Origin of the sequence: Gimesia alba (assembly GCF_007744675.1) — a bacterium.
GTDB classification, from domain to species: domain Bacteria; phylum Planctomycetota; class Planctomycetia; order Planctomycetales; family Planctomycetaceae; genus Gimesia; species Gimesia alba.
Genome location: NZ_CP036269.1, coordinates 3,780,735 through 4,703,480, shown reverse-complemented (window position 1 = coordinate 4,703,480; position 922,746 = coordinate 3,780,735). Strand labels below are relative to the sequence as shown.

Here is a 922,746-nt window from a genome sequence, read left to right as displayed (position 1 = left end):
ATTCATCACAACCTGCGTCGAAGCATTTCTGGCGGTCGCTGTCCATCGCATGGATCGTGAGTGCGATAATTGGTTTCGTATATCCTAAGGCACGAATCTTGCGTGTTGTAGAATATCCATCCAGTACGGGCATTTGAATGTCCATCAGAATCAGGTCATAGGGCTCCCCGATTGGATCTCCAATCTCCTGGCTTTTCTGTAATTCGTCAATCGCCTGCTGACCATTTTCGACAATCGTGATTTCTGCGCCTGCTTTCGTGAGCAGGAAGTTGATCAAACGCTGATTGTAGATACCATCTTCCACGAGCAGAATGTGACAATCCTGTTTGAGAAAATCGTGAGAAGCTTTGTAGGTCTTAATTTCCTCAAGTCGTTTCGATGCGGAAACTTTTTCCATTTTGACTTCACTGATATCTCCCGCCGCGATCGTGAATTCAACAGTTGTGTTGAAGGCATCCTGCCCTTTGACCTGGATCTGGCCTCCAAGCATTTCGGTTAGATGTTTACTGACAGCCAGTCCCAGTCCCAGACCACTTACCGGATGTGTCATCAACTTATCCGTAAGACGATAGGGAGTGAACAGATCGCTGAATTGTTCGATAGAAAGTTCGGTTCCGGTATTTCTGACTGAGAATGTCAGTTGGTGGGTGCCATTCTCCAGAGAGGTTGTCTGGACGCCGAGTTTCACACTGCCCCTTTGGGTGAGTTTAATTGCGGTGCCAATCACGGTTGTGAGAATTTGCTTCAGCCGAATAGGATCAGATTTGATGGTTTCCGGGATTTCCGTTTCATATTGCACCTCAAATTTCAGATCCTTCATTTCTGCTTTTTTCGCCATTTGCACTTGGACGTTTTCGATTACGGTTACCGGACAGCAATCGAGCAATTGAATATCCAGCAGGCCTTCCTCAATCTGGGAAAGCGCCAGGAAGTCATTAATTGTATCTAACAAGCTTTGGCCATTGGTGTGAATCGTCTCCGCTGCCGTTTGAGTGTCCGGGTCATCGCTGGATTCGCATAGGATTTCGGAAAATCCCAGAATGGCTGAAAGAGGTGTGCGGACTTCCTGGCTCATCAACGCCAGAAAGGTATCTTTTTCCAGTTGTGCCTGTTCGGCTAATCTACGCGTTTCTTTCAATTCTTCTTCTGCGAGGACCTGGCGATGGATATCTGAAATTGAGCCGGTCATTCGGACTGCATTGCCACTTGGATCGCGGATGATTTTAGCAGTGCTGCGAAACCAGTGATACTCGCCTCCTTTGACTCGGAAACGAAATTTGATGTCAAATGGGATCTCGTTTTCCAGGGCTTGATTGAGTGAGTGTAATGTGCCCTCCAGGTCATCAGAATGGAGTAAACGTTTGAAGGTGCTGAAGCTGGCTTCAATTTCCTGATCACAGTAACCCAGAAGCTCATAAAAGTGTGGTGACCACCATTGTTCGTCCGAGTTGACGTCAATCCAGTCCCAGATGCCTTCCGTGATGCAGTTCAAAAACAGCTCGTAGTTTTCTTCGTACGTGATTTGCTCTGTTTTTTCGACCAGTTGATCGTGGATGTCGGTATTTGTGGCGATGTGTCCGGAAAATTCTCCACTGAGATCAGGACGCGGAACAGCACTACATTGCATCCAGCGGTAGGTGCCATCGTGCTTTTTCAGACGGAATTCGATTTGAAACGATTGTTGTGCTGTCTGTGCTCTCTCATACGTCAACTGAAACAGAGGCAAATCATCGGGATGGATAAACTGGAACCAGCCGGTATTGATATTTTGCTGCACGTCACTGCCGGTAAAATCGAGCCAGGCCTGATTAAAAAAATCGTGACTCTGGTCGAATCCTGATGCCCAGATTAAGACCGGATATTTACTATTCTCAGTTTGTATTTCATGTGATTGGTTAAATGGCATAAAGAGGCTTCCAAAATAAACAGTGTTGTCTCACCAAGAAGTATCGCCTTACAATACAAGGAGCGTTTGGTTTTAATTTCTGTTTTTGACTGGGGCAGAAGTAGACCAAAATGAAATCATCTTAAAAAAAGGCAAATACTGCAGATGACATTGGTTTTGAAAGGAAGTGTGAGGGTCTGTATATCAGGAGAACTCTGATGTTTGAGGGGTATCATTGACGAAAAAAAAGTAAAATCAGTCTGATCTAACAATTGGAATGATTACTGGAATTACTCATGACATAACGTTGGTTGGAAGAGGATTCCCCTCCTCATCTTTTGACAAACAATGACCCTAAGGGATACTACTTAGAGTGATGCGCATCGTATCAGGGTATGGCAGTAGAGCGGATGATTGTTGTAGAGTGAAATCCCTGCAATCGACTGTCAGATTAGTGCAAGCGACTGCCGTATGCCTGAGGAGAAAGAGCAACAACAATGTCAGAACTGAAGAACTATTTTGCGTATGGTTCAAATCTCCATCCTGCCCGACTGGAGTCACGCATTGGGGGGTGTGTAATTGCAGAGGTCGCGTTCCTGGAGAGTGCTGCGCTTTGCTTTCATAAAAAGGGATTAGATTGTTCCGGCAAATGTGACATTGTCTTTGGGAAAACAAGCGCGACCGGAGTCTGGGGTGTAGTTTATCAAATCTCAAGCGAGCAAAAAATAATTCTCGATCAGCATGAATCACTGGGAGCGGGCTACCAGATTCTGGAGACCAGAGTCATAACCAGACAGAAACAGGTACTCCCGGTTTATACTTACCAGGCCATGTCGGATTTTATCGATCCGAGTCTGAAACCCTTTGACTGGTATCATGAGCTCGTGTTCCAGGGGGCACTTTTTCACGGCTTTCCGCCCGATTACCTCGCGCATTTGCAGGGCGTCTCCCAAATACCAGATCACAAACCAGCAAGAGCAGACAAACACGAGCGTTTATTGAAAACGATTCGGGATGCTCAATAAGCAAAACAAGCCGGTTGCGTAGAAGGTAAGCTTAGATCCAGGTAGAGACAATCTCGTTGATCATCTCTTCTTCGAGCGTTTCATGCGCCAGCAACTGATCAACCAGTTCTCCAATCGCACACCAGTATGCGTCGGTTCGGAACAGATGATACAGCTCGATTGTTTTTTGTTCCAGGTATTGTAATCGGGGCTGTCGCTGAGAAACGAGGATCGACGCGGCGCGGAGTGCCTGCTGCCAGTCGCCCGACCATTCGCCCACCAGAGCCGGGTGAAATGGATCGCCCGTATGAATCATTTCCGCCACCGGGCCGGCCAGAGAAACGAGGATCGTTTTTTCCAAAAATGTTTTTTCATCGAACACGCCCTCCGGCCAGGAAATTTGTGCATCCCCAAACCGTTCCGGTCCATCATCCCAGTCCGGATCGATGGTGACCGAATGCACGCGGGCGCCCACCCGGACTGCCATTAATACATGCCCCGCTTCATGATAGGCGGTGAGTTCTTCTGTCACTTGAAATCCGTCTGGTTATGCTTTTTTCTGGTACCTGATGAATCAATGCCGAGTCAGAGGCGGTTATTAAACCATCTCCCATCCGTTTGAGCAACATACCGCCCCAAGAGCGGAAATCAGTATCAGTGGTCTATTCCATAAATAAACATTATTAAGCAGCGTTCATAAAATGTCACTTCAATCTGAACCGGTTCTTACTTTGTATTAGACTGGTTCTGCTGTAGAATGAATGCTCAAAAATTTGGAGTCAGAAGACGTGAAGACGTCATGTTAAGAAATACATCCTGGAGAAATACGACTTATGAGTTTGCTACGTCAATTATTTACTTTTTGTCTGGCCGTGACTGTGACAGTACAGGCAGTTCATGCTGAAGACAATTCTCATTCAGAAGCCTATGATTTAGTGATTTATGGAGGCACCTCAGCAGCAGTGACGGCAGCCGTGCAGGCGAAACGACTGGGGAAGTCCGTTGTGATTGTCTGTCCCGATCAACATCTGGGTGGTTTATCGAGTGGGGGCTTGGGCTGGACGGATACGGGAAATAAAGCCGTCATTGGTGGTCTGGCACGCGAGTTTTATCATCGAGTCTGGAAGCATTACCAGAAACCCGATGCCTGGAAGTGGCAGAAGCGCTCTGCTTACGGCGATAAAGGACAGGGAACAGCTGCGATTGACGGCAAGCAGCGTACAATGTGGATCTTTGAGCCGCATGTCGCCGAGCAGGTCTTTGATGATTTCGTTAGTGAATACAAGATCCCCGTACATCGCAATGAATGGCTGGATCGCAAGCAGGGCGTGATAAAGTCGGGTAAGAACATCGCTTCAATTACCACGCTCAGCGGCAAAACATATGCCGGGCGGATGTTTATCGACGCGACCTATGAAGGCGATCTGCTGGCGGCTGCCGACGTGAGTTATCATGTCGGTCGCGAAGCGAACAGTGTTTATGGTGAAGAATGGAATGGCGTGCAGGTTGGTGTGTTGCATCACCGACATCATTTTGGACCGAATGCAGTCAAAGAGAAAATCAGCCCCTATCGCGTGCCCGGCGATCCTACCAGTGGTTTGCTGCCTCGCATCAGTGGAGCCAATCCCGGAAAATATGGGGCAGGCGATGATAAAATTCAGGCTTATTGTTTCCGGATGTGTTTGACGAACCACCCTGAAAACCGCGTGCCGTTTCCCAAACCGGATGGCTACGATGCCGATCAGTACGAATTGTTGCTGCGTGTCTACCAGGCCGGCTGGCGTCAGACCTTTGCGAAGTTTGATCCGATTCCCAATTTCAAAACGGATACGAACAATCACGGCCCGATGAGCACCGATAACATCGGCTATAACTATGATTATCCCGAAGCCTCCTACGAGCGACGCAAGGAAATCATCAAAGAGCACGAAACCTATCAGCAGGGTTGGTTGTACTTTATTGCCAACGATCCGCGCGTTCCCAAAGAAGTGCAGAAGAAAATGCGTGAGTGGGGACTGGCCGGCGATGAATTCAAGGACAACGGAAACTGGCCGCATCAGCTGTATATTCGCGAAGCCCGGCGGATGGTGGGACAGTATGTGATGACCGAGAACGAACTACTCAAAAAACGGCCGACTCCCGATTCCGTTGGCATGGGCTCCTATACGATGGACTCGCACAATGTGCAGCGCTACGTCACGCCGGAAGGATATGTACAGAATGAAGGCGACATCGGCGTTTCCACTCATGGACCTTACGAAATTGCCTATGGCAGTCTGGTTCCCAAGAAAGGGGAATGCGGCAATCTGCTTGTTCCGGTCTGTGTTTCCAGTTCGCATATCGCCTTCGGTTCGATCCGGATGGAGCCGGTATTCATGATTCTGGGACACTCCGCAGCGACAGCTGCCGGCATTGCCTTGGATCAAAAGCTGGATGTGCAGGACGTTCCTTATGAAGTCCTCAAAAAACAGCTTTTAAAAGAAGGGCAGATCCTGGAAGCACCTCCCGAAGCAAAATATGGAAAGAATGGTGTGAACCCGAAAACACTGAAAGGTATCGTGGTTGACGATTCACAGGCCAAACTGAAAGGCGACTGGGTGAGCAGCCGGTCCTCCAAAAAATATATTGGTGCCAGTTACAGCCACGAATCGAATACGCACGATGGTAAAGCAGTTGCCCGGTTCGAAACAAAAGTGCCCCAGGCGGGACGCTACGAAGTTCGCTATGCGTATACGCCGAATTCCAATCGCAGTTCGAAGGTCAAACTGGAACTGCAGCATGCGAACGGCAAAGCCGCTCACACGATCAACCAGAAAAAGTTACCTCCGTTAGACGGCGTTTTCATTTCTCTGGGGGAATATGAGTTCACCCCGGATCAGCCAGCAGTCTTGGAAGTAACAAATTCGGATGCCGATGGTTATGTGATTATCGATGCCGTCCAGTGGCTGCCTGTTTCGAAGTAAAACGATTCTGATTTAATTATTTCCATCTGGTAAAAGGAGTCAGTAGTGCGACAAAAAAATGGTCTTTGCCGATTCTGGTTTGTGTTCTACTGATTTCTGTTGCCGGCTTTGTTGCCGAGCGTTCCCTCTTCGCTGCAGACGCGGCTTTGAAATCGAACGTGATTCGGAGTATGCGAAAGGCCAGTCAGTTCTATCGTGACAAGCTGGCTCTCAACGGAGGCTACGTTTATTACGATAGTCTCGATTTACAGCAACGGTGGGGAGAAGGCAAAGCGAGTCCCGATCAGATCTGGGTTCAACCGCCGGGTACTCCCACTGTCGGTATGGCGTATTTAAAAGCCTATCAGGCGACGGGGGATCAGTTTTATCTCGACGCTGCCACTGATGCCGCGCTGGCGCTGATCTATGGTCAGTTGAAATCGGGCGGCTGAACGAACTCGGTCGATTTCAATCCCCGGAGCAAACTCACCGCCGAATATCGCAACGGAAAAGGGAGAGGGAAAAATAATTCGACTCTCGACGATGGAATCACCCAGTCAGCAATTCTGTTACTCATTCGCGTCGATCAGGCGCACCAGTTTCGCAATCAACCGATTCATGAGGCGGCGATGATTGCACTGGATGCCTTGCTGGCAGCGCAATATCCGGTGGGCGCTTTTACACAGGTCTGGACCGGACCGGCCCCTCAGATTCCGGCTAAGAAAGCGAACTTCCCGGAATACGACTGGCGAACGGAAGGGCGTATCAAGAATTACTGGGACTATTATGCCTTAAATGATGGTCTGGCAGGTTATGTCTCTACGGCTTTGATGGAAGCCTACCAGATCTATGAAGATGATCGTTATCGGCAGGCAGTGCTCAAACTGGGGGATTTTTTAATCCTGGCGCAGCTGCCTGCACCGCAAACTGCCTGGGCACAGCAATACAATTTCGAGATGCAGCCTATCTGGGCTCGGAAATTTGAACCGCCGGCAGTCACCGGCGGTGAGACTCAGGATGTGATTCAGACCTTGATGAACATTTACCAGTTCAGCGGCGATCGAAAATATCTGAAGCCGATCCCGAGCGCACTGGCCTATCTCAAGAAGTCACAGCTCCCTGACGGTCAACTCGCGCGGTATTATGAACTCAAAACGAATCGCCCGCTGTATATGACCAGACGCGGCAAAAAATACAGTCTGACCTATGACGACTCGGATCTCCCCCGGCATTATGGCTGGAAAATTGAGTCGCACCTCACTTCATTGCAGCGTGAGTTTAATACATTGAAATCGGCTAGAAAACGAAAGCCATATTAAAAAGAAAAACCGGTCACAGTATCAGAAGTCAAAACAATTCTGAAAGATCTGGGCAGCGGGGCACGTTGGGTCAGTACCAGCACCGGAGAACGACTGGTGGGACAACCGAAATTTCCCGTCAACAGCCAGTATATTTCGAGTGAGGTCTTCAGCCGAAACCTGGAATTGCTCAGTAGTTATTTAGAATCGTTAAAGACGGATTGACGACACCCGAAAACTAGAGCACGCTTTTAATGTGCGACGCCACTCAAATGAAAGATGGCATTCATCGTGACGACCTTTGTTTCGCCTGGTTTGTGTCGAATCAGGTTGATGCCGGTATTGGTTTGTGTGATCTCTTTCGCCCGACTGATTTCGAGGCCGAGCAGTTTCGCCAGATAAACCCGGTTCACCACATTATGCGCGACGACCGCGATCGTTTCCCCCGAATGTCGTTCGAGTAACGTCTGGATAGCAGGTTCTGTCCGATTCAGCACATCGCTGTAAGATTCCCCGCCGGCATAGCGGTTCTGGCTCGGATCATTCATAAATGCGTGATACTCATCGGGGTATTCCTGCATGATGATATCCCAGGACATCCCTTCCCACAGACCGACATCGCATTCATGGATTTCCGCGACTGCCTGTGGGATGAGGTTGAATCGTTCAGAGACGGCTTGCGCCGTTTCCCGGGCACGAATCATGGGGCTGCAGTAAATATGATGAATTGAGCTCATACTCGCCAGAAATTCCGCCAGTGCGCCCGCTTGCTTTTGTCCCGATTCGCTCAGGCTCGGATTGATGCCGCATCCTTGGAGAATGTAAGGACGCTGTTCATTGGGAGGCGTAGCGCCATGTCGAATCAATAACAGATTCGTGGTATCGGGCTCCGGTCGCGGGATAAATTGCAGGCGTTCCATAGATCAAAGTCCTGTCGGAAAATAACGAAGGTCTGTTACTGGTGTTGTCGGTGTGTGGCCAATTTTACTGCCGCTTTGATGGCTTCGGTAATCCCTTTGGTATCGGGGATCGTATTACTCCAGGCAATGTCGAACGCGGTGCCATGACTGGGGCTGGTTCTGACAATCGGCAGGCCCAGGGTGATATTCACTGCCTGATCAAATCCCAGCAGTTTAAACGGGATGTGTCCCTGATCGTGATACATGGCGACGACGGCATCGAATTCACCGTTCACGGCGCGGCGGATCAGAGTGTCTGCAGGCAAGGGGCCTGTCGTCTCGATTCCCGCTTGTTGTGCTTGTTCAACAGCCGGGGCGATGATTCGTGCTTCTTCGTCGCCAAACAGTCCATGTTCGCCGGCATGGGGGTTCAACGCACAGACGGCAACGCGCGGTGTGCTCGCGCCCATGACGCGAGACAAGTCGGAGATCAGCCGGATTTTTTCAGCAATATCCGCAGTCTTGAGCAGACCCGGAACGCTGGCAATCGATGTATGCAGCGTGGCGTGTACAATTCCCAGGCCGGAAGACGGCTTGATCACATCGCTGTGAGGCAGGTAGAGCATCATTCCAAAATCATGAACCTGACAGCGATCTGCCAGAATTTCGGTATGGCCGGGGTAATCGATGCCAGCCAGATGCAGAGATTCTTTATTTAACGGGGCAGTGGTGATCGCATCGATCTTTCCCGCAAGACAGTCATCAATGGCGCTGACCAGATAATCATATGCACCGCGACCGGAACGGGCATCAATCTGACAGGGAGCCGCGTCGACCACATCGGGGTTTCCACGATCGATGCAGAAAGCAGTTCCTGGTTGAAAATCGATTTCATCAGAGACGCTGGCGATGGAGGTCACTTTCAGAGAACTTCTCGAACGTTGTGCGGCGCGGCTCAGAACTCTCGCGTTTCCATAAACCACAGGGCGACAGAGTTCAAATATTTCAGAGCGACAGCAGAGTGCGTCCAGTAATTGAGGTCCAATACCAGAAACATCACCCATCGTTAAGGCAATCAGAGGCAGCTTCATAACGTTTCGAAAATTTCGCTCTCGTTGAGGGGACGTCCCATTTGATCTTTTTCTGAAAGAATCGGTTCCCCGTTCAAAGGCCAGTCGATCTCCAGCGCGGGATCGTTCCAGAGCAGAGTCCTTTCATATTCCGGAAAATAATAGTCACTGCATTTGTACATAAAGTCGGCCTGCGGACTGAGGACATAAAACCCATGAGCAAATCCAGCTGGGACAAACAACTGCTGATGATTTTCTGCCGTCAATTTAATCTGGAACGACTTCCCGAATGTCGGAGAATTTTTTCGCAGATCCACACAGACATCCAATATTTCTCCTTGAATGACAAACACCAGTTTTGCCTGGGGGCGTTTGATCTGGTAGTGCAGTCCTCGCAGAATTCCCCCCGATGAATGGGAAAAGTTGTCCTGGACGAATGTTTCGTTGATGCCCGCTTCCTGGTAGCGCTGTTGCTGATACGTTTCCTTGAAAAAACCCCGTTTATCCGAGAAGACCTGAGAAGTAATGACGCATAAGCCGGGAAAGTCTGTCTGCTGTATATCCATATTGCGGTAGACACTTCGATTTAAGAGCAGGTTCTAGTTCATAAACGCATATTTGGTTAGGAAACTCTAAGGGTAATCATAGCGGATTTGATGTTGGATGAAAGCAACGTGAGTGTCTGATCCTGCAGGTCTGAAATCTTTTTTGAGAGAAAAAATATGCCACAAGTCGTATTTTAGAGGACATTTAGAAAAATGAACAACTGTGTGGTTTTTTCTGTTTTTTCTTGAAAGTTGGTACCTGCTTCGCGTATCCTATAGTCAACATTTTTTACCTAAGCAGAAGATCTTTGTTTTTCGGTGCGTGAAGCATTATGAGATTAAACCGTTTAATGATTCCGGGTGAAACGGCCAAAGCCAGCACTGCTCTCAGCAGTTTGCTGGGTTTGATGGTTCTGCTGTTCGTTTCCCGCATCCACGCTGAAGAAGTGAAAGTTCTAAAGCCGGTTGTTCCTGCTTCTCCTGAAACGCTCTCGCAAGTCTTCTTCAAAACGGTTCCCGATTCGCTCGAAGATCTGCAGGAGATTGAGCGGAAAGTGACCTCGCTCACCAACGCTGCGATCGAAAGTACTGTTTCCATTCGCGTGGGAGATGCACAAGGCAGCGGCGTCATTATTGATAACAAAGCCGGATATATCCTGACGGCGGCACACGTGATTGGACTGGCACAAAAAAATGCCACGATCATTCTTCATGATGGCCGAACGTTAAAAGGCAGAACGATGGGTTTAAACCGGGGGCTGGATGCCGGCCTGGTAAAACTGATTGAAGACGACGAAATTGAAATTAGTAAACTTCCAGCCGTAAAAATGGGTGATATTACAAAACTTGAGCCGGGAGAATGGGTTCTGGCGACAGGGCACCCCAATGGATATCAAGCAGGCCGCGCTCCGGTGGTACGTTTGGGAAGAGTTGTCACTCGCAAGAAACATCTGCTGCAAACTGACTGTACTTTGATCGGCGGCGATTCCGGTGGACCACTCTTTAACATGAAGGGGGAGGTCGTCGGAATTCACAGTCGCATCGGTCCCTCGACAAGCTGGAATTTTCATATCCCGGTTTCTGCGTTTCAGAATGACTGGGAGAAACTCGTCTCTGGCGATATGTGGGGCGCAAAGCCTTTAGGACAAAACGCGGTTCTGGGAGTGAATGGAGTTGATTCCGAACAAGGTTGTAAAGTCACCGGAGTCACACGTGGATTTCCCGCAGAAATTGCCGGGTTAAAAGCAGACGATATCATCATTCAGTTGAACAATCAGAAAATCACAGGAATTGAACAACTGGCTGAGGTTGTCCAGCAATATAAGCCAGGACAAACAGTACAGATCAAGTTGATTCGCGATAAGAAAACCATGTCGTTTGAAGTCCAGCTTGCCGCCAGAGACTAAATTGGGAAATTCAGAAAATGGGCCGATCTTTCTTTCTGCTCTGAAGTAAAGATCAAGTTGATAAAAGTATGTGCGAGGAGAAGCTCTTGAACCAGGATCAGAAGAATAGAAAGAAAGAGTCAATCGGGTTTCGATTGCTGATGGCATTTCTGGTGTTTTCGGTCTTCACAGGATGGCTGGGTTCTGCTGGCTACGCCTGGGAGCAATTACGGCCCAGCCAGTTAACCAGCGGCTCACAGATGCGTAAGGCATTTCGGTCTGTCGTATCGACCCCTCGCTCATGGACCGTGCGGATTCGATCCAATGGCAAAGAAGCCTGCTTGGGAGCGATTGTGGGATCCGACGGTTGGATCTTGACGAAAGCCAGTCAGCTGGATGGCGCGGTGACTTGTGAGTTATCGACGTCCGAACGCTACGAGGCCGAGATCGTTGGCGTTGATGGAAAATTGGATCTGGCCCTACTCAAAATTAAGGCCAAAAATCTATCCACAGTGAAATGGCAGTCTGCGACTGACCCGAAAGTCGGTCAATGGCTTGTGACACCAGGCTTAAGCATGTCTCCTGTCAGTGTGGGAGTTTTGAGTGTCCCCCGGCGAGCGATCAAGCCGGCTCCCGGAGTGCTTGGCGTTCGGATTGATGATGCCGAGGGAGGCGCACGCGTTAAGCAGGTCATGCGTGAAAGTGGTGCGGAAGAAGCAGGATTGCAACCCGGGGATGTCATCTTAAACGTCGCCGGTGAAAACATTAAAAGCGCTAGTGCCCTTTCAAGTTTTGTCCAGAAATATCTTCCGGGTGACCGGTTGCTGGTCAAGATTTTACGTGAAAATGAAGAACTGACCGCAGTGGTTGTGCTGACTGATCCGCAGATGTTGATCTACGATCGTCTGCGTGAGATGCAGAAAAAAATGGGAGGCGCATTAAGCCGTCGGAAAACTGGTTTTACCGAAGTGCTGCAACATGACACTGTTCTGCGTCCCGAGGACTGTGGCGGCGTGATTGTGGACCTCAAAGGCCGAGCCATTGGATTGAATATCGCCCGAGCAGGGCGAACCAAATCTTTCGCGATTCCCGCCAACCATGTGATTCCCATGATCAAGAAGCTGAAACAGAAAAAATACGCTCCCTATAATCCGTTGAAGGATGCGAAGGAGCAAACCGTTTCAACCGATATGTCTTCCTGATTCACTCAACACAGTTTGTCGTTCCAGTTGTTGCCGAAAAGCCCGGACCGCCTGTTCTTGAACACTGTCTGTTCTCAGACTCCCGCGACAGGCGGCACTTCGAATGCCGATGATGTCAGGCGAAATGCTTGATAATGCCGCAAGGTCTTTTTGTCGCAGAGAACCGGCCAGAGCAATCTTCAGTTGATGTGCATGGGCCTGTTCAATCAGTGTATTCAGCTCGTCAAGTGATAAATGATCCAATAGAGTCTGGCCCTGCTTCAAGTAAGTATCAATCAGCAGGCCCGCACACTCGCTTTCAATGGCTGCCGCCAGAACGTCTTGTGGTGAGATCGAATTCGCCTGTTCCCAGTCAGCATATGCGACGGCAATCCATTGGAAAGTCGTCTGGCCAGTCGCTTCAATTCGCTTCTTTAAATCCTGCCAGTCGGAATACCAGTGATCCATACCTTGAGTGTTTGCCAGTCCCATTTTCAGATAGGTAATGGCAGACGGAATCAGCGGGGTTTTACTGTCGGCTAGCCGGTCTGTCAGTTCCCCCAGTGCCAGGCTGACCGGGATGTCAATGGGGTGAGTCTGAAAGTAATCGGAGATCGAGTAGAGTGTTTCCGCATCGATCATTCCCAAGGCCCCCTGAGTGGGATCTTTGAAATCCAGAATATCACAGCCACCTGCCAGGGCAGGCGCGATTTCGTCCCGATGCATGGCACTGACCAGGAGTTGTACTCGCTGTGGATTCAAGACTGATGATTCCGGTCGCATATTAAGGAGACTTCTTTTCTGATGGCTGAGCCGCGTCTTGATGTCGCAATGCCTTGCCCGCGAGACTGCCTGTCGGAAACCCGGCGCTGATGGCGGGTCTTCCATTCACAAACAGGTAACGGATTCCGTTCGAGTATTGATGCGGTGCATCGAAGGTGGCCTGATCGATCAGTTGGTTGGGATCAAAGACAACAATGTCGGCATACGCTCCTTCGCGCAGGTATCCTCGGTCGTTTAAACCCAGAATATCCGCGGGAAGCCCCGTCGCGCTTCGCACGGCGTGTTCCAGTGGAATGACTTTCTCCTTGATCGCATAGTATCCCAGCTTTCGTGGAAACGTACCATAGTTACGAGGATGCGGTCGGTCCGAACCGGGCAGATAAGCTCGACCATCCGAGGCGGTTGCCACCCAGTCGATTTGCATGATCTGGCGGACGTCCCCCTCATTCATACTGAAATTCACGACCGAAGCACCTCCCTGGCGTGTGATCTCCAGCACTATGTCCAATACACTTTTCTGCTCGGCTTCCGCAATTTGTTGTAAATTTTTTCCAACCCATTCTGGCTTTTTCCCATAGCGGGCAATTCGAATCGCTGTGCCTCCTTCGCGTTTTTCGATATTGCTTTTGATCTTGCGAATAATTTTTTCCGAAGTTTCTGGAGCTTCCAAACGCTGGATCAGCTCTTTGTTCCCTCCGGCTCTAGCCCAGGCGGGAATCAACGTGGCACCCAGAGAGGTGCTGGAAGCGATATAGGGATATTGATCGGCGGTGACAATTTTCCCCTGTTTCCGCGCGTCGTCAATCATCTTTGCTGCCCGGATCACCAGTCCCCAGGCATCCTGACCACTTGATTTGAAGTGAGAAATATGCACGGGCAGGTTTGCCTGTTGGCCAATCTTCAGGGCTTCATTGACGGCTGCAAGTAACTCGGTGCTCTCATTGCGGATATGGCTGGCATAGATCCCCTGATGCCGCGAGACGATGTTGGCCAGCTCGATCAGCTCATCGGTCTCGGCATAGGAACTGGGTACGTAAATCAGCCCGGTGGACATGCCCCAGGCACCATCCTGCATTGCTTTCTCGGCGAGCGCTTTCATTTTGGTTAGTTCGTCCGGGGTTGGCTTGCGTTGTCCCGACCCCATCACATGGTCCCGGAGTGAACCCTGTGGGATCAAATGCATCACATTCGTTCCGCTTCCCGAAGCATCGATTTTACGATAATATTCACCCGTATCGACCGGGCCACTGCCACAGTTCCCTGTGACAATGGTCGTGCAACCCTGGGTGACATAGTTCATATTGGCACGGGTCAGTGGAGAAACGATCTGACGGTCACTATGGTTGTGTAAATCGATAAATCCCGGTGCAATTGTCAATCCACGGCACTGGATCGTCTGGTCAGCCTGCCCATTGATGTTCGGGCTGATTTGGACAATTCGATCATTTTTGATGGCAATATCGCCGGTAAAACCGGGCTTGCCTGTGCCATCAATGATCGTTCCCCCCTTGAGAATGAGGTCGAAGGGCTCTGATTTCTGGGCAGAAATAGAGTCTATCGGCAGAAAAGTCACGAAAAATAGACAAAAGCAGATCAGCAGGCGACGCTGTCCCATACGGTCGGACCCCTTTGTAAGCATTGGATTTACGTTGAAATCTCGTGATTTATGAAGATTGAGCGTAGTAATGGTCAAAGTATCGCTAAAACCGGACAGAACTGCCAGTAAGAATGTCTATTTCTGGGCTTTGCGTTACTAATCTATTGTTGATATATTTTGCCCCTTATATAGTTGCCTGATGCGCTGAAAGGCGGTTTTTTGCTGAGACCCTCTGTTCCCTGTAAGGAACGTTTGAATGTTAAGACGGTCGCGCGAAAAATTCATTGTGGGAAGAATTGAGAGTCATGAAACGAGAAGATGTGCGGAACATTGCAATCATTGCGCACGTGGATCATGGGAAGACGACACTGGTAGATGCCTTATTACATCAAAGTGGTCATTTTCGTGATGCTCAATTGAAGGGCGACTGTATTCTGGATTCCAACGATCTGGAGCGGGAACGCGGCATTACCATTTTGGCCAAAAACATCGCATTGATGTATAAAGGCGTGAAAATTAACATCATCGATACGCCGGGTCACGCCGACTTTGGTGGTGAAGTCGAACGCGTCTTACGTATGGCGGACGGCGTTTTGATTCTGGTCGATGCCTTTGAAGGCCCCCGACCTCAAACCCGCTTTGTTCTGAAAAAAGCACTCGAATGCCATCTGAAGCCACTGGTGGTCATTAACAAAATCGACCGTCCTGATTGCCGTCCCGATCACGTCTTGAGTGAGATGTTCGATTTGTTTGTCGATCTGGAAGCGGACGATGAAACACTCGATTTCCCCTATATCTATGCCAGTGCCCGCGAAGGGTTTGCCACGCATGATCTCGATAATTTTGGAGACAGCATTCATCCGCTGTTGGATATGGTTTTGGAAAATGTGCCCGCGCCTGATGTGAATCAGGACGCACCGCTGACCATGATGGTGACAACGCTGGAGTGGTCCGAATATGTAGGTCGTGTTGCGACAGGGCGTATCAACAGCGGAAAGGTTCACACTGGAGAACGTGTGACGGTCATCAAAAGTAACGGTGATCATATTAAGTGCACCGTCGATTCGGTCGAACTCTACAACAATTTAGGAAGAGCCCCCGTCGACGAAGCCTCTGCCGGTGATATCGTTGCACTGGTCGGCCTGGAAAATCCTGAAATTGGCGATACCGTTGCCTGTGCAGAGAAGCCGCAGGCACTTGTGAGAATTGATGTCGATGAACCGACTCTCTCGATGTTATTCACGATCAACAGTTCGCCGCTGGCCGGACAGGATGGGAAGTACGTCACCAGCCGTAATCTGCGTGAAAGGTTGATGCGCGAACTGGAATCGAATGTCGCTTTACGCGTTGTTGAACGAGAAGACAAGGATTCCTTTTCCGTTTCCGGTCGAGGTATCTTGCACTTGTCCGTATTGATTGAACAGATGCGCCGTGAAGGTTACGAGCTTTCTGTCGGGAAACCTGAAGTGATCCGTAAGAAGATCGACGGGAAATGGCATGAGCCGTTTGAATCATTAGAAGTGGACGCTCCTTCGGAAGTCGTCGGATCTGTAATGGAACTGGTTTGTGCCCGCCGTGGTCAGATGATTGATATGACTTCGGGTGAGACTGGCATGTCGCATCTGAAATTCTCAATTCCTGCCCGTGGCTTGATTGGCTTGCGAACACGATTGCTGAACGCCACCAAGGGGGAAGCGATCATCAATCACCGTTTTGAAGCGTATAAAGTCAGTGAAGGGGAGGTTCCACGTCGTGCGAACGGCGTGATGATATCTCAGGATAAAGGGCAGGCCGTCGGTTACGCGTTATGGAAACTGCGCGATCGTGCCGAATTCTTTGTCGGACCCGGAGCCGATGTTTACGAAGGCATGATCGTCGGCGAGCACGTCCGCAATAATGACCTGGTGGTGAACCCAATCCGTGGCAAAAAATTGACCAACGTGCGGGCTTCCGGCTCAGATGAAAATATGGTTCTCAAGCCGCCGCGAGATATGAGTCTCGAAGCAGCTCTGGAATACATTGAGCATGACGAATATGTGGAAATCACTCCCAAGATCATTCGTCTGCGAAAAATCCATCTGACAGAAAACGAGCGGAAACGGAATCAGCGAACGACGACCAGTGACTAAAGTGGGTTTTGCTGTTTAGCGATCCCAGGTTTTCAGTTTGTCAACCAGTTCCTGCATTTCGTTTTTACGTTTCTCAAACAGTCCGAACAGGGTCAGAATACAGATTCCCAGTCCAATCCCGAAGGCCCACCAGGGCCAGATATGACCAAGGGACTGGGAAGCGTGCCAGATCATGCTGACGATGGAGAGAACCAGAAACGAAGCGCCGACATACAGGAAGGCACGGACCCGGAACATCATTCCGGCGAACATGCCCAGCACGGAGAGTCCGCACAGGATGACCGGCAGCCACAAGTTTTCAGCAACGCCGGCGATAAACATGTCGCCGGTAGAGCTGACATAAATCGAGATCGTCGAAAAATAGCGGATCGCCGTCAGCTGCGTGGCGCTGAGTTTCTCACGATTCAAATGCGTGGCAATCAGCACAGACAAGGCAGGGGGGATCAGCCAGAGTTGAGGGTGTTGCGTGAAGAACTGCCCCTGTTCTGCCCAGAAAGCCCACAACGCACCATTGCCAGCCAGCGCTGCCAGCGTGGTATAGACAAACGACTTTCTCCATAAACTCATCACTACATACACCAGGCTGATCAATAGCAGGATCATGGAATAGTCGCCGACAACGGGGGACGCCTGCCTCGAAGCTGCATGAATCCAGAAACTGAGTGCCGGCAGTAATGGTAAAAACGTGCCGGTTCGCTGTAGTGGTTCAGACAGCACGTTCAGTCCGATGCGTTCGAAGAATTCGCCCACGCCGGCCCCGGTAAATGCGATCGCGATCACAATGTAAGGCCAGTATGGTAAGAGATACCCCCGGAACAGTTCCGGCATGGTGAGGTAGATGTGCAGGAACAGCAGAGCCAGCACAATTTCAGAGGCATAGACATATAACATTCGCCGTTTGAGTGTGAGTTGAAACGGATCGTATTTCGGGACAGCCGCCATCAGGATCAACGCGGCAGAGAGTAAAACCAGAGCTGCTGAAACGACGGCAATCCGGGCTTTGGAGATCACCAGCGGAATTCCAGCGATTTGGAACCCGGTTTCCGAAATCAGAATCCCCAGCAATGAAACACCGGCTGCGATCAGAAAAGTACGCGAACTTTTTCTCAATGCTTCTGACCAGTCCTGTTTCAGTGCCGGCCATTTGACCAAAACCAGCGTGGTCAGAAGACTCAGGATTGAGACAGCTTCCAGAAAGCGAATTAAATGGTCGAGAAAGTAAAAGTTTCCCTTAGCGGGGAGCAGTGCCCAACCGTAATAGATGCCAGCCAGACCGCCCGCCAGAATCGCACGTTTTTTAAACTTCTCTGAGAGATCGGAGTGCGTGCTCATACCATAAAAAGTCAGGCAGGTGAGCGCAGTTCCTAAGACGGACCACCACCGCTGAGCCTGCACTTCAAATCGCAGTACGCTATGTAATAACGCCAGCATGGTATAAACGGCAAGCAGAGTCACCGCAGGGGGGAGCCAGCTTCGCGTTTGATTTCGGAATGCTTCAAAATTAGGAATCGCGAGCCGTGAAAATTTCTGGCTGATCAGATTTCGCAGGCTCCACAAGATGCTGAGCAGAAATGCATAACCGGAGAGTGCCAGTCCCGAATGCTGTGCAAGTCGGCGTAATTGGGTTTCGTCGCTAAGGTATGTGGAAATCAGACAGATGCCCATGGTAAACAGTGCTGGCAGGCAGTATCGACTTTTCCGATCCCAGATCAGTCCGATTAACAGGAGAGACACCGCGAATAAAGCGGTCCAGCCTGCGGGGTCTCGAATCAGGGGAACGTCCGTCGAAATTAGTACCGTGCGAGAGACGGTAATCAGCAGAGTATAAAATAAGACAAGGCAAGTCAGTATCCGGGCCAGAATCTGCTGAAATGCGGGCGATTCAGTTGTGGTGTTGTCATCAGAAAGAAAACGTTGTCGATACAGATCAACGATTAACCAGCACCCTGAGACACCGGCAGCTGTTGTGATCGACCACTTCAAGAGATCCATCCAGCCTTGCGATGTGACATCAACTCCCGCATCAAGCCAGTGTGACGTGAACACAAACAAGGTTCCCAGTAACGCGGTGATCAGTGAGGCATACGCGAGGATTTGTTTTCTCAAGCAGATCCCCAGTGTGAAATAGAGCAGTGTCCCCGCAGATGCGATCATCAGAGCGGGGTAGGGGCGATATGCATCAGACCAGGCACCCCGAAAGGCAAACGCAAACAGAGTCAGGCAGATCAATTGAGTCCAGTTAAGATGCCGGAACGCAGTTGGTTGCTCATCCAGGTTGGCACCGGGAGGGCGGTAGGTCATGACAAATCGGGTTGTATGGAACAGACCTACTAGAAGTACGCCAATTTCCATGATCAGGTTGATCTGCCAGGCGGTCCTTTCCGAATCGTGCCAGAGCGAAACTGTAGTGAAGCCGATCAACGCCAGACTGAGACAACTGAGTCCGTTTGTTGTAAGACTACTGAAATAATGCCGTGCAAAAACATGGATGCAGGTTGCTGCCATGAAAAGGGAGATCAACGAGATGAACGGAATTTGCGGGAAGTGTGTCCCCCAGTTGTGTGTGGGGTGATTCAGATTCATGATAAACGGAAGGAAATACGGAGCGGCTACCAGACTGAGCAGTGTTACCAGGTGGACGCGGATTAAAGGCCATTCAACTGGGGACAGGCTTTGATGTTCCTGATAATTCCGATTGATTCTGGATTCGATTGCCAGCCAGAACAGTCCATAGCCAGCCAAAGCGAGTCCGGTGTAGATGGAAATTTGCAGAAAATCATCGATCCGGAACTCAGTCGGAGGTTCTGAAAATGTCAAGATCGTGCCAGTGATCGCAACTGCTGCCAGTAAGTGTGATCCGATCAGCATCCAACCGGCTGACCGAAAGTGAATCGCATACAATACAGATGCGAGAACCAGCATCAGAATGGGGACGCTGAATGTCAGTAAGGGCATCCCCAAGCCAGAAATTGCTCCTGCTTCCAGCGGGACAGAGATTTCCAGCCAGGAACCGAAGACCTGATAGAGGGTAAGTACCAGTAGCGGCAGACTGGCACCCAGTATGCTCAGGTTGCGCCACGTCGGTTTATCTTCGAAGAGTTTCGGCAAATACCTCAGGCGAATTTGTTGTGAACGTAAATAGTCGATTAGCGATTCTGATTTCAGAATCAATAGCGTCATGGACAGAGCATATACACCCAGTCCCCAGCGCAAGGCATCGGCGGTGTGATGTTGTTCTATAAAATAACCGGCAATCAAAAACGGAATCAGATAGGTCACAAACAGCAAGCCCTGCGTCGTCAACTTCTGGAATTTGCTATTGAGATAAGGGAGGCAGGCAACGCTCAATAAACCGAGGCAAAGCCAACTCCAGATCCCAAAGGCATCTTTGGCATGCGTGACCGGAAATCCAATGGTTGCTAAAGAAATATGCAAATTCTGTAAACTGAATGCCGCGACGAGCAGGACCAGGCTCAGGATCAACCCCACCTGTGTTCCGACGCCCGACTCGCGCGGTTTCGTCAATGCGATGATCGTAGTACAGAGAGTGTAGAGAAATAACCCCAGCATGAGTGGCGCTGCGTATTGGTGGATTTTTTGGATCTTGAACGCCAGCTCAAAATCGGTCGCAATGGCGGGGATGATCGACAAAAAGAGAACCATTCCTGTTGCAATCATCGAACCAGCCAAGAGCACCGGCTGTAGATTCCAGCGGGAAGTCCGGGATAATGCACCGAGCATATTTCGGGAGTATTTTTTGGAGTGAATTGCTGATCCCAATAAAACCCAGATCGCGATCGCCACGATGTGGAACAGCCAGTAACGCGGTGTCGCGCGTCCGGCGTCTGACCACAGTCCATAATGTTCTCCTACAGCGGTCGCGGTATACAGTGTGCCGACGGTTCCCGCGCATTGTGCAAACAGAAACCAGATGTCTGAACGTTGAATCAAAGCGACTGTGATCCAGATCAGCATGATCCAGAAAGCATAGAATGCATGCATTTCCGCGGACATGGTTTGCAGAAGCACATAGGGGACAAGCAGGGATGAGGTAATAATCGAACCGAATCCAATCGGCGTGGTAAACGAATTCCCTTTTAATGGACGCAGTGACCAGGGCTGTGTCAGCTGAGTTCGGGAGCGAGACCAGAAATCCAGACCGATCAAGAACAGCAGCCCGCTGGTCGCATGAATCAGGCAGCCCCAGACAAAGGGAGCGTCCGGCAAGAGTTCCCGGTCGGAAAGCCAGTTTCGAAGCGGTGTGTCAATACAGAGTGCATGTTGTAACGCCAGAAACAACAGTGCTGATGCCACTCCCGAGAGAACCTGCTTGCGGATTTGCCAGTTGGCGAACAGAAACGTGATGGCATTGATCAGCAGAGCCAGCGTGCACCAGATGTCATCGGTGCGGGTGAAATAGCCCGCATAAACGGCAATCAGACTTGAACCGATGGAAAAACAGCCTGCTGCAGAAAGGTAATATCGGGCCGTTTCTATTTTGCTGGTTCGTTTCAACCAGACGGCTGCGAGGGAGGTCAGAATCGCAAATGAAATCAACACGATGGCACTTCGCCCGAGCAGCAGGGCTTCGATCAGCATTCGCTGTGAGGTTCCCTGTAATGCAATCGTATCTGTCAGGACATGGAAGCCAAGTAAACCGGCGATCGCGGCAGAAATCAGAGCCGGTATATGACAAACGGCGAAGCGACCGTAGATGGCCAGTAATGTCAGGCTGATAGCATTTACGATGCCAAGCACAAGCATGATATCCACGCGTGGCCAGGAGATGGCGAAATTCATCAGCATCATCAAGGCAGAAAAGACGGCGATCGAAGAGCCGGCCAGTGACCAGTGCGGTGCGTCGTCATTCTCTTTTCTGTGGTGTAATACCAGTCCCATGCCCAGCAACAGGATTTCCATGATACTGACCAAGGGGGTCAGGCAGGCAAATGTTTCCAGTCGGCTGGACGAATTCCAGACTAAGAGCCAGCAGGGTGCCAGAACAGCGAAGAGAGAGAGCCCGCCGAGAGTGACCAGTTCGCGGGCCAGCGCATCGGAGATTTCTTTCCAGCGAAAAGTGTGTTTCAGGATACTTGCCAACGCGACAATGAAGCAGCCGACGGGTAACGCAGCAAGCAGATTTGTTCGTAGTAGGATTGGTTCGGAAATCGACATGCGTGAGATGATGATTTGACCTGCCGACGAACCGAGTACAGCGATCAGTAGCTGCCAGCGCCCAAAGCTGACTAGAATCCGACTGGCAGATAGGACCATCCAGCTAAATGCAGCAAAACCAATACTCAGGGCGAGTATAAATAGGGGATCAGTGACCGGTCGATGATCGGAGAGTCGGATGGCTGCCAGAAAGTTGAGTGGAACCAGCAGTACGGTGATGAGCAGGAGTCCGCGGCTCGTTGATTCCAGCTTCCAGCGTTTGAAGGTATAAAGTCCCGCACCATGAATGGCAGCGGTTGCTAACAGGAACAGCAGAGCCGGCAGATAAGGGATTTGATTTTTCAGTGTCGACCACAGGCTGACCACCAGGCCGATCGCACTGCCGACAATCAAAAGTCCACTGATCAATTCTCCCCAGCGAATATTTTTCTCTTCCATGAAAGCATTCAGGATGGAACCGAAGGCGCGTTTCTCGACGGGCTCTGTTTGAGGGAGAGCATGTTTTTTGGGGCGGATCGCTTTCGGTGTTGCAGTGGGTTTCTTATCCGTAGGTTCATCGAGAAAGTCATCCTCGTCCAGAAAGTCTTCGACTTCTAAAATAGCGCTCTCTTCCAAGTTCGCTGTGGGGAGGGGAACCGGTTTCGGAGGAGTTGTGGACTCGAGTTGACTTGTTGGCTGAGTTGTTTTTGGAGCGGGTTGGGGTGATGGTTGCTTGGTTTCCTTCTCAGTGTATTTGAGAATCGTTTGGAACTCCTGCTCAGGAATTTTCCCTTTGTAGTAGAGACGTCTGAGATAACGCTGAGCGGTCAAACGGTCTTGATCGGATTCGTTTTCTGAAGCGACGAGGGGCTTTTGGGGAATCGGGTTCCCACTGGAAAATATTCGTTTGAACAGAGATCCAATGACCCACAAACCATGGCAGATAGAGGCAAATATCGTCATGGCGATAAAAAAAACGAGGATCTCCATGCTGCAGGTTCCTGTAGTAATGGATCAAGAATGCATCAAATCTAAGACTCTTTTATTAAGGCGTCGCCTTTACCAATATATCACTCACTAACCAGCATTTAGCATGAAATATAGAAAAGGAGATGGTGTAAACTTAAAAGTAGTAAGGGATTAGTACAAATATCGTTTAATACATCAAAATTCGGGTACCATCAGGCAGAATTTGCGTTGGTTGTGCTGCGTGTTGTAATTTACCCCACTGTCGCTTCAAGGCAGGCTTGAGGTGGAATACGGAGTAAAACGTATCGTACCAGCGTTGTTTTGCTGGACTCTGTTCCAGGATGGGGATGTCCCAGTTCGCCAGAATCGATTTCCAGAGTGCGGCTCTTTGCGAGTAACGGTAGTGAATCGGGTCAAATCCATACCAGTCTCGTGAGGCTTCGACAATCTGTAACTGATTGGAATCAGCGAACTCTAACAGTTGTTGATTCAGATGTTGCACTTTCTGGATCAGGTCAGTCAGAGAGGCCGGGTTTTTGGGAAAAAACATCCGACGTGTTAATTCAAAGCGGATGTTTGAAAGGCGTGCAAGACTCTCCTCTGGAAGCAGGGTGATAATGATTCGGGCATCGATAATCTGGAGTTGTCTGACGCAGTCCTGGACCCAGCGAAAGATGGTCTCCGTTGATTGACCGTATATCAGATCATTGCCAATATCAGTTAAGAGCGCCAAAGGCTGATGGCTTTCAGCATTCTGTTTCGGGAGCGCGTCCCAGAGTTCACATTTGGTTATTCCAGGCAGTGCTCGATGGATGAGGCGGCTCCATGTGCCATATGAGCGGCCGTGACCCATCGCGGTGAAGATGTCCGCCGGGGAGTCCATTGAAGTTTGCAACAGCCGCAGAATCAGTGGGAAGTCGCGCGTTAGATTGCTGGCGCCCAGCATAATCACGGGACGATGCGAACACGAATTGTCAACGACCTCTAAATCATTCATAAACTGAGTTTAGCAGGTTGAAGCATCGTGCAGAATGTCAGTTGAGAGATTCGAGAGCATTAAAAAAGCGGCACTGTATCAACAGCGCCGCTTTCGCGATTGAGTCTACATGGACAAAGAATGTGTGAGACTTATTCTTCGTCTGCTCCGGCTTCTTCCTCTTCGCTGGCTGCTGCAGCGAATGTAGAACAGACAGACCGGGCCACTGCGGAAACCTGATTTTCTTTTGGTTTCTCCATTTCCGTTTCGGTGTATTCTGCTTTTTCCAGAATGACATCGACGGCTTTCCGTTCACGCAGCTGTGCTTCCAGATTTTCGATCATACCGGACTTAACCATACGGGCACGAACGCGGCGTGGGCTTTCCCCTTGCTGCATTGCCATATAGTAAATTTCCATGTCGATTTCCTGGGGCTGAACTTCCAGGTTTTCTGTTGTCGCAATTTTATCCAGCACGAAATGCTCTTTCAATGCTTTGCGTGTTGAGGAAATGGCCTGCTGACGCAGTTCGTTTTCACGAGCCTGGATATCCTGGCGGGAAAAACCAGCTTGCTGCATTTCGAGGATTTCACGACGCAACGCGTTTTCAACCTGCTTAGTCACTAAGGACTCAGGCAGATCCCAGTCTGCAGATTCGGTGATTTTGTCCAGAACCTGTGATCGAGTCGTCTGGCGTTGCTCGTAGGTCACCTGACGTTCGAGAATGTTTTTGACTTCTTCTCGCAGCTCTTCTTCAGATTCAGCACCGATTCTTTCAAGAAGCTCTTCGTTGATCTCAGGGACCTTGATGAATTTTACACTTTTCACAGTGAATGTGGCTTTGACTTTTTCGCCCCGCATTTCGATCTGCTCTGCCTCTTCAGAGACTTCGATCTCCGTATCGCGGGTATCGCCTGTTTTGACTCCGGCCATCAACTTGCCGAAATCTTTGATTTCCGCATCCTGCAGACGCAAGACAGGTCGCAGTGGGACAACCAACTCATTGACTTCGCTGAGCGGTTTGCCATCGTGTTCGAATTTAATCGAGACTTCCAGGTAGTCTTCTGTTTCCGCTGCCTCTTTGCGTTCTTCCATTTCACCATATTGGTTCAGGAAGCGGTTCAGGTATTCATCAACGTCCTTATCTCCAATTTCGCGAACAGGACGTTCTAATTTCAGGCCTTTATATTCCGGCAATTTGAAATCGGGGCGAACTTCAACTTCAAATTCGAACTGGAATTCGCCCTCTTCGGGGATTTCCAGGCTTTCCACATCGATTGTTGGCTCATTGATCGGGTCGAGATCGTTGTCTTCTGCAATCAGCTCCAGGCTTTCCATTAAAACCCGTTGTTTGACCTGATCGGTCAGTTCCTGACGAAAGCGTTTTTCGATCAACTTCTTGGGCACATGGCCCACGCGAAAACCAGGAACCGTTGCCTGGCCTCCTAATTCTGAAACGGATTCAGAATAGAAATGGTCAATGTCTGCGCGAGGAACAGTGACAGTGACATGTTTTTTACAGGGACCAACCTCATCAATTTTGGCGGTCACGGACATTTTGTACTCGCTATCCGCAGAGACAGTTTCTTCAGCGGTGGCATCAGTTGTGGCGAGTTCGTCAGACACGGTCCAATCCTTTTCTTTACTTATGTGTAGAAAACAGCTGTGGGGGCATTACCAAAGTTCGGCACTCAATCTGAGGGCGGCAGTATTATACTGCGACGCTGCTTTTATGTGATACTACTTAAAGTATAAAAAGCCCCTCATGAATAATGATGGGGGCTGGAGTAGATCCCTGAGATTCTATGTGCGAAAAAAAAGAGCGGGTGAAGGGATTTGAACCCTCGACAGCCACGTTGGCAACGTGGTGCTCTACCACTGAGCTACACCCGCAAGTCAACACGTACCTATTCATTAGTGAATTGATCACCGTAGGTCACGGTACGTGGTTCCTGTGCTTGAGATTATGTCTTCTTATTCGCAGAGGTCAAGAGTACGAGGTGAAGTAAATCGTGGATATCAGTGACTTTTTTGATTTTTTACCTCGAAGCAGGGCCCGCTTCGTCTGTTTTTAACAGACTCTGACAATTGATGGGATTATTCAGGCAAATACGGGCGGAGATCAGACCTCTGAATTTCGTGTTGCGTTTTCTCACCATGTTGTGAAGCGACATCATTTCGATAACTCATTATTTCAAAGTATGTTATGAGGAAGACATCAGTCTGGGCTGATATCGTGTTGTGATTTCGCCTCATCACCGTTTTGAGCCCTTCCGATCCCGGTCAGAAAAAAACACCGATAAGGAAGATTTCTATCTCCTTACAAAATAATGATTTGCATCGATAGTTTTATACAGATTGTAAAAACTTTTTAACGGTTTGGCCCGTTTGGTATTCAGCTTGCTTTACACCCCAGTATCAACTTTGAAACGTTTAACTCGATGCAAAACAATATTTCACCACTTGGAGACACCAACTATGAAAAACATCCTCAACCAACTCATCAATGACGAAGCCGGTTTCATTGTTTCTGCAGAACTCGTGCTGATATCCAGCATCGCCGTTCTGGCTATGATTGTCGGACTTTCTGAAGTTGCCAACAACGTGAACCAGGAACTTGAGGATGTGGGCAGTGCTTTCTCTTGTATCGATCAGTCTTACATGCTGAGCAACGCACACGGCCACAAAGCCTGTACTGAATCCAGCAGCTTCTACGATCAATCTGACTTCTGCTCTGGTCAGTGGGACGTGCAATAATCGACGCGTCACATTCTGACAACCCTCTACCCGAAACGTGCTTTCTTTCCGATGCTGAGAGCCTGCAGGGCTTCACCACCCCTGTAGGCTTTATTTAACCCGAAACAAAAAATGAACCAAAACTCTTTCTGGAGACCATCAACATGAAACTCATGCTGATCCAATTGATGAATGAAGAGGCGGGATTTATCGTCTCGTCTGAACTGGTCCTTGTCTCAACGATTGCCGTGCTGGCGATGATAGTAGGACTCAGCGAAGTTGCTCACGGCGTGAACCAGGAACTCGAAGATGTGGGCAGTGCCTTCGGACGGATTAACCAGAGTTTCTATGTCGCTGGTGCCTCAGGCCATAAAGGCTACACCTATGGCAGTGATTTCCATGATCAGTTTGACTTCTGTGACGGAGAGAACGACATCGTCTGCGATCGTCCTCCTGTGAGAGAAGGACGAGGCGGCTACAACTATTAAAAGTCAAAAATCACACAACGTTTCCGAATAGGAAGCAGGCTTGCATCGAGGCGGGAGTCTCCACCTCAGGCACCCTCATCATCGTAAATGGTGAGGGTGCTTTTTTTGTATTCTATTATGTGGGAAAGAAGTCAGCTAAATTCACCACGGTTTCTGTACGGGCAGAATAGTCCAGGGCATTCAGGACCCGTTGTGTGTTGATTCCCAAATCAGGCCATTGTTGCTCTAACCGACCAGAACGAATAATGTCGCAAAAATGGTTGATCATACAGGTTTCCTGTAAAGGGGCTTCCGTCTCGTGTTTGGTAGCGTTGCCGAAGCCGTCGTTAACATAAAAGGCAGGCTTCTTATTTTCCCAGGGACGTGTGAAGTCATCACAGACCAGCGAGCCTTTCGTGCCAGCGAGTTCAAACCATTTCCGCATACTCACATCAAATCCGCAATCAAATGAAGCAATGCGATTTTTAGTGAACCACATAATGCCGGAAAAATTATAGTCAACATCATTATAAGGTCGCGCGGTGCCGAACACTTTTTGGGGAAGTTCATTGAATGCCCAAAGTGCGGCACCGATACAATACCAGCCAAGGTCACCCAGCGAGCCACCGCCCAGATCGCGCTGTAATCGCAAATCATTTTCTGGGACTTCGTCCCAGCAGAATGTAAATGAAGAAGTGAAACGGCGATGTTCTCCGAGTGCATCACTGCGAATCAGTTTCAGTATCTCATGAGCACGGGGATGGTGGTACCACATCACACCGTCCATCAGTTGAACCTGATTTTCCAGACAAACGCGTCGCATTTCTCTGGCTTGATTCACATTTAAAGCTAACGGTTTTTCACAGAGAACATGTTTGCCGGCCTTGGCTGCGCGAACCGTCCATTCGCCGTGCATCGAGGGAGGTAAAGGGATGTAAACTGCATCAATGTCCGGATCGTGCAAGAGTGCTTCATAGCTGCCTACACTTCGTTTTACATGGTGCCGTTGCGACCAGTCAGCTGCTTTCACCGGATCACGGCTGGCGATGCAGGTCAGTTCTGCATTATCAGCCTGATGAATGGCAATGCTGATTTTTTCTGCGATACGTGCTGTGCCGAGGATACCCCAGCGGACAGTTCGGTTTGAGTCTTTCATAAGATGTGTTCCAGAGAGTAATGAAATAATATTTATGAAAAAAAATTTGAAATCTTCAAACCAGATTGTTATTGTTAAAAATAGAGCAACATATCTTTAATAGAATCCATTCTTTTGTCTTTCAATAATTTTGCTCAATATCACAGACTTTCAAAGTTCTGTAAAGTGATCGTCGTTCAGTTGACCTGTCAGATTTGAAGCCGCGCTCAAAGAAGCAATCATATTTTAATGCGCTGATGTACCTGCACATTTTTATTGCGTGTAGGACTTGTACATATGCCTGCTGGATTGGTGCTGGCAGTGAAAGCAGTATTTTCAAATCACTACGAGTATGACCTGGTAAATCTGGTAGACAGGAGTGGAAAATGACCAAACGAATACAGTTGCTGTCAATTCTGGGAATCGTGTTACTCATCGGAGGAACTTCGATTGAACCAGTAAATGGGACTCCTAAAAAGAGTGTGATCACAACCTTAACTTTGAAGCCGGATGTACCTCAGGTAAGTCTGTTTGAGGGGATCCAGCAGAAAACACTTTCTGCCAGAGTCTTTCCCAAGAGTGCTTATAGCTCGTCGGTCTTCATCACCAATCAGACAACAGAACCGCTGACTGTGAAAGTTCCGTCGGCCGTTTCATCAGTGCATATTCTGGCTCAGGTCGATCAGGGGAATGGGCTCTTGCAGGGGCTGCAAGGGAATCAGCAAGCACAGACCGGCGATAGTCAGGCGGTGGGAGGCAATTTGTCACCAGTGGGGAATAATCAGAATTTTGACTTCCAGGGGCTGTTTACTATTCCTCCAGAAAAAACAGTTCGCCTGCAATTACGGTCGGTCTGTCTGGAGCATGGAAAGCCTTGTCCTTCCAGTCTGAAGACTTATGAGTTAAGGCCCATTGAAACCAAGGTCAAAGATAAGGCGCTGGTATTGTTGCTGAAGAAATTTAATCCCCGCAGAGATGATTTGGAAATGATGCAGGCTATCGCCTGGCATCTGGGCAGCCATATGGATTGGCAGGAGTTGGCCAATAAAAAGAAGAACCGCCACATCGGTGGAGGTGTGCCTTATTTCTCAAAAGCCCAATTAATATCTGCCCAAAAAGTTGTTGAGTTGGCTCGGATTGAATCGAATAGAAAGCCGGAGGTTCAGCAGATCTCGAAATCAAAAACCGAATTCGATGCGAGTTCCACTTTAAGTCGAGTCAGAGGAAATCGTCGCTAAATAAAAACAGGAGTATTCTTTGTGGGGAATACTCCTGGGTGGCTTGAATAAAGCTTTTTAGCAGTTAGCGCGAAAGTGGCTTGAACTGAATTCGATGAGGCGAGTCGGCATCTTTACCGAGTTCCTCATGGCGTTTGGCTTCGTACATTTTGTAGTTGCCTTCGAACCAGCGGACCTTACTGTCGCCTTCGAAAGCGATGATATGTGTCGCCAGGCGATCGAGGAACCAGCGGTCGTGGCTGACGACCAGAGCACAACCACTGTAATGCTCCAGTCCTTCTTCCAGTGAACGCAGGGTTTCGACATCCAGGTCGTTTGTCGGTTCGTCCAGCAATAACAGGTTACCGCCGGAACGCAGGAGCTTTGCCATGTGCACGCGATTTCGCTCACCGCCGGAAAGTTCTCCTACCAGCTTCTGCTGATCAGGGCCTTTAAAATTAAACCGACCGACATACGTTCGTGCGTGGATACTGGACTTACCAACGACCAGGTGTTCGTGTCCTTGTGAAATCTCTTCGTAAACGGTTTTCTTCGGATTCAAGGCATCCCGGCTCTGGTCAACATAGGAAAGTTCAACCGTATCGCCCAGTTCCAATGTTCCACTATCCGGTTTCTCCAGCCCCATGATCATTTTGAAGAGCGTGGTCTTTCCGGCACCATTCGGGCCGATGACTCCCACAATTCCACCACGGGGCAATTCGAAAGTGAAGTTTTCGAACAACAGTTTGTCGCCGAAACCTTTGGTGACATTTTCGGCCACGAGAACCCGGCTACCAAGCGGTCGGGAAATCGGAATTTGAATGTCGGATGCGTCAGATTGCTTTTCGTATTCTTCGGCAGCCAATTCTTCATAACGCTGGATACGGGCTTTGTTTTTGGAAGCCTGAGCTTTGGGTGACATGCGAACCCATTCCAGTTCCCGCTTGAGGAATTTCTGACGCTTGGATTCCTGTTTTTCTTCCACTGCCAGACGCGACTGTTTCTGTTCGAGCCACGAGGAATAATTTCCTTCGAAGGGAAGGCCTCTGCCTCGTTCCAGTTCCAGAATCCAGCCAGCGACGTTATCCAGGAAGTAGCGATCGTGGGTGATCGCGACAACCGTGCCAGTGAAGCTATGCAGATACCGCTCCAGCCAGGCAACCGATTCTGCATCGAGATGGTTGGTCGGTTCGTCGAGTAGCAGCAGGTCGGGGTTTTGCAGCAGGATTTTACAGAGTGCCACGCGACGTTGCTCGCCACCGGACAGGCTGCCGATAATTGAATCGCCAGGCGGAACTCGCATCGCATCCATGGCAATCTCTAATGTCCGGTCGAGCTCCCAGAGATTGGCGGCGTCAATCTGGTCCTGCAGGGTTGCCTGTTCTTCGATTAACTTTTCCATTTCTTCCGGAGAAGGATCGTCGGCGAACAGCATGTTGACTTCGTTGTAGCGATCGAGAATCGCCTGGGATTCTGCAACCGCTTCCGAGATACATTCATCAACCGTCTGATTGGGGTCCAAATCCGGTTCCTGCTTGAAGTAACCGATTTTAATATTTTTGGCGGGGCGGGCTTCACCGGAAAAGTTGGTATCTTCCCCTGACATGATTTTCAGGAGTGTACTTTTACCAGCACCATTAGCCCCCAAAACCCCGATTTTGGCACCGGGGAAAAACGAAAGCCAAATGTCTTTCAGAATCTCCTTCTGTTCATAGACTTTAGTGACGCCTTCCAGTTGCATGATATATTGTTGTGCCATGTTTCAATCTCGTGTCCGACCGGACTTTAACTTTCTGTGACTAAACAAGTTTCTGTATGTGCTTCCTCAAACTGCAGGCCGAAGAGCTCTGTCTGTCTCTGGAAAAAACCGACATTCCACTTGCCGCATACCTTAGCTGGACATTCTTCACAAGTCACTGGAAACGGGGGGGCTAGTCGGTGAATTCTTCAAAAAACTCTGGGAAATGAGGCTGATTTTCACAATTTCGCAGAGGGTTTGGCGGGGGTAACTTGCTCAGATTGGCGAACGCACAATTGCGTCTCCTTTGCCAGAATGGAATACCGGCGGTTGGGCGTACCTTTTATTATTACCATTGCCTGCGGAAAGAGAAGCCCCGTGTTGGAGAAAAATCAGGCTGACTTTACTGTTCTCTCAATCCTTCGAGTCGGATCCTGGTGCCGATTTACGTTTCAGGATAATGAAATAACCGTTTGTCTGATCTGGAATCAACTCCCACTGATCGGGGTGATCATGATATTCGGGAATCTGATCCGGGGTTTTGATTTCGCTGTAAGGGTGCTGTGTGTCAATCACGATATAGTCGGTATCAGCGGGGACTCCCGACTGGTACTCGTTGACTTTGCGTTTGTAGTTACTGTAATCGTAAGAGCGTGCATGGTGCGTGAAGCGAGGATGGACGAAATCGGTTGATGCGACCTTGCTGTCAGGTGGTATCTGTGACGCCACTTTCTCAAATTGTCTGGCTCGTTCGCCGGGGACATACAGCCGCTGCCAATACCAGGATGAACCGGAGTCCCAGAAAACCAGGCCCAATGGTCCCAAGCTGAAAAAGATGCCTGTGGCGATGGCTGAGGACCAGAGAAAATGTGTGGCAAACGTTTGTGCTGTTGTTGATTTGATTTTCCATTTCCAGCGGTCAATAAAAGCGGGGATATTCCCAGCGCCGAATGCTGCCGCCCAGCAGAGAATGGGGACAATCGGTGCATGGAAGTGATGGCGGGGATCGTGGGCCAGTTCATTAAGACAAAGCAAACCGAAAATCGGTGTCGCCACCAATAAACGGCTTGGCGAAAACAGAGGCAGGAAGCCTAAGGGGACAAGCAGCGCTAGAGCATAAATAAAGGTATCGGGGCGGAACAGTTCCCCCAACAGCAGTGCCGGGTTGAATAAAATATTCTGGACGACTTCACCAAGTGAGTTTCCGAATTTTTGAAAGTAGCCAACGTAATGCACCTGTTCGCCGCTACGAAACCAGGGAATGGCGACTTTCACGACGAATGCCAGATAGACCACCGCAAACAGGGAAAGGCCGACACCCGGAGCGACTGTTTTCAGTAAATTCGGTTTGGCTGTGGCACTTTCCTGTTTTCGCGTGCGCCATTGCTGCCAGGCAATCCAAAGCCCCAGCGGGCCGAGCATGATGGCGTAGTCTTCTTTGGCGGTCAATGTAAGTAATAGGAGAACGACTGTTGTCTTCCAGCGTTTCATTTCGATCGCTTCCAGTGCAAACAGCAGCAGGGGGACCCCGAACGAAATCGGGCGAAACGTTTTCAGGTCAATGGCGATGTCAAGAAACTGCAGCGGAAAATAGCATAAATAAGCGGCTACGATAGTTTTGCCGACGAGCGCCGAACGGCTATGACGTACGGCCATGCGATACAGGGGAATCGCACCAACGGCCAGTGCCAGTGTTTCACATAATTCCAGCATTAAGTGAGAAGGCCTGATCAGATATAGCGGCAGTAAGAACAGGTGGATGAACTGAATGTGTTCTCCCCAGAAGAGACCTTGATCCAGATAGCTGCGAAAACCTTTTCCGTGCGACACATTCCAGAGGTGTTCTTCATACATGGCAGAATCGCCGTGGGGTAGCAGCAAGCCTTCATACAATCGCCAGTTCATGAACGTGAATATGGTCACAAACAGCCCCATCATCAACCAGGCAGAGAAAGGAATCACGATTTTACGAGTTTCATTTACGGCTTCCGTTTTCAGTTCGGAATCCAACGGGGAAACGGGGAAGAGTAATGCGGCAAAGGCGGCGATCCAGACTGCGATGGCTACGGAAAACCAGAATTGAGATGTTGCCAGCAGCAGACTTTCGATACTGGTCCAACCAAGAATGAAGGCAGCCACGCGAAAAATTTCCCAGGCACCGGGCAGCAGCCACCAGCGGTATCCGTTCCAGCCCCACTCCGTTAACGCGGAGCTATAGGAACGGCGTTGTGTTTTAGAAATCAAAAAAGCACCGCCGGCCCAAGTACCCAGGGCAGCGATCATCAGATAACCCATCAGGGGGAAAAAGGGAATGATGGCGGATCGCGTTGCCGGTTCGATCTGGCCGGACCAGTCCTGGATGAGACTTTGCCATAAATCGGAACTGACGTATAAGGTGGCGATGTCCAGATTGCTGAAAATGGATTGTACTGCCAGAGTGACCGTACCACTTCCCAGTAGAATGCAGAGTAGTCCGTAGGTGAAACGGCGGCTGTCAAATTGGGATGAGGCTGTCGTATTTTGATTCATAAATATTGGTCTGGATTCAGGTACACATGCGATAATCTTGTGACAAGATAGGCGATTCAGATTACGAATTTTAGAGAAGAAAGCTGAAAAGAATCTGGTTTGGGTGAAAAATATTGGCGTATTGCTACAATATCTCGCAGGATCCCATCTCAATTAATATTCTAAATGGTTTTCTTTCAGCAAGGAAGCATTACAGGTTTGACCATGAAACATTCTGATGAGCAGATACGCGTTTACTGTGCGGGCCCATTATTTAATCGATCTGAACGCGAAGAAATGACGGCGATTGCCGATCAGTTAACCCAAACCGGATATCAAGTCTATTTACCTCATCGGGATGGCATGGAGTTTCGCCTGGTGCTGGATGTTCTGGTAGAACGGAACTGGGATACACCGACGGCGGCTCAGTTTTTGCATGAAGCCATTTTTGCGCTGGATGTGTATCAGCTTGTTGAAGAATGCGAAGCGATGGTCTGGAATCTGAACGGCCGGACGCCCGATGAAGGTGCGGTTTCAGAAGCAGCCATGGCCTGGATTCTGGGAAAACCGTTGATCGCGTATCAGGATGATGTCCGTTCTCTGATTCAGGGACGCGTGAATCCGCTTCTGGTGGGAATGGTAGAATTTGAATCCGTTGATCAAATCGACTTGATTCCCAATGTATTGTCAGAGGCAATTCAGAATCAAGGTCTGCGGCCTTCGGTTCAAAGCACACTGTTACCAGCGAAGGTGCAACGGGCTGTCCAAGCGGGGCGCGTATTGTGGGATGCGATGTGTTCCGAGGGCGCACAGGAAGATAACGAGATGATTGCAACGGTCGTAGAGGAGCTGTTTTCTCCCAATGATCGCTCGACACTGCTGGCCTGATCCGTGAATATGTAAATCAAAAACTGATTGATGCTTTATGAACCATCCCTATGTCGAGATACCTGAGCTTTCCAATTTACAGTCTGGTAGCGGTTTGGTTCGCATTCCTTATCAACAGGATGTTCCCTTTACGAAGCGTGTGCGTGCGCTGGTGGATACGGCTGAGTTTCGCAGGTTGTCGCAGATTACTCAGCTGGGGTTTACGGCGCTGGTGTATCCTGGGGCAACTCATACCCGGTTCGAGCACGCGTTAGGCGTTTACCATAATGCGTTGCAGTATCTGTGGCAGTTGGGAAAAGATGCCCGATTTGCTGCGATTATCGATGTGCATACTGCGGAGGTGCTGATTGCCGCGGCGTTATTACACGATATTGGTCACTGGGCGTTCTGTCATTTGATTGAAGATATGTCTCTGGAAGGCATCCCCCGGCACGAGCTGTTCGCACGGGAATTTCTGTCAGAAGGGCATGAGCTGGCAGGCATCTTGAAGTCGGAATGGGGCATTGAGCCGGAAGAGGTTCTGGATATCTTAGTTCCGAAATCGGATACGACAGAGATGCGACTGGTGCGATCGATTTTATCCGGGCCCATTGACATTGATAAAATGGACTACCTGGATCGAGACAGCCTGCACGCCGGTGTGCCTTACGGCCGCAATTTTGATAAGAATCGACTGATCCATTCACTGATGGTCAACGAAGCCGGCGATGGACTGGCGATTGGTTCGAAAGGAAAAACCGCGGCTGAATTGATGGTGTTTGCCCGGTATGTCATGTTCAGCGAAGTCTATTGGCATCATGCGGTGCGTTCTGCCAGTACGATGTTTGCCCGCGCCTTTTTTCATCTGTATCCCAAGCTGGATCTGACGGAATATTTTCAGTTGACAGAAGCAGACTCCATTGCTGTCTTACGTAAACAGGCAAAAGGGACGGCGTGCGAACGATTGGTTGAAGGTATCTTCAGTACAAAACGATTATTGTATAAGCGTGTCGCTGAATTCAGTTTTTATGAATCGGCTGATGTGTTTGAGTTGATCGCCCATCAGCCGGTCTCTTCGCTCGTTAAGTGGAGCGAGAATCTGGCGCAACGAATTGCACAGCGTTTGAATCAAAAGGTAGAGTCGACCGATATTCTGATCGATGCACCGCCTACACATCGCGAGGTGGAATTTGATGTCGAAATTTATTCGGCGCGCGAAGCTAGATATCAACCGTTGCATATCGTCTCGCCCGTCGTGGATACACTGGCGCGGAAGCAGTTTGACGATTTTGTGAAGCGGGTGCGCGTGTTTGCGCATCCCGAGATTGCCCGTCAGTGTGCTGAAATGCAGGAGTTCGAGAAACTGCTGGTCGAATCCGTTCAGGAATCATTCTGATCAGAATTACCTGAAAAGGCTGTTATTCAGTTGCAGGAATGTTAAAATCGATTGTAGCTCAGGTCTGTTTTCAAATGCTTCGATAAATTTTGGTGCTGAAGATGATGCGAAATCGAAAACAAAATGCAGGATCAATTCCCTGTCTGATAGGAGCAGTTATGCTGCTGGCTGTCGGTTGTGGTGGGGGTGGGGCTGTTATGGAGCAGCCAAAGCAGTCACAGAAAAACAGATCGGCTCCCAAAATGCAGGCGCCAAAATTGAAGCCCTCAAAATCTGTAGCTAAGAAAAAGCCGAAAGCAAAACCGCAAGAAGTGGTGGGCGATTCAGAAGACATGTTTGAAATTGTAGATTACATTCACAATTTCGAAATCAAAAAGACAGCTGCCGCAGGGCAGGGGACCGAGCAGGTCGCAGTGGTGTTGCCTGAAAAACCGGGGATCAATTCAACAACATTTACGGTTGTCAAAGACGATACACAGACGGAACAGGCAAAACCAGATCCCTCCTTCAAATTGCCCGAAGGATTTTCCGCAGTCAAGGAGGCTGGCTATTCTTCACAAGGGTTTCCGAATCGGATTCGCTGTGAACGCGATTATAGCGAGATGGTATTAGTCCCTGCGGGGATCTCAGTGCAGGGAACGAAGAACGGCGAAAAGAATACCCGCCCGGATTTCACGATCTATCAGAATGCGTTTTATATCGATGTGCACGAAGTCACGCTCGAACAATATCGTCGTTGGCGTTCTGAAATGATTGCGGCAAAAGGCAAGATTCCTGAACCCGCCGGTAATGACAGTCAGCCTGCCAATTTTCCCGCAATGGGGGTTTCTTATACTGACGCTTTGAATTATGCACGTACAATGGGGAAGCAATTGCCACACGAAGCGCAATGGGAAAAAGCGGCGCGAGGCGAAAGCGGTTTTCAGTATCCCTGGGGCAATGGGCGAGCGTTGTGGCAGAAAACGCGCCACCCGGGACAAATCGATCCGGTTGGGACATTTCCCGGCGATCAAAGCCCCTACGGTGCGCTGGATATGGCGGGGAACGCGCGTGAATGGTGTGATGACTGGTACTCCGACAACGCCTATCAGGCTGCACTGTCTCTCTCAGATGCAGGAGTAGTGCGCGACTGGACGGGACCCAAACGACCCGTCGTTCCCAGTATGCGGGTGGTGCGTGGGAATCAAAAATCCTGGGAAGTCTGGAAACGGTCTGCGGAAAATATGCGGACGCCCCCTGCGGATGTTGGATTCCGAGGTGTGTTGAATCTTGCCAGTCCCCCCTCCGACGATGCGGAAAAATCGAAACCGGCCGGCACGTTTTGAGTCATATTTCTCAAGTGTCTACTTCGTTTTCCACTTATTTCGCCTGAGCACAGCATTTCTCTGGTCCTTTCTGATCCCGAAAACTCGGCGTATTAAGCCTGATTCTCCTTCGCCATTAAGGTAAAGCTGTTGCTGCAGACAAATTAGGTCTTGCGATTGGTCTTGCCCGGATAGTATAACGGGGCTAATAATTAGCCTGGCTAATGAATCAGGGGCGTTTCACTCCGGAGGAGGAACTGATGTTGCAGTATGACTTTGAAGAAAGTGTGGGGTATTGGATCACCATTACGTCGCACTTCTATCAGGATGCGTTGAATCAGGAATTGATGCCGTATGGGATTACGTTTCGTCAGTTTCAGGTCATAGGCTGGCTGGTTTATGAAGGACCGCTTTCCCAGGTGGATTTAGCAGAACGAATGATGATCGAACCGCCGACGTTAGTACGTATTCTGGATCGAATGGAACGAGATCAGTGGATCAAACGTGAAAGTGATCCGGAAGATCGTCGCCGCAAGGTTGTGAAAGTGCTACCGGAAGCCAGGCCTGTCTGGTCACAAATGGTGGCTTGTCTGAAGCGACTCCGTAAAAAAGCGACTCAAGGCATGACGGCAGATCAAGTCGAGACATTAAAGTCGTTGTTAATGCAAGTGCAGGAAAACCTGGGAGTGAAAGTTTCAGAAGTAGAGATCGTGTAGCAGCAAAAATATCAGAACTACTGCAGGGCTCACTGTGTCACTGTGGTTAAACACTTAATATGACGTTGAGGAAACTTATGAGATTAGCAACCAGTTTTGTTGCATCCGTTTGTGTGTGTGCTCTGAGTTCAGGGCAACTCATGGCGCAGCGCGGCCCGGCGGCTGTGGCTGTGGCAGAAATAATTAAGCGCGAGACCGCATCAGGTCAGATGTTTGTGGGAACCGTTTTGCCGATCAAACGCAGTGTGATCGGAAGTGCTGTCGGCGGTCGGGTGGCTGAATTTCCGGTTAATGAAGGGGACTTCGTGCGTGCAAAACAACCGCTGGCACAGTTACTGACGAATACGATTAATCTTGAGCTTGATGCAGAGAAAGCCGAACTGGCTTTGAGAAAACATGAGCTAGCGGAACTTGAGAACGGTTCCCGCCCCGATGAAATAAAACGGGCGAAAGCACTGATGCAGGCCGCGAAGGCAGACAGCGAATATCAACAGAAACGCCGTAAGCGATTGGAGTCATTGTATGCCCGCAAGGCGGTGAATGAAGATGATATTCAGCAGGTCGTTTCAGAATCGATCCGCTCAGAAGAATTATATCAGGAAGCGTTGGCCGCTTATGCACTGACTGTAGAAGGACCCCGCAAGGAGAAAATTGCTCAGGCAAAGTCCCAGGTTGCCATTCAACAGGCCATCGTTGATAAGCTCGAAAGTCAGATCGTTAAACACACGATTAAATCTCCCTTCGATGGATACGTTGTCGCCGAGCACACGGAAGTCGGACAATGGGTCAATTCGGGTGAACTGGTCGCGGAGGTGATCGCGCTCGACGAAGTGGATGTCGAGGTTCAGGTTCTGGAAAATCATGTGCCGCATGTCAAATTGGGGATGGAAGTCCGCGTGGAAGTTCCTGCAATCCCAGATCAGGTCTTTACGGGTACGGTTGCGTTAATCGTTCCCCAGGCCGATGTCAGAGCCCGCACGTTTCCAGTCAAAGTTAGAATTAAAAATACGATTACCAAAGATGGTCCACTGTTAAAGTCTGGGATGTTGGCACGGGCGGTCTTGCCCACCGGTCCCAAACAGAACGCGCTTCTGGTTTCAAAAGATGCATTGGTTTTGGGTGGACCGACTCCCATGATCTATGTGGTGGATCCAAGTCCTGATAAAAAAAATCAGGGAAAAGCGCGTGCAGTTCCGGTTCAGGTGGGCGTAGCCAATGGGCGATTGATCCAGGTTAAAGGGAACCTGAAGCCGGGTGAGCATGTGGTCATTCGAGGAAATGAGCGCTTACGGCCGGGACAGGATGTGGCGATTACTGAAATCTTGTCACCCGATGCGCTTCCCAAAGCCAAAGCTATAAACATCGATGGTTAAAGAGGACTTTTAATGAATTTAATTAAAGCCATTGTGCATAATCCGGTAAAGGTGACCGTCGGTGTATTAATGACCGTTCTGTTCGGACTGGTGGCGCTGATTCGCATGCCGATGCAATTGACGCCTGAAGTTCAAAGACCGACGATTACTGTGGAAACGCGCTGGCCGGGAGCCAGTCCGCAGGAAGTCGAACGCGAAATCGTTCTGGAGCAGGAAGAGCAGCTGAAAAGCGTTGAGGGCATCACCAAACTGAGTTCAGAAAGTGCCGATTCCAAAGGCTCGATCACGCTGGAATTTCTGGTCGGCACGAATATGGATGAAGCGTTACTCAAGGTGAACTCGCGTCTGCAGCAGGTCCCCGAATATCCGGAAGATGCAGACCAGCCTATTATCAGTACGGCCAATGCCGCCGATCGACCGATTGCCTGGTTCATCCTCAGCAGTCGTTTGCCGTCAGATGAAAAAATTCTTGCATATCAAGAAAAACATCCTGAGCTCAAAGAAGAGCTGGAAATTATTCGGAACACTCCGAACCCAGGGCTGGCGATGTTGCGGCTACGGCTACTGGCTGAAGAGCACCCTGGTGTCAGGGGAGGCATCTTACCCGAAGCAGATCTCGAAGTGACAAAGTTACGGCGCTTTGCAGAAGATGAAATCGAAGCACGCTTCGAACGTGTTTCTGGAGTATCCCAGTCGAATGTATTAGGGGGGCTGGAAGATGAACTGCAGGTTGTGGTCGATTCAGAACAACTGGCCGCGCGGCAATTAACGATTGCTGATGTGCGTCGAGTGTTACGTGGTCAGAATGCAGATACATCCGCCGGTGATTTCTGGGAAGGTAAACGACGTTGGGTTGTGCGTACGCTGGGCCAGTTTCGCAATGTAGAAGAAGTGGAAAATCAGTTACTGGCAGTTCGCGACGGCGCCCCGGTTTATGTTCGGGATGTTGCGGAAGTCCGTCTGGGATATAAGAAACCTGATGGCCTGGTACGACGGTTTGGTGAATCAAGTATTGCGATTAACTGTGTTCGCGAGACCGGTGCCAATGTGCTGGATATTATGGATGGTTTGCGAGAAGCGGTTAAAGATATTGATGAAAATATTCTGAAGCCGCGCGGCTTACAGTTAGTTCAGGTTTATGACGAGACCGACTACATCTACTCCTCGGTCGATTTGGTGAAGAACAACATTTTCATCGGCGGGGCACTCACGATGATTGTGTTGATGTCATTCCTGCATCTGGGAGTGCGTACCCTGCTGGTCGTGCCGTTGATCATTATTACCGCGGTCGCAGCGACGTTTATCTCTCCCTGGTTTTTCGCAGTCAGTCTGGCTTTGATTATTGGAGCCGGGTTCTGGTTTGCCCGCGGTGCTCTGGTGGTCGGGTTGGCGATTCCCACCAGTATTATCGGGACATTCCTGATTTTGGGGGCGCTCGGGCGCTCATTAAACGTGATCAGTCTGGCTGGTCTGGCGTTTGCTGTCGGGATGCTTGTTGATAACGCTGTGGTGGTGCTGGAGAATATTTTCCGCCGCTATTCTCTGGGAGAATCACCGTTTCAGGCAGCGATAAAAGGAACACAAGAAGTCTGGGGCGCCGTATTGGCGTCAACACTGACGACGATCGCCGTATTCTTACCGGTGGTCTTTATCCAGGAAGAAGCAGGTCAGCTGTTTCAGGATATTGCTTTAGCCATTAGTGCTGCGGTCGGACTCTCACTGATTGTGTCCATGACCTTGATCTCGACTGCGTCAGCACGTTTGCTGCATAAACGAGAAGGTCAGGATATCGAAGATGTTCATGCCGTGCATCAGGATAAAACACAATCAGAAACGGCAGAAAAAAAGAATTGGTTAAATCGAACACTTGTCGGACCGATCGAAGCAGCAGGCGCTACCTTTGTGCGTACGGTTGTCGGCCTGAATAACTGGATTCAGGGTGGTTTGATTCGACGGCTACTCGTTGTGGGACTATTGGTTGGAGCTGCTGTCGGCATCAGTTGGCAGTTATGGCCTAAGGTGGAATATCTGCCAACAGGGAACCGCAATTTGATTTTTGCAATTCTTCTGCCACCTCCCGGCTACAACCTCAACCAGTTAATGGAACTGGGGGAGAGCGTCGAAAGTGATTTACGGCCTTACTGGGATGTTGATCCCAATAGTGAAGAAGCGAAAAAACTGGACTATCCGGTGATTGGCGATTTCTTTTTCGTCGCTCGGGGACGCCAGGTCTTTATGGGGATTCGTGCCTTTGATTCACAACGCGTTGGCGAACTGATACCTCTCGTACAAAAAGCGGGTATGAAATTACCCGGTACGTTTGCGGTGGCGAAACAATCGAGTCTGTTCGAACGGGGGCTTACCGGCGGCCGTACAATTGAAGTCGAAATCATCGGTCCTGATTTACAAAAACTGGTTGGCATGGGAGGACAGGTACTGGGGCAAGTCAAACAGATGATCCCCGCTGCACAGGTTCGTCCGATTCCCAGCCTGGACCTTTCCAGTCCGGAAGTTCATATTAAGCCCAAACTGGTTCAGGCGGCAGAAATGGGAGTGAGTAGTGCCGATTTGGGATATACCGCGAATGCACTGATTGATGGTGCATTTTCCGGCGACTATTATTTGGGCGGCGATAAAATCGACCTGACCATTATCGGACAGTCCCGGCACATTCAAAATACGCAGGATGTCAAAGCGATTTCCGTAGCAACCCCGATGGGCTCGCTGGTACCGTTGGAAGCGTTGGCGGATGTGGAAATTACCAGTGGCCCAGAACAGGTGAATCACCGCGAGCGTCAGCGTGCCATTACGATTGAAGTCTCTCCCCCTGAAGAAATGGCGCTGGAAGACGCCATGAGTCAGATTCAATCGTCAATTGTGCAACCGATGCGCGAAAGTGGCCAACTGGCGGGCGGCTATCGAATTGTGCTATCAGGTACTGCTGACAAATTACGTGATACATGGGCAGCACTTGAGTTCAATGTGATTCTGGCGCTGATGATTACTTATCTGCTGATGGCAGCTTTGTTTGAATCTTGGTTGTATCCATTCGTAATTATTTTCAGTGTTCCGTTAGGAGCCGTCGGTGGAATTCTGGGACTGAGTATTTTGAATTTGTTTATGCTGCAGACATTGGATGTACTCACCATGCTGGGGTTTGTCATTCTTATCGGGACCGTAGTGAATAACCCGATTCTGATTATTCACCAGTCCCTGAATCATATCAATGAAGATCATATGACGCCGCGGGAAGCGATTCTGGAAAGTATTCGAACTCGCATTCGACCGATTTTCATGACGACGACAACCACTGTACTCGGCTTGTTACCGCTAGTCCTGTTTCCAGGTTCAGGGAGTGAATTATACCGGGGGCTGGGAAGTGTGGTGCTCGGTGGATTGATCGTTTCGACGCTGTTTACGTTAGTGCTGGTGCCAACCTTATTCAGTTTGACGATGGATGCCAAGCAATGGGGCTTAAATCTGTTAAGACCTGGTGTGGTGAAACAGTCGAAACCAAGTACGCCTCCAGTCGAAGTCGAGAAACAGGAGAATATCACTGTATAATACAACACAATAGTGAATGATTATCGCGTGTGTGTTCGTTCTTAAAAGGCCTTCCCTGTTCTGCAGAATGAAAGTGTAAGTAACTTGATTCGTGTTTTCAGTATCCTTTCAATACTTCTGGTCCTGGGGCTGGCAGTTTATTTTTCAGGCTTGTTCGAGCCGGATCCGGATGCCATCTATCAGAGGGCTTCGCACGCCTTTCGTAATCAGAACGATCAGGAAGCAAAACGACAAGTAGAGAGACTTCTGGAGTTTCCCTCGCATCAGGTGTCCGCTGCCATGCTGGGAGCTGAAATTGCTCTCAAATCAGGCGATTTCAAGGAAGTGATTCGCTATTATGATTATGTTCCCGATGATGCCAGTCGTGAATCGCTGAAAGCCCGGAGGCGTTCAGGAGACTTGTATCTATTCGAGCTAAAACAACTCTCTCCTGCAGAGAACGAGTTTCAACGGGCAATTAAATCGTTCCCTGATGATCTCAAAGTACTGCAACGGTTGTCGTTCATCTACGGGCTTACCTCGCGCGGCTGGCAAGCCGTTCCCTTCCGATTAAAGCTGCTGCAGCAGGAAAAAATTGATGCCATCCTCGTGTATCTGCTGGCCATGGGGGATCGTTCACTGGAGAATCCGCAGTTACTCATAGAGTATGGGCAGAAAAATCCGGAAGATCTACTGGTGCAACTTGGTAAGGCACGTCTGGAATGGGATCAGCAAAAATATTCAGAGGCAAAAACGAGATTGCAGAAACTGTTATCCACTCAGCCAGATTTAAGCCAGGCTCGGGCTCTGTTAGGAAAAATCTTGCTGAATCAGGGAGATTCAGGCGAATTTGTGAGCTGGCAACAATCGCTTACTGATCAAGACCGCCTGCTTCCTGAGATCTGGGGGATTGAAGGGCAGTGGTATCAAAAACAGGGGGATCGGCAGTCTGCTCTTCGCTGTTATGGAGAGGCGATCAGGCAGGACGCTACGAACTCGACAGCCTGTTACCAACTGGGGCAATTGTTGTTACAGGAAGGAAAAAAAGAAGCAGCCGAACGACTGCTGGATTATTCGAAAAAACTACAGGCGTACGAAGGAATGGTGAAAGTTGCCTATGGTGATAAGGATTTAAAGGCGACTCAAGAAGTGGTTTCTCTGGCCCAGGAATTAGGTCTGGTCTGGGAGGCCTATGGGTGGAGTCGTGCGGTTTTATTGCTCGACCCACAATTAGACTGGGCCCAAAAAGTCCAACAGGAATTAGAACCTCAGTTAGCGGAATTGAAGTTGACCAGAGTGGTCGACGAAAAGAATCCTGTCAGGGGATTGAATCTGCCCGGTTCGCAATCCATGTCAGAACAGCCCGAAGTATCAGTGGCTTCAAGTAAAGGGAATGCGCAGACCAGTTCCAATATCTCATTTGAAGATGTAACCGCTCATGCCGGGATTTCGTTCCAATATTTTAACGGCCAGCCCTGGCCTGAGAACAATCATAAGATGTATGAATTTACTGGCGGGGGAGTCGGGGTTGTTGATTTCAACTCTGATGGCTGGCCCGATCTGTATTTGACGCAGGGGACCAACTGGCCTGTGAATGAACTGCAGAGTCGCTATCGGGATCGTTTGTTTCTGAATGTGGGGGATGGAACCTTTCAGGATGTAACTGAAATGGCCGGTTTAAACGAAAATCGGTTCAGTCAGGGAGTATCGATCGGCGATGTGAACAACGATGGCTTCGCAGACATTTACGTTGGTAATATCGGTCTGAATCGACTCTATCTTAATAACGGAGATGGAACCTATTCCGAGTCAGATCAGGCCTCGGGAACCGCCGATCAGTGGACCACCAGTTGTTTGATTGCGGATCTGAATGCTGATAGTGCGCCGGAAATTTATGCCGTCAATTATTTGACGGGTGCCGATGTATTCGATCGTGTTTGCAAAAATGCAGATGGCTCTGCGCGTTCCTGTATGCCTTTGAATTTTCCGGGTGCACAGGATCAACTGTTCTCTAATTCAAAAAATGGTCAGTTTCAAAACGTTACGGCGACTTCAGGGATTCAGGTTCCCGATGGAAGAGGATTGGGAATTATCGCCGCTGACCTGCATGGCACCGGGTATCCTGATCTGTTTGTCGCCAACGACGCGGTTGCCAATTTTTACTTCGTCAATCAAGGCTCCGAAAAACTGAGGTTTACAGAGCAGGCACTCTTATCCGGACTGGCGCTCAATGGAGAGGGTAGGACGGAAGCCTGTATGGGAATTGCCGCAGGGGATGCTGACGCTGATGGTTTGCTGGATCTATATGTGACAAACTATTATCGCGAAACAAACACGCTTTATCATCAGGTAGGTCCCGATTCATTCGTTGATAAAACTCAGGCATCACAAATGTCTGATCCGACCATTTACAAGTTAGGCTTTGGAACGCAATTCCTCGATGTTGACCTCGATGGCCTGCTGGATTTATTGATTGTCAATGGTCATGTGGAAGATTTAACTGCACAGGATGTTCCCTATCAAATGCAACCGCAATTCATGAAGAACCAAGGGCAGGGCAAATTTCAGGAATTGAAATCAACCGAACTCGGCACGTTTTTTCAGACCCCCAGACTGGGCAGGGGAATGGCTCGGTTGGATTGGAACCGTGATGGCCTGGAAGAGGCTGCAATTTCGAGTCTTGATCAGCCCTTTGTGTTGTTAGAAAACTCAACACAAAATCACGGGCATCGTCTGGTGGTGCATTTGACCGGAACAAAGTCCAGCCGGGATGCGATTGGAACGACGGTTCGCGTTAAAACGAACGGCCAGACACTGGTTCGTCAGTTGACGGCCGGCGATGGGTACTTCGCAAGTAACCAGCGAATTCTGGTTTTTGGCCTGGGGGACGCAGAGCAGATTGAATCACTTGAAGTGACCTGGCCTTCCGGATTGCAACAACAGTTTGGGGGGGGCGATGTTGATCAGGAAGTCCATCTGATTGAAGGTCAACCGCAGCAGTTCCGCATTCAGTCTCTCAATTGATTTCGTCGCTTTTATTCGAAATCAATTCCAAGACGATATTTCAACTGATCCAATTCTTCAATGGATTCGTCGCTGGATGAATGAACGTGTTCGGCTTCCGTGATAAATTTCAGGTCAGAAATATGGGGAATGCCATATTCTTCCAGCGTGTATTCGAATTGCTCGATTCCCTGCCCATACATGATCAGCAATTTGTGCTCATCGAACTGGACTTCCAGCGGAATCAGAGGATTCAGTACAGCGATGCCGGCACAACCATCATTCAAAAGCAGGTCTTCATAGTCATAGAGCGTACTTTTCAGAACAGGCAGGTCCATATGCTCGCGGTAGAGATCCTGGTGCTGATTGTTCGAACCTTCATGACTGGTTTCCAAGACGACATCAACTTCAGTTCCCAGCGGATCAAGCAAGTCAATGAATAAGTCGAACAAGATTTCTTTAGAAGCAGACGCCATTAGAACCGGGATCTTAATGCCTGATTCTTTGTCGGTGTAAACATCATGCCGGTAACCCGCCTGAGGAATGACTTCCAGGTCATAAGAGGGACGGATTGCGTCTGTCAGCATGAAGTTACCGTATTTAGCAATGTTCAAATGCGTTTCCAGTTGATCTTCCGAGAGACTTTCGAAACTACTGCGCGTTTTCCCCGCGGAGCTATCCCGATAGGTCGTCTTCAAGAATCTTTTTAAGAATCCCATAGTAAAATCTTCCCCCCTCACGACAGACAACAATCATGTTGCCGAACAGGCTTGTACCGCCATTTTTGCTGAGTGTTGTAGTTAGAATTGATTTGTTGACTTGTCAGCTTGTTCTTAGTTGTTGACCAGGAACAAACTGGAATCAAAAAAACTCTAGCACGCAAATTGAAGGGAGGCCTGAAGTACTCGAAATCTTGCTCTGTTTTTCGATGAGTCTGAGCCGGAAGAGCCGGCAGGAGGAGATAAGGTGAGAGTGACAGACAGTGAAAAGGTCCGGTTGTGCGGGTCAGGTAAGATACTGGCCAGAATCTGAAGGGATAGAACTGGGATAACTGTTGTGTTCGTTCTCACCGTTAAACATAACGGAGATCAATGAAAAAAAGTAGAGGTGAAAAGCCGCACTGGTTTTGTAAGGTTAATATGGGTAATGGGTTAAGTGTTTCGTTTCAGAAATGATTAGTCTATGATTTTATCTTAAATCGGTGGTCATTACAGACAAATAAACACATTGCAGTAAATCGAATCCAGAATTAGAATTATCGCCCCTCCTAACATCTGGTTCTTATCATTTCAAAGATTCTGTCTATTTCTTAATACTGTGATTGATCTCTCACCATGAATGATTTCATGGGTCGTTCCCGACTCCTTTTCCAAATTAACTATCTCCTCTGTCTGCTGCTGGTTTCTCTGATCACAACTTTAAGTGGTTCTGGAGTTGCCTGTGCGGGCGATAATATGGCTGCAGAAACGCTCTACCTGAAAGACGGTCAAGATTTTTCAGGAGAGAGCATCGGTTTTGAAGACGGAAAGATTCTGTTCCGTCTTTCAGATGGACAGGTACGTTCGATTTTATTAGGTCTCGTTGATCGGTTGGAATACAATTCGGTTGATGCAGAACCTGCCTCTGAGTCTTCAGAAGAAGCACTGCTGATCAATAATGAAAACACCAGCTTGCCGCCGCTTCCCTCACTCATCGACCAGGTACCGGTGCCGGACCCTTTAAGTGTTTCTCCAGAATCTGTACCTGAATTAGAAGATGACTCCCACTTTGATCAGATTGAAGGTGTCTGTGATCAATGCTGGGATTATGTCGAAATCTGGACCAAGCGAATGGAGATCGGGGGGACATTCCTGGCGGGGAATACGGATCGGGATTATATCACTACCGGATTGTTTCTGGAAAAATCGGACAATGACAATTTGTTCGAATTTGAAATTGGTGGTCGCTGGGGACAATCTAATGGCGTCAGAGATGCCAATCGCTGGTATGGAAATGCGACTTTTGACTTAGCTCGTACTTCAGACTGGATTGTCTTCGTAACCAATAAGAATGTATATGATGAATTCGAAAATCTAGACTGGCGTGGAACCATTTCATCTGGTTTAGGATACCGGTTTATCAATGAAAAAGACAAACGTTTGATTGTGCGTGTTGGTCCTGGTGGAACGCGCGAAATTTATAACAGTCCTCGTTTACGCCGTACTACTTTAGACGTGTTCGTGGAAATCGAATTCCGTTGGCCCCTTTCTGATCATGCGCAACTGGAGCATAAACAGACTTGGACTCCCAGTGTAGATGTGGCACAGATTTTACGTGTGACTACGGAAACCGGATTACTGTTCAAACTGGATAACAAAGACCGCTGGAACCTGAAATTTGGGTTTCTTCAGGTTTATAACTCGTTTCCGAATGCAGGCCGTAAGAAAAGCGATTACACCGGCAGTGTGTCACTGGTTTACACGCGGAAATAAGTTTAGAGGGCAGTTGATTATTTAGGTTTTCCCAGCTTGACTGTCAGTTTCACGCGTTTTCCGTCACGCATCACCGTGACGTCGACTTCTTCTCCGGGCGAAAACATTCGTAATGCGAGATCGAAATCATCCAGACCGCCGATCTTGGTCTTACCCATTTTGATGATGGCATCACCGGCTTTGAGGCCTGCTTTATCTGCCGGACTTCCGGGGGACGCACCAGAAATGTGATAACCGGGGCCTTCGCCGCCAAAGTCAGGGATACTGCCAAAGTAGGGGCGATTGCCAGACCGCATGGTCGCGGCGGGACGTTCAATTTTAACGTATTCAGGCCGTTTGGGGTTTTCGGCTGTCGCGATTGCGATTTCTTCCAGGAACCCGATGATCCGCTCCATGCCGGGAATATTGATTTTGTCCCAGTCATCAGAGGGGCGGTGATAGTCACTGTGGGTGCCTGTAAACAGGTGTAATACGGGAATCTGTTTTCCGTAAAAGGAGCTGTGGTCACTGGGGCCGAAACCTTCCGGCTTGAGCGAGAGTTTCAGGTCGTAGGCTTTGGCGGTTTCTTTTACCAGTTTGTCCCAGCGGGGCGCGGTGCCGGTTCCGAAGACCGTCAATTTATCGTCCGTCAGGCGGCCTACCATATCCATGTTAAGCATGGCGACTGTGTTCTTGATATCGAACAGGGGGTTTTTGACATAATGCGCCGATCCGATCAATCCTCGTTCTTCACCGGTAAATGCAATGAAGACCAGTCGCCGCGGGAGTGGTGTTTTACGGGCCGCCAGCTTGCGTGCCAGTTCTATCAGTGCCACCGTACCGGAAGCATTGTCATCGGCCCCGTTATGGACGTCGGTCGAACCAGGGGCGAGAGAACCTTCGCCACCATAGCCGACATGATCATAATGCGCACCAATCACAATCGTTTCGTCTGCATGAGGTCCTTTGCCTTCCAGCACCCCGATGACGTTTTTGATTTCAGTGCGAATTTGTTTCACCGAGATTTCCCCTTTGGCTTTCCACTTTGGGAGAGCAAAGCTTTCCGGTTTCAAGTCAGCGTCAATCTGGCTTTCGAGTTTCTGCAATGTTGGCTTGCCGGCATCTTTAAATAGCTCGTTGCATTTCTCGATCGAAATGTGTGCGATGGGAATCGAACGTCCGTCGCCGCTGCCGGCGTAACCGAATTTCATGAGCTCATCAAAATTGCCTTCTTTCAAACGCTTGCGAGTCTGCTGTACGCTGTGCAAAGCTTTTTTCAGTTCCCGGTCAGCTTCGTCCCGTTTACCGTCTTTCGCTTTTTCCCAGTTCTCAGTGGCCGTAATTAGCTCTTCTACGGCGTCTTCCTCAAGCTCTTTGGCTTCTTTTTTGTTTTCTTCGGTCGAATAGTGATCGTTAACGAATAGAATGGCTTTGGCGCCTTTGCCAAACGCCGTGCTGACTTTATATCGCAGTGCGGCGTATCGCGAGATCCCATGTGCACCGGCAAAAGGGCTGGTTTTATCCCCCTGTTGCGGTGTGCGGCGCATGATGATCACCACCTTGTCTTTGACATCGACGCCGGCGTAATCGCTGTATTTCACATCTTTCGCGTCAATTCCATATCCACAGAAGACCAGTTCCGCATCGAACTTACCAGAACCTCCAAACGAGCAGGAGCGAAAGTCTTTGTCATATTCCAGCGGGATCGTTTTCCCATCGGGGCCAACTAGCTGAAGTTCATTCGTGGGGCCCAGTTTGCTGCCGGTATTGATTGTAAACTTCTGGAAGGCACTCTCATTGACTGCTTGTACATTCAGGCCGGCTGCTTTGAACTCTTTCTCAATATACTCTGCGGCCAGATTGATGCCGCGTGTATCAACGCCGCGTCCTTCCAGTTCATCTGAGGCCAGATATTTGATGGCATCCAGCATTCGCTGTCCGCTGGCCGAATTTGTTGCTGCTTTTGCTGTCTTGGCGCTTGTCTCGCCCCAGACCTGGGGAGTGAGAAACGACATGCTGAAGGCTAATCCGAGTAAGCCCAGAAAACAGAATCCAGTAATAAAACGATTCGGAGTTCGATTGGTATTCAAAACAGACATTTAACCTCTTTCCCTGAATGATTTAGCGCAAAAATTCGGTCTACTGCTACTACGTGGACGTATCAATGTGTGTTGGATGATTCACTATTGGGGGCACGCAGGCAGGTTTCCTACACCCATTTTCGCATTTCATGTGCTGAATGGAAGTCCGTTACTTCAGAATAATCAAAAATCCTCACGGTTCCGAACTCATTTTTGTTGTTGATGTTACGAGGATCAACCCTGAACTGGCGAATTGAAACGGGAACGGTTAGAGTTTTAAGTGTTACATGCAAATTCGAACTCCGCTTGAAAATGGAACAAGCAATGGACCTTCCTGCAGACGCGCTCAGGGGATGTGGGCTGTCTTCCGATGAAGCACAGCAACTGGCCGAGAGACTCAAACCGATTTCCGTTCAAAACGACACTGAAGCCTGGCAGGCTCTGACGGCGCAGGTGTTGACGTCCGATGTTCCGTTTGCCGTGCATCAGCTCCTGTATCAACGGGTTTTTCAACAACGACTCGAACAGAACATTCCTGCGCCGGCCTGGTTTCCGGGAGAACAAGAACAGACTCACTCACATCTGGCAGAGTGGCTCCGCGATTTGAATCTGAGCAGCATGGACGAATTGCAAACATGGTCTGTTCAGAACCGGGACGCATTTACACAGAAATTGATCGACTCGCTTGATATTTCATTTCAACAGCAGCCACAACAGATCATGGATGTGAGTAATGACGTCGAACAGGTAGAATGGTTGTCAGGAGCGGAGCTGAATATTGTAGAGAGCTGTTTCCGTGAAAAGTCGAAAGAGACTGCGATTCTGTTTCAGAATGGATCGGACAAGTTACAGCGACTTAGTTATCAGGAATTGAAGTCGCTCACCGCGCAGGTTGCGAATGGCTTGACCGAAGCTGGCATTCAGCTTGGGGATCGAGTCGCTGTCATGTCGCCGATGACCGTGGAATCAGTGGCGATCTTTCTGGGAATCATCGCTGCCGGTTGTGTGGTGGTGACGATTGCTGACAGCTTTTCGGCAGACGAAATGCGTGTTCGGCTTGAAATCACCAAGCCCCGTCTCATTTTCATGCAGGATGTGATTTCCCGGAATGGAAAACAACTGCCACTTTATACGAAGCTGGAAGCGGACAATTCTTTGCCGGCGATTGTACTTCCGGAAGGTGAGAGCTGTCAGACGCCATTACGTTCGGGGGATCGACTCTGGTCTGAGTTTCTTTCCGAAAATCGGGAATTAACGTATGTTGCCCGTCGGCCCCATGATGAGTCAACGATTCTCTTTTCCTCAGGTACGACGGGCAGTCCCAAAGGGATTCCCTGGGATCAGACGACGCCAATCAAATCGGCTGGTGACGGGTATCTGCATCATGATATTCACGCCGGTGATGTGGTCTGCTGGCCGACCAATCTGGGCTGGATGATGGGCCCCTGGCTCGTGTATGCCTCTTTGATCAATGACGCCACGATTGCACTGACGGACGCCGTTCCCACCAGTCGCGCCTTTTGCGAATTTGTTCAAAATGCCCAAGTCACGATGCTGGGGCTGGTACCTTCTATCGTCTCCGCCTGGCGGGCACAGGATTGTGTCGCCGGGTTGGACTGGTCACAGATCAAGGTTTTCAGTTCAACGGGCGAGTGTTCGAATCCTGATGACATGTTGTGGCTGATGTCGCGGGCCGGGTATCGACCGGTCATCGAATATTGCGGCGGCACTGAAACCGGGGGAGGCTATATTACGGGAACGGTTTTGAAACCGGGGGTGCCCGGTCTGTTTGCCTGTCCGGCGGTTGGCTTTGACTGGTTGCTGCTGGATGAATCGGGACAGGAAACCACGAACGGGGAAGTCTTTTTTGTACCTCCGGTGATCGGTCTGTCCACGCGGCTAATCAATCGCGATCACCACGAAGTCTATTTTGCGGAGATCCCTCCGGGACCTCGGGGGCAGGTGCTCCGGCGGCACGGCGATCAGATTGAATCGCTCGCCGACGGATATTTTCGGGCACACGGGCGAATTGATGATGCGATGAATTTAGGAGGCATCAAAGTCAGTTCTGTGCAGATTGAGGAGTTACTCACGCAGGCAAGGGGTGTCCGAGAGGTTGCTGCGATTGCCGTACCTCCCGCGGGAGGGGGGCCAAGTCAGCTGGTGATTTTTGTGGTGCTGCAGGCCGACGCCGAATTTGATTCGGATCAGATACAAACAGAGATGCAGCAGATTATTCGCAGCCAACTCAATCCGTTATTTAAAATTCATGCAGTCAGCGAGATTGAGCAACTCCCCCGTACCGCATCCAATAAAGTAATGCGTCGCAAGTTACGAGATTTATTTCAAGGTTAAAAACATGAGTCATCAGGAACAAAAACGGGTTGCCGTCTTGAGTGCCGCCAGAACACCCATTGGTGCTTTTAATGGCGTTTTCAAAGATGTTTCAGCCGTGCAGCTGGGCACAATTGTTGCCCAGGAAACACTCAAACGGTGTGGGGTGAACGCCGATCAGGTTGATGAGGTGTTTTTGGGACAGGTCTTTACGGCCGGTTGTGGGATGAATCCGGCGCGTCAGGTAGCCGTTCACGCCGGGATGCCGTATCACGTGCCGGCGACCACGGTCAATATGGTATGTGGCTCTGGCTTAAAATCGGTTGCACTCGGTATGCAGTCGATTCTATGTGGCAAGGCGCGAGTAGTGCTGGCAGGAGGCATGGAAAGCATGAGCAATGCACCCTATCTGCTGCAGGGGGCGCGGACCGGTTTCAAAATGGGAGACCGGAAGCTTGTCGATTCGATGATTCACGATGCGTTATGGGATGCCTTTTATGACTGTCATATGGGAATCACTGCAGAGAACCTGGCTGAGAAATATGAAGTCGTGCGTGAAGAACAGGATCGTTATGCGGTGCAAAGCCAGCAGCGCTGCCAGGCGGCGCTGCAAGCCGGGAAATTTGAAGATGAGGTCGTTGGCGTGAGTGTCCCCAAACGAAAAGGCGATCCGGAACTGGTTACCGTTGATGAATACCCGCGTAAAGAGACCAGCCTGGAAACGATTTGCTGTTTGCGTCCTTCTTTTAAACCGGATGGAACGGTGACTGCTGCGAATTCGTCGGGCATCAACGATGGGGCGGCGGCATTTTTGATTGCTGAGGAAAGTTTTGTTGAGGAAAACAAGCTCAAGCCGCTGGCCTGGATTCGATCTTTTTCGAACGTGGGTCTGGATCCACAGTACATGGGCATGGGCCCTGCACACGCGATTGACGACTTATTGAAATCCGAACAATTGACGTTAGCAGATATCGATTTGCTGGAAGTGAATGAAGCCTTCGCTGCCCAGTCACTGGCGGTCGGCAAGGCTCTGGACTGGGACGAAGCACGCGTGAATGTGAACGGAGGTGCGATTGCACTGGGGCATCCGTTAGGGGCCAGTGGTGCGCGGGTCGCTGTGACGTTACTGCACGAAATGCAGAAGCGGAAGTCCAAACGGGGGATTGCTTCACTCTGTATCGGCGGGGGTATGGGGATCGCGATGTTGTTTGAAGCAGCTGAAGGATAGTATTCTACAAAACAGAGAGACAGCAATATGCAGGAAGTAGGAATATTAGGTGCCGGGTTGATTGGTGCGAGCTGGGCCACTTTTTTTGCGGCGCAGGGACTCAACGTTCGCATTTTTGATGTGAATGAAACAGTGAAACAAACGGCGCTGGATGTTGCGCAGACAAATTTACAACGACTGGTTGATCTGAAGTTGCTCGCGCCGGAAGAGGCACACCGTGCGGTCTCAAATCTGTGTCTGGTCGATTCGATGCAGGAATTACTGGCTGATATCGATTTCGTCCAGGAATCGGTAATCGAAGATTATGCGATCAAGGCAGACGTCTATCGCGAGTTCGAACAGTATGCCCCCGACACAGCAATTCTCGCCAGTAGTTCATCGGGGTTGTTAATGACGCGGATGCAGTCGGTGCTCGAACATCCCGCTCGTGCCTTGATTGCACATCCTTTCAACCCGCCGCATCTGATTCCGCTGGTCGAACTGGTCCCCGGCGAGCAGACGGCTGCGGAAACGGTCGAAACCGTCAGAGACTTTTTTCTGAAGCTCGGCAAGCATCCGGTGATTTTGAATAAAGAAGTGCCCGGTCACATTGCCAATCGACTGGCGGCGGCAGTCTGGCGGGAATCACTGGCACTCTTGGATGAGGGGGTGGCCAGTGTGGAAGACATTGACGCGGCACTCTGTCAGGGCCCCGGTCTACGCTGGGCGATGATGGGCCAGCATCTGATTTATGAACTGGGGGGCGGTGAAGGAGGGTATCAGAAATTTATCGATACAATCGGCGCGTCGTTTGAAGAATACTGGAACGATATGCAAACGTGGACGACCATTCCTGAAGCAGCAAAACAGAAAGCGGTTGCCGGTACGCAGGCGTATCTGAAACAGAAAAGCCGCAGCGAATGGGCGACCTGGCGAGACGAAAAGCTGGCCCGGATTCAACAAGTATTGCGCGAGGAGTAACGAGATGTCTGACCCCAAAACGGCCTTGATTACCGGCGCTGCAAGTGGCATTGGCGCAGAAATCGCGAAGACACTGTTCAATGAGGGATACCACATTGTGGTTGCCGATCTGAATGCCCCCGCTTATCTGTCCGGTCTGATACAGGAATCTCAACGTGCTTTGTATGTTCCCACCGATCTGTCAAAGCAGGAAAGTTGTGAGGCACTCATCGCGCGCGTGATTCAGGAATTTGGTTCTGTTGATATATTGGTTAATAATGCCGGCTTTCAACATATTTCTCCTCTGGATGATTTTCCCGAAAGCGTGTGGGAAACCATGCTGCAGGTGATGTTAACGGCACCGTTTCTGCTGACCAAATATGTATTTCCCGGCATGAAGCAGAAGCAGTGGGGCCGCATCATTAGTATGGGGTCGATCCATTCACAAATCGCATCGCTCAACAAAGTCGGCTACATTGCTGCCAAACATGGTCTGGTCGGTTTAACGAAATCGACCGCACTGGAAGGCGGGCCGTTCGGGATTACGGCCAATGTCATCTGTCCGGCTTATGTGCGCACGCCTCTGGTCGAGCAGCAAATTGCCGCACAGGCAGAAACATTGGGGCTCAGTGTGGAAGAGGTCGAAAGTCAGGTCTTCCTGAAAGCCTCGGCGACCGGCAAGTTGATCGAACCCGCGGAAGTGGCTGCGATGGTGTTATACCTCTGCTCTGATCAGGCCAAATCGATCACCGGGGCCTGCTGGACTATTGATGGTGGTTGGACGGCACAATAGGCAGTGCATGTGTCATCAGTCTCGTGCTTAAAATACGAGAAATCTCGATTCTCAGTATTTATTAAACATTGCTTACAAGAAACTGACACATTAAAGTGTCTTTATGTAAGCAGCTCAGAGATAGAACCATTGCCAATCGAATTCGATGAGGTGATCGATGCATTCAGAGCGAACGAAGATTTTCGCATTGCTGATTCTGCTGGTGTTCTCATTCCCTTCAGCCCAGGCAGCTGAGAATGAACCGCCGGTGGTTGCGAAAACTCCCGAGCAGATCGCCGTCGAAAAGCTCCGCGGTTTTTACACCAATCTGCAGAAAAACAAAGATGGCTCCGTGCGGCTGGTCCGCTTCAGTAAGCCGCATGTCACGCTGGAAGTTCTGGAGTATCTTGAGTCGTTTCATAAGCTCGATTATCTGGCGCTGGTCTGTCCGCAGATTGGTGATGCAGCGCTGGAACATATCGCACATCTGACGAATCTGGATACGCTGATGCTTTCGGAGTCGGCTATCGGGGATGCGGGGCTTTCCCATCTGCAGCGGCTCAACAAGCTGGAGCGGCTGTATCTCGATCAAACCAAGGTGACCGATCTGGGTTTGGTACAACTATCACATCTGTCACAGCTCAAAGTATTGTCTTTAAATAATACACGTGTGACGGACAAAGGCCTTGCGCAACTGGCGGGATTGAAGAATCTGGAAGTCCTGTTCTTGTCCGGCACAAAAGTCAGCGATGCGGGTATTCAAACACTGGCGAAACTCAAGAATTTGAAAGTCTTGTATCTCTCCGGCACCCGGGTTCGGGGTAACGGATTGAAGGAACTGGCTGCCTTAAAGTCGCTCGAATATCTGGCGCTGAATCACTGTGCTTTGGATCAGAGTGCCGCTGCATCGCTGGCAACACTGTCTCGGTTAAAGGGGCTGGAAGTTTATCATACCGGCTTATCGACAGAATCTGTCAATGATCTCAGAACAAAAATGGCGAAAACGCAACTGTTTACAGAACGCGATACGGAAACGAATCCAGAAACCGATGTATTACGTTTCGCCAATTCAGAGGGACTCGATGTCAAACCGATCCTGGCTCCGATTGAATCGCGAATTGCTGCGGGGGAGAAATTCACACCTGACTTTCAGAAACATGTGATTCCACTCTTAGGTAGGCTGGGGTGTAACAGCCGCAATTGCCATGGTTCGTTTCAGGGACGAGGTGGATTCCAGCTGTCGATGTTCGGTTACGATTTCAAACTCGATCATGATAATCTGCTGGAACGGATCGACAAACAGAAACCGGATGAGAGTCTGGTTCTGAATAAGCCGACGTCAGAAGACGAGCATGAAGGGGGCCTGAAACTGCCTCCCGGGGGTTGGGAGCAGAAGTTGTTGCGGGAATGGATTGCTGCAGGCGCGGCATCGGTGGGTAAAGAGTCACCCCGTTTTGTGCGGCTGGATGTCACGCCGAAGCAGGTAGTCTTTACCGAAAAAGGGGAAGCGGTCTCGCTCAAGGCGATCGCTGTCTGGTCGGACGGAACACGGGAAGATGTGACCTGTTTGACCCGTTTTGAGTCGAAGGATGATAGTGTTGCCGAAGTGACGCCGGAAGGAGTCATGCGTTCCAAAGGGACCGGCGATACGTATGTGATCTCCTATTACGATAACGGTATCTTTTCGACACAGGTGATTCTTCCCGTTCAGAAGTATAAGCCAGGTACCTATCCCCAGGTTGCGACGCCTACAGAAGTGGATCGGCGCGTTGTTAACAAGCTGCGAAAACTGGGAATTCAGCCGTCCGGATTATGTACGGATGATGAATTTCTGCGGCGCGTCAGTCTTGATATGACGGGCACATTGCCGACACCAGAGGAGATACGAGCTTTTCTGAAAGATACATCCACGGAAAAACGAAGTCAGAAAATCGAAGAGCTGTTGAACCGCCCCGGTTACGTGGCCTGGTGGAGTATGAAGCTTTCCGATCTGACCGGCAGTAACGCCGGTTATCTGGGGAGCACGGAAATGGCACGGCCGGTTGCCAGCCAGTGGAACGCCTGGATCCGCCGCCGCGTGGAAGATAATGTTGGTTGGGATAAAATTGTTTCCGGTATCATTCTGGGAACCAGTCGTCTGCCGGGCCAGACGTTTGATGAATATATGTCGCAACAGAGCCAGTTTACCAGTACGAAAGACAGAGCCGACTTCACGGCCCTCGACAATTCAATGCCCCATTATTGGGCGCGTTCGAATATGTCAGTTCCATCTGATAAAGCGTTGGCGTTTGGGTATACATTTCTGGGAATGCGGCTGGATTGTGCCCAGTGCCATAAGCATCCGTTTGACGAATGGTCTAAACAGGATTTTGAGCTCTTTACCGAATTTTTCACACGCATCAAATTTGGCGTGCCCCCGGATGCGGCGGTATTGCATGAGCAATCACGGAATATGCTGGGAGTGCCGGTGAAGTTGAATACGGCGGCGCTGCGCCGACAGAGTTATCTACGGATCGCTGCCGAAGGGCGGCCGATTCCCTGGCGCGAAGTTTATATCGAACCTGCCAAATCAGATCAACAGCGGGCCAAGCTGCTCGGCGGGCAGGAGATCAACATCAGTCAGACGAAAGATCCGCGAGAGTTATTGATGCGCTGGATGTTGAATGAGCCGAACCATTATTTTGCCAAAGCATTCGTGAATCGAATCTGGGCACACTATTTCAATGTAGGCATTATTAATCCGCCCGACGATCTGAATCAGGCGAATCCACCCAGTAACAAAGCGCTACTCGATTATCTGGTGCAGGGGTTCATCGACAGCGGTTATGATATGAAGTGGTTGCACCGGACGATTACGAACAGTCGCACTTATCAATTGAGTTGGCGATCGAATCCGACGAATCGGAAAGACACACGCAATTTCAGTCATGCGGTTTTGAGACGTCTGCCGGCAGAGGTAGCCATCGATGCGATTCTACAGGCGACGGCGAGCCAGAAAAAGATGAACCAGCTGGTGAGTCAGACGGACCGCCGCAAAATCTCACAGCATCCGCTCTCATTTCAGGCGCGGGCCATCGATTTTTCGTTACTCGTATTCGGAAAGCCATTGCGAACGACGAACTGTGACTGTGAACGTCAGGATGAGCCGACGTTGTTACAGTCGCTCTATGTGCGGAACGATGAAGAAATGCTTAAAAACCTAACCCGGGCAGATGGCTGGCTGGCAGAAATGAAAACGGCAAAACTCAAGACATTAGAGCAGAAAGCGTTGGTAACCGAAGCCTATTTACGTACGCTGTCCCGTTTTCCTGAAGCAACGGAAATGAAAGAGAGCCTGAAGCATCTGCAGAAAACCGAATCCGTGCAGGAAGGTTTGCATGACTTATTATGGGCTCTGTTAAATACGCAGGAATTTATTACGAATCACTAAATCAGAAGCGACTTGGATTTGATCAGAATAGTATGCTGAGGGCGAATTGATGAATCAATGTCAGAACATGACAAGACGCAGTGCGTTGCAGGTTGGACTCCTCGGCGGTCTGGGTTTGACGCTTCACGACTTTCTCAAGCTGTCTGCTGCCCGGGCTGAGTCGAACGAAAAGTCGAAAGCCAAGGCCGATGCAGTACTGTTTCTGAATCTGGCGGGAGGCGTATCGCATCTGGATACGCTGGATCGTAAACCCGATGCCCCTGCAGACACGCAAGGCGAATTCAAATCGATCCAGACTTGTCTCCCCGGTCATCAGGTTTGTGAATATTTACCGAAGTATGCTGCGGCCGCGGATCAATTTACTCTGATTCGCGGTATTTCGCATTCTGCCGGTGCGCATCCTCAGGGACAATCCTGGATTTCAACGGGAAATCGGCCAGTGCCGGCGTTGATTTATCCTTCGCTGGGTTCGGTCGTCACGAAGGAGATCTCCAGTAAGCCGGACCTGCCTGGTTATGTGGCGATTCCCAAAACCGAATGGAACGCGGGCTATATGGGAGACGCGTATGCCCCATTCAAAACCAACACGGTTCCCCGACCGGGTCAGCCGTTTCAGGTACGCGGCATTTCCTTGCCCGATGGTCTGACGATTGAAAAAGTCAATCAGCGTCAGGAACTGCTTACAAAACTGGATCGGCGATTTAAAACGGAAACTACCGAAAGCCAACTCTTAGAAGCGTTAGATAAGTTTGGTTCGCAGGCTTATAATATGATTACATCGAAGCGGGCACGGGCTGCCTTTGATGTGGAACAGGAATCGTCCCAGTTGCGGAACATGTTTACTCCCGATGAATTCAGCCAGTCTGTGTTTCTGGGTTGTCGGCTGATCGAATTCGGCGTCCCCTTTGTGACGGTGACTTATCAGGGCTGGGATACGCACACCGAAAACTTTGCCGGTCATCGTCGTTTATTGCCGGCTCTGGATAATGGAATCACCGCAGGGCTGGAAATGCTGAAGCAGAAGGGATTGCTGGAGCGAACGTTGATCGTGATTATGGGCGAATTCGGGCGGACCCCCAAGATCAATGTGAACGCGGGGCGTGACCATTATCCGCGTGTGAACTGGTGCCTGATGGCGGGGGGCGGCGTTAAACCAGCACAGTTCATTGGCGGAACGACGAAAGCCGGTGATGCTCCCGATGACAAAACCAACATCAAGCCCGATGATATTGCCGCGACAATTTATCATACCTTGGGCATTGATCCTCTAACCGAGTACTATACCAATACGGGGCGTCCGACGATGCTGGTTCCGCATGGCCGCATCATGGGTGAGCTTTTTGCTTAAGACCGTGGTACGAGATTGATTTGTGCCATTGACTGCGGTCTAATAAAGGGACGGTGATGTCAGGCCGGTTCGTTTTTCTGATTCTGGAAAAAGACGAGTCGTTTGTCTGAGATTCTACAGAACTTCCCGGCAATGAGGCGCTCCTTATGAAATCTCTGTTCTTCACAGTCATGTGCTGTCTGTTTTTACCTCTTGCGGTCGAGGCGAGGGATGCCACTGACCGCCCTAACATTGTGCTGATCATGGCCGATGATCTGGGGTATGGCGATCTGAGTTGTTATGGCAGTACCAACTGTGAGACTCCTCAGCTGGATCGTCTAGCGTCGCGAGGAATGAAGTTTACCGATTTTCATTCCAGTGGAACGGTGTGTAGTCCGACTCGAGCCGGCTTGTTAACGGGCCGCTATCAGCAGCGGGCGGGCATTGACGGCGTGGTCTATGCGGACCCCAAAAGGAATCGGCATCATGGGCTGCAGAAGAATGAAATTACGCTGGCACAATGTCTGCAGTCAGCCGGTTATCAAACCGGTATGTTTGGAAAATGGCATCTGGGATATCAGCGACAATACAACCCCACGTTTCGCGGCTTTCAGCAGTTCGTGGGTTATGTCAGCGGGAACGTCGATTATTTCGCGCATCTGGACGGCACCGGGGTGTTCGACTGGTGGCATAACGCAGAATTAAACCGTGCAGAACAAGGTTACGTGACGCATCTGATTACGGATCACGCAGTTGATTTTATTCGACAGCAAAAAGAGAAACCGTTCTTTGTGTATATCGCGCATGAAGCCGTGCATTATCCCTATCAGGGTCCGAATGACAAACCGATTCGAAAAGAGGGAGTCGGTGATATTAAATCTGCCAAGCGCAAAGACATTGCCAACGCATACCGCGAAATGAATACCGAAATGGATCGGGGCATCGGCAAAGTGGTCACGGTTTTAAAAGAACTTGGACTGACGGAAAACACATTGATCTTTTTTCTGTCAGACAATGGTGCGAATAATAAAGGCTCTAATGGTGCCTTACGTGGCTTTAAAGGAAATGTCTGGGAAGGGGGGCATCGTGTGCCCGCTATCGCCTGCTGGCCCGGCCAGATTCCTGCGGGCAGTCTGTGTGAGGAGACTGTAATCAGCATCGACCTGATGCCGACCATTTTGGAACTGGCGAATGCGAGCGTGCCTGCGAGGCATCAGCTGGATGGTATGAGCCTGGCTAAGTTGATGACTGAGCAGCAGAAATTAAAGCCGCGCACGATATTCTGGGACTACAATGGGCGCTCGGCGGTTCGCCAGGGACCATGGAAACTGGTGTTGAATCAGAATCGTAAAACACCAGTGGAATTATTCAACCTGAAGGACGATATAGCGGAATCAACGAACCTCGCTACAAAGAAACCGGAGCGCGTGCAGCAGATGCAGGCGGCGTTTGCTGCGTGGAAAAAAGAAGTGACTCAAACGGCGACACCCCAACCCGAAAAATAATCCAACACGATTTCGACCAGGAGACGTCTTAATGTTTCGACTTACCGTATTGTTGATTGTTTTGTTTCCCTTGACTCTGTTTGCTGCAGAAGAGGAGAAAACCAGACTACAGGCAGGGGCCGCTAAGGTGAATATCAACCCGCGGAATTACCCGGTGTCGATGACCGGCAGTTTTCAGGATCGACAGGCAACGTCGGCCCATGATCCGTTGCATGCCCGGGCACTGGTCTTGAAGAGCGGAAAGACCGAGATTGCTTTTGTAGTTTGCGATATCTGTTTAATTTCTCGAGACATCTTTGATGCTGCCAAGCAGCAGGCATCAGTCAAAACTGGTATTCCTACCAGCCAGATGCTGACATCAGCCACCCACACACATACCGCACCGACTTCAGTTCCACTGGCACAATGTAATCCCAGTCCGGAATATGTGCAGTTTCTGACCGAGAGTATTGCCCAATCCATCATCAAGGCGCATGGTCGGCTGGAACCTGCCAAGGTAGCCTGGACAGTGGCCCGTGAGCCCGCGGAAGTCAATAACCGTCGTTGGTATGTGAAAGAGGGAGGCATTCGTCCCAATCCTTTTGGAAAGACCACCGACAAGGTTCGCATGAATCCTCCTCGTGGAAGCGATCTGTTGGTCAAACCGGCCGGTCCGACGGACCCGGATATTTCGATTCTCTCGGTGCAATACGCGGATGGTCGGCCGCTGGCGCTGTTGGCGAATTATTCTCTGCATTACGTGGGGGGATTGCCGCCTAATCAACTCTCGGCTGATTATTTTGGAGAATTCGCCCGACAGATTAAAAAACAACTTGGTGCCGATGATACGTTTATCGGCATCATGTCGAACGGGGCCAGTGGTGACATTAATAACTATAATTTTAGAGAACCCCGGCCGCGTGCGGCTGTGTTTGAACGCATTACTACTGTGGCAAAAGTTATAGCCGACCGGACGTATCAAGCCGTTAAGTCACTCAAGTATCGAAGTGATGTCTCGTTGGAAATGCAGGAACGAACAATCGATCTGGGAATCCGAAAACCCAATGCAGATGAAGTAAAGTATGCTCAGAAGCTGCTGGCGGATGCCAAAGATCCGAAACGCTTGACGATCAACGAAGTCTACGCACGGGAAACCGTTCGGATTAACAAAGGTCCGGACAGTGTGAATCTGAAACTGCAGGCATTGCGGATTGGTGAGCTGGGGATTGTGGCGATACCGTGTGAAGTGTTCGCGGAAATTGGCCTGGAGATCAAACAGAAAAGTCCGCTGAAACCGACGTTTGTGATTGCACTCGCCAATGGCTATAACGGTTATTTACCTACTCCGGAACAGCATATCTTGCAGGGATATGAAACCTGGCGTTCGGGGTGGAGTTATCTGGAAGTGGACGCGTCGAATAAAATCAATGAACAGGTCTTTCAAATGTTGAACCAGCTTGCAGACTGAAAATACAGTTCTATCGGATGTCTTTTGGATTAGTGTGATGGAAACAGAAACTGATTTATCAGAGGAAATCAAATGAGAATGCCGCTCGGACAATTATTGTTGATGATGTTGTGTATGTGTCAGGCTATTCAGACTGGTTGTGCCGCTGAGCCGAATCAATTGACAGCAGAAGAAAAACAACAGGAATTCAAGGCGCTGTTCAATGGTTCTGATCTCAAGGGTTGGCAGCACAGCGGTAACTGGAAGGTAGACTCTGGCGTGATCACTCGTTCTGGAAAAGGGGGAAGTCTGGTTTACGATCCGCAGCCGCTACCGGATGATTTCGAATTGAAATTCGAATGGAAGGTGGCACCGGGGAGTAATAGCGGTGTGTATTATCGTCCCGGTCAATACGAGTACCAGATTCTCGATAATGAAAAGCATGCCGACGGGAAAAATCCACGGACGAGTGCCGCTTCGATTTATTTCTGCCTGCCTCCTTCCCATGACGTAACACGGCCCGTCGGGGAGTGGAATGAAGGTCGCATTGTCTGTCAGGGAACTGTCATTCAACATTGGTTAAATGGTAAAAAAGTCATTGACCTGGATTACACCGATCCGCGCTATGCCTGGCATGTGGAACTGTTGGCGAATCGGGGTGGTAATCTGGCAGATCGGGGTGCGAAGTTGTCTTTGCAGGACCATGGCGATCCGGTCTGGTATCGGGGGATCAAGTTGAGAACAATTCCCGCTGATGAGAAACTGGATCGCAGCCCTGTCAAGCCGGCTGAAGTTTCCGATGCTGCCATGGCAGCCGAGCAGCGCAAGTTGCAACGGATTATGGAAAGCCGGGCACGTCAGCAACAGAAACAAAAAAAGTAGTGACGATTTTGTCAGCGTGAATTTGTCTGCTGTTATATATATCTTACCGAATTATTGTAATTGATTCACAGAATAGAATTGGTCGTAAAAATGTGGTGTCAGCGTTTCTGCATCGGTTTATTGAGTTTGTTGTTGATGGCCAGTCTGTCTGTAGCGGCAGAACCAGTGAAAGTCATTTTTGATACGGATCTTTCGGGTGACGTTGATGATGTGCTTGCGTTGGCCATGCTGCACACGCTGGCTGATCGGGGAGAGTGTGAATTGCTGGCGGTGACGATCTCTAAAATCAATCCATTGACGGGGCCTTTTACTGACGCGACGAATACGTTCTACGGCCGGGGAGACATTCCGATTGGTGTGACCCGTGATGCACAGCGCCGCGATAGTAAATACCTGAAATTAATCAACGAAAAGAACGATGGTCAATGGCGTTATCCGCACGATATTCTTTCCAATGAACAACTCCCGGATGCAGTGAAAGTACTGAGGAAAACACTGGCATCTGAGCCGGATCGATCAGTGTCGATTATTCAGGTCGGTTTGGCGGCGAATCTGGCGGATCTGGTGGAATCTAAGCCAGATAAATTGAGCCCGTTGAGTGGTTTGGAACTAGTTCGTCGCAAAGTCAAACTGGTGTCCGTGATGGCGGGGGCATTCGAACCGATTAATGGAAACCAGCACTTCTTGGAAGCGAATGTAAGGAATGGCATTCAGTCGATGCAGTGGTTTGCGCAGCTGTGGCCCGCTGATGTGCCTGTCGTATGGAGCGGTTTTGAAATTGGAATCGCGGTCACTTATCCCCGCGAAAGTATTGCCCGGGATTTTGGCTACCGCAAACATCATATTGTCCGGGAAGCATATCTGCTGCATAGTGGACCGAATCATGATCGGCCCAGTTGGGATTTGACTAGCGTGCTCTACGCGGTCCGCCCCGGGGACAAATACTTTGATCTTTCGCAACCGGGAAGAGTGAGTGTGGCCGATGATGGCTTTGTCAGTTTTACGCCGGCAAAGCAGGGACGTGATCGTTATCTGATCATGAATTCGCTGCAGGCGGTTCAAGTCCGGGAAGCCTTACGGAGTTTAGTAAGCCAACCGCCTTTGAATCGGGAATCACGCTAATTTGTATCAGCCCGGGCTCATTAGTGCGAAGCATCGCAGTTGCTGTGGTCTCCCGCCATCTGAGTTTTATTTACTGGATGTACGACTGACTTCTTCCAGCAGGATGTCGATTGATTCACACATTTCTTTTTTAAGCGCATGCAGACTATTCTGCACGACGACCAGTCCATCGATCCGTTTCGTGACTTTTTTCGGATCAGTGGCAGGTTCTTCATCGATCTGGTTGGTAGCTGCGATGGAAACAGGTTCAGGCTCTTCAACAGGTTCCTCAGTAATCGAATTTTGTAATTTACTGACTAATAATTCGATGTCGATGGGTTTGACGAGCAGGTCCTTGAAACCAACGGCGAGTGCTTCCCTGGTCAGTTCTTTCATTTTGGGCGATGAGGTGCCATGTTCCCGGGTTACCATGAGGTAAAAGTGAAGGGGAGGGATGACGCCTTCATCATTAAATCGTTCAATTTTTGATGCTGCTTTGTAGAGATCGATTGCATTCATCGAAGGCAGGAAGAGACTGGTAAGTACAGCATCTACTGAGAAGTCAGAATTTAAAATGGCGAGAGCCTCTTCCCCACTTTCAGCAGCCACAGTCGTAAAATGATAGCGGCTGAGTTTCTGGGTCAGGCTCTGACGTATGAACCCAATTTCGTCGACAATCAGTATTTTCATTATCTCACCCTGCTGTGAATTTAAAATCATTCGCATGTTGCTTTTGATTTGGGGGTCTTTCACTTAATCTTCTATCGCCCTTAGGGAAACGAAATAAAAATGGGGGAAATTACCCAATTTGATGTGGAGTGTTTACCTCATTGTTGAATATGAGGTAGGCTTTAGGTAAAAGAGGGTACATGGGTGTGCATTATGTGGTAGAGTTATCTTAAATAGATAGATTTATCCATTAAGTAAGTATTGATAGCTCTATCTATTCAGTATTAGTGTGTCATCTCTTGCCTGTTGAAAACTCACTTCAAGCAGGAAGCCATATAGTATTCAGAATGACAATAAGATGATAAGAAGTTCAACTGTGACTTGTTTTTTAAACTGACAGCTGAGCGGAAATGTTTTCTTCTTCCTTCAAGCTGGTGAAAATGATTGACGGTACTGATTTGAGAATTCGTTTCCAAAAAAAGATTAGTAATTCACAAGCTTCTGAAAAAATGAAGCCACTGTCTATTGATTCAGTTTGTATCTGCCCCCCTCATTGGTACAGCGTAATAGTGAAAACGAGATAGTCTTGTTTTGTTATATTGCAAGACGAGTCTTTTTTTAACAGAGAGGCTCCAGTCAATTATTGCGGTGCCTCTTTATGATATACAAGCATTTTAAAATCTGTCTGATACAAAAGTAGATCACTGAAAAAAAGTGATTGATTTTATTGAAGATTGAAAACAGAAAAAAATATCATACACTTTTGCGTTTGTTTGCTTCCCTCCTTCAAACGAACATATTCACGATTGTCACAAGCTGCACGAATTCATGAGCCATATCAGGAGTGGTGGTTTTTATGAATAGACAAAGTAGCAAATGTTCTTAAAAACAAGCATATCGAGTATTGGTTTTGCAGAAAATACTTTACCGGAGAGTATTTTTTGTTCCAGTCTGCACTTTAATTGAGGGGCCGAATGAACGCTTTTGTTGTTTACATTATTGATGATGATCCAGATGTCCTGGACTCGATTGCATTTTTATTGAGCACCTCAGGATATACGGTCAAAACATTTGATAGTGTGCATTCGTTTTTAGAATCCAAAGAAGTAGTAGATCCAGGCTGTATTCTGATTGACTTGATTATGCCTGAAATATCAGGGATTGAAGCGATGCAGCTATTTAAAAAACAGCAACTGCATTTACCCGTGATTATGATGAGTGCTTACGGGGATATTGAAAAAGCTGTTTCTGCCGTCAAGCAGGGGGCTTGTGACTATCTTGAAAAGCCATTCGAAAGAGAAAAATGTCTCAAAGCCATTGAGTACGCTATCTCGCTGTTGGAGCTCAATCAAGACGATTCCGATGAAGAGGGAAGAGACTATCTTCGATTGTACGATGGCCTGACGCGAAGAGAAAAACAGGTCTTTCATCTGATTGCAGAGGGCCATTCTGGTAAACAAATAGCAAATTCCATGTCGATCAGTTATCGAACCATGGAAAAACATAAAGCGAATCTGTTAAGTAAATTAGGGATTTCGAGTGCTACTGATATCGTGCATCTTTTGTATAAAATCAAAGATATGCCGGGATATAAGAAAAACGGCGACGATTCTTAAGATAAGGAACTTTTGTTCCTTCTGACTGGTTTTATAGAAGCAGCCAGTCAGTCTTCTTCTCTTCGAACAGCCACTCTTGGTGAGCTTTGAATCGCGATCTATCGCATCTTGATTGCCTGATTTCTGTTTGAGTCGAAATAAGGCTCCGTTATCAGTTCGATGCAGTTCTGGTTTCCAATTTCATTCTTAATGTGAAATTCGGGAGTCCAACACAGAATTCAATATATGGTGATGTGTCTATGGGTAGAATTCCCCATCTATTTGAGATCGATCTAAAGTCGATATGAACTAGACCGGTTAGATGAACAACTGGTGAGATTTTAGAGTGAACATGACGGGGTTTTTCACAATTGAGTTTAATCATAAGGAGTGGTGCGTAGGGGAAGAAGCTTAGATCTCAGTAGACCAAAGGGCCTGTAATGACATCCAACCAAGTCAGTTACAATCACAATCAGATAGCAAGACAGTTATTAATTTTCAGTAGGGATGTTTCGGTTGCGATTGATGCCAGGGGCTTGATTCTCCTGTCCAGCGAATCAATCAAGCATGCTTTTGGATGGTCTGCAAAGGAAGTGGTCGGTAAAGAATTTTGTCTTCTGCTCTCTGATCCTTATCTGAACTCTTACGAGCAATTTTTGGTAGATTGTCCTGATTCGGCAAAATTAAAAGGGCAGACGCAGCAAATTATTGCGAAGCGAAAAGATGGCTCCTGTTTTCCCTGCGAGTTGACTATGAGCCGTGTGGATGGTTCTCAAAATCAAATCCATTATATCGCAATCATCAGGGACATCAGCGAACAGCTGAGGACGCAGAATAAACTGGATGATTATCTGGAGCGGTTGAAGCAGTCCCGCCGTGAACTCAAACGTAAAGATTACGAATTGAAAGCGGCGCAAAAAAACGTCGTTCGCGCCAATCAGGCGAAAAGTGAGTTTCTGGCAAACATGAGCCACGAGATTCGGACGCCCATGACGGCGATTCTGGGGTATGCAGAGATTTTAAAAGAAAATCCTGTTGCTCCTGATAATGTCGAACTGATTGAAATTATTCAAAATAATGGCACACACCTGCTGCAGGTGATTAACGACATTCTGGACATTTCAAAGATCGAGATGGGAGACTTTGAGATTCTGAAGGTCAATTGTTCGCCTAAGGTGGTCTTGCAGGATGTGATCGACGCCTTCCGGATGAAAGCAGCTGAAAAAGGGCTTTCGATTCATACGAAATGTCAGGATTCTATACCTGAACTAATTCAGACAGACCCATTGAGGTTGAAGCAGGTTCTCTGGAATTTAGTCAGTAATGCAGTCAAATTCACGGAAACGGGACGGATTGATATTGAAGTTCGGGTTTTCTCTCAGTCACAAAATGACAGAGTATTACAGTATATCGTCTCTGACACGGGGATTGGAATTCCTGCTGAGAAAGTAAAACATATCTTCGAGCCTTTTGCCCAGGCCGATAGTTCAACTTCGCGCAATTATGGTGGAACCGGTTTGGGGCTGACGCTCAGCCATAAGCTCGTTCGCTTGCTGGGGGGCAATTTATCTGTGCAATCAATTGTGGATCAAGGGAGTGTTTTTTGTGTCGCGTTGAATGTAGGTGAATCAGTTCAGACCACACTCAAAAAAACGCAGAACCATCGTTTCAACCTGGGGGATTCTGTCAGGCAAGACTCTCATGATCGGCAAATAAACAAGACGAGAAGGGAGCATAAAGGGAGGGTACTCCTGGTTGATGACACAAAAGAAATTCGAAAGTTATTCAGTTTTATGCTGAATAAAATGGGGATAGCTGTCATGACTGCTTCGAACGGCAAAGAGGCGGTTGAACTGGTGAACGATGAATCCAATCAGGATGAACCTTACGATATGATTCTGATGGATATGCAAATGCCGGTTATGAATGGTTATGAAGCAACACAGTTGTTAAGAGATCAGGGAAACCAGATTCCCATTATCGCGATCACTGCTCATGCCCTGGTATCAGACAGAGAGAAATGTCTGGCAGCAGGATGTACGGAATATTTGAGTAAGCCAATCAAGTATGAAGTGTTGCACGAAATGGTACATTGCTATTTGCCTGAAACTACGGCAATGCTTTCGAACTAACTGAGCGAGAAGTCTGTTTCGTCTTAGTCAGCCAACTTTCTTAGTCTGTTTGGGGACTGGTAGAGAAATATAAAACGTGGCACCACCCTGTGGATTTGGGCGATACCATAATTTTCCATCCGAGGCATCGATCAGTGATCGGCTCAAAGACAAACCGATGCCGAGTCCTTCTTCCTTATTTGTGGTAAAAGGCGTGAAAAGTCGGTCTGTGAGTTCCTTTGGAATTCCCATCCCGGTATCGGCCACAGAAATCAATGTTGAAGAATCGTACCCGGTTTCAAGAGTGATCGTTAATCTCCTGGGGAGCGGTGTGTCTTCCATTGCTTCCACAGCGTTCTTGATTAGATTCACAAGCACCTGTTCAATCTGGACTCGATCTGCATAGACGGTGATGAATTTGCTCTCACTCTTCACTTCCACCTGAATCTGGTTCAAACGGATCTGGTAATTCATCAACTGCAATGCATTGTGAATACTTTCAAGAATGTTGAACAGCAGACGTTGTTGTTTTCGCTTTTTCGCCAGTTTTTTAAGTCTGCGGACAATGTCGCCGGAGCGGAGACACTGTGTTTCAATTTTTGATACCAGTTCTGAAATATCACTGCCTTGCTCGAGTAGATACTTCATGCTCGAGCTGTAGTTGGCGATGGCCGTGAGTGGTTGATTCAACTCGTGCGAGAGCCCTGCGGCTAATTCTCCCATGACAGCCAGGCGGGAAACGTGAGCCAGTTCGTCCCGGTACTCCTGGACCATTTTACTGGTCTCAAATTTTTCTGTCATATCCTGAATCGTACCGTACATCATCAGTGTTTCGCCATCAGGGCTCTTTTTCAAAGCTGCCTGATTATGCACATGGCGAATTTCTCCGTTGGGGCGTTGAATTCGATGTTCAATGCTGAATGGTAAATCATTTTGCAGGGTGTTGGAGATCACTCGTTGTACCAGTTCCCGGTCTTCTGCGTGAATCATTTCCAAAAAGGAATCAAAATCGGGTTCAATTGGTGATTCTATTATCCCGAGAATGCAATAGACTTCTTCCGACCACCACAGAGAATGATTCTGAATACTCCATTCCCAACTGCCAATATGTGCCAGACGCTGTGCTTCGAACAGGCGGTTGTGCATATTCTGCATTTCAATTTCAGCCGTTTTTCGCTCATTTATGTCCTGAATAATGACCAGGATTTCCTCTGATAAATAAGGCAGCAGACGGGCATGGAACCAGTGGGGCTGCTGCTTGATTCTAAGAGTATATTCAAAAGATACAGGCGTGCCGGTTTGACTGAGTTTATGAATCGCTCTCACAAATTGAAATGCGACAGACGGAGGTAGTAATTCATAGATTTTTCGGTGGAGAGACTCATCCACTGTCGGAAAGAAATGGTTCTGTTTACCGCTCTCATAGACGAGTATGGTTCCATCTGTTTTAATATGAAAGAAGAAATCCGGATTCACTTCCAGCATCGCTTGCAGCTGGGCCGTTTTTTTCGCTGCGTTTTTTTCGGCAAGTAGCCGGTCTGTGATATCAACGGCCGATGCAATGATCTGGATCACATTCCCTTCCGGGTCATACAGGGGGCCAAATGTGATATCCAGATCGACGAAATTTTGGTCTGATAAACGAACTTTTGTGTCATAGCGAACGGTTTTACCCTGAGCGGCTTGTGCGAGTGACTGTTTCAGTTCTGTTTGTGAATGAGTGGAGTAGGTCCACCAGTACGTTTCCCAGAACGATTTTCCGATCACATCAGTCAGTTTGAGATTTGCCGCTTCAAGCGGCGCGCGATTCGCTTCCAACAGCTTACCGTTCGTGGACAAAACACCCACAAACACAAATAAACTGTCCAGGATATCCTGGGTTCGTTTGGATGCTGTCAGAAGTTCTTTTTCAACCCGTTTTCTTTCTGCGATTTCCTGTTTCAGGTTTTCATTGATTTGAGAGAGTTCCGCCGTGCGTTTTTCGACGCTGGTTTTTAATGATTCTTCGTACCGTTTTCGGTCGGTCAGATCCATACCCAGGCAGAGTGTGCCGACTGTTTGATTCAAGTCATCAATCAGCGGGTTCTGATCCCATTTAATTTCCCGGTTGTCGGCAAAATTAGGGCCACTCAACTCCCCTGTAAAGGGTTGTTTAGAGTTCACAATCGTGAATCCCGGTACTTGATCTGCCGGGCCGATCAGTTTGCGAAATTGTTGATTGATCCAGACGGAATGGTTTCGGAAGTCTTTAATGGAAACAGCCAGGGAACTGTTTTCAAAGAAAGGGGCCAGTTGTTTCTGGATATTTCGTTTCAACTCCGTTTGTCGCAGATAAATCAGATCGCCTACCGCCGCGATCCAGATCATACTCAGTGCGATGAAGCGGTTTTCCCAGACGAACTGTGGTACCTTTGTTTGACTGACCGAGAGGAGAGGTGCGAACGTCAGAATGGAGCAAATGCAGGCTGCGAGTAAGACGGGCCAGATCCGCCGCTGCCCTGCGATCAGGACAATTCCCACGGCATAAAAAGCGGGGATTCCGAGATTCAATGAGACATGTAGATCGATCAGAAAAATGAGCAGAGTCAGCAGGCCGCTAATCTCCAGCAGACGCAAATGGTATCGCTTTGTGCCCATAGACGGTCCCTGTTTCTTGATGGAACAGAAAGGAGATCTATTCCAAAAAATGTAAACACTCGTCTGATTTTCGCTCCAGTATCAAATCCTTCAGCCAGAACAATATGTGTTTCGGGACAGAGATGGTTGATTATGCCTTTTTCAAGAGAATTGATAAACCCCTCTTTTGAATTTTGTGTGAATGCGAAAAGTGGGATTCCATGATCAGGAAATAATCAATTTTGTACTCTATTGAAGCTGATAGTGGATAATGGATACTCTAGTTTATGTGTGAATCACTTCACAGGCCCCGGAACATCTGCCTAGGGAAAGCGGATTGAGAGCCCAGTCCCAAGAAAATAGTTGTCGGCTGCACGATTCAATCCGACACCAGCACGAATGTCGAATTGCATGTTTTTGTTGAGCAGCCAGGTAAACCCGCCGTTGAAGTAGTGCTGTGTATGTACGTTATCAGCGCCGCTTGGGATGAGAGCAAACCATTCCGTGTATGCACCCAGCGCTTCACTCAAGCTATAAGCAACAGTCCAGGATTGTGCCATTTCTAAATAGGCGTTTCCCGTTGTGACGTCAATACGTCGATTTCCTTGAGTTGAGCCGGCCGTTGAGATGAAGTCGTTCACCTCCCATGCATAGATCCAGTTGAGACCTGGCTCGACCCTGTCAGCCGTAAATGATCTGCTGCCTGTCGGAAGATTCATTTGCGGTATCAAAGCCATTTCTGGCAAGAACCCAGCTTGTGGAGTCAAAGCAATTTTGAAACCGGTATATAAGTCTTCGTGACCCGCGGTCGAGTTGGAACTGCCTTCAAAAATAGTCAGTTCCTGAACGGGAAACACAGCGATGCGAAATTCTAACCAGTCGTCAAGAATACCATATCGTAATAAGGCTTCTCCAAAGGAGTGTGACTCGACGCTTTCAGAACCGTCCGTATTCGACGTATACGTATATCCGAATTCGAGTTGTGACACTCCTTTTCCTACGGTCACGGCCGCTTCGGTAAAATCAGGCCGGTCTGTCACTAATGGCTCGTCGAGATCAGGACCTCCTGAGACTGTAGGAGCCGAGCTCCATAAAAAAAGTGTGCCATGAGACTGGTAGAATTCTGGATCTTCCGCGTTCAAACGATCTGCGCTCACAGACAAGATTATCGTTGCCAGGCTAATCTGAATGATGCGCGAACTGAACATCATGATTGAATTGTTTTACCTCATTCCGGTGCTTTGTCAGGGGGGGGCATTTTGGAATGTATCGACTTTTCCAGTTTTGAATAATTTATTTTGTTGGCATTTTAAGCATTTCACCCCTGTTTGAGACTTATACCTCACCCGGAAATCAGTGTGTGATCTATGGTTTTGTGAAAGTGTAAAACTATTAGCCTAATTGTAATGGGAAAAAATCCAAAGGAGTGCGGGGTGGGTGATCACGTATATCAATACAAGTCTTCCAATTTCAGGTGGTACTATCTGTACTATTTTCTGGCGGGACTCGATATTTTGACCCTGGCGGTGTCTCTTTTCCTGGGCCACTCCTTGCTGGGAATTTACACTGACTCCGTTCGTGAAAACAATGTTTGGATGGATCGTGTCAGTGAGTATTCCAGGTTGAATCAACTTGCAGCAGCCGTGAATGCACCGGGAAATAATGTATTCGAATCGGGTGATATCGAAGCAGAGTCGCGTCGTCTGGATGCGGCGTATCAGGAGTTCAAGTTCTCTTTGAAGAAAAACCTGGAAGACCTGACACGAAATAAAAGCGACAAAACCAGCGAGAAGACATTTCTGGAACTCTCTCAACAACTCAAGCAAATAGACCGTCAGGTTTCCAATATCTACAACCAGGCTAATTTCGTTTTCCAGGAACTGAAGCAGAACAAGAAAGAGTCTGCTGGAATCGGAATGGCACAGATGGATCAATCTTTTTCTGTTGCCTTAACATCGATTGGGAAACTATGTGATTCGGTGCGACAGATTCAGTCAGCGCGATTTGGAAGTGAGGAATCGCGGGCCAAGCAGATAGGTACGATCGAACTCGTGCTTGCCTGCGTTGTTTTTCTGATCTTGTTGAGCGCGATCTGGTATGCCCACAAGCTGGGCTCCTATATGCGTCGTCAGCATCTGCAAAACGAAGATTTCAAGTATCAGATTGCGGCAATCGGTAGATCGCAGATGGTGGTCGAATTCAAGATTGATGGCACGATTATTGACGCCAATGATAAGTTTATGGAGTCGATGTGTTACAGCCGGGATGAAGTGATTGGTAAAAAACATGTGATGTTAGTGCCTCCGGAAGATGTTCGTTCAAGAGAGTATCGTGAATTCTGGGAACGACTTGCTCAAGGAGAACATATCACGGGCGAGTTTAAACGCGTCGGTAAGTATGGTAATACCGTCTGGATTTATGCCTCTTACACACCGATCATAGATCTGAATGGAAAACCGTACAAGGTTGTGAAGTTCTCCGCAGACATTACCGAACGGATTTTGATCTATAAGTCCCTGAAGAATACAAAAAGTGAACTGGCCAAAGCGAAAGAAAGTGCCGAGGCAGCCAATCGAGCCAAGAGTGAATTTCTGGCGAATATGAGTCATGAAATCCGTACACCGATGACGGCGATTCTGGGGTTTTCGGAAATTCTGCTGACTAAGATTGTTGATAAGGATGATATTGAGTCAGCCAGCATTATCAAGCAGAACGGGGAGTATCTGCTGACACTGATCAACCAGATTCTGGATTTGTCAAAAATCGAATCCGCCAAGCTGGAACTGGAATGTATTGATTGTTCTCCCTCACGAATTCTCGCAGACGTTTACTCAATAATGCGAGTTCAAGCGGAACGTAAAAATCTGGAAATCGAAATTCAGTTCGATAGCCCTATTCCGGAAACCATCCAGACAGACCCGACGCGGCTACAACAGGTCCTGATCAATCTTGTGAGTAATGCGATTAAGTTTACTTCTGCAGGGAAAGTCAAAATCGTGGTTCAGCTCTTGCAGGTATCAAACGTGGAACCAAAACTGCAATTCGATATTATAGACAGCGGTATTGGTATAGATGCAGGTAAGCTGGAGACCATATTTCAACCGTTTGCACAGTCGGATACGTCAACAACTCGCAAGTACGGTGGAACGGGACTGGGGCTCACAATCAGCAAAAAGCTGATTGAAGCGCTGGGGGGCTCAATTTCCGTGTCGAGTACAATTGGTAAGGGAAGTACATTTTCTTTCACCATCGGGATCGGTTCATTGAATCAGACGCGGATGGTGGAAGTCACTCAACAGACCATTTCTTCGAACGAGAATGTAATGGTGAGTAATGAGGTGGAGATCTCGCTTCACAACTATGATATTCTACTGGCAGAGGATGGGCTGCATAATCAACGGTTGATTCAATTTATGCTGGAAAAAGCCGGAGCTAATGTCACGATTGCCAATAACGGAAAGATCGCCTTTGAACTGGCAACGATGGCGCTAAATGAAAACCGCCCATTTGATGTGATTCTTATGGATATGCAGATGCCGGTGATGGATGGGTATTTATCAACTCAGAAATTGCGCGAGATTGGTTATATGGGACCGATCATCGCCTTAACGGCGCATGCCATGTCAACCGATCGCAAGAAATGTCTGGACGCCGGCTGTAGTGATTTCACAACGAAGCCCATCGATCGGAAGCAGTTGCTCGAAGTGATCAAAGAGCAGGCAAATCAGGAGCAACTGAGTACGGTCTAAACAGCTCGGGGCACTCTCTGCTGCCGGATGTTGCCAGACGACAAACTGGACAAGGCCATTGTGTCCAAGCTATTTGCAAGCCAGAAAGTTTCGAACTGGTACAAGGCATTTTCTCTCAAGCGTCCTTATGCAGACGATGATCGCAGGAGACTGCTGATTTCTATCAATTCACAAAGTGTATTGCGGGTGTGAGCTAGAGCCAGTCAAATAATATGAGACGGTTAGGATGCGATCAAAAAGCAATAGCCGAGGCGGGACTCGAACCCGCACGCCCTTTACGGACCCGGGATTTTAAGTCCCGAAAATTCATATTGGATATGAAGGGCGTTTGTGTGTTGGATAAGTGTTAACATTATAAATAGTAATATATTACGAGACTTTTGTCTGTAGTCTCTATATACTTTAGATGGCGGTTGTGTGTGCAAATCTGCCCCCATATTGCCCCCAAAAAAGGAGAGAGACATGGCGTGGATTGAATACCGTGAGGGAAAGAATAAAGGTTCGTGGCGGATTGCATTTCGTATTGGGGAGCAGCGGTTCAACCGTTCATTGAAGACAGAAAATAAGGACGAAGCCGAGGCTCGACAGGCTCGGCTCGAAGAAAGCATCCGTTTGGTAGAGAGTGGTAGGATCGAAATACCACCAGGAGCAGATATTCCCACATTTCTCCTATCGGACGGTAAATTAAAACAGTCTAGTTCCATTGCAGTAAGGGCACTCACGCTATCGCAACTTTTTGAGGAGTTCTTTTTTAAGCTGCCAGAAGGCAATCTTGAAGATTCTACAATTTACGGTATGCAGCGGCATAGACGGCACCTTGAACGAATTATCGGAGTTCGGTTTCCGGTGCAGCAATTAACGACTGAAGTTTTACAGAATTACGTTTCTAAACGATCTAGAGGTTGTCTCATAACGTCAAAAAAAGTGAACGGTTTGGCGCGTCTTTTGCATGAAGTGTTCTCCTGAAAGGAGAATTTCTTATGTATATGACGCTGGTCTGGTGGCCCAAACGAAAACGGGTTTCCACAAAAACAGCGTCCAGGACGGAACGCCCGGTCGTTTTGACCGATAAACAATGGTCTTTAGTCGCAAAACTGTTTCCCTGGACTCCCCCTTCCAAAAAGGGAGGACGTCCAAAAGCCCATCCACGAGATTGCCTGGAAGGCATTCTCTGGATTTTGGTGACAGGAGCACGATGGAAAGATTTACCAAGAGAGTATCCCTCAAAAGCGACGTGCCATCGACGTTTCCAGCAATGGACGATCGAAGGGCGGCTCTTATCTGCCTGGCAAATCATCTTGGAACGAATGGATGATGCTGGCCAGATTGATTTCTCGGAAACCTTTGCTGATGGCACTTTTGCCTCGGCAAAAAAAGGGGTAGAAGAGTTGGCCCGACTCGTCGTGGCAAAGGCACAAAGGTCATGATTTTTGTCGATCGTCACGGGACACCTGTGGCGATCGACACAGAATCGGCCCGTCGTAGCGAAGTCAAGCTGATCGAACCGCTGCTTGAAAAAATCACATTGCAAAATCGACAACCCGAGCGACTTGTTTATGACAAAGCCGCCGATTCGGACTCGTTGCGCAAACGGCTGATGGAAAAGAATATCGATCTGATCTGCCCGCATCGAAAATCGAGAGTCAAACCGCCGACGCAAGATGGTCGAAAGCTTCCACGCTTCAAACGACGTTGGATTGTGGAACGCAGTATTGCCTGGCTCCACAACTATCGTCGCATTGTCACGCGCTGGGAATATCACGATTACCTCTACGAAAGCTTTGTAATTCTTGGGTGTTTATTTACACTATTAAAAAGGTTTTGAGATGCCCTCTAGGGAGAAGGGAAGACGCGATCGTAAAATTGGAGCCAATACGATTCATAAAGAGCTTGTAACATTTCGTACGGTCTGGGGGTGGGGATGTGATAACGGCAAGATTACTGGTGTATTTCCACGTAAAGGAGTTCGGCTTCCAAAGGCGACCGAAATGCATCCTTTTCAAACATGGGAAGAGATTGAACGACAGATACAAAATGGTGTCAGCGAGCTAGAGCATGAAGATCTTTGGGAATGCTTATACTTGAGCATGGAGCAGATTGAAAAACTTCTGAAAGATGTCGAACGACTTGCGTCATTTCCGTTTGTTTATCCAATGTTTTGTTTTGCAGCTTATACTGGGGCCAGGCGTTCAGAGATGATTCGGTCGCAAGTGAGAGATATCGACTTTGAAAACAAAGTCATCACAATTCGGGAAAAAAAGCGTGTACGGGGAAAGTTATCAACGAGGAGAATACCGCTGTCACAACCCTTGGAGCGGGTGCTCCGATTGTGGTTTAAAAACCACCCCGGTGGTCCACATACCTTCTGCCATCATCTGAAGGTCGCACGATCAATTACGAAACGGACAGAACCTATTGCTCTCACGCCTGATGAGGCAGCACATCATTTCAAACACACGCTGTCGGAAAGTGAGTGGAAGGTTGTTCGGGGCTGGCACTGTCTCCGACACAGTTTTATCTCCAACTGTGCCAGCAAGGGGATCGATCAGCGGATGATCGATGAATGGGTAGGACACACTACAGAAGCCATGCGGAGACGATACCGCCATCTGTTTCCATCTAGTCAAAAAGATGCCATGCAGATGCTCTTCAAGTAAGATATTCATAGTCGCCTCACATTCAGTGGCAACAGACCTTCTGCCTTAATCCGTTCCAGTTCCGAATGTGAGATCATCCATTCCTTTGAGGTGCCTCGACCACACCGCCGTTTTTCGGCACGAACTCTTCCTAAACGACACCACTCCCGAACACTGTACGCAGACCGCTCCAGAATCTCGGCAACAGTTTTCGTGTCGTACCACTCCTGAATCTGCTGTTGGCCCACCAACAGTTTCAAGCTGGCTTCGATTTTTTCCAGGCGATGCAAAATAAGCTGCTCGTTCATAGCTCTCTTCCTTTTCTTAATCCACTTTCTGAATCTGTTGAATTCCTTGTCGGAATACCCGTTGAAAATCCTGTTGAAAAAACAGGGTACAATTCAACAGACGTTCGCCCTGCATTGGTCGCATAAGCGACCCCTCCCCTCCCACCCCTGACATATGAATCATCCATTTTTCATACACAGAAGCAGGAGACCCCAAAGCTGCTACACTCGCCTGAAACTCATCATCTCTGATCATAAACTCCATTCCGTCACAAGGACGCCACATTCCCAAAACAGTCCCGGAACACTGTTCCATGCGGATCGTCCATTACCTCATCCAACACGGCGAACAACGCGATCTCCTTCACACTTTCTGCCCGATCCATCAAATGCCGCATTCGCCTCTCAGAAAGCGTCACTACCAGCAGAAAATCCCTTGTACGCCGGTACGCATCAAATTTTCTTTCCACGGTGCCGAGGTCTTCGCTGCCTGTGTCGAATTCTATGTTGAAAAAACGCCCCGTCTGTTGAAATGTCATTTCCGCATCCTGGTTTAACTTTGGGTGCATCCGGCGTGGTTCTCTTACGATGTCTGCCTCTCCCTCGTAGCAGAGCAAAAAGTCTGTCAGATACACCTCGTGAGCCAGACACCGGGGGTGCGGGTTCCAGCCGTTGGCATAGACATCCTGGGGACGGCCACCGTTGCGAAGCTGGACCGTTCCCCGGTGCTTCAATCTGCGTCTTTCTCTGAGTTTACTGAGTCTTCGGTAGCAAGGCGAAGGGCCGGAGAAGAAACCGAGAACATGCCGGGGGACGATGACGTGCTTCTCCGCAAGGCTGAGAATTTCCTCGTCCCTCTCTTTGCACTTGTTGAAATGCTCCCTGCAGGGTTGTTGGCCTGGGGTTCCTGGGGTGTCGTTTTTTCGTAACCACTCTGCGAATCGTTCTCGGAACATGATGGACTCCAATACTCAGGACGTTGATAAATCTCTTTCAGGGCGTTGCGTGCCTTCGATTTAGCAATCCCAGAAACACCCCACGGATCATTCAGCATATGCACTCGTTCCCGGTACACCTTGTCCCGGCATTTCACGAAGCGTTCTCCGATACCGAGCGTGCGAATCCTATCCCGGTAATCCGGACTACCAAGGTCAGCTGCGGCCGCGTTGCAAACCGAAGCGTTTGCCTGGTAGAACCAGTCGTGACGGACACAGTTGCTCAACACGCCGTCGGTGATGTAGGAATTCGGGAAATTCAGCGACTGCACCAGGATGTGTATATCCAGGCCCATTTTTTGGCACTCTGCCAAAGCACGGACCTCTGTCCCTCCCACGAGCCCTGCGTTGACAGCTTCGTCTAATACAAGCAGCACACGGGGGGATGGTCGTCGCCGTGTCCGTACGTAGTTGATTGTCTGCATGGCAATACTGCCGAGCACCGTACTCAGCGCATCTTCGGAGACACCGTTTGCACCTCCCTCCACAATCAAAATGCCTGCACTGTCGAGAAAACGATACAGGTCAAATGAAGTACCGCACCGAGCGATGAATGGGGGTGAACCACAAACCCCTTCGATCAGTCTAGCCGCAGCTGCATACTGTCCCGGTTTGATAATTCCATCCGCCACCTGCTCAAACCGGTAACGTGTGTCGTCGTGCGTGCAGTGCTGAATAAGTTCCTGCAATTCGGGATGGTTGGCCTGGTACGCAAAACGTAAATCAGTCGCCGGTCGTTCCTGTTCCTGATGAATGACAAGCATTGCGGCGTGCATTGTCCATTCTTCAGTCTGCGGAGCGTGGGCAAGAGAACCTCCGCCCCGGCGTCGGGTGAGCACCTCTGTAAATTGGCGGGCAGTCTGTTCATTCTCCGCCATCCTCTTGAGAGGATGCTTCGCCGTACTGGGCCGGAGAAACCGCATTGCTGGAACGCGGTCAAAATGAGAAAGATTATCAAAAATAATACGGGATTGATGTCCGCGTGCAATCAAATGTTCCAGACAGCTCCATCCCAGGCTTCTTGTGTGTGGGTCGAGCAGGACAATTGCAATGTCCCGCCGTTCAGCGGCAGCAACTACGTCAGGAACTTCAGATACGGATTTGCCGCTCCGTGTTGATCCTATCACCACTTTATTACTGGGTATGTATTTCGGTAATTTCATTGCAGTATCTCATTCACTTTCTGGATGTATCGCTGCTTGGCCGCAAGCATCAGTGCATCTCGTTCACCCTGATCGAGGTCGGCTGTTTCCGTAATCAGCTTCGCTTCCAGGCTAAACTCGGTCTCTGCTTCTTCGAGGAGCGTACGCAGAACCTGGGAGCGTGGTGGATCAGGTTCCGGTTCGGGTTGGTTTTGCTGCTCTTGTTGCGTGCGAAGGCGTTCCCGCCGTTCCCGATTATTTTCAGCGATTTTCTGGCTTCTTCGCCGGAGTTCCTGGTAGACAGGACTCAAAAAGGCGAGAGTGCTTTTCATAATGCCGTAAATCACGAGCGTCGCACCATAGCTCACAGTAGAGGCCAGCACAGCACGTAAAAACGCTTCCAGGGTGGAAAAGGGCGATCCATCACCATGCCGCATGTAACAGTGATAAAATGTTGCCAACAACATGAGTGCGGCAATCACCGATGCCAGGCGCGGAGCTGTTCGCTCTTTACTAAGCATGATCCCGGTGTTTTGGAAAATAACCGCCAATACGATCAGAAGCACAATACTTCCCGTCGAAAAAAAATCGAGTATCGCCAGGGAAGCACCGTAGGTTGTGCTGGCAGAACTGATCAGACTTATTACTTTGATTGTAATAAACATTGGCAGTCTCACAGATTTCACCGAGGTTGCTCCCACACACTGTTTTGAGGTGTGGGAGTCGTTCTAATAGTTCAGAGACAAAAATACCGTTGGCTCACTCAAAATTGGGTAATCGGGGAGTGCCAACAATCTCCGACTCCACACAGATCTCACGAATACCGGCATCCTGGAGATTCTTTCTCCACTGCGGTACGAGCAGCTGATCGACGTAATACAGACCGACAGCCCCATTCTGCTGTGCGTATTCTGTGAGTGCGCCGATGACCCGCTGCTCCGACTCCTGATTCACTCCGTTATCCAGCATATCGGAGAGAACGAAGACAGCCGATTTCGCTCTACCGCTCGCTACGGCCGGATCAGATGCAACGTACTCCACCGTATGGGCAATGGAATCATGCACGAGCGATCCACGAGGGTCAGACTTCGATCGGAGAAACTCCCCAAAAGCTTTCGCGGACGGAAATTCTCTGCGTAATTGCAACGGTGTTCCTTCCCATAGGAGAGACCGCTCTGTTCCCGAGATCTGAGCAATGATCAGCTTATCATTGTTTCCAAGTCGTTCACGGAAATAGTGATCCAACACCCGCATCGCAAATTGGTGTGCCTTTCCGTCGTCGCACATCATGTGCTCAAATGAACCAGACAGATCGAGCAGGATCGCCACTTTGTACTCACTGTCATCGGACACAAAAGTCTGGGGGCTTTCATGCCTCTTCTCACACCCACAGACACCAACTACAATCAAAAGACTCATTAAATAACGCATCTCTAGCTCCTTTCAGTCATTCACTTGTTGGTAAAGGTTCAGGGAAACGAACGAAACGAAAATCAGTACTCCCACATACGCAGCTGTTGCGATCACAGCAGAGAAGGAAAACGAAGATCCACTCCATCCCATCTGTGTCACGGCAGAGTAGAACAAAATCATGTCCGCACCGAGAATTGTGAATGCGAGGATATACACCAGCATTGCATAGGACTCACTATTCCAGCCTGGACCGGCGAAATCACTGACAAGCCACATCTGAAGCACCTTGCCCCAGAGAAACCACACTGCGATCATCAGGAACAAAGCAAAGATTGGTGCAATGTCCAATCGGTACGTAGCTTCGTAGTCCTGGAGAAACGTGAGTCCGGGAAGTTTGTAAAGTTTCTGGCCCAAGGTGGGGACAAGCTGTCGCAGACCTTCAGCAATGATGGCGATATAAACAATGCCTAATCCTCCCTTAGCGAATATTTGCCAGACGCAGTACTTCAAAAGTGCAAATGCCATGATCTTTTCCTTTCAAAAATATTCTGTTTCTTCTACATGAATTGATGACAATGAGACGTGCGAGTATCACTCACGCGTTATGCAACATTCCCTTTCGTCTTTGTGTTTCGATGAGCACGTTCAATCAAATCAGGAGTGAGTGGTCGGAATGAGTGCATCAGATGTTGCATGGTTTCCGACACTTTGCCTGGCCAGCCCCAACCTTCCACCCGTACGCCGAGGGATTTCAACATCGGAATGACTGGTTCAAAGTCTCTGTCGAGCCCTACAAAACACAGCACGTCTACCTTCTGAGCCAATGCGATGGCATCAGCTATGATCCAGGCGTCAGAGTTCTTGAACGTGGCGTAGGCCTCAAAGCCTTTTCGTTCCACATGTTGGCGGGCAGCTTCGGAGAAGCGACTCTCTGGCTTGTAGTAAATTGCTCTTACTAATTGACGGTGATTGATCTTGTCAGCCAGAGCCACAAGATCGAGCTGTACTCGTTGCCCCTTGCCGAGTATTTCCGCATTGTCTGCGTCAACAAGAATTGACAGGCGTTGACTCTCTTGTTTTACTAACATTTGTCTACCTTTCTGGTTTGGGGGTTTATAGGTGTCCTATAGCTCCTGAAAATGGACTAGTTTCATCCCTGTCCAACCAGTACTGCGAATTTCCGGGCGAGAGAGCTCAGGAAATCTAAAAAATTTTCGAAAGGGGACGCGGGCCATGTCAGACGATTCAATTGACATCACAAAGTACCTTGAACTTGCTAAGACCGAAGAACAGGCCATGGAAGAGTTATTCCGGTCTGTTCAGAACCAATTCAAGCAGATTGCATGGAGACATCTGAGTAAAGAGGGGTACAACACATTACAGGCAACCTGCCTCAGCGATGATGCTTTTTTCCAGCTAATGCAAGCTCACGACATTGAGTGGGAGAGTCGGGAACAGTTCTTTGCTGCCGCGTCCAAGGTTATGCGGCGTATTTTGATCGATCATTACCGCCGACGTACCGCCAAGAAGAGGGGAGGCATTGAAGAAGGGGGAAGACGAGTTGCTCCTCCAAGGATTCCACTCAATGATCCGTTGAATGTGAAAATCAATGATCCTCAAGAGGCCGTGGCTTTGCACGAAATTGTAGATCGCTTAGCGTCAGAGCACCAGGACGCCTTCATAGTATTTAATCTGCACTTCTACATGGGATGTCAGCAAAACGAAATCACAGAAATGCTGGAGATCTCAAACTCAACAGTTAAGCGTCGCTGGTCGATGGCTACTGCATATATTCGTAAAGAATGGACTGGTGAAGGAGCAGACAATGAATGACAGAGCTCACCGTTTAGAAGAATTATTTGAAGCTGTGTTGGATCGACCTAACGATGAGCGTGATAAGTTTCTTGCAGAGGCTTGCGGCGATGACACATCGCTCCGTGATGAAGTTTTGACGCTTGTGCGACATCATGAGGCTTCAAATCAAGAAGGTTTCTTTGAGCCACTTCAGGATGGAGTGGGGGACGACGTGGCCGAGGGAAGTGATCGATATAAACTTTTGAAAGAGCACGCCTCGGGATCGCTAGGCAAAGTTTTTTTAGCTCGTGACCGGGAATTTGATCGTGATGTTGCTTGGAAGCAAATCCAGGAATCCCGGGCAGACGATCCATTATGCCAAAGACGGTTTACGATGGAAGCCAAGATTACAGGTAAGCTGGAACATCCAGGAATCGTCCCTGTATACAGCAAAGGCGTCTATGGTGAAAACATGCATCCTTTCTATACAATGAAATTCATCGATGGCGAAACGATGAAAAGTGCTATCGACAGACTGTATGGTGCATCAGTTGACAATATGGAATGGAAAGATGGTCTGCGGTCTCTTCTGCGCCGATTTATCGATGTCTGCCATGCAATCGACTATGCCCATAGTCGTGGCGTTGTGCACCGGGACATTAAGCCTGCCAATGTCGTGCTCGGTAAGTTCGGTGAGACGATGGTTGTTGATTGGGGGATTGCAAAGCTCATTGATTCCCATGAAGAGAGTGCGTTGGGGCCAGAAGAGACGCTCCACTTGCGTGACGAGCCGGACGCATCAGCAACAAGAACAGGTTCCTATTTGGGCACGCCGGGCTATATGAGTCCGGAGCAAGCAACCGGTCGAACGCGAGAGATCGGGCCGTGGAGTGATATATTTGGGCTGGGAGCGATGCTGTATCACATTTTGACCGGCAAATTACCATATGAAGGTCGGGACAGTCGCGAAACGTTATTGCTGGCAAGCAAGGGAAAATTCAAAGTTCCCCGAAAGGTGAATAAAAAAGTACCATTCAGACTGCAATTGATCTGTGAGAAGGCAATGGCCATCGAACCGACGGAGAGATACAATTCAGCCGGAGAATTGGCAAAGGACGTAGAATACTTCTTGGAAGACCGGGCGTTGATCGCAAAACCTGATACCTGGGCAGAGAAATTCGGAAGGTACTACCGACGGAAACCAATCATCGCAACAACGCTGTTGATTATGCTGACGACGAATATTCCGGTTATTCTTTACTTGATTTTGGGTGATAAAGAGAACCTCCCAATAGGAAAGACATGGACAGAGATATGGATGCTTTGTTTATTGGGAGGTGCTATTGGTATAGGCATGGGACAAGCAACCGGAATATCATTGGGTATATTCTCTGGTCTAGCAGAGCTCTTTAGAATTAGAACAGGAGGTACTATTGGGTCTCGACTTGCAAATGGGGCCATTTGGGGATTTGAACGAGGTGTGATTCTGGGAAGTGTGACTGGTGCATATCTATTTTTTTTCATAATGGCGTTTATGATTATCGGGGCGGATATAGCTCAAGGCTTGCCTTGGACATCTTATTCACTCTTTTTTGCTTTTAGTCTGATTGGATCATTAGGTGTGTTCATTTTGATTGGATCGCCAGTGATGGCATATCTGTGGTTTACCAATCAGGCTGACCGAATCTGGCCAATGCTTGGTTATTTATGCAGAGTATCTGCACTGTTTCTCTGTCTCTTGTTATCGTTTATGGTAGTGCGTTCTCCATCGTTCAGCACATCAGACGCATCACTTATTGAAACTGCAGGGTTAACTGGCAGTAAATTGCAGCAATATTTGCAAACTGGAATTGGATTGATGTCTGTGGGAGTGATACTGGGATATCTCGCTGGCGGGTTTTCTGGAGGAATGTGGGGGTTACGACAAGGGAAAGCAACAGAGAAAATGATCGTGGGTAGTCGTGCCGGTATGTGTATTTTAGGAACATTGATTCCCTTAGTGTATTGGGCTCTAATGTTTTTAGGTTGGGTTCCCGCCATCTAAAGTTGGCTTCCAAGGTATTTGTAACTTTGCACATTCTACTGTATAGTACATAGATAAATTTAAATTTTTCCTCTCTATATATACCATGGCTAAGAACAAGATTCGCGGCACCGAATATGAAGATCTCATTTACCAGGTGGTAGATGCAAATCTCGAAGCATATGACCGAGATGTTCGTGCCGAAGCACTTCTTGAAGTTGCTGCTGAAAACGCTGAGCCGACTGATGAAGCAATACGCAAAGCGATCCACGATGAGATGGCAAACATCTGCAACGAACACCCTGCTCCACATGAACAGCCAATTCTAGATAAGGACGATGTAGAGCAATAGACTCGTAGTTATGTCATCGTAAAGCGTTGGACAAGGACAGTATGTGGGCGAGCGAAAGCTAGCTGTAGACTACGTTACATTATTGGGGTAGAATAATGATATGAAACCAGAAGTTCTCAAACAATTAGAAGAAGCTCTTAAAAAGAGTGATGGTATCGTTCAGGAGTCATCAGTCATTATCATGTCTATCGATATTTACCGTAACATGATGGGAGTCGGGAGTGATGAAGAGCTAGCTGCTTCAGTTGCAGCTATACAGTCCAGTATGAATGAAGTCAGGCAGGGGAAGACCAGACCACTCACAGAAGCTCTCGACGATCTCGGCCAGAAGTATGAAGTACAAGGTTGAGATTACACCGTCTGCAGAGAATGATGTTGAACAAGCCTACTGCTACATCCGCAATGACTCGCCCGTAAATGCTGTCCGTTGGCGAAAGCAATTTTATAAAATTGCTGGCACGCTTTCTCGTTTTCCCGAGGGATGTGGATTTGCCTTAGAGAATGAGCTTGTCGATTTTGAGGTTCGACAAAAGCTTCATGGTTCATATCGAATTCTCTTTACCGTCGATGGCAACCGCGTGATTGTACTACATGTGCGTCACTGTGCTCGACGCACTATGCGTCCTGATGACATCGATCACCCAAATCGATATCCATAGAGGGAATCCCAATAAGATTTCTGAGGGGATGATTTCCTCGTTTCCAGCACAATTTGAATCCAGTGCATCCCACATTGTTGTATTTCTCAGGTCTGCTCCCATCAAAAGGTTGAAGGATGTTAATGCTTACAGAGAGGCCGGACTAGCCCCTTTTTCTTTGGGATACCAAGAACTCGCCCAAATCAGTCTGAGTTTTTTGGAAGATATGCAGCAGAAAAGTTCGTCGAGACTCTACATCGTTTTAGATGGAATTCTCATTACAAAAAAAACGGCGAATGTTGGGCGAATAGAATTCGCCGATTTTGTGACTGTCACCATATCGTTCCAAGCCCTCGACTCCGAAACCGAGTTCAGGTTTTTCATTCACGTGGTCCGGGGCCAGTTTGAACGTTTAGTACTCCTGAAAATCACCTGTCACTGGATGTTTTATATACGATAAGATAAATTATTTGTGCCGAAGTATAATTCGCTTGAACCAGTTGGTTCTAACAGCTATGGAGCAAGGATATGGATCCGACTCGTGCCGAAAGAATGAAAGAAGAATTGACGGGCACGTCTGTTGGAGGATGGTCAATTATATCGTATGTTGGTGCCGGAAAGTCCGCTCTGGTTTTTTTGGCCGAGAACGAGGCTCGCAGAGCCGCACTAAAGATTTTCGACCCAGAATTGGTTCAGAGGTTTGGAAAGCAGACACAGCTAACTCGTATTAGCCGTGAAGTTTCGTTGATAGGGGAGTCGCATCCAAATCTCGTCGAAATCTATGATGGCGGTGAATGTAGTGAGTCTGGCTATCTGTACGTCGCTATGCAGTATTTTCAGGCACGTAATCTTGAAGATGCTATTTTGGACATTCCACGAGAAAAGATCGCTAGTCTGATCGTACAAGTTGCATCGGCAACGATCTTCCTAGAAGAACGGGGGCTGGCCCATCGTGACATTAAGCCATCGAACATCGTCGTAACCAAAGATTTCGAGACTGCAATCTTACTCGATCTCGGAGTGCTTCGTCCGTTTGGCGACCCAGGACTAACAGACGATGAAGGACGCGTATTCATTGGGACCCTGCAATACAGTTCCCCCGAATTTTTGATGCGGACCGAACAGGATAAATTAGATGGCTGGAGAGCTATTTCGTTCTACCAACTTGGTGGGGTTTTGCATGATCTGATCATGCGACAGCCATTGTTCAGTCAATTTGTTGATCCTTACGCGGTTCTTGTCGAGGCTGTCAAAAGCGAACAGCCTCAGATTTATGCGGAAGACGTGTCTCCAGACTTGGTTTTGCTGGCCCAAAACTGTCTTGTAAAATCTCCAGAATCGCGTCTTGCTCTCGTTAGTTGGGACGATTTTCGCAATCTTACTTTACCTAAAGAGTCTGCTCAGAATGCACGTGATCGAGTGAGGAAGAGAAGTTTGTCGGCACGTGTTGCATCTGATGGAGCTGAAGTAAGTCCTCAAGAGATCCCACCTCTCCAGTTAGCACGTCAGATCACTGAAAAAATGAGTGGTATAGTGCGGCTGGAATGTGCTGGAAACTCATCATTTCCACGTATGCGTATAATCGAGCACATTGAACAACCATTATATGTCCAAGTTATTTTCGATTCCAGCTCTGCTCTTATGGTTCCTCGTCAGTTCTCAGTAAGACTCAGCATTCAGGTAATTGATGAGCCAACTATGGCAGTGCAGATTAATGTATCTGCATGTTTGCTAGACGACCCAGTTGATCACTCAACACCAGCAACCGAAAGAAGTCTTTTTCGGGGACCTTTGGATTTCGCAAGTCTAGTCATGAGTGTGCAGGACATTTTGTATGAATTCTTGGACGTCGTTCAATCAACTAACCCAGAAAACCTAATCGCTGGTGTTCCGTATTGGTTGGAGATCATTGACACTAAAGGGAAATAGTCATGAGCGAAACATGGTGGGTAGGCCAAGAAGAACTCGACGATGACCAGCAGAAGGTCATCGCATTGCCAGAATCAGGGAATTATCTTGTTACGGGGCCGCCCGGTTCAGGTAAGACCAACTTACTCTTACTCAGGGCCAACTACCTCTATTTGGCGGGCCTCAGGAACATTCAAATAGTTACATTCACTCGTTCACTACGGGAGTTTATAGCCAGTGGTGCTGATCAATATGACTTTCCAGCTTCAAAAATTGTGACCTGCCGCGAGTGGCAAATAGATTTTCTACACCAATACGGGAAACACATCGATCCAAGTGGTGAGTTCGAAGAGGTTCGAGACGCCTATGTTGAGGAGATGGCAAATGTTGCCAACGAGAATCACCTTGAAAACATTTACCACGGATTATTACTAGATGAAGCACAGGATTACACACCAAAAGAAATCGAACTATTCGATCGGCTTTCCGAAAGATTGTTCTGTGTTGCCGATGAGCGACAAAAGATTTATGCAGGAGATGATTCGCTAAATACAATCTCGGATCGAGTAAATGAAACAATCAAGTTGCAATTTCACTATCGTAACGGTGTGAATATTTGTCGTGTCGCTGATGAGATTGCAAAACGCTGGAATGGGTATCGCCCGCTCACCGAGTCATCCAACTATAGCGAGTCTCTAAACCCTTCGACGGTTGATTGTACTCGCTGTTCATCTCTTGAAACCCAGGCGCACACAATAGTCTCGCGTTTGAAACATCAAATAACTGCATTTCCAGATGAGTGCATTGGAATACTATGCCCAAAAAGGGAGCACATGAGTACCGTCTGGGATGTAGTTAGTAACTCAGAGCACGCTGATGATGCTTTTCTTCTTCATGGAAGTGCAGGTGATACTTTTCCCGCAGACAAGAAGGTTATTGTATCCACTTTTCACGCAGCCAAGGGATTGGAGTTCCGGGCTCTTCATTTAGCAGGCTGCGAACACCTTAGGAGATTTGGCAACAATCGTAGAATGGCGTTTACTGCCGTGACTCGTGCGAAGACGGTGCTTTCAGTTTATCACACCGATGACCTTCACGGTTACTTCGAAGCGGCTTTGGCAGCAGTTGAGCCAGCCACAAGTCCTCCTAGCATTGATGCAGTATTTGGAGGAAAGAAATGATTTACCTCTGGAAATGTGATCGAGAGCAATTCGTTGAGTTCATTTCGCGAAGAACGCCAGTTTTAACCAAAGGTGTTGTAAAGAGTGAGATTCTGGAAGACTTTTCGGTGCAGGGAGATGATATACTTCTTGCGTGGAATTCTTCACCTACCGAGGTGTTTTCACTTCCGCGAGCTGCAATAGTGGCGGAAGGCAAAACTCAGGATTTTCTGGCTTGGTGTTCAACTTACTTTCGGAACATACGGCCATTCACGGCGCATTGTCGTGTAGAAAGCCCATCGAATGCTAGGCTTGCTGCCAGTGCGTCTGCGACTAATTGGACAACGGGAAACCGATCAGTAGACCTTGGTCTAATTATCACCGAGGCAATCGCTTATTCAATTGGCCGGGTTGACATCAATCGACTGCCCTTTAGTGCTTTCACTCGTACTATGTCTTATGCGATAGCGAAGGCAGTTCGGAATTATGAGGTTACTACTGTATCCAGTCAGGAATATCAAGACCATATAGAACAGGGATGGGAAGCAACTAGAAAACTCGTAGGTAATGCTCCATTAGAGTTGAGCCCATCTGACATAAGGTCTGTTTGGGAAACAGTATTATTTTGTGAAAGCCAAAACAACAAAAGTAATGACCTGTTGGCTAATGCCCTCCGAGAAATAAAGCTTGAAGGACAGCTCTCAAAAAATAGCTGGATCAATCTTATGCCTGATGCTGAGATAGCTTCGAAACTCTGGATTGCCATGGAAGGTCCCCGAGAAGGCCGGGTGGTCGCTGTGGAACACGGTATTCAAGTACTAGGAAAGGGGACGAAATCGACACGAAAGATACGGGCATTTGCGATGGGTTATTTGGCCAGTCGGGTTCGGCCAGGCTCATTGGATCACCTTTCGTTGGTCTTTCCACTCATTGACGACTTACGCGAGAGTCTTCTCTGGTACGGTGTATGTGCAGGTATTGTTCCAGAAACTACCGTTGACAATTATAGCAAAGGGTTAGGCTGGTTGATGCGAAGAGAACTCGGACGGCCTTCACATTGGCTTGAGAGACCCGTATGTGATATTGCTCTTCCTGAGTTGAAGACGCTTCTCGAAAACCGAGAGGATGGGAAACCTGAGTTCCGAACAATCTCACGAGGAGTGCTCGATGTCGAAATTCTGCCACTAATTTCGACGAATGTTCGTTGGGTAGATCAAACGGATTCTGAAGTGGTCTATAAACGGGAAATTCAAAAGTCACTTTTTAGAGAAGAATCGAGATTGGACATGGAAGTACACGAAATCCTCCGTAGGATCGAGGAAAGTGCAATGTCTCTTGACGCTATTCGCGAGCATGTTGAACGAGCGTTGGGAAAATCGAAACCGAAACGACGCTCGCGCCGAAAATGATGTTTGTTTTGGAGCGACTTCTTGTTCATTTGATGTACGGTTCTCAATCTGAAACTGTTTCTGCTTCCCTGCTTGAGTATGTCCAATCTAGACACGATTTCGATCACGTGCGTGGTATCTCTTTTTCCTCTCTCATTGAGCGTGATTTCTTTTTGTCTTGGGCCTATCTCTCTGGCATTCTGTATGTCCCTCTATGACAAAGGAGTTTTTCTCATATTCTGAAACCAGGCAACTGTTTCAAACACTCGAAGAGATCACTCGACGCTCAAACGTCAGCCGTGCACAAGCATTTGAAGATACAATTCGTGCCTCTGTTGCTGCCCTTGCTGCAGAAACAATGGAGCCTGAGTATTTCGAAGCTATCAAGGCACACACAAAAGGAGAGATAGGGAAGAGGGGAGTCGATCTGATGCCGGTGTTCTTGGCACAGACCGTCGATGCCATGAGTCGCACTGACAACGACGTGCTGGGAGATCTTTTTCAGGGCTGTATCAGTTATGGCGAACACAGCCTCTATCTCACACCCCCATCCGTGGCTCAATTGATGGCAAAGATGACAATTGATGAAACCGAGGACGGTGACAACCGTGACACCTCAATATCCGATCCATGTTGTGGATCAGGAATCCCTCTCATCGAGGCGGGTAAACTCCGTCCAAAAGCGGAACTTGTCGGTCAAGATATTGATGCCAGATGTGCTCGGCTCGCAGCTATAAATCTTGGTTTGCGTCAAAAGTATGGTTGGATTATTTGCGGCAACACCTTAACCAGTGAAGTGCAGTTCGTGTATCGTATTGGGAGTTTCTTTCACAAAGGCCCGCAGGGACGTCGGCGAGGCGTGATCCGTGAAGTCCCGCCGGAGCAGTGCCCCGTGCTTCCCGAATTGCAACACCACACTAAACAAAGTTTGCTCGACACACTGGATGAGGAATCTTTTCCCAACTCTGTACCAGAGCAAAACGTCCCACAGATTATTGAGATTCCTGATTGGGTATTACGCTTGGAACAATGCCATGCACTTCAGGAACAGTCTGAGGAACAACAGAATTCACCGATACATAGATCTGAAGAAAATCGCGCAGAAGGGGACTTGAAAACAGATACAGCAAAGCCACAGAAACCATCTCCTGAAAACGATGATGAGCCTCCCAAAACACAGCAGGCGCTCTTTTAAAGTGTTACCCTCACAGAAATCGTACGAAGCCGCTTTTCTTCAGCATCAGCTAAGGAGCACAGAATGCAAAACAAATCACTTGCGCGATAAGTCAAGATGTGGTTTACTGATGCTCAATGCGAGATCCCAACTCCAGCAACTATGGTATCCTTATTTCCTACATCTTGCCGGGGTTCATTGCGATGATCGGTGTCAGTTTTCTTTCAGAAACAGTACGAGTCTGGATCTGGTCTTCTTCTGATCAAAGTGCAACAGTTGGGGGATTTTTGTATGTGACGGTATTTTCCTTGGCAGTAGGGCTTACAATTTCAACCCTGCGGTGGTTGATCCTGGATCGAATTCAACATCGTACTGGTATTCCGGAACCACAACAGAATTTCGGTCGACTGCAGGAAAAACTGACTGCTTATCAGTATCTGGTACTGACTCATTACAACTACCACAAATTTCACAGCAATATGATGATCTCGTTTGCCATTCTCATGGCAGCTCGTCTGTTATCCCATAATACAGTTCCTCTCTGGGTAGTCGTCGGGTTTCTCTTTCTAGAATGGTTATTTTGGCTCGGAGCACGGGATAACTTACGAAAATACTATTCTCAGGGCGAAATATTACTGAAAGAAAACCCCTCTTCGGTATCTCCGCCCGAGTCTGGAGATTGGCGTGTAAAGCGGACCCACTTTGGGGAAGCAATTGGCGCGTAAAATGGACCCATCGTAGCAAGTTCCTGATACTGGAGGCTTTTGAGCTTCAGTTTCGGGGTGAAGGATGCTTACGGTGGACGATTACGGACGTATACGGCGTGCTCATCGCGACGGGTTGAGCATCCGGGAAATCGCTCGGACATTTCATCATTCACGGCGAAAGATCCGCGAAGTATTACACGGTGAAGGGCAACCGCAACAATATTCGCAGCGCCAGACTCAGGCAGCCCCCCGACTGGGCCCCTTTCATGAGACCATCCGACAGATTCTCGCCGATGATGAATCGCAACCACCCAAGCAGCGGCACACGGCACAACGGATCTTTGAGCGACTGCGGGACGAGCACGGCTACCTCGGCGGTTACGATGCAGTTTGTCGATTCGTGCGGAAGCACCGAACCAATAAACGGGAAACATTCATTCCGCTTGATCACCAACCGGGCCAGCGGCTGGAAGCCGACTTCGGCAAGATTTATGTCGATTTTCCTGACGGGCGACGACAGGTTTCAGTGTTGATTCTGGTCTGGTCGTATTCCAACGCCCCCTTTGTGATCGCTCTGCCGACAGAACGCACCGAAGCGATTCTGGAAGGCATGGTGCAGGCGTTCGAGTATTTTGATCGTGTTCCCAAAGAAGTCTGGTGGGACAACCCGAAAACGGTGGCCGACGCGGTGCTCAGCGGGCGGAGTCGCAAGATCAACCAGTGTTATGCGGCCCTGGCAAGTCATTATGCCTTTGAACCACTGTTCTGCCTGCCGGCCAGCGGGAACGAAAAACCGGTCGTTGAGAATCGCGTGAAGACATTGCAGCGGAAGTGGTCGACTCCGGTTCCCAAGATGGAAGATTTCGAGGAACTCAACATCTATCTTCGGCAATGCTGCCTCCAGGAACAGCAGCGCCTCAGCAGTGGTAAGACAGAAACCATCGGCACACGATTCGAACAGGACAAACAAAACGCCGCCGGGTTGCCCAGACACCGCTTTGATCCGTGCATCCGCCGGGAAGTAAAGGTCAACAAGTATCAGTTCGCCCGGTTTGAGAACGTGGATTATAGCGTGCCGCGACAGTGTGCGTTTCAGACGGTGAGCGTCAAAGGTTACGTTGACCGTGTGGAAATTGTCTTTAAGGGAACTGTGGTGGCGACCCATCAGAGAGGCTATGAGAAAGGGTGTCAGATTCTTAACCCGTTGCATTACCTCGCAGCTTTGGGGCGGCGACCGGCTGCGTTAGATCACTCCAACGTCTACCGTCAGTGGAAGCTACCGCCGGTGTTCGACGAACTTCGTGAACGGCTGGAGAACCGGCATGGCTTACGGGCGGGAGCAAAACAATATGTACGAGTGCTACAACTGTTGTCGGCACATCCGGTCCAGCGCGTCCAGAAAACCATCGAACAGTTGCGTGGACCCGAGGGGGCGGATGCCGACCGGATCATTCGCCGGGTCGAACGCTGTACCGCGTATGCCCGTAATCAGTCTGAGTTCTCTCCGGCGACTCTGAGCAAAGAAGAATTGAGTCGTCCGGAGGTCTTGTCGGTACAGGTTCCCTGTCCGAGCCTGAACCATTTTGATTTGTTTCTTTCTACGTCAACACAAGGAGATCATCGTGCCCCCACAAACAATACAGAAGAAAAGCGATCCGAATCTACTGCTGCAGAGCAATCTCAAGCAGTTAAGGTTACCGGCCATGAATGCGGAGTTTGAGAAGTTGGCCCAGGAAGCGGCCAGCTCAAATCAGACATTCGAACAATATCTGCTGCAGTTGACTGAACTGGAAGTGGCGGCCCGCTCCACGAATGCGCTGACCAGCCGAATCAAACAGGCACAGTTCCCGGTTGAAAAAGGACTGGAAGATTACGACTTCGCGGCCATAAAATCAGTCAACAAACAGAAGGTGTTGGAGTTGGCCCGGGGTGAATGGGTCCGGCAGCATACCAATCTCTGCCTGCTTGGTCAGCCGGGAACGGGCAAAACCCACCTGGCGATTGCACTCGGCCTGGCCGCCTGCCGTGAGGGAATCCGAACGAAATTCTTCACCGCTGCAGCACTCGTCAATCAACTGGAAACCGCGCAACAGCAATACAATCTGGAGCGTCTGCTGAACAGGCTCGACAAGCTTGACCTGCTGATCGTCGATGAGTTGGGTTATCTGTCTTTCAGCCGTGCTGGTGCGGAACTATTGTTCCAGGTGTTTGCTGATCGTTATGAAAGACGAAGTCTGCTGATTACCAGCAATCTCGCCTTCAGCGACTGGGGCCAAATCTTCCAGGGCGAACGGATGACGGCAGCACTTTTGGATCGATTAACGCACCATTGTGAAATATTTGAGATGAATGGTGAAAGCTACCGGTTCAAAGAGTCGATGAAACAAAAGAAGCCACCTCGCAAAAAAGCCTGAGTCGCTTCCACATTTTGGCATACTAACCACCACGTTACCCCACGTGGTTAACCCAACCCCAGATGGGTCCCATTTCCGCGCCAAAGTGGGTCCGCTTTACACGCCAATCTCCACGAGTCCATTCCAGATGAATCTTCACCAAGCAGAGATTGAATCTTGAGCTCGTCCCGAATAAACTGATGTGATAGTTAGAAAAACAGTTTTTTGTCCTAAGGAGACCAATAAATTACTTTGTGGTAAGTAACGCCACAATCACAATTTGAATTGACGCGCGAGCGTCAAGAACTGCTTCACGACAAATCGCCAACCTGGGCTTTTGCCCTTGAACACGAAAGCAGTCACTTGAAGCCGCGCCCCGTATGGGGCGTCGGCCGTGTGCTGTTTCGTGTACCCTTTGGCGAGGGTGTCGTGAGCGGCCGTGGTGCGACGCTCCTTTTGTGCGCTTTCCCAGGTGAAAACCACAATATGTTCTTGATCGCGTGTCTGGCTGAGTCATCGAAAGTGATGGTCACTTTCGAAAGTTCGAGCAGATATTCTGCTCATCATGTCAGAAGGAGTAGAGTCATGACCAATGGCAAATCACACGATCACAAAACGTCAGAAGAAACAAAGTTGAATGAGCAGGGAGAACAGCAAAGGCCTCCCGCTTCTATTTCTCAAGAAAAAGGGGGAAGCCAACCCCAAAAGTAAGTGAAAGCTAAAGAGATCAGGGCGGTGAATCAGCATTGGTTTGCCGCCCGTTTGGTTGAGTATGTATATTGAAGGGGAGAGGTAGTAGTACGTTTTAGACCTTTCTTTACAGCGATGTTCGCCGGGGTGTTTACATGTGTGTACACTTGTGGTACTGTGTGGACATGAGTGAAAAGTTTGATCCCACGTGCAATCAACTATTTGAGGACCTAATAAAAGGAAAAGATGTCATTGAACAACCTGAGGCTGAAACTTGGGTAGAAACCTTAAAACGACTTTCCACAGAAAATCAAATAGCTCAAATAAGCAGAAGTGTTTGGTTTTATTTTCGGGAATCAGTCGACCCGAAATATCAAGGAAATGATTGGTTTGTTTCTTCAGGAGAAGGCATGACTTTTCTTTTTTGGCGAAACAAAAATAGTTTTTTAGGACGACAAATTTCATCCGAAGAAATTAAAAAAATTGAGGACACGGTTGACCTACCTTAATAACATGTACCAAGTCCTATGAAGTTTGGTGGTGGCAAGGTCGTTTGGGCGAGAGGCAGTACTAGGCTAGTTAAGCTTTTTGACTTGAATTGTAGTTTTCTATAAACAAAACAGTCACTTCGTGAGTACATAAGTGAAAAAGTCTGCTTCAGGATTGAACTTTTTTTCAAGATCGCTCAACCTGATTGAATCCACAAATCCCGCATTCAGAAACATGCGCTCTAACTCTCCATCCTGAAATGGGTACATATCAAGTGTGCCTATTTGTTTTTTGGTAGCAGTATCGTAATATCCAAACGTAACACAGTCTTCTTCGATTTGAATCGGTCGACCTTCTATACTCTTGCCACAATAACCAACTCTGCCACTATATCTAAAATTACCACCGAGAATTTCTTCGCGACTATCTCTTATGTAAGAAAAATTACGTTCATCAACTACTATTACACCTCTTTTTTTACATATCCTGTATAGACTTTTAGCTGCAACAATACGATCTACTTCGTCTTTTAGAAGTGAAAAGGAATTCCCAGTGAGAAAAATTAAATCAAAATTGTTTTCTGGAAAATAATCGTCTAAGTGTCTCCAATCTACTGCGCACATTTCAAACTCTACTTTATGCCGTCTTCCATTTTCATATGCAATTTTCTGTAATATCGAGCTTATCTCATTTCCAATAACTTTATAACCATGCAACACAAACCATATGACCTCACAGCCAACTCCCATCGCAGCGTCTAGAATTTCTGGTGATTCATGCTTGTTAAGGAGCGATCTTAAAAAATCTTCTTCTACTCTCATTCGAGCATCACAACCAACAAACTCACTCCAACGAAGAGCTAAATTTTGGTCGATACTGCCAGTCCACGGCATAGTTGTATTCTCGTCAGTAGAAAAAGTATTGTCATGTTTGTAACTATTTGTCATATGATTATCGCCTCAAAGTAATCGTCTAGAACTTGTTGTTCACGCTTTGACAAGGGGGGAAAAGTAAGCGATTTGTCATCTACACTTATATTATGTGAAGATTTCACTAGCCCTTTTAAAAAAGTAAAAAGTGTTTCTCTATTTTTTTTGTCCATAGTGATTAGTTGGATCCGGTAACTTTCTTCTGGTCTATTGGGTGTGTGAAAAAAAATTACAAAACTTCCATCAAATATCCCAAAATCCGTTGAAGACAGCTTTAATTGTTTTGCTGCATCGTTTGCTAAGTATGGATCAGTCTGAATTAGCTTTATATTAGCCACTGAATGTTCATCGTAAAATGCCATGAATTGGGATCTATTAGACTCGTAATCTCCTTTCAAGGATGCTTGCTCTATTAATAAGAATCTGTAATCAATACTATTTCCTTTGTGACGTCTTTTGTTCTGTGTCACGACATACCTTGGATACAACTTCATAAAAACAGAAGGCAAATTACTATCGCTACCTATATAAGATTTCGTACTTCGTTCAAAACAAATATCAACGAACTCTTCCATCTCATCTTGGGTGACTTCAAGACCACCATTTTTTGAGGGATTAAATAGACTCCGAGATTGTGCAAGAAATATTTCCATTTTAGGTCGCAGAAATCCAAGAGATAGTTCCCGCAAATTTTTGGGGATTTGCTTATGGTGTGACAAAAAAATAGACACTTCCTTACGAAGTGAATATAAGCGATATAAAAGCATTAATGAGTAAGACACAAAAAACACGACGAGATGCCCAAGAACCTCTTGAGGTAAATGGCCCAGTTCTCCTTTGGCTTTGAAGAGATAGACAATAAACAAGGCTGCTAGTATCCAGAGAATTTCATAGAAGAGCTGGACCATTGTGTTTATTTGCTCCTGAAAATGCTTCGTTGAAATCTTCCACTATCGTGGCTTGTAATTAATGCAATAATTGCAAGACCAACAAAATAGGATGTAAGTAGAATCGTAGCAATTACAGCAGGAACAGGGTCCATACTTCTGTGTATGCCATCCCAAAGCCGTTTAGGGACAGTTACTAATGGTGAATCAATCACAAAAGTGGCTATCACAATTTCATCGAAAGAGAAAAAGAATCCAACAAAAAATGAGGAAATAAATGTTCGTCGAATTTGGGGGAAATAAACGTAATAAATGTTTGAAAGATGAGATGCGCCTAATGTACTACCAGCAAATAGCGTTGTAGAAGAAATATCGTCTTGGGCCGCTTCAAAAACAAAATATTGAATTGGGATGACAAACACCATGTGCCCCATGAAGAGAAGTAATAATTCACCAAGTCCAAAAGCACCACCAAATAAACGCAAGGCAAGTGCATAAATAACGCTTGGTATGATTACCGGTAGCACTACAAGAAAATAAGTTAGTTGTTCAACTATCAGAGCAACGTATCGAAGTAGGTAAAAATGAACACATAGCAAGCAAGCGGTTAAAAATGACACTCCAGCTGCAAGCAATGACGAAAGGCCTAAGGAATATATCCAATCTCGGGAGGTGATAACGTTTAAAATCCACTTCATTGTTGGAGAATCTGATAAAACTCCCACTATTTCGGTTCCACCAAAAGTCCAGACAATTAAATACAGTGAAGGAATCACAGTAAATATTCCTACTAGCCCAGCTAATGACCAGAGTATAAGGCGGACTTTGATAAAATGGAGTTTTAGATCATTATTCTTTTGAAACAACTTTCACCTCTAAGAGTTTCTACCTACCAGAAGTTAACTGTCGATATCGAAACAGATACCATGTAACAAAGGTACCTGGCACAAGAAATACCAATAAAAATAATAATCCAATCCCAGAAGCTTTATTAAACTTTCCAATTTCTACGTACAACAAAATTATGTTACCGATAAAATCTACATTGCCACCTCCGATCATCTTTGGCGTTACGAAAAAACCAATTGCTAACGCAAACGTAAAGGAACATGCGAGCATCGCTGCGCGGTAAGTTTGCGGTAACACAACAGTGAGCAAAATTCTTGAATCAGAGACCCCAAGTGTTCTTGCAGCATCAATTTGTTCTTGACGTATTGATGCAACCCCCTGCAATAAAATAAAAAAGGATAATGGAACAAAGATACTGGTCATCACGACAACAACTGCAGCAGGAGTGTATAGGAAGTTTTTCCCAAAGAGTAATAAATTCGTAACTGAATTGACCGTCTCATTTGAAAAAAGGCCTATCCAAGAATAATTTCGAGATAAAAGTCCCATTAACAATGGGAGCACGGTCAGCACTATTAAAACTTTTTGACTCAACCCACTCGAAAACCTCCAAAGAAGCACTGCAGGGTATGCTGCAACAACAGACATAAGTGAACACAAAAGCGACAACATAAACGTTCGGAAAAATAAGACACCTAGAGATAAATTCCAAGGAATTGATAATCCTTCTAAAACCAATAAATCTAAAATCCACCACGTCATCGGAATCCAATAAAAGATGCCAACAACGCTAGCTAGTAGATAGCCATTTCGATGAACGGCAATCGAACGAATGAAATAATTCATTGATTTTTCCATGCAACCCACCTCGTCTTCACGGCTTCTTCATTTTCAGACCACCACTCAGCATTTACCACAAAGGCTTTGTTCCAGTTGCTTTCATAAGTGGGGAGTTGCTTGGCAACGGCTTTCGGAATTAATGAGATTGATTTCTTGTTGACAGGACCATATCCAATCATTTGGACTTGTTGAGCAAGAGGGTATGCGCTAGATGCGAAGTTAATGAATCGTGATGATGCGGAAACATTTGCTGCTCCGCGAGGTATCACCCAATAATCGAGTTCAAGCCCTGCCCCATCCCAAGAAAAACCGATTTGATCCTTGTTAGTTTCCAAAGCGAATATTCGTCCGTTCCACGCTGAAGTTAGTTGAACTGTATTTGTTAAAAGTAACTGCACTGGCTGGGTACCGTCACTCCACCATACACGAACTTCTTTTTTGATGGTATCAAGTTTTTTAAAAGCTCGATCTACATCGATAGGATAAAGATCTTCAATTGCTACACCATCGGCTAAAAGAGCAAATTCAAGGTTTCCGCGTGGGTCATCATAAAGCGCTCTATCACCAGGAAATGACTTCACATCAAAGAAATCTCTCCAAGTCTGTGGTTTTTTATTAGGGAACGCATCGGAGTTATATGCCATCACTGTCCCCCAATAAACGTTTGCAATCCCATAATCATCAATTGATTTAAATAAAAAATCTCCTTCTGCTGGTTTTAAAGTTAATTTTTCAAATAACCCTTCTGATTTACCTCGTGCAAATTGTGCGGCAGTAACCTCTACAACGTTCCACTTGACATTTCCAGAAGCAACCATCGATTTAAGTTTTCCATATTCCGCGTTCCATGAAACGCTATTGATAGGCCTTCCTGTATACTTGGTGAACGGTTCGCAAAAAGCAATCTGATGAGACTTCTGATATGCACCTCCACCATATGAAACTACAGTGAGAGACTGATTTTCTGGATTCATCTGCTCGTCAGGACATTCATTACATCCATTCATTAGCCCCACAAATATGGATGTCATCCATATGATTAAACTGAATTTTGTGTAAGCTTTATCAAATTTAAATGCTGAATACATTGATATCCCCTTCGGAAAAAGAAATGAATCCAGATTGCTCAAGATCTGGCATGTCCTTTAGATTGGTGTGACATCTGAAACAAAGCGATGATTCAGTCTCGCAAAAAATCGTCGAGGTGTTATACCACGACGTATTATGGATCACTGTTGCTGGGAATATGACCTTATTTGAAGTCTGTGTAGAATTGTGATTTGAGAAAATTGTCTTCGTGATAGGAATGCCTACATGTGAACCCGGTTGAACTTTCAAGAAATTTTGATCATAAACAATTCCCTTTTTTTCAAGGAAGATTTTAAAATGATCTGCTCTAATGATGTTCCAGCCCCCTATTAATTTTGCAACGGTAGTTGTGTGAGGCTGTGAAATAACTTTATGTACTGTATCAAATTGGTGAAGGTGGGCATTGTCCAGTATGGCAACATGAGTTGCGACACGGATTACTTCGCGATCATCATGAGTAACGTATAAAAAAGTTATACCAAGGTTTCGGTGAAGGTCATGCATTAATTCAAGAAGAGAATCTTTGCGAAAATTATCTAAAGAGCTCAATGGTTCATCCAATAAAAGGAGCGAAGGCCGATAAACAAGAGCTCGCGCTATAGCAACCCGCTGTAATTCTCCACCACTAAGCGTATTAACGCTATTGTTTGCAAAATTTGATAAACCAGTTAGATCTAATATTTCATTTACTGATTTACTCCAATCCTTACCATATGGTGATTGACGGTTACCTCGCCGAAATGCGAATGCAACATTGTCATAAACATTCAAATGCTGGAATATGGCGCGTGGAGTCTGGAAAACGAAACCAATGTTCCGTTTGTTTGGGGGAACTTTAGTTTGATCAATCCCCTCGATAATTATGTGTCCTGATTGTGGTTTAGTTAAACCAGCTATGATGCGAAGCAGTGTAGTCTTTCCACATCCACTTGGTCCTAACAGGGCGATAAACTGTCCCCGTTCTACTTGGATAGAAATGTTTCGTAGAATTGGGCGATGATCAAAATTGTGATGAATTCCCTTTAGCTGTAGAATGCACAAGTCTCTGACTCCACATTTGTTCTGGATAAGAGAATAAATGAAATTAAATACAATCAATTATCACTATACAAAAAATATTGTGGCTAATTGTATATATGTCTGAGGCTAAGTAGATTTTTCCAGAATGTCAATAAAATACTTGGAAAGTTCCCTCACAGTATGAAAAGTAATCACACCATCTCCACTTGAATTATTCTCGCTCTACCAATGGTAGTTTTCTTCCGCTAAAGTAACGGCATGGAAAATCACCATCGCGACAAATATGACGTGTCGGGTAACATCGAAGCCGAGTACGTTGATGAGCAGGAAAAAGTTCTCGTCAACAAGCAAGGCATTCGGGACCTTGAGACACTTCAAATCGCGGAGGAAGAAGGACTTACCAAAGCGTATGAGTCCTTACTGGCTGAAGTCAGAACTGACACTCCGATGACATCGGAACTGCTCTGCCATATCCATTCCCGCATCTTTGGCGACATTTACGAGTGGGCTGGTCGTTGGCGCACAGTACAGATCAGCAAGCCGGGTGCCATTTGGCCTCCCCCACACTATCTCGACGAATCCATGAAGACATTTGAAAAGGGAGTGCTGCAGAAATATCCGGCAACCCAATTGACCAACGATGAAGTCTTTTGTGAAGCCTTGGGAGAAATTCAAGGAGAATTTCTGGCCATTCATCCGTTCCGGGAAGGGAATGCCAGAACAATCAAGCTGATGACTAATTTGCTTTCTATACAATCAGAAAGACCACTGCTGATTTATGATACGACAGAAGTAGGGGCACAGCAATATATTGATGCCGCCAAAGCTGCCCTTGCCCGCAAAGATTATCAACCGATGATCCAAATCATTCGACAGGCTTTGAAAGAGGCTCAGAGTTAGACATTGCTTCCAACTGCTCTCTGAGTCTGGAACGAATCTCATCCGTAAATGGGGGGAGGCCTTCGATGATACTGTCGCGCTCTGCAACTTCCAGAATCCGCGTATGTCGCTCTGCTGCGTCACGCAAATAGGGTGACGCCTCTCGTAATGTCTTTCCTGTTCCGAAGTTATTCATATCACAATTTTACTCCATTACAGGGCCTATGGCTATGAGAATTCGTCAAAAATACACCTGGTATTCTGCTTCATAACCCCTAAATATGATGTAAAACGGACTTTTTATCAGAATCATCCCCGTTCGATCTCCTCCTCGACCTCCCGAACAGATCTGGCATAACGGTGGCGTGATGTTCTGAGAACTATAGGCAGTCGCCTTTGATCCTGATTCTGCTGTGGTGGAAGCGTTTTCATGGAAAAGGGACGACTGGGCATGCCGTCGATCAGCTGACGTGTATAGGCTGTGAACTGGGGTAATGTCATCAAATCAGCCGGCGTCATGTCGCCACCGAATTCTTCCGCCAGGACTGCCGCATCACGGGCTCCGACCTGGAAGGCAATCATACTGCCCACATTACCAAAGATTGCTGCCAATGTTTGCGGAGACTGTTTCTCGATCTGATAGAGATATTGATTGGCCAGGGTTAACGACAGACGGTACTTGCGGGCTTCACTGAGAATGGTGGCAAAGCTCTCCGTCGCAAAGTTCTGGAATTCGTCGATGTAAGCAAAAAAGTCCCGACGCTGGTGCTCCGGGGTGTCCGCTCGGCACATCGCGTCCATCTGAATCCGGGTTACGATCAGGGAACCAAGTAGATTGGAATTGTCTTCACCGACCCTTCCCTTACTCAAATTGACGATCAGAATGCGGCCGTCGTCCATGATCTTCCGGAGATCCAAACGGTTCTGCGACTGACCAAGAATCGGCCGGAGTAGCGGGTCAATCACAAACGGACGTATCTTATTCTGCACACTGGCCACGGCAAACGCCTGCTCCTTCGCAGGCCATTTGCCAAACTCATTCACCCAGTAGTCACGGACAAACGTGTCCTGCACGCGATTCACCATGTTGTTGCGGTAGAGCGGATTTCCCAGAAACCGCGTCAGCGACAACAATGTTGTTCCAGGGACTTCCAGCAGAGCCAAAGTCGCATTGCGCAGAATATCCAGCAGCCGGGGAGTGTGAGACGGATCAACACCATAAACCTTCTGTATCACGCTACTGACGGCTGACGCAGTCAGATGACGCAGCTGCAGATTGGGACAGTCGAGCAGATTCAGTCCAATCGGATAGGAGCGATCAGAAGGATCGAAGTACACGACATCATTAGTACGATGTGATGGAATGGCTGCTATAACCTCTTCCGCCAGATCCCCATGCGGGTCAATGAGTGCGACACCATGTCCCGCCGCAATGTCGGAGCCAATGAGATTTTTGATGAGTGTCGATTTCCCCATTCCGGTTTTACCCATGATAGCCAAGTGCCGCCGCCGGTCAGCCAGACGCATCCCAAACACTTCACTACGTCCATGAAAATCAACCGCTCCCAGGACAGTAGTCCCCTTCTCCCTTTCTCTTGTGGCGAGTCCGGCAGGCGGTTCCAACCGCCGATATCCCTGCGTTTCTAATCGGTCTGTTTGAACGGTGGCCGTCGTGGGATGCCAGAGCGTTGCCAGTTCTGGTGTGGAGAGGATGAATGTGCGAGGCCAGAAACGGGTTCGCACAAATCGTGTGAAGGGTGGATTCTCAAAACTGCCGAAGGCAGCGATAAGTTCCCGCAGCTTACGTCGCATTCGTTTCGGCTTCCTTGATGCTGTTGCCCCCACGATCAGATGGATTGAGACGGAAAATAAATGCCCTGAGGGTTTAGCAAATTCCGGATCACGCTGTATCTGAAATCGGCGTCGGAAGAAAAAGACAGCACGACGCCAAACAGAGGCTGGGCGGGTCGTAATCGCGATGTGAGAATAGAAGAGATCGCTGGACAATGTCGTCAGAATGCCGCTGATAGGATCTGCCAGGATTCGATTTTGGTTATCCGTAAATCGCTGCCACCACTTGATCCCATTGATATCAGACCAGAGCCAAAGGCGGGCCGATATGGTGCGACAGTGACGTGGAGGCGCGAGGACATCCTCCTCATGAATGGTCAGGCGCGAGTTGGGATAGGCTGCCCGGAGCTGTCCTTCAATCGTTCCCTGCAGATGATCCGGAAAACGACAATAGAGCGCAACCGTGTCGCGGTGCTGTCCGAATTCAAAAGAGACGGTGGAACGTTCGCGATGGAGTGTATTCAGCATCTGTTCCACATACTGTGGGCCGCGTTTGTTGTCTGCTGAGACGCTGATTGAGATGAGCATGCCGGGCAGTGTAGCAGAGACAAAAAAGGATTTTCCCACCCCATCAAATGTGGGTCACTCTCCGGGGTGGGCCTGCCGTGGCCGATCCCTCTTGGATGTTTTTCCCAATCCGGGGAGTCGGAAACGCTTACCACAAACGTCGCCGAGTGATTCCCAAACTGTGGTGATCGGAGAGGGTGAGGACAGACTGGCCCGCCTTCACACCGGTTGGGGGCCTGCCGGCAAGACGACGCAGCCTATCACATGACGGAAGCTGAAGACAATGTACGAACATCGTGAGTCGTGGCCTGGCTTACCTTCTCAGGCCAGAGGGCTACCGGCTCTTCCCGATGATTGAGAAAACAGGCGGTAGTGAGGGAATCGGCTGTAGCGAGGTAGTCAGGAAGATAGATCCCATAGATCAGCGAGCGGTTGGGGTTCCGTACCAGGTTTCGGGCAGTTTCGAGTATGTGTCGCACTCGTTCAGGACTACGATTGCAGACGAATAAGGTGATAGCTCGTTGCGGATCGCGGGCATCCTCAAACTGAGCATCATAGGCATCGAGAATGCGAATCTTGCGGGCAATGCTGTCTGTGGATTGAGCAGACAGATTTGATTCGGTACTACAGTCGAGCTCTACCTGATAAGCCCTGCGCACATCGGATTTCAGAAGAGTGAACCGGCCATCGAATTTGAGCGACTCTTCATCAACGGAAATGCAATATTCATTCTCCGAATAGGCGTCCGTTAACGAGGCCCCAACTCGGTGAGCAGCCACCTTCGTATGTACAATGAAATCCGCAAGTGCTTTGGTGTGCGTGTGCAATGAGAGCCCGATTGCTGAGAAAGACCGAGATCGTTTGGGTTTCGCCCCTTTACCGTACAGGGTGCGATGCCCTTCCAGGCTGAGCTTATAGTAATAGGGAGCGACTCCCTGACTCTCGATGGCCAGACGCCACCGTCGCACCAAGCCTGCGGCATGGAGTTTTTTCAGACGGGTTCGCAGATCACCAATATCGGAAAACGGTGTGATCGGCTTCTCAAAGGTTTGACTCCACTGGAAGATCTGTTCCGCCGTTGGTGATAGCAGTTCAATGACTCGAAGCAGTTCGGTATCACGCGGTGTGGGTTGGTAAGAGGGATTGCTTGTCATAAAGTGCGGGGCAGAGTAGCATTCCTATTCATTTTTTGCTTCCACTCTGACTTGATGTCTTCAGAAAAAGCCCGCTTCGTAGAAATAGACCAGTTGCAGCAGCAGGCCGACCTCGAAGACGTGTGCCGTTTCTATGGCGTTGATCCGGGGCCGCTGCAACAGATCGGAAAAGACATCCGGACGCGTTGTTTCCTCAATTGCGGGAAATGCGAAGAGACGGGCAACCGGGCCATTGCCATTGATTCCAACAGTCCCGTGAAACGCTGGCGGTGCCATCAATATGGCTGCGGCAAGGGTGGCAATCTGGTCACGATGTGCGACCTGATGAAGCCCGGAACCAACTATGGAGGAAAGTCCCCCAAACGGGAACGGTTCATTGAAATACGGGAAGACCTGAGAAGAATCATTGGAGGTTCATCAACAGAAACCACCGAAAAAGAAACGCCATCGGAAGTTCAACCTGCTGAAGAACCGTTAGTCAATGTGCCCCTCGTAAATCATCCCAATGAACGAGCACGCGGACTGATTCACCTCGATGAACGTTTCATCGTCATTCCCGATGAAAATATGAATCGTCACGCAGCTGCTTATGTGCGGAAACATCCTTTTTTAACGCCGGAAGTCTGCCGGGAACATCGATGCGGGTATCTGCCACGTCCGGGGAGTGGAGACGATTTCCGTGGTGGTATCTTACAGGGAGATTGGGTCTACTGTTACCCAAATGAACAGGGAGAGCCTCTGGCCTGGTTCGGCCGCAACCTTCAGTATGAAAAACAACACGCCGCTTGGGTGGTAGGCGGCAGAACAGAGAAAGAGCCTGCAAAATTTCGGTTTCCCAAAGGATTTCATCGGGGTTTGGAAGTCTATGGTCAACACGACTGGGGCAAAGAAGACGTTCAACGACGGATTCGCGATGAGATCGGCGTTTTAATAGTCGTGGAAGGACCGAATGACCGAATTGCCCTCAGCACTCTTGGGATTGATGCGTTTGCTATATGCAGTAATGTCATCACACGGGAACAAGCCAGGCGAATTAGTGATCAAGCACGGGAAATTGGTGTTCCAGTTGGGGTGATGTTTGATAATGACATGGAAGGGGAAAATGGAGCACGGGTTTCGATTCCCCTGCTCGCAGAATTTGGGCCGGTGCAATATATCTGGACGTCAGCTATTTGTGATGGAAATTATAAAAATCGACAGCCGGAGTCAGTATTGCTAGACGAATGGCCGTTAATCATTAACAACTTAGATGTCCGTACCAGACAAAAGTAATGATTCGTTGTTGGCAAATGGAGCTTTAAAAAGCCATAATGGTAAGAAAAGTATGCTAATTCATCTGATTGACAATTTTCCTGTCGTATACACAAAATGCACTTTACAGTTGCACGTTTCGGTAGGTAATGGACTTCCCTAGGAATAGTGGGTGCCATGAATAAAATGTAAATCTAAGGTAGATACTAAAATAGAATCCCATCGTTATTTTAACTACACCCAGTTACTGGAGGATCGATGAAGCCTTATGTTATCACGCCAAAGGTGGATGAAACTCAGGAATTTATAGAAATCGCCAATGACTTCTCAAATCCTTTAGACCTTGTTAGAGAAGCTATTAGCAATTCATATGATGCCAAATGTACCGAGATAAAAATAACCTTTGAAGTTATCAAGCAATATGGAGAATCAGTTCTAAAAATCACACTCAAAGACAATGGCTCTGGAATGACAGCTGATCAACTCCAAAGTTTCTTTGATTTAGGTAACTCAACACGCAGAAATGACGAAACAACAATTGGAGAAAAGGGCCATGGGACAAAGGTCTACTTTAATAGTAGAAAAATTGAAGTTCTAACTTCAACCGGCAGCGAAGGGTTCGGCGCAATAATGGAAGAGCCTTTCAGAAAGTTGTTCGATAGAGAAATTCCTACAGTTGATGTAACGCCCATGGGTGAAATTGATAAAGGCACAGAAATCATAATATACAGCTATAATAACAATCGCCGTGATAAATTTACGCACCTTATTCTGAAAGATTACATAATCTGGTTTACAAAACATGGGTCCGTAGAAAAACAATTTCACGAACCTGAATACGAGGTTAAATTATTTTTAAAAGGTCTTGGTGAAACTGCTTTCGAAGAAGTTACACAGGGGCATTATTTTCCGGAAAATAGCAAAGATATACACAAACTTCTCGATGATTACATGGTCAAGGCCCCTGATCACTATTCAAAAAAAATTGTAAAAGAAGGTGTATTAAAAAATTTCCCTGAGATTAAATTTGAAGCTATTTTTTGCATAGAAGGGAAATATGTAAAATATGACTACAACCAAATGATAAGACGGCCTGGTTATTCTGCTCCTGAAGGTGCATACACAATTCAAGAAAGATACGGCCTATGGGTATGCAAGGATTACATACCCATCCAGAAAAAAAATGAGTGGATTACATATAAAGGCTCAGAATACACAAAATTTCATGCGTTTGTTAATTGCCAAGACATAAAACTCACAGCAAATAGGGGATCAATAGACAATACCCCTTCAGAAATTCTTCATGATCTAAAAGATGAGATCAGAAAGATATACGATAGTATTGTAAAAAGCGACGAATGGACGTCTATGGAATGGCTAGAAGAAGAAGCCCATGCTTACCAAACAACTGAAAAAGAAAAGAAAAATTTCGAGTGGAGATTAAAAAAAGTAAACAGAGCTAATATTGCTGTATACGAGGGGGTCACGTTGGTGGAACCAGAAAGAGAAAGCGGAGTTTTTTCAATATTCCTAATTCTGTCTCAACTAAACGATGGTCTTTTTCCTTTTCATGTCATTGACTATGACACCCATGACGGTATCGACGTAATAGCCAAAGGTGACAAAAATACCCCAATAGCCAGCGCTAAACTTTTCTATGTCGAGTTTAAAAGAACCTTATCCAGAGAATTCAATCATTCATTTGAAAATCTTCATAGTGTTGTTTGTTGGGATACTGACATCAAGCACGATGATATTCTGAAAGACATCAATAATGAAGAAAGGAAAATGCAAATCATATCGTCTGATTCCGATAATGATCACACACACTATTTCTTAGACAACCCTAAAAAAGCCCATAAGATTGAGGTCTTTTGCCTGAAGTCATATCTCAAAGAAAAGCTTGGCCTATCTTTCGAACCAAGGGCTTCTGATGCAGTAATTTAAATGTGATGTAGTAAAGATGAATGATTCAATTTGCGAACAACATGGCTCCCCGCCTCAGGCTAACAATCTAAAAAACCGAATATATCAGCGTTATGTTCCCATCGAGGTTAACTGAGGAGTTAGGTGCCAGGCCTATGACGCGAAGACGGACAAATGGAAATGAAACTTGGTCTCGACTACTAGATTGGGATCGTGGACAACCCGCTTCTGAGCGATTGTCTGCGCATATTCTCCGCGCCGAAGGCTATGAATCCATCGACCCTAGTCATCCTCTCGGTGGACCGGATGGCCTAAAGGATGTGGTTTGCCAACGTGATTCGCTCAAATGGATCGGTGCTGCATATTTTCCTCGTGGTCCTCAGTCATTTCATCGGATCAAAGACAAGTTGCATGGCGACTTGGATGGAGTAGCGGCTAACGCCGCAGACGGAATTGTATTTGTAACAAACCAAGAGTTGCGATTGGCAGAAAGAGAGACACTTCAGACAGTTGCAGGCGATAAACGTGTTGAATTATACCATTTAGAACGAATAGCTTCCCTGCTCGATTCCCCTCAGTGCTATGGGTTACGTTTGGATTTTCTCGACATTGAAATGAACCGAGAAGAACAATTGTCATTCATTGCGACCCGAGATCGGATGATTGATGAACTAAAGTCGGAAATGTCTCATCTTCGATCAGACGTTATAGATGCTTTTGGACGTCTACAGAATCGGCTTTCCTTTGGAGATCTCACGGAAGGATTTGATATTGGATCAATGTCTTCGATTCCAGCTGGTTCATTTCTGATGGGATCAAAAGAACCAGGCATCAATCACTTTCCACTCAATGAAGTTTACACTGATGCTTTTAAAATTGATCGCTTCCCAATAACAAATGGCCAATTCAAAGATTTCATTAATGACTGTCCCGAATGGGGAAAGGATGCAAGCGTAAGCTTCCACATGAATACATACTACCTGTTTACTTGGCAGGGAGATATGTATCCGCGAGGTAAAAAAGATCATCCAGTAACATGGGTAAACTGGTTGGCAGCAGCTGCATTTTGCAACTGGAGGAGTCAGAAGGAAGGGAGAACACCATGCTACGACTGTGAAAACCTGTTTTCCTTCGATTTTGAGAAAGATGGTTATAGATTGCCGACAGAAATTGAATATGAAAAAGCAGCCCGTGGAGATAAAAAACAATCGGTTTATCCATGGGGCAATCATATCAACGAAGCAATCGCTAATTATGGCATGGTCGTTGGAGATACAACGGAGGTCGGTAAATATCCACCAAACACATTCGGCATTTTTGACATTGCGGGAAATATCAAAGAGTGGTGCCAAGATGATTGGGATCATAAACCAGAGACGACTGCAGCGGACCTGATAGTGAATCGAGGCGATCCGCATGACGACAAGTTCAAAGTCTTTAAAGGTGGTTCATGGGGTAGTAATGAGAACGAACTAGCGTGTTCCTTTCGTGCATGGCTTCTACCAGAAAACACAAACCCAGATATGGGATTTCGAACGGTTAAGAAAGCCTGAGTAATCTGAAATAATGCGGCTATTTCTATGCGTCGCGATCTTGGTCATGGTGAAGTGGGAAATGAAATAGATAGGCTTGAATTATATCTGAACAAGCCCATATAGGTGAATAACAAGTTTTGTGGCAAAAGTAGATCCAGTAATGACACGAATAGAAATATCCTTCGACGAATACGATGCCGAATGTCTTACATTCCTGTCCGAACACTTTGACACTCAAGGCGAATACGTTGCTATCAGCGATTTCCCGCAGTACAAAGAACTCGGTCGTGAACATGTAGTGAAAGTGGTTGACCGTTTTCGACGATTTCAGATGGTCGAATTCCTTGATCGGGATACCATTACGATTCTCCCGCAACTTCTTTCCGTAGCTGAGCAGCTACGTGTGCCTGAAAAATCTGCTGATGAGCCTATGTCGTTTGCAGATGTTGAAATTACGTGTCTAAACCGACTCGCTGATATGTTCAAGAGCGGAACAATGGGAACTTCCGTCGACATACTCTTCGATGGCATTGATATTGATAACAGCCAAAAGAACTCCGTCTGTGAGTTCTTGAAAACACGAAACGTTATTAAACCCACCTATCAACTGGGCCAGAGACTGCCCTATTTTTTTTGAGATTTTGCCATCAGTTGTCGACCAGAGCAACCAACAAAATAAATCAAATATTTTCGCCACACCAGCATCTGTCCCGCATACGATGTCGGAGACGATTCATGCAATAGCGCTACTTTGGTTTGGTGACCCAAACGCAAGATTCGCAAAATTCTTCGCAATAGCTGGTGTGGCACTGATCGCAGCACCTTGGTGGCAACCAGTGCTGCAGCAACTTGCAGTACGATATCTTGGAATACCAGACCCTCTTCTAGCAAACGCTGACAGCGCGATGTTCTGGAGCGGATGGGTATTTGTCGTGATTGCGTTGGTGCTTTACATCTGGATTAAGCGACTGCAAACCCAAGAGAAAAAAGTCACAACATAACAAAAAAAATCACCGGGATTGCGGATCGGACGAAATCTAAGTTCAATACTATCACCACAAGCGCGATAATGCACAGCTAAGCGGCCGTTCCATTTTAGCTATACTATTTATAAATATTCCGGAATTCGACCGTTTTTACCCACTGTCCACGAGTGAAGATGGTGCGCGTTCTAGGGGCGGTGAAACGCAATTGTGGGAAGTGTCTCCCGTGCGAATAGCACGGGCAGAAGTACCTGCTCTGCGGCCGATCCCCGTCGGGGGCGATGTGTGGCACCCGCGAGAGAGCTGACGCAGGAAGCCGCGAGGCAGCAGATGGAGCCGTCCCCTTCCACGGGGCGTGTCGGAGGCTGCTGCCTCGCGGGTGACAGCCCGTGAGCGGTGTGCCACTCCTAGTGGCGACTTTTCGGCTTTCCCAAGCCGATGCCGTGTCGATCTCCGATCGCCGGCACTCCCCTGTTGGCTTCCCTGTTAGCAGGGAGGGTTACAGGGGAACCTACATGGTACCTTAATTTGATGTGGTGATTTTCGTATTCACCGCTCTGAGGTGGCCAAGATTTGTTGAAGAATTGTGAATGAGCATCTGAATTTGATCGAACTGATGTTAATAAAAGAGCCGGTCAGGAAGAAAACGAAGTGATGTGTACCACAATATTCTCTCACCATTCCGATCAATCCATAAGTCATCTGCGTGCTTACGAAGAAATCGCACCGTCGCTCTTGGCGAACGGTGAATGTGCGCGGCGATCTCATTGATATGTACTGGCTGATCATCGGCATCAATTAGAAGTTTTAAAATAGTCTGTTGTAGTTCTCGTCGCTTCTGATTCTGCTTTTTCTCTTTAACCACTTTTACTAAATGTTTTTTGTTCTGTTTTTGAAATTCATTCGGAACAAAATCATCATTCCATGTGGTAAAAACTCCTGAGTTGTATCGCTGGAAATGAATTGTGTTATCAATCACTTGAGTGGCAGGCATGAAGTGTTGGAGAATAAGATAAAAGTCAGTTAGAAACGGAAGTCATGGCAGGAACTATTCCCTCTTGGAGACACAGCTCATCCAGGCATTTCTCCAGGCAAAATTTGTCATTTGTGCGAAAGCGTTTTCGATGAAAGTCACTATCCAGCCGCTCGTATGCTTCTTGTTTGATTGCAGCCTGCTTCTCTCTTGAAAGTCCATTCCACCAAGGCATGGCTTGTTGTCTGTTAAAACGACGTTCCTGTTTGGCACGGTCAATTTCATCCATCCGAGTGGCCTTTGCCAGTTCTCTCTTTTTTTCCTTGTGAGCGTTGGCCCGATTTCGCTCTCGTTCTTGAACTTCCGTTGGTGCAGACCAGTTCTGCTCAATTGCAATTCGGAGCATTCCCAATGGATTGCGATCAGCTTTCCTCTTGGGTAACCAAGCGATCTGTTGTTGAATTTCTGACAGTCCCCTACTCTGAGCCAGCTGCAAGGCTGTCTCCTGGCTGAATCGCTCTCCATTGAAATCGACCTGCATCAGTAACTGAAAGGATTCCTGGAATTCAGGAGCAACAACAAATTCAGCCTGTTGTTTAGAAGAGTCTTTGAAACCTGTCTTTCTATCGCTGGGGTTATTGCCGTCTTTTTCCGATAGGCTTTCTGCCGTCTTCTCGCTAGGGATTTTGCCGTCTTCAGCACAGGCCGCTAGGGTTTTTGCTGTCTTATCGACTTTTGCGGCTTCAGGCTGCCAGATCACGGCATAACTGGCGGCACGGCTTTGTTTACCTGCATTTGTGTCAAAACAACCTGCAGTCACTCGCTTTATATAGCCTTTTTGCTGGGCCTTTTTGAGGGTATCTGACAGCGTCTTGGGATCGTTAAGATTTGCAAACTGGTGAATGTAACTGTACGGCAATGGAGCGTGAGAACGTCGCCCGGTGCCAAACTGATTGGCGTAGCCTACCGTGTGACGTAAAACCGTTCCTACCACTTTTGCCATCGCTAGAGTCTCTCGCGGGACAACAACATCAAAGTATCCATTCGGGATGGGAGAACGATAGCCTTCGCCCGTGTAGAATCCGGTGAACCGTTGTGGGGCGTTGGTGTATTTGTCACCATCACTCCCCCACTGGAGCCGGTACTCAGCTGCCTGACCGCGTTGGCCAGGGGCTTTGGCGATGCCTGGCGTCACACAGCAAATGAATTTTCCGGATTCCGCCTCGGCCAGTGCCTTGGGAATCGACCTGGTACTAACACCGGCATAATGGGAAATGTCTTTGTACGAAACCCGGATGTCCTGTTTCACAGGATCTCCATGCCTGTCAAGATATCCCAGGGTCTGTCGAAGAATGTAAGCCACAAGCCTCACACAACTCCGCGACTGATGGCGCAGGCAGACTTCAAAAAACTGATTGGGGCAATAAATATAGTTGGCCGTCAGATGTTCGAAGCCTTTGAAGATGTTCGTCTCAGTGGATTTATCTTCAGAGGCCGATGTCTGATTAGCTGGAGTCCTCATACAACGACGACGAATGTTATTAGAAGAAATACGACAGAATAATTTTGACGATGATGAGGATGATCAGCACGGCGAAGGCCACTGTGAACGTGATGAGAAAACCGGTTCTAACCTTCCTGCCTGAGATCGGTCGATTGGGAACAGAATCAGGCATCCCCTCTTCTTGATTTTTACGACTGGTCAACATCAATAGAGACTTAATAAATGGCCTCGCTTTTTCCTGTGCTCTTAAATGGAGTATCTGTTCGTTCTTTAAATTCTCCTGAAGGCTTTCAATTTGTTTATCTTTTGTTACCAGTTGCTGGTCCTTTGTTGCCAATTGTTGGTCCTTGACTTGGAGTTGGTTGGTAAGCTCATGAATGGCCTCTCTGACGACATCAGAATTGTCCGCTGTGGATGACTTGCCAGTACTCCCCTGTTTGAATTCAGTCTGTAGGGCGATGCTTTTTCGAATGAAAAACTTGGCTCCTTTGGCATCGGGCCTGTGTTCAAAAGCATCAGCATACTCAGGATTGTCTTTTTCTCTCTTGTAGAAACGTTCAATCGTTTTCTTGCTGACGTCGCCAAGGAGATCTGCCGCCTCTTTGAAAGTGATGAAGGGATCGTTTGTCATGCCCGGAGTATGCCGGAGGTGTTATCAAAGATGCAATCGAAAATTGCGACACGACGCACGCCAGTCCCCCACTCTGACTCGGATCAGGACGTGAGACATTGACGTGAACCTGCCGTGCGACTTGACTCACTACACAACGTCTATAGTCCGCGTCCTGTCCTACCTGAAGGCATACTCTCTGTCTCAGATGAAACTGTCTCCTTTGTCTGTTCAAAGTCCGATGTATGAAACCATTCTGCAAAGACAAGCGACATGACGCGAGTCATCCCATCGCAATGACTCGGGCCATGACGTAGGACATCAAACAGGTCCTGTCCTGCGACCTGTCCTGATTCAGACTTTTCATGGCTTGCGTCTGTCGCACACCGCCGTCGCGACACGTGTCGCGAAGTTAAAACTGAGTTGTCGTCTGTTCCCAGTTGGGAAATTCGGTAGACAGAATTGTGAGAATGGTGAATAGCCATTTTCCATGTGACACAAGAAATTGAGGGGACGTCACAGATATTGGTAACTGAATCGACAACTTTCTTTAGAGTAGGGGACTGCTGGAAAAGAAAATCGCCTCTGAAATCAGACAGGACTTTTTTGCACGAAAAGTGATGTCGTGGCACATTGGCTCAACGACATTGTGTCGTAAAGCGAATCTTGATCTTTTGAAAGAAAGTGAGGTGCCATGTGGCCAAAAAGAGTAGTACAAGAAACACTGGCAAAAAACCTGTAAAAGTTTTCCGCATCGGTTTTGTTTCCGCGAGTGTGTTTGTCAACGAAGTGGAGACCAATCTGGGAGGTCGTGAATTTCACAGCGTCAACATTCAACGTTCCTACCGCGATGAGGATGAAACAAAATTCACTTCTTCATTTGGTCTTGCTGAACTGCCGCAGGCAGTGCGGGTACTTCAGCTCGCTCAGGGCTACATCGAACGCATTGAAGCGGAAGTATCGGAGTAGGGGACTGAAGGATTCGCAATACGCGGCGAGCCGACATATGTGGGTTCGCTGCGAATCTTGAATAGATAGCAACTCCTACATCAGACTGCCCTGTGTATAGAAGCCCGTGTCACACGGAAGGTTTGACGGGACACCTTTCCGCCAGCGGATGGTTTCACCGATTCGAATCTTTCAACTTAATTCCTTTGTTCATTGCAATTTCCTCATATTTTCTTGACAATCCATCCTTGGTTAAACAGAATTTTAATAAGTCTACCCTAAATGAGTTTTACCGAAATAATTCAGTCTAATTCAAGTTAGGCATTGAGAGTAAACGATATGTCATGGACGCACTGACCCATCCATTCATTATTCGTGACTCGGTGATCCCAGCGATGTTCCTGTTCGATAATATCCATGTTCTCGAACTGAACCACTGGATGGAACGTTACCGCGAAGATGACGTGTTTGCAAAAGCGGTTATCGCCCCCTCTGTCTTTAATGAAAAGGTATTCGCGAATGTTTTTTAAACCACCCAATACGCGGACTCCATACGTGTGCGTGGAAGCCATGCATTTTCGCGGTAATATCTTTCGGTTGGTTCACCAAAGCGAGTTCACATAACCCCTTAAACTGTCAAAGTAAGTATGAAAGACAGAGAATAGTATTCGCTGCTATAAGCAGTACTCGTAACTTATTTCGCATCTGGTCAAGGAGCTTGGGGGAACGGTTGCGATAGCAGTCATGCTGCGTGATACTGATTGAGAGGAGAGGATCAACATCCGCTGCCAGGGGGGGTATTCCCTGAAGGACTTAGGTAGTGGACTTTGGGCCATGTGTTGTCATTTGGTAATAGGCAGAAATCCTGATAGATTTAGACAGAAACATATTCTGTGTATCAATAGTTATGTGCCTCCCGAACCAATCTATCGCTGGTGTGTCTTAGCGGAAAATCAATACGAACGGAGTCCTCATGGCGCACACACCATTTCAATGCATCTTTTGCAAATCGATGACGGCAAGTTTTGTTTCCTCCGAACACATTGTTCCTGAATCTCTCGGAAACACTGAACACGTATTGCCGCCGGGCATCGTTTGCGATGGTTGCAATAACTACTTCGCACGAAAGATCGAAGGCCCTCTTCTTAGCTCCGATTTCTTGATGCAGGCTCGTCACCGCAACGGGATCCCCAGCAAGCGAAAACGGGTGCCTGTTCAAAACATGCTCTCATTTCCAGATGCACTATCGTTGGAAATGGGGTTCGCGCGCGACGGTTCACGGTATTTGTCGGCAGCGGACGAATCCGACAACGACCGATTTGTAAATCGTTTACTCACATCTCATCGGTTAACAGCAATGTTTCCCGTTCCAGAGAAACCGCCGCAACGATTGTTCTCGCGATTTCTCTTGGTCATGGGGATCGAGTCTCTCGCTTATCGAATGCTCCCGGTGGACGATGGAATCTTATCGGACCACATAAACAACTCTGCACTTGACGAATCAAGACGTTACGCCCGATTTACTGAAGGGAGTGCCGACTGGCCATATCACGAGTGTCAAATCTACCCGGAAAGAAAACCGCTTCTCGATTCGGACACCGGGCTACCATATGACATCCCGCATGAATTCACGCTTCTATACACTCCCAAGAAGGAAATGTATTTTGTGATTGCTATATTTGGTACGCAGTACACTATCAACATAGGTGGTCCTGAGCTTGAAGGGTTCTGCGATTGGCTCGCAAACAACAACAATGCAAGCCCACTCTATCCAACCGGCACATAACAATGGGTTGCACACGGAGCCGCGGGCCGCGCGGTTCTTGAAATCAAAACGGTTTGCCGCGGCCCGGTGCCCCCAGACGTTATCTGATCTGAATCCCCTGCAATGAGCCACCGCCCTTTCCGCTTCACTGAACTCGCCGAACAGCTTACAGGGCACGTGTTATCTAACATCGATTCGCATCTTCGCGGCGACGACGCCCGGTATGGAATTACCTCGACGCCGACATCACCATTCAATTCCGACGAGTTAATTGTCAGTCTCTCCCCACCAAACGATCTCTCATACGCCGCAAATGTTCTGCAACTGGTCGACAAAGCTGAAAACGGATCGTTTCGTGCATTCGTGTTTTTCAACCCTTCGCTGGCCGACGCCCCGCCAGAGGTTGTGGAATCTGTTGTGCGACTCCAAGTCGCTAAAGTTGTTGAACGAATATGGACCACTGAGCGAGTCTGGCGCCCACGCAAGATTGATTCACTCGAAGACTTGGTCAACGTCGTCAGTGGGTTGTGGCTTCCAGACGGCACAAAGGCCTCCATTGACACATCGGCCACTTCTATCACCGATGAGTTGTTTTCCTACTTGGCTGAGAACCCTGCAGCAATCTACCACCTGTCGCCGCGTGAATTTGAAGAACTCGTGGCTGAATTGTTCTCGTGCGAAGGATATGTAGTGGAATTGACCCAACAGTCAAGGGATGGAGGGCGGGACATCATCGCAAGGAAGACGACGATCGCCGGAAATGAAACGCTGGCAGTTGAATGCAAGCGGTATGCTAAAGACAACAAAGTCGGGATCGACGTGGTTCAACGAATTAATGGCGTCCGCGATGAGATGCAGGCAACGAAAGGTGTGGTTGCAACCACGTCCTTTTTTACACAACCGGCGTTGGACAGCGCCGATTTGAAGGCCAATCACATTGGCCTATTAGACTACTACGCCATTTGCGAGTTCCTTACAAAACACCAGACCTCAAAATGATCAGATAACAAGGCCTTGCACCGGAGCGGCGAATCCGGCGAAATTTGAAATCAATGCGTAACATCGCCAGCTGGTTACGCTGGACGTTATGTTCTAACCACAAATCTTAGGTCCAGTTGAATCCATGACCATCGATTCCTTCACGAAGTTGTACGAGCGAGCGGTCGACCTTCAACGTCTGATGTCGCCCTTCATCACCGGTCATCTAGTGGTTGAATTTCTGCTCCGAAAACTCATTCAGATTTACGATGTCTCGCTCACCCAGCATGCCGACGATCTGAAGCATGCCCGTCTAATTTCGCTAAATCATAACATCAGCACGATTACAGACGCACAAAAGGATGCTCTCGTAGGCATTAATAAGATACGCAACAAGTTTGCACATCGGATTACGCACGAGCCAACGCTGGCAGACTTAAAGACATTGTTCATCAAGTGCAAAGATGCGTTCTCAGACTTTACAGACGGAATCGAACAAGGTCTCAGCGAAATCGACGGCGCCGCATCCGTAGATCAATTGGAAGAATGGGAAATACATGAGTTGTTCATCCAAATCGCATATGATCTGCATCATGTGTACCACAATCGTGGGGGGGACATTGAGGAGTTTTAGCCTCTATACGATCCATGGCGCACATAACAAACAAATGCACTAAGTTACCGGCCGGGTCGAATTTGAGATCAGCGTTGCTGGTGAAAACCCATTGATTTTAGACGTTTTGCACTTATCACACAATCACTCATCGGTCGCATGAAACCCACGACATATGAAATCACATTCGTTGACAGTCACCCGATTAACCTAAGATTTACATTTGCACTCGTTTGATAAAATCAAACGTTTTCTCAATTGCGTTTTTAAACGCCCATTTCGAGGACTATGTATGGGTAAGTTAAACTCGTACCTTTGCACGGAATCAGATTCGATTGAACAATTTTCATCTGAATGGGCTTTGGCATAGTCGTTTAAACCAACGTTTGACGGTTCACCTTTCCTACAGCGGTCGGTTTCAGCCATTCAAGTCATTCAAGCTAATTACTTACATCCTCAATTTTCCCTTGACAATTTCTTTTTGGTTAAACAAAATTCCACTGATTCTACAGTTAATACGTTATACTGAAATAATTCAGGATAATTCTTAAACAGCAATCCACTATATTCAAATACACAAAGTCCTCCACACCTCAAAAGGAATGCTCCAAATGTCAGACTGGGAAGAGCGGTTCCAGAAGCTAAAGCAAGACAACGATGCTGTACTCGCGGCAGTTAAATCCGAAGAACAGGCCTTGTCAGATGCCGTTGCCCTATTGCCTCAGCAGAAAGTCTATGCGGAGCGGATTGCGAACGAGGTTGTATGCGACACACTTTGGCGAATTGACGCAATCTTGTTTGACGGTGGATTAAATCCTGTTGTCACTGAGCACGATAGTCGCATGATTGGTGTCGTTGCGGAGATCAACAATGTTCGATTCGCCGTAAATATTTGCTCAAGGCTTGATGGCCAGACTCGCATCACTGTGTTTGGCGGTTTAAAAGACACACTTGGCGAACGGATAGTCGATCTTGATCACGACATTTCTGATATTCAAGAATGGTTCGCCGACACAATCGAATCGTACTACAAACCCTAAGCTCGCTTTCTATAGCAGAGCTTTGTTGTATCTCTTTGCCGGTTGAAAGCCTGTTTATCCGCGAAACATTTGCCAGTAATGAGCCGTCATATGACTGAACTGCCACCAAAAGTATCATTTGAAGAATTCAAGCTGTTCTATGAAACGACCGAACGTGTCACTGACCGTCGACTCGATACGAACCGCTGGAACTACTCAGTATGCTTGGCTATGTTTCTCGGCATCGCTCTCACCGCACGCTGGGCGCTGGTCAGCACAACCTCATTCATCCCCGGGATCGTGTCGGTCGTCATTCTCGCCACCATGGCGATTGTCTTTTGCCGCCATTGGCTTGCTCAAATCGGCGATTTCAAATCGTTGAACAACGCGAAATTTGATGTCTTAGCCAAGATGGCACCTTTAGTTGTCTTTGAATCCGAACAACATCAAGACCTGAAGTCGTTCCTTCCCTTTGACAAAGAATGGGAACGTCTTCAAGAAATCAAGGCACTCCAGCAGCCAAAAGCTTTGGGTTTTTTGGCTCTTAAGTCATCAGGTATCGAATACTTCATTCCGAAGGCGTTCATTTTCATCTACATCCTCACGATTATTTCTGGAGCAATCACAGTGATTTGTGTTGGCGTCTATGGCATACTCTATGCTTGAGGCGTTCAACCAGACAGTTCAAGAAGTGACAAAATGATACGACGAATATATGTCATTATGCCGGTCGCATCCGATCCTACATATCTCGCAAAGCGATCCACAATTGAAACGACGGCTGCCGATTCTGGATTCGACACTTTATTCCCGCTAGATGCTGGTTTCCAGTTCAATCTCGATCAAACGCTTGATGACTTGCGAGACTGCGATCTGGTAGTTGCCGATGTCTCTAACGAACGTCCAAGCTGCTACTATGAACTCGGTCTAGTCGAGGCATCACGCAAGCCCGTATTCGTATTCGCGGTTGTAGGCACGCCAGTTCACCAATTGGCGAATCCCGAATCCGTGATATATTATGATGATCTTAACACACTTCGAGATCACCTGGTAAAAGTGCTGGCTAATAAATACATGAATCGGAGCACCAAACCCAACGGAATCTAAAATAAACATGTATCCTCGCCGCCCGGTTACGCTGGTCGTTAAGCTGTAGCAACAGTCGTGAATTTCAATCTGTAATCCTGTCAACTCATACGTATTCCGATACATACCCTAATTCCACCGTTAAACGGTTTCGCGCCACTTCGATCTGATCTGAAATTGATCCATATCAGCTCGACCGCTCATTTTTGTCCGCGAAACTCATCAAATGCAGGACAGTAATTCAAAACGAAGGTTTTCGCAGAAGTCGAAAAATCGAATGCGGTATGCGCACAATCGCTGTCCGTGGCAAATTAGACTTGACTAGAGAATGTTACACGATAAACTGAGATCCGCAGGAATATATATTGGAATAAAAAACACATATTTGGACATTTTGTGCGAGGTACGGATACTATGGGATTGTTCAGTTTTGCCACGGAAGGACAGCTTTCCAAGGATGAAGTTTGTGAGTTAATGCTCCCATTATATGATGATTTTTGTTATGTATTTCACAGTGCCTGGGATGAGTGGCAAGGTCAGATCCCTGCAGCTACACGCGACAAAGTTACTCCAATGCAGCGAGGTGGTTTTGTTAATGATTTAGCTGTCGACTACGCGAAAAATATGTTCAGAAATCGAGAGAAGCAGCAGATTCATATTTGTGAAAAGCTCAATTTTTTTAAGCTTTATATCGGTGGAACAAAAATTGTGGCCCGCCTTAAAAAGCTGCAGCCGGATTACACTGTCCCAGCCAGTGCTTACTCTAGTCATCGTCAAGCTCGACTGTGGTATAAAAACTCACACATTCCTGGTCTCGTAAATAGTGCAACACGATTGACGATTGGTTATATACTTAATCCAATAGAAACTGAAATTTCTGAGATCGCTGTATCGAGTCAGATAGGACCTCAGCTTCTTTGGGGGGTTCGGATTCATGATGAAGCCCACAGTATTGATGGTGTAAACAGCGTCGATACCACCAAGAAGATATACGAAAATGAAGGACTCCCTGAAATTCAGATCTCTCCAACTGGAGAAAGAAGGAGTCAATCAAATTAAGCATAATGAAATATCGACATAGGAAGATTACTGATGCCAAGAAGGCCTAGCAACTCAAATCAAAATTTCAATAATGCAATGCTTCGGCTTGCACGAGGTTCTAAAGGTGAAACACAAACTGGTCTGGCAAAACTGCTGGGCATATCTCAAGGTAAACTTTCAAAATGGGAAGATGGACTCTTAACTCCTTCTGACGATGAAGTCGAGGGAATAGCGAGGTACTTGAACTATCCCGTCGATTTTTTCTTTACTGACCAGGATGCACAAGGCTTTGGCAGTTGCTGTATGTATCACCGAAAACGTCAATCATTACCAATCAAAACTTTGAGCATGATTCATGATCGGATTAATGTACTTGGGATCGGGGTTTCTCGGCTTCTTAACAATGTACAATTCGAAAGTTCAGCAACGATTGAACAACTTGATATTGATGAGTATGGAGATCCGGAAAATATCGCCAATATTGTTCGCAGTATGTGGAGGAAGCCTTTTGGCCCGATTGAAAGCTTAGTAGCACTGATTGAAAACGCTGGAGGAATAGTTGTTCCTTTAAATTTTGAAACAGATAAACTATCCGCCGTAAGTCTTTGGCCTAGAAAGTCTCCCCCTCTTTTTTTTATAAACACACTTCAACCCGCAGACCGATGGAGATTTACTTTAGCACATGAACTTGGGCATATCATCATGCATCGAGTACCAACACCTGATGTGGAAAAGGAAGCAGACCGTTTCGCAAGTGAATTTTTGATGCCGTCAGACCAGATAGTTGAATCTCTGTCAGGGCTTACCCTTGCTAAAGCCGCCAGGATGAAACAAACTTGGCGAGTCTCGATGCAAGCTTTAGTTATGAAGGCCAGAGACGTAGGAGCAATAACGCCTAGGAAACACAAGACCCTTTTCACTCAGATGAGCCGATTGGGTTACCGAAAAAATGAACCAGAACTGATTAGCCAAGAGTACCCAAGTACCATTAAAAAAATATGTAATACCTATCTGAATGAGTTAGGGTATTCAAAAGCTGATTTAGCTAAGTTGACATTTTGTGTCGATGAACGACAGTTTAATGAAAGGTATCTGCCTGGAGAGGTCGAGGATGATACTCCTCGCTTCAGGATTGTTACTTGATGCCGAAGTAATTCCAAAAAAAGATGCGCTAACGCTATGCAAGTGACTTCGTGCCCCCATATTGCCCCCAAGAGAAATGGCGAGAGAGAAGGGGCTTCTGGCAGATTGCCGTAAGTTCTTTGATGTCAAGTAGCCGAGGCGGGACTCGAACCCGCACGCCCTTTACGGACCCGGGATTTTAAGTCCCGTGCGTCTGCCAATTCCGCCACTCGGCCATGACTTCTAAGAGTATATATTGTATTGAGTTAAGTATTGCAAGCAAGTGACAGGAATTATCTCAAACTGGATTACAACGAAATCGTCACCAGTTTCGTCGCAAATTGGTAATGAGAGCCCTGTTTGTGTGAGATTTAATAGGTGTCTTCGGCTAGTTCGCGTGAACGACGGCGTCGGCGACGGCGGTGCAACCAACGTTCGCCATCTTCTGCTTCGGCAAAAAAGGAGCCGGACAGCAGGCGATAAAAGAAAAGCAGGATGAACGCCCCTCCGGTTGCAGCTAAAAAACCGAGGGTACTGATCGGCGTGACGCGGGCTCCATCCCAGAAAAACGTGAGAACGCCACAACCGACAACACTACCACCAATGCCCATTAGCAGTGTGGCGACCGCGCCACCCGGATCTTTTCCCGGCATGATGGCTTTGGCTGCCAGACCGACTAAAGTACCAAAACCGACCCAGACTAACATTTCGTTGACTGCTTCCTGCAGAATGCGGGTGGTATTATCATCAAACATTTTGACGGTCCTTCGTCGGTAAATGCTTACCTGGATATGATTTACAAAATAGGATCGGTTGAGGGAGGCCTCTGAGGAGAGAAGACCCATTAATTAACCGGTAATCTCATTATCGTCAACCCCGGCTCAAAACTTGGGTTATGAACTATCTAATTGATTTTTGATTAAAGTTTTGTCGAAGGGAAACGAACACCAGTCGTCTGCTTCCACTCTCAATCTTTGCTCATCTGAGGATGCAAACCGATCAGCCGCTCAACCACTCATCAAGATGCGCTTTCACAAACGCGTCATCATTCAGATGCGGATAGGATTCATAAATCCGGTCGATCTCGGCTAGCTGCCCGGGGCCGAGCGTTTCATCGGGATTCAGACACCAGATGCCTTCCAGCAGTCCTTGACGCCTGAGGACTTCATGGATGCCGGGAATACAACCCGCAAAACGATTGGCAACGTCAAACAGGACGGCATTGCAGTCGGTGACTTCGGTGTTGTGGTGTAATAGGGAGAGCGGAATCGCAGTTCCCGACTTGGCGACCTGTTGACATTTTTTGAGGATCTCGACTGCTTTGCTGGTCCAGACTGCCCAGTGCCCGAGCAGTCCGCCGACGATCCGGCGTTCGAGTTGTTGTCCCGCTGATTGAAATCGAAATGGAGTGATGAGATCAAGCACGATGTTGTCATCATTTCCCGTATAGAGGGCGATGTCTTCACGACCTGATTCCGCGACAGCGCGAATCACATCGAGAGTGTGATAGCGGTTAAAGGGAGCCATCTTGATCGCAGCGATGTTTTCAATTTCGCAGAAGCGACGCCAGAACGAGTAGGGCAACAGGTGACCGCCGACATCGGGCTGTAGATAGAAGCCGAATACGGGAATGATGTCCGAGACTGTTTTGCAATGTGCGATCAATGTTGCTTCATCGGCCTGTTTCAGTGCCGACAGACTGAGTAAGCCGAAGTGATATCCAGTGTCGCGGGCGAGTGTCGCTTCCTTCGTGGCTTGTGCAGTATCGCCACAGATGCCGGCAACGCGCAACAGGGGGACGCTGCGTTGTTCGTCAGCACGGTTCATTTCTTCTGACGCGAGTTCCAGGACCGGTTGATAGAGATCAATGCCCGGATCGCGGATTTCAAATTGCGTCGTATGTACGCCGACCGCCAGACCGCCGACACCGCTGGCGATGTAATAGCGTGAGAGCGCTCGCTGTCGGCGTTCATCCAGTTTACGGGCCGACGTGAGTGCCAGAGGATGTGCGGGTATCGCAGTTCCCTGTTGTAATGTTTGTGTAATCAGAGAGGAGTTCACAATCCTGCTTTCCTGTGTGAATACATTTTTTTGCCGGAGTTGAGGCCATGTTAAAACTTGCCGCTGCGCGATTCAAAATGGGTTGGTTTGCCGAGCAACGGACGCTCGTTCTGAATCCAGTCGGCAATCCAGCCAATGATTTGTTCGACTTCGACCAAGGGGGCGCCGTAACGCTGATGTCCATATCGACCATTATTGAGTAACGCGTCTTCGGCTTCGGTTCCAGTGAATTTGGGGTGTTTGCCGAACAGAGTGCCAAATTGTTCGCAGATCTCACGGACTTTCAAGATCTGGGGACCGGCCACATTCAGATTGAATGGGGGCGATGTTCCGTCGGGCAGGGCGCAGAGCGTCATCGCGTTCGCGTCGCCTTGCCAGATCACGTTAACGTAGCCCATGGAAATATCAATCGTCTGTTCCTGATATACCTGCAGTGCGAGATCAACGAGCACGCCGTAACGGCATTCGGTCGCATAGTTCAGGCGAATGATGGTCATCGGGATCTTCAAAGTGCGGCTGAAGTGTTCGAACATCCGTTCGCGTCCCAGGCAGCTCATCGCGTACTCACCCACTGGGTCCGGTTTATCCGTTTCGACGGAACCCTGGCCGGAAGCGGGGACCAGACCGTAAATGTTTCCCGTCGAAAACGCGGTGATGCGGCTGTTACGATATTTATTGCAGACCAGGGACGGCAGATAGGTGTTCATCGCCCAGGTCAGCGACTCATTTCCCGTCGCACCGAATTTCATACCCGCCATATAGATGACGTTGGGGACATCGGGCAGGCTGTTAATAAATTCCGTGTCGAGCAAGTCGCCCTTGATGGTTTCAATGCCCAGGTCTTCGAGTGGCTGTCGGCTCGATTCATCGGAGAATCGGCTTACACCGAGAATACGACGTTGAATGCCGGCTGCTTCGTCGGCGCGAATGATCATGCGGGCTAGCGTCGGTCCCATTTTGCCGGCGATGCCGAGCAGAATCAAATCTCCTTCCGTTTGCTTTAGTGCCTGGATCACCCGTGGAGTTGGGCGGCTGAGGAGTTCGTCTAGCTGTTCGAGATTGTCAATCGTTTTGGGGAATTCGGACATCTTTTTCTGTCTAATGCGGGAGTGTAAATTCACGGTGAGCTTTGAGTGAAATAATTATGCTCTTTGGGCTATTATGGCAGGTTCGGTTTTGAAAGGGAAATCAAGGTGGAATTATTCGCGGGGAATCTCGCAGGCCAGAAGTTGAGCCCAGTCTGGCAGATCCGCCGAGTTTTGCGAGAAGTGGCTGGCGACGACATGACTCTTGTCGAGAATGACCGCGGCCCCCAGTTGTTGAATATCTTTTCCGGGAATGCCGGGCAGATAGCCGGAGAGAATGGTCGTTTTGAAACCGGACCACCAGATGGCAGGCCCGATGGTTTCCGAGAGGTTCCCCCGTTTGACCTGGAAGAGCTCATAGAGTTTGCGTTCCGGGTCACTGAAATGTTGCACGTTGTGCAGGGCATAGCGGGATAATAATTTCTCAGCCTGCTCGTTGTTCATCATATGCACAATGGCCAATTGCAGATTCTGCTGTTCAAGTTGAGCGGACAACGCCTGCAGTTGATCCAGAACCTGGCGGCAGAAAGGACAGCCACCATGCCGGAGAAAGACGACGAGGACCGGCCGCTCTTGCGAGAGTTTGTCTAATGTCTTTCCCTGCGCTGACGGGAAGGCGGCCAATGCTTCTTTGAATTGATTTTGATCCATGCGTCAGGCTCAGTTAATGGCGCTCGCTATTCGTTCTCTGTGAAGAGGGGGCATTTACCGATCTACTTTACCATAATGCGTTTGGATTTTCCCGATGAAAATCGTGGATGTTTTGCACGGTATCCTCAATCGTCTCGAGATCAGAATAGAACATGGCGGTCGGGTCAATCTGTTTCTCTTCCAGAAAATCAATTTCCGAACGCAGCTGTGGCACGCGCGCCAGTTGCGGAAAAACGACCAGCCAGAGCAGTCCCAGTGAGACCGTCAGGAATGTGAACCAGCCCCACTGGCGTTTTGATGCTCCGGCTGCAGGGGGCTGTGGTTCTGTTGGCATTTGTGACACGATGAAAGACAATCTGTTCGCTGGTAGCTTAAAAGAGTTCGTGGATGACTTCACCATGATCAATGGCAACCGTTGGTCTGCCGGAATGATCGGGGAAGTGGATCTGGGGGTCCATACCCAGCACGCGGTAAATCGTGTGATGAATATGTCCGGGTCGCACCGGTCGATCGGCGGGAGCTTCTCCCAGTCGATTGGTGGCTCCGATGATGTGGCCCCCTTTGACGCCGCCACCGCCCATCAGGCAGAACATGGAATTGCCCCAGTGATCACGGCCGGGCGTTCCTTTACTCAGGGGAGGGCCGCCATTACCACCATCGTTCATGCGGGGCGTACGACTGAATTCACCACAGAGCACGACCAGCACTTTTTCGCTCATGCCGCGTTGGGAGAGATCTTCAAACAGGGCACTGACTGCCTGATCGACGCGGGGGAGATAACTCTCGTAACCGCTTTTCAGATTCCAGTGATGATCCCAGCCACCAAAGTGAACGGTGACGAACGTAGTTCCTGCTTCGACGAGACGACGTGCAAGCAACACGCTTTGTCCCCAGGTATGACGGCCGTATTGATCCCGGATTTTGTCATCTTCGGAATTGATATCAAATGCCTTGCGTGCTCGATCGCCGGTGACCAGTTCGTAGGCTTTCTGATCCAGCCGGTCCATGGAATTGAGCATGCCCGACTGATCCACGTCTTTACGAAGCGTATCGAATGTTTTGAGCAGTTCTTTGCGATCTTTCAAGCGTTGGATGGATAATCCATTCGCCAGATTCAGATTCTGGACCTGAAAGTTTTTATTGTTGGGATCGGAGCCGGTGATAAAGGGATCGTGTTGCACTCCCAGGAAGTTTCCGCCGAAGTAACCGGGACGCAAACCAATGCTCGATGCATAAGGGACGGAAACATAGGAGGGCATGCTGGGATCGCGCGGTCCGAGGACTTTGGTCGCCATGGAACCGATGGAAGGATTGCGGCCAGGAGTACTGCCGCCACTCACGCCGCCACGACCGGTGAGCATCCAGTGACCGCCGGTGAAGTGGTCACCGGTATTGTGATGTAGCGAACGAACGATGGAAAACTTATCCGCACACTTGGCTTGCAGTGGAAACATTTCGGTGATGTCCATGCCCGGCACGTTGGTGTGGATTGGGTTCCAGATTCCCCGGGTCTCGCTGGGAGCATCGGGCTTCATATCATACAGGTCCAAATGACTGGGGCCGCCGTCGAGCCAGAGCAGAATGACAGACGTATCTTTTTTTGCGGCCCCGCTTTGCTCGGCTTGTGCTTTTGCATGGAGAATTTGAGAGAGACTGGCTGCCCCCATTCCGGCGACACCCGCCTGTAGAAAATGACGCCGATTGACGCCATCGCAGTACTTACCCGTTTTTCCAAATTCAACACGGAACATCATGCGGATCCTTTGTGCGAATAAACAATAAAAGATCTTTTATGTGTTTATTTTATGATTTTGCATCCGGTTTCGTCAATAATGAAGTGCTTTGATTTCGCATCTTTGGCACGTCTGTTTGCGGATGATGCATGGACAGCCGATCCCAGTTCCGCTCTCAGATCATTTCAAAACGCCGTCTGCTTTCATTTTGGCAGCGCGGTAGATGACGCCGTTGATCTCGCCCCCCATCATCAGGATGGCACCGGTCAGGTAGAGCCAGACCAGGAGCACGATAAATCCCCCCAGAGTACCGTAGGTTTCGTTGTAGTGGGCGATGTTCTCGACGTAAATTCGGAAACCCTGCAGCATGATGACCCAGCTGATGACCACAAACAGACTGCCAGGGGTAATGATTTTCCAAGGGAGTTTCACACTCGGGACAGCCCAGTAGATGACTGATGTGGAAATGAGCATGAAACCGCAGGCAACCGACCAGCGTGTGCCGGCTGACAGCAGCAGGTGTAGCCAGGGCGCGTAAAAGTTCGCCAGTAATAATCGTGCCAGTTCCGGGCCGATGACGAGCAGGATCATCGCAAGCAGTAACAGGATTAACACGCCAAACGTGAGTAATAACGCCAGACCACTTGATTTCCAGAAGGTGCGACGGCGGTCGACTTCGAATACGGCATCCAGGCCGGTTCCCATCGTGAGAAACAGACGGGTGCCTCCCAGAGAGAGCAGGAACACGCCGCCGGTGATCAGGCTGATGGTCGTTTTATGTTGGATGTCTGCGATCTGATCGAACAACATCTTTGATACGTTTGACGGCAGACCCTGGTTGATGGCATTTTCCATGCTGAGAATCAAGCCTTTGATCGGCAGTTGTGCCACACAGGCGATGATGACCATTAACAGGGGGAAGAGCGTGAAAATTGCATAATAGGCAAATTGCGCGCTGTGGGCACTGAGTCTGTGGTGGTTGTATCCTCGGACAGATTGATAGATCAAATCCCAGGGAGTCAGTCCCCCAAATCGCCACATGGCCCGAAAGCCAATTTTTCCCAGTTGTATCTGTTCCTGCTCCGTCATATCAGACCGTTCTTATAGTATTGCAGTGAAATAAGTTAGTGATAGAAATCGACAGTAGGCTCTTTTATGAGAAATATCGTCATTATTTACATAATCGTTAAAGGTTAACATTTTGAAAGACCGATCAATGAGATGTTGGGAACTCCTTTTCAAAAAGGCCCCGATTTCAAACTGCGAGTTAATTACTATTTCAACGTTCTGAGATTGACCGGATTTCAAAATGAATTCGTTGCTGAAACTAAGTGCGGGAATTTTACTGTGTCTGCCCTTAACCGGCTGTGCTGGCCCTGGCTATTATGACCCTGCGACCGGCATGGTCTGTAGCGGCGATATGTATGGCCCCACGAATTTCATGGATGATATCAAATGCTCTCTTTCCAAGCACCGCGCAAAGAGAATGCAAAAGCATTGTTGTAATATGTGTGATCCGTGTAATACATGCAATACCTGTGATCCTTGTCGCAGCGGTGGTTTTGGATCGTCTCTACCGGGGATGTTGTCTTCCGGTACTTTCAGTTACGGTTCGGATGAGGGGGCGATGGAAACGTATCCCATGAATTCGTATCCCACCCCTACTTATGCACCCCAGTCGAGTTGTCCGACCTGTGGACCTCAAGGGGGAACATTCATGAACGAGCAAGGTGGGACAATCATGAACGAATCGATGATGCCCGAAATGAGTTCGCCTGCTTCGCCCGCACCAACGACCGTTGTGCCACAGAAAATTACACCTGTTCCCGAACACGGGCACAATGGAGTCATCAACAAACCGGCTCCCGCACCTGCCGCGGAAGAGCCGATGTCGTATGTACCACCGGCATTATTACACACTCCGACGACAATCCCCAGTAGTGCCAGTCCCAATCCGGGAGCACGTCCAGTACAATGGGTGCCAGCACAGATTCATTAATGGAACGCGACTGATGGTTTAAAACACCTTGTGAATCCGTCAGTCAAGAGCGTTACGCTCTCAAGGAGATGTTGGGTGTTTCAGCGTGATTTCACAAATCAGAGGGAGCCTCAACAGAGTTGGTTTGGCACGCTTCCCTGTCTGATCCTGCTGATGTTCTGCTTCCTCAGCACGTTTGCGAAACAGGTTGAAGCAACGATTTACGACGTCGGCCCCGAACAGAAAATTCTTACCGTCGAAAAAGTTCCCTGGGAAAGTCTGAACGCCGGTGATGAAGTGCGTATCCACTGGCGGCCTCGGCCTTATCATGCCAAGTGGGTTCTTTGTCGTCGGGGAACCAAAGACAAACCGATTGTGGTTAAGGGAATTCCTTCCGACAAGGGAGAGTTACCCGTGATCGATGGGCGACGAGCAGTCACACGGCCGCAGTTACGCTTCTGGGGCGAACAGCGGGGCATCATCAAAATTGGTGGCGCTCGCGATCCGGCCGATACCATGCCCGCGTATATTGTGATTGAAAATCTGGATATCCGCAGCGCGCGGCCCTCTTTTTTCTATTTCAGCTCGGATGGTTTACAAAAGTATTTCCAGAATGCGGCTGCGATCTTTATTGAAAAAGGGGAGCACATCACGATTCGCAACTGCTATCTGCACGATTGTGGAAACGGTCTGTTTGTAGCCTACGAATCGAAAGATCTGCTGATCGAAAACTGTTCGATCTACCATAACGGCATCGCAGACAGCTATTATGAACACAATGTCTACACGGAAGCCGCCGGGATTACCTTTCAGGGAAATTACCTGGGGCCCCTGCGCAAAGACTGTCTGGGTAATAATCTCAAAGATCGCTCGGCTGGTCTGGTTGTGCGTTACAATTGGATTGAGAGCGGCAATCGTCAACTCGACCTCGTTGATTCCGAAGGCGGCGATACGATTCGTTATGATCCCCGCTATCGATCGACTTATGTGTATGGCAATGTGCTGATCAAACGGAAAGAGGATTCCAACAGTCAGATCGTCCACTACGGTGGCGACAGCGGTGATGAGAGTGCGTATCGCAAAGGAACGCTCTTCTTTTATAACAACACGGTTGTCACCCGCCGTCCTTCTTCGACTTTGGTTTTACTATCGACGAACAGCGAACATCTGGACTGCCGCAATAACATTCTCTATACCACACAGGCAGGCAACAGCTTTTCGATTCTAGATGAAAAAGGGACCGCCAGTCTCAGCTACAACTGGATCAAAGCCGGCTGGAAAGCCGCTCATTCCAGCCGATTCGGGAATGTGAGCTCGGAGCACGAAATTCATTCCGGCGACGATCCCGGATTTCAGGATGAAGAAAAGAATCTGTTCTTTCTGACGGCAAAATCGGCGTGTCTGAATAAAAACGGCCTATTGCCGGAAGCGGTTCAGAAAAATTTCCCGATTCAAAAACAGTTCAAAGGCCCCCGGGGAACGAAAGAACGCCCCGCAAAATCCTTGAAAGATCTGGGGGCGCTCGAAAGAGAGTCGGAAGAGTAAGCGGGCTACGTTTACTTACTCGACGGGTAATGGCCGGCGACTTCGACCAGCGTTTTGACCATGCAGCCGGTACCGCCCCCTTCACGATGAGGCAGATTCGCGGCGGCGAACGCCGGACCGGCGATATCGAGGTGCACCCAGGGCGTCTCGTTGATAAAGTTTTCCAGGAACTTGGCGGCAGTAATCGCACCGCCCCAGCGGGTTCCGATATTCTTCAGGTCGGCGACATCGCTTTTGAGTTGTTCGCCGAACTGCGGAAACATTGGCATTTCCCAAACATCTTCACCGCTGTTTTTCGCGGCATCTTGAACGGCTTGGGACCAGTCGGCATTGTTGGAAAAGACGCCGGTGACTTCTTCGCCCAATGCAACAACGCAGGCACCTGTCAGTGTCGCGAGGTCGATGATGTTAGATGCACCACGGTCAACGGCGAATGTGAGCACATCGGCTAAGACCAGGCGGCCTTCGGCGTCGGTATTCAACACTTCAATCGTTTTACCGTTACGTGCCGTCAGGACATCGCCCAATTTATAAGATGAGCCATTTACCATATTCTCAACCAGTCCCATGTAGCCGACCACGTTGACGGGCAATTTGAGTCGGGCGATGGCGGTCATGGCGCCTAGTACCGCAGCAGCGCCGCCCATATCGCATTTCATGGTTTTCATGCCGTCACTGGGTTTGATCGAGAGTCCCCCACTATCAAAGGTGACCCCTTTTCCGACGAGGGCCAGCGTTGGTGCAGAGGGATCGGCGCCTGCATGTTTGAGAATAGCCAGACGCGGTGGTTGATCGCTGCCTTGTGCGACGGCCAGCATGGATCCCATCTTTTCCTGTTCGAGCTGGTTCTCATCCAGGATTTCGGAATCCAGTCCAAATTCTTTGGCGACTTCAACAACGCGGTCGGCGAAGCTGATTGGGTAAATATCCGCGGCCGGTCGATTGACCATTTCCCGTGCCAGATTGACCGAGTCCCCTAAAATCGTGCCGCGTTCTACGGCCTGCTGGCAGGCACTTTGATCAGCTGTTTCGGTGCCGACAATCAGCAAATCTTGAAAAGGAAACCGGGATGCTTCCTGGCGGTAGAGATCTTGACCGACGGAGCCGACCAGCATGGCCGACGTCACCACGCACGCTAGTTGTTCTGTCGAAAGCGACTTGTTTTCCAGCTCGGGAATCAAAACGGCTGCCGTTGTATTTTGTTTGGTCGAAATCGTACGGGCTGCAGTCATCATCGCTTTTTCCAGCGATGCCAGAGAGACCTCAGCATCAGGGCCTAAGCCAACCAGCAGGACTCGCGGTGTTTTGATTTCCGTTAAGCCGAGCAGAGAGGCTGTGCTTGCCAGTTTGCCGGTGAAATCTTCGCTTTCGATCAGGCGTGAGATCAACCCGTTTAATGTTTCATCCAGTTGAGCAACCGTAGTCCTTAGCGGAGCCGACTCGGCCAGGCCGATGACCAGCCAGTTTGCTGAGAGAGAGGAAATGGATTCATTCGTAAATTGCGTTCCCATTAGTTCTTCAAATCCCTTTATCGATGGAATAGTGCAGAGTAAGATAAGTTGTCTGACAGTTTATCAAATCAGGAGCAAAAACCCAATGAGAGATATCCGGATCGCCGCCGTCCAGTTTGAACACCGCAATGGCGACAAAGCCTATAACCTCCAACGGATTCGTGAGCTCGCCCACCAGGCGGTCGAGCAGGGGGCGGAAATTGTCAGCTTCCACGAGTGTTGTATCCCGGCTTACACGTTTGTGCAATCATTTTCCAAAGAGCAACTGATAGACCTGGCCGAGCCTGTTCCAAACGGGCCGAGTACGCAGGAATTGATGCAGATTTCAGAGGAAGTCGGCGTTCCCATTCTGGCCGGTCTGTTCGAAGTCGATCAGGGGGAAGTTTATAATACGTATATTTGCGTGGATGGAACTGAACTGCTGGCCCGCTTTCGCAAGCTGCACGCGTTCGTGAATTCGCATCTCTCTTCCGGTGATGAGTACGTTGTGTTTGATGTACGGGGTTGTCGTTGCGGGATTCTGATCTGTTATGATAATAATCTGGTCGAAAACGTGCGGATGACGGCGATGCTGGGAGCAGACATCATCTTCATGCCTCATGTGACCTGTTGTCTGCCGTCAGTGATGCCGGGCCGCGGTCTGGTTGATCCGGCACGGGCCTATGATAACGGGGTCTATGCTATCTTCACAAATCCGGTTGGCATAGATGATCAGGAAGTCAAACCGGGTCTGTCAATGATTTTAGATCCGTTCGGCGAGATCATTGGAGAATGTACCAAACTGGGCGACGACATCACCATTGCCCTCTGCACTGAGGAAAAACTGGGACAAGCCGGCGGACGACGTTATATCCGCGCACGACGTCCGGATCTATACGGCAAACTGGTTGAGCCCTCAGAGACACCACCGGTGACCGAACCGGGGTGGGAACTGAAACCGTCCAGTTGAAATGGCCAAGTCGTGTTTCTGAATTAGAATGCGTCTTAGCAAATGAGAGAAACCGGGGCTAACGCCCTTCGGCTAATTGCTGCAGACAAGATCAGCCGCACGGCGTTAGACGCGGTTAATACCGATCGCGGTGAGTGCGCTTTCCTGAGAATTACACTCAAAATCATTAAATAAACACGACCTAACTGGATTTCAAAGCCGGATCGTCGAAGCCTGCTTCAGCGAAGCCTTTGGCGCGGAGCTGGCACGAATCGCAGTGGCCGCAGGGGGTGCCATCGGGAAGGGGATCGTAGCAGCTGTGCGTCAGGCCATAGTCGACGCCGAGTGCCATACCCTGTTTGATGATCTCGGCTTTGGTCAGTGAAATCAGCGGGGTATGAATCTGCCAGTTCCCGGAATGTTCCACGCCGGTTTTTGTCGCCAGCGAAGCGACTTTCTGAAACGCTTCAATGAATTCCGGGCGGCAGTCCGGGTAGCCGCTGTAATCGACGGCGTTGACGCCGATGAAGAGATCGAAGGCATTCAGCGTTTCCGCCCACGCAAGAGCGAGCGAAAGAAACACGGTGTTGCGTGCGGGAACGTAGGTGATGGGGATACCGGTCTCCAGATCGTGTTCGCTCCGGTCTTTGGGGACTTCGATGTCTGCCGTGAGGGCTGAGCCGCCGAAGACGCGCAGGTCGAGCGGAAAGATGACAAACTGTTTGACGTTGAACGACTCGCAGACTTTTTTGGCTGCTTCCAATTCGTGGCGGTGCCTTTGACCGTAGTCAAACGAGAGGGCGTACAATTCAAAACCGGCGTCCGCCGCGATTGCTAAAGTCGTCGCCGAATCCAGACCGCCACTCACCAGGACGACGGCTTTCGGGGGCTCATTTGTTAATAATTTAAACAATTTTATCACTCCGCAATAGATCTCGCGCTAAACAAGAAACCTATCAGGAGCGATCAGCGGATGCAATCCCTTCGAAAAGGGGGATTTGAGATTTCTGAAACTCAGTCCGTTTTGGCTTGTCGATGAACGTTTAGAACAGACCTTCAATGATCCGACCCGATGCGATGGGCGTTGGGCGTGGCAGGCGGGGGAAGTAGGTTTGATGGGCGTCAATGCCCATGGCATGGTAGATCGAAGCAGCGATATCTTCCGGCCGACAGGGGCGTGTGCTGGGCAGGCTTCCTTTACGGTCGGTGGCACCAATGACAGTGCCGCGTTGAACCGGGCCGCCGGCCATTAGTACGCTGCCCGCATTCGGATAATGGTCGCGGCCAGCGGTGGCATTGACTTTTGGAGTCCGACCAAATTCGCCCATCGCGACGACCAATGTCGTGTCTAACAGACCTCGTTCCTCCAGGTCATCCAGCAGGGCAGAAAGTGACATATCCAATTGAGGAACATTGCCAGGGCCTGAATAGCTGTGCCAGCGTTTGTTGCCGGGCATGCCCGCGGGGCGACTGGCAAACGACATCATCGAATCGAAGAGCCAGCCGTGATTGTCCCAGGTGCCGTTGGTTTTGGCATTTCCGAATAAGCCACCTTGAACTGCCTGATTGATGGTGACGAACCGCGCGCCGGCTTCAATCAATCTACGGGCAAGCAAAACCCGGCGGCCATAAATGTTGTCGCCATATCGTTCGCGCGTCTGGATAGACTCCTCTTCCAGGTTGACCGCTTTCTGCATCGCGCCACTGGTGAGCATCGCTATCGCTTCTTCGGTGAATTTATCGACCGATTCCAGCTGTGCGTTTTTGACTGTCTGCAAGCGGCTGAGATTCTCCAACTGTGATAACATCGAGAGTCGATCTTCAAACCGGACACGCGACAGGTTCAGTCCGCCCAGTTCCATCTCCGGTTTCTGTGGATCGCCTTTGAGGTCGAAGGCTGAATAGGCGGTGCCCAGATAGCCGGGGGGATCGGTATAGCGGGCGGCGACAGGCAGACCAAGGTGCGGCGGTACGCCCGGGACACGACTGCCATACAGGGAAGAGACGAGACAGCCGAAGTTAGGGAAGTACTGTTTGCCCACGGGATAAAAACCGCTGGCCACATGTTGTGAGCCGGTGCTGTGTGAGCCGCTTTTGCCCTGCCAGGAGCGAATCAACGCGACTTTATCCATGCGGCGGGCGAGCAGAGGAAGTTTTTCACAGATGAAGGTGCCGGGAACACTGGTACTGGTCGGTTTCCAGGGGCCACGAATTTCTGAGGGGGCATCCGGTTTGGGGTCGAACGTTTCAAAATGGCTTGCGCCGCCGGCTAAGAAGATGAAGATACAGGAAACATCTGGTTTGCCTGAAGTGGCTGCGGCTTTGAGAAATTCCGGCAAGCTCAGACCAAACAGTCCGACGCCGATTTGCATTGCCTGCCGTCGATTTAATAAGTGAGGCGCGCACATCCCGCTTTGAAATAGTTCAGCCATCTGCTCGACCCATCAAAAACTGTGGAAGATGATTGGAGTGCTTCAGGCTCTCATTCTATCAATTCAGGCGTAAGGGGACCAGACAAAACCGGATTTCGTCGTGATTTACGGAATCAGGGAAGCGAGGGAAACATCGAAGTCAGTGCGAGTGCGGCATAGTAAGTGGGTGATCCTGCGTATTGATAACCGAAGGGAATAATCCGCGGGTTATACATACGGTCATAATTGCCGAAGCCTCGGAACTGAAGCGAACCAAAACGAAACGACGGGCGGTAACCACTATAGTAGAAAGAGTGTCCTGGATAGGGAGAACCAAACCAGTTGGATCGGATGAAATCACTATACATATACTGGGCGGGACTTAATTGCAGATTGGCAAAATAGGAGCGACGCGACCAGGGCCAGGAATGGCAATACGCACTGCGGTTCATTGCTCTCCGCCTTGGACGATTACAGTTTGCACATTCCGGTTTCGCTGCGACTTCGGGAATGGCACGGGGGACAATCACGATTGTATCGTCTGATTTTTTGGTGGATGAGGTGAGTACCTGATTTGATGCGAGAGAAAACTGGATTTCGCGAGTGGCGTAAGAATTCAGGCCGGGCGCTGGTGAAATCCCAATGGTCCAGGTCGGCGCTGTGTCCTGTTTTGCAGAGTACAGCTCTGGTTTCGACGCTTCGATGGCGGCAGTAGAAGTCTGGTGCGCACTGTTGATCAGAATGACGGAGACGGTCAGGGTGAATGTCAGGATGTTTTTCATGGTCTGTACTTTTTGAACTCGGAACGCGAGACGCATGGTGGCGTCTCACTTTTCAACTCGAAAAACGCTGAAATCCATCGTAGGGGGACAAATAGACCATTTACCAACAAAAATCCCGATTCTGCGGCGAAAATGCATAAATTATGGTGTCATTCTGACTCCGGGCTAGTGGTCGGCTTGATGGATGGCGGCCCGCAGATTAATCTGCCTATGCGTCGTTTGAACAATACTGCAAGCGACGCTGGGACTTACAATCACTTTTGAATTGCAGTGGAGAAACACCGTGGCCGCAAAAGCCTGGGGAGGACGATTTCAACAGCAGACCGATGCACGTGTTGAAGCGTTTACAGAATCGATCAGTTTTGACAGCCGACTGGCGGCGGTGGACATTCAAGGCTCACAGGCGCATGCCCGCATGCTGGCCAAGGTGGGGTTGATTACTGATGACGAATGTCAGCAGATTGTTGAAACACTGACACAGATCGGCGGAGAAATTAAACGGGGCGAGTTCGAGTTTCGCTTTGATCTCGAAGACATCCACATGCACATTGAAAGTGCGTTGACCGAACGCGTGGGCGATGTGGGGCGTAAACTGCATACCGCGCGAAGTCGTAACGATCAGGTTTCGACCGATTTGAAACTTTACACCCGCGAAGCGATTCAGCGGATTGACGGTTTGCTCAAAGATCTGCAGGTGGCATTTGTCGAACGTTGTGAAAAGGACCAGGCTCTCGTTCTGCCTGGCTTCACGCATCTGCAGCGGGCGCAGCCAGTGAAGGCCGCCCATTACTGGCTCGCGTATTGCGAGAAGTTTGACCGGGATCGTCAGCGTCTGGCGGATTGTTTGAAGCGGGTGAATGTTTCTCCATTGGGTGGTGCGGCACTGGCGGGAACGTCACTGCCGATCGACCGACACTATTCTGCAGAGTTGCTTGAGTTCACCGATGTCGCGCGAAACAGTCTGGATATTTCGAGTGACCGGGATTACCTGGCGGAGTTCTGTTTCTGTATGGCGCTGGTAGCGACGCATTTGAGCAACTGGGCCGAGGAATGGATCGCCTGGTTTTCAACCGAGTTCGGTTTCATCAAACTGCCCGATGCGTTTACCACCGGCTCGTCGATCATGCCGCAAAAACGGAATCCGGATGTGCTGGAGTTGATTCGTGGCAAGTCGGCCCGACCGATTGCCGATGTGCAGCAGATTCTGGTGCTGCTCAAAGGACTGCCGATGGCGTATAACCGCGATATGCAGGAGGACAAGCTGGCCCTGTTTGATGCCTACGATACGGTGGCCGCCTGCCTGGAACTGGCGGCAGCGATGGTCGAAGGGGCCGAGCTGCAGCAGGATACGATTGCCGCGAAACTGGAAGACGGCTTCCTTGATGCGACCGCGTTGATGGAGTACCTGATCAAGAAAGGGACTCCCATGCGGACAGGTCACGGTATCGTCGGCAAGCTGGTGGCGCTCTGCGAATCACGTTCGTGCCGACTGGTTGATCTTTCGTTGGAAGAGTTACAGGAAGCCTGCCCGCAAATTGAAGACGATATTTATCAGGTACTGGGGGCACGAAACGCGATGGCGGCGTTGTGCAGTTTCGGTTCGGGGGGCGAGGCACCGGTGCAGGAACAGTGGGGTTACTGGAAAGAAAAGCTCGGTCTCTAAGGCGAGTTCAAGCTGTCCTGTTCTGCCATTTCGGATCTGCTGAAAGCTGACGATAGAACGTTCATGAGAAACATCAAACTAACGCTGGCCTATGATGGATCGGAGTATGCCGGTTGGCAGGTGCAGCCGAACGGTCACTCAGTGCAGGCGTGCGTGGAATCGGCCATCGAACAGTTGACGCAACAGAAAAGCGGCGTGCTGGTGGCGGGACGCACGGATGCCGGCGTACATGCGCTGGGGCAGGTGGCGAATTTTCAAACGACGTCTGCGATTCCCTGTAAGAACATTCAATCGGGATTGCAGCGATTTTTGCCGGACAGCATTTGCGTGAGAGAGGTGGAAGAGGTCGATGCGACATTTCACGCGACGTATTCGGCGGTCCGCAAACGATATCGTTATGTAATTCATAATACGGGCGTTGGTTATCCTTTTCTGAAACGGTATGTTTGTGAATTCGGCCGACCATTAGATGCAGAGCAGATGCACGCGGCTGCTCAGTTTTTGCTGGGCAAGCACGATTTCCGTTGTTTCGAATCTCACTTTCCGAATAAAGCGACCAGTGTACGGACTATTCAGGAGTTGACGGTGCAACGCACGTCGGTCTGGCCCGTCTGGGGGGCAGAAATGCTAAAGCAAACGAACGAAAGCGAATCTTTGCCTGCGGAATTTATCACCGTTGATATTGTGGCGGATGGTTTTTTATACAATATGGTACGTGCGATTGCCGGGACGTTGCTTGAAGTCGGCGTAGGCCGCTGGATGCCAGAAAATGTACAGAAGATTCTTGTTTCCATGGACCGTTCACAGGCGGGAGCGACGGCGCCTGCTTGCGGGCTGTATCTGGTTCGAGTTGACTATGAGAGCTGATTTTCTCACATTAGATTAATCTGTTTGATGCCGTTTTACGTTACCAGAATATCAGGTTGCCGTCAGAGTTATTGATCGACACTCCATCCGGAAAGGGAACGATGAGTCAACAGCCCCCTCCTTTGCCTCCTCATGATGCAGATGAGCCTATTTTCCTCGAAGAAACTTCGTTTGAGGAAGGGGGAGAACGGATTGATGATGACAAAGGACGAATTTTTCCCTGTGAAGGCTGTGGCGCGGATCTGGTTTTTCACATTCAGACGCAAAGTTTGAAATGCTCTCATTGTGGTTTTGAGAAAGCAATCGGTTTTTCGGAAGACGAATCGGTCGATGAGCAGGATTTTTACGGCATGCTGGCGCACCTGCAGGAACTACGGGAGCAGCAGTCTGATGAGGAAGGACAAAATCAGCAGGAGGTTCAGTGTGAAAGCTGTGGTGCCACGCTGATGTTTGTGGATTCGGTGACGAGTTCTGAGTGCCCTTATTGTGCTTCGCCGATTCAATTGGAAAAGGCGCATACGTCTGACAAACGCGTTCCCGTGGATGCGGTGTTGCCGTTTCAGATTGAGCAGGAAGTGGCGCGGCAGAATCTGCGCAGTTGGGTAAAATCGTTGTGGTTTGCTCCTAATGAGTTTGTGGAAAAAGGGGCCGAGGGAACCTTTCATGGCGTCTATCTGCCTTATTTTACATTTGACAGTATGACCAGCACTCACTATCGCGGTCAGCGTGGTGAATATTATTATGTAACCCGCGGCACGGGAAAAAATCGTCGACGGGAGCGACGGACGCGCTGGTATCCCGCTTCAGGACAATTTCAGCGTTTTTTTGATGACGTCGTGATCCTGGCTTCGCGTGGGCTAAAGCGACAATTGATCCGGGAACTGGAACCCTTTCCGATGCATCTGCTTGTGCCGTTTCGTCATTCCTTATTGGCAGGGTTTACTGCCCGGACCTATGATGTGGAACTGGAAGACGGTTTCATCTTAGGGAAAGAACGGATTGACGCGGCCCTGTACTCTGATGTCTGCAGACGGATTGGCGGCGACACTCAGCGCGTTGATTCGATTCAGAGCCAGTACGATGCGATCACGTATAAGCATTTACTGCTGCCTTTGTGGCTGATGACTTACAAATATAAGGATAAGCTGTACCAGGTGGCGGTCAACGCGGCGACGGGAGAAGTCCACGGGGAGCGTCCTTACAGTTGGGTGAAAATCCTGTTTGCCTCGCTGGCGGCGGCTGTTGTGGTGATCGGGGGCATTGCTCTCTCACAAAGCTGATTCAGGTCTGTCTGGCTTCTAATCGACGCAAAAATGCAGCAGGGCTGGCTATCTTAACACCTTTTTTCTCCTCAATCTGGATGAGTCTGTAGAAATTGGAAACTGATGCCTCTGAACGGTTGCTGATCCGCGAGCCGGGAGGTAAAAAAACAGTCATAACTTCAATATTCAACCTTGAGATAGGTTCACTGAGCAAAATTCATTGTTAAGGAGTGATTAAGAGATGAATCATCCGATTCGAGTTGCAGTTACCGGGGCAGCAGGCCAGATTGGTTATGCCATGTTGTTCCGTCTGGCATCCGGGGAAATTTTTGGTCCTGATCAGCCTGTCATTCTCCATCTCGTCGAAGTTCCTCCCGTGCTGTCAGCACTGGACGGAGTGGAAATGGAACTGGAAGACTGTGCCTTCCCAACTCTGGCAGGGGTTGTGAAAGCGGACAGCGATCATCTGGAAGATGCCTTTGCGGATTGTAACTTCGTGATTTGTGTCGGAAGTATTCCTCGTAAAGCAGGTATGGAACGGGGCGACTTGATTCGCATCAACGGTCCGATTTTCACCAGCACCGGTAAAGCCATTGAAGCAGCGGCCGCTGATGATGTGCGAGTTCTGGTCGTCGGGAATCCCTGTAATACCAACTGCCTGATTGCCATGGCCAATGCTCCCAAAGTACCCCGCGATCGCTGGTACGCGATGACACGTCTGGACGAAAACCGGGCTGTATCACAGATTGCGAAAAAAGCCGGTCAGCCTGTTTCCGCTGTGAAAAACATGAACATCTGGGGTAACCACTCGGCGACTCAGTTCCCTGATTTCTATAACGCGACGATTCATGGAACTCCCGTTCCGGAAATCATTGAAGACCACGACTGGTTGCGCGGGGAATTCATCGAAACCGTTCAGAAACGTGGTGCGGCTGTGATTGCGGCACGCGGTGCTTCCAGTGCTGCCTCTGCTGCGAATGCAGCACTGGGAACGATCAAAAGCATCATCACTCCAACTCCGCTAGGCGAAAGCTTCAGTGCTGCTGTCTGCAGTGATGGAAGCTATGGCGTGGATGAAGGACTGATCTGCGGATTTCCTCTGACCAGCGATGGCACCACCTGGAAACTCGTGGAAGGCATTGAGCACGATGATTTTGCTCAGGCAAAATTCAATGCCACATTGCAGGAATTGCGTGACGAACGCGATGTCGTTCGCGATCTGCTGCCCGGTTAATTCCGCATCAGATACAAGATTCAGTGAAAGAGTCACGCTCCCTCGACGTGGCTCTTTCTGTTTATACAATACTCTTATTAAATAGTTCCGAGTCGCTCATGCAGTCTGAAGAATTACGATCTCTCGATAACGAACATGTCTGGCATCCCTTTACTCAGATGCGAGCCCACCGGGAGGAAGGTGTGCCGATCATTGAGTCGGGCGAGGGATTTTTTCTGACCGACGTGGACGGCAAGACGTATCTGGATGGAGTCTCTTCGCTGTGGTGCAATGTGCACGGTCATCGTGTGCCGGCGATCGATCAGGCGATTCGAGATCAGTTAGACAAAGTCGCACATTCGACTTTGTTGGGACTGGCGAGTGTACCGTCGATCGAGTTGGCGGAAGATCTCGTCAAACGGGCGCCTGAGGGACTGACAAAGGTCTTCTATTCCGACAGTGGCTCAACGGCGGTTGAGATCGCGCTGAAGATGGCATTTCAATATCATGCGCAGAAAGCGACACCCGATACGCAGCCGCGTACTCTGTTTGCCTGTATGCAGCATGCCTATCATGGAGATACGATTGGATCGGTGAGTGTGGGGGGGATTTCGATCTTTCACCAGATCTTCGGCCAACTGCTGTTTGAATCGGTGCAGATTCCCTGTCCGAGCGCGTATCACCGTCCGACCGAGTATACGAAAGCCGGTTACCTCGAGTTCTGTGAACAGGAACTCGAACGACTGATTGTTGAGAATCACGAGCGTCTGGCAGCGTTTGTAATTGAACCGCTGGTGCAGGGGGCAGCCGGGATGCTGATGCATCCTCCGGGCTATCTGAAGCGCGTGCGTGAATTGACGGCTCGTTACGGGATCCCGTTGATTGCCGATGAAGTGGCAGTCGGGTTGGGGCGGACGGGAACGATGTTTGCCTGTGAGCAGGAAGACGTGACGCCTGATTTTCTCTGCCTGGCGAAAGGTATTACCGGCGGCTATCTGCCTCTGGCGGCGACGATGACCACCGACGAAATCTTCTCGGCGTTTGATGCGGAACCCGATGAATACAAAGCATTTTACCACGGTCATACTTATACCGGGAATTCGCTGGCGTGTGCTGCCGCGCTGGCGACGCTCGAACTGTTTGATTCAGAGCAGACATTAGACAATGTCAAGCAGATCGCAGAGGTATTAACTCAGCGATTAGCCGAGCTCAAAGATCATCCGCATGTGGGTGAAGTGCGTCACAAGGGATCGATGGTCGGCATCGAACTGGTCGCTGATCGGGAGACCAAAGCGGCTTTTCCGGCGAGTAAACGAATGGGGCATCAGGTTACGCTGGTGGCGCGCAAGCAGGGCGTGATTGTTCGTCCGCTGGGGGATGTGGTGGTGTTAATGCCGGCTCCCGGGATGCCTGCTGAATTGATTCACCAACTGTGTGATGTGGTGTTTGCCGCCATTGATGAAGCCGTGCGGCTGCAGGTTGCTTAACCGCAATCAGGGTTTCTGCTGATCGGTTTTATCAGAAGCGGGCTGATCCTGTTGTCCCAGTTGTTTGAGGACATCTTTGATATCAACCGTTTCGATATCTTTCAGGCTGTCCATGGACACGTCGGGCCGTTCCATCAAGCGGGCCGTTTTGCTGCGGGAAAACTGCTGATCGTTAACGGTAAATCGCCAGATCATAAAGGCCAGCGCGATACCAATCGCGAGGAACAGGCTGACGACATATTTGACAGCGCCCGATGACGACGCGGTTTCGGCTGCTGCGGGGGGAAACCAGCGAATTTGTCCGGCGATCAATAGCGGGGCTGTCTGGAGTTTTCCGGCGGCGGAAGGATAGCCGTACTTTTTGAAGTAATAACCGGTAATCTGAACGGCTGGCATATTTTCCAGATTCGTGCCTTGCGGGATGTCTTTGGGTAGTTTGGTACAAAGCACGCGCCAGGGATGCGTTCCGGAGTCTCTTGAGAAAAACCAACCTTCATACAGATGCTCAATGCCGTACGAATTCTCATTCACTTTGAGTGGGGTCAGTCGTTTGAGACGTCCTTTGACTGTAATGAGTTGTCCGCGATATTTCGGCGATTCGGTCATGATGACCACAAAGGGCGGCGCTGGGTCAGCCGACTGTTCCAGAATATTCTGGGGGATGGCGGCTGCTTTCGCCAGCAGATAATAGAGTGCGTTCGCTTCATGGTCGCGGATGCCCAGTGTGCTGTCAGTGACCGGGTTCAACAGCCGGGGATCGACCCGTACATCGTATTCCCCAGTTTCCAGTTGTGCCTTCACGGTCTCAGGAGGCTTGATGTCCGGGGTGGGTTCGGACCGGAACTCATCCGGTTCCAGGGCCGAGTCCTGTTTGACGCTGAAGTCAATTTCTTTCTGGGAAACGTCGGTCTGCTGTGCAGCAGGTTTATCCTTGGGACGGCCCGTGAGCCAGTACCAGTTGCTGGGCTTGGATGCATAATGCATGGCAATGAAAATGACGCCGATCGCTGCAACTAGACGGAACAGTCGAATCTGGTCGCGACGGCTGAAATAAGAAGGCGTTGTCGATTGTTTATGAAATCGCATTCACCAACGCCCCTTTGTTCTTGAACCTGCAATCAAACTGTGATGGAATTCAGACGACTGCGATCGTTCGAACGCGGTGCCTGTAATCTATCGTATTATTTTCGCTTTGGCTTGTACATATGAGTGGCTTGCCCGTGGAAGCTTTCGGCTGCTTCCATGATGGTTTCCGAAAGGGTGGGGTGAGCATGAATACTTTCCGCCACATCTCCGGCAACTGCCGCCATTTCGACAGCGATGACTCCCTCGGCGATGAGTTCGCCTGCACCAGGACCAACGATGCCGACTCCCAGGACACGTCCTGTTTTCTTGTCGAAGATCATTTTGGTGAGCCCTTCCGTCCGCGCCAAGGTTTGTGCCCGACCGGAAGCCGCCCAGGGGAAACGCGTGATTTCGACTTCGAGTCCCTGATCTTTGGCTTCTTTTTCTGTCACGCCGCACCAGGCTAATTCCGGGTCGGTAAAGACGACGGCGGGAATTGCGATATTATCAAACTCAGCAGGCTCACCGGCGATGGTATCGACGGCGACTTTGGCTTCCCGGGTCGCTTTGTGGGCCAGCATCGGTTCCCCGGCAATATCGCCGATGGCGTAAATGTGCGGCTCGGCGGTGCGCTGGTTGGAGTCGTTTTTGATGAAGCCGCGTTCGTCGAGTTCCAGTTTCGTGTTTTCCAGGCCGAGCCCTTTGTTGTTGGGGCGGCGTCCAATGGAAATCAGCACGCGATCGAATGTCTGTTTGGGTTCCACTCCTTCACCGCTCAGGTCGGCGATGATGCCACTGGGGTCGGGGGTCAGCTTCTCCACTTTTGTATTCAGGTGGATGGCAGCAAAACTCTCAGTCAGCCGTTTTTGTAAGGGGCGTACCAGATCGCGGTCGGCACCGGGCAGCAGGCCGTCGGTCATTTCGACAACGGTGACTTCGGAACCGAGTGCCGCGTAGACACTGCCCATTTCCAGGCCGATGTAGCCGCCACCGACGACGAGCAGTTTCTTCGGAATGTCTGCCAGTTCGAGCGCACCGGTCGAATCCATGATGCGCGGGTCGTCCAGATCGAATACCGGAGGAATGGCGGGTGAAGAACCGGTTGCGACGATGGCATATTTGAAACCGATGGTTTCGGTCGTACCATCCTGTTTGCTGACTTCGACGGTATGGGAGTCTTTGAAGCGACCGAAGCCTTTGACGATTTCGACGTTGCGGGCGCCCGCCAGTTGTCCGATGCCTCCGGTCAACTGGGTGACGACTTTGTTTTTGAACTCGCGTAACTGGTCGATATCGATTTTGGGTGGTTCAAAGGTCACACCCCAGGCGGCCGATTCTCTGGTTTCGTTGATCAGTTTGGCAACGTGCAGTAGAGCCTTTGAGGGGATACAGCCCCGATTCAGGCAGACACCGCCGGGAGCGACGTCATCGTTGACCATGATTACTTTGAAGCCTTTGTCGGCGGCATCAAAGGCGGCGGGGTATCCGCCGGGACCGCCACCGATGACAACAATATCCGTTTCTCTGGTTGCTGATCCAGACATAATATGCATTCACCTTCTGTTTGTGTTTTAAGCTTTAATACGATTCGAGTTTTAGTCTTTAGCAGTCAACCAGAAGATTGAATGGATCAGAGAGCAAACTGGAAAGGCGTACGATAAAGCGGGCTGCGTCAGCACCGTTAATCACCCGATGGTCGTAAGAGAGCGACAGTGGCAGCATCAGGCGCGGCACGGGATTATCGTTTATCAGCTGGAATTCATTCCGGGAACGGGACATACCCAGAATGGCGACTTCCGGATAGTTCACGATAGGCGTGAATGAGGTACCGCCCAGTCCACCGAGGTTGGTGATGGTAAAGGTGCCGCCTTGCATGTCGCTCATTTCCAGTTTACGGTCACGGGCTTTGATGGCCAGCGTGTTCATTTCCTGGGCAATGGTGATGATGTTTTTCTTGTCGACATCTTTAACGACGGGGACGACCAGACCATTTTCCGTATCCACGGCGACACCGATGTTGATGAATTTCTTGAATACGATTTCATCGGTTTGTGTGTCGAGGCTGGAGTTAAACACAGGGAACTCATGCAGGGCGATGGCAATGGCTTTCATTGCGAGTGCCGTCATGGTCACTTTGGGGCCAGAGTAGTTCGGTTTGGAAATGAACAGTTTGCGTGCGGTTTCCAGGTCCGTGATGTCGGCCAGATCGTGTTGTGTGACGTGAGGGACAACCTGCCAGGAGAGGCTGAGGTTGTTAGCAGAGACACGCGCGAGTTTTTTCATCTTCGTGCGTTCGACTTCGCCAAACTGGCTGAAGTCGGGCAGAGGGGGAACAGCAATTCCACCGCCACCGCCGCCAGCAGGGCCACCGCCGGCGATCAGGTTTTTGACATAGGTTTCCACATCTTCCTGCGTGACACGGCCTCCGGGGCCCGAGCCGCTGACTTGATGCAGGTCGACACCCAGTTTGCGGGCCAGACGCCGCGTGGCAGGTCCGGCGGGCACGGGAGTTTTATCGGATGAACCAGATGCCTGTGCGGGAGTCGCCGCTGGTTGTGGTGCAGCAGGAGCTGCTTGCGCTGCTGGTTCTGGTTTGGCTTCAGGCTCTGGCTTCGTTTCGGGAGCCGGAGCTTCTTGCTTGGCTGGTTCTTCCGTTTTCGCTTCAGGAGCAGATGCTGCGGGGGCACCATTTGATTGTTCAATTGAAAGCAAAACCGCACCAATGGGAACGGAGTCGCCTTCTGCCACATTCAGGGCGGCGATGGTTCCACTGTAGGGGGATTCGAGTTGGACAACGGCTTTGTCCGTTTCGATGTCCATCAGGACCTGCCCCTCTTCCACGGCATCACCTACCGCGACAGAGATTTGCCCGACATCCGCCGTTTCGACACCTTCACTTACTTCGGGAAGTTTAAATTCAGTAGCCATAGTTTTGTCGTTCTATCCGTTAATGATTGCTTTTAATATTTTATTACTGCTGCCGGTTATGCGAGCCGAGGATTGACTTTCTCCGGATCAATTCCGAGTTCTTTAATGATGGCGGGCAGTTTTGATTTATCGAACTGACCTTCTTCGGCCAGTGAGACCAGGGTTGCGACGACGATGTTTTCTGCGTCAATTTCGAAGTGACGTCGCAGTGATTCACGCGTCTCACTGCGGCCGAACCCATCGGTTCCGAGAACACAGTAGTTCCCGGGAATTCCTTCACGGATCTGATCGGCGACCAGTTTGATATTATCGCTGGACGCGATGAATGGTCCCTGGACACCTTCGAAGGTCGTTTCGACATACGATTTCTTCGGTTCGGCATCGGGATGCAGACGGTTTTCGCGTTCGACATCTTTGATGTTTCGAGCCAACTGGTTGTAACTGGTGACACTCCAGACGTCGGTGGCGATGCTGAATTTCTCTGCCAGCATCTCCTGAGCGCGGAGCACTTCTCGCAGGATGGGACCACTACCAAACAGTTGCGGACGCATAGAAACAGCCGGTGTTTCCACTTCTTGTGAGCGGAATTTGTAGATCCCGTTGATGATGCCGTCAACGATGTGATCGCCTTCCGGCATGGGAGCCATTTCGTAGTTTTCGTTGTAGACGGAAAGATAATAGAAGATCTCTTCGCCTTCCTGATACATGCGACGCATCCCTTCCTGAATGATCACTGCCAATTCATAGGCGTAAGCAGGATCGTATGCCAGGAGTGTGGGGACGGTAGATGCCATTAGATGGCTGTGTCCGTCCTGATGCTGGAGTCCTTCTCCGTTAAGTGTGGTTCGGCCCGAAGTTCCGCCGACCAGGAAGCCTTTGGTGCGTGAATCCGCGGCAGCCCAGACGAGATCACCGACGCGCTGGAAACCGAACATCGAGTAGTAGACGTAGAACGGAATCATGTTCACGCCCTGGTTCGAGTAAGCCGTTCCGGCTGCGATGAAAGAGGAAATGGCACCTGCTTCGTTGATGCCTTCTTCCAGAATCTGGCCGTCTTTGGCTTCGCGATAGTACATCAGCTGATCACGGTCGACTGGTTCATAGAGCTGACCCTGGCTGGCGTAAATTCCGCATTGTTTAAACAGGCCTTCCATCCCGAAGGTGCGGGCTTCGTCGGGGATGATGGGAACGATGCGTTTACCGATGACTTTGTCACGCAGCAGGTTACCCAACAGAATACCGAAGGCACCGGTGGTTGAACCATTTTTGCCGGCCATGCTGTTCATGAATTTCTCAAGCGATTCCAGCGTGGGGGTTTCGAGGCGTTCTTCGGTCGGTGTTCGTTTGGGGAGGTAGCCACCCAATTCTTCCCGTTTTTTCTGCAGGTACTGCATTTCGGGACTGTTTGCTTCCGGCTTGTAGAAGGGAGTATTTTTCACATCTTCGTCCCGGATGGGAATTCCGAAGCGAGAGCGGAAATCTCTCAGTTCTTCCTCGTTGGCTTTTTTCACGTTGTGGGCGACGTTGCGACCTTCTCCGGCTTCACCGAGACCGTAGCCTTTGATGGTTTTAGCCAGAATGACCGTTGGCGATCCGGTATGATTCACGGCGGCATTAAAGGCGGCGTAGACTTTTTCCGGATCATGACCGCCACGCCCCATGCGTTTAATCTGATCGTCGGAAAGATGTTCTGCCATTTTCGCCAGTTCCGGATTTTCGCCGAAGAAGTGCTCGCGAATGTAAGAGCCGGGTTCGACGACGTATTTCTGATACTGACCGTCGACGACTTCACCCATGCGTTTCACAAGGACGCCGTTGTCGTCTTCGGCGAGCAGGTGATCCCAGTCACTGCCCCAGATGACTTTCAGGCAGTTCCAGCCTGCACCACGGAAGGCAGCTTCGAGTTCCTGAATGATCTTGCCGTTTCCACGTACCGGTCCGTCCAGACGCTGCAGGTTACAGTTAATCACGAAAATCAGGTTGTCCAGATGCTCGCGTGAGGCGAGTGTGATGGCGCCCAATGTTTCCGGTTCGTCTGTTTCACCATCGCCGACAAAACACCAGACTTTGGATTTGGAAGTATCCATGATGCCGCGGTTATGCAGGTAACGCAGGAACCGCGCGTGATAGATCGACATAATGGGACCAAGTCCCATTGAGACCGTCGGAAACTGCCAGAAGTCAGGCATCAACCAGGGGTGCGGGTACGAAGAAAGTCCGCCGCCCCGTGGCAGTTCCTGTCGGAAGCGTTCCAGGTTTTCTTCTGTTAAGCGGCCTTCGACAAACGCACGAGCGTAAACGCCGGGAGAAGCATGTCCCTGAAAGTAAACGACATCACCTGAGTGATCTTCTGTGCGAGAATGGAAGAAGTGATTAAAGCCGACTTCCCAAAGCGTGGCCGCAGAAGCATAGGTTGAAATGTGTCCGCCGATTCCATCGTGATCTTTGTTGGCACGCACCACCATCGCCATCGCATTCCAGCGGATGATACTTTTAATTCGCCGCTCAATTTCCCGATTGCCGGGGAATGGAGTCTGCTCATCGAGGGGGATTGTATTGATGTAAGGCGTATTTGCAGTGAAAGGCATCGTCACTCCCTGACGGTATGCACGTTCCTGCAAAATGGCTAAGACATTTTTGACTCTTTCCTTACCATACCGGATGATGAGATCGTCCAGTGATTCAAACCATTCTTCAAGTTCTGCTGGATCGACTCCAGGCACAGCACCTGTAACTGTTTGTTCTGCCATGAGATAAGGTTCTTTCAACCTGCTTAAGTATGTTCATTGAGCGTAACTTCTCTTAGACAACTCTCCAGAGTCGGCCCGGAAGAAATCACACAGATGAGTGAGATAACTATTCTAGGAATACATTGTTGTTAAGGGAACTGATTCGGATCTTTTTGAGACGATCCCTTGTCTGATTCAGAATGCAGCATGCTGACACAGACTCAACATAGGGAATGCTAACTAATTTCTGTCTGATTTGCGAGTCATAGCATCAGGTCTAAACTCTTTAATAGACTTAGCAAACGTCAGAGAGAACTGATCAGAGTCCGGGGATGGGAAATTTGATATAAATGTGTACTTTTTCGGGTGGAATTGAGGTGAAAGGGAAGAACATCCCTATCTCACTAGATCGGCTCTTATCGCATGATTCCGTGAGTCGATTCTAATCTTCCCCAAAACTCTGTTTTGTCCCATGTTGACTTTTGCTTTGCTCCATTTCTGTTTTCATTTGTTCTTCAGGGTAAGGCATCAACCATTTAAAGCCTTTAAGGAGTGTCTATTATATAATTATGGCTGAATTTAAACAATAAAGCCTGTTAAAATTGTTTTATGCGGTTATATCGCATACGATACGCGGGAGAGTATCTGTCTTTCAGATTTCCTTTTCCTGTAAGAACAATCTCTGTGAGCTTATGTTTATGTATAGTGCCGTCGCGGACAATTCATCAGAGTCAGAGTCTTTTTCAGAGCTGGGGGCGCGTGCGCTGGTTGCCGATCAGGCGAAGCCCTGCCAGTGCGAGTTGCTGTCGGTCAAAAAAGCAGCCCGGATAAAAAAGTACTGTGTCACGCGAGAATTGCAGAAGCGCGCAGAGAAAATTTGCTCCACGGAAATTGAATATGTCTTCAGCGATCATTTCGTTCAGGCGGACGCCGGTGAGCAGATTCTGCAGCCGTTACACAAACTTTGTCTGGAATTAAATCCTGGAATTGATGAGGAATCTGAGGGAGTGGCGATTCACTATGCCCCCCTTTATTCAGTGCCTTTGCTGGAAAAAGAGCAGGAAGTGATTTTATTCAAGGGCATGAACTATCTGAAGTACAGAGCTGCCGTATTGCGAGACACAATCGATTTAAAGTCTCCCTGTGTGGGTGTCTTGGATCGAATTGAGCAGAAGCTGAAGGACGCGCATCGATTGCGTGATTATATCATTCAGGCGAATTTGCGGTTGGTAGTTTCGATTGCCAAGAGCCTGACGGATCGCGCGAATTCTTTTGAAGAGATCGTGAGCGATGGTCAAATGCCGTTGATTCGAGCAGTCGAGATCTTTGACATCGATCGCGGCAACCGTTTCAGCACCTATGGCACGTGGGCGATTCGCAACTTCCTGTTTCGCTCGACGAAAAAGGGTCGGAAATACCGGAAAACCTTTGTGAGCGGTGTCGAGTCGGCAGCGATGGGGTTAAGTGATTTTCGTTCGACTCCTCGTTCGCATGAATCGTATCACCGTTCGATTCAGAAAGTCTTAAAGCAGGTGTTGCACACCCTGGATGAACGTGAGCAGCTGATTCTGAAGCGGCGTTTTGGATTGTATCAATCAGATACTCCAGAAAAGTTTCGTGAAATCGCGGATGATCTGGGCATCAGTACCGAGCGCGTCAGGCAGCTCACGATTCGCTCGCTGCAGCGGATGCGGGATGTGATTGAAGAGCAAAATCTGGAAATACCGGAAATTCCCGAAATCATTTGAGATCCCTGAAAAGAATCCGTTCTTCCTAATTGGTATCGTCTTCTGGCTGTGGTATAACAAAATCTGGCTCTGAAGCCGTTTTTATTTGTCGTTGCGTTTTACCATAGTTGAAAAATCATGAGTCCCCGTACACCTGCTCAATCCGATTCCGATGCGGATCAACCTACCAACGATGCGGAATTAATCCGTCTGCAGAAATTTCTTGCTGCGACTGGCCTGGGTTCCCGCCGCCACTGTGAAGAGTACATTGAAACAGGTCGGGTGACCGTCGATGGCGAGGCAGTCACCGAATTAGGAGCGAAGGTCGATCCGGAATCGCAAGTGATCTGTGTGGATGGCGAACGAGTGCGTCTACAGCCACGCCGCTATTATCTGTTGAATAAACCGACGGGATTTCTCTGCACCAACAATGATCCGGCTGGGCGCAGAAGAGTCGTCGATCTGTTTCCCAATGATGGCCAGCGTCTGTTTACCGTTGGGCGACTGGATGAAAACAGCGAAGGCTTGATCCTGGTCACGAACGACGGTGCACTGGCTGAGAGACTGGCGCATCCCCGTTATAAGGTGGCGCGGACCTATCAGGTGCAGGTCGCAGGGAATCCAGCACGCGAAAAACTGGACGAGTTACGCAAAGGGGTACGCTTCAAAGAAGGCGTCTTTCGTGTCTCCGGGTTGAAATATTTGAAAAAGCAGGGGAAGAGTACATTTCTGGAACTGACGCTGCACGAAGGTCAGAACCGGGAAATTCGCCGTATGATGGCACGCATTGGTCATAAAGTGATTCAACTGATGCGCGTGCGATTTGGGCCACTGAATATTGGCAAACTCAAAACGGGTGAATATCGGCGATTGACCGACTGGGAACTGAAAAAATTGCGGGAGATGTTAAACGAAAAACATTCTCCCACGATTCGTCACCGTAAGGGGCGAAAAAATGTGTCGCACGGAAAATCCCGATCTACCCGTGGTGCTGCCGGGAAAAAAACGTCAGACAAAAAGCCTTATGATAAAAAGCCGGCGGGAGCTGGTAAAAAACGGGGAACAACCTCATCAGGCCCGAAAATATCGAGTCCGAAAACATCCTCGGGACGTCGAATCATCGGCGATGTTCAAGAGAAGCGAACGCGTCAAGGAAAGCGGAAATGACAACTGTCTCGGAATTCAGTGATTGTGCCTCGCCGCAATATCTCTCTGCAACCGTGGTAGAACAGGAACAGATGGCACGCGACACGTATCGCTTGCGGCTGGAATGCCCTCCGATTGCAGATGTAATTTTGCCAGGACAATTCTTTATGGTGCGGGAGCCGGGAGTAAATGACCCGTTGCTCGGACGTCCGTTTGCACTCTACGATACATACCTCGATGATTCGGGAACCCCTGTTGGTTTTGACTTTGGTTATGTAGTCGTTGGCAAATTAACCGCACGCATGACGCACTGGCAACCAGGCGACCAGGTGGAAATCTGGGGCCCGCTTGGAAACGGGTTTCCGCAGCCGGGAAGTGGCTCACTGGTGATGGTGGCAGGCGGCATCGGTCAAACTCCGTTTCTGGCGACAGCCCGCGAAGCATTGAAGCAGCGAGAGTATGGACAGCCGCGGCGGACTCTGAACACATTCCCGGATCAAGTCAGTTTACTCTACGGGGCGCGTTCGAAAGAATATCTGGCGGGGCTGGATGATTTTCGTCTGGACGGACTGGATGTCGAAGTGGCGACAGATGACGGTTCTTTTGGACATCATGGTTATGTGACCGAATTGTTACAGAAACGCATTGATAGTTCCGCGCCGCCAGCAACCATATTCTGTTGTGGGCCGGAACCGATGATGGAAGCAGTCAGCCAGATGGCACTGAAAGCCAAGATCTCGTGCTGGTTGTCGCTGGAAACGCCAATGGCATGCGGGTTTGGTGCCTGCTTCAGTTGTGTGGCCAAAGTACGGATCAATGAAGAAGAATGGGATTACCGCCGCACTTGTGTGGAAGGTCCCGTGTTCAACGCGGAAACGCTGGTATTTTAGAACGGCTGATCTGCTTTGATTGCCTGGAATACAGGTCGTGAGATCGACCTCGTATTGACAGTCCTGATTGAGACCCTTTATAGTCCTCTGATTATACAGGTCCGGATATGAGCGTGAAGCATGACAAGATCAATCAGGCAGCGACCCCTGCATTCGCAGAAGATGCAGAAAGTCAGATGAGGTCCCGAGACACGGCAGATTTAGATCTCTCTGACAACGATGCACACGAATCACACCTGCTCTTATCTCAGCGTCAGTTAATTCCCCCGCGTCTGAAAGTACTGTTTGTCAGTACGCAGAGACCTGTCTGGGTCAGCCTGGCTTTACGACTGGATGCCATTGGCTGTTCGGAGCCTCGATTAGAGTGGGTTTCGACTTCGGAAGAAGCCCTGACCCTGCTGCGAAATGACAGCTTTGATTGTATTCTGCTGCAACTGAACGCTGAGACCAAAGCGACTCGACTGGAATTGTTAAATGCGATTCGGATGAGTGGCTGTCATGAACCTGTCGTGCTGATGCTAGCTTCACCCGATGACCAGGTTGTACTGGCGGCTTGTGAAAATCAGGCTGAAGTTTTAATCTCACCGGCGTTGTGGGAGTCTCCGGCGCTGCTGGGGGTGATGAAGCGGGCGATGCTGGTTCATGAGTTGCACGAAGAGAATCACCGGTTACAGGTCGACAATCATCGACGCCTGGTTCGGGAGCGGGATGAAGCAGAACGGTTGTTGAATCAGCAACGTTCGATGGTGGAAGAATTGCAGACGCTCACCTATCCGAATGAATTCGAGGAGTCTGAACGCGATTTGCTGTTGGGAGACAGTCAGAAACAAACGAATTCAGAGGCGACCTCTGTTGAGTTTCCGATTCCGCAAGAAGTTCAGGATTACTATCACGAACTGTTGCGAACGTATGTGATTATGGGATCGGGGAGTCTCAAAGAAGAAATCCTGCAAATCGCAGAGTTACTGTCTGCTGCCAATCTGCCCCCCCGCCACGTTCTGGAATTTCATCTCCAATGCGTGGAAGTGATTGTGCGGGGGTTGGGAAATCGCAGTTCGCGGCATGTGATGTCACGCGCTGACTTACTGGCGCTGGAGATGATGGTTCATCTGGGTGAGTGTTATCAGAAAATTTCTGATTGAGACTAAGTACCCACACTGTAACAGTTTACAGAGGAGAGGACTTATTTACCTGGCACTGAGAAAAGGTACTATAAATCATCGCTCTCGTGTCCTATAATAGGGCCTAAATGCTGTGCTTTACGATCAGTTGTTTTGAGGGTTTTAAACAACGGCTGTGATTCTACTTGTGCGTTATCTTTGACGACCGCAAGCGGATCAAAAATGGTCGATGTTGAGTGAGCAAATATCTCGCAGAATCTGATCAGAGAGTTGCCAAACTAAAAATCGATCATGGCTGGGAACTTTGAGGATGAGTTCAAAACAAGAGGCCCCTTCATCAGCGGACCAGAAAACGAGGTCCGTTTTGCATCCACGGGAAATTATCAAGGAAGCCGGCAAGTTTTGTCCGCATGCAGGCGTGGTCTCGCGTGGTTCCGGCATGTTCCAAGAACAGGGCCGTGTGCTCTTACACAGCCGTCTGCGAATGGCGTCTCTATTTCTGGCTCTGGCATCGACGGCATTTTTGCTTCGCGGCGTCTGGCTGGGAGAATTTGACCAGCCGCACGATAAGCATATCATGATTCAACTTTCGGTTTTGGCAGGCATTCTGTTTGCTGTTACCGGTTGGCTATGGTTCCGCTCCTGCCTTTGTATTGTTCGTTTACGGATCTGTGAAGCGATTACCTTTGGAGCGCCGGCTGGTTTTTTCATCTGGTGGCATTTCTGTGAACTATGCGCCTGCGACCCCGTGTTGCTCGGGAAAGTTGCGTTTGCCTTTCCACTAAGAACGGTCTTTCCCTGGGTGATTTTGATTTACACGTATGGATTCTTTATCCCCAATTCCTTGCGGGGCGTGATTTCTGTGGTGAGTCTGATGGTCATCAGCCCGATTGCAGGGGCCGTGATGACGGGGATGCAGGTACCGCAGGTTTCTGAGGTGCTTTATACCGGTGGCTTATCGGAAATGATCATTTTATTGCTGATTGCCGGCAGTACGGCCATATATGGATCGTATCGTGTGGGGAGTCTGCGGCGCGAAGCCTTCGACGCCAAAAGTATCGGCATGTATACGCTGCGCAAGCAGGTGGGCAGTGGAGGCATGGGAGAAGTCTATCTGGCAGAGCACCGTCTGCTAAAGCGACCATGTGCGATTAAACTGATTCGACGTGATAAGGTCGACGACAGCAACGTTCTGCTGCGGTTTGAAAGTGAAGTACAGGCCACCGCTGGTTTAACGCACCCCAATACGATTGAGATCTACGACTACGGTCATACGGAAGAGGGAACCTTTTATTACGTGATGGAGTTCCTGCCGGGACTCAATCTGCAGGAGATCGTCGAGCGTTTTGGGGCGTTGCCTCCGGAGCGAGTTGTTTATCTATTGAAGCAAGTCTGCTCGGCACTGGCAGAAGCACACCACAAGGGATTGATTCATCGAGACATCAAGCCGGGCAATATCTTCTCTGCAGAGCGGGGCGGTCTGTATGATGTTGCCAAGCTACTCGATTTTGGCCTGGTGAAAGACAGCAGTCGTTCGGAGAACCATTCTCTGAATCTGACGATGGAAGGGGCCGTGGTCGGTTCGCCCCTTTATACCAGCCCGGAAGTGGTGACGGGCGATGAAAAGCCGGATATGCGATCTGATATCTATTCGTTAGGGGCGAGCGTCTATTATCTGTTGACGGGCAAACCGGTATTTGAAGGCGAAAATGCGATCAAGGTCATGTTCGCACATGCCAGTCAGCCCGTGGTTCCGCCGTCATCAATCAATCCTCGGATTTCACCCGAACTGGAAGCCATTATTCTGAAGTGTCTGGAAAAGAAACCGGAAGATCGTTTTCAGACGGCTGAAGAATTGAGTCGTGCTCTGAATCAGTTAGAGATTAAAGCGTGGACTCAGGAACAGGCGTCAGTATGGTGGTCGGAGGCGGAACATCTTGTGCAACATGAATCCGATGAGGAAGGAGTCTCGGAGGACCATCTGAAAGCCACGACAATCCTGCCAGTGAATGCTTGACGGGCAGAGACGATCTCCCATTGTTTATCGCTGTTGGTGTTGCCAGTTCAGGCGGTCTCTGGTGAGGAACCCATGCCGGATGGCGCACTCTACACAATACATGTCATGCCCATTCGTGACATAGATCTCGCCGTGCATTAACAGATGAAAATGGTCCTGCCCCGGAAATTTGGAAAAGCAGTACTCTTTGGATGACGATGTTTTGACGGCGACGTTGATATTTTCCGCATCATTGATGGGAACATAGAGGCGCGCATCCTGATCGCCGGCAGAGTCATTCTGATTGCGATCAGGATCATGCGTCATGGAAGACCAATACTATTCTGCCACTTCGGGTACTGGGACCCCGAGTTCCTCAGCGAGTTTCGTTAATGCATCCCAGTTTCCACCATCCAGTGAAATTCCCGTTTCTTTGCGGGAAGCTGCGGTTTTCTTTTCGGGATCGCCGGGAAGATAGACTTCCGTCACGCCGTCTTTTAACGGAACGTTTCTGACATATTTTTCCAGGTTGGTAATTTCATTCAAAAGATGGTTTTGGCCACCCAAATGCTTCGGATCAATCACGATCACGAATACACAGTTGCCTTGTGGCGGTGGGGGATCAGGAAAGGCACATTGTCCGCCCGAGAGGGCACCGCAGAGCATTTCTACCATGAAGGAGAGGCCGAACCCTTTATAGGCCTGATCCCCGCCCATCGGAAGAATGGTGCCTGGAGGATCACCGTACAATTGATTGGGGTCGGTGGTAGGGTTTCCATCCGGGTCGAGAATCAAGCCGGGGGGAACCTGTTCGCCGGCAATTTTTTTGATGCGAACTTTTCCTTCCGCGGTCGCAGACGTTCCGAAGTCGAGTACAAACGGTCCTTGTTCACCGCCGGGCATGCCGATGCAGATTGGGTTGGTGCCGAGGCGGGGGCGTTTTCCGCCGACGGGGGCGACGCGAGGCGCTGATCCATGTGTGTTGGCACAAATGATGGAAGCCATTCCCTGGGCGGCTGCCATTTCAGCGTATTCACCGAGTCGGCCGATGTGGGAAGCGCGTTTCAATGTTCCGCAGGCAACGCCCACGTTACCTGCTTTCTCGATTAGACGATTCATCAGATCGTGCATCACAGTCTGTCCAAACCCCCAGCAACCGTCACCGGCAATCGCAGCCGGGGTTTCATTCAGGATTTGGAGTTTTTCACCCGCTTTGAGAATCCCCTCTTTCACGCGACCCAGATAGAAGGGGAGACGCATGACGCCGTGAGAATCGTGACCCAGTAGATTGGCATCGACCAGACTATGGGAAACGATGCGGGCTTCCTCTTCGTTGGCGCCTCCGTTTAGCAGGAGCGATTCAGTAAAATTTTGCAGCGATTCAGCGGTAATGACAGGCACTTCAGAAAGTCCTCTATTCAAATGTTTTTGTTGAGCCAATTGTGAACAAAAGTAAATTTTACAGCTTTGTTAATGACTCATCATACAAACTATTTTATCTTCGGTAAATTTAGGGGATATCACGATTTTCCGTGTTGAACAGAAAAAATGCCTCCCCTGGCTGAACGCTTGAGGCACTCGCGGATCTCAAAGTGAAGAAGTTGTTCGGATTAGTTAAAAGATTCGCAGTGAGACTGGTTGTCTCGAGTCGATTCACCACCTGTCAGCATGCTTCCGCGCTGTGGTTTCATCAGTCCGATTTTGGGGTTACGTCAGAATTTCTGGAAATAACGCCGGCGGGTAACGAATAAATCGGATCCATAATCTTCTCAAATTTTAACAAAGAGAAGGGCGCCTCAACTCTTGTGAGAGATGCTCGAAAAGTTGGACGATACTCGTGAGGTCAACCTGATGATTCATGAAAGCCGGATGTGCTCCACAGACGGTATTACTGAAAAAACAGGTGAACGAAGATTTTTGCGAGAGGGATAGTGAATGAGCATCAGTGTAGAGAAAATCCAGTCACTCGACGAACTGCGTTTGTATATTCATAAAACACTTTGTGAAAAAGAAAATCTGCTCGAAGAACAGTTTTCGATGTCAGAAATGGCACTGCAAAGGCGCGGAAGAAGCTGTGGGCTGCAGTTTTCGATCAATGGTCCGCGTAGTGTTCGTCTGGGGGCGATCTGGGCCTCTGATTCCAACATGGTCTATTTTTATGATGCACGGGGCGAACGTTATGCCAAGGAGCATCTCCCAAATCGAGTGTTCGTTCCGGAAGACGAATCGGAAGAGGCGGCTTAGTCTTTTCGGTTAACCCCTTCACTCGTTTTTGAGCTTCGTCAATTGCTGCAGTCTTACTTTGGCTGGTGCACTTCCATATTTCTCTGCCACTCTGTAATGCAGAATGGCGATATTGGGAGTCGCATGCTTTCGTTCTGCTTTCTGACCTAACTCATAAAACCGTTCCGCCTTGGTTTGCGCGATCTGCTCTGCCGAGCGCGTAGAGGTTCCCACTGAAGTGCGTGAAGCGGGAAAACGATTGGGAGTGGACGCATCCGCCTGTCGAGAGAGCAACTGCTGTTTCCAATGCTGGTTGCGATTCTGAATTCCACCACTGTGACGCAGCGCGGCTGGAGCCGAGTTCAACAGCATGCGGTCCATGGCTTCAAAATCGTGGATATAAACGCTGACACTACTGCTGGAACTTTGAAAGGCGTGACCATAGTTTGATCCCCGCCGAAAGGGACCCGTCTGTCTGGAACGGATGGCGCCGGAACTGAAGCCGCCTATGAGTGCGCTACCCCGATCGGGAACAGTCAGCGTTGTACCTGCTGAAAATTGTTGTACGATAGGTTGTTGGATTCTGAGTGCCTGGGCATGGGCCTGCTGACTCTGAACGGCAATTCCGATCAACAGCATGCTGAACCAGAAACGGCAAAGATTCATAATCTGTCCTCCGGCCTCTGATAATCGTCGTACAGTCGTGTCACTTTATCGTATGGCATGCGGCGCAATCCAGCAACTGGTTTTTCAGAAATCATCCGTTTTACCTGCATGGGATCAATGATTTCTGATTTGTTGATTGAAGAAATTCAGTCTTGCTTTGAAGAAAGGCACTGTTGATGTTTTTGTTCCAATCGAAATGTCGTTTTCTCTGGCTGACGCTGGGAATGCTTCTCTCATTGACGAACGTACTTTCTGTCTGGGGAGCAAACGCGGAGTCAGAGCGGCCGAATGTGGTTCTGATTCTGACCGACGATCAGGGGTATGGCGATGTCGGCTTTCATGGAAATGAGAAAATCAAGACACCACACCTGGATCGCATGGCAAAAAACGGGATCGAACTCACGCGGTTTTATTGTAGTCCGGTGTGTGCCCCGACCCGGGCCAGTTTGATGACGGGCCGCTATTTCTATCGTACGGGCGTCATTCATACTTCGCGTGGCGGAGCGAAGATGCAGGGCGAGGAAACCACGCTGGCAGAACTCTTAAAACAGGCAGGATATAAAACCGGCATTTTTGGGAAATGGCATCTGGGAGACAATTATCCGATGCGTCCCGAAGATCAGGGATTTGAAGAAACGCTGGTGCATAAGAGTGGCGGTATCGGCCAGACTCCCGATCAGCCAAACAGTTATTTTGATTCCCGGCTCTGGAAGAATGGCAAATCGTTTCAAGCAGACGGTTATTGCACGGATGTGTTTTTCGACGCAGCGATCACGTTTATAGACCAGCAAAAACAGTCGCCGCAGCCGTTCTTTGTTTATCTGCCGACCAATGCGCCGCACACTCCTCTGGAAGTTGCTCGTTCGTACTGGGAGCCGTATCAAAAAATGGGGCTGAATGAAACGACGGCGCGCGTTTATGGGATGGTGCAGAACCTGGATGAGAACGTGGGGAAGCTGATGGCCTATTTGGAAAAGGTGAAGCTGTTAAACAAGACGATCGTGATCTTTTTGGGTGATAACGGGCCTCAACAAAAGCGGTTTACCGGCGGCTTGCGAGGCAAAAAGTCATGGACCTATGAAGGCGGAATCCGCGTGCCTTTTGTCGCGCAGTGGCCCGGACATTTTGAAGGTGGTACGAAAAGTGATCAGATCGCTGCGCACATCGACTTGCTGCCAACACTGCTCTCACTGACGAAGACGCCTCGGCCTGCGACGTTAGCGCTGGATGGAATTGATATTTCTGAACTGCTGTCGGGTAAGAAAGCCGAATTGCCCGAGCGGAGTCTGTTTTTTCAGGTCCATCGAGGGTTGACTCCCCAGCAATATCAAAATTCTGCTGTTGTGACACAGCGGTTCAAACTGGTGGGTTATCCGGGGACGTTTGGAAATGAAAACCTGATGCAACAGGCAGAGCCGATTTTGGAATTATACGATTTGTCTGATGATCCGGGAGAAACAAAAAACTTGATTCAGAGCAAACCCAAACAGACGGCAGCACTTCGCAAACAATACAATGACTGGTTTACCGGAGTACAGAAAACCAGAAATTTTACACCCGGAACCATTGTGATTGATAAAACAAAAGAAAATCCCAGTGTGCTGTGCCGCTATCAGGATGGCAGCTTTTATCAAGGAGTCTCTCAAGGCTGGATGGTGAAGATCAAGCAGTCTGGTTTGTATCAGGTGCAGATTAACAGGAACGCGATGCCGAAGTCGGGAAAGCTGTTTGTGAACTGGCAGGGTCAGCAGGCTCATGAATATTTAAATGCGAAAGAAGACTCCGCTCCCTTTGAATTGCAGGCCGGAACGGGGGGCCTTGATATCTGGTTTCAGGAAGAAGGGGAAGATCGTGTTTATCCTGCTGATAACAGCACTCTGGGAGACGTGGTACTAAAGCAGATCAAATAAGAGGTAAACCGGGATCAAAAAAACGACCTGGAAGAGATTCCAGGCCGTTGAATTCATGAGCGTAATTTGATTTCAGGTTTAATAGAGCCAGTCGATACCAAGACTCCAGGTTCCGACACTCCAGGATTCGCGTTTGACATTGATGGAAGGGAATAAACCTCTGGTGGGCATCCCTTGCCAGCGAATACTGTCAAATGGTCTGGCGATTTCCCCGGCGACAATGTAAGTGTAACCGAACTTGAACTTAGCTTCTTCGAGGAGTTTCATCCGCTTCAGTACCGGGATTTTGTCGAAGAGGGACATTTCCATGAAGATCGATTGTTCAAACAATGGTGAAACATGTGTGTGTGTCTGGCGATCGGTAAAGGCATTGGGATTCGGATCATCAACCGTTGGATCGATCAACGCTTTAGGGCGATCGATATCATCCGGATCGGCTCGGATAATCATCCCAACATTATCACCTTCCAGTTCAATGGTTTCCTGATTGGCCATGATACCAACTTTGGTCTGACCCCAGATCTTGAATTTGTCACCACCGATATCAAACTGGATACCGAGTTCAGGACCGGCCAGATTGGTATCGACTTTGCTGTTGACGTATGTAGTAGTCGGGGTCACAGCGAGCCCGGTAACGGGATCGACAGGAGCGACAAAGAACGCGGTGGATGTACCGGTTCCTGCATCGTCGTCTTCTACAACACCCGCGTTATCAATAATGCCGTCTTCGTTTTCATCTGTGCCGGTGGGGAGTGAAAACAGCTTCAGGTCCGGACGAATACCGGCGATGTTGTTCGCATCACTATAGAGTAAGCCACTGTCGACACCGACGAATCCGAAACCTTCGCGGACTTGCATGTATCTGGCACCTGCCAGCGTGCGAATCTTCAGAGCTTTCTTATCAACAAACGGCGTCGACATCCAGGTGGCGTTGGTACCCCAGGCCTGACTGACAACTTTCACTCTGAAATCCAGGTCATAAGGAACCGTGACACCATTGACTGTGCCATCATCAAGAGGCAAGCCGGCCAGGTTCATCAATTCGTTTTGCAGGATCGTATTGATTTCTGCTGTCGTTACGCCGGGGATCGATGAAACAACGCCTGTTCCCGTCGGATCAATAAAGTTAGGCGGAGAGAGCAGAATATCCATGATCGCTTGATTTGCAGGATTGGGTTTATGAGTCGAGTCTTCAATCGCAGACCATGAGGAATCGGCACGGGCAATCCACCAACCTGTGAACTCAAAACCGCTCTGGTCATCGTTCGTCCATCCCCATCGCAGACGGCTACCAGGAGCATTCAGCTTAGGGACCTTGTTATAATGGGCCGCATTAAAATAGTTTAAACCCTCGTTTTCACTGAACTGATCAAAGAATTCATCATCAGTCGCATCAATCAATTCGTCTTCCACCAGGTCCAGGTAGGAAATGGAACCCACATTTCCAATCAAGGCGCCACCAGGATTCTGATAGCGGGCAAAGAGGGCTTCCATACTGAAGAAGTATTTTTTGCCAGCGTTAGTGGACTTGTACGACCACAGGCCGTTCTTATCGACTCGATGTTGCTGGAACATCTTTTCGAAAGGGGACATTTGAGGGAACGCATTCAACGGAGCCTGAGTCCCAGCGTTCATTGGGATTCCGGGCATTCCAGGTGCGCCGTAACCACCCGTTGCCGCCTGAAAGAAATTTGGCGGAGGTGGGGGGGCTCCCATGGATGATTGTACGTTCTGAAAAAATCCCGGCACATTTGCAGAATTAAATGATACAGGTTGTATCATTCCGTTCTGCGGCATTGAAGGGGGGTATCCCTGCCCATGCACTGTGGAATATGCGTGTGAGATCAGAACGATGCTCAATACCGGTGCTAGCCAATTAAGAAGCCGCATCTATACGTCCTTACAAACAGCGGAAACTTTGATAACAATCCGCGCGATCTAATACGGAATTGCGCGGAGTCTGTTGCTGGTTATATCGGACAACGCATCTGGTAAACTGTAGCGATTATTCGGAAGATACCGAATTTTCCTGTTTCAATAGTTCTAACGGTTGTATTGAGCGTATGAAACAGTGTTCTTGTGTATATTTTCTGGTGGGGTAGAAGTAGAAAACTCACGAACGGAAACGGGTGATCTAGTATGGTCAATAAATGCTAAGTCCCATAATTGAAATCGGTTAGGTTTATGAGACTAAGTTAAATTCGCATTTTTCGATACGGATTTAGAAATACCAGGGGACAAATCGGTCTTAGAACGAAGAAATCAAACGATTTATAGAACCGGGCCGATGCTCCAGGGGCAGAATTCTTCGTCGCCGATGCCCTGGGCCTCGCTTTTCGTTTTTTTACCACTGGCGACTTCAATGACCAGTTCAAAGATTTCCCGACCGACCTCTTCCACAGAGGTTCCGTTCAAAATGCGACCGGCGTCCAGATCCATGTCGTCTTCCATCCGCTCATACATGGGAGTGTTGGTCGAAATTTTGATGCTGGGAACGGGTTTACAACCGAAGCAACTGCCACGGCCCGTGGTAAACGCGACCACATTCGCACCACCAGCAACCATTCCGGTAACCGAAGCGGGGTCATAACCGGGGGTATCCATAATCACAAAGCCCTTTTCTGTCACTGGTTCCGCAAAGCGATAGACTTCGCGTAGAGCAGTACTGCCCCCTTTGGCAATCGCACCCAACGATTTTTCATAAATCGTGGTCAGGCCACCTCTTTTATTGCCCGGCGAAGGATTGTTATCAATGACCACTCCAAACTTGCCGGTATATTCTTCCCACCATTTGATGCGCTCGATCAGTTTCTGACCGACTTCCGGGGTGATGGCACGCCGGGTGAGAAGATGTTCGCCTCCATAGATTTCCGAGGTTTCGCCCAGGATTGAGGTGGCTCCGTGTGCCACAAGGAGATCGCTGGCGATACCCAGTGCCGGGTTGGCGGTCACACCACTGTTGCCGTCGCTGCCGCCACATTCGGTTCCCAGAATCAGTTCGGAAACGGGAATGGGCTCGCGTTTGACGTCATTCACAATGGGTAAATAGTCTTTCAAAAGTGCAGTGACTTTTTTGACTGTTTTCGCTATTCCCCCTATGTCTTGGATGTTGAGCACCAATGGTTCCAGAGGTTTGGGGGCCTTGAGATTCTGTAACTGAACGAGCCCTTCAGAATCAGAGAGGAAGGAACCTTGCCCCGTTTCGCATCCCAGCCCTAGAACAACATAGGCGCCGATATTAGGATGTTTGGCAAAGCCGCCCAGAGTTCGCATTAGTTGATGATGGTCTTCTCCATCATACTGCATGGCACAACCACCCTTGTGAACGAGGGGAATGATGCCGTCAATATTGGGATAATCTTCCAGCGAGGTTTTCGCCAGTTCCCGGGCAATGTATTTGGACGCGGTTGCCGAGCAGTTGACCGTGCTGATGATCGCCAGATAGTTTCGCGTGCCCGCTTTCCCGTTCGGACGGCGATAACCCATGAAAGTCCGGCCTTCCACTGGTTCCGGGGGAGCAGGCACATCGCTGGAATAAGCGTAATCCAGGCTCAATTCCCCGGCTTCCAGGTTGTGACTGTGAATCCAGTCGCCCGGCTGCATGTCCGACGTCGCAAAACCGATCACCTGACCGAACTTACGGATTGGCTCTCCCTTGGCAATCTGCTGAATGGCAACTTTATGCCCCAGATCGATGTCTTCCCGGGCCGTTACGCTTTCACTTTCCGATATCGGACACTCCTGGTTTTCCGCCACCGAATTACGGGCGATGGCGATATTATCTTGTGGGTGCAGTTTAATCAGCGGCGAAGAGGCAACAGATGACATGGGGAAGGAACGTTCTATTAATAAAGGAAGAGAAAAGACATCGCGGGAAGCAGCGGTGAACTAAAAAAACCTGTCTATATAAGGACCAGCAGGTCACTATTATTTTAATATCTCGATTTCCTGTACCAGAATCAAGGGATCGGATGCTCTGCGCTGGTATTATCTGCGCCTGTTTACTTCTTACGGTAGAACCCCGGCCCTTTTTTTGTATAGCCGGGCGGCGGGAGTCGATCCCAGGGGACAACGCCGACGTGCTCAGACCAGGCATCCCAGAGTTCCTGCAGCGAAGCGACGCGTTTGGGTTGTTGCTGGGCCAAATTGTTCAATTCGCTGCGATCCTGACTCAGATCGTAGAGTTCCCAGTCCTGTTTGTGCTGTTTGACCAGCTTCCAATTCCCCTGACGGACCGCTTTGTTGCCTTCATGTTCCCAGAAGAGCGTGCGGTCTTCGGTTTTCTCCGGGTTGAGGAAGGTTGAACGGAGACTTTTGCCTTCGAAGGGAATGATCAAGCGGCTTTGTTTTACAGCCGGATAAGTGCCTCGAGAAACATCGACGCAGGTTGCCATTAGATCAATCACATGTCCCATTTGACTCGTCCAGCCGCCGGTCTGTTGAATTTGCGCAGGCCAGCGAACAATCAGCGGCGTGGAAATGCCCCCTTCATGCATCCACATTTTATGGAAGCGGAATGGCGTATTGCAGGCATTGGCCCAGCCGACTTCGGCACAGCGGAATGATTCCCGGGTGCCTGTGACAGCGCCCGGTTGATGGCCGCGATCGATGTACTCGGCACTGGCGCCGTTATCGGAGAGGAAGAAGACGAGTGTGTTTTCGGTTTTTCCCATTTGTTCGATCTGATCGAGGACCTGACCAATGCCACGATCCATGCTGGTGACCATGGCGGCGTAAACGGCCATGCGCAGTTCCCATTCTTCCTGTTCTGCTTTAGAAAGAGAGTCCCAGGCTTTGGCATCCGGATCGCGGGGAGAGAGCGGGCTGTTGATCAGTCCCAGTTCGGTCATCTTCTGGTGGCGTTGTTTTCGGAGTTCATCCCAACCAGCTCGATAGCGGCCTCGATAAGCGGCGATATCAGAGGGCAGCGCATGCAGCGGGAAGTGAGGCGCGGTATAAGCGAGGTACATGAAAAACGGCGTGTCTTTATTTTGTTGTGCATGATCTTTCAGATAATCGACGGCTCTCCGGCTGAAGGCGTTGGTGATATAGTAGCCCTTATGCGGTGGTTTGATGAGTTGATTGTCTTCATACAGCGGGCGTGGGGAGAAATAGTTGCCGCCTCCGCCGGTCCCATACGCGCGATCAAAGCCGCGACCGAGGGGCCAGTTTTCGTTGGCTTCGCGCATGCGATAGGTCAGATGCCATTTGCCGACGTGGTAACAGCGGTAGTCGGCTGCAGAGAGAACTTCCGCAATGCTGACACAGTGCTGATTGAGTTCGCCCAGATAGCCGGGGAGATTGTCGTTGCGGTTCATCCAGCCCATACCAGCCTGATGCGGGTAGAGCCCCGTCATGAGAGAGGCCCGGGTGGGACAGCAGCGGCCCGCATTATAAAACCGGGAAAACCGCAGGCCCTCTTTCGCTAACTGGTTCAGATGCGGCGTCTTGATTTCTGAGCCGTAACAACCCAGGTCAGAAAAGCCCAGATCGTCGGCCATGATCAGCACGATATTCGGACGCTCGTTCGGAGCGGCATGGACTGTATTCAAAAAAGAGAGACCGAGTATCACACAGACAAAGCGCAGAGTGATTCGTTTGGGGAACAGGCGGCGGTGGTATGTTGAGTGAATCATGTGCTGGTTTGTTCTCCTGAATTGCGGCGCGAGGTATCGGGAACAGTTTCTCTATTGTCGTCGAGAATGGGAGCGGCGTCAACTTTCTGTGATGATGGTCGAGTCTGCTTCGGCATCGGTGAACGCTTTGCGGATTAGATTATTTTTACGTTCGATGCGTCGGGTACTGCATTTGAGTTCTTCTGCGATTTCCGCGTTGGTCATGCCGGCCAGCTTCATGGAAATGATCGTCTGGCATTCGACATCCAGCAGTTCAGACGCTGCTTCCAGTTCGAGCTTGAGCTGGAGATTGACTTCTTCAAACACGATCTCTTCAAACGAGGACTTGGCGTCGGAGTTGGTATAGTCGGTTGCGGAAACCACGTTCCCGCCTCCCCGTTTTTGTGTATTGATCTGTCGCCAGCGGCGTGAGAGTTTGCGGCGGGCGATGGTCATCAGAAAGCCCCAGAGATCATCCTGGTCGGTGAGGGGCGGTTTTGAGGGATCTTCCAGTCGTCGCCATAAGCTGAGAAATGCGCTTTGCAGAATGTCGCTGGCCCCCGCATGCGGCTGCAGTTGGGGCGAAAGCCGTTGTTCCACGTAGTTTTTCAATAATTGATGAAATCGATCCCAGATCTGTTCGAAGCGGGGCGAAATGGTGGATTGCATTTCTTCCAGCACGCTTTCCGCGAATTCCGGCAATTCTTCAAGGGAGTCATCGGGGCTGATGTTGTCTGATGGTTGCTGCATTTTAAAAAATTGAAAAAAAATCTGGCGGCTGGTGAATTGTTTTGGGCAGTAACTGATTGAGGGGGAGAAAAAGGGCTCTCTTTCACTGCTTCCGTTCATTCAATTATCACTTTCGGGTTTGGAGTAAGTCAATGAGTCATAACCGTTTTCGTGGCATTCTATGTTCTTTAATTAACTTGCGTATCTCATGGGGCGTTGTCACGACCCTGCTTCTGCTGGGGAGTGTAGGGTGTTCAGGGGAACCGGGCGCTGATGACTTATCTGAGATCATGAAACAGAATCCGCCCCATCATCTTGCGGCGACCAATCGGGAAATTGAGATTCTGAAGGTTGAGCCGGACGGTGACCAACAGTGGAAGATTCAATTTGAGTGTCAGGAAACCCCGGAGGAAGACTGGTTGTTGAAACTGGATCTGGCGCAGAAATTGAAACAGGACAAGGACGAGGAAGTAAAATACCAGGCCGCACTCCAGGCACAGCGGCAACTGCGTTCGCCAGAAAATCAGGATTTGGAAAAACTCAAACAGGAAATCGAACGTTTTCCGTTTCCCCCGCTGTTTCAGCAAGTCTATCGAAAAGGAACGCCCGTCAAATGGAGTGCTACGGCGGTTGTGGATCAATCCGGCGAGAAACCGAAACTGACGGTCTCAGAACTCAAATTGTCCGATGGGCAATCATTAAAGAATCTGATTGCGAAATCGGCAATGCCAAAAGAAGCGGCGTTGGCGGATGGCGGTCCGTTGGATCCTCTGCGTCAGTTTATGGAGTTGCGACAGAAGTTGATCACCAGCGTCGCGCAGGCAACACAGACGATGACGCAGAGATTGAAGACAGAACAACAGGCACTGGTCAGTTTAGTCCAACAGCCGATGGCGGTGACGGGAAAACTGTTTCCCGCGCAAGCTGAGTCCGAAGAGGTGGCATTTCTGTTTGAACCGGGAGCGGCAGCGAATACCTTCAACGCGGTGGCCATTGATGCCAACGATACGCTGTCGCGCGTTGTCTTCAGTGGGGCGCTGTACCTGCCGCCAGTGGAAGCAGCCGATTCGCGCCTGTTCCGCCGTGTGCATGATGGCTGGATGCTGGTGTTAAAGAATGAAGATTCCAGTCTGTCGAAAATGGCACGAAAAACACGCGAGAACCGGATTGTGTATTATGACAAAGCGAAGAATCGGTTTCATCTGTCCGATTCACGCAGCACGACGTCACTCCAGCCTGCAGCGTCCTCGAGTACTTCGCAAACCGTTTCTCAAAAGGAACTGGAGCAGGCTGTGATTGAGGGAGCTCAATTCAAAGGCAGTGAATCGATTACCGGTCAGGCTGACCGGGCGGTGGTGATGTCGATTACAAAATATGAACCGGAAACGGGAAATGTGCGTGTGGTTCTAGAAGATGCCCAGACGCCGTTCACGTTTGCCGTTTTTGAAGGCAAGCTACAGCGCGAGGCACCGCATCATCTGGGGATTCCGGTGCGTCTAGAGCAGGTGACGTCTCATTCGCATCCCGGTCAGCAGCGACCGAAAACGGGGCTGTTTTCCCGCAAATCGGGCAGTGACCTGTTGTTGATTCCGACCGAGAAGGGATTTGTGGGCCGTTTTGCCCAGACTGATGTGAATGTTGAAAAGATCTCCGGTGAAACGGAAATCGTCTCCGCCGATCAACGCTGGCAGAATACGCTGGTTCCCGGATATGCCTGGCGAGGTGTGACGAAATGGGGTGACGAAGCAGTGAAACGAGCAACATTGCGAGTCGCAGAAATTCGTGATCAGGGGAAGTATGTGCGTTTGACGCTGGAGCGGGATAATGACCCGGTTCAGCAGGTCGTTTATGAGGGTTCGCTCGTCACGGAAGACGGGCGGATCGACGGATATGGTCTGGTGACTCAACAGTTTGGTACGGCTTCGATTTATGAACACGATTACTTTGGCGTCTTTTTCAGTCGCTGGCAGTCGGAAGATAGAAAAGTATTTCGAATCTCTCCTGATGGCAAGAAAATCTATGGATTGACCACGGAAGGGGAAGTTTTAACGTTGGAGCGGGATCCCGCTGTGGAAAAAACGGACCAATTGACAACGGATGAACGGAAACAGGTCTGGAAAAACGTCCTTACAGTGGGGAAGATATGGGAAGGAACGATCAAGAGTGTCAAACAAAAACAGACAGCGGAAGTGAAAATGATCGTACGCGGTTATGAATTAGGCGGGAAACAGGTTACTTTAGAGTTCGTCCCGAAAGTCAATCGTAAAGCCAAAACGGTATTTGAAGGGAGCCTGGATACCTCTGACAAAGGGATCAATGGATTTGGGTTGATCGCAAAAAAGAAACTGAAATACAGTGGCCCTGGTAATGTGTTTGGCAACTGGGATACGCAACTGGAGTTTCGTCTGGATGCGTCAGGCAAACGATTACTTGGTCGGACCAATGATCATGGTGATGTGGAATATCTCGACCTGCGTCTGGTGGAAAAAAAGTAGTTTGGAAACGATGACTCGGCAACAAGGCTCTTATTCCATTCAGGTTCCTTTATGATCGATCAACTGAGATTTGATGACTATCATTTAATTGATTCGGTCTGCGATGAATATGAATCAGGATGGACGCCCGACAGTGCACTGGAGTTAAACTCGGCGCTGGAGCAATGTCCCGCGCCGCTACGTCGATATGCGTTCGTGGAACTGTTGAAGGTTGATGTCGAATTGCGCCAGCGGCGGGGCGTGCCCGCCGGTCGGATTGATTACCTGACGCTCTATCCCGAGTATCGTGATGTAATCGATGCCGTAATCGAGACAGCGGGCACGGAACCCAATGCGACGCTGATTTCATCTAAAGCCGACTCGGCTGAGGCCAATTTGCGTTCGTCTGGCAAATCCGATGCTGATTCAGCAGACACTGAATCACGGTTCGGTCGGTTTATTCTGAAAGCAGAACTGGGGCAGGGGGCCTTCGGCACGGTTTCACTGGCCTATGATCCCACGCTGGATCGTGAAGTTGCTTTAAAGCTGCCTCGTTTTGATCAGAACGATTGCGAGCGGATTGATCGCTTTCTAGCCGAAGCACAGATCGCCGCGCAGTTACAGCACCCGAATATTGTTGCCGTCTGGGAGCGGGGGCAGGTTGGCGAGCAGTTTTATATCTCTGCGGCGTATGTGCAGGGAGAAACGCTCAAGGATTATCTGGAGCTAACGCAACCCAATGTGCGGCAGATTGCGGTCTGGATGCGTGATCTGGCAGAAGCCCTGGCGTATGCCCATGAGCAGAATATTGTGCATCGGGATATCAAGCCGGCGAATGTGATCATCAATGAGCGACAGCGTCCGATGATTATGGATTTCGGTTTGGCGAAGCGGATTGACCACGGTGTCGATCTGACGTCGGACGGTTTGATCCTGGGAACACCTGCGTATATGTCACCCGAACAGGCACGGGGCGCGACTCAGGAGATGGGCACGCAGAGCGATCAATATTCGCTGGGGGTGATTTTTTATGAACTGTTGACCGGCGAGCCGCGCTGGTCCGGGAAAACGCATGAGGTGTTGTTGAAGCTGCAGTCTGATCCGCCGCCGCCTGAAATTCAAAATAAAGAGACACCGGTTCCCGTGGATCTGATTGCCGTCTGTCAGAAAATGCTGCAGCCCATTGTGGAGAATCGTTATGCCGACTGTCAGGCGATCGCCGATGATCTGACGCGCTGGCTGGACGGTCATCCCGTTTCGGTCCGTCGCGTGACGCAGACGGAACGGTTTATTAAATGGTGCCGTCGTAACAGAGTGATCAGCAGTCTGGTGATGTCGACCGCTGTCATCCTGCTGTTCAGTCTGACCGCGGTTTCTTTTTCGCTGTTCGAAGCGTCTGAAGCACGGAATGAGGCACAGCAAAATCTGGAATATGCACAGGCCCAGGAACAGGAGGCCGTGGACGAGCGGGATAAAGCGATCTCCGCAGCTGAGGCGCAGCGCAAAGAATCGGCGCGGAACAGTCTGCTCCTGGCGGGGTACAATATCCGGGCGGGCCGCTTTTATGAAGCCGAATTATTGCTGAATGCTATCGATGAAAAAGATCGCGGCTGGGTCTGGAACCTGCAATCCGCGCGGATTCCGCGGGAAATGATTTCGATCACACATCCGGAAGGGAAAGCATTTCAGGATGCCAACATTTTTTTTGATGATTCCGGAAAAAAACTTGCGCTGCGGCACTCTGTAGAAAACCGGCTCGTTACCTGGCTCTTTGACGCGAAGACCGGCACATTCTTGAGTAAGGTGGCGGATGATTTCGAGCTGGTGTCTCCGTCGGGATCAGGTTTTACACCGGGGGGGCGTTATCTGACGGTCAGTATGTGGAATCGCCTGCCTCAAGGGGGGCACACTCCTTACAAGCTGGGGGTGTATGACACCAGCAAGCAACAGATCATCGCTACTCAGGATGATATCAGGAATTATTCTCCCAGCCCGACTCAACCAGAGGAAGTGGTGATTCAGCGCCAACACTCAAAAGCGATCTCAAAGTATACACTCTGGAACTTTGTTACCGGGAAAACAGTTGATTTCGGTTCCGGACCAACTTGTCTCCCGTTCAATTTCAGTGTCAATCAGGAAGGAACCGAGCTGGCATTGCGTTACAAAAATTTGATGACGTTTCAACCGAGTGCGGGCAACACAGCAATTTCAAAGCCGATCATGGATCGACTGGGAGCGACACACTGGAATGTGTCCCGCGATCAAAAATATGTTGTGGGTCAGTTACAAGATCCCTGGCCTTGGAATCGCCGGTATAAAATGGTACCGGCGGGGCAGGCAGCGGTTGTGCAGTTTCCGGCTCGGATGATTTCCGTGCTGGAAACAGATGATTCGGTGGCACACGCACTATTCCAATATGCCGAGTTACAGAGTATGACGATGAATATATTTAACCAGGGCAGTGGATTCTTCCTGACGACCAATGATCGCTTTGTTGTGCTCAATTCCAGTAACACGGCAGTAATGCAACCCCAGAAGAAAGAACTTTGCTGGTGGAACCGTGATACGGGAGAGTATCTGGGGAAAGCGATGGGGATTGCTGTCAGTTCCGATGGAGAACGGTTTGCAACGATCGAATCTAAAACGGTCAAAATACGCGAGGCGCCCGTGCGGATTCGCCGTTTTCGATCTCAAGTGACGGAAAAGGAACTGGAGAAGTGGGAGCCGGTTCAACCCCGCAAACAGAATCGCGTCTATCCTGTCATCCTGTATTCTCAGGAAGAACCCTGGGTGGTGCTGATCCACGACCAGGGGACTGACACCGTTGATCTGGAAACACGAGTGATCAGCATCAAGCATGCCTCAAAGGTTTTTTATCACCAGGCGCGGCGGGTTGCCTTTCATGAACCGACGGGAACCATGGCCTTAATTAATGGCAACGAGTTTCTGGATCTGTTTTCGCTCAAAACCGGCAATCAACTGGCCCACCTGCGCTGTGATCCCTGGCCTGTGAATACGGATCTGGCATTTCATCCGAACGGAGAACTCCTGGCAGTCGGGCATGCCGACGCGCTGGTGATTTGGTCGATTTCAGAGCAGAAGGTGATTCACCGAAACAAGGAGTTCCGCTTCATGGAAGAGGGGAACGGCAAGCTGAAATTCACCCCGGACGGAAAGTATCTGTTTATTTATGGCAAACGAATCGACACCGAGACCTGGAAGCCGACAGCAGCACAACCTTTTGAGTCAGACCACCCGGTCAAGTTTTCGCCGGACAGCCAGCTACTGACAATTGATACCGCGGACGGACTGGTGCAGATTCACGAGGTGGAAACAGGCAAGCTGGTGCATCAGATTCAAACCGATGCGCAGTCGGTCTATTCGCACTTTCATCCCCGGGAACCGTTATTGGCAGTGGCACGCAGTGATGGGCATCTCGAGATCTATGATACGGCCACCTGGGACCTCGTTCTGGATGAACCGCTGCCGCGAGGGGAACTGGTGGATCTGGTCTTTAGTACTTCGGGTGATTCTCTAGCTGTGGGGATACAGACCAAAGGGACACGGCGGTGGTTTGAGTTTTCCAGTCTTAAAGAATAGCTTGAGGGAGTTAGACTGTGTCCAGTTTTACTGTAGCGTCTCCAGGGCCGTTTGACTCGAGTCTATTAGAGTGAGGCACGTTACGGTTAAATGTGACGCGCTCTAGTCTTTTGCCGGTTTGGGATAGATCCGTTTCCAGTCACGCTGCATATCGATGATGGTCCAGCCTTTTTCTTTTCCTTCCTGAAGTGCTTTGTTGAGCCGCCCCATATGGGAATTGCGATCGTAAGCATATTCCCGTTTGGCATCGGTGTGGTGGACCAGGACTTTCAGTGTGTTCTCTCTGCGGTCGGTCCACTGAAGCATTTGCAGATCGCCGTCCGAGTTGCCGAACGCGATCACCGGCACGCGCCCAATAAAACGGTGAATGCCGACCGGCTTTCCCTCTTTGTCATCAATAAAGTTGATCTCGGCCTGTCGGACCAGGACCGGTTTGCCATCACGCTGTTCCAGCTTGACCTTAATGCTGCTACCGATGACCTGTTCGGGGGGAATGCCATACACGTCTTCAGCCCAGACTCGCAGAAAGTCGATGCCTCCGCCAGAAACAATATAGGTCTTGAACCCGTTTGCACGCAAGAAGTCTAACAGTTCCAGCATCGGCTGAAAGACGAGACTCGTGTAAGGCACCTGTTTCTCCGGATGCCGGGCCGTTTTCATCCAATTGCGAACGGTGTTCTCAAATTCATCGGTCGTCATCCCTGAGTGCGTCACCGCCATGATCTTGAGCAGGCCAGCTTTCCCGGAGGCGGCGATCGATTTGTAATCATTTTCCAGAACGGCTTTGAAGGGTTGCTCGGTTTTCCATTCCGGGTGTTGATCGGCGAGTGCTCTCACACGATCCAGAGCAAACAGCAACTGAAAGTACGCCGGCTGCTCAGACCAGAGGGTGCCGTCATTGTCAAACACGGCAATCCGTTCCTTGGGGGGCACATAGAGCGGGCAGCCATCGTTGGTGGCACATTTGACATAATTGATAATCGCGTCTTTCGCAGGACCTGCATTCCAGGAGGGAAGGGGATCGGCGGCGAACGACACATTGAGCGAAAATAGAAAGAAGAAAATGAGTGCGTGTCTCATAGAAGTATCTCGAAAATGAATGTGCTGGATGATCAAAGAGTATAAACGAACGACTGGCTTACCTGAAGCAAGCCAGTCGTTGATTATGTGATACAAGTTCATTGACTAACGGCCGCTGGCGGCGTCTTCAATGGTCTTCTTGATTTTTTCCAGGTTAAAGGAACCGGGGGTTTGACTGGGGGGATATTCCTGCATCGTCTTCAGGAAATTCGCTGCGATTTGCTGCATCGGCACGATGACATACACCCGAGACAGGAACCAGTCATTGTAGGTGGTCGCGTTGTGTTGTGCCTTTTCGAAGGGGTCGCGGCGGAGATGGAACAGCAATGGTACTCGCAACTCGACAAAAGGCTCCCGCCAGACTTCAAACGCTTTGCCCCGGTTTTCCAGGAAAACGGCTTTCCAGTCTCCTGCGCGGATCGCGACGATTTGACCGTCGTCATTGACATACATGAATTCTTTGCGTGGTGACTCTTTTGTTTTTCCAGTGAGATAATCGAGTTGATTATAGCCATCGATATAATTGCGATATTGGCGACCGTTGAGCTCGACTCCTTGTTTCAGTTTCTCTTTGATTGTGGTATCGCCGGCTGCTGCGGCAAATGTGGGCAGCCAGTCTTCGTGAGACACGACCCCATTCAGCGTTTTGCCGGCGGGGAAATGCTTGGGCCAGCGGACAAACGCCGGGACACGATAGGCGCCTTCCCAGTTGGAATTCTTTTCGTTACGGAATGGTGTGGTTCCGGCATCGGGCCAGGTATTGTAATGCGGACCGTTATCCGTGGAATACATTACGATGGTATTGTCGGCGATGCCCAGTTCATCCAGCAGCTTTAAAAGTTCGCCGACGTGCATGTCGTGTTCGACCATTCCGTCATGGTATTCGTCACCACTTTTGCCACTCAGGCCACGGTGTTCTTTTTTGACGTGCGTGCGGAAGTGCATGCGGGTCCCATTCCACCAGCAGAAGAAGGGCTGGCCGGCTGCGTTCTGTTCTTTAATGAACTTTTTCGCAGCAGCCACCGTTTCATCGTCAATCGTTTCCATGCGTTTTTTGGTGAGCGGACCGGTGTCTTCGACCTTTTGGGTTCCATTTCCATTCGCCCAGGAATGGATGACTCCACGAGGGCCGTACTGTTCTTTGAATGTTTTCCCGTTGGGTAATACGAAATCAGTCGGATAATCTTCGTGTTCAGGTTCTTCTTCTGCATTCAGATGGTAAAGATTTCCCAGAAATTCATCGAAGCCATGTGCAGTTGGGAGATGTTCGTCGCGGTCTCCCTGATGGTTTTTACCAAACTGGCCCGTAGCATAACCATTACTTTTCAAAACCGTCGCCATGGTGACGTCGGTTTTCTGCCAGCCTTCTTTGGCGCCGGGCAAACCAACTTTGGTCATGCCGGTGCGAACCGGAACGTTGCCTCCAATAAACGCAGCGCGGCCTGCGGTGCAGCTTTGCTGAGCGTAGTAGTCGGTGAAGGCAACTCCTTCGCGGGCGATCCGGTCAATATTGGGAGTTTGATAACCCATCATGCCACGGTTATTATGGCTGATATTCCAGGTCCCAATATCGTCGCCCCAGATGACGAGAATATTAGGCTTCTGTGCCGAGCACAAAGTGGGGAAACTGAATAGGGCGAGCAGCACGATCCAGACAGAGCGTTTTAGCGTGGGGGACTTCATAAGTGGTTCCTCTACGATTAATGGCATCGGGCAGACAGACTGTCTGCAACTTAAGAATGGAAAATCGCTCCGCAGCTTTATAGTATGCTGAGCGTAATAGGAAAGAGATGGAATTCAAATTAGGAGAATGCCAAAAAGCTTAACCATGATGCTAATCAGTCAACAATTCAAAGTCCAAAGAATAAATCGTTAAGAAATCGATTCTCTTGATACTAATGAACCTTAAAAAACAGTATCTTGTCAGCAGTGTAAACCCTCCCTGCTTTTAAGGCGAACTACAGATGATATTTGACGCGCAACCCACGCTGATCGGCGATCTGCTTCAGCTCCGTCCACTGGAAGCAGACGATTATGAAAACTTATATGCGGTTGCCTCGGACCCATTGATCTGGGAACAGCACCCGGCGTCCGATCGATATCAGCAAGAGGTTTTTCAGAAATTCTTTCAGGACGCGATGGAGTCGGGCGGGGCGTTGCTTGCCATTGATCACAAAACGAACGCCGTGATTGGCTCTTCACGTTATCATGGATTTAATGCAACCACCTCCGAAGTCGAGATCGGCTGGACATTCCTGGCACGCTCGCACTGGGGCGGACGCTATAACGGCGAAATGAAACGATTGATGCTGCAACACGCATTTCAATATGTGGACTCAGTGATCTTTCTAATTGGTCCTGAAAATATCCGTTCCCAGCGGGCGGTTGAGAGGATCGGCGGCGTGCGTGACGGCAGTCGAACAGATGCATCGGGGATGGAGAGTTGGCTGTATCGGATTCGTGCCGCGGAATATCGCTTGTGACTCTCGTATCAGGGATCTTTGAGTCGCATGCTGAAACAAACAGTACTGCCTGTCTCAATTCATCTCAGGAGAACTCGGTAAGAGATGATTGTCACTCATGAAATCGTACAGGTAGACATGAACAGAATCTCTGATGGAATCGGGTTTCACACATGAAAAATGGTCGGTATTCGGAATCAGTTTAGGGGCTCCAAAATATTTTCCCGCAGATGCTTTCGTGACAATCACATGTTTGGTGCGAAATGGAATCCATTTCCATTTAAAGATACTGAATGGACCTGCTGCAATGAAATGATTCTCATAGAACTCGATACCGCGTAGTTTGGGGATTCGATTCTTATCGATCAGTTCTTTAAACTGGTCGTCATATTCTTGAAGCAAGTCGCTACCCCACATTAAAGTGTTCGCTTGACTGTGATTATAAAATCGGATGATTGGTGAAAGCCGATTTGCGAGCTTTGCACCATAGGAGGGAGAGGCGATTAATACCAGTCCTATTTCTTTTTCCTTAAAAACCTCGTAATTCGCTTGGAGGAAATACCGTGCTACAATACCTCCCATGCTATGGCAAACAAAGATGATTCTTGGTTTTTCCAGCACAGGTGCATGTCCCTTTTCATCTGTTCTACCGAGTGCAGAGAACACTTCGTCTGCGCAGTTTCGGATCCCTGAAAAACCGCTGTCAATGTCCGTGTAGTACCCGGCAAGGAAAATGGCAGGGTTGTTAAATCTTAAGTCTGAAGTAATTAATTCTGGCCAGAAAACAGGCTTTTCGCCCTCCATGTTCAGCCAACAACTTCGGCTGTTTGATAGAATACCATGAATAAAAACGATAACCGTATCGCTGGAATTGTATGAATACCAAGTGTTGTTATCTTCCTGCTTGTCGCTAATGATAAACGGTGAGGGAGCAGTAGGTTTATACCATCGTTTTCCAATCATACCACTTAGCCACGGAAGCACTGCCAGCGCGCCTGCTATCGGGCCGACTACTTCCCAGCGTACCCCAAGTTGATATTCTCCGTTAAAACGTCTGTCCCAGATTGTAAGCCCGGTGGGAATGAGAATTAAGCAAATGGAAGCCAGGATTTTCAAAAGAGTTCTGCGATTCATCTGGGTTGATTAAATCCTCTTCTGCGTTATTTATTTTCTTACGGCAATGATTGACACAAATTCTATGGTTTTGATTTAAGTTCGATTCGTTCAACTACAATCTCAGGGGTTGCTATGGTCTCTTCACGAACCCAAAATGTTTTTTGTGTTCTGCCAACGATTGATTGTGATACATTGATTGACTTCAGAGCTTCTGGTACAAGCATCACGCACGTAAAGTTATAGAATCCGTGTTCCAAGGCGTGATCACTCATGGTCCAGATTAATTGATTTTCCCCGAGACCGCCGGGAATAATTTTGGGTTTCAGTTTTTGGTATTGGTCGCCCGGATTACGCAGATCGGGCTTGAGTTGCAGCGAGACGACCGTTGAAGGAGTGATTTCGGCACAGAAGGTAAGATGTTTGATTTTTTTGAGTTCTAAATCACGGATTGTAAAAGAAAAGTCAATCGAAAACAGCTTACTGGGTTTTCCCGCTGGTTTGGGGACATCGATCACTCTCTGCGCGGGAGTATAGATTTGCGGTTGACCAAAGGAAATGGCCCCCTCATTCAAAATAATCGCCCGATAGGTTGCAGGTCGACTGCTTAGCCCCCCAGCAACAAGTGCAACACCTTTAGCCCAGTTGTGAACTTCTTCACTCGTCCATTTTGAGGAGTCTCCTTTTGGTCCTGAAGGGATTTTTAAATAAGAGTCTCTGAGCAGTTGAGTCGTTTGTGCATCCGAACGGAGGATGTCGAATGAAGTTCCTTTATACTCCATCGTCGCGATGGGGAGTTTTTGGTTTTTGGGCATTTTAAATAATTCAGAACCAGCCAGTCCCACAAAGATGCTTCCATCCAATTTATTATTTTCACCGGTGATCGGTGAGAATACATCGACTTGCATCTTTTCGGGACTTCCTTTAGACGCCGTATTCCAGGCTGAAGTGGATGCAGCCTGCTGCGCTGCCAGAAACCAATCTTCCGTCCCTGCTGTGTCTTCATTGACGCCCGCATCGCGGAGTGCTTTGCGTACATCCGCAGAAGTTTTGACACCTGATAAAAATGCTTCCAGAGGGATGCCTGAGACTTTCGTATTACCTGTTTTGTGGTCTTGGTCATCAGCATTAATAATCAAATCCGGATTGAGTTGTCGAAAGCCGATCAGGGGGACTGTTACCGTGCCATCTGCATTTGGTTCAGCACTTTGAGAAATGTTTCCCCAGGAAATGAGAAGAAACAGGATGATCGACAACACGAAATGATATCTACAAAAGTGGGACATTTTTCCTCCTATTTAGAAGTCTATGCCTTAAGTACTTTGTTTGATGGGCGAAGCTGATCCAGGTCAAAATAAGAGGTACAACAAACCACTCAGGGAATGAAACAATCCAAATAAGTGCAGAGACTTGATCAGGGAATTATTACAGGTCTTTGCTCTTGATCGGTACCAGTTTACACCAAGACGATTGTATAAGGCAATGGTGTGTGTCCGCAAATACAGTATTATACTTCGTATTAAACGCAGTTCATGGTTGTGAGGTTGATCTTAATATTTTTACAGACAACTAGCAGTTTCTTGCTGCGGGGGGGATTTACAGTGTGAGGGTCTTTCTCGGAGGAATGGTGGAACCGAAGAAAAGAAAATTTGCGGACCTGATCGGTGGTCAGGTCTTTTCACCAGATCTCTGATTTTTTAAGGAATTACTTCCGCTTAAACCGCAGGAAGTAGTTTTCCTGGAAGGCGGGAATCTTTACTTCTTCGACAAATTCGAAGCCGGCGTCTTCCACTTCTTTGCGAAAGACTTCTTTGCCGGCGCGGACATGGCCCAGCGTCCATTCGCGGGACTTGCCTGGAATGCGTTCGAAATCGATCAGGATCAACTGGCCGCCTAGAACCATTGCTTTGTGAATCGAGGCAAGCGAGTCAGCAGGGTATTCGAAGTGGTGATAGACATCACAGATGAAGGCAGCATCAATAGAGCCGGCCGGCAGGCGAATGTCGTTCTGCCCGCAAAGAACCGGCGTGACATTGTCCAGATTGAGAATGTCGGCCATTTTTTCATAGCGTTCCACAAACTTGGGAACAATATCCAGCGAATAGACCCAGCCTTTTTTGCCGACCGCCATTGAAAATGGCTCCAGAAACAATCCCGTACCAGCGCCGACGTCAGCGATCCGGTCTCCCGGAGAGAGTTTCAATTGTTTCACGACCTGGTGCCGACCACGAAAGACTTCCCGGCTTTCGACTTCGAACCGCTTAATCCATTCATCCACATCCAGATTGGGATCGAGGAATTTCTTGTTGATGCCCGGCTTCACGCTTTGAGTCGGAGTAGAAGGAGCCACTTCCTGTGCCAGCACAGGGGAAATGTTCAAAGAAATGACAGTCATCAGGGCGATCAACAGGATTCGCATCGGAGTTTCCTCAAGTCAGGACTGTAGAGAAAGAAGTTAATGTGCTTAAAAGTAAATGAACAGAGAAGGGCTGTCAATTCATTAGAAGGAATAGCGATTAATGAAGTTTTAACCACTTAAGTAAATCAAGTTATTAAGGGATCGCCTTAGTGTGTGAAGTGTCAAAGTAACGGGGTAAAAGCAAATGTAGAAAAACGCGAACCATGACTGAGATACAGTTTGTGACATCTTGTTCCTGGAGATGGGGTGATTTCACTCAAATCTGACCAATACCAAAATATTTACTTGATGTTGTGAACGAATTATGTCTATATATGCACGTGCAAAGGAACTCATGTATCGTACTGGTCTGTATTCAGGTTTGGTCGAGATAGATAGGGGTTCTATTTATTTGATTAGATAATTTTGATCTGTTTACTTAGAGACTAAATGGGATTTTGTATCTATGTAAGTGGTTATTGTTATGTTTTTTTGTGTAGTTGAGTTGCTTTATGTGTAGGTGAAGAGGACTTAGGAAACACTCAGGATTATGCCCGGGAACACTTTCATTTTTTCATCTCAGAGTACGAATCTCTTTCTCATATTCTGTTTTATTCTAGAAGTTGGGATCGCTTGTCCTGCGACCTATGCAGACGAGTTTCAACCAGCCAAAGGCGACAATCATCAACCCGCTCAGGGTTCACACTTGAGGAACGAACAGCAGACAGAGGATCAGTTGCCGGCGTTGAACGACAATCGTATTCGAGGTCCTTATTGCGGTGTCAACAGTCTTTACGCGTGTCTGACTGCTTTGGGAATTGAGACTACTCCAGCAGACTATATCAAGACCCGATATATCGGTTCATTTGAAGGCAGTAGTGCGAAAGAACTCATTGATGCAACCAGAGATTTTGGTGCGCACGCAGAAAGTTTATCCCATTTGACACACCGAGATCTGAGGCGGATTCAAACTCCAATGATTCTGCATGTACAGGGAAATCGAACAGACAAGAATTTTAATCACTGGATCGCTTTCCTTGGTTTTGAAGGAGATCGTGTTCGCATTGTTGATGCGCCCCTCCCCTTGCAAACGCTGACAATGGCTGAACTCCTTTCAAAGTGGGATGGGACTGCGATTGCCGTTTCAAAAGAAGAACTGACACATGGGTTTTTATATGAATCTCGAGTCGAAATTATTTTGGGGTTAGGCTTACTCGCCTTTGCTGTCTATTTCTTAGCGAGATGCTTCAGTAATTCATTTTCGATTGTCAAATTCAAAATCAATTCGAAAAAAGTAAGTCTCCTTTGGCAAATGTGCATTATCTTTGGATTTTCCTTACTTCTGAGCCTGGGGTACCACGCCGCATCTGATGTTGGCTTTTTAAACAATTCGACTGCTTTGGCGGAAGTGACAATTCGCTATCATTCTTCGAAGATCCCCAAACTCACCCTTGCCGAGACCGAGCAGGAAATTTCGGAAGGGGAACCATTGTTGTTGGACGCACGTTATGCGATCGATTTTCAACGGGGCACTTTACCAAACGCCAAGAGTATTCCGATCAATTCTGCATTACATGATCGTCAGCAGATTTTAGCAGGCGTTCCCAGAACAAAACGCATCATCGTGTATTGTCAAAGTTCCGGATGCGGTTTTGCCGATGAGATTGCTCAATTTCTAGAATTCAATGATTTCAAAAATGTTGCTGTGTTTCGCGGCGGATATCGCGAGTGGAGTCAAAACCACATTCCTGAAGGTAGCAGAATAGCACAAGAATGAGGAAAGTTCGCAACGATGACTGATGCAACGATGAATATGACAGACGAGATACACCTTATCGAACCAGATGAGCGGTTTCTGTTATTTGACAGCGTGGTTTCATGGGTTCTGGGTGGGTTCTTGATTCTCAGTGGCTTGCCACATCTGGGAAATCCTTATTATTTTCTTGGTTCCGTCTATCGATACGAATTGATTCCCCCGGTGATGGCACAATTTATTGCGATGGTACTTCCCTTTCTGCAGTTGGTTTTAGCGGCTTGTCTTATCTTCCGTTTTTTTCATTTCGCTGCGCACGTCATTACTCTGATGATGCTCATGGTTTTTACCATCGTTCAAATTTCGGTGAAGTTCAGAGGGTTAGATATTTCGTGTGGATGCTTTGGACCGCGCCAGAGTACGACAATCGATCTTTCCACAATTTCTCTGGTCGGTGGGCTACTTTTGTTATCGATGTCTTGGATGCTCGTGTTTTGGTGGATGGGAAGAACAGCTCAGTTCCAGGCTAATCACTGACTGGTTGAAACAGAGGAACGCGTAAACTCATTTTGAATAGAAAGATCACATAAAAGTTTCAAGGAAGATTTTCTTAAGTTTTCACTTTGAAAGGACTGTATTCACATGAAAAGAATTCTTGTAAGCATGGGTGCGATGATCGTGATGACGATTGGCCTGTTCCAGGGGCCGCAGGTCGATTCGGCAGAAAAGGTGTTGGCAATATCTGTCAAAGGGGCGGCTGGTTGTGATCAAGAGGGCTATGAGAATCAATCTTGTACCATCCTCCCCGCTTGCACTGGTGGAGTGTCTGAAGCAGCAGTAACTGTAGCGAAGGGATCGGTGGGGAGCTACAAAATAGTGGATGGGGTTCATGCAGATGGAAACTGCACCGGGAACGCCCAATGTCCCGCTGCCATCAATACGGTCAGATTGTCATCTGATGGATGTGGCGGCGGTGGTTAAGTATTGTTGAATTATATCCAGAGTGAATCAACAACAATTGTATTTTTGCGTGTGTGATTATTTTGAAGGTGTTCTGACATCCGTGATTGTCAAATCAGAGCGACAGAGGGTGTGGGAGATCTAAAGTGTGATCAATCAGTGACCCACTGTTCTTATAATAAAATACCATGTTGGTGTTTTATGAACGGTTTTCATTTTCAGTTTAAAAGGACTGGATTCTCATGAAAAGAAAATTATTTAGTGTTGGTGCTGTTATTGCACTGACAATTGCCCTGTTCCAGGGGCCACAGGTTGACTCGGCAGAGCAGGTGGCGGCCAGGTCTGTCAAAGGTGCCAAATGTAGCTTTAGTGGTTATACCACCATTTCTTGTACTATCAACTCAGACTGCACAGGAGGAACCACGAAAGCTTCTGTCTATGTAGGAGGTAGTAACGCAAGCCATCAGAAGGCAGCAGGAGGCTATCGGAATGGAAATTGCACAGGCAATGCACAGTGTCCGGCTAATGGTCTCCTTACCGATAAGTTAACTACAAATGGTTGTGGTGGAGGCGGTTAATGTTTTATTTCACTAGGAGAGAATCAGTAAAAACGGGTTCTTTTGAAGGTGCTCTGTCCTCTGTCTTTTTGATTGTCAAATCAGAGCGACAGAGGTTGTGGAAAATCTGTAGAGTGATCAATTAGTGACTCTTCGTTTTAGAATAAAATATCATGTTGGTATTTTGCGGATGATTCTCAGTTTTGATTGAAAAGGACTGAATTCCTATGAAAAGAAATTTATTTGGTGTTGGTGCTGTTGTTGCACTGACAATTGCCCTGTTCCAGGGGCCGCGAGTAGACTCGGCAGAGCAGGTGGCGGCCATGTCAGTCAAAGGAGGAGCAGATTGCAAATTTAAGGGCTTCAGTGCCGATAAGCCCTGCACAGCAATCACTGGTTGCACTCATGGTAACTACAAACTTGCTGTAGAGGGGGGAACTGATTACAGGCAGAAGGGAATCATCAGTAAACCAAATGGCAATTGTGAAGGGAATTCTCAATGTGAAACCCCAAGGACGTATCAGTTGACAATTAAGGATTGTGCTGGTGGCTAACGTTTCTCAAGTTGAAAACATACATTAGTTGTAGCGAGTAAACAACAATGAAAAACACGACTCAATTTATCAACCAAGATGTTGAGTCGTGTTTTATTTGAATTTTTCATGAGAAGTCTCAGTACTGAGAAAGTAGCATTGCGAATGCTCTTGCCAATAGTAAATCTTAGCTTTACATAAGAAAAGTCTCAGCCTTAAAGGAACACCGATGAGATCTAAAGGAACGCTATTGATCATTATCGGGTATTTTGTGATGCATTTTGTATTCACAGATACCACTGCAGCGCAGGATGGAGACACTGCTTTAAGTGGCCGGAATCTCTATCTGAACTATTTAGATCAAATTCATCAGATTTCTTTTACCAACCAGAACAGGGATCGGATTGCTGAAGACGGCGATGTGTTTACGAATGTGATTTCGCAGAAATGGAAAATTGATTTTGATAAAAAACAGGTCTGGAATGTCGTCACAAAAATGATTGGCGACCCACAAAAACCGAATCAGATGAAACCGGCTCCTGTTAGTTCAGAAACCTTGCTGGGATCAGCTCTCTATTACTCAATTGGGGTGAAACGTGATACCAACACTGCCCAATCATTCGTTAGTTATCTTGAACCCACTAAACCATTATGGAAAGAATCTGTTGGCTGGGGGTATCTGGCACCTGTGTTTGGCTATCTGCAGGATGGAAATCAATATCTGTCAATTTCGGATTTACTCCTCGATCAGACTGAAGTAAAGCAATCTGGAGGCGTTACTGAGTTGACATGCGAGACGGAAGCGTACCGCTTAAATATTCGTCTTGCCACTTCCTCGAAAGGAGGCATGCCGGAACAGATCTCTTTTACGCGAACGAAACCCGGGGAAAACGAAACTTTGAAATCAATGTTGTACACCGTGGAGCAGTCTACTGAGCAATCCGGAATCTGGTTGCCTGTAAAATATCAATGTAAAGTTGAAACTTTTAATCAGCAGCATCAACTTCCCAAAGGTGTTCGAGTGATTAATGGTGCGTTTGTTGTGGTGAGTGAGGAGAATTCCGAAGGTGAGGATAGTATAGATGTTCCTGCGGCTACATTGGTCGCTGAGGTGACTCTGACTGACATTCATCTTGATGAATTTTCTGACAACGAATTTCAGATCCAGGCAAAAGTGCCGAATGGGTTGGGAGTTACAATGCAGGATGCACAACACTTACAATATGCCTGGCTGGATGGAAAAATTGTTCCTAAAGTTGATGCACTGAAAAATACAGGTGGGTTTTACTTCAAGAATGGGTCGGGAATGCGATGGCTCTTGATCATAAATGGACTAATCATTGTGCTGATCGTTGGCTATTTCGTTCTGAGTAAACGAAGGGCATAAAGTTCCGGATGGCTAAAGAGTCAGAAGATGAATCAGCAGCAAAGCGTGGATGATCTGGATGACCTTGCCCTTTTCTGATCTCTTTCTGGGGAGAAACTTCATCGATATATATCCAGTCACATCAATCCTGTGGACTTGGTTCAATGGTGCTTGCAACTCAAAATACTGAAAACGGTTTTGATTTTTTGAGAGTAGCAGGCGTGAAGAAACCGAACGTGTTCTCTGCTTTCTTTGTGCTCACCAAAAACGCTTTTTTGCGGAAAATCGTTTCAAACTGAAGTTTTAATCTTTATCATGAACTCGATTGTTGAGTCAGGTTTAAGTCAAGCCGCTTTGAATTAGGAATGAATCAAAGCTCGTTTCGAAGTCTTGTTGAACTGGCAAGATCAGAATGTCATTCATCCCATGGGGTCTTTTAGATCGAGAGAGACAACAAAATGGATCGGAAACGTGCAGCACAATTTGATCAGGAAGTTCTGGATCTGTATGACGACTACGCCCACGGCCGATTGAGTCGGCGGGACTACATCAAACAGCTCGGTGCGTTCGCGGTGGGGGGCATCACTGTCGAATCGCTGCTGGCGAGTCTGGCTCCCAATTATGCCTGGGCGGAACAGGTCAAAGCCGACGATTCCCGGATCAAGACCGAGCGAGTGACCTACAATTCCCCCAAAGGGGCCGGCAAGATGCAGGGGCTGCTGGCGTATCCTTCGAAAGGGAAAAAATTTCCCGCAGTCCTGGTGATTCATGAGAACCGGGGGCTGAATCCCTACATTGAAGATGTCGCCCGCCGCTTGGCGACCGAAGGTTTTTTAGCACTGGCTCCCGATGCGTTAACGCCTTTGGGAGGCTATCCCGGCAATGATGACGAAGGGCGCGTGCTGCAGCGAAAGCGGGATAAAGAGAAAATGGCAGAAGACTTCGTTGCCGCCGCAAAATGGCTCGAAACGAACAAACGATCGACGGGCAAAGTGGGCGTCGTCGGATTCTGTTTCGGGGGCGGCATGGTGTATGAACTCGCACTGCGGATTCCCGATGTGATCGATGCCGGCGTTCCCTATTACGGTCGCCAGCCGGACGTAGCTGAGGTACCGAAGATCAAAGCACCGCTGCAGATTCACAACGCATCGCTCGACAAACGCATCATGGCGGGCGCTCCTGCGCTGGAGCAGGCGTTAAAGAAGAACAACATTCCCTTCGAAGCGTTTGTGTATAAAAACGCCAATCACGGTTTCCACAACGACACCACTCCCCGTTACGACGAAGACTCAGCCAAACTGGCCTGGAAACGGACGATCGCGTTCTTCAAAAAGCAACTCGCGAATCAGAGTTAATGAGAATCGGTGGATTGATTGCACTGTAAGTATTATTCCAGTTCTCGATTCTCCAGTGGTTTTTAGTTTGCCGCTGGCATTGATTGCAGGAATGTCTCAAGCCGGTTCAGCCCTTTGCTGAAATCGTCTCTGCCGAGGCCGATTCGCAGTAATCGATTTGAGATTCCCATGACTTCCCCAGGGACCAGCATCACACGCTGCTCATCGAGCAGACGCTGGCAGAACTCTGTGCTTGTGAATGATGTCGTTTGCTCAACAACGGCCATCGGACCTGCCTGGGGCGGATGCAGGTCGAGATACTGCTTGTGTCGTAAGCAGAACGCCTGCAGCTGTTTCAGATTATGAATGATTCGTTTGCGGTTACGCGTGAGGATTTCGTCGTGATGTTTCATCGCTTGCGCTGCCAGCATTTGACAAGGCGTATTGGTCATCTCGGTGGTGTAGTAGCGATATTCTCTGGCACGCTTCAGCAGATCCCGGTTTCGTGTTGCCAGCCAGCCGATCCGTAATCCTCCCAGTCCCAGAGTTTTCGATACCCCGGCGACCGAAACTGCTTTATCGTAGACGTCGCATGCAGGAGGCAGCCGGGGAGATTCCGGCAACTCCAGTAGTCGGAATTGCTCGTCGCTGAAAATCATAGCATCGTATTTCTGAGCCGTTTCCACGATGGATATGAGTTCGTCTTCGGAGATCATCTGCCCAGAGGGATTGTGTGGAAAATTAAAAACGATAAGTTTTGTCTGTTCGTTACAGAGATCGATGAGAGTCGAAACATCGAATTCGCAGGTCAGCTCATTGGTGGGACGCCACTCGATGATCTGGCAACCGATGGCTTGTGCGGTCGCTTTGAGCGAATTGAAGATCGGCGCTTGAATTACAACTTCATCGCCCGGATTCAGATTTGTCCGCATGAACGTATAGATGACTTCACTCGCGCCGCCGAAAATCAGCACGTCATCTTGTTTAAGAGTCGCATATTGACGGGCGACACTCTGCCGCAGCTCTTCCAGTCCGGCGAACGTACCATAACCAAGAGGGAGATTGGCAAGCGTTTTTTGCTCTGCATCCCCCAGAATGTCGGAGACTGATAAAGGTTCACAGTCGGAGTGACTGAGCGAGAATTCAAAACGGCCTTCCGCGGCCGCAAACCATTGAACGAGAGGGAAAGCGGGGAGTTCCATAGTTTTATCGAGGCTCGCTATCAGGTTTGCTTACTGGAATTGATTCACAATCAACAGAGTCGTTGGAAGCGATCGTTTGCTTACCGATATTGACAGATCATTCGAACAAAAGGTTCGTCCAGGCTGATTCACTTCAAGTTCCATTCTGGCTATACTGGGTGCTGCCAGCCTCGTAATATGAAAGACAGTACCTTGGGAAACTGCTGGCACAGTGTTCGTGTTTTTAGAAAGAACAACCAAAGATGAACTATACGCGATGTCAAATACACTCATGGGATAGATTGACCCTGATGGGATTGATTTTTATCTGCGTCTGTGTTTTGGGAAACCCCGGCTCAATGGCACGGGCGGACGAACCCCAGGCCGCGGACAAATTTCAGAAAATCTTATTTCTGGGCAACAGCATTACTTTGCATGGGCCGTCACCAAAAATTGGCTGGAAAGGGAACTGGGGGATGGCGGCCAGCGCCCCGGAAAAGGACTTTGTCCACATTGTGACGCGTTCGCTTGCCAAGTCGTCAGAAAAGAAGCCGAAAACGCTGGTCAAGAATATCGCCGCGTTTGAACGGCAATACGTGACGTACGACCTGAAACAAAACTTGAAAGAGGCGTTTGCGTTCCAGCCCGATCTGGTAGTGGTGGCGATTGGAGAAAATGTACCCAAGCTGGAGACAGAGGAAACGAAAATGCAGTTCAAGGCCAGCGTTGATCAACTGCTCAAGGAGTTGCGGACGGACAACCAGCCGACGATCATCGTGCGGAGTTGCTTCTGGCCCAACACGGCGAAAGACGCAGCACTGCGTCAAGCCTGTCAACAGGCGGGTGGGATTTTTGTGGACATCAGCAGTCTTGGCAAAGATGAATCAAACTACGCGCGATCGGAACGAGACTTTCAGCACGCCGGCGTCGCCGCCCACCCTGGAGACAAGGGAATGCAGGCGATTGCCGATGCGATTTTGAAAGCGGTTCAGCACTGATATTTTTGTGTGGTCGATCAAATAGAGGTGTAAGGCAACCTCTATTTCTTCGACGATTCAGCCCAATGCTTCCATATCGCACATAATTCAGTTATTTTATTTCTCCAGAAACTCTATTCTTTCAAAACGATTTACACCAGGAGAAACCACTCATGAAAGCGTTCTTTGTGATTACCATCGGAGCGATGTCGCTGCTGGGCAGCGCCGCACTGGCCCAGGATGCAACGAAAGCATTTGAGGCGGGAAAGCCGCTGGGGGCCGTCAACGAAGCCGGGAAATTTGTACCAATTTCGGATAATGTCAAAGTGTATGGCAGTTTTCGTTTTGCCGAAAGTTGCGTTTATGATCCGGTACGAAACCTGATTGTGGTCATGAACGCCGGCGTCCCGCAAAACATGCAGAAGAACGATGGTTACGTTTCATTGCTGAACCCCGACGGTTCTGTCCACACGACAAAATGGATCGGGGCAACCCGGAAAGGGCTGACCCTGAATCATCCACTGGGTAGCGCGATTCATAACGGAACCCTCTATACGGCTGATATCGACGTCGTCCGCACGTTTGATCTCGCTTCAGGCAAACCGGGGCGTGCTTATCCCGTGAAAGGCGCCACTTTTCTCAACGGGATTGCCGTCAATAAAGAAGGAACGATCTTTGTTTCCAACTCGAAGCCGGAGAACCGCGTTTATAAAATCACAGCGGACGGCGACGTCTCCCTGTTCGTTGACGGCAAGCCACTGGATATCCCGAACGGCGTGGCCATCGATCAGGACGGGAACGTGGTGGTCGTCAATGTCGGCAACAATGATGTGATGACCTTTGATCCCGCTAGTGGCAAACTGCTGCGTACCGAACACGCTGCAGAAGGGGGCAACGACGGTCTGGTGATTCTCCCCGATGGAACCAAGTATGTAAGCAGTGTCCGGTTTGGAAGCGTTTCTGAGATCCGCCCCGGTAAGCCGGCCAAGGTCATTGCCTCAGGAATCCCCAGCGCCGCATCGATGGGCTACGATTCCAAACAGAATCAGTTGATCATTCCTATGAACAACAACAATGCCGTGGCATTTATCAAGTTGAAGGACTGAGAGCATTTCCGCTGCAGCGCGTGACGCACTCGGCAGAACTGTTTTCTGAACGAAAGAAATCAGCGGGGGCAGGACTCAATGATGGAAGAGTTCTGCCCCTGTTCTTTTTTAATGAAAAGTTCCTGATATATGTTTGCGGGCACGATTGGAGTGAAATCTTCAGCATGCCAGCGTCGCCGTCCATCCCTGTAACGAGGAAGTGCAGGCGATTGCCGCGGTCATTCTAAAAGCGATTCAACCCTGATTATTATCAGGTGGGAAGGATGCATTACACAAAGGTTTCTTAACAATCATGGTACTTTTTCAAGCCTGAACCTAATCATGTTGTGGTGGTTTTATGTATAATGGGTTGGGGAATGTTAAATCGTATTGATGAAGAACTCTATCAGGTTAAGAAATGTCATCACCATCGCCTCAAATTGGATTTGTCTCGACTCGATTTGGTGTAAATACCGACATTTCGGTGGAAAGCGTAAAGTGGGCACAAGTGCTATGGGACCATTACTTCACAAGCTACTGGTATGCAGGTGAATTAGAGCGTGATCCCAATATATCAATGATCGTTCCAGAAGCAGACTTTCTACATCCAGATGTTCTCTCAATTAACGAACGTGCATTTGGGAAGCAGCACCGTGATGCCCAATTAAACAAAATGATTCTTGAGCTGGCGGAGTATCTGAAAAGGACTCTATATGAGTTTGTAAATAAGTTTTCTCTCGATTTATTAATCATTGAAAATGCCTTGAGCATTCCTGTTCACATTCCATTAGGGCTGGCGATCAGAGAGTTCATTTCTGAAACTGACTTTCCCGCAGTGGCCCATCACTATGATTTTATCTGGGAACATGAGCGTTTCGCAATTAATGCCATAGATGATCTATTGGCAGACACGTTTCCTCCATCATTACCGTCTCTTCAGCACGTGACAATTAACAGTATTGCTCAGGAAGAATTGGCACTGCGTCGAAGCGAACCCTCGGTTCTTGTTCCTTCTGTTCTTGATTTTGAGCAACCAATTGTGGATCAAAACGGCGTTAATATAAATTCAGAGCTATACAAAAACTTTAGAAGTGACATCGGTCTTGAACCTGATGATATTCTTTTTTTACAACCGACACAAATTGTACCTCGAAAGGGAATCGAAGATTCCATCAACATGATTGCCAAATTGAATAATCAAAAATGTAAGCTTGTGGTAACAGGTTCTGCAATAGATGGGGATGTAGAAGCAGATGGTGAATATTTCCCAGCGTTACAGGACTTGGCATTAAACGCTGGTGTTGATTTACGGTTCGTTTCCAGTCTGATTAGTGACTATGATCGAGAGAATGAAAAAGGGGAGAGGATTTATTCTAAATGGGCAGCATATGAGAATGCAGATCTGATCATGTTTCCGAGTTCTCACGAAAATTTAGGGAATACAATTTTAGAGGCGGTGTTTTTTAGAAAGCCCATCGTTGTGAAACGATTCCAAGTGTTTCAACGCGATTTTGAGCCAAAAGGATTTAGGATGATTCAAATAGATTCATTTCTCTCTGAATCTGCAGTTAATGGGATTCGTCAAGTACTTAATGATCCTGCGTATTGTAAATCTATGGTAGACCACAATTATAATCTGGCCAATCACTATTTCAGTTATTCGACTCTCAGACGTAAGTTGCACTCTCTGGTGACCGGGTTAGTTGATCCTGAGTTGAGTACAGCGTTTCAGTCGAAGTGGAATTAGAGCAGTGGATAGGGAAAAAGCACTTTCACTTTTGCTGGGGGGCGCGGAAGGAATACAGACCTGGAATCAAATACGGTCAAGCTCCTCAAGTGGTTTAGTTTCTGGAAACGACACTCTAGAATCAATAAACTTGAGAGGTGTCGACTGGCAGGGGGCTCTTCTTCTGGAGGCTGATCTGAGGAGAGTCGATCTGACGGATTCAGACTTACGACAGGCGATTCTATATCATGCCAACCTGGAAGGAGCGTGCCTTGAAGGCTCTAATTTATCGCAGTGTGATTTAATTGGAGCAAACTTGAGCAATGCCAATCTGAGAAATGCGCGGCTCGATAAAGCTGATCTGGGAATCTCTGTATTGTCTGGAGCCGACCTTCGTAATGCAAATTTTAAAGCAGCAAATCTTGCAGCCGTCGATTTACGTAACGGTAATTGTGATGGAACTGAGTTTTGTCTCGCCAATCTTCGCCGGGCTCGCCTGGATGGATCATCATTCATTGCAACAGATCTGAGAGATGCGATCATGGAAGATGTGACGATCACAGACGCAAAATTTATGGATTTGACCGGATATCCAAGACCTCCAAAGAGATTACGCTTAAATCAAGATGGGACTGAAGTATTAGTTGGAGAAGCTGCTCACAGATATTTCCAACCTCCAGCTGTGGTGGAGGTATTTTTGACAGAACTTCTCAGTGATGAAGAGATAGCCTGCTACCACATTCACATGGCAGAATTACATCTTCGGAAAGTTGCGATTTCGGTTGCTGTCGTTGGGGTCAGGTCAGTACAAAACGGATCGATCTTGCGGTTTCAGGCACCAGATACAGAAATGATCTATCAAGCATTACCAGATTTATTAGCCCCTTTTCGTATGGCGAAGGCAATTGATTGGTTGAATTCTTTTTCGAATCAATCGAAAGAATCACAATCACATATGATTGGCTCACTGATAAAGGCAGAGACAAAGAAAGCATCTTCCCGATGGCGATTTGCTGAGCGGATGGCGGAAGTATTCAGAGGTTACCGGAAAGCGAGGGTGTACCAAATACAGGAAGGAAGTAGTCGAGGGATTCGAATTGACATTTACACTAACTATAAGATCGCCGATAAACTGGCACGCGAAGGCTTGCCAGATGTCTGGGATGGCCGTGGAAAATTATTAATCAGTACGGGAGATCATACAGATATTCATGTGGGAGATGAAAATATGCGAGATAAATATGAGGTCGTTCAGGCTGGCGCAGTAGGTCCGCGTGCTACTGTAAATAATTCAGAATTTCATCAAATATGGGCTCAACAGTCAAAAGAAGTGGAAGTATCACGCCTCGCTGAAGATCTTGCAGTCTTGCGGGAAGCAATGAAACGTGAATCGAATTCAGCATCACATGACGTTTCAATTGGTGAGATTGCAGCGGCTGAAAAAGCTACGCATGCAGGTGATGGTCCTAGAGCAATTGAGCATCTGAAAAAAGCTGGGATTTGGGCATTTGAGATTTCGAAAAAAATCGGAGTGGAAGTTGCAATCGCTATGATAAAGGCGGCCCAGGGGATCTAGTACTTCATATTTTTAACGACTGGATCAGCAATAATGGTTACAGAGCAGTTAAGGCTTCAATTCGTATAAGGTACCGTCCCTGTTTTCGGGTTGACCTTGTAACCAAACTGGTCAATGTACTTGCTGCCATGCAAAAACTGGTCTCCCTGGGCGGCCAGTTTTTTATTTAGTGCTGCATCGAGTCGGGTCTGCAACGGGGCCGACTCGGGATCGTTGCACAGGTTGTTCTGCTGATACGGGTCTGTCTCGTTGTCGTACAATAACCAGGGGCCGTTGAGATCGCGCACATAAGTGTAACGGGCGGTTCTCAAGCCTCGATACTCTTTTCCGCCCCGGCTCCGTTGCCATTCACCGAAGGGGGAAGGGCAGGTGATGACCGTCGCCCCATCGGACGGATTTTTGCCGCCGCGCAGATAGCCGCTGTAATCAAGCCCTTCCACCGTTTGGGGAATTGTGAGTTCGCATAAGCCTAACAGCGTCGGCATCAGGTCTTCCGAATTGATGGGCGAATCGACGGTGCGGCCTTTCCCATGCTCTGCTCCGTTTAAGCGGAACAGCATCGGTACCCGCAGTGATTCGTCCCACGGTTTCTGTTTGCGGATCTCTCCGTGGGAATGCAGCATGTCGCCGTGATCGGAGGTGAAGACCACGATGGTGTTTTGGTCGATGCCTGCTTCTTTGAGTGTCGCCATCAAGTCGCCGACACAGTCGTCCAGCGCGGTACAGTGGGCATAGTAACCGGCGAGTTCTTTTTTCGCGGCTGCCTGCTGGTCTTTCGGCACATTGGGGCGCAACTTAATTTTCTCCGGCTGATACAGACGCTGGTACTCCGGGGGAGCCGTATGATATGGGTTGTGCGGCGAGCCGTACGACATGAACAACACAAACGGCTGGCCCGCTTTTGACTGGTCACGGATGTACTGCCGGGCTACCCGCGTCTGGGCGAACGCGTCGTAACCTTCCCAGGTCTGTCGTTCGGGCGAGTCGCCGTAGTAGAACGATTTGTTGTAATTATGCGTGCATTCCAGCGCCCGCCAGAATTGAAATCCCTGTCGACGCTCCGGCGGTGTGAAAGCCGAGCGGCCCCGGCCATCCAGGTGCCATTTCCCAATGAACCCGGTCGCATATCCCGAACCGGCCATCACCTCAGCAATCGTGACCGATTTCTCCGGCAGCTGCACATCGTTCAGAAAGACCCCGTGGGTCAACGGCCGCTGACCGGTCAGCAAGGACGCCCGAAAGGGACAGCAGACGGGACACCCGGAAACGGCATTTTGAAAGTTAACACTCTGTCTGGCGAGTTCATCGATGTGGGGCGTCTGGACCTGCTCATTGCCCGCATAACCGAGCGAGGGAGCCCGCCATTGATCGGTGAGAATGAAGAGAATATTGGGGCCTGTTTTTTCCGCCTGGACCCAGCCGGGAGAAAACAGACAGCCGATCAGAATGAAAACAAAAAAACGAACCTGCATGCGCGGAGTCCTTATCAAAGTTGCTGTGTCTGCGGTGCTGACACAACGGGGCTAATGATTGTTTATAGCGAATATGAATTATCAATGAATTTCCATCCCGATTGCAACGCCAACCGCGCGAACGAAGCGGAAAAAGATCATAGGAAATCTGTTTATTGACACCGTTTCTCCTTCAATCACAAATCCGTTCATCGATTTGAAGTGCTTTCAGGTGACCTTGTTTTCTGGTAATCTTCGATACTGCGCTTTTCCAGATGTTTCCTGCAGGTTCACCAGATAAAAAAAGACGTTGTCTTCAACTTTCACAGTATAATGGGCCCATGAGCAAGAATACCCCATCGATCGATATCAAATCAAAAGCTGATTCGTGCTTGAGATATGTGACTTTAGCAACGTTACTGACGTTTTTTTCGTTGTTCATCACAGATCAAACCCCCTTGTTTGTGATTTCACTATGGGTGTTTGCTGATGCAGTGCTGCTTCTGAAAGGATTGGCAGCTGGGATTCCAGCAATTTATCTTGGTATTAAAAATGAGGAAGGTCTCGTTGTTTTTGATGCCACCATAGGTTCATTGCTGGGGATCGTAATTTTGTTTCACTTATTGTGGTTTACTGTCCGGGGGGAGAGTTTTTAATTCCTGATTCAAATCGGAATTCGGGGCTGTCCCATTTTAATGATGCACGGACTTAAGGTGTTCCAGCATTTCTCTTTCATTGTTTTCGTGATGATGTATCTATGAATAAGAATCCAAAAATAAACGAAAATATCGTTATTTTGACCATACTGACTGGTATATCAATCCTGTGGTATATGGGGACTACTTCAGAACATCCTCTCACGCCTGGTTTTGTTCGAGTTGTTTTACTGGCGATTATCTTTCTCTGCTTTGTTCTGCTGCTAAGAAATGTTTTTTTAAGTAAGTACAAAACTCATTTCGGATTCCTATTAATCTTAACTGGAATCGTGCTTGTATATGTTCTGAACTTCTAAGATCGTTTCAGTCGTTGTGTCTTAAAAGAGATAGCGACAATCTAAGCTTTCTTCACGAATTCTGATTTGAGACCCATGGCGCCGATGCCGGGGATTTTGCAGTCGATGTCGTGGTCGCCTTCGACCAGGCGGATGTTTTTGACTTTCGTGCCGACCTTGACGACGGTGGACGAGCCTTTCACTTTCAGGTCTTTGATGACGGTGATCGTGTCGCCGTTTTGCAGTACGTTGCCGTTGGCGTCTTTGACGACGGGACCGGTGGGGGCGTTCTCTGCGGCTGCCTGGCTCCATTCGTGTCCGCATTCGGGACAGACCAGCATGCCCCGGTCTTCGTACGTGTATTCAAAATTGCATTCCGGGCAGTTTGGTAAATCGCTCATTTTATCTCCAGCAGTTTCAATGATCTCTCTTTCCTCGCCGATTACACGCCCGGCACCGCGTCTCGCTAAGATAACGTTTCAGGGCGCTGAAGCATAGGCAGCATGAACGGGGCAGGTTTTCCTGTTGCCATGTTGGCTACCACGAAAAGCACGAAAACAGACGAAAAAATCTGTCTATGATTGATTGAATAAGGTAACATCAAGAAGAGCGTACAAATTGAGGCAGTCAGGAACAGGGAAATGAAAGCAGAATCACATCATGTTTCATCAGGTCTCCTCCGGCTTCTCGCCGCGGCGGTGATGTTGTGTTTTCTGTATGCCTTATCCTACTGGCTGGTGGGAAGAGGTTCTGAATCGATTTACAATATGGGCAGAAATATGTTCAACACCGTGTTTACTCCTGTTGCCCTGGGGCCTGTTTTACTGCTCTGGCAAGGCTTCCGCTATCGCCGTCTCGAACCGGCGGTGATTCTGTTAAACGGGTATGGGGGAGGCTGGCTGTTCCTGTGGATCGTTGCAGATTGTACGGGGTTTACGCTGCTGGGACTTGTCTTTTTCCTGTTATACTTGCCTGCTTCGTTGATCGTGTTTTTGTATGCGACGGTTCTGCTAAGTCAGGAAATCCGCAGCCGCGAATTCAAAACGACCACAATCGTGGCGACGGTCATCACACTCTTCGCCAGCGGACAGGTACTCGTGGGCGCGGCATTAATCCCGATTGTGATTTAAGGGCGGGGAAAAACAGTTTCGGACTCGTTCTATCCGATCCCTGGCAATTTCTGTTGTTCCTCCAGGATGATACCTCGCGGTATATCTTTTGGGGTCAATTAGGAAAGCCGGAAACCGGTTCTTCTTCTTCCTCTTGGACAATGATGCGCGGGCGGAGTAATAGAAATTGGCGGGCTTGAGGAACATTGGTATTTTTAAATATCCTCGAGGCTGCATTCGATGACTTTTGAGTGATCGGAATTCCTGTTTTGTTTGTCTCCCTTTGGACAAGCTCAATTAGTATCGTCTTGCCATCAGGGACCGTGTTAACGTAGGTCCGTGTTTCCATCTCAGGCGAATTCAGGTCGCTAACCCGTAGGTTGAGGCGGACTTCACGGCGATCTGCGGAAATGACCGGTTGGACATAGATTGAATGCTTTAGCGGATTCTGCTTTCCTACCACCCGATAGTCTGTCACGCCAGCTGTCTGGCCGTTCCACAACGTGACTTTCTTCGTGACTTTGGGAGCCTGGATTAGATTCGAACGTTCATTGTTTTGTGCCGCTTCCAGTAACAGTGCGACCTGCTGGTCTGTGAGAATTATTCCCCCCAGGGGACCATTGTCTCGCTGCTGATCTTTGGTGTTCTTTTTCACAACGTTCTTTCTGGAGTCGAAATCGATGCCAAGCTGTTTCCAGATATCCTCCGGCAAGTTGAAGAGAAATCGAGATTCCACCGAAACCTGAGTGTCCTGCAGCCGGCGGAGTTGATTGAGCAAATCCTCAATTTCCCGGTGTGCCTGTGATGACTGACGGATGACAAGACTCAACGTGGATTCATGAGCGCGAATCGAGCCTGAGCCTCCGACCGTCTCCCAGCTCAGAGGCTGAACCGATGCTTGAATGATATCGATCAACGAGTCGAAGTCGATGGCGGGTGAAATTGCAGATGGTATCTTTTCGTCATTGGGAACCGGACCGGCCAGGGGAATGGGAATCGCTAAATCGGCGACTGGATAGCTGACGACGACCCGCTTTCCCTGAGCCCGTGTCCTGCTGGTGATGACGATCGCTTCCTCTCGGACGGTAAACCCGAGATCCAATGGTTCCAGCATTAAGACAAGAACACTCTTTAGCCTGATTCCTTCGACTTCGAAGTCGGTGATGGGAGTCTGGCTGTTCAAGCCGACCTCTTCCAGACCACGTGAATCGAGGACAATGTTAATACCGATCTGCTTCGAGAGCGTACGCATCACGTCGGACAACGGCAACTTCTCAATCTTCAGCGCAATTCCCTTTTTGAGCGCCTTCCATATCTTCTGTTCGGCGGGGGAGGCATTCAATGGTTGCCATTCGTCAGAGGAGCCTTCCTTGAACTCAAGAAAGCACCGCCACCCCTTGATGTCCCGCTGTAAGGACTCAACTTCTTTGCGAAGTTCATTCACGGACTTTTGTAGATCCTGTGGCTGTGGTTGTGAAATATAAGCCGCCGGTTGAATCGGCGGTTGCGCGGGGCTGGTCGATTGCTGTGTTCTGTCCTGTGTTCTGTTTTGGCGAACGGCGTTAGTAGGGCTCTGTTTTGGGGGATCTGCGGCTAAGGATAATGCACCGGCCAGCGTCAGCGTTAACAGCGCGATGGGTAAATACTGTTTCATCGTTCGATTCCTTTCACAACGGTGAAGCTGAAGGTTCGAGTTGTGATCGACTGTTCGTCATCATCTCGACTTAGTGGATTACCACTAGGACAACACATATCTCTGCCTGAGATATTGCCTTGTGTCTAGCCTGTAGAAAAAATGCATCCTCTTATTCTCACAGGACTTGCATGGTCATCAAATATCGATTGTTGCCTTGAAAATTCAGGTCGTAACAATTGTCTACTGCCTGAGTCGCGGCACTCTACCTCCGGGGCAGGAAAATTGTCAAGAGGAACACGTCGAACTTACCTGGTACGCCGCCAGGTAGCGTTTCTTAACTCGAATTGTCCTGCTAATGTGGAGGAACCGGGGCGAATGCCCTTTGGCTAATCAATCATTCCGGCTGGAAAGTTGGCAATACCAGGATCAGCGGCTGACTGCTTTCTACTGTCGACGTCTGCTGTAGATGATGAATACTGTGACAAACGCCAAAACGCAGCAGGCTTTCAGAATGAAGAGTGAAATCGGTTTATACCATGCTCGGGTATAGACCTCGATGAAATCGGAGACTCCGAAGAGAGCAAATGCGATGATACAAGTGATCGATAAATCTCTGTTTTTCTTAGTGTGACGAAGTCGAAAGAGAAAAACACACGAAATGGAAATCCAGAGAATCGCTTCGGCTAAATTGAGTATCTGATCAAGTTCAAGTGACTGAAAAAATTTCATCAAAACCTCAGAACGAGTTGTCTTTGAATCAGTCTATAAGCCGACAATCGGGACATGATACTCTATTTTATTTTGGACTTCTATCAAAATTCCGCAGAGTAGTCAGTCGACAGGGTTGCCACATCCTGCCGCGGAGGCGCACCAAACATCCGTCGGTACTCCCGGCTGAACTGGGACGGACTTTCATAACCGACGCGGAACGCAGCTTCAGCCGCTTCCAGCTTTTCACTGAGCATTAAGTTCCGCGCTTCCTGTAAACGCATCCGTTTCTGGTATTGCAGCGGCGTCATTGCTGTCACATTTTTAAAGTGCTGGTGAAACGCGGAATTGCTCATTCCCACGTGGTCAGCCAGTGATTCAATTCGCAACGGATCCGCGAAGTGGTCTTTCAGCCAACGAATGGCTCGGGCGATCCGGTAAGCCGGAGCTCCTGCCAGTGCAATCTGACGCAGACGCAAACCTTGCGGGCCGGTTAATACACGATAGGTGATCTCACGGAGTATTAACGGGGCTAAGGGACGAATGTCTCGAGGGGTGTCGAGCAGGTCGACCAGACGCGTCAACGAAGTAAGAAGATGTGATTCGACTGTTGTCACAGCCAGGCCGCGTTCCGATGGTCCGGGAGTCGTCACTTCTGATCCATCCGCCAGGAGCTCGCCGACGACTCTCGGGTCGAGTGAGATTTGCAGTCCTAAATAAGGCGTATCAGGTGTAGCCTGGACCACGCGGGCATCGACCGGCAAGTCCACCGACACAAGGAGAAACTGCGCGGGATCCATCTGATAAGACTCTCCGGCCAGCAGTACTTCCTTGGCGCCTTGTGCGATGATGCACAGGCAGGGTTCGTAGACCAGGGATGTCAGTTCTGTGGGAGCCGAGAAGCAGGAGAGTTTCAATTCGGGAATGGGAGTACTGCTCACCTTGTTCGTGGCTGAATGTCGCTCAACGGCCTGCGCCAGTGCTTTCAATACTTCATTGCTCATCATGATCCCCGGTGGTTTCTGCATGCTGCTCTATTTTCATTCCCGTGAAAGAAACCTGTCTCACGATTATAGCGGAGGCTGGCTGTGGCGACTACTGGGTAAAAGTCAATTCGAAGAGAATCAGGCAATCGCCTTGCAGGAATATGTGATCGGGGCAGGGGGATGAAGTTACGGGCCAATGCTTGTGGTAGTGGTATCTCTAGTGGTTGTGGTGGTATAGGAGAAATGCTTTCGTGTGGTGGTGGGGCGTGATACTCATTAATGTTTTGGGTTGTGGAGTATCAGGCAATAGGTGGGGAGGATCGTTCTACCGCGGGGCCGGTTCGAATTCTATCATGGGAGTGTAGCAACTGACAATCTTCTGTCGCATGAGGATAAAATCAACGATGTCTCGCACAAATTGAAAACGAAGCAGGGAGAAACTATGGAAATCACCAGAAACGGATCACAAGCATCGAAAACAGGACCAGCGGACTGGTTCACAGGAAAAACACGCATCGATCCGCTGTTTCATTCCCCCGAACCGGCACGGGCGGCGGGAGCAAGTGTGACGTTCGAACCGGGAGCCCGCACTGCCTGGCATACGCACCCGCTCGGGCAAACCTTGATCGTAACCTCGGGAGTGGGCCGGGTGCAGGTCTGGGGAGGAGAGATCAATGAGATTCGGCCCGGTGATGTTGTGTGGTTCCCACCAGGAGTGAAGCACTGGCACGGAGCTTCGCCGAGTAACGCGATGAGTCACATCGCGATTCAGGAAGCCAAAGAGGGAGAAGTCGTCGAGTGGATGGAACATGTCACAGACGAGCAATACGAATCGTAAATCAGAACGCGTCAACTAATTCAAACGTATCTCACATTTCAAAAAAGGAAACTGATTATGAATAATCAAAATATTGCAGGGAAAGTCGTCGTGATCACAGGTGCCAGTAGTGGCCTGGGTGAAGCGACTGCGCGTCTATTGTCTTCCGAAGGCGCGACCGTTGTGCTGGCTGCCCGCCGCACTGATCGCATTGAAACGCTGGCGAAAGAACTGAAAGAGAAAGGCGGCAAAACTCTGGCGGTTCCCACAGATGTGACAGATCGTCAGCAGATGAAGCAACTCGTTGATCAGGCTGTTAGTGAATTCGGTCGGATCGATGTGATATTGAACAATGCCGGCCTGATGCCGCTTGCGCCACTTGAAAGTCTCAAAACCGATGAGTGGGACCAGATGATTGATGTGAACTTCAAAGGTGTACTCAATGGGATTGCTGCCGCGCTGCCACATATGAAAGAACAGAAGAGCGGTCACTTCATCAATGTCTCTTCCGTGTACGGTCACAAACTCGGACCGGATGCCACGGTTTACTGTGCCACGAAGTTCGCAGTGAGAGCACTCTCAGAGGGACTGCGGCAGGAAGTCAAACCATACAATATTCGTACTACCGTTATCTCTCCGGGCGCTGTCGCGACCGAACTGCTGGAACACATCAGTGATGAGAAGATCCAGGCCGAAACGAAGGGGTTTGTCGACCAGATTGCGGTTCCCGCTGAGACTTTCGCCCGCATGGTTGCCTTCGCGATCAACGAACCGGCCAATGTGGACGTGAACGAGATTCTGTTCCGACCGACAGCCCAGCCGATTTAACCGGCACTTCACCGTCTACATGTAAGCAGGACACTCACAACAGGTGACTAATATAAAGGATGCAGCATGCCCCATATCATCGTCAAACTCTGGCCCGGTAAATCAGAAGAGCAAAAGCAACAGCTGGCTGAATCTATCACCGAGGATGTGATGCGGGTCTTCCACTATGGTGAGGAGTCGATATCGGTTGCCTTCGAAGAAGTGGCTGCTTCTGAGTGGCGCGAGAAAGTCTACCAGCCCGACATTCTCGATAAACCGAAACAGCTCTATAAACAACCGGGATATGACATCAATGATCTGTGAATATTCAACAGGAACGATGAGGAAAAGTGAACTCTAACTGAGAAAATTAAGGGGGCAGACCCCGATAAGAGATTTTGGATCACACTTCTTGTGTCGTCTCACTGAAATACACAGTGATGTCGTCGTTATGTTTTTTAAATTTGGTCGTTTGAGGAGAACGTAGACTCGATTTGGGCGGGAGTGTTTATTCGCGCTCAGTGCGGTATGTTCATCTTCGTTGCCGGCGGTGGTATCTGGTAGGATTGGTTTGCCGTTGATTTGTCTTAGCACTCTGGTTTGAGATCAGAGATCAAGGATTGAACTTCTCTAGGTAGCGTTTATTAATTCAAATTGGTCTTTGCAAAATGGGAGAAACCGGGGCTAACGCCCTTCGGCTAATAAGTCATTCCGGCTGGCAAGTACCCTAAAAACTAGATCAGCCGCACGGCGTTAGCCGCGGTTAAAATCGACCTGGGTTAGATTGCAGTCTTGGGATTCACATTCCAAACTAATAAATAAACGCTACCCAGGTGGGCGGCCACATAGGGCACGCCCCTATGTTGATGTGGATGAATTCATGTTCTGTTTTGTGAATCGATCTGTCTGTTTCCTGCTCGCTGTGCTCGGCGCGGGTGTTTATCCGGGCTTACCCGTTGGTGGCTCTGTGATTCTCATCTGTTTCATCCTCAGGCCCAGGGTGAGAATTCTCGACAGTGGCGTGGGGGCGTCAAGGGGGAGTCGCTTGTTTTGCTTGCAAACGACATGTGATCGGTTGGGATGCCTGTTGGAAATTCTATAAATGCAGCGTGAAGCGTTTCGATGTCGTTTGATCTATGAGGTGCAGGGGAGCAGTGATTTGGAAAAACGGTCTGAAACAAGCGGGTTTGTCAGTGCTGAATTTCTCAGTGGTACAGGAATCTCAACTGAACCAGTAGTGCTTGCTCACGCGCGCGACTTTATCTCCGCATGATCATGCCGATGCGCGCGTTATCGTCAAGACTGGTTTTTTCAGTGTATTGGAGACTGTACAGTTTTGTGTTCGCTGAACGGGTATCTCTATCTGTCTGCTGCATTCTGTGGGAATTCTGTCGATATTCGCATGTAAATTTTATATGATGGGCGGGTTAATATTTAGTGAATTCGACTTAATGGGGCCAACGATGCGAATTCTGATTGGGTGGGATAATCCCGAAGAGTGTGATCTCATTTCTCTGTATCTGGGAGTGAGTGAAAATGACCTGGTTATTTGTCCAACGACTGAGGAGTTTCTGGAACAGGCATTAGACAATAACTCATGGGACATCATTTTGATGACGATCATGAGTCCCGATCCGCAGACGGCGTTTGATCATTTTGAACAGATCCGCCAGAAGCATCTTGATACGCCGGTTGTGGGAGCCTGTCCGACCCAGGGGACCTTCCATGTGGCCCGCTTTTTAACCGCAGGCATGCGGGCTTATATCATTCGCGATGAAGGCGGCGACTTTATGTTCCTGCTGGAAACCACGCTGCAGAGTGTGGTTGATTCCGTCAAAGCGGAACGTGAGCGATTTGTGGCGGAACGTCTGCGTGAAGAAATCGAATCGGTGCGGAAATTACAGGAATCGATTATTCCCAGCGATCTGGAATCTCCCGATCGGTTTGATGTGACGGCGCGTTATGAATCTTCACAGATTCGCGTGTTCGGCGGCCAGCCTGTGACACTGGCCGGGGGGGACTATTACGATGTGTTCATGCTGGACGATGAAAATCTGGTACTGCTAGTCGGCGATGCATCGGGGCACGGGATGAAAGCCTGCATGTCGATTATGACGATGCATACGCTGGTGGGCATGATCCGTTCCAATAAATATCTGGACACAGCGGCGTTTGTGTCGGATGTGAATAATCGTTTGTGTAATCAGGCGATTGTGAATGACGATGGTGGCTTCATTACGCTGTTGTATGGCATTTTGAATGCAAAGACGAACGAGTTTCAATGGACGTCAGCCGGCGCGCCGATTCCGATCGTGCATGAACTGGAAACGAATAAGGTTTATGAACTCGGGTCAATTGATGACGGCGGGCTGCCTCTGGGGATCGTGCCTGAAGTGGAATATGATATTCACACCTCGGTGGTGCCTCCCGACAGCCGCCTGCTGATTTTTACTGACGGACTGGCAGAAGCATTTCCAGGCGAGAAAGAGACGTTCGGCGAGTTTGGAATTCCCGGTATTATGAAGTCTTTGCAGGAGTCCCGTTCGAATGATTTGGAGACGGCGTTGTCCAATTTATTCCGCGATTCGAATGCTTTTACAGACGGATCTGGCAGACACGATGATACGTCTGTTGTGTTATTAGGCCGAAAAAATTAGAGTTCCTGTATTATCTGGTAGCGCGACTTGATTGGCGACGTTTGTCTGATTGATATAGGAACATTCGATTTATGGCTGCTGATGCAGAACTGAACCTGACGTTCATTGAGAAAAAGCTGGGGACACTGGGACGTATTTCTCTCTACGCGGGCTTATTTGGCGTTTATAGTCTGATTCCCGTGCTGAAAGATAATGTCGATTTTCTGACTCATTTCGGAATGACTTCAGAATCCGTAGAGAGAATAAAGAGTATGGGTGATGTGTCATCTGACATTCACACCACGCTTGGTCTCGTGCTGGGTTTATTGTTAGTCTTTCGGACAAACAGTTCCTATGCCCGCTGGTGGGAAGCACGCAAGTTATGGGGGAAGCTGGTTAATATCAGCCGCAACATGGCGATCAAATTTCGTGAGTTTTCGAACTTTGGTTCCGATGAACTCCGCGAACTGGGGGATCTGATTGTTGCCTTCCCGGAAGCGTTGCGAGATCACCTGCGTGAAGACGACGACTTTGACATGTTTCCGGAAATCGAGCAGATCGATCCGCCGCCCCGGCATATTCCGGCTTATATTTCGGATTTGATCTACCGCCGTGTGATCGGCTGGAAGCGGTCTGGGTTAATTGACGGGGACGAACTCCGCATTCTGGATTCCGAGACCCGTGAATTGATGGAGATTTGTGGCGGCTGCGAACGCATTCGCCGCACCCGGCTTTCGCCATCGTATCGACTATTCGTGCGGCACTGTATCGGACTGTATTTGTGCACGCTGCCCTGGGGACTGGTTGAGGATTTTGAGTTCTGGACGATTCCGATCACGATCATTCTGGCTTACTTCATGATCGGGATTGAAGTGATTGCGCACTCTGTGGAAGAGCCGTTCGGTCTGGATGAAGACGACCTGGATCTGGATGGTTTATGCATCACGATTCGATCCACTGTGAATGAAATTCTGGACCGCTTCGGGAAAAATGCAGGTGAAATCGCACGCCCGGGGACCTCTTCGATTACCTTTGAGCAGCCCCTTCCTGAGGGGGGGAGTGCTTCTGGTTGAGTCGAGTGGCTTATTCTGTCACCTGTCGCATGAAATTGGAATAGGCGTACCATTCGGGATCGGTTTCGGTGTGAATATCAATCGGCAGCGGAGGCAATTCCGCAGCCGCTTCATTCAGAGCCTGTAGTGCCTGATCCGCGTCTTTGAGATACCACTGCCATTCGCACATCTGGTTTCCCGTAATCAGCATTGTCATGAAGCCCAGCGCTGCCTCCTGCCAGGCAGCGACTAGTTTCTCTTCAAACTGATTCATCAATTCCAGGTCTTCCGGACCGGGCATACCGGTTTCGTTGGGAGACACGTAGTTCCAGATAATCTCAATTCTCGCAGGAAAATCAGCAGGAGAAATCTCGGTTGGAATTTCCGGCAGAAGTCGAAACAGAACGGTCATGTCCTCTTCGGTGGCGGTTGCGGTTAACCATTCTTGTTCTGGTTGTGGCTCTGTCAACTTTGGGTTTCCTGTGGTTTAGGTTGTGTCATCAGGGAGACGATGATCAAGATAATAAAGCCGAGTGGAATCGTCACCAGACCAGGTTGGCTGAAGGGGACGATGGCAGTTTCCGGATCGAGACCATAAATACCTTTATAGGAATCGGCACTGAGCAGAATCCAGCCGAGTGAAGAAATCATACCGGCGAAGATCGCGGCTGTGATTCCCTGTTTGGTGGTCTTGGGCCAGAACAGCAGCATGACGAGGGCCGGCAGGTTCGCCGAGGCGGCGACACTGAAGGCCCAGCCGACGAGATAATTCACGTTAAATTTCTCAAACAGAATTCCGAGGATGATGGCAATGACGCCGACTACTACGGACGCGATTTTTGCGATCCGTACTTTGGCGAAATCGTTCATTTCGATTTTTAGAAAGCTCGACATCAGGTCGTGCACGACCGCACCGCTGGAAGCGATGATCAGACCGCTGACGGTTCCGAGTACTGTGGTAAAAGCGATGGCGGAAATGATCGCGAATAACCAGTCGCCGATGCTCTTGGCGAGTAGAGGGGCCGCCATGTTGCTGTTGGTCACATCAAGTGCGCCACTGGTCATGGCACCCAGACCCATGAATAATGTCAGGATGTAGAAGTAACCAATACTGCCGATCCCGACGATGGTACTTTTACGGGCACTGGCCTGATCTTTCACCGTGTAATAGCGGATCAAGATATGAGGCAGGGAAGCGGTTCCACAAAACAATGCCAACATCAAAGACAGGAAGTTGAGTTTGCCTTTCAGATCGGTCCCGCGAATGCCCGCGAATTTCGGATGGTTACCGGGGCTGAGTACTTTTTTACCTGTTGTGGGTTTGGGGTAATAAATGGTGATGACGGAGCCATCTTTTTCTTTGATAGTTTCTGAGCCCCAGAGGATGATTTCGCTTTCCCGGATTGTACTCAGGAATTCGGCTGGACCGAGCGAACCGGTTTCCGTTTTATCGCCGGGCAGCTTGCTGATGCGACCGACGGGATAGAGATCGGTTTCTCCTTCGCCGGTTCCCTGTGGGAGCCCGTTGATCACAATTGAGCCGTTCTCGTTTTTTTGTCGATACTGAGTTTCCGAGAGGAAGAACTGTTTGTCTGAATCTTCCGTGAGTTTCCAGTAGGAGACTTTGTCGGCTCTGGTCAGTTGCAGGATGCCTTTTTTATCCCAGGGACCCTGAGTGAGGGGGATGAGCGAGTCCTGTTCGTTGAGATCGAGTTCTGATCTCCAGTGTTCGATATCATCGGCGGCGGCAGGTCCCAGAATTTTGAATTGATGTGTTGGTTTACCGTTGTTTTCGGGATCTGTGGTTAATCCTCGCTGCAGAATCAGGACCGTCAATACGGTACTGAAGATGACGAGCAGCGAGCCTTTGAGGAATTGCACATAAGTGGTACTGACCATGCCGGCGGTGACGACAATCAGAATCACGATGGTTCCCACCATGAGTACGCCGACATAATGCGGGAAGCCCAGGAGGGGCGTGATCAACGCACCGGCGCCGACCATCTGTGGAATCAGATAAAAAATACTGACGACGAGCGTACTGATGGCGGCGGCGAGTTTGATGCCTCGCGATTGAAATTTGCTGTCCAGCGCATCGGCGAAGGTGAAACGTCCCATGCGTTTGAGTGGTTCGGCAATCACGAACAGGGCGACAATCCAGCCGGCCAGATAACCGATGGAGTAGAGAAACCCGTCGTATCCATAGAAGGCAATCATACCGCAGATGCCGAGGAACGAAGCGGCGGATAGATAATCGCCGGCAAAGGCGACGCCGTTGACAAACCAGTGGATGCCACCGCCGGCAGCGAAGTAGCCTTTGGCAGATTTTGCTTTTGCTCCCAGCCAGAAGCTGAGACCAAGGGTGACGGCAACGATGGCGCCGAAGATCAGCACCGCCATGAGGGAAGGTTCGTAAATCATTCTGATGCCTCCTTACTTTCTGAAGTAGGAGAGGAGACATCATTGCGGCAGAGCCAGCCGTAGATCATGGCGAGTGCAAATGCAGCGATGATCAGAGTGAAGCCGTAAACAATCGCCAGATTCAGCCCCGCGAAGACGACCAGTTCCATCTGGGCGGGAGAGAAGGTATTCAGAAAAACGAATCCGCCATACAGAGCCAGATAGACAATGAATAATTTCAGCCCCAAGCGGGTATTTCGCGAGATCGTCTCGAGATTTTCCTGCTCACCAGGCTCGTTGGGGCCGTGGTCAAAACCTGCCATAAGAAGTAAACCCTTTAGTTGAAACGCTTGTTCGGGCTCGGTCAGCCAGAATTGCCAGATTAGAATTATGTTTGGGAATGCCTATTCAACCCGGAATTGAGCGAGGAATCAACTAAGATCAGAAGGGGACCATAAAAGAATTGGGAATCGGAAGGCATTTTTGAGGAAAAGCAAAGAGATCGATCAGCAGATGTGACTGAATCGGGTCTTGCATTGTTAATCAGAGTCGGGAGTAACGGGTTTGAGGTGGATCCGGTTTTCGTTCAGTATTTTGGGGCCGATGCCTTTCACCTCTAATAAATCGTCTATCGAACGAAAGGGGCCGTGCGTTTCCCGATGCGCTACGATTTTCTTTCCCAGGATCGGCCCGATGCGATTCAGCTGGGCGAATTCGACCCAGGTGGCTTGATTGATGTCAATCTGATACTCGTAGGGAAGTTGTTTTTGCCGTTCGATTTCGACGGGTTCGGTACCCCAGCGGGAGAGTCGGGCCAGATGAACAACAGCAAGCACGAGGATGGCTATGAACAGCAGGCCGAGAAAGAATTGATCGTCGCGTTGCAGTCCCAGAAATGATTTGGATGGCGTTTCTTCCGAAGGATCATTCTGCATACGTTGGCTGCCAATCAGGTGATAACGTGAAAATTCGTTACGCTGATTAATACAGTATACAGATAGAGAGGAGAATGAAACTGGGGCAAGTGAAAAATGTTTTGGGGTTTTTCTAAACCAGTACTGCTAAAAAGCTAAAAGGCCAGGCAACTATTTGACCTCGTCGTGTATTCTTCATAGAATGGAAGCATAAACCAGTAAACATATCGCAAATTCGAGGCTGACTCAGACAGCAGGCTTTCAGCCATAAAGAATTGATTTCAACGTTGAGGGGGGTTCTGTGAAACACTTTTTACTCTGTACAAAAAATCGTCGGCTCAAGCATTCTGTGTTCACATTCGTGTCTATGACGCTCTTGGCGACAAGTGTTTTATATGCACAGAGTAAAGATACAAAGGGGCCTCCAAAGCCTCAGGAAATTACTTTATCTTCACTCGATGGCTGGCCAATTTCGATTACGTATTACGAATCGAGTAACGCCTCTGATTCTCCTGTCGTGGTGCTGCTGCATGGAAAAGCGGGTAGCAAAAGAGTCTGGGATAGAAAGTTTGCCTCAGTTCTACAGCAAAACGGTTTTGCGGTCGTTTCGGTTGATCTGCGAAAGCATGGAAAGAGCCAGGCGCCGGCAGCAAGTGCCAGCGGCAGCAAAAATCAAAAACCAAGCTCAAAGCGACGTCTTTCCGCTTTAGACTATAAAGCGATGGTTGTTGACATGGAAACAGTCTGGAAGTTTCTATTTAAAGAGCATCAGGAAAAGCATTTGAATATGCAAAAGACGGCGATTGTTGCTTCGGACATCAGCGTACCTCTGGCGTTGAATTATGCACTGATCGACTGGAGTAAGTTACCTTACGATGATGCTCCGGTGCTAGCAGCAAAAACGCCGAAAGGTCAGACGGTTCGTGCGATGGTCTTGATCTCGCCGGAATCCAGTGTGCCCGGACTTTCAGCCTCGCGTCCCACTGTGCAACTGAAGTCGCCTTTATTTGGGATCAGCTTTTTTGTTTGCAGTGCTAAGGGAGATTCGCTTGATCGGGGGATGTCCAAGAAACTATTTTCCCAGTTGAGTTCCGTTCCTGATTCGGACAAACGCATCTTTTCGAAAGAGTTTCCTGGAAAGCTGCGTGGGACCGATATGCTTGGAAAGCGGTTGGGGTTAGAGCTTGAGATTATCAAGTTTCTGGATGTGTTCCTCAAAAAACTGCCGGGTGAATGGTCAGACCGTAGAAATCGATTAGACCGGGACGAATAAGTCCGTTTCTCGTTTCAGGCGGCTTTCCTGGTGATTGATTGTTGAGCTGGGTTCTCAGCATTCTGCAGAGATTTCACAGCAATCTTCTCAGAGAGGAATGCCATTTCTGCTTTGATTCCCTCGATTTCCCGCTCTTTTTCGGCAAGTACAACTTCCAGACGCGCGATCCGCTTTTCTGGATTGCGGTGCAAGATGCGGTTGATGACTTCCAGCACCAGCAGTGCCCGGTAGAGTTTGATTACCAGGCTTTTGAGGCGGAATACTCTGGCCGTTTTTGTCAGCTGGGCGAGGCGCAACGCTCTCATGAAGGCGATCATAGGCAGGCAGATGACGGCTAAATCAATCCAGTGTTTGCGGCAGTATTCCAGGCGCTTTTCTTCGATGGAGATCATGACCGTGAACTCCAGCGTAAAGGCAAACCAGATCAAACCTGTGGCGAGGGCCGTCATGTCGGCCAGGATCGGGCTTGATTCGATTTGTTTTTGCCAATAGTGCTCCACCGCGAACAGAGGCAGTACCAGTAACGCGATGATCAGCATGGGAGCCGAAAATGATTTCTGGATTTTTTCCCGGAATTCGTCGGTCACTTCCTGCCAGGCAAGAATGGGAAACCAGATAGCACGTCCAGTCATTTGGTCACGCGCACAAATTCGGAGCGGTGGAATCAGGCAGTAGAGCAGATTGAATTTCCAGCGAGGGCTGCCTAAAGCCAGGTGAACGACGGCTTCCAGGATAAAGAGTGGATACAACAGGAACAGGCACCAGTTGCAGATATCGAGGACAATTCCTGGAGATTCCACATTGCTCAAGTGCAACGTGCCGGCAACAAAAACGAGAAAGAAAACCGCACTGAAAAACATGGGGGCGGCTGCAAACTGATCGACTTGTTTGATGTATCGATTCATGGTTTTCGTGATCAAATCTAAGAGCTGTGTGGAAAACAGATCGAGATACAGGCCCTCTCGATGCCGGATTGGGGATGAGATTTATATTTGATATCGGCAAAAGCGCCTATTCAGAATAATCGGATCAGTTTTGCAGGGTTCATTTCGATGAGAATCAATACGACGACAGTTTCTGGGTGGCTGAAAAGTTGTAAGTGCCTGTAATCAATGTCTAATCCGGTTTTGTGGCGTTATAGATTACCTGGTTTGATGATTGTCTGTTTCTGAAGGGTGGTTTTGTAGATGTGGTGTCGTAATTGTTACAATAAATAGTTGAGTGGTGTTGCGAAAATGATTTAATCTTGATTGATGTGAAATTGTATGTGTTTGTTATATAACAGGATAGGGTGTGTTGTTGGATTTGGTTTCTCTTGATTGGCACGCTGAATGCATTAGTTGGAATTACCACTTGGTGGTTTAAATGACAACAAATTTATGTAATCAGATTCAGGAGATATTTAAATGACACGTTTATGTACGACATTGGCAATTTGTCTGGCTGCAATGGTGATGGTTTCAGATCGGGCTGATGCCTCTGATCAGAGTGCGATGACCGGTTCAACAGAAGTAAAGACTGCTTTTTTTCAACCACGTCCTGGTGGTGTTGTGGATGTACTGACTTCACCATTTCGGGCATTGACAGGTAATACCAGTTATCGCGGACGTCAGCAGGCTTATGCACCTTATTATGGCCAATCAAATTATCGTAGTCCCAGCGGAACGACTTGTGTGAACGGTCGTTGTTATACAGGAAGCAGTTACGGCAGCTCATGTGTGAATGGATACTGCCCCACCGGTTCCTGTGCCACCGGCAATTGTGCTACCGGAGCCTGTACGACTGGTAATTGTGGAACCGGCTATCAATATGGAAATTGCCCAGGCGGAAATTGTGGTACAACGCGTTACCAGACTCTTCCTTTCCAGACTTATACAGGATATCGGGGAGTCAATCAGGGTAATATTCCGCAGTATTCCACTTACCGCCCTGTAAGCCAGCCTGTTTATCGGCCTGCTGTACCTTCGCGGACCAATTCAATCCGAAATGATCCTTTCTTCCCTTAAGCTGAAAACAGGGGTTTTACGAATCGAGGTTCTTTAAAACAGGATTGACAATGCGTTTGTACAAACACTGAGCTACTGGACAGTTCCGGTAGCTCAGTTGTCATTTCTGTGAAATTGATCTGTGTAAAGTTATTTTACTTGCTAGACTAGTTACAGGTATCAGCTAATTTGTGAGTAAACTCTGAGTTGGTTGAATAAAATACAAAACGATTGTTATCACAATAATTTCTTAATGCTTCAACTGATCTTCACGAAGTATCCTGCAACACAAAAAAGGATAATCATTCGAGGAAGGGGACGTCGAAGAATAGAGACAGGTATAACGTCAGTCATCAATATCAGACGGGTCCTGAGTTTTGCAGGATTGTCTGTTGAAATATTAGAGATAAAATTACTGTATTGAAACGAAAGTTCTGATTTCTTTTTTTGGCGCTCAGGAGAAGAGGACTTAATTTTCACACCATGGAGTCAATACGGTAATTGTCAGGAACAGGTTTTTAATGGGTCGCGAATTGGTACACTCTCTCAGCTCCCCGATTCACTCGATGCACACATTTTCCTACGGAGCGGTTCCGCAGGACAACGGGGTGCTTTTTTCTGTTTACAGTCGCTCGGCAACTTCGATGTGGTTGTTGTTGTATGATCGCGTCGATGATTTAGAGCCATCTGAGATCATTAAGTTCAGTCAAGAGTATGGTCGTCTGGGTGATATCTGGACGGCGTTTGTTTCGGGAATCGGTCCCGGGCAACTCTATCATTTTCAGGCCGATGGTCCGTTTCAACCAGAGATAGGTCATCGTTTTGATAAACGGGCCCGATTGATCGACCCTTATGCCAAAGCGTTGGCAGGTAATTTTCAACCTTCGCCCGATGGCATTGTTCGTCCGCCGAAGTGTGTTGTTGTTGATGACCAGTTCGACTGGCAAGGCGACCGCCATGTAAGACATCATCTGGCAGATACCGTTGTGTATGAAATGCACGTACGCGGTTTTACAAATTCCCCTTCCAGTAATGTTGAAAATCCTGGAACGTATCTGGGCGTCATTGAAAAGATTCCCTATCTGATTGACCTGGGAGTGACTGCCGTTGAGTTGATGCCGATTCATGAATTCCCGATGAATGAAGCCGATGGTTCGTTTACGGATCATCAGAATTACTGGGGCTATGAAACACTGGCGTTTTTTGCACCACATCGCGGTTATGCAAAAGGTACTGAACCCGGCGCTCAGGTGCGCGAGTTCAAACAGATGGTGCGGGCGTTACACGAAGCAGGCATCGAAGTCATCCTGGATGTGGTGTTTAACCATACGGCAGAAGGCAATGAAAATGGTCCTACGCTTTCGTTCCGGGGATTGGAAAACCAGGTCTATTACCATTTAGAGCAGGGTGGGAAATACTATAAAAACTATTCGGGATGCGGTAATGCGATAAACGGGAACCATCCCGTTGTACGAGAGATGATCTTCCATTGTCTGCGTTACTGGACCTGCAATTATCATATTGATGGTTTCCGCTTTGACCTGGCATCGATTTTGAGTCGCGACCGGAGCGGGAGACTCGTGCCGAATCCGCCGTTGGTAGAAGCCATCGCAGAAGATCCGCTTTTGGCAGATACCAAGCTGATTGCAGAGGCCTGGGATGCCGCCGGCGCTTATCAGGTTGGATCATTTTCACACATCCGCTGGGCTGAATGGAATGGTCGCTACCGCGATGATATCCGCAAATTCTGGCGCGGCGATACTCCGACATTAGGAGATTATGCAACTCGAATTTCTGGCTCCAGCGATCTCTATCAGAAAACGGGTCGCGAACCATTTCATGGCGTCAACTTCATTACCGCCCACGATGGTTTTACGATGAATGATCTCGTGAGCTATGAGTACAAGCATAATTACGCCAACCGTGAAGACAATCGGGATGGCGAAAACAACAATATCAGCATGAATTTCGGGGTGGAAGGTCCGACGGATGATCCCGCGATCATTGCGATGCGTGAACGCCAGATTAAAAATTATCTGGCGACCCTGTTTTTAAGTCAGGGCGTTCCCATGCTGCTTTCTGGCGATGAATGCCGCCGCACACAGCGCGGGAATAATAATACGTATTGCCAGGATAATTCAATCTCCTGGTTTGACTGGTCTTTAGTCGAGAAGCACAGCGGCTTGTATCGGTTCTGTAAAGAGTTGATTCACTTCCGACTCTGTGAGCCGACATTGCGGCAACGAAAATTCCTGACTGGTCAATCGGACGGTGTTGAGAAACTGCCTGACGTCAGCTGGTACAATGTGATGGGGCACCCCGTCGATTGGGCTCACGATCATCACTGTATGTTATGTATTCTTGGAGCGAAGCATTCCTCGCGTCGAATGCGTGATGGTTCTGACTTGATGATTCTGGTGAATTCGTCTCCGGATGCCCAGGCGTTTGAGTTGCCGTTCGGCATCAAGCCGAAAGAGTGGAATTTGACCGTCGATACATCAGCCCGTTCGCCGCTGGATATCTTTCCGAAGCGAGATGGAGCGACATTGTATCCTCGTGTCGCTGTTCTGCCGGCCCGGTCATTGCGTTGTTATGTACGACGATCCACCCGTCGGTGAGATCCGGGTTCATCCCCAGAGCTGCATGATGACAATGATGATTCCCAGTGGAATACACCAGTACGCGAAGTAGTGCAGTTTGCCTTTTTCAAGCCAGCGGACCAGCAGCCACAAGGCGACCAGTCCGACAACAGCTGAGATCACCGCCCCTACAGCCAGCAGGCTCAGGGGCGTGCTGATGTGCTGGTTGGACAGGATTTCCCCCAGTTCGAGAATCGTCGCGCCGGAAATAGCGGGAATCGCCAGCAGGAAAGAGAACGTGGCCGCAGACTGTCTTGACATTCCGGTAAACAGACCCGCGACGATGGTGCTACCACTGCGGGAAATGCCTGGCAGAATTGCGATGGCCTGCGCAAAGCCAATTAACAGCGCCTGTTTAAAGGTGATCTGTGTGTAGCTTTGATCCCTCTGAGGAATGCGGGGAATCATCAGCAGGAATAATCCGGTGACAGGCAGCATGCAGCCCGCTAAGAGAGGGCTTTCCAGCACAGGCTCGGCGAATTTTTTTGCCGTGAGTCCAATTACCACAACAGGCAGTGTTCCCACAACCAGCAGCGGGATGACTCTGAGGTCCTGGCTTAATAAACGAAAGATGGTTCTGTGGTAAAAGATCAGGATGGAAAGTAGGGTGCCTGCGTGCAGCACGATATTGACGTCTGTCTGGTCGGCTTGAATATCCAACAGGCTTTCGGTGATGACCAGATGTCCTGAAGAGCTGATGGGGAGAAACTCACTGATTCCCTGAATGATTGAGAGGAGGATCATTTTTAACCAGGTCATGAATCAGTCTTTTTCTGCTAAAAGGAGCATGGAGTCAGGGGAATTCACTGTCAGCTCGCTCACTTAGGGGGATTTCCGAAGAGAAATGTCTAAGAAGGGCGTGGGCTGTAAGTCTGATTATATAAAAGACTTATGGTTTATGTCCTGGCGAGGGACTTAGTAAGAACCCTGAGAGGGATCTTTAGAGGACTCTATAACGAGGAATTGGAATCTTGTCAATTTGAGTCAACTTTGACGGTTGTACGGGTTGATTCGAGTCGCTATCGTAGTGAGGAATTGTAAATAACATTTCCAAATGTCTTTTTCACAATTGTAATGGAACACAATGAATACACTCATACCAGCAACTCTGGTGCTGTCTCTTTCGCTGGCACCAATGAAAACTGTGGAAGTCCCGGAATTACCCGAGAACGTTGTGAAGTTGTTCAAAGCCGAACAGGATGTTTCGCGTCATCAAATTCTTCTGTTTACCGCCAGTTGGTGCCCTGCCTGTGTGCAGTTGAAGAACAATGAATTCCCGGCATTGAAGGCAAAGAACTGGGAGATTGGTGCCGATAAATCGAGCCATATCCGTGTGATTGATGTCGACCAGCATCAGGGGCTGTCAGACAAATACAATATTCAATCTCTGCCGACACTGGTTCTGGTGATCGATGGTAAAGAAGTGAAGCGATCAGGTTCTCTGAATGCGTACAGCATTGCTGAGATGTTCTACAATCGCAAGTAACTTAATGCGACGTCAAATGGGAAGATTCCGAGCCGGCACCTGGTGTCGGCTCTGTTACTTTCCAGGCTCCCAGTATTTTGGATGAGGCGATTTCGTTGCGCAGCTGATGCACTTCAACTCCCATTCGCTCAAGTGAATGCTGCATTGAATGAACCTGCTGGCATTCCTGTTCCAGATGCGGAAACAGTCCATGAGCTAATTTTGCTTGTGCGAGATCATCTGAGAGTTGATTGATTTCCTGTGTGAGTCCTCGCTTCAGCTTCCGCGTAAACATCATCACCAGAAACCCCGACCAGATCAAAAAAATGACGCCGGCGGTCACATAAAAATCAATGGGCAGGATGTGCGATTCGTTCTGAAACGAATCCAGGAAGAAGTTTTTTCCGATCCGTACCAATGCGTAAACCACAAAAGAAAGAAAAAGCGTTTCATAAACGGCCCGGGTGAACCAGCCCGAGTTTTTATGCGCCAGTCTGTTGATGATGCCGTCAATTTTAGTCCCCGCATCATTCAGGAATTGTTCTTCAACGTGTGCTGCTTCCGTCTGAATTTTTTCCAGCGAGCCGGCGAGGTGATCCTGCTGAGTCACAATTCCTGCGGACTGGACATAGCCATCAATGAGTAGTTGCGATTCTCTGAGCTTATTGTCATCCAGGCCGAACGAACCAATCCGTTTCAGGCGATCTTCGGCGGCCTGTTCTTTATTTCGTTCTCCCAGCCAGCGGGCGCCCTGAAGGGCACCGATCAAAGCGACCTGGGCCGAGTTTCTTGCCCGAAACAGGCTGGCGGAGGCGATGAAATTTCCCAAGCCATTGTAGAGACGGAGCATTGCAGAGAAGGGGCTGAATCCCCAGGAGTCAGATACGCAGGAGATTAATCGGCGCTCCCAGAGATTACGGCTGATGAGCAGTTCTGTCCGGAGTTCCTGCGACATCTGTGCGGTCAGTGTGAGATGCTGCTGTTTCAAAAATGATTCCAGTTCGCGTACTGCGGGCAGATCGGCATCCATTTTTTGCGAACAGTGGTCGATGGCATTCTGGATCAGTTCCAGCAGATTGGCGCGGCGGACCTGCAGGCGTTCTGATTTTCCCAGTTGTGTACTCAGGATATCTTTTAAGCCGGCGAACTCTTTATCCAGCGGTCGATCTGCCAGTTGATCTTCCAGTGCTTTGACCGAATCAACGAAATAAATTTCCGGCACTTCAAATTGCTGAGAAAGTAACTCTCGCCAGTCTTCGCGAATATCTTCATCGAGGCCGGCATGCGTTTGTACGAAAATTAACCGTCTGCCGACGGCCGCTTCTTTCAGCTCTTCGGAAACGCGCGCCGATCGGTATTTCTGTTGTGTCGATGTATAGAGCAGGATATCACACAAGGGGACAATGTGCTGCAGACGGGTGAGGTTGCTTTCGACCTCGGTCACTTCAGACGTATCGGGGTCGGGGCAGTCGATCAGAATAATATTACGAAGTTGATCGAGGTTCTTCTGTTCTACATGAAACTGGCTCAGGTCCAGCCCCAGTCGATCGAGGTTGGTTTCAGGATGGGCAATCAGTACGGGTTCCATTGTGGTCGGGCGTTGTCTGCCCGACGTGGTGCAGTAAGAACCAATCAACGCATTGACCAGACTGCTTTTTCCGGTGCCAGTCCCGCCGAACGTCGCAATCACCAGAGGTGATTCCAGTCGCACGCGCAGCATGTCCAGACGGGGGAGTAACTGCTGGATCACTGCCTGGCATTGTTGGGCGGTTTTCCAGTGGGTTGTCTGCTCACTCCACTGTTTGAGTTGCTGGATTAAACGATCCACCGTTGCCAGCATTTCAATTTGTGCTAATTCCGATGTAGGCATGCGGGAATGATTTCCTGTCTTAAATGCTTGTTGTCCTGTTGAGACTGAAAAGGGCGATCTGTGTTATAGCGAGATCCGTAATTGACTGAGTTGCGTGTTTAGCTTTGAGACTGAATTTTGAACGGACTGATACATTTCTGAGTCCGGCAGACTCACCGCTGATTTTAGTTCTTCCGGCAGTGTTTTCAATAAATGTTCTCGAATCGCCGTGGCCAGCCATTCTGTTCGTTTTTGTGCAAAGACGGCGTGGAACCTGCGGAATTTGGCTTCGAGATAGCCGGCGCCGCTCGCGGCCGTACTGCTGACGGCGGTTTCTCCCACAGTCGTGGTTACAGCGCCTCCCGCGACATCGCCGCTGACATTCACGACGGACTGAATCATCGTATCTGTAACGATCTGCGTCCCGACATCACCCACGGCACCAAAGCCAACGAAAAACAGGCCCACGCTCAATGCGGGCCGCGCCACCGCTGCGAGATGATCCAACTGTTTCAGGAATGTGTAGTACTGCGGGCTTTCGCTTTTGAAAAATGTCATTTCACTGTCGATCAGTTCTTCGAGTTGCGCTGTGAAATCGAAGTTGGCATGTTCCTCGTGTAGAATCTTTAACAGTTGCTCGCGCGAGGTGCCATTTAAGACTGACTTCAGTCGATTGGTTAACAATTCGTTTCCGAGTTCACTCACCAGGGTCAGGCGGTCGTAAATTCCTTCGACGGTTTGCAGGACGACTGACCATTCCTGTTCCCGATAGATCTCCATCGGAGGGCGTTTCTCTTCTGTGGCCAGAGATTTGATGTAGCGGACAGGCCAGAGGACTCCCTTACCGATCGCGTTGTAAAAGCCATGAACCTGAGCTGACCAGCCTTCACGTTGCTCCTGCCACCAGTGGCGAACCGCCGTCACAATGACTGAGTTCGGAACCAGAGGCCAGTTTTCAATTTCCGCCAGTTCCTGTTCAGAGAGGAGTTCCGATGCGGAGCGGAATTCATTACTGCGTCGCTTGATTTCCTGGAGGTAGCTGGGGACGCCGGTGTCGGGTTCAATCAGATAATGCAGGGCGCCCTTTAAGGTGCGGACTTTGATCTCTCCGAACTGCATTTGTGACAGAACCTGCATTAAATCAGCCGGCGTATCAGTTGGAGGGGCAGCTGAATCGGGCTCAGGTACGGATTCAGGGGCAGCCGGTTCAAATGAGCGGGGATAAATCGGAAGCTGTAAGTTGGTCGCGGCCTGACGGTCATTGGGGGCAATGAAGACCAGTTCGGGATGAACTCCAGTTTCCTGACAGAAGGTGTTGAGCCAGAGCGGCCAGTATTGTTCGTCATCGGGGAGCTGACACTGATTGAAAATGGTGATGATGACTTTGTCTTCGCGTGCTGCCTCGCGAAAAAATTGTTTGACCGCGGCGTCGTTGTATTTCTGCTGAGTCAGGACCGTCACCAGAACATCCGCTGATTGCCGGATGCGTTCGGCGCGTTCCCAGTTGACTTCCGCATCACTGTCGATATCGGGGGTATCCAGAACAAGCAGATTTGACGCCAGAGTTTCGCTGTGTTTCCAGAATAGCAGGTGTTGCTCGTCCTGTTTCAGAGGATCTTCTGGTGCAGACCAGGGAATCAACTGGAAGCCTTGAAAAATTTGATCCAAATCATGCGTTTGTTCAAAATTTTGGGGAACCAGGCAGACGGGATGTCTTGTCTGAGATGCCAGTGGGCTGATGGCACTGGTTTGCTGATTCACCAGATGATTGAAGATGACGCTCTTGCCAATATTGGTGCCTCCCACGACGGCGACGACCAGATACAGGTTGTCGGCGAGTTGGGGGATCAATTTTCGTTCTAAAATATCGAACCATTCTCGACCGCTGAGTCCGGCCAGATCAAGCTGATTTGCATGCTGTTCGAGCGCACGCAGATGGTCTCTGAGTTCGTGAATGATCTTCGAGAATTCGTGAAGTGTAGATGACATATTTCGATGAAATTGAGGTTAATGGTGTTTCTAGTCAGATTCGCACTGGTCTCTTGTTTCTTAGGGGAATCGACGAATTTTGAGTATATCGATTCATTCCAATCAGGATGAGCCCAATTGATCCGTTCTGGTGCTTCAAATTCGATTCAATTCAACGAATTAACGGTCGCAAGGTTTGACGGGCGCAAATAACTCCGATAGTATCCACCCAGCCGCACTTTGTCGTGTTTTTCGCTCAATGTGCGCCCAGCGATTTTGTTGATCGCGTCCGACGCCTTCAGTAGATAAGTCTATTGATTGTAATTATTTAAGAACGTGGCCCATCGAAGGTCATGTGCCCTTGTTAGAAAGAGGAATTTGACAATGTCTGATCTGGTAGTAAAAGATATTTTAGAGGCGGGTGTACACTACGGCCATAAAACAAGTCGGTGGAATCCCAAAATGCGTCCCTACATCTATGGACGTCGTAACCAGATTCATATTATTGACTTAAAAGAAACTGTACGCGGAATTATTCGCGGAAAACGATATTTGGAACGCGTTGCCTCACAGGGAAGTCTGATCCTGTTTGTAGGCACTAAGAAACAGGCACAGGGCCCTATCAAAGAAGCAGCCACAGCCAGTGGCATGCCTTATGTGACCGAACGCTGGTTGGGTGGTGCGTTGACAAACTTCCGCACCGTGCGTAATCGTCTGAAACGTCTGGAAGAACTGGAAGCGTTGGAAGAGACTGGCGAAATCAATTCTTATTCCAAAAAGATGCAGTCAACTCTTCAGCGTGAAAAGCGAAAAGTCTTCCGCAACCTGAACGGAATTCGTACGATGAACCGTTTGCCGGAAGCTCTGGTGGTTGTGGATCCAACCAAAGAAAAGAACGCCGTCCATGAAGCCCATATTCTGGGGATCAAGGTTGTCGGGCTGATCGATACAGACTCTGATCCTGATGAAGTGGATCTCCCGATTCCCGGAAATGATGACAGCATCCGCTCGATTCGTCTGGTCATGAATCAACTGGCAACTGCGATTCTTGCCGGAAAAGGCAAACTGCCGGATACCGGTAAAAAAGATGAAAGCGAAGGCGGAGAAGAAGAACACAAGCCAGTTCCTTCACTGTAAGCCAATCGTCATAACAAAATAGTAACCGTGATGTTTGCTGGCCGGGGATGCTTCTCAGGTCAGCAGAGTCACGTTGAAACATAACAATCAAATCGGATTATCATTTCAAAGCAATTCCTCAAGAAATTGCTTTAAAAGGAGATTAGTGAGATGGCTGAAATTACAGCGGCAGCCGTGAAAGCGTTACGTGAACTGACTGACTTACCCATGATGGCTTGTAAGAAAGCATTACAGCAGGCAGACGGCGATCAGGACAAAGCAATTGAGATTCTGCGTGAAGAAGCTGGAAAAATTCAGTTGAAGCGTAGCGATAACGCCACGACAGAGGGCCGGATTGTTGTACTGTCGAACGACGATGGATCCCAGACAGTCATGCTGGAAGTGGTTTGTGAATCGGCACCAGTCGCGACCGGCGAAGATCTGGTCAATTTTTCGGATTCCTGTGCCGCCCTGCTTCTTGCGCATCCTGAAGTCAACACAGTGGAAGCGCTAATGGCACTTCCTTCCGAGATGTCTCCCGGTAAAACCGTCAACGATGATTTCATGGACATGCTCAACAAGATTCGTGAAAAGATCGTGGTTTCCCGCATTGCCCGTTCAGAAGGGCCTACAGGCGGCTATGTTCATCACGATGGAAAAACAGGCGTCTTGTTTCAAGCGAAAGGCGACACCGCTGACGCAGAATTGCTGCGAGGCGTTGCCATGCATATTGCCGCTCTGAGACCAGCAGTCGTAAATGAATCGGGTCTCGATCCTGCCGTGATTCAGGAAGAACGAGATCGTTTGACTGCCGAAGCGAAAGCGACCGGTAAGCCAGACAACATCATTGATAAAATCGTTGATGGTCGTATGAAAACGTTCTTTGTCGAACAGGGAGTATTGGTCTATCAACCGTTTGCCGTTGATGATTCCAAAACCGTCAGTCAGGCTTTGGCCGAAAAAGGGCTGGAAGCGGTTTCATTTACTCGCTGGACGATTGGCGAATAATTCGTTTAAACCAGAGACGCATGCGTGCTGTTGGCGCGCGTGCGTTTTTTTATATTCACAACATTTCCTTCTGATTGTTCATTAAAACTTTTCTCCGATATTGAGGAATCCACGGATGACTGATTCTCCCGCCCCCTTGCTTAAGCCTGCTTATCAGCGTGTTCTGCTCAAGTTGAGTGGAGAAGTCTTCTGCCGTGACGGGGAAGGCGGCATCAGTATGTCTGAGCTGGAATCGATTTCCGCCCAGATCAAGCGGCTCGTCGATTCGGGAGTTCAGCTGGCCATTGTTTGTGGTGGTGGAAACATTCTGCGAGGGAAGCAGTTTTCTTCCTCCAGCGGCTCAATCAATCCGGCGACCGCCCATTATATGGGGATGCTGGCGACGGTGATTAACGGTCTGGCTCTGCAGGACGCATTGGAAATGGCGGGAGTCGCCACGCGTTTACAGACAGCCATTCGCATGGAAGGTGTTGCTGAACCATTCATTCGCAGGCGTTGTATCCGCCATTTGGAAAAGGGACGTGTTGTGATTCTGGCGGCAGGAACCGGTAGTCCTTTTGTGACAACGGACACCGCGGCGGCATTGCGTTCCCGCGAGATTGACGCCGATATTCTGCTGAAAGCAACAAAGGTAGACGGCATCTATTCTGATGATCCTGAGAAGAACCCGCATGCAGTCCGATTTTCCGAGATCAGCTACCAGGATGTCCTGCACAAGAATTTGCAGGTGATGGATGCGCAGGCGTTGCATCATTGTATGGAGCATGGAATTCCGATTCTGGTATTTAACTTTCGCAAAGTGGGCAATATTGAAAAAGCGGTTGCCGGCGAAAATATCGGAACGCGTGTGCTTCCAACGGTTGAGACTTAATCCGGCTCATTGCGGTCAGATCGAAGTTTACTGAACAATTTCTGTTGCAGCCTGGAGCTCGCTTGCTGTCTACTTCTTCCGTAAGATGAAGACGACGTCTTCGGTCCGGGCATCGATTTCAATTGTGAAGTCCATCTCGTACATGAAATCGTAGAGTTCAACCAGTTCGAGTTCGGGGACCGTTGCCAGTAGTGTTTCAAACTGGGGCGCGGTATAAGTCCGGTAGTCCATCGTGTCAAACAACTGGAATTGACGGGTGGGTGTGTAGACATCAAACGTCATTTCGAGATGTTCATTTCGCTTCTTGAGATCGGTCCAGATCGATTGCATATGCGAGTTAATAGCCAGGTTACCTCTGCGTGCGGACCAGCTTTCGCTCTGCATCGGCTCGCCTTCCGTTGGCGTCAGATGCAGGCCTAGAATGTAGAGTCCACCAGGCGCGAGGGCATCAGCCACGCACTTCAGGTGATTCTCGGCTGCGGTTTCTGTTGGCAGATGTCGAAAGCTGTTAATGGTATTGAAAGCCGCATCAACGGGCTTTTTGAGCTTAAAGTCAGACATATCACCGATCACAGCAGATCGCGGAAAGCCGGCTCGCTCCAGACGATCATTGCAGTAATTGATGGCATGCTCATTCAGATCGTTGCCGGCTACTTTATAGCCTGCCTGCGCCAGTTTGATCAGCAATCGTCCGGTGCCGCAGGCGGGTTCAAAAACGCGTTTTACTTTTCTGGTAGCGTGTTTTTCAAAACAGTTCTGTAGGAAATCAAATTCCGCCTTCCAGTCATCACCAAAAATTAAGTCATAGTATTTGGGATAGTCGTAGAGGTGCCCTTTGATCGTTTCCATGATGCTCTCTAACTGTTTCGTGTCGTGTCTGGGGAAATAGAGATCGGTTCGAGTTAACGGAGGCAACAGGATTTCTGTTCAAGAGATCACTCGTAAAAAAAGCCTCATGGAGACGTTATAGTCTCCACAAGGCTGATGTTCAACCGGCGCATGTTTCCGTGAAATCACATGCTGGTTAATTTTGAGGATAGGAAGCAAGGACGCTTGGTTTTTCAATGGTTTCACCGGGGGTATGTACAAAGTCTACGGAAGGGTCATTACCCAATCCGAGGTAAACCGTGATGGAATATGTTTTGAAGAAACCTTTCCAGGTATACTTTTTCATTTCTTTGCACATGTGGGTGTACTTGTCAGCAGGACCAGATTGAACGGTGGGAGCGCCTACAAGGTAGTTTTCAATTTCAGAGAGACGCAGGTCTTTGTTCAATTCGGACATATCTTCTTGAGCAGTCTGCAGGGCGATTCCAGACTCGCTGGCATAGGTCTGGGCGTAGAAATCAATCATTGCCAGACAGAAGATGATTGTCCCCAGAGTCCAGACAGAGAATTTAATAATTGTCTGGTAATTGTTCTCTGTCGAGACCGTTGTGGAAGGATAGACGGAACGCGCTTCGGGAGCGTCGATGGTAATGCTAGACATTGATGAGCCTTTCTAAGTGTCCTACTTAAGGTGGGTGTAGGTAAGGGGTGGGAAATTAAGGCATTTGATTGTTGATTCAGGTGGGATAATCAAAGCTGGTGGGATGTTACCTCCTGTATGTGAAATCGACAAAGTGAACCAGTTAATATTTGAAGAATACAGTGACTTTTCTACTTGGAGGGTAATTGGTAGGTTTGTTGCTTGTTCAGCAGGCGAGATTTGATTCTATATTATGGGAATCGGCTGGTGTCTGGCAAGTCATATTTAAGAAATTACATGTGAATATGTACGTGCGAATAGTCGAAGGGGGCTTATTTCAGATCATCATCGTCAAATTTGAGATCTTTCACGTCAAACTTGCTGAGGTCGATATTCCCCTTTAATTCTGCGTCAATCAATTGAAGCCGTGCTTCGATCCGATGTAAGCGTGCTTCTAAGGCAGGGTGAAATAGAGACTTATCGCTTTGTGGCAGGATGCGGGGGACTTTCGGATAGCCTAATTGTCTTTGTAAGGCCGCAAACATATAGAGGGGATCACGGTTATGGTTCGCCTTGGCGATGCGGCCATCCTGTTTGCTGAACAAGATCGGATATTGAGGCGTAAAATTCTCATTTCCGGGGAGCCTGCGTTGTTCGTCCACAAAATGTTCTGACCGTAAATAGAGCAGATCGGCAAAGTCGACGTTCCCCAACTGGATCTTGAGTTTGCGAATCCAGCTGGACCAGTCTTTATCGTATTGTGTGTCGTTTGCGATCGCGCCCAGACCGGCGTGGTAGCCCAGTCTGTTGCGGGCGATACATTCAAACTGGTAGATAAACAGCCCGGCACAACTGGGAGTTTCCGCGCGGTATTCTGCTTCGCGTTCCAGGATTTTCAAGCCGGTTTTCTGATCGAATTTGGATTTATCGTCTTCGGCGTTTTTGAGAATGAATGCCTGGAACGGGGTGAAATAGTGGGAGAGTTTTTCCATTCCGTCGGAAATCCGTCCCGTGAGCATTAATTCGCCTTTCAAAAAGTCGATCGCCATCGGCAGCTTGGTGGTTGCCAGAATTTCCTCGTAGATCGTGGCCAGGACTTCCTGCGAAGGGATAGAGCCTTCCAGCCGCTCACGATAGTTGCGGAAGAAATAGGCCTGCTCGATATATTCTTCACGATCCAGGGGCTGTTGTTTCATCGATGCTCGTTCGAATTGATGGGTGACTGTGATTCAGCGAGAGTGACACTCTGTTAGACATTATACGGGAAACATCGCGTCAACGGTTCAAAAAGATCCGGGAATTTGGTTTCGATCAGCGCTGTCCAGAAAGGATTGCAGGATCACCTGAGCCGCCAGTTTATCGAGATAGGCCTTTCGCTTTTGACGGCTCATATTCAGATCTGCGAGAAATTCCTCGGCGGTGGCCGACGAGTAACGTTCGTCCCAGTACCGGACCGGGATGTTGGCAAATTGACTGATCCAGTCTCCGAACTGGCGGGCTTCTTTGGCTTTCTGTCCTTCATCGCCGCTCATATGCACGGGGAGACCAACGACGAGCCCTTGGCACTGATATTCTTTGATGATCTTTAACAGGAAATTTTGATCCTGTTGTTCGCTTTGTCTGGTGTAATTCTCGAGTGGGCTGGCGATATTCTGCTCAAACGTGGAGACCGCAATGCCGATCCGTTTGGTGCCATAATCGAGCCCCAGCAGGCGGCCTTCGGTTGGGAATTCCGCTTCGCATGGCTGGTTTGCCTTAGAGGAATCGTTCATAGTCACGCTCCTCAAGCAGGTTGACCAGTTTTTTGATGGCGGATTCATCATCTTTTCGGGCCATCAGTGTGGCGTCGGGAGTGTGCACAATCAAACAGTTTTCGATTCCAAACGTCGCAATCAGATGATCGTCGGCGGAGATAATGATATTGTTCGATGTCTCCAGACCACAATGCAGGCCGACGACGGTATTGCCGTTCGCATCAGCCGGGAAATATTTCTGTAGTGTATTCCAGTTGCCGACATCATCCCATTCAAACTCCGCGGGGATGACGGCCAGATTCTCTTTTGCATGTTCCAGAACGGCGTAGTCAATCGACTCCGATTTCATGGTCGGGAAAACCTGATTCAGTACGTCTGAGTATTGCTGTGTTCCAATCGCATCGGAAATCTGTAGCAACTGTTTGTGCATTTCCGGTTCAAACCGGGCGAGTGCATCGAGAATCGTGCGGGCTTTCCAGACAAAGATGCCACAATTCCAGAGATAGTTCCCGCTGTCGCAATAATGTTGTGCTGTTTGCAAATCGGGCTTTTCTTTGAACTGTTCCACTTGAAAGCCGCGGACGTTGGCTGTTGCTAAGGCGGGACCGCACTCGATGTATCCATAACCGGTGGCGGGGAACGTTGGGGACACGCCAATCAATACCAGCGTGTCCGGCTTGGCTTCAATCAGCGTGGTTGCCTGCTCGACGGTGTTGAGAAAACCGGAATCGGGTTGAATAATGTGGTCCGAAGAGACGACCAGCATGGTCGCATCGGGATCTGATTTCAAAAGATGAACGGCAGCCAGACCGATGCAGGGAGCCGTATTTCTGGGGGCCGGCTCGATGAGAATCTGCTCTTTCGGGACGTCGGGTAACTGGAGGTGGGTTTCCTGAGCCAGCGTCTGGTTGGTGGCAATCCAGATCTGTTGATGTTGCGTCAGCTGCGCGCAGCGGGCGACCGTGTCCTGAATCATAGTGTGCTCACCCACCAGTTTCAGCAGTTGTTTCGGCATCGCTTTTCGGCTTTGGGGCCAGAACCGAGTGCCGCTGCCACCCGCCATCACAACCGTGTGAAGCATCCTGATTATTCTCCCAGATAAAGGGGAAATGTGAATTGTGTATTGGGAGTGATTTTCGTTTTCAGTTCCGCTTCATCCAACGCGTAAAGAGGGCTGATTTCCACGTCTGCGCCTTCGGGAACCGAGACGCCATAGCCAGCGAGCCACTCGGAAGAAATCCGGCAAAGGGCAGCATGCACGGTTTTAGGTGAGTCGGCCCCGTCTGCATTTTTCAGCGGATTGAATTCACGCTGGCGATCAATTTCATAAACCAGAACTGTATCGGCGACTGGCAGGACGTCAAAAATGAACCGTTCAAATTTAATCGCATTGGGTTTGGTCGGAGAAATTTGATTGCCCGAATCATCCACAAACGGAACTTTTTTATTGGCCTGGTGGAATGGCAGCAGGTCGTCATTATCGGCGATTTGCTCCAGGAACGTCCGATTGAAAACGTGAATGGCAGTGCTTCCGGCCCAGTGCAATAAGTTTCCTTCCGCGTCGGTTTGCTCTGCGATCTGCGCCGGGAGGTCGCTATATTCGATGATCTGCGTTTTCTGATCGACATCACACACGATGCCCATTTTTTCTTCAGGCGAACGTTTGGAAACGACTTTGACGGAGACCTCGGCATTGCGTTGCAAATGATAACCGAGAAACTCCGGGTCGCAGACAATGGCGGTGGGGTTATCGACCTGATGGTAATAGAGTGTGTCGATCCCTTTTTCCTGCATGATCTTAAACATTCCGGATTTCTTCAGCGCCGCCAACATCCCGCCATGCCCGTCCGGGCTTACGGCGATGCGGTGCTTTTCTTCGAGCAGGATCTCTCCCGATTTCGCATCGACGGCCGGCATGGTTCCCTGTTTGAAGAAATACAGGTTCTCTTCCGCCAGGCCGAAGTTTTGATGTTGCTGGAAGTACTCCACCGTTTCATCATGCGTGGCGTCGCTGGTCATGATGAAGTAGCTGATCGGTTTGCCAGCTTTGTTGGCACGGGCCAATAACTGCTCAACCAACATCTGGAATAAAGACGTCTGTTTCACAGGACCAACGGGATACATGCCTTTGGGATGACTGAATCCCAGCCGCGAGCCCTGGCCGCCGGCGACGAGAATCGCACCGACTTTCCCTTCCGAGAGTAGCTGGTTTCCTGCCTGAATTGCTGACTCGGATTCTGCGTGGGAAGCAGCCCGATCCTGCAGACGAATCACCGTCGCAGGACGTGTGGCACGCTCTGCTTTTTCAGCGGGAGATTCTTCTGCTTTAGAGGACCCTTCAGCTGAATAGAGGCGTTGAATCTGCTCAAAATTGATTTGCTGGATTTGCCCTGTTATCTCTGCCCGCTGTTGATCATTCAGGTCATCCCACCAGTGCAACAGTTGTGTTTGCTGGTGTTGTTTCAAGTTTTGGAAAAGATCCTCTGGAAAGGAAGTTGGTATTGTCATTCTTATTCGTATTCCTGGTAGTTCAGTTGAACGCTCCCGTTCAGTCGCATGAAGGGAGCAGTGCTTTACTTACGCAGCCGTGATGTGCTTGTGATACTGTGGCTGAAAAATCGGCCAGATATCCTCGTGTATGTTGAACAGGATTGGGAGTCCAGTTGGCACGGCGTTGTTCCAGTTCCTGGTCGCTGATATCGAGTTGGATGGTTCCCTTGAGCAGATCGAACGAAATCGGATCTCCATCTTGAACCAGACCAATCGGGCCGCCGACGACCGCTTCGGGAGAACAATGTACGCCAATCGCACCGTGTGAGACCCCCGAAACACGTGTGTCAGAAATGAAGGCGACTTTTCCGTCCAGTTCGGGGACGGCGAGTGCGGCCGTTGCCACGAGGACTTCCGGCATGCCTGAAGCGACCGGACCCAGATTTCGTAATACAATGATATTGCCTGCTTTGATCTTTCCGGCTTCGACCGCATCGGCGACTGCTTTGGCATCATCAAAACAGCAGGCGGTGCCGGTAAAATGTGATTCCTGCATGCTGGAGACTTTGAAGACGATTCCGCCGGGGGCGAGGTTTCCAAAGCAGATCTGCATATCAGCGTACTCTTTATAAGGCTGGTCCAGCGGCGCGATCAGATCCTGATCGGCGGGGACGTCTTTCGCTTCTGCCAGATTTTCCGCCATTGTTTTTCCGGTCACGGTTAAGCAACTTCCGTCAATGATGCCTGCTTTGAGCAGATACTTGAGCAGCATCGGAGTTCCCCCCAGATGATGCAGGTCGACCATTGTTTTTTTACCGCGTGGGGCAAAACTGCAGAGGACGGGGGTTTTTCTGAGGATTTCCTGGATGTCCTGCAACTGGAAATCGACTCCGGCTTCTCTGGCGAGTGCGAGCAGGTGCAGAACGCCGTTCGTGGAACCGCCGGCGGCGGCAATGGTGGCGGCGGCGTTTTCAAATGCTTTTCTGGTGAGAATATCGCGCGGGCGAATATTCTGTTCGAGCAGATTTTTCACAGCGGAAGCGACATTCAGACACTCTGTTTTTTTGGCGCTGTCGATGGCGGGGGTGGAACTGCTGTAAGGGAGCATCAGGCCGATCGCTTCGAGTGCGATGCCCCAGGTATTGAAGGATGCGGCGATACCACATCCACCGGGGCCGGGGCAAGCGGTCTTGAGAATCTCTTCGGCTTCTGTTTCTTCCATGGCACCGACGGCGGCGGCGGCTTGCGAATCGTAGACGTCCAGAATGGAGATGGACTGACCTTTGTGACAACCGGGCATGATGCTTCCGCCACTGACGACTAAACCGGGATAATTCAACCGGGCCAGCGCCATCGCAAAGCCGGGACCGTTTTTGTCACAATTGTGTAGCCCAATCAGGGCATCGTAGGAGTGTGCACTGACGACACATTCTGCTGCATTGGCGATCATATTTCGTGAGGGGAGGCTGGCATTTCCCCCTTCCTGACCCTGCGTGATATTATCGCTGACTGCGGGAACACCAAAGGGGAGCCCGATCATCTCGGTCGATTTACATCCCTCGGCGATTTCTTTTGCCAGTTCATAAGCATGGACATTACACAGGTTGCCGTCGAGCAAAGGGACGCCGATCCCGATCTGGGCTTTGTTAAAATCCTCGTCAGAGAAGCCGAGACCGTAATAAAAGGCGGTCACTCCCCGCTGCCAACCGTGGGTCAAGTTTTGACTGTTCCAATTCAGTGCCTGTGCCATCAATGGGATTCCTGGTATGTAAAAAATAAGATTTGATTTGCTGACTCTGTTTCGCATTCACTCTAAACGGTCGACAGCAGGAGTCCAAGTTACTTAACATTTGATTTTTAAAACAGATACAGAGTCTTCAGGAAATTGGAATCGCTGCACCTCTCTTTTTCCCTGGCTTCCTCAAACGACCGTGTACCTCCTGCTTATTTTCGAGATTGGCTTGCGCAAAATCAGGTACTGACAGAGAAAAAATGAAAAATTGCTCGATTTGTTCCGGATTCCGTTATGGGGAATGGCTGTATGTCTCTATAGTTAAATAGTTTACGCTAATTTAGTGGGGAGGCCCTTTGCGCTTGCTCATTGGTGCATCGGAACGTAAACTGTGAAGTTTCATAAAACAGAGATGACGATAAGCTGTTTTGCCTCCTGATTTTAGGAACTGATTCCCCAGACGGTTTAACTTGTCTGAGCGGACTCATGAGCAAAACGACGCCATGCTACTGAGAGTAGCGATAAAACGAAACGGGGTTTCATCTGTTAAGATGGACTTTCAGAATCCCCCACCATAGAGGATTGGCAGCAGGCAGTCCGTAAGATCGACAAGGTTATTAGGTAACAAAGAAGCTGAGTAAAATGAAAAAAGACATTCATCCAGATTATCATCCTGTCGTATTTAAGGATACTTCGACAGGTGATTCGTTTCTCATCCAGTCAACGGCGACTTCCAAAGCAACAATCGAGTGGGAAGATGGCAACACCTACCCGCTGGTTTCTGTGGAAATCAGTTCCAAGTCGCATCCTTACTACACCGGTAAGATGAAGTTTGTTGACAGTGCCGGTCGGGTTGAAAAGTTCCAGAAAAAATACAACTGGGACAAGCGCAATGCCGAAGCAGAGGATGCCAAGAAAGAAGACGCTTAGCGAATTTACGAATGGTCTATTAATGAGGCTCTACGGAAGTTGGTTCCGTATGAGCCTCGTTTAGTGCATGGTCGTGTGTTTTACTTTTTTACGTCTGGTTCCTTTGGTTTTTCGGGTCGAGTTCAGTTCTCGAGGAAATACGCAGGTGATCAGACAGGCTTCTTCGTGGATTCGGGTAAATGAAGTTTCCCACCCTGCAGGCAAAACTGGAACGATTTGAAGAGTTGGAAAAACAGCTTCAGGATCCAGAAGTTCTGACAAACAATGCCAAGCTCGTTGAAGTGCAGCGGGAGTATGGCGGTCTTTCCAAAGTGGCTCAGGAAGTTCGCTTATTCAATACGCGTGCCGAAGATATTGAAGTCGCGCGTGAGATGCTGGAAGAAGAGACCGATTCTGATGCCAAGGCTTACGCGCAGAAGGAACTCGATGAGCTGTGTGAAGAGCACGAGAAACACACGAAAGAGCTTGAAGATCTGGTCGTTGCAGGCGATTCGATCACGCGGGGTGGCCTGATCATGGAAATTCGCGCGGGAGCGGGTGGGGATGAAGCCGCCTTGTTCGCCCGTGAATTGTTCGATATGTATCAGCATTACGTTGAAGCGCAAAAAGGCTGGAAAACCGAAGTGTTGAACTTGAGCGCGACAGAGCTGGGGGGCATCAAAGAAGTCACGTTTTCCATCTCCGGTGAAGGGGCATTCCACCGTTTGCAGTTTGAAAGTGGCGGGCATCGCGTGCAACGTGTTCCCGAAACTGAAACACAGGGCCGCGTGCATACCAGTGCCGCAACCGTCGCCGTGCTGCCCGAAGCGAGCGAAATTGAAGTTGATATCAAACCGGACGACATTCGCCTCGATACATTTCATGCCAGTGGTCCCGGCGGGCAGAAAGTGAATAAGACGGAAAGCGCCGTGCGAATCACTCACTTACCGACGGGGACGGTGGTGCAATGTCAGGATGAAAAAAGTCAGCACAAGAATAAAGCCAAAGCGATGCGCGTGCTGCGTAGTCGTGTCTTGGAACAAATGCAGCAGCAGGCAGCAGACGAGCGGGCCGATCAGCGCCGGACTCTGATTGGTTCTGGAGACCGCAGCCAGCGAATTCGAACCTATAACTTTCCACAAGGTCGTGTGACTGACCACCGCATTAACCTTTCACTTTATAAAATTGATCAGATTATGCAGGGAGGCCTGGATGAACTGGTTGAAGCCTTGTTACAGTTTGATCGTGAAGAACGACTGCTCGGCGATGGCGCTAAAAATTAAACGCGACGTTTGCCGTATCACAGTCAACTGTTATTTCGATGGATCGCGTTGTGAAAGATAATCCACCCTCATCGGAGCACACTTCAAATACTGCAGCAGAGCCGTGGACCGTGCGTCGTATCCTGGACTGGACGACGGCACATCTGACAAAACATGGAAGTGATTCTCCTCGCCTGGATGCCGAAGTGTTGTTGGCGTTCGCGCGGAAATGTGAGCGGATTCGTCTTTATACCAACTACGAAGATGAAGTTTCTGAGCAGGAACGCGGCTTGATGCGGGAGCTGGTTCAACGACGTGCCAAATCGGAACCGGTGGCGTATCTCGTGGGGAATCGTGAGTTCTTCGGGCTGGACTTTTATGTCGATTCCCATGTCCTGGTTCCACGTCCGGATACGGAAACGCTGGTGATGGAACTGGTGGATGCAGCGCAACAGCTTCCGGCACCTTCGATTCTCGATCTCTGTACGGGCAGCGGTTGCATTGCCATCGCGGCGGCTGCCAATTGTGCGAAAGCTTCCTTTCTGGCGACTGATATCAGCGAACGTGCTTTGGAGATCGCACAGAAAAATGCCGAAAGCAATGCTCTATCGGACAGGATTCAGTTCCTGTTGAGTGACTGTTTTGCCAACATCGCGCAAGGAACGGTGTTTGATATTATCGTCAGCAATCCGCCTTATATTCCCGACGCCGAAATCGAAACTTTAGACGCGGATGTCAAACAGCACGAACCACGGCTGGCATTGGCGGGTGGGGTGGATGGATTGGACTTTTACCGTAAAATTATTGATGAAGCCCCACAATATTTAAAAGACGGCGGGTTTTTAATGCTGGAATTCTCTCCGGAGCAGGAAACGTCATTAAAAGCACTGTTCGAAGCTTCAGGGAAATACGAGAATGTGCGTGTCAAAGCAGATCTGGCAGGCCGAGCCCGGGTGATCATCAGCGAAAAATTGCCTATCTTAAAATAAATGAATTTCCTATACTTCTCGCTTAGCAGTTCTGGTTAAAAACTTCAGGAGATCCAGGGATGGATATGTTTCTCGTTCGCGGAGGCGAGCGGCTTTCAGGTTGCGTTTCAGTCAGTGGTGCCAAGAACTCGGCATTGCCACTGATGGCGGCTGCATTGGCCTGTGAAGGGGAGACCGTTCTGCATTCCATTCCCAATCTGGTGGATGTGACCACCCAGTCTCAAGTCCTCGGCTCGCTGGGTATGCAGGTGGACCGAGATGAATCGGGCGCGCTGCGCTTGAAGACCGTTGATGAGACCTCCTGCATTGCCGACTATGATCTGGTGCGGCGGATGCGGGCCAGTGTGTGCGTGTTGGGTCCCTTATTGGCGAAACGCCGGATGGCCTGCGTTTCGTTACCCGGCGGTTGTAATATTGGTGATCGCCCGATTGACCTGCACCTGAAAGGTTTGTCTGCGTTAGGTGCACAAATTCGTGTGGACCGCGGTTATGTCATCGCGCGGGCCGATCGCTTGCGTGGTGCGAATATCTTTCTGGGCGGTGCCTTCGGAAGTACCGTGACCGGGACGTGCAATGTAATGATTGCGGCGGCGCTGGCAAAAGGAACAACCACGATCGAGTCAGCCGCCTGTGAACCGGAAGTCGTAGACGTTGGTAATTTCCTGAACGCCGCCGGAGCGCAGATTGAGGGACTGGGAACTCCGTTCCTGACGATCGAAGGCGTGGAGCAACTCAACGGCATTGAGCATGAAGTGATTCCCGATCGGATCGAGGCGGCGACGTTGATGATTGCTGCTGCGATTACGGGCGGTGATGTACGATTAAACCGGGTACGTCCCGATCACATTACCGCGGTGATTGAGAAACTGCGGGAAATTGGTGTGACGATTCAGCTGGAGTTTCCCGATCAGCCGGCGAAAAAACAATCGGTTTTTATTCGTGTCACGCAGCCTCTCAAGTCGGTCGACTGCATCGCGCTACCGTATCCCGGCATTCCCACTGATGTGCAGGCACAGTTGATGTCGCTGTTGGCGTGCGTTCCCGGAATCAGCATTGTGACAGACAAAGTCTTTCCGGATCGATTTATGCATGCGTCGGAATTAGCGCGAATGGGAGCCAACATCCGCCGTGAATCGGCCAGCGCGATTCTGAATGGCGACTCCCGCTTGAGTGGCGCCTGTGTGATGGCGTCCGATTTAAGAGCGAGTGCCGCTTTAGTTTTGGCTGGACTGGCGGCGGAAGGAGAAACCGTGATCCGACGGATTTATCATCTGGATCGCGGGTATGAGAAGTTGGAAGAAAAACTGATCACTCTCGGCGCGAATGTCCAGCGCGTCAAAGACGAGCCGAAGAATATGCCGGACAGTCTGAAACTGACCGATGGCGAAAGCCGCCCCAGCTATTCAGAACTGCTGGATGCGTTAACCGGGCCGCACTGGAATCAGACACCGAGTGACAAACTCGCGCAGCCGCCTCAAGGGGCCGACTCTTAAGAGATTCTCAAGCTTTCGATTATTATTTCGTCGGTTTCTTCTCGAAATCCAGACAGAGTAAATGCGTTTCGCTACGCAGATACAGTTTTTTGTGGGCGAGAACCGGCGCGGCCCAGGATGGGTATTTGATTTGCGGAAACGACGTCCGACAGACTTCGCTGAATTTTTCCGGATCGACTTTTACTATTGCCAGTGTGCCGCGCTCGCCGAGCACTATGAACTTGTTGTCCGCCAATATCGCAGAGCCGCGTCCATAGAAAGGCCAGGGGGCTGTCTTACCGGAATCGATCCACTGGAACTGTCCTGTTAAGGCATTGCGTTTGACTTTTCCAATGACGGGTTCGGTGCCGTCTGTTTCCCACATGACTTTGCCATCAGACAGACGGACACTGCGCATCGTCGCACCGCGTTCATGACGACCGCTGAATCCGTAAAGGTATCCGTCGTGATGAATGGTGGTTGACCAGTGCGTCATCATATTGGTGGGGTTACGCCAGACTTCTTGATAGCTTTTGCCGTCCGGATTGACCTGTAGCAAAGCTGAGCCCACCTGATAGGCGGCGGAGAGGAAAATTTTATCGTCGACCACAACCGGGCGAGCCGCGTTGACGGAGTCATTGATCATTGAACGGAACCAGTATTTGAAATTGACCGAGCCGTCCTGGGGATCAAGGGAAACCAGTCCCTGGCGCATCAGGCAGAGCAGGTGGCGTTTGCCATGAATGTTGACGGCGAAGGGAGATGAATAGCTGGAAATTTTATTATTGCTGCGCCATTTATACTTGGGAAGTCGTTCCCAGCCGGTGGCAGCTCCGTCCCAGACATCCTTGCCCACATTTTCCCAGAGTTTTTTCCCGGTGAGGGCATCGAAGGCAACCATACCGGAATTGGGTTTGCCGCCGACCATCACGATCAGTTTGTTGCCTTCGAGGATCGGAGTCGAGCCCACGCCGAAAAATCCGGGGGGAACGTCGAACTCTTTCAGGCAGTCAATATGCCAGACGAGTGAACCATCTTTCAGATTCAGGCAATACAGTTTGCCTTGTGCGCCGAATGTGTAGCAGTGCTTGTCAGTCAATAGAGGGGAGCACCGCGGGCCGTTATTGTATCCATAGGGATCACGGAAATCGGACGCGTATTCGTACTTCCAGATTTCCTTGCCCGTGCTGGCGTCCACGCATTCGATGACTTCTTTCCCTTCGCGTTCGCCATCAGGGCGGTGATGAATCACCAGTTTGTCGCCCAGGACGGAAGGCGCACTGTAGCCGGTTCCGATTTTTTTCTCCCAGAGCAAGGGAGGTCCCTGCTCGGGAAACTGGTCGAGCAGATTGGTTTCGGGAGAAATTCCTGTCTGGAGGGGGCCAAGAAAGTAAGGCCAGTCACCCTGCTTGACAGACGGCGATTGTGCCCTGAGCTGTGAATCGCTCTGTCCTGTCTGTGGGACCGGTAGTGACGGCGTCAGAAGCAGCGTCATTCCCAGGAACAGAGACAGGGACCATTTTTGAAAGCGGCAACCAATGAACTTGTCGAAATTATGCATGAGAAGAACCATTCCTCGGTGGGTGATCAGGGAAGCTCGTAGATTTTATAGGTTTGATTTTGATAAATGGGTTTGAGTGTTTTAAAGGGGCCGAGTCGTTTGACGATCAGGTGTGTAATATTGGTGTTTTCTTTGAGGGCCTGTAGTGCGCGGTCATCAAAGCCTTCATTATAATACTCCTGGCCCCATTTTCGAAGGTATTTCAGGCGTCGATTCCATTCTACCACGCCGGGGGCGTCCTGGGGACAGTCTTTCACGGTCACATATTCGGGCCGCTGGGCGAACCATTTGAAGTCGGATTCACCGGATGGTGTCAGAAATAGCGTCGTTTCAGGTGTATTTTGTTGGATCCACTGGCAGGCGTCGATCCAGTCCTTACGCTGTGCGGGAGACATTTTGTGGATGGGGGGAAAAATCCAGGCCGAGTAGAGCACGGCTGTAAATATGCTCAGACTCAAGACTGCGATCACGGTTTTGCGCGAGGATGGCGAAGTGGGTGGCGATTCTCCGCCTGTTTTTTTGGTTTCAAAGAATCGTAGAGAAATCGAATTGACCAGCGCCATCGTGACTGCCAGTGGGAGCAACGCGTCGAACAGACGAAACGGATAGAATTTTAAGAGTGACATGCGAAATGTATAATAGGGCATTTCTGAAGCGGGCCGTGGCCCGGCTCCGAGTAAAAAACCAATGCACGCTAATCCGATCGTGCCCAGGATAAACCATTGAAAGAAGCGATTGGCAAACGTGGTCTTTTGTTTTCGTCTCAGGAAGAACCAGAGCCCCAGCAGTCCTGCATACATCAGGTAGCCGAAGGTGTGAAAATCCATCGGGTCGAGGTGATGCTTAATGCGGTAGAAGACCTGAATATAGTTGGCTGCAAAATTGTCACGGGAATCGCTGTGCAGCAGAAGATTGACGGCAGGAATCAGGCCGGGGAGTGCGCAGAGAATGAGTAATCCCAATGCGGGAATGCCTTTTGAGACTGCTTCCCGGAGTGTGATTCGAGTTGGTGATTTCTTTTGCATCAACCAGAGACAGAGAAGTGAAAACGCACTGCATAACAGCGCCCAGACTCCGACAACGGGATGCCAGCTGATGGTGAGTCCGCCATAGATGGCGGCGCGGTTCCAGCGCTGTTCGCTGGCGTTGGCGAGAGATAAAAACAGAAACCCATAAGCAAACACTTTGGACTCGATGCCGCCGATGATCCATTCGCCCGAGAAATTGCCGATCGCGGCGATGCCCAGATAGATCCAGGCAGAGATTAACGGGGACCAGAGGCCAGGCGTTAATACCCGGAAGAGTCGAAACCAGCCAATCGCCAATAGCAAAAAGCCTGCCAGTCTGCCGAGCAGTGCTGTGTCGTGCAGTGACAGCCGTTGGGGAAGCAGGCCGACGACCTGATAAAAGACGGAATGTGCGTTAGACGATTCGAGAAAAAAATCTCCGGCGCACCACTGGGGATTCCAATAGTGTTTGGCTTTGCAGAGATAGTGTGGTTCATTTGTTCCGGGAATCGGGAACCGCAAGAACGAATCGGCGGCAAAAGAGCCGCCGATCAATGCAATGATAAGAATGGCTTGCGGCGTCAATCTGGAAGCTGTGGATTCAGGATTCACTGAACTTGAGCACCTTGTTAAGCCATCAAATGAAATCCAAAAGAGACACTGGCTGAGAGAGCGCAACCAATCGAGCGCCTATTTTTTCTTGGCTTTCTTTTTCGCCGTTTTCTTGCCTGTTGCTTTCTTGGCCGTTATTTTTTTTGCTGGCGATTTTTTGGCAGGAGACTTTTTAGCCGATTTCTTAGCGGTCGAAGATTTCGCTGCCGCTTTCTTTTTTGTGCTTCCCTTTTTCGCTGCTTTCTTTTTCGCACCTTTTTTGGGAGTCTCGCCAAAAATTTTATCGTAATTTTCCCAGAACTTAGGTGTTGTACCGGTACGAACTATGGGGCCGCTCATAATCTCACTTCTCCGTTAGTCTTTGAATCCACCTGAAGGTAAGTTCAAATGAAACGTATTTTGTAATGATAAAAAAGTATTATAACAATTAAGATGGCAATTGTCTTTTCTGAGCGATGATTCTTTCGATCTCAGACTTAATTGTCAAGTCTGTTCGCAGGGATCTGCCTGTTGAGTGACGGGAAAAGCGTGCTGCAGAGCACTGGCTTTGTCGCGAATCGTTTCCAGAAGTTGTGAAAGATGCACTTTGGTTGTGAGCGGATTCATCACTGTGATGCGAAAAGCGGCTTGTCCGTCCAGAACGGAATGTACGATATAAAACTCACCTGATTCAATCAGTTGCCTGCGCAATTGAAAATGAAACAGATTCTGCTGTTCGAGCGGCAGCGCCTGTAACCACGGTGCCTGATATCGAAAGACGACGATATTGCACTCGGGTTTGTGTAGTGCTTCAAAGTCAGCAGCCTGCTCAAGCAGCGAATAAAAAATCTGGGTTGTTGCGAATGTGATATCCACAAGATCCGCAAACAGGCCTTTACCAAACAGAGACCAGATACCCCAAAGTGCGTAACTGTTCGCACGCTTGGTGCATTCAATGGTTCGTAAGCCGAGATCGTATTCAGCAATCTCCGGTGCGGAGGGATCAAACAGGTAGGGGGCTTGCTGCTGGAACGCGGAGAACTGGTGTGCTTTGTTTTTGAAAAAAAGAAACGCGCTCAAGGCCGGCATGAACATCATTTTATGTGCATCGAAGACCACACTGTCTGCGCGGTGCAGTCCTGCTGTGAGGTGTTGGTGCTGTTGAGAGAAACAAGTCGGTCCCCCATGCGCAGCATCGACATGCAACCAGAGTTGGAATTGCTCACACAAGTCGGCAATTTCATTTAGAGGGTCAAAGGCACCGATCGGGGTGGCACAGGCACAGGCGACAACGGCGATGATGGTTTGATTTTCATTCTGACATTTCAAGATCAGCTCTTTTAACGCCGCCGGTTGAATTTTGCGTTGTTCATCCAGCGGAATTTTGATGATGTTGTCAGCACCGATTCCCAGAATGCCGGCAGAACGCGTCACACTGTAATGTGCGTCGCTGGAGACCAGGATGACGGGCCTTGAATCGAATTGTGCCTGTGATCCTTCCGTCCAGAATTTGGGACAAGCTAAATTCCGTGCGGCGAGCAGCCCGGTCAGATTGGCCAGGGAGCCGCCGTGCGTGACCAGGCCGGAAAATTCCCCCGGCGTGAATCCGATTTCTTTGCCGACCATTTCGACTAAGGCCAGTTCGATGGCAGTAGCCCAGGGGCCGATTTCATAAACGGCCATCACCTGATTAGTAACGGACGTGATCGCATCGAACAAGCCGGCCAGCGGCAATGAAGCGGGGACCTGATGACCGATATAACGCGGATTTTGTAAGTTGTGTCCTCGATCCAGCATCAGTTGTACGAGTTGCTGGAATTCCTGAATCGTGTCTTGCTGGGAGACGGGAGTTGAATCCGTGTTGTCGTGAGTCTGCAGACGTTGTCGGGCTGATACAATATTGTCGAGCGGATGATGCCAGTTTAAGACGATGCTGTCTTCGGTCTGAATTGACTGTGCGTGTGCCGTAATTAATTCGGAGAACTTCAAGCTGGCGGCCGCCAATAAATCAGGATCATAGGCAGCTTGAATTCTGGCTTGTGCTGCTGCGAATTCGGAATCTGTATATGTCATCGGAGTTTCTTGCTACATGCGAAAGCGGGAGGCAGCACGATCGCTGAACGTGCTGCGAATCATCTTGAATTGTATCTGCATATCGGTAACCAGGGAACGTGTACGCGTGACTATTTTTCTGTTGGCGTATCGAAAAGAGTGGCGACAGGTCGCCTCTTGTCTAACGCAGTCATAGAGGGGTTTAAAAACGAAATGGTTCGGCATTCATTTCGTAACCCGGATGCATGCAGATATTCATCAGCAGGCCGAGTGCCAGACAGGTACTTAACATACTGGTACCTCCGTAACTCATCAGGGGTAGCGTCATGCCTGTGATGGGCATTAAGCCGACGGTCATCCCGGTATTAATGATCGTTTGAGACGCCAATAGGGTGACGATGCCGACGGCAACGAGTCTCCCGAACGGTTCACGTGTCGCGGTGGCGATTTGCAGGCCGCGGAAAAACAGAAAGATGAAGACGGACAGTGCAAACAGGCAGCCCATGATTCCAAAGCGTTCGCCCACCAGACAAAAGATAAAGTCGGTGCGTCCGGCAGGAAGATGATAGGCGGCGGGATCATCGACGGGCATGCCGGCGATCTCACTGCCCCAGACGCCTCCCAGTGCGAGCATTTGTTTCGACTGGTAGAGATGATATCCGTCTCCCTTAGGAAGCTCTCCGCCATCTCGTTGTGTGAACAGGGCCACGATTCGGGATTTTTGTTCCGGGTTCATTTCCAGCCAGAGAACGGGGAGTGTGCAGATTCCCAACATGACAATGGTGATGAGATGCCGCGGTCGTGCGCCGGCGGAAAACAGCATGGCGAAGAGAATCGGAAAGAATAAGAGGGACGTTCCCAGATCCGGCTCGCGTAATATCAAAAAGACGGGGACGCAGGTCAAAATGAAGGGTACGATCAGACCCGGAATTCGTCTATAATTCTGACGGTACATCAGATAATGTGCCAAAGCGAGGATGTATGTGATTTTGGCCAGTTCGGAAGGCTGGAATTTGAAAAAACCGAGTGGGATCCAGCGCCGCGAACCATTGACGGCGGGGATGAAAAAGACGGCAATCAGTAACACGAGGGTTCCCAGAAACAGGGGGTAACTGACGCCTCGCAAGTTGCGATAGGGGAACAGAATGGTGCCCCCCAGCGCGAGGAGGGAAATCAAAATCCAGACACATTGTTTTTGAAAATAATGTCCCTGACCGGCAAGTTCGTCTCCGCGCGCGATTCCCGCCAGTCCGCATCCCATCAGGATGAGAATGCAGCAGAGAATGGACCAGGGAATTCGGCGGAAGCCTGAATGGATCATATCGGTGTCTACAAAATGATTTATGAAGAAATTCAGATGCGTTTTGTAACGAAAAATGACAGATGGGGAAAGAGAGATCTTTTTTCATGAAGTTCCTGAGTCTCGTTTTCCTTTAATAGTGTCAAACGCGTGCAAATCAGCTATTCTTGGCGGCAGTTCCCTTTTTCGACCAATATTTGAATTCCCGTATATGTTTCAGAATTTGAGAAAAATCTGTTCTAAATATCCGATCACCGCCTCTTATATTGCGGTGGCGATCGGGCTGTTTCTGGCGGTTCAGGTGTATCGGATCCAGCAGGGGACTCCCGCTGATAGCGTCTTTGATACGGCATTATGGAAACTGGGGGCGGTGCAGCCGCTGGTGTTTGTGTATGACCACCCTTTAATTAAGGAAGACGATTTCCCAACCGGCGGTCCGTTTGATTTATGGGCGGGGGAATGGTGGCGGATTCTGGTCAGCGGTTTTCATCATGGTGATCTGTTGCATCTGCTGATGAACTGTCTTGCCATCGGATATCTGGGGCGACTGATCGAGCCTCGAATGCGTGCCTGGATGTATGCCGCCTTTCTGATCTTGGCGACGTTTATTTCGCTGCTGCCGGAATACTATTTTGAACATTATCCCGTGGGGCTATCGGGGGGCGCCTTCGCCATGTTCGGGCTATTGATGGTGCTCCGGAGGACCGATCCTGATCTGGCAGAAGAATTTACCGAGCGTGAAATTACCTGGGGACTGGGTTGGCTGATTTTGTGTTTTGTCTTCACTTATCTGGGGATTCTGAATATTGCGAATGCCGCGCATGTGTCAGGGTTTCTTTATGGGTTATTAGCGGGCGCGGTTTTGATCAATCGGTCTCGCTTTGCCGGACTGTTGCGCGTTTCGTTTGTGTTCGCGCAGTTGCTCTTGATTCCCTGTACGTATCTGGTTTGCCATCCCGTCTGGAACGGAAAATACTATTGGTATCTGGCGCGGCTCGAGGATGACCCTGCCCAGCGGATTGAGTATCTGAGGAAAGGAATGGAGTTGGCGCCTGGTGAACCGAAAATTGGTGCGGAGTTGGCATTGAGTCTGTATCGCACCGAAGGAGAACCTTTTCGGTCCTGGAAGATCATTCTGCAATTGCTGAACCGAAACCGGTCTTATGAAAAGGGAGTGGAAATCGCGCGGCTGATCTGGAAGCAGTTTGGATCGGAACAGCAAAAAACGAAAGCGTTAGAGATTGTTGCCGACGTGTTCGGCGATGAGTCGGATGCCTGGTTTGAACGCCTGCAGTTGGATCAGACGTCAATCGCGCAGGCAAAAGTGCCGCTACCAGAGTCGGGTGATTCTGCGGGAAGCGAATTTCTTTTCTTGAAAGAGACTGCGCCGCAGACGATCCGGCCTCGCGACTTATCTGCGCCGCCTGTAGATCCCAGATCGCCTCAAAGTGCGGCGGAAGGCGTCACTCTTTGATTATCAGGTAGAACCTGCAGAATCGTTACAACGGGAACATCTGCTTGAATCCTCATGGGCAATTGTTGTTTTTTCGCAACAGACGGGAATCCGGTAAGTGATTTTTCCTCCGCGCCAGAGCTTGAACTAGGCTGTAAGTAAACAAATTTGTCGTGATGCTGCGCGGTCAACGGTTTGGAATATGAGACAGGCTCTGATTCAAGCTAAAAACAGGGGATAATCGTTTGATCCCACTCGTTTGACTCTGTGAAACAGCATATGATGTTTTAGACTTCCCTCTCATATCGATCTGTTTATTATGGCTACTGCTTTGGAAAACCAAAACGAATCTACAAATGAGAACCCTGGTGAAGAGTCTGCTGAAGATGCGGTGCTCGTCGATCGCTTTCCGGAAGCGCTGCGTCTGTCGCGGTTTACTTTCTTCTCAGTTTGTATCCTCTCGCTCTCATTTTTATTATTCAGCTCACTCCCTTTGTGGCATACCGATATTTGGGGGCATCTGGCATATGGGAAACTGATCTGGGAGACCGGAAGTATTCCTGCGTTCGAGCCACTCGTTCCGCTTGCCTCGGGTGTTCCTTTTATCGACACGGCCTGGTTGAGCCAGTTGCTTGGATTTCAGACATTTCAGCAGTTCGGCGTGGCAGGAATCAAATTTCTGTATGCGGCTGCGATTACCGCTTGCATGGGACTATTGCTGTATCGTGTGCAAAAACGGACAGACAGTTTTATCTGGAGCCTGGTTGGTGTAGCCGGTTTTATTTTATGTGACTGGAAGCAAATTGGAATCGTGCGGCCGCAGTTGGCAGGCTTACTCTGTTTTGTGATGCTGTTCACACTGCTGAATGCGCGACATTGGCGAAAGTCATATTGGTTTCTGATCCCGGCTCTCTTCGTATTATGGGCGAATCTGCATGGTTCGTTTCCTGTGGGACTGGGTTTGATTGGCTGTTTCCTGGTGGGACGCGCCTTTGATGTGGGTCGCAAGTCAGGAGCCTGGAAAGCAATGTTCCAGGACAGTGTGACGCGCCGCTTCTTCGTCTTACTGGAACTCGCGGCGGTGGCCGTGCTGATCAATCCTTATGGATTGCAATTATATACAGAAGTCTTTTCATTTTCGTCTAATCCGAACTTGTCAGATTTGATCGAGTGGAATCCGTTGACCTTACGCATGTATCAGGGAAAAGCGGCAGCGGTACTCGCGTTACTGCTGGTGATTGCCTGCCGGTTCACACCGCGGCGGATTGCGACGACGGAAGTGCTGCTCCTGGTCGGTCTGGGAACCGCGGCTCTGTGGAGTTCGCGCATGATTATCTGGTGGGCTCCGGTTGCCGCCTATTATCTGGCATTGCACGGTGCGGCGATCTGGGGACAGAAACGGCAGCGATTGACTGATCAGGATGAAGAACATGCCATTCACTATGCCGGGAAATGGACGATTGTTTCCGTGGGTGTGATTTGGATCTGTTTTGCGATTACGCCGATCGGTTCTCAAATCCTGCACGGCAAGCAGGTCGATTTTGCGAAGAGTGTTTCCAGCGCCACGCCAATTGGTGCCGTGAATTATCTCAAAGAAAAACATATCAAAGGTCAGGTCTTCAACTCGATGGAGCTCGGCGACTATTTATTGTGGGATGGCCCCCATGATATTTCCGTATTTGCGAATTCGCATGTGCATTTGCTGCCGTACGAAGTCTGGGATCATTATCTGCGGATCATCAATCTCAGCAGTGATGCGGAAGAATTGTTACAGCGATATGGGGTGAATACGGTGGTGCTCGATTTACCCCGTCGAAATAATCTGATGCGTCGATTAGAACGCGATGGCGAATGGCGTGTGGGATACAAAGATGGCCGTTCGGTGGTGCTATTAAGAAATAAGCCGATTCAATAATGATTGTCGGTCGTAGATCTCATTCAAATTTAGTGTAAGAGAAGAGTTATGAAGTCACGCAAATTATCATCGAAAACGTTGATTGCGGTACAGGTTCTGGTTGTGGTTGCATTCTGTGGTGCCTATACCATGGGGTCGCGCGATTCACGCCAGGCATTCAATACGGTTTTTCTCAATCAGGTCACATATCCGGAAGTGAAAATTGAGCGCAAGGTGCCGCTGCAGGTGGCACCATTGTACGATGATCCTTCGGTCGTGACTGATGAAGAACTGGCGGCTGTGCTCAAGCAGGTACGGCCCAAGTTTCCGCGGAAGCATATGAAGCCGAATCATGTTGAGCATGCGTTGCGTACGTGGAGTATCAAATCGACGTTTCAAGATCCGAGTATTGTCTCTGGTATCGAAATGCGTGATTTTCTGATCGACCATGCCCGGTTTCTGGCCTCCTGGGGCGATGAAGCTTCGCCGCTGTTGATTGATGAACCAGAAGGAATTTCGATTCGCTGGGGCAGTCAGGTGGGGGGCTCGGTGCACCATGATCACTGGCTGGCTTCTCTGACCGAGGCCGGCATTCATCTGGATGAACCCGTCTTTGCGCCTGCGAGGCGCGATATGGATATTAACGATGTGATTCAGCAGTCATTGCGTGATTTCCGTTTGGACGAACGGGAAGTGGAATGGTCGGCAATGGCCTTTGGGTTGTGGATTCCTCCCGTCAAACAGTGGAAGACGACCGACGGGCGTTCTGTCTCGTTCGATCAGCTTGTACAACGACTGATTCGCGGGGATAAACAATATGGTGTTTGTGTGGGAACGCACCGCGTCTATTCTCTGATGTTGCTGATTCGCCTGGATGACGAGTTTGATATTCTATCTGATCGGGCGCGGGCCAATGCGTATGGTTATCTGGAACGTGTGCGTGATCTGATTAGCGTGTGCCAGTTTGAGGATGGTCACTGGCCAGCGAACTGGATGGATGGAAAAACGGCATTGACGAATCCACAAGAGATTCCCGAGTATAAAAATGTGATCGCGACAGGGCATCATCTGGAATGGCTGGCGATTGCGCCGAAGGAACTCCATCCGCCTCACGAGCAGATTGTGAAAGCGGCGAAATGGATCATCAACAATACCACCAGCCACACGGAAGACGAAATCCTGCAAAAATATACGTTCTACAGCCACGTGGGAAATGCCCTGGCACTCTGGCGCCACACGCATGCAGCAAAATTCTGGAAAGAGTGGCAGAAGACGCACCCGTATGTACCCGATGCCAAGGCGGACAATGACGCGATCGAAGCCCCTAAGCCAACGCTGTAGGGGGACGTAGTCTTAGGTAGCGTTAATTAATTCAAACTGGCCTTACCAAAGACGGCTAACCGGGGCTAATGCCCTGCGGCTAATGGGCATATATTGCGGTCATAGCCCTCAAAGCAAGAGCAACAGCACACTGTCGGCCACCGTGAATTTTTACATTGATCACTCTATAGACCACAAAATCACGCTCAGAACTAATAAATAAACGTTACCTCGGCTCAGGCCTCTCTTTACGGTCGAAGGTAAACAGGACCGGGTTTTTTCCACTCAGGAAAATCAACTCCGGAAGCTTTTTGGTTGCTTTCGAGGCTTGCCTGCAGTTCGAAGTTCTTTTGTGATTTCCGCACTGCAGTGGGCTTTATCAACAGGCAAAAATGCAGGAGGCCCGGATGCATTTTTGTGAGCCAAATCGTCAGGAATCCGTATTTGGGATACCGAACCATGCACTAATCCTGTAGCATATATGCACCTATGTCAAATCAAATTCTTGAGGCGAATACATAGTCTGGTTGTTTGCATATCGATGATCCACCTGGGAGTCAGTTTGAATGGAATCTAATTTAAGTTCATCCCGAACGAAAATAAAACAATTCCGTATCGATTCTACGCAAAACGTAAAGCACTCGCTTAAAGAGTCCGCTCCTCAGGATTCCAATACGGCATCCATTAAATTAATCATCGAAAGCATTCCTTCCGGCGTTGTGTTATGTAACGATGGCGTACTGTTTATTAATGAGCGGGCCGATGAGTTGCTGGGGGGGGCTGAAGAACATTCTCAGGTGTTTCAGGAAAATCTGTCACAGTTATTCCAATTGAAAACTAGAATGCCAGCCACTGCGAGATCAAAAGAACAGTCTCAGCATGCAGAGATCTGGTTCAAGCGCGGTGATAGTCATCAGCATTTATGTGAAGTGACTCTGCCGAACAATACAGAGCAGGAACTCTGGCTGATTAATGATATCACCGCACAAAGACAAAATGAGCGATTGCTGCATTTACTGTCGAATGCAACCAGCGGTGTGACCGGTCAGGAGTTTTTTAAACGTCTGGTAAAGGAACTGGCAGACGCGCTTAAATTAAAGGGAGTTGTCCTGGTTCAGCATCGATACTTTAATCAACAAATCAAAAAGCTTCAGACCATCGGTGCCTGTATAAATGGAGAATTAATCCCTGATTTTGAATATGATCCCGCTGGAACTCCTTGTGAAAATGCAATTGGGGCTGATTCCTGTGCGATTCATAGTGGGGTGTCGAAACTATTTCCCAATCACAAATTTCTGGTTGACAATCGGTTTGAAGCCTATTTCAGTCTGCCGATGATCAATCGAATGGGACAGGTACAAGGCCATCTGGTTTTGTTGAGCGATCGACCGATTCATGAAAATTTGTGTGAAATTCCTGCCATTCAAAGCTATACATTCCGGGCTGCGACAGAGCTGAACCGCGAACAGGCTGAGAAGAAATTGCAGGAAAGTGAACTGCGGATGACTCTGGCGGCACGTGGTTCCGATATCGGGTTGTGGGACTACAACCTGGTAACCGGGCAGGTCAATTATGATGATCACTGGTACGCGATGCTGGGGTATCAACCGGGCGAATTTCTGGCGACTTTTGATGCCTGGAAAAAACTGGTGCATCCCGAAGACTTGCCCTCTGCGATGAAGCTGCTGGAAGATTATCTTTCTGGAAATGCGTCATCATTTGAAGCGGAAATTCGGATGAAGCATAAGAATGGTGACTGGAAATGGATTCTGACGAGAGGAAAGATATCCGCCGTCACTCCCCAGCAGACACCACTTCAGGTCACAGGAACGCACCTTGATATTGACGATCTGAAACGTTCTCAGCAAATCCGCCTGGAAAATGAAGCGCGTTTGCGGATCATTATGGATCAAATCCCAGCCATTCTCTGGACGACTGATTGTAATAATCAGTATACGTCGATTGTCGGTGCGGGGCTCAACCAGTTAGGGATTCAACCTAATGAACCGGTGGGGCAGGCCATTTTTGATTTTCAGGACGTCCCCGATGTATCCGAGAATATGGTGGCCATGCATGAACGGACGTTGAAAGGGGAGTCTGTCCGATTTGAGCAGCAGTTACAAAATACGATTCTGGATATTCATATTGAGCCGTTACGAAACTCAGACGATGTCATCATTGGTTGTATTGGTCTGGCGATCGATGTGACCGTTCGCAAGAAAACAATCGAACAATTAAACCGTCAACGGATTTTATTGCAGACAATTTTCCATTCGGTGACAGATGCGATGATTGTGACCGACCGCAGTCATAACATTGTGATGTGTAATGAATCGATTCAGATCCATTTCCGGTGTAAAGAGGCTGATCTATTGGGCAGGCCGATTCGGGAAATTATTACAACCGGCGATCAATTTGATGATGAGTTTTTGCGTGTGTCTTATCCCAATTCGCGGGTGTTGAAGCCGTTTATCGTTGAGTACCAGCGCGCGGACGGAACCCAGTTTCAGGGTGAGACGATTGTGACTCCGTTACGGCGTTCGGATAATCAAATTACCGGTTATATTCAGGTCATTCGTGATATAACCGATCGCATTCAGATTGAAGAGGAAAAAGACCAGTTACATTCGCAAATGCTGCATTCACAGAAACTGGAAAGTCTGGGGGTTCTTGCCGGGGGAATTGCACACGATTTCAATAATTTGCTGCTGGCAATTTTGGGGAATACGAATCTGGCCCTGATGGAACTGGCAGGCAAATCTCCCGTCATAGAGAATGTGAAGAATATTGAAATTGCCGCGCGGCATGCGACAAAAATCTGCGAGCGTCTCCTGGCCTATTCAGGTCGACGGACGTTCGTGACAACGACCTTCAATTTAAATCAAATCATTCAGGAAACCGTGGAGATCTTAAAGACCATCGTGTCCCCCAATGCGGATATCGTATTGGAATTATCAAATGAGAAATTGCTGGTACACGGTGATATGGGCCAGATTGAACAGGTGGTACTGAACCTGCTGACGAATGCGTCCGAAGCAATTCAGAATCAAAAAGAAACCGGTGTGATTCATATTCGTACCGGGATGATCTCATTGAACCAGGAGAACAGTGCCAGCTACTTCTTCTGTGAGAATATCAACCCCGGTCAATTTGTGTATTTTGAAATCGAAGATACCGGAAGTGGGATGGATGAAGATTGTCAGTCCAAAATGTTCGATCCGTTTTTTACCACGAAATTTACAGGTCGCGGGCTGGGCCTGGCTGGGGTTTCCGGAATCATTCGCGGGCATAATGGCGGGTTGTTAGTCGATTCGGCAGTAGAGCGTGGTTCTCGTTTTCGCGTGATTTTGCCCGTGGCAACTGATACAGAAGAGAAGATTGAAAATGACAGCAGTGCCGATACCGTGGTGCCTGCCGATGCGGGGTATGTGTTGGTGATTGATGATGACAAAGCTGTCTGCAATGTAGTCAATCACGTGTTAAATCGTTTTGGCTTTTCTGTCATGGTGGCTCATTCCGGCAGTGAAGGCATCGAAGTTTATGAGAAAAATCGTGATGGAATCAGCGTGATTCTGCTGGATATGACCATGCCGGGCTTGAGTGGTGTGGAGACGTATCATTTGCTCAAGGAAAAAGGGATTGATATTCCTGTGATCCTGACAAGTGGCCTGAGTGAAACGGATATTTCCGATCAAATGGATGGCTCTGAATTTGTGCACTTCCTGAAAAAACCATATAAGCCACAAAAACTCGTGAATATGGTAAGTAAAGCTTTGTTGCGTCATCAAATTCACGATGATTCTTCAATTCGCTTTAAGTAATGCCTGTCTTAGTTGAGGAGGTACTGCTTGAGAATCTCGGCATACTGATTCAACAAAAATGCCAGTAACAACAATAAACCTGCTACAAAATCGCTTTTTCCGAATCGATCTGCTCTGCCGTGTGAGCGAACAAATTCAAAGATGCTCCCCGTTGGGCAACCATAGTGGCAGTATGCCTGTGGGATGAAGAGTGACGCGAACAGACCGGTGACGGCAATCCAAATCGAGACGATGCCAGCCGAAGTAAGCAGATACGCATCAAAGGCTTCCAGTTCCGCCAGATCAATGGGCAAGTCTAAAAAAATGATGCAGAGGATCAGAATCAGTAATAAAACGGGGATCCAGCGCAGGCCGCGTTTGACATCTGCTCGAATTTTCCATTTGCGTTTGGCAGGAACGATTTTTCCCAGAAATTCCTGCGCGGTTCCATGTGGGCAGATACTTTGACAGTAAAGATTTCTGCGGGTTGACCAGGGGACGAAAACAGCAATCGCCGCCAGAGCAACCAGCCCCGACAGTTGTCGCCAGGGGATCGTATACTTTGCCCAGCCTGCGAACAGGGATTCTGCCAGCAGGTCGCCACTTACGAAGCCGAGATAAATGAAAGCGGAGAGTTTAAACAGGGAGCGCAAACGGTGCATGCGTTTCAGACGGGTAAAGGTAATCAATGCGGCTCCGACGCCGAACAGAAGTAGAACGGCATCGTTGGCCTGGAACTGAAAAGGTGGAATCGCTTGTGCCTGTTTTTGGGAATATTGAATTCGATGCACAATCGCATGGGCAATGCCCATGCTGGTCATCGTGGCTCCGGAGACGCCTTCGATTTCGCCCTGACGGAGATCGAGTTGAGTCAAATCGTCCCAGGAATATTGGGGCCACAAACTCATGTAGTAACGATCATTGCGGACGTCGTTGACGTGCGAAGTGGTGTCGCCACTACTGCGTATGGAGAGCCCCGCGATGTTTCCGGTAGCTTGATCAAACACAATCAAGGTATCTGACGGGCCACAGTAGCCGATGATTTCATCAGAGATCGGCGAGGTGCGAACGGCATAACCGATGGTCTGCTGCTCCTGATTAAGAATAAACAGACCATTGCGTGCCGAGTGATCAACGCGCAGTGAATCTGCTGCGGGAAGAATCGCCTGGACTTCATGTAACAGAATTGGCGCGTCGCCTTGCACGCGTTTGCGGACGTAATAATCTCGGATCAGGAAGACAATCAGGACCAGAACCACAATGCGATAAACTTTTAACGAGACTGATCTCAGAAGGCTTGCCGGTCGCGGTGATTTCGGAGGCAGGGGAACTAGCGGTAACTCTGTCATCCTTCTCTCAACGCCTCAAACAAAGCGGAACTCTGTTTGAGGCATCTCTATTCTGAACTACTTGTTCTGGATCAGTCGCTTAGTCGGAAACCGTTTTTGATTTATTCAGCAGGCAGAACCTGAATCGCATCTGCATGCACATTGCCGTCTACGCCGGAATTGGACATGATGACTTCAATCGGCTGACCTTTTTCAAACTGAAATGTTCCCAGTGAAATAAAGCCGTTTGGCAGCGGTGGTTTGATACGCTGATTGATTTTAATTGTTTTGGTTTCTTGAGGAGAGCGAACAGTGACCGGAGTATTGGTGGCCCGGTTTTCGTGATGACCGTAGGCCAGTCGCACTTCGTATTTGCCGGGTTTATCGACCTGGAACTTAAAGTGGATTTCCGCCTTTTTCCCTCTACCATGATACACATAATGATTGCCGATATACCCTTTCAGGCCTTCGCCTTTGGTCCATGTACCAACGAACTGGACATTATTATTTTCATCGTCAATGACAAGCCCCGGCAGGGCGGCAGGGTCGATATAAGCGCCAATCACGGGGGGCAAAGGTTTGGCGTCTTTCGGAGTATAAAATTCACTGCCGATCGTGTCGCGTCGTTCGACGCCTTTGAGTGACATCAAACGGTCGAGATCCTGGTAATAGTCGGTATAGACAGCGCGGGGGCTGCATTTCTTTTCTGTGCAGATTGCAGCTGCCTTACCGACGACTTCCCCCATCATGCCGCCGGTTTTCATAACGCGGACGGTTCCGAGTGCTTCGTGTGTCACGCTGACACAGCGGCCCGCCATAAACAGGTTCGGGACATTCCGCGAGTAGAAACAGCGATAGGGAACAGGGTAGCCGCGTTTGCGGTCGACGCTACGATCGAAGACCGCCTGCGAAATAAACGGATCTTCCGGATATTTTTTCATGTATTGTTTTTTGGGGTAATGTAAGTCAATGGACCAGGTGCTGGGCACGCAGCCATCGGGAAAAGCGACTTTATTGACGATGTCTTTTCTGCGAAGAATTACATCGCCTCGTAACATACGGCTTTCGCGTGGTCCGCCGATATAGGCCATCCAGGTTAAGACGGCATTGCCGTGTTTGTCTTTGCCGTCTTTGTTTTTCATTGCATTCCAGGCACCATAGACGGCTCGGAAGTTCCAGTCGCGCATCGATTCCAGATCTTTGATCGGATCTTTATCAAAGCCGCTTTCCCAGAACCATTCGCCGTGAAAACGTTTGGGATAAGGGAAGTCTTCCATGGTCAGGTCGAGTGCCCAGGGAACTTCAGGGAAGGCTTGTGTGTTTTCGGCTTCTTTCCAGGTCCACATATTGCTCATCCCCATGTGGCCTTTTTCATGCGTATAATAGTCGGCACCCGCGAGATATCCAATTTGCCCATGACCGGTGCAGTCGGCAAACAGGGCACCCTGAAATTCGGTTTGCTTGCCTGTTTTGGTATTGAAGGCGGTCACGCTCTGAATCGCGTCGCCCTCTTTTTTGACGGCGTAAGCGTGCGTATTCAAAAATAAATCGATGTTCTTCTCTGCCCGGACGGTTGCTTCTTTGACGTCGTCGCCGAATTCTTCATAGGTGCCGGGAGAAGCCGTAGCCGAGTCCGCAAATTCAGCGATGATTTCACCAATGTGCGGATGCTTTCCACGCCGTACCAGGCCTTTGGCCCAGACTCGCACTTCCGAACTCCCATTCCCGCCGAGAACAGGGCGGTTTTGAACCAGCGCAACTTTGCAACCCATCCGAGCCGCTGAGATCGCCGCGCCCAACCCGGCGTAGCCGCCACCTACAACAACCAGGTCATACTGTTTTGTCTTTTCCGGTTGCGCGGGAAGCCCCAGCATGGCTTTGCGCCATTGATCCATCGGTGCCATCTCGTTCGGTGGAGTGTAGGACAGGTCTTTGGTAAACAGGATCGCATCACAACGGCCTTCGAAGCCGGTTAAATCGTGAAGCGAAAGTTCGATTTCAGGTTTTGTGATTTCCACCGTACCACCATCGTGCCAGAACCAGTTGGCACCTTTGGTCCCAAACGTTTCTTTGAGCGGTTTGCCATCGATGGCTAATTGGAAACGGCCGGGTGTTCCGGGAGCGTTCCAGGGAGCGACCCAGTCCTTGGTTCGAACGAAGACACGGTATTTTCCTGTCGAAGGAAATTGAACCGTGGTTTTGGCATCGTTGACAGGTTGTCCGAGTCCGTGAGCAAGCAGATACGGAGAGCCCATGATCTCGATAAACTGAGTGTCGAGCTTCCAGCCGCCATGCTGATCAAAACTTTCTGCTTCGACCAGCACGCCTTCTGTAGGTTTGGCTGCGGATACAGAGTCAGCAGAGAGCACAGTGATCGCCAGTCCGGCGAGAATCGAAAATAATCGGGAAGTGAAACGCATGCCCTCTGGCTCCTGTCGTCAATTCGCTTAGGGTATCTGGTCAATCAAATAAAAACAGCGATTCAAACCGGAATGAATCCAGCATGATGCTTGATCTGATTATAAACCCGGTGCCGAATCAAATGCAAACAGGGGCGGCTTGGTTTTATGAGGTCTGATTGTTACGCAATCTTCTTTATTAATGGGCTTTGTCACCCAGAAACTGCAGCAGATCTGCATCGGAGACTTCGTTGGGATTGGAAAAGCTTTTCCCTGTCAGGCGACTGGGAACCTGGGGACGGTTGAAGCGGACAAAGTCGAAACCTGCAACCAGATCGGGGCGCCCGTTTTTGATGACCTGTGTATTTTGTTGTGCCGGCTGCATGCGGGAGGCCGTGCTGTAATCGGTGTATACAGTTAAACCCACCTGTAATTCCTGAGGCATGTCGGCGCGGCGGTAACGTTGATGTATGTTCCAGCTGCCGCTGGGTGTTTTCTTCAACAGAATAAAATCGTTTCCGATGCGGGCGATTTGAATCAGAGCGGTGGGAGTGCCGGCATCAGTCACCGCCAGTGTCGAGCGACTGTTGAGCGTCGTTTTGACTTCGAACTGAAATACTCCGGGGCGTCTGGCAGAGCCGAGTGAGAGAAAAATATAATTTTCACCCCCCGGTCGCCAGGTTTGCGGTGTGACATTGCGTGGCGTGCGAATCATCAGTCCGGCCAGAGAATAATTGCTGCGCGGGGCACCATCGCCGCCTCGTCGGGCGACACGAATATTCGAGGTGACCACGAAATCACCTTTGACCTGCTTGTAGACGAGCACGCCACGATAATCCATATACCAGGTGCTGCTGTAAGGCATCATCACCATCCAGCCGGGACGGGTCTGGGCGATGTCGAATTTTTCCAGTTGATCAGCGTTGGTTTTTTCTGTCTGATAAATGCGTAACCATTGTTTCATGGTCGCTGCATCATCGAATTCGTCGCTGAGTGATTTCAAGTCGTCCTGGACGCGACTTCGTTCCTGAGCATGAATTCCAGTTGTGAGGCCTCCTGATCCGATTGCGAAAATAAACAGACACAGCAGGAAACAAGATTTCATTGAGAATCGAACATGAGCCATTGTTTTACTCTTTCTGTATGCGAATGATATGTTCAGGAGTCGGGCTCGGGAATCGATGTTGAATGGGCCCTTTCTCTGGCAATTCGTCAGGTAATGTTAAATTGCGACAAAAAATGTGAAAAAAATATACTTTGCTTGAGAGTCGACCTAACCTGTTGAATCAAACGACTCTACGATATAATGGAGAGATAGACGGACGGGCATCACTTTCAGGAAAGCACGTTGAATGTCTTTGATTGAAGAGACGGTAACGCAATGGATTGATCAGTTAAAAACTGGTGATGCTCAGGCTGCGCAACGGCTCTGGGAATCCTATTTTCAGGAAATGGTCGAGGTCGCGCGGCGGAAATTGCGCGGCGCGCCCCGGGCGATGGCAGATGAAGAAGATGTGGCCTTAAGTGCGTTTAAAAGCTTCTGCATGGGGGCACAGAATGGTCGTTTCTCCCAAATTACCGACCGCGAAAATTTATGGCCTTTACTGGTGGCGATTACCTCCCACAAATCGGTCGATTTGATTCGCAGCGAAAATCGACAAAAACGGGGAGGCAGCGGTAAGAGCGACAGTGACGCTGAACGTAAAAAGCAAACGTCCATGCCTGTTGACTTTGAACAGATCATTCAGCAGGAACCTTCGCCGGAATTTGCTGTGCAGTTAGCTGAAGAACTGGAGCGGTTGCTCAATTTATTGGATAAAACCGGTGATTCGGCGTTAAGACAGGTTGCATTGGCCAAAATGGAAGGGGAAACTACAACTGAAATTGCGCAGAGTCTAGGCTGTGCTCGCCGAACCGTTGAACGAAAACTTCAGTTGATTACCCGTCTGTGGCAAGAGGATTGCAATTTGTGAAATCGCCAAACGAAACAGATTTCGAGCAGCTCCCTTCAGACCTGATGCTGAAAATTAATCAACTATGCGATCGGTATGAATCTGAGCTGAGGCAGGGAGATCTCCCATCGATCAATGCGTATCTGGATGATGTCGCCGTCGATTATCGCGAGGTGATCCTCAAAGAGTTGATTCCGCTGGAAGTGGAGCATCGCTGTCAGCAGGGGGAAACGCCGGGATCGAGTGAATACCTGCAACAGTTCCCCGTGCTCGATCAGGAGTGGCTCTCTTCAGTGATTGGAGCGGCACGAGCCGCCTATCCGGCTGCTTCGGTTGGCGGTTCTCCCGAAGAGGGGCCGCATGAGTTCGACGACTTTTCACTGGAACAATTTCGCGCTCGGGTGATCGAAGTTGGTATTCTGGCGGAACGCGAGTTGACAGACTTGATCGCGAATCTGGAAGAGGATCAGCGACCACAGTCCACAGCCGCGTTGGCCGCACTGTTGATTGAGTTAGGAACGCTGACCGAGTATCAGAGCCACGCGCTCTCTTCGACAGAAGCCCGTCCGCTGTTGATCGGCGATTATCTGATTCTGGAGCCGATCGGATCGGGAGGCATGGGGACGGTTTACAAAGCGATGCACCAGCGCATGAAACGCATCGTGGCGTTGAAAGTCATTCGTTCTGATTTGGAGCATGTTCCCGATCGGTTGAAGCGATTTGAACGCGAAGTGCAGACGGCGGCGCGGTTATCGCATCCGAATATTGTCACCGCTTACGATGCGGGCGAGCACGAGGGCGTGCATTATCTGATCTGTGAATATATTGATGGCGAGAGTCTGACACAGCTGGTGCGCGATTCCGGTCCGCTCGATTTTCCGGACGCGGTCAATTGTGTGCTCCAGGTAGCGCAGGGATTGGAATATGCACACGGTAAAGGGGTGATCCATCGCGACATTAAGCCGGCGAATATTCTGGTCGACGATCAGGGTGATCTCAAAATTCTGGATATGGGACTGGCGCGACTACAAGAAACCGACGACGTTTTAGGCACAGGTTCACAAACCGAATTGACCTCGAGTCAATTTTTTATGGGAACCATCGACTATATGGCCCCCGAGCAGGCCCGAAATACCAGGCTGGCCGACCATCGTTCCGATATTTACAGCCTGGGGTGTACGCTCTATTTTCTGTTGACGGCCAAACCCGTGTACGGCGGCGGGACGACGGTCGAACGAATTCTGGCGCACAAGGAACAGCCAGTCCCGAGTCTATCCCAAACCTTGCCCCAAGTGCCTGCTACCTTCGATCCCATTTTTGCAAAGATGCTGGCGAAAGATCCCGAGGAACGTTATCAGTCGGCGAGTGAATTAATCAGCGATCTGAATCAGTTCAATACTGAAATATTACACGATCAGACGTTTTCATTGCCGGTGAGAGAAACATCCCCCGGTAAGCCGACTGAAGAGAACTGGGCGAGTGCGCCCACAGAAGTGCAGCCGGTTGAAGCTGGTTTCACTGTGGCGGCTGCAACTACTCCAGAGGAGAAATCTAAAACTCGTTCTTCCAACCAGCAGGGGCTAGTGTGGGGAGGCGTTGTTGTGGCAGCCCTTGTTCTGGCAGGCGTCGTATTCTGGAATCCCTTCCAGTCGGATTCAGGCACGGGGGAGCGAAATCTAATTTCAGACGCTGGTCAGTCTGGTTCAGGGGATACCAATACTGACCAGGCAGAGTACGCGCAAATAGCGAACCTCCCTGTCAGCGCGAATGTGGCGCTTGGCACACAAGGCAAGGGACCTGAGCTGGAATTGCAGCTGATTCCGCCGGGAACGTTTATGATGGGAGACAGTGCCAGCGCAGGAGCTGCTTCCGATGCCCCCGCGCATCCGGTGAAACTCACACAGCCATTTTATATGGGCGTTACCGAAATCACGAACGAACAATTCCGCCAATTTGTGGAACAGACGCAGTATCAAACAGACGCTGAACGCAGTGGCGGATTCGGAATGACAGGCGGAAGTTGGGGCAGATCCGGTTCTTACTTCTGGAATCAGTTGGGAGACCTGCCCGTTCGCGACCAGGCACCGGCGGTGAATATCAGTTGGAACGATGCGGTGGCGTTCTGCGACTGGCTCTCGAAACAAACGGGTGACACATACCGGCTACCGACCGAAGCCGAATGGGAATATGCATGTCGCGCGGGAAGCAAGGGACGCTGGTTCTTTGGGAATCAAATGGATGAGTTGGAAAACTATGCCTGGTTTTTGAACAACTCACAAGGACGGGTTTACCCAGCGAAGCAAAAACAGCCGAATCCTTTCGGACTGTACGATTTATATGGCAACGAATGGGAATGGTGCCAGGATTTCTACGCTGAGAATTATTATTCGCAGTCACCGTCAGAAAACCCGACTGGCCCTGAGCAGGGGAGCGAACGCGTGCGTCGCGGCGGCGGATTTCAACAAGGGGCAGACCAGTTGAATTCCTATGTCCGCGGGCATGGTGCTCCGAATTCTCCCTCACGCGGCGCGTTTCGCATTGTCCGCGAAGTGAAGACCCATTAGTCGCAGGGCGTTAGCCCCGGTTGGACGTCTTAGGTAAGGACCGTTCAAATTTGGGGAATTGCCATTGATCAGAATCCCTTTTGATGTAATTAAAAAAAGCGAAGACCAGTCGACGGTTAACTCACGGCTTTCCCATAAAACTTCGCCAGATGCTGTTTATATTCTTCAATCAAGGTAGGGATCTGTTCGGTAGTGAGCTTGCCGGATTCGACGAGGCAGTCGGCCAAATCGTTGAGCGTGGCTACTTGCAGTCTCTCATCAAAAACCAGCATCAGGCGGCGTTCGACCAGATCACCCAGCGTTTCAGCCCATTCATGCTGGATCGTCCAAAGCACATACGGGCGGGGAATTGACGTCCCTGCGATCAAATCGGTTGAGAGTTCGGGCAACGCATCCAGAATCTCTTCGATCTGTGTTCCCTGCAGGTGCCACAGTGTCTGAATGCTCTCTTGAGAAAGTTGATATTTCTGGCAGAGTCGGTCCTGTTCTGCTTTCAGAATATCTTCCGTTTGCGGGTATCCTTCGGCACCGGGGATCAAGCGGGTTTTCGATTCCGTGAAATAACTTTTGCCGAGTTTCTTCAGAATGCGGTCGGTTACTTTTTCTGCAAAGGCACGCCACGAGGTGAGTTTCCCGCCGACGAGGGTCACGATCCAGCCGGAAGGACCCTCATATTCCTTGAGGGAATGATCGCGGGAGATCGAGGCGGCTTTGCCCTTCGGCTGATAGGGTAAAGGGCGCACGCCGCTGTAGTGCATATTGATATCGTCAGTCGTCAGCCCCACTTGCGGGAAGACCATGTTGGCCATGCCGACCAGATATTCGAGTTCATCGGGCGTTGCTGTGACGTCGAGCGGATTCCCGTCGACTCGGACATCGGTGGTGCCGATCAGCGTACTGTTTTCAAAGGGAAGAATAAACACGAGTCTGCCGTCGCTGGCTTCGGAGTAGATTGCCTTGGTGCCGAGCGCTTCGCGGAGCTTTTGATTGAATGTGATAATATGGCTGCCTTTGGTGCCGCCCATGAGACGCTCCGAGGGGACCTCAGCCTGCTGGAGCGTTAAATCGCCACAGGCGCCGGAAGCGTTGATGATCACGGTTGGCTCGAATTCTTCCTGAATCTGATCGGGATTGTGGATCGAGGAAATTTGGGCCGTTCGCCCGTTGAGTTTGAGTTGCTGATACGTCAAAAAGTCAAAGGAGAGTTGTTTTTCGTTGGCGATTTTCTGGCAGTCGTGCAGCAGTGCGACCACGAAGCGTTCAGGAAACCGCATCTGCGCGTCCGAGTAGCAGGCCATCCAGCGAAACTTGTCAGCATTGATCTGGGGCAGGTCGGCATCACCGACATTATGCACCGAATGGCGGGGAAGATTTCCTTTGGATGCGAACCAGTCGTAAAGCGTCAGCCCCATGTCGACCAGATACAAGCCACGTTCCGAGGAGAAAGAGAAACGGGTGGAGAGCCAGTGCGTTCCCGGCACACGGAAGCCACTCAGAAACCGGAGCCCGGACGAAGTGACACCAGAAGCCCGGTGCGCCAGCGGAATCGCAAAGCGAAGCGGTTTCACGAAGTGGGGTGCCAAATTTAATAGAATGCCCCGTTCATGGACCGACTCTTTGACAAGCGAAAAGTCGCCGTATTCCAGATAGCGCAAGCCGCCGTGAATCAGCCGCGAGGATTTAGACGTGGCGCCTTGTGAGAGGTCACCCTGATCGATGATGCAGACGGGAATGTTATTCAAAAGTAATTCGCGTGCAATGGCGACGCCGTTGATGCCGGCACCCAGGATTAAAACCCGCTCTGATTGTTGCATCGCGTATTCCTCTGCGAAAGTTTATGGTGTGGGTTGAAATTCCATTAAGAGTCGATGTTCGTGCGGGCGATAGTAGCCGTCAATCCGGGTTCTGACCTGAAAGCCAAAACTTTCATACAGCCGGACCGCCGGTTTGTTATCCGGGTTCACCGTGAGCAGGACTACCTGATCTGCATTTTGCAGCGCCTGTTTCATCAACGCCGATCCGATTCCCTGGCCGCGAAAATCAGGGTGCACCATGATCTTATGCAGGAAGGTTTCCCCTGTATTCGTGGGAAACATCAATAGTGCCCCCGCGACTGTTTGGTTCTGACTTTCGTCGGTTACATCAGCGATTAAGACGGTTGCATATTCACACCAGAGCCGCCAGGCGTGTTCGCCGTCGGGGATGAAGGTGTCTGGTTCTTCAGGCCAGGCGGTGCGGTCCAGCGCCGCGACTGCCAGAAAATCTTCCGGTAACGCCTGTTTAATCAAGTAATCCACGAAAGCCTTTCATAGTCTATTCTTATCAAAGCGGTAGAGTGAGCGAGTGTTGTCGTGTATTGTACGAACTCATGAGATCGGTTTCGATCATGATTGAACAGAAAACAGACTTGCGGTAAAAGAATAATTGAAAATAGCGGAAACTGCCGCTTTACTGTTGCTGAATTCACATTGGTTTCTTCCATGCCCCGTTCGTCCATTCCCCACGTTGCCCTGTTCATCGAAACGTCGCGTTCTCATGGACGGGGGTTGCTGAATGGCATTCGCCAGTTCATCGCAGAGAATGAGGAATGGTCTGTGTTCATGATGCCGCGTTCGCTGGACTCGCAGATTCCCGACTGGATTTCCCGCTGGAAAGGGGATGGGATTCTGAGTCGTACGATCAGCCAGGAAGTGGCCGATGCGATCGCGGCTTCGGGAATTCCCACGGTCGAATTGCGCTCGACGAAGCTCAAGCATGATTTTCCGTTTCTGGGAATCGATAACCGGGCCATGGGCCGGATGGTGGCCGAGCATTTTCTGGAACGGGGCATTCGTCACTTTGGCGTGTATGAAATCGGAATCGAAGTCTATTTTGAAGAACGCCGCGATAATTACGTGCAGACAATTCAGAACGCTGGCTATGAAGTCAGCGTCTTTTCGGCGTCGGAAGATTCGGAAGCCCCTCGTGAATGGGAGAAACATCAGGAGCAGATGGCGAACTGGGTGCGGGGGCTCCCCAAGCCGGTAGGGATCATGGCGTGCACCGATCAATTAGGGTTCTGGCTGCTGGATGCCTGCGAGCGGGCGGGGATTTCCGTACCCGATGAAGTGGCCGTGGTGGGGGTGGAGAATGATGAGATCCTGTGCATGATGGCGCGGCCGCCGTTATCGAGTGTGGCGTTCAACTCAACACGCATTGGTTACGAGGCGGCAGCGCTGCTCAGCCGACTGATGAAAGGAGAGCCGGCGCCCGAAGAACCCTATCTGATTAATCCTTTGGGGATTGTGACGCGCCAATCCTCGGATGTAGTCGCCGTGGATCATCCCGAGTTGGCGCTGGCCCTGCGGTTCATTCGCGAAAATGCCTGCCAGGGAATTCAGGTGGCCGATATTCTGAATGCGGTACCGTTATCGCGGACGGCACTCGAGCGGCAGATGAAAGCGGCCATCGGTCGCTCTCCTAAAGCGGAGATCATCCGCACGCAGTTGGAGCGGGCCAAGGAGCTGTTGGCGTCCACCGATCTGTCTCTGGCACAAATCTCTCAGAAGGTCGGCTTTCGCCACGCGCAGCATTTCAGTACGACGTTCAAAGAAAAAATCGGCGAGACGCCAGGCGTCTATCGGGCGAAAATGCATTAGCCGCAGAATTGTTTCAAAAGTGCGCATCTGTCTGGCTTCCACACACTCATGCGGTGTCCCCAAATTGGGGGCGTTTTAGAAAGGTCTGAAAACGTCTCCGGGGGGATTTTGTCCTTGCTACGTTGGTGTCATCGGCTAACATGAATGGACAGTTGCTTCGTCAGGTGTGATCCTCATTCTGTTCCGAAGGCAAAGAGCGATGCGCTATCTCTTGTTCTCTGTTCTATTACTTTCTTTCCCCATTTCGGCCTTTGGCCAGCCAAAAATGCCCAAGGTTCAGATTGTCTTCTTAACCCCGGCTGACGTCGATGCTCCGGCTGGTGTCTCCAGGCGATTGACACAGGTGGCTGACTATACGGAAGCAATGTTGGTGAAGTGGATGAAAGTATGGGACTACCCGCCAAAACGTGAGCAAATCTTCCAGCGAAACACCGATGGCAGCGTGAAGATTTTATTCGTCAAATCGCCTGAGACTCTCGCGAGTGGAAAATTTCCATTGAAGGACGGAAACCTGTCGCGAAAAGGTAAGCTGCTGGCAATGGAGAAATTCAAACTTCCCAAAACATTAGACGTCTGGTGGGTCTGGGTTTATGTGGGTGATCCTCCATTGAAGTACAGCAGTTATCTGGGTTCGGGTAGCGCGGCAGCGGGAGGGTTGTCACAGGTCAACTATACGAATCTGCCCGGTGAAATATCCCTGGAGGACAAGTTGGCGAAACCGTTTCTGAAAGAATTGACTTTGAAGGGCACCATCCACGAATTCGGGCATGCACTCGGGCTTCCGCACAATGGCCCACTCATAAAACGCGATCTAGGGATGCCTTTAATGGGGGCGACCATCGCCAACTATCGCAGAGTGATGAAAAATAAGGAAGAGCGGGGTTATGTTACGGAAGCTTCAGCAGCGATTCTGTGGAAGCATCCGTTATTTACGGGGACAGCACAGCGTCGCTATATGATTCCCAAGGTCAAATGGCATGACATCGTCGTTAAGAATGATCGCCAGAAACGAGTAGCACATCTGACCGGACGTATTACGTCGAATGTCCCGGCGCATAGCATTATTGTTTACGACACGGCACCTGACGTGCAAACCCAATATTTCCAAAAACCATACGTGGCCCGTGTCAAGAAAGATGGGACTTTCGAGATCACGATTAGCGAGCCGCTCGGCGTGCAGGCGAAAGGGGTGTTGAAAGTTGTCGCTTGTTGCGAAAACGGAACGATGACCGGTGACGGAAAGAGCCGTGGACTTAAGAGCGCGCATGAGATCAAGTACCGGACATCGCGCACGGGGTATCAGTTAATCAAATGAGGTACGGCGACTGATATTTGAGATATTTCGATCGGGCAGGAATCGTGCCGAAATTCCTGCCTTTGATCGAACGCTCCAGGAGTCTTTCTGGCCCGGGATTTCCGGTTGACCAGATGCATTCGTGAAGACGCATGATGTTCACGCACACGAAGGGAGTTCGCGAATTGTGTGTTATTGCGTTCGGTTGACGCTGAAAATGTACGCAAAACATGATAATGTTTATGGAAATCCGTAATGACCGGGCTGGATTCGCTTGTAGAATGGAATCCCGTTCAATGCTTTGAAATTAACGTAGAAGGAATGGTTTGAATGAACAAGGTGTTAATCATCGTTGGCGATGCAACTGAAACTGTAGACACACTTTACCCCTATTATCGTTTGATCGAAGGGGGCTACGAACCGGTTGTGGCGGCTCCGGAAAAGCGTCTGTACCAGATGGTGCTGCATGAAGTGAAACCGGGCTGGACGATCACCAAAGAGTGGGAAGGCTATACGATTCAGGCGGATATCGCATTTAAGGATATCAACGAGGAAGAATACCTGGGAATCTTCTTCAGCGGCGGCCGTGCACCGGAATATATTCGCGATGATGCAGACCTGATCCGGGTCACCCAGCATTTCTTCGAAAAAAATAAACCCGTTGCTTCCGTCTGTCACGGCGTAGAAATTCCAGCCCGTGCTGGTTGTGTGAAGGGCCGCCGGATGGCGACTGTGCCGAAGTGCCAGTTTGACCTGGAAGTCTGCGGCGGGATCTTTGTGAATGAACCCTGCGTGATTGATGGGAACATGGTCAGCGGTCGTACCTATCACGATCATGGTCAATATATCGGTCCGTGGATGAAGATGCTGGATGAAGCACGCGACCAGTTTTAGAAAATTGTTTTGAATTCAAAAAGTCATAAACAGGAGAGAGCGATGTCGTCACAGAAACTATCTCGTCGAACGTTTGTTAAAACAGCAGTAGCCGGGTTGCCTTTGGCCTGTATTGCGCCGGGCGTTTTTGTGAATACGGCGCGGGCCGCTGAGAAGTCGCGCAATCCGAACGAACGCTTAAAAATCGGTTCGATCGGCATGCGGTATCAGGGATCGGTGATCGCCGACAAGGCACAAGAGTATGGCGACATCGTGGCGATTGCCGACGTCGATCGCGAGATTGCCGAGAAAGCCCGCAAGCAGTTTGGCGGCAAAGCAACGCTGTTTGAAGACTATCGCGAAATGCTGGAGAAGGCGGACATTGATGTCGTGACGATTGGTGCCCCCGATCACTGGCATACCAAAATGCTGATCGACGCCTGTCGGGCCGGCAAAGACGTCTACTGTGAAAAGCCGCTGACGCTGACCGTGGATGAAGGCAAGATTCTCAATAAAGTCGTCAAGGAAACCAAAGCGGTTGTGCAGGTGGGAACCTGGCAGCGGAGCGATCATCGTTTTCGTCAAGCCGTGGAAATGGTGCATGACGGACGAATCGGGAACTTGAAAAAAGTGACCGTGACGCTGAGCAAAAACAAGACCGGCGGACCGTTTAAGACTGAGCCTGTGCCATCGGTTCTGAATTGGGATCTGTGGCAGGGGCAGACGCCCGATGTGCCTTACATCAAGGAACGCTGCCATTATACGTTCCGCTGGTGGTATGAATATTCGGGCGGCCAGATGACTGACTGGGGCGCACATCACATTGATATCGCACAGTGGGGGGCCGGCATGCAGGATTCCGGTCCGGTCGACATCGAAGGGACAGCGACGTTTCCAAATGTAGAGAACGGTTTTAACGTAGCCCTCGATTATCACTTGAGGGCCCGCTATGCAAACGGCGTCATTCTGGAAGTCAACGACACGGGGCGCACCGGTGTGATGTTTGAGGGCGATCAGGGACGCATGTTCGTGAACCGCGGAACCATCGCCGGGAAACCAGTGGAAGAGCTGGCGAAGAATCCGCTGCCGCGCGAGAAGTTCAACGTTTATGCTCATGATAATCTTTCACGTCCCCCTCGGATGGGCAAGCTGGATGCGATTGTGAATCACATGGGGAACTTCTTCGACTGTATTGAAACGCGGGAAACGCCGATCTCCAGCGTCGAGAATCAGCATCGCTCGGTGAGTGTGTGTCATATCGGCAATATCTCACAACGCCTGGGACGAAAACTGACCTGGGACCCGCAGCAGGAACAGTTTGTCGGCGACGACGAAGCGAATACCTGGCTCAAACGCGAACAGCGGGCCGGTTACGAGATCAAAGACAGTTAAGCAGCGATTCTTGATTCAAAATCGTCTGTGCAAATGGGAGGAACCGGGGCTAACACCCTTCGGCTAATAGGTTATTCCGGTTGGAAAGTTACCAGAAACCGGATCAGCCGCACGGTGTTGGTAGCATTTTTATAATAGTTCTGATCCTGATTTTGAGGTGTACGGTGTTAGCCATCTAAAAATTCTCTATGTCCGATGGTGTGCTGTTACCTTTACTTTCAGGACTTCGACAACAGACAAAGCCAAATTAGCCGCAGGGCGTTAGCCCCGGTTATACGTCATCGTTAACGACAGTTCGAATTAAGAAACGCCAGATCGCATCACATTTTACTATAGCGTGTTTCAGAATATACTCGGTTCAAATGGCCTTGGAGACGCTTCATTAAAACTGGATACAGTCTACCGGCCGCGGTGAATTTCGATCACGGTAAAGGAGAAACAATGACAGTCTCAACGGGCATCATTACCGAAGCTCATAAAAAACAGTTTCAGGAAGAAGGTTATTTCATTCTGGAAAAGGTGATTTCGGACGAACACCTGCAGATCATTCGCGATGCCTGTGCGCATCTGATTGATCTGATGCATCAGGAAATGGACCGTCTGGGAACCGATCATATTCATATCAGCCATCGCGGCAAGCGGTATCACATCGCCAAGAAATACGATCAGGCGCCCCGTTTGGAAGAGTATGTGTTCGGCGATCTGATGGCAGAGATCTGTAAAACAACGATCGGCGAGAACGCCTATCTGTTTTACGATCAATATGTCGTCAAGGCAGCGGAGAAGGGGATTAAGTTTTCCTGGCATCAGGATTCGGGTTATCTCGGGTTTCGACATCGACCGTATGTGACCTGCTGGGCGGCCGTGGATGATATGACGGTTGAGAATGGTACCGTCGATGTACTCCCTTATTCGACCATCGGCGTGAAATCGCTGGTGGAACACATTCAGGACCCGGAAACGGGGGACAAGACCGGTTACTTCGGTAAAGAGCCGGGGGTGACCGCGGTCGTGCCGGCCGGCAGTCTGGCGGTCTTCAGTTCGCTGACCTTTCACCGCAGCGGTGCGAATACAACGGACAAAATGAGACGGGCCTACGTGACACAGTACTCGCCCGCGCCGATCATCGACCCGGAAACCGGGCAGCCCAAACATCTGGCTGTTCCGTTTCTCAAAGACGGGGACAAGGTCGTTTCTTAATTCCAGATCCTGACAAACTACTTGAGAGAGATAAACCCATGCTCAACCGAATCAATCGTCGTGACTTCAATAAACAGCTTTTAGGCAGCGCCTGCTCGGCCGGATTACTCGGCAACGTTCTGGCGGCAGGGACAGACGGTTCTGCCAAGCCGTTTCAACTGAATTACATCGTCGCGTCTTGCATGTACGGGAAGCTGCCGCTGGAGACGATTCTACAGGAAGTCCCCAAGACCGGTGCAGCGTATCTGGAGATCTGGGCCGAGCGGCACGGCAATCAGCGGGAGCAGATCGACGAACTGGGCGTCGAAAAAACAAAACAGCTGTTTGACAAGCACAACGTCAAGCTGGGCAGCTTCACCTGTTTCAAGTACGGCTTGTTTAACATGCAGGGGGAGATGGATCTGGTCAGGCAACTGGGCGGCGACATGGTGATCTGCAACAGCGGCGGCCCGAAAGGACTGAAGGGGGCCGAATTGAAGGCGGGGATCAAGAAATTCGCAGAAAAATTGAAGCCGCACGTGGATGCGGCGGCTGAGAAGGGCGTGATCATTGGTCTGGAAAATCACGGCGGCGGCTTGATTAACGATCCGGATACCCAACGCTGGCTGATGGACGCACTGCCGGCAAAGAACTTCGGGATCGCGTTGGCTCCCTATCACCTGGAGCAGGACCCGGAGATGATCGGGAAACTGATTACGGACTTGGATGAGCGGCTGGTGCATTTTCAGGGTTGGCAACATGGTATGGGCTGCATGAAAAAATTGCCTAAGGAACAGGAACTGTTACAGCTACCGGGCCGCGGCGATATGAATTTTGTGCCGCTCTTAGCGGCGCTGAAGAAAATCAACTATCAGGGACGGACGGAAATCTTCATGCATCCGGTGCCACGCGGCATTCCGATTCTGCCGACTGCCGAGCAGGTCACCGCCGAGATCAATCGGTCGCGGGCGTATCTGGAAAAGTGTCTGAAACAGGCGTGATTCAGGTAGAGGATTCAGGGGGACTGGTGATCAGTTTATTGAGCGGGTATGATCTCGGAAAGGAGCCAAGACTCATGTCCGAGAATCTGTTCATCGAAACCGACACCGTCAAGTATCAAAATCGGTACTCACAGACGGTCACATTACTGTCACTATTTGCGATCGCCGTTTTGTTACCCTATTTCTGTTTTACTCTCTTCACTTTTTTCTTTAGGGGAGTACAAGTCAATGAATTGCCTTATTTATTGCTGATGATGATTACGTTTCTGTTTTCTCCTTACGCGATCGGGATGCAGTGGGAAGCGTTATTATTTACCTGGGCTTTATTAGCTGCAATCGTATTTTTCTGGCCTGAACAATTTAAGGGCAAGGCCTGGTGTGTCGGGCTCGTTCTATTTTTTCATGCCCTTGTTGGTGGTGTCTTAATTTATCTGCGGATTTCTTAAGACATGCGGGTTCGAGAATTGATTTCGCGATCTGTTTTGTAAATCGATGAGAATGACTCAACTAAGGATAATCTAACTTATGAACGCGCGACGTAGTATTCTGACTTTGATGATTTTTCTCGTCTGCTGTTTCGTGAGTCATCTGCAGATTGAGTCTCTGCAAGCGAAGGGAAAACAACGGCAGCCGAATATCATTCTGGTGATGACCGACGATCAGGGGTATTGGGATACGGGCATTTCCGGCAACAAACTCATTGAAACGCCGACGATTGACCGGATGGCGGCGGAAGGAGTCACGTTTACGCGGTTCTATGCGAATATGGTTTGTGCGCCGACGCGGGCCGGGCTGATGACGGGGCGGCATTATCTGCGGACGGGCCTGTATAACACCCGGTTTGGCGGCGACACGCTGGGACAGGATGAGACGACGATCGCCCAAGTCTTGCAGTCAGCCGGTTACAAGACGGGACTGTTTGGGAAATGGCACTTGGGACGCTATGCGCAATATCAGCCGCACCGGCGGGGCTTCGATCATTTCTTTGGTCATTATCATGGGCACATTGAGCGTTATACGAACCCGGATCAGGTGGTTGTGAACGGGCAGCCGGTCGAAACCCGCGGTTATGTCACTGATCTGTTTACTAATGCGGCCATCGATTTCATTACCGAGTACAAAAACAAACCGTTCTTCTGTTACATTGCCTACAACGCACCCCATTCGCCTTTTCTATTGGATACCTCGCATTTCGGACAGCCGGAAGGGGATAAGCTGATTGAAAAATATCTGGCGAAAGGGCTGCCGCTCCGCGAAGCGCGGATTTATGCGATGGTCGAACGCATCGATCAGAATCTGAACCGGTTATTGCAGTCGGTAAAGCAGCTGGGGCTGGAAGATGAGACAGTGGTGATTTTTACGAGCGACAATGGCGGCGTGAGCCGGGCGTTTAAAGCAGGCCTCAAAGGGGGCAAAGCAAGTGCCTACGAAGGCGGGACCCGCGTACCGTTTGTGGTGCGTTGGCCGGGCCACTTCCCGGCAGGGAAAAAGACCGATGCGATGGTGGCGCAGACTGACCTGTTTCCGACGTTCTGTCAACTGGCGGGAGTGCCCGTTCCCCAGGGAATCAAGCTGGATGGAAAATCGATCCTGCCCTTGATGGAACAGGGGACGGGAAAATCGCCGCACGAATATCTGTATCATACGTGGGATCGTTATACACCGAACCCGTGGCACCGCTGGTCGATTCATGGCGAACGGTTCAAACTGGTGGGCCATGATCCGCAAGGAAAACAGGGACAGCAGGAGCCGGCGGGGAAGTTGTATGATCTGCAGGCGGACCCGGGAGAGACGAAAGATGTCTCGCGTCAATATCCGGAAGTGGCATCGCGGCTGCGGAACGAATTCTTGCGTTGGTTTGATGACGTGACCGAAGGGCAAGTGTATCAGCCAGCAGCGATTCCGGTCGGCGATTCCGAGGAACCAGTCGTGGAACTGCAGCCGAGCTGGGCGATTCTGAAAGGGGAAGGGCTCGAATATTCATTTGACGGCTACGACTGGGATACGATCGACGGTTGGAAATCGAACGCGGGCACAGCGAGCTGGCAACTGGATGTGCTGAAGCCGGGCCGATATGCGGTGGAGTTGAGCTATGGGTATCGAGATGCCTCTCCTGCTGCGGGATCGCTTGAAATATTGGTCGGTAAGACGAAGCTCAACTGTGAGCTCCCGATGAGCACAAGTCGAAATGTATTTCTCAAACAGACAGTGGGAACACTGGAACTGAAAGCGGGCCAGCAGACGCTCACCGTTCAAGCTGCCAACGACGGCGGTATTCCGGGGTTACGATTGAATTCGATCTGGTTGAAGTCGCAGGGCAACGAGTAGTGGCTCGGTGCTTTTACGGAGAAGCCACTTAATAAATATGCAGTGATAAAAACAGACGCAGGATCATGGCATTGGCGATATCAATAAAGAAGGCCCCCATTAAGGGGATCACCAGAAATGCCTGGGGGGAGGCGCCATACTTTTTCACGAGCGCGTTCATGTTTGCCATCGCGACCGGCGTGGCACCTAATCCGAGGCCGATAAAGCCACCCGACATGACTGCCGCGTCATAATTTCTTCCCATAAAGCGAAACACGATGTGGTACGCAATGAGTGCCATCACGAGGATCTGGGCCACGACGACGGTCAACAACGGGCCGACACTGGAAGCCAGCGTCCAGAGCTGCATGCTCATCAGACTCATACTGAGAAACAGTTCCAGTGAGATATCTCCGCAGAGTCGGATGGCGTTAGAATGGAGTTCTTTCTGAAAGAGGTCCAGAGTGTTGGTTAACACAATTCCTACAAACAGTGCGGTGAGAAAGCCGGGTAATCCGAGTCCTTTGGTATGTAACCATTGATTGACGACATCGCCGGCAGAAACACAAATCGCCAAAGCCAGAATGGTGCCGAGCATGCCTTCGATGGTGACGGGGATCGAACTGGTGCCCGATTCGGTCTCGTTTTCCGGGCTTTCCGGCTCGATTTCTCCATTGAGCCTGTTTTTTTGAATCAAGTACTCAGCGAGCGGGCCACCAATTAACCCGCCGGCGATCAGGCCGAAGGTGGCGCAGGCGATTCCCGCTTCCGTTGCACCGTGGAGACCGGCTTCCCGGGCGACTTCTCCCCAGCTGATTGCCGTGCCGAAGCCTCCGGCGAAGGAAATACTTCCTGCCATCAGGCCATAACCCGAATTGAAACCAAACAGAGCAGCAACGCCGATGCCGGCAACATTTTGCAAAACGAGAAACAGGATGGAAATGAGCAGCATCTTGCCCAGTGCGATGCCGCCGTCCGCTAAGGTGCGGAGCTTTGCTGATAAGCCGATGGTGCTGAAGAAGACGAGCAACAGTAGATCGCGCAACGCGAGGTCAAACGTGATTTCCCGGCCGGTTGCGGTGTAGTAAATTGCCACGATCAGGCTGCAGAGGATGCCGCCTACCACGGCTGAGGGGATGTTGTATTTACTCAACCAGCGAAGATGGTCTATGAGGAACGATCCGACATAGAGCACGAGAATACTGATAATCAGCGTTTGCGTGACTGAGACTTCCATAAATCAAATGCTTACTGAGTAACGTTTCTGTGCTCTATCAGGAATTCCATCAGTGATTATCAGAGTGATTTACGAATGCGCTGAAAACTCTCCTGGATTTCTTTGCCGACATTGAACAGTGAATCGACCACGCCGCTGGCTGATTCTTTCATGGCGTCTTTCACCGGTTTGTAGTCATCCTGCAGTTGATTCAGCTTGTCGGTGACCTTTTCCCATTCGTCTTTGGCTTCCTGTTTGCCGAGATGAATTTTTAAAGCAATTTCATCGCGCTGTTGTTCCAGGGCGCTGATCAGTTCATCCAGTCGGTTTCGGTCGGTCATGATGTCTTCCTTTATTCAAAGTGGAAACGATGCTCGCTTTAAACAGCCTGATTATGATCAGTGCTGAGTTCGTACTACGTCTGTCTGTTCATTATACCAAATGAGTGCGAATGTCGACAGTAGTGACAATCTGAAACGACATGCTTTTCTTTGGCAGACATGTGGTGTGAAGAGAGAGAACTAGTGATGAAATGCTGCTGAATAAAGGGGAGTTGTGCTGAATGTTCCCTGTTTTCGAAGTGCTCTCATCAAGGCGCGAGATGCTTTGAAAAGGGGGGATCGGGTTTGAACGTGGCGCGAAGTGTGGTCGATAGGCGTCGATACGACACAATGAAGCGTGCTTTTAGTGAAGATTCTGCATGCTTTTGCGTCAAGACAGGTGAAGTGAATAGACAAGGCGAGAAATATCTGTGAATAAATCAGGCAAGAGGCACTACGAAAAAAAGATTTCACGCATGAATTGATTAACAAACTTTTCATAAATAAATTGAGAATAGGGAGGACTCTTTTAGAGGGGCGTTTCTGTTTTGAGCGGTCAACGACAAAGGGGATCGAAAAGAGAGCTTGTATTGCTGATCCGGCTGTAAGATAATTTACCAGTTCGTGCTGGAGATGACCTGTCTCATAAGGGGCCTGAAGTGTCAGCGATCCCTTCAAACCTTGAGGAGAAGTGCAATGGTGATTCCTGTATTGTTTGTCGCGGGCATATTGGGAACAGTTCAATCCTCGCCGATTACAACATTGACTCCCACGGAAATTATCGCGGACCATGCTGCGCTTTATGATAACATACTCAGTGGAAAACAAGGTCCGCTGGTGGTTCGTTTTACAGTTGGTTTAATTGATGAACAGACTGTTACGAATGTGGATCAGCAAACGTATCGGCAAATCATGCTCCATCCTGATTCCGGCGACAGTGCGGATGCGGAATTTTCTATCGCGATTACGCCGCAGGCAGAAAAGGCGTTCAAGCGTCTTGGGATTTTCGATCTCAAACGGCACTTTCAAGGCAAGGAAATCGAGATTGAGGGGCGTCTCAGCGTAACGTATCAGGCTATTTATGCTTCCCCGACATACTATATGCACCATATTGATATTAAAGATTTGGAGCAGATTCGAATGGTCGAACCAGTCAAATCAGAGCAGTCTGCTACCGGTTTTCAACTTCCGACCTGGCGTGTTCTCACTGATTGAGGTGGCGTGCATTCTCGAACCGAAAGTTGCTATCAAGACAACAATCAACCTGACAGATTAGTCAATTAAGACCAGCAGATCCTGCAGTTCATTCTGATCATCTTCTGCGCGGGGCAGTGGTGTGGATGCCTGCGTTCCGATTTCCTGGATGACGTTGCAGATCGCTGTAGTGGCATCGCCGGAATGCAGACCTTCCGTCAGTTTCTGGCAGAGCTGGTCGATGAAGGTTTGGCCGAGCTTGTCGATGACCGCCTGATCAGCCAGAGCGACGGCCATGTGCTCGAAGAGGGAGATGTAGATCAGGATGCCGGTTCCGCCTTCGGTATGGTGGACGCGTTTGTCAAAGAAGATTTCGCGTGCCCGGGCGGCGACTTCATCCTGCATTTGCTGGCGGGGTGTGAAGAGGCGTCTGAGCCAGCCAATGCGACTGCCGGCGACAGCACCGATGATGAAGGCGATGACCAATAACAGCGCGGCCAGGACCAGTTCGATGACAACGGGCATGCCGCCCCAGTCTCCTGTCTGTCCGGTCGTTCGGGGGAACAGGAACCAGAGAGTGAGTGCCGTGATGACCGTGAGCCAGAGGCCGACGATATCTTCGGGGCGGTCATAACGGCCTGAAGAGGTCGCCAGCACAGGTACGATTTCGCAGGACGTCTGTTTTTCGGCTTCGACGACCGCCTGTTCGACCTGTTTCTGTTGGTCTTCGGTTAAATAAGTAAATGCGCTCTGCATGAGTTGTTACTTTCGAACTTGTGTGAGAGGGGGAGGCTGGTTACCAGGAACCGGATGCCCCGCCGCCTCCGGAGAAGCCACCTCCAAATGAGCCGCCACTAAAGCCACCACCGCCACCGCCGCGGTTATTTAACATTTGATACAGGATCGTGCCTATGACGGCGAAGACGACACCCCAGAACAACCAGGCCCAGCCACTGGAGCCGCGACGGATGAGTGAGACGACCGTGAAAATGACCAGCCCGATGGCGACCGCGATAATGACATAAGTCCAGGGAGAAACTGGTTTCGTGGGCAGTTCCAGCTTGCGCGCCATCTTATCCAGCGCTTCGACTCCGGCCAGGATGCCTGCGTCGAACTTTCCCTGCTTGAAGTTGGCGATGATATAATCGTCCATAATCTGTCGGCAGAGTTTATCTTCGCGATGACCCCAGCCAGCACCGAGTTCGATCCGGGCTTTACGGTCATCTTTAGAGACCAGGAGCAAGATCCCGGTGTTCCAGTCCTGGTCACCCAGTTTGGCATGACCGATTTGCCACTGATTGAACAGAAGCGTGGCGAAGGTTTCAATTCGCATGTCGGCGCCGCCGTATTGGGCCATCGAGTCGATGGTGACCACAATGATCGGCGTGGCTTTGTCGGTGAGCAGCTTGTCGCAGATCTCTTTGATCTGCTTGGTGGTCTTTTCGTCCAGCATACCTGCGAGATCGCGAACGAATTCACGATCTCCGGGTGGATCGAGCGTCAGTTCCAGCGCATGGGCTGAAGTCAGCCCGCTGAAACTGAACAGAATCAAAATCAGACAGAGACAGGCTCGTTTGCATTGCAGGGAATAATTCACATTATCTCGCTTGAAAGAGAGAACTGGTTCAAGATCGGAATCTGAATGCCAGTCTATGAATCTGAGCGGATAATTTCAATTCCACTTAATGCAGGTGGCATTTGTTTTGCGCTTTCATTTTGTGGAACAAATTCCAGTTGCAGATTATCTTTCACAGAGACGCCGTCAAATTTCTGTACCTGAACTGTTTTCGCTGCGTGAGGATTGAAGTCCTTTTTAACGACTTTTCCTTGCAGTTTGATCTCAAACAGAGGCGGTTCCTGCTGATCTTTCAACGCGACCGGTTCCAGATCCGAGAACGAAAGTTCTACTGTGTAGGTGGCAGGAGCATCGTTCTTGCCTAACAGGGGGATCGTACATTCTTGTAAACCGCGTGCCCATGATGTATAGACCCAGGGTGGTTCTGCTTCTTTGACGGGGTGGGTGATTTCATTGAGGCTGTTATATCCACCGCCTGCGGTGAATTTCGGTTTGATGTCAAATTTGAAGTCGAGTCCGGTTTCCCGGCTGGGGCGTGGACGGGGATACGCCATCCAGACCGTGCCATGGGCATCGCGTCGGTCGCCGGGAGCTCCCATGTTGAGGGCCATGTGTTGCACGGGGGTTTTCGGACCGACCGAGCTGAAGATGGTCCAGTGAGTCCGTTCTTCGCGCGGTTCCAATACAATGGTCGAAGAAATCGAGAACAGGCAGACACAGCCGGCACTGGATTCGGGAATCATCACCAGACCGTTGGCAGGAATGGCGTTGATCCAGCAGCCGGTCCGATGACCGGCGAAGTGCCGCGTGCCGCCGTCTTTTTCGAGGTCGTAAAAGCCGGTGTAGCCGGAACGGAACATCAACAGATTTTCTGAAGCCGCGAGCATGCCGCAGTGATGGCCTTCCCGCATGATACTCCAGGGAACCTGCTGCCCGGTGAGGGGATGTTTGCGTGTATGTTGAATTCCGGTGTAAAGGTCGTAGGACCAGGGCTCGGCGATGATTTTGTCGCCGACGATAATCGGGCGATGCCGATAGTTGGCGTCTTTCTTCCAAAGAATCGAACCATCGGCGGAGTTGAGTGCCACCATTCGACGGCGGGAGAAATCGCCGGCGATGAACTGTTTCCAATAGTGGCCGTTGGCATTCGCCCCACAGATGACTAAGACATTGTTCTGGTAGAGCAGCGTTAATTTGCCGCCCCCGATGCCGATTTCACTACAGTCGGTCACATCGACGGGATTCGCCCAGAGTTTTTTACCGGTCTTAATGTCGAGGGCGACGGCCAGACGCAGGTCCTGTTTTTTCAGGCGATCTTCGGCGATTTCGCGTTCTTTGCCGGTCAGCTCTTTCAGGTGTGATTTATCCTGACGTAAAATGTCAGCACGTTGCTCACTTGTGATGGAGCTGTCGATGAAATAAGCGGCTTCCGGGCCGATGGCGATGGTATGGTGGGCGATATTCTTGCCCTGATAGCTCCAGACCGGTTTGCCGGTTTTGACATCAATGGCAAACAGGGCGTCGGTGGAGTCGTCTGTTTTACGACCGCGTCGCTTGAGACGAGCTTCGAGTTCATTTCGCGTGGTGGCGGTTCCAAAAATCAGACCGTCCTGATACGCGAGATAACCCCACTCATGTTTTCCATCGTTGAGTTTTTCCGGCAGTGGGATTTTCGCGACGGTTTTGCCAGTCGCGGCATCCAACTGGTAACAGCTCTCTTTCATCATGAAGAACAGGCTGTCGTCGCTGGCGACGAGGTTACCGGGGTTCTGGTTTTGAAAGACGCCGGTTCGAATGGCCTGTGGGTTTTCGCGTTCCCAGAGGAATAGGCCGTTGTAGGCGTCGAACGCCATGATGGTGCTTTCGCCTTGAATGAACAGGCGGCCGTTAATTGCCAGCGGGCCGACGGCTCCTTCGTGGCGGTTGACCATTTTCTTTTCGCCGGGATCACCAAACCAGAGTACACCCAAGCCGCCGCGGACGCGCTGATCTTTACTGCTGGCAGTATTTCCCGGATCACCATATTGATGCGACCAACTACCGGCACCTGGTAAGGCACCCCGTTTGAGCAGGGCATAGCTACCGAGGTCTTTGATCTGCGCCGTCTCACCGAGCTTGGTCTGTTTAAGCCAATCCGTTAATTTCGAAGAGGCGGTTGTTTCTGATTTCGGATTCGCAGGAGCACCCAGGCAGATCGTTCCGCCGAGCGGTTTGACGTGAGTGGCGATATCTTTGGGAATTCCCGGAATCTGACCGGTTTTGAGCAGGGTGTCGGAAACGATCAGATTGGCGAAGTACCGCGAATAAGGGAGCGGAGAGAGTTCCGTCTGGTGGATGGTAATTCGGTGACCGTAATAGCCTGCCTGGCTGAGTTTCTCGCGGGCGGCTGCGACTTTGGCACTATCGGGTTCGATACAGTAGATCTTCAGGTTACTGTTCCGTGCCAGTTCATAGGCGAGTCTGCCGTCTTCATTGCCCAGTACGAGACAGAAGCCGTCTTTGACATTGGTGTGAGTCAAAATATCTTTGGCAGCCTGTTCATACAGGGATGTCAGCTTGTCTTCGGGGTAAGGTGTTTTGAGAGTGACGGCGTCAACAGGCTGTTCGGAAGATTTGGTGTCTGTCGCAGAACGAAAGGCGATGACATCTCCGGCGGAAGTGCTGACGACGAGTTGGCCGTCTGAGACCGCCAGGCCGCGTGCCTGCCCTTTGACTTTCAGTGTTTCCAGGACCTTGCCTGATTTCTCATCGAGAATCAAAACCTGATCCTGACCGCCGACAACGACTTTGTCTCCCGCGACAATCAGCGAGTCACGGGCGGGTGTTGCCTGTTCCCAGATCAGGCCTGCTTTGGCGTACTTTTTGTTTTCATCCTGAAGTGTTTTGATTTCCGCGCGGGCGGCTTTCGCTTTTTCACCTTTGAGGCTCCGCAGTTTGGAAAACAGGCTCTTAATGGTCATGTCATTTTTGTGTGCCTTTTGTGAGCCGACGGCATGTTCCTGCCGATTGACTTTGAGGACTTCGCTTCCCGTCGCGAGATAGGCGAACTCTCCCTGAACGGCCATTTGTTGACCATTGATCCAGGCAAAACCGACATCCCCTTTATCCTGAGATAATGCCAGGATGTGGTGGGCTCCCATGGAGTAGATTTGACCGTCAGCGAGTAAGGCCTGCGTCCCGCCGACCACGCCGCCGGCTGTGCTTCTCCAGCTGTATGATCGCTTGTGTTCCTGCTCTCCCGTTTTCTTGTTGAAGGCAGCGGGCAGAGAGCGACCGGAGGGAATGAACAGATATTCGTCGTTGGCGAGCAGGTAACCCTGTGGCGAAAGTTCATTGCGACCGGCACTGGTCTGGCTGAGATTGTCGATTTTCCAGACGACTTTACCGGAGTCGGCATTCACGGCGTAAAGGTAAATGTTTTCATGAGGGAAAATTCCGGCTCCAAAGTAGGCGATGCCGTCATCTAATAGAATACTCGTTCTGACGGGCCAGCGTGAAACCATTTCTCCCCGGGCAATGATCATTTCTTCGTTAAGCCCGGCTCGTAATTTCCAGACTTCTTTTCCGGTCGCGGCATCCAGGCAATACACGAAGCCATCATCCGAGCCGAAGTAAATTTTGGAGTTGTCATAAGTCGGTGCTAAACGGATCGGGCCGCCTGTAAAGAATCGCCAGAGGACCTTGCCGGATTTCAAGTCGACACATCGCATCTGATGATCGACGGAAGAACCGAAATAAGCCTTGCCTTGTGCCAGTGCGACCTGGAAGGCATCGTCAAAGTCGACGCGTGATTCGAGATCGTGCCCTTCAATGACGCGCTCACCCGGATCGGTTTGACCTGTTTTGGGAGCAGCGGGAGCCGCGTACTTCCAGGCGGGGGTTAATGGTAGCTGGAAGGTATCGGAAGTCGCACCGGCTCGTTCTTTGTCGACCAGATAGGTGGGCCAGTCTTTGGCGGGCACCTGCTGGCAGAACAGACAGAGGACTAAGCTCAGACTCAATAATCGCAGGGGGGCGAGGGGGAGGCGGTGTGTCACTTGTAGATCCTTTAATTTATTGGCGTCGTATTTCAGTACGGGCTGGTAAACAGGTCTGTATGCAAGCTAAACGCATCGGGGTGCGTTTATGTCATTTGAGTATACTCAGTTTGGGTAGGGAATCGCAAGTAGTTGCAGAAAAGGGATGCTTTGAATTGCAATGTTTCTGCGAGGGGTCTATTTTGGGGATGATTGTTAGTATCGTAGGAGGGTTCGATGAAACTTTGATGTTGGTCGGTTTTCGTTCTGAAAGCTGAAAGACATTTGAGAATCTGGTATGCTCTCGCAGAATGATTTGAATCACGGAATTAATGAGCCGGATTGAGCACAACAAGGGATGTTAGTATGAAAACGAAAGCGATTCTTTCTCTGGTAGGATTATGTCTGTTAACGGGATGCCCTAAATCGAGTGCGCCCCCGACTCCTGCCTCTCAGGAAAAATCGACATCAACCGGTGCGGGTGAACAGGCGAAGGATGCGAAACTGAAGCCGGCGGCTGAACCGGATTCGCCTGACGCGGTTCAGGCTTTCAAAGATCTCGATGCGAAGATGGTGTTGTCCGATGATGGGCGCGTGCTGATTCTAGATTTGAAAGGCACCAACGCCAAAGATGAAGACCTGAAGCATCTGGCGGGGCTGCCTTCACTGGAGCGATTGATCATCTGGGGCCCCAATTTTACCGATACGGCGACCGAAGAGATCGGCAAGAAGAAAAAACTGTGGTTCTTAAATCTGGAGGCGACCGCCATTGGTGATGAAGGCGTCAGGAATCTGGCTGATCTACAGGATCTGCAGGTGCTTTCCTTGCGGGCAACGAATATTACCAATGACGCTTTGAAAGTGGTCGCCGCGTTTCCCAAGTTGAAAGACCTCGATCTGCGGTTCAATAAGGAAATCAACGATGAAGGCATGCCGTTGATTAAAGGGATGAAGAACCTGAAAGTGCTCAAGGTACAGGCGACACAGGTAACCGATGAGGGTATGAAAGATGTCGCACAGCTTCCCAATCTGCAGCGGTTGAATACCTGGGGGCGCAATATTTCCGATAAAACGCTGGAACTGCTCAAGGATAAAAATCTGGTTTCATTGGAACTGGACGATACCGAGATTTCCGATGAGGGCATGAAGCATCTGAAAAACATGACCAACATGGAAGCCTTGCATTTGCGGCGGGACTTTGTGGGCAATCCTGGTATTGAGAACATCAAGGACATGAAAAATCTCCAGACACTGCATTTGCGAGATACCGTGGTGACGGATGAGGGAATGAAGAATCTGTCCGGTTTAACAAATTTGACCTATCTCGATCTGGATGAATCGATGATCGGTGACCAAGGCCTGGAACAGATTAAAGATCTGAAAAAACTGACGCGGCTGGGGCTATGGGGAACTGAAACCACAGACGCAGGTTTAAAAATCATTTCCGGTTTCACCGAGCTGAATCGCCTCAATCTGGAAGGGACGCAGATCACCGATGAGGGTTTAGATGCGTTGTTGCCGCTCAAAAAGCTCGAATACCTCAATTTGAGTAAAACGGAAATTGGTGATGAAGGCCTGGAAAAGCTGGCTGCTTTGAAAAATCTCAAAGAGCTTCAGCTCAGTTTCTCTCAAGTGACTGATGAAGGTGTCGATAAGTTCAAAGCTGCAGTGCCGGGTTGTAAGGTGAAACGATAAAGACAGGTCATGCGTCATGAATGAAAGTGCGGACCGACGTTCGCAGCGGGCAGCCCGCCAATTAATTGAAAGCTGGCAACGTGCGGGAGTCACACATTTGAAGCGTGTGGTTCCGGTTTCGCAATCATCTGTCGAAGAAGTTCCCGCGATTCAACCGGCTGCGCCCGTTGTTTCTCAACCGCCTGCACCCTCTCCGGTTCAGAAGGAAACACAACCGGTGCTGGAAGCAGGATCACAGATGCCGTCAACGCCGGCCGAGATCGCACCCCGTGATGTCGTCAACGAGACTGAAACCCCTCGAAAGGAAATGAGTGTGGCTCGAATAGCAAAATCGAAATTGACCAAGGCCGAACGGCAGGCAGAGTTGGAGATCGTCGCCGCGAAGGTTGCGAAATGTAAAAAATGCCCAGAGCTGGCTTCGACGCGAACGCAAACCGTCTTTGGTGTGGGAAATCCTCGCGCAAAAATCATGTTTATCGGCGAAGCCCCCGGTGCCGACGAGGATAAGCAGGGGGAGCCGTTCGTGGGTCGGGCAGGGAAGCTGCTGGATAAGATTATCGAAGCCTGTCAGATGAAACGCAGTGATATTTATATTGCGAATATTCTGCGCTGTCGCCCGCCGGGAAACCGGAACCCGTCAAATGAAGAAGCCGACAACTGCCGTGGTTTTCTGGACGCGCAAATTGAAATCGTCGATCCCGATTACATTGTCTGCTGGGGCTCGGTGGCGGCGAAGAATCTGCTGCATTCCGAAATGCCGATTGGGAAGATGCGGGGACAGTTTTATGAGTACGGTCGGGCGCGGGTTGTCTGCACGTATCATCCGTCGTATCTGTTGCGCAATCCCTCCGCGAAGAAAAATGTTTGGGAAGATATGATATACCTGTTTGAGGATATGGGCATTGACTTAAAGGCCCAAAGTTGACAGGTCACGAGGCAGGTTTACTGACTCTTCAGGCCATTTAGCTGGAGCAGTTGTTTTCGCAGACTGTAGCGGCTGAGGTGAGGCGGGTTCATCGAAGAAGCGGGGGAACTGGATTCTGCCGTGGACTGTGAATCTGATTCCGATGCCTGTTCTTCTGTTGATTCAATCGAATCCAGAGTCATGATGGTGCGGAAGAGATCTCGGCAGCTCAGTTTGCCGACCAGCCGGCCTTGTTCCGTAACAGCCATACAGCTGTTGCGGCGATCGCGAAAGAGGTGGGCCAGTTGCAGTGCGTCGTCTTCGGGGGAGAGTGACTCGAGTTGCACGTTCATAATCGAGTCGATGGGATCATTCAGATGCTGGTGCATCAGTTTGTGCTTGAGAATCGCATAATCGGGGACCACCCCGATAAGCTTGTGTTGCTGATCAATCACATAGATCTCAGCAGATTCGGCCAGGATCATTTGCGTCGCCGCTTCCTGAAGACATGTTCCCGTCAGCACACTGACCGGATTGACCGTCATTAAATCGCGAACTTGTACCTGCATCGTTGCCCCCTTGGCAGTTACCGTTTTGAGAGGAATTCGAAAACGGTTTACTATAGAGACGAATAAAATTTCTTAACCTAACTCGGTAGATCAAGAAAGCTGGCCCGCCGACAGCTTCAATCGGCAGAGTTCATTTTAGAATTTTGCGATTGAGGCTCTACTCCAAGGATATGTTTCATTACGACAACATGATGCAATTAATCAACAAATTCTTTTGAGAAAATAAAATCATCAGCGAAACAGTACAGATCGTACAGATTGTGACGATTGGTTTTCTGACGGGAGTCACTGGTTTTGAAGAGTCAAAATCGGATGGGGGGCAAAATAATATTACTCAGCCGTTTGCTTCCAGAACTGGAGAATGTCTTCCGCGACCTGTGCGACGACCTTCGGGCCTGTGGTGGCTTCGATGTGACCTAATCGATGGTGGGAGGATTTTGCCTGCCATTGTTCGGCCAGTGCTTGAATGCGGAATGAGGGGACAAAGCGATCGAAGTCGGCGACGTGCAACTGGATGGCAGCAGTGTCCAGACGGGGCTGCCAGTTGGGGATCACCAGGGGGCGCGTGAGTTGTTCCAGCCGTTCCGGATCAGTGACATCATGGCCGACACCACGGCGAATCGCATTCACAACTGTTCCCCCTTCTTCCAGGATATGGAACAGGTCAACGGGGGGAGTGATCGCCATTACGAATTCGAGTTGGTCGATCAACAAGGCAGCGGTCAGGGACATCCAGGCACCGTGGCTGATGCCCACGAGGCCGATCTGATGTCCCTGGTTCTGTAAGGAGAGAATCAGGCTCCACAGGTCCAATACCCCTTGCCGGGCAACGGTGAGCTGATGATCCAGATTGCCGCCGGCAATCAGTTGCCCGGGGCGATAACCGGCCGGCGTGCGTCGGTAATTAAAGGGACTATCCAACATCACGACATCCACGCCAGCGGGGGTGAGTCGTTGTGCGAGTCTGTTAAAACTGCGAACGCCCATCTGCACGATTCCATCGACGGCGACCACGGTATATCGCGGCGATACTCCCGATTCGCGTGAAACAGCCGTGGATTTCCAGTGGCGACCTTTCACCAGATCATTCTCAGGAAATGTCGTTTGAATGGAACTGGGAAATTGGAAATCCTCGACCTCGGCGGCATCAAAGGTAATCTTTGATGCCGGTCGTAAGCGGGGCTGGTATTCCAGTTGTGCCGCTGCGGGAACGGGCGAAAAAAAAGTGGTCAGGTCGCCGCTATGGAGTTCGGGCACCGATTCGCCTGCGTTGGAAACGACCAGCGGTTGTTTCTTGTAATAGAAGAACCGATGCAGGAGATAAAAGCCAAACAGCTCATCGATAAACGTCGACCAGAGTTTACGGATCATGTTTTCCACTCAATCGAGAGAAGGCGTTTATTCCGGTTTCTGTTTCAGAGTTGCCTCTAAAGCAGTCTCGATATCTGCCTGGGTGAACGATTTGCTCGGATCAGCAAAGGAAAACTTCTTAACCAACTGACCTGCTCGGTCGTAAATCCGATAATGTGGCAAGGCCCCGCCATCGATTCCGAACGTGTCCATCGGGTCCTCTTCGCCCGTCGCGGTCGCCAGGATGTTCGTGAACTGGGCGTCCTGTGATTCCAGAAACTCTAAGACTGCTTTTTGTGTTGCTTCGTCCGACTCATCCATGCTGACCGAAATGACCGACAGGCCCTGATCGGCGAACTTTTTATTCCATTCGACCGTATGGTGGAAATTCTTGACACAAGGGATACACCAGGTGGCCCAGAAATCGACGAGCACGACTTTCCCTTTTTGTTGTTCGAGGATCTCCTGAAAGCCTTTCGCGTCGGATAAGGTCAGTGTGATCTCAATCGTTTTTTCCGGCTTAGATACTTCAGCAGGGGTTTGGGCCTCGGTTTGACTGGATGCCTCTGTTTTTGTGCTCTCTGGTTTGGAATCTTGTTGAGAGGTACATCCAACTGGGAATACAAGCAGTGTTAATGCGAGGATGATGGGGAACCAGTTTTGGCAGGTGGAATGTGTTGCGATCATGTTTCGTCCCTGAATAATGGGTGGTGTCTGTAAAAAACGGACTGGCCTGAAAGCGAACGGCAAATGTCAGGTGAGCGGAATGGCGCTAGCCACCGTTTTCACTTTGGCTATAAACGGCGGCTAGCGCCGAGCCGCTCACATCTGAGGTTAGAGCATTCGCAATAATCGTTTTCTTTCAAGTTGAACTGACTAAATTTTAAACAAAAACGGGAAATGAACATAGTGTGCGGCCTGCTAACTTCAGTAAGATTAGGAATCAGATTTCATTTTAGCATCTAAGGCCGCGCCTCTGGCATAGACAGGATACGAACCATGATCACCGGGAGTAAATTCAGCAATATTAGTGCGGTGATTTTATTGTTGATTGTCTGTTTACCGTCGGTAGGATTGGCGGAAAAATCTGCTCTGTCACTGCCGATTGAGGGCCTGGAGAGCACGGTTCTGGAAGAAGTGGCTCCGGGGGATTATCGGATTCTATTCGAAGGTCAACCGCTGGAACGAATGACGGGGGCTGAATTTCCGGCGTTACGCAACCTGGAGATCAAAATTCAAAACAAGAATCTTCGTGAAATGCAGGCAGATCGCACGATCAATGCATTGCTGATCGCGATGGCACGGATCGCTGACGAACCGACGTTGATCTATTTGCATGAATTGTACGAGTCCTATCCGGAGCGCCGGAATGATGTGGCAGAAGCTATCAGCTGGTATGCCCGGGAGAATCAGCGACGGGATGCTGACTGGCGCATATTAGTTCGTTCTCTGAACATGGTTGAAGGGGAGCAGGCGAAAGCAGTCATGAAAACGTTGACGAAATTTCGTCGTCGCTCGAACAAAGCCCAATGGATTCGCCAGGCCATTCTGGTCGGACTGAAACAGGATGCGGAAGGGCAACAGCTTGCTTCTGATCTGTTAGAGCATTGGACGGGGAAGCAGCTAACACAGCTGTCTGGTGAGAAGCAAACGCCGATGCTTATTTGGCAGAACTGGTTTGCGGAAACGTACCCCGACGAGTTAGCTGCCACTTTGCCGGTCGAAGCGAAAGACAGCCGCTGGAAATTTCAGGAATTACAGAGCGACTTGCGGAAGCGATCCAAGAAATCCTTTGATTTGAAGCTGGGAGAGAAAGCGTATGTCAAAGCGACGTGCGTCAAATGTCACCGCTATGGAAAACTGGGAGAAAAAGTGGGACCGGATCTGACGCACGTCAGTCGCCGATTACAGCGGAAAGAGATCATGCAGGCCACGATTTTTCCCTCGCATTTCGTGTCAGAAGAGTATCCGACATATACGATCATTACTGAGGCCGGTAAAGTATTGACGGGCATGATGGGAGCGGCGGGGCCGGACCAGATTATGCTGTTAACAAACGAAGGCACAAAGCAGCTGATTAACAAAGATGAGGTAGACGAAATTATTCCGGTCAAAAAGTCATCGATGCCGGAAGGGTTGCTGAATCTGTTGACCAAAGAGGAAGCGATCCAGTTATTCGGATATCTGACAACATTGCCTGAGGGGGCTTCGCAGGCATATCGGCATACGACTCGTTAATTTCGATTGATAACATGTTTGTTCTGCTACATGACCGGGGCAAACAGCCGACACAGATTCTGTCTCAAAATGACCAGCTTGCTGCGCTTGTCCCAATCCTCTTCTGTGATTTTGACGGCCCCCAGAAGATCGTTGTCGATTGATTCTTTCAACCGCGCTGCAAATTTTCGATCATAGATGGCCAGACCAACCTCAAAGTTCAGGATTAAACTGCGGAAGTCAAAGTTAGCGGTTCCGACGAGCGACCAACAGCCATCAATGGTCATTGATTTTGAATGAATGATGCCTTTGTTGTATTCATAGATTTCCACGCCGGCGTCCAGCAGCGAATCGTAATAGGAACGGCCTGCATACACGGTGGTCGGGTTGGCCGATTTTCCAGCGACCAGTAGCGTCACTTTCACTCCCCGTTGGGCAGCCGATTCGAGGGCGGTCGTCAGTGATTCCGGAGGGACAAAATACGAGGTCGCCAGCAGAATGCTTTCACGTGCTTCATTGATTGCGGCGAAGAACAGAGTCAGAAAGACATCGGCATTTTTTTCCGGTCCTGAAGAAAGCGTTTGTGCGGTATTGTTCCCCGTTGTGGGAGGGGCAGGGTAATACTGGGGCTGAGTTAATGCTTCGCCCGTCGCAAAAAACCAGTCTTCGGCAAAGACCTGTTGTAACTGCAGCGCCTCGGGACCTTCGATTTTGAGGTGCGTATCGCGCCAGAAGCCCAGCACGGCATCCTGTCCCAGGTATTCATCGCCGATATTCATACCGCCAGTGAAGGCAACTTTTCCGTCGACGATGACCAGTTTCCGGTGATTCCGTAAATTGAACGACCAGCGTTCTCGAAAACTGGCACCGGGAAGAAACGGTGCCACTTTAATTCCGGCTTCCAGCATCGGTTTGAAAAAACGATTGCGCAAATTCAGTGAACCAAAGCCGTCGTACAGAAAACGCACTTCGACTCCCGTTTTGGCTTTTTCGATGAGAAGATCACGTACCATCGTGCCGGAGCGATCCGGCTGCCAGATATAGTATTCCAGATGCAGAGAGTGCTCGGCGTTCAAGATCGCCTGTTTGATCAATCCCAGTGTACGATTTGTATCATTTAAGAGTTCAATCTGGTTTCCAAACGTGGGTACCGTATGAGTGATGTTCTGTGCCAGACGCATCAAATTCTGATTGAGGGGCAGATAATCTTCCCGGGAGAGCAACTGATTTTGTATGACCTGCGGAAGCTTGGGGGCGAGCGACTGATTGGCTTTTTCTTTGGAAAGCGAACGTCTCTGCACGCGGTTAATTCCGAAAAACAGATAGATGATGCCCCCCAGACCGGGTAACAGCAGAATGGTCAAGATCCAGGAGACGGTTGAAACCGGGTGGCGTTTCTTCTGCAGCAGGATATTGGGAATCAGAGCCAGGGTGATCAGGTAACCACAGAGCGTTAAAGCTGCTGTCAGCCAATCCATAGAAGCGTCTCTTTATATATAATCCGTGTGAGAAAAATCAGTAAGTGATAAAAGAATTCAGATTATGTCGGAATTGACACGGTTCTCCTACCTTGATTTGGAGAGATCGTGAAAAATCCGGGAATTCCGGGAACAGAAGGCAAATTCAGTTCGTCAAACAAGCGTAAAATAGTATGATCCCGTCTAAATATTCAAAACGCAGGTCCCATCTTTAATAATACAGGTTCTATGATGTTGCACTTGAGCATGAAGAAAAATGCACAATGGTTATTCGTTTTCGTTTCTTTTGCGTTTCTGGGAGTTTATCTCTTTGCTGCAGAGAAAAGTCTCACTGAAGAACGGGCTGTTGCGCAAAAGTATCAGAAACAGGGCAATTTTCGGGATGCCTGGCAGCTCTATCAGAAACTGGCGCTGCAGAAAAGTAATTCCGATCAGGGTGTCGTACATGATCTGCAAGCAGGCATTCAATGTCTGCAACGGCTCAATCGCGTGAATGAGATCGACGCGTTTCGCGAATCGGTTTTAAAAGTCCATGGTGACCAGCCCCGTGTCTTATGGAAGTTAGCGGAAAGTTATGTTCATGGGCCGCACTTTGGCGTCATTATCGACGGCAAATTCATCAGGGGCCCACATCGAGGCCGTCAGTATGTCAACACCCAGGAGCTGGATCGGCTGACGGCGCTGCGGTTGATGGAGCGGGCCGACAAGGAACTGGCAGGGAACGATGATGCCGAACTGGCGTCGGATATATATTCCTATTATGCCCGCGTTCTAATGATTGGTCGCGAAGGGCGGAATGCCTGGAAGCTACAGACCCTGACCGATTTGAATGAAGTGCCCGACTACAACAGTCTTGAAAGTCAGTCAGGCGGTGGTTTTGGAGGTGGATTTGGACGTCGGATTTATGGAGCACCCGTAGCGGGGCCTGAAGGGGCGCCCGTCGATGAAGCGGGGGATCCCGTTTATTATCAAGTGCCGGAATCATTCGCGGCTGCGGCCAATGATGGTCAGCGCTGGCGATGGCTCTTGCATCAGAGTGGGAAACTCAATACGAAACGTGAACAGGAATCGCTCTATCAGGTCGCGCAATTCAACCGCAGTCAGTTTGGCGTTCAGACTCTGCAAAACTACATGCCCTATTTCTTTCGGCAGAGGGATGGGGAGGGAGGCCAGGAAGAAGAGCAGGTCAACGCGTTCTCGCTGGAAACACTGAAACCAACTGAAACGATGGCCCGTCTGGCAACCGGGATCAAGCGGTTCACGCTGCCCGATGATGTGAATTTTATCCTGCTCTATCGAAAGGTGGTTGCACTCGGAAAAAGTTCCACCGGGGAAAGTGCTTTAAGTGATTTGACCAGCATCTTTGAAAATCGGCGTCAATATTCGGAAGCGGCGAAGTATTTGCAGCAGAGTATCGAAACCTACGGTGATCCCGACCACTACAAGCAACGACAACTCAACCAGATCATCGGGAACTGGGGACAGTTTGAGCCGAATCATACTCAGGTCGCCGGACAGGGGGCGAAAGTCGATTATCGGTTCCGAAACGGAAAGCACGTGCAATTTGAAGCGTATCAGATCCATGTCGAGAAACTGTTGGACGATGTGAAAGCGTATCTGAAATCGAGACCGGCAAAGCTGGATTGGAACAAAATCAATATATCCAATATCGGATATCGCCTGGTTCACGAACAGCAGAAGAAATACCAGGGGAATCTAGTTTCGCGTTGGGGGTTGGATTTGAAGCCGCTCGACGGGCACCGCGATCGACAGATTACGGTGACGACACCTTTGCAGAATGCAGGGGCTTATTTGCTGGTCGGAAAAATGGACAACGGAAACATCAGCCGGATCGTGGTCTGGCTGGATGATACGGCCATCATTCACAAACGCATGGCAGACAAAACCTTTTACTTTGTGGCGGATGCCCGCACTGGAAAACCTATTGCCGGGGCGAATCTGGAATTCTTTGGATATCAACAAAAACACATTGCACGCAACCAGTATCAAGTATTGACGGAAAACTTTGCCGAACAGACCGACGCCAACGGTCAGGCGTTTCCTGACAAACAGTTGCTGAAACAGCGGTATCAATGGATCACGATCGCCCGTACGCAGGAAGGACGTTTTGCCTTTACCGGCTTTGATCGCTTCTGGTATTCCAATCGGCTTCCCAATCCCGATTATTCTCAACAGAAAATCTATGGCATCACGGATCGCCCCGTCTACCGACCGGGACAGAAAGTGGATTTCAAGTTCTGGGTTCGCAATGTCGGCTACGATTTAACTCCCGATCAGGAAACCCAGTTTGCCAATAAAACTGTGAAACTAAAACTGAATGGCCGGAACGGGAAAACGATTTTCGAGAAAACATTTACCACCGATGAATATGGCGGCGTCAACGGTGACTGGACCATTCCTGAAGATGCCGACCTGGGGCCGTATACGCTGAGACTGGAACTGGTGTTCAAAGACCCCGCACGGGGACACCGCAACCGGACGCTTCGTGGATCGGTTAATTTTCGCGTCGAAGAATACAAAAAGCCCGAATTTGAAGTGCTGGTAGAAGCCCCCGACGAGCCTGTTATGCTGGGGGGTACCGTCACCGCGAAGATCAAAGCCAAATATTATTTCGGCAGCCCGGTCACCAATGCACAGGTGACTTATAAAGTCACCCGGACCGCCTATGACCAGCACTGGTATCCCTACAACCGCTGGGACTGGCTCTATGGTTCAGGATACTGGTGGTTCGGTCGCGATTATTTCTGGTATCCCGGCTGGGCAACGTGGGGCTGTATCGCCCCCGGTCCCTGGTGGATTCATCCGCGTCCCGGTCCGCCGGAAGTTGTTCAATCGAATACCGTAGCCATCGGGTCGGACGGCGAAGTGGAAATCAAAATCGATACCGCGCTCGCCAAAGCGATTCACGGCGATCAGGATCACAAGTACGAAATCACCGCGGAAGTTGTCGATGAATCCCGCCGTACGATTGTCGGCAAAGGTTCGGTCCTCGTCGCACGCGAACCGTTCAAGGTCTTTGCCTGGATGAATCGGGGATATTACCGTGTGGGCGATACGATGCTGGCTTCTTTCAAAGCTCAAACACTGGATTCGAAACCGGTGACGGGAACGGGCAAGCTGGTTTTATATCGCGTGACTTACACCGAAGAAGGAACGCCTAAAGAGACCGCCGTTCAGGAATGGGACCTGAATCCCGGAGAGGATGGAACGGCGGAGCAGAAAATCGCCGCGACACAGGCGGGAGAGTATCGTATTGCTTATACTGTGACCGACCAGAAAGGACACCAGATCGAAGGGGGATATCTGTTTTCGATTCGCGGAGAAGGCTTCGACGGAAAAGAATATCGCTTTAATGATCTGGAACTGGTTCTTGACAAAAAACATTACCAGCCCGGCGAAAAAGTGCGGCTGCTGATCAACACAAATCAGCCGGGCAGTACGGTGCTGCTGTTCGTTAGACCCGTGGGCGGCATTTATCCGAAACCACATGTATTGAAGCTGGCCGGCAAGAGTACGGTCTATGAGATCGACCTGACCCGCAAAGATCTGCCGAATCTGTTTGTGGAAGCCTTCACCGTGCATCAGGGAAAAGTGCATACCGTTGCACGTCAGATCGCGGTTCCGCCTGAAGAGCAGGTAGTTAACCTGGAAGTAGAGCCTTCAGAAACGGAATATCTTCCCGGCCAGGAAGCAACTGTTAAACTGAAAGCCACGGATGAGCAGGGAGAGCCGATCAAAGGTTCGCTGGTGGTCAGCGTCTATGATAAGAGTGTGGAATACATCAGTGGCGGCCCGAATGTACGGGACATCAAAGACTTTTTCTGGAAGTGGAAACGTTCGCATCATCCGGCTACATCAGACAATCTCAGTCGCGGCTTTCATGTGTTATTGAAATCAGGCGAAGCAGCCATGCAGATGCTCGGCGCGTTCGGGCATTTGATCCAGGCTACCTCGGAGCGAAGATCGGAACTGGGGATGAATGGCTCAGGCTCTGCCTTTGGTGTCGGCGCGATGGATGCGGCTGAAGGACTGATACAAAGTAAAGCACGCGCCATGCCGATGGCAGCGGGAATGGCGAAGAGGGACAGTTTTGGAGACGCTGCTGCACCGGCAGAAACATCGATATTTGTGGAGCCGGTCGTCCGCGAAAAATTTGCCGATACCGCGTTCTGGAAAGCCGCTATCAACACGGATGCAGAAGGGCGGGCTCAGGTTTCGTTCAAGATGCCGGAGAATCTGACGAGCTGGAAGATCCGCAGCTGGGCGATGGGGCAGGGAACCCAGGTCGGCGAAGGAACGAAGGAAGTCGTCACGCGTAAAAACCTGATTGTGCGACTGCAGGCACCACGGTTCTTTGTGGAAACCGATGAGGTGGTGCTGAGTGCGAACGTACATAATTACCTGAAGACATCGAAACAAGTTAAGGTCGTTCTGGAGCTGGACGGCGATACGTTACAACCACTGGATGAAATGACGCAGACAGTGGAAATCGATGCGAACGGCGAGCAACGCATCGACTGGCGGGTCAAAGCGGTGCGGGCCGGGTTCGCAGTGATTCGCATGAAAGCACTGACCGATGAAGAGTCGGACGCGATGCAGATGACCTTCCCGGTTAAGGTGCATGGCATTCTGAAAACCGAATCCTATACGGGAATGATTCCTGCCAGCGGAGATGGGGCGCAAATCAGTTTCCAGATTCCGAATCAACGGAAGACGGAAGAGAGCCGCTTGGAACTTCGCTATTCACCCTCTCTGGCAGGAGCGATGGTGGATGCCCTGCCGTATCTGGTTTATACGCCGCATAAAACGACGGACTGTATTCTGTATCGTTTTCTGCCGACCGTGATGACACAAAACATTCTGAAACGAATGGGCCTGAATCTCAAGGAAATCGAAGAGAAGCGGACGAATCTGAATGCCCAGGAAATCGGTGACGACAAAGAACGGGCCGCGCAGTGGAAACGCTACAAAAATAATCCGGTATTCAGTCAGTCCGAAGTCGATCGGATTGTGAAACAGGGCGTGGCTGACTTGACGAGCATGCAGCTTTCGGATGGGGGCTGGGGTTGGTTCTCCGGTTGGCGGGAACGCTCGTCGCCTTACTTTACCGCGCGGATTGTGCAGGGTTTGAGTCTGGCAAAACAGAATGGTGTTGCGCTGGTGCCCGGGACATTGGAACGGGGCGTGGAATGGCTCAAGAACTATCAGAAACAGGAGCTGCAAAAACTGTTGAATGCCCCCAGCAAAACGAAGCCTTATAAGGAGACCGCTTCGAATCTGGATGCGTTTGTCTTTCTGGTATTAGTGAATGAGAAAGTCATCAACGAAACCATGTACGACTTCCTCTATCGGGATCGGACGAAACTGTCGGTTTATGCTCTGGGAATGCTGGGACTGGCATCGCATGAGATGCAGCGGCAGGATCGATTGGACATGATTATGACCAATATGGATCAGTATCTGGTACAAGATCCTGAAAATCAGACCGCTTATTTGAATCTGCCGGAAGGAAACTGGTGGTGGCACTGGTATGGGAGTGAAGTCGAAGCGAACGCCTATTATCTGAAACTGCTTTCCAAAGCCGATCCGCAAAATCCCAAGGCGGCACAGCTGGTGAAATATCTGCTCAATAATCGCAAGCATGCGACGTATTGGAATTCGGTTTCCGATACCGCGATTGCCGTCGAAGCACTGGCCGAATACTGGAAAGCCAGCGGCGAAGATCAGCCTGATCTGACATTGGAGATTGTACTCGACGGTCAAAAGCAGAAAGAGGTCAAAATCACGGCCGAGAACCTGTTTGCCTTTGATAACAAATTCGTGTTGGAAGGGGATGCATTAACGTCGGGCGCCCATCGGCTGGAAATCCGTAAGCAAGGTTCGGGACCCCTGTATTACAATGCCTATGTGACCTACTTCACGAAAGAGAATTTCATTACGGCAGCAGGACTCGAGATCAAAGTTCAACGGAAATACTATAAGCTCATTCCGGACGATGCTACTGTGAAAGCCTCTGGTTCGCGCGGCCAGGCCGTTGATCAGCGCGTCGAAAAATATCAGCGCGAGGAAATTCTGTCTGATACCGTGCTCAAAAGTGGTGATCTGGTCGAGGTGGAACTCGTATTCGACAGTAAGAATGATTACGAGTACCTGGTGTTTGAAGATTTTCGTGCGGCAGGTATGGAAGCCGTTGATTTGCGGAGCGGTTATTCCTGGCGGGGGCTGGGCGCGTATCGGGAGTTCCGTGACGATCGGGCGGTGTTTTATCTTCGACAACTGCCGCGTGGCAAACACAATCTGACGTATCGATTGCGTGCGGAAATTCCGGGGCACTTCAGCGGATTACCCACGAAAGGCTATGGCATGTATGCACCGGAACTGAAGGCCAACTCTGACGAGATTAAAGTGAAGATCAGCGATTGATTAAATCAGAATGGTTCCCAGAAGGCGCCGTTCCATCTGCTGAGCCGATTTTGTGCCGCGTCGAATAGATACAGATTGCGGTCTGGGAAGATGGACTGCAGCTCTGCCGGTGGGTAGAGGTCAGGGCGATCGCGGCCCACCAGAACTGGTTGATCTAACTGCGGATCATTGATGACATAATCAATGTGCCGGTCAGAGGGATCATGTTTTACCAGTATCAACGCGGGCTGCTTGATCTGCGGGTGCTGGTGGATCATCTGTTGGAACTGGAAGTGCTTGAATTTGGAAAAAGCAACATTATTGACGACGATTTCCAGTTTCGAGACCGACCAGAGGGGAGGGATCGCTGTCAGATTGGTGAGGACTGCGACCAGAGTCAGGCAGGCCCAGAGTCCGCTCATCAAAGGCCGGTCGATGTGATGCCAGATGCGGAACAGGGTTTGTGTGACTCGGGCAAAAATCAACGCCCAGAGTGGGCCGGTTTCAAACACATAATGCCAGTGCATGATGCCGTCGTACCAGTACGGAATATGGGCGACATGCAGAGAGACGATCGACGCAAACACGAGCCACCAGCGGCTCCACCTTCTGCATTCGGTGATCAGAAAAATCAGGCCGGCAAGTCCGAGAGGAATGATGCCCAGCGTCCACTGCAGGCTGGCCAGAATCCGGTTTTGCACGTTGCGAACTGCTAACGCTGGCGTCAGGTTTTCGGCCCATTTGTCGTAATTGTCTAAAACTTTCGGACCGAGTTTCTGTTCTCCCCGAATCACATTGTTGAAGCCGTAAACGTGCCGCGGGGTGTAGATGTCGGTGTAGAGCTGGTAAGGCATTTTCCAGCCGCTGCCGGTAATGGACTGGTTATAGCAAAACAGACCAATCAAACCACAGCCCAGGGGAATCGCCAGACCTGCGACCAGGGGGAAGACGGGGCTGGCTGATTCTGAGGTCACTTCTTCCGATTTTCGTTTGAAGCAAAAGCGAATGACTTCGACTCCCAGCCAGATGCCAAAGGGGAGTGCAAAGCCGGCGGCGGTCATCGGGCGACAGAGCATACCGAACGAGAGTCCCAGCCCCGCCAATAAAGCATCGCGGAACGAGCGTGTGCGCTGCATCCGCAAGAACGCCCAGAGGAACAGTGAGAGGCCGACTAATGTTGGATGATGTGCCAACAGCAGGTTACTGAAAATCGCCATGCCCGGGGAGAGAGCGACAATCAGACCAGCCAGCAAACCGACCCCGTTGCCAGCGAGTTCTCTGCCGGCCCAGAAGATAAAAAACGCCGTGATGGCACCCGCGAGCCAATAGCCCCAAAAAGGATGTCCCCAGGCAACAAAGGGTGCCAGCCAGAGACCAGTCCCCGGAAAATAACGGCTGGCCAGTTTGCCTTCATTCAAGACATGCACCTGATCGAAAATTTTCGTCGCGCCGGGATGGCTGGGAAACGAGGTCTGTCCTGCGAGAAACGTGTTGGCTTGAAACAGGTAGCTATATTCATCGTGATAGGCGGGGGGCAAATCTCCCAGTGCGATGTTGAGTTCCTCATTCACGACATGCGCCGCGGTCCAGACACTCAGCAGGAATGAACTGGCGGCGACGAGCACACTCAATAAGCACGCAAAATAATCCCATTGTTTTGAGGCTTGTTTTTCACGGACCCAGTCAGCAGAGAGCCTGGGGCGAATAACGGTTGAAAAAAAACGAAACTGAATCGGAAGGCAGAAAAACCAGCAGAGCGGACTGAGTAGTAATAAAATGAAGTACGGTGTTGTATCGACGTTGACGTTAAGAAAAAAACGCGTGAGCCAGGGAAGCTGCTGGTTTTCTGAGTTTACCCGGTCCCATTCATAGGGAGTGAGAATCGCGAGCAGTACGACGACGAACAAGAGATGGATGAGAGGAATCCAACGGGAGTTCCTGGATCGATTCGGCGGCAAATCGGTAGCGAGCCGCGGCGAAGGATGGTTTTCCGAATCCATGAGGTGATTATGATTTCTGAATGTCTGGGCCCAGAGATGCGTTCAATGGCAGATATTGTTTCCTGTCTTTTGAAAAGTATAACGGGGATGATCCAGTAAAACAAAGGGCGTGGTTCAATCTGAAACCACGCCCTGACAGCTGAATACATTGAAATAAAGTCTGTTTCTTTTGAATCAGTTCTTACTTCTCGCCTTCCGCTTGCTGGCAGCTTCAGCGACAAACTTCGTCAAATCTTTTTTCTGATCGGCGGTCAGAACGGTTTCGCATTCCTGCTTTTCTTTCTCTTTCAGCGCTTCCAACTGCTTTTTCAGACTGTCAATCTGAGTTTTATATTCCGCCCGGATCGAGTAAATTTTGTCCTTTTGTTCCTTGCTCAATTTCAATTTGCCATAGTGAGCAGGGACGCGACCTTTGGGTTTCTTGCGTGTGGTTTTGGTCTCTTTTGCACTGGATTTGGCAGGGTCTTCTGCTTTCTTCTGGGCGGGTACGGAATCGGCGGTACAAATGGTAAGCGCAATGCCTGTGAACCAAACGACGAACAGCTTCAAAGCTTTCTGTTGAAACATGGTATCTCCCGGTGAATGAATATACGTTGACAAAATGTGGCACGATTATGCCACGTCTGTATATTATTGTGTACGGGTGGTGTGTTCTGTTTCAACTGTCTGGCGGTGTAAATTTTAGAAATATGTCAATTAGTTCAGTTGTTCTCGAATGCGGTATAATTCTTCCAAAGCCGCCAGGGGTGTCATTTCATCGACATTCAAATCTCTGATTTCATCCAGAACGGGGTGTTGTGTATTGCCGAACAGGGAGAGTTGCTGGTGCGACGATTTTTTTTGCGGTCGCGGTGGAATGGTGGTTTGACCGCTGTCGTCGATATGGTCTTTTTCCAGAGTCGAAAGAATTTGATTGGCGCGTTGGATCACCTGATCGGGAATGCCGGCCAGTCGGGCGACATGGATGCCGTAGCTCTTGTTCGCGGAGCCTTCCACAATTTTATGCAGGAAGACAATCTCGCCATCCTGCTCATGTACGGCGACATTCCAGTTGCTGGCCTGCTTGAGCGTTTGTGTCAGTTCGGTGAGTTCATGATAGTGCGTGGCAAACAGAGTCCGTGCCTTGATTTGATCGTGCAGGAATTCCGTCATCGACCAGGCGAGGGAGATGCCATCGTAGGTGCTGGTGCCGCGACCAATTTCGTCCAGAATCACCAGACTACGTTCCGAAGCCGAGTTCAGAATGCGGGCGGCTTCCGTCATTTCGACCATAAACGTACTCTGACCTTTACTTAATTCATCGCTGGCGCCGACGCGGGCAAAAATGCGATCGGCGATGCCGATGCGTGCTTCGCTGGCAGGAATGAAAGAACCGATCTGTGCCATCAAAGTCAGCAATGCTGCCTGGCGGATGTAGGTACTTTTTCCGGCCATGTTGGGGCCGGTGATGATCTGCACGCGTCCGTAGGGATCGCCGAGCAACACATCGTTGGGGACAAACTCTCCTGAAGGCTGCAGACGGTCGAGCACGGGGTGCCGACTCTCTCGGATATCGAGGACTGGTTCTTCCGTCATTTCCGGACGTGTGTAGCCTGCGTGCATGGCGAGATGCGCCAGACCGAAGAGGACATCGATTTGTGCCAGGATCTCCGCTGTCTGTTGAGTGCGCGGGGCTTCTTTCGCAACGCGTTCCCGCAAATCATTGAACATGGTCTGTTCCAGTTCAATGGCTCGTTCTTCGGCCTTGAGTACTTTTTCTTCGTACTCTTTCAATTCCGGGGTGATGTAGCGTTCCTGGTTTTTCAGGGTCTGCTTGCGGATGTAGTGTTCGGGCACTTTGGCTGCATGGGCGGCTGAGACTTCAAGGTAATAGCCGAAGACTTTGTTATAACCGACTTTCAGATTGGGAATCCCGATCCGTTCCGCTTCTTCATTGCGATACCCGGCGATCCATTCCTTGCCTCCTTTGGAAAGCAAACGCAGTTCGTCGAGCTCTTCACTGAATCCGGGGCGAATCACGCCTCCTTCATTGAGCGTGAGCGGCGGATCTTCAATGATCATGGTTTCAATATCGGAACGGACCTCGGCACAGAGGTCGATGCCTGCTTCCAGTTGTTGGAGCAGTTCCGATTTCCGGCCCGATAGTTTGGCTTTCAGCATCGGAAGCAGTGCCAGCGTTTGTGCCAGGAAACTCAAATCGCGGGCGCTGGCTCTGCCGGTGGCGATGCGTGCGGTGAGACGCTGCAGGTCGTAGGTTTTTGCCAGTTGATCACGGACTTCAGAACAGAGGACCGGGTTTTGTGACAGTTCTTCTACCGAGTCGTGCCGTCTGAGAATTTCAGACAGGCTTGTGAGCGGGTTCGCGATCCAGTCCGTCAGCAGGCGGGCGCCCATGGAGGTCACGGTTTCGTCGAGAACGGAAATCAGGCTTCCCTCGCGTTTGCCTTCGCGGATGGTGCGGGTCAGCTCCAGACTGCGGCGAGTGGCTTCATCGATGAGCAGTCGATCGCCGCGTTCATAGGGTTCAATATGATTGATGTGCGGAATCGAACTTTTCTGGGTTTCCTGAACGTATTCCAGCAGGGCACCGGCGGCGGTAATCGAAGGCGTTCCCTGTTCCAGGTTGAACCCTTCCAGTGTTTTCGTGCCGAAATGTTCGAGCAGGCGGCTTTCGCATTCGTCCTGGGCGAACGACCAGGAAGGGCGTTCGGTCAGCATGGTATCCAGATGCCCGATGGCGTTTTGCAGTGCGGTGTTGCCTTCTGCGAAGATGCATTCGGCTGGATGAATGCGGGCCAGTTCATCCACTAGATGCTCGGCGGTGGTATTGGATGTCAAAAACCGACCTGTCGAAAGTTCCAGCCAAGCCAGGCCGATATCGGATTTACCGAAATAGATACTGGCGAGGAAATTATTTTCATGCGGGTCGAGCAGGGCGTCGTCGGTCAGTGTGCCGGGGGTGACGACACGGGTGACTTCGCGTTTGACCATCCCTTTGGCTTTTTTGGGATCTTCGACCTGATCGCAGATCGAGGCCCGATAGCCGGCGTGAATCAGTTTGTAGAGATAGCTGTCCAGCGAATGATGCGGGAAGCCCGCCATCGGGACGGGATTGCTGGAACTCTTATCGCGACTGGTGAGTGTGATTCCCAGAATACGGGCGGCGATTTCGGCGTCTTCGTGAAACAGTTCGTAGAAATCGCCCATGCGAAATAATAACAGTGTTCCCGGATTCTGGCTTTTGACTTCCAGATACCGCTCCATCATCGGGGTCAGCTTCTTGCCTGTCTTTGTCATGCGTCCTGATATTTCTCTGACATAAAGCAATTAGAATTAAGTGATTACTTTTTCGATCTCTTTTCCGGAAACAGTGTGCTGACACTGGTACGGTCGTGAATGGACCGGATGGCGGCAGCGAAAGAGTGCGCAACCGGAATGACTTCGATATTGTCCGGCAGAGGATCAATCTGCGCTTCAATCGTATCGGTCATAAACATTTTTTTCAAAGGGCTTTTACCGATGCGTTCGGCGGCGCCTTTGGAGAGTACGCCGTGTGTGACGGCGGCATAGATATCGTTGGCGCCCTTCTTCTTCAGAACTTCCGCCATGCTGATCAATGTGCGTCCTGTAATGGTGAAGTCGTCCACCAGAATGATGTTTTTGCCTGCGACTTCCCCAATCACCTCCAGAACTTCCACCGTCTCGGAATGGTCCTTGCGCATTTTGTTGCCAATGACGACCGGCGTGCCTAACAGCTTGGCAAAGTCGGACGCTTCTTTGGCAAAACCAACGTCGGGACTACAGACGACGAGATTCTCAATATTCATTTTTCGAATATGGTCGCTGATGACGTGCCGTCCGTAAAGATGGTCGACGGGGACGCTGAAGAATCCCTGGATCTGGGGGCTGTGCAGGTCCATGGTCAGCACACGGTCGGCTCCCGCGACTTCGATCGCGTCGGCACAGACGCGGGCTCGAATCGAGACGCGAGGTTCGTCTTTTTTGTCTCCCTTGGCGTAGCTGAAAAACGGGATGACTGCCGTCACCTGCTGAGCACTGGCCCGTTTTAAGGCGTCGATCCAGAACAAAAGTTCAACAAAGTTGTCATTCACAGGAGAATGGACGCCTTGAATCAGATAGACATCGCGGCCACGCACATTTTCCAGAATGCGGACGAAAATATTGCCTTCGCTGAACTGATGGGCTTCACAGGGTGTCAAACGAACGCCAAGCTCATCGGCGATGGCTTGTGCCAGCAATGGATTGCCTGAGCCTGCCATGATGGTCAGGTCGCCTTGAGGCGGTTGAAAGGACTGGACGCGGGGCCCTCGTGAGAGTGGATTTGGAGAACTAGGCATTAAATAACAGATCAATCAAAGGGGGCGATGACTCGCCGGAAAACATGACTATTCTTGGGAATTCTGGATAATTTCGCTCTACTCCATTTATGAAGAAAAGCAGACTCCATAATATCGATGCTGATTGGCAAAACAAGCGAACGCTTGCCAATATCCTCAAGGATCGTTCCAAGAGGTCAGATACCGTCCGTATTATTGACACCAAACAGGTTACTCAGGGTTGAACCGAAATTTCAGCCTGCAAAAGATGTTGAGATATCTAAAATGACAGAAAGAATTTACAACTTTTCCGCGGGACCCGCCGCACTCCCATTACCCGTTCTGGAACAGGCACAGAAAGATCTGATTTCACTGGGCGACACTGGAATCGGCGTTCTGGAGCACTCGCATCGTAGTAAAGCTTTCCTCGCCGTTTATGAAGCTGCTGAATCATTGTGTCGGGAAATCGCTGGAGTTCCCGATAATTATAAAGTCCTGTTCCTGCAGGGCGGGGCTTCTTCGCAGTTTTACATGATTCCGATGAACCTGCTGTCAAAGGATCAGACCGCCGACTATCTGGTGACCGGTTCCTGGTCGAAAAAAGCCGTCAAGGAAGCCAAAGTCTTTGGTAACGTGAATATCGCCTGCAGTAGTGAAGATAAGAATTTTTCTTACATTCCTGAAGCAGTCTCTCTGAGCGAGAAACCGGCGTATGTGCATTATACTTCGAACAATACGATTTACGGGACTGAGTTTGCGACCGAGCCGGAAGTTCCAGCGGGCGTGCCTCTGATTTGTGATGCGAGCAGTGATATTTTCTCCCGACCCATCGACATATCTAAATATGGGATTGTCTATGCCGGTGCCCAAAAGAATCTGGGACCGAGCGGTATGGCTCTGGTCATCATTCGCGATGATCTGATTGAGCAGGGACCAACGGACATTCCCACCATGCTGCAATATCGGACACACTCTGAAGCGGGATCGATGTTTAACACGCCGCCTACGTTTGGGATTTATGTGTTGGGACAGGTTCTCCAATGGTTGAAAGACCAGGGCGGACTGGAAGCGGTTCAGCAGAAAAACCGGGCGAAAGCGGGTAAGCTGTATGATTACCTGGAGCAGAGTTCGCTGTTCAAGCCGACGGCTGCCAAGCAGGACCGTTCTTTGATGAACGTCACTTTTGTGACCGGCGATGCGGATCTGGATGCCCAATTCATCGCACAGGCGACCGCCGCCGGCTTGGATGGCCTGAAAGGTCACCGGAGTGTCGGTGGCATGCGGGCCAGTATTTATAACGCCTTCCCGGAAGCGGGCGTGGATAAGTTAATCGAGATGATGAGTCAGTTCGAAAAGGAACATGCTTCTTGAATGCACCCGAAGCTGACAAAGCGCATGCGGATATCGGGCTGGTTTGTGCTCTGCCGATGGAGATCCAGCCCTTTCTGGATCGCTGTGAGCACGTCAAGAAATATACCGGCGGTTCGTATGTGTTTCGGGGCGGATTTCTGGATCGGATTAAAGTGGCGGCCGTGCAAACGGGAGTCGGTTTTGCCCGCGCCCGGGCTGCGACCCAGGCATTGATCGACGCGCATTCTCCGCCCTGGGTGCTTTCGGTCGGTTTTTCCGGTGCTTTGAAACCGGGGATGAAAATTGGCGATATTGTTGTCGCGACATCGGTCTGTGATCTGCATGGCCAGGAATTGAAGAACGACGTCCACTTTCCGGAAGACCCCGAACACGGGCTGCATGTGGGGCGGATTCTCAACACGGATGAAATTGTGCGTAAAGCGGAAGACAAACTGAAACTGGGTGAATCGCATCAGGCATTGGCCGTTGACCTCGAAAGTCTGGCCGTCGCACAGATCTGTCAGGCGGAGAAGAAAGGCTTCATGGCGATTCGGGCGATCAGCGATGATTGTTCGGCAGACCTGCCTGCTGAGGTGGTTTCAATTTTGAGTGAGACCGGTGCCGTCCGAGCGGGTGCCGCTCTGGGGGCGGTTCTCAAGCGACCGGAAAGTATCAAAGAGATGTGGAAGTTGCGCGGCGATGCGTCGCACGCCGCGACTCGACTGGCCAGCTTTCTGGACGGCGTGGTGGTCCAGCTTTACGATGCGCGGCATTAACCGGAGTTCAATCAGGGCTTTCATCTCTGCGAGATGAAGAACCGGGGCTAACGCCCTGCGGCTAATAAGTCATTCTGGCTGGGAAATCACCAAAAACCGGATCAGCCGCGGTTCCTCCTCATTTGTAAGGACAATTCGGTTTCAGAAACGCTACCTAGAATTCACCGATCACTTCTCCGCCATCAGGTGTGCTGATGGCTTTTAAAATATCAGGATCGATGTTTTCTGAAAGGAAACGCACACTGCCGTCTGCATAAACAGCATGGGTTCCTCCAACCATTGGTGATTTATGGTCAGAACCAAACACATCGTATGGTTTTGCAATCGATGTTGGATCTCCCCATGGTTTGAAGTTTTCTCCTGCTTCCAGAATGAGGATTGTTTCTGATGAACCATCTGGAATCTGATAAGGAGAAATACCGGAATTCTTTTTAAGGACCAGTTCATTACCAACATAATGAGTGAGGCCATAACCGTCAGCTGATTTCGTGAGATCGTTTCCTGGTATAAGATAGTAGGAAATCACTTTCTGGAAGTGTGGTTTGTTGATGTCAGCGTTCCATGGCTGCTCCAAATCGATTCGCTGATACAGATTTAGCTCGTCAATATAGGGCAGAATAGCCGTTTGCCAACTGTGTAGCGGCAGCCCTTCCGGAGTTTCTGTGGCTCCCGGTGGAAATGTGCCTTGTTCGTCATAATAATTGTGGAGAACGAGTGCCAGGTTTTTTAAATTGTGCTTTGCTGCAGACCGTCGAGTTGCTTCTCGTTCCTGACGAAAATCGGGGATCATGAGAATCAGGGGGATGACGATCACCAGAATTAAGAATATTCCGCCAACGATTAAAACGACCCGTTCGCTTTTTTTCTTTCGTGATTCAAAAGTGGATGGACTACTTGTCTCCGATTCAAATTCGGTGATCTGCGTCGCGGGTTTCTTTTCTGTTGGCTGTGTCTGATCTTGCTCCGATTGATGATTATCGTCTGACATTTTATATCTTTCATTCTAATTACTATTTAAGTTTAAAATGCCGGCTTCTTCACTGCCAGCGGGTGTACTGAGTGCTTTTAAGACTGCGGGATCAACGTCTTTGGAGATATATCGGACCACGCCATCTCACAGTAAGATGAAGCTTCCCCCTGAATCGGGCGTTTTCTTATCGGGGCCGATGACTTTAATTGGTTCTGTCAATGACGTCGGATCGCCCCAGGGTTTAAAGTTTTCAGCGATTTCTATGGCGAGGATCGTGTTGGAAGTTCCGTCGCGGATGTCTTCGAGACTGATGTTGGTGCCTGGTTTCAGAACCAGTTGATTGCCGACAAAATGCGAGAGTGCATAACCGTCCCGAGAAAATTTCATTTTCGATTTTGGGCTGAGATAGACGGGGATTTCCTGTTGAAAGACTTTCTGATTTGCAGGATCGTTCCAAGGCTTTTTCAAGTCAATCTGTTTGAAGAGAAATTCCTGATCGAGAAAGGGAAGAATCAATGCCTGCCAACTGTGCGCGGGGATCCCACTCTCACTGATAATGGCGCCCGGCGGGAGTGTGTGATACGTCCAATGGTAGTTATGCAGCGCCAGACCGATCCGTTTCATGTTTCGTCTGTTAAGCGGGGGTCTACTGTCTCGAAATTTGAAGCGAAGTTCATCGTAGATCGGAAAGCTAATGCCGATCAGTAAAAGAGAAACGACGACGATCAGCAAAACTGACAGGAAATGATCGGGTTTTCTTTCAGAGGTCTCTTTTTCCATTTCAGAAATCCCTTCGAAACAGTCTGGGCGGGCTTTTGAAGTGCGTGGTTTGAATATTCTCTGGGAGAGAGAAATTAAAATTCACCAACGGTTTCTCCACCATCGGGGGTGCTCAATGCTTTTAGCATTGCGGGATCGATATTTTCTGAAACAAAACGTACTCTCCCATCACTCATCATGACATGATTCCCACCTGTGAATGACGATTTTCTCTTGCCACCTATGACGTTAACCGGATCTGCGATATTGGTCGGATCGCCCCAGGGTTTGAAGTTTTCTCCTGTCTCGACGGCCATGATGGTATTTGAAGTGCCATCTACGATGTCACGGATTCTCATGTTTCCGTTGGTCTGCATCAGGAATTTGTTTCCGACATAATGCGAAAGCCCCAGGCCTTCCGGCGAAACGGTTTCTTCGATCGCGGGGTTCAGGTAAATCGGTAGGTTCAACTGGAACTGACTCTGGTTGGCAGGATTAGTCCAGGGGTGATCAAAGTCGATCTGATTGTGAAGTTGTCCTTGATCCACAAAGGGCAGAATCATCGTCTGCCAACTATGGTAGGGTTTACCATCGGCGGTTTCGATTCCTCCGGGAGGAAAGACGCGATCGCGATCGTGGTAATTATGTAGCGCTAAGGCGATCTGTTTCAGATTGTTTTTTGACTTGATTTTCGATGTAGGGTGGCGGTCTGCTACGCGGGCCTGTTGGATGGCGGGTAAAAGTAATGCTATCAGAATTATAACCACAATAACTCCCCCGCCTCCCAGAATGGCAAGGAGTACAATCGGAGTAGTCTTACTTTTTCTGGCCGGTGCCGCTTGCGATGCGGCTGGTTGCTGGAAGTCTGTTTCCCAGTCATCGGAGTCTGGAATCAGACCGGGGAACTGACCTGCGGGTATAAAGTTGCCATCCTCACCCTTTCGGACCAGATCGGATTTCTGGACTTTGCCTTGCTCTGCAAGTTCCTTTAAACGTTCTTGTGTTAAAGGTCCTGTTGTCTGACTGCCGCGCTTTACATACCAGTCGGCCATGGGAGCCTCCTTTAGGGAAATGTTCTATTCTTCCTTAGATTATACAAGGAGTTCACTGGAATACAGAGTAACACAGGAGAAGAATGTATATAATCGAAATATCCGGTAGTCATAGAATGAGTTAGAGTCATGAACCTGTTAGAATGAACTCAGTGTTCTGCGAATCTGTATTATGCAATCAACCGAGTAAGGAGATGGGAGAGTGGCGGCTGAACCTGAGATGCGTCCCTGGATTTTATCTGAAATCAATTATGCGTATGTGAAAGAGAACCCCTATCAAGTGGCAGTGTTGCCGATGGGGGCGACCGAGCCGCATAATTTACATCTCCCTTATGGAACAGACACCTATGAGGCCGATGCGATCAGTTCACGCGTTTGTGAAGCCGCCCATCAGCGGGGGGCGAAAGTGGTGATGCTGCCGCCGATTCCCTACGGGACCGAAACCAATCAGAGTGCGTTTCCTCTGTCGATGAACGTGAATCCCTCAACGTTGGGTCAGATCATCGCCGATCTCGTTGACTCCCTCGCCAATCATGGCGTGCATAAACTATTGATTTTGAACAGTCATGGCGGCAACGACTTTAAACCGTTATTAAGGGAACTGCACGGTTCAACGCCGGTACAAATCTTTCTGGCAGACTGGTTTCGAGGTACGTCGGCCGATGTCAAACCGGAGATATTTGAAAACCCGGACGATCATGCAGGCGAGATGGAAACCTCTCTGGCGCTGGCTTATTTCCCGCATCTTGTGAACCGGAATTCAGAAACGGGCGCTTTGAACGCCGATGAAGGCGCGACCAAGGCGACACAGTTCTCTGCTGTGAATGAAGGATGGGTTAGTATTACGCGCCCCTGGCATTTGTTGACGACCAATTCGGGATCGGGAAATCCGCATCAGGCGACCGCCGAGAAGGGGGAGAAGCTGATGCAGATTCTGGTTGAGCGGCTGTCACAATTTCTGGTTGAACTCTCCGAGGCGAAATTGGATGATCAATTTCCTTTCTAACAGAATGACATCGAGCCTGTTCGAGAGCGCCTGGAGTGTGGTGTTTTGCATCTGCTTAGGAGCCATTTGCAGTTGCAGCACTGTTTGTAACGCCGAGGAGCCGCAGCCTGCGATCTTGTTTCAGGATGTATCGACTACCTCACAGCTCGCGTTTCAACATCAGTCTCCCTTGACGGTCAAGCGTCATTTACACCTGATGATGGGATCGGGCATCGGCTGGATTGATTATGATCACGACGGCTTTCCCGATTTGTATTGTGCACAGGGTGAAGAATGGCGCAGTCCTAAGAAAAAACGGAGTGATGCGAGCAATGTCGCGACATCCAACCGGTTGTTTCAGAACCGGGGGGAGAGTCAATTTCAAGATGTCACAACGCTGTCGGGGTTAATCGACTTTGGTTACTCAATGGGGCTTGCGGTTGGAGATTATAATCACGATGGATTTGAGGACTTGTATGTCAGTCAGTTCGGTCGGAATCTGTTGTACTGCAATAATGGAGACGGTACGTTTTCAGATGTATCGCAATCCGCCCACGTGGATGACCCGGGCTATGGAGCCAGTTGTACCTGGGCCGATTTGAATGGCGATGGCTTGCTTGATCTGTATGTGGTGAACTACCTGGAAATTGACCGGGAAAACTATCCCATTTGCAGCCGTAAGGTCGATGGAACGCGTGTCTTTTTTATCTGTCACCCCCGTTATGTGAGCGGGGAGTATGACGTGGTGTATCGGAATCTGGGAAACGGCAACTTTCTCAATATGTCGAAGAAAGCAGGTCTTCACAGTGAGCCGGCCCGACAGGGGTTAGGCGTTTTTGCGGCGGATTACGACCATGACGGGGACATTGATTTGTATGTTGCCAACGACTCGGTGGCTAACCAGTTGTGGGTGAATGACGGTCAGGGCGTTTTCACCGATCAGGCTTTGATTGCCGGCGTCGCCTTCAATCGTACCGGAGATCGGGAAGCGGGGATGGGGCTGACGGGAGCTGACTATAACGGCGATGGCCAGCTGGATTTATTCGTGACAAATTACTTTGGTGAAACCAACACGTTGTATCGCAATGAGGGGGCTCTGTTTTTTCTGGATGTGACCGATGAGACGGGCCTGGCGACGGCCAGCCGCGTACGGCTCGGTTTTGGCGCCTCGTTTCTGGATGCGGACAACGATGGCTGGGAAGATCTGTTTGTGACCAATGGTCATGTGCACGATCGGTTATCGCAGCTGGGGAAAAATGAACCTTATGAGCAGGAACCGCAGCTGTTTCTGAATCAGGGGGGAATTCGGTTTCAGGAAATATCGGCACGGGCCGGCTCGTTCTTTCAGAAAAAACAAGTCGGTCGCGGCTCTGCGGTTGCCGATTTTAATCGGGATGGGCTGGCTGATCTTGCCATTTCACATCTGAATACGAAACTGGTGCTGCTGAGGAATCGAAGCAGGACGACCAATCAGAGTCTTTCACTGGAGTTGATTGGAACGACTTCCAATCGCAGTGCCATCGGTGCCCAGGTTGAGATTCGTACTGATTCCAGACGATTGACGCGTTATCGACACGGCAGCAGCAGTTATCTTTCGTCGGATGAAGGCCGGATTTTAGTCGGGTTGGGAGCCAGCAGAGAGGCGGTTTCCATCAAAGTGACGTGGCCTGGAGGGAAAACCGAAATCTGGTCTGGATTACAACCGGGGGGGCATTATACATTGATAGAAGGAACGAGTGATTCTCGAAAAATCTCATCTAATCTGCGATGAATATGAATAACCAGCCGGAATCTGACAAACTGAGCAACCCCTTTTCCAAGCCGGAAAAAAGCGTTTCGTTTTCAATTGGTCTGATCGTGGCGGGTGTGGGTATGCTGGCTTTGCTTCTCTATTATTTCTCCGATCAGAGTGAAGTGGCTACTGTGAAGCAGTCCGAACAGTCGGAAGAACATCAAGAGGCAGGAGCAAAAGCAGAGAAAGCCAGACGGAAAGAGCTGATTGCCTATCTGCAGCAGCACCCGGATGATGAATTTGCCCATTTTCAATTAGGGCAATTGATCCAGGATCGTGCTCCGTTTCAGGCGTTGGAAAATTATTCGCATGTGACATCGCTTCATCCGCGCTATTATGAAGCCGTCGAAGCGATTGCCGAGATTGCAATGGAGCAGGACCTGCCTGACAAGGCGAAGCCGGCATTGATGATTCTGGTTCGCAAGTATCCCCAGGAGAGTCGTTTTCACGAGCAACTGGCACGACTGTTTTTCAATGCCGGTAAGAATGACCGTGCGCTCAAATATGCAAATCGCAGTATTGAACTGGGAGCGAATCAGGCTGCGCATTATATGCTCGTTGCCAATATTCTGCGGCAGGCTGGTAGAACAAGTGAAATGGTGGGGCCTTTGAAAGAAGTCCTGTTTTTAGAGCCGGACTTGTATGAGGCGCATTTGAATCTGGCGTATGCAGCGCTCTATACGGGGGACCTGACAACCGCAGAGCGGGAAGCGAACTGGTGTCTGGAACAACGGCCCGATTCGAGTACGGCGCTGCGGTATCTGGCAATGATTGATCGCAATCAGGGGAAGGTTGACGCCGCGCTTTCGCATATTGAACAGGCCTTGCAGGCTGATCCTCACGATTTTGAGAGCCTGCTTTTGAAGGCGGATCTACTGATTTATCAGAGAGCTGGCCAACAGGCGTATGATTTGCTGAAGCCGTTTTATGCAGCGCGTCAAACGGATCGACGTTTTATCTCCGCATTAGCGCGTGCGGCAGGTTTGATTGGAAATCGGGAAGAAGCACTGCAGTTGCAGAAAATTAATCAGTCTTTAATCAAAGAAGACGATTTAAAGCCAACCTCTTTGCAAAGTGAATCCGTTGAAAAGAATCAATCCTCACAAGAAAAATGAGCGAACAGCGGCAACCGGTATTGCTCAGCCGGTATTAACCTGAATTCTTCGCGGCTCTGCTTTGGGAGCTTTGGGAAGAAAAATTCTCAGCACGCCATTTGTCAGCTTTGCTTCAATTTCGCTGTGCACAATCTCACCGCTTAAGATGAAGGAACGCAGATAATTGCCCACTTCGTATTCTTTGTGCAGCGGACGTGCACCTTCCGGGATTTGTGGTTCGACCCGCCCCAGGAGCGTCAGTTTGTTATCCTGTACCTGCAACTCCAGCGAATTGACAGAGACGCCTGGAAGATCGGCATAGAGCACGAGGCCTTGTTCGGTTTCATAGATATCAATGGGCGGCGTAAACACATATTGCTCTGGATGAGCAATTTCACGCGGTTCTTCTTCAGGATTATGTTGTCTGCTCATGTCTGGTATCCTATTCCCCCGAACTGACCGGGATCTGGCGGGGGAGTTCTTCTTCCAATTTGGGAAGGTGGATCTTCAACACGCCCTCGTTGAACTCTGCTGAAAGATGTTCTTCAGAAATGCGATCGGGGATACTGATTGATCGCTGCCATTCTCCAAACGGTCGTTCCTGGCGGCGGAAGCGTTCTTCAGGGATCTCGCCATCATCAATCACGGGTGGATTTCGGTGCCCTTTCAAAGTGAGCACACTATTGGCGATGGTCAAATCCAGATCCTCAACCTGCATCCCTGGAAGTTCGGCCGTGATCAGAAACTCGTGGTCCAACTCAAAAATATTGACCGCAGGGTACTGACGGGGCATGCGAATCCCCTGTACCGAGAATTCGACGCCTTGAATCAGACGGTCTACCTCACGCTCCAAATCTCTGAGCGGATTCCATGATTGTTCCCAGCGAAAAATCGGCATTTCCCAATTTCCTCAAACATTAAAACCAAAGATCGTGAATGATTGAAGATGCAAAGGCCATACCATTTTGACTGACTTCGTTAAAAACAATCGATTGTGTTGTAAGTGATTGATTATATGTGATTTATGTTAAATGGTCTAAGGTGGTTTCGGTGAGGACGACGCTGGGAATGTCAATCTGGCATGTGAATCCAGTCGATATTCGCAGGGGGAGACGTGCCATTCTGGCAGGCTGGTTATTGCGGAAGTCTCCGCGGCTCAGTGCTTATTCCCATTCAATGGGATGAATGATCCCTGAAGCCAGGAGGGCACCGAAAACCATGCCGGTGAGAAAAATAATGCGCAGCACCCAGATCGCGCGGTTCGGCCCGAACCATTCCGTCAGTCGCTGTCCCTTGCGCGTATTGGCCAGGAACCATTGGTCTTTGATCAGTCCCCAAAGCGAAAGGATCAGAACGGTGCCGCCGATGAGTTCGTTTTCTGAGAGATGAAAAGGCATCTAGGGCGTTTCTTCAGAGTGAGAGAGACGGTGCGAGGTATCGATTTTGGGGAACAGAGCCCAGAATAATATCGTCGCGAATAGAGCAATCGCAGCACTGCTTAACCAGATACCAGGCCAGTCGCGTAATAAGGTGAGCGGTTCCCCATCGAGGTTTTTCTGTGTGAATTCCAGAATCCCTGTCTGTGATTGAACGCTCAGTTTCGCACGCAGTAAGGCGTCTGTCCCTTTGGAAGTGAAAAAACTGCCGATGCTTCCGCTGATAAATCCTCCGGCAAACATTCCCAAACCAAAGACGAAGGTTCCGAAGAATGTTTGCATTGTGCCTCGCACGTCAAGGGGAGCGACCTTATCGACATAGATATAAGCGGCCGCCAGAAAGCAACCGAAACAAAGCCCGTGCATCGCCTGTCCGATACAAGTCAGCGTTAACGAGACCGCGAAAACGTCCCCGATGGTCGAAGCATAAGCGAAGATCAGGCTACGGACTAAATACGATAATAGGCCGACCAGCATGACCGTTTTGAAACCGTATTTTTTGATGCCGAAGCCGAGGACCGCCATCACGATGACTTCGAAAACCTGACCGATGGAACTGATGCGCTGTTCCCACGCGCCGATCTCCCCTCCTTGTTTGAGAATGGCACTGATAAACGGGCTGTTCCACTGAAAGTAAAACTTATGCACAATCGAGATAATAAACGCAACGACAACCAGAATCAGAAAATGCCGGTATTTGAGCATCTTGAGTACTTTGCCGGGAGCGAGATCTTTTTTGTCACTCTTGACGGGGGGCGTATGAGGCAGAGTTAAGCAGTACGCAGCCATACATAATCCGATGACGCCTGCCATCGCCAGAACGATACCACGTCCTGTGTTCAATTCCTCTCCTGACAGATTTCGCAGAAAAATCCCTTCTGCGACCCAGGCGGGCACGACAAAGCCGATGGTACCCCACAAACGGATCAGTGGGAATTCGCGGTCACTGTCTTTTAAATGTTGAAAGGAGAGGGAATTGGTGAGCATCATGGTCGGGACATACAGGATCGAATAGAGTACGCCCAGAATCACCACAGGCCAGTACTGGGTCTGGAAAAACAGCGCCAGCATAATGACGCCGCCCGAAAAGTGACAGAACGCAAGTACGCGTTCTGTCGCATAGTGACGGTCGACAATCTGGCCAAAGACAAAGGGGGCCAATAAGGGCCCCACTGCCAGTGCCGCACCAAAGACTCCAATCTGAAAAGCCGAAAAACCGAGGGCATCGATCAGATAGAGAGTGATGATGGGGAGATAACATCCCTGCACAAAATACTGGAGAAACATCATCAAATAGAGTCTCATTTTCAGAGACGTCTCTGTACTTTCTACACTCAGACTGTCTGCATCCGTCATCAGATTTGGGCCCTCAGCTGGGAAATATCGGGACTGGTTACCGTTTTACTGGTTTGATTATTTTTCTTGTACCCAGATATTTCGGAAGCGGACAGGATTCGAATGATCCTGCAGGAACAGCGGGCCTGCGATCGCTTCATCTTTATTCGTTCCGCCCGGAGTTGGCTCGTCAATTTCACGGTTATCGTGAACGGTGACGCCGTTGTGTTTGACGGTGATACGCGCCTTGGCGGTCTTGTTACCCTCTTTGTCATATTTGGCGGATTGGAAGTCGATGTCGTAGGTCTGCCAGGACAGAGGAGGGAAGCACATGTTAACATCAGGAGCACCCAATTTGTAGATGCCGCCACATTCGTTGTCTTTGCCTTCCAGACCGAAGGAGTCCAGAATCTGAACTTCATAACGGCCTAATACATAACAGCCACTGTTACTTCTTCCCTGGCCGCGTGCCTGTGGCATAAAGGGGAGTTGGAATTCCAGGTGCAAGTGTCCGTCTTTGAAGGTTTTTTTGCTGGTGACTCCCTCTTTCAGCAGACCATCTTCGGTGATGCGACCATTTTTGAAATTTTTGACAGTCTGCTTTGCTTTGTTGGAATCGAATAGCACAGTGGCACCTTCAGGGGCTTTTTTGCCGAGGGTCGGGCTTTTGCGATTCACTTTTTTGAGGACGCCGACTTCGTTGCCTTCGGCATCATAGATCGTGATTTTTCCGTCTTCGAGATCGCCACGGCCGTCTTCCGATTCAAAGGTAATGACGTTGCCGGATTTTTTGCCTTCGGTGGTGATTTTCTTTTCCTGATTCCAGCCATCGCCAGGCAGGCCACCAGGATAACCAACTGCTCGAAATTTCCCGTCGCCTAATGCGATGACTTGCGCCCCGTACTTCAGCGGATCATTGCTCCCCTCGCCTAAAATTCCGGAATACTCTCCCTGGATCTGGAAATCAGGGCCCGCTTCCTTGACACTGGTGGCCGCCCATTTGGGAGATTTTGAGTCGGCGTAACTGAATGGGGCAAGGGCGAAAAGTGCGTAGCAGCCTAACAGGGCGCAAATCGGGAACTGCTTCATTTTGGTTCTCCAAAGATCACGTATGACTGTAAAGTTGTAAATCAGTAGATGACGTTGATAATTGTGTGCGAAATTCGAGATCAATTCCGAATTTCAGTTCCATTGTGGGAATGGTCGATCAGAGATGCAAGCACGGCAGCCAAGGTTTCTGGATGTTGCGGTACTTGTGTATATCGAAATTAACTAAAACTTGTGATGGTAGGGTGTTAATAAATTTTGTAAGATATAGAATTAGAACGTATGAAAGAAAGCAGATTGCAGAGACAGACACGGGATGTGATCCCCTTCGTTTGTGGGTTCCTGCATGATTGACCCATTCAACGATAGATTTTGAGCATTGGTTAACATCGGAAGAGCTTTATGACATCTGACAGAAACAAAAAAATAGCGGCGGATTGCTGGCGGCGAGGAAACGAAGCCTTGTCGAAAGAAAACTGGGATTATTCCATCGAGATGTTTACCACAGCCGTCAAGCTGGAGCCCGAAGCGCTGCTGTATCGACAGACAAAGCGCGGGGCTGAGCGAAAAAAGTACGGAGATAACAATTCCGGTTCCAAAATGGGAGTCCTCAAAATCGCGGGGTTGAAAACGAAAATCAAAAATTCCCGCCGCAAAAAAGACTGGGCCTCCGTTGATCAGTATGCGGAAGAGGGGCTATCCATCAATCCCTGGGATGCGGTATTAAATGCAGAGATGGCAGAAGCATGTCAAAATCTGGGTTATGAAGACGCGGCTATTTTTGGTTATAAAATGGCCATTGAAAATGACAAGGCCAATAAAGGATATTACAGGAATCTAGGGGAGCTGCTGGAAGAAAAGGGAGAATTCAAACAAGCGCGAGAATGCTGGGAGATGGTGTTTAAGCTGGATTCTATGGATGGCGAAGCGCGTTCCAAAGTCACCGCTTTGATGGCGACTGAGACCCGGGTTCGAGGTGGGTATGAAGGAGCCGAGAAATCGAGTGGGGTCAAACGGCAGTCGGCCTATGATGAAGGTCGTGCGACGCGCGAACAACGGCATCAAGCGCAAAAGGGAGGAGCCCCCGATGGTCCCGGACAATCTGTGGAAGCGGATCTGCAGCGATTGATACGAAAAGAACCCGAAAATAAAGACCATTATCTGAAACTGGGGGACTTTTATCGGCGCGAAGGAAAGCTGGACGAAGCAAAGGAAAACTATGAGAAATCTTATGAACTCTCCGGGAAAGATGCCAACATCGGAGAGCAAGTTGAAGATATCGAGCTGGAGCAGTTGAAAGTCAAATTGACCGAAGCCAAAGATGTCTATAACGCAGATCGTGAAAATGAGGAAGCAAAGAAGCGGGTGACCCTCATCAGTAAAGCGTTAATCAAACGTGAAATCGAGATCTTTACCAAGCGCGTCGAACGCTATCCGGCTGACATGCGGATCAAATATGATCTGGCCCAACGCTTTATTCGATTGAAGAAATGGGCACCGGCAATCTCATTATTACAGCAATCGGTGAAAGATACGCGCATCAGTTCGGATGCATTGGTGGCTTTGGGTAAATGTTTCTATGCGGAAGGCAAAAAAGAACTCGCGAAACGACAGTTTGAAAAAGCACTTCCCAGTATTTCCCCTGATGATAAACCCGACATATATAAGGAAGCGCACTATTTGATCGCTCGATTATACGAAGAATCGAAGGAGAAGGAGAAAGCGGAAGATCATTACAGTGAAATTCTGGCCGTCGATTATGATTATCGGGATGCAAAAGTACGCTTAGAAGCACTTTAATTGAGCCAGTGTCTAATTTTGCTGTTGGTTCCAGAAATTCCTGAAAAAAGCTGCTTTTAGCAGCTCAGAATGGCTGGAATAACGGGTTCGAGGTTGTTAAGCTCCTCTTCTGCCTGAGGTTTTATAGTGGCGACTGTCTTTATAGACGGATGTCGTTTTATGTTGTAAACAGTTACTCAGAAAAAACTTAAGTCGAAAAATGCCAAATTCAAAAAGTGCCAAAACAGCGTTGCGAAAAAGTGAGACTCGCCGTCTCCGTAATCGGTCATCCCGATCGGAATTACGATCCGCCATTAAAAATGCCCGTGTAGCAATTGCCGGTGATGATGCTCAGGCTGCCACCAAAGCTCTGCAGACAGCTGCGAAGAAAATTGATCAGGCTGCTGCCAAAGGTCTCATTCACAAGAATGCCGCTGCTCGGACGAAGTCGCGACTGGCAAAATCTGCGAACAAAACAACTGCTGAATAGTCAGCAGTTCGATCGATAAAATACCAGCCCCTCGTAGTTGATTCTGTTCCCACAGAATGATTTACCTGGGGCTTGAGTTTTTTATAGCGGCTGGTAGTCCGCTTTTACCAGTGCATCACAAATCCGCCATCCACGTTAATGGTTTGTCCTGTCACTTGAGCGGCACGATCTGAACTGAGAAAAACAATCATATTGGCGATATCTTCCGGAGTCTGCCAGCGTTGTAATGGGACCAGTTGCTTAATCTTTTCGCCCGCCCATTGCTCATAGGATTTTTGATTCTCTTTCGACTGGCGATCATTCCATGCCTGCCAGACTGATTGATTCAAGGGAGTTTGAACCATTCCGGGGCAGACCGAGTTCACGCGAATTCCCTGAGCCGCCAAATCCTTCGCCATACATTGCGCAAAGTTAATGTTCGCTGCTTTCGAGGCACTATAAGGTGGATCGGTCTGCGAGCCGATTTGTCCTGCAATCGAGCTGATGAACGTCATACTGCCGGCTTCCGTTTCTTGCATGACCGGCGTGACAGCATGCGCAACATGCACCATGCCCTGCATGTTCACCGCAAACACCCGAGGCCAGTCGGCAGGAGTGAGATTGGTAAATGGAAACCCAAATTTTCCCGATCCAATTGCCGCCGCATGCACCAGATGATCGATGCGAGGCACTTGATCGAGGGTCTGTTGCGTCGTTGTTTGAACCGCTGTGAAATCGGTAATGTCCACCTGAAATCCCAGGACCGTCTGACCGGTTTCGTCGCTCAACTGGCGGGCGATTTGTTGCACCTCATCGGTCAGATCCCAGAGGATGGGCTGCGCTCCTTCTTCTGCAAACGTTCTGGCTGTGACGAGGCCAATGCCGCTCGCTCCTCCTGTAATCACAACAGAAGCGCCTGTTAAATTGAGGTCCATGACTTGAATGATCCTGCTTCGAAATGGGATTGCTTGAATTCAGTGAGTCCTCATTCTGATCAATGGCTTTTCCCTCTGCAAGCGGCTTGCTATCTTTATACAAAAGGAATCAGAAGCAGGTCAGCCATAGATGGGAAAGGGACATGATGAAACTCGGAATGATTAATTCTGCCTGGGCGCAAGCGGGCCGTGATACAGCCTGGGGGTTAGAGAAGACAAAAGAGATCGGCTTTGATTGTGTCGATATCTTTATTGATCCATTGGATGTAGATATTCGCGAGCGAAAGTTGGTGAAGGATACGTGTAACCGCCTGGATCTTCCGATTGTTTCCGTTTGCTGTGTGGCAGTGGGCCTGATTGATTTTAATCCGAGCGTGCAACGCTTTCATCTGCAGCGGGTGAAGGATTATCTGGATCTGTGTTATGAGTACGAGGCTAAAAATCTACTGTTGGTACTCGGCGAATATATCTGGAACCGGGAAGTGATTCCACCCGAAGCACAATGGCAATTGGGGGTCGAACAATGTCAGATTCTGGCCAGATATGCCGAGTCGCTGGGATTGGAAATTGCCCTGGAGCTTGAGCCGTTTCCGCTTTCTCTTTTAAACAGTGTGGATGCGATGGTGCGATTTGTGGATGAAGTCAACCATCCGGCTTTAAAAGCGAACATCGATGTCTCTCACTTACTGTTAGCGGATGTTAAAGCAGAAGAGCTCCGCAAATTAGCGGGCAAAGCGATTCACGTGCATATTTCGGACTGTGATGGCAAGGTACACGGCGATTTACCCCCCGGGCGTGGTGTCGTCGATTTTGATCCCTATTTGAGCGAGATCAAAAAATTAAACATCCCGGGCGCGATTTCACTGGAACTGGAATATTCGCCTGAACCGGACAAAATTGAGGAATGGGTCCGAGAAGCCTATGAATCCACGAGTCAATTGATGCAGAATGCGGGTTTGAGAGGCTGAAAACGGCAGAAAAGGATCTGAAATGGGAGAGTTTTTCGATTTCGGTGAATCAAGCCGTCTGTTGCTTGAAGTTTTCCATGCGTTTCCCTAATTTCGCAGCTAGAGACGCCCGATGGTTGGCGTTGATTCTGGAACCCTTTTGTAAATATTGAGAATTCAAACGATGGCCGATCTAATTGCCCCTCATGGAGGTTTGAGCGAACCTGTCTGTTGTACAGTTCCTGCAGAGGAAATCGAGAGCTTCAAAGCAGAAGCAGCAACCCTTCCCCAAGTTCCTGTTTCAGCGGCTGATTTATCGACTGTGTACCGTCTGGGCGATGGCACACTCAGTCCCCTGACCGGACCCATGACGGGAGACGTCTTTAATCGTGTTCTGGATGAAGCCTGTATCGAAGTGAATGGCAAACAATATGCCTGGACCATTCCTTTGTCGCTTCCCGTGACATCAGAACTCGCAGCAACACTGTCCAGCGGTCAAAAAGTCGCTTTGACTAATCCGGCTGGTGAGATTGTCGCCACTCTGGATATTAAAGATGTATTCGAATGGGATAAGCCCAAGTATCTCAAGAGTGTGTATCAGACTGAACGCACTGATCACCCCGGTGCTGCAATGGTGCTCGAAGGAGATGCGGACAAGACTCACCTCTTAGGTGGTGAAATCAAAGCGTTACCGCAACCCAAGAACAGCTCGTTTGGAAAGTATGTGCTCACACCTCGTGAAGTACGTGCCTTGATTGCTGAAAAAGGCTGGGACGCTGTTGTCGCCTTCCAGACTCGGAATCCACTGCACCGTGCACACGAATACGCTTTGGTTTACGGCTTGGAAACATTACTGCGTCAAGGTAAGAACGCCGGTGCTGTTTTGAATCCGCTGATCGGCGAAACCAAGAGTGATGACGTCAGTGCGGAAATCCGGATGGAGACCTACGAAAAACTGATCGAGAATCGGGAACTGGGCGATGGTGACAGTGATCCCGAACTCTGGGGACCACGGGATGACAATCCTCCTGATCGTGTTCTGTTGCTCGGCCTGGATATCAAAATGTTCTACGGCGGTCCTAAAGAAGCTGTCATGCATGCGATCTATCGTCAGAACATGGGTTACACCAATATCGTCATCGGGCGTAAACACGCTGATGCTCCTTATGCGGATGGAACTGCGATCTGGGGTGACTTCGATGCTCAGGAGATCTTTAATAATCTGGCTGGTGAACTGTTGATTGAACCGGTCAATGTCGGCTTTGCTGCCTATTATGAATCACTGGGCCGCGTCGATCTGATGGAAAACCACTCAGAAGAAAAGCCCGTTTTCATCTCTGGAAAACAGGTTCGCGCGACACTGCAGGAAGGTGAAATGGTTGATCCGCGTATCATGCGGGAAAGCACTTCCAAGATTCTTGCGGAAGCCATGAAAGTTTCCTGATTCAATTTCAGGAAGACTGAAGAGAAACGAAAGGCAGACAGGCTCAGGCTTGTCTGCCTTTTTTATTTGTGTGTCGAGAATTGGGAAGAGTGCTATTAATTCTCGTGTGGCACCGTTGGCTTGCCCAACGGTGAAAGGGCTAGAGTCACGAACAAAGGTCACGTGTATTGCTATAAGGTCAGTAATGTCTGGTCGGATTGGTTTTCTATGGGGACGTTATTTTCTGGTGGGATCAAACCGGCGGCTAGGTAGAGTTTAAAAATTCGAACGGTGGCTACCCAAGACGTCCAACCGGGGCTAACGCCCTGCGGCTAGTGGCTTTTTTTGCGGTCATAGCCCAAGAAACAAAGGCAATATCACACCATCGGCTACGGTTTGATCTTACATAGCTCACTCTGTCGACCGAAAAATCACGCACAAAACTATTAAATAAACATTACCTAGCGCCCATCCGCTCACGGCTGGAATACGCAATGGTATTCAAAGTCTGAAAAGATCAAATTTTCGAATTCGGTTCCCACTGGCGTGTGCCACTGATCGGCTTGCCCGACAGTGCTTAAGTGCTTCAGTTGAGATTGTGGAAATCAGTGCGGGATGTTCATCTGCGTGGGGGCGGTGATATCTGGTAGGATTTGACTGGCGTGGAAGTCTGTTTTTTTTGGGGCTTTACTGAAACAAAAACGGCGGCTAGCTCCGACCTGCTCAGGGTGGGTTGCGTTATTTGATTTTCAGGAAGGGCGCGGGGCGGTCAAGGGGGAGCGAAACGAAATGTGTGGCGAAGGAGTGCAGAAGTGTGTTGGAGCTGTGGTGGGACTGGTTGACAGAGTGGCGGTTGTGTGGCGATGTGTGTCGACCCGCATAACTTTTCGAGGATTCCATTTGGAAAATCGGTCTAAAACAAGCGTTTTTTTGCAGGTGCGGTTAAAACCGGTTTCAATTTTTCACCTGAACCAGTGGTGCTCACGCGCGCGACGCGCAACTGGGATGATGGCGAAGTGCGGGAGGGCGTCAAGAGGAAATTTTTCAGCCCCAACTCAATCTGGTCAGGTGAACTTCAGGAGTCAGAGTAACAATGTCAGGTTCGGTCATGCTCACAGACAGGCAGCGGGAGCACAGAATGGGAAATTTGAGACAGGGCTAGAGTCGTGTTTCTTAATTCGAATTGGTCTTTGAATATAGAGAAGAACCGCGGCTAACGCCGTGCGGCTGATCCGATTTTTGGTGATTTTCCAGCCGGAATGACTTATTAGCCGAAGGGCGTTAGCCCCGGTTTAGACCAATCTCGGTGAGGTTACATTCATGAGAACTACACTCAAAACCAAAAAATAACGCTACCTAGTGTAATCTCAGAGGAACAGTTTGAATTCAACAGTCCTGTCGGCGTGAAAAATTAAGGACCTTTGCTTCCCGAAGGTCGGAGAAAAAAGGGTGAGACTTTGGGGAAGACATTATGGAGTCTTACATTCCGGCGAAGTATAATACGGAGAGCGAATATCTGGAACAGGTCGGGCCGGATTCAGAGAAGTAATTTGATCTCCAATCAAAATCATCCGGCTGAGTCGCTGGGATGTAACTGATCGTAAGACCGTTTCAGGCGATTCCCAGAGTTGAGGGTTGCCAGGTTAAGCTGTTTCGAAAACGTGAGAGGATCTGAAACAATGAGTTCGTCATTCAATATGACACGAAGAGACATGCTCAAAAATTCGGTTTTAAGCAGTGCCGGGTTGTGGCTGGGAACACGTACCGCAGAGGCGGCAAGTCGGTCTGCGAATGAAAAACTGAATATTGCCTGTATTGGACTGGGCAATCAGGGGAAAGCGAATCTTGGGTTGGTTTCCAGTCAGAATATCGTGGCACTGTGCGACGTGGACAGCGCCCGGACTGACAAATATCAGCCTCAATTTCCCAAAGCGAAAGCGTTTGCTGATTTTCGTGTGATGCTGGACAAAATGGAAAATGAGATCGACGCGGTGGTGGTGACGACGCCCAATCATACGCATGCGACGATTGCCATGAATGTGATGCAGCGAGGCAAACATTGTTACTGTGAAAAGCCGCTGGCGCATTCGATTCATGAAGTCCGGGAAATGCAGCGGGTTGCACGGGAACAAAAGGTCGTCACTCAGATGGGGACCCAGAATCATGCCGGCGATAATTATCGGCGGACCGTCGAAATGATTCAATCCGGTGCCATCGGTGGTGTGAAGCAGGTTCACGTCTGGTTTGGACGTCCTGGAGGCTGGCGACGCTTTAAGCATGTGGTGGACCGTCCAAAACAACCACAGCCGATCCCTCAAACTCTCAACTGGGATCTCTGGGTGGGGCCGGCACCGATGCAGAATTTCCATCCCTGCTATCACCCACATGACTGGCATTACTGGTGGGATTTTGGAAATGGTACGCTCGGAAATATGGGCTGTCATTATATGGATCTGATTTTCTGGTCATTAAATTTAAAGTACCCAACAACTGTGGAAACAAAAGGGCCGGAATTGCATCCGGACTCGACGCCATTCTGGCTCGACTGTCATTGGCAGTTTCCTGCACTGGGGGCACAGCCACCGGTAGAAGTCATCTGGTATCATGGTCGCAATACGCCGCAACCGGTACTGGATCTGGGAGGTCCCGAGTGGGCAGCCGGGATCTTGTTTGTGGGCGAGCAGGGGATGCTGGCTGCCGATTACAACAAACGAGTCCTGTTACCAGAAGAGAAATTCAAGGGATTCAAAGCACCTGAGAAGACGATTCCGGATGCAATTGGAAACCACCGGATGGAATGGGTTGAAGCCTGTAAAGGGAATGGAAAAACAGAATGCCACTTTGATTATGCTGCTCCCTTAACAGAAACGATTCTACTCGGAAATCTGGCATTTCGTGTCGGGAAAAAGATTGAGTGGGACGCTGAGAAAATGAATGCATCAAATACAACCGCAGCAGCACAATACGTTCAACGCGAATACCGCAAAGGATGGACACTCTAAGATGACAATACAAACCATGGGAAAAACGATTCCTCATTTACGACGAGGCATGATTTTCTGTTGGGCGGCAACGATTGTGATGCTGGTTGGCAAGCTTTCAGTCTCGTTTGCAGGGCCGGCGGTATTGCTGGAAGTTTCAGCGGGGAAACAGGCACGCCAGAATTGTGTACTCTCCACCCTTCTGCCTCAAGTGATGAAAGGGCAGGAATTAAGTCTGGTGCGGGTTGAGGACGGAGCCGAAATTCCGATTCAGATCGATCCGTCAGGAGATCAACGGCAGGTTGTCTGGATTCTACGTAAAGCATTACCGAAAGGTGCGACAAGACAATATCGTCTCTTTGCCAGGAAGAGTATTGGAGGACAACCTGATCATGTCACTGTGGCCGATGATGGAAAACATTTGAATGTGAAAGTCGATGGCAAACCGGTACTGACTTATAATCATGCCCTCGTTGCAGCGCCCCGGCGTGATGAAGCGTATTACGATAAAAGCGGATACATTCATCCGTTGTATACACCGTCCGGAAAAGTGATTACGGACGACTTCAATCCCGATCACGCCCATCAGCATGGTGTCATGTTTTCGTGGCGAAAAGTGCTCTTTGAAGGCAGAGAAAATAATGGCTGGGATCAGAAGTCCCAACTTGGAAAGGTCGAACATAGCAAGGTCGATTCATTTTCCGGTGGTTCTGTATTTGGTTCGTTTACGACTACCATTGATCATGTTGATCTGACCGCAAAGTCGGGGCCGGTGACCATGCTGAAAGAACACTGGCAGGTGCGGATCTATGCATTAGAGGATCAATTCCTGTTTGATATCAAGTCGACGCAAAGCTGCGCTACCCAGCAGCCGGTGACGATTGATAAGATTCATTATGGCGGGATGACCATTCGCGGTCATGCAGACTGGCACGACGATCATTCGTATGATTTTCTCACCAGCGAAGGGAGAAATAAGGAAAACGGGAATCAGTCGCGTCCACGTTGGGTGGAACTGTATGGTCCGTTAGCTGGTGAGACAGCGGGGGTCACGATTTTGAGTCACCCGGGTAATTTTCGGTTTCCCCAGCCGGTCAGATTACATCCGAAAATGCCTTACTTCTGCTTTGCTGTCGCCGCTCTGGATGCATTTCAGATTGAGCCTGGAAAACCATATGTCTCACGCTATCGCTTCTATGTGCATGACGGAAAACCGAGTGCCCAGGTAGACCAACGGTTGTGGGAAGATTACGCAGATCCCCCTGAAGTCAAAGTGATTCCGGAATCCTGAACACGTAAGGAAATGGTATTGAAAAGAAAAAGCTGACCGTGAACTTAGTTCATGGTCAGCTTTGCTGTCGAGATCGAATGAGTGTGTGCCGATTATTTGATCGACTCAATCATCTTCACGATTTCTTCTTCGTTATATTCGTCGGATTGAATCTGTAGCATCAAGAAGGCCGGGCTGCTTTTACCAGGGAAGACGCCTGTTACCTGATGAAATGTATTACCCTTTTTATCAGTTCCTTCAGCAAACGTGAAGTTGAGTTTTTTGCCTTTGATGGTAAATTCGCGTTGTTTCTCTTCGGTGATGTCAAGTTGGCGATGATTTTGATTCTGATTTTGATTATTCAGGCTGTCGCGAAACTCTTTTTCCATATCAATCATGCCATCATCGGGAACTGTGATACTCATTAAGATCAATACTCCCTGTCCTGAATCCGGCTCGAACAGTGCCATTTTCATACCTTTGCCAACGACACTAAATGTGACTCCTGCTTTGGGATTGAAGGTGTCGGGAACCGTAATATCAACGATTTCATTTTGGATGGTAATGATCTCTGCTTTTTTCTCTGTCACCTGCATTTTAATATCCATGTTTCTGACAGCGAAAAACAGACCACCACAGCAGAGTAGTAAGCAGAGTCCTCCTGCGCCGAGAAAAATCAGCAGGACTTTTACCCCTGTACTCATTCCCTGCTTGGGCTGGGCAGAAAACTCATCGGACTGAGAGTCATTCTCTTCTGAGTAAAAGTTGTCGTCTGACATAGTTCTATTCACCTTTCCCCAACGTGTGTATCAAAATGAGCATTCAGAATATGTAAAAATTCGATTTGTGAATCGAAAAAAAGCAGCGCGCTCGGAACAGCGCAAGTCTATACAGAAATCACTAAAGAAACGAGCGCAATTCAAAACCGGTTCAAAAAAATCTGAGAATTATGCAGAATGTTCTTCGTTCTGCAGGGCCTTGAGCCGCTCTTCTTCTCTCCACTGCTTCTGCAACTTTCGCCGTTCGCGTTTGCTAAGCCCTTTCAGCAGTTCGGGATCATGTGACGAGTCGACCCTGATATTTTTCTTCTCAGTTTTCGGTTGCTGCTTTTGTGAAGACCGATTTTTAGCAGCTTTGTTTTTAGCAACAGGTGCTTGCGTTTGCTCCGTTGGGACACCTTTAGTGTCTTTAGCGGTTGGTTTTGGAGTTGTGACCGCTTTGGGGGGCTGGGGAGCGGCAGATTGTTTTTCTGCAGAATCTGACACTTCCGCCTCGGCTAAAGCTTTTTTTGCTTCCAGTTGTTGTGCTTTTTCTGCCAAGCGCTCTTTTTGTCTGATTGCTTTGGCAACCCGCTTTGCTTTTCGTTTGATACGACGACGATGCAGATAAGTTGCACAGACTTTTTTGAAGCGAGAGGGGACTTTCTCTGGTAAATCGATCGACTGATAGAGAAGGTGATGCACATGCAGGAGCAAACTGGTAAATAAACACCAATGTGCAAAGAACATGATCCCTGCTGCGATTAAGTGGTGATATTCTTCCCAGGGAATGAGATTACCTGTCAGCATAAATGTCAGGCTCGCCACGTATGCGGCGGCTGCCATAATCGTGAAGTTTAAGCCAGCACGATCTCCCCTCATTTCAAGGTAGGTCATCAGTGAGACAGTTAAGCCGAAGAGCAGGGCGGGAACCAGCCAGGCCAGAAGTTGAGTCTGACTACCCCAGTCAAATAACCTCTGTTCAATAACTGTTGATGCCCATACGTGATGCACTTGGGTGGTTGCACACAAAGCAAACAGGAAGAGTCCGGCAGCGACCCATTTCCAGAGCCGATATCTGCCTGAAAAATCATGCAGGCTTTGAGTACGCAGTGCTGCAATCAGCAGGGCAAGCTGACCTGAAACAAACAGGAGACCACCGCTCAGGTAACGAGGCAGCGAGCTCTGCTCCAGTGAGAAGTAGTTGAAGATGGCAGAGTCGGGGGTAGAGAACTCAGGCCGATAAAAGTCAGCAGCAATCAATCCCGCAAAACACAAGAAGACAGGCAGATAAAAGAAGCACAGTTTCCAGCGCCTGGGAAAGATTAAAGTGCGTAGAGGAAATTGTCCGGCTGCAAAGCGATGTGTCCGCGCAATCGTTTGCGATGCAGAATCATCGTTCGAATCATCAAGTGATTCGATCGATTCCGATGCCAATCTACGACGCCGCCGTTCATCCATGGAACGCGAGCCAGCAAATCCAGTAGACATTGATGCTCTGTATGATCCTTCAACGAGATCTTTGTCGTTAAATTTTAAAGAGTAATGCGAAAACTACATTGCGGTTCCCCAGTCAAGATCGGTGGGAAGATGCAGATTTTCGCAGTCGAGAACTTACTTTACTCTTTTCTCATCGGTATAGAACAAATTCTGTCACAAGTCTGGATTCTGATTTTGCTATGCCTTGGGGGAGTCATGCGTGGCATGTTAGGTGTAACTGATTTATTTGGTATCGACTCAGTAATCGAAAAACACTGGCTAAAGCGGCCAGGGCTCCCATCTTCACAATTCAAGTGTAGAGAACAGCCTGTATTTTGTTGGGGATTATGCAGGGATAGTTCTTAACTCGTTCACTGTGAAAGGTTTAAAAATGTCAGACTTTATCAGTGGCAAAGAGTCCTCTCGGCATTCAACACGGTATATAATGGAGACTCAAATTACGGGCCATATAAATTTGAATAAATGGAGTGTTGATTGATGTTTGTTAACTGGAAGCCTTTTCTGACGTCTGTTTTGCTTTTTTTTCCGATTGCTTTTGCATCGGCAGCCACGAACCCCGAATCTGCGATATCCTCTGATGCCGGTATTGTCATTCGGCTTAAGCAGCCCAAGCTCACACAGCAGAATATTACGGGCTTATTGAATCAGGTAGATGAGACACTGAGCGGTGTTTTATCGGGGAGCTTGCGTACGTTTCTGGGGCGTTCGATTTCGAATCCCGCCTTGGCCGGTGTTGATACGTCTCGCGATCTGTATGTGGGTGTGTATCTAAGTCAGGCAAACCAACCAGGCTTGCTCTATGTGATCCCTGTAAGCGATCAGAAAGCCGTTCAGGAAGCACTTGGGGAAGGCTATCACAGTGCCGTTCATGAGAAATGGATTGTTTATAGTGAAGACCAGAAGTTGGTTGACCAGGCTGGAACTCTGTTAAAGAGTCGTGAGAAGAATTTTTCTTCTCAAATGACTGCATCTTCGCGAGATCTCTTTGCTGATGGCGATTTATCAGTTTACGTGAATTCAAAAAAACTGGTCCAAGTCTACCAGCCACAACTTGTGCTCGCAGGACAGAAAATCGATCAGACGTTGAATCAACTTTCTGCAACGGTTAACACAGCGCCTGGTGTGAATGTGAAACCGATGATGGCGATGTATTCTGCAGTAGCCAAAGGCGCGCTGCAGGCAGTTCAGGACTCTCAAAGTTATACCACGGCAGTCAAAGTGACTCCTGCTGGTCTTGGTGTCGAAAGCCTGTTTGAAGTCAAAGCAAATTCGGTGACGGATCTATTATTTCAGGCAAATCAACCTCAGGGGTTTGCACAACTTGGAAAATTTCCTGCAAACCAACTAACCTATTTTGCGGGTGCGGGGAATACCGATGCGTTGATTACCTGGGGCATGAATTTTACGGCCCAGATGTTTGACGAGACAGAACAGAATGCCGAAGCCAAAGCGCAATTCGAATCGATTGTCAAAGAGATTCGCAGCTTGAAATTTGGCAGTTATTATTTTTCATTTGAATTAGGCAAACTCTCGGAAGGCGTTTTGAATGCCTATACGATTTCTGAAGTGAGTCCTTCTGAAGAAATGCGGAAATATACACGACAGATGATGTCGTTGATGAAAAATATTTCTTTGCCAGGAATGCAGCAACAAGTGACGATGACACCCGATGCAGAAAAGATTGGGGATGTCACAGTTGATCTAACGGTGATCAAACAAGAGATCAACCCGGAATCCGATCCCCTGCAGATTCAAAAACGCATGCTCGAAGTGCTATATGGTCCTTCGGGGATTACCAATCGAATGGCGTATCCCGAAGGAAAGGTACTGCAGGCGATGGGAGCGACTGCTTCCATGAAGAAATTTCTGGAAGCCTTGGATGCTCCTGACAATTCAAAACAGCTTGCACAAAATCAGCCCGCATTTGAAGCGGCACGAGAGGAGGGGCTGAGTAAGGCAAATCTTCTGGCACTGATTGATGTACCGACAACGGTCTTGAAGATCTACAATATTTTGGCGGAAAGCCAGCAGAAAGAGGGGCCGTTTTCGGCAGGGCTGATTAAAAAACAAGGGATTTCGACTTCCTATTTGACCTTCAGTTTGTCTACCGGTAAGCAGACTTTAACGACCAAAACTTATATCCCCGTCCAAAATATGAAAAGTGGATTCAAGGTCTTTACGATTCTCTCGACTCAAAAAAAGTAAAATCGCATCCCACGCCGGAAAATAACTGAAAATATGTTACGATTAATTATCTGGCAAGCCGTTTCTTTTAAGTAGTATTTACGAAAAGACTTACCGTTGTTGGTTTCTTCTGGGGGGCGCGTGATTCAGCGAGAATCTGTAGCGATTTCACAAAACCTCTCTTGAAATAATCAATATTTTACCGAAAACTGTCAAAAATACGCGAACCAAAGACAGACTGTGGATGTCTAGTTGGTGTAGAGAGGTTCTTGACTATCAATCAGAGAATCTCTACTGATTTATTTTGTGAGCGGATTGAATCCGTTTTTTACTTATGAGGCTTTAGCCCTCTCTTTTTTAGTCTCTTTCTCTGCGGTTTAACGCAGGAGGTGCACTGATGATTTTTTCTAAACAGAATCGTCGTTTCGTCGTCAAAGCAATTAACAATAGCGCGTTTGTGAAAACAGCAGCTGTCGTGAAAGCCATCGATGTCGTCCGTGCAGCCCTCCGTTTCGATTCGTTAGACCCTCTATATGGAGAACGATTGTCGGAATCCGGTGGTATGCCGGGGACCCCCTCGATGAGTTGGCATTGTTGTTGCCAACATCAACCATCGATGCATCTGCAATATCAAAGAGATATGCAGATAACGGGACCCAGGACCACTGTGACCGGAACTGCTTCGTAAGCAGTCCCTTTTCCCTGCTTTTTAGCAGAAAATCGTTTACTCAAAGTGGTTGGTTAGAACCCATCAGGTTTTAGCTGACACTGCCATGTTTGATGGCGAGAACCTTACGTAGGGCACCTGAATTTCTGGCTGGAAGAGTCACACTCTTTCTCTGGTCTCACGGCTGACTCGTATGTTGTTCGGTTCTCAATTCGAATGTGATTAGAGCAACCACTTTGAACATCTATGAACCAGAGTCCTTAAACAAGGACAGAGAAGAGAAATTACAATGGAAGATCAGCACTTAATTCTATTAGTTACTGCCGCTCAGAACGGAGACCGGGACGCATTTGGTTCACTTGTTGTTCAATTCGAATCGACGGTCTTTGCAATCGTGATGAAGCGATTGCGAAATCACGCTGAGGCCAGTGAAGTCACGCAGGATGTTTTCATTCAGGCAATGCGTAAACTGTCTCAGCTGAACGCTCCAGAGCGATTCGGTGGGTGGTTGCGTCAGATTGCAGTTCGGATGTCGATCAATCGAGCTGTTCGTCGGCCTAACGAGTGCATTCAGAGCCCTGATACTTTCATCGTCCTGGACGATGATCCAGAAAGTCCTTTGGACAAAATGCTGGAAAGTGAACGGGCAACTGAATTACGCGGTGGTCTGGAACAGCTGGGCGAAGTCGACCGTGAAACGTTGATCTCATTTTATTTCAAAGGACAGTCTTTGAAAGAAATGAGTCACGAATTTGATCGTCCTATTGGTACGATCAAGCGTCGACTGCATACCGCACGAAACCGTCTGCGGGAAGCTCTGCTGGACTTGCAGTCCGTCTGAGTAAAATTTGTTTTTGTTGAATCAGCAAAGCCTGCAGGAGGAAACTTCTGCAGGCTTTGTGTTATTAAGGAAGTCGAATCGAGAAATCAAGGGAGAGTCACTCCCGCTTTGATCAAGAGTGTGGTCAAGGCAATCAGAGGAATGCCGGTAATCGCGGAATGATCTGTTGACTGGATCTCTACAAACAGTGCGATTCCCTGGCTTTCCAGTTTGTAGGCTCCTGCACAGTCAAGGGGCTGGTCAAATTGGACGTACCGTTTAATGGCGTCTTGATCCAGTTGCCGCATTTTCAGAGTGGTCTGATTGATATGAGTTTCAAGGAAGTCAGGTCCAATGACAGCGATGGCCGTAATCAGTGTATGGGACTTCCCTTGCATTGCCATTAACTGATCAATGGCGGCCTGTTCCGAGCCTGGTTTTCCCAGGATGGTATTTTCAAACGAGACCAACTGGTCACCCCCAATCACGATTGTCTCGGGGTTTTGCCCAGCGACCTGTTTGGCTTTTTCCAGAGCCAGTACCTCGGCAAGTGTCTCGGGAGTGAAGCCCGCCTGCTTGAACAGGGCTTCGTCGACTTGTGGGTCGCGTGTTTCGAAATCAAGTCCCAGCCGTTTCAATTGTTCGGCGCGATAGGATGATGTGCTGGCCAGGATGAGTTTCATGGGTGACTCCGTCGGCGGATTGACTCACCAGACTTTGTGGTTGCTAAACCGGTTATTTCGATGGTTGATAATAGACCTGTCTCGGTGACAGTTGGTGGATCGATTGATCCCATTCAGCGATGGCAGCGAGTGCGCCTTCCTGCGTCATGACCGCAATCTCTGTGATCTGATTAGTGTCAGGAAACTGCTCGGGATTACATTTGAGCTTGCGTCCCTGGCTGAGAAACTGGAGTTCCTGTGCATTGCATTGATACTGTGGAAGATTTGTGACGGCTAATGCTGCGGGCTGCAGATGCCGGGAAATCGATTCCAGCGAAAGTTCTTCATCCAGCTGCATTGCGTTGTCCAGGCTGAACTGGCCAATCCGTGTGCGAACCAGTGAAGACATCGTTGCGCCCGTACCTAATTGTTCTCCCAGATCACGACCGATAGAGCGAATATAGGTCCCTGATCCGCAGACAATCCGCAGTTGAAACAACGGGAACTGAAACACCGTTAATTCGATTTCGTAGACTTCCACCATCCGTGGCTGAATTTCAAACTCTTTTCCCTGGCGCGCCAAGTCATAGGCTCGCCGTCCGCCGATGTGGACCGCCGAATATTGTGGTGGTACCTGTTCAATTTGTCCCTGAAAGTCTGGTAGACAGCTTTCTAATTGCGTTCGTGTGATCGTGGGGCAGCCCGGGGTATCAATCACATTTCCTGAGAGATCATCCGTATCGCTTCGTTTCCCCAGGATGAATTCGCCGATATATTCTTTCGGCTGATCCTGCACAAAACGAATCAGCCGCGTCGCTGATCCCAGGCAGACCACCAATACGCCTGTCGCCAGAGGATCCAGTGTGCCAGCGTGTCCGACTTTCACTGGTTTGATCCGTTTCTGGATCTGATTTACTACCTGGCGCGACGTGATTTCAGGCGGCTTATGGAGATTCAGCAAACCGGATAAATTCAAGCCAGTTGCAGTTTCTTTGGAACTCATTGGGGAATGTTTCCATTTTCCTGGTGCGTTCCAGCACAGACATCGGAGTCCATCACTCGTTAAACAGTCACGCGGACTTTCTGTTGGTGGTAATTCAAGGCCGCTGCGACAAAGCCTGCAAACAGTGGATGTGGACTGACGGGCTTGGATTTGAATTCCGGATGGAACTGCACGGCGAGGTACCAGGGGTGATCCGGAATTTCAACAATCTCGACCAGATTTCCATTGGGGCTGGTGCCTGTCGGAATCATGCCGGCTTCAATCATCTGTGTTTTATATTCCGGATTGAACTCATAACGATGGCGGTGCCGCTCACTGATGGAATCCGCGCCATAACAGGTATGGGCTTTGGAGTCTTTGCTAATGATGCAGTCCTGTGCTCCGAGACGCATCGTGCCCCCTTTTTCCGTGATTTCCTTTTGTTCTTCCAGCAGACAAATCACAGGGGCATTGGTTTCACTGTTGAATTCGGTACTATGCGCGTCGGGCAAGCCTAACACATTGCGTGCAAATTCAATTACCGCACATTGCATTCCCAGACAGATTCCAAAGTAAGGAATTTTGTTTTCGCGGGCATACTTAACCGTCGCGATTTTTCCTTCAATTCCCCGTTTCCCAAATCCGCCGGGAACAAGAATTCCGTCGACATTGGAAAGTAACTTGTCAGCACCTTGGCGTTCGACTTCTTCTGCTTCAATGCGTTTTAGAAGAATCCGTGTGGAATGGTGGAAGCCGGCATGGAACAGGGATTCATAAATCGATTTGTAAGCATCTTTATGATCGATGTATTTCCCTACCACGGCGATGGTCACTTCGTGTTCCGGGTTTTTGATCCGATTCAGCAGAGTTCGCCAGTTGGAAAGATCCAAGGGTTCTGCATCCAACTGTAATTTGCGAATGATCAGTTTATCGAGTCCGTCGTTGGCCAGGCCTTCGGGCACTTCATAAATTGAAAACTCCGTATCGACTTCTTCGATGACGGCCCCTTTTTCCACATTACAGAACAACGCAATTTTGTCTGCATGGTCCTTGTCCATGGGGCGTTCGGTTCTGACGATCAAGACATCAGGCTGAATACCAATCTGGCGTAATAACCCCACGCTGTGCTGGGTGGGCTTGGTTTTCATTTCCCCTGCCGCTTTGATGTAGGGGACCAGCGTTAAATGAATGAACAGGCAGTTCTCTTTGCCGATATCCAGCGGGATCTGACGAATTGCTTCGAGGAAGGGAAGTCCTTCGATATCCCCGACCGTTCCTCCCAGTTCGGTGATGACAACATCAACGTCTGAGCTGTCGAGGTTGTAGACTGACTCTTTAATTTCATCGGTGATGTGTGGAATCACCTGCACGGTGGCACCCAGGTATTCGCCACGGCGTTCTTTTTCGATGACCCGTTGATAGATTTGACCGGTTGTATAATTCGATTTGCGGGAGAGCGGACTGTTTGTGAATCGTTCGTAATGCCCCAGATCCAGGTCCGTTTCCGATCCGTCATCTAATACATAAACTTCGCCATGCTCATACGGGTTCATTGTGCCGGGATCAATGTTAATGTACGGGTCGAGTTTTTGCATACGGACCCGTAACCCGCGTTGTTCCAGGAGCAGCCCGATTGAGGCGGAAGTGAGTCCTTTTCCTAACGAACTGACAACGCCGCCGGTGACAAAAATGTGTTTAGTCGTGTGTTTGGTCATTTCACTATCTGCTAATTAAGTCGAGATATTACTTGTATTGATTCTGGTGCGATGCAGGTCAGATACCGCATTTCAAGGAGTTTATTATCTCCAACGGTACGGTGATCTATTTTATCCAATGTCACCGTTTGTTGGCTATGAATTTTCTTGATTATAACGTGTTACAAACTGAGCGTAATCCTCCGGAGTATCAATCCCTACAGAAGGATGTGCAACTTGAGCGACTTGAATGGTGGCACCTGTCTCCAGAGCACGTAGTTGTTCTAATTTTTCCAGCTGTTCCATTGGCGTGGGAGGAATTTTCGTTAAATCCAGCAAAAACGGTCTACGGTACGCATAGATACCTAAATGTAATAACCAGGGACTCTGGTCGGGTAACAGAGTTGCCGGCTCTATATCTCTGGTGAAAGGAATCGGCAGGCGGCTGAAGTACATCGCAGATCCATCCGTACGACAGACGACTTTCGTACAGGATGAATCCTGTAATTGTTGAACATCCCGTATGGGGGTCGCTAACGTTGCCATGTCAGCTTCTGGAGTCTGGAGCAAAAGCTCGATTAGCTGGTCAATAAACTGAGGGGAGATTTCCGGCTCATCTCCCTGAATGTTGACCAGAATTTCGGCATCAAAGAGTTCTTTGACAGCGACTTCTGCAATCCGATCAGTGCCGCTGGGGTGCTCACCTGTCAGGAAGGCTTTCCCTCCAAATCCATGAACGGCTTCCAAAATCTCCAGACTGTCGGTGGCTACGATCAAGCGGTCTAATTTTTCAGAACTTGATGCTGCCTCCCAGGTATGCTGAATCAAAGACTTTCCGGTCTGATTCAGTAATAATTTTCTGGGGAGACGAGATGATTGCAGTCTCGCGGGAATCACGCCGCACACTTGCACGTGAACACCTCCTGTGTTTCCTGATGAACGGCTCACTTTAATAACGCTTCCACAGACTCAATTTATCAACAGTTCGTCTGCGACTTCAAGCGGAGGACAACCAAAACTGGATGTTTCGCTTAAGTAATCTTTTTCGTCACGGAAATCGGACTATGGACAGGCTGATCTTGGAGAGGTTTGAATGTTCTGATATTGTTCGGCATCAACAGGTTAGAAACCAACCCCCAATTATGACAGGATTCTCCGATGGAGCACGGATTCTTAGGCTATCGCTCAACATTTATGTTGGATTTCGTCGTTTCAGCACTCATATTGATCGTGCCTTTATTGTTGTTAAGCCTGTTTACCGTCAAAATCAAACGCAACTTTGCACTACATAAAAAACTGCAGATATTGCTAGGGGCGGTTTTGCTGGTGGCGGTATCTGCGTTTGAAATTGATGTGCAGATCATGCATGGGGGATGGCAGAATATTGTCAACCAGCGCGAAACACCACTGACGCCAGAGCAGTTCGGTTACGTCAAAAATGTACTCTATGTCCACTTGGTCTTTGCCATTACGACCCCAATTTTCTGGGCGACGACTCTGTTTCTGGCACTGAAGCGAATTCCGAATCCCCCCGCACCCTGCGCGCATAGCAGCCTGCATAAAAAACTGGGCTGGATCTCCACGATTGATATTACGCTGACATCATTGACAGGATTGTACTGGTACTATGTGGCTTTCGTGGCCAGTGCCTGAAAAGCGGGTAGGGTTCAGGACTTTTTACGTGAGCGGGTAATGGGACCCTTGGCAGGTTTCTCTGCTTCATCGCTGTTCTTGTCTTTAGCTAAGACACGTGCGATGGCTTCCAGAAAAATATCCATCGCAAATGGTTTTCTCAGGTAGTCATCGACTCCCAGCATTTCCGCGTATGCTTTGTGCCGACCTCCTTCGTTGGCGGTAATCATAATGACCTTCGGCGGAGAAGGCAGTGATTTCAAACTTTCCAGCACGGGAAAGCCCCCCATTTTGGGCATCATCATATCGGTAATTACCAGATCAGGGTTCTCAGACTGGGCGAGTTTCTGCCCTTCGAGACCGTTGGGAGCCACAATGATATTGTATCCCGCCGATTTGATGACACCACTCAGTGTGCTGGAAATCTCGCGGTCATCTTCGATCAATAAGATTTTATAATCGGTTGACATAGTTTTTATTCCCTGGAGAAACGGCTTGTTTCTCACTTCTCCTGTAGTTTGCTAGCGACTCATCGTCACACCTTCAGACATTCCTGTCTTCGGTATATGGTATGACCCTATTCATTGATTCTCAAGGCAGTTATATAAAACTGTCCTGATTCTTCATCTTTCTCTGTCTTGCACTGCGCTATTATATCAGCTTTAGCGAAATTATATCATGCTTTTTCTGCTTCAATCAGAAACTCTTTGACCATATCTTGATTTTTGATGCCTGGTGCGTCCTCCACTCCGCTGGCGGTATCGACGCCAAATGGTTTCACGGTTAGAATCGCCTCAGCCACATTTTGAGGGGTCAATCCTCCAGCAAGTATCAGTGGAGGCCATTCTTGTTCTTGGTACTGGTCGTGGATCATCTCCCAAGGGGCAACATGTCCTGTCCCCCCATAGGCTTGGGGTGAATAAGCGTCGATCAGCACATAATCCGGGCGTTTTCCACACTGGTCACATTCGGTCAGGAAATTTGCCAGGGTAGACAGATCCGGCCCCTTGGCACGAAACGCACGTATGATTTTGAGTTCTGGAAACGATTGCGCTAATTCGGCTAAAAACTCGGGAGGTTCATCGCCGTGCAGTTGGATGATTTTTAAAGCGAGATCTTCACAGACCGATTTCACCTCGGTCAGAGAATGCTTGACAAACAGCCCGACCAGTGCGATTTCCCGGTCAGACACTGCTGCTTTGATCTTAAGGGCTTGAGAGACTTCAATCGAGCGGGGTGAGGGCGCATAAAAATTCAGACCCAGCGCGGATGCACCCAGATCGGCGACCATGACAGCGGTATCAGGATCCTGGATCCCGCAAATTTTAACCCACATCGATTTGAGTACTCTGCTTAGAAGTCTGAAATGATTGGCCATCTCGTGATGTGCTAGCTTGACTGGGGCGCTCCCATATGATGGCAAGTATCAATTCCCGATGGTACTGTCGTAATTATAGGCTGCTTCGGTCCTAAGGTGTAGATGGCACAGGCAGGAATTTGATACAGACTGGTTTGGGAACCTGTATTTCATGTCCTGTTTCTTCGAGGACTCCGGTTTTTGGGTTAATTTTGAAGACGACGATATTATTTGTCTCCTGATTTGCAGCCAGTAAGAATTTTCCGCTTGGATCAATTTTGAAATTCCGCGGGATCGCACCACCGGTCGGTTGAAAACCGAGGGAGGTCAGTTTGCCGGTCTGTTCGTCAATCCGGTACATTGCCAGTGTGTTGGGGCCCCGATTTGAACCATACAGGAATTTACCTGAAGGGTGTACCTGTACTTCTGCGGTTGAATTCCCTTTCGCAGGGGTTCCTGCAGGAACAGTGGAGATCGTCTGGATTTCCTGAAAGGAACCATTTTTTGAGTCGTAATCCATGGCGGTAATCGTCCGATTCAATTCATTGATCACATAACCCCATTTTCCGGTAGGATGAAAGGCGAAGTGCCGCGGCCCTGCGCCGGGAGGGAGTTTGATTCCCGGATTTGAATTTGGTTTCAACGAGCCATTCTCAGAGTCAAATTGATAAACCAGCAGTTGATCAATTCCCAGGTCAGCAACAATCGCATGTTGGTTTTGTTGATCAAGATTGATCGAATGGGCGTGTGGTGCTTTCTGTCGGGCCGGGTTTACGCTGGAGCCTGTGTGTTGAACAAACGACGCACTTTGTTTCAGTTTTCCATTTTTGCGAATGGGGAGCGAGCAGATATTACCGCCCGAGTAATTGGCGACCAGAACATAGTTTCCCGTGGCATCAACGACAAGATGGCAGGGAGCGGCGCCTTTCGAGGATTGCTGGTTGAGAAATTTTAATTCTCCCGTTTTGGCATCAATGGAGAAGGAGCTGACGGCACCAGCTTTCTGGCCTTCAAAGTCGCCGATTTCGTTGACGGCAAACAGCGTTTTCTGGTTGGGGTGAATTGCGAGAAACGAAGGGTTATCCACATTTTTCGTTGTTTTGACATGAGTCAGCTTACCGGTCTCGGCATCCATCCGCAGTTGATAGATTCCCTGGCTGTCGCTGCCACGGGTATAGGTGCCGACATAGACCCAGAATTGGTCTGCCGCCGAAGCCGATTGCGTCGGAAATGAGAGACTAAACATAAAAACAATCGCCAGCAGGAATTTATACGAGGTGATCATGGACGAACCCTAATTCGATCTTTCAGGAGAGTGCAGGAAGAGGGCAAGAATCGCAGGATCATGCCCACCGGTGTTCTTTATTTGACTCGAACTGGCAGGGAAAAGCAATGGTTTGATTCTCGGTAGGATCCGAAATACCTGGTAGGCCGATCCTGTGAATTCTGAGCGGCGGAGATTATACTTGCAGTCATGTTAAAACGGATTACTTTACATAACTTTATGAGCCACTCACATACCGTGATTGATCTGTCGTCAGGGCTGACCGTTCTGACGGGACCCAATAATTGCGGCAAGTCTGCCTTTGTCTCTGCCCTGCAGATTTTGGCAGAGAATACCAGCGGCGATTATATGGTCAGGCATGGTGCCAAAGAATGCCGCATCATCGTAGAAACGGATGATGGTCATACCATTGAGTGGAAGCGGAAAAAGAAAACGGTCAGTTATTGCATCGATGGTGAAGATTTTCATCGCCTGCGAAATAGTGTACCTGAGAAGTTACACGAGATTCTGAAGCTTTCGCGAGTTAAAACCGGTGACAGCGAAGAATTTGACGTGCATTTCGGCGAACAGAAATCCCCCATTTTCCTACTCGGCGAACGAGGCAGTCGGGCAGCCCGTTTCTTTGCTTCTTCCTCTGATGCCTCGATTCTGATTGAGATGCAGAAGCTGCATCGAGGTAAAGTCAAGACGGCTCAGCAGGACTTTCAGCGTCAACAGGCGGAAGCAAAACAGATTGCGACCACCCTGGATATTCTGAAGCCGATTCCCGATCTGGAATCGAAGTTGGAACAGCTCGGTAAAACATATGAAATGTTACAGGCGGAAGATCAACAGATTGAAAAGTTGGAACGCTTAATTCAAAGCTTGGATGAGTCGGCGCAGCATGTTGCGAAGCTGGAACTGGACGTCGCAGCGTTGGGTTTGTTACCCGGAGAGCTCAATCAGGCCCCGGAGAAGCCTCTAGAACTGCTGACACGGAGATTGAGAGAGGTTGAACAGCAGATGCTGCAAACGCAGTTTCAGGTATCGACTCTGTCTACTTTGAATGAGCCACCGGAATTAACTGATGAGCGTTCGCTAAATGTATTGATAGAAGAAATTCAGTTTCAAGAGCAGAATTGTGAACGGGCGAGTGCGACAGGCGAATGTCTGAATGGCTTAAAAGAGCCACCCCCGTTGAGAGAGACGGAACCACTCCAGAAATTAATTGAGAAACTTGATGCTGCGAACGAACGAGCGGATCTCGACCGGATTGAATCTCGGGTTTTAGCAAGTTGCAATCCGCCTCCTGAAATGGCTGATTTGTATCATATCGAACAGATTTGTCAGCAATGGGAAGCGGTTCAGATTCAATTCAATCAATTACAAAAAGCGTATCAGGAGTGTGAAGCAGAATATGAATCAGTTCGGGTGGAGCTGGTGAACTGGGCGAAAGAAAATCCGACCTGTCCCACCTGTGGTGCCGATATGGAGCCGGAACAATTCATTCAGAATGCGGAAATGGGACTGAAGGGGCACGCACATGGAACGTGATGAATATCGCGGCGTACTTCTGATTGGCGATCCGCACATCGAGGGACGGGTTCCCGGTTTTCGAAAGGACGATTATCCCCAAGTCGTTCTGGAGAAACTACGGTGGTGCCTGAAGACTGCGGAAGAACAACAGCTGCTTCCGGTCATTCTGGGTGATCTGTTTCATGTACCACGCGACAATCAGAATTGGTTGCTCTATGAGCTGCTGGCTCTGTTTGAATCTCCCGTGTATGGAATTTACGGGAATCATGATTGCCGAGAAAATCAACTGAATGAACACGATACCCTGAGCCTTCTGGTCCAGGCGGGCAAGTATCGACTGCTTTCCGAAGAAACACCCTGGCGGGGGACGATGGCAGGACGTTCTGTGATGATTGGCGGAACGTCCTGGGGAAGAAAATTGCCGAAAACCATAGACGTCGGTGAGGAAGATGAAACGCCGCTGGTGATCTGGGTCTCACACCATGATCTGATTGTCCCCGATTATGAAGAACAGGGACATTTTAAACCGTACGAAATTGAAGGCGTGGATTATGTCGTTAATGGCCATATCCACCGAACACTGGAAGATGTGATCAAAGGGCAGACGACATGGGTGACTCCCGGCAATATCATTCGTCGATCGCGGAGTGATGCCTCGCGCGCACATATTCCATCTGTGCTGAAACTGGAAGTCACAACCCATGGTTGGGAACGGTCCGTAATCGAAGTGCCGCATCAGGTGTTTGATGAAGTTTTTTATGAAGAAGTGCTGGAAGAAACGGAAGAGGGCGTTCCTTCGGCCTTTATTTCAGGGTTAGCAGATTTGCAGGCGCGCAAGACGGAGACAGGCGCGGGCTTACAACTGTTCCTGAAGAAAAATCTGGAGCAGTTTGAACCATCCATCGCAGACGAAATTAGAAAATTAGCAAGTGAGGTTTCAAAAGATGTCGTCCAATAATCAAGGGTTTGTTCCCGATATCGAATCGCTGACAGAGCAGTTCCAGAAACTGAATAAACGCAAAATTGAGTCAGAACGCGATCTGGTCAATGCAGAAAAGAATCTGAATGAACTCAAACAGCAGGCTCAGGATGAGTATGGAACCGATCAGCTGAATGAGTTGCAGGAAAAACTGAAGCAGATCAAGGCAGAAAATGAACGCAAGCGTGCTGAGTATCATCAGACGCTGGAAAAAATCGAAGCCGATCTGGCAAAAATTGAAACAGAGCATCACGCTACAGATGCCACCTGATAAACCTGAGACCGGATTTGAACTGACGTCATGACTGAGATGTTTTCCAACCAGGAATCCGCTTCGGCCCGAGCAGAGTTGCGCGCGCCACTCCATTTACAGCGTCAATGCTGGGAGTTGTCAGCCGTACGTAAGCAGAAAATCAAGGAAGCGGCCCAACTGGCTGAACAAATTCAGGAAACGGAAAAATATATCGCGATTTCCGAACAGGTGACGGAAGCGCTCGAAACCTTGAGCGGGCAACTGTTTGAGCAGGAGCTGCAGTTGATTCAGGAGAAACTCACCATTGCGCTGCAGGAAGTGCTGGAACAGCCTCTCAAACTGAAAGCGGTGGCAGAATGGAAACGCAACGCGGCTACGGTCGAATTTCAAATCGAACGTGAGGGGAATACGGAAGACATCATGAAAGGTCAGGGGGGCTCGGTAGCCAATGTTCTTTCGGTCGGATTGCGGATGTTTGCTTTGATGACGCTGGATGAATCAGAGCACCGCCGCGTCCTGGTTCTGGATGAACAGGATTGCTGGTTGCGACCGGACCTGGTGCCTCGGTTAGTCAAAATTATTCACGAGGCTGGGCAGGCACTCGGTTTTCAGATCATTATGATCAGCCACCACGATCCCTCAACGTTTGAACGCTATGCAGATTGTATTTATCAATTTACTCCGACTAAAGATGGGGTTCAGGTAGAACGCATTGAAACAGACTTGCAGAGAGATGAATAATCAAACACCAGCGCCGCACCTTTGTGGAAGGACTTCATAGATCTATGGCACAGGCAAAATATCAAACGGCTCCCGTACCTCAAACAACGATGCCCTCCGGGATTCCGTATATCGTCGGAAACGAAGCTGCAGAGCGATTCAGCTTTTATGGGATGCGGGGCATTCTGGTTGTGTTTATGACGCAATACATGTTGAGTGCCAGCGGTGAAACGGATCATATGTCGGGCACTGAAGCGACTGCCGTGTTTCATTACTTCGTCGCTTCGGCTTATTTTTTCCCCCTGTTAGGCTCGATACTTTCGGATGTCTTCTGGGGTAAATATAAAACAATTATGCTGCTCTCTGTCGTCTACTGTCTCGGGCATCTGGCGCTTGCGATTGACGAGACTCGGATGGGGCTCTTTCTCGGCTTGACGCTGATCGCCATTGGATCCGGGGGGATTAAACCCTGCGTCTCGGCACACGTGGGAGATCAATTTGGCAAACAGAACCAGCATCTTTTGAGTAAAATATTCGGCTGGTTTTACATCGCGATTAATCTGGGTGCATTCGTTTCCTCTCTCTTGATTCCCGAGATCCTTAAAGCATACGGACCACATTATGCATTTGGCTTGCCTGGGGTATTGATGTTAATCGCGACGATTCTGTTTTGGATGGGACGGAATCAGTTCGTACATATTCCACCCTCGGGTTGGAAAAAATTTCGTACAGAGACGCTTGGTAAAGAGGGGATACAAGCCATTCTCAATCTTTCCGTCCTGTTTTACGTGTTTGTGCCGATCTTCTGGTCGTTATTCGACCAGACGGGATCAACCTGGGTGCTTCAAGCGACTCAGATGAAGACGGTTTCTATTGGAGAATTTGAAATAAAAGCAGCTCAGATTCAGGCGTTCAATCCTTTTTTCATTTTAGTTCTGGTGCCGACATTTAACTATGTCGTTTATCCACTCATCGATCAAGTTTTTCCTCTGACTCCGTTGAGGAAAATTTCGATCGGTTTCTTTTTGACGGCGGCTTCCTTTGCCATTGTCGCTTTGATTCAGCTCGCCATTGACCGGTCTCCAGACAACCCACCTAATATGCTCTGGCAGGCAGTTCCGTATCTGGTGATCACAGCGGGCGAAGTTATGATTTCCATTACCTGTCTCGAATTTGCCTACACGCAGGCTCCTACATCGATGAAGTCGTTTATCATGTCTCTCTATCTGCTTTCAGTAACAGTGGGGAATTTGCTCACGTCGGGGGTGAATGAATTTATCATGATTGATGAAAAGACTTCGCGGTTGGAAGGAGCCGACTATTTCTGGTTCTTTTCCGGTCTGATGTTTGTCGCGGCTGTGTTGTTTGTTTTTGTGGCCCGGTTTTATCGTGGGAAAACTTACATCCAGGAAGAAGAATCTGATATCGCACAGGCTCAGGAAGAGGGGATTCAATAAGCTTTTTACAAATCTATTGCAAAATGCTTTTCTTTATGTGTGATCCTGCTATGATTTGCTGCGTGCAGCGAGTGACTGCAGGGGCAAAAAAGTTAATTCAAGAGTCTGGTATGCTTAGATAAGGAATGGAATATGCGTTTCTCTCAAACGTTTTGTGTCGCAGTTTGTAGTTTCGGCCTGGCATTATTTGTGGGCTGCTCATCCAAGGATGATACTCGTACCTTTGATGATAAAGATTCACAGGCATCTGAGGAAGCTGAACATGCTCATGATCACGCACATGAGCATGGGCCGAATGGCGGTCATCTGTTGGAAGTGGGCGAAGAACAATATCATATGGAAGTCGTCTTCGATAATGGTAAGCGGACTTTGACGGCGTTTATTTTAGGTCCCGATGCCAAGACACCTTTCCCCATTGAAGGAGAATCCATCGATTTTGATCTGGAGGTTGGTGATGACGAGCACGAAATCCCGCTGGCTGCGAAACCTTTAGAAGGCGAAAAAGAAGGTAAGTCCTCTCGGTTTGTTGCAGAAGGGAAGGCAATTCCGGATTCCATCAAAGCGGAATCGGATTTGAACGGCCATTTTCATCTGGACGTGGGCGAAGATCATTTCCATGTTGATCTCGAACACGGCGATCATGATCACGGTGATCATAAAGGCCACGATCACGATGATCATAAACATGATGAGAAACCTGAAGCCAAGAAAGCAGATGCTGCCAAAGCAGAGCCTGCAAAAACAGAAGACAAAAAAGAATCACCGAATACGAAAGACAAGCAATAATTTCGTTTGAGCACTGAGTTAATAAAACAGCTCCCCCATTTGTAAAACGGGGGAGCTGTTTGTGTTTCAGGTTTCGTTGCAGCAATGCGGATTAGAACCAGAAGTAACGTCGGCAGGTTTCCACGACATCCCCAAAGAGTACATAGAACAAGCTGCGTTCTCCACAGTCGATTTTCGCACTGACTTCTGCTCCGATACGCAACATCGGCAGTTCTTCTTTGTCGAAGGTCGCATAGGTTTCCACGATACTGCCACTCTCTTCGGATGAATTCGCACGTGTTGAGATTTCGGTCACTTCACCTTCGTAGGTCAGTTCATTTGAGGTGGCCAGAATAAATTCCACTGGCAGGCCGATGTCTCCTTTTTTCTCAGTAGCTCTGAGAATATGTCCCATTCGTTTTTCTTCGACATCAAGCTCCAATTGCCAGGGGCCTGTCGGGTCCATAATTTCCAGCAATAATTCCCCACGCTGGACGGGGCGGTTGATCAGGAGTTGCTCAATCTGGAACGTTGTGACCACGCCGTCAATGGGAGCTTTAACATTCAGTTTATCCAAGCGGTCTTTCAAAATCTTCAAATGCTTTTCCACGCCTAGAATCTGTGTTCGTATTTCAAATAATTTTCCACGCAGATTGATTATATCCTCGCTGGGGCGTTTGTTGTTATCGGCTTGGAGACGAGCATTGGTAGCAAACCTTTGGGTATGAAGCTCTTTTAACTTATTTTGCGTTTCCAGAGCCTGGGCTTTGAGGTCTTCATTGCGAATTTCGATCAGCAGGTCTCCTTTTTTCACCCGTTGACCACTTTCCACGTGGATTGCGACGACCTCACCTTCCCAGTTTGTAAAAACTTCCCGTTGAACTGTCGGCATCAGCCTGCCGTCACAAGAAACACGGTAATCATAGGGGACTAAAGCCAGAGTGATTCCAGCAGCTATGATCAACGCTGTGATGACCAGGGTTTTGACCAGGGTTTTTCCTCTTAATGCCGCAAAGCACCGACCGATGAACCGCCAGAAGGGCATCATGAAAATGCTTTCATAATTGCGAGAGTTGGCAATTCCGCTGGCAATATGACCTGCGAGCAGGTCTGAGCGTTTTTCCAGGTGTGGTCTTGGTTGACTGTCTGTAATTTGTTCGACGATCAAACCACCGATTAGTTTTTGGGGGACATCTGCTTTACGTCCCCCCAGTGCTTCCTCGTCGTTCTTAATCACCTTCTCAGGTTCAAACAGGGGGACGATCATGATCATCCGGGTTCCGCTTTCCTGAAGGTAATCAGCCAGTGGTTCTTCAATCTGAGGGGGAATCGATTCCACTGCCCCGGAATAAATAAATGTTTCCCGCATGGAAAGGACTTTGTTAGCCAGTTTGGAAAGTAGCCGGACAGTGTTGGCTCGCTTATTTACTTTGTCTTGACCATTGATGGCTTCAATAACGGTTTTCTTACCATATTGCATTGCCAAGCTGACTCGGTCTGCATCAAGCAGTTGTCTGCCATCGTTGACGATGGTGGCTGCGACTTCGTTGAGATCGAGGCTGCGATGAATTTGTTGCACAAATTGATCGACTTCTTCCCAGACTTCGAGCGAGGAATCTGTTTTACTTGCTTTTTCGCGTTCTGTCAGATAGTGCGAAGCATAACCTGACATTTGCTCAACGAACTGCAGATAACCCGGATGAGCCTGTTTGGGGGAGTTCGGCCGTTGGAATATTTCAATGACACCCACCGGTTTTTTCCGGATGGTTAATGCAGCGACAATGATGAGGTTGTCGGTCGGTAAATGGACATCACTCTCTGTGTCTGCTGTGAAGATCCTTGCTTCCGCCGTGGATAAGACGTCAGATAACAGTCGCTGGTTTTTAAGAATGGCTTCAGGCTCTTCGTAAAAACCGGTATCTGCCAGGTTCACTTCACTTTTGATTGCCAGTCGACCGCTTTCGTCGATTAACCAGGCTGCGCCAGCTGTGGCTCCCAGACCGGCTACCACTCTTCTTAGGAATTCACGAAAGAATGTCTCCGCTGCCACATTTGAATGAGCGAACTCTTCGATTTCCCTTGCGATGCGAATAACACGTTCACGGGTTTGGCTGGGTGATTGAGTACTTGTCATCGAGATCAGTTACCTGTTTGGTCTGTTATTTACCGGTTTCAAATTTCTGAAGATAGAAGTCTTCTGGAAATTATACGGTAAGAGTGCCAGAAAATATGGTTTTAAGTATGTTCACACACCAATTTTCATTGTCTGGACAATCTTACATATTCTGATTTTATTCGGGAGTGAGGGCGTTTGCAAAATACGATTTTGTCGTAAACTTAATTTTTTCCCCATGTTGCGTAATTGAAACGGAAGGTTTGTCTAACCGGTTTAAGGGGGAAGATTCCTATAAATGGCCTATTACCATAAGAGACGGTCCAATATTTAAAGTATAACATGCGTATAATGAGAACTGGATATAATTCAAAAACTGATAGTGGTTTACGATAAATCGAATTTGAGAAGAGTCCTCTTCTCCGATTCGATAAATGGGGGAACGGTTTGAATAGGTGGAATAGGATGGTTGTGTGGCCGAGATGCTCTGTCTCAACCTGGCGTTATGTTCCAACCCCCCTCTTAAAATTCATATGCGCATTATGGAAAATCGCTTGTCAGCGGGGGGAGGCAAGCGTTAGATATGAGGCTCAGAAGTGTCTATATTTATATCTACCAGAGTTTGTTGACAAATCGACGGATCGGGAAGTGTTTTCCGCATTCACTAAAATATCGGATTCAAATTGAGGGTGAAGAAATGAAGTTAAGCTTAGGGAATACTTTGTTCTGCTTGGTTTTGATGATTGGAGCCAGCCTGATTTTGGCAGAGCGAAATCTTGACGCGAGCGATCAGGCCAAAGAAAAGGTCACACCACCCAGTCCGGGCTCTGAGATTACTGTCAATGAATGCCGGATAAAATTGATTGATCGTGTGATTTTGGGAAGTGATCGCCCGGGGGTACTTGAATTTGTAGAGCCGAATGAAGGGGAACAGGTCAAAAAGGGGCAGGTGATCGCGGCATTGAAGAGCGATGCGTTAAAGGCGTCACGCAAGACGGCCGAAAAACGTTCTTCCAATGATATTGAAATCCGCTATTCCAAAAAAGCGCGCGATACCGCTTATGTCGAACTGGAGATGAACCTGGATATCAATAAACGCGTTTCGAATACGATTTCGAAGCTGGATATTAAACGGTTGCAGCTCAATGCAGAAAAGAGTGATCTGCAAATTGAACAGGCTGAGTTGGAATTTGCAATGAGTAAATTGCAGCTTGAAGAAATTGATGCTCAGATCGAAGAGACTAAGGTAACGGCTCCCTTTGATGGGATTGTCACGAAAAAATTCCGTTCGACGGGCGAAGTTGTCAGACACGGTGATGAAGTCTTGGAACTCGTCAGTACCAAACGCGTCAAAGTAGAAGGATATGTTAATATTGACGATACCTGGAAGTTTCAGATTGGAACACCGGTTGAAGTTCAATTAGACATTCCCGGGATTCGTTTGCCAATTGAAAATAATAAATACACCGGCCGGATCGTGTTTGTTGATGTTGAAGTCGAGCCTATTCATGGGAAGTCGATTCGTGTCTGGGCAGAAGTGGAAAACCCGGAAAATGTTTTGAAAGCCGGTTATATGGCCACGATGAAAATCATGCCTGACAAAACTGAAAATAAAGTGGCTGCGGAAACTTCAGTCAAAAAATAGGAAATCATTTTTAACCCAAAACACATTTTCAAGCATTCTTTCCTGTTAAAGACTTTTACAGCATATGAGCACTTTAAGCGAATCGATGACATCCTCAACCGAACGGCCGATTCCGTTGAGGGTGCGCGATGATTTAATCAGCAAGTGGATTCATTACAAAGGTCTGGGATACTGGGTGATCAAAGATCCGGTATCACTTAAGTACACGCGACTTCATCCTGAGCAGTTCTATATTCTGAATCTGCTAAATGGAGAACGTAATCCCGATGAGATCAAGGATGAAGTGCATCGACAGTATCCGACATTGCTGCTTTCGATTTCGGAAATCCAGCAATTGATTTCCGACTTATATCGTAAAGGCTTGCTCACGAGTGGACGGCCGGGACAAGGCGTCACGCTAATCAAACAGCGGCGGGAAGAACATAAAAAGAAATTAGTTACGACTTTTCGCAATCTGATGTATCTCAGACTCCCTGGTTGGGATCCGGAAACAACTCTGCAGTGGTTATATCCCTATGTGAAATGGATGTGGCGTCCCTGGGCAACGACGATGTTTGTTTTGCTGATCGTCTCTTCCTGGATTTTGATCGGCGTGCAATTCGAAGCATTTCGCAGTCGATTACCCGAGTTTCAGCAGTTTTTTGGCTGGCCTAACCTGATTTATATGTGGTTTGTACTCGGTGCCGCGAAAGTGATTCACGAATTTGGCCACGGGTTATCGTGCAAGCACTATGGTGGTGAGTGTCATGGCATGGGGATCATGTTCCTGGTTTTCAGTCCCTGCCTGTATTGTGATGTCTCCGATTCCTGGATGCTAAGAAACAAATGGCAGAGAATCATAATTGGCGGAGCGGGGATGTATATCGAAGTGATTATGTCCGCGATTGCAGTCTGGGTCTGGTGGTTTACTAAACCAGGTCTCCTGAACCACCTGGCATTGAACCTGTTTTTCGTTTCCACGGTGACAACCGTGATCTTTAATGCCAACCCGCTGATGCGGTTCGATGGCTACTATATGATGAGCGATTTGCTGGAAATTCCCAACTTAAGGCAAAAAGCGGATAAGCACCTTCGCGACACGTTTGCCTGGTATTGTCTGGGAATCGAGTCTCAGCGAGATCCGTTTATGCCGGAGACCGGAAAATTCTGGTTTATCGTGTATGCGATCTCTGCGTCGTTATATCGCTGGTTTATTATGTTCGGTATTACGCTTTTTCTGTATACCGTGCTGAAGCCTTATGATTTACAGAGTATTGGAATCACGCTTGCTGTCATTTCGATCGTGACATTCATTTGGGGGATTGTCTCCAACATTTACAAAATTATTACTGCACCGAGGACCGAACCCATGAATTACTGGAAAGTCTCAGCGACATTGACTGTCTTTGCTGCTGCGATTCTTGGAATTCTCCTGATCCCTGTTCCCATGCATTTTGAAGCCCCCTTCATTGTAGAGGGTTATGACGTAAAGCATGTTTATACTACAGAAACCGGTAGATTGGATCAGGTCTATGTCGAACCGGGGCAACATGTGGAAAAAGGTCAACTTCTGGCGAGCATCGTAAATCTCGAAAAGGAAGATGAACTGAGCAACTTAAAAAACCAGCGTCAGGTTCAAGAAGGTGAGATCAAGAAATATCTGGCACTTGACGATTTGGCTGGTGTGAAAGTTTCAAAAGAGGAACTCGCGACAATTGAAGAAAGAATTGCAGAAATCGAAGAGCAGCTGAGCAATATGAAAGTGGTTGCCCCGATCAGTGGAACAGTTGTGGCGCCCGCCAGTCAGCCAGAGCCCAAATTATCTGACTCGAAAAAACAATTATCACGCTGGTTTGGAACACCTCTGGATGCGAAAAACGCCAACTGCTATCTCGAAGAACGAACTCACATGCTGAGCATTGCTCCCGAGTCTCGTTTTCAGGCAGTTTTATTTATCGATCAGGAATACCGTAATGATTTCAACGTGGATCAGACGGTCGAACTCAAGCTGGAACATTTACCAGATAAAACTTATGAGTCCAAAATTGAACGAGTTGCACACGGTCATCTTGATTATGTTCCACCGACTCTCTCCAACAAAATGGGGGGAGAATTACCAACGGTCACTGATAAGGATGGTCGTGAAAAGTTAACCAGTACGGCGTATCAGGCGATCGTTCCCCTTGATGAAGATGTGGTCTTGTTTCGTGCCAATATGCGAGGGAAAGCCCGATTTCTGGTCAGTCAGTTAACAACGGGGCAATGGTTATGGCGCTACTTCCGCAAAACATTCCATTTCCGTCTCTGAGTAAGCTCTCTCACAGCGCGACTACGCGAATCATTACAATACAGTATTAAGGAAAGCATGTCTCAACTTCTCTCTGAAGCAGTCAAATTACTTAAAGCCAATCAAGCAAAAAAAGCAGAAGCGCTGTTAACGCCGTATTATCCGTCCAATGTCAATAATGCTGATTTTCTGCATTTCTACGGCCTGGCGGCTTCTAACAGCGGTGAATATGCGAACGGCATCGAACGGCTCAAAAAAGCAATTGCACTCAAGCCGAACGTTGCCGAATTCCACCATAATCTTGCAGCAGTCTATCGCCTGGTGGGGGATTTCGCGCTTTCAGAACAGCATTATCTGACGGCTTTAGAGTTAAAGCCCGATTACGCCGAAGCATATTTCAATTATTCGGCAACTCGAAAATTTATGGCCGACGATCCGATTGTTTCCCTTGTCGAACAACAGGCTGCGCGAACAGACCTGTCTGATGTTGATCGCTGTTTTCTGGGATTTGCGGCTGGAAAAATCTTTAATGACATTCAGGACTACGAGAAGGCATTCTCATTTTATGAGATGGGAAATCGATTTAAGAAAGCCCAGTTTGAAATTGATCAATTCAGAACAGAAATCGATCGGGTGATTTCTATCTTTTCTACTGAAATGATACAGAATCTGGCTGCAGCAGGAAATCGGAGTAAAGTCCCGGTTTTTATCGTAGGCATGCCACGTACCGGCACGACACTGGTGGAGCAGATTTTATCCAGTCATCCTGAAGTGCATGGAGCAGGGGAGCTGCCGGATATTGCCAGTATCGCCGGCACCATGAAGCAGCATGCGACACAAAAAGTAGATTTTCCAGATTACATGGCACATCTTCCAGAGCAGGTCTTCTCTGGATTTGCCGATGCTTATCTGCGCCGCTTGCGAACGTTTGACCATTCGGCGATTCGTATTATTGATAAAATGCCTGGCAATTTTCTCTATCTTGGGTTGATTGCTATCATGTTGCCTGAGGCAAAAGTGATTCATAGCCAAAGGCACCCGCTTGATACTTGTCTTTCCTGCTATTTTCAGCGTTTCCGTAGCGGGCATCACTATTCGTTTGATTTAACGCATCTGGGGCTCTACTACCGAGAATACGAACGGCTGATGCAGCATTGGAAGGAAGTATTACCGGTGACACCTTTTGAGTTACATTATTCTGATCTGGTAGAAAACCAGGAGGACGTGTCTCGCAAGCTGATTGATTTTATCGACGTCGACTGGGATGATCGATGCCTGCAATTCCATGACAACAGTCGCCCTGTCACCACAGCAAGCAACTGGCAGGTTCGCCGTCCGATGAATCGTTCTGGTCTGGATCGCTGGAAAAACTATGACTCGCATCTTGACGCGCTGCGCGACGCTTTAGCGTTCGTTGATGGCTGATCTGGCTTGAGAAAATGGGCCAATGTCAGTTCCTGGCATTTACTGAATGACGGGAACCAAACCGGTCTGATTCTGGGTTGAAGCCCACCAAAGTCGCCAGAGTCTCTCATTGTAGCCGAAATTTTGCTGTGTGATTTTTTGTAATGCGAGCAGCACGGCTTCGTTTTGATGTAAATGTTTGACTGATACGGTCCGCATTTGCACTTTGGGTTGTTGGGAAGGGAGTACGATCACTCCATTCGGATAGCGGCCGGCTAATAAACCTGCTTCAATATCTGGGGGCAGGACAACTCCCGAACCGCCGAATGTACCGTTTGTGTTGTAACTGTAAGTAGATGTTGTGTCGGGAACCCTGACACGATAAGTATGGCTGGTAGTTAATGCGGAGATTAGATCGGGAACGACAGATCGATCTCCGATTGATTCAAGTCCCTGGCCTGCTCTCTTAACAATGATGTTCGATTTGTTTTTTAGCCCTTCGATAAAAAAGGCGATTGCACCAGTGGCATCTCGCTTCGTCAGTACTTCCAGCGCAGAGTTTCGAATCGTCTGGATCGGATCCGTCAGAACTAGTTCAGCCAGTGGGCGAAGCGGCTTGTTTCCCGGAATCTGATCAAGTGTTGCGACTAGCAGAGACCGGATGGCAATGTGTTTATGTTTTCCCATTAAGCGTGCCAGGGCTGCGACAGCATGCGGGTCACTAACCTCTTGGAAATTCTTTAACCCCTCCTGTTGCTGTAGTAGATCATTCCCATTAAGCCAGATCAGCCAGAGCTTGACTTTCTTGATCCATTTTCGTTCTGCTTCCAGCTCAGCTTGGTTTTTTTCGAGTAATTCCAACTCGGCTGAGGAGACATAACGGCCTTTGTACTTGATATAACCATTTTTGCGCATGACTTCATCGCGCGTCATCCATTCACCATCCCGCTTTGAATATCCAAGTGCAGCACGCGCTTTGGCGTGGTCGGGATCGAGTTGGATGATTTTTTCCATTTGCTCGAGGCGTTGAGAACTGAGATGATTTTTCAAGCACCAGTCAGCGAGTCTGAGGTGTGCCTCGACGGTATCCTCGATTTCTTTAGACCGGGATTCGTATTCCTCAATCGAAAGCGGACGATTTGTGATGAATTCAATGTTTTGAGAATCGATCGTAATCGATCCCCCTGAGAGGGTTTGAATCACGCGGGTCTCTGCAGATCCCGATGTTGTTCTCAGGAGCTTGCCCCGGACTTCACCACCGTTTTTAAGCTTGATTAGATCTGCAGACGCGACAGAGGAGAGAAAAACAACAACACTGATCCAAACGCAGAAGACCAAAATTGTGTCAAAAAAGGATTTGCAGAATTGCGTGGCGCTTGTGATGTTTGTTCTCATACCAGTTCGCTTTTAATCATTGATGGTATTCGAATTGAATTCGACAGACTTGTATTTGTTCTTCCATGTGGAATTGAAATATTCACTATGAATAGTGCTATTGTAGGCTTTGGAATCAGGAATCGGAAGTTCTTAAAATGGAGGGATTCAATTTTACGGGTGATTCTAAATATTCAGGATCATAGACTGATTTGAGCGTGCCATTTTGTGAGATAATCGGCTTGTGACTCTATAAATAGTGAGAATAACGCTGAAATGTTCAGTCTGGGGACTGAAAATTCTCGAAATCTAGCCCGAACAAAGCTGGATTCCAGATTGGATGAGTGGGTAGAATGGGTGGAGTGAGTCATGCTCAGCAGAATTGGGCTCTGGAATCCAAGTCTGTTTATAAAGACAGATTTCGATTAGAGCGCGTTCATGTTGTAAACTTCAAAAGAACAAAATTCGTACTGCGGTTTCAGTCATTGAGGCCGTTCCTTTCTTCAAGAAAACTCTGTTTCCTGAATCAAACTTGAAAAGAACATAATATGTCTGTTTGGAAGAAGTTGGCGATAAGTTGTCTGGTGTTAATAATGACAGTCTCTGTGAATGATTGTCTTTTAGCTCAGCGATTTAATGACTCCTCAGTTGGCATATCTCTACTTTCGAAACGAGAATTAGTGCAATACGATTTGGATCGTGTATGGTGGGGACAGGCGACTGTAGATCCACAGCGAGATAAAATCGTTCATCTGTCTCTGGATGAAATTAATTTATATGCACTTTCAACTGCGGGAATTATCACCGCTTTCAACAATGAGACCGGTAAAAAACTGTGGGCCACACAGTTAGGGCGCGGGAATAATATCAGCTATCCTCCCGTTTCAAATTCTAAGTATGTCTTTATTACAGTTGGTATGAAACTGTACTCCATTAACAGGTTGAATGGTGAAATTGACTGGGAACTGCAACTTCCAGGTTCTGCATCCACAAGCCCCACGGCTGATGAAGATTCGATTTACGTAGGAACTTTGAATGGGCGGGTCTATGCCTGGGATTTAAAGCGGTTAAAAGAATTAAGCAATGAATCGAAACTGCCAGCCTGGCGGGAAAGTGCAATTCGCTGGACCTATCAGACTGGGGACAAGGTTACCACGCCACCGGTTGTTACAAATCGTACGCTCTTGTTTGCTAGTCAGGATGGATCTCTTTACTCGGTCACTCTGAATGATCGTCAACTCACGTTCCAATTTGAGACAGATGCTCCTATCTCAGCCAGTTTAGCTGAGAATGAAAAGAGTGTTTTTCTCGCTTCAGAAGATCAGAATTTGTACTGTTTGAATATTTTGAATGGGATTGTACGTTGGAGAATTCGTACTTCATTCCCCTTACTCAAGCCAGTGACAGTTCTCGATGACGAGGTTTATCTTTCATCACGGAAAAAAGGAATCTTTCAACTTTCAGCCACAACAGGGCAGGAACAATGGTGGCAGCCACTCGGTTCTAGTTTTGTCTCACTTTCACCAACTCGCCTGTATGCTACCGATGAGATTGGAAATTTGCTGGTTCTTTCCCGTACGGATGGTGCGGTGCTTTCTGCTGTGCCTCTGCGGAAATTCCAGATTAAATTGATGAATGAACGGACAGATCGTATTTTCTGTGCTTCAGAATCTGGCTTAGTGATGTGTTTAAGGCAGAGCGACCTGCCATTTCCGATTCGGTTTAAACACCAGGATCGTTATCCTATTTTGCCCGAAATCGCTCCCGAAGTGAGCTCCACAGCTGGAGATTCCGCGGCTGCTCCAGCAGATGCCAACCCTGAACAGTAAAGAGGCGTCCGCATTCATTAAAGTCAACTCCTTCAGGTTTGTTTTCTGACTGCTTTGCAGCTAAACTGACTTTTGGTTGAGTGTCTGTCGGCATCTTGTCTGCCAAAACGTAGCAAAATCAGCTTCGACAGCACTTGGAGTAATTCTATAACTTTGTGGAAAAGTGATGGCTTTTCTGCGTTCTCAGGCAATTGATTAAGAAACAAATGAGTAATTCGCATCCGCGTCGTGCATTGGTGAGTGTCAGTGATAAATCGGGCCTTGATGTTTTTGTGAAAGGTCTTGCTGAATTAGGCTTTGAATTTATATCAACGGGAGGCACGCGTCGCTATCTGGAAGAGCAGGGAGTGAATGTCATTGATATCTCTGAGTACACCGGATTTCCAGAGTTAATGGATGGACGAGTTAAAACGCTCCATCCCAAAGTGCATGGTGCAATTTTAGGCAGACCGGACCTGCCTGGTGATGCAGCAGCGATTCAGGAATTTGAAATAGTTCCGTTCGAGTTGGTCGTCTGTAATCTTTATCCATTTGAAGCAACGATTGCCAAACCAGATGTGACCTTAGCCGAAGCCATAGAGCAGATTGACATCGGCGGTCCGAGTATGGTGCGGTCTGCTGCCAAAAATCATGCCTATGTGGGGATTGTTACTTCAGAGGGGCAATACAATCGGGTGCTCAGTGCGTTACAGGCAGGTCCTTTGACGCCGGAGTTTCGTCTTGAACTTTCAGCAGCGGCATTTGAAATGACGGCCTGTTATGATCGTGCCGTTGCAAATTATATGTCTTCTGTATTACCGGCTCAGGAAGGCACCGATTCACGATTTGCTGAGCAGATTAGTATTAATCTTGTTCGTAGAGATCAATTGCGGTATGGGGAGAATCCTCATCAGAGTGCTGCTTTTTATGTTGAAAAGCAGCCTCCTGCTGCCAGCGTGGCGAATGCTGAGCAACTGAATGGAAAAGAACTTTCTTACAATAATTTTCTTGATCTGGATGCGGCATTACAGATTGCCAGCGATTTTGACAAACCTGCCGCCGTTGTAATTAAGCACACAAACCCTTGTGGTTGTGCCACCGCGGATTCACTGGCTGAGGCATTTGAGAAAGCCTATGCCGGCGATCCAGTCAGCGCGTTTGGGTCCATCATGAGTTTCAATCGTCCCATTGATCGTGAGACTGCTGAGAAATTATGTGAACCGAACCGCTTTATTGAAGCGATTATTGCTCCTGAATTTGATCCCGATGCGTTTGAACTTCTCACTACGAAACCCAAGTGGAAAAAAAATGTGCGTTTGATGAAGTGTCCGATGATGGTGCCTCCACAAGTTGCCAGCCTGGATTATCGAAGAGTCTCGGGCGGCTTACTGGTTCAAGAGAAAGATGAGCTTCGTGATGACAGTACCGACTGGAAAGTTGTCACGAAACGGGAACCAACGCCACAGGAATTACATGATTTGTCGTTTGGCTGGATCGTGTGTCGTCATGTGAAATCAAACGCGATCGTGCTGGCAAAAGATGAAATGCTGCTGGGAGCGGGGGCTGGTCAGATGAGTCGGCTCGATTCCTCCTATATCGCCGCATATAAGGCAGGTGAGCGAAGTAAAGGGGCAATTGTGGCCTCTGATGCCTTCTTTCCATTTCGCGACGGAGTTGACGAAGCCGCGAAAGCGGGTGTTACTGCGATCATTCAGCCAGGTGGGTCAGTCCGCGATGAAGAGGTGATTGAAGCCTGTAATGAGCATCAGATCGCTATGGTCTTCACTGGTCTTCGACATTTCAAACATTGATCACCTGCGGGGACTGCGTGCGGGCTCGTCACTGTCTCAGACAGTGTGGTGAGTCCGGATAGAGTTACCTGCCTGGTGGATTTGATTTTGAATGGACATGTTTGTACCAGACCTGAAACTGTTGTGACATCGTTTTCACACGATCAGGATGTGTTGCAGCCAGATCTGTCGTCTCTGTGCCATCTTTCTTCAGGTTATACAGTTGCCATTTATCAGGCTGTTTTCTGGGCAGAATTGCTTTCCAGTTCCCTGCGCGGATCGCCTGATGCCGTGGGAGATCCCAGCCGAGTACTTCGTGTGCTTCCCGTTGTTCCCCCCGGAAGACCGGAACCAGGCTTTTGCCTTCCACGGGCAAAGGGTGTCGCCCTTTGAATTCCTGAGGATAGTCAGCGCCTGCGATCTCCAGAAAGGTTGGCATGAAGTCGATCACGTGGCCTGGTTGTCTGGTAATTGTGCCTCCCTGCTGAATCACTTCGGGCCAGCGGACGATGAGTGGTGTGCGAATTCCGCCTTCGTAACCTTCCAGTTTGGTTCCCCGAAAGGGGGTGTTGCTGGTTGTCGCCCACGCCAGTCCATAAGCGGCAAAGGTGTCAGCCGGTCCGGGAAGGTGGTTTGGACCACTGCCCGGTTTGATGAGTACGCCATCCTTTCGCCACATTTGATTTCGGGATTGGGCACTGAAGCCAAAACCACTCTGCGACGGTGTCAGTCCTCCATCGGGGGCAGCCCCATTGTCAGAGAGAAAAAGGACCAGTGTGTTTTTCTCCGCGCCGGCTGCTTTTAACGTCTGCAGCAGTTGTCCCAGGCCACGGTCAATGGATTTGACCTGAGCGGCATAGACCGCCATTCGTTCGGCTTGCCATGCCTGAAACGGATCCTTTTCCCAGTCTTGAATCAGGGGCGAACGTGGGGCCAGCTGCCAGGTTTTGGGAATCAGCCCCATCTGACGTTGAGTCTGAAAACGTTGTGAACGGAACTGGTTCCAGCCCTGTTTCTGGTAAAGTTCACGATATCTGTCAATCTCAGCTTCCCGGGCGTGTAAGGGCCAGTGTGGGGCGATATGAGCCACATAGAGCAGGAAAGGCTGCTGTTCTGAAAGTGCTCCTTTTAAAAAACGAACTGCATGGTCATTCAAAGCATCCGTCAGATAAAAGTTTTCTGGCAGGTTAATTCGTTCGCGATCATAGTAGTAAGGATTCTGTTTGACTTCATGAAAATAACTGATTTTTCCCTGACACATGGGGCCGAAAAAATGATCAAACCCTCGATCCAGGGCTGAGTCCCGTCCCTGCCATTTGCCGACCATCATGGTTCGGTACCCCGCCTGTTGCAGGACTTCACCAAATGTCACACACCGCGAAAAGTCTTTTGGTTCATTCCAGTGGTCGCCCCGATGCCCGGTCTGCTGACAATACAGGCCTGTTAATAAGGACGCCCGGGTGGGACCACAGATGGCATTGTTGTAAAACTGAGTGAATCTCATGCCGTCACGTGCCAGAGAATCGATATGCGGCGTATCAATTTCCCCACCGTAACAACCAATGTCTGACCAGCCCAGATCGTCGGCCATGACCAGAATAATATTGGGAGGGGAGACGGACTTATCTGCTCGAAGGACAGAATTCGGAAGAAATGTCAGAACCAGGATTATGTAGATTATTCTTTGAAGCATGTTACTGTTCTGTCTCAGGAATGATAAGAGATACTGAACCTCAACCATAGCATGGCAGGATGAGAGCTGTCAAACTCCTGCTGTAAAGATCAACTGGAAGATCTGGTCGTAAAAAAGCATAGCTAAAAATAAAAGGGCCTTCCTGCGAGAGGAAGGCCCTTTTGAGTATATCAGGTTCATTCAGCTGACTGAATGGGGTTGTTCGAGATGGTACTCTCGTGTTTTAGAAGACGAGAATGACGTCTGTACCAACAGTGAACTGGCTGTCTTTGGTACCACCATCTGAAGTGGTCCAGGGATCAGCACCGTCAGCCCAGTCCCAGCGAACTTCAGGACGAATTCGCAGGCAGGAATTCAACTTGTAGTTTAAACCTGCAGTGATTTCGTAGTAGTCCGTTCCGGGGTTACCCAGTTGAGTACCGTTGTGGTCACGCCACCATTCAACTCGCATACCAGCTTGAGCACAATCGCTCATTTCGTAGAACAGATACTGGTTGATGCCGTAAGCTTCAGCGTCCTGACCTGGGTCAGCAGCGTCACCATTACGGAAGAACATGTGGTCGTGCTGGAACACGTATGACAGGTTGTCACTCAGTTTCTGCTGAGCAACAATACTGAATACTGTCAGGTTGGAAGTTCCACCGAAAGCGTCATTTTCACCACCAGAGCTGATTGCAAAGGTCAATGAAGTGTCTTCGCTGTCGCTAGTCCAGCCAACAGAACCGAGGAAGCTCCACTCGTTGTTCTGATTTTCAAAATCGTCCCAACCAGTTGTGATACCACCTGTCAGAGAGATGTTGTCGCTCAGATCAGTACTGGCTAATGCACCAGTGTGAGTAAACGGTTCATCGTACTGCATGGTATAAGCATGTGAGTAGAAGAAGTTATCTGGAGCGGGAACCACTTCATAACCAATAACAGTGTAGAAGTGACCGATGTTTAATGTGACACCGTTTCCGATGGGTGCATACAATGATGCATACAACTGGGGCATTGCCAGACCGATCTGGTTGGCGGTCGCAATGTCATTTTCTGACCAGGTACCATCGAAGTTGGGAGTGTTGTTAGGTCCACCGAAGACTGCAGTATCTGCAGCATCAGAACCAACAACCATATCAACACGACCACCCCAACCGAAGCAGTCTTCGTTGGCGGCAGCGTCTTTTTCCAGAACGAAGTAGAGCTGGTTCAACATGAACTGACTGTCAGCCTGGTTGAAGCCCACACCCGGTGTGTTCAAATCGTTTTGAGGACGGTTACCATTGAAGGTAATACCGAATTCCAGCCAACCGCTGAGTTTCCAGCCGTTGTCTTCCAGGAAATTACCACAGCCATCACAGTCATCGAACAGACGAGTGAGACGTCCACTGCAGCAATCGCCATCATCTTCGCTGGATTCTTCACCGCAGCAGGTGTTGGGATCGGTGCAGGCTGGGGCACAGGTCTTGGGGGCACAGCATTCTGCTGTTAACCGTTCAAGTTCTGTGGCCAGCTTGTTACCGGCTTCTTCATACACTTTCGTGCAGCAAGCATTAGGCTGTGCTGGTGTGCAAGAAGGAGCACAACTGGCATCACCGCCAAATGCAGGTGATACAGCCATGAGACCCAGCCCACTTAGTAGGAGCCCAGTCAGTCTGGCTTTTCTTTTGAATTCTTTCAACGTTTGCATATTTTAACTCCTGAGTACACGCGTAAGGTGCTTGGTCTCCATACCGTCAGAAGGAAGGCGTATATGCTTTCCAAAACATTTAGTTAATAGAAGCCATACTGACGGTCTAATTAATCATGCCATCGCTAGAATCTGTTGACCTGTCACGGTCCAAACAATGAGCGCTAACAAAACGATGGCTCTAACTCGGAATATCGGAATTCTCAGTAGTGGCTTTGACTAAAAGAGATACGTCAAGAAAAACCTGCTTGATCAGGAGGGTCATGCATGGTTCGCCAGATTCCGGGAACCGAATATTTTACCAAATGATAAATATCATTAAGAATGCGCGTATTTCGTGCAAAGAAGAAAAAGGAGAGTTGCAAGTATGGTAGAAGTACCACATTAATAAGACTTTAAGACAAGCCTGTTTTGGAGGCATTAGACGAACAGAGCGTCTACAAATCCCTGTGAGTTAAAGAGTTCCAGGTCATCTATTTGCTCTCCGACACCGACGTACTTGACGGGGATGCCCATCTTTTGGCGGATCGCAACGGTGACTCCACCACGGGCTGTGCCATCTAATTTTGCTAAAATTAGTCCGGTGCACTCAATTGCTTTCGTAAAATTCTCCGCCTGGCTGATGCCATTTTGTCCCGTTGTTGCATCCAGGACCAATAGGCTTTCATGTGGTGCACCAGGGATTTTCTTGCTGATCACCCGTTTAATTTTATGGAGTTCTTCCATCAGGTTTGTATGGGTCTGTAAGCGTCCCGCTGTATCAATGATCAAATAATCAACGCCGGTTTCCAGAGCGCGTTCACAACCGGAATAGGCGACACTGGCAGGATCAGTTCCGTCTGGTCGAGTTACAATATCACAACCCAGCCGATTGGCCCACATCGTAAGTTGCTCGACAGCAGCAGCACGAAACGTATCTCCGGCTGCTAATAATACGGTTTTATTCTGCTTGAGAATCAGGTTGGCGAGTTTTGCGATCGAAGTAGTTTTTCCGACTCCATTTACACCGGCTACAAGAATCACAGTCACTCCGTCGGGGTTCTTATTCAGTGGCGACAGAGGGTCTTCCAGATCCCACTTTGTATCGCCTTCCCCTTCAAGTAAGGTTCTGATTTTCTCTTTGACGGTTTCTTCTATTTCTTCAAGAATGACTGTTCTGCCACCGTGTTTTTTACGAACTTCTTCACAGATGGCAGAAGAAGAGGCCACTCCCATGTCTGTTTTGATGAGGCGGGCCTCGAATTCTTCGATTTTTTGATCATCCAGGATTTCGCCCGCTTTGAACAAGTCGCGAACATCGGTTCGTAAGACTTCTTTGGTTTTTTGTAATCCACGTTTTAAGCGGTCAAACAGACCCATTTTTCTACTCTCTTACTGTATGAAGCTGGATGAAAGTCGTAATTAATAATTCCAGACCGGGATGATATAGATTTCCGGTACAGACGGCAAGCATCTGTTAGCGCTCACCATTTGTGTGATAGTTTCTTATTTTGCGTCCAACAGACTGTCAAACCGTTGTTGAGCCTGTTCCCAGAGTTCCTTGTCATGCGGTTCATATCTTTGTGTCTCAGTGGAATTTCTGACAATTTCTCGAATTTCCGATAGCGAACTAACCGAACCCGCTGCTCTGGCCTGGACCAGGACATTTCCGAGTCCGGTGGCTTCCACGGGCCCTGTGATTACAGGAACCTGACAGGAGTTTGCTGTGAATTGATTCAATAGCTCGTTTTTTGTCCCCCCGCCGACGATATGAATGACTTCGATGGGAGTACCGGTCAACTCTTCCAGCCAACTGAGGACCTTGCGATATTTGAGTGCCAGGCTTTCCAGAGCACAGCGAATAAACTGGCCTTCGCTTTCCGGAACTGGTTGACCAGTTTCTTCACAGTAACTTTTGATGGCCTCCAGCATATCATCAGGACTGAGAAACCGTGCGTCATCCGGATCGACCAGCGAGCGAAAAGCATCCGCAGAAGCAGCTGCCTCGGCTAACTCCGAATAATCCAGATTCTTGCCTCGACGCTCATAGGCACGTCTGCATTCCTGGACTAACCAAAGCCCCATGATATTTTTCAATAGTCGATAGGTTCCATCGATGCCCCCTTCATTTGTGACATTCAACTCAAATGCCCGTTTGCCGAGAACAGCAGAATTGACTTCGACGCCCATCAGAGACCAGGTCCCGGAACTGATGTAAGCCCAGTCCGGATTTCCGGTGTGGGATGTCGGGATGGCGGCGACTGCCGAGGCGGTATCATGTGTGGCAGGCGCGATCACATCAATTTTGCCGAGTCCCGTCTGTTGCATGACTTCATCCCGGAGCGTACCTAATTTCGTTCCCGGCGGGACAATTTTGGGGAACATACTGGTGGGAATCTCAAGCTGTCTTAACAAATCGCCTGCCCAGTCTCCCGTTACCGGGTTCAGGCATTGTGTTGTGGTTGCATTCGTGAATTCAACGACTTGACTTCCCGAGAGCAGCCAATGAAAGAAATCGGGCATCAGGAGGAATGAATGTGCCTGACTTAGTAATTCCGGGTCAGACTGCTGTATCGACAATAGTTGATAGAGCGTGTTAATCTCCATGAACTGCAGACCGGTGGCATCGAAAATTTCCTGCTGAGGAACGCGCAAGATTGCCAGATCCAGCATGCCTTCTGTGCGGGGATCACGATAGTGGTAAGGTTGTCCCAGGAGTTCCTGCTTCTGTGAAAGCAGTACGTAGTCAACGCCCCAGGTATCGACGCCAACCGAAATGATCTGGTCCCCATATTTTTGGGCGGCCAACGACAGACCTTTCAGAATTGATGACCAGAGACCAATGACATTCCAGCGGCGTGTTCCTGCCACCGGAACGGGACCATTGCTGAATCGATAGATCTCTTCCAGGCGGATCTGTTTGTCTTCCAGAATTCCTGCTAATACGCGACCACTCTCGGCGCCTAAATCAACTCCTAAAAAACACTGCTCTGGCATTTAAAAACCCTTGTTGTTCGAAGAACTATTCCTGAAATGCAACATGAAAATGATTTTGTGGACCCTCATAATACAAAAACTTCCTGGGAATTTCATTGCATACCGGTTGTCCCCCTGCAAAGAATTCCAGATCATGGAATCAGTTCAGTAGATGATTGTCTTTTTCAGGAGGAGACTCTATCCTGACCTGAAGAAGTCCATTTCCGAAATCCTCAAAAAATGAGAGAAACAATTGGTTATGCGAACAATGATGGCTTGTTTGTTTCTGGTTTTCAGCCTTTCTGTGATTCCGACCTCTGTCAAAGCGGAAGAACCGGTAAAGCTGATATTTGATACTGACATCGGAAATGATATTGATGATGCCCTGGCTCTGGCAGTGATCCATGCACTGCAGTCGCGGGGAGAGTGTGAGCTGTTGGCCGTGACCAGCAGCAAAGACAATCCCTATTCAGCACTGTATTGTGATGTGGTAAACACGTTTTACGGACGACCTCAAATTCCTTTGGGACGAGTTCAAAAGGGAGTCACGCCAAAAGATGGTTCCTATGTGAGAAAGGTGGTTGAATATTCTGAGAATGGCAAGCCGGTATTCCCACGTCATTTTCAGCATGCAGAGGAAATCCCCGAGGCGGTCAGCGTCTTACGAAAAACACTGGCTGCCCAAACGGATCAGTCGGTTGTCCTGGTTGTTGTCGGATTTTCGACCAATATTGCGCGACTGCTGCAATCTCCCGGAGATGAGGTCAGTCCCCTGACGGGCCAGGAATTAGTGACTCAAAAGGTCAAACTCCTTTCCCAGATGATTGGCCGTTTTGATCAGGATAAGCCTGATTCATTTCATGAGTATAATGTCAAAGTGGATGTTCCTGCGGCGCGCACGTTATACGAATTATGGCCGGACAAGATACCTGTGGTTGTCAGTGGTTGGGAAATCGGTCGTGCGATTCAAAACCGCGCAACCAGTATTTTGAATGACTACAGCTATGTAAAACATCATCCTGTCAAAATGGGATATGAATACTGGCACAAAATGCCCTACGATCGCCCAACGTATGATCTAACAAGTGTCCTCTATGCTGTCAGGCCCGACCGGAACTATTTTGGGTTATCAGCGCCTGGAAAATTTATAGTCAATGCGCAGGGGAAACTTGAGTATGCTGCTGATCCCAATGGAACGCAACGCTATTTGACCGTGACCCCAGAACAGATCGTCCGAACTCAGGAAGTACTGGAGAGTCTCTCCAGTCAACCGCCGGCACCGTAATTGAAAACGCGGTGTTTTTACAATTCTCCGTTCTTAAGTCAGATCTAATGAACCAGAAAACTGAGACCATTTCAGAGAATTCCTTCAGTAAACGCTTCAAAACTGCGTTGAAAAATCTGGGAATAGGGATCGTCTTTTTGATCGCAGGGCTATTTTTATTATGGCATAATGAAACGACAGTACTGGATCGTGAGCTCAAGCTTGAACAGGCCCAGTCTGTGATCTTGGAAACACAAAAAAAGATGCCTGAAAATGAAACGGTAGATCCTGTCGAAACTCAGGATCTGCGCTCGACAACCGTATTCAACTGGGGGTTCCGAATTGCAGGTTGGGTCATTCTATTTCTGGGACTGGCTACGCTTTTTAAGCCCCTGGTTGTACTTGTTGAGAAAATTCCCCTACTGAGTAATTTTGTGGGGCGCGGCATTACCGTATTTGCTCTTCTTAGTTCTTTGAGTCTCACTCTGATTCTGATGTCCGCCGTCTGGATGGTGGCAAGACCTGTGTTCGGCGCAGTCTTACTATTAATCGGTGTGATTCCTCTTTTTGTTTTGTATCGCTCTGGTAAGCGGGCCAGATTGAAGCAGTCGCTGAAGCAAGCCTGATTTGATTTCTTGAAGCCATTCTTGGTTGTAAATCTTACAGCATGGGCGGTTGCATTGCCTTACGTCCCTATCTCTCCTGTTTTGTGGTTGATTACCGATCGGGATCCAAACTTTCTGCCCAAGAACGCAGGATTCCTACAAGTCGAATAACCCATATAACCGATACCTTTGATATATCTAATACTCTTCACGCAGAAAATCCTGCGCGAAAGAGGCATTGTTTGCTGGATCTGCCTTGCTTTGAAGGCTGTTTTGTAGAGTCTCCGGCTTGTAGACTTCTTTAAAATGAGATTGAAGTACAACATGGTAAACCCGGCCTACCGATTATTGCTTGGAATGATTGTTCTCCTATCAGGGGTGGGATTCCGTTCTGCGCAGGCTCAGTATGGTCCTGCCGGTGGGGCTCCCGTTCCACCTGGGGCTGTTTTTTCACCGACTGGCTATCATCCTGGTAATCAAGTTCCCATGAATTACGAGCAAGGGCCGGTTAATTATCAAACAGTCGATCAATATCAGTCTTATTATGGTCCGGCAGATCAGTCCGAAATGATTACGCGCGTCTTACCCGTCGATCGTGGTTGGGGATATGATCATCCGTGGGACGGTCTGTTTGAAAATCTGGCACATAACAGTTGGATGAGAGTCGAGTATCTGCTCTGGAAAGCGCCTCCCGGAAATCAGTTGATTGGTTCTGAAATACCAAGTGGTAATGACCCCCGGCAACCTTTTGTAGGAGTTGATTTCTTTGGGTTTGGTACTCAGTCTACCAGGGAACTCGATTTAAGCTCAATTGGTACTCAAGGGGCTAACGGGATTCGGGGAACCTATGGAATTGATTTTGTCAGCGGAAGTATCGAGACTTCATTTTTCGGGATGGCTTCTGAAAACAGCTCTGTTTCTGTTGGTGAGGCAGATCTGTTAGGGCCCGAATTTGGAACGACTGATCTGATTTCAATTCTAACCTCTGTCGACGGTAATAATCCAGGGACTGACGGTCGACAATTTAATCAGAAGGTTGCAGTGAATTATCAACATTCGGCCTGGGGACTCGAAAGTAACTACGTGATCAATACCGAACGCCTCTTGTTCAGGACCTACTATGGTGCTGGGGGTTTGCAAATTCGTCCCTTGGTTGGTTTTCGATATTTGAAGATTGGTGAGAGAATGGAGATCAAGGGAGGCTTCGAAGAACTAACTACAACTCCTCCACAACCCTTTTTTGAGACCACGATCAAGTCCGAAACCAGTAACAAACTCTATGTACCACAAGCAGGGATTCGCATGGAGTTTGTGCACCCCATGTTTACGATATCGGCGCAACCAAAAGTGGGATTTGGAGTGAATAACTACAACGGTAGTGTTTTGACGAATCAATTTTGGTCTGAATCTGATCCGACGCACGTAACACAAATATCCCAAACAAGATTTGCACCCACATTTGAATTCGGTGTCAATGCCCGTATTCATTTGAGTGAATCTTTCACTTTTAATGTGGGTTATAACTTTTTGTGGGCCAATCAGGTTGCCAGGCCAGGTGGTATAATATATTACAATACATCATCATCAAATCCAAACACTGGTGTTTCTTTACAGGCCAAGAATAGTCTGGACAGCTACAAACTGCATGGCCTGGTTCTTGGTGCTGAATATCGCTTCCCGTAAGATGAGATGATCTGTCTCCAGTCCCTGTTCCATCAGGCGATTAGTTTTTCGACGATTTTGCCGCCGACGTTTGTCAGACGGATATCCAGTCCACCGAATTTCTGAGCCAGTTTCAGGTGGTTTAACCCAAACAAATGCAGCAGGGTGGCATGGAAATCGTTGATGTGCACCGGATCTTCTTCGACAGACCAGCCCAGTTCGGTGGTCTTTCCAATTACTTGACCGCCTTTGACACCCCCTCCTGCCATCCAAAGACTGAAGGCCCCCGGGTGATGATCACGTCCCGTGACGGCTTTTGACCCAGTTCGATTTTCTCCGAGAGGGGTGCGTCCAAATTCACCTGCCATTACGACCAGCGTTGAATCGAGCAGGCCGCGCTGCTTGAGATCTTTGAGTAGTGCTGCGACCGGCTGATCGACGATGCCGGCATTTCTGGAAATTCCCGCATCCAGGCCACTATGGTGGTCCCATGAGGCGTGATATAGATTGATAAACCGTACTCCTCGTTCAACGAGTCTGCGCGCCAAAAGACAATTACGGGCAAATGCGGACTCGGTATCTGAGCCTCCTCCGCGTTTTCCATTTTTGGTATTGCCCTTACGGTTTACGCCGTATGCTTCTTGTGTTTCCTTGGTTTCGCTAGATAGATCAATCAGTTCCGGAGCCGATGATTGCATTTGAAAGGCAAGTTCATAGCTGGCGATTCGGCTGGCGATTTCGTCATCGCCCGTTTGTGCCAACTGTTGCTGGTTCAGTTTTTTGATCGCTTCCAGGCCGGATTTCTGAATTTCTGCATTGATGCCGGGAGGATTATTCAGATTGAGAACAGGTTCTCCTTTGTTTCGGAATAAGACTCCAGCATAGGTGGAAGGTAAGGAGCCGCTTGACCAGAGTGAGGCACCGCCACTGGCTCCACGTCCGGCTGTCAGAACAACATAGCCGGGCAGGTTATTGGATTGACTTCCGAGGCCGTAATTCAACCATGATCCGACGCTCGGACGTCCAAAGCGTCCGACGCCTGTATTCATCATGAGCTGGGCGGGGTGATGATTAAACTGTTCTGTGTACATGGAACGAATCAGTGCGATATCGTCTGCACAGGAGCCGATATTGGGAAGTACGTCGGAGAATTCGGTGCCGCATTCGCCGTATTTTTTGAATTTACGCGAAGAGCCACTTAAGGTTGCGGTTTCTTTGTTGATGAAAGCGAAACGAACCTTTTCAGTCAGTTCTTTCGGCAGAGGCTGTCCGTTGAGTTCCTGAAGTTTGGGTTTGGGGTCATACAAGTCAATTTGGCTGGGGCCACCTGCCAGAAAAATGAAAATACAGTTTTTGGCGGTTCCCGGGAAATGAGAGTCTTTGGGAGCCAGTGGATTGGACAGATTGGATTCCGCAGCCAGCAGACCCTCTTTTTCCATCATGGCCGCCAGTGCAAAACTGGCTACGCTGCACGATGAGTTCATCAGGAAGCGTCGTCGTGCCAGATTTAAGGAATCAGCATTGGAATTCATCATTTCATCGATCCGAATATTGTGTGAGCAGTTTGGTTATAAAGTTCTGCAGGCAAGAGATCAGTTGGCTAACCACGAGTGACAAATTCATCCAGATTCATCAGGACCCGTCCAATGATAATCCAGGCAGCGACCTCTTGTGGGGTACTGCCTGTGGGAATGATTTGCGAATTTGTCAGCTTACTGACAGCCGCCTGATCTGATTTCAGGTGTTGAGTCTGTTCAAGATACAGTTGCTTGATGATGTCGTGTTCTGCTTGTGACGGTTGACGGGCCAGAGTCAGTTGGAACGCACGGTTAATGCGAGATGTCAAGCTGGCATCCGTTTGTTGTGTGTCTTCAACGATGCGTTTTCCGAGTACCTGCGAACATTCAAAGAAGACAGGATCATTCCAGATGGTTAATGCCTGCAGTGGAGTGTTTGATCTTTCCCTGCGGGTACAACTCAAATTCGAATCAGGCGAGTCGAAAGTCATTAACATCGGGTAGGGGACTGTTCTCTGGAAGAACGTGTATAGGCCCCGCCGGTATCGGTCATCACCTTTACTGGTAGGCCATTTGACTGAGTTGGCATATCCCAGACTGGCAACTCCGTCGGGTTGAGGTGGATTGACACTCCGTCCCCCAATTTTATGCTTGATCAGACCGCTAACGCTCAAAGCCTGGTCACGAATGATTTCCGCTTCGACGCGAAGACGGTTCTGATGTGACAGCCATGTGTTGTAAGGATCACGTTCTGCAAGTTCTGGTCTGGTATGGGAGGACTGCCGATAAGTCGCTGACATTACAATTAATTTGTGAAGCTGTTTGAGGCTCCAGTTGTGCTCCCGGAAATGAATCGCGAGCCAGTCCAGAAGTTCGGGATGGGAAGGAAGTTCTCCTTGCGTGCCAAAATCATTAATTGTGGAAACAAGACCGCGTCCAAAATAGCGACTCCAGATACGATTCACGGTCACGCGTGCCGTGAGCGGGTTGTTAGGATCGAACAGCCAACGGGCCAGATCAACGCGACTGGGGGTTTTTGAATTCAGCGGCGGCAAGATGGCCGGTGTGTTCGGTTGCACTTCATCAGCCGGGTTAAGGAAATCGCCTCGAACCAACAAGCGGGTCTTGCGCGGTGTTTTGAGGTGATTGACAACCTGAGCTTTTGTGGTTTCAGCGGGGTTGCGTGGTGCTTTCTTTCGATGTGCCAGTTCTGCCTGTTTCAGTTTCTCTAACTGAGGGTCGATTGTGCGGTAATACTCCAACAGTTCCTGTTGTTGTTCGCTGGTTCTTTTGTTCCGGGGAGTATTTAATGTCTCAGCAATTAAATCTGTCATTCCGTTTAAAGGTAACGGTTTCGGACCCGTTGTGAGTGAAAGTCGAAAGCGTCCCAGGTTATGATAGAGTTTCCGGGTCGAAGACTGTTGTAGCGAAACAGTGATCAAGGTGCCTTTTTCAAATCCGAATGCTGCTTTAGTCTCAAAGGTGGCAATCTGTTTCTTACCCTGCTGAGGACTGATCGACCAGCCTGTGTGCGGGCTGTTATTGATCACACGGTCCACCTTATAACCGGCCATTTCAAAGCTGGCCTGTGCTTTTTGCAATTTGATCTCTTGGGTTGTTTGAGGTTTTTCTAGAGACGCTGTTTTGACCGTGAGCATGGTTAATTCGAAATCGCCGGAGGGACTGCGGCCTGGTCCATTTTTCGGAAGGCTGGGGTCGGTGAGTGCCTCCAGGCGAATGCCGTTGATGTTTTGTAAGTCCGTTTTGAAAGTGATCGTATAGATCTCCGCGCGTCCGGGATTTTCACCTTCTGCAAGAATGGAATGATCAGGTAGAATTATCAGAGTCGTGTTTTGTTTGGCATGCACAGATTCAGGCTGTAGGACTGTCCAGACTGGATTTTTCTCCGTGTTCTGTTTTTCCCAGTTTATGAGTGCCTTTTCGAGTTGATTTTGTTCATATTCTCGAATGGCTTTGACAAGGGGCCGATGATCTTTTTGATAAACCTGGTTCGCTTTTTCGAAGGCGGCCTGTTCATCGGGGAGCGGTGCGCCAATATCGGGTTCGGTTAACGAGTTGAAAAAGGCATACAACCGATAGTATTCACGTTGTGTCAGAGGATCATATTTATGAGTGTGACATTGCGCGCATTCGACAGTGATGCCCAACCAGACTGAACCCAGTGTATTGGTACGATCGACGGTTCGTTTGACGCGATCTTCTTCCGGATCGGTTCCCCCTTCCCGGTTGATTAAGGTATTACGATGAAACCCGGTTGCGACTAATTGACTGGTTTTCGGTTTGGGTAATAAATCTCCCGCCAGTTGTTCCAGTGAAAACTGATCAAAGGGCATGTCATCATTCAATGCATTGATGACCCAGGTTCTCCAGCGCCAGGCGTGAGGGCGTTTGCTGTCTTTTTCGAAACCATCACTGTCGGCATAGCGCGCCAGGTCCAGCCAATGCCTGCCCCAACGTTCTCCGTAATGGGGTGAAGCCAGGAGCTGATTAACCAGTTTTTCGTACCAGTTGGGATTTGTATCCTGAGTCCAGCGTTCCCATTCTTCTGCGGAGGGGGGGAGTCCGGTTAAGTCCAGATAGACACGTCTGATTAAGGTACTACGTTCGGCTTCCGCAGAGGGTTGTACTTTTTCCTGTTCCAGCTTTCGGAGAATGAACGCATCAATCCCATTCTTGCTCCAGGAATTATTTTGAACTTGAGGGGGAGTCACTTGTTTCACTGGCTGAAAAGCCCAGTGATTTGAGCCAGGGAGTTTGTCTTTTGAGTTCGCAGACTCTGGCCATGTAGCGCCTTGTTCGATCCAACGTTTGATGAGTGCGAGTTCTTTGGTAGAGAGGGGCGTGCCTTCTCCTTCCGGTGGCATTTTATCGCCATCACCGATTCCTGCTACACGATGATAGAGTTCACTTTTCTGACTGTTTCCAGGCTTGATAGCGAGGCCGCTGTCGCCTCCTTCGAGCGCACGACTTTTCAGGTCGAGCCGAAAACCACCTTCCTGCATTTCCCGACCGTGGCAGGAATAACATTTTGCCTGAAACAGAGGTTTGATCTGTTTCTCGAAATCAATCGAGGAAGCGTTCGCTTTTGCATCTTTGGCAAAGAGAAAAGCAGGTTGGATGATCAGACTGAGGAAAAAGAACAGGCAGCTGGTTGTACCGAGAGTATTGCGATTCATTTTCTTGCCTTCGTGATTGTCAGGCAATTCAACGACCCGGGTGCGTCTCTGGAAGGCCACTGCTGCGCCATCGCAACAGGGGAGAACAGGTAAGTCCCCTTGGTGATCGTTGGATAGTATATCCTAATGGGTAAATACTACTATTGTCAATTATTTACAGCAGGACTACGTTTGGCTACCCCATAACGTGAAAAACCTTTAGAGATGAAACAGAATCATCTCTAAAGGTTTGAAAAAATCACGTGTCTGAGTTCAGTGAATATTTAAACGGTGTTTTGTTTATTTGTCAGTTTTCGGAATCGATGCTTCAATCGGGAATAACTTGAGGAGCATCTTTTTATTGGGGCGAGAACCATATTCGCACAGTTCAAACGATTCGGCGTATTTGATTTTTTTGCCGACGTCTTCACCATAAATGCCAATCAGTTCAGTCCGGTACTTATTGGCTTCGGAAGATTGTCTGCGCGACCAGGAAGGGCGAATGTGTTCCACGCGTAATTCTGGTGGATTGGCCGGTGGTACTTTTGCAGCGCGTTCCGGATTTCCTCCCGCGCCCCCTTCCAATGATTGGGAAACCAGTTGAGCGACCGCTTTGAGTTTTTGATCGAATACATTATCAACGGCGACGACAACATCAGGCCGAAAGGGATATGGTTTTTGGAATCCATCGCTGGAGTACATAAAGACGGGATTCTTTTTTAAGCGAGGGACATCGGGGCAGAAGTAGGGGACCGTGACCATAAAGGCGGCGTCTTGAACCAGTACGCCGACGTATCGATGGTCAGGATGATAGTCCCAGGGGCGATGAGAAATGACCAGATCGGCTTTCCATTCTCGAATCAGCTTCACAATCTTTTTTCTGTTTTCGAGTGTGGGCAGCAATTCTCCATCGTGAATATCCAGGACTTCCGATTCGACGCCCAGAATTTTAGCGGCGGCTTTGACTTCTGCTGTTCTGCGTTGTGCCAGTGTTCCGCCCGCCATTTCAAAGTGACCGATATCTCCATTCGTCACGGAAACCAGTTTTACCTTATGCCCTTGTTGCGCCCAAAGCGCGGCTGTGCCACCATTTTTGTATTCTGCATCATCCGGGTGAGCTCCAAAACAAATAATGCGCAAAGGAGCTTTGTCTTCTGCCTGCAGAGAAGGTGTGGCGAACAGGAGGGGAGAAACGAGGAAGAGAGTGAGGCAGGTTAATTTTTTGAGGTTGAGCATCATGGTCCTTAACTCCGATGGTAACGACGGAATGAATATATTAACTTCCTTCCAAAATACCGCAGTTAATGACCAAGTGGTAGTGCTGTGCACAAAAAAAGGCTCGCCGAAGCGAACCTGATTTTGTTTTTTGAATGGGAATCGAGATTTTCTGAGTCGGGATTACTCCGAAAAACTACGAGTTGTTTCTCTTTTAGTATTGGGTTTATCGTCCGTCTTGCTTGCCGTTTCTGTGCGATTGCGGGCACGTTCTTGTGCCATACCGACTAATTGAATGGCATATTGCAATTCTGCAGAATTGAAATAAGGTGTGGAAGGAGCACCACCTAAATGTTTGACTGATTTTGATGCCAGTTGCTGCCAACTCATTTTGTTAGCCAGATGCCATGCGGCGGCTTGTCCCGCCTGTTGGTTAACGCGGCCTGTTGCTACAAATCTGAGTAGTTCCTGAAGGGCAGGGTCTTTGACCATTTCTTCCGTTTTGACCATGCGGTAGTCCATCCGCGGGGCTGGCTCTGCTTTTCCATGTTCCAGGCAGACTGATGTGTAGGGGACATAAACTGTTTTTTCAGGAGGGATTGAGAAGAACCCACCACCGGCACCGCCAGCACCACCGGCTCCTCCGAGTCCACCACCTAAGCCGCCACCCAATCCACCGCCAGCGCCGCCGCCAGCTGTCTGAGCTCCACCACCTTGGCCACCTTGACCACCTAATCCACCTCCGAGTCCACCACCACCTAAGCCGCCGCCAAGGGCACCTTGTTTCAGGACTTGAACTGCAAGAAATGTTTCAGGCAGTTTCACATTGAGTGGCTTCTCATTGTTGTTTGTAATCAAAACATTGCCACCCTTAGAACTCTTGGCAATAATTTTGACATCAACTAAACCTGATTCCATTGCATTGAAGAGATCGTCGACCTTTTCAGCGGAAGGATCATATTTCTGTGGTTTGATTGCTTTCTTCGCGGCTTCGACACTGGAGCTTAAGCAAAGTGCCAGACATCCAACTGAGAGAAACATCAATAATCGGGAAGCAGGTTTTGTGGACAACATAGAAATTGTTCCTGTGGTTCACTAAGAGACTACCACGCATGCGCGGTGTAAGAAAAGGATTTCATTGTTTATCTTGAAATAGCCATTTATTACAACTATCTCATTATTATCATCTTACAGCATATTAAACGGTGCTGGCAATAAAAAGTTGTCTTGAAAGCAAGTTTTTCACAAGTCAGAGTGACGGCTATTTATGTGGAACCGGTCAGGTAAATCAGATGACGCATCAGATTGTGACGATTATGTGGTAAATATCAGTAGCAGAACATGCAGCAGGGCGTAATAATTTTGCTGGAGTCGTCTGCATTCTGACAGATTAACGGGAAGTTGATCACTGCAAGAAATCCGGATGTTAACAATCATTAACGCTTTTGAGCTCTATGCTTGTGGGAAAGAGTCATGATTCAGGAGATCACCGCAGAAAATGTGATTTCGTATTTAAAAGCGCAACATCACCTGGAGCCTGAGGAGACTGCCACTGCAGAGGCATTGGCTTGGGGGGTCTCAAATATAGTCATCCGTATAGATCGAGAGGATGGTGCCGACTTTGTAATCAAGCAATCCCGAAAGCAGCTACGAACACAGGCAGAGTGGTTCAGCCATCTTGACCGAATCTGGCGTGAACTGGAAGTGATGCAGGAATTGCAGCATCTGCTGCCGGCGGGAGTGGTGCCTCAAGTTCTGTTTGAAGATCGAGAGAACTATCTGTTTGCGATGGAGGCCATTGATGCAGATCACAAGGTCTGGAAAGGGGAGCTGTTAGATGGAAAATTCGATCAGAATATTGCGCGAGAATTAGGGACTTATCTAAGTACGATCCATCGCCAGAGTTTTTTGAATGAACAGTACCAAGCCCAGTGGGGAGATTGGGAAATCTTCGATCAGCTCAGGATTGATCCCTTTTACCGATTCATCGTGAAAGCGCATCCGGAAATCAAAGGCTGGGTTGATGAGTTGATCGAGGAAATGTCTGCGAATCGGGTTTGTCTCGTATTAGCCGACTTCAGTCCCAAGAATATTCTCATTACTGAAGAACGAATTCATCTGGTCGATTTTGAGACTGCTCATTATGGTGACCCTGCGTTTGATCTTGGTTTTTTTCTAAGCCACCTTTTGTTGAAAGCAATTCATTATCAACAAGAGGGCGATGTCTGTATTTCGTTGGCCGAGTCATTTTGGAAGGAATACGTCAATAATCAGTCACCTTTGCCAACAGGCGACGGTTCCCAGCCTAATCAACTGGAAGAGCAGGAACTGGGGCGACGAACCATTCAGCATCTCGCGGCGTGTATGTTAGCGCGTGTAGATGGTAAGAGCACGGTTGACTATCTGCCTGAATCTTTAATGCAGGATCAGGTGCGATCATTTGCACTCTCGTTGGTCCTGGATCCTCCCGCATCACTGCAAAATGCGAATTTGCGATTGAGCGAGATGCTGAATTCCTGAAGTCCCCTCAGGTGACGGTTTGCTCGATTCCTGTTATGTTAGAGAATAGAATTAACTGTGAACTTATTTAATAGCGATAACGACAATCTGGAGAGTGTTCTGGCATGACCCAAATCGAATATGTACAAGCGCGGGAAGTTTATGACAGCCGCGGCAATCCCACAGTGGAAGTTGAGATCTGCTGTGCGAATTCACGGCCGGGGAGAGCCATTGTTCCCAGTGGTGCCAGTACCGGGAAATTTGAAGCGGTGGAATTGCGTGATCAGGATTCCGAGCGTTTTGACGGGTTGGGTGTGACTCAGGCGGTTGAAAATGTACGACGCGAGATTGCAGATCTCTTGATTGGCCAGGATGCTGCCGACCAACGTACCATTGATTCCCAATTGTGTGCGTTGGATGGAACTGAAAATAAATCACGTTTGGGAGCGAACGCGATATTAGGGGCCTCACTGGCAACGGCATACGCGGCTGCTGAGGCACAACGGCAGAGTCCTGTCGAGCGATTTGCCGAAATCTGGTCAGAATATGCTTCTGGTAAGTCCAGTAGCGATTCTCCGCAGCGGACTTCTTTGCTGGCGCAATCCATGTTGCTGCCGTTGCCGATGGTCAACATGATATCGGGAGGTCTGCATGCAGGGCGGAATCTCGATTTTCAAGACTTTCTAATCCTGCCCATTGGTGCGACTTCATATCGGCAGGCGTTCGAATGGATCGTGACTATTTATCGCCGATTGGGTCAGATCTTAAATAAAACCGGGCATGAAGGAACTCTGATCGGAGATGAAGGCGGGTACGGGCCTAAACTCAGCTGCAACAGCGAAGCCGTCAAATTTGTCGTAGCAGCGATTGAAGCATCAGGTTTAGTTCCGGGCCAAGATGTGGCGATTGGACTGGATGTCGCCAGCACACACTTTTATGACGCAGAGACAGGTACCTATCACTTGAACGCGACGGGAGACGAAGCGCTTTCCGCTGACGATGTGATCGATATGCTGGAACGCTGGGTGGATACTTATCCGATTATCAGTATCGAAGATGGTTTGGCAGAAGATGACTGGGAAGGTTGGAAGAAGCTGACCGAACGATTGGGGCACCGGGTGCAGTTGATCGGCGATGATCTGTTTGTGACCAATCAGCGTCGCTTGCAGCAGGGCATTGACAGTCAGACCGCGAATAGTGTGCTGGTGAAATTGAATCAGATTGGCACACTCTCTGAAACATTGGAAACATTGCGCATGGCCATTGATCATGGATATTGGCCTGTGGTATCGGCCCGAAGTGGAGAAACAGAAGACACCACGATTGCCGATCTGGTTGTGGCTACAGGAGCAGGTCAGTTAAAAGTTGGATCAGTGGGGCGAAGTGAGCGTTTAGCAAAATATAATCAACTGCTCAGACTGGAAGAACAATTGGCTGGGCGAGCTGGTTATCATGGAGGCGGCATTTTTTCCAGCTTGAAGTAGGAACGCATTTGCAGATCGCGATAGAACATAAGAAAAGAGCCTTCCTTTGCCAGGAAGGCTCTTTTCAATGGGATTCATCACGGTTGTTTGTAGAGCATTTAGTTGGCAGCAACTTGAGTTGCTCCTGCACTTGCTTCTGGTAACAGGTTGATATCCAGTGTTGCCAGCAATTGACCTTTTTTGTTCATAATGTGCATTTTAGCTTCGGTCGCTTTGCTCAGTCCGATTTGAGGTGTCTGGAAACCGAGTGCGGTGTCTTCCCACTTTTCGATTTTGGCTGGTAATCCCATTTCATTGATTTCCAGAACAACCATTCCCTGTTCTGTTCCCAGCCCTTCTGCAGATAATTGAAACTGTTGTCCCGCGACCAACTCCAGACGTTCTGGTTCTGCCTGTTCCTGAGTGGCTTCAGTGGCTGCAACGATTTCCTGTTCGGCAATGACGGGAGCAGCAACCAATGGTTCGTTGAATTCATTGTAAGTGACAGGAGCACAGGCAGTGATGACACACGGGGTCACGATCGGATCTGCACAAACAACAGGATACCAGGGGCGGCATACTGATGGGCATGTAGGACGGTAGTTAATGTGGCACCAGGGGCGATTCCAGTGTTTGTGACCATGATGGTGTCCCTTGTGATTAAAGTGGTGACCATTGTGATGATTGTTGTGGTGCCCATGGTGATTGTTATGTTTCACGGGTTTGAAATTCGATTTGAAAGAATGTTGTGTTGGTTTGCGATGCTGATTGAAATGATGTTTGCCGTTGAACTTCTGTGTTTTGCTGGAAGTGGTTTGCTTTTGAGTGGGAGAAAATTTGTAAGTGTTCGTTCTCGTAGAACGACTATTGTTTGTCGTGTTGTATTTTGTGTTTTTGAAGTTTTTCTGGCTGTTGTATCGGTTTGTGAACTTCTGAGTCTGCGGCGTTCGGTAGTTCTGTTTGGAAGAGACTCGCTTCATGGACGAATTTCGTTGTGAAAAGGATGATCGTTGGCCGTGGTTACGATAATTCGAGTTACGGCTGCTGTGGTAATTACTACGATTGTTGAAGGAGCGGCTCGATGAACGATTCGATGATCGCCCTGAAGACTTTCCTGAAAAACGGTTCCCAGCGGAAGCGTTTTCAGAGACTAAAACTAAGCTCAAGGTGATGCAGGCGAAGAGAGTGGCTGAAAATTTCATCGTTTTGTTCCTTATTGGTTTGATTTGATTGAGTGTTGAGTTTGTTGTTCTCACACCCCACCAAGCGGGAACGGTCAGAATCTGTTACAGCTTTTTTGGAAAAAAAGAAACAGCAAATGAACACTATTGGCCAGGCTGTTTTGGGGAATAGAGTCCGTTGAGTGCGTCCAGGTCGGCCTGAAGTGCCTGGAAAACGCGAAAAATGCTGATGGCGCCTAGAGTTCCGGCAACTGTAAGAATGCCGATGGCGACTTTATCATCCAGGTTGATCATGGCCAGCGAGGCGATACTGAGCATCGGCACCAGGAAGGCCAGCATCAAATAAACCCAGCTCAGACGTTTGATTTGTGTATAGCTTTCGGGGGCGGGCTGACCGAAATCATGGGCCGCATGAAGACGAGGGTAGATCAGATGCAGGCTGAGCCAGGTGACACCGAAAAACGGATAGCTGGCAGCAATCAGGCCACACAATAAAAGCGATCCGAGGAAGTGCAGGTAGGCCGTGATTGATAATGAGCCAATCGCATAGTGCATACTGACTGGGTAGGCGATGCCAGCAACCACCCATTCTGCAGTACAGATCAAAGCCGCATAATGCCCCAGGCGTAAACAGCGTTTTTCTACGACTGCGGATTGTGGCTCGCTTGAATCGTTGCTTGCCCTGTTTTCAGCAGCAAATCGGAGGATAGTCCAGGTGATCCAGCCAATCAGCCCCAGACCCAGAGGATAGGCGATGAGATTGATCGTAGACTGGATTTGCCAGAACGCTTCCTGTGAATTTTTTAAGTGCTCGACGATATGTTTCTGATTGTGGAAGAAATTGAATAAGCCGGCCAGGATATTCGGAATGGCTACGACCAGAATTACAAGCGGAATCTCCCAGCCTTTCAGGCGTGCAAACCAGCTGGTGGAGGGAGGATATAAAATCTGCTGTGCGCGAGGATTCAAACATAATTTCAGTTGGCTGGCAAGTTCCGCACCGGAGCTCCAGCGTTCTTCTGGTGAAGGGGCGAGACATTTCTGTAGCACCGTTACCAAGTGTTCCGGACAATCCGGCGGCAGGTGCTGTGGCATTTCATTTAAGTCAGAGCCTGATTGGCGTTGCTGGATCATCTGATTCAACAGGGAGGACCAGCCTGTTGAAATAGCGGGATCTTGAAAGGGACGCATGCCTGTGAGCAGTTCCCATAGCATGAGTCCCAGCGAATAGAGGTCGCTGCGCTCGTCGAGGCTTTCCGGTGATCTGGTATGTGTGGGATCATAGGCTTCCAGTTGTTCGGGGGACATGTAAGCCAGACTTCCGCCAAAATACGCCGCGGGCGTGGTGCCAGTGACGTGCGAACTGAAACTGATATTGAAATCAGCCAGTTTTGGGACTCCGTCCGATGTCAGGAGCACATTCGCCGGCTTAATATCACGGTGCAAGACCCCTTTCTGATGTGCGTAGTCCAAGGCTTTGGCCAGTCGGATTCCCAACCAGCAGATGGCTTCTGGCCACGAGAGCGACTTCAATGTCAGATACGTATAAGATTCCGCAGGTCGAGATTCCCCACGCAATTCCAGTGATTGATTAATTGCCGAAATGAGGATTTTCCCTGAGCGTTCTGCCGGGGCTGTTTTGCGAATCATTTCGACGACAGACTGCAGTGTGCCGCCGGGAAGGTATTGCATATATAGCAGACGGATTTTTTGCTCTGGCAGCAGGCGTTGATCAAATACTCGTACGATGTTGTCGTGATCCAGTTGTGCTAAGGTTTGTGGCTCGTCACTGGAATCTTCTGAAATTTTTAACGCAACCAGACGTTGCATCGAAGTCTGACGTGCCTGATAAACTTTGGCAAACGCCCCTTTGCCTAAGAGAGTCAGCAATTCAAAATCATCGACCGTATGCCCTGGTTGAAAATTGTGAAGTGCCTGTGGCGGGGAGTGGCTCAGCATTTTTGTGCTGCTGTAGGCATGGTCCAATTCAAATAGTTGTTTCAACTGTGCGCTGGCTGTCGGAAAAAAACTGAGATATTCCGCAGGGTCGACTTCAAACCCATTCTGGCGACGCAGATGGTACTCTTCATAGAGCAGATCAACGGGGACAGTCTCTTCCAGAAGGAGAGGGAATTCTTCCAGGTATTCTCCGATGCGTTTGGGGAAATTAAACTGCTGCCAGCGAAATTCCAGATCGATTTTAATGAGTTCGATGAGGAGAAAACGGTTGATGGGAACCGTTTCGGGAAGATATTGTTTTAATTCAGGGGGAGCTTGTTGGGCTTCCCAGTCGCCGACAAACTGTTCCATCACTTCTGTCAGCGCAGCGAGACTGTCCTGGCTGTCTGTTGTATTCAGATGTGGCGACGGTTCCGACAACAAAGTGGTCCTGAATTGATGAACACAGTTCTGAGATGATTCCGGTGAATAATTCAGTAGATGACTTGGCCCGTCAATGGTATAAAGGGGCTAATCAATCCACCTGAATGGGCATCATAGTAACCGATGATGCGTCATGTGGAAAGTAGAACGCGCCAGACTTGAATGACTCATTACAGGAAGTGTGAAGTTTTCATGACGACTGACATCGAAGAATTGATCAGCCAGATTAAACAGGGGAGCGAGCCGGCTTTGCTCGAATTTATCGAAGCGCATCGTGCCCCTTTGTTAGCCTTTATCAACAAAAACATGAGTGATGGGCTCAAAAGCAAAGTCGAAGCTGCTGATATTCTGCAGGAAGCATCGCTGAGCGCGGTCGAGTCATTGTCACAAATGGACTTTGAGCAGAAAACGCCTTTTAACTGGCTGTGCCATCTCTCTGAGCGGCGGATTATCGATAATCACCGGAAATTCTTCCAGGTGCAAAAGCGGGCAGCAGGACGAGAAGTCAAACAACGATCTCCCAGTGATGGAGAAGGTCAGGGATTTATGGATTTGCTGATCGCCAGCATTACCAGTCCCAGTCAGGCATTCTCACGCGGCGCAAAAGAAATGAAATTATTAATGGCGCTGGAAAGCTTACCGGAAGAGAATCGAGAAGCGATCCGCTTAAAGTATGTCGAAGGGCTCCCAACCAAAGAGATTGCAGCTCAGTTGGGGAAGTCCGATGTTGCGGTTCGCGTGATGCTCAGTCGATCGATGGTGAAACTGCAGGAGCTGTTGATGCATGAAGACGAATTCAAGAGCATGCTCGGGCAATGAACTGGCTTACTCTGCATCTTCTTCGTCGTTTTTGGGCGCAAGTTCGTCGTTGATGCGATCAATCATTTGCCGCAGTCGTCCCAGATTTTTCCGGTTGAATAGCAAAGAAATTCGAGGCAGGTCGGCTAAATGGTCGTCGTCTTTTTCCAGCTCATGTGTTTCGACTTTGGTGATGATACCTGATTCCAGGATATCTTTGAATTCATTATTCAACTGTTCAACAAATTGATTGCTGGGTTCAACATGTAGCCGCAGTACCAGTCGGCCTTTGACATATCGCATACTGTTGTAGACGCTGTAAAAGCCGATGACTTCATCGACGGCATCCTCAATGTTATCTGTGACATAAAACAGAGATAAATCTTCCTCTGAGATCAACTCCTGTTTTAACAGATTGTTTTTCAGGAATAACTCCCATTCTTTCCAATAGGTCCCTCCTGGAACATCTAAAAGAACGATGGGCATCGGATCGCGTTTTCCGGTTTGGACCAGGGTGAGTGTTTCGAAGGCTTCGTCTAACGTGCCAAAACCACCGGCACAGCAAACGATGGCGTGGACTTCTTTCACGAAAAGCAGTTTGCGGGTGAAGAAGTAGTTCAGGTTGACCAGCTTTTCGTCTTTATGAATGACGTAATTCGGCTCCTGTTCGAAGGGCAGTACAATGTTGACACCCATGGACATATCGGTGCCCGCACCGACATGGGCTGCTTCCATGATTCCCGGACCGGCACCGGTTACAGTCATCCATTTTTCTTCGGCCATGCGGCGACCGAATTGAAGCGCCTGCTGGTAGGCAGGGTCATCGGGCAGAGTTCTGGCAGATCCGAAAACGGTGACTTTGCGCTGCTTGCGATAGGGGGTGAATACTTTAAACGCGTATCTGAGTTCTTTCAGGGCACGGTCCAGGATCTTGAGATCGCCACGGGTAGCCTGATCTTGTTGCAGTTTATCGGCGGTTTCTTTGATGCTGGCGACGATGGAATCGAACGGATAAAGCTCGGGGCTGTGCTCGGTAGGGAGTACATCAGACTCAGAGACGCTGGGCCGCGTTTTTCGATATTTCCTCGACATGAACTATTAATCCTTTAACACAACTGGTCGAGTTGTTTGATAGAACTCTTGATCTGATCTAACCCATCAAGGCATCCAGAGCTTCATCTCTGGTTTCATAAATCGCCCAAAGTGTGTCTAACGCAGTGATTCTCAGTAACTCATTTGCCATTTTACTGGCGCCACATAAAACTAATTCCCCGCCTCGACTCCGAACATGTTTATGGCATCGTAATAAGAGGGCGAGAAATACAGAACCGAAGTAGCTGACATCACTCAAGTCAAAAACGACCATGGGAATTTCTACTTCCTGTAACGGAGCCATTACGATGTCGGCTGCCTGTTCAATCAGGTCCCAACTCATTGACTCGACATTACTGGCGGGAATGATTACGACTGTGTTTCCATGCCATTCCAATTGAAAGTCGTCGTGGTAGTTCGTCATGTAGTAATTCCGCAGTGAATAAAACATTCGATGGGTACAGAAATCTTATGATTTCTGCCCATAATACTGTTATCCAGGGAGAGAGAACAGGCTTCAAGTACCTCAAAAACAAGATTTCATACTTAACGGCCTGTAAACAGTCTTGTAGAGGGGCCTGAGTGATGAGTTTGCCACCAATTCATCCAGATTTTTGCTTGTTCAAAGTGCTGCAACTGTGACTTCAACTCGATAGGTTGCTCAGAAGCAGGAACCAGTTTGTCTAAACTGCTTAAAATTTCTTTGAGGGCGAGAAGATTGCGTTCCGTCCATGCCTGTTGAATCAGAGGTTCGACAAATCGTGTTTGGCCGGAATTTCCCATTTCACGGACCGCATCAATGCGAATGGAATTGCGAGTATCGTTTGATAGTCGCACTAGTTCCTGCATGCCTTCAATATCACCCAGGCGACTCAGGGCGGCGACCGTTTCAAAACGGACACTTTGATTGGAATGCGTCAGTTTTGATCGCAGAGACGGTGCAGGTTGCTGGTTCTGTGTCGCGTTTTGAATACCATTGATGGCAATCGGATTATGGCAATGGCCAATGGCTTTGATGGCCGCGAGTTGGACGGATTCATTCTTATCATCGAGTAGAGGGAGTAGCCAGATTGCAAATTGTGGCAAACCGTGTCTACCAAAGTACTCACACCCGAGGATTCTGATGTCAGACCAGTTATGGTTGACTGCCAGCAATGCAAGTTGAGCCGACTCGTCATAATTGTCTTTTGAAATCGCTGACATCACAATCCGCCAGACAAGGCGATCCTGCTCATGAGTCAACAGCTTTCGGAGACGTTTTATAACCACAGGGCTTAAGGACACGTTTTGAGAGTTCAGTAAGAGTTGTTGGGCGCCTTTCCTGCGATCCGTGACATGCGCACTCTTTAGTTGATTTAAGGCAGCATAATTCGAATGCAGTTCAGGAAGCAGATCGGTGTAAATCTGATCGGGAAGTTCAATAGATGTTTCCAGGATCAATTTCTCCAGGATTCCCAGTTCGTCATGAGAGATATTTGCGAGTTCTTGAAACGCAATTTGATACTGACTTGATTCTTTGGGCTGGTTGATGAGCTTTTGAAAGTAGGCCTGGATTTCTGCAACGCGAGTTTGATTCACTTCCCCCGATTTTTGCAGGCCCGTTTGTAAGAGCTGATTCCACAAGCCGGCTGGGAGTTGTTGTGATTGAATCAGTTCTCTGACAGCGGCAATACGATCAGCCTTGGGAGCTTCGATTGAAATGGAACCGCTTGTACCTGTACGGTTCGTTAACTGGAGAATACTTTTTCGCCGTGTTTTATAAACGCTTTCCTGAATCCCTTCCAGGAGCAGTGGGATGGCAAGTTCATCAGGCCATTGGCTGATGGAATCAATGACCGCATTTTGCACATTCGTGCTACGGTCATTCAAGAGCGATCGCAATAAAAGCGCTGCTTCGGGCGAAGGGGATTGTCCCAGACCTTTGGCCGCCGCGAGCCGTACCGATGCCGAAGCGTCTTTGCTGAGTGGAGCCAGGTAGGGCGCTCCCCAGGGAGTCAATCCAATGGCTGCTGAGATCCGGGCGCTTTCCTGAGGACGCTTTGCCTGTTCTTCCAGCTGTTGAAGTGCTGTGTCCGTTCCGAGAAGTCCCAGGTGCTCTATGGCTTGATTTTGAACCAGATGGTCAGCATCTTTTAACTGTGATATCAAAATCGCTTCCGCATCCGGATGACGGACTACGGCAGCCCAATAGCCAAAATTGGTGCGCATCCGAGAATCAGAATCCCAGCGAACCTGGGTGATATTTTCAGGCCAGACGGAAGCCTCATATTCTCTAGATTCTTGCTGTGAGCGACCGGCAGTCGAAAATTGGTTCAGATCGGCATAAAACCAGAGTCCATGAATGATGCAGGCATCCATGGCTGTCCGTCGTAATGTTTTGGGAAGACGTCTCTTGTTGTCACCAACGTCCAGGGATTGTTCTAATGTTGGAATATTTGCTGGTGAGATAAATCTTGCTAAACCGCAATATAATTCGTTGCGGAGTTCCATTGAGATGTCGGGGCGCTGCAATGCTTGTGTTAATCTGTGTTTTGTGTCGAGGGGAATGGCATCCGCTTGGGATAGTACCAGCGAGAGGCCATTGATGGCTGCATGTTTCATGGCAGGCGAGAGTGCAGTCAACTTCGGTTTGGATTTGTCCGGGACGGGTTTCTCGGTCTCTTGGAATGAGAAAAAGTCAATCGGCTGTTTGTGTTGTTGATTCTGAGGTGTCTTTTTCTTTGATGGATCAGAGGTTGGATGTTCGAAAACGATTTTTTCCAGAGTCGGGATGGTTTCGGTTGCTGATTGGGGAGAAATGGTGGCCCATAAAATCGTTGCGTTCCAGCCAGCAATTGAGTCCTGTGCTGAAAGTTGTTTCAGCTTGCTGATTTTTTCGGAGTATTGCCTGGAATCCGAGTCCGCAGTCTGCGAGTCAGTTCGGATAAAAAATTCTTGTAATGTATTAAAAGACCAGCTTTCTTGTTTGGGGAGGGGCGTTTCCACAGTCTGTTTTTCAGTGGTTGGCGGCGGATCTTTTGGTTGATTTTGTTTGGTAGAATCTTTGGAATCTGTCACTTCCGGAGCTTTCGTAGCGACGGAGGGAAGTTCTGTTTTCTCGCTTTCAGACAAGAACTTGCCCGGTTCTAATGTTCCAAAGACCCAGCGATGGATGTCTAACGGGGCTGTTCTGTTCGTTTCAGCGTGTGTTTGTAGGGTTTTCCATTCTTCAAAAGCCGACCAGTGGTCGTTGCGGCTCCACAAATCCTTGGATAAATAGATTTGGAGTCCTTTCAGTTCCTCGGAGACTGCCGGAGTCTTTTTCTCTTTGAATGGGATTGGCATCTGTGCCTGCTGTACGTTTTGGAGCAGACTTTTCTGGCAACCAACAGGAAGCGCGCAGCAGATCAATAAACCCATGAGAAACAGGCATTGAAGGAACTGTTTCAATGAGATCGATAGGGAATCGATGTTTCTTCCGCGAGGAGGAGCAGAATTCATTTGAGAGTAGGGAGTGGTGAAGGAAATCGACAGGAGAGAAAGAGAGAATTGAGGCTTGGACTTTATCAAAAATTGGGTTTGGGCAGAAGAGCATTCTGATGGCTTGGACGGAAGCAGAAACAGATTCAGGCAAGTAACTCAGAATCGAGTTAGATCAGTTGCTTTACTGTTTTGTATAGAGTGGGTATTTTTAACTAGGCGTGGTGTACATGTGGTTTTTTGACCTATTGATGTTATTGTAGAGGCTTGAACTCTGCAAAATTCTCTGTCATGCTCGTGTCCTATTTTGCTTAAGTTCTCAGAAACAACATTTCTAATAAAGGGAGATCGAAACCGATGTTGCGGAAAATGCGACCAGGATTATTGGCTTTGTTTGTGCTTGTTGGATTGTCAGCAGTACAGGCTGAAGAGACAGCGAAGTCCGGAACACAGGGGGCCGCTGAACTCAATACGACCATTCCGGTCAAAATGGACTATCTGATTTATTTGCCGAAAGATTATGAGCAAAAAGAAAAATGGCCGCTGGTGTTATTTCTGCACGGTGCAGGGGAACGCGGGGACAATCTGGATCTGGTTACCGTGCATGGGCCGCCAAAACTGGCCAAAAGCGGAAAGCAGTTTCCCTTTATTGTCGTTTCTCCCCAATGCCCGAAAGACCAACTCTGGCAGCCAGTCGAGTTAACCGCCTTGTTAGATGAAGTGGAAAAGAAATATCGTGTCGATAAAGATCGCATTTATGTGACCGGATTAAGCATGGGCGGGTTTGGGACATGGTCTCTGGCCGCTTATACTCCTTACCGGTTTGCGGCTTTGGTACCCATTTGTGGCGGGGGAGAAAAATTCTGGGTTAAAAAAATCAAGCATGTCCCGATCTGGGTGTTCCACGGAGCTAAAGACGGAGCCGTCCCCCTGGAGCGTTCCCAGGTACTTGTGGATGTGTTGAAAAAAGCGGATGCGGATGTTTCTTTCACGATTTATCCGGAAGCAGGCCACGATTCGTGGACGGAGACGTATAACAATCCGAAGGTTTACGAATGGCTGCTGCAACAGAAACGAAAGCCCGAATCAGAGGTGAAAGCAGCTGAGAAAAAAGCGGAAGAGGCCCGTAAAGCGAAACGAGCCGCTGCCAAAAAGAAATAAGAAACGGCTGAGTGGTGTTATTGGACCAGACCTTTGGTCAATTCCATGAATGCTGTTTCCAGATTGATTTCCTCTTCGCGGAACAAGTTCAGCTTGAACCCCTCATTGATCAACAGCGAGGGAAGGAAAGTATAATCTTTAACATCATTTTGCAGAGTGACCAGCATGACATTATTTTGGATTTCAATGTCTGATACCAGATCATGAGACTCAAGCAGGGCGGCGGCTTTTTCTGTATTTTCGCTCACGCCGACGTAGAGCAGAATCCGCTGCCTTGCTTTTTTCATGACTTCGTCCACGTTATCGTCTACGATCAGATTGCCTTTTTCGATCATTCCGACGCGCGTACAGACGTCAGCCAGTTCGGGCAGAATGTGACTGGAGACGATCACTGTTTTCTTGAGTTCTCCTAGGCGTTTCAGTAGATTGCGGATTTCGATTCGCGCACGTGGGTCGAGACCACTGGCTGGTTCATCGAGCAAAAGAACCTGGGGTTCGTGCAGCAGGACGCGCGCCAGGCCGATGCGTTGCGTCTGTCCGCGAGAGAGCTGATTAACCATCGCGTCTCGCTTGAAGGTCATGTCGACCAGTTCCAGTTTTTCTTCGCAGACTTTCCGACGCTGTGGTCCTTTGATTCGGTAGGCGGAAGCAAAAAATTCAAGATATTCCAGAACGGTCATATCATCGTAGACACCAAAGAAGTCAGGCATGAAGCCGACGAGCCTTCGGATTTCTTCGGGATGCGTATAGATCGATTTCCCACAAACGTATGCTTCACCGTAATCGGGGCTGAGCAGTGTGGCGATCATCCGCATGGTGGTGGTTTTACCGGAGCCATTGGGGCCGATAAAACCAAAGACATCGCCTTCTCCCAAGCTCAGGTTGATATTGTTGACAGCGATCAAGTCGCCATAACGTTTGGTTAAATTGCGTGTTTCAATCACTCTTTATCGCTCCCGGAAGGTGTGTCCTTCTGATCCTTCGGCTGATCGTCTTTTTTATCCAGCGAAGGTAATTCATATTGGATGTCTGTTGATTTCTTAACGGGGATGACCACTCTAATATATGTACTTTGTTGCTTCTGATCGAGTTGTTGCTCATCAATTTGCACCTGGCTGAGTGGCGTATCCAGTCTGGCGAATAAAACGGCTCTTCCCAAACGTAATTGCTCGGACAGATCCAGTTGTTTTGCTGAGAGATTTGAAAGCCTGGTATATCCAAAGCCGCCTGACATTTCGTAGTAAGACAGCATTTTCAGGATTTCGTATGTGTTTTTGGAGAACGGGTCATAGTCGGTTTGCACGGTCACAATAGTGGCATTGTGCTGCCCTTTTTGTTCAATCCGGCGCGAGACGGCTCGGGTCAGGTATCCCTTGATGTTTCGTGATTCAACTCGGGAGCTATTAATATCCCAGGTCTGATCGGAGGGAATGAAAGAATCTTCAAGCTGATCGGGCTTTACAATCGGCAGATAGACTCGATTTCCATAGGCAAGCACCCACTCTTTCAGGGGACCCGAAAACTGATGTGTGAGTGTTCCAGAGAGTTGGCCTAAACTGTTTCCCGTCAGACGAGACTCGAGCAGATTGGGGTTTTGACGAGACCAGTCAGCTCTGAGACTCTTTGTGCCCCATTTTAGAATCGGTAGATTTGTGATGGACTGAGATTTTTCTGAAAATTGATAGGCGGGGCCTGTAATAGTTCCTTCCGCAGACCGGTACATGCCCGCGAATGTAGTTTCTGGTAAGCCATTCCAGCAGAGCTGAGTCGGAAAGTACTCGACCGGAGTTTGTGTTCCAGGAGAAGTTGAAGCAACATTGACCTGATACCGACGCATTTCGGGACTGTATAAATTCAGGTAAAAACGCCCTCGCAGTTGACCGGTTGAGGCATCGTAGTCAACGAGGTTAAGCTGAGTTGACTGCAGGGTAGTGCCATTGTCATTTTGGGCGGTGGTGATTCCCCAGACGGCTGCCAGCAAAACAATGACCGGGAACGAGATCCAGGTAATATGCGGTTTCTTCAGAATGCGATGGACCAGAAAATAATCGAGCGGTCCCACCACCAGGAGATAAAACAGAACCAGCGCCATAACCCACCAGTGAGAGGGTCTGTTGACATCCGGAAAATTCTGCTGTGAGTGGATAACCTGCGTTTCCATTTCAGAAATGCCGGTCTGTGAAATTCGTTTGCCTAGCGTATCATTCTTTTGAACGCTGGAAGCAGTCTGCCTGGTTCTGGTCGCGAGTTTCGTACAAAGATTATTCAAACCTTCCCAGTTGACGAGGGGGCTGGTATTCAAATCCAGAGCAAGAAATGTGACAACACCCAGTCCGAAGGGGACCCGAACCAGCAGTGGTCCATCCAGGGAAGTAGCCAGGACCTCGCCGGCATCGATTTCAATCCGGGCGGCTGTCGCAACACCTCGAATCCGCGAACGAACAGCGGCAAATAATTCCAGGCTGCTTAACTCTCGGACTCGATTCTTACCGCTGACTTTCACCGGTACCCATTTTGCAAATTCACTTTTCTGATAGGCTTCCACGTCGTTCCCGACACAAACAACGAGTTGGCCTCCATTGGCGACCCAGTTTCGGATAGCCCGATTTTTATCAGCGCTGACCGAATAATCTGAATCTACTATTAATGTATCGAGAGAGTCATAACCATAAGAGGTTTCAGGCAAGACGGACTTGTTTGAAATCAACGTGGTGAACTGGCTCTGGTTTTGATCGATCGTTTCCGATGCCTGGCTTGAAACAGGATCGAATCCGGGAATCGAACCGATCGTTGCCCAGAGCTCTGCCGATTGCTCCAGGTCGACCGCCGTGAATTTGTTCGCAGACGATTGGGGGGAATATGTGAATTCACGGAGGATCGATTGTGTTTTTACATCGCGGAGCCGAATTTTAATCGGGCTGTCGAGTAAACCGGATTTGAATTGGGAATACAGCTGAAAATCACCCTTTTCGGAGAGTGAGTAGACTTTCGAGGGAACTTCTGTCGGGTTGCCATCGGGTGACAGCGCAACGACAGAGAGTTGCAGATCCAGCGGCACATTCGTCGTCAGTTCAACAGTCACCGGAACCCAGCGGCCAACTTTATAGAGGCCATCAAAACCGACCTGGATACTTTTCACTTCAACGGGCTGTATTTCTTCTGCTGCAAGAGCGGGCTGGCCAGCATTGAGTACAAGCAGAAGCAATGAGAAGATCGTATTGATTTGAAATAAAAGAGATGATTTCATGCGTTTTTTTTCTGATTCCGTCTGTTGAAACGTGAATCTCAGGAATCAGTTTTTGAGAATGACAGAGCGCTTTCAATTCGCAATAAGGCCGAATTGCAGCGGTAAAATGAAAACAAATATATAATCTCGTATTATGTCTAGAGCAGGGACCAGTCTCAATGCATTGCCTTTACAAATAAGGGGTTTCCACAGATTAACCTGTTCTTCATTCAGTCTGTGCTCGTCAAATCAGTCAGTAGGGTACCAAATTTGTCCAGTGCAATTTCCGGTATGGTGTGCGGACCCATAAATTCGGAAAAATCAACCGTGAATTGATTTTGCTCGAACATGTCTTTCAGCCAGATTGCCCCTGCGAACGGGAGAATGGGGTCCTGTTTGCCATGGCTTTGCTGAATGGGAAACTTTTCTGATTTTGCCGCCATGGATGTCCATCTCTGTTCACATAGCAGAGTGCTTGACCAGAGAACCAGTGCTGCCGGTGGCTGAGGCAGGCTTAAGGCGACTTCGGTTGAGATGATCGAACCTTGTGAGAAACCGGCCAGCACAATCTGAGAGAGGGGTAATCCCGATTCTGCTTGTAGCTCATCGACGAATTCTCGGAATTGTTGAGCCGCTTCTAAAAAGCCATCGGGGGTTTTGTCTCTCTGGTCCCGAATTTTTCCTGAGGTAATGGAGGCATTCAACTCTGCAATATCCAGCATCCACCAGGCGCGACCACCGGGGATCCCCATCTCGATCAAGGAGAGAGGTGCTGCTGGAAAAATAAAGCGAACCTGCTCAGCGAGGGCAGGAGTTCTGCCCAGAATTTCAGGTCCGAACGGGACCAGATCATCTCCTGGTGCACCGAATCCGTGGCTGACAATGGAAATGATTTTCGGGGATTGTCCGGGGGGAAGTTCATCATAAATCTGGCAAGTGAGCGGGCCAATAGTTTTGGTTGTAAGGGGCATGGAATCCTGAATCTTCCGAAGTATTTGTAAGGGCTTTGTTTAAGGTTGATTTGCGCGATACCCGGTTATTGTGCCGAAGTCAGAGAAGTTTGGCAATTGAATGAACGGGACTACGAGTCAAGTTTACATGCGTCTGGGCATCAAATTGATCTGATTGTCATCGAAATCGCACCAGATTTCTCTGGAACCGTTTCCGGTCCAGATTATTGGTTAAACAATTTTATGCAGTAACTACTCTATGGGAAAGTGTTTATCGGTGCCGTGTTTGCCATCTTCCATTTCAGGAACATGCTTTGCCTTAGTAAGAGTCATTCAGAATGAAGAGTCTATCGCAAAGAGGAGCCACCAGCTGTGAGCTGGTTTTATCCACATGAAGGGAGAATGTGATGTTTCAACAATACCTATACCGGGTGAGTCTGGCGGCGCTGTTGATCCTTGTCGTCATAGAGAATAGTACTCTGTACGCTCAGCAGACTTTGAGTCCGGAATTGATTGGCGGGAAGCTCAATCGTGATTCCTATACTCTGTGCCGAGAAATTCGAACGAAGTTTCGCGGAATCAGAGGGCAACGTACTCTGTTTAACAAAGCTTATGACATTCACGAAATGGCGGACGAGATTCACCGGATGATTATCTTAAATGCGCCAGTTCAGGGCATGGACCAGGCGTTATCTGATTTAAATCTGTTAGTAGATGATCTGGATCAAACTCTGCGGGCAGGTAGATTGCCGGTTCTGCGTGATCCCGTGATCAAACCAACCGGACCGAATGGTTATGTGTTCTACGGTGGGAATGGTTACCCACAGCCCTGTTTTCAGTGTCAGGGGTTTCCTTACCGGATGGTACCGGAGCAAAATCTACATGCGCTGAATCAGACGCTCAAGGAAATGAAATATTCGATTGATCTGTTGCAAGCCCAGTATGCACCTCATCCACAAGCTCTGCCAGAAAGAAGGTTATTTCCCACTCCTCGCTCCGGAGCGCCCTTTGAAACGGAACGGGAACAGCCATCAACGCCACTTCGTCAGCCTGAAGCACTTCAGCCCAAGTATGATTCCCGTTGGAAGCCTTCGCGTAAGGAGCCTTCCGTGTTTCCTCCAGCGATTCCTCCCAATCGCTCCGTCCCTTCCAAGCAGGGGCCTGAATTTCTTCCGCCAACGCCTACTGCGGGGTGACTGTGATTGAAAGCCGGATTGATGAATTCGCGATGAAGAACCAGCAACACTTGTGTTTTTCCAGATGATGTATCACACTACTTTCGAGTTTCGAATGTACGCCGATCATGTTGCTGGAAGGATACCCAAGATGGATTTTGATGCTGAGGAAGTGACGGCGTACCTGCATCAGCACATTCCAGTCACACGGGCCATGCAGATTCAAGTGTTGCCGGAAGCAAAGGACATTCTGAAGCTGAGTGCCCGATTGGCGCCGAATCTGAATCATCAGGAAACGGCTTTTGGAGGCAGTATTGCCAGCCTCGGCATTCTGGCGGGTTGGACCTTCATCCATCTGCGACTGAGGGCAGACGGTCACCGTTACAAAATCGTGATCCAGAAAAGTGAGATGGAATTTCTCAGGCCGATTGAATCTGACTTCCTCGGCGAATGCCCTTTTCCAGACGATCAACTCTGGGAGCAATTTTACTCCGGATTACAACGCAAAGGGCGCGCCCGGATTGAACTGCAATCACACGTGACGCTTCATGGCGAAGTTGCCGCTGTGATCAATGGAACCTTCGTGGCGAAGCGGCTGGAATCATCTTGAAATCAAAGGTTAAGGCTGCTCAGGCTTTTCCGCTGAATCAGGGTTTATATTTAATGTCGTCTGTTCGAGTGATTTATCCCCATAAAACAGATGCACGTCTCTCTGAGGAAATGCAATTTCAATTCCCGCTTTGTTGAATTCTTCGTGGATGGTGGTATGCAGTTCATGTATTACCAAAAGCCGATTTTCGAGATCGGGCAGATAAGCACGAATGGTTAAATCGAGTGTGCTGTCTCCAAAAGATTCGAAGGTGATACTGGGGACAGGATCTGACAGAACCAGTCGATGGTTGGTGATGATCTTCATTGCCAGATTAGAGGCCTTATTCGTATCAGTACCGTAGGCAACTCCCACGGTGATCGTGATGCGATTGACAGAATCAGTCAGAGTCCAGTTCAGCAGTTTACCCGTAATAAATTCCCGGTTGGGGACGATGTATTCTTTGCGGTCCCAGTTGGTAATCGTGGTGGCACGCATTCGGATCCGGGAAACGACACCAGTAATTTCATCTACGGTGATGATATCGCCGACGCGAATTGGCCGTTCAATCAGCAGGATCAGGCCGGATACAAAGTTGGCAAAGATTTCCTGCAGTCCAAAAGCCAGACCGAACGTGAGCGCGGTTGCCAGCCATTGTAGTTTTGTCCAACCTAAGCCCAACGTTGAAAAGACAATGAAAATTCCAATCAGGGCAATCACATAGCGGGCCAGACTGGTGATGGCATATTTCACCGGTGCATCCAGAGGGAGTCGTTGTAGCACCAGAAATTCCAGAAACCCGGGAATGTTTTTTGTGGCGATCACAGCAAAGATGGCAAGGATGAGTGCCACCATGACGTCCAGATAGGTGACGGGCTCTAGTTTTTCGACGACTTTTGTAGTCAGAGTTCCCTTGTCATCCGTGCTTTCTTCCACAGTCTGCGTGGTTGTGAGCCAGACTCGATTTTCAAACGTATCCAGTCGATTAAAGGCAGGCAACGTATCACCCCAGATCCAGATAATTCCCACCAGGAGGACCACGCTCATCGAGGCATTGATCAGCTTTTTGATCTGAGAAGAAATCTTTGTCAGGTCAAAGAGGTTTTCCTCTTCAATGGTAATACCTGTGATTCCCGCGATCGTTGCTTCTGTGCTGGTGTCCTGAGGTTCTTTGCGGAGTGCCTGCAATCGTTCCTGATTCTGTTTATAACTCAGTTGGCGGTGGTGAATCAAAATCCAGCGCAACAGTAATGCTCTGAATAAAATGACGACTAAAAATAACCAGAGCGTCACGAAGATCAGATGAAACAGACTCATCGCTGTAAAATAAAAACCGATGAGCGTTAACATGATGAGTGAACTGGGAATGACGAGTGTCGAGAAATAAATGAGGAATTTGAATCGGTCGTACCAGACTTCCTGATTGTAATTCAGAATTGATTGAAAGAGACCGGAGCGGGGATGAAAGACCCGGCGGGCAAAGATGGTATAGACCACCAGTAAAGCCACAAAGAAAAGACGTTCCAGGAAGTCCTGATTCCGCTCGACTTCTTTCCCATGCAATAAAAGCGTGACAAACAGGAGTGGGATTGAGAACGGGATCACCCAGCGAATATTTCTGCGGACGTAGGAGACGGTTTGCTTATACCAGCCAAAATGAGATTCACCGAGACCTAAGGGGCGACAGATTTGTCGAATAAGTTCCCAGAAAAATAACAGCCAGCCCACTTGTCTCAAGCTGTATTCAACGGCTTTCACGAAAATCGGTGCATTGGGATTGCTGCCGATTCTCCAGGCGAGGAACCAGATAAAACCCGGCCAGACGATGGCGATAAACAGCGTGAGAAAAGCGACCCGTGCGGTAATTGCAAATTTGCGGAAATTGCTTCTGATAATTTCTTTGTTAATGATGCGCAATTGCTGCCGCACATTATACGCCAGGTAGATCAGGCTCAGAAAACAGAAGAAGGCGGTTCCATAAATGACCGGATTTTTTATGATATCCTGCTGGATGGCCTGGAAGAGTTGTTTCCAGTGTGTGGGGGAAAAGAGCCATTTGAGTGAGCCGGGAATTTGTTTGAACTCGGAGATGGAAATGGGAGGGGAACTTCTGATCCAGAAAATACGCTCTTGGATATAGTCTGAATAGGTGTCAGTCTGCTTGATCAGCTCTTCTTCGGCAACATGCAGGTTCACTAACTTGTCGAAATAATTATTGTTACTTTTGATAAGGGTGTCTAAGTATTCTTTCTGCTTCGCCAGGGTTTCTTCGACAATATTCTGGAGATTGATTTCCTCTTCTTTGGTTAGCTTTCGTTGACTCTCTTTGATGATTTCCGCTGTTTTCGCTTCGGCTGTGGGAAAATTTGTCCATTCTTCATCCAGTTCATATCGTCTTAGATTCACTTCGCTAGAGAGCGCGCTGCCTTTCTCAATGTTTTGATGGTAGCTTTCAATATCGGGAAGTGATGATTGCTGATTTCGGAGCTGTAAACCAATGGGGCCTGTTAAACCAATCGATTTCACTTTTTCTCTGGTGGAAGTGAATTCTTTTTTAAGTTCTTCAAGGGTTTTGCTTGTTTGTGAATATTTCTGATCAATGGCTTCGATTTTGTGATTGAGCGACTGGATCTCTTCGGCATACTTCTGATTTTTTTCAGCCAGTGGTTGTAAAAGCGGATGGGTGGCAAACACTTTGGCTCTGGCTTCCTCGACTCGCATTTGGGATTCAATGGCCCGTCTGCTTTTGATCTGCTCTTTTAAGGCGTCGATCTCGTCTTTTTGCTGTTTAACGAGCAGCTTTAAGTAATCCTGATTGATTCGAGGGTATCCGACCGTTTCCTCTGCGTCATACGAACTGAGCTCGTTCTTTAAAGCCGGCTTTTCCGCTTTCAGAAGATTCAGACGCGTTTCAAGTTCTTTTTTTCTGGCATCGGTTACTGCAGCCGGTTCATCTGCAGGAGCGGGGACTGCTAACTGTTTTTGAATTTCGCTCAGCTTTTCATCAATTTCGCTGACACGTTTTATGGCTTCTTTCTGACGGTTGGGACGACGAGCGATTTCTGCATCCCAACTCGCCAGCTTCTGTTTTGCTTCTTCCAATAGAGGCTCTGCCTGGACCAGCATCTGTTCGAGTTGGGGTAGATTTTTGATTTGTGCGTAGGAAGGCGCCGGTTTTCTGCTCAAGCTTTCAATTTTGGCTTTGAGATCATTCAGCCGCTGCATCGCATTTTGAGTATTGGTTGCGTCGTTGATCGCGGCTTCTTGGAAATCATCTGCTTTCTTTAGATTGGCCAGTGCCTGATTATAAAAGTCGATTGCTTTTTTCTGATTCTCCTCGGTCAGGTCTTTGATTTCTTTGACCTGATCGATTCGCTTTTGAAGGTCCTCAGCGGTGATGGTTGGTTCATCCTGAGATGAGCCGTTTTTTGATGGTTGAGGAGTTGCCTTGGAGGGAAGTTGCGCTTGTAATTCCAGGGACGAATACCAGGACAGAGCAATGACCAGGAGTAGCGATGTTTTTATATACTTACGACAATGAGTCATACGGAATTTAACTTTGTTTGAAATAAAGCGGGTAATCTAATACAGGTAAGAGCTGCCGTTCCTGCGAGCGTCAGTTTAGTTGGTCGGGGCTCTCTTGAGCAAGGTGTGATGCCTGATCCCTTTGTGAAAATGCACATTGTGATGCAATCTTTTTCTGGTTTCGAAGCCTCGCGATTGGACAACGCAGATTTGCTGCTCATGGGAGGTAGACCTATCCGTTTTCAGAGTCAAATCAGAGGATGATTTTGCGAAGACTGTCATCGATGGGAATTGCAGCCTCATGTCTTTGGTATGTAGAGGGCGATATTATATGAACTCGGAAGTAACGAAATCGAGCAGTGTGAGCAACCTGGGGTACGTAGACGTGTGTTCTGGGGAGAGAGACCGAGTCTCAATAAGGATTTGAGACGAAGTGTCTTGTCTAAGAAGTGCAAAGTTCCTGAAAAGAAAAGACTTGACATATTCCAGGTAGGGGACAAATAATAACATTAGAGTTGTTTCGCGACAACTCCCCACCTTGGGACAAGCGTCCTTTTATTCCTCTTTTGGTATGGTACCAGTGCAAATCCATTCGTCTCTAATTGACTATGAAGCACAACTGCATTGGACAACACGATGTTTAATTCGTGTCTGTCTGCTGCTATCGTTGTGGAATTTGCCTTTTCCCTGGCTCCATAACCATGAAATGAGCCCGGTGGTCGCGAATAATAGCCATTGGTTGCCTTCCCATCTGGATCAATACCATGCGAATCTGGTGCAGACTCAAGCTCCTGAACAAGGCTGGCATCTGCATTTCGTTTATCTGGGGGAAGAAAAGAGTAGTGACCCTCTCAAAAAACGGTTTCCTGCTCAGCACTATTTCATTATCGGCGAGTCTTCACAGATATTGCCTGTTTGTGGATCTGCACAAACCACTTTACTGCAGCAGATGCTGGAACCTGCCAGCCTGAAATGTGCTTCTATGCTCTCGCATTCAGAGTTGCCCGCTCATCAGAATCAAGCAAAGGTCGGGCATTTCCTTCAGGCTTCCCCAAGCCAGGCACTTCATGATTTAATCAGCGTTTCTCTCTGCTGATTTCGATTCTCCCTGAAAGAATGTCGTTTACTTTTACGACCGGAATCATGCGCCGCTCAAGATTCGTTGATCGAAACACTGCATGATTCCTCTCTCAATTTCCGTTATTGCGGGAGAATTTTATAATGAAATCACGCGTCTTTTTAATCCTGACGATTGTGGTGTCAGTCATCGGAATTGGCTTTCTCTGGCCGCATCTGCAGAATCTGACAGTCGATAATCAGACTGCCGAAACAGAGGATACAGAAAGTACTGATGAACCCGAACAGGGCTCTGCTCAGATTGAACTCACAGACGAGAAGATCAAGGCGGTTCAGTTCACGTTTTCACAAGTCAAACGACAGTCGATGAATCAGGTTCGCGTTGTCCCGGGGCGATTACAGTACGATGACCGAAAGCATGTTTCAATCAAGGCACCTACGGAAGGAGTCTTGGTTGATGTTCAAGTCAAGCCGGGAGATGCTGTGAAAACAGGGCAGGTCCTTGCCGTGTTAAACAGCCCGGAAATTGGAACAGCGCGTGCTGATCTTCTCCAGAAAGCGGCAGAGTATGAACTGGTTCGCAAACAGTATGACTGGAAGTCGCTGATCCAGAATAATGTACAGAAACTCGTTGATGCATTGCTAAGCCAGCGCACGATGGAGTCGGTCGAAAAAGAATTTACGGATGCCAAACTGGGTAATTATCGTTCGCAGTTATTACCCGCTTATTCTCAATATCTGCTGGCTTTGACGATCGATAAAAAGTCGGCACCGCTGGCTAAGTCAGGTGCCATTTCTCTACAGACAAAACAGATGCGAGAAGCGGACGTCCAGGAATCCCGCGCTGCCCTGAAGGCGTTATGCGAGCAATCAATTTATGATGTTCGTCTGGAGCGAGATCAGATGCTGGCCAAGCTCAACGATGCCGAACACCGCATGACAATCAGTCAGCAGCATCTGGAGTCGTTGATCGGATCGGGGATCGATTTGAATAGCGACGATATGAAGTCCGCTGAGAAATTGTCGCGGCTGGAAATCATCGCCCCCTTTGCCGGGACGATTGAAGAACGGACCTTCAGTCAGTCAGAACGCGTCAATCGTTCGGATTCTTTATTTACTTTGGCGCAAACCGATACGCTGTGGGTTGCCGCTGATATTCGCGAATCTGACTGGGGAGCTGTTTCACTGAATGGGGGACAGGAACTGAAGGTGAAGGTCAACGCGTTTCCCGATCAGACATTCACGGCACGTTTGCATTATCTGGGGCGCAAAGTTTCTCCCACGACAAACTCGGTTCCTTTGATTGCCGAGATCAAAAATCCGGGTGGAATTCTCAGACCAGGCATGTTTGCCCAGGTCATGATCCCGGGAAAAGAGAAGGCGAATGTGATTGCAGTGCCTGCGAAAGCAGTGCTGGATGATGCTGCCCAGGAGTTTGTGTTTATCAAGGACTCCGATCGGTTGTTTCGTCGCGTTGATATTCAATCAGGATTGAAAACAGAAGACTGGATCGAAGTCGAGCGCGGTCTTGACGGCGGAGAACAGGTTGTTGAGGACGGAGCCTTTACACTGAAGTCCGAACTGTTGCTGGAACGAGAAGAGTAGTTTCTCTGCGATCATGCTTCACCTGTTTTTCTGCTTTCTGCTGGAGTTATCCTGATGCTGTCTCATTTAATTGAATTTTCACTGGCGAACCGATTCATTGTTCTGGTGCTGACATTACTCATGGCGGCTGGAGGACTCTACTCGGCCCTGCATTTACCAATTGACGCGGTACCTGATATGACGAACGTGCAGGTTCAGGTCGTCACCGATGCAGGCTTTCTTTCCCCGGTGGAAGTGGAACGCTATGTCACCTATCCGGTAGAAACATCGATGGGCGGTCTGCCTAAGGTAGAAGAAGTCCGTAGCGTTTCCAAATTCGGAATTTCGGTCGTCACGATTGTATTTGAAGAGGGCACCGATCTTTACTGGGCGCGCCAGCTTGTGACAGAACGAATCACAGCTGCTGCCGCCGATATACCACCAGGTTATGGGACACCTCAACTAGGGCCATTAGCAACCGCGCTGGGGGAAATCCTGCAATTTGAAGTTCGCGGTGAAGATTATACTCCGATGCAACTCCGCACGATGCTGGAGTGGGAAATTGCACCCAAAATGCGCGAAGTGCTGGGAGTGACGGAAATCAATACGCATGGCGGCTTCTATAAAACATTTGAGGTGCAGCCGAATCCGGATCGACTGAATAGCTATGGAATTTCATTGGAAGATCTCTTCAAACGCATTGAGGATAATAATTCGATTGCCGGCGGAGGTTATGTGGTTCATAACCACGAGCAGCGTTTCATTCGTGGTCAGGCACTGTTAAAGAACAAAAACGATATCGAAAACATTGTGGTACGCCATGATCCCAACAGCACACCCATTCTGGTACGTGATGTTGCGAATGTGGAAGTTGCTCCTATGACACGACAAGGTGCCGTGACACGCGATGGAAGAGGGGAAGCAGTCACTGGCTTGGTGATGATGCTCATTGGTGAGAATTCGCGAGAAGTCGTCGCGGCTTCAAAAGCACGGTTGGCAGAAATTCAAAAAACGCTTCCGAATGGAGTGACTATAGAGATAACCTATGATCGTTCGTCTCTGATCAGCCGTACGCTCCGAACCGTGCTGACGAATCTGGTTGAAGGCGGTATTTTGGTGATCGTGGTGTTGCTGGTCATGCTGGGCAGCTTTCGAGCGGGGCTGATCGTGGCACTCGCGATTCCTTTATCCATGTTGTTTGCGACGAACTTAATGGCGGCAACCGGTATCACCGCCAGCTTAATGAGCCTGGGGGCAATCGACTTTGGATTAATTGTCGACAGTTCCGTGATTATTGTGGAAAACTGTATTCGACGGCTCTCGATGAACAAAGCCGGGAAACCGTATTTGTCAGTGATTCGTGACGCCGCGATTGAAGTTCGTAAACCAACAATGTTTGGTGAATTGATTATTGCCGTCGTGTATCTCCCCATTTTGGCACTGCAGGGAACCGAAGGAAAACTGTTCCGTCCGATGGCATTGACGGTGTTGTTTGCTCTAGCAGGTTCGCTGGTGCTGTCTCTCACGCTGATGCCTGCACTGGCGTCGCTGTCGTTACCGAAAAAGATGACCGAGAAAGAAATCTGGTTGATTCGCTGGGTGAAGTGGATCTATCGTCCCCTGGTTTCCTGGACGATACGACGTCCCTGGATGACTGTGGGCTTGGCGTTGCTGGTGTTTTTGATCAGTTTGCCTGTCGGCAGAAATCTGGGAGCCGAGTTTATGCCCCGATTGGAAGAGGGGGATTTGCTGGTGGAAGCGGTGCGTTTGCCGAGTGCGACAATTGAAGGCTCGGTGGAAATGTCGACGCAGATTGAGAAAGTGCTGATCAAATACCCAGAAGTCAAAACCGTGTTTTGTAAAACGGGACGGCCTGAGATCGCCAATGATGTGATGGGCGTGCATCAGACTGATGTCTGGGTCATATTGAAACCTCAGAAAGAATGGCCAGAGCAGAAAACACGAGATGAGTTAATTGAGCAGATGTCTGAGGAGTTGAATCGCAGTGTACCGGGGGTGGCGTTTGGGTTCACACAGCCGATTGAGATGCGCGTGGATGAACTCGTCGCCGGTGTGAAAGCCGATGTGGCCGTGTTGTTGTACGGCGACGATTTAGCCATGCTTAGTTCTAAGGGGAAGGAAATCGAACGGGTTCTGAAAAAAGTACCGGGAGCCGTGGATGTGAAAGCGGACATTCAGTCCAGTCTGCCGACGATTCGGATTGAGCCGAAATGGGATGTGTTGGCGCGTTATGGAATGGATGCGAAAAATGTGATGGATGTCGTTTCATCGTTGGGGGGACATCAGGTCGGCCTGATCTTTGAAGGCCGCGCCCGTTTTCCGATCATTGTTCGTATTCCGCAAAAATGGCGCGAGAAAATCAATTTGTTGGAACAGTTGCCGGTTTCTAATCCGATGGGAGCCCCTGTCCCTTTGAGAGAACTGGCGGAGATCAGTTTTGAAGAGACACCTCCTTCGGTCGAACACGAATCGAATCGTCGGCGGACCTTTATTCAAGCCAATGTCAGAGAGCGGGATGTCGCCAGTTTCGTCGCCGATGCCCAAAAGGCAGTTCGAGAGCAGATCAAGCTGCCGGAAGGTTATGAAATTCGTTGGGGCGGCGATTTTGAAAATCTACAGTCTGCCAGCAAGCGACTGGTGATTATCACCCCGATTGTTCTGTTGTTGATCTTTCTCCTGTTGCACACCACCTTTCGGTCAGTCCGTCTGGCGTTATTAATCTTTCTGGCGGTTCCGATGGCTGCATCAGGGGGCATCTTTGCGCTGGCACTACGCGATATGCCTTTCAGTATTTCGGCTGGGGTGGGATTTATCGCATTGTTTGGTGTAGCAGTTTTAAACGGTCTGGTCTGGGTGAGTGCGGCTGAGAATCTGCGCGTAAAAGATCGAGTGCCCGTTCAGGATGCGACATTCCAGGCAGCGATGGCGAGGTTACGTCCTGTATTGATGACGGCGATGGTGGCCAGTCTCGGGTTTCTGCCGATGGCACTTTCTCAAAGTGATGGAGCCGAAATGCAACGTCCGCTCGCCAGTGTGGTGATTGGTGGTTTGATTACATCGACTCTGTTGACCTCATTAGTGGTCCCCGCCATTTATCCCTGGTTTGCTCCTAAGTTGATCGAAACAGAGGAGACTGAAACGGGACATCTTGAGTGAGGTCGAGGGAGTGATTCTGTTTTTATGACTGTTCAATATTGAGGAACTACGTGTTGCTGCGCGATTCGCAATCGGGCGAAAGTAGCGTGGTTCATGGCTTTACAGAAATACTGGTTTAGTAAACACATTTGAGGTGTATGCTTGTTTTTTGTTCATTTGAGGGTGGAGGTGTATTACTGCAAATAGGGCTCTGGTTCTTGAGAATGAGGGAAAACAGGGTTCTTAGATAAAAAATAACCTAGGTTTCATGAGATCGTTAGGCACTCATACGGTTAAAGCGAGAATCATGAACAAAATACCAGAAGCTGATGAAATAAAAAATCAGGATAGAATAACACAAGATGTCATTCCATTTTCTTGGCCAGTCATTCCTCTGATCGGAATCATCGTTGTCATTGTCTTTGGCGTTTTTGTTCTGATCTATGAGCTCAAGCAGGTCGCTCTCACTCGACACGTGATACATGTTGACGTCGCCAGGCAGTCCCTATCCGGTAAAGTGGCGATTGATGTATTGCAGTGCAGGCGTTATGAAAAAGACGTTTTTCTGAATTTGCAGAATCCCGAGAAATTATCCGCTTATCTGAAAAAGTGGCAGACTGCCTGGAACAAGCTTTCCATTGATACTGATTTCCTCAGCAGGCAGATTGCAAATGAGGAAGAATTACGTTTGCAGGTACTGCTGAATGAGTCTGTCAAACAATACCGTACACATTTTATGTCTGTGGTGGCGCAAATCGATTCGGGAGAGATCGATTCACCTGAGCAGGCGAATCAGGCGATGTCCCCTTTTAAAGATGGGATGCGCGAGCTGATTATGGCTTCATCCCGATTGGCTGTCGACACAGCAACCCATGCAACGAAAAGTGGAAGCGAACTTGTCTGGTGCGGAGGAATCAGTGTAGCGGTTGTCTTTTTCATGACTGTTGCACCAGGATTGATTCTGGTCATCTTATTCCGAAAATATAATCTACGACTGATGACCGCCAATGATCAGCTTCAGACTTACAATGCGGAACTGAAGCAAAGTGAAGAACTTGAACGACTGGCTCGGGATCAGGCGATTCAGGCTAAAGATGAAATAGAAGACGCTTTGAAGAAAATTGAGTCACAACGCCGAGAGCTGGAGCAGAGCGAACAGCAGTTTCGAACTCTGGTGAATAATATTCCTGGTGTTACTTTTCGTTCTCATGTAGATGAGAATCGGACATTAGAGTTCATCAGTGTAACGGTCGAAGAACTTGTGGGTTATCCTGCCACTGATCTGGTGCATAATGAAGTTCGGTCTTTTGCCAGTATTATTCACCCTGAAGATGTTGCGAAAGTGAATGCCGCCATTCGCGTTGCTGCAAAAGAGCCGAAGTCGTTTCAAGTCGGCTACCGGGTTGTGCGTGCAGATGGTCAGATTCGATTTGTCTGGGAACAGGGACAGGTTGCCGCTGACAGCAAGTATGGTGTGATGGTAGATGGCGTGGTGTTTGACGTGACCGAACGCAAGAAAGCCGAGATTGAATTGCGCAAAAGTAAGGAAGTCTTTGAACGGGCCTCTCTGCTGGATAAATTAACGGGTTTGCCGAACCGGGCGCTGTTTCATGATCGCTTGAATCAGGTGCTGCAGAAATCCCGTAGAGAGTCAAACTCAAATTACGCAGTGATCTTTCTTGATTTTGACCGATTTAAAATGGTCAATGACAGTATGGGACACGATGTCGGCGATATGTTACTTGTCGAAATCGGAACGCGGTTGCGAAATCAATTGCGCTGTACAGATTCTATCAGCCGTCAAGTTGCTGGACACACTGCGGGAAGGCTAGGCGGTGACGAATTTATTATTCTACTGGATGGGATCAGAAATACAGACGAAGTAGTTACGGTAGCCGAACGTCTGTTGATTGATTTTGCCCGGCCTTACAATCTGAAGAATCACGAAGTCTATTCGACAGCCAGTATGGGCATTGTGATCGGAAATAAGCATTACAAACGCGCGGAAGATGTGATTCGCGATGCCGATACCGCGATGTATGAAGCAAAACGGATGGGGAAAAGTCGCTATGTGATTTTTGATGATTCCATGCGCAAACGCGTGATGCGGGAAATGATGCTGGAAAATGACCTCAGAAAGGCAATCGAACACAAGCAACTCAAATTGTTTTATCAGCCAATTGTATCGTTGGAAAGTGGTGCCGTTTGTAGTGTCGAAGCCTTGATTCGCTGGAATCATCCCAGACACGGAATTATCAGTCCTGGTGAATTCATTCCGATTGCTGAAGATACCCAGCAGATTATTGAACTGGGAGAATGGGTTTTGCGAGAGGGCTGTCGACAATATGCTGACTGGGCAGAACGATTGGAGTATCAAACTCCGTCCATGATCAGCATTAATCTTTCCAGGAAACAATTTGCTTGTCCACTTTTAGTCCATACGGTTCAACGCACTTTAGAAGAGTTTCAAGTTGCCCCCAAGCATATTCAATTGGAAGTGACTGAAGATGCATTTGCCTCTGATATCAAGTCTGCCATTCAGGCGATGAAAGATCTTAAGGCCATCGGAGTAAAACTGGCCATTGACGACTTTGGCATCGGACGCTCGTCATTTGCGTCGTTGAATCAGTTTCCAGTGGACACTCTGAAAATTGATCGTTCCTTGATTGCCGAGGTCAAACGGACCAAAGGCATGGCGGCAATGATCAATTCGCTCGTCGTACTGTCAGAAAATCTGGGCATCATGTTGATTCCGGAAGGGATTGAAGAAGCGAGTCAGGTCACGGCCCTGCAAAAGCTGGGTTGTCACTTTGGACAGGGATATTATTTCGGACGTCCCATGCCGGCAGAGAAATTGGAAGCATATCTGCTAAAGCAGCCAAACGCCTGTTTTAACTCTGTACCGCAAATGGCATAAGCCGATGACACCTGTTGGCATAGAATTATCGTCTGGCTGACTCCCATCAGAGTGGAGATTGGGTTATCCTGCGAATCATTCAGGAAATCACCAGTTCTTTTCTTCATATATTGACGATGGGATATGAAACGACGACGTCTGTTTGAGTTTGGCGACTGTCAATGGCTGCCGAGTCTATTGCGGGATTATATGACAGACTATCTGCGGTTTGTGTCGAGTCAGTTTCATCTGTTTGGTGGTGCCCTGCCAATTCTCAAAGACGTTCTGGAGCACACCGGTCGTACACAGATCGTCGACATTGCCTCCGGCGGCGGGGGACCCTGGTTGAGTCTGGTTCCCGAGTTGCAGGCACAGATTCCGGATTTACAGATCAGATTGACGGACCGTTATCCGAATCAGTCCGGTATGAATCAAGTTGCGTCCGCTTTAACACAGGTTGTGGTTATCGAGTCACGAAGCATTGATGCCAGAGCGGTCCCCTCTGATCTGGCGGGTCTGCGCACACAATTTCTCAGTCTGCATCACTTTGAACCGGCAGAGGTCGTCGCGATTCTCAAAAACGCAATGGCAGCTAATCAGCCGATTGCTTTTTTTGAGGCGCAACAACGCGATGTCGAACATCTGATTCGCTTTGCGCTGTCACCGCTGTTTGTGATCATCTTAACTCCATTCATTCGCCCCTTTCGAATCTGGCGGCTTGTGTTGACCTATCTGATTCCGATAATACCCGCACTGATTTTCTGGGATGGCCTGGTTTCTGTATTACGGACTTATACCGTCGATGAAATGTTAACAATGGCGAAAGAAGCCGATCCGGGACAGCAGTATCAATGGAAAGCCGAAGTGCTTGAATGTGGTCAAATCAAAATGCCTTACCTTGCCGGCTGGCCTGTGAAATCTCCCGAACCGTCTTGAATTTGCGGCTGGCCGTCTCTCAAAAGCGAGATATCAATTGACACTGATGTGACTTGCCGTTACTCTGGTGGGACGCGTTATGTATGTGTGACGTTATCCTGTTCTGAAGGGGAGTGAATGAAAACCGCCACGACGAGTGTTCCTGCGCTGGAGCGGGGATTGGATGTGCTGGAAGCGTTGAGCCAGGTTTCGGAAGGTCTGGGCATCAGTGAGCTGGCGGCGCGACTGTCGCTGAATAAAAACGCGGTCTTTCGGATTACGCATACGCTAACCGATCGTCAGTACCTGGAGCGTGACCCGCTGACCAAGCGCTTTCGGCTGTCGACCAAGTTTCTGGCATTAGGGCTGCCTCAGGTAGGGGATGTGAGCCTGGTCGAAGAAGCCCTGCCGCTGATGCGGGAACTGCGTGACGAGACGCGGGAAACCATCCAACTCGGAATCCGCGTGGGGGATGAAGGCGTGATCATCGAACAGGTGAGCGGCCTGCATCCGCTGAGAATTGCCGTCGATGTAGGGCTCCGCTTTCCCTTGCATAATAACGCCCCCGGCAAGGTACTACTGGCATTCCAGGATCCTCAAGATGTTGAAACGACGATTGAACGGATTCCCTTAACAGAAGACACGCCACGTACGATTACTGATCCTGATGAGTTGAAAACGGAATGCGAGCGAATTTGCAGCCGAGGCTACGCGACCGATTTTGCCGAAGCCGATGAAGGCATTCACTGTGTTGCCTCGCCCATTCTGGATAAAGAAGAAAAGTTGCTCGCCGTGGTCTGGGTTTCGGCTCCGTCGAAACGAATGCCTAAAAGTCTGTTCGCCAGTGTGGGAAAACAGGTATTGCAGTGTGCTGAAGAGATTGCCGGGAGGCTCAACCGATGAAGGGAATCCGCACCGCTTTGTTTTTGTTAATGATAATACTACATGGTGGACTTGCGCTGGCGGATGAAAACGCCTTCTTTCGTGATTCCGTTGAACCCCTGCTGAAGAAACATTGTTATGAATGTCATTCTCATTCAGCGGGCGTCATGGAAGGGGAGCTGACCCTGGACTGGCAGAGCGGGTGGAAGAAAGGGGGAAGCCGTGGTGCCGCGGTCGTACCCGGTGATCCTGAAGGCAGTCTGCTGATTAAAGCGATACGGCACAGCGATCCCGATTTAAAAATGCCGGACGAAAAGCTGTCTGAAAAGGAAATTGCGATTCTTGTTGAGTGGGTGAAAAAGGGGGCACACGATCCTCGAACCGCAAAACCAGTCGTTGATCTCGCGAATGCCACTGATTGGTGGTCTCTCAAACCGCTGGTCCGTCCTCGTCTTCCTGGCGATGGGACAGGGAACCCGATAGACGCCTTTATTCACGCTCGTTTGAAACTGGAAGGCTTAACTCCCTCGCCAGAAGCGGATCGGCGCACACTGATCCGTCGTCTGATGTATGATTTACACGGACTGCATCCCACTTATGAAACAGTATCGGCGTTCATGGCCGATCAAAGTCCGAACGCTTATGAGCGTCTGGTCGACCAACTTTTAAACTCGCCACGGTACGGTGAGCGCTGGGCGCGGCACTGGCTTGATACCGTGCATTATGCCGACACGCATGGATTCGAACATGATGTCTTTCGCCCCCATGCCTGGCGGTATCGAGACTATGTCATTGAGCGATTCAATCAGGATATTCCTTGGGCACAGTTCATTCGAGAACAACTGGCGGCTGACCACTTCTTTCCGAAGTCTTCCCAGTTGACAGTGGCACTGGGTTTTCTCGGAGCAGGTCCCTACGATTCCAGTGCCGCCGCGACGGCTCCGAAATCGTTTGAATACCTGGATCGGGATGATCTAGTGACGCAGACGATGGGGGCCTTCACCAGTACCACTGCAAATTGCGCCCGCTGTCATACGCATAAGTTTGATCCGATTACACAAGCCGACTATTTCTCGCTACAGGCGGTGTTTGCCGGGATTGGCAAAGGAGATGTCCCGTATGATGCCGATCAGGCAGTCGCAGACCAGCGCGCACATTGGCAGTCGGTTAAAGTTGCCGCACAGCAGAAGAATGCAGGTCTGCTTTTAAAGCCGGACAACCTGAAGCTGGTCGCAGAATGGGAACAATCGCGTGGTCCGAAACCGCACTGGTTGCCTCTGGAACCGGACGTTTTTGTTTCGACCAATGGCGCGACACTGAAACGCCAGCCTGATGCCTCTGTGCTTTCGACAGGACAACCTCCTGATCAGGAAACGATTGTTGTGACCGCGAGTACGACGCTCTCGACGATCACTGCAGTTCGACTTGATCTACTGACCGATGATTCATTACCGCACAAAGGACCGGGGCGGGCACACAACGGGAACCTGCATCTGAGTGAATTCGAACTGCGTCTCTTTCCCCCTCATGCCGAGGAAGGGCAAGTGGTGCCGATTCGTCAGGCGACGGCTGACTTCAACCAGGCAGGCTGGACGATTCAGCATGCCCTCGATGGGAACCCGAAAACCGCCTGGGGCATCTATCCGAGTGTGGGAGTCGGTCACTACGCCGTGTTTGAATTAAAAAGTCCGCTCAGTTTTGAACCGGGCTCCCGTCTGGCGGTGACTTTGAAGCAGATTCATGGCGGCGCACATATTATTGGCCGTTTCAAGTTGACAGCGACCGATGCACCCAAGTTGAACGTCATCGCTCTACCGGCAGAAGTCGAAACGGTGTTGAGTGTGCCAGCAGAACAGCGAACGCCCGAACAACAGACGTTGCTGGCGGCTACTGTGCTGGAGCATCGTGCCGATCAGGAATTGCAAAAACTACCACCCAAAGTTCATGTCTACGCGGCTGCTTCTGCTGCTGCTAATGAGGGGGGGAAGAAAACATTTCCTGGCCTGCGCGAGGTTCGTATCTTATCACGCGGCGATCTCGAAAAACCCCGTGAGGTGGTTGGCCCGGGTGCGTTAACGGCTTTATCCCCTTTACCGGGCCGATTTGATTTGCCGCCCGGTCATTCCGAGTCGGCACGTCGCGCAGCACTCGCTGACTGGCTCGCTGATCCAAAGAATCCACTCACCTGGCGGAGCATTGCGAATCGTGTCTGGCATTATCATTTTGGTAAAGGCTTGTGTGATACGCCGAATGATTTCGGACGTATGGGGGGCACGCCGTCTCATCCCGAGTTGCTCGACTGGCTGGCCTGCGAATTGCGAGACCATAATGGTTCGCTCAAGCACATTCATCGATTGATCTGTAACAGCAAAACGTATCGGCAGTCTTCGGCCTATCAACCCCAGTTAGTTAAAATTGATCCGGAAAATCGTCTGTTGGCCCGCATGTCGCGGCAGCGGCTGGATGCCGGAAGTTTCAGAGATGCCGTCGTACAGGCCAGTGGGAAGCTCGATTTGACAATGGGCGGGCCGGGAGTCGAATATTTTACGAAAACACCCGGTCCCCAGGCGACGCCGGTACTGCACTATGATAAGTTCGATCTCGACAGCCCGGGGGCCTACCGGCGGAGTATTTATCGCGTCGTCTGGCGCGGGATTGCTGACCCGTTGATGGATGCGCTGGATTTCCCTGATCTCGGATTGCTGGCTCCCGTGCGCGGGTTTTCAGCGTCGCCGTTGCAATCGCTGGTGCTATTCAATAATCGGTTTGTTTTGCATCATGCACAGAAAATGGCGGAACGGGCAGAGAAGTCTGCCGACAACGTGCCTGATCAGGTGAAGCATATCGTATTGTGGACGTGGCTGCGCGAGCCGACGCCTGCAGAGTTGAAATCAATGACGAAGTTAGCAAACGAGCATGGTCTGGCGACGGTCTGTCGTCTGGTATTAAACAGCAATGAGTTTCTTTTTGTTGAATAACGGCGAGGACACGGAACATGAATCTTCCCATTTCAAGGCGTGAATTGCTGACTCGTTCCGGAGGCAGCTTCGGGGCGGCCGCATTGGCGTGCTGGTTAGGGCAAGCATCGAATGCAGCGCCGTCTGCTGATTTGAACGGGGGCCTGCATCATCGTGCGAAAGCGAAGCGGGTCATTCAGTTGTTCATGAACGGCGGAGCCAGCCCGATGGACACGTTCGACTATAAGCCGGAACTGGTGCGGCTGCACGGTCAGAAGCTGGGACCTAAAGAAAAACCAGAAGGCTTTACAGCTGCCGCGGGGGCGGTGATGAAAAGTCCCTTTGAATTCAAACAGTATGGCGAAACGGGGCGCTGGGTCAGTTCGGTTTTTCCGCATCAGGCTGAGATTGTTGACGAACTGGCGTTTCTGATGGCGATGACGACCAAGACCAACGTGCATGGTCCGGCGAGTTACATGATGAATACCGGGTTTATGTTGCCCGGTTTTCCCTGTCTGGGGGCCTGGATTTCTTATGCTCTGGGTAATCTGGCGGATAATCTGCCCACATTTGTCGTGCTGCCGGATACGCGGGGGCTGCCTTATAATCAGAAAGGAAACTTCAGTTGTGGTTTTCTGCCGGCCAAACATCAGGGAACGCTGGTTAACGCGACAAGTAAGACGCCGATTCCCAATCTGTTCGCCGATCCGCAGTATGCGTTTGCCAGTGGCAAAGCGGACAAAGATACGTTTGCGTTGTTGCAACAGTTAAATCGAAAGCATGCTGAGCCGCGACCCGATGATTCTCGGCTCGAAGCCCGCATTGCCGCCGGAGAGTTGGCAGCGAAAATGCAGTTGAGTGCACCGGAAGCCTTTGATTTGTCTCGTGAGACGAAAGAGACGCACGCAGCTTACGGCTTGGATCAGAAGGTGACGGAAGATTTTGGCAGACGTGTGTTACTGGCGCGACGGCTGCTGGAACGGGGAACGCGGTTCGTGCAGGTCTGGAGTGGTCCCCAGGGGGCCGTCAATAACTGGGACAATCACGGCAATATTAAAACCGAGTTGCCCGCCATCGCGAGCAGCGCCGATCAACCGATTGCCGCACTGTTCCGCGATTTGAAAGCCCGCGGGCTGCTGGAAGATACGCTCGTGATCTGGACGACCGAATTTGGACGCACGCCGTTCGCACAAGGGAGTGAAGGCCGCGATCACAATCGGGGAACCTTCGTCACCTGGCTGGCCGGCGCAGGAGTGAAAGCGGGCGCCACACACGGCAAAAGTGACGATCTGGGCTACCAGACGGCGGAAGGAAAGACATATTGCTATGATCTGCATGCGACGATTCTGCATTTGTTGGGCATCGATCACACTCGGTTGACCTTTCGTACCGCCGGCATCGATCGCAGGCTGACTGACGTGCATGGTCATGTCGTGCATGACATTTTAGCTTGATTCGGGTACTATCCTAATAAAAAATGGATGAGGATAAATAGGAATGGCTAATCCGGAGCACGTCTATCTAATAAAGCAATGTTCTGATGAAAAAATGAAAGAGGAGATACCTTCCGACGATGTCCCAATGCCCGTCATGGATCTTACAGGTTTATTTTTAAATGATGCTGATCTCAGCGGTGCTGATCTACGAATGTTGAGTTTAAATTGTAATGTCTTAGAAGGGGCTAATTTAAGAGGCGCGAATATTAGTAAGTCAGATTTAAGATTTGTCAATCTGGAATATGCTGATTTAGCGGAGGCTAATTTGAGCGAAGCAGTTATGTTTGGGATCTTCTTGACGGGAGCAAATCTAACGAATGCAGATTTAGCCAAAGCAAAATTGCATAGTTCAAAATTAGATCAAGCCATTTTCAAAAATGCGAATTTGAGCGGCACTTTGTTAGGCAGTGCGAATTTAGAAGCAGCAAATTTATGGGGTTCTAATTGTTGCGGCGCCAAAATGAGAAATGCAAAATTAACTAACGCTGATTTGACGGACGCCAACCTCGAAAACGCCGATTTAAGAGGAACGATATTCAGTGGTGCCGATCTCACAGGAGTAAATCTTAAAGATGCTCATGTAGAATCTCGCGATTGGCTTGATGAACTTAAGCGGTGTGATCCTCCGGTAAAGGGGTTTCGAGCAGATGACTGGTCAGTTCATGTGGAACTGGATGATCTCGAAATTGAACTTTGTACAATAGTGCGAGCATAGAAATTGGGATCACCTTCCAGTAAATGAACTTCGGAAATCAATTTCATTGACACACTAGTCCTACAAAACATTGTATTTCTTTTTCCGTCGATGGTATGATGGTGTCTACGCAGATCAGAGTGTGCCCGCTCTGATTTTTCTTCAAGGCTTTGCTTGAAAGGGACCAGAACTGTGCAGTGGAACCGTCGCGATTTCGTACAAACCATGCTGGGAGCCCCGTTCGCTCTGACACTCTCGTTCACGCAGGCAAAACGGATGGCAGCCAGGGAAACAACTGACGCAGGCGTTTCGATTCCAGAGATTCAGGAGGGGGAAGATCTCTTCGCGTACATCGAGCGCGTCAAAGGAGCATTCGATCCCATACTGTATCGGCAGATCCTTGGTGCAGCGAATGAATTCAAGGAAGGCGATCAGATGATCGGCGTGGCGGCCGTCGATCAGCGCTCTCGAGACAACGCCCGGCAACTGATTGAACGGACCCGGATTCAAGATCTGAATGTGAATCCTGTTTTTGAGGACGAACTGCATCAATTGATTGTGCAGGGACAGTCATCCGAGGCACATGATCGTGCTGCGAAACTGACGGTCGGCGAATTGAAACAGTTGCTGCTCACGCAAAATGAAGCGGCCATCAAAGCGGTGGCACCAGGGCTTTCCAGTGATGTCATCGGCTGTGTCGTCAAGTTGATGAGTCAACAGGAATTGATTGCCGTGGGCGCGAAAGTCTTTAATCCGCTGCCCGGCAGCCAGATCGGAGCAAAAGACTATCTGGGAGCACGGATTCAACCCAACTCACCCACTGACAATCCGGACGATATTTTCTGGCAGGTTCTGGACGGCTGGTCTTATGCAGTGGGTGATGTCGTGCTGGGGACAAATCCGGTTTCCAGTGAGCCCGAATCGGTGCGGGCGGTGGAACTGGTTCTGCGTGATCTGCTGGTCACGTTTGGGGTTGAGGATGTGATGCCGCACTGTGTGTTATCGCATATTGATGTGCAGGCAGAGGTGGAACGACAGAGTCCGGGGAGTACTGCCCTCTGGTTTCAAAGTATCGCCGGCAGTGATGACGCCAATAAGACGTTCGACATCAGTCTGAAAAAGATGCGCGACTATGCCCGCTCGCGGACGGGGAAATATGGTTTATATTTCGAAACCGGGCAGGGAGCCGACTTCACCAACGGACACAGTCACGGTTTTGATATGGTGCTGCACGAGTCGCGGAAATACGGTTTTGCCCGTGCATTGACCCACGAAGTTGCTGCGGCTCAAAAAGCAGCAGGCAAAACACCGGCCCCCTGGGTGCACTTGAATGATGTGGCCGGGTTCATCGGGCCGGAAGTTTTTCGGACGCGTGAGCAGTTAGTGCGCTGTTGTCTGGAAGACATCGTGATGGGTAAACTGCATGGCTTGACGATTGGCCTGGATGTCTGTTCGACGCTGCATATGGACGTGTCGCTGGATGACCTGGACTGGTGCCTGGATCAGATCATGCCCGCCAATCCCGCCTATCTGATGGCACTACCGACGAAGATTGACCCGATGCTCGGTTATCTCACCACGGGATTTCAGGATCATGTGCGGATTCGTGAGAAATTCGGCACGCGCGTGAACGATGCGATGTGGGCCTTCTTTCAAAAGCTGGCTGTGATCGACGCCGACGGCAAACCGACGCAGCATTTCGGCGACCCGACGTGGGTTTATCTGCAGTATCGTCGCAAGAAGGGGGATACACGGAGTGACGCCGCGATAATCAAAGCGGGCCGTCAGCAGTTAGCAGAGATCCGCAAGCGGGGCGTGTTCATCGCGGAAGGATTTGGACAGAAACCTTCTGAGTTGAATCCGGCATTGAAAATCGAGATCGACCAGATTTATCAGGACGCCAAAAAAAGTATCTGGGCCGAGCTGAGTCCCACCTTTGTCGCTGGCGTGCCGAGTGTGGTTCCCGTCAAGACACAGTCCAACGACCGGCTGGAATACATTCTGCATCCCACCACGGGTGAGCTGCTTTCGAACGAATCTCAGACCGCGGTTCAACAACTGCGACAACAGTACGGCGACAAGTATAACGTACAGATCGTGATCTCCGACGGCTTGAATGCGCTGTCAATCATGGATGAAGGGCAGCTGGAACCATTTCTGAAAGAACTCCGATCTCAGTTGCAGACGGCCGGTTTTCGGCCAGCGGAGCAGAATATCGTCGTTCGGTCGGGGCGTGTCCGCGCCGGCTATCGGATTGGCGAAACGTTGTTCGGAGGTCTTGTGGACAACCGGGCGATTCTGCACATCATCGGCGAACGCCCCGGCACAGGACATCATACCTTCTCGGTCTACATGACTTCTCCCCCGGGATCAGTCTGGGGACAAGCGGGGCAGGTGGATCACAACATCACCCGCGTCGTCTCCGGCATCGCAACAACGGCCCTCAAACCCACCCACGCCGCCCAGGATACTGTGCGGATTTTGCAGCAGATGAATCTGGGGTGACTACGCGATCTTCTTGGGGTTTTCAAAACATAAAAAGCACCAAAATTGGTTGTATTGAATGTAACTGTGTGGTCGATGTGTAAGCGAACATCGTTCTACTTATTGTGTCACAAATAATAGATAAGATCTGAGAATGCAATGGCACTTTTCTAGAATGCTGGAAGAACGATGTTTACCACGGAAGATAGGGATTACCAAGATTCCAAGCTTATCAAACAGGGTAAGAAAATACGGTTATTTCCCTTTGATGAGTTAGCAGAGTGGATCGAGGCAACCTATGGCACGCCTGTGTTGAATATTTGCTATGAAGTGATCTCTCCGTTCAAACAACCGCGGTTGAATGTGGTTTTTGAGTTCATCAGCGAGGCTGAAAAATTCCGTGATGGGTCTTTGAATTTTGATTCTGAAAAGCAGGATGCGATCTTGGTTGCATTTAAAGAGATCTTAAAACGTAATGATTCTCAATCTCTATCATTCTCACAGAGAATACTCAGAAAAGTGGGTGTTGAAAAATATCAGACAAAAAATATGTTCGTCATTTTCACATCCTTTGAGATGGATGCACGAGACGAAGTCCGTTCTCATGTCAAAGAATCTGAAATCGACGATTTGATCAAGAGTATGCACCGCCGGGAAATCTGGCAATTCTCGTATGGGAGTTTCTTCTTTTACACCGACGACCAAGTTGAGCGGGCCAAAAGTGATGGAACATATGAGCGGTTGGCTGATGCCTTGTTTCGACTCTTGAAAAAATACGATGAATTCGATTATTTTCAGCGTGATTCGTTTAATGTTGAACTCGATTCGAAAGAGAACTTTGATAATAATTATCAGGGAAATTGGTTCTACTATTCTCGAGATCATGGTTGGTAACTAGAAACAGTCCCGGCTCAGCTGCTGATCTTGTGGGAAGTGAAATCACCGGAAACCAATACTGCACTTTGATGGAACTCGGGTTTGCTTATTGCAGGCTGTTAATCAGTTTAGCCAGTCGCCAGTCAGCCTGACTGGGTGGTTCTCTTGGATGGGATTGCCGGCATAGTACCAGGCAAACGCGATGCATTGCGAAAATAAGACCAGGACAACAACCAGAGAAACGCTGCGCAGAAAAAACAGTTCACCATAATAACACCAGTTGAGACAATAAAGAAACCGGTAATGCACTACCTCATCTATAGGGAGAAACCTGATGTTAATACAAGCAGGTTAGGTGTGTGTTTATATAAAATTCATAATCTGTATCCGATTAAAAATGTTTCTTCTGAGAATGCCAAGGTCGGTTCGAAACAGACTTCCTCTCAATTACGAGAAACGGAGAGATCACTTCATTCCGCATGTTGACCTTGTGTCGGGCCGATTTATAATCGCCATGATACCTCTGTCTCCCGACTGCCAAATCATGATTGAGGAGGAGTTCTTATGTGTGTACCGGGTAAGCGCGTTGGTCTTCTTTCTGCCGTTCTGACGCTCTGTTTTCTTGCTTCACCGCATGCAGTCATCCTGGCCCAGGAATCGAAGGACGCCGCATCTGAACCGGTACCGGGAGAGGAATTGCCCGACCTGGAAGCACGACTGCGTGCCGTCCAAGGGATGGAGAAACAAGCGGGCGAAGATCAATTGAGTCTGCATCAGTTGGTCCAGCAACGAAAGTATGCGGCGGTTATTGGGCGGATCCGGGCCGGCGCCGATTTGAATGCGCTGGATGATCAAGGGCAGGCTCCTTTGCACATTGCGATTGCGGGACATCAACTAACGATGTCGTTGATTCTGGTTAATAACGGGGCCGATATCCATAAGGAGAATCAGCAGAATCAGACGCCCCTGGATCTGGTGAAACAGGAATATGATCAGCAGAGTGCCGAGGAGATGACTTCGATGCTCGAAAAACGGTATGCGCTGGTGAAAGCAGGGAAACATAAAGTCCCGCGGCCAGAGCGAAACCGCTCAATTTCGGTCTGGCTGGAACCGTTGAAAGTGCATCACGCGCAACTTAAGAAAATCGATGAACGGTTCCGGATTCTGGGCGCAATGCAGACTCCCCCTCCGAAAAAAGATGTAAAACAACAGGGGGAACTGCTGGTCGCTGCAGCGCAAGCTGCCTGTGCTTACTTGGACAAATATTCGAATACGAATCGGGGGCCGCGACGCGGTCTGTTTGAAGAACGGGAACTGGTGCGCGAGATGCGTGCGATGCTGGAACGTTCGACCATTATCCTGCAGCAGCTTTCACAGTTGCAGATGCCTCAGGATAAAGATGCGGGATATGCGGCCCGTTCCCGGAGTGTTGCCCATGAGGCGGTGTTATTTTATCTGAAACAGGAAGTGGAAGAGAAACTCGACCAGGAAGGGTTGGGGGCGTTCATCAAACCAGAACATCTGCAGATGTTTCGAGATCGCTCTACCCAACAGATCGAGAAATCGATGAAGGGTTATCTCGATCAGCAATTGCAGCAGGTCATTGGCATTCGGCTCAATGATATGAAGTCGCTTCAGGCGGCCGCACGGGCCAAGGTGCGGAATGAGATTAAAGCCCAGGTGGCCAAACTGGTCATGAATATTTCCAGCTATCATTTGGTGATCCGTTTTGCGCAGGACGTGGTGCTGGAGTTACTGGAAGAAAAATTGTGGCCGAAGATTCGCGAGGAGTTGCGACCGAAAGGGAATCTCGAAGCTCGTACGAGGGCTTCAGTGGCGACGTTGGAAAAGTCCTACGAAGAACTGTCAGAATTAAGCAGCCAGGATCCTTCCGCGCTGGATCTGCGCGAAGCATCTAAAGTCCTCCGCCGGGCCGAGGGACGGCAGAAGGCGATGAAGTATCTGTTGAAAGATGCCAAAAAAGCGAAACGTCAGGATCTGCTGGACGAGCTGGCGGTATCACAGAATATGTTAATTCAGCGTTACAATATGGTGAGCTACCAGTTCATGCTCCGGGAAGAGAACCAGGTTGCTAAGCAGGTGAAAGACGAAAATACAATCATGAAAGGCCTGCTGGAAGTGGCCCGCTATCTGGTGGGGCATATTTCCGATTCGAATCTGGTGCTGCTGGGGGTCGATTCTCCTCAAACGCGGTCCTCTTTTGCCATTTATCCTACTGTTATGGAATTCGATCGCAAAGGTTATCAGCGTAAACAATTGAGCCGACCGGACATCGTTGTAAAAAAGAAGCGGTTCTATAAGGTCTGGGAAAAAGAATATGTCGTGCGGAGCAGACTGAAAGGCCGCACGCTTTACAGCTACCGTTTCTGGAGACCATCCCGTGGCGGGGATATGATGTCGCGAATCGGGAACGATTCCTGGTTATGCGGCATGGCGCCCGGCACCCATGTCGTGCAGGCGCGTGTGGTGACGCTGGACGGGGAAATCTACGACTTTGAATATGAAATAGAAGTCCGACCGCTTTCACAACGCGATCAGGATTCAATCAATTATGCTTACAGGGGAGTCAAACGGGAACGCGCCAACTTTACCCGCGCAGATTCGACTGAGAAAAAAGCCCGGGGCGCCGGCGATTACAGCGGTGCGCTGACTGCGTTCATGTCTACATTAATGAGTTATGGGGGTGAAAAGAGCTGTGACGTACAGCGTTTTCTGGATGAATGCAATGCCGTCGCCTCCTTTATGCTGAAGGGAGAACCGGATGAAGGGCGGACGTTAGAAGTCCAATACATCAAAACCATGGCAGCCATGTGCCAGATCTGCAGTGAGCAGGGAACGCCGGAATCTTTCGAAAAAGCCAAACAGTATACCGCCCAGGCCGAGAAGGTGCAGGCCCGCCCTGGACTCAGAAAAACCAGATACATGGCCGACTGCTACGATGCATTGAAAGATATGTCGGTGACGATCTTCAATGATGTTGCAGAGGGACGCAAATACCACGAGAAAGATATCCAGGCACGATTGAAATCAGGGCTCAAGCTGTTGGACATTGACTGGTTACGCAGTGAGTTTCCGAAGCAGATTAAAGTGCCTGAGAAAACAAAGGAAGTCACGTCGAAAGAGTGAGAGTCTTTTTTAAGCAGTCAGGAGTGGTCTGCCGTTCCTCAACGTTTGCTATCTGGGAGGTTCTACATTGAAGAATCAGAAATTGGCTTTCCTTGTGGTTTATGTCTGTCTGGTGGAAAGTCAAACCATCTGAAACGGATGCAGTACGCTGACAGGAAGAAGGTTTCGGTTCATTGTACATTCTTGATCAGTTCTGCCAGTCGCCAGCCTGACTGGGCGGCTCGTTTGGCGGCGATGGTGCCGGCCTGCTGGTAGTAGCTTGGGGGGAGTGCGGAGAGCTTTTGGAATTTACCGTCGGCAGCTTCACTCTTGCGGGCCGCTTCCAGGATCTCAGGACAGTAGGCTTTCTCGCGGGCCAATTCATGGCTTTCGTTGATCCAGGCGGAGAAGTTCATTTGCTGTGTCGCTTTCTCGCCAAGTTGTTTCATGGCCGGATTGCGGGCGATGCCGACTGCGTGGCCGACGATGTCGGAATATTTGAAGCTGTTCCCCAGTAAGCCGTCCCATTGGGAATGCAGGTTGGATTTGCCAATGCGGATGCTGTTGCCGCCTCGATCGCCTTCCGGGAAGGTTTTTTTGGAGAACAGAGCCGAGGAATGCAAAGGCTGATGACTGTCGCCGGTCAGGTGCATGATCCAGCAGAGGTAGACGGCTTTGTCCGCTTTGCTGACGGCGGGGTCTTTCATTTTTTTGACACAATATTCCAGTGCCTGCAGGATGTTGAACAGTAGCGGATCGTCGCCCTCTTTGATTGATGTCGCGACATTTGCGGTTAGTGCGCGGCTTAAAACTTGTTCTGATGCAGAGTCAAGATAGATGGGCTGGTTGATGTAGTGCCAGGTGCCGTGGTGGTATTTTTCGCGGTTAGCATCGTTAAAACTGCGGGCAAGATCCGGCCAGGTTGCGGCGCGCATAAAGATCCAGCGATTCTGGATTTCGGGACTTGCGTTTTTGATGACATCAGGCATCCGCGATTGGAAGTCCTGTTCGAATCGAGGATGTTGTTTCAGCAATTCAAGCATCGCTGTCTGCGTTGATGGATCGAGTTGATCATAGGCGATGGAGGCAATGATGCGATGCCCGGCATAGTTCCAGGCGTGCGTAAAACATTGTGAAAAAAGAATAAGACCAACGGTCAGGGGAATAATGCGCAGAGCGAAATGCTTCACGATTGTAACACCTGAAAAGACAGAAAAGGAAAAGGTTTTTTGCTATCTCATCTATAGGGGGAAACCTGATGTTTTTACAAGCAGGTAAAAGCAGTGTTTATACAAAATTCATAAACTGAATCCTTTGTTCAAAGGCTGTTGTCGCTGCCGAATTGTTTTGGCTGAATTGATTCGAGTGACAAATAAATTCACTTCTCAATTAAGAATGACTCTCAATAACGAGAAATGTTTTAACTGTTCTTTGATCTTGTTGACATCATGTTGTTGCGTTTTATAATCGCTTGTGTTGCTGTCGATGAGCGGCAGCAGTTCTCATACTGCTACGAAGGCCTCTCGCGGTGTTGTCCGTGACGAGTATCAATTTGCCTCAGCTTAAGCGCCTGAATCTAACGGCGGTTAGCAGTTTTAAAGTGCGTGAATCGCTCGCTTTGATACCTTCCCAAAACTACCAATTCATGACTGAGGAGGAGTTCTTGTGTTTGTGTTACGAAAGTCTATTGGTCTTGTCGCTGTTGTTCTTTCTCTCTCCTTTTCCATTTCGTCATGTGATCTGCTGATTGCGCAAGAGACGGATTCAACTTCTGCTGAGACAGTTCCGGGGGAGGAGCTACCTGATCTGGAAGAACGGCTACGTGCTGTGGAAGGTATGGAAAAAAAGGCTGGCGATGAAAAATTGAGTCTGCATGAACTGGTCAAACAACGCAAGTATGCAGAGCTGCTGGGACGGATCAGAGCGGGTGAGGATCCCAATTCGGTGGATGAGAAGGGGCAGACACCACTGCACGTTGCTGTCTCTAATTATCATCTTACGATCGCAATGATCCTGATTGAAAATGGCGCCGACATCAATATCAAGGATCAGCAGAACCAGTCACCCATAGATCTGGTCAATCAGGGAAACGACAAAGAGGATGCGCAGAGGCTGGTTTCGTTAATGCAAAAACGGGCTGCACTGGTCAAGGCAGGCAAACATAAAGTCGCACGGCCTCAGAAAACCCGCCCTGTTTCGGTCTGGCTGGAGCCGTTGAAAAAACATCATGCTCAACTTAAGAAAATCGATGAACGATTCAAGGCTCTGGGAGCCTTACAGAATCCGCCTCCGAAAGAGGATGTGAAAAAACAGGGGGAATTGTTGGTTAATGCCACGCAGTCAGCCTGTGCGTTTCTGGATCAATACACCAATACAAACCGGGGACCGCGGCGGGGTTTGCAGGAAGAGCGGCAACTGGTGCAGGAGATGCGGTCGATGGTGGAGCGCTCAACGATTATGCTCAAGCAGTTATCACAGTTGCAGTTACCCCAGGATGAAGATCCCAATTACGAAAAGCGAACGGCTCCATTTTTACAGGCGGCCGCAACGGATTACCTGAAACAGGCCGTAGCGAACCGACTGGAGCGAGAAGGATTAGGGGAGTTTCTTAAGGAAGAACATGTCGGACGGATGCAGGAGAAAACGGTCAAGCGGCTGGAACTGGACCTGCAGGGGTATTTCGACAAACAGCTGCAGCAACGGATTGGAATCCGGTTGAATGATTTGAAGTCTCTGAAAGCGGCAGCCCGGGCCAAAGTACGGTTTCATGTCAGGCAGGAAGTCGCCAAGTTGGTGGTAGATATTTCCAGTAATCGGATGGTGATTCGTTTGGCCCAGCAGATTGTGCTGGTTTTACTGGAAGAGCAACTCTGGCCGATGATCCGCGAATCCTTGCGTCCGAAAGGGAACCTGGAAGAGCGGACCCATGCCTCGGTAGACACGTTAATGGAGTCCTGCGAAGAATTAGTAGCGCTGAGTAATACCGACCCCGCAAAAGTCGATTTGCGCAAGGCGCGTCGGGTCTTCGCTCGTGCGGAGGGGCGATTGAATGCGATGCGATATCTTCTGAAAGATGCCAAGAGAGCCAAACGCAAGGATTTACTGGACGAACTGGAAATCGGACGAAATCTGTTGACACTGCGATACAACCTTGTTGCCTATCAATTCATGTTGACGCAAGATAACGAAGTTGTGGAGCAGGTCACAGACGAGAATACGATTATGAAAGGTCTACTGGAGATAGTCCGTTATCTCGTGGGGCATATTTCAGAATCTCAACTGGTGCTGCAGGGATCGAGTCGTACTGAGACTTCCTCTACATTCGGATTCAGTCCTACGGTGCTGGAGTTTGACCAGGAACGTTACCAGAGTGACAAACTCGGCACTCCCGGCGTCGTCATTGATCGTAAGCGGTATTATAAGGTCTGGGAAAAAGAATATGTGGTGCGGAACCAGATCAAAGGACGCACCATTTACACCTACCGGTTCTGGAGGCCCGCACGCGGCGGACAAATGATGCCGCGCCTTGGGAATCATGCCTGGTTATGTGGTATGACGCCTGGCAAACATGTCGTTCAGGCACGCGTGGTAACCCTGGACGGGGAAGTCTATGACTTTGAATATGAACTAAATGTCGATCCAGTCTCGCAACGAAATCAAGATAGTCTGAAGCGAGCTTATGATAAAGTAAAATCGGGGCGAAGCCGTTTTCAACGCGCGAATACCACACAGAAAAAGGCACAGGCAGCCCGGTACTATAGCAGTGCTTTGACTTCATTTATGTATTCGTACATGCGGAATGGTGGTGAGAAGAGTTGCCAGGTCGACAAGTATCTGGCCGAGTGCAACACTGTCGCCGACTGGCTGCTGAAAGCCGAAGAGGATCGGGGGCGAACGTTAGAGGCCCATTATATCAAAGTCATGGGGGCGATGTGTGAAATCTGCAGGCAGCAGGGGACGGCAGAGTCCTTTGAAAAAGCCAAACAGTATACGGCTCAGGCAGAAAATGTGCAGGCACGCCCCGGTCTAAAAGTCGAGCGGGCGCTGTCCACCTGTTATGGTGCGCTCAAAGATATGTCGGTGTCGATTTTTAACGACATTCCGCAGGGACGCCAGTACCATGAAAAATACATTCAGGCTCAATTGAAAGCCGGGATCAATCTGATTGGGATTGATTGGGTCCGCAGTGAGTTTCCGAAGCAGATTAAAGTGCCTGAGAAAACAAAGGAAGTCACTACGAAAGAGTGAGTGTCTTGTTCAAACAGTCAGGAGTGGTATGTCGTTCCTCAACGATTAATATTTGGGAGCTTCTACTTTGAAGAATCAGAAATTGGCTTTCATCATGTTTTGTGTTTGTCTGGCGATGGTTGCCGGAACAACGTGCAGCTACGCAGAAGAGCAGAAAAAACTGTCAGTAGATCTGGGGCCGGCCAGTTTTGTTCTAGATAAAGTCTTCTTTAAGGAGATTGATCCTGAACGGGACAAGGCAGAACCTAGAAAGCCAGGTGAACGTCGACGGCCTCCGCTCTGGTCTATTCCGAAAGAAGTCGCGCCGGGCGGAAATGGTACCTCTTATACAGCCAGATTCGCACGTAAACTGTGGCCGCGGCGGGTGAAGAAGACGCAAGCACAAAAGAAAACGGTCCAGGTCGAAGTGCATTATGAGTTTCCGGCCAGACTGGATTTTTCTCATCTGGTCAAACCGCTGAATCAAGGCTCAAGCACCCCATTGGTTGCCGCTTTGCTGAAGAACAAGGCCCGATTTGCGAGTCGCTTTAAAATTATCGGTGAGTATAAAAATCCGATCAGTCGGACTTCTCCTCTACAAACAACACATCGGATCAGCCTGGGATATGCCTGGTCGCCTCGCGATTTGCGTCTCGATGATCCGAATCTGCGACACCGCGATCCGATCATTCCTTTTTTCCAAACCGGGAAACAGGAAACGTATCAGGATATTTCCAGTGCGGGGCAGTTAGAATGGTTTAAGCAGCTTGGAATTAGTCTGGGTGAAGGTGGACAAGGGATAAACCCAGTGACATATCGGACCACGCACACTTATGTTCAGAAAACAGAGGGGAAACCGGGGGGAGAAGACGGTTTTACGCATGTGTTGAATGTTCCAGCTTCGAGTGGATTGATCAATGCGACGCAGATACCCCGACGGCGCGATTCCCCCTATTTCCTGGACATCTCGTTGCATATTTCCGATAACCTGGGGGATGAAGGTGGCGCGATTCCAGGGATGTTGATCAATACATACGATCTGACGCTCCGATACCGCCTGGCAGAATCCCCGGCCGAAGCAGTTGAACTGACCCTTCTCGATGCGAATACGGCACTGACTCACGAAGCATCTGATCTGCAGCTGCCATTGCAGATTGAGAAAGTCGATGAGCTGGAAGCCGAACAGCGAAACGAGCAACGCCAGAATCGGATCCATAAGCAGAAAGAAACCCTGGTCAAATGGGATCTCAAACGGAAAGGAGCCGTCGCCGATGGAGTGAGTCTGATGTTATTACGTGCCGAGGCGAAAAAACCGGGCAAAGTAGTGTTTCAGATTCCTGGAGAGTATGCGGGCCGATTGGACCAACTGGACGGTTCACAATTTCGTTTGCAGGAAACAAATTCGGGCAGTGCTGGCGACTTGAGCCGCGTGGAAGTCGAGACCGTCGAATTCGAAGGGAAGCATTATGCCTTTGCATTATATGCTCCCCCTGCAGATTTCTCGAAAATCTCAGCTGGGAAAAAGTCCTATTCCACCATTCAAATCGGCGAGCGGACGACACGGATGGAGTTCCGGTCGATTCCGGTTGAGGTTTCGATGCAGGAGATTAACGCAAGTACAACATCACAGCCAACGAAAAAAGAATTTCCGCTGATATTGGCGCGTCCCCCCGTGGTGCTGGTGCATGGCACGTATGATAATCCAAAAAATTGCTGGCAGACGAAGACCTCGCGCGGTCCTGCTTTGTTGCAGCGTCTTACCAACCGGGGTCTTGCGGTTTATACGGTTGATTTTGAATCGACCAATGGTCGAAAAGGGAGCGGTCCCAGCCGATTTGAAGATAATAAACGAGTGGTCTGGAGCAAAGAGCATGGCGGCATTGAACAGGCGCTGGAAGATTTTCGCGGCGCCTCGTTGAATCTGGCGGCGACCCAGGCCGATGTGGTGGGGCATAGTCTGGGGGGAGTGCTGCCTCGGGTGTATGCCTCTCCCGAATATAATGCCAGCTATAAACGCCCCGCCAATTTTAACAAGGGCGATATTCACCGGCTGATTACGATTGCTTCGACGCACCATGGTTCGGATATGCCGCGCGTGTTTCATGCGCTGCGTGCGATCAAAATCGGTGAAGAAGGCTTCTTTGATTATATCGCCTCACGTGGGCTGTTTGGATTTGCAGACTGGAAAACCGGACTCGATACCGGTGCGGCCCTCGATCAGATTCCGACCTCGAAAGCACTGCAAAAAATCGGCCCGACTTCGGTTCCTGCTCATGCGATCGGCCTGGTTTCCACTGCCGGCGACATGTATGACTTTGAAGCGAAATATCGAAATGAAGCCATCGCCGTTTGTGAAGTGTTTTATCAGCACCCGAAGATGCTGGCCAAGGTTTTCAATCAAGTCGAACAAAAAGAGGATGCAGAGCGACTACTGGATTTCCTGAAAACGCTCGATTACCGTCGCAACAAGGGTTTTCTGGGAGGGAACCTCAACGACGAGCAGGTCTTGATGCTGTTGTTCCGGGCAGCGGTGTTTGGAAATACCCAAAACGATTGTACGGTGCGACTGCAGAGTCAACTGGGGGGCTTAAGACAACGGTATACCTCAACCGTCTGTAATGTATTACATGGTTTTGCACCGCGCTATCCTGCGGTCCAAAGCAGGGTGATTGAGTTACTGACGGGACCTGCAGAGCTATTCGATCCCAAGGGCTTTCCGGCCGCGGGACAACCGCTGACGAACGTGTCACCGGGTGAAGCGGGCTCGAAACCCTGGGACTGGTCGAACGTGAGCCGCGGCGAGGCGATTGCACGTTCGAACATTGTCCCCGAACAGGCCGCAAGTTTTTCAGAGGTCGCCCGGGACACGGGGTTGATTATCGTGGTACGTCCCGTCAATCAACATGCAACAGCGCGGATTGCCGAAGGCGCGGCCACAAAGAATATGCGCATCAAAGGGAAAAGTGCCGACTGGGGACCGCAGAAAGGGTTTATACCTACCCAGCAGCGATTGAGCAAACTGGGACGACAGACCGCAGTCACCAAAGAGGAAATCGCGAAGTTTAACAGGCTGGTCCAAAGTTGTATTAAAGCCGGCGATGCAACCGAAAAAGTGTTGGATTACGACGATGCTCCCTATGCCGGCAAGCGGTTGATTGCCGTTAAACCAAGTGGCGCTGATGGACGGGAGCGGGTGGTGGTCGATATTGGTAACGGCCGCTATTATGATCCGGATGAAGATCAGGAATTAGTGGCTAATCAGTATGTGATCACGGAAAATGAAATCAAGGTTCTGGCCGATCAGAATCACCGACCATTGACAGCCGACTATGATCTGCTGGCGATTGGAACGCCCCGTGGTCCTCCAACAGAACGAGGACCACCTCCCCGCAAGCCGATTTATAAAGAAGGACAAACGAAACGATTTGACAAAGAAAGATATGGTGCCGTCTATCCCTGGCAGATTGAACTCATTAAAGAAATTAATTTTACAGTTGATCACGTAGGTGGGGATGTGGTCCATCACGGTCCGGAGAATCAGTACGATGGTTCGCCGGGCGTTGATTATCCCAACACTGCTTTTGAGCCGAATGGCCTGGTCATACACATCCCTCTGGCACCAGGGCCCAATCCTGATCGGTATCTTCAGCAATACTTTCGCGAAAAATTTGTACAAGGTTTTAATCTGGAGCCCAATGACGGTTGGGGCTGGAAACCCTTTGATCGGATGGATCAGTCCTGTGATTACACGGCCTCGCCCGTGGAACTCAAACCGCAGCCTGAGATTGTTGAGGCGACTCCCCAGCCTCAGACTCCCTCTACGGCAGCACCTGAAATGAAAGCGCCTGCCGAGGAAATGAAGTCGTTCTTTTTCCGAAATGTGGAAGCAGGCACAACAACGGTGGATCAACTGTTACAGGATGAAAAATGGGGCGAGCCGGTGAGACGCTCTCCGATGAGTGACGGCTCCGAACTGCTCGAATTTCGGGTGCGTGGCTATAAACGGGTGAATGTGGTGGTGCGCGGCGATCGTGTTCAGACAATCGATGTCACATTACCGGACGGCGTCACTCCCGAGAGCGTTGCCCAGATCTTCAAACTGGGAGAACCACGCGAGGGGGCACTGTCTGTTGTTGCAAAAATAGGAACGACCGTCTCAGCAGACTGGAAGGCACAGCGTTATAGTGCGGGGCGAGTTGTGTTGTTTATTGATGAATCGGGGGCGAAGCCGGTCGCACAATTAATGCGCGTCTATGCTTTGAACGTGATTCCAATGCAAACCGATGAGGCATCGTTGGTGAAACGGAGTCTACAGGGACAGAATGCGGAGAGTCGCCAGATTACGAAAGCGGTTCTGAATCTGCTGGCCACAAAGCATCTCCAGCCACAGGAACTGAATCAGGAAATCGCGCAGCGCTGGTTGCAGAACTATGTTAAAGCGCTCGATCCATTGAAGTTGTTCTTTTTTCAGTCAGATATCGATGAGTTTCAGAAACAGTCCGAACAGATTATAGAAGGTGCCGCTGAGGGGAACATCGATTTTGCTTACGACGTCTTCTATCGCTACCTCGAACGGCGTGCTCAGAATCTGAAGATCGTTCGAGAGTACCTGTCTGCAGAGCACGATTTCACACTCGATGAAGAAATTCTCAACCTGAAAAAAGTGCCTTACCCTGATAATGAACTGGAAGCTCGAGAAATCTGGCGTAAACGAGTGAAACTGGAATTACTTAAACGGAAGGCAAAGGGCTATGGTCCTGTGGAATCTCTGGAACGAGTGAAGCGACACTATGAATGTCAGTTTCAACTTCCGGAAAAAATTGACGATCTGCAGTTGCTGGAGTGGTCTCTTTCCGCGCTGGCGAAATCGTACAATGCCAATAGTACGTACTACTCTGCCCGATCGATCGGACGATTTCAGGACAATCTGCGCCGGCAGATTGTCGGAATCGGGGCGCAGCTTCAGATTGTGGATGGTGATACCGAAGTCGTTTCTCTTCCGGAAGGGGGAGCGGCAGCCCGGAGTGGGGCATTGAAAACCGGTGATCGGATAATCGCTGTGGCTGAAGGAGAAGGGGAATTCGAATCTGTTAGCGGATTAAGGCTGACGGAAATCGTAGATAAGATCCGCGGTAAACAGGGGACCGTTGTTCGTTTAAAAGTCATTTCGAGCCAGAAGAATCAGCCGACGGTAATCGAACTAACGAGAGATCAAGTTCAATTCGCAAGAATCCGCAGTACGATTTTGAATGAGCAATACGTGAGTGAGAAACGGAAAACACGCATCGGCTTTGTTTCGGTGCCCGCTTTTTATTCTGACAGCCGAGGTCCTTCAGGGAGAAGTAGTTCGAAAGATCTGGAAAAAATTCTGAAAGCATACGAAGCTGATGGCGTTGAGGCTCTGGTCCTTGATCTGAGAAATAATTCCGGGGGGATGCTGGCGGAGTCGTTCCGGTTTACAAGTTTATTCATCGGTCAGCGACCTCTGGTACAGACGAAAGATCAATCAGGGAAAGTTCAGACATTGAATGGAGTGAAAGTGAATTACCGCTGGAATAAGCCGCTGGTGGTACTGACGAATAAGTTTAGTTCGGGGGGCGCGGAGATCTTTATTGCTGCGATCCAGGATTATCGGCGTGGTCTGATTCTGGGAGACAGTACAACATACGGCAGTGCTTCGATTCAGAACAGCTTTGATATTGGTCGCGAATTGTTCAAACAGGACAAGCCTCCCCAGTTGGGGATACTGCAAATGACCACGCGGGTTTTTTATCGGCCTACCGGAGACGTGATTCATCTGCAGGGGGTGGTTCCCGATATCCAGATTCCTTCGTATTCGGAGTTTGGCAAAACGTTTCGGGAAGCGATGTCGGACACGCTGCATGTCGATCCGCTGCCTACGAAAACGGTTCCCCACGATGGCTATGTGAACCCGGAACTTGTGCGAACTTTGAGTCGTTCTTTTGAGGACCGCAGTGAAGATCTCATGGTGTTTCAGGATTATCTCGATCAACTGACCGAGTATAAGCGGCAGAGCAATCGCGCGACGACACCACTCAACGAGGAACAGTATCTGGCAGAGTATACGCAGCGAATTACGCCGAAATACTCATCCTGGAATGATAAAAACCAGATTGAACGCGATGCGTATTTCAACGAAGTCATGGCGATCGCATTGGAGTACACGCGGAAACTTGAATGGGTTGACGACTATCAAAAAGGAAAAGATGCTTTTGCGCGAAAACAATTTGAAACTGTCGTGACACATCTCAGTGCCGCCCTTGATGCAAACCCTGATCTGACAGATGCCTATAAGGGGCGGGCGAATGCCTATGCTGCGTTAAAACAGTGGAAGCAGGCGCTCGCGGACTACCAACATGTGAAAGGCGCTGGTCTGGAGGCGGTTGCGACCCGCGCTTCAGAAATCAGATCCAAATCCGAAACGATTGCTGACATCGCCAGGGGGGAACGACTGCTGGTTCTGGATGAGCAAGGCAAGTGGCTCTGGGTGGAACAGACGTCAAAGCAGAAAAAACAAGGCTGGATTCTGAAAGAGGATCTGCGATCCATTTATGAACCGAGTAAAACCACGAAACAGACACCGGCGCCTCCTCCCGCACCGGTTCCACAGTAAGTGTGTTTGTTTTCTACAAGTTCTGGAAATGTCGAGGTAAATACTGTCCTGTTTGTCAAACGCAGCTCTTCCCTTTTTAACTATTTCCCACAAAAACGATAAGGCAGAGCCGTAAAAGCCAGGCGAACGTCGGGGAGCCTCTGACTGGTCTATAGCGAAAGAGGTGACGCCAGCACCTCTCCCCCCCGTACCGGTTCCGTAGTGAGTAGAGCTGTTTATAGAGAAATATGAGAATGCGCGGGAACTACCGACAGCGTTGTTTCGTCTGATGGGTATGAAATGTCTCATTCCAATTCTGATTTTGTTGACCGCCTGTTCTGAAGTTGATCGAAACGAACCGGTAGATTCTTCTCAAACGGTTCCGAATACGCAGCTGAAATCACCATTTCAGGGACTCACCTTCGATACCTTAAATAATGACGAAATTCAGTCTCAGCCGGAGGTCGTTCAAACCGGGTTTAAGCAAATCAATGCCTGGCGGGGCGCGAAAGATTTTCAGAATGATTCCGACTCGAACGATTATTTTGTGTATCAAACGTTGAAAGCACAATTGAATTGCGATCAACTGCAGATCAGAAGCGTTGATCCTGTTCACGGCAGCCTCAGGTATGAGGCAAAGTGCCGCGGCATGCGGTATCTGGTTCAATACGACCTCAATTCCGTGCAGATTATGAATGTGATCAGGGAGTGAGCGATGCCAGCCGGTTTAGAATCGACGTCGAGTCGGGAAGACACATTGAAAATGCTTGATACTTCATTCCGGGGTGTCTAGACTGGAAGAGACCGAACGTTCTCCCCCCGTTCCCCTGATTCATCGCTCCAGATGAGTCGGGGACCCGCAAACTTATTTCATGAACAGAAGCCTGAACCATGCACCAGATCTCCCGACGTCTTTGTCTTTGTCTTTGCCTGTTGTTTGTTGTCTGTCTTACCGGTATCACTTGTGCGGAGGAGGAAGCGTTTGATGTAGAATCCAACCTGCGAGCCGGTGTTGCTAAGGTGGACATCACGCCTGCGGAAGTTAAACAGCTGGAAGTCGTCGGGCATCGTCGCAAGGTGACGGGCGTACGTGATCCTCTGCGGGCCGGTGTGCTGGTGCTGGATGACGGGCAGACCAAAGTGGCCATTGTGACGTTGGATTTGATTGGTGCGTATCGCGAACTTGTGGAGTTATCTCGCCAGCAGATTGAGAAAGCAACGGGTATCCCGGCGGCCAACATTATGGTGACTGCCTCTCACAATCACTCCGGGCCCGGCTTTGATGCCAAATCAGAGTGGGGGCAGGAACTGATTTTAAAACTCACCAATGCAGCAAAGCAGGCGGCGGCGAACATGAGTCCTGTAACTGTTGGCTATGGGGAAGACAAAATCGGGTTCAGTATCAATCGACGCAAAGTCATCAATGGACGGGCTGTGGTACGGCTCAATGAAGATGGTCCCAATGATCCACGGGTTAAAGTGCTGCGGTTCGACGATGGAAAATCGTTGACTCCAAAGGCGGTGCTGATGCATGCGGTTTGTCATCCCTGCTTTTTTACCTGGGGCGATAAAGGATCGACGCCTTATCCGAACGGGTATCCCAAAATGAGTGCCGACTTTCCCGGCGAAGCGCAGACGTTTGTGGAAATGTGCTACGGAAATCAGACCAGTTCGCTGTTTCTGCAGGGCTGTGCGGGGGATATTCGTCCCAATCTGCCTGGGTATCCCTATCGCTGTGCCGATGAAGCCGACATTCAGTGGGCGGGCCGGGATTTGGGAAGTGCTGTCGTGCGGTCTCTGTCTCGGAGTATGATCCGTGAAGAGTTAACCAATCGGGAAAAGTTTTATCAAATTCGCGTCGCCAACACTGTCGTTTCGTTACCCGGTAAAGCAGGGCGGATCGATGCGGAACTGCAGGCGATCAAAATTGGCCCCTATTTGTTGCTGACGATGCCGGGCGAGCCGATGGTGGAATACGGAATGAAGTTGGAAGCAGACATCGCCGATCGGGCGATTCCCATCATCGTGGGTTATGCCAACGGATACATCGGCTACATCGCCACAGCAGATTCCTACAAAGTCGGCGGCTATGAACCGACTCGGTCAAAGCTGACCCCCGAAGCAGAAGCCATCATTCTGACCGAGTTGAGCGAACTGGCTGATCAGGTGATTGGTGATGTCTTCGAATCGTTTTCCAAGCATCCGAAGGATGTTGAAAAACGGGAAGCGGCTGAAAAGGCCCGTGTTGGAAAGCCTTAAGTGCGATCTACAGTTTACATTAAAACTAGCAAAACGGGGAAAACTCTTTTCCCCATTGAAAGAAAATCTAACTGATGACCATGTTGAAATCTGTATTAACCTGTTGGCTTGTTGTTGTGTTGATTTCTGCAAATATGGTTCAAGCTGCCAATCCTGATAAAGATAAAAAAACGACTGCGGAGCGGCTGTATGATGCGGGGGTGCCTGAGACCGGTTTTCTGACGCTCAAGACAGAGAACTACACCGTTCCCCTGGATGCGGCCAGTGGTTGGACGATCGAGAAAATGTCCTAGAGGTTGTCTCATAACGTCAAAAAAAGTGAACGGTTTGGCGCGTCTTTTGCATGAAGTGTTCTCCTGAAAGGAGAATTTCTTATGTATATGACGCTGGTCTGGTGGCCCAAACGAAAACGGGTTTCCACAAAAACAGCGTCCAGGACGGAACGCCCGGTCGTTTTGACCGATAAACAATGGTCTTTAGTCGCAAAACTGTTTCCCTGGACTCCCCCTTCCAAAAAGGGAGGACGTCCAAAAGCCCATCCACGAGATTGCCTGGAAGGCATTCTCTGGATTTTGGTGACAGGAGCACGATGGAAAGATTTACCAAGAGAGTATCCCTCAAAAGCGACGTGCCATCGACGTTTCCAGCAATGGACGATCGAAGGGCGGCTCTTATCTGCCTGGCAAATCATCTTGGAACGAATGGATGATGCTGGCCAGATTGATTTCTCGGAAACCTTTGCTGATGGCACTTTTGCCTCGGCAAAAAAAGGGGTAGAAGAGTTGGCCCGACTCGTCGTGGCAAAGGCACAAAGGTCATGATTTTTGTCGATCGTCACGGGACACCTGTGGCGATCGACACAGAATCGGCCCGTCGTAGCGAAGTCAAGCTGATCGAACCGCTGCTTGAAAAAATCACATTGCAAAATCGACAACCCGAGCGACTTGTTTATGACAAAGCCGCCGATTCGGACTCGTTGCGCAAACGGCTGATGGAAAAGAATATCGATCTGATCTGCCCGCATCGAAAATCGAGAGTCAAACCGCCGACGCAAGATGGTCGAAAGCTTCCACGCTTCAAACGACGTTGGATTGTGGAACGCAGTATTGCCTGGCTCCACAACTATCGTCGCATTGTCACGCGCTGGGAATATCACGATTACCTCTACGAAAGCTTTGTAATTCTTGGGTGTTTATTTACACTATTAAAAAGGTTTTGAGATGCCCTCTATCGCGGTCATCAATTTGGTCTCAATAACGGCCATTACGGGACTGTGTTGCGGCCCAAAGGGGCTCAGTGGTGGGGAACCGGGCACAAAGAGGGGGGCCGGGAAGTGGTTCATCGGATCAAATTGATTGTGGATGGGAAGGACGTTCCCATCACGAAAACTGGGGAAACGATTACCGGGAAACGGATTGAGTTCATCAAGGATTCGACGATCTGGAAGTTCAAAGTTCGTGCCGAGATCATTCTGACCAACACAGAAATTTATGAACGAACGGAGATGGAAGCACTGGAAGTCTGTGATCTGGATTTACTCTATTACTTCATGCACTGCTTTCCACCTTCCACTACCAAGTGGATGGCACAGCTGCCGGATGGTTCAATCGAACAGGGTCCGCTCTCCCATTCTCAGAAAATGGCGGTCACCAAAGATACGACCTGGGTCGCGCAATACGATGAGAAAGATCAACTCGGCTTGTTATGTTACACGCCTCGCGTCATCGCCGGTAACAAAAGCGCGAGCCATATCTGGGACCTCGATCGTTATCACAAATACTACCTGCGGCACAATAACGGGCAGTCCTTCAAGAAAGGCGAGAAACTCGATTTCACTGTCGTTGTGAAGGCTGTTCCCAACGAAACCGGTGACTGGAAGGAAACAAAAGAGGCAGCGTCTCAATTGATGAAACAGTTTCCTGTTGTGGATTAAATCCTGAAACAAAGAAAACCTGAAATCAATGATTAATCCAGACTCGCTGATCTCCCATGCACCAGATTGAATTGAACTATAAAAAAGATCTAGATCAATGTGTTTTTACACAGCGCCAATTATGTGCAACTTATGTGTTATTTTCCTAGACGTTGCCCTAACGCGCAATCAACACACCAATCCTCGCTAATAGTATGGTATAGCCTGCCAGATAGCGTTTCTTAAATTGAATTGGTCTATGCAAACTGGGAGAAACCGGGGCTAACGCCCTGCGGCTAATAAGTCATTCCGGCTGGCAAAGTCCCCCAAAGAAATCAGCCGCAAGGCGTTAGCCGCGGTAAAAAGCACTCCCTTCATGACACAGCAGTTGATTGCCTCGATCTCAATGGTTCCATAAGCAAACCGGACGGCAAACAATATCAAAACCGTGCTAATGAAATAGAACAGATTGTGGTTGTAGAAGAGATCAAGAGCGAGCGGCGAGAAGTCGAAGCAGTCTTATCGGCCTCCTCTCAGAAATGAAATATATGACCAAGAGCAGGGGATCGAAGATAGTTCGCTGATATAGAAAGTGCAGAATCCGAAATTTGTTTAAATTGTTTTTTTTAAATATGAATGACAGTCAGAATTTAAAAATACGAAAAACGTTTCTTCAGGGCGTTGTTTCCAAATAATGATTTATTTTTGATTCGTGTATTCACTTCTAACGAACCCTCTTTTCCTTTCCGTGTCTTCTGATATCAGAATCCCTAATCATTTTTGGGAGAACGCATAATATACTGGGAACGTTTTAAGATTAAAGTTAAGTATCGATCTTTTGCCGGTATCACTTAAAACACGCGATCCACGGCTGGTGTTTACTATGAGTAAGAAAAAAATCAAGAACAAAAAGGGAGACATTTCCCCCGATCTTCGAGATCACATTCAGGCACTCAACCTTAAAACGGTTGAGGAGTATCGTAAATGGTGCGATCAACATGGATTCTGTAACAGGACGAATAAAAAGTGGAAAGTTCTCTATCGCGAACGAGTATTCTATGAGCGAACGCTGGAAGAAGAAAAATGGATCCATGAAAAGAGAATGCAGAATAAACTGCACGGCATGATACAGCATATTTGTCGCGGAAATCTGTTAGCCAAAGATGTGAGTCAATCAGAACAAAAGATTCTGTGTGCGTTAGTTTATGAAAATTCAAAACGAAGACGCCGTCCCAAGGTAAAAACTCGAATTTTGGAACGTGTGCTTGAGTATCTGGAACCATGGACACAGTTTTTCGAAGCCGGATATGTAATTCCTGGTCTGGAAAATTCACCCTTTAATACATATTTGGGGGGACTGTTTTGGATCACAGAACGTTATGCCGACTGGATTCGCCCCATCGAGAAATGGAAACCGCGGACGAATAACGCACGTCAGATGTTTGCTTCGTTGCTTCGTCATCTGTTTGGATATTATGAAGTACCCAGTTTTTTTGACAGCGTCTGGTTTCTGAATCCTTCAAAAGAAGCAAGGCAGATGCAGAAATGGTATCTAAATACAGGCAGAGGAATCAGAATTCCCATCAGGGAATTTCCGATTCCCTACACCAGAAAAATGTTACATCATTTTCTGCAGGCTCCTGCTCGTCACAATGTTTATCAGGCAGTGCGTTATGCGCAAATTAAAAACATGGGCGGCAGCGAGCGACAGATTGATGCCATGTTGGCAACTCGTCTGGGAAGAAGCTTTGAAGACGAGTCGTTCTGGGTTACCGTGATTCGCTGGTTTATTGCACATCCGATTCTGGATCCGGCCAGATATGAATCCATTATCGGCTATATTCAATACCATCGATTTGGTTCCCATACTTTCTTTCAGAATCAGGAAGATCGTGAACAGCATCCTCCAATACTACCTAATTTTACGATCAAAGACCGTCATCCGGAAACACTGTTAAGAGCAGTAGAGGATTGGCAACATGAATTTGAAATGAGAAGTAATAACGAGAATCAAACTGGAGTTTGGGAGCATTCATCAATCAATGAGTTTGAACTGTATGAGGGATCGGATGAATGTAAATATCTCATCTGTTGGACGATACGTGAATTGTTGGACGCAGATGCGCTTTACATTGAAGGACAAAAGATGAACCATTGTGTGGCAACATATGCTTCTTTGTGTGAAGAGGGAACGTGTTCGATCTGGTCGCTGGAACGCGAAACATTTGATGGCTGTTCGAAAGTGCTGACGATTGAAGTAAGAAACTCTACTAAAACGATTAATGAAGTACGAGGAAATTCAAACCGAATTGCAACAGCATACGAAACAAAAATACTGAAGCGTTGGGCTGACCAGGCAGGTTTGACTTTAAATCTTCAAGCATAACAAATTTGCAAAAGGGCTTCCGACCTTCTGTCGGGAGCCTTTTTGTTTAAATCGCACACTCATTAAAAGCTGCCGACTCCATCATGATGATGGCAAGAATAAAATTCATCCATTTCACCAATTCAACGATCTTTAAGGTAGCGATATGAGCACGAAGAACTGGTGTGAGATCTATGTCGATGGGAATATATCGTGTCAAGCGATGGCGGAAGAAGTGATTGCGATCACGAGTGCAAAGGACGCTCATTTATATAACGGTCGCAGATGGGAGATGAGTACCACTGTGCTATCAATCGACGTAGAACGGAACCAAAACCAGAAATATTCTTCGATCTGGTCGCGCATCAGTGCATGGTGGCGCAAGGAAAAAGTAGCAAATGACGAGTTTCTGTTCTATCCTCTGGTCATTTCGGCAGAGCCAAACCATGAATCATTTCACAGCGAATACGAAGAATTGATAGCGGAAATCATTCGAAGAATAAAATGTTTAGGGCTGCGTTTTGCGCTGGTTGCTGATTTTGAAGTTGAATGAACGAGGGGGGAATGGCTGCGGAAAGGTAGGCAGCCCTGGTCATTGTTTAGGTAGCGTTTCTTCATTTGCATCGACGAAATGAAAGCACGCAAACCGGGGCTAACGCCCAATGGCTAATGAGTCATTTCTGCGGTCATAGTACCTGAAAACAAGGGGAACAGTATAACATCGACCACGGTTAATTCTTACCTGGGTAAAATTGAAGTCCTCAAAATCACGCTCAAAACTATGAAATAAACGCTACCTAGCGTTTGAGTTCATCGGGGATTTCGTATTGGCCCACTTTGACACCTTGATTTCGCAGGGCATCCATGATCGCTTTGTAAATGTAGGGGTTGTTTTCGGGAGCCCTGCGATTCTCTTCGGTCCATTTTTCAAGCTTCAGATCTTTGAACGCCTCATCATCCAGCTTGCTGAGTTCGACGATGATGTCTCGCATGACTTTTCCACCTTGAAGAAAACGATCCCTGAGGACGGGGCTCCCATCTGCATATTGTAGCGTGGCTAACTCTTTACCCAGCATTTTGGTTGAGAGAAAACCGTCCCGGTCAGTACGGGCAGCAATCGGGTTCCACAGGACATGTTCGGATTTAGAACCCAGTTTTGGCAATTGAGCAAGATGTGCGGGGATTTGCGGCCAGGGTCCTCTGGGAGAATACTTGATGTCTCCGATTCCGTCCTTGCCTGTGGCATGTTCTGACCAGCGTGCCATCCCTTCCAGAAACCAGGAATTTTTGAATTGCGTCGCACCATATTGAACAAGGTGGAATGTTTCATGAGTGGGAGTGACGTTTTTTGTGGGGTCGAGTTGACTGGAAATCGACATTACGACACAGCGGTCTTTGGGCTTGCCCTCGGGAATGTTTCGAGCACGCTGTGCACTTGAAAACGCAATCCCGTTGTTACCTCCCATCTCCTTGCGGTCGCGGATACTGACCTGAATACAGTTGGGTCTCTTAAATCGCTCGCTTTCAAACGGGTCTGGAAACTTGAGGACGCGACAGAACAGTTGATGCGCAGCCCAGACTTGTTTGGCCACGTTTTCGACCTGGTCCGGAACAGAGTTCTTATTTACGTCGACAGGAGAGACCGCACCAGTCCCCTCTTTGACGTAGAAGACCCGTACATATTCGAAGACGTAGTGCTCCTTGAGCTCCGTCTTTTTATTTTGCTGAGCAGATACAATAGAAGTAGAGGCAATTACACTCAGCAGGACTGCGAGTACGATGATATATCCCTGCGTGTGACTCCGAATGTCTCTCATTGGTGCAGACCTTTCGGTTAACGGCCAAACTGGCCGGGTTGGCGGACCGCTGGAGTTGCCATTAATGAGTGAAGAAGTGTATATGGGAATCGTAGCCGAAGAATGGGGCGTTGTCAATTTGTTTCACGCGTCTTACGCTGCATTGAATTTAGTGGGAGAAACGCATTTCTTGACAATGCTTTATGAACTCACTCCTGTTTGAAGAGGGCATGCACATTCATGCGTTGTAACTTGTCAGCCAGTTCGCATGCGTGATTGCGAAACAGGATCATGCCGATGTCGGGGCGGGTGTGAACGAGTTGCTGGAGTGCGTCACGGGAAAACAGCATTGCCTGACCTTCACTTTTGACGCGTGCCGAAACGCGATGCGAGGGTTCCGAAACCGACGCCAGATCGCCCAGCGATTCGTGGACGCCGATCGTGCCGACGGTCTTTCCATGACAATTCTGAATCTCAACTTCTCCGGAAATGATGACGCGGATCTTGTCAGCGGGATCATCCGGTCGAAACAGCACATGCCCTTCTTCCAGCGTTTCCAGTTCGGCTGAAGCTGCCACGTACTGTTGTTGTTCTTCCGACAAGCCTGCAAATAAGGGGGCTGTGTTGACAGCCTGCATCAGTTTGGGGAGAGCCGTTCTTAGCCTGAGTGATTGATCTACGAGATCCGCAATGGCCTTGCCCGGTTCAAATACTTGTAATGAGTCCCCATTCCAGGTTGTCAGCAGGCAGACCATACGTACGACATCCAGACGTTCGACTTCATGAAAAATCATCGCCGGAATATAGGCTGCGGGTAGAAAACCGTTCTCCAGAAACGTTTGCTGCATTTGCGGCGAGAAGGCACTGACGTCCGCTTCCAGATAGTCAATGCTGTATTCTTCCCGGCAGCGTCGGACGAGTTCGGAGACCAGAAAATAAATGGGCGAATCATCCAGAGAAACGAGTTCGAAGATTTTTCCGGTTCGTTCGTGTTCATCAATCGAGAAGCCAATCGCGCCCACCATTAAGCCATCGCGATACGCGAGCAGGTATTGTGCATGGCTGGCGCGTAGTTGAAACAGACCATAGTGCAGTCGCATCCGTCCGAAAATTTCCCGTTGTTTGATGCGACCCCGCTCAAAACGGAGCAGAACGGGGTATAGTTCGGATTCCATCTCCTGGACCTCAAACTGATGGAAATGCGGGTACGCTCGTGGCTCGGCTTCAATGATCGCATCACAATTCAGCTGACAATTCTCCAGTGCAAGTTTGGCAAGCGGATAGACTTCCGGAATGAGGTGGGGATGGTTACGACGCAGTTCGAGTGCGTGCCCGAAGTGGCAGACATATAAGGCCGCTGATTCCCTGTCGCCGAGTTGAAATTTGTTGGGCAGCAATCCGACGGGATGAAACCCATGCTGGTGGGAAATGCGTTGGGAAAACTCGTGGGCACTTCGATTCTCGACAATGCCCACGTGCAATCGGTCTTGAACAAATTCAATACGTGCCTGCATCAATTGACTGCCTATGCCCTGTCCGCGTCCTTTGGGATGGACAACCAGACGACCGAATTCGGCCACAAGATCGGCATGCGCACCGACCTCCAGCACGACAGAAGCTGTGCCGAGAACCGTTTCCGTCTCCGAGTCTTCAGCGACCAGAAACAGTGTGTCATCGCTCAAGATCATGCGTTTGAGCGCTTGGATATCGTAATACTGGGGATAAAAATAACTGTCACCATAGGCGATGTGGAACAATTCGCTAATGACTTCCGCATCCGTCTCCCGGGCTCTACGAATATCAATCATGGTCTCACTCTCCCTGTTCAAGGAGTCGACGTCCCGCGGCCAGTGCGACAGCGTGATAATACGTAGCCCCCACATTCAGAGCCTGCTCATCAAAGTCAAATCGGCTGGAGTGAGCCGGATATCCTTCTTTCCCTGCCAGCACGCTGCCGAACCGTACATAGCAGCCCGGTATCTGCTCCATGTAATATGCGAAATCTTCTCCCCCCATATTGGCAATTTCGAGTTTTCGCAAGGCCTCTTCTCCGAATGAGCTCCGTACTGCGTCTCGGGACAGTTCTGCGATGTTGGGAGGATTAGAAAGTGGCGGCGTTCCCAAGTCGATCGTAACTTCAATGATCGCGTTATGCAGTTCACCAATCGATCGCGCGATGCGTTCTATTGAACGATGCAGACTCTCTCTGACTGACTGCTCTTGAGCACGGATTGAGCCATCAAGCTGGGCACTGGAAGCGATGACATTGGAAGCGGTTCCTGCTTCGAAATGACCGACGGTCACCACCGACGGATGAGCCGGGTTGACTTCTCGCGAAACGATTGTTTGCAAGGCCATCACCAACAGAGACCCGACGACCACAGAGTCAATGGCTTCATGAGGGCGGGCAGCATGCCCTCCCTGACCGTGGATTTTGATGTGAAACTGATCGCTGGATGCGTTGACGGGACCATCGGTGACGGCCACCGTTCCCGCTGGAAAATGCCGATCCAAATGACCGCCAAAAATCAGCGCGACATTCTCGAGTACGCCCTCTTCGATCATCTTTTTCGCCCCGCTTCCGGTTTCTTCGGCAGGTTGAAACAGGAACCGAATCGGAGCCGGTCGATGTTTTTCTTGAGCTAATAACGCAGCCGCACCGAGCAGCATGCTGGTGTGACCATCGTGGCCGCAGGCATGCATCACTCCAGGAACCTGGGAGGCAAAAGGCAATCCGGTTTCTTCCTGAATCGGCAGGGCGTCCATATCGGCACGCAATGCGACAAACGGAAGATCGTGCTCTCCGGGAAGGTCTGCGATAATCCCGGTGCCTGCGATGCCTCGTTTGCAGGGAATTCCTAACTGATCTAAGAACGCGGCGATCCGATCTGATGTTTTGTGCTCATGCCAACTCAACTCGGGCTCAGCGTGCAACTCGCGCCGAAATGATACAATTTGCTCAAACAGTTTTGAATCTAATCCCGTCATAATTGCACCTCTGCAGTCTTGTGCCGACACTTGGAATAAAAGCCCATTTTGTTATGGCCCGGTTTTTATCGAATCCATATCCTTACTCTTTTATTATACCAGTTCGGAGAGCAAAATTCACGTTTTGATTTGGGTCACTGTCTCAATCGATCATCGTCTCTCAATTGGAGTGTGAGGTAGAAGACGAATTTTGTGAATGCTGATCTTCTTGTTCAAGGTGCATGTGTCGTTTTGCTGTTTCATTCAAGGCACGCGTCGCAATGGCAATGGTGAGGCCTACTACGACCATCCCAATCAGGCCGATGCAGACACTGATCAGTTTTCCCAGCGGTGTTTCAGGTGTAATATCGCCGTAACCAATTGTGAGCCCGGTGATCAGTGTAAAATAGACGGCATCTCCAAAGTCGAGATTCTCAAATCGCCAGATCAGAAACGCGCCCAGCAACAGGCTTAACAGGAGTGCCACGAAGACCTCTCGCACATAAGAGGCATAACGCACGAAGGCACTGAAGAATTCAACAAAAAGCGGAAGGCGTCTGCGAAGTAAATGCTTAAACATGGGATTGGTCTCTGATGACGAAAGTGAAATGAAGCCAGGTTTGAGAGTGAGGGGCAGATTAGTTTACCCAGGCCTGCTCTCATCTTGTTCGGTTACTTGAATCTTACCCGATTGATGGTTCTGCGAACAGAATGGTTCCTGCGTTTCGTGTCATTCCTGATCGTTCGTAGAAAGAAAACTGGCTCAGAGATCTTTCTCTGGAACCTTTCCTGTTTGGTATCAATACACAGGAAAGCCGCTTGATTCGTCCTGTTTCAGGCGTTACTTTTGAATGTGACAGGAGCTGTTCAACTTCCCTGTTATCGTCACTGTGCGACGGAGACGCCTCTCCTGCCGTCTAACGATGTCTCGCGATGCCCAAGGAGCCGCAAATGACCTCTGGTTTTAAGAACATGATCATCGCTGTGATCATTCTGCCTACATTATTATCAGTTTCCCTTTATGCACAACAGCAACAGCCGGTGCGTCTCAACCCCGACGATCTGCTGCTGTACCGGGATGAAGCAGGCAAAGTCAGCAAAGTCCAGACACCGTCCGACTGGCAAAAACGACGGAAAGAAATCATTCATGGGATGGAAAAAGTCATGGGACCATTCCCCGGAGAAGACCAGCGAGTCGCTTTGGATGTGAAAATCCTCGAAGAGGTTAAACTCGACAAATATACGCGGCAGCTAATCACCTATCAGTCGTCACCCGGTTCCCGAACACCGGCCTACCTTTGTATTCCCCATTCAGCAAAGGATGGAAAGAAGGTTCCGGCGGTGCTCTGTCTACATCCGACTGACAACAAGGTGGGCCATCAAGTCGCTTTGGGACTGGGGGGACGGGAAGGGAGGCAGTACGCTGCCGAACTGGCGGAGCGGGGGTATGTCACTATTGCGCCCGCTTACCCTCATCTGGCAAATTACTGGCCGAATCTGGGCAAGCTGGGATTTGTGAGTGGCACGATGAAAGCGATCTGGGACAATTCACGGGCGATTGACCTGCTTGAGTCTCTGGATTACGTCGATCTAAGTCGGGGAGTGGGAGCCATCGGTCATTCTCTGGGCGGTCATAATGCCATCTACACGGCGGTCTTTGATCCCCGCGTTTCTGCCATCGTCAGCAGTTGCGGCTTTGATTCCTATCGCGATTATTACAATGCCGCCGAACGCGTCTGGTATTTCGGCAAAGGCTGGTGCCAGATTCGCTACATGCCTCGGATGTCGGACTACCGCGGAAAGCTGGACGAAATTCCCTTCGATTTTCCGGAACTGCTCGGCGCACTGGCACCACGGCCCGTGTATGTCAACGCACCCCTCCACGATTCCAACTTCCGTTGGAAAAGTGTTGATCAGTGTGCCGAGAGCGCCCAACCTGTGTATGAGTTGCTGGGAGCAAAAGACAAGCTGGTTATCGATCACCCGGATTGTGATCACAACTTTCCGCTGGAACAACGCAACCGTGCTTACCAGCTGTTTGACTCCGTTTTGAAAGACTGAAAAAAGCAGGTTTCTGTTCGTGTGCTTCAGTTGTAGACGTAACGAACAAACATCCGCACAGGCGAAGGAGGATAACAGGATGATTGACAGAAATCGCCGCTGGTTCCGGCTTCGAATGTTCCTGGGATATGTCGTCGTCATCTTTCTCTGTCAGATTGACTCAGTTGAGTTGCTGGCTCAACCATCGCACGATCGGCAGATTTTATTCAATCGCCTTAACAGACTGATTTCCAAGGGGATTGAACAGGGAGTTCTGGTCGGTGCACAAGCTGCCGTCGGTTCAACAAGCGGCACTCCAACGACGAAATCGTATGGGGTCATTGCGCCACAATCAACATCAGCGGTGAATGATGAGACTCAATTCTGCATTGGATCTTGTTCAAAGCCAATCGCTGCTGCCTGTATTATGACGCTCAGAGACAGCGGTGAACTATCATTTGAGCAGTCCATTGATAAGTGGATTCCGGAAACACGTCAGTGGGAGCTGGAAGACGGCCAGAATCTGACCAGGGCGCCGAATATGAAAGAATTGCTTACGCATCGAGCGGGCATCTATTCTCAAAAAGCACAGCCGATGACAGCCAGGCAGACCCGTGCGATTCGTGATTTTGAACAGAGTTTGGAAGAATCGGTCAAACTGATTCAACAGCAAAAGCTGATTAGCCAGCCCGGAGAAAAGTATGCCTACAGCGGGGCTGGATATTGTCTGGCTGGTTATATTGCTGAGAAAGTCACCAGCAAACGCTTTGAGGATCTATTGCAGGAGCGCCTCTGCTCTCCATTGGGAATGAAACATACAACCTATTTTCCGGATATCGAACAGTCGGGAAATATAGCATGCCCCGGAGCGCGCGGTAGAAACGGGAAACTGCTCGCTCACCAGGGGGCACCTCATCTTTGGGGAAAGAAACTCAAATTTCCGCTGATCGGAGGCAGTCTTTACACAACCGCATCCGATACAGGTCTGTTTGCAAGTATGATCCTGAATCGCGGTAAAAACTCGCGGAAGCAGGTATTGAGCCGCGAGGCCTGGCAGTTTATGATCAGTCGACAGTATCCCAGTCAGAGATACGGTCTGGGTTGGGGCCTGACGATACAAAACGGGCAAACGACGGCTGTGCAGCATTCAGGAGCACTGTTGGGATATCGGGGTCTGATCCATATAGATCTCGAAGAAAACCGATATGTTGTCGTGTACTGGACTCTGACTGACGTGAGAGATGCCCGCGGCAAAAACTTCTCTCGCGCTTTGCAGCAGGTGGTTCGTTAATTCAAATAGTGGTCAGCATATTCTGAGGGGAGTTCAATCAACATGTCAGGCAGCAACTCACAGATATTAATGCAACAAACAGCTTCTGGTAGGGGCAAACTGATTGTCGTTCTGCTTCTGATTCTGGCGGCAGGTGTGACCACCGACGCCTGGTACGGCGTTTCACTCTGTCTAGGGGCCGCGATCGGTATGTTTCTGGCAGAGCATTTCGGCTCCAGTCGCACTCGCGAATTTCTATTTCTGTTAGGCACACCACTGCTGTTTTTCTGGCTGATGTTCCTCGCCACAATCTGGCAACAACCAGACGGAGCAAGCCCTGCGCTACTTAGTCTCGGGACACTCTTGATTCTCTGCTCTGCAATCGTCCCGGCTGCCCTGACCGTAGTCGCACTCAGCATCATCTCTGCAATCGTGTTCAAATTGACCGGACTGCGCCTGCTGAAATTCAACTGGAGTCGAAGTGAATCTCAATAACTTCGCTGTCTTCTCCCTAAAGGGAGATCCTGGCTAGGTAGCGTTTATTTAATAGTTCTGATCCTGATTTTGAGGTCGACAGAGTAAGCTAAGTAAGAATCCACCGTAGCCGACGGTGTGTTGTTGCCCCCTGTTTACTGGTCTATGACCGCAGAAAAGGTCCATTAGCCGCAGGGCGTTAGCCCCGGTTTCTCCTCATTTGCAAAGACCAATTCGAATTAAGAAACGCTACATGGCAGTGCTGTGAATGGTTCCTGTGTTTCGTGGTATTCTTGGTTGATGAAGTAGCTAATTCACTTGCAGCAGCAATCACTTCAGATAGTCTTTCAGTTTGAAGTGCACGAAGGGGCGTTGATAGGCTTCGTTCTGCTTTTCGGCGTAGGAGACCCAGAGTTCCAGTGCGGTGGCATCGTAGACCACGTCCAGAATGTTTCCGCCTTTGATGGGAATCTGGCAGGCGATGTCAATCATTTCCGGGGCACCGATTTTGCCGTAGACTTTTTGCAAGGGGCCAAATGCCCCGCGGCCTTCGTCCTGATAGACCAGGTTTTTCATGACGGCTGGCGCCAGTTCGTCATTGGGATCATTGTCTCCCCAGATTTTCAGATCAGGCGCGTGGGCCAGCATCTTGACGGCACCTAGATTGGCACCGTCGCCGACCACATAGTGATACTTTTTCATCCGTTTCGCATTTTTGAAAATGTCGATTGCCTGTTCCAATCCGTCGGCGTCGTACATGACCTGCCGAAACAGTGTTGTGAAATGCACGCCGTTCATATCGAAAGGATAATCTTTACCGGGGGAGTCTCCCATTTCCGAAAGGACAATTCCTTTCGCGTTCATGCCCGTATTGGCACCGATGAAACCGGCGAAGGTGGGATTCACGTGGGGGACGCCATTCTTAGGAATGTAGACCGTAATGCAGGGATAGTCCTGCACGCCGAGATCCATCGACCAGTCCAGGTTTCGCGTTTGATAGAGATGGCCATCTTTGGTAGCTGAACCCCAGGCGGCGATACTGCTGCAGGAGTAGTCCATTACCACAGGCATAGCATGTGCCCTCTGCAGCATTTTTAACGACATGCCCGTCCCTTCTGCAAAGCCGCGTAATTCTTCTTTGAAGCGCGGGTCTGTATGCGGTGCGATCGATTTCCAGGCTGCATCCAGACTGGCATTCGAGCAACGCTCCGGAGCAGCGGTTTGCACCTTTTTCATCAAGGACTGAATCATCTGGGTGGCATCTTCCCTGATCAGCTCGCCCTGTTTTTTACCCATTTCATAAGGCGTCCCTTTGACCACCACCACGGGAATCTGATCGGCGCCTGTGCCGATCGAGGTCAGATAGCCTTCAGCGAATACGGTACTTGAAATGCTGAGACAGGCAATGGTAAAAACGATGATAAGCTGACTAAATCTGAACATAGTGAAAAATTCCGTCTTCAGTATTATTTGGTTTCAATCAGGTAGGAACCCTCGATGATTTCAACTCCCGCTGTGGTGATGATCGCGGCTTGGGGTGGCTTATTTTTATTACCGCGGATTGAAGCACAGCCGGCTTCGCCGTCTTTATTGATGGCGACGATCTTGTCGTTGAAGTCGACTTTGTCCGGACCGCCATTGATCTTCACGATTCGCTGGCAGAGCGCTTCACAGGCTTCAGTGGGACTTTTTCCTGCCCGCATCTGTTCCACCACGAAAAAACTGCCGCAGGTCCGCAGGATTTCTTCGCCTCGTCCCGTGGCACCTGCTGCTCCGACTTCGTTGTCTACATAAAGCCCTGCGCCGATGATGGGAGAATCGCCGATCCGGCCGGGCAGTTTGCCGAACAGTCCTGAGGTCGTCGTGCATCCGGCGAGATCGCCTTTGGCGTCCAACGCCAGAATATTGATGGTTCCCGTCGGCCGTTTGTCCAGATCGTAATTTCCGTCTTTCGGCGGGAACCGGTCGTCCTTGTCGCTCAGGTTCTCTTTCCAGCGCAGCCAGATCTTGCGGGATTTATCCGTGAGCAGATTCTCTTCTTTAAAGCCGTGCGCCCGGGCAAATTCGCGGGCGCCTTCTCCGACGAGATGAATATGATCAGTCCGTTCCATGACCAGCCGGGCGACGGAGGACGGGGTTTTAATATTTTCGAGTGCACCCACAGAGCCGCAATTGTGCGTCCTGCCATCCATAAAGGAGGCGTCGAGCTGCACGACGCCGTCTTCATTAGGCAGGCCGCCGTATCCAACCGACTGGTCTTCCGGATCCAACTCGGTGACCTGTGCGGATTTCTCGACCGCATCGAGAATGTCGCCTCCCGCTTCCAGCACGTTCCAGCCGGGGCGGAGTACTTTTTCGGCCCATTCTTCGCCGCGACTGCACAGTATCAGCGGACGGCGGGGGGCGCGTTTTTCTTTCGCTTGCCCTGACATGGTTGCGAATAGTGAGAGCGAAGCACTCAGCCCCGCGACGTTTTTGATAAAACTTCTTCGGTTTTTCATGGCTCGATTATAAAGAGATTCGTTTTGGAACTCCAAACCTTTTCTGAATTCTGGATAGTTTTAGTAAATCCGAGCAGCTTAATCGAATCGATCAGCGTTCAGAAAATCAATCTTGCCCGCAGTCTCGCTCCACACGTTCAAAGTGTTCGTCAATGACATTCAGACTGAGTAGCGATTCACGAAACAGTTGTAAGGAAGCGAAGACAACGCAGGCGATGCCAATGATGGTCAGTCCCCCGACGAACCAGAGGGACTGGGGACGCCAGAGATTCACGACCCCGCCGAGCAGACTTCCCAGTGAAAAAAGACCGACACTGACATACAGACTTGCGAGGGCATCGCGAAACAGTCGAGAACGATGCTGCAGATTACGCGACAAGATCTGGGCGTGTGCATCGGGGTGATCGAGCAGGTGATGGAATTCAGTATGGATTTGACCAAACCGGGCCGATGTCGAAACAATCAGCAATGCGACGCCGGGGAGAAGGATTAAGGGGGTGAGCCAGAATTCGGTGCTACTCATGTTTGTTTTGATTTTTCTAGTGCAGAAAGGTGATGTCTAGCTTCTGTGTTGATGCAATCACTGTCGATTCAATTTTTCTTTTTCTTTCCTTTTTTTCGTTTGCCCTGACCTGGAATGCCCGGTTTCTGATCCCACTTCTGTTGTGGGTTCTTCTTGTATATGGGGGCTCCGTCCTGCTTGGGAAACTGTGCCGCGATCGAGGACAGTTGCTTCAGTGCCTGCTGTGCGACGGGATCGTGCGAGTCGATCAGGTTCTGTTCTTCCCAGGGATCTGTTTTGAGATCAAACAGCTTGATCGGTTTCCGATTCGAGTCGATCCAGAGTTTAAACCGCTGGTCGCGGATCACCCGGTCGTCATATTTCAGCGCAGGGACTACACGCCCTGCGTGCAACTTTGCCGGTCCTCCGCCCATCGACATGATCCACTCACGCGGCCCCTCTTTGGCTTTGCCCAGAATCAGCGGGGCGAATGATTTTCCGTCGACGACACGTCCCGCGGGTATTTTTCCCCCTCCCAGCTCGGCAAACGTGGGGAGGATGTCAGTGAAGTCGGCCAGTGCATTGGTCTCGACTCCTTCAGGCACCGTACCGGGACAGTTGACGATAAAGGGCATGGCGGTGCCGTTCTGCTCAGTCATTTTGGTCTTGCCGCCGCGGACGAGATGGCCCAGACGATGATTTCTCTGACCGCCGGTTCCATTGTCGGTGGTGAAGATGATGATTGTGTTGTCGCGAATGCCGGCTTCGTCGAGCGCTCTGACCAGCTTGCTCACAAGCTTGTCGGTGTAGCGGACCATGCCTGCAAACAGACGCCGCTTGTCGGTTTCGTTTTTGTTGTCAGGCGTGGTGGTGAGCGGGCTGTGGGTGAGTACCATCGGGTAATAGAGCAGCATCGGCTGGTCTTTATGCTTGCCAATGAAGTCGATCAGGTAGTCGCAATAAATATCGGGGCCGAACTGCCCGGCGTAGGTTTTGCTCCCTTTTCCTTTGATGTTGATATAGGGGTTCCAGTAGCGTTCGGCACTCGGCGGGTTGTGTGCTTCATAGCCCGTCCACATACACCATTCATCAAAGCCGGCCTCGTACATCGCCTGGGGTTCGACGCGGAAATCATCAATCTGCCACTTACCGGCGGCGCAGGTTTTGTAACCTGCCTGGCGGAGCACGTTCGCGTACATCTTGTTTTGACTGGCATCAAAGTGTGCGCTGGCACCCCAGCGGGGGACATCCCAGTGATTGGTCCAGCCATGCCGAAACGGATACTGCCCGGTGAGCAGCGTCACGCGGGTCGGCGTGCATTGTGGCATGCACCAGGCGTTGTTGAATTTCATCCCAGTCGCCGCGAGCTTGTCGATAGCGGGTGTCTTGATGTCCTCACCGCCGTAACAACTAATCCATTCCTTGCCCAGATCATCGACCATAATGAACAGGATGTTGGGCTGTTTGAGTTCTGCGGAAACAGCGGGCTGTATCAGCAACAGAATGACGGTCAGGGAGAGCAGGGTGCGAAACATGGCTGAATCCTCATCGTATTCATGGGGTGAATGTGATGTCTGATTCTAGCCGGGATCGAGGACCATCGCAACGAACTCTCTGCAGACAAGGGCGACGCGTGTTGTAATCTCTCACAGGGAAGGCTAATCTAAAAGGATGCTGCGAAATCGAATTTTCGTCGCAATTCGTTTAGATCAAATCGGTGACTAAGGAAAGTGCTCACATGAAAACTTTGAAGCTGTTTCTCATACTCAATCTATTGGTGACCTTACTCACGACGACCGTCACGGCGGAGGAGTGGGCAATTGATTCACAAAATGAATGGAAGGCTGCGACCGCCAAGCAATCCAAGTTGGAAATCAAAGAGGGGACGGCGATCCCGACCGACAAGGTCGCCACGTTCACCAGCAACATTAAGCGCTTTGACAAGAAACGCAAGGCTCAGTCCATTGTCATTGAGCAGTCACCGGTCTGGCAGAACTGGGAACCGATTGCCAATCTCGGGCCGGTGAATCTGCAGGACGCCCCCGTCTTTCTGGCGATCGGGCCGAATAACTACTGGGTCTTTGGTCGTTATGGTGGCGCTAAAAAGAAAAAAGGTTTCAAACCGAAGTCTACTTCTCTCGATGGGTTCGACGTCAAGCTGCAGACCACTCCCTGGAAACATCAATATGATGCGCCGGGCGGATTAGAAAAGGGCCTCGGCGGCTATCATGGGTGGCAGAGTCGCGATATGGTCAACTGGGTGCATCATGGCCCGGTCACTGAAGCATTCTCCCGCTGGGTGACGAGTGCCGAGTACAAAGACGGCAAGGTTTATATCTATTACGACTACCCCAACGACCAGGACCCGCATGTCTACATCGATGAAGATCTGACCGACGGCAAGCCGGGCAAAGACATGGGACTGGCGGTCAACGATCCCTCACACGGTTCGGACGCCGGCTTCATCCGCGACAAAGACGGCCGCTTCCATGTGATCCTCGAAGACTGGAGCCCCATCAATGCCAGCAAGCGTTCCTGGGATTCGCCGCTCGCGGCCCACGCGGTCAGCGAAGATGGTGTGACGGACTGGAAATTTCTGAAGCCCCCCGTGGACAATCGCACGAAAGATACGGGCAAAGTCGCCGAGTACAAACACCCGCACTGGCTGCAACATCCCAAGTGGAACACGAACATCGGCAAGTACAACGTGCATGAACCGGAACAGGAAGCCTATGGTGACTGGGCGCCAATTTGTGTCGGTTCGCAATACTATCTGTTCGGTGATTACGACCCGGCGGGGGGCGGACACATGAGCGTCGGCTGGTTTACCAGCCCTACGATCGACGGACCCTTCCAGTGGTGCGATAAAATCGGCAACGGTCACCCGGACCCCGACATCGGCTTTGCGGAAGGCCGGTTCTACCTCTTCACACAGCAAAACACGGATTTCGTCAGCCCCGGTCCCTGGGTGGAGCAGGTCGATGTCCGCGTCGGCGTGGATACCAATAACGACAGCAAGCTCGACCAGTGGACCGACTGGACCGAAGTGAAAGAGACCTACGATTACACGCCGGGTCTGTCGAAACACGTCAAAAAAACACCCGCCAAGCTCGATCTGAAAAAGTTACCGGCTGGCTATAGCTTCGGCTTTGAACTGAAACTGAAAGACACGACCGAGAACAAGTCGAAACCGATGATTGAGAAGGTGACGTTGGCGTTTGAGTGAAAAGAAAAGATGTCAGCGACTGTGTTCCTGACCATATCAATTGCCCGAGATATTCGTTGAGGAAAGCAGCATCAGCCGTACGGCGTTAGCCGCGGTGTTTACGATCACACCAATTAACCGGGGCTAACGCCCTTCGGCTAGTAATGAATGTTCTACGGCTCATAGCAAACACCCGATGGCTAATAGTTTTGTCATTTGAGTCACTGATAGATACAAAGAGGTTATCCTTGCACTGATTGCAAGAATAACCTCAGTTCATTTCCCATCAGCTCACAATCCCTGTGGCAGAGAATTCCGGTTGTTACTTTTTATGCGCTTTGTGGCAAGCGGCACAGGATTGAGTCATTTTTTTGAAGGCGGCACTTGCTGCTTTCAAATCCTGCTTTTTACATGCTTCCAGTACAGCAGCACTCTCGGATTGCAGCGTCTTTGAGGCACCAGCCCATTTACCATCGGGGCAACGTCCGTCAGCCATGAGCAGGTGACCCACTTCGTTCAAACAGGCAGCATGGCAGGCAGCGGTGTCCCAGGCCTTCTCGTCGGCCGGGCCGCTGGCTTTCAATAATTTGCCTAAACCCGCACAATTGGGTTGCACGATCCCACGCATTAAATACTTCGTTTCCGCGGGTCTGGTTTTGCCCTGTTTTACCTGAGCTGAAGCGGTTGTTCCCAGAATGACAATTCCCAGAGCCGACAGAACTAATCCAGTTCCGAGCATTAACTTTCTTGCCATGAAGTCATCTCCCAAAGGTAGAAGGAAAGAGAAACGGTACTAGAGACCACCTTGGTCTCTCCTGTTCCCGTCGTAGCAGACGTAATTACTACTGTGAACGAGATTCAGAAATAGGATAAACGGATATTTAAATAATATTTGATTGGGGTTTCTGTCAATTGTCAAGGATTCCGTACTGTCTCCAGATGATTTTTCATAAAACATGAATCCTCGAATTGAAGCCGGCAAAACGGAGATGAGCCGTCTCTTTAAGAACCGCAGGGGGGATTTCTTCGGCAATGGAAACTGGCTTGTCAAAAGGGCCGCAGGGGGCACTGGAAAGCGTTATAAAACAGAAAGGCAGGCTCGGAAAAGTAGAAAAAAGTTTTCTGAAATCGTTTATGAGTGCTCTCCCATTTCCTTGAGCCGCAAGCAAAAGTTATAGCTTAATAGTGCAAATCAGGTAGAATACACGTGGGCCATTTTCAGGAGACTTTGTTTGGGGGCTGTTTCTTTTAATTCCTGAGGATGTATCTGGAATGACCACTTTTAATCAAACGGAATCATTATCGCTCCCGAACGACGTAGATCAACGTGGTTCACACAATGAGTTCTGTCGAACACCAGATTATGAACGCATCCTCTCATTTTGCCTGAAAAGAACGACGTCTGACCATTCGAATCGTCTCGAACGTTCTCATCTCAAAACTCGTCTCGCAACTTCGGACACTGAATCACAAACATTGATTTCTGAATTAAGTCTGCTGGGACAAAGGGCCATCCAGAATACGGCAGAGTTACTTGATCCTCGTCTGAAACAACTGGCGGCTGAGTATGTTGGTAGTTCACACAGCAGACGCTATGAAATATGCGAGCAACTCTATCAATCGTTATTAACTCAATCCGAGCCCGTTCGTTCGCAAAACGAATTGCTGGAACACATCTGGGGCGATCTTACGAATCAATCCTGTAACCGGATCTTTGCGCGACAATTCCTGAAGCATGGAAATCCCAATTGTTTTGGGCGTGCGTTGATCCTGCATGCGTTTGCTCAACTCGCGAATGCCACTGTTTTGGGGGCAATGCCTCTGATACCCAGTTCAGAACTCTCGGTCCGACACGATGGTCTTGTGGCAAAATGGATTTTAAGACGCGCCCAGAAACAAAACGTGAAACTGAGACCAGAGTTGATTTCGTTTTTACAATTTATCGTCAAGCGGCCTGAGATTGACCGTATCCGGCCACTGATGTTTCATATGGGATTGGTATTTCAGATCAGCCCCGCTTGCTGGGTTTTAATCGATCCGCATGCGAAAGCATTTGGCAAATATCAAAATACAGCTCTGATTTCTCACATCGAGGAAATCAGTCAACAGAGACCACAGGAAATATTCAGCGCAGACTTTCGCTCTGAAACGAATCTGAAAAGTGGGAACCAAATCAGACAACTAAAATCCTTAACCCGGTTTCTGGATCAACTACAAGCTCTCAGTGAATGTCCTGCCGGTGAAGCTTTGATGGCCATGGCAAAATCACAGTTTCTGGATTTTGTGCTCAGTGACGATTGGAACATTCCCCGGGAACAGAAAGAAAAGATCGCTGCACAGCTCCGGGGGGAGCTGGCCCCGGTGGTGGAGGAGCGTTGTCTGGAACCATTACTGGAAACGCAGCACTCCCGGTCGACGCTATGCCGCATCCAGGCGTTCTTGGAATATTGTTCATTGCTGGATTGCGGAAAAGAATTTATCGGCCTGCTCTCATTTCACGTTTCTGCCGACACGCAAGCTTTACGCGCGGAGATGCTGCAGGTTTCATTTACAGAACTTCTGTCGGAACTGATCGCACGGTTTCATGGCTTTCTGTTTAATCTATGTTCGCTGAGTCATGATCAGGAGTTATTGCATCCTGTTATTGAACTATATCGGCCGGATTTTCGTGTTGGCGTCGAATTGATCTCGCATGTCAATGCCGTCACTCTTCGTTCTGAGACGATCACACGACAGTTATCGCATATCTGTCAGGGACAATCGGTCCAACTCTCAGCGGCGACAGAGATCCTGCGCAATCCGACAGAATCGATTCGTCGATCATCAAGAAAAGCATTTGAACAACTAGTCACAGCAGAAACCCACTCGTGCCGACTTCAGGAAGTTCTGAAACGGATCTCCATTAAAATTTCTCACATCCAGGAGCAAGAAATATCATGAATCAAAGTGAACACGACTTTATCGAAAACGAAGCAGGGCAGGTTAAAGTCAGATTGAAAAAAACGCTGGGGGATATTGAGGGCTGCCGCAAGCATTATCTGCTGGAAGCCATTCCGGGGATGATGTCTGTGGTAGAAAAGGTGATCAACGAATTTATCGAAGAAACAAAAAACAGCGTGGAATTTGCCAACGCACAGCAAGAATTACAACATGCAAATTATGATCAGGACGAATTAACCAGGTTGGTTCGCCAATATGAAACGCATCACTCAATGCAGATTGCCCTGAAGGTTGCCTACGAGATCTGGAAAAACGACCCCAGTGATGCAGACCGATTACGACAAATCGTGGATCACGCTGACGGTATGCTCCCTTCCGGAAGCGAAACCTTTACCAGCTCTCAAGCACCCACATAACTAGCGACAGGAAAGTGTCCTGGCATATTTTATCTGCTCCATGCACCAGTCGCTCGTCAAAAAATGTACTGACCTCGATTACTTTCCACCAACGATTAGCTTAATTCTTTGCCGAAATCTGGCGGGATTGTTCCTGAAGGTATTTCTCGATGAACTTTCGAACTTGCTCGTCTTTTGCGATTTGGGCAGGGGTTTGCCCGCCGTTGTTTTTGACGGTTGCATCTGCTCCGAGTGCCAGGAGTTTTACGATCAGCTCTCTTTCCGAATTTTTGCTTGCCAGATGCAAAGGTGTATTTCCCTCACGGTTTTTTACATTAATCTGTGCTTTGCCAAGAAAAATCAGTAAGTCAACAAGGTCCCATTGCTGCGCTGCAATCGCCAGATGCAAGGGGGTTGCCCCGTTTTTATCCCGTGCATTCGCGTTGGCACCATTTTGAATCAGAAACTCGACAAGCTCTGTGTGCCCGTTCGTACTGGCGTCCCAGAGATAGGCATCCAGATTGACTTCTTCTCCCTTCGCGATTTGTTCTCGTAGCTTGCGCAGTATTTTCTGCTCATCTGTTTTGGGAGTTTTATCATGTAGCTTGAATTCATCTCGCACCGCTTGCGCAGCCAACAGTGTTAAGGCCAGCGAGCGATCTCCTGACTGGAATGCCAGTTGTTGCGCGGTTTTGCCAGCTGTGTTCTTTTTTTCAAGGTTCGCTCCCCGAATGATGAGGAGATGGATCAAATCTTTGTGCTTCCCAATCACAGCAATATGCAAGGGAGTATCGCCGTTCGTTTTCGAAGCCGCATCCAGATTTGCACCGACCATAAGTAAAAACTCGGCCAGTTTAACGAATCCCTGCTTAGCGGATTTCCGGAGTTCTTGATCGAGATCGACTTTCTGATTCTGCTTGAATCGGGATTCCAGAGAATTCATGGCCTCGGATTCCTGGGGTGTCAGTTTTTCCGTTCCCGGTAGACTCTCCTCAGCTGCAATGGCTTTGCGTTTTTCCTGTAGCAGTTTCAGTAAATCCTGGGACGAACGTTCTTGGTCTGATTGGGAATTCGCATCAGCCGTCCGTTTTTCCGTTTCAGTAGAATTATTTTCCAGCCCTTGATCGGCTGCATTCAACGGCAAACAGCACAATCCCAACAGCAGCATCACAGTATGAAAACAGTATCTGTTGTTGATGTATTTCATTTCAGAAAACTCCTCTTCAAGTCACCGATCAGCAAACTTCAAAACGACAAAACTCAGATAGTGATATTCTCAAGAACCCGTTTTTGATTTGCTCACGGTCCACGTTCCCTTGATATATCCGACTTTCGCCCCTTTTTCGAATACCGTAATCGTCCATTCTGCTGGGCCGCTCTCAGAATTGAAGGGGTCTTTCACAATCACGTATTTGTCTTTGTTTACTACTTCGACGACGGCTCCCTCCATCCGTACTGTGATCTGTTTTTCACTTTTTACAGCGACCAGAGAACCGTTCGAATAGCGGCAGGAAATTGGTTTGGATGGATTCGATTTTTGTGTGGCACCAGGAGGTGTAATCGTTGTCGTGAGTGAGCCGACACCCTGTTCGTTGAGGGTCACATTCATGCTCATGGACATCCGCTGGTTTTTCATTCTTTCCAATGCAGCAAAGACTTGTGGATCGCAGCCAACGATTTCTTTGTCTTCGAGCCGTTGGCGGTATTTCTTGTTCAGATAGACCTCAGTAATAATGAATGATCCATTTGACCAGACGCCGGAGACATCAGCCGCTGTAAGATATACTGAGGGTTTTTCAGCATTCAGAAATCCTTCTAAGAGAGCAGGATCAGATAATAATAATTCTGCCTGGTAGGCCCCTATTTTGATTCTGAGGTCCTTCAGTTTTCGTTTGAGTTCAATAATTTGAACCTCGGTTTCTTTTAATTGCCTGTCAATCATAAATAGGGTTTTGTTATACGAATCGAGCGACATGCGCGTCAGCTCCTGACGCAATCCGTTGATGATTTCCCGTTCTGCCGCTTTCCCTCCTTCTTTCACCATTTTTTCCAGTTCTGGTTGGCTCTTGATATAACTTTGTAATTTATTCTCAATCTCGTCTGAAAAGATAATCTGCTGATTTTTTTCTTTCAGTTTGTTGCGGACCTGCGTTCGCGCCTGTTGCAGAAGCGAATAGCGATTTTCCAGATGCGCCAACTCAGTCTTGACGCTATACTTCAATCCTTCTTTTGATGCAAAATCAAGCACTTTTATCGAAGTGGGAACTGAATCTAAACTGTTTGAGCTTTGTGCTTTTACACTGCTTACTTGAGTAAGGCAAAACAGGAATAAACTGAGATAGAGGATTGGCAAGCGAAACGTCATTGCAGTCTCCTTAAAATTTGTATTGACGCGGAACAGCATGCAGAGAATCGTTTGTTCTCGCGTCTCCGCTCAATATGTACTTTGCACAAACTTAAAATCTTTCTCTTTCATTCGTAACCGCAGGATGACTGCTGCAATACCCAGTAAAATGATGATTGCATACAGTAGGGGGTATAGTTTATCGGGCGCTGCCCAGGTTGCAGGACGCGCACGAAAAAAATACACGACTGCGCGGCACATGGTGAAAAACAGAGCTGCTACCAGAAATGGAATACCATCAATTGCCTCTTTCCGCATCAACCAGAGTGCTAATCCGGCAGCAATCAGAGCGCCGCAGAGTTCATACAACTGTGTCGGATAAACAGATTGAGGACCATCGAAGAGAACCGAGGGATTTTGTGAAATCTGATATAAAAAAACGGGACTATCGTTAGGGTATGTCACCGCGCCCCAGGAAGAACTCGGTAAGCCGAAACAGCAGCCATTGAGATAGCAGCCCAGACGGATGGTGGCGATTCCCAGGCAAATCCCCGGAGTTACACTATCGGCCAGCCGCCATGGATCAAGGAGGGTCAGCCGGCACATCACATAGCCCATGATTCCACCAAGCAAGATACCACCATACAAAGCAAAATTTCTAAATCGGAGTTCATATACATCGGAAACGTTTAGATAAGCATCCGGATTGGTAAGCCAATGCAGTAAGCGGGCACCGATCGGAACGGAAACGATCAGTGCTGCCAGGGAAATCAACAGGGGGCGCATGGGAATGCGACGTCTGTGGGCTATGAATAGCGTCAATGTCACTGTGAGTAGAATTCCTGCTACGATCGACGCACTGTAGGATGTGACCGTAAATACATCCTCGCCCCACTGAGCGCGAAACAACTCGAGATGCATTGATTCTCCTTTAACATTCCCCCTTGAAGGAAATGCCCTGAACCCAAGGGCACACTTCACTTTTCGTCAACGTCGCGTATCAACTTGTGGCATTTGACACAGGTGATTGTGATCGCTGCGAACGCGGTGGCTGCGCCGTCGGCATTTTTATCCTCGGCCATACGAATCAGTTCCTTGTTGGCGAATTCGAATTTGTTGAGCTGTGCTTTGTATTCCGATTGCGAAGTCTCCGGACTATTCCGTAGCCAGGATTCCAGAATGCCAAAATTTCGCAGGGCACGCGCATTTTTCTCAACCGATTTAAAATCTCCTTCTGTCAACGCAGCCAATATCGTCTGTGATTTTAAAAGCTTCGCCTGCATCCAAAAATCTCGATCCTTTTCAGACAGTGTCTCACCGGACTTGTCTTTTTTGCTCACCGTTGCATTCTTTTGCCCCTTCTTTTTGGGGGCATTCTTCTCTGCATAACCGTTTAGTGCGAAGGCGGAAATACAGGCAACAGCAATCAGTATGTAAGGCGTTTTCTTGTTCATAGGAATTCTCTCTTTCGATTCAGAACTCAGGTACAAAACACTACCGCAGAGCTAATCTGGCTCGTCACGACAAAAACAACTCACAACAGCTTCAATTTTGCAATCTATATACGGATACTCAATCACTGGTTTGATTCGTATTACCAGTTCTGAAGCGAATGTTGTCATTTTGTTATGAACAGAAATTTGTTACATGCTCAGGTTACATTCGAATTTGTAAATGAAAATGGGTCTTTGTTCTATTGACTCTATGGGGACTCTCCTGATGCGGATTCAAGCAGGCATGAGACGTACTTAAGTCAAATTGATCAACGCCGTCCGACTCTTCCTGGAAAGCAGCACCGCGCCCGCAGCAGACCGCGTCTTGACCAAAAAGCCTGGTTCTTGCAGATAAGCAGCGGGTGTTGAAAGTTCATGTGAGAGGGGCTGGTGATATCTGGTAGGATTGGTTTGCCGTTGGTTTGGATTGCTTGCTAGACGTTCGAAACGGCGGCTGGCGCCGTGCCGCTCATTGTATGGGCGGTGTGGACTTGTGACGCTGGTTTTCGTCCCATTCCAACCGTTAATTGGGATGGGACGTTCTCAGGCGGGCGAGCAAATAGACTCGCCCGACGGGAGAAAACATAATGCTACGGGAGAATTCATCATGATGGTGAAACGAATTGTTGTGAATGGCGTGGGCCGGTCAAGGAGTTTTGCGAAATCTTTTGCGGAGCAGTGGGGCGGGAGGTGTTGGATGAGTGGCGGGGCGGGTTGTTATGTGGCCGTTATGCGTTGGTGTGTGTCGACCCGCATAACTTTTTGGGGGTTGATTGGCGAAAATCGTGCTCAAACCAGCGGTTTATTGGGTGGTGCGGAATGTTTCGTTCATGGTCTTCACCTGAACCAGTACTGTTCTCGCGCGCGACGCATAACTAGAGATCATGAGGAATCGCACGACGCGATCAAGGGCAATTTATTCAGACGCAGAGTCAGGCATTCAGTGATGCATACGGAACAGCAGCTTAAAAGAAAGGGAAGATGCCGGAAAGAGACTTACAATACACAAGTCGTTGTAGCGAAAGAGTGTAAGAAAATGAGGGCGCAGGGACTTGAACCCTGGACCTACGGATTAAAAGTCCGTTGCTCTACCAACTGAGCTACGCCCTCATTAGTTCTTACTGTATCGGATTCGGCTGGAAAATTGAAGCGATGGGATTCGCTTCCGGTTCTCGACAGGGCCGATTGATGACTGAGTCAGGATAATAGCAATAAGCACAATGACTTCACAACATTACGGGCAAAAAAAATCATTGTAAATTCATATTTTCTCTAGCCTTAGTCATACAGACGTGGAATCGATGGAACGGGTTCGCGGAATCTTGAGTCAGATTGAGATCGGGCATTGAAATTCCCCAAAACTCTGACAATCTGAGCCAGAAACGCGGACTCGGAATCAGGCATCGTAGTCACTTTGTGTGTACATTCCATCAATATATCGCCACATGTCGGGGTTGGGGTTTTTGGGTTTTAAGGATTCCGGTAAACGATGAGGGCGGATATTGTCATAACATTGCAGCATTGAAAATCGATGGATGGCAGCAGGAATACCAACCGAAGTGAAGACCGGGTGGCCTGTTGACGGGAAGGGGCCACCGTGATTCATGGCGGGGCTGACGGCGACGCCTGTGGGCATTTTGTCGTTCAAGAGCCGACCTACTTTTTGTCGCAAAGCGGGGGCGATTTGATCGTAGAGGGCGTCATCCTTGCCGTCGGTGTGGCTGTAGATACAACCGGTGAGATTGCCTTCGAGGCACTCTGCGATCTGGGCCAGTTCTTCGTCTGAGTTGGCCAGAATGAATAGGGACGCGTTTCCGAAAGCTTCTTCCTGTAAGGCTTCCGGATTTTCGAGGAACTGGCTGGCGCTGACTTTTAACAGGGTGTTGGCGCAGGAGAAGCCGGGGTTGTCTGAGGCAGAGCCGCCTGTGACGAGTGTGGCGCCGGCGGATTGAATGGCGGCGATTCCGGACAGGAAGCCTTTCTGGACTCCTTCGCCTAACAGGATACCAGCGGGGGCGGCTTCAAACTTTTCTTTCACCTGTTCGATGAAGGTGTCTGCAGCTGCGCCGGCTTTGAGGGCGACCAGTCCCGGGTTCGTACAGAACTGGCCGGTTCCCATCAGGCAGCTGCCTTTGAATTCTTCTGCGATCTCGGCACTGCGTTCTGCTAATGCTTCAGGGAGAACGAAGACCGGGTTGATGCTGGAAAGCTCCAGATAGACGGGTTTGCCGGCTTTGTCGGCGGCTTCCTTGATGGTGAGACCGGCGCTGCGACCGCCAGTATAGCCGATGGCTCCCATCAAGGGATGCGAAACCAGGCGGCAGCCGTCTGCGTGGCTGGTGCGATAAATGAGCTGGACGAAGCCATTCGGCATGTTGGTCGCTTTGGCTGCTGCGTCTGCGGCTTCGGCGAAGATCTGTGTTGTTTTGGGATGAGAGGAATGACCTTTGGCAATCACAGGATTTCCGGCTGCGACCGCGGCGGCGAAGTCGCCTCCCGCGATACTGTTGAATGCGAAGGGGAAATTGTTGGGACCGAAAACGGTGACGGGACCGATGGGGCCAAACAGGGAGCCAATGCCGGTGCCGGTATCGATGGTCGGCTGCGCCCAGGAACCTTCGCGGGCATGGCTGGCGGCTTGTCTCAATTGATTCGTGGTGCGAGGGAGTTCGCCGTCTCTCAAGCGGGGGGATTCCGGATAACCTGTTTCCAGATTCGCGGCCTCAACCAGCGCGTCGGCCTGTTTTTCGATTTCTTCGGCGTAAGATTCGAGGAAGGCGGCAAATCGTTCGCCGGTCCAGCCTCGCATTTCTTTGGAAGCGGCAGCAGCGGCCTGGACGACGGATTCGATTTCGTCCCAGGGACTGACAGGAAACTGTGGCTCCAGAGTTTCCGCGGTTGCCGGATTGACGGCTTGAAATGTCTGGGTACCCGTTGATTCAATCCATTGGCCATTGATGAGAACCGGTTGTGTCTGCATGATCTATCCTTCTGAGCCTGCCTTTAAGTTGGCAATCGGTTAAACTGAGTGTCTGAAATAAATAGTGTAACAAAAACTGATCGAAGAAGAATCCATCCACTCTGATGCAGCAATTTGATGTCGTAATTATGGGAGCCGGCTTCGGCGGCAGCTTGACGGCGCTGCTGTTGGATCGCGTTGGTTTGTCGGTCGCGATCGTTGATCGCGGAACGCATCCCCGTTTTGCGATCGGAGAATCCTCGACGCCCGCCGCCGGGTATCTGCTCCGGTCACTCTCTGAACAGTACGATCTTCCACAATTTCAGCCATTTTGCAAGCATGGGACCTGGCAGGAACACTATCCCGGATTAGCCTGTGGGATCAAACGCGGTTTCAGTTATTTTTCCCATGAGCCTCAACACAACTTCAAAGCGAAGCCAAGTCATGGCAGTGAATTGCTGGTGACTGCGAATCTGAGTGATTCTTTAGCGGACACACACTGGTATCGGGCGGACGTTGATAATTTTTTCGCTGAAGAGGTTCAAAAATCGAAAGTGGTTTATCTGGATCAGTCTGAAGTAACGCTTGAACGGTCGGACGGCTGGGAAATTACAGGAACGAGAAAGGGGGAGCCGATTGCGCTGCAGGCGGCATTTGTGATTGATGCGACGGGGGCTGCAGGGATTGTTCCGAATACATTGGGCATTGAACGCCAGACCGAGTTTCTCACGAAATCATCGGCCGTCTATGGGCATTTTGCCAGTGTGGTTTCCTGGGCTGAGGTATTGGATCAGAGTCACATTGATCGGAGTGATTATCCGTTTGACTGTGATCGCGCGGCGCTGCATCAGGTATTGCACGAAGGGTGGATGTGGCAGTTGCGATTTAATAATGGGATCACGAGTGCGGGTTTTGTGTTAAAAGAAGATCAGCAAACCGGTGGGGCTGAAGATGTTTGGCGACAGATGTTAGAAGGTTATCCATCGATTGCCGCCCAATTTGCAGACGCGTCTCTGGTGGCGCCTGAATCGGGGCTGGTTTCTACGAATCGATTGCAACGCGGCTGGAAGAAGTGTGCTGGCGAGAACTGGGCGTTGCTGCCTCATACGGCTGGGTTTATTGATCCACTGCACAGCACCGGGATTGCGCATACGTTATGTGGGATTGAACGCCTGGTTGCTGCTTTGGAACAATTCTGGGGGAAAGAGGAATTGACCTCAGTGATGGTAGATTATTCGGATTCGATTCAGGCTGAGCTCTCGTTGATCGATTCACTGGTTGCCGGCTGTTATCTTAGCTTGCCGCACTTTGATTTGTTTACGGCGAGCACTCTGTTTTATTTTGCTGCAGCGACCGGTTTTGAACATTTGCGGTGTTCTGAAGGAAAACAGCCGTTGTTTTTGTGTGCGGATGATACTGAATTCAGACAAGCAGTTCGAGAATGGATCCATTTGCTGGAACAGGGGGCGGATGAAATTCCGCAAGCGATTGAACGGGCAGAGTTGTTGTTGAAACCTTGGAATCGGGTGGGGCTGTTTCAACCTGCGATACCGAATATGTATTACTACACCGCGGCTCCGGAGACAGAGCCACGGTGAGGATACGATTTCAGTTTTATGTGATAATGGGAGACCGTTTCTGAGCGAGTTCTTCCATCATATTTTGGATATTGGACGTGATTTCTTCCGGACTGGTGGCAATACCCGTCATGAGAGAGGCGTTCCAGAAGAGTTGACGGCCACACTGCTTGATAAATGCGTGCTGGTCTGCATTCGATGACAGCGTACAGAGGCGTTTGATCAATTCGGCATCGGGATTGATCTCCAGAATGCGTTTTGTGGTCGGGAAGTCCTTGTTGTTCATGCTCAAGACTTTTTGGAGTTGGGAGCTGATCGCGCCTTCGGGCATCACGAGACAGCAGGGACTGTCTGTCAGACGATCTGACTTCGTGACTGATTCGACGTCGTCTTTGAGTTCTTCCTCGAACAGGGAAATCACTTTTTCAAATTCCGGTGAAAGTGGCTCTTTCTGTTCTTCTTTCTTTTCTGATTTTTCTTCTGAGTCTACCTCGGTGTCTGTCTCGCCGGGCAGTTTTACATCGGAAGAATCGATGGAAACAATATCGTGGTCTTCAAATTTCATCAAATTGGAGAGGACGATTTCATCCATGGGGTCCGGCAGGTAGAAGACTTCAATGCCTTTTTTACGGAAGATTTCCAGGTTCGGGTTTTTGGCGATCGTGTTAAAATCGTTCCCGCCTAGATAATAGATCTGTTTCTGACTCTCATCGGCTCGTTCGAGGTAGGCTTCCAGTGAAACCAGTTCGTTCTCTGAGGTTCCGTTTGAGGAAGGGAATCGCAGTAGCTTGGCAATGGTATCGCGATTTTCGAAGTCGGTTCCAATTCCTTCTCTCAGACAGCTGCCGAACTGTCGGTAGAATTCGAGGTACTTTTCTTCATCGTCTTTTGCCATAGAAGCGAGGTGCGAGAGCACACGTTTGACTAATACTTTTTGAATCTTGCGGAAGATCGTATTGTCCTGAAGTGACTCTCGAGAGATGTTGAGGGGCAGGTCTGCGGAGTCGACGAGTCCGTAAATAAAACGCAGGTATTCAGGCAGAAGGTCTCGATTGTCGTTTTGCACAAGGATGCGTTTGGCACAGAGGCTGATGCCGTGTTCTGTACGACCGAAGCCCATCAATTCCAGGTTGGACTGCGGGCAGTATAAGATGCTGTGAAACTGGAACGGAGAGTCGCTGCTGAGGTGCAGATGCCAGCGTGCCTGTTCTTCGCCGTTATGTGCCAGGTATTGATAGAACCCGTCGTATTGTTCCTGTGTGAGTTGTGTTTTCGGTTCCAGCCAGATGGGGGGCTGGTCGTTGACGAGTTCTTCGCCGAGCTTAATGGGGTAGGGGACGAACGTGGAATATTTATTGAGGATGAATTTCAGGCGGGTGTCGTTGGTAAATTCATCGAGATCTTTGCGGAGGTGCAGACGGATGGATGTTCCGCGTTCCAGACCTTCTTGAGGTTCAATGGTAAAGGAGCCGGTTCCGTCGGATTCCCATTTCCAGCCGGATTCTTCCTGGTAGCTGCGGGTTAAAACTTCGACTTTATCAGCCAGCATGAATGCGGAGTAGAAGCCGACGCCGAATTTACCGATCAGCGAGACTTCTTCCTTTTCGTCTCCGGCGGCGTTTTTCAGAAAGTCGAGCGAGCCGCTATGGGCGATCGTACCGATGTTCTCGATCAATTCTGCATGCGTCATGCCGACGCCGTTATCGCAGATTCCCAAAATTCGGTTTTCGGCATCGGGTTCCAGACGGATTTCTAAAGGCTGTTCGTCTTTGATGGATTCATCGGTGAGTGCGAGAAATCGATATTTATCCAACGCATCGGAGGCGTTCGATATAAGTTCTCGGATAGCGATTTCCCGGTTTTGATAGAGTGAGTGCGAGAGCAAATCCAAGAGTTTCTTGATTTCAGCCTGAAATGTGAATTTTTCGGATGTTGTTTTTTCGTTCATTGCCTTACTCTAAATCGTTTTAATAAAGTGAACTGAATTGATAGGGGTTCGTGAATGAAGCGGTGAATGATCTGTCGATCACGTTCGTTCTGCCCTGTTTATAAATGGAATGGCATTTATTGTAAAGTTGCCCAGTCCAACTCATGGTGACTCCTGCTGAGAAATCCCGGTAAAAGACATTTGTAATCTGCCTACTGACTGAGTAATAATAAGATGTTTGAGATCGGGGCAGATTCCCCGGTGATTTATGAACTGGACTGCATCAGCAGATTCTTCCTATATAACATTGAGATATCTCACGGAGACTTCACTCATGGAATTTTACTCACGTCGTGATTTTTTGAAAACTTCTGCTTTGGGTGGCGCTTTGGCATTAGGGGGCGGCTTGACTGGATCTGTCTTCGGTGCGAAAAAGGTAGCGAAACAAGCACAATATGGTCTGGTGACTTATCAGTGGGCGAAAGACTGGGATTTACCGACATTATTGAAAAACTGCAAAACGGCGAACGTGCTCGGCGTCGAATTGCGAACAACACATAAGCATGGCGTCGAGCGAACTCTCAGTAAAGCTGAACGCAAGGAAGTCACGAAACAGTTTGCAGACAGTCCTGTGACACTGGTGGGGATCGGCAGTAACGAGCGGTTTGACAATCCTGATGCGGCTGTTTTGAAGAAAGCGATTGCTGACACACAGGATTTTATCAAATTGAGCCACGATGTGGGGGGGACGGGAGTTAAAGTGAAACCCGATTCTTTTCACAAAGGAGTTTCACACGAAGAGACGATTGAGCAGATTGGTCGCTCTTTAAATCAGGTTGGAAAATATGGTGCCGACTGGGGACAGCAGATTCGTCTGGAGGTTCACGGCAAATGTGCGCATCTGCCTACGATTCGGAAAATTCTGGATGTTGCTGATCACCCGAATGTGGCGATTTGCTGGAACTGCAATCAGCAGGATCTGGAAGGAGCCGGCCTGGAAGCCAATTTTGCGATGGTCAAAGATCGGTTAGGTGATACGACGCATATTCACGATCTGATCAACAATCCCTATCCCCACAAGCAGTTTTTTGAGCTGATGGCTGGTGCGAATTATACCGGGTGGTTAATGCTGGAAGAAGGGAAGCTGCCTAAGCAGGATACCGTCGCTGCCTTGGCAGAGCAGCGCAAAGTGTTCGATAAGATGTGGGCGCAAGCGCAAGACAGCTAATCGCCGGGTAGCGAGAAACGAATTGCGAAGTCTGGAAGAGTCACTACTTATGGAGTTTCGCAATTCGTGTTGCCGTGCGCATTCTGTTCTTTAATGGCGGCGTAGACTTCTTCACGATGAACGGTCACGTCTTTCGGGGCTTCAATTCCGAGACGGACTTTGTCGTTCTTGATTTCAATCACCATCAATGTGATTGAATCTCCAATAATGATCTTTTCGTCTTTTTTTCGGCTGAGTACAAGCATCGCGATTCCCTGCGAACAAGTGGGGGAACATCTTTGTTAAAGGCTTTTTCTGATTATGTAAAACAACATGTTTTGAAAAAGCGACACTTGAAACTTAGCGTACTGTTTTTGGGGTGTCTGCTTTGATCTGAAAAAAAAGGAAGGTAATCTGGTAAGCGATTCACGCGAATCATCAATTGTGACGATTATGCCAGTTGCTCCGGCTTGTTAAATCAGCAGGCCTTTGGTGAAGAGTCTCACTCATCAGGTCAGAAATTCGACGGGATCACCCACCCGCATCATATCAGAGTGCTCGTTGGGTTGTCTGGAAAGTCTGGTGTTGACGGCAAGGCGATACATATTCTGGAACAGTTCGAGTGGTGCCCAGGTTGGGAATGTCTCTTTTCTTTTTCGGATGAATGTTTTCATAAACTTCGAGTCTGTGTCACCCGTGAGCGGATTTCGGGATGGGACCACACATCGCTTACAGGGATTGGATCCTGCCAGGATGATGGAGCCGATCTGGAACAAGACTGGTGAATCAGTGGTTGAGTAGAGACGGTCTTCACAAAAAGGAAAATCACCTGTGAATTCGAGATTGGCACGGAAACGCAGCCTGAGTTCATCGACAGTGATTTCTGGGAACCAGCGGGCCAACTCTTCATAAGTTTCAGTGCTGATGATGGTTGGTCCCGGTGCCGCGAGGTCATCGGGAAAGCCTGATTCGGAATTTTCTTTTAATGTGACTTGTTGATGGAAGTATTCGCTGAACCAGTTTTCCAGTTCAGTTCTTTGTTCGATCAGATGAAATACAAGTGTTTGTGGAGATGTATCGGGGGAAGAGAGTGAGACGGTCTGTTGGGCTAAATCAAATTGAGAGCGTATCCGATGAATGTCCGGATACTTTTTCCCGTTGATGACATTCTCTGCTTGATCGAATAAGGCGTATTGTCGATCTCCGACAAGCGCACCACTGGGTCGTATCTTAGTCTGTTCGAGAAAAACCGGATCAAGTGATTTGATGGGATACACGGCAATCCGGGATAGCGTCCACATGATTTGTCTTATGCTCCATCATCAGGGGGGATCAACGACGGGCGTCCTGGCGTTGCAGTTGTTTCAGGTCCTGGATTTCTGTTTTCAGGTCGATGATTCCAGACGGATCCAGGAAACGGTCGATGCGATCCTCTGTGTCTCGACACAGGCTGGCGATACGCGACTGAGCAGCGCGATTGTTTTGTTTTTGAGCGGCTTCAATTGCCGACACACGAATCACACTCAGTTTGTCTTGATAGATCTGCTTAGGAGAAATACCACCTTCCAGTTTTCTGATTCCCTCATCGACTTTCTTCCATTCGTTGTTTTTCGCCCAATTTCTGATGCGTGACATTTCCATAGAGAGGGAGGCGACAGCTTCAATCAGTTCACCGTTTAACACCGCGAGTTCCCCTTCGACACTCAAACGAATTCGATCATCTGGGACTTGAATCGTGACTTCGGGAGCGATCCCGGGGATGTAGGGGACGTTGGCGACCAGTGCTGTTCCACTGCGGACATATAACCAGATGAGTGGATGTTGTGGATCAGTAGGCAGGGTGACTGTTCCACTACGATTCGTTAAATATTCACTGAGAATATAATCTTGCACGATTGGTTTCGCGGCTTTCTTTTTTTCCTTTTGTTTTTTTGCTTCAATTTGCCGTTGCCTGACTTCCTGTGGATTCAGTAACGAGATCTGGACTCGCATTCCGGCGTAAGTTTGTGTTGAAGTTCCCCGCGGAATCAGTGACAGTTTGGTTTGTGAATACTTAGGTCTTACATGCAGGGCGAACGTTTCGACTCTGCGTCGACTACCGCTCAGAATGCCGCGCAGGCCTGAAGCAAGGGAGCAGGTGGCATATTTACGGTTGATGTCTTCCAGAATCAGATAGGTCCAGGGGATAAACTGAATGTTTTTCACTTCCCGGTCTCGATTCAGGTAGCGTAAGAAAGGTTGGAAATAGAAGCCTGTTTCTAATGTGCTGACAGTTGGGTCGGGGGCCAAATACTGACTGCCTTGCTCGGAAACGGTGACCAGTTCTTCATTCACATTTTCAATGGTGATGATCGATGAGAATAAATCGCGAATGGAATTGAATATGGTGTCAGCCAGGAACGCCTTTTCGAATGTTTCCTGCTTTTCAAGAGGGCAAAGTCGTTGTGAGAGTACATCGAATTCTCTTCCGGTAACCAGATATCCAATGCCCTGCGGCTCAATCGCCATCAGAAACAGCTTTTCAAATGCCTGTTGAGGGTAGCGCTTCAGAATGTCTTCTGATTGCAAACGCGTTAAACCCTCACTGGAAGCAAGGGGCAGCCAGTCATTTTCATAAATTCCGACAGCTGCTGCATCGGACTGCTGTTGCTCTGCTTCTGAAAGAGTCCATTTCTCACCCACAGAGCGTTCAATGATCTGCTGGAGCTGTTGTTCAAGCTGCCGGCGGCTTTTAGAATTCAAGCGGGTGTCCGGAGCGTAGGCGATTTCGATTCTGATGCGGTAGGGCCTGAGACTAATGTGCCGTGACTCGATTGCGGAGGTTGGCGTCTGTTCCGATTGCGCAATGGCAACTGATTCTGAAAAGAGAACAAGTCCCCAGATCAGAGAGGCAATCAGGCAGAATTTGTAACCATCGAAAACACGCATTATTTTACCAACATCATTCTTTCATTTAATCAGATCAATTCACAGCTTGCTATTTTTGAGTAAACGTTTCCACTTTCGGATAGAGGGGCGTCGTAATCCATTGTTCTACATTATCGTAGAAATTTAAGGGACGGTCAGCGTAACCTTTGATATTTGTCCGGAAGACATGGAACTGATCAATTTCCCATAAGGGGATAATATGAGCCATGGAGTAGAGTTGCTGTTGTAATTTCTTTAAGAGTTCTGTGGCAGTTTCCCAGTCGGTTGCTTCATCCAGTTCAATTAATTTCTGTCGCATCCAGTCCGGGAAGATTTTCAGAGATTCGATTTGTGCGCCTTTTCCAACTGTCAGGAACGGCCAGAGCTCCGTGACTGGTTCTGTCATGGATACGGTACGATAGACGATATCCCATTTTAAGTCTTTTTTTTCTGCTTCAGCAGGAGTATTGGGGATCAGGATGACATGGATGCCAGCTCTCGCCCAGGCTTTGATCATTTCCTGCGCAGCTTCCTGTGCTTCCGGATTGGGATCGCAAAGCATGTTCAATGGTCGAAAATTTCTTCCCAGTTTATTCTGTGATGCGACTGTTAACGCAACGGCTAAAGGGTAATTATATTCACGTTGAGGAACCTGCTGATTGTAAACCTGCAGCCCGGTATAATACGGGGCGGTAATCAATCGACCGTTCAAGAGTTTTGATTCGTGCAGCAAGGTTTCATTTAAAATCTTGTTACGATCAATTGCATAGGCCAGAGCACGACGCAGCTCTACAATTTTCAGGGGTTTGCTTTCCGGGTTAAACTGTAGAACATGTGATAAAGGGATTTCGCTTTGGACTACGTTAAATTCTTCCTGTTCCTGGAAAAACGAAATAAGTTTGGCGGGCAGGAAGGGGAGCACAGAGACTTCGCCGAGCAATAAGGCCTGAAAGGATTTTTCAAAATTCGGATATCTGATCTCATTGATCTGGGCAATGTTTAAATCGCGAAGATCAGAGGGCTCCGGAATGGCTCTGATATAACGAACCTCATTTGGCGTTTTCTGATCTACAACGAATCGGCTCGAGACAAAAATACCAGGTGTTGCCGTTTCGCTTTCCGGTTCGACCGCGACGTTTTCCCAGATGGGGGGGGCTTCTATGGGTAGCGATAATAACCATTCTGTGCGTAAGGGGACGCGATCAAAATAAATACTGAACGTAAAGGGGGAAGTGGTTGAAACAGATCGCACATAGCTGTCAAAGCGTTCGTCGTATTGGCTGTTTCCCGGCGTGATTTTATTTCGCAGGAATCGCGTGATATCAGCCGCCATTAACATCGGATGTGATTCCCATGTAGCATAGGAATGCCGTAAGACAAAATCGGCACGGCGACCCAGGTCGGTGGGTTCCCATTGTTCAAAAAATCGGCTCTGGTATTGAGGAGTCTGATCGACGCGACCCACTTCAAATAAGGGGATTTGAGTCAGCTTTTGATGCCGGCGTGTTGAGTCTCGTTCCAGAAAATAGGGGCTTTTCTCCAAAGCTGTTTCAAGAACACCAATATTGATTACTGGGTATCGATTATGGTAACGGAGTAATGCTTCACGGAGTCGTGGGTTGGCTGGCCAAACAATTGAAGCCTGATAGACGAGCTGAATGGCCTGTTGAAAATGATTCTGATTCGCTTCCTGCTCTGCCTGGGTGAGGATTGTATTAGACTGGTTCAGGAACTCTGCTTCCCATTTGGTAACGATTTGTTGCCTGGGGAACATCGTCGCCAGACGTTTCAAATAGTAGTGTGCCTTTCGAAACGCCCCTGCTTTCACAGATTGAGTCATAATGACATCAATCACTTCTCCGGCGAGTTTACTCAGACCCGGGTATTCCGGAGCACGGTCATGTAAATCGCCGATAAAAGCCAGTGCGTTATCGTATTGTTGTGATTTCTGTTTATCCCTGGCTTCCAGAAAGAGAAGCCGTTGTTCCCGTTGTTTAAATCCAGGCCAGTCGCGATGCTTGCGGTCGAGGATCAGCAACATTTCAAACGCAGTCTTTAAATCGTTGTCATTCAACAGCACATCAATCCGTTTCAGGATCTGATCTTCATGATGAATGACTTGTTTGACACTTTTTCTCTGGATCCGATATTCCGGGTTCTCTTTATCGTTTACCAAAGTCAAAATGAGGAAATTGTATGAGGCTCGCGTTTTGCGTTGCTCATCAATTTCTTCTTTGCTTTTTGGTTTGGGCCAGCTATAGCTTTCCTTTAATGCGGCTTCGAGTTGTCCCAGTGTATCGGGTCGCGGATAGACGGGTTCCACAATCAACACGAAATCGTTTTCCAAAACGACCCAATCGACCGGCGGTTTTTTGAGCAGTTCTTCAACCGTGGGGACCTGCATTGCTTCGATTTTGGGTAAAAGTGGCTCTGTTTCTTCTTCGGGAGGAGCGGTTTTGGGCGACTCTTTTTCAGCTGTTGCCGCTTTTGATGATTTTGTGTTGTCGGTCTCTTTTTTTTGCGCAACAGCCGTTGATAGATTGACTATGAATAGAAGTAAGATCAAGAAACGAAAAAACTGTCTGGTCTTTTTAGATTGAATCATAGTGATGCTTGTCCTTTCTGCTGCAGGACCTGATCAATTCGATACAAGCTTCCATCGACCGTTGGTACGATAATCAGTTTTTCCAGATTCACAATTGATCCGCTGGCAGGCAAGGGGGCATTGGCCTTTGATTGAATTTGACCAGATTGCGGATCCACTGAGAGCAGAGCTCCATTCTGGAGCGAGAGTAAAAGCCGCTTGTCAATCACCGTCGGGGCGCCCGCCAGAGAGGCTCCTGGCAGTTTGAGCTCCCATACTTTTTGCAGTTCATTCTTGAGATCAAAACAGCTTAACGTTTGTTTCGATTCGACAAACAGTAATTCGTCTGTGATCCAAAGGTCATTGGTCGCGGGAACTGGCAGTTGTAGTTTTGCTTTGACTTGAGCCGTTTTCGCATCGAGCAGTTGTAGTTGCCCTGAAGCGTCGGCAATGGCCAGCATGTTATTTCCTTTTGCCGCTTTAAAGTCGATTGGTTGTTTTGAGTCGGCGATTGACAATACTGCAAGATGCCGGATGGGAGTGGTACGGTATTGCAAAGAGATCAATTGGCCGCTGGATGTAATAGCGATACATTGATCCTGAGAGATGGGAACGAGTTGCTTCCACTGTGCATCTGCGGCGATATTTTCCGGGAGGATGAATTCCTGGACCGTATTCATGCCTTGGCCTTTTCGGAAGACGGCGATTTTTTTCTCGAAGGGGAGAGCGATGCCATCACCCAGGAAAACAGGCATCGTATCCAGTGGGGCTTTGAGTTCGATGGTTTGTTCGAGTTGACCAAACGCGTTGAGAATCCAGAGCGTCGGTTCCGGGAGACCACAGTAGACTGCAATTTTTCCATTTGCAAATTGAGTTGATTTCAGTGGCGCGGTAAGACTTTCGGGAAGCTTTAACTGGGTAATGTTTCTTTCTTTAAAGCTTGCTGCGTCTGGTGCAAAATCATTATTCCGGAGCCGAAAGATATCCCCATCTGACGTGAGACAGAGTAAACCATCCGTTTGCTTATCTCCGTAAGAGTATGTTGCCAGGATGTCTGTACCTAATATCGATTTCCAGGAACTGGTCATTTCATTCCGGTTGGCGATCGTAAAGATCACGGAATTGGAAGACAGCAGTCGGCGGGCCAGATAGAGATTATTGCCAATCAATTGCATGGGCTGTGCTCCTAAGCCATCTGCAATCTTCTTTTTGTCCATTTTGATTCCGGTGTTGAGCAGTGTGAATTTTCGTAGTGCGGAACTACTCATCCAGAGTTGACCGCCTGATCCTGCAGAGAGGTAGATCTGACAGGAAAGCGGATCTTGTAGTTGATATGAGGCAATCTCTGACAGTTTTCGTTTGCCTTCTTCATCAGTGACGGTGAAGGCGGTAATGCGTTCGGGAACGGTTGGAAAAAATAACTGTTTGCCGCGCAGGACGGGCATGCTCTGAACATGTCCTTTGATCCGATATTGTTCGAGTTCGTTGAGTGCTGTGTTTTCCCCGCTTCCATCCAGGACATGGAGTAGAGCAGAGTCTGCACGGTCATTTTCACAGACCATGAGCAATTTTCCCATGGAAATAATAGGAATTTTTACTGTACCCGGTCGGTGGCCCAGTGAAGCAACTTTCTGACACTCAAAAGGACGCAGGGAGACCAGATAGACGACGGCTTGATTTCCGGCGACAGCTACCGCTTGTTCGCCGTAGACCAAACCGGGGGCGCCGACTAGTGGCTGAGCAAACTTGAGTTGTGAAGTAATATTCCCACTAAGTAAGTCAATGTTTAATAAATCACCTGAATTGCAGGAGACGATCACCAACCCCTGGTGAATCAAAGGTTTTCCGGAAGGGGACGCCGGGAGTTTCTGGCGCCAGACTAACGTTCCGTCTTTTTGAGTCACGCACAAAAGTTCCTGGTGACGCGTATCGTAGAGCAGCAAGGAAGGTTCTTTGCCTGAGAAGGTGATCGGGGCAAAGGGAGCATCCAGGCCGACTGGACGTCGCCAGATGGGATCGCCGGTTACGGAATCAATTCCAAAACAACTGCCGTTCGCCAATGCGAATACATTACGCCCGTCAGAAGTATCGTTCGATCGGGAGCGGGTGTGAAGTGCGAGGGTAACCGCTTGTGGGAACGTTTCAGGGTACTTTTCTGTTGAGGCGGGAATAGGCTCATTGTTTGTCTGAATCAGGCCTTTTTCTACTTCCAGGATTTGAGTCAGGATCGTTGCCATCTTGCGGTCATTTTTGTAATACGGATATCGATCCAGCAGCAGGCGTCTGCGTTCGATTGCCTGGTGCGTCTGTTTTTGCTTGAGGGCCTCTTCGATTTCTTTGACGGCGACATCAAACACTTCTTTTCGCAAAATCTCCGCTTCTGCCTTTTCGTAACCAGCTTTGATTTTAGCTAACGTGTCAGTTGGCGGAGCATCCTGCGGGCTGTACCGGGTGAGAATACTTTCGGCGTTCTTGGAAACGGTTAATAGATCACGTTCTTTCGTGCGGCTGGCTGTTTCGACTGCACCGAGAGCGATGCGTTGCCCGTAATCGACGAGTGTCGGGTAGAGTTCTTTGAAGTTGGTATCATCACGGTGTTTTTTGATGAATTTATTGGTCGCTTCCAGACCAGCATTCCAGGCAGGAGTTGAGCCTGAGATTTCTTTTTCAACAAACGATTTACTCAGCAATATGCGTGTTTCGTCTGCATAATCACTCTTGTTATAATTTTCCAGAAAGTATTCGAAGAGTTGAATAGCCTGAGCATATTTTCCCGCTTCCATTTCCTGGACGGCAGCGTCGTAGTGACGTTTAGCCGTATCGCGTCCAATAATAAACCAGAATGTGAGTGCTGTCAGTGTCAGCAGCACGGCGCCACCGGTTAATGAAAGCACCAGTGGTGATCGGACGATTTGGCGTTCACCCGGGCGGACTGCATTGCGGGAAGAGCGATGTCGAATTCGATCTTTCAGCGAGAGGGCACTGTTTTTATCAGGCTTTGCTGTTGTTCCAGGTTCGGTCGGTTCTTCGGATGCATGTTCACTGGAGCGAGATAGAAACTGTTTCGGGGCAGCAGATGCTGGCTTATTCGGTTCTGATTCCTTGAGTAGTTCAGCCGCTGATGCCAAATCCAGATCATCATCGGGTGGCAATTCTTCTTCTGGTGTTTCCTCTGGCTTCGTTGGTTTTTTCTCTTTTCTGGTTTTCGATGAGTTCTTCTTTTTAGATTTTGAACTGGCTTTTGTTGTTTCTTTGGACTTCGCAGGCGTGCGTAGTTCGAGATCACCCATATCCTGGCTGACCGGTTTCAGGTCATACATGGAACTTTCCTGATCGCCTGTGACATCAGGGAGCGGCGCACTGAGGTCCAGAAGATCGACTTCATCTACGAACAGGATATCTGCTTCCCCGATGCGGATTAAATCTCCATCGCTCAAGAGCGACCGTCCGGACATGGTTCCATTGATTTCAATGCCATCGCTGGTTGCAGCTAAAGCTTCGTATCCTTTTTTATTCCAGCTGATCCTGCATTGCATCGAAGCGACGCCATCGCTATCAATCTGTAAATCGTTTGATGTATGACTGCCGATTGAAACAGGCTGTTGTTTGGATAGCTCAATGATCTGAGTTTTTCCGGACAAGAATGATATTTCTAAACTGGCCATTTCAATTACTTATCTTTACAGAAATTCGTGAAGCAGATGATTGGATAATAAAGTCCTTCTCAGATGTCAGTCTTCAGGACCGCGATACGTGGCGAGTCTAATTTTCTGCATACCGACTTCGTTGGCAGCATCGACGACAGCAACGACTGTTTCGTGCCGGGCTGCTTTATGCGCGCTGAGTACTAATTCACGTTTGGGTTTTCCGGCCTGATCGCGGCGGTCTAAAATCGCCTGCACAATTTCGGACGGATTTGCAAGTTTGGTGTCATCAACGTAAATTCCATTATTATTATCAATCTCAACGATTATCGATTCTTCACGAAAATCATCGAGTGTTTGCAGTGATTGTGAAACACCATCTTCATCGGGATTGGGTGGGGGCACCTGAATACTTTTTTGCAGGCTGAACGACGCGGTGATCATGAAAAAGATCAGTAAGAGAAACGTGACATCGACCATGGGAGTCAGGTCCATCTCTTCAAAATCTGATTCTGCAGATCGGATCGAAAATCCTTCATCCTCGTCATCTTCGTCTTCATCATCCTCTTCAAATTGCATTGATGTGACGGTTGAAGTAGCAGCCACCGTGCTCACAGCGGCTTTTGTTTTTTCCACTTTCGGCTTAGTCTCTGTTACAGGAGAAACGGGTTCAGGGGGAGTACTCTGCTCCTTGGGAGGGGACGTTACTTCCGCAGTGGGCTGCTGTTTCTCAGTTGGAGCGGTTTTTTCTACTTCGGGTTCGTCAATCTGATCTTCCTGTGCTTCCGCTACTACTGGCTGGCTGGCTTCCTCGGCAGCAGCCACTTCCCAGTCATCATCGAGGAGTTCATCCCAGCTTTCTCCGAGTGGTCCTAAATCATCCAAATCGTCGAGAAGTTGATTTTGATCTTGATCAAGTGGTGTATTGATCTGGGGAGACAGGTCTGCTTCAGTGGGCGGTGCTGCCCTGTTTTCTGTCTGTTCTGAGCGACGAGCTTGGCTCTTGAGTGGAATCGTAATCTGTTTGTGGCAAGCAGGGCAGGAAACGGTTTTTCCTGCTTTCTTGCTGGAGATGCTTAATCTTTGACCACATTGATTACAATAAAACTTGATAGGCATTTCTTATTTATGATCTTGTTTTCTTGTTGAGGAGATGATCCCCCAATTGAGGCATATCGCCGAATAATGATTAATTCTTTTTCTTCTCTTCAATTCCGATATAAAATTTAACGCCGTCGACTTCGGTCACAGCCCGGGTAACCTCTTGAACAAATCCATGAGGTACACCCCGATCTGCTTTAATAATCACATCCATCACACCACCCTGAACTCGTTCTCGGATGCGTGCTGTCAGTTCTTCCAGCGTGACTTCGACCGCATTGCCCGCTTCTTTGAATTCCACAACACTCGTTCCATTCAGTCCATTGCCATCATTATGCACCAGAACGATAGATGATCCGCGAGTATCCACGCCAACACCGTGTCGGGCGACGGGAACGTCGGAATCCTGTGTGGCCTGCATGGTGGATGTCACCATGAAAAAAATAAGCAACAGAAAGGTGACGTCAATCATTGGAGTGATGTCCAGATCGTCACCCCCTCCACCTGTTGTGGACTTTTTTTTCCAGCCATCATCGTCTGTATTGAATAATGATTTATTTTGAGCCATGTTCGATTTACCTTACCAGAATCATGACTTGCGCGAGGCTTCCAGAATATCCAGAAACTCTCCCGTATGTTCTTGAACCGAATCTTGCAGTTTTCCAATGCGAACGTGTATTAAAGCACCAGCCATCACCAGAGGGATCGCTACCGCCAGACCTGCAGCTGTGGTGAATAAAGCAAAACTGATTTCGCCGGCCAGTTGGCTGGGATCGCCGCCCGATTCCTGCATGTTTCCGATTTTGTCAAAAGCGTTGATCATCCCGATCACAGTCCCCAATAGTCCCAACATCGGCGCACTTTTAACAATCGTGCTGATCCAGGACACTCGATATTCAAGCTCAGCTAAAATGTCCCGTTCAAACTTTTCAGCGAGCATCTGTCTGAGTTTTTTCGCCGGGCGTTCCATATTGGCCATTGCGACCAGGATCAATTGTGGTACTGCCTTGCTCCAGTAAGGGGGGGAATCACAAAGGTTGACAACCGATTCATAATCTTTTTTCTCAATGTCTTCATGGATCTGGTCCAGGAATTCATTGGCTGCATTTTGTGTCAAAAACCGTTTTTGGGAGATCTGTCTGACCAGCAGGATCACACAAAAGACGCCGTACAATGCGGTTAACCCTAAGGCAACATAGATGGCGATTCCGGCAGCGTTTAAGATAGGAGCGAGTGAGTAATTCATAGATGCCTACTTTTGTGTCGTTATCGAAAATAAGTTTGACGAGTCACTTCGAAATTATATCCTCTACGATCACCGCGGACTGTAAAATAAGTACGTCGGATTTCATCAAAATTCTTGTTTCTATATTTTTTTTCCATCAAAAGCAGTTGGTTTTCTGTTTCCTTTGGATAAAAGTGGAACAGAATCGCCCCTGTGACGTCATGGCCTGCTTTTTTAAACAAGCTGAGATCACTGGTTCTGCGTTCGCCTCCTTGCCAGGTCATATAGAGTCGTTTTTCATTGGCCCCGGAAGAAGCGACCCGTGTCACTGGTTTGGTCGATGAGACATTCGATAAGTAGATCATCTGACCGCTTTTCAACAAAGCTCCTAATTCGATTTTGAAATAGTCGAGTTGTTTGGCATAATCGATCAGCGAACCGCGATCGGAAAACTTGATGAACCAGCGTTGTTCCCGCGGGAGGCCTTTTTTGCCGGGTCCAAAACCCAAGGCACGTTTTCCGGTGCCGGCGGCACTTCCCATTTTTCCCGAGTTGGTCAGGTCGGTTTGTGTTTGCTGTTGAACCTGCTGAGTCGCTTTGTCTGAGAGCTCGACGACACTATCCAGCATTTCCTCCACCTGATTTTCTTCTTCAGGCGTGTCGATCTGAGAGGGATCATCAACAGGGTCTTCCGGTGATTCCACCTGTAAAGATTCATCAGGCGAACCATCTTCTGCTCCCCCAGCCAGATCAACCATTTCCAGTGCGACATCATTTTCGGTTTGAGGTAGCCGATTGGTGACCCAGACAATGGAGAGCCATAAGACGGCAATGATCAGCGCCAGCACGACTGCAATCAGTGAAGAGCTTACCTGATCATATTGCGTAACTCGCATGACCGGTGCCTTCCGATGATCTGGTTGTGATGTCGTCTTTGCCATTGTCTTTGACGATCCTGCTCTTGAATTCGTTTTGTCGATTTATTTGTTTTTTGATTGAGGGAACTGATTCAGAACTTCATAGAGGTCAAACTTTTCTTCGAAGGGCTTTATACTGTTGTACCATTTTTGCCAGCGTTTGGTGGCTTCATCTGACCAGGCCTCGACCAGCTTCAGACGTTCTGCTTCAGGAAGATTTTCTGGGGCATCGGCCAGGGGATCTGCTGGCATGCCCAAGCCACGAATTTTCCGACTCAGGGTACACAGCCCATTTCGTGCTTCGATCCGAACGCCTAAGTCAGGGTCTTTTAATGCACGAATCAGGTGGGGAGCCATTCGGAAATCGTTGGTGCGGGCTAGTGCCCAAAACGCAGTTCTGCGCACATCGGGGGATCTGGCATCAATGAGTTTTAAAACGCGATCTTTCTGCTTGATCAGTTGTTCGCGATCTCCTAATGTGATTGTTTCAACCAATGTTTCCTGAGTGGTATCCAGGTCGGCAGTGGCAGGGTTTTCCAGTTGAGCGAGTAACTCGCTCAAATCGCCCGAGAGTTTTTTGTTTTCGATTTTGCCATTTCTCATCTGGACTTCAGCCAGATTTTTAGGAAGTCCTCTCCCCCCTGCTAACAGGCCGGCGCCAACGGGTTCCGGTTTATATTTGCGACCGAGTGTTTTTACCGTTGCTTTTGAAAGAAAAATAATCGCCAGGCAGGTCGAGGCGTGGACATTTCCGACGCCTTTCCAGCTTCCATCTGCCAGTTGGGTCGTCAAGAGTTGCCGGGCACCATCTGCGTACCAGTCGTGTGGTCCCAGTTTTTGTGTATCGGCCAGCGCGGCAATTCTTTCAATTCCATACAGATAATAGTTGGGCCAACCTGTAGGGTTACGGACATTGTAGTTATTGATAACCCAATTGGCTCCTTTTGATTTTCCCCCCTGGAGCGCGGCATAACTGATCGTCGGTTTGGTAAAGGGGTTTTTTTCCTCTTCTCCCTTCTCTTTTTCCGAGAGTTCAACTTTCTCAAGAAAACCAAATCGCATTTTGGGGGGCTTCTTCTGTTTTACAACAGGGCCCGTACGCAATTTGCCATCGGGATAGAGTTGCATCGAAATAATATACATACTACCTGTGCCCGCGACTGCCATAGTATGTTTGGCGGCACTTTCAGATCGAGTTCCGGGATGGTAGGAAAAAGCACCATTAGTGAGCTGGGTCGATAGATGCCAGCGTGCAGCTTTGTCCCAGACCGTTGTGGGAACGACGACTCCAGCACGCTCTGCAGCCCAGAGGCCCAGGATAGCATATTGTGAGATACTGGTGTCACCATTATTGGGGGTGTCTTGCGGGTAAAACCAACCCCCACCGGGTAATTGCGTGCTGATAAGAAATTCGGTTGTTGTGCGAATTTCTTCGTAATATAATTCCGGACTGATCGCTTCCAGAACCATCAACTGAACCCCGGCACAATAGTTGTAATCACTACCCGGTTGATAGACTAATTCTCCTTGTTTATTTTTCTGTTGATGGTCAGCCAGGATGTTTTTGATGCAGTTCTGAATATAGGGTGATTCCGGCGATTCCCCTGATTTCAGCAAGGTGTAAGCGACAAACGCATTGATCCCTGTGCGGCCGTAGTCTTTTTTTTGCTTCAGAAAGGCAACGCCTCGTTTGATGGCGGCATCAATTTCTGCCTTGGGGGGCTGTGCATATGCGGTGCTCTGGAACGTAAAGAAAACAATCAGTGCCATCAGGCATGATCCGCCACAAAGGCGAGCATGTCTGCAAGCCGAGATCCAACTTTGAACAGCGCAATAAATATTCATATTGATGCGTTAGCAATCTGAGATGAGAGAATATTGCTGAAAGGAGAATGAAGCCAGGGCTTCACCGCATTACTCCAGTCTAAATTCAGGAGTCAAGCAGTGTCAATCTATATGCCACAAATCTCGGCAGGAATCGTGTTTACGTTTCAAGGTTTGCGGGCAATGTCACAGGTACAGACGGTCTGATGGCAGCGCGGGCACCCTTGAACATATTTTCGGGTAACTGCCTGTTCCAGATCAATGCCGGCGACATTCGCCATTGTGGCCAACCAGGCCAAAACATCAGCAAATTCTTCAGCCAGATTCTCCCGGTCATTATTATCCCGCAGTGCGGACGACAGTTCACCCACTTCTTCCATAAACCACATAAATGTGCCTTCGATTCCCCGAGACTGATCTTTTTCGAAGAACATTGTGTGAATGACAGATTGGAATTGTGTTAAGGTAAGTCCGTTTGTGTCCTGTTGGGGATTTTGAGTATCTGAAGATGCATCAGCTGGTAGATTGGTCACTGGGGATCCTTGTCAGTAATGAAATCTGATATTTGGTAGATTTGATTCAGGAAGAACCGAACGAAATCAAAGTTTTTGTTTTAGTGCGCGTGCCTGAACGTGGTTTGGATTTTGTTCGAGTAACCGATCCAGTTCGGTAGTGGCTTCCTGTTTATTTCCGGTATCGAGTAATGTTTTTGTTAGTAAGAATCGGACGGCTTCATTTTTATCATCCAAGTGCAATACCATTTTCAATTCGCGGATTGCCAGTTCCGGCCGATTCTGTTTCAGAGCCGCTTCTGCAAGCTGCTGGTGTGTTTCCGGATCGAGAACATCGACATACAAAGCTTCCTGTCCCCAGTGCAGGGCTTGCTCCCATTTTTTCTGATCGAGGTAGCGCTTCATTAGAAGTTTCAGGCTGGTAGAGTCCGCGGGGTCCAGATGAACCAGCTTTAGCAAGGTGGCTTCCAGTTTTTTCGGATTATCTTCATGCTGGTAAATGATAGCCAGTCCCTGGAGCCATTCGGTCTGATACGGATATTTTAAATGGCCTGTTTCATACACTTTGATTGCATCGCTGAATTTTTCCTGTTTCAACAGAATCTTTCCAGCCAGTTCCAGGACTTCCACATCCGGAGAATCAGATTCCAGCGCTGGTTGGAGTACTGCCTGTGCAGCTTCCAGATCTTCAGACAGGAGTTCCAGGTGGGCAATGGTCAAAGCGGCTTGCGCTTGTTGTGGTTGCTCACTTAAAACGGTATGAGCGAGTTTTCGAGCTTCCTGTTTTTTTCGGTAACGGAGCAAGCGGTAGGCATATTGCCCGGCAATGTTCAGATTGTTCGGATTCTGCTCGTGTTGTTTTTGCAGTTCACGAAAACTGAGCGGAGATGGAGGGCGATATCCTTTGAGTGTTGCGGTCAATTTTTCCAGATAGCGATGATAGCGCTTCTCAAATTCATTCTGATCAATCTGGAACGATTCCTGAATTGCATTAGGGGTTGAATGTTGATTCTGATATGCAGTTAATAGCTTTTTCAATGCATCAGTGCCAAATTCCTCCACCATAAAGTCGGCACAGAGCAGACTTTGACAGTACGCAAAATTCCAGTTATCGGAAGACTTGGGACGTACGAATACGCTGTCCAATTCATCCAGAGAGTAGATTTCTCCCTGGGGGACTCGCTCCACAAGTAGTTGGTTAAATCGTTGGGGACGCGCTTTGCCTTCACTTCTAACGGCGAGTGCTTCTGTAAACCAGTGTGGGATTTTGTATTTCGTCTGTTGCAGAGTAAACACATGCACCAACTCGTGTTTTAAGACAGCCGCCCAGTTATAAGGCTCTTTCATTGCGGTGGGTGACGTTAATGCAACGACGGCACCAGTTGAGGCACCAATTGTCTGGATCCAGGGCAGACCAATCATACGGGCGCTAAACCATTGGTGGGCCGCGAGCCCTTTGGCGTTATGGTAAATTTCAAATTGGGTTTTTCCCGGCGGTTTATAGCCGAACTGTTTTACCATCTCGGGGTAAATTTCTTCGAGATAATCGGCCATGTATCGACCGAGAATAAAATCGGCTTTGGAGTCGTAGCGAATCACAAAGTGGTCGGTCACGATGGCTCCGTAGGAATCCAGTACTCCCAGCACTTTGCGCATATTACTGACCCGTACATGATAGGGATCGGCTTTGAATGCGTCGTTTAATGTCTGTTGGGCGAGGGCCGTCTTTCCCATTTGCATATACAGCATGCCCAACGAGGTTTTGGGGCCGGAGAGTTGAGGCATCAGAGTTTTGGTTTTTAAGTACGCAAACTCGGCAAACGCAAACTGGCGTTTCATCTCCATCAGCTGGCCCAGTTCGTATAAGAAATAACCCGGTTTCGGGTTTTCTTTCAATAGAGTCGTCACGAGCTTCACGAAGCGGGACGAATCAGCTTTTGTTGTTTTTGACTGATCCGGGGCTGCTGAAGTGTCAAACAGCAGCGTCAACGTTTCGGTATCTGGCACACCATCCTGTAGCAGATAGCAGGCTGCCTTTCTGGCCAGAACGGTTTGGGCACGGTTGTTGAGAGCGGCTGCGTTTTCTGCGGACACCAATGCTTTTAGATATTGTCCATTAATTAGATGTAAATCACACTGTAGCAGTAAGGCTTCGATTGACTGAGGATTGATTTTCAAGGCACGATTGATGAGCTCGATACTCTTATCGAAATCATGGACTTCGATTGCGGAACGTGCTAACGCAGTATAGACAATCGCGGCTTGGGAATTTGTTTTGAGGGCTGCTGTAAACTCATCAGCGGCTTGGGGGCGATTGTATTTTTCCTGCAGAATCGAACCGCTCAAGTAGGAAGCTCTCCAGGCCAGGGGATCGGCTTTTAATGCATCGGGGCAGACTGTGTTGATGACAAAATTGAAGATTTGTGAAACACTGTTCCAGCGTGCATACTGCGTCGCTCCTTCGGCAATCACCAGTAGCGTTTCGGCATCTTCCGGTTGTGCCCGGTTATAATAACGGACGAACCAGCGATAGGCTTCGTTGGCTTCATCGATCTTTCCGGAGTCTGTGAGAAGCTGAGCCTGGATCAGGTGTGCCAGGGGCTGGTCCGGATTGAATGCTATTGCTTTCGTGACGTGTTTGTCAGCGCTGGGATAGTCCCCCGTTTCATAATACAGTTTTGCTGCCAGCGCATGAAGATCTGGATGGTCGGGGAGTTGTTTCAGTCCTTCGTTCAGCCGATCTAACGCTGATTTTGTCTGACCGGTTTCGACATCGATCTGAATTAATCCGCGAAGTAACTGCCACTGGTGGTCGGCGTTTTTCTGTTTGGAATCAGCGAGTTGTTGTTTCGCTTGCGCATAGACTTCGCGGGCTTCTGCATAACGGCCATGCTGCTGGTGTTCGTGTGCCGTTTCGAGTACTTGCTCGATTGACTCGGCTTGTTTTTCTTCCGCAGCGATCAGACAGTTCGAATAAATCTGAAGCGGTAGCATGACCGCCAGCAGGCAAAGTGTGAGTCTGATGATCCTATGTAAACCGTTTAACATTCGTAGATCCAAGTGAGTCATGAAATCTTTGTTGGTAACTTTGTTAGAGAAAAGAAGGGCGTGGCGACTTTTTCTCTTCTTTGATAGAGCTGTCTCCTGTGGGAATCAGCATGTCGTCTTCAGCAGGAGACTGTTGCGTTTGTAGTTCGATCGCCGGTTTTGAACCTGTAGCGGCTGTTTCATTGATATTCGTTCCATGGATGGGGAGCCCAAATCCCAGGATCAGTTCGCGTTTTGTTTTTTCATTGACGTTTGCGAGTAAAAACAGTTCTTCGCTCCGTGAATAGGCAATCAGACTTCCATTCCAATAAGCGAGACGGTTGTTAGCAGTGCTGGGGATGCGCGCCTGTTTCGTCAAGATTCCCACGAGATTCAACGGGTCGGTGGCGGAAAGAATCGTCAGCTCATCGGTCGCTGATTCATCACGGAGCTTTCGCAATTCCTGAATTGTTCCCGACATCGCAAATTGTTCCCCTGCGACTCCAGATACGAAACGACCGCCGCGAATTTCACCCCGGGCTTCGAGACGTCGATAAATCTGCAGCAATTCAAACCAGCGGGGGGCGCCGGATTCTTTTACTAATAAGTCGCGGAAGACCACTCCCCAACGCCTTAACAGTTGCCACGCCCATTGCTCGACATACTCATAATATTGCAGGCTGCGTTCTTCAATCTCAGTCGCAAGTTCACGTCGCCAGATCGACCAGCGTCCTGTATTGTTCGGAGTGCTGCGTTTGCGGACCAGGCCGATTCTTGATTTTCGTGCAGCACGTCGGTTTTTTGTGGAACGATCTTCGGTAAATTGTCGCATGCCGGAGAAACTGTCGGAGGTCACCAACCCGCGCGAGATGAGTTCGCCCAATGCATCGGCGACCTGTGTGGGAAGGGATTCTGTTGCAGCCATTAAGTCGGTGGCGAACAGAGCCCCCTGTTGCGTGAGTAGTTCCTGAATTTCCACAGCCGGGCTGCTCAAATAATTCTGATCTTCGGTATTCTGCGTTGAAGACTCACTGAAATATGTCAGCCAGGGGATATCTTCTCTCAAAAAGAAAGAGACGGGGGCATTACGAGTAATGCCGGTCATTGGTTTGCCCTGATCGGCGGTTCGTTTGGGAGGGTAGAGGCGTCCCCAGCCAATTTCACCCGTAAAACAGAGTTCATCCAATTGATTATTCTGGTAATTGGAAAGTCGGGCTGGCAGTATGTCGCGTTCCCAGCAAATCGCCGGGATGTCGATTCCCTGGAGCATGGAGAGGATTTCAAACAGGCCGTTTGTTCCCGACCGTTTTTCGTCGCCCGCCATGCCGTGAAGCCGTGTGAGATATTGGATGAAGACACTCGTATCGACCGGTTGCACTTGAGCACGCAGACCTTGCAGGGTGAGTCTGTGAATGCGTGCCAGCAAACGCCGGTGACACCACTCTTTCGGAGGTGAGTCGGCGGCAGTTGTTTCTTGTTGGGGGGCTGACTCATCGGCGCTTTGATCCCAGTTGGGATCTTTGACACGGAAGAAACCCTGCATCGCGATGCCTTCGCCTTCGAGCGCCATCAGCGCCGCTTCTGTTTGTGAATCCGTCATGCCTGCGAAGTTTGCGATTTCTGCGACGGTCAACGGGCCACAAGTATCGAGTAGACCGCGAATGATGGCAGTGCGGGCTTCTGCTGATTCCCATTCCTGACGCACACCAACAGGAACGGTGACAGGCGGTGCATGCTGACTCTCGGGGAAGGCAGCCAGTGCTGCCGGGAGACGCTCTGTTGCGACCCAGCTTTCGGTGCAGCGGTTCGCTGATTGATTCTCTGTTCTTTGTAGTGTTGTCGCACGGCCCGTTGCTTCCAGTTCCTGATACCAGTCGGCCCAGTCCGGCTGCTCATTAATGGGAAGATGAATGCGGCCCAGTAGAAGATCATGGAATTCATCGGCGTTTCGTACCAGTGGTTGTGCTTCCTGGCAAACCTGTGCGATTGCTTCGGGGGAGAGTCTGCCCAGGTCTTCGACACTTTCGATGGAAAGTGTGTGGCGTGTTGCGACCGCACGGGCGCGGCGTTCCTGTGCTTCGCCACCATCCAGAAACGTATACGGGCTGGAGTTCAAAAGTTCGTAGCAAAAAGGAGAAGGCTCTCTGGTATCGCGGGGAATCAGTTTGACGGTTCCCTGTTCGATTTCCTGGAGCACGGTTTTGAAGCCATCGATATCGAGTTGCTCGTTCAAGCAGTCATAGAGAGTCTGGTCGACCAGAATATGATCGGGGCGGACGATTTCCCCAATTTCATTTTCGGGACAGCCGGTCAGACGCGGGAAGACGGCAGTGAGCAGGTCCTCGGCGCGAAAGCGTTGGAGCGGCGGCGGTACTTTCTTCCCGTTCTGCATCCGCGAAACCAGCAGTGCCCGGGTGACATTCCAGCGCCAGCGGACATGAAACATGGGGTGATCCAAAATCGCCTGCTCGGAAAGTTGTTGAACGTTTCTTGTATTCAACATCGTAAATAGGCTCTCTAAGGGAAAGCTGTGTTGAGGTCCAAGTGAGAGGATAATGCCATTGTCGTCGGCCGTTGCCTGCAGCTCAAAATTATAGGAACGGCAGAAACGCTTACGCATGGTGTAGCCCCAGGCGCGGTTGATATCGCCACCAAAGGGAGCGTGGATCACCAGTTGCATGCCCCCCGATTCATCGAAGAAGCGTTCGAAAACGATTCGCTTTTGAGTCGGGACAATGCCCAGTGCGGCCTTTTCTGCCAGAACGTAATCGACAATCTGCTTGCTGCCCCATTCGTCCGTGTTGGTTTCTTGGCTCAGCCAGAGAATGGCTTGTTCCGGGTTTTCGACCTGCCGTTCGAGTTCTTCGCGCAGATGTGAGATTTCGGTCGAAAGTTCGAGAGAGCGCCCTGGTGCTTCACCAAACCAGAACGGGATGGAAGGGGGCGCGCCATTAGCATCGACTACAGTGACATCGCCGCCTCGGACATAGCGAATTTGCCAGGATGTATTGCCGAGCAGGAAAATATCTCCCGCCATGCTTTCCACGGCAAAGTCTTCGTCGACTGAGCCGACCACGGTCTGGTCGTCTTCGGTGACCACGCGATACGAGGCGATTTCCGGAATCGCACCTCCGTTCATCGTGGAGACGAGACGGGCATTTTTTCTGCTGCGGACGCGGTTCTGGACTTGATCGTGATGTAAATAGACGCGACTGCGACCGGCTGTGGTGCTGATACCCTCACTCAGAAAATGAAGCGTGCTATCAAAATCGGACCGTTTCAGGTTCCGATAAGAATAGGCGCGCGTCATCGTTTCGAATAATTCATCTGTGTTCCATTCTTCACAGGCGACTTCGGCGGTGATTTGTTGTGCCAGGATATCGACGGGGGCTTCCGGCATGCGAACGGTATCGAGGATGCCTTGTTTAATTGATCGGACCAGTGCCATGCTTTCCAGGAGTTCATCCCGCGAGAGGGCAAAGATGCGTCCTTTAGGAACCAGACCGAGTGAGTGTCCTGAGCGTCCGATGCGCTGGAGAAAGGTAGCAATGCCGCGGGGTGAGCCAATCTGCACAACCAGATCGATGTAGCCGACATCTATTCCCAGTTCGAGAGAAGCGGTCGCGATAACCGCTTTGAGCTCGCCACTTTTCAATTTCTGTTCGGTGCGATGCCGAATTTTTGCCGAGAGTGAGCCGTGATGGCTGCCGACAACGTCTTCGCCCAGTCTCTCTGTCAACTGATGGGTGATGCGTTCGGCCAGCCTTCGTGTGTTGACGAAGATCAATGTGCTGTGGTGCAACTGAATCAGTTCGACGATCTGCTCCAGAACTTCGGCCCATTGCTCGTGAGTGCAGATCGCGCTCAATTCGGATGGGGGAACCTGGATAGCAACGTCCAGAGTACGGGAGTGACCAATGTTGACAATGCGGCAGGTTTGTTCGGGAAATTCGTGGCGCTCTGTTTGGGGGGGCTTGTCGGTGATTTCAATTTCCGGTCGATTTCCGACCAGATATTGTGCCACCCGTTCTAGAGGTTTTTGAGTGGCTGACAAGCCGATTCGTTGCAGAGGATGATCGACTAATGCTTCCAGACGTTCCAGGGTAAGTGACCAGTGTGAGCCGCGTTTGTCTCGTAGCAAGGCGTGAATTTCATCCACGATCACGGTTTCCACCGTTTTGAGTGTCTCGCGACTTTTAGAGCCGGTCAGCATTAAATACAGCGATTCCGGAGTGGTGACCAGGATATGAGGAGGACGACGGACAAGTGCGGTTCGCTTCGAAGAAGGGGTGTCTCCCGTTCGCAGGCCGACGCGAATGGGGGTGAAAGTGTAGTCTTCTTCTTCTAGTAACTGGGAAATTTCTTCCAGAGGTTCTGTCAGATTGCGGTGCATGTCATTTGAGAGAGCCCGTAATGGAGAGACATAGATCACCGAGATTTCATTCTCCAGATCACCGTCCAGCGAACGTTTTACAAGACGATCTATCACGGACAGAAACGCGGTCAATGTTTTTCCGCTGCCGGTAGGGGCTGAAATCAGGGTATGCTCACCACGATTAATACAGGGCCAGCCTTGCTGCTGCGGTTCCGTCGGTCCCTGGAATCGATTTTGAAACCATTTTTCAATGATTGGGTGATATCCGTAAAATGACATAACTGCCCTTTGGTGAGTTTGGAAGAATTGCCCCTGTATTGTAAGAGGGGAACGTGTAAAATTTAACTGGTTTTCTGTGAAATTCTGTGGGTCGCGGTGAATCGAGGGTTTTGAGACGGATGCAGGGAGTTTGGTGATTTATGAGAAAAGTCTGGTTTCTGGGAGTTCCTCACTCGATTTGAACAAATCAATCTGTGAGATTGTCAATCTGGAAAACGGACGAATTGAGCAAATTTCTGTCGGAAATGATGTTGATTAAATCAAAACCTTATTTACCTGCTGGTAATCGTCTATAATTTTATAAAATGAAATGATCTGTCTGATGTATTCTTTCGTTAAAATGAGTACACCAGTTGATCAGTGCCTGTTTATAATCAGAATAGTACCAGGCAATGAGCTCTGCTGATGATGAGGAGCGTAAGCAGGGCTTGAATTTTCATGCTTTGCATTTCTTTTTCTGACAATGGTGAAAGTCGCATAATGAAAAATGTCAACCAGATGTTACTGGCCTATATTCTGGGACTTTTAGTGTTCAATGGAACTTCATCGGTTCAAGCAGATCCGGCACAGCCCAAGCCTGCTCAAAAACAGCAGCAGGATGGAAAGAAAGTGGCCGATGCAAAACAGGACGAGCCCCCGTCTCGACCTGCGTTATTTATGACCATTGACAGTCCTGTTGGTGAAGTGGCGTACGGCCGTGTGACTAATGCTGCCCTGGCGTTACAGAACGAGGCGGGGCAGAGTAATGAAACAGGGTATCTCATTCTGAAAATTGAGCCTGGTTCCAGTCCCTTTCATCAAGTTCAGGGGCTCGCCAAATTCCTGGCCTCTTCAAAATTGTCGAACTTAAAAACGATTGCCTGGATTCCGGAAACGGTGATCGGCAACAATGTTGTATTGGCGTTGGCCTGTGATGAAATTGTGATGCACCCTGATGCAGAACTGGGAGATATTGGTTACGGAAAAGCCGTTGATCGAGATGAACGGGAATTTGTGTTTTCCATTGTGGAGAAGCGTCATAATACCAAGCTGAGCCGTGCGCTCGCGTTGGGAATGATGGATCCTCAACAGGCGGTTTTGAAAATCAAAATTCAACAGGGGCAAGGGGACAACAAACAGGTTGAATCCCGCGTCGTGACTCCCGAAGAGTTAAAACGGCTGCAAGATAATATGGCTGTGATTGTTGACGTGGAAACGATCAAGGAAGTGGGCTCGCTGGGAGTTTTTTCCGGCAGCAAAGCGCGGGCTCTGGATGTGTTGGTTCAACAACTGGCTCATAATCGGGGGGATCTGGCTGAATTGTATGAGATTCCACGAGAAAAATTACGTGATGATCCCACGCTGGGGGCGGCGCCGAAGGCAGTGCTGATCAAAGTAGATGGAGAGATCAATCCGATTTTAGAAGCATTTCTTGAGCGTCAAATTAATCGCGCCGTCAATGCCGGGGCGAATCTGCTCATTTTTGAAATCGACTCGGGGGGGGGGCATTTACTTTCAGGTGAAAGGCTTGCTTATAGCATTGCTGACCTGGAGTCGATTAATGTAAGAACCGTCGCCTACATTCCCAAATATGCTTTGAGTAGTGCTGCGATCATTGCTTTAGGCTGCGATGAAATATTTCTCAAACCCGATGCTCAGATTGGCGATGCAGAACCGATCATCTTGAATGAGGGAGGGCAGTTCGAACATGTACCCGAAAAAATATTGAGCAAATTACGAGTATCTATGAAGACACTCGCAGAGAAAAAAGGGAGACCCGCAGCCGTCTGTGAAGCCATGTCCGATAAAGACCTGGAAATATTTGAAGTCACGAACAGTAAAACCGGGCAGATCTGGTATATGACGGAGAATGAAATTCATGAGTCGAATGGTGAGTGGATTCAAGGCCGGGTTGTGAGTGAATCGCGAAAAGAGAACCTGTTGACAGTGGAGGGGAACCGCGCTCACACTTTGAAAATCGCCGAGCCTCCAGTGAGGGACATGGATGAGCTCAAGCAGAGGCTGGGTATTCCTGCAGATACGAAATTGGTGGCCGCCGGGCGGACCTGGGTTGATACGCTGGTATTTAACCTTAATACCTTATATTTAACCGGTACTATTCTGGCGCTGGGGATTCTGTTTGTCTATTTGGAACTTTCGACACTCACAGGTTTTTTTGGAATCCTGGCGGGAGTTTGTTTCGGCTTGTTTTTCTGGAGTCATGTTCTGGGGGGGACTGCCGGCTATTTAGAAATTGTATTGTTTGTAATGGGTTTGATTTGCATTTTACTGGAAATCTTTGTGGTTCCCGGTTTTACTGTATTTGGAGTTTCTGGGGGACTATTAGTGTTTGGCTCAATCATCATGGCCAGCCAGACTTTTGGCGACTTTAACACATTGCGCCCAGGTTCCGATTTCACGACAATGACCAATACGGTTGGTACTTTGAGTGCTTCGTTAATTACCGTCATCATCATGGCGATTGCCTTGAATCGGTTCCTGCCCGAGTCGCGGCTGATGAGTTCCATTATTCTGGCACCTCCGGGTGATCACCAGCGGGCCGGCGTCCACGAAATTCAATTAGATCCGGGATTACTTGAAAACTCAGGTACTTTGCAGCTGCAGGGACTTGATTTACGGGTTGGGATGAAAGGTGTGGCCAGCTCTGTGCTCAGGCCTGCGGGACGGGTAGAAATTGAGGGGGTCTGGGTGGATGTGATCAGTGAAGGACCCTATATTCAGCCAGGTGCCGAAGTGGAAATTGCTCAAATTAACGGGAATGAAGTGGTCGTCCGTGAGGTGGTTTGAGGATAGGGCGTCAATTCGCGTTTTGCTTGTATTATTGGAAGTGATGTGCTCTAATGTACAACTTGAGAGGTGGTTACGAGATGAAATTACCTAACTGATTCTATTCAGTCAGGTTTTTGTTTTCGAGGTAGCGTATCCATTGAATAATCTATTCAAATTGCTACATTAGTTACCTTTAATGCCCTGAAAGCTAGCGTAATAGCTTGGTTTTCTCTCGCCATTACCAGTCTAAAAAGTCAAGACACGGAACGTAGTGGCTATCTTTAGCATTGGGTAATCCCCGATCTTCTCTGTTTGTCATGTAGTTTGTTTTAAAGGTTTAGGTTAGAAGAATGTCAGTCACGCAGGAACGAAGAGCAGAATTGATTCAAGAATATCAGTCCAAAACAGGGGATACCGGATCTGCTGAAGTGCAGATTGCTGTACTTACAGAACGGATTGTCAATTTAACAGAGCATTTACGATCAAATTCAAAAGATCATGCCAGTCGGAGAGGTTTACTGCAGATGGTAAGCCGTCGACGTGGTCTGCTTGATTATTTGCACAAGAAGAATGCAGAAAGCTACAGGGAAATTCTGGATCGGTTAAACATTCGAAAATAGTTTCGGTGTTCGCTGATCTGAGTCGGTTTGTCGGAAAAGAATTAGGAAATTATTGTGAAAGTAGTTGTTGAATGTGAGGTTGGCGGACAGAAACTAAGTCTTACAACTGGTCAGTTAGCGAAGCAGGCCGCAGGCTCTGTTCTGATTCAATATGGTGAAACAGTGGTTTTTGTTGCTTCTGCAACAGGACCAGCAAGACCGGGAATTGATTTTTTCCCATTAACAGTTGATTATCGGGAACGAACTGCCGCTTCTGGCAAGTTCCCTGGTGGGTTTTTAAAACGCGAAGGGCGTCCCACAACCAAAGAAATTTTGACGGCTCGTTTAACAGACCGTCCCATTCGTCCGCTCTTCCCCAAAGGGTTTAACGACGAACTGCAGATCATGTCAAATGTCATGTCATGCGATGGCGTGAATGACCCGGACGTACTTTCCATCAATGCAGCCAGTGCTGCTCTCTGTCTCTCTCCTGTTCCCTTCAAGGGACCTATTGGTGCAGTACGAGTCGGTCGCATTGACGGTGAGCTGATTCCCTTTCCGACACGCGAACAGATTGCGGAAAGTGATCTGGACCTGATTGTCGCCGGAACAGTTGAGTCTGTATTGATGATCGAAGGATTTGGCGATCAAATTCCTGAGGACGAAATGGCAGCCGCCATTATGTTCGCTCATAAAGAACTGGGCAAGATCTGCAAACTGCAATTGGAATTGCGTGACAAAGCAGGTGTTGAACCATTTGAATATGAAGCGCCTCCGGAAAATCCCTTCATCGCCAAGTTGGACGATGCGATCTATCAGCGACTGAACTCTGCTATGCAAAGCACAGTCAAAGCGGAACGACGTGAAGGTGCCAAAGCGATTCGCGATGAGTTGATTGAAAAGTTCTTCCCGGAAGAAGCCGAAACAACCGAAGACGGTGCAACTCGTGCCCAGTTCGGCGAAGCATTTCATGATCTCGAAGAGCGAGCCGTGCGTGAGCTGGCTATGTCAGGTCGTCGTCTGGATGGACGTACTCCTGATATGCTGCGTGATGTTTCCTGTGAGACAGGACCTTTACCACGCGTTCACGGTTCTGCCTTGTTTACCCGCGGTGAAACTCAGTCATTGGCAACCGTCACATTGGGAACATCTCGTGACAAGCAGCGTGTCGATGGTCTGTTCGAAGAAGAATTGCAACGATTCATGTTGCACTACTACTTCCCTCCTTATTCGGTCGGTGAGTGCCGACCAATTCGTGGACCAGGACGACGTGAAATTGGTCACGGTTGTCTGGCAGAGCGTTCTGTCGCACCAGTGTTGCCCAGCGAAGAAGATTTCCCTTATACCATCCGTGTGATTTCCGACATTATGGAATCCAACGGAAGTAGTTCGATGGCATCAGTCTGTTCGGCTACTCTGGCGTTGATGGATGCAGGCGTTCCTTTGCGTCAGCCTGTCGCTGGGATTTCCATTGGTCTGGTAACATCCGGTGATGAGTTCAAAGTTTTGACTGACATCATTGGTGATGAAGATCATTTCTGTGATATGGACTTCAAAGTTGCCGGAACCCAAAAAGGAATCACGGGAATTCAGCTGGACCTGAAGAATGAAGGGATCAGCGAAGAAATTATTCGTGCAACCCTGGATCAGGCCAAGACAGCCCGACTGGACCTGTTACGAACCATGTTGACTGCCATTCGTCGTCCTCGTGCTGAGATTTCGGCTTATGCACCGCGTCTGCATCAAACCAAGATCAATCCTGAAAAGATCGGCCTGCTGATTGGACCTGGCGGAAAAACCATCCGTGCGATTCAGGAAGAAACCGGTGCGACCATCGATATTCAGGATGATGGTACTGTGACGGTCTCCGGCGGAAATGTTTCTGTCGTTGAAAAAGCCATGGCACACATCGAAGCACTGACCGAAGAAATTCGTGTAGGTCGCATCTATGATGGCGTGGTCAGTTCGATCAAAGAATTTGGTGCATTCATCGAGATTGCTCCTGGTAAAGATGGCCTGTGCCATATCAGCGAACTGTCTGACGGATTCGTCAAATCGGTCGGTGATATCTGTAAAATGGGTGACCGTTTGCAGGTGAAGGTGATTGCCGTTGATGATCAGAACCGTGTCAAACTTTCCCGTAAAGCTGTTCTGGCGGAACAGGCGGCAGAAAGTAACGGAGATGGTGAAGCAGCAGAAGCTGAAGAAGAGTAAAAGACGTTTGTCTTTGATCTGATAAAACTAAAAAACGATGAAGGAGCTCGACGTGAGATGACTTCATCGTTTTATTTTTTATGTATGAGAGATCGGTAATACATATTTCAATCGAAGTGTGAGACGTTTGCAGTTCAATTGAACATACGGTTGGGAAGATTCAATGTCGAGAACATCTGCAATGAATGAGAGCCCGTTAAGCGTTGGTGAACGCGAAAAATTTGAAGCGCAGTATTCGGAAATCGCGACCCTCGCTGGCGGCCTGGCTCACGAAATCAAGAATCCGCTTTCAACCATGAGTATGAATCTGGAGTTACTCACCGAAGATTTGGATTCCCTCGATGTCCCTGCAAAACACCGGATGTTGAAAAAAGTCGAAAGTGTGCAGCGGGAATGTAAACATCTGCAGGATATCCTGGATGCGTTTTTGCAATTTGCACGGGTCGGCAAGCTGTCTTTGAGTGAAGCCAACCTGAATAATCTGGTCAGTGATTTTATTGACTTTTTCCGACCACAGGCACGTGATGCGAATATTGAGATTAGCCCACATTTTGATGCTGATTTACCGCCGATTAAAGTGGATAAGGCGCTGTTTCGTCAGGTGCTGATGAATCTGGCTCTGAACGTGATTCAGGCCATGCCCGATGGTGGGCTGATTGAATTACAGACCTATCACAAAAACGGAATGGTTTATCTCGACCTGATTGATAATGGTAAAGGCATTGATGAAAAAGTGAAGTCACGGATGTTTGATGCCTTCTTTTCCACCAAATCCGGGGGGAGCGGTTTAGGCCTGCCAACGGTCAAAAAAATCATTGATGCGCATCATGGGACGATTGAATGTGAAAGTGAACCGGGGCGGGGAACTCGCTTTACCATCTCGTTTCCGGTATGCTGAAGACGCATTCTTGAAAGCAAATGTATGTTTTTCGTACTAGAGTCAGATGTGACTTTTACGGGTTATGATTTACCCGTTTCAGAGTAAATTATCTTGTGAAACAGGCGCTCCCAACGGGGGGGGTGACCATTCAATTTGAATCAGTAAAGGCTGAGATTCTGCTCGATGAGCTCCAAAGACACTAAGGATACAGATCTTGAATCGATTGTGATTCGAGTTCTGATTATTGATGATGATGAAGCCCATGCGCAGGCTGTAGCAGAGAGCCTGGAACGTGTAGGGTGCGAATGTAAGATCGCGACTTCCGGAGAACAGGGGGCCAAACTGATCGAACGCGAGACGGCTGATATTGTCATCACCGATTTGCGAATGGATGGAGTGGATGGTTTATCGATTTTGCGAACTGCCAAGGAAGAGCTTCCCGATGCCGAAGTGATCGTGCTGACCGGGCATGGGTCGATTAATTCCGCTGTGACGGCGATGCAACTGGGCGCGTATACTTATTTAACCAAACCTCTGGATATTAGTGAATTGCGGAATGCCGTTGAGAAGGCCTCAACACGCGTGAGACTGATGCGACGGAATGCAGAACTGCATCGTCGGCTTGATGAAAAATTTGGCTTTGAAGGGGTGATAGGCAATACCCCCCAAATGCATCAAATCGTTGAGAAACTGAAGAATGTCGCGACGACAAATAGTACCGTTTTGATTGAAGGTGAAAGTGGGACCGGAAAAGAACTAGTCGCGCGTGCGATTCATCAAAACAGCGAACGCAAAAGCAAACCGTTTGTGCCACTGAATATCTCGGCTTTACCCGACAGTATTCTGGAAAGTGAACTCTTTGGCCATGAACAGGGGGCCTTTACGGGAGCGGTCGGCAAACGGATTGGTAAATTTGAGCATGCGAATGGAGGCACACTTTTTCTAGATGAAGTCGGTGAGATGCCGATGCAGACTCAGATTAAGTTATTGCGCGTGCTGGAAGATCGCAAAATTGCCCGGCTCGGTACCAATGAGGAAATCAGTCTGAATGTACGGCTGGTAGCAGCGACCAATGCTGATCTCTTGGAAATGGTCAAACAGGGAACGTTTCGCCAGGACCTCTATTATCGCTTATCGGTTGTAAAAATTGAATTGCCGCCACTACGCGAGCGCCGGGGTGACATCCCATTATTGACCGATCATTTTCTGAAAGAACTTTCTTCACAGTACGATAAACCTTACGAAGGAGTTTCTCGTGCCGCCCGCCGTGCACTAATGGCTTATGACTGGCCGGGTAATATTCGTCAGTTACGAAACGCGGCAGAACGCATGCTGGTCCTTGATACTGATGGTATTCTGGATCTGGATGACTTGCCTGAAGAAATTGTCCCAGTCGGAGGCCCAGACGGTGACAGCAGTTATACATCGGATCGCTCGGGGGCTGACTTTCTAATCGGCCGTCCGTTCGCGGAAGTGGAACGATATTATATCGAGCGAGCCCTTGATCTGGCAGATGGCAAACGCGAAGAAGCTGCAAAGATGTTGGGCATCGGCGAGCGAACCCTCTACCGCAAGCTCAAAGAATATCAAAAGCAAAAAGAGGAACAGAGCAAGTAATTCGTCAGGCTATATCTAGGCGGAACTCTGCTTCTGCTTCTGATTTTCTTCTGTGGCGAGTCTGACAGTGCTGCCACTCAGGTCATGCTAAATGACGGTGTGTTTACTCAATTGTCGAATATCAGCAGAGAGCGTATGCGCTGGCAGGTCAAGCTTACTTCTATCTGAATGAAAATAGGCGCTGGGTTTATAAGTTGCTTTATAGTAGGGGATAACGTCAAGAGGGTGGCAGTGTGTCTGCTGGAAATACTGCATTGAGACTGGGGAATTCAGGAGGTAATTCAAACAAACCAGATAAAAATCTTGACATAAAATGACGATCCGTCAAAATAGTGGTGTTATGAAAACCAGTGATCGCAAACAACGGGAAATTAAGGAACGCGAAGCCAAGATCTTGGAATGCGCGCGGCCTATGTTTATTGAAGGGGGCTATAACGGCCTGAATATGGATCGTTTGACGAGTATGCTCGAATATTCCAAAGGGACGATCTATAACCACTTTTCCTGCAAAGAGGAAATCATCATTACGCTGGCGATTCAGACTCTGGAAAAACGGCTGGCGATGTTTGAAAAGGCGGCTTTGTTTCAGGGAACATCACGCGAGCGAATAGCTGCGATCGGGACGGCAGCCGAGTTGTTTGTGAAGACCTATCCCGACCATTTTTGTGTCGAACAGACCATTCGCCTCGATTCGATTTGGGATAAAACATCCGAAGCACGCCGTAAATTAATGTCGAATTACGAACATCGTTGTATCGGTATTGTGGGGGGAATTGTGCGTGATGGAATCGCCAGAGGGGACGTCCATCTAGGCCAGAATGCAACGCCCGAAGAAATTGTATTTGGACTGTGGTCGCTTTCGGTGGGGGGGTATTCGATTATTACCACCAGCAATTCGCTGGGGGAGTTAGGGATGTCTGATCCCTTTAATATGGTACGCCGAAATTACCATCGTTTTTTGGATGGAATTCAGTGGCAGCCGCTTAGTACTGAAGTTGATTATGATGCCGTTTTTGATCGCGTGAGTCAGGAGGTCTTTGGGAATGAGCTGCCCCAGATCCCAGTTTAAACGGTGTTTTTTTGACAGTAAAATGACGTTTCGTCAAATTGTGTGGTCCTTATGAAACGCTTTCAAGTTCTGCTATTCACATTTGTTCTGATCGGTGTGCCGGTGGCATTCTGGGAGTATTCTCGATTCGCCTTCTCTACAGAAGTAGCGGGTACCAATGCAAAACAGGTGGGAGTTCCCGTTGAAGTGGGAGTTCCCGTTGAAGTTGTCAAACTGAAGCCCGTTGACTCGTTTGATCGTCAGCGAAGTTATACCGGTCGGGTGGTTGCTGCCCGGACCAGTGAACTGGCGTTTGAGCGAAGCGGAAAACTGCTCAATGTGACTGTAGATGAAGGGGATTCGGTTCGGGAAACGATGGTCCTGGCCAACCTGGATACGCGACATTTGGAAGTCGTACGATTACAGCTGCAGGCAGAACGGGATGTCGCTCAGGCCAAACTCGATGAATTCAAAGCAGGCCCACGGCCCCAGACGATTGCTGTTGCAGAAGCCGAAGTCAGACAGCTTTCAGCCAAACTCAAGAATTTGAAGGCCGATCATGCTCGCAACGAAGAGTTGCTTAAGCGAAACGCGATTTCAAAATCGGTGTTTGAAGCGTCTCAGTATGATGTGGAGCAACAACAGGCGCAGTTAGATGCAGCGCAGAGTCGCTTGTCGGAACTGCAGGAAGGGACGCGGAAAGAGCAGATTGCTGCACAAAAGGCAGTCGTTGCGACCCTGGATGCGTCGTTGGCGGATAATCAGGTCGATCTAGACGATGCTGTCTTGAAGGCACCTTTCAGCGGGCGGATTTCGAAACGCTATGCGGATGAAGGGACTGTGATTTCTCCCAATACACCTTTATTCCGACTGGTAGAAGATCAGAAACTGGAAGCGCACATTGGTGTTCCTGTTGAGATGGCTCAAAGCCTGGAACCGGGAAAACAGCAACAGGTACAACTGAATGGAAAAACGTATGAGGCAAAGCTGAAAGCGATTTTGCCCGAACTCGATCCCGTGACACGGACCCAGGAGGTGGTACTGGCGTTGAACACTGATGCTTCTAAGACTCTCGTTCCCGGCCAAGTGATTCGCATTGCGATTTCGGAACCGGTGCAAATGCAGGGGTTCTGGCTGCCTTTGAGTGCTTTGGCGCGGGGGGAACGGGGGCTTTGGTCTGCGTATGCTGTGATTAAGGGAAAACAAGAAAACGAAAAGATCCTCGAGAAACGGCAGATCGAAGTATTACACACGGAAGGAGATCGTGTTCTGGTACGAGGAACACTCCAGGCGGGAGATCAAATCGTCGCGGATGGGATTCATAAACTGGCGAATCGACAGCCAGTCGTCGTTAAGTCGGTCCGTTAAAAGTCATTTTATTGAAAAATTGCAGCGCTGTATCAATCAAGACAGAGGAAAACCTTTCAGGAATCAATGGGGAATTCAATCATGCTGGAAGGATTATTCTATCGAAATCGCCGATTGTTGATTTTGATGATGGCGTTGATCACGGTGGCCGGCCTTTCCAGTTATTACGTGCTGCCTCGAATGGAAGACCCGGTACTGACCCAGCGGGTCGCGCGGGTGAATACGCGTTTTCCGGGGGCTGATGCGACGCGTGTAGAATCTCTGGTCTCTGAAAAAATCGAAGAGGAACTCAGAGAAATCGATGAGATCAAAGAGCTGCGCTCCATTTCTCGTACCGGCATGTCTTCGATGACGATTGAACTGCGGGATGACGTATATGAAGTCGATGAGGTCTGGTCGCGGATTCGGGATAAAATTGACGATGCGCGTGTCGAGTTTCCAAGCGGCGCAAAGGAGCCGGATTTTGAAGAACTGAATGTCAAAGCTTATGCCCTGATTGTCGCTTTGGTCTGGGACAATCCGAATGACGTCAATTATGCTGTATTAAGGCGAACGACAAAACAACTGGAAGATCGCTTACGTGCGATTTCCGGAACAGAAGACATTGATACGTTCGGAGATCCTGATGAAGAGATCATTGCGGAAATTCAGCCGGATCAAATTGCAGCGCTCGGATTGACTGTCCAGCAAATCGCAGATCAGGTGGAATCGTCTGATGCGAAGCTGACAGCAGGATTATTGCGCGGGCGGAAAAGTGATCTGTTGATCGACGTCGATTCGGAATTGGATTCTCTGTCGAGAATCGCCAACACGCCGGTTCAGTTTGGTGCCGAAGGTCATTCCGTGCAGTTGGGAGACATCGCGACGATCAGAAAAGGCGTTGCTTTGCCTCTGAACAGTCTGGTGATTGCAGATGGAAAGCCGGCTGTGACTCTGGGCATATTCGTGCGGGATAATGTGCGGATTGATCACTGGAGCAGGTCAGCGAAAGCAGCCATCAATGAATTTGAACAAAGGTTAGCTGATGACGTGATGGTACAGACTTTGTTCGACCAGAATCGTTATGTGGAAGCACGGCTGGATGGCCTCGTGTGGAATCTGTTGTTTGGCGGTCTGGCCGTTATCGCGGTAATTGTATTCATGATGGGTTGGCGGAATGCGCTGGTGATTGGGACGGCATTGCCTTTGTCGGCCTTTATGGTTTTGACAGGACTGCGTTTTCTGGATATCCCCATTCATCAGATGTCGGTCACAGGACTGATTATTGCGTTGGGACTTTTGATCGACAATGCGATTGTCGTTGTCGATGAAGTACGATCAAAATTACATTCCAGGATGGCCCCCGACGATGCGGTTATTTCTACCGTTCGGCATCTGGCTGTGCCTCTGCTGGGGTCGACGCTGACAACGGTGTTGGCTTTTGCTCCGATTGCGCTGATGCCGGGTCCCGCGGGAGAATTTGTCGGTTCGATTGCCGTCAGTGTGATTCTGGCCATTTGCAGTTCATTCTTCCTGGCGATGACGGTGATTCCTGCGATTGCAGCACTGTTTGCAGATCCGGAAGAAGATCCGCTCAACGCACACTGGTGGCAAGTCGGTTTCAGCCATGCGGAGATGCGCAACGCGTATCGGAAGTCGCTGGACATCCTGTTTTCACGTCCGTTGTTGGGAGTGGCGGTAGGGTGCGTATTGCCTGTGTGTGGGTTTCTGGTCGCAGGATCACTGCCCGAACAGTTCTTTCCACCAGCGGATCGGGATCAAGTGAATATCGAGTTGGAATTAAACGCACATGCCTCTCTGGCAGAGACTCAGGAGACGATTGAAACGATTCGCCGCGTGGTTTTGGAGCATCCGCAGGTGAAGGGAATCGAATGGTTTCTGGGAGAGAGTGCGCCGCAGTTTTATTACAACATAATTGCCAAGCGTGAGAATTCTTCCAATTATGCGCAGGCACTGGTGCAACTCAATTCCGCATCAGGCGGTCAGGAGCTGATTCATGAGTTGCAGCGGGAACTGGATCGGAAGGTGCCGCATTCGCGCGTATTGGTCAGGCAGTTAGAACAGGGGCCTCCCTTTGATGCGCCTATTGAAGTCCGGTTGTTCGGGCCGGATCTGCATCAGTTGAGTCAGAGTGGTGATGAGCTGCGGACGATTTTGAGCAAGACGCCGGATGTGTTGCATCATAAAGCAGAATTGGCCGACCCGTTACCCAAGCTGACGTTGAAAATCGATGAAGAGCAGGCACGCTTGGCGGGGCTCGACCATGCCGAAATTTCTCGTCAATTGGATGCCGCACTGGAAGGGGCACTGGGAGGAAGTATTCTGGAAGAGACTGAGGAACTGCCGGTTCGGATTCGCGTGCCCCATGATCGACGGGGATCCATTAATGACATTGCTTCGCTGCAATTGATTTCCAGAAAAAAAACGGCTGATGGACAGGCTCAGTTCGTTCCGCTCACAGCAATTGCAGACGTGCAGATGTCATCTGAAGTCGCGGCAATTTCGCACTTCAATGGTGAGCGTATGAATGAAGTCCAGGCTTATATTAAAGCGGGAGTCCTGCCGGCGAAGGTGCTGGCTGACTTTCGGGCGAATATGAAACAGGCAGGTTTTGAATTGCCCCCCGGTTATCGACTGGAGTGGGGAGGCGAAGCTTCCAAGCGGGATGACGCCGTGGGAAACTTGATGGCGAATGTCGGCGTGTTGATGGTATTGATGGTGGCGACGCTGGTGCTGTCGTTTTCCTCATTTCGTGTGGCGGCACTGGTCGGGACGGTGGGGCTACTGTCGATAGGCCTGGGTCTGGGCATGCTGTGGCTATTCGGGTTTCCGTTTGGTTTTATGGCGATCGTCGGTTCGATGGGACTGGCGGGTGTTGCGATTAATGATGCGATTGTAGTGCTGGCGGAATTACGGGCAAACCCTGAATCGCGAAAAGGGAATCGGATTGTAGTGCGCGATGTCGTACTGCGGTCGACCCGGCATGTGGTGGCGACTTCACTGACGACGGTGGCCGGCTTTGTGCCGTTAGTCATTGCGGGGGGCGGTTTCTGGCCTCCTTTGGCGATCACGATTGCCGGCGGTGTAGGGGGCGCAACGTTATTAGCTCTTTACTATATCCCATCGGCTTATATTCTGGTGATGTGCCGAAATTGCCCGTTACGGGCGACTGCCGGTGAAGCAGTGAGCGAGGAACGCAGTTCCACACTGCTTTCAAAACTCAAAGAACGCCTGCCTGTGTTGCGGTAAGGGGCAGTATCGATTCAATCTGAAGAACGAATCGAATTTCCGCGCTCTCAAAGAAAGTGCCTCTGAAATTTCGGCTGAAACGTTCAGAGGCACATCTCAATTTGATCTCATTGTAGACTGATCTATTTCTTCAAGCTCACGCGGACGAGTTCTTTGTCGTTGCGGGCGAAGAGAGATTGATTGGCAAAAGCGGGATGGCTCCAGACGACAGGGCGGCCGAAGGCTTCGTTGGTCGGTTCGAGGACGTGGAAGCGGCTGATCTCTTTGTAGCCGTCGGGAGACAGATCGGCGAGAACCAGATCTCCTTTTTCCGTGAACAGGAAGTACTTGTCATTGTGCTTGACGATGAACGCGGTCGCATGGCGATCGCGGCGGCCCGCTTTTGTCACTTTTTTGGTTGCCCAGAGACGTTTGCCGTCTTTCAGGTTGACGGCGATAAAATCACCTGATTGAATGTCGCTGCCGTAGATGGTATCGCCCTCAATAAAGGGGGTACTGTTACAGCAGAACAACGCCTCTCGGGTTTTGCCTTTCCAGACAATTTCGGCGGCAGGCTTGGGATTGCTTTTGAGTTCAATCCAAGCGGCTTCATCACCAATACCGGAAACGTAGAGGAAATTGCCATGTTGGCGGGGGACGGTGACAGACATATTGTATTGCGGTTTGAGTGGAATCGACCAGAAGACTTTGCCTGTTTCCGGGTTCAGTGAATTCAATGATGTGGGATGCCAGATCAAAAGTTGTTTTGTGCCATTGTGTGTGATCATAGTGGGGGGGCAGTAACCGATTTCTGCATTATCGAGGGCTCTCCAGAGTTCTTCGCCGGTGTCTTTATTCAAAGCGACCGCGAGCGAATCTTTGCCGCCCACAAGACAGTACAGAGTGTCGCCATCAACCAGCGGGCTGGCAGAGTGTCCCCAGAAGGGGGTTTTTGCCTGATAGTCAGTTTTAAAATCTTTGCTCCAGATGACTTTGCCATCGTTTGCGTCCAGGCAGACCAGGTTTCCTTCCGCTCCCAGTGCGTAGACTTTGCCGTCTGCAACGGTGGGCGTACAACGGGGGCCTGCTGCGTAGGAGATGTTATAGGGACAATCGTATTTGTAATCCCAGATCACTTTTCCTGTGTCAGCGGAGAGACACTGGATTCTTTCGTCCCCATCAATTTTAGAGGGGCCACCAGGGTTGTTTTCGACCTTGCCTGATTTTTTGACGTAGTCCATCACGTAGACTTTATCATCAACGACAGCCGGGCCGCTGTATCCCAGTCCTACCGGAACCCGCCATTCAACTTTGAGTCCTTCTTTGGGGAACGATTCTACAATGCCCGATGCATTCCAGGTACTGGTACGATCTGGGCCCAGCCATTGGGGCCAATCCTCGGCTTTCGCGAACATAGATCCGAAAAACAGCAGTGTGAAGGCAGAGAGGATTCGAACGGGCATTAGCAGTATTCCTTTGTTTGGTGGCACTACGCGATGTTTCAATTCAAAAGTGATTTACTTTATGTACTATTTACTGTAAACAGCGAAGCCGGATTGATCAATGTTCCGATTATATCTTAAGCAAAAAGACGGTTTGTTAAGATTTTAAAAAGAGTCTGCAATTCCAGTAGGAATGAGCTGGCTGTTGGGCTGGACATTTAAGAATCGGAGTCATTGCTGATAGACATCGTCATTCAGCGGGAAACGAAAGCACGCTGCTTAAAATGATGCCCTCAACCAATTTTGATTTCTGGAAATCAGACCGTGTATTCCTCTCTATTGTGCGAGAGCATCCTGATGCTCAAACCGCAACGATTCAAGCTCCAAGTTAGAGTTGTTCCCCTCCTTATAAAGTGATTTCTCCAGCTTTAGATTCCTGTTCCAGCACCTTTCCGTTAATTATCTTGATCCGAATGAAGATATTCCCTAAAACCGCCTGAGTAATTGTAGATATCATCAATGGAGAGTGAATTATGTCTGATCCTGAACATGTGAAAATTGTCAGGCAGGGAACGGAAGCGTTGACAAAGTGGCAGGCTGAAAATCCGGAAACAGCACTCGATTTGAGTGGGGCTAATTTAGGTGGCGTGGAATTGAGTGGGGCCAATCTACATGAAGCCAATTTATCCGAAGCAAATCTGTTTCATACAAATCTGAAGAAAGCCAATTTAAGTAAGTCTAATCTGAGCAAAGCGAACCTGTTTCATGCTGATTTAAGTGAAGCAAATTTACGATATGCGAATCTGAGTGAAGCGAATTTACATGATGCGAATTTGGGCCAGGCAAATTTGTTAAGTGCTGACTTAAGCAGAGCTCAGATGTTTAATGCCGAATTTATAGACGCCAATTTACTCAATGTCAATTTAAGCCAGGCCAATATGAAGATGGCGATTTTCAAGATGGCGATCTTACGGGAAGCCAATCTGTGTGAAGCCAATCTGAGTAAGGCTGATTTGAGCTGGTGTGATTTGAGCGGTTCGAACCTGACAAAAGCAGATTTGAATTCAGCAAATTTGAGCGATGCGGATTTGAGTTGGTGCAATCTGACTGCGGCAAAACTCAATGAAACCAATTTCACAGGAGCAACATTAAATGCAGCCGATCTCTCACTGGCTCTATTGCAAGGAACTATTCTGGAATCGGTTGAACTGACGAACGTAATTGTGGACGCCAGAACCTATTTCAGCGGGTGTAAATTTAATAAAAAATCTGATGCAACAGGTACGGCGTTACGTACTGCCCGGTTCAATCCGATTACCGATTTGAGTTATCTCGAATGGAATATGCGCCGTCAAATGTGGGAACAGAAATACCAGGAAATGCCTGCTGTAAAGCGGTGGGCGATTCAGGCTTTCTGGTGGACTTCGGATTATGGGAATTCAACGCAACGCATTCTAGGCTGTATTGTCGGGTTTGCTTTCCTGTTTGCGATGATTTACAGCAGTTCCATCTTGCTGGATGACTATATTATTTCTTCCGAATTTCCGTTTGTGGAACTTCCCGATAAGCTGGTTGGCGCCAGCATCTTTATGCGCATGTATTCTTGCCTGTATTTTTCCTGCGTCACCATGACCACATTGGGGTTTGGCGATATTCATGCGAATCCGCTGAGTGTGACCGGCCAGGCACTGGTGATGCTGGAAGTCCTGATCGGCTATATTCTGCTGGGCTCTTTGATTACCAGATTAAGTGTCAGCTTTACTTCAGTGGAATGAAGCAGCCACTTTGAAACCGGTACAGAATATTCAAGATGTAGTGCTCTCCTGAATGATTTGTTCTTCCGCTTTGTCTGTCAGATCATGCAAAATAGATTCTCGAATTGCTTGAACGCGGGATTCTCGATCTTTTGAGTGCAGTGCACTGAGTACTGCATCGAGTAATTCTGCGTTGTTAAATGGTTTTGTTAAATACGCGTCTACACCTGCATGGTTGATGGCACGCATTGCAATCGAGACTGAAATATCACCTGTTAAAACAATTCGTTTCGTATTGGGTGAATTTTCTGAGATCCAGGCCAGTAATTCTGTGCCGGACATTCCTACCATATTTTCGTCGGTTACGACGACATCTATACTGTGTTTTTTCAGCAATTCAACGGCTTCTTCTGCCGAGGTGCTGGTCCAGACGATGATGCCTTTTTTTTCCAAAGGTCGCATTAATCGTCGAACACATTTCAGCAGGATTGGTTCGTCATCGACTAAAAGAATGGATTGACTCATAAACTCCTCCAGATTGAAAAATGTTAAACTAAGTGTTACTGATGAGGATTAAATCATCACTATTTTACATGAAGTCATACTGCAGTTCCTTAAACATGAACTGGAGTATTCAGGGGAGTTTCTGCAGGGACAGAAATGGTTTCGTCTGTTGTCATCTCTGGTTCGACAAAGATTCGATCAGAGATCGGGTTGGCAAGGGAGAGTGATTTCAGACTTTCCAGTTGTTTAGGAGACAATACCGTTCCACGTGGGAGCAATAAACCGCCGTTGTTTGAGAACAGATCTCGCGAGAGCGTCATTCCCAGTTTTAATTCATAAGGACGCACGCGACGATCTTGTTCTACGGTGACATCCACGTCTTCATTGAGCGGATGACTCTCTCTGGATTGTTGCTGCACTGGTTCTGATTGTTGTGTTTGTGTAATTGGTTCCTGACGCGGGTTATCTGCAGTCCGATCTTTGAAGTATTTCAGCAGGACGCTTTGCTGTTCCTCGGGGAACAGGTACTGATGTAACGCGGAAACAACTTTCGGGTCAAACCAGGTTCCCGTCAGTCTCCCCATTGATTCCAGTATTGAGTCAGGAGACTTTTGTTGTGAACTGGTGCGGCTGGTTTGTAAATGATCGTAATAGTCGGCTACACAAATGATACGTGACCCCAGCGGTATTTCCTCGCCTTTTAAACGATCTGGGTAACCAGAACCATTAAAGTGTTCATGGTGATGGCGGATCAGGACTGCTGCCTTTTCTAAGCTGGGAACCATTTGTGCGATCTTTTCACCTAATAGAACATGGTTTTGTACCTGACGTTGCTCGGATGGAATTAATTTATCGTAAGGCTTTGATAATAGATTTGCAGGTAACTCGATTTTACCGATGTCGTGCAGTAAGGCGGCCGAGTTGATTTGAAACAATTCATCGAGATTGCAGCCGAGTTGCTTTGCAATCTGACCGGTCATGACGGTGACGCGTTTGGCGTGTTCCCCCAGATCAGAGCTGTGCATTTCACCCAGTTGGGCCATTGCGCGAATGGAACCGATGAATCCCTGTTTTAACTGCTGGTTCAGGAGTGTGACTTTCTCAGTTCGCTCTTTAACTTTTAATTCCAGATTTTGGTTTAAGTCACGCAGTTCTTCATTTTGCGAAAGGGTTAATTCCTGAAGTCTGCGATTCTCCTGTCGTAGGGTGTATTCGTCGATGGCCCGCTTGACTTCATTTCGTAATTCATCATCATTCCAGGGTTTTGTCAAAAAACGGTAGACGGAGCCCTGGTTGATGGCTTCGATAGCAGCGTCTTTGTCTGCATAACCGGTCAGAATAATACGGATGGTTGCCGGGGAGAGATCCCTGACGCGCTCCAGCAATTTTGTCCCTTCCATTTCAGGCATGCGTTGATCTGAGACAATTAATGCAAAGGATTCTGTCTGCACCAACTCACAGACTTCTTCGGGAGACGAAGTTGTAAAGAGATCAATCTCATCTTTCCGAAACAGGCGTACGAATGCTTTTAGAATCTGAGGTTCATCGTCGATAAAGATTACTTTTGGATTCATTAGACTAATTCCTCCGTCGTGAAAGCGGGGAGTTGCTCATTGAGCCAGATACGGAGTTGTTCGACATCAATTTCAAAGGATTTTTCTGGCTGTGATTGCTGGTGGTCTGAATTCTCAAAATGATGATACGCGATAATATACCGAGACCATCTCTCAGGAAGTGAATCTAAATTCAATTCCGAGTCTGTCAGGACGGCGATCATTTCTGTTTCTGCCGGCATTTGCTCCTGCTGTGTTACTGGTACAATTCCCTGGCTGAGCAATAATAAACTGATAATTTTGTAAAGATCCGGGTTTTGCACGCACACACCGACACAGATGTTTCCTGATTCAGAAAGGCTGGCATAATTAGATTGCGACGTGATGTTAAACAAGTGCTCTGTATGTGCCACTTCTGAGGGTAGTATTTCCAGTGTTTTTTGAAGTGCTTCAGAAAGTGATCGGTATGAGAATGAAGTCTGCATGCAAAACGGAGTCACACAGGCATTTCCACTGAATCCGATGCCTGAAACTTTCGCTAAATTATTGGCGGTGTTTACCAGGAACAGTAGTTGGTTCTGTTCCGTAGCAATGGGTGTTTCGCAATTCCAGCGGTGGTGGTTTTGGACAGTGTGAGAGACTGATTCTGGGATTTTCCACCGTTCGCAGAGCGCAAAGCCAACGTCTGTATGATTAAATCCAAGTTGGTTTTCTTCTAGAGTGTGCAGAGGTTGGTTGGTCGAATGAGCAGCGGTGATTAATTCCTGATACTGTTCTGTGCTCGATTCAATCAGAATCAATTTGCCAATATCATGCAACAGTCCTGCGAGAAAGGCTTCTTCCGGATCGCAAATCACAAGTTCTCTGGCAAGTTGCCGCGCACCGATTGCAACGGAAAGAGAGTGTCTCCAGAAATCGTCCACATCAAAATATTGTGAATGCGTTTCGATTTTGGGTCTGAGCGTAGATACAGTCAAACCTAATGCGATGTTGCGAACGCCGTGAGTCCCTAACACCACGATTGCCTGCGGGATCGTGCTGATTTGTCGTGAGAACCCGAAAAATGATGAGTTGACCACACGCAAAATTTGCGCAGCGAGTCCTGAATCTGCTTCAGCGACATGTGCCATGTCTTGTGCAGAGGCCGTGGGGTCGCCTGCCAGCCGACTCAATTCCTGAGCGACTTCAGGCAGCGTCGGCACTGAGCGTACCATGTTTAAAATGTCATCCAGCTTTGATTCATCCATATGATTCTTCCATCGAGAGAACGCATCCTCGCAAATGGTCTCCGTCCATTAATTTTTTACAGTGAATTCTGATTTGTTTATTTTCGATTGTCAGAGGAACAGTTTCTGATTGCTTACTACCCGATAAACAATTCGTTACAGTTTCGATGATTTCACTGGAAAAGATGTCTTTGATGTCCGAGCCGAGATGGACTTCGCGTAGCGTGGGGTACATCTTGTCGACGGCTTCATTTGCTAAAACGACGATACTTTCCGCACTGATTCCGACTACTGGAATAGGGATTTTGGCAAGTACCTCCTGTGAGAAGTGTAATGATTGTGTGCTTTTTCCGACCAGGTCTTCTAATTGTTGATTGAGTCGATTCAGCTCGACGTTTTGCAGTTTGATTTCTTCAGTCAGGTTTCGATTTTCCTGCAGCAGTTCATACTGACTCAGACACTGCCGAATGGTGACTCGGATTTCCTCGTCATTCCAGGGTTTTGTTAAAAAGCGGTAAATGGCACCTTTGTTGATGGAATCCAGGATCGTGGCTGCATCGGCATATCCGGAAAGGACCACGCGGACACATTCCGGGTATTTCTCTTTTACGATCGAAAGGAACTCAGTACCCGTCATACCCGGCATTCTCTGGTCCGATAGGACCACGCTGACTTCTTCCTCTGCAAGTACAGCAAGTCCTTCTTCACCACCGTTAGCGGTAATTAGTTGATAGTCTTCATTTCTCAATAATCGTTTTAGAGATCGAAGCACATTGATTTCGTCATCGACGCAAAGGATGGTTTTCTGATTCATGCACTCATCCCTTCCAGTGGCAATCGAATGGTGAATATCGTTCCGACTCCGACTTCACTCTCGACGGAAATATTCCCGTTGTGTTTTTGAATGATGCCATAAATGATGGAGAGCCCCAGTCCTGTTCCCTGTCCTACCGGCTTGGTTGTGTAGAAGGGGGTAAAGATCTGTGAAAGTTCCTGTTCAGGAATGCCCACTCCCGTATCGGAGATGCTGATGATGATTTCTGAATCCGTTGCTTCAGTCTTGATTGAAATCGTCCCGCGCTCAGGAATGGCCTGGGCTGCATTGACTAGTAAATTCATAAAGACCTGATTCAGTTGCCCGGGTGAACAACGAATGTCGGGGATCTCTCCCAGATCCGTTACGATTTCACTTTTGTATTTCAACTCGTTCCAGACAACTTTCATGGTGGCTGTGATGCCATCATTGATATTTGCTTCTTTGACGCTGGCTTCGTCGAGCCGGGCAAAGCTTTTCAGATTTTGGACAATTTCGGTGACACGGATCAGACCATCCGTTGATTCGGTCAGTAATTCCTTGACATCTTCTAAAATATCGGCGAGGTCTTCTTCTTCACGAATCGTCTGGATCTGCTTTAATAACTGATCCTGTTGTGATTTCTCTCCAGCGCGGACTGCCTGTGACAGTTCTTCGTAGAGACTTATTAACTGCGTGAAAATTTCCACATATTCACAGAGTGTACCGACATTACTTTTTACGAATCCGACAGGATTGTTAATCTCATGCGCAACACCGGCGGCGAGTTGTCCGAGAGAAGCCAGCTTTTCTGACTGAATTAACTGAGATTCCAGCATATGACGGTTGGAGATATCGCGGATAAACGCATTCAATACGCAGGGTTCGCCTTCTGAGGCAATAGATGCGGATATTTCAATCGGAAATTCCTGTCCAGCTTTGTTGAGTGCTGTCGCTTCAATTAATTTGTTCTGAGATAGACTGTGATCATCGTTTCTCAGCTCAAATAACCTTTCTTTAAACGCCTCACGATGTTTTTCCGGCATCATCTTGTCGATGAGATTATTTTCAATGGCGTCTTTATAGCTCCAGCCAAAGATCCGTTCTGCTGCTTTATTCCAGTCCAGAATTGTGCCATCATCCCACATGGAAATGAAACCATCAGCGGCAGAGTCGATGATCAAACGCGTTCTTTTCTCAGCTTGTTTTAACGCGTTTTGGGCTATTTCAAGAATCTGCTCTGATTTAATTTTCTTTAATGCACGTTCGACAATTGTGGGGAGCAGACTGGTGAAAGTATCATCTTTGATCAGATAATCGACGGCACCGCGTTTCATCATTTGTACGGCGACGGTTTCACTTCCACGAGCTGTCATCACCAGGAATTCAAGGTATTGTCCCTGCCGGGCGAGTTCATCAATGACCTCGATGCCTTTCATATCAGGCAATTCGTAATCAAGGAGTAACAGGACGGCTTTATTGACTTTCAGCCATTCTAAAGCTTCGTGGCCAGAACTCGTGCAGTGGATTTGGAGCGGAAGATCTTTCAAAGACTCTTCGATGATACGCGCTTGCGTATTGCTGTCTTCGATAATCAGAATGGTACCACCCGGACTAATGACGACGTCATGATTTTTACATCGGTCGTATTTTCCTGGAATGGTCTCGTCGATTGTATCAGACAACGCACTCTGAATCATTGATCCCCCTGGAGATTCACATTGCAATTGCCTGTGAACAACGGGGGAAATTGATCAACAGAAATGCAAAGTGAAAATGCTTTGATGTGTTTGGTTTGAAAATGTCATAGAGCTACGATTCAAATCAGAAGATAGAAAAGTGAGCGTTTCCATAGAAAATATAGATCATCTATAAATTAAAAGAGCTCACTATTTTTGAAATGAGTGCTTTACCTCAGCCCGTGTTGACAGAACGAAACATCGTAAAAAACACAGGGATGTAAAGAATTTGAATTCAGTGAGATGATGGGAAGCAGATTGTTCAAAAAGGTCGAAACTAGAACGTTTATACGGAGTCACACTCTTAGAATTCTCTTAAAGAAACCAGATGATTTCACAGGAGTTCCTTTCAACAAGCGATTGGCTACCAGTGATTACACCAGTTCACGAATCGGTGTTTGCTCATCGATCAGGTATTGAGGGCGGCCGTTGTTGTCTTCGATCGTTGTGGATGCGACATCGATGCCCAGATTATGATACAGGGTGGCAAAGACTTCTTGCATATGGACAGGGCGATCAACGGCTTCTTCTCCCAGGCGGTTGGTGGATCCGATGACTTGGCCTGTTTTCATTCCGCCGCCTGCCATGAGTGCAGCATGCACGTGCGGCCAATGGTCGCGGCCAGCATTTTTATTAATCTTGGGTGTCCGTCCAAATTCGCCCCAGACCAGAACCGTGACGTCCTTGTCCATGCCTCGTTCATGCAGGTCTTCTATCAGTGCGGCGACACCCTGGTCAAGCAGGGGGACGACTTTTCGAGCATGACCAAAGTTATCCCCGTGCCAGTCAAAATGAGCGAAGCTGCATGTGACACAGCGGGCACCTGCTTCCACAGCGCGGCGTGCTAACAGGAAGCGGGACATAATCGCCTGATAACCTTTATCGAGCGAGTAGTTTAAGACCTTGGGGCTGTCCTTCCCGTAACGTGCGCGGATTTTGGGATCTTCTTTTTCCAGATCGAGGGCTTCCACCAGTCGGGATGAGGAGAGTACTTCTAATGCCTGCTTCGTGTATCCGTCGTAAGTACCGTCTGTCAGTCCCGTCTCAGAGACTCTACGAAAACGGTCCAGATTGTTTAACAGATTGGACCGTTCATATAATCGCGTATTGGAAATGGAATTGAGGGTCATGTTTTCCATCACACGACCATCGGGGCGAAAGGGCGCATGTTCCAGTCCCAGAAAACCGGGGCCTTTAATGTTCCAGGGATTGTGCGCCATGGTATGCGACAAATCGATATAGGGTGGAACTGTTGGATTCACGGGACCTTTGACTTTGGAAAGTGCCGAACCGAGGGCAGGCCAGCCTCCCTGTGGTTGGGCGCTGCGAAAATGATGTCCGGTGCAGCATTCAAACGAATCGTGGCGGCCTTCCGCGCCGACCAGAGAGCGAATGATTGAAAACTTATCCATCATGCTGGCCACGCGCGGCATGAGCTCACTGATTTGAATCCCAGGCACGTTGGTGTTGATCGGTTTGAATTCGCCTCGGATTTCATCGGGCGCATTGGGTTTCAGGTCAAACATATCCTGATGCGGTGGACCTCCAGCAAGGAAGATCATGATGACGGCTTTATGCGATGATTTTTTCCCGCTCTGTTCCTGTGCACGCAAGACCTGAGGAAGTGAGAGCCCACCCATTGCCAGGCCACCAATCTGCATAAAAGAGCGTCGGGGCATCCTGTCACAAAGTTGAATCGATTGATCTTCTAGCCTGAGCATCAATTTCTACCTTCTGAAGAAAATGATTATTCTTTTATACGGGGAGAAAGTCGAATTTGTCACATAAGCGTAAACTAATGTGTTGCGTTTGGATAGAAGAATCGGTCTAAAAGGTAAGGAAAATTAAGAAAATCTTCATCGACCGAAATAAGGACCTATTCAGTCTCTTTTCCCAATTGGAAAGCTGTGAAAGTGAGAGTGATACTTACAGTCTGGCGATGTGAAGACGCGGAGTATCACTTCATCTTAGAGTTGTTTCTTGAAGGCCACACGGTCTTCTTCCACATCACCACAAACAGAGAGTCGATAGTTGCGTACATTTTCTATGAGCGTGATCCCGCCTGGCTGGTCAGAATTGCAGAAAATCCAGCCTTTGCCTTCAAGGCCATTCAGATAGCGCGTGACTCTGATTAACGAAGGGATTTCAAACTCTGTGGCGATTTCTTGTATGGAAGGGGCGATGCCCGTGTGATCAATCTGTCGCGTAATATAATCAAGAATTTGTTGTTCACGTTTGGTTAGATACTGGTTCATTGATTTCTCCTGTGCGCATCAGCGTGCGCGTCTGGGGGCGCAGCAAATCGCCCACAATCATCCTTGAGAGTTAGACCCGGATTCCAATACAGGTCTTAAGAAGAAACAAAACAATGATTTTTTAAAAGTGACTACTTTCAGCGAGTCACACGCGGCCACCACCTGGTGAATGGGGAGGGAATCAGCAGAGCAAAGCATATAAGCAATATCGTCGTTCGTCAATCAAAATATGAGTCGAGTTTTTTTGAATCCAGACCGCTCTGTCGAAGTCCTGGAAAACAGGTGTTTTTTTTTAAACAGGTTGTGCTGAATGTCTGTGTGATACGAAAAATATAAAAACAGAAGTGATCGAATAGATACTTTCAATTGGACTTTTCATCCAAAACGCATTAGATTATATTGATGCATTGTAAAGTATATTAAGATATCCCTTTTGCGCTTCAAAATCATCTCTTGGATTTAGGAGAGTCGCGATGACTGCTTATAACTCTGCCAGCCATCCCCCTATTTCCCGCCGCACGGCTCTGGAAGTAGGCTCGATAGGCCTGCTCGGATTGGGAATGAACCATCTGGACGCATTACGGGTTGAAGCAGCTGCGCCCCCCAAACATCAGACCGCAAAGTCTTGCATCTTTATTTTTCTATCGGGTGGCCTGTCACAGCATGAGAGTTTCGACATGAAACCGAATGCCAGTGATGAGATAAGAGGCGAATTCAATCCAATAGCGACAAAAATTCCAGGGCTGCAGATTTCCGAACATCTGCCGATGTTAGCACAGCGGAGTCATCTCTGGTCCTTATGTCGTTCTTTGACGCATGGTTCGAACGAGCATTCGATGGGGCATCACATCATGTTGACCGGGCGGTCAGATGTTCCTGTCGGCTTTAACCCGAGCCGGCCGATGAGCACCGACCATCCTTCCATTGCCGCCATTGCCGGTGATGTGATTCGTTCCCGCACCAATCTACCACCTGCGATCGTATTGCCGGATAAAATTGTACATAATTCCGGCCGCGTGATCCCCGGACAATTTGCCGGCAAGATGGGATCGAATCGTGATCCCTGGTTCATCGAAGCATCGCCGTTTCATAGTAAATCGTATGGTGCGTTTCCGCAGTATGATTTCGATCATCAGGAACGGGGGGCTGCCGACAAGCGTTTGTTTCAGACGCCGCACCTGAAACTGTCTCAAGGCATGACCCAGGGACGGATGAATAATCGGCTCAGTCTGTTGAAAGAATTAGGGAAACAACGCCGCGTGCTGGACAGCGCCGGTCAGGTGGAAAGTTTCGATCGTTATCGCAGTGCCGCGATTTCTCTCTTAAATGATGAGAAAGTTCATTACGCGATGGATGTCACAAACGCAGATGACAAGATTCAGGAGCGTTATGGTAAAAACTCGTTTGGCTGGTCATTACTGATGGCACGACGTCTGATTCAAACCGGAGTGAATCTGGTGCAGGTGAATCTGGGGAATAACGAATCGTGGGATACACACGGTAATATGTTCCCGCATCTCAAAGATAATTTAATGCCACCCACGGACCGGGCCGTTTCCGCGTTGCTGGATGATCTGGCAGACAGTGGTCAGCTCAAGGATACACTGGTTGTGATGTGCAGTGAATTTGGTCGGACTCCCAAGATTTCTCAACTGGCCCGCGTTTATGATTTACCGGGCCGCGATCATTGGGGCGCTGTGCAATCCGTGTTTCTGGCCGGCGGTGGAATCAAAGGGGGCCGCGTTGTTGGTAAGACGGATAAAATTGGCGGATTTCCCATCGATCAACCACAGAAGCCTGAAAACTTTGCTGCAACGATCTACCGCGCTTTAGGCTTGCCAAAAACCATGTATTGGCACGACGAAGTGGATCGGCCGCACTATATCTACGAAGGAGAGTCCATTCCGGGGCTTACCTAGGCGGTTCTAAATGTGCCTTAATGCGGGGACGATTTCCGCACGTGAGGCATAACAGGCAGGAACAATACCCGCGCAAATACCCGTACCCAGCGCCAACAAGATTCCGACCCAGGCCAGATGCAGAGAGGGGATAAAGGCGACGGTAACTGCTTCGGCTCCCACGGAAAGACTGCTAAGTTTGAGAATGATCAACGCGGTTCCGACTCCCACCAGGCCTCCTGCGAGACTGAGTAACGTACTCTCTGCGAGCACCAGTCCAAACACTTTGAAGCCCGAAAAGCCGAGTGTCCGCAAGACCGCATGTTCCTGAATTCGGTCTTCAACAGACATCAGCGTTGTGGTAGCGACCAGTGCCAGAACCAGTCCGACACAGGCCAGACCCAGATAGTGTGCCATTTCAATCAGTTGGGATAAGTCACCAAGACTTTTGGCCTGAAAGACCCCTTTGGCGCGCGTGTTGGTTTCTACAGGACCACCGCGAAAGCGTTCATCAATGGCGTCACTGACTGAGATCGGATCAGTGCCTGGTTGCAGGATGACTTCCAGTTGTGTGACCGTTCCCACTAGATTGACGCCTTGACGTCGCTGTAAGAATTCCAAGTGACTATAAATGTAATTCTCTTCAGCCGGGTTGTCACTTTGATAAATACCGGCGACATTCACTGAAAGGTCGCCGATGGAAAATTTATCGCCGACATTGATCCCGCGCCGGGACGCGACAGCCTGTCCGATGATGGCGGCGTCCTGATGGGTTTCAAATTCAGTCCAGTTGCCGGAGATGAATTGAAAGTCCCGCGCGGTGCGCAGTTTATTCGGGGGGACACCATAGAACACGACGACATCCAGACTCGCACGACAATTGTTCGTGAAGACCTGAATTGGTACGACGTCTTTCACACCTGCGAACTTCGAAATTTGTTGATCGTAGTCCTGAGGCAGGTGACTGGTGGCGGGGCAGAACTTATTGGCTTGGAACACGATCAACGAACCGCGGGCCTCCTGGCGCTGTTTCAAATCGTTCATCCCCTCCTGAATGGATTGGATGAAGCAGAACACAAATAACGCGACTGCTGAACCGGCGACAGTAAGCATCGTGCGGGCTCGGTGTCCCCAGAGTGTTTTCAGAATATAACCAACCAACTTCATAATTGTTCCTCACTGGAGGCGCCGGAGGTTGCGAGGGCTTGGGGCCTTTCTTGACTTACCAAGACGAGTTTTCCGTGATCAAGATAGAACTGCCGGTCTGCGATATGCGCTGCCTCGGAATCATGGGTGACCATGAGCATTGTAATGTCCAGCTCTCGATTGAGCCGTTGCAGCAGGTCTAGAATTTGTTCCGATGTTTCCGGGTCCAGATCGCCCGTGGGTTCGTCGGCGACGACAATTTTCGGGTGTTTCACAATCGCCCGGGCGATGCCCACACGCTGTTCCTGTCCTCCTGACATCTGGCGTGGATAGTGGTCGGCTCGATCGAGTAGGTCAACTGCCTGTAGCGCGACTTGCACACGCTTTTTTCGTTCGTTGCGGGACATGGGGAGCAGCAATAACGGAAGTTCCACATTTTCATAGGCGGTGAGTACAGGGACCAGATTGTGTGTCTGAAAAATATAACCCATATTCGCGGCTCGCCAGCGTGCCAGTTTTGAGCGGGAGAGTGCCGTGATTTCAGTGCCATCCACGATAATCGAACCGGAGTCAGGGCGATCAATGCTGGCAATCAGATTCAGCAGAGTTGATTTTCCGGTTCCACTGGCGCCCATTAACGACAGGAACTCTCCCTGTTCTATTTGGAGTGAAACCTGATCCAGAGGCGTGATGGTCTCACCCCCTTTATGGTATTGTTTCATCAGGTTGTTGATGGTGACGAGTGACATGCTTAGTTTCCTTCCTGATCGGATTCACCAGTGATTTTAATGCGTTCTCCCGGCATGAGGTCTGCGGTGGAAGAAGAGATCAGATGACTGGTCGGGTTTAAACCTTTCGTCACTTCCACCAGGGGACCTGGCGTAGTTTGACTGATTTCGATCTGCTGACGCCGTGCGATCTGTGTTGATTGATCTACGATCCAGACAAACGTCTGGCCCGATTCTGCCTGTTCCAGCATCTTGCGAGGGACATAAAAGCGGGTTTCTTCATTCGATTCTGAAGATTCGGTCTGGAGTTCGGGGGCCAGAAACGTCACATCGACCAGCATTTCCGGCTTGAGTAGCGGGGATGCATTCTCGATTTCGACTTTGACCTGCAATGTGTTTTTCTGAATGTCTGCTTCGGAGCTGATGTAAAGGACTTTGCCGGTCACCGGTTGACTCAGCGCGGGGTTGTTGATTTGCACGGGCTGGTTCAGACTGACTTTGGGAATATCTTCAAAGCGGACGTCGACACGAATCTGTAACATTTCCGGGCGATACATTGTGACCACGGTGCTGCCGTCGTAGCCGGTCATTTGAGTCAGCATGTTTCCGACACTGGAGCCGGGGTGCCCGATCAGTCGATAGATACGGCCCGCGACCGGCGCGCGGATAGTCATGCGGTCCAATGCCAGTCTGGCTTCAGCCACCGCAACCCGTGCCTGTTCCAGTCGTGCGGCTGCTGCTTGAACTTTGGCACTGTTTTCATCGCGGGCCTGTGTTTCTTCAGTGAGTAATTCATATTCTGTTTGGAGTGCATCCGTACGTGCTTTTAAGGCGTTTCGTTCGGCGACCAGAGAGGTTTTGCGGCCCTCCAACTCTTCATAGGCGGCCCGGGCGGATTCCAGTTCGGTTAACGATTCATCGATGGTGCGTTGGGTCACCGCTGTTTTTGCCGAAATCCGGCGGTCATAGTCATTTTTGGCGAAATTCATCTCTGCTTTGGCGCGGCGAACCATGAAGGGCAGGTTTTTTAACTCGGTCTCAATTTTCGCCAGCGCGGCTTCAGCTGCCCTTAAAACTGCTTCTCGGTGGACGGGCTGGTCGAGACGAATTTGAGACGCCTTTAACGTCGCCTGCGCTTGTTGTAGTTCAGCTTCTCTTAACTGCATACTGGCGATGGCGTGTTTGAGAGTCAACTCGGAATCCTCTTTCACGAGCAAGGCGATCGGTTCTCCCTGTTTGACAAACTGGTCTTCCACAACCAGAAGTTGTTCGACCACTCCTGGTGCGAGCGCTGCCACGCGAATGGGGGTGGGCCGCGGTTCGACCCACCCGGCTGCCTGAAAGAGAGGCGTACCGGCATTTCGCATTTTCGATTGGGTGACAATCACCGGCATGACGGTGACTGGCTTGGGAGGAAATATCAGATCGTGTGAGACCCAGTAGATCAATCCCAAGAAACCAAACAGGAGTGTGCCCGGCAGGAGATAGCGCGTGATGAATCGCAGTCGCGTGTGCCCTCGGACTGACGAGGGCGCACTGCGATCAATGGCTAATTGTGATAAATCAACTTGTGACATGGTTTAGTTCCGTACAAAAATTCCGTTTGCAAACACGGTCAGATTGCCTGCATCATCCCGTTGGGCTTTGCCTTTAACGACGACGGTTTGCAGCTCTTTCAGATTGAGCAACTTACGGGCGTCTTCTTTAATGAGCGTTCCCTCATCATCCACGACTTTGATGAGCGCCATCGCTGTTGGGAGTTTGTCCGTTTCACAGCAGTAATCCCATGGCTTTTTGCATCCATCGCCGGGAATATCGCTACAGGCTTTTAAGGAATTGTCAACAATGGAAAACACCGCGCGCCCATCGACCCAGGGATTTTCACTGCCGCCAATGCGACCGACGAGAATGACTTCTTCGTCATTTTGAGCTGACTTGCGGGCATCGATGACTTCTTTGGCGCCCGCCGGCTCGCTGCCAAGTAACACTTTGGAACTTGCCGCTGGGGCAGTTGTCGTTGCTTCAGTCGTACTGTTGCTTTCAGGTGTTGAAGTCGTGTTTCCGCAACCAACGAAGAAGCAGGCTGCGACTGAGAACAACAGGCTGTGAGAGAATAACTGTTTCATGTTTTCAATCCTTTTTAAAAATGTGTGCTCGAAAGCGATATTCGAGCGGTTGTTAAACTGATTTTAATCCATCGATTACGGGTAAGCGGAGTGCCCGCAGGGCAGGGGGAATTGCCCCCAGTAAGCCGAGCAGGATTCCGACACCGCAGCCAATCAACAGCGAGATGCTGTCAATCTGTAGTGTGAAGGCGCCCATCGTAAACCGTACGGAAACGCCATTGATCAGGAAGATCGCGATCAACGCTGCGATCAGGCTGGCCGCAGTGGCCAGCAGCAGGCCTTCCTGAATTAAACTGATGACAATGGCACGTCGTAAAAAGCCTAATGTCTGCAGGGTTGAGAGTTCTCTGGTTCGGCCTACAACAGCACCATAGAGCGTATTCAAACCGGCAAAGACGCCCGCGCCCGAAACTAAAAAGACAACGAGCCAGGCCAGCATCCGAATCGGGCCATAATCTTTTTTCAAACTCTGGTAGTATTCGACCTCGCGAATGGATTGCAGTTCCAGATCCAGCCGTTCCTTGCAGAACAGGTTCAGGTCCGGGTAGTCGGATGGGGAATTTAATGTCATGGCAACGAGACTCAAATCCTGACGTTTCATCGCCTGCTGCAATTCATCCAGGCGGCACCAGATTTCCGATTCAAATGCAGAACCTGCGGCGGAAAAGGTTCCGCTGATCCGCCAGGTTCGGCCTTCCAGATTCAGTTCTCTGCCGACGGATAATTGCTGCCGAGAGAGTCCGAGTTTTGTCGCCGCCAGTTGTCCTACGATGATCTCTCCCGGTCCTGGCCAACTTCCGGATTCCAGTTCCACCTGTCTCCGTACTAACAGTACTGACTGGGTTACGCCACGTACCAGGCCCATTGTCGTTTCTGATTGACCGGGGACTTGAATCTGTGTTCCCAGATATAGTTCCGGTGAAACGTATTTCCGATCATGAAAGGTTTTGATGCCGGATACACTGGCGGAAACCAACTCATTGGTTCGCATGGGAATCGATGAATATTCCAGATTTTCTCCCATCCCCAGCGAGAACAGGATCGCCACTTTCGGATCGCCGCTGACGGTCAGTGAATGTTCCAGACCGCGGATGAAACCGATCACGACAAACACCAGTACAATCACAGTTGTCAAACCGGTGAGCGTCAGCAGGGTACGGACCGGGCGCCGAAATAGGTTGCGCACGCCATATTCCCAGGGAATTAAAGAAAACCAGATCATAGAACGTCATTCTGAGGTTTCAGGGAAGCGTGGAACAATGAAGTTGCTTCACGCGCAGCCTGAATCGAATCGGAAATCGAGTGAAATTCGAGAGTCGAATACTCAGAAGAGAATCAGCACTGATATGACATCTGCAGACAGCGCAGCGCACGGCCTGATGGCTGAGAGGCATCTAAGAGAACGATACCAGTCGGATGATTGGTGCTATTTGGTTGAAATGAGGCGTTCTGTTGTGGGATCGCAAACCAGAGTACGATCAGGTTTGTCTGTTCGAACTGGTTGACGTTTTCCAGAATTGCGCCTGAGCAAAAGCACTGGCAAGAATCCGATGAAACGGGCTCTGGGGCCAGTGGGTTATCCGTTGACAGGGGCTGGCAATGACTGCAGCAACTGTGACCTGCTGTGTCTGTATCTTCTACGCTACTCTGCATGCAATTAAAGGGGCAGGCAAGGATCTGTAGTGATAACAGTAGTGTGAGCAGTTTGCCGATCACAGAATACCTCTATGAAAAAGACGTGACTTTATCGTAGAGCATGTAGACGCGACTGACAATATCATTTTTTATTTGTTCAACTGAAATTCCGGAAAGCATTCTTGATCGCGCTCGCGGATTCGTATCCAGTGATCGGTGAAGTTGAGGTTATCATGGACGTTGACGGGGGGCATATGGCATTGCAGGCATTGGCTTTGCATTGATTCTTTAGAACAGATGGGCGCGTGGTTTTTCTGATCGCTGTGACAATTCAGGCAGACCTTTCGATAGACTTCGGGGTCTCTGCTGGCCTGTTGATGCGGATTGTGGCAGGTGGTACAGTCAAAGCGGGCCGGTTTTCCATCTGCCAGTATGACTTCAGACTGTTTCAGGAAGCAGGGGCTTTGTGACATGCCGACCGGAGCAAATCGAATCAAAAGATCATTGTCGGGGTGGAGTTCATCCGGTTCAAGTTGATCGGAACGTCGATGACATTCGCCGCAACGATTAATGGATTCGAGTGGCGTCAGTTGATTCCATTTGACCAGCTTCAAGTCTTTTTGACCCTGTTCGACGGCTTTGATGTGTTCTTCACCATTCAGGTGACAGCGTGCGCAAGAGACGCCTGTGATCATCTGGGCGGGTTCAATTTCGCCAGGTACATCACCCAGGTAAGATGTGTGACAGCCAAAACAGTTCATCGTTTTGGCATGCGAGCTGACTTCGCCCAGTGTCTGAATACCGGTCTTACTGTGTGCCAGTTCCTGAAGTCCGAGCGTGACTCCCAGTTTTCCTGAGGGATACCAGGAAACAATGTGTTGCAGAAGTTCAGACTCTCCGGCTTCGTTGGGGAACAGAGAGACGGGAGTCATGGCGTGCAGACCGGAACCGAAGACCCATTCGATCCGTACCGGTGTTGGGTAATTCTCACACTTGACCCAAAGTGCATCATCTTCTTCGTAAAAACGATAGGTGAGCCCATTTTCTTTGAGGGTAATTTCTTTGCCGGCAAATTTCTCCAACACACCTGGGTCAGTGGCTTTTCTCAGCGTTCTGAGGTGAGGGGCTCCTGCATACTGTTGACAGACTTTTTCATGGCACTCACAACACTGCTTCATTTTGACCGGTTGTTCGGCAGATTGGACATTGGGAACAAACGAAATTGTACTTTTCGAGCCGTACAGATACCAGGCTGTGCCTGACGCGAAGGCCAGGAACAGAATCAGCAGTGCTGGTATAAACGGGTATTTCTGGCTCATGGAAGCGAGTCCAACATCTGTTGACTGGGAACGACCAGTCGGTCATTGGGATAAATTTGAATCAGTTCACCGAATGTTTTTTTAGCGCCGCCGGGATTACCGGATTCCAACTGGATTTGGGCTTTTGCGTATAAAGTTTCACTATCATTGCCTGATAAAGTTTTAAGCGCGGTTTCCCAGTCCCCTTGGATATAGTTCTGGATGGCACGCTCAAAAGCGTCTGATGTACGAAGTGGTTCTTCCGATCTCTTGAGTTTAGGACCCGCAAGCACGAGGGCTTCATCGGCTTGTCCTGCGAGTTGGGTCAGGGCAAATGCTCTGAGGGAACTGGGAGTGTGCTGTCCCACATTCAGTTTTTCCTGATAAGCCAGTTCTTTCTGGCAGAGTTGGAACTCACGAATCACTTGTGGTGACGGATTGTGTTGCAGTAACGGATGCAGCACCCGGAGGGCCGCCGTATACAGTTTCATTCCCCGGAATGTTTTTGCCTGCAGGATCGCGGGCGTCAGATTCGAAGTGCCGGTCAGGATTCCCCACCAGTCAGAGCATTCTGGGGTTCCGGCGGGAGAGGGGAGCGAATAGATCCACTGGTCCCTATTCACAAACTCTTTGGCGGGTAACAGTTCTACAATTTTGGGGCTGCTCAGCAGTTCGCCAGACCAGCCATATGGAATGACAGAGGCGTCAAGCGACATCGGTTGCCAGCGACTGTCAAACAGGGCGCGAATTGTTTTTTCATCTCCATTGGGAACCAGCAGCAATTGGCAATCTCTGTTTTTCAAACGAACCCACCACCCCCCCCAGCTGCCGTCGGAGCGGGGTTTCTGGAAAATCCAGCCGTTGGATAACTCTTCGTTCAAAGAAAGTTCTTCAAATAAACGTCCCTGCAAAAGGGCTTGTCTGAGTGTTCTGACCGGCTGGATTTTGTGATTGGCTTTGATCCAGCACAGCATACCTGTGGGCGCGATTCCCATGCCGTGAGCGGTGCCCTTGTAATCGATGGGACCAATGGTGTTATTCAGTATTGAAATATCCAGTTCGGGAGCGATTCCCCAACCCAGACGCTGTGGTTGCCCCGGTAGACTTCCAGCTGCCGATTTCCAGCTTAAGATCAGGATTCCGAGTATGAACACATATCGTGCGAGGGTTGGTGAAACAGCCTGTTTCCATTTTACAAAATCGGCTTGGAATTGATGAGCCACCATCGACTGTGAGAGAACCAGTGCCATGCCAATCGCACAGGGGCCGAGGCTGTCATAATTGGTCCAGGCAGGGACCGCAAAGACCAGAAAGGCGACTGTTTCTACCCAGGAAGTCGATTTTAAAATGAGAAACAGAATCGTGACAATCGACAGAATTGACAGACCGATGACTTCGATCGTGACGCCGTTAAGAAATGTCGGCTGCCAGATTGTCTGTGATAGAAGAGCCTGATGATAAAACAGGCCGGGGAATAGTTGGACGAACGAATCGAAGGGGGTAAACCACCCGCGGGGCGTAAGCATGAGTGCCAGTACGGAAAGTAGAATCAACAGATTGGTTTGTTTGAGAGGCACACTCTTTTCAGAGAGGATGCCAGGCAGATGTGGTAGCAATGCCACGACGGCGACTCCCAGCAGGCAGAGCGGTGCCGAGTTGGCCCAGAGTGCGAATACGACCAGGATGGGTATCAGTTTGTGGGGACCAGGTTCCCGGCACCAGCGTGCGGTGAGGATCCAGGTAAGAAACAGGAACCAGCAGTCGAGCAGTCGCGGCGTTGGTTGCCAGGCAGGAACGCCGGTCATCAGAACCAATACAGCAATGACCAATGCCAGCCAGTTCAATGATTCTTCAAAACGTTTCATGAACAAATATAAGAGCAGACCCACGGCAGCGAACTTCAACAGCATCAGACCGGAAAAACCTGCCAGTTGCAGCGAGAAATAAAATGGCAGCCCGCCCAGCCAGTCTGCTTCAGCGAGCGGAGAGCCGGCTGTTAAAATGGGGCCGGAAGGGGCGAGATCAGACATTACGACACGACCCCGGCTCAACTGCCACCAGACGTCGGGTGCGGCAATCGGCGTCAGGACAAAGCTCGCTATGATTATGAACAGCAAGATTCTACGCAGTTTTTTATCAGTTGTCGATAAGTCTGGTTCAGTCATGCGGCGCTGTACTGTGAATCAAAAACAGGCAGAACGAAATGTTGGTTTATCAAAGTTGATCAGAAAGACGTGTATTCACGCCATTATATAGTTGCCTGAGAGCGATGAATACGGATGTTTTGTGCTCCCTGGTGAGAAAATGAAATTCCTAGCTTCAATACGACTCTTAGACGTAGCATGTTTACCCTGTGTGACGGTTTTCGGATATCCAGCAAAAAAAGCCCGATCGAATTCATGATCGGGCTCGGAAGATACGATTTCTAACGAATATCAGGGTTAATTATTGGGCCAATGTTTTGACTTCGGCAGGTGTCAACGCCCGATTAAACACGGCAATTTCGTCCAGGCGTCCTTCCCAGTTGGATTGATTGTCGGTCCGTCCGCCGAAAAAGAGTTGTTCGAGCATCGGTCCCGGTTTTCCGGGAGCCGACTTCAATTCGATTTCTGGTTTGCCGTTCAGATAGACTTTGACCGTGTCTCCGTCGCGGACGAGAGTGACCTGGTTCCAGGTCCAGCGTTCGACAGCAGTCTGGCCGGCGTGGAGTTTACGGTCGCTGCCGTTCATGAAGACGAGCTTGCCGGGAAATTCGGTTCCGCCCAGTCCCAGATGACCGCCGTAGGCGGCGAGTCCATGGTTGGGGCCTTGAGAAAACATCCAGCCGCTGATTTCGCGTGCGTCCAGAGGCATCCCGTTCCAGATCCAAAGCGAGATGGAATACTGGTCTTTCAGATCATTAATGCGTGCCTGCAAGCGATTACCGGCAAAATGGACGGCCCGGTTGGTTTCATCGGCTTTGCAGAACGATTTTGATTCGGGACCTTCCAGAAAATAGGCGATGGCGGGTTCATAAATCGCATCGCGCTGATTGCCGGAGGCGTCACGGGCACGGGGACCATTGAATTCATCCAGTCGCCAGTAAGCGGCTGGCTTCAATGCCAGAATCGCTCCCGCAGCCGGTCCGCGGCTCTGTTGATAAAACTTTCGACGCTGATTGCTGACTTTCTCAAGCAACTCCAGATCGGATTCCACGATGCGCGGTTCAGCGAGGACTTCCAGTCCAGCCGAGCGGGCAGCCCAAGTGTTATAGCCACCCAGCAGATGTTGCTCGGGTGGGGGAATATATCCATCGCCGCCGTTGGCTAGTTCGATGACCATCGTTTTCGCCAACGGACTTTGCTTTTTCAGTTTCAAACCGGTCAACGCGTAGGTTTCGTTCGGGGTGGTTGCGATGGCGATATCACCGATGCGGAGCGCCTGTGTGACGATTTCCGTGGACTGACGCTCGTGTAAGATGACCTGCTCACGAGCGTAGATTTCTTCCTGGGTTTTGGGGAGGCGGTCTCCCAGTTCTTTCACAATTTTTTGTGACCATTCCAGGAGCTGTTTATTGGGGACGCGATAGTTCATCTGCAGGCGGTTTTCGGCCATTTCGATGTCAGCGTCTTGTAAATAATTAATATTATTGTAAGCCTGCAAGGTGATTTTGATGAGGCCTTGGGCATATTCATTGATATCATCGGTAAAGGCCCACTGGTCTTTGGGCTTGGTGTAATCGCGACGATAGATGTCACCACTGCAGCCATGCGACATGATGGCGACGAAAGGCGGCGCGTCTTTGTCGACTTTCTTTCCCAGTTTTTCCTGCAGGCCGTTACAGTACAAACCGAAATAGTCAGCACTCAGTGAAGCATCACCGAAGTAGTGCATGGAAAAATTGGCCAGGAGGGCAATCGGACGCCCATTTGTGGCACGGAATGAGATCAGAGACAGTTCCGGGTCTTCCGGACCTGATTCCCCGACGGCATTGTCCCAGTTGGTGCCGGCGTGCATCGTGGCGCGGACAGTGGGGTTGCCGAAAGGATCGTTTCTCAGCCGGTCGGGACGCAGAATCCAGCGTCTGAGGGCAGTATAGTCGGCGGCGTTTTCCGATCCCCAGCCAACTTGAGCCGGTTCCAGATTGGCTTCCGCGGCGGCAATGGCATCGACCAGTTTTCCTCTGAGGAACGGCACGTACTCGGGATCGGCGTTGGTACCCAAACAGGCTAGACTGGAAGGAGCCGAGTGCGCATGTGTGGCTGAAATCAGAATATGGTCCGCAGGAATTTTAGTGCGTTGTGCAGTGAGCTTTTTGACTTCATCCAGAAGTGGACGAGGCAGCATGCAACTATCCACAACGACGATGGCAAGGCGCTCTTCGTCGTCGGCGACAACGATGGCGCGTGCATTGATTTTGGTTTTGACCGTACTCACGCTACGACTGACCATGCTACCATTCACGAGTACGGGAAATTTAGTAGGAGTGACATCGACAATGACAGCACCAGCCTGAAGTTCAGCAAACACCTGGGTAGGAAGAAACAAGGCCAGGGCGGCGAGCAGGAGGGAAGCGGACGTCGGTTTCATGCGAGCAGATCCTTTTTGAATGTCAGCTAACTTGAAGCTATAGGTTCAATACCATTTCTTGAGTATAACTGCCCACAAATCAGAACGAAACAGAGATAGTTAAATTTCTTAACTAAGGGGCGAGGAAAAAATGACTGGCTGAAACTGCATTCGGAGTGGGTCGTTTACTTTTCAGTTCGAAATTGGCTTCGTTGGTGCCTGCTTTTTGAATTTTATTTTTCGCACCACTGGTGGTGCGACTAGGGTATTTTACCGGGAATCTTGTGGTGTGTGCTGTTCTCTCGTGTCGGATTCATCGTGACTAACTTGAGTCGGCATTTGAAGAATGCGTGAGGTCTACAATGGTCGTAGTATAGGCGGAGCAGTGGAAGATGGAAGACAAGAACGCCATCAGATGGACGAAGCTCTCCTGCCGTATGTTCAAAGACAATCAGACGCGGTTGCAACTGTTCGCGTTGGCTTACAAACTGGGCAACTTCTTTTGGCGTTTTGTCCTGTCCCGCGCGGTTGAACATCATTCGCTCGGTAACGATTCCCAGATTTCAGCATCAGGAGGCAACATAAGTGGAGAAAAATCACCTCGAGTTAGACACGGGGGGATCCCAGCGGTTACAATCAAAGGCAATCTATGCATGGAGTGGTTCGAGGCTAATCCATATGAAAAATTTCAGTTTGAGAGAAAAAAGCAAAAACAGTAGCAAGGGTGAATGGCACTGCTGTTGTATGGATTGGTATGTGAGGCAATTGTGGCAAATCCAGAACATATAAAAATAGTCCAACAGGGAAATTATGCTATTGATCTTTGGAAATGTAAGAATCCACACGCAAGTCTGGATCTGAACAAGGCTGATTTGCGAAGATTCGATTTAAGCGGTAGCAATCTGACTGAAGCTGATTTAATCAATGCTGATCTGAGAGATGCGAACCTGAAAGGCAGTGATTTAACCGGAGCCTATTTGAGTCAAGCCAAATTGTGCCGGGCAAATTTGTGCCATGCTACGCTCCATAAAGCCGATCTGACAAGCGCCAATATGACAAACGCAAATTTGAACGAAGCTGATTTGAACGGGGCTTTTTTAGTTCAGGCTAATTTGAGTCATACGATTTTGAACGAAACAAATTTGACTCACGCTAAATTGGTAGATGCAAATTTGAGCAACTCCAGTTTGATCGGAATCAGATTAATTAAAACTGACTTAAGTAAGGCAAATTTCTTCAATTCTGATTTGAGGGAAGCTGATTTAAGTGGTGCAAACCTGAGTGAAGGGAATTTAAAATGGGCTAATCTCTGTGGAGCCAGATTAAAAGCAACTGATTTAAGTAATGCAAATCTGATCGAAACAGATTTTACTGATGCGGATCTGACTGAAGCCGTTTTAACCGATGCGAATTTGCGGCAAGCCAAATTGGATTTTGCAACCGGATATATTTTGTCTTCAGAACAGATAGCCGAGAATGCAAAAAAAATAACACAAAAATTTATCGGAACCGGTTATTATATTATTCTCATCTCTTTTGTGTTATTTCTTGGATTGATCGGGCTGAGCAGTATCTTTCTAACGCCGCCAGACAACCTTGGTCAACTCGATCAATCTATTTCAGGAGGGATTGCTTTCCTAGCGACGGGAATTCTTCTTATTGGCTTCCTTACCGGCTCTGTTTATATCACGACGGAGAAGGGGTATTCCAGGGGGCTGGGATTCTTTACCACATTCTTTTTTTTCGTGACAGCCTATCTGCTCATGCAGACTCTACTGGCAGAATTCATCGGAATTGCATTTTTCGGGCCAATGGTATTAGCACTCTTAGCAGACAAAAACCAGCGACGAATTTACTGAAAGCAAGCGAAAACGAACCTACATAAAACCCCGATGTGGACAACATATCTTTAAGAAAATAACAGCCTGGGCAGTAGAAAGACCTTTTTTACAGTGAAAATTTACTCTTGAGGTCAGGATGGGGCAGTGACCAATCACTGAGCTGCAAGCACAAATTCAAAATTGTTTTCGCAGGTCTTCCGAATCGACGTAGATCGACTTCAGGAAGTGGGGATTGCAGACCACGAAAAAGACCAGGTCCTCTTCGCCGATATTGGTGATGCTCTGGTCGGTGTCGGGGGGGATGCGAACGACATCGCCGGGATGAACTTTGGTCGGTGGATAGTCGCCGACTTCGACGAGACCGGTTCCTGAGAGCATGATGTAGCGTTCAAATGTGCCTTTGAGTCGATGGAACCGAGTTTTCTTACCAGGCTCCACACGGGCTCTGGCCAGCGAGACTTCCGGATCGACATCGGGGCTCGACATTTCGAGGATGAAGCAACCTTCTTCGAAGAAGTATTCGTCTTCCTCTTTGGGGCGGGTGATGTGATCCATGCTGCGGCTTCCTTTCATCTCGTCAGTGATTCTGGCTGATCATGTTTTTCGATTCATTTCGAAAACGAATTATGACAGAGTGATTCGAGATCGTCAAAGATACCAGAGTATGACCGCAAGAAAAAACTGCGTGTCCCTGTTTAGGTAAAAGGAACACGCAGTGGAATGATTGTTCTCAATTATCCGAGTGATAATGAAATTAAGTCAGTTCAGACAGAATACCATCGCCACAGAAATTGGGATTCCCGAATGTTTTCACATGATGACCCATGCCGTGAGCCAGCGACATCAGGAAGCGGTTGTGGGGAACCATTTTGAATTGGAGAGAGCGTCCCATTTTGAAATCGAGTCCCTTACCGACGAGAACCAGTGGGACGTCGTTCAGCGTATGCGAGTTCCCTTTACCTAGTTCATTGGTCCAGACAACGAGTGTGTTATCGAGCAGGGTTCCCTCGCCGTTCGGCTCGGGAGTTTTATCCAGTTTCTGAACCAGGTAAGCCAGTTGCTCGCAGAACCATTTATTGATTTTGGTCAGTTTTTCCTGAGCATCTTCGTCACTGTCCGGCTTGTGTGACAGACCGTGATGGCCATCTTCGATGCCGAGCCACTTCATCCGTGCCTGACCGACCGAGTTGGTATACTGCAGTGTCGCAACGCGGGCCATGTCGTTGGCCAAGCTGTTGACCATCAGGTCGATCTGCATTTTGCTGGTGACAGGCATGTGATCGTTATCATTTTTCACGCCCACTTCCTGCACAGGAACTTCGATGGACAGTTTTTGTTCCTGTCCGGCTTTGAGTTCCTGTTCCATCTGTCGCACATAGGTTTCATGCTCTTCCAGCAGCTGCTTGTCTTCGCGGCTGAGTTTGGTTCTGACCTTTTTCAGGTCTTCCCGCACATCATCCAGAATGCTGGCCAGACTCTTCCGGTCTTTCATCTGACCGTAAATCTTTTCGAACATCTGATACGGATCGTCAATCGGGGCAATCGGTTTGTTGGAACCAGCGTAGACCATGCGGGTCCAGGGGTCTGCCCGATGAGGCACATTCACACCGAACTCCAATGAGCCAAAGCGGGTGCGAGTTTCCGGCTGACTTTGCAGAAAGCGTTTGATTTCCTGGTCGACCGATTGACCACTGGCCCAACCGGCGGGAGTGTGCGAGCCGCCTTGAATATTGCCGGGCAGCAATTCAATCCCCGTCAGCAGGCAGCTCATGCCACGCATGTGGCTGTCGCCATCACCGCGAACGCGGTCTGCAACCCCTTTGATCACGAGCATCTGATCCTGATAGGCTTTCAGCGGCTGCATGATTTCTTTCAGTTCGAACTTGTCACCGACTTCGTCCGGCCAATACGTTTTGGGAACGATACCGTTAGGGCTGAACATAACGATCAGTCGCTGTTTACGAATGGCGCGATCTGCGGCAAAGCCTAGACTGGGCAAGTTCATGACCAGTGGCAGAACAGCCGTTGAGAGACCGAGTTCTTTTAAAAATGCGCGGCGGGATTGATATCTCATGGAATATCTCTTTCTCAGGAATGAGGTTGGTGTAAGGCAGCAACCTTCATGATTTCGATCAGTAGCTGTTGAATATTATAGTCAGTTTTTTCAAATTTTGTGGTCAGTTCTTCCCGAATATTTTCGCCATAAGCATTAATTGGCTGTTTGACTGCCTGGTGAAACAATTGGTCGACAAATGCTGCGTGGGCGTGATGGTCGGTGGCGATATGGGTGGCCAGATCCCGGGCTCCGTTGAATTTGACCGTTTCGCCCGAAACAGAAGTCAACTCAGCCGAGGCATTGATGGCTTTCTTGACCTCCTGTTCTCTGTATCGGCCGATCGCGTCAAAGTGCTCCAAACTAAAACCGAGGGGGTTGATGATGCTGTGACACGACATACAGGCGGATGGTTTCGTAATCAAGGCGACTTTTTCGCGGGTGGTCATGCCTGGTTTGAAATCGCCGTCTTTGAATTCAGTTGCCTGTGGGGGCGGTTTCAGTGTTCGGCCCAGCAAACGCCGCGTGACAAACACACCGCGGTGAATGGGAGAACTCAAATTGTGATACGCGAAGTTCGCCATCATATACGGGTGCGTGATCACACCGGCCCGCTTGTCTTTGTCGAGTGAGACCTTCTGGAATTCCTGGCCATCGGGTAGTTTGACGTCATAGACTTTTGCCAGTCGCGGGTTAAGGTAAACATAATCGGCGAGCAGCAACTGCCGATAGTCGGATGATTTGTTCCAGACCACATCATCAATGAACAGGTCAAGCGAGGTTCGCAAGTCAGAAACAACCAACTCATTGAATTCGGGGAAGAGTGCCTTGTCTTTAGCCAGTTCTTCTTTTTCGTCGAGTTGTAGCCAGTGATGGAAGAAGTAACGCAGCTTGGACTGAGCACGGGGATCGCGCAGCATGCGGTCAGCCTGTTGCGCGATCTGGGTAGGGGTTTTCAGTTTGCCTGCTCTGGCTGTGTCAAACAATTGACGGTCGGGCATGGAATCCCATAGACCGTAAGAGAGTCGGGACGCGATGGCATAGTCGTCCAGTGCCGGATATTCCCGATCGGTATACAGAAAACGGGGTGATTTCAAAACGAGCAGAACGACACGTTTGACGGCGAGTTCGACGGCGGCTTCCTGTTTGAAGTGCTGATCAACAAAGAATGTCTTTTGCTCGTCGGTTAACGGACGCCGAAAGGCGAGTTCGGCAAAACGGTGGCAGAACTGTTGAATTTTTTCTTTGCGATTTTTGGCATCCGGTTTGGTACCGGCTAAACGATCCAGATGCTTAATCACACTGGTCATGATCTCGATGGCAGCAGACGTGGTTGCTTCATCCCAGGCTTTGGAAACTGCAGTACCGCGTTCGTAGCCGGAAACACTGTCATCGGGTGGGAAGACAGTGGACGTGATAAACGTTCCGGGCACCTGTTGTGGTGTGAGATTCCGTTGTGGAATGACTTCCTGTGCTTTATGGGGCGGCTTCCATTCGAGGACAACCGACGAAGACTTTTCTTTGTATTTGAACACGTGCAGTCGGATGGTATAGGGTTTGCCTCCCAGCAGGCGAATCGTGGCTTTGTGCTCTTTGGCCCGTCCCTCTGAACTGACCCATTCATCAATAATCGGATCTTTCTGATTCACCCATAAGCGGGCACCGTTTTCTGTTTTGAGAATGAATTCATAATCGCCAGTTTCTTCTGCGAGGACTGAGCCTTCCCACTTCATGGAAAACTCTTCCGCGTTGGTGATTTTCTCGTCCGGTTTTTTGTCGCCGAACTGGAAGTTGACCACGGGGTCAATTCGTTTTATGACGCGCTTATCGCGCCGCATGCTGCGACTGTCATAATATTCTGCATTGAGTCCGCGTTCCTTGCTGGTGACATTGGCGTTTCCCAGAAAATGCGACAGCAGGTCAGATGTCGTGAACAGATACTGTCGTACGGTTAAATGTGAGAGTTGCACGCGTGAACTGTTGCCGGCAGCAGCTGTGTCTTTGGCATAAAATCGATCGAAGACATATTGGGCGGCCCGTTTGGCTTCTTCACCCTGACAGAACTCGGGGTCTTCTTCCGGCATCGTTTCATCGATGAGTGTGGTGAGTTCAACCAGCGTCTTCATGCCGTGAAACGGGTTGGCTTTGTCCATCACGCCTTGCCCATTGGCGGCATGACACTCAACGCACATCTTACGATAAATCTGTTCGCCAGTGAGAGGTTTCGGATCTGCGGCACGCGAAGTCTGTGAAAAAATGAAACAACAGATCCCCAATAGCAAACTAAGTGCGGTCACGCGGAATCGAAAAAGACGATGTTGCTGGCTGGCAATCATACTTGGCATCACACTTTAGGGCAGGAAAAACAGGTGGGAACTCTTTTGCGTACTGGCCTGAGTACAGGCAAGGACGAATTCGTTGAGTCAACCACAGGATTGTGGCTCCCGTGGCTGATCAACATATCGGTATTATTTTATTCTGTCTTGAGAGCAGAGTCAAGCTGCCGGAAATGACACAACCTGTTGTTTTTTATGAGGTTAGTTAAGGAATGTGCCTGTTTTTACTTCAGCAGAGGGGCCGTTTGAGCTTTGGAAGTGACTCCCGGGGGCAATTCCATGATCTGGATACTGCGAAACTGGATTTCGGCCCCTTCCGATTCAAGGCAGAGATAACCCTTTTTGATGGATGCATTTCGGACACCATTTACAAATTTGCCGTTTACCGAAAGCTTCACGACACCATCGACACAGACGACATCATAGACATTCCATTGTCCTTTTCCTTTGCAGCGATTTTCGATTGATTTGCTGCGTGTGCCGCGAGGGTTATCGGGAATCGTGGTTAAGCCGTTGGCGCCGAAGAGCTCGCCATGCACATAAGCGATGGGGGGCAGAGTGCCATCTTTTTTCTTGTGCTGATTCACCCAGTCGAGTTCCAGCATTTGAATTTCCATCCCTTTAGGTAAGCGTCTCCCTTCGGGAACAGTTCCTTCACTCCAGGCGAAGACGCCCGAATTACCGCCTGCTTCCATGTGCCGCCATTCAACGTGCAGTAGAAAGTTTTCATACTGCTTATCAGTTCGCATCACGCCGATGGGATGTCCCGTGCAGATCAACATGCCATCTTTGACATACCAGGTATCTTTATCTGTATTCACATTCACCCAGCCGGTCAGGTCTTTGCCGTTAAACAACGGTTTGTAGTGCGGCAGATCATCTGCTTGCGCACCGGGCAGATTGCAGAGAAGAAGTAAGACAAAGCTACAAAGGGGGGCGATCAAATTTTTCATGGGGTGAAGCTCTCCGGTCAGAATGCGGTTTGTATCACGCTGATGCGACTAACATAGGTTCGTTCTTTGCGCAATTAATGATCATACCCGTCACGAAAGTGCGAAACAAGTAGCTTACCGGTCTGAACGTGTCTATCAGGATTCAAACCAGCTCTCTCAGCCGCGTACCTGCATCCAGCAGATATTGAGGCCGTCCCCGCGGGTCAGTGAGCGTGATCGCATGCGGATCGATGCCAAGATTATGATATAAAGTGGCAAAGATGTCTTTGTAGTGCACGGGGCGCTCAATCACAGCGCTGGCGGTGCGGTCGGTCTTGCCGATGACCTGACCGGTCTGCATTCCACCGCCGGCAAGAATCGCGGGGCCGACGCGCGGCCAATGGTCGCGACCTCCCTTTTTCGAATTGATGCGTGGCGTGCGACCGAATTCTCCCCAGGCAACAATAGTGACATCATCCAGCATGCCGCGTTCTTTGAGGTCGGCGACTAAGGTGGTGAGGCCATGATCGACCAGGGGCAGTAACTGACGCATCCGCTTGAAATTGCTGGAGTGGGTATCGAAATCACTGATCGAGATGCTCACGCAACGCACACCTGCTTCGACAAGGCGGCGAGCGAGCAGAAATTTCTTTACCGCATCAGGGCCTTCACTGGTGTAAAAGCGTGATGAATCATTTTGTGTTGTCGGCGTATAGCGCGCCAAAGTTGCTGGATCTTCCAGTGTTAAATCCATCGCATCTGCCAGTCGACCGGATGTCAGTATGCTGACGGCTTGCTGGGAAAAACGGTCCATCGCGTCCATCATGCCGCTGGCATCGACTTTGCGACGAATGGTATCCAGTTCGGAAAGTAAGGTCGTGCGGTTTTCCAGTCGCTCCATGCTCAACGAGGGATTGAGCTTCAGGCTGACCTGATGATCGGCGCCTAATCGCTTGAGTTCCCCTTGCATGCCTTTTTCGAGCTGACGCTGAAACAGGTCAGAGATATCGGGGCGGAAAGGTTGATATGCGGGACCCAGGAATCCCGGGCGTGCGCTGTTTCGGACTAAGCCCCGTCCCTGCATGATGTCGACAAACGGAGGCGAAAGATCCTGCGGAGACCCTTTGAGTCGCGAGATAACCGAACCCAGGGCAGGGCGACCGCCCACGGCGAGCATGTCTTTTTTCTTAAAGCCTGATTGCGTCTGAAAGGCATCGTGGGCACCGGCGGAGCCAACGAGTGATCGTACAAAGGCAAATTGATCCGCGTGTGCAGCAAGACGCGGCATTAACTCACAGATTTGCACGCCGGTGACACTGGTTGAAATGGGTTGGAACTCGCCACGAATTTCTACCGGGGCTTCCGGTTTCAAGTCGATCATATCCATATGGGGCGGGCCACCATCCAGATGCACATTAATGATGGCTTTGTTTGAAGAACGGATTCCCGCTTTTTCTTCGGCGCGTAATAAATCAGCCAGAGAAAGTCCGGTCAGTCCGAGCGCACCGATTCGGAGAAATTCTCGCCGTGATCTGGTGTGACATTGCTGATCCTGCGCGCTCAAGAATGACAGCATCGTTTTCCTTTCCGGTTTTGCTATTTTAAACTGCATTCGTTTCTTATCGCTGAGTTCAACCTATGCAGAATTATATATCAATGTGCGTTTATACCAAAACGTGGGGGACGAACTCAAGGGGAAAGGCGTTCTGGAGCAGATCTGAGAGATCAATGCGTCCTGTCTCCAGCTGGATTTACAAAATAGGATAAAAACGTCTTGTTTTATGGCGAGGGAACGATTAAACTGATGGCTCATATAGAGCCAGACTCAATTACTGGCGAAATCTCAGCCGTGAATTAGATCCCAAGGGATCATACAAAATACAGGAGCAGTCGAATGCGTTTCCCAGTGACAATTAAATTCTGTTCGGCGATCGCCGGTGTGAGTGTCTTGAGTGTGGCGGTTGCCGTGTTTGCCGGCCCTGCTGAGGCAGAAAAAACGAAAGCGAGTCCCGAAGCGAAACCGGCTCCTGAAGCGAAAAAATTGGAGAAAGAGACGAAGGCGAAGCGGCTCGTGACGGTTGCAGAAGCACGCCAGCGTGCGAAGCTGACACATAATATTTATGCGACCACTCTGGAAGCGATGCACCACCATTACTTTTTCCATGACAGAGCGAATGTCCCGGCGCGCGTGATGGAAGATATGTTTGCCGATATTGCGCGCCAGGAAAATATTAAGGCAAAGTGGATTGCCGTGAATGCCAAAGCGATGAGCATCGATCACGAACCGGAAGGGGAGTTTGAGAAGCAGGCAGCGAAAGAAATCTCTGCAGGCAAGCACGAATATGAACGCGTGGAAAAAGGCGTATATCGGCGGGCTGTTGCAATCTCATTGGCGGGCTGTTGCAATCTCATTAATGAACAACGGATGCCTGGGGTGCCATCTTGGATTCAGCGCGAACAAAAATAAACGCGATCGATTTGCCGGCCTGGTCATTTCAATTCCCGTCAAACAGGATTGACGGACGGTAGCGCATATCCGAAACAGATTGAGCGAAAGAAGCAGGGAATGCTCGACGTTGTTTCATAAAATCACAACGTGATACACGGAACGTTTTATTGGACCATTGATGCGCTTGCGTTACGGAAAATACAGGCGTCTCTTTTGACTTGACCTCTTTTTCGACGCAAATCAAGGGGCACGTGTTTAAGCAATTGTTTTGTACATATTGCGTTTCAATAGTCCTGGGACCATTTTGCGACCCTGTTTTCTCAACACGGGAGCTTGCCCTCAATTGTATATCGCAGAAGACCCCAAAACGTTAACAACTAATTTCAAAAAAACGCAAAATCGTTTGAAACTCAAGTTTTTATTTGATTGATTCAAACTTCTTCACGATCTTCATCAATTCTTAATAGATTCTACTACAATATAAAATATTGCTATTACTTCGTTGTCAGTTTACAGTTTTCAGTCCAGAGTCAATCTTCGTTGATTCGATTATCTGAAAACTTAGATAATAAAATTAACTGCTAAAAGAAAAGACGCATGTGCCCGATGGATGCGACACAAACAACAACACTTCAGACCGATTCTGCGCAAAGTCGAGCAGAGTTAGCGCGGAATTGGGTGAAAGTACAACCTTCACTCATGGCTTTCGTAGTGGCATCAACGCCTCAGTTTAGTGACGCTGAAGATCTACTTCAGGAAGTCGCAGCTGAAGTGGCGTTGCGATATGACGAGTATGATAACTCGCGGCCCTTTCTTCCCTGGGCCTTATGGATAGCGAAAATCAAGATTGCTGATTTCTATCGAGGCAAACGCCGCGATCGTGTGCTGTTCATGGGGGAGGCGATGGATGCATTAGCTGATGCCTGTTCCCGAGTGCAGCAATTGATGACCGAAGAACGAGATTTACTGGAATATTGTCTGGATCAATTAACTGAGCGTTCCCGACGTTTATTGGGTTTGAGATATTCTGATGATCTGAAGCCGAAACAAATTGCGACCGAGCTGGGAACCTCCACCGGTTCGGTCCGGGTGACTCTTTCCCGTATCCGTACCACGTTGATGGATTGTGTTCAAAAACGAGCCTCTGGTGAAGCGAATGTCGGAAATTAAAGAAAGCACAGCGCTCGAAAATATCGATGCTTATCTGGACGGTGAAACGCTATCGCCGGAAGAAGCGCAACGGCTGGAACAATGGATTAAGACAGATAGCGAGAATGCCGATCAGGCTTTTCGCCGCGTGTTTCTTCATTCGTACCTCAGGCAGCGTTTTCAAGTACGATCGATTGGAGATGCGCAAGCCCGTGAGTTAGAGACCCAGCAAAAAGAGCCGCTAGTACTACCTGCGGAATCAGAAATCGAGGTTCAACCTCAAAACAAACAGAGTGCAACACGGCCACAGAAACAAAAAAAGAAACGAACGACCTTACTTACGTGGCGCTGGTTTCTGATGATTGGGATCGGAATTGTATCTACGATCAACCTGGCAGTGATGTTCATCAAAGATTTTCAAATTCCCTATGATGAAGATAAGGCATTCGAAGCGATTACCTTTGAGTCTGACTATGCCAGGAAAACTTTTTTGATGGCAAGAAAAGCAGCACAACCATTTCTGTATGAAGGATTTAATTATACTCCCGAGTTTCTGAGTGAAAAAGATTCGGATGGTGTAAATGATTTGAACGGGGGAATCGGCTGGTCTGGTCCCTGGATTGATCAGGGCGTTGTTTCTTCTTCGATCATTCAGGATCCCAAAAAGCAGAATCAGGGTAAAAATGATATGCGGTTATTTGGGCCACTCGGATTTTCAGACCAGCATGGGAATATGCTACTGACCAAAGGGGGGCAATACCGTTCGGGATCGATGGCTGAATCCGTAGCCGTGCGGCATATCGAATTACAACAGGTCCCTTATGCGTTATCCGATGAAAAGGGCTTTGGCGCTGATGGAGAGATCTTGTGGTTGAGCTTCATGGCTCAGTCTTGTGATAATGCCGGGGATGGGCGTTATGCTTATATCGACCTTGGAAATAATGAGTCGAGTCTACGAATCGGAAAACTGGCTTCTGCCGTCCGGGGGAACTGGGCCGCTGCCGGGCAGGTGAACGGTACGGAAATCAATACGGCTTCCAGTGATGTTCTATCGGGGCAGGCGGTGTTGTTTGTGGTGCGAATTTTGTTCCGCCCTGGTGCAGAAGAAGTGGACCTGTGGCTCAATCCGCCATTAAACCGAATTCCGGATCTGGATGAAGTCGACCTGCGGTTGATGGCACCAGATCTGCGAATTGAACGCGTTAAAATCGTCAGTCGTTATTCGACGGACTTTGACGAACTTCGCGTCGGCGTTTCATTTGTCGATGTGATTCCCGCCAGCGAGCTTGATTGAGCCAATCACGATTGCATTTCATTCTTACTATTGAAGCAATTGTGTTGACAGGTGTGCGTTGATCGTATCCAATGAATGATACGCATTCTCTGATTCCGTCCAGCCACTGGTGAGTTGCCGGTTGGAAAACGGAACCATAGAATGGAATAGACGTCTCTCCACAGAGCTTCCGCCGTTTCCCTGCTTCCGTTGATTAGGAAAACAGATGAAAAAATCCTGCCTGCCGCTATTCGCCTACCTGTTTCTGGGTCTAATTTCGTTTTCAAACACTGCTCAGGCAGCCGCTCCTCAATACAATGTGCTGTTCATTATTTCGGACGACCTGACGTCCACAGCGCTTTCCTGCTATGGGAACAAAGTTTGTCAAACGCCGAATATTGATTCCATCGCCGCCAAAGGAACACGTTTTACACACGCCTATTGTCAGGCCACGTATTGCGGACCGTCCCGGGCTTCGTTCATGTCGGGCTATTATCCACATGCCTCGAAGGCATTCGGTTATGTCAGCCCGCGTTCTTATATTGGTGACCGGGCAACCTGGTCGCAACATTTTAAAAACAACGGCTACTACACGGCGCGCGTCAGCAAGATTTATCATATGGGAGTGCCTGGCGACATTGAAAAAGGGAGCGACGGCACTGATGATCCCGCCTCGTGGACCGAGAAATTCAACAGCCAGGGGCCGGAATGGAAAGCGCCCGGCGACGGGGAGACACTGGAAAACAATCCCGATGGCAAAAAGCCTGCGGTAGGTGGAAATACGTTTGTTGTTGTTGAAGCCGACGGCGACGATCTGGTGCACTCCGATGGAAAGACTGCGAAGAAAGCGGTGGAGTTGATTGAGACGCACAAAGACGAACCGTTTTTTCTGGGAGTCGGGTTTGTGAGACCCCATGTTCCTTTTGTGGCACCGCGGTCTTATTATCCACCCTTCAAGCCTTACAATAAGCATGTTCTTCCTGAAAAATATCCGGGCGACTGGGACGACATTCCCAAATTTGGCATCAACTATAAAACCAGTGTGAACATGAAAATGGATTTGCGGCGGCAAAAGAAAGCCGTTGGTGGCTATCTCGCTTCAGTCGCTTACATGGATGCACAGGTCGGCAAGGTACTCGATGCGCTCAAACGGGCGGGGATTGAAGATAAGACGATTGTGATTTTCACCAGCGATCATGGCTACCACCTGGGAGAACATGATTTTTGGGCTAAAGTCAGTCTGCATGAAGAGTCGGCGAAGGTGCCGTTGATTATCAGTGTGCCCGGCAAGAAACCTGCGGTTTGTGATTCGCTCGCCGAACTGCTCGATTTGTATCCCACACTGAGTAGCCTATGCGGTTTGAAAGTTCCAGAAAATATTCAAGGCAAAAATCTGGGACCGCTTTTGGATAATCCGAGCCTGCGTGTGCGTGATGCTGCCTTTAGTGTTGACCCGCGGGGGAAGGGAAATCGTGGGTTTCTGCTGCGTGATGATCGCTGGGCGTATATTCAATACAAAGAAGACGCTTCCGCCGGTGCTGAGTTGTACGATATGGAAAAAGATCCACAGCAGTTTACGAATCTCGTAGGGAAACCCGAATATGCGTTGACCGTCACTGTGTTTCAGGAACGGCTGGCAGCGAAGTTAAAAGACATTCGTACGAATGATCTGGGGCATTCCTATACGAAACAGTAATCGATAGGGACTACGAATTTAATCGACACGAATGCTCTGGGTTTGTCCTGTTTCGGCTGCTTGATAGGCGGCGTAGATCGTGCGTAATACCTGCAGGCTATCGTGGCTGTTGAGTATAGGCGGTTCTTTATCCAGCACTGATCTGACGGCTGCATGGACACAGGGTGAATAGCCGCGTGGTTGAATCGGCTCTTCAAACTTATGGACGGTTCCCGGCTTGTCGGAATAGAGCGACCATTGCAGGTATTTGCCGGTCGAGTAATCCATTTCCAGCCAGCCTTTCGATCCCCAGATTTTAATCAGAGACTGTTTGCCTCGGTTGATGTAATAACCAGACGTCATCGTTCCCAGAAAGCCTTTGTCGAACTTCAGGCTGAGGGCGGCGGAATCTTCCACGTCAAGTGGCTGCCCGCCAATGTTGGTGATAAAGCCGCTGACATCGGTGATTTTGGAATCGGTGATATACATTCCCAGGTCGAGCCAATGAATGCCCAGCCAGATCAGGTGACCGCCACCAGCACGTTTTTTTTGTGCGAACCAGCCGGCCTGATAGCTTTTACTCGTTAAGCGAGTCTGATCGGCGATGAAATTGAGTTCAATGCCGTAAATTTTGCCGAACGTTCCTTTGCGGATCATTCGGCGGGCTGCTTTGACTTCCGGATTGTTGCGATTTGCCAGAGCCAGCATCAGATTCAGATGTTTCGAGTCCGCTTTCTGTACCAGGGCTTCAAAATCGTCGATATTCGTGCAGGCGGGTTTTTCAGCGAAAACAGGGCAGCCATGATCGAATGCAACATTGATGGCGGCGGGGGCCTTGCCGGCTTCGAGTGTGATCAACGCCAGGTCCGGTTTTTCTTTTTTGAACAGTTCCTCGGGGCTGTTATACACGTGCGTCAGTTTATCCCCCAGTTTCTTCCGGGCTGTCGCAACATGTTTCTGACCTTCATCACTGAGGATGACTTCACTGATCTCGTCACAGGAAGCGAGTGCCGGAAAATATGCGCCAAGATGCGCAGACGTTTCACTGATAATAAGTGCCACTTTTGCTTTGTCTGCCATGATTCTACTTTCTCTTTATCGAGGTCTCTGTCTGATGTTTTACGATGAATTTAAACCTGAGGCAGTTCGAAGCCATCGCGATAGTCGCGCGTCAGGTACTGGTTGGCGTCTTTGTCTTCCGGGAAGGTTTCTGTTTTGGGATCGAATACCAGCCGACGACCGGTGCGATACGAAATGTTTCCAAGATGGCTGAGCAGGGCCGAGTAATGACCTTCTTCAATTTCTGCCAGCAGGTCTTGCGACTTTCTGGTTTTGACGCAATCAATGAAATTCTGATAATGCGTGGGTGTGTCCTGCCATTTCTGTTCAAAGGCAGGGCCACGTTCGTGTTTGAAGAAGATGCGATAGCCTGAGCGATCGACCATCATGAAGCCTTTATCGCCGTAGAAGATGTTGTCGTTATCGTAGCGATGTGCCTGCATGCGGTACGGGGTGAAATCGCGTTGTTCGTAGACGTAGAGCAGATCATCATACTCCCAGGTCACGACCATTGTGTCAGGCGTTTCCTGGGCATCTCCTTTGGAACCGAGTTTGGCGCCACTGCAAGAGACCGCATTCGGTGCTTTCAGGTTCATGCCCCAACGACCAATATCAATTTGATGCACGCCATCGTTGCCGATATCACCGGTTCCGAAATCCCAGTTCCAGTGCCAGGATGTATGAAAGCAATTGCGGTTGAACGGTCGTTTTTGCGCAGGACCCAGCCAGAGATCATAGTTGACTCCCTGGGGAACCGGTTCGTTCGTACGGGGTGGATAAAGGGCACGGCGTTGATTGTTAATGGCTTTAACCATTTTTACTTTGCCGATCACGCCGTCCTGAATCTGTTTCCAGGCTTTCTCGTAAACGGGCGTCGATCGCAGGTTGGTACCATGCTGGACCACGCGTTTGTATTTGCGGGCGGCATTCACCAACTGCCGTCCTTCATGGATATTGTGAGAGCAGGGCTTTTCGACATACACGTCTTTGCCGGCCTGACAGGCCATCATTGCGGCTGGCGTATGCCAGTGATCGGGGGTGGCGATGACGATCGCATCGATTTCATTTCCGTCGAGGAGCGAGCGAAAATCTTCCACCAGCCTGGGGCGTTTGGCGCCCGATTTTTCAATCTGGTCTGCCATCTGGCCACTGCGGCTTTGATCGGGATCGCAAACTGCAATGAGTTGGCTGTCAGGCAGTTTTGAGAACCAGCTTCCCAGCCCGCGCCCGCGATCACCACAGCCGACGAGTGCCACATTAACTTTTTCGTTTGCAGAAACTGATGCCTGTCCCAGTGCCGATGCACCGACCCAGACAAGAGATGCTCCCATAAACGTGCGACGGTTGACGTTGCTCATAACGGCTCTCCTTTAGGGGATGCTGGCTTGGATATACTCATTGCTTTCATCGTACCAACTAGAGGATTGATACATCAAGCGTTTTTGATGTCTACATGAGAATCTTTCAGCCTGTGACGTTCATAGACAAAGTCGTGGGGCAGTGATAAGACGAGAGTGCATTTAAAAATCATCGTTGTCCTCATCATAGAAATTGGGGGAGAGGTAGACTTCACTTCGCCAGGGCGTTTCCGTTGAACCGTGTAAAGTATATTCTTTTTTCGGTGGCAGTAATTCAATCGCCTTGCGGAAACCGTCCATGACAGACGCTTCCGCATCAAAGATGGCTTTCAACTGGTACTCCATTTTTAGATAGGCATCTTCGCCATCCTCTTCATTATCATCCAGGTCAGCGTCATACGTGATGATGTCTGCCAGCTCTGAAATCAAACGCGTGGGGTCGGACTTTTCGTGAATGATAACCAGACGATCAAGCGTTTCTTCCCATTCATCGCCTGACATGTTTGTGTTTTTCAGGTAACTTTTGCGGATCTGGTCTGTAATAAAGGAATCGATCTGTTCCTTCCAGGGGTATTTTGCCAGCTCGACCTCTTCTTGAGTTGGTGTCGGTTGACCATTGATTTCAGCTGCCCGAATAATTTCTGCAGTCGTGATGCCTCCGCGTTCCATACGCCAGTCCATGGAGCGAGCCCAGGATTTTTTGAAGACTTCCTCGAATTTTTTATCAGTCTGATCGACCAGTGTTTTTCCGTCTGTTTCTTCTCGCATGCGGTTGTACAATTCTTGTACCTGTTCTGGTTCGGAAAGATCCAGATGAACCATGCGAATCATTCTTGAGAACTCCGGGTGATCCATTCCGTCATCTGCTATCGTAGTTACCGAGATTTGTGTGCCATTGGATAATTCACAAACCAGTTCCAGATGAATCGCGCCGATCTGGTCTATTTCATAGAGGGCTGCAAAACCGGGTAAGTTCCTGTTTTTAAATCCCTGGATTTTTAAATGAACCGGGGCATATGTTTCATAAAGTCCATCCGGTTCGTAGCCAGCCTCTTTCAAAGCAGCTGAGAGCATTTCTATTTTCTCAGCATCGGTCCATTCCGGCTCGTCCATCGGTTCGAGATCGATTCGCAGCGGAGGAGGGAAACCGCCAGCGTTTTTAAATGCGTCCGCTAGTTCTTCAGCAAATTTGGAAGTGAACTTTCGAAATTTATACTTCAGCCAGAACCAGATCAGCAGGATGAGAACCACAAAACCGAGAATTACACCCAAGGCAACATACAGGATTGTTAACATCGGATTTCCAATCTAGCAGAGGGGAGGCACCACCGGGAAAATTAAAATGAGTTGTATAAAATGAAATGCTGTGAATTTGTATCTAAGGTATCAATCTGAATCTGTGGATCAAGCATTTTCTGACGATGGGATCGATATTTTGAAGGGGCCACAAATACCAATAAACCAGGCGAAATGGATGATTTTAGCCAGATTCCTGAAAGAGCAAACGAGAACCGTTTCTTACGTAGAAAGACTGACAGTGCTTGCGGTTAGTAGCAGAGTGCTTACAATAAAACGTGACTGTTGAGGTTGATTCTTTTCAATATCCCGTTTCCTCCACGTTGTCCTGCCTTTAGAAAGCACACCCATGAATCGGTTACTCGTTGTTTGTCTGTTATTGATCTTCTGTCAGCCGGCCTTACTATCTGCGGGAGAAAAGCAGGCGACTTCTGAAGCTGTGATTAAAGTGAAATCTACCGATTGGCCTTGGTGGCGCGGGCCGCAGCGGAATGGGATTGCGAACTCCAATCAAAATCCGCCGATGAAATGGAGTGAGACCGAAAACATTATCTGGAAGACGCCAGTTCCCGGGCGTGGCTATAGTTCGCCCACGGTGGTCGGCAATCGGATTTATCTGGCTTCCGCAGATACGGAAACGGAAACACAGTTTGTTCTCTGCTATGATCGAGCGACGGGAAAACAAGTATGGAAAACGATCATTCACAAAGGGGGCTTCAGTAAGAAGGGGAATTAAAAATCGACGCATGCTTCATCGACTGTCGCCTGTGACGGCGAACGATTGTTTATTAATTTTATCAACGATGGAGCCGCCTATACGACGGCGTTGTCGCTGGACGGAAAACAACTGTGGCAGACGAAAATTACGGATTATATTATTCACCAGGGCTATGGTTCTTCGCCGGCAATTTATGATTCGCTGGTGATTGTGTCGGCTGATAATAAAGGGGGCGGCGCGGTGGCGGCTCTCAAGCGAACGGATGGATCTGTGGTCTGGAAAATTGATCGTCCCAAAACGCCCAATTATCCTTCGCCGATCATTTTGAATGTCGCTGGCAAAGAACAGGTCCTGATGACGGGCTGTGATTTGGTAACGGGCATCGATCCACTTAGTGGAAAAAAACTGTGGGAGATTGAAGGCGCGACAACGGAATGTGTGACATCTACTGTGACCAATGGAGAACTGATTCTGACCAGTGGCGGATATCCTAAAAATCATATGTCGGCAGTCAAAGCCGATGGCTCCGGTGAAGTGGTCTGGGAAAATAATACCCGCATGTATGTGCCTTCAATGTTGATCAAAGGGGACCACATCTTTTCTGTTACCGATAACGGCGTGGCCATCTGCTGGGACGTGAAGACCGGCAAACAGGTCTGGAAAGGACGCCTGGGAGGCACGTTCAGCTCTTCACCCGTTCTGGTGGGAGATCGGATTTATGTGACCAACGAAGGGGGCGAAACCTACATTTTCAAGGCGAATCCCAAAAAATTCGAGTTGCTGGCTGAAAACAAACTGGGAACGGAAGTCTTTGCCACACCCACTTTTTGTGACAGTCGAATCTTCATGCGAGTTTCTGAAGAAATCGAAGGCAAACGCCAGGAAATGCTGTTCTGCATCGGCAAGTAAGTTCGTTCCTTAATCCGACTCAGGCTGATAGAACCAGGTCAGCGGAACCGAGCGGAAACGGGATGAGATCTTTCGATCGGCATCGCCGACGTAATAGCTCATGATGGCTCTCCCCTGATAGAACATCAGACTGATATAAGAATACGTGTGTTCTGGATCGGTTTCCAGGTTCTTTTTGTATTTCCAGGTCTGGCCCTCATTATCGCTGATGGCGACGGTGAGAGGCGTGCGTTTGCCGCTGTGATCAGTGCCAGGTTCATAATTGTCATTCCAGATCAGCATTAAGTCACCGGTGGAAGGGATGCGACGGAGCGTGGCGGGGGCTTCGGGCGCCCTGACACCCCAGGAACCTGGTTTGCTCCAGTGGTCGCCGCCATCACTTGAGAGACTGGAACCAATGTGACCGGACTGAGTGCGGAAGATCATCAACACCTTACCATCTTTTAATTCAAAGATTTCCGGTTCCATCGCGCCCCGTTTTGCATAATCGACGCTCCCTTTGGACTGACGCCAGGTTTTTCCCTGGTCATCAGAAATGAAACAGGTCGAGATAAAATGATTTGATTCACGCACGTCGGGAGTCGAAGCAACCGGGGCCAGCCAGCGGCCGGAGGACAGAATCGTAACTCGGTCATTGTTCATGACGTGATAGCCGGGGGGAGCGGTGATTTCAATCGGCGATCCGAAGGTTTTTCCATTGTCGTATGAGACTTTCAAAAACGCTTTCAGATCAGAGAGGGTATTTTTCTTGAGGTAGAATAAGCCTATGGGGCGTTGTTCGTGCATCGGGCCTGACAGGTAACGCAGGGTGGCCGACATCACGTTTTTCTTGCCGGTATTTTCCTGTAAGACGCGCGGTTTGCTCCAGGTTCTCCCGCCGTCAGTCGATTTTTTTGCAATGATTCGGGCGGAAGCAAAATCGGAGCCACTGCCGATAAACTGTGTCGTCGCGTAGAGTAGTGATCCATCGTTTAAAGGCAGGATCGAGCCTTCACTATAGCGGGGATATTCTTTGGAAAATTCGTAAACATCGTTCACGACGATTTCGTCTTTGGGATACTGATCGGTTTGGGCCAGCACAATCAGAGCCTGTGCAGCGCGGATGCGTGCGTCCCGGTTTTCATCGTTGAGTTGTTTCTTCAATTTCTCTTTCAAATTACTGGCGCCTGCTTCGCCAGCAAAGATCGCGGAATAGGTTTTGACGGCCGCGTTATCGCTGGAGAGGTTCCTTTGAATCGCCTGTAAACCTTCCGGATCGCCGTGCATGGCCAGTGCGGTTTCGAAATACGCGCGCTGAAACGGATCATCGGTTCGTTTCAGGTTCGCTTTAAGGGCGGGGATGTCCTGTTTGTCTCCCACACGGGCGATGATCCAGGCAGCGGTGGCGGCGATGCTCACGTCTGGATCTTTCAGGTATTTTCGGACGAGTTGATATGCGTCTGGATTTCCCCAGCGACAGAGCAGGGCGGCTGCCATCATGGCTTTTTTGGGATTCTCTGACTTCATTGCTTCACGGATCAGAACGCCATCGCCCAACTCATTGACTTTATACAAAGACTCGCAGGCATGTACGTGTCCGTGTGGATCTTTGCCTGACAGAATCTGGAACATGATTGCCGCTTTGGAGCGGTCGCCAGCACGAACCAGTTCCCGGGCCAGGCCGCAGCGATGTTGATCGTCTTTTTCCGTCTTCAGTTTCGGTTCCACAATGGCACGTACTTCAGCACCCTTACCAGCGAGTGTGAGTGCTTCAGCCGCGTGCATGGAAGGCCAGAACTCATTGCTGCGAATGGCTTCTCGCAGTACTTCCAGACAGCGCGCTTCCGTTTCCGGGCTTAATTTGATTTTCGCAGGCTGTGGCTCGTTTGCTGACAGTAGTGCCGGCAAGGAGAACGAAAATATAATTAGAGTCAGTGCGGAGAGGATCACTGTTCGTTTCATGGTGTTACTTCTTCTGAAGGTGAACGAAAAATGCGCTTTGATCGTATAGTCGAATTATTTGGTGACGGTCTAGCTGAGTCGTTTCAATTTTGTGATCCGTCCTGTGGCGACCCATTCGGCGACGAAGATATTGCCGTCCTGGTCAAAACAGGCGTCATGTGGATGCACAAAGCGGCCGGCCTGCCATTTGTTGGGTGTTTCACGCATACGGGGTTTGGCAGTTTTCATCGCTTTTTCCCATTCCGGGTCCTGTCCCAGATGAGCGATGACTATGTTATCCGGCCCCAGGAGCGTAATTCGCGATGCCAGATCGGGGACGAGCAGTACTTCTTTGTGTGTATCCAGGTTGGCAGGCAGAATGAAACCGGTCATCGTTTCCAGATGCTTGCCGTCAAGTGTGAACCACTGCAAACGTGCATTGGCACGATCCGCAACGACCACCGAGGCTTCGCGGTCCGGGCGATTATCGATCCAGAGTCCGTGCGGCAGATTGAATTTGCCATCTTCCTTGCCTTTTCCACCGAAGGCGAACTGCCATTTGCCCTCTTTGTCATAACGGTGGATCTGATAGGCGCCATAACCATCGGCCAGATAAAAACCGCCATCATTGTGAAAGGCAAAGTTAGTCGGCAGGAATCGATCGCGGCCCCAGACTTTTTTCGGGTGTTCGGCTTCGCCTTCCGCATACACTTTGGATTCCATAGGTGCATATTTCTGCCAGACGGTTTCACCTTTCAGGTCGAGTTTGGCGAAGGTCTTCAGATGCTGATAGGCGGTGACGTAGACAAACTGTTCATTGCCTTCCTGCCGGACTTCCAGGCCGTGACCGCCTCCCTGAAACTGTTTTCCAAACGAACGGACATATTTTCCGTTCGGATCAAAGACGAAAATCGAAGGGTGATCGGTTTGATTGGCGCGGCCTTCGTGGATCACATACAGAAAACCGTCTTTATCGACGGCGACATTATGCGTCGTCTGCCATGTGAACTTCGATGGCAACTTGACACAGTTGTGCTGGACTTCGTATTGATAGTCGCCTGAACCGAGCACAATCCGCGAGTCCGTTTTGGTGCCGGCATGAATTGCGGGTGCGCCAAACAGAGCCGCCGTAGTCCCGGCTGCAGTCGTTTTCAAAAAGTCGCGACGTGTTTGTGTCTGTTTCGATTGGCTCATGTTTGATCTCCTGGAGCGGCAATAGAGAGATATTTAAAATGGGACCCAGAGTTAATAAATGTTCTTTAAACTGTAACCGGTGGAGAAAGACAGATCAATTCGGAACTCAGATCTTCGAGGATTTCTCTGGAACCGGTTCTATGGGAAAGATCATTGTTTGAGTCCTGTCTCCTGAATGCTTACAATAAGAGGACCTTTTTACCGCGTTCTACAATCACACTCTGAAATAAAGCAGCACCATGCCGAATTTGCGCTCTCGCCGACTCAATGTCTTTCTGTATCTGTTCTGTGTCTTCTGCATACAGACAACGTTTCTCCAGGCGGCAGAGAAGCCAAATATCATTTTGGTCATGTGCGATGATATGGGGTTCTCTGACATCGGTTGTTATGGCGGTGAAGTCGAGACGCCGAACCTGAATCGGCTGGCCCGTGAAGGGATGCGGTTTACACAGTTCTACAATAACGCTAAATGCACCACCACACGTGCTTCCATTCTGACGGGCCTGTATCCCCGTTTTGGCAAAGGGGGCCATTTGCGACAAAATATGGTCACTCTGGGCGAAGCGATGAAAGTGGCCGGATATCAGACGGGGCTCAGTGGGAAATGGCATCTGATGCGAACGAAAGGCTATGCCAAGAGTAAGTATCCGGGGGGCTGGATAGATCGCTATGACAAAACCACTCACCCTTTCTTTCGCGGCTTTGATTCCTATTATGGCGTATTGGATGGAGCCTGTAATTTCTTTGACCCGACGATTTCTGATCCGCCGTACAAACGAGCCGGTATCCGCAGTTTCGGGCAGGATGATAAAGCGGTCACCGAATTCAAGGACGACTATTATACGACAGATGCGTTTACCGATCACACGCTGGGAATGATTCAGCGTTACAGTAAATCAGACAAACCGTTTTTCATTCATTTGTGTTATACGGCCCCCCATTACCCGCTGCATGCGAAGCCGGAGGACATTGCAAAATATGTCGGCAAATTCAAAATGGGCTGGGATCAGATGCGGAAGGATCGCTGGAAACGTCTGCAGGAAATGGGGCTGGCGGGGAAGAACTGGTCGCTTTCCGAAGGGGACAGCCGGACGTACGACTGGGCATCGGCGGATCATGAATTTGAAGATCTGCGGATGGCCGTTTATGCGGCGATGATTGACAGCATGGATCAGAATATCGGCCGGATTATGACGACTCTCAAAGAGACCGGACAGTTGGATAATACGCTGGTGTTGTTTCTCTCTGATAACGGTGGTTGCAGTGAGGAGCCCGGCGGACGTGATCCGAAGGTTCGCAGACCGGGGCCGAAAGACGACTATGTCGCCGTGGGACCCTCCTGGGGTTGGGCACAGAATTCACCCTTCCGCCGTTATAAGTCGTGGGTACATGAAGGGGGCATTTCGACTCCCTGCATTGCGTGGTGGCCGGGGCACATTCCCGCTGACACGATCAATCGGAGCCCGGCTCATATTATTGATCTGATGCCGACTTTTCTGGAAATGGCGGGAACGGATTATCCCAAGGCCTATCAGGGGCATGAGCTTTTACCGCTGGAAGGAACCAGTATGCTGCCGCTCTTAAAAGGGGAAGCAAAAGCGCTGCACGATTCGCTGGCGTGGTACTGGTCCGGCAATCGAGCCTTACGACAGGGGCCCTGGAAACTGGTCTGGGATACGCAGGTCAAAGAATGGGAACTGTATGATATCAGCGCCGACCGGTGCGAGACGAACAATCTGGCAGCACAACATCCAGATCGTGTGAAACAAATGGCACAGGACTGGTTTGCCTGGGCTGACAAGGTGGAATTGAAATCGAAGTTGAAAGGGAAGAAATAGGACTTTGCTTGTATAGTAAAATAAGCTGATAGGGTGGTTCCGGATGTAATCCGGAATTGCCGAAGGCAACAAGAGGTAGTAGAGAAAAGATAGACTCAAAAATAAGCTTTCTGATTGTCAGATATTGATTTAGAAGTTCACATTGATCTGTTTTATGCTTCCGTTTACTACAACCTCCTGCTCGCTATGCTCGGCCCGGATATGCATCCGGGCTCACCCTTTTGTCTTGGTCTATTTGAGATGATCATTCTGCTGCTTACGGCAGGTCGTCGTAGGTTAATGTGGGTAGATTGATCTGTTGGGCGTGTGCCAGAACTTCTTCGAGTGCCTTGGGCGGCAGGTGATGACCGGGGCCATTGTCGCTGATGTTGTGGGCGTAGAAGATGACGATTTCGCCTCGTTGTTTGGCGTGATCCATCGCATCTTTGATTTCGGTCAGATAGTGCGGACGTTTTTCTGTGCCGGCGTAATCGATGCCGGTTCCGATCAGGCAACCCGACTGCTTGATCTGATCAACGGGAACAAAAATCGGTTTGAGATCACGCATGCGTTGATTCGGAGCTAAGCCAGTGCCGCCGCGGAGGTGGCGGAATGTTTTGAGTAATGCCTGATCGATTTCCTCGTTTCGGGAACTGCTGGGATAAGCGAACGCAGTCGGCTTTAATCCGGCGTCGGTCATACGCTTTACCGCGGGACTGATTTCGTCCTGCAGGTAACGTTCGATGCCGTGCTCGCGAACGTAGTCGACCGCTTTGCGATGTTTTACGCCATGGCAGCCAATTGCATGGTCGGCTGCCTGCAGTTGCTTGAGTGCAGCGATCTGCTGTGACTTGAGTGTGTGGAAGTGATCAACAAAGAAGGTCACTTTGGCATTGTACTTCTGGAACAGAGGAATCTGTTTGACCCATTGATTCATATTACGATCATCAAACGTCAGGATGACACCCGCTGAAGGGAGCGTTTTATGAGCAGAGGTCTTATTTGACTTTGCAGGATTGTCGGTAGCTGATGATGTCGACATCATCAGCAAAAGGCAGAGTAGTGAGAGTAGAAATCGCATGAAGAACTTTACATCATAAATAAACTTTGAAAAGCGGGTTTTCGGAATAGAGGCAGACAACTACTATTCTTTACTCGCGAGGCTTCGGTCAAATAACTCAGGAGTGACTTTAATGACGCTAAGATCATTTTTACCGGGTTTGATTTCCAGTGCCATGCCTCCTCGCTTTGGGTTATCCTGGTAGACCACATAACCGGCTTCTTCGTGCCAGAATAAAAACTCCCATTTTCCGACCGGTAAATTTTTAATCTTGAAGTACCCAGCTTCATCGGTGATCGTAAAATAAGGATGATTTTGAATTAACAGATATGCAGATTCCCAAGGATGAATATCGCATGTGATTTTTATTGGCAAGGTTTCCGTTTCATAAAAAGTGAGTATGTCTTGTGTACCAGGCAGGGGAGGAAGTGTCGATCTCGTCTCATTCTCGAAGACATAAAAATGTGGGTTATGCCCTATTCGATCCTGGTTTCCGAGTAAGAGTTTCTGGTGTTTTAACCAGAGACCACACGCATGAGGCTGAAAAACACATGATTTAAGATTCAGGTTAACCTTGCTTGGAAGTTTCCGGTACCCGGGGTGAATTAACGTATCGTTCAAGTCTTTTTGTTTCAGATAAACAAAAACGTTTTTTACTCCTCCATTTTTGCCGATCAGAAAAGACTCATCCAGATGATGTAGATTCTCCCGGCAACACTCTTTCTGATCCTTGGTGATTTTGACCTTAGCAGGCTTCTCTGGCTTGCCAGTGTAAATAATATGTCCCGAGAGTGATCCCCACTCGGCAGCAAGTGCAGGATGTGCAGTCACTAATACAATTCCGATCAATACCATCATTTTCGATAAATGGATTTGATGCTGAGGCAAGGTCCTGTCTTTCCTGTATCATTGCTTCGGAGTGAGATGATTATGAACTAGTCAATTGGTTACGACTGTGCATGATATAGTAACTGTGGTTTCTTGCAGATGATAGTTCAAAGTGTGTTTTATGAACCGCAGAATCTCACTGGGATTGATTGAAATTCAAATTATGAATGGACATTTAATTGTGAGGAGCAGTTCTCTAACACACTCTGTCGGGCTAGGTAGTGTTTCTTAATTCGAACGGGCCTTACCAAAGACGCCTAACCGGTGCTAACGCCCTGCGGCTAATGGTCCTTTACTGCGGTGATAGTCTAGAAAACAAGGGGAACATCACACCATCGAGCACTGTGAATTCTTACATACCCAATGCTGTAGAACTCAAAATCAGGCTCAGAACTATTAAATAAACACTACCTAGCCGACAGTGACACCAGGTAAGTCTTTATTTTATTGATTTGCCCTGGTTCGTAGTGTCAAATTCAGTCGTGGGATTCTCTTTTCAGTTACGGTTTTTCGAGATGTTTTATGTTGCTCAGATGAGCATTGCTACGTTGTTTTCATCTTTGGGTTCTTGAGTCTTTCCGATAGCATGTCGCTCGTTTTGTTTTCTGGCTCTTCCATTCAGCAGGTAGGAAAGTCTTTCCGGCTTACTGAACGGGAGCGAGAGCCAGGGCTATTCCGTTTTTTAGATGTAACTTAGAGAAAAGACATGAAGAAAAATCTGATGCGTCATTGCCTTGTGAACCCCTTGCGATACCAATTGATCCATCTGCGATCACTTCTGAATGTCGTTCGAAGTGTGATGATACATGGGGGGCGAGTGAGCAGCTTTTTCGGAAATTGTTCTGAAACCAGTGGTTTTTATAGTGTTCATCAGGAATCAGTATGCGCTGTTCTAGTGATCTCTCGCGCGCCCGACGCTTAGCCCGCATGTTCGTTCGAGTTGAGGCGAGGTATAGAGCTGATATTCGTTCTTTTATTAGGGAAACAATCTGTGAGAACGCTTACGTGTCAGTCTGCAAAGCACTTTGCATTGGTCGTATCACCGGGTACACTGAAGCGTGCTATGGAATCGAAAATCTCCGGGAAGATCGGCTACAGTTGAGTCAACGAATAGTTCTATCGAGAAGGTGATCATGCAGGACGTCACACGCATCTTACAGGCAATGGAGTCGGGCGATGTCGCTGCCACCGATCAACTTTTGCCGATCGTGTATGCGGAACTGCGGAAACTGGCGGGGAATAAGCTTTCTCACGAAGCACCCGGGCAAACGTTGACGGCCACGGCACTCGTGCATGAGGCCTATCTGCGACTGGTGGGCGATTCAGGGGAAGAGCGTCAATGGGATCACCGCGGTCATTTTTTCGCTGCAGCTGCAGAATCAATGCGACGGATTCTGATTGAGAATGCACGTCGGAAAAAACGAGTCAAGCATGGCGGCGAACATGACCGCGTAGATCTTCCGGAAATCGCCGCGCCGGCGTTAGATCAATCGGATGATTTACTGGCACTAGACGCCGCACTCACCGAATTTGCGAAGGAAAGTCCGGAGAAAGCCGAGCTGGTCAAGCTGCGCTATTTTGCTGGTCTGAGTGAACAGGAAGCAGCTGACGTACTGGGAATTTCACGGGCAACCGCGGCACGTCACTGGGCATATTCTCGCGCCTGGTTATTTTCTCAAATCAAATCAGACAAAGATCAAACTGTATAGTATTATAGGTTTACAGCGATCGGATTGTGGTGGGATGGATTCGGTTTTGTATAAAAACCGTTTTTTTATCAGAAACTCTGAGGCGCGCCGTTCGTCAAAATCGCATGGGATAGTAGACGGGGGACCAAGGCGGTCCCGGTTAAATTTTTTCCTGATGGGAATTCCCATCCTGAAGAAAAAGAAAAATCATGTCCAATCTAGAATCAGACCCATCTGAAAACTCTGAGCGAGAACCAGAACCAACACGAGAGAACGTGAACCCTCAATCGATAGAGGGACTGTTTTTGATTGCGTTAGAGAAGAAAACACCAGCAGAGCGTATCCAGTTTCTGGATGAAACGTGTGGTGATAATCTGGAACAGCGGCGTCGTGTTGAGGCGCTGCTCATGGCGTATGATGATGCGGGTAGTTTTCTGGAAAAATCGCCTCTGGGGCCTGCGGATACTACATCGTATCCGCTTGATTTTCTGACTCCTTCCGATGATCCGGATCTGCTGGGAACGCTGGGTGAGTATCAGATTCAAAAAGTCATCGGGCAGGGTGGGATGGGGATTGTGTTTCGCGCGCTGGATCCCAAGTTGAACCGAATCGTGGCGATCAAAGTGATGTCGCCTCTGCTGGCGGTCAATCCGAATGCCCGCAAACGATTTCTACGGGAAGCGCAGGCAGCTGCTGCGGTGAGTCATCCGCATATAGTAACCATTCATGCCGTCGATGAAGCACAGTTGCCTTATCTGGTGATGGAATTTGTGGTAGGTCAGTCGCTCCAGGAGAAGCTCGATAAAGTTGGTTCTTTGAAGGTGACGGAAATCCTGCGGATTGGAAGCCAGATTGCTGAGGGGCTCGCTGCCGCTCACAAACAGGGATTGATTCACCGTGATATCAAACCAGCAAATATCCTGCTGGAGAATGGGGTGGAGCGGGTCAAGATCACCGATTTCGGCTTGGCGCGAGCCGTCGATGATGTGACGATCACGAAGACCGGCGAGGTCTCCGGCACGCCGCAGTATATGTCTCCCGAACAGGCATCAGGAGATCATGTCGATCAGCGGAGTGACCTGTTCAGCCTGGGGGCCGTCATGTATGCGATGTGTACCGGGCGGTCACCATTTCGGGCGAGTAATCTGGTGGCGGTCGTCCGCCGGGTTTGTGACGATACGCCACGCCCGATTCAGGAAGTCAACGAAGAAATCCCGGAATGGCTGATTGAAATTATCGACTGTCTATTGGAAAAGCGGCCAGAAAATCGTTTGCAGACCGCAAAGGAAGTTGCAGATCTACTGGGAGCACATCTGGCTCACGTACAACAGCCCGGTGCGGTTCCTCCGATTGAACGAAAACCATCAAAGCCCCCACGTCAGCAAACAGAGGCACCGCAGAAAGCGGGCTTACCTGTGGCGAAACGAGAGGTTGAGGTTCCTTCTGCTATGGAGACCGATCCACGGGTTTTCATGCCAGTTGGACACGCCGTTTTATTTTTGGGGGGCATGATTGCGTTTTCAGAAGCACATGCTCCGTTCTCATTTCTCATTAGTGCCGCGAGTAGTGTCTTCCTGGGGATCTTGATCGCTCTAGTTGTTTATGAGGCAGAACGGCGTCAAGCGATCCCATTTATGTCATTACGCATGTCCGATGCGCTTTCGCTGCCCGCTGCTTTTGCCGGTGGGACGTTACTGCTACAAATGTTGTTTTATCTGGGAGTGATTCCCGATTTCCCAAGAGCGTTGCTCTATATTCTGTTTGCCATTGGTTTCACGATTTATTTTGTGAAGAATCTACCCAAGCGTCATCCGCAGTTGATGGAACCAGCCCCTCAACCAACTCCACCAACGGCTCCCCAACCAGCAGAGACGGTCGCTGTAGAAAGCGTTTCCAATATATCTGCCACCTCGGTTGAATTGGAAAAAGGGAGCACACCAGCGGGGTACATTATTGGCATCGTGATGGCACTGGTATTGGGAACTATTGTTGCATTGATGACGATCAATCCCAGTACTCCCGAATCTCCAATGACGTATGAGGTCATGAACAAAATCGTCAAATTTTCGCTGACACTTGTGTTTATTCTGACAATTGCCTCAATTGTCTACTGGAATCGAGCAGATAAAAAACCGCTTCCTTTTATTGTCTGGTTCCTTTCAATGTTAGCCATGTTTATGACCTTGGGGGTGTCGTTTGTCACGACGGCGGTTGTTCGAGCGGCACCTGTGGGAACCACATTTACTTCACTGCATGGATCGATTCTGGCAGCGTCAGTGCTCGGGGTGTTGGCGGTGGCGGGGTTTGCGATTCGGGGGCACTGGCTGCATATTGCTTCGAAAGGGCCTGACTATGTCACGGCAGTGAAAGAAAAGGATGCCCGGACTCTGACCGGGACTGGCATTGGTATCTGGGTCTTGATGGTATTCTTTTACTGGATGTTTACGACCGGATTCTTCCAGCCGGCGTTCCTGGCAAACGATGATTGGCAGTTTTTACCGATTCTGATCTTTTCCCTGGTAGGTGGCCTGTTTGTCACAGCAGGATTCTTGATGGAACGTAGTCTGAAGCAGGATGGAAATGCGCCTGCCAGTTCAACGAGGGGAACGGTTTCCAGAGGGAACTCCCGGGGATCGCGGCTGGATCGGGCCGTTGTCTGGACCGGCTGCGTGCTGTTAGTACTGCCAGTTTTCATCTGGATGTATGGTACGGCAACGGGCAATCATTTTGCTGCGAACGTTCCCGAAATGACACTGGTGTCCTCTTTGTTTTTCATTCCGATTGGCTTTCTGCTGATCGTGTGCGGCTTACAAAATCTGGTAGAGCCGGGTTCCAAGGCAGCGAAATTGATCGATGGACTGTTTCTGCTGGCGTGTGTTATTGCAGGACCCATCGGTATCTTGCTGTATATCGCGCGTTACATTAAACGTCGGGATGCGCTCGCTGAAGAAAAATCTGAGCAGATGCCTGTCACTCCCAGTGATGACCTGTTTGTTCAAGAGAATCGGCGTTCTAATAAACGGGTCGTCCTGGGGGTTGTTTTGGGCATCGGTCTGTTAATGAGTATGGTCTTGTTTACGCAGATCTGGGTTCATCTGAATCGAGATGAGCAACTCTTGGCCAAGATATGGGGCTTGAGACTGGCCGTTATCAGCGGCATGCTTGTTGCCGCCTATTTCATCAAGCGGAAAGCGGCTTCTGCGGCCCTGAATAACCCCTGGAATATCATGGGGTGGGTGACTGTGGTACTGGCAGGTCTGTTTACGCTTACTATGCTGATGCAGGTGTTTGAGAAGAGCATACCCGGTGCAAACAAGAATCATCTGGTTTACGAGATTGATGGTCAGCAGCCGGTAGAAACGTCTATTTCACCGGAGACGGGATTAAAGACAGAAACTTATGGTTCACGAGTATTAGTTCAGAAAGATAAGCTAAACCAGCAGGAATCGGTATCAGGCAAAGAGAATTTCGGGGCGATTTTACTCAGCGGTCAGGAGCCCGGTTGGCGGGTGGGCATCTTTCCTGTAGATCCGATGCAAGTCGGAATGGAAGGTGGTGTTTTTGGTTTTTCTGATCGTTTATTAACAGTGGATCCTCTCCTGGTAGAGTTACCCGCCGGAAAGTATTGCATTCGTGTTTCCTGTGAGAACGCTGGATGGGAAATTGAGGATGAAAATCCGAAATATGATCTGGCTGAGATCGAAGTGAAGCCGGGGGCGATCGTGGTGCCGATCACGATGACGCGCGACTATGTCAGACTGGCTGAGGTCCACCCGGATTGGTCTCAAGGAGGGCTGTTCAAGTTTCGCTGGCTGGATTCGAAACTGGGGTCGTTACAGAATTTTACTCTGACCGCATCTCAGGCAAAAGTTGTACAGGAACTGTTCAAAGCGTATGCCGCCGATCAACCGGATGTTTATGAAAAGGTCATCATGCTGGTCGTCCCGGCAGGCGAAGGTACAAAATCCTTCGAATCACTGAAAGAGGTGTTTAATGATGGAAAGCATCCCGCCTGGAATAAACTGATCGTTCCGGGAAAAGACACAGGGACATATCGGCTGGCGAAACCCAAACTTGTTCGACCAACGACACAGAATCCGTTTAGCAGTGGTCTTCCCGGAGCCAATAGCCAGCAAACAAAAAAGAGGGCGGCAGGGGGGGCACTCATACTTAGTACAGAGGATGGATTGCGAGTGGATGTCAAACTGTCTGATGCTTCGCCGGAGACAGCAGCTAAAGCCTGGCTGATGAAAAAAGGGATGGCAGGCAAGTCTATTTTTGAGATGTCTTCTGGGAAGTATGAGATCAAGGTGACGAGCAATGCGGCGGGTTGGGAGATTGATCGTCAACCGCCGCACTATGTTGACTCACAGGTTGCAGTCAAAACGGGCAAGGTCGTTAACAAAAATATTCGCCATGATTTTAAGAAACTCGCAGCAGAACATCCCGACTGGTCACAGGGGGACCAATTCCAGTTTCTCTGGCCTCTGCCTCGGGAAGGGACACGGATGACGCATACGCTTTCCGCGAATCAGGCTCGGGTGATCCAGCAGTTATTGCAGGCGTTGGCCAACGGTACACCTGAAGTAGCCGAGTCGGATCTGCTTAAGACGGTGAATTCTGAATCTGATCTTGTGCCTTATAAGTCAGTAACGGAAGTCTTCAACTTTGGAGAAAAGCCGATCTTGAATTCATTGATCGTGCCCGGAAAAAAAGCAGGAACCTGGCGTCTGACGGAACCAAAGTTTAAACCTCAAAGGGGGATGAGTTCTTCCTGATCTAATAAATAATTAAGGGAAGACTGTGTAATTGAAATTAAATTAACACGAGTCAGATAAAATATTCATCATCAGTGATGATATTAATAATCAGGAGACGACAATCATGCGAGACCTGCTGACCACTGTCGCTTCAATCATTGTGATTCTGTTTTGCCTCTCTCTACTGATGGTAAGTGGAGAAGCGGATTTGGAACAAGAAGAAGTGGTATCGAATGCAAGGCAATTAGCCAGTTATCGGACTGAACAGCTTCCGGTTTCTCGGAGCACGGTTTTCAGAAAAGTACAGTCTGTGGAATTGGAGAATGGCGTATTAATGTTTACCACAATTGAAAAAGAGGGTTTGAAGGAGCATTATTTCTTGATCCGAGATAAGAACGTTGTTCTGGTCAATAATAAAACGAGCTCGATGCCTTATAATACGATTCGGTTTGATTCAAAAGCGAATACACTACTGGTAACGATTCCGACCGCGTTCGAAATTGATATGATGGAATCGCTGACGGCGAAGTGAGTCTTCTTTTTGTCGATTGCCTGTAATGTTAACAAAGCGTTAGATTAAAACGCTGTCATGTTGAGATCTTTAGTCAGGTCTGAAAAGAAGTCATCGAGATCTTCACCCCATGTCGGCAGGTTGCGAACGCCGGGGGCGAGGCCGTCCTGCATGACGCCTTCGTTTTCGTGTTCGTAGCCCAGGATGTGTCCGAGTTCGTGAAGGATGACGGTCAGGAGGTCGATCTGTCCAGCCGCTTCGCTGTCGGGTAACGCGATCAACGTCAGTTCGCTGGACCCGGCAAATTCACTATGGTCGGTGGGTGTGGTATCGACGAACCAGCCATAACCGGCGGCGTTGACGTCGATATAGATTGTGCCGGCAGCAGCACGGCCTAACGTGTCTCCCTCCAGATCGACAACCTGGATGTCGATCTGTTCGAGCGTTTCACTCTCACTGGCTGAGAGCGCGGGGCTGACCTGCTCGACGACAGATTCCAGCGCCGTTTCCGCCGTTGATTGTGAGATGGTCTGTGGTGTGGACGGCGGTTCTGTCTCTGCGTCTACGGTCAGTAAATCATTCCAGTCATCGGGGTAATTGTCAGGATAGTTGACCGGGGAAGAGCCTGACTTGTTTTTGCCATAGTTGCCGATAAACAGGATCAGATCCCGGATATTGACATGGTCGTTTTGATCAAGGTCTGCGAACCAGGAATAGTCGGAACTCGATGTACTGGGAACACTGTTATACACGTTGATAAAGATGATAAGGTCGCGGATATTGATGGCGTCATTGTCATCAAAGTCTAAAGGATTTGCATAGATGCTGGCTCCGTTGAAGGATCCCGGATTCGTCGTTGCAGGGATGTTGCCTTCTAAATTAACTTGCGCTGAACTGACGCCAAGACCCAGGTCATGGGGACCAATACTTTTGCCTGACAGATCGAGGGCGACCTGGTCATCAGCCAGCGGTTCAAATTTGATGCGGGCAAAGAGAAGCTGGTTCTTGGCTCCCAGTCTTGAGGCGTTCGTTTCTGCAGACAGACTTTCGACGGTTCCCGTCTGATCGTTGATCACACCGGTTTGGTTCTGCGTAAAGGCGGCTCCAAATTGGATCTCTGTGGCTGAAGTATATTCGGTGGTGTAATTGAAGTCTAAAGCGGCAGAGAAGACTCCCTGCTCAGTCGGGTTATGAGCATCGATCCAGATTTCGACCCAGTAGGTCGACCATTCACTGATCCAGTTCTGATTTTCCGGAAGAGCAGCTGCTTCTCCGTTGGGCTGGGTGCTTGTCGGAGTATTCACCACCCGCACATTGATCTCTGCCGTGGCAATTTCATCGTCGAGAATTGTGACTTCCGCCTGACTGTCGGTCAGTGTCACGTTGCGGCCGTCAGCCTGGAGATTGAACAGATTCACCAGAAATGTTTCATCCGGTTCGAGCAGATCGGAATCAACGAGGGAGACTGTAATCGATTTTTGTTGATCTCCCGGGTTGAAGGTTAGTGTGCCGCTGGTGCTGGTGTAATCATCGGAAGCGGCAGCAGTCTGGTCGGCGGTGGCGAAGTCCACACTGACGGTGGTATCGACGGGCGAGTCCAGCGAGACGGTAAGTGTCGCGGTGCCTGCGTTTTCATCGACGGACACATCATCGATCGAGATGCCGGCTTGATCATTATCTGTGATGGTAACGATCGCTTGATTATCTCCCAGAATGATGTCTGCGCCGTTTGCCTGCAGATTGGTCAGATTGACCAGGAATGTTTCATCCAGTTCGATTTGGTCCGTATCGGTGATTGGAATGACAATTGTCTGAGACAGGTCACCGGGGTTGAAGGTCAGTGTGCCGCTGGTATTGGTGTAATCATTGGGGCTGCTGGCGGTCCCCTCGGCAGTGGTATAGTCAACGCTAATAGCTGTGTCGACGGGTAAATTCAGCGAGACGGTAAGTATCGCGGTGCCTGCGTTTTCATCAACGGTCACATCATTGATTGAGATTGCGGCCTGATCATCATCTGTGATGGTGACGGTTGCCTGATTATCTCCCAGAATGATGTTAGCGCCGTTTGCCTGCAGATTGGTCAGATTGACCAGGAACGTTTCATCCAGTTCGATCTGGTCTGAATTGGTGATCGGAATGACAAATGTCTGGGACTGGTCACCCGGATTGAAGGTCAGTGTGCCGCTGGTGCTGGTAAAATCATTGGGAGCGGCAGCAGTCTGGTCAGCAGTCGCATAGTCCACGCTGATGGTGGTATCAACGGGCAAATCCAACGAGACGGTGAGCATCGCAGTACCCGTGTTTTCATCGACCGTCACATCATCGATTGAGATTGTCGCCTGATCATCATCGTGAATCGTAACCTGCGCCTGATCGTCGGCAAAGGATATATTACGTCCATTGGCCTGAATTCCCGAGAGGTTGACCAGGAATGTTTCAGTGAGTTCGACCTGGTCTGAATTGGTGATCGAGATGACAATTGTCTGGGACTGGTCACCCGGATTGAAGGTCAGTGTGCCGTTGGTGCTGGTAAAATCACTGGGGCTGCCGGCAGTCTGGTCGGCGGTGGCGAAGTCCACACTGACGCTGGTATCGACGGGCGAATCCAGCGAGACGGTGAGTGTCGCGGTGCCTGCGTTTTCATCGACGGTCAGATCATCGATCGAGATGCCGGCTTGATCATTATCTGTGATGGTGACGGTCGCCTGATTATCTCCCAGAATGATGTCTGCGCCGTTTGCCTGCAGATTGGTCAGATTGACCAGGAACGTTTCATCCAGTTCGACCTGGTCAGAATTGACAACAGGTACTGTAATGATTTTTGTCTGTTCGCCTGGGTTGAAAGTGAGAGTACCCGATGTGGTCTGGTAATCGTTAGTATTGACAGCCGTCTGATCGTCAGTTGTGAAATCGACTGAGACAATGGATTCCACTGGTTGATCAAGGGAGACAGTGATCTGAGCCGTGCCCGCAGATTCGCCGAGAGTCAGGTCGACAATAGTTAAGGATGCCTGTTCATCATCAAGAATGGTGACTTCGCCCTGGTCGTCAGCAAACGATACCTGGGCACCATTGGCTTGGATATTGGTCAGATTTACCAGGAATGTTTCACTGCTTTCCACAAGGCTGGAATCTAAAATAGGAATTGTGATGTATCTTGACTGTTGTCCCCGAAAAAAGGTCAGCGTCCCGGATTGGGTTGAATAATCGGTGGGATTTAAAGCCGTGTTATCGGCAGTTGCATAGTCGACGGTTACGGTCGAATAGACAGCGCGATTCAGTGAAACTTTAAGCGTAGCGGTCTCTGCAAATTCATCAACAGAAATATCATTGATCGAAAACGTGGCCTGATCATCATCGACGATGGTGACGGTTGCTTCATCTTTTGCCAGGCTTACATCGGGGCTCGTGGTTTGTAGATTACTCAGTTTGACGAGAAACGTTTCAAAGCCTTCTACGATTGCATCGTTCAATATTTCAATATCGATCGTTTTGGATTGTTCGCCCGGATTGAACGTTAAAGTGCCTGACTGGAAGAGGTAGTCAGTCGAATTACTGGCCGTCTGATCGACGATGGTAAAGTCGATACTGACTGGGGTGTTAACGGGCTTGTCCATTGAGACAGTGACGGAAGCGATACCATCTGTTTCATTTACCGAGAGATCGTTGATTGAGAGTAGCGGGTAATCGTCATCCAGGATTGTGATTTCTGCTTGATTGTCAGTAAAAACGATATCTGCACCATTAGCCTGAATGTTGGTTAGATTGACGAGGAACTTTTCGTTGGTTTCTGAAAGATTATCATCAATAATGTCCAAGGTAATGGTCTTAGATTGCTCATTAGGATTGAAGGTCAGACTACCAGATTGAAAGAAGTAATCGTCAGGATTGGTAGCAGTTTGATTTGTAGTCGTATAATCGACGGTCACTGGAAAAGTGAGAAGTTGATCAAGTGTAAAGGTTAAGGTCGCTGTTCCGGCAGATTCATTGACAGAGACATCGTTGATTGAGAGATTGGCTTGATCGTCATCGATGATTGTAATTTCGGCTTGATTGTCTGCGAGGACAACATTGAGTCCATTTGCTTGCAAGTTACTCAGGTTGACAAGAAAAGATTTTTCTATTTCTGGTGTGGAGTTATTTAGAATCGAAACAGGGATTTCTTTCGACGTTTCTCCTGGATTGAAAGTCAGCACCCCTGATGTTGTCAGGTAGTCGGTGGGATTGGTTGCAGTCTGATCGACAGAACTAAAATCTACACTGATGGAACTCTCAACTGGTTTTTCTAAAGATACAATTACAGTCGCTGTTTCAACTGATTCAGTTATGGTTAGATCGCTGATTGACAATTTGACAGGACGTTCATTATCTAAAATTGTGACTACAGCCTGATCATCTCCTATTACAGTGTTAGTTCCGTTAGTTGTTATGCTTGTCAGGTTGACCAGGAATGTTTCATCATCCTCAATGATGAGATCGTCGATGAGAGGGATGGTGAAACTCATCGAAAGCATCGTTGGATTAAGAATCACGTATCCAGTTTGTGAGGAGTAATCCTGAGATTTAGTGGCAGTCTGATCTGCTGTGTTATATTGAATGCCGATTACAGCTTCCACTCTCTTGTCCAGAGAGATCGTTAATGTTGCTGTGCCAGCGGTTTCATCAACGCTTACGTCGTTGATGGAGACTGTTGCCTGGTCGTTATCCAAAATTGTGACTTCAGCCTCATTATCAAGCACTAAGATATCAGCATTGTTGTCTTGGCTGGTTGAGTCAATTCTAACTCGAAATGTTTCATCAGTTTCGGCATAATCGTCCTCAGTGATCCTTACCAGAAATGTTTTCGACACTTCTCCTCGAAAGAATTTGATTTGACTACTGGCAGGTTGGTTTAAAGATGAGTAACCAAAGTCATTTGACGACGCAGTAATACCTCCTATGACAAAATTAATATATAGGATGTCATCAACTGGCTGATCAAGGGTCACAGTAATTGCTGCTGTACCCACATCTTCATTCACTATGAGATCATCGATTGAGAGTTTCGCCTGATCATTGTCAGTGATTGTGACTTTCGCCTGGTCTTGAGTGAATGAGACATCTGTTCCATTCGACTGGAGATTACTAAGGTTAACCAAAAATGTTTCTAGACCTTCTACTGAAGTGTCATTTATGATCGGCACAGTAATCGTTTTTGTGACATCTCCTGGACTAAACGATAATGTTCCCGAGGTCGTCTGGAAGTCATTGGATGCGGTTGCAGTCTGGCTGAAAGTGGAGTAGTCCACACTCATGGCTGTGGGGAGTGCCGAATCGAGTGAAACAGTGAGCGAAACGGTTCCGTATGCTTCATTCACCGTCTGGTCATTGATTGTCAGAAAATACTGGCTATGGTCAATAATCGTGACTTCTGCTTGATTATCACTAAAGGTGATCTTGCCATCATCGAATCGAATTATTTGAATGTTATCCAGGTTGACCAAAAATGATTCATTCGGTTCTATCGCAGGTGAATTAATGATGGGAATCGTAATGGGCTCACTGGTAAGTGAACCTGCGAGAAAACGAATCGTGCCTGACGTTGTCTGATAATCTTCGCCGTTGACTGCGGTGTTATCTTGGGTTGTAAAATCAATCGAGAATTCCTGTTGGACTGGCGCACTCAGTTGAGCCGTAAGTGTGACCGATCCTTGATTCTCATTAATAACAGCATCTGATATTGAAATCGTGGTTTGATCATTGTCTTGTATTGTTAGGATCACGCGCAAGGTGTAAGAGCTTGTTCGGGAATTCTCGGAGGCTCGTAAATAAAGCAGGAGATTCTCATCACGCTCAACTATATTGTCTTCGAAAATATCAAAGGTGATAGTTGTGGAAAGCTGTCCCGCTGGAATGGTGACCGATAGAGGCGGGCGAGATAGGTCTGTATCGACTTCGGCAGGTCCTTCCACATAATCAATTGGAACGACGACATCTTCAGTAAAAATGCGGTCCAGAACTACAGTAAGTGATGCGACACCATCAGATTCATTGACCGTGATCTGTGTTTCCGTGGTAGAAACGATGGCGTAGTCGTCTTCTTCGATTGATCCTGTTACTAGTGGCTGATAGATGATAAAACCCTCTGAAGCATCAGAGAGTTCTAAATAAAATTGTTCAAAGCCTTCGTAGATTGTGTCGCTGTTGACTGATACCGTAACGGTCTTTGTCTGGAAGAGGGCTGCTGGATCAGCTTCAAATGTGAGTACACCAGAGTGTGACAGGTAATCGCCACTGGCTGCAGTGGCAGTGCCGTCAATTGTTGCAAAATGAATTGTTGACTCGGTATTTAATTCGCCTGAGGTGTATCCTCTTCTTTCAATTGTAAATTGGAAATCAGTCGTACCGTCATCACCTTCGAGGGCAGTGACGTCAGAGATGTAATAACCGGGGGGGAATGGACCTAAAACGCGAACTGCTCCCGAATTCATTGCTGTATCATCGCTGGCAGGGGCGCCAACGAGAATTTGTGAACCTGAGATGGCAACTGCCGCTCCAAATAAATCGCGATCCGATGGATTGCCTCCAATATAATCTTGTGAGTTCACCCAGCGATCTTCAGAAAAGTGATAAATCGTCACGGATCCCGCTGACGCAATGGGGCTGTCGTAAATATTAGTGCCGATGGCTAACGTGGTTTCTGAAATATCAATCGAATATCGATTTGAGGAGATGCCGGTGGTGATTGGTGCAATTATAGTTGATTGTCGAAATTTCCAAGACCCGCCTTCTCTCTCATACAGGTACGCTCGGGGAGAGCCTGATGTACTTCCGGCAATAATCACTCCGAGGTGATTTCCGTCAACTGCTAACTGCCATCCAAATCTCTGATTATCTCGGCCATTTGAGGGAGCCAATCTCTGACTATGTATCCATAAGACTACGGTAAAATGATAAACGTGGACTTCACCTGATCTAATACTATTCTGATTTATAGTTTCATTTGGGGCAGAAATAAATATTTCATTATTGTGTATGGCAACAGAATAGCCGAATTGATCAGCACTCTCGCCAGAAGAGTACGTCAGTTTTTGAGTTTCTGTCCAACTATTTCCTGACCAGGAGAAAATATAAACGGCTCCCGCGTCTGGTTTCGAGTCGACATCATGATTTGCGGCACCGACCACGATGCGATTATTTTCGATGGCGACATCATTTCCGAATCCATCGTAGTTCATCCGATCAGAAGCAATGAGTTTTTCTTCAAAAGACCATAGCGCGCCATTCCGTCGATAAACATATGCTGCACCGCTTTCCTCTCCGCCGTTATCCGCGGCAGCGGCACCAATTACAATCACATCGCCGTGAATTGCCACGCTGGTCCCGAATAGATCGCCGGTCGATGCATCAGGAGCTGTCAGTGTGGAATAAAACTCCCAGGTGTCATCAGTCTCGCTCATCGTGCCCTGATGGTTCCGTTGGTAAATATAAGCTGCACCGGCATCAAGTGCAGCAACGTCACTGTTTGTGGCGCCAACAACCATGTAATCGCCGTCAATGGCGATCTCTTCGCCAAAAGAGTCATTTGCTGAGACAGGTGCGGGGGGCGTCACACTTTGGACTTCGTTGATCTCACCAAAATCATCATTCAAGATCGTCGCGATCCCAATACTTTTTGAGATAGTCGTGTCTGGATCATTCGTCGTGATCAGGACTTGAAATGTTTCATTTTCTTCTGGTAAAAAATCTCCCTTTATCTTAATGGTAAGGTACTGTCTTTGTGACGTTGAAGTTGCATCGGCAGAAAAGAAAAGCGTTCCAGTCTGTGTGGCGTAGTCATTATTTGTCGTCGTAGCAGTATCGTCCTGGGTGGTAAAATTAATTGATACTTCACTGTTGAGATCTCCAGGGCTGCTACCTGTTCTCCTGATCGAGAAGAGAAAACTTGTTAATTCTGTGTCCCTTTCATAAACGGATCTGTCATCAATGGTAATCACCGAGGTGAGCATTGTGCGGTCTTCGAGTTGTTCAATGCCAACGGGGCGGCGGGCAAGGGCTGGTTGGTGCCGATTGAAGGAGCGACGGCGTTGGTGGCCCGTAGAACGAGGGCGCGTTGGTCGATACTTTGGGAATAGCGACCTTAACCAGTTGCTTAAGAGCATTGGATGTAAACTCTTTCTGGTATATCTGAACCTTAGTGATCCCGCTGGCAGATGCGATTAACTAAAGTGAGGGACGTTATTTGAATCTCTGGTTCTGAAGCGATTTTCGGCCGATTCAGGGGTTTGTATATACGTTGTTTCTGTATACAAAAATACCAATATACAGTGAACTATTCCAGATTAGTTTTCTGATGAATTGATGTATTAAGAGAAAATATCGTATTTCACCAAGGCCGAAACATTGGGGGCTACTGTATAGGTATGCCTGTGATATGTGGTGGTTGTACTTTTCTAAAAGGGGAGTAATTCGATTCCATCCTGTACGGTTAAAAAGAACGAATCGGTCTCTTCCGGTGTTGACTGATTTTCAAATTCAAAATTCATTTCCCAAGTTGCGAGGTTGCGAATTCCTGGGGTCAGGCTGTCCTGCATGACTCCTTCGTTTTCGTGTTCGTAACCCAGGGTGTGCAAGAGTTCGTGAAGGATAACGGACCGAAGATCAATTTGTCCTTCGGCTTCGTTGTCGGGTAATGCGATCAGAGTCAGTTCACTGGACCAGGTAAATTCACTGTGGTCGGTGGGTGTGGTGTCTACGAACCAGCCATAACCGGCAGCGTTTACGTCAATGTAGATCGTGCCGGCAGCAGCGCGGCCTAAGGCATCGCCATTCAAGTCAACAACCTGAATATCGATGTGTTCCAGCCTTTGGTTCTCACTGGGGGAAAGCGCGGGACTGACTTGTTCGATCACACTATCGAGCATCATGTCAGCGGTGGATTGTGTGATCGACTGTGGCGTTGATGAAGCAACTGTTTGCGAGTCTACCTGGAGCAAGTCATTCCAGGCATCCGGGAAATTGGCCGGGTAGTTGACTTGTGAAGGGCTCAACTTGCTTTTGCCATAGTTATTTATAAACAGGGTCAGGTCTCGAAAATTCACCGAGTCATTTTGATCGTAATCTGCAAACCAGGCGTAGTCGGAACTCGATGTACTGGGAACACTGTTATAAACATTGATAAATATAACGAGATCACGGATATTGATTGTATCATTGTCATCAAGATCAAACGGATTTGCATAGATGCTGGCTCCATTGAAAGCTCCCAGATCAGTCGTGACAGGTATATCGGCTTCTAAACTAACTTGAGACGAACTGACGCTAAGCCCCAAATCGTAAGGACCGATGCTTTTTCCTGGAAGATCCAACGCAACCTGATCTTCGGCCAGTGGTTCGAATTTGATTCTTGCAAAGAGGAGCTGGTGGTCGATTCCCAGGCCAGAGGCGTTCGTTTCCGCAGAGAGTCCTCTGATGGTTCCCGTCTGATCGTTGATGATACCAGCTTGATTTTGAGTAAAGGCAGCTCCAAATTGGATCGCGGTGGCTGAGGTATATTCTGTGATATAATTGAAATCGATATCTGCTGAGTACACTCCCTGGCCGGTAGGGCTGTTGGCACTGACCCAGATTTCGACCCAGTACGAAGACCATTCGCTGACCCAGTTATTGTTTGCCGGAAGCGTGGATGCTTCCCCGTTGGGTTGGGTGTTTGTGGGAGCATTGACCACACGCACATTAATCTCTGCAGAAGCAATAACATCGTCAATAATGGTAACTACGGACTGGTTATCGGCCAGTATCACGTCGTAGCCGTTCGCTTGCAAATTAGTCAGATTTACCAGAAACGTTTCATCCTGTTCCAATGGAATCGAATCGACGATGGAAACGGTGATCGTTTTTGATTGTTCTCCCGGATTGAACGTCAGCGAGCCAGACATAGACTGATAGTCGTCTGGAGCAAAGGCGGTTTGATCGGCGGTGGCGAAGTCTATACTAATTGTCGTGTCGACAGGTTTGTCCAGCGACACGGTTATCATGGCGGTCCCCTCGTTTTCGTTGACTGTAACGTCGTTGATTGTGAGGCTGGCCTGGTCGTCATCCGTGATCGTGACGGTGGCTTGACTATCTCCTAAAATGACATTATGCCCATTCGCCTGCAGATTCGTCAGGTTGACAAGAAACGTTTCATCGGGTTCGACCAGATCCGTATTAACAAGGTCCACAGTGAGCGTTTGAGATTGCTCGCCCGGATTGAAAGTGACGGTGCCGACTGTTGCCAGATAATCGTCTGAATCGACGGCCGTTTGATCGGCGGTGGCAAAATCGACGGAGACATTGGTTTGCACGGGTTGATCGAGAGAGACTGTAATACTTGCCGTTCCCGCGGCTTCATCCACGATCATATCATCTATCGTTAAAGTGGCCTGGTCATCATCCAGAATGGTGACTTCTCCCTGAGCATCCGCGTAAGTGACATCAAGTCCGCTGGCCTGGATGTTGGTCAGATTGACGAAAAAGCTTTCTGTGGATTCCACCAGATCAGAATCTACGATGGGAATGGTAATGGTGAGTGGTTGTTCTCCCAAGGTGAAAATCAAAGTGCCTGTTCGAGACAGATAATCGGAAGGATTTGCTGCGGAATTATCGGCGGTATAGTAATCGACAGTAACTGTGGTATGAACTGCATGATCCAGGGAGACGGTAAGGGTGACAGTGCCTGCGTCTTCATTGACAGTCAGGTCATTGATCGAAAATGCCGCGGAATCATTATCAATAATAGTGATGGTTGCCAGATTGTCTGCCAGGGTTACATCAGGACTGATGGTTTGCAGATTGCTGAGGCTAACCAGAAATGTTTCGGTAAATTCGACAATGGAATTATCCAGAATGGTGATGAATATCGTTTTCGTTTGCTCTCCCGGATTGAATGTCAAGCTTCCCGATTGAAAGAGATAATCAATGGAGTTTAATGCAGTCTGGTCAGCTGTAAGAAAATCAACGCTGATTTCGGTGTAGACCGGATTGTCCAAGGAGACGGTGATTGCAGCTGTTCCATCCGTTTCATCCACTGTCAAATCACTAATGGTTAAGTTGGCGTGATCATCATCCAGAATCGTGACGACTGCCTGTGAATCGGTAAATATGACATTAGCCGTGTCAGATTGAATGTTGGATAGATTTACGAAAAATGATTCTGTACTTTCCACCAGATTCGTATCGACGATGGAAACGGTGATTGTTTTTGTTTGTTCACCCGCATTGAAGGTGAGGGTACCAGACTGGGATGTATAATCATCTGGATCAGCGGCGGTCAGATCTACAGTGGTATAATCCACGCTGACGGAAATCTCAACGGGTTGATCTAACGAAACTGTGAGGGTGGCAGTGCCTGCGTTTTCATTGACAGTCATGTCATTGATTGAAAAACGGGCCTGTTCGCTGAAAAGAATGGTGACTTCCCCCTGGTCGTCAGCAAAGGATATGTTGGCGCCGCTGGCCTGGATGTTGGCTAGGTTGACAAAAAACGATTCATCGCTTTCGACCAGAATGTCGTCAATGATGTCGATCGTAATGGTTTGAGTTTGTATTCCCGGGTTGAAAGTCAGGGTGCCAGACTGAGATGTGTAATCGTCCGGGCCGACGGCCGTCTGATCTGCAGTGGCAAAATCTACCATGACTACGGTGGCAATCGGCTGATCCAGTGAGACGGTGAGTGTGGCAGTTCCGTCATTCTCGTTGACGGTCATGTCGTCGATAGTGATGGTGGCAGTTTCGTCATCGAGGATGGTGACTTCCCCTTGGTCGTCAGCAAGGGAGATGTTGGCGCCGCTGGCCTGGATGTTGGCCAGGTTGACGAAAAACGTTTCGATGCCTTCGACGATATCGAGGTCATCGGTGATGTCGATGATGATGGTTTGCGTCTGCACGTCCGGAGCGAAGGTGAGTGTTCCGGCTTGCGCAGTGTAATCGTCGGGATCGATGGCGAGTTGATCCTGTGTGGCAAAGTCGACCGAGACGGTGGTGGCGACCGGTTTGTCCAGTGAGACGGTGAGTGTGGCGGTTCCGTCATTTTCGTTGACGGTTATGTCGTCGATGGAGATGGTGGCAGTTTCGTTATCGAGAATGGTGACTTCCCCTTGGTCGTCAGCAAAGGAGATGTTGGCGCCGCTGGCCTGAATGTTGGCCAGGTTGACGAAAAACGTTTCGATGCCTTCGACGATGTCCATGTCGTCTGTGATCGAAATGATAATTTCTTGAGTTTGTATCCCAGGGGTGAAAGTCAGTGTTCCGGCTTGCGCGGTGTAATCGTCGGTCTCAACGGCGAGCTGATCCTGGGTGGTGTAGTCGACCGTGACGGTGGTGGCGACCGGTTGATCCAGTGAGACGGTGAGTGTGGCGGTTCCGTCATTTTCGTTGACGGTCATGTCGTCGATGGAGATGGTGGCCGTTTCGTCATCGAGAATGGTGACTTCTCCCTGCGCGTCAGCAAACGTGATGTTGGCGCCGTTGGCCTGGATGTTGGTCAGGTTGACGAAAAACGATTCGATGCCTTCGACGATATCGAGGTCATCGGTGATGTCGATGATGATGGTTTGCGTCTGCACGTCCGGAGCGAAGGTGAGTGTTCCGGCTTGCGCGGTATAGTCGTCGGGATCGATGGCGAGTTGATCCTGTGTGCCATAATCAACGGTGACGGTGGTGGCGACCGGTTTGTCCAGTGAGACGGTGAGTGTGGCGGTGCCGTCGTTCTCGTTGACGGTTATGTCGTCGATGGAGATGGTGGCCGTTTCGTCATCGAGAATGGTGACTTCTCCCTGCGCGTCAGCAAACGTGATGTTGGCACCGTTGGCCTGGATGTTGGTCAGGTTGACGAAAAACGATTCGATGCCTTCGACGATATCGAGATCATCGGTGATGTCGATGGTGATGGTTTGCGTCTGGACGTCCGGCGCGAAGGTCAGTGTTCCGGTTTGAGCGGTATAGTCGTCGGGATCGAGGGCGAGTTGATCTTGTGTGGCATAATCGACGGTGACGGTGGTGGCGACCGGTTTGTCCAGTGAGACGGTGAGTGTGGCGGTGCCGTCATTTTCGTTGACGGTCATGTCGTCGATGGAGATGGTGGCCGTTTCGTCATCGAGAATGGTGACTTCCCCTTGGTCGTCAGCAAAGGAGATATTGGCGCCGCTGGCCTGGATGTTGGCCAGGTTGACGAAAAAAGTTTCGATGCCTTCAACGATGTCCATGTCGTCGGTGATCGAAATGATAATTTCTTGAGTTTGTACCCCAGGTATAAAAGTCAGTGTTCCGGTTTGGGCGGTGTAATCGTCGGGATCGTGGGCGAGTTGATCCTGTGTGGCATAATCTACGGTAACAGTGGTGGCGACCGGTTGATCCAGTGTGAGGGTGAGAGTCGCGGTTCCATCGTCTTCGTTAACGGTCACATTATCGATCGAAATAGTGGTTGCTTCGTCATCGAGAATCGTGACTTCCCCCTGATCGTCGGCAAATGTGATGTTGGCACCGTTGGCCAGGATGTTGCTTAAGTTGACAAAAAACGATTCATCGCCTTCGATGGTATCCATGTCGTCAATGATGGAGATCATGATGGTTTGAGTCGTTATACCAGGGGCAAACATCAGTGTGTCGGTTTTGGCGGCATAGTCTGCTGTGTCAATGGATGTATTATCTGCTGTGGAATAATCGATGGTAACAGTGGTGGTGACTGGCTGGCTCAAAGTGACGGTCAGTGCAGCCATTCCACTTGGGTCATTCTCGTCGATCGAAATATCGTCGATCGAGATCGTTGCTGATTCGTCATCGAGAATGGTGACTTCTCCCTGCGCGTCAGCAAACGTGATGTTGGCACCGTTGGCCTGGATGTTGGTCAGGTTGACGAAAAACGATTCGATGCCTTCGACAATGTCGAGATCATCGGTGATGTCGATGATAATCGTTTGGGTCTGGACTCCCTCGTTAAAGGTCAGCGTTCCGGTTTGCGCAGTGTAATCGTCGGGATCGAGGGCGAGTTGATCCTGAGTGGCATAGTCGACAGTGACGGTGGTGGCGACCGGCTGATCGAGTGAGACGGTGAGTGTGGCGGTGCCGTCGTTCTCGTTGACGGTCATGTCGTCGATGGAGATCGTTGCTGTTTCGTCATCGAGAATGGTGACGGTAGCCTGATCATCTCCAATCGTGACAGCGGCCCCGTTGGGGACAAGATTGATCAGGTTGATCAGAAATGTTTCATCGCCTTCGACAATATCGATGTCATTGGTGAGAGGAATGATAATCGTTTTTGACTGTTCGCTTGGGCTGAAGGTTTAGGAACCCGATTGAGACGTGAAATCGTCCGGATTGAGAGCAGAGCCAGGTGTTGTAAAGTAGTCGACGCTAATTGTGGTGTCGACCGGTTTATCTAGTGAAACTGTGACGGAGACCGTCCCGTCCATTTCATTTACGGTCGTGTCTTGGATTGAGAGCAGGGCTTCGTCATTATCACGAATCAGAATGGTTCCCTGGCTATCAGCAAATGTGACATTCGTCCCATTTTGAATATTGCTCAATCTGACAAGGAATGATTCATCGTCTTCCACAAGATTGTCGTCAATGATATCAATGGTGATGGTTTTCATCAGATCACCCGAGAGAAACTCCAGTGTCTCAGTTTTAGCGGTATAGTCGTCAGGACTGCCTGCTGTCAGATTGAATGTGGTGAAGTCCACACTGATGTCCGTATCAACAATCAGGTTAAGGGAAACGGTAAGGGTAGCGGTGCCTGCAGATTCATCCACAATCATATCATCAATCGAGAAGCTGGCCTGTTCGTTATCCAGAATGGTGACTTCTGCCTGGTCATCAGCGAATACAACGTTTGTCCCATTCGACAGAATGTTGGACAGGTTGATGAGAAATATTTCGTCGCCTTCGACAATCATATTGTCGATAATGGGCACCATGATCTGATGTGATACTTCGCCTGCGAGGAACGTCAGCGTACCAGCCATCGTAGTGTAGTCGGCTGGGTCGAATGCTGTCTGATTCGCGGTCGCATATTCCACGGTCACGGTTTCTTCGACTGGTTTGTCTAATGTGACGTCAATCAATGCCATTCCGGCATCTTCATCAATGGAAATATCGTTGATTGAGATTGTCGCTTGATCGTCGTCCAGAATCGTGACAGTGGCCTGGAAGACACCCAGGGAAACATCGAAACCATTGACTTGCAGGTTCGTCAGGTTTACATGAAATGTTCTATCAACTTCCACAAGCTCATTATCGATGAGAGGAATGGTGATAGTTTGTGTTTGTACTCCCGGATCGAAGGTCAGGGTACCTGTGAGCGCGGTATAGTCGACTGGGGCGATAGCGGATAGATCAGCTGTGGCAAAGTCAACTGTGATCGTCGCAGCGACCGGCTGGTCTAGTGAAACTGTAAGCGTAACCGTCCCATTGTCTTCATCTTCCGAAACATCATTGATTGAAATGGTGGCATGATCATTGTCGAGAATGGTCACCGTAGACTGATTATCACCGATAATGACATCGGCTCCATTTGCCTGGAGGTTGGTCAGATTGATGAGAAATGTTTCATCCAACTCCACAATATTATTATCTGTGATGGGAACCGTAATCGTTTGTGTTAGAACCGTGGGGCCGGAGAAAGTCAGAATGCCAGATGTTGCGCTATAGTCGCTTGCATTGGATGCGGTCTGGTCGGCAGTTGCGTAGTCCACGCTAATTGTCGCGTCGACAGCTTTGTCCAGAGAGACGGTGACGGTTGCGGACACACCATCTTCATTGATAGAAACATCATCGATTGAGAGGCTGGCCTGGTCGTTATCCTCAATGCTGACGTCAGCCTGATCATCTAGAAAAGTGACATTGGCCCCATTGGCTTGAATATTTGACAGGATAACAGAAAAATGTTCCACTACTTCTACCAGATCGAGATCATCAGTAATGGGGACAATGATGGTGTCGGTCTGCTGGTCCGCCGCAAAAGAGAGTGTGCCAGTCATTGTGGTATAGTCGTTTGAACTGAAGGCAGACAGATCGGAAGTCGTGTAATCGACACCGACCGTTGTTTTGACAGGTTTGTCTAAAGTGACTGTGAGTGTAACTGTTCCGTCGCCTTCATTGACGGTTTCATCGGAGATGGAGATGGTTGCACTCTCATTATCCAGGATCGTGACAGTTCCCTGATTATTCCCCATGATCACATTGAAACCATTCGCTTGAAGGCCGGTCAGGTTAACGACAAATGATTCGTCGCCTTCTACGGTGTCGAGGTCATCAATGATATCGATGATAATTGTTTGTGTTTGCTCTCCCGGGGAGAAGGTCAGAGTGCCGCTTTGCGCGGTATAGTCGTCGAGATCAAAGGCAGACAGATCGCCGGTGGAGAAATCAACCGTGACAGTTGTGGCAACCTGCTGATCTAAAGAAACAGTGAGAGTGGCTGTCCCGTCATTTTCGTTGACGGTTATGTCGTTGATAGACATGGTGGCCTGATCATCGTTCAGGATTGTGACGGTTCCCTGATTGTCTCCGACGATGACATCGGCTCCGTTTGCCTGAAGATTCGTCAGATCGACGACAAAAGATTCATCATCTTCCACAACCGCATCAATGAAGATGGGGATCGTAATTGTTTTTGAAAATTCGTTCGAGGCAAAAGACAGAGTGCCTGATGTCGAAGTATAGTCATCTGGTTCAAGAGCAGAGTCATTGCTGGTGGCGTAATCGATACTGACAGTTCTGTCGATTAATTTGTTCCGAGAGACGGTGACGGTTGCTGTTCCCAAATCTTCATTGATAGAGACATCGTCGATTGAAAAACTGGACTGATCGTTATCTTGAATTGTGATCTCACCTTGTGCATCAGCAAATGTGATATTTGCCCCATTGGCGAGAAGATTAGTGAGATTGACCAGAAGTGTTTCAGCGTCTTCCACAAGGTTGTCATCAATAATAGGGACATTAATCTCAAGTGACTGTTGTCCCACAGAAAAGGTCAGGGTATTGGTTTGAGATGTATAGTCATCGGGGTTAAAGGCTGTCTGATCGCTGGTGGCAAAGTCAAAGCTGATGTCTGTTTCGACCGGTTTATCCAGCGTGACGGTGAGGGTCGCCGTTGCGTCTTCGTTGACGCTGATATCGTTGATCGAGATTGTGGCGACTTCGTTATCGTGTATTGTGACTTCCCCCTGATTATCAGCAAAGCCGATATTAGCACCGTTGGCTTGTATATTGGTCAGGTTAACGAAAAACGATTCATCGCCCTCGACGACATCGAGGTCATCGGTGATGTCGATGATAATGGTTTGTGTCTGCGTACCCGGAGTAAAGGTCAAAGTACCGGTTTGGGCGGTATAGTCGTCCACATCGTGGGCGAGTTGATCCTGTGTGGCATAATCTACGGTAACAGTGGTGGCGACCGGTTGGTCCAGTGTGACGGTGAGAGTCGCGGTTCCATCGTCTTCGTTAACGGTCACATTATCGATCGAAATAGTGGTTGCTTCGTCATCGAGAATCGTGACTTCCCCCTGATCGTCGGCAAATGTGATGTTGGCACCGTTGGCCAGGATGTTGCTTAAGTTGACAAAAAACGATTCATCGCCTTCGATGGTATCCATGTCGTCAATGATGGAGATCATGATGGTTTGAGTCGTTATACCAGGGGCAAACATCAGTGTGTCGGTTTTGGCGGCATAGTCTGCTGTGTCAATGGATGTATTATCTGCTGTGGAATAATCGATGGTAACAGTGGTGGTGACTGGCTGGCTCAAAGTGACGGTCAGTGCAGCCATTCCACTTGGGTCATTCTCGTCGATCGAAATATCGTCGATCGAGATCGTTGCTGATTCGTCATCGAGTATGGTGACTTCACCCTGGCTATCCACAAACGTAATGTTGGCACCATTGGCAAGAATACCACTCAAGTTCACCAGAAATGATTCGATACCTTCGACGATATCCATATCGTCAGTAATGGGAATCATGATGGTTTGTGTTTGAATTCCCTCATTGAAGGTCAGTGTGCCGGTTTGTGTGGTATAGTCAGTGGGATCGAAGGCCGAATTGTCGGCCGTGGTGTAATCCACGGTGACGATAGTGGCGACCGGCTGATCCAAAGAGACAGTTAGTACAGCCATACCACTCGGGTCATTTTCGTCGATTGAGATATCGTCAATCGAGATGGTTGCTGTTTCGTCATCAAGTATGGTAACGGTTGCCTGATTCTCAGTGATGATGACGTTGGCCCCGTTGCCATCAAGGTTCAGCAGGTCGACGACGAACGTCTCGTTACCTTCTACAACATCTGGATCATTGATCAGGGGGACCATGATTGTTTTTGTTTGTTCGCCAGGGGTAAACGTCAGAGTACCTGATATCGCGCTGTAGTCGGATGTATTGAGGGCGTTCTGGTCGTTGGTGGTATAGTCTACGCTGATCGTTGTGTCGACCGGTCTATCCAGCGAGACCGTTAGTAGAGCCATCCCGGTTACTTCATCTTCTGTCACGGTGATATCATCTATTGTCAGATGAGCCTGCTGATCATCCTGAATTGTAACTTCCGCCTGAGTGTTCGCAAAAATGACATCGCGACCATTGGCCTGGATATTAGTCAGGTCGACTAGAAACGATTCATCGAACTCGACCAGTTCCGAATCGACAAGAGAAACAGGAATTTCAATGGATTGCATTCCTGGGGTAAATGTCAAAGTACCAGAAGTCGCAAGATAGTCGGTGATATCTGCTGCCGAATTATCGCTGGTGGCAAAGTCAAAACTGACATTGGCATCAACGGGATGATCCAGAGAGACGGTCAAGACCGCTGTGGACATGTTTTCGTCTACAGTAATATTACTGATCGAAATCTGGGCCTGTTCATCGTTTTGGATCGTGACAGTTGCCTGAGCATCTCCGATGATGACATCTGCATCGTTTGCCTGGAGATTAAACAAGTTGATCAGAAATGTTTCATCCAGCTCTACGATATTATTATCTGCGATGGGGACAGTAATGGTTTGTGTTTGCACTTCCGGGTTGAAGGTCAGGGTGCCCGAGATGGCGCTATAATCGTCTGTACTGGTTGCGGTCTGGTCGGCAGTAGCGAAGTCAACGCTGATGGCCGTGTCGATCGGTTTATCTAGAGAGACGGTAATCGTTGCTGACACTCCATCTTCATCAAGGGAAACATCGTCAATTGTAAGGCTGGCCTGATCGTCGTCCAGAATTCGGACTTTGGCAAGTGTGTCTGGAGTCACCAGGCTGGAACTGGTTGTCTGGATGTTAGACAGAATCACCAGAAATGTTTCGGTACTTTCTACCAGATCGGAATCGATGAGGGGGATCTCAATGACTTTTGACAGTTCCCCTGGAGCAAATGTCAGTGTGCCAGAGCTACTGAGATAGTCGGTTGAATCATTGGCGGTTTCATCAAAAACTGAGAAGTCAAAGTTGACAGCGGCATCAAGGGGGTTATCAAGTGAAACCGTTACGGTTGCCGTTCCATCTGATTCATTCACCGTGATATCATTGATCGAGAGGGTTGACTGGTCATCGTTGAGGATTGTTACTGATGCTAAATCATCTCCGAGTGTCGTGTCCAAGCTGTTGTTGCTCAACTGAATGTCAAACGTTTCGTCTTCTTCGGTGATCAGATCACTGTTTACCTGAATTGTGACGGTTTGTGTTTGTGTTAGCCCGGATGCATCAGCTGAAAAGCTGATTGTATCTGATTGGGCGATATAATCTGAATCTGCTGTCGTGGCTGTGCCATCAATCGTAGTAAAGTCAACCGTGGCAATACTATTCAGATCGCCGGCGACTGTGCCCGTTCGCGTAACAGTAATCATGACATCCGTTGTTCCGGCATCTCCTTCCACTACAGAGACGTCATCGATATTGAAAATGGATGTCAGCATCGTGCGATCTTCGAGCTGTTCGATCGAATTTGTAAGATGATTGTGAATTACTTGATATCGATTTTTCGAGTGTGACCATTGGTTACGAATATTACGCGGGCGAGACGGTCGGAATTGAGAAGCGATCGATCTTAACCAGTTCGTCAGCAACATGGGGGTGGTATCTTTCTGGTGTATCTAACGTTTTGTTTTTTGTAGACGGATCAAAACGTGGATAGATGACTGTTAGAATAGGTGGAATAACGGTAATGAGGGTAACGCAAATTTAGCCAAATACAAGACCTTTTTCACTATATACAAGGGTATCGATGTGCTGGGGGCAATCCAGAACTATTATTCAGGAATTGTTTACGGATTAAAACAAGATTATTGGACTTACCGCGATGGAGAGATCGGGTGTATATATTGGTTGGTGTCAGGCAACATGCCCCTATCAGTCTGAAGATAGATTCTGATTGGCGGGATGTTATTGCTGGTGTTAAAGAGTTTACAGAGGATTTCCGTTCTGATACTGGATAAAGAGTATGGTATTATGTTTAGTTCAGTGTGGAGTAATGTTACGAATGGAGTCACTCGTTACTGTAGAATAAACGTTAAAAGACAATTCCAAGGGCTTGTAGATTGAGTGAGTTAACGCTCTATCTGACAAAGAACAGGTGACTGCTTCAGCGCAAGAGAGGCTTGCTTTCGACAAGGGGAGGCAGATGGAAAACGGGTTGTTGAATCTTGAGATCTATGAAATCCACGTCGTGAAAGGTTGCTCCCAGAAACTGAACAAACGTGTGTTGTTGATGGCGATTGATTTCGAAGCGGCTTTACCATCACAGACTCTGTAATTCATGCCACATTTTTTCATGCGATGTTGAAGGGCATAATTGTTTCGAGAAGGCAATTCTATTGAACTTCAATGTTTTTCCAGTCGATCCTGGAAAGGTCTTGAGGCCCAATAATTTCTTTCCATTTTGACTCAGTGATATCCCGTTTAATTTGTTTCGTACTTCCATCTACTAAAAGAACGGGAATACCGGAAGCTGAAGCACCGAATTCCTCGATTGGATGCTCAAAATTCAATCCTCCTGGTTTTGTCCATTCGATTGCTTTATCAGGACCTACTTCGACAACCAGGGTTGTATTACTTGATCCGTCTTTGACGTCTCGGATGCGTGTGGGGGCCCCCATTGGAAATACCGTGCTAGGCGATTTTTTCTCTTTATCCCACTTCCCTTCAAAGACACGAAACCGAGTCAGGTTTGAGTCAATCGGCGTATCAGGGGAATGGAAGGCTTCAGGCATCTTCTTCGCCAGTGGTGCGTTGTGCGGGCTATCCCAGGCTTCATCCAGTTTGAATTGTTCGTAGAGGGGGTTTTGGTCCAGGAAAGGGAGAAGATGAACGCGCCAGCTAACTTTGAGCCGACCGCTTTCATCGTAATATTCTGGATGTTGTTCAGGGGATGGTAAGAAGTATCGGTTTTTGTCAATGAAGTTGTGAAAAGCCAGACCGATTTGACTGAGCCTTGCTTTGACAGCATTGAAACGTTTTGCCGTCATTGGTTGACCTGCTTTGATCACCATCGTCGGGTCGATTGTTTCGACTTGTGGGGCGGCAGGCGTCTCACTATTTGCTGTCTGTGAGGAATTACTTTCTTTTGGTGTCTTCTCGGCAGCTGTATCTGCTGTTTGTGGGGCGAATTCCTGATGCTTCTGGCAACCAGACGTCAGGAGCATCAAGCTGAAGATACCTGACAATAGCAGAACCAGTTTACAGTTGGGAAAATTTGTTTTCTTTTCTGCGTGGTATAGGGCTTTGTTCAACATGGCAAGTTTCTCCTGATTATGTAATTCGATCTGATATCAGTTCTAAGGAGAACGTTTTCACAAATGAGGCTGAATAGGGTTCGATGTTTGTTGAGCACTTAGGAAAAATATATAACGCATCAATGAAAACTAACAATCGGAGTCTATCTATATGTTCTGTTGTGAGCAAGCCATTAGTTGTGCAGAAAAATGCCTGAATTATCATGCGACCAACTCTCAACTATGTATGGCTTTGGACGTGATCAAAATATAATAATGATTGCTCGATTCATTCAGCGGTTTGGAATGTTTTCACTCTCAGGAAAAGCCATGGGTTACGGCAACCGATTCACGTTGATGATGTTGCCAAGGCATGCCTTTTAGCCCACTTTGAAGAAAAGATTGAGAACAAAGCATATAATAATTCAGGTAGAGAAACGAGATCATACAAAGAAATGGTCGAAAGAATATTTTCTGCTTTGAGAGTGAAACCAAAATATTTTCACTTACCGCTGGCGGTTTTTGGCATTATTATTACGCTCTTAAACTTATTTCCACGATTTAGAAACATGTCAATCGGAATGGCAGATAGAATGAATCAGAACTTTATTTTTTCAAATCGAGATGCCAAGCATGATCTTAAATATGAGCCAAGAGGTTTTCAATTCAGTAAGGATGATGTTGGTAAATGATGAATGAGGACTTAACTTTTCTTGGCATTCTATTATTTTTAGCTGCAATTATTTCAATAGTATGCACGAAAACAATTATCAAAAATGCTGCTAGAATCGGTTTGATTAGTGAGCCGACTGAGCGATGTGCCCATGTTAACCCAACTCCCAATGGCGGTGGATTAGCTTTTGTTATTAGTTTTCTTGCTATGGCGAGCCTCTTGTACTCGTGGAATTATATTTCTGGAAACATAGTCCTCGGTATCGGATTCGGAAGTTTATTGATTGCAGCAATTGGTTTTTTTGACGATTATCTGCACCTGTCAATAAAATTGCGTCTACTCTCTCAAACATTGATCATAACAACGACTCTGTTTGTGTTATCCCCTTTACCTTCAATTCAATTGTTAGGCTTCGAGTTAAATTCTCCCTGGGTATCCTGGACCTTAATTACTTTAATTTTAGTCTGGTGGCTCAATTTATTTAACTTCATGGATGGAATTGATGGCTTGGCATCATTGGAATCAATTTGCATCCTGGTGTCGGCGATCATACTCATTGGTTTTCAAAGAATTCTATCTAATGAAGGGGTACTTATTCTTTTATTGATCGCCAGTTTACTTGGGTTTATAGGGTATAACTGGGCTCCAGCGAAAATATTTATGGGCGATGCGGGGAGTACATTTTTAGGGTATGTTTTAGGGATGATTGCATTGCTTACAATCATTAATGGTTCTTTAAATCCTTGGGCATGGCTTATTCTATCAGGTGTATTTTGGGTTGATGCAACAACCACTCTTTTAAGGCGCATGTCAAATGGAGAGCGCTGGTACCAAGCACACCAAAGTCATACGTATCAAAGAGTATCCCGATGGCTGGAATTAAAAGACGGTACTGATAACGGTCGAAGTGTGGCGCATCGAAAAGTAACACTGTTTATTTTTATGATAAATGTCTGCTGGCTGTTTCCGTCAGCTGGAATTACTTTGATGTGGCCTGAGTGGGGGCTTTTGATTTGGGGCATCGCATGGGCTCCTCTTTTGTTCCTGGCATTTTATTTCGGTGCAGGGACTCAAAAGGAACTAGCTGTCTCCTCAATCAAGCAATAAGTCTCAAGTACATGTGACAGGGAAGTATCGTTCTGTGACACGAAACTACGAATGACGACAGTCACGCGACTTCAGACTAAAGCCTGAGAACTCTGTATGATAGACCTTACTGTCCCCAGTAGTTGAGAAAAATCCGTTAATTCTGACTTGGATTTGCAATCTGTGTTTTTGCATATTACAAGTAGATTATGTCAGCAATTGATATAATCTAGAGAACTGTTTTACTAATAGTATCTCATACCTTTACTCTTTTAGAATATCTCCCCATGAATCTTCCCCGTCAATCTCGCCGTTGGTTTCTTAAATCTTCTTTTGCAATGTCAGGGGCAATTCCACTTGTCGCTGGCTTGGCTCAAGCAAAATTGAATGATACAAGTAAACCACTGATGGCCTATGTGGGTACATTCAGTTCCCCCCTACAAGATGTGTTAGAGACTCAAGTTGACTTGCCGCCCGGTAATGGACGCGGTATTCATCTTTTCCAAATTAATCGAGAGACCGGGGCAATGACACCTGCGGGCATCCATGCAATGGGGACAAGTCCGAGTTGTCTGGCGGTCAATGCAGCAGGCACTCATCTTTATTCCACGAATGAAACAGATCGTGTCGGAAAAGAGAAACATGGAACAGTCAGCTCTTTCACGATCAGCAAGCACGATGGAAGTTTGAAACCGCTCAATACGGTTAGTTCTGGTGGTGCAGGTCCCACTTATGTGAGCATCCATCCTTCAGGTCGATTTCTGTTGATCGCAAATTATTTTGGTGGTTCTGTGGCAGTACTTCCCATTCTGCAAGATGGTCAGTTGGGAGAGGCGACAGATATTAAGAACGACGCAGGAAAAATTGGTCCTACAACAGCGACGAACGCACCCGAAGGCAGCTTTGCCATCAGCGGCCATGATCGAACACACGCACATATGATTCAATCTGATCCATCAGGACGTTTTGTGCTGCACGTCGATTTGGGTTTAGATAAAATCTATATCTGGAAGTTCGATGAAAAAACGGGAAAACTGACCGCGAATGATCCCCCAGCCATCTCGCTCCCCCCCGGTGATGGTCCCCGGCATTTCCATTTTCATCCTAATGGACGTTGGTTTTATTCGATCCAGGAAGAGGGCTCAACAATTGTTTTGTTTGATTATGATTCTGAAGAGGGGAAGCTGACCTCAAGGCAAACTCTTTCTACTCTTCCAGCCGAGTTTGTGGGCAGCAACTTCTGCTCAGAGATTCTTGTTTCTGATGATGGAAAGTTTGTTTATGCGGGAAATCGTCTGCATGACAGTATCGGCATCTTTTCAGTTGGCGCGAAAGGCGAGTTGACTTATATCGGTGAAGAATGGACTCGCGGAAATTACCCACGCAGTTTCAGTTTCGATCCTACAGGAGAATTCCTCTATTGTTGCAATCAACGGGCAGATAGCGTTGCCATCTTTCAGGTGGACAAGGCAACGGGCAAGTTGAAATTCACCAATCAGTATGCTGCTGTCGGCAACCCTTCGCATATTGTCTTTCTTGACCTTTCGAAAAGAGTTGATTAATTATTACTCATCGATAGGAGTTCCACAAAATCAAGAGATGAAGGGGATGTTATCCAGAATGCGATCAGGGGATTTCAAGAGAGCTGAAAAGGCTGGAACATGGGCTACGGTTGAGTCGTCACTTTCAGTTTCTTCAGGTATCGTCAAATCTCCTGTATTCAGGAAATCTGAAATACAAAAACCCGACAGGAACGGTTTTGACACCATTTCTGTCGGGTTTTAATGTAGTACCGGAGGGGGGACTTGAACCCCCACGAGGTTTACCCTCACTGGATTTTGAATCCAGCGCGTCTGCCGATTCCGCCACTCCGGCTTGTGATTAAAACTATATAGTCTAACGCTTTATCGAATTCAATGGAAACAAGGAAAAAACTCGGGTTCCATGTCCTGAGTTTAGGATTTCGTTTGAAATATGGGAAAAAGCGGCTCAGGCAGCTTCAATTGCGGCGGTCGAAAGTGGGAATTTGAGCGTAAATGCTGTTCCTTTTCCGACCGCACTTTCAACGCGGATCCGGCCTTTATGGGCTTCCATGACCTCCTTAGCGAGTGATAGTCCCAATCCCGTTCCACCTTGGCCGTTTTCATCTGCCTCTTTGGTGGTGTAAAACTGATCGAAGATGTGGTGCAATTGCTCGGAGGGAATGCCAGCACCGCTGTCACGGACAATAACTTCTGCCATGTTGGATTCTGGATTGATACGTACCGCAAGGTCAATTCTGCCGCCCGAGGGCATTGCCTGTCGGGCATTGACAATCAGATTGACAAGTACTTGTTGAATCTGGTTCGGATTCAAGACAACTTCCGGATTTGATTCGAAATGCGTATGCAGATTCACGCGATTCATGGAGAGGTCTTTCTCCACTAATGCGATGACACTTTTGACCAGCAGTTGTAGATCAACTGGTTCCTGTCGGCCTTCGTTTCCGCGGGCATAGGAAAGCATGCCTGTTGTGATTTTTGCAGCACGCTGTCCTGCTGATAGAATCTTTGTAAAAGCTTTTTCCCGGCGTTCTTCTTCTTTATGCCGTAAACCAAGTTTCGCATAGTTTATGACAGTGGTCAAAATGTTATTGAATTCATGGGTGATTGAAGATGCTAATGCACCGACGGAACTCATTTTCTGAGCATGAATCAACTGTTTTTGATAGTCCTCAATCTGTGATTCCAGCTCTTGAACACGTTTCTCTAACGACTCGATTGTTTGGTTTGACATGAACAGGCCCGCATCCTTGAAAGGCGACTAATTCGTTTTTGTGAGAGCTGAGATTCGTTCAGCTTGCTCATGGGGGAATGATGTTTGAAGGATCATCTTTCTTTACATTAGATATCGGTCCGTTCAATTCAGGAATCCAGATCCAACAGAAGTCGAAATGAATGCGTTGGTAGAAGTAATCGATACGATACAGTTATGTAAAATAAGATGTGGTGCGAAAATAGGGTGAGTGGGTGGAGTCCGTGTCGGTGCCCTGGATTTTACGGTGTAATTCTGGAGAGTTCTACTCTATGAAAAGTGTGACTTCTGCTTCTAATCCTATCCAAAATTCTGTACGCTTTAAATAATGTAACTCTTTATTATCTAGTGAGTTTGAGAGGGTCTGATCTGCGCTGTCAGATGCAATCTCAGTTATTCCTCTTGATGATTATGGGAATTGGAATGACGAGCTTAAAGTCGCAAGAGGCAGGAAAGTAAAGCTGCCCCCCTTACTCATCAGACGATTGTGTCCAGATAGAACTCTTTGCGGAAAGCCCCTAGGTTGTGGCGTCAACGGGAATTGACGTCGACGAATGCGGCCGTGTCTGGGTCATTGAAGGTAATACGCATTTTCTTCCAGAAGTATATCGGCTAGCAATTACCTTAAAGGCTTCTCTGGTGCCAGAAAAGCTGAGTGAAAAACTAACTCGTCAGGAAATGCGAGATCTGATTGCTTACTATCAAACTTTGAAATCGAAATAGCAGCCTTTAAGCCGCGGCCCGCTCCTCGGCTGGCCCTTGATCTTGCTGATCCTGCTTTTGGATTTGTAGTTGGGAGGTTTTAATCCGATAAGCGATTTCTTTTGCGATCGCTTTATTGAAGGAAAGCTGAAACTGTTGATAGGAAAATTGAGCGGCACAGCACCAGCCGATCACAGACTGGCAGCGCTGAGGACGTAGTTGCAGTTCCTGAATTGCTGAGGTCAGTGATTCGACGGTCTTGTTTTCGAAATAGATTCCGCTTCCCAAACCATTCTGCTCGAAACAGACAACAGAGTTAGCGGCTTCACAGTTCGAATAGATCACAACTGGCGTACCACAGCTTTGTGCTTCAATAGCAGAGAGATCAAAATCGACATCACGGGGGCAGATCACGGCGGTGCAGAGACGATACTGTTCACGTAATTTCTCGTCATCTACCGGACCAATAATTTCGACGAGGGGGTCGCTCTGTAGCTTGGCTGGAAGTTGATCTTCAGAGATCCCGACGATTGAAAGGCTTTGCTTGAGTTCTTTGCAGGCATCGACAGCCAGTTGTTCTTCTGCGGACCATTGCCCATCGACTACGAGCAGTAGGAACGGGCTTCGTTTTTCAAAGCCGGAACAAAAAAAGTCTGTGTCAACAGGAGGCTTGACGAAGGAAGTAAATCGATCCCGATTCAGGTTCTGCAGTGTTTTGGTGGGAACGACAAATTCGATATCCGTTAATGAGTTTACCAACTGCTGGTTGATTGGTGTTTGATTGCTGGATTGGGGTTCCAGGTAGCACATATGTAACTGATGGCTCTGGCATTGAATAGAGGCCGCTGCTTCCAGACTTGTGCTGATGATTAAATCGGCCTGATCAACGTCTACTATCCGATCAGGAGAATAACCGGTGCCGAAGCGGGCAATGGTTGATGAGTGAGGCCAGGCCTGATTGAGTGCTTCCCAAATAGAATACTCAAGCCGGGTATGAGATACGCCGGTATGCACCAATGTGACACTCATTTTGTTTCCTCCTTGAAACGATGATGAGTCTGCATTTATTCCTGTTGAAACCAGCCAGCAGCGTCTTTGCCGGTGGATTCGCATTGTATTTTAAGAATTGAAATCTGTAGATCGCTTCATTGAATATAGGACATATCAATGCAAACAACAGGCAGAATGGACTCATAAGTGAGAATGGATGCGAAGCATCAGATTCTCGAAGTAAAGTAATATGAAAGAGAGAATCTTCTGGGATACCTCTCCTGCAGCGCTGATATTGACACAACTTAAATATTTGGTCAATGCGAATCTGTTCAGAAAGAGGATTCCCTGCTTAACTCAGTAAAAATAGAGTGGAATCCTTACTTTTATTCAGCAAATGGGCCTTATTTCTTTATATTAATACCCCAGAAACGTGAGACTGGCCTGCGTGAATGGCTTCGAAATCTGGGGCAGTAGCTCCCTGTTCTGCCTGATGGATCAGAGCTGCCATCTCCCAGGCAGAGACATAGTAATATTTCCATTCGGGATGCTGTTTCGCTTCGTCACGCAGTGCGGCATGAAAGGCTTCCGTTTCGGGACCGAGCAAGGTGTCAATGTTCCTAGGTTTAGCGCCGTGGGTATGCAGTTTGATGAAGGTCCAGTCGGGACGGCCTGTGACGTGTACATCAGCTGCCAACCAGTGCTGGAAGCGGTTCAAGGTAGCGGGACGACCGCCGTGCAAATCTGAATTTTCGATGCGGGGCAGGAATCCCCATTTACGTTTGCTCCAGTCCAGTCGTAATGGCCCCTGGATCATTAACAGGCTGTCCTCTTCAGGAGAATGCCCCACGCTGGCAAGTGTCCCCTGATTGTGAGATTTGCATTGTCCCGGAATGTCTTTGGCATAGTAGATACTGTTAATGATTTGCGTCTGCGTGTCACTGGGAGCAGAGGGCATGGTCAGGTCTGCATAACAGCCTGTTTCCAATAGGATGTCGATTTCGTTTTCGACTCCACACCAACGCCTGTCCGGGCGTGAATTGCAAAGCGCCCAGTTGCCGTGGATAAAACCGTAGACGATTTCTCCGGTCTGAGGATCTTTTCGCAGCAAACCATGCCGATCAAACAAGGTCTGGCGAAATTCGTTCATTTTCTGACGCAGGCCTTCTGCGGTATCATTATCATGATGCAGGTGAACATCAACGTCGCCGAATCCTTGTTTGCAGAGTGCAGCCAGTCGATCCAGGTACTCGGGAGCATACTGGTCTTGTGGAAAGAAGAATGTATGTTGCGGAACCTGACCTCGAGAATCACTAAATTGGGAAAAACGGGCCGGGTATTCTTCACACCAGCGATCAATTCGGGCCAGCGCTTCCGATTTTACGGGGTTTCCCCATTCTGGTTCAAAATGGTCGCAGACTGCGATAAAGATATGGCGCGGTTGTGCTGGGCTGAAGGTGATTGTTTCATCGATCTTCTTCCGGACAAAATAAGCGGGTAGCCAGTACTGCATATTGCGCGCACGAATCGCCAGCCAGATTCCGCTCGTAAGGCCAATCAATAAAAGCACGCAAATTGTGATACACGTAATTATAAGCGAGGTCATGATAAATCAGCTTTTTGATGTTTGAGTAAATTCCGTCTCCGGCGTTTCTGAGCCGTGGGGAGGAAGATCTGGATTTGTCAGATCCTGCTCGTCTACCGGTAATGCGACTGTTTGACTGCGCTCGGTACGCTCCCAGGTTCCCGTTTGTGTGACAAAGAGCCAGCGGAAGAAACCGATTGCCAATGCCAGATTCATTTGGACGAACATGCCGGGGACCCGACAGAGTTTGAGAATACGGTTTCCTTTGACACATTTCATACCAACAAACGCGGTCAGATAGAACAGCCCTTGAGCGAGCAGTGTTATTTGATAAATCGGATTCTGTAGCAGACACAAATTGGCTACCAGTGCCAGGGTCATAAAAGCCGGACACAGCCAGCGCAGTAGTTTATGCGACCAGAATGCGAATGCGATCGATCCGTATCTGGGGTTCAGCAAGCCTTTGAGATACTTTAAACTCTGAAAGGCTCCAGTCCCGATTCTGATTCGCCGCTTGAATTCTGCGTGGACGGAAGTCGCAGTTTCTTCTCTGGCTATGGCAGAGTCATCGTAAATGAGACGGTGCCCTCCCAGATGTACCCGCATGCCGATCAGAAAATCGTCGATGATTGTCTCTGGTGGTATAGGAGAATAGAGAGACTTGCGAAGTGCATAAATGGCACCATTGACTCCAAGAACTGCTCCGATCTTTGTTTCACAATGTTTGAGGAAATTTTCATATTTCCAGTACAGGCCATCTACATTCTTTCCAGTAGCTGGGTCTTCCAGGATCAGCTGACCGCAGACGCAGCCGACGGTTTCGTGCTGGAAATGTCTGACAAGCTGTTTAATGCATTGGGGGTCCATATTTGTGTTTGCATCGGAAAAGACAATGATTTCTCCTGTAGCTTGGGGAACACAGTCATTCAGAACCGATGCTTTGCCGCGGCGTTGTTCAAATTGAATCAGTCTAATTTGCTCATTGTCATACGATTTGACTAGAGGTTGTCTCATAACGTCAAAAAAAGTGAACGGTTTGGCGCGTCTTTTGCATGAAGTGTTCTCCTGAAAGGAGAATTTCTTATGTATATGACGCTGGTCTGGTGGCCCAAACGAAAACGGGTTTCCACAAAAACAGCGTCCAGGACGGAACGCCCGGTCGTTTTGACCGATAAACAATGGTCTTTAGTCGCAAAACTGTTTCCCTGGACTCCCCCTTCCAAAAAGGGAGGACGTCCAAAAGCCCATCCACGAGATTGCCTGGAAGGCATTCTCTGGATTTTGGTGACAGGAGCACGATGGAAAGATTTACCAAGAGAGTATCCCTCAAAAGCGACGTGCCATCGACGTTTCCAGCAATGGACGATCGAAGGGCGGCTCTTATCTGCCTGGCAAATCATCTTGGAACGAATGGATGATGCTGGCCAGATTGATTTCTCGGAAACCTTTGCTGATGGCACTTTTGCCTCGGCAAAAAAAGGGGTAGAAGAGTTGGCCCGACTCGTCGTGGCAAAGGCACAAAGGTCATGATTTTTGTCGATCGTCACGGGACACCTGTGGCGATCGACACAGAATCGGCCCGTCGTAGCGAAGTCAAGCTGATCGAACCGCTGCTTGAAAAAATCACATTGCAAAATCGACAACCCGAGCGACTTGTTTATGACAAAGCCGCCGATTCGGACTCGTTGCGCAAACGGCTGATGGAAAAGAATATCGATCTGATCTGCCCGCATCGAAAATCGAGAGTCAAACCGCCGACGCAAGATGGTCGAAAGCTTCCACGCTTCAAACGACGTTGGATTGTGGAACGCAGTATTGCCTGGCTCCACAACTATCGTCGCATTGTCACGCGCTGGGAATATCACGATTACCTCTACGAAAGCTTTGTAATTCTTGGGTGTTTATTTACACTATTAAAAAGGTTTTGAGATGCCCTCTAGTTCCCCCGTCAGGTCTTCATTTCCATCACAGCCAATCAGGATTTCCAGTCGATCACTGGGGTAATCGAGTTTGGCAAGATTATTCAGGCGTTCCAGAATCACTGTTTCTTCTTTGTAAGCAGCGATCACGATCGAGACACGAGGCAGGGGACTGTTACTGGAAGTTTTCGTATCCTCTGGTTGTGTTTCACGGCGTCGCGTCAAGAACCAGAGAATCAGTGGATATCCAGCATAGGCGTAGATAATCAAAGCAATCGAGCTCCAGAACAGAAATTGTATCGGGAGGGAACTCATAGTGTGGGCCCTTTCTGATACTGTTTATAGGGGAGCTCAGCGTGATTGATTTCGTTCTGTTGTACAGGAATCTTCTCTGGATGAACTTTGATCACACGCGCGGGAATGCCGCCGACTGTCGTATGTGATTCTACGTTTTTAACGACTACGGCATTGGCGCCAACTTTAGAATGGGAACCGATCTGAACCGATCCGATGATTTTTGCGCCTGCACCAATGAAAATATCTGATTCGAGAACAGGAGAGACATTTCGTTCTGCACCGATGGTGACCTGGTGTTCCAGTTTAATATCATCGCCGGCCTTCACGGAGCCATTAATCACGATTCCCTGGCTGTGAATGATAACAAATCGACGTCCAAAGTCTGCACCGCGCCCGATGATACATTGGCAGAAAATAGCATTGCATTTATTGAATATCATCGCCAGGGGAAATAGTTTCCAGCGGCTCGCCCATTGCATCAGACGATACCAGAGCATGGCCATTGTACCATCGGTCAGGCAGGTCTTCAGCAAGGTGCGGGCAGAAGAACTCCCGTAACACCATTCTGATTTTGCTTTCAAGTCTTCCCAGAACTTCATTTTGTTCTCACTTCGTTTGTGATTGAATCATTTCTGTCAACAAGTTTCATCAAACATGATTCGAAACCAGTTGGTTTAGTAGCTCTGCTAATTGGCCCGCCTGGTATTCACGATTGAATGGATTGATTTTTTCCGAGTTTTCAATCTCAGTCGCAGGGTTTCCCTGCAGTCGAGCTTTGAGCCAGTTAACGATTCCAGCAGTGTCATTAGCTCGGAAATTTCCCGCAGGCCAGAAATCTTTCAGTATGCCTGCTGTTTCTCCCTCAGGAGTGATCGATAAAATTTCACGATTGATTGCCAGGTATTCGAATAGTTTTGCTGGGGCGACTCTGTCGGCTCCCTCGACATCACTCAACAGTAAACAGAGAGCATCAGCGGCTGCCATCTTTTTTAATGCTTCATGGTGCGAGCAATAATCTTCAGTGATCAATGTGCTTTTCGTTCGCGTTATCCGTTCTAGCAAGGCCTGTTGTTCGGGAGTCTTTCTTCCGATGAATTGTAATTCCAGCCCGGAAAGGATCTTGGGGTTCTCATGGTGAAGTGCTTCAATGGCTTTCACAAGTGGTTCTACTGTGGTCAGATTCCATAGTGTACCCGTATAGACAATGCGAAATCGTTTTTGGTTGCCGTGTTTCTGTGCCTGATGACCTGGTTCATCGAGAAATTCAAAATCGTCCCGGTCAAATCCATTGTAAATGCACCGGCCTATTGCATCAGTTCCAAACTGATGTGCGCGATCCAGAAGACGTTGCGTACTGGCTTGTGTTGTTGCCACGATGGCGTCTGAATGCCGCATGACAGATCTCTGTAGTCGTGTCTGAATCAGATTTGAGATGGAATCCTGCTGGTGGTTTTCCAGGTATTTACTGCTGAGATCCCATTCATCACGAAAGTCTGCGATCAAAGGCAGATGGAATTTTTGTTTTAATTTGCTGGCCAAAATCAAATTTGAATAGGGAGGGGCAGTCGCCAGAATGGCATCGTGGTGCAGGTTTTTCAATAGTCTCTTGCCTGCCTTCAGTGCATTAGGATACCACAATATTTGTGCATCCGGCTGCAATAGCAGCCCGGCGCCTGTTTTTGCCAGTTTGCGGCAGACTGATTTTGCAGGAGCGAGCAAGCTGTTGCTGGCGTGCCCCGTTTTATTCTGGTTCCCCATGTTCTTTTTCAGGGCGTAGCCGGGTTCCCAGGTGCGTGCTTTTTCCAGATGTGTTTCTTCCGGAATGTCGACTAAAAGACTGTTGTCAAATACAGGAACAGAGGGGTTCGCGGCCATGAGTACACTGACATCCCAACCAAAACGTCGCAGGTATTTCACGAACTTGACGGGGCGTTGTACGCCAGCACCGCCAACTGGTGGAAAATGATAGCTGACCAGCAGCAGGCGTTTTCTACCGGTTACCTGATATGCTTTTTCCCCAGAAACTGGTGTTTCAACAGGATTTGATATTATTGTCGACATGAAAATACATTCCTCAAAATCTGAAACAATCAGGTGACGACCTGCTGATTGATGATGGATTGGTAACTTTTGTGAGCCAGCCAATGACTGACAATATGAGATTGGATATGGACGTCCTGACGCTCGGAAAGCTGTTTCACTGCTTCGTCAGCATAGGGGTGATTATCGTGCATTAAGCAGATGTTTCCTTCCTGAGGACAATACTGCTGGCACCAGTCTGTAATGGCTTTGATGTCTTGCATAAGATAGTCACGTGGATCGGTATCCCAGAGGACCACGGTATGTCTCTGGAGCCAGAGCCCCAGGATTTTCCCCACAGTCAGTTTTCCTTTTGGAGGGCGAGCAAGGTCCGGAGCTCGTCCAGTAATTTGAGTCAGCAGTTGATCGGTTTGTTTAATCTCATCCAGAAAGTGTCGCGTTGACGTTTCAGAAGGCTCACTATGGGAAAAAGTATGGTTTCCGATTTCGTGACCTTCATCAATGATGCGTTCAATCAATTCCGGGTGCTGCTGTGCCTTTTCGCCGATTACAAAAAATGTTCCCCGTTGATGATATTGATTCAGTGTATCTAACAGGCGGGGCGTGTATTCAGGATGGGGACCATCGTCAAATGTAAAAGAAACATTGACATTTGGTCTTTTTTGTTTGTCTTGAAGATCAGTCGACTGTTGACCGGGCGTACCATGAACCAGAAACAGTCTCTGTGGGATGACTGTCGGGATCGCTTTCTTGATCAGTTGGCGAATAGTGTTCATGGTTTTGTGTTTCAGCTCTGTTGTCGAATTCTTCTTTTTTTACGCCGATATGAAGATCTTGTTTTCTGTTTGTTTGTTAATCCTGATGAAAAACGAGTACTGCAGTCAGAAAGGATCTGGCTGATTTGTACTGCAGATTCCTGCCAGGAAATCGGTTCAAAACTCCGTTTTTCGTTCTGAATCGGTGCGCCAAACATACTGCTGATTGCTTCAGCGAGTTCGTTTGGATCATTCGGGGGAACCAGTTGATCACAGATGGGATCTGCAATCTCGGGAATCCCTCCCACACGGCTGGCCACAAATTGTTTGCCGCAGGAAATGGCTTCCAGAAGTACGTTTGGTATGCCTTCTGAAAGACTGGGGAGTGCGATGACGTCAGCAGCACGATACCAGTCAGCCAGTCGGGATTGTTGTTGTGATCCGTTTAACTGGAATTGTCCTTCTAATCCATAATCGTTGGCTTTTTGTAATAATGTGGCTTCTAATGAACCATCACCTAAAACATAGCATGTAAAAGGGATACCCTGTTTACTTATTTTCAGACAGGCATCCAGCAGCACCGTATGACCTTTGACTGGTTCAAGTCGACCTACGCTGACGATGATTTTTCGGTCGAGAGGGAGCCCGAGTCTCTGTCGGGCTGATTGCTGATCTCCGGGCGTAAACAGGCATCGGTTCACACCACGATAAACCGTATGGATTTTCTGCGGATGGATTTTCATGTTTTTGACTGCAGACATGATGTCGTCGCTGACGGTAATGACTCCGTCGGCTTGTTGTAGAACGTTTATGATCGCCCGCCTGCGGTGGCGATTTTTGGTGAGCAGTAAAATATCGCTGCCCCCTGTCATCACAACGACGGGGAGCCCATGGTCCCGTGCTGCTCTTACGGCGACTTCTCCGTCGGGATGCAACCAGTAGGAGAGGATAATGTCCGGCTGGAATCGTGTGATTGCCTGCTGGAGCGCCTTCTTGATGGACCAGTATAAAAATTGTCCGTAATGCTGGTGAAGTATTTTAGGAGTGTAATAAAAACGTGGATATTCCACGCTCAGACGAGTTGTGTTTTCGATGGGACTCCATTCTCGATTTAATGAAGTTTTACTCTTAGTTAGATGTGAGGACTCGTCGAGCCATGAAACGGGAGAGACGACATGCGTCGGGTGTAATTCCGACAAGGCCTGGATCATGGAACAATTGAACGTACCTTTCCCGGGGTATAGCGAATTTGGAAACACATTTGAAAGAAATAAAATTTTCATTGCAGGCCTGTCGTTCGTTGAGAATGAACCACGTATGCTCCATTTATTTATCTGCTGCCCAATTTTCCATATCGTACGATTTGACGTAGGGCGGTATACACACCAGATGCTTTGAGACATTTTCTAACAAGATCGTCGATGAATCGTGACGTTTTTAAATAGTGCAAGCGAAGTTTGTTTCTGATTGTGGATGGCAGTAGCAGCATGGCACAGCTCTGTGTGAGTTGAGAACTGTAACGTTGTTTGTATTCTGCATCACCTTCACCAAAATCATATATTTGAGGAGTATCGTGCTGAATCAGGTCTTCCAGTATCAGCAGCAAGAGTGTCTCTCCTGGGGAAACGCTTGCGAAATTGAGGTCGAATCCGAATTCCAGGTCGCAATAAACTCCTCGATGTTGACTGCCCACTTTGAATGCAATTGGCTGGTCGTCTTTCATTAATAGATAAGACCGCAACCAACCTTGCAGTGCCAGGAACGTTAACTCTTCCAGTTCCTTTTCATCATTTTTAATCCGTAGTCCCAGCCGTTGTGTTTGCCAGCTATTCAGGGAAATTTGATGTGCGGCTTCCAGGAAACCGACAACCTGATCTGGTTGTGTGATGCATACCATGCGCATCTCACTATTCTGACGTAAGAGTCTCCGGTGCTTTCTTCTTGATTTCGATCGAAACTGATTCCAGTAATCTTCAGAGTTGTCTGGAAAATGAATCAGGCTCCGGCTTTGGAATCCTGTGTGCGAGTAGGTCAAGAAGCGGTTTGAAGCATCTTGGATGGAATGATTCAGGGGCGTATTAACAAGTAAGTCTTCAATTAACAGGAATGCTGCATTTTTTTTCTGACAAAAGGTAAGTGCAGATTCCAGCAGGTGTGAAAGGATTGATTCGTCTTGTCCGATCTCCTGCTGTATCAGGAATCGGTTTCCGCATAAAAAATATCCAGGAAGCGTTCTGGCGGGGCCAATGCCTTTCAGGGTTTTGGTATTAATGTATTTGGGTGATAAGATACCGATGGCAACGAGGGCTTCCTCTTTTCGGCATTGCATCAGGTAACCCGGATGCTGTGGATACATTTCGTGATAAATCGAAATCAGACGTGAAACATGGTCTGGATGTTGATGTAAATCTGCGTTGGGATCAGCTTCGAAAAGTCTTAGCCAACTTTGATATGTTTCTGAAACAGGCTGTAGCGCTAGACTGTGCAATGCAGAGAATACAATCTGCAAGTCATTCTGCCCGGCAGCCGTTTCAGGGGATTCGGCGATCCAGGAATCCAGGTTTTCGTGTTGTTGGATAGTTGATTTCGTATTCATGGCTATTTTATTTACGCGTGGTAGTTAAGACATTGAGATAAAGGGCTTCGTAGTCTTTGATCATTGTTCGAATGTTAAAGTGCTGTTCTATTCGTTGACGGGCTCGTTGCCCCATTTGCTGCCAATCTGCTTTTTGCTGACACATTACTAAAATGGCATCTGCTAATTGAGCTGGATCAGCGGCAGGGACTAGCGTCCCTGTATCTGGTTGTTGTACGATTTCCGGATTGCCGCCTACGGCAGTGGCGACGATGGGGAGACCGACCGACATGGCCTCCAACAATGTCAATGAAATTCCTTCTGTTAGCGAGGATGAAACGTAGAATCCTGCCTGGCTTAGAAGGTTGGGGATGTCGTTTCGTTCTCCCAGGAACTGCACATGAGGCTCTAAATGCAGTTCGGCTGATTTTTTCTCGAGTTTTGTTCGCTCGGGCCCATCTCCGACTATCATTAACTGAAATTCTGGAAGCGTGTCGATAACCAGTTTGACTGCTTCTAACATCGTAATCAGATCTTTTTCGGGGGAGAGTCTGGAAACGGTAATGGCGGTTAAATCATCAGCAGGACCTGTAAATACAAAACGGTCAACATCAATGCCGTTCCAGATACGAGTGACTTTTCTGTCAGTTAACCAGCCAATTTGCTTACAGCGTTTTCCTGTATCGTCAGAAACAGGAACCACACGATCAGCGATGCGGCTGGCCAGAGCAAATTGCAAGCGTTCATTGAATGTTTCGCCGAAGCGCCTTCCATGTCGGGTGTGAATGATTGCCGGTATCTTCGCCCGGCGCCCCGCCAAGCTACCATAGAAATGTGGATACGCGTTATGTGTGTGAAGAACGTCGTAATTTCTTCCCTTAAGAAAGTGTGATAACTGACTGATGCGCGCCAGTTTCCCGCGCGCCGTTAAAGGATAATCAAATACCGGACAACCTAACCGTTGAATTTCTTCTGCTGGCTGTCCTGTCTCTCCCAAGGCGATAAATTCGAGTTCGAACTGATCCGGATTATGATAGCGCGCAAAATCAACAAGGAGTCTTTCCAGCCCCCCCGTGCATAAAGTCAGGCTAAGATGACAGACGCGCAGACGACGACTATCTGTCATCTCTGGAATTGGCTTAGTTTGAATTTCGCTTGCTTCAATAGTGCTCATGTTGGGGTCCTGTCAGGAGTTCATTGATTTGATCCTGTTGGTTACCAGTTGTTATTCCGGTTTTTGATTGACTCTTTTAATCAAGTTCATTGATTGTTTTATTTTTCGTAAGGCGTTTAATGCAGTGAATTTCCAGCGGGGACGCTTGATTTGTGCCCAGGTTAAGTAACTGTGGTGTGTGCTCATTTTCTGTTTGTGATGGGTGTTCCCTGCGAGAAAATCGTACGCATCGAATCCGCGTATGAAGCATTCTTCGATACAGAGATAATCGGCGATCACACCAGGACTGAGTTTGCCTTTGTATTCGGCGGAACCACCCTGGTAGCAGAGGACCCGGTTTCGATCCATTAAAACCTGGACGCAGCCGATGACCTGGCCTTCGATTTTGACGCGAAACAGCCCCATCTGATTTGAGGGGATCAATTTCTGGATGAGATCTTTGTGGAACTCAGTAAAACGGGTGCTGGCGTACGAACCTGGCTGACCTTCTTTTTGCCAGCGCGCCTGATGGAGTGAAACCAGATCAGCAAAGATGGAGTCTGCCTCGTCGGTTGTTTCCGCCCATTCTGTTGTCAGGCTGCCATAGGATTTCATGTTTTTTCGCAAGTTTTTGCGAGTAGAATATCCAAATCCCGAAATGACTTCGCGTTCTTCCTCTCTGATTTGTTTCAGATCAAAATAATGGCTTTCAATTTTACGAATTGTTGTTTCCTGAAGTGGAAGGTCCCAGGCTTCCAGTTCTGCACTGGCGAATCCATCAAACATAAATGAATCCCACTCATTGTTTTCTGAAATCGTACTGAGTAAATCCGACATGAATGCCCGTTGGTCTTCGGCTTGGACCAGCAGGGCATTGTATTCGACACAGACACTGTCAGCAGCAGGCTCGCCGGCAGTTCCCAGATGCAGTGTATTCACCGCCAAGGGGCCATCAAACTGGTCGATACCTTCCGTTAAGAGGCAGATTCCGCAAGGAAGATCCTCTTTAAAGGCAACCGCAAAAGAGTAGGGGATCAGATCTCCATAATGTTCCAACCAGGTTGAAGTCCAGATATGCGAACACATTAAGGGGACATCATTAAATTGTGCCTCTAATGTTTTCCACAACTTCAGACAATACTCTTTCTGATTGCTGTCATAGAGACTGATTGAAAGAGCTGAGTGCGTATTTTGCTCATAGTTGATGTCAGTTTTCGTGTCAATTGGTTGATTCAGGCAGTCAGTCGTTGTCATTAGGTAACTCATAGATTTAAAAATGATCAAGAAATTAAGTGTTTAAAGAGTTCGATACAGACCGGTTGAGTAACATGGTTCCTTTTTCAAAAACAAACCAGGTACCAACCAGGAACACACCCCCACCGGCGGCCACGCCCACCAGTGTGAACCAGGAATTTCGGATTTCGAAAAAATGAGGTAGGTAATAGGAGTATCCCAGTAAAACTAGTAATGGTGCCACGGTAGGTCCGATTGCAGTACGCAGGAGTTGTCCTGCAGTGATATTCAGTTTTTTCATAGCGTACGGCAGGATGATTCCCAATTCTGCAATCAGAATTGGAATGGCGGTTCCCAGAGCCACTCCCACCAGACCTAAAGATTGAATCAGAATCACTGACAGAATCAGGTTGGCTACCGCTTCTCCCATGTAAATCAGTGATGGTATTTTGACATTGCCCATGCCATACAGAACTGATCGAAATGTTGATACAGGTAGAGCGACGATCCGAGCCCCCAGCAGAATCATTAATATCAATTGACTTTGGGGATATCCGGGGCCGATCCAGGTAGTAATGAGTGTGTTTCCAAAGAAGCAGATGCCGATGAAAAAGCCGGTAACCAATAAAAAAGAGAGCGAGACTCCATTCAATACCAGCTTTTGTAAGGCGTGATGGTCTTCGTTTGCATGTAATTCGCCAGCGCGAGGCATAAAGACTTTACCGATTTGTGCAATGGGCATATTGATGAATTGTGTTAACCGCAGTGCGATATAGTAGGGGACAATGACAGCCGGGCTGAAGAAGATACCGATGAGAATGGAGTCGGTTGCTTCGATTAACGTCCAGGCAATGGCATCGATGAATGCATAGCCGCTGAAGGAACCACATTCTTTGAGAATGGTCCAGTCCATGTACTTGGGGCCAATACGGAATGTCTTGACCTGTCGAAAGGCAAAAAAGAGATTCCCCAGATTCTCAAACAAAGTGATCGCGAAGAAAATGATTGCAATCGTGAGCAGTCCCCATTCGGCTTTGAGGAAAAGGACCGTCAAAATTAACCGCAGGATACCACCGGTCAGATTCACACTGCGTTCGATATCGAAGCGTTGAATTCCCATCAACACACCACCGAATACACTGCCCGCAAGACCTACAAAAACATTCAGACCCAGAATGAGAATTACCAGCCGGATTTCAAACAGAGAGATGGAACCCCAGTCTGACAGGTGTGGTGCCAGCCACGCGAGGATACCCGCTGTCAGAATCGCCAGTAGACCCATTCCCAGATAGATCGCAAAGATGACGTTCGAGACATGATTCAGCCGAGTCCAGTCCTCTTTCGCATGATAGTGGGCCACATAGCGACTGATTGTCTGGCCAAAACCGAGGTAGAGTAATCCGGAATATCCGGCGATCGCGTTGATGAAAATCCAGCTTCCGTATTGCGCATCACCCAGGATGTGCAAGACGTATGGCATTAGAAATACGCCGATTAACAGGCTCACCCCATGGTTGAGCCAGTTCGCGATTAGATTCGTTTTGACCGATCGGCGTTGATTCATTATCTAGACTTTCAGACTTTTATCTCTCTGAAGGGTTAATGTGCAAAAATTCGGACAAAGATAAACAAGGCTGCCAGTAATCCCAGACTGACGCCTACAAGTTGCAATAGATGCTGTTTATTCCAATAAATCAGCGGAGTTGGTTTTGCCAGACTGGCTCCTGCGAGATTCAGATAAGCGGCGGAAACACCGACAATCATATAGGTCGGAACAACATAGCAGCGGGATAACGACATCATGCCACCACACCAGGCAGCCAGGATGGCTCCAGCGTAAGGCAGATAACGTTCCAGTTCCGAATCTCGGAAAATGGGTCTGCCTTTGTTAGAACTCTGGAATCGTGCCAGGCGATAAATCCCCAGGCCGGCAAAGAAAAAGCAGCCGATAAACAGGGTACCACCGAAGATTCCCAGTTCTGTGAATGCATGTACGAACGAATTATGAGCTGCCAGCCCTGCGAGGTCTGAATATTCTCCCTGACCGATCCCGAAAAGTAAGTCGGGAGATTTCAAAGCAGACAATCCCTCTCGCCAGAGTAAAATGCGGTCGTGTCCTGTTCCTGAATTCAGATCAATATTTCCCTGGCGCCCTGCAAGGATCGTCAGTCCTGCCATGCCGACCAAAGCACAGGCGATGGCCGCTTTTTTGCCATATTTTGGGAGCACGAATACCATGCCTGCAATACCCAATGTTAGCAATCCCCCTCGTGATCGCGTATAGATCAAACCAATTCCCAGAACGATCATACTCAAAATCCAGAAGAACCGGAGTGGGCTGGCAGAGGGATCGTTGAAAAAGAAAAGACAGAGAATGCCCGTCGTGACAATCAGGACCGACAAATCGTTAGGGTCCTGGAAAATACCAGTACCCCGCATCCGGAACACGCGGATCGTTTCGCCTGCATCGGAAACGCCATCACGGTCACTGACATGCTTGATGAATTCAAAATCAAATACGCCCGAGTAGTCGATCACGCAGAGCAGGATCATGATTGAAGACGCGATAGCGACCGATTTCAATAATCCTTTTAGACGTTTGGGAGAATCGATGATTGAAACCAGCAACATGTAATAGATGAGTGTTTTCAAAAAAGCGATTGTGGATGTACGGATTCCGTAAAAATACATATGCGAAGCATGTGAGAGAGCGACTGCGACTAAAACGCCGATGACACAAAAAGTGATCGGCTGGCGCTTTAACATGGGCATTTGCAGATTACGTTTTATTTGATCGAGAGAAAGAAAAAATGAAGACACGATCAACACTTCGTAGATTGGCAAATTTGCAAGTGCGGGGACCAGTTCTGCTGGTCTCAGAAACAGAGTAATATTCACCAGTAAGAACAGGTAATAGGCGTTATTCGGGGCCGAAGTTCCACCGATGATAGAGGTTGGGGCTGCAGAACGACGTCTGGGCGAACGGATCGTGGCCGGTTTGCGCAGAGTCTGGCTATATCCCATCATTTGTTGATGATCGGTTTCACCGGGAGCGTCTTGAGTCAGATTCGCTTCATTCGCCATTTTTAATTTCAGTACTGTGAAAACAGTCTTTCTACGCCAAACGCAGGGCAGTCCGGTTCATGAGACGGAATTTCCCGAGATTGTTTCAAAAAGTGCACTCTGTAGTAAAAGATAGATCAGGAACCGGGGGCATGAAGGGCGAATTGAAGGTTTCCCATTCATTCCAGGCTGTAATAATTGCTATAACCGGCACGATGTATTGAAGGCGGGGCAAAAGAAATATATCCAGAGCAAACGCGGCACGTTTGATCAATTGAATCCTTTTCTCGATCCCGTTATCTTCTCTGTCCTCGTGTATACGGTTTGCTTGAGGAAATTCTGGTTCAACAATTGAGAAGTGTGATGGCGACCCTGATTGAAATATCAAATGTGACAAAGAGTTATGGCGCTCAGGAACTGTTAAAAGAGGCTTCGATTGCGCTCGCCGATGAGCAGAAAATCGGCTTCATTGGGCGAAATGGGGCCGGGAAATCGACTTTATTGCGGATTCTACTGGAAGAAGAGACTGTTGACAGTGGTCAGATTATTCGTCATCCAAATCTGCGAGTGGGGTACCTGCGTCAGCACGATCCGTTCAAACCGGGTGAAAGTGCTTTGGATTTTTTAATGCGTGACAGCGGGCAGCCTGACTGGCGATGCGGCGCTGTGGCGGGACAGTTCGAACTGAAAGGCCGCTTTCTGAATGGGCCGGTCAAAGAACTGTCGGGTGGATGGCAGACGCGTGTTAAACTGGCGGCTCTATTACTGCATGAACCCAATTTTCTGATGCTGGACGAACCGACGAACTTCCTGGATTTGCGCACGCAGTTGTTGCTGGAAGACTTTTTAAAAGACTATCGTGGTGCCTGCCTGGTTGTGTCTCACGATCGGTCATTCCTGAAAGCAATCTGTACACAAACGCTTGAACTTAAGCGGGGTAAATTGACTCTGTTTAACGGGGATGTCGATCAGTATCTAGAGAATCAGGAGATTCTCAAGGAACGCGATGAACGAACCAATGCGACAGTGCTTGCGAAACGCCGGCAATTGGAAACATTCATCGCAAAGAATAAAGCGGGGGCCAATACCGCTTCACAGGCACGCAGTAAAGAAAAGCAACTGGCTCGTTTGACCTTAACGGAGATTGAAGGTGCGGAATCCACGGTCAATATCATTATTCCCCAAACAGAAAAACGTCAGGGTATTGCTTTGTCCTGTGAGGATCTGGCGATTGGGTATCCGGACTTGCGTGTTGCCGAGAACATCACACTTGAAATTGAACATGGAGCACGGGCAGCGATTGTCGGGGATAATGGACAGGGGAAAACGACCTTTCTGCGAACTATAACAGACTCGCTGCCACCTATCGATGGGAATCTGAAGTGGGGTTATCACTGTAACGTTGCCTGTTATGCACAGCATGTTTATACGTCTTTACCTGATAATCAGACGATTCGCGACTATCTGGAGCTGGAGTCGGCTCCCGGTACCACAACACAGCAAATTCTTGCGGTCGCAGGCAGCTTTTTGTTTAAAGAACAGGCTCTGGACAAACCTATTAAAGTATTAAGTGGGGGTGAACGAGCCCGTTTGTGCCTGGCCGGTATTTTGCTGGGCAAACATTCGATTCTGATTCTGGACGAGCCTGGTAACCACCTGGATGTAGAAACTGTGGAAGCTTTGGGAAATGCGTTGGTTGATTTCCAGGGAACGGTGATTTTTACCAGCCACGATCGTCATTTTATGAGTAAAGTGGCCACCGATGTGATTGAGGTCGCCAATGGTAGTGTGAAAAGCTATGAAGGCGATTATGATGCCTATCTTTATCGTGTGAAAAAAGAAGTTGCGGACGGGCATCGTGAGCAAAACCAGGCATCGATCGCACAGCAGGAGCAGAAGAGTTCGGGGCCGCGTGAAAAAGGTCTGGGGGGCAAAATCAAAAACGCCCGTAAAGAACTTTCTGCGATTGAACGCAAAATTGCGCAGCTGGATGAGAAACGAAACGAAATCAACGACAAGTTTCTCAAAGCCACCAATCCGGAAAGAGCAGAAGAACTCCATGCGGAAATGCAGCCGTTGGTCGATGAAATCGGCGAACTAGAAATCCGCTGGATGGAGCTCTATGAGTTTCTGGAGCAGTAATTCAAAATTCTTTGATTTGAATGTTTTTATACTCCACATGGCTGCCATGTCCCAACAGGCCGATATGGCCGCGTTTGTTTTTCAAACCGGGATGTTTGGCAAGGACTTTTGCGTCTTTAATGTCTGATAAATCAGTGTTTAAAATTGTGATCCCATTTACGATCACCGTAATTTTAGAACCGCGATAGATGATTTCTTCATGATTCCACTCGCCCACCGGTTTGAGTGCTCCTTTTTTTGCAGGTATCACATCGTAGACAGAACCGTGGTATTGCGTCGGTTTGAGTTTCTTAGGATAGCCGACGTTGTCTAGAACCTGGATTTCGATTCCTTCATATGCAGGACGCTGATCGACCAGAGGGCAACGAATGGCAATTCCATTATTAGCCGCTTTCGTCAGCTTGAAGTCGAACTGGAGACTGAAATCACCATATTCTTTTTCTGTGAAAAGGAATCCACCACCATCAGCGGGGCAGATGAGCTTCCCATCTTTAACATGATAGCCTTTCCGGTTAGCGCGTTTGAGCGTCCAGCCTGTAAGATCCTGACCGTTAAATAAGGGGGTATATCCAGCCTGCGGATGCTCCGCATGAAGCGCGCTGGCGTTAAGGATCAGACTGAAAACAAAGGCGGTGATAAAAGGCGATCTCATACGAACATACCCAATCTTCTATTACAGCAGGATCGGTAATTAAGCCGATCCTGTCTGTGTGGTGGTAAAAATGTATTATTTTTTTCCGGTGGCCTGGTTAATTAGCACGCGCTGCCGGACTTTTCCGGAAACTGCTTTCCCAGCGAGCACATCTGCTTCTGTGAAGGTTGCCATCAGGATCTTTTTGTCGCCGGTGCGTGAGTAATCATAAATAATATAAATGGTGCCGTCATCACTCTGTACGCCATCTGGGTAGGAGACTCCCGGTCGTTCATCCAGGAGTAGGCCTCCTTGCCAGGTCTTTCCATCATCGGTCGAAATATACGCCGTCAGGTCTCGGCGTGTTTTTTTGTTTTTGGGATTGTGACGTACCAGCAGCAGATTTCTTGAGTTTAATCTGCGAATGAAAAACCGGGCATTGATATGAGGGATAGACGACTCTTCGCCGGCTGACCAGGTTTTGCCGCCGTCTGTGGAAATCGATTCGCCGATGCCGTAACTGGTCCTGACGAGGGTCCAGAGGCTCTTGTCTTTTCGTTCCACGACCATGTGCTCGTCAAAGGTGCGGTGAGGGACGTCAGTTTGTCCCAGTAGTTGAAACGATTTTCCTTTGTCTTTGGAGATGAAAATATTTCCGCCACGTTCTTCCGGTAAGTCAAATCGATGTTCAATCGAATCTTTGGCTTTCTGTTTCCAGATTGCCACTGGAAGCAGCCAGTCTCCGTTGGAGAGCACCGTCGGCTTATTCATCATGATGCCATTACACAGGCGGCGTGGTTCACTCCACTTGGGATTCTCTTTGTCGGATTCATCCGTTGTAATCGCCCAGACACCACTGCGGCCATCCCACCAGCGATAGGATTGTGCCCAAAAGACCCACATCCGACCGCTGGGATCGTGCCAGATTGTCGGGTCATATGCTCTTACCGGGCCAGGGGGATCAATGACGAGTTTGGGACCTGACCAGGTTTTTCCATCATCGCCGCTGGTGACCAATGTTACGTAGTTCAATTCCCCTTCACCCGTACCGCCCGCATACCAGAGTGCCCAGAGACGCCCCTTGGCTGAACGTTCCAGTCCGGGGATACCCTGAAACATCCGGGTATCATCGGCATATTCTTTACCGGGATTCGTGTTCACAGGAGGAGCGACAAGAGCAGGGTCTTTGTCTGTGGCGAAACAGAAATTCGTCGAACCGGAAATTAATGTGATTGTGATCAGTGAGAAATAAATCAGAGTGAGTGAGCGCACGGTGTAACCTCTTCGTAGATGCAATAGACGCTATAGTAAATATCAAGTAGTTATCATCAAAGATTTCCAATGTAATGCTAACAAAATTCCAGATCAGAGGCGAGTATTTCCGATAAACAAACAGAAATATGAAAATGTTTTGCGAATGCCTGCGAATACCACTTTGGCGAGCAGAAAGTACGGCTGGACAGACTCACGTTTCTGACCTAGAGTATTCATGTGTAGATTGGTCAGTGACATTTTAACGAATCATTTTCAAATCATATTAATTCAGGTCCTGTCTGAGACGACACAGGCAATCACGAGGCAATTTATGACGTTACCAGAATTTATTATCTTATTGATTGTTGCCGGGCTTTGCGGAAGCATCGGAAGGGCACTGGCAGGAAGTGCGCGGGGTGGGTGCCTGGTTTCAATCGCCTTAGGCTTTATCGGTGCTCTCCTGGGGGGCAAGATTGCCCAGATGGCGGGATTACCGGAAATATTTGCCGTTTCCTTTGGCGGTAGAGATTACCCAATCGTCTGGTCCATTATTGGTGCATCCATTTTTGTTGCGATCCTGGGATTGCTGTCCGGGCGATCTCGCTCGTAGACACGGTTTTTCTGTTTTCAGAAACGCCAGATTCAAACTGAGACGGCCCCGACCGGCATTGCAGATTTTTGCTCTGTTGAACATACTATGACACTGTTCGAATCATTCCCGACTTTTACAGTCGGGTTTTTTTATATGTGTGTGATCGGAAGTCCTGTCGTATGTCGCTGATGAGTCTGAATCAAATTTCGTTTACCTGGAGTGGTCCACCATTACTGGATGAGATCAGCCTGGAAATCCACGCGGGAGAGCGGATTGGTCTGTTGGGCCGGAATGGCGCGGGAAAATCCACGCTGATGAAAATCATCGCCGGTGAACTTGAGCCCGATGATGGTGAAATCAGACGCGACAAAGACTTACGGATTGCTCGGCTGGTGCAGGAAGTTCCTTCTGGTTGTGCAGAGCGAATTCATGATTTTGTCGCCGAGGCGGCGCAGCCTTTTTTTGAGCATGAATGGGAAATTGATCATGCGGTCGATCAAATTCTAGCGCGGATGAATTTGAATGGTGATGACTCATTTGAATCATTGTCGTCCGGTATGAAACGCCGTGTGTTACTGGCTCGTTCTATTGTGCAGTCTCCCGATATTCTATTGCTCGATGAACCGACGAACCATCTGGATATTCCCGCGATCAAATGGCTGGAACAGTTTCTGCAGTCTTATGAAGGTACATTATTATTTGTAACTCACGATCGAATGTTTCTGCAGAATCTGGCAACGCGGATCATCGAAATTGATCGCGGCCACATCTATGACTGGACCTGCGATTATGAAACATTTCTCAAACGAAAAAAAGCTTTTTTAGAAGCGGAAGAAAAACAGAATGCGTTGTTTGACAAAAAATTAGCGGAAGAAGAAGTCTGGATCCGGCAGGGAATTAAAGCTAGACGGACTCGAAATGAGGGGCGGGTGCGTGCACTGAAAAAAATGCGTGAAGAACGGAGCCAGCGACGAAGTAAAGTCGGCAACGTTCGCATGGAAGTCTCCAGTGCAGATCGGTCTGGGCAACTGGTCATCGAAGCGAAGAACGTTTCGTTTTCGTATGGTGATGAACCCGTCATTAAAGACTTTTCGACTTTAATTACCCGTGGAGATAAAATTGGGATTGTCGGCAGAAATGGTGCCGGAAAAACCACATTGCTCAAACTGCTACTGGGTGAACTCAAACCGGATACAGGTTCGATACGGTTAGGGACAAATCTGGAAATTCTGTATTTTGATCAGCTTAGAGAGCAGATCGACGAAGAGAAAACCGTTGTCGAAAACGTGGGGGAAGGTCAGGAAACATTGACCATCAATGGGAAGCCTAAAAATATTTATGGCTATCTGCAGGACTTTCTGTTTACGCCGGAACGTGCTCGCAGACCAGCACGCTATCTTTCGGGGGGAGAACGGAATCGTCTGTTACTCGCGAAACTCTTTAAACGTCCGACTAACCTGATGGTGCTTGACGAACCGACCAACGATCTGGATGCAGAAACGTTGGAGCTGCTTGAGGAATTAATCTGCACTCATCCGGGAACGTTGTTACTGGTGAGTCATGACCGGGCATTTCTGAATAATGTCGTGACGGCGACACTGGTGTTTGAAGAGGGGAGGCATGTCAAAGAGTATGCTGGCGGGTATGATGATTATTTAAGGCAGTCCGCGAGCAATCAGGCTGCACAAAAAAGTGACGTTGAGTCGAGTAGTAAGACGGAGCAGTCATCCGGAGAGAAAAAGACAGTCGCCAAGCTTAGCTATAAAGAAGAACGTGAATTAGAGCAGATTCCACTGCGGATCGAAGAACTGGAGCAGGAGCAGGCTGAATTGAATTCGGCCATGGCGTCTCCTGAATTCTTTAAACAGCCCAATGAAGTGATTACTGAATCGACCACGCGTATCGAAGTGATTCAGCAGGAACTGGAATCATTGCTGGAGCGTTGGGAAGATCTGGAATCACGCGTCTCGTAAGAAGGAACCGTCATGCGTTTATTTGAAGGGACACCTTTTGATCGTCCGCCTCGTTGCGAAAAATGTGATCAACTGGAAGAAGAATGTATTTGTCCGCCGGAACCTCCGTTTCGGATTCCACCTGAACAGCAGACGGCTCGTCTCTCCATTGAAAAACGCAAAAAGGGAAAACGAGTCACGGTGATCCGTGGTTTGCCACTTGAAGGAAACGACCTGCCGGAACTATTGAAACAACTCAAATCCCAATGCGGCGCCGGTGGCTCCCTGCAGGGCGAGGAACTGGAAATTCAGGGAGAGCAGTTAGACCGTGTGCGCGAAGCATTGAAGAAGATGGGTTTTCAGGTCAAAGGTTAACTCCGACTATCACATTTATCTAAATCTCTGGTGCGCTGTCGTAGGGGATTTCGACCGGGTAAAAGTCCCGTTTTCGGCGCTGATGGTTGAGCTTTGCAAAATCATGTGTATGGATTGCGCGGGCTTCCACATTAAAGATGGAACCGGCAAACGGCTCAAAGCTGGCGCGGAAATGCGCCGAGGATTTGACCGAGATATAGTTCATGGATTCGCAGTCAATGCCCAGTGTTTTCGAGAAGGCGGGACCAAAGGGTTGTTCGCGCGCGGTAACAACAACGACAGAAACGCCGTCCTGTTGAATCCAGGCTGAAGGACCCATGTTTCCTGTCAGGCCAGCGTACATTGGACCGTCGTATTTGAATTTTCCTTCGGAGAGCGCTTTGACTTCTGCTTTCATTTTGACTGGTGGACCTTGAATCGGATCAGACTTGCCTCCGACTTCCGTTTCAATGATTCCACCAACACCCGCTTTTTGCGCCAAGGCCACTACTTCCGGGTCGACGATATACAAGATGAGTGCCTTGTCTAAGTTCTGATTGAGAAATGTCTGTAGAATTTCTGTCGAGTCTCCGGCAGTGCCGCCACCCGTATTGTCGGCATGATCGGCGAGAATGATCGGGTACTTGCCGATTTCCTGTCCTTGTTTAATCGCATCTTCGACGGAAAATGGAAGTTTGTACCAGCGTCGTCGTCGTTCCCAGATCCAGGTGCCGAACTCTTCAGCTGTTTTGTCTGCCAACTCTTGGTCATTGTCGGCAACTACGATCAGGGAAGGACCTACATCAGGCACGTCGGCCCAGGGAAATCCGGTCGAGACGGTCACACCCAGAATGCCAGGTCGGGTTTCAATTTCATGTGCGTAATCCATGACCTCTTTCATCGGCTGATGCGCGGTCACCTGACAGGCTGTGCTCCAGAAAAGCGGAATTTGATACAGGGACATCACCGGCTTGACCTCACCATTGATTATCCGCACAATCAGGTCGGCTGCTTCCTGTCCTCTTTCATTCATATCGATATGTGGATAAGTGTCATAGCCTAATATCGCAGTCGCCTGTTCGACGCGCAGTGGCGAATGATTGCCATGCATGTCCGGCGTGACCAGTATGGAACGGTCGTCACCTAAATACTCGCGAACTTTGGAAATGAAATGCCCGTCCCCATCTTCAATACCATCAATGACCATGGCACCGTGAAGATCCAGTAACACACCATCAACAGGCCCACCTTCGTCTTCAGCCTGTTTAAGGCGTTGTAGGAACTCCTCAAGCAAGTCGTCATAGGTTTTTCGCTCGATCAATCCGCTCGGAAACGCAAACGTCCAGAGCAGGGGAATTAATTCAAAGCCATGCTTTTTAGCGCCATCGATAAATCCGCCAATACAGACATTCGCTCCTGGAAAGGTGTCCATGATTTCCTGCCCACGGAATAAACCCCGGTCGTTGATGAAATCATTGAGGGTTGTGGGAAGAGAAGAATAAGTGCTTGTTTCGTGTAGCACGCCGCCCGTCGCAATTCTCATGGTTGAAACTCCAGGAAGGTAAGGTTGCCTTTGAGCACAGGATTTCGCAGATCAGCATAATAAGAATTAAGATAGGCAATCATTGTCAGAAAAGAAAGTCTTATTAAGAAATTGGAATCGGTCTTCTCAGTGAGTCCTTCATCCGTTATGTAGTGGAGACTTTCATATTGAACTTGTGACTTGCTGTCAGCAACCTTTAATGGGACCAGTCTATGAAAATTGCTATTGCGGGATGTGGAATAGCGGGCGCTGCTGCAGGGTATCTGCTCGCCAGTCAAGGGCATGCCGTGACGATTTATGAGCAGTCGGCACAATGTGGGCCTGTGGGAGCGGGGATTCTCATCCAACCCATTGGACAAGCGGTCTTAAACTCTCTAGGCATCTTTGAAGAAATTTACCAGAAATCAGCCCGCCTTAACTGGATCGAAGCCCGTAAACACACGGGAAAACGACTGATTCAACTTGAATATCAACGATTAGGCAGCGATCTGTATGGACTGGGAGTCCATCGTGGTCTGTTATTTAGTAGCTTATTCTCTTTAGCACGGCAGGCTGGAGCCCTGATTCAGGAAAATGCATGCATTACCGGATATCAGGTATCGCAGTCTGGGGTTTCGCTGGAACTGGAGTCAAAAGAGTCTGCAGAGGTCTTTGATTTTATTCTTGCAACCGATGGCGCGCGTTCTCGGTTACGAAAAGTTTCGGGGATCAAACATCACGGGGCGGAATACAAATATGGAGCTCTCTGGACGACTGGTGCCTGCACCGCTGTCCAAGACCGGTTGTTTCAGGTCGTGGAAGGGACTCAAAAACTCGCGGGACTTTTACCGATTGGTAATGGTGAGTGTAGTTTTTTCTGGGGCTTGACCGCAGCTCAGTTTAAGAAATTTCAACAACAGGGGCTTGATGTCTGGAAAAAAGAAGTCTTACAACTCTGTCCACAGTCTGAGGAAATCGTGACCGCCATCGATTCGTTTGAGAATTTGACATTTACAACTTATCGCAACGTGTCTATGCAGACCTGGTGGTCAGATCGGATTCTCTTTCTGGGAGATGCCGCCCATCCGACAAGTCCGCATTTGGGGCAGGGAGCCAACCTGGCACTGGAAGATGTCTGGACGTTCTCAGAATGCCTGAAGCAGAACGGCGATTTTCGTTCGGCCTGTATTTACTATGAGAAATTGCGAAAAAGTAAACTCCACTTTTATCAACGGATCACTGGCTGGTTAACGCCTTTTTTTCAATCTGAGGGAGTCCTGAAAGGTTGGGGCCGTGATCTATTCTTACCGATAATGAGCCAGACTCCTCTACTGCGTGAGCAAATGCTGAAAACGCTTTGTGGATTTAAAAGTGGTTGGTTTAGCAGCGAGTTTGAACAAAGTTGACTATTGCCTTTGTTTTCGAGGTGCTCGTTTCAAGAACAGATGGATCAGGAAACCTAAAGCGAGACCGGTGCCAACCATAATCCAGAAGGGGTAGGGAGTCTGATACTTTTCGTATCCATGTCTAAAGTTTGAGCCAAAAATGGTGCTCAATGTTGCGATTGGAAAAAAGTAGGCGATCAGTAAATTCAAGCGATGGGATGAGAGCTCAATCCGGGCAGAAACCTTTGCCTGTTCTTCAGCCTGTCTGGCGACAACATATTCCAGTGCATTTTTCGCATCCTGAATTAAAAGTTCTGCTGTTCTTTCTAGACGGTATGCATTGTCTCGAAAGTCGATCAGGAGTTTATCTTTGGGAATCGCTTCGCGCGCCATTTGTAAAGCTTGTGTCATATGACATAACGCGCGATAAACGGGGCCAAGATGATTTAACACCTCCAGATAATCCAGCGAGCTGGTTGCCTGATCTACTTTTTCGTCAAAGTCTTCCAGAAGTTGCTGATATTCATCCAAATGCCAATTCAGAGCATTTGGCCCCCCTTTGAATTCCGAGGAATGCCAGTTTGCATCCGGTTCGCGCCAGAAAAGACGGCCTTTACGATACATGTCTTCCGGTTGTGGAGGTGCGTGCAGAATAATGAGTAGATGTCCCTCCGCGATCATGGTACGTTGCCGACCAACCTGTTTACCAAGACGATCGACGAATTCTGTGGGAACATTCCAGGTGGCAGGCAATAGTGAAGATTCATGCATCTTTCGATCCAATTTCTTTTTCCATTAAATGGGAATTGCAATTCATGGGTTTTTATTTGTAGTATGCCACTTAAACTAATGAAAGTGAATCGGAAGTCGTCCTGTTTCACTGATTCTTCAAGACAGGCAGGTCTTGAATGAGGCTGATATCTTAAAGGGAGAGCTGTGAGCGTATTATCTATGAGATGGATATGTCAAAAATATCTGATCGTGCTTTGTCCCGTTATCATCATTTCTGGTTGTAATTCGCCGCCCCCTCCTCCGAAGATGAAACCGCCGGCTGTGACTGTGGCGGAACCTGTTCAGAAAACCGTCGTTTTCAACCAGGACTTTACCGGAACGCTTGCTTCGGTCGCCTCTGTCGATATTCGGGCGCGGGTCGATGGGATTCTGGAGAAAGTAAATTTTGAACCATCGGCGACAGTCAAAAAAGGTCAATTACTGTTTGAGATCCAGCGGGATCAGTATCAGGCCATCCTGGATAAAGCCAACGCGCAACTGGCTGCCAGCAATGCGCAGCTGAAAGATGCCCAGGTGACTCTGGAACGCAATCAGCTTTTGTTGAAAAAACAAGCAGTGACTCCCCAGGATGTCGATGATGCCGAAGCGGCGCGCGATAAAGCGCAAGCGGCTGTTATGGCCGCGAAAGCAGACATTGAACAGGCAACCATCAATCTTAATTACACGCGGATTAATGCACCGATCACCGGAGAAATCGGGCGTAATCTGGTTGATGCCGGGAATCTGGTTGGTTCTGGCGAGAATACACTGCTGACCACAATTGTGACGATGGACCCGATTTATGTTTACTTTGATGCCAGTGAGCGTTTGCTTCTGGAAGCGCTCAAAAATAGAAAAAAAGTTGACGAGAAGATCACTCTTACAGTTTACGTGGGGCTTTCCAATGAAGAAGGTTATCCGCACAAGGGTGAACTCGATTATGCGGACAACAAAGTAGATCCGGGAACGGGTACGATTCAACTTCGAGCTATTTTTAAAAACCCAAAGGGACTGCTCTATCCGGGGGTGTATGTACGAGTCAGAGTACCCGGATCACCCATACCAGGAGCATTGCTAGTACACGATGTCGCCATTGGTACCGATCTAGCTGGTAAATATCTACTGATTGTTGGCAAAGATAATATCGTAGAAAAACGCCAGATTGAAATTGGTCAGGTACAGGACAACCTGCGTGTTGTGTTGAAAGGACTCAAGCCGGGTGAGAAATACATCTATGAAGGGCTGCAGCGTGCCCGTCCCGGCCGACCAGTAGAGATTAAAAATCAACCACCTCAATCTACGGCTCAACAACAAAAACAAACTAATCCTGCAAAAACCGCTGGTGCGCCAAAAACTGAGAAAGCAAAGCCAAAACCGGCATCCGATTCCCAGTAGCGGATGATTTCTTTGACGTTTCAACTGATCCTGATTTGTTTTTCTGATAATTTTTAACGAAACGGACGACGATGTTTTCCCGGTTTTTTATCTATCATCCGATCTTTGCCAGTGTCGTTTCCATAGTGATTGCGATTGTTGGTGCGATTGCACTGCCTCTGTTACCCGTTGAATTATTTCCGGACATTACCCCACCTACTGTTGCTGTAACAGCCACTTATCGTGGTGCGGATGCACAAGTCGTTGCAGATACCGTCGCCACCCCGATCGAAGAGCAGGTCAACGGGGTCGAGAACATGCTCTACATGTCATCGAGCAGTACGAGCGACGGCAATATGACCTTGACGGTGACCTTCGATGTGGGAACCGATCTGGATATGGCGAACGTGCTGGTACAGAACCGGGTAGCAATTGCAAATCCCACACTGCCGGAAGATGTGAAGCGTGAAGGGGTGACCACAAAGAAGAAGTCCACCAATATGACGTTGGTGATTGCCTTAAATTCACCGGATGAAACCTTTGATGGTCTGTATCTCAGTAACTATGCATCGATTTATATCAATGATGAGCTGAAACGAATCAACGGAGTCAGTGACGTTAATGTGGTCAACGCCCTGGATTTCGGGATGCGAATCTGGATGGACCCCAATCAGCTCGATACTCGTAACATTTCCACAACTGATGTCGTGAATGCACTCCGGCAGCAGAATGTGCAGGTTGCTGCCGGGCAAATTGGTCAGGAACCGAGTCCTGTTGATCAGGATTTTCAATTAACCGTGACCACTCTAGGGCGTTTATCAGACCCCAAAGAGTTTGCCAATATTATTATTAAGACCGGTGAAGAAGGGCAGATTACTCAGATTAAAGATGTCGCCCGTGTCGAGCTGGGAGCACAAAGTTATAATGGTTATTCACAGCTCGATGGAAAGCCGGCTGCTCTGATTGCCGTTTATCAGCTTCCAGGTGCTAATGCACTTAACGTGGCTGATGAGTGCCGAAAGGTGTTAAAGCGACTGGAGAAGGATTTTCCGCAGGGACTGGAATATTCGGTGCCCTACGACTCAACGGAGTTCGTAACCGCTTCCATCGATGAGGTCGAGACTACTTTGTATATTGCTCTCGGTCTGGTTTTTATTACTATTTTTGTCTTTTTGCAGGATTTCAGAGCGACTCTGATTCCCGCCGTGACGATTCCCGTCTCACTACTGGGAACGATGGCAGTCATGTTGGCGATGGGATATACGATCAATACACTTTCGTTATTTGGAATCGTGTTGGTGATCGGAATCGTGGTTGATGATGCGATTGTGGTTGTCGAAAATGTGACCCGAATTCTGGATACAGAGAAGTGTTCTCCTAAGAAAGCGACAGAACTCGCGATGATGGAAATCACCGGGCCTGTTATCGCGACCACACTTGTGCTACTGGCTGTATTTGTGCCTACGATGGTCTTACCCGGGATCACAGGTCGGTTGTATCGTCAGTTTGCTTTGACGATTTCGATCGCCACACTGTTCTCTTCGGTATGTGCATTGACGTTGAGCCCGGCGATGTGCGGAATTATGCTCCGCCCAACAAAGGAAAGACGCGGATTTTTCTTTCGCGGTTTCAACTGGTGTTTTGATCGTTCCTTAAATGTCTACATCAGCATGGTTAAGGTCTTTGTCAGACGTGCGTTTTTCATGGTGATTCCTTTGCTTGTCATTTTTGGAGCAACGGGTGTGGGATTCATGTCAGTCCCCGGGGGCTTTTTACCAAATGAAGACCAAGGCTATATTTTCATTAATACGCAGTTGCCCGATGGGGCTTCATTAAATCGAACCCGGGAAGTCCAGAACCGGATCAATAAAATTGCCGCAGCAACCCCCGCTGTCACAAATGTCATTACAATGGGAGGCTTTTCGATGTTGAATAACTCGAACGCCTCCAATTATTCCACAACCATTATTGCCCTGGAAAACTGGGATAAACGTCAGTCCCCGGAGTTAAGTGTCTTTGCTTTAGTCAAACGCCTGCATGTGGAACTGGCACAGATCCAGGAATCGATTGCGTTCCCGTTCATCCCTCCTGCGATTCAGGGGCTGGGAAATGCGGGTGGTTTTCAGATCCAGGTTCAGGATAAGACTTCTGCCGGTTCGGATGTTCTACAGATGGCAGTGACCGACTTAATGGACCAGGGAAATACCGATCCACTTTTGTCTGGATTAAATACCAGTTTCAGTGCCACTGTACCTCAGATTTATCTGGATATCGATCGTGAAAAAGCGATCAAAATGGGGGTTCCGCTCGATTCAATCTTTGACACTCTGCAAGCAGAATTGGGTTCAACTTATGTGAATGATTTCAACCTGTTCAATCGTGTTTTCAAAGTCATGGTTCAGGCCGAGCAGGACTATCGTAGTAAGGTGGATGATATCACCCGGCTGAAGGTCCGTGATCGTCGTGGGAATATGGTCCCACTGCATACACTGGTCAAAGTGAATAATTCAGCAGGGCCTCAGGAAGTCGACCATTACAACATGTATCCCACTGCTGCGATTACGGGGAACCCGGCCGCAGGATATAGCTCGGGGCAGGCAATTCAACGGATGGAGCAGTTGTCAGATGAAGTTTTGCCGGAGGGCTTTGGCTATGAATGGACGGGAATCGCATATCAGCAAATTGCAGCCGGGAACATGGCGCCGTATATTTTTGCAATGGCGCTGATTTTTGTGTATCTGTTTTTGTGTGCTCAGTATGAAAGCTGGTCAATTCCGCTTTCGGTGATTCTGTCAGTGCCTCTGGGAATCTTTGGCGCAATTTTTGCCACCATGTTACGCGGCTTTGACAATAATATTTATACCCAGGTGGGGTTTGTGTTGTTGATTGCACTGGCCAGTAAAAATGCAATTCTGATTGTCGAATTCGCCAAACTGCAACGCGAGGCTGGAAAGTCGATCACCGATGCAGCAGTTGAAGCTTGTTTTCTGCGATTTCGTCCCATTTTAATGACAGCTTTCAGTGCGATTTTGGGCGCTGTTCCACTGGCGGTTGCAGCCGGTGCGGGGGCTGCCAGCCGACAGGCACTGGGTACTGCCGTTGTAGCAGGCTTGACTGCAGCTACGCTCTTCGGCGTGGTCATGGTACCGGTGATGTATGTAATCGTTCAGAAAATCAGTGAATGGGTCTCAGGGAGTAAACCTATTCCGGAAACGGATGGAACGGCTAGTTCGACGGCACCTACTGCTTAATGAGTAGAAGCAGAATCGTAGTTTATGCGAAATTGCGCTGCCGACTGGCTTCATACAGCAGGATACCGGCAGAAATCGCGACATTGAGTGATTCTGTTTTTCCCTGTTGTGGAATCCGGACCAGGTGAGTGCATTCGTTGAGCAGTGTTTGACTGATTCCGGAGCCTTCATTGCCAACGATGATCGCTGTTGGTTCTTTGAAGTTATGACTTGGAAGAATCTCTGGCGCCTGCATCGCCGTGCCGACGATAGAAATATCTGCCCGTTTCAAGTCACGACATAATTGAACAAGATCTGAGTGTTGTGCAATCGATATGCGATTAACTGCACCTACCGAGGTACGGCAGACGAGGCTGGTGACTTCGCATTGTTCGTCTGCTCCGACGAAAATACCATCTGATCCCAGTATTTCTGCAGAGCGAACAATGGCTCCGAAATTATAGGGGTCCTGAATGCGATCCAGGATCAGAAATAGTGGTGCGGCAATGTTTCGTTGAATTACATCTGACGCGGTGGAATAGGGGAACGGCGCCATTTTCGCAATCATGCCCTGATGATCACTGGCACGGCACTTTTGCGTTAGATCTTGATCCGTAGCGATCACAACGGGAATGGAAAGTTGTTTTGCCCGGTCTTCTGCCGTTTGTTTTTCATCTGCACTTAATCGTTCTGACAGGTGTAATTCCCAGATTTGCCAGAACCCGGCAGACAACGTCTCCATCACTGCATTTCTGCCCCAGATCCAGCATTTCTGATGGTTTCCCAGTAAGGGCTTGCTTTTCTTTACCTTAGAATGCTTTCCGACCATAGGAATTCTTTTAAAAGTTGATTATTCTATGAAACAGTACAAAGTCGAGTAGATTAACTGATATTGAGCATAAGTGTCAGTTCGTCTTAGAGTACCGACTGGAACATTCGTTGAGAAAGTCAGCTACAAACCACTCCTGATGCGCTATAATGAATTAGTAGCAGTTTATTACTGAAAATGACATAGAGGCGGTTATTTTGTCCGGAAATCAAGTCATATATAAACCATTTGAATGGGAACGATTGAGAATTGCATCCCAGTTTAATGCAAAGTTGATGGATCATCTGCGGTCGTTTGTGAAAGCGGGCATTTCGACAGAAGAAATCAATCAGATCGTACACGAATTCACCGTTTCTCATGGGCATACGCCGGCAACTCTGGGTTATATGGGGTTTCCCAAAAGTTGCTGTATCAGCATCAATGAAGTCGTCTGCCATGGCATTCCCGATGAAACTGTTCTTAAAGAAGGTGACATCGTCAATGTCGACATTACCAGTATCGTAGATGGCTGGTATGGCGATCAATCAGAGACGTTTTTGATTGGTGAAGTTACTGACGAAGCGCGCAAGCTGGTGCAAGTGACATTCGATTCGCTGTTTCTGGCCATCAATGCCATTCGACCTGGTTCCAGCGTGATCGAAATTGGTGAAGTGATCTACAACTTTGCCACAGAATTAGGTTATGGAGTGGTACGACAGTATCAGGGGCATGGCATCGGCCGGGAATTTCATACCGATCCTGGCATCCCACACTATCCCGTTTCAGGATCAGAACGAGATCTTCTGCTGCCAGGCATGTGTTTTACTATTGAACCGATGCTCAATGCAGGAACCTGGAGAACAGTAGAAGATCGTAGTGATGGATGGACTGTGCGTACTAAAGACAGCAAATTGTCAGCACAGTTTGAACATACGATTCTCATGACGGAAGAAGGTCCTGAAATCTTGACTCTGACCGAAAAGGGGCCTCAGCCCGGTCATCAATTTTAGATCTTCAGTTCAGAGTAACGCTGCATGGTGAGCGGGTCCGTTTTTGGGAGCCATATTTATTACCGTTCTCAAAGCTTGTTAGCTGCACTGGCTTGCAACGACGCAAAATAAACGGGTATCGTAGAAGATACTCCTGTTGTATTTTCGCCTCGCATGTTTCTTTCCTCCAGGGAATCCAGTACGTGGAGCTAACATGATTAGACAAGCCCTCTTGATCACAGTCTCTTTTCTGTATATCGCCAGTTTTGTTTTTGCTGAAGAAAAAGAATTAAACTGGGTGCAAGTCACTGAGAAAGCAGGGTGGCAGCCTCGTGATTCTCAAGGAGAACTTGTCTTTAAAGATCACTTATGGATCTTTGGTGGCTGGTTCAATTCCTACGAAGCGCCGCCACGTGATGTCTGGAAGTCTGCGGACGGGAAAAACTGGGAGCTAGTGACGAAGCAGGCACCCTGGATCCACAGTGATCTGCCAATGACAATCACTTTCAAAGACAAAATGTGGCTAATGGGGGGCTGGTATAACGGCCGGCTTAAAGGGCATTCCGCAAGTAATCAGGTCTGGTCTTCCGAAAATGGAAAACAGTGGGATCTGGAGACAAAGCAGGCAGGCTGGACGCCTCGACTGGCGGCAGCACTTGTGGAATTCAAAGGAAAAATGTGGTTACTGGGAGGAACAGAAAACTATTACTTTGGAGACAGTAAAAGTCTAAAAAATGATGTCTGGTCTTCTTCCGATGGTAAAACATGGACTCTGGTCACAGAAAATGCAGGCTGGTCACCGCGAGCCTATCACCAGGCTGCCGTGCTGAACGGGAAAATCTATGTCTTCGGGGGCGGCAATTATACTCCTGAATATCATGCGACCAATGATGTCTGGAGTTCAGAAGATGGAGTACATTGGAAGCAGGAAACAGCACATGCTCCCTGGCACGAACGTCTCTGGTTTTCGACCGTTGTCTATCGCGACCGGATCTGGGTCATCGGTGGGTGGTCCAACAATCCGGCAAAAAATAAAAATGATGCCTGGTATTCAAAGGACGGTAAGAACTGGACTGAACTGAAATCGGATGTCGTCTGGAAAGCGCGGCACGAACATTCGGCATTTGTATTTCAGGATAAAATCTGGTTAGCAGGCGGTCATGCGCAACCTCTTAACAGTGAAGTCTGGACGCTGGATGTCCCGAAAAACTGGTTCAAAGATTCGAACAGCAAGGTCTCTGTACAGACAGATCTGCCGAAAACGTTGGAAAAACTGAAGTCGGGAAAGCCCGTCAAAGTTGTCTGTTTTGGGGATAGTGTCACCGGAGTGTATTATCACACAGGAAGTCGTCGCGCTTATACCGATATGTTGGGGATTGCAATTAAAAAGGGAATCCCCCAGGCAGACTTGACAATGGTGAATGCAGGCATCAGTGGGCATACTACTACGAATGCGTTAGCACGAATCGAACGAGATGTATTGAAGCAGCAACCTGATCTGGTCACGGTGATGTTCGGGTTGAATGATATGACCCGAGTACCTTTGAATCAGTACAGAGAGAACTTGCAGAAAATTATTGAGCAATGTCGTGGTATTGGAGCAGAGGTCTTGCTCTGTACGCCCAATGCTGTGATAACAACACAGAGTCGCCCCGTGGAAAAACTAGCGCAATATTGTGAAGTGGTTAGAGAGGTCGGCAAGAAAATGCAGGTGCCAGTCTGTGATTGCAATGAAAAGCTGAACTCATTCCGCGATCAGAATCCCCAGGCGTGGCGATTGTTCATGAGCGATGAAATTCATCCTAATATGGCCGGACACAAAAAAATGGCCGAGCTGATTGCTGAATCCGTGACAGAAAAACAAGTTTCTCTAGCCGATGTCAAGCCACCAGTGCTGGCAATTCCACGGACAAAATCCAAGCTGGAAGACAAGCAGCCCATCCGAATTATCGCGATGTCTCCTTTAGATCAGATGCTCCAATCCACAATCAAACAAATCGTTCCAGATGCTGAACTAAAAGTGACCAGCTGGAAGACCAAAGGCAAGACGCGCCGACAAATTGAAGCCGATGCCAAGGCAATGATCCGTTCTCAGAAACCGGATCTGGTTTTGCTGGCGATTCCGCGTGCAGCAAAATCTGATTCACATGAAGAATTCATTCACAGTTCTATCTGGACGATGAACTACTCACTTAATTTTGGAACAGGGGGCTGGGATTGTGTGGTGTTTCATCCCTCAGTTTTTGATCCTGATAATCCTGAGCCTGAGTATGATCAACTGACGCGACAATTAGTTCAAGGACAGGACCTGACTCTCGTTGATCGGAAACCGGATCAAACAGCAAGCGCGAAAGAAATTCTGCTAAACTGGTTGCATTCTCAATTGGATTGAGGCTGTGATTAATGCCTGAAAATGCTTACTCATTTGATCTGTTGGTAATTTTGAAACAAGGGCTTTGGAGATGAAACAAATTTCGCTCGACGCATTCAACTATGAATTCAATCGCCTGCAGGAGCCACGATTGCATATCGAATCTGGAGAAACGATTCAAGTTGAAACAGAAGACGCACTTTCAGGACAGATTCGGAAGGCCGGCGATCGCAGAGATAAAGCCAAGGTACCTTTCAGCAATCCCGTGACAGGGCCTATCTACGTTAAAGAGGCACAGCCGGGGGATATGCTGGCCATCAAAATCGAAGCCATTGAGTCTCGCGATGGGCAATGTGCGACTTACACGGGCAATCCGAAACAACTTTGTCAATGGCTGGGGACAGATGTGCCGGACGGAGCACACGTCTGCCCGATCCAGGATGGCTTCGTCTATTGGAGTGAGCAAATCAAAATTCCTTATACGCCGATGCTGGGGTGTATTGGAACAACACCCGCGTATGGTATGCCCAGTACAATGCCGGCCGGCCCGCATGGCGGCAATATGGATATCAGGGAAGTGACTGTGGGAAACACGTTGTATTTACCAGTGTTTGTAACTGGGGGATTGCTCTATCTGGGGGATGCGCATGCGGCCATGGGGCAGGGAGAACTTTCGGCGACGGGGCTGGAGATGGCGTCTCAAACGACTCTGACGATTGACCTGGTGAAAGGCAAAAATATTGCGGGGCCGCGCATTGAATCGCCTGAAGAGATCATTACTGTTGCGAGTGGAACACCGATGGAACGTGCTACTGCCGAGGCATTTGCCCAGATGATTCTCTGGATGGAAGCCGACTATGGTTGGAACCGCTGGCGGGCCTATGATCTGTTGACGCATGTAGCAGAAATCTCAATGGGCTACTATGAAGGCGGCGGTCTGGCAGTCAAAGTTGCAAAACAATATGTTGAGCACCCTTCCTGAACCTCTCAGAGCTCGCTTTCAATTTTGACATGTGTTGCGTCTCAGTATGAATTCTCTTCAGCCACTGGAATCGGTTTAATGCTTATTGGATATGTCAGCGACGAAAATTATCGAGCCCTCTACGATGTTGCTGTCGAGTTTCAGGCTAATGGCCAGTTCTTTAGCACGCGGTCGACTGCATCGGGGGCTGTGGTTCTTGATCTTCCCGTCGGTGCCTATGATGTGATTTTGCAGCATCGCGATTATTGTGCCAAACGCGTTCAGTTGCAGGTAGAGCCGGGGCAGGTTTATCAGTTTCGTTTGTTATCGACAAAATTATATGGCTTTGCCTGGCCGCGATGTGTCAGTGCAGGAGAGTCTTCGGAGTTCCGCGTGCACTCGACTTCGGAATACAGTCTGGAATTGTGGAAGTATGGAAAAGAAAAAGAATACGTCCGCCGGATCGGCACGTTTGACGATCATGCACCGTTATCGAATTTGCAGATTACACCCGATGGAGACTACACACAGGATGGTGTTGACTGGAACAATGTAGGTTATCGCACGGTCACTCAGAAGCAGACCGTCGCTGCACCGGAGCAAACCGGCTTGTATATGTTTCATTTGAGTAACAAATCGGGGGATGTATTCACTTATCCCTGGGTCGTTTCACCGAAAACGCCACAATCCGATATTGCAATTCTCGCCAGTGATCTTACTTGGAATGCGTATAACAGCTTCGGGGGACGCAGTAATTATCTCAACCCGGAAGGACTACCGCCGACTCCTGTGGTCAACAGCCGACAGGAATTGAGACGGTACCTCAAACCATCATTCGGGGCGTATTATGTTGAGGAGTATCCTCCATTATCCCTGGAACGGCCTCAACCTTATTTGCATATTGACCTGAATGAGCAGCTTCGTGATCCCATTTATAGCCGGATGGGTTGTGGGATGTTGCATTCCGAGTGGCGTCTACTAGGCTGGATGGAAGAGCAGGGGCTGTCTTACGATTATTACAGCGAAACTCAGTTTCATTTTGATCAATTACCGCTAGATGACTACAAAGTTCTGATTCTGAGTTCGCACCCCGAATACTGGTCGAAGCAGATGTATGACCGGCTGAAATCCTGGGTATTTGAATCTGGGGGACGGTTGATTTATCTGGGAGGCAATGGCTTAAACTGTGAAGTCGAATTTCTGGACGATCATCGGGTCGTCTATCACAATACCGACTGCACCAAGTGGTGTGGCGTCGCCATGGATCCGCCGATTCCTGAATCGGAATCGACTTTTGAAAGCCGCTATCACGCGCGACAGGAATCTGAGGCGAATCTGCTGGGAGTTGTGTTCTCTTTTGCTGGTATCATGACGGGAGCCCCTTACAAGGTGATCGATAATCAACACTGGTGTTTTGAAGGAACCAACTTGAAACAAGACGACCTATTTGGGACGGAAAGCCAGCATATGCGCATTCCGGGGGGCGCTTCCGGGCATGAGACAGACAAAATATCTGCCAGTTCACCGCCCGAAATCCATCTGATCGCTCAAGGCACGAATCCAGACCAGGGCGGGGCAGACATGGTGCATTTTCAAACCGCTTCAGGAGGAGAAGTCTTTTCTGTCGGTTCCATCTGCTGGATCACATCGATGTTAGTGGATGAGAATATCTCGTGCATTTCTCGCAATGTAATTGAGCGATTTACAAAATAGAACCGAGAGTGAAGCGATTCATCGAACGCGATCAGGTGATGATATCCAGGATAGGCTTGCCATAATCGATTTCCAGACGTTTACGCCCTGGGATATCCAGCTTGTGGCTGTCCAGCCCGAGTAAGTGATACAGGGTGGCATGAATGTCCGTCACATAGTGGGGGGATTCGACGGCGTGGAAGCCAAGCTCATCCGTGGCGCCATGAACGTGTCCCTGTTTGATTCCTGCTCCGGCAAACCAGACCGTAAAGCCATGCGGATGATGATCCCGCCCACTGGGCATCTTGGCATTGCCTCGATTTTCGACAGCCGGCGTTCGTCCAAATTCGGTACAGAAAACGACGACCGTATCGTCCCACATTCCGCGCCGTTTCAGGTCTTTCAACAGGCCGGCAATTGGTTTATCAACGCGTTTGCAAGAGCGTGTGTGATTTTCTTTTAGCTTCTGATGGGAATCCCACTCCCCGTAGCCGCTTAAGTAGACCTGGGTAAAACGAACGCCCCGTTCTGCCAGACGGCGCGCTGCCAGTAGCCGGCGTCCATAAATGGCGGTCTCTTTCTCATCGATCCCGTAGAGACTTTGCGTTTCCTGAGTCTCATCCGTCAATTCCAGCACTTCAGGGACCGATGTTTGCATGCGAAATGCCAGTTCGTAGGAATTGATGCGGGCGCGCAATTTCTCATCGCTGGGATATCCCACAGCCGCAATTTGGTTTAGCTCATTAATAAAGGCATACTGGTTAGCCTGTTCCTGTTCGAGCACTGATTTGGGGCGGCTACCGAAGGGGAGTGGATTTTTCGGATCCAGTGAGAGTTCGACTCCCATGTATTTGGGCCCGAGATAGTCGGGATTGAAGTTTTCTTTCACACGTGTATCAGTATACGAACCTAAAAATACATATTCAGGCAGGTTTTTATTAAGACTACCTAAGCCGTAACTGAGCCAGGAACCAATGACTGGTTGTTTCTGATCAAGTTTATGTCTACCGTGATGAATCTGATATTCGGCCGCATGGTCGTTGTCGGTTGTATACATGGAACGGACAAAGGAAATGTCATCAACGCAGGTCGACAGATGCGGCCACCAGTCTGTCATTTCAATTCCAGATTCTCCCTGCTTTTTGAATCCGACCTGCATCGGCATAATTTTGGAATGCTCGCGCTTTACTTTGACTACGGAACGCGCCCGTTCTTTGTAACGCGGATCCTTGAAGGGATCGGGATAAATCGTGTCTGAAAATGTTTTTCCTCCGTATTTATTCAATTCGGGTTTGGGGTCGAAGGTTTCCATCTGACTGTAACCACCAGAAAGAAACACCCAGATCACGGACTTGGCTTTGGGAGTAAAGTGGGGGCCATTTGTGGGGACAGCAGCTTTTGTCTGGTTTTCATCTGCTAAAAGCGTACTTAATGCCATACCGGTCGCACCGAAGCCCAAGTCTGCTAAAAACGCACGACGCCGAATGCGATTACATTGAGGCATTATAGATAAATCTTGTTTCATAATTTCAATCCTGCCTGGTGAAGCGGATGGTCTCATATGTTTTAACGGATGGTGACAAAATCGTTATGACTAAATAATGCCTGAACCAGACTTTCTCGTGCACGTGCTGCCGGTTGCGGGGCTGGTTGACTGAAATCGGTGATAGGCTTTGGGTTCTGGTCTGGCACTGGTTTTATTGTAGACTTGGAAAACAGCTGTTCCTGTCGTGTCAGAAAATGCATTGCTGCAGTCAGCTCTTTTTCAGTGGCAGAGCGAGACAGAATTAATTCAAACGCACGTTGTACAAACGACTGTTGTTTATCAGTTTCAGAATGAGGCTGAGTCCAGAGTTGAGCCGCAATTTTACGACTTTTTTGAACGGTCAATTTACTGTTAGTCAATGCCAGTGCCTGTTGCGGCATGATGCTGGTGGTACGCTGATAGCAGTCGGTTGCACTGGCACCATCGAATAATTCCAAAAACTCCATTTTTGCTTCACCATGATGCGAATAATACAGACTGCGTCGGTTGGTGATCAGCCCCTGATCCTGTTCCAGTTCCTGTCCGTACATTTTTGGGTCGAGGTCATTCGCGAGGTAGAATAGACTGTCACGGATGACTTCTGCTTCCATGCGATTGGTAGGGAACTTCCATAGCAAAAGATTGTCGCGATCGTTGCTGAGATTCGTGTGGTCGGGGGCAACGCCTTTTGAACTGCGCTGATAGGAGTCGCTGAGCAGAATCAAACGATGCAGATGCTTGATGCTCCATTGATGATCCATGAATTCTGCTGCCAGCCAGTTGATCAATTCCGGATGTGTGGGAGAGGCGCCGCTACGTCCAAAGTTATAGACTGACTTTACGATCGGCTGGCCGAAATGTCTCGTCCAGATATGGTTTACAGCGACACGCGCCGTCAAGGGGTTCTCACGATTCGCGATCCAGTGGGCGAGCGCGGCTCGTTTTCCGGTGCTCTGTTGGGGAAAAATACGGCTGAGGCTGGTATAGGTAGTAGTTCCTTCATCAAGTGGTTTTTGGGCGGCGGTCAACGTTGCTTGTGACTGAGTCAGTTGTTTCTGTGCCGTTGTGACTTTTTTGGCTCGTTCCTTGTCTGATAGCGGCAGTGCTTTTGCCTGGAGTAAGGCAAGTTCATTCGATTTGTGCTCAGACTCCGCCTGACTCAATCGTGCCCGCCATTCGGCCTGACTGGCGGCTTTTTCTAAAACTTCAAAATTCTTTGCTTTTTCGATGTAACGTGCTGTGGCTGCGCGAACACGAGCCGCATATTCTGATTTCGCGTCACGGGTTGCCTGGAGAGTTAGCTGAAGCGAGTTTTGTTTTAATTTCACCAAGTCCCGATTTTGAGTTGCTTCTGTGACTTTCTGCTGCCATTTTTGATCAGCTTCTGAGAGCGGTTTGTTCAAAATAACTTGTGAACTTGCTGTGCCGGTACTGAAACGTGTGACCGACCAGTTTTTAATTCCGGGGATATCTTCCCCCTGGCGATAGCCGGGAAATTCAAAATCGAATCGCTCTAGCTCCTGCGCGTCTTTGCCAAGAAAGACAATTTCATCAAACTCCGCAACACTGCCGGGATGTGCGTCCAGAAAGAGACCACGGTTCGTTGAATTGGCAGGATTCCAACCATTGAGGGCGATCGGCTGCTTGTCCACGACGATTTCGGATGCCGCTGCATCTGTGATAGTCAACTCTGCGATGTCTTCAGTAGGTTTCAAAAGCAAAGTGACTTGAAATGCTTGATTCTCCTGATTTGCTTTGTAATTTCCTACGGTCGTTGTACCCGTGGTACCGGGAGCATACGTAATAATCTTACCGGCTTCAAAAGCTACGTACAGATTTGTTCTGCCGCCCGATAAATCGTTCGAAAGTTGAAAGTTAACCAGACTGTCAGTCAGAATTCTGAGTCGAAATTGAACTTGTATCTCTGAATCAAACGATTTCCAATTGGACAATTCATGTGCCAATGTGCGACGTCCCTGTTTTGCATTGAGTTGCAGCGCCTGATTATTAGTGACCTGTGTTGGTTGATTCTTAGTCTGGCTTATTTTTCGATTTGCGAGAACATTGGCCAGTTGCGTTTCCTGTTGATGCAGATCCTTGTTTAATTTTGACTTCTGTTGTTTCCATGCTTTTAGAGCGTTCTGGAAAGCGGCTTCGCGTGTTTTGGTTTCTTCTTTAATCACAAACGGCTTCAAACCGGGATACCAGGCGGTGACTGGTAGATCAACGGGGGTGATTGGAATTTGATTCCCTCCCAGAAACTCAATTGCGGCTGCTTCAATCGGTGGTTTCGCTTCGACGATATTTTGCTCAAGGCCGCCTGTGTAGAATTTCGCTTTGGCATCCAGGTGTCTGTCGTAAATGCGTACCATACCTGTTCGAATAGGCCCATTGCGGACACTCAATTTGTAATCGGGAAATATACCGGGATCGGGTTCGCCGGGGACGCGGTCGTGTCGCAGATCAATTGGCTCAAAAAAGGAACGGAAGGCAAAGTATTCATTCTGGCTGATCGGGTCGTATTTATGGTCATGACACTCACAGCAATTCATTGTCAGTCCTAAAAATGCTTTAGCGGTATGTTCGACATTGTCTTTGCGCCAAGTGTGATAATTCCAGCGATAGAAATTCCGAACGATAAAGCCGGTAGCCACCAGGTTCTCTCTATCGTTGGGAGCAATTTCATCGGCAGCCAGCATCTCTATAATCATGCGGTCGTAGCCTTTGTCTTCGTTCACAGAACGAATGATCCAATCTCGCCAGCGCCAGATCAGGGAATAACTGTTGGTCATATCCTTGGCACCACGACGACCATACCAGTCGCTATACCTCCAGATGTCCATCCAGTGTCTGCCCCAACGTTCTCCGTATTGCGGACGACTAAGCAGATCCTCAATCACACGTTCGTACGCATCTGGTTTTGCATCGTTCAAAAAAGCATGCAATTCTTCGGGAGTCGGAGGCAGTCCAATGAGGTCAAGATAGACCCGTCTGAGTAAAGTCGCTTGATCGGTTTTGGGTTGGGGAATCAGGCCAGCCTGCTCATGACGCGCTGTGATGAAGGCGTCAATGTGATTGGTCACTTTTGCGTTTGTAGTGGGAAGGGCAGGACGTTTGATTGGTTGGAAGGCCCAATGGTCAGAGGGAGCTGATTCAGGTTGATCATCGGCTGGAAACCGGGCTCCCTGTTCAATCCAGGTTTTGATGAGTTGGACTTCATCCTGCTTCAGTTTGCGTCCCTGGCCTTCAGGGGGCATTTCGAAATCGGCATCTTCGATCAGAACCTGATACAGCAGGCTTTGCTGTGGTTTACCGCCGATGACAGCAGGACCAATTTCGCCTCCTTTAAGGATCAATTTCCCTGCATCCAGCCGCAATGCAGATTCCTGTTTCAGTGTTCCATGGCAAGCGAAGCAATGGGCCTGCAGAAGTGGTTTGATTTGTGTTGTGTAATCAACGGTGGATGTTGATGTCTGTGCGAAAAGCGAAAGAGGGGCGAGTGTGATCAGGCTCAAGAGTGTACTGGCGCATTGCCATCGCATAGAACGACTCCACATTTCTGTTCGAACAGGATTTATAGAGCGAGTGTCTGTTATTTACAATAAGCACTCTTTTATATGAGGACAAGCCCGTTTATGATAGATTCTTAAATATGCTTATAAAATAGTTCTGTAGCTGTTTTGAATAAAGAAAGCCTACCATGAAATCATTCTTGTCTCTGAGTTCTACGCGTTTGTCTGTTTTTGTTTTGTGTTGTCTGATCTCTAGTCTGTGGCTCGCGATACCAGTCGTTGCGGGAGAAAACAAGGGCGTTTCTAAAACATCTCCCCGTTCTGTTCTCTGGGTCAAGCAAGCTGGGGGCAGCAAACATGATAAAATACGGGGCATCACCGTTGATGGGGCAGGGAATTGCTTCGTCACAGGTGAATTCACTGAGCAGGCACAATTTGCAGATCAGAGCGTGACCAGCCGGGGAAAAATGGATTTTGTACTTGCGAAATACAGCCCCGAGGGGAAACTGCTCTGGTTACAAACAGCAGGAGGGTCTGAGATCGATCGTGGTTATGCAGTGGCCGTCGATCGGGCAGGAAATTCTTATGTGACGGGCCATTTTCAGAGTCCGACATTCCAAATTGGGGATAAAACTCTCAAAAATCAGGGAGACTACGATTATTTTGTCGCGAAGTATGACCCTGATGGAAAGTTGCTTTGGGCACAAAGCGCAGGAGGAGCCGGATATGATTATGGACATGGCATTGCAGTAACACCTGATGGAGAATGTTATGTCGCAGGCTCCTTTGCGGGAGCAGTGACCTTTGGTGATTCCCAATCCAAAAACAAGCAGGGGCGTTCTCTGTTCGTGGCCAAATATGATACCGATGGAAAGGTGCTCTGGAGTCAATTGGCTGGAAACAAACTCGGCCAGAGTGGACACCAGATTGCCGTAGATCAAACAGGGAACTGTTATGTCTGCGGTTATATTACTGGTCTGATTGAATTGGCTGGGAAGACAGTGGGGACCGATACGAAAGTGAAGGATATATTTCTTGCTAAGTTATCGCCAGGAGGTAAGCTGCTCTGGTCTGCCAATTCTGGAGGGCAGGCAGATGGATTGAGTACAGGCGTTGCCGTGGATGCACAGGGGAACTGCTATCTGACGGGGATGTTTAAGAATGAGGCAACGTTTGGCAAAACGACTCTCAAGAGCACAGGCGCGTATGATATTTTTGCAGCTCGGATCAATGCCGATGGGACTCCTGCCTGGGCATATTCCGGGGGAGGCGAAAAAATTGATTACGGTCTGGGTATCGCCGTTGATCGAGGCGGTAACTGTTACGTGACGGGTGAGTTCACGGATGATGTGAAATTCATGGGAAAACACCTGACTCAGCTGGGAGGACGTGATATATTTGTCACACGTTTCTCGCCAGAAGGAAAACTCGACTGGCTGGAAATGCTGGGAGGTGATAAAAGTGATCTAAGTTATGCGATTGCCGTCGATCACAACAACCATTGTTTCCTTTCCGGGGCCTTTTCTCCTTCCACACAGTATCAGAGTTATCAATTGAAAAGCCGCGGCAGCAACGACATCTTTTTGATTAAACTGAGCCAATAATTATGACTGTTCGTGGATTATTTTTCCTTTGTGTTGTTACTGCCTGTTATACATCTGGTTTTGCACAGTCCGTCGTTGAAAAACCAGTGGAGATTCAATCCCAGCGGGCAGGAGCACCTCTGGCGGCGACGCGGCGAAAAGCCATTAATGCGCTGCCGTTTCAGCGACCTTTGGATGAGAAAAAACTCAAGAAATGGCTGGAGATTAGTTCTCAATGTACGATGGCGGAGTTTGAACTGTTTCTCTCGCCGCTTTCTGCAGAAGAACAAGAATTGCTGAATGTGATTGAAGACAAGCCGGCCCCGATTATCAATCGCCTGCACTTTGAAAACCTGCGACATGTACTGAAAGAGAAAGCGCTGGTCTCATTACGGATTGAAGAGAAATTACAGCATGATTCCTTAACGCATACGACACCAGCAGTGGAAAATCTGCTGTATGGTGCTTTTGATGCGGTCTTTGCGAGTGTCGGTCCGCCGCATGGTTCACCACGCTATGGTGATGTGATTATCCGTCTGAAAGATTCTGTTCGAGAAAAGGGCTGGGCCACTCCTTTCAGCGGCATGCACTTCATGTATGCGATTCGCCATAAAGATGCCCGCAAGATGCAGGATCTGCTGGCGATGGGAAAAAAACTGCCAGCTTCACGTTATAACCCGCTCCACTTGGGGTTTGATGATCGTTTGCATTTTTCTCACTATGTAGTCACAGAAAAAAACTGGAATAAAATGCTGGCCTATCAGGCCATTCTAGTGCATCGCAATCTTGATGATTCTCCCGCCAGTCAGAAGGTCAAACAGCGATTTACCGATATGCTGACTGAAAAAGATCCGACAAAGTTCTGGAGCCTGTATATTCCAGCACGGATTAAAAATGGAACACCAGAGCAGGCTGCTGCAAATATTCCATTTGGTTATCTGGAAGGCAAATTTGACGACCAGCTTTCAATTGATTATTTCACTTCAATTGAAGTTCCCGCTGACAAACTGGCTGAAGTTCGCAGCTGGCCGGAAGCACAACCATTCTTGCATTTAATTCGTGTCAAGCCTGCAGGAACCCCCTGATTATTTCTATGTTTCTTGAGACTACTAATAGATGAGAATCCTACGTATGTCCTTATTTAATAATGAGATAAGGTCTGTTTTCCTCGTCTGAAGCTTTTCTTTGAATCGAATTACAGCATATGCGTCTTTTAATGAGAGGGTACTAACTTGACATTCCTGTCGACAGTCGACAATATGTGGTCTGATCATAATCTCTCATGTTCTGAAAATCATGACTCCATAATAAAAATCACAGGCGGAGACGCGCATGACATCTGTCTCACGAATTACTTTCATTTCTGTGATACTGGCCATAGCGTCGGTTTCCTCTTCCGCACAGGAATCGACTGCGACACGTTTTGCTGCTTTACAGGCGCAACTTCAAACCAGTCAAAAAGCGGTCCTGAGAAAATACTGTTTTGATTGTCATAGTCCTTCAGAAAAACAGGGGGAGCTAGATCTGGCGCGATTTCAAACTGTGCAACAGATTCGGCAGGATATTGTTCCCTGGCAGCGCGTTGTAGAGATGCTGGATGATGGTGAAATGCCGCCCAAGGACGCAAAACTGCAGCCCACTCAGGCAGAGCTCAAATCGTTACGTCAATGGGTTCAGGCCGTATTAGATACAGAAGCCAAAGCCAATGCCGGTGATCCAGGCCCCGTTGTTTTACGACGGTTAAACAATGCCGAGTATACCTATACGATTCAAGATTTAACCGGTGTCCCACTTCAGCCGGCTAAAGAATTTCCTGTGGACAGTGCTGCTGGAGAGGGCTTTACGAATGTGGGAAATTCGCTGGTAATGTCGCCGTCGTTAGTGCAGAAATACCTTGAAGCGGCAAAAGGGATTGCAAAACATGCAGTGCTTCTGCCGAATGGAATTGAGTTTTCCAGCCGGACTTCCCGTCGTGATTGGACGAACGAAAAGCTGGCAGCGATTCGTAACTTTTACGCGCGCTTTACAGACAGTAACGGCGGGACAGCTGTTAATTTGCAGGGGATTCAATTCAAAACAAATGGAGGTGGTCGTCTGCCACTGGAAAAATACTTACGAGCAACACTGAAAGAGCGGAACTCGTTGAAATCGGGCAAGAAATCAGTTGAGGATGTTGCTCGCGAGAATACTCTGAATGAAAAATATTTGCGGACACTCTGGAATGCGCTTAATGACAAAACTCCTTCGCGAATACTTGATCTAATTCGAACAAAGTGGGAAACTGCGAAGCCGGAAGACGCAACAGAAATCGCAGCTGACATCACCCAGTGGCAGCAGGCACTCTGGCGTTTTACTACGATAGGACACATTGGCAAGAAAAATGGTCCCACTGCCTGGCAGGTTCCCGTACAACCGGTTGCCACGCGGCAGGAATTTCGGGTCAAAGTGCCTACGGTTGAAGAAAAAAAAGATCTTTCATTGTATCTGGTTGCGTCAACTGTCGGAGATGGAAATAAAGATGATTATGCTGTCTGGGAAAAGGCCCGATTTGTGGCACCCGGTCGGCCCGATCTGCCTCTGCGTGATGTCAAGAATGTTGTGTCAGTGCTTTCAGCTTACCGCGACAGGATTCTTGAAAATGCGGCTGCGAGTCTGAATGCGTCTGTTGAAGCAGGGGAGAAAGCAGATGATCGTCAACTTGAACTACTGGCACAGAAAAATGGAATTGAGCGCGTTGTCTTGGGGGCCTGGCTTTCTTATCTCGGAATGCATCAACAAGAAGTCTCGATTGATTCCTATATCACCTCGAAGATGGAGCAGGCTCAAAACTACGATTTCATCAAAGGCTGGGTTGGTAAAAACGCTTTGAGTGTTGTTGCCAATTCTTCTGATCAAAGTGTCCGTATTCCAGGTGAAGTTCAGCCGCACAGCGTTGCCGTTCACCCAACACCCAAATTACGTGTGGTGGTAGGTTGGAAAAGCCCGGTCACAGACACCGTTAAGGTGACAGGACATGTGAAGCGGGCACATATTGGGTGTGGAAATGGTGTGACATGGCGTCTGATATTACATCGTGGTGGAACACGACAGTTGCTTGCATCTGGAACTGCTAGTTCAGCGAAAGCAGCAGTGCTGGGGCCGTTTGAGAAGCTGGTTGTACGACAGGGAGATCTGCTCTCTCTCAGTATTGGGCCGCGCGATGGAAATCATTCCTGTGATTTAACAGCCATTGATTTAACAATTAGTTCTGAAAGCAAGGGCAACAACAAATGGAATCTGGCTGAGGACGTGTCTTCAAATATTCTTGACGGCAATCCCCATGCTGATCAGCAGGGAAATCAGGCTGTCTGGCATTTTTATAGTGAACTCGATGATGGTAAATCGGAAGCCACGATTCCTGCAGGTTCTTTGCTGGCTCGATGGCAGGTTGCTCCCAGCATTGAAATGAAGAAACAGCTGGCCGATCAGTTGCAGACTCTTATCTCAAACGGTACGGGAAATTTACCCGCTGATTCACCCGATGCCAAACTTTACCAGCAGATGACATCACTGAATGGACCGTTTTTTGCATCCGTTCGCAAACAACTCCTGACAAATCCTAAAGCCCTTTCCTTTTCTGATTCGAATTCTAAATATGGATTGCCCCAAATTCTGTTTGGGAAACATCCGTTGGGAGCGACAATCCCATCTACTGATCTATGCGTGCAGGCACCTTCGATGCTGGAACTGACTGTTCCCGCTGATCTGGTGGATGGTTACGAATTTGTTGTTACAGGAACCTTGCATGAGAAAACAAGTCCCCAAGGCACTGTGCAGCTCAAAGTATTGAAAGACAAGCCACAACAGCTGACAGATCTGACCGCAGGTTCGTTTAAACGTAGCGGTCGCAAGTCAAGTTGGTCCGATGGTGAGAGTGCTGTCATTCCTCTCTCACCAATCCTTGTTACTGAAAACAGTGAAGTCAAAAAAGAGGTATTGGCACAGTTTGAGGAATTCCGTCAACTGTTTCCGGCAGCGTTGTGCTACACAAAGATTGTGCCCGTCGATGAAGTCGTGACGTTGACATTATTCTATCGTGAAGATAGTCAACTGCAGCGACTGATGTTGAATGATGAGGAAGTTACCGAATTGAACAAGCTATGGAATGATCTGCATTATGTCAGCCGTTCTCCACTCATTCAGGTTGATGCTTATGAACAGTTATGGCAATTTGCGACGCAGGATGCGGATCCAAGTGCATTCACACCCATGCGGGAAGGAATCATGCAGCGTGCAAACGAGTTTAAAGCGTTGCAGTTGAAAACAGAACCCGTGCATGTGAAAGCAGTGTTCGATTTTGCTGAGCAAGCTTGGAGACGCCCTTTGCTTTCCGCGGAACGGGAACAACTACCCGCGCTTTATACTCAATTTCGGGAGCAGGATCTTTCACACGAAGAGGCGGTGCACATGTTGCTGGCGCGTGTGTTGGTTTCTCCTGCTTTTCTGTATCGTAGCGAACGAGTATCGTCTGGAGCAAAACCAACGTCCGTTAGTGACTGGGAACTGGCGTCGCGGCTGAGTTATTTTCTCTGGTCTTCACTACCCGACGCAGAATTGCGGCGTCTGGCAGCCCAGAATAAGCTGCATCAACCTGATGTACTAAAGGCACAGGTGAATCGGATGTTGCGAGATCCGAAGATGCGCCGTATGGCGATTGAATATGGTTGTCAGTGGTTACACATTCGAGACTTTGATCAGTTTGACGAAAAAAGTCAGCGGCATTTCCCAGAATTTGCTGACTTGCGAAGCGACATGTACGAAGAAGTGATTCGCTTCTTTACGGCTCTCTTTCAGCAGGATCGATCTGTTGTGGAAATACTGGATGCCGATTATACCTTTGTGAATGGCCCTCTGGCGGAGTTTTATGGTCTGCCTGGCGAGAAGCAGGAAAAGGTATGGGAGCGAATTACTGGAGTCAAGAAACAATCGCGCGGCGGTATCCTTGCGATGGCAGCGACACTTTCAAAGCAATCGGGCGCATCGCGGACCAGTCCGATTTTACGCGGAAATTGGGTCTCTGAGTTCCTATTGGGCGAGAAACTCCCACGACCTCCCAAGGATGTTCCAGTACTTCCTGAAGAAGTCCCCAAGAACATGACGGAGAGGCAGCTGATTGAGCAGCACAGTTCTAATCCTGGTTGTGCGAAGTGTCATGAACGGATTGATGGCTTCGGATTTACTTTGGAGCAATTTGACAGTATTGGTCGACTGAGAAGCAAAGATTCCAGTGGTCATGAAATTGATGTTTCTGCTGTGCTTCCCGATGGCACCAGGGTCAGTGGTCTAGAAGGTTTACGTCATTATTTGCTGAGTGATCGGCGTGACGACTTTCTGCGAACATTTCAGCGTCGCCTGTTGGGCTATGCTTTGGGGCGATCGGTCCAATTGTCAGATGAGCCGCTGCTGAATGAGATGTTACAAAAAATGACTGAGGATGAGTATCGGATTTCGACAGCAATCCAGACAATTGTCTTGAGCCCACAGTTTCGTATGATTCGTGGGGCAGATCACAAATACCTGAGCAGTGTTTCTGAAAATGACTAGATCATCCACGTCAGGACGTGTTCAGATTCTTAAAATGATGACAAAACATATAACGGCATAATCACCTTTTACTGAAACCAAGGAGTGCTTCCATGTCTGCTTATTTGACAACCAGGCGTACTATGTTGCGTGGACTCGGTGTTGCAATGGCTTTGCCCTGGCTGGAGTCGCTACAGGTATGGGGACAGGAAGCAGGTACGACTGCAGTAAAGGGAGAGGCTCCTGTTCGTTTTGCGGCCCTGTTTTCCGGTAACGGATTTCATCGCGATCACTGGTGGGCCAAGGGAGCAGGGAAGTCGATGGAGCTGGGGCCTGTCCTGAAGCCGCTCACTGAATTTCGCGAAAGACTGCTTTTCATTCGCGGCTTGTATAACGAGGAAGCCCTGAAGGGGAATATTCACAGTTCTCAAACCGGTAATATTCTGAGTGGGGCACCATTGGAATCGGGGGGCGGGATTCGCAGCGGTATCAGTATCGATCAACTGCTGGCAAAGCATTATGGCCAGACCACCAAAGTTCCCAGTCTGGTGTTGGGTTGCGAAAAATCCAATCCGTCCGTTCACAAAAATTATTCGATGCTCTACAGCAGCCATATTTCCTGGAGCTCACCGACAACGCCTACTCCACTGGAAGTCTATCCGGCACTCGCCTTTGATCGACTCTTTCGTCAGGATGCTAGCAAAAGCGATCAGAGTGTGCTGGATGCCGTGTTGAGCGATGCAAAGGACCTGCGACGTGGAATCAGTCGCAGCGATAAGCAGAAGCTCGACGAATATCTCAATTCTGTACGCGAAGTAGAACAACGCATCGAACGCGCTGGCCAGCGGGGAGAGCTGCAAGGCTGGCGGCCTGCACTCGATAAACCAAATATTCCGCGACCCGCTGATGGGATTCCGCAGGATATTGCCGACCATATGCGACTGATGTGTGATATTCTGGTGCTTGCATTTCAGACAGATTCCACACGACTTTGCACATTAAAACTCAATAACGATCATTCCTCACTGAGATTTCCCAACCTGGGTGTTGATTATATGATTCATCACCTGTTATCGCATCAGGAGTCCGAGGACTGGCTCAAAGTAAATCAGTTCTTTTTAGAACAGGTTGCTTATGTCGCACGGAAACTGGATGCAATTCAGGAAGGAAGTCGAACCGCATTAGATAACTCTATCATTATGTATTGCAGTAGCATGCTGACGGGCAGTCATGATGCCACCAAGTTGCCGGTGGTGATTCTGGGTAGGGGAGGCGGTAAGCTGGAAACCGGACGTGTGCTCGACTATCTCGATAAACCGAACCGTAAGATGTGCAGTTTATATCTCTCGTTGATGGATAAATATGGCTTGCACCTGGATCAGTTTGGTGACTCGAATGAACGACTTGCAGAAATATAATCAGGGTATTTAAGAATGAAAACCAATGATTTGTCCACGGGCCATATGCCATCAGATAACAAATTAAAACGTCAAACACTGGCGCAGGCCGTTGAAGCACGCTTACGCACTGAAATTGTTCATGGGCTTCACGAACCGGGGGCCATGCTAACGGAACCCGTCTTGTCGACGGAGATGGGAGTGAGCCGCTCGCCTATACGCGAAGCGCTGCTAAATCTGCAGCGAGATGGGATTGTCGAGTTTGATGATCGAGGGAGAACGCGTGTTGTTTCGATGACGGCTGCGGATTTCGAAGATCTCTATTTTCTGCGACTGGCTGTGGAGCCCATGCTGGCGGTGCATGCTGCGGCGCGTGCGACGGATTCTGATTATGCTGCCTGGGAAGCAAATGTTGCTGCGATGGAAAAAACAGACAGCGTTGCTGAAATCAGTCAGCTCGACATTGAATTTCATTCAATGATTGTCGAAACCAGTCAACGCCCTCGGTTGATTGCAGCCTGGCGATCGCTACGCCCTTCATTAGAATTATGGTTGGCGGCACTACATCGGAAACATGAACAGCTGACGGGACGCGTGCGGGAAATTACAATTGAAAGTCATTTAGAGCTCATTGAATCTCTACGTGCGGGAAAGAGCGAAGCGATTCGCGAATTGATTCAGGATCATATTGAAGGCTGGTACAAGTGGCTGCCGGAAATGGACGATTTGGCTTGACTGGTTTGATATTTATTCGGGGAAGAAATCAATTCTATGCGATTAATTTTTCGACTACATTTCCCGAGACGTCAGTGAGGCGGAAGTCGCGGCCTTGAAAACGATAGGTCAGTTTTTCATGATCCAGGCCGAACAGTTTGAGAATTGTTGCATGAAGATCATGTACATGGACGGGGTCTTTTGAGACGCCCCAACCAATTTCATCCGTTTTACCGATGACTTGGCCTCCTTTGATGCCGCCACCCGCGAGCCACATGCTGAAGGAATAGGGATGATGATCGCGGCCGGTCACTTTCTTGAAGTTGACACGGTTTTCACCCAAAGGTGTTCTCCCGAATTCGCCGCCCCAGACAACCAGTGTGTCCTCGAGTAAACCACGGCGTTTAAGGTCTTTGAGTAAAGCCGCGATGGGCTGATCGGAAATCTCGGTATAGCGTTTCAAGCCGCTGTCCAGATAGCTGTGGTGATCCCAGGTTGATAAAAAGAGCGTGACATAACGCACGCCCCGTTCGACCATGCGACGGGCCAGCAGGCAATTGCGGGCATACGAACCGTTGAAGCCAGCATGACTGCTTTTCGATGCTTCTTCGCGCGTGACACCATATTCATCGAGTGTTGCTTTGGTTTCGCCGGAAAGATCGAGCAACTCTGGTGCGGTTTGCTGCATGCGAAAGGCGAGTTCGTAGGCTTTAATCCTGCTGGCGATTTCGGGGTTACCGATCTGCTCGTAGCGGAGGCCGTTCAACTCATTGATGGTCTGCAGACTCCGCATCTGTGCTTCGGGTGCGATTTCAGCAGGCGTTTCCAGGTTCAATACCGGACTGCCCTGATTACGAAACAGCGTTCCCGCGTATTGCGAGGGGAGAAATCCACTCGACCAGCTGGAAGCCCCGCCGGGTAAACCGCGGCCCAGTGTGGCCAGCACAACATAGCCGGGTAAATTCTGTGATTCACTTCCCAGACCGTAATTGAGCCACGAGCCGAGCGTGGGACGTCCCTGCAGATCGGAGCCGGAGAGCATCATCAACTGACCGGGCAGGTGATTGAACTGCTCACAGTGCATCGAGCGAACCAGGGCGATGTCATCCACGCAAGTGCTAAGGTGAGGCAGCAGATCCGAGAGTTCCATGCCGCACTCGCCGTAGCGTTTGAAGGTGCGTGGGCTTCCCATTAACTGCGCTGCTTCTTTTTGGATGAATGCGAATTTGATGTCCTTCAGTAAAGACTCAGGCATCGGTTGACCGTCGAGTTCATTTAACTTTGGTTTGGGGTCGAACAAGTCCATCTGGCTCGGGCCCCCTTCCATGAAGAGGTAAATGCAACGCTTGGCCTTGGGGGCGAAGTGTGCCTGTTGGCCGCTGTTCTCGCTTGCCAGCAATCCCTCATCTTTCAGCAGCGAGGCAAGAGCCAGCGTTCCCAGACCACTGGCGCCACTGGTGAAGAATTGCCGACGATTCAGGGCTGAAGGATCATTTCCAGTGGATGCAGGAGGAAGCAGCATATTTAATCTCGCGTAATAAATTCATCTAAATTCATGATGATCCGAGCGACCTGGCTCAGAGCCGTCAATTGCGGCGATGTTTTTTCTGCGGAATCGATATTGTTCTGGCTAGCGACTCGGAGCAGATCAGAATAGGACGCGCTGAGTGCGTTCTGTTCCCGTTCATTCGCAGGACGTCCAAGACATCGCAGAAACATTTCATTCATGGCAGAGGGAAAGTCATCAGGATAGTGCTCATGCATTTTTTTACCGAGCACCTGGGCACTTTCAAAAAACATGGGGCCGTTCAGTAGTGTGAGTGCCTGGAGTGGAGTATTGGAGCGTTCGCGGCGGCTGCAGGAAACAGTGGCATCGGGGGCGTCGAACGTCATCAGCATCGGGTAAGGCACTGTTCGTTTAAAGACGATATACATTCCCCGTCGATATTGTTCGCTCCCCTGGCTGGCAGGCCATTTTACGCTCCGCCCGACGTCGGTCACGAACGCCGGTAGCGGTGGTCTGATCCCACGCCGACCAATGGTTCGGTCCAGTAACCCGCTTGCATTCAGATGAATATCACGAACGATTTCGGCTTCGAGCCGATAGCTGTTTTGTCTCCACAACAACTGATTGTTGATGTCTTGTGGATTAGAACGGGCGTTTGACGCTGAGGACATACGGTATGTAGACGACATCACGATCAGGCGAACCATTGCTTTACGGCTCCAGTCACGACTTTTGTATTCCGTAGCGAGCCAGTCCAGTAGCTGCTGATGCGTGGGGGCTGCGCCTTTGGTTCCAAAATCGTTGGGTGTCGCAACAAGCCCCTGGCCGAATAGATGTTGCCAGATGCGATTGACGGACACGCGCGGTGTCAACGGATTATTATCCTGAAAGAGCCATTGAGCGAGATCCAGACGATTCGGTGTTTGGTTTCGCGATGATAAGTCGGGGAGTACGAAGGGCGTGCCCGGACTTACCTTTTCGCCGGGACGATTGTAAATGCCGCGAACGTGCACGAAAGTGTCGCGACGGTCTTTTGTTCGTTCTGTAAATATCGGTGCTCTCGTCGCGGGGGGAGATGGTTTTGTCTGTAGTTGTGTTGCCAGTTTATCAGAGAGTTTTTTCCAGCCTGCTTTTTTCGTTTGATAAAAAGGGGAGAGTCGTTTCAAGTCGGTCGATTTTTTGTATTTATTCAGAATGTCGGTGATTTCAGTCTGTTGTTTCTTTGTCAGACCGGTGTTTTCATACGTTTTTAATTCTGACAGGAGTTGTTGATACCGCGGTTCCCACTTTGTGCGAGCCTGTTCGTATTCTGTATCTTCCCAGGGTTTCTTGACTTTGGCTGTGGTTTCATTGGCATTATTGAAGAAGGCGTAAATTTGATAAAACTCTTTCTGGGAGATCGGATCGTGTTTATGGTCGTGGCATTCAGCGCAGCCAAATGTGAAACCGAGCCAGACCATGCCCGTTGTATTCACACGATCGACAATTTCTTTCGTGCGGTATAGTTCCAGGTCAACGCCAGCTTCTGTGTTACTAAGCGTGTTTCGATGAAAGCCGGTTGCAATTTTCTGGGATAACGTTGGCTTGTCGAGCAGGTCTCCCGCGAGTTGCTCGATGGAAAACTGGTCAAATGGCAGATCCTGATTAATGGCATCAATGACCCATTCACGGTAGACCCAGGCATGTTTCCGCATGCTGTCTCCAAGATAGCCATCACTGTCAGCATACCGCGCGAGGTCCAGCCAGTAGCGGCCCCAACGCTCTCCAAAATGTGGGGAGGCTAACAGCTCATCCACGAGTTGTTCGTAGGCACGTGGATCTTCGCTGGAGATAAATGATTCGACTGCCTCTGGTGCGGGGAGTAAGCCTGTCAGATCGAGATACAGTCGACGAATGAGTTTATGGCGACTGGCTTCGGGAGCCGGTTTGAGCCCATTCAGTTTGTGCCGCGCCGCTACAAATGCATCGATGGGATTACGGATGGGGAATTCCGGGTTGGTTTCAAAGTCTGTGGGGACGGTGGGACGGTGCAGCGGTTTGAGTGACCACAGTACCGGAGGTTGAATTTCAAAATTGGCAGGCCAGACAGCGCCTGCCTTGATCCAGTTCCGAATCGTCGCGACTTCTTCATCGGAAAGAGGTGGTTCATCGCGTGGCATTTCGGCTGTGCCGTCTGTGGGAGTGATCAGGTCAATCAGGTAGCTTGCATCCGGATCACCCGGATCAATCGACGGGCCACTCTCGCCTCCTTTTGTCGTTGCCTGGGTTGAGTGCAAAGAGAGTCCCCCTCGACGCACACGGTCGTTGTGACAACTTAGACAATGCCGTTGTAAGATCGGAGCAACATCCTGGCGAAAGTCGACTGCTTCCGCACTGAAAGCGGATTGCACTGATGCGATCAGCAGTGAATAGCTTGCAGCTAAGAAAGTGATGCGGAGTTTGTGGTTACTCATTTCGCGAACTGACTTTCAATCTGTGGGATTGAGCCGTCACTTGATCAAAAAGGTAGATCGACGCGGATGGCTAGAATATCAAAGGGTTCTGTCGGCAGCCTGTTTTTTCTGGTAGTGTTATCAAACTCGATGATTTACGGACGTTTTTATAAATCCGTGGTTGGCTTCTGTTAACGGGGAGAGAATGTTGATTTTAACCCCGTGATGCTAATGAACACAACCCTTTCTCACCTGCGGGGCTTTGTTTTGCTTCACGAGTGTATCTCTTCTGTCAGAGGTTAACTGAAAGTGGAGAAATAATTTCCGTGACCGGGTGGCTTTCACTTACATCAATGGTACAATTTTAATGTGTATATTGGCTTCTGACTCACGCGCTTTATCTCAAACCAATGAAATTCTGCCATGAAATCCATCCTGCTGCTGATTCCCGTTCTCTTTGCATTCTCCAGTCAACTGTGTGCTGACGAGCGACCGAACATTGTCTTCTTCTTTGCCGACGATCAAACGACCAGCACGATTGGCTGTTATGGCAATCAGGTAGTTCAGACTCCGAATATCGATGCATTGGCGGCGCGCGGAACACGATTTGATAACGCCTATGTCAGTCAGGCAATCTGCTGGGTAAGCCGCACGACGATCCTGACCGGTCTGACGGGGCGAAGTTACGGCACTTCTGCGAATCCGGAACTGGCGCGGCCCGATGCAGTGGAGACCTTGTATTCCGATATCCTGCGTCAAAACGGATACCGTACCGGCTACTTCGGAAAGTGGCATGCCAAAATGCCGAAAGGCTATAAAAAGGAAGCACATTTTGATGAATTTGAAGCGATCAGCCGCAATCCCTATTACAAACAACAACCAGATGGCAGTTTGCGACATGAAACGGAGTTGATCGTTGATCGAGGAATCGAGTTTGTGAAATCGCAACCGAAAGACAAACCGTTCGCATTAAACATGTGGTTCAATGCCTGCCATGCTGAAGACAGCGATCGACGCCCGGGCATTGGTCATTTTCCGTGGCCTCGTGCTGTCGATGGGATGTACGAAGACGTTACGATTGCTCCGCCACGTCTTGGCGATCCTTCGATTTTCAACGGGCAGCCTGACTTTCTGAAAACGACCATCAACCGTGAGCGTTATTTCTGGCGCTGGAATACCGATAAAAAGTATCAGACGAACATGCGTGCGTACTATCGTATGGTGAGTGGTATCGACGGTGCCATTGGACGTTTTATGCGGGCGCTTGAAGAAGCAGGATTGGCTGATAACACGATCATTGTTTATTCTGCTGACAATGGATATTACATGGGGAATCGTGGTCTGGCAGGCAAGTGGTCCCATTATGAAGAAGCGATCAAGGTGCCTCTGATCGTGGCTGATCCGCGTGTTCCTCAAAAACAGCGTGGTCAAGTTACGACCGCCTCTGCGTTGAATCTGGATCTGCCGGCAACCTTTCTCGACTGGGCGGGAGTCAAAATTCCCGAACGATACCAGGGGCACAGCTTGAAGCCGATTGTAGAGAAGGGAAAACCTGCCGACTGGCGTCAGGAGACATTTCATGAGCATTTCGCTGTTCGCAGTCGTATTCCTGCCTATGAAGGTTTACGTAACGAACAATTCAAATATGTGCGCTATTTTGACCATGGCAATCATGAGTTTCTGCACGATCTGAAAAAGGATCCTGATGAACTGGTCAATCTGGCGGGAGATCCTCAGCACGCGAAAACCTTGCAGGAAATGCGAAAGCGGACAACCAACCGGGTGAAAGAACTCGGAGGGCCGCTTGATCCTCTCAAGGGGAAATTTACCGCATCGACAGTGCCTCACCCGAAAGCCTCCGCAGCCGTCAGTGCCCGCGCCGATAAAGAAGGATTCGTTCGCGTGTTCGATGGCAAATCGCTGCGTCACTGGAACGGCGACCGCAAGTACTGGTCAGTCGAAGACGGCGCCTTAACCGGCAAAACAGATGGCACGTTAAAGATGAACCGTTTCATCACCTGGAAAGACTCGACCATTCGCAATTTTGATCTGCGTGTGAAGGTGAAAGTGACTCCCGGCGGTAATAGTGGTCTGCAGTACCGAGGCATGTCGCGGCCTGACCTGGGTTTGGACATTGTCACCGGTTATCAGTGTGACGTGGTGGCGAATAATCCGAACTACAACGGGATGCTGTATGAAGAACGCGGGCGTCGTATTCTGTCACACACGGGAGAAAAAGTGATTATCGCAACGGATGGACAGCCGTGGGTGATCGAAAAAATGCCCGTCAAAACATTTGCTCCCGATGAGTGGCATGACTTTCGCGTGCTGGTGAAGGGGAACCATCACCAGCACTGGATTGATGGCCATAAAACGGCCGACCTGATTGATCTGGACGAAAAGGGCCGTGCTTTGGAAGGGGTATTGGCGGTCCAGGTTCACGTGGGGCCTGCGATGAAAATTCAATACAAGGATTTCAAAATCAAACACCTGCCAGACGATCTGCCCCTGCAACAGGCCAAAGACCATCCCATTCCAGCGAATGCCTATGGCGTGCGACCACAGGGCCGCTTGCCGAAGAACTGGAAGCCGCCGATTTACGGTCAGCGTTGATTTGGAGAAGCAAACGCGTCTGTCGCTCGAATTGATCAACTAAAACAGAATAGTTCATTTCTGGTAGTTACTCTCAGTGCTATAGGTTTGAGAACTTGCTGGCAGTGTGTGGTTCTGAATTCTTCTGAACGGGATGAAGGAAGATTATGAGTAACAGTGATCAGTTTGAGAGTCGCTCCTGTTTTTCGCCAAATTATCGCGGTGCTGGTGTATTGTTGTCTGTGACTTCCTTGCCGTCTCTGTATGGGATTGGTGACTTTGGTCCTGCGGCTCGGAACTGGATTGACCGTCTTCAAGAGGCTGGTCAATCCTGGTGGCAGTTTTTACCACTGGGGCCAACTGGATATGGCAACTCGCCTTATCAACCGCTTTCGTCGTTCGCTCTCAACTGGCTTTTGATCAGTCCTGATGATCTAGTTGCGGATGGTTTGTTACAACAGGCCGACCTTTCTGGAATCGTGTTCTCTGAATCCGTAGTGGATTTAGACGCTGTCCGATCGTTTAAGCAACGTCTACTAGAAACGGTCTGGCTTCATTTTCATGAGAGAGCTACCTCAGAGCTGAAGCAGGCATACCAAAATTTCTGTGATCACGAAAAAGCCTGGCTGGATGACTATGCCTTGTTTCAGGTACTGAAAGACAAGCATCAGGGAGCCTGTTATCTCGAATGGCCAACGGAACTGGTCCGACGGAATTCAGATGCTCTCGCTCAAGCCCGACAGGAACAGGCGAATGAAATAGATCAGGTGCAATTGTCGCAGTTCCTGGTATTTCAGCAATTGAAACGCCTGAAGGAGTATGCTCACGGCAAGGGAGTCCGGTTCATCGGCGATTTGCCATTTTTTGTCTCTCCCGATTCCAGCGATGTCTGGGTCAATCCGGAGCTGTTTCTGCTGGATGATGATTTACGACCTCGCTTTGTTGCCGGTGTGCCTCCTGATTACTTCAGTGCTCAAGGGCAGTTCTGGGGCAACCCGGTTTATAACTGGGAAGCACTCGGTGAAACAGGTTACCGCTGGTGTATCGACCGGTTTCGTGCGTTGCTGGATCATGTGGATCTGATTCGTCTGGATCACTTTCGTGGTTTTGCGGCTGCCTGGCATATACCGAATGGGGCACCTAATGCCCAGGCAGGGCAATGGGAGCCCGGGCCTGGTCGAAAGTTTTTCAGTGCAGCCCAAAACGAACTGGGTGTGCTTCCGTTAATTGCAGAGGATCTGGGAATCATCACTCCGGATGTGAATGCGCTTCGAGACGAATTTCATCTACCCGGTATGCGCGTCCTTCAATTTGCCTTTGATGGAAATCCTGACAATCCCTACCTGCCACAAAACTATGATTCGAATACCGTTGTCTTTACAGGCACACATGACAATAACACAACACGCGGCTGGTATGAATCTCTCTCGAAGGATGAGCGTAAGAATGTGTGTGAAACGCTTCAGCTTCCCGCAATCAACAGTCGGGAAATCGCGGCGGTATTGATGAATCTGGCATGGTCTTCAGTCGCAGCACTCGCGATGGCTCCTCTACAGGATATACTCAATCTGCAGGCAAACGCACGAATGAATACACCGGGACGCGCAGGCGGAAACTGGCGCTGGCGATGCACGACTGAGATGCTGGAGACGCCCACCTTCACATGGTTGAGGGAACTAACAGCAAATTTGAATCGCTTACCCGTTGTTTAGTCAGCGGATTAAGCCATTCCAAAATCTACAGTTACTAAAAACGCAACGGAACGAACTTCATCGAAGTTTAGATAGGATGAGACCGTCAGTCGCCGGCTTGCTTCAACGCCCAGGATGCATGCTGTCTGGTGAGGCGTTGCAGTTCGTCCGTGGCTATTTCTTTTGATGGTTCAGGTTGCTCAGCCAGGTGGCGTAAGCGATCGATGGCATCTTTCTGGCCGAGTAGACCGAGCCCGATAGCTGCTGAATCTCGGACGACTTCAGAAGGATGTTTCAAGAGCGCACGGAGTGATGACTGGAAGTCAGGATTCTCAGAAAAGCCCGCGAGGCGACAAGCCAGTGCGATGGCAGCGGGGGAATCGCCGTTTTGAGCGGTTAAGATGTGTTTTAGGGCATCTCGATAGGGGACCAGGTTTTCGGCAACTCTTCCTTTACGGCGTTCTCGATCATATTGAACGTAGATCTCCTTTGATTGTTGCATATAGAGACTCTGTAAGCCAATCTGTCTGACCTCGGCAAAACGACTGGATAGCAGGTCCCTGGAAGCGAATGAAGTGAAATCATCGTCTATGAGTCGCGCCCAAGTGCTACCTACGGGAGTACTCGTGACGACAGACCGATGGCCAATCAGAACAGAGTTACCAGTTTGTCGATCGGAATTCAGTAATAAAACTCGTGCTTCTTTTGAAACTTCTGGGGTACTCAACGTTCTGAAGGAATCAGTTGCGGAACCGGAAGCGACGACAATGCCATCTCGTATCAACACCCCCGTCACACGGACCAGCTGACCTTTATAGTAAGATGTACTCAGGATTTCCGGTGTCAGCACGGCGCGTTGCTGTGGATCGCGGTGAATGGAAAACGACTTCACTCGAGTCTTCTGTGAAGCAGAGCCCCCTAAGGACCATTTTGCGGCTGTTTGCGAATTTTCATCGGACTGTCGAGGCACCAGTGTGGATTGATTGATTTCAAACGGGGCGACCACGACTTCGCACTGACTCTTCTTTTCCAGTGTTTCTGCACATGTCAGCGGTTCTACTGATTCGCCAGAAAACCGAGTCAGCGTCCAATACTTAGCGATTCCGAGTCGCGGGTAAGAAACCAGACTGCAGCGAAGAATCAGTCTGCCATTAGCGTCTGTTTCAGTTCTAACCTCTGTTAGATTGTTCCACGACGGGTGTGTCCAGGGTTCGGTGAATGCAGCAAATGATGCGGAGAGTTGGTCCCCTTTCTGTTCCGGCTGGCGCGACTTCAACTCTTCCCACTGGAACCAAGGTAGCTCTCCTTTCGAATCGAGTGTACTGGAACGAATTACTCTGCTCGGTTTTTTGCCGTCGATCAGTATTTGGCTGGTCGAGACCTTCGATTTATTTGTTAGATGGGCCTCTCGGTCAAAGAGCCATAATTTGCCATCAAGAATCTGGAATCGCAGGTCCATATCAAACGCTCGCGTTTTGCAGATGATCCGTAATGGCGCAAACTGCCCTGGCGACACTTCAGTATAGTCGAGAAATTGAAATTCCATCAATTCAGAGCGTTCGACCAGCGGAAAACCGGTCTCGGCATCAACAACCAGCACGAGGTCCTTGTTCGAGGTGATTGAATAACCGCCTACATATGAGTAGGTACCGGTTTCTTTTTCGAGTCCTGAACCGACTTCCTGAGAAAATTTCGGGCCATTCAAGCCAAGAACGCGCACCGGGCGACCATTCCATTCTGCTGAAAAGGCAATCGGCATTTTCCAGCGCTCTGGTGTGCGTCGGATGCTGTCCAAGGCGAGTGAAAGGGTGATGCCGCGACTGATTTTGAGGCTTTTATTGGGCAGTTGACGTGGAGACTGTTCGTCCTGACCTTCAAATTGGAATGTGACATTGGGTTGGGGAGCGTCTTTGGTGCGTAACCAGAGCTGATGTTTCTTCAGCAATGGAATCAATGTCTCTTTAGCCGTCCGTCTGTTGGCGGTAACGGCTGCTTCAGGGATGGTCGAGGCAAATAACGGCAGTCGATTCTCATCGTACAGCACGAGCATCAAGTTTGTGTCTACGTTCAGCGTATTAGATTTCAAAGGAGGGAAGTGTAATTCCGCTGTCGGGGCGGTTGCCCCCCATAAGCGGGGGCCGTTTAAGGGCATGTTCGTTGGCATCCATCTTATCGATAGGGGACGAAATTGATTATCTTCTGATTCTGGGGGCACATGAATGGTATGCGTGGCTCCCAGTTCTAGCGGAGTCAACCCCTGTAAGGCGACCTTATGCTGAGGCTCAGCCGAAGCGGTCATTTCTTTTAATTTGGATTCTGCTTTCTTTTCTGCTTCGTTCAGGGCTTTCGATGAAGCATTGATTTTTAGGTCTATAATCTCTTCTTTCTGCGCTTCTTTCTCAGCAAATTGAGACGTGCCTCTGGTTAAGATCCACAGACCTGCATCGGTGATACGAAATTTTTGATCAACATGGAAATTTTTCTCGGGAAAATGAATTGCAATTCTCAACGGCGCCTGCTGACCATTTTTCGATGTAGCCCAATCCGATAAATCAACCTCAGCGATCACTTCATCACCTTTGTAGGCGACTTCGCGAATAATGCGATTATGGTCGTCGATCGTCAAGACCGTCCGATTGCTGTAGACGTCATGCATATAGGACCATGATGTTGTTTCAAACATGGCACCAGCGTTTAACCTGACACGACGAGCGGCATGGGGAGTTGCTCGCAGTTCGATGAGCCGAGTGTTATTTTTCTGTATGTAATCCGTAATTCTGAAGTCATTGGGATTTCGTCCCCAGTCGATAGCTGCAAAATTCAAGCGGGTACCAGACAGATGTCGTAGGGTGTCACGCCTGAGGAGTTCCCTGGCCGAGAGTCGATATGACTTTCTTTGTGAATTTGTGATCTCCTCTGCTGTCCGATAGCGGGGATATGCGTCAGCGTCTGCAAAGGTAAAGGTAGAACCGTCGGAGAGTTTCAACACAGACCAGCCGACTCCATAATGTTCGGAACCATCTTCCCGGTGCGTCACCTCGATGCGGAACGTTCCCTCTTTCTTCCATTGAAAACGCTCATCAAGTCGTATTGGTGACATACGATGCGTGAACTCAATCGATTCAATACCCTCCAGATCAGGGTTTTGCCAGAGACGATTGGCAGCCAGAACGATTTTGGAGTCAAACTGAGTTGCTCGTTTGGCGCCAGCTTCCTGTTCTAAGAGAAGTTTCTCCAACTCGCTGGGTAGAGTCGGCCAATCTTCAGGAACAGCTGTCTCTGATTGTTTTAGGGAAACCTGCTTACCACTTTTGCTTTCTGTCAGTGAAGTGCTGTCCTTCGACCAATTCACGGTTGTCGCATCTGTAAAAACACGCTGTAACGAACCTCCATCAATGCGTGCGGCCCAAATGTCTGATCTTGAGATCTTTTTCGTGTCAGGATGCGATTCAGAAGTTCGTTGACTCCAGGCAAGCCATTCTCCATTGGGTGACCATACCGGCAAAATACCTCCTGTCATGAAACTGAAGTTCGAGTCGCGATCTCGGCGATTGATTCCTGCCGGGCTGACATACTTGAGCTTTCTTGAAGTCGTGTCCCAGATTCCAATACGTCCGTCTGCGGGAATTCCTCCGATCCAGGAGCCAGCAATTCCAAATTGTGTCGACACGGCAATCAGTCGACCGTTGGGCGACCAGACGGCTCCTGCGCCCTGCACACCGGTTTCATCAATCTCACCAGATGATACATCGACCACGACCAGCGGGTAGATGTTGCCATAGCCGGGCGAGTTTCCAATGGCCAGTTTTTGTGAATCCGGGGACCAGGCTGGCTTAGTCTTCAGCCCTTTTTCAATCAGACATCTGACTGTTCTGGTAGCTGTGTTAAAGCAGAAAAGCCCATATTTCTTTGAACCGTCCTGGCCAGTATATCTGCCTGTGAAAGCAATCTGTGAGTTGTCAGGGGCAGGGACAGTGAAGAACGGTTTACAATTGGGGGGTAGCGCAGTTAGCGTCAGAGGCTTTTTGCTGGATAATTGCTTTTGAGTTACGTTCTTTTTATTTGGACTGGCGATTTCTGTTGAAGCAACGTTTTGTGGAATGATCGGTGTGACATTATCATGGACTGTTTTACCCACGAGTAATAACGGGCAAGAAATGATTGCCAGGAACAGAATCAGGAGTGAGCTTGCGATTCCAGAATTGACCGTTGAACGATTCTGTTCGATCAATTTTAATCGTGATTTAAGTTGTCGTACCGATCCTGATCCTCCGGTGGCTAACTCTGGTTGCTTCTGCACCTTCGCGACAAAACTGACGGTCTCAACAATTGCCTTGGTGTACTCTCCAACTCGATCAGGCCAGAGTTGGAGAACCTGCGCATCGCACGCTGACTCTTCTGCTGCGCGTAATCGGAACCGGGCAAACCAGAAGAGCGGACACCACCACCATAACACGGCGGTAGCGAGCTCCAGCCAGCGGGTTAAATAATCGCGTCTTTGAAGATGAGCAAACTCGTGTGCCAGTAGCAGATCTCGAGTGATCGGTTCCTGCACTGCAGACAAATCACGAGGAAGTACTACAATGGTGTTCCTTAAACCGGACCAGACCAGAGGGGGGATTGTTGCCGTCAATATTCTTACAGTGGGAACTTTTTTCAGACCAACTCGGTCTGCAATCCTGGATACGACAGATTGTACATCGGGTGCTACAGGTTCGGAGAGTTGCAGTAACTTCGAAAACGACCAGATAGACCTCAGAGTCTTGGCCAGTACAACCAGGGAACCGGTTACCCAGATGAAACAACAGATCCAAGCTATGGTTTCGCCTGTGGATATTTTGCGATATGTTCCTGTGTCTTGTGCTTTTGAGTTTTTCGTCTTAGGTTCATTGGATAAACTCTGCGAATCTGTGAGGGAAGTTCCCTGAGCGACTTTTATATTGTCCTTTTCAACGAACTTTTCAGATTCCGTCAGAGATTGCTCTGGTAATGTTGAGTTTTGCGTTGAGTCAACTTTCTGATTATGGCTGGCTGCGACATATGATCTTTCCGGAAAACGCTGGGCATCCTCAAACATCTTAGTGTCCGTAGAAGCGAATTTGTCATTAATAGAGACATTTGGATGAATTGCAACTGGGGACTGAGGAGTTGTTTGTGACAGAGTGGGTTCTGAATTGTTCCAGGAAGGAAATCCAGGGGTAATGAGTGGCATAAAAGGGGGGATGACCAGTCTCAGTAGCACGACAAACCAGAATGCATGTTCGATGGCAGGCCAGTGATGACGTGTCACACGACTCAGCAATTCAGCAACCCCGCATAGAATGGCGGCGATTGTCAGAATACTCAGTATTATGTGGGCCACTGTTTCAAACCACATCGAACAACTCCCTTATATAAACCCCACGCGATCAACCAGGCTGTTCGTCTAATCTATTTCTTTTTCGGCTTCTTTTCAGAGACTTCGTCTAACAGTTCTTTCAATTCTTTCTGCTCAGCAGTCGTCCAGCGGCGCATCTGAATCAGTCCGGTCAACATTGGTATCACAGATCCACCACATAATGAATCGGATAGGCCTCGTAGCCGTTCCTGAATTAACGTCTCACGATCGACTGTCGCCGAGAAAACATGGACCCGCTGACTACGGTTTCGTGCGACACAGTTACGGGATTCAAGCCGTTCCAGTAGCTTCTGAACGGTGTAGTACTGAGACGTTGATCCTTCTGGATAGATTTCGTCACACACTTCGCGCGTGGTGGCGCGGCCACGTTCCCAAAGAACCTGTAAGACTAACAGCTCCGTGTCAGTAACATGATATTGCTTGGGTTGCATCTTCAGCTCCTTCAAAACTAACAAAGACATGGTGTCTTTGATGGTATTTAAGCTGGTTCTGCAGATAAAGTCAAGATGTCTTTGATCTGTTGTCCGAAAAAAGATCGATCTTGGAATAGGTACGCAGACTAGAGGCCTACGTTGATTCTCTGAGCAGGTAATGAGAGATTCGACCTTCAAGCATGATGGTCAATCTAGTTTGCACTGTTGGTGGAAGGTTCATCCCCACTCTCGTTTGAGAGCCGCACGATACATGAGCATATTCAGGCAGCAAGCGGCAGAAATTGCGGTCAAGGTTGATATATAAAGCAGAAGCGGACTCTGTTCCGCTCCTGCTTGAGGAATCAATTGTAGCGCGGCCGTGGCAAGGACTAAAATACTGGCGATGAGATTCAGCCCTAGAATACTGCCGACGATTTTCCACGTCTGTTTGAAAACCAGCACACTGGTATTCACTCCCAGGAGCCATAGCGGTGCCGCAAAACTGACTAATAACAGTTTACAGATTACTTCTGTCTTAAACAAAACGGAATTCATGCTCAGCAGTACAAACAGAGCCAGAAAGCCGATCATAAGAATACTGTGATCCCAGGCCAGGGATAGATACAGTTGCTTTATCAGCGATTGACGGTTGACGGGTCTCAATGATTCGATTTCCAGACTCTTACGTCGTTGGAACCAGGCGATGGCAGGCAGGGCAATGCCCGCGCTGGCGAGGCTGGCAAACGAGCCTCCCAGTAAGGGGCGAAGATCAGGTATGAACGGTTCTCCCGAGACGACTTTCGCGATTCCTTGAAATACTAGACCAAAGAAAAGAACCATTGCGATGACCCAGAACATGACCACGGGGCGAAAGGCATTTCCTCGTCGCCAGAGCTTGATCATTTGCCAGGTTGACCTCTTGGAGTAATGCAGCCCCTGGAGACTTCGATCAAGGTTCCAGATGAACAATTTGCCTGGCTTTTTCCACTGAGCCTGTGGTAGTCGTTCTTTGTCCCAGGGGGAGAAAGCTGGTATCGTTGAAGAAGTTTCGTTTACGAAGGTCGTGATGGCGGGTAAATTTCTTAAAACCCAGGCAATAGCGAAGACTTCGATACCAATTATGATGATCGCGAGTCCTGGCATCTGTCCCTGTAAAAACCAGATGGTTTCCCCGGCGATGGTCGACTCAAAAAGTGGCCGAATCAAGAGCAGCAGAACAAAAAATGCTGGTATCATCAATCCATACAGCCACTGTCGTAAAAGGAGATTGGAAAACAGGCTGAGGGAGAACAGGCAACCGACTGCAGGGAAAAATAAAAAGAGGCTCAATGCAGGCAGGATGCCGAAGTCATACTTCAAAATTCCGAGGCAGACACAGATGGCAGCTATTGCGAGTATGATTACTGCGATATGACGATGTGGTGCGACAAAATTGGGAAGTGATTTCGCAGCGGGTGAGATCATGTGTGCCCACAGCTGGAGTACGAGAACGGCGATCAGTAGAGCAGAGATGAAAATCGCGGCTCTGATGGCCATGAGTTTATAACGGGAGTACGTGATCGGCAATGCCCGTATGGGGAGCAGGGTCGCATCGGTAAAGTGCCGCAGGCGTTTCATTAAAAACCAGTCGGCATACACTTCTTTCAAAGAGGGGCAATTGCGCAGTTGTTCGAGTTGTGCGTCGGTTAAATCAATCTGGTTCCATGTTTGTGTCGGTATTGATTTTTTTGGGGTCGCAATGGCGTTTGTCGGGCTGATCAGCGTGAGTTGTTCTAAATGTGGAATTTGAGTGGCCCGTTCCAGAATATCGGGTGAAGCATTGGACAAGTGCAGCGCCAGTAGGTTGACCTTCGACATTTTCGGTATTTCTTCAGGATGTGCTTCCAGAGCCGGGGCCAGGAGTTCCAGTTGGGAGACTTTTTCCCCGAAATGTTGAAGCGCGCCGGCGGGAAGTCGGGACTGCATCAACACGAGCGCGTTCAGCCTGGGTAACTGGCAGATCTGATTCACGTTTTCTGCTGTCAGATCGAAGTCGAATAATGACAGATACACCAAATTGGGAAAGACACTCAGGTCGGGGAGAGGGTCATTGGAATTCAGCTTGACCAGATTGAGCGACAGGACTTCTTCGGGATGTACACGTTCGAGTAGATCTGAAAGCGTCTGAATTTTATGATCTTTGCCGGTATAAACGGATTCAATCCGTCCTGCCGCCTTTGGTCTGGGGCCGACCTGGAAGACATCGCCACTGGTGGGCCCGAATACCAGAGAAAGAAAAAATAAGAGAATCACCCCCGCCAGTAGGAGTACCAGCGGACGCTGCCAGTACGTTCTGAGAATTTGCTTATAGAGAGCGAATCTTGATGTCATTGAACGGTCTCCCCTGTTTCCTGAGACGCGACTCCCGAAAGTTCCAGAAATATTTCTTCCAGATTCAGGTCTTCAATGGTGGTCGTCGCTTGAAATTTGTCCGTGAAAATGTCCATTGTCAGCGTGTCAAATTCTTTTACTGCTAACAGGGCATGCTTGCCTTCAATCTGAGAGCGGAGAGTGCCTGGAATATTGAGATTGGGGGGTAACTCATTTTCCGCTGTGATACGAATACGTTTCACCTGCTGTTTCAGTAAGTCTAATTCGCCGAAAAAGCCAACCTTTCCTTTGTCCAGAAAGGCAACATGCGACGCAACTCTCTCAAGATCAGAGGTAATATGGGTTGAAAACAGAATTGTGTTCTCTTCTTCAGTGAAATCGATTAATGACTGTAAAAACTGACGGCGAGCGACCGGGTCGAGGCTGGCAACGGGTTCGTCCAGAATCAGCAATTCAGGGTGATGCCCCATTGCGATGATCACAGCCAGTTTTTGTCGTTGTCCCACAGAAAGTGCCCCCACGCGTTGTGTCTCGTTGAGGCTCCATTCTTTTAGTAGAGTATTCACAAAGGTTTGATCCCACTGCGCGTAAAATGCTCCCGTGTATTCTGTCATGGCCTGGACGGTCATCCAGGGGAGCAATGCGAATTCTTGAGAGACATAACCTAAACGAGATTTCGCTGCAGCATCTAAGTCCCAGGAGTTTTGCCCAAAGATGGTACTCATTCCTGAAGAGGCTTTGAGTAATCCCAGAATACATTTAATTAATGTCGTTTTTCCGGATCCATTTGTACCCAGCAAACCAACGACTTGTCCCGCTTTGATTTGAAGGTCAAGACCGGTCAATACCGGGGGCTCTTGAAACTGCTTTTTCAAATCGACAGTTTGGATAATGACATCGCTCATGATTTGTATTCCCTTAACAGCTTGTTAACGACCGACAGGATCTGCTCATTCGTCAGTCCGAGTTGGCGCCCCTGTACTATGGCTTGCTCCATCAAAGGTTCAAGCTCCTGCATGCGCTCTTTTGTGCTTCCTGATAAAACGGGTGTTCGTACCATCATTCCCTTGCCGCGTACCCGCTCTACAACCTCGTCTGCCTCCAGTTTCGAGTAGGCTTTTGAAATTGTCATCGCGTTCACGCCGAGTTCCGTCGCCATTTGACGCACGCTGGGTAACATGTCTCCCGCTTTTAGATGGCCCCCCGCAATCATGGCGTTAATCTGTCCCATGATTTGCAGGTAGATTGGCACACCAGCAGAGGGATGCACTTCGAATTGTGTTGGTTTAATTACCATTTACTGATGCCCTATGTGTATTGATACACTAATACACTAATGGGGCGGAGTCGTCAAGAAAAAAATTCCTGGTAGAAATAAAAAGACGGTGCCTGTCGCTCTGATTAGGCCTGAAATATAAGAGAGGCAGGTAATGAAATCTGGAACGTGCAGGTTACAGCATACCCCTTTCGTGGATCAGTCTTACCCAATGGCTGATCTAAGAAGAGCGAATGACCGCAAAGTGTGGCAGGGGTAAGATTTAATGTAGTCAGAAGACCATTGGAAGTGGTATCAGTTGTCTACACGAGGAGATAGCAGGTTACGGAAATTGGTGCCGAGGATCAGGCGTTTCTCTGCATCGGAGATTTGCGCAGCAGTAACTTTACATAACTCGGTACCCAAAGAACGGGAGGGAAGATGACTGCCGAAGATGATGCGGTCCGCACCGAGTTCGCGAACCGCCATTTCAATGAAGCCGGCGGTGGGATCAAAGCCTGAAGTTTCTACGAGTATATTCTCGAAATCTCGCACGGCCCGAATGCCGCGTTCCCATTCACCTCCAGAATGGGCGCAGATGAATTTCTGATGGGGGAATCGCTGTGCCAGTACCGCGAGTTCGGACGGCGTCGATCCACCAGGGCTCCGTTTGCCTCCAGTGATAAACCAGGTGTGTTGCATGATCACGCCGTTCAATTCCGAAATACGCTCGATGAGGGGATTGAAATTACGATGCGTGCAGGTGAGGGCTGCCGGTCCCCCTCCCGGAAAATAAACGCCTCGCATTGGGCCGTCCTGCAACCAGCGATTCAACGCATCCAAGGAACCGGGTACATTGTTGGCATTGAGTTGAATCATTCCCATTAGCAGTTTGGGCCAGCGTTTCAGAGGTTTCAACACGATTTCCGGATTCGTTTTCAGTTTCTGTTCCAGTTCCGCATCCCTGGTTGTACCAATTCCAACATGGGGGAAAAAACAGAGCTTTTCAAACCGACCGGTTTTAATGGCGGGCAGGGCACGTTCTATATCTGCGATCAGGCTACTGCTACCATCTCGACCTGGATGGGAATGGGAAGGAGTGAAGTACGAATCCCAGATACGGTATTTTTCAAGCTGTTGTGAGGGAGGTAATCCGGCAGAGATCTTTACGGCCGTCTTTTGGGGGGAATCGTGGTTCTTAATTCTGATTCTGGATGGAGAGCTTTTAGTGGTGAGAATCGGGGCCAGAAACTGAGTCGCATTGTCTGATAGGACGGACTGCAGGGAGGCTGCATCAAGGATTGAGGATTCATAGACACGCACCAGTGCCGCTTCGGGGATCAAAAATGGTGCATGTGTGCCGAACATGACACGTCCCTCGGGAAGACGTTGTATAAGTGAGGGAACACCATCGGTGCTTTCGACGCGGGCGGTATCAAAGAAGATGTTCGGTATTTGGCTTAGTTTGTCAATCAGATCGGGACGGGGTTTTGCGTTGAGAATCTGAAGTTTGAGACCAGGGACTTTCGCAGCCAGTTCCGGGAGCGGTTTGAGATCCACATCGGCTGCTCGCACCGACTGATGCTGGGTGCGGGTGTCTTCCAGAGTGGCGGCTAACTGTACGAAGCGACGTTCTTGCGATACCTGTTTTAATAGCTTCAGCAAGCGAGGATCTTCGAGTGTGTAGCCATGGTAGTTGGGGTGCAGTCGGATTCCCGGCATCTGATGTTTGTGAAAGCATTGCTGCAGATCATGTTTCCAGTCGGGAAGTGTGGGGTTGATCGAACCGATGGGGACCAGTTGTGGAAAGCGTTTGCATTCGTCAGACAGTCGCTGATTGACGGTTGAGATATCTCGATGCAAAATTCCCTCGTAGCTGCCTGCCCAGGCTTGTTCGAAGCCGAGTGAGCTCAGTTTTTGAATCAGCGTGTGTGTGTCGTCGAGAGGGAGTCGTCGAAAGGGCCACTGGAACAGGCTGATATTCGTGTCGATGAATTTGGTATCCGAAGAGTGGTTCTCCGCTGATCGGGCGATTTTTAAGCCGAGTGAAGTGGCGAGGCCGACTGTGGTGGCTGTTGTCAGAAACTTGCGTCGGTTGACTTCACAATCCGGGGTGCTCAACTGAGGATCTCCTTGACCACACGAGGTGGATTGACTCCGGTCAGGCGTTCTTCCAGTCCACTGCGGGTATAGAACAGTTCCTGATGGTGTAGCCCCAACTGGTGGAGAATCGTCGCATGGAAATCATGTACGCTGACGGGGTTCTCAACGACACTGTGTCCGAATTCATCGGTGACGCCGTAGGTGGTTCCTCCTTTAATGCCTCCTCCGGCCATCCAGGATGTAAAGGCCTGCATGTTATGGTCGCGTCCCGAGAAACCGTTGGCGGATTTCTGAGTGGTGGGAGTGCGTCCAAATTCGCCACCCCAGATGACGAGTGTGGAGTCGAGCAGTCCTCGCCGTTTGAGATCGCGGAGCAACGCGGCAACCGGCTTGTCGGTTCGTTGACACATGGCACGATGATTGGCGGAAAGATCAGCATGACTGTCCCAGGGTTGTTCTTCCAGGAAAATCTGCACGAAACGCACTCCGCGTTCGACCAGTCTACGGGCGAGCAGGCAGCGTTTTCCATACGATTCGGTCTCTTTCTCACCGATGCCATAATCGGTGAGGGTGTGTTGTGTCTCGCTGGATAAATCAAGGGCTTCAGTGGCTGACATCTGCATCCGTGCTGCAAGACTGTACGATTCGATGCGTGCATCAAGCAGAGGATAATGGGGCCTTTTCTGGCGGTGGATTCCATCCAGTTTATTGAGCAGTTTGCGTGCGGATTCGGTGACAGCTGTTGGTTGTTCGTACTGCGGTTTGAGATTCAGGATTGGCGAGCCGGTGGGGCGAAGCCGCGTGCCCTGATATGTCGGGGGCAGAAAGCCGGACGTCCAGTTGCGTGTGCCGTTTTTAGGCGCACCGAGAGGATCTGTGAGTACGACGTAGGCCGGCAGGTTCTGGTTTTCGGTTCCCAAACCATAGACAGTCCAAGAGCCAATGGTGGGATAGCCCATGAAGAGGCGGCCGCTATGAATTTTATACAACGCATTGTCATGATTCGGATGATCAGTCCACATGGAGTTGATCAGGCAGAGTTCATCCGCCATCTTCGCGGTGTGGGGCAGAACATCTGCCATCCACATTCCGGATTCTCCATGACGGGCGAATTTATACTGTCCACCCAGCATCTCGCCGATACTGGTGGTGTTGGAATTCCCCAGGTCTTCAATGTTCCCAGGGTACGGCTTACCGTCCATCTTGTTCAGAACCGGTTTGGGGTCGAACAGATCCATCTGGCTCGGCCCGCCATTCATAAACAAATGAATGACAGAAGTGGCTTTCGGCGTGTGGTGCGGCTGTTTGGGTTTGAGATCAAACTGTTGTGGCTGATGCGGGGGATCATTCGCCAAAGCTTCCGTTCCACCAAAAAAATCCTGGCACAACAGGTGTGTCAGAGCGGCTCCCATGACGCCATCGCTGGTACGGGCAAAGAAGTCGCGACGAGAGTGAGTTTGTTCGGGTTGGTGATTCATAAGCGTCAATCAATATACAAAAACGCGGCAGAGTTTAAGATGGTGTGGCAGTACGTATCCAAAGCTGCTTGCGGATTTTCTTTCCAGAGCGATTTAAGTTCCTGTAGGGTTTCCTGTCCCAGCTGAAGTTCTTCTGCGGTTGGTGGGCGATTGAGTGCCAGCTGATACACGAGTGTAATCTGTGCATTCAAATCATCTTTACTCTGTTCTGCGAGCATGTTTCGGACGCGGGAGGCGAACGCGCGGGATAGAGCGTGAACACGTTCATTATTCAACAGCATCAGTGACTGAGGTGAAACCGTGGAGACGGTCCGTGAAACACAGTTCGGCCCCATTTCAGGATAATCAAAAGTATCCAGCATCGTGGGGATTTCAGTACGACGGTACTGCAGATAGACGCTACGTCGCCAGCCTCCGTTACTGGTGATGTTAGCACTAACCAGACCGTTTCTGTCGACTGTAACTGAATCGGGAGGGCCGCCCGGAGTGAGATCGAGTTTACCGGAGACAGCCAGAATTGAGTCGCGTAGTGCTTCGGCATTCATTCTGCGGAGTGGCATGTGGGAGAGTAGGCGATTTTGAGGATCGTGTTGTTGTATCTCGGGAGTAATCTGGCTGGATTGCTTGTAAGTGCGGGAATTCAGCATCAGGCGGTGCATGTCTTTGATGCTCCAGCCCTGTTCGATAAACTTGACGGCCAGCCAGTCAAGCAATTCCGGGTGAGATGGACGTTCGCCTTTCACACCGAAATTTTCGAGTGTTTTCACCAGCCCGGTGCCGAAGTGGTGATACCAGATTCGATTGACGATTACACGTGCTGTGAGGGGATGATCTTTCTTTGTTAACCAGCGGGCCAATGCCAGGCGGCGGCCGGTTTTGGGAGTTCCCTCAGGGAACGGTGGTTGAACCGAGAAGGGGGTGCGTCCGTCGGTCAGAACAGAGGGGACTCCAGGCCCCACGAGTCGGCCCGGTAGATCATGTTCGCCGCGTTGCAGGATATAAGTGGGTGAGGGTTCGCCCCGGTCCCAGAGGGCACGGATTGTCAGAGGGGGTTCCATCTGTTGTTTAATTTCGGTCTTCTGCTTTTCGATGGAGGTCACATGCTGTTGTGCCTGCTTTACAGACTCTGAGAATTCCGACTCGGGCATGGTTTCTGCAATTCGTAATTTTTCGACCAGAATTCGTTGACGTTGCGTGCGCGTGTTATCGGCAATCTTCAAAGCGCGGAGGGTTTCCTGCTGTTCAGCAGCAGATTGTGTTGGATAAAACTGGTGCAGCATTGCGATTTGTAGTGCAGCAATGGCTTTTTTATGAGCTGATTCGAGCTTTTTCAGTCTGGTTTTGAGCAGAGGGTTAATCTGTTTGACGCGGCTCCGCTGTTCGGGTGTGGCCAGTTCCAGAGATCGGTTTTTGAAAGTCAACCAGTCGTACTCATCGAGGGCGCCCTGGAAAATCGCTTTGAAGCGATAATAATCACGGTGCGGTAGCGGATCGTATTTATGCGAGTGGCAGCGGGCACATTCCAGTGTCAGTCCCATCACACCTGATCCCATGACGTTGATGGCATCGTTGACAACTCCCAGACGTTCTGGAACAAAATTCATCGTGCGGGAGCCAGTCTGGTCAATGCCCATACGGAGGAAGCCGGTAGCGATCAGGTTCTGTACCATCTGTTCTGTTGTAGCAGGAGCGTTTTCATAGTCCACTAATTCATCGCCGGCAATCTGTTCCAGCAGAAAGCGATCGTAGGGCTTATCAGTATTGAACGCATCAATAACATAGTCACGATATTTCCAGGCGACTTCGCGCAACGGATCAGAAGAGACGCCTCCTTCGGAGTCTGCATAACCGGCGATGTCCAGCCAGTAGCGTCCCCAGCGTTCGCCATAACGGGGGGAAGCGAGTAGATGATCAATCATCGCGGCATACCAGTTTGGCTCTTCTGTGTTATGCCAACGTTTCCACTCTTTGGGCGTCGGAGGGATTCCAGTCAGATCCAGATAGACGCGTCGGATGAGTGTGTCTCGATCTGCCTCCGGGGAAAAGTCGAGATCGTGTGCCTGTAGCTTCTTGAGGATCAGTTCATCGATTGAGGTAACTCCCTGTGGTGACTCAGGTGGTTGAAAGGCCCAGTGCTGGCGGTCTTCTTCGGTGACGAGCGGGTCTGGTTCGGTGCCGGCAACATCAGGAGCGATATCGATGACAGGGACATTTTCAGTGATCCATTGACGCAGGGTTTCGACTTCTGAGGTTGGGGGGCGTTTGACAAAAAACTTTAGCAGTTGTTCCTGCGGGGGGCAGGCATGGCTTTCGATACGTTGAATCATCAAGCTTTCATTTGGTTTACCCGCAACAAAAGCGGGGCCGTGTTCGCCCCCTTTTTGCATACTCGCTGGAGTCCTGAGGTCCAGGCCTCCTCGTTTGAGACGCGCACCATGACAGGTAGTGCAGCGGAGCAACATGATCGGCAGGACATCGTGTTGTGTGAGTTGTTTTTCCTCTGGTTGGTATGGCTTGGCTGACTTTGCTCCCGTGGAGAGCCAGGTTTGGATGAGTTTGCGTTCTTTCGGGGTGAGCTGAGGTTGCCCTTCCGGTGGCATGTCACCCGCGTCGATCAGTATCCAGAGCAAGCTATCATCCACAGTATCAGCGATGGCGGATTCGCCTGACTCTCCACCACGATGGACGCCGGCAACCGTAGAAAGGTCAAGTCCCCCCTTGCGGACCCTTTCACTGTGGCATTTCCCACATTTGGTCGCGAAAACTGGCTGGATATCCGCTTCAAACAGGAGTGGTTTTTCCGCAGCCTGATTCGTCCGGATCGGGAACGAGACGAATACAGCAACAATCAGAGGCAAGATAATTCGTGTAGAGATCATAAGTGATGCTGGCAGGTGGGGTTGGGTGAACGCTATCTGATCTTGGTTTATCGTAAACGAAGCTGTCAGAGCATACAAGGTAAATCTCGTCAGGAACCATTGATTCTGGGGGATCAGCGCCTTGGACTCAGATATGAGAATAGAAGTGATCTATGACGAATATAATTTATACCAGTCCAGTGGTAACTTGTAAGGATCTGATAAGACGTCATTGAGTAGGACAATGGCTTCCGGTAGACTTGCAATCTACAATATCAAGATACCTGGATGACAACAATTTGGGGCCATGAATCTATAGAGTCTTCAACTTGAACTACAATAGAGAAATCAATGAATCATCAACTACGAGTCTTTGTCATCACGATTGTCTTCGGACTGCTTTCGTCATCTCTGAGTGCGGAAGTCAAGCGATTTGAAATCACGGCACGAGAACCATTCGCCTCCGGTCAAACATTTGGTGAGGTTGGAGCGTACGAACGAATTGTTGGCCGTGTTTACTATGAACTTGATCCAGATCTGCTTCAGAATCAGAATGTTATCGACCTGGAGCTGGCGCCTCGCAACGAACGCGGACGCGTTGAACTTTCCGCGGATTTGATCATCCTGGCGCCACAAGACCTGAGTAAAGGCAACGGTGCTCTGCTGTACGGTGTTAACAATCGTGGCAACCTCACTGCCTTGCGACTGTTAAACTACGCCACCGGTAGCAACGATCCGAAGGAGAAGAAACATGCTGGTGATGGGTTTCTGATGCGGTCTGGTTTTACTGTCGTCTGGAGCGGTTGGGATGGTGAACTGTTACCGGGCAATAGTCGGATGCGGCTTTATCCACCGCCGATCACCAAAAAAATTACTGGTAAAGTACGCTGTGAGATTGTGCCCAGTTCCGATACTACGCGTATGGTGGTGAACTGGGATAATCATGGTTCCTATCGGCCGACGGCCGAGGGACTGAAGACGGCATCGCTGACGCACCGTTTGCTGGCCGGTCATCCTCGTGTCTTGATTCCCCGAACAGAGTGGAAGTTTCATATTTCTGATGTGGAGAGCGATTCACCTGCCCAGTTACCGAAGGTGGAATTGGAGTATCCGCAGGGACTCAAGAAACTGCATATCTATGAGCTGATCTATGAAGCACAGGATCCAGTGGTGATGGGAACCGGGTTTACCTCTGTGCGTGATCTGGTGTCCGCTCTGAAGCACGGGACAGGGAAAGACAATCCTTTACTGGTCGATGGAAAGTCTTTGATTCAACGAGCACATTCCATCGGTGTGTCACAGAGCGGGCGGTTTCTGCGCGAGATGATTTATTGGGGCTTCAATCAGGACGAAGAAGGACGGAAAGTCTTTGATGGGGTGATTCCCCATGTATCCGGTTCCGGGATGGGGTCGTTTAACCATCGCTTTGCCCAGCCGACCCGGCATGCAGGACAGCATGATCATCATGATTACCCGCCTGATCGTTTTCCATTCACTTACGGCAGACAAACAGATCCTTTGTCGGGATTGACTGCGGGGATTCTTGAACGCGCGGAGTTTAGTGGTACTGCGCCGCTGGTGATGCACACTCAGTCATCATCGGAATACTGGAATCGTAGCGGATCACTTTCGCACACCGACCCCCTTGGAAAAAATGATGTCAAAATCCCCGAAAATGTGCGTCTCTACATCTTCGGTGGGACACAGCATGGTCCGAGCCGCTTCACGACCGAAATCGGCGATGGTCAAACAGCTCCAAATCCTGCGGATTATAAACCATTTCTCCGTGCGTTATTGCTATCGCTCGATCGCTGGGTAGAGAATGGGACCGAGCCGCCTCCAAGTGTCTATCCGAAGATCTGTGATCGCACGCTCGTCAGCTGGACTCAGAACGCAACGGGATTTCCGTACATCCCCGGTATCCGCTATCCAGCAGTAATTCAACAGCCGTCCTTCCTTGATTTCGGACCACGCTGGCATTCTCAGCGGATCGTCGATTTCCAGCCACCGATCGCTCGTGGTGATTACACAGTTCTTGTTCCACGTTCAGGACCAGATGGAAATGAACTCGGTTGCCTTTCTGCTCCTGAGGTCGCTGTACCGGTCGCCACATACACAAGTTGGCGTTTACGTGATGAAAATGGTCCAGCAGCGAACCAGCTCTACAGTTTATCAGGCTCGTATATTCCCTTTCCCGTCACCAAAGCGGACCGTGACAAAAGCAGCGATCCAAGGAGGTCGGTCGAAGAACGCTATGGCACATTGAAAAATTATCTAAATCAGCTTGCAGCGCAATGCGTCGAATATGAGAAGGCCGGTTACTTGGTGAAGGAAGACACGGAACGGATTCTTCAAACGCAACGTGAACGTGTTACTTTCCTGTTCTCAAAGTTCGATTCAGCGGCGGGATCCAGTTTGCCAGCGCAGGGCAACTGAGCTTCAATCAATCGCTTTCTGAATGGGGAGTTCTCTTGTTTGCACTCGTTCAGAGGTCTACCTCGTAAATGATCGGCTCGAATGTATACGCTGGGTTGGCCTGCTTTTTTTCTTGTCGTAAGTCTCTTTTCTAAAAGGGGTATCGCAATTCGTGATGAGTGCAGGAGATCTATCAGAGCTCAGAGATTTGCGAATATTTTACGATATCTTTCTAAAACTCGACCTGAAAAATTCATTGAGTGTACGATTACTTATAGAACAGAAAAATTGAGTGTTGCCAGGCTTGGAATGATCGTTGAATTGATTCATGGAACAGAAAAAACAAGAACGACAGTTTACAACATTGCTGACGGCTCATCGCCGCCAGCTGTATGCTTTTATTTACTCATTGTTGACGGATCACACTGACGCTGAGGATGTTTACCAGCGTTGCAGCATGATTCTATGGGACAAGTTTGAACAGTACGACTCTGAATGTGAGTTCCTGCCGTGGGCGATGGGAATCGCGTTTTACGAAGTGAAAAACTTTCAACGTGTTTCATCACGTGATCGACACCATTTTTCGGAACAGCTTCTCAATCAACTCTTCGAGCGGATGCAGAACGGCAAAAGCGTCCAAAATGTGCAATTGTCATCACTGGAGAAATGTTTGAAATCGCTGCGTCAGAAAGATTTGTGGCTTGTGCAGCAAGTATACTGGGAACGACGCAAATGTGCGTCCGTTGCACAAGAACTGGGATTGAAAATTAACGCGCTCTATGATCGGGTTGGCAGAATTCGCAGTCAGTTAAGGAACTGCGTTTTGCGACGTGTGTCGGAGGTGGAACATGCCGGATAATGATCAGCAAAATCAAGCCGAATTTGAACGGCTTCTGCACCGACTCGTGGATGGTTCGCTTGATCATTCCGAAGCAGAACGCCTGGAGTCGTTATTGTTGGATCAACCAGAGCGTCAATCGTTGTACCTGGAATACATGTCGCTTGATTCATCCTTAATCGAATTGGGGGAAGTCAGCAAAACAGCTCCCGAGCTTACTTTTGGACGCCCTCGAAAAAAATATCTGGTTTCCTTCAGTGTTTGGGCTCTGGCAGCGTGCGCTATGCTCAGCCTGATTGCGGTGACTCTCTTTGTGTCATCTGTTATAGATCAATCAAAGCAATTGACAAAACAGAAAACAACAGAGCCATTAGAAGGAGTTTCGCAATCGACGGAAAGGAATCCAGAGCAAGAGGCACTTTCCGAGGCGCAGATTATCGCAGGGCACCGTGCAGTATTCCGTGGTACACAGTCTGCCACGTCGATCGGCAGTCACTTAAAGTTTTCAGAAAACTATATGCTGCAAGATGGGTTAGTAAAAATTCGTTTTGCCTCGGGGGCTGAAGTGATTCTCAGTGCGCCAGCTCTGTTTCAGGTTGTTCATAATGAGAAGCTTGTGGTTAACCTCGGCAAATGCTCTGTTTATGCACCAGAGGGAGCCGAAGGCTTTGAGGTTAGCACGCCGACCAGCGACGTGATTGATTTGGGAACTCGATTTTCCGTTATCGTTGCTGAAGACGGAGCCTCGAAAGTGGCTGTCGTGGATGGTGAAGCAGAAGTATCCTCTCTGAGTAGTCCTCGCAAAAAGACGCTACTAAAAGGTGATACCGCCTATGTTGGCACTGACCTGCACTTAATGGAGGGAGATCGGGATGCGCAAAGTGATGATTATGTCGCCTCTATTCCCGACCGCCTGATTTCTTATAAAACAAATCAGGATGAATTGGGGCGAGCAGTGGACCTTTCGTCTTTGTCCGTACAACGAGCGGGCGTTGATCGCACTTACCATGCCGATGATTTCATTCTGCCAAGAGTCAATCATTATCGGCCCGGATCCAACGCGTTTGGAGTTGTTCCCGCCAATTCTCCCGCTGATGAACACAATCGATTTGGTTTGATGAATCTGATGTTCGCTTCTGGATTCATTAATCCAGGGGGGCAGAACAACTTGCATGAAGGAGAGTTTATTCTGGGCCGTGATGGGACTCCGGGCATGAACCTTGTTTTTGATCAGCCCGTTATCAATTCACCCGGTCCTGATATCATCATATTCGATGCCCAGTCGATTGCTCACTCTCTGGAAGGCGATGTATTTCGTTTGTACCCGCAAACAGATCACCCAGACGCTCAGCCAATGACCATTCGGAAATACGACATTGATGGTCATTCCGCAGAAGCACAAATTATGACCGGCTGTCGTTTGACTCAGTTAAGCCCGGATTTCGCCAACGATGGTACTCCACTTCCCATCGTGGCACGATCACAGTTAGTGCATCAAGTTCCCTCTCGGCTATTTGCCATTGGTATCGACCTGGATGACATGAATATTCCATCCGGAGAATCGATCACCGGACTGTTTCTTCAGGATGCCCAAGACGACGCAGACCGGGTTGACCCAGTTGTTATCGTCGGTCTTCCACCCGTTAAATAATACACTTGATCTCGGATTTTTATGCGTAATCTATTTAAAAACAGTGTGTGCATTTATTTCATTTTCTTACCGATGATGTCTTCAGCAAATGCCGCCGATCTTTCACCGGAAGTCATGAAGTTCTTTGAGAAAGAAGTGCGCCCTCTGCTCTCGAAACACTGCTGGTCTTGCCATGGTGAGCAGGAGCAGAAAGGAGCCCTGCGGCTTGACACACGCGGCCATCTGCTGTTGGGAGGAGAGTCAGGGAAATCCATCATTCCAGGCAAACCGGACGAAAGTTTACTCATCGAGTCGGTTCGCTATGAATCGTACGAGATGCCCCCTTCGGGAAAATTGAAGGAGGACCAGATCAAGGTGCTCGAAAGATGGGTCTCCCTTGGTGCTCCCTGGCCTGGGGCAGACGATTCGGTTCCGGTTCGCAAGGGGCAGGGCCCCGAGTTTACCGATGAGGACCGCACCTGGTGGGCGATTCAACCCTTGCTGGACGTCACTGTGCCCGTAACTAAGACACGTGGCTGGTGCAGGAATGAAGTCGACCAGTTTATTCTTTCCAGGTTAGAGCAGCATGGGCTGACCGCTGCGCCGGAAGCGAGCCGGGAAGCACTGATACGCCGGGTCTATTTTGATTTGCACGGCTTGCCTCCCACACCTGAGGAAGTGCAGAATTTCGTGAATGATCCGCGTCCTGATGCTTACGAGAAGCTTGTCGATCGATTGCTCGAAAGTCCACGCTATGGAGAACGTTGGGCGCGGCACTGGCTCGATGTTGCGAGGTACGCCGATTCAGACGGCTACCGTGCTGACGGCTATCGCCCCAATGCATGGCGCTATCGGGATTATGTAATTCGATCGTTCAATGAGGATAAGCCTTACAATCAGTTCGTTCAGGAACAGTTGGCAGGAGATGAACTGTTTCCGAATGATGTCGATGCACAAATTGCAACAGGTTTTCTGACTCACGGGATTTATGAATGGAATAGCCGTGATGTCGCCGGTCAGTGGGACATCATGTTAAACGAATTAACAGACACTGTTGGTGATGTTTTCCTGGGAGTGAGCATGCAATGTGCCAAGTGTCATGACCATAAGTTTGACCCCATTCTGCAAAAAGATTATTTCCAGTTACGCGCTTTCTTTGAACCGATCCTGATTCAAGCCAGCCGGGAGGTTGCGACACCAGAGCAACTTGAAAAACACCGTCTTGAAATGGATGCCTGGGAGCAGGCCACGGAAAAGATACGTAAAGAACTATCGGAGATCGAAGCCCCTTATCGAGAGAAAGCCAAAGCCGTCATTAAGTCGTTTCCTCCCAACATTCAGGCTATGATTAATAAGCCTGAGGACGAACGATCTCCAAAAGAGCAACAGTTGGTCAGGCTGGCATGGCGTCAGGTGGAACACAATTATAAGAACCTCGACAAGCAACTGAAACCGGCGGATAAGGAAAAGGTCCTGGCGTTAAGACGCAAACTGGAAAAGTACGATAAGCAGAAGCCAGCTCCGCTACCGGTTGCGCAGCAGGTCAGAGATGTCGGCCCGGATGCACCCAGGACAACGATCCCTAAGAAACGTACAGAATGTGAGCCCGGATTCCTGTCCATTCTTGATGAGTCGGCTGTCGATTATTTTGGCGCTCCGCGTAAGGATACCACCAGTCGCAGAACAGCATTGGCGAGATGGCTTACACAGCAAAGCAATCCGCTGTCGACACGCGTGATCGTCAATCGTATCTGGCAGTATCACTTCGGCAAAGGACTGGCACCGCATAGCAGCGATTTAGGTCGCCTGGGGGGGACACCATCACATCCTGAATTACTTGATTGGCTGACACGAAACTTTCTCGAACGCGGCTGGCGATTCAAAAGCCTGCATCGTTTGATTGTTACCTCTGCAACCTATCGCCAATCCACTCAGCATCCGCTTGAAAAGGAAATGGTCTCCATCGATCCCGCCAACAAATATTACTGGAGTGCGGAGACGCGCCGACTCGACGCAGAGCAAATCCGCGATTCCATCTTAGCTGTGACCGGGCAGCTTGATCTTCAGGCTGGTGGTCCCGGCGTGACTCCCAGTATACCACGACGGTCAATTTATTTACGGGTGATGAGAAACAGTCGTGATCCCTTACTGGATGTGTTTGACTTACCTCGGTTTTTCGTCAGCGTGCCTGCCCGCGATACGACGACGTCTCCCGTTCAATCACTACAGTTGTTCAACAGTCAGCAAATGCTGCGGTTTGCCGATCAACTGTCGAAAAGGGCTGATGATGAAGTTGCAGCAGTCCCTGATAAAGAGAAAGAAAGAGCGGCACTGAAACGAGCATGGGAAATTGTTTTCGGCAGGACTGTTACCAACGATGAATTGTTAATGGCTGAAGAGTTTCTCAATCGTCAATCGAAACTGTTGTCGGAGCAGAAACCAACGGTGAATCTGCAGCAAGTGGAAACCGCGACGATGCCTTACCGCAACGGGCAGTCAGTTGTGTTTCACGCGGATAAACCATCTTCTTTTTATGTCGCAGATGACAAACGACTGACTCCGGAGAACTGCACGATAGAAGCCTTCTTCCAAATACGTTCGGTGTACGAATCAGGGGCTGTTCGTACGCTTGTTTCAAAGTGGAGCGGCAAGGTTTCTGAGCCGGGCTGGTTGTTCGGCGTCACGGGGCGCGGCTCCCGACGTAAGCCACAAACACTAGTGTTTCGGACATACGGTAAAAAAAGTGACGGAACCGTTCGCGACGAGATCGTTTTTTCTGATCAACATATTGAATTCAATACGCCGTATTATGCCGCGGTCAGTTTTCACGTCTCGGGGAAGCGCGCCGGCGAAATTGACTTTTATCTGAAAGATCTCTCGAACGATGATGAGCAATTAGGCCGGATTACGAAAAAACACAATACCATCCAGGTTCTGGGCAATAATAACCAGCCACTCGCCATCGGTCGCATGGTTCGTAATCGTAATAGTTTATTTGACGGACTGATTGACGATATCCGGATTACATCTGAGGCCCTGGACGTTCCGTCGCTACTCTTCACACAGGAGTCGGTTATGAAGGAAACACTGGGGTATTGGAAGTTTGATCCTGTACCAGGCATGTTTCAGGACAGTTCTACCAATCAGTACAATATTACCCAGAATGACCGGATGACTTCGGCCGGCAATCCTCGTCGTGAGGCGTTTGTTGACCTTTGTCACATTCTTCTTAACTCAAATGAATTTTTATACGTGCACTAAGGCAAATCTATGTTCTCCACACCGCACATTGAAATACCGCGAACCCGTCGAGAGTTTCTGGAAAAGAGTGGATTCGGATTTGGTTCCGTTGCTTTGGCGAGTCTGCTTGCGCAGGACGAGGCTTTGTCTGCTTCCGACAAATTTTCTGCCACTGCCGGACAGTTGCCGCATCATCGACCGAAGGCGAAGAATATTATCTTTTTGTTTATGGAAGGCGGACCAAGCCACATCGATCTGTTTGATCCCAAACCACTCTTGAATAAACTGGCGGGCCAGTCTCTCCCTGATAGCTTTGGAGAAATTCTAACGGCGGCAGGGGAATCTCGGTCACCTCTATTGGTGTCAAAACGAAAATGGAAACAACATGGCGAAGCGGGCACCTGGGTTTCCGACTGGCTTCCCGAAATCGCGACCTGCGTTGACGATATTGCCGTAATACGTTCCTGCTGGGCAGATGGTCTCAACCATTCATCGAGTGTCTGCCAGATGAATACGTGCTCATTAATTGGTGGTCGTCCTTCGTTGGGGAGTTGGGTGACATACGGGCTCGGCTCGGAAAACAGGAATCTTCCCTCGTTCGTTGTAATGCAGGACAACCGCTCATCGGTTGTAAATGGACCTCGCAATTGGGGAACCGGGTTTATGCCGGCGGTTTATCAGGGGATTCAATTGCGGGAAGGAAAGCAACCAATTCCAAATTTGAACAATCCTGAAGGAATTTCTGACAGACGTCAGCGTACGAAATTATCACTTCTGAAATCACTGAATCAGGGATTTGCAAGCCAACATACCAGACAAACCGAACTCGAAGCACGTATCGCCAGTTATGAGTTGGCATTCCGTATGCAGGCCGAAGCTCCAGAGGCAGTCGACCTTAGCCAAGAGACTGAGACAACCCGGAAGCTCTACGGGATGGATCAGGAAGAAACATCCTCTTTTGGTCAGTTGTGCCTGATGTCACGACGGCTGGTCGAGCGAGGTGTTCGCTTTGTCCAGCTTTATCATGGCGCCGGGAGTAAGTGGGATGCCCATACCGGCATTGAGAAAAATCATACCAAGCACTGTAAGGTGATGGACCTTCCGGTTGCCGGTTTGATCAAAGACTTAAAACAGCGCGGTTTATTAGATGAGACTCTTGTTGTTTGGGGGGGAGAATTCGGACGCACACCCATGTCAGAAAAAGGAGACGGGCGTGATCACAATCCAACGGGATTCACCATGTGGATGGCCGGGGGAGGTGTCAAAGGCGGTCAAACCATTGGCGCGACCGATGAATTGGGACTGCGGGCCATAGAAGATCGCATGCACGTCCACGACCTGCATGCATCGATCCTCCATCTGTTAGGTCTGGACCGCATGAAACTGGTCTACAAATACAACGGTCGTCCCGAACGTCCCACAATCAACGAAGGTGAGTTTCAAACGAAACTGGTGACAGGTTGAAGATTTCCGACTGCCAGAAACGATCGGGAAAACTTTTGTTATTCATTCGTTGTCGCCGATTCCTGTTGAAGCAGTTCTTTGGCGTGCAGCAAGACGGCTGAGTCTGATTTAATCGCCTCAGATTTCAGTAGCTTTTTCTTTAGAGCCTGCGTGAGCTTCTCATGCTGATTTCTAAAATCGGTGATGAGTCTTTTGGCAGTAGCACGGGGGGCGCTATATTTTCCGTCACCATCTCTATCCAGAAAAATCGGATTTGTGATTGCCTGCGTGGCCTTGCCATAGGTGGTCCAGCCGGGCAGTGTAATCCCATCTCCCAGGACAAATGCCACCACGTATGCATCATGTGGAGGTAATTCGAGCGAAAACTCGAGCGTCTGGTCTGTGGGCTGGTTCAATGTGGACTCGATGGTTTTCTGTGCGACTTTTTTTCCATTCACATAGATCATGGCTTCACGAGGACGGACCCAAGAAGGGGCTGCCACTCGTAAACTAGCAGTCAACTTTAAGCTTTGGTTGTTACTGCTGTTTTTAAGTGCTTCTGCTGAAGCAAGGTCTCCCATGCCAAATTGTTCATTCAGTGTCAGGTTGGCAAAGATGCCTGCTGCTGCCGTTGCCCGGCCTTCTGTGAATGCGCGATAGACTTCTTTACGATTGATCTGAGTAATGTCGTCTGTATGACTTTTGAGATAAGTGCGGGCCTGACCGACGGGATCGTTGACCGTGTGAGAATCAGTGGCCCCGACAGCAGTGAGTTTTAATCCGCGATTAAGGAGTGACATCCAGTCTTCAAGCGCATAGAAAAAATCAGGAGTTTCATTTGCCGGTTGTACCACTTCGTAACCGTTGAAATTAAAAGCAGGCCCCTCACTTCGCTTACCTGTGCTGCGATTGAAACGAAATCGTCCGAAGGGACCTTCGAGGATGCTGGGCCAATAGGGATGATTCAAGATGATGACTTCAGCCCCTTTCTTTCGCATGTCGGCGATCAGCTCATTCCAATTATCATTTTTCAAAAACAGGGGATTGCGTCCCTTCACACCGCCGGGAACTGCCTTTTCAGGATCAAATGGGAATGCAGTAAAATGACCGTTGCGAGTTGTGACCTCATCGCCAGAAATCGAATGGAAATGAGTTTGAGTCCCCGCGGCCTTTTGATATCTTGTATAATCCGAAATGTGATTGTGATCTGTGGCAACTGCCACTTCAATTCCTTCGCCGGCAATTGTAATCATGCGTTCTTCGAAAGTGGCATTTCCGTGACCGCTGCCAGGTAGTGTATGAATATGGCTGTCGCAGGCGATAAAACCAGTTGTATCAACTTCGCGTGAAATGACCAACGTGTGATGCTGTGACTTCTGTTTCTCAACAACGATTGGCTGTCTGGCGACGCCCCATTCCATGCCGCGCGTGGCATACAAGGTGTACTTTCCTGGAGGCAGCTCAAAGGAATCGCCGGTTCCCAATGTATAGAGGATACCGGGGCGTACTGCGGTGGTCGGCTGACGTGCATTGTAGAGCTTTGCGAGTTGTCCTCGTTGGTTTACTACTGTGATGCGTGCAGGCACGGGTTGTCCCTTTGGCGTGGTCACTTTCACGGTAACCGCTTCCAGTTGTAGTACCTGTTTCAGGGAGTGGGGTTCCAAAACAAAATTGCGTAACACCGCGGGTTGTCCACGACCTGTGACCGTCAGTCTGTTCTCACCCTCTTTGAGAACTTGGGAAGGCAAAGCAAAGCCGATGCGGTGAAATCCGTCATGGTTTTTATCTGAACCGATTTGGGGAGTATGCGCTTCAAGTCGGCCGAGGATTTTGCCATTGATGCTTACGTTCCAATATCCACCCGAACTTTGTTTTTGCAGATTCTGCTCGAAGAGCAGTGTGGACTCGGTTTGATTAGCCTTGGCAGAAAACGTTTTGTTGTACGTAACTTTTCCTTTAAATTCGTTTGACTTTCGATCAATGACGATCGTCTGCTCAGACGCTTCCAGAGCGTTAGTGAGCTTACAGATTCCACAAGTTGCTAACAAAATGAGCGATCCGATATGACGCAGGTCCATTCGCTGGACTCCTTTGGAGTTGGGGGGGGTATCAAAGCTGGCAGGACAAATTGATGTTTTCGTTTTTCCGGTGGGCGGGTTCGATGAAGGTCTGATAGTTGAATTTCATTAGCGATTATACTCAACAGGGAAATCAACATCGCAGTGACAGTATGTGAAATTTGTATGAACACGCAGAAATTGTTTCACAGATGCTCGGAGTAATGCTGCAGGATCGACTGTGGTCACGTTCTGTGCGAATGTGCATAAGGGACTTCGTCCTGCCTAATGGTCTCTTAATGTTAATTTGTGTGGGTTCTGCTGATTACTATAGCAATAGTATTCAGCACAGGGGCGATTTCACGGGAATCGCTCAGGTTGATTGAATGGCACAACCGAACAAAATAGTTGTATCGTCAGATTACGGACAATCGGACGATTCATCAATTCTGAAACGTTTACAGGTGTCAAAGTCAACCATGGTACGTTCAAAACATGACGGTTACGGGGTCCAGGTAAAGACGTTCGGAATGGCTTTTGTTGCAGGTTCCATACTGGTGACAGGCTGTTCAATGAATCCTTTCATCGCGAAAAACGAGATTGAGCAACCGAAGCCTCTCGTTGCGACCAGTAAGAACAAGAAACCTGAATTTAAAGCTGAGACAGACAGGGAACAAGATTCCGTTTCGACTGCAAGTCATAAGATTGTTGCCAGTGATGTTGAAAACACTGAGTCGGTGAAACTGGTTGATGCGGAAGAGCAGCTTTATCCGACACCGCTGGAACCGATTCAGGCTCCCGCGGCCGGAGATCAACCAGTCCTGACCGGTGGGATGTCTCTGCAGGATCTGGAATCGATAGCCCTTTCAAACAATCCTGCCATTCAGGAACTCGCTGCTACCACTCAGAAAGCAGCCGGATATCGAGAGCAAGTGACGACGCGACCGAATCCGACCGTGGGATATCAGGGACAGCAACTCGCTGACCGTGGGACCGATCAGCATCTGGCTTTTATCGAGCGGGAGTTCGTGACTGCGAACAAGCTCGAATTGAATAATCGTGTCTTGAATGCGACCTTGTCTGCTCAGTTACAAGAACTGGAAGCCCAGCGGTTCCGAGTCAGGACAGATATTCAAATCCGTTTTTATCAGGCGCTGGCACTACAGAAACAGCTGGATCTGATTTCTGAATTCTCGCAGGTGGCAGAGCAGGGACTGGACTTTGCTATTCAACGCAGGGAAGCCGGAGAAGGGACCCGGGTAGATGTGCTACAGTCTAAAATCTTGAAAAGTGAAGTTCATCTGACGCAACGACAGACCAAAGCAAAACTGGCAGCCGTCTGGAGAGAAATTGCCGCGATCTCAGGCATTCCGGAGTTGGAATACACAAAATTGCAGGGAACGCTTCCTTCAAAAATAGATGTGGTTGACTGGGAAGGACTGGCTACCAATATCGTCACATCCAGCCCGGAGTACGCTGCCGCGCACGATCGAATTTCCCGAGCCTATGCCGGCTTGGAGCGGCAGGAGGTTCAGCCTATCCCTAATATGACGGCACAGTTGGGGGCGGGGGTCGACTACGGGACCAACTCAGGAATGTTGAATCTGCAGGTGGGTGTGCCTTTGCCGATCAGTAATAAAAACCAGGGTAACATCAGTGCGGCTCAGGCAGAAATCTGTCGGGCACAAATGGAGGCCTTGCGGATCAAAAACGCCATTGAGGAGCGATTGGCAGTTGTTTCCAAAGAGTATGATACAGCCACAGCAGCCATTGAACTGTATTCGACTAATATTCTTCCCAGTGCCAAGGAGTCTCTGGATATCGCGAATCAGGCGTATCAGGCAGGTGAGGTTGGTTTCGTCCAGATTCTGCTGGCACGGAAAACATTTTTTGACACCAATCTGAAATTTGTGGATGCACAATCTCAATTGGCAGCCGCGCAGTCCAAGATTGATGGCTTCCTCCTGACAGGAGCACTCAACAACGTACGTGATGACAGCGGCGATGCCAGCTTGCGGGATCAGACCTTTAGCCAGCAGTAGTCCATTCATCCGTCGCAGAGATGTTGATCCAACGATCGATGAATTGCATCAATATTCTGATGTTATGGCATGCTCTTAATTCGACTCCTGTTTGCCACAGATGTGTGTAATGGCGTTCTTTGCTGCCAGCCGAGTATATTTGCACTCCGATTCAGTAGCAGCATTCAGCGCGTCGCATGCGGTCATTGCCGGTTCACCAATCCGCCCAAGGCGGAGAGCGGCCCAATTCTGCTCGTGGCTTGAGCCATGCATCAGTGTTTCTATAAACACCAGAATCGTGGCGGGGATTTCAATTCCGAATTCCTCCAGCGCGGAAGCTGCAGTAAATCGTACATGCCGGTCGGTATCTGACAAACATTCGCGAAACTGGTTTAAGATGACGTCTGGATTCTGGCCCCAATTAGGCAGTGTCGGATTTCGGTCGTCCAGCACCTGTTTTGTTATTCTGGTTGTAGTACTGTCGTGATTTTCGCACTCAATGAGCAACCAGATCGCTTCTTTGCGATGAGCGGCATTCTCAGACTCGAGTTTGTGAAGTAGAAATGGGACAGCAGCAGCTCCCAGCTTTTTGATCAGAACTCCCGAAGAGTCGCGAATGGGCGTCTTTGGATCAAAGAGCAACTCGAACACTCTGTCCAACCATGGAACAGCAGCTTCTCCATGTGCAATTAGACTGCGAACAGCCTTCCCTCTGCTGAGCCAATCGGTTTCATCGGATAGTTGTTCGATGATGCTTTCTAGTGACTGATCATCCATGGCTAAGCCAATACTGAGGGCAATGTTCTCTGGAATATAGTTTCATGAGTAGAAAAGAATCATGAAAACTAAAAACTAACAGCGAAAGCCAAGTAGAGTTAAGTCCTCTTTTGTCATAAACCAACATCATCCTTACTTAGTTCAAATCCTCTTGGCTCAAATTCAAAATCATTCTTCACATTCTTATTGGGGAAAGTAAGGTCTTGGTTCATTCTTTTAGCCATGCCGACGGACACTTTTTTAAAGCGTGGAAAGATGTGCAAGAGTGTTATGATAATTCGAAAAAAAAATAGAGGTAAGTGGAAAAAAATTGGTTTTACACCCAAGGTGGCAAATATCCTTTCGACCATATTTTTGTATGATAACGATTCTCCACCTGAAATATTGTATGCTTTGTTGGTTATGTTTTTTTTGAAGAGTGCCAGGTGACAAAACTGTGCAACATCATCGACATGGATAGGTTGTCTTAAGCCATTGGCCTTGCCTAAAAGTGGAAAAAAACCAAAACGTTGAATAAATCGAGAAATCCTTGTGATGTTCTGGTCACGTCCCCAGCCATAAATCATAGTGGTTCGAATTATAATCCATTCGATTTGATGTTGCTCTGCCCAGCTGATTAATTGGTGTTCACCGTCTGCTAAACGATTGGCGAGTTGTTGTTCTGTAAGATCGATCGAATCTTCTTTTGTAAAACGGCTGGTAGAACTGAGTGCAACAATGCGGCGTGCACCGCATGATTTTAATAAGGGAAAATATTCAGGTAAGACCCAAATTGGTGCCAGGCAAATCCAATATTCGATCCTCTGTTTGCCAGTCGCTAGAGGGCTATCATTTAGCAGACACCATTGGATCTTGCTGGTCTCTTCATGCGTCAATTTTTGTTGATTTCGACTGAATGCAGTCCAGGAATAGTCTCGGTCCGAGATTTGTGTGAATTCTGGCGCAAAGAGCCGGTCGCCAACGAAGCTTGTGGCTCCCAGAACTCCAATTACTAATTCAGGCTCTGACACTCTATGACCGTCTAGAAAGCTTAGTGTAAGTGTAACAGGCGTTGAGGCCAAGCGTCTTATTATTTTGACGCAGTATTCGTGTGTATGGGACTGCCATCAAAATAGAAATCCCATTATACGATTCGAACAATTAGAGACTCTATATATATGAGTCCCCCCTGTTTCACAAGGTGGGTTCCAGTAGATATAGGATATGAGACTTACGCATCTGGTATGACATGGGCTGAATCGAAGCAAGTTTAGGTGATTTATGCTGTTAATGCAGGGGAAAAATTCAATTGCACTAGTAAGAACAATTTGATATACATCCCTTAAAGGCAGGGAATGCCACTGTTTTCGATTCAAATACTCAGCGTCAAAATTAGTGTGTTCTGTTTTGCATATTTGGATTTAAATACGTTGTATTGGGTGGTTTTGTTGTTTTTTTTGACGGCCTATCCAAAGAAAGCCCCTTAGCAAGTAAGCTAAGTGTATCTGTGAAGGAGTACAGAGTGGTAGATGCTTCTGACGAACTGAGAGTGTTATTCTCAGAGAGTAGTCCCTCGGTGGAAGGCTCCCGAATCAATGTTCCTGGGGTTTATTACGGGCAGGGAGTCAATATTGACAAATCGGCAAAAATTGGCCCCAACGCTGTCATTCTAGGCCACGACGAAAACGGAAATCAGGCTGCTGTCATTGAGGAAGAGGCAGAGATCGGCGCGAATGCAACAATCCTTTCAGGGGTCACTGTGGGGGTTCGTGCCCGCGTTGCACCTGGTTCTGTAGTGACACGTTCCGTACCGCCCCTTGCCATTGTCGAGGGGAACCCAGCCAAAATCATTGGTTATGTGGAAACGTACAGCTCTGAAGACCCGACAATCAATATCAATCAAGTGGATTCAATCCCTTTGGGTTTTCGCCAAACTCGCGTGCGGGATGTAACAGTTCACCATTTCAATAAGGTTCCTGATCTCCGAGGCAGCCTTTCCGTAGGTGAGTTTGAGCGTGAAATTCCCTTCGTTCCCAAACGCTATTTTCTCGTTTACGATGTTCCCACTGCAGAAGTTCGCGGAGAACACGCCCACTTTCAGTGTGGACAATTTCTGATTGCTGTGAAAGGGAGTGTGAGCGTTGTTGTGGACGACGGTGATTTGCGCGATGAAATTTTACTTGATCGACCTCAAATGGGAGTTTATCTCCCTCCCATGACATGGGGTGTTCAATACAACTACTCTACCGATGCTGTTTTGCTTGTTTTTGCATCTGAGTTTTACGACTCAGATGATTATATACGAGACTATTCCAAATTTTTAGAGCTGGTGAAGCGCGCTGCTTGAAAAGCGAACTCATCCCAAGTCAGAGACAGTCTGATTTTAACTGGAACTATTTGTCGTAATAACCCATCAATTATGTCTCTAATGATATGAGCTATGATGCACATCCCGAATAACACTAGAGAAAACATCCTGGAACCAGAATTTTTAAGTGACATTGATTCCTGGCATGGGCATATCCCCTTTGCTTTTGAAATAATCAGGAATACAAAACCGAAACGTTTTGTCGAACTAGGGACGCACAAAGGTGACTCTTATTTGTCGTTTTGTCAGGCGGTAGAGCACTTTCAGACCGGAACTAAGTGTTGCTCCGTTGATACCTGGCAGGGTGATGAGCATGCCGGTAGTGATGCTGAGCTCTATGGAACCGATATTTATGAAACTCTGTCCGCATATCATAATGAAAAATATAGTACATTTTCCACTTTAATGCAGATGACATTTGATGAGGCCCTCTCTCACTTCAGTGAAGGGAGCATTGATCTATTGCACATTGATGGTTTGCATACTTATGAGGCAGTCAAACACGATTTTGAAACCTGGTTACCCAAGATGTCGACTCAAGGGGTGGTTTTGTTTCACGATATAGAAGTGAGATATAGTGACTTTGGCGTCTGGCAATTGTGGGATGAATTGTTGAAGCAATACCCTGGTTTTGGATTTACTCATTCTTATGGCCTTGGGGTTCTGGCTGTTGGTGATGAAACACCGGAATGGATCAACGAGATTGCCTCGCTCTCACCTGATTTGTTGGAAACCTGGAAAAAGAAATATGAATTTTATGGGAGGGCGATTCTAAGTCACTCTTATCAACGACAAATTGAGTACTTTAAGCGTCTCCTCGAACAAAAAGACGTAGAAATAAGTGCCCTCAAAGAGCAATTGGAAAACGTCTCAGACGAACTAAGTCAGAAACAAAAAGAACTTGTTATTGCACAAATGACGGTCAACAGACGAGATACACGATTGACTGCTCTCACTGCCCAGATCGAAGACATTGGCAAGCAATACGCTTTTGCACAACAGGCTTCGCAAGAGTAAAAAACTCCAGAATACTGGTTTCATATCTCAGTCTTAAAAAGAAAAAAAGGCTCTTCATAAGATGAATTTAGTAGATATTATCATTCCCGTATATGATGGATTAGATGATACAAAAAACTGTTTATTATCATTATTAGAGTCGTTAGATCAGAATGAGATTTGCTGTAATGTGATTGTCATAAACGACAAAAGTCCGAATGACGAATTGACTCGATGGGTCCAAAATTTTACAGAGTGTCACGGTTTTCTACTTATTGAAAATGAAACAAATCTGGGATTTGTAGCGACTGTGAATAAAGGTATGAGAGTCAATTCTCAAACGGATATGGTATTACTGAATAGTGATACTATCGTTGCCAATAACTGGATCGATCGAATGGTCGATTGTGCATATTCAAATCCGAAGGCGGGGACGGTTACTCCTGTTTCAAACAATGCCACAATCTGTAGTTTTCCCAATTTCTGTCAGGAAAATCCTGTTCCCTCGATGGGGGTTTCCGCTCTTGATCAAGTGTTTTCTTCCGTCAATTATGGATGTAGTGTTGAAATTCCAACAGGGGTTGGTTTCTGCATGCTAATCAAGCGAGATTGTCTGAACGATGCCGGATACTTCAACGAGCAGGCGTTTGGTAAAGGATATGGTGAAGAGAACGATTTTTGTATGCGAGCAGCAGGTAAAGGGTGGGAGAATATCTACTGTCTGGATACATTTGTTGCACATGTCGGAAGTGTGAGTTTTTCTTCAAAAAAACAAGCTTTAGTTGAGAATGCAATGGTCGCTCTGGAAGAGTTGCATCCGGGCTACCATCAGCTAATTGAGTCGCACATTCAAGAAGATCCTGCCAGACTATTCCGAGTCCGTGCTTTTCTGGATATGTATCGTCAGTCAACAATACCAAATGTGTTATTGATAAGTCATAACCTGGGTGGAGGTGTTGAAAAACACATTCAAGAATTAATTCGTGTTTATGATGATAAAGTAAACTTTCTGACTCTAAAGAAAAATAACGATCAAACATACGATCTATTATTTGGTCAGTTTGAAGAGAAATTACACTTCAATGTTCCCGACGAGTATAATGACCTTGTGTACTTATTAAATTCAATCGGGTTATCGCGAATTCATTATCATCATCTCATCGGTTTGCATACATGCCTTTGGAAACTGGCTCAAGATCTTGATGTTTCGATGGATTGCACGATTCATGATTTCTACTTGATCAATGGCAGCCCTACACTCACAGATAAATCAGGACGTTTCTGTACTGACATCGATACACGCGATAAGTTGTGTGCTGAAGTTTATCCATTACCTGGCGAGAAAAGTGTTGAGAACTGGCGAGAAAAAGTCAGTGGATTCCTCAGCAAATGCGAGCGTGTGATTTTTCCTTCGCTCAGCACTGCGGAAATATTTCAATCTTATTTCCCGGAAATTAACAGTATCGTTGCCTACCACTCAGATTCAGAATTATCAGCCTTTCCCGACCCGATAGGCTGGGATGCGAATAAATCGACTTTAGATGTTCTTATTTTAGGGGCAATCAGTCGGGAAAAAGGTGCCGACCTGCTGGAAGCGACAGCAATATTAGCAAAAGAAAAAAATATCTCGATAAAATTTCATTTACTTGGCTATGCCTATCGTCCTTTAGATAAGAGTGTTTCTACTTATGGGCCGTATGAAGTTACTCAATTTGCCAATAAACTGAAGGAAATCAAACCAGATCTCGTTTGGTTACCCGCTTTATGGCCTGAAACCTATAGTTACACACTGAGTGAGTCACTGTTCGAAGGAATTCCTGTATTAGTTCCGGATATTGGTGCTTTCCCAGAGCGAGTTGCTGGCAGGTCCTGGGCTCAGGTTTATCCGTGGAATTCATCTGCAGAGTATATGGTTGAAGTGTTATCAACGTTAAAAACGAATGGGATTTCTGAAGTACATCCAAAATCGAACAGCCCTCTTTCACAAAAATTGGATGACGATTTTTATCGAAACACTTATCTACGAGATCTCGAAGAAAACAGAAAAGCTCCACTTTATTACCTGAGTAATGAGTGGCTTGCTGGATACATCGCTCCCAAATCATCAGGAGATGTCTTATCAAATTCTGAGAGAATTCTCGTGAAGATATTTCGATTCAGAGGAACAAAGGCTGGTCGGGTTCTCAGTCAAATGATTCCGATTCAGTTCCAGCGTAAATTTAAAAAGTGGTTATCACGGAAGCCAATTCATGAGCTCATCAGTTAATCTTAGCCGACCACAAGTCAGCGTGATTATAGTTAATTTCAATTCGGCTGATAAGTTGCACCTATGTGTAGAGTCGCTTTTAAACGTCAATGCAAATCTTGATGTCGTGATCGTTGACAATGCTTCAATGGATGACAGCCTTGCACGTATGAATTCTGCTTATGGAGAAGATTGCAGAATTCGCATTATCCAAAACCAGGAAAACCTGGGATTTGCAGTCGCCTGCAATATCGGAGCCCGGCATGTGACAGGCGACTATCTGTTCTTTTTAAATCCTGATTGTAAGGTAGAAGAAGATTCCATCATAAAATTAATCGCTTGTCTTGATGAGGATTCCCAGGTTGGAATGGTCGGAGGGCTGCTGCTTAATAGTGATGGCTCAGAACAAGTAGGCGGCCGACGTGCTGTACCTACTCCCTGGCGGTCGTTAGTTCGCGTATTCCGTCTTTCGTGCCTTTCAAATCGTTATCCACGTCTCTTTTCAGACTTCAATCTTCATCTTCAACCGTTACCCGATCAGCCCATTGAAGTAGAAGCCATCTCGGGTGCATGTATGATGGTGCCACGTAAGGCATACGAAGATGTCGGTGGTCTCGATGAAGGTTACTTTCTGCATTGTGAGGATTTGGACTGGTGCATGAGTTTCTGGAAGCATGGCTGGAAGGTCAAGTTTGTTCCTGATGCAAAAATCTCACATTTTCAAGGAGCCTGCAGTCGTTCACGGCGCGTCTTCGTGGAGTGGAATAAACATAAGGGGATGATGCGTTTTTATAAGAAACATTTCCGACATCAGTATCCTGGGGTTCTAATGTGGTTTGTTTCTGTTGGCGTATGGCTGCGGTTCGGGTTGCTCGCTTGTTATTTTTCGATACGCAAAATTCTAAGATGGATTTCATCTTTTGGGGAAATTTCCAAGCCTGTGGTCAACTAACAGGAAATCAAATCCAGTTTTTTACGACTTGCAACGTGCTGGACTTTTTAAGACCGGGCTTTCTACAAACAGAGATCCAGAGGTCAATTAACTTTTAGTCAGTACAAGGACTTGGCTGAAGTAGATCGGTGTAGTAACGCTTGATTTTGAGCCAGTTGGCCTTAGGTTATTGGGTTAGGATGTGTATTTCCCAATAGCGTATCCGGAGTCGGATAATGAGCTATGAGGTGTTTGAAGGTCTGTGATCCGACTGCAGTCAATTCTGAGCCGGGAGTGAGCTCTCAAATATGATGCATTCACACTGTGTGTTGGACTATCTCAAACAAATGCCGTTTCTTAACTCTGTTCTTCTTCCGTTCGTACCAATGTCAGCATTCCAGCAACACTCCGCTGAAACGTCAAACTCAAAGTTCAACGGATTCAAAAATGGATGCCAGTTGCAAAAAAGACTGGCACAGTTTTGTCATGTCTATTGGTTCAACAATACATTGAGAGTAGAAACATAATAGGCAATGGGAACGATGATCAACATTGATACGAGATAGATCCCAACCATTTTGATTTTATTACGGCGAGCATAGTTCCGATATTCCATAAGATACTGAACGGTTAAAATCAGGAAAATAATCTGCATCGGCAGGGAGAAACGAAGTTCTAATGCGGTTGGCATCGTAAACAGGCCCCAAAAAAAGAGGCAAACAAGCGGCATGGTATAGTTGCCTATAAAAGAATCTTTCTTCGTGCAGTAAGTTATGGCTCTCCAAAGACCAATAATAAAGATCGTCTGCGATGTCAGGGTCGTGAGCCAGCGATATGGCGGCCGTAAATCTGCAACATAACAGAAGAGATACTCAAAATCGAATGCGGCAATGAATTTAAATAACACAGTGAGAAAGGCTTTTACAGGATGATAGAAATACCAACGATAACCAAGCTCACTGGCTGCATTGTCCGTCATGAATGGATTTGGATACCATATTGCGGGTTCACCACCACTGATATTGGTGCCGTACTTTAAGTTTTCAATCCCGACTTGAATCTGAAAACCGGCAAGGTCCTTCACCGGGAAGGGAGAGGCTTTTTGAAAGTTTACCGCATTCAAATAAAATTGAGGTATCAGTGGTGCTGCAAAAGTGAAAAATGCGAGGACCAAGAGTAATGTTAACTGCAACGGTTTAAACTTTGAATAAATGGCTTTCCATTTCAGCAGTAACATTACAAAAGATGTGCAGCAAATCCACAAACCCGCGGGACGTGTTACTAAGATGATGCCTGAAGCAGCAGCAATGAGAATGATTTCTTTTTTGAGATCAGAAGGATTATGGTCTTTGTTTACGAACTTTTCCAATCTGGTAAAAGCACTTAGCCATAAGATAAATAATGAGAGAAAAATTCCTTCTGTCAGTGAGAGAGATAAATATGGTATCACAAAAATATTTACACTGAGAACAACCAGAATGATTTGTCCCAGTTTTTTATTCTTTATTGAAATTGCTCTCGCCAGTCGATTCACACAAAAGAAATAAAAGCTTGTCTGAAATACAAACAGCAAGATGCGAGTTGGTAAATTAGTCACTTTTGACAAAGAAATGATCAGAGAAAGTACCCATGGGTAGAAATAGGTTCGCACATCTTTTTTATAAGACTCCATGCCGGTCTCGCTGAATTGTTGGGCAATGGACATGTATTGAAATGCATCCCAGTCAGGAGGGTGCATGGCTTGAATTATAAAAAAAACTGCTGAGAGCAAAAAAAGAGCTGCACCGCTTAGCCATAGAGTTGCTTTTTGATTGTCGAGATCATCTGTAGTGAAATTATCCGGTGTCGATTCGAGCATGATTTCCTCATTGTTTATTATATGCGGCATATATGTGCGTTGATCTACCATATTTGTAACCGAGTGTTTCGCAAACGTGAATTACGGCACGGTTCGTTGATTGAGTTGTGTTGACGATGCAGGACATTCCCTGTTGCCGCATCCAATCCATTAATGCGCTGTTCAACCAGCGATACCATCCTCTCCGAGACTCACTGACTGCAACCAGAACCAGTCTTCCGATTAGAAAATTTGCGAAGGTTTCAATACCTGCAGAGCCGCACACAAATGCACCAGGGGGTGCTGCATCCACATCCGGAACTAATACAACATCAGTAAGTCCACGCACACACTGTTCCACATATTCGGCGATATATTGATCCGCCGTTTCTGTTGAGAAAAAAGGATCGGCATGAAACCGGTCGTATTCGTTTTTGGCTTGTATGGCAACTTCCCGGAGGTTGGGGATGTCTGATTCGAGAGCGATGCGTACGTTCTGCCGTGTTTGATTTTCAGCCAGTTCCAATTGATTCTGGTAATGGGTGATCCGCGTTTCGATCAGTCGTATTCCAGCCAACCCCAGCGCCTGAAGAACAACAGTATCTTCCGAAGGAACTTCTGCAAAGAGATAGTAATCTGTCAGTTGGTGCTTAAGATCGTTTTGTAAGGACTGAATTATTTCAGCAATTTGGATTTGAGGATTATTAATATCTTCATCCCAGTCAACAAAGTCGATCCTGAAAATAGGACATTGAAAATAATTGCTGTCCCACTCCAGTTTTCGATACCAGAGGCGTACATCACTCCCCAAACAGTTTAAATCACCCCGATCTTTCGACGTGTTGAAGTTCTCTAGAATTGATCTAGAAATTTCGGATTCATATCCACGTAAAAAACTTACTGGAGAGTAATCTAATGCTCTTTGCTGTAATTCTGTTTGATGAGAATTCATGAATCGCCCTCGGGGTGATTCATGAATTCATGCTGTCGCATTACGATATGTAAAGGCCTCGACTTAGTATTTTCGTAAGTACGCCAGGCATAGGATCCAACAATCCCGAGAGAGAATAGATTGAATGCGCCAAAGAAAACGATTGCGATAATCGTGGCCGAGTAACCTGGTACTTCAATCCAATTTAACATTCGCAGGATGATTACAAGCAAGCCAAATAATGCAGATAAGACAGAAGTAGCACCACCTATTTGGATCAATAATCTGATCGGTAGATCGGTAAATGCGAAAGTACTATCTAACAAGTAATGAATTTTCTTGCTGAGAGTCCATGCCGACTTACCGTGCTTTCGTTCTTGACGTTCATAGCTGATAAATTTGCGCCGAAACCCCATCCAGAATATCTGAGCGATTAATGAACTGTGCCGTTCTTCGAGTTGCAGGAGCTGATCTCGAAATTGTTGGTTGCATCCAAAAATATCAACGCCACCTGGAGGGACATCGGGGACCACAAAACGTCGATATAAGCCCCAAAATATATTGGAAGGCAGCCTGGTTAAAAAAGGATCATTCCGCGCTTCGCGAACTGCGATAGCAACATCAACTTCGTTCTTTGCTAACTCTGCCCACATCTCAAGAACCAATTCCGGCGGTTCCTGAAGATCCGCTGCCATGACTGCAAAATACTCGCCGTTGCCTGCTTGAAGACCGGCACGGATAGCAGAAAATGAGCCGAAATTACGCGATAATAAAATCAATTGAGAAGAAAATGAATGGTTGGAAAGTTCTTGTAAGAGTATTTCATAACAACGGTCTGGACTACCATCAATGACAAAAACCACTTCAAGTTTATGTGGTAAATCTTTATGGAGCGATGCCAATGCAGCTAAGAGATCCGGAAGATTACTCTCATTTTTATAAACGGGAATGATGAGAGAGCAAGTGAGATTTGCCAATTCATTGATCCTTTGTGATTTCTGAAATTTTCGACTGGAAAATCTGCCTGATATGGTCCAACTCTACACTAGTGATCCCAGTATAGCATGGTAATGAAAAGATTTCTTGAGTGGCCTGATTCGAATAAGTCAGTTCGAGTGAACGATACGATTTATTCTTCATCGATTGTTGATCTAAGTCCAGAATGGGGTAGTGAATGTCCGTAGCAATTCCGTTCGCATTCAGAGTCTTGCAAATTTTCTCCCGATTTTTATTCCGAACGACAAACAGGTGGCTGACATGATCATCACAGGGAGTCGTAACGACATCAACGATCCCTTGGCAGGACTCATGAAGATGAGCGCAGATCTCTTGTCGTCTCTGATTGTAGGCGTCAAGTTGCTTTAACTTAACGCGAAGAATGGCAGCTTGGATTTCATCGAGACGACTATTCTGGCCATCGGAGACTGTGCTGCAATATTTTGAAGTCCAGCCATACTGTCGTAACGATTTGCATCGCTCAGCTAAATTATCACACGATGTTGTGATCGCTCCCCCATCTCCGAGCGCGCCTAAGTTTTTGGTCGGATAAAAACTGAAAGTGGCGATATCACCAAGTGCCCCCACTTTTTTCCCGTGGGAAGTCGCACCATGTGCCTGTGCACAGTCTTCGAGAATTTTCACTTCGGTATGCCGGGCGGCATCTAAGGCTGCTCTTAGTTGTTTGATGTCAACAGCTTGGCCATAGAGATGAGTGGCGATGACACATTTTGTTTTTGGTGACACTGCTGAAGAAATCTGGTCAACGTTCAACAACAGGCGATTTTCGTCAACATCGATGTAGACTGGTGTTGCTCCAACCAGATTACATGCGGTTGTGGAATAACCTCCGGCATTGGCGACTGTGATGACTTCGTCACTCTCGCCAATATCTAAAGCACGAAGTGCAATTTCCAGCGCATCTGTCCCATTGCCGACAGTGTAGCAGTATTTTGCATTACAGTACGCGGCAAACTCTTCTTCAAAAGTAGTGACATTATTTCCCAGGATATAAATACCACTTTCGAGCACATTTTTGATAGCTGCGTTGATTTCAAGAGAAAGCTCGTCATTTTCCCTTTTGGGCTGATTAAAGAGAATTTTCATTTGGTTTATACATCTCTAAAATTTTGATCTGAAAAATTCCGGGTACGCTTCCGGGATCGATTCTCAAAGACTCTTCCAGAAGTGGGACAGGTACTGAAAACAGCAGGTCATTGATCCCCTTGTCTAACTTAACCTGAATCTGATTGGGACCTGAATAATCAGTATCACCAGGGTAGCGATAAAACAGAAACATCGTGGTGTCTTGAGGTGCTTCAAGGACAATGTGCATCAGTACCCAATCCATGCTCAATTGATCTATTTTCGGTAAGATGATTTGTGCTGGAGCCGTCGGGGAATCGAGAACGATCTCTTCTGCTTCAGTTTTGTATGTTGCATTGAGAAATTGAGTTTTATTTAAATGATCATTTAGTCGGAATACTGGCTGTTTCTGATCGATATCGATTCCAGAGTTTTGGTCGAGAATTTTAATTCCCCCCTTACCGGGATTGTAAATGATTCGACAGAGCGCACAAGGGGGAGCATCAGCACAAAGCGGAACGAGTTGTGAATTCGTGTAATTTCCGAGTTTAACAATCGATACTCCATTTTTTAGTGCAACTGACCCAGCCTGTGGCCAGATAGGCATCGTATCGGCAAACTTCATAATCGATCGTTGTTGTTCTAAGGTTGCTGGCTCGTATTCGTCAATTCCCATTGATCGCATCAGTGATAAGACTCTATGAACGTTTCCCTGGTCCCAATTGTAAAAAGAGGCACCGATGGTCTGTCTCTCAACAATCAATGGATACTTGGGACGCGATATATTTCCCACTAATGCATAAACACGTTTACTGGTACTTTTCTCTTCCTGCCCGTAATCAAGTTCATCCAGCCGATTCAGTATTCGTATGCTGAGAGTTCGGTCTGCCTGCCAGGAGATATAATCCGCGAAAGCAAATCGATTATTGATTGTGATAAATTGAAATGTTGTCGCACACACAAGGAGAATAATGACTAATCTCAGAATAATTGAAGGGGCAGAGAGTGAAAGAAAAACAAACCCACTCAAGACCAGGGGCACTGCCAGCAATGCTCTGGTTGGCATGACTCCTCCACTGATGAGATTGAGGGAAAAAGGGGCTGCCAAAATAAATATCACTATCAGGAGTCCTGATATCTTAGTTGATAGAGGTTGTTTTGTTTTAAGAACTTGAAATATCAGTGAGAAAAGAGTTATAAAAAACAGTAGAAAGAGAGATGAGACATTTTGATCATAGATATCATTTTTGCCTAGATAATGATTCTTCATTGAATAAATTGTTTGTTTAAAAGTCTGTAGCAAATAGTTCAGGCTCAATTCATATTTGACGAATCCATCAATGTAATCTTGCGAATTTAATTTGAGTGCGACCCGAAAACCTTTCGAAATCAAATAATAGAATACCAGTCCAGAAACCAGTAGCGCTGTAAATGAAACGAAAGCCTTGAGTATTTCTTTGAGGGTGACTTTTGATTCAAAGATCAGTCGCAGTGTTGAAAAGCAGAATAAGACAAAAATCCAAGGGAGAAAGGCCTGGTAGATTCCGATTGAAAACGCAATTAATAGTGCAGGAATTAACCATCCGCTTATTCCCTGGCGATGGGTAAATAAATAGATCGCCAGAGCGGAAGCTAGGAATCCAATTCCAATCCCAAAGTTCAATGTATTGAAGCTATAAACGTAATATAAGGTTGGGCAAGCGATAAACAGAGGGGCAGCCCAGAAATCATTAATTGTCCTGTTGGAAGAAAATAATCGTACAACTAGTGAAAAAGCCAACGCTGAACAGACCAGCGTGAAGAAAAGGGGAGCGAAGGGGACGATTGGATTCACGGGATATAGATGACTGAGTAAGTACATTGACCAGCGCCCCTGTCTGACCCATTCATCGCTTAATAAAGGGCTAGATCGTTCAGCATAAAATTCTTCATCTACCGACAATGTGAAATTGAACAGCTCATACGCAAATGACGCGAAGCAGAGGACTAGGAGATAGCTTAACCAGTGGTGCTCTTTTTTAATCCAAGTGGTTATTTCGATTTGTATGTGAGATAAGTGACTATTTAACTTATCCATGTCGACAACCTTGAAATCATTTTTAAAAAAACTCTTAGATCATACAACTTATGGGAACTATTATGAGCTAAGGTCTCTAAGTCATTCTTGAGTTAAAAACTGTATATCGATCATGGGCAGCCCGAGCAGACCATGTACGATGCTACTAGCTTCCGATTTAAATATCACGGCATCATGGAACCAAACATGTTGTATGTGATCACTCTGAGTTCCATTTGCCACGGAGACCGTTACCGAATATTCCCCCACTGGTAGTAACGGAAAGCGAAAAGTAAATACAGCAGAGAACTGATTCCCCGACGAAACTGGATCTGTTCCAATCAAACATGTGTTATCACCAAAGAGGTTTTGCCCCAATCGATCTTTGATGAAAAAACCAACGATGGGAGAGTCTAGGTCCTCTTTCGCGACTGCGGTAACCAATAGACTGGCTATCTCTCCTCCGACAACCCACGAAAGTTTTTCTCGCTGTTCGTTGCAGAGGGCGATGTCAATGATTTCTGCTCCCCCCGCACCAAAACTATCCGCATTCGGGTCAAACTCTAATAGTTGAATATCATTCCGGTATTGAGTTGTATTAAGAAATGCAAGCCGACCGTCTACTAATTCCTGACTAGGGTCTTTTTTTGATTTTCTATCAGAAAATGTAGAGATCTGATTCTGGTTCGTTTGTATGTTCTGTTGACCTGCATACACTCCTTCAAAATACTTTTCGCAGACGGTTTTGGCATCCGCGGCAATTTTCACTTTTCCTTTTTCCAGCCAAACAGCCCGCTCACAGAGATTTGTTACTGCCGAATTGTCATGGCTGACGAATAATAGTGTTCCGTGTTTCATAAATGTACGCAAAAACCGCATACATTTTTGAGTAAAGAAGGCATCGCCCACTGACAGTGCTTCGTCGATGATTAAAATATCTGCATCGACGTGAGCAATCACAGCAAAGGCCAGTCTGACATACATCCCACTCGAATAAGATTTCACTGGCTGGTCTATAAAATCTCCAATTTCTGCGAAGGCGGCGATTTGGTCAAAGCGATCTTCAATTTCTGTTTTGCTTAACCCCAGTATTGCCCCATTCATAAAGACGTTTTCACGTCCGGTGAATTCGGGATTGAAACCTGAACCAAGTTCCAGCAGGGCAGCAATTCGACCGTTAATATTAACGGTGCCGAACGTGGGGGTCATTGTTCCACAAATGATCTGGAGCAACGTTGATTTCCCGGCGCCATTACGGCCGATTATGCCGACAGTCTCGCTTTTCTTGATTTCCAGAGTGATGTCTTCGAGTGCTTTAAACTCTTTATAAAACTGCTTTTTACCGCGAAATAGTCCCTGCATCAGCCGGTGATGAGGTTTGTCGTAAATCTGGAAATGCTTGCTGACGCCTTCCAGTTTGATTGCGATCTTGTTTTCAGGTGTATTCCCGTCAGAGGACATCTGCGAATCCCCTGCGTGTTTTCTGGAATGCGGAAAAACCCAGCCAGGCGACAAATAAGCTGATGATGAAAGACAGGAGTAATCCATTCCAGTCGGGCAGTTGTCCCCACATGAGGACGGCTCTTGACTGTTCAATGATGAATGTAAGCGGATTGGCATAAAGAATGGGTTGGAAACGCTCTGGAATATTTGAAATGGGGTAGAAGACCGGGGACATGAATAATAACACGGTCGTGAATACTCCGGTAACCTGACCCACGTCTCTTAGGTAAACTCCCAATGCTGCTAAAAACCAGGTGAGGCCCAAGGTGAAAAAAATAAGCGGTGCAAAAATCAATGGTAGAAACAGAGCAGTCCACTGGAAGGTATGATTGACGGCAATGAAGAATAGTCCCCAGACGATCAGGCTGATCAATGTGTGGAACAAAGTCGCTCCCATAGCCACCCAGGGTAAAATTTCCAAGGGGAACACGACTTTTTTTACATAGTTCACGTTGCTGAGGATCAAGGTGGGGGCGCGATTGACACTCTCTGCCAGCAAGCTGTGTACGATCATGCCAATAAAGAGTGCCAGGGCAAATTCCGTTTTACTGTCCGAACCAGTTTGCCAGCGTGCTTTAAAGGCGACACTAAAGACAAACGTGTAAACGGCCAACATAATCAATGGGTTAAAGAAAGACCAGGTCAGTCCCAGGATAGAACCTTTATATCTTCCAATGACATCGCGTTTGGTCATTTGCCAGATCAGCTGACGGTTCTTTATTAAACTATGAACCATCCCTAAGGGGTTCATTGATAATAAGGAATTTGGATTGATGACATCCCCTCCTTGTAATGTCCTGATTGCTTAATCGAGGCTGGTATGTCGCTCCTGTGCGTCAGCCTTATTTATCCTGGGACTTGTTTATTTTGAAAAAATAGTAAATCGAACCGGTTTTGGGAAGCGATGGTGGGCTGTTTCTCTAACTATTGGCTGCTCAAAAATGAATCTCGCATGAGAGGAAAACGCTATTCGTGCGAAAGTCCCGACATGATTTTGAGAAGGTATTGGCCATAATTTGTTTTGCCCAGCAGTTCAGCTTGTTGTACTAATTGGGCTTTTGTGATCCAGCCAGCCTGATAGGCGATCTCTTCTAAGCAGGCAATTTTCAGCCCCTGGCGTTTTTCAACCGTTTGGAAAAAATGACTTGCATCCTGCAAACTTTCATGTGTCCCGGTATCAAACCAGGCATGTCCCCGCCCTAGCAATTCGACATTTAAGTTTCCCCGCTGCAAATAGGCATTGTTCACAGACGTAATTTCCAGTTCACCGCGAGCAGAGGGTTTCACATTTTTGGCGATTTCAACGACATCATTATCGTAAAAATAGAGCCCTGTGACGGCGTAATTTGACTTTGGAACTTTGGGTTTCTCTTCAATGGAAATCGCACGTTTTTGACTGTCAAACTCAACGACTCCAAACCGTTCCGGATCATGCACCTGATATCCAAAGACAGTCGCTCCTGAGTCTCGTTTATAGGCCGTCAGTAAACTGTCGGTTAATCCATGGCCATAGAATATGTTGTCACCTAAAATGAGGCAAACTGGATCACTGCCAATGAAATCCTCTCCAATCAGAAAAGCTTGTGCGAGACCATCTGGTGAGGGCTGAGAAGCATATTCAAACTGCACGCCCCACTGCGTTCCTTCTTCTAAGAGGTCCTGAAACATGGGGAGGTCATGAGGTGTGGAAATGATTAGTATCTCTTTGATTCCTGCTAACATCAGGGATGAAAGGGGATAATAAATCATTGGCTTATCATAAATGGGGAGTAACTGTTTTGAAATGACCTTCGTAACAGGGTGTAGTCGAGTACCAGACCCTCCTGCCAAAATAATACCTTTTCTCGACATCATCTTCCCTAGAATATCTTGAGTGAGAGTTGTGAGAGCACTTCTGATTGACGCGAACGCTTTACCAGCTTCTCATGGACATATTTTGATTCAAGACTCGTATATTGACCCGGTCCAAATGGTGATCAATTTTGATAAACGTACTGATCATAAGCATTTAGTATTGAATATCACAAAATAAAGCAACAGGTTTTTAGCCATTTAGCAAAGAAATTTGCTCAGGCACCGATATTGACCTCATCTTGTTCCTCAAATCCAGAAATGGCTTTACTTTTTCCGGGTTCTGAGTGAGGAAAGGGGCTTGTTAAGCGTGAGGAACTTTTTTCTTGAGAGGGCGCGGGTTTCAGGGATGCAGGTGCATGGTGACAGGCTAACGTTTCCCGAAAATAGAGTTAATTGTACATCCGCCTTTGAGTTCGTTCCCACCGGAAAGAGATATTATGTCATTCTCCGGGCGAAATGAACTTCGGCTTCTCTGGGGCTGAAAAATAAGTCTGACCGGATAAATGACGTTTGGTTGAGGGGGGCATCACATCCATTATCAGGTACAGAATCATGAACAGTGTATCAGGCTCCGGGGTTGGTTAACGGATGCAAGGTCGAACAGATTTCTTGTGTATTCGGAAGCGAACCGTCTAGCAGCAGCCTTCAGAGGGCCCTTTGTGAGAGGCCATTTTGGTGTGGGGAGGGCAGGGGGACAATTTAGGGGGGCTCAGGGCGTAAAGATCCTACATGGAAAATTACACAATAACTGACCAGAGCGATCGGTCGGAAATATAAAAGGGTGCCATCATAAGAGGCCGTTGCAAACGGCTTAAAAGTCGGGATGACAAGATTTGAACTTGCGACCTCTGCGTCCCGAACGCAGCGCTCTACCAGGCTGAGCCACATCCCGCTGTGACTCTCATTCTAACAAGACGGCTTTTAGAATCAACGCAGGAGAGGGTAATCCTGTTTACTCTATTCGAACATCGTGTCAGGTTGATAAGGGCTTATATCCCAGGTTCCTCTGCACTGATTCAAACGACCGGTGTAAGGCGTGGATAGCAGCTCAGATTAGTAGGGTTGTACCACGGGGGCACCGGCTGTTGCCGGTTGTTCGGAAGGGTAATGGGCAGGGTCGACATTGATCGGTTCAGGAGAAGCGGCCATTGCAGGGACTCCCAGTTGGACTGGCTGACCTGCCACGCCGGGAGCGACCAGCATTGGTTGCGACGCCATTGATTGACTTGAGATCGCGGACGCATGGCTCATCTGGGGGGCATTCATCATGGCAATCGTGCCTGCTGACCCGCCGTTAGTGTAGGTTGGCAAGGGATGGGTAAAGCTGGCATTTGCTGTGCGAGTCTGATAGCGGAACAGGCTGTTGCCATTGCCAACTGGTCCATGTTCCCAGCCTTTGGCCACGATACGATTTTGAGGGCTGGATGTCGAATATGGTTTTTTAATGGAAGCAATCCGTGACTGGACCTGTGGTTGAAACCATTCAGAGTTCAAAGACTGCTTGTACATGGCCAATGCCTCTTCTGAGCGGCCTGTCTGCTGGTAAACCTGTCCTAAATGTGCAAGTACTTTGGGGTGATTAGGGTCGACATTGGATGCGGCTTTCAATGATTGCTCGGCACCAGTAATATCACCAGACTGTTCGAGCATCCAAGCCATTTCCAGATGCGATTCTGCAATATAAGGTTGAGTGTCTCGCCAAGCTGTGATGTGTTGGGCGGCTTCCTGTTGACGGCCCTGGCTGATCATTAACTCTGCCAATCCATGGTGAGAAGGTTGGTGCGAGGGATCAAGGCGTAGTGCGTTGCGATAGGTCTGTTCGGCCCCGGCCAGGTCGCCTTCTTTTTCCATTACGACAGCCAGGTTGTGAACGTAATCAGGATTTCCTGGGTTATCAGCAATCGCACGGGTGAATGCGGCGTGTGCTTGAGCATATTGGCCACGCTGGTAGTATCCATTTCCCATTTCATTACTGGCGACACCATGCATTGAATTGCATCCGGTTAATCCCAGTGCGCCCAGAGAAAATAAAAAGGCCAGATTGCTGATAAATGAGAGTTTGGTCCGAGTTGAGTGCATCGTGCACATCTCCATCGTTTGTAAGCATGCTTTCAGAATCCGTTTCTGAATTTCATGCTGCCGGAAAAATGGTTTGGAGAGGTTCTAAAAATGAAATGATTTATAATCATGAAATGAGGATGAGGAGTGTGTGGGAAAGATATCACCCCCTCGAATTTGCGGCAAGAGGAATTCGAGGTTTTTTCGCTGAAAATCTGGTGTGAAATTAAAAAAATGACGTGGCTAAGTATCTTCTGTAATAGAAGATAGATCGGGCACCTGCCAGCCTGAATCAGAGGCTGGCAGGAGAGTAATTGGTTATTGTTGTGGCGGGCTAACTGGCTTAATTGGAAGGGCCGGGGCGGCTTCTTCAGGTTCCAGTAAGGCACCGTGTTTTTCGATATGGGAAAACCAGCGTCGGGCCGTCGCGCGTCTTTGTGTTGGTGTGGCAATCGCCGAATAATCGATGTCGCGGCCTGTCAGCTGATTGATGTAGTTAAAGGCGAGTTCTCTGACAGCAACATGATTGTGTTCAAGCCATTCGACGAGTCTGCCTGAAATGAATCGATCCTGAGCGTCTTCTGGCTTAAATCCCCATAACAGTCGTTCCATTATTTCTGCCATCTCTGGCGAGAACTGTTTTTGCAAGGCTTCTTTCAGCAGGTCACCATTATTTGGATCGCGTGGCAGCCAGTTACGGATACCGTTAATGGCGGCAATGCGAGATTCGTGATGGTCCACTTCATCGAGTACTTTTACCAGAGACTGATAACGGTTGGTTAATGCCAGTGCTTTTGTGGCCAGGTCAGAAATGTTGGGTTTCACATCTTTTGTGATGGCAGGCATTGTGAGCGAGACAAGCTGGTCGTCATTCAGTTCTTTGACAAACGCAGCAATTAACCGTCGTGAAAGATAGGAGTTGTCTTTATAGTCCGGCTCAACCCAATGCGGGACGCGCAAGGGCTTCTGTTTGCCAGAGGGGTTAATCGTACCGGCGGCACGATCTTTGGCAGAGAGCGACATCCACTGGCCAGTGTCGATGGTATGGACTTTTCCTGTTCCATCAGAGAAACGAATCATTCCCGAGTAGGTGTAAAGGGTGCCGGTATAATTATTGGGGCCTAGTTTGTCATCTGGTTGGGTTGGCTGAACCGGATTGATTTCAATTCCACAAACGCTGTCTCTGGTTACGAGTTCAATCCGCCAGAGTTCATTATTTACCTTGATAGACAGAGTAGGGCCTGCTGCATCTTTCGCATCGTTCAGACCTCGTGAGGCTTCAATACGGATACGACCTTCCTGAATCTGGAAGCCCATGTCAGCCGCTTTGTTTTTGCCGATATAGGTCACCTCAGTGCCCGGTAGCAGTACTACTTTGCAGAAGGCTTCGGGAATGTTGATTCGTGCTGTGAACGGTTCGGGTGATGCGACAGGTGATCCCACCTGGATCGGGCTGACTTTTGAGCGAATTACCCAGTCATTTTTGTCTGCGAGTTCGTGTTTTTTGTCAACACTAGCCAGGAAAAAGCCATCTTCTGATTCGATTTGCGCAGCTGGCGCCTGCGCGGTCAGATCCGCTAATTCAATTTTTGGTGGTTGTGGCGTTTTGGGTTTCACGGTATTCGCTACAGCGACGCTGTTTTTATCGGGAGTACTAACGGGCGGAGTAGGAGTCGGTGTCTCTGGTGTTTTATCGTTTTGTGCGAGGGGGGGCGTTGCCGGAATCACGTTCGTCACCGGTGGTTCTGCTGGAACGACTTTTGTTGTTGCAACGCTTTCCGCATCAGCTGGCGGTGGCGCATCGAATGCAGGCGGTTTATTCTTCATCGGGAGAGGTTGATTGGTGTCTTCAGCATCGGAAGTCTTGGGAGCCGACTGGACAGGAATTTCAGCTTTCGATGAGTCTGTATCGGCTTCCGGCTCTGGTTGTTGGGCAGGAACAGAGAGATCGATTTCCTGATTTTCAGGGAGATTACTTGCCAATTGTGTCTGTGTGTCACGCCCAGAGAACAGTTTCGGGAAAAATGTCTCATCCCCAAAGAAGAGTCCTGCCCAGACCACACCAGCGAGCAAAACTAAAAAATAAGGGGTAAAGCGTTTCCAAAGTGGTTTGGTTTTCAGGTAATCTGGAATCCGAGAAGAAAATGGTTCGATGTCTTCTGCGGGGATGGTCTGCTGGCTGGCCGTGGTTTGATTTCTTATTGGAGTAGGGGCAGTCTGTTCGCCTGATTCCGGAGTGCTGGCGACCTGTTCTGATTCAGTGGCACTGGAAGTCTCTAGGGTGTGGTCACCAGAAATCGGACCGAGTGCATAGATGCGTTCTCTCGTGTTGGGGTTGATGGTTGCTGGTTCTCCTAGAACCAGCGTCAGGATTTGATGGGATGCTGCAACTTCGACCAGATTCACGTCTGAGTTCAGGCAGATTTTTTCAACATCAGCAACACTTTCCGGTGACAATGTATTATCGAGATATTCGGCAATCTGGTTAGGGTCCGGGTTCGAACCAGGGCCTTCGATTTCTGGTGCAGTCAGGCGGCGACGGCGCAGAACATCTTTGATTCGCTCAACAAGTGAAGAGGCATAGCTGCTTTCTTCCAGTTTCTGGCCAATCTCTTTGATTTGAGCTGGTTCGAGAACATCATCAAGGTAGGCAATTAATGTTCGCAGAGTTAAACGCATGAGGGCACCATCATCTTGATAGATAATTATGGGAATCCGAGAAAAACGGTCTCTACCATAATTAGTGGGCTGGTGAGCTGTATTCCGTACAAAAAAATGTCACGAAATTCGCAAATGCATAAAAGTTAACCTGTGTAGTTGCTTCGCAAGTCATTGGCGGATAGGTGCTTAAGCGTCAGTTCGCCTGGGGGGGGGCTGGTTTATTTTTTTGTGCGGTCTGTTGGTCTGGGCCTTGTATGATCAGTGGAACAAAGAGTTCGGGGAAGTCGGCGTCATTAGTTTTGATGACAATCAGACCGTTGTGTTTTCCTGGAGGAACCATGTTTTCGACAATCACTTCCAGTTTTTGTTGACGCAGTCCGTCTTTCAGTTCCAATTTGCCAAGTTCGACTTTGGCATACTTGGATGTACTCTCTGCACTGACGATTTCAAAGTCTTTACCGGATCGATAATCAGAGACTGTAATCGGGTGTATCGTGCGACCTGGTGTTAACTGGTAGATCACAAGCGCTTTCGGTTTTACGACGAGCCTGCGTACAGGAAGCTCCAGTTTGAGCGTCAACCTGGTGGTTCGTTCCTCGGTATCCTCGTATCGGAAATCAACAAAATATTCTTTCTGGCCGGGGGATTCTCCCGCAGTTTCCATTTTGAGTTGGAACTCTCCCACTTCATTGGGTTGGTAAACCTTCTTTTTCAATTGGGGATTCAGACAGCCACAGCTGGGGATGAGCTCTTTGACCGTGACGGTATGGTCACTGAGGTTTTTGAAGCGAAAACGGGCGCCGACAGTACGTGCTGTTTCTTTTACGAGTCCGGTATCGACCAGATACGTTTCAAATGCAAGGGCCGGTTTCGGTTTGCCAGCGAGTGAAGTTTGAACGCGTGAACCGGTCCCGTGAGCGATGATGGCGATGGCGAATGGCAGAATAGCCAGACTGAGCAGGGTGCGTCTGGTCCATTTTGATTGTGAGAATTTATCGCGCATGGCTTAGGTGCCTGTTAAAAAACTCGTTTGTATTTAAGGTTCAAACTGGTCGTATAATTAGCTAATTAGCAGATGATGTGATTTAGAGCAAGCCCGGGTTCTGGCTGCAGAGGACGAGGAAATTCAGGATGGCATCCCATCTTCAATCCTGAAATCGTACATTAAAACAGGGGAATGAGGCACTCACTCAAGGCCATTGCCGTCTGGGAAGAATCTGATGAAATGCACCTGTAACTGAACTCGTAAAACTGTCATCTCAAGAAAAGAAACCTGGGATTCCAACTCGATCCGATAATGAGAACAGATTACGAGCTTGTCAGAAATTTCGCAGGTTGCTAAATTTTGCCCACATTCTTCCAGGTCTGCCTTACAAGAGTCAGGGGATCAGAATTTGTGTTCAGGCTTGTTGAACTCTTTTTTTTGCTGCATTTATTATACTCAGGAGTTTTTCACCGTGTCGCATCACCCCAATCATCCACATCACGATAAAAAGAAAAAGAAGACGGAGATGCACAAAGACTGGCGAACATGGACTGTCGTGATCCTGATGCTTGCAGGCATGGCGGCTTATATTCTCACAAATGAAGAAGTATTAGTACCGGTTGATCAGCCGCCAGAGCCTATGGAAGCCATTGGAGAATAACGGTAAGCGATCACTGAATCAGGCACGGCTTGAGAGGGCGGTGAGCCAGGCAAGATGTGCTTTTCAAGGTTAGGAACAGATCTTTCGTAAAAGTGTTCCGTCGAGACTTATGGCCTTACGGCAGAACGATTCAAGCTTATGAGTCTTCATTTTTGTCGGTCGAGGTTTTCAACCCACTCATAAGAATGAGCCCCAGGAGCATGATTGCAGCACCTACCCAGTAGGGGGAAGTGATACTGCCTTCGATGGCGCCGTTTTGGGTTCCTTTAAACAGGATAATTCCTGCGAGCGGACCGAGAATACGAGCCAGTGCTGAGATACTCTGACCGACTCCCAGGACGCCTCCTTGCTGATCTTCTGAGGTATTCAATGATAACAGGGATTGCAGAGAAGGGGTGGTTGCTGAAAAGCCGATGACTGAGATGGGCAGCACGGCGTAGAGCAGCATGTATGATCCCGAGTTACCGGCGACACCGATCAGAAGCAGGCCAAGTACCATCAGGATGATCCCTGCCAGGCCCATTCGGTATTCGCCTACTTTGGGTATCAATCTTCTGACCAGAATTCCCTGACTGAGTGTTAAGATGAAACCGATGTAAGCAAAGATAAAAAAGTTACTGCGGGCAGCAAAACCCAACTCTTGAGTCAGCAGGGAAAGAGTCGATTCAAATTGTGCAAACGCGAATGTGGTTAAAAAACTGGTGAGCAGAATTAAGCCAATACATGGTCGTGACAGGGCATGTCGAAAGCTGGCGACATCAAACCAGTGATGGCGCTTTGCCAGTGATTCGGACGTTTGTTTGTTGAGCGACTCCGGCAGTTTGAAGATGGAGAGCAAGGCGGCCATTCCGGAAAGCACGCAGGCGACATAACCTGGTGCTGCACTGGGAGTCGCACCGGTTTCTGCAGAGACAAACGCAGCGCCGATCAATGGTCCAAAGGTGAAGCCGATTCCAAATGCCGCACCAATGAGTGCCATACCTTTGCCACGCTCTTTCGGGCCGGTGATGTCTGCGATATAGGCTTGTGCTGTGGGAATTGTGGCGCCGGCAATTCCAGCTCCGATGCGTGTGATAAACAACCACGACAAAGCGCCAATACCCAGAAACATGCCTTCTTTACCCAGCGATGTCGCGAAGCCGAACATGCCATAGAAGACGGTGGAACCTAATAATCCCAGGATCAGAATCGGGCGTCGACCGACGCGGTCGGAGATGCGCCCCCAGATCGGTGCGAAAATAAATTGCATCGCAGAAAATGATGCCATCAGCAGTCCCAGTGTGCCGCCACCTGCTTCAAAGTGCTCACCGTAACGAGGCAGTAATGGTAAGACGATTCCAAAACCAAGCAAATCAATAAAGACAGTGACAAATATAAGAAACAGGCCTGCCTTGCGTCCTTCCGACACGTGGGTCCCCTTTGAATATGAGCTCTGGTGTGATTAAAAGAAACAATGCCGAGGATGAGTTTCCTCGGCATTGCTGAATCATGATCGAATTAGACTTTGAATACAATAGACAACGGTTAGGCTGTTTTGTCTGCGAAGTCGTCTTCGGGAGTGGCTGGATTCTCGGGATCAAACCATTCCGGTTTGAACTCAATCCGAATCTTGTGCTTCATGGCCAGGTTTGAAGTCAAAGCCATGATGGCGTCCGCCATGGCAACGGTGCCGTTGCACTTCAGGCCGCCTTCGTAAGGGCCTTTGAAGTTGTTGGTGCGAATACAGTGAGCAAAATGCTCCATTTCTTCTGTGTATCCGCGGCTGATTTTATCACCCATCGCTTTGGTCGTGTCTGATGCGGCAGCAGAAGGTGCTGTAGTTTCATATGCATCCAAAACGGGACCACTGCCATCGCTGGATTTGATGACCCACAGTCGTTGATCCGGTCCGCCGCCACCGGTAGAGGGGCTGGCTTCTTTGAAGAGCAGAGCTTCTTTTTCTGTCTTCATGATCAGTGTACCACGGCTGCCCAGAACAGTTTCCCCGTAAGGTTCCCAGCGGTTGGTATTGATCGAAGAATAGGTCACGATACAGATATCACGTGGATTTGTTTCGGGGTCGTAGTGCGGACCGGGGAATTCGAAGGTCACATAAACATGATCGTCGATTTCGCGATCATCTTCCTGTTTATCCTTGGAGCCGATGCCCTTCACGCCATAGAAGTTTTTGCCGCCATAACCTTGAACGGCCAGGGGGTGAACTTTACCCAGGAAGATACTGCAGGCATCAAGCTGGTGGCTTCCCAGTTCTGCCATCAAGCCACCACCGGTTTTGTTATACAGACGCCAGTTGATCAGTTCATCCATGTTGTCGTAGCCGTACTCCTGGACTGTTTCAGCCAGTGCAGCCGTATCTTCTTTGGGGACACCCTTGCGCCAGCTGTCACGTCCCGGGAAGCTGTTGTTTCGATGCCATTGAGCGCGGATGTGACGAATGTCGCCGAGCAAGCCAGTCTTTACTAGTTGGTTCGCGTTGTCGTAAAGCACGCTGTAGTGGCGCTGGTGACCAACGGCCAGGAGCAAGTTCTTTTGTTTTGCTTTCTTGATGAGTTCTTTACACTCGGTAATATTGTGTGCCATCAATTTTTCAGAAAGCACATGCAGGCCGGCGTCGAGCGCCGCCATGGCAATCGGAGCGTGTTGGCTCAAGGGGACGGCGATCACAACTGCTTCCAGGCCGAGTTGGTCTTTAGCGGCGATCAGTTTTTTGTGATCGTCGAACTGTTTGATCTTTGATGCTTTTTCCTGGCCGAGCTTATTGATCAAGCCAACCCGATGCTCATTGCCATGTCCGTGAAATGCTTTGTGGCGATTGGAAGGACGCAGGTCGGCAATCGCGACAATTTCCATATATTCAGGCGGATGTTGTGTGATTAACACACTGCCCTCATCACCGGTTCCGATGAACCCGACTTTGACTGGCTCGCCCTTGAGCTTTTCATACCCAAAATAAGCGGCGCCTAAGCCTGTCGTCGCTGCAGCGGCTGTTGTGATGAAATCACGCCGTGTAAACGAAACTGCTTCGTTAAAGTTGTCTTTGCCGATTTGTTCCTGTTCGGGGGTTAATTGCATATCTTTTCTCCTGACACGCGACGCGTATCGATTACCGGTAGGGAGGAATAATTTGATTTATTATAGGCGGAAAACAAGGCGTTTGTTAGATGAACCCTCATTTCCTACGAAAATTTCAGTTGAATCAGTGAGTTTACTTTGTTGATTTTTTCTTTTTATGGAAAAAGCGATAAACCAGGCCATCGATCCCGAACCAGGTCCCCGTGGGCAAGGCCGCAATGGTCAATAGAGCCATGACTTCGATCAGGTTTTTGTTAACGATAAAACTGTGTTCAGGTCCTGGTGCTTCGGGAACTCCCGGCCAAGGAGGCATGACAAGATAGAAGGAAAGCAGCATTCCAGCAGCGGCAATTGCGGCGATCCTGGTACCGAAGCCGATCAGGAGTAACCCACCAAGAATCGTCAGGGCGGCAATCGTCATCATATTGACTCGATGGATTTCGGTATCTTCATGAGGGATCGGGCCTGCTGCCAATTGTTCCGGTGTCAGGAGCTTATTGGCTTCCGTTTCCATCTCGTCTTCCAAAGCACGAATCGGGTTGACCAACTCGGATTTCATTTGCTGGATTTCGGCCCAGATTTTATTCAGGTGGTCGACTTTGAATTGCTGGTCTGCTTGTGCCAGTTTTTGTTCGTAGCGATCGATCGCATTTTTGTATTGTTCGATTTTACCTATCCGTTTGCCGTCGATGGTGCCTTCCTGTTTGATATTAATCTGCCCAGCCAGTTCCGGGTTACCACGCAGAGAGGCCTGCATTTTTTCAATGTAGCTTAAACGTGCAGAGCGGGCGTAGGCTTTTTCAACCGCATCATAGTACTCGCGATCCAGAGCAGTTCCTCCTTCGAGCTTACCGTTGGGCCCTTTTTTCACAGGCACCATCTTTTGCAGGCGTTGTTTTTCTTTGGGCGTCAGATGCTGTTCACCGTCAATCAGCAGCAGTTTTCTTTTGGGGTCATATGACACAATACTTCCCAGGCTGCCATCGAATTTCACACTAGGGGGCAAAGCGCTCAGTTTAGCGGCAAAGTACTTATTGCCATGCACCATTTGATGCAGTTTTGATTTCTGTCCATCGGTCAGGTTGGGATAATGGTTCAGGAAACGTTGTTCCCAGGCGGCCCACTTGGCTTTGACTTTATCTGCATCCAGCCAGTTCAGGTCGTTGGGATCACCGGTCATGTTGCGGAAGTGATCGCGAAACGGACCTTTGGCATTATTCAGATAGCCGGCCGCCGTCCAGGGCCTGGTAGAGCTCAGGCTGTCAATTTTCCAGAGGCCCTCATACAGCAGTTGCCAGCCGATACAGAGTCGTAATACAACAATGAACAGGATTGCGATCCCAGTAATTTTCTTTAGATCTTGCACTCTTATAACCCTTTGTCATTTTAAGGGGATTTCAATATGTTGTTTGGTATTGTCTGTTATTCGGGAGACACTCGTATCGCTGACTTCTAAGCCTGATTTTATGCTTAAAGTCAACGATTCCTACTGTGTACCCCGTGATCACATGACGCCCGTTCTTTGGTGAAATCATTCAGTCAAAGAAAATGATTTTATGCGTGAGTATGTGATCCCTGTTTTTAAAAAGAACATGTGATCCCCGGTGTGGAGCCTGATTGAGTTCTGGTCATTCAATTCACAGCACTTTCGAATGTGCCACAGGATTGATACCAAGAACAAAGGCGTTCTTTTAATATTCCGTTATAGCGACTAATCATTGTGACAACAATTGGTCGCGATCCAGGAACAGAAACTCATTCGGAATTCCGCGAATTACCGGGGAGAGTTTTCGGCCTTGGGAGGGTGGTGGAATTAAAATCGTACCGACTTCACTATGATTATCGCAATACTCAAGAGCTTTTTCGATCCCGATTACGTAAAAAGCAGTTGAAAGTGCATCGGCTAAGGCGGCATTAGGGGCGATAACCGTTACAGACAGCAATTCCGAGACGGGCCAACCGGTTCGTGGGTCCAGAATGTGGCCGTAGCGTTTCCCTTCATGGCGAAAATGCTGTACTGAAGATCCGCTGGTCGACATGGAAGTGTTTTGCAGTAAAACAGTTCCCAGTCGTTGGCTTGTAAATAGCGGGTTTTTGATGCCGATGGGCCAGCCAGGAAGTTGGTTGTGTGTGCCGCGGGCCAGAATGCTGCTGAAACCACCATAAAATAGCCAGTTTTCCAGTTCCTGTTCTATCAGGAACTGTCCTGCGAGGTCCAAAGCGAATCCCTTGCCGATGCCTCCCAGATTGAGTTCATTTTCCGGCGAGTTATATTGAATGGTTTGTGCAGAATGATCGAAATGAAACTGGTCGATGCCGGTATGTTTAAGGCATTCATCAATTTCCTGTTGGGATGGGATGCGTCCCTGCTGTCTGCACTCTCTCCACAGCGTGATTAAAGGGCCTGAAGAAGGATCGAAGCCACCAGCGGTATCCAGGCAGATTTGTCGGGCTTGATCAAGAATTTCGAACAGTCGGGGGTCCATTTCAGCAGGCCCCGCTGCAGCCGCGGTATTCACACGCGACATCTCGCTGCTGGTCCTGTAAACCGTCATGAGCTGTTCCAGCTCATGCAGCAAGTCCAGCGCATCGGAAGCGTGCATGACCTGCTGGCTGGGTCCGGGGTTCATGACCACGGCAAATTCAGTAGCCATGGCCCGCGTGCTCAAGCGAATGGTTGAGCCACCGGTTGGTGCTGCGAAATCTTCCGTTGCTTCATTGAGGTAATCCGCGAGTTGGTCACCAGCTCGCTCCGCGGCTTGTTTTAGAACGCGACCGGTCAGGAAATCACGACGATTGCTGTTCGTTTTTTTCTCAGACATGAGCGCAGCTTGAAGTCATAGAGAATTGCCTGAGCGTCAACGTTAGTGTCACAATCATACCAGTCTGGTAATGGACTGTTTCAGCCGGATTGTTCCCGCTCAAGCAAAGGACGTAAAGTAAGGCACAGATGCAGCGCGTTCTTTGATTTCGGATTCACTCTTTAGCAACTGTGCTAAGAAGTCATAGGTGCCTGAGATCAAAGCAGCTCGCGCATTCTCGGGTAAAGTACAATCGAATTCCTGGTCGCCACAGCGGATTTTCATCGTGGTCAGGTCTACTGTGAGTTCCTGATCCGGATGGTCTTGGATTTCACGATTCAGGATCTCTAGTGTTTCGCGCGGGGCACACACAGCGGGAACTCCCAGTGAGGTGCAGTTTCCGAAAAAGATTTCTGCATAGGACTCGGCGATAATGGCCTTGATTCCCCAGCGAATCAATGACTGGGGGGCATGTTCGCGTGATGATCCACAGCCGAAGTTACGGCCACCCAGCAGGATTGAGGCATTTTGATATTGTGGTTTATCAAAGGGGTGATCCGGGTCTTGTATGCGATCATCTTCGAAGGCGTGTTCTCCCAGTCCTTCAAAGGTAACGCAACGTAAAAACCGTGCTGGGATGATGCGGTCTGTATCGATGTCATCCAGTAAGAGTGGGATGCCAGTTCCAGTGATGCTTTCAATTTTTGTCATTGATCTGTCTTTGTCGTTTTATTTTATGATAAGTGCTATTGGATTCAGATAAAGTGAGTTTAAGCTGTGACGGCGCTCAGCATTTCTCGCACATCGGTTACACAACCGTTGATGGCAGCGGCAGCGACCATGGTGGGGCTCATCAGCAGGGTTCGACCTGTCGGACTCCCTTGTCGGCCTTTGAAGTTCCGGTTACTGGACGAGGCACACAATTCATTGCCGACCAGTTTGTCCGGGTTCATCGCCAGGCACATGGAGCAACCAGCTTCCCGCCATTCAAATCCGGCCTCGATAAAGATTTTGTCCAGGCCTTCTTCCATAGCTTGTTTCCGAACGAGTTGTGAACCGGGCACGACCAGCGCTTTGACATGTTCAGAAACATGACGCCCCTCAACAACTTTGGCGGCTTCTCTCAGGTCGGAAATCCGTGAATTTGTGCAGGAACCAATGAAAGCGACGTCGATTTTCTGCCCTTTAATCGGCTGGTTTTCTTCGAGTTCCATATAACGAAACGCCTCTTTGATCAGCGTTTGTTCGTCTTCGGGATAGTCGGAAACCGGTGCGAGGCTCTCGGAGACTCCGACAGACTGGGCAGGGGTGATTCCCCAAGTGACTGTTGGTTCGATATCGGCTGCATCGAATTCAACCACGTCATCAAACTGGGCATCCGGGCCGGACGCCAGGCTGAGCCACCACTCAGCGGCCTTGTCGAAGGCTGCTCCCTCGGGAGTAAACGGGCGGCCTTTGAGATAATCGACGGTAGTCTGGTCGGGGTTGATGTAACCGCAACGGGCTCCCCCTTCAATACTCATGTTGCAGACGGTCATTCGCTCTTCCATCGACATGCGATCGAAGACATCACCGGCATATTCGTAGGCGTAACCAACACCACCTTGGACGCCCAACTTGCGGATGATGTAAAGGGTTACGTCTTTTGCGGTTACGCCGGGGCCAAGTTCTCCGTTAACTTTGACTTGCCGGACTTTGGGGCGTCCCAGAGCCATGGTCTGAGTGGCAAGGACATGGGCGACCTGGCTTGTTCCAATTCCCAGGGCAATGGAGCCAAACGCACCGTGAGTACTCGTATGGCTATCGCCACAGACAATGGTCATGCCGGGCTGCGTGAGCCCCTGCTCAGGACCGACTACATGGACGATTCCCTGGCGGACATCATCCACATCCAGCAGCGTGATGCCAAACTCACGACAGTTCTTTTCGATAGCGGACATCATCTGTTCTGCGAGATTGTCTTCGAACGGACGTGCCTGGTTTTGGGTGGGGACAATATGATCCACCGTTGCCATAGTTCGTTCAGGGAACATGACCTTCAGGCCACGGTCACGTAGCATCTCAAATGCCTGAGGGCTGGTGACCTCATGAATCAGGTGTAAACCAATTAGTAACTGGTCTTGGCCAGATTCAAGGGTTTTGACTGTGTGTAAGTCCCAAACTTTATCGAACAGGTTTTTTGTGTTACTCATCTTTTTCTTTATTTCGTTCCAACTCGAATTTTATAGACTGATGACATTTCAGCTACGATGATGTTTATTGCCAGAGATGTTTGGTGTGACACAATGGCAGGGCCAACGGTTCTTGTGTACTTGTGGACACAGGTCTTCCGGGGGAAAGATTGCAATCAAGAAATATACACAATCTGCTTCCTGAATATAAGGAATCCCAACCTGACAAATCCAAAAAAGCAGGGGCAATGACCGGGTAGACTCAAATAATCAGCAGAATCCACCAGACTCAGAGCAGTGACTCATGACATTATTGCAAATTTGTCAGCAATTTGTTTAACATTGTAGGAATTTTGTGGAGTAAAAGGGGCAAGAATTTTAAAAAGGTGTGCTGGAACCGTTGTGTATTGTTCAGACAGCTTTTAAACTCCACGGCTTGATGCAAGTTGTTGCCTCACCATCACTTTGCGAACACCAACATCGGCGGGAATGAAGGGCTTCGGCCTTAACCTACTGTCGTTGTTTGGGTTAGGTTCTATTTTTGCGCTCGTTTTCTACCTTAATCGAGCTGGTTCGAGGCAGTGATAGATAATAAAACATTTGAATTGTACGCTTCTGTTTTTAGTGATTAACGGTCTGGATATCAAAAGTGTTTGAAGGATTAACGTCCAATCTGAAAAATGCACTCAGCGGTCTTGCCCGCGGTGGGAAACTTACCGAAGGCAATATCAGGGATGGTTTGCGCGAAGTACGGCAGGCCTTGCTGGAAGCAGACGTTAATTATGATATTGCAACCAGTTTCATCGAACGTGTCACCGAACAGGCAGTTGGTGAAAAAGTTCTCAAGGCCGTTCGACCTGATGAACAGATTGTCGGAATTGTCCATCAGGAATTGATCAATCTGATGGGCCCGGTTGAACCCGGATTCAGTTTCAAGCCTTCCGGCATCACCGTCATTATGATGTGTGGTCTGCAGGGAAGTGGTAAAACCACAACCTGTGGTAAGCTGGCCCGACTTTTAAAAGAGCAGGGTCGAGAGCCGATGTTGGTGGCTGCCGACTTGCAACGTCCCGCGGCGATTGAGCAGTTGAAGGTGATTGCCGGTCAGGTTGATGTGCCCGTTCATGCGGAATCACCAGAAGGTACGAACGCCGTAAAGGTCTGTCAGAATGGCCTGAGTCAGGCGAAAAAACTGGGCAACGTTGATACGGTGATTCTCGATACCGCCGGTCGCCTGCACATTGACCAGGAGTTGATGCAGGAGCTGGAGCAGGTTGAACGCAAGCTACAGCCGGATCAGGTGGTCTTTGCCTGTGACGCGATGACCGGTCAAGATGCAGTGAACAGTGCCAAAGCATTTAATGAAGCTTTGGAACTGGATGGCGTGATTCTGACCAAGCTTGATGGTGACACCCGTGGTGGAGCCGCTCTGACGGTCAAAGAAGTCACCGGCGTTCCCATCAAATATATCGGTGTCGGAGAAGCATTAGATCGTCTGGAGCCGTTTCATCCAGATCGGATGGCGGGACGTATTCTGGGAATGGGCGATGTCGTCTCACTGGTTGAGAAGGCACAGCAGCAGTTTGACGAAGAAGAGGCTGCTGATCTTCAGAACCGGATGGCGCAGGGAAAATTCAGTCTGAATGACTTCCAGAAGCAGATGGCAACCATTCGAAAAATGGGGCCGATGCGGGAAATTATGAAAATGATTCCCGGTATGGGCGGTCTGCTGGATACGAATCCGGATGTTGATCCTGGTTCCGAGATGAAGCGCATTGATGCGATTATCAGTTCGATGACGCCAGCAGAACGCGAGAGTCCCGAGCTGATCGATCACAGTCGCCGTCGTCGAATTGCGATGGGAAGTGGAACAGATCCTTCGGAAATCAGTCGACTGGTGAAAGACTTCAACAACATGGCCGGTGTGATGCAGAAAATGGCCGGCATGGGCATGCGTGACAAAATGAAAGCCATGCGAGAGTTGTCTTCCGGTGGCATGATGGATCCGATGGGCGGCATGAGCAAACAAAAAGAGCGCAGCAAACGGGGTGGAGATCCCGTCAAACTGCGTGAGAAAAAGAAAAAAGAGAGAAAAGCCAAGAAGAAACAGCGTAAGAAGAACCGCTAGTCGGACTAACGGATTGGAAGCTGTTTCAGAGAGATTACAAAATTTTGTATCTTCCATAAAGAAGTAAGAGTTCGTTTCCAAAAGGAGAAATTAGTGGCAGTTCGTATTCGTATGAAAAGAATGGGTCGTAAACATCGCCCCTTCTATCGTATTTGTGTAATGGATTCACGCAAACAACGTGATGGTGAAGCAATTGAAGAAATCGGAACCTATGATACTTCTGTTGCCGACAAGTCAAAGCGTGTGACAATCAACATGGAACGTGTTGATTACTGGATGTCAGTTGGTGCGCAACCTTCTGATAATGTTGCTACGCTGATCAAAAAAGTGAAAAAGAACAAGTTCGGAACAGCGGCTGCGCCAGCGCCTCTGATTGCTCCCAAAGAGCCCGAACCGGAACCAGAACCAGAAACGGCGGAAGAATCAGCAGAAGCAACAGCTGAAGCTTCTGACGAGGGCGCTGCCACTGAAGAAACTCCCTCAGAATAAGTTTCTGAGTCGATTTGTTACAGGACCGCTCTGTGAGAGAGCAAAATGCGATTTGATATTCTGACCTTGTTTCCCGAGCTATTTGACAGCTATCTTGAGCAGGGGTTGCTCAAGCGAGCGATTCAAAATCAACTAGTTGAGATTCAGCGTTGGAATTTTCGAGACTGGGCCACAGACAAGCACGCTTCGGTAGATGACCGCCCCTATGGTGGTGGTCCGGGGATGTTGATTGGCTGTGATACGGTCTTTCAATGTGTCGAGCACGTTCAGGAACAGGTTCCTGAGCCTGGAAAATTGATTATGCTGACTCCCCAGGGGAGAACGCTGAACCAAAGCCTGGCTCAAGAGCTGTCAAAAGAACCGCAACTCACATTGCTGTGTGGAAGATACGAAGGGTTCGACGAACGAATCCGCATTGGTCTTGAACCAATGGAAATATCGGCGGGTGACTTCATTACCAACGGAGGGGAAGTGCCAGCCATGTTGATTATTGAGACTGTGATCCGGTTGATTCCCGGAGTATTAGGTGACGAAAGCAGTGCTAAATACGATTCATTTTCTGAATCAGGCCTGCTGGAATATCCTCAATACACGCGGCCTCAAAACTTTCGTGGAATGGAAGTTCCGGAAGTGTTATTAAGTGGAAATCATCAGGAGATTGCACGTTGGCGACACGAACAGAGTTTGAAACGAACTCGCGAGCGGCGTCGAGATCTTTTGACTGAGTCGGAATCAAATTCAAGTTGAACTAAAATAATGTAAACAGTGCGTTTCAGATTGCCTGATCGGGTATTCGGGAAACGTCCTCAGAGGACATTGAGTCATGCAGGATTTATTGAAAAAAGTAGAAGCATCCAGCCTTCGCGAAGAGCCACTCGAGTTTGAAATCGGGGACACCGTCGATGTACACACTCTAATTCAGGAAGGTGACAAACAACGGATCCAGATTTTCAGTGGAGTCATCATCGCCCGACGTGGAAGCGGAACACGTGAAAATTTCACGGTTCGGCGTATCGTTGCTGGTGAGGGCGTGGAACGAATTTTTCCCGTCAACTCCCCCAAAATTGCAAAGCTGGACGTGAAACGTCACGGGCGAGTTCGCCGGGCAAAACTTTACTACCTGCGTGACCGGGTTGGTAAAGCCACACGTCTGACTGAACGTCGTGCGAAAAAAGACGAAGAGTAAACAGCTGGAAACACGCCAGAAGCACTGAATTCATCTCAGTGCTTCTGGGCCAGATGTCTGGCGCTGTTTTCCTTTATCTCGGCTTCCGTTTACGAGTAAATGCCTATGGCAGGTAAATGGTTTGGTAAGTTGCTGGGTGATCAGGGGGAACGTACTGCTGTCCGGTTTCTGAAGCAACACGGGTATTCGATTCTCGCCCGACAGTATCGCACGGATCTGGGGGAGATCGATATCATCGCACTAGACGGCGAGACGATTGCTTTTATCGAAGTCAAAACTCGAAAAAACAATTCTAAAGGAGAGCCGTTCGAAGCCGTCACACAGCAGAAACAGGCTCAGTTGACCCGGCTGGCCGGCTCATTCCTGAAAAAACATCAACTGCTCCATCAACCGGCCCGGTTTGATATCATCTCAATTCTCTGGCTCTCAGAGAAATCGACTCCCAAAATTCAGCATTTTCAGAATGCCTTCGAACCCTCAGGTGAGTTTCAGTTTTTTACTTAATCCGGCTGGATTGTAAAACGCTGCTAATCCTTTTACATTAACGTTGAATTGCTTTGTCAAAACGTTAGTTACTGAAGGAATGAGATATGTCTGTTGAACAAAAAGCTGCTGAGTTAGGTCTAACATTTGAACCGATTGAGCCTGGGTATCTGAATCTCTGTATCAAGACCGGTAATCTTCTGATGACTTCAGGTCATGTGAGTGATCAAAAAGGAAAGCTGGGAGACAATGTCAGCCTGGAAGAAGGGATTGCTGCCGCCCGGGATTGTGCCATCAAAATTTTGCGATCTGTTCGGGACGAGCATGGCACGCTGAATGGTCTGAAAGTGATTAAACTACTTGGGTGCGTCAATTCGACTCCTGACTTTACAGATCAGCATCTGGTGATTAATGGCGCCTCTGATCTGTATCATGAACTGTTTGGCAAAACGGGGGATGGTTTTCATGCCCGCAGTGCACTCGGTTTCGCCGCCCTCCCGACTGGTGTTGCCGTCGAGATTGAAGCCATTTTTGAGATCATTGACGAATAATTGTTTAGCGAATTCGAGCCCAGTTCGTAGTGTCATGGAAAAGGGCCCGCAGGCCGGATAAGCCTCAGAATTTGACATTTCTGGGAATTCGCTTGACAAAGTGACGTCTAAAGTGTGTAATACTAGTCGATTGGTATCGGTTAGGTACTAGATATGGTTGAAGGGGACCTCAATTGTATTAGTAGACCTGATTTGATTTCACTCGAATCTGCGAAAAGGATTTCCAACCTGAAAAACGGGAGTTTTGCTCTCAGTCACACCCACGCTTTTTTAAAAGCACCTTCCTTAAGTTCTGTAGTCTCATTTTGCTGCAAAGCCTTGTCTTTGTGACAGCACGAGTCTTAAACAGGTATAGCCTTATAACTTGTTTAATTATTAGAGTTTAAGGGTTTTTTCTTTGGGTTTGAGATCGCTCTCAGATTTCTGGTTGCCTTTTTCCGATAATAAAAGAGGAGAAGGAACTCAATAAAGCTGAAGTAGTAATTCTCAGAGTACGGAGCACATTAGTGTTAAGCTGAGAGTTTCAACAATCTTACGACTATAGTTTGAATCAATGTTGTTAATGGATTTGCATTGTTTTCGCTGTAGGAGATTGAGGGTCAGGCTAAGATGGCTGGGTCAAATCAAACACGTGTGGTGATTTCCGGAATTGGAGTTGTTTCTCCAATTGGTATCGGCATCGATGCATTTTGGCGGAACATTTGTTCAGGGAAATCGGGAATTGATCGTCTCCAGACGTTTCCGAACGGGAATTTGCCTTCCAAGCTCGCAGCAGAAGTCAAAGACTTCCAACCAGAGATTCACCTGTATAATAAAAAATTCGTGAAGGTCATGTCGCGAGACATCCAGTTGGGTGTTTCTGCCGCTTCCGATGCTGTCCGCAATGCCGGAATCAAAGAGGGAGTCGTTGATCCGGAACGATTTGGCGTATCCTTTGGTGCTGGTCATATTCCGACAACCCCCGACGAGTTGGTAGAAGCCGTCAAACGTTGTGCGGAACATGATACTTTTGAAATCACACGCTGGGGCGAAGGCGTCATGGGGCAGATCACGCCTTTGTGGATGCTGAGGCAGCTTCCCAATATGCCCGCCTGCCATATTTCTATCGAACACAATGCGCAGGGGCCTAACAATACCATTACCAGCCAGGATTCATCGGCTTTACTGGCATTGTCAGAAGCCATGCGATGGATCAAACGTGGTGCCGTCGATTGTATGGTTGTTGGTGCCTGCACTTCCAACATCAATCCGGTTGACCTTTCACGCAAGAACCTGATTGACCTGTTGTCACGAGATGAAGATCCGAAACGCGCCTGTCGACCATTCGACCGTGATCGTGATGGTACGATTCTCGGTGAAGGGGCCGCGGCATTTGTTGTTGAAAATTATGATCATGCGGTTCGCCGTGGTGCAGAAATTTATGCAGAAGTAATTGGTCTGGGGGCAGGCTGCGATGGCCGTGCTTCTTCAGACAGTAAACATCAAAATGATACCGGTCTGATTCGTGCAATCGAATCCGCAATGCGACAGGCAAACCTGACCCCTGGTCAGCTCGGTCATATTAACGCTCATGGCAAGAGCACGAAGATTGATGATCAGGTGGAAGCCCGTGCTTATCACCGTCTGTTTGGTGATGATGCTACGAAAATCCCGATTACGGCACTTAAAAGTTACTTCGGGCACTTTGATGCTGGTTCCGGTGCTGTTGAGTTGGCGGCAAGTATTCTTTCACTCCGCCACAATGCGACTCCAGCGACGCTGAATTACGAAACTCCTGATCCATTGTGTAATCTCAATGTGGTTCATGGTGAAGCTCGTCCGCTCTCGATTCCGACTACCATGTCAGTCAGTCGAACCGCGTTTGGTCAAAGTGCCGCTGCAATTCTGCGGGCGATCTAAGTTCACTTTTCAAGCGTTGCCTTCTCCCATTTCTGTTTGCGCCTTTTTTGCGCGCTTTTGTATCTTCCCCTTGAGAACGAGAATGAAAACTATCAGAATGATAGTTCGGGAAGGCTGTTGAAAATGTCTCTCACAGTGCCGCCTTCCATCAGGGGAAATCTATTTCGCTCAACATTTTCTCAGGAGATTCCGTTATGGCGACAGACGTGCTAGATTCGGTAGCAAGCATTCCACAAATTCGACAGACTCAGCTTTTGATTAATGGGGAATGGCGTGATGCGTTGAGTGGAAAGACATTCGCAACGGTGAATCCTGCGACGGAAGAAGTGATTGCGAATGTGGCTGAGGGAGATGCCGCTGATATCGATCTGGCCGTCAAAGCAGCTCGGGCTGCTTTTGAATCGGGGCCGTGGTCCAAAATGGATGCCCGTGATCGGGGGCGGCTCATTTATCGCTTAGCCGATCTGATTGAAGAAAATATTGAAGAGCTTGCCGCTTTGGAGTCGCTCGATAATGGAAAGCCGATTCGTGACAGTCGCGCCGCCGATTTGCCGCTGGTGATTGATTGTCTGCGATATTATGCAGGCTGGTCAGACAAAATTGAGGGAACCACCATTCCGATTCGTGGCAATCATTTCTGCTACACCCGCCGTGAGCCTTTGGGAGTCGCAGGGCAGATTATTCCCTGGAACTTTCCTTTGTTGATGGTGGCCTGGAAGTGGGCACCCGCTTTGGCTGCAGGTTGTACCATCGTGATGAAACCCGCAGAGCAAACACCACTTTCCTGTTTGAGAATGGCAGAACTGGCGATGGAAGCCGGTTTTCCCCCCGGCGTGATTAATGTAATTCCAGGGTATGGCCCCACTGCTGGCGCTGCTCTGGTGAAACATCCCGATGTGGATAAGATTGCATTCACCGGCGAAGATGCGACGGCCAAGATTATCATGGCGGATGCAGCAGCAACCTTGAAACGGTTGACTTTCGAGCTGGGTGGCAAAAGTCCGAATGTGGTATTTGCTGACTGTGATCTGGATGCAGCCGTTGCGGGTGCGGAATTTGGACTGTTCTTTAATCAGGGTCAATGTTGTTGTGCCGGAAGTCGATTGTTTGTGGAAGAGTCTGTGCACGAAGAATTTGTGGCCAAGATCGTCGCCAAAGCGGCTGCCCGCAAATTAGGTGACCCGCTCAATCCAGAGACGACTCAGGGGCCTCAGGTTGATCAGGCGCAGATGGAAAAAATCTTGAGTTACATTCAGAAAGGGAATGAGGCGGGAGCGCAGTGCGTGACAGGGGGGACCCGGTTTGGAGACAAGGGTTATTTTGTAGAGCCCACTGTCTTTGACCACGTCACCGATGAGATGCCGATTGCCACGGACGAAATCTTTGGCCCTGTATTGAGTATTCTGCCCTTCAAAAATGTTGAGGAAGTGATCAGCCGGGCGAATAATACGCACTTTGGTTTAGCGGCTGCGGTCTGGACCAGTGACGTGAAAAAAGCACATTTGATGGCGGATCGAATTAAGGCAGGGACGGTTTGGGTGAATTGCTACGATGTGTTCGATGCTGCCGCACCATTTGGTGGTTTCAAGCGGAGTGGAATCGGCCGCGAGCTGGGGGCAGCAGGCCTTGCCAGTTATACGGAACTCAAAACAGTGACGATGAATCTTGATTAAGTGATTTCTCGTACATTCACACCTGTTCGAGGCCGGAACTATTCACATTGATGAGTTCGAACTCACTGTCTCATAGTGGTTTAGAATCAGTGAAATTATGGCCTCGAATGTGATGTGAGGATCGACCGCGCAATATATTTTGCTATAATCGGCCCGTATCTGAAATCAATTCACCTGGAACAGGAAGTTCGAATGGGCTCGTGGCATATCATATTTACACTGGGAATTTTTCTCGCTGCAGGTCTGCTGTCAGGCACATTGGGTGAGTTGTTCCGTTTGCCTAAGGTGACTGCCTATTTATTAATGGGCGTAATTCTGGGCCCCGCGCTCCTTGATCTGGTGCCCCACAAGCATATCGAAGAACTGGAGCCGCTGACTGATCTGGCGATGGCGCTGGTTTTATTCGGCTTGGGAAATCATTTTACCCTTTCGCGCCTGCGTCGATTGTTCCACCGTGTGCTCCCCCTGTCGCTGAGTGAAATCCTGGCTACCTTTTTTATTGTCTATGTTGGATTATTACTGGTTGGCGAATCGGGAAGTGCTGCCATCCTGCTTGGTGCGTTAGCGATTGCCACAGCGCCGGCGACCACCATTCTGGTACTGCGAGAAATGGAGTCAGAAGGGCCGATTTCCGAGTACACGGGAATTCTGGTGGCGCTGAATAATCTGGCATCCATTATTGCATTCGAAGTTATTTTTGTCGCTGTACTCTTTTTCAAAGGCGACAGCCAGGGAGGGTCTGTCTTTTCAGGTCTGGCCCATCTGAGCATGGATATCTTCGGTTCCATTTTTATCGGTGTCTTTGGTGGCTTCATGATTAGCTATGGCAGCTCCATCATCAAAGGGAGCCGTCGGATTATCATGTTCGTTGGGTTGATTTCATTGGCGCTGGGGTTATGCCGCACAATGGAACTGCCTTATATGCTGACATTTCTTGCCATGGGCTTTACCGTTGCGAATTCACTGGCAGAGGAAGAGGTGCCTAAAGTTGAAAAGGAGCTGTACCCACTGACCGGGTTTTTGTGCGTTCTCTTTTTCATCATCCATGGTGTGGAACTCAAGCCAAAACAGTTTATGGAAGCAGGCCTGATTGGTGGGGGTTATATTGCCTTCCGGTTGCTGGGTAAATATTTTGGTATTTTGGTTCCTGCAAGAATGCGCGGCGAAGAACCAGAAGTCTCCCAATGGTTGGGAACCACTTTGTTTGCACAAGCGGGGGCAGCAATTGCGCTCTCGGCGATAGCGGTGGGGAGAGATGAAGTGCTGGGAACCCATCTCCAAACCATTATTCTGGGCTCGGTGGTCTTTTTTGAAATTGTTGGGCCAATCATGATCCGTCAATCTGTGCTGCGAGCAGGTGAGGTTCCATTGATCAATGCCATTCATCATACGGCCGGAGATCCGATCAGCGAATTTCAGTCCATGGTCAGACGATTCCTGGTTTCCTTCGGTCTACTTTCCGAAATTGATCAACCCCCCGATCAGATTCTGGTCGAGCAATTGTATCGCAAGAATGTGAAGGGAATTTCACAAACGGCGACATTTAATGAAGTGATTTCTTTCATTGAGCATAGTCATGACAATACGTTTCCGGTACTGGGGCCGAATGAGGAAGTCGTAGGAGTGATCCGCTATCAGGATCTGAGTAATACTTTATTCGATCCCAAGATCGGCTCGCTTGTGAGAGCGGCAGACCTGGCGAATAATCTGGAAACGGTAGTCTACCCTGATGATTCATTAGCGCGGGTATGGGCAAAATTTCGTGAAGGCTCTTATGATTGCCTGCCTGTCGTGGCACGCGAACAACCGCATCGCATGCTGGGCATTATTCGCCGTTGGGAAATCCTCAAGTATTATATTAAAGGACATCGTTCGGCTCAGAGTAATGATTCAAAGTAAATTCTGCCTATCATAGAATTGGGTAGGACTGGAACCGGTCCGGCAATTGCCATTCATTAGAAATACTCTAAACTGAAAATATCAATAGAAAAACATGTGAGGCATCTCACGAGATTTCAGAGTTCAATAGAGGGACGTTTACTGTGAAACGAGTTGCATTAATAACGGGAATCAATGGCCAGGACGGGTATTACCTGTCTCGATTTTTAAAAAGTAAAGATTATGACGTCCATGGAATTACCTCCTGCAGTAAGCCTGGGATCGGCGAGCCTCCTGCGAATTGTTACTACTGTGATTTTGCAGAAGGTTCAAATCTCAATCAGATTCTAGGGACAGTGCAACCGGATGAAATTTATCATTTAGCCGCCCAGAGTCATGTGCGTCTGTCATTTGACATTCCCGTTTATACGGCAGAAGTGACAGGGGTGGGAACGCTGCGTTTACTGGAAGCCTTGCGATATTACGAAGAGCAAAGCCAGAAAAAGATTCGCTTCTATCAGGCTTCTTCCAGTGAAATGTTTGGCAAGGTTGTTGAGTCACCACAGAGCGAAACGACTCCCTTCCATCCGCGTAGCCCGTATGCGTGCGCGAAAGTCTTTTCGTATTGGCAGACGATCAATTACCGTGAATCGTATGGCATGTATGCCTGCAACGGAATTCTATTTAACCATGAATCACCCCGGCGCGGCGAAGCATTTGTAACCCGAAAAATTACCAAAGCAGTGGCACGGATTAAGCTGGGAATGCAGGACAAACTGTATCTGGGCAATATTGATGCTAAACGCGACTGGGGTTTCGCCGGTGATTATGTAGAAGCAATGTGGCTGATTTTGCAGCAGGATAAACCGGATGATTTTGTGATTGGTACAGGAGAGACACATTCTGTACGCGAATTTCTGGAAGCCGCCTTTGGTGCCGTCGATCTGGACTGGAAACAGTATGTTGAAATCGATCCCCAGTATTATCGTCCGGCTGAAGTCGAATTACTCTGTGCCGATCCGACCAAAGCGCGCGAGAAACTGAACTGGGAACCGAAGGTTTCATTTGAGGAATTAGCGCGGCTGATGGTCGAAGCTGACATGAAGCTGACACAGCAAGAGAAAATTCTTAACGAAGCAGCTTCCTGAGATTGAACTCTCTTTCCCTATTCCAACGCGGGTTACCTCATGTCAGTTCAAAAAGAAATCGAAGAACTTCGTAAGCAGCTTGAGCACCATAACCGGCTCTATTATCTCCAGGCCAAACCGGAAATTTCTGACCGCGAATTCGACCGGTTAATGAAACGGCTGGAAAAGCTGGAATCCGAGCATCCGGAATATGATTCTCCAGACAGTCCGACAAGAAAAGTTGGCGGTGCCCCCATTGAAGGCTTCCAGACCGTCCCGCATCGTCTGCCGATGTTGTCGATAGATAATATCTTCGAACAGGAAGGGCTCCGCGAATTTGAAGCGCGGATCTGTAAACTGCTGGAGGAAGAGCAGGTTGAGTTAACCGCGGAATATAAAATTGATGGAGTTGCAGTTTCGCTGATTTATGAGAACGGAAACCTGACGCAAGGCGTCACTCGCGGCGATGGTCAACAGGGCGATGATATTACGCATAATGTGCGGACCATTGGCGGGGTACCATTGCGACTTCAGACAGATAATCCTCCGGCATTACTGGAGATCAGAGGCGAGGCCTATATCAGTAATTCGGACTTTCAGAATCTGAATGTAGAAATGCGGGAACAGGGGAAAGAACCGTTTGCCAACCCCCGCAATACCACCGCCGGTGGCTTGAAACTGCTTGATCCCAAGTTATGTGCGAAACGAAAAATTCGTTTTTTCGCCCATGGCACCGGTGCGGTCGAAGGCGTTGATTATCAAACGCATATTCATTTTCTGGCGGCGATTCAGGAAATGGGAATTCCTGCGACGCCGAATGTAGAGGCCTTTCCCAATCTGGAAGCGACCCTCGAACATGTTCAGACGATGATGGATGACTTACACACTCTCGATTTTGAAGTTGATGGCATTGTGCTGAAAGTCAATCAGTTTGATCAGCGCGAATTGCTGGGGAATACATCGAAAAGCCCGCGTTGGGTCGTGGCTTATAAGTGGGAACGTTACGAAGCGGTCACCAAGGTTGATTCGATCGTGTTCCAGGTTGGAAAAACAGGGACAGTGACTCCCGTTGCGAATCTGGAGCCGGTTCAGATCGCCGGAACGACCGTTTCCAGAGCCAGTTTGCATAATCATGATGAAATGGAACGCTTGGGAATCCAGGTCGGTGACTGGGCTGTTGTTGAAAAAGCCGGGAAAATAATTCCGCATGTGGTTCGTGTGGAAGAGCACCTCCGCGATGGCAGCCAGGAAGAGATCAAATTTCCGAAGAAATGCCCTGAATGTAAGACGACACTGGTTAAAGACGAAGGGGGCGTTTATATTCGCTGCCCGAATCCGAATTGTCCCGCCTCAGTGCGGGAGACGTTGCGTTATTATGCTTCGCGATCGGCGATGGACATTGAGGGAATGGGAATCAAGATGATTGAGCAGTTGCTTGAGCAAGGGCTCATCAAAGGTCTGGCTGATGTGTATCGTCTTGATGAGCACTATGATCAATTGATCAATCTGGAACGACAGGGGGAGAAGTCGATTGATAATCTGCTGGCGGGGATTGAAAAATCCAAGCAGCAGCCACTCTGGCGGCTATTAACCGGTTTGAATATTCGGCATGTGGGAACCAGTAATGCGCGCATTCTGGAAAAACAGTTTGGGACGATTGAGGAAATCAGCAAACAGAGTGTTGAAGATCTCGCGGCAGTGGATGAAATCGGTCCCATTATTGCCGAGTCCGTATATAACTTTTATCACTCCGATTTCGGCATCAAACTGATCAAAGAATTGAAAGATCTGGGGTTAAATATGGGGAACCCTGTGAAAAAAACAAAACAGCCGGCGGGTATTCTCGACGGAAAAACGATTGTCGTGACAGGAACATTGTCGCAATTCACACGTGATGAAGCGAAAGAGCTGATTCAAAAGCATGGCGGGAAAGCGTCGGGAAGTGTCTCCTCGAAAACCGACTATCTTCTGGCTGGTGAAAAGGCGGGGAGTAAGTTGGCGAAAGCGGAAGAGTTGAATGTGCCTGTGCTGTCTGAGGACGAATTCTTGCAAATGTTGAATGAAACGGTTTAAACCAGGCGGGTTATCTCATCTCTGGAACTTTCTGCGTGAGATTCATCTGACGCAGTTGTTGCAGTCTGGCATGTAGATTGGATTCAGTTTGGTACTGTTGTTCCAGGTCCCAAAGGTCCATGAAGACTCTGCCTCGTTTCAGGTTCAAACAGGCTGCGAGAGTCGTTTCAATCGAAGCGAGTTGTGGTGGAGAAAACTGTTCGCGCTCTTGCAATTGTTCCAGAAGTCCATTGCCGGACCGTGTGGGGATGAGGGAACAGCATTCGACCCCCAACGAAAAAGCATATTCTGCTGATTTGATCGCCCATTCCACACCAGCCTGTTCTTCCATGAATGGTGGTTTCAACAGAATGAACGCTCTGACTGAAATGGCGTGGCTTCGAAGAAATTCGACCGCTCTGGCGAAGTCATCCAGCGTCATTTTTTTATTAAGTGATTTTAAAACTTCTTCGTGGACTGTTTCCAATCCCAAGGCGACCTCCAGCTGTCCAGCGATCATTTGCTGAAACTCGGTGCAGGTTTGATTGCAGAGTAACGGATGATTTTCTACGATGACCCGTTCAAAGTGCTGAATCAAATCAGCAATCGCCGGGAGGTCTTGCTGGGGAATGGCTTTCGGATCAAAAAAATTTCCGCTGTTATATAACTTGATCTGGTTGGCAGGGGGAAGACGATTGAGAGCATGTTCAATCTGATGCGGAATGAGACCAGGTTTGAGAGTTTCGTCCGTTGTATTTTTCCAGAGGTCACACATCAGACAATGCAAAGGGCACTCACGATTGGTGAGAAAAATGGTGGAGACTTCTCTTAAAGTTCCCGCTGCAGAATATTCTGTTTCATTGAGAAATGCATAAGGGTATTCGGGTGAAACCTGATTTTTAGCGGGTCGTGCTGCGATAATTTGCTGGTCGTTGAAAACGGGGAGTGCGGGATTCATTTTGTCGACCTCATTGCATCTGACAAAATTGCAGCTCCCTGCTGTTTCAAGAATACGTTGATGCAGAATGATTACGAAGACTGATAAAGTGAGAGCAGCGCTTGTCGGTACACGGTTTCCGAGTCTGAAAATACGGTGTTGAAGGATTGGTCAGTCAGACTCCCCTCCTGAAAGCGTCGTTTGGGATAAACGGGCATCGACAGGCCTGTGATTTGCTGGATTCCTCTGCAGACAATATCCCCTTTCAGTGCGTAAAGTTTTTTATGGTCCCAGCCAGTCAATTCAATGTAGGGAATCCCTTCGGCAACTTCAATTACATTTGGTAAAGCATAGGGACTGAATCCCTGGAAGCCGAGACTGCGAGCCGGGGCATAGGTTCTGACATGACCGCGACTTTGGCCTCCGGAATAGGTGAGGGAATGCTTGACTGCTTCCACTCCCCAACCTTCCTGGTAGAGCATCAGGTTATTCAGAACGCTGCGGATTGTTAATTCCGGATTGGCTTCAATGGGATAATCTTTCAGATTCTCATCCCCGCCATCGCCGTCGATGAGATATTTCCACTGTGGATACAGCTCTCTAATCTTCTTGCACAAAGCGTACGCCATTGTTGCGGCTTCAACATCAAGCTGTTTGTAATCTTCGAGAATTTTAATGGTCTCTTTACAGTCCAGGCTGCTTTGAGGAACTTCCAGTATCTCCAGAAACAGGCCAAGCTGCATCTGTTCCAGAAATTGCTGTGCCTGGCGACAGTCACTCCCTTCACCATCGATGGAAAGCGAGAAGGCCTTCAAACGAGACGGTGATTCGTTGCGCGTGATCAGTGCGTGATAAACCAGAAGGAAGATGGCACCACTGTCAATCCCTCCCGAAAAGAGCACGCCGATGGGCTCCATACGGGGGATTGTATCCAGCCATTTATTGATCTCCTGAGAGACTGCACCGATATACGCTTTCCCGATTTCATCCAATTGCGTCGACAGTCTGTTACGTTCGGGAGTGAAGTAGCGTGTTGTTTTCGGGTTCGGATCGGGGCAGCCAATCAATTGCAGCTCGAGGATATAATGAGCGGGAACCATTCTGGTATAGGAGGGATGAAACTGGTCGTCGAGTCCTTCGGTTTTGAGGAACTCGTAGATCTCGTCGATTCTCTCTGCGATGACCAGGCAAGGGCCTTCGGCACGTTTGGCAAGGAAAAAACGCATCGGTCTACCGATCGACCGAGCCATGCGAATTCGAGTTCCCTCTTTGTGGACAAGTGCGAACTGACCATCGATTTCTCGCACTTGTTCTGGTGAACCACTTCCGACTCGTTCGGTTGCCTCTTCGACAGTCATATTGAAGAGGATATTTGCTGCAGGGTCCAGTAAATTGACAAGACGTTCCACGTACTCTTCATGAATCATTAAATCTAATCCTAAGATTTAATCTGAGCGGCTTGGGTTAGTGTGACTGAAAATTTTATGCTGCTCAATCCAAAAAGAAAACGGATGGTGGAATAAACCTCAGCAATTTGAAGTAAATTCAAATGATCAGGGGGATCTGTTGCCATGTGAGTCTATGACAGAACCTGACATAGCCTGGATCCATTTCATTCAAGTCGTTTTCTTGAAATCAGTTGGGGTTGAGAAAGGAATTCTAGTCTGGTAACTTTTAGCATACATATAGGAGAGGACTTATGAATCGGGTTTTATCTCAGATTGATTTTACACGTCGTCAATTTCTGCAGGCGGGCGCGGCTGGTGTTGTGGGAGGGTTATCACTTCCCTGGTGGACTCCATTGCAGGCCGGGCTGACTCAGAAAAATAGTCAGCAATCGGTCGTGATGATCTATCTGCCCGGAGGGCCGACGCAATTTGAGACGTTCGACCCCAAGCCAGATTCTCCGAGTGAGATTCGCGGCTCCTTCTCACCAACCCAGACCAAAGTTCCGGGCGTTCAGTTTTGCGAATTGCTGCCGCGGTTATCTGCGATCGCAGACAAGTTCTCTGTCGTTCGTACATTGGTTGGCATGGAAAATCGACATGAATCGTTCCAGTGTTATACGGGGCGTCCCGGGGGACGGAATGAAGATGGCGAACCTGCTGGAGGCTGGCCTGCATTCGGTTCCATTGTTTCTGAGCTTCTGGGGCCGGGCAAGCAGGGGATGATTCCTTATGTCGATGCCGCCCCTAAGATGAGTTACGCTCCTTATAACAACAACGGGAGTCACTTGCAGGGTAATCCATCCTGGCCTGGCTTTACCGGATTTAACCATATTCCATTTACACTCGAAGGTGAAGTGAAATCGGACTTAGTGTTAAACGGGATTGATCGCGCGCGTTTAAATGAGCGCAGATCGTTGCTGAAATCATTTAAACAGACCCAGCAGGCGTTTGACGTTGAAGGACTGGATAATTTTCAACAGCAGGCGTTTCAAATGCTGACCTCAGGTCGTTTTGCAAACGCCATGGATGTGGCAAAAGAGCCTCAGTCAGTGCGTGATCGCTATGGGAAGCTCCAAAAAACGGACCCAAGTTTTGGAGGGGCTCCCCAAAGTCCTCAACATTTATTAATGGCCCGCAGGTTGGTCGAAGCAGGCGTGCGGTGTGTGACTGTGGCGTTTGGTGCCTGGGACTGGCATGCGAATCGAGAAGGTTCGATCCAATATTTATCCAAAAAGTATTTGCCCGTATTTGATCAGGCGCTGGCCGTCTTCCTGCAGGATCTGGAAGAACGAGGTTTATTGGAACAGACGACAGTGATTGTCTGGGGGGAATTTGGTCGGACTCCCCGCATCAATGCCAAAGGGGGCCGTGATCATTGGCCGGGAACACAGTCGGTTCTGATGGCGGGCGGTGGAATGCAGGGCGGTCGAATTGTTGGGCAGACAGACCGGGTGGGAGGTGTGCCCCTGGATCGTCCGGTGCATGTGCAGGAGATCTTTGCGACACTGTTCAATAATCTGGGAATCAATACCGAAACCGCACAGATTACGGATTTGTCAGGCCGTCCCCGCTATCTGGTTGACGCCGGTCGACATCCGATTCGTGAATTATATTAAATTTCCGTCAGAAGCAGTTCATTCTTGATTCAGAGAACAGAACGCGTTCTGAAGGAGAGTTCATGAAGAGATCCGGCAAAGTCCGCTCACTTAAGAAAACTTTTAAGTGAAGACTATATTAATGCTTATGGGGCGTTGAATGCAGTCGCTGATGAACAATCGTGTCGTTTTGGACCGTTGATTTTCCCGCAATATCGAATATACTGCACACTAAGCTGAGCTCAAACATCACGCGCCAGGATTTCACTCAGAATTGCCCGCTCTCGGTGCGCTCATAACTGGATCATTCGATACTCCTGATCTGCATTTACCAGAAGAACTATAATTATGTTAAATAGCGAAGTACCTAGGCTTTCTCCTCCCAGGTCGCTCAAGGACCGTTCAGATAAGTCAGACGAGCAATATCGGCAGGCATTGGGACTTGATGAAAATGGAAACGCCACCTGTAACGAAGATCGTGATGAAATATTACGGTATCTGAATCTGCAGTTAATCGCCAATGGTTATCCGGCCGCTCTGACAGACGCAGATCGGACCTTCGCAGATATTGCGAAAGGGTTGCTGGAAAATCATCGACAAAAAAATCGCTTGCTGGCGAATCATCGTTGTCCTGCTGACAAGCGGATTGAAGGATTTTTACAATCGCATTTTCGTGATATCGACGGATCTCAGGATTTAAAATTACCCGGTAAAACGCTGGTACTGGACCGGTTCGGACTGGCGCGGGAACTTTCGCTTCCCGTTGAGGACGATGAGTTTGTCAGTGACCTGGTGCAGTCGTATCGGGTGAAGAATGGCGTTTTACATAACCCCAAGCATGATCGTCGTACAACGGTCGGCACCTTTCACGTTACCGAAGGGGGCTTGCCAATCTCGGGAGATAAGCGCGCGGTTCCGCGGTCCGTTTTTGTCAAAATGTTTCAGCATGCGATGCAGCCTCCGCAGGAAATGAAATTGTTTCCTTTTACATCGAAACAGGAAGAGCCCGCATCCGGTTGGGCCTCACTGCTGCTGCGTCCGATTGTGTGCCCTGAAGTCAAAGGCGTCACGCCGGAGAAGCGGATGGAAGTTCGCTTTTTTGCTCCTGGAACCCTGGTGAGTAATCTGGACTTTGTCGAATCGATTTTTGGAAACGCCGGTGATCCGTTTGTTCCCGAAAACGATGCCGGTCTGGATGTGATGCATTGGACCGGGCATACCGGTGCGGTCATTCTGGCACCACACCTGACAACACTCACCAAAAAAGAACTCGGCTTGCCGCAGTGGGACGATGCGACAGAACGTCAGCAACGAGACAGCATGTGCTGGAAGTCGGAAGACGAACTCTATAACGATGGCCTGGCATTTAAAATGACCTGCCGGACCGATGAGGGCGTGATCGTCACACTCATTGCCGATAACTATTTTGGTTATTGCAAAAAAGAAGTGAAGACTCAGATCAGCTATTCCGCCAACTTGTATGGTAATGCGGAAGAAGAGCACGCGGGCGGTGCGATTGCCTATCCCAGCTATAACCTGGGCGAAGGCTTCCAGGTCAATAGTGTGAAATACAATGGGCGTACGTTCGACGATGTAATGCGTGATTATGGCGATCACATTGGCGGTCAGCCTGAAGGATACGGAATCGACCGAGTGTATCCTGATTTGATTTACATACCCGAAGATGCATACGCCAGTCTGCCCGAGCAATGTATTCGCTGGACCAGGGGCGGTCAAACACATTCAATTCCGCTCCTGCCGGGCCGCGTTTATATGGCTCCTTCAGGCTACCATCTGAGAATGGAAAAGCACCCGGCTGCCCCTTCCTGGCGAATTGTCGGTACGACAGGCGAAGGGATCTTTTGCCATAAGCCTTGTACGGTTTCCGGGGGTGGGAAGAGCGAAATCAGTAAATCGCTATTGGATTACATGTTGTATGGTCCCGTGTTCGTTTCCAATTACAAAGAGGACATGGAATACGTACGCGAGATTATCGAGAAAGACTATTCTGATCGCTGGCTGGAACCTTTGCCGCCAGGACATCCCAATCTTCGCCCGAGCCGGCGCGTCCTGGATATGAATCGTTCGCTGGGAAGTGTGATCAAGTTATTGACTCCTTCTCCCGCTTATACTCCTCAATTCAATGAGTGGCTGGATAAGATTCCCGATCATATTCGTGCGCTGGTCTTCATTATCAAACGGATCTATTGGACTAGTTGGGGAGAAGAATGGGCCAGCCATTTTGGCGTTGATATTGTGAATGGCACGCACGGGCATGAGTTAAAATATCGCGAGCGGAAACTGGTGGGGACCTATTTACGGGTCGGCCTGTTTTCCCTGCTGGGTTGGCGGACGTTCAAAGTTCGGCAGGACTTTATCGCTGCGATGAAAATTCAGACGGAAGATGATATCAGTGCTTCGGTTGTTGTACCGTCGCGCGCCTTGAATTACCTGGCAGAGGGCGAAAATAACCCCAGTTGCAAATTTGTGATCAATAGCGAGTATCGTTTGTTTCAGCGACCCGATGATGCGATCGTGCGCGGTTTGGATAAGCAGACGGAAGCCGACCTGTCTCGGCCGGGTAATTTCATTTCCAACTTTGAGCCACTCTCGATTGAGCAAGTGCGTGAGATGAGTAAATACGTGGTTGATTTTGATGCCTTTAGTCCGCCGATGCAGGAGATGCTGCACGCGGCCGAGGAATCAAACAGTAGCTACGTGGTCTGTTCCGCGAACCCGCGTCAGATTGATGGAAAGCCGACGAAGAATCCGCGCTATCTTCAAATTCGTCCCGATCTGGTCAAACCTTTTCATACTTATATCACCAAAATGGCGACGCGCCTGTTCCGTGCGGTGCCTGCGGATGAACCGGTGCACAATCCTGTGAATGCCGTGATGCTGGGACGACGCAACAATCCCCCTGATCGGGAAAAAGGAATCCGCAGTCTGGCCGTGTATTCGCCGATCCATTATCAGGAACTGCCTGAGCTGTTCATGGATTTCATTTGCTCACTGACCGGGAAAAGCCCTTCGACAACCGGGGCTGGCAGTGAAGGGGCTTTGACCAAAGGGCCGTTCAATGCCCTGCGTCCTGCCGCTGATTTAAACAGTGCGCTGGTCGGATTTATTCTCACAGGCTATGCCGGATTTTCGACCGCCGCCGGTCACATTGGACCGAATGTGCGTGTTGACCATGATGTCAGCCTGTTGATTCCGGAGATCTGGTGCCGGATGCAACCGCAGGAACGCGACCCGAAATATTTAATCGAGGAAGGCCTGCTGGAGCCAATAAAGGACTTTGAACACAATGGGGTACCGATTCCGGCGAGTCGCTTGGGCTACCGCATTACGTACCAGTTCCTGCACCGTTTCTTTGGTCGTGTGTTTGACAATCCAGCTTCGGTATTTGACGAGACCATTCTCAGACCGGAAAAGCAGGATCTGGAATCGTTTGTCGACGGAATTCAGTATATCGCCGAGGCACAGCAGCGCGTGGCGTTACAGTACTTTGAAGATGGTTCCTACGAAGAAGCCTGCCCTCCGTTACAGGCGATTCTTTCAATTATGGCCCATGGAAACTGGCAGGGTCATACAATCCATGATGACGAGGTCCGATCTCTGTTTACGCAGGAATCACTGCTGAAGAGCCAGTGGTATCAGGATCGCCTGGTCGCGCGGCAGGAACGTGAAGCGGCGTTGCTGAAGCGCCATCTGGAGTATCTGGACCAGTTTGCGGTCCATCCTGGTTATGACCGGGAAGTGAAGCGGCTGAAGATTGCCGAGCGGCGAAAATGGATTGAGGACCAGTTGGCACATGTTTCTTCACCAGATTACCTGCAAGCCCTGGTAGGAATGATTGGTGCCGAACCGAAACAGGATTTGAATCAGTCCGCCTCCTAAAAAGCAGGCCGCACGCAGTTTCGCTTTTTCGTTGATTTGCTAGAATGCATCACTGATGCCGCGCGCCCCGGTCACGATTCTGAGTGTCATTATTTAGTCTGACGGTGGTTGTCTGCATTGGTTCTGTTTTACAGCGTAAATTCAACTAATTCACAAGTGTTTCGGTGCTGTCATTTACCAGGCTGGCACTACGATTCTCAAAATAGAGTACAGGTTTTAGAAGTATGTCCGATCGCTCTGCTCGTATTGAAGCTCTCTATACTGCCATTCAGGAACGGATCTTGATTCTGGATGGGGCGATGGGGACGATGATTCAGAACCATAAGCTCAAAGAGGCGGATTACCGGGGAGAACGCTTTGCCGACTACCATATGGATATTGCCGGCAATAATGACCTGCTCTCACTGACGCAACCGCAGATCATCCAGGAAATCCATCGTGAGTATCTGGAAGCCGGGGCGGATATCATCGAGACAAACACGTTTAACGGGACGCGTTTGTCACAGAGCGATTACGAAATGGAATCGCTGGTCCACGAACTAAATCTGGCTTCCGCACAACTGGCACGGGCTGCCGCCGATGAAATCACGAAGCAGACTCCCGACAAACCGCGCTGGGTGGCAGGGGTTTTAGGGCCCACAAGCCGCACCTGTTCAATTTCACCGGATGTGAATGACCCGGGAGCACGGAACGTCACGTATGATGAGCTCGTCGAAAATTATCTGGAATCGATCGACGGGCTGGTCAAAGGGGGCGCTGATCTGATCCTGATCGAGACGATCTTTGACACGCTGAACGCCAAAGCAGCCGTGTTTGCCGTACGGACCTATTTTCAGCGCGAAAATATCGAACTGCCGATTATGATTTCCGGGACCATCACGGATGCTTCTGGCCGGACACTCTCAGGACAGACGACCGAGGCGTTCTGGAATTCTCTCTCGCATGCCAAGCCGTTTTCAATCGGATTGAATTGTGCGTTAGGAGCGCAGGAACTGCGGCAATATGTAAAAGAAATGTCGCGTGTGTCAAACACATATGTGTCGGCACATCCGAATGCGGGTCTGCCGAATGAATTTGGTGAATACGATCAAAGTGCTGCTGAGATGGCTAAGGTTGTTGATGAATTTGCCAGTAGCGGCTTTCTGAATATTCTGGGAGGCTGTTGCGGAACGACCCCGGCCCATATTAAAGCGATCGCTCAGGCAATGGAGAAGCACCCGCCGCGCAAGATACCCGAGATCGAACCGGCGTTACGCCTCTCCGGATTGGAGCCGTTCAATGTGACCAAAGACAGTCTGTTTGTGAATGTAGGCGAACGTTGCAACGTGACTGGTTCTGCCCGATTCAAGCGGCTGATTAAAGAGGACAATTTTGAGGCGGCATTAGAAGTAGCGTTACAGCAGGTGCAAAACGGCGCTCATATCATGGACGTCAATATGGATGAAGGCATGCTGGATGCCGTGGCTGCCATGACGACGTTCCTGAATCTGGTTGCGACCGAACCCGATATTGCCCGCGTTCCGGTGATGGTGGACTCTTCGAAATGGGAAGTCATCGAAGCAGGTCTCAAATGCATTCAAGGGAAACCAATCGTCAACTCGATCAGTCTGAAAGAGGGCGAGGCTGAGTTTTTAGAACGGGCGCGTCTGTGTCAGCTGTACGGCGCTGCTGTGGTCGTGATGGCCTTTGATGAGGACGGACAGGCTGATACCAAAGAGCGCAAGATTGAAATCTGCGAACGTTCGTATCGATTATTGGTGAATCAATTGGATTTTGCACCGCAGGATATCATTTTCGATCCGAACATCTTTGCCGTGGCAACCGGCATCGAAGAGCATAACAATTATGCGGTTGATTTTATTGAAGCAACAGCTTGGATTCGTCAGAACCTGCCTTATGTCAGTGTTTCCGGTGGTGTTTCGAACGTTTCGTTTTCATTTCGCGGGAACAATGCGGTTCGCGAGGCCATTCACTCTGTGTTTCTGTATCATGCAATCCGTGCCGGCATGAACATGGGCATTGTGAATGCCAGCCAGTTGGCTGTCTATGATGATTTACCGGCAGAATTGAAAGAAAAAGTCGAAGATGTCATTCTGAATCGGACCCCGGAGGGAACCGAGGCGTTATTAGAGATTGCCGAACAGTATCGAGGTGACGGTAAAGCAGGAGCCGGGAAAACAGAGGACTTGTCCTGGCGGGAATTACCGGTAACAAAGCGGATCGAACATGCTTTGGTGAAGGGGATCTCAACCTACATTGTGGAAGATGCCGAGTTGGCACGGCAGGAGTTGAATCGGCCGCTGGATGTGATTGAAGGCCCGTTAATGGACGGGATGAATGTGGTCGGCGACTTGTTTGGTGCGGGAAAAATGTTTCTGCCTCAGGTAGTGAAGTCGGCACGGGTCATGAAGCAGGCAGTGGCTTATCTGCAACCCTTCATTGAAGAAGAAAAGACAGAAGCGAGCAAACCCAACGGCCGCATTTTGATGGCGACTGTGAAAGGGGACGTACACGATATTGGGAAAAACATTGTGGGCGTCGTCTTGCAGTGTAACAATTTTGAAGTGATTGATCTGGGGGTGATGGTTCCCTGCGAGACGATTCTGCAGACGGCCCGCGAAAAAGAATGTGATGTGATTGGTCTGTCGGGCTTGATTACTCCTTCACTGGATGAGATGGTGACCGTCGCCAGTGAAATGGAACGTCTGGAATTGGATCTGCCCTTAATGATCGGGGGGGCGACCACGTCCAAGGCACATACGGCGGTCAAAATTGAACCGCAGTACAAGCGGAATCAGGTGGTCTATGTACCCGACGCCTCGCGGGCGGTGGGAGTCGCTGCGGCGTTAATCTCGGACGAACAGCATGCTGCTTATGTCGCAAAAATCAGAGAAGAGTATGTGACGGTTCGCGAACGCGTTGCCAATCGCAAACCACAGGGAACTCCCGTGCCTTACGAGGAAGCGGTGAAGCAGGGGCTGCAGATTGACTGGGAGAGTTACACGCCTCCCGCACCTGTATTTACCGGCACAAAAGTGCTCGATGAATATCCGTTGGAAAAGCTGGTCAATTATATCGACTGGACTCCGTTTTTTATCAGTTGGGATCTGGTCGGAAAATATCCCAAGATTCTTGAGGATGAAATCATCGGCGAGGCGGCTCGCGAGTTGTACGACAATGCACAAACGATGCTAAAGAAAATCATCGACGAGAAACTGTTGACGGCACGCGCTGTGATTGGCTTCTGGCCGGCAAATCGTGTGAACGGAGATGATATCGAAGTTTATGAGGATACGAGCCGTACGAAGGTCATCGCTCGACTACATCACATTCGACAACAGATTCGCAAACGGGGACAGGAAGAAAAGCCACTAATGTCACTGGCCGATTTCATTGCACCAAAAGAGAGTGGCAAGATTGATTACGTGGGTGGATTTGTCGTCACAGCGGGAATCGGTGCTGAAGAGTTGGCGAAATCTTTTGAAGAGGCCCACGATGACTACAACAGCATCATGGTCAAAGCACTGGCGGATCGGCTGGCGGAAGCATTTGCCGAACACTTGCATGAACGGGTCAGAAAAGAGTACTGGGGCTACGTACCTGACGAAGAAATGGACAACGAAGCACTAATCAAAGAAGAATATACCGGCATCCGTCCGGCGCCCGGATATCCGGCGTGCCCAGACCACACGGAAAAAGATACTCTGTTTGAAATGTTGAATGCCGAGAGCGAAATCGGCGTTGAGTTGACCGAGCATTTTGCCATGTATCCGGCGGCTGCCGTTTCCGGCTGGTATTTTTCCTATCCGGAATCGCGATATTTCCATACAGGAAAAATTGATAAAGACCAGCTGGCTTCGCTGGCAGAACGCAAAGGGATGAGTATGGACGAGATCACACGCTGGTTACGTCCGGTACTGTTGGATGATAACTAATCAAACTTTATTGAAGCTCAGGGTTTCTGGATCTGGATGCCACGGGCGTGTGTCTGATTGGGGTCCCATTTTTTAATTTCGGCTTCATCAGACTGTTGGTCGTCAAAGTGCAAGATCCGACCTAAAACAAACCAGAAATCCGATAGCCGATTGAGGTATTGAGGGACAGCGGGGTTGATGGCTTCCTCAATTTCCCAGACTTGAATTTCGGCCTGGCGTATCGTGGTTCTGATATCGTGCGAAATCACAACCGGCAGACTTCCCTGCGGCAGGATAAACGAATCCAGTGGTTCGAGGGCAGGGGTGAGGTCAGCGATGAGAGCTGTCAGCTCTTCGACTCTTTCCATTGGAAAACGTGACGCGGTTTCATCATCTGTGATGGGAGTGCTGATGTCAGACCCGAGATCGTACATTTCCTGTTGAAATGAGTTGGCGATCTGGGTCAGATTGATCTGACATGTTGATCCTTCAGGCAGTGGCAGGTGCAGCACATCCAGGTCACAGGCATCAATGAAATATCCCAGTTTCACAGCGATTTGCTCAATCTGTGAAAGAGCTTTGATCCTCGGGGACGTTTTGGGAACTCGCGAGCCGTCATTCAGAAATGTTTCCCCCTGATCGCCGGTCTTGGTGACGATCATATTCAGATGGACTTTTCCTCGCTCCGACATAAAGGGCTTCCTCGAGTTGTGTATATCTTAAATACGTGTTTGTCGAATCAGGTAAACAGCCTGAGCGTCAGATCTCACGGTATCGACGCTGATAGCTAGTTTTAGCAAAAGAAATGGGTCAGGTAAGTGGCAGAATAGGTTTCCAGCGACTGATTTTTCAAAAACCTTTCTTCCCTGTTCGATTTCACAGGAAATCAATGCAGAAAATGGCCGAAGTAAGTATAAATCCAAATAATTATGAGACTTTACAAGCCTGGGACGAGACTATATACTCTCGTCCGAAGCCCAGTCCTTGAAGGAATTTCGGGCTTCTGGAGAGGTGGCAGAGTGGCCGAATGCACCGGTCTTGAAAACCGGCGTGCCGCAAGGTACCGGGGGTTCGAATCCCCCCCTCTCCGTTCCCAATGAAAGCCGTTGCGTTGTTACTGACAGCACAACGGCTTTTCTTTTGCACCAGCGAGTTTTCTCTGTCGTGTTGAATAGAGTTTATAAATCGCCTCTTGGAGTGTCTGTTCACGATGAGTAACATAGTCAACATCATGGGTGTGAGAAACTTGGTCTAATGCCTCTTCTTCGATCAGATAATCGAGCATTTGCACATACTGGTTCTGAAATAGGATCATGCGAGACCAAGGCGATGTAAGAAACTCACATGTTGCATTTGCGAGGTGACGTCAATGAACGAAAAAGAATTTTGGACCATTATTGAAAACGCAGGATCACCTGATTCTATTGATCCTGACGAGCAATGTGAGGCGATAGCAGAATCGCTTTCATCAAAAAGTAAAGAGGAACTGATTAAGTTTCACAATATTCATAGAGTGATTCTCAATCAGGCTTACACTTGGGATCTTATTAAGGCTTGTTACATTATTCTCCATTACGTTTCTGATGACGTGTTCGAAGATTTCAGGAATTGGATCATTTTAAACGGGCAGGAACGTTTTGAGAGAACTCTAGAAAACCCGGATTATTTGGCTTCATTTATTAACGTGAATGATCCCGTAGAAGAAATCAATGGCGAGCCTCTATTGTATGTATGCGAGGAAGCTTATGAAGGTGAAGTTGAAGAACTGGAAGAGCACTATGAATATCCAACTGAACCAGATGTTGAAAATCATTGGCCACCAGCTTCTGTTTTAAAAGAGAAGTATCCTAACCTGTTTACGAAATATTGGGACGATACTCTAGAGTACGAAGGTGGCAGCTAACACCTCTCTCTCTGAAAAGATGTCAAGAAGCGAAGTTTGTTTATTCACGATACTTTATATTTGCTATCGATAGCAGCGTTTTCTACTGAGGCCAAGAATGCGTGTTACTTTCGTCTTACTGATACTGCTCAATGCTCAACCTGCGTTTGCGCAAGAGATTCAGAAAGTCGTTATCCGACCTGATTTCGGTGTCTGCACCGTCAAAAAATGGAAGCGTGACTGGCCCGGTTGTCGCTATGAAGACGGCGTCCGGGAGGGACATCTTTCGGTCGTGAAAACCAAAAACGGGGCCGCGTATCGGGTCGACTATGCAGTAGGAGAGATTGGGCCTGAAAAGGGAGGCATTGGCTGGCGCTCGCCGATACAGCCAGCGGACACCGTAGAATTGGCATACCAGGTCACCTTCAGTAAGAATTTTGACTGGGTGAAAGGAGGCAAGTTGCCTGGGTTGTGTGGTGGACCGGAGTCTGTTACTGGAGGTAATCGCGCAAATGGGACGAATGGATTTTCCGCCAGACTCATGTGGCGCGCGGATGGTCGTGCTGAAGCGTATGTGTATCACATGCATCAACCGGAAAAATATGGGGAACGTTTTCCTTTTCCCTCCGATTTTCGATTTCAGCAGGGGCAGTCCGTTCTGGTACGGCTCAGAGTTGGCATGAATACGCCCGGTCGCGCCGATGGATCGTTGGACGTATGGATCGGTGATGCCTCAACAGGCAAATTCCGACACGTAATTCGTCGCTCGAACATGAAGTGGCGTCAAACGAAAGAGATCTCCGTTGACAGTCTACTCTTTCAGACGTTTTATGGTGGCAGCAATAAGTCATGGGCTCCTCGACGTTCTTGCTTCTCACTGTTAAGTGAGATTTCGACGAAAGTGGTTGATATGAGAACTCGTTCGCACTGAGAACCACCAGGCTCACAGGGAGACCAATCCGCAACGGATCGGATTCCACAAAACTGTCAGTTTATTTGCTTTGTGACCGCTCGATTTATGTTAATTATCCCTCATTTTTACTGAAGCGGGAATCTCTTTTTTTGGAATGTATGCAAACATGACATGGTTGACAAAAGGGTCCTTGGTGTCCTATGTTCACATTGTTGTCATCTAGGTATGTTTTGTATTAGCTTCAGTTTGATCGAGGTATGGACTAAATGATAGTCATCAGTTCGCAGGTAAAACAACTTAGCTTTATTATAATATTTTTTTTGAGTTGTGAAGCAGGATCTATTTTAGCAGCGGAGCAACTCGCCCTCTGGGAAGTTGTCTCGACTTATCGTCGAAATCTAGATGCCAACGGTCGGCTGGCCCTGATGTCAGATGGTAAAACAGCGAAAGGGCTTCCCTGGACCTTGATTCGGGATAAGGTTGACTTTGGCAGGGAAGGAAGCGCATCCTCTCATGCAAGTGGAACTTATTACAGAGGGAACTGGATCGGTGGTTGGAATCTTCATGCGCGCGTGTTAATGAATGGCGTCACGCTCAAGAGCAAAATTGTTGCGCCGGTTCTGATGCCGAAAACTGCAGGAGAATCATTGATTGGCACGAAACCAGCCATCGCATTGAAGGATTCGATTGTTGATTTATGGGAGTTGGTGGCTGTCCTTCCCGGTACCAACAAATTTATCCGGCTGACGTGTGACTTTACGCCGAACAATCTCGTGCTGGATGGCGACCGTAAGATCGGGACCTATGAATTCCATGGCCGTTCGGTGATCGTGAATTTTCTCGACCCGCAATTTGGTCGCGTCGCGTTTGTGGAGAAACCGGATAATGTGCTCACCGGAAAAGGGAAGCCGGTGAACCGGAAGTATTGGAAGCTGCAGTTTATCCGTGTGCAACGGCAGGCTGTCTATAAAACAACTGATGGTAAGGACTTTATTTTCTATACCAACAATCGCGTCAATTCGCCGCGTTACACTTCAGACTATTGGACGACTTTTGACTGGTATTTCCTGGTAAAAGATGGGAAGCGAAGACTTCGGTGCCGTGGTGGAGATGTAAGCTTTACCGCTGGAGGACGAGAGTTAACTTGGGCCAACCAAAAAATGATCCTTATCGCAGGGAGACCACCGCGGTAACGAAGTGGGGTATTTGGTATCTCGGGTTGATGTACTGGCTCAATGACGAGGTTGGACTTGATTATAAGAGGAGTTCATCTTCTGAATTTTCTCATATCACTCATCATCATATTCTTCGAGTGGTGGTTGGGGCGTGATGCCTTTACTGAAAGGCAGTTCTAGGTGATGTCCTTCCAAGACTGCCTGGTAATGTTGCAGTCGCCCCCAAAGTAGTTCTCGGAGTGTATCAAGTTCTGCTCTGGCTTCTTCTAAATCACCACTGTCCAGTTCCTGGCGGACTGAGTCTGCGGTGCGGCAGAGTATCTTCAACGAATCTCCCTGAATTAAAGCACCAGGGAAGTTTCGGCCAGGATGTCGCATGACGGCATAATTAGACTGGTCTGAGTAGATTTCGACTTCTGCTTTTCTCATAATGCGTAGACTCGGGAATTAAAGAACGAGGATGGTAAATCGGTTAACAGGAACAGGACACGAATGCGATTCAAGTTGTTCGAACCTGTACTAAGGAATTGTCCTGTCTTTCTTTCTCTATAGTGAAAATGCAGCAGTCATATTTTTGCTGGTGTTTTACTTGCCTGCTGTCGCACACTCTGGTTTGCTGCCTCATCGAGAATTGTCTTGTCGTAACAGACGAATTCGACAGAGTTCCCATCGGGGTCGTGTAGATAGATTGAGTGCCAGCCGAATTGTTTGTGCTCTGTGAATTGTAGATTCTGTCCCAGGTCTTTCAGACGCTTTTTCTCGCGGTCAAATTCGTGCTGTTCCATGGCAAAGGCAAAATGATGTAGCGAGCCGTTTTTTGTCTGGGCATGCTTTGGATCAATGTCTTTCGGGCCGCTGAATTCCCACGATTGATCGAAGATGGCGAGTAGCTGGGGATGACCTTCGAAATCGTCAGCGACTTTCAGAAAGTTGCCACTAGCAAAACGGGCATAGAGTTCGAGGCCGATCACATTGCAATAAAAATCGGTCATGCGTTCCACGTTTTCGGTACGGAGAACTAATTCTCCCAGGCGTTTTCCAGTGTTTTTCATTGCTTAACTCCTTCTTAAGATGATGTGTCTTTGTGTTCCAGATTGTCTAATAGAACCCGCAACAGATCTGCGAGTTGTTTGCGGTCTTGTTTCTTCAGACTAGTCTGGGCCTGGTCTGCTTCCTCAAAGCGGGCCGCTATAGCTTCGTCGATGATTTTTCGTCCCCGTTTGGTGAGCTTCACTTGAAGAGAGCGACGGTCGCTGGGCGAGGGTTGGCGTTCAACGAAACCGAGTTGCTCCAGACGATCAATGCGGTTTGTCATGGCACCTGATGAGAGCATCACGGCATCCATTAGCTCCGTAGGTGTCATGGCGTAGGGACTGCCGGAGCGACGGAGTGTTGCCAGAATATCGAACCCCCATAGTGCCAGGCCGAACGGTTTCAAGACTTCATTAACACGTCGATCCAAGTGCGTTGACAGCCTTAAAATGCGACCGACGACCGCCATCGGCGTAGCATCGAGATCCGGTCGTTCGGATTTCCATTGACTGATTAAATGGTCGATGAAGTCCTTGTCCATGAAGTCTGGCCCTGTTTCAGCGGATTTTTGTTTTGTAGTAGAATCATAGACGGAATATATCTTAATGTCAAGATACTATGTGTGAAGATAATAAATACGAGTATCGTGATCGGGTAAAACGGCGGCCAGGCAGCGTTTCTTAATTTAAATGTCTCTTTGGAAATGGGGCGAACCGGGGCGAACGTCCTTCGGCTAATAAGTCATACCGGCTGATAAGTGCCCAAAACAAGATCAGCCGCACGGCGTTAGCTGCGGCTAAAAAACGATCTGGGTTAGGTTGCGGTCCTGGGAATTACATTGAAAAAATACATTAACACGACCTGGCGCTGTGCCGCTCATGATTGTATGTGATTACAGGGGATGCTGGTTTGTGCCCTTGTGCTGAATGTTTCTCTATGGGGGATTGGATGACATCTGGTACGGTTTTCTGGTGTTTCGATATGCCGGAATTAAACGGCGGTACGTGCCGTACCGTTCATGTTTTGTGCGATTTAGATTTGTGTCAGGGACGCTCCTGTTTTGGGGGAAATATTCATGCTCTGTTTTTATTTGTTGATCTATTGGTTTACTGCTCGCAATGCTCGGCTTGGTTGTGCCTCTGGGCTTATCCGGTGTCTGAGGGATCAAATCATGTTTGTAAAAAAGATCTTGGATAACGGCGTAGTTGAGTCAATAGAGGGGCGCTTAATTTCTCAGAAAACGTCATGTGAACTGCTGGAATGGCTTTCCCAAGTTCTAAAAATGCGGAATGAAGACTTACGATGTCGTTTGATAAATGAGGTGCAAGGGAGCAGTGGTTTTCAAAATGTGGCTGAAACAAGCAGGTTTTATGGTGCTGGTTTTCTCAGTGGTTCCGAAACGTCAGCTGAACCAGTAGTGTTCTCTCACGCGCGCGACTTTATCTCCGCATCATCATTTGGAACGACACGATCCGGTCAAGTCGAAAATAATCACGTCTTCGTGGGTTTTTGTTGCGTGATCTTGAAACATGTACTGGAACGGATTTCCAAAAAAATGAGAAAAATGGTTCATGGCGGCGCAGATTCAGGAATGGGGTTCGTAAAGCCAGGTGAATGCAATTGTCGCTCTGTTTTTGACGGTGATTGCAGTCTCGTTCGGCAGAACTCTAATCCTCTAGTTGTAGAAATTCGGGAGAACACAATGAAATCAAAAACTTTACTGAATGGAAAATTCATCTTTGCCTGCGCGGTGATGACGGCTGTCGCGGGCATGTTACCGACTCAGGGGGTAGCCCAGTCAGCAGTGCCACCTTACCATAGCCTGTTTGGCCAACAGGATGTTTCGGGGCTGGGGGCGATTGGTGATCAGAAACAGACGAATGAGTGCGTGGCCTGGGCCGTGTCTTCCGCTGTGGCAGCCAATATCATTCGTAATTGGTATACCGTGAATACAGGTAACGCGCCACCGATTGAGGAATTGAGTGTGCGGCAGTTTCGCCTGCTCAATGCGGGTAAATTCTTCCGGGATGCCGGCGGTAATGCGAATACCGGCTGGCAACTCGTTTCCGCTGTACCTCAGGCAACCCGGATTACCATTCCTTTTAATCATGATCCACGATATGGAGCGCGAATCAGTGTGAGTGGATTTCAACGACTCGACAATAATCCCAATACCGTCGATGAGATGCGACGTGAGATTTCTTTGGACCGCCCCGTTCTGGCTTCCATGCTGACATATCCCAGTTTTAATAATTTCAAAGGCTATGTTTACCAAGGGCCAAATCAAGGAGAGGCAAACTCAGGGGGGCACTCTATGCTTGTCGTGGGTTACAACACAGGAGCACGTGGAGGCGCCAGCGGCGGCGCGTTCTGGGAATGTATGAATAGCTGGGGGAAGCAATGGGGAACGCACGGCTTTTTCCGAGTTCGTACCGGGGCCTGTAACATCGGAACACGCCAGGTCTACGCGGTTCGCAATGTTTATATCTGTGACCTGCAGGGAAACAAAGTCTCACAGGCAAAAGCCAACGAGATCATCGAAGCAGCCATCAATGCAATCCCGAGCGTCACCAATGCGGTACACAAAAACGTGATGTTCAATAACATCAACAGAGGAAAGTTACCAGACGGCGACCAGATTCGAGTTTCATCTGCACCATCGAGAAACCCGAATTCAAGTGATGTGAGCATCAAGCTGGTTCTACCTCGTGGCATGTGGTGGAAGGGGGCCTTACTGTTTGACAAGGCTCGGGAGTCCAACCCTACAGGTGTTCAAGGCGAAGGAGGCGGAAACGGCTTTTCACGAACATACACGTTCAAGCATGCCGACTTGCTGAAGAAAGATCTGGTGTTGAGTAAAGCGAAGGCATTTGGCGTGCATACCAATATGTATCGCATCAAAGATGCTTACACAAAAATGATTCCAGGGAGAACGTATACCTTCAACTGGAGCAAAGATTGACGTTCGATCAAGCAGAAGCTGTTTTGAAATTCATCAGATCCCTGTTTAAGGACTGTTCAATGAAACCTATTGTTTATCTTATCTGTTTTCTACTCACACTGGCTCACACGAGCCAGAGTTTTTCTCAGCAGGCACCCCCGGGGGCTGCGCTGCAAGGTGCGGCCCCTTACCGCTGGGTGAAATTTGCTGGAGGTCGGATGCCTGCGGGGGCGATTCCTTATGGCAATCAGGTTGTGCCACAGGATGATAACTTACGGATGGAAACGGCTGTTGCGCGCGGCGCGTATGTTACTTCAACGCAGACAATCAAGTACCTGGCTGTGAGTAATGGGCGGGCCTGCAAAACCTGGATGATTAATCATCGATCCAGGCGTGGTCAGGAATTGCCGTTGAAAGACTGTGAAATCATGGTGCCTCAACCCGGTTACACGGTGGAATGGAAAAATGTAGAATCGCGGCAGTTGTCTCGGATGTCTGATGAACAGCTTGTGCAACTGGGAGCAGTGCAGTTGGAAATCATGCTGGCGGGGCAGGGTAATTTCTCCGGTTTTATCACCCGCATCAGGAATGAGGACGGAAATGTGGCGGCGGCGTTCTATGGACGGCTGGCCCATCTGCCGCAAAATCGTCCTCGTGCAGTACGACAGGTCGATTCTGTTCCGCCAGAAGGACGAATGCAAATTCTGCTGCTCAAGCAAAGTGCAGGAGCAGTGCCAGCACCAACGCCACCTGAGTAAGAGAAACACAGAACGTCTTTTAATTTCGGTCAGGGGCAGTCATTGGAGGAACTGCCCCTGATCAGATTAATTCATCGAATTCTTCTGAGAGTAGAAACATGGCATTGCGCAAAAGCAGACAACTTCCTGCTTCCTTCAAGGGTTCAGACCGGTTAAAATTACATGAAATACCAGTCGATCCGTTTCAGAGAACAGCAATGTCAGTTCCCTTAGATAACTCAATGACTCATGTCAGCCTGTTGGCTCGATTGCGCGAGGATGACCGTGACGCGAGTGCCTGGCGGACGTTTGTTGATCGTTATGGGCGTCGGATCTATGAATGGTGTCTGGCACGGGGATTGCAACCAGCAGACTCAGAAGACGTGACTCAAGAGGTACTGCTCAAGCTGGCACGGCACTTAGGGACTTTCGAGTACAATCCGCAGCTTACATTTCGCGGCTGGCTGCGGCGCGTAGCCGAGAATTCGATCCTTGATTTTTTGCGCCAGAAAAAAGTCACACGGAATCTTAACAGTGAAGGCTCACACTTTGGTCCGTTGAATGCGGTCGCTGCGCGTGTTGATTTGGCCTCTCGCTTGGAAGAAGCCTTTGATTTAGAGTTGTTTGATCTGGCGAAGGAACGTGTACGCACACGTGTGGAACGTCAACGGTGGCAGGCCTGGGAGTTGTCGGCAGTTCAGCAATTGAGTGGAGAAGAAGTGTCACAACAACTCGGCATGAAAGTTCCAACGGTATACTCCAGTCGGTATCAGATTCAGAAATTGATCATGGAAGAAGTTCAACAGCTTGAAGCAGAGGTCGATACACACTTGAGTTTGACGCTGAGTGGTACGAACGAGGCCTCGTAACTTATCTGGTCAGGCACACAATTCAGATGGAATGCCCTTCACAAAAAACGATTGAAGCATTTTTAAGTGGTGAATTGGGTTACGATTCACTTGCGGATGTGGAGTTGCATTTTGGCTCCTGTACTGATTGTCAAAAGTTACTTGAGGAACTGTCGGCAGCACATCCTCTGGTTCTCGCCAATACTGATCATCAAATTCTGGGGTGGTCCGAAAACATCGCAGATCGACTGATTTCCCGACTTGAACAGAGCGACTCTGGTAACGACTTGGAAGCCGAATTATCGCTACCAGTTATGATTGGAGATTACGAACTGCTCGAACTAATAGGTCGTGGCGGTATGGGGAGCGTTTATCGGGCTCGGCAAGTCAAACTGAACCGGACCGTGGCCGTCAAAGTCATTTTAAGGCAGTTTTTTAAGCCCTCTCAAATCAATCGCTTTCAAGTAGAAGTCAGTTCCGCTGCGAAATTAGATCATCCGGGAATTGTCCCTATTTTTGATGTGGGGCAGTCTGGTCCATATTTGTTCTATTCCATGGCATTGATGCCGGGAGGGACTCTGGCGGATCGTTTAAAACGAGGAGCGATCTCATCGCACGAAGCAGTCACTCTGGTGAAAGAGATTGCATGGGCAATCAGTTATGCCCACGAACACGGCGTGATTCATCGGGATCTGAAACCGGCCAATATTCTGCTTGAGCAGGATGGAATCCCCCGGATTGCTGATTTTGGACTGGCCAAGCAAGTGGAATCCGGGGCAGAGTTAACAGCAACCGGGGAAATATTGGGCACGCCGGCTTACATGCCTCCGGAGCAAGCCACCGGGGAGAGCGATGTTACGACGGCTTCGGATATCTATGGACTCGGGGCGATTCTGTATCACGCATTAACGGGGCAGGCACCTTTTAAAGGCCAGGACCCGGTTCAGGTACTTTATCAAGTGATTCATTATGAACCGGCGTCGATTCGTAAAATCGTCCCCGGGTTATCATTAGACTTGGAAACGATTACGCGGAAGTGCATGGCCAAGCAGCCACAAGATCGAATGAGTTCCGCAGCAGAAGTAGCGCGGGAGCTTGAACGTTATCTGAAGGGAGAACCGATTCATTCCAGGCCCGTCAACAGTTTTATCCGACTGCAACGCTGGTGTTCGCGGCATCCTGCTCTCGCCTTACTTACATCCACAACAATCGTAACATTGATCCTGGGGTCAGTCATTTCGATCTATTTTGGCCTCTTGGCGAATCATCGGTATACGCGACTTTCCGAGACTAACATCCAACTGGAAGATGCCGAGCGTAAGGCGACGAAATCCGCGTCCGATGCCCAGTTGCAGGCAGAGATGGCAACAAAACAGGCAAATATTGCTCTGCAGGCATTGGAATCAACGCTGTATGATCTGCAGCGCGTCGTGATGAACGATCCGGCACAACAAGAGCAGCGCAGACATCTTTTACAGTCTGTATTGAACGGTCTGGAATCGCTGAATACCGACGTGGTTTCCCCGGATCGACTGCGCCGCTGCCGGGCGACGGCCAATTTGGGCTTGGCCGAAGTCGCAGTTCAACTGGGAGATGAGAGAGGAAGAACAGGCGCGACTGCGGCCATTCCTCTGTATGAAAAATCCATTGCCGAGTTCCAGGCCATTTACGAACATAATCCTGAGAATATGGCGGTAGTACACGATTTGATAGAAGCTTTGAGTAGTTACGGAAACATGTTAGTCGAAGCGGGGCAATGGAAGAAAGCTCACGAATCATTTCTCAGAGCACTACCCATTTGTGAGAAATTATGCGCAGCACAACCTGATCAACCGGTAGCGCAAGGCAGCTTGCTGCAGCTGAAAACCTTCGACGGCGAGTGCCTGATTAAAACAGGACAACCTGAACAGGCAGAGATGAAGCTGGTGCAAGCACGCACGCTTGGTCTGCGGCTTCTCGATCAATTTCCTGATGATACCTTCGTACGAGTTGAGTATGTGTATGCATTGCAGGTACTGGGAGACAGTTTCATGCAACAGAAGAAATATACTGTGGCAGAGGAATGCTTCCAGGAAATGAAGTCTCATATGCTGCAACTGGTGGCGCAATATCCCCAGAGTTCCGAGTTCTTAATGAGGCTGTCCACAGCACTGGAACGGTTGGGCATGCTTCGTGTGCGACAAGGGAATATTTCTGAGTCACTCGATCAACATCTGGAATCACTGAGTCTGGCGGAGGCATCTGCAAAATATGCCCCAAATAACGAGAAGGTACAATGGGAACTCAGCTTCGGGTATCAACATGTGGCTGACTGTTATTTAAGACTGGGGAAGAATGGAGAGGCACGCGACTACGCCAGTCAGTGCATCGAAATTCGTCAGCGTCTCGCCAACCGGGATCATGAAAACTCTCAGCTCCACGCCAAACTGCTGCATGACCTGAAAACACTGGCGATAGCTTGTGAACGTCAGCAGGATGTCGACGCAGCGATCCAAGCCTATCGGCAGATCGTCCAAGTGTCCAAAGAGTTTAAACGCCATACCGGTGAGGACCGATTTCAAAAAGCAAACCGTGCCGCTTATACCAACTGTGAGCGGCTTTCAAAAGAGACTTCGAAGAAAAAGGGACCGTAAGTGTTATGTGTCATAGCACTTACGGTCTGGTGAAATGCGGTCAATGAATCGCTTTCCTGAAGTTTGCAGCGAATGTCCTGCTCATCACTGATTTCTCAGTACCAGCCCAAAGAATGAAATTAAGTATATTCACAAATAAATATTGTTATATCGCGAAGTTGCGATATAATGTGATTGAGGCATCCAAGTCAGAGGAATATTTGGATGATTGCTCGGCTTTGATTTATGCGGACATTCGCTATTTCAATAGAGTGGAACAACGGAATGGCGACAATTTTGATCGGTTCACTTTTAATTGGTATCACGCTTGGTCTTCTAGGATCGGGAGGATCTGCGATTACAGTGCCAATATTGGTATATCTGGTGGGGCACGGTGCGAAAGAGTCGATTGCAGAATCGATGGCGATAGTCGGTTTAATTTCGATTGCTGCGGCGGTTCCTTATGCAAATGCAAAACAGATCGACTGGCGGAGTGTTGCCTATTTTGGCCTGCCGGGCATGGTGGGGACATTCGTTGGAGCCTGGCTGGGCGGTCTGGCTGCGGAAGCGTTACAGCTTGTTGTATTCGGTAGTGTATTATTAGCGGCGGCATACATCATGTTTCGTCGAGCCAAAGGTTCAGGTATTTCTCCGGGTGATACAGATGAGCCAATTCATCGGGCACCAATCTGGCAAGTCATGCTGGAAGGGATTGTCGTGGGGACTGTGACTGGTTTTGTTGGGGTCGGTGGAGGTTTTTTAATTGTTCCCGCCCTGGTGATATTAGGAAAATTACCGATGCGGCTCGCCATTGGGACGAGTCTGGTCATTATCATCATCAATGCTTGTGTCGGTTTTGCCAAGTACGAACATTATTTACTGGCACATGAAATGACCGTGAACTGGCAGACGATCATGATCTTCACTTCCGTAGGAGTCTTCGGCAGTATCATTGGTCGCAAGATTAATGCGAGAATGAATCAGCAGGTGCTGAGGACCGTCTTCGCTGGATTCCTGGTTTTGCTCGGCGGCTTTGTGATTTTTCATGAGGGGAGCAAACTGGTTGCAACAAAAACGCATGCCGTGACAGAAATAAATATCAATTCAATGAATGATGCTGATTTCAAAATCAGTCCACACATAATTTAAAGGGAAACACGATGTTACTGAAATATTTCTATGACCAAAAGCTGGCACATGCTTCGTATCTGGTGGGGTGTCAGAAGACAAAGGAAGCAGTTGTCGTTGACCCCGGCCGAGATGTTGAGCAATATCTCGAAATGGCGGAACGTGAAGGGCTGAAACTGACCGCGGTAGCAGAGACTCATATTCATGCCGACTATGTTTCCGGTGCACGCGAACTGGCAGATCGAGTGGGTACAAAACTGTACTTATCTGATGAAGGGCCAGCAGAATGGAAGTATCAGTATGCATCGAATTATGATTCACAGTTAGTCAAAGATGGTGATGTGTTTCAGATCGGAAACATTAAATTTGAAGTCTTGCACACCCCCGGACATACTCCCGAGAGTATTTCATTTCTGCTGACAGACCAGGGGGGCGGGGCAGATGAGCCAATGGGGATCTTCACAGGCGACTTTGTCTTTGTGGGGTCGATTGGCCGACCTGATCTTTTAGAAGAAGCAGCCGGGATCAAAGGGAGTGCGGAAGCAGGCGCACGTCAACTCTACCACTCGGTTGAACGATTCAAACAACTACCCGATTATCTGCAAGTCTGGCCCGCTCATGGGGCAGGAAGTGCTTGTGGAAAAGGCTTGGGAGCGATTCCCTCGTCAACAGTGGGGTACGAAAAACGATTTAACCCGGCCCTTCAGTTTAAGGAGGAAACTTCGTTCGTTCACTATATTCTGGCGGATCAACCAGAGGCCCCCAAGTATTTTGCCGTGATGAAACGCGTCAATAAAGAAGGCCCCCGAGTTTTGGGTGAGACCAAGCGTCCTGGATTTCTTGATATCGGATGGCTCTCATCGGTTGTGAACGATGAGATGGTGCTCGATCTTTCTCCCTCCGCTGAGTTTGCAGAGGCTCATGTACCGGGGACGATTAACATTCCTCTTTCGATGCTGGCTGCATGGGCTGGCTGGCTTGTCGACTATGAGCAGACTGTCTATTTGATTGCCGCTGAATCACAGCTTTCTGAAGCGATGCGCGTGTTGCATAAGATCGGCATCGATCAGGTGCAAGGGGGATTTGAAAAATCGAAAGTACAGGAGTCTGGACTGGCTTCCGAGCGTTACGTTTCCTCGTCACCTGAGGAACTGGCACCACGTATTGAAGCGGGGGATGTCAGATTGATTGACGTGCGATCGGACTCTGAATGGAATGCCAGCCATATCCCTCAAGCAGAACATTACTTTTTGGGACATCTGGTTGATCAATTGAGTGAGTTGAAAACCAGTCAAACTGTCGTCGTACAGTGTCAGAGTGCGGCACGATCGGCGATTGCTGCCAGTATCATGCAGGCGTCTGGTTTTGACGTGATCAATCTGGCAGGTGGTTTCCAGGCCTGGAAGGAGGCCGGACTGGCGACGACTTCTATCCAAGCTGTTTCGTGCGGAACGGCTGGTAGTTCAACATGCTCTTAGGAGAACGAGAATGACTGACATTTTGGTTTTACTGACGATACTGGCTGCGTGGTTCGTCCTCAACGTGTGGGTACTGCCTCGGTTTGGGATGAAAACGTGCTTGAGCGGGTTTTGTAACATCGATTCACATACCAAATCATGTTCACATCAAAATAAAGTGAAATCAGATCTTGAACCAGTTCAACCTGATGAGCTGACAGGTTCGGACGTTTCGCAAACGGGAGATATCAAATGATTTCTGAAACCATTAATCAATCTGTTCAAAGCAGTCCAGTTCAAGAGACTCCTGATTCCATATTGCATCATCAAGTGGTAATTGTGGGCGGAGGAGCTGCGGGTATTACCGTGGCAGCGAAATTGACAAAGGGCTGGTTTAACGAGACCGACGTTGCCATTATTGATCCTGCTGACAATCATTATTATCAGCCTGCCTGGACCCTGGTGGGGGGCGGGACATATCGCAAAGAAGCCACTCGTCGGGATGAAGCTTCCGTGATTCCGAAGAAAGCAACCTGGATTCAGGATGCTGTCGTTGAATTTGATCCAAAGCATAATCTGGTCAAAACACGCGATGGGCGAACGATTCAATATGACTTTCTGGTAGTTTGTGCCGGCATTCAAATTAATTGGGATGCGATCACTGGTTTGAAGGACAGTATCGGAAAAGAGGGTGTCTGTAGTAATTACTCTTTTGAAACGGTCGGTAGCACATGGGAAAATATTCGGAATTTCAAAGGAGGGACTGCGATTTTTACGCAGCCTGTAACGGGGATTAAGTGTGGCGGTGCACCACAGAAAATCTGTTACCTGGCCGACGACTATTTTCGAAAAAGTGGCGTGCGGGATAAAACACATGTGATTTTCGCGTCCGGAAGCAATACCATCTTTGCCGTAGAGCGATACCGGAATGTTTTGGAAGGCGTGATAAAACGCAAGGAAATTGACACGCGTTTTAATCATAGTCTGGTTGCCATCAGTGCGGACACGAAGGAAGCAATTTTTCGGAACACGGAAACAGGTGAAGAAGTCTCGATTCACTATGACATGATCCATGTGACTCCTCCAATGGGGCCACCGGAATTTATTGCGAAGAGCCCTCTGGCGGATGAAAAAGGCTGGGTCGATGTCGATAAATATACGCTACAGCATGTGCGTTATTCCAATGTATTCGCACTGGGTGACAGCAGTAATCTGCCGACATCCAAAACGGCAGCGGCAATCAGAAAGCAGTCGCCGGTATTAGTCAAGAACCTGCAGTCATTAATTGCGGGAAAGCCGCTGACGGCAAAGTACGATGGTTATACCTCATGTCCGCTGGTGACAGGTTATGGAAAGCTCGTACTGGCAGAATTTGACTACGATAAAAATCCAGCAGAGACTTTTCCATTCAGTCAAGCCAAAGAACGGTGGAGCATGTGGCTTGTGAAGAAATATGTGTTACCTGTCTTGTACTGGAAAGGCATGTTAAAAGGGCGTGCCTGAAAGCTTGCTTTAAAGAACTGAAACTAGATTCACCCAGCATATAAAACTCAACGTGAAGGAAATAGAGAATGAAGTCACGATCTCTGCGGAATGGAATGATATTACTCTTTGTTTGTGTGGTCGCAGGCACAGCCCTGGCTCAACGTGGGCCAGGGCGCGGTCCCGGACGTGGAAGAGGGGGGCATGGTCAAGGGCAAGCCCATGATCGCGATCATCAGGATTTTCGGTTCCTGCTGATGAATCACCAGAAAATCAAGCGAACGGTTCAAGAATTGCCGAATGGCGTGAAAACGCTTACTGAATCCAACGATCCACAAGTGGCTGCAAAAATTAAAGAGCATGTGTACTGGATGAAAGAACGCATTGAAAAGAAACAGCCAATCCGGATGCGTGACCCTCTCTTTGCAGAACTTTTTAAACACGCAGATCAGATTAAGATGACGTATGAGAAAACAGCCAATGGGGTGCGCGTCACAGAAACTTCTGCCAATCCATATGTTGCTCAGTTGATTAAAGCACATGCGAAAGCGGTCTCCGGATTTGTCGAACGCGGTTTTCCGGAAGCCATGAAGAATCACCCTGTTCCTGGTCAGAACCAGACATCTCAGACAGAGAAAGAAAAGTATCTAAACCCAGTGATCAAGCAGTATGGAAAAGTCGTTCCACTTCCAGATGCAGCACAGCAACCCCGCGATGGAAGTAAGATCTGTGTTGATCTGACCAAAGGGGGCGAGGCCAACAAACTGAACCCCGGGATTGAGAAAGTGGCCCGTTATCTTAATATCTATCAGGGAGCCGGTAAATCACCAGCCAGCGTCCAGATTGCGATCGTGCTACACGGGGATGCCACGCTTTGTGTATTGAATGACGATGTCTACTCTCAGCGTTTTGGAACAGAAGGAAATCCAAACCTGGAGTTATTACACGAACTGCACGAAGCCGGTGTTGAGATTAATGTATGTGGTCAATCTTTAATTAGCAAAGGCGGAAAGCCGGAAGAGGTGGTGGTCTTTACGGATGTGGCTGTTTCCGCATTAACGTCGCTCGTCAACCTGCAGACTGATGGATACGCCTACGTTCCGTTATTGAAGTAGGAGTTCATGCCAATAGATCTGGAAGAGACGAGGAGAAAAGATTGCGATTGAACCGCTTCATTTTCGCTGGCTGTTTTTTAGTATGTGGTATCCTGGTTGCCAATCTGGCTGCACAGAAATCGGAACATGAGAATGTGTCCCCGATTCCTACTGAGTTTCCTCCGGGGGAACTCGGAGAAGTCATCAAGCTGGGCCGAGAGCTTGTCGAACAGACGAATACACATCCGTTGTCCCGGCCTTATGTCGGAAATGCTTTGTCTTGTAGTTCCTGTCATCTCAAGGCGGGGACGGTTCCGTATGCAGCCAGTTTTCTGGGAACAGCTGCCGCATATCCAGCCTGGTCGCCGCGTGAGAAACGGGTAATCACCTTGGAAGACCGCGTTTTAAACTGTTTCATGAGAAGCCAGAATGGAATTCGACCACCGAAGGGGAGCAAGGTCGCGATTGCAATTACTGCATATATTACGTGGCTTTCAACAGGCAGCCCATTGAAAATGAATCCAGAGAAACCGCTGGGCCCAAATCGTGTACGGCCGCTGAAGATCAAATCGGAGCAGGCAAATGCCCAACGAGGGAAAGGTCTGTATAACGACCAATGTGCAGACTGTCATGGGAAAGCAGGACAGGGGACTGAAGAGGGCCCCCCTGTATGGGGAGAGAAATCATATAACGCTGGCGCCGGCTTCAGTCGTAATGAGAAACTGGCTGCCTGGCTCAAGGTTGCGATGCCTCTAGACGATGCGAATCTGACAGAACAGGAGGCTCTGGATATTGCCGCCTATGTCAATTCACATCCACGTCCCCGATTTGTGCTGAAAGATCACTTGCCAGAAACAGATCGATTGGGAGTGTATGACTGGTGAGACTTACGTGTGATATCTTTGAATGTCACTAAGTCGCAGGCGTCTTGGAAGCTTCTGTGGGGACGGGAGTTACTTCCAGATTAATTTGCGTTGTCGGTAGTCGGACACTGGTTTTGCGGGGGGCCGCTTTACTTCCATCGGCTTTGATTTTGCTAAATTGAACGTCGGTTTTGACTTCGAATACCATTTGGTGCAGACCGGTGAGTGCCTTTTTGTTAACCGTGATTTCGACTTCCCCTTCCGATTTATTGGCGGGAATTGTGATGACTTTGGAGGAAATATTGTCCGGATTGACGACGGGGATTAATTGAACGGCTTCTTTGAAGTCGCCTCGTCGTGTGACTTTAACCGGCACCTTCATTTTTTGATCGGACTGGGTCTTCCAGGTTTTACCGGCACCAATTGTGACCAGAAAAGGAGCATCTTCTTCTGTTACAGACAAAATTGTTTCGCGTGTACGGCGTGAGCGGGGAATGAAGCGGGCCGTTCTCCCCAGGGACATGACTGCACTGGCTTCTGCAACGCGGGTTTCCGGTTTGTCGTTGATGACTGCTTCACCGATGACCTGAATTGGGCCGTTCCAGTTATTAACGGTATCATCGGCTTTGAAAATTAACGCTGCCGTCTGCTGGTAAGGGCGTACGGTTGTTGGTTCGCAAGTGACTCCTTTGGGGAGCCCCTTGACGGAGAGCTTTACGTCCCCTTCAAAGCCATCCCAACGATAAACGAGTACATCAATGCGTTCGGTTCCGCCACGACGTAATAACGTTGACCAAGGCTCGCGATTTCTGTTTTGCGGGCCAAGATCTTCCGGGTAGTGCGTGGTTGTAACCAGCCGGAAATCAGGCTGCTCTTTCCGAATGGAAAGTCGGTAAACGAAACGTGCATCGCCGCGTGACATGAAATACATATCGCGGAGCATGATTCGATAGGTTCCATCAGCGGGGGCGACAAAGCGATATCCGGGATCATCGGTCTTGGAATTGAACGAGTAGCGGCCTGTATTCAGAACGCGTGTTCTTCTGCCGATGCCCGCCAGCGTCTGGTCATCAATTTCTTTCAAATCGACGGCGGTTCCATCTGGCTTGACCTGTTGTAAAACCAGAAACGGGTCGGTGCCGACTCCCAGACGTTGGGAGAGCACTTCAATTTGAAAGACGTCTCCCTTTTTGGCTTTGAAGTCGTACCAGTCACGATCGCCGCGGTTTGCGAACCTGCCTGTGATCTCGCAGGGAACGTTTACAAGTTGCGTCGTTTCAGGAGTGTTGTTTGGTTCGTTTTCTGAAACCTGCTTCTCTGTGGCGAAACCGATAAAGACGGAATTTGAAGGACCATTTTTTGCCGGTAAGCGGTATTCGAATCCTTCCATGCTCTTAGAGGGGGCCGCGACCATCGAGCCGAAGCGAAGACGCTGGAATGTTTCGATGGCTGGTTCAGCGGGAGCGGAAGATGGAACGTCAATCTGAACGGTCAACTGTTCCAGAGGTTTACCGCAAGGCAGCATGTCTGACGTCCTTTTTCCGCCAGGGAGATTGCGTCCAAATAAGGTAAACGTATCTGTTGTCCCGGGGACTCCTGCGGGAGGAAAGACATAATCGATGTAAGGTCCATCATTGATGGTCAGCCGATAAAAACAGGGGTTATTTCTCCCACCAACGTAGCGTCCGTCTGCATAGAGGAGATCGTGAATCTGGATTGTGTAGATTCCATCTTTAGGAGGCGTGAAGTCGAGAATCAGATCGTGAAACGTGGTGTCTCGCGCTTCCTGAAGCTGGCGCCCTTCCGAGTCGAACAGTGTCAGGATGGGTTCCCAATAGGCATCAATTTGTTTGGCTTCGCACAGGATTAATAATCGTTGTCCCTGTTTGGCCTTGAACTGAAAGGCATCGAAATCGCCGGCCGAGATGACGCCGTTGATGATAGTGCCGGCTTGTACCTGCTGCGACTGATCAATCTGATTATTGGGTTCTGTTTCCAGGACTTCTGGAAGTGAACTGATTACAAAGGAGCGCGGGGAGGAGACTCCGTAGTAACCGCTGGCCCGCACTTCATAAGCGCCCTGTGGAACGTCCGGTGTGACCGAGACGATGAATGTATTCGGGACAGTTGCTGTCGTTTTGGTTTTGGCATTCTGTTTCTGTTTGGGAACGGCTGTGATACCAGGGTGTGAAAAGTGTAAGGAAGAAACCTGTTCCAGATTAACGCCGGTGATTTTGACTTCGACTTCTGTCCCTTGTTGGGCTCCTGTTGGCTGGATCGAGGACAGAGTGGCTGCAGGCAACTGGGCCCAGGCAGATTGGTCCAATGGCAATGTCAGTGCGAGCAGTAATAACGCGGCGAAGCCGACTAACGTTGAAATACTTTTTGGCATGCTACTCATCAGACATTATTCCCGTACTGGAGTCTGATCTAAAACCAGACTGAAAGCAGTGATCTCAATTCGCGATTCGATGGCAGGAGAGACGCCATCCTGAAATCGCAGAAAAAGTTCCTCATTTAGTGGTTATAGAGAAACTCTTTGGTATTAAAGATGGCCCAGAGCAGGTCTTCATATGCTTTGGATTTGGTTTTGTATTGATGGTTTTTTAAATGGTTGGCCGCGATTTTGAGTTCATCGGCTCGCGGAGGACGACTGAAAGCACGAAGATATAACTCTTTAATTTGCTGCTCTTCCGTTTTGTCTTTCTGCTTGCTCAGTTGAGTTGGTCGACTGGCTGAAGACGATAGCTTTCGAAGGATATCTGTTGACGTTAACAGATAGAGACTTTGGCGCAAGTCGCCATCTTGAGAACGTTCGCATTCACAGGCCGACTGGGCTTTGGGACGACCAAAGAGTTCCAAAAATTCGTTGGAGAAGTTCTTAGAGCTATCGGGAAGCTGAACGGCTTTCGTTTCTGGTGGAAGCGTTCTAAAGCGAGTATTGGAACCGAGTAACTGGTCAATGGCGTCGAGTACGACTTCTGCATTCATGCGACGCGGATAAAAGCGGGAGAAGAACTGATCGTCATTCAGGTTATAGCCATTGGTTTCAACGCTCAACTGGTATGTTTTTGACTGACAGATCAGTCGGGCTAATTGTTTAAGATCAAAGCCGCTGTTAATGAATTCCTGACGTAACTGTTCCAACAGTTCCGGATTCGAAGGGGGATTGGTTTCCCGCAGGTCGTCTTCTGCATCGACGATTCCTTTTCCAAAGAAATGTTTCCAGTAACGGTTTACCAGGACCGTTGCAAAATACGGGTTTTCTGGTTTCACCATCCAGTCGACGAGTTGATGACGAGGGTCATCATCGGCGGGAATGGTAAGAGGTTCCGCACCCAGTCCGGCTGGTTTCAGAGTTTCACCGGTCGCCGGGTGTTTGACGGAAGCGGTTCCTCGCTTGTGAAAAATACGTTCTTCGAAGTAGGTCGGGTTGCCATCGACGCTGATTTTTCGATCGACTTGTGAAAAGAAGGCGGCTAACTGATAGTAATCCTGCTGGCTCCATTTTTCGAATGGATGGTGATGGCAACGGGCACACGTAATACGCACGCCCAGAAAGACCTGCGACATATTTTCGACCTGGTCTTCCATCTTCGAGACTTCCCGATACCAGACTGCAGGCGGGTGCTGAGTGACATCGCCTGAAGCAGTGAGGATTTCACGCACGAACTGGTCATAACTTTTATTCTGGCGGAAGCTTTCACGAATCCAGTGATGGAATGAAAAAGTGCCGCGACGATGCTCGGGAGCACTGCGTGCGTTTCTTAACAAGTGAATCCATTTGCTGGCGAAGTAGTCGGCATATTCGGGGCTGTCGAGTAACTGCTCGATTTTCTTATCGCGTTTATCCGGACTTTGATCAGCAAGAAACAATTTTGTTTCTTCCAGAGAAGGCAGGCGGCCCGCCAGATCAATGGTGACGCGTCGTAAGAATTGATCGTCAGCACAGAGAGGGGAAGGGGGGATACCTAATCGTTCCAGTTTTGCAAAGACCGCTTTATCGATTGGATTATCGGATTTGTGTGGGTTTTCAACAGGATATCCAAAGGGGATAATCCCCCGGAACGCACTGACCTGGCCTCCAAAAACGACGACAACAGCAAATTCGCCCTGGCGATCCTGGGCTTTGATGAGACCGGTGTCGCCAATCTGCACCATCGATTCTTCGTTCGAATGATAAATTGTGAGATGAGTGACATCTTCCACAAAACCATTGGCGTAATGGGCAATCACGGACAATTGCTGCTCTGCTTCTGTCTGTAAAACACGTTCTTTAGGGAAGACTTCGATATGAGAGACGATCGCATCCGACTTGTTTCCCCGCGGTGTACCGCCCTGGATCCAGTCGTGGATCGTCTGATAGGCGACTGATTCTTCATTGAAACGTTTTCCGCCGCCGTGAGGAATGCTGGAAGTCGCTTTCTTAAGCAGCAGACTTTGATCGGGGATGGCTTGCGAGATACGGCGTCCGCGGGCCTGTTTCACAATCGAGTTATAGTCTTTGACTGAGTCAGAGCCGAACAACGAAAGCTCAAAGCCGTTTTGTCCGCGTGGTTTTCCGTGACATGTATTACAACTGTGCTTGCTGAGCAGGGGCATGATCCGATCATCAAAACCGGGAGCGGCATCAGTTAACGGTTTGACCATGAGCTGAGTCGATGCGACTTGTCCACCAGGAAGTTGTGCTTTGATCGTGACCTTACCGGCGTGCAGCGGGGTCACTCGACCGTTTTCGTCAATAGAGACGTTTTCTTCCGGGGATGCCTGGAAGACGACGTGGCGGGTCTGGTCTGACTGCCGATTCTGTTCGTCTGTCCCAATCACCTGTAACTGTAGACGCGAATAGCGGTCGGCCAGAATATGATGAGGCTGTTCGAATTCTAATTTCAGCTTGGTTTTTGTTTCCGTGCTCGATCGTTCTTCTGCCGTTTTCTCAGCTGCGAAGATGCTCGCAGATTGAGAAATGAACAAGGCGAGGAGTAGCACGCAGTAATGAATATATCTGGAATGCATGGAAGCCCCTCAAGACTGCAATGTCTATCGAATATGAAATTCACGTTCTGAAAAAAGAACTCGATTAAATCAGTTCGCTGATCGGTTCACCGGAGGCAAGAATGCGTGTCGGTCGACCGGCGTGATCGTAGTAGGGGTGGTGTGGGTCAATATTGAGGTAATGATAGATGGTTGCCAGTAAATCATTCGGATCCAGTGGACGATCTTTGGGCTCTTCGGCTTTATCTGTCGTGGAACCGATAACCTGCCCCATTTTCATGCCACCGCCCGATACGATGACCGACTGGGCTTTGGCATAGTGGCCTCGCCCAACGCCTCGATTAAAGTTGATTTTGGGAGTGCGCCCGAATTCACCGGCAATGACGACCATGACTTTCTTATCGAGACCACGTTGATAGATATCTTCGATCAGAGCACTCACGGCCTTGTCATAGATGGGGAGACGCAGTTCCAGTTCTTTAAAGATATGCCAGTTCACGGCATGATCGTCCCAGTTATGCGACTTTCCAACACCGGAACGCTGCATGACCATCGAGACGAAACTGCAGCCGGATTCCACCAGACGGCGTGCGAGTAAAGCACGTTGTCCCCAGGTGTGTCGGCCATACATGTCTCTGATATGATCGGGTTCTTTTGAAATATCAAAAGCGCTGCGGACTTTTTCGCTGGTTAATAGCCCCAAAGCCTGTTTGTTAAACTTGTCCAGGGAATCCATCGAACCAGACTGGTCAAGTTCGCGACGGAAGTTATCGAGGCCTTTTAACAGGGCCGCGCGATTATCCAGCGAATCTGCCAGCTCGGGAGGGGGCGAAATATTTTTAACCTGGAAATTCGCCGCGTTTGGATCTCCGCTTACAACAAACGGGTTAGCGGCTTTCCCAAGATACGCGCTGCCCGCGTATTGAATGCCGCCATTGTAACTGGAGACAAAATTAGGAACGCCGTAGTCCATCTTTTCTCGGTATTTGGCGACGACGGCTCCCATGGAAGGGTATACGTTTTCATTCATCGCAGGTCGTGGTGGATTGTAGCCGGTTAAGAATCGCTGTGCACCATCCTGATGCCCGTTCCACTTGTGAGTGATCGAGCGGATCAAAGTGAATTTATCTGCAATCTTTGCCTGTTGCGGCATATGCTCACAGATATCCAAACCGGGGACATTGGTTGGAATCTGTGCAAACGGACTGCGTATGTTGTCGGGGGCTTCGGGCTTCATATCGTACATATCGATATGACTTGGCCCCCCTTGAAGCCAGATGAGGATTACCGATGTATCGGGAGTTGAAGCTTTCGAAGCGGACTTGGATTCTGCAGCCTGGGCTTGATGTCTGAGCAGGTCAGTGAGGCTGATTCCGCCTAAGGCAAGGGAACCCATCTCCAAAAAACTCCGTCTTGAAACAGGACCGGCACAACGAAGATTCTGCAGCGACATCTTGTGGCTCCTTAATGGAAATCGCGTTAGGTTTGAGGCGGGCATTCGAGGCAGGTTCCTCGGGATGAGGAATTGTACCGACCGCTGGTGGGAACGCACTTAAGTCGATATCTCATCATCACTATCGACCACATTATATATTATACATGATAAAAACCGGGATACAAGTGAATTTCACTCCTAGGCAAACTTTGCTGATTAGAAAAACTACAGCAATTTACGATGTTTCTGGTCTCATTAACTGTTGTTTTCAGATTGGTCAGCATTCGCCGGGTAAAGCCAGTTTTGCAGCAACCAGCTTAAAGCAGGAATCATAACCCAAGTCATGAGGGGGACAGTAATGGTCGTTGTGATGGCGCTGCCAATCAGAAAGTGCAGTTCGCTCGTGAAGGGGCGTATGATATTGATGATGGGAATGATGGTCACATAGACGGCAATCCAGACAATGATTGCCATTTTGTATTTTGGGGGATGCACCATTGAATGCTGGTCGTCGTGATGAGAAAATTCAAACCAGGTTTCCAGGCCTGTGTTGTGGGTCACGGCTGGCGGGCAATGTTCCAATGCGTGCAAACGTGACACCCAGTGTTCGCGCTCGGGGGATCGCTTCCAGTTATCAAGATTTTCCTGTTTGTCAAAACGCAGGATAATCTGGTAGGTCGGTTTTGAGTGGGACTTTTGTTTAAGAACAGTCGTTCCCATGTGACCGGGAAATTTGAGCGATGCCTGAATGGTACTGGTTAGAGTCTGTTTCCATTCATCCTCGTTTCCAGGAGCGGGATGGGCCGTCACCAGCATCGTGACCGGATCAGTATTTATTGATTCCATGCAGCCTTTGCTTTCCTGTAGTTTTGTAGATAGTTCATTCATCTCAAATTTCACAAATAGCATCGATATCTTATCGCTGAGCTTGTGTTGAATAGAACAGATTGAGATATCTGTTTTCTCTATTTTCAAAAATTTGGTTGTAAAATACAGCAGTAAAACACCTTATGAGTACGACATTGTCAACCTGGATAGCCACGGATTTTTCGGTCCCTAAATTCATCTATACAACTTTTAAATTATCTGATAATTGAGCTCTGCTTTCCCGATATATTTAAATGTAACCAATCGATTAAGACGGCCTCTCGGGATGAGCGGCTAAGGGTTGTAAAAAGTGCAAGAGTTTGGTGGAAGGATTCACATCAATGGACTGTGTGTCACATAAAAGTCTGTTTTCTCTGTTACTGCTTGGATTGCTCCAGGTGGGTTGTAGTTCGATGAACCATACCGAAGCGGGTGCAGCGAATGGGGCAGGCCTTGGTGCGGTGACTGGTGCGATTATTGGCAGTCATTCAGGGAATTCGGGAGCCGGTGCATTAATTGGAGCGGCAACCGGAGGACTGGCTGGAAGTCTGATTGGAAATGCCGAAGATGCACGTGAAGAACGCGACGTTGCCATTGCTCAGGCAAATCACGAACGGATGGCGCGGGCTGCAATTAAAAATAGTGATGTGATTCAAATGTCACATAGTGGTGTGAGTGATTCTGTGATTATGGGCGCCATTCGCAGCCAGGGTGGTGCGTTTGACCTGAGCCCGCAGACAATCATTTCACTTAAGCAGCAGGGAATCAGCGATCCCCTGATTGAATTTATGCAGCAGCATAATTTTGTCTCTGCCGCTGAACCGATTGTTGTGAAGCAGCGACCGACGACAGTGGTGACTCAGCCGTCAGTTGTTTATGTCACACCCCGTCCGCGGCGGCGTTATGTCCGGCCTCATACAGGTATCCATGGTCATTTTCACTTTTAACGATTCGAGATCACCATCTGCGCGGCGTCCTTGTTTTTCCAGTCGACAGTGAGCCATAAAATCGCCTGCCCATCTTGACTGCCGGTTGCGACGTATCGACCGTTGGGTGAGAAATCAACTGAAGTAACCCCTTGCGTGTGGCTACTAAGCGTGAGGATTTCTTTTCCTGTTTCTGCGTCCCAGAGTTTTGCCGTACCGTCTTCACTGGCTGTGAATGCACGGCTGTCATCGGGAGAAAATACGACAGAAGCAACAGGTGCCGTGTGACCGGCGAGAACCGTTTTCTTTTGAGTGGCAATGTCCCAGATGATGGCGTTGTTGTCTTCAGAGCCGGAAATCAGATGTTTGCCATCATGCGAATAGGCGACTTCGAGAACAGGCCAGGCATGTCCTTTAAACGTGGTCTTTTTCTGACCGGTTTTGGCATCCCACAATACGAGTGTTTTGTCATCTGATGCGGTTACGATCTGTGAGCCGTCAGGGGAAAAGATCGCGCTTTTGACATGAGTACCAGGCTGTTCGAGTGTTAATAGCACCGCGCCACTGTTGGCATCCCAGAGCTTCGCTGTGCCGTCATCGCTGGCAGTCAGAATCTGTTTCCCATCGGGAGAGTAGCGTACGGTATTCACGTAACCTTGATGCTTTTGTTCCAGTTTCTTTTCAGCATGCCCTGTTTTGGTATTCCAGATTTTCGCGGAGTTATCCCAGCTGCCAGTGACGAGCCAGTTTCCGTCAGGTGAGAACGAGGCGGAAGCGACAACGCCATGTGGATGAAAAGCCATGATCTGCTTGGCGGTCATCCCGTTCCAGAGACGGGCATCCCGGCCACCGACTGTCAGGATCGAGTCGTGATAAGGCGAAAAAATAGCAGTCCATAACATGCCACCTTGTTTTTTGAAATCGAGAAATGGATTTAACTTCCCGTTTTTACCGGGAACCAGCAACTCTTTTCCCGTATCAACAGACCAGACTTGAATCACCCGCTGTTGAACATTGGCTGTGAGTAATCGTTTATTGTCGTGCGAAATACTGACCGAATTAATCAATCCGTTTGCCGGTTTAATCGTCTGTACGACTTCCGGTTTGGTAAGGTCCCAGATTCTGACCAAGCCATCGGCACAGCTGGTGACGGCCTGTTTTCCGTCCGCAAAGACAGCCATCGACAGAATGGCATCGGGATGTTTTAAAATCTGTTCCCGGTTTTCTTTACCGGTTTTGAGATCCCAGTTGCCGACGGTGTTATCGCCGCTGGCAGTGAGGAGCGTTTTTCCATCGGCTAGAAATTTGAGAGCGGAAATTCGCCGAGTATGACCTTCGAGACGATGCAGCAGTTTGCCGGTAGCGACCTCCCAGAGCATACATCGGCCCCGGGCATCTCCGCTGGCACAGAAACGCAGGTCGGGAGAAAAGGTGACTGCACTGACTTCAGATCGGTGCCCCTTCATTTCCCGAATCAATTTCCCTGTCTCGATATTCCAAATGCGAACAGTTTTTTGATCGCTGCCTGTCAGCAGGAAACGTGAGTCAGATGAGACGTCAATTGCGGCGCTGCGGCCGGTGTGTTCGAATCGCTTGTGCTCAGTCCCCGTCTGAATGTCCCAGATGCGTACGGAATTATCGACGGCGGCCGTTGCCAGACGTTTCTGGTCGGGTAAAAAGACCGCATTCGATGCCAGGAAGGCATGGCCTTCCGTGAATTCAATTTGTGGTTGTCCGGTTGCGACATTCCAGGAAATAGCGGTTTTGTCACGGCTGGCAGTCACCAGTTGTGTGCCGTCTCTCGAGAACGAAACATCCAAAATGGCGTCGACGTGCTGTGCGAGGACTCTGCCTTTTAAGGTCCGGATTTCTTCATAGTCAGCGATGTTCCATAATTTTAGTCGTGCATCATGGCTGGCTGAGAGGATCCATTTGCCATCCTTCAGCAGTGTCGCTGCCTGGACCCAACTATCATGTCCTCGAAATGTCTTCAGGGCTTTTGTCGTTTCGATATCCCAGAGCTTCACAGTGTTATCGTGGCTGGCAGAGATAATCATGGAACCATCGGGCGTGAATTCGGCGGATTGAACACTTTCCTGATGTCCGTCGAAAGCGATAAACGGGGGGGGCTCATTTTTCTTGCCAGAAACGATCTTATTAAAGTCATAAGGAACGATGTCTTCCGGTCTCCATAACAAGACTCTCCGATCATAACCGCTGGTCACAACATGCGTGCTGTTCGCGTCGGGGGAAAAGTGAGCGGAATAAACGGGGCCCTGATGACCGGTGAAGGGGGCGCCCTGTTTTCCCGTTTCTACGGACCAGATGACGGCGGTTCCATCCTGGCTGGCGGTAACGATACGGCGTTCATCGGTCGAGAAATTGGCATCCCAGACCCACCAGTTATGTCCCCAGAAACGTCTAAGCTGATTTCCCGAAGCAACATCCCAGAGTCGCGCCGTTTTATCGTAGGAGCTGGTCAGCAGTTTCGTTCCATCTTTTGAATAGCTGATGCTCAAGATACCTTCAGTGTGACCTTTATCAAACGGCATTTTTTGTTTGGGGTTCTCAAAGGTACGCTGGATTTGTAAATGTGTTTCCAGGTCCCAGAGTTTGATAAAGCCTGTTCGGTCTTCACTGCCTGTCGCCAGAGTTTTCCCATCGGGACTGAAGGCAACCGCTAAGACCGGGTTTTTGTTGTGATCAAACTTGGCGAGCATTTTTCCGCTGGCCCGATCCCAGAGCCGTGCGAAACCGTCTTTACCACCAGTAACGAACTGAGTTCCGTTATGGGAAACGGCCAGAGCATCAACTGGTGCCTGCGCATTGAATGTCCTGCTACTTTGCGAACAAAGGTGCATCAGACGTCCCCATTCCCAGTTGCGGAGTTTCTCAGGGCAGCCGTTAAGTAATTGAATGGCACTTTCAAATGCATTTTCATCAATCTTAGCGGCAGCCAGACCGATACGGGCTATGTAGGCTTCGTACTCTTCTGCCTGTTTTGCTTTTTCTGCTTTATCCCTCTCTGCTATTGCCGTCATTTTTGCCTTTTCTGCAACATCCTTAGCAACAATGGCCTGTTTTTCAGATTCCACTGCTTTATTGCGGGCAATTTCTTCCTGAACGCGGGCTTCATCCGCTTTTTGTCGCGCGACTGCTTCTTCTGCCCGTGCTGCATCGGCTTTCTTACGTTCCTCAATTGCAGTGTCGCGTTCCGTTTCCGCGAGTTCCTCTGCTTTCAAGGCGCGATCTGCTTCAGCTCGAATCCAAAAGAAGGCTCCAGTGACGACCACCAAAACGGTTGCCAGCATACCGACAAAGACCCGTTTTGCAGTGCGAAGCCGTTGTTGTCGTGCATCACGTTCTGTCTGGGCTGAGCGGATCTGTTCGATGAGTTCCGCGTGTGCTGGATTCTTTTCGTTCAACAAGGACAAGCCAAGATCAAAATCGCCTTTCGTATATGCTGTGCTGGCGTAGCTCAATGTCGTTTTGTCTGCGCCTGCTTGCGCTGCATGATTTTCGGGCCAGAGAGACAGTGCTTCCTGAAATCCAAATAAGGCACGCGAAAACAGTTCGTAATTTTCTGATGCTTTCGCTCCTTTTAAATCGGAATGTGCTCTCGTGGCGAGTGAAATACTTTCCGAATGAGACTGGTACTCCATGATGGCTTTTTGCAACGCCTGCACGCTGGGGTAGCGGTCTTTTTGTTGCGTGGCCATCGCTTTCATAGCGATATCAACGAGTTCGCCTTTTTTCTCGGTGGGAACAATTTCATTCTTTGCCGCCGCCATCAGACATTTCATGGCAGTTTTACCGGTATGTGGTGGGCGTCCTGTGAGGATTTCGTATAAGATCGCCCCTAAAAGGTACACATCAGAGAGCGGCGAGATTTTATCGACGGGCCCGGTTGCCATTTCGGGAGCCATGTAAGCAGGTGTCCCGCCCATGCTGGATGTCGTGATGATGCTGCTGGACTTGCGAAATCCGGATGTTGATTGTGCCAGCCCCCAGTCCATCACCAGAACTTCGCCGAACTCACCGAGCATCACGTTTTCTGGTTTTAAATCGCGATGCACAACGCTGCGGGAGTGTGCGAACGCAACAGCGTCGGCGACTTTCATCAGAATATTGAGATTTTCGGCGAGCGAATTCTTACGAATCGTTTTCAGCCAGGGGCGGCCTTCGACTTTTTTCATCGAGTAGTACAGAGCGCCGCTATTGTTGCTACCCACGTCATAAATGGGAACGATGTTGGGATGATCTAATTCACCCGTGACAACTGCTTCTGCTAAAAATTTGTGTCTCTGATCACGGTTTTTGGCCGTTTTGGCTTTCAGCATTTTGACCGCAACCTGCCGGTCGATTGACGTCTGTCGCGCGGTATAGACAACGCCCATACCACCCTGACCGAGTACTTCCAGTAATTCGTACTCGGCATTATTTAAATATTCCGACTTTGTTTTATCACTGAAGTCTCGTTTTTTAATGACCAGTGATGTCTGGTTTGTCAGATCTTCACCCGGAATATCATCGGCTTTGATGGTCATCTCCGGGCCTTCAGGCATCGTGGCCATGCCATCACCCCAGGCCGAATTCATTGTGGCCACCAATTCCGGAGGGACATCATCAGAGACAATTGTGGCGTCTATATCCTGCGGTGTATTGTGGTCTTCAACTAAAGTTGCACCAATCTCGGAAGCGTTTTCAGACTCGTCGAGCACTAGAGTCTGGTCGTTTACAGATTCAGAGCGTTCTTCTTCAGGGCTTTCACTGATGGTTTGCGCGCCGGCCCATTCCGCATGATCTTCTTCGGTGATTGTTCGCTCAAGGTCCACAGCTGCGGGGTCGACGATAGTAGCATTGATGTCTTCTGAGGCATTGTCTTCGACAATTGTCTGATCGTTTAACGAGAAGTCGTCTGCGGTACCCAATTCCGAATCGGAATCGTTTTGGGTCTGATAAATGTCTTCAGAGCTGGAATCTTCCAGTATTTCATTCCCATCGGCAGAGATCGTTTCAGACTCCCATTGATCGGAAATGATGGTCTGATCATTTTCAGGTGCGTGGTCTTCGGAATCAAATTCGAAATCGGATTGCGTCTGATCGTTGAGAAGATTCTCATCGTCAGACGATTCATCATTTCGTTGATCTTTGTCTGGAATGTCGTTCATAATGTTACCCGCATGCTGTCGTTGATTTCTGATGTGAGATTAACGACGGTCTCATTTCATTTTAAAAAATAAATTAAAGCTGAAAATGTGTCTTAGTTATATCATGAATGCGGCCCGGGTAGGGCAGCTTATTGGTTTTTTCGGTAAAGATTGTAATGGCGATTCAGCAGACGATTGCCATATTTTTCCATTGCTGATTCACATTCCTCAGCCGAAACCGGTTTTTTGAGTAGTGATTTTCCATGGAAATAGCCCGAAAGTAATGTGGCACTGCTCCATGCTTGTTCCAGAGAGGCGTCTGATTCCCTGCTGGAATTCTTAAGTATTTTTGTATTTTCGGTTATATTCGGAGGGAATTCCGATGGGCTGTGAATCAGATATTCTTCCGAAAGAACCGGTTCCAATGAAAATTCTTTGATACCCGATTCTGTGAGAATGACCGTTGTCAGAGAATCGGAATCTTCACTCTCCTCTAGCAAGGTAGTGTTGTTTTGTTCCGTGGTGTTCTGCACGTCGTTTGATGTGGGAGGGTTTGCCTGCTCCTCTGTGACATCGCTGGCCTTGCCGTTACGGATATCAACGTCCATCAGCAGTCGGATTCGTTCTTCCCCAGCTTCTTTCAAGTAGATCTGGTAGCGACCATCAGGCAGTGTCTTGAATAACTGGGGTAGGTTATCCAGATCCGATTCGTCAAGCGGTACATCTTCGATGACATTTCCATTGGGAGCTAAAATCCTCAGAAATACCAGACGTTCGACATTTTTATTGGCTTCTTCGATCGCCGATTCAAGTGACAGGGTGTCCTTTGTCGTAAAGATACTCTGCTGATTCGATGTGGCATCCAGGATGACTTCTGTTTCGGGGAACAGTAGCTGTGGAACCTGGGGAGTCGTGTCGATGGCGACGTTGGCCAATCCTTCCCCCGGGGTTTCCAGTACTCCGGCTTCACTGGTGAAGTCCAGGCTGCCACTTCCGTCAGAAAAGGTGAATTGCAAGTCTCCCTGCATCGTTACCAGGATGGGAATATCTGCTGCCGGGTTTTGTACATTCGGGTTCGCGACATAGGTATGCTCAAATACAAATGATCCCGGATCGGCAAAATTAAATGTCTCCACGGTTCCATCACCCCAGTCAATGGTGATGAAGAAATTCTGCTCTGAAAAACGACCGAAGTCGCCAGTCACGGTTGCATCTCCTGTGGCCGATATTTGCGGTGTTAATATATTCTGCAATAGTGGAGGCACACCTGCGATAGCGCCGGTTTCGGACGTCAGTGTCGCATTCGTGTCGACTAAAACGCCACTCGTACCATGTCCCGAGAATACGCCTGTGCCTGCGACACTATGATCGGAAGCAGCTCCTGTATCATTGATGTCGAGAATCCCGTCTCCCGCTTCGACGTTAATATTTCCGTTTCCTCCGAAGGCACGAACCGATGCATTCAAGATTAAGTCGCCAGGTCCCGTTGACTCCAGTCCAATGTTACCCCCCGAACTGTTAATAACGGCGGCGTCAACAGTCAATGGGCTGGCGTTCGTAATGATGATGTCTCCGGCGACTCCCGCTGAGTTCGTGATACCAGCAATGCCGTCGACGGTGCCAATGGTTAACAGGGCACCTCCCAGATCATTGGCGATTTGAATGCTGCCGGAATCCGTATTCAATGCGGCAAGCAGCGAAACCGCTGTTTCCAGTGAATCCGCAGAACCAGCACCGCCTGCAGAGCGGATGACGAGTTCGTCAGATGTGATGTCTCTTCCCCCCGTATCACCGGCATCTACGACGCCTCCGTCGGTGCTGGTAAGTCTGGTGAACGTGGTGGTAAATAACTGGCCGATGGTAATATCATCGCCAGCTTGCAAATCGAGAGTTCCAGTTCCAGCATCAAAGACTGTGCCGTCCGACATGGTGATGCCACCACCGCCAGCTCCCATCGAGGCCGAGTCGGCGAGAAGTGTGATTTTCCCATTCGATGAGTTGATATCACCGTTGCCACCAAAAATCAGGCTGTTTTGTGCGGTCAGATCAATGGTGCCACCAGCTGTGCTGAAGCCGTCATTGATTTCAATCGATGAATTCACGCCGGTAGCCATCACTTGAATCGTACCTGCACCGCCGGTAGAAACAACATTCGTCAATGCACCAGGATTTTCAAACAGAGCTGCACCATCTGACTGAATGGTGATGTCAGAATCTGTTGTGGTGATTTCTTCGAAGGCGGCATCTTCTCCACCGATTTGTGAATAGTCAATTGAGCCGCTGCCTGTGGTCAGTAGTGTGATCCGAACAGAGCCTGTTGCCGCTGAAGCTGTGTTGGAAACGTCAATGTTGCCTGTCCCGGAATCAATGGAAAGGGTTCCGCTGGCCAGTTCGACCGCTTGATTATTACCGATTCCGTTAACTGCCTGCAGCATGATCGAACCGGAAGCGGCGTTCAGATCGATCTCCGGAGTCATCTGATCGTTGAACGCGTCATTGATTTCTCCTGCTGAAACGATGGAGATGACTCCATCCAATGCGGCGAGATCTCCGAGCAGAATGTTTCCGAAGTTAATGGTTGAGACATTGATTTCCGGAGTCGCGCCTCCAGCCGAGATTGAGGTCAGCTCTAGAATATCGGATTGCGCATCTCCTTCGTTGGAGATGGTAATGGTTCCATCCTGAGTGGTTGCCAGGTCGATGGTTAATGCTTCGTCGCCAATCTGTGCCAGCGCGATATTACCGGTTCCGGTGGTAATACTGGTGGCGATGACAGAATTACTGGCGGTATTGTGAAGAAGGATGTCGCCGTCGGTGGTGTCAGCTGAGAAAGAGTCAACACTTAGTTCGAGTGTGTCTCCCACGCCGATTCCGGTAACTGCGTTCAGATCCAGGCTCATCGCATTAATATTGAGCTGCCCCGGAACACCATCGTTTTGATCAGTGATTGCAGCTTGGGAGTCGAGCAAGACATGGTCGGTGGCTGTTTCAATCAGACCGGACAACAGAATATTGCCGCCTGCGAAAACATGAATGTCACCCGCCGTGGTCTGTAGAATATCGTGAATTACCACGGCGTCTGTTTCAATGATCCGGATCTCGCCTGAGGTCTGGTTGGTGATATTGATCTGGTCGACCTGTGTTTCGATTTCCCCATTCAAATCAGCGACCTTACCGGCTCCCAGAGCAGCGATGATCGTGACGCGGGCGCCGGATGCATTGGCGATCAGGTCTTCGCCGGCGTTGTCTCCGGCGTCGGTTACACTACCTTCGGTTTCCAGGTGAATCGCGAAGTCGGTGGCGTTAGTTGTGATGATCTGACCAATAGTAATGTCATCTGTTGCTGTCAGAGTGACTGCACCATCACCGGCATTGATGACTGTGCCATCGGCCATTGTGATCCCGCCAAACAGTCCACCGGCGCCATTGTCGGCATCTGCAGTCAGTTTAACATCACCAGAAGTGCTGATCAGGTGGCTCGAACCATTAAAGACAATGTCATCGGCGGTTTCAATCGTAACACTGCCCGTCTCGCTTTGGATGTTCTGATTCAGAATCAGGTCGGCGTCGGTGTTTGTCGTTTCGATGAATAGAGTACCGGTTCCTAATGTCTGGACCAGATTCGTAACAGTCACACTACCGGCTGATGTCAGCGAGATATTTGTGTCTGTGCCTCCGGTCAAAGCCATCGAATCGGTATTCAGGTCGACGAGTTCCAGGGCAGGGGAGTCGTTGGTAATATTAAAATCACTGCCAGTAGCGGTACCATCAAACTGCTGTGCTGTGATCGTAACGGTTTCTGCAGACATGGACTGGAACAGAATTGCATCAACGGCGTTAATATCAAGGTCTCCACCGCCAGCATCGATGATATCAGGCGCATCCAGACGCAGGTTTGCTGTTTGCAATCCGGTCGGTACGGTGATCGAAACATCGGAAACAAAACCGATGGTGTCCTGTGTATTGTGAATTCCCGTTGTGAGTGAGGCATCCAGTGCGCCACCTGTTGCTTTGATGAATGTGGTTCCCACTGAGCCCGTGCCTGCGTCCAGATTGATCAATTCAGGCGAGGTACCTGTATTGTGGATGGCGATGATGTTATCACTGGTCAGGTCGAGATGATTTACGGTTGTCTGCAGTGGATCAAAACCAGCTTCGGTAAAGATACTGGTGATGCCACCGATATTACGTCCGGCAACAATCGTCAATTGATCGCCGGTCGTGATATTCATGTCGGTGCTGTCAGAATCGAGTACATCACGATCTGAATTCAAAGTGATGTCGGCGGTGTTCTGGGCTGTTAATGTTGTGACAATGATGTCACTATCAGCGCCGGTTGCAGTCAGTGTGATACCGTTGTTGATATCGGAAGCGGAGTTGTTCGTGGAATTGACGTCGAGGACTTCAATAGTTCCGGCAGCATTAACGGTAATAAAACCATCGAAAGTCATCAGTTGCGAAAGGGTAATGCCGTCCACTTCATCAATGTGAATTCCGCCGGCGTTTGTATTCACGTTAGCGGTGAGTGAGTTGACATCGGTGTCAACATCGATTCCATCCTGAGTCCCATCAGCACTGCTGGATGTTAGCATTAAATTGTCAGCGGTAATCCGATTCGTATCAGCTCCATTGGTATCGAGAATACCGTCGTCCGCAGTCAGTATGACATCTGCATTCCCGACGGTCGTAATTGTGGTCACTAGAATATCACTGCTGGTGCCCGTTGCTGTTAAAGTGATATCGTGATCATCGTTGGCTGAGTTGTTTGTCGAGACAACGGAGGTTGCCGTGATGCTGCCTGTGGCGTTGACGCTGATTTCACCATCAAAAGAGGAGAGATCAAGCAGTTCAACGACCCCCGTGTTCTCTATGAAGAGGCCGCCAATGCCGGATACCGTGGCAGAGAGCGTGCTGATTTCTGTTTCCAGTGGATTTCCATCACCGATCCCGGTGACGGCATTGAGAACAGCCGTCGTAGCCACAATGTCTGTATGACTGTCGCCGTTATCACTGATGGAAGCTGAAAGAGAATCAATGTTGACGGTACCTGTTGTCAGCAGGCCACCTGAAAGGACATCGCCATCAGCTGTGAGGCCAATGTCACCGGTTCCGGCATCAATCAAAGACCCATCGGTCATTGTGATTGAATCACCGTTATTTCCTGCCGCATTGTCAGCGGTTAAAGTGATTGTTCCTGAAGTCGAGTCGATCAGCGCGACGCTTCCCAGCAGAATGTCATCTTCCGCTGTGAGGCTGACGGTTCCGGTCTGACTCTTGATGGTTGTGTCCAAGTTAATTCCACTACCCGAACCAGTGGATTCACCGATCAGTTCGATGTTACCAGTGCCGGAAGCAGAGACATCAGACATGTTCGAGATTTCGATTCCATCATCGCCGTTTGAGGTACCATTGATCGAAATATCGCCGTTGGTGGAGATCATTTGTCCGGCGGATGTTTGAATTGATGTTCCTGTTGAAGCAGAACCACCGCCAGTTGATGCTCCCGTGACTGAAATACTTCCGTCTGTTGATTGCACCAGACTTTGAATCGTGACTCCAGTATGGTCGGATGTGGTCGTACCGTTAATGGTAATTGTGGCTGCGTTGGCACCGGTTCCATTGGAAAGAATCGTTGCCTGATCAAGCAGTTGGAAACCAGCGCCGGCACTGGCGTCAGCTGTGATCTCGATGTTCCCATCGGTGGAAGTCACATTGGTCGATGCCCCTTCAATCAGGACGCCCTGGTTTGTATCCAGTCCTGTCCCACCCGTGCCATTGATGGTAATGGTACCGGCCGAGACTCCCGTATCAGTTGAAATGACCGTGGTGCCGGAATGCAGGTATACGCCATGATGACTGCCTGTCAGGGCATCTGTTCCACCAAAGCCCGTGATCGAAATATTTCCGGTTCCCGAAGTCTGAATACCTGCGTTGTCGGCTTCGATACCAGTGAAATCACCAGTCGTGATGCCGCCATTATTGGCAAGAAGTGTGATGCCGCCATTAACCGTTTTCAGGTTGCTTCCACTGTTAAGTTTAATATTTCGAGTGGATGTGAGCAGCAGGGCACCGGTGCCGAAAGTGGTAATTGTTGTTGCAAGATCGACAGTTAGTGTGTCAGTGGCGTCAAACGTGACGGAGCCAGTCGTCGATTGGACGTTTTCAGTAATGTCGAGCGTCCCCATGACATTTACCAGGATCTCCAGGTCGGCATCGAGACCGACCTGAGCTGTAATACCACCAACAGTCAGGTCGCCCATGTTGTCCAGGAAGAGTCCGCCCGTGCCAGCGTCGGCTTCCAGAAACGAAATGGAGGTGTCGATGGCATCCGCCAGTTGTCCGATTCCCATGTTGGCATTAATGACCAACTGATTTGCGGTCACATTTTTGGCCGGCGTTATGTCATTGTCTGTGATACTACCATTGGTGGATGTAAGATCGACACGACCGCCGGTGGTCGTGATGGAAGAGACAGCAATATTGTCGTAAGCTGAGAGTTGAACGAGTCCGCCCTGTGATTCGACGGTGCTGCCGGAATCCATGGTGATACTGCCCGCGCTGGAACCGTCATTGTCTGCTGTTAACGTGATGGAACCGCTGGCCTGACTGATGATCTTTGCCGTAGATGTTAGTGTAATATCATTGTCAGCCAGAACTGTGATACTGCCGTCCAAGCTGGTAAGTTCTGAAGAAATCAGGACGTCCGAAGTGACGCCTTTCGCTACTACCAGGATGGTTCCCGCGCCGTTGACACTGATTCCGCCATCGGTAATAGAACTGCTGCCAGCGGACGTGTTGATGTCTACTTTACCGCCACCAGTGCCTGAGGTTGTGTTGAAACTGCTGTTTACGGCAGTGAATTCGGTAAGGGAATCAATATCAATATTTCCCCCATCGCCCGTAAGCAGGCTGCCGTTTGAAATATCGACTTTGCCCAGATTGGATGTGATCGTAATCGTACCACCAGAGGCTGCACCCAGCGTAGTATCGATTCCAGTGCCGGTGGATAAGACATCACTTTGTGCCTGAACGAGAACACTTCCCCCTTCGCCGGTATTGATACCGCCATCTTCAAGGGTGATGGTTCCCGTGGCGTTGATCGTAACATCACCGAGTGAATTCACGCCGGTATCACTGGTGGTCACGTCCCCGTTATTCGCGTCAATAGTGACAGAGGTTGCAGAACCATTGGTTGTACTTAAAGAACGCGCGGTAACGTTGGCACCATCAATGTTAATTGTTCCCGTGCCGGCATCCAGGCTGGAGCCGGATAGCATAGTGAAATCACCGGCACCCGAGGTGTCAGAGTCCGCCTGGACGGTCACATTGCCGTCGGTGGAGACTGCATCGTTGAATACGACATCGTTGGTTGCTTTGACTGTAATCAAAATACCAGCGCCACCAGTCAGTGTTGAGTCAAAAGTGATATCACCTGCTGTGGTGGCCGAAAAGGACGTTGTTACCCCCAGAGAAACTGCATCATGGAATGTCTGACTTCCGGAAGTCGTGACGCTGCCACCATTGATCTGGGTGGTTCCAGTAGTATCAGTGGTCAGGCTGGTCAGTTCTGCAGTATTTCCCACCTGATTGTTAAACAGGGTTGTTCCGCCTGTGTTGACGTTCAGAGCAAAAGTCCCATTCAAAGTGGACATGAATGCGATATCGCCGCTCGCAGCACTACTGAGAGTCGCATCTGCCCCAAGCAGAACTGCATTGTTAAATATTTGCGATCCAGTCGTTGCGATACTGCCACCATTAATGTTAGTAGACCCGTTGGCGTCAGTGGCAAGACCGGTTAAAGCATCTGTATTACCCACGAAGCCATTAAAGTTGGTTGTGCCATCCGTGTTAAGACCGAGTGAAAATGCACCGTTTAACGTCTGGTCAAATGTAATGGCCCCGCTACCGGAACTTGTGAGAATGGTATTCATTCCCAGAGTGACATCGTCATTAAAAATCTGAGCACCCGTCGTATTGATACTGCCGCCATTGATTTGAGTAGTACCGCCGGCAGTGGTTATCAGACTGGTCAGAGGTGCTGACGTACCAACAGCACCTCCCAAAATGGTATTGCCGATCGTGTCAATGATCAGATCGATGGCACCATCAATGGTTGATTCGAATTCAATATTGCTTCCACCAGTGCTGGTGAGTGTCGAATTTGTGACAAAGTTGACCGCATCGTGATAGAGTTGAGAACCGGTGGTTGTTACCGTTCCCCCGTTGAATGTGGTGCTGGTGACGCCGGAAGAGCTGATCTCAACCGAGGCCGCATCGATGTTGGCCAGAATGTCAACGGTTTCTGCGGTGACAAACAGGTCTCCTGTGACCAGGTTTGTTGCTGACTGAAAGGTGACGCTATCATCGCTGCCGGCCAGGATTGTCAAGCTGGCGTTGAAGGAACTGTCGAGACTGTCAATCAGAATCGTATCGATGCCTGTTGGTGTTCCTGCACTGTCAGTACGAATCGTGATCGAACTCGTCGGATCGAGGAAGAGCACTGATTCGCTGAGTGTGGAGTCAATATACGAATAATTATCGCCGGCAACGCCATCGTCTGAGAGGGAGATTGTTTCAGTGGCGTCCGTGAAATCAAAAATACGGTTAGCGACAAGCAGGTTGTCGATGATTGGTTCCAGACCAGTAAACGTGATCGTGGTTGAACCGTCACTTAGGGTGGCATCGGAAATTGTAATGATGCCGTCTTCCCCTTCGGCGGTAACACTGTCGGGGGTAAAGACGTAAGCGACAGAGTCGGCTTCGAGCGGCGTACTGTGATTGATGACCAGTGTATCGCCGTCAATACCCGCAATTCCCAGAGAATTACCGTCGTTGTTCTGTGAACCACCGTTAAAGATGATTCCATTTTCCGCATTAAAGAACAGGTTGTCGGGTTGGTTGATAATCAAGACATCATCGCCACCCAGTCCATTGAAGGTGATTGAGGTGACGTCAGTGATGGCGACAGTCCCGAGAATCGTCTCACCGAGGCCGCCGATATCGCGCGTCAGTACAAACGTGGCTGTGTCTTCACCAGTGAGAGTCAATTCTAGCTGGTCGTCTTCGCCGGTTCCAAAGATGACGATATCACCGGTACCATACAGACCCGGATACAGAGTAGGGGGATTTTGGTATGCTCCAATATGCGGCGTTGTCGTGTTCGTGTCGCTGGCGAACTCAGATGAAGTGTAGGCGGCCGAAGAACCGAAGCCGATTGTGAACTGTTCTTCCAGAGAGTCGGTACTGACAAACAGAGGATCGTTGGCATAAGCGAACAACGGGTCGCCGAAGACATTGGTCGAGTTTAAGGTCACATTGGAATCGAGATCGTTACCATTAAAGGCATTGTATGTGACGTTTGCATTTAGCGGTGCGATGACGCCAAAGCCTTCAATAGGGGGCAGAGGAGGTTCCGCCTGTAGATAGAGGGTAATATTGGTGCCACTGTCGCCTGAGACGATGGTAGTACCTGCTGCATCATCCAGATCCCAGTGTGCGACAAGGCGAGTATCGCCTGCCAGGGCGGCGACACCATTGTTCATGATGTCAGCCCGCTCGGAGACGCTTAAGACATCGTTAAACCAGCCGATGTCATCCATCAGCCCGTCAAAATAACGTCCTGCATCACCCGGATCGCGTCCGACGTTCATCAAGCCATTGATCGTATCAGTAAAGTGAGTACTGTCGAAGCCAGCCAGGTTTTCATCAAACGAGGAAAGATAGGGTTCCTCGGAACCATTAATGTAGATGTGCATTTCGCCGGTGTCGGCGTCCCACGTATATTGGATGTTGGTCCAGATTCCCGCAACGCCGGCCTGGCCACCCTGCTGAATTGTGAAGTCGGCACCATCTTGCGTTCGACCATAGAACTGTCCACCACCGTTGGTACGATACTGGAATTCCAGGCCACCGTTATCCGGGCCTTCGAAGAACTGGTTCCGTCTGCCGACATCATCCATGTTAACCCAGAAATTCAATGTCCCTTTGCGGCCGACATCAAAACTCGCATCTTGGAAAGTGGCGAAATCATCGAGACCATCGAATTCCAGCGCGCCGCCGAACTGACCGGCTGTTGTCTGAAATTCCGGACCGAAGGGGACGATGCCGTCTGTAGCAAGGAACATCTGAATGCCGTTGACGTTGTCGATGGCTATATCACCGGCAGTCTGATCGAAGTCCCAGTGGGCAACGAGGCGGGCATCAGCGGACAGAGTCGCGACGCCCGTTGTTCGAATCGTATCCAGGTCGGTTTGGTTCAGAGCCTGATCAAACCAGCCCACATCGTCCATCAATCCATCAAAGAAACGACCGCTTCCAGGATCGCGGCCAACATTCATCAGCTCATTTACGGTGCTGACCGTCGCGGTCCACTGTGAGAGATCAGAATCGTAAGTGGAGCTGAGGTAGCCGACTTCGACGCCGTCGATATACAGATGCATTTCGGGATTCACGCCACCATTGAAATCCCACGTATATTGAATGTTTTGCCAGACGCCGGTTGTGCCGCCAGCAGAGCCGTCTTGGATAACATAGGTGTTTCCGTTGCCGTCATTTCGGTTCGGGCTGCCGAAAAACTGACCGCCGCCGTTGGTGCGGTATTGAAATTCCATGCCGCCATTATTCGGGCCTTCAAAGAACTGATTGCGGCGTCCTTGATCATCCATATTCACCCAGAAACTGAGTGTGCCGGATTCGCCGACATCGAAGTTAGCATCCTGGAACAAACCAAAGTCGTCGACACCATCAAATTCTAGTGCTCCACCAAAGACACCACCGGTTGGATTCCAGAGTGGTTCTGTCGTCGGCTGAGGACCTTCGTAGCTAAAGCCGTTGAAAATATTGTCGGTGATATTAACAGTACCTACAGCCACAGAGAGCGATGGATCAAAGTAAACGCCACCAGGCTGGGCATAGATGCCGTTGCCGTTGGTTGTAGAGGAATCCTGCCAGTCGAAGGTGTTGTGGATGATATCCAACCCGTCGGCAGTCATACCGCCATTCGTAATCGTAACCGTATAATTCTGATCGCCGGCTTCCTGGAACGAGCCTGCTTCAAGACCGTTGCCAAAATAGTTATAGGAAACCTCACCACTGAAAGCGAAATTGTTAGGATCGCCGAATGTGCCTTGCGGACCAATGGCGATCGGCCCCCAGCGGAAATGGTCGGCGCGGAATTCATTGCGGGTGATCAGGAAATTTTCGCCACTACCGCCGTCTCCGTCTCGGATGGCGGCTCGACCGAATTTTCCTTCAAAGATCGAATCAGACACTTCGAGATTGTTGGCACCTTCAAAAACGACGGCGCTGCGATAATTATCACCAAACAACAGGTTATTTAGAGTGGTGTTGTCGGCTGTTGTGTAGACGACATAGCCCTGGTAATCGGTGGTGGAAGAGTGCGTCTCCCAGCCGAGTTGGGCGCCGGCAATGCTCACGTCACTGGCAGAAATATTAACGGCAATGTCAAAGTTGTTTGTCGGTGCCCCCGATTTGCGAATTTCGACGACCTCTTTGCCTGCTCCCAGAATCGAAACGGATTCATCAATGTCGAGAGTCCCTGTGTTGAGGTAGTTTCCCGCTGCAACATTAATGATGCCGCCGGTCCCGGCAACGTCAACGGCGTCCTGAATATCGGCACCGCCAGCCGAACCGAGGACATTCACTGCCGTCGCATTGCCCGATACGTTCGTGGAAACAAGATCGCCATCCAGATTCACTTCGTTTGCATTAAATGCGATCCCTGCTGCAGTCAGGGTAATGCTATTGGCGACGTTGATCGTCTCAATGTTCCATTCCAGCATCTTCCCAGTATCCAGAGAAATGCTACCGTTGGAATTCAGGGTATCTACGTCACCGTCGCCATTAATCACCAGGGATGCCGTAAAACTGGTCGCCAGTGAATTGAGATTGATCACGTCAGCGCCATCACCGGTATTGATGGTGACGATGCCGGTGGGGTTCGTGAATGTCAGTGTTTCACCGGCGGTGGAGGTAATCATGGTCTGGCCGCCGCCCGCATCAGTGATGGAAATCGTTTCAGCAACACCACTGTAATAAAGAGTGACATCTACTGCGTTGATCGTTGATGTGATTGGTTCCAGGCCTGTATAGGTGATGAAGTCACTCATCGCGCCGTCGATGCGAATGGAACCGGAACTGCTGTCTGTGAAATAATATTCGACAGAAGTTGTTGTCCCCAGCAGGTTCAATACATCTCCCGGGTTTGTGGAGTTGTTCCCTTCGCCGTCATAGTCAACAGCAATGCCTTCTGCGGCGAGGGCACTATCGACGGTCAAACTATCGTCTCCATTGCCGGCATTGACCGTAATACTATTGGTGTCAGTCAGCGAACTGGTGCCGATCAGCGTTCCTCCCAGACGATATTCGATGTTGGGACCGACAACAAGAACTTCGATGACATCGTCGCCGGTTGTTCCTTCCAGTTGAATATCGACGACACCCGATATGGCGAAGTTTTCGATTTCGCTGTAGCTAATTGTAGGAAAAGTTCCTGTGACACTGCCCGAACCGTTGCTGCCGTTGGAAACCAGTGCGGTCCCGGCTGCCGAGGTGTCTACGTTGAGCGTGTCTCCCCCCGGGTTCGAAGTAGGATTGCCGCCTGTGATCTGGAATGCTTCTGAATCAGGTGTAACATCAAACGTGTCAGCGTCACTTCCCCCATTGAGGTTCACAAAATTGCTGAATCCGAGCGAGTTTGTGCTTTGGTATGTATTGGCCCCGTTGAGGGTCCAGCTGGCGACGCTGTCGATGCCAGTTAGTGAGTTGATACCTGAACCACCAGTTAGTTGATCGATATTTGTAAAAGTGACGGATTTAGCTGACTCAGTTCCTTCAAAACCATCCGTACTGCCGATGGCGGTTAAGGTAACTGCTAGATTCGTCGTATAGTTTGTTAGATCGAGATGGTCGGAACCTCCCTGACCATCAATGGTTCCGCTCAATAGAGAAGCGTCACTGCTGAACAGGAAGATGTCGTTGCCCAATCCTCCCAGTAGATTTAAGGCTTGTGAGCCGGTGATCGTAAATGTGTCGACATCGCTGCCTCCGGTCAGGTTTTCTACATTTGTGAACGTGACTGTTCCCGAAAGAAGGCTGCCCGCGTTTGCGCCGTCAATTAACCAGTCATTGGTTTGATTCGCTGCAAGCAGTGTGTTTGTTCCTGCACCGCCGTCGAAACTGATGCCGCCAGCTGGAATATAACTACCGCCACTCGAGTCGAGTCTCAGTGTGTTATCTAAGCCGTTTCCAGTAATTGAAACACTGGAAACACTGGCAAAATTGTGCGAGGGAACAATTTCATTCATGGTCCCTGTTTCAAGTACACGGAGTTGCGTTCCATCTCTGACGATGGTGATGTCGTTGACCGACCAGTCTCCTGCATCAACAAACAGCGTTTCGATAAGGTCATTGAGATTGATGGTGATGGTTGCTGCGGTGGTACTGCCGGCGTTGTCGTCGACAAGGATATCTAAGGTGTAGGTCGGATTGGTTTCGAAGTTGAGCAGGCTCTGATCTGCGACGACGATCTGTCCACCTGAGGTGATGTCGAAGGCGGCTGTTCCGGTTCCGCCGGTTTCGGTGAAGGTCAGTGTGTCACCCGGTTCGTCGGCATCGGAGGCGACGATGGCAACACCGACGGATGTACCATTCAAAGCGTTTTCATCAATGTCGCGAGTCTGATTCGCGACAACTGGTGCGTTATCGTTTAACGGGTTGAGGTTGATGGTAATCGTCGCCGTATCTGTGGCTCCGGCACCATCGGTAACAAGGACATCCAGAGTGAAGGACGCTGTTGTTTCGTAGTCCAATAGGCTCTGGTCAGCGACAGTAATCTGGCCACTGGAATCGATGTCGAAGGCAGCTGCACCAGTTCCACCTGTTTCGGAAAATGTGAGCAGATCATTGGGGAGATCAGCGTCGGTTGCGATGATAGCCAATCCAGCGTTCGTTCCGTTCAGCGTGTTTTCATCCACATTACGAATTTGATTGTTGACGATGGGAGCGTTGTCATTCACTGGATTCAGGTTGATGGTAATCGTCGCCGTATCTGTGGCTCCGGCGCCATCGGTAACAAGGACATCCAGAGTGAAGGACGCTGTTGTTTCATAGTCCAATAGGCTCTGGTCAGCGACAGTAATCTGGCCACTGGAATCGATGTCGAAGGCAGCTGCACCAGTTCCACCTGTTTCGGAAAATGTGAGCAGATCATTGGGAAGATCGGCGTCGGTTGCGATGATAGCCAATCCAACGTTCGTTCCGTCCAGCGTGTTTTCATCCACATTACGAATTTGATTGTTGACGATGGGAGCGTTGTCATTCACTGGATTCAGGTTGATGGTAATCGTGGCTGTGTCCGTGGCACCTGCACTATCGGTGACCAGTATGTCCAGGTCGAAGGAAGTCGTAGCTTCGTAGTCGAGTTGATTCTGATCGACGACAGTAATTTCCCCGGATGCACTGACGTTGAAGGCGGTTTGTCCGGTTCCACCAGTAACGCTGAAAGTCAAGCTGTCTGCGGGAACGTCAGGGTCTGTTGAAACGATCATTCCCACAGACGTCGTATCAACAGTATTTTCATCGACATTGAAGTTCTGGTTAGCTGCAGCAGGGGGAGTGTTGACAGTTAAAGCGACATCATTGCCGTCGCCTCCCTGATAGGTGATATAAACCTGGTTGCCATTGAACGTCAGCAGTGTACCTTCTGCGAGTCCAGCGAATGTACCAGCGATGGCGTCGACATCATCGTTATCGATCAACAGGAATTCATCGCCGGCAGCGGCGGTAAATGTACTGATCAGATTGAGTGTGGCTCCGGTGAGATCAACAGTGCCGGCAACTTGAATCTGGTCGTACTCGGTCCCTGCTATGGTGCCGTCAATTTCGACGTTCAGGGTTGAACCGGCTGCGAATGTCAGATTTCCTGTACTGAGGATTCCGGGGCTCGAACCCGGGCTCAGAACGCCACCGGCATTAATGGTCACTGGGGCATCAATATTACCAGAGCCCCCAAGCGTCGCTCCATTGGAAACGATTACGTCTGATGTTTTGAGTGTTCCTTCTACTTCAAGTAAACCGCCTTGAACCGTCGTCGAACCAGTGAAGGAACTGTTTCCGGAGAGCGTAAACTCACCGGCTCCTGATTTGGTCAGGCTACCATCGCCGCTGATGCTGCCTGCGAAAGTGGATGACGTAGCGGTGGCCTGGTTCACATCAAGCATGCCAGTCGCGGCACCTAAAAGTACCTTGCCGGTCCCAGTGAGTGAAGTGAGCGAAGCTTCAAAGCCATTCAGGTCGAGCACGCTGGTGACGGATGCTAACTCGACACTGGACGTATTGGGAATGGCGAAGGACTGTGCGAGTTGCAAGAGACCATCATTAATGATGGTCTGGCCTGTATAACCATTGGCCGCGTCGAGAATGACGGTGCCCATACCATTTTTGATTAAGTTGTTACCGTTCAATTGGGCTTTGACTGCGCCCGAGCGTAGATCCAGATCAGACTGGGCAGAGAGAACGCCGCTGGTAGCGATTACGGTGCCGTCTTCGAGGACAAATCCGTTGATCGTTTCGTTAAACGTCCTCAGATCGAGTGTCGCGCCTCCGGATAACGTCAACGAGACCGAATCTGCTAACAGATCATTTCCAGTCAACTGGTAGGTGTCTCCCGGTTTTCCGCTGATGATTAAATCTGTGGGAGCAAACGCGACGTCGAACGAATCCAGGGCAACCACTGAGTTGCCGCCGGATGTGTTGATGGTAAGCGAATCCGTGGGGGCAGCAAACGTGGTGAACTCAAATGCGGCACTCAGGCTACGGATTTGCATTTCTCCTGGAATTGTTGAATTTTCCAGAACGGCATCAAAAGTTGATGTGGGGAGATTGATGACGACGTTGTTGGCCGTACTGGTCCCACCCAACACGGGTTCTAGACCGGTATAGCTGATTTCCGTTGTACCATTGCCGCTGAAATCAATCGATCCCGTTCCCGGTCCGGTTAAGTTATGCGTCAGAGTGTCAAAAGTGCCATTCGTAAATTCGAGAGCGTCATTGCCACCACTACCGCCTTCAAATGAAATAGCAATATCGTTTAAGCCAGGCGTTGCGTAATTTAGCGTCAGGAGATCCGTTTCTCCATCGGCACCGGTGACATGGATTGAATTCAGACCTGCTGCAGGAGCCGAAAAGAGCAGGGGATTGGCACGATCGGGATCTAGAATTTCGAGGTTAGGACCATTGATCTGAATCACAAAAGCATCATCGGCATTCAGCTCATTGGGCAGTACCACATTGAGCTGATCCCCCGTCAGTTCGAATTGCCCCAGATAGGTCACTGTAGAGGCCGGATTGAATTGCGGAGGCTCTCCCACGCCGATTTGAAGTTCGATCCCGATATTGACGTCACCTGAAAAACCGGTGAGGTCGACAGGTCCGTTAATGACCAAATCCTGCTGACCAAGAAACTGGACGGTTTGGGAAGGATCAGTACCAGTGACTAGAATTGATGAGATCTGGCTGGCATCAAACTGTAATATGCTGCCGGGCAAGCCCAGCCCGTCATCGACTTGAATTGTGGCACCACTGTCTACGACAGAGACAGTCGCTTCATCGTTAGCTGCATCGAGGTTGAGTTGGAGCACATCACTGGAAGTGCCACCGATAGCGGCACTGACGTTGAGCACAATTCGATCTTCCAATCGAATCAATTCCAGGCTCGCATTGCTGTCTTCTCGAAAGTTTTTGTACTTAAGATTAGGCGATGAGTCTGTTTTGCCGAAGCATTGATTCAGCCATTTTAATAATCTCACGTTGAGAAGCTCCTTCGAGTTTCTTGATATGCTCAAACTTCAAATGGCATAAAATATAGGACGACTCTTGTGCAGCAAAACGCATGAAGGCATTGCAATGGGATGACTACGTACCGACACCCTTTCAAACGATCCACGACCATCAAACCGGTATACATAATGGTACAGGAGCAGTCTTGCTGAAAATCCCTCCATATTATCCTTGCTCTCTAAAAGGTATGTCAATCATTTTTAACGTGGGACAAACATCTGCTAAAAATGTAAAGCTTGCGGTTACACAAACGTCATACCCGTTCTAACTAATCCGATTCCTACTGTTGTGAACATTACCATCCTGTTGTCCCTACAATCATTTCAACTCTCCTACGCTGACATACAACTAAATAACGAACCAAGTTCCTGGTCATTTCAATAATCCGCTCAATAAAACAGGAAATCAATAAATCCGAACCATGAGAGTGTTCTTGCGTACATGCTTGTTGTGGTGATTGCCATTTAAATTTTGTAAACCGGCTAGATAGGGGCATTACAAAGACCTTGCTGTTTAGTATGTCGAAGATGTGCTGCCGTCATAACCTCTGCCGATATATGATTATGAGTCCTTCTGATCAAACGATATCGAAAATGCTGACTGCCGCCTGTTAACCAATGCAGGCAATCTATCTCACTGGAGCGCCTGAACTTATGAGGTTGCTAACTGTCCATTCCTGGATCATTGCCTGTCTGTGCTGCCTGATATTTCAGGGTTGTGCTTCAAAACAGATTGCGCACTTTTCAATCGCTCCTGAATTTGATCAACACAAAATAAACGCGATTTCCAAGTCTGCTGCAGTCCGTCACCAGAATTCAAATAACAAGACGAATGAAAGCGTAAAATCTGACCAAATAAGGGTTACCGGCTTTAATAAGCGAACGATTCAAAGCCGAAACAAACAGGTCGAGACACAACCGGCTCCCTTGGAAACGGAAAAACCGAACGAGTCTGCTTTGCAGTTCGACGAGTTTGAAGATTTTCACTCGATTGCGCTAACTGAAACTGACTCTTATCAGGCAGATGAAGTCGACCCTCCAGTTGAAGCGCAAAAACCAGATCTTTCTGATGTACCACCTGTCTTCGTGATGGAGCTTCCCCCGACCACTGAAGTTGTACTTAGTAAGAACAACGTTACTTTCCAGACTGAGCAGGAGAAAGCTCCGTCAGTGAAATCACCACATCTGGTAGAACTGGGACTGAAGCCAATCACTCAATTGTCGATCAGTGCCAAGCCACCAGCGGGCGAATTGCCAAAGAACACGGCTGCAGAACAATTAGAGAAACTCCCGACTCGCCAGGTTACGATGGGAGAAACTCGGAACTGGGAGTTAAGCACAATGGAGTGGGAAGCTCCCGGTGTTGCCTATAATCCATTGTATTTTGAAGAGCCATACCTGGAACGCTATGGTTATAATTATGGTGCTCTTCAGCCATTCCTTTCAGCGGGGCGCTTTTTTGGACGTATTCCAGTGCTCCCCTACATGATTGGCGCTTATCCAATGGATGAGTGTCGTTATCCGCTCGGATATGCTCGACCTGGAGATTGTCCGCCGTATCAGGTTGAAAAACTGCCTTACAGTACACGAGGCGTTTTATTCGAAAGCCTGACCGTTACCGGTCTGGTATTCCTGATTCCCTGATCGTGTTAGCTGAGTTTCCAGTGCTGCTCTCGTTGTGTGAATTGCTTGAGTCGTTGTTCGTTCACAGTAATTCCCAGCCCAAGGCCCTTTAATGCCGTCGCACTCCCCCCCCATCCAAACGAAATCTCCTCATTGATCAGATTCTGTACGAGCAGGAACCGGTCAAAGCTTCCTTCTAAAAAAGCGATGTCTTTGACTGAGGATGCGAAGTGACGTCCCGCAGCGGAAAGAATGCCCGTTTCCCCCACCTGACAACCGAGTTGATACTGGAGCCCCGCCTGCTGTGCCTGATGGGCCAACTGTAAAGCAGGGATGATTCCCCCCAGCTTTGAGATGCGGAGATTAAAATAATCACAGTAGCCTTCTGCTATGGCTTGTTCGGCGTCTTGTTGGCAGCAGAGAGACTCGTCGAGCATGACTGGAGTTGCAATCTGATTTCGAATATCATGCAAGCTGGCAATGGCTTGATGAGCGACCGGCTGTTCAATGGAGCTGATTTTGAAGGGAGCGAATTCATGATCTTTTTCTTCCAGAATCTCCCGCGTCCAAGCTTCATTTGCGTCAACACGCAGGTTCATTTTACTCCCCGTCAGCAGTCGTAACTTTTGTAAGAGACGTCGATCATTGATCTGCGGCAGACCGACCTTCACTTTGCAATGCTGGAAGCCGGTCAGACGGTAAACGAGAGCCAGCATGTATTGCTTGACAGGTTTCATCGAAGTCAGCACACCACTGTATCGGACAGCTTGCTGTGGTTCGATCAGATTCTGATATGGCTTCAAATGTTGAAAGATTGTAGAAAAGGAAGTCTCTTCTGCACGAGCCCCCGCATCAAGCAGGCTGATTTCCAATGCACAGCGGGCCGCATTCCCAAAGCAACCTCGTTGCAGATATTCCTCAGGGGAATCTGTCAGTTGGGGTAAATTTATTTGCTGGCTGAGTGCGATCAAGCCGTCGAGAGAATCACAATTGTCCCCTAGCATTGACTGGAAATTGGTATTTTCATATTGAGAAAAGACCGAATCGACGGTTTCACCCGTCACGTATTCTCGCGGTACCGATTCACCCCAGCCTACGGTTCCATTGGTTAACTGACAGCGAACTACAATCGACTGAGATTCAGAGCGGCTGAAGGATGCATGGGTGATTTTTCGTCGTAACGGTACGCGGACCTGATACGCCGAAAGCTGGGCGATTCTCATTATGCCTGATTTCTACCTTCATTAACTCTAAGCGGGATTATGACATACGTGCATATTGGGGGTGACAGGCTTTCGCAAAAATGCTATGAAGCCATTATTCTGAACGGATTTAGAATTTTTCGCAATATGGAGGCGATTGTGGGTGTTCCCCTTTCCCAAATGTGGACTGTAGCAAAGTATGTTCTGACACAACGAGCCAAAAGGGTCAAGCGGTATCCGCTGGTCTTGATGCTCGAACCGCTATTTCGCTGTAATCTGGCCTGTGCCGGTTGCGGAAAGATTCAGTTTCCCGCCCATATTCTGAAGCAGCATCTGAGCCCGGAACAATGTTTTCAGGCCGTTGATGAGTGTGGTGCCCCGATTGTTTCCATTCCTGGCGGTGAACCATTGCTACATCCCCAAATGCCGGAGATTGTCGCTGGACTGGTGGAACGTAAAAAGTACATTTATCTTTGTACCAATGCGATCCTGCTGGAAAAACATCTTAAGAATTATTCACCATCCAAGTATCTCACGTTTTCGATTCACCTGGATGGAATTCGCGAAGATCATGACGCGGCCGTCTGTCGGGACGGTATATACGACAAAGCGATCAGCGCGATCAAAGCCGCTGTGAAGGCAGGGCACCGCGTAACAACGAATTCTACGCTATTTGAGAATGCCGAACCGGAACGAGTCCGGCAAATGTTTGATGAGCTGGCCGAGTTGGGCATTGAAAGCATGATGCTCTCGCCCGGATATCAATATGAAAAGGCGCCTGACCAGGAGCATTTTTTAAAGCGCAATGAGACAATTCAAAAGTTTCGCAAGATCCTGGCGACTCCCAAGAAGGCGTGGAAGTTTAATCATTCCCCTTTGTTTCTTGAGTTCCTCAAAGGAAACTGGGAACTGGAATGTACTCCCTGGGGCAACCCCACGTATAACATCTTCGGTTGGCAGAAACCCTGCTATCTGCTCGAAGAAGGATATGCTGATTCCTTTGCTGAATTAATGAATTCGACCAGCTGGGAGCGCTACGGACGGAAAAGTGGAAATGAAAAGTGCCGAGATTGTATGGTGCATTGCGGACATGAACCGACGGCCGTCGACCAAACCTTCTCTTCATGGAAGGGTTTTTTGAAAGTGGTTTCTCTGACGTTATTTGGAGCCCGGGACTCTCACAAGCCATTACCACAGCCATCACAAGAAAATATTCCCGCCCCGCACTATACAGTGGCCGACCACGAGTTGGTGCAATTGCATTCTGTCAACGAGACAGAATGCAAAGATGATGTAGAAGTGCTGAATCTCTCTAATTGAGTGTTGGGCTTTTTTCAGCAGCTTGCTCAAACAATCAGTGGGAAAGCAACGATGCAAGATGATTCTTTCGATCAGGACGTCGTTAATCTGATTGCCTCGTGTCGTTCCCTACTTGCCCTGGAAGCGATGAGCGGAGTTGACCACTACCTGAATCATGGTGAACCGGAAATGGCTTTCGAGGGCTTGTTGATTGAGCTGATGAAAGCGAATCGACTTCCAGAATCATTTCATTCGATTCATTGGGAACAAATGGCGCGATCAGCCGGCCTTATTGATGAAGGTGGTGTATTTGATTACGAGATCTGGAATAAATTCTCGGTCTGGTACGCTGATCGTTAGATGGTAATACTGAGTTTGAGGACTATGTAGAAAACTATTAAATTTCTATCTGTTATTTTCTGCTTGGAACAGAATCAAGCTTTTTAACCGTGAAAATCGGGTCCCATCTTCTAGTAAAAAGCTTCTCAAATATCTTTCAAATTAGTGTTTGACAAACTGCATTGTCACGAATACTATAAAACCAAATCTAATAAACCAAACATTAGGCATCCAATCTACGAATAAACCAGGGAGGTCCAATGGCCAGGCCGAGAGCAAAAGAACTTACTGAGCGTGAGTTAGAGGTGATGCATGTATTCTGGGACGAAACCCAGGCTGAATCAGGGATAGAGCTGACTGTTTCCGATGTACGTGACTCATTGCAAAAGTCGGGACGAGAGTTGGCGTACACGACTGTCGCGACGTTGGTACGAATCTTAGTGGAGAAAGATTTCCTGAAACAGACGAACGAGGAACGTCCTTTTCTGTACCGCGCTGTTCGATCCTTTGATGAAGTTTCCGGCAATTTGCTGGGTGATATGATTCAAAAAGTCTTCGGCGGATCGCGTGAAAAGTTGTTGTTGCGACTCATGGATGAACGCAAATTAACACGAAAGGAATTGAAGGCTCTGGAAGACATTTTACGGGAGAAGTCCTGATGCATGAATTCGGTGTCAGCATTGTCTGGTTGAGCCTGCAGGTGACGATCGTTGCTGTCGGTGCAGCTCTGTTTTACTGGTGTGTGCGTAACAAGGGGCCACTGTTGCGATCGCTCGTCATCTCTTCTTCTCTCATCGTAACTCTGATGCTTGCATCACTGATGTTGAGTCCCTGGCCATGTTGGAACTTTCATCGAACACAACAGAGCAATCAAGAACTCGTATCTGTGGAGAAAAGCCTGCTCTCCAATAAAACCACTGAGTTGAAAGACTCCCCAGCGTCTCAAAGAGAACCAGTCGAATTGGAGTCGGTGTGGAGTTCAGCCTGGGCCGGGTTTGTTGCAGGGCTAGATAACAAGCAGCCAGTCGATTCTCTGGATGCATCCCTGGCATGGCCCGTCATAATTGCCTTCCTGTTTCTGGGGGGAATAGTACTGGGCTTTCTGCGTCTCTGTGTCGGTTACATTCTGTTGAGACGAGAAGTAAAACATGCGATTATTCTGGAAAATACCGTAGCTCAGGAGTACCTGGATGGGTTTTTAATGGAGCAAGACTATCAAAATATAATCCATTTGCGAGAGACAACACGGCTGGCGACGGCGGCAGTTGTCGGCTGGTGGCGTCCAGTAATCTTAATACCCGCAACATGGCAAACATGGTCGGCAGAGCAGTTAAAAGCCGTTTTGACGCACGAGCTAGCCCATATTCAACAACGTGATTTTTTGACAAATCTCTGTGCTGAAATCAGTCGGTCGATCTTTTTCTACCATCCGTTGATGCACTGGCTGGTTTCCCGCTTACGGTTGGAGCAGGAGCTGGCTGCTGATGCTGCTGCTGCCAGGGTCGCAGGTGGGTCAGAATCGTATCTGGTTATTCTGGCAGAGATGGCAATGGCACAGTCCAATCGACGCGTTCGTGGCCCCGCCCGCGCTTTTTTACCCACGCATTCCACTTTTTTAAGGCGAATAGACATGCTTAAAGACAAAACACCATTTCGTGGCGCCGTGTCTCGCAGTGCTCGGGCCATTGCAATTTCATGTATCCTGATGATTGGTCTGTTGGCGGTGGGGCTTCGTGGAGAGAGTATCAGCGTTGCTCAAGATGCCTCACCCAGTGCTATGATTTCAGTCCGAACTAAAAGTGCATCAGAAAAATTTCGTATTGATTTTGTCCCCCCGAACGCTTTGGCTGTAATTGCACTTCGACCTGCAGAAATCCTTACACAGGACTCGATGAAACCACTCCGAAATCTGATAAAGCAAGAATTAAGTATGAACAAACCATTTGGGGTTGTCGGTTTAAATCCAAATGAGATTGAAACCGCAACTGTCGTATTCGTCGCCTCTGAACCACCTAAACAAATTGGCTTTGCGATTGTGATTCATGCAAACAAGGTGATTGACAGAAAAACAGCCATGACAAAGAGTTTTGGCAAAAATGTCGAGGTCGAATACAAAGGCCAGGACTATCTGAAAAATACGTCGGGATTATACCCTGAAATGCGAATGTATCTCGATGACCGCACAGTCATTTACACCGGTCGTGAAAGTGTGATGGAAGGAATCATCGATACTATTCAGCGCGGCAGTACATCGCGCTGGTCAAAACAGTGGCAATCGATTGAGAACGATTCGGTGGCTGGGCTGATTGACCTGCGTGTAGCGCGAGCCATCGTGGGCGATGAACCAGCCCGAATTGCCGCTGCGAATGCACCGATGTTAGGACTTATCTCCCCCATTTGGGAGAACACGGAACTGGCGTCACTGGGATTAAATATTAAGCAGGAAATATCATTGAATGTCAGCTTGTCACAAGATCAGAACGGTGAGAGCGTTAAGAATACGCTGGACGCCTTGCTTACACTCTCTCGCAACATGCTGGATCAAATGAAACGAGGTATGGCAGGCGACAGCGTGCAAGAACGGTTGACGCTGATGTCTCTACTCAATATCGCAGAAAAGATGATGAAATCGACCAAGGTAACCCAGAGTGGTGAAGATGTCACACTGACTTCTGCTCTTTCGAATAATTCTGGTGGTCAGCTGATCGCTGTGCTCGTGCCGGCGTTCCTGCAGGCACAGAAAGCAGCCAGTCGTTCACGCTCTTTGAATAACATCAAACAAATAGTTCTGGCATTGCATGTTTATCACGATAAGCACAAGCATTTCCCACCCGCAGTTTTACTGGGGCCAGATGGAAAAACACCTTACAGCTGGCGTGTGGCGCTTCTGCCTTTTCTGGACCAACAGGCTTTATATGATGAGTACAACCGCAACGAGCCTTGGGATAGTGAGCATAATAAAAAAGTACTTGCCAAAATGCCCGACGTCTATCGCTGTCCCGCAGATAACCGGGGGGAGAACAATACCTCTTATTTTGTGATTGTTGGTAATAATACTGCCTTTGGCAAGCTCACAAATCGTGCTCTATCAGGTTTGCTGGATGATGGTATGGCGGCTGGTGATAATGGTCTGGCAGCTGGTTCTGGATTTGGAATAGATGAGAAACCTGCTGACGGGACTCAAGGTGGTTTAAGATTTCGCGATGTTATTGATGGTACATCCAACACGATTGCAGTCGTTGAAACAAAAAGAGAAATCCCCTGGACGAAGCCGGAAGACATCATCTATGACGGCAAGCAGTTGCCGAAACTAGGGGGATTTTATCCAGGGGGCTTCAATGTCGGTTTCTGCGATGGGGCAGCTAGATTTCTTTCAGAGAAAACTGACCCAACGACATTGAACAATCTAATTCAGATCAACGATGGCAATGTAGTCGACCTGAATAACAATCAATAGTCTATGCGGGCTTTGGGGATCTAAAGTCGGACACGGCCAGGAGCCTCTTCCGGTTCGTCAAATGAACCGGGGGGGCGAAATGGATTATCGCGGGGCAGTGGCTGGAGCTCATTGACCGGGAACGTTTCTGATTTTTCAAACCCTGTTTGTGCTGGCTTCCATTGTGGCTCCTCGCTGAGAGTACTGTTTGACCAGTCAGGTTCTTCCAGTTCGGCGATCCGAGAATCAATTCGTGTTGGTCGTGGACCGATCGACGCTTCCCGTTGAACTGGAAATGAGGATCCCAAGTCTAGAACAGGATAGCCAGGGATTTGTGGCAGTCCCCAGACTTCAGGCGGAACTCCTGCCGGATTCACCTCGATGTTTGACATCGTCATTGTAAGTACGATGCCTGCTTGCGGCCAATCGAGCTTAATGACATGCGGCAGAGTGGCACCGGAATTACTGCAGACGCGATATTCGCCCAAGGTGGCTGTGGCGATCCGCTGTCCCTGGCTGTCATACAAAGATTGCTCGATGATATGCCCAGTACAGAGATTGACAACCAGAATTTTTTGAACAAGCTTGCCATTTGGTAGCAGGCGGTCAGAAATCAACTTCACATTCGGTGAGTTCTGGCCTTCTTTCTGGATGGAAAGCTCTGTTTCGTTTAATGGGACGACACGCAAAGCTTCGAGTAACCATCCGGGTTCAAACGGGATATTCAACTGCGACCCCATCGCCTGGTATTGATCGTGGCGGACGGTAAAAACTCGTTTTTGCTCATTTCGTTTGACCCAGAACCAGAACCGTTCATCGTTCGAGCCAAAATCAACTTCTGCTCCCAGAGGAGAACTCGCGCGTAAGCGGAAGCGTTTGGGCTGTTCGACCGCCAGCATCGCATTCAAGCTCACCGGAATGCCTCCCTTTTGCCGCGCTCTAATTTTTACATTCGAGGACTGCCAACCGTAAACGCCTTCGGTTTGTGAGTTCAAGTGGGTAACAATTTGCGTATAGCTGGCATTAGGGGGGAGAACGCAAACAGGGGGCTGCTGTGGGAGGAACGTTCGAACGGAAGCGCAAGCAGGTAGCAGAATGACTGCCAGGAGCACGAGTGTCACTTTCGTGACCACATAAAGGCAGTGCAAGTTGATGCAGGATTGATTGTGTGTTGTTCTTCCATGAACATTCAACATATTAACGATCCATCATGGGGCACGCCCCTTATTCCCACTCTTCAAAAAATTGGTTATTCAGTTGATTCTGTAGTTGTTCGATTTCAGACTCTTCCAGATTCTGATCACGGATTTCGAAAGATCCTTCTCCATGCGTTCCTGACAATTGGAGATAGAACACCTGGTCTTCTTCTCGCGACCCTTCCAGTTTAAGTCGGCGTTTCTGGACAAGAAATAAAGCAAGCACGTAGAGAAATTTTTCCTGTACCTGATTCGGAGCTTCATACAATTGTTCAAAATATTGCATGAGTGCATCGGGGTCGATTTTTTTCGTTCCCTGAGCAGCCGGCTCTGGTACCTGGCATTTCCATTCACCAACAACGCCTTCAGGAGGTCCAGTCCAACCATCCTGTGAAAAATCGAGACGAAGCAATTGGCCATTTTGTTCAATAATGACAGAGTGAACCGTTTCGCCTGGAGTAAATTCTTTTCCAGTCGAAGAGCAGGCTTTTCCCAGTGGTTTTAAATGATAATCCATTTAAAAAACTCGAAATTGGAATTCTGACGGTTGATTTTGGTTCAAAAATGAGACTTGATTACTCACAGCGGGCGAATCCTAGACTATTACAGGATTTAGCTCAAGGTGATTATAAGGGGATCAGACATTTTTTGATGATCAAAACAAGAAACTTCCATGGCTGTAAGATTTTATATATCAAAAGGTTACGATCCGGTAAAGAAGTTGCTGGATGAACCACCTTCTTCCACAATGGGGATCTCAATCGGACAGGCGCAACGGGGGCAATGCCCAGTATAAGCGGTAGCGGAATGGTTGAGATAAATACGGGAATACACGTTACAGCACTTAAAATGAACACCAACAGATGGCCGCTGGGGACTTGGTGAGGCATCTTGATCAGCCATATGTGACTCCATAGAAAAATACGCTGAAATGCACGAAGCAATTTCAGCGTATTTAGGAAAATCTATGATTAAAATCAAGAGGTTTTGATCTTAACGATGAATGAGGCTATTTTTGGTGCGAGAGCATCAGCATGGCCCGTGCCCGGTTTTGATCACGCTCACGGGCATTACATTGATCATCGCCGATGGCTGGCCGAGCCAAAGCTTCCTCAAGGAGTTTTTCTGCATCGGCAGCGTTTAGCTCGCTAACAGGAATTGCCTGTTCTGTTAAGACAGAGATCACATTTCCCTGAACTTGTAGAAAGCCACCATCGACAAAATAACTGACTTCCGCGCCATCATTAGAGCGGAAGACAAGTTCGCCATACCCCAAACGTCCTACCATTGGCATGCGGCCAGGAAGAATCCCAATTTGCCCGTCAAATAAAGTACAGCGTAGACTCTGGATCGATTGATCTAACAGAGTCGTTTCCGGAGTCACTAATAAGAGGCGAAATTCTTGAGCCATTGGTGCTCTAACCACATTTAAAACAGGAATTCAGATTGATGCTGTGAGCGAATCTAATGTGGTCCGTTCACAATATAATGTCGATACTCTTGTGACGCTTTAGTCTTCAGCCATCCGTTTGGCTTGTTCTTCTGCTTCTTCGACAGAACCAACATACATGAATGCGGCTTCGGGCAAGTGGTCCCATTTACCGGCACAGATCTCTTCGAAGCTGCGAATGGTGTCGGCCAGCGGTGTGATTTTACCTTCTTTACCAGTAAACACTTCAGCCACGAGGAAGGGTTGAGACAAGAAACGTTCAATGCGTCGTGCACGATGCACGATCAGTTTGTCTTCTTCGCTCAATTCATCAACACCCAAAATTGCGATAATATCCTGGAGTTCACGATACCGTTGCAACGTTTGCTGTACTTCACGAGCCACTTTGTAGTGACGTTCACCCACATATTGTGGATCCAGAATACGGCTGGAAGATGCCAGTGGATCGATGGCTGGATAAATCCCTTTTTCTGAAATCTTACGTTCCAGATAAATGAAGGCATCCAAGTGAGAGAATGCGGTCGCAGGAGCAGGGTCGGTTGGGTCGTCTGCCGGCACATAAACGGCCTGCACACTGGTGATTGCCCCATTTTTCGTCGAGGTAATTCGTTCCTGCAATTCACCAAGCTCTGTTCCCAGAGTTGGCTGGTATCCCACAGCACTCGGCATACGTCCTAAAAGTGCAGACACTTCACTTCCTGCCTGTGAGAAGCGGAAGATGTTATCAACGAAGAGCAGGGTGTCTGTCCCTGTTGTGTCACGGAACCATTCCGCCATTGTCAAAGCGGACAGAGCGACTCGCAAACGAGCTCCTGGAGGTTCATTCATCTGACCAAAGACCATACAGGTTTGCTCGATGACGGAGCGGTCTGTTTGACCAATTTTTGTTTCCTGCATTTCTAACCAGAGGTCGTTACCTTCACGGGTTCGTTCACCTACTCCAGCAAATACAGAGTAACCACCGTGAGCACTCGCGATACGAGCGATCAACTCGGTCAAAATCACAGTTTTGCCAAGACCGGCACCACCGAACAGACCCGCTTTACCACCACGGACAAACGGAGTTAACAGGTCAACCACTTTGATCCCGGTTTCGAATAACTCGGTCTTCGCACTCAGGTTTTCCAGAGCAGGGGCTTTACGGTGAATGGGCCAGCGTTCATCGGATTCGACTTCACCCCGACCATCGACTGGGTCTCCCAGCAGGTTGAAGACGCGTCCCAGTGTTTCTTTTCCAACGGGAACAGAAACAGGGGCACCCGTGTCGGTCACATTCATTCCGCGAACCATTCCGTCGGTTGACCCTAGAGCCACACAACGCACACGACCGCCTCCCAGGTGTTGCTGAACTTCCCCGGTAACTTTGATGACAACGTCTTTGATTGTTTCGTTTACAACCAGAGCATTGTAGATTTCCGGCATTTGATTTTCTGGAAATTCTGCATCAAATGTTGAACCAATGATCTGTGTGATTTTACCAACTGCAGTCGATGTACTGGCTTCCGTTGTCGCCATTGATATGTCTCTACTTTCTGATATTTATCAATTTGTAAAAAACCATAAAGTGCCTACGTAAGGCATTCCGGAAATTACTCTAAGGCAGCTGCACCACCAATGATTTCAAGGATTTCCGAGGTGATTTGAGTTTGTCGTGCACGGTTATATTGAGCGGAAAGAGAACCCACCATTTCATTGGCATTTTCTGTGGCGCCTTTCATAGCTACCATTCGTGCGATCTGCTCGCTCACCGCTGCATCAAGGAAGCATTTGAACAACCGTGCTTTAAACGCAGTCGGAACAATTTCCTCCAGGATCTCCTGAGCTGAAGGGAGAAACTCGTAGTCATATTTTTGTGATGTTTCGGCTGCTTCAGTCGAAGATTCTAACGCACCAATCGGAAGAAGTGACTGTACGACCGGCTGTTGTTTGGATGACGAAACAAATTCGGTATAAGCGACATCCAAACGATCGATTTTACCCTCAATATACTCGGTAATAAATCGGGCTGCCAGTTGGTCAACTTCTTCAAATGTGGGACGATCTTCGAAGTGGGTATATGTCTCTGCGGCAGCAATATCCTGAAACTTTAAAAAGCCAATTCCGCGTTTCCCCGAAACTTCCAGACGAACATTCTGTCCCTCGGCTTTTAATTCCTGGTAACGTTTCAAGGCAAGCTTTAAGACGCCTGAATTATACCCGCCACAAAGGCCCCGGTTTGATGTCAGGATTAACAGGACCGAATTTTGTTCGGACTCATGCTTTTCCAGTAGTGGGTGATGAAACTCAAGATTTGCTTGAGATAGATCCGCAACCAGTTCCGAAATCTTTTTGGTATAAGCAGCAGCTTCCGATGCACGGTCCATAGCTTTCTTGAATCGCGCAGTGGCGATCAATTCCATGGTCCGCGTGATTTTACGGATGTTTTTTACCGCTTTTAATCGTTTTACGATGGCACGTGCTTTGGCCATTAGATCCTGAACCTGTTTTCGATTATCTATTCAAACAATAAATCAATTACGCACTTTTTCGAAGATACTGATCGACGAACGTTTTCAGTACTGACGTTAATTGTTCGATCGTGTCCTCTTCCAGTTTGCCGGTTTCCGTGATTTTGTCAGTGATTTCCGGATACTGATCATGGATGAACTGCAACATTTCTGTTTCAGCCTCTTGAACCTGCGGAATGGGAACTGAATCAAAGAAACCTTTCGTTCCGGCATAGAGGCTTACGACCTGATCTGCCATGGGCATCGGATTGAACTGAGGTTGCTTCAGTAATTCAACCATTCGATACCCACGATCAAGCTGTGCTTGAGTCGCTTTATCCAGTTCGGTACCCATTTGAGCGAACGCTTCCAGTTCACGGAAGGCCGCCAGGTCCAAACGCAAACTACCGGAAACACTTTTAGTCGCTTTGGTCTGAGCATTACCACCGACGCGTGAAACACTGATCCCCACGTTAATCGCAGGTCGAATACCGGCGAAAAACAGATCCGGTTCCAGATAAATCTGGCCGTCTGTAATGGAAATCACGTTTGTTGGAATATAAGCCGAGACTTCCCCTTCCAGCGTTTCAATAATGGGAAGGGCCGTCATGGAACCGCCTCCGAGTTCGTCACTCAAACGGGCAGAACGCTCCAAGAGCCGACTGTGACAGTAAAATACGTCTCCAGGATATGCTTCACGTCCGGGAGGTCGTCGCATCAACAATGACAACTGACGATAAGCTTGTGCCTGTTTAGAAAGGTCATCATAAACGACCAATGTGTGTTTACCCTGATACATATAGTGCTCTGCAATAGCAGCACCAGCATAGGGGGCAATGTATTGGAGTGGGGCAGGGTCACTGGCAGAAGCACTGACAACAACGGTGTAATCCATTGCGCCATGTTCTGTCAGTTGATTGACGACGCCTGCGATCGTGGCGGCACGTTGACCACAGCCAACATAAACACAGATGACGTCTTTGCCCTTCTGGTTCAGAATAGTATCAATGGCGATTGCGGTCTTACCCGTTTTACGGTCACCAATGATCAATTCCCGCTGGCCTCGACCAACGGGGGTCATGGCGTCGATCGCCTTGATACCGGTCGCCATAGGTTGAGTCACAGGTTGTCTGGCGGCAACACCGGGAGCGGCAACTTCCAGAGGTCTGGATTCTGTTGCTACAATCGGGCCTTTACCATCCAGGGGGACCCCCAGTGGGTCGACAACTCGACCCAGCAATTCATCACCAACAGGTATTGAAAGCAGGGTTCCTGTGCTGCGAACTTCATCCCCTTCAGCGATTGATAAGTAATCACCAAAGATAATGATACCAACAGAGTTTTCTTCCAGGTTGAACACCTGACCGCGAACCCCGTTAGAAAACTCGACCATTTCACCAGCCATGGCAGAAGAAAGCCCGTAAACGCGTGCGATACCATCGCCGACCTCAAGGACTCGTCCTACTTCACTGGTTTCAATTTCGCCGCGAAAGTCTTCAATTTCCTTTTGGATGACTGAAGCGATCTCGTCCGCTTTGAATTTCATGAATGCTCCTATTGCTCAACTGTCCTCGTAATTGTTTTAAACGAGTCCGAAGAGAACCATCATATACTGTGTCATCAACTTGAATAACCAGACCACCTATAACAGACTGGTCTATCGATGTTTCAATTACGGGAGAAAATCCCAGTGTATCACTCAAGCGTTGTTTAATGCTTGCTAAAGTATTATCCGACAGCTCAAAGGCCGAGCGTACAACAACCGCTTTTTTGCCGGTTTCTGCATCACGTAGGCGTGTGATTTGTGAGAAAATCTGTTCCAGCAGATCCAGTCTTTCATGCTCCACCAGAACTCTCAGGAAGTTCGCAAGAACTTCTGATGTATGGGGGGCTACAACACGGTCAATCAGGCTTAACGACTCTTCTTTGTTAAGCGATCTTGATGTCAGCATCGTACCAAAGATTGGGTTCTGACTGATGGCGACATTCAGAAATTCGGTAAACTCATCGATGGCAGAATCTTTTTCAGATTCGTTGATCGCCCCCAGGAACGCTTTGGCATAAACCTTGGCAATTGACGTTGCACCGGGGTCTTCCATTACGCTTGGAATATGAGTCTTTACTTGCTTCTGATCGTTCACGCTGATCACAACTCACAGCTAAAGGATAAATAATTCAAACTTCACAAAATAACGTTTGAATAAATGTCGTGTTACTATTTAGTTTGAACTACTGGAAATCTGAGACAGAGCCTCTTCAATCAGTCGTTCGCGGTCTGATTCATTGAGAGCACGTCCCAGGACATGCTCAGTCGCATCGACAACCCGTCCATTCATTTGATCAAACAGATCCTTCAAAGCAAGTTCACGAGCCCGATCAATTTCGTCAATGGCATGAGCCTTAATGGACTCAGCTTCATTACGAGCCTGTTCGAGAATGTCTTGCCGGATCCGATCTGCATCAGAACGGGCTTCCACCATCATTGCCTGAATCTCATCCTGAGCAGACTCAATTTTACGAGTGTGCTCTTTGACCAGTTCTTCTGATTCTTTTTGTTTTGATTCTGCTTCCTCAATCGCAGTGACGACTCTTAATTCCCGCTCGTCAAGAGCTTTGATTAGAGGGCCCCAGGCAACTGATTTGAGAACAATCACAAATACAATGAAAACAATAAATGACCATAGTGCCAAGTCGGTTTTCCACTGCAATGGCGCCCCTTCAGGGTGTGCAGCGCCATCAGCAGCATACAAGGATGCTTCGGAACCAATCAGCCCACTTCCCAAGATCATACCACTGAAAATAATCAGCATGATGATGCATCGGCTTGTAAAAAGACTTTTAAACATGATCAAATATTCTCACATCGTAATCAGAATAACTGGAATGAAATTCGAACTCATAGTATGTGAAGGCTTCTTAGAGAAGCACACCCACACTATTTACCGAGGCAGATAATAAGTGCGAAGAATGTTGCACCTTCGATCAACGCTGCCGCAATAATCATTGCAGTCTGAATTGCACCGCCTGCTTCTGGTTGACGTGCAATGGCTTCTACTGCAGAGGCACCAATTTTACCAATACCGAAACCAGCACCGATAATTGCGATACCAGCACCGATGGCCCCCAACGGAAGCGCATTTGTAGTTTCTTGAACAGCGGCCTCAGCATCAGCAGCTGCAGGTGCTTCTTGTGCCATTGCAGGAATAGCTGTGGCCAATACAACAACGCATGTCATGTAGATAATCCGTAAAGCATGGATCATTGTTATTATCCCCTGACCTTTCTCAACGAGGAACACTCAAACAAAATATACTAAGCAAGTCTGAAACGATACTGTCTGTTTCTCTAGTGAGGGTTGACAGCAGCACCAATAAACAGAGTTGCAAGAAACGCAAATACATATGCCTGCAGGAACGCGACAAAGAGTTCCAGCAAGCCAACCAAAATCTGGGCAATGATACTGGATGGCATCACGATGGCCCACATTCCGGAGTCAGCAGTCATCGCGATGAATCCCAGAAAGACTGCGATCACGGTATGACCCGCCATAATGTTGGCAAATAAACGAATTGCCAACACAGCATGTTTAATTAAAAAACCAGCAAGCTCAATGAGCCAGATCATTGGAACCAAGACCAGTTTCAATGCCAGAGGCAACTCCATTGGAGGTGCGAGTGACAACCAGAACTGAACAGGGCCTTGCTCTTTAGATCCAAAAAAGATAACGGCACAAAAAGTAGTAAATGCCAGTGCTATCGTCACATTTAATTCACCAGTTGCTGACCCCAACCAGGGGAAAACACCCAACAAATTACAAATCAATACATAAAAGAAACACGACAGAACAAACGGCAGGTATTTGTCAGCAGGATGCCCGACTTTTTGTTCCTGGTGGTGATCATGGCTGTGATCGTCATCATGATGATGACCAAAACCGATCGTAGGACGAACAACTTCATCTCGCATGTACAAGACGATGGATTCCCAAAAGTTCCACCAGCGTCCCGTCACGACCTGTCCACCAGCTGCCCGTTTGGCTAACCCGCGAAAGACGAGAAACAGGAAGACGACTGCCACCAACTGCAATAACATGAACTTCGAAACCTGGAAACCGAATAACTCGGGCAATTCCAAGTGAAATTGACCAGGAAGTTCGAAATGCGGGAAATCGCGAACATGATGAAATTTATCAGCGTGACCAGCGGCCATTTTTTAAGCTCGATTCAAAATTGTTTCTGATCAATACATCGTTAACTACAAACAGCTTCGGCAGATTACCGAATGATCAACAAGGTTTCAACCAATAGAGAGGCAAAGTAACAAATCAATAACCAAATCGAAAAATTAGCTAATCCAAAGTCAGGACGAATGTTGAAAATGATCAATGCCCCCACTCCAGCGATCATGATTCTGGTCAGGGTCGAAATAGCCATGACTGATGCGGGAGGCGCTTCACGAAAGAAGTATCCTGTCATCAGCAGAATAATGAGCCCCGGCACTAAACAGAGTAATGCCGAATAAACAAGACCTTCAACAGACGTCTTTCCAGCCGTCAAATATGCAGGAACACAAAGAATCAAAAATAACCCCAGAAGAGCACCTGTAAGGATGCCACATTGTTTCAGGGGATTTTTGCTTTGTGAATGCGAAGTAGCAAGCATGATATCGAGAAGGTTTTTATTTATTGAATCTTGGGCAATCAACCGAGGCTGAAGCAATTCAGCCTGAACTTTTTTCTTAAATCTACTTATTCGAGGCCATCATCCTGCTTCTCAGCATTTTGTGATGGTTGATCTTTTTTCTTTCGTTTCTTTAGCTCTGCTTCTTTAGCCATTCGTAATAAGTGTGTCATGCCGACAGAAAATCCGAGTAAAGCGCCCAATGCGGTGAGCCAGGGGGATGTCCCCCATTTTTCATCGAGCCAGTGTCCCAAAAAAGCGGGTAATGCCATCTCGAGACTGACCGTTGTCAAACGGCTTACCCAGCGATGAGCCTCGACAAACGGTGACTGGCTCCTCCGATCAGGTCGCGGCATGGCAGATGCTTTCAGGGAGTAAGCAGCAACACAAAACAAAAGCCTGCATGACGAAAATCAAACAAAGCTGCTGCAGACTGTAAAGACAACTTAATAAAGAGTCAAAGTATCTACGGTTGGAATTAAGTGAATCCAATTATTCTCAAAAATGAAATTCAGTAGGTTCATGTCCTATTTGTGTTAAGAAACTGGTCCAACGGCGTGGAGCGGGCACACCAAACCCGGTCACTGCAAGATGGATAGAGCGAACCAAATTCTTCATGATAAGTGAAGAAAGGGAGTTCAAAACAACTTGCCTGTCAATTTTCTGCCCTTCTGAAGAGGAAGATGAAATTTTGATGAGGCTAAATTTATAAACGCTATCACAGTAAGGTGATAAGACAATTGGTGGTTGGTTTTCGAATAAATCAGAACGCCGCAATAGTTGATTTTTGTTTCATTGCATGGTAAAAGTAATCTCACGTTTCAAGAATGATTCATGTGTTTGATCCTAATCTGGAGAGTATGAATCGGAGGCGAAATGTGGTTTGTTGCACATAAATTCTGATGCTGAGTCAGCTTAAACCATCTGTTTGAACGTGCATATTTTATGAAGGGAATCACTGTGTCTGGTGTTATAAAGCCAGCCCATGTTCCTGAATTTGAGAATGAAAATTAGTGGCTTTCTGTTCTGGGGAGAGTAGCGTCCTGGTCGAAATTTGATTTGACGTTTACATATTGTTCACTGCATTATGATCGTTTGAAATAACGGATTTCAGTTTTCTGCGATCAAGCAAATGTGTTGGAACGGGGCAGATGTGCTAAAACTTATCCTGAGTGTCATGGACGACTAAGGCAATATTGAGACACCGACCATTGTCTTGATCGATATCTGGGAGTCATTCCTAATGTCCCCAACCATTCTAAAATCTCTCGAGAGTCAAACTCGTCGTGATTTAGCCGCTACGGCGAAATCTCATGGAATTGCCGGTTGGCATGGCATGAGAAAGCAGGAGTTGGTTAAAGCCATCGCAAAAATCAAGATGGCCAAATCAAAGCCCAAACGCAAGAACACTTCGTCTGCCAAAAAGTCATCTCCACCACCTGAGACTCCCAACCCTGCTGCTGTTCCAGCCTTCCCTTCACAAACTTCGTCCAATATGACTCCAACCGAGCATCAGGCACGAATTCAAAAATTGTTGAAGTTCAATGGGCAGAGTTCGCACAGTGAAAAACTGCATCCGACAACAGAATCGACTGAGACGAAATTAAACGCTCAGGTCAAAGATTCCCATTGGTTGCTGGCTACCTGGACCATTACCCAGGGGAGCCTGGACCGCGCCAAAGCAGCATTAGGTGCCTACTGGTATCAGGCGGTCCCTGTGATTCGTGTCTATGATATTACGACGAATGAAAACAGCCGAACCAGTAAAGCCTATGTCAAAGATGTGGAAATCAAGATTGATTCCGGACTGTGGTATGTGCAGATCGATCAACCAGCTCGCTCTTATAAACTGCAGCTTGGTTTTGTAACTCCACAGAACAAGTTCTTTGGCCTGGTTTATTCCCATAAACTTACTCCTCCCATGCCTGAAGTGTGTGAAAAAGGGGGAAAAACCAAGCGTGCTCTCGACAGCAACTATTCGGCAACACGTTCCAGGCGTTATACATCTCGCTCGGAAAACGGTGGAACCCCCGTTTCCCGTCTTGCACTTCCTCTGACGCTTGATGCGAATGGCGATTCAAACGGGTCTCGAAGCAAAAAGGCAAAAAAAGAATTCCACGTGGAAACAGAATTACTGATCCATGGAACTTCCGATCCGCAATCGGAAGTGACGTTACTCGGCGAAAAAATCCCCGTCAGCAAAGAAGGGCGGTTTGCACTTCGTTTGAGTCTGCCTAATGGCAGACAGGTGATTCCCGCAGTCAATACATCGTCTAATAAACGACGTCAACAGACGATTGTACTAGCGATTGAACGGAACACAAAAGACTTGGAACCCGTTCAACTCGATGAGTAAGGAAATTGCGCTCGCAACGCCAGATGACTGACAGAGTGCGCTTCTCTGTCAGTCGGCGTTTCCGTAGAAAACCTCAGTCTTGAGGTTCGTTTGTTCTCTTACCTTGCAGGCAATCTGATCGACTTGTGCAGAACTGAGCGAAGAAACATAGTCTTCCGTTGTTCTGCGCGCGATTGTATAAACCTGAACCAGCTTGATTTCACCACCGGATTTGAGGACCTCGTTCAATCGCGCACAATATGCGTCGATCTCAGCTTCTGAGGGCGGCTTCTGGTCGATCAGCATAAATAGACTCTGGATCACAATGGGTCGCTGTCTGGCTGCCAGAGCGATGTTCTCCAGAATTTGCTCAAATCGAATTTTGGTTCGATCGACGGTTTTAAAATAACTTTCCGTTCCGGCATCCAGTTTAGCCCAGATCTCTCCCTGATTTTTGTCAAAGACATTTAATGCAGCCTGTGTACTGTCTCGATGCAGCATGCTGGCATTGGTAATTAAGACCATTTTGACCTGGTCAGCTTGATGCTTTTGCTTCAGGTCAGCGACTTTTTGGGCGATCTGATCAAAATTGCGATATGTGGTAGGCTCTCCATCACCAGAAAAGGCAATATCGTTGAGACGTCGTAGTTCCTGAGGCACCTCAGTGAATTTTGCATCTTGATAGATTTCGCCGCTAAGGACAAATTTCAGCATATGATCCAGCTCATCTAAAAGCTGATCGAGTCCAACAAAACGCGTTTCGGATTCTTCCCTGCGATCGACCTGACAATAAATACAGTCAAAATTGCAGATCTTGTCCGGGTTCAAATTAACGCCGATCGAAATTCCCTTACTGCGTCGAGACAGTACCGGATAGACAAACTTATTATCATGATAAGTTCGCTGATGCTGTGAGTGCAGAGGTAGTGATGATGATGGCATTGCTTCAATTCCAATGGGACGTAATTGTCTCTCTCTTTTTATATGACTGCTCACCCTGAAAGACAAGTGGTGCCTGATTTGTTATCACTTGATAAAAAGAACCACTCATCAACAGAGTATAAGCCAGCTATGAAAAAACGCGGCAAAAACAATGGTAAGTTTTTGCCGCGTTTGTGCTTATAGTCTCTGGTGATCGAATCGATTTAGACTTCTTTTGAATCGATCCAGCTCATCATGCGTCGTAATTCTTTACCAACGGTTTCAATCGGATGTTGCCGATTCAGGCGTCGGATTGCTTTGAATGAGGCCTGGTTGGCTTTGTTTTCCAGTAACCAGTTTTTCGCAAACTCACCCGTTTGGATTTCTGTCAGAATTTTCTTCATTTCTTTACGGGTTTCATCAGTGATGATGCGGGGCCCGCTGGAATAATCGCCGTACTCAGCAGTGTTGGAGACACTATAACGCATGTAGTTCAAGCCGCCTTCGTAGAAAAGGTCGACGATCAGTTTCAATTCATGCATACACTCGAAATAGGCCATTTCTGGCTGGTATCCGGCTTCGACCAGTGTATCGTAACCCGCTTTCACTAACTCACTGACTCCACCGCAAAGCACAACCTGCTCGCCGAACAGGTCTGTTTCTGTTTCTTCCGCAAACGAGGTTTCAATCACGCCACCACGTGTTCCGCCGATCCCTTTGGCATAGGCTAAAGCCAGTTGGCGAGTGCTTTCTGCTGCACCATCGACTAGTGCGATCAGGGAAGGAACACCGCCACCTTTGACGTATTCGCTACGTACGAGGTGTCCAGGGCCTTTGGGAGCAACCAGAGCAGCATCGACTCCTGCTGGAGGAACAACCTGGTTGAAGTGAATATTGAATCCGTGTGAGCATAACAAGAGGTTACCCTTGCTCAAGTTCGGGAGGATTTCGCTTTTGTAGAGATCTCCCTGAACTTCGTCAGGCAGCAGGATGTTAACCAGATCACCTTGTTTTGTTGCTTCGGCGAGAGAGACAGGCTCAAATCCATGGCTGACAGCCAAATCGTAATTTTCACTACCTTTGCGTTGTCCAATAATGACATTGCAGCCACTGTCGCGAAGGTTCTGAGCTTGCGCGTGCCCCTGGCTGCCGTAGCCAAGAATCGCAATAGTCTTGTCTTTCAATAAAGACAAATCTGCATCATCATCGTAATAAATTGTAACTGCCATAATCCTGATCTCTTGTTTTGATGTAAGGCTGAAAGAAGTAGAACCTGATCTGCTTCTATTAGAACGTTAGAACTTGAGCAGCCAACAGTTGTTTCAAAGTGAACTTAAGAAGCAACTTCCTGCTCGGGGAGAACAAAACAGCCATGATTCAGTTCTTTGCTGTTCGTTCTAGCGGAATTATTTCACAGTTTCTACAGGCTCTGTATTTACGTCTGCTTTCACTGTTTCTGAGCGTAGTAACGCGATTCTTCCTGTACGTACGATCTCCAGAATCCCAAACGGTCTCATTACGTCAATGAATGAATTGATTTTGGATTCCTGACCTGAGATCTCGATCATCACGTTTTCAGAGCTCACGTCAACGATTTTCGCACGGAAAATTTCGACTAATTCACGAATTTCTGATCGTGTTTTTCCGGGAGTCGCAACTTTCATTAGCATTAAGTCGCGTTCAACAAAGTCCTGGCCTGAAAAGTCAACCACTTTCACAACAGTGACCAGCTTTTCCAGTTGCTTTCTGACTTGATCCAGTTTGTTGTAATCCCCTACGACAAAGGTGATTCGAGAGAATTCTGGCTCTTCGGTTTCGCCGACAGCCAGGCTTTCAATATTGAAGGCGCGCGAAGCAAGCATACCCGAAATATGGGCCAATACACCCGGTTGGTTCATTACCAGAGCAGAAAGAACGTGTTTCATCCCAAAACCTTAAATTGTAATTCAATCAGAAATCTAAATACCGTGTAAAGCGATAGAAGCATACAGTCTAGTCTTGATGTGAAGCACAGACAAGTCCCGTAGCCGATATCTCTGGACGCTCTGCTTATGATCAGGTCGGTTAGAGCGATTATACAACGGTCACGCTGTTTGAGCTGACATATCACGGGTCGACCAGGTTCGTTTTCGCTGAAAATCGGGTTGAGTCTTTCATTTTGTACATTTAGGTAATACAGAACTTTTGACAGTCAGGCTCAACTCTGTTTTAATTATTTAACACGAAATGCTGAATTCAAACCTTTTGAATCTGATCGAGAGCACGGATGACTCAAAAATGGCGATTTGCTCCCCACGATGAATCTCAAATACGCGGCCTCAGTTCTGAAATGCGCATCTCACCGCTTCTGGCTCAGGTCCTGATAGCGCGAGGGCTGCGAGACGCATTGTCTGCACGGAGTTTTATTGATGCCCGGATGAGCGAGCTTTTGGAGCCCTGTTCCATGCCAGGTGTGGAACAGGCGGCAGAGCGAATCATTGCAGCACTCAATGAGAAGCGTCGAATAACTATCTACGGCGACTACGATGTGGATGGCATGACTGCCACCAGCATTTTACTGCAATGTATTACTCTGGCGAATGGGCAGTGTGACTATTTCATCCCCAACCGTCTGGATGATGGTTATGGTTTGAACTGCGACGCTGTTCGGGAGTTATACGAAGAGGATCCCCAGCGGTTACTGATCACCGTGGATTGTGGAATCACCAGTGTGAAAGAGGCGGCACTTGCCAAAGAATTAGGCTTGGAGCTGATTATTACCGACCATCATCAGATGGGAGAAGCGTTTCCGGATGCGGATTGCCTGGTTCATCCGCGTTTACCAGACAGTAATTATGAATTTCCGCATCTATGTGGTGCCGGGGTAGCCTTGAAGCTGGCCTGGGCAGTTTGTCAAAAACTGGGAGATGGTCAGAAGGCATCTCCCAAAATGCGTGAGTATTTAAAATGTGCCGTCGGACTGGCAGCTATTGGGACGATTGCTGATGTCGTTCCCTTACTGGGCGAAAATCGGATTCTCGTCCGTTATGGATTGGGGGCTCTCGCTGAACTTGCCCCACTGGGCTTACAGGAGTTGATGAAAGTCGCAGAGATTAAATCTGGCCAAACGCTTGATACCGAAGACATTGGTTTCGCACTTGCGCCCCGATTGAATGCAGCGGGAAGACTTGGGCAGGCCCGACTTGCTGTGGAACTGCTGACAACAAATAATCAGGATCGCGCCACTCAATTAGCCGCTTATCTGGATGAGTTAAACAAAAACCGCAGAACCGTTGAACGCCGAATTTTGAAGCAAGCGCGAGAGATGGTGGAAGAGAATGAGGAGTGGAATGACCACCCTACATTAGTTCTGGCACATCAGGACTGGCATCCGGGAGTTATCGGAATTGTCGCCAATCGAGTGGCAGAACATTTCGAAAAACCAACCGTGTTGATTGCCTTGGATGCCAATTCTCGAACCGGACAGGGGTCTGCACGATCATTTGCCGGCTTTGATCTGCATGCCGGCTTCTCATCCTGTGCCGCGCATTTGATCCGCTATGGTGGTCACCAGGCTGCAGCTGGGCTCAAAATTGAAGAAGACAAAGTCAATGATTTTCGGCTAGCATTTGCTGAGTATGCTGTTAGTGCGCCCCAACCATCTGACCATGACCTGCAGGTACGCATTGATGCAGAAGTTTGCTTGAATGAGATCACAAAACAATCCGTGCGGGAACTGGATTGTCTGGGGCCGTTCGGTCAAGAGAATCCCCGGCCTCAATTTGTGGCAACGCGTGTTGAACTGGCAGAGCCCCCACGAACTATGGGAGAAGGGGGGCGGCACCTTTCCCTGGTCTTTCAACAGCACAATACAAAAATTCGAGCGATTGCATTTGGAAAAGGGGAATGGGCCAGCCAGATGGAAGAGGACGGAGGTCCGTTTTCAATCAGTTTTGCACCGGGGATCAATCGCTTTCGCGGCTTTGAAAGTGTGCAACTGCAATTGAAAGACTGGGTTTCTGAAAAATCAAAAACCCCGGTCACATCCTGAACCGGGAGTGCGAGGATCTCCTCAATTTTCACTGATGATTTCAATACCGGAAATGACAGGCGGATATTTGGCCCCCTTAGTGGAGTTGAATTCCAGTTCGATTTGATCGGTGACAGGAATCCCCTTGAACTCTTTGACCAGGCAGCGCATTGACTGTCCTGCTTCCTGGACGATATCCAGGTTTCCTAATACTGTTTGTCCTTGCAAGGCTACTTGAAACTGTCTCTGCCCCGGCTTGACGTGTTCATCAGGCTCTGTAAACGTGAGCTTGATCGTATAGCGATTTGGGGGAATGCTTGCTTTCGGATGAGTTAATGGTGATTCACCTTGTTCATTTTGAGATTTCGTTTTCAGGATAAGTCGAGCAGACCCCGATTTGGCTCCTTTATATGATTTTGCGATTCGGGTTCCTGTCCCCGTAATCAAAAAACAGATTGAATTTCCTGCTTTCCAGTTTTTCGTAGACTGAATTTCTTTCAGAATCGAAGTCAGATCGGGAGTTGTCTGTTCTGAACTATGCGCTCCCACCTTTGTCCAGGGAGGGGGAGTCCATTCGACAAAAGCTTTTGTTCGCTTTCGCGCTGAAAGATTTTGTTTTGTTTCGGTGAGTGGTTTGGCATTCGCCGAAGCTTCTGCTTCGATTTTCAAATGGCTTGCCGATTTACCTGTTTCATCAACCGTAAATTGAATCGTCGCGGACTCCAGCACATCAGCTGCAGACAACGGAACATCAGAAAATCGCAGTGCGACGACTTGCGGGTCGCCTTTATCCAATCCCAATTCCAGATCGCTGCTATGCAGTTTTACTTCTCCCTTTGAATCTTCTTCCGCATCATCTTCAACACCGGCAATCGGAATTCCTTCAGGGTGACTCTGTTTTTTGTGCTGGTTGATTGCGATCGTAATTTTCCCGGGGTCGATGATTCCCGAAGCCGCAACCCAGTTCAAACCATGCTCAGGCTGAGGCTCTATCACCTTGAGTGCATGACGCCGGAAACGATCATACTCCTGATTGGAAATACTGACTTCCAAGTCTGGTGACTGTCCGCCTACACTCGGGTAGTCCAGCCACAAAGTACCGTTCTGGGCACGACGATCGCCGGGCGCACCAAAGTTGATGCCCGCCTGTTTGACAGTTGTTGATGACTTTGCGTCGGTTCCCAGTTGACTATTGGTCCAGATTTCAATTTCAGGCATATGGATCAGTGCCAGTGATGTCTGATTTTGATAGGAACAACTGCAGGTACGGGTATAATCGGGTGCATTGAGCACACCATTCGCCACAACCAGATTGGACGTACAACTCGATTTGAATCCCCCGAAGTTACCAGTACCACTTTTTGATTCCAAGTCATAAAACCCGGCTGCTCCCGAACGAAACGTCAGCAGGTTCTCACTGGCAATCACATAATTACAACCATAAGTACGCGAGAATTTCAGTTCTTCTTTTTGCTGTGTGATCGGATTTGTAATTGTGTAGGGTGTACCATCTAAGATATTAAATGCACCACCTGATACTTCGTAAGAGTTTGCAGATGTAATAATGAGGTCGTTGTGAATTACACAAGGGCCGGTATATTTTCGGTCTTTGTTGTGCCAGATGACGGCGCCGTTTTGCCCCTGATAGGCAATCATGCCTTGTCCAATTTCATCACTCAGACGATCTTTGGCACGCGCACCTGCCTGAAGCAGCAGATCATGTTTTTCTGAATAGCCTAACCAGGACCCAAAGATACTTTCCCTGGTTGACCAGAGTTCTTTCCCGGTATGGATATCAAAACAAACGATCCGATATTGAGCTGGATCCGCCAGGCCACGCCGGGACAGTTTCTTTTCGGCACTGGCGGGTAATTTATCCAGGCAATAGACTCGGTCCGCGCCAGCGACAATTCCATTGTGCAGAAATGAATGAATGGCGGGAGTACGCCACAATTCCTTACCTGAATGGCGATCATAGGCAATCAATCCGCGACTGGCGGAAAGGTCTGTTGCGGCTGGACCATCTTTTCCCGGTTTCTCATCCACACGTTTTCCAAAATGAGCATATCCATTCCCTGCCAGCAGAATATCATCGTAGACAGCGATAAATGCCCAATCCTGCTGAGGATCGGGAAGTTTAATCACCTGCTTCGTCGTTCCGTCCGAGGCATTCAAGACATGACACTCAGAGCCGATGGCGAGATAGACTTCGTCGGATGTCGCGATATAGTTGGTGCCGCGTGCATTGGCGCCGGGAATATGCTTCTGGTTATATTTTGTACTGAGCGGCGTATCTTCATAGGTGGTATTAAAATAAATTCCAAACGTCCCCAGGTTTTCAAATTCTCTTCTCCAGAGAACTTCTCCCGTATATACATCACGTGCACTGAGACTATTCATGCCTTCCAGAAAGGTGCGGCCGCCAATAACTTGTTCGGGGGGACCATGACCGTGGCGGGGCAGAATATCATCATGTGTGTTTCCGCCGAACCAGAGTACTCCCAGGGGAAGTTTGACTCGTTTGTCATTCGATTTCACCGTGTTGGCAATATCACCATACTGGTGAGTCCAGTCGGCCGAATCGGGTAATGCCCCCACACGTTGAATTAGAATCCCCTCCGACTGTGATACCAGTTTCCCCTTGGGAAGGTTTGCCTGTTCGACCATCGACTTTGTATGATTGAATTGGGCTGGGTTGTCGATTGGTATCCAGATCACCCCACCATAGGGGCGAACAGATCGATAGATTTGTTTGAGTTGATTTGACGTTAATGAATCAGCAAACGCAGAACTGAGTAACGTGATTCTGGCGATATGCTGGGGGGGCTGATAGGAATGCGGCGTTCCCTGATGAACTGAAATGCGAGAACCATATACGCCTAATGAATCATATCTGTTCCTTAGTTTTTGAACTTTTTTTACATCCTCTTCAACAACGATCAGTCTCAGTTTTGATTTTTGCAACAAGGCATCGAAGAAACGTTCATTGTCCGCTCCATAGCAAATGACATAACCGGTCTTTGCCTGCGACAAATCGCGTAGTTGCTTTGTGAGTTGAATGGCATGGGAATCAGAACGGTATTGGAACGCTGTTTTCTTTTTCTGGTCAGACTTTGCTGCTGTACTCCCAGAGGCGCCAAAGGCTTTGATTTTACCCTCTAATGTCACGGCGAATAATTTGTCATCTGCCGCCAGCAAACGTAATATGTTTCCTTCAGCAGGCAACTGCCAGGCAATTTCAGGTTTGTCAGTGGCAAGCGTGATAGCAGAAATCGTCTTTTCTCCTGCAGCATACAAGCGATTACCGGCTCGAATGAGATCTCCTTGTCCATCCACATTCAGAGACCAGATCGCCTGATGTTTTGCGCTGTAAGCCTGAATGAGTGGCTGTTTGTCTTTGAGAATCGCTGAGTAGAGAATGTTATCATGCAGAACAGGCTCATTATGGACAAACAGTGTGGGCAAGCCGGTCTTCAGACTGTAGGTACGAACGCCTTTATAGCGCGTGTGAACAAAGAACTCAGTAGAATTAGCAATGACAAAAGAACCGCCGTTTCCTTTGCCTCCCAGGTGAAAATATTTTAATTCACCTGTCTTGCGATCCAGTGCAGCCGGCACAGAGCGGCCGCCGGGAACGAGTAACAGTTCATCGGTCGCGACCAGAGTACCTTGGGGAGCGACTCCGGCAAAGGAGGGCGCGCTGTGTGGTTGTTTGATGTAGCTGGCACTGGTCGAATCATTGACCCAGATCACATTTCCGGTTTCAGCATCCAGCGCGTAAATGAAGGTCCCCATGAAAGGCCAGATGCTGGCGGCAAAGTAGACAGTATCCTCATAAAGGACGGGGCCTCCACGGGCAGGCCAGGCTGAAATGACGCGTTTATTACCCAGTGTTTTTTGCGCTGCAGGAGCACCACGGAATTTCCAGACGAGCTCTCCATTGGTCACATCCAGGCAATACAAATAGCCATCGTCGCTCACAGTGTATACTCGATTTTGATTCACAACGGGAGCGAAACGAATCGGCCCCTCTGCGTAGAACGTCCACAGGGTTGTTCCATCTTCCGTATTGATCGCCATCAACTTATCGGAATCGTTAAACCCAATCAGCATTCGTTTTCCAACGACCACAGGTTCCAATATTTTGTCGTATGTCATCAGGTCGTTGTTGAGGGGGTCATCCCAGACTTGTTCACGTTTTCCAAACTCCCTTGTCCAAAGCGGAACGAGCTGATCGGGTAAACTGTCTGGAGAGGACGCAGTGTGACCTGCGTCATAACGCCACATAGGCCAGTCGCCTGCAATCACAGATGTTCCAGTCAATTGCAGAATCATGATGACAAATAGAGATAGTCGAAATCGATCTATTCGATTTTGCATGAATTATTCCCATGTTTAGAGTATGGTCGGTTTCACTTGAGTTCGGGACGACAAAAGTGTCTCACGATCTAATCTATTTCCCCGTTTTTTTGAAGTGCAGACAATACGTCACAATCCCCCAGGCGATCATTGAATACCCCGCAATTTTCCAAAACCACGACAGTTCTTTATCCAACGTCGCAAAGTAAAGGCAACTCCAGCCTCCAATAATGGCAAACAGGTCATCTTTATATTTTTTCATCCGTAGTCCTGATCCTGTTACTCACAACAAGACCTGATTTTCTGGTTAAAAATGAAATTATTTCCAGGTTGATAAGCAAAAACTGGATGTTAAATCGTCTTATCTTATAAGGATTAATGGAAATGTGCCCAAACATGGCGGAAAAATGACAAGATTACAATCAGGATTTCGATTCTAACAACTAAATGCAGCAATCTGGTATAGTAGATCACTCTTGTATTGATTTTCTGACGTTGTACAATTGACTATATACCGAACGTACTTAAGTCACAATTGTGGCTGATTTTGCATCTCTATCAGACAAGTAAACAGGACTAGGTTGCCTATCTAAAGGACTGTAGCAAAGTGTTGAGTGTTTTCCGACATCTTCACAATCGATCCTGGTTAATCCTTGTGGCGTACACCCTCGTCGTATTGCCACCCTTAGGGCACCTTTCTTACGCCCCAGTATTTGCGGCAGATTCCACAACAAAAGCACAAAACAGCCGTCTTTCCGATCAAATTGATGACTTGATCGATCAAGCTAAACAGAGAGAAGGCATCGTTTCAGCACCGCTTGCTTCCGATGCCGAGTTCATGAGACGCGTCTCCCTCGATTTGACAGGAAAAATTCCTGCTGTTGCTGAACTGCGCTCGTTTCTTTCCAATCAAGATCCTCTAAAACGGGAGAAATTGATTGATCGCTTATTAGCGAGACCAGGGTTTGTTGTGCATTTTACAAATACCTGGCGCGACATTCTGCTTCCGGAAGCAGTGACGGACCTCCAAACCCGGGCACAGGTTCCCGAGTTTGACGCCTGGTTGCGATCGCAGTTGCAAGAAAATGTGCCTTATGACGAACTGGTCAAAACAATTATCAATGCCCCACTCGATACCAATCGGAACAGGCAATCGACTGGTAACTCTCAGGACTTGACGCCCCGTGCGTATTATATCACAAAACAACTAAAACCGGAAAATCTGGCCGCGGGAACTTCACGTGCCTTCCTGGGAGTTCGAATTGAATGTGCTCAGTGTCACGATCATCCCTTTGACAATTGGAAACAGCATCAATTCTGGCAATATGCGGCATTCTTTTCGAATATTGATCAACGACAACTGAATTCACCAGAAGTCCGGGAAGTCTCAGGAAAACCACAAATAAAAATTCCCGATACAAATCGGTTGGTCGATGCGATTTTTCTTGATGGAATTCAGCCTGAATGGGACACAGAGCAGGTGAATCCCAGATCAAGACTTTCGGAATGGGTGACATCTTCTCAAAATCCTTATTTCGCGAAAGCAACAGTGAATCGAATTTGGAGTCTTTTTTTGGGTCGTGGGATCGTTGATCCGGTTGACGATTTTTCCTCGACGAATCGTGCGACACATCCAGAATTGCTGGAACTGCTCGCTCAGCGGTTTCAGGAACATCACTATGATTTAAAATATCTGATTCGTGAAATTACCAACAGTCGGACCTATCAACTCACCAGTAAACAAACCGATCCGAGCCAGACCCGTGTCGAATGGTATGGAAAAATGCCGACACGAGGATTAACGGCTGAGCAGATCTTTGCCAATCTGGTTCAGGCAACGGGCTTCTTCCGACAGACAACGGAATCAAATGCGTTATTAACTGGACCTGGAGCGAATACTCCCCAAGCAGAATTTTATGAATTATTTAAGTCCGATTCAGAAAATCAACTGGACCCCAAGGCTTCCATTCTTCAGGCACTGGCACTGATGAATGGTAATTTTATTACGAATGCAACTTCCCTTGAGCAATCAGACGTCTTTACTGCGATCGTTGACTTTCCCGCGCTTTCTGTTGAACAAAAAATAGAGGCGTTTTACCTGTCTACTTTGTCTCGATTTCCAACTGAAGCAGAGGTCGTGCGTCTGAAGACTTATATCTCAGCGGGAAATTCTGACGAGGAGAGAACGCATGCCTATTCCGATCTTTTTTGGGCGTTGTTAAACAGTAGTGAGTTTTTGCTGAATCATTGATGATGAACCATTTTGTTTGCAGATCCTGTTTTTTTGCTGCGTGCATGCTGGGAAGCATTTTCAGTTTCCGTGTGTTTGCGGGAGAGGTACATCAAGACGCTCCCACCCAACTGAATGGTCAACGGTTGATCCTGCTGGCCCCATCCGCTCCTTTTATTCTTGAATTGAATCTACAGATCGATCATGCTGATTTTTGCACCAACACGACCGATTATATTGAACGGCTTTTTCAATCATTGGACGGGAATCAAGACGAATATATTGACTTGAAGGAAATAAAAAATGTCCCCGCATTTGGAATAAAACAATTAGATCAGGGGAGCCCTGTACAGCGACTCAAATTGCTCGACACAGCACCGCAAGATAACCGATTAAGTCTCACCGAATTTGCATCGTATATTAATCGTGCACAAGGGACCGCTTTTCGAATTGCCGGTGCGCCGACTCGGAGTTCTCAGGTAATTGAGTTGTTCCGAAAACTGGACCAGAATGGGGATGGCTCAGTAAGTGATGCAGAATTCCGTGTGAGTTCTGAGACACTATTCATGTATGATCGTGACGAGGATGAAGTCCTCAATCTCGTCGAACTACGACCTTTTATGTCTGCACCAAATGCAGCTGTTAACCAGCCTGTTTCCAGGCAAACAGTTGAGACACCATTCCGCCGTCTGGATCATGATCGTTCGATCAATGGTGTGATTGATGAGTTATTCAAGAAGTATGTGGAATTCAGTAACGCAGAAAAAAATGCAATCTCCTTGGACTGTTTCAAACAAAAACGCTCTGATCTCACCGACATTCAAGAATATGATCAAAATGCTGACGGTTTTTTAGATCGGGATGAATTATTTGCTTACCTGCAAGACCCGATTGTGGACCTTCGACTCCAGGTTTCACTGCCTCGAAAGCAATCATTTCGCCCCAGTTTGAAAATTCTGGATCAGCAGTCAGACCGCGTCAACGAAATCAAGGTCAGTTCCAGTTCCAAATTAGAGTTTCGAGTTGATAGTTTGTTAATGGAGTTGAGAGTAAAGAGTTCCCGCCATATGTTTGCAGATACGGTTCGATTTTATCAGACACGATTTCGAGTGGTGGACGGTGATAAGAATGGATATTTAAGCCCTGCCGAATTTGCTCAGCTGAATCTGCCAAACACGGATTACAAAAAGGTAGATCAAAACAAGGATGAAATGTTAGTAGTCGATGAGCTCACACAGTATCTGATTAAAGACACGGCAACGGTTCAGGATCAGGTTGTGATGACCGTTGACAATGACGGCAAATCATTATTCGAAATTCTCGATACCGATTTCGATCGCCGTTTAAGTCCACGTGAACTGAAACGAAGTCGCCAACGAGTGAAGGAATTTGATGGTAATCAGGACCAGTCACTTGATCATTCCGAGTTAAGAGGTCACTTTAAGATCACAGTTGAATTGGGAAAACCGGAATTGTTTGTCTTTGATCCCCGCGTCAACTCCATGGCAATGAATCAGAATCAACCGGTACAACGAACGATCTCCGGACCGCTCTGGTTTCAAAGAATGGATCGTAATCGGGATGGCGATATTTCACGCAAAGAATTTTTGTTTGATGCCACATTATTTGATAAACTAGACCAAGATCATGATCAGTTGATCAATCCAGCAGAAGCAGACGCTTTTCAGAAAAATCAATCCAACAACTAAACATCCTCCAGCACATGAGGGTAATGAACATGGAAGACATGAAAAAATCCACACAGTTAATTGAACGTGTCCAGCGCCGTCTGTCCTTGGCGTTATGGGGTCGATCCCTGTTTATTTCCTTTGTGTGTGTCTTGACGGCTTATTTAGCACTGCTCCTTTTCAGCCGATTTTCAGGCTACTTGAGAGAGTGGTTTCCCCCTGAATCTCTTGGGATTGTTGTTTTGGGATCGCTGGTGCTGTCATTCATTCTGTTTCGGAAGCCCGAAAAAGAACAGGCTGCACGCTTAATCGATCAAAACCAGGGAACCAAGGATCTGTTTTTAACAGTCATCATGTTGGAAAAAGCAATTGGCAATTATAAACCGCTGGTAATACAGGATGCGGAAAAGAAGGCTACGAAGATTAAACCGGCAACGATTGTCGGATATCAATGGCAAAAGCGATTAGCCACCTCTTGTGCTGGGGCAGTTTTACTGTTTTTAGTCCTGGAATATGCACCACAGTTCGACCCATTCGGTGAAGTTCAGGCTGCGGAAGTGGAACAGGAAAAAGCAAAAGAATTTCAAAGTACGAAAAAAGCAACTCATGCGAGGCTGGCGGAATTAAAGAATAAAGACACGGGTCAAAGTGATGAAGAATCGAAAGATGTAAAAATGGCTGTTGAAAATCTGAAGTCAGACTTTCGAAAAATGACGCCAGGAAAAAAACAGGAAAACACGAAAACGCTGGCGGGGCATCAAAAATCTCTTGGCGGGAAATGGCGAAAAATTGCAGAAGAGAAAATGAAAAGCCTAATGATGAAGGCAGACCAATCGCAAAAATTTGGTGGGATGTCGAAAAACGAAGGCATGAAGAAGTGGAACAAGGAGTTGCAGGAAGGCTCCACTCAGTCATTGATGAAAGAAATGGATGAACTGAAAGAACAGCTGGAACGATTAACAAAAGAAACCGATCCGGTGAAACGCGAACAGCTAAAGAATGAAATCCAGAAGAAAATGAAAGAAATGGAATCATTTGCTCGCGAACAAACCAATTCCAAAGCGATGGCAGCCGCATTAAAACGGGCGATGAAGCAAATGCAAATGGCCCAGTCAAAGGGCATCAAACCTGATGAAGCATTCAAGGAAGCAATGCAATCGATGGATCTTGCTAAAATGGAGTTAAAAGAAATCGCACAATCTGCCAAAGATATGAAAAAACTGGAAGAAGCCCTGAAAGTGCTGCAGATGGCCAAAAAAGTTAATGACAAATCGGGCCTGGATGGTGAAGCATGTGAAAACTGTATGACACTTGAAGATTATGAAGAACTGTACGCACAAATGATGGGCAACATGCCTGGTGACGGAACGGGCGGCGAAGGGCAAGGAAAGGGCGGTAAAGTTGATGAAGAAGACACCGGTGATAAAGGATTTAAAACAGAGAAATCAAAATCAGCGATTACTGCGGGAAAAGTTCTGCTGTCGTTCAAAACAAAGGGGTTGAGCGATCGCGGAGAAGCACAGAAAAAATACAACAAATTATTCACGGACCTCAAACAAGGTATGAGTGAGGCAATTATTCAGGAACAGATTCCTCCTGGATATCACGATGGAATCAAAAAGTATTTCAATTCTCTTGAGAAAAAAACTGAAGAAAACGCAACTAAGAAATGAATCAAAAATCAGGGGGAGGGCTTTTTTCCGGCTGGGGTATGCTGGCAATCATTGAAGGCATTGCCATTCTGACCGTTGGATTAGTCTTTTTTTACCAGCAACAAAGCGATGCTCTCGTTGTTTACTGCGCACATGACGCCGTATTTTCGGAAGAAATATTAAACGCGTTTGAGCAAAAAACGGGAATCAAAGTTGAACCACGTTTCGATACGGAAGCAACCAAGTCGCTGGGTTTGACAAACTTAATTGTCCGGGAACAAGACCATCCACGTTGTGATGTTTTCTGGAATAACCAGACCCTGGGGACAGCTGCTCTCAAAGAGCAGGGGGTGCTGGAAGCGTATCAAGGAGATGGTTATGACAGGATTCCCGATGAGTTTAAAGACCCCGAAGGCTATTGGACCGGTTTTGCAGCGCGATTGCGCGTTTATATTACTAATACAGAAAAGATGAACGCATCCGAAGAGAGTATCGAGCAGAAGTTAGCGGGATCTCTGACTGATGTTGCAATTGCGAAGCCGCTCTATGGCACAACCTTGACTCACTTTACCGTGCTCTGTGATGCATGGGGACTGGACCGATTGAAGGCCTGGTATCACTCCCTGAAGGAACGGGGGATTCAGGAAACTTCTGGAAACGCCAGTGTGAAAAATCTGGTGGCGAATGGCACCTGTGTTTTAGGATTTACTGATACCGACGACTATTATGTCGCCGTTGATGAAGCAAAACCAGTTGCTGCGGTGCCGATCACAGTGAACGATAAGGCAATCCTCATTCCGAATAGTGTTGCCATCATCAAAGGAACAAAAAAACGTAAACAAGCAGAAGCGCTGGTAGATTTTTTACTTTCTGAAGAAGTTGAGATAAAATTGGCGCAATCACAGTCCCGTCAAATCCCTATAGGGACTGTGAACTGGGACGAGGTGCCTGAAACAGTCAAAGAATATCGACCCTACATTATCAATGCATACCCTTTAGTAAATCTGGTAAAACAGCGAGAAGAAACGCTGGCCTGGCTTAAATCGGAGTACTTGAAATGAGCCTGGCCACAGCTTGTGGCGTGACAGTGTTACGCAGTTTCTGCATTTCTATCATAGGAGTCTTTTTATCCGGACACGTATCACGGATCGTTGAGGCAGGGTATTCACGTCGTTCCCTATTTCTATTTACACTGATCTTAGTCCCTTTATTGATGCCCGAATTGATTGTGGCTTATGCCTGGCAACTCATTTCCCTCAAATTGGTGCATTATCCCTTTTTAATCGAGTTGCTTTATTCAAGCCTGGTATTACTGAAAGTGGTTCCTGTGGGAATAATCTGTTTTTGTCTATCCCCTCCCTCTGCGATTTCTCCAGAGGCTGATTTTATCAGAAAATCAGTCCGATCACCTGTAGCGCAGATTACAAAGCCTCGCTCACAATGGAATTTCTTTCTGTGGAAGACCGTGATTCGTACATTTCCGATCGGAGCGTTGTTATTTCTTTTGTCATTTCAGGAATTTGAGATGGCGTCATTGCTTTACCAGGATTCATGGACAGTCTGGATATTCGACGCGCAAGCAGGAGGTGTTCCTGTGAATCAAACTCTGTCATTTATATCAGGACCGCTCCTTATTGAATTAATTCTCATTACTGGTGTCATCTTGCTCCTGTCGCGGCTGAAGAATCAACCTGCCCTGAATCAACCATTTCAGCGCCCCAACATCTCACGTGTTTCCACAATCTTGTCATGGGGTTATGTACTTGCTGCATTTTTCCTGATCGGGTTCGTGCCGTTTATTTTCATTGGATGGGGCGGTGTGCATGCATTAGGGAGTCTTCTGCAGAATCAATTACAATTGAGGGGGACCCTACAGGAATCCGCCTGGGGGCTCGTGTATGGGTTGACCTCTGGTATTGCCGCCTGGGGGCTGGCTAACATTTTCTTTGCCACAAAGCAGAGTTCCCAAATCAAAATCCTGGGTTGTCTCTGCTGTCTACCCGGCCTTTGTGGTGCTTTGACTCTGGCGCTTTTGATAGCCTCATTATTGTTAACGAATTACGGTTATTGGCTGTACGATACTCCTCTGGCGATCATTCTCGCGATGGTGCTGTTTCTTTTTCCCAGAGCCGTTTTTTTGAAATTGATCTTTCTGCCCCAAACCAAAAACGATGCCCTCTATCTGGCGCGGCTGTTGAGTCGGTCAAAACATAAAACACAAGCACTCAAGGGAGTCCAATTACTCTGGTCAGTGAATGGAAAAATGCAATATTGGGCAATTGCGATCCTTGCCTTCTGGGCCTATTGGAATGTCACCCTCAGTTCCATATTGGCGCCAAATAAGGCGCAACCTTCAACTGTCCGCCTTTATAATCTGATGCATTACGGGCAGAATTCAATGTTGTCTGGAATCACCTTTCTCAGTCTATGCATTCCTGTTTGCGTAAGTCTGTTGCTGTTCCCGCTTGTCAAAAAACTGTGGATTTTAAGTTCAAACCGTTCGGGTCTGACTGAGACTTAATAAAACGATGACTATTGACACCTTACAATCAGATACCTTGTTGTGGTCACTGAATCATGTCAGCCTGATGTCTGCGTCCGGCGTCCGTTTAGATGGGGTTGATCTTGAGATCCCACGAGGCGTGACTGCAATCATGGGATATTCTGGCGCGGGAAAAACCTCTTTACTGAATTTACTGATCGCTTATGAAGTTCCCGATCGGGGAAACATTACTCGCACGAATGATGGGTTTCAGGCTAACGCTGATCTCGATCTGTTTTGGGTCCCCCATAATCTCGGTTTGTGGCCGCAATATACAGTTCAGGACCACTTAATGCTGGTTCACCCCAACCCTGATTCTCGACAGGAAACTGTGGACGAACTACTCACCACATTGGGTTTGACAGAGGTTCGCAATCAATACCCCGGACAAATTTCACAGGGAGAGGCTTCACGTTTAGCAGTCGCCCGGGCACTGGCCAGTAAAGCAAAAGTCTTAGTGATGGATGAGCCATTGATCCATGTCGATCAGACCCATTGGCCTTTATACTGGAATACAATCCGGGAACATTGTCAGGAAAATAATACATCGCTTGTCTTTTCAACGCATCAGCCAGAGCTTGTGTTGAGAGAAGCGGAATACGTGATTTGTCTCGACCAAGGTAAGGTTATTTATTCTGGCGAAGTAAGCGTATTGTATGATACTCCTCACTCGTATCAAGCGGCTACTTATTTGGGTCCAGTCAACGATCTTGTCTCGATGAATATTCCGTCGAAACGTCAACAAGACAACCATGAATCCAATCTGGTTCGCGCTGAGCAGATCACGTTAGACAAAGATGAACTGAGTTTGTGGGAAGTCAAATCAACTCTATTCAGTGGTTCGGTCGAAGAAGTCATTGTGACTCACAGAGAGTCCCAGGCCACCCAGACCTTGTACCATCGTCCAGTCAGGCCAGAACTGCAAAAAGGGGATCGAATTTCGATTCGCTTATTAATGTTGTTCTTGTGCCTGTTATTCAATTCAGGGTGCTCTTCTGATTCAGCACCGGAACTCGTCTTCTCCAAGATTACGCAGTGGCCGGTGCCATCGGAAGGGATCATGATTCCCGCGCCGCGCAGCGTCAATGTCGGGCCCTATGACGAACTCTATGTACTTGACAATGCTGGTCGCGTTCTGATTTATGATTCGAATAATGAATTAATCAGACAGTGGAAGATGCCCGAATCTGATGTAGGAAAGCCTGAGGGGGTCTGCTTTTTAAAAAATGGTCAAATTGCAGTTGCTGACACACATTACCACCGGGTGATATTTTTTGACGAACAAGGAAATGTTCAAAAAATCCTTGGCGAATATGGTGTTGAACCGGGACAATTTATTTACCCGGTCTCCGTAGTCCAGGATCCAGAGGGAAACATTTTTGTCTGTGAATTTGGTAAGAATAATCGGATTCAAAAATTTTCCGAGCAGGGAGAATTTCTGCTGGAATTTGGAAAAGTCGGCACCAACCCTGGGGAATTTCAGCGACCTGCCGGAATGGTTTGGCATAATGGGAAAATCTATGTCGCTGATGCGGACAATAATCGAATTCAGGTATTTTCGGATGAGGGCACATTTTTAGAAATTTTGGGCACAAAAACGGGGGGAATTCCACTCTATTACCCTTATGACATTGCCATCGACCGGACGAATGAAGTGCTCTATATCGTGGAATATGGAGCAGGTCGGGTCACTAAAACAGATTTAACCGGTAAAATATTAGGCAGATTTGGAAAAACAGGAATGCGACAAGGGGAGTTTTTAACTCCCTGGGGACTTACTGTAAATTCAAAAGATCAAGTGATCGTCGCTGACACTGGCAATCGTTTAATCGTAAAATTGATACCATGAAGATCAAAGAACTCTATCATCAATTCGTTCCACGACCGCGCATCGCTGTGACCTGGCGACGAACGATGCCATTGATCGTCTTTCTGGTTCTTTATGCGATCGTCTGTATCAGTCTTGAATTGTCAAACGTCCTGCTATTTGCCCGTCCCTGGGCTTTTGGTCTGATCCTTTTTTCAATCTGGGTCTGGTGGCTTTCTGTTGCCGGATATGGTGGTCTGAGTAGAGGCCGCGCCCTGGCTGCATTGATCTCACGCTTATTGATGCTCGGACTGTTTGTGATGTTGATTGCAGAACCACGCTCCGTTCGGGTTCGTGATGTCATCTCAGTTGTGTACGCGGTCGATCTTTCTGATTCGATTGGTGAATCTTCTGTTGATTCTGCTCTGGAATTTGTCACAAAGACGGTCACTGAAAAACCACAAACTGACGAAGCGGGGCTGGTGGTATTCGGCAGGAACTCCGCTGTCGAACTTCCGCCACGAGTTTCGTTTCCATTTGAGGCTCTGAACTCGCGAATCGATCGTGATGCCACCAATCTGCAACAGACTCTGTCCCTGGCGGCTGCCATGCTGCCTGAGGAGAATCGTGGCCGGATCGTATTGATCAGTGATGGCACAGAAACCGAAGGCTCGATTTCACAAATTCTGGAAGAGTTAAAGTCGCGGGATATTGCCGTTGATGTTTTACCCATTCAGTACGAATACGACAAAGAGGTCTGGCTGGAAAATCTGGAACTTCCCCGTTTCGTTAAATTGGGAGAAAACTACGAAGCGGCTGTTGTACTCTCTTCGTTACAGGATGGCTCCGGCAAACTGGTGCTGCGAGAGAATGGTGAGCCAATCTATGAAGAAGAGGTTTCCTTCAAAGCAGGAAAGAATCGGTTCGTGGTGCCGATTTACTTGAGAGATGCTGGCTATTATGAATATTCAGCAACAATTGAAACAAAGCGGGACGATGACCAGATTCGCGAAAATAATACCGTACTGAACTACATCTATGTCGCCGGTGAAGGCAAGGTCCTGGTGGTAACCGATCCCGTGGGAGATGATCGTGATTGGCAGTCTCTGGTGAAAGCAATTCGTGAAGGAGAGCGAAACGTCGATACGATTTCAGCATATGAGTTTCCCAGTGATTCTTTATCGCTGATGCCCTATGACGCGATCGTATTCGTCAATGTTCCCGCCGATGCGTTCAATGTGGTTCAACTGAAAGCCGTCCATGATTCGATTTTTAATCAGGGAATCGGTTTCATGATGGTGGGGGGGGAGAACAGTTATGGTCCCGGAGGTTACCATCGTACTGTAATCGAAGACGCGCTCCCCGTGACCATGGACATCACCAAGAAGAAAATACTTCCCAAGGGCGCTCTGGCGATCATTCTGCATACGTGTGAATTTCCGGAAGGCAATACCTGGGGAAAACGGATCACAAAACAGGCGATTAAGGTTTTAGGAGCCCAGGACGAAGTAGGCGTCCTGATTTATGATTTCATGGGAGGGGAAAAATGGCTATTTGAACTGACTCCCGCCGATGAGTATGAAAAAATGGTCCCCAAGATCAATGGCGCCCAAATTGGAGATATGCCTAGCTTTGCGAACACCATGGAATTAGGTCTAACAGGGCTGATCAAAAGTGATGCATCCACAAAGCATATGATTATCATTTCGGACGGCGATCCCCAACCACCGTCTCCCGCTTTAATCAAAAAGTTTCAGGACAACAAAGTCAGTGTATCGATGGTCGCGATCTATCCTCACGGAGGGCGTGATATCTCGACGATGCGAGGGATCGCCGGCGCAACCGGGGGACGCTATTATTTTCCTTCTGACCCCAACCAGTTACCTTCGATCTTTATTAAAGAATCGAAAACTCTGAAACGGAGTATGATTCAAAACGAAACCATCACTCCTGAAGTCGGCATGATTTCTCCGGTACTGAAAGGGATCCAGGAAATCCCCCCCTTGCATGGGTATGTATTAACCACGATCAAGCCAAGGGCAGAGGGGATTTTAAACGCTCCTGAAAAGAAAGAAGCAGAAGGTGAAATTGATCCGGTACTCTCTTTCTGGCGTTATGGTCTGGGAACAACGGCTGCCTTTACGTCTGATTTATCACCCAACTGGGGAGCAGATTGGGTGAATTGGGAGCATTATCGTGCATTCATCAAGCAGTTAATGATCAAGATCTCTCGCGTGCAAAAACAGGAACATCTGAAAATGTGGAGCCATACCTCTGGTAATAATGCCACAATTATGGTGGAAGATTTTCATCCTGAAGAATCGTTCCTGAATGTCGCCGCTAAAATCTCCGGTCCACATGATCGGGAAGAAACAGTCGTACTCAAGCAGGTCAGCCCCCGACGGTACCAGGCTTCGATCCCACTTTGGGGAAAAGGGCGCTATCAGGTGATGGCTGTTGGAAAAGCCGGGGACCGTGAAGATCATACAAACGGTGGATTTATCGTGCCTTATTCACCAGAATTCCTCCGTTTCCGTTCGAATCCGATTGTTCTGGAAGAAATCGCTGAACGGACCGGGGGGCAAAGGCTTGATCCAGAGAACGCAGCCAAAGTCATCTATGGTCGCCGAGATCCCAAACAGAGTTCCAATCCGGTATTTGACTGGTTACTGATTGTGCTGGCAATTTTAGTACCACTGGATGTGGGAATCCGGCGCGTTCAATTGGACTGGTATGTCATTCGAAGCTGGTTCGGCTTTGGTTCCGATAAACAAACCAGCACAGCCACGATGGGAGCCCTCTTGCAGCGAAAACAGGGGGTTGCCGAGGAAATGGACCAGAGAAAAGGAACGGCTTCCACCACAGCCGCTCAACAAAACACACAATCAAGAATTTCCAAACTGCAAGAACAGAAACAGCATTCATCTCGACAGAGTCAACCAGACAAAACCGGAAAAAAAACACCGACACAATCAGGTAATACGTCTTCAAATGCACCACCGACCGATTCTACTGAGAACCAATCGACTACGGGGCGCTTACTGGATCTCAAACGTAAACGACAATCAGACGACGAAAAACAATAGACTTTTATACCGCGGAGACAACAAATATGAACCAGCCAGAAACGACTGAAGAACCGACTGTATTGCAGGCTGAAGCAGACCACTTCAAAAAGATCTTTAATGAAGTGCGGTCTGAAGTCGCACGGATGATCATTGGCCAGGAAAGGGTCGTTGAATCAACACTCTACGCACTGTTTTGTGGCGGTAATGTCTTGCTGGAAGGCGTACCCGGATTGGGAAAAACCGAACTCGTCAAAGCGCTCTCAAAAGTGCTGGACCTGCATTTTCAGCGAATTCAGTTTACGCCTGACTTAATGCCGGCTGATATCATTGGAACCAACATCATGAGTACTGATGAAACGGGTACTTATCGATTTGAATTCCGGAAGGGGCCCATTTTTACGCAATTACTGCTAGCCGATGAAATCAATCGGGCTTCTCCCAAAACTCAATCGGCACTACTGGAGACAATGCAGGAAGGAACGGTTACAGCGGGAGGGACCCAATATCGACTGGATCAACCCTTCTTTGTAATGGCTACACAGAACCCGATCGAGCAGGAAGGGACCTATCCTTTACCTGAGGCTCAGTTAGACCGCTTTATGTTTAAAGTGAATGTTCCTTTTCCCAACCGTGATGAACTCAACACGATTGTGCAGCAAACGATTTTGAAGCAACCCGTTGAATTGAAAAAGTTATTAAACAGCGAGCAAATCCTCGAATTGCGGAGTGTGCTGGAAAAGGTCGTTGTGGTGGAACCGATCAGGGACTACGCCATTCGCCTGGTGCTTTCGACTCATCCCGGGACCGATTTTGCAACAGAAGAAATTCGTCGTTTTGTGCATTGGGGAGCCAGTCCGCGCGCTGCTCAATCACTGGTAAAAGCCGCGCGCGTCCGTGCCCTCAGTGAGGGACGTGCGCATGTCGCCTTCGAAGACATTCGCTATTTTGCAAACGAAGTGCTTCAGCATCGTGTCTTGCTCAATTACGATGGTCAGGCAGAAAACATTATTGTAGAAGACTTGATTACCCAGATTTGCAAAGAACTACCAGAGAAGGACTAAGCGTCAGTGTCAGAGGGAACTCAATTCAATCAATTTACATCGCTCTTTGATAACAAGACGTTATCGATGCTGGAGAGAATGCGCTTAAACCCCACGCGCCGACTGACAAATCGAAGTCGCGGCGAGCATCTTTCTGGTAAAGGCGGCACCAGTACCGAGTTTTCCGATTATCGAAACTACGTTCCCGGCGATGATGTGCGTTATATTGACTGGAATATTTTCTCGCGGTTAAACCGTCCTTTCATGAAACAATACCAGCATGAAGAAGAAATGCATGTCGTCCTGATTTTGGACGCCTCATCCTCAATGGAATACGAAGACAAAATTTTACGCTGCAAACAGTTGGCTGCTGCGTTTGGCGTAATGGGGCTGTTAAACTTTGAAAAAGTCAGTGCTTACGTATGTAATCAAAAAGGGAGACGGCCGGATAAATTTTCACCTGCGACTGGTCGCATCAGTATGAAGCGCCTGTTTGATTTTCTGACTCAAATTGAAGCAGGTGGCGATTCTCCAATTGAACAGGCAGTGGAAGATGTCTTACGCACACATCGAGGAAGAGGGATTGCCGTCGTGCTTTCCGATTATGAGTCTTTTGGCGACTTACAACGCCCTTTTAACATGCTGTATAGCGCAGGCCTGGAGCTGTTTGGTGTTCAGATATTAGGTCCTTCGGAAATTAACCCGGAAATCAATGGTGATTTACGTCTGGTTGACAGCGAAAGCGGTCAGACTCTGGATATCTCATCTGCTGGTGACTTACTCGGTTTGTATCATGAGCATCGGGTGTTACTGGAAGAGCATCTGGCAATGCTTTGTCGCCAGCGTTCCGGCCGTTTTTTGACCATCAATAGTGGCGATTCCCTGGAGCATGTCTTATTTGATCAGCTAAGGCGAAAGGGGTGGGTCTTATGAATTTTTGGCCTGGCTTTTATTCGCTTCAGGGAGCATGGTATCTATTGCTGTTGCTGCCTTTGATTATCTTCTATTTTCTGAAGTTGAAACGGCCGCATAAGCGTGTTCCTTCGCTGGCGCTGTGGAGCCAGGTCATTAACGACCGCCGCGTGAATTCTCCCTTCCAGAAATTTAAACGCAGCATCTTGCTATTACTGCAAATTTTATTACTGCTTTTTTTAGTGTTATCTCTGATGCAGCCATATATCCAAAGTGGGGCAGAGCGTGCGGAGTATTTACCGATTCTGATTGACTGTTCTGCCAGCATGGGAGCCAAAGATCCAGCAACAAAACAAACACGCCTTGATCTGGCAAAAGAACGTGTGACCGAACTCATTGAAAACCTGCTTCCAGATCAACGAGTTTCCTTAGTCGCTGTCAGCTCAACAGCCCGTAGATTAACCGACTTTACCGACAACCAGCGGGTCTTAAAACAGGCTTTGGCTGGCTTAACCGTAGATGATGTGCCAAGTCAACTGGAAGATGCATTACGGATGACACAGGCGCTTTCTCGAACCGCACCGATTAAAACAGTTCTTTTTTATTCGGATGGCAATTTCCCGAAAGAAGTGAATTTTGAGCTGCCATTTGAACTGAATTATCAGCGGCTTCCCCCCGCAGGATCAAATCTTGGAATTACTTCTTTTAACGCACGGAAAAATCAGACTGGAAACTGGGATATTTTTATTCGGATTGAGAACTCTGGTAACTCTGACACTCCGGCGACTGTCGAATTACTTCAGGATGGTCAGAGTGTTGCTAAAGAAGAGGTGGTCTTAGGTACTGGGGATTCGCAACGACTGGAATTCTCAATTAATTCCGACAATGCTTCTTCGCTGGAAGCTGTCTTAACGCCAAGCGCTTTTGACAGTTTGTCTTCTGATAATCGCGCTTTTCTTAAAATCCCTCGGGCACGTTCCTTGCTTGTGTTCATCGATCCTGATCTTTCGAGTTATCGATACGCGCTCGCCGACAATAAAGAACTGGAGTTGTACCCGGAAGCGGGAGAAACAGTTGGCCCCCCGGAATATGATTTAATTATTTCAGCATCAGAAAAGAATTTTGAGAAACAGGCTCTTGTAAAACTGGGAGTCGGTTTTGTTCCAGAGGATTTAAAGAAATATATTAACATCGAAACTAAGTTAACTGATGTTGTTGACTGGAATCGTAGTTCTTCATTCTTAAGACACGTTGAATTGAACGACGTGCAGATCACAGAACAACCAGTCTGGGCCGAGAACGCCAGCGTTGAGAATCTGGAAGAATTAGGTTACGAAGTCGTAGTCCATGGCCGTCTGGGCCCATTATTATTGCAAAAACGGAATGCCGGCGATCTGGAATTTTATTTTCTGTTCAACACAGACCGCTCGACGATGCCGTATCGAGTCGGATTTCCGATTATGGTCTCAAATCTGATCCAACTGACGATGCAGGAAGCAGGGATTGCTGAAGTTCAAGCAGCGGCGACTCCTGTTTTACCGGCTGTCGAATATCTCCCGGAAAAGAAGTACCAAATCAAAACGCCGACTGGCAAAGAGTTGAGTACCGAAAGTAATAAATATGGCCTTGTTTCGGGGATCGCCGCTTTGCACATTGGCAAATATGTTATCAGTGGCGAGGGAGCAGATTCAGACGAGATAAGTGTCAGTTTATTGAACCCTTTAGAAACGTCTCTCGTTTCAGTTGAAGAGATCCAATTTAGTGAAGTGCCCGTTACAGCGGCCCAAACACAAATAGATAGCGACAAGCCTTTATGGAGCGAGTTCGCGCTCATTGCTTTTGTATTACTGCTGGCAGAGTGGTGGTATTTTCAACGCCGACCTGCCGGTATCCCTTCCTGAGTCACAAATATAGACTGGAATTATTTAAGATGTTCCGGAACATTTTCTATTTAGCCTGGCTGTGCTTGATGTTGATTCCAGGAGTGGTCTCCGCACAAAAACTCCCAATGACCGTTGATATTTACCAGCCGACTCAATTTCCCAAAGGGGACGGCCCGATTGATTTTGTCTGGCAGTGTTCGGTTTCAGCAACGGGATTACTGGAAGGCTACTTTCTCGTCACTGTTCATGATGGTTCAGAACAGTTTGGACAATATAAATCGCATGAGGTTGCGCTTCACTCGGGATTCCACGAAGTTCCCATGATGTTACCTCCCATCAAGGTTGATAATCCTTTTTCCGAAGTCAAACTAAAGCTGAGTTTTGTAACATCTGAGCAACGACACGACTTCAAAGATGAATTTACGTTACGAGTTGGACGAACGTTTCTGCGAACTTTTGCCTTGGGAATCTGTGATCCGTTTGATAGTAATTTATTACCCAAAACAAAAGATTTCCTGGAGAAATTAAAGTTCGAATCAATTAGTCCAGAAAGCCCAATTACGGTCAAACTTGATCCAACTGTCATTCAGGCAAATTCACAGTTACTCAATATAATTAATAATCGACCGATGTCACTGAATTGCAAAACGGTTTCCATTCAGATCACTCCGGATGAATTCCCGCAGCTACCGATTGAATGCCATCAATACGATCTCATGTTGATCACGCCACGTGGGTTTGAACTATTGGAATCACGTCACTTCAAGGCAATTTATCAGTGGGTCAGATCAGGTGGAAGCTTATGCCTGATCACGGGGGCAACTCCTGGAACAACACAACTGCAGTTTCTAAATCAACTTGCAGGAGACGATACGAGATCCCCTTTTCTGCTTAGTCCGGAAGGCAAGCTCGACGTCGATCCAGCCAATCAAATCTGGTTCCAGAGAACAGGCTGGGGAAGAAGTGTGATCGTCCAGTCTGAAACGCTTGAAAAGGAGCTTCTCTCTGAACAGGAATTAATTCAGATTCCCTTTTTTCTCTGGAAATTAAGAGAATCACAACGAAACTACTATGAGAAAGAAAAAACGTGGGATTATCAGGAAATGGTCAAGGTGTTTGTCAAAAGTCAGGAAACTGTGAACCACCGATATAGAAATCCCTATATAGCCAGTGAAATTTTCAATTTAAATTATCGGCCTATCTTTACTGGAGGGGCCGTCGTAACTGACTTAATGCCGTCAGAAATGCGGATTGTTCCTTCCTGGCTTATTGCATCGATTTTATTTGGATATGTGCTCCTGGTTGGACCCGGTGAGTACTTTATTCTGGGGAAATTCAAGCTAAGACGCTTTACCTGGATTACGTTTCCTGCAATCTCGATCTGCTTTGCATTTCTCGTTTTTATGATTTCTGATTATTTCATGCAGACATCACATGAACGAAAGAACCTGGCAATCATTGATCTTGATGCACAGGGAAAACCAGTAAAGGAAAATCAGATCGAGTTGTTATTTACTGGTTCCTACCAGACAATTGAAACCAATGTGAAATCGGGGTTATTTGCTACCTTGAATCATTCTGAATTAGGAATGATTCAGAACTACAACGTCTATAATCGAAATACAACCCCGGCACTGGTGGAGCCCCCATTTTATTCAGGATCAATTCCTACTCAATATTCCGTTTATCTACGGATGCCTCAGTGGACACCTCAGCTCAATCGAATTATTTCTAATTATCCAGCTGAGTTACAGACAGAATTTAACTGGTCTTCAATTCAGGTTGCAGAATTGAAATCTGAGCCAGGACGACAAAAAATCCAAAAACAAGTTTATCAGGCATTTGGTAACCAGGCTCAATTATTAATTTACCAAGGCGTCCGCAATGGAAAAGTCAAAAATTATCGATACCTTAGCTCTGTCCCACATACCCAGACTCGTTATTCGAAGGCATATGCTTTAGTCAATCCGATCGCGCCTCCCTACCAGGGACGTTCTGTGAATCAAGAGCGCCAGCGGAGTTTTATGGATGATCTCTGTGTCAGAAATCAGGGCGGGCTATTTCAGATCATTTCGCAAACGTCACCATCGGGTGGAAGAAACTATGAAGACCTGAGTATTCTGGATCCTTCTGATCCTAGACAATGGCTCGTTGTGATTTATGTCCCCGGGGATGAGCAAGATACAATATACAGACAACTTATTATTTCAAAAACATGATCCCTGTTTTACTTCGCTAATTTACGAGAAGAATACCGATTCCTATGAGCATACAACCCCCAATGGTGGAAGTGAATAATTTGTGGGTCCGTTACGGAAAATATGAAGCCGTAAAGGGGATTTCCTTTTCGATTCCTAAAGGTGAAGTGTTCGGCTTTATCGGTCCGAATGGTGCGGGAAAATCTTCCACGATCAAAGTTCTGGCGACGTTACAGCGTGAGTATGAGTGTGACGCTGTTAAAATAAATGGTATTTCTGTTAATAAAGCTCCTCATCTGATCAGAGAAATGATCGGCTATATGCCCGATTTCTTTGGGGTTTATGAAGACCTGACCGCCAGAGAATATTTACATTTTTTTGCAGCCGCGTATCGAATCAATAAAAGTCGTCGTAAAGTCATCGTTGACGATGTACTGCAATTGACAGATTTAACCGAAAAAATTGATTCACCGGTAGATTCATTATCACGCGGCATGAAGCAGCGTCTGGCATTGGCGCGTGTTTTATTACACGACCCGGATTTATTGTTACTTGACGAGCCGGCGAGTGGCCTGGACCCCCGTGCTCGGATTGAAGTTCGTGAACTATTAGTCGCTCTCAAGGAAATGGGAAAAACGATTATCATCTCAAGTCATATTCTGCATGAACTGTCACAGCTCTGTACGAGTATCGGTATCATCGAGGCCGGACAATTTGTCACACAGGGTTCCTTAGATCATATTTACAAACGTTTGGAATTGAGTCGAATCATTCATGTCCAAATCGTAGGTGAAATGAATGGTATCTGTCAGACAATTGAGAATATCAATGGAGTGAAATCGGTCACCGTGCAGGCAGATCGCCTGGCAATCCAATTACAGGAAGACCAACTGGCAGTGGAAGAATTGCACGCACAAATTGCAGCCAGCGGTGCAAAAATTCGCATGTTTCAGGCTGAAGCGATGGATATGGAAACCGTGTTTATGAAGTTAACGGAAGGGAAGACGGCATGAAACTGCGCAAATTTCATTTCAGTCTCCCATTGCTGTCCAAAGAACTGACTGAGCTGGCCAACCGTAAACGAACTTATATCATCAGAACAATTTATGCACTGCTTTTTTTAGGGTGTGTCGGCTTCATATACATTGATCTGATGTCAGGTCTTCGCAATAATCCGATGGCGATTCTAGGACGAGGCCGACAATTATTTGAATCGATGGTGTATCTGCAATTTACTGCCATCTACTTGTTCCTGCCCGCGATTACCTGTGGTGTGATTACTCAAGAAAAAGAACGAAACAGTCTGGGCTTATTGCTCATTACACGTTTAAGTCCTTCTACGATCATACTGGAAAAATATCTGGGACGTTTAATCACAATGATCACGTTCCTGATGCTGGGGCTCCCCATTCTGGCGTTTGCCTATTCACTGGGTGGTGTTTCGCCCGCGATGTTCATCAATGGGCTTTGGTTACTGACCATCACCATGTTCCAGGTTGCGGCACTGGGTGTACTCTGTTCCAGTTTCTTTCGTACGACTGTGGGTTCCTTTATCGCAACCTATATTTTCGGTTTTTTGATGATATTTGGACTTCCTATCGCATACGAGTTGAATCTGTTTTATTATGGCGACTTCATTCGGATGATTTCTCACACTTTTAGAGACTCTCCTTTTTGGAGTAGCTATTTTACCCGAGGTGGCTTTGAACTCAATTTCATGTTGTTTGGTCCATACTGGTTTGACCGATTTACATGGACTGCTGGAACCGGGCCAGCAGCAATAATCGGGACGATTGTTTTCAGTGTACCCATACTCCTCATTACATTTCTGTTTTTGATTTTCGCACATTTCTTTTTAGTCCGACGCGCATTTCTCCCTGCTCGAAATTTTCTATTAAACGTTTTCAAAAATCTCGATCGATTATTTTCAAAAATTAATAACAACCGGATTACAAGAGGAGTTGTCCTCGTAAAAGATCAGATTCGCCTTCCTGACAATGATCCAATTGCATGGCGTGAAACATCGAAAAAATCATTGGGAACGTTCCGTTATCTGTTTCGTATTCTTGTGTCCTTGGAAGTTCCGGTTTTGCTGTTATGCGTATTTATTGCAACTATTGAACCCGATGCCGTTGTACCTGGTGCCGTCATGCTGTACTGGCTGATCTGGGGGCTGGCTGTTCTGTTGATTGCTGTTTCTGCAACCAGCCTGATCTCTGGTGAGCGTTCTCATGAAACCCTGGACGTATTGTTAACGACTCCCATTTCCGGAAATAGATTGCTGGAGCAAAAACTTGCTGGCGTGAAACGTTTGTGCCTGGTGCTACTGATTCCACTGTTAACAATTGTGTTGTTTGAAACCTGGTGGAAATGGGAATATGCACAGATCAATCCAACAAACAGGAATCGCTATGCGTTACAATGGTTGCCTTATCTTATCGGATCACTACTGACGATCAGCATATATCTGCCGATGTTAGTCTATATGTTCTGCTGGATCGGGATGAAAATCAAATCGCAAACCAAGGCTATTCTGACTGCATTAGGAGCGATCATCGTCTGGTGTATCCTGCCTTTTATCTTAGCGTTTCCGATTTTTATTTTGAGTCCCTCATTTGATGAAGACTCAATCATATATGGTTTATTTCTAAGCCCAGCGTCCTATATTGTCATCAATGAAATTGCGGAATTTCACGAGTTCGGTTCGGCATGGGGGCCGCTCATTGTCAATACGTTTATCTATGGTGGTTGCTATCTTTTGTTTCGTTCTCAATGCCGCAACCATATTGATGAAAAACTTGGTAGACTGGGTGGTGATGATGCAGACATTTCTCGTTCACCAAGCATCTCATCGATTAATCAATCTCTATTGAGTTCAGAATCATGACTGGTCAACTTGTGAAAATCATATCGACAGCAAACCGAAAGCATTATTTAAGTCTGGTCTTCTGGATCGGAATGATGATGGTGCTTCCCGGATCTGTTTTTGCCATTGATATTGAAGAAGCCATCTGGGGTTTTAATAACCAGAATTCGACGGGAAAGTGTATCCCGCTTTCTCTCAAGTTGAGCAATAACACGCCGGAGGTTTTTGATGAATTGGTGCAGTTAAGTCGTATTCAATATAGTGGTAACAAAGTCGGTGCGCCACTTTGCCGAAAAATATTCCTTGCTCCCTACAGTTCTCAATGGGTACAGTTTTATCCTTATGTCATTGACGAAAGACAAGGTGACTGGTCTCTCAACTGGGGGCCCCGTTTTATTTACAGTCGTAAAATTTCCCGAAATGCAGGGAATTACGCGAAAAAACAGGAATCGGGAGCGCAACTCTCACGAATTATTCTTACCAGTTCAACCGCGCTATCTCAAAGTGGGAGTCAATTCAAAAGCTATCCAGAAGAGCTTTTTCCACCTTCAGTAACGGCAACGGATTCCCTTGACGAAGTCATTTTAGATCACGTCCCTCGCTGGGATGCTGCTCGTAAAGAGTCTTTTATGGACTGGCTGTACCAGGGAGGCACGCTCCATTTACTTTCTGATTCATCCGGAGCAAACTTGAATTTCACAACAAGCATGATTGAGCTTAACACACCGCAAGATCATTTTCGTGTGGGGACAGGTCTTGTGATTCGTCACCAGGGGAAACTGAACCAATTGACTGAAAGTCTCGTTGTTTCAAGTCTGCAAGAGGCCCTCGCAGAAGAGCTGGCAATGGTAGCAGCCCCCAAACCATCTGAGAGTGAGAAAAAACAGTCAGTAACGCAACAACATGATGATTCGTATTATTATGGAGATGCGAATGCAAATATTCTGAGTGCCATTTCAGAAATGACGCGTCCCGATCATAACTGGACCATCATCTATATCCTGACCGTGCTCTATATATTCTTGATATTTCCAGGATGCTATTTATTCAATAAGAAGCAGAAGCACTATCACTATCGCAATTCATTATTGTTTCTCCTACTCACAGTAATGATCTTCAGCACAATATTCTGGAGTGTGGGTAAACGCGGGTATGGAGAGACCACAACCATCAACAGTTTGGTTATCGCAAGCCCTCTCAAGGGAGATCAATACGACTTAACATGCTGGGTTAATTCCTTTGTTACAAGTGGGGCTGAATATCAATTTTCATCAACAGGTAATGGAGTTATTTTCACAACTGCTCAAGAAGCGGAAAAAGTCCGTGGGGCGATTTTTAACGGACTCGATGGGATATTTTACTCGGACATTCCGCCCTTTTCTTCACGACGTTTCATGTATCGTATCAAAGCCCCTTATAAAGAGCACAATCTTAAAGTGATCAATTGTAAGATCGACGCCAATTCACAACTGGAATCATTATTGATTGAGTCCCGCGCCACACTGCCTGATCACATCTCTCAAGTTCATTTGATTTATGATCGCAAGATCTATGATCTGAAACAATCTGAAGAAGACGGGCGTACATACTGGGTACTGGGAAATGGTCGCAAGCCTCTTTCTGCGTGGAACACAAGGTTGGAAGTTGAGTCAAGATTCAGGCGAAGCTATGAATATCTCACAGAAAAAAAAGACACATCCCAAATTTATGACGCCCTGTATGAAAGAATGGTCATGAAATACCTGAATCTGGCGCGTCCCAGTCAACTTAACCAGTATCAGGGTGAGAAGTCGCGTATTAAGCTGTTTCTTTATTCTGATATACCAGAAGAATTCAAGTTGAAGACAAACGTGCAAGGCGTTCAACAAGGGCGCGTACTCTTTGCCTATGATTTACCTCTCCCTGAAAAAAAGAACGATAAAAATGACTGAGCCAATTTTTGATCAACCTGTCATTGATATTCAAAATGTTTCCCATTCCTTTAAAGGACATCGGGCGCTGCAAGGGATCAGTTTTCAGGTCCAGCCTCAATCCTTGCATGGGTTTGTGGGGCCGAATGGCGCGGGTAAAACGACAACGTTAAAAATCATTTGCACGCTTCTGCATCCTCAGGGTGGCAAAGTCGAAGTATTTGGAAATGACGTACGGTCAGCCGTCAAGAATATTCGCAAACGAATTGGCTTTATGCCAGATCACTTTAGTACCTACAGGCAAATGACGGTGTTTGAATATCTGGACTTTTTTGGAGCCGCGTATGGTCTGGGGGTCGAACAGCGAGATCAGGTGATCAACGATGTACTCACGCTGACTGATATGGATGGTCGTAAAGATACTCTGATCAGTGGTCTCTCCAGAGGAATGCAGCAGCGAGTTAGTTTAGCTCGTGTCTTAGTGAACGATCCTGATTTATTACTGCTGGATGAACCAGCTTCAGGGCTCGATCCTCGCGCGCGAATCGAACTGATGGAAATTCTTCAAGAACTGAAACGTATGGGGAAAACAATCTTTATCAGTTCCCATATTCTCAGCGAATTGGCAGAGCTATGTGATAGCGTCACAATTATTGACCGGGGGTTGATCAAGTATAGCGGCTCAATGGATGGGCTCTTAACTCACGAAGAGGAACACCCCAGCTATAAAGTGACACTGGAATCAGAAGTGGATGCGGGGCTTCTACAATCGCTGGAAAATGAGACCGGAATTCTGTCTGTTAGTAAAACTGAAAAGTCTCGGGAGTTCCGTGTTTCCTTCGATGCAACAGTCACTTCCACTGGAAACCTGCTGTCAAAGATCATTGAGCTGCATGGCTCGATTGAAGCCTTCCAACGAGATAAAAAGCACTTAAACCAGGCATTTTTAGATTTAACAGAGCAGGGAGTTCGTTAATGTTTCAAGGCACGTTTGCACTTTTTAATCGCGCTTTGAGTGTCGACTTTCGGTTGACGCGTTCGCATTTGTTTCGCTTTCTATTCGCCCTCCTGATTTTGTTTTGCTTAGTTTCTGCAAACCTGTCCAGCCGAGTGATCGGCGCAGCCGGGTTGATCCTGTTTACACAAATCATTTATCTCAATTTTGTCTTTATTTTAATGGCAGGAGTCAGTTTTTTTGCCACAGCGATCACGGAAGAAAAAGAAGAACAAACGATCGGCTTACTGTTAATGGCAGGCGTCAATCCGATTTCCCTGCTCTTGGGGAAATCATTGCCGCGACTAGTCACTGCGTTACTGCTATTATCAGTTCAATTCCCATTTACGTTACTCGCCATCACTCTGGGCGGCGTCACATTCTCACAAGTGATTGCCGCATACGCTTCCCTGGCAGTCTTTTTATTTTGTCTCTCCAACCTGGGACTGCTCTGTTCCGTTGTTTGTGCACGATCCCGCGCTGCCTCAACGCTTGTTGTGATTTCTCTGGCAGCATTTTTCTGGGGTGTGCCTCTCAGTAAATGGGCCTTCGATATCATGGTTCAAGACAGATGGGTGGCAGATGGGACTTTCTTTGTCACCTCAACAAATCAAGTTCTGGACTGGCTGAGTCAATCGTCTGTTCTGAGACAGGTCCACACCATTCTCACGTCAGGTTTCAGTGAGTCCCCTTGGGGAATTCAGTTTTGGAGTAATTTGATTGTGGGCATACTCCTGTTTCTGTTGGCATGCCTGCTTTTCAACCGTTTTGCATTGACTGAAGTGTCTACCAGCCCGGCGCGGGGAATGATTTCTAAAAAGAAAAGCTGGCTTTTTTCACCGGGTCGCGCCTGGGTCAATGCACTGATGTGGAAGGATTTCTTTTTCGTCAATGGTGGCTATGGGATGTCGGTGATTAAATTCATCTGTTATGGGGCTGCCTTATTGGGATTATGCTCTTTTATTCAATATACATCTCGCAGCTATTCCTATCAGGAAATTGGTCTCACAATATTCTGGACCATGCTGATTGTACTTCTGATTGAAATCAGTCTGATTTCTGCACGCGTTTTTCATGTTGAAGTTCAGTGGAAAACGTTGGTTTCGACTGCGATGCTGCCGCAGTCGATGTCAAGCATTGCCTATTCAAAAGTATCCGGATGCCTGCTTGGCCTGGTTCCGGCTGCTCTATATCTGTTTATTGGAACTCTGCTTAGCCTTAACGAAATGGCCTACGACATCGGTCTGATTCTATCAGAACCAAGCTTCTGGACAATCTGTGTTGAAGTGCTTTTTTTCTGGCATTTAACCGCTTTGCTCTCGACCTATATTAAGTGGGGGGCTTTGCCGCTGGCATTTGTATTAATGTGGGTCGGGAATATGTTCTTTTATTTTTGTATCGCGCTGCTTTCGCTTGGCTTCGGTTTCCGCGGCGGTGGGGCTGGATTCCTGGAAGCACTCAATATCATATTTACTCTGGCTATGTCAGTCGGTATTATTATTTCACACTTCCTGATCAGGGAACGTTTAGTCTATCTCGCATCACGCTAGGTAGCGTTTATTAATTCGAACGGTGGCTATCCAAGACGTCCAACCGGGGCTAACGCCCTGCGGCTAGTGGCTTTTTTTGCGGTCATAGCCCAAGAAACAAAGGCAATATCACACTCAATACTATTAAATAAACACTACCTAGCCCGTGCCCAAGTTTATGATAACGTCTCCAAGGCCAGATTGGGATCGGGTATCATAAAGTGCGACGCGCTGGTAATATTGTACTGCTCCAGAGTATTCCACTAGAAATAGCACCAAAACCAAACAGAGGTTACCATGAAATCAGAAATCAGCCGAAGAAAACTCCTGCAAAACTCGGGAGTGGCCGCTGCCACGGCATTGGGACTGGGAATGAAACCCTCTCTAGCGGGCGAGAGTAAAGTGGGTTCCTCACAACCTCTGAAAGGTAATATCAACCAGTCAGTAGTTCACTGGTGCTTTAAGAAGTATTGGGATATTGAAAAAACAGCACAAGTTGCCAGCCAGTTGGGAATCAAGAGCGTTGAATTGACTCCTGCCGAAAACTGGAAGACACTCAAGAAACATGGTTTAACCTGCGCAATTGCTTCCAGCCACGGTTTTAAGGTGGGCTTCAACAATCCTGATAACTGGGATCACTGCACTGAAATTCTACGCAAGCGAATTGATGAATGTGCGGCTGGAGGAGTCAAGAATGTAATCACTTTCACTGGAATGCGTGACGGCATCAGTGATGAAGAAGGGGCCAAAAACTGTGTTGCCGGCCTCAAAAAAATCATTGGCTATGCAGAGAAGAATAAAGTAAATCTCTGTCTGGAAATGCTGAACTCGCGTGATGACAGCCATCCCATGAAAGGACATCCCGGCTATCAGGGAGATCACACTGAATATTGCATCGATATCATCAAACAGATTGGCTCCGACCGGATGAAACTGCTGTTTGATATCTATCATGTCCAGATTATGGATGGCGATGTGATTCGGCGTATCAGACAGCACAAAGATTACATTGGCCACGTTCACACAGCCGGTAATCCCGGACGAGGTGAACTGGACGAGAAACAGGAAATCAATTATCCCGCCATCATGCTGGCTTTACAGGAAATTGGTTACCAGGGTTATGTTGGTCAGGAGTTTATACCAACACGCGATCCTATTCAGGGGCTGAAGCAAGCCGTAGAGCTCTGTGACGTCTAATTCCGGTCACAGTATTTTATAAATACGAAAGCGGGGACGATTTAATTCGTCCCCGCTTTTTTCAACGATTCCGAATGTTGATACTCAGGCTAAAAGTGCCTCAATCACATGATTACCCATTTCTGTTGTTGAAATACTGGTACCACCAGCGGCAATATCCGCAGTTCGGTGACCGGCAGCCAGCACACTTGCGACAGCAGCTTCAACAGCAGCGGCTTCAGTTTCCAGCGACAGCGAATGTCGCAGCAACATGGCTGTTGCTAGAATTGTGGCCAATGGGTTCGCGATACCTTTTCCGGCAATATCGGGAGCCGATCCGTGAATGGGTTCGTAAAGGCCCGGTCCCGATTCACCTAATGAAGCAGAGGGAAGCAATCCCAAAGATCCGGGCAGCATTGATCCTTCATCAGTCAGAATGTCGCCAAACATATTTCCAGTGACAACAACATCAAAATCGGAAGGGCGGGAGATCAAGTGCATCGCCATTGCATCGACCAACACGACTTCGTATTCGATATCGGGGAATTCGTTTTTCACAACATCTTCGGCCACTTGTCTCCAGAGCCTTGAGACTTCCAGGACATTTGCCTTATCGACAGATGTTAATTTCCCCCCCCGGTTGCGAGCCGATTCTGCTGCCAGACGCACAATGCGGGCAATTTCCGATGTCGTATAAGTCATGACACTAAACGCTTTTTCTCCATCCGGATGCTCCATTCTTCCCGAGTCACCAAAATAGATCCCGCCTGTTAATTCCCGGAAAAAGAGGATGTCGGTACCTTCAATAATTTCACGTTTTAAAGGTGATGCATCCAATAACTCGGAGTAAGGCTTGATCGGTCTTAAGTTCGCAAACAGGCCCAATTCTTTTCGAATTTTAAGTAAACCTGCCTCGGGGCGCGTCTTGGCTGAGGGATCATCCCATTTAGGCCCGCCTACAGCTCCCAGCAAGATCGCCTGCGAATCTTTACAGGTTTCTAATGTTTGAGGTGGAAGAGGGTCGCCAAATTCATCAATGGCATTTCCTCCCATTGGACAGGATGGTGTTTCAAACTGGTGACCGAATTTGTCAGCAATTGTATCCAGTACCCGTTTTGCTTCTGCTACGATTTCAGGACCGATCCCATCGCCGGGTAATAATGTAATCCGAGCTTCCACTTGTCATTTCCTCGCTTGGTTTCTCGATGTCAGAGACAATCAGGTATTTTTAAACTACGAAATGGCCAATTTAGCGTCTGTATAGCCAAAACTCCAGTCGGCATCAGGTCACTTTTTTAAATGGAGCCAAACTACATAGGAGCCGAAACCCGCTAGAGCAGCATTTCATTATATGTTCAGTACCAGAAGTGAGAGCCGCATTATCGTTACAACCGGCCAGTAAGAAAGGGGGGAAGATTATTCTTAGCGGTGCAAAATCAAGAGATTTGGTTCAGATTCCGATAAAAAGATTAGATCCCGCTCTCCTCGGATTGTATTGCAGTAGTGGGCTAATTATTTAAATTCGTCGTCGATTCGCATATAAAAGCCCTGAAGATCAGGAAGGTACTTTGGAAAAAGGGCTGTGCTCAGGAGGAGCAAGCGAAATAGAAATCGATGTATGCTACAGGACAGGGACATCGCATGTTTCGCTCATCTTTTTTTGCTGCTGGCTTATTTGTATTACTGACGGGAACTTCATTTCTTTTTGTCGACAAAATGGTGCTGACGCATAAAGTCGTACTGGAAGAACCAGAGCCTGTGCGTGAGCCGGAGTTCCGTGGTTTTCTGGGAATGACTACGCTGAACGAAGATCAACAAGAAGTCCTCAATCCCCCTGATTGGGCTGCTTTCAGCATGATGTCAATTGGCGCAGTTACGATGCTCTACGCTGCCGCATTACCGAAACGCCGCTAAACACACAACACACGAATGCTTATACGAAACAGCGATGACATGATATTGCCATCGCTGTTTTTCTATTTCAAGCTTCTAATCGCATTGTAGCCCATAAGCTGGGATCTTGTCCGATCGGCAATTCTTGGTCAACGGTCATGAATTGTTCTCCCAATTCTGAATCGAAAATCGTGTAGTAAAACCCCATTTGCGGATAGGAACCGGGATCGAAACCGGTCAGTTCACTTGCCGGAATCCAGGCTTCCAGCTCATATCCAGTTGATTCAATCTTCGACCAGAGCTGTATCTTTGAAAGATCAGATTGACGTGCATCTGCTTGCGCCCGATTGATGGTGAGTTGGGTGCAACCTGGTTGAGACTGATTTGGGGCATTTACAACCGGCCGAAACTGGAAAAAGTGGCAGTAACGATTGGCACGATGGATTGTTTTCGTATCTCGGGTATCAATCCAGACATTAAAGTATTCCGCATCAGTCGTCGGGTGTTGTTTTTGTTTAACCTTCAGGCTGATTCCCAAGCCATTATTATTCCAGCCGATCCGGATTTCTCCCCAATGGTCTGTTTTTGCTTTGAAGTTTAAATCTGGAATCAAAGCCGACTTGGGGAGTTTTAATAATTGACCGCGTTTACGAGGGATTACCTTTATTTCTGGCACAGAAACAGAATGGCGGAAATAAAATGAATGAGGAATGATCGACATAATAGAAAATAGATTATTGTAAAAGGAACTATAAAAAATAGACGAGGCTGTTAAAATCATAACAACTGTGAATCATTCATACCATTAAACGGCGACAACTATCTTTGTAACTGCCACTCTGCACTACATCCCCCAGGCGAACCTCATTTGATCTTCTGAAGTGTTTTATGCAAGACCAGTCTGATAACTATATTCGCATTCGGGGAGCACGTACCCACAACCTCAAAAATATCAATGTGGATCTCCCTCATCTCCAGCTGACGGTCATCACAGGCGTCAGTGGCAGTGGTAAAAGCAGTCTCGCATTTGACACAATTCACAGTGAAGGGCAGAGGCGTTTTCTGGAAAATCTTTCTCCTGGGACGCGCCAAATATTCAGCCAGATGCAGCCCGCTGACGTCGACCAGATCAGCGGACTCCCCCCCACAATCAGTATTGAACAAACGCAAAGAGTTCATTCCCGCCGTAGTACTTTAGCAACCATGACGGAGCTTTACGATTATTTCCGCCTGCTGTTTGCGCAACGCGGAACAGTTCATTGTACCCAATGTCATCAACCGCTTCATCAACAGTCTGCGGAACAGATTGTTGATCTGATTCTCGCTTTGGAGGATCGGAAGAAAGTGATTATTCTTTCTCCAGTGATCACGGCAAAAAAGGGAGACCACACTGCGGTTTTGAACAAAATTGCAAAAGAAGGTTTTGTTCGAGCCAGAGTAGATGGAGTGGTCGTAGATCTCTCCCAGTCACAGGATCTCAAGGAGAGCGACTTCCATGACATTGACATTGTGATCGATCGAATCATCGTAAAAGAAGGAATCGATGCCCGTCTCAAAGAATCAATCGATCTGGCATTAAAACATGGTGATGGTGTCTGTATCGTCAGCCAGGAAACAGAAACATGCTGGTCAGATCGATTTCTGAGTACAAGGCTCGCCTGCGGGAAATGTCAACTGAGCTTTCCTGATCCTGAGCCACGTACCTTCAGTTTTAACAGTCCCTATGGTGCGTGCCCAAACTGCCAGGGATTAGGCGTTATCGAGGCAAGCAATCATGAGAAAATAGAACAGGTTTGCCCGGAATGCCAGGGCGCAAGAATCAATGAATATGGTCGTTCTGTAAAACTAAAAGGCCAATCCATCGACCAGCTAGTCGATCAGACAGCCCCTGAAATTCTCGTGTGGTTAAATGACTGGGAACGTTCAGAGCTAACGTCTCACAATTCTCAGGACCAGGAAATCGTGGATCAACTTTTGCCTCCAATTCGAAGCAGGCTGAAGTATCTAGCTGAAATTGGTCTGAACTACATCAAATTGAACCGTCCTGCTCATACGTTATCAGGCGGCGAGCATCAAAGAGCCAGACTGGCATCGTTTTTGGGAGCGGAAACGACGGGAGCCTGCTATATTTTGGATGAACCAACGGCTGGTTTACACGCGAACGAAACAGAAAAACTGTTAAAGATTTTAAAACGACTCAATCAGGCTGGGAATACGATCCTCGTCGTTGAGCATGATCATGATGTCATTAAAGCGAGTGATTATATATTGGATCTAGGCCCTCAGGCGGGAGAACAGGGGGGAGAGGTTGTTGTTTCGGGATGTTATCAGGATGTCATTCAGAATCATCGCTCGTTTACCTCCCGTGCATTGAATGCCGAATATGAGATCAAATCACGCCCTGATACACCTCAGTCTGGAGCGAAGCCGGAGTTGGTGCTTAAAGGGGCAAAGCTTAACAATTTAAAAAATGTCACTCTCAAAATTCCATTACAGAAGTTGGTATGTATCACCGGTGTTAGCGGGTGTGGAAAAAGTTCTCTGGTCCTCGAAACACTGGTCCCCGCATTGAAAGCAGAATTCAAGAGTGAATCCAGACAAGACCTGGAATATGATTCTCTTGAAGGGAGCGAATTTCTGCAGCAGATCAAAATCATTGATCAAGCCCCCCTGGGTCAAAGTGGGCGTTCCAACCCGGCAACCTATTGTGGAATATGGGATGAAATTCGGAAACTGTTTGCGAAAACAAAATTATCCCGAATGCGTGGTTATACCGCCAGGCGTTTCAGCTTTAACGCTAAAGAGGGCCGCTGCAAACATTGTCATGGGCAAGGGTATCGACGCGTTGATATGCAATTTCTACCGCCTCTCTATCTCCCCTGTGAAAAATGCAAGACGAAGCGTTTTAATCAACAAACACTTGCTGTTAAATATCGAGGAAAATCGGTCAGTGATATTTTAGATATGCCCGTTGACGAAGCCGTTGTATTTTTTGATCAGATTCCCAAACTTAAAAAAGTATTACAGGTTCTTAAAGAACTGGGATTAGGTTACCTCGCATTAGGTCAACCAGCAAACATGTTGTCTGGTGGGGAAGCACAAAGAATCAAACTCGCTACGGAATTGATCTCAAACCCGACTGCTATGACACTTTTTGTCCTGGATGAACCAACAAGAGGTTTGCATGCAGCCGATATTGATTGTTTATTATCAGTCTTGGATCGGCTGGTCCAGGAAGGCAATTCTGTTCTGATGATCGAACATCATCCGCAAGCGATTCTCGCCGCTGACTGGATGATCGATTTAGGTCCTGAAGGAGGTGAATCCGGCGGCATCATTCTTGATGAAGGAACTCCAGAAGAGATCTCAGTACGAAAAACGGGCCAGACGGGCCAAATGTTGAATGATTTCATTTCGAATTCAACACACAGGTGAGTAGATCCTTAAAAAAGAAAGAACCCGGAGTCCTTCAAGAGTCTCCTGAATTAGTTATAATCAATTGTGTTGCTCAGCATATTATGCTGAACATTACGGGAGTGATTTACTCAAAGTATTACTACAAAGAATCAAATTGAAACAATGAACTTTTTTAATGAATATGGAATCTCATTTGAATATCCCAGTGAGTGGGAGCTATCAAAAGAGGTTGATGAAACCAACGGTGAAATCCAAGTCAGTGTTTATGGAGCAGATTCCTCATTCTGGTTGATCTCGTTATATTTTGTCGAGATCCCCCCAGAGGAGTTACTGGCTCAGTCAGTCAAAGTATTTCGAGATGAATACAATGAACTCGACATTTACGAATTCAAAGGGACAATGGCAGGCAAAGAATGCGTGGGGCATGACATCGAATTTGTATGCTCAGAATTGATCAACAGTGCTTACCTGCGTGTCTTTAAAACAGAATTGTTTACCGCATTTGTCTTATACCAGGGGACAGATCAAGACTTGAAAACAACTCTGAAAGACCTGGAAGCGATTTCGACCAGTCTGGAATGTTTTGACAACGATTTTGAGGGATATTTGAACATTGTATGATGAAAATCTTCATTGACGAACAAAACTTGGGAAATCAATGATTGCTTCCCAAAGTTCTTCGGTTCTATAATAGGGATCATCTGCCAGTTAACTTATTTTGTATTGTGTATATGGATATCAAGCGCGTCAAAAACAAAATAGAAACACACGTTCTATTACCGAATTCTTCAGGTTTATAGTTCAGGAGCAAGTTGATGTCAGCGGAAATTGAGTCGCACCAAGTCGAGAGCATTGGAGTTGTCGCTGGGATTGTCTGGCAATATTTGAGTGAACATGAACCCGTTACTTTAAGTAAATTATCTCGTGAAATCGAAGCGCCTCGCGATCTCGTGATGCAAGCCGTCGGTTGGCTTGGCAGAGAAGGGAAAATTGAATTTCACCAAGGTTCTCGAAGTAAATTGATTTCACTTGTGAATGACTGAGGATAGTTTGCCATTTCTTTTCCCTGATAGCAGAGAGCAGGGCACGTCTCTGCTATCAGGGAGACAGAATTACATATTCCCTGGAGCGCCCTGGAGGAGAGGAACTCGATCATGAGTGACTCAAAAATCACAGAACTATTCCAGCAGGCGCGCAAGCAAATAAAAGACCGCAACATTTCTCAGGCGGTTGAAATCTACCAGCGAATTTTGAGCATCAAACCTGCCGAAAAAAAAGCACACGCGGGAATTGCTGCTGCTTATTTTCAATTAAAGCAGTACCAGGATGCCATCAAGCATTTTGAACAACTGGCTCGATTATCGCCTGCCGATGCCTCGCCTTATATTAATATCGGGGCGATCTATAACCGTATGGGAGAATACAAGCAAGCGCTCAATGTGTTGCGTAAAGCTGTTCAGAAAGATAAAAAATCGGCTGACGCGTTCTATAATATGGGAATTGCTCATAAAGGATTAAATCAGTTAAGCATGGCGGTCACCGCCTATAAACAGGCCATCGTGTTTGACCCGGATATGGTTGATGCAAACTTCAACCTGGGCAATGTCTATCTGGAAATGAAAAACCATACCCAGGCGCATTCGAGTTTTTCGCGAACACTTGAACTTTCTCCCCATTTCAAAAAAGCAATTAACGCACTTAAAAAACTGGATATTGAAACAACAAAAGAAAAACAGAATTTCAACCCCTTTGGCAGATTAGTTGATGAAACGTCTTTGAGAAAAAAAGACACCTCGATTTCAACCAAACAGTTATCTGTCGAAGAACGTCTGAAGGATCGCGGGGAAATTCATCAGCTGTGTGAAGAAATCAAAGAAGTATCATCTTCGATCGTAGATGACCTGAAAAAAGGGTTTACCCCCAATCTACTGAATCTGAATCGTTGTATCTCGCAAGGGGAAAAACATTATTCAGAACTGGCAGAAGCAAATGAGAATTTTCAGAAGACAGTGAAGACGCTAAGTGATATGCGAAAACTACTCAGGCACAGAGTTCTTGAGCTGCGAGCGCACGAAGAGTTGATCAATTCCATTGGACTGGACTGAAAATCGTCAGGCCTGAATCATTCGTTCAATTCATTGCCGAGCGAAACGGGATGACTTCTAAATTCCCTGAGTTGTCGATCAGGCAGGTGATTGCGCCGTGCTTTCGGGTCGAATAAATCTGAGTGCTAGCCGAAAAGACGCTTTGCAATTGGGGAATCGTCTGTTTCCTTCCGCCACTGACAATCAGGTAGTCAGGTCTGGCCCAGCGATCCAAATCAGATGTATTGGCCGTTGCGCTGCCATGATGTGGAGAAAGTAGAATATCCAGTGGCATGGCAGCATTTTCAGTCAGCAGTTTTTCCAACCCCTGACCTTCCAGATCGCCCGTGAGTAATATTTTTCGGTCCTTGCGCGAAAGCAGAATCACTAAGCTGGCCGGATTGTCTTGTTCATACTTATCTGCAAATCTGGGATGGAGAACTTCAAGTGAAGTTTGAGGACCAAAATCGAAGCGATCCCCCCTGCCAATGATTTTGATGGGAACTTGATTGCGTGCTGCGGTATTGCACAACGAAAGTGTCCCAGGCTGTTCTCGCCTGAGAAACGCCTGGGGAAATGCGAGTTCACGAACATAGTGGTTGGTGATCAATTCGGCAGCTGAATTATAGTGATCGCGATCTGCATGGGAAATGAACAGTAAATCAACTCGCCGAACCCCATGGGCCAACAATGTATTTTTGATTTTTGCATAGGTTTGTTCGACCGGAGACATTGATCCGGCATCATACAGGATCGTCTGACCATCAGGTAATTCGATTAGAATAGAAATCCCATGATTGACAGCGATAAATGTGCATTGCAAAGCGTTTGTCTCTGTTGTCAGCAGAGGGACCAACATGCCGATAATCATCCAGGCTGGAACCAGTGCGAGACGCAGCTTCTGCAGTAACCAGTTCTGGTAACGATTGAATCTTAAACTCCCAGGCCGGATCACGATAAGAATCAATGAGTAATACACCAGTAACCACCATACGGGTGGTCCTGGTAAATCAAAGTGCGCATAAGGGAGAGACGATGCAAATTCGACAATCCACAACAGAACTCGCAGGCTATAGTCAAAAATAAGGCCAAACACTCCCGCCAGAAATGGAATCCATGATCCCAGAAAGATCAGCAGGTATCCCAGCAAGAGGATCAGAAACAAAAAGGGAAAGATCAGCGTGTTGACCAGAAGCCCAATCGGAGCAAGTAATTTAAAGTGATAGAGAACAAGTGGCGCCGTTACGAGCCAAATGAAAAAAGTGACCAGAAACACACTGTATAGCAAGCGAAAATAGCGAATCAAACACCATTGCAACGGCGATTGCAAGACTGGATCACTGGCGAGAATTCTCCAACGCAACGGAATCCAGTTTTGTTGAAACGGGTTTTGGAAAAAGTCCTGCTGAACGGTCCAGAGGATTGAGGCAACAGCCAGAAATGAAAGCTGCGTTCCGACATCAAACAGGTCGGTCGGATTGATAATCAAAATGAGGATCGCAGAAATACAAACCAGATTTAAAGTGGTAATTGCTCGCCAGCTGATCAACCCCAGTGTGACCAGCGCACAAAATGAAGCGGCGCGGAGGATCGGAGGACGGATTTCAATGATGGAAAGATAAAAGAGAATTGCAAACAGCAGCAGTGAAACGGCGACTGTTCTAGGTAAATTTACTAGATGACAGATACTCCAGATAAACGCGCTAAAAAAACCGATATGTAAACCTGAGATCGCCAAAAAATGGATCAAACCGGATTGACTGAATTTCTTTTGAATTCCTGAACTGAGTTTAGAACGGTCTCCCAGTAATAAAGCCATCGCAAGCGGCTGTGTGCTTTCACTTGTGTTATCTCTGATGATCTGTGCAAATGAATTATGGATCTGTTTCCGCACACTGATCCAGGAGAAAGGCGGCGTTTGGGCGATGAGATGGACTGCCTGTGAAGACTTCAAAGTCAGAATCGCATCAATTTGTTCTTTTCGAAAATGCTGACGAAAGTCAAAATCATGCGGGTTATCTTTGGGTGAGAACAGCTTTAGTTTTCCACATACATCAATGGTATCACCGACTGAGAATAAATGGGGCTGATTTTGTTGCAGTGAATTCACTTGATCATAAATGGTAACAAAGATTTTTCCGGTGACAGGAATGGTTGCCGTTCCTGTATCGAGTTCCCTGCAGTCAAGAATCAAATTCGTCTGTTGTGCTGGCTGCTTCGGATTAAACTGCTCCTCGTCGGCAGGCGTCTTGATCTGTGGCTCTTTGCAGATCACTCCCGTCACGCGAATAAGACGGGTATTGTCTTCTGAATGTCCCGAAGTTTTTAAGAGGCGGGTGATATAATTGGGAGTATGACAGAACCAGAATTCATGGTGCCGCATGCCTCCCAGGCATATAGTCAAAAGCAACAGAAAGACCGCCGCAATGGAATACTTTCGCGATCGATAACTGACGGCCCAGCCAACAGAGAGGATGAAACCAAAGAGGAGCCAATGGACCAGTTCCCAGGCAAACCAGAAATCAACTAAGATCCCCAGGGAAAAACAGATCAGCACACTGAGTGCGGGAGAACGTTCTATTTTGTTCTGAGCCGGATCCTGACCCAGTGCCTGTGCAGAAATCTGAGAGAAGGATTTGCTCATGGATCAGACCATTCAGTTCTATCCAGGTATCAAGGATCCTGGGGTAAATTCAGGTCGACTTGATTGTGCATTGTGTAGAGGCGAAAGCGTTTTCCGTCGGGAATTAATAACCCACTGGATTGATTGGCTTCGGGTTTTGTCAGAGGATTGCCGGTATATTTTTTCCAATGTAGCAGGTCTTTGGATGCAGCGATATTTGTTGTCCACAAAGAGGGTTTTTGCGCTGCAGCGGTCCCATGAAAGATCATGTAATAGGTTCCCTGGTATTTAATGATCTGATTCATGGCGATCATCTTCTGGTCATACGGCTGGGGCCCCGGCTTCATAATGGGCTGATCATGATTCAAATTAGTCCAGACTTTGAGATCGGGAGACCTTGCCAGCCAGATCCCGGCATCGCGCCGTTCATAGAAGAGATACCACTGGTCCTCTTCAAACCAGACAACAGGTGTGCCATACGGACCTTCAGGTATCGGAGTCCCATTTGACAAGCGAACATCCAAGGGGCCCACGCGTTTCCAGTTAACGGCATCATGCGAAATAAGATGCTGGGCGATATCATTTTTTCCTTCGGCGAACATGTGATAGGTGCCCTCATGTTTGAGAACCATCATGTCTTCAACCCAGTGTTTTTTGTATACCGGATTACAGGGAGAGCGGGTCCAATGAATCCCGTCGCAAGACCAGGCATATCCCAGCATTTTTAGTCCTGCTCGGGTTCCATCATAGCCGGTAAACCAGAGATGGTAAAAATCACCTTCCTTGAGAATCCATCCACGTTCTCGTATTTTCACATCCCAGTGACCGGGACCTTCTGCTGTAAAGATCGGATTATTCGAATAAGGAACAAAATGCGTTAATACTTTAGGAAACGCGATTTCTTCCGCGAAAATAAAGCCGCTGGTACTCAAACAAGTCAAGGCCAGGAATAAACTGAATCGAAGTACTCTCATAACAGGACTCGCAACAATGCCATTCATTTTTTTCCAATCACCAGGTTTAGATCGTTTCCTCTCCCATCTCACAGAAGTTTCGCTATTATACGCAAATCACTTTCAAAATTACAAAGTGAGACAAATGAAATTTAAATACTCAGAAACGATCCAGGTGATTTGAAATTGAATTCAGAAGGAACTCTTATGACAGACACCGCGACTTTACTCGATATCAATGGTTTAAAAACCTATTTTCACACAGGCCGTGGCCTAGTGAAAGCAGTTGAGGATTTGACGGTCAAAATCGAAAAAGGGAAAACTCTGGGACTGGTGGGGGAATCCGGCTCAGGAAAGTCTGTCACTTCGCTATCGATTATGAAGCTGTTGCCTGAGACCGCTGCCAAGATTGATGCAGGCTCAATATCGTTTCTGGGAAAAGATCTGGTGAAATTATCAGATCCGGAAATGCGGAATATTCGCGGCCGTGATATCAGCATGATTTTCCAGGAACCCGGGACATCACTAAACCCTGTGTTTCGCGTTGGGAAACAGGTGATGGAAACCATTATGCTGCACCAGAAGGTCACTGCGGCTGAAGCAAAGCAACGTACCATTGAACTGTTTCACGAAGTCGGGATTCTGGATCCGGAACGCCGATTTTCGAGTTATCCGCATGAGATGTCGGGGGGACAGAAACAACGGGTGATGATTGCCATGGCATTAAGTTGCAACCCTGAATTACTCATTGCTGATGAGCCCACAACGGCACTGGATGTTACGATTCAGGCACAAATCCTGAATCTGCTTCGGAAGTTGCGTGATGAACGGGGAATGTCCGTTTTATTTATCACCCATGATTTAAGTGTGATTGCGGAAATTGCAGATGATGTCGCAGTCATGTTCCGTGGCAAATTAGTGGAATACAAGCCTGTGCTTGACATATTCGAAAACCCGGAGCATCCCTACACAAAAGGCTTATTGGCCTGTCGACCGGCTTTAGATACGACTTTTAAGCGTCTGCCAACCGTTTCTGATTTCATGGATTTTGAAGAAACAGAGACAGGCGAGTATCTCATCGAGGAAAAGGAATTTGATAAAAGTCAGTTCAATGACTTGACCTCACATGGACGCCAAAGGTTGTTGCATCCCCTTTCCGAGTTGAAAACAATGGGTTACCAGGCGGCTGATGTCAAAGCGCTTCCCGAATCTCAACTGGTCAAAGAAGGGGAGGCCCCCATTTTGAGTCTCGACCAGCTTCAGGTTTATTATCCGATCAAAAGTGGAATTCTTCGTAGAACTGTAGATCACGTGAAGGCCGTTGATGGGATTTCATTAAATATTTATCGTGGTCAGACACTGGGACTCGTAGGGGAATCTGGTTGCGGAAAAACAACAACCGGTAAGGCAATCGTCGGTCTCGCCCCTGTCACGGATGGGAAAATTCTCTTTGAGGGAAACGATCTGGCCCATATGAGCCGGGGAGGCCGAAAACCATTTCGACGTAAGGTCCAGATTATTTTTCAGGACCCTTACAGTTCATTGAATCCTCGCATGATGGTCTCCACCATTATTACCGAATCGATGATCGCGCATAATTTAGGCGCATCCAAACAGGATCGACGCGACCGGGCAGCCTCTCTATTGGAAGAAGTCGGGTTGCCCGTTGAGTACCTGGACCGCTATCCCCACGAGTTTTCAGGAGGGCAGCGTCAAAGAATCTCAATTGCTCGCGCTTTAGCGGTCGAACCGGAATTTATCATTTGCGATGAATCTGTCTCAGCCCTGGATGTCTCAGTACAGGCTCAAGTCTTAAATTTACTCAAAGATTTGCAGGAACAGTATAACCTGACATACATTTTTATCAGCCACGATTTGAGCGTTGTCAAATTTATGTCTGACATGATGGCGGTGATGAATCAGGGAAAACTGGTGGAACTCGGACCGTCAGAAATGATCTATCAGAATCCCCAACAGGGGTATACAAGAAAGTTGATCGAATCCATTCCCACTGATGACTTGATGCAAATCAAGAAGAGGGTTAATGATAGGAAAAAACAGGCATTTAAAGCGTAAACAAGGGGTAATATGTAGATTTGTCAATATGATCCAAGACCTGATTTTCTGCTTTCCGTACAGTAGACCAGTGAAATTGCCATTGCTAACCTTTCCTTCACAGTCTACGGGACCGGTAAAGTTTATGCCGGTGAAATATTTTACCATCCTATACGGAAAGATTAGGAAAAGATGATGACAATAAAACCATCATGGAGAGTCGTTTTAGCAAGTCTGTTTTGTCTGATGCTCATTCAGCCTGCTTCTTCAGAAGAAGCCCCTAAAGAAGCAGCAAAACCAAAAGCGGGTGAGCATGATTGGCTGATCAAGCACCCTACTATTCTGAAATTGTTGAAGCTGCACAATCAAGAACGAGCCAGAAACGGATTACCAGCGCTGACATTGAACACCAAGATGTGTTTGAAAGCGCAAGAGCACGCAAAATGGATGGCACAAACCGGCTACTACCAGCACAGCAACCTGCCTTGGCCTGAGATCATCTTCCAAGGCCCCACATCGGCAGCTGCTGCCGTCAATGGCTGGATAGCTTCTCCCGCCCACCATTCGATTATGCTCACAGGAACACAGGCTGGCTTTGGCTACATGGTCCTGAATGGTCAATACTACTGGGTCGGTGTCTTTCAATAAGATGAGCCAGGTAGAGCTGACACTTGAGCGCAGAACTGCCAAGTGATTATGATAAGGCTGATTTTGGTTGATGTTAAGTCTAAACGCAACTTGCGTTTAAAACCAAAATCAGCCTTGTTCTATTTGGCTTAGTCTGCCACAATCTAGCCTGAGGCGTTCGAATAATTAAATTTTGTTTTATGCAAAGTAAGCCGCTTCGTCCTCCGGTGAATTTTCCGACTTTTCAATGGAGTTAATTGAAGGAATATCCATGAATTTAGTTCCCCGCCTGAATCTATTGCTTTTGATCATTTTGCTCACGTTCTCTCTCACAGGATGTCCTGGACCATCACCTTCAACCGATATGACCGAAGAGTCATCAGAAAATTCAAACACGGCATCAAAAGAAGATGCTCCTCCAGAACCTCTCTTAGAGCCATTTGATGCTCCCAGCTTAGTCGACCTGGATGCTGAGGTTGAATGGGAAGAACAGCCTGTCCTGGATAGTTTGGAGCTACTACGGGAACGTCAGAGCAAAGAAAAGCCATTGGTTAGTGTGGAGGAAGCGTTAAAGCTGAAAAATACCAATCAGGAGATCAACGAAAAGATTCTAAGTGCTCTCGGCCGACTTCCTGAAAATGCTGAAGAAGTCGATTGGAATGCGACCATTAATCGGCATGTGGGTGCTGACTTGAAGAGCACCAACCCAATCATGGGTAGTTCTGCTGTCGAGTTTGAGGTGTCCTCTCTCACCGGATTCGGCCTCTTCAGTTTCGATTGGAACTTTAGACCTTTTGCAGTTTCCGACACCGTGGTCTCCTGGCAGACCAGTAAAGACATGTTATACGACAAAGTCGTTCTCCGAGATGATTTGACCTGGTCAGATGGCACTCCCATCACTGCACACGACATTGTGTTTACTTTCAAGACGATCATGAACCCCAGAGTTCCTGTTCCTGCAGTTCGCTCTGGTACCGACCAACTCAAATGGATTCAGGCCTATGATGATCAGACTCTGGTCTTTTTCCATAAAGAAGCGCTCCCGACAAACGTCTGGAACCTGAACTTTCCCATTATCCCCAAGCACATTTATGAGAAAGAACTGGAAACGGATCCAACTCTGCAAGATAGCCAATACCACGTAAAATATGAAAATGAACCTGTTACCGGCGGGCCTTATGAAATTGAAAAACGAGTCCGTGGGCAGGAAATCATTTTAAAGCGTCGAGAAAGCTGGTACATGCAGGATGGAAAAGAAGTTCGTACTCGGCCCTATTTTGAGCGTGTCCGACTCAGAATTATTCAGGACCCCAATACTGCATTGCTCGCATTAAAAAAGGGGGAAATCGATGAAATGGCGCTCAACCCTGAACTCTGGAAAACCCAAACCGAAAACGAAGACTTTTATAAAACCTGCACAAAGGCGAATGGCCTGGAATGGGTTTACTTTTATTTTGGCTGGAACTGTGAAACCTTATTCTTTAAAGATAAAAAAGTGCGTCAGGCAATGACTTATGCATTTAATCATAAAGAAATGCTGAATGAACTCTGCTATGGATTGTACCAGCCATGTACCGGCATTTATCACGAAACGGCCTGGATGGCTCCCAAACCAATGACCAAACCGTTTCAACAGAATTTAAACAAGGCAGAAGATCTGCTGGACGAAGCAGGCTGGATCGATCATGACGGAGATGGCATTCGAGACAAGGAATTCGATGGGAAAATGATTCCATTCCGGTTTACGATCATGACTGCAAACAGGCCTTTATCCCTTTCTATCTGTACGTTACTCAAAGAAAACCTGGACCAGATTGGGATTATCTGTGAAGTCAAACCAACCGAGTTTACGGTGATGCAGGATAAGGCACGTAATCATCAGTTTCAGGCAATGTTTGGTGGATGGGGGACAGGAACGGACCCTGATACCTCAATCAATTTATGGAAAACAGACGCTCCTCGAAATTATGGTCAATATTCCAATCCAGAAATTGACAAACTGTTTGAAGAAGGGCGACGTGAATTCGATAAAGACAAACGGGCAAAAATTTATGGCAAAATCCATGAGATTCTGTATGAAGATCAGCCCTATACCTGGCTTTATTTCCGTAATTCATTCTATGGATTTAACAAGGATTTGAGAGGTTATGTCTTCAGTCCTCGTGGCCCTTATGGCTATGGACCAGGATTTGGAAGTCTCTGGAAGCCTGTCAGTAAATAGCCTGATAATGCTCTTTTCAAATTGCGTTGTCAGTCGCTACGATTTTTGTTGATTCTGTTAATGGATTGATTGAAAAGCATGTTCAGCTATCTTGTGCGTAGGCTCTTCATCGGCCTGATTACTCTTATTCTGATTACGTTCATTATTTTTGGACTGATCCGTAACATGCCTGGGTCGCCTATTTCGACCCAGATGGCCATGGTGGATCCGGGAAAAGAATTAAATCCGGCTGATATAGAACGCATGAGGAAAGCTTACGGACTTAATAAGCCATGGCCGCAGGCATATGCCCTCTGGGTTGGAAATGTTTTTCGACTCGATTTCGGTCGGTCTATCTCACGAAAACAGCCCGTCTCCCGTCTCATTCATGAGCGCATGGGCCCGACTCTGATTTTATCGATAAGTTCTCTGTTTCTGACCTATCTCCTGGCAATTCCGATCGGCTTATATTCGTCAGCAAGGCAAGGGAAACTGGATGAACGGACGGTCGGAACGATTCTCTACATGCTGTATTCATTTCCGAGTTTCGTGGCGGCTCTGTTCCTGCAGATCTATTTAGCGAACAAATTGGGATGGCTGCCCTTATATGGAATGAAAAGCGATGGTTATTCATCCATGACCGGCGCGCAGCAAACCTGGGATATATTCAAACATGCGCTGATGCCGGTGATCTGTTACACCTATGGCAGTCTGGCTTATTATAGTCGCTTCATTCGCGCGAATATGCATGAAGTTCTGAGACAAGACTATATCCGCACAGCACGCGCAAAAGGTCTGGGGCCGATTAACGTGTTAGTCAAACATGCATTTCGCAATACGTTCATTCCACTGGTCACGTTAATTGGTTTGACTCTGCCATCTCTGTTGGGCGGTTCTGTGATCATCGAACGAATTTTCAGCTGGCCGGGAATGGGGCAGCTTTATTTCGAGTCAATTCTGGAACGAGACTATCCCACGATCATGGGCTTGACGCTGATGTTTTCCATTTTGACGTTAGCAGGCCAGTTGCTAGCGGATATCTTCTATGCGATGGCAGACCCGCGCGTGAAGATTGCAGACCATTAACAAGAGATTATGAAGTTATCATTTATCCTACTTGTCGCATTCCTTTTGAATCATAATAACTATGCAAGAGCAATCTGAAGAAAAGACAACCTCTTCTAAAGAGCGGAAGGCTGTGGCAAAGTCCCCCAGTTTCTGGGCTGAAACCTGGCAACGTTTTAAGGGCCGCAAAATGGCAATGCTGGCTCTGATCTATATTGGGTTCCTGGGAATTGTCGCGGTCTTTGCTCCTGCGATTGCCGGTACGAAACCCATTATATGCAAATACAAAGGACACATCTATTTTCCAGCCATGGGCTATTTTCGACGCGAATGGGAAAACCCGATCTTCTATAAAGATCGATTTCGAAATCGCTTTCCTGAAAATCTCAAGAAGAAAGACCCTCACAGCTGGGCGATCTGGCCTTTAGTCTATCAAGACCCCTATCGCCGTGTTTATGACAATGAATGGAAGGGACTGCCAGGCAATCCCACTCAGGATAACGGCGCTCCCAGTCTGCGAAACTGGTTTGGGACCGACCAACGTGGCGTCGACGTATTTGCGCAAATGGTGCATGGAACCACGATCGCCTTACTCGTCGGTTTTGTCTCGATGGGGATTGCGGGTGTCATTGGGATCATTGTCGGTGCATTAGCTGGATTTTATGGCAAATGGATTGATATGGCACTCAGTCGTCTGATTGAAGTCGTAATGTGTATTCCCACTTTGATTTTAATTCTCGCCATCATCGCCATTATTGATTCCCCCACCATTTGGCACATGATGGCGATTATCGGCTGTACTGGCTGGACGGGGATTGCCCGTCTGGCCCGCGCCGAATTCATGAAGCTTCGAGAAAGTGATTTTGTTCTAGCTGCCAAAACAACAGGCGTAGGTCAGTTCCGAATTATTTTCCGCTATATACTGCCAAACTCACTAGCACCCGTATTGGTTCCCATTACATTTGGAATTGCTGCCGCTATTTTGATTGAAAGCGGTCTGAGTTTCCTGGGGTTTGGTGCCCCCCCTCCCAATCCTAGTTGGGGGACTTTACTCAACCTGGGGCGACAAAACTTACAGATGTGGTGGTTGATCGTCTTTCCGGGAATGGCAATCTTCCTGGCAGTGCTGGCCTATAATCTGATTGGTGAAGGACTTCAGGAAGCCTCTGATCCTCGCTTACGTGATGCTTGAACAATCACAATTCAATTTTGTGTTTGTTCATCTTTCAGTAAAACAGATTCGAGAGTCGTCAATTTTTGTTGAATTTCATCTGTGACGCGCGGTTCTAGAGTGTGATCTCCGTACCGGACCTGGTAATAGAGTTCTGTAAACTGGTCTGGATAATCGGTGATCTGTGCATCAGTCAGTTCGGTCCGTAAGTCGGTTTTGACGTGATCTGAAAACTCTTTCTGCGTTTCTGAACAACCACGAACAAGCCCTTTCTTCTCAAGCAATGCTTGAAACTTCGCATAGAAGGCAATATTCGCAGAGCGCAATGCCCCAGATTGATCTGTTTCTTTATTGAACAGGAACCGGAACAGCTTGATGCTTATTTTCAATAACCATTTCAGACCAAAAAACAAACCGGCGAGAATAAAGACGGCTGCGCCTCCCTCCCAGCTAAACCAACGGCGGGGGGAAGAGAGAAAGCTTTTGACCGTTTTCATGGCAGCGGCAATGGTAGCGCGAATATCCAAAAGCTGTTTTCCCAGTTTTTTTCCGGCTCTGATAATCGGGTCATAAAAAGCACGCTTTTGACGTTGATAGGAAACCCCAATCACATAATCGTTCCAGAATTGGGTCAGCATTTTGCTGGCTCCTCGCCAACTACCCAATGAAGCGGCATTCTTTGCGACAAGTTCTGCCCGCTGTAAAGCGGGAGTCGCATCCATCGTTTCCCAACGATCATCCAGATAGGCCTCGATCCACGAATGGGCATGACGTTGCTGAACTTCGAATTGATTTGATAAATACTTTGGTTCGCCCCCTTTGAATCCAGTAATAACACGCGTAGGAACTCCAATGGCCCTTAACATTAATGCCAGAGCCGACGCATAGTATTCACAGTGTCCTGACTTACGATTGAAAAGAAAGTCTTCAACCGGATCAATCGTGGGATCTTCAATCGACATATTTAAAGTGTAACTAAATTCGCCAGAATCGCGTAAATGTGATTCGATAAATCTGGCTTTTTCAGTGTCCGTTTTCAATTCCGGGTGAGCTGCAATTAAATCTTTGGAATATTGGATGAGTCGTTTAAGATCTCTGCTCGGCAATCTTAAATAAAGCCCCTCACGATACAACTTCGCCAGCTCACTATTTTCGTCAGGATTCTTCGCCGTAAATATATTGTATTTTGTGTTCCCCTCTTTTCCCGGGAATTGTTTTTGACGTACTTCATCGGTTTCCGGATTCAGATAGTCTTTACTGTCACTGAGCATATCCATAGCGACAAGAGGTTGCATCATAAACAAGACCCGTGTCCCTATCGGTTCCAGTATAATTTCCTGCCGATAAAGTTCTTTTATATCAAGCTCATCCGATCTGGTAGGCCGATATTCAGAAGCCCTCAGTCGTTGTCTTCGCGCTTTACTCCAACTTCCATTTTGATACTCTGAGAGCACCGTACCGCGGAAGAGAGGTTCGTCTAAGCCATACCTTTCAACAAATTCTGTGATTGTAACAGGCTCGTTTGTTTCATTATCATAGATCGCCAATTCCAGCACACGCTCAGAACTCTCGAGAATCTCTCCCATTTCGCCGAGTTGTACTTTTTCAGTGAAACCCACCAGTGGTTTATTGCCCCCTTCAAGCGTTTCATTATTGAAAAAAGACCGATTTGCCCATAAACGGGGAATCAGCAAGAAGAAACACATTGAAATTAATAGAGCTGAAATCGAGCAGCCGATCGTCGCCCAGAAAAATTCCGCGGTAAGCCAGCGTCGGCTTTGGTCTGATTGCACTCCCCCTTGAACCTGACTGGGTTGCTGAAATGGCGAAACTGTAGTCTGCTCTACGCTCAGAGTGGGAAGGCCGACCGTCGCATCTTGCTGAAAAAAAGCGTTTCGTGTTCTGTAAAGCGAGAATACGGAAAGCGTCCAAATGGCTAAAAACAGATAGATGACAAGCAAAGTACCATAATAACCCGATTCAGTGAGGACCGCCCCGACGGCGATCTGCAGAAATCCCAATGCACAGAGCCACCAATATTGGGTATCGCTTTTCTTCTGTAAAAGAATGATCCAGGTGAGATAAACTAAAAAATGGGCACCGGCAAGCAAACGTCCTTCGATATTCGAGAAAAATTCTGCACAGACAATCAGAATCGCCAGCAGACCAAAAATGTTCGCCCAGAGAGGACTGAGACTGAATTTCTCCCAGCGATCTGTAAAGAACAGCGTCAGCAACCCCAGGGGAATTGTCAACAATTGTGGGAAGATGCCCCCTTCGGCCATCATAAACATGATGCTGGATAAAGTGACAAGCAGATAGATACTAACTTGAAATGTGAGAGTTAAATTCACAAGAGTTACTCAGCTAATAGAATTTATAAGAAAAGAATTCAGTCTGTTTCCAGAACGAGCCAACGAGAGAGGACTTCAGGATCTGCTTCAATCATTCTCCATTGTCCATGGACTTCGACTCCCTGTTCTTCAAATATCGTTTGCAGGCGGTTGTGTTTTTTTGATCCAGTTTCGTTTCTTGTTGTGAGTAGAACCGTTCTGGAACGCGGGGAACTCATTTGTGAAATCAATTTTGCAAATTCGCCATCGGTCTGTGACTTACCTGGTTCGAGTGTTGCCAGAAAATCCAATAAATATTCCAGCCCCATCGAACCAATGCCGACTTCCAACAGCTCCAGAGACTTGCCTTGAGAAACCAGAGTCAGTTTTGTATCTCGGCTGTATCGTAAATGCTCTCTGCAAAGTGTTCCTACAAAACTGATCGCCCATTCCACACGTTCTGCCTGTTCCTGGTTCGCAAAAGAGGGCAACCACAAGTCCAGTCCGATAATTAAATCGTAGTTTCGATTTTGATGGTATTCCTGAACCATCAATTCTCCCTGACGGGCAGAACTTCGCCAGTGAATGGCGCGTTGACTGTCACCAGATCGGTACTCACGGATGTGGTTAAACTCGTCATCAAACACACCACGTCGACTTTGATTCTGCTGAGCCATTTCTGCGATCGAGAAAAAATCGTCAGCCCAATGCGAACTTAATCTGCCAATTTGAGGATGGACGATGATTTCACTGTATTCAGAAAAAATGGCGCCACGTTTCACCAGCCCCAGAGGATAACGGGTTGAAACCTGTAAAGGTCCGAATTGATAAATCCCTCTATGCTTCAATTTCGCATAATAGTGAGCCGACAAGTTCTGACGTGGCCCAACGCGTCTGAAGACAACTGATGCTTCCAGTTGATCATCGCGATTGGAGAAGCTGTCATTCACTTCCATCAGATAAGCCGCGATGAGTCTTTTATTATTTTCTAAAATGATTTCAGCGGTAAAGGTTTCACCGACCATTACTCTTTGGGGAGTGATTCTTTTTAACTTAATGTTCTTTAACATGCTGTATGTGATCCAGCCATTGAGAACAAATGGCCCCGTCATCATCGCAAATACCAGCATTAACATGTTTTCGCGAGAGAGCACAGATCCGACAAAGAGCACCATCATGATTAATAAATAGACGACGCCATCTCGGGGGAGGGAGACACGATTTCGCCCAATCCGTTTTAGCTGAAATCGCTTTAATTTCGGAAAAAACGAAATCAGAACTTGATGGAATCCCCAAAGAAAGATGCCTGCCGCAACAATCCTGAGTATCAGAGGCAAGTTATGGTGCAAACGGCCGAGTGTGAGTGGTGCTTGAAACGTATAAGTAAACACAAAGGCGGCGACGAACATGATAATCAGCCCCGGACGCCATTCCGCTCGCCTTTGCCAGAATTCATTGAGTCGATGCTTCATATCATAGTATCTAATAACAGCGCCACTAAAATCAGAGAGACATGCAACAGCCTTTCTTGTGCTGCTTTCATTTTATCAGCAAGCAGAGAAAGATCTATGGCGAATCCTACCGAAAAACAGGGATTGATGTTTCTCTCCATTCGACTGGAAAGTGAACTTCGGTCCTTACTTCAATGGGTGAAGTCCCGCCTCCTTCCGTTTTTGATTAAGCGAGTTAAACGCGCGTGGATCTTTCTTGCAAAACTTGATCAACTGTGATGAAGAACACCCCAGAAACTGGCAGGCTGCTTTCACATCAAACTGAAAATGGGCGATTGAATCGAGTGCTTCAGCAAGGAGTGCCGGAAAATCATCATGCTCCGGATTTACTTTGAGTGTCCCATTTCTAAGTCGCCCTTGCCAAAGTGGAGAAGGGGATTCCGGAATCTCCTGCAAACGATATTCGATTGCCAGATTCACCCGCAATCGAAATATCGCCATCTGACGATTTCGAGCCTGCTGTCGTGTTTCAGACGCTTCTCCGATGATATTTGTTGGAAGGTGCTTGATCACAACTCCGGTTTCCACTTTGTTGCGATGCTGTCCTCCTGGCCCTGAGCGCCTGACATGCTGGATTTTACAATCTTTGAGTAACAACTCCTGATCGAGGCAAGCAGGATGAACCTTTCCGTAGAGTGTTTTCACAGAATCGGCCGAAGTCATCTCAAATCACTTTACTTTTCAAAAGAAGCCATGTTGTGTTTTCAGCGTGCTTCACAGATCAAAATAATCCGACTATGATACAGCGGGCGGTCTATGATTATAGATAATCTCGATCGCCTTCTGCCAGACTGTGTCCAGTTTTATTGTCGCGTTTCCAAGGCCATTTGGACCGAGTATATTAGATTGAAACACGCTATGGTAAAATGTGATGCGATCTAGAACTATCCTGCCAGAGTCAATGGCTCCTCAAGAATTTGGGTGTAACATGCAGAACTTGACCATAAAACCATTCGCCAGAAGGCTCTCACCAGGAATTTGTTTCATCACAATGATCTGCCTGCTGACCTGTGGCTGTGGGACTCATGACCCCAACAGCAGGGCAGTGACGGAGTTCGTTCTGCAGGCCGGGGGGAAAGTCATTCCGGTCAACAGTGATCTCCCCATCGATACAACTGGCAAAATTCCGGAAGGAGATTTTGCTGTTCGAGAGATCGATTTAACAGATGCCAAAATTAAAGATCTTGATATGAAAAAGTTTGTCGATTTGCCCTATCTGGAATCGCTGAATCTGCACGGAACCAATCTGACCAACAAAGGCCTGGCGAATATTTCTGGTTTACCAAAGTTGCAATCATTGGAAATTGCCTACACGCGTGTCACAGATGAAGAGGTCAGTAAACTGACACGATTTCCCCAATTGCGAAAGATCTTTCTGTACGGAACTGCGGTAAAACCGCAAACGATCGAGGACCTCAAAGCGAATCTACGCGACTGTACAATTTACAAATAGCCCGCAGCAAAGATCAATCAGAAGTACTTGAGATCGGTTTCTGCCAGGGAACACTTCCATAACGCTGGATCTCAGCCCGCAGCAGTGCTGACATCTGATTGAACTTTTTTCGATTTTTCTCGGCGAGATTATTTTTCTCCAGCGGATCAGCTTTCAAGTTGTAAAGTTCCAGCGGCGCGAAGGGGCTGTTCTGCAGTAGCTTCCAGTCACCACTGCGGACTGCTTCAATCGTTTTTCCTCCATAACGCGTTCCTCCTTCACGTCTGCGATAGAACCAGTTCTGCCGTAACGGAGCCTGCGTCTTACCTTCAAGAGTTGGCAAAATACTGACGGCGTCTAAACCTTCAGGTACAGAAATTCCAGCCGCTTCGCATACCGTCGGGAACAGATCCATGCTCATTGCCATGAAGTCACTCTGGGATTGGGGCGCAATCCGATTTTGCCAGACGACTCCGGTAGGAACTTTCAGCCCCCCTTCGTAAACGCTCTGTTTGCCGTCGCGAAGGTTCCCATTATTCGCCCCCACACTTAATTGTCCGCCGTTATCCGAGCTGAATACAATGATCGTATTCTCGCTTAAGCCTGTTTGATCCAGTGTCTGAATGACTTTTCCGATTCCCTCATCCAGGTGCTCAATTAGCGCAACCAACTTCGCGCGTTTGGGGTCGATGCCGGGTTCACGTCGAACGACTTTTTCAACCCACTCTTTCGGAGGTTGAATGGGAGTATGCGGAGCATTGTAAGCCAGATACAAAAAGAACGGTTTTGGACTCGTTGCCTGTTGCTGCAAAAACTCACAGGCCCAATCTGTAAACAAATCAGTGGCATGGCCTTGGGGATCAATCGTTTTCTGATTGAGTCGCATATAATTTACGTTGTGTCTTCGGTGCTGGTAATAATCATCCATCATGTCACCAAGAAATCCATGAAAGAAATCAAATCCACGCTCATTCGGTGTATTGGGCGATTCAAGTCCCAAGTGCCACTTCCCAATGATGCCGGTGTAATAGCCTGCTTGATGAAAAACATCCGCTAATGTGATTGCCGTAGGCAATAAGTACCCCCAACTATTCTCAGGGTGAGTTCGGATCACTCCGGGAACACCAACCAGGTCTTGATAGCGCCCGGTCAATAAAGCAGCTCTCGTCGGAGAGCAAACAGGGCAGTTTGCATAAAAATTTGTAAACTTCATCCCGCGGCCAATGAGCTGATCGATCTGCGGCGATTTCAAATCGGTGGCCCCATAGCTACTCAAATCACCATAGCCGAGATCATCTACCAAAATCACCAGCACATTCGGCTTGGTTGGCTTTTCTGCAGCCTGAAGCGGTAACCTGGTCCAGAGTACAACGGACAGCAGAAATAATATCGGTTTGAGCATTTTCACTATACGCATCGATTCGATCTCTTTCGTTTAGATGATTCGTTGAAGTTTTGTCCTGGATTAAGGTTCGAATTCGTCCCAGAGTTTTTCAAACTCAGATTCAAAACGTATCAATAGAGCAGGGTCATTTGTAATAATCAAGTTTTCTGAATTGTTTTTTGATGCACTCCGGGTCCAGTTATAGCTGCCTGTTAACATGAATTCAGAATCAAACAAGGCAAATTTATGGTGCATATGAAATTCCGTTTGATCAATTCGAACGGGGATTCCAGACCGGGAAAGCTGTTCGATATCTGAACCCAGATCATAAGATTTATCATTATCTGAGATAATTCGAACGCTGACTTTGCGTTGATGGGCATCTTGAATGGCACGCGTGACTCGGTCATCAGTGATTGTGAAGACACAAATATCAATTTGTTTTCTTGCAGAGTCAATCATTCGACAAATACGATGCGAGCAATCATCGCGGGGACTGAAGAGCGCTTCCGATTTTAAATCCGACTCTCGACTTTTGGTATTGGCCAGAATTTTCATCACATCTTCCAGCCAGGCCAGGCTTTTCTCATCAGGAACAGTGGCGGGCTTGTGCTCCCGAAAGATCTCAAACGCTTCTTTGCGAACGAGCGCCAGATTATGGTCCGTAAGCGTGATATGAGAAAAGATCTGGTTCAATGCGGAACGTTCACTGCGCGTCATCTGAAAATCTGCAAAGGTTTGCAGTAACATATTACGGATTTGCGAACGATCCATGATTTGGTCTTGATCCTCTCAGATTAATTGGAATGATTACTATTGGTATCTAGACTGTGTCCAGTTTTACTGTAGCGTCTCCAAGGCTATTTGGACCTGGTATATTAGACTGAGGCATGCTATGGTAAAATGTGATGCGCTCTAGGATGTAATACTGTTCCTTTTATGGTAGCGTGATCTCTCTTGCTGGAAAAGACTCTTGTATGAAACTATTGATCTCAGGTAGCTCTGGACTGGTTGGTTCTCAGTTATGTCAGAGTCTGGATTCCGATTCTGCTTTTGAAATCGTGCGTCTGGTTCGTTCTCCTTCTTCTAAAGGCATTGGCACATCCGTGATCTGGCAGCCTTCTCAGGACCGTCTTTCTCCCGATTTGTTATCAGGAATCGATGCCGTCATTCATCTGGGAGGCGCAAATATTGCGAATCAACGCTGGTCTCCTGATGTCAAACAATCAATTTATAACAGTCGTGTGCAATCGACCAGCCTGCTGTCCAATACGTTAGCTTCATTGGAAACGCCGCCGTCCACGTTTTTGTGTGCTTCCGCGATTGGCTTTTATGGAGATCGCGGAGCAGACCGGCTCGATGAAAGCAGCTCTAAAGGGCAGGGATTCCTGGCGGATGTTTGTGAAGCCTGGGAACATGCGTCGCAACCTGCAGTCAAAGCCGGGATTCGTGTCGTGAACATGCGGTTTGGAATGATTCTGGATCAATCAGCGGGGGCGCTTTCCAAAATGCTGACGCCGTTCAAGCTGGGAGTCGGCGGAAAAATTGGTTCGGGTTCACAGTATTGGAGCTGGATTGCCTTACCCGACGTCATCAAGGCGATTTTATTCTGCCTGCAAAACGAAACGATACAGGGCCCGGTCAACTTTGTTGCTCCAGACGAAGTGACCAATCTGGAGTTCACAAAAACGTTAGGCAAAGTTTTGTCGCGTCCCACCTGCTTGCCGGTTCCCACCTTTGGAATTAAAACCCTGTTCGGTGAAATGGGGCGAGAGCTGATGTTGAGTAGTGCCCGCGTTACTCCTGAGAAACTGCAGTCTGCCGGGTTCGAATTCCAGTATCCAAAACTGGAAGACGCACTGCGCGCCATTTTGGCAAACTAAGCAGAATTCCGTTTGAGAAAGGCTAAAGATTACTGCAGAATCGGAAGCGATGAGCCTGGGTTATGTTGAAACTCTTTGGTGACAATTGATCCGATTAACGTGGTCGGCGTCACATCAAAGATTTCCACGTGAGCTAGAGTACCCGCTAATCGCGGATTGCCATCAAAGACGACGATACGATCACAATTCGAACGTCCCATCAGCTGTTCAGCCAGAGTGTCACCGGCGTCTTCACTGGCTTTCAGCGCTGATTTACTGGGCCCTTCGACAAGAACCTCGACTTCTTTGCCGATAAACTCGGCGTTATCTTCTTCGCTGACCTCGTTCTGCAGCTTTAGCATTTCATTATTGCGGCGTTTCTTGACTTCGTCCGGAATGTCATCCTGAAACCGCTCTGCTGCTTTGGTCCCCGGTCGCTCGCTATATTTGAAAATAAAGCTGTTCTTGAAGCGAAACTCCCGAATGGATTCCAGGCTTTTCTGATGTGATTCTTCCGTTTCTCCCGGATGCCCGACAATAAAGTCGCTGGAAACAGAACAGCCCGGCAGAATTTCGTTGACCCGCTGCATCATGTCGCGGTAATCCTCAACGGTATATCCACGCTTCATGATTTTTAAGACATCGTTGCAGCCATGCTGCAGGGGAACATGCAGATAACGCGTCGCTTTCGGGAGATCCCGAATCGCTTCCAGAAGATCGTTTGTCATATCTTTGGGATAACTGGTGACGAATTTGATGCGTGAAATCCCCTCGACATCGTGAATCAGATACAACAGATCAGAAAGCCGAAACAGCTTGCCATCCTGCGTATGCTTATAACTGTTGACAGTCTGTCCCAGTAATGTGACTTCTTTCACACCTTGATCAGCGAGGACTTTGACTTCTGAGAGAATTTCGCGAGGGGAACGGCTTTGTTCCGGCCCTCGTGTTGAGGGAACGACGCAATAGGAACAAAACTTATCACAGCCGATCATAATCCGCACAAACGCCTGATAAGGCGAGGGCCGCATTTCCGGATCACGCAGGGGATCATAACTTTGGAAACTGTTGGTAATCTCAGCCAGCTTGCCATCTTTGCGGCCTAAGCCCACAGCCAGTTCGCGGCTCCGTTCGCTTTTGCTGTGATGAATGCGTGCTTTATCGATCAGCCCGGAAACTTGTGCCAGTTGGCCTGTTCCGACGACAAAATCGACCTGAGGTGCTTTTTGAAAAATCAGCTTTTGATCTTTCTGCGCCATACATCCCATCACGCCGATAACTTTCTTCGGATTTTTCCGGGCACCGTATCGCAGTCGGCCTAATGAACTGTAGATTTTATGCTCGGCGTGCTCTCTGACGCTACAGGTATTGAACAGGATGGTCTCTGCTTCTTTTACATCCTGCGTGAGCTCATAACCCCGTTTTCGAAGATCAGCCACTACCAGTTCGCTGTCCAGCATATTCATCTGGCAGCCTACGGTTTCGATGTAGAGCTTGTGATTATGGTCTGTCACAACATCTGGCAGGCCTTCTGTCTCAGCGACAGGAATCTGCTCTGAATCGATGTTACCGGTTTGATCAATCTGAGACATGAACTGATTCAACTAATCAAAAAAAGAAAAACGCATCTCAAGCGGAAAACCGTTCCACCAGATCTGCGAATATTCGAGGGTCTAAAAAATTATAGCAGTGACTAAGCTGCTGATGCTTGCTGATCTGCAGAAGCAGGATCTGTCTCTGCATTTAACGAATCACTACTGGACGCTTTTTTCCCCTTGGGGGCTAATTCCTGCGTATATTCAATGGCCAGTTGCTGGACCACGACTTTCTTGTGATGCGTCATCAACGAAGCCAGAGACTTTAACGCTAAAAGTGACGCGACAACGTACAAGATTAGATTCCAGACATCCATGTCAATCCTCCTTGAGATCCATGGTGGCACTTATAGTGATTTTAGTTGCGACCTACAGTTAACAACTCCCTTAAACCCGTCGCTCACAAGCTGATACGCGGCTTGAACAGGTATTTTTGGCAACACCTGTTAATATTTCAATATCATTTAAGCCAGTTTCATGAAACCCACACAAAAGAATCACAAAAAACAGGCATTTCTACGCTGATTTATGAGTTTGAGGAGCGATTTGCCCCCGATCGCTCCCCAGCCCCCCCATTGACTATTCGCGAATTCGTTCCACATAAGAACCAGTCGCCGTGTCCACTTTGATTTTTTCGCCCACATTGATGAAGGCAGGCACATTGACCGTAGCCCCTGTTTCAATCGTGGCCGGCTTGGTCACGTTGGTCGCTGTATTTCCTTTTGCGGCAGGCTCTGTATAGGTCACTTCAACGATCACCTGCTGCGGCGGGTCCATTCCAATCAGCTGATCATTCCAGAATAACAGGCTGCAGATCGCCCCATCCAGAAGATATTCCGCGGCATTTCCACAGACCGATTCGTCAATGTTATATTGTTCATACGTTTCATTGTCCATGAAATGCAGCCCGTTCGCATCTTTGTACAGAAACTGCCCATCGCCTTTGCGGATATCAGCTTGTTCCAGGCTCTCACCTCCACTTTTATAAGTACGATCGAGAATGGTTCCTTTGAGCAAATTTCGCAGTTTCGTTTTGTACAAGGCCTGGCCTTTGCCTGGTTTGACGAAATTGACTTCGATCATTTCATAAGGATCACCTTCGACGATCACCTTAACGCCCTTGCGAAAATCGCCTGTACTGATTTGTGGCATCGCTTAATTTCTCTGACAATAAAAGTGTTGTGAAAAAGACATTTGTGTTTTGTTTCCAAGCCCGAGAGAATAACATATCTTAAACCGGTTGCAAACGGAGAGCAGGGGAAATGTCGACCAATTTCTGGCGCCTGCGCTTCGTAGAGATGCCTTTTTGCTGAAAACAGATCTTGCTGATTTCCCGCTATTAAAGACTGCGCGTGGCCTCAAACTGCTGAATTATTTGGAAAATTGCCTTAAATGACCTCAACGCTTTCAGAATCCACCTGGCAAAAGTCGCTCGCACAGGCCATCCGTGACCCCAGACAACTGATTTCCCAACTCAGGCTCCCTGAATCCTTGCTGCCCCCGGCTCTTAATACTGTTCAATCGTTTCCGCTCATGGTCCCTCTGAGCTATTTGAATCGCATCGAACCAGGCAACCCAGAAGATCCGCTTCTCAAGCAGGTCCTGCCTGTAAATTATGAGAATCAAACCGTTCCCGGGTTTTCTGACGACGCCGTCGGTGATCTGAAAGTACGCACCACGCCGGGGATTTTACATAAATACCAGGGTCGTGCCCTCTTGATGGTGAGCGGCGCCTGTGCGATCAACTGCCGTTACTGCTTTCGTAGACACTACCCTTACCGCGATGAGCCCCGCACACTGGCTGAGTGGGAACCCGTCTGGGATGCACTCAGCGCGGACACTTCGATCCAGGAAGTGATCCTGAGTGGAGGAGACCCGCTTCTTTTGACCGACCTCCGATTACAGGAACTCTGCGAGCGAATTTCTGAAATTCCGCATGTGAAGCGGTTGCGGATTCATAGTCGCATGCCAGTGGTGCTCCCCGATCGAATTCACTCCGGCTTGCTGGAACTGTTTCAACGACTCGCAGAACATGGGACGCTCGTCTGGATGGTCATTCACGCCAATCACCCGAATGAAATCGCCGAGGACGTTGAAACCGCTCTCAAACAACTGGTTTCTGCAGGGATTCCGGTTCTCAATCAATCTGTATTACTAAAAGGCATCAATGATTCTGTTGACGCACTCGTCAGTCTCTCGGAGCGTTTAATCAATCTGGGAGTGACTCCGTACTACCTGCATCAACTGGACCGCGTTGCCGGCGCTGCGCACTTTGAAGTGCCTGAAGAGCAGGGGAGAGTGATCATCCACGAATTACGCAGACGCCTGCCTGGTTATGCCGTCCCCCAGTATGTTCGAGAAATTGCCGGCGAATCGCATAAAGTTTCGTTACTCGGTTGAATCTCGCGTTCTGGCATTCAGCTCAGAAAACAGTTTCACAAAACGTTCTCCTCGTTCGGCGAAACTGGAAAACCAACCGTAACTGGCACATCCTGGCGATAGTAAAATCAGGTCCCCTGGTCCAGATTGCCGAATTGCCCAGTCAAAGGCGGCTTCAAACGAAGTTTGCTGAGGGGAAATCACTGTCGAAGAATTCACGTCCGACCGCTTCTTCAAATTATGCATCAGCTCAGAAAGCACCGGCCCCGTCTCTCCCATTAATGAAGTCGCTTTCGAATGCTTCAGGATCTGAGTGGCAAAATCCGTCAAATCCACTTTTTTGTCTGAGCCTCCTGCCAGCAGGATGATGGAACAATTCTTAAACGCTTCCAAAGCACAAATAGCAGATTCCGGGGTTGTTGCCAGGGAATCGTTATAAAAACGACGCTCGAGAAATTCTCCGACGAACTGGAGTCGGTGGGGCAGTCCCTCGAAATTTTTCAGTCCTGCCTGAATCGCCGCAACTTCCACGCCGGCACAAGTACAAGCAGCAATCGCTGCTGCCGCATTCATCCGATTATGCATTCCAGGAACATTCAAGTGTGGCAGAATTGTGTCATTCTGCTTCGTCAGTTCAAATGCATCTCCCTTGAGCAAGACATCAGGCTGAGTCTCCGGGACAGCTCCATACCGGACCATCTTACCGGCGGCACACCAACTCTGTAGTTCCGGTTCTTCCGCATTGATGATGCTAAAGTCGTTTTGCGTCTGCCAGCGAAAAATGGTCTGCTTTGACTCACGATAGTGCTCGACCGTCTGATGCCAGTCCAGATGATTGGGGCTGAAGTTGGTGACTACCCCAATCTGCGGGCTGGCCTGAATCCGATTCAATGCTTCGAGCTGGAAGCTGCTCAGTTCCAGAATCACCCAGTCGTCAGGTTGAATCTGATCGACGACCGGCAAGAGACTGACGCCGATATTGCCTCCCAACCAGCAGCGAGCGCCTGAAGCTTGCATGATCGCATGAATCATGGCTGTCGTTGTCGATTTTCCATTACTCCCGGTCACGCCAATCACTCTCGCGGGATTCAACTGCCAGAAGAGCTCCATTTCACTGGTCACAGGAATTTGATGCGCCTCTGCGTTTTTCAGCAAAGGATGGCTGGGGGGAATCGCTGGGTTGACGACCAGCAGATCGGTTTCAGGCAGTTCGTGTGGCTCGCTTCCCAGCTGATATTTGATCTGAGACAGAGTTTCGAGCTGCTGCAGGGAATCGGTAAGCGACGTTTCGTCTTTGCCGTCGACAACCGTAATCTGTGCCCCTTGGGCCGCCAAATATCTGACTGCAGCAATCCCTCCGCCGAACCGGCCTAATCCCAGCAGAGTGACGGGACGTCCCTTCAATTCAAAATCTTGGATCAGATAAGGATTTAATGACATAGCGTAATGCGACTCTTTCTCGAGTCAATGAATTGAGAACCGACTTTGGAGGGGCCTTGTATCAGTAGGTTTGCATATTTGGTTGATCCGCGGTAGTCTGATTTCGGAACAAAATTTATTAATCATCCCGCATTCAGAGGATCAGCCAATGATACTCGCCGCTGATAAGAATACCTGGTTGGGGCTTCATCCTGCCGACTGGATTGTACTGGCATTGTACTTTGTCGTCATTCTTGCGATTGGTCTGTGGTCAATCAAAAAAGTAAAAGATATGACGGACTTCTTCATGGGGGGCCGCCGGTTCGGCAAAGTCTTCATGATGTTCTTTGCCTTTGGATCGGGGACAAGCAGCGAACAAGCTATCAGTGTGGTGGCAGGTACCTGGCGCGCCGGTCTGGCAGGTATCTGGTGGCAATTTCTCTGGCTCTGGGCAACTCCTTTCTACTGGATCGTTGCTCCGATCATGAGACGCATGCGCGCGTTGACTACGGCCGATTTCTTTGAAACCCGGTTCAATGGCCCCACGGCTGTCCTGTACTCATTCTATGGGATTGCGATCTCAATCACGTTTATCGCCGGCGGTTTGTTCGGCACTGGTAAAATGGTGGATGCCTTGACCGGAAATGAACTTGATCGCATGGCAATTCAAGCCAATATTATGGTTCCTGCTGCTGAATGGGATGCGAAAGAGAAAACATTTCAAATCACAGAACGCCGACTGCAGGGGTATGAGTATGCAATCCTGGCGGTGACGGTCATGTTCGTCATCTATGGAATGGCGGGCGGGCTGGGCGCAGCGATTATTACCGACTTCATTCAGGGTATCCTGACGATCATCTTTTCCTTTTTACTGTTGCCGTTCGTCTTTTTTGAGATCGGCGGCTTCGGCAAACTTCATCCCCAGTCAGAACTCAAACCGGGTATGCTGGATCTGATTGCCAGTCCAGAAATCGCTGCCACCCTGGGGAGTGAGCCAATTACTCCATTTTATGTCTTCATGCTATCGGTGACTGCTTTGGCGGGCATTGTGATTCAACCGCATATCATGGGGGTCTGCGGAGCAGGGAAGACTGAATTCGAAGGCCGTTTCGGTTTCACTGTAGGGAACTTTCTCAAACGATTCTGCACGGTCGCCTGGACCTTTACCGGCTTGGCATGCATTATCTGGTACATGGGAGACAGCAGCCCTTTGAAGACCTCACCCGATCCAGCAGATCAGGCGATTTATCAATCATTGATCATGCGGGCCAGTCCCGAATTCCACGACTTACCTGCAGAAGAGCAAGCGAAAATCGAGACCACCGATCGTAATTTCGCCGATCGACTCTTCGGGATGGCGGCACATGATATTCTGCCTCGGATCGCACCGGGACTGATCGGCTTGTTGCTCGCTTCGCTGCTGGCCGCCGTAATGAGCACCAGCGATGCCCAGATGATTATCTCCAGTGGTCTGTTTACCGAGAATATCTATAAAAAGAGCCTGGTGAAAAATCGATCGCAACGACACTATCTCTGGGTCGGGCGTATTGCGGGGCTGGTGATTGTGATCCTTGCACTCATTTTGCAGACGACGTTTACGGATATCATTGCGGCTTTGAAAGTCATTGTAAAAACTCCCGCCTGTATCGGGATCAGCCTCTGGTTTGGGATCGTCTGGAGACGCTGGAATGTGATCTCCGTCTGGGTTTCTACTGTGACGGGAATTCTGGCCTGGATTGCGGTTGCCTTCTATCCGGACTGGTTATATCAATCAGGAATGCTACCGGATATGATGTTTAAGGTTGATGGTGAATCAGTCAAAATGTGGGACGTGTGGCAGATGTTCTCCTTCATGAGTCTGGCGATCCTGAGTGGGATCATTGCCAGCTTCCTCACGCCTCGCCAATCACAGGAAAAACTCGACCATTTCTACAACTTGATGCATACCCCCGTCAAATTGAACGAAGTCATCGAGTCACCTTGTACCCTTCCGGAGAACCCGGAACCGGTGGGTAAAAAACTTTTTCCCAATTCCAAGGACATCGAAATTCCCAAACCGACGCTTGAGGATCTCGGCGGTTTTATCCTGGCCTGGTGCGCCGTCGGTGCGATCATCTGGCTGACGAAATATCTCGCTGCAGTCGCTTAAGGAAAGGAGCGTCCTGTTTCCGGTTGACAAACTCAAGACGCTGTTATTCTGAATCAGAAGTCGAAATACACCTGAATTCAAGACCAATATATAAATTCTCCTGTTCGCAGGGAGCTCTGGTTAGCGTTGAAAAACACGTCTATCGATTGCTTTCACAGGCACTTCAAAGTAGATCACAACAGCTTCTGTGGCTATCAAAGGGGATCACGGGGTGTTCATTTTCGGTCAGGGTTTTCATCTGTGCCAAGCAGGAACTACTCAAACCTGCAGGCAATCGCTTTTCAGTGCGCGCATAAAAAACAGCCGGAAACAAAAATGTTACCGGCTGTTCAAAATTGTGATGAAGCTACTTAACTCTAAATTAACTGCGATAAGTCACAGTCACTTTTCCGCGTCGAGATTCAACCACGACGCTGTATTTACCATAATCAAATACTTTGCGACGGCCATCTTTACTGCAGCGAACGCACTCACAAGCACAAGCAGGAGCACAAATTTCTACAGCAACACACCCAGGCTCACAACAGCTGCGTTTGGGAGCACAAGGATCAACAATGGTGACCAACTTCGGATTTGAGCAGGGGGCAATGTTGCGAGGCCGCTTGTATTTTACACAATCGAACAGCGGAATCGCGTGGGAAGCAACATGATGCTTATACGGTTGCGGTGTCAACTCTGGCATCGGCTCAGGAGCAATTGCAGTCGCAGGGGGCGCTGCAGTCGTTTGACTCAAATAAACACCCTGTCCCAAATCAAATGCAGGACCTTGTGCCTGAGCTGCCGTAACGGTAAGGGCCATCATACCCAATGTGTAACAAACAATCTTGTTCATCTCTGAATACTCCTTTTGCTACCACGGTGAACTCCATGAAGGTAGCGGATTGATAAAAATCAATAATGTCTCTCCCTGACGACGTGCCTGGCCATTCTCCAGAATGTTAAAATTCAGGCAATTGAATAGTCGGGATGTTTTCGCGGTTGTCCACCACCAAATTATAACCTACCTGAAACAGGCGGCTGAAATTTTCGAGCAAGGTAATGAAAAACCGGTATCAGTTACGAGCCTGATAATGGTCAGAGATAATAAGTGAACTTTGAGATGACAAGGCTGGTTTGTACTTTTTTTACGTAAACTGTCAAACAACCCCGAACCGCCCGATCGGAATATTTTTACACCATTGTATTTCAAAGTCTTTAATGACAGGGAATTGCAGTATCTCCAAAGGAAATCGTCATGCACGACACATGGGTTTTGTGAATTGAGCCGATTTGAGCTTCTCAAGAGTTCCCGGCAATACGAGAATAGGAATTAAACAAATGAGGTAAGCTGGAGTTGCATCAGCGGCTGAGATCACACATAATCTAATTGGTTTAATTTCAAGGACTTGAGGGAGATATCCATGAACGAGCCGGCAAACCGGTTAAAACAGAAACCAATCTTGCGCTCAGCAGTAGCGTCTTATGCCTGTCTATCTGTTTTGTTACTCTTTACAGGCTGCGGTGGGAGTACCCCACCGGCAACGCCTCCGCCACAATCTCAAACAGCGACCACTCCCGCACCGGCTCCCGCGAATCCTGCTGCTCAGACGGCTCAAGCAGAGCCTCAAAAAAATGATAAGAAAAAGGAGGGCCGCAAAATGATTGACGGCATCCCATATGATGTCTGGTTTGATAATCCGTTATCAGTGGCGGGAAATACTCAGGCAGTTGCCCCCGTTTCGCTGCCAGGTAATGCAGTCACAGCGACTCCCACGACGCCCGCCCCCGCAAGTGAAATGAAAACCGCGGCCACGCCCGGTACCCCAGTCGCTGGTGGGATCGACTGGAAAACCATCATTCCCATGCCGGTTCTGGAAGCCCACGTGAAAGAAATTCGGAATCGACTCACCAAAAATATGCAGTCGGTTGGTACCTACAATAACAGCTACCTGGAAATCCCAACGTTCACAACAACCCTCGCTGCACTGGCAGGCATTGTTACGGAACACTCGGAAGACGTCAGCTGGAAAAAAAATGCCAAGTATCTGCGTGATCTGGCAGCAGGGATTTCAGCAGAGCCTTTGAAGCGCGGCGCTAAATCGTTTCGTGAGATTCAAGTTCCCTATGAACAAATGATTGTGATCATGAATGGCAGCCTGCCTGCAGGAATTGCGGACGCGGATGAGAAGAAGCCCCTGTCCGATGTCGCTTCAATGGGAGATTTGATGAAGCGGGCTGACATTGCCTCGAAATGGCTGAAATCAAATGTTGGTAGTGCGGACGCGTTGAAATCGGAAAAAGAGAAAGTAATTGAGGAAGCGCATCTTTTGGCTGCCATCTCAAAAATCATTACAACTGAAGGATACGGTTATGTCGATGATGAGGGTTTCTTAAACCATGCTAACCCGATGGCAGAAGCCAGCCTGCAAATGGTTGCAGCGGCAAAAAGTGACAATTTCCCGGAATTCGATAAAGGGTTAACACGAGTCTATAAAGCCTGCACGGAATGCCATAGCGAATATAAAGAGTAAGACCAATTCGACATGGATCTTAGCTGACTCAAACACACCAACACCGGCAAGCAAGTCGCAGAGAGGAAATCGAAGGAATGATACACAATTGGTGCCATACAGGGCTGAGAGCCTGCTTATTGATTACGATTCTGGGAGCTGGCAATTTTGTCCGTGCAGATTGGATTGAACTGGTCAACGGCCACAAAATTCAGGGAGACGTACTCAAGGAAAGCAATAATCATCTTCTCGTCGATATCGGCATTGAGGTTCTACGAATTCCGGTGGATCAGATACGCTCACGGTCAAAGTCCGATAAGCTGTCTGATGTCAAAAAAACGATTTCCCAAAGCAAAGATAAACTCTATTCCGTTGCCGAACTCCCGGTGAAAAGTATTAAGGAACTGGCCCGAATTTATGGGGAAGCAGTGACTCTGGTTCAGACCCCCAGCGGACTTGGCTCTGGCTTCATCATCAATGACCGCGGCTACTGCGTCACGAACTATCATGTGGTAGAGAAAGAAACGCGGATCGCCGTTACCATTTTTCATCGAACCGCGAACGGAGAGTTTCAACGTCGACAGATCAAAGATGTGGAAATTGTGGCGTTGAACCCATTTTTTGATTTGGCATTGCTACGCATTCCGCGACAGAAAGATATCTCATTTCGCACCGTGTATCTGGCAGAAAATGATCAACAACGCGAAGGAGAAGAAGTCTTTGCCATCGGAAACCCACTGGGGCTGGAACGATCTGTCTCGCGTGGAATCGTCAGTACTCGGAATCGCAACATGCAGGGGATTGTCTATATCCAGACAACAACCCAGATCAATCCCGGTAACAGTGGCGGCCCCTTGTTCAATTCGCGTGGGGAAGTCATCGGCGTGACCAATATGAAGTTGATTCTCGGCGAAGGCCTGGGCTTTGCGATTCCGATTACCTATGTGAAACATTTTCTGGATAATCGTGATGCCTTTGCATTCGATAAAACGAGTCCCAATACAGGCTATCGCTATTTTGATGCGCCTCGCAGAAAAACAGTGAATTCTGAAAAGTAAGTGAAGATTTTTGCAACCAGTGTCTGTTTTTGCTGGTACACCCTGATGAATTTCCCCCGTCAATATTTTTGTATCAGAGCAGGATGCAAGGCAGGTTGGGGTTGTCAGAAAAAACAGAAATGCTACAAATAATCAGTATTTATTATCGTCGTGCTCAATTGCTTCGACAGGGCCTTTAAGTCAAAGCGAGCGTGAGATCTTTTAAATCCCTTCTAAATAAGAGAAAGAATGAAGGCTCCAATGAGAAAGCCACTTTTGTTTTTTACTTTGATGCTGATGCAGGCGATGTTCCTGCTTACCACAGTTCAGGACAGCTATGCACAAGACCGTGTCAAGGCGGCCCAACGTATTCCCGCAGATTCTTTGCTCTACTTTTCGATTCCCGATGTTGAAACATTGGGTGATAAGTGGAGCCGGTGTTCCATGGGTCAGATGACTTATGATCCCGCATTTGCTGATCTGAAGAAAGATCTGATCAAACTCTCCGAAAAATTCTCCGAAAAGTTCGAAGAAGAAACAGACTTGAGCCTCAGCAATGTTCTCAGCATTCCCAACGGCGAAGTCGCGCTCGCGTTCGTCAAAAGTGAGGAAGGAAAGTTTGGCGGCCTGGGTCTGATGGAATATGGCGAAAGCGGTGAAATCCTGGAAAAGATCCTGGAGAAAGCCGCTGACGGCTTTGATAAAGAAGGCGCTCAGCGTTCAATCCGCAGTGTTGATGGAACAAAAATCGTCGTGTATTCCTTTGAATCAGACGAAGACAATGCACCGGTCAAAGTTCCGCTGGCAAAGAAATTTGCTTACTTCCTCAAGGACAAAACCTTTGTTGCCTCAAACGATGACAAAATTCTGGAATCGGTTTTAGCCAATTGGGATGGCCAGGGACAGAATACCTTAGCGAGCAAAAAAGAATATCAGTACATTCAGAATAAATGTGCTGATGCAACAAATCCGGCCGTTATGCAGTGGTACATGAATCCCATTGGTGGTCTACAGTCTATTTTAGGTGTTGCCAGCCGTATCAATCCGCAAGTTGGTATGGTATCGGGATTCCTTCCCGCATTAGGGATTACCAACCTCAAAGCAGTTGGCGGCTCGACTTATCTTGCAACGAAAAACTACGACTCGATTTCGAAATCGTTTACTTATGTTGAAATGCCGACTTCCGGTGTGATCGATATGTTTAAGTGCCCGGCAGTCGCTCAACAACCGCCGATCTGGGTTTCCGACAAAGTCTCAACCTATTACTCAATCAACTGGAGCATCAGCGGTGCTTATGATTCGATTGAGACACTCTTTGACGGTTTCCAAGGACGTCCCGGAGCACTCGCAGCCATCATCGATCAAATGGCTGAGAAACCCGAAGGGCCGAAAATTCACATCAAAAAAGATATTGTCGATAATATGAGCGGCCGCATTCAGGTCGCTACGGAATTGACCGAAGGGGAACAAGTTGACTTGACTAAAATGTCGGGCCAGTTCACCGTGGCGTTCGGACTCAAAAATTCTGACGCATTCCAGAAAGTCATTGCATCGCTGACTGCCAGAGATGACTTCCCGGGTCAGACTCGAGAGTTTCAGGGAATTACGCTCTATGAACTCCCGGGGGCCATCTTGAGTTCCCCCACGGATGCTGCCTTCTGTATTGCAGAAGACCAACTCTTCATTGCCAATGATGTCAAGCAAATCGAAAACGTCTTACGCAAAGACCGTGGCGTTGGTTCGCTGGTCAATAGCGACAATTACAAACGGATTTCGGAAAACTTCCCCGAGAAAACGTCTATCATTACTTATCAGAATGCAGACGCACAGGTTCATGCTCTCTATGAATTAATGAGAAAAAATGACAACAATGTCGATCTGCAAGGGCTTGATTTATCCAAGTTGCCTTCATTCGAAGTGATTAAAAAGTATTTGCCCATTTCAGGCGGATATACTGTTCCCGACGATCAAGGGTTCTTCACTTCCACTTTTGGTATTAAAAAGTCTGAAAACTAAAATATTTAAATCTCATGCTTGAGCTTAATAACCCGGTGAGACCTCTCACCGGGTTATTTTTTTGGCCAGACTAGAACTTGTCCCAGTCCCAGCGTTTGCCATTTGAATGATAAATGTCACTTCAAACTGCAAAGACCGATTCCCTGAGTTCAGAGAAAGTGAATCGCTCAAAAGTTGAAATTTCCAAAGCAGGAATTCTGGTCATAACTCAGGCATCCAGATATATTCGAATGAATACCACCAGCGCACTTTTGAACCATCGTTGAAAAAAGAGAATCGACCAATGCGAAAGTCATTTTTGCTGTCTGTTTTTTGTTTGACACAAATCTTCTTACTGCCGGGTATTCAAGACAGCGCCGTGCAAGCCAGTGGTCAGATGGCACGCCGCATACCTGCTGATTCTTATTTTTATCTCACCATGCCGGATATTAAAAATCTGGTGGAACAATGGAAAAAACGTTCTGTTTTACAGATGCTGGACGAGCCCGCCTTTGCAGATTTTAACCAGAAACTGAAAACGAACTATGAGAAAGCATCCCGGGAGATCGAACAAAAAACGGGATATTCTCTAGCTACCATTTGGGATGTTCCCAGTGGAGAAGTTTCCATTTCCGCCTTCAATACTTCAGATGACCACATTGGTAGTGTCGCACTCATGGAGTATGGAGCAGGCGAAAGCAGTGTGGTTTTGAAAAAACTATTAGGGCTTGCTGCCGATGAGATGACCAACGGCGGTGCCAGTCGTTCCATTAAGAGCGTTCGAGGTACCATCTTCAGAATTTATTCCTTTGAAGAGACAAGACAAACACCAGATTCCAGTCCCTTCGCCAGAAAAGTCGCGTATTTTCTAAAAGACAATACGCTGGTTATTTCAAATGATGACAAGCTGCTGGAATCCATTTTAACTAACTGGGAGGGGCGTAAAGGAGATTCTCTGGCTGATAACAAAGAGTTTCAATATATCTTCAATAAATGTGCCCAGAAAGATGCGGCTGCCTCCACCCACTGGTACCTGAACCCGGTCGGTACCATTCAATCAACATTGGATATTTATAAAAAATCCGAACCAATGGCAGGCATGGCCCAGGGAGTGTTACCCTCACTGGGAATTTCAAATTTGAAAGCCGTGGGTGGTTCAGCTTATTTTTTTACCAGAGACTACGAATTTATCTCAAAGACCTTTACCTATGTGAAACTGCCTGGCTATGGCTTGATCGAAATATTTCGCTGCCCCGCAGTCGCGCAACAACCTCCCTGGTGGGTTTCGAATCAATGTTCCAGTTATTACTCTTTCAACTGGGCGATTGACGATGCCTATCAAGCTGTTGAATCATTGCATGACGGTTTTCGTGTGAATCCCGGTGCACTCGCACAAGCCATCGATGACTATTCGAAGCAAGAGGATTCTCCCAAAATTCATCTTAAGAAGGACATTTTGGATAACCTGACTGGCAGAATTCAGATTATCGCAACCCAGCAGGGCGAAGAAATTGCTGAACAACTCTTAGGAAGATATACGGTCGCAGTTGGCCTGAAAAACCCGGAAGCATTCCAAAAGATCATGCACGCATTACTAGAATGGAATGATTCCAAAATAGCGACGCGAGAGTTTCAGGGGACCACCTTGTATGAATATCCCGAAGGCCTGATCCCTGCCGCTTTTTGCATTACCGATAATACACTGATTGCATCAACCAATGTGAAAGCGCTGGAAAAAATCATCCGGAATGATCGCCAGACAGACTCGTTAGTCGATGATCCCAATTACAAAAAAATATCGCAGATTTTCCCCACAAAGACCTCGATCATTTCATACCAAAGATTAGATACGTCGATTCTGGCAATCACACAACTCTTCCAGAAAAACAAAGATTCCGTCGACATTGATGAAGACATCTTATCCCAGTTTCAGGATCTTGAAGGCGTGATCAAATACCTCCCGATTACCGCCGGTTATACCGTTCCTGATGACCATGGCTTTTTCTCTGTCCGGGTTACGATGAAAAAAACAGCGGAATAATGCGTCCCCTTTAAAGAAGCAGATTCAGGGCATTCGACAAGTCACTGAAATCAGTCCGATTTTTACGAAAATTGACCAATACTTATCGGTTGGAATCGTGTTTAATGTATTAGACCGGGCAGGGGCAGAGGAGTCCCATTCCAACCTCAGTAAGGGTATTCCTGATCAAAACCTTCGGTCAGGGGCCTTTGGAATGCGTGCTGGAAACGTGTTCGGGCATGAAATCTCTGGAACTTTTTCTATCTCAGCAATCCCATGAAAGGGACTGTCATGAAGCGCACTTACCAATGTTTGACTTTGTTGACTCTGCTTGGCTTTACGGTCAATCATCTCGCCGCAGCACCGGAAAAAGACGAGTCCCCGTCTCAGAATATCTTCCAGCAACTTGACAAAAACTCAGATGGGACAGTCACGGCTGAAGAAGTCCCAGAGGAAAAAGAACGTTTTTTTGATCACCTGATTCGTATGGGCGATCAGAACAAAGATGGAAAACTGACAAAGGCGGAATTCGAAGCAGGTCTGAAAAAAGAAGATCAGAAATTTCCTGCAGGTGAAGGTCCCGATCGTAATCGGGGGCCCCGGAATTTTGACTATAAAATGTTTCTGAGTCGTCTGGACCGCAATGGTGACAAGAAAATTTCCAAAGAGGAACTTCCCGAACCATTACGAGCGCGGATGGAACCTTTGTTTCAACGCTTAAACAAAGACGAAATTTCACTGGACGAATTTGAGAAATTCGGAAACCGGTTTCGGGGAAACAGACCACCCGGAAATCGCCCCTCCAAGCCGGGAGCGATGTCGGAAGGGGCACAGCGTTTTTTCAATATGCTGGATACCAATCAGGATGGCAAACTTACCCTGGACGAAGCGCCCGAGCGCGGAAAACGAATTCTGAAAAGCATCCTGGAGAAATCCGGAAAAGGCGAAGATGCAGAACTGACGAAAGAGGAATTTCAAAAAGGATTAGCCGCCTTTCGTCCTGATCGCCGTCGTCCCGGCCGCAAAGACGACAAAGAGATGAAGCGTCCGGAGATGCAAAAGGACACCGAACGTCGTGCCGATCGTTCTTCAGGCCGTTCGCCAAAGCGTCGTGAATTGCCGGAAGAGGCACAGCAGTTTTTCGAAAGGCTGGACACTAATAAAGATGGCAAACTCACACTGGAAGAGGCTCCGATACGAGGAAAACTTTTTGTTCGACAACTTTTAGACAAATCCGGAAAAGGTGCGGATGATGAACTGACGAAGGAAGAATTCAAGAACGAGTTCACTTCGTTTCGTCCTGATCAACGTCGCCCCAGCCGTGAAAAAGACAACGAGATGAAACGTCCGCAAATGCGTGATCAAGCAAAAAACCAGCCGAGTGATTCGACCAGGCGTCGTCCCGGTTCCAATTTCTTTCGAACGGTCGACCTGGATAATGATGGAAAATTGAGTAAATACGAGTTAAATCATATTGATCGCGTCTTCGACAGACTAGATCGAAATCGGAATGGCTATCTCGAATTAGATGAGGTCGTGGGACAAAGGCGAGGTAGAATCAATCCCGTTCGTATCGAAAATGGCATTCAAAAAACAAAACTGAAATTAGAAACAGAGAAATAAAACGTCGGAGTAATCGGCTTTAAGAATTGAGCTCCCCAGAGGCAGTCTGCTCTACCAGAGCAGGACTGCCTTTTTCTTTTTGCAGATGTTGCACCCAGGCAGGTGGCAGATTGAACCAGACCCAGTCAGTTTGAATGCGATACAGGCTGGTGTAATGGCTCATAATGTCATCAATTTGCCGAATCCGCTGATTCTCTTCACCCCGCGAGATCACTTTTCGCACAGGCCGCACATACATATATTCAAAATACGACAAGACTCCACCCGGCTTGAGTAGGCGGAAATAGGCTTCAAAGATCTCCCCCACCAGATCCGTGGGAAAATTATTCAAAGGCAGGCCGGAAACAATATAATCATATTCCTCGCCTGCACCATATTCCTGCAACGGGCAGTTGTGGATTGACGTCTGGTCCTTGATCGCTCGAAAGCCCTGTTCGCGATCAAAGCGTTTATGCAGAATCTCAACAAACTTGTCGTTCAACTCCACCAGATCCAGTTGGTCTCCCGGTTGAATCTGTTTGACAATCTGTCGTGTCACAGCGCCCGTTCCCGGTCCGATTTCCAGAACTTTCTTAGGCCCTTGATGCTGCTTCATCGGTCCCGCCATATCTGATGCCAGAAAGCGGCTACTGGGAGCAATCGCACCGGTGGTTTCAAAGGTCGTACGAAACTGTTTGAAAAATTCCAGATAGTGTGACACGGTTATGGTTCCTGGTAAGTCATCAAAACAATAAGAATAATTTGAAACCTGAACTTAAGAAAGTGCGTTTCGTCGCGCTGCGCCGATCTGCTTTGCTTGTTTTACAATATCCACTCCGACGGTTTCGCTCCACTCCGAGAGTAACTGTGTAAAGACAGGTCCCGGAACACCTTCTGAAATGAGAGATTCTCCAAAACGGGTAACAGGCATCAGACAATACCCGGTCGAAGACGTCAATGCTTCATCGGCTTCGAGGATCTCTTTTGCCGAAATATCAGCCTCTACATAGCGAAGTCCCAGTTGTTTCACTAATCGGACCACCATCTGCTGGCTGATCCCCCCCAGGATCTTCTCCGGGCGAGGTGACACAATGAGATTGTCTTTCACGAGATAAAAGTTGCCAATCGTGGTTTCCGCGACAAATCCTGCAACATCAAATAACAGTGCGCTGGCCTCTGGCTCTGTCTTGCGAACCAGTTTGTCGGCGCGATACAGGTGGATACGGCTGCGAGATTTGACCCGGGGGTCAAAAATATTGGCATTGAGCTGCTGCACTTCAGATCTCACCAGATGCTGGCCGGCCGTGTATTTTTGATCCCAAAGCTCAAAGGCTAAAGGAAACGTATGCACGCAAACCGTCGGCGTACGACAGGTTTCAAGTTCGGCCAGTCCCAGATAGGGCAAGTTCTGGCCTGCCGTGATGAAAACCGTCAAGCCCAGATCGTTCTCCTGTGGTAGCAATGCGGCATTCTGTTCAATCAAGTCTTCACAGATTTGCTTGAGCTCTGATTTTGCTAAAGGAGATTCGATGCAAACATAATCCATCGCAGAGTAGAGACGGTCCAGATGCTCATCCAGCATAAACGGGCGATGTGCAAAGGTGCGAACCATCTCCGTCACAGCAGCCCCGTACACAATCCCCAGGTCAGTGACTGACAGCTTTGCTTCTGAAAAAGGAATCAAGGCGCCATTGAGATACGCCAGTGGTTCAGTCATGCCGAAATTTTCATCATAAAAGTGGTTTCGTTGAAACGAAGAACTGGAAGCTTATTCAGGAACAACCTTAGTAACCATAATACACCGGCTGCGAATACACGGGGACAGGTGCCAGATGCTGGGGATATTGAGAATTCAGATAAGGCCGCCTGCCATAGAGTCGGACTTGCAGGTACATGAAGTTTGATACCATGCGGCAGCCAAGCGGAAAGGCGGAATGATCGCAACGGCGATGCAATTCCTGTCGGAATTGTAAATCACAATAACGCCGGCTGATACCAGGAATTTCATAACACCGATCGTGCTGGAAGCAACTACCCCGGAAGTCAGCGCCCATGAATCCCTGAGGCGTTAACATCTGTAACAGCGGCGCACCATCCGGGCCGCAAGGATACCCCCATCCCTGGGCATAAACAGAAGTTTGACTGCTTGCACCAGTCAGCAACCAGACTGAAAAGATCAGGATGACCAGTTTTGATTTCATGTCAGGACTCGCTTCTTTATCTGAAAATTAGTCAACCGAAACTGAGAACGGGAACGGGACTGAGGCAGTGTTGTTTTTTACGATTTTCCTCTCTTGGCGTGTGAATCGCAAGTTTCGTTGATCACCACTCTCGGATTCCCCCAACAAAAGGCCAAATCGGCGGATTTTGTTGTCAAAAAAATTGAACCAGTGGTATGACTTCTGAGTCAGAGCTCGATATACTGCCAAAGAGAACTATTGTGCTAACTTGAGATCTGACAATCATTTTTTTACGATTTCCAGTAGCCATTGTAAATAAAAATACGAACTTAAACTGAGAGCTAAAAGGATTGATCAAAATGGCGATACCAGCAATTCAACCAGGAAAAACCAAAGTCGGCTGGATTGGAACAGGGGTCATGGGGGCCAGCATGGTCGGACACCTGATGGACGCCGGTTTTTCAGCAACCGTCTATAATCGTAGCAAATCAAAAGCAGAACCTCTCATCAAAAAAGGTGCCAGCTGGGCCGACTCTCCCAAAGCAGTTGCAGAAGCCTCCGACATCATTTTTTCGATTGTTGGTTTTCCTGCAGATGTCAGAGAAGTCCTGTTAGGAGAGCAGGGTGCCTTAGCGGGAGCCTCTGCTGACAAAATCCTGGTCGACATGACAACCAGCGATCCTTCTCTGGCCGTAGAAGTGGCTGAAGCAGCGAAAGCCAAAGGGGTTCATAGCGTTGATGCCCCTGTCTCCGGTGGAGATGTCGGAGCCAAGAACGGCACCCTGTCCATCATGATTGGGGGAGACCAAGCTGTGGTGGACGCACTGCAACCCTGCTGGGATGCCATGGGGAAAACCATTGTGTATCAGGGAGAAGCCGGTTCTGGTCAACACACAAAAATGGTCAACCAGATTCTGATCGCGACAAACATGATTGGCGTCTGCGAAGCCCTGCTGTATGGCTATAAAGCAGGACTCGACCTGCCCACCGTGTTAGAATCGGTCGGCAGTGGTGCGGCAGGCAGTTGGTCGCTCTCGAATCTGGGTCCACGGATTATGGATAATAATTTTGATCCGGGGTTCTTTGTCGAACACTTTATCAAAGACATGGGCATCGCACTGGCAGAAGCCAAAGCAATGAACCTGAGTCTGCCTGGACTGGCATTGGGCCATCAATTGTATCTTGCGGTTCAAGCCCAGGGACATGGCCGTGACGGAACCCATGCGCTGCAACTGGCACTGGCGTCTTTATCAAATGTTGACTGGGAACAGCGTTCCTAGTCGAACATCAGATCAATCAAATAATTGGTGAAGTAATCATGTCTCTGGCCAACAGGATGGGCCAGTCGAATTTGTTTTGAGGTAGAATAAGCATGTCTAATCAAAGTGACCTGTTTGCAGGTCTGGCGGTGGCAATGATCACCCCCTTTAAGAATGGAGAAATCGACGAAGCAGGTCTGTGTGCACTGGTCGATTACCATATTGAACAAGGGACCGACACCTTGTGCCCGGTGGGAACAACGGGCGAATCACCGACTCTCTCCCACGATGAACACAAGCAGGTGATTTCGATTGTTTGTAAACATGCTGCCGGCCGGATTAAGGTCATGGCAGGGACAGGCTCAAACAGCACCCGCGAAGCCGTCGAATTGACCAAATATGCACAACAGGCAGGCGCCAATGGTGCTCTGCACGTTGCCCCTTACTATAACAAGCCGACTCAGGAAGGCTTCTATCAACACTACAAAACGATTGCGGAATCAGTTGAGATTCCGATTGTGATCTACAATATTCCCGGTCGCACAGCCAAGAATATCGAGCCCGAAACGATTATTCAGCTGGCTGAAATTCCGAACATCGTAGCGGTCAAAGAATCCACGGGATCGATGGACCAGGCATCTCATATTCTCTCAGCCTGTGACCTGGCTGTTCTTTCTGGTGATGACAGCCTGACATTGCCCTTGATGGCGTTAGGAGGAAAAGGCGTCGTTTCGGTTGTGGGAAATATCGTACCAGGCGATGTAAAAAGCATGCTGAATGCCTTCAACGCCGGCGATTTGAAGCAGGCCCGTGAATGGCACTTTAAGTTATTTGCTCTCTGCCGTAATCTACTGGGGCTGGCGACAAACCCGATTCCCATCAAAGCAGCCATGCAATTACTGGGACGCGATAATGGTGAAGTCCGGCTCCCGATGACACAACTTGACAGTGCCTCAATGAAGGTGTTGGAGAAAACATTAAAAGATTATGGTCTTCTATAATCGATTCGCGGCTCAGATTTTTTGACTTGCGAAGGTAGAAAAATACTAGTCGCCCTTGTTTGAGAGTGTTCAGAATAGAAATTTCAAGTCAGACACGTTCCCCATTTGAAAGAGGTATCGCTAGTGATATTTGGTTTTGGAAAATCCCGGGAAGAAGAGGAAGAATTCGAAGAAGAAATTGAGCCGGTCTCCTTCCAAGGCGCTTTAAATGGGCAACCAGCGAATCTGAAAGATAACGCACGACTTGTGAAAGCGGGCCTGATGCCTGCCAAGGACATCATTACTGACGGACTTGCCTTGCGGGCCGAACTCATGCGGTTTGAACCGAAAGGGGAACGGTACCAGATTGTCTTTTATGTCGACGGCGTTCCCAATCCCGGCCCCAAACTTTCAAAGCAACAGGGGATGGCAGTCGTTCAGGTCATCAAGCTGCTTTCAGGGCTGAATATTCAGGAACGTAAACGACCTCAATCAGGAGGCGTCCTGGCTGAACTGGAAGAAGTTCCCTACCAGTTACGTGTTTCAACGGCTCCCGCGCAAGGCGGAGAACGACTGTCTGTGAAAGCCATCAATTTAAATCAGCAATTAGATCGTGCTGATGACATTGGTATCACCGAAGAGATGAGAGAACGGATTCGTGAGCTCAGTAAAGGCCGTCACGGTTTGATCCTGGTGAGCGGCGCCCCCAGTTCCGGTACCACAACGACAACGGTGGGAGTCGTGCGTTCTGTTGACGCGTACCAGTACACCATCTTTGCTTTGGCAGATCCGGAACACCGCGAATTGAGCCACATCGCAACCCTTGATAAAAAAGAAGGGGATACGTTTGACGATGAACTTCGCAGAATCATTCGCATGGAAGCAGATATCATCTATCTGAATCCGATCACCGATGAATCGTATGTCGGCAGTATCCTGAATGTCAAAGATGAAATTACGATGATCGCAGAAATCTCAGCTAAAGATGCGATCGCCGGTTTGCTCAAATTCTGTAAACTGGCAGGCAGTGTGGAAAAAGGCGTCGATGCCCTGCGCTGTGTTGTGGGTCATAAGCTGATCCGCACGCTCTGTAATGATTGCAAAGAAGCCTTCCGCCCCAACCCGAAACTCATCGCGAAAATGGGCCTGCCTAAAACCACAAAAATGCTCTACCGCCCCCCACGTCAAACCGTTGATGAAGATGGGAACGAGATCGAGCCTTGTGAGAAGTGTGATGGCCTGGGGTACTATGGACGTACCCTGATGCTGGAATTGTATGAGATGACCGATGAAATGAAAAAACTCATCATCAGTGATCCCGATCCTGGCAAAATCAAGGCCTTCGCCAAAAAAGCAGGGATGCCCAGCTTCCAGAAAGACGGAATTCGCCTGGTCGCTGAGGGAAAAGTCTCACTGGACGAACTGCAGCGCGCCTTTAAGTCATAGGCGAACTGTGTTCTAACATGTGACTGTCCGATTAATATTGGCGTCGTTCGATACTGCTGTTACGATCCGTAGCGAGACTGACGGTCTTTTCAGGAGTTGACGATCATGGTTTATTTAACGCGCGCGAAGCTGACTGGTATTTGCCTCGGACTTATCACCATAGCCATCTGGTACACTTACGAGAGCAAACCCCAGAAAGTATCGGAGTCTTCTCCACCTTCAAGATACATCAGCAATGGGAACGATGTGCAGTACTTTCCTGCCAGCCCTGAAGAGGAGCAAAAACTGCAGGAGGAAATGTTAAAATACCGGCGGGAGCAGAAACGCTCTACTCGACCTTAGCTAACGGTGAATTCCCCCTAAGTTAACATTGCCGCCTCTCTATCGTTTCCGGCAGTGTTCATATTTTCCCATCCTGCCATATCTATGCCCTGCGGACTTTCTTTATACAAAATATTGTCCGATTAGGAAGAATATACCGAAGATTCCGGTTTTATGTGTCGATAAACCAAGTACACACATTGTACTCATGTGTGACCTTGCGTGTGACTTCCCGAACAAGTCACCGGATTCAGTAAAAGGACAGACTGTTCCCAAGGTGTTCCCGGCTCCTGTCTTACCCTGTTTACACGCGTCTCCCCAACAGGTGCCTTTCGACAACTTTTCAATTCCGAGGAAAATCATGGTAATTCGCCAGTTTAAAAATTGGTCAAGTTTAGGAGTTCTGGGTTTAGCATTAATCGGATTAACCAGCACCGGTTGCCAATCCAGTATCGGCGGCCAGACGTTGCCTTCCGCTTATTACCTCAATGATGACGTTCAGTTCTATCCCGCAGGCCCAGAAGAACAACTCTACAACCAACGCGAAGTTCTGGAACAATACAAACTGGAGCGTAAGCTTCAAGAGGATCAATAAATCCTCGATGCACCAAATTCGAACAGGCACGCCTGATTATAGTGTGCCTGTTCACTTCTGCTTGCCCTCAAATAAAACAGGGGGGACTCCTTTCGCGTTCTCAATTGCAGTTTCATGCGCTGGAATTACATGAACTGCATGCGAAAGGAAATTAGCCGGGCACAGAGAACGGGACTCTCGCCCGGCTTTTTTACGTATCAGCAACAACCGGAATCCCCTAGGTAGCGTTTATTAATTCGAACGGTGGCTACCCAAGACGTCCAACCGGGGCTAATGCCCTGCGGCTAGTGTCTTTTTTTGCGGTCATAGTCCAAGAAACAAAGGCAATATCACACCATCGGCTACGGTTTGATCTTACATAGCTCACTCTGTCGACCGCAAAATCACGCTCAATACTATTAAATAAACACTACCTAGAGCTGCTTCGACATCTTATCTGCCAGACGGGTCAGTGCCGGGCTCACATCCGTTGGCTTCAGATGCACGTTAATCACGCTTAAACTGTCTTTATTCGCCAAAGCAGCTTTGATCGCCTTCTCCAGATCACCTTCCGTGCTGACTTCAAAGCCCCAGCCGCCACCAATCAGATCGGTAATGTTATGATATTTCCAGTCCGGGATATCGTTAAACGGACCTTCCTGCAGAAAACGTTCTGTGGTGTAGCCTTTATTGTTCAGGACAATGACTATCGGGTTATAGCCCAGCTTGAGTGCTGTCGAGAGCTCAAGACAGGTCATCTGAAACGCCCCATCGCCGACAAGGACAATCGGTCGCAGATTCGGATTGGCTACCTGTGCCCCGATCGAAGCCGGTATGGCAAAACCCATTGACGTATAATAGGCGGGACTCAGAAACTTCGTATGCGTACTAATCATCAAATCCACGGCGCCAAATAGACAATCCCCCACATCAGTGACCACAACCGTGTGATTCCCCAGAATCTGATTGATACTCTCAAACAAATGCTTTGTGGTAATCGGCTGGGAAGGTTTCACCTGAAACTCAACTGGCTGAGGACGCACATTGTCCGGGATTTTACGCACGACCACCTTCATTTTCTGCTTGCCCAACTCTTGGACAAAGTCAGAGAATACGACATCGTGGAAGTGATGGTAACTGATCCGCAGCTTTTCACTGGTCGCATAAATGCACTTACCGGGATCCAGGTGAGCCGTGTAAATACCCAGGTTAATATCCGTCATAAATGTCCCCAGCAGAATCACACAATCGCTGTCTTCGACATAACGTTGGACTTCATTCCGTCCCATCGCCCCTTCATAAACTCCCAGGTAAAGCGGATGTGACTCACTCACGACCGACTTACCCAAGATCGTTGCGCACATGGGGATCTTGTTTTTCTCTACAAACTTCAACACCTCTTCCCGCAAGCCAAAGCGGTGCACTTCAACTCCTGCAATGACTACCGGCTTCTTACTTGCCTGGATCAACTTCTTCGCTTCCGCCAGTGACTCACGCAATGCGTTTTCATCGCTGGTTGGCTGCCGATCATCGGGTACATGTGGAATGATGGCTTTCTTGTGCACACAATCACGAGGCAGTTCCAGATAAACAGGTCGCTTATACCTGACACAGGCTTCCAGACAGCGATCTATTTCCTGAAACGCAGTCAGCGGGTCATCAAGCAAGGCGGTTGCCACGGTGATTTTTTCAAAGACGTCCCGTTGCGTATGAAAATCTTTCACGCGATGATGGAGTAGGGGATCGGTTTCCCGTTCTTCCATACCCGGAGCACCACTAATGACCACAACGGGCGACTTTTCGGCATAGGCACCTGCGATGGAGTTACACAAACTCAACCCACCAACACAGTAGGTCACGCAAACGGCTCCCAACCCATTGACGCGTGCATAACCGTCGGCAGCATAGCCGGCATTGTCTTCGCGGGTTGTTCCAACGACCTTAATCGGGCTCTCTTCCAGCATCCCGTAAAACTGCAGAACAAAATCCCCCGGGATGCCGAACATCTCGTTGATACCGTAATCCTGCAAACGCTGAATCAGATAACTCCCGATCGTATGGACTTTACCATTCCCTTTGGTAGAAGCACGTTTGGTCGTTTTTTTTGCCGCTGTCCGCGACTTCGCAGTACCTGATTTTGCCTTGGAAATTGTTTTTCGAGCCGCCATATCAACCCCTTCCTTGCAGAATGAAAATCAACGTAAATACTGTATATGACTTCATATAGTCATTATAACATTATTCAGGCATTGATTAAGGGCGTTTTTCGTAAATCATTGATTTACAAGATGATACAGCCGAACAACAGCACAATTCCTGAGCCATTTCCAGAACTAGCGACGGATCAGCTTACGCAGACCGCGACGCTCCGCATGTTTGACAGGCTCAGCATCCTGACCTGGAACAGGTTGAGTCGACGCTGGCTCGCTGTCGAATTGCCCCCAGTAACTGTTGAGCAAGCGATAACAGTCCAGATAACGCTGAGAATCCCAGGCAAACGAAAGTGTGGACACAAGCTTGGTTAACTGCCTGTCGTCTTCGGGAGAGATTTGATGGATCTGCAGATCGACGTCATCAATCCACAATTTTTCCGCCCCGAGTTTTTCAATCAGAATATGCGCATTGGTAACCTGCTGGGATGGGATATCCTTCACACGAAACAGATATTTTCGCCATTGCTGATCGACAGAGATGATTGCCGACTGAACTTTGAGTTTTCCATTCTGCTCCGCTTCTAATGCAATCCGAACCTGCATGCCTTTCGTATTAGTTTTCATCCAGACACTCATATTCAGATAACGGCAATCCTGTAATGGAATCACATTTGTCTTGAGCGAATTATTTCCCGCTGCGCGGTCTAACAGCAAAGAGGCCTTTCCGGAATGAGACTGAGAACGGTCCAGATTCCAGGAAGGGAGCTTCTGGTCCTTGGACTCCCAACCTGCGAGAATATAGTCGCGGGATTGTTGCCCTTCAAAATCAGCTTGCAGGACAACAGCAGTGGCATCATTCATCGCCTGATGCAGATTGATCAAACTCCGTTTCTTTTGATCAATCATCGCCTGCAGATCTACTAAATTCTGACTCTCTACTTTTGAATCAACCGAAATGATTTGAACTTGTGAATCCTGAATTTCGAATGCCTGAAAATCAAAGGCATCTAACTCCACAGAATAGTTGACACCTCCGGACTGCGACGTTCTCGTTTTGATTTTTTCTCCATTTGCCAGAGAAATCACAGGCTTTCCCGAAGGCACATTCAATTCAACCGTCACCTGGCAGGCATAGGGAAAATCATTCACCAGATAATAAAAGGTTTTGTCTTTTCCTCTCGATAAGCGGGCGACGATAGGCTGCTTTGATGCTTGAATCGTTTGAAAAGGTCTCGCCGGTAATTTCTGCAACTGGGTACGTATTGACTGAGTTGTCTGTTCCTGACCGAAGGGAATGGTCCAGCCACCATCGAATAGAATATATGGATCCTGCTGTGCGATCGAATGCAAATATCGCATGCGGTTTGTTCTGCCTGCGGGGGTTGCCTGGGCCACAAGCCAGGTAAACGCTGGTTGCCACGGGGAAAGACGGTCAAATTCAGAAACCCGAACTTCTACCGGATGATGATAAAACAAAGTTCCATTCACGCGTGTTTTAAACGCATCAGCAACGGTAGGATGTGTATTGAGTATATGGGCGGTCGATGTTTTTTGCTGATCTGAATGAAATTGCTCCGGCCGCAAGACAACTCCATTGCTGATTTGGTCATAGCTGGAAAAATCGAGCCCCATCTCCATCAACACAGGCCGTAACTGTGCTCCTGCTTTCAATGCAGAAATCACATCACCCGCTTTACTATGTGTGGGTACCAACTCTCTGGCAGCAAATACGATCTGGGCATCAGGACGCGCTTTTGAAAGGATTCCCGCCAACCGTTGATGCAACGTTTTAATTTTCTGGCAGCGCCATTGCGTCCACTGCGGAAATGCAGTCGTGGTCAAAAATTGATATCGTTTTTCATATTTTTGTGCTCCGGAAGCGGCAGGAACTTTGACGCCGGTCTCTTCTTCAAACAGAGACACTGTAAAATCGTCATACCCCCAACTCAAGCCGGGCAACTGGAGATAACCATTCAAACTTAATTGAACAGCCACACCTTGAAAGGCTGCATGTTGACTGTAACGAGCCACCAATTCACTGAAAATCGCGGCTATTTCATCCTGAACGCGGGGGTGCAATGGATTGTAATATGGGGCTTGCCCGCGGGGAGCTCCTTTTGCGTGCCGCCAGGTTTGTCCTTTCTGACTGACCAGTTCAATCCCGACGGCCTGCTCTGATCCTCCCTGAATCGTCTGTTCCAACCCGGTTAGAATCGAAGAAAACTGCAATTCCGGCATCAAAGTCAGTTGCTCACGATCAAAAATCTGAAACAGCATTTCCAGTACATCTTTTTGCTGAATATCCTGCCCTGAGGAATGATACACACCGGAATCGTAACGGGGGGTCGGCGCCAGGTACTTTGAAGGATAGATCGCACTTCCATCAGCAGACACTGCTAATAAGACACTGTTAAAATGATGATACTTTAAATAAAAGGCCAGGCGATTGCCGGCTTCATAAAACGTTTGCCAATCATCCAGACTGCGATTGCTGTTATGATCCAGGACTTGCGAAGCACCAAATATTTCCGGCAGTAGCGGTTTTTGTAAATAGGGCCCTACCAGCCGTTTCTTTTCCAAGCCTGAATCTGCTACGACTTCAACGCTTTGGTCCGGTACTGGTAATTCGTAAACTTGCACCCGAGTCACTTCGGCGGGGTTCTCTGTTCCCAGACTGTGAAACAAGAGTATCGGGTTCTCGATCTTCGGCCAAAACAAAACTTCCGTTTGCAAATCTACGGACTGCGCAGCGGATGCTGACGCTAAAAGCGTCGCGGATTGATAAACACCCGAGTCCACGCCAACGGGCACTAACTGGCCTGATGCATCTGGCTCGAGAATACTAAACCCAACGTGACCTTGTGGACGACGCGGATAACTGATCACCAGTCGGTGTGGCCGGCCTCGATGCTGGAGTTTCAAATGGTAGGCTGACCAGGGAGGGGAACCACGATCTGAATTCCCCGCCTGCGTCCCTGATTTGAACAGCGACTTCAAAGAATTCCGAATTCGTTGTCGAGGCCTTCGCACGACAAGCGCATGTTGATCCTGTTCTCCCTGAAGCTCAATTTCATCGACAAGCAACTGTTCGGCTTGCTGTAAGGTGCTTTGAGAAAACCGTTTGGTTTGACTGGAAATCACAATCAATTGCGCTACCGCCTGATGCCCTGGCCCCATTTTCACAGCCAGGTCATAAACTCCTTCCCCCGGTGCCTGTAGCGACAGAGGAACTCCTTGTCTCAAAAGTTCATTCCGGTCCTGTGGTGAAACGGGTTTTGAACCTGACGCGACCAGTTCGCGAGTACGAGACCGGGAGAGAGACCACTGCAACTCTGAGGAAACGGCTTCCGCTGAATTCATCAAATACTTGGGAAACGCCTGAACCTGAATCGGTTCGTCCGGCTCAAACACCAGATGAGGGCGATCGATCTTCAATGCAAAGGCATCACCGGGGGCCTGCTGTACGACCAGCTGAGCTCCGGTTTGAGGAATGGGTAGAATCTCTTTTTGCTTGAGAATATCCTGCAGCGAAAACTGATGCTTGAACACAACTTTAGGATCATTCCGAGCCTGCATCACAACTTGCAGCACAGTTGTAAGATTACCACGTATTTGAAATTCAAGACTGTTAAAAACCCGGCTGGTTCGTGGCTGATAGACAACTTTCTGATCAACGAGTGAGACAACTTCTGCTTCATCGGCATCGACACCCAGAGAATTCACAGAGTCAAATTCACCGTCGGCCAGATCAAATCGGGCAGTCCAATGCCGGGGAGTTCGCTCTCCCCATTCCACTCGCAATTTCACGGATACAGGTGCGTTTACGTCCGCCCAGACAAAAACAGGAGCCTGCATGCAGCATAAAAACACGACCCAGGTCAGTATTAGAATATGTTTCACAGAAATCCCGCTATTCCATACCAGAGAAATCAGGTATTTAAGATCGAAGCAAAGCTGAATGAGAGGATGCCAAAACAGGCGTTGCGAAATGAGCTTTGAGGTGTGGCTCGAAAGTATAGTTATTTTTAAAAATCCGCCAAGAGCAATTATTTTTATCAGGAGTTACTCAAAATTGAGCCTGATTTCCCAAGAACACTCTTGACGTAATTCCCAAAAAATGCAAAAAAACGCATCCTCTCTCTGGCAGCTTACTTTTCACTCTCAAAAAAGTAGTTGCAGATGTTTCAATCGTTCAACCCAAGGTTAATGACTCTGATCTGCCTGGGAACGACCTTTTGAAGCAACCAATCCTCATTCCTCTCAAATCCAAGACCTACCTGGACTGATCATGATGTTAAAAAACGGTTTCTCTCTGGTAAGCGGCATTGTACTCCTCACGCTGATGACTGGTTGTGCTTCTCTCGTAGAAACACAAGCCATCGAACAGTTTGCCAAAGCAATCGAAAATGACGATCTCAAAATGCTGAAACACCACAGCACGATGAAATTTTCAAAAGTGGCTCTCAGAGACCCTTCTTCACTGGATGATTTGAAAATCCTCAAGATTCCAACAGGAGAGACCACCGTCGTCGAAATCAAAGATGTTTCCGAGAACCATAAAAAAGTGGTCGTCGAAGTCGGGAAAAACAAAAAGAAACTGTTATACGACCTGAAAAAAGTGACCAAAACGGGTGAGTGGGTGGTTGATGACCTTTACATCAATCAAAAACAGAAAAATTTGAACGTCATGAAATCGGTCACCGAGCAGATGGATCTGCTGTTAACCGTGCGTGAATTCGTAGACGCCTGGGATACCGGAAACCGAGACGATATCCTGGCGACAACCGATGGGAATTTCAAAGAAACCCTGGAACAACTGCATCCGAGCTTTCTGGCAAAGCTCTCAAAGAAAGTCGCCGGTGAATCACGCAAGTCGAAAAAACAAAAACCCGATGCCCAGTTAGACAAAGATATCGCCATTGTCACGCTGCCTCGTCGCTCAGGCCAGATGATCATTTCCATGAAACTGAAAGAGGGGAAATGGAAAGCTACCGATGTTGCTGTCGAATCAAAGGCTGACGGGAAGCATGTGAACTCAGCCCACAAACAGGCCAAGATGCTCTTAACCATCAGCAACTTTCTCGATGCTTACAACCAGAACGATAAAAAGGAACTCAAAAAATATACCGCCAGCCAGTTCTACCGCGGCAGTCTGGATTTTGGAGACCTGACAATTGCGCCATTGCCTCAAACATTTGATGCTGCAGCCGACTATGAACTGAATATTGAAGGAAACCTTGCGAATTTCGTCACACACATTCAGGGAAAAATGGTCAACCTGTCTGTAATTAAAATCGAATCCGATGAAATAGATGTTCCTGAAAAATATCTCGTCGAAGAAGTCACACTGTTCCAGGATCAAGGTAATCAACAAATCACACTGACTTCCCTGTTCTCTTCGCGTGCTATTGCACAGCTATTCAGCGAAGCTCTCTCAAATCGGGATCTCACGATTCTCGATTTCAGCTCTACACCGGACTTTTCCACACGTGTCTGGAAAAAAATAGAGCCTAAACTGGTTTCACAGTTACCAGTGCAGGAACTCACAAAGCCCGGCTTTTCGATCTTGAACATCAAATTTAATGGATCCGTCACGAAAGTCTCAGCGAGACAGGGGAACCTTCCCGTAACCTATATCCTGCGGGAACATTTGGGCAAACTCTTAGTTGACGATGTATTCGTTGACCTCAAAGGCAGACCTGCTTCAGTCAAAGAGACACTGGAGTTGATGGTACAGGTCCAAAATTATGCCTACAGTATGCACGAACAAAACATCCGTCACCTGCAACGACATTCCTCTCGTGATTTTAATGAGCTGGTCTGGCGTCAGGTGGATCAGGTTCCTCAAACCAGTTTCGCGATCCCTGAATTGCTGATTTCAGAACTAACCAGTCTGGAACGGAACGATAACGAAGGGTATGCACGAATTCAGCTGGGGACAGATCGCCGGGGTGCCACCGTTATCCTGAAAAAACAATATGATCAGTATGTCATCGATGACATCATGGTTCATTCCGATAAGGTTGCGTCCAAATATGTCTCAGCTAAAAAAGAGCTGCGATTAGCAATGGCGGCTTCGCCCGGAACGCTCAAGCAGAGTACAGTCCAGGCAGCCTTTACGATCTCCAACGAGGTTGAAGAGGAGAACCCAGCAGCCCCAGTGATTGAGCCTGCTGCTTTTGAATTGCCCCAACAGGAACCTTAAAAAGGATCAATCGGGCCCTCTTCGTTATCCGACCTCAGGTATCGAATATGTTTGTGAATTTCCACATTCACACTTTGATATCGGGACTTTAAATGTCCTGTGTCAAACAGGTCTTCCCGTAAGATTTCCAGGTCATCAGAACCAACTGCATTCGTGAAAATTTTTGAAAGATAGTTGATGCCAAGCTTCGAAGGCTGGTATCGATGCTCGTCATAAAATGAGGGATGTAGCAATCGCGGATGAATTCCGCGCCAGGAATCGCGTAATGCATTTCCATTAATCGAACTGACATGGAACCCCTGTTGCTCATTCCATTGCAGGATAGCCACATAGTTGTTTTGGCGCTGGACGAGCAGATCGATGGCCTTTCCACCTAACTGCGCTGCGTAATATCGGTCAAACCGGATCGGCCGACCGCCTCGTTGCGTATGACCAATTTTTCGTGTGAATGTTGCCGCGGCTGCCTGTTCATGCCGCTTGCGTGACACAAAATAATGATCGCCCATTGATTCAACGAGCATGTTCTGCAGCACCTCCGCCGCACCGCTGAAGATCACATTCCCGGCCGGGTCCACGCTCTTGGAAATATCTCCTAAACGTTTTCCATCCTGATCGCGCAATCCCTCACCGATTACAATCACAACATTTTTCTGCGCATCATAGAGATCTCGTACACGGCGTTCAAATCGTTCGTAATCCAGGGGGACTTCCGGAATCAGAATAATATCGGGCTGTCCATATGCCGCCCCCAGTGCAAGATAGCCTGACTCTCTTCCCATCACCTCCACAATCGCAATCCGACGATGACTTTCTGCCGTGGTACGGATTCGCTGAACTCCCTGAACACAGACATAGACTGCCGTAGCGTATCCGGGAGTGGCATAATTAACGATGTCTTCCAGATCCAGATCCTGTTTGCTGGGCATCTTCCGGAATTTTTCTTTTTTACTTTCAGAATCGACCTCGCGCACCCATTCATTGGGTTCGTCCAGATAATTCAAACCCAGATCGTTATCAATGGTTTTCGGAGCCAGGACACAGGGCATGAATTGAGAAATCGGCTGCATCCCATTCAGCGTGCCATCGCCGCCAATACAGATCAAACCTTCAATGCCTAATTGATCAAGGCGTTTCTTGACAAGTTGCAGTTCCCCCGCATGCGAATCATCAATGTAGGTCCGCGAAGAACCGAGAATCGTTCCGCCACAACGTGGATCGAGTTCGGGAATGGTTGAATACAGGGGGTTGAGCCGAAGATGGGGGACATTGGGGTCGAGCAAGCCACCAAAACCTTTGATGATCCCGATCACTTCAATCCGAAGTTCATTGGCTCGTTCCACAGCTCCAAACAGAGTTGCATTGAGAGCCGGTGTATCTCCACCTGCTGTTAAGAGGGCAATCCGACGCATATTGATCCTTTCATGCTGAACTTCGGGTTGGTGAGAGAAAACGTCGTTGTTTTCAATGTGTCCGTATTCTGCAGGGCAGCCTTGCTTTTACTTCTCGTAGCCTGATTTCCTATTTACCCTTCAGGCAGATTAGTGATAATGATTGCTGTCACTTCGGCTATCTGATTAAGATAACAAAGTCAGAAGCGACTCTGGGAGTCTGGTATCGAATTATGATCTAGTTCTATCCAGAATTCATGTGTTATTTGAGAAATTGCATGAAATCATTTCTCAAATAGTGCTCCCCACGAAACACCTTGACTTCTTGTTTTACCCAGTTTCTTTGAGTTCCGTGTCATGTGAGGTATAACATGAAATATGTTATCGGTTGTTTTTTCTCTGCAGTATTAGGCGGCTTGCTTGTCGCTTCGATTGAATCACCATCTTCGCTCTGGATTACCTCTTCTGAAGCGCAAGTCCCCATGAAACCAACGGGCCCGCGGATTATCCCTCCTACACCGCTGAATCCCACTTTATCAAAGCCCACCACGAAAAAATCCGGGCAGGCAACTCAGCAAAACTTTTTCAATGAGCGCGGCCTGTCACCTGAAGAAGAAATCAATGTCAGCGTCTACGAGAAATTAAATAAGAGCGTGGTTCACATCACGACAAAAAGCACGAAAACCGATGGATTTTTCTTACTGGAATATGACACGGAAGGAGCAGGCTCTGGCGCCATCATCGATAAGTCAGGACATATTTTGACGAATTACCATGTGATTGAAAATGCCCAGCAGGTCAACGTCACATTATTCAACGGCAAGTCCTACTCGGCGACATTCGTTGGTGCCGATGCCATTAATGATATTGCTGTGATCAAGATTGAAGAAGAACCGCAAATCCTGCATCCGGTTACGATGGCGGATTCCAGTCGGCTCAAAGTCGGGCAGCGGGTCTTTGCCATTGGTAACCCATTTGGTCTGGAACGCACTATGACTTGCGGCATTATTTCCAGTCTGAACCGGTCACTAAAGTTGCGCGGGAATCGCACAATCAAATCAATCATTCAAATCGATGCCGCGGTTAATCCCGGAAATTCGGGCGGCCCCTTACTCAACTCTCATGGCCAATTAATCGGCATTAATACAGCGATTGCCAGCAGCACGGGACAGAGCTCGGGCGTCGGATTTGCGATTCCCTCAAACCTGGTCGCACGGGTTGTTCCTCAACTTCTTACACACGGTCATATGATCCATCCGGAAATCGGCATTCAACGTGTCTACGAAACGGAGCAGGGCTTACTCGTTGCCAAATTGACTCCAGGAGGCCCCGCTGAAAAGGCCGGCTTACGAGGGCCAAAAATTGAGAGACAGAGAAGAGGGCTGATTGTGATTGAACGCGTTGACCGTGGCGCAGCCGACTTAATCGTTGCTGTCGACGGGAACGAAATTAAAACGGCGGCCGACTTTCTGGACTACATCGAAAGCAAAAAACCGGGCGACACGGTACTTGTGACCGTTTTAAGAGGGAAAGAGCAAACGCCGACGAAAATCTCCGTGAAATTGACGGCCAGCCATACAAATCGCCAATAAAAAAAGGTTTCCTGAAGCAGACTTCAGGAAACCTTTAATGTGTCTCGTAGCGGAACCCGTTTAGTTCAAGGCAGGCTCAACGTTGATACGTCGACCTTCTTTGTCGAAATAAACTTTGCCTTCAACCAGAGAAAAGATGGTATAGTCTCGGCCCATACCAACATTTTTTCCGGGATGCCATTTTGTACCACATTGACGGGCAATAATGTTTCCTGCCAGGACGCTTTCCCCACCGAATTTTTTAATTCCGCGGCGTTGTGCTTCTGAATCGCGTCCGTTACGGCTGGACCCTTGTCCTTTCTTATGAGCCATTGCTTTTATCCTCAGGTAGCAAAAGATGCCCGCTAAAGGGGCGAATTCAATAAAAAGATGTTATTTGAGGCCGTATCTTGGCGAATTGGGCCTGAAGTTGCAAGAGATAATCCGTTTTCCAGACAACTTCCCGCTATTTTCCAGTAAGAAACCGGAGATTCAGGGGGCTGACGTTGTGGAATTATCGAGTTTCAGCTCTTTAGCAGCCATTTCTGGGTCATTAGACAGGTAAGCCCAATAAGGGTTGTCTTTAGGGCGGAATTCCCGTTCCTGTTGACCGAATTCATCGCCGGGCCGCCAATACTGTTGCACAAGTATTTTTCGCCGGATCTGCTTCTTACCATCGGGACCATCCACAATTTTGTAACCATTGGAGAGCCCTGAGAACAGGAGTGTGAAATAATCAGTGCTGGGGTCCACGCCCGTCCAGGCACAAACACCATAGATGGCCTGTTCCTCTTTTGAGTCGGCAGGAGTGACAGGGGGTAATTCTCCAATAATGTCGACTGCGTTCTTAAATTCTCGTCGTTCCCGCTTGTTGATAATAGCTTCGGCTTCCGGCAGAATCTGGTTAGGGTAGATTTTCTCCTGGCCGTTGTCGTTTGTGATCAGGGTAATTTCGGGAACAAACAGTGCTGGTCCTGGCGGGGGAACTTCGTCATTTTCAGGAGTAAATTCATCTTTATCGCTCGGACGTTCAATCGACCTCAGCACACACTTGTAAACAATATACCAGACCAGCGTTTTTTCTTTTTTACCGGTCTTGGGGTTAGTCAAATCCATGCGGACCATTCGCATCGGTTTGAAGGTCGCATCCAGCACCCACAATGATTTCTGAGCGGCACGTTCTTCACCAGTGGCCGCGATGTCGGCTTTAATCGTGAAACCACGAGTCAAAGTCCGTTGTTGAGCAAAGCTCTGGTTGCCGACAGAAGTGAGAACCAGACAACCACAAAACAGGGCTGCCAGAACAGATTGTCGCAAAGAAAAACGCATGAATTACCCCAGGGCTGCTGACGATTCAATAGTGTGTATTGTTTTTGAAAGTCTCAGTATATCGACTCTCTGATCGAGATTCCTGCAAAAGATTGCCGAATCAAAGAGAAATTCAGAGAGAGTGGAAACAATTTGGCTTCCAGCCAAGATACGGATCACCAAAACCTGAACATGCACACAAGAACAGACACTCCTGTTCTTGCTGCAGCGCAATCAAGTCTGATTCGCCAATATTGACTATATCAGTGGTTTGAATGGGTGGTCAAGATCTTGATTTATGATCTCAGTGAATTCATCGGCAAAATCAGGCTAGAACTGTGGTTCGAGCCACCTATCAGGCCATTTCTTGCCCTTCTGGAGCTGACGGAAGTCCGAAGAAAACGAAAGGACGAATCAACGCCCCATTGATCGAGCCGGAGAAAAAAGGGATAAGCGGCATAACTGGTATAAACGGCCGATACGCGGCACACCATTCCCGATGCATCTGGCTTAATTCAGGTCATGCCCAGTCAGTTGATGTTCAATTTCATCGGCGTGCTGTGCCACCGCCATCACACTCTTGCGGATATCTTCCGCATCGACCGAAGAGCGGGGGAAGGTATCAATCATGACGAACTTGGATTCGCCGTTGACTTCACGAATGGAAATCCCGCCGTGTGAGATTTCTGCATTTAACCTGAGTGCTTCTTCGTAGTATTCTGGTTGCGCATTGCAACAGGTGCTGTAAATCAACAGGAGCCGCTCATGCATCTGATGATCACTTGGTTCAATAAAAACCGTCTGTTTTCTTTTCGCAGCTTGTCTGACTTCCAAAATGTATTGTGCCCCGTCTCTGATCCAGGAGACACTCTTATTGTTGCCAAATGCCTCATGCAGCATTGCCTCAATATTCTGTGCCTGCCCCAGTACCGCGTTCAGATAGAGTGCCGCCATGAAACCATTTTGAAATCGATTGGCAGGACTCTTGTCCAACATCAACGAAACACATTCTGATATTTCCAGGGGAATCTCAGAGCAGAAATCGCGCACGCTTGGTGCAGGCTGAGAAGTGACATTCTGAATCAGAGAATTAAAATTCTGTCCACGATGAGGAAGTTGCCCGGTCAACAAGACAAAAAAGCAGACTCCCAGCGAGTACACATCGGATGTCGCGGTAGCAGGGCTCCCCTGAAATAACTCGGGAGCCATAAAATTAGGGGTACCAGCCAGATACTGTTGTGATGAATCGCAGTCGTCTGCCGTGATCCGCTTCGCGAGTCCAAAATCAGCAATCTTGGGAACGCCGGAACTTGTCAGCAGGATATTTTCCAGTTTCAAATCCTGATGGATAATTCCCTTGGCATGTGCCGTTCCCAGACCAGACGCCACCTGTGCAATCAACGATGTCGCGTGCAGCGGGCTCAAAGGCCCATCTTCGCGAACCACGCGACCTAACGCACGACCGGCAATCAACTCCATTTCCAGAAAACGATAACCTCGTTCTTCCCCAATCGCATGAGCTGTGACAATATTCGGATGGTTCAAAGTCGCGACGGCACGGCCTTCATGCAAAAAACGTCTGACGTAATCCGGATCACGTTCGGCCAGCCTTGGCTTGAGAATTTTCAGAGCACAGCGTCTTCCCAGATCATGGTGTGTCGCCAGATACACCATTCCCATACCACCACGACCAATCAGCGACTGGCATTGATAGACATGCAAGTCAGTACCGGAAATTGGATCATCCAGATCGTTCTCATCTGGCAGTTGCTCGGAATTCCGTCCCGCCAGATCGTGAGTCACGATGGTTTCCTCTAAATCGGAAACCGATACTCCATCTACTTTAGCACCACACACAGGACAGCTCTCGACTCCCGCTTCTTGAAAGAAGGTCGAATTGCAATTGGCGCAATACTGCAGCTGGCAGTTGTGATCGGCTGTGTCAGCTTCGAGATCTTGATCTGGTAACATTTCTTCTGATACTTGCTCGACAGAACAGATAGCATCTGTAGTAAATGACTCGTTCATTGATTTGGCCCTGTAAATATCATACCCGGTTTTGAGGTAAAAGCGACAACGAGTTTTCTCAAGAAGGGATTGCTGCACTGTCTCATTCGTCCTGAATTACCCAATATTCGCAACGAATCTCATTTTTCCTGAAAAAAACTCGAATTCGCACTTCTGAAATGCGACTATAAAGACATAGACTGAACGGGAAGGGGCTGATGTGCTATTTCATAATATCAGGGACCCTATACCTTTTGACTGTTAGAGCTTACGTCGACTACACCGTTTTAGTCATGCCGAAACAGTCAACCAACCAACTACCCTGAAACAGAGTTTCTCTATGGCAGCTCCTGAAAACAGACCTTCTGACGATCCGGAATCCGAATTATCGAATCTGGAATTTCTGGACAGCGATGATTCTGAAAATGCAGGCACAACTTCGGACTCAGACAATGCCGCAACCGAGATCGAGCAGGTATTCCAGGATGCCATTCAGGTCGCTCACTTAGAAGATCAGACGCAGTTGCCCACACATCTTCGACCACCGGGCCCCGGTTTGCTTGAATCCATTTGTTGGATGTTTGGTGTTTTTGGTGCGCATTTCGCCGGCATCATGCTCTTTATCGTCGGCGCTTTCATTTATTTGATGATGACGACCAATCTGGGGCAGGATGCTGTCACAATTCAAAAAAATCTCACGCAGTTTTTTGAAAGTCACCCCATAGAGATGGCAGGAGTGGAGCAGGGGATTTTTGTGTTAATCGCCATGGCTGCCATTGGATTGCGATTGAGAAAAGGGATTTTAGCAAAAGTCAATTTACAGCCCTTTGCAATCTCGACCGGTCTCCTGTTATTCATTTCTGTCATACCCCTTTCCATGCTCTCGGGAGAATTTTACCGCATCGCCTTTGAAGCCTGGAGTACGTTCTCCGAACAGCTCCCTTTCTTGAAACGGTTCAACGAACTGCAAACAATGGAAATGGTCAAGCAGATGGCTGAAAACAGTCCTCTCTGGGCGCTGGTTCTGGTGATTGCGGTTTTCCCGGCTATTGGTGAAGAAATTGTCTTTCGGGGCGTGATTGGTCGCGGACTTTTAGCACGCTGGGGACTGATCCCGGGGATTGTCATTACGTCGATCATGTTTGGAATCGTGCATGTCCACCCTGCACATGTCTTCGCAGTCATTCCCTTAGGCATGTTTATGCATTTTGTGTACTACGTCACACGGAGTTTCTGGGCGCCGGTGCTGGTCCATTTCCTGAATAATGCATTTGCCGTCTCCATGGCCAAAATGATCAGTGAGCTTCCGGAAAATGCCGCAAAACTGGGCGATGAAACACAGGCCGTCCACCCCCTGATTACTTTGACGGCGGCACTGTTTATTGCGGTCGTCTGCGTTTACTTATGGAAGACGCGCGCGAGATATGTCACCCCTACGGGCAGTGAATGGACCCCCGGTTACATTTCGAACGAACGACCGCCGTCCGGAACATCTGTCACGCTTGAACGAAAGCCCGCCGCCCTGGCTTTTTATCCCGGCTTGGCACTGCTTTATCTACTGTTCCTGGCGACGATGGGTATGTTTGGGCTGCAATAAGCGACCATCAATCGTGGACGTATACAGTCTTTGCTTTCCCTCTCAAAGCGTCTTCAAATACTCAAGAACAGCCCGTTTCTCTGACGGGTCCAGAGCGTTGGGATAGTCATGGCCACTCGCTGCTTTACCAAACTGCGAAGTATCAAAATAGCTTCGCTTTTGCTTGATCGATAAGTTCTCGGGCAACTCGGAAAACGTCGTAATTTCCAGGCCGACTTTCTGTTTATCGTAGCCGTTTTCGGTCCGTTTCCAGATTTGGGGACGTGCATCCGGATGCAAGACGTGCCACAACGTCGGCACCGATCCATTATGAAAATAAGGAGCCGACGCCCAGATGCCGTTCAACGGAGGCGCCACATATCCGCCCGGATCTTCTACCACGGGATCTTTTCCATACCGCGAGAGCCAGCTTTGATTCAAGGCGGCCCGATATGCGGGCGGCAACGATTGCAATCGCACCGGGTCCGTTTTCAGTTCCGCAATCGCGACCGTTTTCTCGGGATAGGCAGCATTCTCACCATAGGTACCATGACAGCGTGCACAATGATCATTGAACACCAGTTTTCCCCGGTGCGCCAGTGATTCATCAATGGGCCAGCGATAGCGGGGGGCTTCCAGTGATTCGATATACGCCAGAATGTCTTCAAAGTCGGCTTCCCACTGCTTGATCTTCTGCGCGTTGTTGCGGGGAATGAGGATAAACTGCATTAAGACGCGGTGATTCTTGGTCATGAACGCATCGGCATAAATTTTCTGTTTCCGCTTCACATTCCACCAGGCCGGCGGATCCATGTCATGATGCAATAGCTGGGGGACTTTGCGGGTGCGATCAAAATTCATATCGGGATCACGGAGGGAATCGAGCACCACGCCAAAGATCACCGAATTGGTGGTTCCATGCGTCGTCCCCAGAGGAATGCCCACTGCTGCCAGATCCAGATGACTCAATTTTTTCAACTGCTGTAGCTTAATCTTACTCACATCTTCCGTCAGTGTATGCAAAGCAACATGGCTGTTGGGGGCCCCCGGAATCACGGTTCCCGCCACTTTTCCGCCATGACAGTTGAAACAGTTCATGACCCATTTCTGCTCTGGTGTGACTACATATCCCAGTGGAGACGATTCCGAATCAGGGCGGTGCATGATCCCATAATACGAATAGATCATTTCACGGCGTTCTTCGGGAGACGCCTGCTCTGCTTTGGTGCGCTGTTCTTGGGGCCAGACCTTCCAGAGATCTTCTAACACCGCCTGATCAAAATCGGGCGGCAAATAGGCTTTTGACGTCAAAATACGGTAACCGCGCTCGGCTGCGGTTTCTTCCGCTGACAGGGAACAGACACAGCTCAAAAACATCATCAAAACACAGATCAGCTGAACTCGATTTCGCATAGACGCATGGCTCTTCATATGTGATCAGGGCAGGAATGGAAATAACGTCTTGGTGTTTTCTTCTGTTAATGGAGAGCCGTATTCACAAGGCTCAAACGCTTCTATCAATTGAATCTCGTTGCCTCGTTTTTCTCCGTAGGTTTGAATAATCAAATCACGATAGCGGTCTGCCAGAGGAGCAATACGGGCCTTCATTTTTTCGCTGAGCCAGGCTTTCCGTTTCGACTCGTCAGCAGGCACTTCCTCTTCGTAAAAATGATTATAAGGCAGCCAGTCATAAAACTGGGAACGATGGCTATCCAGAGCATCGACCAGTCGATCCCAAACCGGTTCCACATCAACCACTACGGTGGGAGAGAAGGGGTAGGGGCGCGTGAAATGATCTGAGAGGTAAGCAATCACGGGGTTGGTGCGCAATGCAGGAACATCGGGCACGATGGGAGGCACCGTGACCATATAGGCCGCGTCGCAGACCAGCTGCGAGGTATAGCGGTGATCGGGATGATAATCATTGGGGCGATGAGTCAAAATCAGATCAGGCTGAAACGTGCGGATCAGCCGAATGATTTCAAATCGTGCTTCAATGGTGGGCTGCAGATACCCGTCCCGATTTTGCATGACCTCATATTCAACTCCCAGCGATTTCCCTGCGGCAGCCGCTTCTGCGCGACGAATGTCCGCCAGTTCAGCCCCGGAAAGCCGCTGATGGCCCGATTCGCCGTTCGTCACACTGACAAATTTCACCGTATGCCCGGCTTGTTGATACAAGGCAGCTGTGCCCCCCGCCTTGATGTCGCAATCATCAGGGTGAGCGCCAAAAACCAGGATTCGCAATGATTGATCTGCCATAGAGTTCTAAACCTTCACACAATTATATAGAATAATAGCAACTTGACGAGGATCTTTTTTCGTCAACAATAGTACTAACGTTGTACCGGAAGAGTTTCAGATTCTCCAGTATAAGTCGAACAATGTCTTGAACTTTTGATGGCGACCTCTTGTCCGTACAACAAGTTAAGATTTGAATGATTGATTTTTTGAGGGCCTGCGCCAATGTCATTGCCAACGATTGATAACAACGAAGAAGTCTATGAAGATCCTCTTGATCTGATGGATGAAATTGACGCTCTCAAAAAAGAAAAAGATGCGACGCTACTGGCACACTTCTATATTGAAGGCAATATCCAGGAAATTGCGGATTTTACAGGTGACAGTCTGAAACTGGCCCGGGATGCCGTCAAAGTAGAGACATCGACAATTGTCTTCTCGGGCGTGCATTTTATGGCGGAATCGACCAAGATTCTGAGCCCGGAAAAGACGGTCCTCCTGCCCGATATGCACGCCGGCTGCTCTCTGGCAGACAGTTGCCAATATGGCGACCTGCTTCAGTTCCAGGAAAAACTGCGCGCAGAAGGACGCGATTTTGAAACCGTTGCCTATATTAACACCACGGCCAAAGTCAAAAGCCTGTGCGACTGGATCGTGACCAGCGGCAATGCACGCGAAATCATCGACCGCGTTCCTGAAGGGAAAGAAATTCTATTTGTTCCCGACCAACACCTGGGGCGTTACCTGCAGGAAGTCACGGGACGGAAGATGATTCTCTGGCCCGGCTCCTGTATGGTCCACGAGATTTTCAGTGTGCAGGATCTGCTGCGTGCGAAAAAGAACAATCCCGGCTCGATCGTGTTAGCGCACCCCGAGTGTCCGCACCGTATTCTGGAAGTGTCTGATTTCATCGGCGGTACGGAGAAGCTGCGACAATACGTCATGTCAATCAAAGAACCCGGAACCTTTCTGGTTGCCACCGAAGCGAATATGATTCATCCGCTGCACAAGTCGGCACCTCAGCATACCTTTCTCCCGGTCCCCGGAATTATGTCTTCCACCGGTGAAACCTGTGCCTGCAACCGCTGCCCGCACATGGCGCTGAATACTCTGCAGAAAGTCCGTGACTGCCTGAAATACGGTAAACCCGAAATTGAATGGCAACCCTACTTTGACAAAGCAAAAGAAGTGCTGGAACGCAGCCTGCTGCAGTAGGCATCGAATCCCACAGTTGCACACAAGACCTGCTTATTCACTAAGCAGGTCTTCTTTTTTCTGCCCGGAAAACAGACTGGACAATCGGTCTATTGAATATTTTTTGAGCCACAAAAAAGACATCTTCCTCCTCTAAATCGAGTGAATTTCGCCTTCTAAGGCTGGCGAACCCACTTTCTAAAGATAGTTGACTTATTTTCTGGCACGTGCTTTGCCTTTCAACTATTTCAACAAATTCAACCTCTGCTGATCATGCATCATTGGAGAGTGGGCCACTCTGATCTCTTCTGCGCTTTCAGGAGATTCAGTCATGAAAATAGAGAATTAACACAACTATCATTCACAACTGAAAGCCACTAAAAAATCGACCCATTTTTTGTGCAAGCTATTCGAGCCGCGCTCCCCTCCTCAGCTTGTAGAAGAGATCCAGGCTGATCCAAACGGCTCTTCTTCTTTTTCGATTTAAAACACTGTGATCGCATTGCGCGCAATGGATTTCAATCTATTTATTAGAAGAGAAGGCACTGAGACAGCCCCCTCAAAGAGAACCAGCTCAAGAAAGCCTTTACGAAATGGACATTCCAAACAAAGCAACCAGAATCAATCTGTTTAATTTTACGACGCCTCAGATGCGGGCATTTCATATGTCCTGGTTCGCCTTCTTTCTCTGTTTCTTTGCCTGGTTTGGAATTGCCCCGTTGATGAAAGTCGTACGGGAAGAAATGCTGCTGACAAAAGAGCAGATCGGCTGGTGTATTATCGGCTCGGTTGCCATCACGGTCATCGCCCGCCTGTTTATTGGCTGGCTCTGTGATCATATTGGTCCGCGGCTGGCTTACACTTGGCTGTTGGTGCTGGGCGCCATCCCCGTGATGGGCATTGGTTTCGCCCATGACTATACCACATTTCTGATTTTCCGAATTGCCATTGGTGCGATCGGTGCCTCGTTTGTCATCACTCAATATCACACTTCCGTCATGTTCGCACCGAATTGTGTGGGAACAGCAAACGCGACCACGGCCGGCTGGGGTAACCTGGGTGGCGGTGTGACTCAAATTATCATGCCCCTGATTTTCACGATGTTCATCGGCATCTTCGGGTTCAGTGAATCTCTTGGCTGGCGCGCCTCTATGTTCTTAGCCGGGCTAGTCTGTGCTTTGACGGGCGTCGCTTATTTCTTTCTGACACAAGACACCCCCGACGGGAATTTCAAAGACCTGAGAGCAGCAGGGAAATTACCACAAAAAGAAGAAAAGAAGGGCATGTTTTTAAGTGCCTGCAAAGACCATCGCGTGTGGGCATTGTTTGTGATCTACGGAGCCTGCTTCGGAATTGAACTCACAATCAACAATGTCGCGGCACTCTATTTTCTGGATTACTTTGATTACTTCAAGAATATGGATACCACGAAAGCCATTAAAATGGCCGGTCTGTTTGCCAGTATGTTCGGATTGATGAATATCTTTGCTCGAACTCTGGGCGGGGCCTTTGGTGATCGCTTCGGCAAAAAATGGGGGCTCAGCGGACGCGTCAAGTGGTTGTTCATCGCGATTTTCTGTGAAGGAATTGCTCTGATGGTCTTTTCACGGATGGATGTGCTGGCCATGGCATTACCAACTCTCATCGTCTTCAGCCTGTTCGTACAAATGTCGGAGGGAGCAACCTACTCGGTTGTCCCGTTTATCAATAAAAAAGCCCTCGGTCCTGTTTCCGGAATTGTGGGTGCGGGTGGAAATGCCGGGGCTGTGGCGGCCGGATTCCTGTTTAAAACTCAGGCCATCAACTGGCCTACGGCTCTGTTTATTCTGGGTGCCATCGTGACCAGTTGTGCGTTTCTGACATTCCTCGTTCGATTCAATGAAGAAACCGAAGAAGAGGCTCGTCTGGCAACAGAATCCGCGATCACCCTCAAAACGGGAGAGAAAGAACTGGCGGCATCAATGGGGAATTAGTTCCCCACCGATACCGCGTTATAATAAAAAAAGTGCTCTGATTTAAAGGTGGACCTCTCTGTGATTCAGCGAAATTCTGAACAAAAGAAAAGTGTAGTTGTAATTGGTAACGGCATGGTCGGCTTGCGGTTTTGCGAGCAACTCATCGAGAAAGACCAATCACAGGAATATAAAATTGTCACGTTTTGCGAAGAACCCCGGGCCGCGTATGACCGGGTCGGCTTAACACAGTTTTTTGCCCATAACGATGCCGAAAAGCTGATGCTGGCCCGCAAAGAATGGTATGCGGAAAATAACATCGACCTACATCTGGCCGACCGGGCAGTCAGTATTGACCGCGAAAATAAAAAGATCCGCTCCCAAAAGGGAGTCGAAATTCCTTATGATAAAGTGGTCATCGCGACCGGCTCTTATCCATTTGTGCCAACGGTCCCCGGAATTAAAAACCGGGGCGTTTTCGTTTATCGAACGATCAACGACCTGGAATTAATCATTGACTACGCGTCCCACTCCAAGAAAGCCGCCGTCATTGGTGGAGGACTGCTTGGTCTGGAAGCAGCCAAGGCGGCTCTGGACCTGGGACTCGAAACACACGTTCTGGAATTCGCGCCCCGACTTATGCCTCGTCAGATTGATGATGCGGGCTCCAAGATTCTGGTTCAGAAAATTGAAGAACTGGGAGTTCAAGTCCATCTGAATAAAGCCACCGACGAAGTTCTGGGCGAAAACAAAGTCACGGGAATTCGGTTTCAGGATGGGGAAGAGCTGGACCTCGACATGATCATCGTCTCGGCTGGAATTCGTCCCCGCGATGAACTGGCGCGCGAGTGCGATTTGGAAGTGGGTGAGCGGGGCGGCATTCTGGTAAATGATTATCTGCAAACTTCCGATCCGGATATTTACGCGGTCGGTGAAGTCGCGCTGCACTCCGGTATGGTCTATGGACTGGTTGCACCCGGCTATCAAATGGCCGAAGTGGCGGCGACGCATTTATGCCAAAGTGGTGAAGCAAACTTCACAGGCAGTGACCTCTCTACAAAATTAAAATTGATGGGCGTCGATGTGGCCAGTTTTGGCGACTACGAAGCCGATCCGGCTTCTACAAAATGTCTGACCTTCGAAGATCCCTTCAAAGGCGTCTATAAAAAACTTGTTTTTAATACAGAGGGGACCAAGTTACTCGGTGGCATTCTGATCGGCGACGCATCTGATTACGGCAGCCTTTCGATGCTAGCCAAATCGGAAGATCTTTTGCCCTGCAGTCCTCACGAACTTGTGGTCGGCGCGGGAGGTGGCATTCCTGGTGGGAGTGCCGCTGACATGCCTGACGAAGCGCAGATCTGCTCCTGTAATAATGTCACCAAAGGACAAATCTGTACGGCGATTCAAGACGAAAGTTTAACCTCGGTCGATCAAGTCAAAGCCTGCACCAAAGCGGGAGCAGGCTGTGGGGGCTGTCTGCCTCTGGTAACCGATGTCTTTAAAGCAGAAATGGCGGCGTCCGGCATCGTTGTGAATAATCACCTCTGCGAACACTTCGAATATTCGCGGACGGAATTATTCGACATCATCAAAATCAAAAAGCTGCAAACCTTTGCCGCTGTGATCGCTGAATGTGGTTCGGGCTCGGGCTGTGAAGTCTGTAAGCCCACTGTCGCTTCAATCCTTGCCAGCCTCTGGAATGATCACATTGTGGAGCATGCCAACCTGCAGGATACCAACGATCGTTTCCTGGCAAATGTACAACGCGGCGGTCTCTACTCGATTGTGCCCCGAGTCCCGGGTGGTGAAATCACACCTGAAAAATTGATCGTACTGGGAGAAGTCGCGAAGGAATACGGGCTTTATACGAAAATCACGGGTGGACAACGCGTCGACTTATTCGGCGCGGAAGTGCATGATCTCCCCGTAATCTGGGAAAAACTAATCAATGCCGGCTTTGAAAGCGGCCACGCTTACGGTAAAGCGCTGCGTACGGTTAAAAGTTGTGTTGGTACGACCTGGTGCCGCTACGGGGTCGGAGATTCGGTTGGTTTCGCAATTCGACTGGAAGAACGCTACCGTGGGATTCGTGCCCCGCATAAAATCAAAGGGGGCGTCTCGGGATGTGTGCGTGAATGTGCCGAAGCACAAAGTAAAGACTTTGGATTGATCGCCACCGAAAACGGCTACAACCTGTATATCTGCGGCAATGGCGGTTCAAAACCCCGGCACGCCGACCTGTTCGCATCTGACCTGGATGAAGAAACCTGTATCAAATATCTGGATCGTTTTCTGATGTATTATATCCAGACCGCTGACAAGTTAACCCGTACCGCAACCTGGCTGGATAAACTGGAAGGTGGCATCGAATATCTGCGAGAAGTTGTGATTGAGGACAAACTCGGAATCTGTGACGAGCTGGAATCGATGATGCAGTCACTTGTCGATACGTATCATTGTGAATGGAAAGAAGTCGTCGACAACCCTGAGAAACGGCGGCTGTTCGAGCAATTCGTGAATACCGATGCGCATCAGCCTTCAATCGAACTGATCCCGCAGCGCGGTCAACAGCGTCCTGTTGACTGGGAGCCGGACTTTATTCCGATTGACAACCTCAAACCGCCGAAAACTACTCACCAGGATGACAACGAGGAATTGAACTCTGAACCCCGGGAATGGATTCGCGTCGGCACCGTCAGCGACTTTCCTGCCGATAGTGGTTCGACGATCAAATATGGGAATTCCCAAATTGCCGTTTTTAACTTTACCAGTCGCGGCGAATGGTATGCCTGCCAGCAGATGTGCCCCCACAAAAAAGCCATGGTACTGTCACGAGGAATCATCGGCGATCAGCAGGGAATTCCCAAAGTCGCCTGCCCGCTGCACAAAAAAACGTTTTCTCTGGAAAATGGTGCCTGCCTGGGCGGCGAAGAACAGTATTCAGTCAATGTGTTTCAAGTTAAAATAGATGAACAGGAAAATGTGTATCTGGAACTGCCCGAAGAAAAAGTACTTGATGAATTATTGAGTCAGGTAGAATGTGCTGGCGCTCACTAAGCACAGGATTGAAGATGATCGATTCACAACAACAAGATTTCAAAAAACAAAACGAACAACTGGTTTCACTTCCCGTAATCGAAGTCATTCAGGAAGCAGAAGAGGTTCGTACGTTTCGGTTGGATAATCTGGCAGAGCAACTTGCTCCTCACAAGCCAGGCATGTTCGTGAAGATCTGCCTCAACATTAATGGAGCTAAAGTCTGGCGGAGTTTTTCGATCAGTTCTTCGCCGCTGCACCCGGAACGAATTGATCTCACCATTAAACGGAATCCACTGGGGCAGGTGGGAAATTATTTTTTTGACCACATCGGCCCCGGCAGCAACATACTTGTCAAAGGCCCGCTGGGGAAATTCTATTTTGATCCGCAAGAACATACCGAACCACTCGTGCTGTTGTGTGCGGGAATTGGGATCACTCCCATGATCAGCATGGTGCGTTATCTGAAAGAAGCAGAACTCAACAATCCCTGTTACTTATTTTATGGCGCCCGAACTCACAACGATATTATCTTTGATGAAGAAACCAGGTCGCTCATTACGGAATTGCCCGACTTCCATTATTTCCTGACGCTTTCCCAACCCGCGCCACACTGGCTTGGTTACTGTGGTTATCTCAATTCTGATTTCGTTTTGTCAAAAATCCCCCAGGTCCAGATGTCTCGTTTCTTCCTGTGTGGCCCCCGACGATTCAATCAGGACTTTGAAATCAGCCTGTTAGAAAACGGCGTCCCACATGAAATGATTCACAGCGAGCAATTTCACAAAAACCGAAAGCCTAAATAAACAGACATGAATTTCAACGCTGAGGGAAACAATCAGAACGTTCCATTTGACCTGGACGAAGCGACGACACTTCCAGAAGGAAATGCATCCTGTCATACAGAACTGAATCTGATTGCACAACTGCTGCAGGAACAGCAGACTTTAACAGCCGTTGATCAATTTGCGAAACGCTATGAAGCACAATCCATCCCCGCTCAATCACGCTATTATGCCGACCTGATTCCATCGGGCGCGCCGCAGTCAGGCGAACAATATGGATTTCAAGTCGATCTGGATCGCTGTTCCGGCTGTAAAGCCTGTGTCACGGCCTGCCATTCACTAAATGGACTGGACGAACATGAGACATGGCGCGATGTCGGCTTACTGATTGGGGGATCGAATCAGGCCCCCATTTATCAGCATGTCACCACCGCCTGTCATCATTGTCTGGAACCCGCCTGTATGCATGCGTGTCCGGTGAATGCTTATGAAAAAGACCCGCAAACGGGAATTGTAAAGCATCTCGACGATCAATGTTTTGGTTGTCAGTATTGCACCTTGGCTTGCCCGTATGATGTCCCCAAATACCAGAGCCAGAAAGGTATTGTGCGCAAATGCGATATGTGCAGCCAACGCCTGGCAGACGGGGAAGCTCCCGCGTGTGTGCAGGCCTGTCCACATCAGGCGATTTCCATTGAAATCGTCAATCAGGAACAGGTCATTGCCGATTCAGAACTCAATTCCTTTCTGCCGGCGGCTCCTGATCCACAACACACATTTCCAACGACGACTTATAAATCGAAAAAACCGTTTCCCCGAAATGTCTTACCCGCCGATTACTATTCTGCCAGCCCCCAGCATGCCCACCTGCCGTTGGTGATCATGCTGGTGCTGACCCAGCTTTCGGTCGGTGCGTTTCTTACCGGCTCGGCGCTGGAATATTATCTCAGCGGTGAAACCACAGCCGTGATGACTCGAATTCAAGCGACAAGTGCCCTGTTCTTTGGCTTAGTCGCATTGGGGGCCAGCACATTACATCTGGGCCGCCCTCTGTATGCCTTTCGTGGTATCTTAGGTTTGAAACATTCCTGGTTGAGCAGAGAAATCCTCGCCTTCGGTGCTTTCGCAAATCTGGCAATGATAGATGCCGCTTTGACCTGGGTCTCCACATCATCGTTTCCGGAATTGAAATCCTGGCAGCCTCTGACAGGACATATGGCGGAGGCAGTCGGCGTCGTTGGCATTTTCTGTTCGGTCATGATCTACGTCTTTACCAAACGCGAATTCTGGAGCATTGAATTGACGGCGATTAAGTTTTCTCTGACGGCCATCCTGTTGGGAATTGCATCGACCTGGTTAACTCTGTTTATTTTAGACATGAAGAACAACTCTCCCGAGTCAAATCGACTCATGGCAGAAGCAGGACCGCTTCTCTCCAAGGCCTTAATCATCACCACGCTGATTAAACTCGTCTTTGAAGCGTCAATATTCCGTTATCTGCTGCGTCGACAGAATTCACAACTCAAGCGTTCTGCTTTACTCATGAGTGGTGAACTGTCAAACGTCACTCTCGCCCGTTTTGCCTGCGGTATTCTGGGCGGCATTCTGATGCCGGCCTTCCTGTTGAATCATCAGACAGAGCCGCTTCCCAATATCACTCTGTGTATTATTGTCAGCATTTTATTTATCGCCTGTTTAATTGGCGAATTTTTAGAACGATACCTTTTTTTCTCCGCGGTAGCCGCTCCCCGCATGCCCGGAGTATTACGATAAAACTCCTTTGCCATACTGGAATCGATTTCATGTCAATCATCGATCGATCAAAACTGAATTCTCTGATCCATCAAAAAGAGGGACACCTGACCCGCGAGCTACTGCTCTCTCCCGGCGGGTTTGGTCTCGGTAAAGTCCCTGAAAAAAATCTCCCCGATGCCACAACACAAATGGTCTGCGGATTTTGTGGAACCGGTTGTAACCTGAATGTCCACTTGAAAGATGGGGAAGGTGTCTGCATCACTCCAACCACCGAATATCCCGTGAATCTGGGAATGGCGTGCCCCAAAGGCTGGGAAGCGTTATCGGTTCTCAAATCTCCCGATCGGGCAGTCAGCCCCTTAGTCAAGAAATCACCCAGTCATTGGGAACCGGTCGACTGGGATACCGCTCTGAGTCTCTTCTCGAGAAAATTTAAAGCAATCCAGGAACAACACGGGGCCGATTCCGTCGCTTTCCTGAGTACCGGCCAGATGGTCACCGAAGAAATGGCATTTCTGGGAGCACTTGCCAAATTCGGTATGGGCATGGTTCACGGCGACGGAAATACGCGTCAGTGTATGGCGTCTGCTGTGACTGCCTATAAACAATCATTCGGCTTCGATTCGCCTCCCTTCACGTACCAGGATCTGGAAGAGTCAGACGTGCTCGTTTTCGTTGGTGCCAATCCCTGTATCGCACACCCGATTATGTGGGAACGGGTCATGCGCAATCCTCACTCGCCGGAAATCATTGTCGTTGACCCACGCCGTACCGAAACGGCTATGCAGTCCACACTGCATTTGCAGATTGCTCCCAAATCGGATCTGCCGCTGTTTTATGGGATTGCGAATATTCTGATCGAACGCGGCTGGATCAACGAGGAATATATTCAGGCACACACGGACGATTTTGAAGCGTTTGTCACCCACGTCAAAGCTTATCCGATTGAACGGGTTGTTACCGAGACGGGGCTCAATCAGGAAACCATCGAACAGTTTGCCGAATTGATTCATTCCGGAAAGCGCGTTTCCTTCTGGTGGACGATGGGCGTCAATCAGAGTTACCAGGGCGTCCGTACGGCTCAGTCGCTCATCAATCTTGCGCTGATGACGGGAAACATCGGGAAACCAGGCACAGGCCCCAATTCGATCACCGGCCAGTGTAACGCAATGGGGTCCCGTTTATTCAGCAATACGACCAATCTGTTAGGTGGACATGACTTCCTGAATGAAGAACATCGTGCCAAGGTGGCAGATATTCTATCGATCCCCGTAGATCGCATCCCTGCGGAAAACAGTCTGCCTTATCATAAAATCATCGAAGGCATTCTGGCGGGCAAAATCAAAGGACTCTGGGTCATCTGCACGAATCCCGCGCACTCCTGGATCAACCAGGGACAGATTCGCGATATTTTGGATCGACTGGACTTTCTAGTGGTTCAGGATATGTACCATAACACAGAAACAGCACGGCACGCCGACTTAATCCTGCCCGCTGCAGGTTGGGGAGAAAAAGAGGGGACCTTCATCAATGCCGAACGCCGGATCGGTCGAGTCAAACGGGTAACCCGTGCGCCTGGTCAAGCGTTGTCTGACTTTTCGATCTTCAAATTGATCGCACAATACTGGGGTTGTGCGGATCTCTTTTCCGAGTGGAAGTCGCCGGAAGATGTTTTTCAAATCATGAAACAACTCTCGGCTGGTCAGCCCTGTGATTTTTCCGGGATTGAAGATTACGCGGAAATTGAAGAGCAGGGGGGCATTCAATGGCCGCTTACTGAAACGGCAGCGAAGCCGCCCGAACAACAGCGACGATTATTTGCCGATGGCCAGTTCTTCCACTCCAATGGACGGGCCCGATTCATGTATTCGGATCCAGTCAAAATGCCCGAGCCACCAAACGAGCAATATCCATTCGTGTTACTCACAGGCCGGGGAACGGCGTCTCAATGGCATACCCAAACCAGAACAAAAAATTCCGACGTTCTGCGCAAGCTCTATCCCAACCAAATCTACGTCGAAATGAATCCGCAGGATGCAGCACACTATTCCATCAAACCGAACGAGATGATCTTTGTCGAATCGCAACGGGGCCGCCTCAAAGCGAGGGCGTTTCTAACGCAGTCGGTCCAACCGAAACAGCTGTTTATTCCCATGCATTATGAAGAAACGAACCGACTGACGGACGCCGTCTTCGACCCGCATTCCAGCCAACCCTCGTACAAGTGTTGTGCTGTTCGCGTGGTCAAGAATTAGAAACAACTCAACGAACCTTCCAAAACTGCCTGCCTTTCCTTATCCCAGACTGATTCCGTCTACCTCACGCCTGGCACTTTAGTCTGATTATGCCTTTTCCCCGCCCAGCCTCAAAATAATTCGGCAGCAATCCCTAAAACCGGAGATTGTATCGAATTGCGCTACTACAACAGGTAGAAGACCGATACTCCTTAAAAGCACTTCGTGCATTACCAGACAGATAATGCGCGCTGCATGAGAGAAAAGATGATCTTGAGCACTCTTGATAAATCGATCGCGGTCTCGGTTTCATGTTGCAGCTCTAATGGTTCTGAAAAGCCAACACCAAACCCGACTTCGGGCTTGTCCCCCTCATCCATTGAATTGAATAAATCAGGCCAATGAATTTATTGAATACTCAATCCATGCAGCTCAAAGCATTTTTCTGCTGCTGCCTGCTGCTCTGCTCCACTCAATTGTTTGCTCAAGAAGCACCTGCCGCTCCTCCCGTTTGTGTAACCGAGGAAAGCCCCTGTGTTTCGGTCCCCGATTGCACTTCGTGTGTAACCGAGGTCAATTACTGGGTTGTCAGCAGCCGGTGTTGTATTCAGAAAAGTGAGTGTTGCTGTCCCTGTTGTGAATTTGATGTGTATCGTTCCAGCGAAGAGGGCTGTGTGACGGAATCCACATTTGACACAATGACTCAGGCCCTCGATCCCAATGCGCCGATATGCATCATGGTGCATGGTAGTTTTGTAAAGTGGGAAAGTGCCCTGACAGATGCTTATAACACCTATTTCTGGTTAAGAAACGCGGCACCACGCACGCCATTAAATGTGATCTTTTTCACCTGGCCCAGTGATGACCTGAAAACAAAGATCTTGCCCATTGATGTCAATATTCTGGGGAAACGGGCAGAATATAACGGCCATTACCTGGCACGATTGATCTCCGAATTGCCGCCGCATCACCAGATTAGCCTGCTGGGACACAGCCATGGTGCACGCACCGTTTCTTCGGCGTTGCATCTGATGGGAGGCGGCTCAATACAAGGCGTCTCACTCGCAGAGTGTGGCATTCACATCTGTTGTCGTTGCCGCCAGTTCCGCGCGGTTTTTGCTGCCGCTGCCATCAATCATAACTGGTTGAACCCGGGACAACGTTACGGCTGTGCCTTGAACTGCACCGACTGTCTGGTCAATCTTCGCAATAAAAAAGACCGCATCCTGCTGTTCTATCCGATTCTGGCCCCGATCTCCCGGCGTGCCTTGGCTCGTACTGGTTTCACCTGGCTTGATCGCCGGGCACTGGGTGACGAAGTTGACCGTGTGCATGACATTGACGTTTCCAAATGCGTCGGTGCCGGCCACATGTTCCCCAATTACTATAGCCACCCTGAAATCGCCGAAACGATTGTGCCTGCGATTTATTTCCGCCGGTAGCGTCTGAGAGACGTCCCTCTTCCGCCTGCCATTTTCACTTCACACATGAACTTTCAGCTGCCATTCATGATGGCTCTATTGCATACTTGAAGTGTATATTCGTCACTTCGTCCAGGGGAATTAGCCACTTCCAATGCCGATTTCCTCATTTCTTTTTTGCATAACGGCCTTCAGATGCTTATTCTTTCTGAGGATTTATGTGACCACGGCCACTTGATTCATGCCGTATCACAATGTCTGCACTAGACTTACACCCCATTTTCCTCAATCGAAGTTTTTAGAAATTTTGATGAGATTCTGAAAATAATTCAGGCAGGTCGCGCATCATGATTACTAAAAGCCGTGGTTTTGTTATGAGACGGGAGTAGAAATTGGCCACCGGTAAGGATGGCAAGCTCGCCCCCGAGATCGTCCATCAATTAGTCGAAACACATGCGGTTGAACTGCGCGCTTTTTTGATGGGGTTACTACGCAATCATGATCTGGTTGATGAAGTATTCCAGCTGACGTTTTCCAAGGCACTCCAATCGGGAGGGCAGTCAAAGGAAGAGACTCGTAAAGGCTGGCTATTTCGAGTGGCTTATCATGAATCGATGGCGTTACTCCGTCGCAATAAGATTCATAAAAAATCGCTGAACAACCTGTCTCACACAACCAATACATTCTGGACTGAGACGCCAGAGCAGGGGTTGTTAGAGAATGAGCATCGAGAACAAATCAGACAGGCTTTGAGTAACCTGCCTGAAAATCAACAGACTGTTGTCATTGCACGAATTTATCAGAATAAAACGTTTAACGAAATCGCTCAAGAATTCGGGCTTCCGCTGGGAACCGTGCTGACGCGCATGCGACTCGCGATTAAGACCTTGTCGAAGCAAATTGATCACCCCTCCGAGGATCCTTGAACTCGCATATTATTTAAGTTGGTTATTATGAAAAATCATTCCAGCAACGCAGCACCTGACAATGATCCCGTCGATCTGGACTGGGTCGCGTTTCAATACCTGTCGAATGAACTTTCTGAGCAGGAGTCAGAAGCCTTTGAGTTGCTGCTCTCGGAACGGCAGGAGGCCCGCGAAGCGTTGGCAACTGCGACGCAACTGCTGGCAGGACTGAAAACGCTGGGGCCCGTACCAACCGTCAGCTCTCCAACCACCTTCACAACGCAGTCAGCCCCCCATACACGCAGCACTGTTTTCTCGCGTACCCAACAATGGGTTCTGGTCAGTTGCGCAGCAATTCTCTTGCTGGCAGCCACGTTTCTGTTAAACAGACCAGTGGCTCAGGACACAACAACCACAACGCTCGCTCAAACAGAACCCTCTCAGGAAGACCTGGAACATGTGCTGGATCTCTGGTCGGAATCTGCTGAAGACAACAGTATCACCGTCGCCCTGAGTTCCAGTGCCGAACCGATCGATTTCGTCGATCAACCCAACGCCCTGGCAGAGAACCAGTCACTGGATATTCCTGAATGGCTTTATACCGCCGTCTCTCTCCCGGAAGAAAGTGTGAATTGATTTGATGTTATTAACTCATATGAAAATTCGAAATCTTTCCTGCCTGATCGCCGGACTGGTATTCTGCCTCTGCGGTTCACTGGTCTCTTTCGCGAGTGCAGAAAAACCAGCTCAGTCGGAAACCGTTTCGGTCTCGAAAGGCGACTCATCCAAAGGCAAACCATCCAAGTCAAGCGAAAAAATTCGCAAGAATTCCAGCCCTCTCAATGCGGAGCGGGAAAAACTGGCGCTCGACTTTGCAAAATCGCATCACCCGGAATTAGCAAAGCTGATTCAACGTCTCAAAAAACACAAACCCCGCGAATACAAACGCGCCATCCGTGATCTGGATAATACGCTCACCCGACTGGAACGTTTTAAAAATCGGGACGGTGAACGCTATCGGCTGACTTTGGAACGTTGGGAAATTGATTCCCGCATTCGTCTGCTGGCAGCCCGTGTTTCCGTGATGGGAAGTTCGAAAGATAAATCCGAATTAAAATCGCTGATTAAACAACGCGTCGATCTGCAGTTGGAATTATTAAAGCACGATCAAAAGCTGGCAGAAAAGCGGGTTCAAAAACTACAAAAATCCATCGAAGAGATCGAACAAAACCGAAACAAATTCGTTGATGCGGAATTTAATAAAATTAATCGCAGCATCAAAAAATCGGGTCAAAAAGACAAGAAACAAAAGTAAACGGATTACCCTTTGGCTGACATTATGTCGTCCCTTATGCAAGGTGTGTTATGAAATCAATCAGAATGACAAGTTACTGTTTCACATTCATGGCCGGTTTACTGGCACTGACTGCAGCCGCGACTGCCGCAGACATCAAACAGCCGGTCACCCAGAGATTCGCTGCACCAGAAACGAAGGAAACACCCCAGTTTCAACAGCATGTGGTTCCTTTATTAGGAAAACTGGGATGTAACGGCCGTGCCTGCCATGGCTCCTTCCAGGGGAAAGGGGACTTTCGGCTCTCCCTGTTTGGCTATGACTTTGCAATGGATCACAAACAGATGACGGCCAAAGATGTCGCGCGGATCAATCTGAAAGATCCTGCTAAAAGTTTAATCCTGCAAAAAGCACTGGAAGAGGTCGACCACGAAGGGGGGCAGCGTTTTGAACCGAACAGCTGGCAACATCGACTCTTGTCGCGCTGGATTGAAAATGGCGCACAAGGGGTCCCGAAAGACGCACCGAAATTTGAGCGACTGGAAGTCACACCGAATGCCATTCAGTTCAAGAAAGAAGGAGAGACGGTTGCTTTGCGGGCTGTCGCTGTCTGGTCGGATGGCACAAAAGAAGATGTCACACCTCTTTGTCGCTACCAGACCAACAATGAGCAGATCGCTACGATTTCTGAAACAGGTGTTGTCACCGCCGCCAAGCCCGGAGACACACATGTTGTCGCCTTTTATGACTCAGGTGTGATCCCGGTCCCTGTTCTGCAGCCGGTTTCTGATCAATATGGTAAGAATTACCCGCAAATCGCTGCCAACACGAAAATTGATAAGCTGGTCGTCAATAAACTGCAAAAACTGGGTATGGTCCCTGCTGAAACTTGTGATGATGCGGAATTTCTGCGTCGTGTCAGCCTCGACCTGACTGGCACGCTGCCAGCCCCTCATGAAATTGAAGCGTTCCTTAATAACAAATCACCCAACAAGCGATCGGAAAAAATCGACGAGCTGATCGAAAGCCCCGGCTACGCTGCCTGGTGGACGACCAAGCTTTGCGATTTTACACAAAACAACTACGACGACCTGATTAACGTGGCTCCCATACGCGAGCTTCCGAGCCAGCACTGGTATGACTGGATAAAAAAACGTGTCGTCGACAACGAAGGCTATGATAAAATCGTAGAAGGCATCCTGCTGGCAACCAGCCGGGAGTCAGGCGAAGACTTCGACCAATTCACCAAGTCGATGAATGAGATCTACCAGGATAAGCCAGGTAAGGATTTCGCCGACCGTGATCATATGCCGTACTACTGGGCCAGACGGAATTTCCGTAATCCAGACGACCGTGTACTCGGTTTTGCCTACACATTCCTGGGCATCCGGATTCAATGTGCCCAATGCCACAAGCACCCGTTTGATCAATGGACACAAAACGACTTTAAAGAATTCCGTGGCTTCTTTTCACGGGTGACTTTTGGTGTGAACCCCGAGTCGCGACAGGAATACACGGCCATGGTGGAAGAACTGGGTGCTGACAAAGTACGCGGTAATCAACTGGTCCGCGAGTTGAATAAACAGATCAAAAACGGCAAAGAAGTACCGTTCATGGAAGTGTATGTGCCCAAGGCGCGTGCTCAGAGAGCGAATAAAAATAAAAACAAAAAACAAAAGAAACGCCGTAACAACAGACAGAGCCCGGCTACCGCCAAGCTGCTGGGAGCCGAAGTCGTGGAAATCAACCAGATGGATGATCCACGGACGGCGCTGATGGAATGGTTACGCCGCGAAGACAATCCCTATTTCGCCAAAGCGTTCGTGAATCGGGTCTGGGCGTCTTACTTTAACCGTGGCATTATCGAGCCGGCGGATGACTTGAACCTGGCGAATC

Annotated in this window: 650 protein-coding genes, 6 tRNA genes and 2 pseudogenes (2 of these 658 running past the window's edge); 344 read left to right on the top strand and 314 right to left on the bottom strand. The window is 48.7% G+C overall.

What is annotated here, in order from left to right:
• Positions 1–1,906: the 5' portion of a PAS domain-containing sensor histidine kinase gene (locus Pan241w_RS17465; RefSeq protein ID WP_145218327.1), read on the bottom strand. 92 nt of this gene lie to the left of the window's left edge; 1,906 of the gene's 1,998 nt are visible here — the first part of the coding sequence; it begins with the start codon at positions 1,904–1,906; the stop codon falls past the left edge of the window.
• Positions 1,907–2,382: 476 nt separating this feature from the next.
• Between Pan241w_RS17465 and Pan241w_RS17460 the strand changes: the two genes are divergently transcribed.
• A complete protein-coding gene (locus Pan241w_RS17460) occupies positions 2,383–2,910 on the top strand; it encodes a gamma-glutamylcyclotransferase family protein (protein ID WP_145218326.1) in 528 nt (175 codons plus the stop codon).
• A gap of 31 nt (positions 2,911–2,941) precedes the next feature.
• On the opposite strand, the gene Pan241w_RS17455 is transcribed toward Pan241w_RS17460, so the two are convergent.
• Positions 2,942–3,421, bottom strand: coding sequence for a hypothetical protein (locus Pan241w_RS17455; protein WP_145218324.1), 480 nt, complete (start codon positions 3,419–3,421; stop codon positions 2,942–2,944).
• Positions 3,422–3,722: 301 nt separating this feature from the next.
• Here Pan241w_RS17455 and Pan241w_RS17450 point away from each other — a divergent pair, with 301 nt between their 5' ends.
• The 3 genes from Pan241w_RS17450 to Pan241w_RS17440 all read left to right on the top strand — a co-directional run bounded on the left by Pan241w_RS17450 (position 3,723) and on the right by Pan241w_RS17440 (position 7,150).
• Positions 3,723–5,852: an FAD-dependent oxidoreductase gene (locus Pan241w_RS17450; protein ID WP_145218322.1), complete on the top strand. Its 2,130-nt coding sequence runs from the start codon at positions 3,723–3,725 to the stop codon at positions 5,850–5,852.
• A gap of 65 nt (positions 5,853–5,917) precedes the next feature.
• Positions 5,918–6,283, top strand: a complete 366-nt coding sequence (locus Pan241w_RS17445; protein ID WP_145218319.1) for a hypothetical protein — start codon at positions 5,918–5,920, stop codon at positions 6,281–6,283.
• Between the two features lie 96 nt (positions 6,284–6,379).
• Positions 6,380–7,150: a hypothetical protein gene (locus Pan241w_RS17440; RefSeq protein WP_315940515.1), complete on the top strand. Its 771-nt coding sequence runs from the start codon at positions 6,380–6,382 to the stop codon at positions 7,148–7,150.
• 230 nt (positions 7,151–7,380) lie between these two features.
• Here Pan241w_RS17440 and Pan241w_RS17435 read toward each other — a convergent pair whose 3' ends face one another.
• The 3 genes from Pan241w_RS17435 to rfbC are packed head-to-tail and all read right to left on the bottom strand — an operon-like array spanning position 7,381 to position 9,664.
• The gene (locus tag Pan241w_RS17435; protein WP_145218315.1) at positions 7,381–8,049 is read right to left on the bottom strand and encodes a histidine phosphatase family protein; all 669 of its coding nucleotides are present in this window, start codon (positions 8,047–8,049) and stop codon (positions 7,381–7,383) included.
• Between the two features lie 35 nt (positions 8,050–8,084).
• Positions 8,085–9,119: a 4-hydroxythreonine-4-phosphate dehydrogenase PdxA gene (gene pdxA, locus Pan241w_RS17430; RefSeq protein WP_145218313.1), complete on the bottom strand. Its 1,035-nt coding sequence runs from the start codon at positions 9,117–9,119 to the stop codon at positions 8,085–8,087.
• Positions 9,116–9,664 carry a dTDP-4-dehydrorhamnose 3,5-epimerase gene (gene rfbC / locus Pan241w_RS17425; protein WP_145218311.1) on the bottom strand — a complete coding sequence of 183 codons (549 nt, stop codon included), beginning with the start codon at positions 9,662–9,664 and terminating at the stop codon, positions 9,116–9,118. The genes pdxA and rfbC overlap by 4 nt, the downstream gene beginning before the upstream one ends.
• A gap of 311 nt (positions 9,665–9,975) precedes the next feature.
• On the opposite strand from rfbC, the gene Pan241w_RS17420 reads away from it, so the two are divergent.
• Positions 9,976–11,049, top strand: a complete 1,074-nt coding sequence (locus Pan241w_RS17420; protein WP_145218310.1) for a S1C family serine protease — start codon at positions 9,976–9,978, stop codon at positions 11,047–11,049.
• Between the two features lie 86 nt (positions 11,050–11,135).
• On the top strand, positions 11,136–12,230 hold the full coding sequence (locus Pan241w_RS17415; protein WP_197999993.1) for a S1C family serine protease: 1,095 nt from the start codon (positions 11,136–11,138) through the stop codon (positions 12,228–12,230).
• Here the strand turns inward: Pan241w_RS17415 and Pan241w_RS17410 are convergent.
• Positions 12,210–12,992, bottom strand: coding sequence for a (5-formylfuran-3-yl)methyl phosphate synthase (locus tag Pan241w_RS17410; RefSeq protein WP_197999992.1), 783 nt, complete (start codon positions 12,990–12,992; stop codon positions 12,210–12,212). The two genes, Pan241w_RS17415 and Pan241w_RS17410, sit on opposite strands and share 21 nt — an antisense overlap.
• A gap of 1 nt (position 12,993) precedes the next feature.
• Complete coding sequence (locus Pan241w_RS17405; protein ID WP_145218303.1) at positions 12,994–14,607, bottom strand: N-acyl-D-amino-acid deacylase family protein; 1,614 nt, start codon at positions 14,605–14,607, stop codon at positions 12,994–12,996.
• Between the two features lie 287 nt (positions 14,608–14,894).
• Here Pan241w_RS17405 and typA point away from each other — a divergent pair, with 287 nt between their 5' ends.
• The gene (gene typA, locus Pan241w_RS17400; protein WP_145218301.1) at positions 14,895–16,718 is read left to right on the top strand and encodes a translational GTPase TypA; all 1,824 of its coding nucleotides are present in this window, start codon (positions 14,895–14,897) and stop codon (positions 16,716–16,718) included.
• A gap of 15 nt (positions 16,719–16,733) precedes the next feature.
• Here typA and Pan241w_RS17395 read toward each other — a convergent pair whose 3' ends face one another.
• The 4 genes from Pan241w_RS17395 to Pan241w_RS17380 all read right to left on the bottom strand — a co-directional run bounded on the left by Pan241w_RS17395 (position 16,734) and on the right by Pan241w_RS17380 (position 25,709).
• Complete coding sequence (locus Pan241w_RS17395; protein ID WP_145218299.1) at positions 16,734–22,862, bottom strand: hypothetical protein; 6,129 nt, start codon at positions 22,860–22,862, stop codon at positions 16,734–16,736.
• A 166-nt stretch (positions 22,863–23,028) separates the two neighbouring features.
• Entirely contained in the window at positions 23,029–23,838 is an 810-nt protein-coding gene (locus tag Pan241w_RS17390) for a hypothetical protein (protein ID WP_145218297.1), read from the bottom strand.
• Between the two features lie 131 nt (positions 23,839–23,969).
• Complete coding sequence (gene tig / locus Pan241w_RS17385) at positions 23,970–25,442, bottom strand: trigger factor (RefSeq protein ID WP_145218295.1); 1,473 nt, start codon at positions 25,440–25,442, stop codon at positions 23,970–23,972.
• 195 nt (positions 25,443–25,637) lie between these two features.
• Positions 25,638–25,709, bottom strand: a tRNA-Gly gene (locus Pan241w_RS17380).
• Positions 25,710–26,294: 585 nt separating this feature from the next.
• On the opposite strand from Pan241w_RS17380, the gene Pan241w_RS17375 reads away from it, so the two are divergent.
• Both Pan241w_RS17375 and Pan241w_RS17370 read left to right on the top strand, forming a co-directional pair.
• Positions 26,295–26,573, top strand: a complete 279-nt coding sequence (locus tag Pan241w_RS17375; RefSeq protein ID WP_145218293.1) for a Flp family type IVb pilin — start codon at positions 26,295–26,297, stop codon at positions 26,571–26,573.
• A gap of 143 nt (positions 26,574–26,716) precedes the next feature.
• A complete protein-coding gene (locus Pan241w_RS17370) occupies positions 26,717–27,040 on the top strand; it encodes a branched-chain amino acid aminotransferase (protein WP_145218291.1) in 324 nt (107 codons plus the stop codon).
• A 115-nt stretch (positions 27,041–27,155) separates the two neighbouring features.
• Here Pan241w_RS17370 and Pan241w_RS17365 read toward each other — a convergent pair whose 3' ends face one another.
• Positions 27,156–28,175, bottom strand: a complete 1,020-nt coding sequence (locus Pan241w_RS17365; protein ID WP_145218289.1) for a Gfo/Idh/MocA family protein — start codon at positions 28,173–28,175, stop codon at positions 27,156–27,158.
• 365 nt (positions 28,176–28,540) lie between these two features.
• Between Pan241w_RS17365 and Pan241w_RS17360 the strand changes: the two genes are divergently transcribed.
• Positions 28,541–29,392 (top strand): hypothetical protein, encoded by an 852-nt coding sequence (locus tag Pan241w_RS17360; protein ID WP_145218287.1) that lies wholly within the window; start codon positions 28,541–28,543, stop codon positions 29,390–29,392.
• A gap of 64 nt (positions 29,393–29,456) precedes the next feature.
• On the opposite strand, the gene ettA is transcribed toward Pan241w_RS17360, so the two are convergent.
• Together ettA and Pan241w_RS17350 are read right to left on the bottom strand one after the other, a co-directional pair.
• Positions 29,457–31,130 (bottom strand): energy-dependent translational throttle protein EttA, encoded by a 1,674-nt coding sequence (gene ettA, locus Pan241w_RS17355; protein WP_145218285.1) that lies wholly within the window; start codon positions 31,128–31,130, stop codon positions 29,457–29,459.
• A gap of 393 nt (positions 31,131–31,523) precedes the next feature.
• A complete protein-coding gene (locus tag Pan241w_RS17350) occupies positions 31,524–33,638 on the bottom strand; it encodes a DUF2079 domain-containing protein (protein WP_145218283.1) in 2,115 nt (704 codons plus the stop codon).
• A gap of 204 nt (positions 33,639–33,842) precedes the next feature.
• On the opposite strand from Pan241w_RS17350, the gene Pan241w_RS17345 reads away from it, so the two are divergent.
• The 7 genes from Pan241w_RS17345 to Pan241w_RS17315 all read left to right on the top strand — a co-directional run bounded on the left by Pan241w_RS17345 (position 33,843) and on the right by Pan241w_RS17315 (position 45,840).
• Positions 33,843–34,505 (top strand): nucleoside 2-deoxyribosyltransferase, encoded by a 663-nt coding sequence (locus tag Pan241w_RS17345; RefSeq protein ID WP_145218281.1) that lies wholly within the window; start codon positions 33,843–33,845, stop codon positions 34,503–34,505.
• A gap of 37 nt (positions 34,506–34,542) precedes the next feature.
• Positions 34,543–35,880: an HD domain-containing protein gene (locus tag Pan241w_RS17340; protein ID WP_145218279.1), complete on the top strand. Its 1,338-nt coding sequence runs from the start codon at positions 34,543–34,545 to the stop codon at positions 35,878–35,880.
• Positions 35,881–35,981: 101 nt separating this feature from the next.
• A complete protein-coding gene (locus tag Pan241w_RS17335; protein WP_145218277.1) occupies positions 35,982–37,205 on the top strand; it encodes a formylglycine-generating enzyme family protein in 1,224 nt (407 codons plus the stop codon).
• Between the two features lie 239 nt (positions 37,206–37,444).
• Positions 37,445–37,900, top strand: coding sequence for a MarR family winged helix-turn-helix transcriptional regulator (locus Pan241w_RS17330; RefSeq protein WP_145218275.1), 456 nt, complete (start codon positions 37,445–37,447; stop codon positions 37,898–37,900).
• Between the two features lie 77 nt (positions 37,901–37,977).
• Entirely contained in the window at positions 37,978–39,273 is a 1,296-nt protein-coding gene (locus Pan241w_RS17325) for an efflux RND transporter periplasmic adaptor subunit (protein ID WP_145218273.1), read from the top strand.
• 12 nt (positions 39,274–39,285) lie between these two features.
• Positions 39,286–42,837 carry an efflux RND transporter permease subunit gene (locus Pan241w_RS17320; RefSeq protein WP_145218271.1) on the top strand — a complete coding sequence of 1,184 codons (3,552 nt, stop codon included), beginning with the start codon at positions 39,286–39,288 and terminating at the stop codon, positions 42,835–42,837.
• 84 nt (positions 42,838–42,921) lie between these two features.
• The gene (locus Pan241w_RS17315) at positions 42,922–45,840 is read left to right on the top strand and encodes an FG-GAP-like repeat-containing protein (protein ID WP_145218269.1); all 2,919 of its coding nucleotides are present in this window, start codon (positions 42,922–42,924) and stop codon (positions 45,838–45,840) included.
• Positions 45,841–45,851: 11 nt separating this feature from the next.
• On the opposite strand, the gene Pan241w_RS17310 is transcribed toward Pan241w_RS17315, so the two are convergent.
• Positions 45,852–46,538 carry a hypothetical protein gene (locus Pan241w_RS17310; protein WP_145218267.1) on the bottom strand — a complete coding sequence of 229 codons (687 nt, stop codon included), beginning with the start codon at positions 46,536–46,538 and terminating at the stop codon, positions 45,852–45,854.
• Between the two features lie 627 nt (positions 46,539–47,165).
• Between Pan241w_RS17310 and Pan241w_RS17305 the strand changes: the two genes are divergently transcribed.
• A complete protein-coding gene (locus tag Pan241w_RS17305; protein WP_197999990.1) occupies positions 47,166–48,290 on the top strand; it encodes a DUF481 domain-containing protein in 1,125 nt (374 codons plus the stop codon).
• Positions 48,291–48,307: 17 nt separating this feature from the next.
• Here Pan241w_RS17305 and Pan241w_RS17300 read toward each other — a convergent pair whose 3' ends face one another.
• A complete protein-coding gene (locus Pan241w_RS17300) occupies positions 48,308–50,368 on the bottom strand; it encodes a M20/M25/M40 family metallo-hydrolase (RefSeq protein ID WP_145218263.1) in 2,061 nt (686 codons plus the stop codon).
• A 306-nt stretch (positions 50,369–50,674) separates the two neighbouring features.
• Between Pan241w_RS17300 and Pan241w_RS17295 the strand changes: the two genes are divergently transcribed.
• The 10 genes from Pan241w_RS17295 (at position 50,675) to Pan241w_RS17250 (ending at position 65,315) form a co-directional block, all read left to right on the top strand.
• Positions 50,675–52,705 carry an AMP-binding protein gene (locus Pan241w_RS17295; RefSeq protein WP_145218261.1) on the top strand — a complete coding sequence of 677 codons (2,031 nt, stop codon included), beginning with the start codon at positions 50,675–50,677 and terminating at the stop codon, positions 52,703–52,705.
• A gap of 4 nt (positions 52,706–52,709) precedes the next feature.
• Entirely contained in the window at positions 52,710–53,912 is a 1,203-nt protein-coding gene (locus Pan241w_RS17290; protein WP_145218259.1) for an acetyl-CoA C-acetyltransferase, read from the top strand.
• Between the two features lie 27 nt (positions 53,913–53,939).
• Positions 53,940–54,872 carry a 3-hydroxyacyl-CoA dehydrogenase family protein gene (locus Pan241w_RS17285; protein WP_145218257.1) on the top strand — a complete coding sequence of 311 codons (933 nt, stop codon included), beginning with the start codon at positions 53,940–53,942 and terminating at the stop codon, positions 54,870–54,872.
• Between the two features lie 4 nt (positions 54,873–54,876).
• A complete protein-coding gene (locus Pan241w_RS17280; RefSeq protein WP_145218255.1) occupies positions 54,877–55,644 on the top strand; it encodes a 3-hydroxybutyrate dehydrogenase in 768 nt (255 codons plus the stop codon).
• Positions 55,645–55,801: 157 nt separating this feature from the next.
• Complete coding sequence (locus Pan241w_RS17275) at positions 55,802–59,053, top strand: DUF1549 domain-containing protein (protein WP_145218253.1); 3,252 nt, start codon at positions 55,802–55,804, stop codon at positions 59,051–59,053.
• Positions 59,054–59,102: 49 nt separating this feature from the next.
• Positions 59,103–60,401: a DUF1501 domain-containing protein gene (locus tag Pan241w_RS17270; RefSeq protein WP_145218251.1), complete on the top strand. Its 1,299-nt coding sequence runs from the start codon at positions 59,103–59,105 to the stop codon at positions 60,399–60,401.
• 146 nt (positions 60,402–60,547) lie between these two features.
• A complete protein-coding gene (locus Pan241w_RS17265; RefSeq protein WP_232107179.1) occupies positions 60,548–61,885 on the top strand; it encodes a sulfatase in 1,338 nt (445 codons plus the stop codon).
• Between the two features lie 31 nt (positions 61,886–61,916).
• On the top strand, positions 61,917–63,332 hold the full coding sequence (locus Pan241w_RS17260) for a hypothetical protein (protein WP_145218249.1): 1,416 nt from the start codon (positions 61,917–61,919) through the stop codon (positions 63,330–63,332).
• Between the two features lie 72 nt (positions 63,333–63,404).
• Complete coding sequence (locus Pan241w_RS17255) at positions 63,405–64,193, top strand: 3-keto-disaccharide hydrolase (protein WP_145218247.1); 789 nt, start codon at positions 63,405–63,407, stop codon at positions 64,191–64,193.
• 90 nt (positions 64,194–64,283) lie between these two features.
• Complete coding sequence (locus tag Pan241w_RS17250) at positions 64,284–65,315, top strand: nucleoside hydrolase (protein ID WP_145218245.1); 1,032 nt, start codon at positions 64,284–64,286, stop codon at positions 65,313–65,315.
• Between the two features lie 66 nt (positions 65,316–65,381).
• Here Pan241w_RS17250 and Pan241w_RS17245 read toward each other — a convergent pair whose 3' ends face one another.
• A complete protein-coding gene (locus Pan241w_RS17245) occupies positions 65,382–65,984 on the bottom strand; it encodes a response regulator (RefSeq protein ID WP_197999989.1) in 603 nt (200 codons plus the stop codon).
• Between the two features lie 953 nt (positions 65,985–66,937).
• On the opposite strand from Pan241w_RS17245, the gene Pan241w_RS17240 reads away from it, so the two are divergent.
• Together Pan241w_RS17240 and Pan241w_RS17235 are read left to right on the top strand one after the other, a co-directional pair.
• Complete coding sequence (locus tag Pan241w_RS17240) at positions 66,938–67,579, top strand: response regulator transcription factor (protein WP_145218241.1); 642 nt, start codon at positions 66,938–66,940, stop codon at positions 67,577–67,579.
• A 419-nt stretch (positions 67,580–67,998) separates the two neighbouring features.
• Entirely contained in the window at positions 67,999–69,690 is a 1,692-nt protein-coding gene (locus tag Pan241w_RS17235) for a response regulator (RefSeq protein WP_145218239.1), read from the top strand.
• A 27-nt stretch (positions 69,691–69,717) separates the two neighbouring features.
• Here Pan241w_RS17235 and Pan241w_RS17230 read toward each other — a convergent pair whose 3' ends face one another.
• The gene (locus Pan241w_RS17230) at positions 69,718–72,306 is read right to left on the bottom strand and encodes a PAS domain-containing protein (RefSeq protein ID WP_145218237.1); all 2,589 of its coding nucleotides are present in this window, start codon (positions 72,304–72,306) and stop codon (positions 69,718–69,720) included.
• A gap of 302 nt (positions 72,307–72,608) precedes the next feature.
• Positions 72,609–73,442: a transporter gene (locus Pan241w_RS17225; protein WP_197999988.1), complete on the bottom strand. Its 834-nt coding sequence runs from the start codon at positions 73,440–73,442 to the stop codon at positions 72,609–72,611.
• Positions 73,443–73,718: 276 nt separating this feature from the next.
• Here Pan241w_RS17225 and Pan241w_RS17220 point away from each other — a divergent pair, with 276 nt between their 5' ends.
• The 5 genes from Pan241w_RS17220 (at position 73,719) to Pan241w_RS17200 (ending at position 78,691) form a co-directional block, all read left to right on the top strand.
• The gene (locus Pan241w_RS17220; protein WP_197999987.1) at positions 73,719–76,034 is read left to right on the top strand and encodes a PAS domain-containing hybrid sensor histidine kinase/response regulator; all 2,316 of its coding nucleotides are present in this window, start codon (positions 73,719–73,721) and stop codon (positions 76,032–76,034) included.
• Between the two features lie 462 nt (positions 76,035–76,496).
• Complete coding sequence (locus Pan241w_RS17215; RefSeq protein ID WP_145218232.1) at positions 76,497–77,000, top strand: hypothetical protein; 504 nt, start codon at positions 76,497–76,499, stop codon at positions 76,998–77,000.
• 14 nt (positions 77,001–77,014) lie between these two features.
• Positions 77,015–77,461 carry a transposase gene (locus Pan241w_RS17210; protein ID WP_145209666.1) on the top strand — a complete coding sequence of 149 codons (447 nt, stop codon included), beginning with the start codon at positions 77,015–77,017 and terminating at the stop codon, positions 77,459–77,461.
• A complete protein-coding gene (locus Pan241w_RS17205; protein ID WP_145209663.1) occupies positions 77,458–77,859 on the top strand; it encodes a transposase in 402 nt (133 codons plus the stop codon). Before Pan241w_RS17210 ends, Pan241w_RS17205 begins: the two co-directional genes overlap by 4 nt.
• Before the next feature lie 163 nt (positions 77,860–78,022).
• On the top strand, positions 78,023–78,691 hold the full coding sequence (locus Pan241w_RS17200; RefSeq protein ID WP_197999986.1) for a tyrosine-type recombinase/integrase: 669 nt from the start codon (positions 78,023–78,025) through the stop codon (positions 78,689–78,691).
• 5 nt (positions 78,692–78,696) lie between these two features.
• On the opposite strand, the gene Pan241w_RS17195 is transcribed toward Pan241w_RS17200, so the two are convergent.
• The 7 genes from Pan241w_RS17195 to Pan241w_RS17165 form a co-directional block, all read right to left on the bottom strand.
• Positions 78,697–78,978, bottom strand: coding sequence for a helix-turn-helix domain-containing protein (locus tag Pan241w_RS17195; RefSeq protein WP_197999985.1), 282 nt, complete (start codon positions 78,976–78,978; stop codon positions 78,697–78,699).
• Between the two features lie 248 nt (positions 78,979–79,226).
• Positions 79,227–79,691, bottom strand: coding sequence for a hypothetical protein (locus tag Pan241w_RS17190; protein WP_145218227.1), 465 nt, complete (start codon positions 79,689–79,691; stop codon positions 79,227–79,229).
• On the bottom strand, positions 79,688–81,079 hold the full coding sequence (locus Pan241w_RS17185) for a type IV secretory system conjugative DNA transfer family protein (RefSeq protein WP_145218225.1): 1,392 nt from the start codon (positions 81,077–81,079) through the stop codon (positions 79,688–79,690). The genes Pan241w_RS17190 and Pan241w_RS17185 overlap by 4 nt, the downstream gene beginning before the upstream one ends.
• Positions 81,080–81,111: 32 nt before the next feature.
• Positions 81,112–81,759 carry a hypothetical protein gene (locus Pan241w_RS17180; protein ID WP_145218223.1) on the bottom strand — a complete coding sequence of 216 codons (648 nt, stop codon included), beginning with the start codon at positions 81,757–81,759 and terminating at the stop codon, positions 81,112–81,114.
• Positions 81,760–81,853: 94 nt separating this feature from the next.
• Entirely contained in the window at positions 81,854–82,525 is a 672-nt protein-coding gene (locus tag Pan241w_RS17175; protein ID WP_145218221.1) for a hypothetical protein, read from the bottom strand.
• 12 nt (positions 82,526–82,537) lie between these two features.
• Complete coding sequence (locus tag Pan241w_RS17170) at positions 82,538–83,032, bottom strand: hypothetical protein (protein ID WP_145218219.1); 495 nt, start codon at positions 83,030–83,032, stop codon at positions 82,538–82,540.
• A 77-nt stretch (positions 83,033–83,109) separates the two neighbouring features.
• Entirely contained in the window at positions 83,110–83,595 is a 486-nt protein-coding gene (locus Pan241w_RS17165; RefSeq protein ID WP_145218217.1) for an NYN domain-containing protein, read from the bottom strand.
• Between the two features lie 145 nt (positions 83,596–83,740).
• Between Pan241w_RS17165 and Pan241w_RS17160 the strand changes: the two genes are divergently transcribed.
• The 14 genes from Pan241w_RS17160 (at position 83,741) to Pan241w_RS17105 (ending at position 97,243) form a co-directional block, all read left to right on the top strand.
• Positions 83,741–84,340 carry an ECF-type sigma factor gene (locus Pan241w_RS17160; RefSeq protein ID WP_145218215.1) on the top strand — a complete coding sequence of 200 codons (600 nt, stop codon included), beginning with the start codon at positions 83,741–83,743 and terminating at the stop codon, positions 84,338–84,340.
• Positions 84,333–86,345, top strand: coding sequence for a serine/threonine-protein kinase (locus Pan241w_RS17155; protein WP_145218214.1), 2,013 nt, complete (start codon positions 84,333–84,335; stop codon positions 86,343–86,345). Before Pan241w_RS17160 ends, Pan241w_RS17155 begins: the two co-directional genes overlap by 8 nt.
• Positions 86,346–86,430: 85 nt before the next feature.
• Positions 86,431–86,676: a hypothetical protein gene (locus Pan241w_RS17150; protein WP_145218212.1), complete on the top strand. Its 246-nt coding sequence runs from the start codon at positions 86,431–86,433 to the stop codon at positions 86,674–86,676.
• A 100-nt stretch (positions 86,677–86,776) separates the two neighbouring features.
• A complete protein-coding gene (locus Pan241w_RS29440) occupies positions 86,777–87,025 on the top strand; it encodes a hypothetical protein (protein ID WP_197999984.1) in 249 nt (82 codons plus the stop codon).
• Entirely contained in the window at positions 86,946–87,335 is a 390-nt protein-coding gene (locus Pan241w_RS30045; RefSeq protein ID WP_145218210.1) for a type II toxin-antitoxin system RelE/ParE family toxin, read from the top strand. The genes Pan241w_RS29440 and Pan241w_RS30045 overlap by 80 nt, the downstream gene beginning before the upstream one ends.
• A gap of 507 nt (positions 87,336–87,842) precedes the next feature.
• A complete protein-coding gene (locus Pan241w_RS17140) occupies positions 87,843–89,243 on the top strand; it encodes a serine/threonine-protein kinase (RefSeq protein WP_145218208.1) in 1,401 nt (466 codons plus the stop codon).
• Between the two features lie 2 nt (positions 89,244–89,245).
• Positions 89,246–90,403, top strand: coding sequence for a UvrD-helicase domain-containing protein (locus Pan241w_RS17135; protein WP_145218206.1), 1,158 nt, complete (start codon positions 89,246–89,248; stop codon positions 90,401–90,403).
• The gene (locus tag Pan241w_RS17130) at positions 90,400–91,791 is read left to right on the top strand and encodes a hypothetical protein (protein WP_145218204.1); all 1,392 of its coding nucleotides are present in this window, start codon (positions 90,400–90,402) and stop codon (positions 91,789–91,791) included. Before Pan241w_RS17135 ends, Pan241w_RS17130 begins: the two co-directional genes overlap by 4 nt.
• A 193-nt stretch (positions 91,792–91,984) precedes the next feature.
• A complete protein-coding gene (locus tag Pan241w_RS17125; protein WP_145218202.1) occupies positions 91,985–92,965 on the top strand; it encodes an N-6 DNA methylase in 981 nt (326 codons plus the stop codon).
• Between the two features lie 116 nt (positions 92,966–93,081).
• A complete protein-coding gene (locus Pan241w_RS17120; RefSeq protein ID WP_145218200.1) occupies positions 93,082–93,669 on the top strand; it encodes a hypothetical protein in 588 nt (195 codons plus the stop codon).
• Between the two features lie 73 nt (positions 93,670–93,742).
• Complete coding sequence (gene istA / locus Pan241w_RS17115) at positions 93,743–95,371, top strand: IS21 family transposase (protein WP_197999982.1); 1,629 nt, start codon at positions 93,743–93,745, stop codon at positions 95,369–95,371.
• The gene (gene istB, locus Pan241w_RS17110) at positions 95,355–96,065 is read left to right on the top strand and encodes an IS21-like element helper ATPase IstB (RefSeq protein ID WP_145222569.1); all 711 of its coding nucleotides are present in this window, start codon (positions 95,355–95,357) and stop codon (positions 96,063–96,065) included. Before istA ends, istB begins: the two co-directional genes overlap by 17 nt.
• A 564-nt stretch (positions 96,066–96,629) precedes the next feature.
• Positions 96,630–96,755, top strand: coding sequence for a hypothetical protein (locus tag Pan241w_RS29915; RefSeq protein ID WP_261344223.1), 126 nt, complete (start codon positions 96,630–96,632; stop codon positions 96,753–96,755).
• 164 nt (positions 96,756–96,919) lie between these two features.
• Positions 96,920–97,243 (top strand): hypothetical protein, encoded by a 324-nt coding sequence (locus Pan241w_RS17105; RefSeq protein WP_145218196.1) that lies wholly within the window; start codon positions 96,920–96,922, stop codon positions 97,241–97,243.
• A 114-nt stretch (positions 97,244–97,357) separates the two neighbouring features.
• Here the strand turns inward: Pan241w_RS17105 and Pan241w_RS17100 are convergent, their stop codons facing one another.
• The 6 genes from Pan241w_RS17100 to Pan241w_RS17075 all read right to left on the bottom strand — a co-directional run bounded on the left by Pan241w_RS17100 (position 97,358) and on the right by Pan241w_RS17075 (position 102,858).
• A complete protein-coding gene (locus Pan241w_RS17100) occupies positions 97,358–98,170 on the bottom strand; it encodes a class I SAM-dependent methyltransferase (RefSeq protein WP_145218194.1) in 813 nt (270 codons plus the stop codon).
• Positions 98,167–99,060, bottom strand: coding sequence for a hypothetical protein (locus tag Pan241w_RS17095; RefSeq protein WP_145218192.1), 894 nt, complete (start codon positions 99,058–99,060; stop codon positions 98,167–98,169). Before Pan241w_RS17095 ends, Pan241w_RS17100 begins: the two co-directional genes overlap by 4 nt.
• Positions 99,061–99,065: 5 nt before the next feature.
• The gene (locus tag Pan241w_RS17090; RefSeq protein ID WP_145218190.1) at positions 99,066–99,815 is read right to left on the bottom strand and encodes an ABC transporter permease; all 750 of its coding nucleotides are present in this window, start codon (positions 99,813–99,815) and stop codon (positions 99,066–99,068) included.
• Positions 99,816–99,924: 109 nt separating this feature from the next.
• Positions 99,925–100,746, bottom strand: coding sequence for an ABC transporter permease (locus Pan241w_RS17085; protein WP_145218188.1), 822 nt, complete (start codon positions 100,744–100,746; stop codon positions 99,925–99,927).
• On the bottom strand, positions 100,731–101,816 hold the full coding sequence (locus Pan241w_RS17080; RefSeq protein ID WP_145218186.1) for an ABC transporter substrate-binding protein: 1,086 nt from the start codon (positions 101,814–101,816) through the stop codon (positions 100,731–100,733). The genes Pan241w_RS17085 and Pan241w_RS17080 overlap by 16 nt, the downstream gene beginning before the upstream one ends.
• Positions 101,800–102,858 carry an ABC transporter ATP-binding protein gene (locus Pan241w_RS17075; RefSeq protein WP_197999981.1) on the bottom strand — a complete coding sequence of 353 codons (1,059 nt, stop codon included), beginning with the start codon at positions 102,856–102,858 and terminating at the stop codon, positions 101,800–101,802. The genes Pan241w_RS17080 and Pan241w_RS17075 overlap by 17 nt, the downstream gene beginning before the upstream one ends.
• Before the next feature lie 237 nt (positions 102,859–103,095).
• Between Pan241w_RS17075 and Pan241w_RS17070 the strand changes: the two genes are divergently transcribed.
• A complete protein-coding gene (locus tag Pan241w_RS17070) occupies positions 103,096–103,737 on the top strand; it encodes a Fic/DOC family protein (RefSeq protein WP_145218182.1) in 642 nt (213 codons plus the stop codon).
• 288 nt (positions 103,738–104,025) lie between these two features.
• Here the strand turns inward: Pan241w_RS17070 and Pan241w_RS17065 are convergent, their stop codons facing one another.
• Positions 104,026–106,134, bottom strand: coding sequence for a type IV secretory system conjugative DNA transfer family protein (locus tag Pan241w_RS17065; protein ID WP_145218180.1), 2,109 nt, complete (start codon positions 106,132–106,134; stop codon positions 104,026–104,028).
• 200 nt (positions 106,135–106,334) lie between these two features.
• A complete protein-coding gene (locus Pan241w_RS17060) occupies positions 106,335–107,228 on the bottom strand; it encodes a replication-relaxation family protein (protein WP_145218178.1) in 894 nt (297 codons plus the stop codon).
• Between the two features lie 54 nt (positions 107,229–107,282).
• Here Pan241w_RS17060 and Pan241w_RS17055 point away from each other — a divergent pair, with 54 nt between their 5' ends.
• The 5 genes from Pan241w_RS17055 (at position 107,283) to Pan241w_RS17035 (ending at position 112,941) form a co-directional block, all read left to right on the top strand.
• Complete coding sequence (locus tag Pan241w_RS17055) at positions 107,283–108,500, top strand: toprim domain-containing protein (RefSeq protein WP_145218176.1); 1,218 nt, start codon at positions 107,283–107,285, stop codon at positions 108,498–108,500.
• Between the two features lie 237 nt (positions 108,501–108,737).
• Positions 108,738–110,426 carry an ATP-binding protein gene (locus Pan241w_RS17050; protein ID WP_145218174.1) on the top strand — a complete coding sequence of 563 codons (1,689 nt, stop codon included), beginning with the start codon at positions 108,738–108,740 and terminating at the stop codon, positions 110,424–110,426.
• Positions 110,427–110,560: 134 nt separating this feature from the next.
• Positions 110,561–111,958, top strand: a complete 1,398-nt coding sequence (locus Pan241w_RS17045) for an SUMF1/EgtB/PvdO family nonheme iron enzyme (protein ID WP_197999980.1) — start codon at positions 110,561–110,563, stop codon at positions 111,956–111,958.
• Positions 111,959–112,079: 121 nt separating this feature from the next.
• Entirely contained in the window at positions 112,080–112,577 is a 498-nt protein-coding gene (locus Pan241w_RS17040) for a hypothetical protein (protein WP_145218170.1), read from the top strand.
• Positions 112,578–112,659: 82 nt separating this feature from the next.
• Positions 112,660–112,941 carry a hypothetical protein gene (locus tag Pan241w_RS17035; protein ID WP_145218168.1) on the top strand — a complete coding sequence of 94 codons (282 nt, stop codon included), beginning with the start codon at positions 112,660–112,662 and terminating at the stop codon, positions 112,939–112,941.
• A 1,001-nt stretch (positions 112,942–113,942) separates the two neighbouring features.
• Here the strand turns inward: Pan241w_RS17035 and Pan241w_RS17030 are convergent.
• Positions 113,943–115,205 (bottom strand): hypothetical protein, encoded by a 1,263-nt coding sequence (locus Pan241w_RS17030; protein ID WP_145218166.1) that lies wholly within the window; start codon positions 115,203–115,205, stop codon positions 113,943–113,945.
• 232 nt (positions 115,206–115,437) lie between these two features.
• Entirely contained in the window at positions 115,438–116,031 is a 594-nt protein-coding gene (locus Pan241w_RS17025; protein ID WP_145218164.1) for a hypothetical protein, read from the bottom strand.
• A 675-nt stretch (positions 116,032–116,706) separates the two neighbouring features.
• Here Pan241w_RS17025 and Pan241w_RS17020 point away from each other — a divergent pair.
• From Pan241w_RS17020 to Pan241w_RS16975, 10 genes are all read left to right on the top strand, one after another.
• Positions 116,707–116,979, top strand: coding sequence for a hypothetical protein (locus Pan241w_RS17020; RefSeq protein WP_145218162.1), 273 nt, complete (start codon positions 116,707–116,709; stop codon positions 116,977–116,979).
• Between the two features lie 323 nt (positions 116,980–117,302).
• Positions 117,303–117,488, top strand: a complete 186-nt coding sequence (locus tag Pan241w_RS17015) for a hypothetical protein (RefSeq protein ID WP_145218160.1) — start codon at positions 117,303–117,305, stop codon at positions 117,486–117,488.
• Positions 117,489–117,931: 443 nt separating this feature from the next.
• On the top strand, positions 117,932–118,744 hold the full coding sequence (locus Pan241w_RS17010) for an HNH endonuclease (RefSeq protein ID WP_145218158.1): 813 nt from the start codon (positions 117,932–117,934) through the stop codon (positions 118,742–118,744).
• A gap of 102 nt (positions 118,745–118,846) precedes the next feature.
• The gene (locus Pan241w_RS17005) at positions 118,847–119,722 is read left to right on the top strand and encodes a restriction endonuclease (protein ID WP_145218156.1); all 876 of its coding nucleotides are present in this window, start codon (positions 118,847–118,849) and stop codon (positions 119,720–119,722) included.
• Between the two features lie 124 nt (positions 119,723–119,846).
• Positions 119,847–120,335: a hypothetical protein gene (locus tag Pan241w_RS17000; RefSeq protein ID WP_145218154.1), complete on the top strand. Its 489-nt coding sequence runs from the start codon at positions 119,847–119,849 to the stop codon at positions 120,333–120,335.
• A 590-nt stretch (positions 120,336–120,925) separates the two neighbouring features.
• Positions 120,926–121,354, top strand: coding sequence for a hypothetical protein (locus Pan241w_RS16995; protein ID WP_145218152.1), 429 nt, complete (start codon positions 120,926–120,928; stop codon positions 121,352–121,354).
• A 90-nt stretch (positions 121,355–121,444) separates the two neighbouring features.
• Entirely contained in the window at positions 121,445–121,999 is a 555-nt protein-coding gene (locus Pan241w_RS16990; RefSeq protein ID WP_145218150.1) for a RipA family octameric membrane protein, read from the top strand.
• Positions 122,000–122,032: 33 nt separating this feature from the next.
• A complete protein-coding gene (locus Pan241w_RS16985; RefSeq protein ID WP_145218149.1) occupies positions 122,033–122,440 on the top strand; it encodes a TIR domain-containing protein in 408 nt (135 codons plus the stop codon).
• Positions 122,441–122,833: 393 nt separating this feature from the next.
• Complete coding sequence (locus Pan241w_RS16980) at positions 122,834–123,478, top strand: hypothetical protein (RefSeq protein WP_145218147.1); 645 nt, start codon at positions 122,834–122,836, stop codon at positions 123,476–123,478.
• A gap of 33 nt (positions 123,479–123,511) precedes the next feature.
• On the top strand, positions 123,512–124,603 hold the full coding sequence (locus Pan241w_RS16975) for a helix-turn-helix domain-containing protein (RefSeq protein WP_145218145.1): 1,092 nt from the start codon (positions 123,512–123,514) through the stop codon (positions 124,601–124,603).
• 130 nt (positions 124,604–124,733) lie between these two features.
• On the opposite strand, the gene Pan241w_RS16970 is transcribed toward Pan241w_RS16975, so the two are convergent.
• From Pan241w_RS16970 to Pan241w_RS16935, 8 genes are all read right to left on the bottom strand, one after another.
• Positions 124,734–124,818: transfer RNA gene (locus Pan241w_RS16970), tRNA-Leu, on the bottom strand.
• A 135-nt stretch (positions 124,819–124,953) separates the two neighbouring features.
• Positions 124,954–125,337, bottom strand: coding sequence for a GlsB/YeaQ/YmgE family stress response membrane protein (locus Pan241w_RS16965; protein WP_145218143.1), 384 nt, complete (start codon positions 125,335–125,337; stop codon positions 124,954–124,956).
• A gap of 244 nt (positions 125,338–125,581) precedes the next feature.
• Complete coding sequence (locus tag Pan241w_RS16960) at positions 125,582–126,643, bottom strand: dihydrodipicolinate synthase family protein (protein ID WP_145218141.1); 1,062 nt, start codon at positions 126,641–126,643, stop codon at positions 125,582–125,584.
• 50 nt (positions 126,644–126,693) lie between these two features.
• Positions 126,694–127,731, bottom strand: coding sequence for an NAD-dependent epimerase/dehydratase family protein (locus tag Pan241w_RS16955; protein WP_145218139.1), 1,038 nt, complete (start codon positions 127,729–127,731; stop codon positions 126,694–126,696).
• Between the two features lie 111 nt (positions 127,732–127,842).
• Positions 127,843–128,379: a SelL-related redox protein gene (locus tag Pan241w_RS16950; protein ID WP_145218137.1), complete on the bottom strand. Its 537-nt coding sequence runs from the start codon at positions 128,377–128,379 to the stop codon at positions 127,843–127,845.
• Positions 128,380–128,446: 67 nt separating this feature from the next.
• Positions 128,447–128,713 (bottom strand): hypothetical protein, encoded by a 267-nt coding sequence (locus tag Pan241w_RS16945; RefSeq protein ID WP_145218135.1) that lies wholly within the window; start codon positions 128,711–128,713, stop codon positions 128,447–128,449.
• A 37-nt stretch (positions 128,714–128,750) separates the two neighbouring features.
• Complete coding sequence (locus Pan241w_RS16940; RefSeq protein WP_232107178.1) at positions 128,751–130,133, bottom strand: DUF1501 domain-containing protein; 1,383 nt, start codon at positions 130,131–130,133, stop codon at positions 128,751–128,753.
• A 159-nt stretch (positions 130,134–130,292) separates the two neighbouring features.
• Positions 130,293–131,201, bottom strand: coding sequence for a YihY/virulence factor BrkB family protein (locus tag Pan241w_RS16935; RefSeq protein ID WP_145218133.1), 909 nt, complete (start codon positions 131,199–131,201; stop codon positions 130,293–130,295).
• Positions 131,202–131,421: 220 nt separating this feature from the next.
• Between Pan241w_RS16935 and Pan241w_RS16930 the strand changes: the two genes are divergently transcribed.
• Both Pan241w_RS16930 and Pan241w_RS16925 read left to right on the top strand, forming a co-directional pair.
• Positions 131,422–132,111 carry a hypothetical protein gene (locus Pan241w_RS16930; protein WP_145218131.1) on the top strand — a complete coding sequence of 230 codons (690 nt, stop codon included), beginning with the start codon at positions 131,422–131,424 and terminating at the stop codon, positions 132,109–132,111.
• Positions 132,112–132,186: 75 nt separating this feature from the next.
• The gene (locus tag Pan241w_RS16925) at positions 132,187–133,635 is read left to right on the top strand and encodes a right-handed parallel beta-helix repeat-containing protein (RefSeq protein ID WP_232107177.1); all 1,449 of its coding nucleotides are present in this window, start codon (positions 132,187–132,189) and stop codon (positions 133,633–133,635) included.
• 11 nt (positions 133,636–133,646) lie between these two features.
• On the opposite strand, the gene Pan241w_RS16920 is transcribed toward Pan241w_RS16925, so the two are convergent.
• Positions 133,647–135,146, bottom strand: coding sequence for a leucyl aminopeptidase (locus tag Pan241w_RS16920; RefSeq protein WP_145218129.1), 1,500 nt, complete (start codon positions 135,144–135,146; stop codon positions 133,647–133,649).
• Positions 135,147–135,231: 85 nt separating this feature from the next.
• On the opposite strand from Pan241w_RS16920, the gene Pan241w_RS16915 reads away from it, so the two are divergent.
• Positions 135,232–136,095, top strand: a complete 864-nt coding sequence (locus tag Pan241w_RS16915) for a nitrilase family protein (protein ID WP_145218127.1) — start codon at positions 135,232–135,234, stop codon at positions 136,093–136,095.
• 181 nt (positions 136,096–136,276) lie between these two features.
• On the opposite strand, the gene queC is transcribed toward Pan241w_RS16915, so the two are convergent.
• From queC to Pan241w_RS16900, 3 genes are all read right to left on the bottom strand, one after another.
• A complete protein-coding gene (gene queC / locus Pan241w_RS16910; protein ID WP_145218125.1) occupies positions 136,277–136,987 on the bottom strand; it encodes a 7-cyano-7-deazaguanine synthase QueC in 711 nt (236 codons plus the stop codon).
• 130 nt (positions 136,988–137,117) lie between these two features.
• Positions 137,118–138,506, bottom strand: coding sequence for a DUF1501 domain-containing protein (locus tag Pan241w_RS16905; RefSeq protein ID WP_145218123.1), 1,389 nt, complete (start codon positions 138,504–138,506; stop codon positions 137,118–137,120).
• A gap of 113 nt (positions 138,507–138,619) precedes the next feature.
• Positions 138,620–139,267, bottom strand: a complete 648-nt coding sequence (locus Pan241w_RS16900) for a hypothetical protein (RefSeq protein ID WP_145218121.1) — start codon at positions 139,265–139,267, stop codon at positions 138,620–138,622.
• 283 nt (positions 139,268–139,550) lie between these two features.
• Here Pan241w_RS16900 and argH point away from each other — a divergent pair, with 283 nt between their 5' ends.
• The 5 genes from argH to bioA all read left to right on the top strand — a co-directional run bounded on the left by argH (position 139,551) and on the right by bioA (position 145,759).
• Positions 139,551–140,930, top strand: a complete 1,380-nt coding sequence (gene argH / locus Pan241w_RS16895) for an argininosuccinate lyase (RefSeq protein WP_145218119.1) — start codon at positions 139,551–139,553, stop codon at positions 140,928–140,930.
• Between the two features lie 63 nt (positions 140,931–140,993).
• On the top strand, positions 140,994–141,797 hold the full coding sequence (gene truA, locus Pan241w_RS16890) for a tRNA pseudouridine(38-40) synthase TruA (RefSeq protein WP_145218117.1): 804 nt from the start codon (positions 140,994–140,996) through the stop codon (positions 141,795–141,797).
• A 101-nt stretch (positions 141,798–141,898) separates the two neighbouring features.
• Positions 141,899–143,077, top strand: coding sequence for a hypothetical protein (locus Pan241w_RS16885; protein WP_145218115.1), 1,179 nt, complete (start codon positions 141,899–141,901; stop codon positions 143,075–143,077).
• A 223-nt stretch (positions 143,078–143,300) separates the two neighbouring features.
• Positions 143,301–144,293, top strand: coding sequence for a malate dehydrogenase (locus Pan241w_RS16880; RefSeq protein ID WP_145218113.1), 993 nt, complete (start codon positions 143,301–143,303; stop codon positions 144,291–144,293).
• Between the two features lie 98 nt (positions 144,294–144,391).
• Complete coding sequence (gene bioA / locus Pan241w_RS16875) at positions 144,392–145,759, top strand: adenosylmethionine--8-amino-7-oxononanoate transaminase (protein WP_145223423.1); 1,368 nt, start codon at positions 144,392–144,394, stop codon at positions 145,757–145,759.
• Between the two features lie 6 nt (positions 145,760–145,765).
• Here the strand turns inward: bioA and Pan241w_RS16870 are convergent, their stop codons facing one another.
• The 4 genes from Pan241w_RS16870 to aceE all read right to left on the bottom strand — a co-directional run bounded on the left by Pan241w_RS16870 (position 145,766) and on the right by aceE (position 152,502).
• A complete protein-coding gene (locus tag Pan241w_RS16870) occupies positions 145,766–146,845 on the bottom strand; it encodes a hypothetical protein (protein ID WP_145218112.1) in 1,080 nt (359 codons plus the stop codon).
• Positions 146,846–146,940: 95 nt separating this feature from the next.
• Positions 146,941–148,368: a dihydrolipoyl dehydrogenase gene (gene lpdA, locus Pan241w_RS16865; RefSeq protein ID WP_145218110.1), complete on the bottom strand. Its 1,428-nt coding sequence runs from the start codon at positions 148,366–148,368 to the stop codon at positions 146,941–146,943.
• Positions 148,369–148,426: 58 nt separating this feature from the next.
• Positions 148,427–149,752, bottom strand: coding sequence for a 2-oxo acid dehydrogenase subunit E2 (locus Pan241w_RS16860; RefSeq protein ID WP_145218108.1), 1,326 nt, complete (start codon positions 149,750–149,752; stop codon positions 148,427–148,429).
• Between the two features lie 56 nt (positions 149,753–149,808).
• Entirely contained in the window at positions 149,809–152,502 is a 2,694-nt protein-coding gene (gene aceE, locus Pan241w_RS16855) for a pyruvate dehydrogenase (acetyl-transferring), homodimeric type (protein WP_145218106.1), read from the bottom strand.
• A 671-nt stretch (positions 152,503–153,173) separates the two neighbouring features.
• On the opposite strand from aceE, the gene Pan241w_RS16850 reads away from it, so the two are divergent.
• The 5 genes from Pan241w_RS16850 (at position 153,174) to Pan241w_RS16830 (ending at position 159,382) form a co-directional block, all read left to right on the top strand.
• Positions 153,174–154,229, top strand: a complete 1,056-nt coding sequence (locus Pan241w_RS16850; protein ID WP_145218103.1) for a sigma-70 family RNA polymerase sigma factor — start codon at positions 153,174–153,176, stop codon at positions 154,227–154,229.
• A 117-nt stretch (positions 154,230–154,346) separates the two neighbouring features.
• The gene (locus Pan241w_RS16845; RefSeq protein ID WP_145218101.1) at positions 154,347–155,375 is read left to right on the top strand and encodes a pseudouridine synthase; all 1,029 of its coding nucleotides are present in this window, start codon (positions 154,347–154,349) and stop codon (positions 155,373–155,375) included.
• Positions 155,372–156,244 (top strand): dihydroorotate dehydrogenase electron transfer subunit, encoded by an 873-nt coding sequence (locus tag Pan241w_RS16840; RefSeq protein WP_145218099.1) that lies wholly within the window; start codon positions 155,372–155,374, stop codon positions 156,242–156,244. The genes Pan241w_RS16845 and Pan241w_RS16840 overlap by 4 nt, the downstream gene beginning before the upstream one ends.
• A gap of 107 nt (positions 156,245–156,351) precedes the next feature.
• A complete protein-coding gene (locus Pan241w_RS16835) occupies positions 156,352–157,386 on the top strand; it encodes a DNA-binding transcriptional response regulator (protein ID WP_145218098.1) in 1,035 nt (344 codons plus the stop codon).
• Positions 157,387–157,675: 289 nt separating this feature from the next.
• Positions 157,676–159,382: a serine/threonine protein kinase gene (locus Pan241w_RS16830; RefSeq protein WP_145218096.1), complete on the top strand. Its 1,707-nt coding sequence runs from the start codon at positions 157,676–157,678 to the stop codon at positions 159,380–159,382.
• Between the two features lie 24 nt (positions 159,383–159,406).
• Here Pan241w_RS16830 and Pan241w_RS16825 read toward each other — a convergent pair whose 3' ends face one another.
• Together Pan241w_RS16825 and Pan241w_RS16820 are read right to left on the bottom strand one after the other, a co-directional pair.
• Positions 159,407–159,688: a hypothetical protein gene (locus tag Pan241w_RS16825; protein ID WP_145218094.1), complete on the bottom strand. Its 282-nt coding sequence runs from the start codon at positions 159,686–159,688 to the stop codon at positions 159,407–159,409.
• Between the two features lie 12 nt (positions 159,689–159,700).
• Positions 159,701–160,762, bottom strand: coding sequence for an Ldh family oxidoreductase (locus Pan241w_RS16820; protein WP_145218092.1), 1,062 nt, complete (start codon positions 160,760–160,762; stop codon positions 159,701–159,703).
• Between the two features lie 534 nt (positions 160,763–161,296).
• Here Pan241w_RS16820 and Pan241w_RS16815 point away from each other — a divergent pair.
• A complete protein-coding gene (locus Pan241w_RS16815; protein ID WP_145218090.1) occupies positions 161,297–161,605 on the top strand; it encodes a hypothetical protein in 309 nt (102 codons plus the stop codon).
• Between the two features lie 18 nt (positions 161,606–161,623).
• Here the strand turns inward: Pan241w_RS16815 and Pan241w_RS16810 are convergent, their stop codons facing one another.
• Entirely contained in the window at positions 161,624–162,250 is a 627-nt protein-coding gene (locus tag Pan241w_RS16810) for a hypothetical protein (RefSeq protein WP_145218088.1), read from the bottom strand.
• A 176-nt stretch (positions 162,251–162,426) separates the two neighbouring features.
• Between Pan241w_RS16810 and Pan241w_RS16805 the strand changes: the two genes are divergently transcribed.
• Positions 162,427–164,160, top strand: coding sequence for an arylsulfatase (locus Pan241w_RS16805; RefSeq protein WP_145218086.1), 1,734 nt, complete (start codon positions 162,427–162,429; stop codon positions 164,158–164,160).
• 78 nt (positions 164,161–164,238) lie between these two features.
• On the opposite strand, the gene Pan241w_RS16800 is transcribed toward Pan241w_RS16805, so the two are convergent.
• From Pan241w_RS16800 to Pan241w_RS16785, 4 genes are all read right to left on the bottom strand, one after another.
• Positions 164,239–165,795: a hypothetical protein gene (locus tag Pan241w_RS16800; protein WP_145218084.1), complete on the bottom strand. Its 1,557-nt coding sequence runs from the start codon at positions 165,793–165,795 to the stop codon at positions 164,239–164,241.
• 636 nt (positions 165,796–166,431) lie between these two features.
• Positions 166,432–167,988 (bottom strand): UxaA family hydrolase, encoded by a 1,557-nt coding sequence (locus Pan241w_RS16795; protein ID WP_145218082.1) that lies wholly within the window; start codon positions 167,986–167,988, stop codon positions 166,432–166,434.
• A gap of 173 nt (positions 167,989–168,161) precedes the next feature.
• Entirely contained in the window at positions 168,162–169,796 is a 1,635-nt protein-coding gene (locus Pan241w_RS16790; protein WP_145218080.1) for an arylsulfatase, read from the bottom strand.
• 78 nt (positions 169,797–169,874) lie between these two features.
• Positions 169,875–170,525, bottom strand: coding sequence for an RNA polymerase sigma factor (locus Pan241w_RS16785; RefSeq protein WP_197999978.1), 651 nt, complete (start codon positions 170,523–170,525; stop codon positions 169,875–169,877).
• 131 nt (positions 170,526–170,656) lie between these two features.
• Between Pan241w_RS16785 and Pan241w_RS16780 the strand changes: the two genes are divergently transcribed.
• Both Pan241w_RS16780 and Pan241w_RS16775 read left to right on the top strand, forming a co-directional pair.
• Positions 170,657–172,999, top strand: coding sequence for a hypothetical protein (locus tag Pan241w_RS16780; RefSeq protein ID WP_145218075.1), 2,343 nt, complete (start codon positions 170,657–170,659; stop codon positions 172,997–172,999).
• Between the two features lie 51 nt (positions 173,000–173,050).
• On the top strand, positions 173,051–176,578 hold the full coding sequence (locus Pan241w_RS16775) for a WD40 repeat domain-containing serine/threonine protein kinase (RefSeq protein WP_145218073.1): 3,528 nt from the start codon (positions 173,051–173,053) through the stop codon (positions 176,576–176,578).
• A 102-nt stretch (positions 176,579–176,680) separates the two neighbouring features.
• Here Pan241w_RS16775 and Pan241w_RS16770 read toward each other — a convergent pair whose 3' ends face one another.
• Together Pan241w_RS16770 and Pan241w_RS16765 are read right to left on the bottom strand one after the other, a co-directional pair.
• A complete protein-coding gene (locus tag Pan241w_RS16770) occupies positions 176,681–177,658 on the bottom strand; it encodes an HAD family hydrolase (RefSeq protein ID WP_145218071.1) in 978 nt (325 codons plus the stop codon).
• A 105-nt stretch (positions 177,659–177,763) separates the two neighbouring features.
• Complete coding sequence (locus Pan241w_RS16765) at positions 177,764–179,341, bottom strand: arylsulfatase (protein WP_197999977.1); 1,578 nt, start codon at positions 179,339–179,341, stop codon at positions 177,764–177,766.
• A gap of 281 nt (positions 179,342–179,622) precedes the next feature.
• Between Pan241w_RS16765 and Pan241w_RS16760 the strand changes: the two genes are divergently transcribed.
• Entirely contained in the window at positions 179,623–180,141 is a 519-nt protein-coding gene (locus Pan241w_RS16760; RefSeq protein WP_145218069.1) for a GNAT family N-acetyltransferase, read from the top strand.
• A 54-nt stretch (positions 180,142–180,195) separates the two neighbouring features.
• On the opposite strand, the gene Pan241w_RS16755 is transcribed toward Pan241w_RS16760, so the two are convergent.
• From Pan241w_RS16755 to Pan241w_RS16745, 3 genes are all read right to left on the bottom strand, one after another.
• Positions 180,196–181,254 carry an esterase/lipase family protein gene (locus Pan241w_RS16755; protein WP_145218067.1) on the bottom strand — a complete coding sequence of 353 codons (1,059 nt, stop codon included), beginning with the start codon at positions 181,252–181,254 and terminating at the stop codon, positions 180,196–180,198.
• Positions 181,255–181,316: 62 nt separating this feature from the next.
• A complete protein-coding gene (locus Pan241w_RS16750; RefSeq protein ID WP_145218064.1) occupies positions 181,317–182,519 on the bottom strand; it encodes a hypothetical protein in 1,203 nt (400 codons plus the stop codon).
• Between the two features lie 419 nt (positions 182,520–182,938).
• On the bottom strand, positions 182,939–183,628 hold the full coding sequence (locus Pan241w_RS16745) for a class I SAM-dependent methyltransferase (protein ID WP_145223421.1): 690 nt from the start codon (positions 183,626–183,628) through the stop codon (positions 182,939–182,941).
• A 553-nt stretch (positions 183,629–184,181) separates the two neighbouring features.
• On the opposite strand from Pan241w_RS16745, the gene Pan241w_RS16740 reads away from it, so the two are divergent.
• The 7 genes from Pan241w_RS16740 to Pan241w_RS16710 all read left to right on the top strand — a co-directional run bounded on the left by Pan241w_RS16740 (position 184,182) and on the right by Pan241w_RS16710 (position 190,155).
• On the top strand, positions 184,182–185,408 hold the full coding sequence (locus Pan241w_RS16740) for a rhodanese-like domain-containing protein (RefSeq protein ID WP_145218062.1): 1,227 nt from the start codon (positions 184,182–184,184) through the stop codon (positions 185,406–185,408).
• A 15-nt stretch (positions 185,409–185,423) separates the two neighbouring features.
• On the top strand, positions 185,424–185,921 hold the full coding sequence (locus Pan241w_RS16735; protein WP_145218060.1) for a MauE/DoxX family redox-associated membrane protein: 498 nt from the start codon (positions 185,424–185,426) through the stop codon (positions 185,919–185,921).
• Between the two features lie 105 nt (positions 185,922–186,026).
• Entirely contained in the window at positions 186,027–186,365 is a 339-nt protein-coding gene (locus tag Pan241w_RS16730; protein WP_145218058.1) for a hypothetical protein, read from the top strand.
• A gap of 221 nt (positions 186,366–186,586) precedes the next feature.
• A complete protein-coding gene (locus Pan241w_RS16725; RefSeq protein ID WP_145218056.1) occupies positions 186,587–186,922 on the top strand; it encodes a hypothetical protein in 336 nt (111 codons plus the stop codon).
• Positions 186,923–187,128: 206 nt separating this feature from the next.
• Positions 187,129–187,455, top strand: coding sequence for a hypothetical protein (locus Pan241w_RS16720; RefSeq protein ID WP_145218054.1), 327 nt, complete (start codon positions 187,129–187,131; stop codon positions 187,453–187,455).
• A gap of 208 nt (positions 187,456–187,663) precedes the next feature.
• Entirely contained in the window at positions 187,664–188,821 is a 1,158-nt protein-coding gene (locus Pan241w_RS16715; RefSeq protein WP_145218052.1) for a hypothetical protein, read from the top strand.
• 437 nt (positions 188,822–189,258) lie between these two features.
• Entirely contained in the window at positions 189,259–190,155 is an 897-nt protein-coding gene (locus Pan241w_RS16710; protein ID WP_145218050.1) for a dienelactone hydrolase family protein, read from the top strand.
• A gap of 62 nt (positions 190,156–190,217) precedes the next feature.
• Here Pan241w_RS16710 and Pan241w_RS16705 read toward each other — a convergent pair whose 3' ends face one another.
• Positions 190,218–191,336: a pyridoxal phosphate-dependent aminotransferase gene (locus tag Pan241w_RS16705; RefSeq protein ID WP_145218048.1), complete on the bottom strand. Its 1,119-nt coding sequence runs from the start codon at positions 191,334–191,336 to the stop codon at positions 190,218–190,220.
• Between the two features lie 290 nt (positions 191,337–191,626).
• Between Pan241w_RS16705 and Pan241w_RS16700 the strand changes: the two genes are divergently transcribed.
• From Pan241w_RS16700 to Pan241w_RS16685, 4 genes are all read left to right on the top strand, one after another.
• On the top strand, positions 191,627–192,313 hold the full coding sequence (locus Pan241w_RS16700) for an SGNH/GDSL hydrolase family protein (RefSeq protein ID WP_145218046.1): 687 nt from the start codon (positions 191,627–191,629) through the stop codon (positions 192,311–192,313).
• A 152-nt stretch (positions 192,314–192,465) separates the two neighbouring features.
• Positions 192,466–193,398: an SMP-30/gluconolactonase/LRE family protein gene (locus Pan241w_RS16695; RefSeq protein WP_145218044.1), complete on the top strand. Its 933-nt coding sequence runs from the start codon at positions 192,466–192,468 to the stop codon at positions 193,396–193,398.
• A 397-nt stretch (positions 193,399–193,795) separates the two neighbouring features.
• Entirely contained in the window at positions 193,796–195,124 is a 1,329-nt protein-coding gene (locus tag Pan241w_RS16690; protein ID WP_145218042.1) for a glycosyltransferase family 4 protein, read from the top strand.
• Between the two features lie 4 nt (positions 195,125–195,128).
• Positions 195,129–196,679, top strand: coding sequence for a pentapeptide repeat-containing protein (locus tag Pan241w_RS16685; RefSeq protein ID WP_197999975.1), 1,551 nt, complete (start codon positions 195,129–195,131; stop codon positions 196,677–196,679).
• A gap of 56 nt (positions 196,680–196,735) precedes the next feature.
• On the opposite strand, the gene Pan241w_RS16680 is transcribed toward Pan241w_RS16685, so the two are convergent.
• Positions 196,736–198,151 carry a sulfatase family protein gene (locus Pan241w_RS16680; protein ID WP_145218038.1) on the bottom strand — a complete coding sequence of 472 codons (1,416 nt, stop codon included), beginning with the start codon at positions 198,149–198,151 and terminating at the stop codon, positions 196,736–196,738.
• A 320-nt stretch (positions 198,152–198,471) separates the two neighbouring features.
• Here Pan241w_RS16680 and Pan241w_RS16675 point away from each other — a divergent pair, with 320 nt between their 5' ends.
• Complete coding sequence (locus Pan241w_RS16675; protein ID WP_145218036.1) at positions 198,472–198,786, top strand: hypothetical protein; 315 nt, start codon at positions 198,472–198,474, stop codon at positions 198,784–198,786.
• A 397-nt stretch (positions 198,787–199,183) separates the two neighbouring features.
• On the opposite strand, the gene Pan241w_RS16670 is transcribed toward Pan241w_RS16675, so the two are convergent.
• Positions 199,184–199,522, bottom strand: a complete 339-nt coding sequence (locus Pan241w_RS16670; RefSeq protein ID WP_145218033.1) for a zinc ribbon domain-containing protein YjdM — start codon at positions 199,520–199,522, stop codon at positions 199,184–199,186.
• Positions 199,523–199,762: 240 nt separating this feature from the next.
• Between Pan241w_RS16670 and Pan241w_RS16665 the strand changes: the two genes are divergently transcribed.
• The gene (locus Pan241w_RS16665; RefSeq protein WP_145218031.1) at positions 199,763–200,251 is read left to right on the top strand and encodes a hypothetical protein; all 489 of its coding nucleotides are present in this window, start codon (positions 199,763–199,765) and stop codon (positions 200,249–200,251) included.
• Between the two features lie 94 nt (positions 200,252–200,345).
• On the opposite strand, the gene Pan241w_RS16660 is transcribed toward Pan241w_RS16665, so the two are convergent.
• Together Pan241w_RS16660 and Pan241w_RS16655 are read right to left on the bottom strand one after the other, a co-directional pair.
• Positions 200,346–201,884 (bottom strand): hypothetical protein, encoded by a 1,539-nt coding sequence (locus tag Pan241w_RS16660; RefSeq protein ID WP_145218029.1) that lies wholly within the window; start codon positions 201,882–201,884, stop codon positions 200,346–200,348.
• A 794-nt stretch (positions 201,885–202,678) separates the two neighbouring features.
• Entirely contained in the window at positions 202,679–203,602 is a 924-nt protein-coding gene (locus Pan241w_RS16655) for an AraC family transcriptional regulator (RefSeq protein ID WP_197999974.1), read from the bottom strand.
• Here Pan241w_RS16655 and Pan241w_RS29435 point away from each other — a divergent pair.
• From Pan241w_RS29435 to Pan241w_RS16630, 6 genes are all read left to right on the top strand, one after another.
• Complete coding sequence (locus Pan241w_RS29435) at positions 203,601–203,744, top strand: hypothetical protein (RefSeq protein WP_197999973.1); 144 nt, start codon at positions 203,601–203,603, stop codon at positions 203,742–203,744. The genes Pan241w_RS16655 and Pan241w_RS29435 overlap by 2 nt on opposite strands.
• Before the next feature lie 258 nt (positions 203,745–204,002).
• Positions 204,003–204,398: a (R)-mandelonitrile lyase gene (locus tag Pan241w_RS16650; protein ID WP_145218027.1), complete on the top strand. Its 396-nt coding sequence runs from the start codon at positions 204,003–204,005 to the stop codon at positions 204,396–204,398.
• A 57-nt stretch (positions 204,399–204,455) separates the two neighbouring features.
• A complete protein-coding gene (locus Pan241w_RS16645; protein WP_145218025.1) occupies positions 204,456–205,205 on the top strand; it encodes an SDR family oxidoreductase in 750 nt (249 codons plus the stop codon).
• 66 nt (positions 205,206–205,271) lie between these two features.
• Positions 205,272–205,508, top strand: a complete 237-nt coding sequence (locus tag Pan241w_RS16640) for a tautomerase family protein (RefSeq protein WP_145218023.1) — start codon at positions 205,272–205,274, stop codon at positions 205,506–205,508.
• Positions 205,509–206,647: 1,139 nt separating this feature from the next.
• The gene (locus Pan241w_RS16635) at positions 206,648–207,841 is read left to right on the top strand and encodes a PP2C family protein-serine/threonine phosphatase (protein WP_145218021.1); all 1,194 of its coding nucleotides are present in this window, start codon (positions 206,648–206,650) and stop codon (positions 207,839–207,841) included.
• Between the two features lie 71 nt (positions 207,842–207,912).
• Positions 207,913–208,893, top strand: a complete 981-nt coding sequence (locus Pan241w_RS16630) for a bestrophin (protein ID WP_145218019.1) — start codon at positions 207,913–207,915, stop codon at positions 208,891–208,893.
• A 10-nt stretch (positions 208,894–208,903) separates the two neighbouring features.
• On the opposite strand, the gene Pan241w_RS16625 is transcribed toward Pan241w_RS16630, so the two are convergent.
• The 4 genes from Pan241w_RS16625 to Pan241w_RS16610 all read right to left on the bottom strand — a co-directional run bounded on the left by Pan241w_RS16625 (position 208,904) and on the right by Pan241w_RS16610 (position 212,207).
• Positions 208,904–209,341, bottom strand: coding sequence for a DUF695 domain-containing protein (locus tag Pan241w_RS16625; protein ID WP_145218017.1), 438 nt, complete (start codon positions 209,339–209,341; stop codon positions 208,904–208,906).
• Positions 209,338–211,293 carry a solute symporter family protein gene (locus Pan241w_RS16620; RefSeq protein WP_145218015.1) on the bottom strand — a complete coding sequence of 652 codons (1,956 nt, stop codon included), beginning with the start codon at positions 211,291–211,293 and terminating at the stop codon, positions 209,338–209,340. The genes Pan241w_RS16625 and Pan241w_RS16620 overlap by 4 nt, the downstream gene beginning before the upstream one ends.
• On the bottom strand, positions 211,290–211,595 hold the full coding sequence (locus Pan241w_RS16615) for a DUF485 domain-containing protein (RefSeq protein WP_145218012.1): 306 nt from the start codon (positions 211,593–211,595) through the stop codon (positions 211,290–211,292). The genes Pan241w_RS16620 and Pan241w_RS16615 overlap by 4 nt, the downstream gene beginning before the upstream one ends.
• A gap of 216 nt (positions 211,596–211,811) precedes the next feature.
• The gene (locus Pan241w_RS16610) at positions 211,812–212,207 is read right to left on the bottom strand and encodes a ComEA family DNA-binding protein (protein WP_145218010.1); all 396 of its coding nucleotides are present in this window, start codon (positions 212,205–212,207) and stop codon (positions 211,812–211,814) included.
• A gap of 346 nt (positions 212,208–212,553) precedes the next feature.
• Here Pan241w_RS16610 and Pan241w_RS16605 point away from each other — a divergent pair, with 346 nt between their 5' ends.
• Entirely contained in the window at positions 212,554–213,459 is a 906-nt protein-coding gene (locus Pan241w_RS16605; RefSeq protein ID WP_232107480.1) for an alpha/beta hydrolase, read from the top strand.
• A 14-nt stretch (positions 213,460–213,473) separates the two neighbouring features.
• On the opposite strand, the gene Pan241w_RS16600 is transcribed toward Pan241w_RS16605, so the two are convergent.
• Positions 213,474–214,364: a hypothetical protein gene (locus tag Pan241w_RS16600; RefSeq protein ID WP_145218006.1), complete on the bottom strand. Its 891-nt coding sequence runs from the start codon at positions 214,362–214,364 to the stop codon at positions 213,474–213,476.
• 501 nt (positions 214,365–214,865) lie between these two features.
• On the opposite strand from Pan241w_RS16600, the gene Pan241w_RS16595 reads away from it, so the two are divergent.
• Entirely contained in the window at positions 214,866–215,465 is a 600-nt protein-coding gene (locus tag Pan241w_RS16595) for a hypothetical protein (RefSeq protein WP_145218004.1), read from the top strand.
• Between the two features lie 500 nt (positions 215,466–215,965).
• Positions 215,966–218,062, top strand: a complete 2,097-nt coding sequence (gene glgX, locus Pan241w_RS16590) for a glycogen debranching protein GlgX (protein ID WP_145218002.1) — start codon at positions 215,966–215,968, stop codon at positions 218,060–218,062.
• A 9-nt stretch (positions 218,063–218,071) separates the two neighbouring features.
• Here the strand turns inward: glgX and Pan241w_RS16585 are convergent, their stop codons facing one another.
• On the bottom strand, positions 218,072–218,842 hold the full coding sequence (locus Pan241w_RS16585; protein WP_145218000.1) for an undecaprenyl-diphosphate phosphatase: 771 nt from the start codon (positions 218,840–218,842) through the stop codon (positions 218,072–218,074).
• Between the two features lie 325 nt (positions 218,843–219,167).
• Between Pan241w_RS16585 and Pan241w_RS16580 the strand changes: the two genes are divergently transcribed.
• Positions 219,168–219,569 carry a thioredoxin family protein gene (locus tag Pan241w_RS16580; protein WP_145217998.1) on the top strand — a complete coding sequence of 134 codons (402 nt, stop codon included), beginning with the start codon at positions 219,168–219,170 and terminating at the stop codon, positions 219,567–219,569.
• A 1-nt stretch (position 219,570) separates the two neighbouring features.
• Here Pan241w_RS16580 and Pan241w_RS16575 read toward each other — a convergent pair whose 3' ends face one another.
• Both Pan241w_RS16575 and Pan241w_RS16570 read right to left on the bottom strand, forming a co-directional pair.
• A complete protein-coding gene (locus Pan241w_RS16575; protein WP_145217996.1) occupies positions 219,571–221,418 on the bottom strand; it encodes a GTPase in 1,848 nt (615 codons plus the stop codon).
• A 63-nt stretch (positions 221,419–221,481) separates the two neighbouring features.
• Positions 221,482–223,386: a GTPase gene (locus Pan241w_RS16570; protein WP_145217994.1), complete on the bottom strand. Its 1,905-nt coding sequence runs from the start codon at positions 223,384–223,386 to the stop codon at positions 221,482–221,484.
• A 363-nt stretch (positions 223,387–223,749) separates the two neighbouring features.
• Here Pan241w_RS16570 and rpsB point away from each other — a divergent pair, with 363 nt between their 5' ends.
• From rpsB to pyrH, 3 genes are all read left to right on the top strand, one after another.
• Positions 223,750–224,502 (top strand): 30S ribosomal protein S2, encoded by a 753-nt coding sequence (gene rpsB / locus Pan241w_RS16565; RefSeq protein WP_145217992.1) that lies wholly within the window; start codon positions 223,750–223,752, stop codon positions 224,500–224,502.
• Between the two features lie 150 nt (positions 224,503–224,652).
• A complete protein-coding gene (gene tsf / locus Pan241w_RS16560) occupies positions 224,653–225,489 on the top strand; it encodes a translation elongation factor Ts (protein WP_145217990.1) in 837 nt (278 codons plus the stop codon).
• A 115-nt stretch (positions 225,490–225,604) separates the two neighbouring features.
• Complete coding sequence (gene pyrH, locus Pan241w_RS16555) at positions 225,605–226,360, top strand: UMP kinase (protein WP_145217988.1); 756 nt, start codon at positions 225,605–225,607, stop codon at positions 226,358–226,360.
• A gap of 69 nt (positions 226,361–226,429) precedes the next feature.
• Here the strand turns inward: pyrH and Pan241w_RS16550 are convergent, their stop codons facing one another.
• From Pan241w_RS16550 to ilvD, 7 genes are all read right to left on the bottom strand, one after another.
• Complete coding sequence (locus Pan241w_RS16550) at positions 226,430–227,275, bottom strand: class I SAM-dependent methyltransferase (RefSeq protein WP_232107174.1); 846 nt, start codon at positions 227,273–227,275, stop codon at positions 226,430–226,432.
• Positions 227,276–227,384: 109 nt separating this feature from the next.
• Complete coding sequence (locus tag Pan241w_RS16545) at positions 227,385–227,849, bottom strand: hypothetical protein (RefSeq protein WP_145217985.1); 465 nt, start codon at positions 227,847–227,849, stop codon at positions 227,385–227,387.
• Positions 227,850–228,160: 311 nt separating this feature from the next.
• The gene (locus tag Pan241w_RS16540) at positions 228,161–229,024 is read right to left on the bottom strand and encodes a hypothetical protein (RefSeq protein ID WP_145217983.1); all 864 of its coding nucleotides are present in this window, start codon (positions 229,022–229,024) and stop codon (positions 228,161–228,163) included.
• 87 nt (positions 229,025–229,111) lie between these two features.
• Positions 229,112–229,600 carry a Holliday junction resolvase RuvX gene (gene ruvX, locus Pan241w_RS16535; RefSeq protein WP_145217981.1) on the bottom strand — a complete coding sequence of 163 codons (489 nt, stop codon included), beginning with the start codon at positions 229,598–229,600 and terminating at the stop codon, positions 229,112–229,114.
• Entirely contained in the window at positions 229,584–230,663 is a 1,080-nt protein-coding gene (locus Pan241w_RS16530) for a mannose-1-phosphate guanylyltransferase (protein WP_145217979.1), read from the bottom strand. The genes ruvX and Pan241w_RS16530 overlap by 17 nt, the downstream gene beginning before the upstream one ends.
• 5 nt (positions 230,664–230,668) lie before the next feature.
• Positions 230,669–232,090 (bottom strand): UTP--glucose-1-phosphate uridylyltransferase, encoded by a 1,422-nt coding sequence (locus Pan241w_RS16525; protein ID WP_145217977.1) that lies wholly within the window; start codon positions 232,088–232,090, stop codon positions 230,669–230,671.
• 40 nt (positions 232,091–232,130) lie between these two features.
• Positions 232,131–233,822, bottom strand: coding sequence for a dihydroxy-acid dehydratase (gene ilvD, locus Pan241w_RS16520; protein WP_145217975.1), 1,692 nt, complete (start codon positions 233,820–233,822; stop codon positions 232,131–232,133).
• 624 nt (positions 233,823–234,446) lie between these two features.
• Between ilvD and Pan241w_RS16515 the strand changes: the two genes are divergently transcribed.
• From Pan241w_RS16515 to murA, 4 genes are all read left to right on the top strand, one after another.
• A complete protein-coding gene (locus Pan241w_RS16515) occupies positions 234,447–234,734 on the top strand; it encodes a type B 50S ribosomal protein L31 (protein ID WP_145217973.1) in 288 nt (95 codons plus the stop codon).
• A gap of 179 nt (positions 234,735–234,913) precedes the next feature.
• Positions 234,914–235,996, top strand: a complete 1,083-nt coding sequence (gene prfA, locus Pan241w_RS16510; RefSeq protein ID WP_145217971.1) for a peptide chain release factor 1 — start codon at positions 234,914–234,916, stop codon at positions 235,994–235,996.
• 50 nt (positions 235,997–236,046) lie between these two features.
• Entirely contained in the window at positions 236,047–236,964 is a 918-nt protein-coding gene (gene prmC, locus Pan241w_RS16505; protein WP_232107173.1) for a peptide chain release factor N(5)-glutamine methyltransferase, read from the top strand.
• 59 nt (positions 236,965–237,023) lie between these two features.
• On the top strand, positions 237,024–238,457 hold the full coding sequence (gene murA, locus Pan241w_RS16500; protein ID WP_145217967.1) for a UDP-N-acetylglucosamine 1-carboxyvinyltransferase: 1,434 nt from the start codon (positions 237,024–237,026) through the stop codon (positions 238,455–238,457).
• A gap of 22 nt (positions 238,458–238,479) precedes the next feature.
• Here murA and Pan241w_RS16495 read toward each other — a convergent pair whose 3' ends face one another.
• The 5 genes from Pan241w_RS16495 to Pan241w_RS16475 all read right to left on the bottom strand — a co-directional run bounded on the left by Pan241w_RS16495 (position 238,480) and on the right by Pan241w_RS16475 (position 244,968).
• Complete coding sequence (locus Pan241w_RS16495) at positions 238,480–239,997, bottom strand: outer membrane protein assembly factor BamB family protein (protein WP_145217965.1); 1,518 nt, start codon at positions 239,995–239,997, stop codon at positions 238,480–238,482.
• A 26-nt stretch (positions 239,998–240,023) separates the two neighbouring features.
• Complete coding sequence (locus Pan241w_RS16490) at positions 240,024–241,616, bottom strand: DUF6798 domain-containing protein (protein WP_145217962.1); 1,593 nt, start codon at positions 241,614–241,616, stop codon at positions 240,024–240,026.
• A 78-nt stretch (positions 241,617–241,694) separates the two neighbouring features.
• Entirely contained in the window at positions 241,695–241,955 is a 261-nt protein-coding gene (locus Pan241w_RS16485; RefSeq protein WP_145217960.1) for an RNA polymerase subunit sigma, read from the bottom strand.
• Between the two features lie 144 nt (positions 241,956–242,099).
• Positions 242,100–243,668, bottom strand: coding sequence for a pyridoxal phosphate-dependent decarboxylase family protein (locus Pan241w_RS16480; protein ID WP_145217958.1), 1,569 nt, complete (start codon positions 243,666–243,668; stop codon positions 242,100–242,102).
• 181 nt (positions 243,669–243,849) lie between these two features.
• Entirely contained in the window at positions 243,850–244,968 is a 1,119-nt protein-coding gene (locus tag Pan241w_RS16475; RefSeq protein ID WP_145217956.1) for an FtsW/RodA/SpoVE family cell cycle protein, read from the bottom strand.
• A 190-nt stretch (positions 244,969–245,158) separates the two neighbouring features.
• On the opposite strand from Pan241w_RS16475, the gene Pan241w_RS16470 reads away from it, so the two are divergent.
• The 4 genes from Pan241w_RS16470 (at position 245,159) to Pan241w_RS16455 (ending at position 253,435) form a co-directional block, all read left to right on the top strand.
• On the top strand, positions 245,159–246,421 hold the full coding sequence (locus tag Pan241w_RS16470) for a rhomboid family intramembrane serine protease (protein ID WP_197999972.1): 1,263 nt from the start codon (positions 245,159–245,161) through the stop codon (positions 246,419–246,421).
• Positions 246,422–246,719: 298 nt separating this feature from the next.
• Positions 246,720–248,315, top strand: a complete 1,596-nt coding sequence (locus Pan241w_RS16465; RefSeq protein ID WP_145217952.1) for a hypothetical protein — start codon at positions 246,720–246,722, stop codon at positions 248,313–248,315.
• Between the two features lie 48 nt (positions 248,316–248,363).
• Positions 248,364–249,635, top strand: a complete 1,272-nt coding sequence (locus tag Pan241w_RS16460; protein WP_145217950.1) for a hypothetical protein — start codon at positions 248,364–248,366, stop codon at positions 249,633–249,635.
• A gap of 545 nt (positions 249,636–250,180) precedes the next feature.
• Positions 250,181–253,435 (top strand): hybrid sensor histidine kinase/response regulator, encoded by a 3,255-nt coding sequence (locus Pan241w_RS16455; RefSeq protein WP_145217948.1) that lies wholly within the window; start codon positions 250,181–250,183, stop codon positions 253,433–253,435.
• Between the two features lie 8 nt (positions 253,436–253,443).
• On the opposite strand, the gene Pan241w_RS16450 is transcribed toward Pan241w_RS16455, so the two are convergent.
• The 3 genes from Pan241w_RS16450 to Pan241w_RS16440 all read right to left on the bottom strand — a co-directional run bounded on the left by Pan241w_RS16450 (position 253,444) and on the right by Pan241w_RS16440 (position 258,267).
• The gene (locus Pan241w_RS16450; protein ID WP_145217946.1) at positions 253,444–254,763 is read right to left on the bottom strand and encodes an FMN-binding protein; all 1,320 of its coding nucleotides are present in this window, start codon (positions 254,761–254,763) and stop codon (positions 253,444–253,446) included.
• Between the two features lie 101 nt (positions 254,764–254,864).
• Positions 254,865–257,162 (bottom strand): FAD-dependent oxidoreductase, encoded by a 2,298-nt coding sequence (locus Pan241w_RS16445; RefSeq protein ID WP_145217944.1) that lies wholly within the window; start codon positions 257,160–257,162, stop codon positions 254,865–254,867.
• A 178-nt stretch (positions 257,163–257,340) separates the two neighbouring features.
• The gene (locus Pan241w_RS16440; RefSeq protein WP_145217942.1) at positions 257,341–258,267 is read right to left on the bottom strand and encodes a hypothetical protein; all 927 of its coding nucleotides are present in this window, start codon (positions 258,265–258,267) and stop codon (positions 257,341–257,343) included.
• A gap of 226 nt (positions 258,268–258,493) precedes the next feature.
• On the opposite strand from Pan241w_RS16440, the gene Pan241w_RS16435 reads away from it, so the two are divergent.
• Positions 258,494–259,114 (top strand): sigma-70 family RNA polymerase sigma factor, encoded by a 621-nt coding sequence (locus tag Pan241w_RS16435; protein WP_145217940.1) that lies wholly within the window; start codon positions 258,494–258,496, stop codon positions 259,112–259,114.
• Positions 259,111–261,657 (top strand): bifunctional serine/threonine-protein kinase/formylglycine-generating enzyme family protein, encoded by a 2,547-nt coding sequence (locus Pan241w_RS16430; RefSeq protein ID WP_145217938.1) that lies wholly within the window; start codon positions 259,111–259,113, stop codon positions 261,655–261,657. The genes Pan241w_RS16435 and Pan241w_RS16430 overlap by 4 nt, the downstream gene beginning before the upstream one ends.
• A gap of 116 nt (positions 261,658–261,773) precedes the next feature.
• On the opposite strand, the gene Pan241w_RS16425 is transcribed toward Pan241w_RS16430, so the two are convergent.
• Entirely contained in the window at positions 261,774–263,471 is a 1,698-nt protein-coding gene (locus Pan241w_RS16425; RefSeq protein ID WP_145217936.1) for a glycerol-3-phosphate dehydrogenase/oxidase, read from the bottom strand.
• A gap of 21 nt (positions 263,472–263,492) precedes the next feature.
• The gene (locus Pan241w_RS16420; RefSeq protein WP_145217934.1) at positions 263,493–263,954 is read right to left on the bottom strand and encodes a GNAT family N-acetyltransferase; all 462 of its coding nucleotides are present in this window, start codon (positions 263,952–263,954) and stop codon (positions 263,493–263,495) included.
• A gap of 183 nt (positions 263,955–264,137) precedes the next feature.
• Between Pan241w_RS16420 and Pan241w_RS16415 the strand changes: the two genes are divergently transcribed.
• The 8 genes from Pan241w_RS16415 to Pan241w_RS16380 all read left to right on the top strand — a co-directional run bounded on the left by Pan241w_RS16415 (position 264,138) and on the right by Pan241w_RS16380 (position 273,362).
• Positions 264,138–265,295, top strand: coding sequence for a XylR family transcriptional regulator (locus Pan241w_RS16415; protein WP_145217932.1), 1,158 nt, complete (start codon positions 264,138–264,140; stop codon positions 265,293–265,295).
• 199 nt (positions 265,296–265,494) lie between these two features.
• A complete protein-coding gene (locus Pan241w_RS16410; protein ID WP_145217930.1) occupies positions 265,495–266,610 on the top strand; it encodes a zinc metalloprotease in 1,116 nt (371 codons plus the stop codon).
• 309 nt (positions 266,611–266,919) lie between these two features.
• Positions 266,920–267,483 (top strand): DJ-1/PfpI family protein, encoded by a 564-nt coding sequence (locus Pan241w_RS16405; RefSeq protein WP_145217928.1) that lies wholly within the window; start codon positions 266,920–266,922, stop codon positions 267,481–267,483.
• 42 nt (positions 267,484–267,525) lie between these two features.
• Positions 267,526–268,854 (top strand): Gfo/Idh/MocA family protein, encoded by a 1,329-nt coding sequence (locus Pan241w_RS16400; RefSeq protein ID WP_145217926.1) that lies wholly within the window; start codon positions 267,526–267,528, stop codon positions 268,852–268,854.
• Positions 268,855–269,295: 441 nt separating this feature from the next.
• The gene (locus Pan241w_RS16395) at positions 269,296–270,054 is read left to right on the top strand and encodes a phytanoyl-CoA dioxygenase family protein (RefSeq protein ID WP_145217924.1); all 759 of its coding nucleotides are present in this window, start codon (positions 269,296–269,298) and stop codon (positions 270,052–270,054) included.
• Between the two features lie 38 nt (positions 270,055–270,092).
• Positions 270,093–271,034, top strand: a complete 942-nt coding sequence (locus tag Pan241w_RS16390) for a sugar phosphate isomerase/epimerase family protein (protein WP_145217922.1) — start codon at positions 270,093–270,095, stop codon at positions 271,032–271,034.
• A gap of 74 nt (positions 271,035–271,108) precedes the next feature.
• On the top strand, positions 271,109–271,480 hold the full coding sequence (locus tag Pan241w_RS16385) for a hypothetical protein (RefSeq protein WP_145217920.1): 372 nt from the start codon (positions 271,109–271,111) through the stop codon (positions 271,478–271,480).
• Between the two features lie 79 nt (positions 271,481–271,559).
• On the top strand, positions 271,560–273,362 hold the full coding sequence (locus Pan241w_RS16380) for an arylsulfatase (protein ID WP_145217918.1): 1,803 nt from the start codon (positions 271,560–271,562) through the stop codon (positions 273,360–273,362).
• Positions 273,363–273,390: 28 nt separating this feature from the next.
• Here the strand turns inward: Pan241w_RS16380 and gltS are convergent, their stop codons facing one another.
• Positions 273,391–274,578: a sodium/glutamate symporter gene (gene gltS / locus Pan241w_RS16375; protein WP_145217916.1), complete on the bottom strand. Its 1,188-nt coding sequence runs from the start codon at positions 274,576–274,578 to the stop codon at positions 273,391–273,393.
• 59 nt (positions 274,579–274,637) lie between these two features.
• Positions 274,638–274,898 carry a hypothetical protein gene (locus Pan241w_RS16370; protein ID WP_145217914.1) on the bottom strand — a complete coding sequence of 87 codons (261 nt, stop codon included), beginning with the start codon at positions 274,896–274,898 and terminating at the stop codon, positions 274,638–274,640.
• A 675-nt stretch (positions 274,899–275,573) separates the two neighbouring features.
• Between Pan241w_RS16370 and Pan241w_RS16365 the strand changes: the two genes are divergently transcribed.
• Positions 275,574–276,092: a hypothetical protein gene (locus Pan241w_RS16365; protein WP_145217912.1), complete on the top strand. Its 519-nt coding sequence runs from the start codon at positions 275,574–275,576 to the stop codon at positions 276,090–276,092.
• 57 nt (positions 276,093–276,149) lie between these two features.
• Here the strand turns inward: Pan241w_RS16365 and Pan241w_RS16360 are convergent, their stop codons facing one another.
• From Pan241w_RS16360 to Pan241w_RS16350, 3 genes are read right to left on the bottom strand one after another with little or no spacing between them, the layout of a single operon-like run.
• Entirely contained in the window at positions 276,150–276,827 is a 678-nt protein-coding gene (locus Pan241w_RS16360; protein WP_145217910.1) for a TPM domain-containing protein, read from the bottom strand.
• A 40-nt stretch (positions 276,828–276,867) separates the two neighbouring features.
• Positions 276,868–277,668: a TPM domain-containing protein gene (locus Pan241w_RS16355; RefSeq protein ID WP_145217908.1), complete on the bottom strand. Its 801-nt coding sequence runs from the start codon at positions 277,666–277,668 to the stop codon at positions 276,868–276,870.
• Positions 277,669–277,721: 53 nt separating this feature from the next.
• Complete coding sequence (locus Pan241w_RS16350; RefSeq protein ID WP_145217906.1) at positions 277,722–281,684, bottom strand: outer membrane protein assembly factor BamB family protein; 3,963 nt, start codon at positions 281,682–281,684, stop codon at positions 277,722–277,724.
• A gap of 345 nt (positions 281,685–282,029) precedes the next feature.
• On the opposite strand from Pan241w_RS16350, the gene Pan241w_RS16345 reads away from it, so the two are divergent.
• Complete coding sequence (locus tag Pan241w_RS16345) at positions 282,030–283,358, top strand: leucine-rich repeat domain-containing protein (RefSeq protein ID WP_145217904.1); 1,329 nt, start codon at positions 282,030–282,032, stop codon at positions 283,356–283,358.
• Between the two features lie 16 nt (positions 283,359–283,374).
• Positions 283,375–284,283, top strand: a complete 909-nt coding sequence (locus Pan241w_RS16340) for a uracil-DNA glycosylase (protein ID WP_145217902.1) — start codon at positions 283,375–283,377, stop codon at positions 284,281–284,283.
• Between the two features lie 17 nt (positions 284,284–284,300).
• On the opposite strand, the gene Pan241w_RS16335 is transcribed toward Pan241w_RS16340, so the two are convergent.
• The 3 genes from Pan241w_RS16335 to Pan241w_RS16325 form a co-directional block, all read right to left on the bottom strand.
• Positions 284,301–284,831, bottom strand: a complete 531-nt coding sequence (locus Pan241w_RS16335) for a CBS domain-containing protein (protein ID WP_145217900.1) — start codon at positions 284,829–284,831, stop codon at positions 284,301–284,303.
• A 330-nt stretch (positions 284,832–285,161) separates the two neighbouring features.
• Entirely contained in the window at positions 285,162–286,202 is a 1,041-nt protein-coding gene (locus Pan241w_RS16330; protein WP_145217898.1) for an alpha/beta hydrolase, read from the bottom strand.
• 27 nt (positions 286,203–286,229) lie between these two features.
• Entirely contained in the window at positions 286,230–286,868 is a 639-nt protein-coding gene (locus Pan241w_RS16325; protein ID WP_145217896.1) for a TlpA disulfide reductase family protein, read from the bottom strand.
• A 312-nt stretch (positions 286,869–287,180) separates the two neighbouring features.
• Between Pan241w_RS16325 and Pan241w_RS16320 the strand changes: the two genes are divergently transcribed.
• A complete protein-coding gene (locus tag Pan241w_RS16320; protein WP_145217894.1) occupies positions 287,181–288,419 on the top strand; it encodes a c-type cytochrome in 1,239 nt (412 codons plus the stop codon).
• A 26-nt stretch (positions 288,420–288,445) separates the two neighbouring features.
• Here the strand turns inward: Pan241w_RS16320 and cls are convergent, their stop codons facing one another.
• Positions 288,446–289,876, bottom strand: a complete 1,431-nt coding sequence (gene cls / locus Pan241w_RS16315) for a cardiolipin synthase (RefSeq protein ID WP_145217892.1) — start codon at positions 289,874–289,876, stop codon at positions 288,446–288,448.
• A 246-nt stretch (positions 289,877–290,122) separates the two neighbouring features.
• Between cls and Pan241w_RS16310 the strand changes: the two genes are divergently transcribed.
• On the top strand, positions 290,123–296,320 hold the full coding sequence (locus tag Pan241w_RS16310) for an alpha-2-macroglobulin family protein (RefSeq protein ID WP_145223419.1): 6,198 nt from the start codon (positions 290,123–290,125) through the stop codon (positions 296,318–296,320).
• 5 nt (positions 296,321–296,325) lie between these two features.
• Here the strand turns inward: Pan241w_RS16310 and Pan241w_RS16305 are convergent, their stop codons facing one another.
• The 4 genes from Pan241w_RS16305 to Pan241w_RS16290 all read right to left on the bottom strand — a co-directional run bounded on the left by Pan241w_RS16305 (position 296,326) and on the right by Pan241w_RS16290 (position 302,657).
• Positions 296,326–298,299 (bottom strand): ArnT family glycosyltransferase, encoded by a 1,974-nt coding sequence (locus tag Pan241w_RS16305; RefSeq protein ID WP_145217890.1) that lies wholly within the window; start codon positions 298,297–298,299, stop codon positions 296,326–296,328.
• Positions 298,300–298,473: 174 nt separating this feature from the next.
• Positions 298,474–298,866 carry a hypothetical protein gene (locus Pan241w_RS16300; RefSeq protein WP_145217888.1) on the bottom strand — a complete coding sequence of 131 codons (393 nt, stop codon included), beginning with the start codon at positions 298,864–298,866 and terminating at the stop codon, positions 298,474–298,476.
• Between the two features lie 129 nt (positions 298,867–298,995).
• Positions 298,996–301,596, bottom strand: coding sequence for a DNA mismatch repair protein MutS (gene mutS, locus Pan241w_RS16295; protein ID WP_145217886.1), 2,601 nt, complete (start codon positions 301,594–301,596; stop codon positions 298,996–298,998).
• Between the two features lie 44 nt (positions 301,597–301,640).
• Positions 301,641–302,657, bottom strand: a complete 1,017-nt coding sequence (locus tag Pan241w_RS16290; protein WP_145217884.1) for a ribose-phosphate diphosphokinase — start codon at positions 302,655–302,657, stop codon at positions 301,641–301,643.
• A 264-nt stretch (positions 302,658–302,921) separates the two neighbouring features.
• On the opposite strand from Pan241w_RS16290, the gene serC reads away from it, so the two are divergent.
• Together serC and Pan241w_RS16280 are read left to right on the top strand one after the other, a co-directional pair.
• On the top strand, positions 302,922–304,007 hold the full coding sequence (serC, locus tag Pan241w_RS16285) for a 3-phosphoserine/phosphohydroxythreonine transaminase (protein WP_145217882.1): 1,086 nt from the start codon (positions 302,922–302,924) through the stop codon (positions 304,005–304,007).
• Positions 304,004–304,762 carry a phosphorylase family protein gene (locus Pan241w_RS16280; RefSeq protein ID WP_145217880.1) on the top strand — a complete coding sequence of 253 codons (759 nt, stop codon included), beginning with the start codon at positions 304,004–304,006 and terminating at the stop codon, positions 304,760–304,762. The genes serC and Pan241w_RS16280 overlap by 4 nt, the downstream gene beginning before the upstream one ends.
• A 154-nt stretch (positions 304,763–304,916) precedes the next feature.
• Here the strand turns inward: Pan241w_RS16280 and Pan241w_RS16275 are convergent, their stop codons facing one another.
• The 3 genes from Pan241w_RS16275 to Pan241w_RS16265 all read right to left on the bottom strand — a co-directional run bounded on the left by Pan241w_RS16275 (position 304,917) and on the right by Pan241w_RS16265 (position 307,543).
• On the bottom strand, positions 304,917–305,750 hold the full coding sequence (locus Pan241w_RS16275; RefSeq protein WP_145217878.1) for a DUF1559 family PulG-like putative transporter: 834 nt from the start codon (positions 305,748–305,750) through the stop codon (positions 304,917–304,919).
• Between the two features lie 126 nt (positions 305,751–305,876).
• Entirely contained in the window at positions 305,877–306,512 is a 636-nt protein-coding gene (locus Pan241w_RS16270) for a DUF1559 family PulG-like putative transporter (protein ID WP_145217876.1), read from the bottom strand.
• A 74-nt stretch (positions 306,513–306,586) separates the two neighbouring features.
• A complete protein-coding gene (locus Pan241w_RS16265) occupies positions 306,587–307,543 on the bottom strand; it encodes a DUF1559 family PulG-like putative transporter (RefSeq protein WP_145217874.1) in 957 nt (318 codons plus the stop codon).
• A 202-nt stretch (positions 307,544–307,745) separates the two neighbouring features.
• Between Pan241w_RS16265 and Pan241w_RS16260 the strand changes: the two genes are divergently transcribed.
• The 3 genes from Pan241w_RS16260 to Pan241w_RS16250 are packed head-to-tail and all read left to right on the top strand — an operon-like array spanning position 307,746 to position 311,435.
• A complete protein-coding gene (locus Pan241w_RS16260; RefSeq protein WP_197999971.1) occupies positions 307,746–308,549 on the top strand; it encodes a creatininase family protein in 804 nt (267 codons plus the stop codon).
• Complete coding sequence (locus tag Pan241w_RS16255) at positions 308,530–310,299, top strand: CRTAC1 family protein (RefSeq protein WP_145217872.1); 1,770 nt, start codon at positions 308,530–308,532, stop codon at positions 310,297–310,299. The genes Pan241w_RS16260 and Pan241w_RS16255 overlap by 20 nt, the downstream gene beginning before the upstream one ends.
• A 2-nt stretch (positions 310,300–310,301) precedes the next feature.
• Positions 310,302–311,435 carry a tetratricopeptide repeat protein gene (locus tag Pan241w_RS16250; RefSeq protein ID WP_232107172.1) on the top strand — a complete coding sequence of 378 codons (1,134 nt, stop codon included), beginning with the start codon at positions 310,302–310,304 and terminating at the stop codon, positions 311,433–311,435.
• Positions 311,436–311,459: 24 nt separating this feature from the next.
• Here the strand turns inward: Pan241w_RS16250 and Pan241w_RS16245 are convergent, their stop codons facing one another.
• The 5 genes from Pan241w_RS16245 to Pan241w_RS16225 all read right to left on the bottom strand — a co-directional run bounded on the left by Pan241w_RS16245 (position 311,460) and on the right by Pan241w_RS16225 (position 315,274).
• Positions 311,460–311,846, bottom strand: coding sequence for an Hsp20/alpha crystallin family protein (locus Pan241w_RS16245; RefSeq protein ID WP_145217868.1), 387 nt, complete (start codon positions 311,844–311,846; stop codon positions 311,460–311,462).
• Between the two features lie 10 nt (positions 311,847–311,856).
• The gene (locus Pan241w_RS16240; protein ID WP_145217866.1) at positions 311,857–312,312 is read right to left on the bottom strand and encodes an Hsp20/alpha crystallin family protein; all 456 of its coding nucleotides are present in this window, start codon (positions 312,310–312,312) and stop codon (positions 311,857–311,859) included.
• Between the two features lie 265 nt (positions 312,313–312,577).
• Positions 312,578–312,811 carry a hypothetical protein gene (locus Pan241w_RS16235; RefSeq protein WP_145217864.1) on the bottom strand — a complete coding sequence of 78 codons (234 nt, stop codon included), beginning with the start codon at positions 312,809–312,811 and terminating at the stop codon, positions 312,578–312,580.
• Complete coding sequence (locus tag Pan241w_RS16230) at positions 312,812–314,206, bottom strand: MFS transporter (protein WP_145217862.1); 1,395 nt, start codon at positions 314,204–314,206, stop codon at positions 312,812–312,814.
• 57 nt (positions 314,207–314,263) lie between these two features.
• Complete coding sequence (locus tag Pan241w_RS16225) at positions 314,264–315,274, bottom strand: 3-keto-disaccharide hydrolase (RefSeq protein WP_145217860.1); 1,011 nt, start codon at positions 315,272–315,274, stop codon at positions 314,264–314,266.
• Positions 315,275–315,634: 360 nt separating this feature from the next.
• Here Pan241w_RS16225 and Pan241w_RS16220 point away from each other — a divergent pair, with 360 nt between their 5' ends.
• Positions 315,635–317,032 (top strand): tetratricopeptide repeat protein, encoded by a 1,398-nt coding sequence (locus tag Pan241w_RS16220; RefSeq protein WP_145217858.1) that lies wholly within the window; start codon positions 315,635–315,637, stop codon positions 317,030–317,032.
• A 199-nt stretch (positions 317,033–317,231) separates the two neighbouring features.
• Positions 317,232–317,501: a 30S ribosomal protein S20 gene (rpsT, locus tag Pan241w_RS16215; protein WP_145217856.1), complete on the top strand. Its 270-nt coding sequence runs from the start codon at positions 317,232–317,234 to the stop codon at positions 317,499–317,501.
• A 104-nt stretch (positions 317,502–317,605) separates the two neighbouring features.
• Here the strand turns inward: rpsT and Pan241w_RS16210 are convergent, their stop codons facing one another.
• Positions 317,606–318,415, bottom strand: a complete 810-nt coding sequence (locus Pan241w_RS16210) for an SDR family NAD(P)-dependent oxidoreductase (RefSeq protein ID WP_145217855.1) — start codon at positions 318,413–318,415, stop codon at positions 317,606–317,608.
• Between the two features lie 146 nt (positions 318,416–318,561).
• Here Pan241w_RS16210 and Pan241w_RS16205 point away from each other — a divergent pair, with 146 nt between their 5' ends.
• The 4 genes from Pan241w_RS16205 to Pan241w_RS16190 all read left to right on the top strand — a co-directional run bounded on the left by Pan241w_RS16205 (position 318,562) and on the right by Pan241w_RS16190 (position 325,057).
• Positions 318,562–319,383, top strand: coding sequence for a sugar phosphate isomerase/epimerase family protein (locus Pan241w_RS16205; RefSeq protein WP_145223417.1), 822 nt, complete (start codon positions 318,562–318,564; stop codon positions 319,381–319,383).
• A 163-nt stretch (positions 319,384–319,546) separates the two neighbouring features.
• Positions 319,547–320,806 carry a sulfate adenylyltransferase gene (locus Pan241w_RS16200; RefSeq protein ID WP_145217853.1) on the top strand — a complete coding sequence of 420 codons (1,260 nt, stop codon included), beginning with the start codon at positions 319,547–319,549 and terminating at the stop codon, positions 320,804–320,806.
• A gap of 1,658 nt (positions 320,807–322,464) precedes the next feature.
• A complete protein-coding gene (locus Pan241w_RS16195) occupies positions 322,465–323,787 on the top strand; it encodes a Gfo/Idh/MocA family protein (RefSeq protein WP_145217851.1) in 1,323 nt (440 codons plus the stop codon).
• Between the two features lies 1 nt (position 323,788).
• Positions 323,789–325,057, top strand: coding sequence for a DUF6807 domain-containing protein (locus Pan241w_RS16190; protein WP_197999969.1), 1,269 nt, complete (start codon positions 323,789–323,791; stop codon positions 325,055–325,057).
• Positions 325,058–325,149: 92 nt separating this feature from the next.
• Here the strand turns inward: Pan241w_RS16190 and Pan241w_RS16185 are convergent, their stop codons facing one another.
• Both Pan241w_RS16185 and Pan241w_RS16180 read right to left on the bottom strand, forming a co-directional pair.
• Positions 325,150–325,815: a hypothetical protein gene (locus tag Pan241w_RS16185; RefSeq protein WP_145217847.1), complete on the bottom strand. Its 666-nt coding sequence runs from the start codon at positions 325,813–325,815 to the stop codon at positions 325,150–325,152.
• Between the two features lie 168 nt (positions 325,816–325,983).
• Complete coding sequence (locus tag Pan241w_RS16180; RefSeq protein ID WP_145217845.1) at positions 325,984–327,285, bottom strand: hypothetical protein; 1,302 nt, start codon at positions 327,283–327,285, stop codon at positions 325,984–325,986.
• A 486-nt stretch (positions 327,286–327,771) separates the two neighbouring features.
• Here Pan241w_RS16180 and Pan241w_RS16175 point away from each other — a divergent pair, with 486 nt between their 5' ends.
• From Pan241w_RS16175 to Pan241w_RS16165, 3 genes are all read left to right on the top strand, one after another.
• Complete coding sequence (locus Pan241w_RS16175) at positions 327,772–329,499, top strand: hypothetical protein (RefSeq protein ID WP_145217843.1); 1,728 nt, start codon at positions 327,772–327,774, stop codon at positions 329,497–329,499.
• 376 nt (positions 329,500–329,875) lie between these two features.
• Positions 329,876–330,166: a hypothetical protein gene (locus Pan241w_RS16170; protein ID WP_145217841.1), complete on the top strand. Its 291-nt coding sequence runs from the start codon at positions 329,876–329,878 to the stop codon at positions 330,164–330,166.
• A 268-nt stretch (positions 330,167–330,434) separates the two neighbouring features.
• Complete coding sequence (locus Pan241w_RS16165; protein ID WP_145217839.1) at positions 330,435–330,986, top strand: RNA polymerase sigma factor; 552 nt, start codon at positions 330,435–330,437, stop codon at positions 330,984–330,986.
• Between the two features lie 86 nt (positions 330,987–331,072).
• Here Pan241w_RS16165 and Pan241w_RS16160 read toward each other — a convergent pair whose 3' ends face one another.
• The 4 genes from Pan241w_RS16160 to kdsB form a co-directional block, all read right to left on the bottom strand.
• Positions 331,073–331,648 (bottom strand): Maf family protein, encoded by a 576-nt coding sequence (locus Pan241w_RS16160; RefSeq protein WP_145217837.1) that lies wholly within the window; start codon positions 331,646–331,648, stop codon positions 331,073–331,075.
• Positions 331,649–331,700: 52 nt separating this feature from the next.
• Positions 331,701–332,630 (bottom strand): tRNA pseudouridine(55) synthase TruB, encoded by a 930-nt coding sequence (gene truB, locus Pan241w_RS16155; protein ID WP_145217835.1) that lies wholly within the window; start codon positions 332,628–332,630, stop codon positions 331,701–331,703.
• A gap of 59 nt (positions 332,631–332,689) precedes the next feature.
• The gene (locus tag Pan241w_RS16150) at positions 332,690–334,324 is read right to left on the bottom strand and encodes a CTP synthase (RefSeq protein ID WP_145217833.1); all 1,635 of its coding nucleotides are present in this window, start codon (positions 334,322–334,324) and stop codon (positions 332,690–332,692) included.
• Between the two features lie 135 nt (positions 334,325–334,459).
• Entirely contained in the window at positions 334,460–335,215 is a 756-nt protein-coding gene (kdsB, locus tag Pan241w_RS16145; RefSeq protein ID WP_145217831.1) for a 3-deoxy-manno-octulosonate cytidylyltransferase, read from the bottom strand.
• A 246-nt stretch (positions 335,216–335,461) separates the two neighbouring features.
• On the opposite strand from kdsB, the gene Pan241w_RS16140 reads away from it, so the two are divergent.
• Positions 335,462–335,956 (top strand): DUF420 domain-containing protein, encoded by a 495-nt coding sequence (locus Pan241w_RS16140; protein ID WP_145217829.1) that lies wholly within the window; start codon positions 335,462–335,464, stop codon positions 335,954–335,956.
• 14 nt (positions 335,957–335,970) lie between these two features.
• On the opposite strand, the gene Pan241w_RS16135 is transcribed toward Pan241w_RS16140, so the two are convergent.
• From Pan241w_RS16135 to Pan241w_RS16125, 3 genes are all read right to left on the bottom strand, one after another.
• On the bottom strand, positions 335,971–336,405 hold the full coding sequence (locus Pan241w_RS16135) for a response regulator transcription factor (protein ID WP_145217827.1): 435 nt from the start codon (positions 336,403–336,405) through the stop codon (positions 335,971–335,973).
• A gap of 206 nt (positions 336,406–336,611) precedes the next feature.
• Positions 336,612–337,271 carry a phosphoribosylanthranilate isomerase gene (locus tag Pan241w_RS16130; RefSeq protein ID WP_197999968.1) on the bottom strand — a complete coding sequence of 220 codons (660 nt, stop codon included), beginning with the start codon at positions 337,269–337,271 and terminating at the stop codon, positions 336,612–336,614.
• Between the two features lie 133 nt (positions 337,272–337,404).
• Positions 337,405–338,577 carry a lactonase family protein gene (locus tag Pan241w_RS16125; RefSeq protein ID WP_145217823.1) on the bottom strand — a complete coding sequence of 391 codons (1,173 nt, stop codon included), beginning with the start codon at positions 338,575–338,577 and terminating at the stop codon, positions 337,405–337,407.
• Positions 338,578–338,766: 189 nt separating this feature from the next.
• Between Pan241w_RS16125 and Pan241w_RS16120 the strand changes: the two genes are divergently transcribed.
• The 6 genes from Pan241w_RS16120 to Pan241w_RS16095 all read left to right on the top strand — a co-directional run bounded on the left by Pan241w_RS16120 (position 338,767) and on the right by Pan241w_RS16095 (position 344,287).
• Positions 338,767–340,110, top strand: coding sequence for an AAA family ATPase (locus Pan241w_RS16120; RefSeq protein ID WP_145217821.1), 1,344 nt, complete (start codon positions 338,767–338,769; stop codon positions 340,108–340,110).
• Positions 340,100–341,050, top strand: a complete 951-nt coding sequence (locus tag Pan241w_RS16115) for a metallophosphoesterase (protein WP_145217819.1) — start codon at positions 340,100–340,102, stop codon at positions 341,048–341,050. The genes Pan241w_RS16120 and Pan241w_RS16115 overlap by 11 nt, the downstream gene beginning before the upstream one ends.
• Positions 341,037–341,342 carry a hypothetical protein gene (locus Pan241w_RS16110; protein WP_145217817.1) on the top strand — a complete coding sequence of 102 codons (306 nt, stop codon included), beginning with the start codon at positions 341,037–341,039 and terminating at the stop codon, positions 341,340–341,342. The genes Pan241w_RS16115 and Pan241w_RS16110 overlap by 14 nt, the downstream gene beginning before the upstream one ends.
• Before the next feature lie 30 nt (positions 341,343–341,372).
• Positions 341,373–342,065, top strand: coding sequence for a P-loop NTPase family protein (locus Pan241w_RS16105; RefSeq protein ID WP_145217815.1), 693 nt, complete (start codon positions 341,373–341,375; stop codon positions 342,063–342,065).
• A gap of 44 nt (positions 342,066–342,109) precedes the next feature.
• On the top strand, positions 342,110–343,501 hold the full coding sequence (locus Pan241w_RS16100) for a POT family MFS transporter (RefSeq protein ID WP_145217812.1): 1,392 nt from the start codon (positions 342,110–342,112) through the stop codon (positions 343,499–343,501).
• 132 nt (positions 343,502–343,633) lie between these two features.
• Complete coding sequence (locus Pan241w_RS16095; RefSeq protein WP_145217810.1) at positions 343,634–344,287, top strand: hypothetical protein; 654 nt, start codon at positions 343,634–343,636, stop codon at positions 344,285–344,287.
• A gap of 91 nt (positions 344,288–344,378) precedes the next feature.
• On the opposite strand, the gene Pan241w_RS16090 is transcribed toward Pan241w_RS16095, so the two are convergent.
• Positions 344,379–346,400, bottom strand: coding sequence for an HlyD family efflux transporter periplasmic adaptor subunit (locus tag Pan241w_RS16090; protein WP_145217808.1), 2,022 nt, complete (start codon positions 346,398–346,400; stop codon positions 344,379–344,381).
• Positions 346,401–347,076: 676 nt separating this feature from the next.
• On the opposite strand from Pan241w_RS16090, the gene Pan241w_RS16085 reads away from it, so the two are divergent.
• From Pan241w_RS16085 to Pan241w_RS16075, 3 genes are all read left to right on the top strand, one after another.
• A complete protein-coding gene (locus Pan241w_RS16085; protein ID WP_197999967.1) occupies positions 347,077–348,024 on the top strand; it encodes an efflux RND transporter periplasmic adaptor subunit in 948 nt (315 codons plus the stop codon).
• Positions 348,025–348,088: 64 nt separating this feature from the next.
• Positions 348,089–350,311 (top strand): biotin/lipoyl-binding protein, encoded by a 2,223-nt coding sequence (locus tag Pan241w_RS16080; protein ID WP_145217804.1) that lies wholly within the window; start codon positions 348,089–348,091, stop codon positions 350,309–350,311.
• A 57-nt stretch (positions 350,312–350,368) separates the two neighbouring features.
• Entirely contained in the window at positions 350,369–351,715 is a 1,347-nt protein-coding gene (locus Pan241w_RS16075) for a tetratricopeptide repeat-containing sulfotransferase family protein (RefSeq protein ID WP_145217802.1), read from the top strand.
• Positions 351,716–351,754: 39 nt separating this feature from the next.
• On the opposite strand, the gene Pan241w_RS16070 is transcribed toward Pan241w_RS16075, so the two are convergent.
• The gene (locus Pan241w_RS16070; protein WP_145217800.1) at positions 351,755–352,897 is read right to left on the bottom strand and encodes a HEAT repeat domain-containing protein; all 1,143 of its coding nucleotides are present in this window, start codon (positions 352,895–352,897) and stop codon (positions 351,755–351,757) included.
• 851 nt (positions 352,898–353,748) lie between these two features.
• Here Pan241w_RS16070 and Pan241w_RS16065 point away from each other — a divergent pair.
• Together Pan241w_RS16065 and purH are read left to right on the top strand one after the other, a co-directional pair.
• Positions 353,749–354,897, top strand: a complete 1,149-nt coding sequence (locus Pan241w_RS16065; RefSeq protein WP_197999966.1) for an outer membrane protein assembly factor BamB family protein — start codon at positions 353,749–353,751, stop codon at positions 354,895–354,897.
• A 206-nt stretch (positions 354,898–355,103) separates the two neighbouring features.
• On the top strand, positions 355,104–356,687 hold the full coding sequence (purH, locus tag Pan241w_RS16060) for a bifunctional phosphoribosylaminoimidazolecarboxamide formyltransferase/IMP cyclohydrolase (protein ID WP_145217796.1): 1,584 nt from the start codon (positions 355,104–355,106) through the stop codon (positions 356,685–356,687).
• 64 nt (positions 356,688–356,751) lie between these two features.
• Here purH and Pan241w_RS16055 read toward each other — a convergent pair whose 3' ends face one another.
• The 4 genes from Pan241w_RS16055 to rhaB all read right to left on the bottom strand — a co-directional run bounded on the left by Pan241w_RS16055 (position 356,752) and on the right by rhaB (position 363,004).
• Positions 356,752–358,359: an arylsulfatase gene (locus tag Pan241w_RS16055; protein WP_197999965.1), complete on the bottom strand. Its 1,608-nt coding sequence runs from the start codon at positions 358,357–358,359 to the stop codon at positions 356,752–356,754.
• A 223-nt stretch (positions 358,360–358,582) separates the two neighbouring features.
• A complete protein-coding gene (locus tag Pan241w_RS16050) occupies positions 358,583–359,959 on the bottom strand; it encodes a porin (RefSeq protein ID WP_197999964.1) in 1,377 nt (458 codons plus the stop codon).
• A gap of 489 nt (positions 359,960–360,448) precedes the next feature.
• A complete protein-coding gene (gene ftsY / locus Pan241w_RS16045) occupies positions 360,449–361,387 on the bottom strand; it encodes a signal recognition particle-docking protein FtsY (protein WP_145217790.1) in 939 nt (312 codons plus the stop codon).
• A 126-nt stretch (positions 361,388–361,513) separates the two neighbouring features.
• Positions 361,514–363,004 carry a rhamnulokinase gene (rhaB, locus tag Pan241w_RS16040; protein ID WP_145217788.1) on the bottom strand — a complete coding sequence of 497 codons (1,491 nt, stop codon included), beginning with the start codon at positions 363,002–363,004 and terminating at the stop codon, positions 361,514–361,516.
• Positions 363,005–363,242: 238 nt separating this feature from the next.
• Here rhaB and Pan241w_RS16035 point away from each other — a divergent pair, with 238 nt between their 5' ends.
• The 3 genes from Pan241w_RS16035 to Pan241w_RS16025 all read left to right on the top strand — a co-directional run bounded on the left by Pan241w_RS16035 (position 363,243) and on the right by Pan241w_RS16025 (position 366,535).
• Positions 363,243–364,268 (top strand): nucleoside hydrolase, encoded by a 1,026-nt coding sequence (locus tag Pan241w_RS16035; RefSeq protein WP_145217786.1) that lies wholly within the window; start codon positions 363,243–363,245, stop codon positions 364,266–364,268.
• A gap of 107 nt (positions 364,269–364,375) precedes the next feature.
• The gene (locus Pan241w_RS16030; RefSeq protein WP_197999963.1) at positions 364,376–364,873 is read left to right on the top strand and encodes a TMEM43 family protein; all 498 of its coding nucleotides are present in this window, start codon (positions 364,376–364,378) and stop codon (positions 364,871–364,873) included.
• Between the two features lie 636 nt (positions 364,874–365,509).
• The gene (locus Pan241w_RS16025) at positions 365,510–366,535 is read left to right on the top strand and encodes a BBP7 family outer membrane beta-barrel protein (protein ID WP_197999962.1); all 1,026 of its coding nucleotides are present in this window, start codon (positions 365,510–365,512) and stop codon (positions 366,533–366,535) included.
• Between the two features lie 32 nt (positions 366,536–366,567).
• Here the strand turns inward: Pan241w_RS16025 and Pan241w_RS16020 are convergent, their stop codons facing one another.
• The 4 genes from Pan241w_RS16020 to Pan241w_RS29430 form a co-directional block, all read right to left on the bottom strand.
• Positions 366,568–368,049 (bottom strand): DUF1501 domain-containing protein, encoded by a 1,482-nt coding sequence (locus tag Pan241w_RS16020; RefSeq protein ID WP_232107170.1) that lies wholly within the window; start codon positions 368,047–368,049, stop codon positions 366,568–366,570.
• A gap of 65 nt (positions 368,050–368,114) precedes the next feature.
• A complete protein-coding gene (locus Pan241w_RS16015; RefSeq protein WP_145217780.1) occupies positions 368,115–371,228 on the bottom strand; it encodes a PSD1 and planctomycete cytochrome C domain-containing protein in 3,114 nt (1,037 codons plus the stop codon).
• 279 nt (positions 371,229–371,507) lie between these two features.
• Positions 371,508–372,446 carry a PIG-L deacetylase family protein gene (locus Pan241w_RS16010; protein WP_145217778.1) on the bottom strand — a complete coding sequence of 313 codons (939 nt, stop codon included), beginning with the start codon at positions 372,444–372,446 and terminating at the stop codon, positions 371,508–371,510.
• A 159-nt stretch (positions 372,447–372,605) separates the two neighbouring features.
• Positions 372,606–373,496 carry a hypothetical protein gene (locus Pan241w_RS29430; RefSeq protein WP_197999961.1) on the bottom strand — a complete coding sequence of 297 codons (891 nt, stop codon included), beginning with the start codon at positions 373,494–373,496 and terminating at the stop codon, positions 372,606–372,608.
• Between the two features lie 399 nt (positions 373,497–373,895).
• On the opposite strand from Pan241w_RS29430, the gene Pan241w_RS16005 reads away from it, so the two are divergent.
• Positions 373,896–374,942 (top strand): phosphotransferase family protein, encoded by a 1,047-nt coding sequence (locus tag Pan241w_RS16005; RefSeq protein ID WP_145217776.1) that lies wholly within the window; start codon positions 373,896–373,898, stop codon positions 374,940–374,942.
• A gap of 104 nt (positions 374,943–375,046) precedes the next feature.
• Positions 375,047–376,405 (top strand): phosphopyruvate hydratase, encoded by a 1,359-nt coding sequence (gene eno, locus Pan241w_RS16000; RefSeq protein ID WP_145217774.1) that lies wholly within the window; start codon positions 375,047–375,049, stop codon positions 376,403–376,405.
• A 98-nt stretch (positions 376,406–376,503) separates the two neighbouring features.
• On the opposite strand, the gene Pan241w_RS15995 is transcribed toward eno, so the two are convergent.
• The gene (locus tag Pan241w_RS15995; protein ID WP_145217772.1) at positions 376,504–376,923 is read right to left on the bottom strand and encodes a hypothetical protein; all 420 of its coding nucleotides are present in this window, start codon (positions 376,921–376,923) and stop codon (positions 376,504–376,506) included.
• Between the two features lie 90 nt (positions 376,924–377,013).
• Here Pan241w_RS15995 and Pan241w_RS15990 point away from each other — a divergent pair, with 90 nt between their 5' ends.
• Entirely contained in the window at positions 377,014–377,382 is a 369-nt protein-coding gene (locus tag Pan241w_RS15990) for a hypothetical protein (RefSeq protein WP_145217771.1), read from the top strand.
• 327 nt (positions 377,383–377,709) lie between these two features.
• On the opposite strand, the gene Pan241w_RS15985 is transcribed toward Pan241w_RS15990, so the two are convergent.
• Positions 377,710–379,944 (bottom strand): serine/threonine-protein kinase, encoded by a 2,235-nt coding sequence (locus Pan241w_RS15985; protein WP_145217769.1) that lies wholly within the window; start codon positions 379,942–379,944, stop codon positions 377,710–377,712.
• A 195-nt stretch (positions 379,945–380,139) separates the two neighbouring features.
• Here Pan241w_RS15985 and Pan241w_RS15980 point away from each other — a divergent pair, with 195 nt between their 5' ends.
• Entirely contained in the window at positions 380,140–380,766 is a 627-nt protein-coding gene (locus Pan241w_RS15980) for an RNA polymerase sigma factor (protein ID WP_145217767.1), read from the top strand.
• Positions 380,767–380,772: 6 nt separating this feature from the next.
• Here the strand turns inward: Pan241w_RS15980 and Pan241w_RS15975 are convergent, their stop codons facing one another.
• The 3 genes from Pan241w_RS15975 to Pan241w_RS15965 form a co-directional block, all read right to left on the bottom strand.
• On the bottom strand, positions 380,773–381,837 hold the full coding sequence (locus tag Pan241w_RS15975; protein WP_145217765.1) for an LOG family protein: 1,065 nt from the start codon (positions 381,835–381,837) through the stop codon (positions 380,773–380,775).
• Positions 381,838–381,895: 58 nt separating this feature from the next.
• Positions 381,896–382,261, bottom strand: a complete 366-nt coding sequence (locus Pan241w_RS15970) for an STAS domain-containing protein (protein ID WP_145217763.1) — start codon at positions 382,259–382,261, stop codon at positions 381,896–381,898.
• A gap of 122 nt (positions 382,262–382,383) precedes the next feature.
• Positions 382,384–385,161, bottom strand: coding sequence for a HEAT repeat domain-containing protein (locus tag Pan241w_RS15965; protein WP_197999960.1), 2,778 nt, complete (start codon positions 385,159–385,161; stop codon positions 382,384–382,386).
• A 492-nt stretch (positions 385,162–385,653) separates the two neighbouring features.
• Here Pan241w_RS15965 and Pan241w_RS15960 point away from each other — a divergent pair, with 492 nt between their 5' ends.
• Positions 385,654–386,457 (top strand): carboxylesterase family protein, encoded by an 804-nt coding sequence (locus Pan241w_RS15960; protein WP_145217759.1) that lies wholly within the window; start codon positions 385,654–385,656, stop codon positions 386,455–386,457.
• A gap of 17 nt (positions 386,458–386,474) precedes the next feature.
• On the opposite strand, the gene Pan241w_RS15955 is transcribed toward Pan241w_RS15960, so the two are convergent.
• The 3 genes from Pan241w_RS15955 to Pan241w_RS15945 form a co-directional block, all read right to left on the bottom strand.
• Complete coding sequence (locus tag Pan241w_RS15955; protein WP_145217757.1) at positions 386,475–387,401, bottom strand: ABC transporter ATP-binding protein; 927 nt, start codon at positions 387,399–387,401, stop codon at positions 386,475–386,477.
• Positions 387,398–389,704, bottom strand: coding sequence for a hypothetical protein (locus tag Pan241w_RS15950; RefSeq protein ID WP_145217755.1), 2,307 nt, complete (start codon positions 389,702–389,704; stop codon positions 387,398–387,400). The genes Pan241w_RS15955 and Pan241w_RS15950 overlap by 4 nt, the downstream gene beginning before the upstream one ends.
• A 209-nt stretch (positions 389,705–389,913) precedes the next feature.
• Positions 389,914–390,654 carry an alpha/beta hydrolase gene (locus Pan241w_RS15945; protein ID WP_145217753.1) on the bottom strand — a complete coding sequence of 247 codons (741 nt, stop codon included), beginning with the start codon at positions 390,652–390,654 and terminating at the stop codon, positions 389,914–389,916.
• Positions 390,655–391,040: 386 nt separating this feature from the next.
• Between Pan241w_RS15945 and Pan241w_RS15940 the strand changes: the two genes are divergently transcribed.
• Together Pan241w_RS15940 and Pan241w_RS15935 are read left to right on the top strand one after the other, a co-directional pair.
• Positions 391,041–391,829 carry a hypothetical protein gene (locus Pan241w_RS15940; RefSeq protein ID WP_145217751.1) on the top strand — a complete coding sequence of 263 codons (789 nt, stop codon included), beginning with the start codon at positions 391,041–391,043 and terminating at the stop codon, positions 391,827–391,829.
• A 130-nt stretch (positions 391,830–391,959) separates the two neighbouring features.
• On the top strand, positions 391,960–392,418 hold the full coding sequence (locus Pan241w_RS15935) for a YiiD C-terminal domain-containing protein (RefSeq protein ID WP_197999959.1): 459 nt from the start codon (positions 391,960–391,962) through the stop codon (positions 392,416–392,418).
• A 9-nt stretch (positions 392,419–392,427) separates the two neighbouring features.
• Here the strand turns inward: Pan241w_RS15935 and Pan241w_RS15930 are convergent, their stop codons facing one another.
• The gene (locus Pan241w_RS15930) at positions 392,428–395,943 is read right to left on the bottom strand and encodes a mechanosensitive ion channel domain-containing protein (protein WP_145217748.1); all 3,516 of its coding nucleotides are present in this window, start codon (positions 395,941–395,943) and stop codon (positions 392,428–392,430) included.
• A 559-nt stretch (positions 395,944–396,502) separates the two neighbouring features.
• Between Pan241w_RS15930 and Pan241w_RS15925 the strand changes: the two genes are divergently transcribed.
• The 12 genes from Pan241w_RS15925 (at position 396,503) to Pan241w_RS15870 (ending at position 418,086) form a co-directional block, all read left to right on the top strand.
• Positions 396,503–397,018, top strand: a complete 516-nt coding sequence (locus Pan241w_RS15925) for a hypothetical protein (RefSeq protein ID WP_145217746.1) — start codon at positions 396,503–396,505, stop codon at positions 397,016–397,018.
• Between the two features lie 125 nt (positions 397,019–397,143).
• Positions 397,144–398,604 carry an efflux RND transporter periplasmic adaptor subunit gene (locus Pan241w_RS15920; protein WP_145217745.1) on the top strand — a complete coding sequence of 487 codons (1,461 nt, stop codon included), beginning with the start codon at positions 397,144–397,146 and terminating at the stop codon, positions 398,602–398,604.
• Positions 398,605–398,658: 54 nt separating this feature from the next.
• The gene (locus Pan241w_RS15915; RefSeq protein WP_145217743.1) at positions 398,659–401,760 is read left to right on the top strand and encodes an efflux RND transporter permease subunit; all 3,102 of its coding nucleotides are present in this window, start codon (positions 398,659–398,661) and stop codon (positions 401,758–401,760) included.
• A 286-nt stretch (positions 401,761–402,046) separates the two neighbouring features.
• Positions 402,047–404,656, top strand: a complete 2,610-nt coding sequence (locus tag Pan241w_RS15910; RefSeq protein WP_197999958.1) for a putative bifunctional diguanylate cyclase/phosphodiesterase — start codon at positions 402,047–402,049, stop codon at positions 404,654–404,656.
• A 123-nt stretch (positions 404,657–404,779) separates the two neighbouring features.
• The gene (locus Pan241w_RS15905) at positions 404,780–405,571 is read left to right on the top strand and encodes a class I SAM-dependent methyltransferase (RefSeq protein ID WP_145217739.1); all 792 of its coding nucleotides are present in this window, start codon (positions 404,780–404,782) and stop codon (positions 405,569–405,571) included.
• A 117-nt stretch (positions 405,572–405,688) separates the two neighbouring features.
• Entirely contained in the window at positions 405,689–406,453 is a 765-nt protein-coding gene (locus Pan241w_RS15900) for an IclR family transcriptional regulator (RefSeq protein ID WP_145217737.1), read from the top strand.
• The gene (locus Pan241w_RS15895) at positions 406,450–409,410 is read left to right on the top strand and encodes a PSD1 and planctomycete cytochrome C domain-containing protein (protein ID WP_145217735.1); all 2,961 of its coding nucleotides are present in this window, start codon (positions 406,450–406,452) and stop codon (positions 409,408–409,410) included. The genes Pan241w_RS15900 and Pan241w_RS15895 overlap by 4 nt, the downstream gene beginning before the upstream one ends.
• 17 nt (positions 409,411–409,427) lie before the next feature.
• On the top strand, positions 409,428–410,843 hold the full coding sequence (locus Pan241w_RS15890) for a DUF1501 domain-containing protein (protein WP_145217733.1): 1,416 nt from the start codon (positions 409,428–409,430) through the stop codon (positions 410,841–410,843).
• Between the two features lie 43 nt (positions 410,844–410,886).
• Positions 410,887–411,600 carry a pentapeptide repeat-containing protein gene (locus tag Pan241w_RS15885; RefSeq protein ID WP_145217731.1) on the top strand — a complete coding sequence of 238 codons (714 nt, stop codon included), beginning with the start codon at positions 410,887–410,889 and terminating at the stop codon, positions 411,598–411,600.
• A 204-nt stretch (positions 411,601–411,804) separates the two neighbouring features.
• Positions 411,805–414,084 (top strand): ethanolamine ammonia-lyase subunit EutB, encoded by a 2,280-nt coding sequence (gene eutB / locus Pan241w_RS15880; RefSeq protein ID WP_145223415.1) that lies wholly within the window; start codon positions 411,805–411,807, stop codon positions 414,082–414,084.
• 168 nt (positions 414,085–414,252) lie between these two features.
• Complete coding sequence (locus Pan241w_RS15875) at positions 414,253–414,957, top strand: hypothetical protein (RefSeq protein ID WP_145217729.1); 705 nt, start codon at positions 414,253–414,255, stop codon at positions 414,955–414,957.
• Between the two features lie 546 nt (positions 414,958–415,503).
• Entirely contained in the window at positions 415,504–418,086 is a 2,583-nt protein-coding gene (locus tag Pan241w_RS15870) for an ankyrin repeat domain-containing protein (RefSeq protein ID WP_145217727.1), read from the top strand.
• Between the two features lie 170 nt (positions 418,087–418,256).
• On the opposite strand, the gene Pan241w_RS15865 is transcribed toward Pan241w_RS15870, so the two are convergent.
• Entirely contained in the window at positions 418,257–419,255 is a 999-nt protein-coding gene (locus tag Pan241w_RS15865; protein WP_197999957.1) for a S1/P1 nuclease, read from the bottom strand.
• Positions 419,256–419,736: 481 nt separating this feature from the next.
• Between Pan241w_RS15865 and Pan241w_RS15860 the strand changes: the two genes are divergently transcribed.
• The 10 genes from Pan241w_RS15860 (at position 419,737) to Pan241w_RS15815 (ending at position 435,994) form a co-directional block, all read left to right on the top strand.
• Positions 419,737–422,313, top strand: a complete 2,577-nt coding sequence (locus Pan241w_RS15860; protein ID WP_145217723.1) for an ankyrin repeat domain-containing protein — start codon at positions 419,737–419,739, stop codon at positions 422,311–422,313.
• A 94-nt stretch (positions 422,314–422,407) separates the two neighbouring features.
• On the top strand, positions 422,408–428,926 hold the full coding sequence (locus Pan241w_RS15855) for an alpha/beta fold hydrolase (protein ID WP_232107168.1): 6,519 nt from the start codon (positions 422,408–422,410) through the stop codon (positions 428,924–428,926).
• 256 nt (positions 428,927–429,182) lie between these two features.
• Positions 429,183–429,617: a hypothetical protein gene (locus Pan241w_RS15850; RefSeq protein ID WP_197999956.1), complete on the top strand. Its 435-nt coding sequence runs from the start codon at positions 429,183–429,185 to the stop codon at positions 429,615–429,617.
• Positions 429,618–429,796: 179 nt separating this feature from the next.
• A complete protein-coding gene (locus Pan241w_RS15845; protein WP_145217717.1) occupies positions 429,797–431,164 on the top strand; it encodes a hypothetical protein in 1,368 nt (455 codons plus the stop codon).
• Between the two features lie 74 nt (positions 431,165–431,238).
• Positions 431,239–431,457, top strand: a complete 219-nt coding sequence (locus Pan241w_RS15840) for a hypothetical protein (protein WP_145217715.1) — start codon at positions 431,239–431,241, stop codon at positions 431,455–431,457.
• Positions 431,458–431,538: 81 nt separating this feature from the next.
• Entirely contained in the window at positions 431,539–431,985 is a 447-nt protein-coding gene (locus Pan241w_RS15835) for a transposase (protein WP_145209666.1), read from the top strand.
• Positions 431,982–432,383 carry a transposase gene (locus Pan241w_RS15830; RefSeq protein WP_145209663.1) on the top strand — a complete coding sequence of 134 codons (402 nt, stop codon included), beginning with the start codon at positions 431,982–431,984 and terminating at the stop codon, positions 432,381–432,383. The genes Pan241w_RS15835 and Pan241w_RS15830 overlap by 4 nt, the downstream gene beginning before the upstream one ends.
• A gap of 54 nt (positions 432,384–432,437) precedes the next feature.
• The gene (locus tag Pan241w_RS15825; protein ID WP_145217713.1) at positions 432,438–433,097 is read left to right on the top strand and encodes a hypothetical protein; all 660 of its coding nucleotides are present in this window, start codon (positions 432,438–432,440) and stop codon (positions 433,095–433,097) included.
• A gap of 862 nt (positions 433,098–433,959) precedes the next feature.
• Positions 433,960–435,462, top strand: coding sequence for a PcfJ domain-containing protein (locus Pan241w_RS15820; protein ID WP_145217711.1), 1,503 nt, complete (start codon positions 433,960–433,962; stop codon positions 435,460–435,462).
• 202 nt (positions 435,463–435,664) lie between these two features.
• Positions 435,665–435,994 carry a hypothetical protein gene (locus tag Pan241w_RS15815; RefSeq protein WP_145217708.1) on the top strand — a complete coding sequence of 110 codons (330 nt, stop codon included), beginning with the start codon at positions 435,665–435,667 and terminating at the stop codon, positions 435,992–435,994.
• Between the two features lie 244 nt (positions 435,995–436,238).
• Here the strand turns inward: Pan241w_RS15815 and Pan241w_RS15810 are convergent, their stop codons facing one another.
• The 4 genes from Pan241w_RS15810 to Pan241w_RS15795 all read right to left on the bottom strand — a co-directional run bounded on the left by Pan241w_RS15810 (position 436,239) and on the right by Pan241w_RS15795 (position 440,784).
• Positions 436,239–437,258, bottom strand: coding sequence for a hypothetical protein (locus Pan241w_RS15810; RefSeq protein ID WP_145217705.1), 1,020 nt, complete (start codon positions 437,256–437,258; stop codon positions 436,239–436,241).
• A gap of 188 nt (positions 437,259–437,446) precedes the next feature.
• Positions 437,447–439,045, bottom strand: coding sequence for a GNAT family N-acetyltransferase (locus Pan241w_RS15805; protein ID WP_197999955.1), 1,599 nt, complete (start codon positions 439,043–439,045; stop codon positions 437,447–437,449).
• A gap of 4 nt (positions 439,046–439,049) precedes the next feature.
• Positions 439,050–440,225, bottom strand: coding sequence for a M20 metallopeptidase family protein (locus Pan241w_RS15800; protein WP_145217699.1), 1,176 nt, complete (start codon positions 440,223–440,225; stop codon positions 439,050–439,052).
• Positions 440,226–440,385: 160 nt separating this feature from the next.
• Positions 440,386–440,784 carry a potassium channel family protein gene (locus Pan241w_RS15795; protein ID WP_145217696.1) on the bottom strand — a complete coding sequence of 133 codons (399 nt, stop codon included), beginning with the start codon at positions 440,782–440,784 and terminating at the stop codon, positions 440,386–440,388.
• A 371-nt stretch (positions 440,785–441,155) separates the two neighbouring features.
• Between Pan241w_RS15795 and Pan241w_RS15790 the strand changes: the two genes are divergently transcribed.
• From Pan241w_RS15790 to Pan241w_RS15780, 3 genes are all read left to right on the top strand, one after another.
• On the top strand, positions 441,156–442,265 hold the full coding sequence (locus Pan241w_RS15790) for an alpha/beta hydrolase (RefSeq protein ID WP_145217693.1): 1,110 nt from the start codon (positions 441,156–441,158) through the stop codon (positions 442,263–442,265).
• 79 nt (positions 442,266–442,344) lie between these two features.
• Positions 442,345–443,535, top strand: a complete 1,191-nt coding sequence (locus Pan241w_RS15785; RefSeq protein ID WP_145217691.1) for a serine hydrolase domain-containing protein — start codon at positions 442,345–442,347, stop codon at positions 443,533–443,535.
• Positions 443,536–443,577: 42 nt separating this feature from the next.
• The gene (locus Pan241w_RS15780; protein WP_145217688.1) at positions 443,578–444,009 is read left to right on the top strand and encodes a hypothetical protein; all 432 of its coding nucleotides are present in this window, start codon (positions 443,578–443,580) and stop codon (positions 444,007–444,009) included.
• A 309-nt stretch (positions 444,010–444,318) separates the two neighbouring features.
• Here the strand turns inward: Pan241w_RS15780 and Pan241w_RS15775 are convergent, their stop codons facing one another.
• The 4 genes from Pan241w_RS15775 to Pan241w_RS15760 all read right to left on the bottom strand — a co-directional run bounded on the left by Pan241w_RS15775 (position 444,319) and on the right by Pan241w_RS15760 (position 448,526).
• Positions 444,319–445,431: a C45 family autoproteolytic acyltransferase/hydolase gene (locus Pan241w_RS15775; protein WP_145217685.1), complete on the bottom strand. Its 1,113-nt coding sequence runs from the start codon at positions 445,429–445,431 to the stop codon at positions 444,319–444,321.
• A 23-nt stretch (positions 445,432–445,454) separates the two neighbouring features.
• Positions 445,455–446,489, bottom strand: a complete 1,035-nt coding sequence (locus Pan241w_RS15770; protein ID WP_145217683.1) for a N(4)-(beta-N-acetylglucosaminyl)-L-asparaginase — start codon at positions 446,487–446,489, stop codon at positions 445,455–445,457.
• 106 nt (positions 446,490–446,595) lie between these two features.
• The gene (locus Pan241w_RS15765) at positions 446,596–447,012 is read right to left on the bottom strand and encodes a DUF2721 domain-containing protein (protein WP_145217680.1); all 417 of its coding nucleotides are present in this window, start codon (positions 447,010–447,012) and stop codon (positions 446,596–446,598) included.
• Positions 447,013–447,080: 68 nt separating this feature from the next.
• Entirely contained in the window at positions 447,081–448,526 is a 1,446-nt protein-coding gene (locus Pan241w_RS15760) for a sulfatase-like hydrolase/transferase (RefSeq protein ID WP_145217677.1), read from the bottom strand.
• Between the two features lie 203 nt (positions 448,527–448,729).
• Here Pan241w_RS15760 and Pan241w_RS15755 point away from each other — a divergent pair, with 203 nt between their 5' ends.
• Positions 448,730–450,217: a glycoside hydrolase family protein gene (locus Pan241w_RS15755; protein WP_145217676.1), complete on the top strand. Its 1,488-nt coding sequence runs from the start codon at positions 448,730–448,732 to the stop codon at positions 450,215–450,217.
• A gap of 301 nt (positions 450,218–450,518) precedes the next feature.
• On the opposite strand, the gene Pan241w_RS15750 is transcribed toward Pan241w_RS15755, so the two are convergent.
• The gene (locus Pan241w_RS15750) at positions 450,519–450,950 is read right to left on the bottom strand and encodes a hypothetical protein (RefSeq protein WP_145217673.1); all 432 of its coding nucleotides are present in this window, start codon (positions 450,948–450,950) and stop codon (positions 450,519–450,521) included.
• Positions 450,951–451,468: 518 nt separating this feature from the next.
• Between Pan241w_RS15750 and Pan241w_RS15745 the strand changes: the two genes are divergently transcribed.
• Together Pan241w_RS15745 and Pan241w_RS15740 are read left to right on the top strand one after the other, a co-directional pair.
• Positions 451,469–453,136 (top strand): hypothetical protein, encoded by a 1,668-nt coding sequence (locus Pan241w_RS15745; protein WP_145217670.1) that lies wholly within the window; start codon positions 451,469–451,471, stop codon positions 453,134–453,136.
• Complete coding sequence (locus Pan241w_RS15740) at positions 453,133–453,552, top strand: hypothetical protein (protein WP_145217667.1); 420 nt, start codon at positions 453,133–453,135, stop codon at positions 453,550–453,552. The genes Pan241w_RS15745 and Pan241w_RS15740 overlap by 4 nt, the downstream gene beginning before the upstream one ends.
• 100 nt (positions 453,553–453,652) lie before the next feature.
• On the opposite strand, the gene Pan241w_RS15735 is transcribed toward Pan241w_RS15740, so the two are convergent.
• The 6 genes from Pan241w_RS15735 to Pan241w_RS15710 form a co-directional block, all read right to left on the bottom strand.
• Positions 453,653–454,738: an ankyrin repeat domain-containing protein gene (locus Pan241w_RS15735; protein WP_145217665.1), complete on the bottom strand. Its 1,086-nt coding sequence runs from the start codon at positions 454,736–454,738 to the stop codon at positions 453,653–453,655.
• 69 nt (positions 454,739–454,807) lie between these two features.
• Positions 454,808–455,896 (bottom strand): hypothetical protein, encoded by a 1,089-nt coding sequence (locus tag Pan241w_RS15730; RefSeq protein WP_145217662.1) that lies wholly within the window; start codon positions 455,894–455,896, stop codon positions 454,808–454,810.
• A 69-nt stretch (positions 455,897–455,965) separates the two neighbouring features.
• Positions 455,966–456,796, bottom strand: coding sequence for a prolipoprotein diacylglyceryl transferase (locus Pan241w_RS15725; protein ID WP_145217659.1), 831 nt, complete (start codon positions 456,794–456,796; stop codon positions 455,966–455,968).
• A 56-nt stretch (positions 456,797–456,852) separates the two neighbouring features.
• The gene (locus tag Pan241w_RS15720) at positions 456,853–457,329 is read right to left on the bottom strand and encodes a hypothetical protein (RefSeq protein ID WP_145217655.1); all 477 of its coding nucleotides are present in this window, start codon (positions 457,327–457,329) and stop codon (positions 456,853–456,855) included.
• 1,076 nt (positions 457,330–458,405) lie between these two features.
• Positions 458,406–458,478: transfer RNA gene (locus tag Pan241w_RS15715), tRNA-Lys, on the bottom strand.
• A gap of 286 nt (positions 458,479–458,764) precedes the next feature.
• The gene (locus Pan241w_RS15710; protein ID WP_145217653.1) at positions 458,765–460,348 is read right to left on the bottom strand and encodes an aldehyde dehydrogenase (NADP(+)); all 1,584 of its coding nucleotides are present in this window, start codon (positions 460,346–460,348) and stop codon (positions 458,765–458,767) included.
• Between the two features lie 104 nt (positions 460,349–460,452).
• Between Pan241w_RS15710 and Pan241w_RS15705 the strand changes: the two genes are divergently transcribed.
• Positions 460,453–461,925, top strand: coding sequence for an NAD(P)/FAD-dependent oxidoreductase (locus Pan241w_RS15705; RefSeq protein WP_145217651.1), 1,473 nt, complete (start codon positions 460,453–460,455; stop codon positions 461,923–461,925).
• A gap of 16 nt (positions 461,926–461,941) precedes the next feature.
• Here Pan241w_RS15705 and htpG read toward each other — a convergent pair whose 3' ends face one another.
• Complete coding sequence (htpG, locus tag Pan241w_RS15700) at positions 461,942–463,852, bottom strand: molecular chaperone HtpG (RefSeq protein ID WP_145217649.1); 1,911 nt, start codon at positions 463,850–463,852, stop codon at positions 461,942–461,944.
• Positions 463,853–464,165: 313 nt separating this feature from the next.
• Here htpG and Pan241w_RS15695 point away from each other — a divergent pair, with 313 nt between their 5' ends.
• Positions 464,166–465,059 (top strand): sugar phosphate isomerase/epimerase family protein, encoded by an 894-nt coding sequence (locus Pan241w_RS15695; protein ID WP_145217647.1) that lies wholly within the window; start codon positions 464,166–464,168, stop codon positions 465,057–465,059.
• Positions 465,060–465,106: 47 nt separating this feature from the next.
• On the opposite strand, the gene csrA is transcribed toward Pan241w_RS15695, so the two are convergent.
• The 13 genes from csrA to Pan241w_RS15630 form a co-directional block, all read right to left on the bottom strand.
• Positions 465,107–465,304: a carbon storage regulator CsrA gene (gene csrA, locus Pan241w_RS15690; RefSeq protein ID WP_145217646.1), complete on the bottom strand. Its 198-nt coding sequence runs from the start codon at positions 465,302–465,304 to the stop codon at positions 465,107–465,109.
• A gap of 243 nt (positions 465,305–465,547) precedes the next feature.
• Entirely contained in the window at positions 465,548–466,339 is a 792-nt protein-coding gene (locus Pan241w_RS15685) for an MOSC domain-containing protein (RefSeq protein WP_145217644.1), read from the bottom strand.
• A 31-nt stretch (positions 466,340–466,370) separates the two neighbouring features.
• Positions 466,371–467,966 (bottom strand): hypothetical protein, encoded by a 1,596-nt coding sequence (locus Pan241w_RS15680; protein WP_145217641.1) that lies wholly within the window; start codon positions 467,964–467,966, stop codon positions 466,371–466,373.
• Between the two features lie 49 nt (positions 467,967–468,015).
• The gene (locus Pan241w_RS15675) at positions 468,016–470,550 is read right to left on the bottom strand and encodes an ABC transporter substrate-binding protein (RefSeq protein ID WP_145217638.1); all 2,535 of its coding nucleotides are present in this window, start codon (positions 470,548–470,550) and stop codon (positions 468,016–468,018) included.
• Positions 470,547–474,170 carry an outer membrane protein assembly factor BamB family protein gene (locus Pan241w_RS15670; protein ID WP_197999954.1) on the bottom strand — a complete coding sequence of 1,208 codons (3,624 nt, stop codon included), beginning with the start codon at positions 474,168–474,170 and terminating at the stop codon, positions 470,547–470,549. Before Pan241w_RS15670 ends, Pan241w_RS15675 begins: the two co-directional genes overlap by 4 nt.
• Positions 474,171–474,260: 90 nt before the next feature.
• Positions 474,261–475,292 carry an ExbD/TolR family protein gene (locus Pan241w_RS15665; protein WP_145217633.1) on the bottom strand — a complete coding sequence of 344 codons (1,032 nt, stop codon included), beginning with the start codon at positions 475,290–475,292 and terminating at the stop codon, positions 474,261–474,263.
• 70 nt (positions 475,293–475,362) lie between these two features.
• Positions 475,363–475,842, bottom strand: coding sequence for an ExbD/TolR family protein (locus Pan241w_RS15660; protein ID WP_145217630.1), 480 nt, complete (start codon positions 475,840–475,842; stop codon positions 475,363–475,365).
• A 21-nt stretch (positions 475,843–475,863) separates the two neighbouring features.
• Positions 475,864–476,520 carry a MotA/TolQ/ExbB proton channel family protein gene (locus Pan241w_RS15655; RefSeq protein WP_145217627.1) on the bottom strand — a complete coding sequence of 219 codons (657 nt, stop codon included), beginning with the start codon at positions 476,518–476,520 and terminating at the stop codon, positions 475,864–475,866.
• A gap of 20 nt (positions 476,521–476,540) precedes the next feature.
• On the bottom strand, positions 476,541–477,440 hold the full coding sequence (locus Pan241w_RS15650) for a hypothetical protein (RefSeq protein WP_145217624.1): 900 nt from the start codon (positions 477,438–477,440) through the stop codon (positions 476,541–476,543).
• A gap of 39 nt (positions 477,441–477,479) precedes the next feature.
• On the bottom strand, positions 477,480–479,186 hold the full coding sequence (locus Pan241w_RS15645) for a hypothetical protein (RefSeq protein ID WP_145217621.1): 1,707 nt from the start codon (positions 479,184–479,186) through the stop codon (positions 477,480–477,482).
• A 221-nt stretch (positions 479,187–479,407) separates the two neighbouring features.
• Positions 479,408–479,674 carry a MazG nucleotide pyrophosphohydrolase domain-containing protein gene (locus Pan241w_RS15640; protein WP_145223414.1) on the bottom strand — a complete coding sequence of 89 codons (267 nt, stop codon included), beginning with the start codon at positions 479,672–479,674 and terminating at the stop codon, positions 479,408–479,410.
• A 165-nt stretch (positions 479,675–479,839) separates the two neighbouring features.
• The gene (locus tag Pan241w_RS15635) at positions 479,840–482,800 is read right to left on the bottom strand and encodes a tetratricopeptide repeat protein (protein ID WP_197999953.1); all 2,961 of its coding nucleotides are present in this window, start codon (positions 482,798–482,800) and stop codon (positions 479,840–479,842) included.
• A 43-nt stretch (positions 482,801–482,843) separates the two neighbouring features.
• Entirely contained in the window at positions 482,844–487,433 is a 4,590-nt protein-coding gene (locus Pan241w_RS15630) for a DEAD/DEAH box helicase (RefSeq protein WP_145217616.1), read from the bottom strand.
• 480 nt (positions 487,434–487,913) lie between these two features.
• Here Pan241w_RS15630 and Pan241w_RS15625 point away from each other — a divergent pair, with 480 nt between their 5' ends.
• From Pan241w_RS15625 to Pan241w_RS15590, 8 genes are all read left to right on the top strand, one after another.
• Positions 487,914–490,220: an NfeD family protein gene (locus tag Pan241w_RS15625; RefSeq protein ID WP_197999952.1), complete on the top strand. Its 2,307-nt coding sequence runs from the start codon at positions 487,914–487,916 to the stop codon at positions 490,218–490,220.
• 332 nt (positions 490,221–490,552) lie between these two features.
• Positions 490,553–490,822 carry a 30S ribosomal protein S15 gene (rpsO, locus tag Pan241w_RS15620; protein WP_145217610.1) on the top strand — a complete coding sequence of 90 codons (270 nt, stop codon included), beginning with the start codon at positions 490,553–490,555 and terminating at the stop codon, positions 490,820–490,822.
• A 54-nt stretch (positions 490,823–490,876) separates the two neighbouring features.
• Positions 490,877–493,015, top strand: a complete 2,139-nt coding sequence (gene pnp, locus Pan241w_RS15615; protein ID WP_145217607.1) for a polyribonucleotide nucleotidyltransferase — start codon at positions 490,877–490,879, stop codon at positions 493,013–493,015.
• A 163-nt stretch (positions 493,016–493,178) separates the two neighbouring features.
• The gene (locus Pan241w_RS15610; RefSeq protein ID WP_145217604.1) at positions 493,179–493,913 is read left to right on the top strand and encodes a sensor histidine kinase; all 735 of its coding nucleotides are present in this window, start codon (positions 493,179–493,181) and stop codon (positions 493,911–493,913) included.
• A gap of 165 nt (positions 493,914–494,078) precedes the next feature.
• Positions 494,079–495,512, top strand: a complete 1,434-nt coding sequence (locus Pan241w_RS15605) for a sigma-54-dependent transcriptional regulator (RefSeq protein ID WP_145217601.1) — start codon at positions 494,079–494,081, stop codon at positions 495,510–495,512.
• A 313-nt stretch (positions 495,513–495,825) separates the two neighbouring features.
• Positions 495,826–496,581 carry a TetR/AcrR family transcriptional regulator gene (locus Pan241w_RS15600; RefSeq protein WP_145217599.1) on the top strand — a complete coding sequence of 252 codons (756 nt, stop codon included), beginning with the start codon at positions 495,826–495,828 and terminating at the stop codon, positions 496,579–496,581.
• A gap of 51 nt (positions 496,582–496,632) precedes the next feature.
• Positions 496,633–497,928: an efflux RND transporter periplasmic adaptor subunit gene (locus Pan241w_RS15595; RefSeq protein WP_145217596.1), complete on the top strand. Its 1,296-nt coding sequence runs from the start codon at positions 496,633–496,635 to the stop codon at positions 497,926–497,928.
• Between the two features lie 81 nt (positions 497,929–498,009).
• The gene (locus Pan241w_RS15590) at positions 498,010–501,177 is read left to right on the top strand and encodes an efflux RND transporter permease subunit (RefSeq protein ID WP_145217593.1); all 3,168 of its coding nucleotides are present in this window, start codon (positions 498,010–498,012) and stop codon (positions 501,175–501,177) included.
• 122 nt (positions 501,178–501,299) lie between these two features.
• Here Pan241w_RS15590 and Pan241w_RS15585 read toward each other — a convergent pair whose 3' ends face one another.
• The gene (locus Pan241w_RS15585) at positions 501,300–502,619 is read right to left on the bottom strand and encodes a PQQ-binding-like beta-propeller repeat protein (protein ID WP_145217591.1); all 1,320 of its coding nucleotides are present in this window, start codon (positions 502,617–502,619) and stop codon (positions 501,300–501,302) included.
• A gap of 512 nt (positions 502,620–503,131) precedes the next feature.
• On the opposite strand from Pan241w_RS15585, the gene Pan241w_RS15580 reads away from it, so the two are divergent.
• The gene (locus Pan241w_RS15580; protein WP_145217588.1) at positions 503,132–504,373 is read left to right on the top strand and encodes a pentapeptide repeat-containing protein; all 1,242 of its coding nucleotides are present in this window, start codon (positions 503,132–503,134) and stop codon (positions 504,371–504,373) included.
• Between the two features lie 30 nt (positions 504,374–504,403).
• Here Pan241w_RS15580 and Pan241w_RS15575 read toward each other — a convergent pair whose 3' ends face one another.
• From Pan241w_RS15575 to Pan241w_RS15545, 7 genes are all read right to left on the bottom strand, one after another.
• Positions 504,404–504,877 carry a response regulator gene (locus Pan241w_RS15575; protein WP_145217585.1) on the bottom strand — a complete coding sequence of 158 codons (474 nt, stop codon included), beginning with the start codon at positions 504,875–504,877 and terminating at the stop codon, positions 504,404–504,406.
• Positions 504,878–504,966: 89 nt separating this feature from the next.
• Positions 504,967–506,430: an HD domain-containing phosphohydrolase gene (locus Pan241w_RS15570; RefSeq protein WP_145217582.1), complete on the bottom strand. Its 1,464-nt coding sequence runs from the start codon at positions 506,428–506,430 to the stop codon at positions 504,967–504,969.
• Complete coding sequence (locus Pan241w_RS15565) at positions 506,430–507,656, bottom strand: HDOD domain-containing protein (RefSeq protein WP_145217579.1); 1,227 nt, start codon at positions 507,654–507,656, stop codon at positions 506,430–506,432. The genes Pan241w_RS15570 and Pan241w_RS15565 overlap by 1 nt, the downstream gene beginning before the upstream one ends.
• A complete protein-coding gene (locus tag Pan241w_RS15560) occupies positions 507,649–508,449 on the bottom strand; it encodes a response regulator (protein ID WP_145217576.1) in 801 nt (266 codons plus the stop codon). The genes Pan241w_RS15565 and Pan241w_RS15560 overlap by 8 nt, the downstream gene beginning before the upstream one ends.
• The gene (locus tag Pan241w_RS15555; protein ID WP_145217573.1) at positions 508,446–510,128 is read right to left on the bottom strand and encodes a hybrid sensor histidine kinase/response regulator; all 1,683 of its coding nucleotides are present in this window, start codon (positions 510,126–510,128) and stop codon (positions 508,446–508,448) included. The genes Pan241w_RS15560 and Pan241w_RS15555 overlap by 4 nt, the downstream gene beginning before the upstream one ends.
• Positions 510,129–510,541: 413 nt before the next feature.
• Positions 510,542–511,888: a DUF1501 domain-containing protein gene (locus Pan241w_RS15550; RefSeq protein WP_197999951.1), complete on the bottom strand. Its 1,347-nt coding sequence runs from the start codon at positions 511,886–511,888 to the stop codon at positions 510,542–510,544.
• Between the two features lie 246 nt (positions 511,889–512,134).
• A complete protein-coding gene (locus Pan241w_RS15545; RefSeq protein ID WP_145217570.1) occupies positions 512,135–512,422 on the bottom strand; it encodes a LexA family protein in 288 nt (95 codons plus the stop codon).
• 473 nt (positions 512,423–512,895) lie between these two features.
• Here Pan241w_RS15545 and Pan241w_RS15540 point away from each other — a divergent pair, with 473 nt between their 5' ends.
• Positions 512,896–514,341, top strand: a complete 1,446-nt coding sequence (locus Pan241w_RS15540; RefSeq protein WP_145217567.1) for a DUF1501 domain-containing protein — start codon at positions 512,896–512,898, stop codon at positions 514,339–514,341.
• Positions 514,342–514,347: 6 nt separating this feature from the next.
• Here Pan241w_RS15540 and Pan241w_RS15535 read toward each other — a convergent pair whose 3' ends face one another.
• The 8 genes from Pan241w_RS15535 to Pan241w_RS15500 form a co-directional block, all read right to left on the bottom strand.
• Positions 514,348–515,487 carry an ABC transporter permease gene (locus Pan241w_RS15535; protein ID WP_145217564.1) on the bottom strand — a complete coding sequence of 380 codons (1,140 nt, stop codon included), beginning with the start codon at positions 515,485–515,487 and terminating at the stop codon, positions 514,348–514,350.
• Positions 515,484–516,215: an ABC transporter ATP-binding protein gene (locus tag Pan241w_RS15530; RefSeq protein WP_145217561.1), complete on the bottom strand. Its 732-nt coding sequence runs from the start codon at positions 516,213–516,215 to the stop codon at positions 515,484–515,486. Before Pan241w_RS15530 ends, Pan241w_RS15535 begins: the two co-directional genes overlap by 4 nt.
• Before the next feature lie 2 nt (positions 516,216–516,217).
• Entirely contained in the window at positions 516,218–517,771 is a 1,554-nt protein-coding gene (locus tag Pan241w_RS15525) for an HlyD family secretion protein (RefSeq protein ID WP_145217558.1), read from the bottom strand.
• Positions 517,772–517,774: 3 nt separating this feature from the next.
• Positions 517,775–518,320 (bottom strand): hypothetical protein, encoded by a 546-nt coding sequence (locus tag Pan241w_RS15520; protein WP_145217555.1) that lies wholly within the window; start codon positions 518,318–518,320, stop codon positions 517,775–517,777.
• A gap of 52 nt (positions 518,321–518,372) precedes the next feature.
• Entirely contained in the window at positions 518,373–519,542 is a 1,170-nt protein-coding gene (locus Pan241w_RS15515) for an ABC transporter permease (protein WP_145217552.1), read from the bottom strand.
• Positions 519,543–520,104: 562 nt separating this feature from the next.
• The gene (locus Pan241w_RS15510; protein ID WP_145217549.1) at positions 520,105–521,274 is read right to left on the bottom strand and encodes a multiheme c-type cytochrome; all 1,170 of its coding nucleotides are present in this window, start codon (positions 521,272–521,274) and stop codon (positions 520,105–520,107) included.
• On the bottom strand, positions 521,271–523,283 hold the full coding sequence (locus tag Pan241w_RS15505; RefSeq protein ID WP_145217547.1) for a tetratricopeptide repeat protein: 2,013 nt from the start codon (positions 523,281–523,283) through the stop codon (positions 521,271–521,273). The genes Pan241w_RS15510 and Pan241w_RS15505 overlap by 4 nt, the downstream gene beginning before the upstream one ends.
• Before the next feature lie 415 nt (positions 523,284–523,698).
• Positions 523,699–525,822, bottom strand: a complete 2,124-nt coding sequence (locus tag Pan241w_RS15500; protein WP_145217544.1) for a neutral/alkaline non-lysosomal ceramidase N-terminal domain-containing protein — start codon at positions 525,820–525,822, stop codon at positions 523,699–523,701.
• A 371-nt stretch (positions 525,823–526,193) separates the two neighbouring features.
• Here Pan241w_RS15500 and Pan241w_RS15495 point away from each other — a divergent pair, with 371 nt between their 5' ends.
• Together Pan241w_RS15495 and Pan241w_RS15490 are read left to right on the top strand one after the other, a co-directional pair.
• Positions 526,194–526,520, top strand: coding sequence for a hypothetical protein (locus Pan241w_RS15495; RefSeq protein ID WP_145217540.1), 327 nt, complete (start codon positions 526,194–526,196; stop codon positions 526,518–526,520).
• 9 nt (positions 526,521–526,529) lie between these two features.
• Positions 526,530–527,660: a pentapeptide repeat-containing protein gene (locus Pan241w_RS15490; protein ID WP_145217538.1), complete on the top strand. Its 1,131-nt coding sequence runs from the start codon at positions 526,530–526,532 to the stop codon at positions 527,658–527,660.
• 156 nt (positions 527,661–527,816) lie between these two features.
• Here the strand turns inward: Pan241w_RS15490 and Pan241w_RS15485 are convergent, their stop codons facing one another.
• The 5 genes from Pan241w_RS15485 to Pan241w_RS15465 all read right to left on the bottom strand — a co-directional run bounded on the left by Pan241w_RS15485 (position 527,817) and on the right by Pan241w_RS15465 (position 534,539).
• Entirely contained in the window at positions 527,817–528,197 is a 381-nt protein-coding gene (locus Pan241w_RS15485; protein WP_145217535.1) for a cupin domain-containing protein, read from the bottom strand.
• Positions 528,198–528,396: 199 nt separating this feature from the next.
• Entirely contained in the window at positions 528,397–529,716 is a 1,320-nt protein-coding gene (locus Pan241w_RS15480; RefSeq protein WP_145217532.1) for a DUF1552 domain-containing protein, read from the bottom strand.
• A gap of 14 nt (positions 529,717–529,730) precedes the next feature.
• Entirely contained in the window at positions 529,731–532,040 is a 2,310-nt protein-coding gene (locus Pan241w_RS15475; protein ID WP_145217530.1) for a DUF1592 domain-containing protein, read from the bottom strand.
• 215 nt (positions 532,041–532,255) lie between these two features.
• Positions 532,256–532,984, bottom strand: a complete 729-nt coding sequence (locus Pan241w_RS15470; RefSeq protein ID WP_232107166.1) for a 3-keto-disaccharide hydrolase — start codon at positions 532,982–532,984, stop codon at positions 532,256–532,258.
• 142 nt (positions 532,985–533,126) lie between these two features.
• The gene (locus Pan241w_RS15465) at positions 533,127–534,539 is read right to left on the bottom strand and encodes a DUF1501 domain-containing protein (RefSeq protein ID WP_145217527.1); all 1,413 of its coding nucleotides are present in this window, start codon (positions 534,537–534,539) and stop codon (positions 533,127–533,129) included.
• Positions 534,540–534,857: 318 nt separating this feature from the next.
• Between Pan241w_RS15465 and Pan241w_RS15460 the strand changes: the two genes are divergently transcribed.
• The 4 genes from Pan241w_RS15460 to Pan241w_RS15445 all read left to right on the top strand — a co-directional run bounded on the left by Pan241w_RS15460 (position 534,858) and on the right by Pan241w_RS15445 (position 539,530).
• Positions 534,858–535,430: a hypothetical protein gene (locus Pan241w_RS15460; protein WP_145217525.1), complete on the top strand. Its 573-nt coding sequence runs from the start codon at positions 534,858–534,860 to the stop codon at positions 535,428–535,430.
• A gap of 579 nt (positions 535,431–536,009) precedes the next feature.
• Positions 536,010–536,582, top strand: coding sequence for a sigma-70 family RNA polymerase sigma factor (locus Pan241w_RS15455; protein ID WP_232107165.1), 573 nt, complete (start codon positions 536,010–536,012; stop codon positions 536,580–536,582).
• Complete coding sequence (locus Pan241w_RS15450; protein WP_145217522.1) at positions 536,569–537,855, top strand: anti-sigma factor family protein; 1,287 nt, start codon at positions 536,569–536,571, stop codon at positions 537,853–537,855. Before Pan241w_RS15455 ends, Pan241w_RS15450 begins: the two co-directional genes overlap by 14 nt.
• A gap of 205 nt (positions 537,856–538,060) precedes the next feature.
• The gene (locus Pan241w_RS15445; RefSeq protein ID WP_145217519.1) at positions 538,061–539,530 is read left to right on the top strand and encodes a sulfatase; all 1,470 of its coding nucleotides are present in this window, start codon (positions 538,061–538,063) and stop codon (positions 539,528–539,530) included.
• A gap of 18 nt (positions 539,531–539,548) precedes the next feature.
• Here Pan241w_RS15445 and Pan241w_RS15440 read toward each other — a convergent pair whose 3' ends face one another.
• The 3 genes from Pan241w_RS15440 to Pan241w_RS15430 all read right to left on the bottom strand — a co-directional run bounded on the left by Pan241w_RS15440 (position 539,549) and on the right by Pan241w_RS15430 (position 543,222).
• Positions 539,549–540,589 (bottom strand): Gfo/Idh/MocA family protein, encoded by a 1,041-nt coding sequence (locus Pan241w_RS15440; RefSeq protein WP_145217516.1) that lies wholly within the window; start codon positions 540,587–540,589, stop codon positions 539,549–539,551.
• A 50-nt stretch (positions 540,590–540,639) separates the two neighbouring features.
• The gene (locus Pan241w_RS15435) at positions 540,640–541,926 is read right to left on the bottom strand and encodes a Gfo/Idh/MocA family protein (RefSeq protein WP_145217512.1); all 1,287 of its coding nucleotides are present in this window, start codon (positions 541,924–541,926) and stop codon (positions 540,640–540,642) included.
• A gap of 162 nt (positions 541,927–542,088) precedes the next feature.
• Positions 542,089–543,222, bottom strand: a complete 1,134-nt coding sequence (locus Pan241w_RS15430) for a hypothetical protein (RefSeq protein ID WP_145217509.1) — start codon at positions 543,220–543,222, stop codon at positions 542,089–542,091.
• 349 nt (positions 543,223–543,571) lie between these two features.
• Here Pan241w_RS15430 and Pan241w_RS29750 point away from each other — a divergent pair, with 349 nt between their 5' ends.
• The 3 genes and pseudogenes from Pan241w_RS29750 (at position 543,572) to Pan241w_RS29905 (ending at position 544,849) form a co-directional block, all read left to right on the top strand.
• Positions 543,572–543,958, top strand: coding sequence for an outer membrane protein assembly factor BamB family protein (locus Pan241w_RS29750; RefSeq protein ID WP_232107164.1), 387 nt, complete (start codon positions 543,572–543,574; stop codon positions 543,956–543,958).
• Positions 543,959–543,985: 27 nt separating this feature from the next.
• Positions 543,986–544,357, top strand: a pseudogene (locus Pan241w_RS29910) (outer membrane protein assembly factor BamB family protein); the annotation flags it as partial.
• A gap of 84 nt (positions 544,358–544,441) precedes the next feature.
• Complete coding sequence (locus Pan241w_RS29905) at positions 544,442–544,849, top strand: outer membrane protein assembly factor BamB family protein (RefSeq protein ID WP_315940514.1); 408 nt, start codon at positions 544,442–544,444, stop codon at positions 544,847–544,849.
• Between the two features lie 9 nt (positions 544,850–544,858).
• Here the strand turns inward: Pan241w_RS29905 and Pan241w_RS15420 are convergent, their stop codons facing one another.
• Together Pan241w_RS15420 and Pan241w_RS15415 are read right to left on the bottom strand one after the other, a co-directional pair.
• On the bottom strand, positions 544,859–546,790 hold the full coding sequence (locus tag Pan241w_RS15420; RefSeq protein WP_145217506.1) for an exo-alpha-sialidase: 1,932 nt from the start codon (positions 546,788–546,790) through the stop codon (positions 544,859–544,861).
• Between the two features lie 69 nt (positions 546,791–546,859).
• Complete coding sequence (locus Pan241w_RS15415) at positions 546,860–547,963, bottom strand: twin-arginine translocation signal domain-containing protein (protein WP_145217503.1); 1,104 nt, start codon at positions 547,961–547,963, stop codon at positions 546,860–546,862.
• Positions 547,964–548,202: 239 nt separating this feature from the next.
• Between Pan241w_RS15415 and Pan241w_RS15410 the strand changes: the two genes are divergently transcribed.
• The gene (locus tag Pan241w_RS15410) at positions 548,203–549,801 is read left to right on the top strand and encodes an arylsulfatase (protein WP_145217500.1); all 1,599 of its coding nucleotides are present in this window, start codon (positions 548,203–548,205) and stop codon (positions 549,799–549,801) included.
• Between the two features lie 256 nt (positions 549,802–550,057).
• Here the strand turns inward: Pan241w_RS15410 and Pan241w_RS15405 are convergent, their stop codons facing one another.
• Positions 550,058–550,861 carry a polysaccharide deacetylase family protein gene (locus tag Pan241w_RS15405; RefSeq protein WP_145217497.1) on the bottom strand — a complete coding sequence of 268 codons (804 nt, stop codon included), beginning with the start codon at positions 550,859–550,861 and terminating at the stop codon, positions 550,058–550,060.
• Between the two features lie 63 nt (positions 550,862–550,924).
• Positions 550,925–551,728, bottom strand: coding sequence for a cupredoxin domain-containing protein (locus tag Pan241w_RS15400; RefSeq protein WP_145217494.1), 804 nt, complete (start codon positions 551,726–551,728; stop codon positions 550,925–550,927).
• A 1,133-nt stretch (positions 551,729–552,861) separates the two neighbouring features.
• Between Pan241w_RS15400 and Pan241w_RS15395 the strand changes: the two genes are divergently transcribed.
• The 3 genes from Pan241w_RS15395 to Pan241w_RS15385 all read left to right on the top strand — a co-directional run bounded on the left by Pan241w_RS15395 (position 552,862) and on the right by Pan241w_RS15385 (position 558,708).
• Positions 552,862–553,437: an ECF-type sigma factor gene (locus Pan241w_RS15395; protein ID WP_145217490.1), complete on the top strand. Its 576-nt coding sequence runs from the start codon at positions 552,862–552,864 to the stop codon at positions 553,435–553,437.
• Positions 553,438–553,691: 254 nt separating this feature from the next.
• On the top strand, positions 553,692–558,194 hold the full coding sequence (locus Pan241w_RS15390) for a serine/threonine-protein kinase (RefSeq protein ID WP_232107162.1): 4,503 nt from the start codon (positions 553,692–553,694) through the stop codon (positions 558,192–558,194).
• 106 nt (positions 558,195–558,300) lie between these two features.
• Positions 558,301–558,708, top strand: coding sequence for a hypothetical protein (locus Pan241w_RS15385; protein ID WP_145217484.1), 408 nt, complete (start codon positions 558,301–558,303; stop codon positions 558,706–558,708).
• A 44-nt stretch (positions 558,709–558,752) separates the two neighbouring features.
• On the opposite strand, the gene Pan241w_RS15380 is transcribed toward Pan241w_RS15385, so the two are convergent.
• The 3 genes and pseudogenes from Pan241w_RS15380 to Pan241w_RS15365 form a co-directional block, all read right to left on the bottom strand.
• Positions 558,753–566,828: a Calx-beta domain-containing protein gene (locus Pan241w_RS15380; protein ID WP_145217482.1), complete on the bottom strand. Its 8,076-nt coding sequence runs from the start codon at positions 566,826–566,828 to the stop codon at positions 558,753–558,755.
• Positions 566,829–567,119: 291 nt separating this feature from the next.
• Positions 567,120–572,792, bottom strand: coding sequence for a Calx-beta domain-containing protein (locus tag Pan241w_RS15375; RefSeq protein WP_145217479.1), 5,673 nt, complete (start codon positions 572,790–572,792; stop codon positions 567,120–567,122).
• A gap of 39 nt (positions 572,793–572,831) precedes the next feature.
• A pseudogene (locus tag Pan241w_RS15365) lies at positions 572,832–578,597 on the bottom strand (Calx-beta domain-containing protein); the annotation flags it as partial.
• A 704-nt stretch (positions 578,598–579,301) separates the two neighbouring features.
• On the opposite strand from Pan241w_RS15365, the gene Pan241w_RS29900 reads away from it, so the two are divergent.
• On the top strand, positions 579,302–579,433 hold the full coding sequence (locus tag Pan241w_RS29900) for a hypothetical protein (RefSeq protein WP_261344221.1): 132 nt from the start codon (positions 579,302–579,304) through the stop codon (positions 579,431–579,433).
• Between the two features lie 58 nt (positions 579,434–579,491).
• On the opposite strand, the gene Pan241w_RS15360 is transcribed toward Pan241w_RS29900, so the two are convergent.
• Positions 579,492–580,412 carry a DUF1559 family PulG-like putative transporter gene (locus Pan241w_RS15360; RefSeq protein ID WP_145217474.1) on the bottom strand — a complete coding sequence of 307 codons (921 nt, stop codon included), beginning with the start codon at positions 580,410–580,412 and terminating at the stop codon, positions 579,492–579,494.
• 667 nt (positions 580,413–581,079) lie between these two features.
• Here Pan241w_RS15360 and Pan241w_RS15355 point away from each other — a divergent pair.
• Both Pan241w_RS15355 and Pan241w_RS15350 read left to right on the top strand, forming a co-directional pair.
• On the top strand, positions 581,080–582,171 hold the full coding sequence (locus Pan241w_RS15355) for an MraY family glycosyltransferase (protein WP_145217471.1): 1,092 nt from the start codon (positions 581,080–581,082) through the stop codon (positions 582,169–582,171).
• 266 nt (positions 582,172–582,437) lie between these two features.
• A complete protein-coding gene (locus Pan241w_RS15350) occupies positions 582,438–583,712 on the top strand; it encodes a lactonase family protein (RefSeq protein ID WP_145217469.1) in 1,275 nt (424 codons plus the stop codon).
• A 228-nt stretch (positions 583,713–583,940) separates the two neighbouring features.
• On the opposite strand, the gene Pan241w_RS15345 is transcribed toward Pan241w_RS15350, so the two are convergent.
• The 5 genes from Pan241w_RS15345 to Pan241w_RS15325 form a co-directional block, all read right to left on the bottom strand.
• Positions 583,941–584,025: transfer RNA gene (locus Pan241w_RS15345), tRNA-Leu, on the bottom strand.
• A gap of 114 nt (positions 584,026–584,139) precedes the next feature.
• Positions 584,140–584,925 (bottom strand): sensor histidine kinase, encoded by a 786-nt coding sequence (locus Pan241w_RS15340; RefSeq protein WP_145217466.1) that lies wholly within the window; start codon positions 584,923–584,925, stop codon positions 584,140–584,142.
• Positions 584,926–585,672: 747 nt separating this feature from the next.
• On the bottom strand, positions 585,673–586,674 hold the full coding sequence (locus Pan241w_RS15335) for a glycosyltransferase (RefSeq protein WP_197999949.1): 1,002 nt from the start codon (positions 586,672–586,674) through the stop codon (positions 585,673–585,675).
• A gap of 373 nt (positions 586,675–587,047) precedes the next feature.
• A complete protein-coding gene (locus Pan241w_RS15330) occupies positions 587,048–588,241 on the bottom strand; it encodes a hypothetical protein (protein ID WP_232107160.1) in 1,194 nt (397 codons plus the stop codon).
• 6 nt (positions 588,242–588,247) lie between these two features.
• On the bottom strand, positions 588,248–589,234 hold the full coding sequence (locus Pan241w_RS15325; RefSeq protein ID WP_145217460.1) for a glycosyltransferase family 2 protein: 987 nt from the start codon (positions 589,232–589,234) through the stop codon (positions 588,248–588,250).
• A 69-nt stretch (positions 589,235–589,303) separates the two neighbouring features.
• On the opposite strand from Pan241w_RS15325, the gene Pan241w_RS15320 reads away from it, so the two are divergent.
• Positions 589,304–589,750 (top strand): transposase, encoded by a 447-nt coding sequence (locus Pan241w_RS15320; RefSeq protein ID WP_145209666.1) that lies wholly within the window; start codon positions 589,304–589,306, stop codon positions 589,748–589,750.
• On the top strand, positions 589,747–590,148 hold the full coding sequence (locus Pan241w_RS15315) for a transposase (RefSeq protein WP_145209663.1): 402 nt from the start codon (positions 589,747–589,749) through the stop codon (positions 590,146–590,148). Before Pan241w_RS15320 ends, Pan241w_RS15315 begins: the two co-directional genes overlap by 4 nt.
• On the opposite strand, the gene Pan241w_RS15310 is transcribed toward Pan241w_RS15315, so the two are convergent.
• The 10 genes from Pan241w_RS15310 to Pan241w_RS15265 form a co-directional block, all read right to left on the bottom strand.
• Positions 590,134–590,454: a glycosyltransferase family protein gene (locus tag Pan241w_RS15310; protein ID WP_145217457.1), complete on the bottom strand. Its 321-nt coding sequence runs from the start codon at positions 590,452–590,454 to the stop codon at positions 590,134–590,136. The two genes, Pan241w_RS15315 and Pan241w_RS15310, sit on opposite strands and share 15 nt — an antisense overlap.
• Positions 590,451–591,035, bottom strand: coding sequence for a serine O-acetyltransferase (locus tag Pan241w_RS15305; RefSeq protein ID WP_145217454.1), 585 nt, complete (start codon positions 591,033–591,035; stop codon positions 590,451–590,453). The genes Pan241w_RS15310 and Pan241w_RS15305 overlap by 4 nt, the downstream gene beginning before the upstream one ends.
• A gap of 49 nt (positions 591,036–591,084) precedes the next feature.
• The gene (locus tag Pan241w_RS15300; protein ID WP_145217451.1) at positions 591,085–592,497 is read right to left on the bottom strand and encodes a glycosyltransferase family protein; all 1,413 of its coding nucleotides are present in this window, start codon (positions 592,495–592,497) and stop codon (positions 591,085–591,087) included.
• A 29-nt stretch (positions 592,498–592,526) separates the two neighbouring features.
• Positions 592,527–593,252 carry a polysaccharide deacetylase family protein gene (locus Pan241w_RS15295; protein WP_145217448.1) on the bottom strand — a complete coding sequence of 242 codons (726 nt, stop codon included), beginning with the start codon at positions 593,250–593,252 and terminating at the stop codon, positions 592,527–592,529.
• A gap of 11 nt (positions 593,253–593,263) precedes the next feature.
• The gene (locus tag Pan241w_RS15290) at positions 593,264–594,442 is read right to left on the bottom strand and encodes a glycosyltransferase (protein ID WP_197999948.1); all 1,179 of its coding nucleotides are present in this window, start codon (positions 594,440–594,442) and stop codon (positions 593,264–593,266) included.
• A 119-nt stretch (positions 594,443–594,561) separates the two neighbouring features.
• Positions 594,562–595,827, bottom strand: coding sequence for a GNAT family N-acetyltransferase (locus tag Pan241w_RS15285; RefSeq protein ID WP_145217442.1), 1,266 nt, complete (start codon positions 595,825–595,827; stop codon positions 594,562–594,564).
• A gap of 7 nt (positions 595,828–595,834) precedes the next feature.
• A complete protein-coding gene (locus tag Pan241w_RS15280) occupies positions 595,835–596,980 on the bottom strand; it encodes a glycosyltransferase (protein WP_145217439.1) in 1,146 nt (381 codons plus the stop codon).
• 51 nt (positions 596,981–597,031) lie between these two features.
• Positions 597,032–598,213, bottom strand: a complete 1,182-nt coding sequence (locus Pan241w_RS15275; protein WP_197999947.1) for a GNAT family N-acetyltransferase — start codon at positions 598,211–598,213, stop codon at positions 597,032–597,034.
• Between the two features lie 34 nt (positions 598,214–598,247).
• Entirely contained in the window at positions 598,248–599,756 is a 1,509-nt protein-coding gene (locus Pan241w_RS15270; RefSeq protein WP_145217433.1) for an oligosaccharide flippase family protein, read from the bottom strand.
• A gap of 35 nt (positions 599,757–599,791) precedes the next feature.
• Positions 599,792–601,276, bottom strand: a complete 1,485-nt coding sequence (locus tag Pan241w_RS15265) for an O-antigen ligase family protein (protein ID WP_232107159.1) — start codon at positions 601,274–601,276, stop codon at positions 599,792–599,794.
• Positions 601,277–601,618: 342 nt separating this feature from the next.
• On the opposite strand from Pan241w_RS15265, the gene Pan241w_RS15260 reads away from it, so the two are divergent.
• Positions 601,619–603,397, top strand: coding sequence for an ABC-F family ATP-binding cassette domain-containing protein (locus Pan241w_RS15260; RefSeq protein ID WP_145217430.1), 1,779 nt, complete (start codon positions 601,619–601,621; stop codon positions 603,395–603,397).
• 1 nt (position 603,398) lies between these two features.
• On the opposite strand, the gene Pan241w_RS15255 is transcribed toward Pan241w_RS15260, so the two are convergent.
• Both Pan241w_RS15255 and Pan241w_RS15250 read right to left on the bottom strand, forming a co-directional pair.
• The gene (locus tag Pan241w_RS15255; protein ID WP_145217427.1) at positions 603,399–604,049 is read right to left on the bottom strand and encodes a 3-keto-disaccharide hydrolase; all 651 of its coding nucleotides are present in this window, start codon (positions 604,047–604,049) and stop codon (positions 603,399–603,401) included.
• Positions 604,050–604,124: 75 nt separating this feature from the next.
• Positions 604,125–605,300, bottom strand: a complete 1,176-nt coding sequence (locus Pan241w_RS15250; RefSeq protein WP_197999946.1) for a sialidase family protein — start codon at positions 605,298–605,300, stop codon at positions 604,125–604,127.
• Between the two features lie 313 nt (positions 605,301–605,613).
• Between Pan241w_RS15250 and Pan241w_RS15245 the strand changes: the two genes are divergently transcribed.
• The 3 genes from Pan241w_RS15245 (at position 605,614) to Pan241w_RS15235 (ending at position 608,201) form a co-directional block, all read left to right on the top strand.
• Complete coding sequence (locus Pan241w_RS15245; RefSeq protein ID WP_145217424.1) at positions 605,614–605,892, top strand: GlsB/YeaQ/YmgE family stress response membrane protein; 279 nt, start codon at positions 605,614–605,616, stop codon at positions 605,890–605,892.
• A 161-nt stretch (positions 605,893–606,053) separates the two neighbouring features.
• A complete protein-coding gene (locus Pan241w_RS15240) occupies positions 606,054–607,847 on the top strand; it encodes an ATP-binding cassette domain-containing protein (RefSeq protein ID WP_145217421.1) in 1,794 nt (597 codons plus the stop codon).
• Between the two features lie 12 nt (positions 607,848–607,859).
• A complete protein-coding gene (locus Pan241w_RS15235) occupies positions 607,860–608,201 on the top strand; it encodes a translation initiation factor (protein WP_145217418.1) in 342 nt (113 codons plus the stop codon).
• A 19-nt stretch (positions 608,202–608,220) separates the two neighbouring features.
• Here the strand turns inward: Pan241w_RS15235 and Pan241w_RS15230 are convergent, their stop codons facing one another.
• The gene (locus Pan241w_RS15230) at positions 608,221–609,723 is read right to left on the bottom strand and encodes a M81 family metallopeptidase (RefSeq protein WP_145217416.1); all 1,503 of its coding nucleotides are present in this window, start codon (positions 609,721–609,723) and stop codon (positions 608,221–608,223) included.
• Between the two features lie 212 nt (positions 609,724–609,935).
• On the opposite strand from Pan241w_RS15230, the gene Pan241w_RS15225 reads away from it, so the two are divergent.
• On the top strand, positions 609,936–611,108 hold the full coding sequence (locus Pan241w_RS15225) for an FAD-dependent oxidoreductase (RefSeq protein ID WP_145217413.1): 1,173 nt from the start codon (positions 609,936–609,938) through the stop codon (positions 611,106–611,108).
• Here the strand turns inward: Pan241w_RS15225 and Pan241w_RS15220 are convergent, their stop codons facing one another.
• Positions 611,109–611,858: a CorA family divalent cation transporter gene (locus Pan241w_RS15220; protein WP_145217410.1), complete on the bottom strand. Its 750-nt coding sequence runs from the start codon at positions 611,856–611,858 to the stop codon at positions 611,109–611,111.
• Between the two features lie 210 nt (positions 611,859–612,068).
• Here Pan241w_RS15220 and Pan241w_RS15215 point away from each other — a divergent pair, with 210 nt between their 5' ends.
• Positions 612,069–613,253: an efflux RND transporter periplasmic adaptor subunit gene (locus Pan241w_RS15215; RefSeq protein ID WP_197999945.1), complete on the top strand. Its 1,185-nt coding sequence runs from the start codon at positions 612,069–612,071 to the stop codon at positions 613,251–613,253.
• Positions 613,254–613,324: 71 nt separating this feature from the next.
• On the top strand, positions 613,325–616,483 hold the full coding sequence (locus tag Pan241w_RS15210; RefSeq protein WP_145217404.1) for an efflux RND transporter permease subunit: 3,159 nt from the start codon (positions 613,325–613,327) through the stop codon (positions 616,481–616,483).
• A gap of 22 nt (positions 616,484–616,505) precedes the next feature.
• Here Pan241w_RS15210 and rlmB read toward each other — a convergent pair whose 3' ends face one another.
• Positions 616,506–617,291 (bottom strand): 23S rRNA (guanosine(2251)-2'-O)-methyltransferase RlmB, encoded by a 786-nt coding sequence (rlmB, locus tag Pan241w_RS15205; RefSeq protein ID WP_145217401.1) that lies wholly within the window; start codon positions 617,289–617,291, stop codon positions 616,506–616,508.
• 197 nt (positions 617,292–617,488) lie between these two features.
• On the opposite strand from rlmB, the gene map reads away from it, so the two are divergent.
• The 4 genes from map (at position 617,489) to Pan241w_RS15185 (ending at position 623,304) form a co-directional block, all read left to right on the top strand.
• Positions 617,489–618,280 (top strand): type I methionyl aminopeptidase, encoded by a 792-nt coding sequence (gene map, locus Pan241w_RS15200; protein ID WP_145217398.1) that lies wholly within the window; start codon positions 617,489–617,491, stop codon positions 618,278–618,280.
• Positions 618,281–618,473: 193 nt separating this feature from the next.
• Positions 618,474–620,651 (top strand): GDSL-type esterase/lipase family protein, encoded by a 2,178-nt coding sequence (locus Pan241w_RS15195; protein WP_145217396.1) that lies wholly within the window; start codon positions 618,474–618,476, stop codon positions 620,649–620,651.
• 70 nt (positions 620,652–620,721) lie between these two features.
• Positions 620,722–621,612, top strand: a complete 891-nt coding sequence (locus tag Pan241w_RS15190) for an acetamidase/formamidase family protein (protein ID WP_145217393.1) — start codon at positions 620,722–620,724, stop codon at positions 621,610–621,612.
• Positions 621,613–621,690: 78 nt separating this feature from the next.
• Positions 621,691–623,304 (top strand): N,N-dimethylformamidase beta subunit family domain-containing protein, encoded by a 1,614-nt coding sequence (locus Pan241w_RS15185; protein WP_145217390.1) that lies wholly within the window; start codon positions 621,691–621,693, stop codon positions 623,302–623,304.
• Positions 623,305–623,335: 31 nt separating this feature from the next.
• Here Pan241w_RS15185 and Pan241w_RS15180 read toward each other — a convergent pair whose 3' ends face one another.
• A complete protein-coding gene (locus tag Pan241w_RS15180) occupies positions 623,336–624,808 on the bottom strand; it encodes a DUF1501 domain-containing protein (RefSeq protein WP_145217387.1) in 1,473 nt (490 codons plus the stop codon).
• Between the two features lie 41 nt (positions 624,809–624,849).
• Positions 624,850–628,350 carry a PSD1 and planctomycete cytochrome C domain-containing protein gene (locus Pan241w_RS15175; RefSeq protein WP_197999944.1) on the bottom strand — a complete coding sequence of 1,167 codons (3,501 nt, stop codon included), beginning with the start codon at positions 628,348–628,350 and terminating at the stop codon, positions 624,850–624,852.
• A gap of 158 nt (positions 628,351–628,508) precedes the next feature.
• On the opposite strand from Pan241w_RS15175, the gene Pan241w_RS15170 reads away from it, so the two are divergent.
• The 5 genes from Pan241w_RS15170 to Pan241w_RS15150 all read left to right on the top strand — a co-directional run bounded on the left by Pan241w_RS15170 (position 628,509) and on the right by Pan241w_RS15150 (position 637,597).
• A complete protein-coding gene (locus Pan241w_RS15170) occupies positions 628,509–629,924 on the top strand; it encodes an SBBP repeat-containing protein (protein WP_145217381.1) in 1,416 nt (471 codons plus the stop codon).
• A gap of 2 nt (positions 629,925–629,926) precedes the next feature.
• Positions 629,927–630,988: a hypothetical protein gene (locus Pan241w_RS15165; protein WP_145217378.1), complete on the top strand. Its 1,062-nt coding sequence runs from the start codon at positions 629,927–629,929 to the stop codon at positions 630,986–630,988.
• Positions 630,989–631,235: 247 nt separating this feature from the next.
• A complete protein-coding gene (locus Pan241w_RS15160) occupies positions 631,236–635,486 on the top strand; it encodes a DUF1592 domain-containing protein (protein WP_145217375.1) in 4,251 nt (1,416 codons plus the stop codon).
• Between the two features lie 92 nt (positions 635,487–635,578).
• On the top strand, positions 635,579–636,883 hold the full coding sequence (locus tag Pan241w_RS15155) for a DUF1552 domain-containing protein (protein WP_145217372.1): 1,305 nt from the start codon (positions 635,579–635,581) through the stop codon (positions 636,881–636,883).
• 15 nt (positions 636,884–636,898) lie between these two features.
• Positions 636,899–637,597: a GntR family transcriptional regulator gene (locus tag Pan241w_RS15150; RefSeq protein ID WP_145217369.1), complete on the top strand. Its 699-nt coding sequence runs from the start codon at positions 636,899–636,901 to the stop codon at positions 637,595–637,597.
• A 34-nt stretch (positions 637,598–637,631) separates the two neighbouring features.
• Here the strand turns inward: Pan241w_RS15150 and Pan241w_RS15145 are convergent, their stop codons facing one another.
• Positions 637,632–639,098: a DUF1501 domain-containing protein gene (locus Pan241w_RS15145; protein WP_145217365.1), complete on the bottom strand. Its 1,467-nt coding sequence runs from the start codon at positions 639,096–639,098 to the stop codon at positions 637,632–637,634.
• A 2-nt stretch (positions 639,099–639,100) separates the two neighbouring features.
• On the bottom strand, positions 639,101–641,536 hold the full coding sequence (locus Pan241w_RS15140) for a PSD1 and planctomycete cytochrome C domain-containing protein (RefSeq protein ID WP_145217362.1): 2,436 nt from the start codon (positions 641,534–641,536) through the stop codon (positions 639,101–639,103).
• Between the two features lie 402 nt (positions 641,537–641,938).
• Here Pan241w_RS15140 and Pan241w_RS15135 point away from each other — a divergent pair, with 402 nt between their 5' ends.
• Together Pan241w_RS15135 and malQ are read left to right on the top strand one after the other, a co-directional pair.
• Positions 641,939–644,128, top strand: coding sequence for a sulfatase-like hydrolase/transferase (locus Pan241w_RS15135; RefSeq protein WP_145217359.1), 2,190 nt, complete (start codon positions 641,939–641,941; stop codon positions 644,126–644,128).
• 146 nt (positions 644,129–644,274) lie between these two features.
• Positions 644,275–645,819 carry a 4-alpha-glucanotransferase gene (malQ, locus tag Pan241w_RS15130; protein ID WP_145217356.1) on the top strand — a complete coding sequence of 515 codons (1,545 nt, stop codon included), beginning with the start codon at positions 644,275–644,277 and terminating at the stop codon, positions 645,817–645,819.
• Between the two features lie 85 nt (positions 645,820–645,904).
• Here malQ and Pan241w_RS15125 read toward each other — a convergent pair whose 3' ends face one another.
• The 8 genes from Pan241w_RS15125 to Pan241w_RS15090 all read right to left on the bottom strand — a co-directional run bounded on the left by Pan241w_RS15125 (position 645,905) and on the right by Pan241w_RS15090 (position 661,694).
• Positions 645,905–651,175, bottom strand: coding sequence for a M56 family metallopeptidase (locus Pan241w_RS15125; protein ID WP_145217353.1), 5,271 nt, complete (start codon positions 651,173–651,175; stop codon positions 645,905–645,907).
• 53 nt (positions 651,176–651,228) lie between these two features.
• Positions 651,229–651,627: a BlaI/MecI/CopY family transcriptional regulator gene (locus Pan241w_RS15120; RefSeq protein WP_197999943.1), complete on the bottom strand. Its 399-nt coding sequence runs from the start codon at positions 651,625–651,627 to the stop codon at positions 651,229–651,231.
• A 219-nt stretch (positions 651,628–651,846) separates the two neighbouring features.
• A complete protein-coding gene (locus Pan241w_RS15115; RefSeq protein ID WP_145217347.1) occupies positions 651,847–653,979 on the bottom strand; it encodes a hypothetical protein in 2,133 nt (710 codons plus the stop codon).
• Positions 653,976–654,884 carry an ABC transporter ATP-binding protein gene (locus tag Pan241w_RS15110; protein ID WP_145217343.1) on the bottom strand — a complete coding sequence of 303 codons (909 nt, stop codon included), beginning with the start codon at positions 654,882–654,884 and terminating at the stop codon, positions 653,976–653,978. The genes Pan241w_RS15115 and Pan241w_RS15110 overlap by 4 nt, the downstream gene beginning before the upstream one ends.
• Positions 654,881–655,276 carry a GntR family transcriptional regulator gene (locus Pan241w_RS15105; protein WP_145217341.1) on the bottom strand — a complete coding sequence of 132 codons (396 nt, stop codon included), beginning with the start codon at positions 655,274–655,276 and terminating at the stop codon, positions 654,881–654,883. The genes Pan241w_RS15110 and Pan241w_RS15105 overlap by 4 nt, the downstream gene beginning before the upstream one ends.
• Before the next feature lie 273 nt (positions 655,277–655,549).
• Entirely contained in the window at positions 655,550–657,355 is a 1,806-nt protein-coding gene (locus Pan241w_RS15100) for an amidohydrolase family protein (protein WP_145217338.1), read from the bottom strand.
• Positions 657,352–658,815: a DUF1501 domain-containing protein gene (locus Pan241w_RS15095; RefSeq protein WP_145217335.1), complete on the bottom strand. Its 1,464-nt coding sequence runs from the start codon at positions 658,813–658,815 to the stop codon at positions 657,352–657,354. The genes Pan241w_RS15100 and Pan241w_RS15095 overlap by 4 nt, the downstream gene beginning before the upstream one ends.
• 5 nt (positions 658,816–658,820) lie before the next feature.
• Positions 658,821–661,694, bottom strand: coding sequence for a PSD1 and planctomycete cytochrome C domain-containing protein (locus tag Pan241w_RS15090; protein WP_145217332.1), 2,874 nt, complete (start codon positions 661,692–661,694; stop codon positions 658,821–658,823).
• 330 nt (positions 661,695–662,024) lie between these two features.
• On the opposite strand from Pan241w_RS15090, the gene Pan241w_RS15085 reads away from it, so the two are divergent.
• The 5 genes from Pan241w_RS15085 (at position 662,025) to Pan241w_RS15065 (ending at position 671,260) form a co-directional block, all read left to right on the top strand.
• Entirely contained in the window at positions 662,025–664,109 is a 2,085-nt protein-coding gene (locus tag Pan241w_RS15085; protein WP_145217329.1) for an alpha/beta hydrolase domain-containing protein, read from the top strand.
• Positions 664,110–664,416: 307 nt separating this feature from the next.
• Positions 664,417–664,947, top strand: a complete 531-nt coding sequence (locus tag Pan241w_RS15080) for a sigma-70 family RNA polymerase sigma factor (RefSeq protein WP_145217326.1) — start codon at positions 664,417–664,419, stop codon at positions 664,945–664,947.
• Positions 664,937–666,577 carry a FecR family protein gene (locus Pan241w_RS15075; RefSeq protein WP_145217323.1) on the top strand — a complete coding sequence of 547 codons (1,641 nt, stop codon included), beginning with the start codon at positions 664,937–664,939 and terminating at the stop codon, positions 666,575–666,577. Before Pan241w_RS15080 ends, Pan241w_RS15075 begins: the two co-directional genes overlap by 11 nt.
• A 21-nt stretch (positions 666,578–666,598) precedes the next feature.
• Complete coding sequence (locus Pan241w_RS15070; RefSeq protein ID WP_145217320.1) at positions 666,599–669,817, top strand: DUF1549 domain-containing protein; 3,219 nt, start codon at positions 666,599–666,601, stop codon at positions 669,815–669,817.
• Positions 669,818–669,826: 9 nt separating this feature from the next.
• A complete protein-coding gene (locus Pan241w_RS15065) occupies positions 669,827–671,260 on the top strand; it encodes a DUF1501 domain-containing protein (RefSeq protein ID WP_145217317.1) in 1,434 nt (477 codons plus the stop codon).
• A 38-nt stretch (positions 671,261–671,298) separates the two neighbouring features.
• Here the strand turns inward: Pan241w_RS15065 and Pan241w_RS15060 are convergent, their stop codons facing one another.
• Positions 671,299–673,317: a CehA/McbA family metallohydrolase gene (locus Pan241w_RS15060; protein WP_145217314.1), complete on the bottom strand. Its 2,019-nt coding sequence runs from the start codon at positions 673,315–673,317 to the stop codon at positions 671,299–671,301.
• A 551-nt stretch (positions 673,318–673,868) separates the two neighbouring features.
• On the opposite strand from Pan241w_RS15060, the gene Pan241w_RS15055 reads away from it, so the two are divergent.
• A complete protein-coding gene (locus Pan241w_RS15055; RefSeq protein ID WP_232107157.1) occupies positions 673,869–675,338 on the top strand; it encodes a TolC family protein in 1,470 nt (489 codons plus the stop codon).
• Between the two features lie 75 nt (positions 675,339–675,413).
• Here the strand turns inward: Pan241w_RS15055 and Pan241w_RS15050 are convergent, their stop codons facing one another.
• Positions 675,414–675,968 (bottom strand): HEAT repeat domain-containing protein, encoded by a 555-nt coding sequence (locus Pan241w_RS15050; protein ID WP_145217308.1) that lies wholly within the window; start codon positions 675,966–675,968, stop codon positions 675,414–675,416.
• 239 nt (positions 675,969–676,207) lie between these two features.
• Entirely contained in the window at positions 676,208–677,104 is an 897-nt protein-coding gene (locus tag Pan241w_RS15045; protein WP_145217305.1) for an NAD-dependent epimerase/dehydratase family protein, read from the bottom strand.
• 491 nt (positions 677,105–677,595) lie between these two features.
• Between Pan241w_RS15045 and Pan241w_RS15040 the strand changes: the two genes are divergently transcribed.
• The 4 genes from Pan241w_RS15040 (at position 677,596) to Pan241w_RS15025 (ending at position 682,634) form a co-directional block, all read left to right on the top strand.
• Entirely contained in the window at positions 677,596–678,420 is an 825-nt protein-coding gene (locus tag Pan241w_RS15040; RefSeq protein WP_197999942.1) for a WxcM-like domain-containing protein, read from the top strand.
• A gap of 93 nt (positions 678,421–678,513) precedes the next feature.
• Positions 678,514–679,458, top strand: a complete 945-nt coding sequence (locus tag Pan241w_RS15035) for a class I SAM-dependent methyltransferase (RefSeq protein ID WP_145217299.1) — start codon at positions 678,514–678,516, stop codon at positions 679,456–679,458.
• A gap of 61 nt (positions 679,459–679,519) precedes the next feature.
• On the top strand, positions 679,520–681,703 hold the full coding sequence (locus Pan241w_RS15030; protein WP_145217296.1) for a glycosyltransferase: 2,184 nt from the start codon (positions 679,520–679,522) through the stop codon (positions 681,701–681,703).
• Entirely contained in the window at positions 681,687–682,634 is a 948-nt protein-coding gene (locus tag Pan241w_RS15025) for a glycosyltransferase family 2 protein (protein ID WP_145217293.1), read from the top strand. Before Pan241w_RS15030 ends, Pan241w_RS15025 begins: the two co-directional genes overlap by 17 nt.
• A 469-nt stretch (positions 682,635–683,103) precedes the next feature.
• Here the strand turns inward: Pan241w_RS15025 and Pan241w_RS15020 are convergent, their stop codons facing one another.
• The 12 genes from Pan241w_RS15020 to Pan241w_RS14965 form a co-directional block, all read right to left on the bottom strand.
• Positions 683,104–684,471 (bottom strand): hypothetical protein, encoded by a 1,368-nt coding sequence (locus Pan241w_RS15020; RefSeq protein ID WP_145217290.1) that lies wholly within the window; start codon positions 684,469–684,471, stop codon positions 683,104–683,106.
• Positions 684,472–684,478: 7 nt separating this feature from the next.
• Positions 684,479–685,402 (bottom strand): GNAT family protein, encoded by a 924-nt coding sequence (locus tag Pan241w_RS15015; protein WP_145217286.1) that lies wholly within the window; start codon positions 685,400–685,402, stop codon positions 684,479–684,481.
• The gene (locus Pan241w_RS15010; RefSeq protein WP_145217283.1) at positions 685,399–686,358 is read right to left on the bottom strand and encodes a glycosyltransferase family 2 protein; all 960 of its coding nucleotides are present in this window, start codon (positions 686,356–686,358) and stop codon (positions 685,399–685,401) included. The genes Pan241w_RS15015 and Pan241w_RS15010 overlap by 4 nt, the downstream gene beginning before the upstream one ends.
• A gap of 1 nt (position 686,359) precedes the next feature.
• Positions 686,360–687,484, bottom strand: a complete 1,125-nt coding sequence (locus tag Pan241w_RS15005) for a DegT/DnrJ/EryC1/StrS family aminotransferase (RefSeq protein WP_145217280.1) — start codon at positions 687,482–687,484, stop codon at positions 686,360–686,362.
• The gene (locus Pan241w_RS15000) at positions 687,468–689,540 is read right to left on the bottom strand and encodes a glucosyltransferase domain-containing protein (RefSeq protein ID WP_145217277.1); all 2,073 of its coding nucleotides are present in this window, start codon (positions 689,538–689,540) and stop codon (positions 687,468–687,470) included. Before Pan241w_RS15000 ends, Pan241w_RS15005 begins: the two co-directional genes overlap by 17 nt.
• An 81-nt stretch (positions 689,541–689,621) precedes the next feature.
• Positions 689,622–690,980: an ABC transporter ATP-binding protein gene (locus Pan241w_RS14995; RefSeq protein ID WP_145217275.1), complete on the bottom strand. Its 1,359-nt coding sequence runs from the start codon at positions 690,978–690,980 to the stop codon at positions 689,622–689,624.
• Positions 690,970–691,716 (bottom strand): ABC transporter permease, encoded by a 747-nt coding sequence (locus tag Pan241w_RS14990; protein WP_232107156.1) that lies wholly within the window; start codon positions 691,714–691,716, stop codon positions 690,970–690,972. The genes Pan241w_RS14995 and Pan241w_RS14990 overlap by 11 nt, the downstream gene beginning before the upstream one ends.
• Before the next feature lie 272 nt (positions 691,717–691,988).
• Positions 691,989–692,873: a glucose-1-phosphate thymidylyltransferase RfbA gene (rfbA, locus tag Pan241w_RS14985; RefSeq protein ID WP_145223407.1), complete on the bottom strand. Its 885-nt coding sequence runs from the start codon at positions 692,871–692,873 to the stop codon at positions 691,989–691,991.
• An 821-nt stretch (positions 692,874–693,694) separates the two neighbouring features.
• A tRNA-Pro gene (locus Pan241w_RS14980) sits at positions 693,695–693,768 on the bottom strand.
• A gap of 161 nt (positions 693,769–693,929) precedes the next feature.
• Positions 693,930–694,955 (bottom strand): tetratricopeptide repeat protein, encoded by a 1,026-nt coding sequence (locus Pan241w_RS14975; RefSeq protein ID WP_197999941.1) that lies wholly within the window; start codon positions 694,953–694,955, stop codon positions 693,930–693,932.
• 297 nt (positions 694,956–695,252) lie between these two features.
• Positions 695,253–697,613: a hypothetical protein gene (locus Pan241w_RS14970; RefSeq protein ID WP_145217266.1), complete on the bottom strand. Its 2,361-nt coding sequence runs from the start codon at positions 697,611–697,613 to the stop codon at positions 695,253–695,255.
• A 175-nt stretch (positions 697,614–697,788) separates the two neighbouring features.
• The gene (locus Pan241w_RS14965) at positions 697,789–698,598 is read right to left on the bottom strand and encodes a DUF1573 domain-containing protein (RefSeq protein ID WP_145217263.1); all 810 of its coding nucleotides are present in this window, start codon (positions 698,596–698,598) and stop codon (positions 697,789–697,791) included.
• 454 nt (positions 698,599–699,052) lie between these two features.
• Between Pan241w_RS14965 and Pan241w_RS14960 the strand changes: the two genes are divergently transcribed.
• Positions 699,053–699,241: a hypothetical protein gene (locus Pan241w_RS14960; RefSeq protein ID WP_145217260.1), complete on the top strand. Its 189-nt coding sequence runs from the start codon at positions 699,053–699,055 to the stop codon at positions 699,239–699,241.
• Between the two features lie 136 nt (positions 699,242–699,377).
• Here Pan241w_RS14960 and Pan241w_RS14955 read toward each other — a convergent pair whose 3' ends face one another.
• From Pan241w_RS14955 to leuC, 6 genes are all read right to left on the bottom strand, one after another.
• Positions 699,378–700,649 (bottom strand): MFS transporter, encoded by a 1,272-nt coding sequence (locus Pan241w_RS14955; RefSeq protein WP_145217258.1) that lies wholly within the window; start codon positions 700,647–700,649, stop codon positions 699,378–699,380.
• A 116-nt stretch (positions 700,650–700,765) separates the two neighbouring features.
• Positions 700,766–702,313, bottom strand: a complete 1,548-nt coding sequence (locus tag Pan241w_RS14950) for a Gfo/Idh/MocA family protein (protein ID WP_145217255.1) — start codon at positions 702,311–702,313, stop codon at positions 700,766–700,768.
• Between the two features lie 133 nt (positions 702,314–702,446).
• Complete coding sequence (locus Pan241w_RS14945; protein WP_145217252.1) at positions 702,447–703,679, bottom strand: hypothetical protein; 1,233 nt, start codon at positions 703,677–703,679, stop codon at positions 702,447–702,449.
• A gap of 349 nt (positions 703,680–704,028) precedes the next feature.
• Complete coding sequence (locus Pan241w_RS14940) at positions 704,029–705,135, bottom strand: FAD:protein FMN transferase (protein ID WP_145217248.1); 1,107 nt, start codon at positions 705,133–705,135, stop codon at positions 704,029–704,031.
• A gap of 99 nt (positions 705,136–705,234) precedes the next feature.
• Entirely contained in the window at positions 705,235–705,825 is a 591-nt protein-coding gene (gene leuD / locus Pan241w_RS14935) for a 3-isopropylmalate dehydratase small subunit (protein WP_145217246.1), read from the bottom strand.
• A gap of 59 nt (positions 705,826–705,884) precedes the next feature.
• The gene (gene leuC, locus Pan241w_RS14930; RefSeq protein WP_145217244.1) at positions 705,885–707,306 is read right to left on the bottom strand and encodes a 3-isopropylmalate dehydratase large subunit; all 1,422 of its coding nucleotides are present in this window, start codon (positions 707,304–707,306) and stop codon (positions 705,885–705,887) included.
• 628 nt (positions 707,307–707,934) lie between these two features.
• On the opposite strand from leuC, the gene ffh reads away from it, so the two are divergent.
• From ffh to ligA, 11 genes are all read left to right on the top strand, one after another.
• Positions 707,935–709,413 (top strand): signal recognition particle protein, encoded by a 1,479-nt coding sequence (gene ffh / locus Pan241w_RS14925; RefSeq protein ID WP_145217242.1) that lies wholly within the window; start codon positions 707,935–707,937, stop codon positions 709,411–709,413.
• A gap of 93 nt (positions 709,414–709,506) precedes the next feature.
• Positions 709,507–709,902 carry a 30S ribosomal protein S16 gene (gene rpsP, locus Pan241w_RS29895; protein ID WP_145217239.1) on the top strand — a complete coding sequence of 132 codons (396 nt, stop codon included), beginning with the start codon at positions 709,507–709,509 and terminating at the stop codon, positions 709,900–709,902.
• Between the two features lie 45 nt (positions 709,903–709,947).
• Positions 709,948–710,649 carry a tRNA (guanosine(37)-N1)-methyltransferase TrmD gene (gene trmD, locus Pan241w_RS14915; RefSeq protein WP_145217236.1) on the top strand — a complete coding sequence of 234 codons (702 nt, stop codon included), beginning with the start codon at positions 709,948–709,950 and terminating at the stop codon, positions 710,647–710,649.
• 76 nt (positions 710,650–710,725) lie between these two features.
• Positions 710,726–711,088, top strand: a complete 363-nt coding sequence (gene rplS, locus Pan241w_RS14910; protein WP_145217233.1) for a 50S ribosomal protein L19 — start codon at positions 710,726–710,728, stop codon at positions 711,086–711,088.
• Between the two features lie 105 nt (positions 711,089–711,193).
• Positions 711,194–711,592, top strand: a complete 399-nt coding sequence (locus tag Pan241w_RS14905) for a YraN family protein (RefSeq protein ID WP_145217230.1) — start codon at positions 711,194–711,196, stop codon at positions 711,590–711,592.
• A gap of 86 nt (positions 711,593–711,678) precedes the next feature.
• Positions 711,679–712,122 carry a RidA family protein gene (locus tag Pan241w_RS14900; protein ID WP_145217227.1) on the top strand — a complete coding sequence of 148 codons (444 nt, stop codon included), beginning with the start codon at positions 711,679–711,681 and terminating at the stop codon, positions 712,120–712,122.
• 609 nt (positions 712,123–712,731) lie between these two features.
• Positions 712,732–714,021 carry a beta-ketoacyl-[acyl-carrier-protein] synthase family protein gene (locus Pan241w_RS14895; RefSeq protein ID WP_145217224.1) on the top strand — a complete coding sequence of 430 codons (1,290 nt, stop codon included), beginning with the start codon at positions 712,732–712,734 and terminating at the stop codon, positions 714,019–714,021.
• A gap of 194 nt (positions 714,022–714,215) precedes the next feature.
• A complete protein-coding gene (locus Pan241w_RS14890; protein WP_145217220.1) occupies positions 714,216–715,694 on the top strand; it encodes an aldehyde dehydrogenase family protein in 1,479 nt (492 codons plus the stop codon).
• Positions 715,695–715,886: 192 nt separating this feature from the next.
• Complete coding sequence (locus Pan241w_RS14885) at positions 715,887–717,593, top strand: cation:proton antiporter domain-containing protein (protein WP_145217217.1); 1,707 nt, start codon at positions 715,887–715,889, stop codon at positions 717,591–717,593.
• Between the two features lie 143 nt (positions 717,594–717,736).
• Complete coding sequence (gmd, locus tag Pan241w_RS14880; RefSeq protein ID WP_145217214.1) at positions 717,737–718,720, top strand: GDP-mannose 4,6-dehydratase; 984 nt, start codon at positions 717,737–717,739, stop codon at positions 718,718–718,720.
• Between the two features lie 39 nt (positions 718,721–718,759).
• Positions 718,760–720,772, top strand: a complete 2,013-nt coding sequence (gene ligA, locus Pan241w_RS14875; RefSeq protein ID WP_145217211.1) for an NAD-dependent DNA ligase LigA — start codon at positions 718,760–718,762, stop codon at positions 720,770–720,772.
• Positions 720,773–720,782: 10 nt separating this feature from the next.
• Here ligA and Pan241w_RS14870 read toward each other — a convergent pair whose 3' ends face one another.
• Together Pan241w_RS14870 and Pan241w_RS14865 are read right to left on the bottom strand one after the other, a co-directional pair.
• On the bottom strand, positions 720,783–721,709 hold the full coding sequence (locus Pan241w_RS14870) for a radical SAM protein (RefSeq protein WP_145217208.1): 927 nt from the start codon (positions 721,707–721,709) through the stop codon (positions 720,783–720,785).
• A gap of 71 nt (positions 721,710–721,780) precedes the next feature.
• Positions 721,781–723,115 (bottom strand): asparagine synthase-related protein, encoded by a 1,335-nt coding sequence (locus Pan241w_RS14865; RefSeq protein WP_145217204.1) that lies wholly within the window; start codon positions 723,113–723,115, stop codon positions 721,781–721,783.
• A gap of 272 nt (positions 723,116–723,387) precedes the next feature.
• On the opposite strand from Pan241w_RS14865, the gene Pan241w_RS14860 reads away from it, so the two are divergent.
• The 3 genes from Pan241w_RS14860 to metH all read left to right on the top strand — a co-directional run bounded on the left by Pan241w_RS14860 (position 723,388) and on the right by metH (position 732,566).
• Complete coding sequence (locus tag Pan241w_RS14860; RefSeq protein WP_145217202.1) at positions 723,388–724,752, top strand: DUF1501 domain-containing protein; 1,365 nt, start codon at positions 723,388–723,390, stop codon at positions 724,750–724,752.
• 327 nt (positions 724,753–725,079) lie between these two features.
• Positions 725,080–728,631: a hypothetical protein gene (locus tag Pan241w_RS14855; protein WP_145217199.1), complete on the top strand. Its 3,552-nt coding sequence runs from the start codon at positions 725,080–725,082 to the stop codon at positions 728,629–728,631.
• 224 nt (positions 728,632–728,855) lie between these two features.
• On the top strand, positions 728,856–732,566 hold the full coding sequence (metH, locus tag Pan241w_RS14850) for a methionine synthase (protein WP_145217196.1): 3,711 nt from the start codon (positions 728,856–728,858) through the stop codon (positions 732,564–732,566).
• A gap of 17 nt (positions 732,567–732,583) precedes the next feature.
• On the opposite strand, the gene Pan241w_RS14845 is transcribed toward metH, so the two are convergent.
• Positions 732,584–733,237 (bottom strand): ATP:cob(I)alamin adenosyltransferase, encoded by a 654-nt coding sequence (locus Pan241w_RS14845; protein WP_145217192.1) that lies wholly within the window; start codon positions 733,235–733,237, stop codon positions 732,584–732,586.
• A 313-nt stretch (positions 733,238–733,550) separates the two neighbouring features.
• Between Pan241w_RS14845 and Pan241w_RS14840 the strand changes: the two genes are divergently transcribed.
• The 4 genes from Pan241w_RS14840 (at position 733,551) to Pan241w_RS14825 (ending at position 736,533) form a co-directional block, all read left to right on the top strand.
• A tRNA-Ser gene (locus tag Pan241w_RS14840) sits at positions 733,551–733,635 on the top strand.
• 279 nt (positions 733,636–733,914) lie between these two features.
• Entirely contained in the window at positions 733,915–734,448 is a 534-nt protein-coding gene (locus Pan241w_RS14835; protein WP_145217189.1) for a DUF4240 domain-containing protein, read from the top strand.
• A 97-nt stretch (positions 734,449–734,545) separates the two neighbouring features.
• A complete protein-coding gene (locus Pan241w_RS14830) occupies positions 734,546–735,358 on the top strand; it encodes a polysaccharide lyase (RefSeq protein ID WP_145217186.1) in 813 nt (270 codons plus the stop codon).
• Between the two features lie 248 nt (positions 735,359–735,606).
• Positions 735,607–736,533, top strand: a complete 927-nt coding sequence (locus tag Pan241w_RS14825) for a hypothetical protein (RefSeq protein ID WP_197999940.1) — start codon at positions 735,607–735,609, stop codon at positions 736,531–736,533.
• 96 nt (positions 736,534–736,629) lie between these two features.
• Here the strand turns inward: Pan241w_RS14825 and Pan241w_RS14820 are convergent, their stop codons facing one another.
• The 3 genes from Pan241w_RS14820 to Pan241w_RS14810 all read right to left on the bottom strand — a co-directional run bounded on the left by Pan241w_RS14820 (position 736,630) and on the right by Pan241w_RS14810 (position 738,088).
• A complete protein-coding gene (locus Pan241w_RS14820; RefSeq protein WP_145217183.1) occupies positions 736,630–736,944 on the bottom strand; it encodes a DUF6959 family protein in 315 nt (104 codons plus the stop codon).
• A 137-nt stretch (positions 736,945–737,081) separates the two neighbouring features.
• A complete protein-coding gene (locus Pan241w_RS14815; protein ID WP_145217180.1) occupies positions 737,082–737,567 on the bottom strand; it encodes a VOC family protein in 486 nt (161 codons plus the stop codon).
• A 14-nt stretch (positions 737,568–737,581) separates the two neighbouring features.
• Positions 737,582–738,088: a MarR family winged helix-turn-helix transcriptional regulator gene (locus Pan241w_RS14810; protein WP_145217178.1), complete on the bottom strand. Its 507-nt coding sequence runs from the start codon at positions 738,086–738,088 to the stop codon at positions 737,582–737,584.
• Between the two features lie 1,161 nt (positions 738,089–739,249).
• Between Pan241w_RS14810 and Pan241w_RS14805 the strand changes: the two genes are divergently transcribed.
• The 9 genes from Pan241w_RS14805 to Pan241w_RS14765 all read left to right on the top strand — a co-directional run bounded on the left by Pan241w_RS14805 (position 739,250) and on the right by Pan241w_RS14765 (position 750,730).
• Positions 739,250–740,509 carry a C1 family peptidase gene (locus Pan241w_RS14805; RefSeq protein ID WP_197999939.1) on the top strand — a complete coding sequence of 420 codons (1,260 nt, stop codon included), beginning with the start codon at positions 739,250–739,252 and terminating at the stop codon, positions 740,507–740,509.
• A gap of 59 nt (positions 740,510–740,568) precedes the next feature.
• Complete coding sequence (locus tag Pan241w_RS14800) at positions 740,569–741,246, top strand: hypothetical protein (protein ID WP_145217172.1); 678 nt, start codon at positions 740,569–740,571, stop codon at positions 741,244–741,246.
• 197 nt (positions 741,247–741,443) lie between these two features.
• Positions 741,444–742,094, top strand: a complete 651-nt coding sequence (locus Pan241w_RS14795) for an RNA polymerase sigma factor (protein WP_197999938.1) — start codon at positions 741,444–741,446, stop codon at positions 742,092–742,094.
• A 26-nt stretch (positions 742,095–742,120) separates the two neighbouring features.
• Complete coding sequence (locus Pan241w_RS14790; protein ID WP_145217166.1) at positions 742,121–744,706, top strand: serine/threonine-protein kinase; 2,586 nt, start codon at positions 742,121–742,123, stop codon at positions 744,704–744,706.
• A gap of 264 nt (positions 744,707–744,970) precedes the next feature.
• Positions 744,971–745,834, top strand: a complete 864-nt coding sequence (locus tag Pan241w_RS14785; RefSeq protein ID WP_145217164.1) for a sulfite exporter TauE/SafE family protein — start codon at positions 744,971–744,973, stop codon at positions 745,832–745,834.
• Positions 745,835–745,845: 11 nt separating this feature from the next.
• On the top strand, positions 745,846–747,291 hold the full coding sequence (locus Pan241w_RS14780; RefSeq protein WP_145217161.1) for an MBL fold metallo-hydrolase: 1,446 nt from the start codon (positions 745,846–745,848) through the stop codon (positions 747,289–747,291).
• Between the two features lie 231 nt (positions 747,292–747,522).
• Positions 747,523–748,773, top strand: a complete 1,251-nt coding sequence (locus Pan241w_RS14775; RefSeq protein WP_145217159.1) for an NAD(P)/FAD-dependent oxidoreductase — start codon at positions 747,523–747,525, stop codon at positions 748,771–748,773.
• A 68-nt stretch (positions 748,774–748,841) separates the two neighbouring features.
• Entirely contained in the window at positions 748,842–749,867 is a 1,026-nt protein-coding gene (locus tag Pan241w_RS14770; protein ID WP_145217156.1) for a DsrE family protein, read from the top strand.
• Positions 749,868–749,971: 104 nt separating this feature from the next.
• Positions 749,972–750,730, top strand: coding sequence for a c-type cytochrome (locus tag Pan241w_RS14765; protein ID WP_390621022.1), 759 nt, complete (start codon positions 749,972–749,974; stop codon positions 750,728–750,730).
• Between the two features lie 28 nt (positions 750,731–750,758).
• Here Pan241w_RS14765 and Pan241w_RS14760 read toward each other — a convergent pair whose 3' ends face one another.
• The 4 genes from Pan241w_RS14760 to Pan241w_RS14745 form a co-directional block, all read right to left on the bottom strand.
• Positions 750,759–753,110: a hypothetical protein gene (locus Pan241w_RS14760; protein WP_145217150.1), complete on the bottom strand. Its 2,352-nt coding sequence runs from the start codon at positions 753,108–753,110 to the stop codon at positions 750,759–750,761.
• A 116-nt stretch (positions 753,111–753,226) separates the two neighbouring features.
• A complete protein-coding gene (locus tag Pan241w_RS14755) occupies positions 753,227–755,725 on the bottom strand; it encodes a DUF1549 and DUF1553 domain-containing protein (protein WP_145217147.1) in 2,499 nt (832 codons plus the stop codon).
• A 64-nt stretch (positions 755,726–755,789) separates the two neighbouring features.
• Entirely contained in the window at positions 755,790–757,157 is a 1,368-nt protein-coding gene (locus Pan241w_RS14750) for a DUF1501 domain-containing protein (RefSeq protein WP_145217144.1), read from the bottom strand.
• 237 nt (positions 757,158–757,394) lie between these two features.
• Positions 757,395–758,027 (bottom strand): antibiotic biosynthesis monooxygenase, encoded by a 633-nt coding sequence (locus Pan241w_RS14745; protein WP_197999936.1) that lies wholly within the window; start codon positions 758,025–758,027, stop codon positions 757,395–757,397.
• Positions 758,028–758,347: 320 nt separating this feature from the next.
• On the opposite strand from Pan241w_RS14745, the gene Pan241w_RS14740 reads away from it, so the two are divergent.
• Positions 758,348–758,953, top strand: a complete 606-nt coding sequence (locus tag Pan241w_RS14740) for a glycine zipper domain-containing protein (RefSeq protein ID WP_145217138.1) — start codon at positions 758,348–758,350, stop codon at positions 758,951–758,953.
• Here Pan241w_RS14740 and Pan241w_RS14735 read toward each other — a convergent pair.
• The gene (locus tag Pan241w_RS14735; protein ID WP_145217135.1) at positions 758,950–764,103 is read right to left on the bottom strand and encodes a protein kinase domain-containing protein; all 5,154 of its coding nucleotides are present in this window, start codon (positions 764,101–764,103) and stop codon (positions 758,950–758,952) included. The two genes, Pan241w_RS14740 and Pan241w_RS14735, sit on opposite strands and share 4 nt — an antisense overlap.
• Positions 764,104–764,231: 128 nt before the next feature.
• Positions 764,232–780,908, bottom strand: coding sequence for a cadherin domain-containing protein (locus Pan241w_RS14730; protein WP_145217132.1), 16,677 nt, complete (start codon positions 780,906–780,908; stop codon positions 764,232–764,234).
• A 684-nt stretch (positions 780,909–781,592) separates the two neighbouring features.
• Here Pan241w_RS14730 and Pan241w_RS14725 point away from each other — a divergent pair.
• Positions 781,593–782,582: a hypothetical protein gene (locus Pan241w_RS14725; protein WP_145217130.1), complete on the top strand. Its 990-nt coding sequence runs from the start codon at positions 781,593–781,595 to the stop codon at positions 782,580–782,582.
• 5 nt (positions 782,583–782,587) lie between these two features.
• Here the strand turns inward: Pan241w_RS14725 and Pan241w_RS14720 are convergent, their stop codons facing one another.
• Positions 782,588–783,784 carry an enolase C-terminal domain-like protein gene (locus tag Pan241w_RS14720; RefSeq protein WP_145217127.1) on the bottom strand — a complete coding sequence of 399 codons (1,197 nt, stop codon included), beginning with the start codon at positions 783,782–783,784 and terminating at the stop codon, positions 782,588–782,590.
• 138 nt (positions 783,785–783,922) lie between these two features.
• On the opposite strand from Pan241w_RS14720, the gene hpnH reads away from it, so the two are divergent.
• The 4 genes from hpnH (at position 783,923) to Pan241w_RS14700 (ending at position 788,858) form a co-directional block, all read left to right on the top strand.
• A complete protein-coding gene (gene hpnH, locus Pan241w_RS14715; protein ID WP_145217124.1) occupies positions 783,923–785,083 on the top strand; it encodes an adenosyl-hopene transferase HpnH in 1,161 nt (386 codons plus the stop codon).
• A gap of 51 nt (positions 785,084–785,134) precedes the next feature.
• On the top strand, positions 785,135–785,422 hold the full coding sequence (locus tag Pan241w_RS14710; protein ID WP_145217121.1) for a hypothetical protein: 288 nt from the start codon (positions 785,135–785,137) through the stop codon (positions 785,420–785,422).
• A gap of 239 nt (positions 785,423–785,661) precedes the next feature.
• The gene (locus Pan241w_RS14705) at positions 785,662–786,060 is read left to right on the top strand and encodes a BlaI/MecI/CopY family transcriptional regulator (RefSeq protein ID WP_145217118.1); all 399 of its coding nucleotides are present in this window, start codon (positions 785,662–785,664) and stop codon (positions 786,058–786,060) included.
• Complete coding sequence (locus Pan241w_RS14700; RefSeq protein WP_145217115.1) at positions 786,060–788,858, top strand: DUF1559 family PulG-like putative transporter; 2,799 nt, start codon at positions 786,060–786,062, stop codon at positions 788,856–788,858. The genes Pan241w_RS14705 and Pan241w_RS14700 overlap by 1 nt, the downstream gene beginning before the upstream one ends.
• 20 nt (positions 788,859–788,878) lie before the next feature.
• On the opposite strand, the gene Pan241w_RS14695 is transcribed toward Pan241w_RS14700, so the two are convergent.
• The 12 genes from Pan241w_RS14695 to Pan241w_RS14640 form a co-directional block, all read right to left on the bottom strand.
• A complete protein-coding gene (locus tag Pan241w_RS14695; RefSeq protein WP_145217112.1) occupies positions 788,879–790,033 on the bottom strand; it encodes a hypothetical protein in 1,155 nt (384 codons plus the stop codon).
• Between the two features lie 28 nt (positions 790,034–790,061).
• Complete coding sequence (locus Pan241w_RS14690) at positions 790,062–790,550, bottom strand: hypothetical protein (protein WP_145217109.1); 489 nt, start codon at positions 790,548–790,550, stop codon at positions 790,062–790,064.
• Between the two features lie 492 nt (positions 790,551–791,042).
• Positions 791,043–791,444 (bottom strand): F0F1 ATP synthase subunit epsilon, encoded by a 402-nt coding sequence (locus Pan241w_RS14685; RefSeq protein ID WP_145217106.1) that lies wholly within the window; start codon positions 791,442–791,444, stop codon positions 791,043–791,045.
• Positions 791,445–791,543: 99 nt separating this feature from the next.
• Entirely contained in the window at positions 791,544–792,998 is a 1,455-nt protein-coding gene (gene atpD, locus Pan241w_RS14680) for a F0F1 ATP synthase subunit beta (protein ID WP_145217103.1), read from the bottom strand.
• Between the two features lie 74 nt (positions 792,999–793,072).
• Entirely contained in the window at positions 793,073–793,951 is an 879-nt protein-coding gene (gene atpG / locus Pan241w_RS14675) for an ATP synthase F1 subunit gamma (protein ID WP_145217101.1), read from the bottom strand.
• A 46-nt stretch (positions 793,952–793,997) separates the two neighbouring features.
• Positions 793,998–795,515 (bottom strand): F0F1 ATP synthase subunit alpha, encoded by a 1,518-nt coding sequence (gene atpA / locus Pan241w_RS14670; protein ID WP_145217098.1) that lies wholly within the window; start codon positions 795,513–795,515, stop codon positions 793,998–794,000.
• Positions 795,466–796,110 (bottom strand): ATP synthase F1 subunit delta, encoded by a 645-nt coding sequence (atpH, locus tag Pan241w_RS14665; RefSeq protein WP_145217095.1) that lies wholly within the window; start codon positions 796,108–796,110, stop codon positions 795,466–795,468. The genes atpA and atpH overlap by 50 nt, the downstream gene beginning before the upstream one ends.
• A 78-nt stretch (positions 796,111–796,188) precedes the next feature.
• Positions 796,189–796,815 (bottom strand): F0F1 ATP synthase subunit B, encoded by a 627-nt coding sequence (gene atpF / locus Pan241w_RS14660; RefSeq protein ID WP_145217092.1) that lies wholly within the window; start codon positions 796,813–796,815, stop codon positions 796,189–796,191.
• 89 nt (positions 796,816–796,904) lie between these two features.
• A complete protein-coding gene (locus Pan241w_RS30040) occupies positions 796,905–797,231 on the bottom strand; it encodes an ATP synthase F0 subunit C (protein WP_197999935.1) in 327 nt (108 codons plus the stop codon).
• 83 nt (positions 797,232–797,314) lie between these two features.
• Positions 797,315–798,178 (bottom strand): F0F1 ATP synthase subunit A, encoded by an 864-nt coding sequence (gene atpB, locus Pan241w_RS14650; RefSeq protein ID WP_145217089.1) that lies wholly within the window; start codon positions 798,176–798,178, stop codon positions 797,315–797,317.
• Positions 798,179–798,243: 65 nt separating this feature from the next.
• The gene (locus Pan241w_RS14645) at positions 798,244–798,687 is read right to left on the bottom strand and encodes a hypothetical protein (protein ID WP_145217086.1); all 444 of its coding nucleotides are present in this window, start codon (positions 798,685–798,687) and stop codon (positions 798,244–798,246) included.
• Between the two features lie 29 nt (positions 798,688–798,716).
• Positions 798,717–799,004, bottom strand: coding sequence for an AtpZ/AtpI family protein (locus tag Pan241w_RS14640; protein WP_145217083.1), 288 nt, complete (start codon positions 799,002–799,004; stop codon positions 798,717–798,719).
• Between the two features lie 887 nt (positions 799,005–799,891).
• On the opposite strand from Pan241w_RS14640, the gene Pan241w_RS14635 reads away from it, so the two are divergent.
• Entirely contained in the window at positions 799,892–801,004 is a 1,113-nt protein-coding gene (locus Pan241w_RS14635) for a DUF4912 domain-containing protein (RefSeq protein WP_145217080.1), read from the top strand.
• A 48-nt stretch (positions 801,005–801,052) separates the two neighbouring features.
• Here the strand turns inward: Pan241w_RS14635 and Pan241w_RS14630 are convergent, their stop codons facing one another.
• The 3 genes from Pan241w_RS14630 to ilvN all read right to left on the bottom strand — a co-directional run bounded on the left by Pan241w_RS14630 (position 801,053) and on the right by ilvN (position 803,829).
• A complete protein-coding gene (locus Pan241w_RS14630) occupies positions 801,053–801,925 on the bottom strand; it encodes a radical SAM protein (protein WP_145217076.1) in 873 nt (290 codons plus the stop codon).
• A gap of 203 nt (positions 801,926–802,128) precedes the next feature.
• Positions 802,129–803,133, bottom strand: a complete 1,005-nt coding sequence (gene ilvC, locus Pan241w_RS14625; protein ID WP_145217073.1) for a ketol-acid reductoisomerase — start codon at positions 803,131–803,133, stop codon at positions 802,129–802,131.
• A 177-nt stretch (positions 803,134–803,310) separates the two neighbouring features.
• On the bottom strand, positions 803,311–803,829 hold the full coding sequence (gene ilvN / locus Pan241w_RS14620) for an acetolactate synthase small subunit (protein ID WP_145217070.1): 519 nt from the start codon (positions 803,827–803,829) through the stop codon (positions 803,311–803,313).
• Between the two features lie 341 nt (positions 803,830–804,170).
• Between ilvN and recJ the strand changes: the two genes are divergently transcribed.
• The gene (gene recJ, locus Pan241w_RS14615) at positions 804,171–805,934 is read left to right on the top strand and encodes a single-stranded-DNA-specific exonuclease RecJ (RefSeq protein WP_145217067.1); all 1,764 of its coding nucleotides are present in this window, start codon (positions 804,171–804,173) and stop codon (positions 805,932–805,934) included.
• A 21-nt stretch (positions 805,935–805,955) separates the two neighbouring features.
• Here recJ and Pan241w_RS14610 read toward each other — a convergent pair whose 3' ends face one another.
• Positions 805,956–810,293, bottom strand: a complete 4,338-nt coding sequence (locus Pan241w_RS14610) for an outer membrane protein assembly factor BamB family protein (RefSeq protein ID WP_145217065.1) — start codon at positions 810,291–810,293, stop codon at positions 805,956–805,958.
• A 73-nt stretch (positions 810,294–810,366) separates the two neighbouring features.
• Positions 810,367–810,534 carry a hypothetical protein gene (locus Pan241w_RS29425; RefSeq protein ID WP_197999934.1) on the bottom strand — a complete coding sequence of 56 codons (168 nt, stop codon included), beginning with the start codon at positions 810,532–810,534 and terminating at the stop codon, positions 810,367–810,369.
• A 393-nt stretch (positions 810,535–810,927) separates the two neighbouring features.
• Here Pan241w_RS29425 and Pan241w_RS14605 point away from each other — a divergent pair, with 393 nt between their 5' ends.
• The 17 genes from Pan241w_RS14605 to Pan241w_RS14525 all read left to right on the top strand — a co-directional run bounded on the left by Pan241w_RS14605 (position 810,928) and on the right by Pan241w_RS14525 (position 837,788).
• Complete coding sequence (locus tag Pan241w_RS14605; protein ID WP_197999933.1) at positions 810,928–812,523, top strand: DUF1549 and DUF1553 domain-containing protein; 1,596 nt, start codon at positions 810,928–810,930, stop codon at positions 812,521–812,523.
• Positions 812,523–814,211 (top strand): EF-hand domain-containing protein, encoded by a 1,689-nt coding sequence (locus Pan241w_RS14600; RefSeq protein WP_145217059.1) that lies wholly within the window; start codon positions 812,523–812,525, stop codon positions 814,209–814,211. The genes Pan241w_RS14605 and Pan241w_RS14600 overlap by 1 nt, the downstream gene beginning before the upstream one ends.
• Positions 814,212–814,543: 332 nt before the next feature.
• Positions 814,544–815,863 (top strand): hypothetical protein, encoded by a 1,320-nt coding sequence (locus Pan241w_RS14595; RefSeq protein ID WP_145217057.1) that lies wholly within the window; start codon positions 814,544–814,546, stop codon positions 815,861–815,863.
• Positions 815,860–816,903, top strand: coding sequence for an extracellular solute-binding protein (locus Pan241w_RS14590; RefSeq protein ID WP_145217054.1), 1,044 nt, complete (start codon positions 815,860–815,862; stop codon positions 816,901–816,903). The genes Pan241w_RS14595 and Pan241w_RS14590 overlap by 4 nt, the downstream gene beginning before the upstream one ends.
• Before the next feature lie 464 nt (positions 816,904–817,367).
• The gene (locus Pan241w_RS14585; RefSeq protein ID WP_145217052.1) at positions 817,368–818,363 is read left to right on the top strand and encodes a hypothetical protein; all 996 of its coding nucleotides are present in this window, start codon (positions 817,368–817,370) and stop codon (positions 818,361–818,363) included.
• A 7-nt stretch (positions 818,364–818,370) separates the two neighbouring features.
• Entirely contained in the window at positions 818,371–820,233 is a 1,863-nt protein-coding gene (locus Pan241w_RS14580) for an ATP-binding cassette domain-containing protein (protein ID WP_145217049.1), read from the top strand.
• Positions 820,230–823,277, top strand: a complete 3,048-nt coding sequence (locus Pan241w_RS14575; RefSeq protein WP_145217045.1) for a VWA domain-containing protein — start codon at positions 820,230–820,232, stop codon at positions 823,275–823,277. Before Pan241w_RS14580 ends, Pan241w_RS14575 begins: the two co-directional genes overlap by 4 nt.
• Before the next feature lie 26 nt (positions 823,278–823,303).
• Positions 823,304–824,320, top strand: coding sequence for an AAA family ATPase (locus Pan241w_RS14570; RefSeq protein ID WP_145217042.1), 1,017 nt, complete (start codon positions 823,304–823,306; stop codon positions 824,318–824,320).
• 6 nt (positions 824,321–824,326) lie between these two features.
• Positions 824,327–825,232, top strand: a complete 906-nt coding sequence (locus tag Pan241w_RS14565; RefSeq protein WP_145217037.1) for a DUF58 domain-containing protein — start codon at positions 824,327–824,329, stop codon at positions 825,230–825,232.
• A complete protein-coding gene (locus tag Pan241w_RS14560; protein WP_145217034.1) occupies positions 825,229–827,112 on the top strand; it encodes a vWA domain-containing protein in 1,884 nt (627 codons plus the stop codon). Before Pan241w_RS14565 ends, Pan241w_RS14560 begins: the two co-directional genes overlap by 4 nt.
• Before the next feature lie 29 nt (positions 827,113–827,141).
• On the top strand, positions 827,142–829,313 hold the full coding sequence (locus Pan241w_RS14555) for a hypothetical protein (protein WP_145217031.1): 2,172 nt from the start codon (positions 827,142–827,144) through the stop codon (positions 829,311–829,313).
• 44 nt (positions 829,314–829,357) lie between these two features.
• Complete coding sequence (locus Pan241w_RS14550; RefSeq protein WP_145217029.1) at positions 829,358–830,305, top strand: ABC transporter ATP-binding protein; 948 nt, start codon at positions 829,358–829,360, stop codon at positions 830,303–830,305.
• Positions 830,302–832,179 carry an ABC transporter permease gene (locus Pan241w_RS14545; RefSeq protein WP_145217026.1) on the top strand — a complete coding sequence of 626 codons (1,878 nt, stop codon included), beginning with the start codon at positions 830,302–830,304 and terminating at the stop codon, positions 832,177–832,179. The genes Pan241w_RS14550 and Pan241w_RS14545 overlap by 4 nt, the downstream gene beginning before the upstream one ends.
• Complete coding sequence (locus tag Pan241w_RS14540; protein ID WP_145217023.1) at positions 832,176–834,089, top strand: hypothetical protein; 1,914 nt, start codon at positions 832,176–832,178, stop codon at positions 834,087–834,089. The genes Pan241w_RS14545 and Pan241w_RS14540 overlap by 4 nt, the downstream gene beginning before the upstream one ends.
• The gene (locus tag Pan241w_RS14535) at positions 834,082–835,044 is read left to right on the top strand and encodes an ABC transporter ATP-binding protein (protein WP_145217020.1); all 963 of its coding nucleotides are present in this window, start codon (positions 834,082–834,084) and stop codon (positions 835,042–835,044) included. Before Pan241w_RS14540 ends, Pan241w_RS14535 begins: the two co-directional genes overlap by 8 nt.
• Positions 835,044–836,612: an ABC transporter permease gene (locus tag Pan241w_RS14530; protein WP_145217017.1), complete on the top strand. Its 1,569-nt coding sequence runs from the start codon at positions 835,044–835,046 to the stop codon at positions 836,610–836,612. The genes Pan241w_RS14535 and Pan241w_RS14530 overlap by 1 nt, the downstream gene beginning before the upstream one ends.
• 276 nt (positions 836,613–836,888) lie before the next feature.
• Positions 836,889–837,788: a hydroxypyruvate isomerase family protein gene (locus Pan241w_RS14525; protein WP_145217015.1), complete on the top strand. Its 900-nt coding sequence runs from the start codon at positions 836,889–836,891 to the stop codon at positions 837,786–837,788.
• An 84-nt stretch (positions 837,789–837,872) separates the two neighbouring features.
• Here the strand turns inward: Pan241w_RS14525 and leuB are convergent, their stop codons facing one another.
• On the bottom strand, positions 837,873–838,946 hold the full coding sequence (gene leuB / locus Pan241w_RS14520; protein ID WP_145217012.1) for a 3-isopropylmalate dehydrogenase: 1,074 nt from the start codon (positions 838,944–838,946) through the stop codon (positions 837,873–837,875).
• Positions 838,947–839,408: 462 nt separating this feature from the next.
• On the opposite strand from leuB, the gene Pan241w_RS14515 reads away from it, so the two are divergent.
• Positions 839,409–839,681, top strand: coding sequence for a hypothetical protein (locus tag Pan241w_RS14515; protein ID WP_145217008.1), 273 nt, complete (start codon positions 839,409–839,411; stop codon positions 839,679–839,681).
• A gap of 67 nt (positions 839,682–839,748) precedes the next feature.
• Here Pan241w_RS14515 and Pan241w_RS14510 read toward each other — a convergent pair whose 3' ends face one another.
• Entirely contained in the window at positions 839,749–840,381 is a 633-nt protein-coding gene (locus tag Pan241w_RS14510) for a DOMON domain-containing protein (protein ID WP_145217005.1), read from the bottom strand.
• Positions 840,382–840,548: 167 nt separating this feature from the next.
• On the opposite strand from Pan241w_RS14510, the gene Pan241w_RS14505 reads away from it, so the two are divergent.
• The 4 genes from Pan241w_RS14505 to Pan241w_RS14490 all read left to right on the top strand — a co-directional run bounded on the left by Pan241w_RS14505 (position 840,549) and on the right by Pan241w_RS14490 (position 845,182).
• Positions 840,549–843,095: an excinuclease ABC subunit UvrA gene (locus Pan241w_RS14505; protein WP_145217002.1), complete on the top strand. Its 2,547-nt coding sequence runs from the start codon at positions 840,549–840,551 to the stop codon at positions 843,093–843,095.
• Between the two features lie 144 nt (positions 843,096–843,239).
• Positions 843,240–843,698, top strand: coding sequence for a hypothetical protein (locus Pan241w_RS14500; RefSeq protein WP_145216998.1), 459 nt, complete (start codon positions 843,240–843,242; stop codon positions 843,696–843,698).
• Between the two features lie 194 nt (positions 843,699–843,892).
• Positions 843,893–844,120, top strand: a complete 228-nt coding sequence (locus Pan241w_RS14495; protein ID WP_145216995.1) for a winged helix-turn-helix domain-containing protein — start codon at positions 843,893–843,895, stop codon at positions 844,118–844,120.
• Between the two features lie 111 nt (positions 844,121–844,231).
• Positions 844,232–845,182 carry a tetratricopeptide repeat protein gene (locus Pan241w_RS14490; protein ID WP_145216992.1) on the top strand — a complete coding sequence of 317 codons (951 nt, stop codon included), beginning with the start codon at positions 844,232–844,234 and terminating at the stop codon, positions 845,180–845,182.
• Between the two features lie 25 nt (positions 845,183–845,207).
• Here Pan241w_RS14490 and Pan241w_RS14485 read toward each other — a convergent pair whose 3' ends face one another.
• The gene (locus tag Pan241w_RS14485; protein ID WP_145216989.1) at positions 845,208–847,805 is read right to left on the bottom strand and encodes a ComEC/Rec2 family competence protein; all 2,598 of its coding nucleotides are present in this window, start codon (positions 847,803–847,805) and stop codon (positions 845,208–845,210) included.
• A gap of 29 nt (positions 847,806–847,834) precedes the next feature.
• The gene (locus Pan241w_RS14480; protein ID WP_145216986.1) at positions 847,835–848,758 is read right to left on the bottom strand and encodes a glycoside hydrolase family protein; all 924 of its coding nucleotides are present in this window, start codon (positions 848,756–848,758) and stop codon (positions 847,835–847,837) included.
• A gap of 186 nt (positions 848,759–848,944) precedes the next feature.
• Here Pan241w_RS14480 and Pan241w_RS14475 point away from each other — a divergent pair, with 186 nt between their 5' ends.
• The 5 genes from Pan241w_RS14475 (at position 848,945) to Pan241w_RS14455 (ending at position 855,876) form a co-directional block, all read left to right on the top strand.
• Complete coding sequence (locus tag Pan241w_RS14475; RefSeq protein ID WP_145216983.1) at positions 848,945–850,813, top strand: ABC transporter ATP-binding protein; 1,869 nt, start codon at positions 848,945–848,947, stop codon at positions 850,811–850,813.
• Between the two features lie 171 nt (positions 850,814–850,984).
• Complete coding sequence (locus Pan241w_RS14470) at positions 850,985–851,440, top strand: CAP domain-containing protein (protein WP_145216980.1); 456 nt, start codon at positions 850,985–850,987, stop codon at positions 851,438–851,440.
• A gap of 250 nt (positions 851,441–851,690) precedes the next feature.
• Positions 851,691–853,640: a peptide-binding protein gene (locus tag Pan241w_RS14465; protein ID WP_145216977.1), complete on the top strand. Its 1,950-nt coding sequence runs from the start codon at positions 851,691–851,693 to the stop codon at positions 853,638–853,640.
• Positions 853,641–853,718: 78 nt separating this feature from the next.
• Positions 853,719–854,705, top strand: a complete 987-nt coding sequence (locus Pan241w_RS14460) for an ABC transporter permease (RefSeq protein WP_145216974.1) — start codon at positions 853,719–853,721, stop codon at positions 854,703–854,705.
• A 112-nt stretch (positions 854,706–854,817) separates the two neighbouring features.
• On the top strand, positions 854,818–855,876 hold the full coding sequence (locus tag Pan241w_RS14455) for an ABC transporter permease (protein WP_232107457.1): 1,059 nt from the start codon (positions 854,818–854,820) through the stop codon (positions 855,874–855,876).
• An 11-nt stretch (positions 855,877–855,887) separates the two neighbouring features.
• On the opposite strand, the gene Pan241w_RS14450 is transcribed toward Pan241w_RS14455, so the two are convergent.
• The 3 genes from Pan241w_RS14450 to Pan241w_RS14440 all read right to left on the bottom strand — a co-directional run bounded on the left by Pan241w_RS14450 (position 855,888) and on the right by Pan241w_RS14440 (position 860,362).
• Positions 855,888–858,209, bottom strand: coding sequence for a transglutaminase TgpA family protein (locus Pan241w_RS14450; protein ID WP_145216968.1), 2,322 nt, complete (start codon positions 858,207–858,209; stop codon positions 855,888–855,890).
• Positions 858,210–858,247: 38 nt separating this feature from the next.
• A complete protein-coding gene (locus Pan241w_RS14445) occupies positions 858,248–859,660 on the bottom strand; it encodes a DUF58 domain-containing protein (RefSeq protein ID WP_145216965.1) in 1,413 nt (470 codons plus the stop codon).
• 165 nt (positions 859,661–859,825) lie between these two features.
• Complete coding sequence (locus tag Pan241w_RS14440; RefSeq protein WP_145216963.1) at positions 859,826–860,362, bottom strand: peptide chain release factor family protein; 537 nt, start codon at positions 860,360–860,362, stop codon at positions 859,826–859,828.
• Positions 860,363–860,690: 328 nt separating this feature from the next.
• Here Pan241w_RS14440 and Pan241w_RS14435 point away from each other — a divergent pair, with 328 nt between their 5' ends.
• Positions 860,691–861,152: a leucine-rich repeat domain-containing protein gene (locus Pan241w_RS14435; protein WP_198000526.1), complete on the top strand. Its 462-nt coding sequence runs from the start codon at positions 860,691–860,693 to the stop codon at positions 861,150–861,152.
• Positions 861,153–861,165: 13 nt separating this feature from the next.
• Here Pan241w_RS14435 and Pan241w_RS14430 read toward each other — a convergent pair whose 3' ends face one another.
• Positions 861,166–862,533 carry a sulfatase family protein gene (locus tag Pan241w_RS14430; protein ID WP_390621021.1) on the bottom strand — a complete coding sequence of 456 codons (1,368 nt, stop codon included), beginning with the start codon at positions 862,531–862,533 and terminating at the stop codon, positions 861,166–861,168.
• Between the two features lie 63 nt (positions 862,534–862,596).
• A complete protein-coding gene (locus Pan241w_RS14425; protein WP_145216955.1) occupies positions 862,597–863,289 on the bottom strand; it encodes a phospholipase D-like domain-containing protein in 693 nt (230 codons plus the stop codon).
• A 203-nt stretch (positions 863,290–863,492) separates the two neighbouring features.
• On the opposite strand from Pan241w_RS14425, the gene Pan241w_RS14420 reads away from it, so the two are divergent.
• Entirely contained in the window at positions 863,493–864,398 is a 906-nt protein-coding gene (locus tag Pan241w_RS14420; RefSeq protein ID WP_145216952.1) for a TIGR01777 family oxidoreductase, read from the top strand.
• A 29-nt stretch (positions 864,399–864,427) separates the two neighbouring features.
• Here the strand turns inward: Pan241w_RS14420 and miaB are convergent, their stop codons facing one another.
• The 3 genes from miaB to efp form a co-directional block, all read right to left on the bottom strand.
• Positions 864,428–865,969: a tRNA (N6-isopentenyl adenosine(37)-C2)-methylthiotransferase MiaB gene (miaB, locus tag Pan241w_RS14415; RefSeq protein ID WP_145216949.1), complete on the bottom strand. Its 1,542-nt coding sequence runs from the start codon at positions 865,967–865,969 to the stop codon at positions 864,428–864,430.
• 101 nt (positions 865,970–866,070) lie between these two features.
• On the bottom strand, positions 866,071–866,289 hold the full coding sequence (locus Pan241w_RS14410) for a hypothetical protein (protein WP_145216946.1): 219 nt from the start codon (positions 866,287–866,289) through the stop codon (positions 866,071–866,073).
• A 262-nt stretch (positions 866,290–866,551) separates the two neighbouring features.
• The gene (gene efp, locus Pan241w_RS14405) at positions 866,552–867,124 is read right to left on the bottom strand and encodes an elongation factor P (protein WP_145216944.1); all 573 of its coding nucleotides are present in this window, start codon (positions 867,122–867,124) and stop codon (positions 866,552–866,554) included.
• 240 nt (positions 867,125–867,364) lie between these two features.
• On the opposite strand from efp, the gene epmB reads away from it, so the two are divergent.
• On the top strand, positions 867,365–868,372 hold the full coding sequence (gene epmB / locus Pan241w_RS14400; RefSeq protein ID WP_145216941.1) for an EF-P beta-lysylation protein EpmB: 1,008 nt from the start codon (positions 867,365–867,367) through the stop codon (positions 868,370–868,372).
• Here the strand turns inward: epmB and murD are convergent.
• Positions 868,361–869,791: a UDP-N-acetylmuramoyl-L-alanine--D-glutamate ligase gene (gene murD, locus Pan241w_RS14395; RefSeq protein WP_145216938.1), complete on the bottom strand. Its 1,431-nt coding sequence runs from the start codon at positions 869,789–869,791 to the stop codon at positions 868,361–868,363. The two genes, epmB and murD, sit on opposite strands and share 12 nt — an antisense overlap.
• A 148-nt stretch (positions 869,792–869,939) precedes the next feature.
• On the opposite strand from murD, the gene Pan241w_RS14390 reads away from it, so the two are divergent.
• Positions 869,940–871,919: a sodium:solute symporter family protein gene (locus Pan241w_RS14390; RefSeq protein ID WP_145216935.1), complete on the top strand. Its 1,980-nt coding sequence runs from the start codon at positions 869,940–869,942 to the stop codon at positions 871,917–871,919.
• Positions 871,920–872,280: 361 nt separating this feature from the next.
• On the opposite strand, the gene Pan241w_RS14385 is transcribed toward Pan241w_RS14390, so the two are convergent.
• Positions 872,281–872,751 carry a hypothetical protein gene (locus Pan241w_RS14385; RefSeq protein WP_145216932.1) on the bottom strand — a complete coding sequence of 157 codons (471 nt, stop codon included), beginning with the start codon at positions 872,749–872,751 and terminating at the stop codon, positions 872,281–872,283.
• 568 nt (positions 872,752–873,319) lie between these two features.
• Here Pan241w_RS14385 and Pan241w_RS14380 point away from each other — a divergent pair.
• From Pan241w_RS14380 to Pan241w_RS14360, 5 genes are all read left to right on the top strand, one after another.
• Entirely contained in the window at positions 873,320–874,429 is a 1,110-nt protein-coding gene (locus tag Pan241w_RS14380) for a cytochrome c (RefSeq protein WP_145216928.1), read from the top strand.
• A 77-nt stretch (positions 874,430–874,506) separates the two neighbouring features.
• The gene (locus tag Pan241w_RS14375; protein WP_145216925.1) at positions 874,507–875,466 is read left to right on the top strand and encodes a S1C family serine protease; all 960 of its coding nucleotides are present in this window, start codon (positions 874,507–874,509) and stop codon (positions 875,464–875,466) included.
• Positions 875,467–875,706: 240 nt separating this feature from the next.
• Positions 875,707–877,461 (top strand): hypothetical protein, encoded by a 1,755-nt coding sequence (locus Pan241w_RS14370; protein WP_145216922.1) that lies wholly within the window; start codon positions 875,707–875,709, stop codon positions 877,459–877,461.
• A 283-nt stretch (positions 877,462–877,744) separates the two neighbouring features.
• A complete protein-coding gene (locus Pan241w_RS14365; RefSeq protein ID WP_145216920.1) occupies positions 877,745–879,481 on the top strand; it encodes a DUF3352 domain-containing protein in 1,737 nt (578 codons plus the stop codon).
• Positions 879,482–879,751: 270 nt separating this feature from the next.
• Positions 879,752–881,083 (top strand): EF-hand domain-containing protein, encoded by a 1,332-nt coding sequence (locus Pan241w_RS14360; protein WP_198000525.1) that lies wholly within the window; start codon positions 879,752–879,754, stop codon positions 881,081–881,083.
• Between the two features lie 19 nt (positions 881,084–881,102).
• Here Pan241w_RS14360 and Pan241w_RS14355 read toward each other — a convergent pair whose 3' ends face one another.
• From Pan241w_RS14355 to Pan241w_RS14345, 3 genes are all read right to left on the bottom strand, one after another.
• Entirely contained in the window at positions 881,103–881,783 is a 681-nt protein-coding gene (locus Pan241w_RS14355; RefSeq protein WP_145216915.1) for a class I SAM-dependent methyltransferase, read from the bottom strand.
• 54 nt (positions 881,784–881,837) lie between these two features.
• Positions 881,838–882,779 carry an aminotransferase class IV gene (locus tag Pan241w_RS14350; RefSeq protein ID WP_145216912.1) on the bottom strand — a complete coding sequence of 314 codons (942 nt, stop codon included), beginning with the start codon at positions 882,777–882,779 and terminating at the stop codon, positions 881,838–881,840.
• Positions 882,780–882,846: 67 nt separating this feature from the next.
• Positions 882,847–883,263 carry a hypothetical protein gene (locus Pan241w_RS14345; RefSeq protein WP_145216910.1) on the bottom strand — a complete coding sequence of 139 codons (417 nt, stop codon included), beginning with the start codon at positions 883,261–883,263 and terminating at the stop codon, positions 882,847–882,849.
• Positions 883,264–883,601: 338 nt separating this feature from the next.
• Between Pan241w_RS14345 and Pan241w_RS14340 the strand changes: the two genes are divergently transcribed.
• The 4 genes from Pan241w_RS14340 to Pan241w_RS14325 all read left to right on the top strand — a co-directional run bounded on the left by Pan241w_RS14340 (position 883,602) and on the right by Pan241w_RS14325 (position 887,843).
• Positions 883,602–884,522, top strand: coding sequence for an NAD(P)-dependent oxidoreductase (locus tag Pan241w_RS14340; RefSeq protein WP_145216907.1), 921 nt, complete (start codon positions 883,602–883,604; stop codon positions 884,520–884,522).
• Positions 884,523–884,614: 92 nt separating this feature from the next.
• Positions 884,615–885,502: a 4-hydroxy-tetrahydrodipicolinate synthase gene (dapA, locus tag Pan241w_RS14335; protein ID WP_145216904.1), complete on the top strand. Its 888-nt coding sequence runs from the start codon at positions 884,615–884,617 to the stop codon at positions 885,500–885,502.
• A gap of 123 nt (positions 885,503–885,625) precedes the next feature.
• Positions 885,626–886,927, top strand: a complete 1,302-nt coding sequence (locus Pan241w_RS14330) for an ATPase, T2SS/T4P/T4SS family (RefSeq protein WP_145216901.1) — start codon at positions 885,626–885,628, stop codon at positions 886,925–886,927.
• Positions 886,928–887,609: 682 nt separating this feature from the next.
• Complete coding sequence (locus Pan241w_RS14325) at positions 887,610–887,843, top strand: hypothetical protein (RefSeq protein ID WP_145216898.1); 234 nt, start codon at positions 887,610–887,612, stop codon at positions 887,841–887,843.
• 413 nt (positions 887,844–888,256) lie between these two features.
• On the opposite strand, the gene Pan241w_RS14320 is transcribed toward Pan241w_RS14325, so the two are convergent.
• Both Pan241w_RS14320 and Pan241w_RS14315 read right to left on the bottom strand, forming a co-directional pair.
• Positions 888,257–889,990, bottom strand: coding sequence for an alpha-keto acid decarboxylase family protein (locus Pan241w_RS14320; RefSeq protein ID WP_145216896.1), 1,734 nt, complete (start codon positions 889,988–889,990; stop codon positions 888,257–888,259).
• 165 nt (positions 889,991–890,155) lie between these two features.
• Positions 890,156–893,875, bottom strand: a complete 3,720-nt coding sequence (locus Pan241w_RS14315; protein WP_145216893.1) for a family 10 glycosylhydrolase — start codon at positions 893,873–893,875, stop codon at positions 890,156–890,158.
• Positions 893,876–894,263: 388 nt separating this feature from the next.
• On the opposite strand from Pan241w_RS14315, the gene Pan241w_RS14310 reads away from it, so the two are divergent.
• Complete coding sequence (locus Pan241w_RS14310; protein ID WP_145216891.1) at positions 894,264–896,180, top strand: hypothetical protein; 1,917 nt, start codon at positions 894,264–894,266, stop codon at positions 896,178–896,180.
• On the opposite strand, the gene Pan241w_RS14305 is transcribed toward Pan241w_RS14310, so the two are convergent.
• The gene (locus Pan241w_RS14305; RefSeq protein ID WP_145216888.1) at positions 896,177–897,589 is read right to left on the bottom strand and encodes a 6-phosphofructokinase; all 1,413 of its coding nucleotides are present in this window, start codon (positions 897,587–897,589) and stop codon (positions 896,177–896,179) included. The two genes, Pan241w_RS14310 and Pan241w_RS14305, sit on opposite strands and share 4 nt — an antisense overlap.
• A gap of 350 nt (positions 897,590–897,939) precedes the next feature.
• Here Pan241w_RS14305 and Pan241w_RS14300 point away from each other — a divergent pair, with 350 nt between their 5' ends.
• Positions 897,940–899,160: a S1C family serine protease gene (locus Pan241w_RS14300; RefSeq protein WP_232107456.1), complete on the top strand. Its 1,221-nt coding sequence runs from the start codon at positions 897,940–897,942 to the stop codon at positions 899,158–899,160.
• Positions 899,161–899,220: 60 nt separating this feature from the next.
• Here the strand turns inward: Pan241w_RS14300 and rpmA are convergent, their stop codons facing one another.
• From rpmA to Pan241w_RS14285, 3 genes are all read right to left on the bottom strand, one after another.
• Positions 899,221–899,472, bottom strand: a complete 252-nt coding sequence (gene rpmA / locus Pan241w_RS14295) for a 50S ribosomal protein L27 (protein WP_144985837.1) — start codon at positions 899,470–899,472, stop codon at positions 899,221–899,223.
• Positions 899,473–899,631: 159 nt separating this feature from the next.
• Positions 899,632–900,468: a hypothetical protein gene (locus Pan241w_RS14290; RefSeq protein WP_145216885.1), complete on the bottom strand. Its 837-nt coding sequence runs from the start codon at positions 900,466–900,468 to the stop codon at positions 899,632–899,634.
• Between the two features lie 489 nt (positions 900,469–900,957).
• A complete protein-coding gene (locus Pan241w_RS14285) occupies positions 900,958–902,418 on the bottom strand; it encodes a serine/threonine protein kinase (RefSeq protein ID WP_198000524.1) in 1,461 nt (486 codons plus the stop codon).
• Positions 902,419–902,794: 376 nt separating this feature from the next.
• On the opposite strand from Pan241w_RS14285, the gene Pan241w_RS14280 reads away from it, so the two are divergent.
• Positions 902,795–904,051 (top strand): CPBP family intramembrane glutamic endopeptidase, encoded by a 1,257-nt coding sequence (locus Pan241w_RS14280; RefSeq protein ID WP_145216880.1) that lies wholly within the window; start codon positions 902,795–902,797, stop codon positions 904,049–904,051.
• A 42-nt stretch (positions 904,052–904,093) separates the two neighbouring features.
• Here Pan241w_RS14280 and Pan241w_RS14275 read toward each other — a convergent pair whose 3' ends face one another.
• Both Pan241w_RS14275 and Pan241w_RS14270 read right to left on the bottom strand, forming a co-directional pair.
• The gene (locus Pan241w_RS14275) at positions 904,094–905,443 is read right to left on the bottom strand and encodes a c-type cytochrome (protein WP_232107455.1); all 1,350 of its coding nucleotides are present in this window, start codon (positions 905,441–905,443) and stop codon (positions 904,094–904,096) included.
• A gap of 24 nt (positions 905,444–905,467) precedes the next feature.
• Positions 905,468–906,292 carry a PIG-L deacetylase family protein gene (locus tag Pan241w_RS14270; RefSeq protein WP_145216877.1) on the bottom strand — a complete coding sequence of 275 codons (825 nt, stop codon included), beginning with the start codon at positions 906,290–906,292 and terminating at the stop codon, positions 905,468–905,470.
• 204 nt (positions 906,293–906,496) lie between these two features.
• Here Pan241w_RS14270 and nadA point away from each other — a divergent pair, with 204 nt between their 5' ends.
• The 11 genes from nadA to Pan241w_RS14215 form a co-directional block, all read left to right on the top strand.
• Complete coding sequence (gene nadA, locus Pan241w_RS14265; RefSeq protein WP_145216874.1) at positions 906,497–907,486, top strand: quinolinate synthase NadA; 990 nt, start codon at positions 906,497–906,499, stop codon at positions 907,484–907,486.
• A 572-nt stretch (positions 907,487–908,058) separates the two neighbouring features.
• On the top strand, positions 908,059–909,438 hold the full coding sequence (locus Pan241w_RS14260; RefSeq protein WP_145216872.1) for an MFS transporter: 1,380 nt from the start codon (positions 908,059–908,061) through the stop codon (positions 909,436–909,438).
• 60 nt (positions 909,439–909,498) lie between these two features.
• A complete protein-coding gene (nirB, locus tag Pan241w_RS14255) occupies positions 909,499–912,477 on the top strand; it encodes a nitrite reductase large subunit NirB (protein WP_145216871.1) in 2,979 nt (992 codons plus the stop codon).
• Between the two features lie 14 nt (positions 912,478–912,491).
• The gene (locus Pan241w_RS14250) at positions 912,492–913,262 is read left to right on the top strand and encodes a ferredoxin reductase (protein WP_198000523.1); all 771 of its coding nucleotides are present in this window, start codon (positions 912,492–912,494) and stop codon (positions 913,260–913,262) included.
• Between the two features lie 6 nt (positions 913,263–913,268).
• On the top strand, positions 913,269–915,014 hold the full coding sequence (locus Pan241w_RS14245) for a DmsC/YnfH family molybdoenzyme membrane anchor subunit (RefSeq protein WP_145216865.1): 1,746 nt from the start codon (positions 913,269–913,271) through the stop codon (positions 915,012–915,014).
• Positions 915,015–915,043: 29 nt separating this feature from the next.
• On the top strand, positions 915,044–917,251 hold the full coding sequence (locus Pan241w_RS14240) for a molybdopterin oxidoreductase family protein (protein WP_145216862.1): 2,208 nt from the start codon (positions 915,044–915,046) through the stop codon (positions 917,249–917,251).
• A 380-nt stretch (positions 917,252–917,631) separates the two neighbouring features.
• Positions 917,632–918,672, top strand: coding sequence for an alpha/beta hydrolase (locus tag Pan241w_RS14235; protein ID WP_145216859.1), 1,041 nt, complete (start codon positions 917,632–917,634; stop codon positions 918,670–918,672).
• Between the two features lie 371 nt (positions 918,673–919,043).
• The gene (locus Pan241w_RS14230; RefSeq protein ID WP_145216856.1) at positions 919,044–919,577 is read left to right on the top strand and encodes an RNA polymerase sigma factor; all 534 of its coding nucleotides are present in this window, start codon (positions 919,044–919,046) and stop codon (positions 919,575–919,577) included.
• A gap of 27 nt (positions 919,578–919,604) precedes the next feature.
• A complete protein-coding gene (locus Pan241w_RS14225; protein WP_145216853.1) occupies positions 919,605–920,192 on the top strand; it encodes a hypothetical protein in 588 nt (195 codons plus the stop codon).
• Positions 920,193–920,196: 4 nt separating this feature from the next.
• Complete coding sequence (locus tag Pan241w_RS14220) at positions 920,197–920,871, top strand: hypothetical protein (protein ID WP_145216852.1); 675 nt, start codon at positions 920,197–920,199, stop codon at positions 920,869–920,871.
• Between the two features lie 65 nt (positions 920,872–920,936).
• Positions 920,937–922,746: the 5' portion of a DUF1549 domain-containing protein gene (locus Pan241w_RS14215; protein WP_145216849.1), read on the top strand. Its footprint extends 917 nt past the window's final position; 1,810 of the gene's 2,727 nt are visible here — the first part of the coding sequence; its start codon is at positions 920,937–920,939; its stop codon lies beyond the right edge, outside the window.

Coding starts and splice junctions, on each gene's coding strand:
- Pan241w_RS17460 (WP_145218326.1), top strand. CDS start 2,383: ATGTCAGAACTGAAGAACTATTTTGCGTATGGTTCAAATCTCCATCCT.
- Pan241w_RS17450 (WP_145218322.1), top strand. CDS start 3,723: ATGAGTTTGCTACGTCAATTATTTACTTTTTGTCTGGCCGTGACTGTG.
- Pan241w_RS17435 (WP_145218315.1), bottom strand. CDS start 8,049: ATGGAACGCCTGCAATTTATCCCGCGACCGGAGCCCGATACCACGAAT.
- pdxA (WP_145218313.1), bottom strand. CDS start 9,119: ATGAAGCTGCCTCTGATTGCCTTAACGATGGGTGATGTTTCTGGTATT.
- rfbC (WP_145218311.1), bottom strand. CDS start 9,664: ATGGATATACAGCAGACAGACTTTCCCGGCTTATGCGTCATTACTTCT.
- Pan241w_RS17420 (WP_145218310.1), top strand. CDS start 9,976: ATGAGATTAAACCGTTTAATGATTCCGGGTGAAACGGCCAAAGCCAGC.
- Pan241w_RS17410 (WP_197999992.1), bottom strand. CDS start 12,992: ATGCGACCGGAATCATCAGTCTTGAATCCACAGCGAGTACAACTCCTG.
- Pan241w_RS17405 (WP_145218303.1), bottom strand. CDS start 14,607: ATGGGACAGCGTCGCCTGCTGATCTGCTTTTGTCTATTTTTCGTGACT.
- typA (WP_145218301.1), top strand. CDS start 14,895: ATGAAACGAGAAGATGTGCGGAACATTGCAATCATTGCGCACGTGGAT.
- Pan241w_RS17395 (WP_145218299.1), bottom strand. CDS start 22,862: ATGGAGATCCTCGTTTTTTTTATCGCCATGACGATATTTGCCTCTATC.
- Pan241w_RS17390 (WP_145218297.1), bottom strand. CDS start 23,838: ATGAATGATTTAGAGGTCGTTGACAATTCGTGTTCGCATCGTCCCGTG.
- Pan241w_RS17375 (WP_145218293.1), top strand. CDS start 26,295: ATGAAAAACATCCTCAACCAACTCATCAATGACGAAGCCGGTTTCATT.
- Pan241w_RS17370 (WP_145218291.1), top strand. CDS start 26,717: ATGAAACTCATGCTGATCCAATTGATGAATGAAGAGGCGGGATTTATC.
- Pan241w_RS17365 (WP_145218289.1), bottom strand. CDS start 28,175: ATGAAAGACTCAAACCGAACTGTCCGCTGGGGTATCCTCGGCACAGCA.
- Pan241w_RS17360 (WP_145218287.1), top strand. CDS start 28,541: ATGACCAAACGAATACAGTTGCTGTCAATTCTGGGAATCGTGTTACTC.
- ettA (WP_145218285.1), bottom strand. CDS start 31,130: ATGGCACAACAATATATCATGCAACTGGAAGGCGTCACTAAAGTCTAT.
- Pan241w_RS17350 (WP_145218283.1), bottom strand. CDS start 33,638: ATGAATCAAAATACGACAGCCTCATCCCAATTTGACAGCCGCCGTTTC.
- Pan241w_RS17345 (WP_145218281.1), top strand. CDS start 33,843: ATGAAACATTCTGATGAGCAGATACGCGTTTACTGTGCGGGCCCATTA.
- Pan241w_RS17340 (WP_145218279.1), top strand. CDS start 34,543: ATGAACCATCCCTATGTCGAGATACCTGAGCTTTCCAATTTACAGTCT.
- Pan241w_RS17335 (WP_145218277.1), top strand. CDS start 35,982: ATGATGCGAAATCGAAAACAAAATGCAGGATCAATTCCCTGTCTGATA.
- Pan241w_RS17330 (WP_145218275.1), top strand. CDS start 37,445: ATGTTGCAGTATGACTTTGAAGAAAGTGTGGGGTATTGGATCACCATT.
- Pan241w_RS17325 (WP_145218273.1), top strand. CDS start 37,978: ATGAGATTAGCAACCAGTTTTGTTGCATCCGTTTGTGTGTGTGCTCTG.
- Pan241w_RS17320 (WP_145218271.1), top strand. CDS start 39,286: ATGAATTTAATTAAAGCCATTGTGCATAATCCGGTAAAGGTGACCGTC.
- Pan241w_RS17310 (WP_145218267.1), bottom strand. CDS start 46,538: ATGGGATTCTTAAAAAGATTCTTGAAGACGACCTATCGGGATAGCTCC.
- Pan241w_RS17305 (WP_197999990.1), top strand. CDS start 47,166: ATGGGTCGTTCCCGACTCCTTTTCCAAATTAACTATCTCCTCTGTCTG.
- Pan241w_RS17300 (WP_145218263.1), bottom strand. CDS start 50,368: ATGTCTGTTTTGAATACCAATCGAACTCCGAATCGTTTTATTACTGGA.
- Pan241w_RS17295 (WP_145218261.1), top strand. CDS start 50,675: ATGGACCTTCCTGCAGACGCGCTCAGGGGATGTGGGCTGTCTTCCGAT.
- Pan241w_RS17290 (WP_145218259.1), top strand. CDS start 52,710: ATGAGTCATCAGGAACAAAAACGGGTTGCCGTCTTGAGTGCCGCCAGA.
- Pan241w_RS17285 (WP_145218257.1), top strand. CDS start 53,940: ATGCAGGAAGTAGGAATATTAGGTGCCGGGTTGATTGGTGCGAGCTGG.
- Pan241w_RS17280 (WP_145218255.1), top strand. CDS start 54,877: ATGTCTGACCCCAAAACGGCCTTGATTACCGGCGCTGCAAGTGGCATT.
- Pan241w_RS17275 (WP_145218253.1), top strand. CDS start 55,802: ATGCATTCAGAGCGAACGAAGATTTTCGCATTGCTGATTCTGCTGGTG.
- Pan241w_RS17270 (WP_145218251.1), top strand. CDS start 59,103: ATGAATCAATGTCAGAACATGACAAGACGCAGTGCGTTGCAGGTTGGA.
- Pan241w_RS17265 (WP_232107179.1), top strand. CDS start 60,548: ATGAAATCTCTGTTCTTCACAGTCATGTGCTGTCTGTTTTTACCTCTT.
- Pan241w_RS17260 (WP_145218249.1), top strand. CDS start 61,917: ATGTTTCGACTTACCGTATTGTTGATTGTTTTGTTTCCCTTGACTCTG.
- Pan241w_RS17255 (WP_145218247.1), top strand. CDS start 63,405: ATGAGAATGCCGCTCGGACAATTATTGTTGATGATGTTGTGTATGTGT.
- Pan241w_RS17250 (WP_145218245.1), top strand. CDS start 64,284: ATGTGGTGTCAGCGTTTCTGCATCGGTTTATTGAGTTTGTTGTTGATG.
- Pan241w_RS17245 (WP_197999989.1), bottom strand. CDS start 65,984: ATGAAAATACTGATTGTCGACGAAATTGGGTTCATACGTCAGAGCCTG.
- Pan241w_RS17240 (WP_145218241.1), top strand. CDS start 66,938: ATGAACGCTTTTGTTGTTTACATTATTGATGATGATCCAGATGTCCTG.
- Pan241w_RS17235 (WP_145218239.1), top strand. CDS start 67,999: ATGACATCCAACCAAGTCAGTTACAATCACAATCAGATAGCAAGACAG.
- Pan241w_RS17230 (WP_145218237.1), bottom strand. CDS start 72,306: ATGGGCACAAAGCGATACCATTTGCGTCTGCTGGAGATTAGCGGCCTG.
- Pan241w_RS17215 (WP_145218232.1), top strand. CDS start 76,497: ATGGCGTGGATTGAATACCGTGAGGGAAAGAATAAAGGTTCGTGGCGG.
- Pan241w_RS17210 (WP_145209666.1), top strand. CDS start 77,015: ATGTATATGACGCTGGTCTGGTGGCCCAAACGAAAACGGGTTTCCACA.
- Pan241w_RS17205 (WP_145209663.1), top strand. CDS start 77,458: ATGATTTTTGTCGATCGTCACGGGACACCTGTGGCGATCGACACAGAA.
- Pan241w_RS17200 (WP_197999986.1), top strand. CDS start 78,023: ATGCATCCTTTTCAAACATGGGAAGAGATTGAACGACAGATACAAAAT.
- Pan241w_RS17195 (WP_197999985.1), bottom strand. CDS start 78,978: ATGAACGAGCAGCTTATTTTGCATCGCCTGGAAAAAATCGAAGCCAGC.
- Pan241w_RS17180 (WP_145218223.1), bottom strand. CDS start 81,759: ATGTTTATTACAATCAAAGTAATAAGTCTGATCAGTTCTGCCAGCACA.
- Pan241w_RS17175 (WP_145218221.1), bottom strand. CDS start 82,525: ATGCGTTATTTAATGAGTCTTTTGATTGTAGTTGGTGTCTGTGGGTGT.
- Pan241w_RS17170 (WP_145218219.1), bottom strand. CDS start 83,032: ATGGCATTTGCACTTTTGAAGTACTGCGTCTGGCAAATATTCGCTAAG.
- Pan241w_RS17165 (WP_145218217.1), bottom strand. CDS start 83,595: ATGTTAGTAAAACAAGAGAGTCAACGCCTGTCAATTCTTGTTGACGCA.
- Pan241w_RS17160 (WP_145218215.1), top strand. CDS start 83,741: ATGTCAGACGATTCAATTGACATCACAAAGTACCTTGAACTTGCTAAG.
- Pan241w_RS17155 (WP_145218214.1), top strand. CDS start 84,333: ATGAATGACAGAGCTCACCGTTTAGAAGAATTATTTGAAGCTGTGTTG.
- Pan241w_RS17150 (WP_145218212.1), top strand. CDS start 86,431: ATGGCTAAGAACAAGATTCGCGGCACCGAATATGAAGATCTCATTTAC.
- Pan241w_RS29440 (WP_197999984.1), top strand. CDS start 86,777: ATGAAACCAGAAGTTCTCAAACAATTAGAAGAAGCTCTTAAAAAGAGT.
- Pan241w_RS30045 (WP_145218210.1), top strand. CDS start 86,946: ATGAAGTCAGGCAGGGGAAGACCAGACCACTCACAGAAGCTCTCGACG.
- Pan241w_RS17140 (WP_145218208.1), top strand. CDS start 87,843: ATGGATCCGACTCGTGCCGAAAGAATGAAAGAAGAATTGACGGGCACG.
- Pan241w_RS17135 (WP_145218206.1), top strand. CDS start 89,246: ATGAGCGAAACATGGTGGGTAGGCCAAGAAGAACTCGACGATGACCAG.
- Pan241w_RS17130 (WP_145218204.1), top strand. CDS start 90,400: ATGATTTACCTCTGGAAATGTGATCGAGAGCAATTCGTTGAGTTCATT.
- Pan241w_RS17125 (WP_145218202.1), top strand. CDS start 91,985: ATGACAAAGGAGTTTTTCTCATATTCTGAAACCAGGCAACTGTTTCAA.
- Pan241w_RS17120 (WP_145218200.1), top strand. CDS start 93,082: ATGCGAGATCCCAACTCCAGCAACTATGGTATCCTTATTTCCTACATC.
- istB (WP_145222569.1), top strand. CDS start 95,355: ATGAATGCGGAGTTTGAGAAGTTGGCCCAGGAAGCGGCCAGCTCAAAT.
- Pan241w_RS29915 (WP_261344223.1), top strand. CDS start 96,630: ATGACCAATGGCAAATCACACGATCACAAAACGTCAGAAGAAACAAAG.
- Pan241w_RS17105 (WP_145218196.1), top strand. CDS start 96,920: ATGAGTGAAAAGTTTGATCCCACGTGCAATCAACTATTTGAGGACCTA.
- Pan241w_RS17100 (WP_145218194.1), bottom strand. CDS start 98,170: ATGACAAATAGTTACAAACATGACAATACTTTTTCTACTGACGAGAAT.
- Pan241w_RS17095 (WP_145218192.1), bottom strand. CDS start 99,060: ATGGTCCAGCTCTTCTATGAAATTCTCTGGATACTAGCAGCCTTGTTT.
- Pan241w_RS17085 (WP_145218188.1), bottom strand. CDS start 100,746: ATGGAAAAATCAATGAATTATTTCATTCGTTCGATTGCCGTTCATCGA.
- Pan241w_RS17080 (WP_145218186.1), bottom strand. CDS start 101,816: ATGTATTCAGCATTTAAATTTGATAAAGCTTACACAAAATTCAGTTTA.
- Pan241w_RS17070 (WP_145218182.1), top strand. CDS start 103,096: ATGGAAAATCACCATCGCGACAAATATGACGTGTCGGGTAACATCGAA.
- Pan241w_RS17060 (WP_145218178.1), bottom strand. CDS start 107,228: ATGACAAGCAATCCCTCTTACCAACCCACACCGCGTGATACCGAACTG.
- Pan241w_RS17055 (WP_145218176.1), top strand. CDS start 107,283: ATGTCTTCAGAAAAAGCCCGCTTCGTAGAAATAGACCAGTTGCAGCAG.
- Pan241w_RS17050 (WP_145218174.1), top strand. CDS start 108,738: ATGAAGCCTTATGTTATCACGCCAAAGGTGGATGAAACTCAGGAATTT.
- Pan241w_RS17045 (WP_197999980.1), top strand. CDS start 110,561: ATGACGCGAAGACGGACAAATGGAAATGAAACTTGGTCTCGACTACTA.
- Pan241w_RS17035 (WP_145218168.1), top strand. CDS start 112,660: ATGTCGGAGACGATTCATGCAATAGCGCTACTTTGGTTTGGTGACCCA.
- Pan241w_RS17025 (WP_145218164.1), bottom strand. CDS start 116,031: ATGACAAACGATCCCTTCATCACTTTCAAAGAGGCGGCAGATCTCCTT.
- Pan241w_RS17015 (WP_145218160.1), top strand. CDS start 117,303: ATGGACGCACTGACCCATCCATTCATTATTCGTGACTCGGTGATCCCA.
- Pan241w_RS17010 (WP_145218158.1), top strand. CDS start 117,932: ATGGCGCACACACCATTTCAATGCATCTTTTGCAAATCGATGACGGCA.
- Pan241w_RS17005 (WP_145218156.1), top strand. CDS start 118,847: ATGAGCCACCGCCCTTTCCGCTTCACTGAACTCGCCGAACAGCTTACA.
- Pan241w_RS17000 (WP_145218154.1), top strand. CDS start 119,847: ATGACCATCGATTCCTTCACGAAGTTGTACGAGCGAGCGGTCGACCTT.
- Pan241w_RS16995 (WP_145218152.1), top strand. CDS start 120,926: ATGTCAGACTGGGAAGAGCGGTTCCAGAAGCTAAAGCAAGACAACGAT.
- Pan241w_RS16990 (WP_145218150.1), top strand. CDS start 121,445: ATGACTGAACTGCCACCAAAAGTATCATTTGAAGAATTCAAGCTGTTC.
- Pan241w_RS16985 (WP_145218149.1), top strand. CDS start 122,033: ATGATACGACGAATATATGTCATTATGCCGGTCGCATCCGATCCTACA.
- Pan241w_RS16980 (WP_145218147.1), top strand. CDS start 122,834: ATGGGATTGTTCAGTTTTGCCACGGAAGGACAGCTTTCCAAGGATGAA.
- Pan241w_RS16975 (WP_145218145.1), top strand. CDS start 123,512: ATGCCAAGAAGGCCTAGCAACTCAAATCAAAATTTCAATAATGCAATG.
- Pan241w_RS16965 (WP_145218143.1), bottom strand. CDS start 125,337: ATGTTTGATGATAATACCACCCGCATTCTGCAGGAAGCAGTCAACGAA.
- Pan241w_RS16955 (WP_145218139.1), bottom strand. CDS start 127,731: ATGTCCGAATTCCCCAAAACGATTGACAATCTCGAACAGCTAGACGAA.
- Pan241w_RS16950 (WP_145218137.1), bottom strand. CDS start 128,379: ATGGATCAAAATCAATTCAAAGAAGCATTGGCCGCCTTCCCGTCAGCG.
- Pan241w_RS16945 (WP_145218135.1), bottom strand. CDS start 128,713: ATGCCAACAGAACCACAGCCCCCTGCAGCCGGAGCATCAAAACGCCAG.
- Pan241w_RS16940 (WP_232107178.1), bottom strand. CDS start 130,133: ATGATGTTCCGTGTTGAATTTGGAAAAACGGGTAAGTACTGCGATGGC.
- Pan241w_RS16935 (WP_145218133.1), bottom strand. CDS start 131,201: ATGACGGAGCAGGAACAGATACAACTGGGAAAAATTGGCTTTCGGGCC.
- Pan241w_RS16930 (WP_145218131.1), top strand. CDS start 131,422: ATGAATTCGTTGCTGAAACTAAGTGCGGGAATTTTACTGTGTCTGCCC.
- Pan241w_RS16920 (WP_145218129.1), bottom strand. CDS start 135,146: ATGGGAACGCAATTTACGAATGAATCCATTTCCTCTCTCTCAGCAAAC.
- Pan241w_RS16915 (WP_145218127.1), top strand. CDS start 135,232: ATGAGAGATATCCGGATCGCCGCCGTCCAGTTTGAACACCGCAATGGC.
- Pan241w_RS16905 (WP_145218123.1), bottom strand. CDS start 138,506: ATGGCTGAACTATTTCAAAGCGGGATGTGCGCGCCTCACTTATTAAAT.
- Pan241w_RS16900 (WP_145218121.1), bottom strand. CDS start 139,267: ATGAAAAACATCCTGACATTCACCCTGACCGTCTCCGTCATTCTGATC.
- truA (WP_145218117.1), top strand. CDS start 140,994: ATGAGAAACATCAAACTAACGCTGGCCTATGATGGATCGGAGTATGCC.
- Pan241w_RS16885 (WP_145218115.1), top strand. CDS start 141,899: ATGAGTCAACAGCCCCCTCCTTTGCCTCCTCATGATGCAGATGAGCCT.
- Pan241w_RS16880 (WP_145218113.1), top strand. CDS start 143,301: ATGAATCATCCGATTCGAGTTGCAGTTACCGGGGCAGCAGGCCAGATT.
- bioA (WP_145223423.1), top strand. CDS start 144,392: ATGCAGTCTGAAGAATTACGATCTCTCGATAACGAACATGTCTGGCAT.
- Pan241w_RS16870 (WP_145218112.1), bottom strand. CDS start 146,845: ATGCGATTTCATAAACAATCGACAACGCCTTCTTATTTCAGCCGTCGC.
- lpdA (WP_145218110.1), bottom strand. CDS start 148,368: ATGTCTGGATCAGCAACCAGAGAAACGGATATTGTTGTCATCGGTGGC.
- Pan241w_RS16860 (WP_145218108.1), bottom strand. CDS start 149,752: ATGGCTACTGAATTTAAACTTCCCGAAGTAAGTGAAGGTGTCGAAACG.
- aceE (WP_145218106.1), bottom strand. CDS start 152,502: ATGGCAGAACAAACAGTTACAGGTGCTGTGCCTGGAGTCGATCCAGCA.
- Pan241w_RS16850 (WP_145218103.1), top strand. CDS start 153,174: ATGTTTATGTATAGTGCCGTCGCGGACAATTCATCAGAGTCAGAGTCT.
- Pan241w_RS16845 (WP_145218101.1), top strand. CDS start 154,347: ATGAGTCCCCGTACACCTGCTCAATCCGATTCCGATGCGGATCAACCT.
- Pan241w_RS16840 (WP_145218099.1), top strand. CDS start 155,372: ATGACAACTGTCTCGGAATTCAGTGATTGTGCCTCGCCGCAATATCTC.
- Pan241w_RS16835 (WP_145218098.1), top strand. CDS start 156,352: ATGAGCGTGAAGCATGACAAGATCAATCAGGCAGCGACCCCTGCATTC.
- Pan241w_RS16830 (WP_145218096.1), top strand. CDS start 157,676: ATGAGTTCAAAACAAGAGGCCCCTTCATCAGCGGACCAGAAAACGAGG.
- Pan241w_RS16825 (WP_145218094.1), bottom strand. CDS start 159,688: ATGACGCATGATCCTGATCGCAATCAGAATGACTCTGCCGGCGATCAG.
- Pan241w_RS16815 (WP_145218090.1), top strand. CDS start 161,297: ATGAGCATCAGTGTAGAGAAAATCCAGTCACTCGACGAACTGCGTTTG.
- Pan241w_RS16810 (WP_145218088.1), bottom strand. CDS start 162,250: ATGAATCTTTGCCGTTTCTGGTTCAGCATGCTGTTGATCGGAATTGCC.
- Pan241w_RS16805 (WP_145218086.1), top strand. CDS start 162,427: ATGTTTTTGTTCCAATCGAAATGTCGTTTTCTCTGGCTGACGCTGGGA.
- Pan241w_RS16800 (WP_145218084.1), bottom strand. CDS start 165,795: ATGAACGCTGGGACTCAGGCTCCGTTGAATGCGTTCCCTCAAATGTCC.
- Pan241w_RS16795 (WP_145218082.1), bottom strand. CDS start 167,988: ATGTCATCTGTTGCCTCTTCGCCGCTGATTAAACTGCACCCACAAGAT.
- Pan241w_RS16790 (WP_145218080.1), bottom strand. CDS start 169,796: ATGATTCACTCAACATACCACCGCCGCCTGTTCCCCAAACGAATCACT.
- Pan241w_RS16785 (WP_197999978.1), bottom strand. CDS start 170,525: ATGCAGCAACCATCAGACAACATCAGCCCCGATGACTCCCTTGAAGAA.
- Pan241w_RS16780 (WP_145218075.1), top strand. CDS start 170,657: ATGAGTCATAACCGTTTTCGTGGCATTCTATGTTCTTTAATTAACTTG.
- Pan241w_RS16775 (WP_145218073.1), top strand. CDS start 173,051: ATGATCGATCAACTGAGATTTGATGACTATCATTTAATTGATTCGGTC.
- Pan241w_RS16770 (WP_145218071.1), bottom strand. CDS start 177,658: ATGAGACACGCACTCATTTTCTTCTTTCTATTTTCGCTCAATGTGTCG.
- Pan241w_RS16765 (WP_197999977.1), bottom strand. CDS start 179,341: ATGAAGTCCCCCACGCTAAAACGCTCTGTCTGGATCGTGCTGCTCGCC.
- Pan241w_RS16760 (WP_145218069.1), top strand. CDS start 179,623: ATGATATTTGACGCGCAACCCACGCTGATCGGCGATCTGCTTCAGCTC.
- Pan241w_RS16755 (WP_145218067.1), bottom strand. CDS start 181,254: ATGAATCGCAGAACTCTTTTGAAAATCCTGGCTTCCATTTGCTTAATT.
- Pan241w_RS16750 (WP_145218064.1), bottom strand. CDS start 182,519: ATGTCCCACTTTTGTAGATATCATTTCGTGTTGTCGATCATCCTGTTT.
- Pan241w_RS16745 (WP_145223421.1), bottom strand. CDS start 183,628: ATGACTGTCATTTCTTTGAACATTTCCCCTGTGCTGGCACAGGAAGTG.
- Pan241w_RS16740 (WP_145218062.1), top strand. CDS start 184,182: ATGCCCGGGAACACTTTCATTTTTTCATCTCAGAGTACGAATCTCTTT.
- Pan241w_RS16735 (WP_145218060.1), top strand. CDS start 185,424: ATGACTGATGCAACGATGAATATGACAGACGAGATACACCTTATCGAA.
- Pan241w_RS16730 (WP_145218058.1), top strand. CDS start 186,027: ATGAAAAGAATTCTTGTAAGCATGGGTGCGATGATCGTGATGACGATT.
- Pan241w_RS16725 (WP_145218056.1), top strand. CDS start 186,587: ATGAAAAGAAAATTATTTAGTGTTGGTGCTGTTATTGCACTGACAATT.
- Pan241w_RS16720 (WP_145218054.1), top strand. CDS start 187,129: ATGAAAAGAAATTTATTTGGTGTTGGTGCTGTTGTTGCACTGACAATT.
- Pan241w_RS16715 (WP_145218052.1), top strand. CDS start 187,664: ATGAGATCTAAAGGAACGCTATTGATCATTATCGGGTATTTTGTGATG.
- Pan241w_RS16710 (WP_145218050.1), top strand. CDS start 189,259: ATGGATCGGAAACGTGCAGCACAATTTGATCAGGAAGTTCTGGATCTG.
- Pan241w_RS16705 (WP_145218048.1), bottom strand. CDS start 191,336: ATGGAACTCCCCGCTTTCCCTCTCGTTCAATGGTTTGCGGCCGCGGAA.
- Pan241w_RS16700 (WP_145218046.1), top strand. CDS start 191,627: ATGGGATTGATTTTTATCTGCGTCTGTGTTTTGGGAAACCCCGGCTCA.
- Pan241w_RS16695 (WP_145218044.1), top strand. CDS start 192,466: ATGAAAGCGTTCTTTGTGATTACCATCGGAGCGATGTCGCTGCTGGGC.
- Pan241w_RS16690 (WP_145218042.1), top strand. CDS start 193,796: ATGTCATCACCATCGCCTCAAATTGGATTTGTCTCGACTCGATTTGGT.
- Pan241w_RS16680 (WP_145218038.1), bottom strand. CDS start 198,151: ATGCAGGTTCGTTTTTTTGTTTTCATTCTGATCGGCTGTCTGTTTTCT.
- Pan241w_RS16675 (WP_145218036.1), top strand. CDS start 198,472: ATGAGCAAGAATACCCCATCGATCGATATCAAATCAAAAGCTGATTCG.
- Pan241w_RS16670 (WP_145218033.1), bottom strand. CDS start 199,522: ATGAGCGATTTACCAAACTGCCCGGAATGCAATTTTGAATACACGTAC.
- Pan241w_RS16665 (WP_145218031.1), top strand. CDS start 199,763: ATGAAAGCAGAATCACATCATGTTTCATCAGGTCTCCTCCGGCTTCTC.
- Pan241w_RS16660 (WP_145218029.1), bottom strand. CDS start 201,884: ATGAAACAGTATTTACCCATCGCGCTGTTAACGCTGACGCTGGCCGGT.
- Pan241w_RS29435 (WP_197999973.1), top strand. CDS start 203,601: ATGCTGCTCTATTTTCATTCCCGTGAAAGAAACCTGTCTCACGATTAT.
- Pan241w_RS16655 (WP_197999974.1), bottom strand. CDS start 203,602: ATGCAGAAACCACCGGGGATCATGATGAGCAATGAAGTATTGAAAGCA.
- Pan241w_RS16650 (WP_145218027.1), top strand. CDS start 204,003: ATGGAAATCACCAGAAACGGATCACAAGCATCGAAAACAGGACCAGCG.
- Pan241w_RS16645 (WP_145218025.1), top strand. CDS start 204,456: ATGAATAATCAAAATATTGCAGGGAAAGTCGTCGTGATCACAGGTGCC.
- Pan241w_RS16640 (WP_145218023.1), top strand. CDS start 205,272: ATGCCCCATATCATCGTCAAACTCTGGCCCGGTAAATCAGAAGAGCAA.
- Pan241w_RS16635 (WP_145218021.1), top strand. CDS start 206,648: ATGCGAATTCTGATTGGGTGGGATAATCCCGAAGAGTGTGATCTCATT.
- Pan241w_RS16630 (WP_145218019.1), top strand. CDS start 207,913: ATGGCTGCTGATGCAGAACTGAACCTGACGTTCATTGAGAAAAAGCTG.
- Pan241w_RS16620 (WP_145218015.1), bottom strand. CDS start 211,293: ATGATTTACGAACCTTCCCTCATGGCGGTGCTGATCTTCGGCGCCATC.
- Pan241w_RS16615 (WP_145218012.1), bottom strand. CDS start 211,595: ATGGCAGGTTTTGACCACGGCCCCAACGAGCCTGGTGAGCAGGAAAAT.
- Pan241w_RS16610 (WP_145218010.1), bottom strand. CDS start 212,207: ATGCAGAATGATCCTTCGGAAGAAACGCCATCCAAATCATTTCTGGGA.
- Pan241w_RS16605 (WP_232107480.1), top strand. CDS start 212,554: ATGACGCTCTTGGCGACAAGTGTTTTATATGCACAGAGTAAAGATACA.
- Pan241w_RS16600 (WP_145218006.1), bottom strand. CDS start 214,364: ATGAATCGATACATCAAACAAGTCGATCAGTTTGCAGCCGCCCCCATG.
- Pan241w_RS16595 (WP_145218004.1), top strand. CDS start 214,866: ATGACACGTTTATGTACGACATTGGCAATTTGTCTGGCTGCAATGGTG.
- glgX (WP_145218002.1), top strand. CDS start 215,966: ATGGGTCGCGAATTGGTACACTCTCTCAGCTCCCCGATTCACTCGATG.
- Pan241w_RS16585 (WP_145218000.1), bottom strand. CDS start 218,842: ATGACCTGGTTAAAAATGATCCTCCTCTCAATCATTCAGGGAATCAGT.
- Pan241w_RS16580 (WP_145217998.1), top strand. CDS start 219,168: ATGAATACACTCATACCAGCAACTCTGGTGCTGTCTCTTTCGCTGGCA.
- Pan241w_RS16575 (WP_145217996.1), bottom strand. CDS start 221,418: ATGCCTACATCGGAATTAGCACAAATTGAAATGCTGGCAACGGTGGAT.
- Pan241w_RS16570 (WP_145217994.1), bottom strand. CDS start 223,386: ATGTCATCTACACTTCACGAATTCTCGAAGATCATTCACGAACTCAGA.
- rpsB (WP_145217992.1), top strand. CDS start 223,750: ATGTCTGATCTGGTAGTAAAAGATATTTTAGAGGCGGGTGTACACTAC.
- tsf (WP_145217990.1), top strand. CDS start 224,653: ATGGCTGAAATTACAGCGGCAGCCGTGAAAGCGTTACGTGAACTGACT.
- pyrH (WP_145217988.1), top strand. CDS start 225,605: ATGACTGATTCTCCCGCCCCCTTGCTTAAGCCTGCTTATCAGCGTGTT.
- Pan241w_RS16545 (WP_145217985.1), bottom strand. CDS start 227,849: ATGTCTAGCATTACCATCGACGCTCCCGAAGCGCGTTCCGTCTATCCT.
- Pan241w_RS16540 (WP_145217983.1), bottom strand. CDS start 229,024: ATGAAACAACAGCCCCTGGATCGTGAAGAATATATCGAGCAGGCCTAT.
- ruvX (WP_145217981.1), bottom strand. CDS start 229,600: ATGAACGATTCCTCTAAGGCAAACCAGCCATGCGAAGCGGAATTCCCA.
- Pan241w_RS16530 (WP_145217979.1), bottom strand. CDS start 230,663: ATGCTTCACACGGTTGTGATGGCGGGTGGCAGCGGCACTCGGTTCTGG.
- Pan241w_RS16525 (WP_145217977.1), bottom strand. CDS start 232,090: ATGACAATACCAACTTCCTTTCCAGAGGATCTTTTCCAAAACTTGAAA.
- ilvD (WP_145217975.1), bottom strand. CDS start 233,822: ATGGCACAGGCACTGAATTGGAACAGTCAAAACTTGACCCACGGTTGG.
- Pan241w_RS16515 (WP_145217973.1), top strand. CDS start 234,447: ATGAAAAAAGACATTCATCCAGATTATCATCCTGTCGTATTTAAGGAT.
- prfA (WP_145217971.1), top strand. CDS start 234,914: ATGAAGTTTCCCACCCTGCAGGCAAAACTGGAACGATTTGAAGAGTTG.
- murA (WP_145217967.1), top strand. CDS start 237,024: ATGGATATGTTTCTCGTTCGCGGAGGCGAGCGGCTTTCAGGTTGCGTT.
- Pan241w_RS16495 (WP_145217965.1), bottom strand. CDS start 239,997: ATGCATAATTTCGACAAGTTCATTGGTTGCCGCTTTCAAAAATGGTCC.
- Pan241w_RS16485 (WP_145217960.1), bottom strand. CDS start 241,955: ATGAGCGGCCCCATAGTTCGTACCGGTACAACACCTAAGTTCTGGGAA.
- Pan241w_RS16480 (WP_145217958.1), bottom strand. CDS start 243,668: ATGACATATACAGATTCCGAATTCGCAGCAGCACAAGCCAGAATTCAA.
- Pan241w_RS16475 (WP_145217956.1), bottom strand. CDS start 244,968: ATGATCCATTCAGGCTTCCGCCGAATTCCCTGGTCCATTCTCTGCTGC.
- Pan241w_RS16470 (WP_197999972.1), top strand. CDS start 245,159: ATGTTTCAGAATTTGAGAAAAATCTGTTCTAAATATCCGATCACCGCC.
- Pan241w_RS16465 (WP_145217952.1), top strand. CDS start 246,720: ATGGCTACTGCTTTGGAAAACCAAAACGAATCTACAAATGAGAACCCT.
- Pan241w_RS16460 (WP_145217950.1), top strand. CDS start 248,364: ATGAAGTCACGCAAATTATCATCGAAAACGTTGATTGCGGTACAGGTT.
- Pan241w_RS16455 (WP_145217948.1), top strand. CDS start 250,181: ATGGAATCTAATTTAAGTTCATCCCGAACGAAAATAAAACAATTCCGT.
- Pan241w_RS16450 (WP_145217946.1), bottom strand. CDS start 254,763: ATGACAGAGTTACCGCTAGTTCCCCTGCCTCCGAAATCACCGCGACCG.
- Pan241w_RS16445 (WP_145217944.1), bottom strand. CDS start 257,162: ATGCGTTTCACTTCCCGATTATTTTCGATTCTCGCCGGACTGGCGATC.
- Pan241w_RS16440 (WP_145217942.1), bottom strand. CDS start 258,267: ATGGCTCATGTTCGATTCTCAATGAAATCTTGTTTCCTGCTGTGTCTG.
- Pan241w_RS16435 (WP_145217940.1), top strand. CDS start 258,494: ATGTCTTTGATTGAAGAGACGGTAACGCAATGGATTGATCAGTTAAAA.
- Pan241w_RS16425 (WP_145217936.1), bottom strand. CDS start 263,471: ATGCAACAATCAGAGCGGGTTTTAATCCTGGGTGCCGGCATCAACGGC.
- Pan241w_RS16415 (WP_145217932.1), top strand. CDS start 264,138: ATGCCCCGTTCGTCCATTCCCCACGTTGCCCTGTTCATCGAAACGTCG.
- Pan241w_RS16410 (WP_145217930.1), top strand. CDS start 265,495: ATGCGCTATCTCTTGTTCTCTGTTCTATTACTTTCTTTCCCCATTTCG.
- Pan241w_RS16405 (WP_145217928.1), top strand. CDS start 266,920: ATGAACAAGGTGTTAATCATCGTTGGCGATGCAACTGAAACTGTAGAC.
- Pan241w_RS16400 (WP_145217926.1), top strand. CDS start 267,526: ATGTCGTCACAGAAACTATCTCGTCGAACGTTTGTTAAAACAGCAGTA.
- Pan241w_RS16395 (WP_145217924.1), top strand. CDS start 269,296: ATGACAGTCTCAACGGGCATCATTACCGAAGCTCATAAAAAACAGTTT.
- Pan241w_RS16390 (WP_145217922.1), top strand. CDS start 270,093: ATGCTCAACCGAATCAATCGTCGTGACTTCAATAAACAGCTTTTAGGC.
- Pan241w_RS16385 (WP_145217920.1), top strand. CDS start 271,109: ATGTCCGAGAATCTGTTCATCGAAACCGACACCGTCAAGTATCAAAAT.
- Pan241w_RS16380 (WP_145217918.1), top strand. CDS start 271,560: ATGAACGCGCGACGTAGTATTCTGACTTTGATGATTTTTCTCGTCTGC.
- gltS (WP_145217916.1), bottom strand. CDS start 274,578: ATGGAAGTCTCAGTCACGCAAACGCTGATTATCAGTATTCTCGTGCTC.
- Pan241w_RS16370 (WP_145217914.1), bottom strand. CDS start 274,898: ATGACCGACCGAAACCGACTGGATGAACTGATCAGCGCCCTGGAACAA.
- Pan241w_RS16365 (WP_145217912.1), top strand. CDS start 275,574: ATGGTGATTCCTGTATTGTTTGTCGCGGGCATATTGGGAACAGTTCAA.
- Pan241w_RS16360 (WP_145217910.1), bottom strand. CDS start 276,827: ATGCAGAGCGCATTTACTTATTTAACCGAAGACCAACAGAAACAGGTC.
- Pan241w_RS16345 (WP_145217904.1), top strand. CDS start 282,030: ATGAAAACGAAAGCGATTCTTTCTCTGGTAGGATTATGTCTGTTAACG.
- Pan241w_RS16340 (WP_145217902.1), top strand. CDS start 283,375: ATGAATGAAAGTGCGGACCGACGTTCGCAGCGGGCAGCCCGCCAATTA.
- Pan241w_RS16335 (WP_145217900.1), bottom strand. CDS start 284,831: ATGCAGGTACAAGTTCGCGATTTAATGACGGTCAATCCGGTCAGTGTG.
- Pan241w_RS16330 (WP_145217898.1), bottom strand. CDS start 286,202: ATGATCCGTAAACTCTGGTCGACGTTTATCGATGAGCTGTTTGGCTTT.
- Pan241w_RS16325 (WP_145217896.1), bottom strand. CDS start 286,868: ATGATCGCAACACATTCCACCTGCCAAAACTGGTTCCCCATCATCCTC.
- Pan241w_RS16320 (WP_145217894.1), top strand. CDS start 287,181: ATGATCACCGGGAGTAAATTCAGCAATATTAGTGCGGTGATTTTATTG.
- cls (WP_145217892.1), bottom strand. CDS start 289,876: ATGGATTGGCTGACAGCAGCTTTAACGCTCTGTGGTTACCTGATCACC.
- Pan241w_RS16310 (WP_145223419.1), top strand. CDS start 290,123: ATGAAGAAAAATGCACAATGGTTATTCGTTTTCGTTTCTTTTGCGTTT.
- Pan241w_RS16305 (WP_145217890.1), bottom strand. CDS start 298,299: ATGGATTCGGAAAACCATCCTTCGCCGCGGCTCGCTACCGATTTGCCG.
- Pan241w_RS16300 (WP_145217888.1), bottom strand. CDS start 298,866: ATGTTTCAACAGAAAGCTTTGAAGCTGTTCGTCGTTTGGTTCACAGGC.
- mutS (WP_145217886.1), bottom strand. CDS start 301,596: ATGACAAAGACAGGCAAGAAGCTGACCCCGATGATGGAGCGGTATCTG.
- Pan241w_RS16290 (WP_145217884.1), bottom strand. CDS start 302,657: ATGCCTAGTTCTCCAAATCCACTCTCACGAGGGCCCCGCGTCCAGTCC.
- serC (WP_145217882.1), top strand. CDS start 302,922: ATGACAGAAAGAATTTACAACTTTTCCGCGGGACCCGCCGCACTCCCA.
- Pan241w_RS16275 (WP_145217878.1), bottom strand. CDS start 305,750: ATGTCAGACGATAATCATCAATCGGAGCAAGATCAGACACAGCCAACA.
- Pan241w_RS16270 (WP_145217876.1), bottom strand. CDS start 306,512: ATGGAAAAAGAGACCTCTGAAAGAAAACCCGATCATTTCCTGTCAGTT.
- Pan241w_RS16265 (WP_145217874.1), bottom strand. CDS start 307,543: ATGGCCGACTGGTATGTAAAGCGCGGCAGTCAGACAACAGGACCTTTA.
- Pan241w_RS16255 (WP_145217872.1), top strand. CDS start 308,530: ATGATCAATTTCCTTTCTAACAGAATGACATCGAGCCTGTTCGAGAGC.
- Pan241w_RS16250 (WP_232107172.1), top strand. CDS start 310,302: ATGAATAACCAGCCGGAATCTGACAAACTGAGCAACCCCTTTTCCAAG.
- Pan241w_RS16245 (WP_145217868.1), bottom strand. CDS start 311,846: ATGAGCAGACAACATAATCCTGAAGAAGAACCGCGTGAAATTGCTCAT.
- Pan241w_RS16240 (WP_145217866.1), bottom strand. CDS start 312,312: ATGCCGATTTTTCGCTGGGAACAATCATGGAATCCGCTCAGAGATTTG.
- Pan241w_RS16235 (WP_145217864.1), bottom strand. CDS start 312,811: ATGCCTTTTCATCTCTCAGAAAACGAACTCATCGGCGGCACCGTTCTG.
- Pan241w_RS16230 (WP_145217862.1), bottom strand. CDS start 314,206: ATGACGGATGCAGACAGTCTGAGTGTAGAAAGTACAGAGACGTCTCTG.
- Pan241w_RS16225 (WP_145217860.1), bottom strand. CDS start 315,274: ATGAAGCAGTTCCCGATTTGCGCCCTGTTAGGCTGCTACGCACTTTTC.
- Pan241w_RS16220 (WP_145217858.1), top strand. CDS start 315,635: ATGACATCTGACAGAAACAAAAAAATAGCGGCGGATTGCTGGCGGCGA.
- rpsT (WP_145217856.1), top strand. CDS start 317,232: ATGCCAAATTCAAAAAGTGCCAAAACAGCGTTGCGAAAAAGTGAGACT.
- Pan241w_RS16210 (WP_145217855.1), bottom strand. CDS start 318,415: ATGGACCTCAATTTAACAGGCGCTTCTGTTGTGATTACAGGAGGAGCG.
- Pan241w_RS16205 (WP_145223417.1), top strand. CDS start 318,562: ATGAAACTCGGAATGATTAATTCTGCCTGGGCGCAAGCGGGCCGTGAT.
- Pan241w_RS16200 (WP_145217853.1), top strand. CDS start 319,547: ATGGCCGATCTAATTGCCCCTCATGGAGGTTTGAGCGAACCTGTCTGT.
- Pan241w_RS16195 (WP_145217851.1), top strand. CDS start 322,465: ATGAGTTCGTCATTCAATATGACACGAAGAGACATGCTCAAAAATTCG.
- Pan241w_RS16190 (WP_197999969.1), top strand. CDS start 323,789: ATGACAATACAAACCATGGGAAAAACGATTCCTCATTTACGACGAGGC.
- Pan241w_RS16185 (WP_145217847.1), bottom strand. CDS start 325,815: ATGTCAGACGACAACTTTTACTCAGAAGAGAATGACTCTCAGTCCGAT.
- Pan241w_RS16180 (WP_145217845.1), bottom strand. CDS start 327,285: ATGTCTACTGGATTTGCTGGCTCGCGTTCCATGGATGAACGGCGGCGT.
- Pan241w_RS16175 (WP_145217843.1), top strand. CDS start 327,772: ATGTTTGTTAACTGGAAGCCTTTTCTGACGTCTGTTTTGCTTTTTTTT.
- Pan241w_RS16170 (WP_145217841.1), top strand. CDS start 329,876: ATGATTTTTTCTAAACAGAATCGTCGTTTCGTCGTCAAAGCAATTAAC.
- Pan241w_RS16165 (WP_145217839.1), top strand. CDS start 330,435: ATGGAAGATCAGCACTTAATTCTATTAGTTACTGCCGCTCAGAACGGA.
- Pan241w_RS16160 (WP_145217837.1), bottom strand. CDS start 331,648: ATGAAACTCATCCTGGCCAGCACATCATCCTATCGCGCCGAACAATTG.
- truB (WP_145217835.1), bottom strand. CDS start 332,630: ATGAGTTCCAAAGAAACTGCAACTGGCTTGAATTTATCCGGTTTGCTG.
- Pan241w_RS16150 (WP_145217833.1), bottom strand. CDS start 334,324: ATGACCAAACACACGACTAAACACATTTTTGTCACCGGCGGCGTTGTC.
- Pan241w_RS16140 (WP_145217829.1), top strand. CDS start 335,462: ATGGAGCACGGATTCTTAGGCTATCGCTCAACATTTATGTTGGATTTC.
- Pan241w_RS16135 (WP_145217827.1), bottom strand. CDS start 336,405: ATGTCAACCGATTATAAAATCTTATTGATCGAAGATGACCGCGAGATT.
- Pan241w_RS16130 (WP_197999968.1), bottom strand. CDS start 337,271: ATGTGGGTTAAAATTTGCGGGATCCAGGATCCTGATACCGCTGTCATG.
- Pan241w_RS16125 (WP_145217823.1), bottom strand. CDS start 338,577: ATGATCACCTCGTATAAATTCCTGCTGGCGATTGTTTTTATGTTTAGT.
- Pan241w_RS16120 (WP_145217821.1), top strand. CDS start 338,767: ATGTTAAAACGGATTACTTTACATAACTTTATGAGCCACTCACATACC.
- Pan241w_RS16115 (WP_145217819.1), top strand. CDS start 340,100: ATGGAACGTGATGAATATCGCGGCGTACTTCTGATTGGCGATCCGCAC.
- Pan241w_RS16110 (WP_145217817.1), top strand. CDS start 341,037: ATGTCGTCCAATAATCAAGGGTTTGTTCCCGATATCGAATCGCTGACA.
- Pan241w_RS16105 (WP_145217815.1), top strand. CDS start 341,373: ATGACTGAGATGTTTTCCAACCAGGAATCCGCTTCGGCCCGAGCAGAG.
- Pan241w_RS16100 (WP_145217812.1), top strand. CDS start 342,110: ATGGCACAGGCAAAATATCAAACGGCTCCCGTACCTCAAACAACGATG.
- Pan241w_RS16095 (WP_145217810.1), top strand. CDS start 343,634: ATGCGTTTCTCTCAAACGTTTTGTGTCGCAGTTTGTAGTTTCGGCCTG.
- Pan241w_RS16090 (WP_145217808.1), bottom strand. CDS start 346,400: ATGACAAGTACTCAATCACCCAGCCAAACCCGTGAACGTGTTATTCGC.
- Pan241w_RS16085 (WP_197999967.1), top strand. CDS start 347,077: ATGAAGTTAAGCTTAGGGAATACTTTGTTCTGCTTGGTTTTGATGATT.
- Pan241w_RS16080 (WP_145217804.1), top strand. CDS start 348,089: ATGAGCACTTTAAGCGAATCGATGACATCCTCAACCGAACGGCCGATT.
- Pan241w_RS16075 (WP_145217802.1), top strand. CDS start 350,369: ATGTCTCAACTTCTCTCTGAAGCAGTCAAATTACTTAAAGCCAATCAA.
- purH (WP_145217796.1), top strand. CDS start 355,104: ATGAGTAATTCGCATCCGCGTCGTGCATTGGTGAGTGTCAGTGATAAA.
- Pan241w_RS16055 (WP_197999965.1), bottom strand. CDS start 358,359: ATGCTTCAAAGAATAATCTACATAATCCTGGTTCTGACATTTCTTCCG.
- Pan241w_RS16050 (WP_197999964.1), bottom strand. CDS start 359,959: ATGGCTGTATCACCTGCATTTGGCGGTGATGCCAGTTGTGCTCCTTCT.
- ftsY (WP_145217790.1), bottom strand. CDS start 361,387: ATGGGTCTGTTTGACCGCTTAAAACGTGGATTACAAAAAACCAAAGAA.
- rhaB (WP_145217788.1), bottom strand. CDS start 363,004: ATGCCAGAGCAGTGTTTTTTAGGAGTTGATTTAGGCGCCGAGAGTGGT.
- Pan241w_RS16035 (WP_145217786.1), top strand. CDS start 363,243: ATGCGAACAATGATGGCTTGTTTGTTTCTGGTTTTCAGCCTTTCTGTG.
- Pan241w_RS16025 (WP_197999962.1), top strand. CDS start 365,510: ATGAGAGTCGAGTATCTGCTCTGGAAAGCGCCTCCCGGAAATCAGTTG.
- Pan241w_RS16020 (WP_232107170.1), bottom strand. CDS start 368,049: ATGATGAATTCCAATGCTGATTCCTTAAATCTGGCACGACGACGCTTC.
- Pan241w_RS16015 (WP_145217780.1), bottom strand. CDS start 371,228: ATGAATCGCAATACTCTCGGTACAACCAGCTGCCTGTTCTTTTTCCTC.
- Pan241w_RS16010 (WP_145217778.1), bottom strand. CDS start 372,446: ATGATGCTCAACCTCAAAAAATTAACCTGCCTCACTCTCTTCCTCGTT.
- Pan241w_RS29430 (WP_197999961.1), bottom strand. CDS start 373,496: ATGTTGTCCACAAAACCTGCTTCCCGATTATTGATGTTTCTCTCAGTT.
- Pan241w_RS16005 (WP_145217776.1), top strand. CDS start 373,896: ATGATTCAGGAGATCACCGCAGAAAATGTGATTTCGTATTTAAAAGCG.
- eno (WP_145217774.1), top strand. CDS start 375,047: ATGACCCAAATCGAATATGTACAAGCGCGGGAAGTTTATGACAGCCGC.
- Pan241w_RS15980 (WP_145217767.1), top strand. CDS start 380,140: ATGACGACTGACATCGAAGAATTGATCAGCCAGATTAAACAGGGGAGC.
- Pan241w_RS15975 (WP_145217765.1), bottom strand. CDS start 381,837: ATGTCGAGGAAATATCGAAAAACGCGGCCCAGCGTCTCTGAGTCTGAT.
- Pan241w_RS15970 (WP_145217763.1), bottom strand. CDS start 382,261: ATGACGAACTACCACGACGACTTTCAATTGGAATGGCATGGAAACACA.
- Pan241w_RS15965 (WP_197999960.1), bottom strand. CDS start 385,161: ATGCCAATCCCATTCAAAGAGAAAAAGACTCCGGCAGTCTCCGAGGAA.
- Pan241w_RS15960 (WP_145217759.1), top strand. CDS start 385,654: ATGTTGCGGAAAATGCGACCAGGATTATTGGCTTTGTTTGTGCTTGTT.
- Pan241w_RS15950 (WP_145217755.1), bottom strand. CDS start 389,704: ATGAAATCATCTCTTTTATTTCAAATCAATACGATCTTCTCATTGCTT.
- Pan241w_RS15945 (WP_145217753.1), bottom strand. CDS start 390,654: ATGCCCCTTACAACCAAAACTATTGGCCCGCTCACTTGCCAGATTTAT.
- Pan241w_RS15940 (WP_145217751.1), top strand. CDS start 391,041: ATGTTTCAACAATACCTATACCGGGTGAGTCTGGCGGCGCTGTTGATC.
- Pan241w_RS15935 (WP_197999959.1), top strand. CDS start 391,960: ATGGATTTTGATGCTGAGGAAGTGACGGCGTACCTGCATCAGCACATT.
- Pan241w_RS15930 (WP_145217748.1), bottom strand. CDS start 395,943: ATGACTCATTGTCGTAAGTATATAAAAACATCGCTACTCCTGGTCATT.
- Pan241w_RS15920 (WP_145217745.1), top strand. CDS start 397,144: ATGAAATCACGCGTCTTTTTAATCCTGACGATTGTGGTGTCAGTCATC.
- Pan241w_RS15915 (WP_145217743.1), top strand. CDS start 398,659: ATGCTGTCTCATTTAATTGAATTTTCACTGGCGAACCGATTCATTGTT.
- Pan241w_RS15910 (WP_197999958.1), top strand. CDS start 402,047: ATGAACAAAATACCAGAAGCTGATGAAATAAAAAATCAGGATAGAATA.
- Pan241w_RS15905 (WP_145217739.1), top strand. CDS start 404,780: ATGAAACGACGACGTCTGTTTGAGTTTGGCGACTGTCAATGGCTGCCG.
- Pan241w_RS15900 (WP_145217737.1), top strand. CDS start 405,689: ATGAAAACCGCCACGACGAGTGTTCCTGCGCTGGAGCGGGGATTGGAT.
- Pan241w_RS15895 (WP_145217735.1), top strand. CDS start 406,450: ATGAAGGGAATCCGCACCGCTTTGTTTTTGTTAATGATAATACTACAT.
- Pan241w_RS15890 (WP_145217733.1), top strand. CDS start 409,428: ATGAATCTTCCCATTTCAAGGCGTGAATTGCTGACTCGTTCCGGAGGC.
- Pan241w_RS15885 (WP_145217731.1), top strand. CDS start 410,887: ATGGCTAATCCGGAGCACGTCTATCTAATAAAGCAATGTTCTGATGAA.
- eutB (WP_145223415.1), top strand. CDS start 411,805: ATGCTGGGAGCCCCGTTCGCTCTGACACTCTCGTTCACGCAGGCAAAA.
- Pan241w_RS15875 (WP_145217729.1), top strand. CDS start 414,253: ATGTTTACCACGGAAGATAGGGATTACCAAGATTCCAAGCTTATCAAA.
- Pan241w_RS15870 (WP_145217727.1), top strand. CDS start 415,504: ATGTGTGTACCGGGTAAGCGCGTTGGTCTTCTTTCTGCCGTTCTGACG.
- Pan241w_RS15855 (WP_232107168.1), top strand. CDS start 422,408: ATGTTTTGTGTTTGTCTGGCGATGGTTGCCGGAACAACGTGCAGCTAC.
- Pan241w_RS15845 (WP_145217717.1), top strand. CDS start 429,797: ATGCACCAGATCTCCCGACGTCTTTGTCTTTGTCTTTGCCTGTTGTTT.
- Pan241w_RS15840 (WP_145217715.1), top strand. CDS start 431,239: ATGACCATGTTGAAATCTGTATTAACCTGTTGGCTTGTTGTTGTGTTG.
- Pan241w_RS15835 (WP_145209666.1), top strand. CDS start 431,539: ATGTATATGACGCTGGTCTGGTGGCCCAAACGAAAACGGGTTTCCACA.
- Pan241w_RS15830 (WP_145209663.1), top strand. CDS start 431,982: ATGATTTTTGTCGATCGTCACGGGACACCTGTGGCGATCGACACAGAA.
- Pan241w_RS15820 (WP_145217711.1), top strand. CDS start 433,960: ATGAGTAAGAAAAAAATCAAGAACAAAAAGGGAGACATTTCCCCCGAT.
- Pan241w_RS15815 (WP_145217708.1), top strand. CDS start 435,665: ATGGCGGAAGAAGTGATTGCGATCACGAGTGCAAAGGACGCTCATTTA.
- Pan241w_RS15810 (WP_145217705.1), bottom strand. CDS start 437,258: ATGAGAGACATTCGGAGTCACACGCAGGGATATATCATCGTACTCGCA.
- Pan241w_RS15805 (WP_197999955.1), bottom strand. CDS start 439,045: ATGATTGATATTCGTAGAGCCCGGGAGACGGATGCGGAAGTCATTAGC.
- Pan241w_RS15800 (WP_145217699.1), bottom strand. CDS start 440,225: ATGACGGGATTAGATTCAAAACTGTTTGAGCAAATTGTATCATTTCGG.
- Pan241w_RS15795 (WP_145217696.1), bottom strand. CDS start 440,784: ATGTTTAAGCATTTACTTCGCAGACGCCTTCCGCTTTTTGTTGAATTC.
- Pan241w_RS15790 (WP_145217693.1), top strand. CDS start 441,156: ATGACCTCTGGTTTTAAGAACATGATCATCGCTGTGATCATTCTGCCT.
- Pan241w_RS15785 (WP_145217691.1), top strand. CDS start 442,345: ATGATTGACAGAAATCGCCGCTGGTTCCGGCTTCGAATGTTCCTGGGA.
- Pan241w_RS15780 (WP_145217688.1), top strand. CDS start 443,578: ATGTCAGGCAGCAACTCACAGATATTAATGCAACAAACAGCTTCTGGT.
- Pan241w_RS15775 (WP_145217685.1), bottom strand. CDS start 445,431: ATGTTCAGATTTAGTCAGCTTATCATCGTTTTTACCATTGCCTGTCTC.
- Pan241w_RS15770 (WP_145217683.1), bottom strand. CDS start 446,489: ATGAAAAACCGAAGAAGTTTTATCAAAAACGTCGCGGGGCTGAGTGCT.
- Pan241w_RS15765 (WP_145217680.1), bottom strand. CDS start 447,012: ATGAGTAGCACCGAATTCTGGCTCACCCCCTTAATCCTTCTCCCCGGC.
- Pan241w_RS15760 (WP_145217677.1), bottom strand. CDS start 448,526: ATGTTTCGCACCCTGCTCTCCCTGACCGTCATTCTGTTGCTGATACAG.
- Pan241w_RS15755 (WP_145217676.1), top strand. CDS start 448,730: ATGAAAACTTTGAAGCTGTTTCTCATACTCAATCTATTGGTGACCTTA.
- Pan241w_RS15750 (WP_145217673.1), bottom strand. CDS start 450,950: ATGGCAAGAAAGTTAATGCTCGGAACTGGATTAGTTCTGTCGGCTCTG.
- Pan241w_RS15745 (WP_145217670.1), top strand. CDS start 451,469: ATGACCACTTTTAATCAAACGGAATCATTATCGCTCCCGAACGACGTA.
- Pan241w_RS15740 (WP_145217667.1), top strand. CDS start 453,133: ATGAATCAAAGTGAACACGACTTTATCGAAAACGAAGCAGGGCAGGTT.
- Pan241w_RS15735 (WP_145217665.1), bottom strand. CDS start 454,738: ATGAAATACATCAACAACAGATACTGTTTTCATACTGTGATGCTGCTG.
- Pan241w_RS15730 (WP_145217662.1), bottom strand. CDS start 455,896: ATGACGTTTCGCTTGCCAATCCTCTATCTCAGTTTATTCCTGTTTTGC.
- Pan241w_RS15725 (WP_145217659.1), bottom strand. CDS start 456,796: ATGCATCTCGAGTTGTTTCGCGCTCAGTGGGGCGAGGATGTATTTACG.
- Pan241w_RS15720 (WP_145217655.1), bottom strand. CDS start 457,329: ATGAACAAGAAAACGCCTTACATACTGATTGCTGTTGCCTGTATTTCC.
- Pan241w_RS15710 (WP_145217653.1), bottom strand. CDS start 460,348: ATGCAGACACAACCGGTTCTCATCAATGGCCAATGGATTGAATCAACG.
- Pan241w_RS15705 (WP_145217651.1), top strand. CDS start 460,453: ATGCAGCAATTTGATGTCGTAATTATGGGAGCCGGCTTCGGCGGCAGC.
- htpG (WP_145217649.1), bottom strand. CDS start 463,852: ATGAACGAAAAAACAACATCCGAAAAATTCACATTTCAGGCTGAAATC.
- Pan241w_RS15695 (WP_145217647.1), top strand. CDS start 464,166: ATGGAATTTTACTCACGTCGTGATTTTTTGAAAACTTCTGCTTTGGGT.
- csrA (WP_145217646.1), bottom strand. CDS start 465,304: ATGCTTGTACTCAGCCGAAAAAAAGACGAAAAGATCATTATTGGAGAT.
- Pan241w_RS15685 (WP_145217644.1), bottom strand. CDS start 466,339: ATGTGGACGCTATCCCGGATTGCCGTGTATCCCATCAAATCACTTGAT.
- Pan241w_RS15680 (WP_145217641.1), bottom strand. CDS start 467,966: ATGCGTGTTTTCGATGGTTACAAATTCTGCCTGATTGCCTCTCTGATC.
- Pan241w_RS15675 (WP_145217638.1), bottom strand. CDS start 470,550: ATGATTCAATCTAAAAAGACCAGACAGTTTTTTCGTTTCTTGATCTTA.
- Pan241w_RS15665 (WP_145217633.1), bottom strand. CDS start 475,292: ATGCCTATCAAGTTTTATTGTAATCAATGTGGTCAAAGATTAAGCATC.
- Pan241w_RS15660 (WP_145217630.1), bottom strand. CDS start 475,842: ATGGCTCAAAATAAATCATTATTCAATACAGACGATGATGGCTGGAAA.
- Pan241w_RS15655 (WP_145217627.1), bottom strand. CDS start 476,520: ATGAATTACTCACTCGCTCCTATCTTAAACGCTGCCGGAATCGCCATC.
- Pan241w_RS15650 (WP_145217624.1), bottom strand. CDS start 477,440: ATGGCAAAGACGACATCACAACCAGATCATCGGAAGGCACCGGTCATG.
- Pan241w_RS15645 (WP_145217621.1), bottom strand. CDS start 479,186: ATGGCACTGATTGTTTTCTTTACGTTCCAGAGCACCGCATATGCACAG.
- Pan241w_RS15640 (WP_145223414.1), bottom strand. CDS start 479,674: ATGTTCTTCGAAAAAGATCAGTCTCGGGGAATCGAAGGCACATTTATG.
- Pan241w_RS15635 (WP_197999953.1), bottom strand. CDS start 482,800: ATGTTAAACGGTTTACATAGGATCATCAGACTCACACTTTGCCTGCTG.
- Pan241w_RS15630 (WP_145217616.1), bottom strand. CDS start 487,433: ATGTCATTTTACGGATATCACCCAATCATTGAAAAATGGTTTCAAAAT.
- Pan241w_RS15625 (WP_197999952.1), top strand. CDS start 487,914: ATGAAAAATGTCAACCAGATGTTACTGGCCTATATTCTGGGACTTTTA.
- rpsO (WP_145217610.1), top strand. CDS start 490,553: ATGTCAGTCACGCAGGAACGAAGAGCAGAATTGATTCAAGAATATCAG.
- Pan241w_RS15610 (WP_145217604.1), top strand. CDS start 493,179: ATGTCGAGAACATCTGCAATGAATGAGAGCCCGTTAAGCGTTGGTGAA.
- Pan241w_RS15605 (WP_145217601.1), top strand. CDS start 494,079: ATGAGCTCCAAAGACACTAAGGATACAGATCTTGAATCGATTGTGATT.
- Pan241w_RS15600 (WP_145217599.1), top strand. CDS start 495,826: ATGACGATCCGTCAAAATAGTGGTGTTATGAAAACCAGTGATCGCAAA.
- Pan241w_RS15595 (WP_145217596.1), top strand. CDS start 496,633: ATGAAACGCTTTCAAGTTCTGCTATTCACATTTGTTCTGATCGGTGTG.
- Pan241w_RS15590 (WP_145217593.1), top strand. CDS start 498,010: ATGCTGGAAGGATTATTCTATCGAAATCGCCGATTGTTGATTTTGATG.
- Pan241w_RS15585 (WP_145217591.1), bottom strand. CDS start 502,619: ATGCCCGTTCGAATCCTCTCTGCCTTCACACTGCTGTTTTTCGGATCT.
- Pan241w_RS15580 (WP_145217588.1), top strand. CDS start 503,132: ATGTCTGATCCTGAACATGTGAAAATTGTCAGGCAGGGAACGGAAGCG.
- Pan241w_RS15575 (WP_145217585.1), bottom strand. CDS start 504,877: ATGAGTCAATCCATTCTTTTAGTCGATGACGAACCAATCCTGCTGAAA.
- Pan241w_RS15570 (WP_145217582.1), bottom strand. CDS start 506,430: ATGAATCCAAAAGTAATCTTTATCGACGATGAACCTCAGATTCTAAAA.
- Pan241w_RS15565 (WP_145217579.1), bottom strand. CDS start 507,656: ATGGATGAATCAAAGCTGGATGACATTTTAAACATGGTACGCTCAGTG.
- Pan241w_RS15560 (WP_145217576.1), bottom strand. CDS start 508,449: ATGAATCAGAAAACCATCCTTTGCGTCGATGACGAAATCAATGTGCTT.
- Pan241w_RS15555 (WP_145217573.1), bottom strand. CDS start 510,128: ATGATTCAGAGTGCGTTGTCTGATACAATCGACGAGACCATTCCAGGA.
- Pan241w_RS15550 (WP_197999951.1), bottom strand. CDS start 511,888: ATGCTCAGGCTAGAAGATCAATCGATTCAACTTTGTGACAGGATGCCC.
- Pan241w_RS15545 (WP_145217570.1), bottom strand. CDS start 512,422: ATGAACCAGTATCTAACCAAACGTGAACAACAAATTCTTGATTATATT.
- Pan241w_RS15540 (WP_145217567.1), top strand. CDS start 512,896: ATGACTGCTTATAACTCTGCCAGCCATCCCCCTATTTCCCGCCGCACG.
- Pan241w_RS15535 (WP_145217564.1), bottom strand. CDS start 515,487: ATGAAGTTGGTTGGTTATATTCTGAAAACACTCTGGGGACACCGAGCC.
- Pan241w_RS15530 (WP_145217561.1), bottom strand. CDS start 516,215: ATGTCACTCGTCACCATCAACAACCTGATGAAACAATACCATAAAGGG.
- Pan241w_RS15525 (WP_145217558.1), bottom strand. CDS start 517,771: ATGTCACAAGTTGATTTATCACAATTAGCCATTGATCGCAGTGCGCCC.
- Pan241w_RS15520 (WP_145217555.1), bottom strand. CDS start 518,320: ATGAAACAGTTATTCTCTCACAGCCTGTTGTTCTCAGTCGCAGCCTGC.
- Pan241w_RS15515 (WP_145217552.1), bottom strand. CDS start 519,542: ATGATCTGGTTTTCTTTAATTCCCTGGGAATATGGCGTGCGCAACCTA.
- Pan241w_RS15510 (WP_145217549.1), bottom strand. CDS start 521,274: ATGAGCCAGAAATACCCGTTTATACCAGCACTGCTGATTCTGTTCCTG.
- Pan241w_RS15505 (WP_145217547.1), bottom strand. CDS start 523,283: ATGTCTGATCTCGCCCCTTCCGGCCCCATTTTAACAGCCGGCTCTCCG.
- Pan241w_RS15500 (WP_145217544.1), bottom strand. CDS start 525,822: ATGAAACCGACGTCCGCTTCCCTCCTGCTCGCCGCCCTGGCCTTGTTT.
- Pan241w_RS15495 (WP_145217540.1), top strand. CDS start 526,194: ATGGAAGACAAGAACGCCATCAGATGGACGAAGCTCTCCTGCCGTATG.
- Pan241w_RS15490 (WP_145217538.1), top strand. CDS start 526,530: ATGGCACTGCTGTTGTATGGATTGGTATGTGAGGCAATTGTGGCAAAT.
- Pan241w_RS15485 (WP_145217535.1), bottom strand. CDS start 528,197: ATGGATCACATCACCCGCCCCAAAGAGGAAGACGAATACTTCTTCGAA.
- Pan241w_RS15480 (WP_145217532.1), bottom strand. CDS start 529,716: ATGAGATATCAATCCCGCCGCGCATTTTTAAAAGAACTCGGTCTCTCA.
- Pan241w_RS15475 (WP_145217530.1), bottom strand. CDS start 532,040: ATGCCAAGTATGATTGCCAGCCAGCAACATCGTCTTTTTCGATTCCGC.
- Pan241w_RS15470 (WP_232107166.1), bottom strand. CDS start 532,984: ATGAAAAATTTGATCGCCCCCCTTTGTAGCTTTGTCTTACTTCTTCTC.
- Pan241w_RS15465 (WP_145217527.1), bottom strand. CDS start 534,539: ATGCTGTCATTCTTGAGCGCGCAGGATCAGCAATGTCACACCAGATCA.
- Pan241w_RS15460 (WP_145217525.1), top strand. CDS start 534,858: ATGCGTTTCCCAGTGACAATTAAATTCTGTTCGGCGATCGCCGGTGTG.
- Pan241w_RS15455 (WP_232107165.1), top strand. CDS start 536,010: ATGTGCCCGATGGATGCGACACAAACAACAACACTTCAGACCGATTCT.
- Pan241w_RS15450 (WP_145217522.1), top strand. CDS start 536,569: ATGTCGGAAATTAAAGAAAGCACAGCGCTCGAAAATATCGATGCTTAT.
- Pan241w_RS15445 (WP_145217519.1), top strand. CDS start 538,061: ATGAAAAAATCCTGCCTGCCGCTATTCGCCTACCTGTTTCTGGGTCTA.
- Pan241w_RS15440 (WP_145217516.1), bottom strand. CDS start 540,589: ATGGCAGACAAAGCAAAAGTGGCACTTATTATCAGTGAAACGTCTGCG.
- Pan241w_RS15435 (WP_145217512.1), bottom strand. CDS start 541,926: ATGAGCAACGTCAACCGTCGCACGTTTATGGGAGCATCTCTTGTCTGG.
- Pan241w_RS15430 (WP_145217509.1), bottom strand. CDS start 543,222: ATGTTAACAATCCTGTATGTTGCCTTGGGTGTAATTCTCGGTTTTGTG.
- Pan241w_RS29750 (WP_232107164.1), top strand. CDS start 543,572: ATGAATCGGTTACTCGTTGTTTGTCTGTTATTGATCTTCTGTCAGCCG.
- Pan241w_RS29905 (WP_315940514.1), top strand. CDS start 544,442: ATGTCGGCAGTCAAAGCCGATGGCTCCGGTGAAGTGGTCTGGGAAAAT.
- Pan241w_RS15420 (WP_145217506.1), bottom strand. CDS start 546,790: ATGAAACGAACAGTGATCCTCTCCGCACTGACTCTAATTATATTTTCG.
- Pan241w_RS15415 (WP_145217503.1), bottom strand. CDS start 547,963: ATGAGCCAATCGAAACAGACACAAACACGTCGCGACTTTTTGAAAACG.
- Pan241w_RS15410 (WP_145217500.1), top strand. CDS start 548,203: ATGCCGAATTTGCGCTCTCGCCGACTCAATGTCTTTCTGTATCTGTTC.
- Pan241w_RS15405 (WP_145217497.1), bottom strand. CDS start 550,861: ATGCGATTTCTACTCTCACTACTCTGCCTTTTGCTGATGATGTCGACA.
- Pan241w_RS15395 (WP_145217490.1), top strand. CDS start 552,862: ATGCAGGACGTCACACGCATCTTACAGGCAATGGAGTCGGGCGATGTC.
- Pan241w_RS15385 (WP_145217484.1), top strand. CDS start 558,301: ATGCGAGACCTGCTGACCACTGTCGCTTCAATCATTGTGATTCTGTTT.
- Pan241w_RS15380 (WP_145217482.1), bottom strand. CDS start 566,828: ATGCTCTTAAGCAACTGGTTAAGGTCGCTATTCCCAAAGTATCGACCA.
- Pan241w_RS15375 (WP_145217479.1), bottom strand. CDS start 572,792: ATGACCGTCAACGAGAACGACGGCACCGCCACACTCACCGTCTCACTC.
- Pan241w_RS29900 (WP_261344221.1), top strand. CDS start 579,302: ATGGAAAACGGGTTGTTGAATCTTGAGATCTATGAAATCCACGTCGTG.
- Pan241w_RS15360 (WP_145217474.1), bottom strand. CDS start 580,412: ATGTTGAACAAAGCCCTATACCACGCAGAAAAGAAAACAAATTTTCCC.
- Pan241w_RS15355 (WP_145217471.1), top strand. CDS start 581,080: ATGATGAATGAGGACTTAACTTTTCTTGGCATTCTATTATTTTTAGCT.
- Pan241w_RS15350 (WP_145217469.1), top strand. CDS start 582,438: ATGAATCTTCCCCGTCAATCTCGCCGTTGGTTTCTTAAATCTTCTTTT.
- Pan241w_RS15340 (WP_145217466.1), bottom strand. CDS start 584,925: ATGTCAAACCAAACAATCGAGTCGTTAGAGAAACGTGTTCAAGAGCTG.
- Pan241w_RS15335 (WP_197999949.1), bottom strand. CDS start 586,674: ATGAGTGTCACATTGGTGCATACCGGCGTATCTCATACCCGGCTTGAG.
- Pan241w_RS15330 (WP_232107160.1), bottom strand. CDS start 588,241: ATGACCTCGCTTATAATTACGTGTATCACAATTTGCGTGCTTTTATTG.
- Pan241w_RS15325 (WP_145217460.1), bottom strand. CDS start 589,234: ATGAGACAACCTCTAGTCAAATCGTATGACAATGAGCAAATTAGACTG.
- Pan241w_RS15320 (WP_145209666.1), top strand. CDS start 589,304: ATGTATATGACGCTGGTCTGGTGGCCCAAACGAAAACGGGTTTCCACA.
- Pan241w_RS15315 (WP_145209663.1), top strand. CDS start 589,747: ATGATTTTTGTCGATCGTCACGGGACACCTGTGGCGATCGACACAGAA.
- Pan241w_RS15310 (WP_145217457.1), bottom strand. CDS start 590,454: ATGAGTTCCCTCCCGATACAATTTCTGTTCTGGAGCTCGATTGCTTTG.
- Pan241w_RS15305 (WP_145217454.1), bottom strand. CDS start 591,035: ATGAAGTTCTGGGAAGACTTGAAAGCAAAATCAGAATGGTGTTACGGG.
- Pan241w_RS15300 (WP_145217451.1), bottom strand. CDS start 592,497: ATGTCGACAATAATATCAAATCCTGTTGAAACACCAGTTTCTGGGGAA.
- Pan241w_RS15295 (WP_145217448.1), bottom strand. CDS start 593,252: ATGAACACTATTCGCCAACTGATCAAGAAAGCGATCCCGACAGTCATC.
- Pan241w_RS15290 (WP_197999948.1), bottom strand. CDS start 594,442: ATGATCCAGGCCTTGTCGGAATTACACCCGACGCATGTCGTCTCTCCC.
- Pan241w_RS15285 (WP_145217442.1), bottom strand. CDS start 595,827: ATGAATACGAAATCAACTATCCAACAACACGAAAACCTGGATTCCTGG.
- Pan241w_RS15280 (WP_145217439.1), bottom strand. CDS start 596,980: ATGAGCACTATTGAAGCAAGCGAAATTCAAACTAAGCCAATTCCAGAG.
- Pan241w_RS15275 (WP_197999947.1), bottom strand. CDS start 598,213: ATGACAACGACTGACTGCCTGAATCAACCAATTGACACGAAAACTGAC.
- Pan241w_RS15270 (WP_145217433.1), bottom strand. CDS start 599,756: ATGAATCAACGCCGATCGGTCAAAACGAATCTAATCGCGAACTGGCTC.
- Pan241w_RS15265 (WP_232107159.1), bottom strand. CDS start 601,276: ATGGCGAATGAAGCGAATCTGACTCAAGACGCTCCCGGTGAAACCGAT.
- Pan241w_RS15260 (WP_145217430.1), top strand. CDS start 601,619: ATGGCGACCCTGATTGAAATATCAAATGTGACAAAGAGTTATGGCGCT.
- Pan241w_RS15255 (WP_145217427.1), bottom strand. CDS start 604,049: ATGAGATCGCCTTTTATCACCGCCTTTGTTTTCAGTCTGATCCTTAAC.
- Pan241w_RS15245 (WP_145217424.1), top strand. CDS start 605,614: ATGACGTTACCAGAATTTATTATCTTATTGATTGTTGCCGGGCTTTGC.
- Pan241w_RS15240 (WP_145217421.1), top strand. CDS start 606,054: ATGTCGCTGATGAGTCTGAATCAAATTTCGTTTACCTGGAGTGGTCCA.
- Pan241w_RS15235 (WP_145217418.1), top strand. CDS start 607,860: ATGCGTTTATTTGAAGGGACACCTTTTGATCGTCCGCCTCGTTGCGAA.
- Pan241w_RS15230 (WP_145217416.1), bottom strand. CDS start 609,723: ATGAGAATTGCGACGGGCGGCGTGCTACACGAAACAAGCACTTATTCT.
- Pan241w_RS15225 (WP_145217413.1), top strand. CDS start 609,936: ATGAAAATTGCTATTGCGGGATGTGGAATAGCGGGCGCTGCTGCAGGG.
- Pan241w_RS15220 (WP_145217410.1), bottom strand. CDS start 611,858: ATGCATGAATCTTCACTATTGCCTGCCACCTGGAATGTTCCCACAGAA.
- Pan241w_RS15210 (WP_145217404.1), top strand. CDS start 613,325: ATGTTTTCCCGGTTTTTTATCTATCATCCGATCTTTGCCAGTGTCGTT.
- rlmB (WP_145217401.1), bottom strand. CDS start 617,291: ATGGTCGGAAAGCATTCTAAGGTAAAGAAAAGCAAGCCCTTACTGGGA.
- Pan241w_RS15195 (WP_145217396.1), top strand. CDS start 618,474: ATGATTAGACAAGCCCTCTTGATCACAGTCTCTTTTCTGTATATCGCC.
- Pan241w_RS15190 (WP_145217393.1), top strand. CDS start 620,722: ATGAAACAAATTTCGCTCGACGCATTCAACTATGAATTCAATCGCCTG.
- Pan241w_RS15185 (WP_145217390.1), top strand. CDS start 621,691: ATGCTTATTGGATATGTCAGCGACGAAAATTATCGAGCCCTCTACGAT.
- Pan241w_RS15180 (WP_145217387.1), bottom strand. CDS start 624,808: ATGAAACAAGATTTATCTATAATGCCTCAATGTAATCGCATTCGGCGT.
- Pan241w_RS15175 (WP_197999944.1), bottom strand. CDS start 628,350: ATGCGATGGCAATGCGCCAGTACACTCTTGAGCCTGATCACACTCGCC.
- Pan241w_RS15170 (WP_145217381.1), top strand. CDS start 628,509: ATGAAATCATTCTTGTCTCTGAGTTCTACGCGTTTGTCTGTTTTTGTT.
- Pan241w_RS15165 (WP_145217378.1), top strand. CDS start 629,927: ATGACTGTTCGTGGATTATTTTTCCTTTGTGTTGTTACTGCCTGTTAT.
- Pan241w_RS15160 (WP_145217375.1), top strand. CDS start 631,236: ATGACATCTGTCTCACGAATTACTTTCATTTCTGTGATACTGGCCATA.
- Pan241w_RS15155 (WP_145217372.1), top strand. CDS start 635,579: ATGTCTGCTTATTTGACAACCAGGCGTACTATGTTGCGTGGACTCGGT.
- Pan241w_RS15150 (WP_145217369.1), top strand. CDS start 636,899: ATGAAAACCAATGATTTGTCCACGGGCCATATGCCATCAGATAACAAA.
- Pan241w_RS15145 (WP_145217365.1), bottom strand. CDS start 639,098: ATGCTGCTTCCTCCTGCATCCACTGGAAATGATCCTTCAGCCCTGAAT.
- Pan241w_RS15140 (WP_145217362.1), bottom strand. CDS start 641,536: ATGAGTAACCACAAACTCCGCATCACTTTCTTAGCTGCAAGCTATTCA.
- Pan241w_RS15135 (WP_145217359.1), top strand. CDS start 641,939: ATGAAATCCATCCTGCTGCTGATTCCCGTTCTCTTTGCATTCTCCAGT.
- malQ (WP_145217356.1), top strand. CDS start 644,275: ATGAGTAACAGTGATCAGTTTGAGAGTCGCTCCTGTTTTTCGCCAAAT.
- Pan241w_RS15125 (WP_145217353.1), bottom strand. CDS start 651,175: ATGTGGTTTGAAACAGTGGCCCACATAATACTGAGTATTCTGACAATC.
- Pan241w_RS15120 (WP_197999943.1), bottom strand. CDS start 651,627: ATGCAACCCAAGCAATATCATGTTACTGACACGGAGCTGTTAGTCTTA.
- Pan241w_RS15115 (WP_145217347.1), bottom strand. CDS start 653,979: ATGACATCAAGATTCGCTCTCTATAAGCAAATTCTCAGAACGTACTGG.
- Pan241w_RS15110 (WP_145217343.1), bottom strand. CDS start 654,884: ATGAGCGATGTCATTATCCAAACTGTCGATTTGAAAAAGCAGTTTCAA.
- Pan241w_RS15105 (WP_145217341.1), bottom strand. CDS start 655,276: ATGGTAATTAAACCAACACAATTCGAAGTGCATCCCTCTGCTGGTGTG.
- Pan241w_RS15095 (WP_145217335.1), bottom strand. CDS start 658,815: ATGAATCACCAACCCGAACAAACTCACTCTCGTCGCGACTTCTTTGCC.
- Pan241w_RS15090 (WP_145217332.1), bottom strand. CDS start 661,694: ATGATCTCTACACGAATTATCTTGCCTCTGATTGTTGCTGTATTCGTC.
- Pan241w_RS15085 (WP_145217329.1), top strand. CDS start 662,025: ATGAATCATCAACTACGAGTCTTTGTCATCACGATTGTCTTCGGACTG.
- Pan241w_RS15080 (WP_145217326.1), top strand. CDS start 664,417: ATGGAACAGAAAAAACAAGAACGACAGTTTACAACATTGCTGACGGCT.
- Pan241w_RS15075 (WP_145217323.1), top strand. CDS start 664,937: ATGCCGGATAATGATCAGCAAAATCAAGCCGAATTTGAACGGCTTCTG.
- Pan241w_RS15070 (WP_145217320.1), top strand. CDS start 666,599: ATGCGTAATCTATTTAAAAACAGTGTGTGCATTTATTTCATTTTCTTA.
- Pan241w_RS15065 (WP_145217317.1), top strand. CDS start 669,827: ATGTTCTCCACACCGCACATTGAAATACCGCGAACCCGTCGAGAGTTT.
- Pan241w_RS15060 (WP_145217314.1), bottom strand. CDS start 673,317: ATGGACCTGCGTCATATCGGATCGCTCATTTTGTTAGCAACTTGTGGA.
- Pan241w_RS15055 (WP_232107157.1), top strand. CDS start 673,869: ATGAATCCTTTCATCGCGAAAAACGAGATTGAGCAACCGAAGCCTCTC.
- Pan241w_RS15035 (WP_145217299.1), top strand. CDS start 678,514: ATGATGCACATCCCGAATAACACTAGAGAAAACATCCTGGAACCAGAA.
- Pan241w_RS15030 (WP_145217296.1), top strand. CDS start 679,520: ATGAATTTAGTAGATATTATCATTCCCGTATATGATGGATTAGATGAT.
- Pan241w_RS15025 (WP_145217293.1), top strand. CDS start 681,687: ATGAGCTCATCAGTTAATCTTAGCCGACCACAAGTCAGCGTGATTATA.
- Pan241w_RS15020 (WP_145217290.1), bottom strand. CDS start 684,471: ATGCTCGAATCGACACCGGATAATTTCACTACAGATGATCTCGACAAT.
- Pan241w_RS15015 (WP_145217286.1), bottom strand. CDS start 685,402: ATGAATTCTCATCAAACAGAATTACAGCAAAGAGCATTAGATTACTCT.
- Pan241w_RS15005 (WP_145217280.1), bottom strand. CDS start 687,484: ATGAAAATTCTCTTTAATCAGCCCAAAAGGGAAAATGACGAGCTTTCT.
- Pan241w_RS15000 (WP_145217277.1), bottom strand. CDS start 689,540: ATGGATAAGTTAAATAGTCACTTATCTCACATACAAATCGAAATAACC.
- Pan241w_RS14995 (WP_145217275.1), bottom strand. CDS start 690,980: ATGTCCTCTGACGGGAATACACCTGAAAACAAGATCGCAATCAAACTG.
- Pan241w_RS14990 (WP_232107156.1), bottom strand. CDS start 691,716: ATGACCAAACGCGATGTCATTGGAAGATATAAAGGTTCTATCCTGGGA.
- rfbA (WP_145223407.1), bottom strand. CDS start 692,873: ATGTCGAGAAAAGGTATTATTTTGGCAGGAGGGTCTGGTACTCGACTA.
- Pan241w_RS14975 (WP_197999941.1), bottom strand. CDS start 694,955: ATGCACTCAACTCGGACCAAACTCTCATTTATCAGCAATCTGGCCTTT.
- Pan241w_RS14970 (WP_145217266.1), bottom strand. CDS start 697,613: ATGCGTTTAACTCTGCGAACATTAATTGCCTACCTTGATGATGTTCTC.
- Pan241w_RS14965 (WP_145217263.1), bottom strand. CDS start 698,598: ATGCGCGATAAATTCTCACAATCAAAATGGACCAGACGCACCCTGCTC.
- Pan241w_RS14950 (WP_145217255.1), bottom strand. CDS start 702,313: ATGCAATTAACCCCCGAACAGGAACAAATCGGCAAAGACAACTTTAAC.
- Pan241w_RS14940 (WP_145217248.1), bottom strand. CDS start 705,135: ATGTCTGAGAAAAAAACGAACAGCAATCGTCGTGATTTCCTGACCGGT.
- leuD (WP_145217246.1), bottom strand. CDS start 705,825: ATGACAAAAATTGAAAGCATCACTGGAACTGGCATCCCACTCTTACTG.
- leuC (WP_145217244.1), bottom strand. CDS start 707,306: ATGAGTAACACAAAAAACCTGTTCGATAAAGTTTGGGACTTACACACA.
- trmD (WP_145217236.1), top strand. CDS start 709,948: ATGCGATTTGATATTCTGACCTTGTTTCCCGAGCTATTTGACAGCTAT.
- rplS (WP_145217233.1), top strand. CDS start 710,726: ATGCAGGATTTATTGAAAAAAGTAGAAGCATCCAGCCTTCGCGAAGAG.
- Pan241w_RS14905 (WP_145217230.1), top strand. CDS start 711,194: ATGGCAGGTAAATGGTTTGGTAAGTTGCTGGGTGATCAGGGGGAACGT.
- Pan241w_RS14900 (WP_145217227.1), top strand. CDS start 711,679: ATGTCTGTTGAACAAAAAGCTGCTGAGTTAGGTCTAACATTTGAACCG.
- Pan241w_RS14895 (WP_145217224.1), top strand. CDS start 712,732: ATGGCTGGGTCAAATCAAACACGTGTGGTGATTTCCGGAATTGGAGTT.
- Pan241w_RS14890 (WP_145217220.1), top strand. CDS start 714,216: ATGGCGACAGACGTGCTAGATTCGGTAGCAAGCATTCCACAAATTCGA.
- Pan241w_RS14885 (WP_145217217.1), top strand. CDS start 715,887: ATGGGCTCGTGGCATATCATATTTACACTGGGAATTTTTCTCGCTGCA.
- ligA (WP_145217211.1), top strand. CDS start 718,760: ATGTCAGTTCAAAAAGAAATCGAAGAACTTCGTAAGCAGCTTGAGCAC.
- Pan241w_RS14870 (WP_145217208.1), bottom strand. CDS start 721,709: ATGAATCCCGCACTCCCCGTTTTCAACGACCAGCAAATTATCGCAGCA.
- Pan241w_RS14865 (WP_145217204.1), bottom strand. CDS start 723,115: ATGATTCATGAAGAGTACGTGGAACGTCTTGTCAATTTACTGGACCCT.
- Pan241w_RS14860 (WP_145217202.1), top strand. CDS start 723,388: ATGAATCGGGTTTTATCTCAGATTGATTTTACACGTCGTCAATTTCTG.
- Pan241w_RS14855 (WP_145217199.1), top strand. CDS start 725,080: ATGTTAAATAGCGAAGTACCTAGGCTTTCTCCTCCCAGGTCGCTCAAG.
- metH (WP_145217196.1), top strand. CDS start 728,856: ATGTCCGATCGCTCTGCTCGTATTGAAGCTCTCTATACTGCCATTCAG.
- Pan241w_RS14845 (WP_145217192.1), bottom strand. CDS start 733,237: ATGTCGGAGCGAGGAAAAGTCCATCTGAATATGATCGTCACCAAGACC.
- Pan241w_RS14835 (WP_145217189.1), top strand. CDS start 733,915: ATGAACGAAAAAGAATTTTGGACCATTATTGAAAACGCAGGATCACCT.
- Pan241w_RS14830 (WP_145217186.1), top strand. CDS start 734,546: ATGCGTGTTACTTTCGTCTTACTGATACTGCTCAATGCTCAACCTGCG.
- Pan241w_RS14825 (WP_197999940.1), top strand. CDS start 735,607: ATGATAGTCATCAGTTCGCAGGTAAAACAACTTAGCTTTATTATAATA.
- Pan241w_RS14820 (WP_145217183.1), bottom strand. CDS start 736,944: ATGAGAAAAGCAGAAGTCGAAATCTACTCAGACCAGTCTAATTATGCC.
- Pan241w_RS14815 (WP_145217180.1), bottom strand. CDS start 737,567: ATGAAAAACACTGGAAAACGCCTGGGAGAATTAGTTCTCCGTACCGAA.
- Pan241w_RS14810 (WP_145217178.1), bottom strand. CDS start 738,088: ATGGACAAGGACTTCATCGACCATTTAATCAGTCAATGGAAATCCGAA.
- Pan241w_RS14805 (WP_197999939.1), top strand. CDS start 739,250: ATGAAATCAAAAACTTTACTGAATGGAAAATTCATCTTTGCCTGCGCG.
- Pan241w_RS14800 (WP_145217172.1), top strand. CDS start 740,569: ATGAAACCTATTGTTTATCTTATCTGTTTTCTACTCACACTGGCTCAC.
- Pan241w_RS14795 (WP_197999938.1), top strand. CDS start 741,444: ATGTCAGTTCCCTTAGATAACTCAATGACTCATGTCAGCCTGTTGGCT.
- Pan241w_RS14790 (WP_145217166.1), top strand. CDS start 742,121: ATGGAATGCCCTTCACAAAAAACGATTGAAGCATTTTTAAGTGGTGAA.
- Pan241w_RS14785 (WP_145217164.1), top strand. CDS start 744,971: ATGGCGACAATTTTGATCGGTTCACTTTTAATTGGTATCACGCTTGGT.
- Pan241w_RS14780 (WP_145217161.1), top strand. CDS start 745,846: ATGTTACTGAAATATTTCTATGACCAAAAGCTGGCACATGCTTCGTAT.
- Pan241w_RS14775 (WP_145217159.1), top strand. CDS start 747,523: ATGATTTCTGAAACCATTAATCAATCTGTTCAAAGCAGTCCAGTTCAA.
- Pan241w_RS14770 (WP_145217156.1), top strand. CDS start 748,842: ATGAAGTCACGATCTCTGCGGAATGGAATGATATTACTCTTTGTTTGT.
- Pan241w_RS14760 (WP_145217150.1), bottom strand. CDS start 753,110: ATGAGTAGCATGCCAAAAAGTATTTCAACGTTAGTCGGCTTCGCCGCG.
- Pan241w_RS14755 (WP_145217147.1), bottom strand. CDS start 755,725: ATGCATTCCAGATATATTCATTACTGCGTGCTACTCCTCGCCTTGTTC.
- Pan241w_RS14750 (WP_145217144.1), bottom strand. CDS start 757,157: ATGTCGCTGCAGAATCTTCGTTGTGCCGGTCCTGTTTCAAGACGGAGT.
- Pan241w_RS14745 (WP_197999936.1), bottom strand. CDS start 758,027: ATGAATGAACTATCTACAAAACTACAGGAAAGCAAAGGCTGCATGGAA.
- Pan241w_RS14740 (WP_145217138.1), top strand. CDS start 758,348: ATGGACTGTGTGTCACATAAAAGTCTGTTTTCTCTGTTACTGCTTGGA.
- Pan241w_RS14735 (WP_145217135.1), bottom strand. CDS start 764,103: ATGAACGACATTCCAGACAAAGATCAACGAAATGATGAATCGTCTGAC.
- Pan241w_RS14725 (WP_145217130.1), top strand. CDS start 781,593: ATGAGGTTGCTAACTGTCCATTCCTGGATCATTGCCTGTCTGTGCTGC.
- Pan241w_RS14720 (WP_145217127.1), bottom strand. CDS start 783,784: ATGAGAATCGCCCAGCTTTCGGCGTATCAGGTCCGCGTACCGTTACGA.
- Pan241w_RS14710 (WP_145217121.1), top strand. CDS start 785,135: ATGCAAGATGATTCTTTCGATCAGGACGTCGTTAATCTGATTGCCTCG.
- Pan241w_RS14705 (WP_145217118.1), top strand. CDS start 785,662: ATGGCCAGGCCGAGAGCAAAAGAACTTACTGAGCGTGAGTTAGAGGTG.
- Pan241w_RS14700 (WP_145217115.1), top strand. CDS start 786,060: ATGCATGAATTCGGTGTCAGCATTGTCTGGTTGAGCCTGCAGGTGACG.
- Pan241w_RS14695 (WP_145217112.1), bottom strand. CDS start 790,033: ATGTTGAATGTTCATGGAAGAACAACACACAATCAATCCTGCATCAAC.
- Pan241w_RS14690 (WP_145217109.1), bottom strand. CDS start 790,550: ATGGATTATCATTTAAAACCACTGGGAAAAGCCTGCTCTTCGACTGGA.
- Pan241w_RS14685 (WP_145217106.1), bottom strand. CDS start 791,444: ATGGCTCAAGAATTTCGCCTCTTATTAGTGACTCCGGAAACGACTCTG.
- atpD (WP_145217103.1), bottom strand. CDS start 792,998: ATGGCGACAACGGAAGCCAGTACATCGACTGCAGTTGGTAAAATCACA.
- atpG (WP_145217101.1), bottom strand. CDS start 793,951: ATGGCCAAAGCACGTGCCATCGTAAAACGATTAAAAGCGGTAAAAAAC.
- atpA (WP_145217098.1), bottom strand. CDS start 795,515: ATGAAATTCAAAGCGGACGAGATCGCTTCAGTCATCCAAAAGGAAATT.
- atpF (WP_145217092.1), bottom strand. CDS start 796,815: ATGTTTAAAAGTCTTTTTACAAGCCGATGCATCATCATGCTGATTATT.
- Pan241w_RS30040 (WP_197999935.1), bottom strand. CDS start 797,231: ATGATCCATGCTTTACGGATTATCTACATGACATGCGTTGTTGTATTG.
- atpB (WP_145217089.1), bottom strand. CDS start 798,178: ATGGCCGCTGGTCACGCTGATAAATTTCATCATGTTCGCGATTTCCCG.
- Pan241w_RS14640 (WP_145217083.1), bottom strand. CDS start 799,004: ATGCCGCGACCTGATCGGAGGAGCCAGTCACCGTTTGTCGAGGCTCAT.
- Pan241w_RS14635 (WP_145217080.1), top strand. CDS start 799,892: ATGTCCCCAACCATTCTAAAATCTCTCGAGAGTCAAACTCGTCGTGAT.
- Pan241w_RS14630 (WP_145217076.1), bottom strand. CDS start 801,925: ATGCCATCATCATCACTACCTCTGCACTCACAGCATCAGCGAACTTAT.
- ilvC (WP_145217073.1), bottom strand. CDS start 803,133: ATGGCAGTTACAATTTATTACGATGATGATGCAGATTTGTCTTTATTG.
- ilvN (WP_145217070.1), bottom strand. CDS start 803,829: ATGAAACACGTTCTTTCTGCTCTGGTAATGAACCAACCGGGTGTATTG.
- recJ (WP_145217067.1), top strand. CDS start 804,171: ATGACTCAAAAATGGCGATTTGCTCCCCACGATGAATCTCAAATACGC.
- Pan241w_RS14610 (WP_145217065.1), bottom strand. CDS start 810,293: ATGCAAAATCGAATAGATCGATTTCGACTATCTCTATTTGTCATCATG.
- Pan241w_RS29425 (WP_197999934.1), bottom strand. CDS start 810,534: ATGAAAAAATATAAAGATGACCTGTTTGCCATTATTGGAGGCTGGAGT.
- Pan241w_RS14600 (WP_145217059.1), top strand. CDS start 812,523: ATGATGAACCATTTTGTTTGCAGATCCTGTTTTTTTGCTGCGTGCATG.
- Pan241w_RS14595 (WP_145217057.1), top strand. CDS start 814,544: ATGTTGGAAAAAGCAATTGGCAATTATAAACCGCTGGTAATACAGGAT.
- Pan241w_RS14590 (WP_145217054.1), top strand. CDS start 815,860: ATGAATCAAAAATCAGGGGGAGGGCTTTTTTCCGGCTGGGGTATGCTG.
- Pan241w_RS14585 (WP_145217052.1), top strand. CDS start 817,368: ATGGCGTCATTGCTTTACCAGGATTCATGGACAGTCTGGATATTCGAC.
- Pan241w_RS14580 (WP_145217049.1), top strand. CDS start 818,371: ATGACTATTGACACCTTACAATCAGATACCTTGTTGTGGTCACTGAAT.
- Pan241w_RS14575 (WP_145217045.1), top strand. CDS start 820,230: ATGAAGATCAAAGAACTCTATCATCAATTCGTTCCACGACCGCGCATC.
- Pan241w_RS14570 (WP_145217042.1), top strand. CDS start 823,304: ATGAACCAGCCAGAAACGACTGAAGAACCGACTGTATTGCAGGCTGAA.
- Pan241w_RS14560 (WP_145217034.1), top strand. CDS start 825,229: ATGAATTTTTGGCCTGGCTTTTATTCGCTTCAGGGAGCATGGTATCTA.
- Pan241w_RS14555 (WP_145217031.1), top strand. CDS start 827,142: ATGTTCCGGAACATTTTCTATTTAGCCTGGCTGTGCTTGATGTTGATT.
- Pan241w_RS14550 (WP_145217029.1), top strand. CDS start 829,358: ATGAGCATACAACCCCCAATGGTGGAAGTGAATAATTTGTGGGTCCGT.
- Pan241w_RS14545 (WP_145217026.1), top strand. CDS start 830,302: ATGAAACTGCGCAAATTTCATTTCAGTCTCCCATTGCTGTCCAAAGAA.
- Pan241w_RS14540 (WP_145217023.1), top strand. CDS start 832,176: ATGACTGGTCAACTTGTGAAAATCATATCGACAGCAAACCGAAAGCAT.
- Pan241w_RS14535 (WP_145217020.1), top strand. CDS start 834,082: ATGACTGAGCCAATTTTTGATCAACCTGTCATTGATATTCAAAATGTT.
- Pan241w_RS14530 (WP_145217017.1), top strand. CDS start 835,044: ATGTTTCAAGGCACGTTTGCACTTTTTAATCGCGCTTTGAGTGTCGAC.
- Pan241w_RS14525 (WP_145217015.1), top strand. CDS start 836,889: ATGAAATCAGAAATCAGCCGAAGAAAACTCCTGCAAAACTCGGGAGTG.
- Pan241w_RS14515 (WP_145217008.1), top strand. CDS start 839,409: ATGTTTCGCTCATCTTTTTTTGCTGCTGGCTTATTTGTATTACTGACG.
- Pan241w_RS14510 (WP_145217005.1), bottom strand. CDS start 840,381: ATGTCGATCATTCCTCATTCATTTTATTTCCGCCATTCTGTTTCTGTG.
- Pan241w_RS14505 (WP_145217002.1), top strand. CDS start 840,549: ATGCAAGACCAGTCTGATAACTATATTCGCATTCGGGGAGCACGTACC.
- Pan241w_RS14500 (WP_145216998.1), top strand. CDS start 843,240: ATGAACTTTTTTAATGAATATGGAATCTCATTTGAATATCCCAGTGAG.
- Pan241w_RS14495 (WP_145216995.1), top strand. CDS start 843,893: ATGTCAGCGGAAATTGAGTCGCACCAAGTCGAGAGCATTGGAGTTGTC.
- Pan241w_RS14490 (WP_145216992.1), top strand. CDS start 844,232: ATGAGTGACTCAAAAATCACAGAACTATTCCAGCAGGCGCGCAAGCAA.
- Pan241w_RS14485 (WP_145216989.1), bottom strand. CDS start 847,805: ATGAGCAAATCCTTCTCTCAGATTTCTGCACAGGCACTGGGTCAGGAT.
- Pan241w_RS14480 (WP_145216986.1), bottom strand. CDS start 848,758: ATGAGAGTACTTCGATTCAGTTTATTCCTGGCCTTGACTTGTTTGAGT.
- Pan241w_RS14475 (WP_145216983.1), top strand. CDS start 848,945: ATGACAGACACCGCGACTTTACTCGATATCAATGGTTTAAAAACCTAT.
- Pan241w_RS14470 (WP_145216980.1), top strand. CDS start 850,985: ATGATGACAATAAAACCATCATGGAGAGTCGTTTTAGCAAGTCTGTTT.
- Pan241w_RS14465 (WP_145216977.1), top strand. CDS start 851,691: ATGAATTTAGTTCCCCGCCTGAATCTATTGCTTTTGATCATTTTGCTC.
- Pan241w_RS14460 (WP_145216974.1), top strand. CDS start 853,719: ATGTTCAGCTATCTTGTGCGTAGGCTCTTCATCGGCCTGATTACTCTT.
- Pan241w_RS14445 (WP_145216965.1), bottom strand. CDS start 859,660: ATGAAGCATCGACTCAATGAATTCTGGCAAAGGCGAGCGGAATGGCGT.
- Pan241w_RS14440 (WP_145216963.1), bottom strand. CDS start 860,362: ATGACTTCGGCCGATTCTGTGAAAACACTCTACGGAAAGGTTCATCCT.
- Pan241w_RS14435 (WP_198000526.1), top strand. CDS start 860,691: ATGATCTGCCTGCTGACCTGTGGCTGTGGGACTCATGACCCCAACAGC.
- Pan241w_RS14430 (WP_390621021.1), bottom strand. CDS start 862,533: ATGCTCAAACCGATATTATTTCTGCTGTCCGTTGTACTCTGGACCAGG.
- Pan241w_RS14425 (WP_145216955.1), bottom strand. CDS start 863,289: ATGGATCGTTCGCAAATCCGTAATATGTTACTGCAAACCTTTGCAGAT.
- Pan241w_RS14420 (WP_145216952.1), top strand. CDS start 863,493: ATGAAACTATTGATCTCAGGTAGCTCTGGACTGGTTGGTTCTCAGTTA.
- miaB (WP_145216949.1), bottom strand. CDS start 865,969: ATGTCTCAGATTGATCAAACCGGTAACATCGATTCAGAGCAGATTCCT.
- Pan241w_RS14410 (WP_145216946.1), bottom strand. CDS start 866,289: ATGGATGTCTGGAATCTAATCTTGTACGTTGTCGCGTCACTTTTAGCG.
- efp (WP_145216944.1), bottom strand. CDS start 867,124: ATGCCACAAATCAGTACAGGCGATTTTCGCAAGGGCGTTAAGGTGATC.
- epmB (WP_145216941.1), top strand. CDS start 867,365: ATGACCTCAACGCTTTCAGAATCCACCTGGCAAAAGTCGCTCGCACAG.
- murD (WP_145216938.1), bottom strand. CDS start 869,791: ATGTCATTAAATCCTTATCTGATCCAAGATTTTGAATTGAAGGGACGT.
- Pan241w_RS14390 (WP_145216935.1), top strand. CDS start 869,940: ATGATACTCGCCGCTGATAAGAATACCTGGTTGGGGCTTCATCCTGCC.
- Pan241w_RS14385 (WP_145216932.1), bottom strand. CDS start 872,751: ATGAACAAGATTGTTTGTTACACATTGGGTATGATGGCCCTTACCGTT.
- Pan241w_RS14380 (WP_145216928.1), top strand. CDS start 873,320: ATGAACGAGCCGGCAAACCGGTTAAAACAGAAACCAATCTTGCGCTCA.
- Pan241w_RS14375 (WP_145216925.1), top strand. CDS start 874,507: ATGATACACAATTGGTGCCATACAGGGCTGAGAGCCTGCTTATTGATT.
- Pan241w_RS14370 (WP_145216922.1), top strand. CDS start 875,707: ATGAGAAAGCCACTTTTGTTTTTTACTTTGATGCTGATGCAGGCGATG.
- Pan241w_RS14365 (WP_145216920.1), top strand. CDS start 877,745: ATGCGAAAGTCATTTTTGCTGTCTGTTTTTTGTTTGACACAAATCTTC.
- Pan241w_RS14360 (WP_198000525.1), top strand. CDS start 879,752: ATGAAGCGCACTTACCAATGTTTGACTTTGTTGACTCTGCTTGGCTTT.
- Pan241w_RS14350 (WP_145216912.1), bottom strand. CDS start 882,779: ATGACTGAACCACTGGCGTATCTCAATGGCGCCTTGATTCCTTTTTCA.
- Pan241w_RS14345 (WP_145216910.1), bottom strand. CDS start 883,263: ATGAAATCAAAACTGGTCATCCTGATCTTTTCAGTCTGGTTGCTGACT.
- Pan241w_RS14340 (WP_145216907.1), top strand. CDS start 883,602: ATGGCGATACCAGCAATTCAACCAGGAAAAACCAAAGTCGGCTGGATT.
- dapA (WP_145216904.1), top strand. CDS start 884,615: ATGTCTAATCAAAGTGACCTGTTTGCAGGTCTGGCGGTGGCAATGATC.
- Pan241w_RS14325 (WP_145216898.1), top strand. CDS start 887,610: ATGGTAATTCGCCAGTTTAAAAATTGGTCAAGTTTAGGAGTTCTGGGT.
- Pan241w_RS14320 (WP_145216896.1), bottom strand. CDS start 889,990: ATGGCGGCTCGAAAAACAATTTCCAAGGCAAAATCAGGTACTGCGAAG.
- Pan241w_RS14310 (WP_145216891.1), top strand. CDS start 894,264: ATGATGTTAAAAAACGGTTTCTCTCTGGTAAGCGGCATTGTACTCCTC.
- Pan241w_RS14305 (WP_145216888.1), bottom strand. CDS start 897,589: ATGCGTCGGATTGCCCTCTTAACAGCAGGTGGAGATACACCGGCTCTC.
- Pan241w_RS14300 (WP_232107456.1), top strand. CDS start 897,940: ATGAAATATGTTATCGGTTGTTTTTTCTCTGCAGTATTAGGCGGCTTG.
- rpmA (WP_144985837.1), bottom strand. CDS start 899,472: ATGGCTCATAAGAAAGGACAAGGGTCCAGCCGTAACGGACGCGATTCA.
- Pan241w_RS14290 (WP_145216885.1), bottom strand. CDS start 900,468: ATGCGTTTTTCTTTGCGACAATCTGTTCTGGCAGCCCTGTTTTGTGGT.
- Pan241w_RS14285 (WP_198000524.1), bottom strand. CDS start 902,418: ATGTTACCAGATCAAGATCTCGAAGCTGACACAGCCGATCACAACTGC.
- Pan241w_RS14280 (WP_145216880.1), top strand. CDS start 902,795: ATGGCAGCTCCTGAAAACAGACCTTCTGACGATCCGGAATCCGAATTA.
- Pan241w_RS14275 (WP_232107455.1), bottom strand. CDS start 905,443: ATGCGAAATCGAGTTCAGCTGATCTGTGTTTTGATGATGTTTTTGAGC.
- Pan241w_RS14270 (WP_145216877.1), bottom strand. CDS start 906,292: ATGGCAGATCAATCATTGCGAATCCTGGTTTTTGGCGCTCACCCTGAT.
- nadA (WP_145216874.1), top strand. CDS start 906,497: ATGTCATTGCCAACGATTGATAACAACGAAGAAGTCTATGAAGATCCT.
- Pan241w_RS14260 (WP_145216872.1), top strand. CDS start 908,059: ATGGACATTCCAAACAAAGCAACCAGAATCAATCTGTTTAATTTTACG.
- Pan241w_RS14250 (WP_198000523.1), top strand. CDS start 912,492: ATGATCGATTCACAACAACAAGATTTCAAAAAACAAAACGAACAACTG.
- Pan241w_RS14245 (WP_145216865.1), top strand. CDS start 913,269: ATGAATTTCAACGCTGAGGGAAACAATCAGAACGTTCCATTTGACCTG.
- Pan241w_RS14240 (WP_145216862.1), top strand. CDS start 915,044: ATGTCAATCATCGATCGATCAAAACTGAATTCTCTGATCCATCAAAAA.
- Pan241w_RS14235 (WP_145216859.1), top strand. CDS start 917,632: ATGAATTTATTGAATACTCAATCCATGCAGCTCAAAGCATTTTTCTGC.
- Pan241w_RS14225 (WP_145216853.1), top strand. CDS start 919,605: ATGAAAAATCATTCCAGCAACGCAGCACCTGACAATGATCCCGTCGAT.
- Pan241w_RS14220 (WP_145216852.1), top strand. CDS start 920,197: ATGTTATTAACTCATATGAAAATTCGAAATCTTTCCTGCCTGATCGCC.